We start from the raw sequence: 909,757 nt of genomic DNA, 5'->3' as shown, positions 1-909,757 counted from the left end.
GCCGACCCGGGCTCCGTGGTGACCCTCTCGCAGGCCAAGAAGCCGGAGGAGCCGGAGAAGGTCAAGATCCCCGACGACATCAACGGCAAGTCCCTCCAGGAGGTCCAGGGCATCCTGGGCGGCCTCGGTCTCCAGGTGAACGTCCAGCCGGGGCTGCCGAGCGACCCCGACTCCAAGGTCATCAACTCCAACCCGGGACCGGGCTCGGAGGTCGACAAGGACACACCGGTGACGGTCTTCACGATGCCCTGAGCCGGCAGGGCGGTACGAGGAAGGGGCGCTCCCCGCGCGGGGGGGGCGCCCCTTCCTCGTACCGCCCGCGTCCGCCACCTCGGGCGGAGCCCCGCAGGCCACACGCGGGCCCACAGACCTGACGCGGGCCCACAGACCTGACGCGGGCCCCGCAGGCTCAGGCGGGCCCCGCAGGCTCGGGCGGAGGCCGCTACCTCAGCTCAGCGGGCAGCGTCCGCCGCGCGTTCACCGGATCGACCCGCTCCAGCCGGCCCCACACGATGTACCGGTACTTCGAGGTGTAGACCGGTGTGCACGTCGTGAGCGTGATGTACCTGCCGGGCTTCTTCACGCCCGCCTTCGCCGGGACCTGGTCGAGCACGTCGATGTCGTACTTCGATGTCTGCGGGAGGATCGCGAAGACGCGGTAGACGTACCAGCTGTCCTTCGACTCGAAGACGATCGGGTCGCCCTTCCTGAGCTTGTCGATGTTGTGGAACTTCGCGCCGTGCCCGTCGCGGTGCGCGGCGAGCGTGAAGTTCCCCTTCGCGTCCTGCGGCAGCGCGGACTTGACCGGGTCCGTGTAGTAACCGGCCACACCGTCGTTGAGGATGTCCGTCGATGTGCCCTTCTTGACCAGCACCTCGCCGTTCTTCATCGCGGGGACGTGCAGGAAGCCGATGCCGTCCTTCGTGTCGAGCGCCCCCGGGCCCCGCTGCGGCTGCTGCGCCCAGTGCTCGCGCACGCGGTCGCCCTGCTGGTCGGCGGCGCGGTCGGCGACGACGTTGGTCCACCACAGCGAGTAGACGACGAAGAGGGCGAGGACGAGCCCGGCCGTGATGAGCAGCTCACCGAGGAAGCCGACGAACCCGGCGGCCCTGCTCCGGCGCGGCCGTCCGGCGGGCGCGGACGGCCGGGCGTCCGTGCCGTCGTCCGGCACTGCCTCGTCCCTGGTTGCCGACACTGTGTACCGCCCCGTTCCTCGGCCCTCGCGCGCGCTCGCCGCGGCTTCGGGCTCGCTTCCGCCGCTCCTACAGCAGCGCGTCGGGCTTGCCTTCGGCGCGCGGCCGTTCCTCGACCATCTTGCCCCAGACGATCATCCGGTACGTACTGGTGAATTCGGGGGTGCAGGTCGTCAGGGTGAGGTAGCGCCCTGCCTTCGTGAATCCCGATCCGGCCGGTACGGGCCGCAGAACGGCGGTGTTCGCGGGGGACGTCTGCGGCAGGATGCTCGTCATCTTGTACACGAAATACGTATCGCGGGTCTCTACGACAATCGAGTCGCCCGGCGTGAGCCGATTGAGGTAACGGAAGGGTTCGCCGTGCGTGTTGCGGTGCCCCGCGAGCGCGAAGTTGCCGCTCTTCGCCTCGGGCATCGCGGTCTTGAGCGCGCCCTCCCCGTAGTGGCCGACCATCCCCTTGTCGAGGACCTTCGCCTTGCTGACGCCCTCGGCGATCGGGACGACGACGTCGAGCTTGGGGATCGTGAGGATCGCGAAGCCCTCGCCGGGCTGGAAGGTGCCGGGACTGCGCTTGCCGTCCTTCCAGTCGTCCTGGAGCTGGTGCGCGGCGCCGTTCGCCTCGCGGTGAGCGCGCACGTTCGTCCACCACAGCTGGTACGCGACGAAGAGGAGCATCACGAGGCCGAGCGTGATGAAGCCCTCGCCGAGCGCGGCGCTCACGCGCGTCCCCGCGCTGGGCCTGCGCGCCCGCTCCGCCCTGCGCGCCTCGACACGGCTCAGCGGCCGTCCGTCCTGGGGGGTGCCGGCGGCGGCGCTCGACACGGGGGCGGTGCCCGAGGCGGTGGTACGGCGGTGGCCTCCCGCGCGGCGGCGGCCCCGGCCCTTCGCCGCGGCACGGCGGCGCGCGGCGCGGCCCTCGCCGGGGGAGGCGGAGGGCTCCGAGGAGGCCGGTGCTCCCGGGGACGGCGCGGGGATGGCCCCGCGCGCGTCGGCGAGCCCTGCGGGGAGCCGCAGCGCCATCGTGGCGTCGTCCCGTACCGCCCGCTCCTGCGGGGCCTCCGGGACCGCGGAGGCCGGCGGGACCGCGGGGATCACCACGGTCTCCGCGGCCTCCGGGGGCTCAGGGGCCACCGGCGTGCCCATGACCGGCGTGTCCGTTAACCGTGTCCCCGGCTCGCGTCCCGTCTCGTGCTCGGGCCGCAGCGCGGTCACGCCGAGGCCCTGCCCACCACCGGCGCGAGTCCGGCCGAGCGGCCGACAGCGCCCGGGTCGCCGCAGGCGGTGAGCCAGTTGGCGAGCAGGAGGTGGCCGTGTTCGGTGAGCACCGATTCGGGGTGGAACTGCACGCCCTCGACCGCGAGTTCGCGGTGGCGCACGCCCATGATGATCCCGTCGGCCGTCCGCGCGGTGACCTCCAGGACCTCGGGCAGCGCGGCGGGCTCGGCGGCGAGCGAGTGGTAGCGCGTCGCCGTGAAGGGCGAGGGGAGTCCGGCGAAGACGCCCGCGCCCTCGTGCAGCACCTCCGACGTCCGCCCGTGCAGCAGCTCGGGGGCCCGGCCCACGACACCCCCGTACGCGACGGCCATCGACTGCATCCCGAGGCAGACCCCGAAGACCGGGAGGCCGGTGGCGCCGCAGTGGCGGACCATCTCGACGCACACCCCGGCCTCCTCGGGCGTGCCGGGTCCCGGCGAGAGCAGGACGCCGTCGTAGCGCGCGGGATCGGCGTCGGCCGTGCTCACCTCGTCGTTGCGCAGCACCTCGCAGACGGCGCCGAGCTGGTGGAGGTACTGGACGATGTTGAAGACGAAGCTGTCGTAGTTGTCGACGACGAGCACCCGGCTCGCGTGACGGGCGGGGGCCTCGGTGGTCATCGCGCTGCTCGCATTCCCTGGTCGACGGTGACGTCGTTGAAGGGGAGCAGGGGCTCCGCCCACGGGAAGACGTACTGGAAGAGGAGGAAGACCACGGCCAGGGCGAGGACGAGCGAGAGGAACGCCTTGATCCACGCGTTGCCCGGCAGATGCCGCCAGATCCACCCGTACATGTGCCGTGCCGCCCCTGCTGTCGCTCTTGTCGCCCTGTCGTTCTGTGCTGTCACCCCGGCCTTCCCGAAGACCTTGAGTGTGCGGCCCCAGCCTAAAGGGAGGGGGGCCCGCCCCGTGGGCGTGCTGCGGAAAGCCTTGGTACGGCGCGAGGTTGTTCTTTACCCTGCGGGGCCCGGCGGGCGCTTCGCGGGCGTCAGTCCACCGGCTCCGCGTAGTGCAGGTCCACCGTGCCCGTGTACCCCGGCAGGGTCTTCGTGCCCTCGTCGTCGGCCTTCCAGCCGAGCCCGTAGGCGTTGACGTAGAGCATGTAGTTCTGGATGGCCGGGGACTCCGAGAGGGCCGTGCGCAGCTTGTCGGGGTCACCGACAGCGGTGATCTTGTAGGGCGGCGAGTAGACGCGGCCCTGGAGGATCAGGGTGTTGCCGACGCAGCGCACCGCACTCGTGGAGATGAGCCGCTGGCCCATGACCTCGATGCCGCGCGCCCCGCCCTGCCACAGCGCGTTGACGACCGCCTGGAGGTCCTGCTGGTGGATGACGAGGTCGTTGGGCTGCGGTTCCGGGTAGCCCGGGAGCTTGGGCCCCGCGTCGGGCGGCGCGTCCTGGAGCGTGACGGACACGGCCTTGCCGCGTACGGGCCGGGTGCCCGCACGGTCCTCGATCCTGGTCAGCCGCTTGTCCTCGGCCTCGCTGCGCCCGTCGTCGCGCGCCGCGAGCGATTCGACGCGCTGGCGCAGCGCGGCGTTCTCGCGCTCGGCGTCGCCGTTCTTGTCGCTGCGCTCCTTGATGAGGTCGGAGAGCTTGAGGAGCGAGGCGTCGGTGCGGATGTTGGTGCCGCGCGCGGTGTGGAAACTCGTGAAGAAGATCAGCCCGGCGAGGGCGAAGACCGCGAGGGTGAGGATTCTCGCGGGACGGAAGCGGAACCCGTGGCCTCCGGGGCTGGATCGCTTCGGGGGGGAGTCGGCAGAATTGCTCAACGTACCCTGATCTCCTTCGGCGCCGTGGAAGCACTACGCTAACGGACGCCCGGAGGGCCCCGGGGTCCGCCCGAGCGCCCGAAGAGCGCCCGCCCCGTTCCTTGCGGCCGGCCTCGCACGGCTCCGCACCGAACAGCGCATCGACAGGAGAGCCCCCTCGTGCCGAAGTCCCGTATCCGCAAGAAGGCCGACTACACGCCGCCGCCCGCAGCGAAGCAGCAGGCGACGACGGTCAAGCTCAGCAACGGAAGCTGGGTCGCCCCGCTGATGCTGGCGATGTTCGCCCTCGGGCTCGCCTGGATCGTCGTCTTCTATGTGACGGACGGCAGTCTGCCGATCGACTCGCTCGACAACTGGAACATCCTCGTCGGCTTCGGCTTCATCGCCGCCGGCTTCGGCGTCTCGACCCGCTGGAAGTAACGCGCGGGCCGTACCGGCCGGGGTCCCGATCCACCGGGACCCCGGCCTTCGGCGCGCCCGCACACGGGCCTGGGCACCCCCGCGCGCAAGCCCTGCCCTGAGTTATCCACAGCGCTATCCACACTGGGGAAAAGTTCAGACGATCTGTGGATAACTCTCGGAGAGTTGACGCCGGTATGACCGGCACGGCTCGCGCGGTAGCCCCTTAGTGCGCATGTTCGAATCCGGGTCTACGCGGGAAGCTTCCCGTGAACCCGCAGGTCACAGCGGTACGGCGGTACGTGCCCGGCGCGGCCCGCACGCCACGCACACCCCGCGCCGCCTCCCGTGTACGAGCTGTGGACAACTCTGCCCGAACATTCGAACACCTGTGCATAAGCGGGGAGCGGCGGCGCGCTCAGGTGTGAGTTCAGGCGAGGTCCAGGCGCGACGTCCAGGCGCGAGGTGCGCAGGCGCCAGGTTCAGGCGCGAGGTGCACAGGCGCCAGGTTCAGGTGAGGGCGGCCGTACGGGCGAGGACGCAGACGACGAGCGCCGCGAGGACCACCGCGCACGTCCCCCACTGCACGAGCGCGCGGTGGCGGCGGGGCGCGTAGACGAGCCCGAGGGCGACGAGCGCGCCGACGACGAGTCCGCCGATGTGCGCCTGCCAGGCGATTCCGCTCCAGCCGAAGGTGAAGATCAGGTTGATGACGAGCAGTGCGACGAAGGGCCGGATGTCCGAGCGGGTGCGCAGCACGAGAACGCCGGTCGCGCCGAAGAGGCCGAAGATCGCGCCGGAGGCACCGAGCGAGGGGACGTTCGGGGCCGCGAAGAGGTAGGAGGCCACGCTGCCGCCCACTCCGGCGATCAGGTAGAGCGCGAGGAAGCGCGCGCGGCCGAGCATCGCCTCGATCGCCGGGCCGAGGAACCACAGGCTCAGCATGTTGACCGCGATGTGCCAGACCTGCTGGTGCAGAAAGGCGGCGGTGAGCAGCCGGTACCACTCGCCCTCGGCGACCCCCACGAGGTGATCGGCGCCGTAGAAGGGAAGGGCCCGCCCGATCATCTCCAGGTCGTCGAGCAGCCGCTGCTGGTCGGGGACCGCCTGCACGAGCAGGAAGACCGCGAGGTTGACCGCCAGGAGGATCTTGGTGACCAGCCGCGGATCGCCCTGCATCACGCCGCCCGCCAGGGTGCGCGGCCGGGCGTCCCCGCGGGGCGCGCGGCCGGTGCCGCCCTCGCCCCGCTGCCACGGCCGGGGCACGCGCGCGGCCGCGCTCGCCCCGCCGGGCGCTCCCGCCGGGGCCGGCACCGGGCCGCCGCCCTGCCGTACGCAGTCGGGGCACTGGAAGCCGACGGAGGCGCTGATCATGCAGTCGGTGCAGACGGGCCGCTTGCAACGGGTGCAGCTGATGCCCGTCTCGCGGCCGGGGTGGCGGTAGCAGGCCGGAGCCGTCGCCTCGGGATCGCCCGGCCGTTTCGCCTCCGGCCCGTCCGGTCCCTTCGGGTCCCCGCCCGGCCCACCGGCACCGCCGGGCTGGTCCTTCGGGTCCATGAGGCTCCTCCCTGAGCCGAGTGCGCCACCGCCGCTCGGCGGGGTCAGGACGTGGGTACGCCCCGTCCCCCTTGACGGATGGACGGGGCGTTTTGTTCCCGCCGCGCTTGGTTCCCGCTTGGTTCCCGCTTGATTCCTGCTTGGCGAGCGGGAACCAAGCGGCGCAGGGGAACGACCGCGGACGCGGAGGTCCTAGCGGCGCTCGATCTCGACGTGCTCGATGACGACGTCCTTGAGCGGGCGGTCGGTGCGCGGGTTGGTGTCGGTCGAGCCGATCGCGTCGACGACCTTCTGGCTCGCCTCGTCCTCGACCAGGCCGAAGATGGTGTGCTTGTTGTTGAGCCACTCCGGCTTGCTCGTGGTGATGAAGAACTGCGAGCCGTTGGTGCCGGGGCCCGCGTTCGCCATCGCGAGCTGGTACTTGCGGTCGAAGCGCAGGTCGGGGTGGAACTCGTCGGCGAACTCGTAGCCGGGGCCCCCGGTACCGTTGCCGAGCGGGTCGCCGCCCTGGAGCATGAAGCCCTCGATCACGCGGTGGAAGATCGTGCCGTCGTACAGGGGCGCGTTGGTCTTCTCACCGGTCGCCGGGTTGACCCACTCGCGCGTGCCCTCGGCCAGTTCGACGAAGTTCTTGACCGTCTTCGGCGCGTAGTCCGGCAGCAGGCGGATGACGATGTCGCCGGCGTTGGTCTTGAGGGTGGCGTAAAGCTGCTCAGCCACGATGTGCCTTCCGTTGTCCTTGAAGCTCTCGCCCCGATCCTCGCACGGACGACGCCGGGGGCCGCTCCCCGCCGAACCTCTGTACGAGGACGCGCGGGCCCGCGGGACGAGGACGCGCGGGCCCACGGGCCCCGCTCCCAGGGGTCCCGCTGACCCGGATGGCCCGCCACATGGCCCCCCTACGGCGATCCGGCGGGCATGATCGCGCTGGGGGTGGAAAGGTGAAATACCGTACGCCACCGAGGAGGAGGAACCCGTGACACGCATCGACAGCGTGCGCGCCGCGACGGGCTCGGCAAGGGAGAGCGTGCTGCACGCCGCGGAAGCGGTTGCTCCCTACGCCGACACCGCCCGCGAGCGCGCCACACTCTACGCGGGCGAGGCCCGCGCCCGGCTCGCGCCGAAGGTCTCCCAGGCCGCCGACCAGGCCAGGGTCCAGTACGACGCCTACCTGGCCCCGCGCCTGGAGCAGGCCCGTACCCATATCCCGCCGCGCTTCGACGAAGCGGCGCAGCAGGCCGCGGTCCACGCCCGCAAGGCCGCCAAGCACACCCGCAAGGCGGCCCACCAGGCCGCCGACTACTCGCGCCCCCGCATTGAGCAGGCCCGCGCCGCGGCGACCCCGGTCGCTGAGGAGGCGAGCGCGCGCAGCGCCGCGGCGCTCGCCGCGCTGCGCGGCCAGGTCTCGCCGAAGGACGTGCGGAAGCTCGCCAAGAAGCACCAGCGCCGTCGCGGCGGCCGCCTCGTCAAGGGCCTCGCTGTCGTCACCCTCCTCGCGGGCGGTGCCTACGCCGCCTGGAAGTGGTGGGACAAGCAGGCCAACCCGGACTGGCTCGTCGAGCCCCCGGCCCCCACCGAGGTGTCCGAGGGCGGCAACCACCTGAGCGCGGTCGACGGCACCGTCGACGCCGAGTCCCCGTCGAGCGCCGAGCCGAAGGGCTGACCCACCGGCCCTCCCGCACGCGTACGCCCCCGGACGGAGACCACTTCCGCCCGGGGGCTTTGCATGCGCCCGGCACCCCGCGCCCGGCGCCCGGCACCCGGCACCCGGCACCCGGCACCCGGCGTTGTTTCACGTGAAACATGCGCGAGCGGGGCGCCCGATGTTCCACGTGAAACATCGCTCCCGCCACCCGCTCAGCCGTCTCAGACCGGCAACTGGTCCACGTATCGCTTGGCCATCAGCAGCGAGACCCCCGGATGGCCGTCTCGTACCTCTCTGACGGCCGCGACCTTCCCCTGCTCCCGGGCGACCTCCCGTACGCGCCCCGCGTCCACCTGCCGCCGGAAGCCCTCGTAGGACCCGTACCGTTCCTGAAAGGCCCGCGCCCGCTTCCGCGCACCGCGCTCGCTCACGAGTCCGGCCACCAGCACCACGACCATCCCGCCGTACAGCGCCGCTTCCCCGATCATCGCCATCCCCCTGTCCGGAGCGGTTTTCCCGTCTCCTCCCCCGCCCTCGCGGCGGTGAACCCGCGCTTCCCCGGCCGGTGCGTCCCCCGGAGACGGCAGAGCCCCCCTCGCGCACGGCGAGGGGGGCTCTGATCTGCGGTGGACCCTAGGAGAGTCGAACTCCTGACATCCGCCATGCAAAGACGGCGCTCTACCAACTGAGCTAAGGGCCCTGGATGCCGTCCCGCCGCCGGAAGCGACGCTGACGCCTGGCACAGGATAGCGGTACACCCCCCGGCTTCCGCAAAAGCGATACGGGCGGACCGGCTGGGACAGCTTGGGTACTGCCCTCGGCGCGGGCCGCTCCGTAGGATGCGCTCAGGCACATGGGGCCCGAGCGGAACCGGGGAACGGAGCCGTCGGCACACGGCCGGTGGTCCGCCCGGACGCACCGCGTCGGTGGGGAAGCCAAGGGGAGACGCACCGTGGACGCAGCACACCAGGAAGCGGCGGCAAGAGCGGCGACGACGGAGAGCCCCCGGCTCCCGCTGCCCTCCACGGAGACCGCCCGCCTCCCGCAGGAGAACGTTCCGGAGCCACCCCGCGCGCACGAGGACCGGGGACGGCACCAGGAAACCGCCGCGAAATCACGGGAGTTGCAGCGCGTCTGGTACGGGGAGCCGCTCGGCACGCTCTTCCGCCGCCTCATCGACGACCTCGGCCTCAACCAGGCCCGCCTCGCCGCCGTCCTCGGTCTCTCCGCGCCGATGCTCTCGCAGCTCATGAGCGGCCAGCGCGCCAAGATCGGCAACCCGAGCGTCGTCCAGCGCGTCCAGCTCCTCCAGGAGCTGGCGGCCCAGGTCGCCGACGGCAGCATCCCCGCCGCGGAGGCCACCGTGCGCATGGACGAGATCCGCGCCTCGCGCGGCGGCTCCGTGCTCTCCACGGGACAGACGGCCTCGACGAGCGGCGGCGCCCCCACCGTGCGCCGCGTCGTCCGCGAGATGCAGGCCCTCCTGCGCTCCGTCGCCTCGGCACAGGACATCGTCGCCGCCGCCGCGCTCATCGCCGATGACCACCCCGAACTCGCCGAACTCCTCCGCGTGTACGGGGCCGGGCGCACCTCCGAGGCCATCGACCACTACGCCACCCACCAGGACTGAGCGCCCCGATGGCCGAGATCTTCGCGGGCCGCTACGTCCTCGCCGACCCCATCGGGCGCGGCGGCGCGGGCGCCGTCTGGCGCGCCTGGGACCGGCGCCGCCACAGCTACGTCGCCGCCAAGGTGCTGCACCGGCGCGACGCGCACACGCTGCTGCGCTTCGTCCGGGAGCAGGCCCTGCGCATCGACCACCCGCACGTCCTCGCCCCGCGCAGCTGGGCCGCCGACGACGAACAGGTCCTCTTCACGATGGACCTCGCGCGCGGCGGCAGCGTCGAACGCCTCGTCGGGGACTACGGGCCGCTGCCGCCCGCGTACGTGTGCCTCCTGCTCGACCAGCTCCTCGCCGGGCTCGGCGCGGTGCACGCCGAGGGCGTCGTCCACCGCGACGTGAAACCGGCGAACCTCCTCCTCGAAGCGACCGGGACCGGGCAACCCCACCTGTGGCTCTCCGATTTCGGCATCGCCGTGCACCGCGACGAACCGCGCCTGACCGAACCCGACCACGTCGTCGGCACCCCCGGCTGGATCGCGCCCGAACAGCTCCTCGGCGCAGAACCGGACGTGCCCGCCGACCTCTACGCGGCAGGTCTCGTCGCGATCCACCTCCTCACCGGGGGCCGCCCCGACTCGCAGGGCCTCGTCTCCGCCTACGCACGGGGCATCCCGCCCGCCCCGCGCGATGTCCCCGCGCCGCTGTGGGCGGTGCTCGGCCCGCTCCTCCACCCCGATCCGCAGCGCCGCTTCCGTACCGCGACGGCCGTGCGCAAGGCCCTCGCCGAGGCCGCGCGGCTCCTCCCCGGCCCCGGCACGTACGAGGAGCCGATCGAGGTCTTCGACCAACTCGGCCCGCCCCCACCCGGCTTCACGGAGCAGGGCCCGCTTCCGCGCCCCTTCGACCCCGAGGTCCCCTACGAGGAGAGCGCGCCCCCGCCCGCCTACGGGACGACGCGGCACCCGGTCACGGACTCGCTGTCGCACGCGGCCCCGACGACGACCGTGGCCCGCCCCGTCCCCCCACCGCCCGCGCATCCGCCCGCGCATCCGCCCGCGCATCCTCCCGCGCCGGGCCCCGCCGCCCCGTCCCCGGAGCCCGCCCCGGCGAAACCTGCCGCGGCGGAGCCGGGCAGCGGCGGACCACCGGCCAAGGTCGCCGTACCCGTGCTGCTCCTCGCGCTGCTGTGCTTCGCTGTGGGCTTCTGGGCGCTCACCCAAGCCCCGTGATGTGCCACGAGGCTTGACGGGACCTCAGGCGGTGCGCCGCCCGCGCAGCCGCCACACGCCGAGCCACCCCACCAGCGCGAGCCCCGCGGCGAAGCTCCCCACCGCGAGCCACCGCATCCCCTCGCCCCCGGACGCCGCCACCCGCCGCTCCCCGCGCGGACCGCTCGCCGCCGGGTCGCCGCCCACCTGGAAGATCCCCGGGTCCCCGGGGTACGTGACCCCCTTGCCCGCGCGCCCCTCGTCCCGCACGGCGACCCGCAGCACGACCCCGAGCGGCTCGTCCCCGTACGCCGCCGCGAGGTCCGGGCTCAGCGAGACGCGCAGCACATAGGTGCCGGGAAAGCGCAGGGCACGCAGGCCACCGCCCGCGTACCGGTTGGCGAAGGCGACAGGAGCACCCGTGTCGAGGTGCGCGGAGGAGGGCGCGCCCGTGTAGAAGGCGGTGTCCGAGACGACCTCGGCCCGTACGGGGCTGTCGAGCGCGGCACGCAGCGCCGACGCGACGGTCTTCTTGCCGGAACCACTCGCGACCGCGCTGCCCAACTCGACCTCCACGGAGGCGCGTCTGCCCCAGTCGAGCGGGAGCGCGTAGTAGCGGGTCGTGCCCGGGCGCAGCCGGTCGCGCCAGGTCCCCGCGCCGATCCGCGCCGTGTCGCCCAGGTCCGCGGGTCCCGCGCCGCCCTCGCGCTCGCGCGGTGTCCCGCCGGGCGGCGCGGGCGGCGTGCTCGTGGCACGGGGCGGCGCCGAGGCCGGGGGAGCGGTGCGGGGCGCGGGCTCGGTGAAGAGCCGCAGGTCGAGCGCCCAGGCGTCGAGCGAGGGCGCCACCGTGTCCGTACCGCGCCCGGTCGTGCGCTCCACGACGACGTAGTACGTGCCGGGCGCCGCGCACGCCCCAGCGGGCCTGGGCGTCTGCTCGACGACAGCGCCCATCGGGCGCGCCCAGAGCGTCCCGCCCGCGTTCGCGCTGTCGCAGTAGCCGCCGGCCGGGTTCCGCAGGGTGACCCGCACGCCGTCCCCGTAGGTCAGCCGTGTCCCCGCGGGCGGTACGGCGACGACGGAGGCGTAGGACTCGCCGCCGCCCGGGAGTTCGACGCGGTAGTACAGCGCGCCGTCGGCGGGCCGCACGCTGCTGCGGTACGGGGTGCCACCGGCGAGTACGGGCGCATCGGCGCTCGAAGCGACGCCGCGGACGGTGCGGGTGCCGGGGGCGAAGGCGTAGGCGCCGTAGGGGTCGTCGGCCGCGGGTACGGGTCCCGCTCCCGCGAGCACGAGGCCCAGCGCGAGTACCGCGCCCGCGCCCGCGCGCCACACCGTCCGTACGTGCCCGCCCCGCATCCGCAGCCCCCTGTCCCCCGGGGAGCCCGCGCCCCCCACGCCCGCCCATCCTGCCGCCCCGCCCGCCCGCTGTCCCGCACGTGCGCCGAATTCATGGGAGCTGGAGGCCCGTTGGAGAGAATCCCTGGCGCCCCGGACACGGCGACGGGCCCCGGCCGCCCTTGGCGACTGGAGCCCGTTCAGCAGGAGCGCGACTGCTCAGGAACCCGAGGGAACCGAGTCGGTCGCCTCCGTCCACAGATCCTGCTCGGCGCGATCCGCCTGGATCTGGCGGTACACGAGGAGCCCGCCGATGGCGGCCAGTGCGACCAGGAGAAGCTTCTTCACCGCGCGACCTCGTCCTTCTTTGACGTTCAGGGACCTCTGTGGCCCGACTATACACACCGCCCCATACCACTCGACGCCCCCTTCGGCGCCTCCGCGGCCGCCGTCCCCCGGTCTGTCACGAAGCCTCCGTCCGAGTGACGTTCATCAGAAGATCTGCGCGCCACGGGCGTCGCTCCTCCCCTACGCACCGCCGGTACACATCATGAGGAAGTACGCAAATCGCCCAAGCTGAAAGTGAGCACCCCGTGGCTGCCCAGACCTTCTCGACGCTGTGGAAGGCGCTCGTCGGCGCTTTCCTCGCGCTCTTCGCCTTCCTCGGCCTCACGGCATCCCCCGCGCAGGCCGTCGCCCCCGCGACCCCGGCGCCGCAGCCCCGCGACATCCCCTGCGAGGAGAACGGCCCGCAGGGCTTCGCCGTCGCGACGGCCCTCTTCGGGCCACCGCTCGTCCAGGGGCGTTCGCTGCCGCCCACGATGAAGCAGCGCATCAGGGCCGAGCGGCACGGCTCCTCGCCGTCCTGCCGCCAACTCCTGATCCCGCTGGACCACCCGTACGACACGGGAGCGGCACCCGCACGCTCCGCGCTCGGCACACCCCGTACGACAGCGGCCATCGGCACGCGGGCCACGTCACCGGACACCACGACGGAGCCCACCACGACCGGCACCGCCGAGCCCGCCGCCGGCACCGCCGCGCATCCGCTGCCCGCCGCCCGCCCCGCCGAGCCGCAGCCGACCGCTGATCCGGCCCCGCTCGCCCCCGGTATCCCCGGCATCCCCGGCCCCGCCGACGCCCTCGACGCCGTGCTGCCCAGCGCCGCCGAAGCCCCGCTCGCGCTCCCCGGTATCCCTGCTGCCCGCGAGCACCACGACCGCGCGCAGGGTCACCTGACGCCGGCAGGCCCTCGCGAGACGGCCCCGCTCGTCACCTCGGCCCCGTGAGCCGCCCCCACGCAGGCGCACACGCGCCGCCCCGCCCCGGCCCCGTATCGCCCGAGCACCACGAGCACCACGCCCCACCCCCCGCCGGCCGCGGACCGCAGCCACCACCGGGGCACTCCGCCCCGGACCCGTACCACTCACGCGGCGGCCCGCCCGAGCACCGGTGTCCGAGCCCCCCGCACCCCGCCCCCCCCGCAGGCCCCGGCGCCTCCCCTTGTCCCTCTTGCGTACCTCTTTGCCGTCCCCCTGCCCACCCGCACCCCCGCACGTCCCGCCCCCGGCCCCCGGCCGCAGGGGCCATTGGCCGTACCCCCGCACGCAGCCCCCGCACCCCGCGCACCCCGCGCATCCCCGGCCACCGAAGAACCCCGAACACGCCGAAAGACCCCGGAGACGCCGAAAGACCCCCGGTCCTGAGACCGGGGGTCTTTCGTGTCGGTGGGGCTAACAGGACTTGAACCTGTGGCCTCTTCCTTATCAGGGAAGCGCTCTAACCGTCTGAGCTATAGCCCCGCGCGCTCGCGCGCTGACCTCTGAAGATTAGCGCACGAGACGGCCAGTCCCAAAATCGGTACCGGGCCGCCCCCGCCGGGGCGGGGGAGCACCTCCGGGCCGTACGGCCCGGAGGGTCACTCGTCCTCGGCGAGCGTCAGCTCGACACCGCCGACGAAACCGGCGGAGAGGTTGTAGATGAAGGCCCCGAGCGTGGCCAGCGCCGTCATCAGGACGACGTCGATGACCGCGATCACCGAGGTGAACATGAGCACGCGCGGCAGCGAGAGGAAGGACTCCAGATCGAAGCCGCCCCCGTCGCTGGAGCTGGTGGCCTCGGCGACCGTGTCACCGACGGTGGAGAAGACGCCCATCGCGTCCATCACCATCCACAGCACGGCCGCGGCGACGACCGTGCAGATGCCGAGCGCGATGGAGAGCAGGAAGCTCACCTTCATGACCGACCACGGGTCGGCCTTCGCCACCCGCAGCCGCGCCTTGCGCGTGCGCGGCACCGTACGGGCGCCCGTACGCGGCTTGCGCACCCCGCGTCCGGCCGAGCCGCCGCCCGCCGTGGTGCCGCCCAGGCCGCCCACCGGCCCCTGGCCGCCCGTGGGCGGCTGGTACGCCTGCGGAGGCTGGTACGGGGCCGCGCCCGCGGACGGCGTGCTCGCCGCCGCGTGGCCGCCGTGACGGCCACCGGTGGCAGCACCCGGCTGGCCTGTCTGCCCCTGCGGCTGCGGGCCGGCCGGGCCACTGCCGTAGGGATCGGGCCCGCCGCCGTACTGCTGCGCCTGCGGGCCTCGGGTATCGGTCACAGTTCCCCCCTGGGAATCCGGTGCGCGCCGGCGTCTGCCGCTCCCGGAACCACGGGCGCCCTCCGGCGGGGTCCCGCTGGTGCCCGCACCCGTGGTTCCAGTCACGTCCTCACTCCTCGCGCTTATTCGGCCGAAGGCTCCGTGCCCTCGGCCGTGCCCTCGGCCGGGTCCGCCTGGGGTTCGTCCTCAGGACCGTCCGCGTCGACCTCTTCGGCCTCGCGTCCGGCCTCGGCGTTGCGCGCGACGGCCACGACGGCATCGCGCTTGCCCAGGTTGATCAGTTGGACGCCCATCGTGTCACGGCCCGTCTGCCTGATCTCATTGACTCGCGTACGAATCACACCGCCCCCGAGCGTGATGGCGAGGATCTCATCGGTCTCCTCGACCACCAGCGCACCGACGAGCGAACCCCGGTCCTCGACGATCTTGGCAGCCTTGATGCCGAGGCCGCCACGCCCCTGGACCCGGTACTCGTCGACGGGGCTGCGCTTCGCGTACCCGCCGTCGGTCGCGGTGAAGACGAAAGTACCCGGACGCACGACATTCATCGAGAGCAGTTCGTCCCCGTCACGGAAACTCATGCCCTTCACGCCCGAGGTGGCGCGGCCCATCGGGCGCAGTGTGTCGTCCGTCGCGGTGAACCTGATCGACTGCGCCTTCTTGCTGATGAGCAGCAGGTCGTCGTCGGCCGAGACCAGCTCGGCGCCGATCAGCTCGTCGTCGCTCCCGTCGTCGGTCTCGCGCAGGTTGATCGCGATGACACCGCCCGATCGGGGCGAGTCGTAGTCCTTGAGCGAGGTCTTCTTCACCAGGCCGCCCTTGGTCGCGAGGACCAGGTAGGGCGCCGCCTCGTAGTCCCTGATCGCGAGGATCTGGGCGATCGACTCGTCGGGCTGGAAGGCGAGCAGGTTCGCGACGTGCTGCCCGCGTGCGTCGCGGCCGGCGTCCGGAAGCTCGTACGCCTTCGCCCGGTAGACCCGGCCCTTGTTGGTGAAGAAGAGCAGCCAGTGGTGGGTCGTGGTGACGAAGAAGTGGTCGACGATGTCGTCTTCCTTCAGCTTCGCGCCGCGCACGCCCTTCCCGCCGCGCTTCTGCGAGCGGTAGTCGTCGGTACGGGTCCGCTTGACGTAGCCGCTGCGGCTGATCGTGACGACGATGTCCTCCTCGGCGATCAGGTCCTCCAGGGACATGTCGCCGTCGAAGGGCACCAGCTGGCTGCGCCGGTCGTCGCCGAACTTGTCGACGATCTGGCCGAGTTCGTCGCTGACGATCTCCCGCTGCCGTTCGGGCGAAGCGAGGATCGTCCGGTACTCGTCGATGCGCCGCTGAAGCTCGTCGTGCTCCTGCGTGAGCTTCTGCCGCTCCAGGGCCGCGAGGCGGCGGAGCTGCATCTCCAGGATCGCGTTCGCCTGGATCTCGTCGATCTCCAGGAGGCCCATCAGTCCGCCGCGCGCGTCCTCGACGGTGTCGCTGCGGCGGATGAGCGCGATGACCTCGTCGATCGCGTCGAGCGCCTTGAGGAGCCCACGCAGGATGTGGGCGCGTTCCTCGGCCTTGCGCAGCCGGAACCGCGTACGGCGGACGATGACCTCGATCTGGTGGGTGACCCAGTGCCGGATGAAGGCGTCGAGCGAGAGCGTGCGCGGCACACCGTCGACCAGCGCCAGCATGTTCGCGCTGAAGTTGGTCTGGAGGTCGGTGTGCTTGAAGAGGTTGTTGAGGACGACCTTCGCGACCGCGTCCCGCTTGAGGACCACGACGAGCCGCTGCCCGGTGCGCGAGGAGGTCTCGTCACGGACATCGGCGATACCGCCGATCTTGCCGTCCTTGACCAGGTCGGCGATCTTCTGGGCGAGGTTGTCGGGGTTGACCTGGTACGGCAGCTCGGTGACGACGAGGCACTGCCGGTTCTGGATCTCCTCGACCTCGACGACCGCGCGCATCGGGATGGAGCCGCGCCCGGTCCGGTAGGCCTCCTCGATGCCCTTGCGGCCGACCACGAGGGCACCGGTGGGGAAGTCGGGGCCCTTGATCCGCTCGATCAGCGCGTCGAGGAGTTCCTCGTTGTTCGCTTCGGGGTGGGCCAGGTACCACTGGGCACCGGCCGCGACCTCACGCAGGTTGTGCGGGGGAATGTTGGTGGCCATGCCGACCGCGATGCCCGCCGAGCCGTTGATCAGCAGGTTCGGGAAGCGCGCGGGCAGGACGTCCGGCTCCTGGGAGCGGCCGTCGTAGTTGTCCGAGAAGTCGACGGTCTCCTCGTCGATATCCCGCACCATCTCCATCGAGAGGGGGGCCATCTTGCACTCGGTGTACCGCATGGCGGCGGCCGGGTCGTTGCCCGGGGAGCCGAAGTTGCCGTTGGAGTCGACGAGCGGCATGCGCATCGCCCAGGTCTGGGCGAGACGGACGAGAGCGTCGTAGATCGAGGAGTCACCGTGCGGGTGGTAGTTGCCCATGACGTCGCCGACGACGCGGGCGCACTTGTAGAAGCCCTTCTCGGGCCGGTAGCCGCCGTCGTACATCGCGTAGAGCACGCGGCGGTGCACGGGCTTGAGCCCGTCCCGCACGTCGGGCAGCGCACGCGAGACGATGACCGACATCGCGTAGTCGAGATACGAGCGCTGCATCTCGGTTTCGAGCCCGACGGGTTCGACGCGCATCGCGAGTCCGGCGACGCCTTCGTCGGCTCCGGGGATCGGCCCGGTGGGTTCCTCGTCGGGGGTGGGGGTGTTCTCGTCGGCCATGTGCCGTACTGGTCCTTTCGGCCTGCTCGCTGTCCAGGGGCTGTCCGGCCCGGTGCTCCGGGCCCGGGCTCCGGTGTCCGGGAGCGCGCGGGCCGCCGGACACCGGAGGAGGCTGCCTAGATGTCGAGGAAGCGGACGTCCTTGGCGTTGCGCTGGATGAACTGGCGGCGCGCCTCGACGTCCTCGCCCATGAGGACGGAGAAGAGGTCGTCTGCCTGAGCGGCGTCGTCGAGGGTGACCTGGCCGAGGACGCGGTGGTCCTGGTCCATCGTCGTCACCCGCAGCTCCTCGGCGTCCATCTCGCCGAGGCCCTTGAAGCGCTGCACCGCGCCCTCGCGCAGCCGCTTGCCGTTCTCGCGGCCCAGGGCGATGAGCGCGTCGCGCTCGCGGTCGGAGTAGGCGTAGTCCACATCGTCCTTGCCCCACTTGATCTTGTAGAGCGGGGGACGCGAGAGGTAGACGTGCCCTGCCTCGACGAGCGGGCGCATGAAGCGGAAGAGGAAGGTCAGGAGCAGGGTGTTGATGTGCTGCCCGTCGACATCGGCGTCCGCCATCAAGATGATCTTGTGGTAGCGGAGCTTCTCGATGTCGAAGTCGTCGTGCACCCCGGCACCGAAGGCCGAGATGAGCGCCTGGATCTCCTGGTTGTGGAGGATCTTGTCGACGCGGGCCTTCTCGACGTTCAGGATCTTGCCGCGGATCGGCAGGATCGCCTGGTACATCGGGTCGCGGCCGGACTTCGCCGAACCGCCGGCGGAGTCACCCTCGACGATGAAGATCTCGCACTTGGTCGGGTCGTTCGACTGGCAGTCGGAGAGCTTCCCGGGAAGCGAGGCCGTCTCCAGGAGACCCTTGCGGCGGGTGAGGTCGCGGGCCTTGCGCGCGGCGACACGGGCGGTCGCCGCGGAGATGCCCTTGCGGATGATGTCCGAGGCCTCGTTCGGGTTCCGGTCGAACCAGTCGGCGAGGCGCTCGTAGACGATCTTCTGCACGAAGGTACGGGCCTCGGTGTTGCCGAGCTTCGTCTTCGTCTGGCCCTCGAACTGCGGCTCACCGAGCTTCACGGAGATGATCGCCGTCAGGCCCTCGCGGATGTCGTCACCCGTGAGGTTGCCGTCCTTCTCGCGGAGCAGCTTCTTGTCGCGCGCGTACTTGTTGACGATCGTCGTCAGCGCGCCGCGGAAGCCTTCCTCGTGCGTACCGCCCTCGTGCGTGTGGATCGTGTTCGCGAAGGAGTAGACCCCCTCCGTGTACCCGGCGTTCCACTGCATCGCGACCTCGACGGAGAGCAGCTTCTCCTTGTCCTCGGCCTCGACGTCGATGACCGAGGGGTGAATGACCTCGCCCTTGCGGGAGTTGAGGTACTTCACGAAGTCGACAATGCCGCCCTCGTAGTGGTACGTGACGGTACGGGCCTCCGGCGGCTCCTCCGCGTCCACGACCTCGGCGCTGTCCGCACCGACCGTGGCCTTCGCCGACTCGCGCTCGTCGGTGAGCTTGATGGTGAGGCCCTTGTTGAGGAAGGCCATCTCCTGGAAGCGCCGCGCGAGGGTCTCGAAGGAGTACTCGGTGGTCTCGAAGACGTCGCCGTCGGCCCAGAAGGTCACCGAGGTGCCGTGCTCCTGGGTCGCCTCGCCCTTGTGCAGGGGGGCGATGGGCACACCGCGCTCGTACTGCTGGGTCCAGACGTACCCGTCGGTCTTCACCTCGACCTCGACGCGTGTCGAGAGCGCGTTGACGACCGAGACACCCACGCCGTGCAGACCGCCGGAGACCGCGTAGCCGCCACCACCGAACTTGCCGCCCGCGTGCAGGACGGTGAGGACGACCTCGACGGCAGGCTTCCCCTCGGAGGGCACGATGCCCACCGGGATACCGCGCCCGTTGTCGACGACCCGGACGCCGCCGTCGGGAAGGATCGTGACGTCGATCGTGTCGGCGTGCCCGGCGAGGGCCTCGTCGACCGAGTTGTCCACGACCTCCTGAACGAGGTGGTGCAGGCCGCGCTCACCGGTCGAGCCGATGTACATGCCCGGGCGCTTGCGTACCGCGTCCAGTCCTTCCAGGACCGTGATCGCGCTGGCGTCGTAGGAGGGCTCGGGCAGGCTCGATGTTTCACGTGAAACATCGCCGCTCACCGCGTCCGCCTCCGACTCGGCCGCCGCCGATGTTTCACGTGAAACATCGCTCTGCCCCGGCTCGGGCACGGCGCTCTGGCCGTCCTCGTCCGGGGTCGACGGATTGTTCTCGTTGGGGTTGCCGGAATCGGCCACGAAGCGCCCTTTCTGGCACAGCACAGACCTGAACCCGAAGGGCGGGAGCGGCTGCGTCGTTCTACTCGGCGTTAGTCGGCGGTGCGGAGACTCGCGGTGTGCGAGGTGGTGCGGGTGGTGCGGTGTCGCTGAAGCGATGCTCACCGAGCGTCGATGTCTCGTCACTCGCCAAGCTCCCACTCCAAGAGCGGGATTACTGTTCAGTCTACCGGTAACGCCGACAGTGATGGGGGTTTGCAGGTAGCTGAGTACGCATGTGCCGCCCTCAACCGACCACTTCCGACTCCCCATATGCGGACCGGGGCTCCAGGGGGCTCACAGCGGCACTCAGCGCTTCGGACCGGTTCCGGGGTGTCAACCACCGGTGACGGCTCCGCACCACCCCGGCCGAGGCGGCGAAGATGCCCAGGTCAGAGGCGTGCCGACAGGGGTGGGCAAGCCCTTTCGTCGCGGCCGGAGGAGGCCCGCGACAGAGCGCGAGGAGGGGGCGGTGAAAGCGGGACCGAGGGGGCTCCTGTGCGCGGTGCGCACGCGAGGTGGGCAGGGACACATGAGCGGACACATGAGCGGATCGCAGCCGGGTGGGCGGTCGAGGTCCGCGGGGGAAACACGGCCCGGCCCGCGGTCGGCAGGACGGTGACCCTGGTGCGCGTCGCAGAGGGCGTACGCGTCCCTCACGGCGGGAGGCGGAGGCGGGCCCGTATCGCCGCGCCCTGCGGCCCTACCCCCAGGTGTCCCTGTCGCCCCGGCTGCCCGGTGCCCGCAGGGGGCCGTAGCGGCGGGCCGGGGCGGAAGGGCCCTCGATGCGCAGCAGGCGCACGGTGTCGGGGCCGAGGGCCTCGTTCAGGCGGGCGACGAGCTGGGGGGCGAGGAGGCGCAGCTCGGCGGCCCAGGTGCTGGAGTGGCAGCGGATGCGCAGTACCCGCTCGCCCTCGTCGTAGTGCTGGGGCTCGCAGTTGCGCGCCACGTTCTCGCCGACGATCTGCGGCCAGCGGTTCATGACCCCGCCGACCGCGGCGCGGGTCTCCCAGCCGCGGTCGGACATGAGCCGGTGGATGGCGGCCCCGAAGGAGAGCGGTTCGCGTCCCTCGCCGCGGGACCCGCGCCGGTTGCCCCGCCGCTCGGGGCCGCGCGCGTGGACTCCGAGGCCCTGTTCCCGGGCCTGCTTCTGGGCGGCGCGCAGTGCTTCGCGCGCGAGGTCGGCGCCGGAGCCCGCGGTCTTCGGCGCGGGCTTCGTGGAGGGGCGTGCGGGCTGTTCGGGCACGGCGGCGGCGTCGAGCGCGGGCTGGTGCGTCCCCGAGGACTGCCCGGATGCCTGCCCGCGCGGGCGCCCGCCCTTCGCGTTCTCCTCACTCATGCCCGCCGCACCGTCCCCTCGGAGACCGCGTACCTGGTGCCCTTGAGCGGCGCGGGCACGTCCTCGTCGACGGCCGCGGTGACGAGGACCTGTTCGCCGGGGGCGACGTGCTCGGCGAGGCGGTCGCGGCGGCGCGCGTCGAGTTCGGCGAAGACGTCGTCGAGGATCAGGACGGGTTCGCCGCTGCGCTGCCCCTCGGGCCCGGGCGCCGACTGCGGGGCCCAGGGCTCGGCGCGGAGCAGGTCGTACGAGGCGAGGCGGAGCGCGAGCGCGTACGACCAGGACTCGCCGTGGCTCGCGTACCCCTTGGCGGGGAGGTCGCCGAGCTTGAGGAGGAGGTCGTCGCGGTGCGGCCCGACGAGGGTGACGCCGCGCTCGATCTCCTGCTTGCGCACCTCGCCGAGCGCGGCGAGCAGCTGGCCGTAGAACTCCTCGCGGGTCTGTGCGCTGCCGGGCGCTGAGGGCCGGTACTCCAGGAGCGCGGGTCCGCCGCCGGGGGCGAGCTGCTCGTAGGACTTGTCGACGAGGGGGTGCAGCGCGGTGATGAGGTCGGTGCGCTGGGCGAGGAGTTCGGCGCCCGCGCGGGCGAGGTGCTGGTCCCAGATGTCGAGCGTGGACAGGTCGAGGGTGCGGCCGCCGTGGCGGCGGGCGAGCGCGGCGGACTTCAGCAGGGTGTTGCGCTGCTTGAGGACGCGCTCGTAGTCGGAGCGGACCCCGGCCATCCGGGGGTGGCGGGCGGTGAGGAGTTCGTCGAGGAAGCGGCGGCGCTCACCGGGGTCGCCCTTGACGAGGGCGAGGTCCTCGGGGGCGAAGAGCACGGTCCGTACGATGCCGAGCACGTCGCGCGGACGGACCTGCGAGGAGCGGTTGATCCGGGCCCGGTTGGCGCGGCCCGGGTTGATCTCCAGCTCGACGAGCTGGCTGCGCTCGCCCTGGGTGACGGCGGCGCGTACGAAGGCGCGCTCGGCTCCGGCGCGGACGAGCGGCGCGTCGGAGGCGACGCGGTGGCTGCCGAGGGTCGCGAGGTAGCCGACCGCTTCGACGAGGTTGGTCTTGCCCTGCCCGTTGGGCCCTACGAAGGCGGTGACGCCCGGTTCGAGGCTCACCTCTGCGCGCTCGTACGAGCGGAAATCGGCCAGCGACAGGTGCGTGACGTGCATGGGCTGAGCGGGCTCCTCGGCTCCCGGCGCGGGACTCGCCGGCGCGGGGCGGTGCGCGTCACGTCGTCCGTGCCGCTCGCCGCCCCGCGGGGTCCTACTTGCTGTTCTTCTCGACCGCGTGGCCGCCGAACTGATTGCGCAGCGCGGCGATCATCTTCATCTGCGGCGAGTCCTCCTGGCGCGAGGCGAAGCGCGCGAAGAGCGAGGCCGTGATGGCGGGCAGCGGCACGGCCTTGTCGATCGCGGCCTCGACCGTCCAGCGGCCCTCGCCCGAGTCGGCCGCGTAGCCGCGCAGCTGCTCCAGGTGCTCGTCCTCGTCGAGCGCGTTGACCGCGAGGTCGAGGAGCCAGGAGCGGATGACGGTCCCCTCCTGCCAGGAGCGGAAGATCTCCCGTACGTCGGTGACCGAGTCGGCCGCCTCCAGGAGCTCCCAGCCCTCGGCGTACGCCTGCATCATGGCGTACTCGATGCCGTTGTGGACCATCTTCGCGAAGTGGCCCGCGCCGACCTTCCCCGCGTGCACGGAGCCGAAGTCGCCCTCGGGCTTGAGGGCGTCGAAGACCGGCTGCACCTTGGCGACGTTCTCCTCGGTGCCGCCGTACATCAGCGCGTAGCCGTTCTTGAGGCCCCAGACCCCGCCGGAGACGCCGCAGTCGACGAAGCCGATGTCCTTGAGACCCAGCTCGACCGCGTGCTTCTCGTCGTCGGTCCAGCGGGAGTTCCCGCCGTCGACGACGACGTCGCCCGGCTCCAGGAGCGCGGCGAGTTCGTCGACCGTGGACTGGGTCGCGGCACCGGCCGGAACCATGACCCAGACGACGCGCGGGCCCTTGAGGCGGCTCACCAGCTCCTCAAGGCTGGCGACATCCGACACCTCCGGGTTCCGGTCGTATCCGATGACGGTGTGGCCGGCGCGGCGGATGCGCTCGCGCATGTTGCCGCCCATCTTGCCGAGGCCGACGAGACCGAGCTCCATCACTGTTCCTTAAGTAGCGTGCTGGCTTTCGTACCGGTGTCCGAGCCTACTGCCGGGGGGCCGCGCACACCTGTGGGCTCAGCCGCTCAGCCGTACCGGCATGATCAGGTACTTGTAGGCGTCATCGGCCTCGGCGTCGACGGCGGGCCGACCACTCAGCAGGGCGGGCTTCGTCGAGGTCGTGAAGGAGAGCTGCGCGACCGGGGAGTCGATGGCGCTGAGCCCGTCGAGCAGGAAGGTCGGGTTGAAGGCGATCGAGATGTCATCGCCTTCGAGCTGGGCGTCGACGCGCTCCACAGCCTGTGCGTCGTCGCTGGAGCCGGCCTCCAGGATCAGCACGCCCTGCTCGAAGCTCAGCCGCACCGGGGTGTTCCGCTCGGCGACGAGGGCGACGCGCTTGACGGCCTCGACGAAGGGGGCGGTCTCGATGACGGCGACCGAGTTGAACTCGGTGGGGAAGAGCGTGCGGTACTTCGGAAGGTCGCCCTCCAGGAGCCGCGTGGTGGTGCGGCGGCCCGCGCCCTCGAAGCCGATGAGGCCCTCGCCCGAGCCGGAGCCGGAGAGCGCGATCGTCACGTTGTCGCCGTTGGTGAGCGACTTGGCGGTGTCGAGGAGCGTCTTCGCCGGTACGAGCGCGACGGCCGAGATCTCGGCATCCTCGGGCTTCCACAGGAACTCGCGGACCGCGAAGCGGTAGCGGTCGGTGGAGGCGAGGGTGACGGTGTCGCCCTCGATCTCGATGCGCACACCGGTGAGGACGGGCAGCGTGTCGTCGCGGCCCGCGGCGATGGCGACCTGCTGGGCGGCGGAGGCGAAGACCTCACCGGGCACGGTGCCGGTCGCGGAGGGCATCTGCGGCAGGGCCGGGTACTCCTCGACGGGGAGTGTGTGCAGCGTGAAGCGGGACGATCCACAGCTGACCGTCGCCCGTACACCGTCTGTGGAAATCTCCACGGGCCTGTTCGGCAGGGCGCGGCAGATGTCGGCGAGGAGCCGCCCGGAGACGAGGACGGTGCCCTCCTCCTCGGTCTCCGCCTCGACGGAGACGCGCGCCGAGACCTCGTAGTCGAAGCCGGAGAGGCTCAGCGTCCCTTCCTCCGCCTTCAGCAGCAGGCCCGCCAGGACCGGAGCCGGCGGGCGAGCCGGGAGGCTGCGTGCCGCCCACGCCACTGCCTCCGCGAGTACGTCGCGTTCCACCCGGATCTTCACCTGAGCCCGCCTCCTGCGTGATTCCTGCTCGTCTGCCGCCGCTCGCCCGCTTCTCGCGGCAGCTGCGCTGTCTGGTGCCCGCTCCCCTCAGGGCCGGGACCGTGTCGCCCCGGCGTGGGAAGCGAGGTGTCCCTCGGCCCTCGGCGGGGAAGGACGTCGGTGTCCAGTCTGACGCACCGCACTGACAGCTGGTGCCCTTGGTCGTCAAATCGGCCTCCGGGCTCTTCGGGGCCCTCGAAGCGAGTTGTGCACAGGCCCCGCTTCGAAACGAATTCCCAGCTCTCTCTAGTCGTTAGTAGTAGTAGGGCCTGTGGATACCGTGGATAACCTCGTTTTCGCAGCTCAGGACCGGTTTTTTATCCCCAGGCCCTGGGGACTGAGCCTGGGGAGAACCGGGGGTAACTGTGGACAGCCGAAAGTTGTGCACAGGCCGTCCACAAGACAGGCCGACTTGTCCCCAGCTGCGTCCCCAGATTCGCGACCGTTTCCCACAGGGGCCCTGTCAGCTTCGGTGTGACGCCTTTCACTCGCGCCAGTGAGAGCGCGTGTTTTGTTGCCGAACAGTGGACAGCCCTGTGGAGAACCTGTGCACAACCACCCCTTGCCTGTGGGCAGCCTGCCGAACCCGGTGGACAAGCCCTCCGGGCGCCCTGTGGACAAAAAGTTCTCCACAGCCTGTGGATAACGGTTATCCACTAATCCCCAGCCACCTGACCAGCCAGGACCGTTCCCGCACAGCCTCCCCTGTGGACAGGATCTGGACAACTCCGCTGTCCCCACCATGTGGAGGAAAGAAAGTCGCCGAATCTGTGGACAACACCCGTAACCCCCTGGGGAATCGAACAGTGACGGGGCGGCAGGGGGGTGGGAGGAGTGACGGGGCGGCAGGGGGAGGCGGGGGCTGGGGATGCGGTGGCGGGGGCTTGGAAGGGATCGGGAGGGATCGGAGGGGATCGGGAGGGACTTGGAGGGGACGGAGTCTCTGGGTACCGGGGTAACGGGGGGCGGGGGCGCGGCGGGGGTGTGATGGGGGGACGGGGCGGGCGAGTAGCGGGGTAAGGGGGCCCAGGGGGAGCGGAGTTGCCGGGGCGGCGCAGGTGTTGCTGCGGCGGGGTGCTTCCGGGCCCATCGCAGCCGGTGGGGTGGCTTCGACGGGGAGTCAGTCGGTGGGACGTGGGGGCTGCTGGGACGTGCGGGGGGAGGGGAGGGGAGGGGAGAGAGACGGCGGCGCTGGGGGGCCGTCAGGGGGGGGCTGGTGCGGGGCGGTGCCGGGTGACTACGGGGCTGTCCGGCTGCGCGCCGCCGGACGCCAGCGGCGGCCGTATGGGGTCGTGGTCGGTCGAGGGGAGGCGAACACCTCGGTGATGCAGGCCTGTTCGCTGCTGGGGGTGCTGGGGGTGCTGGGGGTGCTGGGGGTGCGGGGGGTGCTGGGGGTGCTGGGGGTGCTGGGGGTGCGACCCCCTCGACCGTGCCCCCGGCATGGCCGCGCGCGGGACGAGACGTGCCGTCAGCTGCGGCGGTTCTCGGAGGCCCAGTGGTTTCGTATGGCTTCGTACGAGGCTTGTCCTCGTCGCCTGGGGGAGGTCGGGCCGGGGCGCGTGAACGGAGCGGGGGTGCCTGAGGAGAGCGGTGTCGCATACGGGGGCGCGTGCGTTCGGTGCGGTGATGCGTGCGCTTCTGTGCGGGGGTCCGGTGCGGTGATGCGTGCGCTTCTGTGCGGGGGTCCGGTGCGGTGATGCGTGCGCTTCTGCGTGGCGGTTCGCGCGGCGACGCGTGGCGTGGTGTTCCGTACGGCGACGCACGGCACTTTTTGCCCAGCGGCGCCGGCCACCCGTTTCGGACGGCACAGGCCACCGTCTGGCCGGCGGCGCAGGCAACCCGCTGTCGCGCGGGCGCGGGCGGCGCGGCGCAGGCCGCCTGTTGTCGAGTCGTGTCCCCACCGCGCAGCGGACAGCCCCCACCCGCCCTGGGGGGCTCCCCTGCATCCAGTATTTCGCGGATCGCAACCGGTTCCCCACCACTCCGCCCAATCTGTGGATAACCAGGCCCGAATAAAAAATGCCGTCACCCTTTCCGGTGACGGCATTTCAGCAGGCGGTGCTACGCACCGCGAACCCCCTACGGCTACTCACAGCGCGGCGGCACGAGCGCGGCCTCGGGCGAGAATCATGCCGGGCCGCGCCCCGGACTGATCATCGAATCGCACCGCCCCACACGTCGCACAGATCCGCGCCCCGCACGCCCCCGACCAGCGCCCCCGGATCGCGCACGTGACCGAACCACCCCGCCCCCCACTAAGAGACGGCTCTCCCCGCTGGGAGCTGCCTGGAGACGCCCCGGGGAGACGGGAGCCGCCCCCCCGGGAGACGCCCCCCGGGAGCCGACCCTCCCCGCCCCAACCAACCGCCAGCTAACCGTTCTTGATCCGGTTCGTCAGCTCCGTGACCTGGTTGTAGATCGAGCGTCGTTCCGCCATGAGCGCGCGGATCTTTCGGTCGGCGTGCATGACGGTCGTGTGGTCGCGGCCGCCGAACTGCGCGCCGATCTTCGGCAGCGAGAGATCGGTCAGTTCGCGGCACAGATACATCGCGATCTGCCGTGCCGTGACCAGAACCCGGCTGCGGGAGGAGCCGCAGAGGTCCTCGACGGTCTGCCCGAAGTAGTCGGCGGTCGCGGACATGATCGCGGATGCCGTGATCTCGGGCGAGGCGTCCTCGCCGCCCGGGATGAGGTCCTTGAGCACGATCTCGGTGAGGCCGAGATCAACGGGCTGCCTGTTCAGCGAGGCGAAGGCGGTCACCCGGATGAGCGCGCCCTCCAGCTCGCGGATGTTCCGCGAGATGCGCGAGGCGATGAACTCCAGCACCTCGGGCGGGGCGTTGAGCTGCTCCTGGACCGCCTTCTTGCGAAGGATCGCGATCCGGGTCTCCAGCTCCGGTGGCTGGACATCCGTGATCAGTCCCCACTCGAAACGGTTCCTGAGCCGGTCCTCAAGCGTCACCAACTGCTTCGGCGGACGATCGGAGGAGAGGACGATCTGCTTGTTCGCGTTGTGCAGCGTGTTGAAGGTGTGGAAGAACTCCTCCTGCGTCGACTCCTTGTCCGCGAGGAACTGGATGTCGTCGACCAGCAGAATGTCCATCTCGCGGTACCGCTTGCGGAAACTGTCGCCCTTGCCGTCGCGGATGGAGTTGATGAACTCGTTGGTGAATTCCTCCGAACTCACGTACCGCACCCGCGTCCCCGGATAGAGGCTGCGCGCGTAGTGACCGATCGCGTGCAACAGGTGCGTCTTGCCGAGACCGGATTCGCCGTAGATGAAGAGCGGGTTGTATGCCTTCGCCGGTGCCTCGGCGACCGCGACCGCGGCCGCGTGCGCGAAACGGTTCGACGCACCGATCACGAAGGTGTCGAAGAGGTACTTGGGGTTCAGCCGCGCCGTCGGCTCACCCGGTCCCGTGGCGGGCGCGGGCTGCGCGGCGAGTGGCCCGGGAGCCCCGCTCGGCGCCAGCGAAGGGCTGCCCTGCGCGGGCAGCGGCACCCCGCCGGGACCGCGCTGCCTTCCGGGCCCCGGCCGCGTCGGCTCCTCGCCGCGCTCCCGCTGCTCACCGGCGCCGTGCTCCTCGTACCCGCGCACCTCCTCGCGCGGCCGCTGCTCCTCGTAGCCACGCCCGTACCCACCCCGAGCGCCCTGCTTCTCATACGTGCCGCGCTGCTGCTCGTACGGGGAAGCCGGGCGCTCCTGCTCGTACCGCTCGCCGGATTCGTACCGGTCTCCGGACTCGTACCGCTCGCCCGACTCGTACCGGTCACCCGTGTCGAAGCGCTCGGCGCGGTCCGCGCGGTCGCCGCGCTCCGGCTGCTCGTACCGCTGCTCGTCCCGGCCCTCGCGTCCGTCGCGCCCCTCGCGTCCGTCCTGCTTCTCGTACGGGGAGCGCTCGGCCGGTGCCTGCCGGTAGTCGCCGCGGCCGCCCTGGCCGTACGCGTCGGACTCGGTGTAGCCGAGCCGCTGCTGCTGCCAGCCGTAGTCCTCGTGCACGCGCGGCCAGGACCCCGGCGCCTGGTACTCGTGGTAGACGGGGCGGACGTGCGCGCCGCGCTCGATCGGCGGCTCGTACAGGGTCTGGGCCTCGATCTCGTAGCGGCCCTGCTCGTCGTACCGCGGCTGTGCCGGTTCCTCGAAACGCGGCCGCGGTACCTGGACGGGCTCTTCGTAGCGAGGCGCCGCGGGCGCGTCGCCCATCGACTCGTCGACCGTGATCGCGATACGGATCGGACGCCCGCACTCGCGGCTGAGCGTCTCGCTCACGACCGGGGCGAGCCGGCCCTCCAGGACCGTCTTGGCGAACTCGTTCGGCACCGCGAGCAGCGCCGTGTCGGCGACGAGCGCGAGAGGCTGGCAGCGCCGTACCCAGTGCTCGTCCTTGCCCTCGACGCCCGGAGCCCTGCTGTCGGGGCCTTCACCGAGCAACTGGTCCACCACGCGCGGCCACACTGCGGCAAGATCGGCGGGTACATCAGCCACAGGGCACGCTCTCTCACACGGTTCCGGCGCACTCCGTGGAGTGGTTCCGGGGCGGGTTCACACAGGTCGGATCGGGGTGGATCAGTGGCTGGGGCTCGGCCGCGGCATCCGGAGAGGCTTTCCGGGCGGCGGCGCGGCACAAGGCACGGGGATTCCAGTCCAGCCACGGTAGTCATCGGGGCCTGTACGGTTCAAGTTGTTGTCCACAGCCTGTGCACAGTGTCGCGCACCCGACCTGGTTTGACCGGAAGAGGCCCGCCCGCGTACCGTGCACAGGTCGAGTTGTCGATGGCTGCTGCCGCCTGCCTCCGATGGGCATGGATCGCAACCGAACTTCACGATTCCGATGAGTCGCGGTCCGGGTGATCAATACAAAGCGGTGCACTCGGTGCGTTGAACGAGCTACTCGTGGGCGCACGGTGACAGCCAGGGCGACGCCCGCCACCTATCGATCTTTTCTGGAGCCCCCGAGTGAGCAAGCGCACCTTCCAGCCGAACAACCGTCGTCGCGCCAAGACCCACGGCTTCCGGCTGCGGATGCGTACCCGTGCCGGCCGCGCGATTCTCGCGTCCCGCCGCAGCAAGGGTCGCGCCCGTCTGTCCGCCTGATCCTGTACAGGTCATGACGCCGTGCTGCCTTCTGATAACAGGCTGAGGCGGCGCGAGGACTTCTCGACCGCAGTACGCCGAGGACGCCGCGCGGGTCGCCCGCTGCTGGTCGTCCATCTCAAAAGCGGTTCCACGGACCCGCACGCCACCGGGGAGAACACTCCCCCGGTGCGTGCGGGTTTCGTCGTGAGCAAGGCGGTCGGCAAGGCCGTGGTGCGCACCTCGGTGAAGCGGAAGCTTCGTCACCTCGTACGGGACCGCCTTTCGCTCTTTCCCCCCGGTAGCCTGGTGGTCGTACGCGCGTTGCCCGGGGCGGGCGACGCCGATCACGCCCAACTGGCCCGAGACCTCGACGCCGCCCTGAAGCGGCTGCTGGGAGGGGGCACCCGATGAAGTACCCACTGCTCGCGCTGATCAAGCTCTACCAGTGGACCATCAGCCCCTTGCTCGGGCCGGTGTGCAAGTACTACCCGTCGTGCTCCCACTACGGCTTCACGGCCATCGACCGCCACGGAGCGATCAAAGGGACGGCGTTGACCGCCTGGCGCATCCTGCGCTGCAATCCCTGGTCGCACGGTGGGGTCGATCACGTACCACCGCGCAAGCGCCCCCGATGGCACGAGGCGCTGCGTGCTGCCTGGCGGTCGCGGTCCCAGGGACCCGCCGCCACGCCTGTGTCTCCCGAGGGCGGTACGCCCCCCGAGGGTGGTGCCCCGGCCGGGGTCAGTGCCCCGGACTCATCCAGCCCGGTCGCCGAGACCCCGTCCCCCGCTCAAGGAGCCTGATTAGTGGACACGATTGCCAGTTGGTTCAGTTTCATCACGACACCCGTCTCCTGGGTGATCGTGCAGTTCCACACGCTCTACGGATGGATCTTCGGCCCTGACACCGGCTGGGCCTGGGGCCTGTCCATCGTGTCCCTCGTGATCATCATCCGGATCTGCCTGATCCCGCTCTTCGTGAAGCAGATCAAGGCGACCCGAGCGATGCAAACGCTGCAACCCGAGATGAAGCGCATCCAGGAGCGCTACAAGAGCGACAAGCAGCGCCAGAGCGAAGAGATGATGAAGCTGTACAAGGAGTCGGGTACCAACCCGCTCGCTTCGTGCCTTCCCATCCTCGTTCAGTCGCCCTTCTTCTTCGCGCTGTACCACGTGCTCGACGGCATCGCGTCGAACAAGAAGATCGGCGTCATCAACGACACGCTGCTGGAGTCGGCGCAGCACGCGCACATCTTCGGCGCCCCGCTCGCCGCGAAGTTCCTGCACGGTGACCCGCTCGGTGACGCCTCCCTCACCACGGTGCGCATCATCACCGCCTGCATGATCGTCCTGATGTCGGCCTCGCAGTTCTTCACGCAGCGCCAGCTGATGACGAAGAACGTCGACACCTCGGTGAAGACGCCGTTCATGCAGCAGCAGAAGATGCTCATGTACGTCTTCCCGCTGATGTTCGCGGTCTTCGGCATCAACTTCCCTGTCGGTGTCCTCCTCTACTGGCTGACCACCAACGTGTGGACGATGGGCCAGCAGATGTATGTCATCCGCCAGAACCCGACGCCCGGTTCCAAGGCCCAGGCCGCTTACCTGGAGCGCCAGCTCAAGCACCTCACCCACACCGGCAAGGTCCGCACCAAGCGCGACCGCACCGCGATCAAGGCGATCGTCGCGAAGGGCCGGGAGCGCAACGAGGCCGAGCGGAAGTTCATCAACGGGCTGAGCAAGGCGGGCTTCGCCGCCCAGACCGACGGCAACATCGAGAAGGGCGAGAGCGCGGTCGCGACCCTTGAGGGCGACGAGACCACCGGGGGTGGCACGCCGCGCCGTCAGCAGCCGAAGCGGCAGTCGAAGTCGCAGCGGCAGTCCGGTGCGGCAGGCTCCGGCACCGCCGCGAGCGGCGGCTCGGCATCCGGTACGGGTGCGGACTCCTCCGACACGGGCAAGGGCGCCGCAGCGGGCGGCTCCGGCACGAGCGGGGGCAAGCGGCAGGGCGGTGCCGCCAAGGGTGGCAACCAGCCCGCGCGGAAGAAGAGCGCGGGCAAGAACACGGGTGGCGGCTCCACCGCCGCGAAGCCCGCGGGGGGCGGCAAATCCGGTGCGTCCGGGTCCGGCTCCCAGGCCAAGCAGGGTCAGCGCAAGGGCGGCCAGCAGCGGCCCAAGCACCCGTCCTCCAAGAAGTAAGAAGGAGTCCAGCCCGTGACGGAAGGCACTACCTCCGCCGCTCCCGAGGAGTCCATCGACGGTGGCGACTCGCTCAGCCGCCTGGAGCAGGAAGGCGAGATCGCTGCGGACTACCTCGAAGGTCTGCTCGACATCGCCGACCTCGATGGTGACATCGACATGGACGTCGAGGCCGATCGTGCCGCGGTCTCCATCGTCAGCGACAACGGCCGTGACCTCCAGAAGCTCGTCGGCCGTGACGGCGAGGTCCTGGAAGCACTCCAGGAGCTGACCCGGCTCGCCGTGCACCGGGAGACCGGTGACCGCAGTCGGCTGATGCTGGACATCGCGGGCTACCGGGCGAAGAAGCGCCAGGAGCTGAGCGAGCTGGGCGCCGAGGCCGCCGCCGACGCGAAGAGCAGCGGTGAGCCGGTCCGGCTGCGGCCCATGACGCCCTTCGAGCGCAAGGTCGTGCACGACGCGGTCAAGGCGGCGGGGTTGCGCAGCGAGTCCGAAGGCGAGGAGCCGGAGCGGTTCGTCGTCGTCCTGCCTGCCTGAGTCGGCGGGCACGGCCGTATCCGGTACGTCCGTACCGGTCGCGCCCCCGAGGGGCCGGGCACCCCGGTCCCGGGCCGCCCCGGCCCCGCAGTTCCCGTGTCCGGCCCCGTCTGACCACAGGCGGGGCCGGTCTGCGTCGGGTGTCCCCGGCGTCCCAGTCCCTCTTCTTCCTTTTCCCTTTTCACGAAGCTGTTCCAGGAACGAGCCCCCGGCCACCGCGGCCGGGCGCGAGAGCGCGGTACGGAAGGACGGTCCCCGTGACGGAGGCAGCACAGCTCCCCCCGGCCCCGGAGGTAGCCAGGCAGGTCTTCGGCGAGAGCTTCGCCGACGCGGTCCGGTACGCGGAACTCCTCGCCGACGCGGGGGTACGCCGAGGGCTCATCGGCCCACGCGAGGTGCCCAGGCTCTGGGAGCGCCATCTCCTCAACTGCGCGGTGCTCTCGGAAGTCGTCCCCGAAGGGGTCACCGTCTGCGATGTGGGCTCGGGCGCCGGGCTTCCGGGCATCCCCCTCGCTCTGGTCCGCAAGGACCTCAAGATCACCCTTCTCGAGCCGCTTTTGCGGCGCACCAACTTCCTCACCGAGGTCGTGGAACTCCTCGGCCTCGACCACGTGACAGTTGTCCGCGGCCGGGCCGAGGAAGTGCTCGGCACTCTCCAGCCCGTCCACGTCGTGACCGCCCGTGCCGTGGCCCCCCTGGACCGGCTCGCCGGCTGGGGTGTTCCGCTCCTGAGGCCGTACGGGGAGATGCTGGCGCTCAAGGGCGATACCGCTGAGGAAGAGGTGCGCAACGCGGGCGCCGCACTGAGCAAGCTCGGCGCCGTACGCACATCTGTGGTGCACGTCGGCGAGGGTCTGGTGGACCCGCTCTCGACCGTTGTCCGTGTCGAGGTGGGAGAGAGCCCCGGCGGGGTGCGCTTCGCGGCGAAGCGGGCGAAGGCGGCGAGGACGGGAAGGACGACCCGGCGGCGACGCTGAGCGGCCATCTCCGAAGACGGAGGGCGGTCTCCGAGGAGGAGCTTTCCTCGCGAGGGTGCTCACTTCAGCGAAGGGCGGGGCGATGTTTCACGTGAAACATCGCCCCGCCCTTCGCGTCGGGTGGTGGGGGACAAGCGGGGTGCCCTCTGCACTCGCCCGTTCCGGCTCTCCGCTTGGGCCGACCGGTGGGGAGTACGCCCGGCGGGGTGTAGGCGGCGCGGGGAGGGCCTTGGTGACGGAGTGTCTGCCTCGCGCCGGGCGGGGGGCTCGGCATCGTGTTTCACGTGAAACATCGCTCGTTGCTTCAGGGCATCATCAGCCGGGGCCGCTCGGCAGCCGAACCGCGCGAACGCAGGCCCCTGGGGAAAACTTCGGGGAAGTCTGCACAGCGCTCACTCGGAAGAGTGGCGGGATTTTCGGAAAGGGCGAGTCTATCCACAGAAGACAGGACCTCACTGGTTGCAGGGCCTCCCGGCATGGGAGGCTCTGTTCAACGCGAGCCTGAAGTCGAGGAGGGTGAATCCTTGCGGTCCGATGCCCCTATCGCAGGACCGATGACCGAACCGGTCCCCGGTCCCCGTACCGAAGCAGAGGGCGATGTTTCACGTGAAACATTGCCGTCCGCTCAGAACATCCCGGCCGTTCCTGGTGGCCAACGCGCCGCCGCGGAGGCCCTCGGACGTAGCGCCGAGGGAATGCCCCGTCCGGAACAGACCCGGATCATGATCGTGGCGAACCAGAAGGGCGGGGTGGGGAAGACCACCACCACCGTCAACCTCGCCGCATCCCTCGCCCTGCTCGGCTCGCGTGTTCTTGTGATCGACCTCGATCCACAGGGGAACGCCTCGACCGCCCTGGGGATCGACCACCACGCCGAAGTCCCGTCCATCTACGACGTGCTGGTGGAGAGCAAGCCGCTCTCCGATGTGGTGCAGCCCGTACGTGATGTCGAAGGTCTCTTCTGCGCCCCCGCCACCATCGATCTCGCCGGCGCGGAGATCGAACTCGTCTCGCTGGTGGCTCGGGAGAGCCGCCTCCAGCGGGCGATCCAGTCATACGAGCAGCCGTTGGACTACGTGCTCATCGACTGCCCACCCAGCCTCGGCCTGCTCACCGTGAACGCACTGGTGGCCGGAGCCGAGGTACTCATCCCGATTCAGTGCGAGTACTACGCCCTGGAGGGCCTTGGGCAGTTGCTGCGCAACGTCGAGTTGGTGCGAGGGCATCTCAACCCCTCGCTCCACGTCTCGACGATCCTGCTGACGATGTACGACGGCAGGACGCGCCTCGCCTCACAGGTGGCCGATGAGGTACGCAGCCACTTCGGAGCGGAGGTACTACGGACGAGCATTCCTCGCTCGGTCCGCATCTCCGAAGCTCCCAGCTACGGCCAGACCGTACTGACGTATGACCCGGGTTCCAGTGGTGCCCTCTCCTACTTCGAAGCGGCTCGCGAGATCGCGCTTCGGGGAGCGGGCGTCTTCGAGGTCCCGGAGTCCGCCCCTGGCACGGGCGCAGAGACCGAACAACACAGCATGGTGGAGGGGACACAATGACAACACAGCGCAGGGGGCTCGGGCGTGGGCTTCAGGCCCTCATCCCGACGGCGGCGTCGGCGGAGAAGGCGGCCGCCGCTACGGCCACACGGCCGGACGGCCCGCGTGTACCGGCGGCCGGCGGCCCCGTACTGGGTGAGCGAGGTGTGGCAGCGGCCAAGCTGACGACACCCGTCGAGAGCGATGTTTCACGTGAAACATCGGAGAGGGAGCAGCGCGGCGGTCTGCCTCCGGCGCCGGAAGGGGCCTTCTTCGCCGAGCTTCCGCTCGACCAGATCATCCCGAACCGCGATCAGCCGCGAGCGATCTTCGATGAGGACGCCCTGCGCGAACTCATCGACTCGATCAAGGAAGTGGGGCTGCTTCAGCCCGTCGTCGTGCGCCAGCTCGACGAGAAGCAGTTCGAGCTCATCATGGGTGAGCGACGTATGCGGGCCAGTAAGGAGGCCGGCCTCACGACGATTCCTGCGATCGTCCGGGCCACGGAGGACGACCGGCTGTTGCTGGACGCGTTGCTGGAGAACCTGCACCGCTCCCAGCTCACGCCGCTCGAAGAGGCGCACGCCTATGAGCAGTTGCTCAAGGACTTCAACTGCACCCACGAGGAACTGGCCAAGCGGGTAGGCCGTTCGCGGCCGCAGGTGACAAATACGCTGCGCCTGTTGAAGCTCTCGCCTTCCGTGCAGAAGAAGGTGGACGCGGGAGTGCTCTCCGCCGGTCACGCGCGGGAGTTGCTGTCGGTGGAGGACTCGGCCGAGCAGGACAAGCTCGCCGAGCGGATCATCAGGGAAGGGCTCTCCGTCCGCGCAGTGGAGGAGATCACCCACCTCATGCGCTCGCATCCCGGCCCGGCAAAGAACGCGCCGAAGCCGCGGGCGGGCTCGGTGGTCTCGCCGGCACTCAGTGAGCTGGCCGGTCGGCTCTCGGACCGTTTCGAGACACGCGTGAAGGTGGACCTGGGTCAGAAGAAGGGGAAGATCGTCGTTGAGTTCGCCTCAGTGGACGACCTTCAGCGCATCCTCTCCCAGCTTGCCCCGGGCGAGGGTTCGGTCTTCTCTCCGCAGCCCGAGGCACAGGACGAGAAGAGCGAGAAGAACGAGGACGAAGGCTGATCCATCCCGGTCGGGGCCGATGTTTCACGTGAAACATCGGCCCCGACGTGTGCGGTGGGCCGGAAGTGGTGCTCTTTGCTCGCTCGCGGTGTCGACCCGGTGGTGTCGTGGATACGATGCGACCGGGTCCGGCGTTTCGGGCATCGGTGAGCACCCCCGCGACGGAGGGCGGTTGACCGGAGCGGTGGCCCAAGGAAGTGAGGAACTGCCTTCATGGGGCGTCGCCTGGTACCTCTCACCCTGGACAACCTCGCCGATCTGCCGACCCCGTGCCGGGAGTGCGTCTTCTGGGAACTCGACTCGGTACGAGGCGGGGAGGCTGTGGCACAGGGGATCGCCGCGCAGGAGAAGGAGTCCTGGCTCTCCAGCGTCCTCCTGGAGTGGGGCTCCTGCGGCCGCCTCGTCTATGTGGACGACGTCCCGGCGGGCTTCGTGCTCTACGCGCCTCCCGCTTACGTGCCCCGGTCCACGGCCTTCCCGACAAGCCCGGTCGGCCCGGACGCCGTCCAGCTCATGACCGCGCGCATCCACCCCGCCTACCAGGGACAGGGACTGGGACGCGTACTCGTGCAGACAGTCGCGAAGGATCTGCTGCGCCGCAACTTCAAGGCGGTGGAGGCGTTCGGGGATACGCAGGCTGCTTCCGCCACGTGTCTCCTGCCCGCAGAGCACTTGCTGGCGGTGGGCTTCAAGACCGTACGAGCGCACCCGACGCGGCCGCGGCTGCGCCTGGAGCTTCGCTCCACGGTCTCCTGGAAGGAAGACGTGGAACACGCGCTCGACCGGCTCCTCGGCGCGGTGCAGAAAGAGCCGACCCTGCGGCCGCTCTGAAGCCTCGATGCTGCGCGAGCCCCGTTGTTTCACGTGAAACAGCGGGGCCCATGTTTCACGTGAAACATGGGCCCCGCTGTGGACTATCCCCGCGCGCGGGCGCGCCGCGTGGGACTCAGGCAGTCGGCGTCACGAAGGCGTCCAGGTCGCGCAGGATCGCGGCCTTCGGCTTCGCACCGACGATCGTCTTCACGACCTCCCCGCCCTGGTAGACGTTGAGGGTCGGGATGGACATGACGCCGTACTTGGTCGCCGTCTCCTGGTTGGTGTCGATGTCGAGCTTCACGACCTCGATCTGCTCGCCGTACTCCTTGGCGATGGCCTCCAGGGACGGGGCGATCTGGCGGCAGGGACCGCACCACTCGGCCCAGAAGTCGACGAGAACGGGCTTGTCGCTCTTGAGCACGACCTCTTCGAAGTCGGCGTCGGTGACGCTCTTCAGATTGCCAGCCACAGTGGGCTCCTTCGTTCCAGCGGGGGGTGGGGTGGAGGGGTACCGGTTCAGACGGCTGCCGTCTGCTCCGGAGCCGGGGTCTTCTCGGGCTCGGCGGTCTGCTCCGAGTCCGAGAGGGCGGCGAGGTATCGCTCGGCGTCGAGGGCCGCGGAGCAGCCCGTGCCGGCAGCGGTGATCGCCTGCCGGTAGGTGTGGTCCACGACATCGCCCGCGCCGAAGACACCGGCCTGGTTGGTGTGGGTCGAGGGGGCCTGAACCTTCAGGTAGCCCTCGTCGTCGAGGTCGAGCTGACCACGGAAGAGATCGGTCCGCGGGTCGTGCCCGATCGCGATGAAGAGCCCGGTGACGCCGAGTTCGCTCTGCTCGCCGGTCTTGAGGTTGCGCAGGGTCAGGTGGGAGAGCTTCTGATCGCCGTGGATCTCTGCCACCTCGCTGTCCCAGACGAAGGAGATCTTCGGGTCGGCGAAGGCGCGCTCCTGCATCGCCTTCGAGGCGCGCAGGGTGTCCCGGCGGTGGACGATGGTGACGGACTTGGCGAAGCGCGAGAGGAAGGTCGCCTCCTCCATCGCGGTGTCGCCGCCGCCGATAACGGCGATGTCCTGGTCCTTGAAGAAGAAGCCATCGCACGTCGCGCACCAGGAGACACCGCGCCCGGACAGCTCGTCCTCGTGCGGCAGACCGAGCTTGCGGTGCTGCGAGCCGGTCGTGACGATGACGGCCTTGGCACGGTGCACGGTGCCCGTCGTGTCGGTCACGGTCTTGATCTCGCCCGTGAGGTCGACGGAGACGATGTCGTCCGGGATCAGCTCAGCACCGAAGCGCTCCGCCTGGGCCCGCATGTTGTCCATCAGCTCCGGACCCAGGATGCCTTCCTGGAAACCGGGGAAGTTCTCCACCTCGGTCGTGTTCATCAGCGCACCGCCAGCCGTGACCGCACCCTCGAAGACCAGCGGCTTGAGCGACGCGCGCGCGGTGTACAGGGCGGCCGTGTAACCGGCGGGGCCCGAGCCAATGATGATCACGTTTCGCACGTCACTCACGGCTTGATTCCTCGTCTCTGCCGACTGCGTCCACTACGGAGGGAAGGGCTCTCGGTGCCTTCATCCCACCCAACCGATCCTAAGGGCCGGGCATTCCCGCTCGGCCCACGCCGCCCCTCGGTACCGACGAAGGGGGCGCGGGCAGGGACTCAGCGCGGGTACGACGAGGTGAGAAGCACCTCGCCCTTCATCGCGGTGCGCAGGGTGGCGCATGCGGCATCCACGATGTACGCGGTGACCTGTGCGGCGTCGTGGGGGTGGGGGAGCACGACGAGGTACGCCTCCTGGCCCCGGTACGTCCCCTTCTCCACGCCGAGGGCTGTCTCCTCGCGTCCTATCCCCCACGTCACACATGGCGGCACCACGGGGGTGTCCGCACGCAGAGGCGTCTCGATGCCCGTCTCGCCCTGCGGCTGCCGAGTGCTCGCGGGGACGGTGCTCGCGCTCTTCGGAGAGTTCGGCGAGGTGCTCGCGCTGTCCTGGAGCAGCGCACTCACCTCCGATTTCAGCGGGCTGCCGGAAAAGACCAGGGACTGCTGCCTTTGCTGGGCGGAAGGCGCCTGCTCCTCTTCGCCGGGGCCGAGGGAGGAAAGCAGCAGCGATCCGGCTCCCAGGGCGAGCACCGTGGCCGTGCCGCCCCAGAACAAGCGACGCCTCGACCTCCCCCGCGTGCTGCTCCGCCCAGGGCCGGATGGAGCGGGGCGAGAGGGCGTGGGCCGGGTACGCCGCGATGTTTCACGTGAAACATGAGTGTCGAGCGGGGGCGCCGTACGTGATGTTTCACGTGAAACATCAGACGTGGCCTCGGCGTCTGCCTCAGTGGATGTTTCACGTGGAACATCCACCTCCTCCGCCACCGCGCGAAGCGCCGCGTCGATGCGCACGCTCACGTCCACGGGCAGGGGCGGCGGTGGAGGAAGGGCGCCGAGCAGCGTACGGATCTCCGCCAGCGAGGAGTACACCTCGGCGCAGTCGGGGCACCGCGTGAGGTGGCCCCGCAGCGCGGTGCTCTGCCCCGGCGGCAGAAGGTCCTCGGCGAGGTCGGCGAGTTCCTCCGGAGCGGGGTGTTCGGTCGGTTCCGCTCGCGTGGTCATGCTTGCCCACCTCCGTCCTGTGCCGTCGTGTGGTCCTGGGGATCTGCTTGCGGTGGGACGGGAGTGCCCGCTTCCTGGTTCCCCTCGCGGGGCTCCTTTCGAGCCGGCGGGGGAACGGATCTCGGGGTGGCCGTTCCGTTCGGCCTCTTGTGCCGTGCCGGGGGCGCTCCCTGCTCCGCGGACCCTGCCCGGAGATGCGCGAGCAGCGGGAGGAGACGGGCGCGGCCGCGGGCGCACCGGCTCTTGACCGTTCCTGGCGCCACATCGAGGATGCGGGCGGCCTCGGCGACGGGATAGCCCTGCATGTCGACGAGGACGAGGGCGGCGCGCTGTTCGGCCGGGAGAGTACGCAGGGCGGCGAGGAGTTCGCGGTGCAGATCGGCCCGTTCGGCCGGGGCCTCGGCGGATTCCTCGGGGCGGAGCAGGTGCTCCAGGCGGACGGTGTCCTCGACGGGCGAGGTGTGGCGGGCCTCCGCCTTGCGGGCGCGGTCGAGGCAGGCGTTGACGGTGATGCGGTGGAGCCACGTGGTCACCGCGGAGCGGCCGCCGAAGGTGTGGGCGGCGCGGTAGGCGGAGACGAAGGCGTCCTGTACGGCGTCGGCGGCGTCCTCGCGGTTGCCGAGGGTGCGCAGGGCGACGGCCCAGAGCCGTTCGCGGTGGCGCCGCACGAGCTCGCCGAAGGCTTCGTGCTCGCCCGCGACGTGCCGGGCGAGCAGGTCATGGTCGCTGAGTTCGCCGTACCGGCCTTCGTCCACGCTGCCCTCCCCCGGCGGACGCCGCCTCGAACCTAGCCCATGAACGTCACATCGGTAATGGCCTGCTTGTACCCGGCACCGCTGTAGCCGTCCTTGGCCGCGTACGGCATGGCCGTGATCCACATGACGACGTAGCGGGTCTTCACGGGCTTCTTGGCCTTGATCGCGAGCTTGGAGCCGGTAGTGGTGTCCTTCGCGATCTCCTTCATCCCGGAGAGCGGGGCGGAGGTGGAGAGCGAATCGGTGGCGTAGAGCGTCACGGTCGTGTGATCGCCCGGGTACAGCATGTCTATCGTCGCCCGGGAGAGGTTCTTCTCGGCTCCGAGGTCGTAGGTGATGCCCACGCCCTTCTTGAACGCCGGGTTCAGGTCCGGGCCGTCCGTGTAGAACTTGGTGCGCCAGTAGGTGTCGCTCTTGCCGTCGTAGGTGAGCCCCACCTGGTCGGTGTGCTGCGGGGTGCCGTCCGGGTAGTACTCGGCCGCGCCCTTGATGGGGAGCAGCTTGGGGGCCGGGGCGGCCTTCTTGCCGGAGCCCTTCTCGATCGCTGAATCGCTCTGCGGCTTCTCGGGCTTCTTGTCGAGGAAGGTGTCCGCGAGCTGCCAGCTGCCGAGGCCGAGAGCGACGATGAGCAGCGCGGAGACGCCCCACTTGAGCGCGCGCCCGGTACGCCCCTGGAGCGGGGGCGGTGGGGCTGCCGGTGCCTGCGGCGGGGTGGGGCCTGCGGGCGGGCGTCCGTACGGGTTCTGCGGGAAGGCGGGTGCCTGGTACTCGGGCGGCGCGGTGTACGCGGGCTCGGGCGGGCGGATGCGGGGCAGCTCGTCGACGGCTGCGGTCAGCTCGGCGGGCGTGGTGCAGGGCGGCTCCTGGCGCGAGGCTGTGGCGCCCTCGTTGGCGAGCGCGCGCACGGCCAGCTCCGACAGGCCCCGGTGGACACCCGCGCGTACCTGGTCCGGCGGGAGCAGCCCGACGCCCTTGGGCAGCCCGGAGAGGCCGTAGGCATCGTCCTCGTACGGCCAGCGTTGGGTGAGCGACGCGTACAGGAGCGCGCCGATGGCCTCGGTGTCGGCGCGGGCGGGGTCCTCGCTCGTGACGCCGCGCAGGGCGGCGTTGACCGCGAGCCCACGAACCCGGTACTGGCCGCTCGCGGTGCGGAGCACGGCGCCAGGGTTGAGCCGGAGGTGGGAGAGACCGGCCCGGTGGGCGGCCGCCATCGCTTGCGAGACGTGGCGGACCATCTCGTACGCCTCGTGCGCCTGGAGGGGCCCGGAGGCGAGCAGCGCGGTCAGCTCGGTGGCGTCGGGGAGCCACTCGTGGACGACGTAGACGAGATCGTTGTCCTCGACGGCGTCCAGGACCTGCACGAAGCGCGGGTCGGTGAGGAGCGCCGTGGAGCGGGCGGCCGCGAGGACCTCGCGGGCGCGGGGGTGATCGGCGGGCAGGAGGTGGACGCCGACGGCACGGCGGAGTTTCTCGTCGACGGCGCGCCAGCTGCTGAAGCCGTCGAGCCGGGTGAGGCACTCCTCCAGGCGGTAGCGTCTGGCCAGCTTGTGGCCGCTGTGCAGCTCGGGGGGCGTGGCGGCGGGCTCCGCCTCGCTCTTCTCTTCCTCGCTGTGCTCTGTGTCCTCGTGGCCGGTGTCCCGCTCGGGGGCACCGGCCTTCGCGTCGGCCGTGGCCTGCTCCGCCTGAGCGGTCTGCGGTTCCTCACCGCTTTCCCGGGCCACGTCGACGGCAGACGTGCTGCGTTCCGCCACCGTCGTCCCTGCCTCCCCATCCGTTGCGCGCCTGTGATGGCGCCGAACCAATTGTGCCCACGGACCGACGTAATGCACGACACGCGGCGAGTGCCGAGGGTTGTGCCCGTTTAGCGGCCGAGCCGTCCGCGCACCATACCGATCATGGAATTGAGCTCTGCGATGCGCATCCTCCGGGCCGCCACGTAGAAGACTCCGAGCAGGGCGATACCGCCCACGACGAGCGATACCAGCGCCCCGCCCGCTCCGTTGCCCAGCGCCTTGAGCAGGACGTAGGCGAGGCCGCCGCCGACGAGGGCTGCCGGGATCGAGGCGCCGATGAGCCGTGCGTAGGTCCGTACGACATGCGCGCCGTCCAGGTCGCCGCCGAGCCGCTTGCGCAGCCGTCGCCAGGCGATCCCGACGCCGACGAGGTAGGCGAGCCCGTAGGAGCCGGCCATCCCGGCGACCGCCCAGCGGGCGGGGAACACGAGGAAGCACAGCCCGGAGGCCGCCGCGTTGGTCACGGCGACGATCACGGTGTTGTAGAAGGGGGTGCGGGTGTCCTCGTACGCGTAGAAACCGCGCAGGACGACGTACTGCACCGAGTACGGGATGAGGCCGAGGCCGAAGGCCATCAGGACGAAGCCGATGCCGCGCGCGCCCTCACTGCCCGAGCCCGCGTAGAGAAGGAGCGTGGTCGGCACGCCGAGAGCGAGGAACGCGAAGGCGCACGGCACGATCGCGACGGCGGAGGTGCGCAGCCCGTAGGAGATGTCCTCGCGGACCGCGGCGGCGTCGCCGTCCGCCGCCGCGCGCGAGATGCGTGGCAGGACGGCGGTCATGACCGAGACCGTGATGATCGCCTGCGGCATCTGCCACAGGAGCAGCGCGTAGTTGTACGCGGTGATGCCGGTGCCGGTGACGCCGTTCTTCTCGGCGGCGTGCCCGGCGGCGGTCGCGAGCTGGGTGACGACGACCATGCCGAGCTGGTTGGCGAGGACGAAGAGGAAGGTCCACTTGGCGAGGCCGATCGCCTTGCCGAGGCCGTGGCCGCGCCAGTCGAAGCGCAGCCGCAGCTTGAAGCCGGCGTCCCGGAGGTACGGGATCATCGCGAGCGCCTGTACGAGGAGGCCGAGCAGCGTGCCGATGCCGAGGAGCCGGACGCCGTCCGGAGTGACGTTCCCCGCGTTCACGCCGGAGGAGGTGTAGCCGCCGAAGACCCAGATGAAGGCGCCGAACGTGGCGATGATGACGATGTTGTTGAGGACCGGGGTCCACATCATGGCGCCGAAGCGGCCGCGCGCGTTGAGGATCTGGCCGAGGACGACGTGGACGCCCATGAAGAACATCGTCGGCAGGCAGTAGCGGGCGAACTCGATCGCCACCGCGCGCTGCGACGGGTCGTTCGCGATCTCCGTCGACATGAGCCGGATGAAGAGGGGGGCGGCCAGGACGCAGACGAGCGTGACGGCGGCCATGAGCGTGACGACGAGGGTGAGCAGCCGGTTGGCGTACGCCTCGCCGCCGTCGTCGTCGTTCTTCATCGCGCGGACGAGCTGCGGGATGAAGACGGCGTTGAGGGCGCCGCCGCCGACGAGGACGTAGATCATCGTCGGCAGGGTGTTGGCGACCTGGTAGGTGTCGTTGAGCGTGCCGACGCCGATCGCTCCGGCGACGACGAGGGTGCGCAGGAAGCCGGTGATGCGGGAGACGATCGTGCCCGCGGCCATGAGCGCGCTGGACTTCAGCAGGCTCGCGGCGCGGTTGGCCTTCGCGGGCGCCGCGGCGGGAGCCTCGGGCTCGGGTTCCGGCGCCGGGGGTGGCGGAGCCGGGGCGCTGGTGCCCTGCTGGTCGCGGTAGAGGTGGGCGAAGGCGTTCTGCTCCTCACCGGGCCGCCCGCCGATGATGCGGTCGACGCCGACGAACTTCGTCGTGCGCGGGTCGTCCCCGTACGGCAGGTGCTGCGAGGGCCCCTCGGGCTCGGGGGCGGGGGTGTGCGCCCACAGCCGGGGGTCGGGGCCCTGGGGAGCGGCGGGCGGGGGGGAGTAGAGCGGGCCGTTCTCCTGGTAGGTGCCGGGAGGCGGCGGGGGGTGTGCCGCGCGGTCGTAGTACGCCTCGGTGACAGGGTCCTGGGCGTAGGGGTTCTGGCCGCGGTAGGGGTCCTGCTGGTAGGCGTCCTGGAGGTAGGCGTCCTGGGCGTGCGGAGGCTGGGCGGCCTGCTGGGGCGGCGGGTACTGCTGGGGGGCGGGCCCCGGGTACGGCTGTGCCGGGCCGGGCTGCGCGGCGGGGCCTTCCGGCCCTGGCGGCTGCTGCCCGTCCGGGGCCGGGCCGCTCGCGCCCTGCCCGCGGTCACCGTCGTACGGCGCGTTCATGGTCTACCCCACCTCATCGTCCCCTGGCCCGGGAGCCACGACATTGCTCAGCGGTCCACTCTCTCACCCGCACCGGAGCGCTCGATGTTTTCGCTTCCGGTGTCGGAGGGCGCCGCGGAGTCCTTCGGAAGGTTCTCCGCGGGGGTCTCCGGGGCGTCCGCGGCAGGGCCCTGCGGCGTGCCCTCGCCCGCGGGGGCGGGGCCGCCGTCCCCGGGTCCCTGCGGGCCGGGGGCGCTCTCGCCGCCTCCGGCGCCGCCTTCGCGGGCGCGGCGCTTGCGCTGGGTGTACATCCGCAGCCCGGCGAGGACGAGGAGCAGGACACCGCCCGCGATGATCAGCATGACGGTCGAGGTGACCTCGGTGGCGTCCACGCTGAACTCGACGGGCTGCCCGTAGGGCCGGTTGTCGTCCGTGACCAGTTGCGCCTTCACCAGTACGGGGCCGTTGGCGTTGATGGTCGTGTCGAACTTCACCGTCTGGCTGTGCCCGGCACCGATCTTGATCGTGCGCTCCTCCCAGGGGCCCTCTCCGATCTTGAGGCGGGTGGGCTTGGTAGAGGTCAGCCGCACTTTGAGGTGCTCCGCGTCCTGGAGCAGGTTGTTCTGGACCGTGACGGGGATGGTGGCGCTGTGCCCCGAGAGCTTCGCGTCCGTCTTCGGGATGAGCCGCACCTGCCGGACGAGGGAGTCGAGGTAGCTGCGTACGTCGGTGCGGTACGTCGCCGCCTCACCGGCCCGGCCACGCCACGACGTGGCGACGGCGCGGTCCATCGCGAGTCCGAACGGGGTGATGACGCGGTCGGGCCTCTGAAGGATCTCCTGGAAGCTGTCGAGCGCCTTCTGGGTGGTGAGCAGTGAGGTGAAGGCGGCGGTGGGAAGCTCTTGCTTGCGCAGCGACTTCGGGTAGGCGGAGCGCGGCGGTACCCGCGTGTTCGCCTGCGGGTCGGCCTTGGCGTCCGCCGTCTTGTCGAGTTCCTGGGAGAGCGACCAGCGGCCGCCCTGGAGGGCGCGCAGCGCGGTGGCCATCGCCTCGGCCTGGTCCGTCGTGGGGGTGCGCTGCGGGGCGATCACGACGGTGCGCTGCTTCTGCTCGTCCTGCCGGGTGAGGGCCAGGCTCTGGGCGAGGAAGCGCTGTACCGCGAGTGTGGCGCTCTGTGGCGACTTCATGGAGCCGTCGAAGGCGGTGGACAGGCGGGTGTCGCTGACGATCGCCGTGGTGCCGCCGCCGATGGGCCGGGCGGCCGAGGGGGTGTACAGGAGGCTGTCGGGCTCGCTCAGGCTGTCGCTGCGCGTGATGACCTTGGTCGCGCCTGCCGAGGTCGCCACATCGACGATCGAGCGGTCGATCGCTCCGTCCACGGGCCAGGCGTAGTCCGTGCTCAGCTTGAGGTCGAAGTCGGTGTCGGGGATCGACAGGGTGAGCCGGCCGACGTCGGTGGCGGTCTTGAGCCGGGCGAGCGTGGTGGGGATCTTGGCGCCGTTGTGCGCGATGGAGGCGAGATCGGGGTCGCCGTAGGGGAGGGCGACGACGGGGCGCCCCTTGAGGGCCTTGCCGAGGGCGTTGAGCCAGTTCGCCGCGGCGTCCCGGTTCTTCTTGGCCCCCGCGACGGTCTTGCCGTCCTTGCCCGCGAGGCGGTAGCCGTTGGCCATGTCGGAGACGGTGTTGATCAGGTCGGGGTCGATCACCCAGGTGACGTCGAGGCTCTTGCCGAGCGAGACCATGCGGTCGAGTCGGCCCCCGGGAAGGATCTCCTTCGCCAGGTCGTCGTTCTCGAAGACGTTGTTCTGGTTGTCGTCGCCACCGCCCACGGTGCGCGCTCCGATGTGGGCGGTCGAGATGAGCGGCCAGAGGGCCGTCGTCCGTGACTGGCGGGCGGTGGGTTCCGGCTGCCAGGGCAGATAGGTGCGCTTGATCCCGAGGACCTGCTCCTGCCAGGGGACGCTGCTGGTGCGGCCGTCGAAGGAGACACCGATCTGGTAGACACCGTCGGCACCGAGCTGGAGGTCCTTGACCGGCACGGAGAGGGTGAAGGACTCCTCCTGCTTCGGCTTCAGCTTGTCGACCTTGTGGTCGTACTTGTCGGCGATCTCGTTGCCGTCGAGTCCCGGGGTGTAGCCGGAGCGGCCGTCGGCGATGTCGATCGCGCTGCGGCTGCTGAGCAACTGCCCGACGCGCAGGGCGACGTGTGCCTCGGTGATGGTCTGCTTGCTGCGGTTGGTGAGAGTCCCGGTCACCGTGACGGTGTCCCCGGCCTCGGGCGCCTCCGGCGTCAGCCCGGTGAGCTGGATGTCGACCGTGCGGGAGCCGGTGGGCTCGGCGGCCGCGGGCAGTCGCGGGGTGTCGGCCTGGGCGGGGGTGAGGTGCGTGAGGAGCCCGAGAAGAGGGACCGCCGCCGTGACGGCCATCACTCGTCGCAGCCGTCGCCGGGCAGGGGAGGGGCAGGGGGTTCGATGGGTAACTGCCGCCTCGGCCACGCGCTCGCCCGTCCTCGTCGTCGTCAGTGGTCGGTGGTTGTCGCTTGATGCGTCCACGCATGGTAACGAGGCGAGCTGGGCCGAAGTGCCGCGGAGTGGGCTCGACGATCTTGTGAAGGCCGTGGGAAGCGCTCAGACAGGATTCGGAGGGTGCGGCGCGGCCACGTACCCTCTCCTGTTGTGCCGAATGCCAACCATGACCCCAGCAGTGCACTGAGCCAGGTGCAGCAGCGCGCGGTGAGCGAGCTGCTGCGCGTCTCGCCCGTCGCGGACGAACTCGCCCGCCGTTTTGAGGAGGCCGGTTTCACGCTGGCGCTCGTCGGGGGTTCGGTACGGGATGCCCTGCTCGGCAGGCTCGGCAACGACCTCGACTTCACCACGGATGCCCGTCCCGAGGATGTGCTCGCGCTCGTACGGCCCTGGGCGGACGCGGTGTGGGAGGTGGGCATCGCCTTCGGCACGGTCGGCTGCCAGAAGTCGGCACGCGTCGGGGATCAGGAGCAGAGCTTCCAGATCGAGGTCACGACTTACCGCTCCGAGGCGTACGACCGCAGCTCCCGCAAACCGCAGGTCTCCTACGGAGACTCGATCGAGGAAGACCTCGTACGGCGGGACTTCACCGTCAACGCGATGGCGGTGTTCCTGCCCGAGAAGCGCTTCGTGGACCCGCACGGCGGCCTGGACGATCTCGCCGGCAAGGTGCTGCGTACCCCGGGCACCCCCGAGGCGTCCTTCTCGGACGACCCGTTGCGGATGCTGCGGGCCGCGCGCTTCGCCGCTCAGCTCGACTTCGAGGTGGCTCCTGAGGTGGTCGCCGCGATGACGGCGATGGCCGAGCGCATCGACATCGTCTCGGCGGAACGGGTCCAGGGCGAGCTGAACAAGCTGCTGCTCTCCGCCCACCCCGTGAAGGGCCTGCGGCTCCTCGTCGAGACGGGGCTCGCCGAGCAGGTGCTTCCCGAGCTGCCCGCGCTGCGTCTGGAGAGCGACGAACACCATCGCCACAAGGACGTCTACGAACACTCGCTCACCGTCCTTGAGCAGGCGATCGACCTGGAGGATGAGGGTCCCGACCTCACTCTGCGCATCGCCGCTCTCCTCCACGACATCGGCAAGCCGAAGACACGGCGCTTCGAGGGCGACGGCCGGGTCTCCTTCCACCACCACGAGATCGTGGGCGCCAAGCTCGCCAAGAAGCGGCTCGCGGCGCTCAAGTACTCGAATGAGATGATCCGGGACGTCTCCCGGCTCATCGAACTGCACCTGCGCTTCCACGGCTACGGGACCGGTGAGTGGACCGATTCCGCGGTGCGGCGGTACGTGCGCGACGCGGGCCCGCTGCTCACGCGACTCCACAAACTCACCCGCTCCGATTGCACGACCCGCAATAAGCGCAAGGCCAACGCCCTGGCTCGGGCCTACGACGGTCTGGAACAGCGGATCGAGGAGTTGCAGGAGCAGGAGGAACTGGACGCGATCCGGCCCGACCTGGACGGCAACGAGATCATGGCGCTCCTCGATGTCAGCCCCGGTCCCGTGATCGGCAAGGCCTACGCCTTTCTCCTCGATCTGCGGATGGAGAAGGGGCCCCTCGGCAAGGAGGCGGCCGGCGAGGCGCTCAGGGAGTGGTGGGCCGAACAGTCGCGGTGAGGGGCTGTTGGATGTTTCACGTGAAACATCCAGCGATGTCCACCGGGATGTTTCACGTGAAACATCCGTCTCGGCCTCAGTTCGTCCGTGCCGGTACGCGGAGCGCACGCCCGGCGAGCGCGGCCACGCCCGCGTAGATCACCGCGACTCCCAGGACGAGGGGGACCGAGCGCCCGTCTCCCGGCAGCACGAGGGCCGAGGCTCCCGCGGCACCGACGAAGGCGACGTTGAAGAGCACGTCGTACACGGAGAAGACCCGGCCGCGGTAGGCGTCCTCGACCTCGGACTGGACCACGGTGTCGGTCGCGATCTTCGCGCCCTGGGTGATGACGCCGAGGAAGAAGGCGAGCGCCATCATCACCGCCTCGGCGAAGAAGGGACCGGCGAGCCCGACGAGCACCACCGCGAGGGCCGCGCAGCCCGCGATCCAGCCGAGCGGACCGAAGCGGCGGATCGCCCACGGGCTCAACAGTGCGGCGACGAAGAAGCCCGCCGCCGAGAGACCGAGGGCGAGTCCGAGCAGGGCGAGTCCGTCCTCCTCCGTCGTCGACCAGGCGTACCGGCAGAGCATCAGCACGGTCACGGTGAGGGCCCCGTAGCAGAAGCGCAGGAGGGTCATCGCGACGAGTGAGCGTGCCGCGGGACGGCGGGCGGGGGCTGCGAGGTGGCGCAGGCCTTGGAGGAGGCCCTGCGCGGCTGTGGCGAGCGCTGCGCGCACGTGGGCGCGGGGGAGTTCCTCGCGGCCCGGGCCCAGGGCGTCGACCGGGATACGGAGCGAGGTGGCCGCGGCGGCGAGGTAGAGCGCGGCGCCGAGCAGCAGGACGGCGGCGTCCGAGTCCCAGCCGAGTAGCCGGACGAGGAAGGCGAGACCGCCGCCCGCCGTGGCCGCGAGGGTCCCGGCGGTCGGGGAGAGCGCGTTGGCCACGACGAGTCGGGGGCCGTCGACGACCCGCGGCAGCGCGGCGGAGAGCCCGGCGAGGACGAAGCGGTTCACCGCGGTCACGCACAGGGCCGCCACGTAGAAGAGCCAGTCGGGGATGCGGGCGAGGATCAGGACGGCCGTGAGCGAGGCGAGCAGGACGCGCAGCAGGCTCCCGTAGAGGAAGACCTGGCGGCGCCGCCAGCGGTCGAGAAAGACGCCGGCGAAGGGGCCGACGAGGGAGTACGGGAGCAGCAGGACGGCCATCGCGGAGGCGATCTGACCCGGGGTCGCCTGCTTCTCGGGGGAGAAGACGACGTAGGTGGCGAGACCGACCTGGAAGACACCGTCAGCGGCCTGGGAGAGCAGCCGCACCGTGAGCAGGCGGCGGAAGCCTCCCAGCTTCAGCAGGAGACGGAGATCGGGGACGACAGCCATGCGGCACAGCTTCACATGCCTGGTAGGAAGCGCTGCGCGCGGTAGGGGGCGAAGAGTGGGCCCGAGGAGGGGGCCGGGAGAAGACCGGGAGACGATCGAGCGAAAGCGGGCTGGTCCCCCGGCGCCCGTGCTCGTCCACCCCTCCCCCGCACTATGGCGACGGACTACGGCGACGGACTACGGCGAAGGGGCCCGTACCAGCGCGGTACGGGCCCCTTCGCGGGCGCGGTCCCCGGTGCTCACCCCGGAGGGGAGGGCGGGCCGGAGGGAGCGTCAGTCGCTCAGCGCTCGACCTCGCCGCGGATGAACTTCTCGACGTTCTCGCGGGCCTGGTCGTCGAAGTACTGGACCGGCGGGCTCTTCATGAAGTAGCTGCTGGCCGAGAGGATGGGGCCGCCGATGCCGCGGTCCTTGGCGATCTTCGCGGCGCGGAGCGCGTCGATGATGACGCCGGCGGAGTTCGGGGAGTCCCAGACCTCCAGCTTGTACTCCAGGTTCAGCGGAACGTCGCCGAAGGCGCGGCCTTCGAGGCGCACGTAGGCCCACTTGCGGTCGTCGAGCCACTGCACGTAGTCGGACGGGCCGATGTGCACGTTCTTGGCGCCGAGGTCCCGGTCGGGGATCTGCGAGGTGACGGCCTGCGTCTTGGAGATCTTCTTGGACTCCAGGCGCTCGCGCTCCAGCATGTTCTTGAAGTCCATGTTGCCGCCGACGTTGAGCTGCATCGTGCGGTCGAGGACGACACCGCGGTCCTCGAAGAGCTTCGCCATCACGCGGTGCGTGATGGTGGCGCCGACCTGGGACTTGATGTCGTCGCCGACGATCGGGACACCGGCCTCGGTGAACTTGTCGGCCCACTCCTTGGTGCCCGCGATGAAGACGGGGAGGGCGTTGACGAAGGCGACCTTGGCGTCGATGGCGCACTGGGCGTAGAACTTCGCGGCGTCCTCGGAACCCACCGGCAGGTAGCAGACGAGGACGTCGACCTGACGGTCCTTGAGCACCTGGACGACGTCGACCGGCTGCTCGCCGGACTCCTCGATCGTCTCGCGGTAGTACTTGCCGAGACCGTCGAGAGTGTGGCCGCGCTGCACGGAGACACCGGTGCTGGGCACGTCGCAGATCTTGATGGTGTTGTTCTCGCTGGCGCCGATGGCGTCCGCGAGGTCGAGACCGACCTTCTTGGCGTCCACGTCGAAGGCGGCGACGAACTCGACGTCCTTGACGTGGTAGTCGCCGAACTGCACGTGCATGAGACCCGGGACCTTGCCCTCCGGGTCGGCGTCCTTGTAGTACTCGACGCCCTGCACCAGCGAGGCGGCGCAGTTGCCCACGCCGACAATGGCTACGCGAACCGAACTCATTCCGGTTGCTCCCTGTGTGATCTCTGAGTCCTATGAGAGCCGCGGTGCTGCGGTCTCAGGTGGGCGTGCCAGGCGAATCCGGCCGGGAGTCGCTCCCGGGCCGGGGCAGATCGCCCGGCGCTCCCTTCTGCCGCTCCGCGTCCCCCGGCCGGGAGGTCCGCAGGTCGCGGCCCACGCGCTCGCTCTCGATCAGCTCGTTGAGCCAGCGCACCTCGCGCTCCACGGATTCCATCCCATGACGCTGGAGTTCGAGGGTGTAGTCGTCAAGACGCTCCCGGGTGCGGGCGAGTGAGGCCCGCATCTTCTCCAGGCGCTCCTCCAGCCGGCTGCGACGGCCTTCCAGGACGCGCATGCGTACATCCCGGGAGGTCTGGCCGAAGAAAGCGAAGCGCGCGGCGAAGTGCTCGTCCTCGTAGGCGTCCGGGCCGGTCTGGGAGAGCAACTCCTCGAAGTGCTCCTTGCCGTCCGCGGTCAGCCGGTAGACGATCTTCGCGCGCCGCCCGGAGAGGGCAGTGGCGGGTTCGCCCGGGGCGGCAGCCGACTCCTCGGCCAGCCAGCCCCGCGCCACCAACGTCTTGAGGCAGGGATAAAGCGTTCCGTAGCTGAAGGCCCGGAACACCCCCAGTGAGGTGTTGAGGCGTTTCCGCAGCTCATAGCCGTGCATGGGGGATTCGCGCAGCAGACCGAGAACGGCGAACTCAAGGATGCCCGCACGTCGGCTCATCCTCTCCTCCTCCTTCTCCCGGACCGCCGTAGCGCGTCTTTATCTCGTGCTGATGTATCGACTCGATACATCAGCACGATAGAGCGGTGTCCTCGGGACGACAAGTGGGGGGCTCGTGACCGGCGTCACATCCCTGTGAGGATGGGAGCAAGTTGCCTGTTTTGGGGTGAACTTCGGAGTCTGTGCGTTGAGCCGATGCGTAGTCTGGGCGCCATGCTGTCCACCGGGAACCATGAGGCGCCCGGGAACGTCGTCGTCCCAGACGTAGTGCGCGCGAACCCGCTGAGGGCTCCGCGCCACGACGGGGGAACCGCTTCAGTCGCCGTTTCCAGGCGCGTAAGCCTGCGCCTGCCCGAGGAGTAGTCGTTCGATGAGCGAGCACCGTCGCAAACCGCCGCAGCCGGAAGGCGGCGGGCGGGCCGCGGCCCGACGCGCCCGTTCCGGGAATACGGGACGCCGCGCGACGCCCCGTGGTTCCGCCCCCTCTTCCTCTCACGGCTCACCCGGGGTGGAGCCGCCGTCGCACGGAGGTGGACGCGCCGAGGCCCGCCGCGCGGCCCAGCGCGGCAGCGGCGGCCGCCGGCGCGCGACCCCGGCGGCCGGCCAGGGCGGCGGCAGGCGCGGCGGCCCTCCGGCGAAGAAGCGGTTCATCGACTACCCGCGCGCGGGCAAGGACGGCTTCGGGCGCTGGCTTCCCTCGTGGAAGCTCGTCACCGGGCTCTTCGTCGCCTTCATAGGCGGGCTCATGGGCATCGCGGGCATCGCCTACGCGATGGTGGAGGTCCCCGACGAGGCATTGAGCGCCAGGGCCCAGAACAACGTCTACTACTGGTCCGACGGCAGCCAGATGGTCGCCACGGGCGGGGAGAGCCAGCGCAACCGGCAGATCGTCCCGCTCGACCAGATCGACAAGTCCATGCGCTACGCCGTCATCTCGGCGGAGAACAAGTCCTTCGAGACGGACAGCGGCGTCGACCCGATGGGCATCGGCCGCGCCCTCGTCAACATGGCCAAGGGCGGTCAGACGCAGGGTGGTTCGACCATCACCCAGCAGTACGTCAAGAACGCGGTGCTGGACGATCAGGAACAGACCCTGAGCCGTAAGTTCAAGGAACTGTTCATCTCGATCAAGGTGGGCACGACCAAGAGCAAAGACGAGATCATGGCGGGCTACCTGAACACCGCCTACTACGGGCGCGGTGCCTACGGGATTCAGGCCGCCTCGCGCGCGTACTTCGACAAGGACGCGGTCAAGCTCAATCCCAGTGAATCGGCGCTTCTGGCAGCCGTCCTCAAGGGCGCCACGTACTACGACCCGGCGGGCGTCGCCTCGGACAACCCGGCGAAGACGACCAAGGAAGCCAACACGATCCGCGCCACCCAGCGCTGGTCATGGATTCTCGACGAGGAGGTCAAGGACGGCCACCTCAGCAAGAGCGAGCGGGACAAGTACACCGAGCTGCCGAAGACGAAGCCCCCGCGGGCGAACAGCGCGCTCGGCGGCCAGGTCGGCTATCTCGTGGAACTCGCCAATTCCTGGGTGACGAGTCACAGCGAGGAAACGGGCATCACCCAGAACAAGCTGAATCAGGGTGGCTACCGGATCTACACGACCTTCAAGAAGGACCGGGTCAAGGAGCTGGAGAAGTCCGTCAGCAAGGTCTACAACGAGAACATCGACCCCAAGAAGCGGCCGAAGACGGATAAGCACGTCCAGTTCGGCGGTGCGTCGGTCAACGCCAAGACCGGAGCGATCGAGGCCATTTACGGCGGTACGGACGCCCTCAAGCACTGGTCCAACAACGCCGACGTCACCGGTGCCCAGGTCGGTTCGACCTTCAAGCCCTTCGTGCTCGCCGCCGCGATGGAACACGGGGTGCGCAATCCGAAGCTGGGACCCGACCAGGACGACTCGACGCGTCGGCCCGTCTCGCAGATGAGTATCTACAGCGCGAAGAACAAGCTGAAGATCAAGCAGTACAACGGGCAGATCTGGACCGACGAGAACGGCGACCAGTGGAACCAGTCGAACGACGGCAACGAGTCCTACAACGAGAAGGACAACTACCGCATCACTCTTCGTGAAGCGATGGAGCACTCCGTCAACTCCGCCTTCGTCCAGCTCGGTATGGATGTCGGTCTGGACAAGGTGAAGGACGCCGCCATCAAGGCCGGTATCCAGGACGGCCCCAACATCTTCGCGAGCAGCAACTACCCCTCGTTCTCCCTGGGTACCTCCTCACCCAGCGCGATCCGTATGGCGGGCGCCTACGCGACCTTCGCGAACGAGGGGGAGCAGAACGACCCGTACTCGGTGACCAAGGTGGAGAGCGAGAAGGGCACGCTCTTCCAGCACAAGAAGAAGAGCAAGTCCGCCTTCCCGAAGCCGGTCGCCGACAATGTCACCGACGTGCTCAAGAACGTCGTGGACAAGGGCACCGGTACCTCGGCCCGTCTTCCCGGCCGGGATGTCGCCGGCAAGACCGGTACGACCGACGGCAACAAGTCCGCCTGGTTCGTCGGGTACACCCCGCAGGTCTCCACCGCGATCGCCATGTTCCGCTTCGACGACAACGCGAAGAACAAGCAGCGCGAGTTCGAGAAGATGTACGGGACGGGTAACCAGACCTCGATCCACGGTGCCTCCTTCCCGGCCGAGATCTGGAAGGACTACATGACGCTGGCGCTCAAGGACGCGCCGGTCGAGAGCTTCCCGACGCCGGAGAAGATCGGCGAGGTCGTCGAGACGGTCGATGCGCCGCCTTCGCCGAGCACGAAGCCGTCGCCGAGCAACAGCCCGTCGCCTTCCGAGACGCCTTCGGAGTCCCCCTCCTCCGAGGCCCCGCCGAGTCCCTCGGTCACGGAGTCGGAGAACACCTGCGCCCCCTTCGACTTCAACTGCCAGCACGGCGGCGACAACCAGGGCGGCGGCGGTGACGACCAGGGTGGTGACAACCAAGGGCCGGGGCAGACCTCCGCGCCCCCCTCGCCCTCGCTGCCCGGTGAAGGAGATCCCGGGGACGGGGATGGGGACGGCGATGACAACGGCTGGTTCAAGCAATGACCCGGCCGCGAGGATGTTCCACGTGAAACATCGGTGACGTTCCACGGGGGACAGTGAAGGCGCGATGTTTCACGTGAAACATCGGAGAGCCGGATGTTCCACGTGAAACATGGGCAGCCCGCCCGACGCTCCACGAGGGCCGCGGTACCGACTTCCGGTACCGCGGCCCTCGCTGTCTTCCCGGCGCCCCTTCCCTGCCGTCAACCGCGGCTTCTGGTGGTCTGTGCGGCGTTCCCCGCTCTCGTCCGCCGCTTCCGGGCCGCCCCGCGGCGTTCCCCGCCACTGTCGCTCAGGGACGTACGGCAGGATGGCCGTCATGACGAGTACCCGCGTGCAGCAGTCCGGGCCGGTGCTACCCACCGAGGAGGACGCCGTCTCCGCTGAGGGCAGCGAACTGCTCGGCGGACCGGTGGGGCGCCATGCCCTGCTCGGCTCCACGTGGTGGACGCCCGTACGGGTCGTCGCGCTCGTTGCCCTGGGGCTCTTCGCGCTCGGCATGGTGCAGAAGATTCCCTGCTACAACGGCGGCTGGTTCTTCGGGGCGAACGCCCAGTACACGCACGCCTGCTACTCCGACATCCCCCACCTCTTCCAGGGGCGCGGCTTCGCGGACGGGCTGGTTCCCTACTTCGACCGGCTCGGCGGCGACATGGAGTACCTGGAGTACCCCGTGCTCACAGGCGTGTTCATGGAGGTGGCCTCCTGGCTCACCCCGGGCGGGGACGACCTCGTCCACCGTGAGCAGGTCTACTGGCTGGTGAACTCCGGGATGCTCATGATCTGCGCGGTGGTGCTCGCCGTGTGCGTCAGCCGCACCCACCGCCGACGGCCCTGGGACGGCCTGCTCGTCGCCCTCGCTCCCGCCGCCGCGCTCACCGCCACCATCAACTGGGACCTGCTCGCCGTCGCGCTCACGGCGGTCGCGATGCTCCTGTGGTCCCGCAAGCGCTCCTTCGGCTTCGGTGTCCTCCTGGGGCTCGCCACCGCCGCGAAGCTCTACCCCGTCCTGCTGCTCGGGCCCGTGCTGCTGCTGTGCTGGCGCACGGGCCGCTGGCGGGAGTTCGGCAAGGCACTGGCCGGTACGGCGGTCGCCTGGCTCCTGGTGAACCTCCCGGTGATCCTCCTGGCGCCCCAGGGCTGGGCGAAGTTCTACACCTTCAGCCAGGAACGCGGGGTCGACTTCGGGTCCTTCTGGCTCATCCTGTCCCAGCGGCTCAGCTCCCCGCCGAGCACCGACATGATCAACACGCTCGCGACGCTGCTCATGGTGCTCGCCTGCGCCCTCCTGGCCGTGCTGACACTGGCCGCTCCCCGCAGGCCGCGCTTCGCCCAGCTCGCCTTCCTCGTCGTCGCGGCCTTCATCCTCACGAACAAGGTCTACTCGCCGCAGTACGTCCTGTGGCTCGTGCCGCTCGCCGCGCTCGCCCGGCCGCGCTGGCGGGACTTCCTCATCTGGCAGGCCGGGGAGGTGCTGTACTTCCTCGGCATCTGGCTCTACCTCGCCTACACGAGCGGCGGGAAGGACGCGATGGGGCTCTCCCAGGAGGGCTACCACCTCGCCATCTGCTGTCACCTGCTCGCCACGCTCTACCTCTGCGCCGTCGTGGTGCGGGACATCCTGCTGCCCGAGCGCGACCCCGTACGCGCCTCCGGCGACGACGACCCCTCGGGCGGTGTCCTCGACGGAGCGCCGGACCTGCACGTGTACGGACGCGCCGCGAAGCCGGCGCACGACAGCGGCGGGACCTACACGGACTGGGGCAGAGAGCCGGAAGAGGGGTTCGTGGACGAGGAGCCGGGGCGCCGGGGCTGAGCGGCCGCCCCCAGGTACGGAGAAGGGCGCCCCCACCAGGGGGCGCCCTTCTCCGTACGCGAAGCCGTTCCGCGGACTTGTACCGACGAAGCCCACGCCCGAAGAGGGGCTCCGCGCCGCGCCGCCTCCGGGGAGCCGCGCGCTCAGTGCTCGACGAGCCGGTCGTACTGCGTCGTCGTGTGCCGCAGGTACGCCACCATCTCCTCGCCCACCTTCGGCTCGGGGGCGTCGGAGGGCACGAACAGTATCGAAACCTGCATGTGCGGCGGCTCGGCGAACCAGCGCTGCTTTCCGCCGTGGACGAACGGCGAGAGGTTCCGGTTGACCGTGGCAAGCCCGGCCCGTGCCACGCCCTTCGCGCGCGGCATCACGCCGTGCAGCGCCTTGGGCGCCTCCAGACCGACACCGTGCGAGGTGCCGCCGGCGGCGACGACGAGCCAGCCGTCCGAGGCCGTCTTCTGCTGCCGGTAGCCGAAGCGCTCGCCCTTCGCGACGCGGGTCACGTCCAGGATCGTGCCCCGGTACTGGGTCGCCTCGTGGTCACCCAGCCACAGCCGGGTCCCGATCCGCGCGCGGAAGTTCGTCTGCGGGAACTGCTGGCTCAGGCGGGCCAGCTCGTCCGCCGACACGTGGCTCACGTACATCGTGTGGAGCGGCAGCCGCGCGCCGCGCAACGCGTCCATCCACGCGATGACCTCCTCCACCGCGTCCGTGCCGTCGGTGCGGTCGAGCGGCAGGTGGATCGCGAAGCCCTCCAGGCGGACGTCGTCGATCGCGCTGCCGAGGGCCTGGAGGTCGCTCCGGGTCACGCCGTGCCGCTTCATCGAGGACATGACCTCGATCATCACGCGCGCGCCCACCAGAGCCCGGACGCCCTCCACGGAGGAGACCGAGCGGATCACCCGGTCGGGCAGCGGCACCGGCTCCTCGCCACGCCGGAACGGGGTGAGGACCAGGAGGTCACCGCTGAACCAGTCCTTGATCCTGGCCGCCTCGTACGTGGTGCCGACGGCGAGCATGTCGGAGCCGAACCGGGTCGCCTCCTCGGCGAGCCGCTCGTGGCCGAAACCGTAGCCGTTGCCCTTGCAGACCGGGACGATCCCGGGGAACTGTTCGAGGACGTGCTTGTGGTGTGCCCGCCAGCGCGTGGAGTCGACGTAGAGCGTGAGCGCCATTGGCCGGTCCCGGACCTTTCTTGTAGCTGTGTTGTGCAGGTGGGGGAAGTCGTGCCGCGTGGAACCCGGCGGGGGGACCGGCCGCGGCGGCGGACGGGGCGGTCAGCGCCGCGACATGTAGATGTCGAGGGCCTTGTGGAGCAGCTTGTTGAGCGGGAAGTCCCACTCCCCGAGGTACTCCGCCGCCTCTCCCCCGGTGCCCACCTTGAACTGGATGAGGCCGAAGAGGTGGTCGGTCTCGTCGAGCGAGTCGCTGATGCCGCGCAGGTCGTAGACGCTCGCGCCGAGCGCGTAGGCGTCGCGCAGCATCGCCCACTGCATCGCGTTCGACGGACGCACCTCGCGCCCGATGTTGTCCGAGGCGCCGTACGAGTACCAGACGTGCCCGCCGACGACGAGCATGGTGGCCGCGGAGAGGTTCACCCCGTTGTGGCGCGCGAAGTACAGGCGCATCCGATTGGGGTCCTCGCTGTTCAGTGCCTGCCACATGCGTTCGAAGTACGCCTGCGGGCGGGGCCGGAACTTGTCGCGGACCGCGGTGATCTCGTACAGACGCTGCCACTCGCCGAGGTCGTGGTAGCCGCCCTGGACGACCTCCACGCCGGCCTTCTCGGCCTTCTTGATGTTGCGCCGCCACAGCTGGTTGAAGCCCTTGTGGACCTCCTCCAGGGAGCGTCCCGCGAGCGGCACCTGGAAGACGTAGCGGGGCTGGACGTCGCCGAAGCCCGCGCCGCCGTCCTCGCCCTGCTGCCAGCCCATCCGGCGCAGCTTGTCGGCGACCTCGAAGGCGCGCGGCTCGATGACGTCCGCCTCGATGTCGCGCAGCCGCTTGACGTCCGGGTCCTGGATGCCCTGCTTGATCGTCGGCGCCTTCCAGCGGCGGATGACGACCGGCGGGCCCATCTTCACCGAGAAGGCGCCCTGCTTCTTGAGGTGCGCCAGCATCGGCTGGAGCCACTCGTCGAGATTCGGCGCGTACCAGTTGATGACCGGGCCCTCGGGCAGGTAGGCGAGGTAACGCTTGATCTTGGGGAGCTGGCGGTAGAGGACGAGTCCGGCGCCGACGAGCTGCCCGGTCTTCTCGTCGATCCAGCCGAGGCTCTCGGAGCGCCACTCCGACTTCACGTCTGCCCAGGCGGGGACCTGCATGTGGCTGGCCGCGGGCAGGCTCTGGATGAAGGCCAGATGGTGCTCGCGGCTGATGGTCCTCAGGGTCAGGCTCATTCGGGGCGCTCCTCGGGCTGGTGTGTCCCCATCGGTACAGGGCTCCGGCTCTCGCGCCGAAGCCTACTGCGCCTTTCCGGGGCGCTCGCTGGGCCGTGCCGCTCTCCGGTACGGGCCCGGAAGGGGTGACAGAGCCAGGCGGGGACTCCAGCGGGACGGCGTGCGCTGCTCCAGCCGGGCGACACAGGGACAAGGACGGGTCCATTCGTAGCGTGCCGATGAGGGCGCTTCGCGAGGCGACGGGGTGCCCCGCGTCGTACGACGAGCGGGGCGGGGGTACGGGGCAGGGGCCCGTCGTGGGTACGGCGGCGGTACGGGCGGGGGCCCGTCGTGCGTACGGGGATGGGGTGGACGTCCTTCGTACGGGCAGTCCGCGGCCCGTGGTGCCGGGGCTCCGCCGCTGGTGGACGGGCGGATTCCGGCGCCACGGGCCCTTCGGCTCGGGCGGACGGCGATGCTCAGCCGCCGATGACACCGCCGAAGAGACCGCCGTGGGCCATGCCGACGAGGAGCCCGATCCCCGCGGCGCCCATGCCGATGATCAACCCGAAGCGCTCCCGGGTGGTGGCGGAGATGTACTGCCCCCAGCCGCCGAGCGCGAGGCCGACGAGCCCAGCCCAGGAGCTGAGCAGGTGGAAGCTGTGGAAGAAGGACGAGATGAAGGCCAGGAACCCCAGCACGAGTGTGAGTGCGGTGAGGGTGTTCTGAAGGGGATGTGGCCGTCCGTCTCCGGAGACGAGCGAGTTCGCAGAGGGCTGATGTGCGGACGGGGGACGTATTGCCTGTGCCATCGGGCACCTCCTGACGGGACCGGCGCCCTGTAACGCCGGTCACATCCGTTCTGTACAGATTGCGTCCCCTCGGGGCCGGATTTCAACCGGAAGCCGGTGTGCGGGTACTGTGTACCGTCTGCGCCGGTGTCTGTCCGGCCACCCGGACGGCCCTCCTCTTCGGCGGAGGGCGTGTTGTCAGTGGGGCCCAGTACCGTCGCTACGCATGAACAACCCTCCTGCCACGGATTGTCCGTGGCCGCTGAGTCCGAAGGAGGTGGGTTACCTATGCGTCACTACGAGGTGATGGTGATCCTCGACCCCGATCTGGAAGAGCGCTCTGTCGCTCCCCTGATCGAGAGCTTCCTCTCCGTGGTCCGTGAGGCCAACGGGAAGGTCGAGAAGGTCGACACCTGGGGCCGTCGTCGTCTGTCCTACGAGATCAACAAGAAGCCCGAGGGGATCTACTCGGTCATCGACCTCCAGGCCGAGCCCGCGGTCATCAAGGAGCTCGACCGTCAGATGAATCTGAACGAGTCGGTCCTCCGGACCAAGGTCCTCCGTCCCGAGACCCACTGAGCGCTCTGGCTCAGGGACTCGCGGACGTCGAGTAGCCACGTACCCGCCAGAGCACATTCCGCCGAGAGGTACATCGCATGGCAGGCGAGACCGTCATCACGGTCGTCGGCAATCTTGTCGACGACCCGGAGCTGCGCTTCACCCAGTCCGGTGCGGCCGTCGCGAAGTTCCGCGTCGCGTCCACCCCGCGCACCTTCGACCGGCAGACCAACGAGTGGAAGGACGGCGAGAGCCTCTTCCTCACGTGCTCGGTCTGGCGGCAGGCCGCGGAGAACGTAGCGGAGTCGCTTCAGCGCGGCACCCGCGTCATCGTTCAGGGCCGGTTGAAGCAGCGGTCCTACGAGGACCGTGAAGGCATCAAGCGCACGGTCTACGAGCTGGACGTCGACGAGGTCGGCGCCAGCCTGCGCAATGCCACCGCCAAGGTCACCAAGACCAGCGGCGGGGGCGGACGCGGCGGCCAGGGCGGCTACGGCGGAGGCCCGCAGGACGGCGGCTGGGGCGGAAACCCCGGCGGCGGTCCGCAGCAGCCGCAGCAGGGCGGCGGCGGTGCACCCGCCGGCGACCCCTGGGCCACCGGCGCTCCCTCCGGCGGAGGGCAGCAGGGTGGCGGCGGCTGGGGTGGGAACTCCGGCGGCGGTGGCTACTCGGACGAGCCCCCCTTCTAGGACCCTCGGGTCCCGGGGTGGGCCTTCCCACTTCTTGATCACACAGGAGAAACACCAATGGCGAAGCCGCCTGTGCGCAAGCCTAAGAAGAAGGTCTGCGCATTCTGCAAGGACAAGGTCACGTACGTGGACTACAAGGACACGAACATGCTGCGGAAGTACATTTCCGACCGCGGCAAGATCCGTGCCCGCCGCGTGACCGGCAACTGCACCCAGCACCAGCGCGATGTCGCCACGGCCGTGAAGAACAGCCGTGAGATGGCGCTGCTGCCCTACACGTCCACCGCGCGCTGAGAGAGGGTGACCATCGCATGAAGATCATCCTCACGAACGAGGTCTCCGGTCTCGGTGGCCCCGGCGAGGTCGTCGACGTCAAGGACGGGTACGCCCGTAACTACCTGGTCCCGCGCGGTTTCGCGATCCGCTGGACCAAGGGTGGCGAGAAGGACGTCGCGCAGATTCGTCGCGCGCGCAAGATCCACGAGATCGCCACGATCGAGCAGGCCAACCAGATCAAGGCCGAGCTGGAGGGTGTCAAGGTCCGCCTTGCGACCCGTTCCGGCGAGGCCGGCCGTCTGTTCGGTTCCGTGACCCCGGCCGACATCGCCTCGGCGATCAAGGCCGCGGGTGGCCCGAACGTGGACAAGCGCCGCATCGAGCTGACGACGCCGATCAAGTCGCTCGGCGCCCACGAGGCGTCCGTGCGTCTGCACCCCGAGGTGGCCGCCAAGGTCAACATCGAGGTTGTCTCCGCCTGAGCGTCTCGCTGAAGCAGCGAAGGGGCCGCACCACTCGTGGGTGCGGCCCCTTCGGCGTGTAGGCGGCTGCGGCAGCCCGTACGAGCCCCGGGATGTTTCACGTGAAACATCCCGCGCTGCCGGGCTCGCGATGTTTCACGTGGAACATCCGCGCCGGTTCAGCGGCTCGCTCCGGTGACGACCCAGCGCCCCGAGCGGGAGCGCAGCCAGAGGGTGAGCATCCGGACTGCCATCATGAGCGCCATCGCTCCCCACAGCGCCGTGAGACCGCCGCCCCACACGGGGACGAGCAGCGCAACGGGTGTGAAGACCGCGAGGGTGAGGATCATCGCGACGGCGAGGTAGCGCCCGTCGCCCGCCCCCATCAGCACCCCGTCGAGGACGTAGACGATCCCGCAGACGGGCTGGACGAAGGCGACGACGAGCAGGGCCGGGAAGGCGGCGTCGTGGACGACGGAATCCCCGGAGAAGAGCGGGATGTACAGGGGGCGTCCGGCGATGACGAGCGCGCCGAGGACGATGCCGGAGGTGATGCCCCAGTGAACCATCCTGCGGCACACGGTTCTGGCGCCCTCGGCGTCGTCCGCTCCGAGGTAGCGCCCGATGATGGCCTGTCCCGCGATGGCGATCGCGTCGAGGGCGAAGGAGAGCAGGCTCCACAGCGACAGCACGATCTGGTGCGCGGCGATGTCGGCATCGCCCAGTCGCGCCGCGACGGCCGTCGCGATCATGAGGATCGCGCGGAGCGAGAGGGTGCGGACGAGGAGCGGGGCCCCGGCGCGGGCGCTGTTGTGTATCCCCGCGAGGTCGGGGCGGAGCGAGGCGCCGTGGCGGCGTGCGCCCCGTACGACCACGTAGAGGTAGACGAGGGCCATGCCGCACTGAGCGATGACCGTGCCCCAGGCGGAGCCGGCGATGCCGAGGCCCGCCCCGTACACGAGCACCGCGTTGAGCACCCCGTTGGTGAGGAAGCCGCCCACCGCGACGTAGAGCGGTGTCCGGGTGTCCTGGAGGCCGCGCAGGACGCCGGTCGCCGCGAGGACGATGAGCATGGCCGGGATGCCGAGGGCGGAGATGCGCAGGTAGGTCGTGGCGTACGGGGCCGCGGTGCCGGAGGCGCCGAAGATGTCGACGAGCCAGGGCGCGGCGGGTACGGCGAAGGCGACGACCAGGAGCCCCAGGAGCAGGGCGAGCCAGATACCGTCGATGCCCTGGCGCAGGGCGGCCGAGAGATGACCCGCGCCGACGCGTCGGGAGACGGCGGCCGTGGTCGCGTAGGCAAGGAAGACGAAGACGCTGACCGCCGTGGTGAGGAGTGCGGAGGCGACGCCGAGACCGGCGAGTTGCGGGGTGCCGAGGTGGCCGACGATGGCGCTGTCCACCATGACGAAGAGCGGTTCCGCGACGAGGGAGCCGAAGGCCGGGAGCGCGAGGGCGATGATTTCGCGGTCGTGTCGGCGCGCGGTGGCGCGGGACTGCTCGGGAGGGCGGGTCATGGATTCAATCTAATCTTCCACAGGTAAGAGACGCAAAGCTCTGCGACCCTTACGGAAGGCCGGGGAGGGCTCGCGCGAGGGTGTCCGTTTTCGTGATCTTGGGCCACTCGGGAAATTTTTTCTTCCCCACAGGCGGTGGATGAGGAAACACCAGGTCAGATCGGGTACTCGGGGAGGGGGTCGGGCTTGTTCACAGAGCTTTCCACCGGCTCATGCACAGGTTCGGGCGAGTTCTCCACAGCTCTGGGCTGGTTATCCACAGCGCCTGTGGATAACCAGATTGGCTGACGGTGCCGACGGGCCTAACGTTATGCGGCGCCCACCGTGCGGCGGCGCGTGGAACGGCACGGCAAGGGTCCGTTTCACGGACGTGAGGAGGAGGCCCGGTGAGCATTTCCGAGCCCTTGGACGATCCCTGGGCCGAGAGCGGGCCCGGTGACCGACTGCCCTCCTCGCGCAGGCGCCGCGAGGACGACGACCGAGGCGGCCGCGCGGACGGGCCGGGCGGGCGAGGGGATCAGGCTCGCGGCGGCCAGGGACGCGGCGAGCAGGGGCGGGGCGAGCGCCACGACCGGGGCCAGGAGGGCGGCGACTGGGACGGTCCTGCCGCCTTCGAGCGCGTCCCCCCACAGGACCTCGACGCCGAGCAGTCGGTGCTCGGCGGCATGCTGCTCTCCAAGGACGCCATCGCCGACGTCGTCGAGATCCTCAAGGGCTCCGACTTCTACCGCCCCGCGCACGAGGTCGTCTACCAGGCGATTCTCGACCTGTACGCGAAGGGCGAGCCCGCCGACCCGATCACGGTCGCCGCCGAGCTGACCCGGCGCGGCGAGATCACCAAGGTCGGTGGCGCCCCGTACCTGCACACCCTCGTGCAGACGGTGCCGACGGCGGCCAACGCGGAGTACTACGCCGAGATCGTCCACGAGCGCGCCGTGCTGCGCCGGCTCGTCGAGGCGGGCACGCGCATCACGCAGATGGGATACGCGGCGGACGGCGACGTCGACGACATCGTCAACAACGCGCAGGCCGAGGTCTTCAAGGTCACCGAGCAGCGCACGAGCGAGGACTACCTCCCCCTCGGCGACATCATGGAGGGCGCGCTCGACGAGATCGAAGCGATCGGCTCGCGCAGCGGCGAGATGACCGGCGTCCCGACCGGCTTCGCGGACTTCGACGCGCTGACCAACGGACTCCACCCCGGGCAGATGGTCGTCATCGCGGCCCGTCCCGCGATGGGCAAGTCCACGCTCGCGCTCGACTTCGCGCGAGCGGCATCGATCAAGAACAACCTCCCGAGCGTCATCTTCTCGCTGGAAATGGGCCGGAACGAGATCGCGATGCGTCTTCTCTCGGCCGAGGCGCGGGTGGCTCTCCACCACATGCGGTCCGGCACGATGACGGACGAGGACTGGACCCGCCTCGCGCGCCGGATGCCGGAGGTCTCGGCGGCACCGCTCTACATCGACGACTCGCCGAACCTGTCGATGATGGAGATCCGCGCGAAGTGCCGACGGCTCAAGCAGCGCAACGACCTCAAGCTCGTCGTGATCGACTACCTCCAGCTCATGCAGTCCGGTGGCAAGGGCCGCGCCGAGAGCCGCCAGCAGGAGGTCTCGGACATGTCCCGAAACCTCAAGCTGCTCGCGAAGGAGCTGGAGATCCCGGTGATCGCGCTCTCGCAGCTCAACCGTGGACCCGAGCAACGTACCGACAAGAAGCCGATGGTCTCGGACCTGCGTGAGTCGGGATCGATCGAACAGGACGCCGACATGGTCATCCTGCTGCACCGCGAGGACGCCTACGAAAAGGAGTCCCCCCGCGCCGGCGAGGCCGACCTCATCGTCGCCAAGCACCGCAACGGCCCGACCGCGACGATCACGGTCGGCTTCCAGGGCCACTACTCACGCTTCGTGGACATGGCGCAGGTGTGAGGGGAGGTCATGTAGGGTCTCAGATTTCGTGGCCAAATCTCAGGACCGATGGCCAAGTGATGGCAGATTGGCCACAGTCCTGAGACTGGCAGGTCAGGCCGCCTCGATGAGTACGACCACCGGTTCGGGATCACCGCTGAACTGCCTGTCTCGGAGTGGGAGGGCCACGACCCCGAGACTTTGACCTCCGAGCAGTTCGAAAAGGTCTGGGGCCCTGCCCGGCGGCAGATCGCATCCCGGCCCCGCTGATCTCTCGGACCTGTGGGGACTTCTTGGCATCATCGCGACATGACCCCGACCCTTCCCCGCACCGTCCGAGCCGTTGACACCGCTCAGCTCCTGGACCTGGCCCAGGAGGCCGCCATGCACGGCTTCAGCCAGCGGCTCCCGGTCGACTGGCTCCAAGAGCACCTTGCCGCAGAGGCGACGCACTACCTGGTCCCTACGATCGTGCAACACCTCAGGCACCGACCCGACATGCCGCAGCAGTGGAGGTGTCGGCAGCTACTGACCGTCAGGACCGGTGAACAGATCTGGGGTCTCCTCGACATCCTCCCCGACACCTTCGACAAGATCCCGGAGACCTTGGACGCGGCGTCCAAGAAGGACATCGTCACCCGCCTCGGGCAAGCCGTGACCCAGCGCGAATGGTCAGAGCGTATGAGTCCTGAGGAAATGCCACGGAACTGAGACTCCGGCACGCGGACAGGAGCTGAGACAGATCAGAGGCCCGCTGGTCAGAGCAGTGCTCTATGACACGAGCCGCGAGATCCTACAGGTCAGGACAGCCATGCCCAGTCGAGCACGGCGGCCAGGTTTTCTTCTGCGAAACGGAGAGCTTGTGGTGGTGCTCGGTCGCGCAGCCGTCCCTGAATTCGAGCGGGTACGTGGTGTCGTCAGGGCGCACGACCTGGATGTTCCCGTCGCTGTCCGCGTCCTCAGGGTGTGGCTGCCGTCGCGCCGGAGGGTGGTCGGCATCCTGCCGATCGTCGACTCGGCGGGCCTTTTCACCTTGGTGCCGAACTCGTCGCTCGCCCTCAGCAGGCGCGATTCTCCGGCACGGCTCTGGCACCGGCCTCGTACGCGGCCGGGGAGCCGGTTTTCGGGGATTGACCACGGTCTCGCAGCCGCTGGTGTCCACGACGATCCGGTGTCGCATGGCCGCTCGCTGCCGATGGGGATGCCGGGCCTCAGCCCGAGGGCGTTCATCGGCCGTTCGGCACTCGGACGGCGGGTTTCCGTGCCGTCAGGTGGCCGATGCGGTCTCCCGGTCTCCCGGTCTCCCGGTTTCTCGGGCTGAGGCCGCGACCGCCGCGAGGCGGCATCCCTCGGGCCTCCATGTGAGCGCTGACAGCGTCCTCGCAGCCTCGGGAACGCACCCCGCCATCGTTCAGGCGGTAGGGGCGCGCCACGCGATGAACGCCCCGGCGGTGCGGACCGGAACGGTGGTGGACGCGTCGCGTTCGGTGGCGAGGACGACGTCCTCCTCGTAGCCCGCGCTCCGGCCCACTGCCAGCCGGGCGTCGACCTCGTCGGCGAAGGCCCGGGCCGTCTCGTCCCGCCGGCGGTACGGGAAGACGTGTGTGCCCGCCTCCACCGCGGTCGTCACCGGCGTGGTGAACGACAGTCCGTCGACGATCACGAGGCACGCGGCTTCCCGCGCGACGCGGCCCCCGCCGACGGGGGCCTGCTCGAACCGCACCCAGACCCGCCTGCGTGAACCACCCGCTCATGAGCGGAGAACGTGCCAGATCGCGGCTGGAACGCGCCCGCGGACGGGAGCAGGCCGGACCGGCCCCTCGGACCGGCTCCGTAAAGCGCCGGAGGACCGGTGCCCGCGCTGTTGTGATCCGGACGGACGATGCGCGGAGGTTGCGGAGCGGGCGGTAGGAGGGCGTGGCGCCGCTCTGGCAGAGGCGGGGTGGCGGCGGGTGACCGTGCGCCGGGCCGAGTACGTGCTCGCGGCGAGGAGGCTGCGACAGTCGGGGTGGCGGACGGGTGCCGCCTGCTGCCGTGGCCGGTCCTCGTACGGCCGCCCGGAGTGGCCGGAGCAGTACTGGCGCAAGGCGAATCCGCCGGGGAGGGGCTTCGAGGGCGCGCTGGCGGTGGACCTCGGCTGCTGCGGGGCGCTGCCGCGGCGGCTGCGCGAGGTACTCGACCGGCTCGAAGCGAGCGACGGGCGGCGCCTGCGGAAGGAGGCCCTGCGGTGGTGCGCGGGGACACGGCGCACGTCGGCGCCGCACGTCGCGGGCCTCGCTTCGCCCGGTGTCCCCGTAGTGCCGACGAGAACACCGAGCGAGGTCTTCGAGGCCCTGTGGCCGCGTCGCCGACTGGGCAGGGTCACCTTCTTCGACGGAGCGCCGCGGTCGTCGCGCACCCTTTCGTGAGCTTCGTCGTCGCCGCGCAGACCACCGGCGAGTGGTACGGGCCCGCCGCACTGCCCCGCTGCGCGACGCCTGCCTCGAACCCTGGACCGGCGCGGGCACGAGCAGCGCCGGACCGCGTCGTGTTCTCGGCCTCGCCTCGCGACTCTGCGTGACCAGTCGGCCACGTCCCTGGGATATCTCTTTCCTGGAACACCGACGGGAGAGGGAAGTCGCAGGCACAGGGACGTTCGCTGGCCGGACTCGTTGGTGGGGCCCGGTTCTGACGACGCGGGGGAGAGACTTCCGGGATGAGTGAAGTCATTCTGATGGCTGATCCTCGCGTGGCGGCGATACCCGTGCGCGAGTGCGGTGAACCGCTCGTCGATGTGCGCGCGGGCGGTGAACTGCGCGTCGACACGCGGAAGGCGGCGGATGCGGCGGGGTCGTTCGCGTACCTGCGGGAAGGGGTGCTGGAGCGGCTGCTCGCGGCGCAGCGGAGCCTTCCGGAGGGCGTACGGCTGCTGCACGTCGAGGGATACCGGCCACCCGCTCTCCAGCGGAGCCACTTCGATGAGTATGCGGAGGAGTTGCGTGCCGAGCACCCGGAGTGGCCCGCCGACCGGATCAGGACGGCCGCGAGCCGGTACGTGTCGCCGCCCGAGATCGCCCCGCACAGCGCGGGCGCCGCCGTGGATGTCACGCTCGCGGACGCGGAGGGGCGGGAACTCGACCTCGGCACCCGCATGAACGCGAGCCCGGAGGAGAGCGACGGGGCCTGCTACACGGACGCGGGGAACGTCGGCGCGCAGGCGCGCGCCCACCGGGCGCTCCTGAGCGCCGCGCTGCGCGGCGCCGGGTTCGTCAACTACCCGACCGAGTGGTGGCATTGGTCCTACGGCGATCGCTACTGGGCCCTGATGACGGGTGCGGAGGCGGCGCTGTACACGGCGCTGGAGCGTGCGGGCACGGACTGAGCCTCCGGGAGGGGGGCCACCACGACGCGGTCGTGCGCGCGGCGTGCCCGGCGGGTCTCAGCCGAGGACGAGGGGCAGGCGGACCGGGGCGGACGCGCGTTCCTCGGGGGTCGGGGTGCGACGCCCCGTGCCGACGAGCAGTGCTTCCCGGTCGGAGAAGGAGGGCGGGAAGGGAGCGCCCGCGATCCGGTCGAGAAGGGTGCGCGCGCCGACGAGGCACGCGGCCGGGGGACCGGGAGCGTGGGCGAGGTGGGCTGTGAGGTCGAGGTGGTGCAGGGTCCACTCCAGGACGTACGCGGAGAGGTAGTCCGCCACGGTCAGGACCTGCCCCTGCGTGCCGACGTGTGCCCCGGGGACGGCGAGACGGGCCGCCCGACCCGCCGCCGAACCGACGTCGTCCAAGTGGAACTTCAGCAGGGCCGGGTCCTCGTAGGCTGCCGCGAGGCGGACGGTGAGTGCGTCGAGCGGGTCCGTGCCGTCCGGCGGCACCTCGCTCACCTGCCAGTACGTCACGGCGTCACGCGTTGGCGCGCCCTGCTCGGGGGTCGCGAGGGTGATGAGGACGTCCTGCGCGTCGATGACGAGGTGGCAGACGAGATCCCGTACGCGCCAGCCCGCGCAGCCACTGGGCCGGGCGAAGTCCTCGTCGCGCAGCCCCGCGACCGTGTCGAGCAGGGACGTGAGGGCCTGGGAGAAGAGATCCACCCCGGCAGGCTACGCGGCGCGTGCGGCGGTGTGGGGTTCTCTCAGGAGGCGAGGTCGCGGATGTGAGGGACCGCGCGAGTCAGCGCGAAGACGCCGGTGGCGATCAGCGCGACGCCGAACAGTTCGGGCAGGACGAGCCAGCCCAGGTGGAGTCGCTCCTGGAAGACGAGGACGCCGAGCAGGAGGCTGACCGTGGCGTCGCCGATCGTGAGCGCGGGCTGCGAGGCGGCGAGCGTGCCCGCTTGCAGGGCGTTCTCCAGGAGCAGCAGGGAGGCCATGCCGGTGAGCGCGAAACCGTAGGTCTGCCAGGAGGTGAAGAAGGCGCCCGGGCCGTGCTCGGCGAAAGCACGTGTCGCCGACTTCATCAGCGCGGCGGTCAGTGCGTTGCCCACGGCGGCCGCGAAACCGAGCACGGTGGCACGCAGCAGCGAGGAGCCGGAGCGGCGTGCGATGAGCACCATGAGGCCCATCGTCGCGAGGCACAGGGCCACGGCCGGAATCCAGCGCGTGGCCGAGGCCTGGCTGGTGCCGCCGTGCGGAGCCGCGCAGCCGAGCAGCAGCACGAGCCCGGCGACGACGCTCCCGATCGCATACCAGCCGGTCGTCGGCATCTTGCGGTGCAGCAACGGCAACCCGATGAGAAGCGCGAACGGCAGTTCCAGGATGAAGACGGGCTGGACGAGCGCGAGCGGTCCGTTCGTGAGCGCGAGCGCCTGGAAGAACGCGGCGCCGATGACGCCGCCGATGCCGAGGAGCCAGGCGGGCTGGTGGGCCAGGGCGAGGACGAGGCGCAGGCCGCCGCCCTGGGGCTGGTGGGCCGCGGCTTTGCGCTGGAAGGCGGTTCCCGTCGCGTTGCTCGCGGCGCCGAGTACGGCGAAGACGACGGCCAGGATGATCACGGCTGCTGACTCCCCGTTCCCCCGCCGCTTCTCACGCTCGCGGCGCGTGTGTCCGCCCTACGAAGGACGGGCGGATGGGGGAGCGGCTCCGGGCCGAGACCCGTTGGTGGCGCGTGTCGGCTGCCGATTAGCGTGCGGTGCATGACTTCCATCGATGAGGCCGGGACGCCCGGCGACGAGGCGGGCGGGGTGTCCGAGGCCCTTTTGGAGGGGACTCGGCGGGCATTGCTGCACAAGGTCGCCGTGGCGCAGGCCCGGCAGCGGGTCCCGTCGGTCGTGGCAGCGGTGACGCGGGGCGGGCGGCAGGTGTGGAGTGGGGTACGCGGTCGCGTCGACGAGCACGCCCCCGACGACCAGGTGCAGTACCGCATCGGCTCGATCACCAAGACCTTCACCGCGGTGCTCGTACTGCGGCTGCGCGAGGAGGGCCTGCTCGAACTGGGCCACCCGGTGGAGCGGTACGTACCGGAGGCCGGTCTCGGCCCTGAGGTGACGGTGCGCCAACTCCTCGCCCATACAGGCGGGCTGGCCGCGGAGGCGCCCCCGCCCTGGTGGGAGCGGACGCCGGGGCGCCTGCGGCCGCAGCTCGCCGATGTACTGGGGGCCGAGCCGTTCCGCCACGAGCCCGGGCTGCTGCACCACTACTCCAACCCCGGATTCACCGTCCTCGGGGCGCTCGTCGCCGGGGTGCGCGGGACCACGTGGGAGGAGGCACTGCGTACGGAGATCCTGGAGCCGCTCGGTCTGCGCCGGACCTCGGTAAGGGCCGAGGCGCCCAGCGCCGGCGGCTGGGCGGTGCACCCGTGGGCCGATCTGCTCCAGGAGGAGCAGGTCGAGGACCTGGGGCTCATGGCTCCAGCGGGACAGCTCTGGTCCACGGCGGCCGACCTCGCTCGTTTCGCCGGTTTCCTGCTGCACGGGGACGACGAGGTGCTGGGTATCGACGGGGTGCGTGAGCTGCGTACGCCCGCTGCCCCCGGGAACGGGGACAGCGGCTACGGCCTCGGGACCCAGCTCCTGTACCGCGGGGGCCGGAGCCTGGCCGGGCACACTGGTTCCGTGCCGGGGTTCACGGCCGGGCTGTGGATCTGCGAGGAGGAGGATCTCGGCGCCGTCGTCCTGGGCAATGCCACCTCCCAGCTCAGCTCCGGCACGCTCGCCGCCGAGTTGCTGGAACTCGTGGCGGAGGCCGAACCGCGCCTGCCCGAGCCGTGGAAGCCGTTGCCTCAGGGGGACAGGGAACTTCTGGCGCTGACCGGCCTCTGGTACTGGGGGAGCGATCCGGTCGCGGTACGTCTCCGGGAGGGTGGGGGCCTGGACCTCGGGCCGGTCAAGGGCGGGCGCGGCTCGCGCTTCGTGCCCTCCGACGACGGGAACTGGGTGGGGCTCGACGGCTACTACACCGGCGAGGTGCTGAGCGTGGTGCGGGCGCCGGGCGGCGAGGTGAGCCACCTCGACCTGGGCTCCTTCGTCTTCACGCGTGAGCCGTACGAGGAGGGCGGGCCGACGCCGGGTGGGGTCGTGGCGGGGGGCTGGCGCGGGCTGCCGGGCTGAAGCAGGCGATGTTTCACGTGAAACATGAGGGATCGCGCCTTTCGGGGCGATGTTTCACGTGGAACATCTCGCCGGGCGGTTCACCCCGCCGGTCCGTGGGGGGATGTTTCACGTGGAACATCCTCTGTGGGTGGCCCGTGATGTTTCACGTGGAACATCCGGCCCGGCGCTTGTCCTCAGAGGGTGAGCTTGAAGCCCACGTGCGAGTCGACGAAGCCGAGGCGCTTGTAGAAACGGTGGGCGTCGCTGCGGGTGGCGTCCGAGGTGAGCTGGACGAGGCTCGCGCCTTGGCGGCGGGACTCCTCGACGGCCCAGGTGATGAGTTGCGTGCCGAGCCCTCCGCCGCGGGCGGTGGCGGATACGCGTACCGCCTCGATGATCGTGCGGGTGGTGCCCTTGCGGGACAGCCCGTGCAGCACGCTGAGCTGGAGCGTGCCGACGATCTCGCCGTCGTTCTCGGCCACGACGAGGTGCTGGTTCTTGTCCTCGTCGATGCGGGCGAAGGCCTCGCGGTACGGGGTGAGGTCGTCCGGGGACTCGCGCTGGGCTCCGAGCGGGTCGTCCGCGAGCATCGCGACGATCGCGCTGATGTCGTCGCGCGTGGCCGGGCGTATCTGGAGGGTGCTCATGCCCGTGATCCTAGGCCCGCCTGCCCTGGGGCCTGCCGGTCCTGGACTTCGGGCGGGCGGCTGGCTCAGGCAGGCTGGCCGAGGAGGCGGGGCGAGGCGTCGAGCTGTTCCATAGCGGTGACGAGCGGGGCGAGCTGCGGGTCGAGAGCGGCCTCGTCGAGTGCCGCGCGCAGGGCAGCGTCGTTGGTCGGGCGAGCCTCTTCCAGAAGGGTTCGGCCCGAATCGCTCACGTCGGTGTAGATGCCGCGCCGGTCGGTGGGGCACAGGTAGCGGGCCAGCAGGCCCCGGTCCTCCAGGCGCGTCACGAGGCGTGTCGTCGCGGATTGGCTGAGTACGACGGCCTCAGCGACCTGCCGCATCTGGAGGTGCCCGCCCTCGCCGTCGTGCTGGCGGCTGAGGACATCGAGGAGGGAGTACTCCCGCACGCTGAGACCGTGTGCCGCCTGGAGTGCGCGTTCGATGCGCGCCTCGATGCGGCTGTGCAGCAGCGAGAGGGCGGACCAGCTGTGCGCGAGTGCTGTGAGAGCGGGGTCGGTCGCCGTCATCGTTCTCTCCTCCGTCCGTCCCGGATGTCCCAGCCTAGGCCAGGTATGAAATAACCGCTGGTTGCAACTATACGGCGCCTGCAAATATTCCAGTCGGGTTCGGGAAGTGCACGCACTCAGCCCGTCGCCGTGCTCAGCGGTGCGTACCGCTGGAGCCGGATTCCGGGCAGAGCAGGCGTGCCGCGCAGCATGAGGCGGCTGTGGAGGACGGGACGCAAACCGTGGTCCGTGAGCCAGTCGCGCAGTTCCTCCTGGTGGTGCTCCAGCACGATCCGTACCGGCGTGCGGACCTCGTGGACGAGATCGGCGACCAAGGCCTGGGCGAGGAGCGGCTCACGGGCGACGAGTGGTCCGAGCAGCGCGGCGTGCGGCTCGGTGCGGAGGGCGGCGAAGCCCAGCACCTGGCCTTCGGGGTCCTCGGCGAGGCTCATCCTGTCGGCGAAGGCCGGAAGCCGGGCCAGCAAGGGGGTGCGGTCGAGGCCGAAGATCTCCCGATCCACGTCGAGCAGGGCGCGCAGGTCCCCGGCGTTCGCCCGCCTGACCCGTACCCCCGGCACCGCACCGGTCCCGGTGAAGTGGCCCTCCAGTGTCTCCACGTCCCCTGCCGCTGCCCGGCGGAAGCCGAGTTCCTCGTAGAGCGGTACGCGCTCCTCACTCGCGTAGAGGGCCAGGGCTTCGACGGGCTCGTACGCGATGACCTCGCTGAGCAGGCGGCGGCCGAGTCCTTGGCCCGCGTGGTCGCGGCTCACGAGCAGCATGCTGAGCACGGTCAGGCCAGGGTGTTCCTCGGGGCCGTAGCGATGGCTGACGCAGACGGCGCGGAGCCCGCCCCGGGGGTCGTCGATGCCGTAACCGGTGCCTGCGGTGAGGAGCAGCGTCCACAATCGCCGGTCAGGGAACCAGCCTCTGTTTTGTGCCAGCTCCAGGCAGTACGGGAGATCGTGCAGGGTCAGCCTGCGAAGAGCCAGAGCGGCGGACGGCGGAGGAGTGGGCAGCACGCGCTCAGGCTTACCGACGTCAGGGGCGTGCGTCCACCCTCTTTTCGGACTACGGGCCTGATCCGAGGTGAGGGATGTTTCACGTGGAACATCGCGTGACGCGGGAACAACGTGCGGATGCTCGTCGGATGACCCGGGAGGGGCTGTGACCCGAGAGGGCCGTTCCGTGTCAGCCGAGATCCGCGTCGAGGAGGGCGAGGACCCCCTCGATATTGGCGTCAAGGTAGTGCCGCAGGGAGAGCGGGACGAGATGGACGGAGGCGATGCCGACGCGGGTGAAGGGGATACGGACGATCTCGTAGGTTCCACAGGGCTGTTCCATCTCAGGTCCGTGCCGCTGCTCCAGATCGAGGGACACGAGGCGGCAGACGAAGAAGTACTGGACCTTGACCCCGGTGGCGCCGCCGTCCGCCCCGATGTGTTCCACGGTGTCCACGAAACACGGGACGACATCGGTGATCTTCGCCCCCAGTTCCTCGTGGACTTCACGGTGCAGGGCATCGATGACGGTGGCGTCCTCCGGCTCCACGCCGCCGCCCGGGGTGACCCAATAGGGGTCGACGCCGGGCTTGACGCGCTTGATCAGGACAAGATCCTCGCCGTCCAGCAGGACAGCACGAGCGGTGCGCTTGACCACGGGGCGAACGGTCATGGAGGGAATGTGGCCCGAGTTGTTTCACGTGAAACATGCGCGGCCGGGCGCTTGGGAGGCGCGGTCCGTGGTGCGGAGCGTGCTCCGGAGCGCGCTCAGCCCCAGTCCGCCGCCGCGCGCAGCAAGCGGTCGTGGGTACGCGAGAGGTGGGGCAGGGCAAGGGTGCCGGTACGGGCGACGAGGAAGTACGTACGGAGCGGAGCCACCGCGGGGTTGAGCAGGAGCCGGAGCCGTCCCTCGGTGAGCGGGCCCGCGCAGAGGTAGCGCGGCAGGACCGCGAGGCCCGCACCGGCGAGGACGCAGCCGAGCACCGCTCGCAGATCGGGGACGATCACCGCCCCGGGGCCCGGGGGCAGGGCGTCGAAGACGGTGGTCCAGTAGCGCGCGACGAGTGGCAGCGATTCGTGGCAGTCGACGAAGGGAAGCGGCGGAGTACGCCCCGAGGCCGGCGTGGGGCCGCCGCCGCTGAGACGTTCGACGGGAAGCCGGTCCGCCCAGCTGGGTGCCGCGACGAGAACGAGTTCCTCGTCGCACAGCGCGGTGGCGGTGAGCAGGCCCCCACGCGGGCGGACCGTGCTGATCGCGAGGTCGTGGTGCCCGGCGGCGAGCCCTTCGAGGCTCTCCTGCGCGGTACCGAACGTGGCCCGGATGCCGAAGTCGGGTCCCTCGCCCTTGGCGAGGCCGCTCAGCGCGGGCAGGGCGCGCTCGGCCAGGAACTCCGGGGGCCCGGTGAGGTGGAGCGTACGGGCGTGCCCGTCGCCCGTGACGACGCCGCTCTCGGCGATCTCGACGAGGGCGTCGAGGTGTGGGGCCGCCTTGTGGGCAAGTTCCTCACCGAGGGACGTGGGGGTCACCCCGCGTGCCTGGCGGAGGAAGAGCGGACGGCCGACCTGGCGTTCCAGGGCTCTTATCTGCGAGGTCACCGCAGGTTGGGAGAGGCCGAGCAGAGCGGCGGCACGGGTGAAGGAACCGGCTCGGTGCACGGCGACGAAGGTGCGCAACAGGGCGAGATCCATCGCCACTGCCCCCTCGGGTGATCGCGGGCCTCCAGTGGACCCGGGCGGTCAACGATAAATCTGCCGATACCCAGCCGTCTCTACAGTGATTGGACATTGACAGACGGTCAACTAGCCTTGAGCGGGCGGTTCTTCGCGGGACCGCGGGTGGTCCGAGCCACGAGGGGGGAGGCTCGGACCACCGCGCGCCTTTCCGTCCGCTCAGCCGTGGCTCTCGTCGAGCGCCCGCAGTACGTCGGCCACGAGGTCCTCGGTGTCCTCGGCGCCCGCAGAGAAACGCACGAAGCCCTCGGCCACCGCGTCCCCGCCCCAGCGGCGGCGCCGCTCGGCGGTCGAGCGCACGCCGCCGAAGCTCGTGGCGTCCTCGACGAGTTGTGCGGCGGCAAGGAAACGCTCGGCGTGCTCGCGGGAGGCCAGCGTGAAGCCCAGGACGGTCCCGTACCGCAGCATCTGCGCCGTGGCGAGCTTGTGCGCCGGGTCCTCGGGGAGCCCGGGGTAGCGCAGACCGCTCACTTCGGGGCGGCCACGCAGGGCCTCGGCGACGGCGAGCGCGTTGGCGTTCTGCCGGTCGAGACGCAGCTGAAGCGTCGCGAGCGAGCGGTGCGCGAGCCAGGTCTCCATCGGTCCCGGAATCGCCCCGATGATCTTGCGCCAGCGTCGTACGTCCTCCAGGAGGGCCGGGTCGCGCGTCGTGACGTGGCCGAGGAGGAGATCGCCGTGGCCGGTGAGGGCCTTGGTGTCGGAGGCGACCGAGAAGTCCGCGCCGAGATCCAGGGGGCGCTGGCCGAGCGGCGTCGACAGGGTGTTGTCGACGCCGACGAGTACGCCCTTCTCGTGGGCGGCGGAGACGAGGCGCCGGATGTCGCAGATGTCGAGGCCGGGGTTCGACGGCGACTCGATCCACAGCAGCCGCGCCCCGTCGAGAACGTCGAGCTGGGCGTCCTCGCCCGTGGGGGAGGTACGCACGGTCACTCCGTACGCGGTGAGCTGTTCGCGGACCAGCGGCAGCACCTGGTACCCGTCCGAGGGGAGGACCACGGTGTCCCCGGCCCGCAGCTGCGAGAAGAGCACTGCGGAGATCGCGGCCATCCCGGAGGCGAAGAGCAGCGTCCCCGCCTCCTCGTCGGGCGATTCCAGTTCACTGACGGCGCTTTCGAGACGCGTCCAGGTCGGGTTGCTGTCGCGCCCGTACGTATAGGGCCCGGCGACCTCTCCCGGCAGGTGGAAGTGCGCGGCGAAGACCGGCCCGGGCAGGGTCGGTTCGTTCCGTGCCGCTTCCGGCAGCCCCGCGCGCACTGCCCTCGTTCCTTCGCCCGTCATGCTGTCCCTCTTCTCGTCCGCCGCCGCTCGTGGCCGCCCGTGGGGGGCCGTGACCGGGGCTGTTGTCACCTCGCCCGCACCGCGCTGTGCCGGGGTCCCCAGGATGGGGCACGTGGCGGGCGGTGCGTAAGGCGGCCCTGCCCGGGCGAGGTACGGCGTCTTCTCAGGCGCGGTCCGCCGGGCGGCCGTCGGGCAGGGCGAGCGAGACGGCCCAGGAGACGACGGCGACGATGAGCCCGCCGAGCACGGCGGTCCAGAAGCCGCTGACGTGGAAAGGGACGTCGATGACGTCACAGATCCATGAGGTGAGCAGCAGCATGAGGGCGTTCACGACGAGGGTGAGGAGCCCGAGGGTCAGGATCAGGAGCGGGAGGGTGACCAGCTGCACGAGGGGTTTCACCAGCACGTTCACGAGGCCGAAGACCAGTGCGACGATAATCAGCGTGAGCGCCCTGTGGCCGGTGTTGTGGCCGGTGAGGGTGATGCCGTCGAGCAGCCATACGGCCACCGCGAGGGCCGCCGCGTTGGCGAGGGTTCTGAACACGAAGGTCTTCATGAGCCGATCGTGACAGACGGGGCCGGGGCAGGCGGCACCGGAGCGGCGAAGGGGTGGAGGAAGTAGATGAAGGCATTCCGGCTGGACGAGCTGGACCTGGAACGATCCGCGAACGACGGCGCGTACTTGCAGTTCCTGCGCGAGCGGAACATGTCCGTCGGGCTGTACGCGCTCGACGCGGGGGCAGCCGACCCCCAGCAGCCGCACCGGCAGGACGAGGTCTACCTCGTGGTGAGCGGGCGGGCCGCGCTCACCGTGGGGCAGGAGACGACGGAGGTCGCGCGCGGCAGCGTCGTCTATGTCCCCGCAGGGACCCCGCATCGCTTCCACCACATCAGCGAGGACCTGCGGGTCCTGGTCGTCTTCTCTCCGCCGGAGGGATGAGGGACCGGGCCGTCCCGAGGGAAAGCCCCGCCGGGCCCAGGCCGCCGACCCTGAGACCAAAAGGCCAGCTCGGAGGGGGTGTTCTCAGGGTTCCTCGGAGAAAAGGGGCTCCAACCCCTAAGGGTGGGAATCAGGGGAAAGCCAGGGTTGCCGAGCGCCCAACCACGGGGATTTCCCGCCTAGCATCGAAGAAGGCCGGGCGGGAGACCCGGAACCGGTTGAAGCGAGGTAGCAACGATGGGCATGCGGGAGATAGTCACGGACTTGCCGTGGTGGGTGAAGTGGGTGGCCGTCCCGCTCATCGCGCTGGCGATCTTCGGCGGGGTGATCGTCTCGATCCTGAGCGTGGTGGTCGGCCTGCTCTTCAAGGCGCTCGTCTTCGTCGTCGTGGTCGCGGCGCTCGTCTTCGTCGTGCGCAAGTTCAAGGAGTCGGCGGGACCAGGGAACCGGCGCTGACCGGAGAGTCCTCTGCCGGTCGGCGCCGCGCCCGTCGCGCGGCCACCGGCGGGGGACTTCCGCGTCCCGGTGTTGACGGAGAACCCCCCGAATGGACGCGATCAGCCATCAACTCCCTTTCGGAAGCGCGTTCTTGCGCGCCGCTGATGTGTAGCTCTGTGTGACGCTTGGGCCGTCGGTGTCGCCGTCCGGGGCCGGTGTGTTCGTATGGTCCGTGCGGGCCGAAAGGGTGAACGTGGGGGAATCCCCGCGTGCCTTGCATGTGCGAACCGCCTGGGGGCAGCCGGAATACGGGTGATCGGTGGCGGGGATTCCACGAACCGCCCGACCGGAAACGGCTCGGACGGATTTTCCCGCACGTTTCTTCCCGCAATCAGCAACAGCGGGGTCACGCACTGTGATGTGATGTGTTCACTGAGCTAGGTATCAGGAGTGTCAGGGGATTTGCCCCTGGCAAGGTGACGGCAATCGACGGGGTTGGCGATGCGCGAGTCCGTACAGGCAGAGGTCATGATGAGCTTCCTCGTTTCCGAGGAGCTCTCGTTCCGTATCCCCGTCGAGCTTCGCTACGAGGCCGCCGATCCCTACGCGGTGCGGCTGACCTTCCACCTGCCCGGTGATGCCCCGGTCTCGTGGACGTTCGGGCGCGAACTGCTCGCGGACGGGATCGACGAGGCCTGCGGGGACGGGGACGTGCGGGTCTCGCCCGTGGAGCCGGAGCCCCTGCTCGACGTGGAGGGCCCCGGGGAGCTGCACATCAGGCTCCAGGTCGGCACGGACCAGGCCCTCTTCCGGGTGGGCATGGCGCCGATCGTCGCCTTCCTCGACCGGACCGACCGGCTCGTTCCGCTGGGTGAGGAGCGCGCCTGCGCCGACTTCGAGAGCCACCTCGACGACGCCCTGCACCGCATCCTCGCCGAGGAGCCGAGCGCGGGCTGAACCCCCCGAGGCTCTGAGGGCGCCCGCCTCTCGCGGCCCGCGACGGCGTCGGCCTCGCGGCCCGCGACGGCGCCCGCCGCTCGCTCGCGTGGCGGTCCCCCCCTCAGCGTTTCCTGCGGCGTCCGCCGCCCCCGAGCAGCCGTCCCGCGGATACGGGGCCGGGCACCTCGGGGTGGGGCGGACCGCCCGGAGCGCCGGAGGACCGCGGGCGCGGAGCGCGGTCCGCCGAGACCACGAGGGTCGCGAGCGCCGTCGTGACCGGGACCGAGGCGACCAGTCCGATCGAGCCGACGAGCGTCCGCACGATCTCCTCGGCGACGAGTTCGCTCGTCGCCACCGCGCCCACGTCGCTGCGCGCGAGCGAGAAGAGCAGCAGGAGCGGCAGCGCGGCCCCCGCGTAGGCGAGCACCAGGGTGTTGACCACCGAGGCGATGTGGTCGCGGCCGATCCTGATGCCCGCGCGGTAGAGGGCGCGTCGCGTCATCCCCGGATCGGCCTGATGCAGTTCCCACACGGCTGACGTCTGCGTGACCGTGACGTCGTCGAGCACCCCGAGCGAGCCGATGAGCACCCCCGCCAGGAGCAGCCCGCTCATGTCTATGTGCGGGTAGAGGCCGTGGATGAGGCCCGTGCTGTCGTCCGTGTTCCCCGTGAGCGCCGCCCAGCCGATGAAGAACGAGCCCAGCACCCCGATGAGCAGCAGCGAGGTGAGGGTGCCGAGCACCGCGACGGAGGTGCGCGCGCTGAGGCCGTGACACAGGTAGAGGGCGATCAGCATGATGGCGCTCGCCCCGACCACTGCCACGACGAGCGGATTCGACCCCTCCAGGATCGCGGGCAGGATGAAGAACGTCAGCACCAGGAAACTCACCGCGAGCGCCACGAGCGCCATGAGCCCCCGCAGCCTCCCCACCGCCACGACGACGAGTGCGAAGACCGCGGCGAGCAGCACCATCGGCGGCGTACGGCCCACATCCGTGACGGAGTACTGGAGTTCCCGCGGCGCGTCGGGTGCGTAGGCAAGGACGACCTTCTGCCCCGCGTGGAGCCGACGCGAGGCGTCGGGGCGGATCAGTTCGGGGTAGCGGTGCCCCTTGTCCTTCCCCTCGGTGACCTCGACCGTCGCCTGCTCGCAGACACCCGCCGCGTGCTCCCCCGAGGCCGCGCCAGATCCCGCGCCAGATCCCGCGCCAGATCCCGCGCCCGAAGCCGCGCCCGATGGCGCTGAGGCGCCTGTATCGCCGGATGACGGGTCCTGCGCGCCGTCTCCACCGCTCCCATCGTCTCCACCGCTGCTTTGCCCCGCGCCCCCGGCCCCGTCGTTGCAGCCGACATGCTTGATGCCGGTGACCTTGCCGCTGACGGTCTGCCGGTCGAAGCCGACCCCCGTCCGCTCGTGGGCACCGGGAGCCCCGGGCCACAGCAGGACGAGCCCGGCGACAACGGCCGCGGCGAAGGGCACCAGGACCGCCGCGATGACCCTGCGCAGCCGTCGTGAACCGGGGGTCGCCGGGCCGTGGTGGTGGCTGTGCTCGTGGCCCGGGTCATGGAGCCGGCCCTCCGGGGGCGAGGGCGGCGGTGGGGGCGCCTGAGGCGTGGGAGGTGGCGTCGTCACCGACCGATCATCGCAAGAACGGGGGCGCCCTCTGGCCAGCACGCCAGGACGGGCGCTAGCGTGGGTCGCGATTTGTCCCCGCGGGAGCTCGGAGCACCGGGCTGAGAGGGCGCTGATCTCCTCGTACGGCCGCACGCGCGGCCGGAGGACGAAACGCTGCGCCGACCGCTGAACCTGTTACCGGGTAATGCCGGCGTAGGGAGTAGGTCTCATGACCACATCGGACGCGCACACCCCTGCCTCCGCACCGTCGCACGAATCCCCCGCACCCGTCCGCGCCCTCGGTGCGCACAAGGCGTACGTCGAGGGCGAGCGGCCGGGTCTGCGGGTGCCCGTGCGGAAGGTGCACCTCAGCGACGGCCGCGCGCTGACGCTGTACGACACCTCGGGCCCGTACACCGACCCGTCCGTCACCACGGACGTACGGCGCGGGCTCGACACCCCTCGCGCACCGTGGATCGCGGCGCGCGGTGACACCGAGACGTACCGCGGCCGCGCCCCACGGCCCGAGGACGACGGGCCCCGGCACACCGTCCCCCGGGGCGGCGCTCGCGACCTCGACGCGGTCTTTCCCGGGCGCCCGCGCCGGCCGCGCCGCGCTCGCCAGGGGGCCGTGGTGACACAACTCGCCTACGCGCGGCGGGGCGAGATCACGCGGGAGATGGAGTACGCGGCGCTGCGCGAGGGCGTCGCCCCCGAGGTCGTACGCGAGGAACTGGCCGCCGGGCGGGCTGTACTGCCCGCGAACATCAACCACCCCGAGAGCGAGCCGATGGTCATCGGCAAGCGGTTCCTCGTGAAGATCAACGCGAACATCGGCAACTCGGCCGTCACCTCGTCGATCGAGGAGGAGGTCGAGAAGATGACGTGGGCGACGCGCTGGGGCGCCGACACGGTCATGGATCTCTCGACAGGGCGCGACATCCACACCACGCGCGAGTGGATTCTCCGCAACTCCCCCGTTCCCATCGGCACCGTGCCGCTCTACCAGGCGCTGGAGAAGGCCGGAGGGAAGGCGGAGGAGCTGAGCTGGGAGCTGTACCGCGACACGGTCGTGGAACAGGCCGAGCAGGGAGTCGACTACATGACCGTGCACGCGGGGGTGCGGCTCCCGTACGTGCCGCTCACCGCGCGCCGGACCACCGGCATCGTTTCGCGCGGCGGCTCGATCATGGCCGCGTGGTGCCTCGCGCACCATCAGGAGTCCTTCCTGTACGAGCACTTCGATGAGCTGTGCGAGATCCTCGCGGCGTACGACGTGACGTTCTCGCTCGGGGACGGCTTGCGGCCCGGCTCCGTCGCTGACGCCAACGACGAGGCGCAGTTCGCCGAGCTGCGCACGCTCGGGGAACTCACCGCGGTGGCTCGCAGGCACGGCGTCCAGACGATGGTCGAGGGGCCCGGGCACGTACCGATGCACAAGATCAAGGAGAACGTCGAGCTTCAGCAGGAGGTGTGCGACGGGGCGCCCTTCTACACCCTCGGTCCGCTCACCACGGACATCGCTCCGGGCTACGACCACATCACCTCCGGCATCGGCGCCGCGATGATCGCCTGGTGGGGCACCGCGATGCTCTGCTACGTGACGCCGAAGGAGCACCTCGGGCTCCCCGACAGGGACGACGTGAAGACCGGCGTCATCACGTACAAGATCGCCGCGCACGCCGCCGACCTCGCGAAGGGGCACCCCGGTGCGCAGGAGTGGGACGACGCGCTCTCGCAGGCGCGCTTCGACTTCCGGTGGGAGGACCAGTTCAACCTGGCGCTCGATCCGGAGACGGCGCGGGCCTTCCACGACGAGACGCTGCCCGCCGAACCCGCGAAGACCGCGCACTTCTGCTCCATGTGCGGGCCCAAGTTCTGCTCGATGCGGATCAGCAGGGACATCAGCGAGCGGTTCGGCGCGGAGGGCGACGCGGAACTGAGCCAGGAGGAGATCGTGACCGGGATGATGGAGAAATCACGGGAGTTCGCCGCGTCGGGGAACCGGGTGTATCTGCCGCTGGCGGAGTGAACGGAGGTCTGCGGGGGTACGGGGCCGGGCCACGGTAAGCCACGGGGCTCGGCGCCCGGGTGGGGCCAGGTGTGGCCGGGTCCTCGTCCGTCCGGGGTGTCCGGGGTGTCCGGGGCCGGTCGTAAGTCCTCTTCGGTGCGCGGTCGCGGGTTTTCTCCGGTGTGGAGCGGCAACCCGCAGGCCATGACTGGAGAGAACCCGCAGACCAAGCACTCCCGCGACGCCGTGGCCGCTTCGGCCTCCGCGCCGGGGACCGATGATGCCCCGGTGGCGGCGACGGCGTCGGAGAGGGCCGATGCGGCGCTCTCCGCGGCCGGGGCGAAGACGGAAGAGGCCGCCGAGGCGGCGCGGGCACGTGCCCGCGCCGCCGGAGCGGCGGGCAAACGAGTGGAAGCCAGGGCGAGGACAGGCGTGGACGCCGGGCGGCGCAAGGTCTCCGAGGTATCGGAGAAGGCCGTCGCCGCGACGGGCACGGCCTGGGGCACGGTCCGCGAGCACAAGGTGGCCGCGACGAGCGCGGGCGCCGGGCTGCTGACGGTGGCTACGGCCTCGTTCCTCGCGGGACGGAAGTCCGGGGCGAGGACCGTGGGACCGCTCACGCGGCTCACCGGCGGAAAGCTGTAGCAGGGGGCGTCCCCAGCTCTCGGGCCCGATGTTTCACGTGAAACACCGAAACGGATGTTTCACGTGAAACATCGGGCTCTTCTGGGTGCGGGTGCGCGTGCGGGGATCGGCTCGCGATGTTTCACGTGGAACATCGCTCACTCCGGGCGGTGCTCCGGGCCGCCGAAGTCGGGGCTGCTGAAGTCCGGGCTGGAGTAGTGCGGGCGGGAGGCCGCCTCGCCGTCCGCCTCCGGGCTGCTGAAGCCGGGGCGGTGGTAGCCGAGCCGGGGCATACGGGAGGAGCCGCCGGTGCGGCTGGGGACAGCGCCGTCCTGCGCAGGCCCCTCCTCGTCCGGTGCGACCTCCCCCGTACGTTCCTGCGCGCGTTCCTGAGAGTCCGTGTGCTCCTGGAAAAAGGGCAGGAAGCCCTTCTCCAGGAGAGCCTGACGCCAGTCGGCACGGGCCCGGTCCACGTTCTCGGCCTCCGGATCGGGCACGGCGGCGCGCGGGCGGCGCGGATCGGCGGAGAGTGCGGTGGCTCCGTTGCGCAGGGCGACGAGGAGCAGGGCGATCCCGGCGATGAGGATGGCGGCGGCCGCGAGGACGGCGAAGATCCAGCCCGCGGTGAGCAGGGCGTCGCCGATGACGTGCTCGCTGTCCACGAGCCGCAGCAGGTAGCCGATGAGCAGCAGCACGACGGCGGCGACCCCGGCGAGCACCGGGGTCAGCGCGGCGAGCACGGCGATCGCCCCGGCGCCCGAGGCCTCGGTCACCTCCCCGATCGCGGCGGCGAGTCCTCCGCCCTCCTGCGCCCGGGTCGGCGCCGCGGCGTTCTCGGTGTCCCCGGGGGTGCGTATCCGGAGTTCTTCGCGGACTCTGACGTAGTGCTGGTACTCGGGTGCGGCGGTGGCGGCGATGAGGCCCGCGGAGCCGAGAGCCAGGGTCTTCAGCCGCGTGGCGGAGAACTGCCCGTCGGGGTCCTGCGCCGCGGGCCGCGGGACGGCCTGGCGCAGAGCCTCGTCGAGGACTCGCTCGAACTCCGGGTGATCCTCGGGCAGCAAGTGCGGAGCGCTGTTCATGTGCATCCCCCGATGCTCCGTAGGGCAAAGGCGCCCGCTGGGTGCGGGCAGAGGGCGGAAGCGGAGGAGAGCCTGCTACGGATAAGGCGATGGTAGGCCGGGGGCGGCGCAGGGTAACAGGGTGTTTCCGGAAATTGACCGGTCGTACAGGGGGACGTGGCGGCACGCGCGCCCCCCGCACGCCGGGGCGCGGGCCCATCCGGGCAGGCAGGGAGGGGCGTCCGGACGGCGGGTGTGTTCCCGTCCGGGGCGGGACGGGGCCCTTCGCGCGCCGGAGCGGAGGCGGAGCGCGTGTGGGGGTGGTACGGGGGCGGGTGCCGCTCGTACTGCTGGTGGGGCCGTACGGGGTGGGGTGCTGCTACGGGGTGGGGCGCCGCTCGTACGGCTGGTGGCACCGTACGGGGTGGAGCGCCGCGCTCGTACGGGGCGCGGCGGCCCGTAGGCGCGGCGGCCCGTAGGGGGCGGTGCGCGCCGTACGAGGCTGTGCCGCGCCGTGCCGGCCGGGCGTGGTGGCCGGGTGGGGCGGAGTGTCCGGAGCGAAGCGTCAGGCCGGGAAGGGCACCTGACGTACCAGCAGCGTTCCTGCCATCGTCACGCCGCCGTCCATCGCGACGGCCAGCCGGTCCGCGTAGATGTGCGGGTCCTCGATCACCGGGCGCGGGGTCTCCTCGCCGTCCTCGGAGCCGACGTCGCCGAGCAGGTACGGGATGGGGCTGTGGCCGTGGACGATGCGGGAGCCGCCGAACGTGTCGAGCAGTTCACGTACGGCCTCGGGCCCGGTCCGCTCGTCACGGAAGGCGAAGCGCTTGGTGAACTTGCGGAAGAGGTCCCAGCATTCGTCGGGATCGTTGCGCGTGAGGACGTCGTGGATCGTGTCGTTGACGGCCTCGATCGTGGAGCCGTAGTCGAGGTAGGCGGTGGTGTCGGAGTGGACGAGCAGGTGCTCGTCCTCCTCCACGATCGCGTCGAGCCGGGACATCCACTGGAGGTGGACGTCCTGGAGTCGGTCCATGTCCGTCTTCTGACCGCCGTTGAGGAGCCAGGCCGCCTGGAAGGTGGCGGTGCCCGCTCCGGAGCTGACCGGGGTGTCGCCGAAGCGGCGGGCGCCGAGGAGGAGCAGCTCGTGGTTGCCCATGAGGGCCTTGCAGTAGCCACCGGCGGCGGCCGCCTCGGCCGAGAGGCGCATGACGAGATCGATGACCCCGATGCCGTCCGGACCCCGGTCGGTGAAGTCGCCGAGGAACCAGAGCCTGGCGTTGCCCGCGGCCCAGCGGGCTTCCTCGTCGAGGAGGCCCTGCTCCTGGAGAGCGGTGACGAGTTCGTCGAGATAGCCGTGCACGTCGCCGACGACGTAGAGCGGACCGGGGCCGTTCGCGGGCGGCTGGGGCGCGGACTCCGGCTGGGAGCCGATGACGGGCAGGTCGCGCTGGGTCGGGGTGTAGTCCTCGCCCACGGGAGACTCGGTCCCGGCGGGCGGGCTGGCCGCCTCGGGCGCCGCGGAGGCCTCGGTGGACTGCCGTTCCGCGTACGCCTGTGCGGCGTCCGCGTACCTGTCACCCTCGCCCGGGTAGGGCTCGCCCCCGTCCGCGAAGGCTTCGGGCTGGGGCATGTAGGCGGGGACGCGGAAGTCGCGCACCGTCGGTGTTCGTTCCGCGGGTCCCTGACCGGCCCCCTGAGTCATTGACCCCTCCACCACGATCGCGCCGCTCCCCACCGCCCGGACTGCTCGGTCGCAGCGGCCCTCGGTGTCGTGCGCCCATCATAGGAATGCGGTGCGGGGTGTGGGACGCATCAGGGTGGTGAATCCCGCCGCACTCCGCCCTCGCCCGGCGATTTGCGGCGAAATGGTGGGGCGCGGCGCCGTCTCCGGCGCCCGCAAACGCCGCGAGGGGGCGGGGGCCGGTCCCCCGTAGGGAGTACCCGCGAGGCCGGCTCGCGGGGGACGGCGCCGGTGGCGAGGGGGTACGGGTGCGGAGGAGCGGGGAGCGGGGTGGTGGCGACAAGGGGAGGGCGCGGGGGACGATGCCGGTGGGGAAGGGGTACGGGTGCGGGCGGAGAAAGGGGACAGGCGGGGCCCGGCGACGGGGAAGCGGGCGGGGCCTCGGGGCAGGAATCAGTACGGGGATCGAGCGGGCGGAGGCTCGCGAAGGTGCCGCGCGTGGCCCGGCCGGACGGGCGGCTCGCCCAGCACTCCGGTCCAGGCCCGCCTCTGCCGCCCTGCTGAGCACGAGCCCACCGCGCTCCTGAAGCGGGGTCGCGGGCCGTGGGTGCCGGGCTCGGGCTATGGGAGCCGCTCGTGAAACGGGGCTTCACTGCGGCCGGGGCGGCCGGGGCGGCCGGGGCGGCCGGGGCGGCGGGGCGGCAGTTGCCGGAGCCGCGCTCGTGAAGCCGGGCTTCGCCTCGTGGGCGCGGGGCTGTTGAAGCTGCGCTCGCGGAGCTGCGCTTCACCTTCTGGGCGCCGGGTCGCCGAAGCCGCGCGCACGACGCCGGGCGGTCCCCGCTGCCGTGTCACGCCCGGAGTGCGGTGTTCCTGGGGAGCGGCGTGGCAGCGGGCGCTCCTGTCCAGGGGCACAGCTTCGGGGCGTGGTGGTACTCCCGGGGCGCCGGGGCCCGACGGGTGCCTCCCCGCAGGGGCAGCGGGTGGATGAGGCCCCGAGGCACTTCGGTCCATGACCGGGACGCCGCCGACGGCGCAGCGGCTCCGTGAGGGGCATCGCTGACGGGGCGGTCGCGCCCTGCCGTGCGGCGGCCCCCCCGGCGCCCGTGCGGGCGTCAGGACGCTTGGCTCTTCTGGGAAAACGCCCCGAGGACAGGGCGCGCAGGCGGGGCCTGATCGTCCCGGCGCAAGGTGCCGGAGGGGCGACACCGCTTCGGAGCACGACGGTTTCCGTGACGCCTGACTTCGGACTGGGCCGCCCCGAAGGGCGGTGCTCGGAAGGCCGGTGCCCCGGAGCGGGGCCACGGTGGACGTTCAGAGGTGCGGACTTCGCGGACGCGGTGTCCTCGCCCAGGGCCCCGGCTTCGGGACGCTGCGGATACGGGGCGCTGGATAAGGGGGTGGCGTGCTTCGGGGTGCGGCAGCCGTGGACGCAGCGGCCCCCGCACCGGGGCCACTCCCAAGCGCCGTGGCCGACGACATCGTGCCCCGAAGCCTCGCCGCCTCGGAGCGCGGCAGGGCCCCACGGCGTTCCCTCTGGCCACTGGGGGAGCGATGCCCCAGCACCGCGCGCTCAGGCCGCAGCGACCCTCAGGGCGCGGGGACCTTCAGGCCGCAGCGACCCTCACGGCGCGGGGACCTTCAGGCCGCAGCGACCCTCACGGCGCAGCGACCCTCCGGGCGCATGACACTCCGCAAGCGACGCCCCCAGGACGCCGAGCCCTGGAGCGTCAGAATCCCGGAGCGCATGCCCCCGAGGCACGACGCCCCGGACACCGCACTCCTCCGGCCTACGCCACCCCGCCAGCACGGAGCCCCCGGAGTGCCGAGCCCTGGGGCATCAGCGGCCCCGGGACCCACACGGCACACGCCCTCAGGCACCACGCCGCCAGGCACCATGTCCCCGAGCGCGACGGCCCCAGGGGGCACCACGCTCAGAAGCATCGCGGCCTTGCCCCAGCGTCCTGGTGCCCCAGCGACCCGAGCTACACCCCCATAGCCAACCGGGGCACCTCCCAGGCACCATCCCGCCAGGCCCCGCGTCCCGACGGATGAGCGTCCCTGAGGCACCGTGCCCCCTCAGACACCGTGCCCCAGGCATGACGCCTCCAAGGCACCGTGCCCCGTGAGGCAGCCGCGCCCAGCGGCACTGTGCCCCGTGAGGCAGCCGGTCCCAGCGGCACCGGTCCCCAGCGGCACTGACCCCCACGGGCACCACGCCCCCCGGCACCACGCGCCGCGACGGTCAAGGCCGCCCCTTGCAGCCCCGAAACCCCTCGCCTCCCAGCCCCCTGAAACCGCGCCCGCGCCCCCGAAGCCCACGCTCCCCGATGAGGGCGTCACCGGCCCCGCGTCCGTGCGGCGCGGGGCCGGTGACCGCTGCGCTGTCCCCTCTCCCCGCTATCCGGCTCCCTCCCCCGACTCCCGTGGCGGGCTCACCGTGGTGCGGGGGGAGCGGCGTTGCGAGGAGGTGCGGATGATCAGTTCGGTGGGGATGACGCGTTCCAGCTGGTGGGGCGCTCCGATGCCCTCGATGGCGTCGATGAGGAGCTGGACGACGGCCGTGCCGATGCGGCGCGGTTTGAGCGAGAGCGTCGTGATGGGCGGCTCGGTCGACGCGTAGACCGTCGACTCGCTGCAACACACGAGGAGCAGGTCCTCGGGGACGCGGAGTCCGTAGCGGCGCGCGGCGGCGAGCAGGTCCGTGCCGTTGGGGTCGAAGAGACCGTAGACGGCGTCGGGCCGGTCGGGGCGGGCGAGGAGCCGGTCGGCGGCGACAGCGCCCGCGCAGGGGTCGTGTGCCGGGTACGACTCCAGGACGGGGTCCTGGCCCACACGGCGGCACCATTCGAGGTAGGCCGTCGTGGAGAGCCTCGTGTAGGAATCGGTCGTGGTCCCGGTGAGAAGGCCGATCCGGCGCGCCCCCGAGTCCGCGAGGTGGTCGAGTATGCCGAGGACCGCGGCCTCGTGGTCGTTGTCGACCCACGCCGTCACCGGGAGGGTGCCGTCCGGGCGCCCGTCGGAGACCACCGGCAGTCCCTGCCGTACGAGTTCGGCGACGACCGGGTCGTGGTCGGCCGGGTCGACGACGACGGTGCCGTCGAGCGCGACGTTCGACCACACGTCCACCGGGCTGAGACGCGAGGTCGCCGGGAGAATGACGAGGGCGTAGCCCCGGTCGAGTGCGGCCGAGGTCGCCGCTCTCGCCATCTCGGCGAAGTAGGCGAACTCGGTGAAGGTGAAAGGTTCTTCCCCGTACGTGGTCACGGTCAGGCCGATGAGGCCCGATTTGCCCGTACGGAGTGTGCGTGCCGCCGCCGAGGGGCGGTAGCCGAGCTGGTCGGCCACCTCCCGCACATGGTGGCGGGTGATGTCGGGGAGACGGCCCTTGCCGTTGAGGGCATCGGAGACGGTCGTGATTGAGACCCCCGCCGCCGCTGCCACATCTCTGATACCCGGCCGTCCGGACCGTTTGCCCCTGCGGGGAGTTTCCGCTCGGCTCACCTGCTGCTTCCCTGCTGCTGTCATGGGTTGCCGATAGTAGGGGTCTGTCAGGAGGGCACGGCGGGCGCATATGCACACCTGTGATGTCACGTTTCTGCAAGGTGACGCCCCGTCAAAAACCTTTTATTGCAAGGAACTTCGACGAATCGGAGATGATTACCCGACGGTTTGCCGGTTGTGTGGGTCTCTCTGTGGGGGCCGTCCCGGGGGTGCAGCTCACCTGTACGGGCGATGCGCGCCACGGCGCCAGCCAGCAGCGCACGCAGATGAGCGCGCGCCCCCCAGGGAGCGGCGGAGGGGAGCCGCGACGGGCGGCTCTGTTCCCGTCTCCCCAGGAAGACCTCTGGCGGCACCTGTCCCGGAAGGCGAGGTGAGGGCGTCCGCGTCAAGGTGGGGGCGCGTGGGTCTTTTCATGCGCCGGGCGTCTATCGGGTGCGCCCCTCCGCGGTGTCCAATATGCGGACGGGCGCGGTGCGGCGGCCCGCCGGTGTGGGTGATCCCCGAGCCGGCCGGGTGGCTCGCGAGCCCGTTTCCCGGGGCGGCACGGGCCGCGCGGGAATACCGGCACGTACAGAAGGAGGTCCCGCGGTGAGCGGTACGAACCCCAGACTGCGAGCGGTACTGGACGACATCCCGGCCTACGTGCCGGGCAAGGCGGCGGGCGGGAACGGTCCGGCGTTCAAGTTGTCATCGAACGAGAACCCGTATCCGCCGCTCCCCGGGGTGATGGAGAGCGCGCTCGCCGCCGCCGGTGCGCTCAACCGCTACCCGGACCTCGCGGCGACCGGCCTCGTGCAGGCGCTGGCGGAACGTTTCTCCGTGCCGGTCTCGCACATCGCCACGGGGACGGGTTCGGTCGGCGTGGCGCAGCAGCTGCTTCAGATCACCGCGCAGGCCGGTGACGAGGTGGTCTACGCCTGGCGCTCCTTCGAGGCGTACCCGATCATCACCAGGATCAGCGGCGCCAAGGCCGTCGAGGTCCCGCTCACGGGCGACGAGGAACACGACCTCGACGCGATGGCGGCGGCGATCACCGAACGGACCCGGCTCGTCTTCGTCTGCAACCCGAACAACCCGACCGGCACGGTGGTACGCAAGGCCGCGCTGGAACGTTTCCTCGACCGGGTGCCCTCCGATGTGCTCGTCGTACTGGACGAGGCGTACCGGGAGTTCATCCGTGACCCGGAGGTCCCGGACGGAGTCGAGCTGTACCGGGATCGGCCCAATGTGTGCGTGTTGCGGACCTTTTCGAAGGCATATGGTCTCGCGGGGCTCCGGATCGGGTTCGCGATCGCGCACGAGCCGGTGGCGGCCGCGCTCCGCAAGACCGCTGTGCCCTTCGGCGTGAGTCAGCTCGCGCAGGACGCCGCTGTCGCCTCACTCACCGCCGAGCCCGCGCTCCTGGAGCGCGTCGACGCCCTCGTCGTCGAACGCGCGCGCGTCGCGGGGGAGTTGCGCGCCCAGGGCTGGACCGTCCCCGAGACGCAGGCCAATTTCGTCTGGCTGCGCCTCGGGGACCGCACCCTCGACTTCGCCGCCGCCTGCGAGCGTGCGGGTGTTGTCGTGCGGCCCTTCGCGGGCGACGGTGTCCGCGTCACCGTGGCTGAGACCGAGGCGAACGACATCTTCCTGTCGGCAGCGGCGAGTTACCGCAAGGAACTGGACCGCTGACGGTCCCTTTCCCGCATACGTGACCGAGCCGCCGGGCGCTCGGGCCCGGGCCGATCCTGGGGGCGCGCGGCGGCTCCCGCGCGCCCGGCGGGCGCCACGCCCGCCCCACGGCGTCAAGCTTTCGAGGACGGTCACCCCGCTGCCGTCGGTCGCTCCCGCCGCCGCCGATCACTCACGAGGACGCCGGTCGCCCCCCGCGCGGCACCCGTCCCGGCGGGGTCGGCTCGTCACGTACGTGCGCGTCACGTACGCACCCGAGCGAGGCCGGCCGCACGGGCCCCGCCCCTCACCGGCCGGCCGCACGGGCCCGCCGCCTCACCGGCCTGCCGCCCCACCCCCGCCCGCCCCGTAAGCGAGCCGAGCCGCCGCCCCCCAGCGCACCCTTCGTCCGCCTCCGCTCCCTCCCCCCGCTCCCTCCTTCCCGCCTTCCCTCCCTCCAGAGGCCGCCCGTCCCGGCCCCGTGATGTCTTCGGGTGGGGCGGTCGGTGCACTCTCCGGCGCTGGTCCGGGTCTCTCGACCCCTGGCCGGGAGCGGAGGACTCCGTATCGCTGTAGTGGACGTCACAGGCACCTGTTTCGTGCGCTCAGCGATGTCTCAAATACCAGTAAAAGCCGCATATCAACACCAAGAAGAGCCGACAAACCCCGCATATCTCCTCGCGTGAGGCTCCCCGCTCAAGGGACCCCCTGTTCGTATGAAACGACCGTGGGCCATAATGCTTGTGAATGTGAACGCTTTCACAAGCGCGTCCCGGTTGGGGCTGCTTTGCCCTGGGCGAATGCGGATCAATCGGCCGCCGTGAGGGCGGGAACAGGCTGTGCCCACGGTGTCCGCCGCGTGCACAGAGATCAGCGAAGCGAGGAGGATTTCGTGGATCTCGCTCTGGCGCCCGAGACGCTGGCCCGTTGGCAGTTCGGCATCACGACCGTCTACCACTTTCTGTTCATACCCCTGACCATCTCGCTCGCCGCGCTCACGGCCGGGCTGGAGACGGCCTGGGTCCGTACCGGCAAGGAGAAGTACCTCAGCGCGACGAAGTTCTGGGGAAAGCTCTTCCTGATCAACATCGCGATGGGGGTCGTCACCGGGATCGTGCAGGAGTTCCAGTTCGGCATGAACTGGTCCGACTACTCGCGGTTCGTCGGTGACGTTTTCGGGGCGCCCCTCGCCTTCGAGGCGCTCATCGCCTTCTTCTTCGAGTCGACGTTCATCGGCCTGTGGATCTTCGGCTGGGACAAGCTGCCGAAGAAGCTGCACCTCGCGACGATCTGGCTGGTGTCGATCGGCACGATCCTCTCCGCGTACTTCATCCTCGCGGCGAACTCCTGGATGCAGCACCCCGTCGGCTATCGCCTGAACAAGGGCAGCGGACGGGCCGAACTCACGGATTTCTGGGCCGTGCTGACCCAGGAGATGACCCTCACCCAGATGTTCCACACGCTCGCCGCGTGCTTCCTCACCGGCGGCGCCTTCATGGTCGGCATCGCCGCCTGGCACCTGGGCCGCCGCAAGCACCGCGAGAAGAAGCACATCGCGACGATGCGGACCTCGCTGCGCCTCGGTCTCGTCACCGTCGTCGTCGCCGGTCTTCTCACCGCGGTGAGCGGCGACTCGCTCGGCAAGGTCATGTTCAAGCAGCAGCCCATGAAGATGGCCGCCGCCGAGGCGCTCTGGGAGGGCCAGAACACCGCACCGTTCTCGCTCTTCGCCTACGGAGACGTCGACAAGGGGCACAACAGCGTCGCCCTGGAGGTCCCCGGCGTCCTCTCCTTCCTCTCGGACAACAACTTCCGCTCGTACGTGCCCGGCGTCAACGACACGAACAAGGCGGAGCAGGAGAAGTACGGGCCAGGCGACTACCGCCCCAACATCCCGGTCGCCTTCTGGAGCTTCCGGTGGATGATCGGCTTCGGGATGGCCTCGTTCGGCCTCGGCATCGTCGGACTGTGGCTGACCAGGAAGAAGTTCCTCCTGCCGCAGCACCTGCGGACCGGCGAGGACGAGGTGCCGCACCTCGTGCTCTTCCGCGAGAAGCTGCTCAGCCCCCGTCTGACCCGCCTCTACTGGCTCACGGCCCTCGCCACGATGGGCTTCCCGCTCATCGCCAACTCCTGGGGCTGGATCTTCACCGAGACGGGACGTCAGCCCTGGGCGGTCTACGGGCTCTTCAAGACGGCCGACGCGGTCTCGCCCGGCGTCTCGCAGGCCGAGGTGATCATCTCGCTCAGCGCCTTCACGCTCCTGTACGGGGTGCTCGCGGTCATCGAGTTCAAGCTCATGGCCACGTACGCGAAGGCGGGCCCGCCCGAGCTGACCGAGGCCGACCTGCATCCGCCGACGCGCATCGGCGGGCGGCCCGGCCCGGCCCGTACGGGCGGGAACGACGGCGGCACGGCGGGCAGTTCGCCCGGGAGCACCCCTGACGGCGATCCCGACGACGTGCGCGACGACGACGATGACGACGCCGACCGGCCGATGGCCTTCTCCTACTGAGCCCGAAGGAGGGAAACGATCATGGAACTCCACGACGTCTGGTTCGTGCTGATCGCCGTCCTGTGGACCGGCTACTTCTTCCTGGAGGGCTTCGACTTCGGCGTCGGCGTCCTGACGAAACTGCTCGCCAGGGACCGCACCGAGAAGCGCGTCCTCATCAACACCATCGGCCCGGTCTGGGACGGCAACGAGGTCTGGCTGCTCGCCGCCGGCGGCGCCACCTTCGCCGCCTTCCCCGAGTGGTACGCGACGCTCTTCTCCGGCTTCTACCTGCCGCTCCTGCTCATCCTGCTGTGCCTCATCGTGCGCGGCGTCGCCTTCGAGTACCGCCACAAGCGGGACGAGGAGCGCTGGCAGCGCAACTGGGAACATGCCATCTTCTGGTGCTCCCTGCTGCCCGCCTTCCTCTGGGGCGTCGCCTTCGCGAACATCGTGCGCGGGGTGAAGATCGACCGCGATCTGGAGTACGTGGGCAGCCTCGGCGACCTCCTCAACCCGTACGCGCTGCTCGGCGGGCTCGTCACGCTGAGCCTCTTCACCTTCCACGGCACGGCGTTCACCGGGCTCAAGACCGCCGGTGACATCCGGCACCGGGCGCGCGCCCTGGCGCTGCGGCTCGGGCTCGTCACCGCGGTACTCGCGCTCGGCTTCCTCGGGTGGACCCAGGCGGACAGCGGCAACGGGAAGAGCCTTGTCGCGCTCGTGGTCGCGGTGCTCGCGCTCGTGCTCGCCCTCCTCGCCACACTGCGCGGGCGCGAGGGCTGGGCCTTCGCCCTCTCGGGCGTGACGATCGCCGTCACGATCGCGATGTTCTTCCTGACCCTCTTCCCCGCGGTCATGCCCTCCTCGCTCAACGGCGACTGGAGCCTCACCGTCGAGAACGCCTCGTCGAGCCCGTACACGCTGAAGATCATGACGTGGTGCGCGGGCATCGCGACCCCGCTCGTCATGCTCTACCAGGGCTGGACGTACTGGGTCTTCCGCAAGCGCATCGGGACGCAGCACATCGCCCGGGCGCACTGAGACCGGTGCGGGGCCGTCGGCCGGCGACCCGACGGCCCCGCACCCTCCCCCGTTCCGTCCTCAGCCGCCGCCCCGCCCCGTCCGCCTCGCTCGCGGAAGGATGTTTCACGTGAAACCTGTAGATCCCCGGCTCCTGCGGTACGCCCGCGCCACCCGCTTCTTCCTGGTGGCCGTCGTCGGACTCGGCGTGCTCGGTGCCCTGTTGGTGGTCGCCCAGGCGATGCTCATCGCCGAGGTCGTCGTGGGCGCCTTCCAGCACGGCGAGGACGCGGGCGACCTGCTGCGGCCGCTCCTGCTGCTCGTCGCGGTCGCGTGCGGGCGCGGGCTCGTCTCCTGGCTCACCGAGACGGCGGCGCACCGCGCGAGCGCGGCGGTGAAGTCCGAACTGCGGCAGCGCGTGCTCACCAAGGCGGCGGCCCTGGGCCCCGGCTGGCTCGAAGGGCGGCGGACCGGTTCGCTCGTGAACCTCGCGACGCGCGGCGTCGACGCGCTCGACGACTACTTCTCCCGCTACCTGCCACACCTGGGCCTCGCGGTCGTCGTCCCTGTCGCCGTGCTCGCCCGGATCGTCACGGAGGACTGGGTCTCTGCGGCGATCATCGTCGTCACGATCCCGCTCATCCCCGTTTTCATGATCCTCATCGGCTGGGCGACCCAGAAGCGGATGGACCGCCAGTGGCGTCTGCTCTCGCGCCTGTCCGGGCACTTCCTCGATGTCGTCGAGGGGCTGCCGACGCTCAAGGTCTTCGGCCGCGCGAAGGCGCAGGCGGAGTCGATCCGCCGGATCACGGGCGAGTACCGCCGTGCCACGATGCGCACCCTGCGGATCGCCTTCCTCTCCTCGTTCGCGCTCGAACTCCTCTCGACGCTCTCGGTCGCGCTCGTCGCTGTGACGATCGGGATGCGGCTCGTGCACGGCGACATGGATCTGTACGTGGCACTCGTCGTGCTCGTCCTGGCGCCCGAGGCGTACCTGCCGCTGCGCCAGGTCGGCACGCAGTACCACGCGGCCGCCGAGGGACTCGCCGCCGCCGAGGAGGTCTTCGAGGTCCTGGAGACGGAGGAACGGACGGCGGGAACGGCCGTGGCGCCGGAGGGCGAGCTGCGGGTCGAGGGGCTGGCCGTCCGCTACCCGGGCCGCGCCGCTCCGGCGCTCGACGGGATCTCGCTGCGGGTGCGTCCGGGGGAGACGGTCGCGCTCGTGGGGCCGAGCGGCGCGGGCAAGTCGACACTGCTCCAGGCCGTACTCGGCTTCGTGCGCCCGGACGCGGGCCGTATCACCGTCGGCGGTACGGACCTCGCGGAGATCGACCCCGCCCTGTGGCACGCCCGGATCGCCTGGGTCCCGCAGCACCCCGCGCTCTTCGCCGGCACGCTCGCCGAGAACGTCCTGCTCGCCCGGCCGGAGGCCACCGAGGCCGAGGTCGCCCGCGCGCTGCGCGACGCGGGGGCGTGGGAATTCGTACGGGAACTGCCGGACGGCGTGCGGACGGTGCTCGGCGAGGACGGTGCGGGGCTCTCGGCGGGACAGCGGCAGCGTCTCGCGCTCGCCCGCGCGTTCCTCGCCGACCGCCCCGTCCTCCTCCTCGACGAGCCGACCGCCGCGCTCGACGGCGCGACCGAGGCGGGCATCGTCGAGGCGGTGGGCCGCCTCGCGGCAGGCCGCACGGTCCTCCTCGTCGTCCACAGGCCCGCGCTGCTCGCGCTGGCGGACCGGGTGGTGCGGATCGAGGCGGCCGGGGGCGCGGAAGCGGCGGCCCCGCGTGCTGTTCCCGTTGGCCCCGCGGTCGCCACCGGTTCTGCTGCGGGTTCTTCCGTCGGTACGGGACCGGGGGCGCCGTCCGCGGGGGCCGCGAGCCCCGTACCGGCGGAGCCCGGAGCGCGTACCGGGCGCGCCCCGCTCGCCCGGGTGCGGGCACTCGGGGACGCGCATCGGCGGCGGCTCGCGCTCGCGCTGCTGCTCGGGGCGCTCGCGCTCGTCTCCGCCGTGGGGCTCATGGCGACATCGGGGTGGCTCATCTCGCGGGCCTCGCAGGAGCCGCCGGTGCTCTATCTCATGGTGGCCGTCACCGCGACGCGCGCTTTCGGCATCGGGCGCTCCGTCTTCCGGTACGCGGAGCGGCTCGTCTCGCACGAGGCGGTGCTGCGGATGCTCGCTGACACACGGGTCGCCGTCTTCCGGGGGCTCGCCCGCCTCTCCCCCGCCGGGCTGCGCGACCGCAGGCGCGGCGATCTGCTCTCGCGGCTCGTCGCCGACGTGGACGCCTTCCAGGACTACTGGTTGCGCTGGCTGCTCCCCGCGGGCGCCGCGTTCCTCGTGAGCGCGGGCGCGGTCGGCTTCACGGCGTGGCTGCTCCCCGAGGCGGGCGCGGTGCTCGCCGCCGGGCTGCTGCTGGCCGGGGTCGGCGTCCCGTGGCTCACCGGCGCGCGCGCCCGCGGCACCGAGCGGCGGCTCGCCCCCGCGCGCGGTGTCCTCGCCACGCGCGTCACCGAACTCCTCACAGGAACCGGCGAACTGACCGTCGCGGGCGCCCTGCCCGCTCGCCTGCGGGCCGCGGGGGCGGCGGATGCGGAGCTGACGGGGATCGCGGCGCGCGCCTCCGCGTTCACCGCGCTCGGTGACGGGCTCACCGCGCTCCTCACGGGCCTCACCGTCGCGGGCGCGGCGGCCTGCGGCGCGAGCGCCGTGGCGGACGGACGGCTCTCCGGGGTCGCCCTCGCCGTCGTCGTCCTCACCCCCCTCGCCGCCTTCGAGGCGGTGCTCGGCCTGCCGCTCGCCGTGCGACAGCGGCAGCGCGTGCGACAGAGCGCGGAGCGGGTGTACGAGGTCCTGGACGCGCCCGCGCCCGTACGGGAACCCGAGCTGCCTGCCGAGGTGCCCACCTCGGCGTTCCCGCTGCGGCTCGAAGGGCTCGTCGCGCGCCACCCCGGCGCGGCAAGGGCCGCGCTCGACGGTGTGGACCTGACGCTCGACGCGGGGCGGCGGATCGCCGTCGTTGGTGCCTCGGGCGCGGGCAAGACGACGCTCGCGCACGTCCTGCTCCGTTTCCTCGACGTGGAGAGCGGCGCGTATCGCTTCGGGGACACGTCGGCCACAGCGCTCGACGGGGACGCGGTGCGCCAACTCGTGGGCCTGTGTGCGCAGGACGCGCACGTCTTCGACAGCTCCGTACGCGAGAACCTGCTCCTCGCGCGCAAGGACGCCACCGAGGCGGAGTTGCGCTCGGCACTCGCGCGCGCACGGCTTCTCGACTGGGTGGACACGCTGCCGCACGGTCTCGGCACGCTCGTCGGCGAGCACGGGGCGCGGCTCTCGGGCGGCCAGCGGCAGCGGCTCGCGCTCGCGCGTGCCCTCCTCGCCGATTTCCCCGTCCTCGTACTCGACGAGCCGACCGAACACCTCGACCTGGAGACCGCCGACGCGCTCACGCGCGACCTGCTCGCCGCTACCGAGGGTCGCACGACGCTCCTCATCACTCACCGGCTCGCGGGCCTCGAAGGCGCGGTGGACGAGATCGTCGTCCTTGACGAGGGCCGCGTCGTCCAGCGCGGGAACATGACCACGCTGCTGGGCACCCCGGGTCCGCTCCACCGCATGTGGCGCCAGGAGCGGGCGACAGACGCGCTGCGGGGCGCGTCTGTGGAGAGGTCGACAGGGTCGCCTCTCGCGGAGGACGGGGTAGCGGCACGGGACACGATGGCTGTCGCGGGCTGACCCCGTAGATGTTTCACGTGAAACATCGGGCACCTTGGAGGGCCGCCCGAGCGATGTTTCACGTGAAACATCGTCAGCCCCTTCCTCCGTCCGGCCCACTGAGTCCCCCGGCTGTACGCGCTGCGGAGGCGCGCGGTCCCGTGGGCGCCCACGATCCGGGGCATGGCACCCCGTACCGGAATCCCCGCACCCCCGCGCGGCACTCTCGTGGCCTCGGCCCTGTGCCTGCTCCTGCTCGGCGCTTTCGGGCTCAGTGGTCCGGCGGCGGGGGCGGACCATTCCGAGGACGATGGCCCCGCGACGCCGAGCGGCGCCGTGGCCGCGCTCTACCGCGAGGCGGCCACGGCGACCGCCCAGTACGAAGAGGGCCGGAAGGCCGTCGCAGCCGAACGAGCGAAGGCGCGGGGTCTGGAAGCACGCCTTGCCACGGAACGGGGGCGGTTGCGGTTGCTCCGCAAGGATGTCGGGCGCCTCGCGCGGGCGCAGTACCGGGCCCACGACGACGGCCTCTCGCTCACCGCCAACCTTCTCTTCGCCGACGACGCCGAGGCCCTGCTGGAGAACGTGGGGCTCGCGAGCAACGCCGACCTCGCGGTGACCCACCTCGTGCAGCGTTCGGCCCGTGCGGAGAGCGCCCTCGCGAAGGCGGAGCAGAAGGTGCGGGCGAACCGCGAGGCCGTGGAGGCGCGCACCGCGCACCTGGCCGCGCTCAAGAAGCAGATCGACGCGAAGCTCCAGAACGCGCAGGCCCGACTCCAGGCCGAGGGCGAGAGCGCGGTGCTCGCGGGGCGCTGCCGGGGTGCGACCCGGATGGAGCAGGCCGCCTCCGAATACCCGAAGGGGCGTTGGGTGGCGCCGGTGGAGAACTACGTCCTGTCGGCGGGCTTCGGAGGCTCGGGCAGCCACTGGTCGCAGGGCCATACGGGGCAGGACTTCGCCGTCGGCATCGGCACCCCGGTCCGTGCCGTGGGCGGGGGACACGTGGTGCGGGTCTCCTGCGGCGGCCCCTTCGGGATCGAGGTGGTGCTCCAGCACCCCGGCGGCTACTACACGCAGTACGCGCACCTTTCCTCGGTCGCCGTGGACCAGGGTGAGACCGTGCGGACGGGGCAGTGGATCGCCCAGTCCGGCACGACGGGGAACTCGACGGGTCCGCACGTGCACTTCGAGGTGCGCCTGACCCCGGACTACGGCTCGGCCATCTCGCCGCTCCCGTGGCTGCGGGAGCACGGGGTACCGGTGGGGTAGCGCCTCCGCCGGGGGCGACAGGGGCGGGGCCCGCGGCGGGTGGCGCCGCGCCGCTCAGGTCAGCAGTCGTTCGATGACCGCGGCGACGCCGTCCTCCGTGTTGGGGTGGGTGACGGCGGAGGCGGCGAGGCGGACCTCGGGATGAGCGTTGCCCATCGCCCAGGAGCGCCCGGCCCAGGTCAGCATTTCGATGTCATTGGGCATGTCCCCGAAAGCGACGACCTCCTCGGGGGAGATGTCCCGCTCCGCGCAGCACTGCGCGAGTGTGCTCGCCTTGGACACCTCGCGTGCGCTGATCTCCAGGAGGGCGGTCGGGCTGGAGCGGGTGACGGCGACGAGGTCGCCGACCGTGTCCCTGGCGAGCCGGAGGAAGGCGTCCGGCGCGAGTGCGGGGTGGTGCGCGAGGAGCTTGAGCACGGGCTCCGACTCGTCGGGCTCGGGCAGAGACCCCGAGTCGAGCCCGAGGAGCTTCGTGATCGGGGCGATGCTCGACGCGGGGTCGAGGTGGAGGGGCGGGTAGGCCGGTTCGTGGTGGATGCCACCGGTGCGCTCGACCGCGTACTGCGTACCGGGTGCCGCACGGCGCAGGCGCTCGGCGACATCGAGCACCGTGGCCGGGGGGAGGGGCCGTACGCGTACGAAGCGGTAGGGCAGGCCGCGCTCCGGGTCGGGGGTGCGCAGGTCGACGACGGCCGCGCCGTTTCCGCAGATCGCGAGGCCGTGACCGTCCACGTGCCCGGCGACCACGTCCATCCAGCGGGCGGGCCTGCCGGTGACGAAGAAGACCGTGACGCCCGCGCGTTCCGCCGCGGCGAGGGCGGCGAGAGTGCGCGGTGAGACGGTCTTGTCCTCGCGCAACAGGGTGCCGTCGAGGTCGGTCGCGATGAGGCGGGGCCGGGGGCCCGGCGGGATCTCCGGCCACGCCTCGGCCGAGACCGAGGGCGGCGCGGGGTGGGCGGTGCCGCCCGCGAGCCGCAGCCGGGTGGTGACGGCGGCCTTCGCGGCGGCGGCTTCGTCGGCGGTGGCCTGCCCGGTCGGGGGCGTCTCGCCGGGGGTGTGCGGCTCGGGGGACGGCTCCGGTCCTGCGAGGGAGCACACCGGCGCGTGCTCGCCCTTCGCGCGGGCGCCGGACTGCGAGGACCGGGACGGGTGGGTCGTACCGGGCTGGACGGCCGCAGGCCCTGCGGTCGGAGAGGTCGCTGAGGTCACTTCGGCATTGTGGCGCATATGCCAGCACGGGCGTGCGACTTCCCGCACAGATGAGCCATTCGCGCCCCCTAAGAGCGCAATCCACAGCACGCCCCCGCTGAGCGGCGTGCCAAACCCCGTGTCCTGGACAGACCCCGCTTTCCGGTCAGCGGGCTCCTGGACGGGAGGGGGCGTACGGCCCGTATGCGCCCCTGCCCCGCGCCGCCACCGCTTCTCCCGCTCCCCCGTCCCCCGCGGCACCCCGCCGACCGCCCGCATCCCCTCACTCCGGATCGGCCCGCCGCACTCCCGCGCAACGCCCCCCGGCCTGCACACTCGCCTCCGGGCACGAGCCCCCCGCAGTGGCCCCTCGGCTCCGCCCACCACCGCACCCCGGCGCCTCGGACGACCGGGAACGCACCCCTCCTCGCGCGGCCTTCGGCCACGCGGAATCGGCTGAAAAAGACGAGGTGGTGTGGGGATGAGGTGCGGGAGCCGGGGAGTCGGGAACGGGTTCGCGCGGGCAAGCGCGGGAGACCGGGCCCCACGGAGGGCGGGAGGCGAGGGGGCGGGACGCACCGCGGGTGCCGGAGCCGGGCTCGTACCGCAGGAGCGGCACAGACCCGTCCGGACGGATGCGGCAGGGCGCGTACGTGCTGTCCCGGCCCCGTACCGGCGTGAGGCAGAGCAGGCAGAGGCGGGCGGGACCACTCCACGTGCTCCGCCGTGCCGACCGCCGCCCACACTCCCCACGTCCCGACCTGCACCGCCTCGGCCGCGGCTTCACCCCTCACGCCGACGGCGTCACCCCAGCTGCGCCAGTCCCTCCGTCGCGATGCGTTCGAAGACCGATTCGTCGGCGGCGAAGTCGGAGTCGGGGATCGGCCAGTGGAGCACCAGCTCGGTGAATCCGGCCTCGCGCTGGCGGCCGGCGAAGTCGACGAAGGCGTCGAGCGAGGAGAGCATCGCGGAGCGGTCGGGTGTGAAGGCGGTGAGGAGGATCTTGTCCAGCTCGGTGACGTCCCGCCCGATCGCCTCGCACGCCGTGCCGAGCTTGGCGATCTGTCCGCGCAACGCCGCGTCCGACTCGGCGGGCGTACCCGCCTCGAACAGCTTCGGATCACCCGTCGTCACCCACGCCTGCCCGTACCGCGCCGCGAGCCTGAACCCGCGCGGCCCGGTCGCCGCGACGGCGAAGGGCAGCCGGGGCCGCTGCACGCAGCCGGGAATGTTCCGCGCCTCGACAGCCGAGTAGAACATGCCCTCCTGCGTCACCGCGCCTTCGGTGAGCAGCCGGTCGAGCAGCGGCACGAATTCCGCGAGCCGGTCGGCGCGCTCGCGCGGCGTCCACTTCTCCTGCCCGAGCGCCGTCGCGTCGAAGCCGTCACCCCCGGCCCCGATCCCGAGCGTGACCCGCCCGCCGGAGATGTCGTCGAGCGAGATCAGCTCCTTCGCGAGCGTGACCGGATGCCGGAAGTTCGGCGAGGTGACCAGCGTTCCCAGGCGGAGTCGGGTGGTGGCGGTGGCGGCGGCGGTGAGGGTGGGGAGGGCGCCGAACCAGGGGCCGTCGCGGAAGGTGCGCCAGGAGAGGTGGTCGTAGGTGTACGCGGCGTGGAAGCCGAGTTCCTCGGCGCGTACCCACTGGGCGCGACCGCCTTCCGACCAGCGGTTCACGGGGAGAATGACAGTGCTCAGACGCATGCGACGACTCTACGAGGCGGCCCGGGTGGCGGGTGGCAGGCCCCGCGAGCAGCCGTCCCCGATACACGTCGGGAACTGGTCCGGGACCCTTCGCAGCGTCGGGATGTTTCACGTGAAACATCAGGTCTCCTCACGAGCCGGAATGTTTCACGTGAAACATCACCTCATGCCCCCGAGGAGGCCCGCCGCCTCACCCCCGCAAGCCCACCCCGATCCCCGCACCCTGGGCAGCCCGCACCACGTGTGCCAGCAGCACCGCCGTGGTCACCGGGCCCACTCCGCCGGGGACGGGGGTGAGGGCTCCCGCGAGGCGTGCCGCGCCGGGGTCGACGTCGCCGGTGAGGCCGCCCTCCGGGGTCGGGTTGGTGCCGACGTCGATCACGATCGCCCCGGGGCGGACGTGCTCCGCGGTGAGGAGCCCCGGCTGGCCTGCGGCGGCGACCAGGATGTCGGCCTCGCGGGTGACCTCCGGCAGGTCGCGCGTGCGTGAGTGGCACACCGTCACGGTCGCGTCGCGCGCGAGGAGCAGTTGCGCGAGCGGCTTGCCGACGACCGTGGAACGCCCCACGACGACCGCGCGCGCCCCGCGCAACGGCACCTCGTAGTGGTCGAGCAGCGTGATCACTGCCTCGGCGGTCGCGGGAGCGAAGGCGGCGAGCCCGGCCGTGAGGCGACCGAGCGAGAGCGGGTTCGCGCCGTCGACGTCCTTCGCCGTCGGCACCGCCTCGGCCAGCGCCCGCGCGTCGACCCCGGCAGGAAGCGGGGTCTGGAGGATCACGCCGTGCACGGACGTGTCCTCGCCGAGCCTGCGCAGCGCGTCCCGTACCTCCTCCGTGCTCGCCTTCGGGCCGAGGTGCACGACTTCGTGGAGCAGCCCCGACTTCTCGGCGGCGGAGACGAGGGATCGCACGTACCAGGCACTCGACTCGTCGTCGGTCGCGGTCACGATGGCGAGCTTCGGCGCCCTCCCCGCCTCGCGCGCGGCCTCGACGGCGGCACGCGTCCCTTCGCGCAGCGCGGCGGCGAGCGCTTTCCCCGGCAGCGGGCGCGCGCCTGCTCCGCTCTCGGCACCGGTGGTGATCTGGGGGTCGTTCATCAGGCTCCTCGATGAGGGGGGGGAGGGGAGGACGGTCGCCGGGCGGGGGCGTGGGAGACGTACGAGAAGCGGGCCGGCTCAGGACGTCAGCCGGGCCCGTACCGCCGCCGTGACCGCCTCGGCGCGGGCGAGAAGCGGGTCGGTGCGGCCGAGCGTCGCGGTGAGGCGCTCACGGGCCTCGGCGTCCTTGACGCCGCCGAGGTTGATCTCGACGTTGACGCGCGCGGTGCTCGCCGCGGCGCGCGCGGCCTCGGCAGCGGCGGCGACGTCGGTGACGACGTTCGGATTCCCGACCGGCAGCAACTCCTCCGCGAGGCTGACGATCCGCTCCGCGAGGGACAGGAGCGTGGCCGGGGGAGTCGCCGCGCCGAGCAACGCTGCCGCGAGGGCGCCGGAGCGCGCGGACATCTCCTCGGGCGTGCTCTTCGGGAGCCGGTAGGCGTCGGTCACCGCAGTGAAGGCGGCGGCATCCTCGTCGGCGAGGGTCAGCGCACGTTCCCGCAGGTCATCGGCCTCCGTGGTGATCTCGGCGATGCGCTCCGCGTGCGCCGCGTACCGCGGGCCCGTCGAGTAGCGCGCCACCATCGCGACGAGCGCCGCGCCCTGCGCCGCGTGGACGGCCGCCGCCGCGCCGCCGCCTGGGGCGGGCTCGCGTGCGGCGAGGCGGCCGAGGTAGGCGTCGAGAGGGGTGGTGCGCACGGCCGAGACGGGCGTGGGGGCGTGGGTTCCTGGCGACTCGCTCATGGGGCGATTCTTCCGTGAGGGCCGGTGACTTCGGGGGCTTTCGGTGCCTGTTTCAGGGTGTGGTGAGAGTGAAGGGTGGCCGCTCAGCCCTGCCGCTGCCCGGTCAGGTGCAGGTACTCCGGCGGTACGTGCGCGGTGAGCCAGACGCCGTTGCCCGAGCGCAGGAAGGTGGCCCCGTCCTCGTACCACTGTCCGGCGCGCACGGTGAGGACGACGGGCCTGCCCCGTCGTGCACCGACGCGTCGTGCCGTCTCGCGGTCGGCGGAGAGGTGGACGTGGTGCCGCGTCATGGGACGCAGCCCCTCCGCGTGGATCGCGGCGAGCGCGGCGGGCCGGGTGCCGTGGAAGAGGTACGGAGGAGGTGCGAGCGGGACGAGGCCGAGGTCGACGGCGACCGAGTGGCCCTGCTGGGCGCGGATGCGGTCGCCTTCGAGGGCGAAGCGGCGCTTGTCGTCGCCCGCGACGACGCGTGCGAGATCCGCGCGCGTCGCGGGCAGTCCGCTGCGTGCCGCGGCGTCCAGGAGCGGCCCCACGGCGGTCCAACCGGCCTCGTCGAGCGTGATGCCGACGCGGTCGGGCGTGTGGCGAAGATGGCGGGAGAGGAAGCGGGAGAGGGCGACGTGCCGGGGTCCGAGGGGCGCGGCGGGTGCCTTCGCGTGCGCCTGCACCGCTCCGTCCGCCGCCCCCTCCGTACGTGCCTCGGCCCGCCTGTCGGCCGACCTGCCCGCCGACCTGCCCGTCGGTCCGTCCACCGGTCCGTCCGTCGACCGGTCCGCCAGCCGGTCCGCGCGTGCGCCGCCACGTGGATTCGGCGTTTCGTTCGAGATGCGGCCGTCGCTCATGCGTATCAGCAGACCATCGGATCAGTAAGATCGCATCGCGTTTTTGCCTCACTCATATGGCTGAACAGGTTTGATCCACAAGCAACTCGACTTATCCACAGGCTAATTGGCTCGCCTGTGGATAAGTGGCGGGAGTTTTGCGGCACTTGCCCAAGTATCTCCCTGCGTCCCTCAGTTGCGGGGAGCATCGTCAACGGGTCTTGCACAGGCTCGTCTTGGCCCGCATGCCTGTGTCCCTTCAGCCCTTCCCCTCCCCCAACTCCTCCCGCTCCGCGACGAAGTCCGCGATCCACCCGGCGAGCAACCTGGGTCGCGAGCGCGGCAGCCAGTGCTTGGCGGGCACGGCCCGGCGGCGCAGTCCGCGCGGCGTCCAGTCGCCGACCCGGTCGTAGAGGTACGGAGAGAGGAAGGCGTCGCGCGTCGGGACGACGAGCTGCACGGGGGCGTGGGCGAAGGCGTCCTGGCGCGGCCTGCGCAGCCGGGGAAGGATGTTGTCGCGATAGAGCCAGGCGCCGTTGGCCGCGTCGGAGGGGAGCGAGGCGGTCGGGTACGTGGCCGACGTGAGCTTCTCGGTGCGGCGCAGCAGGCGCGGCCAGGCCCGGCCGAGCGGTCCCCGCCAGGCGAGTTCGGGCAGCCGGGGCACGTGGAGGGCTCCGATGTACCAGGACTTGATGCCCTGGTCGATGATCTGGAGCAGCCCCTCGGGGCTCGGGTGCCTGCCGCGCGTCGCGTACCAGTGGCCGAGGTGGTCGAGCGAGGGACCGGAGATCGACGTGAACGAGGCGATCCTGCCCTGTGTGCGGCCCACGGTGGCGAACTCCCAGCCCTGCACGGAGCCCCAGTCGTGGCCGACCAGGTGCACGGGCCGCGTGGGGCTCACCGCGTGCGCGACGGCGAGGAAGTCGTCGGTGAGCTTCGGCAGTGTGAAACCGCCGCGCAGGGGAAGCGGCGCGCTCGAACCGCCGTGGCCCCGCACGTCGTACGTGACGACGTGGAAGCGGTCGGCGAGGAATTCGGCGACCTCCTCCCACACCTCCTGCGAGTCCGGGTAGCCGTGCACGAGCAGCACGGTGGGACGCGACGCGTCCCCGCGTTCGAGGACCCGCAGCCGTACGCCGCCGGTCTCCACCCAGCTCTCGCGGACGCCGGCGAGGGGTGCGGACGGGTCGACCCCGTGGTCCGCGTCCGCGCTGGTGTGTGAATGGCCCGGGACGCCGGACGCGCCCGCACCGTCCGCGTCGCCCGCCGTGCTCGTACGGTCCGGGGCGTCGCCCGCCCCGCTCGTCCGGTCCGCGCCGCCGGTCGCGCCCGCACTGTCCGCGCTGTCGCCGTCCCGCTCCGTACCGTCTTCCGCCCGTCGCTCCGGCACCGTGCCCCCTGGTCCGTCCCGCGGGCCCGCGCGGGCCCGGCTCCGGTGACGACCGTCGCAATCCCGTGCCGTCCGCGTCAAGACCCAGGTGTTACCCAGGGAAACCCCGAGAGAGCTGCGGAAACCTTCCCGCACCTGTGGCGCAAGGGCGAAACCGCAGGCCGGAGGGGTCGCCTCCGGCCTGTCCCCGTGGAGACCCCTAGGGGTACCCGTAGTACCCGAGAGGGACTCGAAGACCAGTCCACAGGTTGACGACCGGTGTGGTCCGTGCCACTAGCGTCTTCTGTGTGACTGTGATCGCGACCGAAAGCCTGAGCAAGCGGTACCCCAAGGTGACCGCACTCGACCGGCTCACCGTGGAGGTCGGGCCCGGGGTGACCGGGCTCGTCGGCTCCAACGGGGCCGGCAAATCCACCCTGATCAAGATCCTCCTGGGCCTCTCCCCGGCCACCGAGGGTCGTGCCGCCGTGCTCGGACTCGACGTCGCGAGCCAGGGCGGCGAGATCCGCCGCCGCGTCGGCTACATGCCGGAGCACGACTGCCTGCCACCCGATGTCTCGGCGACCGAGTTCGTCGTCCACATGGCGCGCATGGCCGGGCTTCCCGCCACCGCCGCGCGCGAGCGCACGGCCGACACCCTGCGCCATGTCGGCCTCTACGAGGAGCGCTACCGCCCGATGGGCGGTTACTCGACGGGCATGAAGCAGCGCGTCAAGCTCGCGCAGGCCCTCGTGCACGACCCCGAGCTGGTGTTCCTCGACGAGCCGACCAACGGGCTCGACCCGGTCGGCAGGGACGACATGCTCGGCCTCATCCGCCGCGTGCACGCCGATTTCGGCATCTCCGTCCTCGTCACCTCGCACCTCCTCGGCGAGCTGGAGCGCACGTGCGACCACGTCGTCGTGATCGACGGCGGCACCCTGCTCCGCTCCAGCTCCACGAGCGACTTCACGCAGACCACGACGACCCTCGCCGTCGAGGTCACCGACTCCGAGCAGCACCCGGACGGCACCAAGGCCCTGCGCGAGGCCCTCGCCGCCGCCGGGGTCGCCCTCGACAAGGGGCCCGCTGAGCAGGGCCTGCCGGGCGCGGGCCACATCCTGCTCCTGGAGGCCGCGGGCGAGCAGACGTACGACCTCGTCCGTGACACCGTCGCCGATCTCGGCCTCGGCCTCGTCCGCATGGAACAGCGCCGCCACCACATCGCCGAGGTCTTCCGCTCCGAAGCCCCCGGCACCAGCGCCGGGCGCGGCCCCGCCCTGCCCCAGCCCGCCGGGGCACCCCAGTCCCCCGCCGCACCCGCCGGCCCGTCCCCGCAGGAGGTGCGGAACCGATGACAAGCCCCGCCGGGTCCTCGACGATCCACGACATCGGCTACCGCCACTACGACGGCCCGCGCCTGGGCCGCACCGCGATCCGCCGCGCGCTCTACGTGCAGTCCCTGCGCGGCAGTTTCGGCCTCGGCCGCGCCGCGAAGTCCAAGGTGCTGCCCGCCCTCCTCTTCGGCGTCATGGTCCTCGTCGCCGGCATCCTCGCGGCCGTCACCATCGCGGCGAAGCTCAAGGACCTGCCGCTCGACTACACGCGGTACGCGATCGTCATGCAGGCGGTCGTCGGCCTCTTCCTCGCCGCCCAGGCCCCCCAGGCCGTCTCGCACGACCTGCGGTTCAGGACGATGCCGCTCTACTTCTCCCGCCCCCTGGAAGCCGCGGACTACGTACGGGCGAAGTTCGCCGCGACGGCGACCGCGCTCTTCATCCTCACAGGCACCCCGCTGCTCGTGATGTACATCGGGGCGCTCCTTGCCAAATTCGACGTCGCGGAGCACACGAAGGGCTTCGCGCAGGGACTGGTCTCCGTGGCGCTGCTCTCGCTCCTCTTCGCCGGTATCGGACTCGTCGTCTCCGCCGTGACCCCACGCCGCGGCTTCGGCGTCGCCGCCGTCATCGCCGTCTTCACCATCAGCTACGGGGCGGTGAGCACCCTCCAGGGCATCGCCTACGTCCAGGACAGCACCAGCGCAGTCTCCTGGCTCGGGCTCTTCTCGCCCATCACGCTCATCGACGGGGTGCAGTCCGCCTTCCTCGGCGCGGCCCCGGCCTGGCCGGGCGGCCAGGACCTCTCGGTCGCGCAGGGACTCGTCTTCCTGCTCCTGGTGCTCGGCCTCATCGCCGGCTGCTACTCGCTCCTGCTGCGCCGCTACCGAAAGGCCGTGCTGTGACCACCCTCCACCTCGACCACGCCTCCCGCTGGTTCGGCAACGTGGTCGCCGTCAACGACGTCTCGATGACCATCGGCCCCGGCGTCACAGGACTGCTCGGGCCCAACGGTGCGGGCAAGTCGACGCTCATCAACATGATGGCGGGCTTCCTCGCCCCCTCCGGCGGCACCGTGACCCTCGACGGCGCGCCGATCTGGCGCAACGAGGAGAGCTACCGCGCGATCGGTCTCGTCCCCGAGCGCGAGGGCATGTACGACTTCCTCACGGGGCGCGAATTCGTGGTCGCCAACGCCGAGTTGCACGGACTCGACGACAGGGCAGCGGCGAAGGCGCTCGCCACGGTCGAGATGGAGTACGCGCAGGACCGCAAGATCTCCACGTACAGCAAGGGCATGCGCCAGCGCGTCAAGATGGCGTCCGCGCTCGTCCACGAGCCGTCGGTGCTGCTGCTCGACGAGCCGTTCAACGGCATGGACCCACGCCAGCGGATGCAGCTCATGGACCTGCTCCGGCGCATGGGCGACGAGGGCAGGACCGTCCTCTTCTCCTCGCACATCCTGGAGGAGGTCGAGCAACTCGCCTCGCACATCGAGGTGATCGTCGCGGGGCGGCACGCGGCGAGCGGTGACTTCCGCCGTATCCGGCGCCTCATGACCGACCGCCCGCACCGCTACCTCGTCCGCTCCAGCGACGACAGGGCGCTCGCCGCCGCGCTCATCGCCGACCCGTCGACCGCGGGTATCGAGGTCGACCTCAAGGAGGACGCGCTGCTCATCCAGGCAGTGGACTTCGCCCGCTTCACCGCGCTGCTGCCGCAGGTCGCCCGCGCGGGCAACATCCGCCTGCTCACCGTCTCGCCGTCCGACGAGTCGCTGGAATCCGTCTTCTCCTACCTCGTCGCGGCCTAGCGGGCCGGAAGGAGTCCGATGTACCACCCCACCGTCGCCCGGCTCACCTACCGGGCACTGCTCGGCCGCCGCCGCGCGCTCATCCTCTTCGCCCTGCCCGTCCTCCTCCTCGTCATCGCCGTCTTCACCCGCGTCATCGCGGGGGCCGACGACAACACGGCGGGCGAGGTACTCGGCGGCTTCGCGCTCGCCACGATGGTGCCGATCATCGGCGTCATCGCGGGTACGGGCGCGATCGGCCCCGAGATCGACGACGGCTCCGTGCTCTACCTGCTCGCCAAGCCGGTGAAGCGGCCGACGATCATCGTCACGAAGCTGATTGTCGCGATCGCCGTGACGATGGCCTTCGCCGCCGTTCCCACGCTCATCGCCGGCTTCATCCTCAACGGCAACGGACAGCAGATCGCCGTCGCCTACACCCTCGCCGCGCTTGTCGCCTCCATCGCGTACGCGGCGATCTTCCTCCTCCTCGGCGCGATCACGCGCCACGCGGTGATCGCCGGGCTCGTCTACGCGCTGGTCTGGGAGGCCCTCTTCGGCTCCTTCGTCGCGGGGGCCAGGACGCTCAGCGTGCAGCAGTGGGCGCTCGCGCTCGCCGAGAAGGTCGTGGGGCGACCAGAGCTGGTCAGCTCCGACGTGAGCCTGCCGGTGGGCATCGTGCTCCTCGTCGTCGTCACGGGACTCGCCACCTGGTACGCGGGGCAGAAGCTGCGCAGCCTCAAGCTCGCCGCGGGGGAGGAGTAAGGGCAGGCGGCGCGGGGCCTCCGGGCGGCCTCCGGGGGACTCACGCCGTTCTGATGCCGTCCGCGCGACACTGGAGAGTGCGGGACGGAACGGCACGAAACGTGCGCAATGCATCCATCGTGTCGGTCCGGTCCCGGCGAGCCGCCAGTTCCCGGACTCGTGAGGAGCGGAACGCATGACCGGACACGACACCCCACCCCCGGAAGAGCCCGAGCCCTCGGCCCGCCGCGAGGCGGAGAACGAAGAGGGCACGGGTGCGGATTCCGGCGCGGAGCCGGGGGCCGACTCCCGTACTGGCGCAGGTACGGGGGCGAGGGCCGACTCCCGCGCAGGTACAGGTACGGGCGCCGGCTCCGGAAAGGGCGCCCCGAGCGGGGAACCGGACGCCGGGGCGGACGGGGACTGGGACGCCGTGGAGTTCGACATGGACTTCATCCGTGCCGCCGACACCTCGGAGCCCTCGGCCAGGGCCCGGATGCTCGCCGCCCGCTGGCGTGAGGAGGGCGGGCCGCCGTCGCCGCAGCCCTGGCGCTCGGACGAGCCCCCGGCGGGCTGGTTCTTCAGCCGTTCCCGGCGGGCGCGGAAGCGAAGGAAGCGGCGCGGGGACGGCTGAGCGGCGACGGGGGACCGGGCGCGAAACCGGATGGGAAACCGCTCTCCCCCCGACAGGACCGCACGCTGTCCCCGGTGCCGTGGCCGGCGTTCCTCGATCGGCGCGTGAAGGCGGCCGAAACGTAATGAAAAAGACCTGGCGCGGGCGGGCGGGGGCGGGCAGAGTTGTGCGTGCCGGACCCCTCACCCGAGTCCGGTCTCCACGGGGAGTGGAACGTGGCGCGGACCTCCGCGTCCCCCACGCTCCCGAAAGGGCGGACCCTCGCGTCCGAGCAGCTCCGGAGTCGACCACCTCCGCTCCGTCGAGCTCCGCGCGACCCGCCCGGGGCGGTCTAAGGTGCGCTTGTCGCCCTGGGCCGCCCACCCCCTGGGGTTGACCCGTACGCCACACCCGCCCGCGGCGTACGGGTGTGCCCAAAATCGCTCCCGGCCCTCCGTCGCCGCACCGTCGAGCCCCCCCCCGCGCTCCCCTCACTCCCCCAGCAACCGCTCCAGTACCACCGCGATCCCGTCCGCGTCGTGCGACAGCGTGATCTCGTCCGCGACGGCCTTCAGGTTCTTGTGGGCGTCCGCCATCGCGACACCGTGGGCGGCCCAGCGGAACATCGGGATGTCGTTGGGCATGTCGCCGAAGGCGATCGTCTCGTGTGCCTTGACGCCGAGGCGGCGTGCGGCGATCGAGAGGCCCGTGGCCTTCGTGAGGCCGAGGGGGAGGAGTTCGACGACTCCCTCGCCCGCCATCACGACGCCCACGAGCTGCCCTGCGAGCGTTGTGGCGACCGTGGCGAGGGCGTCGGAGCTGAGCGCGGGGTGCTGGAGGTAGACCTTGTTGATCGGCCGCTCCCACAGCGCGGCGGCGCGGTCCGCGTCGTCGAGCGGGATCGAGGCGAGGCCATCGCTCAGGACCTGGTAGCCGGGCCCCGTGACGACGTCGCCTTCGAGACCGTCGCGGCTCACCGCGAGGGCGAGCGGCCCGGTGACGTCCTCGATCAGCTCGATCGCGCGTCGGGCGAGTCCGCGTTCCAGCGTCACCGAGGTGAGCAGGCGTCCGGCGGCCGCGTCGTAGACCTGCGCGCCCTGCGCGCACACGGCGAGCCCCTGGTAGTCCAGCTCTTCGAGCACCTTCTTCGTCCACGGCACGGCGCGGCCCGTCACGATGAGGTGCGGCGCACCCGCCTCCGCCGCCGCGACGAGCGCGGCGCGCGTACGCGGCGAGACGGTGTCGTCGGAGCGCAGGAGGGTCCCGTCGAGGTCGGTGGCGACGAGCCGGTACGGGAAGCGGCCGGAGCGCCGGGCCTGCCCGGGCACGGGGGCGGCCTCGGCGCCGGTGAGCGCCGCCGCACCCGTGGGTGCCGCCCCCGTACCCGTGAGCGCCGCCGTGGGCCTTGGCCCGTCCCCCGTGCGAACGGACTCGCCGCTCACTTGGCGGCGGCCGGAGCGACCGGCTCCAGCACCTCGCGACCGCCCAGGTACGGCCGCAGCACCTCCGGCACCCGCACCGAACCGTCGGCCTGCTGGTGGTTCTCCAGGAGCGCGACGATCGTGCGCGGGACGGCGCACAGCGTGCCGTTGAGGGTCGCGAGCGGGCGCGTCTTCTTGCCGTCGCGCATCCGGATGGACAGGCGCCGCGCCTGGAACTCGGTGCAGTCCGATGTCGAGGTCAGCTCGCGGTACTTGCCCTGCGTCGGAATCCACGCCTCGCAGTCGAACTTCCGCGCCGCCGAGGAGCCGAGGTCACCGGTCGCGACGTCGATCACGCGGAACGGCAGCCCGAGCGAGGTCAGCCACTGCTTCTCCCAGTCAAGGAGCCGCTGGTGCTCCGCCTCGGAGTCCTCCGGGGCGACGTACGAGAACATCTCGACCTTGTCGAACTGGTGGACGCGGAAGATGCCCCGCGTGTCCTTGCCGTGCGAGCCCGCCTCGCGCCGGAAGCACGGCGAGAAGCCCGCGTACCGCAGCGGCAGCCGGTCCGCCTCGATGATCTCGTCCATGTGGTAGCCGGCGAGGGCCACCTCGGAGGTGCCGACGAGATACAGGTCGTCGTCCTTGAGGTGGTAGACGTCCTGTCCCGCCTGGCCGAGGAAGCCGGTGCCGTCCATCGCCTGCGGACGGACGAGAGCGGGCGTGAGCATGGGCGTGAAGCCGGCCGCCGTGGCCTGTGCGATCGCGGCGTTGACGAGGGCGAGTTCGAGGAGCGCGCCGATGCCGGTGAGGTAGTAGAAGCGCGAGCCCGAGACCTTCGCCGCGCGCTCGACGTCGATCGCGCCGAGCAGGTTGCCCAGCTCCAGGTGGTCCTTGGGCGTGAAGCCCTCGGCCTCGAAGTCGCGGATCGTGCCGTGCGTCTCCAGGAGGGCGAAGTCCTCCTCGCCGCCGACGGGGACGTCCGGGTGGACGAGGTTGCCCAGGCGGCGCAGGAGGTCCTGGGTCTGCGCGGCGGCGTCGTTCTGCTCGGCGTCGGCGGCCTTGACCGCGGCGGCCAGCTCACCCGTCCGCCTCAGCAGCTCCTGCTTCTCGTCCCCCTGCGCCTTGGGGATGAGCTTGCCGAGCTGCTTCTGCTCGGCGCGCAGCTCGTCGAAGCGGACCCCGGAGGAGCGGCGGCGCTCGTCGGCGGAGAGGAGGGAGTCGACGAGCCCGACGTCCTCTCCTCGGGCGCGCTGCGAAGCACGCACACGGTCGGGGTCCTCACGAAGCAGGCGAAGGTCAATCACAGAGCCAGGCTACCGGGGCGATGGTCCTCGGCTCGACCGGGATTCGGCGGCGATCGCCTCGAGGCGGTGATCTTTTTCGCGACCCGCTTGCGCGTTAAGGGTGAAATGGGTGATTTGCCGGAATGTTCGCAGGGCTTATTCGGTATTCGCCTGAGTGGCTCGCGCTTCTCGGCGTACGGTCGCGGAGGCCGCGCGGAGGCTGCGCGAAGGCCGCGCGGACACCGTGTGGAGGCGGCGCGGGCGCGACGCGGGGCCGCTGTGCGGCGAAGTTGTCCACAGGGGTGGGCGTTCCCGAAAAGTTATCCACAGGCTGCGGATGTCCGCTGTGGATGTCGGAATGCAAAGTTCCGAATCCAGCCGTTCGTTCCGTAGATTTCCCATTCGAAACCTTGCGGGCGACCCCTTTCGGGTGGAAATTCTCGATCCCATAGAGTTGATCAAGGGAAAAGTGGCGTCGAATGGCGGCGAACCGGCCGGGGCGGCCAGGAAATGACTGTGGACGGACTTGGTGGCCGTGGGGGTCTCTAGGGCGATTTGTCGACCATGTCGGGCGCGTCTGTCGACTTGTCCCCAGCCCTGGGCGCCCGCCTGTGGATAACTCTGTGGACAACCTCTTCCTCTCGTACGACAGAAGGACGAGAGGAAGAGGTCGCCCCCGTCACCCCTCCAGCAGCCCCTGCCCCACGTACTCCCCCTTCCCCGCGCCTCCCGGTACGGCGTAGAGCCCGCTCGCCTCGTGGCGGATGTACTCGGAGAGCGCGTCCCCGCGGTCGAGCTTGCGCTGCACGGGGACGAAACCCCGCAGCGGGTCCGCCTGCCAGCACAGGAAGAGGAGTCCGGAGTCCGGTACGCCCTCCGCGTCGATGCCGTCGTGGTACGAGAACGGGCGGCGCAGCATCGCGGCCCCGCCGTTCTGGTCGGGTCGGGTGATGCGGGCATGGGCGTTGAGCGGAATGACGAGGTCGCCGTTCTTGTCGGTCGCGTCGAGTTTCGGTTCGGTGCGTTCCCCGCCGCCCGTGAGCGGGGCACCGGTGGATTTCCGGCGGCCGATGACCCTCTCCTGCTCCGCGAGCCCGAGGCCCTCCCAGTCGTCGAGCAGCATGCGGATACGGCGCATGACGACGTACGAGCCGTTCGCCATCCACTCCGGACCGTCCCCGGGAGCCACGAAGACACGGGCCGCGAAGTCTTCGTCGCTCTCCTGCGGATTGCCCGTCCCGTCGAGCTGCCCCATGAGATTCCGGGCGGTCCTGGGGCTCGCGGTGGCCCCGGGGGAACGGTTGAAGCCGTTCATCTGCCAGCGCACCCGCGCCGTCCCGCGCGCGTCCTTCTGGAGAGCCCGCAGTGCGTGAAAGGCGACGAGGGCGTCGTCGGCGCCGATCTGCACCCACAGATCGCCGTTGCTCCGCTTCGCGTCGAGGTGGTCGGAGGAGAACTGCGGGAGCGGCGCGAGAGCTTCGGGCCGCTGTTTCTCCAGTCCCGTACGGCTGAAGAAGCTGTGCCCGAACCCGAAGGTGACCGTGAGCGAGGAGGGCCCGGCGTCGAGCGCGATGCCGGTGTCGTGCCCGTCCGCCGCGACCGTCTCGCCTGCCATGAGCCGCTCGGCAGTCGCCGACCAGTGCCGCAGGAGATTCGCCGCCTCGCGCCTGCCCTTGCCCGCGAGCAGATCGAAGGCGAGGAGGTGGCCCTTGGCCTGGAGCGGGGTGGTGATCCCCGGCTGATGTTTCACGTGGAACATCGCGCGCCGGGCGCCGAGTGCGGTGAGCGCTTCGGCGTGCTCCTTGCTCGCGTCCGGCGCGAGGGCGTACCCCACCCCGCCCCCCGCGGCCCCGAGGGCGAGCCCGGTGGCCCCGGCCGTGCCGAGCAGCGCACGGCGGCTGACGCCCGCGGGGCCCGGCGGGTTCGCACGGTCCTCCGGGCCCGGCGGGTTCGTACGGTCCTCCGGGCCCGGCGGGTTCGTACGGTCCTCGGTGGTGCGAGGCGCGGAACCAGCCCTCCGGGGGCGGGCCTTGGTCCGGTCCTGGGGCGGGATGCGGTCTGTCATGGTGCTCTGTGCTTTCGGGTGCGGTCCGGCGCGCGCGGCTTCCGGGGCGGTCCGGCGCGTGCGCCGCTGAGGCGGCTGTCGGCTGCTTGTCCTCGCCGGGCTCAGCCGATACGGACGGTCTTGTCGACGGTGACCTGGTCGATGTCGGAGGTGCGGACGGTGACGCCGAGCTGCCAGCTGCCCGCCATCGGGATCTGCACCCCGGACGCGCTCCAGTGCCCGGCCGCGAGGTGCTGGGGCCGGACCGCGATCGGGCCGAGGTTCTTCTCGGGGAGCGTGAGCGAGAGGCGGACCTCAGGCACGTCGAAGGGCGCGCCTCCTGGGCGCTCGATGTAGACGTGCATGACGTTGGCGCCCGAGCGCCCTGGGTCGATATCGAGCTGGACGGTGCCCTTGCCGTTCTCGCCGCCGGTGTCGAAGGGGAGCTTCACGGAGACGGGCGCGCTGCTCGCGGACCCGCCCTTGGCCGCGGCGACCTGCTCCTCGGTGCGGCCGGGCTCGGTCGTGGTGAGGACGGTCGTGACGCCGAGCAGGACGACGGCGATCCCGGCCTCGATCAGGACGGAGCGGCGCAGCCCCGAGCGGACCGGGTCGGCGTCCCGCGTCCGCTTCTCCTGCGCGACCCGTACGGCCGCCTGCTGCCGCGCGAGCTGAGCGGCCCGTACGGGATCGGCGGCATCCCCTCCGTCGGCGGCGCCCTTCCCGCGGGCGTCGCCCCCGTCGCGTACGGCGGTCTTCTGCGTGCGCGCCGACCTCTCCGTACGCGCGGGCTCCGCCTTGCGCGCCTGTTCCCCCTTGCGCGCGGGCTCCGCCTTGCGCGTCCTCGGCACACCCGCCACCGTCGTCCCGCCCTCCGTGAGCCGGCTCGTCCAGCGGCGGGAGAAGAAGGCGACGGCGACGAGGACGACGACGAGGCCGACCTTCACGAGCAGGAGCTGCCCGTACGACGTGCCGGTGAGCGCCGACCAGGTGCCGACCTGGCGCCAGGACTGGTAGATCCCGGTGCCGACGAGCACGACGACGCTCGTGAAGGCGAGCCGTGAGAAGCGGTGGACGGTCGCCGCCTCGACGGCGGGATCGCGGTAGAGGGCGACGAGCAGTGCGGTGAGCCCGCCGAGCCACGCGGCGACAGCGAGCAGGTGCAGGATGTCGACGGGCATCGCGACGGCGGTCTGGAGCCCGGCGGACGCGTGCTCGGCCAGCGCCCAGGTCGAGGCGAGGCCGATCGCGACGACGGGACCGCCGATCGCGAGCCCGAAGCCGAGGTCGCGGCGTTCGGCCGGGTCCTCGCGCCGCGCGTAGGCACCGAAGAGCACGGCGATGAAGAGTGCGGCGACGGCGAGCAGGAGCAGTCGCGAGACGAGGGCGGCGCCGGGCTTCGTCTGGAGCACGTCGCCGAGCGCGCCGAGGTCGAAGACGTCGGAGAACTTCCCCGAGCCCGTGTACGCGCCGCGCAGCAGGAGCAGCGCGAGAGTCGCGGCCGTGAGCGCGCACCAGCCGCCGACGACGAGGCGTTGCAGGGCGCGCAGGCGGGTGCCGCGCGGCCAGCAGCCGAGCACGAAGGCGGCGCCGCCGACGAGGACGACGAAGCCCGCGTACGCGAGGTACCGCCCCACGTCGTAGAGGAAACCGACGAGACCGCCGCCCGCCTCGGTCTCGGGGACGACCGCGCTCGTCTTCGAAGGGGCGCCGATCGAGAAGGTGAAGGCGCCTGCGACGGGGTGGCTGTCGGCGGAGACGACCTGGTAGGCGACGGTGAAGGTGCCGTCGGGGAGCCCGGCGTGCAGGTTCACCGCGTAGCGGGCGCGGGAACCGCCGCTCAGCTCCGTGAGCTTGCCGGTGTCGACGCGCTCGCCCGAGGGGTCGAGTACGCGGACCGCGTTGTCGGAGACGCCGATCTTCTCGGAGAAGTCGAGCACGACGCGCGCGGGCGCGGTGTCGAGCACGGAGCCCTGCTGCGGGTCGCTGCCGACGAGCGCCGCGTGCGCCGAAGCGGGCGCGGCTCCCGCGAGTACGGCGAGGAGCGCCGCCGCGAGGCTCGCGAGGAGGAGAGCGAGCCTGCGGCCCCCGGGAGGAGTGCGGCGGCGCGCTGTGCCGGGGCGCGCGCCTCCCGGGGCGTCGGCGGTGCTCAGAGCGGGTGGTGCGGGGCTGCGCATCGGGTGCTCCTCACTGCTTGTCCTGCGTGTCTCCCGCCGAGGGCGGCTGGTAGGTCGTCTCCTTCACCGGCAGGACGGCCTTGACGGCCCCGGACTTCGCGAAGTGCAGGGTGACCGTGACGGTCTCCCCGCGCTTCGGTGTGTGCCGGAGCCGCTCGAACATGAGGTGATTACCGCCGCGCGCGAAGTCGAGCCGGCCGTGCGCCGGGACCGCGAAGGAGTCCTGCTCGCGCATCTGGCCGTCCTTCGTGCTGTGCAGGGTCACCTCCGCCGCGAGCGGGCTGGTCACGGAGGTGAGGCGGTCGGCCCCGCCCTTGTTGGTGACGACGAAGAAACCGGCGGCCATGTCGTCGCTGACGGGCTGCGGTACGTAGCCGGTGGTGACCTTGACGGCGGGCTTCGCGTCGTCGGCGCTGCCGCTGCCGCCCCCGCAGGCGGTGAGGGTGAGGGCGAGGCCCAGGCCGCCCGCGAGGAGCGCGAGCAGCCCCGTACCGCCGCGCACCCCCGTGCGGGCTCGCACGCTCCCTACGGCCGAGGCGCCGCGTATGCCGTGTGCGGCCGAGGCGCCGCGCCGGGTCCGCTCCGGTGCTCGCGCCGTCACGGCCGGCGTCCTTCGACGAGCTGGGGCAGGTCCTTCGTGTAGTCGTCGGCGGTCGCCTGCTCGCCGTACAGGACGTAGCCCTTGTCGGTCTTCGGGGAGAAGGCGATGACCTGCGTGCCGTGGGTCGAGACGGTCTTGCCGTTCTTGTCCTTGTGCGTGGGCTCGACGCTGATGCCGAGCTGGCGTGCGCCCGCCTGGATGGAGTCGAAGTCGCCCGTGAGGCCGATGAAGTCGGGGTCCTGGCCCTTGAGCCAGGAGCCGAGCGCCTTCGGGGTGTCGCGCTTCGGGTCGGTCGTGACGAAGACGACCTGGAGCTTCTCGCGCTCGGCCGCGGGCAGCTTCTTCGCGGCGATGGCGATGTTGCTCATGGTGAGCGGGCAGACGTCGGGGCAGTTCGTGTAGCCGAAGTAGACGAGCGTCGGCTTGCCCGCCGTGCGCTCCCGCAGGTCGAACTTCTTGCCCGCCGTGTCGGTGAGGACGAGGTCCGGCTTCGTGAAGGGCTGGTCGAGAACGGTCGCCGCCTTCCGCGTGTCCGGCGCGGCGGAGACGTCGACGACGGCGGCGTTGTCCTTCTTGTCGTCGTCGCTGCCGCCGCAGGCGCCGAGGGTGAGTGCGGCCGCGGTGGCGAACGAGGCGGCGAGCAGGGTCGAACGGCGGAGCCGGGTGGTGCTGGTGGTGCGCATGTGCGAAGTCCTGAGGTGAGAAGGGGGCGGAGGGGCGGGGCGCCGCGAAGGGCGCCCCGCCCCGGGTGGGTCAGTCGCTGGTGGCGGTACGGCGGCGCCCCGCGAGCACCCCGAAGGCCACCCCGGCGGCGCCGACGACGATGCCGACGACGGCGAGGACGCGGGCGGTGGTGTCGGACGAGCCGTTGTCGCTCTCGGAGGAGGCGCTGGCGGTCTTGTCGTGGCCGTTCTCGGCCCCGTCCTTGCCGTCGTCCCCTGCGGCGCTGTCGCTCGCCGAGCCGTTCGCCGCCGCGCCGTGCGCGTCGTCGGCTGCGGCGCTCAGGGCGAGCACGGGCGCGGGGTCGTCCGGCTCACTGCCGTCGCTCTTCGGCTCCTCGATCCACCGGACGACCTCCTTGTCGGAGTACGTCTGGAGGGCCTTGAAGACGAGCTGGTCCGCGTCCTCGGGCAGGGGCCCGAGCGAGAGCGGGAACTGCTGGAACTGGCCGGGCTCGACGCCCTTGCCCTCGGCGGTCCAGGTGATCTTCGAGGGCGCCTCGGTGACCTTCTCGCCGTGCATCTCGATCGGCTTGTCGAGCGTGGCCTGCGTGACCTTGACGGTCCAGCCGGGGACCGGCTGCGGCTGCACCGAGGCGAGCGGGTGGTCGGTGGGGAGGCTGACCTCCAGCTTCACGGTCGAGGCGTCGTCGCGCTCGTTGGGCACCTTGAAGTTGACGGTCGCGTAGCCGCCCTTGGCGGCGGTCCCCTGCGGGGCGACGCTGACGTGCGCGGCGGCGGGGCCCGCGAGGACGAGGACCCCGGAGGCGGCGAGCGCGCCGAGGACCGCGAGGCGGCGAACGCGTCGCGCGGGTGCGGCGGTGGGCGCGTACGTCTCGTCGTACGAAGCGTGCATGGCGAAACTCCACTTTCGGCAGTGGGGAACGGTGAGGTGGCCGCGCGGCCTGTTTCGGGGCGCGCGCGGCGGCACGACGCGGCGGCACCGGGGCACGGACAGGCCCGGGCCCGGCGGGTGTTGCCGGTCGTGGTCAGGCGGCGAGAGTCAGGCCCGCGCGCGGCGGGCCCCGCCTGATCACCGAGTGCCGGATGGCCGCCCCGTCCCCGGGCAGCCGTTCCTCGTCCCCGCGGGCCGCGCGCGGCTGCCGCAGCAGCGCGAGGGCCGCGAGCCGCAGCCGTACGAGAGCGAGCGCGCACCACAGCGCCCGCAGCCGTGCCCCCGCGGCGACCGCGGCGATGAGCTGCCCCGAGAGCCGTACGAGCCCGAAGAGAGCCCGCTCACCACGGCGCAGGAGCCAGCCGGCGACGAGCGCGGCCAGCAGGTGCAGGAGGAGCATCGGCAGCGAGGGCAGCGGCCCCATGCCGGAATGCGCGTGCGCCGCCGCCGGATCGTCGAGCCCGGCCGTCGCGAGGATGTGATGCGCCTCCAGGGGGCTCAGTGAGGAGGCCCCGGCGCCGCAGACGAGCCGCGCGGCGCGCTCGGCCGCGCTCTCCTGCGGGGGCCCCATCGCCATGCCCTGCTGACCGAGCCCGAAGAGGGCGTGGAGCCCGAGCTGCCCGGTGGCGAGGAGCGCCGCGATGCCGGGCAGGGAGCGTTCCCGGCCCGCGAGCGGGCAGACGACGAGGAGGACGAGGAGGAAACCGAGGCCCAGGCTCCACAGCGGAACACTCGCCCCCGAGGCCATCGAGTGCCCCAGCGCGGACAACGCGACGCAGACCGCGGTGAACACCGCGGCCCTCAGCAGCCGGAGTCCCGATCCGGCGCGCGGGAACACGTGGGGGGCAGTCATGGCGGGCCCATCATCCCATCGCGTCCCGCGGCGCGGGCGGGCAGGTCCGCAAGGTCCCGAAGGTCTGCTTGGGCGGGGATGGCGGCGGTACGGGGGAATGGGGGCGTCCGGCGCGGGACGAGTGTGACGCCTGGGGCACCCGGGGCGTCTGGCGGGTGGGGGCCGATGGCGTGAACTTCTCGCCGGATATGCACTATTAGCCCCGTATTGATCCGACTTCGCGGTGTCAAGAGGGCGGTTGAGGGACGGTGTCGGCGGCAATACGTACTTCTATGCCGAGCCGTGCACAGGAGGCTGGAACATGAGCATCTGGTGGTCACTCCATCTGCGGCGTGAGGCGGCGAGCGTGCCGCTCGCCCGCAAGCTGCTCGCCGGTGCTATGGACACGGCCGGCGTCGATCCCGACACCGCCTTCGATCTCTCCCTCGCGCTCACCGAGGCGTGCGCGAACGCCGTCGAGCACGGCGGCGCGAGCACGGCGAAGTACCGCGTCACCGTCCGCCTCGACGAGGAGCGCTGTCACGTCGAGGTGAGCGACTCGGGCCCGGGCTTCCCGGGGCGCCGCGGCGTCCCCCTGCGCCGCACCCGCCTGGAGGCGGAGAGCGGTCGTGGCCTCGGCATCATCAGCGAACTCTCCGACCATGCCCAGTTTCGCAATCGCGCGGGCCGCGGCGGCGCTGTCGTCCGCTTCGACAAGCTCGTGAAGTGGCGCGAAGGGGCTCCGCTGGCAGCGGCCTGACGGGGGGGTACGCCAACGGGCCGGGCCCCCGAGGGGAGCCCGGCCCGTCCACGTACCGCTGTCGTGCCTCAGCCCTGGAGGCGCGCCATCCACGCCTCGACCTCGTCCGCCGTGCGCGGCAGCGCGGCCGAGAGGTTCAGGTTGCCGTCCTCCGTGACGACGATGTCGTCCTCGATCCGCACGCCGATGCCCCGGTACTCCTCGGGCACGGTGAGGTCGTCGGCCTGGAAGTAGAGGCCCGGCTCGACCGTCAGGCACATGCCGGGCTCCAGGACGCCGTCCTTGTACGTCTCGGTGCGGGCCACCGCGCAGTCGTGCACGTCGAGGCCGAGCATGTGACCGGTGCCGTGCAGCGTGAAGCGGCGCTGGAGGCCCAGCTCGATGACGCGGTCGACGGGGCCTTCGATGATGCCCCACTCGACGAGCCGCGTGGCGAGCACGCGCTGCGCGGCCTCGTGGAAGTCCGCGTACTTGGCGCCCGGGCGCACCGCCGCGATGCCGGCCTCCTGCGCCTCGTACACCGCGTCGTAGATCGTCCGCTGGAGCGCGGTGAACGTGCCGTCGATCGGCAGCGTGCGCGTCACATCGGCGGTGTAGAGGGTGTGCGTCTCGACCCCGGCGTCGAGGAGCAGCAGCTCACCGGCGCGGACCGGACCGTCGTTGCGGACCCAGTGCAGCGTCGTGGCGTGCGGCCCCGCGGCGCAGATCGAGCCGTAGCCGATGTCGTTGCCCTCGACGCGGGCGCGCAGGAAGAACGTGCCCTCGATGTAGCGCTCGGAGGTGGCCTGCGCCTTGTCGAGGACCTTCACGACGTCCTCGAAGCCGCGCGTGGTCGAGTCGACGGCCTTCCGCAGCTCGCCGATCTCGAACGCGTCCTTGACGAGCCGTGCCTCGGAGAGGAAGACCCGCAGCTCCTCGTCCCGCTCGCCCGTCACCTTGTCGGTGAGCGCGGCCTCGATGCCCGCGTCGTACCCGCGCACGACCCGCACCGGGCCGCTCGCCTCGCGCAGCGCCTCGGGCAGCTCGCGCACGTCCTTCGCCGGGATGCCGAGCAACTGCTCGGACTCGGCGAGGGAGTTCCTGCGGCCCACCCACAGCTCGCCCTGGCCGTCGAGCCAGAATTCGCCGTTCTCGCGGTTCGAGCGGGGCAGCAGGTAGACAGTCGCCTCGTGGCCGCTCGCGGTGGGCTCCAGGACGAGTACGCCGTCCTGTGTCTGGTCGCCGGTGAGGTAGGCGTACTCGACCGAGGAGCGGAAGGGGTAGTCCGTGTCGTTCGAGCGGACCTTGAGGTTGCCCGCCGGGATCACGAGCCGCTCGCCGGGGAAGGCGGCGGACAGCTTGGCGCGACGCGCGGCGGTCTCGGCGGCCTGCGGGATCGGCTTCAGATCGTGCAGCTCCGTGTCGGCCCAGCCGGTCCGCATGCTCTCCGCCAGCTCGTCCGAGACATTGCGGTAGAGGCCGTTCTTGCGCTGCTTGATCGCCTCCTCCTCCGATCCGTCCTCGGTGCTCGGAACCTGCTGTCCGCCGTCCTGCATGGGCTGTCTCCTTCTACGAACGCCTGATGCGGCCATCGTACGGTTGTCCGCTTCGCCCGCCGGGGCGTACGAAGGAAGGCGTGAGCCAACTCCGGTACGGACTCGGCGCGTCCCGCGAGAACGGCCGGGCGGCTGTGAGCAGGGCCACAGGGCGGGCGCGGAGCGCGGCATGTTTCACGTGAAACCCCGCAAGGGGGTCATCGGCGATGTTTCACGTGAAACATGCCGCTCCCGGAGCCGGGATCGCCGGGCCGGGCTCCCGGCTCGCTGTTCCTGGCTCCGGGCCCGCCGTTCCTGGCTTCCGGCCCGCTGGTCCAGGCCCTTCGCTCCCGGATCGCCGGTCCAGGCCCTTCGCTCCCGGATCGCCGTTCCCGGCTTCCGGCCTCCGGCCCCCGCTTCGGCTCAGTCGAAGGTCAGCACCAGCAGCGCCAGGTCCTCCCCCGTCGGCAGGGCGCTCTCCGTCAGCACCCGCCCCAGAAGGTGGTCCGCGAGCGCCCCGGGGTCCCGCCGCAGCCGCTGCGGGCTGCTCGCCGCCGCCGCGTGCACGCGTGCGAAGGCGCGGTCGGCGGTGTCACCCGTGGCCCGGAGCAGCCCGTCGGTGTAGAAGACGAGCGACTCGCCGGGCTCCGGCCGCACCTCGACGCTCGGTGCCTCCCAGCAGCTCAGCATCGTGAGCGGCGCCGACACGGTGCTCTCCAGGTACTCGACCCTGCGCGGGCCGATCAGGAGCGGCGGCGCGTGCCCCGCCCCGGCGAAGCGCAGCCGCCTGCCGTCCTGGCCGAGATGTGCGTAGAGCGCGGTCGCGCTGCGGCCCGGCTCGCTGAGCCGGAGCACGAGTTCGAGGTCGGCGAGCACCGCCGCCGGGTCCTCGCCCTGGAGCATGGCGTACGCGCGCAGCGCCCCGCGCAGCCGTGCCGCGCCGGCGAGCGCCTCGGGACCGCCCCCGCTCGCGGTGCCCACGGCGAGCCCGCAACCCCCGTCGGGCAGCGTCACGGCCTCGTACCAGCTCCCCGCGCCGCCGGGCCCGGCGAGCCAGCGGCCGGCCAGGCGCGCCCCAGGGACGCGGGGCAGCGCCCCGGGGCCGAGGTGCGTGCGCAACGCCGCGGCCTCCCGTACCGCCGTGTCCTGCGCGCCGAGCAGCGCGAGGTGGCTCGCGGCCTCGCGCGCGTAGAGCGAGAGGAGGCGGCTCTGTCGCGGGGACGGCGCGGTCGGTTCGGGGAAGGACCAGAGCGCCGAGGCGAAGATCCGCCCGGCGTCGCAGAGCGGTACGGCGTACGTGGCGGCGCAGCCGAGGCTCCGGGCGGCCGCCGCGCAGCGCGGGTCGAGACCCGGTTCGGCGAGGAGGTCACGGCGCGTCAGGGGCGCGCCCGTGCCTGCGGCCAGCAGCGCGCCGTGCGAGGTGCACTCCTCGGGCAGTGCTTCCAGGCGGCCGAGTTCGCCCCGGTCCAGGCCGAGACCGTGGAGGCGCGCGGGCCGCGCAGCGGCGTGTGTGAAGCGGACCAGCCCGCGCTCCGCGCCGAGCAGTGCGGCGCCCGTGCGCAGGAGTTCGCCCAGCGCGTCCTCGGTGGTACGGGTGCGGTGCAGTCGTGCGCTCAGTTCGTGGAGCGTGCTGAGGTCGAACAGCCAGGAGGCGAGGCGCTCCTGAAGGGCGAGCGGTGCGCGTACCGGGGTGCCGCCCGCCCGGGAGTCCCCGGCGCCAGGAGCGCTCGCGGGGGAGGGGAGCGAGGCGTCCGCCGAGGGCTCCGCGGAGGCGTCCGCATTGTGGGTGGAGGAGGGATTCGGGGAGTGGGTTCCGGCCACTTTCGGGGCGGGTGGGGTGCTCATGGTGTCCGGCTCTCTGGCCGGTGCGGGTGGCGCGTCAGCATCGCAAACCCCCAAAGTGTGCTGCGGCTGGGCGAGAGGTTCACATCTACACGGGTACGTCACGGCATGTCCAGCATTGTCCGGGGCTGTTTCCCGGTGTCCGTGGGCGTGGCAACGGGCTGCGTGCGGGCCGGACGCGGGGTGTGCATCCCGTCGCGAGATGTCAGGTTGGCCGGAAATGGAGGTGCGGATGGGGGACTGGGGTCGACTGGAGGAGTTCGCCCTCCGGCGACGCCGGGAAGGCGAACGGCAGTCGGGGAGCGTCACCGAAGTCGCTCGGGGTACTTACGTGGTGGGGCTGCGGTCCAGTGGGGGCTGGACCGGAACCCGGTGACGCGCGGGAAGCGTCCTGAACGACAGCACAACGGGGCGGTACGGCACGGAGTCCGGCTCGACAGGGCCGGGGTCCAGGCCGACCGGGGCTGGGGCCCGCCGGGGCGGGCGGGCCCACCACCGGCCCGGACCACGACCGGCCTGTGCCACCACCGGTCCGCGGTGAGCCCGCGCACCGGCCACGGGCCCCCGCGCGGGGACCGCGTACGCATCCGCCCCGCGCGACCACGTACGACAGGACCACGTACGCGAGCGACACGTTACGGCTCCGCCCGACGCGCACGGCGCATCGCGCACCGCACGGGGCCGCCCTCGCGTCGGACCGCACCAGGCGCACGGACGACCGCACCAGACGCACGCTCCGCACCCGGGCCGCGCTCCCTCCGTCCGGGAGCCGCACCCGTACCGCACGCACCACCGGCACCGCAGGCAACACTCGCGCCGCAGGCACGTCCGGGCGCGGGCAACGGCAGGCAAGCGATCCGCACCGCAGTGGTGCGGCTCCTCGGCGTCCCACGGAAAGGAACGAGCGCGCATGCGTGAGATCCCCGGAAAGCACCGCAGCTCAGGGCCGGGCCGCACGGAGGGACCCGGCAACCCCGAGGCGGCCGCGCTCTTCGCGACGCGCTGGAAGTGGCCCGTCCTGCCCGGCGTGGGCACGCGCCCCGCGCGGCGCGCCCCGCACCCCGCGCTGCGCCCCGCCGACCACTGCGCCTGCCCCGATCCGCTGTGCGCCAGGCCGGGCGCGCACCCCTTCGAACCGGGGCTGCTCGCCGCGACGACCGATCCGCGCATGGTGGCCTGGTGGTGGCGGCAGCGCCCGCACGCCCCCGTCCTGCTCGCGACCGGCGAGGGCGAGGCGCCCTGCGCGCTGAGCCTGCCGGCCGCCGTGGGCCCGGCGACGCTCGCCGCGCTCGACCGCGCGGGGGCGCGCCTGGGCCCCGTCGTGGCGGGCCCCGAGCGGTGGGCGCTGCTCGTCGCCCCGTACGACCTCGCCCGCCTGGGCGCGCTGCTCTACGCGATGGACAGGGTCCCCGGCGCGCTGCGCTTCCACGGCACCGGCGGCTACCTCGTCCTGCCGCCCTCGCACACGGGGACGGGGGCGACGGGGTGGGTGCGGGGGCCGCTGCCGGAGCCGGAGCACGCGGCGGAGGCACCGGCGGGGAGGTCGCCTGCCGTGCGGGACGAGGAGGTGGCGCGCCCGTGGCTGCCGGAGGTGGGGACGGTGCTCGGGCCGATCGTCGAGACGCTCACCAGGCCGGGGGTCAACGCGCCGGAGTTCTGAGCGCGGAAGCCGGGGTGGGGCGGTCCGTGGGGGGCATGACGTGTGCGGCGCCCCGCGTCGTGACGCCCGTCGTGACCGGCGTCGTGACCTGCGTCCGGACATGGAAGGGCCCGGTTGCTGGCGACGGGGGATGCACCAGCAACCGGGCTAATTGAACGGTAACAAGAGATCGCCGGTTCGCAAATTCGGTCTCATCCGTTCGGGCCCGGTCTTAAGCGGACTTTGAGCTTCGGGTGTGACCGGATTCACGCGCGCCCGGCGCCGTGCGTCAGTTGAGCGTGACCTGGCGGTTGGTGAGACCCGCGCGGGCGCGGCGCTCCTCGGTGGTGAGCGGCGTCGTCGCGGCGAGGGCCGTCTCCAGACGCTCGGCGAAGGCGGCGGCGGGCTTCTCGGTGTCGGCCGCGCTCATCGTGCTCGGCAGGTCCCACACCGGCACGGTCAGTCCGTGCGCGCGGAAGGAACCGACGAGCCGCGTGCCTTCGCCGAGCGAGGACTCCCCGGCCGCGTGGAGCCGTGCGAGCGCGTCCAGGAGCCGCTCCTCGGGGAGGGTCGTGACCCACCGCAGGTGGTTCTTCTCCGGCACCTCGCACCAGTACGCGGCATCGACGCCGCTCAGCCGCACGGTCGGCACAGCGGCCGCGTCGGCACGCTCCAGCGAGGCCGTGACCTCGGCGGACGCGTTCTGCGCCTCGCCCTCGGGCAGCCAGAAGGCGAAACCCTCGTGCACCTCGGGGACGAACGGCGCGCCGAGATCCAGGAGGTCCTGGAGGCGGGGGCCGTCGACGGGCGCGCGGCGCGCCTCGACCGGGTTGCCCGGCTCGGCGTCGAGCGCGCGGCGCAGGGTGTCGGCGAGGTCGCGGCTCAGGTCGCCCGAAGCGGTGTCGTTCTGGAGGCCGAGCAGGACGCTGCCGTCCTCGCGGCGCAACGCGGGCCAGGCCATCGGCAGCACGGTCGCGAGCGTCACGGCCGGCACGCCGTCGGGCAGTCCGCCCGCGAGCTGGAGCGGAACCGTCGCGGCGGGCACGAGTTCGCGCAGCGCGACCCAGTCGGCCTCACCGGGCAGTCCCTCGAACGGGCGGCTGACGAGGGCGGTCGCCGCCTGCGCGGCCGCGCGTCCGTGGCACGCCTTGTACCGGCGGCCCGAACCGCACGGGCAGGGTTCCCTCGCCCCGACCACCGGCACCTCACCGCCCGCGAACGCGGTGCTCGCCTTGCCCTTGGACTGCGGGCGCTTCTTGGCCATCGTCGGTGTTCTCCCGTCACGGCTGGGCACGTACGGCGGCGAGCCTAACGCCTCGGGCCTTCCCGGCCCCACGCACTCGAACGGGTGAACGGGAGCGGATGCGGGAGCAGGGGGCGAGGGGTGCGCGTTGGGCCGGGTGAAGGGACCCGGAGGGGGTCTGTACGTCCGTGGGAGGGGGCGGTCGTGAGGCGGGGGTGGCGCGGCGCCGGGGGCTGGTGCGGCCGGGTGCTCGGGTGGCCCGTGAGGCGGGTGGCGCCGTGGCGCGCGAAGACGGTCGGAATTCGGGCAGGAAAAGGGGAGTGGGGTGCCCGAGCGGGCACGGGAGCGAAGTCAGGGAGAGCCTGCGGCCCCCGGGGCCCGCGCGGCGCCACGCCCGGCGGCGGTACGGGGCCTGCCGGGTGCGCGGGTGCGGGGCCTGCGGGGTGTACGGATGCGGGGCCCGCCCGGTCCGTCGGGTGTACGGGTGCGGCGTCCGTCGGGTGTACGGATGCGGGGCGGCCGCTTCGCGCGCGGGGGCCTGCCCGGCTCCAGCACGCGGTGTCGAAGGCCCGGCCCGCGTCCTCGGAGGCGCGGTCGGCTCCGTACGCGTAGGCCCGGCCGTCCCGGTCGGCGCGTCGCCCCCCGCCGGGGTGTCGGCTCGGGCCGACGGGTCAGCCCGCGCCGCCGAAGCGCGGTGTCCCGTACGGAGAGCCGCCGAAGCCGCCCCCGCCGAAGCCGCCGCCCCGGCCGAAGCCCTTGCCGCGTCCGAAGCCGCTGCGGCTGCCGCCGTTCCTCCGGTGGTCTCCGCCACCGCTCTCGGCCGGGCCCGGGTCCGGGTCCCCGAAGCCGGTCTCGTCGAGGCCCAGCTCCGCGAGGCCCGGGACGGCCGCAGCGCCGGTGACACGGCTCGCGAAGTCCTCGGCGCGGTGGTCGTCGGGCGAGAGCGTGGCCCACACCGTGACCTCGCCGTGCGGCTCGTCCCTGACTCCCCACTTCTCCGCGAGCGCGGTCACGATGCCGAGACCACGGCCGCCGTGCGCGCTCACCGAGGGCGTCGAGGGAACGGGCCGGGTGGGCCCGCCGCCGTCGGTGACCTCGACGGTCAGGCGGCCGCCGGGCGTCACCTCCCAGGCGGCGAGTACGTCACCTTCCTCGAACTCCTCCGCGCCCGGACGTGCCGTCTCCTCGGGCAGCGGTCTGCCGTGCCGACACGCGTTGCTGAGCAGTTCGGAGAGGACAAGGACCGCGTCGTCGATGACCGGGTCAGGCACTCCGTGCCCGGCCAGCTCGTCCCGCAGCCGATGCCGTGCCCTGCGTACGCCCGATGGACCGTGCGGTACGGCCATGCTCGACGACGCGGGCACCTCCTGTGCGACCACCGTTGCCACCCCCGGAACCTCCTTCACCCCCACGCCAGGGAGTCAATGCCCCCCTGGACTGCACCGGAAACCGGCCAGCGGCCGCCGTCCGGAGGCATTCATCCCGGACGACACGGAGCGCATGCGCCGGAGTACTCCGTGTGCATGACAGCCCGTTCGGGAAGACAGCGGTTACCACGAGCGGGCCGCGGTGATCGGTTCCGTGCCGGGTGCGTGGCCCGCGCCCGGCGCCCAGGCCACCCCTGGTGTCCTGCGACCATGCCCTCGGCATATGCACGGGGCCCTCACCTGCGAGACCCCGCCCAGGCCGTGCGAGCGCACCGCCCGCGTGCCCCGCGCCGCGCCCGTTCCTCCACCGGGCGCCCCCCTGCCGGGGACCCGCCCAAATCCCCCACCCGCCCCGACCGCAAGACGATTTCCAGCCGCCTGCCCGCTCGTGCCCGCCCCTGCGGTGAGGCGGCGGCGAAACACCGCCGCCGCCTCACCGTCCGAGCTGCTGGAGCACCGCCCGGGGCCGGTTCGTGATCACCGCGTCCACGCCGAGCCGTACGCACAGGTCGACGTCCGCCGGATTGTTGACGGTCCAGACGTGCACGGGGTGCCCCGCTTCCTGCATCCGCGCCACGTACGCGGGGTGGTTGCGCACGAGGCGGATGCTCGGGCCCGCGATCCGCACGCCCGGGGGCAAGCGCCCCTCGCGGTGCCGGGGGGAGGCGAACTGGGTGAGGTGCACGGTGGGCAGGAGGGGGGCGAGGGCCCGCACCCGGTGCAGGGAGCGCGCCGAGAAGCTCATGACCCGAACGGGTGAGGGTGCGGACCCGAACGGATCGTCCGCGTGCTCCCCGTCCTCGGCGAGGCCCGTCTTGCCGGTGAGCCCGAAGCGTTCGAGGAGGTGGATGAGGCGTTCCTCCACCTGCCCGGCCCAGCGGGTCGGGTGCTTCGTCTCGACGGCGAGTTCGAGTCGCCGCCCCGAGGCGTTCGTGTCGACGAGAAGTTCGAGCAGACGTTCGAGAGTGAGGACGGAGGTGGTCTCCGGGTCCCAGTCGGGCGACTCCTCGGCCTCGTCCCTGCCCTTCCAGGAGCCGAAGTCGAGCGCGGCGAGTTCGGCGAGTTCGAGCGCCGAGACGGCGCCGCGCCCGTTCGACGTGCGGTTGACCCGCCGGTCGTGGACGCACACGAGGTGTCCGTCCGCGGTGAGGCGGACATCGCACTCCAAGGCGTCGGCGCCTTCCTCGATGGCCCGCGCGTAGGCCGCGAGGGTGTGCTCGGGCGCGGCCTCGGAGGCGCCGCGATGGGCGACGACCTGGGGGGTGTGGTGTCGAGCGTCGGTCACGCCGCCATGCTCCCATCGCACCCCCCACTCCCGCGCGGCGCGCGAAGCGACCGGAGGGGGCGGATGGAGCGAGAGGGGGTGGCGGAAGGAGCGACCGGAGACGGTGCAGGGAGCGAGAGGGGGCGGTGCGAGGAGCGCCGGGGGGGCGGGGCCGTCCCCGCGGCCCGTACTGCCTGTGCGCGGTTCCCGCAGGGGCTGTACGGGGCGTGTACGGGCCCTGTGCGCGGCCTGGCAGGGGGCGCGCGCGGGGGGCGCGCGGGGGTGTTTGATGGGGGCGTACGGGTGCGCTTCCGGAGTTTTCCCAGGCGCACTCCAGTCGGGTTTCCGCAGGGAATTCGGTGGGCCGGAGGGTGTGCTCGCGGCGATGATCGACATGACGCGTACACACAGGGTCGGCTTACAGTGCCCTGACGTGCGGTGGGAAAAGCTGACCGCAGACGAATGACTGTGCACAACGCTCGTGCGCAACGAGCGAGAACCAGTACCGGCGCTCCGGCGCCGGGCGGGTGGACGGCTCGCCGCGAAGCGGCCGTGCACCCACTCGTGGGACCCGTAACGACCGTGGGACCGCCGTGACCGAGGAGACTGAGCCCGTGAGCACCGAGAACGAGGGCAACGAGGTACCCCCCGCCCCGTCCGCACCTCCCGCTTCGGCCGAGGGCTCGGAGCGGCGAGCGGGGACGGAGACCGACCCGAGCGACCGTACGGACCCCGGCGGGCCGAGCGACGCGGTGGCCCCCGCGCCGGCGGGCCCGGCCGAGGAATCCCCCCGTACGACAGCCTTCGAGAAGCCGGCCGCCCGGCCGGATTCGCCGCCCGAGCCGGGGACCCCCGTGGCCGCGACGGCTTCCGCGGGCCCCGCCGCCTCGGCGGGCGGCCCGCAGCCGCCCGCGATGCCCGGGCAGCCCCCGCAGGCCCCGTCCGCCGCCTGGCCCCCGCCCCCGCCGCCGGTCCCCGCCTACCAGTCCGGCGGCCCCCAGCAGCACCCGCAGCAGGTCTACCCCGGCGCCCCCGGCGAGGGACAGCCGACGGCGCAGCACGGCCAGGGCGGTTACGGCGGGTTCGGCCCGGGCGACGCGCAGGGCTACGGCGGGTACGGCTACGGCGGCGACCAGGGCGGCAACGGCGGCTGGGGCGGCGGCGCCTTCCAGCAGCCGCCGTCCCAGCCCCCCCACCGCAAGCGGGGGCGCGGTGTCTTCCTCGCCGCCGTGATCGTGGCCGCGCTCGTCGCCGGAGGCGTCGGCGGCGGCATCGGCTACTGGGCCGCCGACCGCGACGACAACGGCACGGGCTCCACGACGATCGCGGCGGCCGACAGCCCCGCCAGCACCAAGCGCGCCCCCGGCTCCGTCGCGGGCATCGCGCAGGCGGCGCTGCCGAGCGTCGTGACGATCGACGCGCAGGGCGGCGACGGCGAGGGCTCCACCGGCACCGGCTTCGTCTACGACAAGCAGGGCCACATCCTCACCAACAACCACGTCGTCGCCTCCGCCGCGTCGGGCGGCAAGCTCACCGCGACCTTCTCCAACGGCAAGAAGTACGCGGCCGAGGTGATCGGGCACGCGCAGGGCTACGACGTCGCGGTGATCAAGCTCAAGAACGCCTCGGGCCTCAAGCCGCTCGTGCTCGGCGACTCGGACCGTACGGCCGTCGGCGATTCGACGATCGCGATCGGCGCGCCCTTCGGCCTGTCCAACACGGTGACGACGGGCATCGTGAGCGCCAAGGACCGCCCGGTCGCCTCCAGCGACGGTGAGAGCGCGAAGAGTTCGTACATGAGCGCCCTCCAGACCGATGCCTCGATCAACCCGGGCAACTCGGGCGGCCCGCTCCTCAACGAGCGCGGCCAGGTCATCGGCATCAACTCGGCGATCCAGCCCGGCAACTCGGGCGGCGGCCTCGGCGGCGGCTCCAGCCAGGGCGGCTCGATCGGCCTCGGCTTCGCCATCCCGATCAACCAGGCGAAGCGGGTCGCCGAACAGCTCATCAAGACCGGCACTCCGGTCTACCCGGTGATCGGCGCGACGGTGTCCCTCGAAGAGGGCATGGACGGTGCCACGATCTCCGACCAGGGCGCCGGCAGCGACCCGGCCGTCACCCCCGGCGGTCCCGCCGCGAAGGCAGGTCTCAAGTCGGGCGACACGATCACCAAGTTCGACGACACGATCATCGACAGCGGCCCGACCCTCATCGGCGAGATCTGGACCCACCAGCCCGGCGACAAGGTGAAGATCACCTACAAGCGTGACGGCAGCGAGCGCACCACCGAAGTCACCCTCGGGCAGCGCAAGGGCGACGACTAGACCGGTACGCTGTACCCCGCCCCACCGGCCTCCGGCGGGGCGGGGAGGGTTGCCCGAGCGGCCTAAGGGAACGGTCTTGAAAACCGTCGTGGTGGCGACACCACCGTGGGTTCAAATCCCACACCCTCCGCCCGAGGTCACGAAGACCGCAGCTCAGAAGGGGCGCACCGCGTGAGCGGGGCGCCCCTTCGGCGTGTGCGGGGGCTCGGGTCGGGCGCGTGCATCCCGGTGTTGACCTGGGTGTGCGGGCCGTACCCGGGCCGGGTGCGCCGCGTCGGTGCCTCGGAGGAGGCGGGCCGCGCCCGTCGCTGCGCCTTCGGTGGGTTCCGGGCCCTGCGCGATCCACCCGGTTCCCGCGCGATCCGGTGGGGGCCGCGGGCCGTCGCTCGGGGACCTGCCGGGGGGGCCGCTCGAAGGCGGGGCGGCCTCCGCCGAAAACCGTGGGAGCGGGCCGGGGCGGCTCGTAGCCTTCGTGGCATGAGGGCTGACGGTGTGACCGGTGCGGTGGCGGGTACGGAGCGGGTGCTCGACTGGGTACGCGGGGTGTTGCCCGCGGGGGACCGAGTGGTGGGGGCCGAGCGGTTGCGCGGCGGGTGGAGCAGCGAGATGCGGCGGGTCGCGGTGCGCGGGGACTCGGGCCCGTACGCCGTGGTGGTGCGCAGCTTCGTGAAGGAGTTCTATCTGCCGCACGCCGCCGCGCTGCTCGGGCGGGAGGCCGACGTACTGCGGCTTCTGGAAGGCGAGACCGACGTTCCGGTCGCGCGGTGCCTCGGGGTCGAGCCGGGGTGGGAACCGCCCTCCCTGCTGATGACGCTGCTCCCGGGTGACGTACGGCTCGGCGAGGAAGGTGCCGATACGCGCGCCGAGTTGCTCGCACGGCAGCTTCGCGCCATTCACGAGGTCCGGCCTGCGGTGGCCCAGCGGCCCCGCGCCTACGAGGCGTGGACCTCGCCCGCGCGGGTGCGGGTCCCCGCGGGAACCCGCAGGCCCGGCGTGTGGGCGCGGGCCGTCGAGGTCATCGGCGCCGCCCCGCCCCCGTACGAGCCCCGTTTCCTGCACCGGGACTTCCACCCCGGCAATGTCCTCTTCACAGGGACGGGCGCGGAGACCGCCGTCAGCGGCGTCGTCGACTGGGTCGAGACCTCGTGGGGCCCCGCCGATCTCGATGTCGCGCACTGTTCGACCGCGCTCGCGCTGCTCCACGGCGTGCCCGCGGGGATGCGCTTCGCGGAGCGGTACGTCGCGGCGGGCGGGACGCTGAGTCCCGAACCCGCCGCGCACGTGTACTGGCGCCTGCTCGACGCCCTCGCCTTCGCGCCCGACGCGGAGAAGGTCGCCGTGCCGTGGCGCGAACTCGGCCGCGAGGACCTCACGCCTTCTCTGCTCGGCGAGCGCCTGGAGGAGTACGTGGCCGAGCTGCTGCGGCGGTACGACTGAGGCCCGGGCCCCACTCAGCCCTGGCCCCGAACCGCCTTGAACGCCTCGGTCTGACGGCGGATCGCCGTCTCGGTGGGCAGCCGCTCGATCGAACTGGCGCCGAAGAAACCGACGACGCCGTGCGTGCGCTCCAGCACGTACCGCGCGTCCTCGGGCTCGGCGATCGGCCCGCCGTGACACAGCACCAGGATGTCCGGGTTGACCGCGACGGCCGCGTCCCGCATCGCCTGCACGCGCTCCACGCACGCGTCGAGCGTCAGCGCCGTGCTCGCCCCGATCGTGCCCTTGGTCGTGAGTCCCAGGTGCGGCACGAGCACGTCGGCCCCGGCCCGCGCCATCGCCTTCGCCTGCGCGGGGTCGAAGACGTACGGCGCCGTGAGCAGCCCGCGCGCATGGGCCTCCGCGATCATCTCGACCTCCAGGTCGAAGCCCATCCCCGTCTCCTCCAGGTTCTGCCGGAAGACGCCGTCGATGAGGCCCACGGTCGGGAAGTTCTGCACCCCGGCGAAGCCGGTCGCCTTGATCTCGTCGAGGAAACGGCCCATCACCCGGAAGGGATCGGTGCCGTTGACGCCCGCGAGGACAGGCGTGTCCTTGACGACGGGCAGGACCTCGTTGGCCATGTCCATCACGATCGCGTTCGCGTCGCCGTAGGCGAGCAGCCCCGCGAGCGAGCCGCGCCCGGCCATCCGGTAGCGGCCCGAGTTGTAGATGATCAGCAGGTCGATGCCCCCGGCCTCGGCCGACTTCGCCGTGATGCCGGTGCCCGCGCCGCCGCCGATGACCGGCCGTCCCGCGGCCACGGTCGCCTTGAGCCGGTCGAGTGCGGTCTTCCTGTCCATGAGAGGTGCCTTTCGAGAGGGGATCGGGGTGAGGGCTTGGGGCGAGAGGGCCGGGTGAGGGGTTGGGGCGAGAGGGCGTCCTGCTTTCCGTACGGGCGCCCCCTCCTCCCGTACGGGTGCGAGGTGCCCGTCCTCGTACGGGAGTCAGGCCCCCGTCGCCGTGATGTGCGCGTGCAGCTTCCGCGCCGCTCGGGCGCCGAAGCCAGGGTCGTTGAGGTGCGCCTCCTCCTCCGTCACCTCGACGGCTGAGCCCGCCACGGCCTCGCGCACCGCCGCGAAGAGCGCCGCGTCCGCCGCCTCGTCGCGGAACGGGCCGCCGTCGGCGTCGATGCCGCTCACGCCGCGCAGCGGCAGCAGGAGCGTGACAGGGCCGCGGGCAGCGGTGAGCTTCGCGCCGATGCGGCGGCCGAGTTCCGCGTTCTCCTCCACCGTGGTCCGCATGAGCGTGACCGTCGGGTTGTGGACGAGGAAGCGGCGCTCGGCGAACTGCGCGGGAACGCTCTCGCGCGGGCCGAAGTTGACCATGTCGAGCGCGCCGAGCGAGACGACCTGCGGGATGCCGCGCGTGCCCGCCGCCTCCAGGCGGTGCGGACCCGCGCTCAGCACCCCGCCGACGAGGTCGTCCGCGAGTTCCGTCGTGGTGAGGTCGAGCACCCCCGCGAGGCGGCCGTCCCGGGCCAGCTTCTCCAGTGCCCGCCCGCCCGCGCCCGTGGCGTGGAAGACGAGCGGCTCGTAGCCGAGCGCGGTCAGCTCGGCGCGTGCCTCGTCGACCGCCGGAGTCGTGAGCCCGAACATCGACAGGCCGACCAGCGGCCGCTCAACGGCCGGGGGCGCTGCCCTGCGGGCCTCGTGCTCACTCGCCATCGCGCTCGCGGCGGCCGCGGCGTTGCCGAAGATCTGCGCGGAGACGGAGTTGACGCCCGCCACGTCGACGACCGCGTGCATGACGGTCACGTCCGCCTCCCCCACGTACGGCGAGACATCGCCCGACGCCATCGTCGACACAAGCAGCTTCGGGACGCCGACCGGCAGCGCGCGCATCGCCCGCGCGGCGACCGATGAGCCACCCGAGCCGCCCACCGCGAGCACCGCGTCGAGCCGTCCCTCCGCGTACAGACGCAGGGCCACCTCGGCCGCGCCCGAGGCCATCGCGGTCATCGCCGCACCCCGGTCGCCCGCCGCGCGCAGCGTCTCCTGCTCCGTACCGGCAGCGCGGGCCACCTCGGCCGCGTCGATCCAGGCCTCCCAGGGTCCTTCCGGCGCCTCGGCGGGCACCGAGAGCGGGCCGACATCGACCATCACCGTGCGCGCCCCGTGCCGCCGCACCCGCTCGGCGAGCCACGCGTACTCCTCGCCCTTGGTGTCCAGCGTGCCGATGAGAACGACCGTCGCCATCCTGTCCGCCTCCCGCTCCGCCCGTTTCCGGGACTCCGTTGTCCGCCGTACGGCTTCCGGGTCTGCCGGGCCCACACGGACCCCGCGACCCCTCCTGTGGTGGAGTCTGCGCCGCGCGCCCCGCTGCCGCGTGGTCCACTTGGCGCCGAGTGGTCCACAGCGCCACACCCGCCCGTCACGCCGGCCTCCGGAGCGAAAGCCATGTCCGCAACACCCCCCGAGCCGCCTGCGGACCCGGAGGGCTCCGGGGGCGTCCCGGAAGGTCCCGCAGGTCATGGGCCTCCCGCCACCCCGGGAGGTCGTGCGGGGGCCGGCACCGTCTCGCGGCTGCTCGGTGACTGGCGGTCCGAGGGCGTCGCCGTGCACGTGGCCCTGCGCGACGCGCTCGCCGAGCTGATCGACGGGGCCTATCTGCCCGCCGGGCAACGGATGCCCGGGCAGCGGGAGCTGGCCGCCGCGCTCGGCGTCGCGCGCGGCACGGTCGTACGGGCGTACGCGGAGCTGACCGAGGCCGGGCGGCTCGTGGCCCGGCACGGCTCGGGAACGTACGTGCGCGGAACGGCCGCGGCCGCCGGGCGGGCCGGGGAGGGACGCCTGCGTTCCTTCGACGACCGGCCCGTGGTCGCTGACCTGTCCTCGGGCGCGCTGCCCCGTTCCCCGCTCGTCGCCGACGTGATGCCGGACGTCGGGCGACTCCTCGCCGAGGGCTCCCCGGACGACACCGGCTACCACCCGGCCGGACTGCCCGCACTCCGTTCCGCGCTCGCCGACCGCTTCACCGCGCGAGGACTCCCCACCCGTGAGGACCAGATCCTCGTCACCGCGGGCTCCCAGCAGGCTGTATGGCTCGTCGCGACCGCCCTCACCGGGCCCGGCACCCTCGCTCTCGTCGAGGACCCGAGTTACCGGGGTGCCCTGGAGGCCCTCGCGGGAGCGGGCGCCCGGGTACGCGGCGTGCCCTTCGGCCCCTCGGGTCTCGACCTCGGCCTGCTCGAAGCCGCCGCGCCCGGCGCGCGCCTGCTCTACGTGCAGAGCGCGCTCCACAACCCGACGGGCGTGCACACGAGCGGGGAACGGCGGCAGGAGCTGGCCGCGCTCGCCGACCGGCACGGACTGCTCCTCGTGGACGACCAGTCGCAGGCGGAACTCGGCTGGTTCCGGTCCGAACCACTGCACGGACTGGAGCGGTACGCGGACCCCGAGCGGCTGCTCGTCCTCGGCACGCTCTCGAAGCTCTTCTGGGGAGGTCTGCGTATCGGCTGGGTCCGGGGACCCCGTGAACTCGTGGGCCGCCTTGCCGAACTGCGGCGCGGTATCGACCTCGGCGGACCCGTCGCCGAGCAGCTCGCGGCGCTTGTGCTCCTACCGCACGCGGCGCGCGAACGCGAGCGGCGCCGCGCCTTCCTCGCCACGCAGTACGAGGAGACGGCCGCCCTCCTGCACCGTCTGCTGCCCGCCTGGACCTGGCACACCCCGGCCGGCGGCTCCGGGCTCTGGGCGGATACGGGCGGCGAAGCGGTCGCGCTCGCCCGCCGCGCTCTCGCCCGTGGCATCAGGCTCACCCCGGGTCCGGCCTTCTCCCCGCACGGCGGGCACCGCGGCCACGTACGGCTCCCGGTGTGGCAGGAAGGGAGCCGTTTCGCGGAAGCGGCCGGCATTCTGGCCGAATGGGAAGGGGAGAAGTGACGCCAAGGGCGACGGCTGGTGGCGATGTTTCACGTGAAACATCGTGGTTCGTAGCGAGAGGAGCGAGATGTTTCACGTGAAACATGTGCCCTGCTCCGCGGAACTTGGGCGATGTTTCACGTGAAACATCCAGGGACGCCCCGCACTTGCGGGAATGTTCCACGTGAAACATCGAGGAAGGCGGGGTCTTCATGACGGAGGTGCGCAGGCTGGAGCCCTGGGGCGGCGCCCCGGAGGCCGCCATCGACCGCATCTGGTACGTCAGTTACGGGTCCAATATGCGGCTCTCCCGCTTCCTCGCCTACCTCCGGGGCGGCCGCGCCGAAGGCGGGGCGCTGGAACACCCGGGGTGCCGCGACCCCGAACCCCCGCGCGCCTGGGCGGCCCTGGAGCTGTCGGGGCGGCTGTACTTCGCGACGGAATCGCGGATCTGGGGCGGCGGTCGCGCATTCTTCGCGCCTGCTGAGGTCTCGGGAACGGAGCGGACTGACTCCGGTACGGGACCGGTGCTCGCGCGGGCGTACGACGTGAGCCGCGAGCAGTTCGCGGACGTCGCCGCACAGGAGATGTACCGGGCGCCCGGGGACGGGCCCGGACTGGCAACAGTGCTCGCGGGCGGAGAGCGTGCGGTGCGGTGCGGCCCCGGACGGTACGAGACGCTGCTCTGTCTCGGTGCGCTCGACGGACGTCCGGCGCTCACCTTCACCGCGCCGTGGCGCGCGGCCGACGTGCCGCGGAACCCCCCGTCGGAGCGGTATCTGGCTCAGCTGGCCGGGGGGCTGGGCGAGATGGAGGCGTGGAGCACGACCGCGGTCCGCGCGTATCTGACGGGGGCGATGGCTGCGTAGGGCGTCGGGGAGCGTCGTTTCCCGGCCTGGTGCGGGCGTTTCCCGGTCGCTGTACGTGGGGGGCCGTCGCTCCTCGGGCGCGTGCTCGTTGCTCTGGGCGAGGCCGCGTCGGCCAGGCGTCCGTCACCGCGTACCCACCGGGGGACAGCTTCCCCAGCGGGGACGGCACGACGGCACGACAGCGCACGGCGACAGAGCACGGACGACGGAGTGAGGTATACGGGCGTGGTTTCCGGCTGGGAGTGGGACGAGACGCTGTTCTCGGGGTCTGCCCCGTACTACGAGCGCGGACGCTTGCCGTACGCGCCGGGGCTCGCGAAGACGCTGGCGGGAGCGCTGCGTCCGGACGGGCGTGGACGACTGGTGGACGTGGGATGCGGTCCCGGCACGCTGACGCTGCGGCTCGCGCACCTCTTCCGCGAGGTCGTGGGCGTCGACCCGGACCGGGGCATGATCGCGGAGGCAGGGCGGCGCGCCGCGGGCGCGGGGCTGACGGGGAAGGTGCGGTGGGTACGGGCGCGGGCCGAGGAACTCCCGGTCGGGCTCGGCAGCTTCACGGTGGCGACCTTCGGCCACTCCTTCCACTGGATGGACCAGGAACGCGTGGCCCGCACGGTGCGCGCCGTGCTCAGGCCGGGGGGTTCGCTCGTGTACGTGGCGGATCTCAAGGACGAGGTGCGGACGCTCGCCGGGCTGCCCCACCCGGGCGTTCCGCACCAGGAGATCGAGGAGCTCGTCCGCCGCTACCTCGGGCCCGTGCGCCGGGCGGGACAGGGCGTGTTGCCGGAAGGGACCCCCGGCGGCGAGCGCGAGGTGCTCGCGCGTTCGGGCTTCTCGGGGCCCGAGCGCCATGTGGTGCCGGGCGGCCAGCCCCTGGAACGTACCGACGACGACCTCGTGGCCTGGGTCTTCTCGCACTCCTCGGCAGCCCCGCACCTCTTCGGCCCGCGCCGAGAGGACTTCGAGGACGAACTGCGCCGCCTGTTGCGCGAGATCTCCCCGCCGGGCCTCTTCTCCGAACGCCTGCCCAGCACCGAGGTATTCGTGTGGCGTCGCGAGGACACCTTCGCGGAGCCGGAATCGGCGCGGGTATGAGGGGGGACGAGCTTCTTGCGGGGCCGGGGCTTTCGCGGTACCGGGGCCCGCGGGGGCGCGGGAGTCTGGGACCGGGGAGCGCGAGCGATGCCGGGAGTCTCACGGGGCCCGTCCCGGCGCCGCCCCGCGCCTGGCGTTACCGGGTGCGGGGCGGGGTGCGGTGCGCGTGAAGGCCGAGGCGACCGTGCGGGCGGCCTCGTGCGCGGGGAGACCCGTGTCCTGCGCGGCGGCGACGAGGCGGGCCGCGAGCGCCCGGCTCGCGAGGCCGTGCTCGCCGACCCGGCACGCGGCCCAGTAGAGACGTGTGTCGCGTTCGCCAGGCAGCGAGGCGCGGACGAAGCGGAGCAGGGCCTGTGCGGCCCGCTCCGGCTCGACGGGGCTCCCGCGGTGGGCGTACGGCACGGGGCGACGCGGAGGCGCCAGGAGCCGGAGCAGCGCCTCGGGGGCGGGGGCCGGGCGGGGCGGGCCCGGCGGGGCCCCGGGCAGGAAGCGGTACACGCCGCGCGTGGTACGGGAGCCGGGCCCCACCACGTACCCGCCCGCGCCCCTGACATCGATCCCTGGCGCGACCCGGCCCGCCGAGTTGCGCACGGTCCGCCCCGCGGGCGCCGAGAACCACAGGTGAGCGCCGCCGCTCGGTGTCGCGACGCGGACGGTGGCGGGGAGGACGAAGCGGTGACGCGCGCCGAGCACCGCGAGGGCGCGCAAGGGATCGGCGCCGTGCTGCGTGTCGAGGTCGAGACCGAGCAGGTGGTACGGAGCGAGGCCGCACGCGATGCCGTAGCCGGAGGCCCAGGGCGCGCGGGCGAACAGGGCGCGGATCACCGCCGGTTCGGTACTCGCGTCGTACACGCCGTGCCCGGGGAGGCCGCAACCGCCCCGGCAGGGGGAGCCGGAGGGGGCGTGCGGAGCGGGGACGGGTGGTGCTCCGGGGCCGGGCAGTGCTCCGGACGCCGGGCGCTCTCCGGGGACAGGGGGCTTTCCGGGGACAGGAGGTGCCGGGGAGCGGTGTGGTGAGGGAAGCGCGGGGCGTTTCGTGCGGCCGAGTGGGAAGACGGCGTAGCCGTGGGAAGCGGCGGCGAGGGCGAGCGCGAGCGGGGCGGGATCGCGATCCATGCCCCCAGTTTCGTATGCCAGTTCGTGCACGGGCAGGGCGTGCGAGGGGTGCGGCGGTGCGTGCGCGGCGCACGACGGAGACGGCGGCGGAGGGGACCGCCACGGAGGCGGGGACCGTCACGGAGGCGGGGACCGTCACGCTCTCGTCTCAGGGGTGATCTCAGGGTTTACCCCGAGAAACCCTGATACTCCACGCGGGTGTGTTTCAGGGCCATATGGGGTTTATCCGGAGAGCATCACGCGTGCGGGCGAATAGTGGCCCGTGGGCTGGTTTTACGGCTGTCACCTGGGCAATTCTGGATGCACGACGTCGCACAGTTCACTCCGGAACGGTCGGCCAACCGTTCTGGCGTCATGAAGAGTTGACCGGCTCCCCACCCCGCTCCGAGCGGACCGGGGCAGTCGGCTACCGCACCGGTCATCCCGGTCAGTGGAGGAAAGACATGGCAAGCATCCGCACCGCCCGCACTCTCGCCGCCGTTGCCGCGCTGCCGCTCGCCGCCGCGCTGTTCACCGGCGTCGCGCAGGCCGACAACGGCGCCGTCGCGGGCGACGGATCGAACGCGGCCGTGTCGACGATCGGCGCCTCCGGCGTCGGCGGCGACAACTTCGGCAACTCGTCCACGACGCAGCAGCAGGCCGTAGGCGCCGGCGCCTCGAACCAGAGCAACACGGCCCAGGTGGAAGGCTCCGCCTTCACCGCCATCGACCAGCACAACTTCAACCTGGCGGTCGACTACAACCAGCTCTGGTAGTCGCGAGGACGTGGGACCAGGCGGTACGGCCAGGGTGCGCGCCCGCCAGGAGCGCGCCCGGGAGGGGCGGCTCCCTGGCCGAGTCCACGTCCGAAGGCGAGGAGGGCCCAAGGCCCGCCCGGTGCGGCGCAGTTCCTCACCGGGCGGGGGCCCCGAAGGACACGGGGGGCGAACAAGATGCGGGGCAGCGGCCCGGGGGAGGGGAACGGTGCAGGGGAACGGTGCAAGGGGGACGGCTCGCAGAGAGTGCTTGCCAGTGGCGTGAGTCCTTGAGGGAGTACGAGGACGCCTGAGCGGCACGGCGTGCGGGGGCACGCCGTGAGGCCGCAGGGCGAGAAGAACAGTGGGAACGGCGCGCAGCGCGCCGGGGGACGACAACGGCCCGAGGGGGAGAGGGGCCCGCAGGGGGAGACATGGGATTTCAGGGGGCGGAGACCCGAGCACCACGCCCGTGCCGGAAGGGAACGGCACGGGGAGGCGAGAACTCCGGGGAACCGAAAAGAGCTTCGTACGGGGCGACGAGGGGCGCCTCGTACGAGGAAGCGATAAGCACCGACGACGCGTCGACCGACGCACGCGGGAACGCCCACCGACCTGCCGTCGGCAGGCTCCGGCCGAAGGGAAGGCCCACGGCTCGGGCGACACCGCGCGGGACGGTGACGAGCGCGGTCGGCCGGAGCACGGTCGCGCCGGGGAGCACGGCCGACGACGGCCTGGGCACGGTGGCACGGGCCGGGGCGCGGACGGCCCGCGGCAGGGTGCGGGGCGCGGCGCGGACGGTCGGCGGCGGTGTGCGTGTTGTGGCACCGGCGGGCGGCGGTGGCGGGTGTGCCGTGGGACGGGCGGCTGCCGGTGGCGTGCGTGCGGTGGCGGGGAGGGGCTGCGGCCGCGTCGTGGGTGCCGTGGCGCGGATGGCCCGTGATGGCGGTCCCGCTCCGGCGCGAGCTGTCTTCGGCGGGCTGCGGGGGTGCCCGGGTGGGGCCGTCGGCGGGCAGAAGGGGGAGCCGGCCCGGGGCCGGGTGTGTCCGAGGCCGTTGCGGGGCGCGGGGCGCCTTGACTCGGGGCATGTGTATGCGACGACTCGCGGGATCGCTCCCGCTTCGGGCGGGCGCCCTGGGTTCCGTTCTCGTGCTTCTCTTCGGGGGGTCCTCTCCCGCCTCCGGGGCGGAGGAGCCCTCGTGGTCGGCGCGCGGGGTGGCGGCCTTCACCGGACGGGCCTTCGACACGTGCACCGCGCCACCGCTCGCGACGATGCGGGCGTGGCGGGCCTCGCCGTACGGGGCAGTGGGCGTCTACGTCGGTGGGCGGGCGCGGGCCTGTCGGCAGCCGGAGCTGACTGCGGGCTGGTTGCGCGAGGTGCGAGGGCTCGGCTGGTCGGTGCTGCCGCTCTACGTCGGCTCGCAGGCGCCCTGCGCACAGGCCGCGCACAAGAAGGAGTACCGCTTGGGCAAGGACCCGGCGGGCACCGGTACGGAGGAGGGGCACGACGCGGTGCGGGCGGCGCGGGCGCTGGGGATCGCGGCGCGCAGCCCGCTGTACCTGGACGTGGAGGCGTACGACGAGCGGCGGGCGGACTGCGCGCGTACGGTGCTCTCCTTCGTACGTGCCTGGGACCGGGCGGTCCGGGCGGAGGGATACGTCACGGGGTTCTACAGCAGTGCGGATTCCGGGGTGGCGCAGCTGGAGCGGGAGCGGCGGGCCGGTACCGCGGACCTTCCGGAGGTGATGTGGTTCGCGCACTGGACGGGGAGCCCCTCGCTCGAAGCGGCGGGCGTGCTGGCCCCGGAGGCGTGGCGGCCTCGGCGACGCATCCATCAGTACGCGGGGAACGTGACGGAGCGGTACGGAGGACACACGCTCTCGATCGACCGGAACCAGGTGGACGCGCCGGTGGCGCGCCTCGGCTGAGCCGTGCCGGGGCCCTGTTCCCCGGACAGGAGCAGGGCTCAACCCCGAGGGGGTCGGGGTGCGTCCTCCCCCTTCAGGAGGTGGTGCGAACCCCCGGTCCTACTCCCCAGGGGGGACGGGCGGTCGGGACCTGCGGGCGATCCCCGGCACGTTCCGCGCTTCTAGCGTGGGGGATATGACTGTGACCGAGGTCCCCAGGCGCCTTGCCGCGCCGGCCGCCGCACCGACCGCCCCCGCGCGCACCGCCTCGCGGTCCGCGCAGGCGTCCGTGCCCGCGTCCGCGGGTCCCCGGCCGACCGCCCCGGCCACCCCCGCACCCCCGCGCGGCCCCTCCGCGTCCCGCCCGCCCCGTACCTCCGCGGACCGTGCGGCCGCCCGCACGCTCACGGAGCGCACGACGACGGCCCGGGCGGTCCAGGCCACGCCGACGCAGGCCCGTACGCCAGACCCCCGTACGGGCTCGGTACCGGTCCCGGCCGATGTGGTGCCGGCCGCCCCGGCGGACACCACCGCACCTCGTGCCGCCTGCCCCCGCCCCCGTTCGCCGCGCACCTCCCCTGCCCTCCCTCTCACCTTCGAGTCCTATGTGCGGGCGCGGGGCGCGGGGTTGCTGCGGACCGCGCGATCGCTCACACCGAACCCGTACGACGCGGAGGACCTGCTCCAGACCGCGCTGGCGAAGACGTACACCGCGTGGGAGCGGATCGAGGACCACGGCGCCGTGGACGGCTATGTGCGCCGGGCGCTCGTGAACACGCGGACCTCGCAGTGGCGCAAGCGCAGGGTCGACGAGTACTCGTGCGCGGAGCTTCCCGAGCCCGAGCCGGTGCCCGTGACCGACCCGGCGGAGGCGCAGGCGGTGCGCGACGCGATGTGGCACGCGGTGCTCAGGCTCCCGGCGCGACAGCGGGCGATGGTCACGCTGCGGTACTACGAGGACCTGAGCGAGGCGCAGACGGCGGAGGTGCTCGGCGTCTCCGTGGGGACGGTCAAGAGCGCCGTCTCGCGCGCCCTCGCCAAGCTCCGTGAGGACCGCGAACTGGTCTTGATTCGCTGATTCGCCGAGCTGCCGAGCCGCCGAGCCGCCGCGTCACGGGTCCGCGCCCCGCTCTCGCGCACACCGCGCACGCGGCACGCGGCACACCGCACACCGCGCACACCGCGCACACCGCGCGCACCGCGCACCGCGCACATCGCGGTCACCGGCGCGGAGCCGTGGCCTCTCGGGCCGGTCCTTCCCGGGCCTGTGGTGGCGGCGCCGAGTTCGTGTGTTCCGTGAATCGATCGGTTGCCGCTAGTGACATACCGCGTGGTATGTGCGCAGAATCAGGCCACGACCCCCACGGACCGCCACACCCCCACGGGACCGTTGAGACGACAGAGCCGTTGCCTACAGGCGCGTAGCGCCCATCGGGAGGACGCCGTGCTGAGCACGATGCAAGAGACCCCGCTTCTGATCAGCAGGATTCTGGAGCACGGGCGGAGGATTCACGGACGATCCACCGTGACGACGTGGACGGGCGAGGCCGAGCCGCACCGCCGCACCTTCGCCGAGATCGGCGACCGCGCCGCCCAGCTCGCCCATGCCCTGCGTGAGGAACTCGGCGTCACCCGGGAGAGTGTCGTCGGAACGCTCATGTGGAACAACGCGGAGCACGTCGAGGCCTACTTCGCGCTCCCCTCGATGGGCGCGATCCTGCACACCCTGAACCTCCGCCTGCCCGCCGCGCAGCTCGCGTGGATCATCCGGCACGCCGAGGACAAGGTGATCATCGCGAACGGCACGGTGCTGCCGCTCCTGGCGCCGTTGCTGTCACAGCTGCCGAAGGTGGAGCACATCGTGGTGGCCGGAGCGGGAGACCGCTCGGTGCTCGACGGGGCCGGGGTGCGCGTCCACGAGTACGAGGAACTGCTCGCGGGCCGCCCCACCACGTACGACTGGCCGGAACTCGACGAACGCGAGGCCGCGGCGCTCTGCTACACCTCCGGCACGACGGGCGACCCCAAGGGTGTGCTCTACTCGCACCGTTCCGTCTACCTGCACTCGATGCAGGTCAACATGACGCAGTCGATGGGCCTGACCGACCGGGACACGAGCCTCGTGGTCGTGCCTCAATTTCATGTGAACGCATGGGGTTTGCCGCATGCGACGTTCATGACCGGCGTCAACATGCTCATGCCGGACCGCTTCCTCCAGCCCGCGCCGCTCGCCGAGATGATCGAGACCGAGCGCCCCACGCACGCGGCCGCCGTGCCGACGATCTGGCAGGGACTGCTCGCCGAGCTGACGGCGAAGCCGCGCGATGTCAGCTCGCTCGGGCAGGTGACGATCGGCGGTTCGGCGTGTCCGCCCGCCCTCATGGAGGCATTCGACCGGCTCGGGATGCGGGTCTGCCATGCCTGGGGCATGACCGAGACCTCGCCGCTCGGTACGGTGGCGCGTCCTCCGGCCACCGCCGAAACGCCGGAGGAGGAGTGGCGCTACCGGCTCACGCAGGGGCGCTTTCCGGCCGGGGTCGAACCGCGCCTCATCGGTCCGGGCGGCGACGTACTGCCGTGGGACGGCGAATCGGCCGGGGAGCTGGAGGTGCGCGGCTCGTGGATCGCGGGCGCGTACTACGGCGGTACGGGCAAGGAGCCGGTACGGCCCGAGGACAAGTTCAGCCCGGACGGCTGGTTGCGCACCGGTGACGTCGGCGTCATCTCGGAGGACGGCTTCCTCACTCTGACCGACCGCGCCAAGGACGTCGTGAAGTCCGGCGGCGAGTGGATCTCCAGCGTGGCTCTGGAGAACGAGATCATGGCGCACCCGGACGTTGCCGAAGCGGCGGTCATCGCGGTGCCGGACGAGAAGTGGGGCGAGCGGCCGCTCGCGACGGTCGTCCTCAAGGAGGGCGCCACAGCGGGCCCTGCCGAACTGCGGGCCTTCCTCGCCGAGCGGGTCGCGAAGTGGCAGCTGCCCGAGCGCTGGTCGGTGATCGAGTCGGTGCCGAAGACGAGCGTCGGCAAGTTCGACAAGAAGGTGCTGCGGGCGCGGTACGCGGAGGACGGGCTCGACGTCACGGTGCTGTGAGGCACGGGGCGGTGGCCCACGCGCCGGTGGTACGGGGGGCGAGAGGCAGCGGCCGAACGCGCCCCCTGGCCCCGCCTCCTGCCCACCGACGTGGCTCCCGCCCCTGACACGGCCCGGCCCCCGCCCCGTCGACGCGGCCGTACCGCGCCCCCGTACCGCCGAGAGGCAACCTTCCCCCGGACCCCCGGACCCCCGGACCCCCGGACCCCCGGGCCCGCTCTGCCCCCGCTCCGCTCAGCGATCCCGCCCCGCCCCTCGGTGCCGCACCTCACGCCCCAGGGGTCCGACCATTCCTCGCGCGTGACATAGATTGGAGACCTCACGTCGGTATCTGTCGGGGAGGTGCGCATGGCCGCAGAGTGGCGACCGGTGCGGCAGTCGCGTACCCATGAGCTGGTCCTGGAGACCATCGAGGAACAGGTGCTCGCCGGGCAGCTCAAGGCCGGCGACCGGCTGCCCCCCGAACGCGAACTCGCCCCTGCGCTCGGTGTCTCGCGTTCCGCGCTCCGTGAAGCGCTGCGGGTGCTGGAGACGATCGGGGTGCTCGTCGCCCACTCGGGTCGTGGTGCCGACGCCGGGGCCCGGATCGTACGGAACCCCGACGACGCCCTCGGCCGCCTCCTGCGCCTCCACTTCGGCCTCGGCAGCTACCGCCTGGAGGACGTTCTGGAGGCCCGCGTGGTCCTGGAGCGGTCGAGCTTCGAGGCGGCAGCGCGGCACGCGGCGCCGGAAGATCTCGACGAGGCCGCCGACATCCTCGGCCAGCTGCGCGAACCCGGCATCGAACCGGCCGAGTTCAACGAACTGGACACGGCCTTCCACGTCGCCATAGCGCGATCCTCCGGCAACCGCCTCGTCTCGACGCTCACCGCCGCCGTGCGCGAGTCCGTGCGTCCCCTCATCCTGCGTGCCCTCGAAGCGGCCGAGGACTGGCCCGCCACCGCCACGGCTCTCAACGCCGAGCACACCGAACTGCTCCGTCTCGTGCTCGCCGGAGAGGCCACGGCCGCCGCCGACCTCGCCGAACAACACATCCGCGGCTTCCACGGCACGCTGGTGAAGGACGAACCGGACGAGTAACGGTTTCACGTGAAACATGGGAAGAGGACCCGAGATCGGGTCCTCTTCCCATGTTTCACGTGAAACAACGCCGCTGACCCGGCGCATCACTACCTCACGGCAGCATCCACGACAGCACCGAAGTGGACTGGAGATACACCAGCACACACAGCACGAGCAGCATCGCGAGGCTGTACTTGGCGACCTTGCGGAGCAGGACGCGTTCGCTGCCCGGCTCCTCGACCGCCGTCGCCGCGATCGTGAGGTTCTGCGGGCTGACGAGCTTGCCGACGACGCCGCCGGAGGAGTTGGCGCCGACGAGCAGGGTCGGATCGATGCCCGCCTTGTGGCCCGCCGTCTGCTGGAGCGTCGCGAAGAGCGCGTTCGCCGAGGTGTCGGAGCCGGTGACGGCCGTGCCGAGCCAGCCGAGGATCGGCGAGAGGAAGGCGAACGCGCCGCCCGCCGCCGCGAGCCACGTACCGATCGCGACCGTCTGGCCCGACTGGTTCATGACGTAGCTGAGCATCAGGACGGTCGCGACCGTGGCGATCGCGCCGCGCATGTTGACGATCGTGCGCCCGGCGGTGAGCACGCTGAGCTTCGCCGACATCGGGTACTGGTCCTTGTCCTTGACCAGGCTGTAGACGATCGTCACGAGGATGCCCGAGATGATCAGCAGCGTGCCCGGGTTGGCGAGCACTTCGAGCGAGTAGATCGGGCTCGTCGACGGCTTGCCGTCCGAAGTGAGGATCTCGCCGTACAGCCCGGGCCACTCCCACTTGATGTTGGCGACACTCAGGATGTCGGGCATGTCGAGGCCGCCGACGTTGATCTTGGCGATCGCGAAGATCGCGATGACGAGGACGTACGGGAGCACGGCGAGCGTCACGCGGCGGGCGGGCAGCCGCTCCGCCTCCACCTGCGAGCGCTGGTCGTCCGGCGTGCGCGGCTTCCACCAGCGCAGCATCAGGACACCCGCGGCGAAACCGGCGAGCGAGGCGACGACGTCGGTGAGTTCGTAGGCGAAGTGCGCGGAGCACCAGTACTGGGCGAGGGCGAAGACGAGACCGACGACGACAGCGACGGGCCAGAGCTGACGGAGCCCGCGCTTGCCGTCGACGAGGGTGAGAAGCAGCAGCGGCACGAAGAGCGCGAGGATCGGGCTCTGCCGACCGATGACGGAGGCGATGTCCTCCGGCGGAATGCCGGTGAGGTTCCCCGCCGTCGTGACCGGGATCGCCATCGCGCCGAAGGCGACGGGTGCGGTGTTCGCGACGAGCACGGTGATCGCGGACTTGAGCTTGGGCAGGCCGAGCGCCATGAGCATCGCCGCGGTGATCGCGACGGGCGCCCCGAAACCGGCGAGCGCTTCGAGCAGGCCGCCGAAGCAGAAGGCGATGAGCATCGCCTGAATACGCAGGTCCCCGCGCCCGACCGCGTTGAAGCACCGCCGCAGGTCTTCGAAACGGCCGCTGACGACGGTCAGTTCGTAGAACCAGATGGCCGCGACCACGATGAGCATGATCGGGAACAGGCCGTTGAGCAGGCCCTGACTCGCGGAGAGCAGGCCCAGCTGGACCGGCATGCCCATCCCGAGAATGCCGACGAGCAGCGCGGTGACGAGCGCTCCGAGGGCCGCCTGGAAGGCGGAGCGGCGCACCACCATGAGGAGCACGAAGAAGACCGCGAGCGGGACGAGCGCGAGCAGCGCGGTCCCGGCGAGGTTGCCGCCGATGGCGTGCACGTCAGGGGTGTACGAGGCGAGCGAGAGGCCGGAGGCCGTGGTACCCGGAGCCGGGTGGCCGGACACGGCCGCCCCCGGATCAGGGACACCGGGAAGGGGTCCGGCACCCGCGGCCGCGAGGGCCGTCGGCAGGGAGGCCACAGGATGCTCCTCATCGAGTCTGTGCGCCGCCGCCCCTGAAGGACGTACCGTCCGGTCGGCATCTCGCGACCGGGAGGTGGCTCGAAGGGAGCGGGGCCGGTAGCGCACGCGTCGCGGGGGACAGGGGCGTCGGGTGTGGCTGAAATGAACTACCGAGTAGTAGCGCACTCCCTAGAGTCCCATGTCAATAAGGTCGGACCAAAGTGTTGTCGACCACTCATCCCGCTTCGCGACCGTCCCGCCCCTGCCTTTTGGGGTTCTACAGCGGTATGGTCGGACCGTAAATCGTCCATACTGCCCACGTACGGCACTGCTCGCGCACGGCTTCGCCCACGGCTCGCGCATGCCCCGCGTACGGGCCGCGTACGGGAAGGTCCTCATGCGCATCGGACTCTTCGCCACCTGCCTCGGCGACACGATGTTCCCCGACGCCGTCTCCGCGACGGCCGTGCTGCTCACCCGGCTCGGCCACGAGGTCGTCTTCCCGCCCGGGCAGACCTGCTGCGGGCAGATGCACGTCAACACCGGCTACCAGCGCGAACCGGTCCCGCTCGTGCGCAACTTCGCCGAGCAGTTCGGCGACTCCTCGCTCGACGCCGTCGTCATGCCCTCGGGCTCCTGCGCCGGCTCGGTCCGTCACCAGCACGAGATCATCGCCGAGCGCTACGGGGACGCCGCGCTGCGCCAAGGCGTCGCGACCGTCAAGGCGAAGACGTACGAGCTGTCCGAACTCCTCGTCGACGTGCTCGGCGTGACCGAGGTCGGCGCCTGGTTCCCCTACCGCGTCACGTACCACCCCACCTGCCACTCGCTGCGGATGCTGCGCGTCGGCGAGAAGCCGCTGAAGCTCCTGCGCGCCGTCGATGACCTGGACCTCGTCGAGCTGCCCGAGGCTGATTCCTGCTGCGGCTTCGGCGGCACCTTCGCGGTCAAGAACGCGGACACCTCCTCGGCGATGCTCAAGGACAAGGTCGGCAACGTCACCGCGACGGGCGCCGACATCTGCACGGCGGGCGACTCCTCCTGCCTCATGCACATAGGCGGTGGCCTCTCCCGCATCCAGGCCGGTACGCGCACCCTCCACCTCGCGCAGATCCTCGCGTCGACCCGTACGACCCCGTACGTCCTGCCGGGCGTCCCGGCCACCGCGGGCCTCGCAGGCACCGGCGCGACCCCCGCCACCGCTTCCGCCACCACCCCGGAGGTGACCCGATGAGCACGACGTTCCTCGGCCTGCCCAGTACCCCGCCCCGCGCCCCCTACGGCGCGGGCAACCTGCGCGGCGACAAGAAGTTCCCGAAGGCCGCGCACACCGAACTCCAGAACACCCAGCTGCGCGGCAACCTCCACAAGGCGACCCACACGATCCGCGCGAAGCGCCTCGCGGTGACCGCCGAACTCCCCGACTGGGAGCACCTGCGCGACGCGGGCTCCGCGATCAAGTCGGACACCCTCAACCGCCTCCCCGAACTCCTCGAACAGCTGGAGGAGCGGGTCACCGCGCGCGGCGGCACCGTCCACTGGGCGCGTGACGCCGTCGAGGCGAACGAGATCGTCACGCGCCTCGTGCGCGCCAAGGGCAGCGAGGAGGTGATCAAGGTCAAGTCGATGGCCACGCAGGAGATCGGGCTCAACGAGTACCTGGAGGCCGAGGGCATCACCGCCCACGAGACCGACCTCGCCGAGCTGATCGTCCAGCTCGCCCACGACAAGCCCTCGCACATCCTCGTCCCCGCGATCCACCGCAACCGCGAGGAGATCCGCGAGATCTTCCTCAAGGAGATACCGGGTGTCGACCCGGAGCTGACCTCCGTCCCCGCCGAACTCGCCGCCGCCGCACGCGCGTACCTGCGCGAGAAGTTCATGACGACGAAGGTCGCCGTCTCCGGCGCCAACTTCGGCATCGCGGAGACCGGCACGCTCGCCGTCGTCGAGTCCGAGGGCAACGGCCGCATGTGCCTGACGATGCCCGAGACGCTCATCACCGTCATGGGCATCGAGAAGGTCCTGCCCAGCCACCAGGACCTGGAGGTCTTCTTCCAGCTCCTGCCGCGCTCCTCGACCGGCGAGCGCATGAACCCGTACACCTCGCTGTGGACGGGCGTCACCGAGGGCGACGGGCCCCAGGAGTTCCACCTCGTGCTCCTCGACAACGGCCGCACCGCCGCGCTCGCCGACAAGATCGGCCGCGAGGCGCTGCACTGCATCCGCTGCTCGGCCTGTCTCAACGTCTGCCCCGTCTACGAGCGCGCGGGCGGCCACGCCTACGGCTCGACCTACCCGGGCCCCATCGGCGCGGTGCTCACGCCGCAGCTCGCGGGCATGGACGCGGCCAAGGACGACCCCAACGCCTCGCTGCCGTACGCGTCGAGCCTGTGCGGCGCGTGCTTCGACGCCTGCCCCGTGAAGATCGACATCCCCTCGCTGCTCGTCGAACTGCGCCACCAGAAGACCGAACAGGCCGGCACGACGGCGGAATCGCTCGCGATGAAGGCGGCGGCGGCCGTCATGGCACGGCCAGGGCTCTACACCAGCGCGCAGCGCGCCGCCGGGCTCGGCCGCGTCATCGCGGGTCGTGACGAGAAGATCAAGCACTTCCCCGCGCCGTTCAACGGCTGGAGCGACAGCCGCGACACCCCCGCCCCGCCCAGGCGCAGCTTCCGCCGCTGGCTCGACTCGGCCGAGGGCCGCGCCGCTCTGAGCGCGGCGAAGGCCGAGGGCGAGACGGCACGCGCGCAGACGGGCACCGAGACCGGCGACGACCAGAACAAGGGCGAGCAGGCATGAGCGAGACGACCACCGCCCGTACGGGCACCGCCCGCGAGACCGTCCTCTCGCGCGTCCGGGACGCCCTCGCCCTCGCACCGAAGGACCCGGTGACCGTCCCCCGCGCCTACCGCACGGGCCGCACCCTCCCGGACGCCGAGCTGCTCGGCCTGCTGACCGACAGGCTCCTCGACTACAAGGCATACGTGCACCCCTGCACCGCCGCCGAGACCGCGGCGACCGTCGCCGATGTGCTCCGCACCCGCGGCGCCCGCCTCGTCGGCGTCCCCGCCGGGCTCGACCGCGCCTGGCTCGCGGACTTCGAGGGCGAGGCGCGCACCGACAGCCCCGACGTCCCCGCGCCCGAACTCGGCGGTCTGGACGGCGTCGTGACCGCGTCGGCCGTGACCTGCGCCGAGACGGGGACGATCTTCCTCGACGGCGGCGCCGACCAGGGCCGCCGCGCCCTGAGCCTCGTCCCCGACCTGCACGTGTGCGTCGTGGACCTCTCCACCGTCACCGTCGGGGTCCCCGAGGCCATCGCGCGCCTCGTCCCCGGCCGTCCCACCACTCTCATCAGCGGCCCCTCCGCCACCTCGGACATCGAACTCGAACGCGTCGAGGGCGTGCACGGACCGCGCACGCTCGACGTCGTCATTCGCACAGACGTCTGAGATCGGGCCGGAGTGCCGGAAAGGGGCGAATCCGTTGCGGATTTGCCCCTTTCGTGTAAGTGAGCGGGCGGACGGTTGACGTCCGGGTGTGACGGTTGGCGTCAGGGCGGGGCGCTTGGCGTCAGGGCGGGGGGCTCGGCGTCGAGGGCGGGCGCGGGCTCGCCCCGTACCCGTACCCGCACCCGTGCCCATGCCCGTGCTCGTGCTCGTACCGAACTGCCCTAATTCGTCCCGATCTTCGCCAGGAGATCCACGATCCTCGTCTGTACTTCCTCGCTCGTCGAGCGTTCCGCGAGGAAGAGGACCGTCTCGCCGCTCGCGAGCCCTGCCAGCCCGGCGGGGTCCATGCCCGGTGCCGTGTAGACGACGAGCGGTGTGCGGTTGAGCTGGCCGTTCGCGCGCAGCCAGTCGATGATCCCGGCACGCCGCCTGCGGACCTGCATGAGGTCGAGCACGACGAGGTTCGGCGGCACCTGGCTCGCCATCGCGACCGCCTGCGTGTCGTCGGCGGCGCGGGTCACCTGCATCGCGCGCCGTTCGAGCGCGGCCGTCAGCGCGCCCGCCAGCTCGTCGCGCTCCTCGACCAGGAGGACACGCGGCGGGTGTTGTTCGCTGTCGCGCGGCGCGAGGGCCTTGAGGAGCACGGCGGGATCGGCCCCGTACGCCGCCTCGCGCGCCGCCGCCCCGAGCCCCGCCGTCACGAGGACGGGCACTTCGGCGGCGACGGCCGCCTGCCGCAGCGACTGGAGGGCCGTGCGCGTGATCGGCCCGGTGAGCGGGTCGACGAAGAGCGCGGCGGGGAAGGCCGCGATCTGCGCGTCCACCTCGTCGCGCGAGGAGACGACGACGGGACGGTAGCCCCGGTCGCTCAGCGCGGCCTGGGTGGAGGCGTCGGGCGCGGGCCACACGAGCAGTCGGCGCGGGTTGTCGAGCGGCTCGGGCGGCAGTTCGTCGTCCTGCGGACGCGGCGCGGGCCGGTTCGCGACCTCGACGGCGCCGTTCGGCCCGTCGAGCGGCTCGGGCCCCTCGGCCCCCGCGTCCGGCGCCCCGATCGCGTACGAGCGCCCGTGCTCCTGCCCCGCGAGCCGCTGCTGCGCCGCCGAGGGAGCGGGCGGCTGCACGGGGCGCGGCGGTACGGGCTGCGGCGGTACGGGCTGCGCGGGGGCGGCCTGTACGGGGGTGGCCTGCGCGGGGCCACTCGGCGCGGGGCCGCTCTGCGCGGGCACGGTGTGCGGGGGTACGGGGGGCTGCGGGGGAGCGGCGAGCGGTGGGTGCGGCGCGGAGTCACCCGCTGCCGGGTGCGGGCGTGCCCCGGTGCTCTCCTGGTCGCCGCTGGGGGACGCGGAGCGCGAGGCGCCCGCCGTGCTGGCACCGGCGGCCGCCGTCGTTCCTGTCGCCGCCGTCGTGCCCGTGGCGGCCTCGCGGTCCTGCGGTGTCGCGAGCTTGCGTCGCCTGCCCGAGCCGCCCGACCCGGTGCCGTGCGGGGGCGTGCCCGCCGCCGTGCCGGGCGCGGGCTGGCCCTGACGGCGCGCGAGCCGCGCCTGCCGCAACTGCTGTGCCGCCTGCGCGGGCAACTGCCCCGCCGCGGGGTGCGGTCCAGCGATGCCCTCGTCGAAGGGGACCCCGGCGCCGAGCGTGCGCACGCTGAACGCCCGCCCGCTCTGCGTCGTCGCACCCTCGTGCGCTTCTTCGTGCCCCGCCGCGGGCTCCTCGGCGGGCAGCGGCTGCGAGAGCGTCTTGGGCGATTCGGCGGCTGGTTCGGCAAGCGGGTCGGCTGGGGGTTCGGCAGGCGAATGGGCAGGCGGGTGGGCAGGGAATTCGGCAGACGGCGCGGCAGCACTGCCACCTTGCTGCCCGATTCCCGCCCTGTTCGTCATGGTCCCCTGCACGGAGGGCGCGACCTGCGACTGTGCCCCGGGCTGAGGCGCGGGCTGCGCGACCGGCTGGGGAGACGCGGGCTGCGCGACCGGCTGGGGCGGCGCCGCGAGCGGCGGCTGGATCACGGCGGGCGCGCCCCCCGGGACGGCGGGCGACGGCGCCTCGGACACGACACCGGCCACACCCCCCGCGGCCACGGACACGGGCTGTGACAGGGGGGCCGGAAGCGCGGGTACGGGCGACGGCGCGCCCCCTGCGGCCTCCGCGTCACCCGTGGCGGGCGGCAGCGCGAACGGTACGCGCGGCCCCGCGTCCGCCGCGGCGGCCTCCTCGGCGGCCCGTGCCGCCGCGCGCCGCGCCCTGCGCCCCTGCGGGGCCCCGGAGTGCACGGCGTTCTCGCCGTTCTGGGCGTTCTCGGCGTTCTGGGTCGGCGCGGCGGGAGCCGCCTCGACCGCGAGCGGCTGCGCGCCGCCCGCCCCGGGCCCGGCCGCGACCGGCAGCGCGGGCGCCTGCCCCGCCTGCGCGGCCCCGACCCGTACCGGCATTCCGCCCGGGGGCACGCTCACCGGGCCGAGCGAGGCGGAAGCGGCCGCGGTCCCCGCGGCGTGCTCGGCGGCGGTCACGACCGCGCCGTGCGGCAACGTGTGCCCCGTATCCCCGGAACCGCCGACGGCCACGGCCCCGCCGCCCGCGTCCGACGTCCCCGCGGGCAGCGCGAAAGGCGACCCGCCGGCCGCCCCCGCCTGCGCCCCGCCGGGCGCGGGCAGCGCGGCCGCCCCGGTGGCTCCACCGGCCGTGTCATCGGACTCCGCGCCTCCCGCGCCGTCCGGCGACGGCCTCCGCCGCCGCCCGGTCGGCCGCGCCTTCGCGGCGTCGACCTCGCTCTCCAGGAAGGCGTCGACGGAGGAGCGCCGCGCCCGCCGCCGCCCGTGCCCCGCCGTCGTGGAGTCGGGATCGCCCGCTCCGTCGGAGGCGCCCGCCCCCGTACCGACGCCGCCCCCCTCCGTACCGCTCTCCGCAGTCGTGTCGGCCTGCGCGGCCATCGGTGCCGCGACCGCGCCCGCGCCCTCGCCGAGCGGTACGTCGAGCACGTACGTCGCGCCGCCCATGCCGGGGACCGTGTGCGACTGGAGGACGCCGCCGTGCGCGCGCACGATGCCCGTGACGATCGGCCCGTGCACCGGGTCGCCGCCCGGGTAGGGGCCGCGCACCTCGATCCGTACGGCGTCACCGCGCTGCGCCGCGGCTACCACGATCGTGGAGTCCACCCAGCCCGTATTGACGAGCCCCTGGCGTGCGTTGCCCGTCGCGTCGATGCCCGCGACGTCGGCGACCAGGTGCGCGAGCGCCGTCGCGAGCCGCTCGGGATCGACCTGCGCCTCGATCGGCGGCGCGTGCACGGCGAACTGCGCGCGACCGGGCCCGATCAGCTCGACAGCGCCGTCGACGCCCGCCTGGACGACGGCGTCGAGCATGACGTTGCGGCGGTGCAGCGTGTCCGTACCGACATCGAGCCGCTGATAGCTGAGCACGTTGTCGACCAGCGTGGTCATCCGCGAATAACCGGCGGTCAGATGGTGAAGGATCTGGTTCGCTTCCGGCCACAACTGACCGGCCGGATCGGAGGCGAGGGTCCCCAGCTCGCGCCGCAGTTCGTCGAGCGGGCCGCGCAAAGAGGTCTCCAGAACGGCAAGCAACTGCTCGTGCCGGGCGGAAAGCGCCTCGAAACGGTCCTTCTCGCGCTCGGCGAGCGCCGCGTACCGGTCCTGCGCCTGCGCCACCGCCTCCTCGTGCCGCGCGTCGAGTCCGGCGATCCGCGCCTCGTACTCCTCGGTCAGCCCGGTGACCTCGGCGGCGTGCGCCTCACGCAGTGCGGCGACCTCGTTCGCGTGGCTCTCGCGCAGCTCCGCGCTCTCCGCGGCGTGCCGCTCGATCAGCTCCTCGTAGGCGCGCCTGTCGGTGAAGGTCATCACGGCGCCGACGAGTTGATCACCGTCGCGCACGGGCGCGGTCGTGAGGTCGACCGGGACCTTCTCGCCCTTCTTGTTCCACAGCACCTGCCCGCGCACCCGGTGCTTGCGCCCCGAGCGGAGCGTGTCGGCGAGCGGCGACTCGGCGTAGGGGAAGGGCGTGCCGTCGGCGCGCGAGTGCAGCACGAGCGGGTGCAGTTCGCGCCCGCCGAGGTCGCTCGCGCGGTGCCCGAGGATCTGCGCGGCCGCCGGATTGACGAGGACGACGTGGCCTTCGGTGTCCGTACCGACGACACCCTCGGCGGCCGCCCGCAGGATCATCTCCGTCTGCCGCTGCGAGCGGGCGAGTTCGGCCTCGGTATCGACAGTCCCGGTCAGATCGCGAATCACGATCATCAGCAACTCGTCGCCGGAATAACGCGAAACGTCCTCGTACGGACCCGCGTTCGCACCGGATGACTGCGCGGCGGTGTTGATGCTCGCGCTCGTGACCTCGACGGGGAACTCGCCACCGTCCGTACGCCGCGCCATCATCCGCAGCGGCTTGGTACGGCCCCGCTCGTCGGTCGCGTCGGGGCGGCGCATCGACCCGGGGATGAGCCGGGAGTCGAACTGCGGGAGGAGATCGAGCAATCCACGTCCGACGAGCGCCGTACCCGGGGACTCCAGAGCCTGGAGAGCGATGGTGTTCGCGTTGACGACCGTGCCGTTTGTGTTGACGAGCACGAGGGCGTCGGGGAGGGAGTCGAGTATGGCTGCGAGGCGAGCAGTGCCCCGGGATGGCCTGCTGCTCACGACGAACGTTCCTCCCTGCCGTTCCACGGGGACCGCGCCTGCGGCTCCCCGCTCTGCCCTCCCGGACCGTCCCGCCGTCGGCCCGCCCGGGCCATCGTGCCGCGCGGTCCGCGACGTGTCACGCCAGGGAGTCTACGGGCAGCCGCGCTCGCTCGTACGAGGGAGCCGCGAGCGGTCGTACGAGGAAGTCGTGAGCGTCCCGCGCCGAAGCGGCGAAGACCCGCGCGCGGGAGCTTCGCGAGGTGGGACGGCGGGTGCGGGCCCCGCGGGGGCCGGGCGCGGGCGGCGCGTCGGGCCGGGCGCGGGGTGGGGCGGAGGGCGTGTCGGACCGGGCGCGGAGGGGGAGGCCCTAGGCGGCGGCCGCTCCCGCCCCACCCTGCGCGGGCAGCAGCGGTACGAGCCCGTCCCAGCGCGCGATCTCGCACCCGTTCGTCCGCGAGAACGTGGCGTCGACGGGGCGCCCCGCCCACTCCCCGCTGACGTGCGCCGTCTGCGGCCCCCCGTACTGCATCGTGCAGATGGCTTCGGGCGGTACGGGCGCGAAGGTGTCGCGCCCCCACACGGTCACCTCGTCGAGCCGCGCGCAGGCCGCTGCGGCCTCGGGGTGATCGCCTCCGGCGGGGTGGCAGCGCAGCTCGTACCGCGTCACGGCCCCGTCGTCCTCCTTCACCTCCACGAGCAGCCGGTCCCCGCCGACGGGGCGGGGCGCGGTGACGCCGATGGGGCCGGGCGCGGTGACGGCGGCGGGGCCGGGCGCGGAGACGGCGGCGGCGGGCCAGGCCCCCGCGCCGATGCCGAGGAGGCAGCCGGCGAGGAGCAGGGCGGTACGGGAAGCACGCGGACGCAAGACGGACATGGACCCTCGCTCAGGGCGGCGCGCGGCACGGAGGCCCCGTCCCGCATCGGGGTGCACAACGGGAAAGGGAGGGGAGAGGACACGTGCGCGGGCCCGGGAAGGGGTACGACCTCCGGGGCGGCGCAGGCTCCCCGAGGGCGTGCGCGGACCGCTGGGAACGGGCGCCGAAAGCTCTTTGCCCCACCCGTTGCCGCCTAGTACCGTGGGTGCCGATTGGTGGCAGCCCGCACGGCTGTGTCATCATCTCCACGCACCCGCAGGCGCTTGCTCGCAGGCAGGTGTGGCTTTTGGAGGCGTCGCCTAGTCCGGTCTATGGCGCCGCACTGCTAATGCGGTTTGGGGCTTACCCCCCATCGAGGGTTCAAATCCCTCCGCCTCCGCAGCACCCGCAGGGCCCCGCTCGTCCCCAGGACGACGGGGCCCTGCGGCGTTTCCCTGGGAGCCGTGGCGGCGGGGGCCGGTGCGCTGTGGAGGGCGGGGGGCCGGTGCGTCCCGGGTGCGGGGCCGGGCACGTGCGCGGGCCCGGCCCGGGGGCGCGTGGCGGCCCGGCCCGGGAGGGCCGGGTGTGGCCCTCGAAAACAGCCGTACGCCCAGCTCAGGCCGGGTGCGCGATACGGATTTCGCGTCCGGGCGACCTTCATGTAATGTTGTTCTCGCAAGGCCGCCGGGGGACAAAAACCCAGGCGCTGAGCACAAGCACTCGTAGCTTAACGGATAGAGCATCTGACTACGGATCAGAAGGTTGCAGGTTCGAATCCTGCCGAGTGCACAGCACCGAAGAGGCCCCGGAGGAATCCGGGGCCTCTTCGCGTTGCCCGGACCGGTTCCGTGGCGTGCGCCGAGGGCCGCCGCCCCGGCGGCGGCCCTTCCTCCTCAGTACGTCCAGCGCCAGGCGTTAGTACGTCCAGCGCCAGGCGTTCGCGCGGTAGGAGCAGGTGATCGCGGTACCGGAGGCTGTCGTGGTGCGGGCGCCGTGGTCGCTGTTGCGGCAGTACTGGCCCGCCGCGTAGCAGTTGCCCGCGTTGGAGACGATCGAGCACGTACCGGTCCGGGTCGTGCCGGAGTCGTTGGCGGCGGTGGTGCCCGCGCGGGCGGTCCTGGTGACGGTGACTGTGACGGTGACGGTCGGTGCGGGTTCGGGCTTCAGCGTCTTCGTGACGGTGGGGGCGGGCGAAGATGTGGCAGTGGCAGTGGCAGTGGCAGTGGCAGTGGCGGTCGCGGTGACGGTTGCGCGCGCGGTCACGGTGGTCGCGGGTGCCGCCTTGGCCGCGACCGTCTCCTGGTCATCGTTCGCGGTGGCACCGATGAGTGTGCCCGTGAGCAGCAGTGCCGTCCCGCCCGCCCATACGAGGACGCGCTTGTGGAGCGGGCGCGGGCCGGTGGGGGCCGGAGCGGGTGGTGCCGGCGGGCCGTACGGGCGTGGGTTGGTCATCTCGTCCCCCCGGGGTCTCTTGGTGAAGTGGGACGACGGTAGTGACCTCGTGAGGGATGTGGGGGTGATGTGGAGGCGGCGTATTCATTTCGTGATCTCTGCCGCGTTCGGTGGTCGCACGGGGATGGCGCTGCCAGGCGCGGGCCCGGGCCGGGTGCGGCCTCGTTGTCAGTGGCCTCCGCTACGGTCGGCGCAATGGAGCGTGGTGCGGGCTGGTGGTGTGCCGGGGTGCGGTGGGAGGCGTCCGGGCGGGCGGGGTTGAGGTGGGTGGGGGAGCGGGTCAGCGGGCTCGGCGCGGGGGAGCGAATCGGGTTCCGGGTCGTGGGGGAGCGGCGGTGTCTCGGGGTGTGGCGGGGCGGCCGGTGGCGGGAGTGCGGCCGGGGGGCCGTGCTCGCGGGAGGGGGTGCGCGGGCGCAGTGCGAGGAGTGCGCTGCGCTGGACCGGGTGCGCTCGGTGGCGGCCGATACGTACGCGGACGATCCGCGCCCTTACCACGTGTACCTGGCGTGGTTCGGCCCGGGGCTCGTCAAGGTCGGGATCACGGGCGTGGCACGCGAGGGGGTGCGGCTCCTGGAGCAGGGGGCGCTCGCGTACTGCTGGCTCGGGCAGGGCCCGTTGATGGCGGCGCGGCGGGCCGAGGAGATGGCGCGGCACGGGCTCGGGGTGCCGGACCGGATCCCGTACGCGCGCAAGCGGGCGGCCCGCGTGGGTGGCGGTGACTGCCGGGCCGAGCTGGGGAGGGTGCACAGGGCGGCGCGGGAGCTGCCCGGGTGGCCGGAGACGCTGGAGCCGCTGGCAGGCGAGGTGCTGGAGCACGGCGGCGTCTTCGGGCTGCCGCTGCCGTACGGGGGTCTCGTGCGGGGGCTGCGGGACGGGGCGGTGCTCGTGGGGACGGTACGGGGCGTGGTGGGCCCGGACGTGCACCTCGACGTCGCGGGGGAGCCCGGGACCGTCGTGCTGGACACGCGGCGGCTCGCGGGGTGGCGGCTCGCGGGGGTGGGCGAGGACGCGGCGACGTCGGCAGGTCTTGTCGAGCGGGTGGAGGAAGGGGGAGAGCAGGGGGAGTTGTTCTGAGCGAGTCGGGGTAAGGCTCGGACGCGGCAGGGCCTGGGCGGCCGGGGCCTGGGCGCGTGGCGGGTGTGGTCGGGGTCGGGTGGGGCGGTGTTCGGGTTCGCCTGACGCCCGTGGCGCCGGTGTGCCATGTTCCCGGCACGGCTTGTTCCGGGCGCGTCGTGGCGGCAGGGTGGCCGGCATGGTGAGCGAGGAACTGGGCGAGGCACACGGGGAACGGTCGGCGCGGATCGCGGGGATCGAACCGGGCGGCGAGCGGGAGGCGACGGCGGTACGGGAGTTCGCGCGGCGGATCGGCGCGCGGCACGGGCTCGTCGACGTGCACACGCACTTCATGCCGGATCGGGTGCTGCGCAAGGTGTGGGCGTACTTCGACGCGGCCGGGCCGCTGGTCGGGCGGCCGTGGCCGATCACGTACCGCAGTGCCGAGGACGAACGCATCGCTGTGCTGCGGTCCTTCGGCGTGCGTGCCTTCACGTCGATGCTCTATCCGCACAAGCCGGGGATGGCCGCGTGGCTCAACGGGTGGGCCGCCGACTTCGCGGCGCGCGTGCCGGAGTGCCTGCGTACGGCGACGTTCTTCCCCGAGCCCGGCGTCGAGGCGTATGTGCGGGCCGCGCTGGAGGGTGGGGCGCGGGTCTTCAAGGCGCACGTGCAGGTGGGGGCGTACGACCCGACGGAGCCGGTGCTCGACCCGGCGTGGGGGCTGCTCGCCGAGGCCGGGGTGCCGGTCGTGGCGCACTGCGGCTCGGGGCCTGTGCCGGGGAAGTACACGGGTCCTGGACCGATGCGGGAGGTGCTCGCGAGGCACCCGCGGCTGAGGCTGGTCGTCGCGCACCTCGGCATGCCCGAGTACGGCGAGTTCCTCGACCTCGTCGCCGACTACCCGGAGGTGCGGCTCGACACGACGATGGCGTGGACGGGCTTCGCCGAGGAGTTCGCGCCGTTCCCGCGCGCGGAACTGCCCCGGCTCGCGGCGTACGGGGATCGGGTGCTGCTCGGCACGGACTTCCCCAACACCCCGTACCCGTACGCGCATCAGCTGGAGGTCATGGCGGACCTCGGCCTCGGCGATGAGTGGCTGCGGGCGGTCTGTCACGACAACGCGGCGAGGCTCTTCGGTCTGGAGCACAACGGTAGTTGAGAGATGGGGGTGCGATGCCCCGTTCGTTCCCACCTGTGGACAACTCGGGCCGAGGGGGAAATCCGCTCACTCTTGAGGGTGAGCCGTTGCGTGGGTTCGGCGGAGTTGTCCACAGATTTGGGCGGAGGGGGCGGGGTGGGGGGTGGGGTGGGGAAGACTTGGTGTTGGGGTCGCCCCCCAGGGCGGGTGGGGGCTGTCCGCCGGGCGAGCTGTGCGTGTGCGTCCAGGCCTTCGCTGAGAAGCGGGACGAGGCGGCCGCCCGCTGAACAGGCGCGTGAGCGAGGCCCGCTGACAGTACGGAGGCAGCCTCCCGCTGAGGCGGATCAGGTTCGGACCCGAGCCCATGCGGCTGGGGCTCGCGCCCGAGCCTGTGCGACTGGGGCTCGCTCCCACAACCGTGTGACTGGGGTCTGTCCCTGCCTCCGTGTGGTTGCGGTCTGCCTTCGCCCCCCCGTGTGGCTGGGGTCTGTTCCCGCCCGTGTGGCTGCGGTCTGCCTTGGCCCCCCCCGTGTGGCTGGGGTCTGTTCCCGCCCGTGTGGCTGCGGTCTGCCTTGGCCCCCCCCGTGTGGCTGGGGTCTGTTCCCGCCCGTGTGGCTGCGGTCTGCCTTGGCCCCCCCCGTGTGGCTGGGGTCTGTTCCCGCCCGTGTGGCTGCGGTCCGCCTTCGCCCCCCGTACGACTGGGGTCCGTCCCCTCCGTGTGGTTGCGGTCTGCCTCCGCCCCCCCCGTACGACTGGGGTCCGTTCCCCCCCGTGTGGTTGCGGTCCGCCTTCGCCCCCGTGTAGCCGGGCCCGCCCCCCCTTTTTGCCTCCCCCCACCCTCCCTTTGCCACCCCCGAACGGATTTCTCAGCGAAATCACAGATTCGCGCAAGGGGCCTCTCAGAGGGAGTGCACAGGATGGGCCGCATGACCACGATTCCGCCCCAGGGGCACACCGAAGCGAGCGTGGACGGGCGTCCCGTCCGGGTGCTCGTCGTGGACGACGAGACCAATCTGACCGAGCTGCTCTCGATGGCTCTGCGCTACGAGGGCTGGGAGATCCGGACGGCGACGGACGGCGCGGGCGCCGTGCGCGAGGTGCGCGGGTTCCGGCCCGATGCCGTCGTGCTCGACATGGTGCTGCCGGACATGGACGGCCTGAGCGTGCTGCACCTCATGCGCCGTGAACGGCCCGAGACGCCCGTGCTCTTCCTCACCGAGAAGGACGCGGCCGCCGACCGCGTCGCCGGGCTGACCGCCGGTGGCGACGAGTACGTGAGCAAGCCGTTCAGCCTGGAGGAGGTCGTGGCGCGGCTGCGCGGCCTCATCCGGCGCTCCGGCGCGGGGCGGCGGTCCACCTCCGTGCTCACGGTCGGCGATCTCGTACTCGACGAGGACAGCCACGAGGTGTCCAGGGGCGGTAAGGACATCCATCTCACCGCGACCGAGTTCGAGTTGCTCCGCTACCTCATGCGCAATCCGCGACGCGTGCTCAGCAAGGCGCAGATCCTCGACCGCGTGTGGAGTTACGACTTCGGTGGCCAGGCGAACGTCGTCGAGCTGTACATCTCGTACCTCCGCCGCAAGATCGACCGGGGCCGTGAGCCGATGATCCACACGCGGCGCGGCGCCGGATACCTCATCAAGCCCGCCGAACTCCCCGCCACCTCCCCCGCCCTCCCCGCCGGCCGCCGCTGAACCCGGCAGGTCACCGCGCGCCCGGCAGGCCACCGCGCGCCCGGCAGGTCACCGCGCGCCCGGGCACGTCACCGTGCCGGGCAGGTCACCGTGGGACACGTCACCGCGCGAGGCACGTCACCGCGCCTGGCACGCACCCCACGCGCACGTCACCCCGTCCGCCACGTGCACCACACGCCAACTGCCCACCGCACGTGTCCACACGCCCCGCACCCCGCACACGCCCCGCACCCCGCACGCCCCGCACACGCCGCGTACCTCGCCCCGCACACGCCCCCGCACGACACGCCGCCGCCCCCTCCGCCCTCCCCGAACGTCCCGCACCCGTCCACCACTTCACCCCGATCACATCACCCGACCACCGCACCCCCACCACTTCACCCGCAGGGATGAAAGCGCGCGCGGGCCGGTTTCGGGGCGTCCCGTGCCGTACAGGCTCCGTGCGACACCCGCTCACCCGCGGTTCACCGCCCGGCGTCCGTCCCGCCGTCGCCCGCGCCCCGTCCACCCCACCCCTCTCGTCCACATTCCCCGCCCCGCCGAACGAACCCCCTGCCGGGGGCCGTTCGGCCCGGTCCGTGCAGGTGGCGGGGGCGCGGTGGCAGACGCGGGCGGGGACAGGGCGCATCATGGGGTACGCGGTCCGCAGCGGTCCGCACACCCGTGCGGGGCGTGGGTGGGGCCGGCAGGAGCCGCTCCGGCGGCGGAGGTGAGGGCAGCGTGGTGAGGTGGGCATGGTGAAGGGGCGCGCGGTGGGTGCCGCACGGGCGAGCGTGTGGCTCACGGACGCCGCCGCCCGGACACGTACCCGCAGGAGCGAGCAGCCCTCCGGGCTCGACCGCGAGCGCATCACGGCGGCCACCGTGCGGCTTCTCGACCGCGAGGGGCTCGCGCGGTTCTCCATGCGGCGCCTCGCCGGGGAGCTGAAGGTCACGGCGATGTCCGTCTACTGGTACGTGGACACCAAGGAGGACCTGCTCGAACTCGCCCTCGACGCCGTGGTCGGCGAGCTGACCGGGGGACCCGAGGGCCTGGAGGGCGACTGGCGGCAGCGGCTGCGGGAACTCGCGCGCGCCTATCGCGCGATGATGGTCCGCCACCCCTGGGTGGCCCCGCTCATGGGCAGCTACCTCAACATTGGCCCGTGCTCGCAGGCGTTCTCGCGGCGGATGCGCGCCGTGCTGCACGACTCGGGCCTCAGCCCCAGGCAGCAACTCGGCGCGCTCTCCGCCGTCTTCCGCTTCGTCTACGGATTCGGCGCGATCGAGGGCAACGTGATCCGCCGCTGCCGCGCGGCGGGCCACACGCAGGACGAGTACTACCGCGAGGCGATGAGTTCGCTCGCGCGCCGCCCCGAGTTCGTCGAGTCCTTCGGTGACACCGAGGAGCTGTTCGGCCCCGAGGGCATGGGCGGCGGCGTCGCCGAGATGCGCGAGCGCGATTTCGCCTTCGCCCTCGACCTCCTCGTCACCGGCATCGAGGCGATGGCACGGGAGACGGCCGCCACCTGAGCGCAGGAGACGGCCGCCACCCGAGTACGGGAGACGGCCGTCGCCGGTGCGGAGGAAGGACCGCCGTCGTTCCAGCCCCGGCGGCCGCCACCCGGGGTGACGGGAGCCCCCCGTGGAAAGCCGCTCCCGTCACCCCGCACGGCTCAGTCCTCCTCGACGAGCCTTGCCGGGAAGCCGCCCGTGGCGACCGGGCCCCAGCGGGTCGGCGTGACGCGGATGATCGACTTGCCCTGCTTGATCATCGCCGCCCGGTACTCGTCCCAGTCCGGGTGCTCGCCGGAGATGTTGCGGAAGTACTCGACGAGCGGCTCGACGGAGTCCGGGGCGTCGATGACCTCGGCGGTGCCGTCGACCTGGACCCAGGGGCCGCCGAAGTCGTCGCTCAGCACGAGGACGCTGACGCGCGGGTCGCGGCGGGCGTTACGAGTCTTCGCGCGCTCCGGGTAGGTCGAGACGACGATGCGCCCCGAGTCGTCGACGCCGCACGTCAGCGGCGAGCCCTGGGGGGAGCCGTCGGCGCGGCGGGTGAGGAGGATCGCGTGGTGCCTGGGCCGTACGAAGTCGAGCAGTCCGGCCAGGTCCACGGTGGTGTTGGTCGCGACGGAAGGTGCCATGCCGGGGAGCCTACGCCCGCCACCCGGACCTCCGCCGGGACCTCCGCCGGGACCTCCGCCGGGACCTCCGCCGGGACGTCCGGCCGGACTCCCGCTCGAACCTCCGCCCGGCCTCGGCCCGGACGCCACCGGGACCGCCCCCGACTTCCGCCGGGACCTCCGTCCGTTCCGGCCGTCCGCTCCGGCCGCCCGTTCCGGCCGTCCGGCTCCGCCCCCTCACTCCCCGCGTGCCGTTCCCCCCAGCATCCGCGCGTAGTTCGCCATCGAGCGCTGATAGCGGGGCAGGTGCGGGGCGAGCGCGGCGACGGCCTCGGCGACGCCCTCGCGTGCGCGGCCCGCGTCGGCGAGCGCGAGGGCGAGAACGGCCGTGAGCGCGTCGCTCAAGTGGTCGTCGCCGTGGGCGCGTTCGGCGGTCAGCAGGCGGATGGACTCCTCCGGGTGGCCGAGCGCCCGCTGCGAGCTGGCGAGCTGGATGACCGCGCGGCGCCGCCGCTCGCCCGGCAACTCGCCGCGCAGCGCCTCGCGGTAGAGCGGTACCGCCTCGGAGGTGCGGCCGAACGAGTCGCGGGCCGCCGCGCGCTCGAAGAGCGCGACGGGGTGCTCCGCGCCGAGTTCGGCGGCGAGCGCGTCGGTGCGGGCGATGAAGTCCTCGGGGCCGAGCGAGTCGATGCGGGACCACAGCGCGGCGCTGCGGTCCTCCCAGCCCTGGGCTGTGGTGGCGGTCATGGAGGTGCGTCCTTCCGGAGAGGCGGTACGGGTACGGGGCGCCCGGCCGCGTACCGGCGGTCGCGGACCCGGCCGCGTACCGGCGGTCGCGGACCGGGCCGCGTACCGGCGCGGCCGTCACCGTACCGGGGTGGTCCGCCACCGCGCGCGTGAAAAAAGCGCGCCCCCGCCACTGCGGAAGCGCGCCCTTTCCGGCGGAAAGCCGTCACATCCGGGGCAGTTCAGCCCCCTGGACCGCCTGGATGTCCAGCTCGACCCGCAGCGTCGTGCCGATCGCGGCGATGCCCGCCTGGACGACCTGGTTGTAGTTCATCCTGAAGTCCTCGCGGTGCAGCTCCGTCGTCGCGCGGAAGGCCGCGCGGGTGCCGCCCCAGGGGTCCGCGCCGGTGCCGAGGTAGCTGAGGTCGAGGGCGACGGGGCGGGCCACGCCGCGCATCGTCAGCTCGCCCTCGACGGTCCAGCGGTCCTGCCCGGCGGGGACGACGGCGGTGGAGCGGTAGGTCAGCTCCGGGTACGTCTCGACGTCGAGGAAGTCGGCGGAGCGCAGGTGCCCGTCGCGCGTCTCGTTGCCCGTGTCGATCGACGCTGCCTCGATCGTCGCGCTGACCTGTGAGCGTGCGACGTCGTCGGAGATGTCGATCCGGCCGCCGAAGCGGGTGAAGCGCCCGCGCACGCTGGAGATGCCGAGGTGCTGGGCGACCGCGGCGACCGAGGAGTGCACCGGGTCGATCGACCAGGGGCCCGGTGGTGGCAGTTCGGTGCCACCCTGCCGGGCGAGGACGACAGTCCCTGCCTCGGCGCGGCCCGAGACGGTGACGAGGGCGGTCGAGGCGGCCGGGGCGTAGCCCACGGCCGTGACGATCACCGTGTACGGTCCCGGCTTGAGGTCGGTGGCGTCCTGGACGTCGCCGTCGGTGTCGGCCTGTGCGCGCAGGACCTGCGTGCCGGTCATATCGGTCATCGTGACGACCGCGTGCGGTACCGCCCACCCGTCACGGGTGCGGATACGAGCGCTGAGTCCCATCCGGTTTCCTTCTCCTTGCCCCCCGGGAGCACGCCCCCGGCGTCCGTGCGACGAAATGCGGGCCCCGGTGCGCGGAGGTGGCCGGCCGTCCCCTGCCGGCCGCCGCACACCGGGGCCCTTCCCGCGAAGGTCCCGCGCACGCCTCCGCTCCGGGCGTGCGCGGGACCACCGGGGTTCTCTACTCGCCCGGGTGGGCGAGCTCGATGTCGTGGCCCTCGGCCCCGGCACCGTTGACTGTCAGGCCGGTGGCCACCGGCGGGTAACCGGTCGCGATGACCGTGTACTCGCCGCTGTCCAGGTCGGCGAAGCCGTAGGCCCCGTCGTCCCCGGTCGTGGTGGTCCCGACCACGTTGCCCGCCGCGTCCACGAGCGTGACGCGTGCGTCGCGCAGAGGTCCGCCCGCGGCGCGGACGACGCCCTGCACCTGGGCACCCGACTGGAGCGCGACCTCGATCCGAGTGATCCCGGTGGCGGCGACCTCGACGGGGAGGGCCGCCGGGCGGTGGCCGCTCGCGTTGACCGCGACCGTCACCTGTCCGGGGACCAGCTCGCCGAAGGAGAACTCGCCCTGCGCGGCCGTCTTGCCCGTGGCGAGGACGTCCCCGCGCACGTCGGTCACGATGACCATCGCGTCCGGCACCGGCTCACCGGCGTCGGCGCTGCGGACGACACCGGCGAGGCCGCTCGTCCCGCTCAGCACGATGTCGTACGTCACCGGCTCCTCGCCGACGACGATCGTCGTGGCCTGCGGCTGGAAGCCGTCGGCCGAGGCGATCAGGACGTACGAGCCCGCGCCGGGCGCCTCGGTGGCGTAGGCGCCGTCCGGGCTGGCCACGGAGCGGCCGAGCTGGCTGCCGCCGAGCGAGATGAGCGTGACGCTCGCCTGCGCCAGCGGGGCGTTCTCCGCGCCGCGCACGTAACCGCTGACCGGGATGCCCCCGGTCGGCGCGGAGTCCTCGGGCTCCGCGGCCGTCGCCTGGGCGACGGGGGCGGTGGCGAGGGCCGTCGCCGTGCCGGTGCCCTCCGTGGCGAGCGGCGGCGTCTCGCTGACGGCGGTGGCGGCCTGCGGGGCCGGGACCTGGGCGGCGGCCTGGGCGGGCGCCTCCGAGGTGACCGCGCCCGCGGTGGCCGGCTCCTGGCTCATCGAGGTGCGCAGCGGCACCTCCTTGATGAACCACGTGACGATGAACGCGATCAGCGCGCACGGGGCGGCGAAGAGGAACACGTCGGCGACACCGGAGCCGTAGGCGCTCTCGACGACCGTCTTGAACGGTTCCGGGATGAGCTTCACGTCGGGGATGCCCCCGCCGTTGCCCAGCGCGCCTCCGGCGGCCTTGGCCGCCTTCGGGCCGAGCGCGGCGATGCCGTCCTTGATGTTGTCGCTGACCCGGTTGCCGAGCACCGCGCCGAGCGCCGAGACACCGACCGCACCACCGAGGGAGCGGAAGAAGGTGACGACGGAGCTGGCGGAGCCGAGGTCCTGCGGCTTGACCTGGTTCTGCGTGCAGAGCACGAGGTTCTGCATCATCATGCCGATGCCGAGGCCCATGAGCGCCATGAAGATCGCGATGTGCCAGTACGCGGTGTCGTACTCGATCGTGCCGAGCAGGCCGAGGCCCGCCGTCACGAGCGCGCCACCGGAGACCAGCCACGCCTTCCAGCGCCCGGTCTTGGTGATGATCTGCCCGGAGACCGTCGAGGAGATGAAGAGGCCCGCGATCATCGGGATGGTGAGAACACCCGACATCGTCGGCGACTTGCCGCGCGCCAGCTGGAAGTACTGGCTGAAGAAGACGGTGCCGGCGAACATCGCGATACCGACGAAGAGCGAGGCGAGCGAGGCGAGCGTGATCGTCCGGTTGCGGAAGAGCCGCAGCGGGACGATCGGCTCGGCCGCCTTCGACTCGACGAAGACGAAGACGAGCGCGAGGACGACGGCGCCCGCGAGCATCGCGCCGGTCTGCCACGACAGCCAGTCGTACTTGTCACCGGCGAAGGTGACCCAGAGCAGGAGCAGCGAGACCGCCGCCGAGATGAAGAAGGCGCCGGCCCAGTCGACCTTGACCTTCCGCTTCACGACGGGCAGGTGCAGCGTCTTCTGGAGCACGACGAGCGCGATGATCGCGAACGGCACTCCGACGTAGAAGCACCAGCGCCAGCCGAGCCAGGAGGTGTCGGTGATGACACCGCCGAGCAGCGGGCCGCCGACGGTGGCCACGGCGAAGGTCGCGCCGATGTAGCCGGAGTACTTGCCGCGCTCGCGCGGCGGGATCATGGCCGCCATGACGATCTGGGCCAGGGCGGAGAGACCGCCCACGCCTATGCCCTGGAAGACGCGGCAGATGATCAGCATGCCGGCGCTCTGCGAGAGCCCGGCGGCGGCGGAGGCCAGCACATAGATGACCAGGGCGACCTGGACCAGCAGCTTCTTGCTGAACAGGTCGGAGAGCTTGCCCCACAGCGGCGTCGTCGCGGTCATCGCGAGGAGCGAGGCCGTGACCACCCAGGTGTAGGCGCTCTGGCCGCCACCGAGGTCGCCGATGATCTCCGGCAGCGCGTTGGAGACGATCGTGGACGACAGGATCGCCACGAACATGCCGAGCAGCAGCCCGGAGAGCGCCTCCATGATCTGCCGGTGGCTCATCTGCACCTGGCCGTTTTCGCCAGGTGCCGAGGACCCATGCTTGGCATGGCTGCCCCGCACACCGGATGGTGTGGTCGTTGCCATGAACTTCCTTCTTCTACGAGGGTGAACCGGTGGTCTGTTCGATGGAGTCCGGGAGCTTGGACCAGGCGGTCCGGCAGTCCCCGAAGCTGTCGCGCAAGCGCCCGAGCAGCGAATTGAGCTGGTCGACGTCCTCGTCGGACCAGTCCTCCAGGTAGTACGAGAGCGCCGTGACGTGGCGCTCGGCGAGCTGAGCCAGCAGGTCCGTGCCCTCGGGCGTGAGCCGCAGGATGCGGGACCGCTTGTCGTGCGGGTCCGCGACGCGTTCCACCCACCCCCGATCGGCCACGTGTGCCACGTGCCGGCTGGTCACGGACATGTCCACCGCGAGCAGCTCTGCCAGTCTGCTCATCCGCATCTCTCCGTACCTGCTCAGCAGGTGGAGGACGGCGGCGGAACCACCGGGGCAGTCAGGGGGGAGGATGCGGCCGAGGCTGCGTTTCACGACGCCGAAGGCACTGAGCTGACGGGCCAGCTCCTCGTATCGAGGCTGCTTGGCCATCTCGATCTCCCGTTTTGTTGCTTAAGGCAAACATAAAACCGATGGTTGCCCCAGGCAAACGAAATCGGACCAAGCGAGTCAAAGGTTCGGCAAAGGGTCCGCAAAGGTCACGTGTGAGCTACGGGGAGTGGTCACTGCGCATGGTGGGTCTCACGGGGTCTCGCGCGGCCTCGCGGGGTCTCGCGCCCCCTCGCGAGGGAGGTTCGTCCCCGGTTCCGTGCCGGGCCCCGCCTCTCGCGCGCCGGAGGGGCGGTACGTGGGGCGGTACGTGGGGCGGCAGGGCGGGGCGCGGACCGGGGGGAGGGGGTGCCGGGCGGCTCGCCGGGCTGACTGCCTGTCACCGAACTCAAAACCCGGGCGAAACGGGCTTGTTCGGGGGGAGGGTTGGGGGGAGGGGGCGGGATTCGCTAGGGTCCCGCCCTATGGCACACAACCAGGGCCCCGAGCAGACCCCCGACCCGGCCGGCAACACGCAGATGTTCCGCGCCTTCGTGGACGAGGAGGCGCCGCGCCAGGGCGGCGTTCAGCAGCCCGCGACGTCGTCCGGACCGCGCGTCGGCGTGATCGTCGGCGTCGTCGTGGCGATCGTCGTCATCGCCGCGGTGGTGTGGCTGGCCGTCGGCTGACCAGCGCTTCTTCTTGCTGTACGCGTCCGGGGCGGGCCTCCTTCGAGGAGGCCCGCCCCGGATATCGCGCATGTGCGGCCACGTGCGGCCATGTGCGGCCGCCTGTGGTCAGTCCGCGATCAGCCCTTCCCGCAGCTGCGCCAGCGTCCGCGTGAGCAGCCGCGACACGTGCATCTGCGAGATCCCGACCTCCTCGCCGATCTGCGACTGGGTCATGTTCGCGAAGAAGCGGAGCATGATGATCCGCCGTTCGCGGGGCGGGAGCTTCGCGAGCAGGGGCTTGAGCGACTCGCGGTACTCGACACCCTCAAGGGCGGTGTCCTCGTAGCCGAGGCGGTCCGCCAGCGAGCCCTCGCCGCCGTCGTCCTCGGGCGCGGGGGAGTCGAGCGAGGAGGCGGTGTAGGCGTTGCCGACGGCGAGACCGTCGACGACGTCGTCCTCGGAGACGCCGAGCGCCTTCGCCAGCTCGGGCACGGTCGGCGAGCGGTCGAGCTTCTGTGCCAGTTCGTCGCTCGTCTTGGTGAGCGCGAGGCGCAGCTCCTGGAGCCGCCTCGGCACCCGTACCGACCACGAGGTGTCGCGGAAGAACCGCTTGATCTCGCCGACGACGGTCGGCATCGCGAAGGTCGGGAACTCGACCCCGCGCTCGCAGTCGAAGCGGTCGATCGCCTTGATCAGGCCGATCGTGCCGACCTGGACGATGTCCTCCATCGGCTCGTTGCGGCTGCGGAAGCGGGCCGCCGCGTACCGCACGAGCGGGAGGTTCAGCTCGATGAGGGTGTCGCGGACGTAGGCGCGCTCGGGGCTGTCCTGGGCGAGGGTCGCCAGGCGCAGGAAGAGGGCGCGCGAGAGGGTGCGGGTGTCGAGGCTCCCGGAACCCGCGGGGGCGGCGGCGCCCGTCTCCGGCGCCGCTGCCGAGGAGTCGGCGGACGGGGCGTCGACCGGCGGGATGCCCGCCGGTGGCGCGTCGATCAACGGGACGTCAGCCGCGAGGAGCGGCAGGGCGTCTGACGGGATGTCGGGCGCGCGCTCGGCGAGGCGGTCCGTGACGGCCTCGGTACGGGGCTGCGGGAGCGCCGTATCGAGTGTGCTGCGGCCCGCGAAGGGCCTGGCGGGAGGCGTGGCGGCCACCCGGTCGAGCCCGTCGGGGGTGCCCTTGCTGAGCGTGAGCACCTTCGAGCTGCCCTGTTCTGCGGACATGGCGGACATGGAGGACATGCCACCCCCTTGAGGTCGCGGACGGTCGCGGCGGGCGCTCCCGTCTGAGGAACGCAGCCTTCCCCCTGAATACCGGAGGCCGGGCTGCGGCAAACGCCGTTCCAGCAGAATGTCACATGTCGGCAACACGCTGTAGCGGTATGTCGACAAACGGCAGCCGGGCAGACCCGGGAAAAGGGGCTTCGGGGGCTATTTCAGGCGGGTCACGGCCTGGTGGGAAGGAAAAGCGAAAGTACCCGTTCCGGTTAGGCGTCGATCCTGTTTGCGGATCTGAGACGCGCGAAGCTGCGCGCGAGCAAACGTGACACGTGCATTTGCGAGACGCCGAGTTCGGCGCTGATCTGGCTCTGCGTCAGGTTGTTGTAGTAGCGCAGCAGGAGGATGCGCTGCTCGCGCTCGGGGAGCTGGACGAGCAGGTGGCGTACGAGGTCGCGGTGTTCGACGCCGTCGAGCGCGGGGTCCTCGTACCCGAGCCTGTCGAGCAGCCCGGGGAGCCCGTCGCCCTCCTGCGCGGCCTCCAGCGAGGTCGCGTGGTACGAGCGGCCCGCCTCGATGCAGGCGAGGACCTCGTCCTCGCCGATGCGCAGCCGCTCGGCGATCTCGGCGGTGGTGGGGGAGCGCCCGTGGGCGGTCGTGAGGTCCTCGGCCGCGCTGTTGACCTGGACCCACAACTCGTGGAGTCTGCGCGGTACGTGGACGGTGCGGACGTTGTCGCGGAAGTACCGCTTGATCTCGCCGACCACGGTGGGCATCGCGAAGGTCGGGAACTGCACGCCCCGGTCGGGGTCGAAGCGGTCGATCGCGTTGATCAGGCCGATCGTGCCGACCTGGACGACGTCCTCCATCGGCTCGTTGCGGCTGCGGAAACGTGCCGCCGCGTACCGCACGAGGGGCAGGTTCGCCTCGATGAGCGCGGCCCGCACCCGCCCGTGCTCGGGGCTCCCCGGGGTGAGGTTCTTGAGCCGGGCGAAGAGCACCTGGGTCAGGGCCCGGGTATCGGCCCCCCGGCTCCGGGGTGCCGTCGGCGCCGTGGGCGGCGGTGTCACGGGCGTCGTACTGGCCGGCACGGTCATCGCCATCCCTTTTCCGCCTCGGTCTGTCCCTGACCCGACCTGTTCACTCTTCCGTCAAAAGCGGTCATAGCATCACAAGACATGCGCATCGTGCGCAAGCACCGGTGAAGGTCGTGTTGGGGGCGCGCGAAGGCGGCGCGAGGGCGGTGCGAGGGGGCGCGTGCGGTGGTACGGGCTTCGCGCGGCGGCCTGGAGGCGAGGCGTGGGACGGGGGTGGTACGTGGGCGTCACGCGGTGGCGTCACGCGGTGGCGGGGCTCACTTGCCCCCGTTGGCCACCCATGTCATGAAGTCGCCGACGGCGCTCGCGCCGTCCGAGACGCCCTCGAAGCCCATCTGGACGTAGTCGGCGGCCTTGGCGGGATCGGTGATGATCACGTACAGCACGAAGACGATCACTGCGAACAGTGCGATCTTCTTGGCCTGCGGCACCCCGGTCCCCTCCCCTGCGCATGACGTCCTGTCATCCCGCCCGTGACGTGCTGACCGTGCGAGGTCATCGCGTGCGTGGCGTCCCGACGTCCAATCGTACGGTCGTACGGTACGCGCGGGGAGTCTAGCCTGTCGCCCTCTCGCCGCCCGGGGGCCTCGCGGCCCCGGATCGCAGGTCGTGGGGAGCCGGGTTACGTTGGTCGGAGTCCGTCGAAGGGGTTTTTGCCATGCGTGACTCGCAGCAGGAGAAGAACCTGGAGAAGGCCATCGAGGCGGCCCGTGACGAGCTGCACTTCATGCGGCGGCGCGAGCAGGAGAAGGCGAACACGCGGGACCACGGCCACGACTACAAGGCGATGGAAGAGGCCCGCGACAAGTTCGACGACTACGCGGTGCGCGTGCGTGAGGACCACGAGAAGGAACGCGGGACGAACCGCCACGGCGCGCGCGACTGACCGCGCGACCGGCCGCGGGCGACTGAACCGCGGGCGACTGAACCGCGGGCGGCCGACCGCGCGCGCCTGACCGAGGGCGCCTGATCGCGGGCGCCTGCCGAGGGCGGGGAGCGGCGGCACGGTCGCCGCGGGACCGGCGTACCGGAAAACCTCCCGCCGCCCCTGTAAGAACACTCCCTCTCCCGACATCTACCGGGGTGGAGGGGATGTGGACAGAACCGATGGCAGTCAGGACGAGCGGCGCTTCACCGAGCTGTACCGGCGCCACTGCGTCGCGGTCGAGGCGTACGTGCGGCGGCGGGCCAGGGCCGAGGACGTCGACGACGTCGTCTCGGAGGTGTTCCTGACCGCGTGGCGGCGGTTCGGTGAGCTGCCCGGCGCGTACGAACTCCCGTGGCTGTACGGCGTCGCGCGGCGCACACTCGCCAACTCCCGGCGAGCCGCCGAGCGCCGCGGCGCGCTCATCGGGCTGCTCGCCGAGCGGTACGCGCGCCACGAGAGCTACGAGGACGAGGCGGCCGATCCCGCCGACCTCCTCGGCCTGCGCCTGCCGCTCGTGCGGGCCTTCGACGCGCTCGCCGAGCCCGACAGGGAGGTCCTGCGGCTCACGCTGTGGGAGGAGCTGCCCGCGCGCGATGCCGCGCGGGTGCTCGGCTGCTCCACGGCGACGTTCCACGTACGGCTGCACCGCGCCCGCAAGCGGTTGCGCGGCGCGGTGGAACGCGCATGCGGGGAGCCGCGCGCGGCCGTACTCCCCTCCGAGAAGGTGCTGGTGGGACATCGAGGGGGACGTCATGGGTGAACTGGAAGCCGGACTGCGGGACTTGGACCCCGCGCGAGGGACGGTACCGGACGCGCGCAGGCGCGAGGAGCGTCTCGACCGTGTGCTCGCCGCGCCGAGGCCGGCGCCGCTCACCGTACGGGGACGCAGGCCCGTGCTGGGCTGGGGGCTCGCCGCCGGGGTCGTCGTCGCGGTGACCGCGACGGTGCTCGCGCTGCAACTGACCCGTACCGCGGCGCAGCCCGCGACAGCCGTGACCCCGCCGCCGCTCGGGCTGCGCGCGGCGGCGCCCGCGGCCCCCGTCCTGACGGCGCTCGCCGACAAGGTCGGGAAGCTGCCCGAGCCCGCCAGGGCGGCGGGCCCCGAGCGGTTCGTGCGCGACTCGTGGTCGCTCAGCACCCGCGTCGACGGTGTCCAGGTCACCTCCGCCGTGATCCCCGAGCACCGCGTGACGGTCAAGCAGCCCGACGGGAGCACGAGGTGGACGGTACGGACCCTGAAGCCCCGGTTCGGGAGCGAGGCGGAGCGTGCGCGGTGGGAGAAGTCGGGCTCGGTGGGCGCGGAGGCGGAGACGTACACCGGCGCGGGCGGCCCCTCGTACCGGGTGCCGCGTGCGGTGCCCACGAGCACGGCCGGGATGCGTGACTACATCCTCCCAGGGAAGGCCGGTCGCTCCACGGCCCAGTTCTACGAGTCGCTGACGGACCTCGCCACCGACCACCACTTCACCCCCGCCCAGCGCGCGGCGGTCCTGCGCGTGCTCGCGGAGTCCAAGGGCGTCGAGTACCGGGGCGAGGTCAAGGACCGCGCGGGGCGTACGGGACTCGCCTTCTCGCACACGTCGCGCGCGTTCGGCCTCAGGGAGACGCGGACGTTCGTCTTCGACCCGGCGGACGGACGGCTGCTCTCGGCCGATGAACTGCTCCTCGAAGCGGGCAGGCTGAACGTCAGGACGCCGGCGATCGTGCAGTACACGACGTACCTGGAGTGACCTCGTCCCGGTCCCCGCGGCACGGATGCCGGCGCCGCGGGGGCCGGCCCGTTCAGGACGTGGCGAAGCAGTCCGCGCGGTTGTCGAGCGAGGCGGGCAGGGAGGCCGAGCGCGTGTGCGCCGCCTCGCGCCACAGCGGGCTGCTCGGGCGGCAGGAGGCGTCGGAGCCGGTGACGGTGCGCCCGCCGACGGAGATCGTCATGCCGCCCCTGTTCGACCAGGACGACGTGGCGTTGACGAAGGCGTAGTCGCTGAAGTACATCGTGGTGGTGTGCCGGGCGTTCCACTGGAGACGGCGGCCCTCGTAGTTCTTGAACTGGTAGAAGCAGTACCAGTCGTTCCCGATCGTCTGGGTCGGGCAGCTGTCCGAAGAGGCCGCGGCGAGCGGGCCGAGCGGGCCCTCCCTCTCCTCGGTGGCGACCGGCTCGTCGGCAGCGGTGGCGGCCCCGGGACCGGCCTCCGTGACGACATCGCCGACCGGTTCCGCGGCGGCGAGGGACGCCTGGAGCCGCTCGGCGGCCGGGCTGCTCAGGCGCGCGCTCGCCTCGCCGGGCAGCGGGAACGCCTCGATGACCTCGCCGCCGTTCCAGGCGATCTCGTACGGGCTGATCTGCACCCCGCCCTCGGTCGCGGCGAGCACCGCGTCGATCTGCCGCTGCACGACGTCCCCCGAGGTGCCGGCGGCGGCCACACCGCTCGCCGCGGTGAGCGCGAGCAGTGCGCCCGCGCAGGACAGGGCGTACCTCTTCCGCATCACGAAATCCCCCCAACTTGTCTACCTGTATTGCTCGTTGGCCTCAACCTTTACACGAGGAACACGTATGACAAGGGCACTTTCGAGCCCGGTACGCGGCCACCGCCCACGCCACGTCACCCGTGGCCGTGCCGGCGTGTACCTCGACCGTCGTGGCCCCGGTCTCGCGCAGCCGGGCGAGTGCTCCCTCGCAGCGCCGTACGGGGGCGCCGAGCGCCCGCGCGGGCTCCGTGCCGATGCCGAGCGCGCCCGCGCCCCGGCACAGCAGGACGAGTTCCTCGCCGCCTGCCCGCGCGCCGTCGAGGGCGATACGGGTGCGGGTTCCGGCGCGCGCGACGCCGCTGCGCAGGACGTGCTCCCCGGGCAGCCGCTCCCGCTCCAGGGTGCGCAGCAGCGTCGCGCGCGGCCCGTCCGCCTCGCCCCGGGCGCGGCCCGTACCGTCCGCGCCGCCCGCGCTCGCGAGAGCGACGAGCACCAGGGCGCAGCCCGCGCCGACCGCGACGGCCCTGCGCCTGTGCGGCTTCGGATAGGGCGTCCGCAGTCCGCGCGGCCGGGGGAAATCGAGGCGGCCGGCCCGCGCTCGGCGCCACGAGCGGTACGTACGGGCGGGGGAGAACGGGGGGAACAACGGGCCTCCAGCCGTGCGGTGTGCGCGGCGGCCCGTCGTCGTGGGACCGCTACTCGCGCGGGTCCTTCGGGAGGGCCGCCATGATCAGGGGAAAGGCGTCGCTGCCGTGCAGCGCGAGCTGGTGCAGACGCGTGAACGCGTCCTGATACAGCGAGACTTCGGTGCGTTGCTTGAGGGTCAGGAGAGCGGAGACGGTCTCGACGCTCGCCTCGCGGTCGTCGAAGAGCCAGAAGTCCTCGACGGGCCACATGCAGGACCGGCCGGCGGTGCGGGGGATGATGCCGAGGCTCACGTTGGAGTACGCCGAGATCGTGATGAGGCGGCTCAACTGCTCGACCATGACCTGGCGGTCGCCGAGCCGGTAGTGCAGGGCGGCCTCCTCCAGGACGATCGCGAAGCTCTTGCTGCGGTCGTTGAGGATCTGCTGGCGTTCCATGCGTGCCCGTACGGTCGCCTCCAGGTCGTCGGGGACGGCGCGCCTGGCCCGGATCGCCGTGAGGACGGCGCGGGTGTAGGCCTCGGTCTGGAGGATGCCGGGCAGCAGGCACTGGCTGTAGCTCTTGAAGCGCTGCGTGCTGATCCACAGGGGGCGGGTCTGGTCGTGCGCGCGGCGCAGTCCGTTGCGCTCCAGGTGGCGCCACTCGACGTACAGAAGCTCGATGTTCTGCGCCATGACGACGAGTTCGTCGGCGGTGCCGGGGGCGGCGCCGCAGGCCTCCGTCCACTTCGCGAGGTCCTGGACGGAGGGGAGTGCCTTGCCGTTCTCGATCCTGCTGATCTTCGACTCGTGCCAGCCGCAGGTCGCTGCCAGGGACCGTGCGGTGAGGCCTTGTTGCCTGCGGAGAGCCCGTAAGCGGTTCCCCAGGGCGATCCGTGCGGCGTCGAAATCGGAGGAGGAAGACATGCCGTTCAGTCTGGCGTGCGCAAAGCCTCGCCCCAAGTCCTGGCCGCCCGGATCACCCTGCTTGTCCGCAACAGCGCCTGAATTACCGCTAGTTCTTGCGGTCTCGTTCGAGGGCCAGCACCTCGCCGGCGGTCGGGAAGAGCGCGAAGAGCCGCTTCGGGAACTCGACCACGGTCTCGTGGTCCGGCACGGCGAGGGAGTCCAGACGGCTGGAGTCCTGAACGATCCAGGACTGGAGCAGGAAGGTGTCCGTCTCGTCGTCGTAGTACAGCGTCGGACTGTTGTTGTTCGGGCTCGCGGGGTCCTTGCACACCAGGTGAATGGACACGGGTTGTCACTCCTTCGCAGCTGGCGGTGACCGACTCCTGGAAGGATTGTCGCGACGCAGGGTCACCGGATAGTTACTTGCGCATATTTGCGGGAGCTGTTCGGAGGGAGGGGGGTTTTGCGCGAACTTGCGGCGTGGGCGGGAGGGGGAGGGGGCGGATGGGGCGGGTTGTCCGCGGCGGGCGGGGTGGGGCCTGGCGGCGGTGAAGGGGTGCGCCGCGGTAGTAACCGGGCTCCGGGGCAAGGGGGTTGAGGCTCCGGGGCGGCGGCCCGCGAAAGGGCGGGGGCGTCGCCCGTGCTGTCGGCGGGTGGGGTCGGAGGGCCGGGGGCCGGAGGGTCGGGGGAGGGGGTCGGGGGATCGCGCGGCCGCGGTCGGTGGCGCGGAGGGCCGGGGGCGTGGCCGCGGTCGGTGCGGAGGGCCCCGGGGGCGTGGGCGCGGTCGGCGTGGAGCGGCGCATACCGGTGCAAGGGCGCGTGGCGGGAGGAGCCACCGGAGCGGCCCCGTACGGTCCGCTGCCCTGCCACCGGCGGCCTGCCACCGGCGGCCTGTCCCGCTGCCCTGCCACCGGCGCCCTGCCACCGGCGGCCTGTCCCGCTGCCCTGCCACCGGCCGCGCACGGGGTCGCGCGGAGGCGGTGAGCGCGAGCACCGCTGCGACGGCCCGCACGCTCACCGCTCCCGGTCTGCCGCTGGCCGGTCTCCGTCGCCCGCTGACCGGTCTTCCGGCTCACCTCACCGGTTCACCGTGGCCATCCCCGCCTCGTCGTACCGCTCCCCCGCCGCCTCCGGCACCTCCGCGTCGATGCGGGCGAGGTCGTCCGCCGTCAGCTCGACGTCCAGCGCCCCGACGTTCTGTTCGAGGTACGTGCGGCGCTTGGTGCCGGGGATCGGCACCAGGTCCTCGCCCTGGGCGAGGACCCAGGCGAGGGCGAGTTGCGCGGGGGTGACGTCCTTCTCCGCGGCGATCTCCTTCACCTTGGCCGCGAGGCGCTGGTTCGCGGTGAGGTTGTCGCCGGTGAACCGGGGCCCGTTGCGGCGGAAGTCGCCCTCGTCGAGTTCCTCGGGCGAGGAGAACCTGCCCGCGAGGAAACCGCGCCCGAGCGGTGAGTACGGCACGAAGCCGATGCCCAGCTCGCGGCACGCCGGCAGGATCTCCGCCTCGGGGTCGCGGGTCCACAGCGAGTACTCGGTCTGCACGGCGGCGATCGGGTGCACCGCGTGCGCGCGGCGGATCGTCCGCGCGCTCGCCTCGCTCAGGCCGATGTGGCGGATCTTCCCCTCGGCGACGAGTTCCGCGAGCGCCCCGACCGTCTCCTCGATCGGCACGGCGGGGTCGACCCTGTGCTGGTAGTAGAGGTCCAGGTAGTCGGTCCCGAGGCGCTTCAGCGAGCCCTCGACCGACGTCCTCACGTGCTCCGCCGAACCGTCCTGCCGCCCGACCGTGCTCGGGTCGCCGGGGACGGCGTCGTCCATCCGCAGGTTGAACTTCGTGGCGATCACGTACTCGTCGCGGTGGCCCTTGACCGCGCGCCCGACCAGCGACTCGTTCGTGAGCGGGCCGTACATCTGTGCCGTGTCGAGGAAGTCGACGCCCAGTTCGCGTGCCCGCTGAATCGTCCTGATGCCCTCCGCCTCGTCGGCGGTGCCGTAGAAGGCGGACATCCCCATGCAGCCGAGGCCGAGTGACGAGACCTCCAGGCTTCCGAGTGTGCGCTTCTCCATGTGCGTACGTGCCTTTCGTCGTCCTCTTCGTCCGGTTTCGGACAGCCGGTACCGGGACATGACGCTAGGAGTTCGAGCGCGCTCCAAGTCAAGAGGCGCCCCGTCGGCGCGCCCCGGCGGCACCCGCCGAGCAGATCCGCGCCACCGCACCGGGCTGCGCCGTATCCGGCGAGGCCCCCACGAGCAGCCCAAGGGCCACTCGTGGCCGGTGCTCCGTCCGGCCCGCGCCCAAGGGCCCCCGCCCCTCGCCCCCGGCGCGCCTCACGCCTCCGGGAACTCCCCGCCCGCCGCCTCCGCCACAGCCGGGCCGAAGGCCGTGGTCGGGTACCGGGGCAGCCGTCGGCGCCGTCGCCGAGGCCACGCTCACCTCCCCGGCCCCGCTCGCCGCCCACGCCGCGGAGAGAGCGCCCGCGGCGACCGTCGCGGCCCGCACCGGTTCGGCGCCGGGCGGCGGCACTTCGCGAAGCCTGCCCGGTGAGCAGGGGGGCGCTCGGCTTGGCGCGGCTGCGAACGCCTCCGAGTACCGGCTTCCCGGAGGCGCGTACGCGCCCTCCGCGGTCGACAGTGTGCGCCGCGCGCGCACGCGTGGTTCAGGCCGAGGGTGTCCCCTCCGTTCTCTCGGCCGGCTCTCCGGGGACCTGCGGCTTCGCCGGTGTCGGCGTCGCCGCGCCGGGCTTGCCGCGCAGCGGGATCTCCTCGACGAAGACGGCGGCCACGAGCGCGGCCAGCGCGATGAGCGTGGCGGTGAGGAAGACGAGGTGCGTCGCGTGGGCAACGTCGGAGGCGTACGCGGCGCGCGCGGCAGCCGGGACGTGCCCCACTCCCGAGCCGCTCGCGACCCCGCCGCCCACGGCGCCCGCGAAGAGCGAGGCGAAGACGGCGATACCGAGGGAGCCGCCGAGGTTGCGGAAGAGGTTGGTGGCGGCGGAGGCCGAGCCCATATCACGCGGTGCGACGGCGTTCTGCGCGATGGTGTTGGACATGTGCAGCGTGAAGCCGGTGCCGATCCCGACGAGCGCCATGTAGGTGGAGGTCGCGAAGCGCGAGGTGCCGGTGTTCATGGTGGACAGCAGGGCGAGGCCGGCGACGAGGAAGAGGGAGCCGAGGACGGGGAAGACCTTGTACCGGCCGGTGGCCGTCATGACCTTGCCCGCGATGTGCGAAGTGATGAGCGTGGCGATCATCATCGGCAGCAGGAGCAGCCCCGAATGGGACGCGGAGGCCGACTGGACGACCTGCTGGTAGAGCGGCAGGTAGAGGGTCGCGCCGAACATCGACACGCCGCTGACGGTGAGCAGCACGGCGGCGAGCGGGAAGTTGCGGTGCCCCTGGTAGATCCGCAGCGGCATGAGCGGTTCGGCGACGCGGCGCTCGGTCGCGATGAACCCGGCGAGCAGGCTGAGCGCGAGGACGGCGAGAGCGATGATCTGCCACGAGCCCCAGGCGTAGGTGCTTCCCGCCCAGGTGGCGGACATGGTGAACGCGGAGATCGCGCCGGTGAGCAGGGCGATGCCCCACCAGTCGATGACGGCCTTGCCCTGCCGCCCGGGCGGGGGGACGCGCAGCATGATCCAGCACCACGTGACGCAGATCAGCCCGAGGGGCACATTGATGTAGAAGGCCCAGCGCCAGCCGAGGTGCGCGGTGACGAAACCGCCGATGAGCGGCCCGCCGAGCTGGCCGATCGCCATGACGGCGGCGACCAGGCCCTGGTAGCGGCCGCGTTCGCGCGGCGGCAGCAGTACGCCGATGAGCGCGAAGGCACCGGCCCCCATCCCACCGGCGCCGAGGCCCTGGAGTACGCGGAAGACGATGAGCCAGTTCATCGAGGGGGCCAGGCCGCAGAGCACGGAAGCCACCAGGAACAGCACGATCGAGGCGAGGAACATCAGCTTGCGGTGGAAGAGGTCACCGAGCTTGCCCCATACGGGTGTGGAACAGGCGGTGGCGAGTGTGTAGCCCGTGACGACCCACGACATGTGGTCGAGGCCGCCCAGGTCGGCGACGACGGTGGGCATCGCGGTGCCGACGATCAGCCCGTCCAGCATGGACAGGAGCAGGGCCAGCAGGATGCCGAGCAGGACCCGGCGGACGTTCCTGGGCACCTCGGTGCTGTCCGCCGCGGTCACGGACCCGGAGGCGGGCTCCGGTGCGGGAGCGGAGCGGGAGGGCATGGCGGATCACCCCTTTCAGGGGGCGGGGGCGGGTTCCCCGCCAGCGTAACGAACGTGTTCGCAACGAACAAGTTCGCCCGTACGTCTGGCGAACGCGTTCGTTACGATGCGGTCATGACCACCAGAAGAGCGCCCCTGAGTCGCCGGGAGCGCCCGGCGAAGCCCCCGCTGTCCCGACGGTGGATCGTGGAGGCCGCCCTTCGTGTCCTGCGCGACGAAGGGCTGGAGAAGGTCACCATGCGTCGCCTCGCCCAAGAGCTGGACACCGGCCCGGCCTCGCTCTACGTGTACGTGGCCAACACGGCGGCCCTGCATGCGGCGGTCTTGGACGCCCTGCTCGGCGAGGTCGACCTGTCGGGGGGTGAGGGGGCCGAGGGGGAGAGGGACTGGCGCGAGCAGCTCCGTGCGGTGATGCGCTCGTACACCCTCGTGCTGTTCGCGTACCCGCAGCTCGCGCGCTCCGCGCTCGTCGCCCGCCCGAGCGGCGAGAACTACCTGAATCTGGTGGAGCGCGTTCTCGGCCTGCTCGCCCGGGGCGGGGCCAGTCGTGAGCAGGCGGCCTGGGGGGTCGACAAGTTGCTCCAGAGTGCGACGGCCACCGCCGCCGAGCAGTCGACCCGCGAGAGTGACCCCGCCGCCACGGAGGAATGGAACGCCGCCGTGCACGCGCTGGACGCGGCGAGTGAGGTCGCCTATCCGGCGATCGCCGCGCACATGCCCGCGCTGGTCGGCGGCACCCCGGAGGAGCGGTTCCGCTGGGGCTTCGATTCGCTGGTCAACGGCATCATCGCCACGCCCGCCCCGGCTGTGGAGGAGTAGCCCGCGGGCGTCGCGTTCCCCTCGGCCACGAGGGCCGCCCGCCGATCCTCGTGCGGACGAGGTGAGGGGGGTGGGACCTCGGCGCTCCTGGTAGAACTTGTTCGTGACGAACGTGTTCGTTACGGTGGGGGTGTCGACGCTCCCGTCGGCCGAACGGCACCCGGCGTCGCCTGCCCGGACGCGCGGAGCGCCTGTGCGCCCGGGCCGGAGCACGCGGCGAACCTGTAGCCCCTACTTCTCCCCGGAGGCATCCATGAGCACCAGCCACTTCCCCGTCGCGATCACCGGCGGCGGCCTCGGCGGACTGACCGCGGCCCGTGTCCTGCACGTCCACGGCATCGCCTCGGCGGTCTTCGAACGGGAGGCGTCACCCGAGGCCCGTACCCAGGGCGGAATGCTCGACATCCACGAGGCGAGCGGCCAGCGGGCGGTGCGCGCCGCCGGCCTGTACGAGGAGTTCCGGGCGCTCGTCCACAAGGGCGGCGAGGAGATGCGCCTGTACGGCCCGGACGGTGTGGTGCGGGTGGCCGAGGAGGACGACGGCACCGGCGAGCGCCCCGAGGTCGACCGCGGACAGCTGCGGGACATGCTGCGTGACTCCCTCCCCGAGGGCACGATCCACTGGGGCCGGAAGGCCACCGGCGCGCGCGCCCTGGGGAGCGGGCGGCACGAGGTGACGTTCTCCGACGGTTCGGTCATCACCACCGACCTGCTGATCGGCGCGGACGGGGCCTGGTCCCGCGTCCGGCAGCTCGTCTCGGAGGCCCGGCCCGCCTACACCGGCGTCTCCCTCGCCGAGACCGACCTCTTCGATGCCGACGCCCGGCACCCGCGCGGCGCCGCGCTCGTCGGCAACGGGTTCTTCATGGCGCTCGGCGACGAGCGGGGAATCCTCGCCCACCGGGAGAGCGACGGCAGCCTGCACGCGTACACCGCGCTGAAGGCCGACGAGGGCTGGATCGACACCGTCGACTTCACGGACCCCGCCGCCGCGAAGGCCGCAGTCCTCGCCCGTTTCGAGGGCTGGGACGAGGGGCTGCGCGGGCTCGTCGCCGACGCGGACGAGATCACCCCCCGCCGTATCCACGCGCTGCCCGTGGGACACCGCTGGGAGCGCGTGCCCGGCGTGACGCTGCTCGGCGACGCCGCCCACGTGATGCCGCCCTTCGCGGGCGAGGGCGCCAACCTCGCCATGCTCGACGGCGCCCAGCTCGCGCAGGCCGTCGCCGCCCACCCCGGCGACACCGAGGCCGCGCTCCTCGCGTACGAGAAGGAACTCTTCCCGCGCAGCGAGGAAACCGCCCGGGATTCCGCCGAGAGCCTCACCACGATGTTCGGCCCGCGAGGGCTCGAAGAGATGGTCACCTTCTTCACCTCGGTCGCGAACAACCATGACCACTCCTGACGCGGACCGCCCCGGCACTCTCGAAGGAGCCGCGAGCCCATGCCCACACCCCGCTCACTCACGCTGCGCCCCGGCCTTGACGTCTCCGTGCGCGAGACAGGCCACGGCAGCCCGGTCCTCGTCCTGCACGGCGGCCCGGGGCCCGGCAGCGTCGGCCCCCTGGTCGGCCACCTCGCCCGTGAGCACGCGGTGGTCGCGCCCACCCACCCGGGCTGGGAGGACACCGTACGGCCCGAGGAGCTGGATTCCGTCCCCGCGCTCGCCGCCGCCTATCTGGACCTGCTCCGCCGGCTCGACCTGAAGGACGTGACGGTCCTCGGCACCTCCTTCGGAGGCTGGGTCGCGACCCAGACCGCCCTCGACGACCGCGAGAGGCGCGTCTCCCGGCTCGTCCTCATCGACGCCGTCGGGCCCGTCGTCGCCGGTCACCCGGTCACCGCGCCCACCGGGCCACCGCCGGGAGTCCCGGCCTCCCCCGCTCCGGCGGGTGAACCGGCGGCGCCCCACCGCGGGCCGTCCCCGGCCTCGATGGCCGCTCTGCGCGCGTACGCCGGACCGACGATGGGGGACCCCGGTCTGCTCTCGCGGCTGCCGGACCTCACCGTGCCGGTCCTCGTGCTCTGGGGCGAGGAGGACACCGTCGCCACGCCCGCCTTCGGCCGCGCCTACGCCGCCGCCTTCCCGGACGCGCGCTTCGCGCTGATCCCCGGGGCCGGACACCTGCCCCTGCGGGAGAAGCCCGAGGAGGTCTTCGCCGCACTCGACGCCTTCCTCGGACCGAAGGACCCGCCACCCGCCACCGACCTGATCCTCTGACCTGATTTTCGACGTACTTCCCACCTGGGGGCGACATGACGAAGATTGCCATCATCCTCGGCACCACCCGCACCGGACGGGCCGGTGAACGCGTCGCGCGATGGGTCCTCGCATCGGCCCGGCGACGCGAGGACGCGGAGTACGAACTGATCGACCTCGCCGAGGTCGACCTCCCGCAGATCGACGAACCCTTCCCGCCCGCGATGGGCCGCTACACGCACCCCTGCACCCAGCAGTGGGCCCGTACGGTGGCCGCCTACGACGGCTACGTGATCGTGACCCCCGAGTACAACCACTCCTTCCCCGGCGTGCTCAAGAACGCGCTCGACCGCGTCCACGCCGAGTGGAACAACAAGGCCGTCGGCCTCGTCTCCTACGGCATCGACGGCGGCGTCCGCGCGGTCGAGGCCCTGCGCCCGGTCCTGGCCGCCCTCCAACTCGCCGACGTGGCCGCCCAGGTCACCCTGAACTTGCGCACCGACTTCGCCGGCTTCGGCGCCGGGTTCACCCCCGGCGAGCACCAGGCCCCCGCCCTCGCCACCCTGCTCGACCAAGTCCTCACCTGGACCGACGCCCTCGCCCCGGTGCGGGCCGGAGCGGAGCACGGGACGGTGTGAAGCGTGAGGAGCGGTCCGGGGCTGCCCGCCGCGCACCGGCCACGGAACGGCGTCGTCCCGCGCTGGCGGGAGCCGTCCCCCTGCTGCCGACCGTACGGCTGCCGCCCGTGTCCGCCGTCCTGCGCACGCCGTCCCGCCCTGGGCCCGCACCGGGATGCGGGCGGCGCACGCCCAGCCCGGGGCGCGCTCGCGACGCACGCGTCTCTGCTCGCGGGCCGGACGGCCGTGGGTGCTGACGCGACGTCACGGACGGGGTGTGCTCCTCGTGGCTCCTGCGGCCGGCCGGGCGGCGCTCAGCACGACCGACGGCTCCGAGACGCTTCCTCCGCACGCCCCACAGGCTGAGCGGGCGCCCCTCCGCGATCGCGTCGGCGATACGGCCGTCGACGCTCGCGCTGCTCGCGTGGGTCCTCAGACCGGCACAATCGTGTCGGCGATGGCCCGCGACCGTCGGGACCTGACGAATGTCATGACCACCGGCCCTGAGAGAGCCCTGAGAGAGGGCCCTGAGAGGGGGCGGAGTGCGGAACGATCGGGCCGAAAGTGCGGAACGAAAAAACCGCCCCCGGCCTGTTTCCCAGGTCGGGGGCGGTTCTCGCTGGCGGTAGCGGTGGGATTTGAACCCACGGTGACGGGTTACGCCACACTCGCTTTCGAGGCGAGCTCCTTCGGCCGCTCGGACACGCTACCGAGACAGACTCTAGCCCATGAAGGGCCGTGGTTTGAAATCGGTTCGGGGAGCGGTCAGCGGGTGGCCGTGAAGAAGGCGTCCAGGAGGGCCGTGGACTCGGGGGCGAGGACGTCGTCGATCACCTCGGCACGGTGGTTGAGGCGGCGGTCGCGGAGCAGGTCCCACTGTGAGCCGGCCGCGCCCGCCTTCGGGTCGCGGGCCCCGTAGACGACGCGGTCCAGGCGCGACTGCGCGAGGGCGCCCGCGCACATCGGGCAGGGCTCCAGCGTCACGACGAGCGTGCAGCCGGTCAGCCGCCAGGCACCGCGCACGGCGGCGGCGCGGCGCAGGGCGAGGACCTCGGCGTGCGCGGTCGGGTCGTGCGTCGCCTCGCGCTCGTTGCGGGCCCGCGCCAGCTCCGTACCGGAGGCGTCGAGCACGAGCGCCCCCACCGGGATCTCCCCGGCGCGCGCCGCGTCCGCCGCCTCGGCGAGCGCGGCGCGCATCGCCGGGCGCCAGGGGTCTCGTACGGGATCGGGGTGCATGGCACGTACCGTAGCGCCGCCGTACGGGGGGTCCCGTACGGCGGCGCCACGGGCGGGGTCAGCGCACGGCGTCCGCCAGTTCGCCGATGCCGAGAGCCTCGCCGATCGCGGCGAGCGGATCGGACTCGTCGACCGTGAGCAGGTCGGCGGGGGCCATGCCCAGATCGGCGAGGATCTCCGCGTCGCCCACGGGGCCCGGCGGTACGGAGTCGGTGGACGCGGAGGCGTAGTCCTCGCGGTCCGCGTCCGCCTCCTCCTGGTCGGGGTCGCCCTCCTCGGTGCCGTCGAGGTCCAGGGCGTCCAGGTCGGTCGAGGGGTCGGCGGCGGCCGGTTCGCGGCCGAGCAGTTCGTCGGTGAGCAGGATCTCGCCGTACGAGCTGCGCGCCGCCGCCTGCGCGGCGGAGACGTAGACGCGGGGATCGTCCTCCCCGTCGACCCGGACGAGGCCGAACCAGGCCCCTTCCTCCTGCTCCACGTAGACGAGCACGGTGTCGTCCTCGGCACCGGTCCTCTCCGCGTACTCCCTGGCCAGATCGGTCAGGTCGGACAGGGTCTCCACATCGTCCAGCTCCGTGTCGCTCGCTTCCCACCCGTCTTCGGTGCGCGCGAGCAGTGCGGTGAAGTACACCGTGACTCTCCCACTGGTTCTGAGGGTGCCGGTCGCCCGGCTGAGGCCGGGGGCGGAGGGCGGTGCGAAGTCCCCGTCCCCTTCATCGGAATCGTGGCAGAAGCGAGGTCGCCGGGTGAAGTGTTCCCGCCTCTGTGTCCGCGCCCCGCCTCGACTCCGTCACCGAGTCTGCGCCGCCCGCCCGCTCCAGGAACAGGGGCCGCGCCGAAACGGAGGGCGGCATTGGGGTGGTCCGGGGGAGGGAAGCGAGGGGAGGGGTACGGGGTTCCGGCCGCCTCCTCACCACCGGAAGCTGCGCATCCGCAGTTGCTGGCGGCGCATCCGTGCCGCCCTGGCCCGCCGGGGCTGGACGCGTTCCCGCAGCTCCCTGGCCTCCTTCAGGTCGCGCAGGAACTCGGCCCTGCGGCGGAGCCGCTCCAGGTCCTGCGGGGGTACGGGGGGTACGGGGGGTACGGGGGCGTCATCGGCGGGTGGCGGGGGCGTCGGGGACGCTGAGGGTGCCGTGGGCGGCGCGGACGGCGCGGACGGCGTGGACGGCGCGGACGGCGTGGACGGCGCGGACGGCGTGGGTGGCGGGGGCGGCTGCGTGCCGCCGTCGGGCGGCGCGCCGTCCCCGTTACGTATCGTCGCCTTCTTCATGCCGTCCGTCACCGTCCTCCGCCCCGGTGGGCACCCCGCGCCCTTGTGCCCCTTCGGTTCCCCGGCCCCGGGGCTTTGATGCCGGTCCGGGGGCTGCGGGGTGTCCGGTTACTGTGGTGAGATGCGGATTCACGTCGTCGACCACCCCCTGGTGGCGCACAAGCTCACCACGCTGCGCGACAAGCGCACCGACTCGGCCACCTTCCGGCGCCTCGCCGACGAGCTGGTCACCCTGCTCGCCTACGAGGCCACGCGGGACGTGCGCACGGACCAGGTCGACCTGGACACCCCGGTGGCCCGTACGACCGGCGTGAAGCTCTCGTACCCGCGTCCGATGGTCGTCCCGATCCTGCGTGCCGGGCTCGGCATGCTCGACGGCATGGTCCGCCTGCTGCCCACCGCGGAGGTCGGCTTCCTCGGCATGGTCCGCAACGAGGAGACGCTCCAGGCGTCGACGTACGCGACCCGGATGCCCGAGGACCTCTCGGGCCGCCAGGTCTACGTGCTCGACCCGATGCTCGCCACCGGCGGCACGCTCGTCGCGGCGATCAAGGAACTCATCGCGCGCGGCGCCGACGACGTGACGGCCGTCGTCCTGCTCGCCGCCCCCGAGGGCGTCGAGGTCATGGAGCGTGAACTCGCCGGTACGCCGGTCACCGTCGTCACCGCCTCGGTGGACCAGCACCTCAACGAGAACGGCTACATCGTCCCGGGCCTGGGCGACGCGGGCGACCGCATGTACGGGGCGGCCGAGTAGCGGGACACCCGCCGGTCCCGCGCCGGACGGGGGCCGCCCGCACGCCGCCCCCGCTCCCGGCCGGGCCCCGCCCCCGCGCTCAGCGGCCCGGCCCCGTCGGCCCGAAGGGCCGCCCGGCCGGGGCGAGGGGCCGCCGGGGCCCCGACGGCCCGGTCGGCCCGCCCCGCGCGCCGCCGTCCCTCAGCACTTCGGCTTCGCCGCGTCGGCGGGCCCCTGTCGCAGGGCGGCCAGCGACTTCTCCGCCACCCGTGGAGCGGTCAGCTTCGTGAAGCCGTCCCCGATCACGAGATCCACCGCGGCGCCCTTGCGCGCGTCGGTCCGCGTCCCCGCTCCCGCGAAATGCGTTCCGAGGACCTTCAGCGAGCTGTCTGCCGCGCTCTTCGGCCCGATCAGCAGCCCCGCGGTCTTCACCTTCTTGTCGTACGCGGCCGGCGCGTTGCCGACCTCGCCGATCGTGAAGCCCCGCTTCTTCAGCTCGTCGGCCGTCTCCTTGGCGAGCCCCGCGCGGGTCGTCGCGTTGAGTACGTTGACCTTGACGGTCTTCGGCGCGGGCAGCTTCGTCACGTGCGCGGGCGCCGCCGAGGGGCGGGCGCAGTGCTTGGGACCGGCCGCGGCCGTCGCCGTACCGCCGCCCGAGAAGACGTCGAAGAGCTGGAGCGAACCCCAGCCGAGCAGACCGAGGACGGCGGCCGAGGCGGCGATCACCGCCACGAGCCTGCCGCGTCTGCGGGGGCGCCGCATATGGGGGTACTTGTCCCCCGTGATGCGGTATTTGCCGCCCATGCCGGGAGGTGTGAGCATGCTCATACACGCAGCGTAGTGCGGCCCGCGAGCCATGCCTACTTAATGATCATCCACTTGGGTGCAGATCACGTGGAGCGACCCGAACGGCCGAGCGAACTCCGGGTGCGGAGCCGAGTCGCCGGACGCGGGGGCGGAGCCGCAGCCCGACCGCCGGTCCCCCTGTCATCCCGCCGGTCCCCCCGGCCCGTCCCTCCGGGCCCCTCAGTCCATCTCCAGCACGCGGGCGTGCAGGACTTGCCGCTGCTGGAGTGCCGCCCGGACGGCGCGGTGGAGCCCGTCCTCCAGGTAGAGGTCACCGTGCCACTTCACGACGTGCGCGAAGAGGTCGCCGTAGAAGGTCGAGTCCTCGGCGAGCAGGGTCTCCAGGTCCAGCTGTCCCTTGGTCGTGACGAGCTGGTCGAGGCGGACCGGACGCGGTGCGACGTCCGCCCACTGCCGGGTGCTTTCCCGGCCGTGATCGGGGTACGGCCGGCCGTTTCCGATGCGCTTGAAGATCACACGGAAAGCCTACCGGGCCGCGTCGCCGAGGCGCAGCCGAGCGGGCGGTTTACGGCCCGCCACGACCGATTCCCCTACGTTTCGCGTCCGTATCCCGTACGGGCCGAGTTGTCACCCCACGTGCTCACATCTCCTTCACAGGCTCTCCGTCAGAAAAGCGCGCAGCTCGCGCGGTTCGCGCCCGAGCAGTTCGCCCAGCGCGGGTCCACGCCTCCGGGATCGGCACGGTCGTCATGGCGCTCGCCACGGGCCGCGGCGACAGGGCACTGCTCACCGCCTCGCGCGAGACCCTCGTCGCCGCCGTGACGACCGAGGTCCCGCCTTCGCGGGCCTGGTGGGAGCGGGGGTGCGGTGGGCACGGTGGGAGCGGTGCGGGCGGGCTCGACGGGCGGGGAGTGGCTGGAGCGAGTCGCGGGCTGAGCGAAGAGGGGGCGGGGCGGAGAGGGGCGGGGCGGAGGATGAGGCGAGGCCGGGAGGGGCGAGCCGAGGCGGCGGCCCCGACGGGCTTGGCGCCCTCACCTGCCTGGCGCCCCGCGGCCGCCCCCGCGCTCTGCGGCCGCCCCCGCGCCCCCCGGTCGCCCCGCGCCCCGTGGAGCCCCCCAGCCCTGACAAAACGCTGCCGCCCCGTGGTCCCCCCCGACCCGTCGCCCCCGGCGCCCCCGCCCGGCGAACTCACCCCGCCAAGTGCTCCACCCCGCCCCACTCCACGAGGCCGAGCCGCCCCGCCTCCGTGACCCAGCGGGAGACCGAGGCGTTCGGCACGGGCGGGAGCCGGTCCGGGGTCGGGTGGCCGATGCCGCCGAAGTACTGCCGTACCGCCACCACGACCGCGTCGTGCGCCACGAGGAGCACCCGCCGTCCCGTCGCCGCGCGCGACAGCTCGGCGAGGAACTGCCCCACGCGGACCGTCACATCGGCGAGCGCCTCGCCGCCCGGCGGCCGGTAGTACCAGGCACCGACGCGCTCACGGCGCTCCGCCTCGCGCGGGTCGCTCGCGCGGAGCGCGGCGGGCGGGTGGAGCTCGAAGACGCCCTGTTCGCGGTCGCGCAGCCGGTCGTCGACGAGGGCGTCGTCGGCGGGGAGCCCCGCGGCCTCGGCCATGAGCCGCCATGTCTCGCGGGCGCGCAGGTACGGGGAGCAGACGACGAGCAGCCCCGGGTCGCGCTCCGCGAGCCAGCCGCCGAGCGCCCCCGCCTGCGCGATGCCCCGCTCCGAGAGCGGCACGTCCCTGTCGAGCCCGGGCAGCGGCTCGGTGCGGCCGGCCGTCGCGGGGTCGGCGTACACGGCGTTCGCCGTGCTCTCCCCGTGGCGTACGGCCCACAGTTCGACGAGTGCGCACGGCGGGGTCAGGGCGGGAACCGACACGAGTACCTCCCGGGGCTGGGAATCGTCCTCGCACAGCTCTACCCCTCCGCGTCCACCCGCACCACGTACTTGCCGCGAACGCCTCCCGCCTCCAGCGCCCGGTGGGCGTCCCCGGTCCTCTCCAGCGGGAAGACTTTCTCCACCTCGGGGTGGAGAGCCCCGGTGGAGACGAGCCGCGCGACCTCGTCGAGCAGGGCACGGCGGGGGTTTCCGCTGAAGAAGCGGACGCGGCCGCGCCCGTGCACGGCGCTCGCGGCCACGTACCCGAGCGAGCGGCCGATGCGTTCGAGGTCGAAGGCGATCGTGACCATGCGGCCACCGGGTGCCAACAGGCCCCGGTACGTGCGCAGTTCGGTGCCCACCGTGTCGAGCACGACGTCGTACGTGCCCAGCTCGCGCGGGGCCGAGGACCGGTGGTCGTACGCGTGGGCCGCGCCCAGTCCCCGGACGAAGTCCAGGTTCGTGGCGCGCGCGAGCGCCGTCACCTCGGCGCCGAGCGCGGCCCCGAGCTGGACGGCGACGTTCCCGACACCACCCGCCGCGCCCCGTACGAGCAGGCGTTCGCCCGGCTTGAGCCTGGCCTTGTCGCGCAGCGCGGTCACGGCGGTCGTGCCGACGGGCAGCGCGGCCGCGGCCACGAGGTCGAGCCCGTCGGGGACCTTGCCGAGCCGCTCGGGCTTCGTCTTCACGTACTCCGCCGCGCTGCCGAAACCGGAGGTGCGGCCGACGACGCCCCACACCCTGTCCCCGACCGCGAAGCCGCTCGCGCCCGGGCCCAGCGCGGCGACCTCGCCGCTGAAGTCGAGCCCGACGCGCTGCGGGAACTTCCGCCCCGTGACGAACCGCACGCGCCCCGCACGCGCCGACAGCTCGCCGCCGTTGATGCTGAAAGCCCGTACGCGTACGAGTACTTCGCCGTCCTTGAGCAGGGGGCGCGGCACGTCGCCGACGTACAGCACCTCGGGTCCGCCGTACCGGTCGTAGAGCACAGCCTTCATGGTCACGCGCACCTTTCCTCGTCAGGCCCCCCGCCGGGGCCGAGCGTAGGCTGGCAAACGGACGGAGTCGTCCACTTGAGGCGGAGGTGAGAGACAGTGCGGGCGGAATCCTCTCGGATGCGGGCGGGGGACGGGGCGGTGCCTGAGGCGACCGCAGGGCCGTCCCCCGCGGAGCCCGCCCCGCCGCCCGGCTCCGCAGCGCCGCCCCTGCGCGCGGACGCCCTCCGCAACCGCGCCCGTCTCCTGGACGCCGCGCGCGAGGTCTTCGCCGAGCGGGGGCTCGACGCGCCGATGGCGACGGTCGCGCGGCGCGCCGGGGTGGGGGTGGCCACGCTCTACCGGCGGTTCCCGACGCGCGACGACCTCGTACGGGCGGCCTTCGCCGAGCAGATGAACACGTGTGCGCGGGTGCTCGACGAGGCGGTGGCGGATCCGGACCCCTGGCGCGGCTTCCAGCGGCTCGTCGAGACGGTGTGCGCGCTCCAGGCGGAGGAGCGCGGCTTCCCCGAAGCGTTCGTACGGGCCTTCCCGGACGACGCGCGGGCGCACACCGACGCGGCCCGCGTCCGGGCGGCCCAGGACTTCGGCCGCCTCGTGGCCCGCGCGCAGGCGGCCGGAGCCCTGCGTCCGGACTTCCACCCGGCCGACTTCTCGATGCTGCTGCTCGCCCACGGCGGCCTCGTCGCCGCGACCCCCGGCGACCGCGCCGCCTCCCGCCGCCTCGTCGCCTACCTCCTGGACTCCTTCCGCACCCGCCCGGTACGGGGGGCGCTGCCGGAGCCGGGCGACACGGACCTCATCAAGTGGCCGGTGCCCAACCCGGAGGCGTCCCGCGGCAGCCAGGGCGCATGACGCAGGACACAGGGGCGCGTGGAACGGGACGGGCGTGCTCGATGGCGTGCTCGCCGTTCCCCCGGCACGGTCGCGAGCGCCGTCTTCCCGATGCCGCCCATGCCGGTCAGGGCGAGGACGAGGGGGCTGCCGTCGTTGCCGGTGTGGGCGTCCGCGTCCGCGGCGGTGAGGGTATGGGCGGGCTGCTCGCTGCGGTCCTCGAAGTGGCCGTCGTGGCGGGCAACCGGCACGGGGCGTTCGGGGCGTGCCGGACGCGTGCACGTGCGGGACCCCGGGGTCTCTCGCCCGCTCCGCTGTCCCGGCCCGTCCGTCGAGGCTGCTGTGCGTCGCCTCGCCCATGAGGTCGCACTCGGGCCCGGTGGGCGCGGGCGGGGTGCCACGGCCCCGTACCGCGAGAGGCAGCGCGTCCGTACGGCGGCAGTCCTTGCGCGGGTACGGCGGCGGCCCCTCACCCCGGGAGTGCCATCAGCGCCACCGGCTTCGACGTGGGGGCCGGGGAGCCGCCGTCCGGTTCCACCGTGACGCCCATCGCCGTGGCCGCGCGCGGGGAGCCGTTCATCAGGACCGTCCCCGACGAGCCGGGAAGCAGGCCCGCCGGGCGCATCGTGCCGTTCACGTCGAACCAGAGCTGGTAGACCTTGCCCGCCGGGGGAGCGGGCAGCCCCGCCGCGGCGAAGACGGCGCCGTCGCGGGCGCGCGAGACGACGACCGTGGCGCGGCCTCCCGCGTCGAGCGGCGCGCTCGCGACCTTCACGTCGGGGGCCGAGAGCACCGCGTCGAGCCGCGCCGCGCGGTCCTGCGCGGCGCGCGCCTGCGTCCGCGCCTCGTCCGCGCGCTGCCCCTGCCACACCGCGGTGCCGCCGAGCGCCGCCGCGAGCGCGACGCAGGCGGCGAGCGCCCAGTGGACGGCGCGCGGGCGGCGGCGCGGCGGCGTGGCCCGTACGGGGCGCGGGGGCTCCTGCCGTACGTCGGCGATACGGGCCATGACCGCGTCCTTGAAGCCGGGCGGCGGCGCCACGGCTGCGGCGAGGCCCAGTTTCGCCGCCGTCTCGGTGAACTCGCGCACCTCCCGCGCGCACGCGGCGCAGTGCGCCATGTGCCGCTCGAAGGCGGCCCGTTCGGCCGGTTCGATGGCGTGGAGCGCGTACGCGCCGGTGAGGAGGTGGCTGTCGGCCGAGGTGCTCATGTGCCCACTCCCAGGCAGTCGCGGAGCCGGATGAGGCCGTCGCGCAGACGGGTCTTGACGGTGCCGAGGGGCAGCGCGAGGAGTTCGGCGACCTCGCGGTAGGTGAGGCCCCGGTAGTAGGCGAGCGTGACGGATTCGCGCTGGCGCTCGGTGAGGCCGGCCAGGCAGCGCCGTACCTGCTCCTGTTCGAGCCGGGTCTCGACCTGCTCGGCGACCTCGTCATACGCGGGCGTGTTCTGTTCGAGCAGGCCCGCGCGGCGCTCGCGCGCGGCGGATGCCTCGACGGACCGTACGCGGTCGACGGCGCGGCGGTGCGCGAGCGTGAGCACCCAGTTCGTGACCGAGCCGAGGTCGGGGCGGTAGCGGCCCGCCGTGCGCCACACCTCGACAAGGACCTCCTGCGCGACCTCCTCGGACTGCGCGCGGTCGCGCAGCACGCGCCGTACGACACCGAGCAGCGGGCCGGCGACGGCGTCGTGCACCGCCGAGAAGGCGTCGCGGTCGCCGCGCGCGACCCTGGCCACCAGCTCTTCCAGCGGGGGCGCGGCGGCCGGGTTCCCCACGATGTAGACGGGCTCTTTCACACGTACCTCGCTCGCTCCCACTGCCTCGGCCCCGGTGCCGGTGCCTTGTCGCCCCGGCGGCCCTTGCCCCGTATGCCCCGAACGAGGGGCGGGGCTCCGGCGTCACGGGGTGATCCGGAGCGGGGGGCGGGGCGGATGGGTGCGGGATTCCGGGAGGCGGGGTGGAACGGGTGGGGGATGTCGGGAGGCGGGGTGGAACGGGTGCGGGATTCCGGGAGGCCGGGGGTACGAGAAGGGGCGCCCGGGTGCGCGTCGCCCTTGTCCGCGGGTGGTCTGCCTGCGGTCCGGGCGCGCGCCCCGTACGCCACGGCGCGATCCACCGCCGGAAATGTTCCTTCCGTCGGGGGCAATCCCCGCGAAACGGACACAAGCGGCTGGTGGACGCGCGTAGTCACATCGTCAGGGGACTCCCCTCGCGGCCCCCTGGCGTATGTTTTTTCGAGTTAACAGTGACGTAGAGTGTTTGCGCAAGCCTGATTTCGCGTTCGGGGTCGCGGAATCCCGCGATCCGGTCGGGCGGAGGGGGGACGGGGGTGGCCGTGGAGGAGCCTGCGCCGCAGCTCAGCACCTTGCGGGCCAAGGTCGAATACATGATCGAAAAGACGTTCCCGGGGCAGCGGGTCTCGGGCCGTTTCTTCGCCGAGCACGTCCGGCGCAAGGGCGGCTCCCTCTCCCACAGCTACTTCTCCAACATCCTCGCCGGGAAGGTCACGCACCCCTCCGAGGACATCCTCAAGGCGCTCGGGCTCGGCTTCGGGGTCGACTGGCGGTTCTTCAAGGACGAGTCGGAGGTCGTCGAGGACGTGCTCTCGGGGCTGCGCTTCCTCGCCAGGCACCGCACGGGCGAGGTGAGCGGTGTCGCGGCGCGCGGGCCCGTACGGGACGGGCTGCCGCCCGAACTGCTGGACTTCGCGCTGAGCCTGCTCGCCGAGGAGGACGGGGCGGCGGCACGGGACGGGGGCGGGACGGCGGCGGGGGCGTCCGGCAGCCCTGCCGGGGGGCCGGCGGGGGCGTTCGGCGGGGTGTCGGGCGGGATGTCCGCCGAGGCGTCCGCAGGGACGCCCGTCGAGCCGGAGGGCTGAGCCGTGTCGCTGCGTGCGCTGCGCAAGGAGTGCGAGGAGCGGCTGGAGGGGCTGCCGGTGCCGAGCCCGTTCACGGTCGAGGGGCTCGTCGCCGCGATGGAGGCCGCGCGCGGGCGCCGTATCGTGCTGCGCGAACTCCCCGAGCACCTGGCCCGCCCCGGCGGCGCCTGCGGCCTCCGGCTCGCGACGCCGCGCGTGAGCCTCGTCCTGTACCGGCGCCGCCCGACCCCGTACCAGACCCAGCACGTCGTGCTCCACGAGCTGTGTCACGAGTGGTTCGACCACGGCGCCTCGCCGGACGCGGACCAACTCGCGCGCCTGCTCCCGGTCTTCGACTCCGACCTGGTCCGCAGGGTGCTCGGCGCGGGCGGCTCGGTGCAGGCGCGGGCCGGGTACGGGACCCACGACGAGCGCATGGCGGAGCTGGGCGCCTCGCTCATCCCCCGCATGGCCCGCGACACGGTCAGCGACGACATGGTGGGCCGCCTCACCAGCTCCCTCGCGCGCCCGGTCGCGCACCGCAGGCGGGGTCTGTTCGGCCGGCGCGGACCGGGGGCGGAGTAGCGCGCGGACACCGGGACGCGGGCGTGTCACGCGCCGGGCCGAAGGCCTGTCACGTGCCGGGGCGGGGGCGTGCCGGGTGAGGGTGGGCGTTCCGGGGGGGGGGCGGCCGTGGGGATTCGGCGGAAGGACGGCTGGACCCCGTCCCGTACCTCGCTCCGCCACGGCCGCCCTGCCTCTACTCCCTTGCGCTGGAGTCGAGTTGGCCCTCGCGGCTGCCCCGCAGGCGGCGTAGGGCCGGGCCGAGGGCCGCGCTGCCGGGACCGGCGAAGACGAGCAGCAGCATCGCCCAGCAGAAGAGCGCGGCGGGCTCGCCGCCGTTGTCCAGCGGGAGCAGGGCTTGCGGCTGGTGCACGTGGAAGTACGCGTACGCCATCGAGCCGGAGGAGATGAAGGCGGCGGCCCTGGTGCCGAGCCCGAGCAGCACGAGCAGGCCGCCGGCGAACTGGATCACGGCCGCGTACCAGCCCGGCCAGGTGCCGGGCGCGACCGTGCGCCCCATCCCCTCGGGGAAGCCGAAGAGGGAGGCACTGCCGTGGCAGACGAAGAGCAGGCCGACCACGACGCGGAAGGCGCCGAGGGCGTGGGGGTGGGCCCGCTCGGCGCGCGAGGCGAGACCGGGAGCGGGCGGGCTCGTGGCCGGGGCGACCGGGGAGGTGGTCGAGGACGAGGAGGGCATGGGGGGCCCTTTCTGTGGGGAGGAAGGGGGCCTCTCTCCCGGCGACGCTGCGCGCGAGGAGACCCGCCGGGGAGCACCGGGCGTACGGCTGCGGCGGAACCGTGGGGCGTCGTTGGCCCGGGCGTGGGGCGGGACGCGAGGGAACGACGAAGACGCACGCCGCCTCGTGCCGCGCGCGGTCGCAGCTCCGGCGCGTGGTTCCCAAGGTTAGGTATACCTTAGTTGACGCTTCAAGGGTTGTTCCGGCCAGATCCGCGCGTCACCCCGGCCGGTCATGTCCGCCCGCACCCCCGCAAAGCGAAACCGACGCACACCAGTTCACCGAGTACGCCTAGGATTCCGGTCCGTGTCCCCCACCCCGCTCGATCTCGCCGGGTACGCCGTCGCGTGCCTCATGACCGCCGTCGCCCTGTGGCGCATGCCCGCCGCCCTGTGGGGGGACGAGGAGGACCGAAGACGGCGGGCCCTGTGGGGGTGTTACGCGGGCTTCGCCGCCGCGCTGTGGACGAAGACGCAGTACGTGCGCGTGCGGCTCAACGACAGCCCCGTCATCGATCTCGCCGTGCTCGTGAAGCACTACACGGCGACCGTCGCGATCCTCGCCATCCTCAGCTACATCGTCGCGATCTACGGGCGGTACGAGAGCGACGTCGACGTGCCGCGCCACGTCCGTTTCGCCCGGACCGTCCAACGCGTCGCCGCCCGCGCCGCGTTGGCCACGCTCGTCCTCCTGACCGTCCTCTTCTTCACCGTCGTCGACCGCTCGCACCCCTCGGACCGTTTCGTCGCCGACCACGCGGGCGAGTGGGGCGCGACGCTCTACTACACCGTGTTCTACGTGTACTTGGGCGCCGCCTCCGCCGTGTGCGCCGTGCAGTGGTGGCTCGCGGTGCGGTCCGCGCCGCGCCGCCACCTGCGGATCGGGCTCGGGATGATGGCCGTCGCGATGCTCATCGGCGTCGCCTACACGCTGAGCCGCAGCCTCTTCCTGTGGATCAGCGTCGTCGACCGCCCGAGCGAGAGCTTCGCGCTGTCCTTCGACAAGTGGACCGAGGCGGGGCAGGTCGTCCTCTTCACGCTCTTCGCGATCGGCGCGTCGATCCCCGCCTTCGCCACAGGGGCGCGGCGGCTGCGGCTGTGGCGGGCGCAGGCCGCGCTGCACCCCTTGTGGCGCGACCTCATGACGGCCTTCCCCGAGCAGCCCTTCGCCCCGCCCGCGCCACTCGCCCGCGAACTGCTGCGGCTCGGCACCCCCGCCGATGTGCGCATCGACCGGTGGGCGGCCGATATCGCGGACGCGGTCGAGCAGTTGCGGCACTGGGCGCCCGAAGGACCGGAGGCGGGCGGCGGGCCCGAGGGCTCGGCGCGCTGGATCAGGGAGGCCCTGGCCGCGCACGCGTCGGGCGCGCCCGCAGGACCGCCCGGCCCCGCCCTCGTACCCCCGCAAGCGGCCGACCAGGACGACGAGGTCGCGTGGCTCCTGCGCGTGTCGGCCGCGTACAGCGACGCCGCGCGGCAGCCCCTGAGGTCCGGCCCCGCCCCCGTACCGACCCCGAAAGGCACCCCCTCGTGAGCACGACGACCGCCCCCGACCACCGTGTGGCCCGTACCGTCACCGACGTCTTCCAGCCGCGCAACCTCCTCCTCGGCGGCATGGCGGCGGTCGGGCTCGCGGCGGCGGGGGAGTGGACGGGTCTGCTGTGGGGGCTGCTCGGCGCGCTGTGCGCGGGCATCGTGCCCGCCGCGTACATCGAGTGGGAACGCGGGCGCGGCACGTGGGGCGACCGGCACGTCGTCGACCGCAAGCAGCGCGCGCCGATCTTCTTCGTCATCCTCGCGTCGATCGGCGCGGGCGCCGTGATCATGACCCTGGGGCACGCCCCGAACGGCATCCTGCGCGCGATGCTCGCGCTGTGGCTCATGACGATCATCCTGCTCACGGTCAACACGGCCTGGAAGATCAGCGTCGACGCCTCCGTTGCCTCGGCGGTCGTCGCCCTCCTCGCCTGTGTGCACTCGCCGTGGTGGCTGTGCGCGTACGCCCTCACGGCGGCGGTGTGCTGGTCCCGCGTGGCCCTCGGCTACCACACGGTCGCCCAGGTGTGCGCGGGCGCGGCGCTGGGGGCGGCGACGGCGGTGGCGTACGTGGGGGCGTGACGCGGCGCCGTGCGCGCACCCGGCCCCGGCGGCCCGCGAGGGCGGCCGGGGCGAGTACGGCGGCCGCCGCCTGCGCGAGCGGCTGCCCCGCCCCCCCATGACGGGTCTCCGCCCTCACGACGGGTCTCCGCCCCCCCCATGACGGGTCTCCGCCCCCCCCATGACGGGTCTCCGCCCCCACGACGGGCCTCCCCCCCGCACGCACGCTCGTCACGACCCTCGCGACGGTCACGGAATCCGCCGCACTCCGCGCGGCGCTGGAGGCGGGGGAACGAGCCCGCGCGGACGGGTGGTCGGCGGTCAGGTCTGGTCGTGGGCCCAGGCGGAGAGGCGATCAGCGTGGACTCCGTGCTGTCGCGCGTCGCTTCGCGGAGGGCGGCCAGTTCTTCGCCCGTGCTGCCCAATACCGGGTCAGGGGCGAGCAGTTGTCAGGTCTGGGTGAGGGTCGTGCCGGGCCCGTGCGCGGTGAGGGTCCCGGTCCAGCGGACGATGGGGGCCCCTCCGGAACCCAGCACCGTGCAGGCGAACTCCTTCTCGGGCAGCGCCGCGTGGACTTGCGAGCGGCTGTCCCGCTCCGCTCCGTCGCGCTTGTTGCGGCCGTGGAACCAGGCGCCCTCGTGGGGCCCGCTCCGGGCTCGTGGGCGGCGTGGACGGCGTGGGGGCTCCACGCGGCGATGTTCCCGACCTCGCTGAGGAGTGGGTAGGCGCGGGGTGGCGGCAGGGGTGTCCGGGCGCGGCGGGTGACGTGGCAGGCCGTGACGTCGAGGGGCATGAGGGCGTGTGCTCCGGGTGGGTCAGGTGCGGGAGAAGGGGGCCCAGGCGGCGATGTCGAAACCCCCTGCCGTACGGCGGAGTTCGAAGGCTCCGTGGCCGGGGACGTGGGCGGGGAGGACGAGGGCCCCGGTGTCGGCGGCCCGCGCGAACATGCGGGCCCGGCTCGCGCGCGCCGCCTCCTCGTCCTCCTCGAAGCAGCTGTTGATGTGCGGTTCGCGTACCTGGATCGCGCCGTGCAGCAGGTCCCCGGCGAAGATCGCCCGGTCGCCTCCCGACTCCAGGTGGATCACCGAGGCGCCGGGTGTGTGCCCGGGGGCCGCTTCCAGGCGCAGGTGCGCGTCGATCACGTACGACTCGTCCCACAGCTCGACGAGTCCCGCCCGGGCGACCGGCTCGACGCTGTCCTCGAAGACGTTCTGGTTGCCCCGCCCGAACATCGTGCGGTGCAGGTTCTCCGGCTGCCAGTACGCGAAGTCGGCGCGGGGCATGAGGTAGGTGGCGTGGGGGAAGGTGGGGACCCAGTCGCGGCCCTCCAGGCGCGTGTTCCAGCCCACGTGGTCGTCGTGGAGGTGGGTGTTGACGACGAGGTCGACGTCCTCGGGCGCGATGCCCACGGCGGCCAGGTTCGCGAGGTAGCCGGTCTTCAGGTACGACCAGATCGGTTGCAGGGGGCGGTACTTGTCGTTGCCCGCGCCCGTGTCCACGACGATCGTGCGGCCCTCGCTGCGCAGTACCCATGACTGCGTGGCCGCGCGGGTCAGGTCCGTCTCGGGATCCCAGTGGTGCGGGCTGAGGAGTTCGCGGTGGCGGTGCCACTCCTCGGGTGTGCTGCCGGGGAAGAACACGCCGGTCGTCATGGGGGTCGTGTCGGAGAACTCCATGACGCGGTGGACGGTGACGTCGCCCAGCTCGATGGTGGTGACGGGGGGAGTGGGGGGCACGGTGGCGCTCCTGCCGGGGCGGGGTGGGTGGTGGTACGCGTCCCAGCCTCGTCCGGGCGGAAGGGCGGCGGTATCCGTCAGGCGACTGCACCCGCCCGTCCGCGCCCCGGCCCGTACCGGCGAAAGCGCGGCGCGTACCGGCGAAAGCGCGGCGCGTACCGGTGGAAACCGGGCGCCCGCCAGGCCCCGGACAGCAGAAAAGGGAGCGTCGCCGCTCCCTGCCACTCTCAAGCTATAGCGCAAGGGGGGTCTTGCCGCAAGACCCCCCTTTTCGCGCAGAATCTCCCGCCCGGGGCCCGAACGGTGCCCCGGGACGTGCGAGAACGCTGGGAGAACACGGACATGAGCGACGTCGTCATCGCGGGTGCCGGGCCGACCGGACTGCTGCTCGCGGCGGAGTTGCGGCTGCACGGCGCCGACGTGCTCGTCCTCGACAAGGACCCCGCGCCGTACGCGTGGTCGCGGGCGCTGGGGCTGCACGTGCGGAGCATCGAGATCATGGCGCAGCGGGGGCTGCTGGAGAAGTTCCTCGCGCGGGGCAGGACCTTCCGCGTGGGCGGCTTCTTCGCCGCGCTCGGCGACCGGTGGCCCGAGGGGCTCGACTCGGCGCACGCGTACGTGCTCGGCATCCCGCAGACCGTGACGGAGGAGCTGCTGACCGCGCACGCCACGGGGCTCGGCGCGCGGATCGTGCGGGGCGCCGAGGTGACCGGGTTCGCGCAGGACGCGGAGGGCGTCGACGTCCGGCTCGCGGACGGGAGCGTGCGGCGCGCGGGCTGGCTCGTGGGGTGCGACGGGGGGCGGAGCACGGTGCGTTCGCTGCTCGGCGTGGGCTTTCCCGGCGAGCCGACGCGCACCGAGACGCTGCTCGCCGAGGCACGGGTGACCCTGCCCGCCGACGAGGTCACCGCCGTCGTCACGGAGGTACGCGAGACGCAGAAGCGGTTCGGGCTCGGGCCGATGGGCGACGGGTACTGGCGGATCGTGGTGCCCGCGCGGGGGGTCTCCGGGGACGTCGCGCCCACGGTGGAGGAGCTGCGCGCGTGCCTGCGGGCCGTCGCGGGCACGGACTTCGGGGTACGGGAGCCGCGCCGCCTCACGCGTTTCGGCGACGCGACGCGGCTCGCCGAGCGGTACCGCGTGGGCCGGGTCCTGCTCGCGGGTGACGCCGCGCACATCCACCCGCCGACCGGCGGCCAGGGCCTCAACCTCGGCATCCAGGACGCCTTCAACCTCGGCTGGAAGCTCGCCGCGCGGATCACGGGACGGGCGGCAGACGGCCTGCTCGACACGTACGAGAGCGAGCGGCGGCCCGTGGCGGCCGAGGTGCTGGAGAACACGCGCGCGCAGATGGAGCTGCTGTCCACGACACCGGGCGCGCGGGCGGTGCGGCGGCTCCTCGGGGAGCTGGTGGGCTCGTACGAGGCCGTCAACCAGCACCTCGTCGAGAAGCTGACCGCGATCGGGGTGCGGTACGAGGTGGGCGGGGGCGACCACCCGCTGCTGGGGCGGAGGCTGAGGGACCTCGGCGGCGGGCGGGTCTACGAGGCCATGCACGGGGGGCGCGGGGTGCTCGTGGAGAGCGGCGCGGGCCGGTGCTCCGTGGCGGGGTGGGAGGACCGCGTGGCGCACGTCGTGGGGGTGACGGGGGGCGGGGACGAGGGCCCTGCGGGGGAGGTGCTGCGGGGCGGGGGCGCGATCCTCGCCCGGCCCGACGGGCACGTGGTGTGGACGGGCGGGGCCCCCGGGCGGGCCGAGGGGCTGCGGGAGGCGCTGGAACGGTGGTTCGGGACGGCGGGGGAGCGGTAGGCGGGCGCGGCGGGGGAGCGGCAGGCGGGCCGGGCGGGGAGCGGTGGGCGGGCGCGGCGGGACCGGGTGTCAGGCCCGGTCCCGCCCCGCTCAGGGGCGGATGAGGGCCTTGAGCACCTCGCGCGCGGACATGGCGCGGTAGGCGGCGGGGGCGTCGGCGAGGGGGTAGGCCCTGTCGAAGACGCGGCCGGGGGCGAGCGTGCCGTCGAGCACGTCGGGGAGCAGCTCCTCGATGTAGGCACGGGCGGGGCTGACCCCGCCGGTCAGGGTGATGTTCCGCCTGAACCCCGCCGGGCCGATCGGGCCCAGCTCGTACTGCGGGAGGCCGAGGCGGCTGATGGTGCCGCCGTCCAGGACCGCGCCGAGCGCGATGTCCAGGGCCGCGCGGGTGCCGACCGCCTCGATGACCTTGTCCACGCCGCCGGTCAGCTCACGGACCCTGGCGATGCCCTCCTCGCCGCGCTCCGCGACGACGTCGGTCGCGCCGAACTCGCGCCCGAGGTCCGTACGCGCCGCGTGGCGGCCCGCGAGCACGATCCGCTCGGCGCCGAGCCGCCGCGCCGCGAGCACGGCGCACAGGCCGACGGCCCCGTCCCCGACGACAAGGACCGTGTCCCCGCGCCCGACACGCGCGGTGACGGCGCCGTGGTGGCCCGTGGTCATGACGTCCGAGAGGGAGAGGAGCGAGGGGATCAGCGTGGAATCGGCGGCCACGGGGAGCTTCACGAGCGTGCCGTCCGCGTACGGGACGCGCACGGCCTCGCCCTGCCCGCCGTCGACGCCGTCGAGCCCGTACCTGCCGCCGTTGCGGCACGAGGTGTGCAGGCCCTTCGCGCAGTAGTCGCACGTGTTGTCGCTGTACATGAACGGCGCCACGACCAGGTCACCGGCCTTCAGGCCGCTCACGTCGGCGCCCGTCTCCTCGATCACGCCCAGGAACTCGTGGCCCATCGGACGCCCCGTACCCGTGGCGGGCATCGCCCCGTACGGCCACAGGTCGCTGCCGCACACGCAGGCGGCGAGGGTGCGGACGACGGCGTCCGCGGGGTGGACGGGCCGGGGGTCGGGCCGGTGCTCGACGCGGACGTCTCCGGCTCCGTACATGAGGGTGGCGCGCATGAGGGGTCTCCCAGGGGGCGGTGTCCGGCGGGGGTGCCGGTGGGGGCGGGTGCGTGGTGTGACGCACCCGGGTGTGTCCTCCACCTTCGCCGGGAGGCGCGCGGAGTGGCAGGCCGGGCTCTTCGGGGGTACTGACAGAGCCCCCCACGGCCGTGCGGCCACGCGGCCCGCCGGGTGACACTGGAACCATGCCCACCGAGAGCGCGCGCAGTGAGAGCGCCGAGCTGGGGCGCTACCTGCGCGCCCGCCGCACCCAGACCACCCCGGCCCGCGTCGGCCTCGCCGTCGGCGGGGGACTGCGGCGCACCCCGGGGCTGCGCAGGGAGGAACTGGCGACACTCGCGGGCATCAGCATCGACTACTACGTACGCCTGGAACGCGGCAAGGAGACCCGGCCCAGCCCCGCCGTGCTCGACTCGCTGGCCCGCGCCCTGCGCATGGACGAGCGCGAGCACCAGCACCTGCGCGCGCTCGCCGCCAGGGCCGCCCGCTACGCCCCCGAGCCGCCCCCCGCGCCGAGCCGCTCCGTGCACCCGCACCAGAGACTGCTGCTCGACTCGCTGCGCCCGAACCCGGCGTATGTCATCAGCCGCAGCATGGAGCTGCTCGCCTGGAACCCCGGCGGCCTCGCCCTGTACGCGGGCATGGACGGCTGGCCCGCCAAGCAGCGCAACCTGGCCCGCTACCTCTTCCTGCACCCGGCCGCGCGCGAGCTGCTGCCCGACTGGGAACGGCAGGTCGCCGCGTGCGCGGCGCGGCTGCGGGCCATCGCGGGAACCGTGCCCGACGCCCCCGACTTCGCCCAGCTCGTCGGCGAACTCCTCCTGAAGAGCCCGGACTTCGCCAGGCTGTGGGAGCGGTACGAGGTCGCGGGGCGCAAGGTGGGCCGCAAGACCTTCCAGCACCCCCTGGTCGGCACCATGACCCTCACCTCGCACTCCCTCCAGATCGAGGGCACGCCGGGCCAGCGCATCGGCGTCTACACGGCGGAGCCGGGCACCCCGGAGCACGACGCGCTCGTCCTCCTCGACAACGCGGGCTCCCGGCAGGCCGCGGTACGGAGCTGACGCGGCCGGGGGCGCGGGGCCCGGCGGGGCGGCGGAGCGGGGTGGTCTTCCCGCGCGCGTGCGGAAGTGGTGGGATCGGGCGCATGCAGACGACCGCGTCCACGCGTCCCGTTCCGCCGCCGCCCGTGTACGACCGTATTGGTGCCGGGTACCGGGAGGTGCGCAGGGCCGATCCGCGGCTCGCCGCGGTGATCCGGGAGGGGCTGGGCGGGGCGCGGCGGGTGGTCAACGTGGGGGCCGGGACCGGGTCCTACGAACCGGAGGGCGCCGAGGTCGTCGCCGTCGACCCCTCGCAGGTCATGCTCGCTCAGCACCGGGGGCGGCGGAAGGTGCGGGCCGTGGCGTCCGAGCTGCCGTTCGCGGACGGCGGGTTCGATGCGGCGATGGCGGTCATGACCGTGCACCACTGGCCCGATCTCCGGCGCGGGCTCGCCGAGTTGCGGCGCGTGGCGCGCCGGCAGGCCGTCTTCACGTGGGACCCCGCGCACGCGACCGAACTGTGGGTCGTCGGGGAGTACTTCCCGGAGATCCGGGAAATGGAGCACGCGCGGTTCAGGCCCGTGGCGGAGGTCGCCGAGGCGATGGGCGCGCACACGGTGGTGCCGTTCCCCATCCCGCACGACTTCACGGACGGTTTCCAGACCGCGTACTGGCGGCGCCCCGAGATGTTCCTCGATCCGGCGGTACGGGCGGCGAGTTCGACGTTCGCGCAGCTCCCCGATTCCGTGGTCGGGCCCGCCGTCGAGCGGTTGCGGGGCGACCTGGAGTCGGGCGAGTGGCACCGGCGGCACGCCGCGCTGCTGGCGCGTGAGTCCGTGGACTACGGGTACCGGCTGCTCATCGCGGGGGAGTGACCCGGGGGACGGCGGGGGCGCCCGGGGCGCCCGGGGTGCCGGGTGCGCCGTACCGTGCCACGTAGTGCCAGACCTTCTTCAGGTCCTGGGGGTCCGCCCGTCCGGCCCGTACCGCGTCGCCGATCATCCGCGGGTCGATACGGCCGTCCTCGGCCACCTCCAGGGCCAGGGCCACGATCCGGGCACCCCTGAACTCCGGGTACGCGCGCAGGAGTTCCGCTTCGACCGTGAAACCCGGGTGCCACTCCACCGCGCACGGCAGGCGGTGCGCCGCCGCCTCCACGGGGGTGCCGCGGTAGGCGGCGTCCAGGACGACGGCCGCCACGTCGTCGGCGAGGCGGACCCCGCCGTGGACGTGGGTCTCGACGTACGCGTCCAGCGGGTCCCTTCCCCCGGCGCGGCACAGGCCGAGGAGGTCGCAGCGCTCGCGCACTCCGAAGTCCTCGGGCTCGGCGGCGCTGTCCGGGTAGCAGAAGGTGGCGCGGTGCAGGGCCTCGGGGCGCAGCCGGAGGTACGAGGAGCCGAAGCGCGGCGCCGCGCCGAAGGGGCCGCGCGTGCCGTCGTCGAGCGCGCCGTAGACGGGGCGCTCGGCCGGGGGCGCGGAGTCGTAGGCGCCGCCGAAGATGCGGCTCTCCCAGCGGTGGCGGTCGCCGCCCGGGTACGCGGTGAGGCCGCCGTTGCTCGTGCCCGTCACGTACTGCGAGCGGTACGAGCCGTCGGCGGCGAGGCGCTCGAGGAGCGGGGTGCCGTCGCGGGTGAGGCGGTCGGGGTGGAACTGGAGCGTGACGCGCACGTGCGCGGGGAGCGCGGCGCCGCGGGCGCGGGCGGCGACGTGGGCGAGGGCCGTGCGGGCGGGGCCCGTGAGGGGCGGGGCCTGGGTCACCGGGGCTCCCCCTGGGCGCGCGTCACGGGCGCGAGGACGGCTGCGGCGAGGGCGGCTCCGGCCGCGTACCAGAAGAGGTCGGGGGCGTTGAACGTGCTGCCGATCGCGTAGCGGGCGAGAGTGTGGCGGGCGGACAGGTCCGCGAGGGACGGCCAGAGTTGCAGCAGTTCGACGGCCCAGCTCAGGGCGAGGGCGAGGGGGGCGGCGCGGCGGGCCGTGAGGGCGGGCGCGAGCGCGAGGCACAGGCAGGCGATGAGGACGGTGTAGAGCGCGTCCCCGGCGTACTTCGCGAAGTCCGTGGCGGGCCACAGCGCCCGTAGGCAGAGCGCGAGACCGATCGTGCCGAGCGCGGCCAGGGCGGCGAGGAGGCGCGGGCGGGCCCGAACCCCGGCCCGTACGGGCTCGGCCCGGCCGTCCTCGTCCGGGGGCGCGGCGTCGGCGTCGCCCCGTACCCGTACCGCGTCCCCTGCCCCGTCCGCCCGCACCCCCACCGCCAACTCCTGTCACCCGCGCGCGAAGTGTCCCGACACACTATCCGCCTTCGCGGCTCACCCGCCGTTCACCCGGGCGCCCCCTGCCGTCCCTAGCGTCCTCGGCGCGACGGTCGCCGCCCGGCCGGAGCCCGCACTGCCCGTGCCGCCCCACCGGCGGCGCGGTCCACTACGAGCACCGGGGAGCAGTCCCGTGGACCGAGTCACCCGCAAGCCCCGCCACCTCGGCACGACCCTCGCGGCCGTCGCTGCCACCGCCGTCGTGACGATGGTGGTGAGCCCCACCATCGGTGCCTCGGCGCAGGCGCCGCACTCGGCCGCCGAGAAGGCGCCGAAGGCGAGGAACGTCATCTTCGTCAACGGCGACGGCATGGGCCCCGCCGCCCGCGAGGCGGCCCGGCTCTACCTCGCCGGTCTCGACGGCGAGCTGACGATGGACAAGCTGCCGGTCGCCGGTCAGCTCACGACGAGCCCGCACGACCCGAAGGCCGTCGTCACCGACTCGGCGGCCGCCGCCTCGGCATGGGCGACGGGCGAGAAGACGTACAACGGCGCGATCAGCGTCGACGTGGACGGCAACAGGCTCGCCACGCTCGGGCAGCAGGCGAAGGCCGCGGGCAGGCGTACCGGGCTCGTCACGACCGCGCAGGTCACCGACGCCTCCCCGGCCGCCTTCTTCTCGAACACCCCCGACCGGGGCCAGCAGGACGAGATCGCCCGCCAGTACCTCGACGTCTCGAAGCCGGACGTGATCCTCGGCGGCGGCGAGGACTGGTGGCTGCCGGAGGGCCACCCCGGCGCCTTCCCCGACCAGCCCGCCGAGGACCCGGGTGAGGCGAGCAGGGGAACGAAGGGGAACCTCGTCGCCAAGGCGAAGAAGAAGGGCTACACGTACGTCTCCGGCGCGAAGCAGCTGAGCAAGGCCCGGCCGAAGAACGGGAAGCTGCTCGGCCTCTTCGCCAACGAGGAGATGTTCCAGCAGAAGCCCGAGGGCCAGGGCGATGTCTACAAGCCGGTCGTCGACCTCGCGACGATGACGGCGAAGGCGCTCGACACGCTCGACGGCAAGGGCAAGAACAAGAAGGGCTTCTTCCTCATGGTCGAGGAGGAGGGCGTCGACGAGTTCGCGCACGCCAACAACGCCGAGAAGACCCTGGAATCCATGCGGCAGCTGGAGCGCGCGGTGGCGGTCGCGCGGCAGTACGTGGCGACCCACCCCGACACGCTCCTCGTCGTGACCGCCGACCACGAGACGGGCGGCCTCGCCGTCGAGGAGAACGACCCCGACGACGAGTCCGGCTCGGGCCAGTCCACCGAGGACGGCCCCTTCCCCGTCCGCGACTCGGCGAAGTCCTTCACGATCGACTGGACCACGGGCCAGCACACCTCGGTCGCCGTACCGGTCACGGCGGAGGGCCCGTCGGCCGAGCGCTTCAACGGCAAGCACGCGAACACGTACGTGCACACGGTGCTGAGCGACATCCTCACGCGACGCTGAGCCGCCTTCCGTCGGCCACGCGACGCCGAGCCGCCTCCCGCGGGCCGGGCACGGTCGCGTGTGCTCGCCCCGGGGAACCTCCCGCTCCGCTTGTAGCCTGGCGGAGCAGGGCCCGAGGAGATCCCCGGGGCGGAGCCGCGACCCGGGAGTACGCGTGGATGGGCACTCGGAAGGGCTGGTGGGCAGGGAAGCGGAGCTGGGGCGGCTTCGCGCGGTGGTGGACGGCGTGGCGGCAGTGCCTCCCGCGGGCGCGGTCCCGCCCCCTACCGCAGGAGGCACGGGGGACCCCGCTCCCCGTACCGCCACCCCCGCCGTCCCCTGTACCGCCGTGCTCGCCGGGCCGCTCGGGGTCGGGAAGACCGCGCTCCTGGAGCGGGCCGTGGCCCGGGCCGGAGGGGCCGGGGTGCGGGTGCTGCGCGCGGAGGGGAGCGAGACGGAGGCGGGGCTGGCCTACGCCACCCTGCACCAGCTGCTGCGGCCCGTCGCCGACGAGACGCGAGCGCTCCCCGCGCGCTCGCGCGCCGCGCTGGACCGGGCGCTCGGCCTTCCCGCGCGGGGGCCGGCCGACCCGCTGCGCACAGGCACCGCCCTCCTCACCCTCCTCTCCGCGCTCGCCGCCACCCGCCCGCTGCTCCTGGCCGTCGACGACGCCCAGTGGTGCGACCCCGCCTCGCTCGACGCGCTCGCCTTCGCCGTGCGCCGTCTCGCCCCGGACCCGGACCCGGACGCGCCGGGTCCGGAGCCCGTCGCCCTCCTCCTCGCGACCCGCGCCCCCGCCCGCCTCCCCTCCTTCGGCCGGGCCGCCACGACCCTCGGCATCGGCCCCCTCGCCCCCGACGCCGCCGCGCGTCTGCTCGCCGCGGGCCCGCCGCTCCCCGCGCCCACTCGCGCCCGGCTCCTCTCCGAGGCCGCGGGCAACCCCCTCGCTCTCACCGAACTCGCCCGCGCCGCAGGGGAAGCGCCGCCCGGCGCGCCCGGCCCCCTCCCGCTCCCCGCGCTCGTCGAAGAACTCCTCGCCGCCCGCGCGCTCGCCCTGCCCGCCGCCACACGTGAGGCCCTGCTCCTCCTCGCCGCGGCCGACAGCGCGGACGCGGCGCTCGCCGCGGGGCTTCCCGGGCCGGGGGAGCCGGTGTGGCGGCCCGCCGCCGAGGCCGGGCTGCTCGACGCGGCGACGGCACGTTTCCGCCACCCGCTCGCGCGCGCCGCCGTCTACCACGCCGCCCCCGCGCGGGAGCGCCACGCCGCCCACCGCACCCTCGCCGGGCTCCTCGCCGACGCCCCGGACCGCCGCGCCTGGCACCTCGCCGCGGCGTGCACGGGCCCGGATGCCGCCGTGTCGGCCGCGCTCGTACGGACGGCGGCGCGCGCCAGGCGGCGCGGTGGCCACGCCGCCGCCGCGCGCGCCCTGCACCGCGCCGCCGCGCTCGCCCCCGGGCGCGAGGAATCGGCGCGGCTCCTGGCCAGGGCCGTGGGCGCGGCGGCGGCCGCGGGCGACCTGGCGTGGGCGCAGGAGCTGGCGGACGCGGTCGGCGCCCGTACCGAGGACCCCGTGCCGCGCGCGGCGGCCGCCGTGCACACCGGGCGCCTCGCCGCCCTCACCGCGCGCCACGGCACGGCCCTGGCCCGGCTCGGGGAGAGCGCCGCACGTCTCGCCCCGAGCAGTCCCGTGGCAGCGCTCGACCTCCTGGCGAGCGCGGCGACGGTCGCCTACTACACGGGCGAGAGCGGCGGGCTCGCGGACCGCCTTCCCGCCGGGACCTCGCTCCCGCACACGTGGGTCCGCGTCGTCACCGACCCGCACGGCGCGCGCACGGCGGCCGTCGCGCACCTCGGCTCCCTCGTGGAGCGGGCAGGTACGAGGGAACTCCCCACCCTCGCGGTCCTCGCCTGGCTGCTCGACGAGACGCCGCTCGCCGTGCGGCTCGTCGACCGGGGCGCCGAGGCGTGGGCGGGGCGCGGGGGGCTGCCCGAGGGTCTCGCCGGGGCGGTGGCGTGGGCGTACCTGGAGCGGGGGCGCCGGGCGGACGCGGGCGAGGCGGCGCGGCGGCTCGCCGAGGTGGGGCGCGGCGCGGGACTCGCGCACGCGGTCGCCTGCGCGCTCGCCGTGGGCGCGACGCTGCGCGCGTACCGGGGTGACGCGGAAGGGGCGCGGCGGGACGCGGAGGAGGCGCTCGCGCGCGTCGATCCGCTGGAGAGCCGTGCGGTGGCGGTCGCCGCGCGGCGGGCGCTCGGCGCGGCGGCGGCCGCGGAGGGCGCGCACGAGCGCGCGTACGAGCACCTGCGGGCGGTGTTCACCGCGGAGGGCGCGCCCGTGCACGCGCACGCCGCCTACCCGGCGCTCGCGGATCTCGCTGCCGCCGCGGTACGTACGGGACACGGCGCCGAGGCGGCGGCGATCGTGGCGCGCGCGGAACGCGCACTCGGGGCCGAGGTCTCCCCGCGGTCGCGCGCGGTCCTCGCGCGGGCGCGGGGGCTGCTCGCGGAGCCGGGGGAGGCGGAGCCGTGGTTCCTGGCGGCGCTCGCGGACCCGTACCTCGCGCACTGGCCCTTCGAACGCGCCCTGACGCTCCTGGACTTCGCCGAGTGGCTGCGGCGGCGGCGCAGGATCGCCGAGGCGCGGGCGCCGCTCGCCGAGGCCCTGGAGACGTTCCTGCGGCTCGGCGCGCGGCCGTGGGCCGAGCGGGCGCGCGCCGAGTCCCGGGCGGCGGGCGTGGCCGCGGACCCTACCGCCGCGGACCGTACCGGGCCAGCGGCGCTCGCCGGGCTCTCGCCGCAGCAAAGGGAGATCGTCGTGCTCGCGGCGCGCGGGCTGACCAACCGTGAGATCGGCGAGAAGCTGTTCCTCTCGCCGCGCACGGTCGGTTCGCACCTCTACCGCACGTTCCCGAAACTGGGCGTCACGGCCCGCGGCCAGCTCAGGGACCTGGTGGACGAGGCGGCCTGAGGGCGCCCACGGGGAACACGCCCTGCACACCTCCCGCGCCAACTCCGCCGCGCCCGCCGCGCGTACACGTTCGCGGACGGTCGACGGACCGATCTCGCGGAGCAGTTCGGCGGGGATGCGTGGGGCCTGTGTCTGCGCCTGTGCCAAGTGCCTGTGCCTGTGTCTGCGCCTGCGCCTGTGTCTGTGCTTGGGCCCCCGGCGGGGGCGGTCGCGCGCGGCCCCGCGCCCGGCCCGCGCGCCCGGCTCGTGGGTGTTGTCAGTGGTGGCGGGTACGGTCGCCGTCATGACGACGCACACGGGACCGGTCGGCCGGCTCATGGAGTTCACGGCGCTGCCGGGAAGGGGCGCGGACCTCGCGGGGCTGCTGCTCCGCGTCGCCGACGCGCTCGACGGCTTCCCCGGCTGCCTGCTGTACGCGATCGGCAGGGACACACAGCGCCCCGACGTCGTGCACGTCACGGAGGTGTGGCGCACGGCGGCGGACGCGGACGCCGCCCTCGCGTCCCCCGCCGAAGAGGCGGGGACCCCGGCGCCCTCCGACGTGCTCGCGCTCGTGGCGGGACCACCGCGGCGCACGGAGCTGGCGGTGCTCGGCGGGAGGCTGCCGGGGGCGACGGGCTGAGGGCAGCGGGCGAGCCGCGGCGGGCCGCCCCGCGCCGCCCCCGCGACCCGCGCCTCAGGCACGCCCCTTCGGCCACACGCCCGGTGGCCACGGCAGGAAGCCGCTCGTGCGGGCCGCGTACCTGTCCCAGCCCGCGCGCTTGGCCATGCCTTCCTCGGTGAGCCGCTTCCCGCTGCCGAGAACGAGCAGGTACGTCATGAGCAGCGGCGAGACGAGGGTCGCCGCCGCGGGTCCCCAGGCGGCGGCAGGGGCCCCCGCGGCCGGGAGGGTGAGGAGCCACAGGCCCCACCACACGGCGAAGTCCCCGAAGTAGTTCGGGTGCCTGGTCCAGCGCCACAGCCCCACGTCGATGAGCTTGCCCCGGTGCGCGGGATCGGCCTTGAAGCGGGCCATCTGCGCGTCGCCGACCGCCTCGAAGAACAGCCCGAGCGCCCACAGGCCCACGCCGAGCCACGTCGCCCACCAGGGCCCGTACGGTACGAGCACGGCGGCCTGCACCGGCACGGAGACGAGCCACACGAGGGCGGCCTGCGGGAGCGTGACGACGCGCAGCGCCGCGCGGGGGCGCGAGCCGTGCGCGGACGCCTTGGCGAGCATCCGCTCGTAGCGCGGGTCCTCGCCCTTGCCGCGGCCCCTGCGGGCGATGTGGGTGCCCAGGCGCAGGCCCCACACCGCCGTGAGCGCGGCGGCGAGCCCCGCCCGTACGGGATCGCCGAGCCCCCGCGCGCCGTACGTGCCGTCCGTGCCGTACGCGAAGAGCCAGGCGCCTCCCGCGAGGACCGCGAAGGCGAAGCCCCATGCGCTGTCCACGTACCGGTAGATCCCGCGCCGCCGCGAGAGCAGCCACGTGCAGCCGAGGACGAGCGCGGAGGCTCCCGCCGCGGGCGCGAGACCGAGCGCGAAGGCGCCCCAGGGGAAGCTCACGTCGTGCCCCCGGCGCGCCCGTCCTTCGTGAACCGGTACTGCCGCACGTCCAGGTACCCGGACCTGAATCCCGCCTCGGAGTAGGCGAGATAGAAGGTCCACAGGCGGCGGAAGACGGCGTCGAAGCCGAGCGCCCCGACCTCGTCGGCGCGGGCGGTGAAGCGCTCGCGCCACAGCCGCAACGTTTCCGCATAGTGCGCGCCGAAGGAGTCGGCGCGGGTCGTGCGGAGCGCGGTGCGGCTCGTGGTGACGGCCTCGATCGACTCGGCGGAGGGGATGAGGCCGCCGGGGAAGACGTACTTGCCTATCCAGGTGTGCGTGTCACGGCTCGCGCGCATGCGGTCGTCGGGCATCGTGATCGCCTGGAGCGCGGCGTGGCCGCCGGGGCGCAGGCGCGCGTCGATCGTCTCGAAGTAGACGGGCAGGAACTCGTGCCCGACGGCCTCGATCATCTCGACGCTGACGACGGCGTCGTAACTCCCCTCCGCCTCGCGGTAGTCGCACAGCTCGACGCGCACGCGGTCGGCGAGCCCCGCGGCGGCGACACGCTCCAGGGCGAGGGCGCGCTGCTCGGCCGACAGCGTGAGCGAGGTGACGTGCGCGCCGCGCGCAGCGGCCCGCAGGGCCAGCTCGCCCCACCCCGTACCGATCTCCAACAGCCGCGTACCGGACTGTACTTCGGCCAGGTCGAGGAGGCGGTCGATCTTGTGGCGCTGGGCTTCCGCGAGGTTCTCCCAGCGTGCGGGGAGGGCGCGGAAGACGGCCGACGAGTAGGTGAGCGTGTCGTCGAGGAAGACGCCGAAGAGGTCGTTGGAGAGGTCGTAGTGCGCGCCGATGTTGTCGCGCGCGTTCGTCGGCGTGCCCCGGTGGGCCTCCGGGCGGCGCGGGGCCCACAGGCCGCGCAGGCGCTGGAGCGGCTTGGGGATCAGCGCGGCGGCGTTGCCCGCGAGCACGGTCAGCGCGGCGACCGGGTCGGGGGCGTCCCATTCGCCAGCCATGTACGACTCGCCGAAGCCGATGAGGCCGAAGCGGCCCACGCGCGCGTGGAAGGCCTCCGGGTCGCGGATGTCGATGAGCGGGCCGCCGATTCCGAGCGAGGACCCGTCGGGGAAGCGGACGAGCAGCGGCAGCCGGTGCAGCGCGTGCCGTACGACGCGCCGCGTGATCGCGGAGCGGGCCGCCGAACTCGCGGGCACGGAAGCGACGTCGGGCCAGCGCTCGGCGTCGATCGGGGGCCGTCCCGATGTCCTGGCGCTCGGGGTCTTCGTGGTCGGCGCTGTCACCGCATTCCCTCCTGGAGCGGGTGGCGCGGCCGCCGTACGACGGGGAGGCCGCGCAGGTAGAGACGGATGCCGTGGGCGCGGATCGCGGCCGACACGACGAGGGTCGAGAGCGGGTGCCGCAGCGAGGCGCGCAGCACGGTCGCGGGACGGGCGGGGACGCGGTGCCCGCGCACGGTCGCCGTGAAGGGGCGGGCCCCCTCGCGCTCCAGATGCACGGCGAGCGAGAGGCGCGCGCCCGGCTCGGGCAGCCGCATCCGGTAGGAGCCGTCCACGGGGAAGAAGGGCGAGACGTAGAACTCCTTGTCCGTACGGAACTCGTCCGGCCGGTCCGGGAGCCGCTCGTCCCCGGGCCGCAGCAGGTAGGCGTGGCGCTCGCCGTACGTGTTGTGCACCTCGGCGACGACGCACACGAGCGCGCCCGAGGGGTCGTGGCACCACCACAGGCTGAGCGGATTGAACACGTACCCGCACACGCGCGCGTTCGCGAGGAGCCGCACGCGCCCGCCCCGCAGGTCGATGCCGTGCGCGGCGAGGAAGCGGTCGAGCCCGGCGCGGAGCGTGGGCGCGGTCCCGCCGAAGTGGTCACGCGGGTCGAAACGGGCCAGGGGGCCGAGCGGGCCCGGCAGCCGCGGTGGCCGGTCGGCGTCGACGTACCACAGGTACGTGCGGTGGCGGACGCGCTGGCGCACGGGCTTGCTGCGGAGGTGGAAGACCTCGCAGGGGTAGAGCGCCGCGCCCGTCGGGGTGTTCACCAGCGACCCCCCAGCGCCTCGGCGGCGCGGGCCCCCGCGAGCGCGCCGTCCTCGTGGAAGCCCCAGCCGAAATAGGCGCCAGCGAAGGCCGTGCGGCCCCGGTTGAGCGCGGGGAGCAGGCGCTGCGCGGTGACCGATTCCGGGGTGTAGACGGGGTGTTCGTACACCATGCGGGCGAGCACGGAGCCCGGGTCGACGCGGTCGTCGCCGTTGAGGGTCACGAGGTAGTGGTCCGGTGTCCGCAGCCCTTGCAGCCGGTTCATGTCGTACGAGATCCGCACGTGGTCGGCGGGCGCGCCGCAGCCGGGCAGCAGATAGTTCCAGGAGGCGCGGGCGCGCGGCGCGCGCGGGAGCACGGAGGTGTCGGTGTGCAGGAGCGTCGGGTTGCGCGCGTAGCGGAAGGCGCCGAGCGCGGCGCGTTCGGCCTCGCCCGCGTCGGCGAGCAGCGCGAGCGCCTGGCCGGGGTGGGTCGCGATCACGACGGAGTCGTACGTACGGGTCGTGCCGCCGCCGTCCGTGACGTCCACGCCGTCCGCGTGCCGCCGCACCGCGCGCACCGGCGTGCCCGTACGGACGCGGTGCAGGCGCTTGGCGAGGAGTTCCACGTACGTGCGCGAGCCGCCGCACACCGTGCGCCAGGTCGGCGAGCCGCCGACCGAGAGGAGGCCGTGGTGGTCCAGGAAGCGGAAGAGGTACCGGGCCGGGTAGCGCAGCGCCGTGCGCGCGTCGCAGGACCAGACGGAGGCGACGAGCGGCGTCATGAAGTGCGTGACGAAGTAGCGCGAGAAGCGGTGCGCGGTGAGGAAGCGGGACAGGGTCTCCGGCGCGGTCTCGTCCGGCTCGGGCGCGGCGAGCGCCGCGCGCGCGGCGCGGTGGAAGCGGGGCACCTCGCGCAGGAGCCGCCGGTAGGGGGCGCTGAGCAGGTGCCGGGGCGCGGCGAGCAGCCCGCCGGGGCCGCGCGCGCCCGCGTACTCCAGGCCGCAGCCCTCGCAACGCACCGACATGCTCATCTCCGACTCGCGCGTCTCGACGCCGAGTTCCTCGAAGAGCCGCAGCAGCGTCGGGTACGTGCGCCGGTTGTGGACGATGAAGCCCGAGTCGACGTGCACGGGCAGACCGCGGCTGTCGAGCACCTCGTGCGTGTGCGCGTGCCCGCCGAGCCGCTCGTCCGCCTCGTACAGGTCGACGGGCCGCGTCCCCGTGAGGACGTGCGCGGCGGTGAGCCCCGCGACACCCGAGCCGATGACGGCCGTGTGCGGGGCGGCTCCCGTGTGCCCGGGGCCGCCGTGGTCGTCGTGGGTGCGCATCCGAAGTTCCTCCCGCCGTGCCTGTCAGGGCAACTCTCGTGGGGGATACGGAGTCGTGCGCGCAGGGGATGGGTGTGAGGTGCGCTCTTCTTCCTCTCTCCTCCCAGAATTCCCACGAACGGGTGAACCGGCAACTCGGCACCCATCCGCACGGCCCGGCGGCTCCGAATGCCTCACATGACCCGGGAAACCGCAAGGCGCCGTGCGCCCCGCCCCCTCGCCCGCTGGGCGGTGGGCGGGCTCTCCGGGCTGCTCGCCGGGTACGCGGCGCTCGCGGTCGGCCAGCTCGCTGCCGGTCTCGGGCGGGCCGAGGCGGGCCCTGTCGCCGTCGTCGGCGGCGTCGCGATCGACCTGGTACCGACGCCGCTCAAGACGTGGGCGATCCGCGAGTTCGGCAGCGACGACAAGCGCGTGCTGGAACTGGGCATCCTCGGGGTGCTCGCCCTGCTCGCCCTCGTACTCGGCGCGCTCGCCACCCGGTGGCGCCTGAGCGGCGCTGCCGGGGTCCTCGCGATCGGCGCCGTGGGCGCCGCCGCGGCCCTGAGCCGCCCCGACAGCGCGGGTCTCACGGACACGCTGCCCTCTCTGGTGGGAGCGGCGGCGGGAGCGGTCCTGCTCTACCTGCTGGTCGGGCCCGTGTACGCCGGTGCGTACCTGCCCCCGTGGGTATGGCAGGGGCCGCAGGCGACGTGGCGCGTTCGGGGCGCCACGGCGCCCGGCGGCCCCTGGGCGACCGAGGGGAACCCTGGGGCCGTACGAGTGAGGACGTGGGGGACGGCGGGGACGGCGGAGGCGAGGGCGCGGGGCCGGGCGGTGCGGACCGTACGGGTGCGGGTGAGGTGGGCCGTGCGGGTGCGGGTGGCGCGGGCCGTACGGGTGCGGGTGGCGCGGGCCGTACGGGTGCGGATGCCGGCGACGACGCGGGTGGGGCGACCGGCCGCGCGCGAACCCGTCCCTGCCGCCTCCGTGCCGTGGGACCGGCGCCGCTTCGTGCTCCTCGCGGCGGCCACGGCCGCCGGAGCGACGGGGGCGGGGGCGGCAGGGCGGGCGCTCGCGGGCGGGGACATCGCGGGCGCGGTGGCCTCGCGCGAGGCGATCAGGCTCCCGCGCCCGGACTCCCCGGCCCGCCCCGTACCGGCGGGAGCGCGCCTCCACGTGCCGGGGCTGTCCCCCTTCACGACCCCGAACAAGGACTTCTACCGCGTCGACACGGCCCTCGTCGTGCCGCACGTCGACGCGGACTCGTGGCGGCTGCGCATCCACGGCGAGGGCGTGCGCGAGGGCATCGAGCTGAGCTTCGCCGACCTCGTCCGGCGCGAGACGGTCGAGCGCGACATCACGCTGACGTGCGTGTCGAACGAGGTCGGCGGCCCGTACGTGGGCAACGCGCGCTGGCTCGGCGTGCCGCTCGCGCCGCTGCTCCGCGAGGCGGGCGTACGGCCCCCTTCGCGCGGCGGCAGGGCCGATCAGCTCGTGGCCCGCTCGGTCGACGGGATGACGCTCGGGACACCGGTCGAGGACGTCATGGACGGGCGCGACGCGCTCCTCGCCTTCGGCATGAACGGCGAACCGCTCCCGTTCACGCACGGCTTCCCCGTGCGGATGGTCGTGCCGGGGCTGTACGGGTACGTGTCGGCGTGCAAGTGGATCGAGAGCATCGAGCTGACGACCTTCGCCGCGTACGACCCGTACTGGGTCAGGCGCGACTGGGCCCGCGAGGGCCCGATCAAGACCTCGGCCCGTATCGACACACCGAAGCCGTTCGCGCGCCCGAAGGCGGGCACGGTGACGATCGCGGGCGTCGCGTGGGCGCAGCACCGGGGTATCGAGAAGGTCGAGGTACGGGTCGACGACGGGCGCTGGCGCCCCGCCGACCTGGCCGCGCAGGACACCCGCGACACGTGGCGGCAGTGGTCGCTCCCGTGGCGCGCCACCCCCGGCACCCACACCCTCACCGTCCGCGCGACGGACGGCGAGGGCCACCGCCAGACGGCGAAACGGGCCGGGACGGTGCCGGACGGGGCGAGCGGGTGGCACGCGGTGGTGATCACCGTGGACTGAGCCCGACGGGTGGGGGCCTTGCGGGGGTGCGGGCCTTGCGGGGGTGCGGGTGTGGCGGCGCACGGGCGTCCGGGCGTGGCGGCGGGCGGGTGCGGCGGCCTGCGGGTGCAGCGGCCTGCGGGGGTGCGGCGGCGGGAGACGCGCTCCGTCGTGCGTGAGGGTGTGACGCGTACATGCCACGTCATTCCCGTAGTGGCCCACTGACCCGCACTTTCACGAACGCGCATTCTCCCGCTCACTTCCTCACTCACCCACCCATCCACTGACCCACCTGACCCACCTGACCCACCTGACCCACCCACTGACCCACATCCCATCCGGACTTGGAGAACCTCATGAACCTCACCCTCCGCCGCACCGCTCTCGCGCTCGCCGTCGCGGTCCTTCCCGTCGCGCTCACCGCGTGTTCGGGCGACGGCGACAACAACGCCTCGGGCGGTACGTCGAACGAGACGTCGAAGCGGCCGAGTTCGAGCGCGCCGCAGGCCGGGAAGGATCAGGCGATGGACGAGGCGGGTCCCTTCGGGCCCGCGTGCGCGGGGGTGCCGAAGAGCGGCGCGGGGTCGTTCGACGGCATGGCGCAGGACCCGGTGGCCACGGCGGCCTCGCACAACCCCGCGCTCTCGACGCTCGTGACGGCGGTGAAGAAGGCGGGACTCGTCGACACGCTCAACAACGCGAAGGACGTCACGGTGTTCGCGCCGACGAACGACGCGTTCGCGAAGATCCCGAAGGCCGATCTCGACAAGGTGCTCGCCGACAAGGCGCAGTTGACGAAGATCCTGACGTACCACGTCGTCGGCGAGAAGCTCACGCCGAAGGACCTGGAGAAGGGCACCTTCGAGACGCTGGAGAAGAGCACGCTCATGACGTCCGGCTCGGGTACGTCGTACAAGGTCAACGACAGCGCGAAGGTCGTGTGCGGGAACGTGCGGACGGCGAACGCGAACGTGTACCTCATCGACTCGGTGCTGATGCCGAAGATGTGAATGTGAGGACGCCGAGGGGGCGTTGCGTCCTCGGTGACTGGCCGGTCGGTCGGCAGGCCGACTGATCGTCGCGGGGCCGGCTGGCTGCCCGGCTGCCCGTCCGTCCGGCTGGCCGGTCGGTCGGCTGGCTGGCTGGTCGGTTGGTCGGCTGGCTGGTCGGTCGGCTGGTGACGGGGCCCGGGAGCATGTCCAACTCCCGGGCCCCTCGTGTGCCACCGTGTGGTCCCCCCGGCCCTTGGGAGGTCACCGGATCAGTCTCTCCCCGCGCGCTCTGCCTTTGAGCTACCGAGCCAAGTGCCCTCCACAGGGAGGGGTGTGGAGGCTCGGAGAGGAGTTGAACCTCCATCTCGCGGAAATGTCCGGTGCCGGTCGGGCGGGGTGGGGCGGCCGATGCTGAGCTTGGAGCGAGAGTCTGAGCTTGAGGGCGCACCGCGTGGCGGGTGGGCCCGTTCAGTTTCACGGTCTGAGCTTCAGCGTGGCGCGCACCGTGCGGTGCGCGCGCCCTCCGCGCTCGTCGGAGGGCGATCGTGGGACGGCCGCCGGGGTGTGGGACGGCCGCCGAGGTGTAGGGCGGCTGCCGGGGTGTGGGGCGGGTGCCGGGGTGTTCGGGGGCAGGGGCCGCTGCCCCGGGTGGTTCCGGGCCCCGGCGCCCGGACGGGGTCAGCCGCCGAAGAGGTAGCCGAGTACGGCGGCGCCCGCGTGCCGGTCGTCGACCTCCGTGGCGTTGGCCTCCTCGCGGGCGAACCGAACGGCCTGGAGCAGGCGTTCGGCGCGGTCGAGGAGTTCGTTGACGCGGCGGGCGGGGAGGGCGCCGGAGAACTTCACGGTGGTCCAGTAGCCGACCGGGATGTCCTCGTAGTACACCTCGACCTGCGCCGGGTGGTGCTCGGTCGCCTCGGCCTTGACGTGGTTGCGCGGGACCTTGCGGGTCCGCACGGTACGTACCGGATCGGTCCGCCACGTGTCGGTGGAGGGGTCCTGCGACCAGGTCTCGGCGGCGTCGAGCACGGGAAGCCTGCGCAAGAAGCCGTCGAGCGCGGTGAGTTGCTTCTCCAGGAAGAGCAGGTACGGGACCGGGGCGGCGGCGAGCAGCGTCCTGCCGTCCACGACGACATCGGCGCGCGCGTCGAGATTCGCCCAGTCCTTCGTGGCGGTCACGTCGAAGAGCCTGGTCAGCGCTTCGGACGCGGCCTTGAGGAGGTCCTCGGCCTTGACCTGGACGCGGGTCGACTCGGGCGGCAGCTGCTCGCCCTCCTCGTCCTTCGGCTGGTAGGTACGGGACAGCCCGGCCAGGAGGGCGGGCTTCTGGAGTTCCTGGTGCGCGCGGGCAAGCTCCTGGGCGGACCTGGCCTTGACGCCCTTCTCCACTGCGATGATCTGATTGAGCTTGGGCACGGGCCGAAGCTAGCAGCGGGGCGTGCGGCGGGGCACGTGAATTTGGGGGCGGGAGCGGGAGCGGGAGCGGGAGCGGGAGCGGGAGCGGGGCCTGGGGCCTGGGGCCGGGCGGTCGGCTGCGGGTGCGGCTGCTGGGGGTGCGGCTGGGGTGCCGGGTAGGGCGTGCGGCTGTCGGGTGAGCGGCTGTCGGGCGTGCGGTTGGGCCGTCGGGTGAGTGGCCGGACTTCCGGGTGCGCGGTTGGGCTGCTGGGCGGCGCGGCCAGGGGTGTGCGGTCGCCTTCTCGCGGTACGGACGCGGGTGTTGGCGGGGCGCGGGCGGGTGGGGGCGCACCGGCGGGGCCGGGACGGCCGGGGCGGCCGACGGGTCCTGCCGACGGGTCCTGGCGACGGTGCCTTTCGGTGGTGGTTTCCGGTGGCGCCGTTCGGCGGGGCCGGGGGCGGACGGCCGCCTCGGTGCGTGGACGTGAGCGGTTTCGCTCCGCCGGGCCCGCGCACCGCAGGCGGCATCCCCCGTACCCCCGTGGTCCCGAAGGCTCCCCCGGCTCCTTCGGCTTCCCCCGTGTTCCCCCGTGTTCCCCCGTGGTCCCCCCAAGGGGTTCTCGTACCGGCCCCGGCGGCCCCTCGTACTCCCCCGAGTCCCCCGTGAGAGGCCGTCCCCCGTGGGGCCGGTGCGATGGATTGATGATGCACGGGTCCGGGGGTGAGGTGCATTGCCAGATTCCGGCAGCGTTCGCGGGCGCGGGAGTGCCCGGGTGGTGCCGCGAGAGGCGCGGGGGCGAGGGCGGGGGAGGGAGCCGGGGGTTGGGGGAGGTCGGGGGCGAGGTGGGCGGCGGGGCGGTGAAGCGAGGGATGAGGCGGGCGGCGGGTTGGGGGTGGGGCGAACGGGATGAGGTGGGGCGACTGGGCGACTGGGCCGGGGGCGACTGGGCGAGGGGGTGGCTGGGCGAGGGGGGCGACGGTGGGGCGGTCGAGGCTCGGGTGAGGTGAACGGGTGGAGTCGAAGGTCTGTACGTATGTCGCGGAGTCTGTTAGGAAAGCTTCCTAACAGGCCGCACAGCGGTCTGCGGCACGTCCCAGCACCTCTCAACTCTGCGATGGAGGAAGGGCGTTGAACTCTCAAACCCCCCACACCCCGAGCACCACCACCCCCCACCACCACTCCCGCTCCACCCGTGCCCGCCGGATGGCGCGGCTCGCGCCGTTCGCCGTGGCGCTCGCGCTGGCGGTCCCCGCCGCCTCGTACGCGCTCGCCTCGCCCGCCCCGGAACAGGGCGGGAGCGCGACGGTCGCGGCCCGGGCGGAGCAGGCCCGTACGAGGGCCGCGACGGGGCTCGACGACCCGGCGAAGAAGGAGATCGCGATGCAGCTGGTCTCCAGTGCCGAGAACTCCTCGCTCGACTGGAAGGACCAGTACCGCTACATCGAGGACATCGGCGACGGACGCGGCTACACCGCAGGGATCATCGGCTTCTGCTCGGGGACCGGTGACATGCTGGAGCTGGTCGAGCGGTACGCGCGGACGACGCCGGGCAACGTACTCGCCCCGTACCTCCCCGCGCTGCGGAAGGTGAACGGCACCGACTCGCACGAGGGGCTCGGCTCCGCGTTCGAGGACGCGTGGCGCACGGCGGCCGAGGACCCGGCCTTCCAGCAGGCGCAGAACGACGAGCGCGACCGCGTGTACTTCGACCCGGCGGTGGCGCAGGGCAAGCAGGACGGGGTCGGCACGCTCGGCCAGTTCATCTACTACGACGCGATCGTCATGCACGGTCCGGGCAACGGCGGCACCAGCTTCGGCGGCATCCGCGCCCGCGCCCTGCGCGAGGCCCAGCCCCCGGCCCAGGGCGGCGACGAGACGGCGTGGCTCAACGCCTTCCTCGACGCGCGGGTGTGGGCGATGAAGCAGGAGGAGGCTCACTCGGACACGAGCCGCGTGGACACGGCGCAGCGGGTGTTCCTGGACGCGGGCAACCTGGAGCTGGACCCACCGCTGGAGTGGAAGGTGTACGGGGACAGTTACCGGATCGGGTAGGGGGCGAGGTGAGGTGAGGCGAGGCCAGGCGGGTGAGGCGGCGGGGCTGGGTGCGGTGGAGCGGGGCTGGACGCGGGGCCGTTGGCTCGGGTCCGGTCCGGCTTTGGGCCCGCTTGACCTGCTCCACTTCGGGTCGCTTGGCCCGCCTGGCCCGCCTGGCCCGCTTGGCTCGCTTGGCCTCGGGTCGCTTGGCCCGCTTGGCCTCGGGTCAGCTGGCCCGTTTCACCTCGGCCCTTCTGGTTCGCAGGGTCTCGGGTCGTCCGGCGTGCTTGGTCTTGGGTGGGGCCGTTCCGTTTCGGCCTTGGGGCGACCTTGGGTCGGCCTGTTCTGGCCGGGGTCGGGCTGCCTGGTCTGCTTGATCTCGGGTCAGTTGGCCCGTTTCACCTCGGCCCTTCTGGTTCGCACGGTCTCGGGTCGTCCGGCGTGCTTGGCCTCGGGCGGGGCCGTTCCGTTTCGTTCTCGGAGCGGCCCTGGCCCGGCCCGGCTCTGGCCTGGGCTCGGCCAGCTCTGGCACAGGTCCGGCCCGTTCGGGCCCGTGGGCCGGGCCTGTTCGGGCCCGTGGGCCAGGCCCGTTCCAGCTTGGGTTTGCCCTTTTCCGGCTTGGGCCCGGCCTCCTCTGGTCCCGCCGGGTTCGGCCGCCCCGGTTCTGGCGCGGGTTCGCTACGTTCCGGCACAGGTGCTCGGCCGACTCCGGGCTCGCCGTTCCGGCCCGGGTTCCTTGCTTCCGGCACAGGTGCCCGGGCAGCTTCGGGCTCGCCGTTCGGCCGGGGGGCGTCCCACTTCCGCCCGCCTCTGCCCTCTGCGGCTCGCCTGAGGACAGCCCCCACCCGCCCTGGGGGGCGACCCCAATACCAGTCTTTCGCAAGTCGCAACCCCCTCCCCGCCAACCACCGCAATCTGTGGATAACTTCGGGGAACCCGTCACGCGGCTCACCCGTAAGGGTGGCGGGTGTCCTGTGGATAACGAGAACCCTGGGCAGAGGTAGGCGAGCACTCACCCACCTCACGGCCTCACAAACCTGCCCCGCGTCGCCCCCAACTCCCGCGCCTCGCGTCGCCCCCAACTCCCGCGCCTGCCTCACCCCCAACCTCTGCGCCCAGCCTCACTCCCCCCAGCCTCACTCCCCCCAACCTCACCCCAACCCCCACGCCCCGTGTCACCCCTCACCCAGCCCCCCTCCCCCTCACCCAGCACCCCCCCTCACCTCCCCCGTCACCCCTCACCGCGTCACGAACTGCGTCAGGATCGCCTGGACCTCGTAAATGTCGACGCCCTTCGTGAAGGTCTTCGTCACAGGCGTCTCCGTTCCGGAGAGCCAGATCTTCAACTCCGCGTCCAGGTCCAGGTGCCCGGCCGTCTCGACCGCGAAGTGCGTGATGCTGCGGTACGGAATCGAGTGGTACTCGATCTTCTTGCCGGTCAGCCCCTGCTTGTCGACGAGCAGCAGACGCCGGTCGGTGAACAGGATCGTGTCGCGGATCAGCAGGTAAGCGGCATGCACCTGCTCGCCGGGGCCGAGCAACCGTGCGTAGTCGTGCGCGGCCCTGGCCGGATCGATGGTGTGGGCGTTCCCGAACAGTGCCATGCAGGGCTCCTTGCCGGTGCGCTTCGCGTACCGCGCGCGGCACGCGTTCGTACCGCCGAGGGTACGGGTGCCGGGCCGGGTATCGGGCATACGTACGGAAGAAAGTAAGGTATGCCTAATGTCCACGCTCACCGGCCCCGCAGGCCCCGCCACCCCCACCGGTTCCGCCGCCCCGGCTGCCCCCAGCGCCCCGGCTGCCCCCACCAGTCAGGCCCCCGCCAGCCCGTCCCCCTCCCCCACCGCCGAGATCCCGACCGCCGAGATCCCCGCAACCGAGATCCCCACCACCGAGATCCACAGCGCCGAGGAGTTGTCCGCGCTGCTCGGTGAGCCCTGGCCGATCGTGATCGAGAAGGTGCACGACCGCCTCGCACCCGAGGACCTGGACATCCTCGCCCGCGCCCCCTTCTGCGTCCTGTCCACCTCGGACGAGGCCGGCAACTGCGACGCCTCGCCGCGCGGAGACCTCCCCGGCTTCACGCACGTCGTCGACGCCTCGACGATCGCGCTCCCCGAACGGCCCGGGAACCGCAGGGGCGACAGCCTCCACAACATCCTGCGCAACCCGCACGTCGGTCTCCTCTACCTCATCCCCGGCGGCAAGGAGGTCCTCCGCGTCAACGGCCGTGCCCGCGTGCTGAGCGAGGCGCCCTACTTCGACGCGATGACCGCGACGGCGGCGGGGAAGGCGCTGCGCCCCGCGCTCGCCATCGAGATAGCGATCGACGAGATCTACCTGCACTGCCCCCAGTCGCTGCGCCGTGCGGCCCTGTGGAAGTGAGTGCGACTCCCCTATAGTCCTGCGCCGTAAGGGAGTTGGTGGGGCTGGAGCAGGGGGAGCGGGCGGATGGCAGGGGAAGCGGAACATCCTTCGAGCGTGGAGCGGCGCTTTCGGAGCGGCGTCGAAAGGCGTATCGGCTGGGGGATCGGCCTGCTGATCCTCGCCGGACTGTGCTGGGCCTGGTCGGCCTGGCACACCTTCACCCCGTACGACAGCCGGGTCGCGCCCGGGGTCCGCTGCGCCGCGCCGTTCCACCGCGAGGAGGAGGACGTCTACCACTACGGAGACCGGGACGACTGGAACTCCCTCGTCGTGGGCTGCGCCGTCACGCGCAACTGGCAGTCCACCACCGTCCCCCTCGTCATCTCCTTCCCCCTCGCCGTCACCGGCGTCGGTCTCCTCGCGAGCGCGCTCGCGGCCCGGCGGATGCTCCGTCTCCAGGCGGAGGTGGAACACGCCCAGCGCGAGTGGGCCCGCACCAAGGGCGGCCGGGCTTGAGCCCGCAGGGTCTCGTACGGAGCCGGGGCGCCAGGCGTCGTACGGAGCCGGGGCGCCGGGTGCCGTACGGAGACGGGCACCCGACCCCGTACAGTCGCGCGGCCCGTACGCAGCCGGGCCCCCGCCCCGTACGAACTCGGCCCCCGGCCCCGTACGAACCCGCCTCCCCCGGCCCCGCACGCGCCGCGCGTCAGCGACGTACCGCCGCGCCGCCCCCGTCGGTCAGTCCCGCACCTCCGCCGCCTCCACGACCGCCGCCGCACCCCCCGTCCCAGCCGTCGCCGCCGTCGCCGCCTCAGCCGTCGCCGTCGCGCTCGTCGCCACGACCTTCGTGCGGCCGCGCAGCGATACGCCGCCGTCCATCCGGCCCGCGACGAGCGCGAGCGCGAGGCCGGCGACCGCGAGGGCCGTGCCGACGAGCGCCGGGGCCGTCCAGCCCAGGCCCGCCGAGATCACGAGGCCGCCGAGCCAGGCGCCGCCCGCGTTGGCGAGGTTGAAGGCGGAGTGGTTCGAGGCGGCCGCCATCGTCGGGGCCTCCTCGGCCTTCGCCATGAGGAGCATCTGCACAGGCGTCGTGATGAGCGAGCCCACCGCGCCGATCAGCAGGACGCACAGGAGCGCCGTCGCGAGCACGTGGATCGCGAAGTAGAACGCGGCGAGCGTCAGCGCGAGGATGATCAGACCGCCGTAGAGCGTGGGGCGCGGGGCGCGGTCGGTGAGCGGGCCCGCGACGAGCGTGCCGAGCGTCATGCCGACCCCGTACAGCGCGAGGACGAACGTCGTCGAGGACTCGGCCATGCCCGTGACCTCGGTGAGCATCGGCACGAGGTAGCTGTAGACGGCGAAGCAGCCGCCGAAGCCGACGACGGCCGTGGCGAGCATGATCGCGACGTGGCGGTTGCCCATCGCGCGCAGTTCGCGGCCGATGCCCGCGCCCTCGCCGCGCGGCTGGTGGGGTACGAGCTTGACGAGCGCGGCGAGTGCGACGAGGCCGATCGCGGCGACGGCCAGGTACGCGGCGCGCCAGCCGAGCGCCTGCCCGAGCGCCGTACCGGCCGGGACGCCGACGATGTTCGCGACGGTGAGGCCGAGGAACATCATCGAGACCGCGCGCGCGGCCCGTTCGGGCGCGACGAGCCGTGAGGCGACGACCGCGCCGACGCCGAAGAGCGCGCCGTGCGGCAGGCCCGCGAGGACGCGCGCGGCGAAGAGCGTGCCGAAGCCGGGCGCGAAGGCCGAGGCGGTGTTGCCGATGACGAAGAGGCCGGTCAGCCAGAGCAGCAGCTTCTTGTGCGGGATGCGGGCGCCGAGCCCGGTGAGGAGCGGCGCGCCGATGACGACGCCGAGCGCGTACGCCGAGACGATGTTGCCCGCCTGCGGCACGGAGACGCCGACGCCGTCGGCTATCTGCGGCAGCAGACCCATCGAGACGAACTCCGTCGTGCCGATGCCGAAGGCGACGACGGCGAGCGCGAGCAGGGCCAAGGGCATGGCGGGGGTACCTCCGGAAGGGGGCCACTCAAGGGGTGGGGGACGGCCACGTGGAGAAGGGGGACGGGTGTGGCCGCGCCGGGCCTCCTTGCCCGCGCGCACGCCGAAGCGAGGACCGGTGCGCGGTCCCCGCCACAGGTGCCAGCGACGGGGGCGTCCTTCGCATTCCGCCCGCACCCGCCGAATCGACGTGAGCCGTGTCACATCGGTGCACGAATCCACCGGAGCCGCCGAACCTGCCGGAGCCGCCGAACCTGCCGGAGTCGCCGAACCTGCCGGGGCCGCCGGAACTGGCGAATCCGCCGTAGTCACCGGAGCCGCCGTAGTCGCCGGAGCCGCCGGAGCCGCCGGAACCCTCCGAACCCGGAAGGCCCACCCCGCTTGCGGAGCGGAACACCGTTCCGTATCGTCGGACTGAACGTTGTTCCGTTTTCTGTCAGGAGCTTCAGCATGCACTACCGACCTCTCGGCCGGACCGGAATCAAGGTCAGCCCCTACGCCCTCGGCACGATGATGTTCGGGGCGCACGGGAACACGGACCACGCGGACTCCGTGCGGATCATCCACCAGGCGCTCGACGCCGGGATCAACTTCGTCGACACCGCCGACTTCTACGCGCGCGGCGAGACGGAGGAGATCGTCGGCAAGGCGCTCAAGGGCCGCAGGGACGGCATCGTGCTCGCCACGAAGGCGCACCTGCCGATGGGCGAGGACCCGAACATGCAGGGCAACTCGCGTCGCTGGCTGGTGCGCGCCCTGGAGGACTCGCTGCGGCGGCTCGGCACCGACCACGTGGACCTCTTCCAGATCCACCGCCCGGACCTGGACACCGACATCGAGGAGACGCTCTCGGCGCTCACCGACCTCGTGCGCGCGGGCAAGGTGCGCGCGATCGGCACCTCGTCGTTCCCGGCCTCGTACCTCGTCGAGGCGCAGTGGGTCGCCGAGCGGCGCGGCCTCCAGCGCTTCCGCACCGAGCAGCCCAACTACTCGATCCTCGACCGGGGCATCGAGAGCGAGATCCTGCCGGTCGTCGAGAAGTACGGGATGGGGGCGCTCGTCTTCAGCCCGCTCGCAGGCGGCCAGCTCACCGGGCGCTACCGCAAGGGGCAGGCATCGGACGGGCGGCGCGGCGAGCTGTTTTCGTACTTCGGCGACGAGCGGCGTCTTGACGCGGTCGAGCGGCTCGTCGCGCTCGCCGAGAAGACCGGCATCTCGCTCACGCACATGGCGATGGCCTTCGTCCTCGCCCACCCGGGCGTGACCTCGGCGATCATCGGCCCCCGCACGAAGGCGCACCTGGACGACCTCCTCGCGGGCGCGGACATCTCGCTGAGCGACGACGTGCTCGACGAGATCGACGCGATCGTGCCCCCGGGGACGGACGTCGGGCGCATGGACATGGTCTTCCAGCCCCCGGCCCTCACGAACCCGGCTCTGCGCAGGCGCTCGGCGGCCGAGCGCTCGGCGGCGGACGGGGCGGCAGCGGACGGCGCGGCGGCGAGCGGTGCGGCGGCGAGCGGTTCGACGGCCTGAGGGAGCGGCGGCGGAAGGCGGCTCCGTACGGACCGGTACGGGTACGGGGCCGCCCCGGCCCTCCTGACGTGCGCCGCCCGATAGGGTGCCCCGGCGTCCCGGACGACGATCCGCCCGGCACGCGACACGCGTTGACGCACGCGGGAAGGGAGGGGCGCGTGGGGGCGGGGGGCCGCGAGATACGGGTGCCGGTCGGGGCGGGCGCGGCGCGCTGGACGAGCCGGTCGGTGGAGCGCCGCGTGCTCCTCGTCGTGCACAACGTCACGTCGGCGGGCCGGCTGCTCGATGTCCTGCCGCTCTTTCACGACGACCTCCGGGTGCAGATCCTCGTGAGCAACACCGGCTCCTCGCCCTTCCAGGCCGGTATCGGGGAAGTGCTGCACGCGCTGGATCTGCCGGTACTGCCCTGGGAGCAGGCGGTACGGGAGCCTGTCGATCTCGCGCTCTCGGCGAGTTTCGGCGGGGGCCTCGACGCGTTGCCCGGGCGCCTGAGCGTGCTCTCGCACGGCGTCGGCTACACCAAACGCCTCGCGCGCCCCGGCGGCAGCGGCCCCGGTGAGCGAGCCCCCGGCCCTGGTGAGCGAGCCCCCGGCCCCGGTGGCCGCCCCGGAGTGCACAGCCCGGAGCCGATCTTCGGGCTCTCTCCCGACTGGCTGCTCGTCGACGGGAAGCCGTACGTGGACGGGCTCGTCCTCTCCCACCCCGAGCAGCGCGAACGGCTCGCGCGTGTCTGTCCCGAGGCCCTGGACGCGGCGGTCCTCGCCGGTGACCCCTGCTACGACCGGATGCTCGCCGCACGCCCCTACCGCGAGCGCTTCCGCCGCGCGCTCGGCGTCCGGCGCGGACAGCGGCTCCTCGTCCTCAACTCCACCTGGAACCCCGAGGGCCTCTTCGGCAGCGGGGGCACCGACCTGCTGCCCACGCTGCTGCCCCGCCTCGCGGCCGAACTCCCCGCCGATTCCTACCGGCTCGCCGCCGTGCTCCACCCGAACATCTGGTATGGGCACGGTCCCGGCCAGATCCGGGCCTGGCTCGACCGCGCCCGCCGCTCCGGTCTCGCGCTCATCGACCCCGTACGGCACTGGCGGCAGGCGCTGCTCGCCGCCGACGCGGTGCTCGGCGACTTCGGCGCCGTCAGCTACTACGCGGCGGCGCTCGGCCTGCCCGTTCTGCTCGCGGCGCGGGGTACGGAGCGGCTGGACCCGGAAGCCCCGCTCGCCCGCTTCGTCGCCGGGGCGCGGCGCCTCGATCCCGAGGGCGCACTCATACGCCAGGTGGACGACCTCATCGCCGGCCACAGGGCGCCCCCCGAACCCGCGGCCTTCGTCACCTCGGCGCCCGGGCGGGCAGCGGCGCTCCTGCGCACGCACTTCTACACGCTCCTCGACCTCCCTGAGCCGCCCTGGCCCGCGCTCCTCGAACCGCTCCCGCTCCCGCCGTACGAGCCCGTCCACCGCACCGCCCCGCTGCGCGTCCGGACGCTCGCGCGCGGGCGGCGCGTCCGCGTGGAGCGCAGCGCCGACGTGCCGTACGGGGCACAGGAGGAGACACACCTGTGCGTGTACGAGGAGACCCGCGACCCCGGCGAACTTGACCTCGCCGACGTCATCGTGCGCGAGGGCCTGCCCGATGACCCGCGCACAGGAGGCCCCGCCCGCTGGACGGCGGACATCCTGCGCGCCCACCCGCACTGCGCCCTCGCGGTCTACGTGGACGGTGCGCACTCCTGCACCGTCCGCTCGCGCCACGCGGGCCTGCTCCGGCTCACCGCAGGCCCTGGCGCGGACGCCGACCCGGCGGCGTACGCGGGAGCGGTCCACGCCTGGCTGGGCGGGGGACGCCGGGTCCCGCCGCGCGGCATGAGCCTGCGGGTGGAGGCGGGAGGGGGCGAGCACGTGGTGCGGGTGGCGCGGGCGGGGGATGTTTCACGTGAAACATCGATGCACCGGCCGTAGTTGGATGTTCCACGTGAAACATCGGGATGCGGCCCCTCGCGGATGTTCCACGTGAAACATTCACCCAGACCGGTCACCACCGCTGCCCGCTGTCGCCTCGCCACCACCGCCGCTGCCCGCTGCCCGCAAGCGCCACCACCGCCGCTGCCCGGCGCTCGCCACCGCCACTGCTGCCGTTGCTGCCCGCCACCCGCCGCGAGTCATCCGCCGTGAGCCGTCCGCCTCGCCCGCCGCCTGCCGTGAGCCCCCCGCTCGCTCCGGCCGCCCCCTCGGCCGCCCGCCGCCTGAGCCCGCGCCCTCAGGTGCCCGCCCCCGTCACCCGCTCCCGCAGTGTGACGAGGAAGGCCCGGCGTGCGTGTTCCTCGCCCCCCAGCAGTTCCTCGGCCGCCTCGATGTGCGTGAGCGCGTCCTCGGCGCGGCCCATCGTGTGCAGGGTCTCGGCCAGTTCCGAGAGGGTCTTCGCCCGGTTGGCGTCGTCCTCCAGTTCCTCGAAGCGCCCGACAGCCGTCTCCTGGTGGGCCCGGGCCTCGGTGAGCCGACCGCGCAACCACAGGGCGCGACCCTGATGACGGGTCAGGAGTGCCCGGGCGCGGGGGAGATCGCCGAAGCCCCGGTCGTCCGGGCCGATACGGCCGTACAGGGCGTCCGCTGCGGCCAGGCACTCCTGGGCGGGCTCCGGCTGCGCCTCGTAGAGGTGGAGGAGGCCCACGTACTCGACGGCGGAGGCCTGCCCGCGCAGGTGGCCCGCCGCCTCCTCGTGGGCGCGCGCGGCCCCGGCCGCCGTCCGGGCCTCCTCGTACCGCCCCAGCTGGCCGAGGCAGTGGGCGAGCTGGAAGTGGGCGGCCGCCGCCTCCTCGGTCCCCGGGCGGTACTCGTCGGCGAGCGTGACGAGGAGGCGCATGGCGGGCAGGGTCTCGTCCCAGTACCCGGACTTGAGTTGCACCGGCCACAGCGCCCGGCCCAGGGCGAGGGCCACGTCGGGGTGGCCGAAGTCGCGGGCGAGGGTGACGGCGGCGACGATGTTGGGCGTCTCGGCGCACAAGTGCGCGAGCGCGGTGTGCGGATCGGGCGAGGCGGGCTCGCCGGGGGCGGGTCCGGCGAGCCCGGCGGGCGGTGCGGTGCGCCAGCTCTGCGGCAGCGCCGCGCGGGCCGTGCGCAGCGCGCGGTCGCGCAGGGCCTCGGCCCCCCTCCGTACGGCCAACGCGCAGTCCGAGAGCCCGTCCAGCCGCCCCGCCGCGTCCGCGAGGTGGTCGCGGACGCGCGGGCTGAAGCGGTGACGGCCGTCCGGCCGCGGGTCGAGCAGCCCGTGCTCGACCGCGTCGGCGAGCGCGGTCACGGCCTCCTCGTACGGGACGGCGGCGAGGGAGGCCGCGAGTCCGGCGTCGAGGAGCGGCCAGCCGCACACCGCGGAGAGCCGCAGTACGCGGGCGCTCGCCGGAGGCAGGCTCGCGTGCGCGTGGCGGGCGGCCTCGCGCACGGGGTCGCCGGAGTGGGCGCTCTCCTCGCGGTGCGGGGCCGCCTCGTGCTCGGCGATGAGGCGGCGCACGGCGGTGAGCAGCGCTTGCGCGTTGCCCTCCGACGCGGCGATCACGTCGGCCTCGGCGGGGGTCTTGCGGCGGCGCTTGGGCGCCTCCTCCGCCGCGAGGCTCCGCAGCAGCGCGAGCGCGTGCCGATCGGACAGGGGCGGTACGTCGACCCGCGTCGCCTCCAGCGCGGTGCGCGGCAGCGGGGGGCCGGAGACGACGACGAGGAGGAAGGCATCGGAGGTCGTGGGCACGAGGTGCCGTACCTGCGCGGCCGCCGTGACGTGGTCGATCACGACGAGCGCGGGCTGCCCCGCGATCCGGCGCCGGAACTCCTCGATGCGCCCCTGCTCCGTCGGCGGCAGGGCGTCGGGGGCGAGCCCGGTGCGGGCGAGGAGCGCGGCGAGCACGGCCGCCGGGGTGGGGGCAGGGACACCGGGGACGTCCCGCAGGTCGAGGTGGATGCGGTGCTCGCCGAAAGTGTCCTCGCGGCGCGCCATCCAGTGCAGCGCCGTCGCGCTCGTGCCGATGCCGGCCGGCCCGTACAACTGGACCGCGCGGGGCGCGCCTTGGTACGGGCGCTTGAGTTCCTCGTCCAGCCGGTCCAGGACCTTCTCGCGGTTCTGGAAGCCGCGGGGCGGGATCGGCATGGGCGGCCAGGGCGCACCCGTCGTGGCGGTACGGAGCCGGGGGACCACGGCCATCGCGGAGCGCCACTCCCCGGCGAGGGCCGGTCGCTCGCGCAGCAGCACGCTCAGCCTGGCGGCGAGGTCGTCGCGGGCAGCGGGCTCGGTGAGGGTGGGCGCGATGGTCCTGCGGCCGAGCGTGCGGTGGACGAGTTCGTGCGTGCTGACGAGGAGTTGCTTGCCGACCTCTCCGGCCGCGCCGTTGTACACCGCGCCGAGGAACGCGCTCAGCGCCCCGGCTGTCACCACTTCGAGCACGCCGGCCCCTCCCCGCTTCACATGGTCCCGCTCGGCACGGGGGACCGTATCCACCCCGGCGGCCCGGGAAACCGTATCCGCAGCGGGTGGTCCGGGACACGGTAGCGGCCGCAGCCCCCCGGAGGACCTGGGGAGAGCAACTCCCGGCCGGGGCCGCGCTCCCGCCACACCCCCGGCCCCCGCCATCCCTCCCCCCCCGCGCGCCGCCTCCCCCCCTCCTGCGCCTCCTCCCGAGCCCCCTCCCTCCCCTCCCGTCCCGCTCCCTCCCGTCCCACCCGCCTCCCTTCCGCCCCGGCGCTCACCCCGGCATTCACCTCGCACGGAACATTGCCGGAACCAAGCAGTGCGTCAGAAGCGTGTAAAGGGCAGGATCGGGGGAGCGGCCCGGCGCCAGGGCCGTGAGAACGGGGGTGGGTGACCGTGGGGGGTCGGAAGCCTTGGGCGCGTTTCGCGGGGGACGAGGGTCCCTCGTTGCGGGCGTTCGTCGGCGCCTTGTGCGTCATCCGCACCGGCTGGGTCGATGTCCGCTTCGGGCAGGCCGAGGTCCGCGCGACGGACGGCTCGACCGCGCTGGTGCAGGTACGGCAGTACGAGGGCGAGGAGTTGGCGCTCGGGAGCACGGGGCTGCTCTACGCCTACGAGGAGGACCAGGGGTTCTTCTGGGTCACGCCCTTCGATCCCGGCCTCGACCCCGCTCCTCCTGAACCGGGCCGCTGAGACGGCGGTACGGCTGACACGGCGGTACGGCTGAGACGGCGGTACGGCTGAGACGGCGGACGGCTGACACCACGGTCACGGCCCGCGCCGCCCGCCCCGCGCCGCGCCACATGGGGCCGCCCGGGCACGTACGCCCGCAGGAGCCCCGCCCCCGTACCGCCCGGCCGCCCCGTCCACCGCGCCCCCACCGCGCCGCACCCCGTACCCGCCACGTCACGCCGCAGCCCATTCATCCGCATACGCACTGATTCGTCACACCCGCCGATCCGGCACACCCGCTCTTGCGTCACACCCGCTCGTCGTCATCCGCTCCGCTTCGTCCCGCACCGTTTCGTCACCCGCACCGCTTCTTTCCTGACCGGGGGTCATTCATGAATCTGCTTCTGGGGGTCGGAATTCCGGCCGTCGTCCTGCTCCTGCTCATCGCCGTCGGGCTGTTGCTCGTCAGCAAGCTCTTCCGGAAGGTCGAGCAGGGACGGGCGCTCATCGTCTCCAAGTACCGCAAGGTCAGCGTCACGTTCACCGGGCAGGTCGTGCTGCCGGTGTTCCACAAGGCCGAGGTCATGGACATCTCGGTGAAGACCATCGAGATCTCCCGCACCGGCGCCGACGGCCTCATCTGCCGCGACAACATCCGCGCGGACATCCGCATCTCCTTCTTCGTCCGGGTCAACAAGACCGTCGAGGACGTCATCAAGGTCGCCCAGGCGATCGGCACCGCGCGCGCCAGCGACCGCGCCACGCTCCAGGAACTCTTCAACGCCAAGTTCTCCGAGGCGCTCAAGACGGTCGGCAAGCAGCTCGACTTCACCGACCTCTACACGATGCGCGAGGAGCTGCGCGACCGGATCATCCAGGTCATCGGCACGGACCTCAACGGCTACAGCCTGGAGGACGCGGCGATCGACTACCTGGAGCAGACGCCGCTCGCCCAGCTCGACCCGGCGAACGTCCTCGACGCGCAGGGCATCCGCAAGATCACCGAGCTGACGGCCGTCGAGCACGTGCGCACCAACGAGTTCCAGCGCACGGAGGAGAAGGAGATCACGCGCCAGAACGTCGACGCGCGCGAGGCGATCCTGGAGCTGGAGCGCCGTCAGTCGGAGGCGGAGAGCAAGCAGAAGCGCGAGGTCGAGACCGTGCGGGCGCGTGAGGACGCCGAGACGGCGCGGGTCGTCGAGGAGGAACGGCTGCGCGCGCAGGCCGCGTTCCTGCGTACGGAGGAGCAGCTCGGCGTCCAGCGCGAGAACCAGGCGCGCGAGATCGCCGTGGCGCAGAAGAACCGCGAGCGGGTCATCGCGATCGAGAACGAGCGCATCGAGAAGGACCGCCTCCTGGAGGTCATCGGGCGCGACCGCGAGACCGAGCTGACGAGGATCGCCGCCGAGAAGGAGGTCGAGGGCGAGCGCCGCGCGATCGCCGAGGTCATCCGCGAGCGCGTCGCCGTGGACCGCACCGTCGCCGAGCAGGAGGAGGCGATCAAGCGGCTGCGCGCCGTCGAGGAGGCCGAGCGGCTGCGGCAGTCGGCGGTCATCGCCGCCGAGGCGGAGGCGCAGGAGCAGCTCGTCAAGGACATCAAGGCCGCCGAGGCCGCGGAGCAGGCGGCCGTGCACCGCGCAGCCGAGCAGCTCACGCTCGCCGAGGCGCGCGACAAGGCGGCCACGCTCGACGCGCAGGCGAAGGTGCGGCTCGCCGAGGGCATCCAGGCCGAGGCTGCGGCGGAAGGGCTCGCCGCCGTGCGCGTACGCGAGCAGGAGGCGGACGTCACCGAGAAGGCCGGGCTCGCCGAGGCCCGTGCGACGGAGGCGCGGCTGCGCGCCGAGGCGGCGGGCGCCCGCGCACTCGCGCTCGCCGAGGCCGAGGGCACGCGGGAGAAGGCACTCGCCGAGGCGGCCGGCGCGCAGGAGAAGGCGAGCGCGGAGGCCGCGGCGGTGGAGAAGAAGCTCAAGGCGGAGGCCGCGGGGCTCACCGACAAGGCGGCCGCGATGGCGGCGCTCGACGAGGCCTCGCGCGGGCACGAGGAGTACCGGCTCCGCCTGGAGGCGGAGAAGGACATCCGCCTCGCGGGCCTGGACGCGCAGCGGCACGTCGCGGAGTCGCAGGCCACGGTCCTCGCGACCGGCCTGGAGCACGCGAACGTCAGCATCGTCGGCGGCGAGGACGTGTTCTTCGACCGGCTCGTGCGCTCGGTCTCGCTCGGCAAGGGGCTCGACGGCTTCGTGCAGGGCTCCGAGACGGCCCGTACGCTCGCGGGCCCGTGGCTCGACGGCACCTCCTCCTTCACGGACGACCTGACGAGCGTCCTCGGCTCGGTCACGACGGGCGACATCAAGAACCTGACGGTCTCCGCTCTCCTCACCTCGCTCATGGCGCGGGGCGGTGACCCGCGCCTGGCCGAACTGACCGCGACGGCACGGAGCCTGGGCCTCGCCGACCTGCCCCTCGCGGGCCTGCTCGGCGGCGTCGGCGGCAGCGGCGGTACGGGCGCGAACGGCGGCGGTACGGGTACGGCGGCGGCGCCCGCCGCGGTGCCCGCCCCCGCCTCGGCCCTCAACGGCGCCCCGGCCCCCGGGAGCGCGGAGTGAGCCTCGACCCCGGGGCGAGCCTCGTCGCCGACCACTCCCGCCTCCGCGAGCGCACCGGCGTCCTCGCCTCCCGGCTCGCCGCGCTCGACGCGGCGCGCCGCGAGGCGTTCGGCGGCACGGACGTCGTCCCCGACCGGCACGGCGAGATCACCGTGCCGCGCCCCGCGCACCCCCGCGACCTGCTCGCGGTCGCTCCCGGCACGCTGCTCATCGGGCAGGTGCCGGGCCCGGGGACCGTGCGCGGGGAGCCGGAGGCCGGCGACGTCCTGCGCCTGTACGACGGGAAGCTGCGGCCGCTCGCGGACGACGCGGTGCCCGGGCTGCTCGACGACCCGGCGTTCCGGCAGGAGTTCGCCGCGCTGCACCGCTACTTCAGGCGCGCCGCGCTCGTGCGGCTGCGCAGGGTCCCCGGCAGGCTCCTCGCGGTCTTCCGCACGGGCGAGCGCGAGGGCGACCTCAAGGTCCTCCGCTGGGAGGACAAGGGCGACGGCACGTACCGCTTCATCGACGCGGCGGGCGAGCGCGAGCACGCGGCGGCCGGGCGCTACGACGTGTCCTGGCACGAGGCGGGCCGCGCCGACCACGTTCCGGGGCGGCACCCGCACGTCCGCCTCGCGGGCGGCGCGCTCTACGTGTCGACCGTGGGCGGACGCCTCGGCATCAAGACGGAGAACGACACCGAGACCAAGGACGTACTCCACGAGGAGCCCGTCGACGAGCCGTTCCAGTCCCTCGGCGACGCGGAGTTCGCGCACGCGGAGGCCGGGTCGCTCGTCCTGCTCCGCGTACGCCCGTACAAGGAGGAGGCGCGCTACTTCGTCTTCCACCCGCTGACGCGGCGCGTGACGCGGCTCGACGCGCTCGGCCGCTCGTTCCGGCGGCTGCCGGGCGGCGAGGGACTCGTCTACCCGGGCGGGTACGTGCTCGCGACGGGCGAGGTGCGGCGCTTCGACCTCACCGGGCGCGAGGAGGAGGGGCCACGGTTCGAGCAGGAGGTCGCCTCGCCCGACGGCGAGCAGGTCCTGTACGTCTTCCGGGCAACGGAGGGCGGCCCCGCCCTCCTCCTCCCGTACCACAGGGTCCGCAAGGAGGTCGCGACACCGCTGACGACCCACGGCCACGCGCTCCTCGACGACGGCACGCTGTACGCGCTCGAAGCGCCCGGCACCGAGGCCACGACCGCGCACGCGGTCCGCGCCTGGCGCACCCCGTTCGCCGCCCGCTCGCGCGAGGCACGCGCGGCGGGACCGCTGGCCCGGATCGGCGCGGCCGCGCTCGTACGGGGCATCGCCGACTGCCTGGACGCGGTACGGCTCGCGCGCGCCGCGGTGGGGGACGCGCGGGTGCCGGTACGGGACGCGGGGCCCGGGGCCGAACACCCCGCGGAGCCCGGGGCCACCGGCGACCCCGCCGGGACCGGGACCGAGGAAGGGGCTGAAACCGCGGCAGGGGCAGGGGCAGGGGCAGGGGCAGGGGCAGGGACAGGGGCAGGGACAGGGACAGGGGACGGGGCCACCGGGATCGAGGCCGCCGCCACGCCCGCGGAAGCCACCACCGAACCCGCCCACCAGGCCCTCCTCACCGCGTGCGACCGCGCGCTCGACCGCCACCCCTGGCTCGCCGCCGACGACCTGCCCGTCGACCTGCGGACCCCGCTGCGCGAGGTGCGGGACGCGGCGCGGCGGACGCTGGAGTCGTACGCGACGGTGCGGGCGCTCGCCGCCGAGTCGGCCGCCGAGGTCACGCGCGCCGCCGAGGAGGTACGGGGCCTGCTCCGCCGCGTCGCGGGCGAGCCGGCGTCCGGCGTCTTCACGTGGGTCGAGCGCCTCACCGAGCTGCGGCGCGCGCAGGGCGCCGTGCTCGCGCTCGCCGGGCTGCGCCACGTGGACACGGCGGCCGTCGACGCGCTCGCCGCCGAGACCGAGCAGGGCCTCGACACGACCGCCCGCCGCGCCCTCACCGCTCTGGAGGACACGGCCGCCTTCACGGCCCAGGAGGAACAGCTCGCCGCGTACGAGGACGAGGCCCGCGCCCTCGCCCAGGCATCAGCGGCCGTCGAGCTGACCGCACGCATCGACGACCTCGCCGCCGGACTGCGTTCCCTCACCGAGACCCTGACCTCGCTCGAAGGCACCGAGGCCACCGCGCGCACCCGCGTCCTGCACCGCGTGACCGGGCTCCTCGGCGGCCTCAACCGGGCCCGCGCGCTCGCCGCGGGACGCGCGGACGAACTGGGCGAGGCCGAGCAACAGGACGCGTTCGCAGCGGAGTTCGCGCTCTTCGGGCAGGCCGTGACAGGTGCGCTCGCCGCCGCGAGCACCCCCGAGGACTGCGAGAGCGGACTCACCGCGCTGCTCACACGTCTCGACGGCCTGGAGGCCAGGTTCGCCGGGCAGGACGCCTTCCTCACCGCGCTCGCCGAGAAGCGCGCCGAGGTGAGCGACGCCTTCGCCGGGCGCGGTCAGAGCCTGCGCGACGCCCGCGCCCGCCGCGCCGAACGCCTCGCCGACTCGGCCCGCGCCCTCCTCGCCACGGTCGCCAGGCGCGCCGCCGCGGCCGCCGAACCGGCCGCGCTCGCCGCGTACTTCGCCTCCGACCCGATGCCGCTCAAGGTGCGGGACGTGGTGCGGAGCCTGCGTGAACTCGGCGACCCCGTACGGGCCGACGAGCTGGAGGCCCGCCTCGCCGCCGCGCACGAGGAGGCGCGCCGCGCGCTGCGCGACCGGGGCGATCTGTACGAGGACGACGGGGCGACCGTCCGCCTCGGCCGCCACCGCTTCGCCGTGACCCGCGAGGCCCCGGTCCTGACGCTCGTCCCTGCGCCCGACGGCGGCGGCCTCGTCCTCGCCCTGACGGGCACCGACCACCGCACCCCCGTCACCGACCCCACCCTCGTCTCGCAACCCGCCTTCTGGTCCCAGGAGTTGCCGAGCGAGAACGCCGAGGTCTACCGCGCCGAGCACCTCGCGGCGCGCCTCTTCGCCGCGCACGGTCCGGCGGCGCTCGCCGCGCGTACCGCCGAGGAGCGCGCCGCGCTCGTACGGAGCGAGGCGGCCGCCGCGTACGACGAGGGCCACGAGCCCGGCGTGCACGACCACGACGCGGCGCTGATCCTCGAAGCGCTCCTCGCACTCGCCGCCACGGCCGGGCTCTCGCGGTTCCCCGCGGCCGCCCGCGCGGCCGCGCGCCTGTACTGGACGTACGGCCCCGAGGACCGCGCGGCGCTCGCCCGCACCTGCGCGTCCCTGACCCGCGCCCGCGACACCTTCGGCATCGAGCCGGGCGCCCTCACGGCACTCCGCACCCGGCTCCACGAGGACACCGGAAGCGGGGTGTGGGGAGCGGGTCTGAGCGAGGAGGCGGCCGCCTACCTCGTCGAGCAAGTGGCCGCCGACGCCGGGCACTTCGTCGCCGGACAGGGTGCCCTGACGCTCCTCGCCGACTTCCGCGCGCACGTCGGCACCGCCCCGTACGCGGAAGAGGCGCGCGAACGCCTCGCGGCCGACGACCCCCTGGGCGCCGGCGCCCTCGTACGCGGGTGGCTGGAGGCGTACGTCCGCGGCGGCTCCGGCCGCGCGCCCGGCCCCGAGACGGAAGGCGACCTGGCGGAGGCGGTGGCACTCGAACTGTGCGGTGGTGGTGGGGACGTGGCCTCAAGCGCACCCGAGGCCCCCCAGTCCGCCACCGTCACGGGCCTCATCGGCACCCATCCCCGCCTGACCCCCAGCCCCGCCGGAGGACGCGAACTCACCCTCCGCATCGACGAGTTCCTGCCCCGCACCCACGCCTTCCGCACCACCACGGCCCCCGCCTTCCGCGCCTACCAGCGCGCACGCACCCGCTACCTCGCCGCGGCCCGCGCGGAACTCGGGCTCGACGGCTATGTCCCGCGCGTCGCGGGCTCGTTCGTACGCGGACGGCTCGTCGACGAGGTGTACCTGCCGCTCGTCGGCGACAACCTCGCCAAGCAGCTCGGCACCGCGGGCGCGAGCCGCCGCACCGACCGCGGCGGCCTCCTCCTGCTCCTCTCGCCGCCCGGCTACGGCAAGACGACCCTCACCGGCTACGTCGCCGCCCGCCTCGGCCTCCTCCACGTCCGCGTCGACGGCCCCGCGCTCGGCAGCGCGACCACCTCGCTCGACCCGGACCGCGCCCCGGACGAGGGCGCACGCCGCGAACTGGAGAAGCTGCGCTTCGCGCTCACCGCGGGCAACAACGTGCTGCTCCACATCGACGACATCCAGCACCTCTCGCCGCGCCTGCTCCAGCAGTTCATCCCGCTGTGCGACACGAGCCGCACGCTCGACGGGCACGACCTGCGCGGCAAGCGCTTCGCCGTCGTCATGACCGGCAACCCGTACACGGAGTCGGGGGACTCCTTCCACGTCCCCGACATGCTCGCGAGCCGCGCCGACGTGTGGAACCTCGGCGACGTCCTGCACGGCAAGGAGGACGCCTTCGCGCTCAGCTTCCTGGAGAACGCCCTCACCGCACACCCCGCGCTCGCCCCGCTCGCCTCCCGCGCTCCCGCCGACATCCCCGCGCTCCTCGCGGACACCGCGACGGAACATGCCTACGCACCGGCCGAACGCGCGGAGATCCGGGCGGTGTTGGGCCACCTGGTACGGGCCCGCACGACCCTCCTGCGCGCGAACGCCGCGTACATCGCCTCGGCCGCCCGCACGGGCGCCTCGCGCACCGAACCCCGCTTCCAGCTCCAGGGCTCCTACCGCGACATGAACAAGATCGCCGCGCGCGTCACCGCCGACATGACCCCCGAGGAAGTGGAAGCGCTCGTCACCGACCACTACCGTGCGGAGGCCCAGACCCTCGGCCCGGAAGCGGAGGCGTCCCTCCTCGCACTGGCCCTGCTGCGCGGCACCTCGACCCCGGAGGAGAAGGCCCGCTGGGAAGCCCTGTGCGAGGCGGAACGCAGGGAACGCGCGCTCGCGGGAACGGGCGAGGACCCGGTGGGCCGCGCGGTGGCCCTCCTCGCCGACCGCCTCGCGGACGGCTTCGCCGGGGTGGAGCGGGCGATCGGGGGAAGTCCCCGTACGTGAGCACGCCTGCGCGCGCGGAGGCGTGGCCCCTCTGTCGCCGTGCTCTCCCGTATGTCGCCGCCCCCTCGCAGCTTTGTCCTGGCTCGGTAACCGGGGTATCTCCGCAGGCCAGACGTGTGGCTGGATGGACGCACGGCAACGGCGGAGACACCGAGGGGCGGGCGGCACGGATGGCACGGCACAGGGAAAAGGTCTGGCGCGGGAAGTACGGCGCCGCGGTACTCGGCGTGGCGGCGCTCGCCGCCGTGACCTCCCTGTGGACGGCGCAGGCCGACACGCTCTCGGGCCCCGCGCCGCGGCCGAGCGCCACCGCGACACCGACCGCACAGCCGAAGAAGGTGGCCGCCGCCATCGCGCACGCCTCGGACAAGGGCGCGCGCGGCGTCAACATCACGATCGACGACGGCCCCGACCCCACCTGGACGCCGCAGGTCCTCGCGGTCCTCAAGGAGTACGGGGTCAAGGCGACGTTCTGCATGGTCGGCACCCAGGCCCAGGCGCACCCGGACCTCGTCAAGCAGGTCGTGGCGGACGGCCACAGGCTCTGCGACCACACCATCTCGCACGACACCGGCATGGACCACAAGTCCGAGGCGTACCAGGCGCGGGAGATCCTCGACGCCGCCCGCATGATCACCAAGGCATCCGGCGGCGTCCGTCCCCAGTACTACCGCGCCCCCGGCGGCGCCTTCACCCCGTACAGCCGCCACCTCGCCGCCGCGCACGGGATGCGCCCCCTCGGCTGGAACGTCGACACGAAGGACTACGAACACCCGGGCCTCGCCACGATCGTCTCCACGGTGAAGGCGGAACTCCCCAACGGCCCGACGATCCTCTTCCACGACGCGGGCGGCGACCGCGCCGAAACCCTCTCCGCCCTCCGCGAGATCCTCCCCTGGCTCAACAGCCAGGGCTACACCTTCGGCTTCCCGGTGAGGTGAGGCGGCCAGCCCGGCCGCTCACCCCCCCCGGGGGCACCCCGGAGCCTTCGGGAGCCCGGGGCGGGGCAGCCAGGGCCGCCCCGCCCCCGGGCGATGGGGAAGGTGAGTGGGACGAGGGGCGGAGGCGGCTCTTCCCGCGCGGTGGCCGGGGTGCCGCGCTCCAAGACGGTTCGGAGCGCTGTCTGAGCGAGGACGGGGGCATAGAGATCCTTGCGTTCCTTCACCGGCCGGGCCACCGGCGTGATCTCGTCACGCGTCTTCACATACCTGTACGCGCGGGTGGCCGGCACCACCTCTTCCAGCGGAAGGTCGATCCGGATCGCCTGCCGCTGCCAAACGCCGCGCCGTCGCAGTATTCCCCAACTGCCCGAGCCCGTCGGCGCATCGCTCTGGCCGGGGCGATCACCAACGGGGCCGGCGGCGCCGCGCGATGGCGTTGGCCGAGACGGCCTGGGAGGGACTGGCGCAGGCTCAGCGCAGCCCGGCGAAGAGGTCGTTCTCGGGGAGGGGCGCGCCGGAGGCGTCCTTGACGCGGAGGAAGGTCTCCGTGCCCATGAGCTCGCCGAACCTCTCCTTGCCCATCCTGAGGAAGAAGATGTTGTCGCCCTGACTGGCGTGCGCGGCGAGGGCGTCGAACTTCTGGCCGCTGAAGGCCGTCGTGTCCACCCACGTCGTGATCTCGTCGTCGGGAAGCCCGATCTCGGCCATCGCGGCGGCCTCCGCGGGGTCCGGCTCCGGCATCTCCGGCTGGAACTCGCGCATGATCTCGCCGAACCGCCCCATCGCCGAGCGGGGTGATGTCGTCCAGTACACCTTCGGCGTCAGCCCGCTCAGCTCCACCGCGGCCATCGTGACGCGGTGCGCCTGGATGTGGTCGGGGTGCCCGTAGAACCCGTTCTCGTCGTACGTGACGACGACGTCGGGCTCGTACTGCCGCATGAGCGCGGCGAGCCGCTCCGCGCCCTGCGCCACCGGGGTCTGCCAGAACGCGCCGGGCGCCTCGTTGCTCGGCCACCCCATCATCCCGGAGTCGGCGTAGCCCAGCATCTCCAGGTCGCTGATCTTCAACACCTCACAGCTCGCGAGGAGTTCTTCGCGACGCATCTCGGCCACGGCCAGCGGATCGTGCCCGTCGTCGCCGGGCTTGACCCCGCCGGGCCCGTCCCCGCAGCGGCCGTCGGTACAGGTGACGAGCACCGTACGCACGCCCTCGGCCGCGTACCGCGCGAGCACCCCACCGGTGCTCGTGGCCTCGTCGTCGGGATGCGCGTGCACTGCCATGAGGGTCAGGGGCCGGTCGGTCATGGGGAACAGTCCTCCAGGGGAAACGGGCGCAGTACGTGGTGCCCCGCGTACGCCCGTACAAATATGCCCCAGGTCGCGCAGGCGGGGCCCGGGCCGAGTACGGGGCGCCGTCGCACGGGTGCACAGGCGTGCGGACCGGCCTCGCGGCGGCGTACGAGGCCGAACGCGCCCCCGCCCGCCGCCGGGGCCACGCCGCACACGAGGGCGCGTCGCGGCAGGCCCGAGGAGGAGCCGGTGGAGGCGCCCCCGGCCCCGGCGGGCTGGCTGCCCGCGGCGCCGATCGCCAACTCGTGGTCTTCGAGGCACGGGCTGCCGCCGCAGGAGCCGCTGTCGCTGAAGCAGTCGCATCTTGTCGGTCGCATGGACAGAGGCCAGGGCAGCACCTCGTCCATCGCCTTGTCGGTCCCGTGGGTGACCCGGAGCGTGAAGGCGACCCACGACGGCAGCCCGCCCACGCCGACGGCGAGCCCGGCCCCCGACACACACGCGGCATCGCCGCGCCGACCATGCGGCAGGGGATGAGCCGCCTGCTATCCAGGCTCCTTTCCCGGAGGCCGGGAAGTGGCCGGCCTCATTGACGCCCTACGCCCGCTGAACAGGTCAGTGGCAGCGAGAAAAACGGATCAGGCACGGCGCGACCAGTCCGGTCCGGACAACAACAAAGCCCCAGGCCATCGACCTGGGGCTTTTTCATGGAGCGGGTGACGAGAATCGAACTCGCGCTCTGAGCTTGGGAAGCTCATGTTCTACCATTAAACTACACCCGCACAAAAATACCTCCGCAGCTTACCAGACCCTGGGGTCGGTGGGGCGGGGTGTTTTGCTGTGGGGGAGTCTACCGTATGGCGGCGGGGGGTTGGGTGCGGGGTGGGGGTGGGCGGGGCGTAATGTGGCGTTCGTCCTGGCTCGTCGGCTTGTGGAAGGGGCCTGTTGGTTGATGGGGGACACCGTCGTGCGATGTGCTGAGGGGCATGTGTTTGCCACGTCCTTGTTTCCGATGCGGCGGCTCGGGGCCGCGCGGATCGGGCCCGGGCGGTTGGTGCGGTGCCCGAGGTGTGCGCGGTTGAGGTACGCGGTTCCGGTGGAGGCCGGGGCGCGCTGACCGGGGTGGGGCCCGTCCCGGTGCGGGGCGGGCCGTATCCTCGACGGGTGCTTCTCTCAGACAAGGACATCCGGGCCGAGATCGATGCCGGTCGGGTGCGGATCGATCCGTTCGACGAATCGATGATCCAGCCCTCCAGTGTCGATGTGCGTCTCGACCGGTATTTCCGGGTGTTCGAGAACCATCGGTACCCCCATATCGACCCCGCCGTCGAGCAGGTGGATCTCACGCGGCAGGTCTCGCCCGAGGGCGACGAGCCGTTCATCCTGCATCCCGGGGAATTCGTGCTCGCCTCGACGTACGAGGTCATCACGCTGCCCGATAATCTCGCCTCGCGTCTTGAGGGAAAGAGTTCGCTCGGCAGGCTCGGGCTCGTCACGCATTCCACGGCCGGTTTCATCGACCCGGGTTTCTCCGGGCACGTCACCCTTGAGCTGTCGAATCTGGCGACCCTGCCGATCAAGCTCTGGCCCGGCATGAAGATCGGGCAGCTGTGCCTGTTCCAGCTGAGTTCGCCCGCCGAGTTCCCCTACGGCTCGGAGCGGTACGGCTCGCGCTACCAGGACCAGCGGGGGCCCACCGCCTCCCGCTCCTACCTGAATTTCCATCGGACCGAGGTGTGAGCCCCGTGAACAGCGGCAAGCGCGAAGAGCTTTCGTACGAGGACTTCGGCGGCGCCGTCCGGGCGCTCGCGCAGACCATCGCCGACGACGGCTACGAGCCCGACATCGTGCTCTCCATCGCCCGTGGCGGTGTCTTTGTCGCCGGTGGTCTCGCCTATGCCCTCGACGTCAAGAACATTCACCTGGTCAACGTCGAGTTCTACACCGGTGTCGGGACGACGCTCGACATGCCCGTGATGCTCGCGCCCGTTCCCAACGCCATTGACTTCAGCAATAAGAAAGTCCTTATCGCTGACGATGTCGCCGATACCGGGAAGACCCTCAAGCTCGTGCACGACTTCTGCGTCGAGCACGTCGCCGAGGTCCGCAGCGCCGTCATCTACGAGAAGTCCCAGTCGCTCGTGAAGTGCGAATACGTGTGGAAGCGCACCGACGACTGGATCAATTTCCCGTGGAGCGTCCAGCCCCCCGTCGTACGCCGCGACGACCAGGTGCTCGACGCCTGAGGCAGGTGCTCGACGCCTGAGCAGGGTGACGAGAGGGGAGGGCCCGCCGGGGTGTCCGGCGGGCCCTCCCCTCGCGTGCCCGGAAGGCGTGTGCGGCTCGTGCTCAGAACGTGCCGAGCTTGATCAGCGAGAGCAGTGCCACCAGCTGGATCGCGCTCGCGCCGAGGGCGCGGGGCCAGGCGAGGTCGTGGGAGCGGCTCACCATCGAGGTGAAGAGGAAGCCCGCGGCGATCCACGTGATCCAGCCGACGACCTGCACGAACGAGGCGTCGCCGCCCGCGAACATCGCGATGACCAGGCGGGGCGCGTCCGTCAGCGTCATGATCAGCATCGAGAGGCCGACCGTCGGCTGCCAGGAGCCGTCTCCGCCGAGCTGGCGGGCCAGGGTGTGCGTGACGACGCCGAGGACGAAGGCGCTCACCGTGATCATGACGGCGGCGGTGAGCACGTAAGGGACCGCTGTGCCCAGGGTCGCGTGGATGACGTCGTCGCGTGCCTCGTCGAAGCCGAAGATCGCGAGCAGCCCGTAGATCAGCGTGACGACGAGGGCCGGTCCCCAGACCGGGTAGTCGCGCATCCGCTGGAAGGTCTGCTGCGGGCGCAGGACGATGCCGCTGAGCAGCTGCTGCCAGCGCAGCCGGGGGCCCGTGGGCGCCGCGGGGGGCGGGGGCACGTCGTGGCCGTACGGGTCCTCGCCGAGGGCGAAGGCCTGGGTGTGGCCCGGGTTGTCGTGCTGGGCCGCGGAGGGGTACGGGGCCTGCGCGGAGGGGCCCGGATAGCCGTAGCCACCGCCCTGGGGACCCGGGTTGTTCGGGTAGCCGTAACCGCCGCTCCGCGGCTGCGGCTGCGGGGGCCCGCCGAAGTACTCGGGCTCGCCCGGGCCCGAGGGCACGCCGTGCGGTCCCGGCCTCCCCTGCGGTCCCGGCCTCCCCTGCGGTCCCGGCCGGCTCTGCGGACCCGGCCCGCCCTGGGGCGTGGGCCAGCCGTTGCCCTGGGGCGCCGCGGGCCAGCCGTTGCCGCCGCCCTGCGCAGGGCGCGGGGCCGCGCCGTACGGCTGCGGCTGCTGCCGCTGCCCGGGCGCGGGGTACTGGCCCTGCGGGGGCCTGCCCTGAGGGTTCTGCTGCTGCCCACTCGTGCGGTTGTCCCGGCCGCGTCCGATCCTGAATCCAGCCACGCCCCGAACGTACCCGCATATCCGGGCCGGTAAGGAGCGGTCCCGGCCGGGCGGGGGCTTTGCGGCCGAGCTGTGACATCTCCCGGCGGCGTGTCGCGGGGTGCGACGCGGACCTTGCGTCACTCCCGTACCGGCTTATAGGTTCGAACGTTCTGCCGAAGGCGGACCCGCGCGCCCCACCTCGCGGCCTTGTTCGCGTTCCTGGGGGGAACGGATGCGTCATCGCTCGACGGTCTTGTCGGCCGCGCTCGGGGGGATGTCCCTCGTCGCCGCGCTCGTCGGTACGGTCGCGGTCCTGGTGGGGGATGCCGTGCGGTACGGCTCCGACGACGACGGGCCGATGTGGACCGCGCTCGTGCTGTGCGGGCTCGCCGTCCTCTGCGGCGCCGGGTGGCTGATCGCCGTGCGGGCCGCGCCGCGGGTCGAGAGGCTGCCGGAAGGGCCCGTACGCGCCGGGATTCCGCGGCGGGTCGCGCCGATCCGCCGCAACTGGCCCCGTACCGGCCATGTCCTGCTGTTCCTGATCGCCCCGTACGTCCTCGTGCGCACCGCCGCCCTTCCCCTGGGCGGCTTCTTCGGCGAGTTGCTGCCCTTCCTGGTGCTGATCGCCACACTCGGCGCCCTGGTGCGGCTGCCGTTCCTGCTGAGCGATCAACTGCCGCCCGCGCAGCGCGGCTTCCGCAGGCGTGTCGCCGCAGGGGGACCCGTGCTCGCGACGCGGGCGCGGCTCGGGAGCCCGCTGCGGTTCGACGTCCGTACGGCTTCGGCGACCGGGAGCGGGGACATCGTCACGAGCGTCGCCTACGGGATCGCCGTCACTCCCGACGGCGCGCGCGAGGTGTCCTCGCCCGTGGACGAGGGCTTCTTCGGGATCGAGGCCGTCGAGGAGCGCAGGATGTTCCGGCTCGCGATCGGGGAGCGGCACCTCTCGCACTCGGTCGCGCAACTCGCGGGGCACCGGGGGTGGTTCTGCGTGCCGCGCGAGTGGCGGGCGTACACCGGGGCGCGCGGGGAGCGGCCGCTGGTACCGGTCTTCTTCGCGACGGACTCGGGGCACGTGGTGTGGGCGGCGATCGAGCCCGGGTTCGTCGCGAGCGCGCTCGCGGAGGGGCACCTGGCGCAGCACGGGACGGATATCGCGCTGAGCGCCGTACCGGTGCGGAGGCCCTCCTTCTACGTGGCGCGGGCGCATGACCGGGTGCTCGCGCTCGCTCTCGGCGTCGTCCTCGCGACCGTCCCCGCGATGGCCGGGCCCGTGCCGGGGTGGGTGACGGTGCTGTGCGGGTTCGCCGGGGTGGCGCTGCTCGGCAGGGCCGCGTACGTGGCGCTCACGGCGCCGTACCGCTATCAGGTCCAGGACGAAGGGCTCTGGAAGCACGTCGAGTTCACGGACCCGGCGCTGCGCTGAGCGCCGCGCCTCACGGACGTCCCCCGGGGCCGTGACCGGCCGCCGGGGGATCGGGGGGACGCCGGGCGTCAGGGAATCCGGGGGGATTCCCTGACGCCCGGCGTACGGGAAGGCCGAGGGCCGGGCGGGGTGGTGCGGGGCGTACGGAGGGGCAGGGGTACGGGGCTCAGTCGGCCATGTTGTGGCCGAAGACCGGCGTGCCCGCGGTGGAGATGCCCACCGTGGAGACGTACACACCCGCCTTGCCCTTGAAGCTCTTGCCGTTCGGCTGCGTGAGCAGCGGGTAGACCGCGCCGTTGCCGTTCTCCCACGGCGCGGCGATGATCAGGTCGCCCTTCTTGTCGCCGTTGAGGTCGTCGATGTGGACCTCGGAGCCGAAGCCGTCGTTCGCCTCGTCGTCGTTGGGCACGCCGGCGGTGTTCTGGCTGAGGAAGAGCGATCCCGTGCCGGTGATGCCGGAGCCGTCCGCCTTGTTGAAGAGGACGGTCACGGCGCCGGTGCCCTTCTTGCCGTCGACCGTCTCGCCGGGGGCGCCGACGATCAGGTCGAGCTTGCCGTCGCCGTTGACGTCGCCGAGGTCCAGTTCGCTGCCGAAGCAGTCGTTCTTCTCGCCCGCCCCCGGCACGCCCGCGGTGTCCTGCGTGAAGGTCTGGATCTTCCCCGAGGCGGGGCCGTTCCTGGTGCCGTGGATGATGAGCGCGGTGCCGCCCTTGTGGGCGTGGCCGATGCCGCTGTCCCATTCGAGCCCGGTGACGATGTCGGCGTAGCCGTCGTTGTCGGTCTTGCCGATGTCGGTGATGAACCCGGCGGGGAGCCGCTGGGCGCCCTTGGTGGTGGCGCCCGATGCGGAGCCGGGGAGCCAGTAGTTGGCGTCGAGGTCGTCGCTCTTGGCGTAGCCGTTGACGATGAGGTCCTCCTTGCCGTCGCCGTTGACGTCCCCCGAGTGCAGGTTCTTGACGCCCGCGCCCTTGCCGCTCCAGACCGCGGGCGTGACGGTGTACGCGCGGGGGCCGCCGGAGCCGTTCGTACGGCTGAAGCTGCCGCGCAGGATGTCGACCACGGCGGAGCCCGAGGTGGTGCCGGCCGCGATGTCGTCCCGCCCGTCGCCGTCGAAGTCGCCGGCCTCCAGCGGGGCACCGTAGTTGTCGTGCTGGGTGGGGCGCGGGTCCTTGAGCGTCGTACCGCCGCTGAGGCCCGTCTTCGAGCCCCACAGGATCACGGCGGTGCCGCCGTCCTTGTCCTTGCCGACGTCCTCGCCCGGCACGCCGACGACGAGGTCGTCGAAGCCGTCCCTGTTGAAGTCGCCGAAGGCGGTGTCGGCGCCGAAGTAGTCGTCCGCCTCGGCGCCGCCGGGGACGCCCGCCGAGTTCTGCGTGTACGTGGCGGTGCGCGTACCGCTCTTCCCGCCGTAGAGAACGGCGACGGCGCCCGCGTTCTTGTGGCCGGCGACGGTGGCGTGCGAGGCGCTGACCGCGACATCGGCGTAGCCGTCGCTGTTGAAGTCGGCGTCGACGCGGCCGGGGACCTTGGCGCTCGCGGCGGTGGCCGCGCCCGCGGTGAGGGTCAGCAGTCCGCCGGTGAGGGCGAAGGCGGCCGTCGCGGCGAGGGCGGTACGAAGGTGAGAGGGCATGGGTGTCTCCTGCGCGAAACGCGGGGGCACCGTATGCCGCCCGCGGCCTTGTGGCGCTGGGGAGACCTGTGGGGCGGTCGAATGGTTGTACGGAGCGTGGAGGGGGAGTGACGGGGTGGTGAAGGGGGGTGCGCCGGTGAGGGGGTACGGGGGAAGGCGCGCGTACGGCGAGGGGGTGCGGGGGGAAGGCGCGCGTACGGCGAGGGGGTGCGGGGGGAAGGCGCGCGTACGGCGAGGGGGTGCGGGGGGAAGGCGCGCGTACGGCGAGGGGGTGCGGGGGGAAGGCGCGCGTACGGCGAGGGGGCGCGCGGACGTGGGTCTCCGCGCCCCCTCGGGCGGTCGTCGTGCGGCCTGTCAGCCCGCCGCGGGGGCCGGTTCGGGCTCAGGGGCGTCCGCGGCGGCGGCCGGGGGCTCGGGGTCGGCGGGGGTCTTGACCGAGTCGAGGAGGAGCTGGGCGACGTCCACGACCTGCACCGACTCCTTCGCCTGGCCCTCGTTCTTCTTGCCGTTGACCGAGTCGGTCAGCATGACGAGGCAGAAGGGGCAGGCCGTCGAGATGATGTCGGGGTCGAGCGAGAGGGCCTCGTCGACGCGCTCGTTGTTGACGCGCTTGCCGATCCGCTCCTCCATCCACATGCGCGCGCCGCCCGCGCCGCAGCAGAAGCCGCGCTCCTTGTGGCGGTGCATCTCCTCGCTGCGGACGCCGGGGACCTTCGCGATGATCTCGCGCGGCGGCGTGTAGATCTTGTTGTGGCGGCCCAGGTAGCAGGGGTCGTGGTACGTGATGAGGCCCTCGACCGGCGTGACGGGGACGAGCTTGCCCTCGTCGACCAGGTGCTGGAGCAGCTGGGTGTGGTGGATGACCTCGTACTCGCCGCCGAGCTGCGGGTACTCGTTCGCGATCGTGTTGAAGCAGTGCGGGCAGGTCGCGATGATCTTCTTCGCGGACTTCGGCTTCCTGGTCTCCGGGTCGTCGTCGTCCTCGCCGAAGGCCATGTTGAGCATCGCGACGTTCTCGGCGCCGAGCTGCTGGAAGAGGGGCTCGTTGCCGAGGCGGCGGGGCGAGTCACCGGTGCACTTCTCGTCGCCGCCCATGATCGCGAACTTGACGCCCGCGATGTTCAGCAGCTCGGCGAAGGCCTTCGTCGTCTTCTTCGCGCGGTCCTCCAGAGCGCCCGCGCAGCCGACCCAGTAGAGGTAGTCGACCTCGGTCAGGTCCTCGACGTCCTCGCCCACGACGGGGACGTCGAAGTCGACCTCCTTGGTCCACTCCAGGCGCTTCTTCTTCGCGAGGCCCCAGGGGTTGCCCTTCTTCTCCAGGTTCTTGAGCATCGTCCCGGCCTCGGAGGGGAACGAGGACTCGATCATGACCTGGTAGCGGCGCATGTCGACGATGTGGTCGATGTGCTCGATGTCCACGGGGCACTGCTCGACGCAGGCGCCGCAGGTGGTGCAGGACCACAGGACGTCGGGGTCGATGACGCCGCCCTCTTCGAGGGTGCCGATGAGGGGGCGCTCGGCCTCGGCGAGTGCCGCGGCGGGGACGTCCTTGAGCTGCTCCTCGCTCGCCTTCTCCTCGCCCTCCATCGTCTTGCCGCCACCGGCGAGCAGGTACGGGGCCTTCGCGTGCGCGTGGTCGCGCAGCGACATGATGAGGAGCTTCGGCGAGAGGGGCTTGCCGGTGTTCCAGGCGGGGCACTGCGACTGGCAGCGGCCGCACTCGGTGCAGGTGGAGAAGTCGAGCAGGCCCTTCCAGGAGAAGTGCTCGACCTGCGAGACGCCGAAGACGTCGTCCTCGCCCGGGTCCTCCCAGTCGATCGGCTTGCCGCCGGTCGTCATGGGCTGGAGCGCGCCGAGCGAGACCGCGCCGTCCGCGTTCCGCTTGAACCAGATGTTGGGGAAGGCGAGGAAGCGGTGCCAGGCGACACCCATGTTGGTGTTGAGGCCGACGGTGATCGCCCAGATCATCGTGGCGCCCAGCTTGATCATCGCCGTGAGGTAGATGAGGTTCTGGAGCGTGGAGACATCCAGGTCGCGCAGGCCCGCGACGAGGGGGTACGAGACCCAGTAGCTCGCCTCGTAGCCGTCGACGTGGTGGATCGCGCCTTCGAGGCCGCGGAGCATGAGGACCGCGAGCCCGATGATCAGGATGACGTACTCGACGAAGTACGCCTGGCCGAGCTTCGAGCCCGTGAAGCGGGACTTGCGCCCGGCGCGCGAGGGCAGGCTCAGCAGGCGGATGCCCATGAGGGTGAGGATGCCGAGCGTCGTGAAGAGCGCGATGAACTCGATGTAGACCTCGTACGGGGGCCAGGTGCCGATCCAGGGGATGATCCAGTCCGCCTGGAAGAGCTGCCCGTACGCGTTGATGATCGTCAGGCCGAGGGTGAGGAAGCCGACCGCGACGAACCAGTGGGCGACACCGACGATGCCCCAGCGGTTCATCCGGGTGTGGCCGACGAATTCCCTCGCGAGAGTGAGGGAACGCTGTTTCCAGCGGTCGGTGCGACTGCCTGCCGGGACCGGCTGGCCGAGCCGTACGTGCTGGATGATCTGCGCGATCGCTCGGGAGATGAGCGCCACGCCGACCACGGTCAGGAGCAGCGACACGATGATCGCGGCGAGCTGCATGGAGGGCTCCTCGAACCTGCGCGGAAGTGCGGGGTACTGGGGTGGGTGCGGGCTGCTGGTGGTGCGGTGGTGCGGGTCTGCTGGTCGTGCGGTGGTGCGGTGGTGCGGTGGTGCGGGTCTGCTGGTCGTGCGGTGGTGCGGTGGTGCTGGTCGTGCGGTGGTGCCGGGCGCGGACGGCCCGCAGGGCCATCCTACTAAGCAGTAACTTATTTGGTTCTGTAGGGAGGGTATCGACTCCCTGTCGTCGTGGCTCCGCTGTGCCGCGTGATCTGGCGCACGGCGCGCCGCGGGTGTCGCGGGCGGGGTGTCGCGGATCGGTGGGCGGGTGTTGCGCGTAAGGGCTGAATAAGAGTTGAGTGCGAGCGGCTCAGGTCTGTTGACAGGGGGTGGGGGGCTGTTGCATGGTTGAGCCAGTTCCACTCAAGTCATCTGGAGGACCCGAAATGGCACGTGCGGTCGGCATCGACCTGGGCACGACTAACTCCGTCGTCAGCGTTCTGGAGGGCGGCGAGCCCACCGTCATCACCAACGCCGAGGGCGCCAGGACCACGCCGTCCGTCGTCGCCTTCGCGAAGAACGGTGAGGTGCTGGTCGGCGAGGTCGCCAAGCGTCAGGCGGTCACGAACGTCGACAGGACCATCCGGTCGGTCAAGCGCCACATGGGCACCGACTGGAAGATCAACCTCGACGGCAAGGACTTCAACCCGCAGCAGATCTCGGCGTTCGTCCTCCAGAAGCTCAAGCGCGACGCGGAGGCGTACCTCGGCGAGAAGGTGACCGACGCGGTCATCACCGTCCCGGCGTACTTCAACGACTCCGAGCGCCAGGCGACGAAGGAGGCCGGCGAGATCGCGGGCCTCAACGTGCTGCGCATCGTCAACGAGCCGACGGCCGCCGCGCTCGCGTACGGCCTCGACAAGGACGACCAGACGATCCTCGTCTTCGACCTCGGTGGCGGCACCTTCGACGTGTCGCTCCTGGAGATCGGCGACGGCGTCGTCGAGGTGAAGGCCACCAACGGTGACAACCAGCTCGGTGGTGACGACTGGGACCAGCGCGTCGTCGACTACCTGGTCAAGCAGTTCAACAACGGTCACGGTGTGGACCTGAGCAAGGACAAGATGGCGCTCCAGCGCCTGCGCGAGGCCGCCGAGAAGGCGAAGATCGAGCTGTCCTCGTCCACCGAGACCACGATCAACCTGCCCTACATCACGGCCTCGGCCGAGGGCCCGCTGCACCTGGACGAGAAGCTCACGCGCGCTCAGTTCCAGCAGCTCACCGCGGACCTCCTGGACCGGACGAAGACCCCGTTCCACAACGTGATCAAGGACGCGGGCATCGCGCTCGCCGACATCGACCACGTCGTGCTCGTCGGTGGCTCGACCCGTATGCCCGCCGTCGCCGAGCTGGTCAAGGAGCTGACCGGCGGCAAGGAGGCGAACAAGGGCGTCAACCCGGACGAGGTCGTCGCGATCGGCGCCTCGCTCCAGGCCGGTGTCCTCAAGGGCGAGGTCAAGGACGTCCTGCTCCTCGACGTCACCCCGCTGTCCCTCGGCATCGAGACCAAGGGCGGCATCATGACGAAGCTCATCGAGCGCAACACGACGATCCCGACGAAGCGCTCCGAGATCTTCACGACGGCCGAGGACAACCAGCCGTCGGTGCAGATCCAGGTGTACCAGGGCGAGCGCGAGATCGCCGCGTACAACAAGAAGCTCGGGATGTTCGAGCTGACCGGTCTGCCCCCGGCCCCGCGCTCGGTGCCGCAGATCGAGGTCTCCTTCGACATCGACGCCAACGGCATCATGCACGTCACCGCGAAGGACCTCGGTACGGGCAAGGAGCAGAAGATGACCGTCACCGGCGGCTCCTCGCTGCCGAAGGACGAGGTCGACCGGATGCGCCAGGAGGCCGAGCAGTACGCGGACGAGGACCACCGCCGCCGCGAGTCCGCCGAGGTGCGCAACCAGGGCGAGCAGCTCACGTACCAGACGGAGAAGTTCCTCAAGGACAACGAGGACAAGGTCCCCGGCGAGATCAAGACCGAGGTCGAGGCCGCGCTCACCGAGCTGAAGGAGAAGCTCAAGGGCGAGGACACCGCCGAGATCAAGACGGCCACCGAGAAGGTCGCCGCCGTCTCGCAGAAGCTCGGCCAGGCGATGTACGCCGACGCGCAGGCCTCGGCCGGTGCCGAGGGCGCCGCTCCGGGTGCCGACGCCGGTGCCAAGGCCGCTGACGACGACGTCGTCGACGCCGAGATCGTCGACGAGGACAAGAAGGACGGTGCGGCGTGAGCGAGGAGACTCCGGGGGGCTTCGACGAGAAGAACGAGCCCGCTGACGTCTCCGACGGCGCCGCCCCCGACGCCGCCGAGGAGGGTCGCTCCGAGCAGGAGCGGCCCGCCCCGGGCGGGGACGCTCAGCAGGCCGCTCTGACGGCCCAGCTGGACCAGGTGCGCACCGCGCTCGGCGAGCGCACCGCGGACCTCCAGCGGCTCCAGGCCGAGTACCAGAACTACCGCCGCAGGGTCGAGCGCGACCGGGTCGCCGTGAAGGAGCTGGCGGTGGCGAACCTCCTGAGCGAGGTCCTGCCCGTGCTCGACGACATCGGCCGGGCGCGGGAGCACGAGGAGCTGACGGGCGGCTTCAAGTCGGTCGCCGACTCGCTGGAGTCCATCACCGCCAAGATGGGCCTGGAGCAGTTCGGCGAGGAGGGCGAGCCCTTCGACCCGACGATCCACGAGGCGCTCATGCACTCGTACGCGCCCGACGTCACCGAGACGACGTGCGTCGCGATCCTCCAGCCGGGGTATCGCTTCGGCGAGCGCACGATCCGCCCCGCGCGGGTCGCGGTCGCCGAGCCCCAGCCGGGCGCGGCGCCGGCGAAGGAGCAGGCGGCCTCGGGCTCGGCCCCGGCCGAGGACGAGAAGGCCGCCGCGGCGGACGAGGAGAACGGTGGCCCCGACAAGGGCTGACCACAGCGGGAGACGCCCGGCCGGATCGTATGATCCGGCCGGGCGGCCGGGAGCGGTACAACAGGAGATGGCCGGGCGGGCCGAGCGGGGGCCGTGGCCCGGGGCCGTGCCGCCACGGAAGGAGGGACGTCGGGGATGAGCACGAAGGACTTCGTCGAGAAGGACTACTACAAGGTCCTCGGCGTGCCGAAGGACGCCACCGAGGCGGAGATCAAGAAGGCGTACCGCAAGCTCGCCCGCGAGAACCACCCGGACGCCAACAAGGGCAACACCAAGGCGGAGGACCGCTTCAAGGAGATCTCCGAGGCGCACGACGTCCTCGGCGACCCGAAGAAGCGCAAGGAGTACGACGAGGCGCGCGCCCTCTTCGCGGGCGGCGGCTTCCGTCCCGGCGGCGCGGGCGCGGGCGGCGCGGGCGGCAATTTCAACTTCGACCTGGGCGACCTCTTCGGGGGCGGCCCTGGGGGCAGCGGCGGCGGCGGTTTCGGCGGCGGCCTCGGCGACGTCTTCGGCGGGCTCTTCAACCGGGGCGGTACGGCAGGTACGGGCACGCAGGGCGGCCCGACGCGCAACAGGGCCAGGCGCGGCCAGGACATCGAGTCCGAGGTGACGCTCACCTTCACCGAGGCGGTGGACGGGGCGACGGTCCCGCTACGGATGTCCAGCCAGGAGCCGTGCAAGGCGTGCTCGGGCACGGGCGACAAGAACGGCACCCCGCGGGTCTGCCCGACCTGCGTGGGCACGGGGCAGGTCTCGCGCGGCGGCAGCGGCGGGTTCTCGCTCACCGACCCGTGCGTGGACTGCAAGGGGCGCGGGCTCATCGCCCAGGACCCCTGCGAGGTGTGCAAGGGCAGCGGGCGCGCGAAGTCGTCCCGCTCGATCCAGGTGCGCATCCCCGCGGGCGTGCACGACGGGCAGCGCATCCGGCTGCGCGGCAAGGGCGCCCCGGGCGAGCGCGGCGGCCCGGCGGGCGACCTGTACGTGGCGGTGCACGTCAAGGAGCACCCGGTCTTCGCCCGCAAGGGCGACAACCTGACGGTCACCGTGCCCGTCACCTTCAGCGAGGCGGCGCTCGGCGGCACGGTGCGGGTGCCGACGCTCGGCGGGCCGCCCGTCACCCTCAAACTCCCGGCGGGTACCCCCAACGGCCGGACGATGCGCGCCCGCGGCAAGGGCGCGGTCCGCAAGGACGGTACGCGCGGGGACCTCCTGGTGACCGTGGAGGTCGCGGTGCCCGCGCACCTCGACGACCGCGCCAGGGAGGCCCTGGAGTCCTACCGCGACGCGAGTGCCGGGGAGGACCCGCGGGCGGCGTTGTTCGAGGCGGCGAAGGGAGCATGACCGTGGAAGGCCGAGGCAGGAACCCGTACGAGCTGACCGACGAGACACCGGTGTACGTCATTTCGGTCGCCGCGCAGCTCTCCGGGCTCCACCCCCAGACCCTGCGTCAGTACGACCGGCTCGGGCTGGTCTCCCCGGACCGCGCCGCGGGCCGGGGCCGCCGCTACTCGGCCCGCGACATCCAGCTCCTGCGCCAGGTGCAGCAGCTCTCGCAGGACGAGGGCGTGAACCTGGCCGGGATCAAGCGGATCATCGAGCTGCAATCCCAGGTCAGCGCGATGGAGCAGCGCATCGCCGAGCTGAGCGCGGCCCTGGACGGGGCCGCGGCCACGATGCGGCAGCGCGAGGCGCAGGTGCACGCCTCGTACCGGCGCGACCTCGTCCCGTACCAGGAGGTGCAGCAGGCGAGCGCGCTCGTCGTGTGGCGCCCGAAGAACAAGCGCGGGCAGGGCGCGGGAGAGTAGCGCGGCCCGGCGGGGTGGCGCGGGGGCGGTGCCGAAGGGGCGCGGGGCGCGCCGTACGCGTGTGGGCCCCCGGCCCCGTACCCGCCGCTCCTTACCCGCGCCGCCCGCCCCGGACCACCGCCGGGGTCCTCCCGTAACCCCGTACCGCCGCCGGGGTCCCGTACCCCCGGACCACCGCCGGGGTCCCCTGCTCCTGCCGTCCTCAGCTGCCCGGCGTATCCAGTAAGCCCGACTGGGCGATCAGGTAGCCGAGCTGGGCGCGGCTGCCGCTGCCGAGAGTGGTGGCGAGCTTGGCGATGTGGGCGCGGCAGGTGCGGACGTTCATGCCGAGGCGGCGGGCTATGGCCTCGTCGACGTGGCCCTCGACGAGCAGCCGGGCGATGGAGAGCTGCGTACTCGTGATGCCGCTCGGCACGGGGGCCGGCGTCGCCTCGGACCAGGGGCGTGCGAGGCTCCAGAACTGGTCGAAGACGCCCGCGAGGTAGCCGACGAGACCGGGGTGCTCGATCTGGAGGGCGATCTTGCGGTCGTCGCTGATCGGGATGAACGCGGCACGCCTGTCCACGATGATGAGCCGCTCGGGCAGCTGCTCCATCGTGCGGAACTCGATGCCCTCCGGCATCGTCCGCTCCACGTAGGCGAGTGTGGAGGGATGGTGACGAGCCGTGTGGTGGTACAGCGTGCGCATCCGGACCGAGGTGCCGAAGAACGGTTCCACGCGCCGCAGCGCGTCCTCCAGGAGGTAGGGGGCGCGTCCGCTGCCCGGCTGGAGCGTGAGGAGTTCCTCGCGGCACTCCATGACGGTCTGGTCGAGCGTGGAGTTTATGCGGTCGAGGCCGTCGAGCACGGTGACCGCCTGACTGGCCGGATCGTGCCCGCTCAGAGCCATGAAGGGCTCCAGGGTCTCGGTGAGCGCGATCGCCGCCTTGCGGTTGTGCAGGATGCGGTTCTCCAGCGGCTGGAGCAGCCTGCCGAGCGCCGTCGAGGGCTGTACCGGGAGCAGGGTCGCCGGCTCGGCCGGGTCGGGGGCCAGCAGCCCCAGGTCGAGAACGCAAGGGGCGTCGACGAGTTCCTCACGTTTGAGCCGCCCGGAGCGCAGCGCGGCCGCGTACAGCTCACGGCCGGTGACGCAGAGCGGTTCCTGAGGATGGGAATGAGACTTTTCGAGGGGCCTCCTCCGCATATGTCCCCCCCTCAGGCTCATGTAATACAGGAACATGATGCATGGGTTTCCTAGTGAAAGCGCCCTGCCTGGGCCATCGTTGCAGGGCGGGGGTCGTTCACATACCAATCACAGAGGTGGGAGCCCGTCATGTCCATGAAGCTTCGTACGCTCTGCGTTTCCGCGATGGCGGCGCTCGCCATTGGTGCGGTGGCTCTGGGTGAGCCGTCGTGGGGAAGCCAGCCGTCGGGGTCCGTGAGTGCCTCCGCCCGCCCGGGGGAGCCCTCTTGGGGCGTGGTCCCGGCCTCTGTGCAGGGAGAGCCTTCCTGGGGAGTCGTTCCCGCGGGTGAGCCTTCCTGGGGTGTCGCTCCTGCGGGTGAGCCGTCTTGGGGTGTTGTCCCCGCCGGTGAGCCCTCGTGGGGTGTCGCTCCCGCCGGTGAGCCGTCTTGGGGTGTTGTCCACGCGACCGCCAAGAAGGGCGAGCCCTCGTGGGGAGTCGTTCCCGCGGGTGAGCCTTCCTGGGGTGTCGCTCCTGCGGGTGAGCCTTCCTGGGGTGTTGTCCCGGCCGGTGAGCCGTCGTGGGGTGTCGCTCCCGCCGGTGAGCCCTCCTGGGGCACGGTCCAGGCATGACGACCCCGCCCGACGACCACACCTTCCGGCGTGAGATGGCCACCGCCTATCGCTCCGGCTGGCATTTCATCGATCTCGTCACGGCGATCCCCCACGACGGTGACTCGCTGATGGTCACGCTCTTCGGCGAACCGATCGTCGTCGTGCGGGACGGGGCCGAGGACGTACGGGCGTACCGCTGTCTCCGCCGTCCGCGTGGTGCCCCGCAGCCAGTACGGTGCGTGGTGCGCTACGGGATGCTCTTCGTGAACCTCGACCAGCGCGATCACCAGCAGGTCGCCGACTGGTCGGACTCCTACGTCACCCCCCGCAGCGCCTGAGCGATTCCCCCGTTGCAAAAGATCGCCAGGCGCTTTCCCCCAGCAGCGGCGCCGCCGAGGACCTGAACCCGGCGGCGCCGCTGCCCCTTTGTGTGCGGCCGGGGCCGGCCTGCGGAACGTGCCGGGGGCGCTCAGGCGTTGCCGAGGAGGCGCGTGAGGGTGATCTCGATGACGGAGCGCTCGGGGTTGGGGGCCGGGGTCCGCCCGTAGCGCTCCGCGTAGCGCCGTACCGCCTCCTCGATCTCCTCCTCGCCGGTGAGCAGCCGGGCCCTGCCCTCCAGCGTGGCCCAGCGCGGTCCCTCGGCCTGGCAGACGGCGACAGGGGCGCCTTCGGGGCCCGCGGCGAGGACGTTGCGGGCCTTGCGGCTGTTGCGGTTGGTGGTGACGCGCGCGAGCCCGGCGACGGGGTCGAGCGTGGCGCCGACCGCGACGACGTGCGGGGTGCCGTCGGGGCGGAGCGTGGTGAGCGTGCAGATGTGCCGCTCGCGCCAGAAGGCGAGGTAGGAGGCGGGCGGGTCGGTCAGGGAGACGGGCATGGGGGGAGAGTAGCGGCGCGCGGGGGGCCCGGGGCGGCGCGGGGAGGGGCGCGAGGCGCGGGGGAGGGGGGTGGAAGTGCGGTGGGCGCGCCTGCGGGGGGCCAGAGCCGGGCTGTCGCGGGTCGCGCGGGTCGCGCGGGTCGTGCGGATCGCGCTGGGCGGGCTGTTCCGGGCCTTCGGCTGTACGGGCTGTCCGGGCCCTCCGGTCGTACGGGCTCCGGGCGTCCGCCTCCTCCGCGGCCCCCGCCTGCCCCGCGTCCTCGCGTCCCTGCGGGCCCGCGCCCGCCAGGCCGTTCGCGCCTCCGGTGCCGTGAGGGGGGCGTCCGCGCCTCCGGGCGGGCTGTCCGCGTCCGTCGTCCCGCGCCCGGGGTACGTGCCCCGTCCGGGCCGCCGCCCGCGCCGCCTGCGCCGCCCGCGCCGCCCGCGCCGCCTGAGCCCGCCCGGGGTGCGTGCCCCGTCCGGGCCTGCGCCGCCCGCGCCGCCTCAACGTCGGTCCCGGCCGCTCAGGGCCCGGCGGAGTGCCGCCCCTTGGGCTGTCGACGCCCCGCGCCCCGCCGCGCAGGCGGTCCTTGGCGTGGTCGTGCAGGGGGGCCGCCGCCCCCGTGACCGAACGTCAGCGCGAGATCCCGGTGATTCCCTCGAAAGAGTGCTCGAAGATTGCTCGCTCCACTTCCTTGAGTGGAATAGACTCAACTTCATCGAGGCTGTAGGAGTCATCGAGGAGTTGTCGCGGCCGTAGGAAGCGGCCGGGCAGTCGACGTGGCGAGGAGGGCGTGCGCAGTGGACGTGGAACTGACGAACAGGAGCCGGGAGGCGATCCAGGCGGCCGGGGAGCGGGCCGTGGCCGGGGGGCACCCTGATCTGACGCCCGCCCACCTGCTGCTCGCGCTCCTCGCGGGCCAGGACAACGAGAATGTGACGGACCTGCTGGCCGCCGTCGGCGCCGACCAGTCGGCGGTACGTGCCGGGGCGGAGCGGTTGCTCGGCGCGCTGCCCAGCGTCTCGGGCTCCACGGTCGCGCCCCCGCAGCCCGACCGTGAGACGCTCGCCGCGGTCCAGGACGCGGGAACCCGCGCCAAGGAGCTGGGCGACGCGTACCTGTCGACGGAGCACCTGCTCCTCGGCATCGCCGCCAAGGGCGGTCAGGCGGGCGAGGTGCTGGCGGGGCAGGGCGCCGACGCGCGGAAGCTTCAGGAAGCGTTTCAGAAGGCCAGGGGAGGACGCCGGGTGACCACTCCCGATCCCGAGGGGCAGTACAAGGCCCTGGAGAAGTTCGGCACCGATTTCACCGAGGCGGCCCGCGAGGGTCGGCTCGACCCCGTGATCGGCAGGGACCAGGAGATCCGCAGGGTCGTCCAGGTCCTCTCACGCCGCACGAAGAACAACCCGGTGCTCATCGGCGAGCCCGGCGTCGGCAAGACCGCCGTCGTCGAGGGGCTCGCCCAGCGCATCGTCAAGGGCGATGTGCCCGAGTCCCTCAAGGACAAGCGGCTCGTCTCGCTCGACCTCGGCGCGATGCTCGCCGGCGCCAAGTACCGCGGCGAGTTCGAGGAGCGCCTCAAGACGGTGCTCAACGAGATCAAGGAGAGCGACGGCCAGGTCATCACCTTCATCGACGAGCTGCACACCGTCGTGGGCGCGGGGGCGGGCGGCGACTCCGCGATGGACGCGGGGAACATGCTCAAGCCGATGCTCGCGCGCGGTGAGCTGCGCATGGTCGGCGCGACGACGCTCGACGAGTACCGCGAGCGGATCGAGAAGGACCCGGCCCTGGAGCGCCGTTTCCAGCAGGTCCTGGTCGCCGAGCCCACCGTCGAGGACACGGTGGCGATCCTGCGCGGCCTCAAGGGCAGGTACGAGGCGCACCACAAGGTGCAGATCAACGACAGCGCCCTCGTCGCGGCGGCGACCCTCTCGGACCGGTACATCACCTCGCGCTTCCTGCCCGACAAGGCGATCGACCTCGTCGACGAGGCCGCGTCCAGGCTCCGCATGGAGATCGACTCCTCGCCCGTCGAGATCGACGAACTCCAGCGCTCCGTGGACCGGCTGCGCATGGAGGAGCTGGCGCTGCGCTCCGAGACCGACCCGGCCTCCGTGCAGCGCCTGGAGAAGCTCCACAAGGACCTCGCCGACCGCGAGGAGGAGCTGCGCGGGCTCACGGCGCGCTGGGAGAAGGAGAAGCGCTCCCTCAACCGGGTCGGTGAGCTGAAGGAGAAGCTCGACGAGCTGCGCGGCCAGGCCGAACGAGCGCAGCGCGACGGCGACTTCGACTCCGCGTCCAAGCTGCTCTACGGGGAGATCCCGGCCCTGGAGCGGGACCTGGAGGAGGCGAGCCGCGCCGAGGAGGAGGCGGCCAGGGACACGATGGTCAAGGAGGAGGTCGGCCCCGACGACATCGCCGACGTCGTCGGCTCCTGGACGGGCATCCCCGCGGGCCGGCTCCTGGAGGGCGAGACGCGCAAGCTGCTGCGCATGGAGGAGGAGCTGGGGCGGCGGCTCATCGGGCAGAGGGAGGCCGTCGCCGCCGTCTCGGACGCGGTACGCAGGACGCGTGCCGGGATCGCCGACCCCGACAGGCCCACCGGCTCGTTCCTGTTCCTCGGCCCCACCGGGGTCGGCAAGACCGAGCTGGCCAAGGCGCTCGCCGACTTCCTCTTCGACGACGAGCGGGCCATGATCCGCATCGACATGAGCGAGTACGGCGAGAAGCACTCCGTCGCGCGGCTCGTCGGTGCCCCGCCCGGATACGTCGGCTACGAGGAGGGCGGGCAGCTCACCGAGGCGGTGCGCCGCCGCCCGTACAGCGTCGTGCTGCTCGACGAGGTCGAGAAGGCGCACCCGGAGGTCTTCGACGTGCTCCTCCAGGTGCTCGACGACGGCCGCCTCACCGACGGCCAGGGCCGCACGGTCGACTTCCGCAACACGATCCTCGTCCTCACGTCGAACCTCGGCAGCCAGTTCCTCGTGGACCCGCTGACGCCCGAGGCGCAGAAGCGGGAGCAGGTGCTCGAAGTCGTCCGGGCCTCGTTCAAGCCGGAGTTCCTCAACCGGCTCGACGACGTCGTCGTCTTCACCGCGCTCGGCGCCGACGAGCTGGCGCACATCGCGCGGCTCCAGGTGGACCGGCTCGCGAAGCGGCTCGCCGACCGCAGGCTCCGCCTCGACGTCACCCCCGAGGCGCTCGCCTGGCTCGCCTCCGAGGGCAACGACCCGGCGTACGGGGCGCGCCCGCTGCGGCGTCTCATCCAGACGGCGATCGGTGACCGGCTCGCCCGGGAGATCCTCGCGGGCGAGGTCACGGACGGGGACACGGTCCGCGTCGAGCGCTTCGGCGACGAACTCCTCGTCGGACCGGTGGAGGCGGCGGCGGAGCGGGAGCAGGAGGGCCCAGCGAAAACGCTCTGACCTGCGCGGGAACGCGGAGTCGCGGTCCCCGGTGATTGCCGGGGGCCGTGGCGGGCACCCGGCCCGGGGAGCCTCCCCCTGCGGGGAGCCCCCGTCCCGTACGCTCCCCGCGCCCGTCCCCCGCCCGCCCCGTACCCCGCGCCCCGACCCGCCCGCGCCCCGCCCGTGGGGCGAGGGCTTGCCAGCCCCCACCGCACATGGGGGAGGATGGCCCTCATCCGTACGAAGGGAAATACACGGTGAGCATCGACCCGTCCTCCATTCCGAACTTCGGGGGCAACCAGCCAGAGCCCCAAGGACCGGCGGGCCCCGTCGTCCCCGACCAGGATTTGGTGAAGCAGCTCCTCGAACAGATGGAGCTGAAGTACGTCGTGGACGACGAGGGCGACCTCGCCGCCCCGTGGGAGGAATTCCGCACGTACTTCATGTTCCGCGGCGAGAACGAGCAGCAGGTCTTCTCGGTGCGGACGTTCTACGACCGCGAGCACCGCATCGAGGACAAGCCCCAGCTCCTCGAAGCCATCGACGACTGGAACCGCCGCACCCTGTGGCCGAAGGTCTACACGCACACCCACGACGACGGCTCGGTCCGCCTCATCGGCGAGGCGCAGATGCTCATCGGCACCGGCGTGAGCCTGGAGCACTTCGTCTCCTCGACCGTCAGCTGGGTGCGCGCCGCGATCGAGTTCGACCGCTGGCTCGTCGAACAGCTCGGCCTGGAGCAGGACATCGCCGAGGGCGGCGAGGAGCGGCCTGGCGACAGCGAGGGCTGAGCGGCCCCGGGGCCGTACGGTCCGCGGGGCCTGCCGTCCGCGGGAGTCCTGCGGCACGGCGGAGGCCCGCCGTCACAGTGCCGTAGGCGCCGCCATGACGAGGTAGGCCCCGTAGAGCAGGGCCGGTCCGGCCAGGGACGCGAGGAGGACCAGCGCGCGCCCCGGCCGGGCCGTCAGCGCCGCGGCGAGGCGGTCCGCGAGCGGGAAGAGCAGCGGGAAGGCCGGGAGCAGGAAGCGCGGCTTGCAGCTCAGGTAGGCGGAACCGCCGACCGCGATGAGCAGCAGCACCCCCGCGTACACGAGCAGGGCCCCGGGCAGCGGGCGCCGCGCCTCACTGAGCAGCACGAGGAAGAGCAGCAGCGCCCCCGAGACGAGCAGCACGGCGACGACACGCTCGGGTCGGCTCGCACCGATCGCGAGATGGTCGGTGTAGCGCAGCATCGCCTGCCCGAAGTCGAAGGTGGAGCCCCAGTCCCGCTGCACGGCGAAGTACCCGCCGAGCAGGTCGCCCCGCTCCCAGCCCACGTAGAGCACGTATCCGCACCAGCCGAGCGGTGCGAGTGCCATGCCCGCGAGGACGCGCGGGGCGGGCACGGCGCGCGTGGTCCACGCGAGCCACAGCCCGGCGAGGATCACGGCGGCAGCGAGGGCGGCGCCGTTCGGGCGCGCGAGCCCGGCGAGCGCCGCGCACGTCCCCGCCCACACCCACCGCCCGTCGAGCAGCGCCCACAGCCCCCAGGCCGCGCAGGCGGTGAGCAGCGATTCGCTGTACGGGACAGAGAGCACGATCGCGTGCGGCAGCAGCGCCCACAGCAGCACGAGGACGGTCGCGGTACGGCGGTCGCGCAGCCGCTCGGCGACCGCGTGGATGCCCCAGGCGGCGAGCAGCGCGGAACCCCACGAGACGGCGAGCGCGAGCACGGGCACCGAGAAGGGGATGAGGAGGCGCAGCGTGCGGACGAGTCCCGGATAGAGCGGGAAGAAGGCGATGTCGCGGTAGTAGAGGTCCGGCTGCTTGCCGTGCCGGGCGAAGCCGTAGCCGTACGCCGCGATGTGCTCGTACCACTGCGCGTCCCAGGGCCGCAGCAGCCGTTCGTACGGGGAATCGCCGGTCAGCAGGCAGGCGCACACGACGAGGAGACTCCCCGCGAGCCGGATCGCGAGGAACCCGGCGAGCGCGGGCGCGGCACGGCGGAACGAGGAGTACAGGGCCGACCCGGCCGCGGAGCCCGGCGAGCGCCGGGACCGCGGCGGTACGCAGGCGCCCCCGCCGGTGGCCGCGGGAAGGCACGGCCCCCCGCCCCGCCCCCCGGGCGTCCCCCGGCGACTGCGCGGAACCTCGCCCTCGCCCTGCCGCCCGCCGTCGCCGCGCGGGCCGTCGCCCTCGCCCGGGCCCTTCGGTTCCGTCCGTCCGCCGCCGGGCTCCAGGAGTTCGCTCACATCGTGCACTGTGCAGGGGCCGGACCGCCCCTTGGCCCTGACAAGCCGTTTGCCGCGCCCAAGCCCCCCGATCGGGTGGTGCTGTGCGGTTCAGTGCGCGAGTCGCTTGAGCCGGGCCACCGCCTCGCGCAACACGTCCTCGCGTTTGCAGAAGGCGAAGCGGACGAGGGAGCGGCCCGCTTCGGGGTCGTCGTAGAAGACGGCGTTGGGGACGGCGACGACTCCGCAGCGCTCGGGGAGGGCGAGGCAGAACTCCGTGCCGTCGTCGCCGAGGCCGAGCGGGGTGATGTCGGTCGTCACGAAGTACGTGCCCTGCGGGCGGTGCACGGCGAAGCCCGCCTCGGCGAGCCCTTCGCAGAGCAGGTCGCGCTTGCGGCGCAGGTCCTCGCGGAAGGCGTCGTAGTACGCGTCGGGCAGGTTCAGCGCCGCGGCGATCGCGTACTGGAAGGGGCCCGCGCTGACGAAGGTGAGGTACTGCTTCACCGTGCGCACGGCGCCGACGAGCGCCGCGGAACCGGTCACCCAGCCGACACCTCGTTCGTACACTCATTCCCATGTCGCGTACCAGGCCCGCCAGGGGCACCACCAGCCACGACGTCGCCGGGGAGCCGGCGGCTGTCTACTGCCGCATATCCCGAGCGGACGACGACGATCAGACCGGAGTGGACCGGCAGGAGCGCATCTGCCGGGAGATCGCCGAGCGGCGCGGCCTCGTGATCGACCCGGGGCACGTCTTCGTCGACAACAGCCGTTCGGCGTGGAGCCGGAAGCGGAAGCGGCCCGGGTGGGAGCAACTGCTCGACGGCGCCCGGGACCGGAGCTTCCGGCACATCATCGCCTACCACCCCGACCGGCTCATGAGGCAGCCTCGGGACTTGGAGGAACTGCTCCAGGTGTCCGACGACCACGCCATCACGCTCCACGGCGAGGCCAACCGGAGGGACCTCGCCGATCCCGACGACCGCTTCATCCTCCGTATCGAGGTCGCGCACGCCTGCCGCTCCTCGGACGACACCTCGCGGCGGTTGAAGTCGGCGATGGAGGACCGGGCCAGGGAGGGGAAGCCGCAGGGCGGTGTGCGGCGGTTCGGCTACGCCAAGGGCGGCATGACCGTCATCGAGGACGAGGCCGAGATCGTCCGGGAAGTCTTCGACCGCTACCTGAAGGGCGAGGGCGCGGCGCCGCTCGCCAAGGACCTGCACCGCCGGGGCATTCGCACGGCCAACGGCAAGGCGTGGACCAGCGGCACCATCCGAGCCCTGCTCGACTCCCGGCACGTCGCCGGAATCCGCATGCACCGGGGCGAGGAGATCGGCCCCGGGACCTGGCCGGCGATCATCGACGCGGGTGTCTGGGCGGAGGTCCGGGCCCGGCGCGAGTACCGCTCCGCGGTGCACCGTGAGGCGCGCGGCAAGCCCGCGCAGCGGTACTACCTGCTGCGCGGCCTCGTGATGTGCGGACGGTGCGGGACGCTGATGTCGGGCACGGCCAAGGGCCCTGGACCCGTCTACCAGTGCAACCGGCGCGGGCGCAATGACGAGAAGAGGTGCGCCCGTTCGGTGATGGCGGAGACGCTGGAGCACTTCGTCACGGACGCGGCGGTCGAGCTGCTGGGCAGGCTCAGGGTGGACGGACGGCTCGCGAGCAGCAATCTCTCGGAGAAGGTGAGGGAGGACCTGGAGGGCGATCAGCGGCAGCTCGACGAGCTGAATCAGATGTGGACCGCGAAGGAGATCTCGACGGCGGAGTACCGCACGATGCGCAAGGAGATCACCGACCGCATCGGCAAGGCTCAACGGAAGGTCGTCGTCCGCCCGATGGTGCTCCTGGACGGCCTCACGGGCGAGGGCGCGCGGGCCGCTTGGGAGGCAGGCGACATGACGGATGAGCGGCGCAACGCGGTGCTCCGGTTCCTGTTCTCCGGCGTCGTCATCGACGAGCCGAAGAAGTTCGGACAGCAGATGGACTGGGGCCGCATCAGCATCGAGCAGAACCCGCTGTAGCGGGGACGGGGCGGCACGAAGCGGGCTGACGATCGGGAAATGCGCGGCGGAATATAGCCGAGGATCGCCGCTTAGCCAAACCGGCGTTTCTCCGGAACATAGATCCCCCAACACGCCCGTCGGGTCGCCTGCGCGGACCGGCGGGCGGATGACCCCACGTGTCCGGAGGATGCCTGTGTTCCGTCGCCCTGACCAAGCCTCTCCCGCCCTTTCCAACGCGGCAACCGATCCCGCCGACTCCCCGCCGACGGTCTCCGAGAGGGAGGCCGCCCTCCAGCGCGTGTGTGCCGGGTTCGAGACGGAGATCAGCCCGCGCAGCGCCGCGAGGCTGGCGAGCCTGCTCTCTGCCTCCGGTTATGTCCGCGCCGCCTGACGCCGCCTCGGATGGCCTGTGGCCTCCTGCGAGCGTTTCACCGCGAAGGTCGGCCGCTGCTAAGGGGACTCGGCAGACGGGCGTGCTGAGGCGACGTCCCGAATCGCGGCACGTCAGCCGGGGCCCCGAGACCTGTTCGCCGTGAGCTGTGGGGTTTTCTCGGCGTAGTAGTGGATCTTCGCGCGAGGGTGTGGCTGTGTTGGTGCGGGGCTCGGGACGCCGGGCGCTGACAGTCCGCTGGTCTGCGGATACGTAGCCGCCGCCATCCCTTGGGCGATGCCGCCCCCACCCTCTGATCTTCGCGTGAGCCCGTATGCGGGCCGCCGCGCCTGCCTGCCCTGCCGAAGGAGCCGCCCCGATGAGCCACGACGCCCGCGAGTGGGTGTGGGAGCACAGCACCAGCAAGGGGACCGCCCGCCTGGTCCTCGCCCTGATCGCCGACCGCTGCTGCGACGGCCGGTGCGTCGCGTACGCGTCCGTGCCGAGCCTCATGAAGCGCGCCAACGCCTCACGTACGGCCGTGCGCGAAGCCCTAGCGAAGCTCATCGCCGCCGGTGAGCTGGAGCAGATCGCGGGGCGCAAGGGGCCGCGCGGCGAGACGTACTACCGCCTGCCGCTGGCCGCGACCGGACCCGACCAGCCGTCGGGGTCCAGGGAATCGGCCCCGCCCTCGACCGGTCCGGAACACGAACCGGTCGAGGGACCGGGTCGCGACCCGGGGGCACGGATAACGGCCCCCTCGGGGACCGGATTCCGGCCCGCTGGGGGTGCGGTTTCCGGCCCCCAGAACCGTAGTGAACCGAAGGTGAACGGTAGGTACAGCAGCAGTCCCGCCCCGATCCCGGCCGCTCAGTGGGAGACCGACGCCGCCTCCTGGGAGTGGTCGCGCCGGGCCGGGCACCTCGCCCGCCTCGGTGAGGCGGGGCTGCGCGCCGCCGACGACAAATGGCGCGCCTACCGGTCGACCAGCACGCCCCGCCCGGCCGCCGCCTGGGCTGCCGACTGGCGCGCGTGGATCGCCCGAGAACACACCCCCGCCCCGCCGCAGCCCACCCCGGCCCTCGGTGGCGCACGGCCCGCCACCGGCATGACCCGAGCCGATGCCCACCTGCACGCCCTCCTCGACGCCGTCGCCGAAGCGACAGGAACGGAGTGAACGCCACCATGGAACGCAACGAGATCGCCGCAGTTCTCGCCTACCTCGGCCGCCTCGACCCCCGCACCATCCGCACGGACCCGGGTGAGACCCGCGACCAGCTCGCCCAGTGGCATGAGCTGCTGCACGACATACCCTTCACTACCGGCCAGGGCTGGGACGTCCGCGAGACGGTGCGCGCGCAGGTGCTCGCCTCGCCGTACCCGCCGCTGCCCGTGGACATCGCCCGCGCCTGGCGGGCGCACCGCCGCGACCGCCTCGACCGGCACACCGACCCGACCCCGGCCGCCGACCCCGACGACACGGCCGCGTGGCAGGCCGAACTGGCCCGTACGCGGCGGGCCGTGGCGGCCGGTGAGGCCGCCCCCGCGTCGCATCGCCAGCTCACGAGCGGGGGCCCGCATCGCGACGTCGCGGCTCGTCTCGGCTCCGTCGGGTCCCGCATCCCGGCCGAGGCGCGGGCCGCGCTCGCTCCGTACCGCCCGGCCCGTACCGCGCGGGAGGCGGCCGTACGGGAGGGGCTCCCGGACGCGCTCGGCGTCCCGTGCCCGTGGTGCCGGGCGCGGGCGGGCGAGGCGTGCCGCAGCCGCCGGGTCAGCCCGGACGGGCGGGCGCGGGGCAACGCACGCCGGGCCACCCCGCACCCGACGCGCCGCGACCTCGCCGTGGCGCGCGGCGAGCGGGAGGCGGCGTGACCAACCCGCTCGGAACCGCGCCGCTCGCGGTCGGCGGAGTGCTCGTCGCGGTCGCCCTCCTCGCCGCCGGCCGTCTCCGGCGAGTCCGTACGGGCGGGCGCGGCACGGTCGCGGTGAAGGTCGCCGCGCTCGCCGCCGCGTGCTGCACCGCGTACAGCGCGGACACGAGCTGGCGGTTCGCGGCGCACCACCTCGACATGCGGGACGGTGTTGAGCGGACGGTGATGTTCGGCGCCGCCGAGCTCGCGCTGTTCGCGATGGCGCTGCTGGCGCGGCAGAACCTGCACGGGCCGAGGCGGGCGGCCGGGCTGCCCGGGGTCCTGGTGTGGGTGATCACCGCCGTGCAGACCCTTCCCGCGTACGCCGAGTCCGGGCCTGTCGGGGGAACGGTGCGGGCCTTCGTCGGACCCGTGATGGCCGCCGTGCTCTGGCACTCGGCGATGGGCATCGAGCTCCGGCACCGTACGCCCGACGCCGCGTCGCGCGGGCTGGGCGCGGTGCTCGTACGGCAGGGGCGTGAGCGGCTGCTGGCCCGGCTCGGGATCGTCGAGCAGGACCGGGGAGCCGCGCAGATCGCCCGGGACCGGGCGTCGCGGCGGGCCGTCGCCCTGGCCGCCCGGCTCTCGGAGATGCCGCCCGGGCGGCGGGCGAGGCGGTCCGGGCGGCGCGTGATCCGCCGCTTGTCGCGGGCGCTCGCACGGGCGGGGATCGACGCCGATCCCACCCGCGACGGGCAGTTCCTCCGGCAGCTCGCGACCCGGCGTCAGGCCGCTGACCTGGCGACCATCGACCTGCCCGCGCGCTGGGCGGGGACGGGCGGGCGGCCCGTTCCCGGGCATGTGAGCACAGCCGGGGGAGCAGCGGACGGAGCTCGGGAGCACCCGGGCGGAGCGCCCTTTCAGCCCGTCGCCCGCCCGGAAGCAGTCCGGCCCGACGACACCGCCCGCCTGGAAACAGCCCGGCCCGGCGCTCCCGCCCGCCCGGACAGGCCGGGCGGGCATGGCGGGACGCTTCCGCCCGCCACCGGAACGGCTCCCGAGCCTCACCGCTCCCCGGGCCGCAAGCCCCGCGCTTCCGACGACCACCTGCGCCGCGTCGCGCGCGAGATCCACGCCTCGCAGGGCCGCCTGTCCCGCGACCTCCTGGAGAAGGCCGTGCGGGAGGCCGGATACAGCGTCGCCAGCGACCACGCGGGCGAGATCGTCCGCGAGCTCAAGGCCGAACTGAACCGCCCCACCGGCTGAGCCCCTCGAAGGAGAGCCATGCACCAGCAGCACCGCGACACCTCCGTACCGTCCCAGCAGCCGCAGTCGTCCACCGACCGTTCAGGCGGAGCAAGTTGTAGGTTCGGACACTCCCCCGTCGGGGGCGCGTCCGAACCAGAGGCCGCCCCAGGGGTGGCGGGCCCGCTCCCGCGCCAGGGGGCACGGGAGGCGGCGACCGAGGGCGGTGCGCAGCGGGGAGGGCGCCCCGCCAAGGCCCGTATCCGTGAGCGCGAGCAGCGCCGTGCGCACAGCGTCCGCCTCAGCGAGTCCGAACTCGCCCATGTCAGCACGGCGGCAGAGGCGGTCGGGATGAGCGTGGCTGGATTCCTCGCGCACAGCGGCCTCGCCGCCGCCAGCGACCTCGACCGCACCGCCGCCTCCATCGCCGACCGACGCGACACCCTGACCGCACTCTTCAGCCTGCAACGCCAGCTCGGTCACATCGGCAACAACCTCAACCAGGTGGCCCACGCCCTGAACAGCGGCGTTTACCCGACCGGTTTGGAGGCCACCCCCACCGCCGTCCGCCAGGCCGCTGATGGGATTCGGCGGCTGACCGCCCGCATGACCGGCCCGGACGCGGGCGGGCCGGCCCGATGATCCCGTCCCTCCACAAGCAGGGCCGCGACACGGCCCGCCTCCTCGCCTACCTCTACGGGCCGGGCCGCCGCGAGGAGCACACCGACCCGCACCTCGTCGCCTCCTTCGACCACCAAGCCCCCGACCCCGGCCGTGACCCGGACACCACCCGCGCCGACCTCGCCCGCCTCCTCGACGAGCCGCTGCACCTCCTGCCCGCCGATGCCCGCCCCGCCGGCCACGTCTGGCACGCCTCCGTACGCGCCGCCCCCGAGGACCGGACCCTCACGGACGCCGAGTGGGCCGACATCGCGCGCCGCGTCGTCGCCGCCACCGGCATCGACCCCGGCGACGGGGCGGGCTGCCGGTGGGCAGCCGTCCGCCACGCCGACGACCACATCCACCTCGTCGCGACACTCGTACGCGAGGACGGCCGCCGCCCCCGCCACCACCTCTCCGCCAAGCGCGCGCAGACCGAATGCCGCGCCATCGAGAAGGACTACGGGCTGCGCCGCGTGAGGACGGGCGACGGCACCGCCGCGAAGCGCCCCACCCCCGCCGAGCAGCACAAGGCAGCCCGCAGGAACCGTGACCGCACACCCCGCGAAGAGCTCCGCCAAGCCGTCCGGAGCGCCGTCGCGGGCGCGTCCAGCGACGCGGAGTTCTTCCGCCGCCTCTCCGAGGCCGGCCTGCGCGTCCGCACACGCGTCGCACCCTCGGGCGACGTCATCGGCTACACCGTCGCCCAGCCCGGCGACCGCAACGGCAAGAACGAGCCCGTCTGGTTCTCCGGCTCCAAGCTCGCCCCCGACCTCTCCCTCCCGCGCGTCCGCGCCCGTTGGGCCGCGCCGGAGAGTACGCGGCGGACGGATCTCCCCGTGACCAACGGCCCCGCGCTCGCACGCCGCCGCACCATGACCGCCGCCTGGGAAGCGCTCCTCGTCATCGACCACGGCGAGGACACCATCGTCGCCGCGCACGTCGCCGCCGCCGGAGAAGTCCTCGACGCCCTCGCCCAGACCTCCGCCGCGCACACCCGCCAGGAACTACGCGCCGCCGCGACCGCCTACGAACGCGCCTCCCGCTCCCACATCCGCGCCGCCCACGGCCACAGCCAAGCGCTGCGCCGAGCGGCCCGCGACCTCGTCCACAGCGGCCCGGCCTTCGGCCGGGGCGAGGAGGGAGCCGCCACAGCGATGGCGCTGGACATGCTCGTCTTCCTGGTCACCGCCGCAGCCCGCTGGCACGCGGCCAAGCACCACGAGCAGCAGGCCGAAGCGGCTCACCAGGCCGCCGCACACCTGCGCGCCGCCTACCGAACGGCCGCCGCCGCACCGCTTGCCCGCCTCCACAAGCACGGCACGGCGCTCACGCCCACCCAGCGCCGCCACCACGCCACCACCCTCCACAACGCCCTCCCCGACCTCGCCGACCGCGTCCTCGCCGAGCCGGGGTGGCCCGCGCTTGCGGCGACCCTCGACGAGGTACGACGCGGGGGCGCCGACCCCCGTGTACTCCTCCGCAGGGCGGCGGCGCGACGCGAGCTGGACTCGGCCGAGGACGTCAGTGACGTCCTGGTCTGGCGCATAAGGCAGTTGGGCGCATTGTCAGCCGACGTGCCCAAGGCTCCCGCCCGTGAGGCTCGTCGCGCCGCCAGCTCCACCCCACCCGAGGGAGCCCCGGCCCTGGCGCCCGCGCCCAGCCGCACGCGGCACCGCTGAAACCACCGGCTGGAGTCATCACCGACACGGAGCCCCAGAGAGATCACGGCGCCCCACGCCCACGCCTCACCAAGTCGAGCGCCTCACCAGCGCACCCCCACGACAACGTCACCCCCGCACCCCCATGTCCATAGTTGTGCACGACCCGCGCCCCGCCCGCCGCCCGCTCCTCCTCCACGCGCACGGCGGCGCGGGTCGGCCGGGCTCCCACTCGGTGCTCCAGAACGCGCACCCCCGCCAGTCGCGGCTCGACCTCCGCGCACCGGGTCAGAATCCCGGCCGCCTCGTCGTCCCGCGCGAGGCCGCCTTCGCCCTCGACCGCCGTACCGCCCAACACGACCGTCTGCCCGTGCGGGTAGAAGCACAACAGCTCCGACGAGGTCCCCGTGTCCTCCGAGAAGAACTCCGTCAGGCCCGGGTTCTCGACCACGACGTGCTGACCGCGAATCGGCCGTAGCTCAGTGTCCGGGGCCAGCTCCCGCGCTCCCAGCCCCGAGCAGTTCACGAGCACGTCAGCCGGTCCCGCCTGCGCGAGCGAGGGCACGCGCCGCTCCTCGACCGTCCCTCCGGCCGCCTCCAGCCAGCGCAGCAAGTACCCCAGGTAGACGGGCATGTCGATCAGCGGGACGGTGAACCGGTACCCGACCGTGAACCCCGGCGGCAGCTCGGCCGCCTCGCACGGGCGGTAGTCCGGTAGCGTCGTCGCCCACTCCGGTGGAGCCTCCGCCGTACGGGATGCCTCGACGCCGCTCGTCAGACGTACGCCCGTCGCCGAATCGCCCGCCAGCTTGTGGAAGACCTCCAATGACCATCGGCTCCACTCGTCCACCTTGGCCTTCGGCTCGACCAGGTACGGCCCCCACATCGCCCCCGCCGCCAGCGACGTGACCCCCGGGATCTCCTCGGCCACCACGTGCACCGGCAGCCCCGCCTCCGCGAGAACGACTGCGGTGGTGAGCCCGGCGACGCCCGCTCCGACAACGACGACGCGCCTGCGTGGTGTCACGTCTACGGCTCCCTAAGCTCTGCGGATTCCGGCCCGGCGCCGCATCGCACGCCCCCTCGAAGTACACCGGGTTGAATCCATTCTCCGCCCGGTCTGCCCGGCCTGGGTGTTCTCCCACAGCCGTGCCGGCCTCCGCAACGCCACCGCCGACCGCATCGTCGAGCGAGTCCACGCTGCCCGAGTTCACTACACCAGCCCGACCACGCAGGCCACGCCCCCACACCCGCCGTGCCGTCCGGCGCCATGGACCGCCAGCGACCCCGCACGTCGACGCTGACACCCAACGGAGGACCGACTGAATCTCCGAGTGTGAGCCTGGCGAGAGGACTTGATGGGGCCCGCGCCCGCCTACTGCGCGGTGACCGGCCATCCGTGGCGTGAGAAAAAGGGACCTCCATCGTGGTAGGCGCCCAGTGCCCGCGCGGAGGTCGGGAACGCGGGTTCGGGGAAGCGATCTGCCGCCACCCACCGGGCGGCCAAGTGCTTGTCCGGCTCGGTGTTGGTCAGTTCGCCGGTCCACTTGTCGGTGGCGAAGACGAAGAGGACGAACTGCCCGGCCTGATCAAAGCCCTCTTCTACGTGGATGACCTGGACGAGTACGAGATCGGCCAGATCGACGAGCAGGCCGGTCTCCTCCTCAAGTTCGCGGGCGGCAGCCCCGTCCAGGGCTTCACCGGGCTCGGCCTTGCCGCCCGGGAGGGTCCAGGCCGGCTGGGGGGACCAGTTGCGGGCGGCGTAGAGCACGGCGGCGATCGTGTGGGTGTTCCGGTCGTGGACGATCACACTGACCACGTTGCGGCTGTTCATGACGTTGGTGTTGGTCACGGTGCCACTCCTTGTTGAAGTGCCGGAGGATTCCGGTGGTCCGGGCCTGAGACTGGTCTCCGCAGCTAGGACAGCCGGGCTGCTCGGCGCCCGAGCGTGAGCCGGGCGGCGTCGGTGCGCGAGAAGACGAGGTCGGTCATGTGCTTCGGGGGCTCGGTGCACCGGACGGGCGACTTCGGTCGGCGCATGGCTCGGGGGTACGTGGCAGGGTCGTAGTCGTTGGTGAGCGTGTACGGGTGGAAACCGTGCTCGCGCAGGGCGTCGATGATGCCGGTGGCGCTCTCGCCCTGCTTGGCCAAGACCTTGGGGGTGACTTCCACGACCAGCTCCACGTCCTCACGCAGATGGGGCAGTGCGGGCCGCAGTCCCCTGATCGCCGCTGCCTCGGCGCCCTCGACGTCGATCTTGATGACTCGGGCGGTGGCGAGTTCGGTCTGGTCGAGGAGTTCGGTGAGCGGTGCGGCCGGTACGTCGAAGGTGGCGTGGAAGTGGCGGGGCCGGGTGGCGGTGGTGTGGCCGAGGTTGGCCGGGTCCTCCAGGTACAGGGCCAGCGTGCCGGTGTGGTCGGTGGCGGCGGCGCGGACGGGGCGGATGTTGGTCCGGTGGTTGGCGGTGGCCGCGCTGGTGAGGTCGTCGTAGAACTGCGGGGTGGGCTCGATGGCGACGACTCGGCCGGTCGGTCCGACCGCGTGGGAGGCCAGGAGGCTGAACGCGCCGCGGTGAGCCCCGACATCGATGAAGGTGTCCCCGGCCCGCAGGCGGTCGCGCAGGAATGCGCTCAGGTTCGGCTCCCACTCGCCGAAGAGGTACTGGTAGCGCTGGATGACGTCGCTGGTGGTGACGGTGACCAGGTCACCCGAGCGCAACCGGGCCTTGGTGTCGAGCGGACGGGTTCGCAGGTGGTCGTCGAGGAAGCGGTCGACGAGCTGGGCCTTACCGATCGTTCCGGGAGTGTGGCGGACGTAGGCCCGCAGCAGGCGGGCGAGTGCGGAGGAAGGCACGCGTGTACTCCTTCAGGTGGCGGAGAGGGCGGAAGGCGGTTCCTGAGTAGGCCGTGGTGGCAGACTTGCTGGTGACCATGTGTGGTGGTGAAGGGAGTTGTCGGTGACCGAGAGTGCTCCGGTGGTGTTCCTGCTGGTGGGGATCACCGGTTCGGGGAAGACGACCTACGCCCGGCGGGAGCTGGAGCCGCAGGGGGCGGTACGGCTGTCGGTGGACGAGGTCGTCCACGAGCGGCACGGCCGGTACGGCGTGGACTACCCGGAGAACACCTACTTCGAGAAGGAGGCCCCGGTCGTCGCCGAACTACACTCCCGGCTGGTCGAGTTGGTCTCCGAGGGCCGGGACGTGGTGTGGGACCACGGGCTGTGGCCGCGCAAGGACCGCGACACGATGAAGGAGTTGGTGAAGTCGGCCGGCGGTCGGTGGCGCCTGCTGTATTTCCCCGTCGAGCGGGACGAGCTGCTGCGCAGGCTGGCCGCGCGCAATCAGCGGGGGGACGCGAACGCGCTGATCGTGACCCCCGAGGCGCTGGACGACTTCTTCGCCCGCTTCGAGGTGCCTCACGGCGAGGGCGAGGAGATCGTGGAGCCGGGCCGGCTCTGACGGGGCGGTCGCCAGGCGGTGGCGATGCGGGCGGCTTCGGCGGCCCAGCCGTGGGGCATCCGCTCCAGGGTGACGTGGCGGAAGCCGAGGCGGGGGTCGGAGACGTCGATGCGCCTGTTGTGGCGGTCGACGTGCTCCAGCAGGCGGCCGGCCTCGTCCCGGACGGCGGGGCTCTGCTCGCTCCAAGCGCCGGAGGCGAAGCGGTCGACGCGGCGGCGGAGGTCGTCCAGAACACCGGAGCGCCACTTGAAGTGGTGGACGCAGGCGAGGGCCTGCGGGTCGGGCTTGCGGCCGGGGGCGCGGTGGTTGCCGGAGGCGACGGTGACGTCCGAGAGGGCGAGGACGATCTTGCGGGGGTCGCCTCGCAGGAGACGGTGGGTGAGGTGGCCGCCGAGCGGAAAGGTCCTGTCAAGCCCACTCTCGGGCCGCCAGAGCACGAGTCTGCCGTCCGCGCTGACTCGGTCGAGCATCAGGCCGCCCACAACCGCCCGACCGTTCTCCTCGGCCTCGGCCGCCACGTCGCCCAGCGCGGCCGGGTAGGTCTGGAACTCGTCGGAGTCGGCGAGCAGGTGCCAGCCGGGGCCTGCCTGCTCGCGCAGGGCGTCGCGCAGTTCGGTGTTGGTGTGCTCGTGCCACGGCCCGGTGCTGACCTGGCTTGTGGGTAGCCCGAGCTCCCGGGCGGCGTCCAGCAGTTGGCGACGCCAGGCGTCCGGGACGTGCTCGGCGAAGTGGAAGGCGAGGTGGAAGCGCTCGACGCCGAGCCGACGGTAGTGGGCGGTCCAGGCGGTCAGCAGGGCCGGTTCGACCGCGCCGATCACGGCGACCAGCGCGGGGGCGGCGGGCATCATCGGTGCTCCTTGATCAGCTCGGTGTAGGTGTCGATGAGGTAGGCGGCCTGCTCGGTTGCCGACGGCATGTCCACTGCCGTGGGGGCCTTCAGTCCCGGCCGCTCCGGCGGCCCGTCCGCCAGAGCGTCGAGCGCGGCGGCAAGGGCACACGGGTCGCTGGCCGGGACCACCCGGGCCCAGCGCTGCCCGGCCAGCCGCTCGGTCAGGTCCGGGTCGTGGTCGGAGACGATCAGCGGGACACGGAGCCGGGCGGCGTCCATGACCAGGCCGGACTCCTTGCCCGTACCGGGACACCGGGCCACTACGGCGGCGTCGGCGGCGGCGTAGACCAGCCGGAGTGCGTCTTCGCCGACCGGGCCGGGCACGGTGTGCACCCGTACGCGGGGCAGGCGGTGCCACCGTTCGAGTACCGCGTCGTCCAGCGGAGTGCCGCAGACAAGGACGTGCAGCGGCTCGGTGAGACGGGCCAGGGCCGCGTCGATGGTGGCGATGTCCTTGTAGGGCCACCAGCCGCCGATCAGGCAGACCGCCGCTGCCGAGGAGGAGATGGTGAAGGCGGCGCGGGCTCCGTCGCGTTCGGCGGCGGTGAGGGGCTGGCCGTCGTCGACCGCGAACGCCCGTACCCGCCCGGGGAGGTGGGGGAAGATCGGGGAGAGCCGGTCGCGTACGGCGGTGGTCGGGTAGAGGGCGACCACGCGCTTCTCGCTCCGCCGGGCGAGCCGACCGAGCAGCCGGACCGGCGCGTCTTCGGTGGTCACCAACTCGTGCACGAACCGCAGGTGCGGGGTGCCACCGAGCAGAGCGGCCATGCCGTGCAGGGCTTCGCTCGCGCTGAGGATCACCACGGCCGTCGGCTGATAAGCGAGGCGGCGTGCGGTACGCAGGCATCCGGCTTCGGTGAGGCAGCGCGCGACCAGGGTGATTTGGTGCGGGAGTCGGCGGAGCGGCAACGGCCAGCGCCGTGAGCGGAAGGCGCGCTTGCCGACGGTTGCAAGGCGTTCCGCCACGCGCGCTGCGGCCAGCAGAGTCTTCGCCGCCGGGCCCACCGGCCGTGTGGCGACGCGGGCGCCGGACCGCAGCAGCGGTCCGGGTCCGTCTGCGATCCCCTGCGGGGTGATGACCACGGCACCTGGGCGGGCGGTGGCGAGCGCCGTCAGCGTGCGCTGGTGGTGCCCGCCGCCGAGGTGCGCCTGCGGCTCGATCAGGACCAGTGGGCCCGTACTCATCCGGCGACCGCCTGCTCGCCGTGCAGCGTGATGAAGTGCCGGTGGAGCGTGGGCGGGTCGTTGAGCGCACCGAAGCGCTCGGGGTCGCGGGCGGCAGTACGGGCGAAGTCGACACCGTCGCGGGCCCCGGCTGCGGCGTAGTCGGCGAAGTCGCCGTCATTGCTGGCCGTCCAGGCGTCGATACGTTTCTGGGCGGAGGCTTCGGTCATGCCGTACTCGCTGCCGCGCGCGAGCATCGCGCACTCCCGGAAGCCCGCCTTCCAGGCGTGGAACGGGGTCTGGTTGAAGAGGGTGACCCCGGCGGTGTCCGGGCTGAACTCGACCCGGCCGGGCAACGCCGCCAGCACGTCGACAGCCTGGCCCATCTCCCGCAGTGCGCTGGTGCGGATCAGCTTGAGACCGCCGTAGCCGTAGGTGAGGCCGTTGACCGGGTTCACGGCCTGCCAGACCCGCATCGACACGCCCGCTGCCAGCGGCTCGACCGCACTGGCGGGGAAGGCGGGGTCGATGGCGAAGTCGCCGTCGGCGAGGAAGAACTGCTCGGTGTCGACGAGTTCGGCGGTGAGCCGGTAGGCGCGGCGCATCCCGCGTACCCCGTGCAGGCGCTTGACGGTTCCGCCCAGCACGCGGGCCAGGCGGGTGTGCAGGGAGTCGGCCAGCGGCTCGTCGTAGGAGAGCATGACCGCGTCGAAGCCGGTCACTTGATCGCCTCCAGGTAGCGGGCGGCCACCGCATCGGGCGTCAGGTCACTGGTGGAGGCGTGCGCGCGCTTGGCTTGCGCCAGGTAGAAGTCCGGGTCAGTAGCGAGGCGTTCGGCGATGCGGACGGCCTGGTCGTCGGTGTCGAACACCAGCTCCGGGTCGAGGTGCTCGGCCAGCCAGCCGATGCGAGGGCCGATCACGGGCAGGCCCATCGCCTGGCAGTCGATGACCGACATGGACCAGGGGCAGCCGGGCCGGAACGGCGCGATGCCGAAGTGGGCGCCGGCCAGCAGGTTGCGGTAACGGATGCGGTCGCCGCGGTCGGAGGCGGTGGCAACGCCGTCCATCGAGGCAAGCTCCTCCAGGTTCCGCTCGGGGCTGGGGTCCAGCCGGATCCGCTTGGCGCTACGGGTGCCGAACAGGTCCATCACGGTGAGCCGCACCGGGGCCTCGGCGACGAGGTGGCGGGCGAGCCGGGTGAAGCGGGCGGTGCCGTAGTGGGCGTACAGACGGTGGTTGTAGATGCCGACAGCTCGGCTGTCCGGCGGGGTGATCTCTGCGGGCTCGCGGACCAGGCGTACGTCCCTGGGTGCGGGGACCACGTGCAACTTGTCGCTGATCTCGATGCCGGTGCGGGTGGCGGCAGCGGCAGTCCAGGAGGCGGCGGTGCCGCTGTGGACCAGGACGCGGTCGCAGGCCGCGAGACCGGCGGCGAAGGCCAGCAGCACGCTGCGGCCCAGCCCGCCGTCGTCCATCGCGGGGTCCGGTTCCAGCTGGCCGATGTCGCTGAAGGAGAACGGCAGATAGTGGCAGTAACCGGCGATCCGTGCGTCCACTCCGGCTTCCAGGAGCGCGGCACGGATAGCGGGGGCGGCCTCGATCTGGTTGGCCACGACCACCTCAGGCTGCTCGCGACGGAACAGCCGGACCCAGGCGCCGACGCTCGGGTCGAAGCGGGCCCGGTACTTGGTCGACGGCGACGTGGTCTGCACGAACTCCACGCGGCCGTCCCCGGCCGGGACGGGAGCGGCCACGGTGACCTCGACCCCGGCGTCGGCCAGAGCCGGGGTGAGCATGTCGGCGAAGGTGTAGCCGGAATCGGCAGTCAGCTGACTGGAGTTGGAGACGTTGAGCAGGTACAGCAGGCGCATCGCTTGAGCCCTCCCTCTCTCGGCCCGGGTGGAGACCCGGGCTGGCAGAAGAAGGAAACCCGCGACCAGGAGCGTGACAGAATGATGAATCGAGATCACTCACGGTTCATTCATCTCATCCAGCAGCCGGGGCGGGGGCCTTGATGGACGAGCGCGACGACAGCCCGACCGTCGAACAAGCCGCCGAGGCGTTCGCAGCGGAGCTCGCGTACTGGCGCGAGGTGCGCGGTCTGTCCAAGCGGGGGCTCGCCCTCAAGATGGGCTTCGACCCGTCGTACGTGAGCCACGTGGAATCCGGCCGGCACAAGCCGACCGGGGACTTCGCACGTCGCTCGGAGGAGACCCTCAACGCGGGCAAGGCGATCTGGAAGCGCTGGCTGGACTACGAGACCGCCAAGAACCGAACGGCCCCGGCGGCGGCTCCACCCGCCCCGCGCCGCCCCGAGCAGCCTTACGCGACAGGCTCATCGATCATCGTGGCGCACGACGGCGCCCGCCTGGACTTCGACGGCACCCACTACCGGCTGACGATGCGCCGACTGTTGCGGAACACCGGCAGCGAGCCGATCACCCGCTACCTGATCCGCATCAGCGTCGACCGCTACCCCGGTGAGCCCGAGCGCTCCAACGCCCATTACCGCGAACACCCGCTCACCTGGGACGAACTCGCACTGACCGCGACATGCCACGGCGAGACGATGACGTGGCAGACGAAGCACGATCGCGACGCGTTCAAGGAAGTGTGGCTGCTGTTCGAGAACGAGCAGGGCCGCTTCCCGCTCTACCCGGGCGAGGAGGTCTGGATCGAGTACGCCTACTCGGTCGGCGAGGAGAAGTGGGGCCGCTGGTTCCAGCGCGCGGTCCGCCTGCCCACCGAGCGCCTTGAAGTCGAACTCGCCTTCCCCGCCGACCTCGACCCAGCCGTATGGGGAACGGAGACGTCGATGACGGCCGAGGCGGCGCCGCTGCGGACCGCCCCGATCCGGCGGGAGGAGGAGGGGATGCGCGTCTTCTCCTGGAGCACCTCCACGCCGGCCCTCCACGCTCGGTACCGTCTGGAATGGCGCTTCCGGGCCGGACCCGAACGCCCAACGACACAAGGAGAGATCAGGTGATCCAGGTGCGGCCCAGCCGGCAGATGCGTGACCTCGGCGTCGTCCAAGAGGGCGCCCCCATCCTCGCCGAGCCCGCCCGAGCGTTCGACCTCCCCGCCGAGCGCGAGGCCGCCGAGGAGGTCGTCGAGAAGCTGTTCACCGCGATGGAGCGCATCGGCCGGGTCCACCCCTTCGCCAAGGGCATGGGGCTCGCGGCACCGCAGATCGGCATCGGCCGGGCCGCCGCCATCGTCCAGCCCACTGTTCCGGACGCTCCGGCGATCGTCCTGCTCAATCCGCGGATCACCGACCGTTCCGACGAGACGGACGAGAAGTTCGAGGGCTGCCTGTCCTTCTTCGACGTGCGGGGTATGGTCCCCCGCCCGCTGTGGATCACCGTGGAGGCCAGCACCCTGGACGGCCAAGTGGCCACCACCACCTACGAACGCGGGATCGCCCGCCTTATCCACCACGAGATCGACCACCTTGATGGCCTGCTCTACACCGCCCGTATGGCAGCGGGCGTCGAGCCCATCCCTGTCGGGCAGTACCGGCAGACGGGCCGGGCGTGGTCCTACGAGCAGTGAGCGCCAACCCGACAACCCCAAGGACCCGTTCGCGTTAACCGGGCTCCTGATCACCCCGGCTCTGAGTGCCGTCGGGTTCGTCCGGCTCAGAGGACGCGGCCAGGGCCTCACACGGGACGCGGAGCCGGACGGGGAGCCGAGTCCAACCCCCTTCGGCGGCAGGGATTCCGGAGCAGCCCCGCGATAGTCTCTCGACGCGGGGGTGCCCGACGGAGGGGGAGCATGTCAGTGAGCATCGGCAACGGCGAAGCGGACCTCAGTACCACCGCCGCCAGCGGCACTGCACTGAGCACCGACCGGATCAAACACCTGGAGTTCGTCCAGGCCGTCATCATCAGGCTGGGGAACAACTCGTTCCTACTCAAGGGCTGGGTGATGACGCTCACCGCCGCTGTCCTGGCGCTCTCAGCAGGGCGGCTCAGCTGGCAGATCGCCCTGAGCGGGATCGTCCCCCTGCTGGGCTTCTGGTATCTCGACTCGTACTTCCTGCGCCAGGAAAGGCTCTTCCGGGCCCTGTACGAGGAGGCCCGGACGCCCGACAGCACCGTGGAGATGCTGTCGATGAACGTCGGGCCGTACCTGGCGAGGGTGACGCTAGCAAAGGCCGCCTTCTCTCAGACACTGGTGCTGTTCTACGGCGCCCTGCTGATCGCCCATCTCACGGTCATACTCGTGGCCCGCTGAATCACGCCCCGGGGGCGCAGGCGGCCGCAGCAGGGCGGCCACTTCATCGGCCAGCGCGTCGAGCAAGGCCGCGTCCCGGACGCCCTCCCCGTCTTCCGGCCACAGGGGGCCGATCGCATCGCCCCGCCACCGGGGGACGAGATGGACATGAGCGTGGAACACCGTCTGGGAGGCAGCGGAGCCGGCGGAGTGGATGACGTTCATGCCCTCGGGGGTGAGGTGGCCGCGCAGGACGGCTCCGACGCGGAGCGCGGTCGCGAGTAGCTGTTCTGCCTCCGTCGGCGCCATAGCCCAGAGGTCCGGCACATGTGCCCGGGGCACTACTAGCGTATGGCCAGGGGTCGCCGGGACCAATGGGAAGAACACCATGGAGTGGTCGTCCTCGAAGATCATTCGTGCCGGGCCCCGGTGGACCGCGATGGAACAGAACGGACACGGGTGCATGGACGTCCTCGCCTTCGAGGTCGAAAGTTCTTCGGGGCATTCCCCGGTCACCACCCTGACAGAAGGAACGGACGAGGAGGGGCGACACCGCCGTGGGGGGCATATTCATCAACTACCGCAGGGGTCCACGTGCCACGGACTCGGTGCATCGGCTGCATGAGCGGCTCAGCCGTCACTTCGGTGACGCCCAGGTGTTCCTCGACACGTCGTCGATGCTGCCGGGCAACCGTTATCCAGACAACCTCAGAGACCGGGTGCACGACTGCGAGGTGCTGATCGTCACCATTCCGGAGGGCTGGCTGGAAGCGCACGACCCATCGGGCGAGCGGTGCCTCGACCGCGCGGGCGACTGGGTGCGGCACGAGATCGAGCTCGCGCTCGTTGCGGGGAAGACCGTGATCCCCTTGCTCCTTGACGTCGCAGAGCCACCGCCGCGCGCGCTGCTTCCCGCATCGATCCGGGAACTCGCCCTCAGGCAGGTGCATCGCGTCACCTCAGACGATTGGGACACGGCCGTCGAGGAGCTGATTGCCACGTTGGAAACCCTGGTGGCGCCGACATGGGTGCCCATCCCCTCCGACGAGCGGCCGCCACGGCAGCCCGGTCGGCTGCTCGGCTGGGCCACCGGCGTCCTCGCCGCCGCGCTCTGCGTCCTCGTGCCGTGGTCCGCGGCGGCCGAGGAGCCTCCCCCGGAACCGGGCGATGCCCCGGCCTCCCTGCTGCTGGCCGTGGCGTCCCTCGGGCTGATGGGTGCCGTCATGATCGCCGTACTGCTGTCCTGTGGCCTCATGCGCCGCCCCGTCCAGGCGTGGGAACGTGACCTGCAGGACGCCACGCAGGAGAACTACCTCCGGGCGACCTATCCGGTGCCGGTCTTCCTCCTGCTGTTCGCGGCGCTCCTCGTGATCCAGGTGTGGGGTCGGAGTCCTGGGTTCGCCGTCGTACTGATGCTGGGCATGTGCGTCGCCGTCGGCCCGATGGCAGCCAGCTTCGTGCGCTCCCTCAAGAAGGACCGCGAACGGTGGGTGCGGTGGCCTGAGTCGATGCCCGCGACAGCTCCAGTGGCGGTGGTGCGGCGGGAGATCGCTCGGCTCGACGCGCGTACGCAGGGGTGGGTCGCGCCGATCCGGCGAGAGCAGCGGGACCGGGCACGGTTCGCGCTCGGAGAGCTGTCCGGGGTGGTGGCGGCCCAAAAGCGGGCGGCGGAACGTGGGCGGTTGCTGTGGCTGCGTGAGGCGCAGCCCTGGATGTTCAGCGGGTACGTCCTGTGGTTGGTGCTCACCATCGCCCTCACCCTCACCTGGGCCCTGCCCCTTGGAAGCGGATTCACGAGTGCCGGCGGGGCACGGTTGCACGTGGCACCCGTGGCCGCTGGGGTCGTGGGGTTCGGGTTGTCCATGGCGACCATGGAGTGCGCGTACCGCTACCAGCGGTCGCAGCGCCGGGTGTTCCGCACCGAGGCGGTGCGCCGGCTCGCGCTGGTGGAGGCGCGGATCGACATGCTGAGTGCACCATCCCGTACACGGCTGGCGACCACGTGAACGTCCAGGCCAGTGCGGCGGCCAGCGAGCCGACCCCAGCGCCGGGATCCAGGATGTGCACGGTATTGCTCAGCTCGTCTAAGCGAGGCATCGAGGCGATCAGGTCGGCGGCTGGTGCAGGAATAAAGAACTGCCTCAGGGCAGCCTGGGTCCGAGGGGCGAGCATAGTGACTCCACCCCCGCGCCTCGGTGTTCTCAACCTCCCTCAGCCGCTAACGTCGCCGTGACCAGGACGGATGATCTCGGCGACTCTCCTACCCTTAGTCCACCGCGAGCTGGTCGTCTTCGACGGCCACCAGCTCTGCGATCTTCATGGCAACAACTGCCATCGAATCCTCAGCGGTGTCCAACCCGTTCCGGGATGCAAGTAGGGGGCTGATGTCCCGGAGCTCGCCGTAGGTCGTCTCGTGTATGACGGGGAGCAGCAGGTCACGTGCAAGGAGCTCCGAGAGCTCCTTGTCAGAGACGCCACCGGCCTCGAGGCGTGTCAGTAGCGCAGGGGTGACCAGAACGAGACCTGTACGCGACCTCGCCAGCCCCCTGTCAATTTCTCGCATGAACGGTTGGCCAAGCGCGATGTTCTTCTCGCTGAACCATACCGACACGCCCTCTGCTTCCAGCAGGTTGCACAACTCCGCGGCAGCACCGCGCCGGTCATCCCACGCGTGGCAGAGAAACACATCGCACAGGTCGGGCTGTTGACGCGCACGCAACACGGTGGCGTCGCGAACAGGGGTCAGACCCTTCACCTCGCCAGGCGTGTAGATCACGGTAGAGGTGCTCGGCGACCAAGGCGCCCGCACTTTGCCGCTACCGGAGCTGCGGCTGCTGGTCGCACCGCCCCCGCCGCTGCTGCGCGGGGTGTAGACCGGCGACGGGTAGTAGGTCCGGGACGACGAGTACCCGTAGCCTCCGCTGCTGCACGCGGGGCACGCCGCCCGGCCACTGGCGGTCCGATGACCCTGAACTGGGGCTGTACAGCGGCTCATGACTACATGGTATTCGTGTGGCTACCGCTAGGTTGCGATATCGCAAGGGCGGACCGCCCGTCTCGTCTGCGCCTCGCCCCGACACCCCAAAGTCACGGACAGCTGACCAGGAACGAGACGGGCGATCCGGCCGTGGGTGCCGGGCGGCGTGGTCTCAGTTCTGGTCTCATTCACCCCCATCCAGGCGGGTTCAGCCGCTGTTCAGCGGTTCGCTCCACCGCAGGTCAGGACGGGTTTGAACCCCGGCGGACCCTGTTCGGGAGAATTGGAAAGCGTGATGCTGGCGGGAAGAGCGCCGTTCGGCCAGTAGTCGATGTTGTTCGATTGGGCTACTGGAGGAGAGCGCGGCCGACCTGGAGTATGGGTGGTAGCCGTGGTTGGGATGAAGGGCGTGGAGACGGTCGTGTACGGGGGATCAGACTCCGGCCATACACGGAGCGAGCATCGCGCCCTCAGATCGGGCTGAGATCCGTCAGCCCAGGCTGCCCCGGCTCGCCGTCGGAAGCGGAAGGGGCCGCCCCATGGAGCTCCAGGTGAGCGACTATTGCTTCCTGCAGCGGCTTTGGTCCCCCAGGCTGCGCGGGCATGCCATCCGCCCAGTCGATACCGCGGTGCACTTCGTGCCACTTCGGCCGAAGCTGCTTGTCCTCGCGCCCTGCCCCCTGCTGGTTCACCCCGAACCCTTCCAGCACCACGTTCCATACGGGTTGCAGGTCGCTGATCATCAGTCGTTCAGCCATGGGCGTGAAGAGATCGTCGGCGGGAAGATATCGCGCGAAGAAGTCGCCGAGTTCGAGGTCTAGAGCAGTGCCGATCTTGCGGGCGTGCTGCCGGAGCCGGTCCCGCAGTTTCGTACCTTCCCACGCCGCGCCCACTTTCTGGCCCTTGCGGCTACCCGCTGGATCGGCCTTGCCCACGTAGATGGGTATGTCGCACTTCGCGGAGGAGATACGCGCGTACAGCTTGTTGGGTCCCGCGTAGTAGATGGCGTAAATGCCGGAGCCGCGGAAGTCGGGGATGTCACCGAGGGGCACTGGCTTCGACGACACCAGGGCCCAGAGCACGCTCCGCCCGAGGTTCTCACGTCGGAGCGGGTCGTAGATGCGGTCGCGCCCGGACTCAGCGGATGGAACCCGAAGACCGCGCTCGCTGGACTCGGTCACGGGATGGCTCCTTCGCCGGGCTCGGTCTCCCTATGTCTCGGCCCGCGACGGTCGGGGAGACGTGGGTCATCAAAGGAACTGTAGTCGCCACATGGTGAAGATTTTGGCCAGAGTGACGGCGTGATCACTTACTCCGCGGTATGGTTTTACCTGCACTGATCTGCTGGGAGCGTGAAACATGGCACGGACGTCGGTCGAACTGTTCGCCGGAGGCGGTGGGCTGGTGCAGGCTGGCACGAACGCCGGCTTCCGCCATCTCCTCGTGAATGAGTACGCGAAGTGGGCGTGCGAGACGTTGAAGGCGAACGACTTCGTGGCTTACCCGGAAGGATCGTGCCCTCCCGTCCCCGAGGAGCTGAGGGATGGGGAGGAGAGGAGCGACAAGCACAAGACGCCGCTGGTCCTGGGCGATGTTCGCAAGCTGAACATGACCTACCTGGGGGAGTATGAGGTCGATCTCCTCGCCGGTGGCCCGCCGTGTCAGCCGTTCAGTCTCGGCGGCGTCGCCAAGGGGGACGAGGACGAACGGAACATGTTCCCCGAGATGTTCCGGGCCGTCCGTGAGATCAGGCCGAAAGCGGTCCTCTGCGAGAACGTCCGAGGCTTGTTGCGTCAGTCCTTCTCCCCGTATTTCCAGTACATCAAGCGTGAGCTTGAACTGCCCTTCGTGGAGCGCGCCGACACGACGTGGCAAGAGCACGATCGGGAGCTGCGGAAGCGGCTGAAGGCGAAGGACACGGACCCGACACAGCGGTACGACGTTCTCGAGTTCCCCGTGAACGCCGCCGATTACGGGGTGCCGCAGATCCGGAACCGCGTCATCCTTGTAGCCTTCCGGGCCGACCTCGGCGTGGATCGGGAGCAGTTCCGAGAGGCGGTCAAGGAGACACACTCCAGGCGGTCCCTGATCCAGTCCTTCCGCGATCACACCTACTGGGACCGGCACCGAACGGTCGAGAAGCATGTGCGTGAAGATGTCGAGCGCCGCTACCGGCAGGAAGAGTTCCAGCTCGACGAAGGGGAGCCCCTGGCCTCGTGGCTGACGTTGAGGGACGCGTTGGTCGGGCTGCCTGAGATCAACTTGGAGCAGTTGGACAAGAAGACGCCTCAGGGCTTCCCCGATCACATCGGGTGGCCGGGCGCGAGGATCTATCAGGGTCACACACCGAATATGCTTGATTACCCGGCCAAGACCGTGAAGGCCGGCGTGCACGGCGTCCCAGGCGGCGAGTCCGTGATGCTCCTGGACAAGCGTGTGCGAAACCAGGAGACCGGGCGCTTGGACTATATCCACCGATACATGACCGTCCGGGAGACCGCGCGCGTCATGACCTTCGGCGACAAGTGGAATCTGATGGGACCGCGCGGGGAGCGGATGCGTCAGCTGGGCAACGCCGTGCCGGTACGCCTGGGAGAGGTCTTCGCGAAGGCCATTTACGCGGCACTGGACAACGTGGAATCGCGATCGTGACCGATGCGCGGCGCGGCGGGCAGAGCGGTTGGAACGATCAGCCACCGTCGGCGCGAGCCTGGAAGGGGCGCGCCGGCCGAAGCCGAGAAGCGCTGGCGGCCGAGCAGGACCGCGCGGCCGGCGGCCGCCAAGGGCGCTACGTCCGTCTGGACGACGATCGCTACGCTCTCGCCTCCGTCGAACTCAAGGTGCTGCCCCACACTCGACGCATTCGTGCCTACCTGCGGTGGTCCGACAAGGGCCGTTCGCCCGCCAAGTACCTTGGGCAAGTCGACAACGACACCCGAGCGGCGAACCTCGTCGCCGGGTGGGAGGCGGCGGTGGAGAAGGGGCTCGTGGGTGCCCGACCTGTGCCGCGGGACTCGTGGGCCTCATCGGACGCGGTTCGCGCGTCGATGCGTGGAAACCGGGGCAAAGACACCGGCCCCGAGCTCAGGCTCCGCTCCCTCATCCATCGTGAGGGGCTGCGGTACCGAGTATCGTCGCGGCCGCTGCCCGACTTGCGCCGCACCGCGGACCTCGTGTTCACGAAGGCCCGTGTGGCGGTGTTCGTCGATGGCTGCTTCTGGCACGGATGCCCGGAACATCACAGGCCGGCGACGGCTCGAAATCGTGAGTTCTGGCGCGACAAGATCGAGGTCAACCGCTCGCGGGACGAGGAGACGAACCGTCGCCTCTCCGAAGCCGGGTGGACGGTTGTCCGGGTCTGGGAGCACGAGGACCCCGTCGACGCCGCTCAGCGCGTCATCGTGGTGGTGCGTGGTCAGTGACGCGGCTACAGGGTCCCGTCGCGGAGCAGGTCCTCGACCGCGTCTGTATCGCGCCGCAGGGCGATCTGGCCGTCACCGTCGCTGTATGCCAGCAGCTATTCGCCGATGTGCAGGCCGGCCTCGACCAAGACATCCATCGGGATTTAGACGGTTCCGTCTTCCGTCACGGTCACTTCAGAGGGCTCTCGAATCATGTATCTCAGGATGCCGCGGGTGCGCGACAGAGTCGGTATGTGGTCCCACGGCGGAAGCCCTTGCCGGGGAGGACTGAGCTATCCCGCGGTTCGGACATGGACCTCGGGGGCCGCGGCGGTGCACGTCGCGTGAGGAGGCCGGCGGCCGCAGGCTATCCCCTCGTCAGCCTCGACCGGATCGCCTCCATTCATGCGGGTTCGTTACCTTCTGGCTCATCCTCATTGGCCACATGATTCGCCGGGGTTCGCAAACTCCGGCCGGATTGGCAGTGGCGTCTTCTACTCTCAGGATCGAATGCTCGACTCACGAGAGTCGGGCGGCTTCGCCGTGCCCACGTACGCTGCGGCCGCCATGACAGCGTCCCGATCCTTCAGGAGGGTTCCACCGGAGTGAAGATCACCCCTTCTGCCCGCGTGCTGAGCATGCTGGGCGAGATCGATTTCGACGAGTGGCAGTGCCTGGCCGAGCTCGTCGACAACTCCTTCGACGACTTTCTCGACATCCTTCGCTCGAGGGTGGAGTGGCACGACGGCTTCACGGTCAGCGTGACCCTGCCGTCGTCCCCGAAGGGGGTTCTGGAGGTCCGCGACACCGGTCGTGGCATGTCACAGGACCGTCTCGCGCGGGCGGTCCGGGCCGGCTGGTCCGGGAACGACATGCACGACAAGCTCGGTCTCTTCGGCATGGGCTTCAACATCTCGACCGCACGTCTCGGCCGGCGGACCAGAATCCTGACGACTCGAGCGGGCGACGCGGAGTGGATCGGTGTCGAGATCGACCTCGACCAGATCAAGGACGATTTCGAGGCGAAGGACATCGTCGAACCGAAGAGCGACCCGTCCCAGCACGGCACCAGGATCATCGTTGACCGTCTGCACGTGACGCGGGCCGACTGGCTGCGGCGCAATGGAGCCTCACTTCGCAACATCCTGGGCTCGGTGTACTCGTGGATCCTCACGGAGCACCCCTTCGAGCTCTACGTCGGCGGGACCCGGGTCAAGCCAGTCCGTCACTGCCGCTGGGGCGATGACCGCTACGTGCTTTACAACGGCAAGGAACGGATCCCCGCGTACATTCCGATCGATGAGAAGCTTCAGGACGGGATCGCCTGCCGGGACTGTGGAGAATGGCAGATCGGGTCGGGCGAGGTTTGCTCCGTCTGTGGCGGCGGCGACTTGGCGGTGCGCGAGCGGCGAATCCACGGCTGGCTGGGCGTCCAGCGTTACCTCGACAAGAGTGAGTACGGGGTCGACTTCCTGCGCAACGGCCGGAAGATCTTGCGCTGGGACAAGCAGCTCTTCACCTGGAACAACCCTGACGGAATCGCTGGGAACGAGGAGCCGGAGTACCCGGTCGAGCTCGCTCACCAGGGCGGCCGTCTTATCGGTGAAATTCACCTCGACCACGTTCCCGTCACCTATCAGAAGGACGCTTTCGAGTACGGGGACCGCAGCTGGCTCACCGCCGTGGAGGTTTTGCGCGGCCTGGCGCCACTCCAGCCTCAGCGGGCCCAGAAGCTCGGCTACACGGAGAACGAGAGCCCGCTGGCCCTGCTGTTCAAGGGCTTTCGCCGAAACGACGCGGGCCTGCGCTACCTCGTCCCGGGAGACGGCAGCAAGCCGGTCCATGCGGATACCCGAGACTGGGGCCGGAAGTTTCAGGCAGGCGTCGCCGAGTTCCAGACCGACGATCACTGGTGGCAGGCGGTCCTGCGGCACGAGGAGATCAAGAAGCAGGGCAAGGAAGCGAAGACGGCCGCCAGCGTGCCAGCCCAGCCCGACGAGCAGGCGGTTCTGGGCGCGCTCGGCATGCCCGCCAACATCCCCGCGTCCGGTGCCGCCAAGCCCGAGCCCGAGCCCGAGGCTGTCTCCACCGTGCCGGCCCAGGCTGTGGCGATCAAGGAGAGGGCGGAGACCCGTAGTGAGCGCCTGGCCCGGTACGAGGGCGCGGCGTCGCCACACGCCTACCTGAGTCGATCGTTCGGGCACCCCGAGCTCGGTTACGTGAAGGTGCGGACCTTGCTGGTGAAGCCGGGCGAGCGGCTTCTCGACGATAACGGGCTGCACGTTCCGGTCCTCCTCGACCAGCGGTCGGGTAACGAGCTCACCGCCCTCGTAGACCCCGAGCACACTGCGTTCCGTCGGTTCGGTACGGACTACGCCGATCTCCTCCTGGTTGAACTGGCCGCAGTCCTGAAGGTGCGGGCTCGCTCCGACTGGAGCCCGTCTCAACTCGTCGCCGCGATCCGTTCCGAGTCCCTGCAGGACAGCGCACTCGACGGCACCACCGTCGGCGCGGAGGCCCGCGACCTCCTCGCGGAGATCCGCGAGCGTGTGGTCGAGGCCCTTGACCGCAGCGGCGGCCACACCGCCGCCTATGGTCACCTCTCGAAGGAGGAGAAGACCGCGACCGAGGAGGCGATGATCGCCGCCGGACGTGTCGGTCTCATCGGCCGTCTCGGCCTGGATTCCGGGTTTGTTCACCACGTTCCCGCGCTGGCTCTGGTCCGACTCGTCGAGACGATGCCAGCGGCGTTCATGGACGGCGCCGTCTTCCGTGGCCCGTACACCGGGGTGTCCTCGCCGTCGGGGAAGGCCCTGAGCCTGGCCCGGGTTACGGGCTGCCTCGCGGATGTCGCGACGCTCGGCACCTTCGCGCGTGAGGCCACCGCGCCGCAGCTGCGACGCGCCCGCCTGAGTATCGCCCTCCTCCGTGACGAGCTGGCGGGTGAGGAGTGAGCGCCGCGTTCCTGACGGCCGCCGAACTCCGCGACGGCGGCCCTGAGGGACTGACCAAGGCGCTCGAACGAACCTTGTGGCACCTCGGATTTCAGGATGTCCGCGTCATCGACGGCGCACACGACCACGGCGCCGACCTGCTCGCGGTCCGCGACCATGAACAGTGGGTGTTCCAGAGCAAGTGGAAGGCGCACGGTACCGCCGACCACGCTGGCGTCGACGACCTTGAGCGCGCGCGCACTCACTACCGCGCCGACAAGGCCGTCCTAGTCACCAATACGGACATCACCGCGTCGGCTCAGGCGCGACGCCGGGCACTCGCGGGGATCGGCGTCGACATCACTCTGTGGCACGGGGCCACCCTGACCGCCATCGGTGAGAGGATGTCCGACCGCGTACCCACCCCCTACGCCTTGCGGCCGTACCAGGAACGGGCCGTGGCCGCGATTGAGCGGGACCTCGATGCGGAGGGGACGGCGCTGCTCGTCCTGGCGACGGGTCTGGGTAAGACCGTCGTCGGCGGCGAGGTCATCGGGAATGTCCTCGCCTCGCGTCCAGGCGCGCGTGTCCTGGTCGTCGCGCACATGCGTGACCTGGTGGGTCAGCTGGAAAAGGCACTGTGGCGACACATCCCAAAGGGTGTGCCGACGCGCCTCCTCACCGGCGGGAACAAGCCAAGGGCTCTCGACGGCGTCGTCGTCGCGACCGTTGAGTCCGCGCTGTCCGCCGTACGAGTGGGCTACGAACCCGACCTCATCATGATCGACGAGACCCATCACGTCGCCGAGACCGGCAGGTTTGCGGAACTCCTCGATCTGTGTGGGACTGCGGGGCGGTTCGGAGTCACCGCCACTCCCTGGCGCGGCGACAAGTTCGACATCACCGCCCGCTTCGGCCGGCCCAGCTTCAAGATGGGCATCGCCGAGGGCATGGCGGCGGGCTACCTGTCGGCCGTCGACTACAAGCTGTACGCGGACGGCGTCGACTGGGACGCCGTCCAGGACATCAGTCGCCACGGCTACTCGATCAAGGATCTGAACCGGCGGCTGTTCCTCCCCCAGCGGGATGAGGAGATCATCGAGCACTTGCGGGCGGCCTGGCGAGAGACCGTCGAACCCCGCGCCATTGTGTTCTGCCAGACCATCGAGCACGCCGAGCACATGGCGGACCTCCTCGCTACCTCGGACCCCGCGTGGATCAACGCCTCCTACCTTCACAGTGGACTGTCGAAGCGTCACCGTGACGTTTTGCTCAATGAGTTCCGTCTCGGCCGCGTCCCTGTGATCACCTGCGTGGACGTGTTCAACGAGGGCGTCGACGTGCCCGATGTGAATCTGATCGCGTTCCTTCGTGTCACTCACAGCCGCAGGATCTTCGTGCAGCAGCTAGGCCGGGGGTTGCGCCTGAGCCCCGGCAAGAAGGCTCTGAAGGTCCTCGACTTCGTCACCGACATCCGCCGCGCCGCAGCGGTGCTGAACCTGCGCCGGACGCTGGATGCCGAGGAGACCGAGCACTTGGAACTCCCTCACGTCTCCCGCATCGAGTTCCAGGACGAGACGGTCGGCTCCCTCATGGACATGTGGATCCAGGATGCCGCCGACCTTGAGACCGCGGCGGACGAGGTCCGCCTCCAGTTCCCCTTGCCGAAAGGAATCCTGTGACCGACTACAAGATCCCGACCGCCGTCGAGAAGGCCGTGGTCACGCGAATCTACACCCAAGCCGACGAGGCTCAGTGGCCGCACCTCCAGGACGCGGATCGTACGCGTCTGTACCAGGAATGGACAGAGGATCCAGAGATCGGTGGCCGTCTCCTCGGCTTCGTGGGGCAGCAGGCCAACGTTCGTCCATGGTTGAAGGACTGCCCCATGAAGGAGTACGAGCGGGCACGGCGCGGCGAGGGCAAGTACGCCAAGTATGTGACTCGGCCGGCGGCGACGCTCGAGCGGATGGTCGTGGCGACGTACGGACCCGGCTGGGAGGTCATCCCGGACACCACGCGACAGAAGCCGATGCGTGCGAGGGTCCGCGAAATCGGGACTGAGGACCATGAGGAGCACTTCGTGGCCGGCACTGCGGCGAACCTCAAGCACCTCGTATGGCCCGCCATCCTCGATCGGTCCACCGGCGAGACCTGGCCTTGGACGATCTGCGTCGTCGATCCGTTCCGCGACCCTGTGTCGCCCGAGAAGAAAGAGGAACACCGGCGCATGGCCGAATTCCTCGGCGTGCGGGTCGTCTATTTCAGCGAGATGTAAGGAATTTCGATGGTGGTCGAGCGGTCGATGGATGAATGGCTGATCACGGCGTGGGAAGTCTTCGACGAGCGTGAGCGAGCCGTCGTCGCGGGCCGATCCAAAGGCCGCACTCTGGACGAGGTCGGGGCGCCGCTGGGGCTGAGCCGCGAGCGCGTGCGTCAGATCCAGAGCGGGACGCGGAAACGACTCGTGGTGATGGCGGACATGGCCCAAGACAGCTGGCGGGAGAAGCTGCTCACCGCGGGCGCGGGCATGGCCTCCCCGCGAGGGGCCTTCGCCGCCGCGCTTGGGGTCGTCGACCATGTGTTGCTGGACGAGCTGCTGACAGCGGCGGGGCTGGCTGCGCCGCGGACATGGGCGGGGCCGCTGCGGGGCTGGTGGAGCGCCGACCCGGGAGCACTGGGCGACGCCCTACGCCATCTTGTCGAAGCCGCGCCCTTCCGTGGCGACGACCTCGGCCAGGCGGCCTTCGAGGCGGGATTGCCCGTAGGGCTCCCTCTGCGCCGGCTGCTGAGCCACTCCGAATCGCGGCTCGCCCTCAGCCCCGACGGGCACTGGGTTCGCCGCAAGGCGCGGGGACGCGACGCGGCGTACCTATGGCTTCTGGAGACCGGGCGCCCGTGCCGAGCTGACGAGTTGCTCGCCCCGATGGCCTCGACGACCGCCGCGGCTGTACGGGAGGCGCTGCGCCGTGATGACCGCTTCCGGCAGATCCGCCCCGAGGGCACCTGGGCCCTGGCCGAGTGGACGCACCTCCGTGCGTCCACGTACGCCAGTGCTGTGGAGGCGATGGTCTCGGTGGTCACCGAGTCGGGCCCTCTCTCCCGGACGCAGCTCTTCGCCAAGGTCACGGAACTGTACCCGGTCACCGCTTGGCGCCTGAAGCAGTGCCTGCTCAGTGACCAGCTTGGCGAGACCCTAGACGGCTTGGTCGATCTCGTTTCCCGCGGTGCTCGCCCCTTCGAGGAGGAAGAACCAGTTCAGCCGGACACGATGGCCGTTGAAGGCGAGGTCCTCGGCATGCGAATCCCTGTCAACGGGGACATTCTGCGCGGCAGCGGAGTCAACGTAAACACGTGGCTGACCTGGCGACTCGGGTTGCGTAGGGCCCCGATGAGCCGCACATTCACGACTCCTGGCGACCACTCGCCGCTCGTCGTCCGTCGCGGCACCAGTAGCGCCCAGATCTCCAGCCTGCGCCGCCACGCGCTCGAACTCGAGGTGGTCGATGGTTGCGTGCTCGCCGTCCTCCTCCGCCTCGACGACGGCACCGCGCGCGTCGGGCACGGCTGCGTGCCGGAGACTTGCCCGGCGCGGCGGCCGCAGGCCGCCGCGCCGCCGGGGCTGAACGCCTTCGAGACGCAGGAGGCGTGAGTTCAGGAAGCCAAGCTCTGCAGGCGGGTGGTGGCCTCGTAGAGGACATCGTCCTTCTTGCAGAAGGTGAAGCGGACCTGGGTGCGGCCGGCGTCGGGGTCGTCGTAGAAGACAGAGACGGGGACCGCGACGACGCCGCAGCGGGTGGGGAGGGATCGGCAGAAGTTGTAGGCGTCCTTTTTGCCGAGGGGGGTGATGTCGGTGGTGAGGAAGTAGGTGCCCTGGGGGGTGTAGACCTCGAAGCCCGCGGTGCGGAGACCGTCGGCGAGGAGGTCTCGCTTGCGGTGGAGGTCCTCGCGGAAGGTGTCGAAGTACGTGTCCGGGAGGCGGAGGGCCTCCGCGATCGCGTACTGGAGGGGGCCCGCGCTGACGAAGGTCAGGTACTGCTTTGCGGTGCGGACGGCGGCGATCAGGGGCGGGCTCGCCGTAGCCCAGCCAACCTTCCAGCCCGTGAAGGAGAAGGTTTTGCCCGCGGAGGAGATCGAGACCGTGCGCTCGCGCATGCCCGGGAGGGCAGCGATGGGATGGTGTGCCCCCTCGAAGACCAGGTGTTCGTAGACCTCGTCCGTCACGACCAGCAGGTTGTGCTCCACAGCGAGGCCGGCGATGGCGCTCAGCTCTTCGAGAGTGAGGACCATCCCCGTGGGGTTGTGCGGGGTGTTCAGGAGGAGCAGACGCGTCTTCGGAGTGATCTTCGCTCGCAGCTCGTCCAGGTCCGGGCGGAAGGACGGGGCACGCAAGGTGAGCGGGACGCGCTTCGCGCCGGCCACCGCGATGCAGGCGGCGTACGAGTCGTAATACGGCTCGAAGGCGATGACCTCGTCGCCGGGTTCCAGGAGGGCCAGCATGGTCGCGGCGATCGCCTCGGTCGCGCCTGCGGTGACGAGCACCTCGGTGTCGGGGTCCAGGTCGATGCCGTAGAAGCGTCGCTGATGGCCGGCGATCGCCTCGCGGAGTTCGGGGATGCCGGGGCCGGGCGGGTACTGGTTGCCGCGGCCGTCGCGCAGGGCCCGTACCGCAGCCTCGCGTACGGACTCGGGGCCGTCCGTGTCCGGGAAGCCCTGGCCCAGGTTGATCGCGCCGGTCTCCATCGCCAGCGCCGACATCTCCGCGAAGATCGTCGTCCCGAGTCCTTCCAGCCTGCGGTTCAGCAGCGGCCTGCCGCCCATGTCTCCACCGTCCTCACCGGGGTAGCTGCCATTGAGCTTTCGAAGCTCATCCTTGCTCATATCCTGTTCCGCTTCCGCGTGGTCCGGGGACCGCGACGGGGGCTTGCTGCGCATCTGCCTTCGGCTCGCGCAGAATGCCGGCTTTCGCGGCGATGTCCCGCAGGAGCGCATCCCTCAGGGTGTGCAGGGTGGCGACCTTCGAGACGAGGAGCTGTGCGGTGGCGTGCAAGGGCTCGGCGGCTCTGTGGAAAACCGCGCGGGATGACCGGTCGGGCCAGGTGATGTTCAGGCGCTTGAGTGCGAGGGCGGAGATCTCGCGGCGCTTCTCGCCCTGCGCGCGTTCCACGATTTCCTGGCTTCGGGCCCTGAGCTCGTGCAGCAGCCACCAGGCGTCGTCCTCCTCACGGGGGCCCAGGGCCACGACGCTTCTCAATGCCCTGACGGGTTGGTTCGCCACGGCGATGTGTGTGCCTTCGGCGCGCGTACCCAGCAGGAAGGTGCCGGTGGGAAACACCTCGCCGGGGCCAGCGGATGTGTGCAACCGGAACCGCTGAACGTAGGGCACGGAGAGCTGATACAAGTCCCGTGGTGCGATCGCCCCGACGCCGGTCTCGGCGGGCACGAGCGTGAGAGAGCGTTCCGAGCCCTTCCCCGTCTTGAGGTGGGCGACCTTCGCGAGTGGTCGCGAGTCCCACCCCGGATTTGCGACGACCTCGTCTTCGTGGAGCGCGTCGACCAGCTCCACCGCCGTGCGCGCCGTCCGCTCGTAAAGAGAGGCCGTCTCCTCGATGAGGCGGAATACCCGGTGGTAGCGGCTGATGACGTCGAGCGGCGGCAGCGGAAACGGCATACGCCGGAGGGCTTCGAGGCTGGTGGTCGGCTCGACGTGTGCCGTCACGTCTTCTTCGATCCGGGCTCGGGCGGTGCTTGTTTGCAGCCAGATATGCAGCCACTCCAGGATGTGGGCCTCCGTTCGGATGATGCCGATCGACCTGCTCGCGGGCCATCCGGCATGCGCGGGGGTGACAAGCGCCGAATCCCCCACCCGTCGGACGAGTACGACAGCGAGATCGCCCTGTCGGAGCGTTGCCCGGGGCCGCGCGGGTTGGCGCGTGGCGCTCTCGTTGGTGCGGGGCGCGAAGATCCGGCCTCCATGGACGAAAGTCGAACTGACCACCCCTGGAGTCGTGTCCGCGATCTCCTCGTCCACGAAGCCACATGCGGTGAAGACATTTCTGCTGAGGCGCTGTTGCCTGTCGAGAGAGGTCGTTGGCCAAGCACCGTCTTCCGAATTGACCAAGCGGGCATCGGGTTCCATCAGAGTTCCTCCAACGCGTCAAGCAGTCGTGGCTCCAGGTCGCGCATCTCCTCCAGGCGCTCCATCAGCTCGCGCTTGAGCCGTTCCACCCTGCCGCGAGTGTCCTGCTCCCGGCTCAGCGGCTCGACGGCGTACGAGGTCGGCATCAGGCTGTACTCGTGGGCGGCGATCTCGGTGACCGTGCAGCTCCGCGACCAGCCGGGCTCGTCCTGGTACGGCGGTGGCGCGGAACCGGCTTCGGCCAGGCCGCGCCAAGCCGCGAGCGTGGTCGAGATCGAGGCGCTGTTCTTCTCGCCCAGCCTGCGGGCCCGCGAATTCGGCAACTGCTCATAGGCGTTCCGTGCGTTGATGAAGAGCACCTGACCCCGGCGGTCGTGGGTGCCCCACCCGGGGCGGGCGCTCTTGTCCTTGTTGAAAACCCACAGGCATGGAGTGGTATCCCGGGACGGCCCGGACACACGCGCGGGGAGGGCGATGACGCTTTCCACGAGGTCATCGCGCAGCAGACGCTCGCGTAGCCGCGGGATCGGCCCCGCCTTTCGCGTGGAGGCCATGGTGTCCACCATGAGGAAGACGGCTCGTCCCTTCGGTGCCAGCGCGTGTGCGATGTGCTGGATCCATGCTGCGTTGGCGTTGCCGGGGCTCGGGGGCTCCTCGGGCCAGCGAGGATCAAGTGGCGCTGCGCTGGCCGGCCGGGAGGGGCCGCCCTGCGTTTCCTCCTCCCGTGCCCACCCCGACTGGTTGAAGGGGAGATTGGCCAGGATGATGTCGTGCTGCTCGGGTTCGGGCACTGCGAGGCTGTCACCGGGCGGAAGGATCTGAGCGGCGATCCCTCGCACCGCCAGGTTCATGCGAGCCACCTGTGAGGAGAGCATGTGCCGCTCCTTGCCCACCAGGGACATGGTCGGATGGAGCCCGACTCGATCGTGGACGTAGCGGTGGCTTTCGACCAGCAGGCCCCCCGAACCGCAGACCGGATCTAGCACACGGTTCCCGTCGCGGGGGACGGCTGCGCTGACCATGAGACGTGCCAGGTCAACCGGGGTGAAGTACTTGTCGCCGTCCGCATGAGCAGCTGAGAGATCGCTCAGACACTGGTCGAGCAGGGGGGCGACCTGCTGGGCGGATGCGATGGCACGGACGAGAGCGCGTACGAGCCTGTCGGAGCCAGAAGGCACCGTGGGCACGAGACTTGTGGCCCCGGCGTCCCGATCTTCGACGGCGGGAAGCCAGTGGGCGAGGCACTTGGACACGTCGGCCCGAATACTCGCGTCGCGCGGGTCGGTGGTCCGATTCAGCAACCACGCCCATGTGGGTACTCCGGGCGTGGTGGCGGCCGCGCGTGGGACCCGGCTCAGATACAGGAGACCTAGGACGAGCCGATTGGCGTCCGAGACGGGCATATGTCGCGACAGCTGCGTCAAGAGGTGGCGCACCTCGATGAGGGCTCGGTCCGAGGAACGAGAGACGGCCGACGACGCGGACACTCGGTACGCTTCCCCGCCGCTCACGAGCCCACCACACCCAAGGCGATCATGACGGCGAAGAGGAGTGTCAGCGCGCCGGCGAAGGTCTTCGCTCCCGCCTTGAGAGCGGCCACTCCACGCCCTCCTTCAAGCACGGCCACCAGGCTGCCGGTCAGCGCTGCGACGAGGGCTCCGAGGAGCGCGACGATCACGTACATCAGTCTCAGCTGCACGTGGAGTCCTTTCTGAGGGTGAGGGTTCCGTCAGCGAGTGACGAGCCGTACGATCCCGGCCACGAGAAGGACAGTAGAAGAAGAACGCCATGCGCTGCTGCAAGCACGCTGTTTGGGATTTCTTAGGAAAGATCCGTGCCACCAAGCTTTTTCGGTGTTCGCACGCTTTTTGGGATTCTGGAGGCATGCCTGGCCGCTCCCATCGGAGACAGCTGTGCGACGGTCGGCAATGGGTGGGTCAACAAGCCTTGACCCAGCCGACCTTCCAGCCCGTCAGGGAGAAGGTCTTCCCGCTGGAGGAGATGGAGACGGTGCGGTCGCGCATGCCGGGGAGGGTGGCGAGGGGGATGTGTTCGCCCTCGTACACGAGGTGTTCGTAGACCTCGTCGGTGACGACGAGGAGGTCGTGGGCGACGGCGAGGCGGGCGATCTCGGTGGCCTCCTCGCGGGTGAGGACCATGCCGGTGGGGTTGTGCGGGGAGTTGAGGAGGAGCAGGCGGGTGCGGGGCGTGATGAGCGACGCGAGGCGGTCGAGGTCGGGACGGAAGCCGGGGGCGCGCAGGGTGAGCGGGACCCGGCGGCCGCCCGCGAGCGCGATCCCGGCCGCGTAGGAGTCGTAGTACGGCTCGAAGGCGATGACCTCGTCGCCCGGCTCGACGAGCGCGAGGAGCGTCGCCGCGATGGCCTCGGTCGCGCCCGCCGTGACGAGCACCTCGGTGCCGGGGTCCAGGGCGATGCCGTGGAAGCGGTGCTGGTGGGCCGCGACCGCCTCGCGCAGTTCGGGGACGCCGGGGCCCGGCGGGTACTGGTTGCCGCGGCCCTCGCGGATCGCGCGGACCGCCGCCTCGCGCACCTCCTCGGGGCCGTCCGTGTCGGGGAATCCCTGGCCCAGGTTGATCGCGCCCGTACGGGCCGCGAGCGCGGACATCTCGGCGAAGACCGTCGTGCCGAAGACGGCGAGACGCGGGGCGAGCAGGGGGCGGCCGGAGGGCGGGGGCTTGGGGGTCATGGCGTCATCCTGCGCCGAAGCTCTGGTCTTGCTCAAGCGTGCTTTGAGCACCGAGCCCACCGGGCAATCCCGCTGCAACACAGCAACGGGGGCCGCCAGGGGGCGGCGGAACACGGAACACAGGGGGGCAGCACGTGGCGGTGACGATCGCGGTTCTCTGCATCTTCGGGCTCGTCGTGGTGGGGCTCGTCGTACGGATCGTGACGGCGGTACGGGGCGCGGTCGCCGGGGTCCCGGCACGCTCGGCCGCGCGGCGGCGCGGACGCGGCTCGCGGTCGTCCTCCGGGGGCGACTCGGGGAGCTGGTGGGTCGCCGGGGACTCCTCGGGCGCGAACGACTCCTCCGGTTCCTCCGACTCGGGAGGGGGACACCACTCCGGCGGTCATTCCTGCGGGGGACACTCCTGCGGCGGTGGTTCTTCCTGCGGGGGCGGTTCCTCCTGCGGGGGCGGCGGAGGCGACTGACACGGGGGTGTGGGGATGAGGGTGTTCTTGATCGTGCTCGTCCTGGTGGCGGTGGCCGCCGCCTGGGAGCTGCTCAGGGCCCGGCGGGCCAGGGCCCGCGGCCGCGGCCCGTTCCGGGACCGGAAGCCGGTGCGCGGGCGGCGGGCGCCCGCGCCGCCGCACGGCGCGGCCTCCGCGACGAACGTCGCGGCGGTCCAGGACTCCGGGCAGAGCTGGTGGGCCGACGACGGCTCGTCCTCGGGCGGGACGGGTCACCACCACGGGGGACACGGCCACCACGACGCGGGAGGGAGCACGTCCTCCTGCGGGGGCGATTCCTCGTGCGGCGGCGGGTCCTCGTGCGGCGGCGGTGGTTCTTCCTGCGGGGGTGGCTCCTCCTGCGGGGGCGGCGGAGGCGACTGACACGGGGCAGCCCGGTCCGCCGACGGCCCGGGGCCCCACGAGGAGACTCGTGGGGCCCCGGGCGCGCGCTCCCTCCCGGGAAGTACGACACGGGCGGGACAGCTGTCCGCCGCGAGAACCACGCACGGCGCGGCCTGGATCTGTCGGGGGACGGGGGATGTCCGCGGCGAGGGTGAGGGCGGACCGTACCTCCGTAGGTCAGGAGGCGGAGGAGGCCACCGGGCCGTTCCCGCCGGCGATGCCCTTCGGCACCACCGAGAGTCCGCGACCGCGCGTCGCGCGCGCCCTGTTCGGGTGCCCGGGCGCGCCGACCCCTGCCGGGACGTTGCTGCCGAGGCCCGCCGTGCCGGGCGCGAGCGGCACACCGGCGAGGCGCTTGCCGCGCCGCGCCCGGTCCCTGCGCGTGCCGCTGAGCGCGGCGGGGCGCGGGGCGAGGCGGGTACGCGTGACGACGAGCTGGCCGTCCTCGGGGTAGGCGTGCCACGTGCGCCACTGCGTCTCGCCGTCGCGGCGCTGCACGAGCATCGCGGTGAACGCGTCGGGGCTGCCGGGGAAGACGCCCGCGAGGCCGTGCGGGTGCTCGGTGACGAGCGCGAGGAGTTCCTGCGCGCGCCCCGCGAAGGCGCCGGGCGGCAGTTCCTCGACGCGCGCGGCGAAGTGGTAGTCGAAGCCGTCGAATTCCTCGACGACGCCCACCGGGAGCGGCGCGCCGCCGCCCGGCAGACAGGCGACGGTCTCCGAACACTCCCCGTACTCGTCCTCAAGGAGGACCTGATGGGAGGCACCGAGCAGCCGCAACTGCACCGTCGCCCCCTCCAGCGTCAGATCGAGTGCGGAGAGACAGGGGAGGGGTTCGCGGCCGAGCGCCCACGCGAGATCGCTCGCGCGCGTGTCGGTGTAGGTGGTTTTCAGGGTCGTGAGCATGGTTCGGCTCCACAGGCGCGCAAGGACGAGGAGGGGCGGGCTGTCTCCCACGGGCGGCCGCGAGGTGACCGGCCGGTCGGGACCCGGGTTCCGCGGTACGGGCCGGGTGCGGGAGCAGCCGGCTCGTGCCCACCGGGGCCGTGCCCGTGAGCTGAGTGGGACGGGAACGGCGGCGGAGGGGCGGCGACGTTTTAGAGGGAATCATGAACTCTCGTGCCCTGACCGCCTTTTCGCCCAACTCCGGGTGGTTTCCATCCCCCAGAGGGCGGGTCAGTTCACATGTTCAACCAGGGGAGAGCTTGCGCCGGGCGGGGGTGCGGTCCGTGTGCGGGCGGTGCGCGGGTGGTGCGCGGCCGGTGGTCCGGTCCGTGGTGTCGCGGCTCTTGTCCAGTCTTTTCCCGTTCTTGGGGAGAAAAGCACTCGTGTGGGTGACATGGAGTGCTCCATCTGTCACGTAGCGTGGCTCGTGTGATCGAACCGCGTTCCGCCGTCCCCCGCGCCCAGCCCCCGCCCCGCCCGGGGGCGGAGGGCTCCGGCGGGGTGCTCGTGGGCGGGGAGCGGAGGGTCGGCCGAGGCGCTGTCGCCGATGCCGATGCCGATGCCGATGCCGATGTCGGTGGCGGCTTCGGCGGTGCGGGGGGCGGTGCGGCGGGGGGCGCGGGTGCTCCGGATGGTGCCGGCGCTCCGGGTGGTGCCGTGGTGGGGGACGGTGCCCGGGCCGTGGACGGTGCCGGGGTCGTGGCGGGTACCGGGGCCGTGGACGGCGCCGGGGCGGGTGCCGGGGCCGTGGTGGGGGGCGCGTCGGAGGCGCCTTCGCTGTCGCTGCCGGTACGGCCCGGGGTCGGCCGCTTCCTCGTGCTGCTCGCCGTCTTCGTCTGTGCGGCCTGCGGACTCGTGTACGAACTCGAACTCGTCGCCCTCGCCTCGTACCTGCTCGGCGACTCGGTCACGCAGGCGTCCCTCGTCCTCTCCGTCATGGTCTTCGCGATGGGTATCGGCTCGTTGCTCGCGAAACGGCTGTGCGCGCGGGCCGCCGCGGCCTTCGGCGTGATCGAGGCGGGGCTCGCGCTCGTCGGAGGGTGCAGCGCGCTCGCGCTCTACGGGGCCTTCGCCTGGTCGGGCCGCTTCCCCGGCGCGTGGGCGAGCGGGGCGAGTGCGCTGCTCCTGGGCTTCACCTTCGTCATCGGGGTGCTGATCGGCGGTGAGGTGCCGCTGCTCATGGAGATGATCCAGCGCATCAGGCGGCAGGAGGCAGGGGGCGCGGTCGCCGATCTCTTCGCAGCCGACTACGTGGGCGCGCTCGTCGGCGGGCTCGCCTTCCCCTTTCTGCTGCTCCCCTTCCTCGGCCAGCTCACGGGCGCTCTGCTCACCGGCGCGATCAACGCCTGCGCGGGCGCGGCGCTCGTCCTCGGCCTCTTCCACCGGGGCCTGAGCCGCCGTGCCCGCTGGACCCTGCTCGTGCTCAACGCCTTCGTCCTCGGCCTCCTCGCGATGGCGGCGACCCACGTCGGCGACTTCGAACGCGCCGCGCGCCGTGCCGTCTTCGGCGACGACGTACGCGTCGCGCTCCACAGCGACGTGCAGGACATCGTCCTGACGGGCCGACCGGGGCAGCCGCTGACGCTGCACCTCGGCTACGGGCAGCGCGTCAGCTCCGCCGACGAGGGCGCCTACCACCAGGCCCTCGTCCGCCCCGCGCTGGCGGGCCCGGCTCCGCACCGCCGCGTGCTCGTCCTCGGCGGCGGCGACGGGCTCGCGGTGCGCGAGGTGCTGCGCGTGCCCGGCGTGCGCGCGGTGGACGTCGTGGAGGTGGACCGCGCGCTGCTGCGGCTCGCGCGCGGGGACCCCCAGCTCGCCGGGCTCAACCGGCACGCGTTCGACGACCCGCGCGTCCACGCCGTCTCCGCCGACGCCTTCACCTGGCTGCGCGCCAACCGGCGGCGCTTCGACGTCGTCGTCGCCGACCTGCCCGACCCGCGCCAGACGGCGGCCACGAAGCTCTATTCGCAGGAGTTCTACGGGCTCCTGAAGCGGGCCCTCGCGCCCGGCGGCCGCGCGGCCGTGCACGTCGGGTCGCCGGGGAACGACGCGCGCGACTACTGGCGCGCCGAACGCACCCTGCGTGCGGCCGGACTGCGTACGGCGCCGTACGCGGCGCGCAAGGGCAGGACGGAGTGGGGCTTCCTGCTGGCGGCAGGGGAGCGACCACGTCTCACCGTTCCCGCCCGCCCGCGGGGCGGCTTCGGCGCGGAGGAGCTGCGGGAGGGCGCGCGCCGGGTGGCGGAGACACGGGTGCGGGGGCTTGAGCCGTCGACGCTGGTGTCGCCCCGGTACGGCTTGTGAGGGGGGAGGGGCGAGGGGCGAGGGGGGAAGGGGGAAGGCGAGAGGCTGTGCGGGGGCGTCGTCCGGCATGGGTGCGGGGCGGCTGGCGGCGAGGGTGGTGGGGTGATGCCCGGGGGGTGCCTGCGGGTGGGTCCGGCGAGGCGTTCGGGACGAGGGGGGTACGGAAGGGGCGGGCGTGGGTAGGCTCGCCCGGCATGGAGCATGAGGTCTTCGTCCCGGTTCCCCCCACCGCGCTGCGGCGCGCGCTCGGCGACCCCACGCGGGTCCCCGACTGCGTCCCCGGGCTGCGGGCAGAGCCCGGACCCGAGCCCCGCACGGCCCCCGGCGGCGACGGCATCGCGGTGCACGGGCGGCTGCGGCTGCGCGCGGGCGGTCACACGATCACGTATCGGGGCGGGCTGCGCCTGGCCGCCCGCCCCGACGACAGCTGGGCACTGCACGTCTCGGCGACCGAGTCCCGAGGCGAGGGCTCGGTGCGGGCCCGGCTGAGCCTGACGCTCGCGGAGACCGAGGGCGGTACGCGCGTCCGGTACACCGGGAGCGGCGAGGTCGCGGGCCGACTGCTCGACGAGGCGGGGCCCCAGGCTGCCGAATCCGCCCTCCACCGTCTCCTCAACCGCTTCGCCGCGAACGTGGGGCGAGCGGGCGAGGCGCTGGTGGGGGAGGAAGCGGGGCGGGCGGGGGCGGGGGAGCCGGGGGCTGCCGGGGAGCCGGGTGCCGTCGGGAAGGTGGGTGCGAAGGGGGCCGGTGCGGGGGCCGTGGCTGCCGGTGCGGGGTCCGATGCGGAAGAAGAAGAGCTGAGCGCGGCGTTCGGGGAGGACACGATGACGGACGGGACGGACAGGACGAGCGGGACGGGCGAACGGCCGGAGGGGGAAGGACCTCAGGGCGAGGAGCCGGCGGAACCGTCGGCGGCGGGACCGGAGGACGCGGTCACGGCGGGGGACGCGGTCACGATGGGGGACGCCGGGGGTGCGGAGGCGGAGGCGGACGCGGCTGAGGCGGAGGCGGAATCGGGGCGCACAGAGGTGGGCCAGGACGCGGACGCGGAGGTGGCGGAGGCAGCCGGTGAGGAGACGGCCGTGGCCGAACCCGGCGACACCGCCGAACCCGGCGACGACGCCGATCCAGGAGGTGCCCCCGAGCCCGCTGAGGCTTCCGGCCCCGGCGAGCCCGCCGAGGCTTCCGGCCCCACCGAGCCCGCCGATGCCCCCGAGCCCGCCGATGCCTCCGGCCCCGGCGACGCCTCCGAGTCCGCCGATGACGACCTGCTCGGCATCGTGCCGGACACTCCCGCTTCCGTCTTCGACACCGAGATCCCGCCCTCCTCGCTCGGCCGTGAGGAGGAACCGTCAGGACCGGAGGAGGCCGAGCCACCGGCCGAGGCCGCCCACGCGCGCAGGACGATGATCGGCCGCAGCGCCGAGGAGGTCGACCACGCCCCGCCCCGGGGCCGGTACGCGCCCGAGGCGGTCGGCGGCGCGGCTTCCTCCGCGAACACGCTGCGTTGGGCGGCCCCCGTGGCGGCGCTCGTCGTGGCCTCGGCGGTGGTCGCGGGTCGCGCGTTGCGCCGCAGGCACTGAGCCGCCCCCGCAGGCACCGACAGGCGGACGCGGGGTGCGGGCAGGCGTGCCGGGGACCTCCTCGACGCCCCGCCTCCCGCGTAAGGTCACCCCGTGACCACCGCACATGAGACGACGCTGACCACCCGCACTTCCTCCCTCACCGTGCGCCCGGACCTCGGCGCCCGGCTCAGTTCGCTGAGGGTGGGGGAGTACGAGCTGCTGCGGCCCGGCGATCACTACGGCTCGTTCCCGATGGCCCCGTTCTGCGGGCGTACCAGGGACGGGCGTTTCACCAACGGCGGGACGATCCACCAGCTCCCGCTCAACGACGACCCCAACGCCATCCACGGCACCGCCCGCGACCACGGCTGGAAGGCGGCGCCGATCACGGACACCGAGGACGGCAGGCCGACGGCCGCGTTCACGTACGACCTGGCCGAGCCGTGGCCGTACACCGGGCGGGTCACGCAGACGATGGAGCTGGGCGAGGACGCCCTGACCCTGCGCATGGGGATCGAGACCTACGGGGACTCGTTCCCGGGCCAGGTCGGCTGGCACCCGTGGTTCCGGCGCAACCTCGGGCACGGCGGCGAGGACGTGAAGATCGAGTTCCAGCCCGGCTGGCAGGAGGAACGCGGCGCCGACCACCTGCCGACGGGCCGCCGCATCGACCCGCTGCCGGGCCCGTGGGACGACTGCTTCGGGATGCCGGACGGCGTGACGGTCCTGCTCACCTGGCCGGGTGAACTGGAACTGACCGTCACCAGCCGGGAGAAGTGGGTCGTGGTCTACGACGAACAGGCCGACTGGGTCTGCGTCGAGCCGCAGACCGGGCCCCCGAACGGACTCAACACGCAGCCGCGTCTCATCACCCCGATCGACCCCCTGGAGGCGTCGACGACGTGGAGCTGGCGACTGCTCTGAGGCGGTCCGGGGGCGGAAGGGGCCGGTGTCACGGCGGAAGGGGCCGGTGTCACAGCGGGAGTGTGCCGTGGCCCGGAAGAGCGTGACCACCGGCCCCTCTAAGCTCGTGCCCATGACTGACGCACGTTCCGAGCTGCTCCAGCAGATCAAGGACAAGGCCGTGGTGCACGGCAAGGTGACGCTCTCCTCGGGCATCGAGGCCGATTACTACGTCGATCTGCGCCGGATCACGCTCGACGGGGCCGCGGCGCCGCTTGTCGGCGAGGTCATGCTCGACCTTGTCGACAACCTCGACTTCGAAGCGGTGGGCGGTCTCACCCTCGGCGCCGACCCCGTCGCGGACGCGATGCTGCACGCCGCGCACGCGCGCGGGAAGCGCGTCGACGCCTTCGTGGTACGGAAGGCCGCGAAGACGCACGGGATGCAGCGCCGTATCGAGGGCCCGGACATCAAGGGGCGGCGGGTGCTCGTCGTCGAGGACACCTCCACCACCGGCGGCTCGCCGCTCACCGCCGTCGAGGCCGTGCGCGAGGCGGGCGGTCACGTCGTCGCCGTCGCCACGATCGTGGACCGCGACACCGGCGCGGGCGAGAAGATCGCGGGCGAGGCAGGGGTCCCTTACGTCTACGCCTACGCGCTCAACGAGCTGGGCCTCTGACCTCAACTGTTCGCTCATTGGCGATGTTTCACGTGAAACACCGGGCTTCTGATGTTTCACGTGAAACATGGCATTGAGCGCTCCCCACGATGTTTCACGTGAAACATCGCTTTCGTCGTCTCACGCCACCGCTCCTCGCTGGGAGCAAAACGGTACGTCTGGAAAGATGGACCCGGCCGACACCGGCGTCGCCCCCAGGTCAGGGTCACTGCACACACCCGCACATCACAAGGAGCGGACACATGCCCATCGCAACCCCCGAGGTCTACAACGAGATGCTCGACCGGGCGAAGGCAGGCAAGTTCGCCTACCCGGCCATCAACGTGACCTCCACGCAGACCCTGCACGCGGCCCTGCGCGGCTTCGCCGAGGCCGAGAGCGACGGCATCATCCAGATCTCCACCGGGGGTGCGGAGTTCCTGGGCGGTCAGTACAACAAGGACATGGTCACCGGCGCGGTCGGTCTCGCGGAGTTCGCGCACGTCGTCGCCGAGAAGTACCCCGTCACGGTGGCCCTGCACACCGACCACTGCCCCAAGGACAAGCTCGACGGCTACGTCCGCCCGCTCCTCGCGATCTCCGCCGAGCGCGTCAAGGCCGGTCAGAACCCGCTCTTCCAGTCGCACATGTGGGACGGTTCCGCCGAGACCCTCGACGACAACCTGGCCATCGGGGAGGAGCTGCTCGCGCTCGCGAAGGCCGCGAAGATCATCCTTGAGGTCGAGATCACCCCGACCGGTGGCGAGGAGGACGGCGTCTCGCACGAGATCAACGACAACCTCTACACCACCGTCGACGACGCGATCCGCACGGTCGAGGCGCTCGGCCTCGGCGAGAAGGGCCGCTACCTGCTCGCCGCCTCCTTCGGCAACGTGCACGGCGTCTACAAGCCGGGCAACGTCGTGCTCCGCCCCGAGCTGCTCAAGGACCTGAGCGAGGGCGTCGCCGCCAAGTACGGCAAGCCGCAGCCCTTCGACTTCGTCTTCCACGGCGGTTCCGGCTCCACCAAGGAGGAGATCGAGACCGCGCTGGAGAACGGCGTCGTCAAGATGAACCTCGACACCGACACGCAGTACGCCTTCACGCGCCCCGTCGCGGACCACATGTTCCGCAACTACGACGGTGTGCTGAAGGTCGACGGCGAGGTCGGCAACAAGAAGACGTACGACCCCCGCACCTGGGGCAAGCTCGCCGAGGCCGGTATGGCCGAGCGCGTCACCGAGGCGGCCCGCACGCTGCGCTCGGCGGGGCACAGCCTCAGCGCCTGACCCGACGGGCTCCCGGGCCCCCGTCCCGTGCGGCTTCGGCCGTGCGGGACGGGGGCCCGCGTGCGTACGGGGGTGGCGGGCCGGGAGCGCGTACGGGGCCGGGGCCGCGTGCGTGCGGGGCCGGTGGCGTGCGGACGAGCCGGGGTGGTCCGAGTCCCGGCGGGGGCCGCGTGTCCGTGGGGGCTCGTCGTGCCCGTACGCGGGGTCCCTCGTGTGCGGGAGCGGGCCGAGCGGGCCGGGCCGCTCCGGCTGTCAGGCAGACTGGAAACTATGGCCATTCATCAGAACCTGCTCGGGGACGTGCCCCCGACCCACCTGCCCGAGGAGCCGGAGCCGCGTGAGCTGCTCGCCTCCGGAACCCCCGCCACCGAGGTCGCCGCGAAGTTCCCCGCCTCCTCGCTCCCCTGGGCCCTGCTCGCGGACGAGGCCTTCGACGCGGGCGACCCCGTGGCCTCGTACGCCTACGCCCGTACCGGCTACCACCGCGGCCTCGACGCGCTGCGCCGCAACGGCTGGAAGGGCCACGGGCCGGTGCCGTGGGAGCACGAGCCGAACCGCGGCTTCCTGCGCGCCCTGCACGCGCTCGCCCGCGCCGCCCAGGCCATTGGCGAGACGGAGGAGTACGAGCGCTGCACGGACTTCCTGCGCGACTCCTCGCCCACCGCGGCGCAGACCCTCGGCTGACCCCCGGCAGCGGTTTTCTTTCCGGTACGGGCCCTCTCGCCTTGCCGTCCCCCGTCCCGGGGACGGAGGATGCGGGTGGGCCCGTCCGCGTGCCGGACGCGCGCGCACCGGACAGCCGGAGCACGGGCCCGAGGGGACCGGAGCCCTCCGCCGGGACGCCGTAGACGGCGGGCGCGCAGCGCGGGCGGGGGCGGACCGCTACCCGGCAGCCGTCTCCACCGGAGAGATCGATGTCGTACGACCCCTTGAACAGCCCGGACACCCCGGACACCTTGAACAGCCCGGACATCCCGGATACCCCGGACGCCTTGAACGCCGAGGACGCCCCGCACCCCCCGGACGGCGCCGCTCCCGAGGCTCCGCACCTCGACTTCGCCGGAAGCACCCCGTACGAGGACTACGTGCACGCCGATGTGCTCACGCATCTCCAGGAGCTGCGCTCCGAGGACCCCGGTGAGATGGTCTTCCTCGTGACGACGCAGGTCATGGAGTTGTGGTTCACCGTGCTCGTGCACGAGTGGGAGACCGCCGCGCGGGCGCTGCGCGAGGACGAGCTGCCCCCCGCGCTCGACGCGCTGCGCCGCTCGCGCCGTGAGCTGGAGGCGCTCAACGCCTCCTGGCTCCCGCTCGCCGGGCTCACTCCCGCCCAGTTCAACAGCTACCGGGGCGCCCTCGGGGAGGGCTCGGGGTTCCAGTCGGCGATGTACCGGCGCCTGGAGTTCCTGCTCGGCGAGAAGTCCGCGGCGATGCTCGTCCCGCACAAGGGCACGCCGCGCGCGCACGCCGAGCTGGAGAAGGCGCTTCAGGAGCCGGGCCTCTACGACGAGGCCCTGCGCTTCCTCGCACGGCGCGGCCACCCCGTGCCGCGCTCCGTGCTCGACCGCGACCTGAGCCGCCGCTACGAGCCGTCCGAGCAGGTCGAGGCGGTGTGGGCGGAGATCTACCGGGGCGATCAGCACGGCGAGGAGGTGCGGCTCGGCGAGGCGCTCACGGACGTGGGCGAGCTGGTGTGGCGATGGCGCAACGACCACCTGACGGCGACCCGCCGCGCGATGGGCTCCAAGCAGGGGACGGGTGGCTCGGCGGGCGTGGCCTGGCTGGAGAAACGCGCCACGAAGAGCGTGTTCCCCGAGCTGTGGACGGCGCGTGGCCGTGTCTGAGCGCAGCGAAGCGGGCGGGCACACGCGCCCCGCACACGGGAACGACGTCGCCACCGACCTCCGTGCCACCGCGCACCGGCTCGACGCCGGGGACGCGCTGCGGCCGGTGAGGGACCGGTTCACGCTGCCCGACGGCGTCGTCTATCTCGACGGGAACTCGCTCGGCGCGCTCCCCAGGGCGGTGCCCGAGCGCCTCGCCCACGTCGTCGGCCACGAGTGGGGCGCGCTCGGCATCCGCTCGTGGACGGAGAGCGGCTGGTGGGAGGCGCCCGAGCGGGTCGGCGAGCTGATCGCGCCGCTCGTCGGCGCTGCGCCCGGTCAGGTCGTCGTCGGCGACTCGACGAGCGTCAACCTCTTCAAGGCCCTCGTCGCCGCCGTGCGGCTCGCGGGACCGGAGCGCGAGGAGGTGCTTGTCGACTCCTCGGCCTTCCCGACGGACGGCTACATCGCCGAGGCGGCCGTACGCCTGACGGGCCACCGCCTCGTCCCCGTACTGCCCGCCGAGGTGCCGGGCCGCCTCGGTCCCCGTACCGCCGCGGTCCTCCTCAACCACGTCGACTACCGCACGGGGCGCCTGCACGACCTGCCCGGGCTCACCGCCGCCGCGCACGAGGCGGGCGCCTTCGCCGTCTGGGACCTGTGCCACAGCGCGGGCGCGCTGCCCGTCGGGCTCGACGCGCACGGCGTCGACCTGGCCGTCGGCTGCACGTACAAGTACCTCAACGGCGGGCCGGGTTCCCCGGCCTTCCTGTACGTGCGCGCCGCGCACCAGACGGCCTTCGACTCGCCGCTGCCCGGCTGGAACTCGCACGCCGAGCCCTTCGGGATGCGGCCCGTGTACGCGCGCGCGGACGGGGCGACGGCCGGGCGCGTGGGGACGCCCGACATCCTGTCGCTGCTCGCCCTGGAGGCCGCGCTCGGCGTCTGGGAGGGCGTGGATCTCGCGGCCGTACGGGCCAAGTCGCTCGCGCTCACGGACTTCTTCCTGGAGTGCGTCGACCGCTACGTACCGCCCGGGCTCCTGGAGTCCGTCACGCCGGCCGCGCACGAGGAGCGCGGCAGCCAGCTCGCGCTGCGCACCCCGCGCGCCGCCGAGCTGATGCCCCGCCTCATCGCGCGCGGCGTCGTCGGCGACTTCCGGCCGCCTGACATCCTCCGCTTCGGCTTCACCCCGTTGTACGTGGGGTACGCCGACGCGGAACGTGCGGCGCGCGTACTGGCGGAGGAACTGGGCGCGGCGGGCTGAACCCCGCGGGACTCGGCGCGGCGGGCCGCCCCGGGGAAGACGGCGCGGCGGGCCTCCCCCGGAGGGAATCGCTGCGGCCCGCCCGCCGGTTCCCCCCTTTCGGGTGGATTGCCGCAAGCCCGAGGTTTGCCCCGCTCTCGTCCGGTCAAACGGTCTCGTGCCGTTCCCGCCCGTGCACGGTGCGTGCGCGAGGCCGCCGTGCGCGGCGGGAACGACACCACGGCGGGCGCGGGGTCCGCAACGATCACCTCACAGCTGTATCCGCGCACGTCACCCGCCTGATAGCGTCCCGGCCGGTCGGAGGAGGCCGCCCGTGCGGCCCCCGCGGGACCCACGGGGTCCGCCTGACGCGCAGGGCCCGCGTGTGGCGCGGGACCCGTAGGACCGCGAACGCTGAGAGGTCGCAGATGCCGGACGACGCCGTTGCCCGCGAGGCCGCCGAGGCCGATTCGCTCTTCGCGCACCCCCCGGTGGCGCCCGAGGCGACGCTCTCCTACGGCGAGCACCCGGACCAGCTCGTCGACTTCTACGCCCCGCACGGCCCCGAGCGCCCCGGCGGCCACCCCCTCGTCCTCGTCCTGCACGGCGGCGCCTGGCGGGCCACGTACGACAGGGCGCACCTGACGCCGTTCGCCGGGCTGCTCGCGCGGCGCGGTTTCGCCGTCGCGCTCGCCGAGTACCGCAGGGGGGCGGGGCTGCCCGGCCAGGGCGCGAAGGCACGTCCCGGGCGCTGGCCGGAGACCTTCGACGACATCGCGACGGTGCTCGACACGCTGCCCGCGCTCGCCCGCGAGGCGCTGCCGCAGGCCGATCCCGCGCGCACGGTGCTGTGCGGGCACTCCTCGGGCGGGCACCTCGCGCTGTGGGCGGCGGCGCGCCACGTCCTCCCCGCGGACGCGCCGTGGCACCGTGCCGAACCTCCCGCGCTGCGCGGCGTCGTGGCCCTCGCGCCGCTCGCCGACCTGGCGCTCGCGCGCGAGCGGGGCGTGTGCGAGGGCGCGGCCGAGCCCTTCCTCGGTGGCCCGGCGACCTTCGACGCGCGCCTGCCGTACGCCGATCCGGCCCGCCTGCTGCCGACCGGTATCGCGACGACGCTCGTGCAGGGCCGCGACGACACCGAAGTCCCCTGCGCCGTCGCCGAGTCCTTCGCCGACGCCGCTTCGGCCGCGGGCGAACCGGCGGGCGTGACCCTGCTCGAAGGCATCGGCCACTACGCACTCGTCGACCCGGCGGCCGACGCGTCGGCGGTCGTGGCGGAGGAGATCGCCCAACTCGCCTGGTGAGGAGCGAAGGTGAGGGGGTACGGTCCGAGCCGCGCCGCTCGTACGGGTCCGTCCCCGCGACGGCGGCGCTCGTGCCGCCCGGGTCCGTCCTGAGGGGGACGGACGGCGTGTCGTGACCGGCTCCGTCCCTCTGAAGTCGGGCCCGTCCTCCTTGAGATGGACGGCCGAAGTGGGTACGTACGAGGGACGCCCGGAGACGTTCGGCAGCCTAGCGTGGTGTGCATGAATGAGACTTCGGCTTCGGGCGGCAAGGCGGCGGCTCCCGCCGGTTCCGCACCCGCCGGCCCCGCGCCTGCCCGCTCCGCTCCCGGGCTCGTGACGGAGCGGCGGATCGCGGAGTTCGTGGCGCGTGTCATGCGCGAGGACCTGATCGCTGATGCCTTCGCGTTCCGGCCACTGCCCGTGCGTGCGGTGTCGGAGCGCTGGGCGTGGACGCGCTGGCTGCCCCAGGCGTTGGTGATCGGCGCGGCGCTCGTGTGCTTCGCCGTCTCGGTGGCCGGTCCGTACGGGTACGTGCTGGGCTTCCTGGGCGGGTTCCTCGTCCTGCTCGCGATGTTCCGGCCGATCGGTGCCTGGTGGCTGTCCCTGCCCGTGTGCCTGCTGCCCGCTTCCGGGGGGTACTCCGCCCATGCCTTCGGCAGCGCCTTCGTCGTCCTGGTGGTGGGCGCCTGGCACGCGAGGCCCCGGACGGCGGTGAGCATGTGGGTGGTGAGCGCGGTCCTCGCCCTCGGGTGCAACGCGGCGCTGAACGCGGGCGTCGAGGGAAACATCGGCGTGTATCTCTTCCTGAGCGCCCTCGCCCTTCTCATCTCGGCCTCGCTGCGGGGCTGGTGGCAGGCACGGCAGCAGGTCGCCGTGAAGGAGGCCGAGGTGGCCGAGAAGGAGGCGGAGGTCGCCCGCAAGGAGGAGGTGACCCTTGTGGAGCGCTCGCGCCGCACCCTCCTGGAGGAGCGCACCACGATCGCCCGCGAGCTGCACGACGTGGTCGCGCACCACATGTCGGTCGTCGCGATCCAGGCCGAGGCCGCGCCCTACCGGGTCGTCGACCCGCCGCCCCAGTTGGTCGCCGCCTTCGCCACGATCCGCGAGAACGCGGTGGTCGCGCTCACCGAGCTGCGGCGCGTGCTCGGTGTCGTTCGGGCCGAGGACGCCGAACTGCCGAACGCCCCGCAGCCCACGCTCGCCGACCTCGACGCGCTGCTCGACAACCTGCGCGGGGCCCTGGAGGTGACGAAGGTGGTCACGGGCCGGGTGCGAGAACTGCCGCAGGGCGTCGAGCTGTCGGCGTACCGCATCGTGCAGGAGGCGCTCAGCAACACGCTGCGGCACGCGCCCGGCGCGGACGCGGTGGTCGAGTTGTCGTACGTGCTCGGTGGCTTCGGGCTCCGGGTCTTGAACTGGGCGCCGCCCGTGCCCTGGGACGAGGGGACTCCGTGGGCGGAGGCCGAGCTGGCCGCGCGTGACGAGCCACTGCCCATCCAGCCGCTCACCGGCAGCGGGCACGGGCTCACCGGGATGCGGGAGCGCGTCGCGATGCTGGAGGGCGAACTGACGGCCGGGCCCACGGAGTCGGGGGGCTTCGAGGTCTCGGTCTGGATTCCGGTCCCGGCGGCGGAACCGGAGACGGAGCACGGGCCGGAGAGGGAGCACGGGCCGGATGCGGAGTACGGGTCGGAGGTGGCGCCCGTCGGCTCGCAGAGCCCACCACCTCCGCCGGCCGACCGGTCCACCCCCGCGTCGTCCGTGGGAGTGGTGCCGCCTCGGTCGGCGGTGTCCACGATGTCGTTGCGCAAGGACTCGGCCCCCAGGGAAGGCAGTGGATGAGTATCACCGTGCTGATCGCCGACGACCAGGTGATGGTCCGTGAGGGCTTTTCGGTCCTGCTCGGGGCGATGCCGGGGATCGAGGTCGTCGGCGAGGCGGTCGACGGGCGCGAGGCGGTCGAGCTGACCGCGCGCCTCGCCCCCGATGTCGTCCTCATGGACATCCGGATGCCACGGCTCGACGGCATCGGGGCGACCCGCGAGATCGTCGCGGGCCCCGCGGGGACGAAGGTGCTCGTCCTGACGACGTTCGACCTCGACGAGTACGTGTACCAGGCGCTGCGGGCCGGGGCCTCCGGCTTCCTCCTCAAAGACGCCTCGGCACGGCAGCTCGCCGAGGCCGTGGAGATCGTCGCGCGGGGCGAGGCACTGCTCGCGCCGAGCGTGACGCGAAGGCTGATCACCGAGTTCGCGCGGGTCCCCGAGACGGTGCTGCGCGGCCCCGCGACGCTGTACGCGGGGGGCTCGTACGGGGAGTTGACCGAGCGTGAGACGGAGGTCCTTGTCCATGTCGCGCGCGGGCTGTCGAACCAGGAGATCGCCGGGAAGCTCCACGTGGCGGAATCGACGGTGAAGACGCACGTGAGCCGGGTCCTGGTGAAGCTGGGCCTGCGGGACCGGACCCAGGCGGCGGTGTTCGCGTACGAGAACAGGCTTGTGGAACCGGGTTAGGGGAGGCGGCCCCCGCACGGGGCGCGGGCGCGGGGCGCGAAGGGGACGAAGATCGTCGCGCGCTCCGAGCTGTAGTTGTACACCTGCACCTGGTGGTTGAGCGCCGCGACGAGCGTCGCGGGATCGTTCAGCGCCTCCGCCTCGGTGAGCGACACCTCGGCGCGGGCGTTGCGCGCCGGGGCGCGCAAGGGCGGCGGGACTGGTCCGGGGAGCGGGTGTCCAGGCCGAGCGAGACGGGTGGGGAGCTGAGCGGGGCGCGGCGGGGCTGCGGGTTGCGGGGGACGGGAAGCGGGATCGCGGGGGAGGCGTGGTTGCCGCATGACGGGGCGGTGGCAGGGGGGCGCGGGCGTGGGGTGCGGCCGGGCGGCGCGGACTGCTCGTGCGGCTCGCGTATGCGTACGGCGGCGGCCGGGCGCTGCGGGGCCCCGGGGGAGGCTCCGGGGACTGCCTCCGAGCCGCCCCGCCTCGCGGGGCCTCGCCCCGAGCCGCCCCGCAGGCGCCGCGCCGCGCCGCCCCGCCCCGCCTCGCGCGGCCGCGCCCAGCACCACCCCGCGCTACCCCGTGCCGTGCGGGGGGCGGCCCCGTCCCGGCGTCGCGGGGTCCTCAGGCCACCACGATGCTCCAGATGCCCCGCCTTACCGTCCAGGTGCGGCTGCGGACGGGGCCGGCCGGGGAGCCGTCGACGAGGTAGTGGAAGTCGGGTCCTGAGACGGTGACGGTACGGGCGTGGGCGAGGACCGGTTCGGCGGTGCGGGCCGCGGGGACGAGCCGGAGGCCGGCGAAGCCCGAGGTGTCGGTGCGGGGGAGCGCGGTGGTGGCGCCGACCGGGCCGAGCGGGGCGCGGACGGGTGACGGGGTGAGGGTGAGGGAGTGCAGGGGGGTGGCGAGGTCGGCGAGGAGTTCCCCGTCCGCCTCGATCCGCAGTCCGGGCCGTACGCCACTGCCGCCCGGCACCTGGAGCGGGTCCGTGCGCAGCCCCCGTATCCGCCGCCACCAGCCGGGCCGCTCGGGCGCCGCCCCTCGCGGGGTCGCTTCGCCCGCTTCCGCGCGCCCTGCGCCGCCCTCAGGCCCGCCGGTGGCCCGTACCCCGAGCCGCCGCAGCGCGCCACCGCCCTTGCCGCGCGTTCCGGGCACGGGCAGTACGAGGGCCCCGAGCACGACGCCGTCGCTGTCGTCGACCAGGAGGTCACGCGCCACGGGCCGCCCGTCCAGCACGGCCCGCGCCGCCGCCACGGGATCAACGGGTACCCCCAGAGCCCGGGCCAGTGCGGCCCCGGCCCCCAGCCCGCCGTTCTCGAAAACAGGCACCCACCCCACCACCCGCTCCCCGCCCCACGCCCCGCCGACCCGCGAGCCCTCGCCCCACGGCCCCGCTTCCCCCGAGTCACCGGCCCCGGCCGCACCCCCGGCCCCCCCGCCCGCGCCAACCGTCCCCCGACCGCCACCTGCGCCACGCGCGGCACCCGCAGCGCCCCCGGCACCTGCGCCACCCGTCCCCCGACCGGCACCCCCAGCACGCGCGGCACCCCCAGCACGCGCGGCACCCGTGGCGTCCCCGGCACTCGTGGCGTCCCCGGCACCCGCAGCGCCCCCGGCACCACCCCTGGAGCCCGTGGCGCCCGTGGCACCCCCGGCACCTGCCCCACCCGTCCCCCGACCGGCACCCCCAGCACGCGCTGCACCCGTGGCGCCCGCAGCGCCCCCGGCACCCGTGGCGCCCCTGGCACCCGCAGCGTCCCCGGCACCCGCAGCGCCCCCGGCACTTATGGCGTCCCCGGCACTCGTGGAGCCCGTGGCACCCGCGCCACCTCCAGCACCCTCCTCGTCAGCGCCCCCCGCCCCTACCGGCTTTCCGGCCCCCACCGGCTTCCCGGCCCCCACCGGCTTCCCGGCCCCCACGGGCCCCGCCCCCACGGGCCCCGCCCCCACGGGCCCCGCCCCCGCAGGCTCCGCCTGCACCCGTTCCGCCTGTACCCGTTCCGCCTCCGCAGGCTCCGCCTGTACCCGTTCCGCCTCCGCAGGCTCCGCCTGCACCCGCTCCGCCTCCGCAGGCTCCGCCTGCACCCGCTCCGCCTGCACCCGTTCCGCTCGCAGCAGGCGGCCGCGGTAGAGGGCCCCCACCGCTTGGACCAGTGCGGTGTCGTCGCCCACGATGACCACGCGCCTTCGGCCCGCGCGGCGGATCGCGGTGGCGTATTCGTCGGGGGTTTCGGGGAGGCAGAGTTTGACGTCCGCTCCCGCGGCGAGGACGTCGCGGGCGATGCGTACGGACTCGCCGTCCGTGCGGCGGGCCGTGGGGTCGATCACGAGCAGCAGGGAGGGTGCTGCGTACACCGAGGGCTCTGGAGCCGACACCGCTGTCCTTCCTCGGGTCGTCGGGTAGCATCTTTGTGCAAGAGCCCCTTGCGCTATTGCGCCAGGGGCTTCGTCTATTCCGGGGCACCGGTCCGACGGCTCGCGGCCGATGACGGCCGCCGGTACACGCGTGCGCACGACGCGGCGCGGCACGTACCGGAAGACGGTGTACGTCGTAACCACGTACGCCCCGACCTTGGACATGCCCCACCCGGAAGGGGTGTACGCCTGTGCCCGCACTTGTGCTGCTCGGTGCTCAGTGGGGTGACGAGGGCAAGGGGAAGGCGACCGATCTGCTCGGCGGCTCGGTCGATTACGTGGTGCGCTACCAGGGCGGCAACAACGCCGGCCACACGGTCGTCGTCGGCGACCAGAAATACGCGCTCCACCTGCTCCCCTCCGGCATTCTCTCGCCCACCTGCGTGCCGGTCATCGGCAACGGTGTCGTCGTCGACCCGGCGGTCCTGCTCTCCGAGCTGAGCGGGCTGAACGAGCGCGGCGTCGACACGTCGAAGCTCCTGATCAGCGGGAACGCCCATTTGATCACGCCGTACAACGTGACGATGGACAAGGTCTCCGAGCGCTTCCTCGGCAAGCGCAAGATCGGGACGACGGGGCGCGGCATCGGTCCGACGTACGCGGACAAGATCAACCGCACCGGTATCCGCGTGCAGGACCTGTACGACGAGTCGATCCTGCTCCAGAAGGTCGAGGCGGCCCTCGACATAAAGAACCAGATGCTCGTCAAGCTCTACAACCGCCGCGCGATCGACGCGCGGCAGATCGTGGCGGAGCTGCTGGAGTACGCGGAGAAGCTGCGCCCGTACGTCACGGATACCTCGCTCGTGCTCAACAAGGCGCTCGACGAGGACAAGGTCGTGCTCATGGAGGGCGGCCAGGGCACGCTCCTGGACGTGGACCACGGCACGTACCCCTTCGTGACCTCGTCGAACCCGACCGCGGGCGGTGCCTGCACCGGGTCCGGGGTCGGGCCGACGAAGATCAGCCGCGTCATCGGCATCCTGAAGGCGTACACGACGCGCGTCGGCGCGGGCCCCTTCCCGACGGAGCTGTTCGACGAGGACGGCGAGGCGCTGCGCCGTATCGGCGGCGAGCGCGGTGTGACGACAGGGCGCGACCGGCGCTGCGGCTGGTTCGACGCGCCGATCGCCCGCTACGCGACCCGCGTCAACGGCCTCACCGACTTCTTCCTCACGAAGCTCGACGTCCTCACGGGCTGGGAGCGCATCCCGGTCTGTGTCGCGTACGACATCGACGGCGAGCGCGTCGAGGAGGTCCCGTACAACCAGACGGACTTCCACCACGCGAAGCCGGTCTACGAGTACCTGCCGGGCTGGAGCGAGGACATCACGAAGGCGAAGTCCTTCGCCGAGCTGCCGAAGAACGCGCAGGCGTACGTGAAGGCGCTGGAGGAGATGTCCGGCGCCCCGATCTCGGCGATCGGGGTCGGTCCCGGCCGCGACGAGACGATCGAGATCAACTCGTTCCTGTAGGGGTTCCTTCAGGGGCCGCTGTCCCTTCGGGGGCCGCGATTCCTTCGCGGGTGGTGCGGGGGGCCGTTCCCGGCTGGTGTCCGGGGCGGCCCCCGGCCGTTCCCGCGGTCGCGCCGGTCGTCTCGTGCCCGGTCGCCTCCTGTCCGGTCGTCTCCTGTCCGGTCGTCTCGTGCCCTGTCGTCTCCCGTCCGGTCGTCTCCGGTCCGGCCGCTTCCTTCTCGCGGGCGGGGAGTACGAAGGACAGCGCGACCGCCAGGGCCGTGAAGCCCGTCGCCCACCAGAACACCGTGGCGAAGGCGTCCGCGAGGGAGCCGGAGCCGTGGGCGGCGCGGGCCAGGATGACGGCGAAGAGCGCGACGCCGACCGAGCCGCCGACCTGCTGGGCGATGCGGGTCACGATGCTGGCGTGTGGGACCTGGTCGTGGGCGAGGCCCTTGAAGGCGACCGTCATGAGCGGGATGACGACGATCCCGAGGCCCAGGCCGCGGACGAGCAGCGCGCTCATGAGCGGCCACGTCGTCGAGTGCGCGTCCGCGAGGGCGAAGGGGACGGTGGCCACGCCGACGAGTACGAAGCCGAGCACCGTGACCCAGCGTTCGCCGACGCGCTCGGTGAGCCCGGGCGCGAGCGCGCGGCTCAGGAGCGAGCCGACGCCCTGCGGGATGAGGTAGAGCCCGGCGGCGAGCGCGCTCGCGCCGCGCAGCTGCTGCCAGTAGAGCGGCAGCAGGAGCATCGCGCCGTATAGCGAGGCGCCGGTGAGGAAGAACAGCGCCGTCGCCGCCCAGGTCGGGCGCGAGCGCAGCACCCGGAGATCGACGAGCGCGGTGCCGCCCTGCCGCAGGGCCCGTACGGAGAAGACAGCGAGCAGCACCGCGCCGACGGCGACGGGCGCCATCACCTCCGGCTGCCCGAAGCCGCCGTCGCCCGTCACGTTCGACAGGCCCCACAGGAGCGCGACGAGCGCGGGTGCGAGGAGCAGGAAGCCGGGCAGGTCGAGGCGCGTGCGGCGCGCCGCGGGTGCGGGGGCGTCGGCGGGGACGAGGCGCTGGGCGAGTACGAGCCCGGCGAGGCACAGCGGCACGTTGACCAGGAAGAGCCAGCGCCACGAGGCGGCGCCCAGGATCAGGCCGCCGAGCACGGGGCCGAGGATGGGGCCGACGGCCGCGGGCAGGGCGATGGTCGCCATGAGCTTGCGGGCCTGCGCGGCCGGGGCGGACTGCATGACCATCGTCGTCATGAGCGGCAGCATCGCGCCGCCGCCGAGGCCCTGGAGCACGCGGAAGGCGATGAGGCTCGGCACGTCCCAGGCCGCGGCGCACAGCACCGAGCCGAGCAGGAAGACGGCGAGCGACCAGAGCCAGAGCCGTTTGGCGCCGAGCCGCGACTGGAGCCAGCCGACCGTGGGGATGACGACGCCGAGCGCCAGGAGGTAGCCCGTGCTGACCCACTGGATCGTGTCGACGCCCGAGTGGAGATCGCGGGCGAGGTCGTCGAGCGCGACGCTGACGATCGTCGAGTCGAGGATCACCGCGATCCCGCCGACGAGCACGGCGATCGCGGTGCGCAGGGCGGTGGGGTCGAGGGGCGGGGACGAGGCGGAGGGCGCGGGGGCGGTACGGGGGGACATGCGGGACGGCCACCTTAAGGTACGTGCGTGCATCTTATGGCGGCTGAGGGTACGGCGGCTCGATAAGGTACGCAAGCGCATCTCATGGGTTCCGGCCCGGTCCCGTGCGGCGAGGGAGGATGAGCGGAGGGCGCGCGGGCGTGGCCCGGGGACGTGAGCGAGCGGAGGAGAGCCGAGTGACGGAGAAGGCCGAAGCACCCGGGAAGGCCGAAGCACCCGGGAAGGCCGAAGCACCCGGGAAGGCGGAGGAACCTGGGAAGGCGGAGGAACCTGGGAAGGCCGAGGGGTCGGGGGAGGCCGAGGGGCCCGGGAAGGCCGAGCGGCCCGGGAAGGTCAAGGCGACGCGCAGGCGGGGGGCCGAGCTGGAGCGTGCGATCCTCGACGCCGCGTGGGAGGTGCTCCTCGCGCACGGGTACGGGGGCTTCACGTACGAGGCGATCGCGGCCCGCGCGGGGACGAGCCGGCCCGTCCTCTACCGGCGGTGGGCGAAGCGCGAGGACATGCTGCACGCGACCCTCGTCCGGCACCTGCGCCGCATCGACGTGCCCGACACGGGCAGCCTGCGCGGGGACGCGCTCGCCTTCCTGCGCGAGGTCAACGAGGACCGCGCGGCGACGGCCGCGCTCATGCTCGTCCAGCTCGCCGACTACTTCCGCGACACGGGCACCAACTTCGTCCAGCTCCGCGCCGCCCTGAGCCCCCCGGTCCCCGGCCCCGGCGCGATCCTCGTCGCCCGCGCGGTCGCGCGCGGCGAACTCCCCGACGTCCCCCTCCCCGCGCGCGTCCTCGACCTCCCGATGGAGCTGATGCGGCACGACCTCCTCATGGGGCTGAGCGCCCTGCCCGACGAGAAGATCGTCGAGATCGTGGACGTCGTCTGGCTGCCGCTGCTCGGGGTGACGGGGGAGGGGGCGGGATAGCGCGGGCTACGCGGATTCCAGCAGCTTCTTCAGGCGGGCCAGGTCAGCGCCGACCATCTCGGCGTCGCGCTCGACGTCCGCGTCCTTCGCTCCGTCAGGAACGCGGAGCGTGAAGACGACGAGGCTCCCCGCGCCGTCGGTGATCACGCGGACCGGGTTGTTGACGACCTGGCCGTCCGGAAGGGTCACGTCGTGGTCGAGCACCCCGAGGTCGTTGGGCGGCACGAAAGCGAGGGTGACGCGGCCCATCGGGGCGTCGGGCGCGACCCACTCGTCCCCCTCGCGCGTGAGGGAGCCGCCGAGGCCGAGGGCCCAGGCGGGCAGGTTCTCCGGGTTCGACGCATAGGCGTAGACGTCGTCGCGGGTACGGTCGATGTGGATGCTCACGTGGCGGGTGCTGTGCGTCATGGCGGCGACGGTAGCCGGGTACGGGGGCGGGGTCTTGAACGTATCGGACGCGCGGCGGGGCGGGGACGGGCGCGGGCGGCAGCACGTACCCCGTGGCCCGCATCGACGGCGTGCCGGTGGGCGACGGCGAAGTGCGCCGGGGTGGCTGCGCGGGCAACCCGGGCGCGGCCCGCCTGCCCGCCCGCCTCGGCCACCGGCCCGTCGTCCCGTAGCCCGCCTGCCCGCCCGCCTCGGCCACCGGCCCGTCGTCCCGTACCTGGACCGCTGGTCGTACGTGGACCACGAAGGGATCGCGCACCAGTGGGCGGACCCGGCGGTCTTCCGGGTCGGAGAACTCGGTGGCGGGGTCGCCCGAGGGCTGCCCGAGGGGGCCTGAGGATCGCCCGAGCGGGCGGGCCTGTGGGGGTGGTCCCGAAAGGGCGAGGACGCGTCCGCTCGGGCGGCCCCGGTCGCTCAGCTCACGAACTCCCGCGCCCCGTAACGGACTTCCGTCGTGTTCCAGTCGATCCCGAGATCCTTCGTGAACTTCCTTGCCAGTGGCAGCTCTTCGAGCGGCGATACGAGGACGAGGTGGCCGTCCTCGGTGACCGAGCCGCCGCCCAGCTCCTCCCGCGCCTCGGGGTTCGCACCCAGTGCCTCGCGGAGCGCGGCCGCGCTCACGTCCGGGGCCTCGATCCGCACCGCGTCCGTCGCGGGGGCGTGGCGGGGCAGGCAGCGGAAGGTGAGGACGGACTCCTGGTGGTACTGCTTGGCGAGGACGCCCGCGAGGTGGTGCAGGCCCTCCGGGTTCGTCCCCTCGACCTCGAACTCGCGCGAGCGCTCGAAGGTCGTCCGGCGCAGCTCGGTGGACCAGAAGACGCCGTCGAGGAGCGTCGAGGCGCCGGGGTGGGCGCCCTGGGCGCGGATGATGCCCCGTACCTCGCGGTCGAAGCGGGTGAGGCGGGTCCGCAGGCGCGGGTCGGCGGGGTCGGTGATGACCTCGGTGTTGTTCGTGGCGAAGACCTCGCCGGAGGGGCAGCCGGAGCGGGGGGCCTCCCGGCCGGGGGCGGCGGCGCCGTGCGCTCCCACGGCGGTGGGGGCGGCGGCCCCCAGCGTGGCCGCGAGGGCGGAGAGGGCGAGGAGGAGGCGGAGACCGCGAGGGGCGGTGGGTGCGTTCACGCGGTGCCCAACGAGGGGGTGGCGGGGGCGGTTGCGCGTCCCTCGCGCGTACGGGTCAGGCGGGCGCGGCCTCGGTGACCGTGCCCGTCCACGAACCGCTGTCGGCGTCCGCCTCCCAGCGCACGGTGAGCCGCAGCCGCGTGACCGCCTCCGTGGTACGCGTCCACGCCGCCCGCGCCTCGGCCGGGGTGGACACGTCCGGCACCCCGCCGCAGAGGATGCCGCCCCCGGCGAAGAAGACGCTCGACCGCCACCCGGTGGCCTCGCGGTACACGCGGAGCGTGGCGGGGGTGCCGGGGAGGCGGGGTCCGCCACGCCGTTCGCGTGCCATGCGGGGAGCGTACGCGGGCGGGGCAGTGCGCGTCACCCCGGTTGCGGCGGCCCCCTCACCCCGCCCTCTGCACCCCGCCCCCCTCACCCCGCCCCCTGGGCCCCGCACCTCCCGCCCGACTCCGGCTCTGCGCAGGGAAGTTGGCGCTGGCGCAGGATCGCGTTCGTGCCCGGGCCCGTCGTCAGGTAGTCGAGGAAGCCGGCCGCAGGGGAGGTCTCGGGCGGGGTGCCGTACGTGTACGCGTACTCGACGGCCGTGAAGGGGTAGTCCCGGGTACCGGCCGTGGGAGCCGTGCCCCCGATCGTCAGGGCGCGGACCTCGCGCGGGAGGGTGTCCGTGCGGCGCTCCGCGTAGCCGATCGCGCCGGGCGTCTCCGCGACCGTGCGCAACAGGGCCTCCGTGGAAGGGCGTTCGCAGCGCAGCAGGCGGACGCGGGGGTTGGTGCGGGTCCGGCAGTCGGGGGCCGTGACCGCCGGTTCCCCCTCGCCCTTGTGGAGCAGCGTGTGCTCGAAGGTGGCGCGGGTGCCCGAGCCCGAGGTGCGCGAGACGACCGTGATGGGGAGGTCGGGCGCTCTGGTTCCGGGCTTCCAGCCCTTGAGCTGCTTCCAGTTGGTGACGTCGCCGCGGAAGATCGCGCGGATCTCGTCCGGGGTCAGGTCACGGCGGCCGAGCTTCGCGTTGACGACGAGCGTGAAGGCCGTGAGCGCGACGGGGCGGCGGCTCAGCTCCGGCGCGGCGTCGATCGCCGGGCCGTCCGAGAAGGCGATCACCGAGGGGAAACGCCCCTTCGCCGCGAGGCCCCGTTCGGTCAGCGTCTCGATGCCCTCGCCGCTCCCGGCCGCCACCACGTCCACCTCGGCCCCGGGGCACTCCTTCTCGTACGCGCGCGCCGCGCCCCGTACCGCCGGGGCGAAGGCCGTCGAGCCGGTGACCGTCAGGCGGCCCGTCGCGCAGCCGATCGGGAGACGCTCGTCGGGGAGCAGGATGAGCGTCGCGAGGACGCACACGAAGGCCGTGAGCGCGCTGATGATCACCCAGGCCCAGCGCGAGAGGAGCGGCGGCGTGTCGTCGGGGCTCAGCGCGCGGTTCGGCGTGACCCGGCCTTCGAGGAGGCCGCCGCGGACCGTGACGGGGTCGCCGGGCGAGCCGCCGTCGAGGAGCACGAGGAGCTTGTAGTACTCGCCGCGGCCGAGCGGGACGCGCGGGATCTTGAGGGTGCCCTCGCTCCACGCGAGCCCGGCGCCCGGCGTGAAGTGGGTGGCGAGGTGGTCCGATCCCGGGCGCTGCGTGACGTCGAGCCCGCGGACCCGGCGCCCTGTGAACTCGGCGGTGAGTCCGTGGAGTTCGTGCCCGGTGTAGTGGGAACTGTCGAGGAACTGGGCGCCGTCGTTCTCGACGCGGAGGAGGACGAGACTGAGCGCGCGCCCGTGCGCGGCACGCCCGTCCCCGTCCTCGCCGAGGCCGTCCTCGCCGAGCCCGTCGAGGAGGCCGAGGCTGCCGGGCGTGACGCGACCGCCCGTGCCCGAGCCCGCCCGGGCCCGGATGGGCATGTCCACCTGGACGCGGTAGCCGATGTGGCGGCGGCGCGGCACCCTGCGCTCGTACCAGAGCAGGACGACCGAGGCCCCGACCCCGAGCACGGCGGTGCCGATCGCGACGACGTTCTCCGCGCTGAACCAGTCCACGGCACGCTCCCCCCGGAGGCCAGGCCCGGGCGCCGGTTCCCCCGTCCCCGGCGCCTCGGGGCGTACAACGTAAGCGGGGCGGGGGGAGCGGGGGGCCGGGGGAACGGAGTGCTCGGCCAGTGTTCGCCCGGTGTTCGCCGGGTGGGGGGAACGTTCAGTTCCGTATGCGCGCCCGCGTGCGCGCCGCTCCGGCGCGGAAGGGGGTGCGCCGCGCGCCTGTACGGGAGGCCGCGCGCCCGGCTCGCGTACGGGATCGGCGTGCGCCCCGCGCCCGTACCGGACGCCCCTACCGGTGGGCGTGCGCCCCGCGCCCGTACGACACTGTGTCGCCCTCGTCGCCCGCCTCGGCGACGAACCGCCCGTACCGGCAGCCCTTTCCCGTCTCCTAGCCTGGCGGCATGACCGCATCGCAGCCTCAGCAGGCCCCGCACGCCCCCCAGCCCGATCCCGTCCGCGGCGCCGCCGTCAAGGCCGCCGACCGCGCGCACGTCTTCCACTCCTGGTCCGCGCAGGAGCTGATCGACCCGCTCGCCGTCGCGGGCGCCGAAGGCGCGTACTTCTGGGACTACGAGGGCCGCCGCTACCTCGACTTCACGAGCGGTCTCGTCTTCACGAACATCGGCTACCAGCACCCCAAGGTCGTCGCGGCGATCCAGGAGCAGGCGGCGACGCTGACGACGTTCGCGCCCGCCTTCGCGATCGAGGCGCGCTCGGAGGCGGCGCGGCTCGTCGCGGAGCGCACGCCCGGCGATCTCGACAAGATCTTCTTCACCAACGGCGGTGCGGAGGCGGTCGAGAACGCGGTGCGGATGGCGCGCGTGCACACGAAGCGGCCGAAGGTCCTGAGCGCGTACCGCTCCTACCACGGTGCGACCGCCGCGGCGATCAACCTGACCGGAGATCCCCGGCGTTGGGCGAACGACCAGGGCTCGGCGGGGACGGTCCACTTCTGGGCGCCGTTCCTCTACCGCACCGCGTTCTACGCGACGAACGAGGCCGAGGAGTGCGAGCGCGCGCTCCAGCACCTGGCCGACACGATCGCGTACGAGGGCCCCTCGACGATCGCGGCGATCGTGCTCGAAACCGTCCCGGGAACGGCGGGGATCATGACGCCGCCCGCCGGATACCTGCGCGGGGTACGGGAGTTGTGCGACCAGTACGGGATCGTGTTCGTGCTCGACGAGGTGATGGCGGGCTTCGGGCGTACGGGCAGGTGGTTCGCCGCCGAGCACTTCGGCGTCGTGCCGGACCTCATGACCTTCGCGAAGGGCGTGAACTCGGGGTACGTGCCGCTCGGCGGCGTCGCGATCGGCGCGAAGATCGCGGAGACGTTCGCACGCACGCCGTACCCGGGCGGCCTCACGTACTCCGGGCACCCGCTCGCGTGCGCGGCGGCGGTCGCGACGATCAACGTCATGGCGGAAGAGGGGATCGTCGAGGGCGCCGAGCGCCTGGGCCGCGAGGTCGTCGGGCCCGCGCTGGCGGACCTCGCCGAGCGGCACCCGAGCGTGGGCGAGGTGCGGGGCCTCGGGATGTTCTGGGCGCTCGAACTCGTACGGGACCGCGAGACGCGCGAGCCGCTGACCCCGTACAACGCGAGCGGCGAGGCGGCGGCCCCGATGGCGGCCTTCGCCGCGGAGGCGAAGAAGCACGGCCTGTGGCCCTTCGTGAACATGAACAGGACGCACGTGGTGCCGCCGCTGAACGTGACGGAGGAGGAGCTGAAGGAGGGCTTCGCGGCGCTGGACGCGGCGTTGACGGTGGCGGACGGGTTCACGGGCTGAGGGACGGGGCGGGGGCGGAGGGGAAGGGGGCCGACGGGAAAGGGGCGGAAGGAAAGGGGGCCGACGGAAGGGGGCCGGCGGGAGGGGGCCGGCGGGAGTCCGTCCGTCCGGGCTTGCGCGTGGGCTCCGGCCCCTCGCCCGTAGCGCTCCGCCCCGCCCCCCGTCCCGCCGTCCTGCGTCCTCCCGTCCCGCGTCCGCCCGTCCAGCCCGTCCTCCTCCGTCACCTTCACCCCCCTGACCTCACTCGTTCCCATGTGAAATCCTGCTGCCCCGGGACCCCCGGGTAGGGTGGCCGGCGTTGTCATGGGCAGGCTCCGGCAAGGGGGGCCGGGTGGGAGGACGTGGGATGCGCGGTGGTGAGGGCGGGGGGACGGTCACACGGAGCACGTTGCGGCAGCAGATCGCGGACGCGCTGCGTGACGAGGTCCTCTCGGGGCGGCTCGCCCCCGGGCAGGAGTTCACCGTCAAGGAGATCGCCGAGGGCTTCGGGGTCTCGGCGACGCCCGTGCGCGAAGCGCTCGTGGACCTCTCGGCGCAGGGTCTGCTCGACTCCGTGCAGCACCGCGGTTTCCGCGTGCACACCTTCTCGCTCGACGACTTCCGCACCATGATCGAGGCCCGCTGCCTCGTCTCGGACGCCGTCTTCGGCGGGATAGCCGCCGAGGCGCTGCTCGCGGGCGCGCCCGGCGTGCTCGCCTCCGTGCGGCGCAGGGGCGAGGAGGCGCAGCGCGCGGCGGCCGCCGGGGACCTCAACGTCCTCATCGGCTACGACCTCCGCTTCTGGCGCGAACTGAGCGCCGTCTTCGGCAACCCGTACCTCACCGACTTCCTGCACCGCCTGCGCGTGCAGTCCTGGGTCAGCACCGTGCCCTTCCTGCGCCGCCAGGACGACCTGCGCGGGCTGCTGTGGACCGGGCACGGGCACCTCGTCGAGACGCTGCTCGGCGGGGACGCCCAAGCGGCCCGCGAGATCATCACCGCGTACAACCGGGAGTCGCTGCGGCTCGTCGAGTCGCTCGCGAACGGCGGGACGGGCAACGGGGTGCGGGCCCAGGGGTTCTGAGGGCGGGTCGCGGCGGGTACGGGACCGGTACGGGGGTCGGTACGGGGGTCGGTACGGGGTCCGCGCGGGCCGGTACGTCGCGGGTACGTCGCGCCGGGGCCCGGTACGGGCCGATCGCGGGACCCAGGGCACGGGGCGCCGCCCACCGCACTACGCTTGCGGGACCCGCCCGCCCGTGGAGAGCGAGGAGACGTCTCTTGGCCTGTGACCTGTGGCTCGTCCCCCTGGTCGACGTGCTGTGCCACAGCCCCGACAACCCCTTCGCCGAGGAGATCGCGAGTTACGACAAGGCGCTCGGCGAGGCGGGGCTCCCGCCGGTGCCCGTGTACGCGTACATGCCGGGCCTGAGCGGGGACGTCGCCCCCGTCGCGGGCTTCGACTACGAGGCGCTGCACTTCCTGCGCCGGGCCTACCTGCTCAAGCTGTGCGGGCTCGAAGTGACGCCGGTCGACGAACTCGGCGGCGACTACGAGCAGTTGCTGGAGATGTTCGAGGAGGCGGCGCAGCAGTCGCACCTCGTGTGGCACTACGACCACGCGGGCTCCTACGTGCCGCTCGACTTCCCCGCCCCGCTGGCGGACGACGAACTCCTCGCGAGTGGCGGTCCCTTGGGCTCGTCCCACGGTCTGCTCCGCGAACTGGAGCTAGTCGCGCCCGACTTGGGTATCGATCCGGCCAACCCCCCGTCGCCGCCCCCGCCTCCGCCCGGCCCGACGGACCTGGAGGAACCGGCCGCGCCCCCGCCCCCGGACGACAGCCCCTTCGCACGGGAGCGGCACGTGTGGCTGGGGCTGCACGCGGCGGCGACGAGGAGCCTGGCGCAGGGGGCGATGATCGTCTTCAGCTGACCCCTCGCAGGGGCGGCGGGAGTGGGCCCCCACCTCCGGGGGCCTCCGCCCCCGGGCCCCGGCCCCCCCCGGGGGGTCTCTGCCCCCGGGTCTCCGCCTCCGGGGGGCTCTGCCCACGGGTCCCCGCGTCCGGGGGTCTCTGCTCATGGGTCCCCGCCTGCGGGCCCTGCTTTCGGGGCTGCGCCCCGGGCCTGCTGGGGGCTGTGCCCCGGCCCCCCGCTTTCGGGGCTGTGCCCCGGCCCCCCGCTTTCGGGCTGCGCCCCGGGTCCCCTGTTGCCGGAGCCCGCTCGGGGCTGCGCCTTGGGTCCATCGGGGCTGCGGTCACGGTCCCCAGCTTCTGGGGCTGTGCTTCCGGGGGCCTGACCTGAGGATGCGCTGTGGGCCTTGGCTTTCGGGGGCGTGTCCCGGGCCCGCTTGGGGGCTGTGACCCGGGCCCGCTTGGGCTGCCTGCCCGGGCCCCCTGGGGTCAGCCCGCGCTTTCGGGGTGTGCTCCGGGTGGGGGTGCGTGCGTACTGTCCCGGGGCTGCTACCTCGGTTCCGGGGGGCGCTGCCTCGGCATGTTCGGCCTCGCTCCCGGTGGAAGGGGGAAGCGGCCCTGCGGCAGGGGGTCCGGGCGGCCCGGCAGGGGACCCGCGCCCGACGCGGACTGCGTGGCGAGCGGCGTGGGGCCCGTACCGAACTCCACCATCCAGTCCGCCGTCTCCGCCCGCACCAGCTCCGTCACGTCCTCCGTGAAGCGCCGCAGGACCAGCAGGCAGCGCTCGGTCGCCTCCGACGCCGTCCCCTCCGCAGGCCCCAGGACCTCCCGCACGCTCTCCGACGCCCAGTCGAACTGGAGGATCTGGAGCCTGCGCTGCACCGCCTGCGCCGTCGCCACATCCCGCATCCACCCCGAGCCGAGCCCGAGATACCGGTCGAGCCCCACGCACCCCGCGGCGAGCAGCAGCGCCAGGTACCCCCACGGCGCGAGCCCCGTCAGCGCCCCCGCGAGGTCGAGGATCGGCAGCGCTGCTCCCGCCACGACCCCGAGCGCGGCGGCGAGCCGCAGGAGCCGGGCCAGGCGCCGCTTCCAGTAGCGGTCGTGCAGGTACCACTCGGCCGTCGCGAGCGCCCCCGCCTCCACCCACTGGTACAGCTCGTCGAGCCGCTCGGCGGGCTCGCCCCAGTCCCCGAGCGGGAAGGGCCGCCCGGTCAGGTCGGGGCGGGCGGCCGTGGGGCCCCCTCGCCCGGCCCGCCGCGCTCGGGGGTCCTGGGGGGGACCCTCGGGCTGCATGTCCGGCTGACTCACCCGTCCACTCCCTCTGCCTGCGGTACCGCTCCGCGCTCCGCGGGCGATTGGTGCGCTTGGTGCGCGTGGTGCTCTGCTCGTTTGCTGCGGCGCGTGGTGCCGCGCTTGGTGCAAGGCTCCTTCCTACCGCCGGGCGAGTGGCGAGGAGCGCCGATTCAAACCTTTTCCGCCCGGACGAGCGGTCTGGTCAGGTATAGGACCGTGTCCGGGATCACTCGAAAGAGTGCCGGGGCATGGGGCACGCTGCTCACGTAGGCTCGATGCGGGTGGAATCGACGGCGGTACGCGGACCAGAGCGGAGCGCCGTACCGCGAGGACCGCCCTGCCAGCCGTACGACCCGTACGGGCCCGCGACCGCGTGGCCCGACCCAGCAGCCAGGAGAGCTGATCGTGATTCCCGGTGGTGGCCAGCCCAATATGCAGCAGCTGCTCCAGCAGGCCCAGAAGATGCAGCAGGACCTCGCCCGCGCCCAGGAGGAGCTGGCGGCGACCGAGGTCGACGGGCAGGCGGGTGGCGGCCTCGTGAAGGCCACGGTCAACGGCTCCGGCGAGCTGAAGGGCCTGGTCATCGACCCCAAGGCGGTCGACCCCGAGGACACCGAGACCCTCGCGGACCTCGTCGTCGCCGCCGTCCAGGCAGCGAACGAGAACGCGCAGCAGCTCCAGCAGCAGAAGCTCGGCCCGCTGGCCCAGGGCCTCGGCGGCGGCGGCCTCCCCGGCCTGCCCTTCTGACCCGCGGGGAACCGACCCGCGGGCCGTCGCGGAGAAGCGCGGGCCGTCGCGGAGAAGCGAAGGCGTGCGTGGGGAAGCGAAGGCGTGCGCGGGGAAGCGAAGGCGTGCGCGGGGAAGCGGGGCGCGCGGGGAACGAGCGCGGGGGAAACATCGGGGGAAAATCAGGGGTGCCCCTGAGATCCCCTCAGGGACGTACCCCGAAGGAACCCGGATCTTCCCCGAAGCGGGTTCCGCGGGCCTCGCCCGCCCCCTACCGTGAGACATGACCGTCCGCCCGGATCACGCACGCGACCGCGTGCCCGGCGGACACAGGAAAGGCGATCCGTTGTACGAAGGCGTGGTCCAGGACCTCATCGACGAACTGGGCAGGCTCCCAGGGGTCGGTCCCAAGAGTGCGCAGCGGATCGCCTTCCACATCCTCCAGACCGAGCCCGCCGACGTGCGGCGGCTCGCGAACGCGCTGATGGAGGTGAAGGCGAAGGTCCGCTTCTGCGCGGTCTGCGGGAACGTGGCCCAGGAGGAGCACTGCAACATCTGCCGCGACCCGCGCCGCGACCCCGCCGTCATCTGCGTCGTGGAGGAGCCGAAGGACGTCGTCGCGATCGAGCGCACGCGCGAGTTCCGGGGCAGGTACCACGTGCTCGGCGGGGCGATCAGTCCCATCGAGGGTGTGGGCCCCGACGACCTGCGCGTCAGGGAACTGCTCGCCCGTCTCGCCGACGGCACGGTGACCGAGCTGATCCTCGCGACCGACCCGAACCTGGAGGGCGAGGCCACGGCGACGTACCTCGCCCGCATGATCAAGCCAATGGGCCTGCGCGTGACACGCCTCGCGAGCGGACTCCCGGTCGGCGGCGACCTGGAGTACGCGGACGAGGTCACGCTCGGCCGGGCCTTCGAAGGGAGACGACTCCTCGATGTCTGAGACCACGAGCAGGCCGGCACCGCAAGCGCCCACGGCGGGGACCCCGCACGCGGACGGTTCCGACCCCGCCGACTTCTCCACGCAGATCGCCGACCAGATCGAGAGCTTCCTCCTCGCGGTCACCGAGATCGCCAAGGGGGACGACCCCGACAGCGCCGTCCCGTACCTCCTCCTGGAGGTCTCGCAGCTGCTCCTCGCGGGCGGTCGCCTCGGCGCGTACGAGGACATCCTTCCCGACGAGCGGTACGAGCCCGACCTGGGAGACGAGCCGGACACCGATCCGCTCCGCGAGGGCCTGGCCGCCCTCCTCGACCCGGTCGACGTGTACTCCGAGGTCTTCGACCCGTACGAGCCACGCAAGGCCCCCGTCGCGCACCGCCTGTCCGACGACCTCTCCGGCATCGTCACCGAGCTGCGCCACGGCCTCGCGCACTACCGCGCGGGCCGTGTCTCCGAGGCGCTGTGGTGGTGGCAGTTCTCGTACTTCACCAACTGGGGCCCGAACGCCTCGGCGGCCCTGCGCGCGCTTCAGTCCCTCGTCGCCCACGTCCGCCTCGACCAGCCCCTCACCCCGCTCGACGGTCTCGACACGGATCAGGAGCTGGACGGCGAGGAAGAGCTGGCGGAGGAGGCGGGCCGCGTGATGCGCGCGGAAATCCTGGGACGCGAGCCCCGCTGACGCCGCGTCGCCCCCACAGGGCGCGAGCCGCACACCCCCGGCCCCGCAACCCCGGTACGCCCGTCCGCGTCCCGCACGCGGGCGCTGGGCGCTGTCGCTGTACGGGAGGGTGAGGCTCGCGGGTCCGGGCCCGGTGCGCGCGTCCGCGTTCCGCGCGCCTCGCCCGTTCCCGTCCGCGTGCCGTGCCGCCGTCCCTGCCTCGCCGCTGTCTGTCCGTGCCCCGCCGCCGCCCGTGCCCCGTTGCCGTTCGCGTTTCGGGGCTGTCCGTGCGGTGGCCCGCGCCTTGCGCCGTGGCTGTTCCGCTCTGTGCGGGGTGTCCCCGGCCGTTGCTGCGGGGTGGTGCCGGTCAGGGGGGTGGTGGCGAGCCGGTGGGCCGGTCGCTGTTCACGATCGCCTGTACGGCCGCTCCGTAGTGCCGTACGACGGACTCCGTGTCCGCCGAGGCGAGCGGTTCGAGCAGCATCACGTACCGCATGAGCGACAGGCCGATGAGCTGGGTCGCGATGAGTGAGGTGCGCAGGCGTACGTCGGGGCCGTCGATCGCCGGTACGAGGACCCGTCCGAGCGTGTTCCCCGCGACCTCGCGCAGCCGCGCGCCCGCGTCGCCGTGGACGGCGGCCGAGCGGACCATCGCCATGAGCGGGGGACGCGAGGCCGCGTCGTCCCACACCGAGAGGTGCGCGCGGACGAGGCGTTCGCCGACGTCCTCGCGCGGGCCCACGGCGGCTTCGCCGAGCGCGGTCCACAGGCGTTCGGGCAGTTCGAGCGCCTTGACGAAGAGGTTCGCCTTCGAGCCGTAGAAGTGGTGCACGAGCGCCTGGTCGACGCCCGCCGTCTCGGCGATCCACCGCATGCTCGTGCCGTCGAAACCGCGCGCGGCGAAGCAGGCGCGGGCGGCGTCGAGGATGGCCACGCGCGTACGCGTCTCGCCCGGCCTGCGCCCCCCGGCGTGCTTGCCCTGCCCCGCACCGGTCCGCCCCGCACCGGTCCGCCCCGCACCGGTCCCCGCGTCCTCGTCCTCAGCCATGCCCCCCATCATCCCCCGCACCGCACGCCTCCGCCCTCGTAACTCATCTCACGCTGAACTCAGCGCGCGATGAGTTGTACAGTGAAGGCGACCCACCACGTCCGAGAGAGGAGGGTTGCCGTGTCGACGACCGACGCCACCGCCGCCCCCAACGGGACCACCGGTACCGCCGCCGCCCCCGGGAGCACGGCAGCGACCCCGCCACCCGCGCCCGGCGGCCCGAAGGCCGCCCGCAAGCTCGCCGCCGTCGTCGTCGGCCTCGCCGCCGCGATCACGCTCATGCTGTGCGCCTTCGGGCTGCCCTCCGCCCACGGCGGCCCGCACCACGCGCCGCTCGGCGTCACGGGGCCGCGGCAGGCGGTGACGGCCGTGCAGAAGCAGCTCCCGGACGCGCAGTGGGACGTGAAGACCTACGAGAACGCGCACGCGCTCACGCAGGCGATCCACGACCGCGACGTGGTCGGCGGCCTCGCCCTCGGCGCGCAGGGCGTCGACGTGTACACGGCCTCGGCGGGCGGCCAGCAGATCAGCACCGCGATCAGCGGCCTCGGCACGGGCCTCGCGGCTCAGCAGCACGTGCGGGCGACGACGCACGAGGTCGTCGGTTACGGCGCGGACGACCCGCACGGCACGGGCCTCGCCTCGCTCGCGCTGCCGCTGATGTTCAGCGGCATCCTGCCGGTGCTGATCCTCACGCCTCTGGCCCCAGGACCGGCGAGGCTGCGCGCCCGGTTCGGGGGGATCGTCGCCTTCGCCTTCGTGGCGGCGGCGGGGGTGACGGGGATGCTGCACTTCGGCACGGGCACCGTCGACGGCGGTTACGGGACGACGTGGCTGGGCCTCGCTCTCGGGATGCTCGCGCTCGGCCTGCCCTTCCTGGGCCTCCAGTCCCTCTTCGGGCAGCGCGGATTCCTCTGCCTGACGGTCGTGATGATGTTCTTCGGCAACCCGCTCTCGGCCCTCGCCACGGGCCCGTACTGGCTCCCCGACGGCTGGTCGGCGTTCGGCCAGCTCCTCCCGATCGGGGCCTCGGGGTCCCTCCTGCGCGCGAACGCCTTCTTCGGCGGTACGGGAGCGGGCGGCCCCCTCGTCGTGCTCGGCGTCTGGGCGGCGGCGGGCCTCGCGATGGTGCTGGTGGCGCTGCGCCGGAGGCCGCCCGTACGGGGGTGACCGGGGCGCGGGGCCGCGTGGGGAGTGACCCGCGCGGCCCCGTCGCGTCGCTGCGGGCCCGCGTCGGAGGTGTGCGGGGGAACCCGATGCCGCTCTGGCGCGTGGGGGCTCCGGAGGCGGGTGGCCGTACCGGGTCCTCGGGCCGGGGGGCGTACGTATCCGGTCGGGTGTCCCGTCGGCGCCGCCGTCCCGAATGTCCTGGGCCCAGGGGTCCTCCCCCCGGGGGTCAGTACCCCGCCGGGTCCGCGAGCCGCTGTCGTTGCTGCGGGCACCTCTCCGCGTGGCGGCGCAGCACCCGTACGTCGCTCTGCCTGCTCCAGTCGTACGCCGCCTCCGCGACGCGCGCCGCCTCGTCGAGCCGCTCGCACACCGGACAGGGCCTTCCCCCGGGCGCATGTGACTGCCGCGTCATCCCGCTCACCTCTCGGATTTCAGTGCGACACCCGCCAGGCGCCGGTCCAGCAGCGGGAGCTGCCGCACCGGGTGGACGGTCCAGGTCCAGTACGTGCCGGAGCCGCCCAGCCGGTACGTGTACGGCAGCCCCGCCCGCAGCGAACGGCGGTCCGTCTCGGTACGCCGCCAGTGGTCGCCGAGCCAGGACCACGCCCGCTCGAACTCGTCCGCCCCCAGCTCCGTGACGACATCCCGCACGCCCTCCCGCACCCACTCCAGCGCCTCTCCCGGCGTCAGCGCGAGAATTCCGCGCGGCACCGAGCGGCGAGGCTCCCGCTCGTACCGGCACCAGTACCGGAGCGGAAGAGAGGCAGTAGGCATGAACCCTCCAGCGATGGGGGCGACTTGACGGGCCAAGGGCGGCTCCCGCCCCACGAGAGTGGACCGTACCCAATCCTGGAGGCAAGTTATTCCAGAGAACTCATCACTCAAAAGGATGAGTTGGCCGGAGAACCTTGTGGCCCTGTGAAAGACGGCCCCATCATGACGTCATGGCTCACACCGACATGCCCACGATGCGGAGCCGTCGCCTCGGCGCCGAACTCCGCCGTCTCCGCCTGGAGGCGGGACTCAAGGTCAACGACGTCGCCATCGCCCTGGAGTGCGGGCAGCCGAAGATCAGTCAGATCGAGAACGGCAAGCGGGGAATACGGCCGCTGGACCTGACGACGTTCTTCAACCTCGTGGGGGTGGAGGACGAGCAGTATCGGAACAATATTCGGAGGCTGGCGAAACAGATCCACAAGCAGGATTGGTGGTCGGGCCAGGGTCCGATGCTCCACGACTCCTTGAAGGACTTCCTCACGCTGGAGGCGGACTCGGAGCAGGTCCGTTCCTACGAGAGGAGCGTCCTGCCGGGCCTGTTGCAGACCGAGTCCTACATGCGGCAGATCTTCGAACGGAACAACCGCCCTCTGAAGGCGGAGGACTTGGTGAGGGTCCGCCTGAAACGCCAGGAACGGCTGGACGAGGAGCTGGACTTCCGCCTTCGCACGGTCATCGATGCGAGCGCGCTCCATCGCATCGCGGGCGATCGCAAGCTTGTGATCGGACAGCTGGCGCGACTCATCGAGGAGGGCGAGCGGCCCAACGTGACCATCCAGGTCCTCCCGCTCGAAGTGACCCTCCCGATGAACCAGCACGTTCCGTACAACATCTTCAGCCAGCGCGGCGAACCACCCATTGACGTCGTGTGGTTGGAGCACATGACCGGTGGTAGCTTGCTCGAACGGCGGTCTGACGTCGACGTATACCGTTCCCTGTGGGACGAGCTGACTGCGGCGGCTCTGTCGCCGTCGGCGTCGCGGCGCTACTTGCAGGACATGATCGAGGAACGTGAGTAATGAGGCAGGAACACCGCCCAACGGCCGGCGTGACCGAACTGGGCGGCCTTGCGTGGCGCAAGAGCACGTACAGCGGCGCCGACAACGGCTGCGTCGAATACGCCGCCACCCCCACGGGCTTCGCCGCCGTTCGGGACACCAAGGACCGCGCGCGGGGCGCGCTCCTCTTCTCCGGTGCCAGTTGGGCCCGTTTTCTTCGCGCCACCGTCTGACCGTTCAGCCCACGGCCCTCGCGGCCGCCTCCGTTCCGTCCGTCGGCGGGCGGTCCAGCAGGGCCGCCAGGTCCGGGGTCGGCTCCGCCAGGAACCCGTGCCGGATCGCCGTCGCGATCGAGGCCGACATCGGGGGCTGGAAGGGGAGCAGGTCCGGGGCTGCCAGGAGGCGGGCGCGGTAGGCGGCGAGTGACAGGGGCCGGAGGGTGGTGCCCAGGCGCTCGGCGATCATCGCCGCCGTCAGGGGCGGGCCCGTGAGGTCGTACGTGCGGCCCGCGTGCCGCGCGGGGTCCGCCGCCACGACCGCCGCCGCCTCCGCCAGGTCCGCGCGCGCCACCGCCGCCAGGGCGCCTTCGCCGAAGGGGGAAGCGAGCGCGTCGCCGCTCCGCAGGAGCAGGGACCCGAAGAGTTCCGCGTACAGGCCGTTGCGGAGGATCGTCCACGGGATGCCGCTCGCGCGGACCAGGCGCTCGGTGGCGCGGTGGGCGAGGGCGAAGGCGAGGTGGTCGCCCGCGCCGGTGAGGCTCGTGTAGACGAGGTGGCCGACGCCGTCCCGTACCGCCGCGTCGATCGCGGCCGCGTGACGGGCCAGGACCACGTCGTCCTCCGCGTAGCCCGCCGAGACCAGGACGAGCGTCGAGACACCGCCCAATTGGAGGCTCGCCGGGTCGTCGAAGTCGGTACGGCGCAGGCCGGGGCCCGCCGTGCGGCTGCCGCCCTCGGCGGCACGGCCCTTCGCGCGGAGCGCGGCGAGCGTGGCCGCGCCGAGACGGCCGTGGGCGCCGGTCACGAGGATCGGGGGCATGGACGGGGCTCCTTCGTTGTTGGCCGGGGTGGTCACAGCGATCCTTCGCCGCCGCCCGTACGGGCCACAAGGAGGCACTTCGATGTCCGTCACGCACACCGGGGGAACCACCCAGCGCCCCGCCGCACTCGAACCCTGCGGCCGCGCGGACCATCCCGACTGCGGCATCCGAGACGTCCTGGACCGGCTCGGCGACCGCTGGTCGGTCCTTGTCGTCGTCGAACTGGCCAACGGCACGCGGCGGTTCAGGGAGTTGCAGCGGGCGGTGGAGGGCATCTCGCAGCGCATGCTCACGCTCACCGTGCGGCGCCTGGAGCGCGACGGCCTCGTCCTCCGTACCGTCCACCCGACCGTGCCCCCGCAGGTCGACTACCGCCTCAGCGCGACGGGCGCGGGGCTGAGCCACCTCGTGAAGGCGGTCGCCGACTGGTCCCTCGCGCACCGTCCGGTCATCGCCGAGGCGCGCGCCGCGTACGACGAGGCGCACCCGGGGAACGGCATTCGCTGAGCGGTCCGGCGAGCGGGCGGGGCGGGTGTGCGGGCGCGGCTCAGGCGGCGGTCGACGCCTTCCCGACGGCGCACGGGCCCGCTGCCGCGCCCTGCGCCGCGCCCGCTGTCACGCCCCCTGCCGCGCCCCCTTCCCCGTCCGCGACGTGGTCCCCCTCCTCCGTGATGCCCGCGCGCCGCACCTGTTCCATCACGTCGTCGAGCTGGTCGCGGGCGCGGGTCAGTTCGTCGATGCGCTCCTGGATGGAGGCGCGTTCGCGGCGGACCTTCTCGTACATGCCGCGCGTCGCGTGGCCCGTGGTGACGCAGGGGAGGAGGGCGAGGATCGTGCGGGAGGGGAGCCCGGCCGCGTAGAGGAGCTGGATGAGCCGGACACGGCCGACGGCGTCCTCGGCGTAGACGCGCTGTCCGCCCGGGGTGCGGTCCGAGTCCAGGAGGCCCTGCTGCTCGTAGTAGCGCAGCGAGCGCACACTCACCCCGGCGCGCTTCGCCAGTTCCCCGATCTTCATGGCGTGGCTCCAGTCACATCGGCCCGCTCCGGGCTTGTCTCTGACATTGGTGTCAGGTTCTAGCGTAGTCGGTGGCCCCCGGAAGGGGGGTTCGTACCGATATGCGCCAGGAGCGTGCCATGAACATCGCCGGACAGACCGCCTTCGTCTCGGGTGCCAACCGCGGCATCGGCCGCCGCTTCGTCGACGAACTGCTCGCCCGCGACGTCCGCGAGGTCTACGCGGGCGTACGCGAGCCCGAGCGCGCCGACGAGGCGCTGCGCGCGGACCCGCGCGTCACGCTCGTACGTCTCGACATCACCGACCACGCGTCGGTCGAGGCGGCGGCGCGCCAGGCCGCCGACGTGGCGCTGCTCGTCAACAACGCCGGGGTCACCGCGCCCGGGTCCCTCCTCGACGGTTCGCTCGACGACATCCGGCACGTCGTCGACACGAACCTCTACGGGGCGCTCGACATGACCCGCGCCTTCGCCCCCGCGCTCCGCGCGCACCGGGGCGCGCTGGTCAACGTCCTGTCGGCGCTCTCCTGGTTCACGGTCCCCGGGTCCGGTGCGTACGCGATCTCGAAGGCCGGGGCCTGGGCCATGACCAACACCCTGCGCATCGAACTCGCCCCCGACGGCGTCCTCGTCCAGGGCGTCCACCTCGGCGCCGCCGACACCGACATGATGGGCGACTACGACGGCGCCAAGATCGACCCCGCCGACGTCGCGCGCCAGAGCATCGACGGGGTCGAGAAGGGTGAGATCGAGGTCCTGGCCGACGACTGGAGCCGCACGGTGAAGGCCGCGCTGCCGGGCGCGCCGAACGCGGTGCTCAGCCAGCTGCCGAGCTGAGCGGCAGGCGTGCCCGACCACCCGTCAGGAGGCCGCGCGGCCGCGCCGCATAGCCTGTCGGCATGCGGCTTCGACGGGGACGGGTGCGGGCGGACGGACGTGTGGCGGGGGCGGCGGCCGTGGCGGCCGTGCTGGTGCTCGCGGGCTGCGGTACGGGCGGGACGGGCGGCGGGGGCACGACGGCGCACGAGCCCCTGGCGCTCGTGCCGCGCGCGGAGCGCAAGGCCCTGCCGGAGCTGGCGGGCAAGGGACTCGACGGGAAGCCCGTCGCGCTCTCGCGGTTCGCGGGGAAGGTCGTGCTCGTCAACGGGTGGCAGTCCTCGTGCGGGCCCTGCCGGGCCGAGATGCCGGGGCTCGTCCGGGTGCAGAAGCGGTACGGGGACCGGGGCCTGCGGGTCGTGGGCTACAACGCGGAGGCCAACGAGGGCTCCGCGCGCGCCTTCGTCGACCGGTACGGGGTGACGTACCCGGTGCTGTACGACCCCTCGGGCCACGAGCTGCTGCGGGTGCCGAAGGGCGTGGTCAACCCGCAGTTCGTGCCGTTCACCTTCCTGGTGGACAAGAAGGGCAGGGTGGCGGCGGCCATGTCCGGGCCGGTCTCCGAGCGGAGGGCGGGAGCCGTGGTGGGCAAGCTGCTCGCCGAGAAGTGAGCCGGAGACCGGCCGGGGGGCCGGTGGGGCCGGGGACGGTCAGCCCTCCGGTTCCTCGTCCAGGAGGGCGATGCGTTCCGTGACGTCGTTCGCGAGGCGGGTCAGGAGACGGGCCAGCTCGGCGCGGTCCTGCTCGGGCCAGTCGGCGAGCACGTCGGTGAACCAGGAGAAGAGGGAGGCGCCGTAGCGCTCCACGCCCTCGCTGCCCGCCGGGGTCAGCTCGATGAGGCTCGCCCGGCGGTCCTCGGGATCGCTGACGCGGTGCACGAGGCCGCGCTTCTCCAGGACCTGCACGTGTCGCGTGACGTGCGGGCCCACGACCGACATGCGCTCGGCGATCTCGCCGATGCGCAGCGGGCGCCCCGAGGTGCGGAGGTTCAGGAGCACGCTGATCGCGGGCTTGTCGAGGTGCAGCCCGGACGCCTGCGCGGCCCGTTCGGGGAGCCTGCCCTTCGTGAAGGCCGTGCTGAGCTGGGTGAACCTCGGCAGGGCGGCGAGGAAGCCGGCGAGCCCTTCGGGGTGGGCGGCGGGTGCGCCGGGCCCGGACTCGGGCGCGTGGGGCTGGGGAGACCCCTCGTGTCGCTCCGGCTCGGGTGCGGCGGGTACCCCGGGGGACTCGGGGGTCATGGTGTCGCCTCCATTTGCATACCTGACTTACGTATCTATATGGTGGGGAGTGCCGAAGGGGCTGAGCGGTCCCGTGCGGCCGAAATAAAGATACCTAACGTACGTATCTTCTGTCGAAAGGGTTCCTCATGACCACCCTCTCCCACCCCACGCCTCCCGGTTCCTCCCCCACCGCCCGCCGGGTCCTCGTCTCCGGCGCGAGCATCGCGGGCCCCGCGCTGGCCTACTGGCTCGACAGGTACGGCTTCGACGTGACCGTGGTCGAGAAGGCCCCCACCGTGCGCGGCGGCGGGTACGCGATCGACATCAGGGGCGTGGCGCGGGAGGTCGCCGCGCGGATGGGGATGATGCCCGCGCTGCGCGCCGCGCACGTGAACTCGCGGCGGCTGAGCTTCGTGGACGCGGCAGGCGAGCCGGTCGGCTCCGTACAGCCCGAGCAGGTGACGGGCGGCAGCGCCGGGCTCGACCTGGAGGTGCGGCGCGGGGACCTCGCGACCGCGCTCACGGCCCCGCTCGAAGGGCGCGTCGAATTCGTCTTCAACGACTCGATAGCGACACTCGACGACGACGGCGACGCCGTGCACGTCGAGTTCGACAGCGGGACGCTGCGCACCTTCGACCTCGTCATCGGCGCCGACGGACTGCACTCGAACACGCGGCGGCTCGTCTTCGGCCCCGAGGAGCCCTTCCACCGCTACCTCGGCCACGTCTTCGCCGGCTTCACGCTCCCCAACGAGTTCGGGCTCGTGCGCGAGGCCGCCGTCTGGAGCGAGCCGGGCCGCAGCGCCGCCCTCTACGCGCACGAGCCCGACGAGGACCTGCACGGCTTCCTGATCTTCCGGAACGAGGACGTGCCGTTCACCGCCTTCCGGAACCCCGAGGCGCAGCGGGCGCTCGTGCGGGAGCGGTTCCCCGAGCGGAGCTGGCACCTGCCGCGCATGGTCGAGGGGATGGAGAAGGCCGACGACCTCTTCTTCGACATCGTGAGCCAGATCCACATGAACACGTGGTCGCACGGGCGCGTCGCGCTCGTCGGGGACGCGGCGCACGCGACCTCGTTCCTCTCCGGCCAGGGGTCGAGCGTCTCGCTCGTGGGGGCGTACGTGCTCGCGGGGGAGCTGGCCAGGCACAGCGACCACGAGGTGGCCTTCGCCGCGTACGAGCGGCTCGTGCGGCCGTTCGCGGAGCGCAACCAGGCCCTGGCGACCAGCGGGGGCACGGTGCTGATCCCGGGGACCAGGCAGGAGCTGGACGCGCGCAACGCGATGCTGCGCGAGGCGGCGGCGGGCGGCGGCATGGAGGGCGGCGGCGCGACGCACGCCGCGCATTCGGCGATCGACCTCCCGCGGTACGAGTGAGCGGGACGTGGCGGCGGGGCGGGGGCCGGGCGCGGGCGGGCGGGCGCGGGAACGGCGCGGGAACGGTGCGGGCTCGGGCAGGCGCGGGGCCGCCGGTGTGGGCTCGGGCAGGCGCGGGGCCGCCGGTGCGGGCTCGGGCAGGCGCGGGGCCGCCGGTGCGGGCTCAGGCGGGCGCGGGGTCCGTACGGCCGGCGGGTCCCGCCGCCACGATCGTGCCCTGCGCCACCGCCACCAGCTTCTCGGTCCCGTCCTCGGCCACCGACCACACCTCGCAGCGGCACACCGCCTGCCTGCGGGTCGTCGCCACCGCCTCCGCCCGGGCCGTGATCACCGAACCCGTCGCCGGGCGGACGTAGTTCATCTTGTACTCGGCCGTCAGGGCGTCGCCGCCGAGCGCGAGGCCGCCCGCGAAGGTGAGCGCGTTGTCGGCGAGGTAGCTGAGCACCCCGCCGTGCACGAAGCCGTGCTGCTGCCGGAGTTCGGGGCGGTTGGCGAGGCGGATCTCGGCCGCGCCCGGCGCGGCGGAGACGAGTTCGGCGCCGAGCACGCGCGTGAAGGGCTGCGCGGCGAACACCCGGCGGGCGAACTCCGCCGGGTCCTGGGCGAACTCCTCGCGTTCCCGGGCGACTTCGGGGGAACCCGTGGTGCGGGCGGCGTCGTCGGTCATGGGGTCAACCTATCCGCGCGCCGCGTCCTTGCCGCCCGGTTCCGTACCGTCCCCGGCGAACGGACGGCGGAGGGTGAAGGCGTGCGGCGCGGGGCCGTGGGTGTGGAGGTGGTCCAGCCGCCGGACGCCGTCCCGCCAGGTGGGGGTCACGGCGTCGGGGACCCACCAGCAGACGTGGCCCGGGTGACCCGTCCGCTCGAACCAGTCGGCGCGCCTGCGCAGCGCCTCGCGGTGCAGGCCGGTGTGGACGGCGTCGAAGGCGGGGCGCGGCCCTGTCCAGAGGGAGAGGGTCGCGGCCAGGGCGGTGGTGTCCGCGGTACGGCCCTTGGCGTACCAGGCGGGTACGGCGAACTCGCCCCACGCGCCCCAGTCCGCAGCGAAGAGCCCGCCCCGCTCGACGTCCGCCGCCTCGGCGCGGGCCAGGTACCCGGGGTGCCGGCCGATCTCCGGGTAGACGGCCTCGCCGCTGTCGTGGAGGGCGCGCGTGAGCGGACCGGGGTCGGTGAGGGCTGATTTCAGGACGCCGAAGGTGTACAGCGCAAGACGGGGCATGCGGCTCTCCCTGCTCGGGATGGGGCGCGGACGGGGGGCGATCGTCGGGGGAGGAGAGGGTGAAGGTAGCCGCCCCGGCGAGCCTTGTCGACGTTGCGTTTTCCCGCTCCGCGTGGCCTCCCTGTTCCGCTAAGTGCACCCGTCCCGCAGGTTTGGGTGGACACTTTGTCCGCGTCGGGCCCCCGGTGACTGGTCAAGGTGAACAGGGTGCCCACCCGTGGGCGCGCCCTCTTGCCGCCGGGCGGGGGCGGGGGCTGTCCTGACGCGTATGAGCATCCAGGACACCCTCACCGACCAGGAACGCCTGGCCGAACTCGACCTTCCGCAGCTGCGCAAGCTCGTCGGGCTCGTGGAGTACGACGACAACGCCGACCCGTTCCCGGTCACCGGCTGGGACGCGATCGTGTGGGCCGTCGGGAACGCGAGCCAGGCCGCGCACTACTACCAGTCCGCGTACGGCATGGAGCTGGAGGCGTACTCGGGTCCCGAGACCGGCAACCGCGACCACCACTCGTACGTGCTGCGCAGCGGCGCCATCCGCTTCGTGTTCAACGGGGCCGTCGACCCCGCGAGCCCCGTGGCCGACCACCAGCGTGCGCACGGCGACGGCGTCACCGACATCGCGCTCGAAGTCCCCGACGTCGACCGTTGCGTCGCCCACGCCCGCGCGCAGGGCGCCCGCGTGCTCGAAGAGCCGCACGACGTCACCGACGAGCACGGGACCGTACGGATCGCCGCCATCGCCGCGTACGGCGACACCCGGCACAGCCTCGTCGACCGCTCCCGCTACCACGGCCCGTACCTGCCCGGGTACGTGGCCCGCACCTCCACGCACGTGCGGCGGCCCGGCGCGCCCAAGCGGGTCTTCCAGGCACTCGACCACGTCGTCGGCAACGTCGAACTCGGCCACATGGACGAGTGGGTGGACTTCTACAACCGCATCATGGGCTTCACCAACATGGCCGAGTTCATCGGCGACGACATCGCCACCGAGTACTCCGCGCTCATGAGCAAGGTCGTCGCCAACGGCAACCACCGCGTGAAGTTCCCGCTCAACGAGCCCGCGCCCGGCAAGAAGAAGTCGCAGATCGACGAGTACCTGGAGTTCTACGGGGGCGCGGGCGCCCAGCACCTCGCACTCGCGACCAACGACATCATCGCCTCCGTCGACGCGATGCGGGCCGAGGGCGTCGAGTTCCTGGCCACGCCCGACTCGTACTACGAGGACCCGGAGTTGCGGGCGCGGATCGGTGAAGTGCGGGTGCCGATCGAGGAGTTGCAGAAGCGCGGGATTCTCGTCGACCGGGACGAGGACGGGTACCTGCTCCAGATCTTCACCAAGCCGCTCGGGGACCGGCCGACGCTGTTCTTCGAGATGATCGAGCGGCACGGGTCCCTGGGGTTCGGGAAGGGGAACTTCCAGGCGCTTTTCGAGGCGATCGAGCGGGAGCAGGAGAAGCGCGGGAACTTTTAGCACGGGTCGGGGCGGGGAGCGGGTCGGGTCGGGGAGCGGGTCGGGGCGGGGCGCGAGGCTCCGCCCCGCTCTCCGCGTCGCGGGGCTCCGCCCCGCTCCCCGCCTCTTCGTGACCTGGCCCACAATCCGAGTGCGCCGCGTGGTCCTGGGCAAGGTCGGTAAAGAGTGGCACCGGGTGCCGTGTGCGGTGCGGGGGCTGGGCAGGGCGTCTCAGCAGCCGATACGTACCGGGCGAAAACCGGCCGCTCGTTAAACTGAGCCGATCGCAGGACTGACTATCGAGGAGCGCGCACGTGGGCCTTGTCGTGCAGAAGTACGGAGGCTCATCCGTTGCCGATGCCGAAGGCATCAAGCGGGTCGCCAAGCGGATCGTGGAAGCCAAGAAGAACGGCCACCAGGTCGTTGTCGTGGTGTCCGCGATGGGTGACACGACGGACGAGTTGATCGATCTCGCGGAACAGGTGTCGCCGATGCCTCCCGGCCGCGAGATGGACATGCTGCTGACCGCGGGAGAGCGGATCTCTATGGCGTTGCTCGCTATGGCGATCAAAAACCTGGGGCACGAGGCGCAGTCCTTCACGGGCAGCCAGGCCGGGGTGATCACCGACAGCTCCCACGGCAAGGCGCGCATCATCGACGTCACGCCCGGCCGTATCCGTACGGCCGTGGACGAGGGCAACATCGCCATCGTGGCCGGTTTCCAGGGCGTGTCCCAGGAGAAGAAGGACATCACGACGCTCGGCCGCGGCGGCTCGGACACGACGGCCGTCGCGCTCGCCGCGGCGCTCGACGCCGAGGTCTGCGAGATCTACACCGACGTCGACGGCGTCTTCACGGCCGACCCGCGCGTCGTGAAGAAGGCCCGCAAGATCGACCACATCGGCTACGAGGACATGCTGGAGCTGGCAAGCTCCGGGTCGAAGGTGCTGCTCCACCGCTGCGTGGAGTACGCCCGCCGGTACGACATCCCGATCCACGTCCGCTCCTCCTTCTCGGGGCTCCAGGGCACGTGGGTCGGCCGAACGCAGGGGAACGAAGCGATGGAGCAGGCACTCATCTCCGGGGTGGCGCACGACACCTCCGAGGCGAAGATCACCGTCGTCGGGGTGCCGGACAAGCCGGGCGAGGCCGCCGCGATCTTCCGCGCCATCGCGGGCGCCGAGGTCAACATCGACATGGTGGTGCAGAACGTCTCCGCCGCGTCCACCGGCCTCACCGACATCTCCTTCACGCTCCCCAAGTCCGAGGGCCGCAAGGCGATCGACGCCCTGGAGAAGCTCAAGGCCACCGTCGCCTTCGAGTCGCTGCGCTACGACGACCAGATCGCGAAGATCTCCCTCGTCGGCGCGGGCATGAAGACCAACCCGGGCGTCACCGCGACCTTCTTCGAGGCGCTGAGCCGCGCGAACGTGAACATCGAGCTGATCTCGACCTCCGAGATCCGCATCTCGGTCGTGACGCGCGCCGACGACGTCAACGAGGCGGTGCGCGCCGTGCACTCCGCCTTCGGTCTCGACAGCGACAGCGACGAGGCAGTGGTCTACGGGGGCACCGGGCGATGACCCACCCGCACGGGTCGTACGGCGCTCGCGGGCAGGTGCCGTGACCGGGCGGCCCGTGCTCGCCGTGGTCGGCGCCACCGGACTGGCCGGTGGCGCCGTTCTCGGCATCCTCAGCCAGCACGCCGACATCTGGGGCGAGATCCGGCTGATCGCCTCCGCCCGCTCCGCCGGGCGCGTCCTGAGCGTGCGCGGCACGCCGAACCGGGTCCACGCGCTGGAGCCCGGCGTCTTCGACGGCGTCGACCTCGCCCTGTTCCTCGTACCCGACGACGTCGCGGAGAAGTGGGCGCCGCGCGCGGTGGATGCCGGAGCCGTCGTCGTCGACACGTCCGCGGCCTTCCGCGCCGACCCCGATGTGCCGCTCGTCGTCCCCGAGGTCAATCCGCACGCGGTACGGGCCAGGCCGCGCGGCATCGTCGCGGGGCCCCAGTGCACGACCCTCGCCATGATCGTCGCGCTCGGCGCGCTGCACGGCGAGTTCGGCCTCACGGGGCTCGTCGTCTCCACGTACGAGGCCGTCAGCGCGGCCGGGCGCGCGGGCCCCGAGGCCCTGTGGGGGCAGCTCGGGACGCTCGTCGCCGAGGAGCGGCGCGCGAACGGCGCGGGCACCCCGGCGCCCGGTACGGCGCCGGGCGACGTACGGCGCGTGCTCGGCAGGGACACCGGGCCCTTCCCCGACCCTGTCGCGCTCAACGTCGTGCCCTGGACGGGCGCGTACGCCGCCGACGGCTGGACCACGACCGAGCGGATGCTCCGCGACGAGCCCCGCCGTGTCCTCGGCCTCCCGGCGCTGCCCGTCTCGGCGACGTGCGTGCGCGTCCCCGTCGTCACGACCCACTCGCTCACCGTCCACGCCCGCTTCGAGCACGTCGTCTCCGCGGGGCGCGCCCGCGAGATCCTCGCCACGGCACCCGGTGTCGTCCTCATCGACGACCCCGAGCACGGCGAGTACCCGACGCCCGTCGACGCGGCGGGCACCGATCCCGCGTGGGTCGGGCGCGTGCGCGCGGACGCCGACGACCCGCACGCGCTCGACTTCTTCGTGTGCGCCGACAATGTGCGCAAGGGAAGAGCGCTCAACGCGGTACAGATCGCTGAGCTGGTCGTGGGGGCCCGCTGACGGGGTGTACGCCCGCGGGCGCGTACGGCGTACGTCACCATCCTCCCGAAATAGGGGGCCGCTGTGACGAAGTTGTGATGTTTCCGTGTGCAACTACTCCCCGGTCGCCCTTGTGCCGCCTTGCGCCGACAACGGACGATGCGAGTCCGTCCCCCCGCAACCGCGCACGGTGGACCCGACGTCTCCCCCCACACCAGGAACGCCGCACGGTCCCCACGACGCGACCGGGGGGCGCACGGGGGTGCGAGCACGGGGGTGTTCCGAGACGGGGAGGAAGAAGCGGGTGCGGGTGAGCGTGAGGGGGGCGGAGGGGGCCGGCCGGCGGCGAATCGGATCGCCGTACAACCCCGAGGGGGGTGGCGGTGTCAAACAACCGTGGCTGAGGTTCTCGAATTCACGACGGTGCGCGTGCCGCCCCTCCCGCTGCGTCCCCCGGGACGCCGCAGGCCGGGTCGCGCCCCCGGCACCATGCCGGTGATCGCGCCGATGCCCCTGACCAGGCCCTCCGTTCCGCGGCAGCGGGCCGCGGGTGAGACGGACACGGAGGCGGCCGCTGTCGGTACGACCGTCGACCACCTCACCGAGACGTACCGCGCCCACTACCGTTCGCTGCTCGGCCTCGCCGCGCTGCTCCTGGACGACACCGCCTCGTGCGAGGACGTCGTGCAGGAGGCGTTCATCCGCGTGCACTCGGCGCGCAAGCGCGTCCGCGATCCCGAGAAGACCCTCGCCTACCTGCGCCAGACCGTCGTGAACCTCTCGCGGTCCACGCTGCGCCGCCGCATCCTCGGCCTCAAGCTGCTCTCGAAGCCCATGCCGGACATGGCGAGCGCGGAGGAGGGCGCCTACGACCTCCTGGAGCGCGACGACCTCATCAAGGCGATGCGCGGGCTCCAGCGCAGGCAGCGCGAGGTGCTCGTACTGCGGTACTTCGCCGATATGACGGAGGCCCAGGTCGCCGAGACGCTCGGGGTCTCGGTCGGCTCCGTGAAGGCGTACGGCTCGCGCGGGATCGCCGCGCTGCGCGTCGCGATGGGAGCCGTGACGTGACGGCGGGCGACAGTGCGCGGCGGGACGGGACGAAGGACGAGGAGAGCGCGGCGGTGAGCGGCGACAGGACGACACCGGGGGCGACGGGGGCTTCGGGACTTTCGGGGGAGGGGGAGACGCGAGAACTGTCCGCGGTTCCCGGGGAGTCCGCGGGGCCCGCGTCCCCGGAAGGGGCCGCGTCCCCGCAAGGGCCCGCACCGGCTGATTCCGCCTCGCCCGGTTCCGGCTCGCCCGATTCCTCCTTCGGCGAGGACGAGTTGCGCGCCTTGTTCCACGGCGCCGTGGACGGGCTGGCGCCGGGCCCCGGGGTGCTCGACAGGCTCCAGGCCGCCGTGCCCGCCCGCAGGGCCCGTAAGCGGCAGACGCTCGTCGGCGCCGCCGCCGCAGTGATCCTCCTCGGCACGGCGATCCCCGCCGCCGTCCACGTCGCCGCCGCGCCCGGCCACGAGGCGGACCCGGCGATGGCGGGCAGCAGCCAGGACGCGCACGCGTCCACGTCCCCCGAGGCGCGACGGCACGAGGACGCGCGGCGCCCCGCCGACAGGAGCGGCGGCACGGCGCCGCACCCCTCGGCGAGCGGCGAGCACCGCGGCGGCGCGAGCACGCCGCCGGGCCCGGACCCGCACCCTTCCGCGGACACGGTCCTCGCCGACGCCCCCCGCTGCGCCGCCGCGCAACTCGGCGACGCGGCCGCCGATCGGAGCGCCCCCGCCGCCGACGGCACCGTCTACGGCAGTTTCCGCGTCGCGAACGTCTCCGGCGAGAAGTGCGCGGTCACCTCCCCCGGCAAGGTCAGGGTCGCGGTCGTCGGCGGCATGTCCCGTACGGCCGTGCCGGTCGTCGAGCACCAGGACGGCGACGCGGCGGCGGGACTCCCCGGCACCTCGCAGCCCGCGCTGCTGCTCGGCCCGGGGCAGTCGTACGAGGTGCGCTTCGCGTTCGTACCCGACAGCCCGTGCCCGAGCGGCGGCCCGACGAAGGGCGCCGACGACCCCGGCCCTTCGGCCCCGCCCTCCGGCGACCCCTCGTCCCAGCCCCCCGCCGAGGGCGGCGGTTCGGGCGCGGGCGCGGGCCCGGGCGCGAGCCCCGACGCCGCGGTGCTCGACCAGACGACGACCCAGTTCACCCGGAGCGTCCCCGTCGACGACGCCCCCGTCACCACCACCGTCGAGGTCACCCACAACGCGGCCCCGGGCGGTCCCGTCACCAACACGACCATCCCCGAGTCCTGTCCGGGCACGGTCTACCGCACGGGCCTGCTTCCCGCGGACGGGGGCTGAGGAGGGCGAGGGCCGGGGGGTGTGCGGGGCCTCGTGTCAAGAGCGTAAGGTAAGCCTTACTTACGTAGTTGACAGTTGAACCACAGCGAGGACCCCCCGTGATGTCTCTTCGGCGCCGTTCCACGGCCGCGGCCGCTCTTGCCGTCGCCGCCGCCCTGTCCCTGACAGCGTGCGGCGGCAACGACTCCGGTGACGGCAAGAGCGCGAGCAGCAGCTCCTCGGCCGCCGCGGGCAAGAAGGATTCCAAGTCCGTCGCCCAGGGCGGCAAGGACTTCGGCGACGCCGCGGCGCAGACCGCGGCGCTCGGCACCGACGCGAAGCCCGGACAGTTCCCGCGCACCATCAAGCACGCGATGGGCAGCACCGAGATCAAGTCCGCGCCCAAGCGCGTCGTCGTCCTCGACGTCGGCGAGCTGGACAACGTCGTCTCGCTCGGCATCAAGCCGGTCGGCCTCGCGCCCACCGAGGGCTCGCCCGAGCTGCCCTCGTACCTCAAGGGCAAGGCCGGGAAGCCGAAGAACATCGGCACCATCAACAGCCTCAACCTGGAGGCCATCGCCGCGCTCAAGCCCGACCTGATCCTGGGCAGCCAGCTGCGCGCCGCGAACTCCTACGACGAACTGTCGAAGATCGCCCCGACCGTGTTCTCGATCCGCCCCGGCTTCACGTGGAAGGAGAACTACCTCCTCAACGCGGCCGCGCTCGACAAGACCGCCGAGGCGAAGGCCAAGCTCGCCGCCTACGACAAGCGCGCGAAGGCCCTCGGCGACAAGCTCGGCGCCGACAAGCCCAGCGTGTCGATGGTCCGGTACATGCCCGACGGCGTCATCCGCCTCTACGCCAACGACTCCTTCATCGGCACGATCCTCAAGGACGTCGGCATCCCGCGCCCGAAGAACCAGGACATCGCCGACCTCGCCGCCGAGATCAGCGCCGAGAACATCGACAAGGCCGACGCGGACTGGATCTTCACGGGCGTCTACGGCGACCCGAAGGCCACCGACAAGTCCAAGGCCCAGGGCAACCCGCTGTGGAAGAACCTCAAGGCCGTCAAGGACGGGCACGCCTTCGACGTCGCCGACGAGACCTGGTACCTGGGCCTCGGTGTCACGGCGGCGAACGCCGTGCTCGACGACCTCGAAGCACACCTGACGGCCTGACCGGCGGGCGGCGAGCGGCGAGCGGGAGGGGAAGTACGTCATGGGGTCACCTGCCCCACAGGCCGGACGGCCCGGGGTGCCCGGGCCCCGTACGGGCACCCCGGGGACGGGGGGCCAGGACGGCCGGACGCCACAGGACCCGGAGGACAAGGCCGGTACGGGTGACCCCGGGTCCCGTGCGGGTGCCGTCGAGTCCCGTGCGGGTGCCCCGGGCTCCCGTGCGGGTGCCGTCGAGTCCCGTGCGGGTGCCCCGGGCTCCCGTGCGGGTGCCCCGGGCTCCCGTACAGGACCGGCGCCGCGCGCCGTCCCCGCCACCCGCCGCCGTCTCGCCTGGCTGCTCGCGAGCGCGCTGATCCTGCTGCTCGCCGTGCTCCTCAGTCTCGCCGTGGGCAGCCGTCAGGTCGCCCCAGGCGAGGTCTTCTCCGCACTCCTGCACGGCGGTACGAGCGACGACGCGCAGGTCGTACGGGCCTTCCGCGTGCCCCGCACCGTCCTCGGCGTACTCGCCGGGGCCGCCCTCGCCCTCGCCGGGACCGTCATGCAGGGCGTCACCCGCAACCCCATCGCCGAGCCGGGCGTACTCGGCGTGAGCCAGGGCGCCTCGATGGGCGTCGTGTGCGCGATCGCCTTCGCGGGGGTGCACACCCTGACCGGGTACGTGTGGTTCGCCTTCGCGGGCGCGGCACTCGCCTCGGTCGGCGTGTACGCGATCGCGAGCGGCGGCCGCGGCGGCGCCTCGCCCGTACGGCTCGCGCTCGCGGGCGCCGCGATGAACGCGCTGCTCGCCTCCGTCGTCTCCGGGATCGTCACGACGAACGCCCGCGCGCTCGACGAGTTCCGCTACTGGCAGGTCGGCTCGCTCAACGGGCGCGGCAGCGAGATCATCGGCCAGATCTGGCCCTTCCTGCTCGCCGGGGCCGTCCTCGTCCTCGCGATGGCACGCGGCCTCGACGCGCTCGCGCTCGGCGACGACGCGGCCAAGAACCTCGGCCACAACGTCGGCCTCCTGCGCGTACTCGGCGCGCTCGGCGCGACCGTCCTCACCGGGGCCGCCGTCGCGGCCGTCGGGCCCATCGCCTTCACCGGCCTCGCCGTGCCGCACATCGCACGCGCGCTCGTCGGCACCGCGCACCGCTGGGTCCTGCCGCTCGCCGCGCTCCTCGGGCCCGCGATGATCCTGCTCTCGGACGTCATCGGGCGCGTCCTCTTCCCGCCATCGGAGGTCCCCGTGGCCGTCATGACCGCGCTCATCGGCGTGCCCTTCCTCATCGTCCTGGTCCGCCGCAAGGGGGCGGTCTCGTCATGAGCGCGAGCCCCGTGCCCGGGCTGCGCCCCGTCGGCCACCTCCTCGTGCGGCGCCGCCGCGCGAGCTTCCTCGTCCACCGCCGCACCGTCCTCGTCGCGAGCGCCATCGCCGTGCTCCTCGCTGCCGCCGTCGTGCTCTCGCTGTGCTGGGGCGAGTCCTGGGTCCCGCCGCGCGAGGTCGTACGCGTGATCTTCGGGCAGCCGAGCCAGGCCGAACTGGTCGTCGGCACGCTGCGCCTGCCCCGGCTCGTGCTCGGGCTGCTCGCGGGCGCCGCCTTCGCGATCGCGGGCGCGCTCGTGCAGACCGTCGCGCGCAACCCGCTCGCGAGCCCCGACGTCATCGGCGTCACGCACGGCGCGGGCGCGGCGACCGTCGCCGCGATGAGCTTCGGCCTCGTACCGACCGAGCAGCTCCCCTACGTGTCCATCGTGGGCGGCCTCGCCGCCGCGCTCCTCGTCTACGTGTGCGCGTGGCGCGGCGGGCTGCACTCCGGGCGCTTCGTGCTCATCGGGATCGGCGTCTCCGTGGCGCTCGGCTCGGTCATCCAGCTCCTGCTCACCAAGGGCGACTTCCTCGTCGCCCAGCAGTCCAAAGTGTGGCTGACCGGCTCGCTCAACGGGCGCGGCTACCAGGAGGCGTGGCCGCTGATCATCACGCTGCTCCTCGCGATCCCCGCGACCGTGTGGGCCGCGCGCGCCCAGCGCGGCGCCTCCTTCGACGACGACACGGCCACCGCGCTCGGCATCCGCCTGAACCGCACGCGCCTCGGCCTCACCGTGATCGGCGTCGTCCTCGCCTCGGTCGCGACGGGCGCGGCCGGGCCGGTCGACTTCGTCGCGCTGCTCGCCCCGCAGATCGCGCGGCGGCTGACCCGTACCGCGCAGATCCCGCTGCTCACCGCGGCGTTCACGGGCGCGTTCGTCGTCACCGTCGCCGACCTGCTCGCCCGCCGCCTCTTCTCGCCGGTCGAACTCCCCGTCGGCGTGCTCACCGCGGCCGTGGGCGCCCCGTACCTGATGTGGCTGATCATCCGCACCCGCGGCGGCCGTACCGGAGGTGTTTCCTCGTGAGCCGACCCACCGTCGCTCCCCCCACCACGCGTCTCGCCGCTCAGGGCCTGAGCCTCGGCTACGACACGGGCCGCGTCATCGTCGACGACCTCGACGTCGAGATCCCCGACGGCAAGGTCACCGTCGTCGTGGGCCCCAACGCCTGCGGCAAGTCCACGCTCCTGCGCGCGCTCGGCCGCCTCCTCAAGCCGCGCGCGGGCACGGTCCTGCTCGACGGCGCCGACCTCGCACGCGCCCCGGGCAAGGAGACGGCCCGCACGATCGGCGTGCTGCCGCAGACCCCGCAGCCCCCGGACGGCATCACCGTCGCCGACCTCGTCGCGCGCGGCCGCCAGCCGCACCAGAAGTGGTGGCAGCAGTGGTCCGAGGACGATGAGCGCGCGGTGACGGAGGCCCTGGAGCGCACCGACACCGCCCAGCTCGCCGAGCGCCTCGTCGACGAGCTGTCCGGCGGGCAGCGGCAGCGCGTGTGGATCGCGATGGCGCTCGCGCAGGAGACGGACCTGCTCCTGCTCGACGAGCCGACGACGTACCTCGACATGGCCCACCAGGTCGAGGTACTGGACCTGGTCCGCCGCCTCAACCACGAGCGCGGCCGCACCATCGTCGCCGTCCTCCACGACCTCAACCAGGCGGTCCGCTACGGCGACCACCTCATCGCGATGAAGGGCGGCCGGATCATCGCGCAGGGCGATCCGGCCGAGATCATCACGGCGGAGCTGGTCCACGAGGTCTTCGGCCTGGAGTCGGTCGTGGTCCCCGACCCGGTGACGGGCGGCCCGCTCGTGGTGCCGGGGATGGGGTGGCGCGCGGGGGCGTAGGGGCGCGCGGCCTCGGGGGCTGGGCGTATACGGGGGCTGTGGGCTGTGGGCTGTGGGCTGTGGGCTGTGGAGCCGTGGGCTGCGGGAGCCGGTGCGGCCGGTGCGGGGAGGGGCGAGGGGCGCCCGTCACGACTCCTCGCGGATCTCCGGGGCGGCGGTACGGGCCGTCCGGGCTTCCCGTCACCGGGCTTCACGGGCTTCACGTCCCCAGGCTTCACGGGCTTCACGTGCTTGCGGGGCATCTCGCCGTACGAGTCCGGGGCGCCCGCACCGGCGCACCTCAGGCCCGCGCCGGTTCCGCCTCCGTCGCCGCTTCCTCCGTGTCCTCGCCCTCCGCCGCGATCCCCAGCTCCGCGTCCCTGCGGGCCTCCGCCTCGCGGCGCACGAGCCGGTACCACATGAAGACCACGAACCCGGCGAAGACGAACCACTCGCCCGTGTAGCCGAGGTTCTGGAACGCCTTGAGATCGAGGCCGCCGCCGTCCGGCGTCTTCGCGGGCACGGGCGTGAGCCCCGCCTCCGCGCGGTCGAGCGTGATCCAGCCGTCGTACACGTCGTACGAGGTGAGGTTGACGAGCGAGGCAGCGCCGATGATCCCGACCTGCCCGGCCGGGAGCCCGCCCGCCGCGTTGACGCCCGTGCTGCGCGCGTCCTCCGAGGGCTGGAGCGCCCCCGTCACGGTGACGGTCCCCGCGGGAGCGGCCGGCGCCTTCGCCGGGGCGGAGCCCGCGTGCCAGCCCCGTACGACGGGCAGGACCTTGTCCTCGCCGGTCCGCAGGAGCCCGAGCACGTAGTAGCCGTCCCGCCCGTCGAGCCCGCGGTCGGGCACGAGGAACTGCTCGACGTACCTGCCCGTGGCGCGCGTGCGCTGCCCCGAGGTCTCGGTCGTGACGGGCAGGACCTTCGCGAGCGGCCGCGCCGCCCCGTCCGCGTGCGCCTCGGCCGTGGCCTCGGCGCTCTTGTGCGTGTCCACCCGGTCCTCGAAGCGGCTCAGCTGCCAGGACCCCATGAAGACGCAGAAGGGGATCGCCAGGAGGACGAAGACGTGGATTCCCCACCACCGGGGAGTCAGCAGGAACCGGTACACACCCCCACGGTACGGGGCGGGCCAGGCCACCCGGCGCCCGCCCCCGTACCACAGGGGTTCACGCCGTCGGCACGTACCGCCGCACGAAGTCCAGTTCCATCCGCACCTGCTTCACGCGCTCGTCCACGACGAGCGAGCCGTGGCCCGCGTCGTAGCGGTAGACCTCGTGCGGGTGCGCGCGGGCGGCGAGCCTGTCGACGTAGTTCTCGACCTGCTTGATCGGGCAGCGCGGGTCGTTGACCCCGGCGGAGATGTAGACGGGCGCGCGCACCTCGTCCACGTACGTGAGCGGGCTCGACGCCGCCCAGCGCTCGGGCAGCTCCTCGGGCGTACCCCCGAAGAGGGTGCGGTCCATCGCCTTCAGCGCCTCCATCTCGTCGTGGTACGCGGTCACGTAGTCCGCCACGGGCACGGCGGCGACGCCCGCCGCCCACGCCCCCGGCTGCGTGCCGACCCCGAGCAGCGTGAGGTACCCGCCCCAGGAGCCGCCCGACAGGATCAGCCGCTCGGGGTCGGCGAGCCCCGAGCCCACCGCCCACTCCCGCACCGCGGCGATGTCCTCCAGCTCGATGAGCCCGACCCGGTGCTTGAGCGCGTCGGTCCAGGCGCGCCCGTACCCCGTCGAGCCCCGGTAGTTGACGCGGACGACCGCGTACCCGTGGTCCACCCAGGCCGCGGGCCCGGCGGCGAAGGCGTCGCTGTCGTGCCACGTCGGGCCGCCGTGGATCTCGAACACGGTCGGGAAGGGGCCGTCCCCGGCGGGGGTCTGCACGAGCGCGTGCACGCGCCCGCCGGGGCCCTCCACCCACGCGTCCGTGACCGGCACGGACGCCGGGGCCTTCATGCCGGGCGGGTCGAGCACGACGCCGCTCGTCGTGGAGCGCACGACAGGCGGCTCGGCCGCCGACGACCACAGGTACTCGACGCTGCCGTCCGGGCGCGCGCCCGCGCCCGACACGGTGCCGCGCGGCGTCTCGATCCGCTCCAGACGCTGCGTCGCGAGGTCGTAGCGGTACAGCTCGCCGCGCGCCTCGTGGCTGTGCGCGACGAGCAGCGCGGAGGCGTCCTCGTACCAGTCGGCGCTCACGTCGCCGGGCAGGTCGATGGCGAGCGCGGTCTCCGTACCGGCCACCGGGTCCCAGATCATCGGCAGCCAGCGGCCCGCGCGCTGCGTGCCGACGAGGAGCCGCGAGTCCCCGGCGACCGGCGCGAAGCCCATGACGGAGAGGCCGAGTTCCTTCGTACCGCCCTCGGTGTCGTCGAGTTCGGCGACGGTGTCCTCGACCTCGCCCGCGCCGCCGATCCTCAGCACCCGCAGCGCGGAGTGCATCGCGTCCCCGTGCTCGGTGTGCTCGACGACGAGCAGGGTGCCGTCGTACGAGAGGTCACCGACGCCCGCCGACTCGCGGTGCCTGTACACCTCGACGGGCGCGCCCCCGTCCCGTACGACGTGCACGAGCGAACCGTGCTCGTCGCTCGAACTCCCCACCGCGACGGTCCGCCCGTCCCGCCCGAGCGCGAGCCCCGCCGAGTACGCGGCGGCGACCCCGGGCAGCGCCTCGACGTCCTCGCCCCCGGCGAACGGCTGGCGCTGCCACACCCCGAACTCGTCCCCGTCGTGGTCGTCGAACCACCAGATCCACTCACCGTCGGGACTCAGCGTCCCGTCCGTCGTCCCGTTCTCGCGGTCGGTGACCTGCCGCTGCGCCCCATTGGCCCGGTCCCAGGCGTACAGCTCGTACGTCCCGGTCGCGTTCGACACGAAGAGGGAACGGTCGGGGGCGTCATCGGCCCACTCGGGAAGGGAGACCCGGGGAGCGCGGAACCGCTTCTCCCAGTCGGGCATGGTCATGTCTGCGTCGGTCGTCATGGGGCCATACAACCGGATGGGAGGGGGAGGGTGCGTGGGGTGGGCGTGGGGTGGGTGTGGGGTGGTGAGCGGGTGCTGGTGTGAGGTGGGCGTGGGGGCGTGGGGGCGTGGGGGCGTGGGGGCGTGGGGGCGGGGGCCGGCGTGGGGTGGGGGTGGGTAGGTGGCCACGGGGGGTGGGTTCGTCCGTGGGGGCGGGCGTGCTTGGCGGGGTGTGGAGGTGGCCGCGTGGGGCGGGCTCGTGGGGCGGGCTCGTGGGGGTGGTGCGTGTGGGGTGGGGTGGTGGGGTGGTGCGTGTGGGGCGGGGTGGCGGGGTGGTGGAGCGGGGCCGTGGGGGTTGGGTGTGTGGGCGTGTGGGGGGCGTCGGTGCGGGCCTGCGGGGCGGGTTCGCGGGGCGGTTCGTGGGGGTGGCCAGGCGGAGGGGGTTCGTCCGGGTGGTGTTGCGCCTGTGTCACAGGGGCGTCCCCGGTGGGGCGCGGCGGGAACGGGGGCGGGGGCGTACGGGGTCCTGTGGGGCAGTGGCGCTTCGCGGACGGTCCGCGAGAACGGCGTCACGAAGCCTCACACCCCCACGGAGGAAGAACGATGCGCGTGTTCAAGCTCGGCGGCCTCGCCGCTCTTGCCGTTGTCGCGGGACTCTCGCTCACGGCCTGCCAGAGCGACGACGGCGGTGACGAAGCGGCCGGTACGGGGAAGGGGTCGGCCTCCTCGCAAACGGCGGGCGACTCGGGCTCCTCCGGCGACTCGGGCTCCTCCGGGGACTCGGGGGCCACCGCCTCCGCCGGGGCGTCGGTGTCCGGGGCGTCGGGCGGGCCGTCCTCCGAAGGGGACGGGAAGGACGGGGCGCAGGGCGCGGACGGCGGCGTCGCCGCGTGCCGTACGGACGGTTTGAAGGTCACCGCCGCGAACACCACCATCGACGGGGACGACAGGGCCACCGTCGCGGTGACGCTGAAGAACGCGGGCGGAACCTCGTGCGCGCTCGGCGGCGCCTACGCGGGGGTCGACCTGAAGACCAACGCGGGCGCGCTCTCGGCGACCCGCGCGAACAAGGAGTCCATCCCCGACCTGCCCGTGGTCCTCAAGGCGGGCGAATCGACCTCCTTCGGCGTCTGGTACCCGTTCAACAAGACGGGCGGCTCCGGCGTCCGCGTGACGGGCCTGGTCGTGACCCCGCCCAACGAGACGAAGCCCGTGACCCTCGCCTGGCCGGGCGAGGCCTCGCTGCCCGTCACGGAGGACGGCGGGGGCGCGGGCGTCGAGGTCGGGCCGCTCGGCAGCGAGGGACAGGGCGGGTGAGGGCCGGGCGGCAGGCGGGTGGCAGCCGGTGGCAGGCGGGTGCCGGCCGGGTGGCAGGCGGCGGATTGACTGCCAAGGCAGACAGATGACTGCCCGAGGGTGGCAGGAGACTGCCCGAGGGTGGCAGGCGGCAGACTGCCAGGGGGCAGACAGGTGACTGTCGGCGGGGTGGCGGGCTGGCAGGTGACTGCCGGGAAGTGGCGGGCAGGCAGGTGGCTGTCGGCGGGGTGGCAGGCGGCGGATTGACTGCCAAGGCAGACAGATGACTGCCCGAGGGTGGCAGGCTGGCAGGTGACTGCCGGGAAGCGGCGGGCAGGCAGCTGACTGCCGGGAAGTGACAGGTAGGCAGGTGACTGTCGGCGGGGTGGCAGGCTGGCAGCTGACTGCCGGCAAGTGGCAGGCAGACAGGTGACCGTCGGCGGGGTGGCAGGCGGCAGACTGCCAGGGGCAGACAGCTGACTTTCGGAGGGTGGCAGGTGGCGGACATCGGACCTGCCTGCCATCCTCCCGGCGCGCCGCCCGTACGAGGGCACTCGCCTCACGTGGCCCACAGCTTGTGGACGACGTGAGGCGGGGAGAGGCGGGGAGAAGCGGGGAGAAGCGGCCCGGTGCGTACGCTCCGCACGGTCAGCACGCGGAGTTCGCCACCAGCCCAGCCCCCTGCACGGACCTCGACGCACTCGCGGACGAGATCCGCCACCTGCGTGCCGACACCGACCGGCACGTGCGCCGTGCCGACACCGAACGGCACGTGCGCGCCGTACCGACGCACGCATCGCCGCCGCCACGTCCCCGCCCCTGGCTCCCCCAGCTCCCCCAACTCCCCGTCCTGAGCGCCAACCCCCTTTCTGGCAAGGCCGGGCCACCGGTTGCGTCGGCTACCGCGCCTGTCCCGGGAGACGCTGGCCGTCGGCGGGCCCGTACAGGATCTTCGGCTCGGCGAAGGAGCACCACGCGCAGGCTCGTGCGACGGTCGCGACGGGCGTGCTCCACGACGAGGGGATGATCTCTTCGACGCGCGCCTCTCGCGCCACTGGCCGACGGTCGAGATCCGCGTCGCTGACGCCTGCCCGGACCCGCGCACCCCGTTCCCCCCTCGCCGCCGCCCGGTCCCGCGCGCTCGTGGAGACGGCGGCCCGGGCGGTGGCGGACGACGTCGCGCCCAGCGCCGTTCCCGCCCGCCGTTCCCGCCCGCCCTTCCCGCTCCCGTTCCCGCCTCCGTGCCGTGCCCGGCCTCCTGGCAGACCGCCCGTTCCGGCCTCGACGGAGACCTCCTCCACCCCCTCCACCCCCTGCGCCACACCTCGGCCACACCTCGGCCACACCCGCCGAGACCCGAGAGCCTGGACGCCCGCCTCGCGCCCGTGCGCACGGGGCCCTCGAAGGGGAAGGCGATCTCGCCTACGTACAGGCCGAGTTGACGTGCCCCCTCGGCAGGGGCAACGGGGCTCGGCTCCAGGGGACCCGCGTGGCGAACGGTGAGGGCCCGGGGTCTGGGCGAAGTGGTACGGGAGTGCGTGCGGCGCACGGCGGGGGAGTGAGGCGCGGAAGCCCCGGGCCGGGCCCGGCTCAGGCCGGTACGTCCGCGACGGCGCAGCTCACGTTGTCGGGGCCGCCCGCCGACCTGGCCAGCGAGACGAGCGCGCGGGCCGCGCGGGCGGGGTCCTCCGGGGTCTCGCGCAGGGTGCGGCGCAGTGCGGGTTCGGGAACGGTCGTGGTGAGGCCGTCGGAGCACAGGAGGTAGCGGTCGCCGGGGCGGGGGGTCCGGAGGTGAAGATCGGGGCGGGGTGCCGGGGGAGCCAAGGCCCGTACGAGCTGGGCGCGTTGGGGGTGCACGGCCGCCTCGCGCGCGGTGATGCGGCCCTCGTCGGCGAGGGCCTGGACGAGGGTGTGGTCGCGCGTGAGAAGCGAGAGCGCGCCGTCGCGCAGGAGGTACGCGCGCGTGTCGCCGACGTGCACGAGGGCGAGGCGCCGACCGGCCGGGAGCAGCGCGGTGAGCGTGGTCCCTGCCCGCGCGGGTACCCTGCGGGCCGCTTCGCCGACGACGTCGGCGAGCGCGTTGAGGAGCGTGCCGGGAGCGGGCTCGGGCCCCTCGGCGAAGCGGCGCAGGGCGTCGACGGCTCCCGCGCTCGCCCGCGCCCCGCCCACCCCGAACCCGTCGGCGACCGCGAGGAGCCGTTCACCGGCGTGCACGGCGTCCTGGTTCTCGCCCCGTACGAGCCCCCTGTCGCTCACCGCCGCGCACCGCAAGACGCTCACGGGCCCTCGGGGCAGCCCCGCGAGCGTATCGGCGACGAACGCCGCCAGCTCCCCCCGTACCGCCGTCTCGGCGGCGACCCCGCCCCACCACCCGCGCACGGCCTCCGCAGCCGCCCCCGGCTCCATCGCGACGACCTCCCCGACCCGCGCGAGCGGCATCCCGAGCCGCCTCAACCACCCGATCAGCAGACCCCGTTCGACCTGCTCGGGACCGTAGTACCGGTACCCGGTCACAGGATCGACCCGCGCGGGCACGAGCAGCCCCTTGCCGTCGTACAACCGCAAAGCCTTCGCGGAAAGCCGCGTGGCCCGCGCGAATTCCCCTATCCCGAGCAGCGTCATGGGGGCCATCCTGCCGGGTGGCACGCTCACGGGGCGTACGGTCCTGCCGTGGAGGCCGGACCCGCGACGTGCCGCCGCCCCTATGCCGCGCCCGCGCCCGCCGAGAGGTCGGCCCGCCAGACGTTGGAGCGCATGAAGTGGCCCTTCGGGTACTCGAATTCGGATGCGCCGCTCAGCTCGAATCCCGCCTTGCGGCACACCGCGTTGGAAGCGACGTGGTCCACGGAGGGGAACGCGTACAGGTAGCGGTGCCTGCCGTCCGCGCGGGCCGCGTCCACGACCGCGCGCGTCGCGGCGACCGCGAGGCCCCGCCCCTGGAACTCCGGCAGGATCGCGTACCCCGTCTCGTACGCGGCCTCCCCGCCCCACTCGTGCTCCCAGAACCCCGTGGACCCGACGGTCTCCCCGCCCGGCGGCAGCACGATGCGGAACATCGTCCCGTTGGCCTCCGGGTCGAGATAGCGCCGATGCCGCGCGAGCAACTGCGCCTCGCTCTCGGGCCCGCCGAGATGCGCGGTCATGGCGGGGGTGTTGCTCGCCCGGAGGAGCGCCAAGTCGGCGTCGGACCAGGGTTCGAGGCGGAGGGGCGGGGGAGGAGTGGTCGACATGCGGAGAGCGTACGGGCGGGGTCCGACAAGCGCGCCGGGACGCCTGCGAGCGGGACTCGTCTCAGCCCCGCGCTCCGCCGACCCCGGCGACGCTGTCCCCAGTGACGCTGTCCCCAGTGACGCCGTCCCTGGCGGCGGCGTCCCCGGCGGCGGCGTCCGCGAGGACGTTCCGCAGCCTCGTCACGCTCTCCGTGGCGAAGTCCGGCAACGTCTCCCAGTAGTACGGGACCGCCATCGCCGCGACAGCGAGCGCCCAGCCCCGGGCGCGGGCCCACGTCGGCCCGTCCAGGGCGAGGGCTTCGCGGTAGGCGGTACGAGCCTCGGGCGGCAGGTCGAAGACGGGGGCGTGCTCGGCGTCGGGGAGGCCGGGGGAGAGGGTGCCGAAGTCGATGACGGCGCTGAGCCGCCCGTCCCTGACCAGCAGGTTCGCCGGGCGCAGGTCACCGTGGAGCCACCCCTCCGGCCCCTCGGGCTCGGGCAGCGCGAGCGCGGCCTCCCACACCTCGCGCAGCGCCACGAGGTCCAGTCCGAGTACGCCGTCGCCCAGCGCCGCGCACCCGTCGAGCCCCGCCCCTGCCTCCCGCGCGATGCCCCGCAGGGGCCCGCCCCGGTACCAGCCCAGCCCGTCCGCACGCCGTTCCCCCATGAGCGGCGCCGCACGCAACTCCCGTACGAAACCAGCCAGATCAGCCCCGAAGGCACTCCAGTCCCGCACGGTCCCCGGCCCCGGCTCCACCCCCTCGATCCACCGCAACACGGCCCACGGCGCGGGGAACCGCACGCTGGGACGCCCCAAGTACAGGACTTCGGGCACCTGTTGACTCAGCAGTGGGGCGATCCGGGGAAGCCAGACCGACTCCCGTTCCATCGACCCCGCCCGCGTACGCGGCAACCGCACGACGTACTCGTCCCCGACCCGGTACATCGTGTTGTCGGTCCCCGCTCCCACGTACCGCACCGGCAACCCGGCCCACTCCGGCGCCTGCGCGGCGAGCAACTCACGCACGAGGTCCGGGGTCGTCGGGATCTCGTGCGGATGGAGAGGAGGCATGGGGCGAGTCTGCGGAAGCGGGGGAGCGGGTGCCAGCGGTTTTCGCGCGTGGGCGTGGGAGCGAGTGAGCGCGGGAGTGAGCGTGAGCGCGCCGCCTGCGAGCAGCGACACGCGGTCGAGTGCGGGGTCAACCGCCTCCCGTGCCATCGAAGCGTCGCCACGTCCGATACGAGGAACTCGCCGGCCGCCACGAAGCAAGCAACCGTGCTGGTCGCAGCCCTCAACGAATGGCTCTGGCCAGCACCTTCCCGCGCCCCACGGACGATCCCGAATTCGTTTCCCTCGGGGTCCTGCACGGCTGCGACGGGAAGCCCCGTGTCCGGGTCGTCCTTGACCCGCAGCACGGTGGCGCCGACCTTGACCAACCGTTCCACCGTAGCCTTGACCCGCTGTGAGCGGACGTCGAGAGGGACGACACGGTCCCCACCGCCTTCAGGCCGAAGTACCGCCGGTATCTGGCGCCTTCGGCTCCGGAATTTCCTGGAACCACACCCGTGGCCCGCGTCCCTCGGGATCGATGAGCGGCGTCGGGGATGTCCCCGGCACCGGTCGGCAGCTCTCTCCCGGGCACCCCCGGCGCCGCCCAACGAGCACGTCGGACGGCAAGCCCGTCCGGCGCGGGCCCACGCACATGGCCCAGGACCTCGGCCCGAACCACAGGCCGCACCCGAACCCGCCCCGCACCCGCCCCGCACCCGCCCCTCGACCAGCCGGACGCGGCCCCGGCCGGAAAGCCGGTCCTGCCGGAGGGGGGTCTCGCACATGGTCTCCGGGTCGCCTCGGGCATGGCCGGCGGCCGTGTGGCCCGTTGATCCAGCAGGTGAGGGCGGGTCGTGCATCCGGGCGATGCCGAGCACGGCGTGGCGGACTCCGGCACCCTTGAGCCCGACGCGGCGCGGACCCGCTTGTGGGACTGGTCGCGCTCCTCTCTCCAAGCCGGTGGTTCGCGGTGGCCGCGCTCGCGGCAGTACGGGGGGCCGGTCCGCCGCCCGGGCAGCCATCGTCGGCGATGGTGCGCGCGGCCGGGGACCAAAGCGCCGTCGACCACGAGCACGACGCTCTCGGCGAACCGCTTGCGGGCCGGAGGGCAGGCATCGGCCCAAGCTGGTCGAGGCCCCGTTCCGCCGCCGATGTGAACACCCCGAACGGTGCCACGAGCTGCCGTGGCCTGGTCGGCGTGAGGACGCGTGGTTCTCGGGCGCACGGGTGTGCGTGGTCCGGTCTGGCAGTCAGGGTGCCATCCGGGACGGGTGCCGCCGCCGCGATGTGCACGGTTGGCAGTGCCCCGGGGCAGGGCTGACGGTCTGCCACGTCTGCCACGTCTGCCATGTCTGCCACGTTTGCCATGTCTGCCAGCCCGTTGGCGGGGTTGCGCCAGCAGAGTCGGTAGCCCGGGAGTGCGTATGCCTTGATCGCCAACAGTGTGATGAGGCAGGGGGTGTTGGACTGCCCGGGAACGGTCGTGTGAGCGATCGAGTGACGTCGTGTCCTGTCACGGGCGCGTTCCGGAGGCGGGGCGGAGTGGCAGGTGTCAGGCGGTTCGTCGCGGGGTGACGAGTGCCAGCAGGCGGCTCGGGCCTGTGCCGGTGGTCGTTGTGGCCGAGGTGGCGGAGGTGGCGGAGGTGCCGACAGGACGCAGGGCGACATTCTCCGGGTAGAGGCGGCCGAGGAGGGCCAGGACGGTGAGGCCGTCGCGGCCGTCGGCGTCGAACGCCACCTCGCCCGACCGCGTCCACACGAGTCCCGGCGCGCGCAGCGCGGACCAGACGGAGGCGGTACGGGGACCGGTACCGCCCGGGGCCGGGGCGGTGGCGGGGGCGGCTGCCGGGGCCTGACGGTCGGCGTAGCGGTGGCCGCGCAGTGCCTGGCCGAGGTCGACGCGGGTGGTGGTGCCTCCGTCGGTGACCTCGATGCGGGCGGTACGGGTTCCGTCGCGGACCGGCCCCTCGACGAGGCGGGCGGTGAGCGGACCGGGCGCGGTGCCGTCGCTCGGCAGGTCCTCGACGAGAGTGCGCGGGGCGGCGTAATAGTCGCTCACCTCCGCGACGTACGTGACGACTCCGTCGACGGCCGGGTCGGTGGCCGGGCGCCAGGTCAGCAGGTGGCGGGGCGCGGTGAGGGGCGGCTGGTCGAGTACGGCGGGCAGGGCGCTGCCCCCGCCGGTCGCGAAGCCGTAACCGGTTACCGTCCCCGAGGCCCCCGGGCCGATACTGCCACTGCCACTGCCACTGCCACTGCCACTGCCACTGCCACTGCCACTGCCACTGCCACTGCCACTGCCAGTGACGGCGTGGCGGGCGTAGTCCACGATGGCAGAGTGCCTGATCCGGCGGACGAGGAGTTCCGTGAGGAACGCGTCGCGGGCCGCCTCGGTGTGCCGCAGTCCGGCCGGGGTGACCAGGAGCGGCACGTCCTGCCAGTTGGTGAAGGGGAGCAAGGCGTCGCGGAGCAGGACGACTTGGTGCACCCACTCGTTGTAGAGCTGCATCGTGACGGGCCCGCCGCGCCGGTACAGGAGCAGGTCGGCCGCAGGCGGGGTGAGGAGATGGCCGTAGCAGTGGCTGCGGACGACCAGCGGCCCGGCGGGCAGCGGTAGCGGTTCGCCGAGCAGCCGGTCCAGGGAGGCGATGGACCAGTTGGCGAGTTCGCGCCCGATCGTCTCGGCCTGCGCGGCCAGTTCGCGCGCCCCCTCGTCGCTGTCCGGGCCCACGGTCAGCGGCAGTGTGGTCTCCCTGGTACCGAGCGCGAGGGTCGCGCGGATCTGGTCGGCGAGTATGTCGGCGTCGGCGGCGGTGAGGTGGTTGTCGTCGATGACCCCTTGGAGCAGCGGTTCGATGGCGGTGAGGAACTCGTGGGCGGTGAGGGCGGTACCGGCAGCGGGGAAGGTGTTCCAGCGGCTGCCGCCGAGAGCGGGGGTGGCCGGTGCGGGCATGGGTGGTGTCCTTTTCGTTTTTCGGTCCGTTTTCTGGATCGAGCGTTACATTTTCAGGCCATGAAAAACTCAGCCGAGGGCGGTCAGGGCGACCTCCACGAGCGGATCGAGCGCGCGGGCGTCCGGGGTGACCTTGGCGGAGACCAAGAGGCCGTTGAGGAACGTGACGAGGTAGCCGGCCAGGGTGTGGGGGTCGTGCCGAGGCGCGATCTCGCCCCGCTCGGCCGCGACGCGCAGCACCTCGGCGAGCGCGTCCCTGCTGGCGTCCAGCATGTCCCGTACGATCCGCCGGATCTCCGGGCTCTCCGGGAGACGTTCGCACGCGGCGTTGACCGCCAGGCAGCCCCGGCCGTCGTACTCGACGGCGATACGGACCCGCTCGACCAGCATCGAACGGATCGCCGCGCGGGCGCCGGGCCCCCCCTCCAGCGTGCGGAGAGCGGCTGCGGCGAGGGTGTCGCGGTAGTGCGCGAGCGCGGCGCGGTACAGCCCCTCCTTGTCACCGAAGGCGGCGTACAAGGAGCCCTGCCCGATCCCGAGTTCCTGGGTGAGGTCGCGCACCGAGGTGGCCTCGTACCCACGCGTCCAGAACAGGCGCATGGCGCGACCCACCGCCGCTTCGGTGTCGAACTCGCGTGTCCTTGCCATGCCCCCACCGTAGAGCATCTGGATCGGACGTTCAAGAAAACCTCCCGAGCACGGTCCGGTGCCCGAGCGCGTTCGGTTCTCGGGTGCGGTCCGGTTCTCGGGTGCGGTCCGATCCCTGGAGGACAGTCCGACTCCCGCGCGCCGCCCGGCTGCTGAGGGTGTGGTCCGGCTTCCGAGCGCGGTCCGGTTCCTGGGGACGGTCCGGCTCCCGAGCGCTGCTGGACTTCTGAGGGTGGCCCGACTCCTGGGCGCCGTCCGGCTCCTGGGCGATGCCCCGCTCCTGGGGGGCCCGGCCTTTGAGGGTGGTGCGGCTTCCGAGCGGGGTCCGGCTCCTGAGCGCGGCGCGGCTCGTGAGGCGCCTGGGGGTGGCCCGGCTCCCGAGCGTGGCTGGACTCCTGGGGGTGGCCCGACTCCTGAACGGCGCCCGACTCCCGGGCACGGCCCAGCCTCTGAGGATGGTGGCCCGGCTCCCAAGGGCGGTGCGGCACCTGAGCGCTGCTGGACTTCTGGGGGTGGCCCCACTCCTGAACGGCGCGCGACCTCTGGGCATGGCCCGGCCCTTGAGGGTGGCCAAGCCCCTGAGGATGGTCCGGCCCTTGCGGGTGGTCCGGCTCCCAAGGGCGGTGCGACACCTGAGCGCTGCTGGACTTCTGGGGTGGCCCGGCTCCTGAAGGGCGCCCGGCTCCCGGGCACGGCCCAGCCCCTGAGGGTGGTCCGGCCCTTGAGGGTGGTCAGACACCTGAGCGCTGCTGGACTTCTGAGGGTGGCCCGACTCCAGAACGCCGCCCGGCTCCCGCGCGCGGCCCGGCCCCTGAGCGCCGTCTGGCCCCCCGGGCGCGGCTCAGTCCCTGACGGCGGTCCGGCTCCTGGGCGCGGCCCGGCTCCTGAGGCTCCCGGACACGGCCCGGCTCCTGGGCGCGGCCCGGCTCACAAGGGCGGTCCGGCTTCCGAGCGCCGCTGGATTCCAAGCGTGGCCCGGCTCCCGGGCGCGGCCGGACTTCTGTGGCTCCCGGGCGCGGCCGGACGTCTGAGGGTTGCCCGACTCCTGAGCGCCGTCCGACTCCTGGGCACGGCACGGCTCCTGAGGGCGGTCCGGTCCGACTCCAGGGCGCGGCCCGGCTCCGGGGCGCGGCTGGACCCTGAGCGTCGCCCGGCTCCTGAGCGTCGCCCGGGGTTCGAGCGAGCCCGGTCCTCGCTAGCCGTGCAGCAGCAGCTCCGCCAGCTCCCGTACGCGGTCCGTCCCGATGCCCTTCCGCTGCTCCACCGCGAGCGGATGCGCGGTCGGTTGCAGCTCGACGCGGGGGCGTTCGCCGATGGGGCGGGTGTGCACGTACGTCTTGAGGTTGAGGGTGGTGGGGGCGTACACCGGCAGTTCGGTGCTGAGCCACCCGAAGTACGGAGCCTCGTGCTCGCGCCCCGGTGTGTCCCAACGGTCGCTCATCCGGCCGAAGTTCTCCCGACTCAACGAGACCCACACGCCCCAAGAGAACACCTCGTCCGTTCCCCGCACGGGTATCTCGACCGTCCCCCGCGCGAAGTAGTGCTCCGCGTGGATGACGCACTGGTCCGGCGAGAGCAGGCAGTCCGGCTCCGATTCCATCTCGGGGGTCCAGTACGAGGGCGCGGGGGCGGCGTAGTGCATCGGCGGCTCGTCGTGCCGCGCGCCGCAGGAGGAACAGGTGTGGCCCGGGACGGAGGGTGTGGAGGGCGTGAGGGTCATGAGCGGGAGGGTAGGCGCGGCGAGTGACAGTGCGGGTGAGCGGGGGGAGAGAGTCGGCGGGTGCGAGCGGCCGTTGACGGCGGTGGTCGGTAGGTTCGTCGGCAGCGAGGCGGCAGCGAGGCGGCAGCGAGGCGGCAGCGAGGCGGCAGCGAGGCGGCAGCGAGGCGGCAGCGAGGCGGCAGCGAGGCGGCAGCGAGGCGGCAGCGAGGCGGCAGCGAGGCGGCTGGCGCGGGGGGACGCGCATGGCGTACGGGCGGGTCGCGATCGAGCTGACCGGTGACGAGGCGCTCGTGCTGTCGCAGGGGCTTGAGCGGCTCCAGACGACGGATCTCGGGCGACTGGCGGACGATTCGGCCGTGTGGGCGCCGATCCACCGCATCGCGGGAACGCTCGACAAGGCGCTGCCCGAGTTGTTCGCGCCCGACTACGACCAGCGGCTTGAGGACGCCCGCCGACGGCTCCGGCCGCAGGACTGACCGAGCGGGCCCGGTTCGTGGGTCCGGGCGGCGGGGTGCGAGGTGCAGAGGGCGAGGGCGGGGCCGCCGAGGCCTCGTCCGTGGGGGCCTCGTGACGGGTGACGGCGGGAACCGTGTGCGGTTCGTGTGCGGTACGTATGCGACCTGTGCCGGGGCGGTGGGGCAATCCCTGGGGCGTCACGGAACCGTCTCGGCGGAGCGGGCCCGGGGGGTGCGGGGTCCCGGGTGGCCGGAACCGGTCGCTCGTCCGGGGCGGGCCCGTGTTCTGCGGGCGGACCGCTCGGCTCGTACCGCCGTACCGTCCCCGACCGCCCGTGCCGTCCTCCCGTGCGTGTCACAGGCATGTATGAGACGGGGGAGGGGCGGAACGGCGGAGGGGTGGCGCGTGGTCCTCTTGATCAGGAAGGCGCACCGAACGAACGAAGGAAGTCCCATGCCTGTCAAGAAGCTCACCCTCGCCGCCGTCGCGCTCCTCGCGGGGCTCTCGCTCACCGCCTGCGGGGGCGGCTCCGACGACAAGTCCTCCGGCGGCGACTCCTCGTCCGCCGCCACGGGGCAGTCCGGGGACGCGGGCAACGGCGGGGCTTCGGAGAGCGGCAGCGGCGGCGGTACGGGCGGCGCCAAGGCGGCCGGGACCTCGAACGGTTCCTCCTCCGGCTCCGCCGACTCAGGCTCCGAATCAGGCTCCGCCTCGGGCTCCGGCTCCTCCGCCGACGCCGACGACTCCGAGGGCAGTGGCGGCGGCCAGATCACCGCCGGGGCCTGCAAGACCGAGAACCTCGCCTTCGACACCGCGCACGGCATGGGCGAGGGCACTCTTGTCGTCAGTATGCGCAACACGAGCGGCGACGCCTGCTCGCTCAAGGGCTTCCCGGGCATCGACATCCGCTCCGACGAGGCCGGTGCCCCGCTCAGCGCCGAGCGCAGCGACGTGACCCCGCCCGCCGTCAACCTCAAGTCCGGTGACACGACGCGCTTCACGCTCCACTACCCGCCGAGCAAGAGCGGCAGCTCCGGCGTCTTCATCAACGCCGTCGACGTCACCCCGCCCAACGAGACCCACACGCAGCGCCTCTCGGTCGGCTTCAGCGTCGAGGCGGGCGCCGACAAGCCGGGGCTCCTCGTCGTGGACCCGGTGGGCGCGGGCAAGCAGTGAACGGGCCGTCCGGGGCGGCACCCGCGCGGGGGCGGCGCGGGTGTGCGGTACGCCCGGTGCCCCGCGTGCGCCTCGTCCCGCGTGTGCCTTGTCCCGCGTGTGCCTCGTCCGGCGTGTGCCTCGTCCCGCGTGTGACTCATACGGTGAGCGCTCCGCCCCCGCCCCACTCCAGCACGCGAAGCTCGGGCCAGGTCCCACGCCACCGCGCCGCCTTCGCCTCGTACACCTCGCGCGGCGCGAGCACCGGGTGCGGGCGGAGTACGAGGCCGAAGGCGTCCGCGAGACCGTGCGGCGCGTACACGCGCCACGGGCCCCCGCCGTCCTCGGCCCGCACGCCCACGCGACACGTCGTCGCCGCGAAGGAGCCGATCGCCGCCTCGCTCGACGGGTACGGGGCGCACGGCAGGCCGAACTTCGCCTCGTACCAGCGGTGGACGCGCGCCTCGTTGCGGATCTCGACCTCGGCCGGGAGCCCCGCGAAGACCTCGCGGCCACGCCTGATCACGGCGTCCTCGGCGTCCCAGGAGAGGTCGGAGGCGTCGTGGTGGAAGAGGTCGTAGTCCCGGATTCCGTGCGTGGGCGGGCGGCCGGTGACGACGTTCCACACCGTCTGGAAGACGCATCCCGCCGCCACGTACCAGCCGGGCAGCCCGAGCCCGGCCACGCGCCGCACGACTTCGGCCAGAACCTCGTTGCGCGCCAGGATCTCGCACAGGGCGGCGAGTTGGGCGTCCAGGGGCAGGCGGGCGAGGGTGGCCGTCTCGGGAGCGTCGGTCGTACGGGGCAGCCTCGCACGTACCGCTGACAGCGCCCCGGCACCCATCTCGGCCCCTCACTGCGGATACGCCTCCGTCTCCCGGCCTGTGCGCAGTGTCCGGGCCCACCAGGCCAGCCTGTCCAGGAGGCCCTTCGCGAGAGGGGCCGTCTCGGGGGCGAGCGGCTGGCCGTCCTGCCAGGCCGTGTAGTAGTTCACGAAGGCGAGGCGGTCGCGCAGGGGGACCGCGTGGAGTTCGGTGAGGACGTTCTCCAGGTGGAGGGCCGCGTGGGCGCCGCCCGCCGCGCCGCCGTAGCTCACGAAAGCGACGGGCTTCGCCGCCCACTGCGTGAAGTGCCAGTCGATCGCGGCCTTGAGCGAGGCCGGGAAGCTGTGGTTGTACTCGGGCGTGACGAAGGCGAACGCGTCCGCCTCGGCCAGCGCCTCCGTCAGCGGGGCCATACCGGCCGGGCGCGGGTAGGAGTCACCCGCGTACTTGGGTGAGGAGGCGGGCAGGGCGAGCGGCAGCTCGATGCCCGCGAGATCCACGACCCGTACGGTGAAACCCCCGTGCGTACGGGCCTGTTCGGCGAACCACGCCGCCGCCACGGGGCCGAAACGGCCCTCGCGGACGCTCGCGACGAGGACGGTGAGGACGGGAAGGCGTTCGGGGGTGCGGTCCGGTGTCTGTGTCATGCGCTCCACGGTCGGCCCGCGCCACGTCCTCGACCAGACCGGGACGGGGCTGGCCCCCGCAGGGCCACCCAGAGGTCTGCCCCCGTCGGGTCGCCGCTGTCTACAGTGACCGTATGGGCACGCCATTGGGTGATTTCGTCCGGGCCAAGCGCGACAGCATCCGTCCCGAGTCCCTCGGCCTCGCCGCGCGGCCGCGCGGCCGGGCGCCGGGGCTGCGCCGTATCGACCTCGCGGGGCGCGCGGGCATCAGCGTCGAGTACCTGACCCGCATCGAGCAGGGCAGGGACCGCAATCCGTCCCCCGCCGTCGTCAACGCCCTCGCGGACGGCCTGAGTCTGGACCCCGCCGAGCGCGTGCACCTGCGCTACCTGGCGAAGGTCACCACCGCGAACTGCCCGGGCGGCAGACGCCCGGCGCCGCCCCCGCGCGAGGTCGGCCCCACGGTCCTCGCCACGCTCCGGCTCCTCGCCCCGGCACCGGCGTACGTCACGAACCCCCTCGGCGACGTCCTCGCCCACACGCCCGGTTTCGCGGCGCTCTTCGGCCCGAGCGGACTGCTCGACGTCCCCCAACCGAACCTGACCCGCTACGTGTTCACCGACCCGCGCGCCCGCGCGACCTTCCCCGACTGGGAGCACCTCGCCGACGAACTCGCCTTCGATGTCGGACTCGGCCCTTCCGCGAGCGCGTCCGCCTGGTTCACGAGCGTCCTGGCGGAGGAGGCGGGCCCCGAGTTCACCCGCCGCGCCCACCGCCACCTCCCCCCGCCCCGCCCTCCCCTCCACCTCGCCCACCCCGAGCAAGGCCCCCTGCGCTGGGAGCGGCAACGCCTCGAACTGCCCCCGCCGGACACGCAGTCGCTCGTCGTCCTCCTCCCCGCTGACGAACCGACGGAACGCGCGGCGGAGCGCTGGGAACGCCCGGAGCGACGCGGCCGGGGCCGCCCGCCGCTGCGCGCCCTGGCATAACACGTCACGCCATACCTCAGGCCCCCCGCGCAAGGCCCCCTACTCCTGCTCCGGCACCGAGCCCGTACGCGGAAACTCGCGAACCCCCGCGCCCGAACCCGCGCCCGCACCCGCACGGAGTTCGCTCGCCACGGCTGGGGCATCGACGCGCTGCCCGGCGAGCAGTCCCGTACGCAGCGGGCCGTCGGCCTCGCCTGCCGCCGCGAGGACGGGCCGCCGTCGTGGCCGCGCGTGGCCGATCCGCACCCGCTCGCCTTCGCCGCGGAGTCTTCTTCCCCACCGGGTGCGCGCGGAGGTCGCCCGGCGTGGCGGGCAGGGCGCGCCCGCGCGCGGCCTCCCGCGTACGGACGCCGTACCGAGGGAATCCCCGCGGGGTGCGCGTACACCCCGCGGGGCCGTGCCTCAGCCCTCGGTGGACCGGATCAGCGCGAAGACGCCGCCCTGCGGGTCTGCCACGACTGCCATGCGGCCTGCCACCATGTCGAAGGGCGGGGCGAGCACCGTGCCACCGCGACGGACGAGCGCCTCGACGGTCGAGTCGGTGTCGTCGACCGAGAAGTACGTCAGCCAGTGCGCCGGTGTGCCGGGCGGGTCGTTGCTCAGCGAGGTCGCACCGCCGACCGTACGGCCCGCGATCTTCACCTCCCAGTAGGAGTCCGCGCCCTCCGCCAGCTGGAAGTTCATGCCGAACACCTCGCCGTAGAAGGAGGCGGCGGTGGGCACGTCGGAGGTGTGCAGCTCGTTCCAGACGAGCGCGCCCGGCTCGTTGACGAGCTGCGCGCCGAGGAACGAACCCGGCTGCCAGACGCCGAAGACCGCTCCCTGCGGGTCGCTCGCGATGAGCATCCTGCCGAGGTCGCCGACGTCCGTCGTCGGCGCGATGAGCGAGCCGCCCGCCTGGACGATCGCGTCCTGCGTCGCCGGGGCGTCGGTCGTGGCGAGGTACGTGGTCCAGACGGTCGGCGGCTCCGGCGTTCCCTCGCCCGCCTGCGCCCTGCCGATCCCCGCGACGGCCTTCCCGCGCAGCTCGCAGACCGCGTAGTCGCCGTACTCGGCGGAGCCCGCCCGCCGCTGCCAGCCGAGCAGATCGCCGTAGAAGTCGATCGCGTTCTGCTGGTCCTTCGCCATCAGGTCGACCCAGCACGGTGTGCCGGTCGCGTACGGGCTGGTGATTTCAGGCACCTTGCGCCCCTTTCATGGGATTCGTCCCACACCTTGGCGGTACGGGCGAGTCCACTGCCACCTGACACGCCGCCGCCCGCGGGCACGTCTGTACGGTGGGGGCCCCGCCGACCGAGGAGCCACCCCCGTGCCCGCGTATCTGCGCCCCGCCGCCGTCACGCTCGACTGTCCCGACCCGCTCGCCCTCGCGGCCTTCTACCAGGAGGCGACGGGGCTCACCCGGCATCCGGGGTCGGACGCCGAGTTCGCCGCGCTCACGGCCCCGGACGGGTTCACGCTCGGTTTCCAGCGCGTCGAGGACTACCGGCCGCCGCGGTGGCCGGGGCAGGATGCCCCGCAGCAACTCCACCTCTGCTACGACGTCGACGAGGACCTGACGGCGACGGAGGCCCGCCTGGTCGCCCTCGGCGCGGCCGTACCGGACCACCAGCCCCACGACCCGGCCCACGCCCGCGTGCTGACGGACCCGGCGGGGCACCCGTTCTGCGTCGTACGGGAGAAGAAGGCGAACGGGAAGGGCTGAGCCCCGCCGGTCTCTCGCCGTCTGCTGCTGGTCTCACGCTGTCTGCTGCCGCTCTCGCCGCCCGCTGCCGCGCTCGCCGCCCGCTGCCGTGCTCACGCCACCCGTCGCGCGAGCACGCAGAACTCGTTCCCCTCGATGTCCGCGAGCGTCACCCACGACACGTCGTCGCCCTGCCCCACGTCCACGTGCCGCGCCCCGAGCGCGAGCAGCCGACCGACCTCCGCGGCCTGCTCGCGATCGCTCGGATTCACGTCGATGTGCAGCCGGTTCTTGACCGTTTTGCCCTCGGGAACGCGCGCGAACCCGATCGAGGGCGGCGCGTAGCCGGGCCGGGCCGCCTCCGTCCCCGGCGCCCCGATCGACACGAAGTCGCCGTCGTCCTCGTCCTCGTACACCACGTAGTCCAGCACCGCGCACCAGAACCGCGCGAGCGCGCGCGGATCGGCACAGTCGACGGCGAGTTCGGTGAAGCGGCTGGTCATGGGGGGTCCTTTCGACGACGGAGGGTCAGTCCCACCCGAACCCGACGATCACACCCCGCTCCGCCGCGCGGCGAGAGAACTCGCGCGGGACAGGGGCGTGGGGCCGAGCAGCGGCGTGGAGGGCCGGCCGGGGGGGCGGGATCACGGAGGGCCACGGAGGGCCACGGAGGGAGGCGAGGTGAGGCCGGGAGCGGCGTCCCGTTCGACCGCGCGCGCCGTCGCGCCCCGAGCCCCCCGCCGCCCCCCCGCCACCTCACCGCGCCGCACCAGCGGGCAGGCGCTCCGTCCGTATCGAGCGTGCCCGCATCGGCCGGGTCCCCGCCTCGCTCACCTCCGGACGTCGCTTGGGCCGCCCGGCGACAGGCGTCGAGGTACGCGGAGGGAACACGGGCGAGCTGCTGGGCGTCGGCCACGCGGGCAGTATCGCCGGGCGGTCCGCCGGACGGCGAGGTGTTTGCCGCTGAACCCGTCGGCGCGTCAGGATCGGGCCGCCCGGAACGCGAGGTACCGCTCGAAGACGTCGTGACTGTCCGGGGTGAAGGGCCACTCCCGCAGGGCCGACCGCAGTTCGGGCCCGGTCAGCCAGTCGTGCCCGGCGACCTCGTCGGGGTCGGGGACCACGGTGCCCGGTACGACGGCTTCGTGGACACCGAGCCAGTGCGGGCTCAGGCCGCCGCGGTTGAGGAACGTGAACAGCGGGCGCGGCCGCGCGCTGATGCCCAGCTCCTCGGCCAGCTCGCGCGCGGCGGCCCTGGCGTAGGACTCGCCGGCCCGCACGGCGCCCCCGACCACGACCTCGTGGAGCCCGGGGAAGCGCGACAGACGCGACGACCGCCGATGGACGAGAAACCGGCCGCGCTCATCGCGGCACACGGTCACGGCGATCCGGTGCAGCCACCCCTCGCGGGTGGCCTCCCGACGGCCGACCACCGTCCCCAGCGCACGATCCCGCTCATCGACCCGCTCCACCAGCTCGTCCATGCCGCACACCCTGACAGGACCCACTGACACCCTGTCGGGCGAGAGCCGGCCACGGGGCCGGGCGCGGGGGCGGGCGGTCGGGGGGCACGAGGTCCCGCAGTGCGGCAGCGTCGCCGAGCCGGGTTCCAGGGCCTTCCCGCGGGTGGTGAAGGTGAGGACGGCGACCGCGGTGGCGGCGAACCCCGTGCGGTTCAGGCGCACCATCGCCCCACCATCCGAGCAAGCGCACCTTCCGAGCAAGCGCACCTTCGAGCAAGCGCACCTTCCGAGTAAGCGATGAGGGTGCCGGTGAGGCCGCGGACGCCCCTGGTCGGCCGCACCGCGACGTGGCAGTCGCCGGGCGGTCCGGGTTTCCAGCCGGTTCTCCGGGTTTCCAGCCGGTTCAAGGAACTGCTCGACGGCCCGGCCGCGCTTGAGGGCACCCAAGGCGAATGGTTCCGGCAAGCAGCGCACGACGAAGCCCTGCGGCTTTCCCGCGGTGGCGTCGGGGGCGAGGCACGGTGGGTCCCACCGTTCCTGTGGGTGGACGGCGTGACGTCAAAAGAGCTGGCCGATCGCACCTCAGCGGGCCAGGATCATCCTGTGATGCGCCGCACTCATGAGGATGCCGAACTGCTGGCCCTGGCGCGCCGATACGTCATGCCTGAGCGCCGCTATCGGAAGCTCGGTGGCAGCGTGCTGCGCTTGCGCGGCCCTGAGTACGACCGCTTCGTGCGCGCTCTCGGCGAAGACGCCCGACTCATCACCCCGGATGAGATCACCACGCTTCTTGAAGGCGGGTGGCGTGAGCGGAGGACCGCCGCATGGCTCCTCGCCGTCGGCCGCCGGACTAAGTTCCGGGAGCGACTCGGGTGGGCTGCTGCTGGCCGGTGAAGTCTGCTGCGTGGGGTTGGCGTACTGCGTGGCCTTGGCAGGCTTCGGTACTCCCCGCGACGCCGATCTGCTGGCCGCCTATCTTGACCGCTGCCTTCGCCGTCCCGGCTTCGACCACGACCAGGCCGTGGTCATGGGAGCCCTCGTGTTCACCGCCCTGAACCTCAGGGGCGACCAAGCCGCTCGTTTTCTGGGCCCGGACGGCATGTGGGAACGGTGGCTCCACGAGGCACCCCACAGGCGACACACACCCGAGCCCACCACGTACCTGAGCCTGATCCGCCGACTCTGCGCCTTCGTCGACGCCTGCGCGGAAGCGCGATGACCGCAGCCTCTTGGCTGCACGTCGTGACGGGGTTGCTTGCCTCTGTTAGCGGGACGCTTGCAATAGTTAGCAAGGTGGGGCAGCATCGGGGCATGGTTTCGCTTGATGTGGGGGGACTTGGGGAGTTTCTGCGGGAGCAGCGGCGGGCGGCGCGGTTGTCGCTCAGGCAGCTCGCCGACGCGGCCGGGGTGTCGAATCCGTATCTCAGCCAGATCGAGCGCGGGCTGCGCAAGCCCAGTGCCGAGATTCTCCAGCAGCTCGCCAAGGCCCTGCGGATCTCCGCGGAGACGCTCTACGTCCAGGCGGGGATTCTCGACGAGCGGGAACGGGCCGAGGCCGAGACCCGGGCCGTGCTGCTCGCCGACCCCACGCTGACGGCGCGCCAGAAGGAGGTACTGCTCCAGATCTACGACTCCTTCCGCAGGGAGAACGGCATTCCCGTGGAAGACAGCTGAAGACAGCTGAAGACGGTCGGAGACGGCTGAAGGAGGCCGAGGCCGACCGAAGCCGACCGAGGCCGACCGAGGCCGACAGACCCGCACCCGCCGCCGCATACGTACTGCCAGGTATTCACCTCACTCGTGTTCCGGGAGGACCGCGCCGTGGCCATCACCGACGATCTGCGCAAGACACTCACCGACCCGACCCCCCTCTACTTCGCCGCGGGCACCGCCGAACTGGCGGTCCAGCAGGCGCTGCGGCTGCCCGCGCTCATCGACCAGCTCCGCGCCGAGGCGCCCGCCCGTATCCAGGCGGTGCGCGAGAGCGACCCCAAGGAGTTCCAGGACCGCGCCGTCGCCCGTGCCCGCGAGGCGCAGTCCTTCGCGCGCGCCGCCGTCACCGAGGTCGTCACCGCCTTCTCCTCGCGCGAGGGCCGCGAGGCCGAGCTGAAGCGGCTCCAGGAGAACGCGCAGGGCTTCGCGCTGCGCGGCGTCGGGCTCGCCGCCGAGTACGCGGTGCGCGCGCGGGAGACGTACGAGAAGGTCGCCGAGCGGGGCGAGGAGGCGGTACGCGGCTGGCGCGGCGAGGACGGGGACGGCTACGGCTACGGGCACGAGGGCGGTACGGGTACGGGGACGAGGCCGGGGGACGCCGGTGAGGCCCCCGCGCCCGGTGCCCCGCGCGTCGCCGTCGACCCGGAGCCGGACGAGCCCGTCGAGCACCCCGAGCCCGTCGAGCACCCCGAGCCCGTCGAGCACCCCGAGCCCGTCGGGGTGACGAAGACGGAGGCTCCCGCCGCCGAGGCCGAAACTGCCCCGGCCGCCGAGACGGCCCCCGCGGCCGAGTCCCCCGCCCCGCGCAAGCCCGCGCCCCGGCGTGCCGCCCGGCCCGCGGCGAAGAAGCCGGCGGCCAAGAAGCCCGCCGCCACTCCGCCCGCGAAGAAGACCCCCGAGGAGACCTCCGCGAAGACCCCCGCGGAGCGCGCGGCGGAGGGGAGCGAGGGCGGCGCCCAGGAGTAGCGGGGGCGCGCCCCGCGGGGCGCATTTCCTCGCGCACGGGTGTCCTGTCGGTGGCAGCCGGTACGGTGGAGAGTCACACGCCGTACCGGCCGGTCGCGGCGGACCCCAGTCACGTACGTACGAGAACGACCGAACCGGGCGGTGGCCATCGTGTTGATGCAGGGCTTCAGCAACTTCCTGTCCCTGCTGTCCCTGGCGTTGACTCTCTTCTGCGCCTTCGCGTTCTTCGACAGCCTCTTCCGCCGCGAGGACGCCTTTCGCGCGGCCGACAAGAAGACCAAGCCGTTCTGGGCGATCATCCTCGGGCTCGCGCTCGTGGTCGCGCTCATCTTCGGCTTCATGTCGTTCCTGCCGATCATCGGGCTCATCGCCGCGATCGTGTACGTCGTGGACGTACGCCCCGCGCTCAAGCAGGTCGCCGGCGGCGGCCGCCGCCGCGGCGGGTCGAGCAGCGACGGCCCGTACGGCCCGTACAACGGCGGCCGCTGAGGCGGCCGGGCGGGCAGGGCGCGCGGGCTTCAGCGCGCGAGCAGGATCGCCGCGACGTCGTCGGTGAGTTCGCCGCCGTTGAGGTCGCGGGCCGCGTGCACCGTGGACTCCAGGAGTTCCGCGCCGCGCAGCCCCGCGCCCCGGTGCTCGCGGACGAGCGCGAGCATGCCCTCCTGGCCGAGGCGCAGGCTGCCGGTGCCGATCCGGCCCTCGATGAGGCCGTCCGTGTAGAGCATGAGCGACCACTCGGGGCCGAGCCCGATCTGCGCGCGCGGCCAGCGTCCGCGCGGGAGCAGGCCGAGCGCGGGCCCGCTCGGCTCCTGGGGCAGGAGTTCGGCGCGGGCGCCGCCGCGCGTCACGACCGGGGCCGGGTGCCCGGCCAGGCACATCGCGGCGCTGCGGCCGTCCGGTGCGATGTCGACGGTGCAGAGCGTCGCGAAGATCTCCTCGTCCTCGCGCTCGTGTTCCAGGACCTCCTGGAGCGTCGCGAGGAGCCGGTCGCCGCTGAGCCCGGCGAGCGTCAGCGCACGCCAGGCGATGCGCAGTTCGACGCCGAGCGCCGCCTCATCGGGCCCGTGCCCGCTCACGTCGCCGATCATCGCGTGGACGGTGCCGTCCGGGGTGCGCACGGTGTCGTAGAAGTCTCCGCCGAGCAGCGCGCGCGAGCGCCCGGGGCGGTAGTGGGCGTCGAAGCGGAGCGGGGCGCCGTCGAGGAGCGGGGTGGGGAGGAGGCCGCGCTCCAGGCGGGCGTTCTCCTGGGCGCGCAGGCGGCCCTCGGTGAGCTGGCGCTGCGCGGTGTCGGCGCGTTTGCGCTCGACGGCGTAGCGGACGGCGCGGCTCAGGACGCGGCCGTCGAGTTCGTCCCGTACGAGGAAGTCCTGCGCCCCGACGCGGACCGCCTCCGTGCCGCCCTCGACGTCCTCGGACCCGGTGAGCGCGAGGACGGCGTGGTGCGGGGCGAGGTCGAGGAGGCGGCGCAGGACGGCGAGCGGGTCGTCATCGTCCGTCGCGGAGAGGTTCAGGTCGAGCAGGACGCAGTGCACGTCGTCGGTGAGCAGCCGGGCGGCCTCGGTGAGGTTGCGGGCGGTGCGCACCCGGATCGGTTTGCCGGAGGCGTCGAGCATCTCGGGGATGCTGAGCGCGCCCGCAGGGTCGTCCTCGACGAGCAGGAGCGTGAGGTGGCCCGCGCCGGTGGCGGGGGTCGCGGACGGCCGCGCCTGCGGGGCCTCGTGGTGCGGCTCCGGTTTTCCGGCGCCGTCGCCTTCGGCGTCGCCCGGCTCGGGCGGGGTGTCCCCGGCGGGCGGTACGGGGGTGACGGCGAGGCCCGTGCCGTGGGCGAGCAGCCCGGCGCCGCGCAGCCCCGCGCGGGGCTGGTCACCCAGGGTGACCGGGGCGGGGTGCGTGCGGGGGGCCGTGGACGACGGCGCCTCGGCCGGTCCTGGCCGGTTTCCGTTCCCGGGTGCGGGCATCAGCTTCCTTCGCCTCCCTCCGAGGCCGCGACGGGACGCCGAACGGCGCCCCACCGACGGGGACCCTAGCGGGCGGCGCGCGGCGAACGGAATGCCGGGAGAACGCGTGGCGGTGTCATATGCCGCCCCCAGCAGGCCATTTGTGGACGAGCCGACCGGGGGCGGGATGACGAAGGTCACGCCGGGAGCGTGCAACCGGAGGGGCGTTCGTGGCGTGGGTCACGCGGGAAGCGAGTCAGCCCTTGTGGGCGTTTTTGTCCGATTTTGAGTCCTTCTTCGCCTCGGAACCGGTCCCGTCCTTGGCCTTGTCCCCGGTCGTGGCCTTGTCCCCGGTCTTCGCCTTGTCCCCGGTCGTGGCCTTGCTCCCGGCCCGGGTCTTTTTCTCGGTCTTGTCGTCGGTCTTGTCGTCGGTCGTGGCCTCGGCCTCCGGGTCCGGGCGGACCGCGCCCAGGATCTGCATGGAGCCGACGCCCGCGGTGGTGACCGAGCGCCCGGGCCGGGGCGCGTGGATGATGGTGCCCTTGCCGATGTAGATGCCGACGTGGCTCGCGTCGGAGTGGTAGATGACCAGGTCGCCCGGGCGGATCTGGCTGAGCGGCACGTGCTGGAGCTGCCGCCACTGCTCCTGTGAGGTGCGCGGGATGATGCGGCCCGCGGCGGCCCACGCCTGCGAGGTGAGACCCGAGCAGTCGAAGGCGTCGGGGCCCTCGGCGGCCCAGACGTATGGCTTGCCGAGCTGGGCCGCGGCGTAGGCGAGGGCCTTCGCGCCCTGTTCGCTCGCCCCCGTACCCGTACCGGCCTGCGCGCCCGCGCCCGCGCCCGCACCCGCGCCCGCGTCGGGCAGGACGCCCGTGTCGAGCAGGCGGGCCTGTGCCCGCGCGGCCGCCGCCTCCTCCAGGGCGCGCAGCCGCTTCCGCTCCTTCTCCTCCAGCCGCGATTCGAGGAGCTTGGCGGCCTTGATCTCCCCGCGGACCTCCTCGCGCGCTTCGTCCTTGGCCTTCTCGGCCTTTTCGAGGCGGTGGAGCGAGGTGGTGGCGTCCTTCTTGTTCCGCGTCAGCGTGCGCTGGGTGTCGCGGACCTGGCCGAGGAGGATGGCGCTGCCCTTGTTGCCCTCCTTGGCGAGTTCGGCGGCGCGGAGGAAGTCGTCGGGGTCGTCGCTGAGGAGGAGGCGCTCTTGCACGGAGAGGCCGCCGCCCTGATCGCGGTACTGGGCGATCGCCGCGGCGGTGAGGCGTTCCCGGAGGTCGGCGAGGCGCTGTTCGCCCCGGACGACCTGGGTGTTGAGCGCCTCGACCTTGTCGGCCTGCTCGGAGCGCTTCTCCTCGGCGGCGTTGTACGCGTCGGTGGCCTTGCCCGCCTCGGCGTAGAGGGCGTCGATACGGGTCCGTACGGCCTCCAGCTCGGCGTTGCTCAGCTCCTTGCCGGGGGACTTGCTCGTGACCCCGGCCGAGCCGGGCTCGGGGAGCGGGGCGGCGAAGGCGGAGCCGGGCGCGGAGAAGGCGAGCGTGGCGCACACGACGGCGAGCGCGCTGAGCAGCAGCCGCCGCCCCGTCCCGCGGGGGCGCGCCGCGCCGGCTCCCGTCCGCGCGGACCCGGCAGCTCCGGTCCGTACGGCCCCGGCCGCTCCCGTACGCGCGGCTCCGGCTGCTCCCGTACGGTCGGACGTGTCCGCTTCCGTACGGACGGACCCGGTCCGCGCCTCGTCCCGCACCCGGTCCTGTGCCGCGCTCACGCCACGGTTCAACGTCCCCGCCCCCTGATCCCTCAGCTCCGTCTGTCCGCATATCCGGCCGTCACGGGTCCCTTACCGCAGGTAACCCACACGGATGGTGCCATGCCGCCCCCGCGTGGCGACAGAGGCGAGGAGGACCGGTTTGCTGTGAATCCCTCCGCCCGTCCCCCCGTCCCCACCTCTCACTTCCCCGCCCACGGGCCCCTCGAACTCTCGGACGAACAAGCGGACCGCATCGTTCCCGCGCGCCACGCCCCTCACCCTCAGGCGACCGGGATCTGCCGTCCCGTCAGGCGATCGTTCCCGCGCGCCGCGCCGCTCGCCCCCTGGGCGCCACCGCCTCCCACTCCACCGTCAGCTCCCCCTCCCGCCACGTCTCCTGGCGTCCCACCAGTGGCCACCCCGCGGCGCGCAGCGTCCGCGCCGTCTCGGTCCAGCGCTGCCGGGCGCCGTAGGCCGCGTACGGGGCGGCCGTCGCCCAGGCGCGGTCGGCGTCGCGGAGGAAGGCGTGGACGGGCTCGCCGGGCACGTTGCGGTGGATGAGGGCCTTCGGAAGGCGTTCGGCGAGGTCGGAGGGGCGGTCCAGGCTCGCGAGGCGGGCCGCGAAGGTGACCGTACGGGGGCCCTCGGGGCCGAGCGCGACCCACACGTGGCGGCGCCCGATCTCGTCGCACGTCCCCTCGACGAGCAGCCCGTCGGGCGCGAGTCGCGCGCACATCCGCTCCCACACGTCGGCGACCTCGTCCTCGGCGTACTGCCGCAGCACGTTCGCCGCGCGGATCAGGAGCGGCCGCCCGCCCCCGGGGAGCGGCACCTCGAAGCCGCCGTGCAGGAAGTCGAGCCCTTCGCGCCGGTACGGGGCGGCCGCCGCCACGCGCGCGGGCTCGATCTCGACCCCGTACACGCGCACCCCGGGGGCCGCGGCGCGCAGCCGCCCGAGCAGTTCGACCGCCGTCCACGGCGCCGCCCCGTAGCCGAGGTCGACCGCGACGGGCGAGGCGGCGCGGCGCAGCGCGGGGCCGTGCGTGCGGGCGATCCAGCGGTCCATGCGCCGCAGCCGGTTCGGGTTGGTCGTCCCGCGCGTCACCGTCCCCACCGGGCGGGCGGGGGAGGGGCGCGGATTCATGGGTACGAGGGTACGGGCGCGCGGGGAAGGCGGGAGCGGGCAAAGGTGCCCGGATGATCACTGTCCGTCAGGGTTGATCACCGAGTGGTCAGGGTTAAGTAAAGAAACGGCCGCTCTCGCGACGGCGGAAATGGACTCCCCGCCTCCGGTGTTCCCGCTTCAGGGCCGTTCTCCGCCCGTACCGCGTGGGACGCGCGGGCCGGACCGGAGCACGGGCCCGCAGGGCGGCCCCTACGGCGTGGGGTCACGCCCCGCTCCCGTACGTACCAGGCGTACGCGTACGAAGACGTACGGCGAAGACCCGCAGCCGACCGCACGCCGCAAGGAGGACCGCCCCGTGAGCCAGTACGTGTCGAGGCTCGGGCTCCGGCCGACCGCTCCCGGCGGGAGGGCCGGCGCCGGCCGGCTCGCCGCGCAGGCCGGCCGCCTGCGTCTGCCGGGCCCCGGCCGCAGGGCCCCGCGCCGCGTCGCCATGCTCAGCGTGCACACCTCGCCCCTGCACCAGCCGGGGACGGGCGACGCGGGCGGCATGAACGTGTACATCGTCGAGCTGGCTCGTCGCCTCGCCGCGCACGACATCGAGGTGGAGATCTTCACGCGCGCCACCGAGGGCGGCCTCGACCCGTGCGTCGAGCTGACCCCGGGTGTCCTCGTGCGGCACGTCGACGCGGGTCCGTACGAGGGCCTCAACAAGGAGGACCTGCCCGCGCAGCTGTGCGCCTTCACGCACGGCGTCATGAGCGCCTGGGCCGGGCACCGCCCCGGCTACTACGACCTCGTGCACTCGCACTACTGGCTGTCCGGGCACGTCGGCTGGCTCGCCGCCGAGCGCTGGGGCGTCCCGCTCGTGCACGCCATGCACACGATGGCCAAGGTCAAGAACGCGGCGCTCGCCGAGGGCGACACGCCGGAGCCCGCCGCGCGCGTCATCGGCGAGACGCAGGTCGTCGAGGCCGCCGACCGCCTCATCGCGAACACGGAGGAGGAGGCGGAGGAACTGGTCAGGTACTACGCCGCCGACCCCGCGCGTATCGCGGTCGTGCACCCCGGCGTCAACCTCGACCGCTTCTGCCCGCACGACGGCCGCGCCGCGGCGCGCGCCCGCCTCGGCCTCCCGCAGGACGCCCTCATCCCGCTCTTCGCCGGCCGTATCCAGCCGCTCAAGGCCCCCGACGTCCTCCTCCGCGCCGTCGCCCACCTCCTCGCCGAGCGACCGGAGTTGCGCCGCAGGCTTCTCGTCCCCGTCGTCGGCGGGCCGTCGGGCAGCGGGCTCGCGAAGCCCGAGCGGCTCCAGAAGCTCGCCGCGCGGCTCGGCATCAGCGACGTCGTACGTTTTCAGCCACCTGTGGGGCAGGAGCAGCTCGCCGACTGGTTCCGCGCCGCCTCCGTCCTCGTCATGCCCTCGTACAGCGAGTCCTTCGGGCTCGTCGCGATCGAGGCGCAGGCGGCGGGTACGCCGGTGATCGCGGCCTCGGTCGGCGGGCTCCCGGTGGCGGTACGGGACGGGGTGACCGGTTTCCTCGTACAGGGCCACGACCCCGCCGACTACGCGGCGCGCCTCGCCCGCTTCGTGGACGCGCCGGAGCTGACCGCGCGTATGGGCGAGGCGGCGGCGCGGCACGCGCTGTCCTTCGGCTGGGACACGGCGGCGTCCGCGACGGCGGACGTCTACGCCGCCGCCGTGCAGGAACGGAGGCGTCGCGTACGCTCGCAGCACGTCTGACCTGGGAGGCAGGAGCACCATGACCGCAACGGAGAGCCCCGACGCCGTCCTGACCGCCTTCCTGGAGGAAGCGGAACTCGACTGGGAGAGCCCCGAGCCGGGCAACTACGTGGTCAAGCTCCCCGGGACCCGCAAGCTGTCGACGACGCTCTCGCTCCTGGTCGGGAAGCACACCCTCTCGCTGCAAGCCTTCGTCGTGCGCCACCCCGACGCCAACGAGCCCGCCGTCCACCGCTGGCTTTTGGAGCACAACCTCAAGCTCTACGGCGTGAGTTACGCGATCGACCACCTCGGCGACATCTACCTCACGGGCCGCCTCCCGCTCTCCGCCGTCACCCCCGAGGAACTCGACCGCCTCCTCGGCTCCGTGCTCGAAGCGGCTGACGGCAGCTTCAACACGCTCCTCGAACTCGGCTTCGCCGACGCGATCCGCAAGGAGTACGCGTGGCGCGTGTCGAGGGGCGAGTCGACGCGCAACCTGGACGCGTTCGGGAGGGTGACGGGGGAAGGGAAGAGCTGACGTCCGGAACTCCCGCGCCCGGCCGCCCGTTGTGGCCCGTCGGGGGGCCTTTCACCCCTTAGGGGAAGCGTTCGAGCGCCCCCTAAGGGTTTCCCCTGACAAACCCCGAGGCCCGGTCGAACGGATTCCCTAGGGGACGGGTGGCCCCCCTACGGGGCCCAACGCGCGAACCCGCACGCGGAGTTCCCCGCCGTTCGCCGCACCCCCTGCCCCATCCCCCCGCCCGTCTCCTTGCGGAAAGCGGCACGCGGAGTTCCCCGCCGTTCGCCGCACCCCCTGCCCCATCCCCCGCCCGTCTCCCCGCGGAAAGCCGCACGCGGACTTCCCCACCATCCGCCGCTTTCCCCACCCCGCCACCCCCGCATCCCCACGCCCGCCACCCCCGCGTCTCCGCGCCCGCCACCCCCGCGTCCCCGCGCCCGCCATCCCCGCGTCCCCACGCCCGCCACCCCCGCATCCCCGCGCTCGTCTCCCCGCAGAATGCCCCCTTGCCGGGCACTCGCCCCCGCTCCCGCGCGAGTTGACCCCGCCACCGGTCTCCCGGGTCCGCCGCCCCCGCGTCCGTACGACACAGGGCGACGTACGCCCGCGAGCGGCAGCGCCCCCGCTCCGCTCCCCGCGCGCGAAAGCCCCCACCCACCTAAGCTCACCGCACCCCCCGCACCCCCCCCGCAACAGTCCTCCTCCCTCCCCCCTCCTCCCCTCCCCCTCCTCCCCCTCCCGAAGGGTCCTGCCGTCGTGCGTCATATCCGTACCACCGAAGACGTCCTCGCCCTCCTCGACGACCTCTTCCCTCCCGCCGCCGACCGCTGGAGCGAGGACGGTTCCGCCTGGTGGGACGCCTTCTACGGCGATGCGGGCCGGGAGGTCCCGTTCCGCGACGCCGGTCCGGACGAGCACCTCGCCGCGTACCTCGCCGCCGGTCGTCTCGGCGGCCCGGGCCGCGCGCTCGACCTCGGCTGCGGTACGGGGCGCAACGCCGCCCACCTCGCGGCGCAGGGCTGGGAGGTGGACGCCGTGGACCTCTCCGCGACCGCCCTCGCCACGGCCCGTACCCGTGTCCCCGGCACGGTCCGCCTGCACCACGGCGACGCCTTCACGCTGCCCGCCCTGACCGGCCCCTACGACCTCGTCCACGACGGCGGCTGCTTCCACCACCTGCCCCCGCACCGCCGCCTGAGCCATCTCGCGCTCCTCGCCCGCGTCCTCAGGCCCGGCGGCCACCTCACCCTCACGTGCTTCGCGAGCGGCCGCCCCGGCTCCGGCTCCGCGCTCCCCGACACGGCCTTCTACCGGGGCGAGCACGCGGGCTCCCTGCACGGCGGGCTCGCCTACCCCGCCGACGCGCTCCGCGACATCTTCGCGACCGCCCCCGCCTCCCTCACCTGCGAGGAGCTGCGCCCGATGCGCGTCCCCGCCCCGGACGACGGCCTGTTCGGCATGGACTGCCTGTGGGCGGGGCTGTTCACACGGGGCGATCAGCCGACGTTCAGCCCCTCCTGAGGGTCCCCGCTGTCGACGACCTGGGGAGCCCGGGGAGCGGGGGCCGGGGCGGCGCCCCGCGGGTCCGCCCCGGACGCGTCCGTGCCCTTCGCCGTACGCAGCACCACCGCGTACCCCGCCCCCGCCACCGTCCCCAGCACCGCGCAGGAGCCCCACAGCCACCCGGCACCCAGGTGGTCGATCATCGCGCCCGCCATGAGCGGGGCGACCAGCGCCGCCGCCGACCACGACAGCCCGTACACGCCCTGGTAGCGGCCGCGCCCCCGCACCGGCGAGAGCTGCACGACCAGGCCCGTCTGGGTCGGCGCGTTGACCATCTCCGCGAGCGTCCACACCGTGATCGTCATGAGCAGCACGGCCATCGAGTCCGCGAACGCGGTCAGCCCGAGCCCGTACCCGGCGAGGAGCGAGGAGATCACGAGCAGCCGCCCGGGGGAACGGTGCTGGATGAAGCGGGTCAGCGGGATCTGGAGGACGACGATGAGGACGCCGTTGAGGGCGATCGCGCTGCCGTAGTCGGCGGGCGAGAACCCGGCGCGGCCCATCGTGATCGGCAGCCCGACCGAGGCCTCCTGGAAGACGAGCGCGACGAGGAACGACAGCCCGACGACCGCCATGAACCGCCCGTCCCGCGCGACCGTCCGCAGCCCCACCTCGTCCTCGCGCGGGCCCTTCGTCACGGGGCGTTCGGGGCGGGTCTCGGGGAGCTTGAGGAAGACGACGACCGCACAGGCCATCGTGAGCGCCGCGTCCCCGAGGAACCCGGCGAGATAGCTGTACTCGGCGACGAAACCGGCGAGGACGGAGGAGACGGCGAAACCGAGGTTGATCGCCCAGTAGTTGAGCGCGAAGGCGCGGACGCGGTCCTCGGGCGGTACGAGGTCGGCGAGCATCGCCTGCACGGCGGGGCGCGCCGCGCTGTTGACGAAGCCGACGACGGCGGCGACGCACGCGATCGCGACCGGGTGCGTGACGAAGCCGAGCACCGCGACGGACAGCGCGGTGGCCGCCTGCGCCGTGAACATCGTGGGCCGCCGCCCCCACCGGTCCGTGAGCACCCCGCCGACGAGCGAGGCCAGCACGCCGCCGAGCCCGAAGAGAGCCGCGACGAGACCCGCGTACGAGGCGGAGTAGCCGCGCTCGACGGTCAGGTAGATCGCCATGAAGGTGTAGACGAAACCGCCGAGCCGGTTGATGAGCGTGCTCGTCCACAGCCACCAGAAGGCGCGCGGAAGCCCCGACACGCTCTCGTGCAGGGCGCTGCGCACCCGCGCGACGGACGACATGGGACCCCCAGGGAACGGTGCTGCGGTAAGCGGCCGAACGGCCAGCGACACCTTACGAAGGAGGGCCGTTGCCGAGCCACTGGATTGACGCCGCCCGTCAATCGTCGCGGGCGGCGGGAAGACCCCTCGCACGAGCCGCCCCGCGCCCGTACGAGCGTGCCGTTCCAGGCTCCGGGCAGGCGCGGCACGGCTCGTACCCGTGGATTACGCTCGGGAGCATGGCCGACGCACCGTACAAGCTGATCCTCCTCCGCCACGGCGAGAGCGAGTGGAACGCGACGAACCAGTTCACCGGGTGGGTGGACGTCAACCTGACCGAGAAGGGCGAGAAGGAGGCCCTGCGTGGTGGTGAGCTGCTGAAGGACTCCGGGCTGCTGCCCGACGTGGTCCACACCTCGCTCCTCAAGCGCGCGATCCGCACCGCGCAGATCGGCCTGGAGGCCGCCGAGCGCCACTGGATTCCGGTCCGCCGCTCCTGGCGCCTCAACGAGCGGCACTACGGTGCGCTCCAGGGCAAGGACAAGGCGCAGACGCTCGCCGAGTTCGGCGAGGAGCAGTTCATGCAGTGGCGCCGCTCCTACGACGTGCCGCCGCCCCCGCTCGCCGCCGACGCCGAGTACTCGCAGGCGCACGACGCGCGGTACCAGACGATCCCCTCGGACGCCCGCCCCGACACGGAGTGCCTGAAGGACGTCGTCGTCCGCATGCTCCCGTACTGGTACGACGCGATCGTCCCCGACCTCCAGGCGGGCCACACGGTCCTCGTCGCCGCCCACGGCAACAGCCTCCGCGCCCTGGTCAAGCACCTCGACCAGATCTCCGACGAGGACATCGCGGGCCTCAACATCCCCACCGGCATCCCCCTCGCCTACGACCTCGACGCCGACTTCCAGCCGGTCAAGAGGGGCGGCACCTACCTCGACCCCGAGGCGGCCAAGGCCAGCATCGAAGCGGTCAAGAACCAGGGCCGCAAGTAGCCCCGGCTTTTTCGTGGCCCCTGCTGACGCCCTGCGCGCGGCGGGGGCCACGCTTTTCGCTGCGTGACGGGCGGGGTGCGTGCAGGAAGCCCCGACCCGGTCGGCCTTCTCTGCCACGGGCCCGGCCCGAGGGGAGGCGGAGGCGGGCGGTTGAGGCAGGGGGGAGGCCGGCGCGTCCGGCTCCTCAAAGAGTCGGGTGTGTCTCGCGGAGGAGTTCCGACAGCCCGGTCCCCAATGCCGCGAGCGTGCGCGGCGATTGCCATGCCGCCTCCGCGTCGAGACATGCCCAGGCCCTGACGGCGGGCGGCGAAAGACGCGACTCGATCCGCCGCGCCAGAACATCTGCGGCTGGAGGCAGAAACGGGTGTGGTGGAAGCCGGTCGAGGAGGTCTTCCCAGCCGAGACGGGTGCGCTGGTAGCGGTCGTGGACGATCTCCGGGGGCGGATGCGCTCGGCGCCGCGTGATGCTCTGGAGCAGCAGGGTGAAGTTGTCGAGGGTGGTGTCGTTCGGGCGCGGTGAGAACGGAGCCTCACTCATGGTCGGTACTCCTGGCCAGGTGCGCGGCCACACACTTGCCCGCGCCGTCCGGGAGAGCGGACCAGGTCAGGACTGCGCCCAGTCCCCTGATCAGCAACAGCCCCGGCCGGACTCCGACTCCGGATGTGTTCGCGGCGCTGGGGCGAAGTCTCGGCTGCCGTCGCGGACTTCGACGAGCAGGCCGTCGTCTGCGCCCACCTCCATCCGTAGCACGAGGGGCCGTCGCTGCTCCCCTCCCGTCGACGTGTGACGTACCGCGTTGGCCACCAGTTCTGTCGTGATCAGGAGGGCCGCGTCCAGACCGCCCTCCCAGCCCCACCGGTGCAGCAGAGGTTTCACCGTGTTTCTGGCTTCCGGGGCTGAGATCTCTGCCGGACGGAACTCACCTCCGCCTTCGTCACGTACTGGCAGTCCACGCCCGACCTCGCGCTGTACTGGTAGGACCCGCGGCCTCGTCCCGGTCCGGCAACAGCCTCGCCACCGGTGCCCTTCCGCGCCCCGGCCCATGTTGAGGTGGAGTCATGGAACGCTCCCGGATCGCCCTCGCCCTCACCGGTGTCGTCGTGCTCGGCGCCGTCGGCACCGCCTCCGCCAACGACGGGATCGCGCGGACCGTCGACGCGAGCGCGTGCCGCGCGGACGCGAGACAGCCGCTGCGGGAGCCCGATGTCGACGGGGACGGGCGGGGGGATCTCGTCCTGGAGACCGGCGGGGACGGGCGGACCGGGGTCGAGGTGGGGCGGATACGGGTGCGGTACGGGGGGAAGGACGCCCGTACCGCCTATCTCCGGCAGGAGGACTTCGGCCTGCACGGGCAGCAGGAGCCGGTCGGCGGCTCCGCGACGAACGTCCCCGCCGTCGCCGACCTCGACGGGGACGGCGCCGCCGACATCGTGACCGGCGAGCTGCCCGCCGTCCGCTGGGGCGGCCCGCACGCCGCTCCCCCCACCCGCCTCGACTTTCCCTACACGGCGGACGCCGAGGTCGAACGCCCGCCCGTGACAGGGGACTTCGACGGCGACGGCCACCCGGACCTCGCTTCGCTCCGCAGCGAAGGGAACCGCGCCGAACTCCTCGTGCTGCACGGCCCGTTCACGCGCGAGGGCCGCCCGGCCCGTACGGAGGTACGGCGGACCCCCGCCGAAGCCCGCCCCGGCCTCGCGCTCCTCGCCGCCGAGGCGACGGGCGACCGCGCCGACGACCTCCTCGTGTACGAGCCGGGCGCCCACGCGACCCCGTACCTGCTCCCCGGCGGACGCCACGGCTTCGCCGCGCGGCCCCTCCCGCTCCCGCAGGGCGACGCCCTCGCCGTCGGCGACTACGACGGCGACGGCATCCCCGACGTCGCGATCGGCGACAGCGGCGTGCCCGACGACGACGGCGAGTCGCCCGTGGCCGACCGGCGCGGACGCGTCCTCGTCGTGTACGGGAGCGATCGCGCCCACCCCGTCGTCCTGGAGGGCGGCGCCCCGCGCGGCGGCTTCGGGCTCGGCGTGCTCACCGTCGACCTCGACGGCGACGGCTGCGACGACCTCGCCGTGCGCACCGCGCCCGACCGCTGGCTGGAGACCGACACGCTCACCGTGCTGCACGGCGGCTCGGCGCACGGCCTCGGCTCCGCGCCGTGGCGGCGGATCGGGGGCAGCCCCGTCCTCGCGGAGCGGGCGGTGGAGGCGGGTGACGGGCGGCAGGAACTGCTCGTGACGGAGGGCGACGGGGACGGCGGGAGCGGGAAGCGGCGGCTCGTGGGCCTGCGGGGCTCAGCCTCGTAGGCGGTACGAGTCCGGCAGGTCGCGCACCTCGACGGACGTCACGACGTGCGGCCCGTCCGCCGTGTACCGGCCGAGGAGCGCGAGCACCGCGTCCGACAGGCGCGCCTTCTGCGCGGGCGTGCGGTTCGGCAGCAGCGCGACCGTCACGTGCACGTACGGGTGCTCCTCGCCGGAGACGAAGGTGAGCGGCGCCGGGCGGAAGAAGATCTTGCCGACCCCGGCGGAGTGCGATTCCGCGACGACGAGCGGGTCCAGTTCCTTCGCGAAGGCACGCCGGTCGAAGAGGGTGTCGTCGAGCCGTTCCGTGTAGTCGACGGTGATGTGTGGCATGAACGGCTCCGCTCCGGCTCGCCCCGGTCGTGGCTCGATGGGCGTTGCACCCATTTTCGCGCGGGGGTGGGGGGCGGGGGCACGGGGGCGTGGTGACGCCGGTCACGCCCCGCCGTAGGCTCGGCCGCCATGAGAGCACTGGTGCTGGGCGGGACGGCTTTCGTGGGGCGGGCGATCGTGGACGCGCTCCTGCGGGACGGGGCCGACGTGACGCTCTTCGGGCGCGGCAGGACGGGCCCGGAGCTCTTCCCCGGGGTGCGCAGGCTCGTCGGGGACAGGGACACGGGGGACTACGCGGCGCTCACGGCGGCCGCGCGGGAGCGGCCCTTCGACGCGGTCGTGGACGTGAGCGGGTACGTGGCGCGGCAGGTGAGGGGGGCGCTCGCCGCGCTGGAGGGACACGAGGGGCGGTACGTCTTCGTCTCCACGCAGGCCGTGTACGCGGGCCCGGGCTCCGGCGAGGACACCCCGCGCAAGGCGCCCCGGCCCGATGTCGACGACGTCGCACTGCTCGACAACAGCACGTACGGGCCCGCGAAAGTGGCCTGCGAGGACGAGGTGACCGCGCGCTTCGGCGAGCGCGCCACGGTCGTACGCCCCGGGCAGGTCACGGGCCCGTACGACACGTCCGACGCCTTCCTGTACTGGCTGCGGCGCGCCGGGCGCGGCGGCCCGGTGGCGGTGCCCGCCGATCCCGCGCAGCCCGTGCAACTCCTCGACGCGCGCGACCTCGGGCGCCTCGTCGCGGCGCTCGTGCGGGCGGACCTGGGCGGCGCCTTCAACGCGGTCGGGCCCGCCGAGCCGCTCACGCTCGCGGGACTGCTCGCGGTGTGCGCGCGGGTGGCGGGCACGCGGGCACGGCTCGTGCCCGTACGGGACGAGCCCGGGTACTTCCCGCTCGTACGCGAGGACTGGGCGAGCCAGCGGCGCGATGCCGCGCGGGCGCGGGCCGCCGGGCTCACCGCGACACCGTTCGCCGAGACGGTCGCCGCGGTACGCGAGTGGGACGCCGCCCGCGGGCGGCCCGCGCCGGAGGCGGGGCTCGGGTACACGGCGCGACGGGAGGCGGAACTCCTCGCGGAGGCGGAACTCCTCGCGGAGAGGGGGGAGCCCCCGCGAGGCGCGTGACCTCGCGGGGGCGGGCGGCGGTCCGCCGGGCGGCTCAGCCGGTGCAGCCCCCGCACTGGCACGGCGCCCCCGACTGGCACCCGCAACCGCAGCCGGAGCCGCAGCCGCAGGCGCCGAGGAGGGGGAGGCGGGTGCCTTCGGCGGGGGTGGGTGTTTCGTCGGGTGTCTCGGGCATGGGTCCTCCTCGGTCGCGGGCGTACCTCGTATCCAGGGGACCGGGGGAGGGGCGGGGGCGTCAACGGCGTACGGGGAGCAGGGCGGCGCGGGCGCGTACCCCCGTGCGCCCTTGCGATCCGGCCCCGCCCGGGGTCCGGACGTCAGGCCGCCGGGGGCGTCACGCCGGTTCGACGGGCCCCGCCGCCTGGATGTCGTCCGCGTGCTCCCCCGTCACCAGGTACACGACCCGCTTCGCCACGGACACCGCGTGGTCGGCGAAGCGCTCGTAGTAGCGGCCGAGGAGCGTCACGTCCACCGCCGTCTCGATGCCGTGCTTCCACCGCTCGTCGATGAGGTGCTGGAAGAGGGTGCGGTGCAGGAGGTCCATCTCGTCGTCGTCCTGCTCCAGCTGGAGGGCGAGGTCGATGTCCTTCGTGATGATGACCTCCGCCGCCTTCGCCATGAGCCGCTGGGCGAGCTGTCCCATCTCCAGGAGGGTCGCCTGGAGATCGCGCGGCACGGGCGACTCGGGGTAGCGCAGCCTGGCCTGCTTGGCGACGTGCTGGGCGAGGTCGCCCGAGCGCTCCAGGTCCGCGCTCATCCGCAGGCTCGTGACGACGACCCGCAGGTCCGTCGCGACGGGCTGCTGCCTGGCGAGCAGCTCGATCGCCTTCGCCTCCAGGTCGTGCTGCAGCTCGTCCACGCGCGCGTCGGCCGCGATGACGTTCTCGGCGAGCTGGAGATCGGCGTCCAGCATCGCCGTCGTGGCCCGGCCGATCGCCGAGCCGACGAGCCGGGCCATCTCGACCAGGTCGTCGCTGATCGAGTCGAGTTCCTCGTGGTACGCGTCGCGCATGGCGTTCCTCACTCCAAGACGGAGAAGTTCAAGACCTTCAGGACCGAAAAGAGGGCCGGACGGGAGTCTGCCCGCCGCCGGACGGGGGAGTCCTCCCGCGCCCACGCCGCCACGGTCCGTCCCGTACGCGACGGAATCCGGCCGCCCAAGTGAACCGCCACCGTCACCAAGGTGAACTCTGGGCGACGAGTGTTCGAGGTGACCCCCGAACGACTGGGAGGTACCCGACGCGCCGACCTACCCTTGCGGCATGGACGTGAACGCGGCGGTGGCCGCAGCCGCCGCTCTCGCCGGGCTCTGCACCGGCGTGATCGCCGCGCTCGCCTTCCGCTGGAGCGAGCGCGAACTCAAGCGCCCGACCAGGACTTCTCTGCACACCGACGCGGTACTGCCGCCCGGCGTCGACACGGTCCTGTCGGTCCTCTCGTCCTCCGCCGTCGTGCTCGACGAGGAGGACAACGTCGTCAAGGCCAGCTCGGCCGCGTACGCGCTCGGTCTCGTACGGGGCGGCCGCCTCGCCGTCGAGCCGATGCTCAAGCTGGCCCGCGAGACCCGCCGCGACGGCGAGATACGCCAGACCGAACTGGACCTCCCGCGCCGTACCGGCCGCGGCGGACCGCTCGCGGTCTCCGCGCGCGTCGCCCCGCTCGGCTCCCGGCTCGTCCTCCTCCTCGTGGAGGACCTGACCCGCGCCCGCCGCATCGAGGCGGTACGGCGCGACTTCGTCGCGAACGTGAGCCACGAGCTGAAGACCCCCGTCGGCGCGCTCTCGCTCCTCTCCGAGGCCGTCATGGACGCCTCGGACGACCCCGAGGCCGTCGAACGCTTCGCGGGGCGCATGCAGAAGGAGGCGACGCGCCTGACGACGCTCGTGCAGGAACTGATCGACCTCTCGCGCGTGCAGAACGACGACCCGCTGGAGGACGCGGAGCCCGTGCTCGTACGGGACCTCGTCGCGGAGGCCGTCGACCGCTGCCGCCAGACCGCGGGCACGAAGCACATCACGATCGTGCCCGGCGGGATGGGCGAGGACCTGTCCGTGTGGGGCAACAGGGGCCAGCTCGCCGCCGCGCTCGGCAACCTCGTCGAGAACGCCGTGAACTACAGCCCCGAGCACACCCGCGTCGGCATCGCCGCGCGCCGCGCCCCCGCGGGCGGCGGCGACCTCGTCGAGATCGCCGTCACGGACCAGGGCATCGGGATCTCCGAGAAGGACCGCGAGCGCGTCTTCGAACGCTTCTACCGCGTCGACCCCGCCCGCTCCCGCATGACGGGCGGGACCGGCATCGGTCTCGCGATCGTCAAGCACGTCGCCGCCTCGCACGGCGGCGAGGTCACGGTCTGGAGCACGGAGGGCGAGGGCTCGACCTTCACCCTCCGGCTGCCCGAGGCCGGTACCGCGCGCACCTTCGGCAGCCCGGGCGACACCTCGCGCACCACCCCCCGCTCCGCCCACGGCGCCACGCGCGCCGCGTCCCGCCGCACCCAGCGCGGCGGCACCGGCGGCGGCACGGGCCAGGGCGAGGCGCCCCGTACCAACGGGACCGCGCCCCGTACCCGTACCACCGCCCCCGACGACCCCAGGCCGCGCGCGTCCCGTACCCGCGCCGCATCACCCTCTTCTCCCACCGGTACGTCCGACGAGACCGCTTCGTTCGAACCCCTTCCCGCCCCGGAGGTCCTTCCGTGACCCGAGTGCTCGTCGTTGAGGACGAGGAATCCTTCAGCGACGCCCTTTCCTACATGCTCCGCAAGGAGGGCTTCGAGGTGGCGATCGCCGCCACCGGGCCCGACGGCCTCGACGAGTTCGAGCGCAACGGAGCCGATCTGGTCCTCCTCGACCTCATGCTCCCCGGCCTGCCGGGGACCGAGGTCTGCCGCCAGCTGCGCGGCCGTTCCAATGTCCCCGTGATCATGGTGACCGCGAAGGACAGCGAGATCGACAAGGTCGTCGGCCTGGAGATAGGGGCCGACGACTACGTGACGAAGCCCTTCTCCTCGCGCGAGCTGGTCGCCCGCATCCGCGCCGTCCTGCGCCGCAGGGGCGAGCCCGAGGAGGTCACGCCGACCGCCCTGGAGGCGGGTCCCGTCCGCATGGACGTGGACCGGCACGTCGTCACGGTGGGCGGCGGCAAGGTCGACCTGCCGCTCAAGGAGTTCGACCTCCTGGAGATGCTGCTGCGCAACGCGGGCCGCGTGCTGACCCGTATGCAGCTCATCGACCGCGTGTGGGGGGCCGACTACGTCGGCGACACGAAGACGCTCGACGTCCACGTCAAGCGCCTGCGCGCCAAGATCGAGCCGGACCCCTCCGCGCCGCGCTACCTGGTCACGGTGCGGGGCCTGGGGTACAAGTTCGAGCCGTAGAGAGTACGTACGGAGAGTAGGTACGGAGAGTACGTACGGAGAAGGGGCCGGTCACCGTGTCGACGGTGGCCGGCCCCTTCTCCGTACCCGGTTCTACTCGGCCGTGTCGCCGCTCGCCGAGGAGGCCGTGTCGCCGCTCGCGGAGGAGGAGGCGTCGGGCGACTCGCTCCCCGTCGCCGCCTCGCCGGTGGCACCCGACTCCGGGGACTCCGAGGAGGACGCGGACGGCGAGCCCGAGGCGGACTCGCTCGCGGACGCGGTGGCGCTCGGCGTCTCGCTCGGGCCCCAGCCCTTGAAGTAGTGGTTCGCGGGGAGGACGTACGCCTGGATCTTGACGGTGCCCGTCTCGCTGAAGCCGAAGGTGACCTGCTCGACGTCGCCGTCCTTGAGGGCCTCGCGGCCGCTGGGCAGCTTCGCCGAGGCGTTGCCGTCGCCGCCGATGACGATCTTGCCGTGCGCGGGCACGGAGAGCGAGCCCGCGCCCTTGGCGGGCTTCAGGTCGGCCTGCTCGCCGCCGACGCTGAGCGAGTCGAGGGTCTGGGCCTTGGCGCTGTTGTTGAAGACGGTCGCGAGGATCGCTGCGGGACCGCTCGCGTCGCGCTCCGGCTGGGTGACGACGGTGACGTTCTGGACCTTGACGTCGCCGACCGATGTGGCGGCGTTGTCCGGCTTGACTTCCAGCGTCTGGGCGTTGTTACCGGCGCCGCAGGCGGCGAGCGTGGCGATCGAGAACGCGAGGGCGGAGGCGGCGAGGGCGCCGCGTCGAAGGCTGCTGCTCACGGCGGCGGCTACTCCTTGAACGAGGGCTTGAAGAGTGCACGGAACGGAACGGGCGGTACGGCGGTACGGGTGCGGACGCCCCGAGCACGTACGGACAGCGGTAAAGCCGCCCTAAACGGGGTGTCAGCGCGCTCAGGTTACCGAGCCGTCTCCGCGCCGCCGCACCCGACCCGCCCTTGGGGGCGGATGGCGCTGCGGCGACCCCCGGTGGGGGTGCGGGGGCGGGCGCGGCGGCGGCGCCCGGCGTTAACAGCCGCCGAATTTCTCTCGTGATTGTCCTGTGATCAGGGAAAACAACCCTTAGTTCAAGACGCCGACGAGGCGGGCCGAGGCCACCGGGGCGGGAGCGAAGATCATATTGCGTGTGCCCCTCACGGACACGATTTTCCGCCACATCGGAAGATCGCCTTCCGGGGTGGCCGGAGTGCCGGCCGGGTAATTCGGGATTTGCTCGAAACGGCTTCCGCCCCCCGAACGGAGTAGCGAAAGACACCGTCGGCGGTGGGGACAAATCGGGACGTATGCCCCCTTGGAGGGGTCTCGTGATGCGTGTAACTTACGCGTTTCCCTTTGTGCGGACAGCCGCTCCGACCTGCGAATACCTGCTCCGGGAAGCCTCCGGATGCACGTTTCCGGCACCCTTGTCAAGCCCTGAGATATGCCCTGACCTGCGAAAACGCCATCCAAAGGGCGGCGTTCTCGTGTTACCCTGGATAGCCACGGAAGGGGTACCTGTCACATGACGTTCAAGGTTGGCGACACCGTGGTCTATCCCCATCACGGGGCCGCGCTGATCGAGGCAATCGAAACTCGCCAGATCAAAGGTGTGGACAAGACCTACTTGGTGCTCAAGGTCGCCCAGGGCGACTTGACGGTGCGTGTACCGGCGGACAATGCGGAGTTCGTGGGTGTGCGCGATGTGGTCGGTCAGGATGGACTGGACCGGGTCTTCGAGGTGCTGCGCGCGCCTTACGCCGAGGAGCCCACGAACTGGTCCCGTCGTTACAAGGCGAACCTGGAGAAGCTCGCCTCCGGCGATGTCATCAAGGTCGCGGAGGTGGTCCGCGACCTGTGGCGCCGGGAGCGCGAGCGCGGTCTCTCCGCCGGCGAGAAGCGCATGCTCGCCAAGGCCCGCCAGATCCTCGTGAGCGAACTCGCGCTCGCCGAGAACACCAACGAGGACAAGGCCGAGGCGCTGCTCGACGAGGTACTCGCCTCCTGAGCCGCGGCCACTGAGTTGTTGGCCTGGACACCTGTGCCGTGGTGCCCGTGGACCCCCGCCGGGGTGCCGGGCACCACGGCATACGTGTCTGTGGGGCATACGCCCTTGGCGCCGCGCCCTGCCGGGGTCGCGCGCCGTGTCTCCCCCCTCGTACCCCTCCCCGCGTGACATACGGCACGCTGTTGCCGTGCGTCGGCTTCGCGCCCGGGATGACCTGACCGGTACGTCACGGAAGGGACCGGTCTGGGCGCATCGCCCGGCACGGTGTGGGCCTACCCACCCCGCCCGCGCACACAAACCTGTCTCCCGTATGCCCTGAGAGCCGAACGGAAGCGATGACTGAGCAAGCCAGCCCGGCCCCGGACGCCGCGGCCCCGCCGTCCCCCACCGTCCCGGTCCGTACCGCCGCCGTGATCCCCGCCGCGGGGCGCGGGGTACGTCTCGGCCCCGGCGCCCCGAAGGCGCTGCGCGCGCTGAGCGGCACGCCGATGCTCGTGCACGCGGTGCGCGCGATGGCCCGCAGCAGGGCGGTGACGCTCGTCGTCGTCGTCGCACCCGCCGACGAGGTCGCCGCCGTAGGCGCCCTGCTCCAGGACCACGCGCTCCCCGAGCGCACGGACTTCCGCGTGGTGGCGGGCGGCGGGACGCGCCAGGAATCGGTACGGGCCGGACTCGACGCCCTGCCCGACGACGTCACCACCGTCCTGGTGCACGACGCGGCGCGCCCGCTCGTCCCCGCGGACACCGTGGACGCGGTCATCGAGGCGGTGCACGCGGGAGCTCCCGCCGTGGTCCCCGCGCTTCCCCTCGCCGACACGGTGAAGGAAGTGGACCCCCGCCCGGCCGGTGAACCCGAACCGGTCGTCGCGACCCCCGTCCGCGCCCGCCTGCGCGCGGTCCAGACCCCGCAGGGCTTCGACCGCGCGGCCCTGCGCCGCGCGCACGAGGAGGTCGCGGTCTCGGGCGAGGGCGCGACGGACGACGCGGGCATGTGCGAGGCGCTGGGGCTGCCGGTCGTGGTCGTCCCCGGCCACGCGGAGGCGTTCAAGGTGACACGGCCGCTGGACCTGGTCCTGGCGGAGGCGGTACTGGCCCGGAGGAGGGCGAACGATGCGTTCTGAGATCCCCCGCGTCGGCATCGGCACGGATGTCCACGCCTTCGAGGCGGGCCGCGAGCTGTGGTGCGCGGGCCTGCTCTGGGAGGGCGACGGACTCGCGGGCCACTCGGACGGCGACGTGGCGGCCCACGCCGCCTGCGACGCCCTCTTCTCGGCGGCGGGCATCGGCGACCTCGGCGCCCACTTCGGCACGGACCGCCCCGAGTGGGCCGGAGCGGCGGGCGTGCGACTCCTCGGCGAGGCGGCCCGCCTGGTCCGCGAGGCGGGCTTCGCGATCGGCAACGTCTCGATCCAGGTGATCGGCGTCCGCCCGAAGATCGGCAAGCGGAGGGCCGAGGCCCAACGCGTCCTGTCGGAGGCCGTGGGGGCACCCGTATCGGTCTCGGGCACGACGACGGACGGCCTGGGCCTCACGGGGCGGGCCGAGGGACTGGCGGGACTGGCGACGGCGGTGGTGTGGCAGGTGGGGTGAGGGGCGCGGGGGCGCTCCGGCGAAGGGGGGGCCGCCTTCGCCGGGAGCGGCGCGTGCCGGGCCCCGCGTGCGCGGGGATGAGCCGGTGCGCGTCCTGGCGGCCTGGCTGACGTGAGTGCGCCCCGCCCCTGCGGGGAGGGGGCGGCCGGACATACGCGTGTGCGTACGCGTCCGCGACGGGCCGGGTGCGTCCCGGGCGGATCGGTTGGCCCCGTCGGTTCCTCCACGGACAGCGGTTCCGGACGTTCGCCCGCACCGCCACGTCCGAACGGACCCGGCGTGCCGCCTCGACGGAGGACCCGGCCGTCGCCCGGTCCTCCTGGGCGAGGCCGTGGCAGCGTGCCCGGCTCACCGGCGGCCCTCCCGGTCCAGCTCGGCCCACACGTGCTTGCCCGGCGGCGTGGGCGTAGTGCCCGTCGAACATGCGAGTACGTCGACGAGGAAGAGGCCGCGCCCGGACTCGTCGCAGGGGTGGGGCGCCGACCGGAACGGGACCTCGGCACTCTCGTCCGTGACGGCGACCCGTACGTGCGTGGCGCTCAGCCGGTCCACCGTCACGCGGATCTCCTCGCCCCGCGTGTGGAGTACCGCGTTCGTCGCCGGCTCCGAGACGACAGCGTCGCGTCGTCCGCGAGCCGTGAGAGCCCCCACACAGCGAGCGCCGGCGCCACGAGGCGTCGCGCCTGCCCGGGGGCCGCTGCGGCACGGGGGAGCGTCTCGCCGTACGAAGGCAATCCGGCCGTGGCCGCCTCGGCACACGACTCCTTCTCCGGGCTGGACTCCTGGGCGTGGCTCATCACCGAAGTGCCCTCCTTGCGTGCTCGGTTGAGGTGTGCACGACGGTGGAGATCCCGTACCGGCACAAAAAGTGACTGCCAGTACCGGTGTCCGGCCGTGAACGGAGGCGTGGCGGGCGGGAAGCCGTGGGAAACCCGTACGCGGGGTACGAGCCGGGGCGCGCCGTCGGTCGGGGATCGTCTCCGGGCACGTCCTGCGGATGATCCGGGAACAGAACGGCCGCACGAGGGACGAGCCGGCGGAACTGCTGGAGGTCTCGGTCGACACCGTCGCAGGATGGGAAAGCGGCCGACGCCCGCTCACCTCCGTGCCGGTCGCGCATCTGCTGGGGCTCCGGCACCGGATGCCCCTTTGGCAGCATGGTGCTCCGAAGGGAACTCGTCGAACTGCTGGCCTGGCCGCTCGGCGGGCCCGCCCCGGAAGCGCTGAGCGGTTCGCCCGCTCCCGTCAAAGCCCGGCGGGGCCCCGTCCCGGCTTCTCCCGAGCTGTCCACCACGGAGCGGTCACTCTTCTTGCTGCGGATGCGCGAGACAGCCGAACGGGCGCGAGGGCCACGGGGGTTCCTGCTCCGTCGGCAAGCCCTGTACCTGTCCGGCTACGACAGGCGGCGGACACCGGCGCCTGGCTCGCCGGGCAGGGGTGCGCGGAACGGCCGGGGGACTGGCTCGGCCTGTGGCTCAACGGCCGCTCGCTCGCCACGGGCGGCGCGCGGCACGGGGACCGGGACCGTATGACGTACTTCATCGACACCGCGCTCGCCGATGACCGGGGAGAGGCGGCGAACCTCAACTACGGGGCGTACTGGATCGGTGAGACGCGGACGACCGAACTGTCCGACGACTTCATCGCCTCGCCGGTCCCCCTGGCTGGTCCGGAGAAAGACTGCTCCGGCATCTGTCTCAGGGATTCGTGCCCCGGCACGTCCACATGGACCTCAACGTCCACAGCGTGTGGACGTTGCTGCGGGCGCGCCCTGATCTGCTCCGCAGCGGGGCGGCAGGACGAGTCCTGGGCCACAGGATCGCGGTACTGCTGGACGACGATGATCTTCCGGCGCGGGTGAAACGGGATCTGGCGGGGAGCGTGTACGCGATGGGGCTCGCGGCAGGCTGAGGGGGACGGCGAAGGGCGGTGGAACGGCAGCGGGACTCCCGCGTGTGCGGGTATGGTCCGGTCTGCTTCTCGGGCTGGGCGGCGATCCGGCCGTACTGTCATGCCTGTTCCCCCGCGCCCGAGGGGGTGGGGCCTTAAGTGAAGTGACGCATTCGCGGTCACGGCCGCCGCTCCCCGCGCGTGCGGGGATGAGCCCGGCGCTCGCGCTGCCTTCGGGAGGAGGCGAGGACGGAGCCCCCCTGCGCGGGGGCGGTCCCGCCGAGCCGGATTTCCTTCGAGGGGCGCTGTGCGCCGGGGCCATGACTCCGAGAGGAACCGAAGTGCCCCCTGAAGACCTCACGCCCCTCGCGCATCTCGCCTTCGAGGCCGGGACACTGAAGCACGCCCGCCGTACTGGCTGGTGGATGGCGGGGGTGCGTGACCCCGAGTCCGTGGCCGAGCACTCGTGGCGTACGGCGTTGCTCGCCTCCGTGCTCGCCGGTATGGAAGGGGCCGATCCGGCGCGGGCCGCGTTGCTCGCCGTATGGCATGACTCGCAGGAGTCGCGGACCGGGGACGTCAACCACCTCGGCCGGAAGTACGCGGAACGGGCCGATCCACAGGCCGTTACGGCGGACCAGGTGGCGGGGCTGCCGGAGGCGGTGGCCGCGACGGTGCGGGGTGTGGTGGCGGAGTTCGAGGGGCAGGATTCGGCGGAGGCGGTGTGCGCCAGGGACGCCGACAAGCTGGAGTGCCTTGTGCAGGGGGTCGAGTACCGGGCGCGGGGGTACGTGGACGCGCAGCGTTGGATCGACAACTCGTACGGGCGGCTCACGACACCGTCCGGGCGCGCGCTCGCCGATGCGGTGTTGCGGACCGGGACGCTGGAGTGGTTGCGGGAGGCACTGGGGGAGAGATGAGGCAAAAGTCGCAATCGCCGGAGTCGCCACTTCTTGCAGTAGAGCCAAGGGGCGATGGGTAAACGGGCTGGTCACGGAGCCTGCTCCCCGCGCGTGCGGGGATGGACCCTGGGATCACCGCGCCCGCGTCGCCATCTACCCCTGCTCCCCGCGCGTGCGGGGATGGACCGCCCGCCCTCACCCCCAGCGCGCCAGCGTGGGGCTGCTCCCCGCGCGTGCGGGGATGGACCCCCAGGGAACTGACGCCGTGGGCGTCTCCCCTGCTGCTCCCCGCGCGTGCGGGGATGGACCCCTGGCGTCGATCTGGGTGGCGGAGCTGGGCCGCTGCTCCCCGCGCGTGCGGGGATGGACCCACCCCCCATCACCGCATCGCCGACACCGACCACTGCTCCCCGCGCGTGCGGGGATGGACCCGAGGGGGACATCGAGTTCGGCCAAGAGCGCGACTGCTCCCCGCGCGTGCGGGGATGGACCTTCCTCCAGGCCCTCGGTGTCGACGTAGAAGATCTGCTCCCCGCGCGTGCGGGGATGGACCCTGCGGCGTGAAGACCGCCAACTCGACGGCGCGCTGCTCCCCGCGCGTGCGGGGATGGACCCTCAACGGTCCGGTCGATCTTGCGGACCGCCGGCTGCTCCCCGCGCGTGCGGGGATGGACCCGCGATGATGCTCGCGTCGACGCCGACCGGGAACTGCTCCCCGCGCGTGCGGGGATGGACCCCATATGACCCCGTACAGCCACGCGTCGATGGTCTGCTCCCCGCGCGTGCGGGGATGGACCCAGGGCGCGAGCGAGGACGCACTCCGGCAGATCCTGCTCCCCGCGCGTGCGGGGATGGACCCCTGGGTCGCGCACATCGAGCGATAGACAGGCGCTGCTCCCCGCGCGTGCGGGGATGGACCCCTCACCGGCCGGGGGCAGCTCGGGAAGTCGACCTGCTCCCCGCGCGTGCGGGGATGGACCCCAGAAATCCACGTACAAGCGCCTCACGGCCTACTGCTCCCCGCGCGTGCGGGGATGGACCCCACCTTGTAGTCACTCCCCCGCCCCCCCCAGCCTGCTCCCCGCGCGTGCGGGGATGGACCCGCCGAGGGCATCCAGCAGTGGGCGACGAAGCTCTGCTCCCCGCGCGTGCGGGGATGGACCCGAGTAGTGCGCGTAGACGAAAGTGTGATCAGGCTGCTCCCCGCGCGTGCGGGGATGGACCCTCGCGGGCGGGCTCGGGACGGCGGGTGAAGAACTGCTCCCCGCGCGTGCGGGGATGGACCCCACGAGCTGTCTCCAGGCTCTCCGGGCCTGTCCTGCTCCCCGCGCGTGCGGGGATGGACCCGTAGATCTCCGCACGCATTGCGGTGGCTATCTCTGCTCCCCGCGCGTGCGGGGATGGACCCGTAGATCTCCGCACGCATTGCGGTGGCTATCTCTGCTCCCCGCGCGTGCGGGGATGGACCCTCGGGGAGCTGGGAGTTCGTCAAGGTACTCCACTGCTCCCCGCGCGTGCGGGGATGGACCCGCCGATTCACGTGCACTCGTGCGCGCTGCCGGCTGCTCCCCGCGCGTGCGGGGATGGACCCTTCGCGACGCGCGCCGAGCTGCGTGCGTGGGCCTGCTCCCCGCGCGTGCGGGGATGGACCCGCCCCGCCCGCGTGCGGGGCTTCGCCATGTCTGCTGCTCCCCGCGCGTGCGGGGATGGACCCTTCAACATGCGCACCGCCGTGTTGCCGACCGGCTGCTCCCCGCGCGTGCGGGGATGGACCCACCTTCGCGCACGGCCAGGTCGGCGAGTTCATCTGCTCCCCGCGCGTGCGGGGATGGACCCCGGCCCGGCAGGGGACCGAGCAGGAGTCGAAGCTGCTCCCCGCGCGTGCGGGGATGGACCTGAGCCCCGGCTCCCCCTTGAGGGTCGGAAGGGCTGCTCCCCGCGCGTGCGGGGATGGACCCGTCGACATCTGGGGCGTGCCCACCTCGATGAGCTGCTCCCCGCGCGTGCGGGGATGGACCCATCCAGATCACCCCACCCGCACCCGAGAGCGACTGCTCCCCGCGCGTGCGGGGATGGACTCTTCGGGGACATTGCGCAGGCCGCCGTCCTTGACTGCTCCCCGCGCGTGCGGGGATGGACCCCCGCCTGCGGGCGAGTGCCGCCAGTGCTGGTACTGCTCCCCGCGCGTGCGGGGATGGACCCCTCTCTCCCATCGAAGTTCCCCCGCTTCGTCCCTGCTCCCCGCGCGTGCGGGGATGGACCCCGGCTGATCTGGCACCGGCTGGAGCGCGACGACTGCTCCCCGCGCGTGCGGGGATGGACCCTCGAAGGTCTCGCACGAGCGGTCCACACGGACCTGCTCCCCGCGCGTGCGGGGATGGACCCCCCTTCACCATCCAGGACGCCATCGAAGCCGACTGCTCCCCGCGCGTGCGGGGATGGACCCACGACGCTTCGGGCGCTGCCCGCCACCGAGCACTGCTCCCCGCGCGTGCGGGGATGGACCCTGGGCGGGGCATCCCGGGGCGAGGAGCGCGCGCTGCTCCCCGCGCGTGCGGGGATGGACCCCACCCGCCCGCGCCCACGGCCTGGAGCTGGAGCTGCTCCCCGCGCGTGCGGGGATGGACCCTTCGTGCCGTACTTCGCGACCGACGCGGCCTTCTGCTCCCCGCGCGTGCGGGGATGGACCTCGTCGTCTCGGCGATCAAGGCCACGGCCAAGGCTGCTCCCCGCGCGTGCGGGGATGGACCCCCGGCGCGGACCCGGGTTGTGCGGTCGCTGAGCTGCTCCCCGCGCATGCGGGGATGGACCCTCGCTCCCCTCACCTCCACCCCCGCCGGGGGCCTGCTCCCCGCGCCTGCGGAGACGGCCCCCGGTGCGGGCCGTTTTCTGATTGATCAGAATCCTGCTCCTCGCCCACGCATGGCCCCCGCCCCCACACATCACGTCCCGCCCCCCCACTACCCCCCCATGCCCATCACCCTTCTCAGCGGCCCCTCCGGCGCCGGTAAAGCCACCGTCGCCCGCATCGTCGCCGATCGCGGGCCCGCGCCCAGCGTGCATCCGCACACCGATGACTTCTACGCGGCGATCGAGCAGGGGGCCGTCGCCCCGTACCTGCCGGAGGCGGCGGCGCAGAACCGAATCGTCACCGGGGTCATCGCGCGGGCCGCCGCCGGGTATGCCGCCGGGGGTCGGGCTCGTGTACGTCGTGCCGCGGCCCGTACGGGAGAGCGTGCTCGACCGGGGGACCTCCCGCGCCGCGCACCCGCCCACCGAGCGCCGCGTGCTCGGCGAGATGTACGAGGGCTTCGCCGGCCTCGGCCCGTACGAGGCGCCTGGACTCGACTCCACGGGCCTCACCCCCGACGAGACGGCCGACGCCGTTCTCGGAGGGCGCGCCTGAGTCCCGTACCCCCACCGGCGGCCCGACCGCCTCCCCTCGGCCCGCGCCCAAGGAACCCCCCGCCGCCCGCGCCCCAGCACCGCCCCGCTCCGACTACCCTGGACCCCGTGACTATTCGGCTGTACGACACCCGCGCCCGGCAGATCCGTGACTTCTCCCCGCTCGTGCCGGGCTGTGTCTCGATCTACCTCTGTGGTGCGACCGTGCAGGGCGCTCCGCACATCGGGCACATCCGGTCCGGGCTCGATTTCGACATCATGCGGCGGTGGTTCGCTTACCGCGGCTACGAGGTCACTTTCGTGCGGAACGTGACCGATATCGATGACAAGATCATCAAGAAGGCCGCCGAGCAGGGCCGGCCCTGGTGGGCGATCGGGTACGAGAACGAGCGCGCGTTCAACGCCGCGTACGACGCGCTCGGCTGCCTGCCGCCCACGTACGAGCCCCGCGCGACCGGGCACATCACCGAGATGATCGAGATGATGCGCACCCTGATCGCGCGCGGGCACGCGTACGAGTCGGGCGGCAACGTCTACTTCGACGTGCGGTCCTTTCCCGGTTACCTGGAGCTGTCGCACCAGGAGCTGGACAACCTGCTCCAGCCCTCCGGCGAGGGCGAGACCGGCAAGCGGGACGCGCGTGACTTCGCCATGTGGAAGGCCGCCAAGCCCGGGGAGCCCAGCTGGGAGACCCCCTGGGGCCGCGGCCGCCCCGGCTGGCACCTGGAGTGCTCCGCGATGGCGCACAAGTACCTCGGCCCCGGCTTCGACGTGCACGGCGGCGGGCTCGACCTGATCTTCCCGCACCACGAGAACGAGATCGCCCAGTCGAAGGCGTACGGCGACGAGTTCGCCGAGTACTGGGTGCACAACGCCTGGGTCACCATGAGCGGCGAGAAGATGTCGAAGTCGCTCGGCAACTCGGTCCTCGTGGGCGAGATGGTCAAGCGGTGGCGCCCGGTCGTGCTGCGCTACTACCTGGCGACCCCGCACTACCGCTCGATGATCGAGTACAGCGAGGAGGCCGTCGCCGAGGCCGAGTCCGCCTTCGGCCGGATCGAGGGCTTCGTGCAGCGCGTCACCGAGCTGGCCGGGGGCGAGGTCGCGCCCGCCGCCGAGGTGCCGCCCGCCTTCGCCGAGGCGATGGACGACGACCTCGGTGTGCCGCAGGCCGTCGCCGTGCTGCACACGACGGTGCGGCAGGGCAACAGTGCGCTGGCCGCCGACGACAAGGAGGCGGCCGTCGCACGGCTCGCGGAGGTACGGGCCATGCTCGGCGTCCTCGGGCTCGACCCGCGGAGCCCGCAGTGGGCCACGGCGGGCGGCGAACAGGCCGAGGACCTGCACGGCGTCGTCGACACGCTCGTACGGCTCGTGCTCCAGCAGCGCGAGGACGCGCGTGCCCGCAAGGACTGGCCGGCCGCAGACGCGATCCGCGACCGGCTCGCGCAGTCCGGGCTCGCGATCGAGGACAGTCCGCAGGGACCGCGCTGGACGCTCGGCCCCCGCTGACCCCCTGCCGGGCCCGCGATTCGGGGCGGGCCCGGCACTTTCCGTACCCTGGACGGTGCGCCCCCGTACGCACACGGGCGCGCACCGCCCCAGGGACCCCCGCAGCACCAGCAGAAACAGGTAGAACGATGGCCGCGAACAACCGACGCATGTCCGGCAAGAAGGGCGCGCAGATCGGCAGCGGCGGCAAGCGCCGGCGCGGCCTCGAAGGCAAGGGCCCGACGCCGCCCGCCGAGGCGCGCAAGGGGCACGTGAAGAACCGCCTCGCCAACGCGAAGGCGAAGCAGACGCAGCGCCGTACCGCCGCGAAGAGCCGCGGCAAGTCGAGCAGCGAGCTGGTCGTGGGCCGCAACCCGGTCTTCGAGGCGCTGCGCGACGGTGTCCCCGCGACCGCGCTGTACGTGCAGCAGTTCATCGACAACGACGAGCGCGTGCGCGACGCGCTCAAGCTCGCGGCCGACCGCGGCGGCATCCACCTCATGGAGGCCCCGCGCCCCGAGCTGGACCGCATGACGAACGGGCTCAACCACCAGGGGCTCGTGCTCCAGGTCCCGCCGTACGAGTACGCGCACCCGGAGGACCTTCCCGCCGCGGCGTACGACGAGGGCGACGAGCCGCTGATCGTCGCGCTCGACGGCGTGACCGACCCGCGCAACCTCGGCGCGATCGTCCGCTCCGTCTCGGCCTTCGGCGGCCACGGCGTCGTCGTCCCGGAGCGCCGCGCGGCGGGCATGACGGCGGGCGCGTGGAAGTCCTCGGCGGGCACCGCGGCGCGTACGCCGGTCGCGCGGGTCACGAACCTGACGCGCGCCCTGGAGGCGTACAAGAAGGCGGGGATCACGGTCGTCGGCCTCGCGGCGGACGGCGAGCACACGGTCGGCGAACTCGCCGCGCTCGAAGGCCCGGTCGTGATCGTCATCGGCTCCGAGGGCAAGGGCCTCTCCCGCCTCGTCGGCGAGACGTGCGACTACCGCGTCTCGATCCCGATGCCGGGCGGCGCGGAATCCCTCAACGCGGGCGTCGCCGCGGGCATCGTGATGTACGAGGCGGCCGCCCGGCGGGCCCGGCGGTAGACCGGGCCCCGGGGCGGGGTCCCGCGGGAAGCGCGGCGGGCCGCGCGCCCGCGGCCTCGGCCGTGGTGCGGGCTTGACGGGGTCCGGACAGATCGGCGGTGTCAAGGCAGTGTCCAAAGCGGGCATCACTCGGTTAGATGAGTGTGGACACAAGAACACCCCGCAATCCCACCGGGGGAACCTCGACGGGATTCGATGAGACACCCGTGCTCGCGATGGTCAAGGTGGCCAGCGATCCGGCGCAGGTGATCGTCAATCACGCGAGTTTCCGTGTGCAGCTCCCCTCCACCGCCAGGGCCTCTTCGCGCGTGGCCGCCGCGCGGTCCGCCGTCCCGCGGCGCGAGCCCGTCGTGGGGACGGGGGCGGCGGCGCGGCGCAAGCCCGTGGTGTGGAACGGCAGTTCAGGGCCAGGGGACAGCGCGGCGACGGGTCTGCTCGAAGCCGTGCGGACGAGCGGCATCCGGCACGGTGAGGCGCCGCGCGGGCCCGAGGAGACCGGCGAGGCGACGCAGGCGATCCCCGCGTACGGCGCGGACGAGACGCGGGCCTTCGGCGCGCCGGGGCTCGCCGAGACGCAGGCGCTCTCCGCGGCCGGGGGGCCGGGCGCGCCGCTGCTGCCCAGGATGCGTGGCTCCGGGAGCGCGTTCGACGAGGAGGGGGCGCGGTACGGGGGCGTGCCGACGGGGGAGCTGCCGCTGGTCGGTGACCGGCCACGTACCGGCGGCCGCAAGGACAACGCGCGGCACGGGTACTACCCGGGCCGCCGTCTGAACCTCGGCGTCGTCCTCCTTCCGCTGCGTGTCTTCCTCGGGCTCATCTCCGTCTACGCGGGCATGGGGAAGCTGTGCGATCCCGTGTACTTCGACGGGGGCGAGCGCGGCTCGATGGTGAAGTGGCTGACGTCGCTGCACCCTTGGGCGCTCGCCGAGCCGCTGCGCGACTTCGCGCTCTCGCACCCGGTCGGGGCCGGGCTCTCCGTCGCGTTCCTCCAGATCATCGCCGGGGTGCTCACGATCCTCGGCCTGTGGCAGCGGCTCGCGGCCGCGACCGGTGTCGCGCTCTCGGCGGCGCTGCTCGTCACGGTGACCTGGCGGACCGTACCGGCGTACGACGCGCCCGACTTCATCTACCTCGCCGCCTGGAGCCCGCTCGTCATCGCGGGCGCTCCCGTCTACTCGGTCGACGCGCGGCTCGCCTCGGGTGCCTGGCGGGCGCTCGGGCCGCGCGCGACACTCGCGGCGCTGCGGGGGCGGGTGTTGCGGCGCGGCTCCGTGCTCGCCTTCGTCGTGATCGGGTGCACGCTGCTCGTCGGGGCGATGCTCGGCGCTGCCGTACGGGACGCGGATCGCATCACGGCCCCCGGGCCGGGCGAGCAGCCCCGTAACGAGCTGCCCGGTTCGCCGTTCCCGCGCGATTCCGCGAGCCGCGGGCCGAGCCCCTCGCCCTCGGCGAAGCCGTCGTCGCCCGCCGCGGCTGCCACCACGGAGCCGGGCGCGCCCGCCTCGGCGCCCGCGCGGTCGACCGACGGTGAGCAGGGCGGTACGGCGGAGCGGACGCCGGAGCAGAGCGAGGGCGGTACGAGTCCGGGGGACACCCCGCAGGCCCCGCCCGCGCCTCCGCAGCAGGCGCCGCAGCAGGAGGCCCCCTCGTCCACGGGAGGCGGCGGCCCGGCTTCGGGCTCCGGCGGCGGCACCCAGGGTTCGGCCCCGGCCGACTCGGCCCCGCAGAGCGGTGGTTCGGGCGAGGGCGACGGCGGCGACGACGGGAGCGGGGGTGGTCAGGGACTCGGCGGCCTCTTCGGCTAGCGGCGGGCCGGCGACGTACCGGCCCGCCCGAACGAGACCCGGCCACCTCCACCTCCGGTGGGTGCGGCAGACGAGAGGGACCCACCCCGAGCGGGGGTGGGTCCCTCTCGCGATTCCCCGGCGCGGGTCGCCGCGCGGTCATGGACGCGCGGAGCGGCGAAGGGCCGGGGCTGCGGCCCACCGCTCCGCAGGGCCGCCACCGCGATGTGGGGGAAGCCGTGTCCTGAGGCTGCCGAGGCCGCTGGGCTGGAAGGCGATCTTCTTCGGCTTCCTCGGAGGAGCGATGAGGGACGGGCGGTGGGCTGCCAGGATGCGCCGAGTCGCGGTCCGGCTCGTGCGCGGTGCGGTGGCGGAGACGGTGGCCACGCTCGGCGGGATCACCCGCCTCCGCCGCGACCGAGAACTTCCACGTCAGGTACGAGAGCCGGTCCTGCGGTGACGCCTGCGGGATCGCGCAGGAAACCGTCGAGGAGACGGGGCCCCTGACTGAGTTCCGACGGCCGCGTGTGCGTCCAGGCGGGGGCCTACGGCGGTGACTCTTCGGCAGTTGGGGAGGGGGACCCCCGGCAGAGCGTCTGGGTGCGAGACCTGTGGCGCCGCCCGGGAACGGGCGGCGCCGTACCCCGGCCCGGCCGCTCCGTAAGCCGCTCACAGCTCGCGGCGCATCGCCACGCGCGGCCGGCGGTTCAGGCCCGCGGCTGCCTCGCGGGCGCGGATCTGGCGCAGGTCGGGGGTGAGCTGGGGGTCCGGGACCGGCGCGAAGCCCAGGCGGGTGTAGTACGGGGCGTTCCAGGGGACCTCGGTGAAGGTGGTCAGGGTGAGGGCCGGGAGGCGTTCCGTACGGGCTTGGGCCGCCGCGTGGTCGATCAGGTGGCGGCCGAGGCCTCGGCGGGCGTGGGCGGGGTGGACCGAGACCTGGTCGAGGTGGAGGCCCGCGTCGATGCGGGACGCCAGGAGGTAGGCGGCCAGGGTCCCCTTCGGGGTGGTGGACACCCAGGCCAGGCCCGCTTGTTGGTGGCGGGCGAGGTCCGGCAGCGACGGTGGGGCGTCGTCGGCGATCTCCGGCATGCCGAGGGCGCGGAAGGGCTCGCCCGCCGCGACTTCGATGTCCTGGAGGAGGGGGAGGTCGGCCTCGGTCGCGGGGCGGATCGTCATGCCTCGTAGCCCCGTTCCTCCGCGAGTTCCTTCGCCGCCTCCTTGAGGTCCTTCGCCGTGTCGATCGCGCGCCAGTAGGCGCCCTGCGGGATCGGGTACCCGGCGAGCCGGCGTTCGCGGGCGAGGCGGGGGAACGCGGTGCGCTCGTGGTCGCCGCGCTCGGGGAGCAGGCTCGTGAAGGCGGGGGAGAGGACGTAGACGCCCGCGTTGACCGAGTACGGGGACGGCGGGGCCTCGATGAAGTCGCTGATGTGGCCGAAGGTGTCCGTCTCGACGACGCCCCACGGCAGGCGCGGGCGCGCGAGTGCCAGCGTGGCGACGGCGGCGCGTTCGGCGTGGAAAGCGGCCATCGCGCGCAGGCCGAAGCGGGTCCAGATGTCGCCGTTCGTCGCGTACCAGGGCTCGTCCGGGTGCGGCAGGTGCGCGGCGGCGAACTTGAGCCCGCCGCCCCTGCCGAGCGGCTCGGGCTCGATCACGGTCTCGACCCGCAGGGGGAGTTCGGTCTGCCGGAGCCAGGTGATCAGCACGTCGGCGAGGTGGCCGCAGGAGATCACGGCATCCGTCACGCCCTCGCGCGCGAGCCAGTCCAGCTGGTGGCCGATGATCGGCACGCCCGTACCGGGGATCTCGACCATCGGCTTGGGCCGGTCGTCGGTGTACGGGCGCAGCCGGGAGCCCTGGCCCCCGGCGAGGATCACGGCCTGGCGGGGCGCCCCGGCCGGCCAGGCGGGCGCGGTGCCCTCGTCCGTGCCCGGGCGCGCGTGCGATTCGCTCATGGCGGCACTTTACGGGGGAGGGGCGGCGCGGGGCCGGGGGCGGTCTCCGGGCCCGGGTGCGCCCCTGCGCCCGTACGGCAGCCGCCGGGGCCCGTGCGGCCGTCGTCGGTCCTCGTAGGACCGTGAGCGGGCCACCCGTCGTCCGGCCCGCCCGTGCCGCTCGCTGTCGCGCGTGCGCCCGGCGCTCAGCCCTGCATCGTCGCGACGCCCGTGGCGTAGGACGTGTCGCAGACCGGGCGGGCGAAGGACTGGGCGCGGTTCGCACCGTAGACGCGGACGGCCGCCTCACCGAGCGAACGCGCCAGCGAGACGCAGTGCTCGGCGAGCGAGGGGCGCTCGTGGATCGCCTGCTGGAGGTGGGTGAGCGCGATGCCGGGGTCCTTCTCCTGGAGTTCGGAGAGGAGCTTGGTGCGCAGCACCTCCTCCGGGGCGCGGTGCTTCTTCTTCGCGTCGGGGCCTGCGGGCGAGGAGGCGTCGGACGCGGAGGCGGTGAGCGTGGACGCGCTCGTCCCCTGGGTCGTCCAGCTGACGTGCGTCACGGCGAGCGTCCCGGAGAGCACCAGGACGACGGGCAGGACGAGGGCGAGCGTTCGGCCGATGCGGCGGGCGGTGTAATTCACGCGGGGAAGCGTAGCGCTCCGTGCTGATATAGCGACATTTAGTCACTCTATCGAGTGAGGTAAATCGGTGTTTCGTGGGTATGGAAGTTGACTTCGCAGGTGGGGGGCGCGTGTTGGCGGACACGGCAGGGCCCCGCCCTCCCGCTGCTGGGGAGGACGGGGCCCGGTGGCGCGTGGTTGCCTCTTCGGCTCGTACGGGCCCGTAATGCACCCGTAGGAGTGAAGGCGGCCGCGTCGGTCGCTCAGGCGTCCGGCGTCAGTCGCTCAGGCGCTCGCCCGTCGAGGTCGCGAAGACGTGGCTCTCACCGGCGCGCGGGACGACGTGGAGGACCTCGCCCTTGGCCGGGACCGCGCGGGAGTTGCCGCGGATGACCAGGTCCTTCGTCTCGCCGCCGATCTCGATCGTGCCGAAGATGAACGCGTCGGCGCCCGTCTCCTCGACGACGTTGACGGTGACGGCGAGGCCGGCCGGGGCGTCCTTCGACAGGCCGCCGCCGGAGCCCTCGGTCTGCACGTCGAAGTGCTCGGGGCGGACACCGACGGTGACGGTCTTGTCACCCTTGTCGGAAGCGGCCTTGAGCGCCTCGCGGTTGACCGGGACGACCGAGTTGCCGAACTTCACGCCGCCGTCCGCGATGGGGACCTCGATGAGGTTCATCGCGGGGGAGCCGATGAAGCCGGCGACGAAGAGGTTCGCGGGCTTGTCGTACATGTTGCGCGGCGAGTCGACCTGCTGGAGCAGACCGTCCTTGAGGACGGCGACGCGGTCGCCCATCGTCATGGCCTCGACCTGGTCGTGCGTGACGTACACGGTCGTGATGCCCAGGCGGCGCTGGAGCGAGGCGATCTGCGTACGGGTCGAGACGCGGAGCTTGGCGTCGAGGTTCGACAGCGGCTCGTCCATGAGGAAGACCTGCGGCTCGCGGACGATGGCGCGGCCCATCGCGACACGCTGGCGCTGACCACCGGAGAGCGCCTTCGGCTTGCGGTCGAGGTACTCGCTCAGGTCGAGGATCTTCGCGGCCTCCTCGACCTTCTTGCGGATGTCCGCCTTGTTGACGCCGGCGATCTTGAGCGCGAAGCCCATGTTGTCGGCGACGGTCATGTGCGGGTACAGCGCGTAGTTCTGGAACACCATCGCGATGTCCCGGTCCTTCGGGGGCAGGTGGGTCACGTCGCGGTCGCCGATGCGGATGGCGCCGCCGTTGACGTCCTCCAGGCCCGCGAGCATGCGCAGCGAGGTGGACTTACCACAGCCGGAGGGGCCGACGAGGACGAGGAATTCGCCGTCCTCGATGGCGATGTCGAGCTGGTCGACAGCGGGCTTCGTACCGCCGGGGTAGATGCGGGTCGCCTTGTCGAACGTCACAGTGGCCATTGCGGGCCCCCTTCACCGGCAGGAACGTGCCGGACGATCCGAGTAAAGAGAGAAGAAGTGGTGTAGTCCACACGGGTGAACTGCGGGTGACGCTACCCCGGCGTGTGCGGATTGTCAGTAGTCCAGGTCATGTGATGTTCATCCGTTGCTCCACCTCCCTCCTCCCCCCGGCGTTCCGCTGCCGGGCCGGTCACCGGTCGCCGGGTGCGCGTGCACGCTCCGGAAGGCCGGCGCCACGTTGTGGCCGCCGCAACCGGCCGCGTTCTTCGCCGCGGCGCCGAGTCCGTCCCCGTCATCGAGAGCGGGGATCGGGCGAGGAAGGGGGGAGCGCGCGTGGGGGAGGGGGTGGGCCGGGCGCGCAGGGCCGGGCGGGTACGCCCCGACGACGAGGCCGGGGTGACCGCCGGGGCCTGACCCACGCGGGGCGCGGGGCCCTCCTCGTACGCCGGTGCCCGTGGCTCCGCGCCGGTACCTCCGCGCCCGCGTTTCCTCTCCGGTACCTCCCCTCTCGTCCCCCCCCCGCGCGGCTGAAAAGGCGTTCTGGTGGGCTCGGCGCACCGCACCTACCATCGGTCCGGTCGGGTCGGACGGGGGACGTCGGGGGGACCATGTGGTTGCCGGACCGGGGGAGCAGGGGCGCCTGGAGAGGCTGCTCAACTGGATCGCGCGGAACTTCGAACTGCTCCTCGCGGTGGGTGGCGCCCTCGCCGTCGGCATCATGGACCTCTTCGGGGACTCGATAGGCGAGGACGCCACGGCGAGCGTCACCGTCCTCGTGCTCGGCGCGATGGCAGCGGGCTCACTGCGCCAGCGCCGCCGCGACGAGAACCTCGCCGACGCCGTCCACGACATCCAGCGCGCCTTCGAGGGCATGCAGATGGTCCGCTCCCTCACGGGCAGCGAGATCGGCGCGGAGCTGCGCAAGGCGCGCGAGCGCAGCGACTTCTGGGCCTTCAAGGGCGGTACGGGCACGTATCTGCGTGCCGTGACGCTCCCCGAGTGCGTGGCACGGGCCCGGGGCAACCGCTCCAACCTCACCTTCACGATCGACATCGTCGACCCCGCCCACACGGAGGCCTGCCGCGCCTACGCCCGCTTCCGCCGCTCGTACGCGACGACGGAGGCCGCGTACGACCCGGAGGCGTGGACCGAGGAGCGGACGAGCAAGGAGTCGTACGCCACCGTCCTCGCGGCGGGCTGGCACCTCCAGCGCCTGCCGGGCATGACCGTGCACCTCTATCTCTCGTCCACCGCGCCGACCCTGCGGTTCGACGTCTCGCAGTCCCGGCTGATCATCACGCAGGACGACCGCGCCCGCCCGGGGCTCCTGGTCACCGAGAACCACCCGCTGCACCGCTACTACAGCGTCGAACTCCAGCAGAGCCGCAACCAGGCCCGCAAGATCGAACTCGGCCCGGCGCGCGCGCTCGACAACGACCCGACCAACGACCAGGCGCGGGCCTTCTTCGACGACCTCGGCCTGCCGCTCCCCTCGACCTTCTCGGACCCGGACGTACGGCAGATCGTCGAGAAGGCCCTGCACGCCGAGAACCCGTACCCGATCTGACCCGTACCCGAGCCGATCCGTACCCGACCTGATCCGTACCCGAGCCGACCGTTCCGATCCGCGAGACCCGAGCCGCACCCGATCCGAGAGGCGAGGCCGCACGACGTCATGGACGTGCCCCACGGGATAGACATCGACTACGACGCCCTGCACGCGCTGCTCGACCCGGGTCCGGGCGCGGGGCCGCCCCCGGACCGTACCGCCGCGCGCGCACTCGCCGTCGCCGCGCTGCGGGCCGTCGCCGAGGGGCGCTGGGAGCTGCCGGCGATCCGGCACCCGCTCGGCTTCCTGTGCCTGCCGGTGCTCAGGGACGGTGCGAAGGGGGTGTGCGTGCACCTCTTCGAGAGCGAGGCCGACGAGGGCGGCGGCGGGCCGCTCGTCCACGCCCACAGCTGGGCGCTCATCAGCCTCGTCCTGTTCGGGCGCGTCACGAACCGCTCCGTGCGGGTCGTCGACGATCCGGTGGCGCCGACGCACCGCGTGTACGAGGTGCACAGCGGCCCCGACGGGACGGACGAGGTGCGGCGCACCGGGCGGCTCGTGCGCGGGGAGCCCGACGGCTTCGCGCGCAGCACGAGCGGTGACGTGTACGTCGTCCGGCCCGGCGAGTTCCACGCGACGGTGGTGAGCGAAGGGCGGTCGGCGGCGACGCTCGTGCTCGGCGAGACGCTTCCCGGGCGCAGGGACATGTCCCTGGGGCCCTTGTACGGCGAGGGGCACCGCTCGGTGCGCGAAGTCTGCGACCGGGGAGAGACCGTCTCCGCGGTGCGGGCGGCTCTGAGGAGGATCGATGAAGCGGACGACTGAGGAACAGAGCCCCTACGCGGCCGAGTTGCAGGTCGCCCTCGCGGCGGCCGAGGAGGCCGGGCGGATGCTGCGCGCCCGCTTCGGCGACACGTGGCAGATCGGCGTCAAGGGCGAGGACGGCGACGTCGTCACGGAACTCGACCTCGCGGCGGAGCGGATCGTGCTCGGCAGGCTGCGCGAGGCGTTCCCCGACGACCGGGTGTGGTCGGAGGAGGCGGGGGTGCTCGCGGGCGCGGCGGAGCGTACGTGGCTCGTCGACCCGCTCGACGGGAGCAACAACGTCGCGATCGGGCTGCCGACCTACGCGGTCGGGATCGGCCTGTGCGTCGCGGGGGCGCCCGTGCTGGGCGTCGTCCACGAGCCGCACACGGGGGCCTTGTGGCACGCGGTCCGGGGCGGCGGGGCGTACGGGCGCGGGGGGCGGCTCGGCGAGGGACGGTCCGCGCGGGGCGGCGGGGACCCCGTACCCGCGGCGCGGCCCGCGGCGGCCGCCGAGGCGCTGCCGCCCGACACGCCGGTGCCCGCTTCGGCGCCGCGCCTCGTCGTGGCCTGGACGCAGGGGCACTCGGTGCGGAAGGACGACGTGCTCGCCGAGGCGCTGCGGGTCGCGCTGGAGCGGCGCACGCGCCGCGTGCTCGCGCTGTGGGCGCCGTTGCTCGGGTGGTCGATGCTGGCGCGCGGGACGATCGACGGCTTCGTGGGGTACTGCGCGGAGGCGGTGGACTTCCCGCCGGGCGCGCTGCTCGCGGTCGAGGCGGGCTGCGAGTTCCGTACGCTCGAAGGCGGCCCGTTCCGTATCGGCTTCACCGGGCCCGACACGACGCGCTGCTTCGTCGCGGGGCGCCCCGAGGTCATCGACCGGCTCGTGGCGCTCACGCGGGACGCCGTGGGGGCCTCGGTGGGGTGAGGCGCGTGCGTGCGGGGCGGGTTCGCCCGCGTGCGAAGGGGGCGCCCGCGTACGAGGGGGGTTCGCCTGCGGGCGGGGTGGGTTCAGCTCGTCAGGACGAGGGCGCCCGTGGCCGCCGCCGTGCCGGTGACCGCGAGGACGAACCCCGTCCCGACGAACCGCGCGAGGGGGACCTTGACGCCCGCCGTGCGGCAGCGCTCGAACCACAGGAGCGTCGCGAGCGAGGCCCAAGGGGTCACGAGGGGACCGACGTTGGTGCCGACGAGGAGGGCGAGGAGCTGGTCGCGGTTGCCGTCGGGGACCGCTGCCTCGCCCGCGAGGTAGACCGGCAGGTTGTTGAGCACGTTGGAGAGCCCGGCCCCGACCGAAGCGGACCTGAAGAGGCCGCCGACGCCCTCGCCCGTGCCCATCGCGTGCGTCAACAGGCTGTGCAGGCCGTGGACGTTGACCGTCTCCACGACGAGGAACATGCCCGGCACCATGATCAGCAGGCGCCAGGGCACGAGGGACAGGCGCAGCTCCCCGGGCCTGCGCAGCGCGAAGGCGACGACCACGACGAGCGCGGCGGCGAGCGAGTCCGCCCACAGCGGTACGGGGGCGACCAGGATCGCGACGAGGAGGCCCGCGCAGGCGAGGGCGCACGTGCGGAAGAGCACGGGGTCGGCGGGGCGGGGAGCGGCCGTCGGCACGTAGACGTCGGCGCCGCGCCGCCCCCGCCTCCAGTACATCGCCCACAGGCACACCGCCGTCGCCGCGATCACCGCCGCCTGCGGGGCCCACATCCGGGCCGCGAGGCCGCCCGCTGAGAGGCCCACGCGGTCGGCCGCGAGGAGGTTCGTGAGGTTCGACACCGGGAGCAGGAGGCTCGCGGTGTTGGCCAGCCACACCGTCGTCATCGCGAGCGGCAGGGGGGCGATGCCGACCCGGGCCGCCATCGCGAGCATGACGGGGGTGAGCAGTACGGCCGTCGTGTCGAGGTTGAGGACGAGCGCGGTCGCCGAGGCGAAGAGCACGCAGAGGCCGAACAGGCGTGCGTAACTGCCTCTGCCGACACGGGAGATCCCCCCGGCCAACACGTCGAACACCTGTGCCCTGCCGGTGAGTTCGGCCATGACGATGACGGTCGCGAGGAAGGCCAGGAGCGGTGCCGTGCGCCGTGCGACGTCCCCCGCCGCGTGCGCGGGGAGCGCGCCGGTCGCGAGGAGGACCAGGCCGCACACGAGCAGGGCACAGGCCAGCAGGTCCAAGGGGTGCGGGCGGCGGCGCGGGGGTCTGGGTGTCGGCACGGCGACAGGTTCGCACACGGGCGCGGGGGCGAAGAAGGGTGCGGGGTGCGGGGTGCGGGGGTCGGGTGCGGGGCGGCGCCTCGGCCCGTACGGTCGCGAGTGGTGCGTCTCGGCTCGTACGGTCGCGGGGGTGCGCCCGTGGCTCGTACGGTCGCGGGGGTGCGCCTGCGGTTCTCGTACGGCTGTGCGGATCGGCCCGGCGGTGCGGGGCTCCGTCCCCGTCCGTACCGTGCCCGGCGTCAACTCGTCCCCGTAATCGGGACTTTTGGCCGGTTGTCTACCGGTGGGGGGATACCCGGGTTCCTAGGATGGGCGGATGGTGACGGGCAGCACGGACGCGGCGCAGCGGCAGGCCACTTTCTTCATCAGCTACTCCCCGGCGGACGAGGCCTGGGCCTCGTGGATCGCGTGGACGCTGGAGGAGGCCGGATTCCGCACGGTGATCCAGGCCTGGGACTTCGTCGCCGGCAGCAACTTCATCGACTACATGGACCGTGGCGTGAGCGAGTCCGTCGCGGTCATCGCGGTCCTCTCGCGGAACTACCAGGGCTCGCGGTACGGGCGCATGGAGTGGCAGGCGGCGCTGCGCTCCGAGCCGGACCAGCCCGATCGCAGACTGCTCACGGTGCGCGTGGACGAGGCGCCCGTCGAGGGGCTGCTCGCGACGATCACGTACGTCGACCTCGTCGGCGTCCCGGACGCGCGGACCGCGCGCGGGCTGCTCCTCACGCGGGTCGAACAGGCGCTCGACGGGCATGCGCGCCCAGGGAGCAGCCCGGCCTACCCGGGCGGCGGCACCGTCTCCGCGCCCGTACCCGCCACCGCGCCTGCCACCGTGCCCCCCGCCGTGCCCGCGCAGTCGTGGCGGCAGCCGCTGACCGGGGGCGGGGAGCGGGGCGGGCGGCGGCGGCCGGGCACCGCGCCGCACTACCCGCCCGCCGTGCCGGGCGGCGCGCGCCAGGACGCCGTGAACATCCTGCACCTCGCGGGGCCCGAGTTCGGGCGCGGGCGCGAGCCCGAGGACCTGCTCAGGGACATCCAGGGCGACCTGATCGAGCTGCGCGACACCGGCGCGCCCGCACCCGAACTCGTCCTCGTTTCCGGAGACTTGACCGCCTCCGGCTCCCCGCGCAACTGCGCGCAGGCGCTCGACTTCCTCACCGGGCTGCGTGCTCAGCTGGGCCTGGCCCCAGGCCGCGTGCTCGTCGTCCCCGGCAACCAGGACGTCAGCGACGCCGCCTGCCAGGCGTACTTCCACACCTGCGAGGCCGACGAGATCCGCCCGCAGCCGCCCTACTGGCCCAAGTGGCGCCACTTCAGCAGGCTGTTCGGCGAGCTGTACCAGGGGCTCGACGTCGTCTTCGGCGCCGACCAGCCGTGGACGCTCTTCCCCGTGCCCGAACTGCGCACCGTCGTCGCCGGGTTCAACTCGTCGATCGCGCGCACGCACCGCCTGGAGGACAGGTACGGGATGGTGGGGCGGGCGCAGGCCGCGTGGTTCGCGGAGGCGCTGCGCAGGTACGAGGACGAGGGCTGGCTCAGGGTCGGGCTCGTCCGGCACCCGCTCCTCGCCCCCGCCCGCGCGGGCGCCGACGGGCCCGGACCGCTCCGCGACACCGAGGTCTTCCAGCGGCTCCTCGCGCCGCGGCTCCACGTGCTCCTGCACGGGCCCGGCGGGGACGGGCGGGGCCAGGGGGCCGCCCCCACGCACGGCGAACTCCCTGTCGCCGCACGCTCGCTGCCGCTCTTCGGCGCCGCCGGGCCGGCGCGATTCAGCCTCCTGCGCATCGGCGCGCAGGGCGTCGAGCGGTGGGCACCGCGCACCGACGGCGGCGAGCCGGCCGCCTTCCCCGTGGACTGGCGTGCCGCGCCCCGTTTCCCCGGCACCGCGGAGAACGAGGAGAGCCCCGAGCGGGCCGCGGCGCACTCCGACAACCGCGCCGTCAACGACCCGGGCGCCCAGCTCGCCGAGCGGGTCAAGGACGTCCTGCGCGCCCGCCGCCCCGGGGTGCGCCTGCGCGACGTACGGCCCGTCGCCCCCGAGGACCTGACGCAGATCGTCGCCGCCTGGGACGAGGACGGCGTGGTACGGCTCCTGCGCGTCGCCGTCCAGCCGGGCACCCTCACCGAAGCCGACCTCGACCGCTTCCTCTCCCAGGCGCACGCCGACGACGCGGGCACCGAGGCCGAGATGGTGTACGCGGGCGAGCGGCCCGCGGCGGGGCTGCGCGAGCGCGCCGCGCGCGGCGGGGTGCGGGTGCGCAGCTTCCTGGAGCTGCAAGGGCTCATCGACCTGCGCGAGTACGTCGCCGCACAGACCGCCGAACTCGCCAACGACGGCGCCTACGCACCGGAGTTGTACCTCCCGCAGCGCTACCGCGACGAGATCCGCCCGGGCGACGAGGAAGGCGACGACCTCGTCGAGGAGATGCTCAGGCTGCTGGAGACCGACCAGGGTCGCGTACTCCTCCTCCTCGGCAACTTCGGGCACGGAAAGACGTTCGCCCTACGAGAGTTGGCCCGCCGCATCCCCGAACGCCTCCCGCATCTCGCCCCGTTGCTCATCCCGCTGCGTTCGCTCGACCGCTCGCACAGCCTCGACGGGCTCGTCGCCGCGCACCTCGCCAACCACGGCGTCGACGTCATCGACCTGCGCGCCCTGCGCTACATGCTCCGCCAGGGCCGTGTTGTCCTCCTCTTCGACGGCTTCGACGAACTCGTCAACCGCGTCAGCTACGAGCGCGCCGCCGACCACCTGCACACCCTCCTCAACGCGGCCGTCGACCGCGCCAAGATCGTCATCAGCGGCCGCACCCAGCACTTCCGCTCCCGCGAGCAGGTCCTCACGCCGCTCGGCGAGCAGGTCGGGCTCCTCCCGCAGCGGCGCCTGCTGTCGGTCGAGGGCTTCACGCCCCACCAGATCCGCCGCTACCTCACCAATTACTACGGCGACGACACGATCGCCGCCCGCCGCTACGAACTCCTCCTCAGCATCCAGCAGTTGCTCGACCTGTGCGCCAACCCCCGGCTGCTCAGCTTCGTCGCCGCGCTCGACGAGGAGCAGGTACGGGCCGTGGCACGCTCGGAGGGGACGCTCAGCGCGGCCCGTCTCTACGAGGACGTGTTCAGCACGTGGCTCGGCTTCGAGGAGGAGCGCGGGCAGGGCGGCCCAGGGGCCGCACCCGGCCTGGAGGTGGACCAGCTGTGGGCGGCCGTGACGGCGGTGGCGCTGCGGCTGTGGGAGAGCGGGCGCGGGAGCCTGCGGCTCGACGAGCTGACGGACATCGTCGCCGAGACCTTCGGGCGCGGCAGCGACGGCGTCCTGGGGAGCGGCGCGGACAGCGTGTTCTTCGCGCAGGAGGCGCAGGCCGTGGGCGCGGGCACACTCCTCATCCGCGTCGACGACGGCATCTTCCACTTCATCCACGAATCGGTCATCGAGTGGCTCGTGGCGCGGGAGGCGGCGCGCCGGCTCGGCGAGGGCGACGACGCGCTCCTGAGCAGGCGCGAACTCTCGCCGCTCGCCGTCGAGTTCTTCTGCGACCTGGCCGACTCGGAACGGGTCGCCGCGTGGGTGCGGCGGACGCTGGAGAGCCCGGGGCAAGGAGCGGCGGGGGGCGCCGCGGGCGGGGCGGGCCCCGAGGCGGCGCGGGACACGCCCAGGGACGTGGCCCAGGACGGCGCGCGGGGCGCGGCCCGGGACGGCGCGGGCGCGTCCCGGGGCGCGTCGCCGATCTCCTCGCAGGCCTCGTCGCGGACCGTCCGGCGCGGCTCCCGCCAGGGCACGGGCGCGGCTCGCTCCGGCTCGGGCGCGGGCGCGGCGCGCGGTGCCGGTGCGGGGTCCACCGACGCGGCCCGTACCAACGCCTACCGGATCACGCGCCGCCTCCGCGTCCCCACCGACGCCGACCTGCGCGGCGTGGCCTTCCCCGGCGAGGACCTGTCCGGGCGCGATCTGTCCGGGCTCGACCTCACCGGCGCCAACCTCACCGACGCCCAGCTCACCGGCGCCAACCTGTCCCACGCCGTCCTCCACGGCGCCCGCCTCAGCGGCGCCAGGCTCGACGGCACCGACCTGCGCGAGGCCGACCTCCGGCACGCCGACCTGCGCCGCGCCCGGCTCATCAACGCCGACCTGCGCGGCGCCGGGCTCGCCGAGAGCCGCTGGCGCCGCGCCGTCCTCATCGGCACCGAGGTCGACGAGGAGGCGCGCGGGTCCGTGGAGCTGGCGACCGCGACGATCGCCCCCGGGATGCCCCTGGAGACGGTGTTCCGCCCGGCGGCCGTGAGCGTCCCGTACGGCTTCAGCAGGCAGCAGGGGCGGCTGCCCGAGCCCGTCGCGTACAGCCCCGACGGGGAACTCCTCGCGGCGGGCAGCCAGGACGGCAGCGTCCTGATCTGCGCGCCCGAGAACGGCGAGGCGCTGCGGGTCCTGCACGGCCACACCGACCGCGTCTACGCGATCAAGTTCAGGGACTCCGTCCTCGCGACGGGCAGCGCGGACGGCACCGTACGCCTGTGGGACCCCGTGTCAGGGCGCTGCCGGGCCACGCTCGCCGTGCACGGGGACGGTGTGTGGCCGATCACGCTCAACGCCTCGGGCACGGTGCTCGCCACCGGTGACGGCGACGGCGTGGTACGGCTGTGGGACACCGCGAGCGGCGAGCAACTGCACGCGCTCCCCGGGCACATGGCCCTCATCTACACCACCGTCTTCAGCCCCGACGGGCGCCGGCTCGCCACCGGCGACAAAAGCGGCACCGTACGCGTGTGGGACACGGCGACGGGTCGGCTCCTCGCGAGCCTCGGCCCGCACCAGGGACCGGTGTTCCGCGTCCGGTTCAGCCCGGACGGGGCACTCCTCGCGAGCGCCGACGCGGGCCTCCACGACCACGGGACCGTACGGATCTGGCGCGCGTCCGACCACCGGCTCCTGCACGAGATGCACGGCCACACGGGCCGCGTGTACACGCTCGACTTCCACCCCGAAGGCGACCTCCTCGTGAGCGGGGACACGGCAGGCGGGGTACGCCTGTGGGACCCGCGCACCGGGCTGCCCGGGCCGCCGCTCGAACAGGGCGACGGCGGCGTCTACCAGGTCGTCTTCAACGACGACGGGCGGCACCTCGCCGCCTGCCACGCCACCGGGGCCGTCCGGCTGTGGCAGCTCTCGGTGGGCCACGAGGGGTACGAGGCCGTCGCCGAGCGCTTCCAGCCCACCCCGCACCAGGGCTCCGCCTGGGCCTGCCGCTTCCGCCCCGACGACACGCAGCTCGTCACCGCGGGGGACGACGGCGTCGTACAGATCTGGGACGCGGCGACGGGCCAGGGCAAGCCGATCCTGCGCGGGCACGGGCGCCGCGTCAACGCCGTCGCCTTCGACGCGACGGGCACCCGCCTCGCGAGCGCGAGCAGCGACGGGACGGTCCGCCTGTGGGACGTGCGCACAGGGCAACGCCTGCACGAACTCGTCGGCCGCGGCGACCGGTTGATCTCGGCGGCCTTCAGCCCCGTGGGCACGGTCCTCGCGACGGCGGGCAGCGCGGGGCACGTCTACCTGTGGGACGCGGACGGCGGCACCTTCCTGCGCGAGCTGGACGTCGAGACCGACCGTACGTGGGCGGAGGCCTTCAGCGCGGACGGCGACGACATCGCCACCGCCAACGACGACGACTCGGTGCGCCTGTGGCGCCGTACGACCGGCTCCCACGGCCTCCAGCTCGACGGCCACCAGGGCCGCGTACGGTCCGTCGCCTTCGCGAAGGACGGCGCGTCGATCGCGACGGGCTGCGACGACGGCCACGTACGGCTGTGGGAGACGCGGGGTGGCGCCCTCACCGGGACCCTGGCCGCCCACACCGACCGCGTCTACGCCGTGGCCTTCGGCCCCGACCTCTCCTGGCTCGCGAGCGCGTCGTGGGACGGCACGGCCGTGATCTGGCGCGACGGCGTCGCGCGGCACGTCCTGCGGGAGCACACGGGCAAACTGTGGACGGCGGCCGTGCACCCCTCGCTCCCGCTCCTCGCGACGGCGGGCGACGACCGCGTCATCCGCCTGTGGGACCCCGAAACGGGCACGATGCGGGCCGCCCTGACCGGCCACAGCGGACGCATCTACTCCCTCTCCTTCAGCCCGGACGGGGGCCACTTGGCGAGCGCGGGCGACGACGGCACCGTGCGGCTGTGGCGCGTGGAGGCGGCCGCGACCGGCGAGGCCGCCGTCACGGCGAAGGCCACGCTCGTCGGCGTACAGGGCGGCTGGGCCGCCTTCACGCCCGACGGCGGCTACAAGGCGGAGGGTGAGGTGGGCGGCGAGTTCTGGCACGTGGTCGGCATGACGAGGTTCGCCCCGGGCGAGCTGGACCGGCACTTGCCGGGGGCGCGGAGGCTGGCGCGGGGGGAGGAGCTGTGAGGGGGAGCTGTGACGGGGGTTTCGGGGGAGCTGCGAAGGGGAGCTGTGACGGGGGTTTCGGGGGAGCTGCGACGGGGGCCGGGCGGTCCGAGTGACGGGCCCGCCGTCTTCCGCGGTGCCGGGCCCGAGGATGAGAGGCTGGGGGCATGAGCGAGCCCGCACGCCACGCGACCTGCACCCGGCCCCGGCGCACCACATGCCGGCCGGCGATCCGCCCGAGCACACCCGGCTGCGGAAGCTCGTGACCCGGGCCTTCACCACGGGGGCCGTCGCCGCACTCCGCCCCGCCACCGCCCGGACCACGGACGAACTGCTCGACCAGTGCGGCTCGACCACTGCGCGGCTCGACCACTGCGCGGCTCGACCAGTGCGTGCTGCCGATAAACAGGCTCGACCAGTGCGTGCTGCCGGCAAACAATTCCGTAAGAGGAATGAGGTCTTCGGTGGCGTCGCGAGAGAAAAATGGAACGCCGTCGACGATTTCGATCAGATTCGAGGAGAATCCGCAGGCGCGGGGGTGGCCGCAGGGGACGTTCTCATGGTTTCCCTCAGGCGCCGCGGTGCCTTCGCTGCCGGGAATTCTCGGGATGACGTCGTACGTACTGGAGAGGTTGGATTCGGCCTTGGAGCAGGAGTCGGTGGAAGTGTCGGGTCCGGTACCACAGGGGTTCACCGGATAGGTGCCTGGTAGAAGCGGCGTTAGTAGAAGCAGCGTTATGGGGGCCGATGCGGCGTGCTCGGTGCAGTCGCCGTTGGCCCCCCCGTTCCGGATCGAAAGAGGATGGCGTGCCCCAATTCATCTGGGCAGCGGTGGTGTTTTTCCTGGGGTCGGCAATCGCTCTTGATTACCGTAATCTAGCGATCCGATTCCATGACGTGATCTCTGCCGTTTCGCCCGGCGGTGGTGCGAGTCCGCGTTTCACGCCGGATCATGTGCGAATAATTTTCGCGGTGATCGCGATTGCCTCGGCCGGTACGGCAATCGCCAGGGGGGTTTCGGTGTTCTCGTGATCCCTTGGTCAGGTGATCGTCGTCGCGCCCTGCGGCAGCTTGAGGGTCTGTTCAAGCCAGAGAATCGAAGCAGGGCCGAGCGCCGTGAGAACCGCCGCCGAGCCCGAATCCGGCCGCACTGAGACGGCGACGGAGACCAGGGACACCCGGGCTGCCCGCACGCGGAAGCGGCGGCGCCTCGTCTGAATGACGAAAGCCCAGGTCAGGCGCTGTCTGCCCTGGGCTTTCCGCTGAGCCCCCTGTCGGATTCGAACCGACGACCCACGCTTTACAAGAGCGTTGCTCTGGCCATCTGAGCTAAGGAGGCGGGTGCCAGCAGTGTAACGGAGGGAGGGGGTGGGGTGCGGGGCGGGCGGGCGTCCGGAAGGGGTCGGGGGGCGTTGCGAGGGGGAGGGGGAGAGAGGACGATGGCCGGTGAAGACGTGACGGGGCACGGGGGTGCCGGGCGTGAGCGTGGGCCGTCGTGACGGGCCGGGGCCGGGGGCGCCGGGACAGGGGGAAGCGTGAAGTTCGACATGGGTTCGACGACGCTGGCGTCGCTCATCAAGAGCACGGGCGGCTCAAGTGACGACCTCGGCGCGCTGATTCAGCAGCTCATCGCCGCGGCGCAGCCGCTGGAGGGCAAGTTCAACGGCAACGGCAAGGCGGTCTTCGACGCCTTCAAACAGCACGCCGACGAGATCACCGCCGAGCTGAACGGCTCGCTCTCCTCGATCCTCGGCGGGCAGTCCGGCATGGACTCCGCCTTCGGCACGGGTGACCAGGAGCAGGGGGACAACGCGCACCGGAACATGGGCGCGGCGAACTTCGACGCGGCGCGGTTCCGGGGCTGAGCCCCGCAGTACCGGTCATTTTCGGCCAAGACACCGCACAGGGGGAGCATCGCATGGCAACGCAGGATCGCCGCTCGTACGACACCGGCGCCTCGGGCGAGGTGCAGGGCGGTTTGCAGGGGATCATCGGGCGGCTGGAGACCGTACTCGCCGACCGCGACGGGGCCGTCAAGGCGGCCATGACGGACTACCAGGCCGACGGCGTCTCCGACGAGTACCACGGCAAGGAACTGCGCTGGAACAAGGCGGCGAACGAGGTGCGGGAGATCATCCGCCTCGTGCGCTCCACGCTGGAGGACAACGACGCGACCGCGCACTCCACGCTCGCCAAGGCGCGCTCGGCGGTGGAGAACATCGGCTGACACGAGCGGTCGCCGGCAACTGAGGTCACTGCAACGGGGGTTCGTGGTGAACGGGTGGGACATCGACGTCGACGGCGTCGAGTTCGTGACGGGGCTGGTCGGCCTCGCCATGCAGGACATGTCGAAGGACGTCGAGGCGTACGGCACCGACGTGCAGAGCGCGGCGGCCTCGGCCGGGACCGTCTCGGGCTTCTACTGCGGGCCGGCGCCCACGGGAGCCGTCGGCGCCGCGCTCGCGCTCTTCGCCGAGGGCACCGCGCAGGACGTGGCAATGCTCGCCGCGCGCGCCGCGAAATCGGTCAACGGGGCGCACGAGGCGACGGGTTACTACATCCTCGGCGACGAGGAGATGGCCGCCCGGGCGCAGCACCGCGCCCTCGCGGCCCCGAAGGTCGAGCTGCCGGGACGCGGTGACGGCGGGGGCCGCAAGTGATCTCACCCGGCGCCATCCCGCAGTTCACGGGGGACTTCGAGCAACTCGACAAGGACGCCTCCGCACTTCAGAGCGACGCGATCGGCATCCGCGACGGCGGCGCGGACGTCCACTCCCGCTTCCAGGCGCTCGCCGCCTTCTACGAGGCCCCCGAGGCCGAGGAGTTGTTCGCCACCACCCGGCCGGTGATGGACGGCGCCGACACCTTCGCGACGAAGCTGGAGACCGTCGCGGGCGCGCTCCAGACGTACGCCGCCGAGGCACGCCCGCAGGCCGATCGCCTGGAGCAGCTCAAGACGCAGGCGTTCGCCTTCGTCGAGAGCGTCGAGGACGACGACGACTGGACCGAGGACGAGGGCAAGGTCGCGCGGCACAAGGCGCTCATGGACGGCGTCGCCGCGGCCCAGGCCGCCTTCCAGGAGGCGGAGCGGCGCGCCGCGAACACCATCAGCGCGCTCGTGGGCGGCCCCCGGTTCGTCGAGGACAACGGCGACCACACCGTCGACGACAAGACGGTGATGTACGGCTACGGACTCGACCAGCTCCAGCACGCCGAGGAGTTGCCGTGGGGAACGCCCGAGGAGCGCACCTACGAGCGCTGGAGCCTGGGGTGGTGGGGCCACGGGGTGAAGAGCTTCGTGTGGGACGGCCTCATCATCGACAACATCGGGGGCGCGCTCGACGGCCTGTGGACGCTCGTCGGCGGTCACGGCTGGGACAAGGCCGGGGACGCGTGGAGCGGGCTCGGCGACATCTTCGGCGGCATCTCCGCGTACCTCATGACGCCCTACGACTGGGCCCTGGACCAGGTCTTCGGACCCGCGCCGCCGGATGCCACGACCGAGCGGCAGAAGAAGGCGCTGCGCGAGTTCGGCAAGGGACTCGTCGCCTGGGACCAGTGGGGGGACGACCCGGCGCGCGCCTCGGCCACGGTCGTCTTCAACTTCGGGACGCTCCTCCTGGGCCCGGCCGCCGCGGCCTCGAAGGCGGGGAAGGGGGGCGCGGCGGCGAAGACGGCGGCGAACGTCGCGAAGGTGATCGACCACCTCGACCCCGTCGCCGCGGGCATCAAGGCCGCCGGAAAGGTCGCGAGCCACCTCCCGAAGCTCTCCGAACTCCCCTCCCGCCTCCTGCCCGCCTCGCGGCTCGCGGAGGACGGGACCCCGGCCGTCCACACGGTGGTGGAGGCGTCGGACGGTTCGTACGTACGCATCGAGGACGGCGAGTTCGTCCAGTACGACAAGAACGGCCATCGCGTCGAGTCCGAAGTCCCGCAGGAGCGGTCCCCGGGGCAGCACCCGGCCACGACACCGGCGCCCCACCGCGAGCCCGCGATGGCGGGCGCGCGGCCCCGTACGCCCGAGGTCCACGCGCACGCAGCCGACGACGCCGGGACCGCGCCGGGCCGCACGGAACCGGTGGGGCACGCGCGCGGACACGGGACCGAGGGCACCGGTACGGGCCCGGCGCGGACCGGGGACGGCCCCGCCGTGCCCCCGGCGCGGTCGGGCGGTGGCGGAGGCGGGCACGGTGAGGGGCCGTCGGGCGGCAGCCACGGTGAGGGGCCGTCGGGCGGCAGCCACGGGGAGAACTCCTCCGGCGGCCGGGGAGACGGCTCCGCTGCCGACGGCCCACAGGGTTCCCACGCCGGTGACGACTCCACCGCGAGGACGCACGAAGGGCCCGGCGGCACTGTCCAGAACGGCCCCGGGACCGAGGGCGTCTCCGAGGCCGGCGGTCACGGCAGCGGCACCGCTGCCGACTGGACCGATCGCTTCAGCGAAGGGGAACGCACCTCTCAACGTCCCTCCGGGCCCATGCTCCCCGCGCAAGAAGCAGCGGTGAGCGACGCGCTCAAGCGCGCGAAGATGCCACCGCAGGATCTTGAACGTGCCCTCGTGCAACTGCGGAAGAACGAATACGGCAGAAGCGTCGCCGAGTACATTGCGCAGGGAAAATTCGACGGCCTTCCTGGCTATGGCGGCAAAAACGGTCTCTTGTTCCAGAGCAAGCAGGCGGGAATGCTTCCCGCTGTACACCAGGCGATGGAGCTTGCCGCGGAACTCCAGAAACGTGGCGTCGAGGACCTGGCTTTCGAGTACAAAGCGCCGGGGGAAGGTCTGGACCTCGATGTCCTGGTCAAATCGGGGGACGACATCAAGTACGGGGTCCAGCTCAAGGACGTGAGTCATGAGGGGGGCATCGGCTCGGCGGCGAAGAAGATCGCGAAGAAGGGGCTGCGAGGCGCCATTGCGGGCCCCAAGGTGGCCATTTTGGATGTCCACGACACCAAGGCCGCCCTCACGGAAGCCACTGTCCGGGAAGTGGAGCACTATGCGGAGAGGACTGGGGCAACATACGAGCTACGCTTCGAGGATGGTTCGGTCACCATTCCGCCAGCCGGTCAGATCTATCCGTGAAGGATTTTTGTGTCTTTCCTGATGCGTGCGCCTGAAGAGTGTGGTTCGTGGGAGTGGGAGTTGGGCGGTGTCGCGCCGGGGCTGGCCTCGGGCCTGGAGGTGGCCGCGCGGATGGCGGCGGTGTTGCGTGGGCACGGTCTTCTGGAGCCGGAGCAGGTGGAGTGGTTCTGGTTCGTCTACGGGGTGGGCGGTGTCGGGATCAAGACGGTGCTCCCGGTGCGGGGCCGCCTCGATCCGGCCGACCTTCGCGACCGTGTCGAGGCCAGCAGGCCCTCCGGGTATCCGGATGCCCGGGTCGGGGACCTGTCGGTCTCGGGGCGGGGTGTGTGGATCGATGCCGACGGGGAGGAGCGAAGCGAGGAGAGGCTCGTGGTGTTGAGTGTCGATCCGGATGAGCGTGAACTCTCCGCGGATGTGGCGGTCTTCCACGATGTCTGGGGGTATTTCGATTTTCGGGGAGTCCCGCATCCGGAGATTCACCGGCGCAATGCTCCGAGGCTCGCGGCGGCCCTCGGAGACCTCGACGCGCTTCTCGGTGTGAAGGCGGAGGAGGGGGAGACGACGTACTTCGGGCGCGCCGAGGGGTACGGCATTGCCATGCCCGACGTGATCGACGGCCGGGGTCCCGATCTCACCGACCGTCTGTGAGGCGGAAAGGAACGTGTGTCCCTGCCTGATGGCGGAGAGGGGCGGCTTCCGGTGAGGATCGCGCGGCATGGCGTGCGCGCCGTACACCGCTGAACTGGCGGGGGATTCGGAGAAGGAAGTGGCGGAGGACGCGGAGTCTCCGAAGGACACGGCAGGGTTCTTTTCCCTTCGTCTTCTGGTGAGGGGCCGTCCCGCCCGCCACGCGGGTTTCCCGATCGAGGCGGGAATCGCCGTGCATTCCTCATTTCCTTCTGCGCGGGGAGTGGGCGGGGAAGTTTCCCGCGTGAACCGACGGGTGCGCCGACAGGCCCCGCCGAGCACGCCCGTGCGGTACTCACTTGCCCCCGTGGGGTGTGGTGGGGGATTTTCTTGGGGACGAAGGGGGAGGGGGCCGTTGTGGGTGCGCAGGATTATGACGGGCAGTTGCTGGAGTCGGTCGCCGTGCGGCGGCGGAGATTGCGCGATGCCGTGGTGTTCGGGGCGCGCCGGAGCAGGCGGGCCTGGGACGAGCGGGTGGGGAAGGCCGTCGTGGGGGTGGTGATCGCCGCGGTGCTGTGCGCGGGGTGCGTCGGGTGGTCGTTCCTCTCGCACCGGGTGATCGGCAAGAGCACGTACGGGGTGTCGACGCGGTGAGCGGTACGGGTGCGCTGAGCAGGGTGACGCTGGTCGGGGAGCGGCGGCGGGCCGACCTGGTGCTTCCGGCCGGGGAGCCGGTCGGGGTGCTGCTGCCGGAGATCCTGCGGGTGCTCGACGACCGGGTCGGGGAACGGCCCGAGGTGCGGCAGTTGATCACCGTGGAGGGTGAGGCGCTGGCGCAGGACGTGACGCTGGAGGGCGCCGGGATCGCTGACGGCGCGGTGCTGCGCCTCGTACGCGCCGAGGACGCGCCCTCGGCGCCGGTCGTGCACGACGTGAGCGATGAGGCCGCCGCCGACCTGGAGGTACGGGCCTGGCGCTGGGGGCCGGGGGCGCGGCGCTTCGCGGCCGGGCTCGCGGGGACCGGCTGGGCGCTCGCCGCCGGGATCGTCGCGCGCGGGGAGGCCGCGCTCGGCACCGTGGCAGGCGTCCTCCTCGTGGCCACCGTCCTGTGCCTCGCGGCGGCCCCGCTCCTGCGGAGCAGGGCCGCGCCCGCCGCCGCGCTGACCGGCGCGGGCGGGGCGCTCGCCGTGCTCGCCGCGTGGACGTACGCGGACGCCGGGGGCTGGGGAGGCGCCGCGCGCCTCGCCGGGGTCGCCGGGGCGGTGGGGCTCGCGCTGCTGCTCGCCGCCTGGTGCACGCCGCTCGGGCGCGGCGCCCTGTTCGGGGCCGGTGCGCTCGGCGCCTCGTTGCTCGTGTGGGAGGCGGTGCTCGCCGCCGGGGGCACGGTACGGGCCGGGGCGCTCGCCGCCGTGGTGGGTGTCGTCCTGCTCGGGGTGCTGCCCCGCCTCGCGCTCATGGCCTCCGGGCTCACCGCGCTCGACGACCGGCGCGCCGCCGGGTCCTCGGTGAGCCGGCACCGGGTGGGCGCGGCGCTCGCGGCGACCCACCGGGGGCTGAGCCTCGCGACGGGTGTCCTCGCGGTCTCGACCGCGGGGGCGGGGATCGTGCTGCTGCGCGAGGTCTCGGTGTGGACGGTGTCGCTCGCGGCGGCGACCGCGCTCGCCCTCGCGCTGCGCGCCCGCGCCTTCCCGCTCGCCGCCCAGGTCACCGTGCTCCTCGCCGGGTCCGCCGCCGTCGTCCTCGCGCTGCTCCTCACCTGGCGCCAACACGGGCAGGCACAGGGGGCGTTGGCGGTGCTCGTGGTGCTCGCGGCGGCGTGCCTCGCGGTGCTCTTCGTGGAGCCCGCCGAGCATGTGCGGGTGCGTGTGCGGCAGGCGGGTGACAGCCTGGAGTCCTTGGCGGTCGTCGCGCTGTTGCCCCTGCTCCTGGGAGAGTTCGGGGTGTACGCGCGGCTCCTGGACACTTTCTCGTAAGCGGCGGACACGGAGCGGGGGACGGGATGACGGCGCCGAGCGACTGGCAGCGGGACCTGATGCGGGAGGTGGGGGCCGCGGAGGCCGGAGAGGAACGCCCCCGCCCCGCGACCCCGCCCGCCCCGGCCCGTACGCCCGACCCCGTGCGGCCCGCCGCCGCGCCCGCCCCGGCCCGTACCCCCGACCCCGCCGCGCCCACCCGCCCCCGTACCCCCGCGCCCGCCCCCGGCCGCGATCTCGCCCCCCGTACCCCCGGCGAGGTCCAGCGCCACGCCTCCGCCCCCGAGGCCGCGCCCGTCGCCGATCCCCGCCTGCTGCTCGCCCTCGGCTCGCCCCGTCACGGCGACCCGCTCGCGCGCCGGGCCGGGGCCGGGCTGCGCAGGCTCGCGGCGCCCGCGGCGAAGGAGGCCGGGGACGCGGCGCGTCTCGCGGAGGCCGTGCAGCAGCCGGTCACGACGGGGCGGGTCCTCGCCGTGACGTCGTTGCGCGGCGGCGCGGGCAAGTCGACCGTGGCGGCGCTGCTCACCCGTACCTACGCGCACTACCGGCACGACCCCGTGCTCGGCCTGGAGGCCGACGCGGCGCTCGGCACGCTCCCGCTGCGCCTCGGCGCCCGCACCGTCCGGTGGACGGTCGGGGACCTCGCCGACGTGCTCACGCCGGAGACGCGCCTCACCGACGTGACCGGCTACCTCGTGCGACTGGAGGAGGGAGGCTGGCTGCTGCCCGCGAGCCGGGGCCAGGTCGGCAATCCGCTCGCCGGGCGCACGTACTACTCGGTCGCCCTCGCGCTGCGCCGCCACTTCGGCGTGACGGTCGTCGACTGCGACTCGCTGCCGGGCCAGGTCGCGCGCACGGCGCTCGGCACCGCGCACGCGCGTGTGCTCGTCGCCCCGGCGACCGCCGAGGGCGTGCACGGCACCCGCCAGGTCCTCGACTGGCTCCTCGGCCTGCTCCCCGCCGCGCGGGAGAACACCGTCGTCGTCCTCAACGCGACCTCGCCCGACGCGACACTCGACCCCGCCACGGCGCGCGCACACCTCGGCGAGCCCGGCGTCCCCGTCGTACTCCTGCCGTACGACCGGCACTTGGGGCAGGGCGGACCCGTGCACACGGACCATCTCGGCGAGGCCGCGCGCGGGACCGCGCTGCGGCTCGCGGCCGAGGCGCTCGGGCGGGCGGTGCGCACGCGATGACGCAGCGGCTCGTCCACCGTCCCGCGCGCTCCACGCGGCCCCTGCCGCCGCCCGCGCCGCGCGCGATCGAACCCCCGCCGAACCTGCCCGAGGGCAAGGTCGGCAGCGCGGCGACGGCGCTGCTGCCGCTCGCCGGGGTCATGAGTTCCGTCGTCATGATGACGATCGTCCGCAACAGCCAGTACGCCGTGCTCGGCGCGCTCGTCCTCGTCCTCGCGCTGTGCGGCGCGCTCGTGCTGTTCCTCTCGCAGCGCGGCAGGGCGGGGCGCACCCGGCGCGTGCAGCGCGAGCGGTACCTGGAGTACCTGGAACGCCTGCGCGAGGAGCTGGCGGAGGAGGAACGGGCCAGCAGGGAGGCGGCGTCGCTCCTCGACCCGGCGCCCGCCGCGCTGCTCGACCTCGTCCGCGACCCGGCCCGCCGCTGGGAACGGCGGCGCACCGACGCCGACTTCCTGCGCGTACGGGCCGGGACGGGCGACGTCGTGGTGCGGGACCTCGGCATCGCCGAGCACGCGGCGGGCTCGGGGGCGCTGACGCCGCCCGATCCCTTCATGCTCAATGAGGCGAGGGCGCTGCGGCAGCGCTTCACGAGCGCCGCCGGGTTCCCGCTCACCGTGCCGCTCGACGGCGTCGGCAACGTCAGCGTCGTCGGCCCGCGCGAGTCCGTCCTGCGCGTCGCGCGCGCCCTGCTCGCGCAGGTCGCGGCGACGCACGCGCCCGACGACGTGGCCCTCGCCGTCGCGAGCCCCGACGAGGTGGAGTGGGAGTGGGCGAAGTGGCTGCCGCACGTCCTCGACCCGCAGCGCTTCGACGGGCCGCTGCCCGCGCGGCGCCTCGCGGCCTCGCCCGCGGAACTCGCCGCGCTGATCGCGGGCGACCTCGGGCGCCGGGCCGGGTACGCGGCCGAGGTGCGGCGCGGGCTCGCGTCCAGGGAGGCGCTGCGGCTCGGCGGCCGGCTGCTCGTCGTCAGCGACACGTACGGGGACGTCGCGGCGGAACTGCGGCGCCCCGACGAGGCGATCGGCCTCGCCGACATGGGGGTCACGGTGCTGCACCTGCTCGGCGAGCGGGTGCACGAACCTGACCACGTGGCGGTACGCGTCACGGTCGACGGGGAGCGGCTGCTCGTGGAGGACCTGCGGGCGCCCGAGGCGGGCGCCGCGTCCCCCGCCCCCGTGCCGGGACTCGCCGACGAGGTGAGCGCGCCCGCCGCCGAGGGCCTCGCCCGCGCCCTCGCCCCGCTGCGGCTCTCCGCCGAGTCGGCCGCCGAGGGGACGCCCGTCGCCGGGCCCGTCGACTTCCCCGCGCTCCTCGGCATCGAGGACGCGGCCCGGCTCGACCTCGCCGAGCTGTGGCGCCCGCGCTCCGCGCGCGAGCTGCTGCGGGTACCGATCGGCCTCACCGACCGGCACGAGCCCGTGCTCCTCGACCTCAAGGAGTCCGCGCAGCTCGGCATGGGACCGCACGGGCTGTGCGTCGGCGCCACCGGCTCCGGCAAGAGCGAACTCCTGCGCACCCTCGTCCTCGCCCTCGCGACGACCCACACCCCGGAGCAACTCGCCCTCGTCCTCGTCGACTACAAGGGCGGCGCCACCTTCGCGCCCTTCACGCGCCTCCCGCACGTCGCGGGGATGATCACCAACCTGGAGAACCAGGCGGGGCTCGTGGAACGCGTGCACGCCTCGCTCGCGGGCGAGGTCAAGCGCAGACAACAAGTGCTCAAGGACGCCGGGAACTTCGCCGACATCGGCGCCTACGCCCACGAGCGCGCCACGCGCCGCCCGGACCTCGAAGCGCTCCCGCACCTCTTCGTCGTCATCGACGAGTTCGGGGAACTCCTCACCGCCAAACCCGACTTCATCGACCTGTTCCTCTCCATCGGGCGCATCGGCCGCTCCATCGGCGTGCACCTGCTCCTCGCCAGCCAGCGCATCGAGGGCGGGCGCCTGAAGGGACTCGACACCTACCTCTCCTACCGCCTCGGCCTGCGCACCTTCTCCGCCGAGGAGTCCCGCACCGTCCTCGACACCACCGACGCCTTCCACCTCCCGCCGCTCCCGGGCTTCGGCTACCTGAAGGTCGACACCTCCACGTACGAACGCTTCAAAGCGGCCTATGTGTCGGGTAGTTACGAGAGCCCGGTGCGCGAGCGCGAGGAGGACGCCGGACCGCGCGTACTGCCGTACGGGACGCGCGCGCTCCCGAGCGCGGAGGAGCCCGAGGCCGGGCCCGCCGCCACCCCGCCGGCGACCGGGACCGGGCTGCTCGGCGTCATGGTCGACCAGCTCGCCGCCGCACCGCCCGTCCGCCGCATCTGGCTGCCGCCCCTGCCGGACGCGATCACGCTCGACCAGGCGGCCGGACCCCTGGAGGCCACGCCCGAAGGGCTGCGCCTGCCGCGCCCCAAGGGTCCGCTCCGGGTGCCCGTCGGCGTCCTCGACGACCCCGCGCGGCAGCGGCAGGAGCCCTGGTACGTGGACCTGACCCGCGCGGGCGGGCACCTCGCGGTCATCGGCGGGCCGCAGTCCGGCAAGACGACCCTGCTGCGCACCCTCGCCCTCTCCCTCGCCCTCGTCCACACCCCGTACGACGTCGCGCTCTACGGCCTCGACCTCGCAGGCGGCGGCCTCGCCGCGCTCTCCCGCCTGCCGCACGTCGGCGGCGTCGCGGGCCGCGCCGACCAGGAGCGCGCGGCCCGCACCGTCGCCGAGGTGCGCGCCGCGCTCGCCGCGCGCGAGGAGGCCTTCCGCCGCCACGGCATCGACTCGCTCGACGAGCTGCGCCACCTGCGCGCCCAGGGCAGGGCGGACGAACTCGGCTCCACCGACGTGGTGTTGCTCATCGACGGATACGGCGCCCTGCGCGAGGAGTTCGCCGCGCTCGACGAGGACGTCACCGACCTGCTCAAGCGGGGCGGCGCCTACGGCGTGCACGTCGTCGCCGGGATGCTGCGCTGGAACGACGTCCGCATCGCGGCCCAGTCGCTCTTCGGCACCCGCGTCGAACTCCACCTCAACGACCCGGGCGACTCCACCGTCGACCGCAAGCTCTCCGCGACACTCGACGCGGCGACCCCGGGCCGCGCCCTGACCGACGACCGGCTCTTCGCCCAGGTCGCCCTGCCCCGCATCGACCGCGAGGCGGCGACCGGCGACCTCGGCGGCGCCGTCGAGCAGGCCGCCCGCACCCTGCGCGCCGCCTGGCCCGGCGAACTCGCCCCGCAGGTGAGGATGCTCCCCGCCGAACTGCCCGCGCACCGGCTGCCGGGTCCCGCCGCAGTGCCGGACCGCGTCCCGCTCGGCGTCGAGCAGGACACCCTCGGCCCCGTGCTCCTCGATCTCTTCGGTCAGGAACAGCACTTGCTCGTCCTCGGCGACAACGAGTGCGGCAAGACGAACCTGTTGAAGCTCGTCGTCTCCCAACTCGTCGCCCGGCACAGCTCCGAGGAACTCGTCTTCGGCGTCTTCGACCCGCGGCGGGGCCTGCGCGGCGTCGTCCCCGAGCCGTACCGGGGCGGCTACGCGCACAACGCGCAGCTCGCCGACGCCCTCGCCACCGGCATCGCCAAGGAACTCGCCCGCCGCCTGCCCGAGAGCGCCGACCCGGACGCCGCCGAGAGCGGCCCCGCCTTCACCGGGCCGCGCATCGTGATCCTCGTCGACGACTACGACATCCTCGCCACCGCCGGGCAGCAACCCCTGGCCGCCTTCCTCCCGTTCCTCTCCTCGGCCCAGGATCTCGGCCTGCACTTCGTCCTCGCCCGCCGGGCCGCGGGCGCCGGGCGCGCGCTCTACGAGCCGCTGCTCACCGCGCTGCGCGAGACCGGCGCGACCGCGCTCGTCATGGACGGCGAACGCGCCGAGGGCCAGCTCTTCCCCGGCGTCCGCGCGAGCCACCAGCCCCCGGGGCGCGGCATGCTCGTACGGCGCGGGCAGCGGCCCCGCCTCGTCCAGCTCGCCCTCACCGGGGAGCCCGCTCCGTGACCCGCGACGTCATCGTGCTGACCCCCGCGCCGCCGGACCGCGCGACGCTCCTCGCGGGCCTCTTCGCGGGCGGTCCCGACCTGCGCCTGGACACCGTGGCGGAGAGCGCCGTCACCCAGCTCTGCGCCCCGGACGGCCGCCCGCTCGTCGCGGTCGAGGCGTCCGCGCTCGTACGGGTGCCCGCCGAGGTGCGCAGACTGCTCGGCGTCGATGCGGAGGGCCCCGTGTGGTGGACCGAGGCGCGCGCCTCGACGGCGGTGCCCGAGGCGTACGCGCTCGCCCGCTCCTTCGCCGGGCGGCTCGCGACCGTCCTCGGCGGCACCGTGTGGCCCGGCGGTGCCGTCACGACCGACGTCGTCCCGCTCCGTACCGACATCGCGGCGGTGCCCGTGCCCGACAGCGGTGTTCCCGCCGTGGACGTGCTCACGCCGCGCGCCCTGGTCGTCATGCAGGACAGGCCCGTCGTCCCGCTCAGTACGTGGCTCGCCGACGCCCTGCGGCACGCGGCCGACGGGGACCGCGCCCTCCAGCTCGTCACCCCGCCCGCGAGCCGCCTGACGCTCCCGCTGCGCACCGCGCTGCGCGGACTGCCGCACCGCTGGGTGGTGCGCGACGAGCGGCAGGGCCTGTACGACGGCCTCTCGGGCGTCCGGCTGCGCTGGAGCGGCGGGATCTTCGGCCCTGACCTCGACGAGCGCGGCGCGGCGACCCTCGTGGAGCCTTTCCGCGAGCCGGTCGCGGGGGCGGTGCGGCAGCTCGTCCTCCAGGCGCGCACCCGCCACCGTCCGGACGCGGAGTTGTTGCTCGGCGGCGCGCTCGAAGCGGTGTTCCGGCGGCTCACGGGCGCGGCACCGCAGGGCTGGGGCACCGCCGAACCCGCCGGGAACCCCTGGTCGCGGCGGCAGCTCACCGAACTTGCCCGCGCCCGCGCGCCCCGGCCGACCCTGCTCACCGTCGTCGGCGCGGGGGCGCTCGCGACGGTGCGGGTGCTGCGGACGCGGGAGGGGGTGGAGGAGGACGTGACGGTGGTGGTGGGGGATACGACTGCGGCGGGGGACGGGGCCGGGGACGGGGACGGGGACGGGGCCGGGGGCGGGCACGGGGGCCGGGGCGGGGCGGGCGCGGGTTCGGACGCCGTGGGCCCGGGCGCTGTGGGCCCGGACGCCGTGGGCCCGGGCGCTGTGGAGGGTGTCGCCCGTGAGCTGCACGCGCGGCACGGGCTGGTGAGCCTGCTCGCCTCGTACCGCTCCGGGCGCGCGGATCTCACCGTGCCGGCGCGCTTCGAGGCGCCACCCGTACCGGTGCGCCTGCTCGTGCCGGAGGACTCCGCGCGGGGCGGTGCCGGGGTTCCGGCGTCCGTCCGCCTGGGGGCGGGGGCGGGGGCGGCGCGGCTGTACCGGCTGGGGGACGGGAACGACGCCGTTGCGGCCTGGCGGGCGCTGGAGCGGCTGACGGGCGAGGGCGCGGCGGGCGGCGGCGCGGTGACGGGGCCGGGGCGCTCGCAGGGGTGAGGCGGTCGCCCGCCGATGGCGGCCGCGTCCGGTCTCGTACAATGTGGAACGACGATCCGAATCGATGGAGGAGCCGCCGTGGCCACCGACGAGACCCCCGGCGCCGCGCCGGAGGCGCCCCGGGCCATGCGGCGGGACGTGCGGCGGAACCTGGACGCCCTGCTCGCCGCCGCCGCCGAGGTGTTCCGCGCGGAGGGGGTGGACGCGCCCGTGCGGCACATCACGGAGCGGGCCGGGGTCGGCGTCGGCACGCTCTACCGGCACTTTCCCTTGCGTTCGGACCTCATCGTCGCCGTCTTCCGCAACGAGGTCGACGCGCTCATGGCCGCGGCGGAGCCGCTTTCCGCCGCGCACCCGCCCGTCGAGGCGCTCGTCCGCTGGCTCGAACGGCTCGCCGGGTTCGTCGCCACCAAGCGCGGGCTCAGCGGCGCGCTGCACTCGGGCGATCCGGCGTACGAGGGGCTGCGCGAGTACTTCGAAAGCCGCTTCGTGCCCGTCATCGAAGGTCTCATGGACGCGGCCGCCGCCACCGGCGAGATCCGTGCGGGGCTCTCTCCGTACGACCTCCTCGTGACACTCTCGAACGTCGTCGACCCGAACGACCCCGCCTACACGGGCCGGGTCGTCGGGCTGCTCATGGACGGGCTGCGCTACCGGGCGGGGTGAGGGCGGGGCGTGCGCCCACCGGGGACGGCGTGGCAGTCGCTGGCAGTGCGTGGCAGTCGCTGGCAGGCGTCGGTCAGCACGTGGCAGTCGATCGGCAGCGTGGCAGGCGTTGGCAGTGCGTGGCAGGCGTCGGGCGGTGCGTGGCAGTCGTTGGCCAGCAGGTGGCAGTCGATCGGCAGCGTGGCAGGCGTCGGCAGTGCGTGGCAGGCGTTGGCAGTGCGTGGCAGTCGTCGGGCGGTGCGTGGCAGTCGTTGGCCAGCAGGTGGCAGTCGATCGGCAGCGTGGCAGGCGTCGGCAGTGCGTGGCAGTCGTTGGCAGTGCGCGGCAGTCGTTGGCAGTGCGTGGCAGGTGTATTGCCGTCGCGTGGCAGTACGTTGCGGAACGTGGCGGGGTCGTGACAGTTGCTTCCGCGCCCCTCCCGGTTCCCCGCCCCCGCGTGCTTCGCTCGTCGGACGTCCGCCCGTCGTTCCGTGCGCCGCGTCGGGCGTCCGCCGCCGTCCCGTGCGCCGCGCCGGACGTCCGCCCGCCGTCCCGTGCGCCGCGCCGGACGTCCGCCCGCCGTCCCGTACGAGGAGCGCCATGAGTACGCAGCCCGCCGAGTCCGCCGCCGAGTCCTGGTCCTTCGAGACGAAGCAGGTGCACGCGGGCGCCGTGCCCGATCCCGCCACCGGGGCGCGCGCCACGCCCATCTACCAGACCTCCTCCTTCGTCTTCCGCGACACGCGGCACGCCGCCGACCTCTTCTCGCTCGCCGAGCCGGGCAACATCTACACCCGTATCCACAACCCGACGCAGGACGTCTTCGAGCAGCGGATCGCCGCGCTGGAAGGGGGAGTCGCCGCCGTCGCCGTGGCCTCCGGGCAGGCCGCCGAGACCCTCGCGCTGCTCACGCTCGCGGGCGCGGGCGACCACGTCGTCTCCAGCGCCTCGCTCTACGGCGGTACGTACAACCTCTTCCGCCACACCCTCCCGCGCCTCGGCGTCGACGTCTCCTTCGTGGACGACCCCGACGACCCCGAGGCGTGGCGCGCGGCGGCCCGGCCGCACACCAAGGCGTTCTTCGCCGAGACGCTCGGCAACCCGCGCGGCAACGTCCTCGACATCCGCGCGGTCTCCGAGGTCGCGCACGCGGCCGGTGTCCCGCTCGTCGTCGACAACACCGTGCCGACTCCCTATCTCCTGCGGCCGCTTGAGCACGGCGCGGACATCGTCGTGCACTCGGCGACGAAGTTCATCGGCGGGCACGGCACGGCGATCGCCGGTGTCGTCGTGGACGGCGGCACCTTCGACTTCGGCGAACACGCCGAGCGCTTCCCGGACTTCAGCGCGCCCGACCCGAGCTATCACGGCCTGCGGTACTGGCCCGCGCTCGGTCCGGGCGCGTACGCGGTCAAGCTCCGCGTCCAGTTGCTCCGCGATCTCGGCCCCGCGCTCTCGCCGCACTCCGCCTTCCTGCTGCTCCAGGGCGTCGAGACGCTGAGCCTGCGCATCGAGCGGCACACCGCGAACGCCGCCGCGCTCGCCACCTGGCTCGAAGGGCGCGACGAGGTATCCGCCGTGCACTACCCGGGACTTGAGTCCAGCCCCTGGTACGAGCAGGCGCGCACGTACCTGCCGCGCGGGGCCGGGGCCATCGTGTCCTTCGAGCTGCGCGGCGGGGTGGACGCGGGTAAACGCTTCGTGGACGCCGTGGAGTTGTTCAGCCACCTCGCCAACATCGGCGATGTCCGCAGCCTCATCATCCACCCCGCCTCGACGACCCACAGCCAGCTCGGCGAGGAGGAGTTGCGTGCGACGGGCACGGCTCCCGGACTCGTCCGCCTGTCGGTCGGCATCGAGAACCTGGCCGACCTGAAGGCGGACCTGGAGGCGGGCTTCCGCGCGGCGAAGGGTGCCGCGTAGGTGCGGGAGGCCGCAGCGGAGGGGGAGAGGGAGCGGTGTGAGCCCTGGCGGGTCTCCGGGGCCTGGCGGCCGGGGGACCCGCAGGGGCGGCGGCGCTGGTACGTGGCCGGCAAGCCGCTCGCGCTGGAGGCGGGCGGTGAACTCCCGGGTGTCCGGCTCGCGTTCGAGACGTGGGGAACGCTCGCCCCCGACGCGTCGAACGCCGTGCTCGTCCTCCACGCGCTCACGGGGGACAGCCACGTGCGCGGACCCGCCGGGCCCGGGCATCCGGCGCCCGGGTGGTGGGACGGGCTCGTGGGGCCGGGCCTCGCGCTCGACACCGACCGGTACTTCGTCGTCGCGCCCAACGTGCTCGGCGGCTGCCAGGGCAGTACGGGCCCGGCCTCCGCGCGGCCCGGCGGGGGCCGGGCCTTCGGCGGCTCCTTCCCCTTCCTCACCCCGCGCGACCAGGTCGCCGCCGAGGCGGGCCTCGCCGACGCGCTCGGCATCGGCCGCTGGGCGCTCGTCGTCGGCGGCTCGATGGGCGGTATGCGGGCCGTCGAGTGGGCCGTGACGCACCCGGCCCGTACCGGGACGCTGCTCCTGCTCGCCACGACCGCGGCGGCGAGCGCCGAGCAGATCGCCTGGTCGGGGCTCCAGGTCGCGGCGATCCGCGCCGATCCGCACTGGCACCGCGGCGACTACCACGGCACGGGCCGGGGACCCGTGGCCGGGCTCGCGCACGCCAGGCGCCTCGCGCACGTCACGTACCGTACGGCCGCCGAACTCCAGGACCGCTTCGGGCGGACGAGCGGCGCCGACGGACGCTTCGAGGTCGACGCGTACCTCGACTACCACGCGGCCAAGCTCGTGCGCCGCTTCGACGCGGCGAGTTACGTCGTCCTGAGCGAGGCCATGAACGCCCACGACGTGGGCCGCGAGCGGGGTGGCGTCCGGGCGGCCCTCGCCCGCGTGAGGGCTCCCGCGCTCGTCGCGGGGGTCGACTCGGACCGGCTCTATCCCCTGTGCCAGCAGCGGGAGTTGGCGGCGCTCATCCCGGGGGCGGACGCCGCGCGCGTGATCGAGTCGGCGCACGGGCACGATGGCTTCCTCACGGAGACGGAACAGGTCGGGGCGCTGGTGGCGGAGCTGCTGGCGCACGCCTGAGGAGAGGGGGCCGGGGCGGCGTACGTGGTGGTGCCGGGGATCGACGGCTCGGACGAGGCGCACTGGCAGAGCCTGCGGGAGGCGGAGCGGGGTGCGGACGCGGTGCGGATCGCGCCCGGCTCGTGGCAGACGCCGGACCCGGGGCGGACTGGGGGGGCGGCCGTCGGGAAGGCGTACGAGGCCGTGGCGGGGCGGGGCCCGGTCGTGCTCGTGGCGCACGGTCCGGGGTGCTGGGCGGTAGCCGAGTGGCTGCGGCGGGCGCGGCCCGAAGGGGCCACCGCCTTCCTCGTCGCCGCGCCCGACCCGCACGGCCCCGCCTTCCCGGCCCAGGCCGCCCCCGGTTTCCTCCTCCTGCGTGCCGAGCCGCTGCCGTGCCGGGCGCTGGTCGTCGCGAGCACGGACGACCCGTACCGCACGGCGGGGAAGTCCGCCGAGATCGCGGCGGGTTGGGGCGCCCGGTGGCGTGACGTGGGGCCTCGTGGACACCTCGACACGGCCAGTGGCGTGGGCGAGTGGACGGAGGGGAGGGAACTCCTGCGGGGGTTCGACGCGGTGGGCGAGGCCGGACCCGTAGGCACGCGTCGGTGAAGGCCCTGTTGCGCGCGCTCGACGACCCGGAGCACGTGGAACGCCCGCGCGGCTTCGATACGAACGCGGAAGCGTACAGGGCGCGGCTCCTCGCCGAGCGGCTCGGTTCCGCCTTCGGCACGTCCTGCGCGGCCGACCTGGACGAGCAGGACTCCAGCGCGTTCGGCCGCGTCACCGTCCCCGCCGCGGCGACGCGCGCGGGCGAGCGGATCGTGCTCTGCCTGAGCGCCTTCGGGCGGCTCGCGCTCGTGTGCGCGGACAACCCGGGCGCCTACTGCGGCACGGAGGACGCACGGCGGTCGGGGGCACTCGACCCGGCGGACCTGCGGGCGGTGGCGGGGGTGCTCGGCGGGCTGGGGTACGTGGTCGTGCCGGAGGAACTGGTGGAGGAGGCGTACAGGGGGCAGGTCCGGTGCCTGAGCGAACGGCCCACGTGGCGGGACCGGTATTTCGGGACCTTCTGAGCGGCGGGCGCGGCTCCCGCTCCCGCACGCCCCGCGCCCGTGCCCGCGGGTGCCTTGCGCGTCCGTGTCCGCGGGTGCCTTGCGCGCCCGTGCCCGCAGGCGCCCCCCCCCGCCCGGGCCTGCGGGCGCCCCTCCGCCCGTGCCCTGCGCCCCCTGCCGATCCCGTCCGGCGGGGAGCACAATTCCCCCATGACCACACCTTCTTCCGCTCCTGCCCCCGTTCCTCCCGCCCGCTGGACCGCCTCCTACGAAGCCGGGAAGGACTTCCGTCGGCTCGGGGACGAGGAGAAGGCGCTGCTGCGGCAGGTCGCGGCCGACGTCGGGGGCGGGCGGGCCCTTGATGTCTGCTGCGGGGCAGGGGAGTTGGCCGACTACCTGCACGGGCGGCTCGGCTACGCCACCGAAGCGGTCGATTTCGCCGAGGGGGCTGTCGCACGCGCGCGGGAGCGGTGCGGGAAGGCGGTGACGGTGCGGGTGTGCGACGTGGAGCGGGAGCGAGCGGGCGAGCACGGGAGCTACGCGCTGGTGACGGTCCGGGTGGCTGCCGCCTCTTGGGCCGACCGGGCGCGCGTCGTAAGGGAGTTGGGGGCGCTCCTGCGCCCGGACGGCGCGCTCGTCGTGCTCAGCCCCGTACCGGGGCGTACGCCGGACTCGCAGCGGGGCGTGGCTCTCGGCGAGGACGAACTTCGCGTGCTGGCCGACGCGTTCGACGAGGTGGAGCGGTACGACGTGGACGGCCTGGCCGCGCTGGTGCTGCGTCGGCCCGGTGGCTCGTACTCCGCCGCCGAGATGGCCCGGGAGCCCGTCGCACAGGCGGTGCTCGGGGCGGGGGTCGTGGTCACGGACCCCAACGGGCGGGTGCTGCTGGGGCGTTCGGTGCAGGGGATGTGGAGTCTGCCGGGCGGGAAGGTGGACGCCGGGGAGTCCGTGACCGAGGCCGCTGTGCGCGAACTCGCCGAGGAGACGGGGCTCACCGCGACGGCGACCCGCCTCCTCGCCCTTCTCCACGACGACAGCGCGGGCCTCCGCCGTGTCACCGCCGCCGTGCGCGCCACCGCCTGGCACGGCACCCCACTCGTCACCGAACCCCACCTCTTCACCCGCTGGGAGTGGCACGAGCGCGACCAACTCGCCACGTTGGGACGGCTCTTCACGCCCTCGGCGCACGTCATCGACATCGCCTTCCCCGGCACCCTGCCGGGTCTCGCGCTCCCGCACGTCTACCGGCTCCCCTGAACCGGCCGGCGGGACGGGCTGCGCGGCCCCGCCCGACTCCGAGGCTGTGCTGCCCCCTCCCCCCGTACCCCCGCTCAGGCCGCACGCGCCGTGGGCGCCCATGCCGCCCGAGACCGTCAGGTTGTCGCTCCTGAGGGATGGGGCGGCGTCCGGTGCGCGGGCCCGTGCCCGAACGGGGGCAGCCGCCGCCGTGAAGACCGGTCGGGAGTCGACGGGGAGCGAGGCGTGGCGCTCGGCGGAGCCGTGGCCGTACGGGCAGGGGCGGGGGCAGGGGCAGGGCGGGGGAAGAGCAGAGGCAGGGAGCCGCGCCGTGCCTGACCGGGCCGTCCCCCAGGGCGCCCCGGTCCCCGCCCTCAACCACCGCCCTCGGCCTCCGCCCTCCGCCTCCGCCCTCAACCACCGCCCCTCACCTCTTGCCCCTCACCCCCCGCTCGGCGTCGAGCCCACTCTCGCCGACGGCGCGGATTCCGGTCCGTTCGACGTCTCCTCCGGGGTCGGCCGCGCACCCGGCTCGCTCGGCTCCGCCGCCGGGCCGCTCGGCGGTTCGGCAGGCACGGTCGTGGGGCCCGAGGGAACGGGCGCGGGGGTCTGCTCCGGCGAGTGGCTCGACCCGCTCGGGTCGCCCGTCGTGGCCGGGGCGCCGCTCGCCGAGGGGCCAGGACCGAGGGGGAGCTGGTCCTGTTCCTGCCGGTCGGCCGTGTGCGGCGGCAGGGCGAACAGGGCGGCGCAGGCCGCCGCCGTCGCGAGCGCCGCGCCCGCTCCCGTACGGACCGCTCTGCGGCGGCGCGCCCGGCGGCGTACCGTCGCGAACTGCCCGGCAGGGGCGGCGAGATGAGCCGGGTCCTCGTCGCCGCGCAGGAGGACGAAGAGCGGGTCGTCCGCCGGGTCCTCGTCATCGAACCGGGTGGTCAACGGTCCTCCTCAGGTGAGCCCGGAGCAGTTCGCGGGCGGCGTGCAGATCGGCCTTCACTGTGCCCTCCTTGCGTCCGGTGAACGCGGCGACCTCGCGGACCGGCATATCGGCGTAGTAGTGGAGCAGGATCGGCACGCGCAACCGCTCGGGCAGCGACTGGACGAGCAACCGCACGGTGGGATCGGGGAGTTGTTCCGGCTCGCGGAGTGCCGTCTCGGTGCCGGCCCGGCGCACGGCGGTGCGTTCGCGGTCGAGGGCGCGCCAGTGGTCCCGTACGAGATTGGCTGCCGTCACGTACAGGAAGCCGCGCGGCTCGTCGACCGAACTCCAGCGCGCCCAGAGGCGGGTGAACGCCTCCGAGGCGACCTCGTGGGCCGTTCCGTCGTCGTCGACGAGCCGCCGTACCCACCCCGCGAGCCGGGGGTAGAGCACGGCGAACAGCTCGGCGGCCTCCCGCTCGCGGCGCCTCACGAGGCTCCCGCGCGGTGCGCGAAGACGATGACGTTGGCCGAGTAACCGGCCGCACTCCGTTGTCCGCCACAGGTGATGAGCCGCAGTTCCGCGCCCGGCACGTCCCCGTACACCTCCTGCGTCGGGAACTCGCTCTTGTCCACCGTACGCACCCGGTCCACGACGAAACGCACCGAGGCCCCGTCCGCCCGCCGTACGACCACCCGGTCCCCGGGCCGCACGCGCCCGAGCCGCCGGAACACGCCGTCCCTGTGCGGCCCCGTCGTCACGTGCCCGAGCACGACGGCAGGCCCGCGCTCGCCGGGCGGCGGCCCGTACGTGTACCAGCCGGCGACATCGTGCGCGACGAGCGGCGGCACCTCGATCGTCCGGTCCGGCGCGAGGCCGAGCGGCGTGAGCGAGGTGTCCACACCGGCGGCGGGCACGAGGAGCCGGGTGGGGCGCGCGGCGGCGGGGGACGTGCGGGAGGGGCCGGGCCGCGGCGCCGTGGTGGTACGGGACGGGGTCGGCGGGGCGGTGGCACGGGCCGTGCCCGCCGCCGCCCCCGCGCCGCCCGTGTCCTCCGTACGGGCCGGGCCGGGCCCGCAGCCGGTGCCGAGGAGCGACACCAGCGCGAGCCCGGCCACGAGCAACCCGGGGCGCCGGTGCCTCACGCCCCCGCGCCCTGACGGCGGCGGCGCAGCACCACGACGCCACCGGCGAGCAGGACGGACGCGGAGGCGACCCCGCCGATGAGGGCGGTGTTGTCGCCGCCGGTCGTGCCGGAGCCGGAGCCCGTGTCGGGGGCGCCGGCGGGAACGGTGCCGACCTGCCCGGAGGCGGGCGCGGCGGAGGGGACGGGGGTGGCCTCGGCGGGGGCAGCCTCGGCCGGGGCGGCGGACGGGGCTTCGGAGGAGGGCTCGGACGGGACGGCGCTCGGCGGGGGCGTCGGCTCGGCCGAGGCGCCGCTGTCGCTGGCGGACGCCGGCGCGGGCTTCGCGGCGGCGCTGGGGGACTGCTTCGGCGCGGCCCCGTCCGCGAAGGCGGGCGAGGCGGCGGTCGTGAGGGCGGCGGCGAGTACGGCGGCGGCGAGGAATGAACTGCGGCGCAAGATGCGGGTCCTTCGTCTCTGGGGGGTGGCGAGCCGCGCGGTGTCGCGCGGACGGCAACAGAGACGGGGGGAGGGTGAGGCGGGTTGTAAAGAACCGGCAAAGTCGCGTGGGGGGTGATGGGGCGGGGTGGGCGGGCGCGGCGCGGGCGCGGGCGGCCGGGAGCGGGGGCGGGCGGCGGGGAGGGGACGGGTGCGGCGGGGGTGTACGGGTGCGGACGGGCGCGGCTGGGCGCGGCTGGGCGCGGCGGGCCGTGTACGGGTGCGGCGGGCGTGTACGGGTGCGGGGCGGGCCGCGTACGGGCGCGGCTGGGCGCCTACGGATGCGGCGGGCGTGTACGGGTGCCCCTGGCCCGTACCCCACGGCACGCGCCCCACCGCCCGCGCCTCCCGCCCTCACCCTCACCCTCACCCTCGCCCTCACCCCCGTCCCTCCGCCTCCCGCTCCCCGCACTCCCCGCACGCGCGCGGCCACCACGTCGCGATGTGCGTGGCGCGGGGGTCCTGGCGCTGGCCGAGGTCCACGACGGTTTCGGCGCGGAGCGGGGAGCCGCACCACACGCAGTGGGCGCCGCGGACCTGGTCGGGGGTGAGAGTGGCGGGGTGGGGAAGTGCGGTGTTGTCACCCTGTGTCGTCCTCATGGCGGGCTCCATGTCGATACGCGTCCTCGTCATGACATGGTGGGACAAGCGCAAGGCCCGGACTGTCAGTTGTTTACTGACAGTCCGGGCCACGGTTTTACGGAACGGAACGGAACGGAGCGGGGGTGGAACGGGGCGAGGCGGGGCGAGGCGGAGCGTGGCGGGCGTCGTCAGGCACCCAGCCACGAGCCGTACGACAGGAACGAGTCAGGCAGCTGCCGCTTCGCCGCTTCCAGCGCCGCGTACGTCTCCCGCACCGTCGCGTGATAACGCGCCTGCTGTGGCGCGGCCTTGCGCGCGGCGAGGAGATGTGTGAAGGCGCCCGAGAGGTCACCGGTCCACACCTGGGCGCGCGCGAGTTCGGCGTAGTGGTGGCTGCGGCGCGAGGCGGGCCAGTCCGCGGGGAAGGTGATCCGTACGCCGTCGCGCGCGGCGCGCCCGTAGTCGTCGAGTTCGGCGGCGACCGAGACGCGGTGCACGGCGACGTTCGTGGGGCCGAAGGAGAGCCAGTGCACGCGCGTCGCCTCCCCCGTCCCGCGCGCGATGCGCTCGGCCTCGTCCAGGTGCGCCCCCGCGGCTTCGGCGTCGCGCGCACGCCCCGCCATGACGGCGGAGCCAAGGTGCAACTGCCCTGTCACGACCTCGCGTTCGCGTCCCGGCTCCGCCTGTTCGAGGGTGCGGAGCCCGAGCCCCATGAGGCGCTCCCCGGTGCGGTACTGGCCCTCGCGGAGGTAGGTGAGCGCGCGCATGTAGCGGTGCATGGAGCTGACGACGGCGCTGCTCGCGCGCTGAGCGGCCCAGTCCATGCGGGCGAGCGAGAGCGCGGCGAGGTCGCCGAAGCCGAGCTTCGAACTGACGTCGTAGGCGGTCCGGTACGTACGGGCGAGCAGCGACCAGCCCTCCGTCGAGCCGATGCGATGAGCGAGCGTCGTCACCTCCTGCACGAGCCCGGCGACGCGCCCCGCGACCCGCTTGATCTCCCCGGCCCGCACGAGCCCCAGCAACTCCTCCGTCTCGGCGTCGAGTTGCTCGTAGGGACGCGGGTGCACGTCCGGGTCCGCCCCGAGGTCGTACACATCGAGCGCCTCGCGGATCGGCCGGATGAGCACGTCGAGTTCGTCCTGCCGCAGTTCGGTGTAGTACGGCTGCCCGGTGATCGCCGCGACATCGACCCGCAGTGCCCGCGCGATGCACGCGGTGACGTGCGGCGTGAGCGGGATGAGCGACTTCTCCGTCTTCGTGACGGTCGAGTACGAGAGCCCGGCGAGGTCGGCGAGGGCCTTCTGCGTGAGATGCCGCTCCTGCCGCAGCCGCTTGATGCGGGTGCCGGTGGGAGTGCTGAGACGGTCGTCGACGGGGGCGGTGTCGTGCATGGGGTGCTCCGTTGGGAGGGGCGGCGCGGCGTGAGCACGGTAGTGGGGCTTGACGGCGCGGCGCGCGGGGGGAAGCGTCGTTCACCCTCGCGAGGACGGGATTTCGGGCGGCGCGGTGGTGGCGTTCGGTGGCGAGGGGTGGCGGACCCGCTCCGCTGCGGTTCCCGCCTCGGCCGTACGGCCTTCGCCCGGGGAATACCCGCAGGGCCGTACGGTACGGGGGGCGCGCCCAGGGCTCTGCGAGGCGCGCACCGGAGCCCACCGCACCCGCGTACCCCGGCCACTGCGCCGCCGTGCTCCCGATCATGCGCACCGAGCGCCCCCCATGTGCCGGGATTCCGGGGCGGGTCCGGGGCTCGGGCCCGGCGGTGGCGCCCACGGTACGGTGAATGCGCGGCCCGCGCCGTGGGGCCGACGGTCTCGGCGCCCCGGACACGACCTGCCGCGTGCCGGCGCGAGCGGGGGCCATGCCGACTGCGGGTGGCGCGGTGACGCGGGAACGGGCGCTTGGGCGCGGGCCGCGCGATCACGTGGGGCTGGGCGCCGCGCTGCGGGTGGCGTGGTCACGTGAGGGGGCGGGCACTAGGCTACGGGCGGTCCGCAGGCCCCTGCGTGCCAAACCGCCTTGCCCGAAAGGTCGGACTCTCCACTTCTTGCTGAATGGGCACTGCCTCGGAGACAAAAGCGCTGCTCAGACAGTCTGCTCCCCGCACGGGCGGGGATGGTCCCTCCGTGAACCCTCCGCTGTCGAGCGCCCACTCCTGCTCCCCGCACGGGCGGGGATGGTCCCGAGCCTCACGGCAGACGCCGCCCGGGTTCTGCCTGCTCCCCGCACGGGCGGGGATGGTCCCACGCGTTCACTCGAACGAGCGAATGACCGAGCCTGCTCCCCGCACGGGCGGGGATGGTCCCCTCAACGACGCGACCGTCCGCCAGGGTCACCGCTGCTCCCCGCACGGGCGGGGATGGTCCCCCTGGCGTGACGGGCCCGGCGACAGCACCCGTCTGCTCCCCGCACGGGCGGGGATGGTCCCGCCGCCCAGCAGCTCCTCAACCGCCTCGCCGCCTGCTCCCCGCATGCGCAGGGATGGCCCCCGGTACCCGGTTGCCTCCGTTCGCCACGAGCCCGACTTCGGGTTTGCGGTGTACGGAATGCGTACGGGCCCAGGCCAGGTGTCAGCCGCACCGTGCTGTGGAGGTTGTGAACAAGTCGCAGCCCGAACGCACGCGGACCCGCGACGAGTTCTGGGGTGGCTCGGGCGGCGCGTACGAGGCGAGGTCAGACGCGTGCGCTGTCGAGGAAGCGGTGCCACGCTGCCGGGCTGAATCCGAGGTGCGGGGAGGCGGGGTCCTTCGAGTCGCGAACGGCTAGTGAACTCCAGACCGTGGCCACCTCGACGCAGTTGCCTTCGGGGCGGAGCAGGAGGACTTGATCCACACGGGTGCTTGTTGCAGATCGACATGCTGGTGGTTCACTCGGCTGCCGTTTCCTTCAGGACTCTTCGGATGAGAGCCCGCGACGTCGAAGGGTCGAGCGCGGCCATGTTGAGGCGGCGGAAGAGTGCCGCGAAGCGCTCCGCATCGCCCGGCTCCGCGTAGTGGACCGTGCCGTTGTCCAGCTCCCCGTGGACGAGATCCTCGGCGGAGGACGGTGCGAAACTCATGATGACGAACGGCCCGACGAGGGCCGCGTTCATAGGGCTTTCCTTCGGCAGGATTTGCAACTCGACCTTGGGCAGGTCGCTGTCAGTGAGCAGCGACTCAAGCTGCTCACGCATCACGTCGATGCCTCCGACCTCGTGGTAGAGAGCCGATTCGCACACGACGACCCAAAGCTGCAACGGGTCGGCTCGCGTGAGTACCTTGCGACGGTCCTGCCGAACCGTTGCCTGCATGTCGGTGCGCTCTTCGTCCGCTCCGGGGAAGTGGATTCGGGCCAGGGCTCTTGTGTACGCCGGTGTCTGGAGGAGTCCGGGGATGAGGACGGGTTCCACGTCGTACATCTCGACGGCGTCCCATTCCACCGCTATGTACGCCGCGTACGACGGGGTGACGCTGCCCGCGTACTGCGTCCACCACCCCTTCTTCCGGGCGTCCTTGGCGAGCTGCTCGATCTGCGCAGGCCCGGTGGGTCCGTCAGGCCGTAAGCGTCGAGCAGGGTTCGCAGGTCCACGAGGCGGATGCCGGACTTGGCGTTCTCGATTTGGGGCGTGCGGGACGAGGTGGTCGGCAGGACGGTGTGGGCACTGCTCTCCCTGGAGCCGGACATCTCGAACGTATTCACCAGTGGGAGGGGGGGCTGGGCCGTGCGCCCCCCTCGCCCGTGACGCCGAACGCCTCCTCTGTGAAGACACGGCGGTCCCGGGCGTCCACGTACGGAGCTGGTGCCTGATGTGCGGGACGTACTCGCCGGAGGGTGTGAACGCGGACTCGGTGCGGGGGTGGTGCCTGGAGCGCAACCGAGCCACAGGGCACGCGAGTTACCGGGTCGCGGAGACGCGGTACGTGGTGGTGACCCGGGAGGAGGTCGCGCCGGGGCGGTGCCGCTGTCGGCGGAGGAAGCGGGAGGTGTGAGTGGGTGGGGTGACGCGGGGGCTGTGTTGGCGACGGCTGAGGCCGGGTGGGCGACGAGGAGGCGCGACGGGGGCTAGGCTGCGGGCGACTCGCGGAGACCGCTCACCGTGCCGATATGTCCGAAAGGTCGGACTCGTTGTTCCTTGCTGAAACAACGCCGCCGTGACGCGGAATCCGCAGGTCGGGAAGAGTGCTCCCCGCGCGTGCGGGGGTGGTCCCTGCCCTCGGCGCGCTCTCCGTCGTCGTCGGCGGTGCTCCCCGCGCGTGCGGGGGTGGTCCCAGCGGCGCCGAACGATTGCCCTACGCGATTGCGTGCTCCCCGCGCGTGCGGGGGTGGTCCCTGCTCGTAGCCGACACAGTCGTCAACGAACAAGTGCTCCCCGCGCGTGCGGGGGTGGTCCCAGCCCCGAGCGCCAGGCCGAGGCCCGGATGCAGTGCTCCCCGCGCGTGCGGGGGTGGTCCCCCGATACCGACACCGACGACGCGTCCCGGACGGAGCCCCAGCCGTGCTCCCCGCGCGTGCGGGGGTGGTCCCGGGCCGAGATCGCGGGCTACTACAGCGAGTACGTGCTCCCCGCGCGTGCGGGGGTGGTCCCGCCTGCATCGTGAGGGTGTTGCACCCCATGTAGTGCTCCCCGCGTGTGCGGGGTGGCCCCCCGCGTCCCCCACCCCACCACTCGCGGGCGTGGTTCCCGGTTTGTCAACTTCTCGACCGGAGCGTCGACGAGATCACCGCGTCGTGCTGGGTCGGTGCTGCGGCTTGGGTTGGCCCTGGCGGGATTGCGCCTTGGGGTCCGTCGTCGGGGAGGCGTAGCTCCGGTTTCCTCCGGGTGGGGTGGCCCCCTCAGTGGTTGTCCGTCCTCGGGGTGCTGCGTTGTTCGCCTCTGGTGTTCCCGTTGGGGTCTCGGGGTCGGGGTCGGCCGTCGGGCGCCTCTCTTGTTCATCCGTCTGGGGTGTCTGGGCTTGGGGCGGGGGTTGTGGTGGTGGTCCGGTGGGCGGCGGACGAAACCCCGGGGGTGGCGGGCAGGCTCCCGTGCTGGTGGGGCGGTTGTCCGGGTCCCTGAACTCAGCTTATTCGTACGGGAGTCGGGGTCGGCGGTATGTCGCGCTCGGGCTGGGGGCTTCCGGCGGTCCGGGAGGCTTTCGCCGGTCGCCGATGCGGGGTGGGTCATCCGGTCACTGAAGTCGGCTGCATGGATCGGGAGTTCGGTTTAGACGGTCACCTCGTCCGTTACCTGCGAATGCCTCCTCGGTGACGCCGTGGTCAGCGGTCCTCACGTACCGTCCGACGGGCTCGTCGAAGCCGTACCTCCGTCGGCTCCCTCGTCTCTTCCGTCGCGCGGACCGGCGTGCGGTGTCCGTTCGGGGCCGAGGTGGCGGGCGTCGCGGCGGACGGGCCCGCGTGGCTCGCGTCCGGGGAGGTGCTGCGGGGCGAGCGGGGCGCCGTCGCGCTCCGGGTCTGGGGGCCTCGCTGGCGCGGTCGCACGGTGGCACCTTTTTGCTCGTACCCGGTGAACATCCGTACGTGTCCACCGACACGCAGCCGGGGAACGGCCCCCGGCGACGTTCCCTGCCTGCGGTCCTCCCGGGAGCGCGTACGTGCGGCGGTACGGGCTCGGGACGTACGACTCAGAGGCGGTTCGCTCGGCGCGGGCCGGTTCGGTCTCCGTGACGGCGAAGTCGAACTGCCCTTCGACGCGGGTGCCTTCGGGGTCGCCATCGACGACCTCGGTCGCTCGTGGCCGCGTTGCCCGGATAGCGGATTGGGTGGTGCCGGGACGACGGGGTCTTCGTCTCACTCCCTGCGCCCTTCCACTCGCGTGGTCGTCCCAGCGTCTGGGTTGCCGAAGGCTGTCGGGTTGCGCGGGCGCAGGGGGGTCGGTACGCGGCTCGCGTGGCAGGTCGGTGAGGAGCGGGAGCCGCTCGTCGAGCCGGGGCGGCTCGATCCGGGGGGCGGGCGGTGGGGCGCCGACCGGGTACGTACCGTCGCGCTACGGCGGCACCGGCCGTGTGGCCGCGTACTACCGGAGGTGCACCGCGCGGGCCGCTGCCTTCGCAGGCCGTCCCGCTATGCTCCACCGCATGTCCACCAGCACCCCCGAGCCCGCGCGGCGCGGGCTCCTCACCGAGCGCATCGCCCGCGAACTTGAGCACGGGATTCGCACGGGGGAGTACGAGCCGGGGGACAAGCTGCCCTCCGAGCGGGAACTTTCCGTACGGTTCGGGGCGAGCCGGAATGTCGTACGGGAGGTGCTGCGGCGGCTTGAGGCGCAGCAGCTCATCGAGGTGGCGCCGGGGCGGGGCTCCTTCGTACGGGAACAGAATTCCGCGCAGGCGCGGGGTTACGACGCGCTCTACCGGGCCGGGCGGCCCACCGTGCGGCAGCTCATCGAGGCGCGGCTCCCCCTGGAGACGGAGATGGTCCGTCTCGCGACGGAGCTGGCGACGGAGGAGGACATCGCGGTGATGCGGGCCGCCGTCGTCGCGTTGGAGACCGCCGACGAACCGGTGAGCAAGGCGCGGGCGGACCTGGAGTTCCACGAGGCGATCGCGGTCGCGGCCGGGAATCCCGTACTGCGGATCATGCTTTCGTCCATCAGCGGGATGATGTTCGAGATGATGCTGCGGTCGAACTCGGACCCGAGCATCGCGGAACCGGGGGTCCCGCACCACCCGGAGATCTTCGAGGCCATCGAGCGGCGCGACCCGGAGCTGGCGGTGGAACGGATGCGGGCGCACCTGCGGTTGGGACTGCGGACGTACGGCCGGGACCTGGACGTGCAGGTGGACGTGATGGCGAAGCAGCACATCGAGATGTTGTTGGGGGAGGGGCGGAGGTGAGGGGCTGCGCGGCGGGGATGAGATGAGGGGTGCGGGGCGGGGTAGGCAGAGCGGAGTGTGGGAGGTGGGGGCTGTGTGGAGGGATGGGGTTTATGGCTGAAATGCCGGAATCCGCGCTTGTTGCTGAAAGCCGCCTGGGGCGGAACTGAAACCGCAGGTCAGAAAGACTGCTCCCCGCGCGTGCGGGGATGGACCCCGCACGTCGTTCGGCGTCGACACGGTGACGGGCTGCTCCCCGCGCGTGCGGGGATGGACCCAGCAAGGACAGCTCCTCGCTGGAGAACGTCAGCTGCTCCCCGCGCGTGCGGGGATGGACCCTCCTGTTGCGGCATCTGTTGCGGCATCTACCGCTGCTCCCCGCGCGTGCGGGGATGGACCCACCGGCGCCTCGGTGGAGCAGGACTTCCACATCTGCTCCCCGCGCGTGCGGGGATGGACCCCGGTAGCGGGGCACGGTGCTCCTAGAGGGCTACTGCTCCCCGCGCGTGCGGGGATGGACCCTACGGCGCCTACGACCACGTTGCGCTCGCGCACTGCTCCCCGCGCGTGCGGGGATGGACCCGTCGGCTTTACCGCCCCACTCCAGAGGCCGCGCTGCTCCCCGCGCGTGCGGGGATGGACCCGTGGTGTCGGTGTCCCACTCGGTGACGATGTCCTGCTCCCCGCGCGTGCGGGGATGGACCTGCGCCGCTGGTTTCGGGCCGGGCATCCTTCGACTGCTCCCCGCGCGTGCGGGGATGGACCTGCGGGCCATGCATCCGGGCATCAGGCACAGATCTGCTCCCCGCGCGTGCGGGGATGGACCCGCCCTGGCCTGGCTGTTCCCTGACGACAGTGACTGCTCCCCGCGCGTGCGGGGATGGACCCATCACCGCCGCCCCGAAGATCAGCTATAGCGGCTGCTCCCCGCGCGTGCGGGGATGGACCCGTCATCGAGCTGTCGCCCACGCTGTCCTGGCCCTGCTCCCCGCGCGTGCGGGGATGGACCCTCGGCTACGGCGGGGGCAAGTGATGGCAGTAGCTGCTCCCCGCGCGTGCGGGGATGGACCTCCGATGAGGAGCATGGCGCGGTCACGGAGGCCCTGCTCCCCGCGCGTGCGGGGATGGACCCTGCCATGCTCCGTGTCATCCACTCCACCGTCCCTGCTCCCCGCGCGTGCGGGGATGGACCCCACCCACCGTGCCCAGGCAGACGATTTCCGTCCTGCTCCCCGCGCGTGCGGGGATGGACCTGCCCTCTGCCGCAGCATGCAGTCCTGGGGGCACTGCTCCCCGCGCGTGCGGGGATGGACCCCCCCACACCGCCAGGGAGGGCACCTGCTACGCCTGCTCCCCGCGCGTGCGGGGATGGACCCCTCCGCCTCCTCCAGGCGCGCACCCCGAACTACTGCTCCCCGCCCGTGCCGGGATGGCCCCCTGGCCCCAGGGACACCCCCGCCTGTCCCTCCGGCTCCGCCCCTGGCCCCCGTTCCCCGCCTCCCCCTCGTCACCCGCAAGCCTCCCCTCCCCTCCCCGCCCCTCCCCTCTCGCCAATCCCTTCCGCCCCCTACCCCCTGCCCGCACCTCCTGCTAGCCTCCCTCTCGCTCGGCCCAACTGGTACTACCAGTCCGACCGCTATTCGCTCCGCCCCAGGAAGCCCCCGCATCCGGCCCCACGCCCTCCGTCCCCCGCCCCAGAGAGGTGGCACAACGATGTCCACCCCCCGGCCCCCGATCGGCCCCCGCACGAGCAGCCGGCCACCGGCCGCCGCCGCGAGTGCCCACCAGACGGCGCCCCGCCTCGGAACCCCCGACTTCTCGGCCGAGCCCCCGGCCGCGAACGACCGGCCCGCGACTGTCGCCCCCGCGAGCCTCGCCCCCACGGCGCCCCCTCTCGCCCCTCCCGGGCTCCCGACCACCCCCACGGCGCCGCGCCTCGCCACCCCCGCCCCCTCGGCCGAGCCCCCGGCCGCGAACGACCGCCCCGCGACTGCCGCCCTCGCGAGCCTCGCCCCCACGGCGCCCCCTCTCGCCCCTCCCAAGCCCCCGGCCCCCCACCTCGCTACCCCCGCCCCCCGGTCCGCCACGCCCCCGTCACCCCACCCCCCAGCCGAACGAGGCCCCTCACCGCACCCCCCAGCCGAGCGGGTCCTCCCCGCCTCCACCCCGCGCCTTCGCCCCCCAGCCGAGCGGGTCCTCTCCCTCCCCCGTCGTGCCTTCGCTCGTCTCGCCCTCGCCGTGCCCGGCGCTGCCCTCGCCGTGCCCGCTCTCGCCGCTTGCGGTGCTCCCTCCGGTGCTCCGTCCAAGGGCACTCCGCTTCGGATCATGGCCATCAACCATGTGTGGTCGCAGGCCATCAAGAAGAAGTTGCCCGAGTTCGAGGAGCGGATCGGGCGGAAGGTCAGCATGCAGATGCTCACCGCCGATCAGCTCGCGTCCAGTTACAACGTCAAGCTCAATGCCTCCGGGACCGACGTCGACGTCATGATGGTCCGGGCTCTTCAGGAGCAGCTCGTCTTCGGGCACAACCGGTGGCTCGTCGATCTCAGTGGCCGGGTCCGGGAGGACGCCGGGTTCGCGTGGGGGGACTTCCAGCAGTCCGCCCGCGACGTCTCGCTCACCGACGGGAAGATCCTCAGCGTCCCCGTCGTCACCGAGCGGCCCGCGCTCTACTACCGCAAGGATCTCGTCGGCGGGCGGCCCCCGGCCACCCTCGACGACCTCTACGCCACCGCCCGCGAACTCACCCGCAAGGGCGGGAACTTCTTCGGCTACGTCGGGCGCGGGCAGCGCAACGGGGCCGTCTCGCAGTGGTCGAGTTTCCTGTACTCGCACGGCGGGGACTTCCTCAAGGGCGGCCGCTCCGCGATCGGTTCGCCCCAGGCGCTCGCCGCGTACCGCTTCTACGGGAAGCTCCTCCACGACGCGGGGCCGCCCGGCGCGACCAACATGAGCCTGGAGCAGGCCATGCCGATCTTCGCGCAGGGCAAGGCCGCCTTCTACATCGACGCCGACGCGATCTACAGCAGCTTCCTCGACCCGAAGGTCTCCACCGTCCGCGACAAGGTCGGCTTCGCGCCCTTCCCCGCCGGGCCCGCCGGGGCGCGTCCGCACAACATCCCCTCGTGGAGTCTGGGCATCAACGCCTTCTCCCGACTCCAGGACGACGCCTGGGAGTTCATCCTCTGGGCGGCGAGCAAGGAGATGGTCGCCGAGGTGCAGAAGGCGGGGATACCCGGGGCCCGTACGTCCGCGTGGCAGGACCCCCGTACCCTCGCCGCCTTCCCCGACGACCTCGCCGAGGCCATGCGCGTCAACGCCGAGCGCGGGATCGGCTACGACCGGCCCCGCGTGCTCCAGGTCGGCCGCGCCCGCGACATCGTGGGCCGCCCCCTCGTCGCCGGGATACTCGGCCGTCCCGTCGATCCCGTCGTACGGGACGCCGACGCCGAGTTCGCCGACTTCCTCGTCCGCGACAACCGCCACAAGGAGGCGTGATGGCCGCCGACGTCCTGGCCCCGGCCCGTACGAAGGCCGAACGGCCGCGCAAACAACGGACGTTCGAGCAGAGCAACCGGCGACTGCGGTGGATGATGCTCGCCCCGGCGCTCGTCTTCGTCGCCGCGATGATCATTTTTCCCTTGCTCTACACGCTCAACCTGAGCTTCACCGACGCCTTTGGCGCGGTCAACGCGCCCAGCAAACACGTGGGTTGGCAGAACTTCGTGGACGCGCTCGGGGACACCCGCCGCTTCTGGCCGGCCGCCGGGCGTACCGCCGTCTTCACCGTCGGCGCCGTCGTCCTGGAGACCGTCTTCGGGCTCGCGGTCGCGATGCTTCTGCGCAAGCCGTTCCGCGGGCAACGCTGGGTCCGTACCGTCCTGTTGATCCCGCTGCTCACGACCCCCGTCGCGATCGGCATCCTGTGGCTGCTCATCCTCGACCCGACCAACGGCATCGCGAACCACCTGCTCACCCAAGTCGGCATTCCCCGGCAGGAGTTCCTCGGTTCCGTCGGTCAGTCGCTGCCGACGCTCATGCTCATCGACGTGTGGCAGTGGACCCCGATGATGACGCTGCTCCTGCTCGCCGGGCTCAGCACGCTGCCCGAGGAGCCCGAGGAGGCCGCGCTTGTGGACGGCGCGACGGGCCCGCAGCGCTTCCGGCTCGTCATCCTGCCGATGCTCCTGCCCACCCTCGGTACCGCACTCGTCCTGCGCGCGGTGGACGCGCTGAAGACCTTCGACCTGCTGTACGCGACGAAGGGCCCCGGCGGCGGCTCCGACTTCGAGGCCGAGACCCTCAACGTCTACGCCTACGGGCTGACCTTCGACTACCAGGAGTACGGGCTCGCCGCCGCCGTCCTCGTCCTGTTCACGCTCTTCATCATCGGCGTCGTCGTGCTGCTGCGCCGCTCAGGGAAGGAGTCCGCCGTATGAGCGCCCCCCTCGCGGCCCCCACGCCCCCTACGGCCCCCACACCCCCCACGGCACCCGCCTCCGCCCCGCCGACGGACCCCGTCCTCGCCCGCCGCCTGCGCCGTGCCCGCACCGCCAAGGTGCTCAAAGCCGTCGCCATCGTCGTCGTCATGCTCGTCTTCCTGCTGCCGATGGTGTGGATGTTCGCCGCGGCCTTCAAGACGAACGTGCAGGTCACCGACCCTTCGGTGGGCCTGTGGTTCAAGCCGACGCTGGAGAACTTCCGCAGCGTCGTCGAAGCGGGGACCCTGCTGCGCTCGATGGGGAACTCGGTCCTCGTCGGGGTCGTGTCCACGCTGCTCTCCGCGCTCCTCGCCGTCCCCGCCGCGTGGGCCGTGGGCCGCTTCGGCATGCGGCGTACGGGCTCGCTCGTGCTCGTCGCGCGCATCGTGCCCGCCGTCTCGCTCCTCGTCCCCTGGTACTACCTCTTCGCGCGGGCCGGGCTCGTCGGCAGCTACACCGTGCTCGTCCTGAGCCACATGTTCGCCGCCGTGCCGCTCATCCTGTGGATCATGACCGGCTTCTTCGCCGGGCTGCCCGTCGAACTGGAGGAAGCGGCGCGTACGGACGGGCTCTCGGCCTTCGGCGCCTTCTGGCGCATCAGCCTCCCGCTCGCGGCCCCCGGCACCGCGACGGCGTGCCTGCTCGCGTTCGTCTTCAGCTGGAACAACTTCATGTTCTCGCTGGTCTTCGCGGACGAGAACACGCAGACCGTGCCGGTGACCCTCTACAACTTCATCTCCTACGCCAGCACCGACTGGGGCGGGCTCATGGCGGCGGCGACCCTCATCACCGTGCCCGTGCTGCTCGCCGCGATACTCGGCCAGAAGTACCTCGTCGCGGGGCTGACCTCCGGCGCCACCAAGGGCTGAGCCGCCCGCCGTACGCACGCCCGCCCCCAGCCAGAAAGAGAAGCACCCATGAAGATCGTCTCCGCCGAGGTCGTCGTCACCTCACCGGGCCGCAACTTCGTCACCCTGAGGATCACCACCGACGAGGGCCTGACGGGACTCGGCGACGCGACGCTCAACGGCCGTGAGCTGGCGGTGGTCTCGTACCTGCGCGACCACGTCGCCCCGCTCCTCGTCGGCCGCGACCCGCACCGCATCGAGGACACCTGGCAGTACCTCTACCGGGGCGCCTACTGGCGGCGCGGGCCCGTCACGATGGCAGCGATCGCCGCCGTCGACATGGCGCTGTGGGACATCAAGGGCAAGGCCGCCGGACTGCCGCTCTACCAGCTGCTCGGCGGCGCGAGCCGCGAGAAGGTCATGACCTACGGGCACGCGAGCGGCCGCGACATCCCCGAACTCCTCGACTCCGTACGGGAGAAGCTCGCGCTCGGCTACCCAGCGATCCGGGTGCAGACCGGCGTGCCCGGGCTCAAGGCGGTGTACGGGGTCGGCGGCGCGGAGGCGGGTACGGGCCCCGACGGGCACCCGCGCCCCCTCGTCGAGGACTGGGACACCGCCGCGTACCTGCGCCACCTGCCGAGCGTCGTCGAGGCCGTACGGGCCGAGTTCGGCCCCGAACTGCCGCTCCTGCACGACGCCCACCACCGGCTCACGCCCCTCCAGGCGGCGCGGCTGGGGAAGGACCTGGAGCCGTACCGGATGTTCTGGCTGGAGGACTGCACCCCGGCCGAGAACCAGGAGGCACTCACGCTCGTACGGCAGCACACGACGACGCCGCTCGCCATCGGCGAGGTCTTCAACTCCCTGCACGACTACCAGTACCTCCTCACCCACCAGCTGATCGACTACGTCCGTTCGGCCGTGACGCACTTCGGGGGCGTGACCCCGCTGCGCCGCCTCTTCGACCTCGCGGGCCAGTACCAGATCAAGTCGGCCGTCCACGGGCCCGAGGACATCTCCCCGGTCGGCATGGCGGCGGGCATCCATCTCGACCTGGCCATCCACAACTTCGGCATCCAGGAGTACAGCGGCTACACGGAGACGACCCACCGCGTCTTCCGCCACGCGTACACCTTCACGGACGGCTGTCTCCACCCGGGCGAGGCCCCGGGGCTGGGCGTCGAGCTGGATGAGGAGCTGGCCGCGGCCCACCCGTACGACCCGGCGTACCTGCCGGTCAACCGTTTGCAGGACGGAACCGTCCACGACTGGTGAGCCCCGGCTGCGGGCGGGCGTGGCAGGCTGGGTGAGTGGTGCGTACGGGGTGATCGCCCGCACCGGAACCGTGTGCGACCTCCATCGGCGGCCGCCCCGTACGGCCCCCGCGCCCCGGGCGCGCGGAAGGGGCGGCGCACGGCGTGCAGGCCGTGCGCCGCCCCCAAGTCATCGCGAGGTGTGCGGTGTTCAGCTCACCATCGGTACCACCGGCCCCGCTTTCCACCGGTCCCCGCGGACCGGAACAGGAAGCCGAGCAGCCAGACGACGAGCACGGCGATCGCGATCCACCAGAGGATCTTGACCGCGAAACCGGCGCCGAAGAGGATCAGCGCGAGCAGAAGAACGAGCAGCAGGGGAACCATGATTATCAACCTCCGCCGCTCCGGGTGCCCGCCCTTTCGGCATGCACACCACAGTTTCCGCCCGTGATCGTTCCGAGACCTCCGGCGAGGTGAACGCGGCGTGACGCGGGGCGTGTGCGTACGCGGCCGATCCGCCGCCGTCCGGGCCGCCGGTCACGCGCGAGGAGGACGGACTCACCCGGCGGGTGAGCGCGGCGGGTGCGCGCGGCGGGTGGGCGCGGCGGGTGCGCGCGGCGGGTGCGCGCGGCGGTCGTACAAGTTCCTCCCTCCCCAGCCGGACGGGAACCGGAGGGGTGGGTGCCGGGAATTGGTCCAGACGAATGTATTGACGGACTCCCGGGGCGCTTCTTAAATCAACAGCGTCAACAGGTGAAGGGAGCAAGCCCTTTCTCCGCAGGGCGAGTTCATGTTGTGTTCACTGACATGAACGCGACACATTTCGGACCCGGTACGGGCACACCGTGCCGCAACGCCTGCCCCACCCGCTCCGTCCACGACAACCGGCACGATCCGCACGACCCGCGCCACCTGTTCCACCCGCGTCACCCGTTCCACCCGCGCCACCTGCTCCACCCCGCACGACCCGCACCACCCGCACCACCCGCACCACCTGCACCATCGCGCGACCCCCACCCCCACCGCCCCCACGGAAGCGATGTGATGCCCCATGCGTGTTTCCCGCACCCCCGCCCGGCGCCGCAGATCCCTCTCCCGGCGCCCCCGCCCCCTCGCGCTCCTCGCCGCCGCCGCGTGTCTCGGCTTCGCCGCCCTGACGCCCGCCGCCGCGCAGGCCGCCGCGCCCGCCCCCGTACCCGCCTCCGCCGAAGCCCCCGCCCCCGCCGCCGCGGCGGCGACCTTCACGGACGACTTCGACGGACCGGCCGGAGCCGGGGTCGACGGCTCGAAGTGGCTCCTGGAGACCGGCGACAACGTCAACAACCACGAGCGCCAGTACTACACATCGGGCACCAACAACGCGGCGCTCGACGGCCAGGGCCACCTCGTCATCACCGCGAAGAAGGAGAACCCGGGGAACTACAACTGCTGGTACGGGCGGTGCGAGTACACCTCCGCCCGGCTCAACACCTCGGGCCGTTTCACGTCCCAGTACGGTCACGTCGAGGCCCGGATGAAGCTGCCGCGCGGGCAGGGCATGTGGCCCGCGTTCTGGATGCTCGGCAACGACATCGGCTCGGTCGGGTGGCCCAACTCGGGCGAGATCGACATCATGGAGAACGTGGGCTTCGAGCCGAACACGGTGCACGGCACGATCCACGGGCCCGGCTACTCCGGCGCCGACGGGATCGGCGCGGGGTACTCGCTGCCCGGCGGCGCCGCTTTCGCGGACGGTTTCCACACCTTCGCGATCGACTGGAGCCCGGACGCGATCACGTGGTCCGTGGACGGGAACGTCTACCAGACCCGTACCCCCGCCGACCTCGGCGGACGGCAATGGGCCTTCAACAAGCCGTTCTTCCTCATCCTCAACCTCGCGGTCGGCGGCTACTGGCCCGGGGACCCGGACGGCGGCACGCAGTTCCCGCAGCAGCTCGTCGTCGACTACGTGCACGTGAGCGACGGCGGCGGCACGACTCCGCCGCCCACCGGCACGAAGACGATCAGGGGCATCGGCGGCAAGTGCCTCGACGCCGCCGCGGCGAGCAGCGCGAACGGGACGGCGGTCCAGCTCTACGACTGCAACGGCACGAGTGCGCAGGCGTGGACGGTCGGCGGCGACGGCACCCTCCGCGTCCTCGGCAAGTGCCTTGACGTGCCGAGCGGTTCGACGGCGAACGGGGCGAAGCTCCAGCTGTGGGACTGCAACGGCTCCGGCGCCCAGCAGTGGGTCGTCACCGGCGCGAACGACATCGTCAATCCCCAGGCGGACAAGTGCGTGGACGCCACCGACAACTCCTCGGCCAACGGAACCCGCGCCCAGCTGTGGACCTGCTCGGGCACCGCCAACCAGAAGTGGACCGTCTCATGACCCCGACCTCCCTGCGCGGCGCCCTCACCTCGCGCCGCGCCCGCCTCCTCCCCGTCCTCATCGCCCCGCTCCTCGCGCTCGGCGTCGTCCAGGCCCCGCACGCGGCCGCCGACACCGGCACGATCACCGGGCTCGGCGGCAAGTGCCTCGACGTCGCGGCGGCGAGCAGCGCGAACGGGACGGCCGTGCAGATGTACGACTGCAACGGGACCACCGCGCAGCAGTGGAACGTCGGCGCGGACGGCACGATCCGCGCGCTCGGCAAGTGTCTCGACGTCGCGAGCGGTTCGACGGCGAACGGGGCGAAGCTCCAGCTGTGGGACTGCAACGGCTCCGGCGCCCAGCAGTGGACCGTCACCGCGGCGAAGGACCTCGTCAACCCGCAGGCGGACAAGTGCGCCGACGTCACCGACAAGAGCACGGCGAACGGGGCGCGCGTCCAGCTGTGGACCTGCACGGGCACGTCCAACCAGAAGTGGAACGCGCCCTCGGCCGGAGGGGGGACCACTCCGCCTGTCGGGGAAGCGCCGGCCGCCGTGGCTCCGTACCTCTACAACGGCTGGGGCAACCCGCCGAGCCCGACGACGGTCACGAACGCGACCGGCGTGAAGTGGTTCACGCTCGCGTTCGTCCTCTCCAACGGCACGTGCGACCCGCAGTGGGACGGCGGCCGTCCGCTCACCGGCGGGGTCGACCAGCAGACGATCTCGACGGTCCGCGCGAACGGCGGTGACGTCGTACCGCCCTTCGGCGGATGGAGCGGCAACAAGCTCGAACAGTCCTGCACGAGTGCGAGCGCACTCGCGGGGGCGTACCAGAAGGTCATCAGCGCGTACGGCCTGAAGGCGATCGACATCGACATCGAGGCGGAGGCGTACGACAGCGCGACCGTCCAGCAGCGCACGGTCGACGCGCTCAAGACCGTCAAGGCCAACAACCCGGGCCTGAAGGTCTTCGTCACGATGGGGACGGGCCAGAACGGGCCCGACACGAGCCTCATCAACAGGGCCGCGCAGTCCGGGCTCACGGTCGACGCCTGGACGATCATGCCGTTCAACTTCGGCGGCAACGGCCAGAACATGGGCGCGCTGACCACGCAGGCGTCCGAGGGCCTGAAGAACTCGCTGAAATCCGCCTACGGGTACAGCGACGACCAGGCGTACCGGCTCATGGGCATCTCCTCCATGAACGGCACGACGGACGTCGGCGAGACGATCACGGTCGCGGACTTCCGCACCATGACCGCCTACGCCCAGCAGCACCACCTCGCGCGCCTCACCTTCTGGTCGGTCAACCGCGACCGCCCCTGCACGGGCGGCGGCGCCGACACGTGCTCCGGAGTCCCGCAGACGGACTGGGAGTTCACGAAGGCACTGGCGGCCTACACGGGCTGAGTCCCGGGACGCCCCACGGAGCACGTGGGGTACGGGTACACCAGTGCGGGTACGGGGCGGGGCACCGCGAGAGGGAGACGCGGCGCCCCGTCCCGTGCCGCCCCGCCCCGTGCCGTCCCGCCCCGTGTCCGCAGTCGCCGCCGAGCGGCAGGGCCACGTGCGCTCCAGGCGGTCCCGCCGTACCGCGTGGGCTGGTTGCCGAGGGGGCCGCATCTGTCGGGAATGCCCCGCCTCCTCCCTGTCCGGGTCTCGTACGGCCGGCGGCCTGCCCCTCGGCGATTTCGCACCTCGCGTGCCTGTCATGCCGTGGCGGCCGGCGGCCGGGCTTCACGGCAGTCGCGGCAGTGGCCCGGGGCGGGGGCGCGGAAGACGCGGTCGCAGGTGTCGCAGGTCTGGAAGGGGTGGATGACGGGGCGGGGGCTGTGGGGATCGGGGGCGCGGCGGCGGGGGGCCGGGAGCGGGGTGTCCTTGAGGCGGTGGGCGAGGAGGGCTGCCGGGCGGCCGAGGAAGTGGTCGGGGAGGTTGGCCGTCAGGGTGTCGGCGAGACGTACCGCGTCGATTCCCGTCGCCAGCCAGCGGCCGATGCCCGGGGCCAGCGCGGCCGCTTCCCGCTCGGAGAGGACCAGGCGCGGGTCCAGGCGGCGGAGGGAGATGAGGACCGCGAGGGCGGCCGGGGGGATCTCGGAGAGAGGGACGGGGGCGCGGTCCGTTCCCGGCGCGGCCGGGGGGCGGTCGGCGGCCGCAGGGGGAGGGTGCGGTTCAGGGTGCCGCCGGGTTTCGGTACGGGGGCGAGGCGGTCCTTCCGCACGGGCTCGCCTCGGCGTTTCCGTACGGGCTCGGCCGGGCGTTTCCGTACGGGCTCGCCTCGGCGTCTCCGTACGAGCCCGGCCCGGCGTCTCCGTACGGGCTCGCCTCGGCGTCTCCGTACGGGCTCGGCCCGGCGTTTCCGTACGGGCGTGCCCATGCCCTTCCGCGCGGGCTCGGCCCGCCCCGTCCGTACGGGCTCGGGGCGCCGCCTCCTTCGCGCGGGGCCGTCGGCCGCGTGGCTCTGTCGTGCCGCGGGGGACGTCGTGCACGTAGGTGCAGGTCCGGAAGCGGCCGGTGGGGAGTCGGACCCGGCGGCGTTCCAGGTAGCCCTCCGCCTCCAGTTCCGCCAGCGCGCGCGAGATCAGGATCTCGCCCTCCGTGAAGTGCGCGCACAGGGCGGTGATCGAGGCGCGGGCGCCCTCGGGGAGCGAGAGGATGTAGACGGCGACCCCCAACGTGACCGCGCTGCCCTTGCGTTGCAACAGGGCGTTGGCCAGGACCGTGAAGTTGGCGGTCAGCCGGGTGCGGACGTGGATCACTCCGGAGGGCGCCGCCGGGGTGCCGGGCGGGCCGTAGGAAGTGCCGGAAACGTCATGGTTCGCGCGCGAGGGCGCGTTAGACTGCGTGTCAGTCATCGGGAAGGTCTTGTCTTCCTGGTGTCAGCCATCGGGAAGGTCTTGTCTTCCTGATCGGTCAGGCCCTCGGCCGGGATGCCAGTCCCGGTCGGGGGCCGAAGTGTTGAGGTGCTCGTTGCGGTGAACGTAGCGGGCTGTGTACGGAGCGTGCAAGCGCCTCACTCGGACGAGTGAGAGGTGTGGGGTGGTTGACCCTCGGGGGGTGCCGCAGGGCGTCGCCGCCCTGCTCAGCCGCCCGCCGCGAGCGCTCACGCGCCCGCTCACGAGGAGGGTGGGCGGGTGGGAGTCCTTTCCTGCCGTTTCTTTTCGGGGTAGGGCCGTGGCCCACCGCACCCCGGTCCACCGGGTCCCGGTGCGCGAGGGGTGACCGCCGTCGGCCGGGTGCCGGTGGGGTGGGGGGGGCGGCAGAATGCTCGGACAGGTGTCAGGCGCTGAGTGGAGTGAATATGCGTACACGAGTGCCCGGGGGTGCCGGGGTGGCGGGGGTGGTCATCGGAGCGCTGCTCCTCGCGGGGTGCGGTACGGGAGGGGCGGGCGAGGGGACGCCCGACGCGCGCGGCACGGGTGCCGCGCCCCCGGCCACCGCGCTCCCGTCCGCCCCCACCGCCTCCCGCGCGCCCTCGCCCGGCAAGGGCTCCAAGGACCCCGACGACCTCAACGGGGACGGCCGCACCGATCTCTCCCTCGTGCTCCCCGCCGAGCGGCCGCGGCCCAACGCCTTCACGCCGCTGCGCTTCGCCACGCTCTACGGGGGCGCGCACGGGCCCGACCCCGCGATCCGCACCGCATGGGGCCGCGAGGCGCTCGGACTGCGGGCCGGGGGCGGGCGGAACGAGCCGCCGGACTCCGTGCCCGCCGCGCTCGTCACCGCGGACCTCGACGGGGACGGCTTCCCGGATCTCGTCTCCACCGACGCGCTCAAGGAGGGGACCGAAGCGGGCCTCTCCACCGACGACTTCGCGGATCGGCGCGGCGTCCCCTTCGTCACCTGGGGCGGGCCGGAAGGGCCGCACGGGAAGGCCGAACCGCTGCGGACCGATGCGAAGCTCAGCGTGGACGAGGTGCGGCGCGGGGACTTCGACGGGGACGGGCACCCCGATCTCGCCGTGTACGGGGAGGACGCGAGCCTGCTGCACGGGGTGGTCGGCGTCCTCTACGGGCCCTTCACGCGCGACGGCGGCTTCGCCCGTACGGAGACGACCACGCTCGACGACAGCGTGGGCGGCATCGCGGTCGCCCCGCTCGACCCTGCGGGCGCGCACACCCCGACGCCCCTCTTCGTCCACGACCAGGACGACGGCGAGCAGACCGCGGGGACGCTCTACCGGGGCGGCCCCGGCAAGGCGCTCTTCGCGGGCGGCGGCGAACGGACCCGCAAGGGGAACGCGTACACCTTCGGCGACTTCGACGGTGATCATGTCTGGGACCTCGCTATCGGCGACGACGGCAGCCGCAACGACGAGCCCGGCTACGAGACGGAAGCCCCCGGGACGGAAGGCTCGTACGCGATCTACCCGGGCAGGGGGCCCAAAACCACTCATCAACTGCCAAAGAATGGCACCAACCTGACAGCAACCCTCCGCACCTTCCTCGCCGCCGACCCCGACGGAGACGGCAAGGACGCCCTCCTCCTCGACACCCGCGAGGGTCCCGCCCTGGCCGACCCCGCGACGGACCGGCCGCACGCCCTCACCCCCCGCACCGGCCCCGCCGCCTACAACGGCGAGAAGACCCCCAAGGACGCGCGCGCCGCCCGCCCCCTCGCCGCCCGCGACCTCGACGGCGACGGCAAGGACGAAGTCCTCCTCGGCTGGGGCCCGCAGGTGGCGATCAGCGGCGACCGGGACTTCGTGTACCTGTGGGTCGTACGCCCCGGAACCGGCGAGGACGTGGCGACGTTCACGGCGCTGGGGGTCACCGCGCGGAGCGGCAAGGGCTCGTAGCCCTGCGGGGTTCCCTGCGGGGTTCCCTGCGGGGTTCCCCGTGGGATTCCATGCGGGGTTCCCCGGGGGACTCCCCGCGGGCAGGTTCGCAGGTGGCGGCTGTGTGTATACGTCAGGTATCGATTCGGGGAAGTGCTTGTGGCGCGGGGCGCAATGCGCGTAGACAAGCGGCCGAAAGCATCGCTCTCGCGAAAGGCGCCCCCCATGCGGAAGTCCCTCAAAGCGGCCGGCCTCACCGCCGCCTGTGCCCTCGCCGGCAGCCTCGTCTACGGGGTCGGCGCCGCCGGTGCGCAGGGCAACGCACCGCACGCCGGTCACGAGCCGCAGAACATCGGCCTCCTGACGCAGCAGATCGACGCCTACTACGGTGCCGAGCAGCAGGCCGACGGCACCTGGACCGCCTCGGCGGACAGCGACTACGCCAAGGACCTCGCGCGCGTCGAGAAGGGGGCCAAGGCCGACATCAAGAAGGCGGCCCAGCGGTACGGGCACGGCCACCACAAGGGCGGCAAGCCCGCCATCGTCCTCGACATCGATGACACCGCGCTCCTCAGCTTCGACTACGAGCGCCGCACCAACTACGTCTACAACGACGCCACCTGGAACGCCTACGTCGACGAGGCCAACCGTCCCGCCGTCTTCGGGATGCCCGGCCTCGTCACCTACGCGCACCAGCAGGGCGTCGAGGTGTTCTTCCTGACCGGGCTCAGCGAGCCGCAGCGCGCGGGCGCCGAGAAGAACCTGACGAAGACCGGCTACGACGTGCCGCTCGACGCGAAGCACCTCTTCCTGAAGAACAAGACCAACCCGCCGTCCTACCTCAAGAACTGTGCCACGGCCACGAGTTGGACCTGCACGACCGTCCAGTACAAGGCCGGTACGCGCAAGTACATCGAGTCCCGCGGCTACCACATCGTCGGCAACTTCGGCGACCAGCAGTCCGACCTCACGGGCGGCTACGCGGACAAGGGCTACAAGCTGCCCAACCCCACGTACTTCGTGGAGTAGCCGAGGGACGGGAGACCGGTCGCTGCGGGGGCGGGTGCCGTGCGGCCGGGTGCGGCGGGGCCGGGTGCCGTGGGCCCGGGCGCCGTGCGGCCGGGTGCGGCGGGTGTCACTGCCCCGCCTCGCCCGGCTCCCAGCCCCGGGCCCGCAGCACCGCCGCGATGTCGGGGGCGCGGTAGTGCGGGCCCTTCATGACCTTGCCGTCCGCGCGGCGCACCGGAGCGCCGTCGGGCCCCAGCTTCGACATGTTCGCGCGGTGCACCTCGGCGAGCACGGCGTCGAGGTCGATGCCGTGGGTCAGGGCGGTGCCGTACGTGACGTAGACGAGGTCCGCGAGTTCCTGCGCGAAGTGCGCGAGCGCCCCCGCGTCCCCGGCCACCTCGCCCGCGGCCTCGTCCGCCTCGGCGAACTCCTCGGCGAGCAGCGTCCGCCGCAGCGCCGCAGTCCGCGCGTCCGCCCGGCCAGGCGTCTCGCGCACGGGCAGGCCGAAGGCCGAGTGGAAGGCGCGGAGGTACGCGGCGGGGGAGGGCGCCTCGCCGACGGGGGCCGTGCCGACGGGGGCCGTGCTGGTGGGGGCGGTGCTGGTGGGGGCGGTGTCCGTCATGAGGGCGAGCCTATCGGCCGTACGGGGGAGGCGCGGGGGCGCGCGTACGGGGCCCCGGGGGCGCGGTCCGGGGGCGCGGGACCGTGGTCCGGGGGCGCGGGGCCGTGGCGGCGCGCCCGTAATGTCGCCCGTATGCACAGCAGCCAGTCCAGTGGGACCGCATTCGACCTCCCCGGCTACCTCGACCGCGTCGGCATCGGCGCCACGCCGTCCGCGCCGCCGCCCACGCTCGCGACCCTCCGCACGGTGCAGCGGGCCCAGCTCCTGGCCGTCCCCTTCGAGAACCTCGACCCCGTGCGCGGGATCGTGCCCGCGCTCGACCTGCCCGCGCTGGAGGACAAGCTCCTCCGGCGGCGGCGCGGCGGCTACTGCTTCGAGCTGAACGGGCTGCTCTCCGCCGCGCTCACCGCGCTCGGCTTCACCGTGCGCCCGCTCGCGGGGCGCGTCGTGCTCGGCGTCGGGGACGAGGGCTGGGCGAGCAGGCCGGCGACCCACCTCGCGCTCGCCGTCGACACGGAGGAGGGCACCCACCTCGCCGACGCCGGTTTCGGCGCGCTCGGCGCCCTGCCCGAACCCCTGCCGCTGCGCGAGGGCGCCGAGCGCGCGGCGCACGGCCGCCGCCACCGCGTCGGCCGCCACGAGGACCGCTGGAGCCTCGCCGCCCTGACGCCGGACGGCTGGGAGACGCAGTACGTCCTGTCGACGACGCCCACGCCGCCCGTCGACCGCGAGGTCGCCAACTGGTACGTCGCGACCCACCCCCGCTCCCCCTTCACGCGCCGCCTCGTCGCCAACCGCACCACGCCCGACGCCCACCACGCCCTCCTCGGCGAGCCGCCCGTCAACGGCACGACGGAGCGGGCCGAGCTGACGACGACGTACGCGGACGGGCGGCGCGAGCGGCGGACGGTCACGGGGTGGGCGGACGTGGCGGCGGTGCTGCGGGAGGTGATGGGCGTGGGGGACGTGGCGGACGCGGGGTGAGGAGCGCGGGTACGGGCCCGGCGGGCCGGTGGGGGCGGGGCGGCGTCAGCTCCCCGTACCCACGTACCGCGCGTGGGTGAACGGCGAGACGTCGCGCCAGCCGACCGCGGTGTAGAGGGCGCGGCCCTCGGGGGTGCAGGCGAGGACCGCGCGCTCGGCGCCCGCCGCGCGTGCGGCCGCGTGCAGGTGGCGCATGACGTAGGAGCCGAGGCCCCGCCGCTGGTGCGCCACGACGGTCTCGATCTGGTCGACCGCGGCCGAGGGGCCGCACACGCCGACCTGGCCGTGCGCGGCGAAGTCGCCCCCCGCCGTGGTGACGACGACGCGCGTGACGCCCGCACGGGTCCACAGGGCGAGGCGGTAGCCGGGCGGCGGGGAGCCGGGCGCGGTGTCCCGCGCGTCGAGGTCCCTGACCATGAACCAGTCGTCCCCGGCGAAGCACTCCCAGCCCGGCGCGAACCAGGGCACGACGCGCGCCGGGTCGGCGACGAGCTTGATCTGCGTGCCGAGGCCCTGCGGAGCTGCCGTCACGGCCCGTACGTCCTCCTCGCGGACCTCCTCGCCGATCCCGCCGAACACGTGGCGGCCGACGTGCCGCTCCAGGCCGACCGTGACCCACCAGCCCCAGGGACGCCGCTCGGGCGGCGCGGCGGCGCGCGAGACGACCCAGCCGTGGACCCACTCCCGCACGTACGCGTGCCCGGTGAGCCGGTCGGTGCTGGTGCTGGTGCTGGTGCTGGTGCCCGGGCCTGTGCCGGTGCCGGTGCCGGTGCCGGTGCCCGGGCTCGTGCTCCGGCTCGTGCTCGTGCTCGTCATGACGCCTCCTCACCCCTCGCGGTAATGACCCCGGCACGCTAGCACCTCTTACTTATGGGTGTCCGTGGATTCTCCGCGACCCGTGTCCGTCACGGTCGCAGGCATGAACTCCGCCATTCGGCGCACCCGTACAGGCGGAAGTGATCAGAAGTGGATGTACTCCTCGGAAGGGGACGTCCGTGCGCCGCCGCGGCAGCGGCGGGTGCCCGGCCGACATCCCGGGGTCCGAGTGGAAGGTGCGTGCGGATGGCGACGAGCCCCGAACCGGCAACGGCGGCCGGTGGTCACAAGGGGAAGGCGCTCGGTGTCTCGATCGCGGCCGCGGTCGGCGGCTTCCTTTTCGGCTTCGACTCCTCGGTCATCAACGGCGCGGTCGACGCGCTCGGTGACCACTTCCATCTCGGCGACTTCCTGAGCGGTTTTGTCGTCTCGATCGCGCTGCTCGGCTGTGCGGTGGGTGCCTGGTACGCGGGGCGGCTCGCGGACAGCTGGGGGCGGCGGCGCGTCATGCTGCTCGGCTCGGTCATGTTCATCATCAGCTCGGTCGGTTCCGGTCTCGCGTTCTCCGTACCGGACCTGTTGGTGTGGCGAGTGATCGGCGGGCTCGGCATCGGGATCGCCTCCGTGATCGCGCCCGCGTACATCGCGGAGGTCGCGCCCGCCGCCGAGCGCGGCATTCTCGGCTCGCTCCAGCAGCTCGCGATCACGATCGGTCAGCTCGTCGTGCTCAGCTCGAACAAGGGACTCGCGGGCGCCGCGGGCGGCTCCTCGCAGGACCTGTGGTTCGGGCTCCAGGCGTGGCGGTGGATGTTCCTCGTCGGCGTGATCCCGGCCGCGGTGTACGGGATTCTCGCGCTGACCATCCCCGAATCGCCCCGCTACCTCGTGCTCAAGGGCAAGGACAAGGAGGCGGCGGGCGTCCTGGAACGCGTCTCGGGCGCGGCGAACGGGCGGACGAAGGTCCAGGAGATCCGCGACACGCTCCGCAAGGAGCCGAAGGCGACCTTCAAGGACGTGCGCGGCCCGCGCTTCGGGCTCCAGTCGCTCGTCTGGGTCGGCATCGCGCTCGCCGCGTTCCAGCAACTCGTCGGTATCAACGCGATCTTCTACTACTCGACGACGCTGTGGAAGTCGGTCGGTTTCTCGGAGTCCAGCTCGTTCACGACCTCGGTCATCACGGCCGGGATCAACGTCGTCATGACGGTCGTGTCGATGTTCTTCGTCGACAAGGTCGGCCGCCGCAGGCTGCTCATGATCGGGTCGATCGGCATGTTCTGCGCGCTGCTCCTGACGTCGATCGCCTTCTCGCAGCAGCAGGGCTCCGGCAAGGACGTCAGCCTCCCCGACCCCTACGGGCCGCTCGCGCTGATCGGCGCCAACGCGTTCGTCGTCTTCTTCGCGCTGTCGTGGGGCCCTGTCATGTGGGTCATGCTCGGCGAGATGTTCCCGAACCGGATGCGCGCGATGGCGCTGGCGCTCTCGACTGCGGCGAACTGGATCTTCAACTTCATCGTGACGTTCTCGTTCGAGCCGCTCACCCGGAACGTGGGCCTGTCGTGGCTGTACGGGGCCTTCGCCTTCTTCGCGATCGTCAGCTTCTTCTTCGTCCTGGGGAAGGTCCCGGAGACGAAGAACCGCGAGCTGGAGGACATGACAGGGGAGACGCACCAGCGGGTGGCGAGGGAGCCGCGGCGGGGCCGGGGGGCCTGAGGGGTTCCGCGGGGGCGGGGTGCGAGGGCCCTCGGGGCCCGGCGCCCGGCCCGGCCTCCGGCGCCCGGCCCCGTGGCCCCGGCCCTCGGGCCCCGCCCCCCGGCTCCCCCGGGGTCAGGCGGTGGCGGTGGCGGTGAGGCCGTATTTCGCCTTCGCGGCGTCCGTGACCGGCGTGAAGAAGTTGACGAGGTTGCCGTCGGGGTCGCGGGTCAGGCAGGAGCGGTTGCCCCACGGCATCGTGGTGGGCTCGGCGACGATCTCGGCGCCGGACAGGGTGGTGCGGAGCCGGTCCACGTCCGGGACGCGGAACTCGATGATCACGCTCTCGTTCGCCGCCGGGCGGCAGGCGTCCGGGGCGAAGAGCGCGAGGGTGCGGGCGTGGGCGAGCGCGAGGGTCCCGTGCGGGGTGGGGACCTCGGCGAAGTCCTCGGTGGCCCAGACGGGCCGTACGCCGGTGGCCTTCTCGTAGAAGGCGGCGAGGCGGGCCACGTCGGTCGTGACGATGCGGAGCGAGACGAAGTCCATGACGGTCCTTGGGGTCCTGAGACGGTACGGGTACGAGCGGCCGCGCCGCGCCGGTGGTGAGCGGCGCCGCGCGACACCCCGGACAGTAGGAGCGGAAGCGGACAGGATCGGTCCGCTATCGCGGGCGCACGAAAAGGGCGCCGTATGGCCCGCCGGGGCACCGTTCAAACCACTCGTACGCGTGGGGTTCATCACGACGTACGGGCGGTAGTCATGTGGGTGCGGGGAGTTACTACCGTCCCCCTGCTCCCCGCACCGCGTACCGTCCGTCCCGCCCCCGAGCCCGCTCTCCTCCACCGTCCGCCCTCCCGCTCCGCCGGCCACCCCCCAGGCTCGGCGCGGCGGAGGCGGGCGCAGGGCTCGCGGGGCCGGGGCGGGCGGTGCGGCGGGAACGCGACCGGAGCGCGACGGGGACGCGGCGTGAGAGCGGCGGGGCGTACGCCGTACGGGGCCCGTGCCGCCTCAGGCCCGTACCGCTGCGAAAGCTCCGTCCTCGCCGAAGGCTGTCGCGGCGAAGCGGTCGGCGATGCGGAGGTGGGTCTCGGGTGAGGGGTGGAGTTCGTCGGGGAGGGGACTGGCCGCGTAGTCCTCGAGCCCGTACAGCTCCGTGCCGTCCAGGTAGTGCAGGTGAGGGTCGCTCGCGGCGCGGCTCGCGACCACGCGGGCCATCTCCTCGCGGATGGTCCGCAGGGTCAGGCGCCCGGCAGGGACCTCGGCGGGGTCGCCGCTCGCGCGGAAGGCGAGGCGGCCCTCGGCCAGGGCACTCGTGTCGAAGGCGGCCGGGCCCGGGGTGTCCTCGTGGATGCGGCAGTAGAGCGCCGAGACCACGAGGAGCGGCGTCTCGGGGTGGCCCTCGCGGACCGTGTCGAGGAAGCCGTGGAGTGCGGGCCCCAGCGCGCGCAGCCGCATGAGGTCCGTGTTGACGAGATTGATGCCGAATTTGAGACTGAGGAGGTCGGCAGGGGTGTCCCTGAGCGCACGGGCGGTGAACGGGTCGAGCAGGGCGCCGCCGCCGAAACCGAGGTTGACGAGGTCCACGCCCGCGAGCGCGGCGGCCCGCGCGGGCCACGTCGTGCTGGGGCTCGCCGCGTCCGAACCGTGGCTCACCGAACTCCCGTGGTGCACCCACACCCTGCGCCCCCGTGCGGGCACGGGCGCCACAGGGGCGTCCGCGCGCAGCGCGAGCAGCTCGGTCGTCTCCTGGTGCGGCAGCCAGATCTCGACGTCCTTCTCGCGTGCGTCCAGCCCGTCGAAGCGGAGCGTGCCCGGGGTGGCGCCGGGCTGGGGTTCGCCGTGCCCCGTCGCGAGGTCCATGACGAGCGTCCGCCCGCCGGGCACCGTGCCGCGACCGGCCAACTCGCCGTCCACGAGCAGGTCGTAGACGCCGTCGGGGCGCGGTGGCGCGCCCGGGTAGCTGCGCTTGGTCGGGAGGGTGTCCAGCTCGACGACGGTCGCGGCGGTCCGCAGCGCGAGCCGCACGCCCGAGGGCTGGCTCTCGGTCATCGCGAGCTGGGGGTCCGTGTTCCTGGCGCGCGCGGCGGCGGGCAGCCGGTGCGGGAGCAGGCCGTGCGCGGTCGGCTCCAGTTCGAGCGCGCCGCGGATCAGGGCGGGGGTGAGGGCAATGGTGGTGAGCATGGGAGTCCGGGGTTCCTCGGGAGGGGGCGGTACGGGTACGGGCGGCGGCGGCGGTACGGGGGCGGGGCGCCCGGCGGGCCCTCAGGGCGTCGCGCGCGCCGGGGGCCACGTGCGGAGGAGGTGGTCGAGCGCGTCGAGCGTGCGGTGCCAGCTCTCCTCGGCGGAGGGCTCGCTGTGCGCGAAGTTGCCGCTCAGCTCCAGGTCGACGAAGCCGTGGAAGACGCTGCCGAGCAGCCGTACGGCGTGCGAGGCTTCGGGCTCGTCGAGCGCGTAGCCGCGCAGGAGCGCGCGGGACATCCTGGCGTGCCGGGGGCCCGCGCTCGCGAGGGCGGTTTCGTGGTCGAGGGGGTGCCGGGTCGCCGCGTACCTGCCGGGATGCTCGCGCGCGTACGAGCGGTACGTCTCGGCGAAGGCGAACAGCGCGTCCTTGCCCGCCCGGCCCGCGAGCGCCTCGGCGGCGCGGTCGGCGAGTTCGCCGAGCGCGAGGAGCGCGATGCCGGTACGGAGGTCGTCCGAGCTCTTCACGTGCGCGTACAGGCTCGCGGGCTTCACGCCGAAGCGGCGGGCCAGCGCCGAGAGCGTGACCTGCGCGAAGCCCTCCTCATCGGCCAGCTCGGCCCCGGCCCGTACGAGCCGTTCCGTACTCAGTCCCACTCGTCCCATCGCGCTGCCCTGTCCCTTCACCCGCCCTGGCGCTTCCTGCTCCAGTTAACCATTTGCCTACAGGGTATAGGCAATTTAGCCTGGCGTGTATGAAGCCGCTGACTGACTCCGAGATCCGGGCCGCCTTCGTGAACTGCTCGAAGGGCGAGGCCAAGCGCCTCCACGTCCCCCGGGACCTGGCGCAACGCCCCTGGGACGACCTCGACTACTTCGGCTGGCGCGACCCGCAGGCCCCGGACCGCGCCTACCTCGTCACCGTCATCGACGACCGCACGTACGCCCTCGTGCTGCGCCGCCCGTCGACCGCCTCGTGGCAGACGCGGCGCGGCATGTGCTCGATCTGCCTCACGCCGCACTCCGGCGGCGTCGCCCTCATGGTCGCGCCGCGCGCGGGCAAGGCGGGCAAGGTGGGGAACTCGGTCGGCACGTACCTGTGCGAGGACCTGGCGTGCCCGCTCTACGTGCGCGGCAAGAAGGACCTCGGCTCGGACGTGGGCCGGATGCGCGAGTCGCTGACGGTGGAGGAGAAGGTCGCGCGGATGAGGGCCAACCTGGAGGAGTTCGTGGGGCGGGTGCTGACCGGCGAGGCGTGAGCCGTCAGCGCGCGGCGGCGTCCAGGAGCAGCCGCGCCAGCTCCCGCGGCCGCGAGAACATCGGCCAGTGGCCGGTGTCCTTGCCGACGAGTTCCCCGTTCCCGCGACCGCCGTCGAGCAGCGTGGTCACGTCCTCCTCGGGCGCGGACGCGCCGTCCGGGAGGCGGCACAGGAGGGAGGTGCCGGGGAGCCCGGCGAGCGGGCGGGCCAGGACGGCGGGCTCGGTCAGCGAAGGGCCGGGGTGCGGCGCCGAACCGGCCACGATCCGGGCGACCTGCTCCGGACCGAGGCCATGCCCGGCGAAGTGCTCGGGCCCGCCGGGCGGCCACCACCCGCCGTGCGCGTCCAGCACCGCCCGCGGCCCGCACCGCCGTCCGGCCACGTATCGGCGAACGACACCCCGTCGGCCGGAACACTCGCGTCGACCAGGACGAGCCGCCGCGACCGCGCCCCGATCAGCGCGGCCGCCTGCCCACGGGGACGCCCGCGTAGCTGTGTCCGACCAACACGAGGTCCCGCAGGTCCCGCCGCTCCACCTCGGCGACGACGTCCCGCACGTGATCCCGCAGCCCGGCCGGGGGCGCCTCCGCCCCCGCGCCCTCGCGCGCGCCGAGACCGGACAGGGTCAGCGCGTGGACGCCGTGCCCGCCCGCGCGCAGGAGCGGCACCACGTCGTCCCAGGCCCACGCGCCGAGCCGGGCGCCCGCGACGAGCACGAAGGCCGTCATGGGGGGGGGAATCTGGCGCGTCCAGGCGCCGGGCGTACGGGAGTTCAGGGGGGAGGCGGCGGTGCGCTTCGCCGTGGTGGTGGCGGCGCTGCCCGTGTCGACCTGTCGGAGGCCCCGCTGGAGGTGTTCTCCCGGGCGGGCGCCGGGACGGGGCCGCCACGAACGTGACGGCGGCAAGCCCCCGAGATGATCGTCCGGACGCCGCGCACCACAGCGGCGTCGTCTTCGGGCCGCTCACCCCGGCGCGATTCGCGTACCCGCCGCGGCTCGCCGACCTGCCGGATCAGCCGACGCGGCGTATCGAGCGCGCCACCGACCGCGGCGCCTTCGAGAACGCCGCCCGCGGCCGCGGTCCGCGTCGTCAGGATCGAGCGCCATTGAGAGGGCGTCTTCCGGATCACCGGCTCCCTCCACACCGGCGCCGTCCGCGCGTACGGCGTGATCCTCCTGATGCCGGGGGGCGGGCGCCCCACCCCGCGCCGCGACGCGGTCGCCCGCTACGGGCGGATCGCCAGGACCCCGCACCTCCTGTGCCTGGCCGTCGCGCCCGGCCACCGGCGGCAGACCATGAGCCAGGGGGACCTCCGTGAAGGCCGCCACTCCCTCGCCCGGAGATCTTCCACGGCCGGTCCGGGCGGCTCCACCGGCGCCACCAGGACAGGAGGGAGGACCGGGTCGGCGCCCTGGGCGCCTTGTCCTCCCCGCACTCGCGCTGGTCACCGCGCGGTACGCGAACGCCGCGGTGAACCGGCCCGGCCGCGGGCGGACGGCCTCGGCGGCCGCGACAAGGACGCCGCCCGCCTCGCCCCGTTCGGGCGGCACCGCATCGACACGTTGGGCCGGTGTTCCTTCCCGCCCCCGGCCCGCCCCCCGACCCGGCCGACGGCCTGCGGCCCGTGCGCGCCCCGGACGCCGCCGACGACGGGGGGACGACGAACCGGCCCATGCCGGGTGGCCGATGTCGCGTACCTGCGGGGGCCGCGCGACCGGAAGCTCGTCGAGTCCGGCCGCGGAGTGCCACGTCAGCTCGACGCTTCCTCGCGTCGCCGGTCGTCGTCGGCCGCGGCGGGGATGGCGTTGTCGATGAGGACGGCGGCGATGGCGGCGGCGGTGGGGAAGGTGTCGGCGTTGAGGACCCGGGTGCGGGCGGCGGCGCCGTCGATGAGCAGCGCGAGCTGCTCGCCGAGTTGTTCGGGGTCGGCGGCGCCGGCTTCGCGGGCGGTGTCGGCGAGCCGGGCGGCAACGGCCTTCTTGTAGTCGCGCGCGTACTGGGATGCGGGGTGGCCGGGGTCGTGGAGTTCGACGGCGGCGCTGATGTACGGGCACAAGGGCGTGGTGGCAGGGACATCGAAGACGGCGAGGAGCCGTTCACGGGGTGTGAGGTCGGTGCGGTCGAACACGGCGGACAGAACCGAGGGGTCGAACCGGCGCAGGTATTCGGCGACGAGTTCGTCCTTGCCGCCGAAGTGCTGGTAGGCCGTGCGCTTGGACACCTCGGCCGCCGCGCAGAGCTGGTCCATGCCGGTGCGGTTGATGCCCTGCTCGCGGAACAGCTTCTGAGACGCGCCGAGGATGCGCTCGCGGGCGCCCCGGCCGCGGCGGCGGCCCGTGGGGCCCTTCTCCAACTCCGTCATGACCCCATGCTACCCCGGCAGGGTAACGATCGGTGTACATAGTTTGCGCCGCAGCGAGCCGCCCCATACGCTACATACACAGGGCGGTGTACATAACGCTGCCGCTTCAGGTGCGCCCGGCACCATCGACCCGAGGGAACGACAATGGGAAAGCTCGACGGCAAGGTCGCGGTCATCACCGGCGGCACCACCGGCATGGCGCTGGCCGGCGCGAAACTCTTCGTCGAAGAGGGAGCGCACGTCTTCCTCACCGGCCGCCGCCAGGACGCCCTGGACGAGGCTGTGAAGCAGATCGGCCGCAACGTCACCGGCGTGCGGGGCGACGCCGCCGACCTGGACGACCTGGACCGCCTGTACGCCACCGTCAAGCGGGAGAAGGGCAGCCTCGACGTGCTGTGGGCCAGCGCCGGCGGCGGCGAGCCCGCCCCGCTCGGCGAGATCACCGAGGCCCAGTTCGACACGTGGTTCGGGCTCAACGCCCGCGGCACCCTGTTCACCGTCCAGAAGGCCCTCCCGCTCTTCAACGACGGCGGCTCCATCCTCATGACCGGCTCCAACGCCTCCCTCGGCGCCTTCCCCGGCTGGAGCGTCTACGCCGGCAGCAAGGCCGTCCAGCAGGCCTGGGCCCGTATCTGGCTCAACGAGCTCAAGGACCGCCGCATCCGCGTCAACGTCCTGACTCCCGGCCAGGTCGCCACCGCCAAACAGGAAGAACTCTTCGACGAGGCCACCAAGCGCCACTTCGAGTCCCTCATCCCCCGCGGCCGGATGGGCAGGCCCGACGAAATCGCCACCGCCGCGCTCTTCCTCGCCTCCGACGACTCCAGCTACGTCAACGGCATGGAACTCGTCGCCGACGGCGGCACCACCGCCCTCTGAACCCACCCCCCACACCCAGGGCAGGACGACTCATGAGCACCATCAGCATCATCGGCACCGGGAACATGGCCCGCACCATCGGCGCGCGGGCGATAGCGGGCGGCAACACCGTCGAGATTACGGGCCGGGACCGGTCCAAGGCCGCTGACCTGGCCAAGGCTCTCGGTGACGGCGCCACGACCGCGGAATGGGGCACCGCCCCGACCGGGGACATCGTCATCGTGGCCCTGTTGCACGACGGTGTCGTACCGGCCATCACCCGGTACGGAGACGCACTCGCGGGCAAGGTCATCGTCGACATCAGCAACCCCTTCAACGCCACCTTCGACGGGCTGGCCCACCGCGCGGAGACCTCGATCGCGCAGGAAGCCGCCAAGGCGGCCCCGGCCGGCGCCAGCGTGGTCAAGGCGTTCAACACCATCTTCCGGCACGTCCTGGAGAAGGGCCGTCCCGACGTCTTCCTCGCCGGCGACAACGAGCGGGCCAAGGCAAGCGTGGAGGCGTTCGTCGAGAGCCTCGGGCTGCGCCCGCTGGACGTCGGCGGCCTCGCGATGGCGCACTGGCTGGAAGGAGCCGGCGTGGTCACGGTGGGCCTCGCCAACCACGGGGTGGGGAACGCGGACTTCGCCCTCGGCATCACCGAACTCACCGCCTGAGCACATGGTGGACGGGTGCCCGCCGCTGCACACTGCGACGGGCACCGGGCGGCACCCGGGCCGCGCGAGGCAGGTCTGCCCGTACGACGCCTGGACCCGGCCGGTGTCCGGGCGGACGCGGCAGGGGCCGAGGACCTTCCCGGCCCCGGTTCGCGGTGGTGACGAACACCGTCCCGCAGGTGTGGCGCGGCTCCCGGAGGCGGACGTCGCGGCGGGGTGATCAGCCGGTCAACGGCCATCTTCGAGCGCCGGGGTCCACGAGTCCGGCGGAGGCTTGCGCTTCGCCCACGGCCAAACTGCCGGGCCGGCGTGGCCGTGCGCGGCACACCAGCGCAGTCACGACGACACCGCCGCCCGGAGGGCGTTCACCCCGAGGGCGTGCCGCGTGGGCGGGGGCTCGTGTGCGTGTGCTGGACGCGTGTGTGACCGGGCGTCGGCGCCGCGCTCGGGGGTGTCCGGGCGGGGTGGGTCTCGTACCGCCGTCGTGGGGCGCGCGAGGGGGCGGCCCCGGAGCGTGGGCCGCGCGGGACCGGCGGGGTCAGGGAGTGCCGGGCGGGGGCGGGGAGACCGGGCGGCGGGCCTGGTGCTCGTACTCCCGCGGTGGGTGCAGGAGTTCGGGGCGGTCGTGCCAGTAGCGCGCGCCGTGGAGGTGGAGCATGGCCCAGTGCCACGCCTCGTCGTGGAAGACCAGCTCGCGGTACGGGGCCGACGCGGGTTCGTACGGGTAGCGGGCGAGTGCCCGCGCGTGCGCCTCGGCCGGGGTGCGGGAGCCGTGGTGTTCGAGCACCCAGGCGAAGGCGGCACGCTCCTCGCCCAGGTACGTCCGGTACTCCTCCTCGTTCATACTCCGCCCCAGCTCGCGCGCAGCCACGCGAGGGCCGCCTCGCCCTGCGCGCGCTGGAAGGGGCGCAGGGTGGGGAGGCCAGGCGGCGCGGGGCGGGCCGCGTCCGTGAGGAAGAGGCCCGCCAGGCCGACGAGGACCGTGGCGACCGCGGTGGGGTCCGCGCCGCGCGCGGTGAGGTGCGCGTCGAGCAGAGGGCGCAGTCCCGGGGCGCCCATGAGGACGCTCGGGCCCATCCCCACGACGTCGAACCACGCGGCACCCGTCGCGGCGTGCGGCCAGTCGACGAAGACGACGGGGCGCCCGGGGTCCCGCGTGAGGAGGAGGTTGTCCGCGCGCAGGTCGCAGTGGAGCAGCGTCGCCCCTGCCACCGCTTCCGGCCACCCGGCCTCGCGCTCCGCGAGGGCGGCGAGCCGGTCGCCGGCCCAGGCGGGCAGTACGGCGACGGTCGCCGCCGCCTCGGCTTCGCCCGCCTCGTACGCCTCCAGGAGGAGGCGCCAGCGCCGGAATCCGGCGTCCTCGGCCAGCGAGGGCGCGCCGATCGGCGGCGCGGGAGTGAGCCGCTCGGCAAGGGCCTCCGTCGCGCGCAGGACACGCGCGAGGTCCCGCGCCGACCAGGGTTCGCGCGGCTGACGGCCCGCGATCTCCTCGTACGCGAGGACGACCCAGCCCGCCACCTCCAGGCTGTCGACGAGGCGCGGGACGGGAACGGAGGCGGGGAGCGCGGCAGTGAGCGTGGCCTCCCTGCGGTGGAAGCCGGGCGAGCGCGGGTTCGGCTCCGGGCCCACGGCCTTGACGAACAGCCTTCTGCTGTCGCTGAGTTGGACCCGCGCGGCGACTCCGGGCGAGAAGCCCCCGGACTGTGTCACCGCCGATACGACCGCCGCGCCCCACCGCTCCTCGGCGCGCGTCCGTACGGGCGCGGGGACCCCCTCCCAGGGCAGACGGACCCCGGTGGCGGCGGGCGCGGACGGCGGCGGCACGGCGAGGGGCGGGGCGGCGAGGGGCGGGGCGGCGAGGGGCGCGGCGGGCTGGGGCTCCGGGGGCATGGGCCAAGGGTCCGGTGGGGGAGCGGGGGTGCGCAAGGTGATTTGCGGGTGGCGAGGGGGCCGGGGGCGCGGGGGCGGGTGCGCGGGGCCGGGGGCGCGGGTCGGGGTGCGGGGTCGGGGCTCGCGTCCCGGGTGATCGGGGGCAGGGGGTGCGGGGTCGGGGCCCGCGTACTGATTGCGCGGGGCCGGGGTGGGGGCTCGGGCCCGGCGTCATTCCTCGCCCGCCGCCCGTCGCGGCGCTGCCCCCGTCACCCGACTCCCTCATCGCCTGGGCCGTCGACCGTGCCGCCTTCCCGCCGGGCGGCGAGGGCGGGCCTGGCAGCCGACCGGGCGGCGGCCCGGGCGGCCCCGCGCCTCACTGCGGGGCAGCAACCCGAGGACGTACAGGCGGAGGTGGAGTGCGCTCTCCTGGCCGGAGTGGCGCGCCGCGCGGTGCGCCCACCCGGACGTGGCGCCCTCGCCCCCGGACGCGCCCGCATCGCCGTCGCCTCGGGCATCCGGTGAGCGGCCCTGCGGGTGAGGGGCGTGAGGGGGAGCGGGGGGGGCGTGCGGAGGCTCAGTTGCCCGCGAGCCAGCGCAGGCCGTCCAGGAGGAAACCGTTCTGAAGGGGCTCGGCGAACGTCGACGAGAGACGCTGGTTCGTGTCGTAGTTCATCGCGTTGTGGCCGAAGTTCGCATACAGCATGCGGTAGTCGGTGTTCGTCCACAGGATCGGGTAGTCGCCGTCGTACCAGGACTGATCGGGGTCGGTGCCGAGCGGGAAGCTCGACGGGTCGACGGAGGCGAGGACGTCGATGTCCGGGTTGGAACGGAGGTTGTTCGACCAGCTGTACCACTCGCTGACCGAGGACGTGAACGTCTCGGGGAGCCCCGTGGTCGCGGGATGGCCGCGGTCCTCGACACGGAGGGTCGCCGAGGTGGGGCCCCACGTGTTGGAGCGGAAGTCGCCGCTGCCGAGGAACTGGTCGTAGTACCAGGGCCATTCCCCCGCGTCCGTCGTGAACGCCGAGACGTGGAAGCCGAGCCAGCCGCCACCGTTTTCCATGTACGTCTGGAATCCCGCCCGTTGGGCGGCGTCGTGCGGCGCGTCGTCGAGGAAGACCACCACGTCGTACGCGGCGAGCGCGCCCGCGTCCGCGAGGCGGCCCCAGTCGTTCGTCGCCGTGTACGTGAAGCCGTTCTCGGCGCCCGCCTGCGGGAACCACTCGTTGGCCTCGTGCACGAAGTCGATGTGGGCGGCGTCCCACGTGCCGTTGTAGAAGGCGAGCACTTTGACGTCGGCGGCGGGGGCGGGGGCGGCGAGCGCGGGCGAGGCGGCGCCCAGGCCGAGGAGGAGGGCGAGCGGGAGGAGGAGGCGAAGGAGGGAGCGGGTCAGGGGGTGGCGGCGGCCGGGGCGTGGGGGGTGCGGTGCGGGCACAGGGGGTCCTTCCGGGTGGGGCCGGACGGGCGGGATGGGCATGTCATGGCTATGACAACTGAAGGCGTGGCGTGGGGGCCGTGCCTTGAGCGTTCACCCTGTGATTGAAGGGCCGGTAGAAAGCGCTGTCAAGGAGTCGCGCACGTAAAGGAGTTGAGGGTGACGAGCGAGGGCGGGGGCGGTGGGCCGCACCTTGGAAGCCGCCTCCCTCGTCGTCCGTCCCCCCTCGCGTGGCGGGGCCTACCTCCCCGCCACCCGGTCCGCCCACCGGGCCAGGCGCGCCGTCCCCGGCGCGTACGTGCGGGCTTCGCCCCGGTCCGCGGCCCGGTACGCCGCGTACATCGTGCGGACACCGAGCCAGCGCAGCGGCTCCGGCTCCCACTTGCGGACGCGGTGGTCGACCCAGGGGAGCGCCGTGAGCGCGGTCGGGCCGCCCTGGCCCGAGTCCTGGCACACCAGGTCGCGCAGCGTGCGCGCGGCGAGGTTGCTCGTCGCGACGCCCGAACCGACGTACCCGCCCGCCCAGCCGAGCCCCGTCGACCTGTCCAGGCACACCGTCGCGCACCAGTCGCGCGGCACACCGAGCACCCCCGACCACGCGTGCGCCACCCGCGCCCCCGCGAGCTGCGGGAACAGCTTCACGAGGAGTTCCCGCAGGTTCGTGACGGTGGCGGGCCGCGTACGGCCGTCGTTGTCCGTCCGCGAGCCGTAGCGGTAGGGGACGCCCCTGCCGCCCAGCGCGATGCGGTCGTCCGCCGTGCGCTGCGCGTACAGGTACGCGTGCGCGAAGTCCCCCAGCGTCTCGCGCCCCTCCCAGCCCGCCTGTTCCCAGAAGGCGGCGGGCAGCGGCTCCGTCACGATCATCGAGGAGTTCATCGGCAGCCACGTGCGCCGCTGCCCCTTGAGCCCCGCGGTGAAGCCCTCGGTGCAGCGCAGCACGTACGGGGCGCGCACGGTCCCGTAGGGCGTCACCGCGTGCTGCGGCCGTATCTCCGTGACCGGCGTCGACTCGTGAATCCGTACGCCGATTTCCTCGGCCTTCGCCGCCAACCCCCGTACCAGCTTCGCCGGTTGCAGCCGGGCCCCGTGCGGCGTCCACGTCGAGGCGACCGCGCCCGCGACCCGTATCCGCGCCGCCGTGTCCCGCGCCCCGTACAGCTCCCTGTCGGCCTGGCCGTACGCCAACTCCTCGTCGTGGAAGGCCCGCAGGCGCGCCGCCTGCGCGGGTGTCGTCGCGACTTCGAGCACCCCGCCGCGCACGAGATCGGCGTCGATGCCCTCCGCCTCCGTCGTCCGCACGACCTCGGCGACCGTGTCGTTCATCGCCCGCTGGAGCCGCACGGCGGCGTCCCTGCCGTGCAGCCGCGCGTACCGCTCCCGCCCCGCGATCCCGTTGTACAGCCAGCCGCCGTTGCGGCCCGACGCCCCGTAGCCGCAGAAGGAGCGTTCGAGCACGGCGACGTCGAGGTACGGGAGCGCGCGCTTGAGGTAGTACGCCGTCCACAGCCCCGTGTACCCGCCCCCGACCACGCACACATCGGCGCGCGTGTCCCCGGCGAGCGGCTCGCGCGGCGCGGGCAGCCCCTCGCGCGCCCACCAGTACGAGATCCCGCCGTTCACGACGCCCTCGCCGTCCATCCCGATCCGCCTTCCTCGGTGCGGCACGGCCTCACCGTGCCGCCGCGCAGGTGGGGGACGGTATCCGGTCCGGGGGGCCGGGGGTAGTGCGGCGCCCGTACCCTTCCCCTATGGCCGCTTCCGTCCCCTTCGCCGTCCCCGCCCGCTTCGCCGAGTACCAGCGGCGGCACGAGGGCGCGGCGGGCACCGCCTTCGTGGCGGCCGCTCCCGCGATGGCCGCACGGCGCCTGGAACGGTGGTCCCTGCGCCCCGAAGGACGGGTGCGGCACGGGGTCGCCGCGCTCGTCCTGCCCGTACGCACGACGGACGGCGAACGGGCCGTGCTCAAAGTGCAGTTGAGGAACGAGGAGACGGTGGGGGAGGGCGCGGCACTGCGCGCGTGGGACGGGGACGGGGCGGTGCGCGTCCTCGGGGAGGACGCGGAACGGCTGGGCGAGGGCCCCGGCGCGCCCGAAGTCTCCTGGCTGCTGCTCGAACGACTCGACACGGTACGGGACTTGAACGACATCCAGGAGGCGCGTGCGGCGCTGCGCCCGCTCGCCGCGCTCCTCGCGCGCCTGACCGCCGTACGGGCCCCGGCCGGGCTGCGGCGGCTCGACGACGTGGCCGACGCCCTCCTCGTCCGCGCGGCGAAGGCCACCCCGCAGGACGCGGCGACGCGCGCCCTGATCGCGGACTGCGCCGCCGCGTTGCGCGCCGTACGGAGTGAAGGCCCCTCCGGCGACCGGCTGTTGCACTGGGACCTGCACTACGGCAACGTCCTCGCAGCCCGCCGCGAACCCTGGCTCGCCATCGACCCCAAACCCCTCGCGGGCGACCCCGCCTTCGACCTCCTCCCCGCCCTCACCAACCGCTACGACCCCGCCGACACCGCCCGCCGTTTCGCCGCGCTCACCGAGGCGATCGGCGCGGACCGCGAGCGGGCGGCGGCATGGACGCGGGGGCGCGTACTCCAGGCGGTGGTGTGGGAGGTGGAGGAGGGGCGCGAAGTGGGGCGGATGTGGGGGGAGTTGGCGGGAGCGGTACGGGGGTGAGTGAGCGCGGCGGCGGGCGGGAGTGATACGGGGGTGTGTCGGCGGGGGGGCGGGCGGGCGCGCCGCGTGGCGGGGCGGGGATCGTTGGTTGGGGCGGAAGGCGTCGGGGCCGGGCGGGGGCGGTCGGGGCCGGGTGGGGCCGGGCGGGGGTGGTCGGGGCCGGGTGGGGCCGGGTGGGGCCGGGTGGCGGCGGGGTGTCCGTACCGTACGCGCGCCGCGCCCCGTACCCGTATGCGCCCTGTATACCCGTACCCCGCCCCGCGCCCGTGGGCGCCCGCGTTGGTCAGGCCGCTGTGGCCGGGTCAGGCCGCTGTGGCCGCCGTGGTGCCCGGCTCCGCCCGCAAGTGCCGTCCCAGGAAACGTGCCGCGCTGTCCGCCTCCACGGAGCGCGGGAAGTCGGCGTGCCCGCCCGCGTGGGCGTGCAGGCTCTTCTCCCGCGAGCCGAAGGCGTCGAAGAGGGCGAGGGCCGCCTCGCGCGGGATGCGCTCGTCGTCCCACTGCACCGCGTACTCGACGGGCACGGTGATCCGCCGGGCCGCGTCACCGAGCGCGTCGGGCCAGTGGAGGCCGAGGACGGCGGCGCGGATGCGCGGCTCGGCGGCGACGAGCGGCACACCGATCGCGGTACCGAGGCCCACGCCGACGTATCCCACGGGCCCGTCGATTTCCGGAAGTTGGACGAGTGCGTCGATGAGCGCGCGGTACTCGGGCACGGCGATCTCGGCGAGCCGGGCGTTGTACGGGACGACGACGGGGCCTTCGGGTGCGCCCGCCGCTTGCGCCTCGCGCAGCGCGGCCACGTCCCGCTCGTCCCGCGCGTCGCGCGGCCGCTCGCCGTGGCCCGGCGCGTCGAGCACCGCGACGTGGAAGCCGAAGCCCGTCACGAGCCCGTGCGCGCGGCCCGTCATCGCGCGGTGCTTCTTGTGGGCGCCGCCACCGTGGCCCATGAGGACGAGGGGGGCGGGGGAGGGGACGGTCGCGGGGGCGGATGAGGAGAGGGCGGTGGGGGTGGTCGTGGAGACGGACGCGGGCGCGGGCGTCGGGGCGGGCGTCGGGGTGGACGCGGGCGCGGGCGTGGAGGCGGACGCGGGGGCGGGCGTGGAGGCGGAGGCGGGCGCGGTCGTGGGGGTGGCCGCGAGGGGCGACCAGAGGACGCCGGGGATGTCGCCGAGGGTGAAATCGCGGGTGAGCACGCCGTCCGTGGAGGACGCGGCGGTGAACGCGAGAGGGTACGAAGAGTGCACGGTGGTGCCTTTCGGGAGTGCCAGGTGTTCAGGCGCTCCCGGCGGGCCTACCTCGGCCGCCGGCCGTGACGCGAAAAGGGGAGCACCCACGTCGGAAAAGCGTTCATGGGTCCCTCACCTCCTCGGGCGGTGTCACGGTCGACCGCAAAATATCAGCCACCCTCGCCGTCCTCCACCCCTTTTCCCGCGCGCTCGCGGCGCCCCGCCCGCCTTGCGGGAATGTCCGCTTCCGGGCGGTTAGCCTGCGCGAATGAGTGAGAAAAGCGGCGGGTACGAGGGTGAGATCAGGACCGCGCGCCCCGAGGACCTGGTCGAGATCTACGCGATGGTCACGGAACTCGCGGCGTACCACGAAGCCCTGCACGAGCTGCGGGCCACCGAGGAGGAGATCGGCGACGCGCTCTTCGGCGAGGACGCGATGGCGTGCGCGTACCTCGCGCGGACTCCGCAAGGCGCGACAGCGGGTTTCGCGCTCTGGTACCGCAACTTCTCGACCTGGCGCGGCCGCCCCGGCATCTACCTGGAGGACCTCTACGTGCGGCCCGCGTTCCGGGGCGGCGGCCACGGCAAGGCGCTGCTCGCCGCGCTCGCCCGCACCTGCGTGGAACGGGGCTACGAACGCCTCGAATGGTCCGTACTCGACTCGAACACGTCGACCGTCGCCTTCTACGAGTCGATGGGCGCCCACCCGCACACCGGCTGGACCGAGTTCCGGCTCACGGGCGAGAGCCTGCGACAGCTGGGAAGTTGAGGACGCGGGGGAGCGTGGGGGGCGGGTGAGGCGGGGTGCGCGGAGGCGGGAGCGTGCGGCCGGGCGGGGGCGTGTGGCCGGGCGGGGGCGTGTGGTGGCCGTGCGGAGGCGGGGGGGGGGTGTGTGGAGGCCGGGGGCGCGCGGAGGCGGGGGCGGGAGCGTGCGGAGGCGGGGGGTGTGCGGGCGTGGGGAGTGTCCGGGTGCGGGATGCCGGGAGGTGTCAGCGTGCGCCGTCCTCCCACGGGTTCGCCCAGTCGCACACGGGGCAGGCGTAGCGCCCGTTGAGCCCGGCGACGAGGGTGCCGCAGCGCTGGCAGGGGGTCTGTGTGAGTCGGCGCAGGACGGCGCGGGCGGGGGCCGGGGCGTCCTGCGCGGGATCGGCTGGAGACTCGGGCGAGGGGGCGGCCGTCAAAGGGGCGGTCGCCAAGGGGGCGGTGGCCAAGGGGGCTGTGGCCGGTAAGGGGGCGGTGGCCGGTATGGGGGTCTCCGGGGCGGGGCTGTCCTGCGCCGGGGTGTCCTGGGCGGGTATGCCCGGCGCGGAGGGCCCCGGGGTGGGGAGTTCCTGGGCGGAATCCGTCATGTGGGCACATTAACCGGGCGCGGGCGCGGTAGATACGCCTCCGTTTGTACGGACCGTACGGTTCCCCCGGCGGGGCCGGGTCCCTCACGGCTCCAGGACGACCTTCCCCACCGTCCCCCGCTCCTCCAGCGCCCGGTGCGCGGCTGCCGCCTCGCGCAGCGGGAAGCGGTGCACGACGGGGCGGAGCCGGCCCGCCGCCGCCTCGGCGAAGGCGCGGCGCTGGAGCGCGCCGAGGGGGTCGGGACCGCCCTCGCGTGCCGCCATCGCGGGCCCCACGGTCCGCTCGTACGACTGCGAGCGCGCCTTCAACTCCTCGTCCTCCGGGACGAATCCGGGCCCCGTGGCCTCGGCGCCCCGGCTCGACCAGCCGTGCACGAGGTAGCGGCCGCCGTCCGCGAGGAGCCCGTACGCCTCCCGTGCCACCTCACCGCCGACGCCGTCGACGACGACCGTGACGGGCCGTTCGGCGCCCAGTGCCTCACGGACGCGCGCGGGCCAGTCGGGGCGGGTGTAGTCGAGGGCGTGCGCCGCGCCGTTCTCCCGTACGACACGAGTCTTCGCAGGACCGCCCGCGAGGCCGACGACGGTCGCCCCCGCGCCGCTCGCGTACTGCGTGAGCAGGATGCCGAGGCCCCCGGCCGCCGCCGGGATCAGCACGGTGTCGGCGGGTGAGAGGGGCGCGAAGTTGAGGATGCCGAGCGCGGTACGGCCCGTGCCGACGAGGGCGACGGCGGCGCCGAGGTCCAGTTCATCGGGGACCGGCAGCAGGGCGGCTGCGGGCACGAGGGCGCGCGCGGCGTAGCCGCCGGGGGCGTCGCCGAGGTGCGCGGCGACTCTCGCCCCGTACAGCGCAGGGTTCGTACCGTCCCCGCGTCCGCTCACGATCCCGGCCACCTCGCGCCCCGGCACGGTGGGCAGTGCGGGAAGCGCGGGCATCGGGCCCCGTACGCCGGAGCGCAGCCGCGTGTCGATGAGATGCACCCCGGCGGCCCGCACGTCGACCACGACCTCGCCCGGCCCCGGCACGGGATCGGGCACCTCTTCGGGGACGAGGACACCGGGCGGGCCGAAGCGGTGCATACGGACGGCGAGCATGGCGGGCGACTCCCCTACGGGCGTGACGGTCCGGTCCCCGGCCCCAACAACGCCCGCCGCGAAGGTATTTCGGGCCCGCATTGTCCGTGGCGTGCGGCAGGGCGGCGGACACGGTGAGGGAGAAGCGGGGGAGGGCCCTGCTGACGGGCGCGGCGGGGCGGATCGGCGCGGGGGTGCGCGCGGGGCTGCGGGAGCGGGCCTCGCGGGTGGTGCTCGTGGACCGGGTCGCGCCGGACTACGTGGCGGAGGGGAGGAGTTCGTACGGGCCGACCTGCGTGATGCCGGGTATTGGTGGGGCGGGGGAAGGGGCGGAGGGGAGGGGAGGGGGCGGAGGTGGGGGTCGGGGGAGGGGCGGTGCGGGCGTTGGGGGGCGGGGTGCGGGGAGGGGAGGTGCAGGGTGGGGCCGACGTTGGGGGAGGGGTGTGGGGCGGTGTGGGGCGGTTCGGTGTGGTTGTCAGGGAAGGTAGCGCATATCCCTGGGGCGGTGCGTTGGCGGGGAGATGGTCGCCACTCGGACGAGTGAGAGGATTTTCGGGTTCGGCGAAGTTATCCACAGATTGCGGGGATTGGTGGGGGTGGGGGCGGGGGGTGCGGAAGGATTGGTATTGGGGTCGCCCCCCTGGGAGGGCGGGGGCTGCCCGGAGGCAGGCGCGGTCGTCCCGTGGCGTGCGTGGCCTGCCCGGAGGCAGGTAGGGGCTGCGCCGGGGCAACGCGGAGGGCGCTCTGGCGGGTAGGGGCTCTCGGAGGCGGGCGGTGGGGGCTGCGCCGGGTAGGCGGGGCCGTTCCGTGGCGGGCGTGTACTGCCCGGAGGTGGTGGGGGCTACTCGGAGGCGGCTGGGGGCCGTCCCGGGGCAGGCGCCGTCGTCCCGTGGCGTGCGGGGGCTGTCCGGAGGCGGGTGAGGGCTGCGCCGGGTAGGCGGGGCGGCCGTGCCGGTGCGAGTGCGGACTTCCCGGAGGGGGGCACGGGCCGTGCCCGAGCCGGGCAGGGGCCGCCCCAAGACAGCCAGGCGTCCTCGCAAGAGGGGCAGGACCGCCCGAAACCGGCGTCGTGAACGGTCTCCCGCGCCCGCCTCCCTCCCCTCCCCCTGCGGGCGACATACGCGCCTGTCAGTGGCGTACGGCACAGTGACCCCATGACCTCACGCCCCGCCCGTCGTCCCCCCTCCACCGCCCCGCGCGCCGCGCGGCGGACGCCTGCCGTACGGCCGCCGCGCAGGCCGGAGTTGCGGTTGCCCCCGCTCGTCGAGCCGCCCGGCTGGGGGCTCGTGCCGGACGGGGACTACGACGGGGTCGAATGGCGCGGGGACGCGCTCGACGACGGGGACGCGGGCGGCGCCTCGTTCCTCGACTGCCTCCTGAGCGAGTGCGGGCTCGGCGGTACGCGCCTGACGCGCGCGCGGTTCGTCGACTCGCGCCTCGAAGCGGTACGGGGCGTGGGAACGCAGCTCGCCGAGGCGACGCTGCGTGATGTCGAAGTGATCGACGCGCGGCTCGGCGGGACGCAGGCGCACGGGGCGGTTCTGGAACGCGTCGTCGTACGTGGCGGGAAGCTGGACTACCTCAATCTGCGCGGCGCGAAGCTCAAGGACGTCGTGTTCGAGGCGTGCGTGCTCGTCGAACCCGACTTCGGCGGGGCGAGCCTGGAGCGGGTCGCGTTCGTGGACTGCGTCGTGAAGGGCGCGGATCTCAACAAGGTGAGCCTCAGGGACGTGGACCTGCGGCAGGCCGCCGAGCTGAGCGTGGCCTCGGGGATCGGCGGGCTGCGCGGCGCCGCGATCAGCCCCGACCAGCTCATCGACCTCGCCCCCGCGCTCGCGGCCGAGCTGGGGATGCGGGTTCTGGACCTGGGGGAGTGATCTTTGGGAGACCCGGGAGAGTGACGGCTCAGGACACGCGCGGGAAGCGGGCCCGCAGGTCCCACACCAGCGGGTTCTCGTCCAGCTCCTCGTGCATCTCGGTGAGGTCGGCGAGCAGGTCGTGGAGGAAGTCGCGTGCCTCCCTGCGCAGTTCGGCGTGCGCGAAGCTCAGCGGGCGCTCGCTCTCGGGCCGCCACTCCGCCTCGATGTCGACCCAGCCGAAGCGGCGCGCGAAGAGCAGCCGGTCCGACGACTCGGTGAAGTCCAGCTCCGCGTACTGCGGCTTGCTCGCCCTGCTCCCCATCGGGTCCTGGTCGAGCAGCTCGGCGATGTCGCACAGCGCCCACGCGAAGTCGAGCACCGGCACCCACCCCCAGGACGTCTCCACCTCCCGGTCCTCCTCCGTGTCCGCGAGATACACGTCCCCGAGAAACAGGTCGTGCCGCAGCGCGTACCGGTCGGCGCGCCGGTAGTCGGTCTGCGGCGAGTCGGGATGGCGACGGGAGAGGGCGTAACCGATGTCGAGCACGGGGGAATGGTGTCACGGAGGCGCGAGGCGCGGCCGAGCGGCAGGACGGACGGGGCGTTCACCGCCCCGGACGGCTTCGCCCCGTCGGGCCGCCGGGCCGAACCCCCAGCCCAGCCGGGCCCACTCCACCCCAGCCCAGCCCAGGCGCGACGACCGCCCGGCCCAGCCCAGCCGCCCCGCCCGGCCGAGCCCCGCCCGGCCGCGCCCCGCCCCGCCCAGGTCCGCCAGCCGAGCCCGCCCCGGGTCACCCCACCCCCGCCGGGTCGAGCCGAGCCCGCCCCGCCCGGCCGCCCAACCCCGTCAGCCGATGTCCGCCCGCCCCGCCCCGCCCCACCCCGCCCCGTCAGCCGACGTCCGCCCGCCCTCACCCCAGCAGCCGCTGCTCCTTCGCCACCGCCACCGCTCCGGCTCGCGTGTCCACGCCCAGTTTCTGGTAGACGCGGCCCAGGTGGGTCTTCACCGTGGCCTCGCTGATGTGCAGGGCACGGGCGATGTCGCGGTTGCCGAGGCCCTGGGAGAGCTGGGCGAGGATGTCGCGCTCGCGGGGGGTCAGCTCGGGCCGGGGCGCGCGCAGGTGGGCGAGGACCCGGTGGGCGACCGGGGGCGACAGGGCGGTGCGGCCCTGGGCCGCCGCGTGGATCGCCGCGAAGAGTTCCTCGGGGCGCTCCGCCTTGAGGAGGTAGCCCGTCGCGCCCGCGTTCACCGCGCGGGTGACGTCCGCGTCCGTGTCGTACGTCGTGAGGACGAGGACGCGCGGCGGGGCGGGCAGCGCGAGGAGTCGGCGGGTCGCCTCGACGCCGTCGATGCCGGGGCCGAGCTGGAGGTCCATGAGGACGAGGTCCGGGCGGAGCTTCGCCGCGAGCGCGACCGCCTCCTCACCGCTCCCCGCCTCCCCGCTCACCTCGATCCCCGCCGCGCTCGCGAGCAGCGCGCGCAGCCCCGCCCGTACGACGGCGTGGTCGTCGCAGAGGAGGAGCCGGACGAGAGGCCCAGCGGGGGCACCGGCAGGGGAACCTGCGGGGGAACCTGCGGGGGCACCGGCAGGGGAATCCGCGAGGGCGCCGGTCGGGGCATCGCTCGGGGCATCGGTGGGGTCGTCACCGGTGGGGTCGGGAGGTACGGCGGCGGCGGTGCTCATGGGGCGCATCCTTCCGGTGGTGCGGTGGAGAAGCTGCGTTCCTGCTCCCCCTCGGACAGCGGGACCCGCGCCGTCAGGACCGTCCCCTCGCCCGGCGCCGAGTCGACCACGAGCGTGCCGCCCAGCTGCTGGAGCCTGGCCCGCGTCGCGGGCAGCCCGTGCCCCCGCGCGCCGCGCGAAGCGCCTGGCCCCGCCCCCGTGCCGGGGACGAAGCCCCTCCCGTCGTCAGCGACGTCCAGGACCGCGAGGTCGTCGAGCAGGGTCAGCGTGAGCGTCGCGGTACGGGCACGGGCGTGCTCCCGTACGTTCGCGAGCGCGCCCTGCGCCGTACGCAGCAGCGCCGAAGCCACCCGGTCCGGCAGGACGGCCGGGCCCGCCCCCGTCTCGTCGTGGACCTCGGCCCGCACCGCGAGCCCCCCGCGCGAGGCCCCGGCGGCGAGCGCGGTGAGCGCCGCCCCCAGGTCCGTACCGCCCGCGAGCCCCGCAGGACCCAGGTCGTGCACGAGCCGCCGCGCCTCGGCGAGCCCCTCCGCCGCGATCCCCGCCGCCGTACGGACGTGCGCGCGGGCCGCTTCGGGGTCCCTGTCCCACTGGCGTTCGGCGGCCTGGAGCAGCATCCGCTGACTCGACAGGCCCTGCGCGAGCGTGTCGTGGATCTCCCCGGAGAGCCGCTGCCGCTCGGCGAGGGTGCCCTCGCGGCGCTCCGTCGCCGCCAGCTCCCTGCGCGTGCGCACGAGGTCGTCGATGAGCGCGCCGCGCCGCGCCGACTCGCGGCTCAGGTGCAGGAACACGCCGGTCGCGAGCGCCGCGACGACCGGCGGGAGGAGGACGAGGTTCGGGTCGAAACCGTCGGCGAGCCGCAGTTCGGCGACCACCACGAGCGCCGTGAGCACGGTGATCGCGGCGAGCGCGGCCCGTACCGGCAGCACCCGCAGCGCCGTGTGCACGAGCGGGATCGCGCACCACGCGAAACTCGGCGCGAGCAGCACCACGACCGCCCAGCACACCGCGACCACGCCCAGCCGCCCCCGCCGCGCCCGCGCGGACCCGCCCCGTACGAGCTGCGTCCCCGCGAGCACGACGCTCAGCGCCACGACCCACGGCAGCCGCCCGCTGTCGCCGTGCCGCAGGACGTAGCGGAGCAGCGCGCCCGCGAGCAGCGCGAGGAAGGCGACGGTGAGGAGCGCGGTGAGCCGCCGCTCATCGGCCTCGGCGGCCTCGTCGGCCCGGGAGGAGGGAAGGAGGACGGTCTGCGGTGGGGGCATGGGCGGGGGTCCTGTGAGGTGCGGGCACGGGTACGGGCGGCGGGTACGGGTGCGCGGGTGCGCCGGGCGGGGGCGGTGGTACGGGGCAGGGGCGGCGGTACGGGGCAGGGCGGGCCCTTCGATCATCGCGCCAGGCGCGGGGCCCCGCATCAACCGATCGGCCGACCCGGGAGCCCACCGGTCGGGGCGCGGGGAATGGCCGGGCGGGCGACGGGAGAGGCGGGCCCGGGCGGCCAGGCTGGAGAAGCGGGAGCCGCCCCGAAGACCAAGGCGCGCCCCGTACCCGTAAGGCCGATTCCGGGCCGTAGCCGTAAGGCGTCCCGGCCCGGCACCCGTAAGGCCGCGTCCGGCCGGTCCCGGCCCCGCGCACACCGTTCACCCGGACACCGACACCCGTTCACCCGGACACCCGGACCCGCACACCCACAGGAGCGAAGCCATGTCCCTCAGCCGCCGCACCCTCCGCACCCTCCGTACCCGCCGTGCCCGCCTCCTCGCCGGAGGCACCCTCGTCGCCGCGCTCGGCACCGCTGGGGTCCTCGGCACCGTGTCGGCGAACGCCGACGCGCCCCGGTCCCGTCCGGCCGCCGCCACCGCCGTGCCCGCCGACGCCGCGCACCGCGCGACGACCACCACGACGCACCTCACGACCGCCGCGGCGACCCGCGCCGCGCAGGCCGCGCTCGACGCCGCCCACCGCGCCCACCAGAACGTCTCGGTCGCCGTCGTCGACCGCGACGGGCGCACGCTCGTCACGCTGCGCGGCGACGGCGCGGGCCCGCAGTCCTACGAGTCCGCCGTGAAGAAGGCGTACACCGCCGTCTCCTGGAACGCCCCGACCTCCGAACTCGTCACGCGCCTCGACTCCGCGCCGACCCTCAAGGACATCCCCGGCACGCTCTTCCTCGCGGGCGGCGCCCCGGTCACCGCGAAGGGCGCGCCCGTCGCGGCGGTCGGGGTCGCGGGCGCGCCGAGCGGGGACCAGGACGAGACGTTCGCGGAGGCGGGCGTCGCCGCGCTGGGCAGGTGAGGTGAAGTAGTCCGGTAGCCCAGGTCCGCGTCTCGCGACCGTACTCGCAGGAGGTCCCACCCATGTCCGGATCGAAGTCCCCCGCCGCCGCTCTTCTCCTCGCCGCGGCCCGCACGGGCGACGCCGCGACCGTGCGCCGCGCGCTCGCGGACGGCGCGGACACGGAGGTACGGGACGAGGCGCGGCGCACGCCGCTGCTGCTCGCCGCGCAGGGCGACCACGTCGCCGCTGCCGAGGTGCTCGTCGCGGCGGGCGCCGACCCGAACGCGCAGGACACGCGTCTGGAGAGCGCGTGGCTCGCGACCGGGGTCACCGGCAGTGTCGCGATGATGCGCGCGCTGCTCCCCGCGGGCCCTGACTTCGCGCTGCGCAATCGTTTCGGCGGGATCGCGCTCATCCCGGCGAGCGAGCGCGGGCACGTCGCGTACGTGGCCGCGGCGCTGCGCGAGACGGACATGGACGTCAACCACGTCAACAGGCTCGGCTGGACCGCGCTCCTGGAGGCCGTGATCCTCGGCGACGGCGGGGCCGCGCACGAGGAGATCGTGCGGCTCCTGCTCGCGGCCGGCGCCCGGCCCGGTCTCGCGGACGGCGAGGGCGTGACGGCACGGGAGCACGCGGAGCGGCGCGGCTTCGCGGGGCTGGCGGCGATGCTCGCCGCGGCGGAGGCCGGGGCGGGCGGGGCGGCCGATGAGCCCGGCCGGAGCGGGGAGGGTGAGGCGGGGTGAGGCGGGTCCTGGCAGGGGCGGCGCTGCTGGTGGCGCTCGCCGGGTGCGCGGGGCCGCCGTCCGGCGGGGAGCCGGGGCCCTCCCGTACGGGCGCGGAGGGCGCGGGGCCGTCCCGTACGGGAGTGGTGGACGCCGGACCGTCCGGTACCGCCGGCCCTGGTCCTGGCCCCGGTCCGGGGCCGTCCCGTACCTCGCCCGCTTCCCGCACCCTCCTCCTCGCCGACTTCGGCGCGGACACCGTGACCTTCCTGCCCGTCGCCGGGCGGGGCCGGGCCGCGTCCGTGAAGGTGGGCACGGCTCCGTACGGGATCGCGCTCGGGGACGACGGCCGCGCGTGGGTGGCGACCGCAGAAGGGCTCGCGGTCGTGGACACGCGGACGCGCGAGCGCGTCGCACGCGTGCCGTACCTGACCAGGACGGGGCCCGTCGCACGCGGCGAGTACCGGGGCGGCGGGATGGGCGTCGCGCTCGCGCCCGACGGGCGGTACGCGTACGTCGGCGTGAACGTGCCGGACGGACGCGGCACGCTGGAGGTCGTCGACACGCGCACGTTGCGCACGACGGCCGTGCTGCCGGTGGGGCGGCGGCCCTTCGACGTGGACGTGGCGCCCGATGGCGGCCGCGTGTACGTCACGGCGCACGACTCCTTCGACGTGACGGTCGTCGACCCCGGAAGCCCGGGAAGCCCGGGAGGTCCCAGCAGTCCCAGCGGTTCCAGCAGTCCCAGCGGTTCCCGTGGTCCCAGCCGTTCCGGCGGCGGCGAGGCGCCGCGCGTCGTGCGGCGCGTCGAGGTCGCGCCGTACGGGACGGAGGGCGGCCTCGGGAGCTGGCTCAAGCCGCACTACGCGGCCGTACGCCCGTCGGACGGCCACCTCCTCCTCCCCTTCGAGGGCAGACGCCTCGTCGACCTCGACCCGCGGACGGGGCGCTCGCGCGTCCTGCCGATGACGGCCCGCACCCACCAGCACGGCACCGCGCTCACGCCGGACGGCCATCAGCTCGTCGTCGGTACGGGCCCGATCGACCCCGCGCGCGACGCGGGCCCGTCCCTGACGATCCGCGCCCCGGACGGCACGGAACGCCTCGTGCCGCTCGACGGGCCGCACGAGGACGTGGTCGCCTCCCCGGACGGGCGCACCGCGTACGTGACGGGCGGCCACACACGGGAGGGCTGGCGGGACGGGGTCACCGCGGTGGACCTGCGGACGGGGAAGACGCGGTGGATCGGGGGCGGGGCGCGGCCGGTGGGCGCGGTGGTGCTGGGGTGAGGGGCACCAGCCCCCGGGGACGCCCCTCGGGGACGCCTCTCGGGGACGCCCCCGGGGACGACCGCCGCCTGTCTAGGCCAGCAGGTCCTTGCGGAGCACGTACGCCGGTCGGCGGCGTCGCAGGTCGGGGCGTTCGTCGATGACCTCGTAGCCGAGCGAGGTCCAGAAGGACATCGCCGTGGCGTTGCCGCGCAGGACCGCGAGGCGGACGCCCGTGCGGCCCTCCTCGCGGAAGCGGTCCTCGACGGCGCGGGTCAGGCGGCGGCCGTGGCCCTCGCGGCGGGCGCGGCCGTCGATCATCAGGAGGCCGATCCACGGGTCGGGGTCGTCGGCGCGCGAGGGGTGGTGGCGCAGGGTCGCCGCGAGGCCCACGAGCTTGCCGCGCGAGCGGGCGAGCAGCACCTCCGCGTCGGGGTGCGACAGCTCCTCGGCGAGCGAGGCGGCGACCTGTTCGGGGCTGATGTTCTCCGGGTCGGGGAAGTCGCCGCTGAGCTGCTGGAACTCCTTGTCCGACGCGTACAGCTCGGTCAGTTCGAGCAGGACCGGCGCGGGGAGCGCGAGCGGGTCGTCGGCGGCCGGGAGAAGCGTTTCGATGAGCATGAGGCGGAGCGTAGGTCCCTGACCCGCCCCGCCCGTGCCGCCTCACCAGGTGAACCCGCCCGTGCCGCCGCACCCCCGTGGACAGCGCCGCGCCGCCTCCCCACGCGAACCCCGCCGTGCCGCCTCACCCCGTGGACAGCGCCGCGCCGCGCCACCCGCTTTCGGTACGTTGGCACCATGAGCAGCGCTTCCGCCGTCGCGTACCAAGGTGAACCAGGGTCCAACTCCGCCGCCGTGAGCGCGGCCATGTTTCCGGGCGAGCCCACGCTGCCCTGCGCGACCTTCGCCGACGTGCTGCACGCGGTGAACGAGGGCGAGGCGCGCGTCGCGCTCATCCCGATCGAGAACTCATCGGCGGGCCGCGTCGCCGACGTGCACCAGCTGCTCGCCTCCTCGGGCCTGCGGATGTTCGCCGAGTACTTCCAGCCGATCCACTTCGATCTCGTAGGGCCGCGCGGCGCGACGATCGAGGGCATCAAGACCGTCCGCAGCCACGTGCACGCCCTCGGCCAGTGCCGGAAGATCACCCGCGAGCACGGCTGGACCGCGCGCGTCGCCGAGGACACGGCGGGCGCCGCCCGCGAGGTCGCCGAGCTGGGCGATCCCACGCACGCGGCCTTCGCGCCCCCCGCCGCCGCCGACCTCTACGGCCTTGAGGTCCTCGCCGGGCAGGTCGAGGACGAGCACCACAACACGACCCGCTTCCTCGCCCTCGCGCGCGCCGAGGAGGCCCCGCGCCCGGAGCGCGCCGACGGCGTCGCGTACGTCACGAGCCTCCTCTTCCGCACCCGCAACATCCCCGCCTCGCTCTACAAGGCGCTCGGCGCCTTCGCGAGCAACGGCGTCAACCTGACGAAGATCGAGTCCTACCAGCTCGGCGGCAGCTTCTACGCCAGCCAGTTCTACGTGGACGTCGAGGGCCACCCCGACGACCCGGGCTTCGTGCGGGCCCTGGAGGAGCTGTCGTTCTTCTCGGCCGAGCTGCGGGAACTCGGCGTGTACCCGGCGCACACGTTCCGCGAGGAGCTGCACCGCCCGGCGGAGGAGCGGGAGTAGCAGGCGGGCGGGGTACGCGCACGGAGCCGGGTACGCGGGCAGGGAGGTACGGGGGCACGGGGCGAGCGGCCCCGTACCCCCCGTACCCCCGTACCCCCGTAGCCCCCTTCAGCCGTCTCAGACGTTGACGCCGAAGTCCTGCGCGATGCCGACGAGGCCCGAGGCGTAGCCCTGGCCGACGGCGCGGAACTTCCACTCCGCGCCGTTGCGGTACAGCTCGCCGAAGACCATCGCGGTCTCGGTCGCCGCGTCCTCGGAGAGGTCGTAGCGGGCGATCTCGGTGCCGCCGTCCTGGTTGACGATGCGGATGTAGGCGTTGCGGACCTGGCCGAAGTTCTGGTTGCGGGTCTCGGCGTCGTAGATCGACACGGGGAAGACGATCTTGTCGATGTCGGCGGGCAGTCCCGCGAGGTTGACGTTGATCGCCTCGTCGTCGCCCGCGCCCTCGCCCGTGCGGTTGTCGCCGGTGTGGACGATGGTCTGGTCCGGGGTCTGCTTGTTGTTGAAGAAGACGAAGTGGGCGTCGGAGTAGACCTTGCCCTCCGCGTTCACCGCGATCGCGGAAGCGTCGAGGTCGAAGTCCGTACCGGTCGTGGTGCGCACGTCCCAACCGAGGCCGACTGTCACGGCGGTCAGGCCCGGGGCCTCCTTCGTCAGCGAGACATTGCCGCCCTTGGACAGGCTTACAGCCATGCGAGGTGTCCTTTTCGTCTGAGTCGAACGATCGCGACCCCGCGCCGTTCGGCGGGACCGTCGTCATTTCTATGAACGCCGGGGCACGTTGCCAAGGTTCCTTGCTTCTTTGCTTTCTTTACGAATCTCCACGGACCGGTGCGCGCGGGGGCCTCGCGCGCCCCCTCCCGTACCCCCCGGCGCGAAAAGCGCGTGCCGCACTCCCCGGGACGCGCGACGATGGAGTCATGTCCGGTCCCCATGTCATCCGTGGCTCGGTCGTCCTGCCCGAGGCGGAGCTGAAGTGGCGCTTCTCGCGCTCCTCCGGGCCCGGCGGCCAGCACGTCAACACCTCCGACACGCAGGTCGAGGTCCTCTTCGACCTCGCCGCGACCGAGGCGCTCCCCGAGGTCTGGAAGAGCCGCGCCCTCGACCGCCTCGCCCCGCGCCTGCGCGACGGCGTCCTCGCTGTCCGCGCCTCCGAGCACCGCTCCCAGTGGCGCAACCGCGAACTCGCCGCCGCCCGCCTCACCTCGCTCCTCGCCGAGGCCACCGCCCCACCCCCGGCGGCCCGCCGCAAGCGCAAGATCCCCAAGGGCATCAACGAACGCCGCCTGCGCGAGAAGAAACAGCAGGCCGAACGGAAACGGGGACGATCGGGGAAGGACTGGGGATAGGGGCGGTACGGGGCGGGAGCGGCAGCCCGCGCGCGGCGTGCCGACGGCGAGACCGAACGTTTCTGTCCCGCCCGGGTGCGCCCCGGGGCCGCCCTGGGATCGCTTGCGTCGGGTGCGCGGCCACCCTGCGCCCCGGCATCGACGACATCGACCTCGGCCCCCGCCCCGCCGCCGGGTTCGGCGTCGCCTGGTTCCCGCGCGCGTGCGCGCCTTGTGGCGCGGGGGAGGCCCGGTGACCGCCCCGCGCGAGCCCGCCCGGACCCTCGCCCGGTGCCACTGGCACCGCGGGCTCGCCGAGGGCGCGGTCCTCGTCCACGTCGTGGAGCAGGCGTCGGGGCCAGGGGCGGGCGGGCACCTGTACGCGTGCGGGCGGTGCCGGGAGTCGTACCGGCTCACGCCGTACGCGGAGAAGCGGTGACCGGCGGCGGCACGGGGGCGGGGGGTGCCTTCGCGGGGCGGCCGCCCGGCCCCGTACCGCCGTTCCTGCCGGGTCTACCCCAGCGCCCGGTACTTCCCCTTGAAGTACACCAGCGGTTCCCCGTCCCCGCTCGGCAGCTCGGCGCTCAGGACGCGGCCTATGACGAGCGTGTGGTCGCCCGCATCGACCCGTTGTTCCGTGCGGCATTCCAGGGTGGCGAGGGCGCCGCCCATCAGGGGGGCGCCCGTGTGCGTGCCTCTGCGGTAGGGGAGGTCCTCGAAGAGGAGGCGGTCGCTGACGCGGCCGCGCATCGCGAAGCGCCCGGCGATGTGGCGCTGTTCGCGGGCGAGGAGGGAGACGCCCCACAGGGGCTGCTCGGTGAGGAGGTCGTCCATGCGGGAGCCCGCGCGCAGGCTCACCATGACGAGCGGCGGGTCGAGCGAGACGGAGAGGAAGGCCGTCGCCGTCATCCCCGCGTCGTCGCCGCGCGGTGCCTCCGGGTCGGTCTGCGGTTCGTGGGCCGTCACAAGGACGACTCCGGCCGCGAGCCGGCCGAGCGCGGCCTTGAACTCCTCGTCACTCACCCCCACAGCATGAGGGGTGACGGGGGCGGCGGGCGATGGGGCGTCGGTCCTGAACACGTCATGCACGCTAACTCGCCAGTAGCACCCACCGCATCGGACCAGCGGCCGAAGCGGACGAAGCGGAAGTCCTAAGACCGGCGCGGCCGGTGAGGGCGCACCGATGGGCAGGGTGGTGCTCAAGCGGTCGAAAACGCACAGGCGACGTACAGAGAGTGCGCATGAGGCCACAGATTTCGCTGTGACTTGAGTCACAGCACTCACATTTAGTTGACCGTGAGTACCGGGCGCACAGCTCACTGTGATTCAGTGGGGGAGTGGCCAATGTGCTGATGTGATCGGATGATCAGCGGTCCGGATCGGTGTTGACGAGATCCGTACCGCGGGTGGTCCGGGGGAGGCGCGCGTCCTGGAGTCGCTGTCGAGGTCTCGGGGAGTAGACGAGCATGGAGACCGAGTCGGAGCCCTACGTCCGTCTTGCGACCATGCGGCAGCTCCACCAGGCGGTCGCCGACCTCGCGACGGCCCGCAGCCTCGCCGACACCCTCCAGGCCGTCGTCGACGGCGTCGTCAACGGCATCGGCTGGGAACTCGCCGCCGTCAACATCGTCCAGCCCGACGGTGACCTCGTCGTCGCCGCGCTCTCCGGGAGCGAAGCGGCCGACTCCCTCATGACCGGCCGTGTCGGCTCCCGAACCGCCTGGGAACGCCGCCTCGCCGCCGCCGAGCAGTGGGGCGCGCTGCGCTTCCTGCGCCACGACGTCGCCCGCCAGCTGGAGACCGACGGCATACCCGCCTGGTACACCCCGGGCCCCGAGCCGCGCTTCGCCGACGAATGGCACCCCGAAGACCAGCTCCTCGCGCCGATGTACGAGCCGGGACAGGCCGGGGAACTCGTCGGCGTCCTCGCCGTCGACCGCCCGCGCGACGGCCGCCGCCCCGGCGCCTGGGGCTGCGAAGCGCTCCAGATGTACGCGGCCCAGGCTGCCACCGCCATCGCCAACGCCCGCCTCCGCTCGAACATGCAACGCGCGCTCGTGCGCCTGGAACGCGAGCAGCAGGCGCTGCGCGCGAGCGAGGAATCCTTCCGGCAGGCCTTCGAGTACGCGCCGAGCGGCATGGCCATCGCCGAACTCGGCGGCGAGCACGCCGGCCGCGTTCTGCGCGCCAACGACGCCCTGTGCCGCCTCCTGGGCCGCTCCGCGTCCGCGCTGCGCCGCTGGACCTTCGCCGACCTCGCCCACCCCGAGGACGTCGGCGTCCTGCTGCGCACCTCCGCCGAGGGCGGCCGCGCCGAACTGCGGCTGCGCCGCCGCGAGAAGAGCGGCGAGAGCTACGTATGGGTCAGCCTGCGCAACTCGGTCGTCGCCGACGCCGCCGACGGCCCCCGCTTCCTCCTCACGCACGTCGAGGACATAGAGGACCGCAAGCGCCGCGAACTCCACCTCGCCCACCGCGCCAGCCACGACGCCCTCACCGGGCTCCCCAACAGTGCCGAACTGCGCACCCGCCTCGCCGCCCGCCTCTGCGAACGCCCCTCGGCCCGCCCCCCGACCCCCGTCGAGAGCCTCGACGCCGCCTACGGCGACCACCGCCCCGACCCCTCCGCGCGCCACCAGAACTACGAGAGCTACGAGGAGTACGCGGCCGCGCACTACGCGGGCGAGCCGTACCCGGCGGGCGGCCTCACGCCGTACGGGCCCTACGGGGGCGAGGGCGCCTACGGGCCCGAGGCGCAGCGCCCCTACGAGGCACCGCAGCCGTACGCGCCGCACCCCGTGACCGACTCGGGCGGCCACACGTACGACCTCGCCCAGGACCCCGCCGGGCGCTTCCCCGCCCCCGGCTACGAGACGCACACGCACGCCGTCGCGCCGCCGCCCGAGGGGATGCCGGACAACGGTGTCAAAGGTCTCGCCGTGCTCTTCTGCGACCTCGACGGCTTCAAGCCGATCAACGACCGCTACGGCCACCACGTCGGGGACGCGGTCCTCATCGAGGTCGCGCGGCGGCTCAGCCGCGGCGTACGGGACGGGGACACCGTGGCGCGGCTCGGCGGGGACGAGTTCGTCGTGCTCGCCGACGGCGTGGGACGCAGCGACGCGGAGGACCTCGCCGTACGCCTGCGGACCGCGATCACGCAACCGATCAGGGCCGATGGGCGTTCCGTACGGGTGGGGGCGAGCTTCGGCATCGGCTGGGCACGCTGCGGCGAGAGCCCGGAGGAGGTCCTCCAGTCGGCGGACCAGCGCATGTACGTGGAGAAGCGCGCGCGGTCGCGGCAGCACCGGCGCGCGATCTGAGCCGCGCGCCCCCCGGATGCTGTGTGGTCCCGGCCACGCGGTGGGTTCGTCCGGAGCGGGTAGGCTCGCCGGGACCGGCCGGTGCCGCTCGCGCCCCCGGTTCCGTCTGCCTGTACGCGACCAGCACGTCTCAGCACGTCCCAGTACGTCACGTCCCCAGCACGTCAAGGAGTGAGCCAGCGATGACCCCCGGCCCCCCCGGCAACAACGGTGCGAACCCGCCCGAGGGCGAGAACCCGGGGGCAGCGGGCACCGAGGAGGACGACCCCTTCGGCTACCTCTACGCCGACGGCCAGTCCGCCGGGGCCAAGCCGCCCACGGGCGGCGGCTACGGCTACCCGGGTCCGCGCTCGTATCACCAGGTCAGGCCGGTCGGCGAGCGCCAGTACGGGTACGGGTACCCGCCCAAGGAGGGCGCGCAGGGCGCGCCGCAGCAGGGCGGCCCCGCGGCCGCGTACCCCGCGCAGCAGAACGCGCACTACGCCGCGCCCGAGAACCTCCCCGGCGGGCCCCCCGCCGGTGGCCGGCGCGCCGCGGCTGCCCAGGGCGGCGGTGGCCGGGGCCGCGGGCCGAACAACAAGGGGCTGCTCATCGGCGCGGTCGCCGTCGTGTGCGCGGTCGCCGTGGGTATCACCATCGCGGTGGTCACGGGCGGCTCGGGCGACGACAAGCAGGCCGCGAAGGACCCGGCACCCAGCGCGACGGCCTCGCAGGGGCAGGTCGACGAGGACGACGACAAGCCGTCCGGCGACGAGGCGTCGAAGGAGGCCGAGGAAGAACTCCCGAAGGCCGACGCGAAGACGCTTCAGCTCTCGGGCGGCCCCTCGGTCGCCTCGGACATCAAGGGCGCGAAGGCGGACGGGGGCAGCTACGTCGCCGGCTTCAACAAGCCGGGCGCCAAGCTCACCTGGAACGTCAGCGTCCCGAAGGCCGGCGAGTACACGGTCTTCCTCGACTACGGCGTCCCCGGCAAGGACCAGCAGGCCAGCCTCTACATCAACGGCGGCGACCGCCGCGACCTCTCCCTGAAGAACTGGGCCCAGGCCTCCGAGGGCGACTGGGAGAAGGGCTGGACCACCTCCTACGTCTTCACCGACCTGACGAAGGGCACGAACGCCATCTCCTTCTCGTGCGACGAGGGAGACAGCTGCGACGCCAACTTCGACCGGGTGTGGCTGAAGGCGGGACACGTGACGAAGTAGGCGGGCGGGGACGGGGCGGCGGTACCCGGCGGGGCGCCGGGACCGGGGCGCGCGTCTGGGCCCGCGTGGGGCGGCGGGACCGTGTGCGGCGGTGGGACCGTGTGGGGCGGTGGGACCGTGTGGGGCGGCGGTTCGCTCACCCCACCTCGCCCACCTTCACCTCCCCCTGGAGGTCCGCGTACACGCGCGCGTCGAACTCGCCCGCCACCGGCGAGGTGACCGCCGCCGCCGCGAGGGCGGTCGCGTGGGTGAGCCGCGTGGGCCAGGTCTGCGCCTCGGCGAGGCCCGCGAGGAGGGCGGCGACGACCGCGTCGCCCGCGCCGGTCGGGTTGCCAGGCAGGGGACGGGGGAGAGCCGCGCGCCACGTGGTCGTGGGCGTCGCTGCGAGCAGACCGCGCTCGCCGAGCGAGGCGACGACCGCGCCCGCGCCCCTGCGGCGGGCGTCACGGGCCGCGCGGGCCGGTTCGCGTGAGCCGGTGAGCTGGGCGAGTTCGTCCTCATTGGGCTTCAGGATGTCGGGGCGCGCGGCGACGCCCCTGCGCAGCGCCTCCCCGCTCGTGTCCAGGACCACAGGGACCCCTGCCGCCCGCGCCTCCCGTACGAGCGTCGCGTACGCCCCCACCGGCACCCCGGGCGGCAGGCTCCCGCACAGCGCGACCGCCGTCGCCGCGGGCAGCAGCCCCGCGTACACGTGCCGGAACGCGCCCCACTCCGCCGCCGACACGAGCGGCCCCGGCTCGCGCAGCACCGTCGCCGCGGCCCGCGCCGCCGCCCGCGACACCACCCGCCCGCGCTGGTCCGCGGTCACCGTGACCGTGCGCCTGGCCGGTTCCGCCGTCTCGACGAGTGCGTCGGTGACCCGGTCGGCCCCGGCCAGCAACTCCCGTATGCGCGCTCCCGTAGGCCCTCCGCACAAGCCCGTCACCGTGACGTGCCGCCCGAGCGCCCCGAGCACCCGGGCCACGTTGAGCCCCTTGCCGCCCGCGCGTTCACTCACCTCGCGCACCTGGTGACTCGCCCCCGGCACGAGCGCGGGGACGCGGTACGTCAGGTCGAGCGCGGTATTGAGCGTGACGGTCAGCAGCATCCGCGCACCCCCTCCCCCTCGCGGTCCGGTGCGTCCCGGCACCGGCACGAGGTCCGATCATGCCAAAGCCGCACCCCGCGCGCCCAGAGCCCGGAGCGGAGCGGACCACTGCGAACGGGACCGAACGTTTCCCGCCGCCACTTCGTCATAAAGGCGTGAACGGGGGAGCGGTACGGGGAGAGCCGCCCGCGCAGGGGGCGGGCGGCTCTCCCCGGTCCGGACGGTACGGCTCGGTCCGGGCGGCACGGCGGCACGGCGGCACGGCAGTCCGGGCAGTCCGGGCGGTACGGCGGTCCGGGCGGTACGGGAGGCTTCGGCGCCGTCCCTACGGGGCGCTTCGGCGCCGCGGGAACGGGAGCCGCTTCGCTCCGGCGCGGCCCCGCTCCGTTCTGGTCAGCCCCGCGTCCCCGCGCTCACCGGTTCCGGCGCCACGATCCACCGTCCCTTGCGCAGCACCCCCGCGACCTCGAAGCCCGCGTCGAGCACCACGACGTCCGCGTCCTTGCCCGGCTCCAGGGAGCCCACACGGTCCGCGAGGCCGAGCAGGCGGGCCGGGTTCGCGCTCAGCGCCCGTACCGCCGCGTCGATACCGAGGCCGTCGACCGTCACCGCGCGCGTGAGCGCACGGTCCATCGTGAGCGTCGAGCCCGCGATCGAACCGCCCTCCGTGAGCCGCGCGACCCCGTCCACGACATCGACCTCCAGCGGCCCGAGCAGGTACCGCCCGTCGCCGAAGCCCGCCGCGTCCATCGCGTCCGTCACGAACGCGACCCGGTCCGCCCCCTTGTGACGGAAGGCCAGCTCCAGCGCGGCAGGGTGCAGGTGCGTGCCGTCGTTGATCAGCTCGACCGTGACCCGCTCGTCCTCCAGGAGCGCCGCGACGGGCCCCGGCTCGCGGTGCCCCAGCGGCGGCATCGCGTTGAACAGGTGCGTCGCCACCGTCGCGCCCGCTTCGATCGCCTCGACGGTCTGCTCGTACGTCGCGTCCGTGTGCCCGATCGCCGCGATCACGCCCTGCTCGACGAGCAGCCGCACCGAGTCCAGCCCACCGGGCAGCTCCGTCGCGAGCGTCATCATCCGCGCCTGCCCGCGCGCGGCGGCGAGCAGCTTCGCGACCTCCGAGGGGTCCGGATTCCGAAGAAGCGCCTCGCTGTGCGCGCCCTTGCGGCACGGCGAGATGAACGGCCCCTCGAAGTGGATGCCCGCCAGCTCACCGTCCTCCGAAAGCTCCGAGAGCAGCCCGGCCCGCTCCGCGAGCGTGTCCAGCTCGCCGGTCACGGTCGAGGCGACGACCGTCGTCGAGCCGTGCGCGCGGTGCGTGGCGAGCGCGGTGCGTACGTCCTCGACGCCCCCCGCGCCGAACGCGGCCCCGCCGCCCCCGTGGTTGTGGATGTCGACGAAACCGGGCACGAGCCAGTGCCCGCGCAGGTCGATCTCGGGCGCGCCTTCGGGAGCGCGCTCCGCGATCCGCTCCCCGGCCACGACGAGCCTGCCGTCCGGCACCTGCCCCGAGGGCAGGACCACGGTGGCGCCGGTCAGGACGGTGTACTCGGTGCTGGCAGCCATCAGGCGCTTACCTCCGTGGCGAGTAGGTCCCAGGCGAGCAGGCCCGCGCCGAGGCAGCCCGCCGTGTCCCCGAGCGCGGCGGGCACGATCTCGGGAAGCGCCTGGAAGGTGACGCGCTCGGCGACGGCCGCGCGCAGCGGTGTGAACAAGGTTTCCCCGGCCTCGGCGAGCCCGCCACCGATGATCAGCGTCCGGGGGTCGAGCAGGGTGACGGCGATGAGCAGTCCGTCGGCGAGCGCGGCGACGGCCTCCTCCCACACGGCCACCGCACGCGGGTCCCCGGCGACGACGGCCCGCGCGCAGTCCGCCGCGGTCGCCTCCGGGTCCCCGCTCGCCTCCGCCCACGCGGCGGTGACGGCCGAGGCCGAGGCGAGCCGCTCCAGGCAGCCGCGCTGCCCGCAGCCGCACGGCGGCCCCTGCGGGCGCACCACGACGTGCCCCAGCTCACCGGCCGAACCGTGCGCGCCCGGTTCGATGACCCCGTTGATGCCGTACGCGCCCGCGATGCCCGTACCGAGGGCGAGGAAGAAGAACCGGTCGGCCCCGTGGCCCGCGCCCAGCCGCCCCTCGGCGATCCCGCCGGTCCGTACGTCGTGGCCGAGCGCGACCGGTACGCCGCCGAGCCGCTCGCTCAGCAGGGCGCGCAGCGGCACGTTCTCCCAGCCGAGATTGGCCGAGAAGACGGCGACGCCCTTCTCGGTGTCCACCACGCCCGGGATCGCTATCCCGACCGCGCTCGCCCCCTCGCCGAACCGCTCGCTGCCGTACGCGAACAACTCGGCGGCGAAGGCGAGGATGCCCTCGACCACCGCCCCGGGCCCCTGCTCGCGCCCGGTGCGCCGCCGCTCCTCGTGCAGCAGCTCACCCGCCGCCCCGACCAGGGCGGCCTTGATCCCGGTGCCGCCCACATCGAGGGCGATGACATGTTTCACGTGAAACAGTTTGGCGCCTCAACTGGAAGAGGTCTAGTCCATTCGCGTGGCGAAGTTGCCGGAGACGAGGCTTCACCCACGTCCGAGCCACAGCTGGCCCCGCCCCGAGCCGCACTCGGCCCTGGGCCGCAGTCGGCCCTGGGCCGCAGTCGGCCCTGGGCCGCAGTCGGTCCTGGGCCGTGGTTGGTCCCGAGCCGCAGTCGGTCCTGGGCCGTGGTTGGTCCCGAGCCGCAGTCGGTCCTGGGCCGCAGTCGGTCCTGGGCCGCAGTCGGTCCTGGGCCGTGGTTGGCCCTGGGCCGCAGTTGTCCCCGCCCCGAGCCGCAGTTGGCCCCGAGCCGCAGTTGGCCCTGGGCCGCAGTCGGTCCTGGGCCGGGGCAGAGCTGGTCCTGGGCCGGGGCAGCCCTGGGCCGTGGTTGGCCCTGGGCCGCAGTCGGTCCTGGGCCGGGGCAGCCCCGAGCCGCAGTCGGACCTGAGCCGCCCCGGCCCGTCCACGCCGGCCCCCCCACGCTGGCCTACGCTTGCGGGGATGAGCACCGCACCTCAGGACGACGACCCTGAACGGGAGCCCCCCACCGCCCCCCTCGCCCCGTCGGTCCCGCCCGCCCTCTCCGCGCGCGACCGCGACGTCCTCGCCCTCGAAGGCGAGAGCTTCACCGGGCCCGGCGCCAAGGAGCGGGCCGTGCGTGAGCGCCTCGGCATGTCACCGACCCGCTACTACCAGCTCCTCAACGCCCTTCTCGACGACCCCGCGGCCGAGGCGCACGCCCCCGTCACCGTCCACCGCCTGCGCCGCGTACGGGAGGCACGCCGGGCGGAGCGGTGAGGCGAGCGCACACCCGGCGGCCTAGAGTGCGGCCCATGACCGCAGCGCGTGACTCGCACTCCTCCCGTTCCCCGCTCCCCGAGCCCGTGACCGAGGCCGGGCGGACCGGGCTGCGGGCCGTACTCGACGAGCCAGCGACGGCCGTCGTGGCGCTCGACTTCGACGGCACGCTCGCCGACATCGTCCCCGACCCCGACTCCGCGCGCGCCCGCCCCGGCGCCGTCGAAGCGCTCGCACGCCTCGCCCCGCACGTCCGCTCCCTCGCCGTCGTCACCGGGCGCCCCGCCGAGACCGCCGTCCGCTACGGCGGCTTCGCGCACGTCCCGGGGCTCGACCGCCTCGTCGTCCTCGGCCTGTACGGCGCCGAGCGCTGGGAAGCCGCGAGCGGCGAACTCACCGCCCCGCCCCCGCCCCCAGGACTCACCGCGGCGCGCGCCGAACTCCCCGCCGTGCTGGAGGCGAACGGGGACTTCGCCGGGCTGTGGACCGAGGACAAGGGCCAGGCCGTCGCCGTGCACACGCGCCGCGCCGAGGACCCGCAGGCCGCGTACGAAGCACTGCTCGCCCCGCTCACCGCCCTCGCCGAACGGCACGGCCTGATCGTCGAACCGGGCCGTATGGTCCTGGAGTTGCGCCCGCCGGGCATGGACAAGGGCAAGGCGCTCACGAGCTACCTCGACGAGGTCGGCGCCGCCTCCGTGCTCTACGCGGGCGACGACCTCGGCGACCTCGCGGCCTACGCCGCCGTCGAAGCGGGCCGCCCCGCCCGCCCCGGCCTCCTCATCGCCTCCGGCACCGAGGTCACCGAACTCACCGTCCGCGCCGACCTGCCCCTCGCCGGCGGCCCCGAAGAGGTCGTCGCCTTCCTGTCCACCCTCGCCGACACCCTGTCCTGAGCCCGGCACACCCGCTCACCCACGGCCTACGCCCCGCCCAGCGCCTCCAGTTGCTCCATGAACCACCTCCCCGGTGGCAGTGCCGTCGCCGTCTCCGCCAGGCGCTTCGTGTGCGCCGTCCGGGACTCCGGGTCCTGGGTGAGCGCCGTGTGCAGGGCCTCGGCCGTCGCCGAGACGTCGTACGGGTTCACCACCACCGCGTCGGCGCCCAACTCCTCGTACGCGCCCGCCTCCCGCGACAGCACGAGCGCCACGCCCGCGTCCGAGACGACAGGGACCTCCTTCGCCACGAGGTTCATGCCGTCCCGGATCGGGTTGACCAACGCCACGTCCGCGAGGCGGTACGCCGCGAGCGAGCGCGGGAAATCGTCGTCCACCTTGAGCAGGACAGGCGTCCAGTCCGCCGTACCGAACTCGTCGTTGATGTCCTGCGCGACCCGCTCCACCTCCGCCGTGTACGCCCGGTACACCTCCAGGTCCTGCCGGGACGGGTACGCGAAGGCCAGGTGCACGACCCGCCCGCGCCAGTCGGGACGGTCCGTCAGCAGCCGCCGGTAGGCGTACAGCCCGCGCACGATGTTCTTCGACAGCTCCGTACGGTCCACCCGCACGATCGTGCGCCGCCCCTCGCCGCCGATCTCCGAGCGCAGCGCGGCGATCCGCTCGTCCACGTCCGCCTGATGCGCCCGCCCCCGCAGGAAGTCGGCGTCCGCGCCGAGCCCGTGCACCGCGACCTCGGTCCGGCCCGTACCGCCGACGAGCGCGTCCGCGCAGGCCGTGAAGGCGTCCGCCCAGCGACGCGTGAGGAAACCCGCGTGATCCGCGCCGAGAATCCCGCGCAGCACCTGCTCGGCGACGTCGTCGGGCAACAGCCGGTAGTAGTCGAGCGGCGCCCAGGGCGTGTGCGAGAAGTGCGCGATGCGCAGATCGGGACGCAACGCGCGCAACATCCCCGGCACGAGCACGAGGTGGTAGTCCTGCACGAGCACCGCCGCTCCCTCGGCGGCCTGCGCCGCGAGCGCTTCGGCGAAGGCGCGGTTGTACGACTCGAACGAGGCCCAGCGCGCACGGAACTCCGGGCCGAAAGCGGGCTCCAAGGGGGTCTGCCACAGCATGTGATGGGCGAACCACAGCACGGAGTTGGCGATGTCGTTGTACGCCTCGTGCTGCGTACGCGGATCGATCCCCAGCATGTGGACACGACGGCCGCCCGTGTCCGCCGGGTCCAGCTCGCCGCCCGAGCGGCGGGCCGCCTCGCGGTCCGCGTCGCTCAGCGCCGCGCACACCCACACGGCGTCGACCTCGGGCCCGATCGCCGACAGCCCCGAGACGAGCCCGCCACCGCCGCGCTTGGCCGTCAGCTCCCCGTGCGCGCCGAACGCGTACGAGACGGGCCCGCGGTTGGAGGCGAGGAGGACGGCGGCGCCGGTGCCGGTGCCGGTGCCGGTGGTGGCGGGGCGGGTGGGGTCGTCAGTAGGCATGCTGGATTCCTCGCCTCGGGATCATGGGCTCAAACGTGCGAGCCCGTATACCGGCAGACAACTGCCACAACTGCCATTTCTGTCACCCTTCCCGCGGAAACGGCCCGGCGTCGCAGGCGCCCCGCGCCCGGGCCGCCCGGCGGGCGCCCCCACCGCCGCCCCGCCGCCCCTCAGGCCGCCGCCCTGCGCTCCGTGTACTCGGGGATCTCCCGCATCGGCGGCCGCTCCTCCGTGTCCACGCGGTGCGTGTGCGCCTCGAAACCGCCCTCGGGCGCACGCTCGAACTGCGTCAGCTCCGGCCGTACGAGATGACCGCGCGCGAGCCGCACCTGCGCCGTGCGGTAGATCGTCGCCGCCATGCGGCCCAGGGCGTGTCCGTCCTGGTGGCGGTGCACCCGCACCCCCACGTCCACCTGCGCGAGCGCGTCCAGCCCCACCGTGTGCAGCGCGTCCACGAGGAGACCCAGCTCGACCCCGTACCCCACGGGGAACGGCAGCTGTTCGAGGAGCGAGCGCCGCGCCGCGTACTCCCCGCCCAGCGGCTGCACGAAACCCGAGAGCCGCGGCCAGTGCATATTGAGCAGCGGGCGCGCCATCATCTCCGTCACGCGGCCGCCCTGGCCCGGCTCGGAGCCCAGCGGGCGGTCGTACATCGCCTTCACGAAGTGCACGTCCTGCTCGGCGAGGAGCGGACCGAGGATGCCGGTCACGAAAGCGGACCTGAAGTCCTTGAGATCCGCGTCGACGAAACAGATCAGGTCGCTCTCGGTCGCGAGCAGCGAGCGCCACAGCACCTCGCCCTTGCCCGGCACGGTCGGCAGCCGCGGCAGCACCGCGTCCCTGTGCACGACCCGCGCCCCGGCCGCGCGCGCGACCTCCGCGGTGCGGTCCGTGGAGCCCGAGTCGAGGACGACGAGTTCGTCGACGAGAGGGACGGCGTCGACGAGTTCACGCCGGATGACGTCGACGATCGCGCCGACGGTCGCCTCCTCGTTCAGGGCGGGGAGGACGACGGCCACCGAGGTCCCCGCGGCACGTTTGAGCGCGGCGAGCCGCTCCACGGGCCAGTCGTTCGCGGTCCAGGAGCGGCGCTCCAGCCAGCGTTCCACCTCTTCGATCACGGCGTCTGTCCCCTCGTGCGTGCGGACCCGGTGCCGGGTCCCCGGACTGCCGCCCCTGCGGAGGGCGCCGGTGAGACCTTCATCTCGGCGTGCGGACGGCTCTCTCCACGATCCAGGGCTTCGGTTACAGTCTTGAACAACGCGGGTGACCATCCCATGTCGGGGTGCGCTGTCACCTTGTGTCACAAACGCTCCGGGCCCGAAGCCCGGGTGCCACAACGCTCATCCAGAGGGGCAGAGGGATACGGCCCGTTGAAGCCCCGGCAACCCTCCAGCCAGTCTCCGCGCGGTTCGTCGATACCGCCACCGAAGGCCCTGGCTCGGGAAGGTGCCAATTCCGTCTCGCGGCGAGATGCGCCGCGGGGAAGATGAGGAGAGAGGGCCTCCCCACATGGCTGTGCAAGCCGCCGAAATCCCGCAGAACACCACCTCCGCCGTCGACCTCGGCCCCGCTGTCGCGCTCTCCTGCCGCGAGTGCGGCGAGCGCTTCCCGCTCGGCCCGATCTTCGCCTGCGAGAGCTGCTTCGGTCCTCTTGAGGTCGCCTACGAGCTTCCCTCCGGCGACGTCGAAGAACTGCGCCGCGCGATCGAGGCGGGCCCCAAGAACATCTGGCGTTACGCCCCGTTGCTCCCCGTGCCCGCCGACGTGGCGAGCCACCCCAGCACCAACCCCGGACTCACGCAACTCGTGAAGGCGGACCGGCTCGCCAAGGAACTCGGCGTCACCGGCGGCCTCTACGTCAAGGACGACTCCGGCAACCCCACGCACTCCTTCAAGGACCGCGTCGTCGCGATCGCCGTCGAAGCCGCGCGCGCCTTCGGTTTCACGACCCTGTCCTGCTCGTCGACGGGCAACCTCGCCGGAGCCGTCGGCGCCGCCGCCGCGCGCGCGGGCTTCCGCTCCTGCGTCTTCATCCCGCACGACCTGGAGCAGGGCAAGGTCGTCATGGCGGCCGTCTACGGCGGCGACCTCGTCGGCATCGAGGGCACGTACGACGACGTGAACCGTTTCTGCTCCGAGCTGATCGGCGACCCGCTCGGCGAGGGCTGGGGCTTCGTCAACGTCAATCTGCGCCCGTACTACGGCGAGGGCTCGAAGACGCTCGCGTACGAGATCTGCGAGCAGCTCGGCTGGGAGATCCCCGACCAGATCGTCATTCCGGTCGCTTCCGGCTCGCAGCTGACGAAGATCGACAAGGGGCTGAAGGAACTGATCAAACTCGGCCTCGTCGCGGACAAGCCGTACAAGATCTTCGGCGCCCAGGCCGAGGGCTGCTCGCCGGTGTCGACCGCGTACAAGGCCGGGCACGACGTCGTGCGCCCGCAGAAGCCGAAGACGATCGCGAAGTCCCTCGCGATCGGCAACCCGGCCGACGGCCCCTACGTGCTCGACATCGCCCGCCGCACCGGCGGCGCCGTCGAGGACGTGGACGACGAGCAGGTCGTGGACGCGATCAAGCTCCTCGCGCGCACCGAGGGCATCTTCGCCGAGACGGCGGGCGGCGTCACGGTCGGTGTCACGCGCAAGCTCATCGAGAACGGGCAGCTCGACCCCGCCCTGACCACCGTCGTGCTCAACACGGGCGACGGCCTCAAGACCCTCGACGCGGTCGCCCCGACCACGGGACCCACCGCGACGATCCGCCCCGACCTGGACGCCTTCCGCGCCGCCGGTCTCGCGGGCTGATCCCCCTCCCCCTGAACTTCCCCCTCCCGCGCTGACCTCGTTGACCGAGAAAGGCCACGCCATGAGCGTTTCCGTTCGTATTCCGACCATCCTGCGCACCTACACCGGCGGCCAGGCCGAGGTGCCCGCCGAGGGCACCACCGTCGCCGAGGTCCTCGCCGACCTGGAGCGCAACCACACGGGCATCTCCGCCCGCGTCCTCGACGACGGCGGCAAGCTCCGCCGCTTCGTCAACCTCTACGTCAACGACGACGACATCCGCTTCGAGCAGGGCCTCGACACGGCCACGCCGGACGGCGCGGGGATCTCGATCATCCCGGCGGTCGCCGGCGGCTGCTGAACCGGCCGTACGGGGCTACGGGGCGGGGCGGCCGCGCGGCCACGGGTCGCGGCGCCCCGCGCCGCCCGCCGGACGGCCGCCGTCCGCCCCCGTACCCCTCGCTCCACTCCTGCCCCCTCCGCACCACAAGCGGAGGGGGCAATTCCATGAGATTCGCAGGAGTAGAGTCGGGGTATTGCTCTGCCCCTTTCTTCACGGCGGCTCCCGGAATCCCTCGCGCCGCATGCGCACCTGTCGGAGATCTGGCGAGCAATTCCGCTTTTCGCGCCGCCTCTTTGCGGCTTTACGTTCCTTTTGCCTGGCCCGACGTGTCCTGAACTCCCGTGAATTCTCCAGCCATGTCGGGATGCGATCCGGGCTGAATTCTCGTCCGACTGACCTGTTGCGGACGGCAGTTGGGCAGATACATTCAGCGGCGGTCGACGCGTTCCGGCGCAGCCCCAGGCGATTCCCGCAGGGGTGAGGTCTGACCCGGGTGCGCGAAGTGCGTTCCTGTGCAAGGGCCAGTAATAGGGGAGTTAGGCATGGCTCAGGGCACCGTCAAGTGGTTCAACGCGGAGAAGGGCTACGGCTTCATCGCGGTCGACGGTGGTGCGGATGTATTCGTCCACTACAGCGCGATCCAGATGGACGGTTACCGCACCCTGGAGGAGGGTCAGCGGGTCGAGTTCGAGATCTCGCAGGGCCAGAAGGGCCCGCAGGCGGACATGGTCCGCGCTGCCGCCTGAACAGCGCTCCGACCGGTACGCGACCGCGCGGCCGCGTACGGCACGACATGACGAGCACGGGCGAGGGCCCGCACCCGGCGACGGGGGCGGGCCCTCGCCGCGCGTACCCGCACGTAGTCGCGCGTACCCGCACGTACGGGGTCGCGCGTACCCGCACGGGTGGCGTCGCGCGTACCCGCACGGGTGGCATGGGGCGGGCCGGGGGCGGGTAGGGCCCACGCAAGTGGCTTGCACTCGATGGGGCCGAGTGCTAATCATTAGCGTTAGCACTCTGACGTTGAGAGTGACAGAGAGACCGGGTCGGTGAGGCCCGGAGGCCCCGCCGTGGCAAGGAATTCGGCGCGGGTCCCAGGCCGTCCGTCGCGGGCGCCACACGGTCCCTCAGCCCACCCCGTGTCCTGGGAGGACCACTTCACATGGCCAAGATCATCGCGTTCGACGAGGAGGCGCGGCGCGGCCTTGAGCGCGGTATGAACCAGCTCGCCGACGCCGTCAAGGTGACCCTCGGCCCCAAGGGCCGCAACGTCGTCCTGGAGAAGAAGTGGGGCGCCCCCACGATCACCAACGATGGTGTTTCCATCGCCAAGGAGATCGAGCTGGAGGACCCGTACGAGAAGATCGGCGCCGAGCTGGTCAAGGAGGTCGCGAAGAAGACGGACGACGTCGCCGGTGACGGCACGACGACCGCGACCGTCCTGGCCCAGGCCCTGGTCCGCGAGGGCCTGCGCAACGTGGCCGCCGGCGCCAACCCGATGGCCCTGAAGCGCGGCATCGAGCAGGCCGTCGAGGCCGTCTCCGGCGCGCTCCTGGAGCAGGCCAAGGACGTGGAGACCAAGGAGCAGATCGCCTCCACGGCCTCCATCTCCGCCGCCGACACCCAGATCGGCGAGCTGATCGCCGAGGCGATGGACAAGGTGGGCAAGGAAGGCGTCATCACCGTCGAGGAGTCCCAGACCTTCGGTCTGGAGCTGGAACTCACCGAGGGCATGCGCTTCGACAAGGGCTACATCTCGGCGTACTTCGCCACCGACATGGAGCGGATGGAGGCGTCGCTCGACGACCCGTACATCCTCATCGCGAACTCCAAGATCAGCAACGTGAAGGACCTCCTTCCGCTGCTGGAGAAGGTCATGCAGTCCGGCAAGCCGCTGCTGATCATCGCCGAGGACGTCGAGGGCGAGGCGCTCTCCACCCTGGTCGTCAACAAGATCCGCGGCACCTTCAAGTCCGTCGCGGTCAAGGCGCCCGGCTTCGGTGACCGCCGCAAGGCCATGCTCGGCGACATCGCCATCCTCACGGGTGGCCAGGTCATCTCCGAGGAGGTCGGCCTCAAGCTGGAGAACGCCGGCATCGAGCTGCTCGGCCGCGCCCGCAAGGTCGTCATCACCAAGGACGAGACGACCATCGTGGACGGCGCCGGCGACAGCGAGCAGGTCGCGGGCCGCGTCAACCAGATCCGCGCCGAGATCGAGAACAGCGACTCGGACTACGACCGCGAGAAGCTCCAGGAGCGCCTGGCGAAGCTCGCCGGTGGCGTCGCCGTCATCAAGGCCGGTGCCGCGACCGAGGTCGAGCTGAAGGAGCGCAAGCACCGCATCGAGGACGCCGTGCGCAACGCCAAGGCGGCCGTCGAGGAGGGCATCGTCGCCGGTGGTGGCGTGGCCCTGCTCCAGGCCTCCTCGGTCTTCGACAAGCTGGAGCTGGAGGGCGACGAGGCGACCGGTGCGGCCGCCGTCAAGACCGCCCTGGAGGCCCCGCTCAAGCAGATCGCCGTCAACGCCGGCCTCGAAGGCGGCGTCGTGGTGGAGAAGGTCCGCAACCTTGAGGTCGGCTACGGCCTCAACGCCGCGACCGGCGAGTACGTGAACATGATCGCCGAGGGCATCCTCGACCCGGCCAAGGTCACGCGCTCCGCCCTCCAGAACGCGGCCTCCATCGCCGCGCTCTTCCTCACCACCGAGGCCGTCATCGCCGACAAGCCGGAGAAGGCCGCTCCGGCCGCTCCGGGCGGCATGCCGGGCGGTGACATGGACTTCTGATCCGGCACACCCCTGCCACCGCGGTGGCAGGGACCGGATGAGGGTTCCCCGGGGCCCGTACGTCTGCGGACGTACGGGCCCCGGCCGCGTGCGGACGTACGGGCCCCGGCCGCGTGCGGGCACGGAGTACGGGGCGGGGGGCGTGGCCGCGGGCACGGGCACGGGGGGCGGGTGTGGGCACGGGGGGCGGGCGTGGGGCCGTGTCGGCTCGTACTCGTACGGCTTCGGGGCGGCCCGCGCCCGTACGGCCCCCGGCTCGCCCGCCCCGTACCCGTACCCGCCCCGTACCCGTACGAGGTACGAGGTACGAGAAGAAGCGGCACCTCCCGGTCCAGGAGATGCCGCTTCGTCGTGTGGCCGACCGTCCGCGTTCCCCCGGGGGCCGCGGGTGTGCCGGGTGCGGCCCGCGTCGCTTCCCCCGAATCCGGCGCGGGCGGGCGGCCCGGTACCACCGCCCCGTTCCGGACGGTCGTCACCGGGACAGAATGCCGTGAACGGGCGCGGCAGGGTATGAGTACTTCTACCCACAGCTCGGCCGCGGCCGGTACGGACACCGCGGCCGGTGGGCCACGCCGGTCGGACACCGCGGCCGGTGGGCCCATGCCGGTACGGACTTCACGGAGGGAGCGGGACGATGGACGGCGCCGACGCGGACCCGGTCGCGCTCGCCCGGCTGCTCGCACTCGCCGTCGCCGCGCTCCACGAGACCCGCCCCGAACAGCTGTGGTCCCTCGCCTTCACCGAACTCCTCGACGCGCTCGACGCCGACCTCGCCGTCCGCAAGGCGGAGGAATGGAACCCCGGCGAGGGCACCGTCAGGCTCTGGACCCCCGAGGGCCCCGCCCACCACCTGCTCGGCCCCGAGCAACTCGACGTGATCCGTACCGGCTACCCCTTCGCCGACCGCTACACCGCGGGCCACCCACTCGAACCCCTCACCGCGCGCGCCACCGCCGGAGCCCACGCGTGGCGCCACGCCGCCCCCGCGGGGCAGCTGCGCGACGCGCTCGGCTCGACGGACATCCTCGCCCTGCCGCTCCCGCGGCCCGAGCGCGGCGCCATCAACGGCTGCCTCCTGCACCGCACCGGCCGCCGCCCCTTCACCTCCGCCCATCTCGCCTACGCCCGCCGCGCCCAGCCCGTATTCGCCGCGGTCGAGGCACACGCCCGCCACCTGCGCGCCTGGCGCACACCCCCCGACGCGCCGGACGCGGCGGCGGTACGGGAGGAACGCGCCGCCGCACTCGGCCTCACCCCACGCGAGATCACCGTCCTCGTGCTGCTCGCCGAGGCCCGCACCGCGAGCGCCATCGCGCAACGGCTCGGCATCTCGCCCCGTACCGTCCACCGCCACCTCGCCCACCTCTACCGCAAGTTCGGCACGAGGGACCGGCTCGCGACAGTGCTGCGGGCGCGCGAGACCGGGGTGCTGTGAGCGCCGGTTCCTTTGGAGGACCGGGGAGGGGCCGCCTCTCGCCGGGGCCTCAGACGCCCGGCGCGCGGGCCGGGAGGGAGTTGAGGAGCCGGAGCTTCTCGTGGCTCTCGGTGCCGGGCGTCGCGGTGTAGACGAGGAGCGCCTGCGACTGGGCGGGATCGATGAGCACCTGGCAGTACAGATCGAGCACCCCGAGGTCGGGATGGCGCACCCGCTTCGACTCTGTCTGCGGCAGGCCGACCTCGTGCGCCGCCCACAGCGCGGCGAACTCCTCGCTGCGCGCGAGCAGCGCCTCGGCGATCTCCTCGGCGCGCCCGCCCTTCCCCTCCCGCGCGTACGCCGCGCGCAACTCGGAGACGAAGAACCGCCCGCGCAGCGTGTGATCCTCCACCGGGTAGAGCGGCCGCACCGTGCCGGGCGCGGCGAACCAGCGGTACGTGATGCTGCGCTCCAGACCGGTGAAGAGGGTCTGGTCACCGAGCAGCGCGGTCGCCGCGTGGGTCTGCTTGAGCGTCTCGCCGACGCCCGAGAGGACCTGCGCCGGGGTGTCCTCAAGCCGGTCGAGGATGCGCATGAGACCCGGCGTGATGTGGTCCGTACGGCTGGTGCGGGCGGGGGCGTTGTGCCCGGCGAGGAGGAAGAGGTGGTCGCGTTCGGCGAGCGTGAGGCGCAGCCCGCGCGCCATCGCGGCAAGCATCTGCTCCGAGGGCTGCGGGCCGCGCTCCTGCTCGATGCGCGTGTAGTAGTCGGCGGACATCTCGCACAGCGCCGCCACCTCCTCACGCCGCAGCCCGCCGGTGCGGCGGCGCGGGCCGCGCGGCAGCCCGACATCCTCGGGTTGCAGCGCGGCCCGTCGGGTGCGCAGGAAGTCGGCGAGCTGAGCCCGGTCCACGGCGGTCCTCCTCGGGGGCGTCCCTGACGGTCTTGAGATCGATGATGCCGCGCGGAGCGGGGTACCGGTGGCCGGTGGGCGGGGTGGGGCGCGGTGCGGGGTGCGGCGGGGTGGGGCCGGGTGTGGGGTGCGGCGGGGTGGGGTGTCGGTGGGGCGGGGTGTCGGTGGGGCGAGACCCGACCGGGTGGGCGACCGGGGGGCGCGGGGTGCCGGTGGGGTGGTGCGGGGGCTCGGCCTGGTGAGGCGGGGTGCGGGTGGGCCGGGCTGCGGGTCCGGTGGGGTGGTGCGGGGGTTCCGCCGGGTGGGGCGGGGGGTGTCCGGCCGGGTCCTGCCCGGGGTTCACAGGAGCATGCCGCCGCTCGCCTCGATGCGCTGCCCGGTGATCCAGCGGGTGCCGTCGGCGAGGAGCGCGGCGACGGCCGCGCCGATGTCGACCGGGTCGCCGACGTGCCCCATCGCGGTGACACTCGCGAGACCTGCCCGTACGGCCTCGTTGTCCCGCAGGTCACCGCCGCCGAAGTCGGTCGCCGTGGCACCGGGGGCGAGCGCGTTGACGGCGATACCGCGCGGGCCGAGTTCCTTCGCGAGGTAGCGCGTGAAGACCTCCACGGCGCCCTTCATCGAGGCGTAGGGGGCGGCGTCCACCTGTGTGAAACGCGTCAGCCCCGTCGAGACGTTGAGCACCCGGCCGCCGTCGGCGAGCAGCGGGAGGAGGGCCTTGGTGAGCAGGTACGGGCCCTTGAAGTGGACCTCGTACATGCTGTCGAGCTGCGCCTCCGTGGTCTCGGCGACGGGTGCCAGCGCGGAGGAACCGGCGTTGTTGAAGAGGTGGTCGAAGGTGTCACGGCCCCAGTGCTCGTCCAGCGCGGCCCGCACATCGGCGGCGAAGTCCGGGAACGTGCCGAACTCGGTCGTGTCGAGCCGGAAGGCCACGGCGGTACGTCCCAGAGCACGCACCTCGGCGAGTACCGCCTCCGCCTCCTCGGCGTGCGAACGGTAGGTGAGGAGCAGGTCCTGCCCGGCCGCGGCGAGGTGCAGGGCGGCCTGCTTGCCGAGACCGCGGTTGGCGCCGGTGACGAGGGTGATCTTGGGGGTGGGAGTGGGGCTGGGGGTGGTGGCGCCGGTGGGGGCGGCGCTGGTGGGGGTGGCGCCGGTGGGGGTGGTGGTGTCGCGGGGGTCGCTCATGGGGGTGCTCCGTAGACGGTCGCGTGGATTTCGCTGACGTCATCGAGAGTGCTCCGTGGGGCGAGGGGGATGAAGGCCGCACTTATCCGGGGACGGGGAGTCCCCCTTTGGGTGGTGTGGGGTGAGGTGGCGCTTGGCGTCTGGGGCCCTGGCGTCTGGGGTCTGGTGCCCTGGGGGCGGGGTGTGGGTGGGGAGTGGGGAGTGGGAGGTGAGGGTGAGCGGCGGGGTGGGGCCGGTCTGGAGGGGAGGGCGCGGGGTGGGGTGGGGCGCGGGAGGGGCACGCGGGAAGATCTGCGCGGGGCGGGGCCGGAGGCGTCGCGGAGAGGCGTCAGTGGCGCCGTTGGGTGCGGAGGTAGAGGCCGCCCAGGACGAGCGTGGGCACGGCGAAGCCGAGGGCGAGGTTGGCCTGCCGGTGATGATCCGCGTTGCACGCGCTGGCGGTCGGCCCCCCGGACTCCCCGGTCCCCAGCACGCTCCCGCAACCACTCCCGCCTACCGGCCACATGAGCAGCGCGAGAACGACAAGGACCCCGAGCACCGCGAGGCCGCCGTAGAGACGGTGGGCGGTAATACGCATATCGAAGACGCTACGGCACCGGGGGATTCACTGGAAGGGGGAGCGGAGGGGTGGGGTCCGGATGACCGGATGACCGGATGAAGGGTGAGGCGGGAGAGGGGGGTGGGTGAAGCGTGTGGTGGGGCGGTGGGGGCGTGGGCGATGGGCGGGTGGGGCTATGGGGTGGGGGAATGGGGTGGGTGGGGTCGGGTGCTGGTGGGTTCGGGGGCTTGTGTTTGTTGCGCCGCGCCTGGGCATACCTCCACCGCCCCGGGCATACCTCCCCCCACCCTGGGCACACCCCCACCCACCCGGGGGGCGACCCCACTACCAGTCTTTCGCAAACCGAAGCCCCCCAGGCACCCCCAGCGGAAATCTGTGGATAAAGTCCGCGAACTCAAAAAAGTTCTCACTCTTCCGTGTGAGAGGAATTCGCCCTCCACAGGGCTGATTTGCCCTGCGTGGCCACGCGTGATCAAGTTCCGCTGAATCCAGGTGCCGCCGCCCCGGCACCGCCGCTACGGTCGGGAGATGCCACGACTGGAGCGGCTCACCGCCGCACACGCACCGGCGGTACTGGAGTTCGAACGGGCCGAGCGGGAGTGGTTCGCCCAGTGGGTACCCGACCGCGGGGAGCCGTACTTCACCGCTGAGGGCTTCGCCGAGCGGCACGCCGCGCTGCTCGCCGAACAGGACGCGGGCGTCTGCCGCTTCCACGTTCTGCTCGACGAGGACGCGCGCACCGTGCTCGGCCGCTTCAACCTCCTGGACATCGTCACCGGCGGCGACGCGGAGCTGGGATACCGCCTCGCGCGCCGGGCCACGGGGCGCGGGCTGGCGACCGCGGCGGTACGGGAGTTGTGCACCGTCGCCGACGCGTCGCTCGGCCTGGCCAGAGTGTGGGCCGACACGAACGTCCGCAACACCGCCTCCCGCGCCGTCCTCTCACGCGCGGGATTCGGTCCCGGCGTGCCGGTCGACCGGGAGGGGCAGCCGGTGCTGCGGCACGTCCGCGTGCTGCGATGAGCCGGTACGGCCGCGGGGACGGGCGGGAACTGCCGGGTGACGCCCGACGCGAGCGGACCCAGGCCGGTGAGGAGCACCACAACCCGCACTGCGCCGCAGGTCAGGCGGCTAGGCTCGCCGGACATGGACATATCAGTCGACGACCTGGCCGGCCCTGCCATCGCCGCCTTCCTGGAGGCACACGTCTCCCAGCTCCGCGCTCTCTCCCCGCCCGAGAGCACCCACGCACTCGACCTCGAAGGGCTGCGCGTGCCGGAAGTGACCTTCTGGACCGCGCGGGAGGGCGGCGAGATCGTCGGCTGCTGTGCCGTCAAACGCATCGCCCCCGCACACGGCGAACTCAAGTCCATGCGCACCGACCCGAACCGCACCCGCTCCGGCATCGCCTCCGCACTGCTGCGGCACGCCCTCGACGAGTCGCGCCGCGCCGGACTGGACCGCGTCAGCCTGGAGACCGGAGCGGACGACTTCTTCCTGCCCGCCCGCACGCTCTACGGCAAGTTCGGCTTCCGCCCCTGCCCGCCCTTCGGTGCTTACCGAGAGGACCCGCTCAGCGTCTTCCTGACCCGCACGCTCTGAGACACGGGCCCCGCCCTGCACGGCGCGGCAGGCTAACCGCTCCCTCCGCGACGCGCCGGGGAATCTCCCGAAGCCACGCCGAAATGGTGAATCGCCCGGTGGCGCCGTGGCGGCACGCCCGGGCGAGGTGATGAACTCCTGACCAGCCTCGCCTCCGCGGGGAGCCTCCCGCTCCTGGGAGCCCCGTCGTCCGGCCGCCCCGCCACTCCGGGCACCGGACGGCGGGCAGGCGGGCGGCCAACCGGGAGCGCACGGCTGCGGCCGCCCGCGGCACGAGGCGGGCAGCACGAGTGACGACCAACGGGAGCGTGGACGAATGACCGAGCAGGGCACGCGGGAACTGACCGGCATGTACGAGGCACAGGACCACCTGGAGCGACTCCGCGCCGCCCTCATCGCCGCCGGCATCAAGCTGCCATCGCTCCGTCTCGACCTCCCCTCCTGCTCCGGAGAGGCCCAGACCCCCCTCCTCGACCTCGGCCGCGTCAACCTCGACACCGCCCGCGCCCTCACCGCCCTCGCCGAACGCGCCGCCCTCACCGCCCCCGCCGACACGAAGAGCCCCTGACACGAGGACCCGACGCGGCCGCCCGCCGACACCGAGGACTGCGGAGACACGGAGGACCACTGGCGGGGAGGACGCTGACGGGGAAAGCCGCCGACGCCCGGGGGAGGGGGGTGTTGGCGGCGGCTCGGAGCGCCACGTGGCCGCCCGGACCCGGCCCGGCCGGTCCGTATCCCACACGCCCCGGTGCCCGTGGACCGTACCCGTGAACTGGCCCTCCCCCGGCACCCTGCCACCGGCAGCCCCTCTTCCGCATCGCCTCCCCTCACGTCGTAGCGTCGGTGAGTACGGCACACAGCCGTCACCACGTCAGCAGTCCCCGCGCGGGCATGATCCGCGGCGGGGGGAGGAGCGTCCATGCCCGCGTCCGAACCGTCCCCTTCCGCGTCCGCCGTCCCGGCCCCGCGCCCGGCCGGTGACCCGCAGCAGAACGTCAGCTTCCCGAGCGCGGGAGGCACCGCCCACGGCTACCTCGCCCTGCCGCCCGCCGGGCGCGGCCCCGGGGTGCTCGTCATCCAGGAGTGGTGGGGGCTCACCGCCCACATCGCCGACGTGACGCGCCGCCTCGCCGCCGAAGGCTTCGTCGCCCTCGCCCCGGACCTCTACGGTGGCGCGGTCGCTCACGACGCCGCCGAAGCCGGCCGCATGATGGGCGCGCTGCCGGTGGACCGCGGTGTGGAACTGTTGTCCGGGGCCGTCGACTACCTGCTCGGTCTTCCCGAGGTCACCTCCTCATCCGTGGGCTCGGTCGGATTCTGCATGGGCGGGGGCTTCGTCCTGCAACTGGCCGCGACCGACCCCAGGGTCAGTGCCGCCGTCCCCTTCTACGGAGTGGTCCAGGGCGAACTCCCGGACTTCTCGGGGGCGCGCGCCGAGGTGCTCGGGCACTACGGCGAACAGGACGGCTCCGTCCCTCCCGAGTCCCTCGACGCCCTGCGCGCCGCGCTGGAGAAGCAGGCCGGGATCACCGCCGACCTGCGCCTCTACCCGGCGGGTCACGCCTTCTTCAACGACCACCGGGAGACGTACCACGCCGAGGCGGCCGCCCAGGCATGGCAGTCCACCCTCCGCTTCCTGCACGGCCGCCTTGAGGAGGCGCCCGCGAGGTGAGCCACCGGAAGGCGCGGGACCGTCGGCACCCGATCGTGGGACGTCGGCACCCGATCGTGGGACGGGGGCGTCAGTAGGCGCGGCGCGTGGCGTTGGCGAGGGCCTGTGGGCTGTACCCGGCGAAGAGGTTCGCCTCGGCCTCCCGTACCTCCACGATGGCTTCGAAGAGGGGATCGCCGAGCGCCGCGCGCAGCACCTCCGACTGCCGGAACCGGGCCACCGCTTCCGGCAGTGTGCTGGGCAGCCTCGGTGGCCTCTCCCCCTCGGCCAGGTCCGCCGGGTCCCCCTCTGTGGCCGCAGGGAGGCGTTCGCCGCGCTCCAGACCGCCGAGGCCCGCGGCGAGCACCGCACCCGCGACGAGGTACGGGCTCGCCGCCGCGTCGAGGCACTTGACTTCGGCGTTCGCCGTCTCCACCCGGCCGGGCGCACCTGGGATCAGGCGCAATGCCGCCTCCCTGTTCTCCGGCCCCCAGCACTGGAAGGCGCCCGTCCAGCGCGAGGGGGCCAGGCGCAGATAGCTCGCCGGGCTGGGGGCGCCGATCGCCAGCAGCGCGGGAAGCTCGCCGAGGATTCCGGCGAGGAACGACTCGGCCTCGGGCCGCAGTCCGCTCGGCCCGTCGCCGCCACCGCACAGATTGACGCCGTCGCGCCACAGGCTCAGATGCAGGTGCCTGCCGTTGCCCACGTGCCCGGCGAGGACGCTGGGCCCGAAGTTGGTCTCCCAGCCGTACTGGACGGTGACGGCGCGAATGGTCTCCTGGACGAGGACCACCAGATCGGCGGCGCGGACGGGTGCGGCGGGTGCGACGGACAGCTCGAACTGCCCCGGCGAGTACTCCGGGTGGATCTGGAGCACGTCGACGCCCTGCCGGTCCAGCGCGACGAGGATGTCCCGCAGGTAGTCGCCGTGCGGAGCCAGGCGCGTCATGCCGTACGCGCCGCCTGCCGCGGGTGGGCGTGGCTCCGCCTCCGCGTCGGCGGCACTCCCCGCACCTGTGCCGTCGGAGGGGAGGGTGACGATCCACTCGGTCTCGAAACCCATGAGCGGTGACAGTCCGGCCGCTTCCGCGCGGGCGGTGACCCGGCGCAGGAAGGTGCGGTGGCAGGCGGCCGCGGGGGCGCCTGACTGCTCGTACCGGTCACCCGGTGCCCACGCCCAACCAGGCTGGCCCGCGAGGACCGTGAGCGCGCTGAGATCGGGGACGACGCGGAGGTCGCCTTCCGGGCCGCCGATGTGCGTACTGCTGGTGAAGGAGTCGTCGACGAGGGCCACGTCGAAGACCGGTGAGAGCCCGACGCCGTCCTGTCCCGCCCGGGCCAGGCGCGCCGCGGGCACGGCCTTGACCCGGGTGATGCCGGCCGTGTCCACCGTCGTGATCGCCACTCCGGCCACCTCTGGTGGCAGCGCCGACACCTGTCCGGCCCCCGGGGAGGAGGGAACGGCAGGGGTGGGGGCACCGGGCGCGGGCGGTGCCGCGGGCGCGATCCGAGGGTGGGGGGACTGGGTGTGCATGGCGAGGCTTCTCCTCCTGTCACGGGGTGGTGCCGTCGTACCGGAACCACCGCCGTGACAGGAAGGTACCCCTCAACTACTCTGTGTGAAAACTCTCGCGAGGAAGTGTGACCATCACACTGTGTAAACGTGATGATCGGGCCGGAGGTCGCTCGTGGCACGAGGGCTGCTCGTGCCACGGAGGTCGCGCGTGTCGCCAGGGCTCTCGTGCCGGGTCGGCATTGGCCGGCGTCCTCGGGTCCCTCAGACCCGTACCGGCCAGGTCGGTATCACTTCGCGCCGCCACGTGCTGTTGGCGACGTGGGCGAAGGACCCGTACCAGGCCACCACCGCCGTCACCAGTCCGAGCCAGCCGCCGACGTGGTCGACGCCGCTGGAGCCCGCGAAGGCGCCCGCCGAGAGGAAGGCGAAGGTCAGTGTGAGGAAGACGAAGACGCCGATGACGACACCGTTGGTGTGCAGCGCCGCGACCGTCATGTACGCGGTGAAGATCGCCCAGGCCAGGAGGAAGAGGCCCGTCGCCTTGTCCGCGTAGGCGGGGTCGAGGCCGGGTGCGATCTTCCCGACGTAGAGCGCGAAGGCGAGCCAGAAGCCGCCGTAGGAGACGAACGCCGTCGCCGAGAAGGTGTTGTTCCTGCGGAACTCCCACAGCCCCGCGAGCAACTGCGCGAGACCCCCGTAGAAGAGTGCGAGGGGCAGGACGACTTTCTCGACGGAGCCGTTGAGCAGGCCCGCGTTGAAGACGCTGAGGACGAAGGTCGTCAGGGCGAAGGCGCCGAGGCCGAGACCTCCGGGATCGGCCACCTGTGAAGGGGCGGCGGGGGCTTCGGGGGTGGTCGCGGGGCGGGTGGTGGCCGCCGCCGGCCGGGGCTTGCTGGGGGACACGAGCTGCTCTCCTCTCCTTGGGGAACCGCACAGGAGCGGGGCGAGCGGAAGCCGCGCGAGACGGCCCCGGGGCACGTCCCGCAGGTGCGGAGAGTCGGAGCGCGGGCCGGGATGCGAGGGTGAGCGCCCGCGTACGGGCAGCGCGAAACGTCCTCGTCCGCAGGTCAGCTGCCCCTTCGCAGTGGCCCGTTGCTTCGGCGAAGCCATCCTCAGCCCGTGGCATGGCCGGGTCAAGATCCCCGCCCAATAATTCATGTACGAGGCAACTAGCCTTCTCGCGCCTGGGGGAGGTGGGCGTGGGCGGGGCCTGTGAGGCGACCGTGGGGGATTCGACGTATGCCTGTGCGGCGGCTGTGATCTTTCCGATGGAAAACGCTGCGAGGATACGAACCTGAGCCGGAGGCACTCCGGAACCTCCCGGCTCAAGGCCCTGTCGCGTCACAGCGGTGCGGGTACGTCATGAGTGCGGGCGTGCCACAGCGTTCAGGCGCGTCACAACGGTTCAGGCTTCGTCGGCCAGGGCGCGCCGACGCGTCGGAACCCGGTGACTCAGGGCTCCGAGGGCTGGGCCGGGCCCGGCTGCGTGACCCCCGTGGCGGCAGGCGCGGCTGCCGGCGTGGAGGCCGACGCGGCGAGGGGCTCCGCGTTCAGCTCGCTCAGGGTCGCGGCGTCGAAACCGAAGAGGTACGTAGCGGCGAAGCCCACGCCATATCCGGCCAGCAGGCCGAGACCGTAGACCGCGGCGATCGTGCCGAGGCCGCGGTTCCCCGCGAGCAGCGGGAACAGGGCCCACCCGGAGGGCCCGATGGCGGTCGCGCCCACCTTCGTGCCGAGCATGGAGAAGAGCCCCACGAGGCCGCCCCCCGCCGCGCCCCCCACGCACGCCGTGATGAACGGCCGGCCCAACGGCAGCGAGACACCGTAGATCAGCGGTTCGCCGACACCCAGCACTCCGGCGGGCAACGCTGATCTGACGGTCTTACGAAGGGAGGTGTTGCGCTTCAGCCGCAGCGCGACCGCGACCGCGCAGCCCACCTGCCCCGCCCCGGCCATCGCCAGCACCGGAAGGAGAACGGTATAGCCCTGGGACTCGATGAGCGTCGTGTGAATCGGGATGAGCGCCTGATGCAGGCCCAGCATCACGAGAGGAAGGAAGAGACCCCCGAGCACGAAGCCCGCGAACGCGCCCGTGTGCGTGAGGAGCCAGTCCGCCGCCGTACCGATCCCCTCGGCGACCTCGCCCGCCACGTACATCAGGCCGTACAGCGTCACCAGGCCCGAGACGAGCACCGTGAGAGTGGGAGTGACGAGCACATCCACGGCCTCGGGCACCCGGCGACGGCACCAGCGCTCCACGTAGGCCGCGAGAGCGGCGGCGCCGAGCGCGCCCAGCACCCCGCCCTGACCGGGCACGAGCGGGGTGCCGAACACCTCCACCTTCGCCACACCGGGGAAGACGATGATCGCCGCGACCGCACCGCCGAGCACAGGCGTGCCCCCGAACTCCTTGGCCGTGTTGTAGCCGACGAACACCGCGATGAGCGCCATGAAACCGGAGGAGATCGCGGTCAGCGCCGCCGTGAGACCGCCGGCCCACCCCAGGTTGACGAGGAGTCCGCCCAGGCCCGCGATGATCCCGCAGCCGATCAGTGCGGGGATGAGGGGAACGAAGATGTCCGCGATGCGGCGCAGGAAGAGTTTGAGGGGGGTGCGGTTGCGCGAACGGCGCTCGGCGCGGATCTCGGCTCCGCGCGTGGCGAGGACGTCGGAGGTGGAGGAGGGGGTGTCGGAGGGGGCGGCGGCTGCGGCGGTTCCGGCGGCGGGTACGGGGGCGGCCTCCGCGCTCTCGTCCACCAGGCGGGCGAACTCCGGGGTCACGCGGGCGACCTTTCCCGGCCCCAGCACGATCTGGTACGAGTCGCCGTCCTCGACCACGCCCAGGACGGCGGGCAGTGCACGCAGTGCGGCATCGTCGACCCGTGAGCGGTCCGCGAGCCCGAGCCGCAGCCGGGTCATGCAGTGGGTGACCGAGGTGACGTTGGCGGCGCCACCCACCAGCGGCAGGATCGCCGCCGCCGTCGCACGGTGCTCGTTCCCGGCCATCGCCCAGCCGCCTTCCGCTGCCGCCACCGACGCCCCTGGCGCGGGGCGCGCCGGGGCCGTGGTCCGAGGGTGCGGGAGCGGGTGGGAGAGGGGGCGGAGGCTCGCGGGGGCGGGGGAGTGAAAGGGGGCGGGGTGGGCGGGGAGGGGGCACCCCGGCTGTGGCTACTGCCGGTGCCGGGGCGGGAGAAGCCCCGGCCGAAATGTCCGGCCCGGCCGGTGCCCGCTCGGCCGGGACTCCCCCGCGCTGCCCCCCGGCCCGCTTCCGCCCCGGGCCTCATCGCTCCGTGTCGCGGCTCGCCCCGCTCCCGTGCGCCGCGCGGGCGCCGCCCCGCCGCCCCCGCCCCCGCTTCAGGCCTTCGCCGCCTCTCCCAGAGCCGCGCGCAGGTGGCCGCCGTGGGCCTGGAGGAGGCGGGCGGACTCGGCGCCGTCGACGCGGCCCAGGACGACGAGGATCGCGTTCTTCACCTCGCCACCGGTCGCGGCGAGCGCCGCTTCGATCTCGGTGTCGTCCGCGCCGGTGGCGAGGGCGACGATGCGGCGGGAACGGGCCCGGAGTTTCTCGTTGGAGGCGCGGACGTCGACCATGAGGTTTCCGTAGGTCTTCCCGAGCCGGATCATGCTGATCGTCGAGAGCATGTTGAGGACGAGCTTTTGCGCCGTGCCGGCCTTGAGGCGGGTCGAGCCGGTGATCAGTTCCGGGCCGACGACGACCTCGATGCCGTGATCGGCCGCGGCGGCGAGGGGGCTGTCGGCGTTGCAGGAGAGGCCGATGGTCAGCGCGCCGCGGACCCTGCGCGCGTGGTGCACGGCGCCGACCGCGTAGGGGGTGCGGCCCGAGGCGGAGATGCCGACGACGACGTCGTCCGGGCCCAGGCCGAGGGCGTCGAGGTCGGCGGCGGCCTGCTCGGTGTCGTCCTCGGCGCCCTCGACAGCGGTGATGATCGCGGAGGGGCCGCCGGCGATGAGGCCGATGACCTCGTCGGGCGCGGTGTTGAAGGTCGGCGGGCACTCACTCGCGTCGAGGATGCCGAGCCGCCCCGCGGTTCCGGCACCCACGTAGACGAGGCGGCCGCCCCGTGCCATGCGGGCGGCCGCGGCGTCGATCGCGGCAGCGATACGGGGGAGTTCACGGGCGACGGCGGCGGGGACGGTCGCGTCCTCACCGTTCATCGTCCGCGCGATCTCCTCGGTCGTCATCCGGTCGATCTCGGCCAGTTCCGGGCGGAACTGTTCAGTTGTGAGGTGGGCGAGTTCCGCCCGCAGCTCTTCGTACGGGGCGGCTCCCTGGGCGGGCGCGTGGCCCCCCGAAGGGATCGGGTTCCGGCCGTGCGGGGCGTCGGGGTGCGCGGCCCGGTCGGTGGGCCCGGTGGTCGTCATGTGCGGCTCTCCGCTGTGCTGAGGGACAGGTGGTGCGGGTGATGTCGGCGTTGCGGTCCGGCCAGGGGGCCGGAGGTCTGCGGGGGCGCCCGTACGAGGTACGGGGTACAGGGCGCCGGCGTACGGGGCGGGGTGGCCGTCGCGGCCCGAACGGGCGGCCTGACAGCGTTGTCGCCGGGTGGGCGGACGGTGGGGCGGGAGGCGGGCTGCGGTTCGGCCGGGCCCCGGGTCAGGCGTGGTCGCCGAGGCTGTGCCGGGGCCGGTGACGGTGTGCCAGGGCCTCGTAGGAGGCGGCGAGGGCGGGGGCGGCGTGCTCGTAGGTGCGCTGGGCGACGCCGACGAAGAGACAGTCCACCACGAGGTGCTGGCTGGCACGGGACGACATGGCCGCCGGGCGCAGTTCGCTCTCGCGGGCCGCGACGGTGGTGAGGACGTGGTCGGCGTACTGCGCGGCCGAGCCGTCCGGGCGCCCGGTGATGGCGATCGTCGTGGCGCCGCGTTCGAAGGCCGCGCGCAGCGGTTCGACGACGTCGCTCGTGGAACCGGAGTGCGTGATGGCGACGGCGACGTCCTTGCCGCGCAGCTGCACCGCGTTGGTGATGGCGAGGTGCGGGTCCGCGTGGGCCTGCGCGAAGAGGCCGATGCGCAGCAGTTTCTGTCCGAGGTCCTGGGCGACGAGGTGCGAGGCGCCGACCCCGTAGATGTCGATGCGGCGGGCCTGCGCGAGCGCGGTGACGGCGGCGCCGAGGGCGGCCGTGTCGAGGTTCGCGGCAGTGTCGGCGAGGGTCTGCCGCTCGTCGTGCGCGAGCTTGGTGACGACGTCGGCTATCGGGTCGTCGAGCGCGATGTCGGCGGTCACGGAGGGCGCGGCCCCCGATTCCTGGTGCGCGGCGAGTCCGGCGAGGGCGAGGCGCAGATCGCGGTAGCCGGGGTAGCCGAGGAGGCGCGCGGTGCGGACGACGGTGGCCTCACTCGTACCGGTGCGCGTGGCGAGGCCGGTCACGGTCAGCGCCGAGCAGCCGGCCGGGTCGGCGGCCACGGCCTCGGCGACGCGCTGCATGGAGCGCGTCATGGAGGGCGCGAGCGTGCGCACCTTCGCGGCGAGCGCGGCGGGGGCCGGGGGCGCCGGTGAGGAGGCGCCGGGGTGGGGGCGCGCGGGAACGGGGACGGCACGGCCCGGGGTGCGGTGCGGGACGGGCGCGGCGGGGGTGGAGGCGGCGGCCGGGCGCGCGGCGCGGCCGGGCCCGGCGGCGGGGCGGCTCAGCGCGGAGGCGCCGTTGGCAAAATCCTTCACGTCCTTGGTCACGGGTGAAATTTACTTTCAGTAGGGTGTGGGGGTCAAGAACGCGGCCCCACGTGGGCCCGGAACCGGGGCCCGGCCGGTCCGGCGAGGGGCGTCCCAGGGTTCTTTCAGGGTCCTGTTCGAAGGTGTCTACGGGGTGTCTCAGGGTTCGTCTACGGGGCGCCTACGGGTCATTTCCGGTCCCGGCGCCGCTGCCGCACAATGGCCTCATGACCACTCCCGACTCCTCCGGCCCGTCCGGGGCGGCCCCTGAGCCCGGCCCCCTGGAGCAGACGCTGCACGCCGCGCGCGCCCGGGTGCTCGCGGACCTCGCCGCGAGTCAGGTGAGCGACGCGCGCGTGGTCTCGCTCGTCGAGGAGGCGGTGGTACAGCGCCGCTGGTGGGTGGAGCAATGGCCGGACGGTGCCGAGTTCGTCGCTGGACTCGTCGCGCAGGACGTGCAGGACGGACTCCTGGAGCGGCACGGCCGCTGGCCGTTGTGCCCCGTGTGCACCGACGGCGAGCCGCACCCGCTCGCCGTCGAACCGGAGCTCGGCCCCGACCCGCACTGGGTGTGCTCCGAGGCGGGCGTCCTCGTCGCGCCCGTCGGAGCCCTCGACTCGGTTCCGGGCATCCGGTGACCCTCTACATCGACCCGCCGAACTGGCCGGGGCACGGCCGTATGTGGTCGCACCTCGTCAGCGACGACTCGTACGAGGAACTGCACCGCTTCGCACAAGCGCTCGGCGTGCCGCGCCGCGCCTTCGACCGCGACCACTACGACCTCCCCGCGGGGCGGTACGCGGACGCCCTCGCCGCCGGAGCCACCGGGGTCGGCAGCAAAGAACTCGTGGCGCGTCTCACGGCTGCGGGGCTGCGCCGCCGCAAGACGCGAAGCGAGCGGGGGGAGGCGGGGCGACACCTGTAGAACCCGTGCTCCACAGGGCCCGCAGAGGCAGGGGACAGCGCACGCCCGGCGGAGGTGCGGGGACCGGACCGCCTCGCCCGGTCCGCGAGACCGCGGCCCTCGCCCGTCGCGCCGGGCCGAGGCCCTCACTCGCCCAGTAGCGCCAGTTCCGTCGTCAGGTTCTCGCGCGCCCGCTGCTCCCAGTGGCGGCTGCCGTACGGGGTGCGGAAGAGGCGGGGCAGGGCGAGCAGGTGGCGCAGGACCTCGGCGCGACCGTGCCGGAACCGCTCCTCGGGGAGGAAGCCGTACTCCTCGCGGACGGCGGCCGCGTACGCCGCGTACTCCTCCGGTGGTCCTGCGAGCACCGCCAGGTCGGCGTCGCACAGCAGCTCGCCGTCCCCGTCGCCCTCGGCCGTCTCGTGGTCGGTGGTGAGCCGTACGAGGCGGGCCACCTCGGCGACGGGCCCGGGCGCGAGCCCCGCCTCGCGCAGGGCACGTTCGGCGAGTGTCGCGCTGCGCTCCTCGTTCTCGGAGCGGTCGGGCCGGTAGACCGCGTCGTGGAACCAGGCCGCGAGCCGCACCGTGTCGGGGTCGCGCACCGTCCCCGCCCAGGCGCGCTCGGCCGCCGTGCCGTGCGCGGCGGCGCGCGCGGTCTCGGCAGCGAGCGTGTCGAGGTGCCGCAGTACGGCACCCAGGTGGTCGAGCGTGTGGTACTTGCGCTGGGGTTCCGCCCAGCGGGCGATCAGCTCGTCGGCGTACGGCTCCGGGGCGGGCCCGGGTGCCTCACCCCGTACGCGCAACAGCGTCACCGCGAAGGCGGCACGCAGCTCCTCGTACGCCGTCGCCCGCCCGGATTCCGCGAGTTCCCGCTCACCGTCCATGCGCCCATTCTCTCCCCGCCTCCGTGCGCCCGCGCCCTTCGCGGTACAAGGACGGCTCCCGCGTACGGCGTCCGGTACGGGGCCGGCCCCGCCCGTATCGCCGCGCCCGCCCGTGCCGCCGCGCCCGCCCGTGCCGCCGCGCCCGTCCGTATCGCAGCGCCCGTCCATGCCGCCGCGCGCCCGTGCCTGCGAGGCGCGCGCCCCGGTCCGCCGTCCGTACGCCCCGGGACGGTGCTGCCCAGGGGCCCGGGCGCCGCGTAGGCTGCCCTCCAGCGCGATTGGACTAGACCGCTTCTCCCTCCTGGCGGGACGCCCGGGGGTCTCGCGACGGGGCGAGGTCCGGGAGGAGCGGCCGTGCCTGCCCTGACGCGCGCGACGGCGGGCCCGCGACGCGGCGGGCCCGGCAGACGGGGCCCCATGACGGGTGCCCGGACACGGGACGGACGGGAAGAGGGGCCATGACCATGCCCGAAGGCACAGCCGCACTCCTGGAGGTGATCGCCCTCGACGCGGCGGACGCCAGAGCCGCGCGGGACGGCGGGGCCGACCGCCTGGAACTCGTCAGTGACATGGCAGCCGACGGGCTCACGCCCACTGTCGAGACCTTCCGCGAGATCCGCGCCGCCGTCGCCCTCCCGCTCCGTGTGATGCTGCGCCTCAGCGACGGCTTCTCGGCGGGCGGCGCGAGTGGCGTGAGCGCGCTCGTGGACCGCGCGACGCGGTTGCGCGCGGCGGGCGCGCGGGAGTTCGTGCTCGGCTTCCTCGATCCCGAAGGCCACCCGGACCTCGACACGCTGAAACGTCTCGCCGATGTCCTCGACGGTTGCGCCTGGACCTTTCACCGCGCCGTTGACCGCAGCCGCGACCGCGAGGCGCTGCGCACGGAACTCGACGGACTGCCAGGTCTTGACACCTACCTGACGGCAGGTGCGGCAGGCGGCGTCGACGACGGGCTGGCCGTGCTGTGCGAAGAGGCCGCACGCGAGGGCAGCCCCGGCTACACGCAACGCCTCCTCGTGGGCGGCGGCCTGCGCCTCGACCACCTCCCCGCGCTGCGTGCCGCCGGTATCTCCGCCTTCCACATCGGTGGCGCGGCCCGTCCCGGTGGCTGGAACGGGCCGGTCGACGCGGCAGCCGTGGGGCGCTGGCGCGAGGCGCTGGGCTGAGCGGGCGCGGCGCGGCGCGGGTCGGTGCGGGCGGGCGCGGGGCTGGCGGCGGCGGGCCCGTACGGACGAGGAGCCCGCTGTGGTCCCGTACGGGACACGCCGCCCTGTATCTCGTACGTACCAAAGCGCCGCCGTCCCCGCCACCCGCGCCGGAGCCGACCGGTCACCCCGTGATGAGCGCCCCCGGCAGTTCCTCCGCGTGGATCACCGTGAGTCCGGAGACCGCTCGGGTGAGTGCCACGTACAGGCGGCGCAGCCCGGTCGGTTCGTCGGCCTCGCCGGCGACGACCGCGGCCGGTTCGTCGAGTACGACGTAGTCGTACTCCAGGCCCTTGGCGAGCGAGGCGGGGACGAGGGTGAGGCGGGATTCGCGCGTGGTCTCGGTGCCGGGTTCGAGGTGCGCGAGCCCGGCGTCGGCGAGCGCCTCGGCGAGGGCGGGGACGCGCGCGTCGGCGGCGATGAGGCCGATCGAGCCCTCGTGGCCGAGCGCCTCACGGCAGGCGGTGAGGACGGCGGCGTCGCGCGCGTCCGCGTCGACGCGGCGGACGAGGAGCGAACCGGGCGACTCGCGCACCGAGCGCACCTCGGCGAGCCCCGGCGCGATCGCGGGCAGCAGCTTCGACGCGTACGCGATGACCTCGCGCGGCACGCGGAAACCGGCCGTCAGCTCCTCGATGTGCGCCTCCTCCTTTCCGAGGTGGCGCAGCGCCTCGGCCCAGGTGCGCGTGGCCCAGGGCGTCGTGCCCTGCGCGAGGTCGCCGAGGACCGTCGCCGAGCCCGTACTGCACCTGCGGCCCACCGCGCGGTACTGCATCGGCGAGAGGTCCTGCGCCTCGTCGAGCACGACGTGGCCGAGCGAGTGGGTGCGTTCGACGAGGTCGCGGGCCTCGTCGACGAGTACGGCGTCGGCTGCCGACCACTTCGCGCTCTTCACGGAGCGTGCCGGTTTCGGCCACAGGATCGCGGCCTGCTCCTCGGCGTCGAGCAGTCCCTCGGCGTGCTCCGCGAGGAACTCGGCGTCGCTCAGCAGCCGCAGGACGAGCTTCGCGGGCTCGACTTTCGGCCAGACGGCGTTGACCGTCGCCTTCACGGCCGCATTGCGCGCGACGGTGGCCTGCACGCGGTCGTCGGGCGCCTCCCCGGCCCGCTCCATCTGGACCAGTACGGCGTGCGCGAGCCGCTGCGGCAGGGCCTCGCGCGCAGCCCCGTACCGCATGTCGCGGGCGAGCAGCTCACGTACCAGCTCCTCGACCTCGTACACCGCGAGGCGCCAGCGCCGCGAACCGCGCACCACGACCGTGCCCTCGGTCGGCATCGACACGTGCGCGCGCAGCGCCCGCCGCAGCACTTCGGCCATGCGCGCGTCGCCCTTGATGGTCGCGGCGCGTGCGTCGTCCTCGCCGCGCACCTCCACGCCGGGCACGGTCACCAGATCGGCGACGGTCGCCTGCCGCACCTCCATCTCACCGAGTGCAGGGAGCACCTGCTCGATGTAGTTCAGGAATGACCGGTTCGGACCGATCACGAGCGTTCCGGTACGGGCGAGCCGGTCACGGTGGGCGTAGAGGAGGTACGCGACACGGTGGAGGCCGACCGCGGTCTTCCCGGTGCCGGGGCCGCCCTGCACGCAGACGGTGCCGCTGAGGTCGCTGCGGACGATGCCGTCCTGCTCGGGCTGGATCGTCGCGACGATGTCGCGCATCGGACCGACGCGCGGGCGCTCGATCTCGCGTTGCAGGAGCTTGCTCGTCCCCGGATCGGCCCCGTCGGCACCGGGCCCGGAGAGCGCCTCGTCCTCGTACGCGGTCAGCTCGCCGCCCGTGTAGCCGAAGCGCCGCCGCCGCTCGACGTCCATCGGCCGCTGCCGCGAGGCCTGGTAGTACGCGGTCGACACGGGTGCGCGCCAGTCGATGACGAGCGGGTCGCCGTCCGCGTCGTGGACGTGCCGCCGCCCGATGTAGAAGCGCTCCCCCTCCGCGCCCTCGGCGTCCTTGACCCCCGGAGGGCGCGTGAAGTCGAGCCGCCCGAAGAACAGCGGCGTGTCGGCGAGATCCGCGAGCGCTTTGACGCGCTCCTCGATCTGCGCCTGGAGCACGGCGGCGTTGACCCAGTTCGCGGTCACGTCGCGGATGTCGAGGTTCTCGGTCTCCTCGCGCATCACACGCAGCGCGGCCCGGGAGACGGAGAGGTGCGCGCGCTCGCGGGCGAGGGGATCGTCGGGATCGGTGCCGGGTGGGGGACCGGCGGGCGTGGTGGAAGGTGACGACGCGGACGGGTGACTCACGGTACGGCCTCCTGACGGAAGGGCGCGCGCGGACGAGCACCACCCCACGGGCGGGCACGGTGTGTGCGGGCGGGGCGGTGGCTGGTGGCGCCGCGCGAACGGCGAACGAATGAGACGAACGGCCCGGCCGCCGGGAACCGGCCAGGGGCCGGGGCGGTCGCGGTCGCCGAGTTGCCGCCGGTTTCCGTCCGGCAGGCGGCACTCCACAGGAGGGAGGCGGACAGACGCGCGATTGTAGGGGAGAGGAGGGTGGGGGCCCAAATGAAGGGGGTGGGGGAGCCAGGGGGGCGGTGGCGTCGCTTCAGAGGGGGAGGGGCGCAGGGGCTCAGGACTCCCCGGGGCTCAGGGGTTCAGGGGTTCAAGACTCCGGGTGCCGGGCTCCGGGCTGCTCCGGGGGGGGCTGGTCCCTGTGGCGGCTTCCGGGACATGGATTCCCTAAGCGGCAGGGACCTCAGGAAGTGCAGAGACCTTGGGAAGTGGCAGGAACTCTCGGGAAGTGGCAGCGATGCCGGGAACTCGCTGACGTGACACCCTCGTTGTGGCCCACCGGGGGGCCATCCATCCCCTAGGGAATCCGTTCGATCCGCCTCAGGGTTCTCTCCGGGTCCCTCTCAGGGATTGCTTCCGGGTTGCGCTCCCTCTCCGGGGGGAGGCGACGAACGGGATATTTCCACCCGTGGGTTGATCCGCTCGGGGTGGTGTCGCGGGCACGCTGGAGGACATGAGCAGCGTGAGCTACACCACATCGTCCCTGTCCGCTTCGTCCCTCGCTTCCCCCCTCTCGCCCTCGCGCCTCGCCGCGCCCGCCGTCGCGGCCGGGCGGCGTGGCCTCGGTGGTTCGCTGCGAGCGCTGCGCGCCCTCGCCACGGCCGCCTGCGAGGTCGCCCTGCTCGGTACGTACGACGAGCGGGCAGGCGTCGCGCCACGGCTGCGGCACCTCGCGGAGGGTGCGCCGGGGAAGGATCACCGCACATGAGGGCACAGCTGCGAGGGCTGTTCCGCCGCCGATGGTCCCGGCACGACGACCCTCGCGCGGGTGTGGGGCACGGAGGTGCCGACGCCGGGACGAGTCCGGTCCCTGCCCGGTCCTGCCCCTCGCCGTACGGGAGCGGCCGGGCGGTCGCCCCTGGGCTGCCGCCCGGCCTGTCGCGGGCCGGCTCAGCTCTCCTTCGACAGCTCGTCCGCGTCCACGATGCGGTACGCGTAGCCCTGTTCGGCGAGGAAGCGCTGCCGGTGCGCGGCGAAGTCCTGGTCGATCGTGTCGCGGGCGACGACCGAGTAGAAGCGCGCCTCGTGCCCGTCCGCCTTCGGCCGCAGCACCCGGCCGAGCCGCTGCGCCTCCTCCTGCCGGGAGCCGAAGGTGCCGGATACCTGGATGGCCACCGTCGCCTCGGGCAGGTCGATGGAGAAGTTCGCGACCTTGGAGACCACGAGGACGGAGATCTCGCCCTCGCGGAAGGCGTTGAACAGCTTCTCGCGCTGCGCGTTGCTCGTCTCGCCCTTGATCACGGGCGCGTCCAGCTCGGTGCCCAGCTCGTCCAGCTGGTCGATGTACTGGCCGATCACCAGGGTCTGCTCCCCCTGGTGCTGCTTCACCAGCTCCCGCGTGACCCGCTGCTTGCTCGGCGTCGTGGCACAGAAGCGGTACTTCTCCTCGGTCTCGGCCGTCGCGTAGGCGAGGCGTTCCGACTCGGTGAGATTGACCCGTACCTCGACGCAGTCCGCCGGGGCGATGTAGCCCTGTGCCTCGATCTCCTTCCACGGAGCGTCGAAGCGCTTGGGGCCGATGAGCGAGAAGACGTCCGACTCGCGGCCGTCCTCCCGCACCAGCGTCGCCGTGAGCCCGAGCCGCCGCCGGGCCTGGAGGTCGGCGGTGAACTTGAAGACGGGCGCGGGCAGCAGGTGCACCTCGTCGTAGACGATGAGGCCCCAGTCCCGCGAGTCGAACAGCTCCAGGTGCGGGTAGACACCCTTCCGCTTCGTCGTCAGCACCTGGTACGTGGCGATGGTGACGGGCCGGATCTCCTTCTTCGTCCCGCTGTACTCGCCGATCTCGTCCTCGGTGAGCGAGGTGCGCTTGACCAGCTCGTGCTTCCACTGCCGGGCGGAGACGGTGTTCGTGACGAGGATCAGCGTCGTGGCCTTCGCCTCGGCCATCGCGCCCGCGCCCACGAGCGTCTTGCCTGCCCCGCAGGGCAGGACGACGACGCCGGAGCCGCCGTGCCAGAAGTTGTCCACGGCCTGCTTCTGGTACGGGCGCAGGGACCAGCCGTCCTGCGCGAGATCGATGGCGTGCGCCTCCCCGTCGACGTAGCCGGCGAGGTCTTCGGCGGGCCAGCCGAGCTTCAGCAGGGTCTGCTTGATCTGCCCGCGCTCGGAGGGATGCACGGCGACGGTGTCCGCGTCGATGCGCTGCCCCACGAGCGGCTGGACCCGCTTGGAGCGCAGCACCTCTTCGAGGACCGGGCGGTCGGTGCTGCTCAGCACCAGGCCGTGCGTGGGGTGCTTGTGGAGGCTGAGCCGCCCGTAGCGGGCCATCGTCTCGGCGATGTCCACGAGCAGCGCGTGGGGGACGGGGTAGCGGGAGTACTCGACGAGCGCGTCCACGACCTGCTCGGCGTCGTGACCTGCGGCGCGGGCGTTCCACAGGCCGAGAGGGGTGATCCGGTAGGTGTGGATGTGCTCCGGGGCACGTTCGAGTTCGGCGAAGGGGGCGATGGCCCGGCGGCACGCGTCCGCGCGCTCATGGTCGACTTCGAGCAGCAGAGTCTTGTCGCTCTGCACGATCAGGCAGGACACGCATACCTCCGTGGGCGGGATCGTCCCTCCGTGGGCGGGGATCGTCCGATGACTTGGCCGGGAGTCCGGCGCGCGACGAGCGCCGCACCGCGCACAGCGCCGCCGCAGGCCGGTCGTGGGACCCCCTTGGAGCCCTGTCCCTGCCGTGGCCGCGTCTGCGCGCGAAACAAGGAAGTCTACCTCCGCACGCTTCCCGCCCGCCGGGCATCGGGGCGCGGAGGTGGGCGGGATCACGCGGCGTGGTCACTGGGCGGTGCCGGCGAGGAGCCAGCGCACAGTGCGCACCTCCAGAAGGACGCGGGCGCCCGCGCCGGGGCGCGATGCGGAGACGTCCCATCCGTACTTCTCGCGGAAGGCCGCGACGATCTCCGGCGGGAACGGTGTCGTCAGGACGCGTGTCGTGCCCTCGGCGACGAGGGGGTGGTCGCCGTCCTCCAGAGCGAGGGACACCGTGGGCGAGCTCCGTATGTTGCGGATCTTGACCGCTCGCTCGTCGCTGCCGATCCACCAGCGGCCGAGGTGGTGGACGAACCACACGGGAGTCACGTGCGGGGTGCCGTTGGCGCGCGAGGTGCACAGCCACACGTTGCGTTCACGGGCGAGCCGGGTCGCGGCCCCGGAGTCCGGCGCCGGGGAGGCGTGCGGTGCTGGCGAGGTGTTCGGTGCCGGCGAGGCGTGCGGGGCGCCGAAGGGCTGGGATGCCTCCGGTTGCGGTGGGCGGGGCTCCGATGCGGCGGACGCCGGTGCGCCCGGCAGCGTCGGGTCTGGCTCCGGTCGGCCTGCCGGCGGGGCGCCCGGCCGCGGTGGACCGGGCCGCGGTACCGCCTCGGTGCTCTGCTGCGGGAGGCCGTCGGCGGGGTCTGCGGCGGGGTGTGTTCCGGGTGTGTCCTGGTGGGCGTTCACCGACTCATCCCAGCACTCCTGTCCCTTCCCGCACATCGGTCGCGGGGCGGGGACGCGCCTCGGCCCCGGGACGGAGCGGCGGCCGGGCGTGCGGGAGCAACGGCCGTGTGTGGGGCAGGCGTTGGGGTAAGCGGCCGGTATGACGAGGGCTGGGCGGGACGAGCGGGCGAAGCCGGACGCGGGGTCCGGTACGGCGGTACGGCACGGGCGGTGGCGCGAGGCGTGGGCGTGGCCGAGGCGGGACGGGACCTCCCCGCCCCCGGTGAAACAGCCCACTGGAGCCGCTGCGGATCGGGCTGCTACGGACCGGGCCGCCGCAGACAGTGCCGCTGCGGAAGGTGCCGCGGTGGTGCGCAGGTCCTGGGGCCGGGCACTGCTGCTCGGTTTGACGATGGTGGTCGCGTTCCTGCTGCTCGTGGCGTTCTCGGCGGTGCTCGCGAAGCTGACGCTCACCCCCTCGCCCGCCTCGGACGGCCTCGCGGGCTCGAACCTGCATCCGGGGCACTCGCTGCGGCAGTACGCGGAGGACTACACGTTTCTCGCGGCCTGCAAGCAGGTCGGTGGGAACCTGCTGCTCGGTGCCCCCTTCGGGGTTCTGTTGCCGCTCCTCGTACCGCGCAGGATGCGCCTGGTGCGGGTGTTCGTCGTGACCCTGCTCGTCATGTCGCTCGTCGAGCTGGCGCAGGGAGCGGTGATCGAGGGCCGGGCCTTCGACGTGGACGACGTCATCCTGAACACGGCGGGGGCGCTGCTCGGCTACGCCTTCATCGGCCGCCGTCTGTCCCGCTCGCTGCGGCGCCGCACGGACCCCCGCCCCGCTCGCGTCCGCCCCGCCCGCGTCCGCCGCGTCCGGAAGGCGGCCGCTCCGCGACCGGAGACCGTCCCGGCGTCACCAGCCCCGCCGAAGCCTGCGGCGACCCGCGCCGCATCCGGCCGCCTCGCCCGCCTGCGCGTGTCGACGGCCCGTTTCCTTCGCGCCCGCCGTGCGGCCGCCGTACCGGAACCGGAGGCGAAACCGAAGACGGGACTCTCCGGCCCGGCGGCCTGAGCGGACCGCGAGGGACGCGGAGCAGACGAGGAGCGGCGGACCCGCAGGGACACCGCACCCCGATGCGGACCGGACCTGTGGCGCGGCCCGAGCGGTCCGGGCGCGGGCTCGGGTGCCTCCGTCCGTTCTCCGTCCCGGTCTCAGCCGTCCCCGCCCTGTCCCGAAGCGGGTGTCGGTTCGCCCTCCGCCGGGGTGGGGATTTCGGCGACCCCGGTGATGCGGTGCAGCGGATAGGTGCGGAGTTCCTCGGCCGTGTGGTCGTAGGCGGTGACGAAGCCGCCCTCGACGCGGACCGGCGCGATGAGGCGGCGGTCGGCAGCGCCTTCCGCGTCGATGTAGCCGATCCAGACGGACTCTCCGGTGAGGACCGCGTTCTGGAGCGTGACGAGGGTTTCGGAGGCGGAGGTGCGAGGCGGCTCGGAGGGAGCGACGAGCCCGGCCGGGGGCGCGGGCGGCGCGGTGGTCACCGCCGTGTCACCGGCCCGGATGGCCCGTACCGCCGCGGCGAGCAGCGTCTGCCGCGGGCGCGTACCGCCCTCGCCGACCGGCTCGGGGGCGCGGCGCGGCGGGGTGCGGTGCCGCGCGCTGGAGCGTACGAGGACGTCGCCGCCAGGGCCTTCGGCGGCCGGGGCGAAGCCGAGGCCGCGCAACCCGTCGAGGAGTACGGCGGGTTCCGAGGGCGAGGCGGCGACGGTCGGCGCGAGCCGGCGCAGACGCAGCGTCTCCGAGCGCCGGTCGGCGAGGATCTCGTCGAGCACGGTGGCCTCTTCGCACCGTACGTACGAGGAGGCGGCGCCGACCCGGAGATGGCCGTGGCGGCGGGCCACGTCGTCGACGAGGTAGGCGAGGGGCTGCGGGACGGGAGTGAGCGAGTGCGTGGCGAGGAACTCGTGGATCGCCTCGGCCGAGTAGCCCGCGTCGAGGGAACGCCGTACCGAGCCCGGCGTGAAGCGGTAGACCGTCGCGCCGCCCTTGGACTCGATATCGGCGAGCAGCGCGAGGCGCTCCGCGAGGGGCCGCTGGAGCGGGCCCGGCGCCACGGCCGTCAGGTCGGCCTGGAGCAGGACGTGGTCGAGCGGCGGGGGCAGCAGCTCGGCGAGCATGTCGACGAGCGCCGTGTCCTGCCCGGCGAGGAGCGCGCGCCCCTGCCGGGTGAGGGCGCCGCGCCCGGTGACACCGAGGAGTTCGGCCTCGGTGAGCGTCCAGCCCGCGATACGGGTCCGCAGGTCGTTCTCGTGCGCGGCGCCGCGCAGCGGGCGTTCCCAGCGCAGCCGGGCGAGCAGCGAGTCCGGCTCAGGCACGCTGCCGGGGCCGAGTTCCGCCAGGAGAGCGAGGACGCGGTGCCGTACCTCGGGGGCCGCCGTACGGTCGAGGTGCGGGCCGAGCGCGGAGAGCGTGCGGTCCTTGCTGTCGCTGCCGCCGACGAGCCCTGCCGTGCGGGTCGCGGCGAGCCACGCGGTGGCGAGCACGGCCCAGCGGCGGGCGGGCGGCAGATCGAGCCAGTCGTCGAAGTACGGGGTCGGCGCGTAGTGCTCGTCGGCTTCGCCGTCGGCGGCGACGAGCCCGGACGCGTAGGCGAGTTCGAGCCAGAAGGCGGCGGTGTCCTCGGAGGTCTCCAGGTATCCGGCGGTGCGCTTGAGGTCGCGCTGGCTCAGGCCGCCCGCGCGGAGCACGGCCGGGCCGAGGTCCTTGGTCCGCGACCACGACTGACGCGGCGAGCCCCACTCCTTGAGCAGGTCCTCAAGGGTCTGGAGCGCGGCGTACGCCTGCCCGGCGGCCGCCGCGTCGGCCTCACGTTCCTCGCGCGTGGCGCGGACGGCGACGGCGGGCGGCTCGGGCTCGACGGCGCGGTGGGCGCGCCCGCCGCGCAGATGGAGCGCGACCTCGCGCGGCAGGACGACGGTCCCCGGCGCGGTCGGTACGAGCAGCCCCCGGTCCAGGAGCCAGCGCAGGTGCGCCGCCGGGTGCGCCGTCACCTGCCCGTACGGCGGTCCCCAGACGAGCCGGCCGAGCACCTCGACGGCGTCGGCGGGAGCCTCGTCGAGGAGCGCGCCGAGCCGCGCGGGGTCGGTGAAGAGCGCGGTGAGCGCCTGGACGGCGGTCACCGAGTCGTGCGTCGAGGCCAGTCCGGCCTCGGTCAGGATGGTCTGGAGCCGGCCGGGGGACATGCCCGCGGTGGCCTCGGCGAGACTCGGGCCGAGGCCCGTGGGAGAGGGGTGGGCCGCGCTCGGGGCGAGGAGTTCCCGCGCGGTGCGTACGAGGCGCAGCCGTTCGTCGGGGCCCCAGACGAGGGCGCGTTCGCGCAGCAGGGCCAGGGTCCGCGGCAGCGTCTCCTTGGTGGCCGGGTCGCCCTCGTCGCCGGTCAGAAGCCCTTCGAGCAGGTCGTAGGGGGCGGGGTCGGGGGCGACGGCGAGTGCCTCGGCGGTCTGGAGGGCGAAACGGTCGAGCCGTTCCAGCGCGCGCAGTACGGAGGCACGGGTCGCGGCACGAGTGGCGAGCTGTGTCAGGTCGACAGGTACCGGGTTGAGCAGATCGGGCCGCGCGCGCAGCAGCGCGACGAGCGAGGCGTCGTCACGTACCCGCAGGGCTTCGGCGAGCGAACGCGGTCCCGGCCGCGTGGCCGGTCCGTCCTCGGTTGGTGCAGGGCTGCTCATCCCGCCCACGGTAGCGGGTGCGAGGGGCGGCGGGTGGGTGCGAGACGGCTTGGGTGTCGCGGACCCGCCCCCTGCCGGGCTCAGGGACGGCTCCGGTACGGGGTGTTTCCCGGCACGGCCGGAGGGGGCGCGCCGCCTGTACGGGCCCGGACTGCCCGCGCGCCCCCGGCCCGTACGGGCCGTGTCCCCGCCCGCCCGGTCGCGCGCGTCACCTGCGAGGGGAGCCCCCGTATCCCCGTGCGAGGCGACGGCCGGGAGCCGATTCCCCCTCCGCTGGGGCCGAGTTCGGTACCGTCTTCGCAGCAGGTGTGCGGGCTGTCGGACGTGGTGGAGGGGCAGCGGTGGGGATCGAGACTGATCAGCTCGTCTTCGATTACCTGAGCCGGGTCGGGGACCTGGCGCAGCAGCAACAGCTGTCGGCCGGGGAGCGGATGCGGCTCGTGGCGGGGCTGCGCGGGGAGATCGACCGCAGCAGAGCCAGGCCCACGACTCCGGATTCGCCTGCGGCCGTGCGCCGTATCCTCTCGCGGCTCGGCAGCCCGGAGGACGTCGTGGCGGGCGCGGGCGGGGCGGGTGCCGGAATCGCGCCGGGACCTGACGAGACCTCGTACGGCCCGGACCGGGTGGCCCGTCCCTCGCGTTTCCGGGGCTTCTCGAAGGACACCTCCTTCGTGAAGGACACCGGCGCCCCTGCGGACGCGGGTTCCGATGGGGCCGCGCCGGGTGTGCCCCGGCCCCGTGCGGCGGGGACCGGCGGCCTGGAGGACTACGACGACGGTGGGTCGGCGGGGGCCCGCGCGGGGAGCAGCGCCGAGTGGTGGCGCACCGAGGCGGGTGGTCCGGAGCCGCACGGCTTCTTCGGGGGCGGTGACCAGGTCGCCGGCTTCGTCGGCGGGATCGAGGCGCCGGAAATGCTCGGGCTGCGGCCGCGGGTCCCCGCGCAGCGCCCGGGGGACGCGGAGGAGAAGGCGCCGCCCGAGACGGTGGTCGTGGAGGAACCGGCGGGGAAGCCCCGGCGGCGCCTGCGGGTGCCCAGGCCCGGGACGTTGGGCAATCCGCTGCTGCTCCTCGCGGCCGCCGCGCTCGTCGTCGGCGCGGTGCTCGGCTCCTGGCTGCCGCTCGCGGCCGGCTGGCTCCTGGCCTGGGCCTCGCGCAGGCTCAGTACGAACGAGTCGAAGGTCGCGGTCATCGGCATCCCGGCACTCTCGCTGGCCGCCGGGGCCGTCTGGCTGTGGGGACGGAGCGAGGGCCGCTGGGGCGCGCCGCTCGCGCGGGGCGAGATGAGCGCGGCGATCGCCGACACGTGGCCGTGGGTGGTCCGTATCGCCGCGATCGCCTCGGCGCTCTTCCTCGTCTGGCGCGCGCAGCGCGTGGCGAAGGCGAAGGGCTGAGGGGGCGAAGGGCTGAGGGGGCGGGCGGGAAGGAGGCCGGTGCCGAGGCCCGGGGCCGTCGCCGTCACTCCCGCCGCAGGTCCACCCACGGGATCGTGCTCCCCGGCAGCACGTACCGCTCGATCTCCGTGAAGCCGTGGGCCCGCGCGAACCGCAGTCCCGCCTCGTTCGACGCGAGGACGCACGTCTCGATCGCGGTCGCGCCGAGCGCGTGCGCCCGGCGCAGCGCGCTCGCGTACAACTCCTCGCCGTAGCCGCGCCGACGGTGGGCCGGCAGGACACGTGCGATGACCGTGGCGACGCCGTCGCGCGGCGGCCGCACGGTCGTGGAGCCGACGAGGACGCCGTCCGCGACGGCGAGGTCCAGGTGGTTGCGCCCCGCCCGCTCCCGTACCTCCGCGAGGCTCAGGGGCTGCACGGGGATGACCGCGTTGTGGACGTACCGCCAGTCACCGAGGGCGTCGTCACCGCGTGGCTGCGCGATACGAAGGCCATGAGGGCTGCTCATCGGGCCATCAGATCATGTGACGGCCACTCATTCACCGTCGTAGCAGAGACAGAAGGGATAGCCCGCCGGGTCGAGCAGGGTGCGGACGTGCGGGTGGAGCGGGTCAGGTACGGGCACGGCGCCCCGTTCGACGGCCTCGGCGACCGCCGCTTCGAGGTCGCCGACCTGGAAGTCGAAGTGCATCATGGGCCGTTGCCCGCCGGGCACGGGTGGCCACACGGGGCGTACGTGGTCCTCGGCGTACTGGAAGACGAGGAACGGCCCGGAGGGGCTCGCGGCCACGATCGTCGTGCCCGGTTCCTCATGGCCGACGTGCCAGTCGAGCAGCCCGGCGTAGAACCGCCCGAGCGCCCCGGGATCGGGCGCCTCCACCGCCGTAGCCCACCACATGCCGCCGTCACGCGCCTTCATGCGTACGCCCCCCGCTCGTCCTGCCGCCGTCCGCGCCGTCCGCGCCGTCCGCGCTCCGGGCTCAAATCCTGCTCGCCGCACCGCACTCGTCGGAGTCCTTCATGGTGTCCAGGCTCTCGCTGCGGTCGTACGGGTCCTTCTCGGGACCGCTTCCCTCGACGCTCCCGGCGGCCCGGTCGGAGTCGAAGGTGGGCGCGAAGACAGGGTTCTTCTGGTCGCAACCACCGTTCGTCGACGTGGACTTGAACGAAACGAGTGAGAACGTGCCTGGTTCGGTGATGACTTTGCTCGGATCGTCCCAGTTCACGACGAGTTCGCGGCGCACGATCGTACGGGTCACCTCGCCGCCGCCGGCCCGCTCCAGCGCGTAGACGAACGTCACGTCGCTCGTCACCCGGAGTGCGCCGTTCGTCCCCTCGCGGAAGTCGAGGCGGCCGCGCGTCTTGACGACCTTCGTCGCGGGCTGGACGAGGCTCGTGTCGAAGCGGCTGAAGAGGCGGAGCGGGTTGTGCTCACGGGTCGGTGTCCTGCCGAACGCGGTCTTCAGGAACTCCTGTATGTCCTTCTGGCGCGGGTTGATCAGGTCGATCGCCTCGCGTGGGCGTTCGCCGCGCAGTACGGCGGGGTCCAGGTTCGACGCGGCGAGGAAGTCCACGGTGTCGGCGAGGGCGTCGGCGACCTGCTTCCTGCTCATCCAGCCCGTGGCGCGCGCGGCGGGCACGGTGATGCCCGCGCGGCCGTCCGCCCAGCGCGCCGCCGGGGAACCGCGGAAGGGGTGCGCTCCGGTGGGCTTCATAGCGGGTGGCGTCGCCGGGGCGTTCTCGGGACGGCTCGTCTCGGCGGGGAGCGCGGAGGTGTCCTCGGCGCCGAACCACGCCGAGACCCTGCCCGGGCCCACCGCGACCACGAGCACGGCCGCGAGGGCGAGCAGCCCCAGCGCGTACCACCAGCCCTGGCCGCCGCGCCGGCCGCGCGCCTGGTAGCTCCCCCAAGCGTCGGGCGACGCCTTCCGATCCCTCATGCCCCCGCACCTCTCCCGTCGTGGCCCCCTGGGCCGTGGATTGCCGCCGATCATGGCACCTGCCACTGACAACGGTCCCTTCCGGTGCGGCGCGGGATCCTCCGGGGGCGCTGGGCGGGCGGCGTCCCCGTACCTCCTGAGAGACTGGGACCATGCCCCACGACATAACCCCCAGTGACCCCGTGACCAGCCGAAACCGCGCGGCCGATGCCGCCGCCGATGCCGCCATCGATGCCTCTGCCGATGCCTGTGCCGCAGTCGTCGACGCCTCCGCCGTACCGCTCTCGGAGACGACCGATGGTGGTCCGGTCGTCGGGTTCGACCTCGACATGACGCTCGTGGACTCGCGGCGCGGGATCGGCGCGGTCTACCGGGCGCTCGCGGCGGAGACGGGCGCGGACATCGACGTGGACCTCGTGACGAGCCGGCTCGGGCCGCCGCTGGAGCACGAGATGGCGAACTGGTTCCCGCCGGAGCAGGTCATCGCCATGAGCGACCGATACCGCGTGCTCTACCCCGAGCACGCGATCGCCGACACGACAGCGATGCCGGGCGCGCGGGAGGCGCTCGCGGCGGTACGGGCCGCGGGCGGGCGCGTGCTGGTCGTCACGGCGAAGAACCGCGCGCACGCCGCGCTGCACCTCAATCACCTCGGCCTGGAGCCCGACCTGCTGATCGGCGGGCTGTGGGCGGAGGCGAAGGGGACGGCGCTGCGGGCGCAGGGCGCTTCGGTGTACGTGGGGGACCACATCGGTGACGTGCGGGGCGCCCGTACGGCGGACGCGGTGGCGGTCGCGGTGGCGACGGGGCCGTGCGACGCGGAGGAGCTGCGGGGGGCGGGGGCGGACGCGGTGCTCGGGACGCTCGGTGAGTTTCCGGGGTGGCTGGGGGAGTACGTGGCGGGGGCGGCGGGCCGTGCGGGGGGCGTGGGTGGTGGTGCGGCGGCCGGCTAGGCCGGTGTGGGGGGTGCGGAGGTCGGCCAGGCGGATGCGGGTGGTGCGGAGGTCGGCCAGGCGGGGATGCGGGTGGTGCGGCGGCGGCCGGGTCGGCGGGCTCGGGCGGCGTTGCGGGGTGATTGTCGGGTCGGGGGGTGTGGATAACTCGGGTTTCGCGGGGACGGTTCTCACTCGGGGGAGTGAGACGTTGTGCGGCTTTCCCTGAGTTGTCCACAGATGTGGCGAGAGGGGGCGGGGGGCGGGGGCGGTTTTGGAAGGATGGTATTGGGGCCGCCCCCTGGGAGGGCGGGGGCTGTCCTGCGAAGGGCGGAGGCTGTCCCGCGGAGGTCGGAAGCCGCCCCGCCCCCCCAAGCCGAAGGCCCCCCGCCCCGGAGGACAGCAGGCGCCAGCTGCCCTGAAGCCGGAAGACACCCCACGGGAAGGCCGCCCGCACCCGCCTCCCTACACCCCGCCCCCTACATCCCCCGCCCCCTGCCCCCCCCTACACCCCCCGCCCTACCCCCCCGCCTCCCCGCGAGCCCCCGCACGCGCCCCCGCACGCGCCGCGGCACGCGCCGCCTCCCCCCGCCCCGCCACAATCCCCCGCACCACTCCCGCCCCCGCGAGCAGCAGCCCCACCCCCATCAACATGCACACCGCGTAGGCGACCGTCGGGAACGGGTCGGTGTGCAGGAAGAGGGGCGCGAGGGTGACGAGGGTCGCGACGGCGCCGATGGTGAAGACGATGCCGCCGGCGACGACCAGACGGTCGCCGGGGCCGGGCTCCTGGGCGGGGGTTTTGTCAGGCACCGCACCAGGGTAGTTCCAAGGCCCGGGGGAAGAACCCGGGACGTCGTGCCGGGCGCCCGCGCCCTGAGGGGGTGTCCGGCGATTCCGTGCGGGCGGGGGCCCTGTCCCGTGCAGTACTCAGCGGACCACGCGGAATCGCCGGACACCGCCTAGCCTGGACGGCGGCGGGTCCCGATGGCCCGCTGCTGTGCTCTCCAGGGGCCCGCAAGGCCGCTGACGGGGCCTCGGACGGGCCCTCGGGCCGCTGCCCGGCGGTCCGTTCGCGGTGCCGGGGGCCCGCCCCGCGGACCACGTGCGGCTCCCGCCGGTCCCGGTCCGGGGCGCGCGGGCTCACCGGCGGCGGGCGAAGGCGGAGACAGGGGCGGCTCCCGCTGTGGGCAGCCGCCGTGGACAAGCGAGGACGAGGACGAGCAGGTGCCTACCGGCAAGGTCAAGTGGTTCAACAGCGAGAAGGGCTTCGGCTTCCTCTCCCGCGACGACGGCGGTGACGTCTTCGTGCATTCCTCGGCGTTGCCACAGGACGTGGAGACGCTCAAGCCGGGCCAGCGCGTCGAGTTCGGGGTCGTGGCAGGCCAGCGCGGTGATCAGGCGCTCACGGTGACGGTCCTCGACCCGACCCCGTCGGTCGCCGCAGCGCAGCGCCGCAAACCCGACGAGCTGGCCTCGATCGTCCAGGACCTGACGACCCTCCTGGAAGGCGTCGCCCAGCAGCTCGAACGCGGCCGCTACCCCGATCGCGCGAGCGGCGCCAAGACCGCCAACCTCCTCCGCGCGGTCGCCGACCAGCTCGACGTCTGAGCGGACCCACGCCGGGGCGGTACGGAACCGGGGCCCGCGCCCCGCACACGTACCGCCCCCGCACGGGCCGCCCCGCCCCCGCACGTACCGCCCCGTACACGTACCGCCTTGCACACGGGCTCCCGCACACGGGCCCCCGCACACGGGCTCCCGCACACGTACCGCCTCAGCCGAAGTCCAGCGCCTCCGCCGCCACCTCCGGCACCAGCCCCTGCTCCGCCGCGCGTCCGAGCAGCCCCCGCACCGCCCCGTAGCCGTCCTCGCCCAGGTCGGCGGTGAACTCGTTGACGTAGAGACCGATGTGCTGCTCCGCCACCGCCGGGTCCATCTCCTGCGCGTGCGCGGCCACGTACGGGCGGGACGCCTCCGGGTCCGCCCACGCCATGCGCACCGACGTACGGATCGTGTCGGCCAGGGCGCGCAGCCGCTCCTCGCCCAGGGAGCGCTTCGCGACGATCGCGCCGAGCGGGATCGGCAGGCCCGTCGTGGACTCCCAGTGCTCGCCCATGTCGGCGGCCTTGTGCAGCCCGTAGTTCTGGTACGTGAAGCGCGCCTCGTGGATCACGAGCCCGGCGTCCACGCGGCCGTCCCGCACCGCGGGCATGATCTGGTCGAAGGGCATGACGACGATCTCGCCGACCCCGCCGGGCACCGTGTCCGCCGCCCACAGCCGGAACAGCAGGTACGCCGTCGAGCGCTCGCTCGGCACGGCGACCTTCGCGCCGCTCAGGTCCTGCCCCGCCGCGCGCGTCAGCACGAGCGGCCCGCAGCCGCGTCCCAGGGCGCCGCCGCACGGCAGCAGCGTGTACTCGTCGAGAATCCACGGCAGCACCGCGTACGAGACCTTCAGGACCTCCGGCGAGGCGTCCCCGCCGCGCTCGGCGATCCCGTTCGTGATGTCGATGTCCGCGAACGTCACCTCGGGCGCGGCGGCGCCCGGGACCCGGCCGTGCGCCCACGCGTCGAAGACGAAGGTGTCGTTGGGGCACGGTGAGAACGCGATACGCAGTGTCTCCGGCGATCCGCCCCCGGGCGCCGTCCCGTCCGCGCCCGTGCCCGTCTCCGTCACCGTCATCCCGCGGCCTCCTGATCATCCGCCCCCGTCGCGTACCCCTTCATGGTGCACCCACCGGGCCGCGCCCAGGGCGCCGGGCCACCCCGCGTCCCGCGCCCGCGGTCTCTCACACGTACCGCCGTGCCTCCTGGAGCACCGGGGCCAGCGCCACGAAAGCCGAGGTCAGGACCGCGAGCGCCTCCGGGACGCGCCATGCCTCGCGGTCGCGGGGGCCGACCGGGTTCGATACCGCGCGCAGTTCGAGCGCGGGGATGCCGTACCCGTACGCCGCCTCGGCGACGGCGAAGCCCTCCATGCCCTCGCTCGCCGCGCGCGGCCGCAGCGCCCGCAGTTCGGCGGCCCGCTCCGCGGTCCCGGTCACCGTCGAGACGGTCAGCGCCTCGCCCACCACGACGGGCGGCAGCTCGGGCGCGCCCTCGGCGTCCCCGGCGTCCGCCGCCTCGTCCGGGCTCAGCGCGCGCGTCACCTCGCGCAGCAGCGCCGTCGGCGGTACGTGCACGGCGCGCCCGAAGCCGAGGTCCGTGACAGGGACGAAGCCCTCAGCCGTCTGCGCCCCGAGGTCCGCCGCGACCATCGCCTCGGCCACCACGAGCGTCCCGAGCGGCGCCTGCGGCGCGAAGCCGCCGCCGATCCCCGCCGACAGCACGAGGTCGTACGGGTGCTCGTCGAGCGCGGCGACCGCGAGCGCCGCGGCCGTGCCCGCCGCCGCCGCTGCCGGGCCCGCGCCCGTCGCGAGGAGATGCACGGCCTGCGCCGCCCCCGGCGCCTCCGCGCCGCGCTCGGGAAGCGGCGGCGCGACGGGCAGCGGGCCCGCGAGCAGCGGGTCGACGAAGAGGTGATCGCTCGGCAGCGGATCGGGTACGGCGAGCAGTTCGAGGCCGCCCGGCAGCACGCGCGGCACGGGACGGCCGGGGAACGCGCGTGCCACCGCGTCCCGTTCGGCGGGGACTGCGGTGGCGATCAGAACGCGCATGGGGTGGCTCAGTCGTCCTTCTTCTTCACCTTGAACGTCCACAGGCCGTACGCCTTCTTGCCGTCGCCCTCGACGATCGTGACGGTGCCGGTGGACGACTGGCCGCCGTACTGCTCGTTGAAGAAGACGTTGCCCGGGATGGTCGTGTAGGTCTTCTTGCTGGTCCCGGTGATCTGCTGACCGTTCAGCAGGAACGTCCAGCCCTTGTCGGCGATGGCCGGGTCGACGCCGAAGCGGACCGTCGCGTCAGGGTCCACCTTCACCGTCTTGGCGTCGCTCGTCTCCTTGAGGCACTTCTGGAGCGCCGCCGTGTCGAGGGCGTGCCCGTCGTCGTAGCAGGTGGCCTCCGAGTTCACCGAGGTCGTACCGATCGTCACGGTGGCCAGCGGGGTCGGCTTGTCGCAGGCCGACAGGGCGAGGAGACCGGCGGACACGGCGCCGATGGCGGCCACGGCGCGGCGGCGGTTGGCCGGGAAACGCGGGGAGGTCATGGGGGGCAGGCTATATGGCTCCCGCCGTGCGCACCTGCGCGGGGGTACGGCGTGCCGTACGCGCCGACGCGCCGTCAGGGGGCCGCGCGAGCCCTGGCGGTACGGGGGGCACGGGCCCCTCGCGCCCGCAACCGCCGTGCGCCCCGTTCCGCACACGTACCGAACCCGTACAGATCACCCGCCTGCCGTTCACCCGTCCCACGCCCCACCCGCCGCGCGACCTCACCCGTCCCACGCCTCACCCGCCCGCGCGACCAGCCCACAACCGCCACCGGCCCACAACCGCCACCGGCCCACAACCGCCACCGGCCCTGCCCGCGCGACCGGCCCACAACCGCCACCGGCCCTGCCCGCGCGACCGGCCCACAACCGCCACCGGCCCCGCTCACGCCACCGGCCCCGCTCACACCACCCGCGCGCCCCCGTGCCTGCGCCTGCCCGAGCGCAGCAGGCCGCGCAGCGTGCCGAGCCAGCCCGTCGCGACGATCGCCGCGGCGACCGAGAGGCCCAGCACGCCGTTCAGCGGCAGCGCGATGCCGATCGCGCCGCCGAGCACCCATGCCATTTGCAGCATCGTCTCCGAGCGCGCGAACGCGGACGTACGGACCTGCTCGGGCACCTCGCGCTGGATGAGCGCGTCCAGCGAGAGCTTCGCGAGCGCCTGCGCGCACCCCGCGCACGCCGCGAGCAGCGCCACCGAGAACTGGCCGAACAGGCACGCCGCCGTGATCGCGACCCCGAGAACGCCGCCCACGACCGTCACGATGATCAGCTCGGGCGTACGGGTGCGCAGCCACGCCCCCACCGCCGTGCCCAGCGCGTTCCCCGCGCCCGCCGCGACCCCGACCATCCCGAGCGAGACCGCCGCGCTCCGCCCGCCGAGCGGCTGGTCGCGCAGGAGGAAGGCGAGGAAGAAGATCAGGAAGCCCGAGAGGCCGCGCAGCGCCGCGTTCGCGCCGAGCGCGAAGAGCACCGTGGCACCGACCGCACGCAGCCCCTTCACCCGCTCGGACCCGCTCCCCCGCGCGCCCGCCGCCGCCTCGTACCGCACGTCCCCCCGGGCACCCTTCTCCAGCCGTACGGGCTCCCCCTCGCCGTGCCGCACCGGCTCCTCGGGGACCAGCCGGGCCCGCCGCTCCCCCTTCGCCGAGTCCACCTTCGGCGGCAGCCGGAACGACAGGAAGGCGCCCAGCACGAACAGCGCGCACGCCCCGTACAGCGGCCACCGCGGCCCGAGCAGTTGCAGCCCCGCGCCCACCGGGGCCGCCGCTCCCGTCGCCAGGAGGCCCCCGAGCGTGACCCGCGAATTCGCCTTGACCAGTGAGAACCGCGGCGGGAGCAGTCTCGGCACGACCGCGCTGCGCACCACCCCGTACGCCTTCGACGCGACCAGCACCCCGAGCGCCGCCGGGTACAGCTCCAGGCTCCCGCCCACCACCGCGTGCGACAGGACCAGCGCGAGCACCGCGCGCGCGAGCATCGACGTCGCCATCGCCGCGCGCCGCCCGTGCGGCAGCCGGTCCAGGAGCGGCCCGATCACCGGGGCGAGCACCGTGAACGGCGCCATCGTGATCGCCAGGTAGAGCGCGACGCGCCCGCGCGCCTCGTCCGTCGGCACCGCGAAGAACACCGTCGAAGCGAGCGACACCGTGATCATCACGTCGCCCGCGCCGTTGACCCCGTGCAATTCGATGAGCTTGCCGAGCCCCGACTCACCGGCGCCATGCGCGTGCGTCACGCGCCGCACCAGACGGCCCGTCGACGCGAACGGCGCAGCGGCGACCCGTCCGGCGGCACGCGTCCGCCGGAGCCGGGGACCCCCGCGCTCCGTACGCTGCTCGCCCGATGACGTGGAAGCGGTCACGTCGTCATCCTGCCCCGAAGTGCGCCGCCTAGTGCGGCTCCTGTGCGGCGAGTGGACCGACGGGCGGGGGCGGAGAGGCCCTTGTGACCCGTGCGGCGGAGGCCAGGCCCCGGGGGTGGCGCGGGGGCGCGAACGGGGGAGTGGGGGACGTCCGTGTGGGCCCCGGGGCGCGGAGAGGGTAGCGTGCACAGCGCGCCCACGGCGGTTACTCCTGGCCGCGCGCCCTTTCGCGATCCTTCAGAATGGATGGCGGAGAGCGCGCCCGGGACCCGAACCGACCGGGTACGGACGTCGACGCGGCCCCCAGGTCCGCTCCGTCCGCGCCCCCGACCGTGTCCGGGCCCCGCCGGAGCGGGCGCACTCGTGAGACGGCGTAGGAGAGAAGCGATACCTGTGAGCGCAGCGACAACGCGAAGCCGCACCCCTGACCGACTGTGTGTCGAGGCGGTCGACCTGGCGCGCGCCGCCGCGGCGGAGACCGCCGCGCCGGGTGTCGTCGGCGCGTACGTCGGCGCCGTCGCCGAGGGCGAGCGGGTCGTCACCCACTACTTCGCCTGCGAGGACCTCGGCTACCGGGGCTGGCGCTGGGCCGTCACCGTCGCCCGCGCCTCGCGCGCCAAGGTCGTCACGCTCGATGAGACGGTGCTCCTGCCCGGCCCCGAGTCGGTCCTCGCGCCCGAGTGGCTGCCGTGGAGCGAGCGCCTGCGGCCCGGGGACATGGGCCCGGGGGACCTCCTGCCCACCGAGGCCGAGGACCCGCGCCTGGAGCCCGGCCTGTACGACGGTGACGACGACACCCCGCCCCCGGACTCCGCCCTGAGCCCGGAGCTGGCCGAGCGCGCCGACGCCGAGGACGCCCGGCTCACCGACGGCCCCCCCGCCGACCTGCCCACCGCCCCCTCGCGCGGCTCGATCGCCGAGGTTGGCCGCGAGCTGGGCCTCGGCCGCCCCCGCGTGCTGTCCCGGTACGGCCTGGAGACGGCCGCCGAGCGCTGGGACGAGCAGTACGGGCCACGGACCCAGATGGCGCAGGCGGCCCCCGCCCCCTGCCACACCTGCGCCTTCCTCATCCCCCTGGCGGGATCGCTCCGCCAGTCCTTCGGCCTGTGCGCCAACGAGTTCGGCCCCGCCGACGGCCACGCGGTCTCCCTCTCCTACGGCTGCGGCGGCCACTCGGAGGCGGCGATCATGCCGAAGACCCCGGAGGCCCCGCCTCTCCGCCTGGACGAGGTCACAGAGCCACTGGCGGAGTGACCCTCTCCGGTCAGGAACGGAACCTTTCCGCTGGAACGCAATGTTCAGCCCGTCTGGGGGTCCCCCCGGCCGAAGGCTGGGGGAGCGTGAGGACAAAAGCCCCACCCGCGAACAGATCGACCCCTCGCAGGCGGGCCCACCCCGATTCCCCGCTACGTTCATGGGCACACGTACGCCAAGGAGTGAGCCCGTGACCCAAGCAGCCGAAGAACCCCGCCCCTCATCCACCGCGGACGACGTCTTCGGCACCTCCCGCCTCCGCGACGCCGTCCTCGCCACCTGGTCCGCTTCCCCCGCGCGCCTGCGCGAGGACGCCAATGCCGAGGAGGACCTCGCCCTCGGCGGCTACCGCGACCGCGTCGTCGTCGAGCTGGCGCAGAACGCCGCCGACGCCGCGGCCCGCGCCGGAGTGCCCGGCAGGCTCCGTATCGCCCTGCGCGACCGCGAGGGCGACAACCCGCCGGTCCTCGCCGTCGCGAACTCCGGCGCCCCCCTGGACGCGAGCGGCGTCGCCTCGCTCGCGACCCTGCGCGCCTCCGCGAAGCGCGAGGACGGTACGGGCACGGTCGGCCGTTTCGGCGTCGGCTTCGCCGCGGTGCTCGCGGTGAGCGACGAGCCCGCCGTGCTCGGCCGCACCGGGGGCGTCCGCTGGTCGCTCACCGAGGCCCGCGAGGCCGTCGCCGCGCTCGGCGTGCCCGCGCTCGACGAGGAGGTACGGCGCCGCGAGGGCCACGTACCGCTGCTCCGCCTCCCCTTTCCCGCCGAGGGCTCCGCGCCCGCGGGCTACGACACCGTCGTCGTCCTCCCGCTGCGCGACGCCGTCGCCGAGGACCTCGTCGAACGCCTCCTCACCGGCATCGACGACGCGCTCCTGCTCTCCCTGCCGGGCCTCGCCGAGATCGTCGTCGAGACCCCCGAGGGCACGCGCGTCCTGCGCCGCCGCGCCGAGGACCCGTACACCGTCATCGAGGACGACGGCGTCGTACGCCGCTGGCGCACCGTGAGCCACGGCGGCCCCCTCGACACCGCGCTCCTCGCCGGGCGTCCCGTCGAAGAACGCCTGCGCCCCTGGTGGGCCGTGACCTGGGCCGTCCCCGTCGACACCGAAGGCGCCCCCGAAGCGCCCCGCACCGTGCCCGTCGTGCACGCCCCGACGCCCAGCGAGGAACCGCTCGGCGTGCCCGCGCTGCTCATCGCGACGCTCCCGCTCGACACGAGCCGCCGCCACGTCGCGCCCGGGCCACTCACCGACTTCCTCGTCACGCGCGCCGCCGAGGCGTACGCGGAACTCCTCGCGAGCTGGCAGCCCGTCACGCCCGCCCTCCTCGACCTCGTGCCGGGCCCGCTCGGGCGCGCCCCGCTCGACGGCGCCGTGCGCGCGGCGATCCTCGCGCTCCTGCCCCGCACCGCCTTCCTCGCGCCCGCCGTGCCGCACGAGGGCGAGGAGCCGGGCAGCTGCACGGCGCTGCGCCCCGTCGAAGCCGAGGTCGTCGCGGGCGCCGGCCGCGAGACCGTCGACGTGCTCGCCGAGGTCCTCCCGAGCCTGCTCCCCGCCGGACTGGAGAGCCACCCCGCGCTGCGCACGCTCGACATCGCGCGCGTCCCGCTCACCGAGGCCGTCGACCGCCTCGCCGGGCTCGAACGCGCCCCCGGCTGGTGGCACCGCCTGTACGAGTCCCTCGCGGGCGTCGACCCCGACCGCCTCACCGGGCTCCCCGTGCCGCTCGCCTCGGGACGCACCGCGCTGGGCCCCCGGCACATCCTCCTGCCGCTCCCCGACGGCGGACCCGCCGCCGAAGCACTCGCCCGCCTCGGCCTCAAGGTCGCGCACCCCGAGGCCGCGCACCCGCTCCTCGAAAAGCTCGGCGCGCTCCCCGCGACCCCGCGCGCCGTCCTCACCACCCCGCAGGTCCGCGCCGCCGTCGCCGCCTCGCTCGACGAGGAGCCCTGGGACGGCGGCCTGGACACGGAAGCGGGGCTGCCCGACCCCGACGAGCTGGCGGACCTCGTCCTCGGGCTCGTCCGCGACGCGCACATCGAGGCGGGAGACGAGCCCTGGCTCGGCGCGCTCGCCCTCCCCGACGAGGACGGCGAACTCGCCCCCGCCTGCGAACTCGTGCTCCCCGGCGGGGACTTCGCCTCCGTCATGCGCGAGGACGCCCTCGCGGCCGTCGACGCGGACCTCGCCGCGCGCTGGGGCGGGAAACCCCTCGCCGCCTGCGGCGTGCTCAGCTCCTTCGCGCTCGTCCGCGCCCACGACACCGTCCTCGACCCCGACGAGCTGGAACCCCGCGAGGGCGACTGGCCCGAGCCCGACGACGCGGGGCTCCTCGACGCCGTCGACGTGTGGAGCGAGGACGTGCTCGACCGCTTCCCCGACACGCCCGTGCCGCCCGTAGCGACCGAACTCCTCGCCGTGCGCGACCTCGACCTCGTCGCCGACGACCGCTGGCCCCAGGCCCTCGCCCTCCTCGCCAGGCCCCCCTACCGCGAGGCCCTCACCGCGCCCGTGCGCGTCCTGCTCCCCGACGGCACGACCGAGTCCGTCCGCTCGTACACCGCCTGGTGGCTGCGCGGCCACCCCGTACTCGACGGGCGCCGCCCCGCCGGGCTCCTCGCCGCCGGCGGCGACCCGCTCCTGCGCGGCCTCTACGAGGAGGCCGACGCGAGCGGCTTCGAGGACGCCGAGGTCCTGCGCGCCCTCGGGGTCCGTACGAGCACGACCGCGCTCCTGGACGAGCCAGGCGGCGCCGCCGAACTCCTCGACCGCCTCGCCGACCCCGCGCGGGAGGTCACGGCCGCCCAGCTCCACGGCCTCTACTCCGCGCTCGCGACGCTCGACCCCGAGGACGTCACGCTCCCCGAGGACCTGCGCGCGGTCCGCGCCGAGCCCGACGCGTCCCCGTACGTCGTCGACGCCACCGAGGCGTACGTGGCCGACGCCCCCGACCTGCTGCCCCTCGCCGGGGAGCGCCCCCTCCTGCCCGTACGGCCGGGGCTCGCCGCCGCGCTCGCCGAACTCCTCCAGGTCAGCAGGCTCAGCGAGGCCGTGCCCGAGACCGTCGAGGGCGAGGGCACCGTGCACGAGGTCCCCGCCGCCGTCCGCACGCTCCTCGGCCCGCGCACCCCCGCCACGTACACCGAGTACGAGGAACTGACCGCCGGGGGTGTCGAGGTCGACTGGCGGCGCACCCCGGACGGCACCGTGCACGCCGCGACCCTGGAGGGCGTCGCCGCCGGGCTCGCGTGGGCCGCGGGACAGTGGCCCCGGCGCTTCGAGGTCGCCGCGCTCCTGGAGGACGACTCGCGGACGGCGGAACTGGCCCGCGACCGCTGGTTCGACTGAGGCCGGGCGACGCCCCCGGGCGCGCGCCCCGCTTGCCGGAACGGCAAGCGCGTTTGGCGCGCGCCCCCGGCCGCCCGCACCCTGGCAGCGATCCCCAGGGCGAGAGGCAGGTACGGGCATGAGCGGACACCCCCGGCACACGGTCGGCGAGGACTTCGGCGACGGGAGCGCCTTCTGGGAGGAGCGGTACGCGGCGAGCGACCGCGTCTGGAGCGGCGAGCCCAACACGGCGCTCGTCCGCGAGGTCGCCGCCCTCCCGCCGGGCCGCGCGCTCGACCTCGGCTGCGGCGAGGGCGCCGACGTCGTGTGGCTCGCCCGGCAGGGCTGGACCGTCACGGGCACCGACATCGCCGGGACAGCCCTCGCCCGCGCCCGCGCGCACGCCGCCGAAGCGGGCGTCGCCGCGCGCACCCGCTTCGAGCGGCACGTCCTCGGCACGAGCTTCCCCGAGGGCACCTACGACCTCGTCACCGCGTCCTTCCTGCACTCGCCCGACGCCTCCTTCCCGCGCGAGGCGATCCTGCGCCGCGCGGCCGCCGCCGTCGCCCCCGGCGGCACCCTCCTCGTCATCGGGCACGCGGGCCTCGCGCCCTGGGAGACCTACGAGGAGGGCGACCCGCACCTCGCCCTCCACCTGCCCTCGCCGCAGGAGGTCCTGGCGAGCCTGCGGCTCCCCGACGGCGAGTGGGACGTCCTCCTCGCCGCCGAGCACGACCGCGTGCAACACGCCCCCGACGGCGAGGCCCACCACCGCAGGGACAACGCGCTGAAGGTCCGCAGGCACGCGCACCGCACCGGCGAGGCCCCCAAGGCCACGTGACGCCCCTGTGGAACGCACGGGAGCGAAAAGTCTGGCCGGACGAGGGCAACCGGGGCGGGTCCTGGCCTGTCTCCTCGTACGAGCCATGAGGCTCCTCGCTCACATGTGCCCCGCGCCCCCGTGCGTCCCGCGCGCCGCGTCCCGTACGCGGGCGCCGGGACCGGCGCGGCGCGGGCACCTTCTCCCTCAGGGGAACACATGCGCATTCGTGCCACAGCGTCTGTCGTCGCGCTCGCGGGCTCCCTCGCTCTCGGCGCCCTCGCGGCCCCCGCCGCCCAGGCGGCGACCAAGCCCCCGGCACTCGACCTGAGCTTCGGCAAGGCGACCGTGAACGGCGGCAAGCCCGTCGTCGTGTCCACGGGCACGGCCAAGACCACCGTCAAGGTCACCTTCACCGCCCGGCACGGCAAGAAGGCCGACGTCTTCGGCAAGGACATCGACCTCGCCGTCGGCCTCTACCGGGGCACCGATGTCGACCACGCCGCCCGGACGTTCTGGAGCGGCGGCATCACCTGCGACGAGCCCAGCACCACGTCGCTCTCCTGCTCGACGAAGATCACCGTGCCCGCGGCGAAGCTCTCCGCCGCGGACGCGGGCACGAGCTGGAAGCTCTTCCTCGGCGCCGTGGACTGGAACGGCCACGACCCGGCGAAGGCCACCGACGCGCAGATCAGCACCGTCGAGCGGCAGAAAGCCGCGACCGCCTCGTTCCGCCGCGCCACCAAGCTCACCGCCGATGCCACGCCCGAGCCGGTGAAGAAGAACAGGACGCTCACCGTCAAGGGCACCCTGAGCCTCGCCAACTGGGACACGGACACGTACGCGGGCTTCGCCAAACAGCCCGTCGCGCTCCAGTTCAAGAAGAAGGGCACGAGCACCTACAAGACCCTCAAGACCGTCAGGACGGACAGCAAGGGCAGGCTCAGCACCACGACCAAGGCCACGGCGGACGGCTCCTACCGCTACTCCTTCGCGGGGACGTCCACGAGCGCGGCGCTCTCCTCGGCGGCCGACTACGTCGACGTGAAGTGAGCGCGTACGGCCGAAGCGCGCGGCGCTGAGGAAGAAGGGGGCCCCGTACGGCCGGTACGGGGCCCCCTTCCCGCACCGGCCGTACGGAACCCGTACCCCGCGCCTACGCGTCCTTCCCCGCCTTCCGCGCCTCCTCCGCCCTCCCCGCCTTCCGCGACCCCGCCCGCGTCGCCCCGCCGCGCCGCGCCAGCTTCCGCTTCCGCGCCGGGGTCTGCGCCGCCGGTTCGCTCGGGAAGCGGCGGCCCGCCCAGCGCCACACGAACTCCAAGACCACCGAGGCGATCACCGCGATCAGCACGCCCGTCCACGGCATCGTCGTCCCGACGAGCTTGAGCGCGAAGAACTTCTGCAACCACGGCACCGTGAGCACCAGCAGGAAGCCGAGCCCCATCGCCACGACGAGCAGAATCCGCCACCACGTGTACGGGCGGGCGACGATCGCGAGGACCCACAGCGAGATGAGGAAGAGCGTCAGCGTCGCGACGCTCGTCTCCGCGTCGAGCGCCCCGTGCCCCGAGTAGTGCGCCCGGGCGATGAGGTACGCGAGGAACGTCGCGGCGCCCGCGACGACACCGCAGGGGATCGCGTACCGCATGACGCGCCGCACGAAGTGGGGCCGGGCCCGCTCCTTGTTCGGCGCGAGCGCGAGGAAGAAGGCCGGGACGCCGATCGTCAGTGTCGACAGGAGCGTCAGGTGGCGGGGCAGGAAGGGGTACTCGACCTGCGAGCAGACCACGAGGATCGCGAGCAGCACCGAGTAGACCGTCTTGATGAGGAAGAGCGTCGCGACCCGCGTGATGTTGCCGATGACACGGCGGCCCTCGGCGACGACCGAGGGAAGCGTCGCGAAGCTGTTGTTGAGCAGCACGATCTGCGCGACCGCGCGCGTCGCCTCCGAGCCCGAGCCCATCGAGACGCCGATCTCCGCGTCCTTGAGCGCGAGGACGTCGTTGACACCGTCGCCCGTCATCGCGACCGTGTGCCCGCGCGACTGGAGCGCGGCGACCATCTCGCGCTTCTGCTGCGGTGTCACCCGCCCGAAGACGGTGTGCTCCTCGATCGCCGAGGCCAGCTCCGCGGGGTCCTTCGGCAGCTCGCGCGCGTCCACCGCGCTGTCCGCGCCGGGCAGCCCGAGCTTCGCCGCGACCGCGCCGACAGCGACCGCGTTGTCCCCCGAGATGACCTTCGCGGCGACGTGCTGCTCCTCGAAGTACCTGAGTGTCTCGGCCGCGTCCGGGCGCAGCCGCTGCTCCAGGACGACGAGCGCCGCGGGATCGGCCCCGTCGGCGGCCCCCTGCGCGTCGGGCGCGGCGCCTTCGCGCGCCTTGGCGAGGAGCAGCACGCGCAGCCCCTGCCGGTTCAGCTCCTCGGTCTCCGCGAGCGCCGGGTGCCCGGCGGGCAGCAGGACGTCGGGGGCGCCGAGCAGCCAGCCGCCGTGCCCGGCGAAGACCGCGCCCGAGTACTTGCGCGCCGAGGAGAAGGGCTGCGCCTGCTCGACCCGCCAGCCGCTCGTGTCGGGGTACGCGTCGATGACGGCCTGGAGACTCGCGTTGGGCCGCGGGTCGGAGGCGCCGAGCGCGCCGAGCACGGTCGCGGCCCGCTCCTCGTCGTACGTGCCGAGCGGGGTGAGCCGGGAGACGTCCATCCCGCCCTCGGTGAGCGTCCCCGTCTTGTCGAGGCACACCGTGTCGACGCGCGCGAGCCCCTCGATCGCGGGCAGCTCCTGCACGAGGCACTGCTTGCGCCCGAGCCGGATCACACCGATCGCGAAAGCGACCGACGTGAGCAGCACGAGGCCCTCGGGGACCATCGGCACGATGCCGCCGACCGTGCGGGCCACGGCGTCCTTGAAGCTGTTCTCCTTGACGACGAGCTGGCTGACGACGAGACCGATCGCCGCCGGCACCATCGCCCACGTGACGTACTTCAGGATGGTGGAGATACCGGAGCGCAGCTCGGAGCTGACGAGCGTGAACCGCGAGGCCTCCTCGGCGAGCCGCGCCGCGTACGCCTCGCGTCCCACCTTCGTCGCGGTGAAGGCCCCGCCGCCCGCGACGACGAAGCTCCCCGACATCACCGGGTCGCCCGGGTGCTTGACGACGGGATCGGCCTCGCCCGTCAGCAGCGATTCGTCGATCTCCAGGCTCTCGGCCTCCGCGACCTCCCCGTCGACCGGGATCTTGTCCCCCGGCCCGATCTCGACGAGATCCCCGAGCACCAGCTCACTCGCCGAGATCTCCCGGGACCGCCCGTCCCTGCGCACGGTCGGCTTCGCCTCGCTGATCACCGCGAGCGAGTCGAGCGTCCGCTTGGCGCGCCACTCCTGGAAGATCCCGATCGCGGTGTTCGCGACGATCACGTACCCGAAGAGGCTGTCCTGAAAGGGCGCCACGGCCAGCATGATCAGCCACAGCACCCCGATGATCGCGTTGAAGCGCGTGAAGACGTTCGCCCGCACGATCTCCGTGAGCGACCGCGAACTGCGCACGGGAACGTCATTGACCTCCCCCCGCCCGACCCGCTCCGCGACCTCGGCGGCACTGAGCCCGGCAGCGACCCCGCCCCCGGCCCCCACCCCGCCCCCAGGCCCCTCGTCGGCCTTCACCCCATCCGTCATGCAACCGACCGTATGCGCTGATCAGCCCCACCACCTGTCGAGAAGGGTGAAAACCTGCGTACCGCGCAAGATTTCCACCTGAGGGCGGAGGCGCTCGGCGCACGGGTCCATCTTCCGCAGTAGGGCCTGAGGGGGACCCGGACGGCGGTACGGGCATGCCTCCGGGGAAAGGAGGGCCGAGTGGCCCGGGCCGAGCGGGCGGGCGGCTGGGCCCGCCGATCCCGCTCGGGCCCTGCCGGACTCCCTCAGCCCTGCCGCTCCGTCAGGTCGAGCGCGTCGACGCCGTCCGTCCGCGCCGCGCTCACCGCCCCCCGCACCGTCGTCACCACCCCCGGTCCGCCCCGGCGCAGTGCCGGGGCCGTCGACAGGTCGTCGAGGAGGTCGCACAGGTGGTGGAGGGGGAGGAGGGCGCGCGGGGGGCGGGTGCTCTCGGTGCGGGCCGCTTCCTCGGCGGCCGCGAGGGAGGCGCGGGCCGCTGCCAGAGCGGTGCGGACCTCGTCCGTCGCGACGAGTGCGCGGTCCGGGTGCGTCGTGAGGTCGCGCGTCGCCGCGGCGAGGGCGCGGGCCGCCGTCGCGAGGTGGGCGCGCAGCGGGGTCGGGGTCTCCGTGCTCGTCGCGGCGCTCGCGAGGGGCACGAGGACGCGGGCCCTGCGCGCCGCCGCCGCGTAGACGCGCAGGCGTTCGCGCAGGTACGAGGGGTTGTTGCGCCAGACCAGCGGCCGCGTCAGGGGGCGCGCGACGAGCGCGAGGGCGCGCAGCCTGTGGTCCACCTCGCGGGCGAGCGCGTCCGGGTCGGCCTCCTCGACGGCCGCCCCTTCGAAGCGCAGCGCCACCCCTTCGAGCAGCTCGGTGAGCGCCCCGAAGAGTTCCGCCCGCGCCGAGTTCACGGTGTCGCGGGTGCCGGTCGGCAGGAACACGAGGCTGACGACGATGCCGACGAGCGCCCCGGCGGCCGTCTCCTCAAGCCGCAACAGCAACAGCTCCGCGGAGAACTCGTGGAGCAGTGTGTACATCTGCGCCACCATGATCGTGACGAAGAAGATCATGTACGCGTACGAGACCTTCACCAGGTAGAAGCCGACGCTCATGCTCACGACGATGAGCGTCAGCGCGAGCAGGCTGTGCCCGGTGGTGAGGTGCGCGAGGCCGATGCCCGCGATGATGCCGAGCAGCGTGCCGAGGACGCGGTGACCCGCCTTGATGACGGTCTCGGAGCGCGTCGCCGTCCCGGTGAAGGCGACAAAGGCGGCGATGACGGCCCAGTAGTACCGCTGCTCGGAGATCGCCTTGCCGACGATGATCGCGAGCCCTCCCGCGATCGCGGCCTGGAAGGCCTGCCGCGTCGAGAGCCGCACGCTGCGCAGTGGATTCCAGCCACGCCCGCGCGCGTGCACGTCCTTGGCGACGGCGGGCGAGCCCGGCAGATTGCCGAGGCTCAGCGCGACGGCCGGTTCGAAGCCGGTGTCGGCGGGGCCCGCCGTACCGGGCGCGGGCACACGGCCGACGAGCCCCGTGTACGTCGCCGCGGCAGCGGCGAGCTGCCGCGCGGCGGGCAACGCGCCCCGTACGAAGCCCTCGGAGCGGCGCGACTCCAGGAGCGTCGTGGCGAGCCGCCCCGCCTGCGCGTAGCGGTGGCGGCCGAGCGCCTGGGCGATGGCGTGCGCGGCGGCGCGCGGCCCCTCGGGCTCGTACGGCTGCCGCGCGAGCGTGTCGGCGGCCTGGGCGACGGCCTCGATGGCGAGCTGCGCCTCCAGGAGGCGGCGGCGCAGCGCGCGCGCCGACCAGCCCTCGGGCAGCGCGCCCGGCTCGGTGGACCAGCCCTCGATGAGGAGCGCGGTCTCGGCGAGACCGAGCTGGCGGCTGTGCAGTTCGCGGCGCAGGCGCTCGCGGCGGCGCGGCGACTCGGCGGCGAGCAGCGCGGCGGCGGTACGGGAGACGGCGCGTGCCCTGGCGCCGAAGGCGGCGCGCGCGTGGCGCAGCGCGTTGCCCGCGCGGTTGCGCAGCAGGGCGAGGCACAGGGCCGTGACCCAGACGGTGGCGAGGAGCACGGCGACGAGCAGCCCGGGGAGCTGGGACAGCTGAGGGTGGAGGAAGGCGGCGAAGAAGTAGCCCATCCAGCCCATGAAGCCGTAGAAGAAGTAGGCGAGACCGAAGCGGCGCACGTACACGGCGGCGAACATCACGAGGACGAAACCGGCCAGCATCGGTACGTCGTGCTCGGCGACGGCGATGCCCGGCAGGAGCCCCGCGAAGAGCGCGACGGGGAAGAACACGGCGATCCGCAGGTTCGCCACGGGCGAGGGCCCGGCGAGCGCGTTCGAGCCCAGCATCGCCACGACCGTGCCGATGATCATGTAAACGATCATGTCCTGCGGCGCGGCACCGTCGAGCCTGGCGTAGAGGTACTCGATCCCGAGGGCACCGGCCATCGCGAGGCCCGCGATGAGGGCGGTCCGCAGGCGTCCGAGGCCGGGGTCCGAGCCGAGGTGGAAATCACGGATGCCGTGGACGGCGGCGCGGAGCGCGGACGCTCGGGGTGCGGCGGCGTGCGGTGCGGTGGTACGGGGTGCCCACGTACGGGCGGCCGGTGCGGGGGCGGCCTGCGTGCGGGCCGCCTTCCGGCGCGGTGCGCCGGAAGGGGGTGCCGCGGTGGGGGAGGTCGCGGGGTGCGGCGCCGTGGGGTCGGCGTGCGGTGCTTCGGAACGTATGCCCTCTGCCATCTGGTCCTTGTCGCTCGGGGAAGGGAGCCCCGGGCGGGTCGCGGAGGCAAGGCGTCCGGAGCCTGTACGTTACATATAATAACAAGTATCGTACCGATATTCCTCACGGGGAGTGCGCGCAGGATGACCGCCGAGCCACAGCCGGACGGGGCCGAGCCGCCCCGCGCGGACCTCATCGACCGCATCGAGCGGCAGGCAGCCTTCCTGAACCGCAACTTCGAACTGCTCCACCGCAGGTCGGAGACGCACACCGAGATGGACCGCTCCGAATACCTCATGCTCCGCACGCTCGGCGCCGCGCCCGAACCCCCGGACATCAACGCGCTCGCCACGATGCTCGGCCTCAACCCCTCGACGGCGGGCCGGCAGGTCGCCGCACTGCGCCGCAAGGGCTTCGCCACCACGACCCCCGACCCGGCCGACCGCCGCCGCAGCCTCATCACACCCACGCGGGCGGGCCTCCGCCTGGCCGCGCAGGTGCGCGAACGCCGCCGCGAGGGCTTCGCGGACCTCCTGGACGGCTGGGACGAGGAGGACCTGCGCCTCCTCGGCGAGATGTTCCGCAAGTACAACGTGGCGGTCGCACGGAAGCACTTCACCCGCGAACCCTGAGAGCCGTCGGCGGACGGCGCGGGGCGGCGATGCGGGGGTGCGACCGCGCGGGGGTGCGACGGCGCGGGGCGGCGATGCGGGGGTGCGACGGCGCGGGGGCGGCGGTGCGTGTGCGGCCGTGCGGGGAACGGCGGGCGTCCCGCGCGCATGCGGGCTCCCGGCTCGCCTTCCGGCGTGACTCCCGGCTCGGGCGCCCGGCTCAGGCCCCCGGTTCCGCCGTCGCCCGCTGCGCCGCGTGGCGCTTGATCGCCTGGTCGCGGCGGCGCACGTACCACGTACCGAAGAGGCCGAGACCGGCCCCCGCCGCGCAGGTCCACAGCCACCACAGGTGGCCGTGGTCGTCGAACCATCCGTAGAACGGGAGCTGCACGAGGAAGAGCAGGAACCAGATCCCCGTGCCGGTCGCGATCGTGGCCACGACGGGGCCTTCGAGCGGTTCCGGTGCCTCGTGCCGCGGCGTCCACTTCTCCATGCGGCCAGCTTACGCGGCGGACGCGCCCGGTTCCGGGCCGACTCCGCTGCGCCCATAGCCCGAGGTCACCGCTTGATCCACGCGACACGCCGTCTCCGCCCGACTTGCGTTCTACGCGCGGAGATAGCTATTTCGCGTTCATGTCTTCATACTGAACCCGCTCGGGTGTGGCTGAGTTCTTTCGTAAGAATCGACAAAGCGACCGAATTGCTCGACGGAGAGCGACCGGAAGCTCACGCGACCTCACCCGTCGTCCCCGTTGCCTTCGCTCTCCTGACCAGAGGTTCCTGTCATGCCCACCTCGGCTCTCGCCGACACCTCCGGGTCCGGCGGCCCGTCCGGCACCCCGCCCCGGAACGCCGTGGACCGTTTCTTCAAGATCTCCGAGCGCGGCTCGAACTTCGGCCGGGAGATCAGGGGCGGCTTCGCCACCTTCTTCGCGATGGCGTACATCGTCGTGCTGAACCCGATCATTCTTGGCAGCGCCAAGGACATGAACGGTCACCATCTCGACAACGCGCAGCTCGTCACCGCGACGGCCGTCACCGCCGCCTTCACGACGCTCCTCATGGGTGTCATCGGCAACGTCCCGATCGCGCTCGCGGCGGGCCTCGGCGTCAACACGGTCGTCGCGCTCCAGCTCGCGCCCCGTATGACGTGGCCGGACGCGATGGGCATGGTGGTCCTCGCCGGTCTCGTCGTGATGCTGCTCGTCGCGACCGGGTTGCGCGAACGCGTCATGAGCGCGGTGCCCAACGGGCTGCGCAAGGGCATCTCGATCGGTATCGGCCTCTTCGTGCTCCTGGTCGGCCTCGTCGACTCGGGCTTCGTCTCGCGTATCCCGGACGTCGCACAGACCACGGTGCCGCTCCAGCTCGGCGCCGACGGTCACCTCAACGGCTGGCCCGTGCTCGTCTTCGTCCTCGGCGTGCTGCTCACCGTCGCCCTGCTCGTCCGCAAGGTCTCGGGCGCGATCCTCATCAGCATCGTCGCCATGACGATCCTCGCCGTGATCATCAACGCGGCCGCCGACATCAAGCCGGGCTCCTGGGGCCTGACCGAGCCGAAGTGGCCCGGCAACCCCGTCTCGACGCCGGACTTCGGGCTGATCGGTGACGTGAGCCTCTTCGGCGGCTTCCACCACGTCGGCATCCTCACCGGCATCCTGTTCGTCTTCACCGTGCTGCTCTCGTGCTTCTTCGACGCGATGGGCACGATCATGGGCGTCGGCGACGAGGCGCACCTCACGCGCGAGGACGGCTCCATGCCGGGCATGAACAAGATCCTCTTCGTCGACGGCATCGCCGTCGCGGCCGGTGGCGCCTCGTCCTCTTCGGCGACGACCTGCTTCGTCGAGTCCACGGCGGGAGTCGGCGAGGGCGCCCGTACCGGCTTCTCGAACATCATCACCGGCGCGCTCTTCGCCGTGGCCCTCTTCCTGACCCCGGTCGCCACGATGGTGCCTTCGCAGGCGGCGACGCCCGCGCTCGTCGCGGTCGGCTTCCTGATCCTGTCGGGATCGATCACGAAGATCGACTGGGCCGATTTCACGATCGCCATCCCGGCGTTCCTCACGATGGTGATGATGCCGTTCACCTACTCGATCACGAACGGCATCGGGATCGGCTTCATCACCTTCACTGTGCTGCGCATCGCCGTGGGCCGCTGGCGCGAGGTGCCGATCGCGATGTACATCGTGTCGGCGGTGTTCGCCTTCTACTACCTGATGCCGGCCCTGCAACTGACGTGAACCGGCCGGATCGCCGGTGACCCCCGGGGCGTGTGGTGCGCGCCCCGGGGGTCACGTGTTTTCCGGGCCGCCCCCCAGGCGCCCCAGGCCCGGCTCCTCACTCTCCGCCTGCCTTCGGACGGGAGGCGGCCCCGGAGTGGCTGGACGGTGGCGGGGCGGAGCGGCCCGGGAGCGGGACTGTGGGCCTCACGCGGAGACGAACCGCAGGGACAGCCTCACCGTGGTGTCGCCCTTGATCATTCCGGACTTCTCCTTCAGGACGCCGAAACGGCGGGGGTCTATCACCGTCTCCGCCTCGACGCGGACCGCACGTGCGGCGGTCTCGGTCCGGCGGGCCGTGAGGGTGAGGGGCTCCGTGGTGCCGCGGACGGTCAGGGTGCCGTCGATCGCGAGGGCGCCGCCCGTGGGGCGGATCTCGCGGGCCTCGAAGCGCAGCTCCGGGTGGTTCGCCGCGTCGAAGAAGTCCGCCGAGCGCAGGTGCTCGTCGCGCTTCTTGTTCCCCGTGTCCAGCGAGTCGGCCGCGAGCGACAGGGTGCCGCGCGCCGAACCGTCCGCCGCCAGTTCGCCGCCGCCGGTGACCGCGCGGAACTCGCCCTTCACCGTCACCAGCCCCCAGAAGGTCTTGTGGCCGAGGGACACGGTGGAGGACCCGGCGTCGAGCTGCCAGGTACCGGGGACGGGGGTCTCGTTGCTGCTCATATCACTGCTCGCGCTCTCTGTGGAGGGAAGGACGGGTGGAGGGATGAAGGGCGAAGGCGTGAAGGGGCGGCCGGGGAGTGGTCGCGCTTCTGATGAAAGTTAAACACATAGCGAGCGATTAGGTAGCCAGAAAGATATTCGCTCGCGGCGGTATCGTCGAAAGCGGTCGCGCGGGGGGGAGCGGAGCGCGGCGGGCTGGCGGAAAGGGCGAGGAGAAACGTGGAGACGTCGCGGGAGCCGGTCGTCGGGTGCGGTGCGGGCGTCATGCCCGCTCCGGGGGACGGGTGTACGGCGGCGGTACGGCCCGAGGGGGCGGCGGTGCCGCCCGAGGGCGCGGTGGCCGGGGGCGAGGGCTGCCCCAGTGCCACGGACGTCGCCCTCCTGGAGGGCTGGCACGGGATCGCGCGCGGGCTCGGCGGCGTGCAGGAGGGACTCTCGGCGGAGGTGGCCCGGGGCTCGCGCGTCGACCCCGCGGCGGTTCAGGTGCTGTGGTTCCTGCTCACCCGCCCCGGTGGCGCCGTTCCCATGAACCAGGTCTCACGCCTGCTCGGCTTCTCCACCGCGGGCACCACGAAGGTCGTCGACCGCCTGGCCGAACTCGGCCTCATCCAACGCCGCCCGTCCCCGGAGGACCGCCGCGTCACCTTCGCGGCCCTGACCCCGCACGGCCGCGAGACCGCCGGGGACCTCGCCTCCGACCTGGCCCGCGCCCTGCGCGAACGCGTCGTCGGCGTCATCGGTGAAGAGGGATTCGCGACGCTCGTGACTTTGACGGGGCAGCTGTCGCAGGGGGCGGGGCCCTGCGGGGCGTGAGGCGGCGGGCGCTGCGGGGCGCGGGAAGGCGGGCCCCGTGGTGCGTGAGGGGGTGGGTCGGCGGGGCGTGAGGGCGTGAAGGGGCGCGGCGGGGGCGCGAGGCGCGGCCGGGGGCGGCGGGGCGGCGGTGCGCGCGGTGCGGCGGGGCGTGAGGCGCGGCGGGGCGTGAGGCGCGGCGGGGCGTGAGGGTGTGGGCGCGGGGTGGCGCGTCCCTGCTCGTACCCGCTGGCCCCCGTGCTCCCCGGCCCCGGCTCTGTGCCCCGGCCCCGGCTCCGCGCCCCGGCCCCGGCTCTGTGCCCCGGCCGTGCCTCCCTGCGCACGCGCCTCCGGCCCCGGGCCCCCGGTGGTGCGCGGCGGGCGCGCTCCGTGGGGCCGCGCCGCTCACCCGTAGAACTTCTCCGTCTTCTCCACCGCCGTCTTGAAGCGCTCGTCGAAGTCCTCGCGCACGAGCGTCCTGATCACGTAGTCCTGCACGGTCATGCCGCGTCGCGCGGCATGCGTGCGCATCCGGTCGAGCAGTTCGCCGTCGATCCGCAGGCTGAGCACATCGGTCCCCATACGCCCAGAATCACCGCAGCGGGGGCCTGATCGATATTTTCCGGCCGCGACTCACTCGTACGGGTGAGTGCGGTCTTGCGTGCGAGTGTCCGGGAGGTGGCGGGCGGGTGTGGGCCAGGTCATGTCGGGGCAGGCTCCACGCAGTCTCTTTAGTCAGAGTAATGAGTTACGCTAACTACCATGCTTGACCTCAGTCAGGGTGAGGACGCCGCCGCCGTCAGCGCACTCCGTTCCTCCGTGATGCGGCTCTCCCGCCGTATCAAGCACCAGCGCGTCGACGAGTCGCTGAGCCCCACGGAGATGTCGGTGCTCGGCACCCTCGCCCGGTGCGGTTCCGCGACCCCCGGTGAGCTGGCGCGCAAGGAGCACGTGCAGCCGCCGTCGATGACGCGGATCGTGGCGCTCCTGGAGGCGAAGGGCCTCGTCCGGCTCGAACCGCACCCGGAGGACAGGCGGCAGAAGGTCGTCAGCCCCACCGAGCGGGCCGAGACGATGCTCGCCGAGAGCCGCCGCAAGCGGAACGTGTGGCTGGCCCAGCTCGCCGCCGAACTCGACGAGGACGAGTGGGAGAAGCTCCGGGCGGCCGCCCCGGTGATGGAGAAGCTCGCGCACCTGTGAGCGAAAGGAAGGCGAAACCCTTTGAGTACGGGACCCGGAGCAGACTCCGCCCCCGCACCTGACCACCACGACACCCCCGCCCGCCCCGCTCCCGGCTCCGCCGAGGACGCCGCCCGCCGTACGGCGGAGCGCGAAGCCCTCGCGGCGGACGCCGCGCAGGAGGACCCGGACGAACTCCCGGTCCGCCCCACCGAAGACGAAGACCCCGCCGCCGGGCACCCCGCCGCGCGCACCGCGCGCGAGACCCGTACCCCCGCGACGCCCCCGACGCCCGGAAAGCCCCCCACGAACGCGAACCCCGTCGGCCCGACGCCTCCCGCCGGTCCCACGTCCCCCGCCGGTCCCGCTTCTCCCGAAGATCCCGAGCCCCCGGCCGATCCCGAGCCGCCGCACCGGACCTCGATGTTCAGCTCGCTGCGCATCCGCAACTACCGGCTGTTCTTCACCGGCCAGGTCGTCTCCAACATCGGCACCTGGATGCAGCGCATCGCCCAGGACTGGCTGGTCCTCAGCCTCACCGGGTCCTCGGCCGCCGTCGGCATCACGACCGCGCTCCAGTTCCTGCCGATGCTGCTCTTCGGCCTCTACGGCGGCGTGCTCGTCGACCGGCTGCCGAAGCGGCAGACGCTCCTCGTCACGCAGGCCGTCATGGGCCTCACCGGGCTCGCGCTCGCCGTGCTGACCCTCAGCGACAGCGTCGAGGTCTGGCACGTCTATCTCACCGCCTTCGTCCTCGGCCTCGTCACGGTCGTCGACAACCCGGCCCGGCAGACCTTCGTCTCCGAGATGGTCGGCCCCGGCATGATGCGCAACGCGGTCTCGCTCAACGCGGCGAACTTCCAGTCCGCGCGCCTCGTGGGCCCCGCCGTCGGCGGCGCGCTCATCACGGCGGTCGGCAGCGGTTACGCCTTCCTCCTCAACGGGCTCTCCTTCGTCGCGCCGATCGTCGGCCTGCTCCTCATGCGCTCCGGCGAGCTGCACGAGAGCCACCGCACCCCGCGCGGCAAGGGCCAGCTCCGCGAGGGCCTGCACTACGTCGCGAAGCGCCCCGAGCTGATCTGGCCGATCGTCCTCGTCGGCTTCGTCGGCACCTTCGGCTTCAACTTCCCCGTCTGGCTCTCGGCCTTCGCCGACGACGTCTTCGACGCGGGCGCGGGAACGTACGCGGTCTTCAACATCCTCATGGCGGTCGGCTCCCTCGCAGGGGCCCTGCTCGCCGCGCGCCGCGCGCGCACCAGGCTGCGGCTCCTCGTCGGGGCGGCCATCGCCTTCGGCGTCCTGGAGATCGTCGCCTCCGTCGTGCCCTCGTACTGGGTCTTCGCGGCGCTGCTCGTACCGATCGGCATGTTCGGCCTGACGTCCAACACGACCGCCAACCAGACCGTCCAGATGGCCGCCGAACCGGAGATGCGCGGCCGCGTGATGAGCCTCTACATGATGGTCTTCACCGGCGGTACGCCCATCGGCGGGCCGCTCTTCGGCTGGCTCACCGACACCTACGGCGCCCGGATCGGCTTCGCGGCCGGTGGCGTGATCACCGCGCTCGCCGCCGTCGCCGTGGGCCTCGTCCTGGCCCGTATCGGCGGCCTCCGCATGGAGCTGGGCTGGAACCACGGCCACCCACGCGTGCGCTTCGTCCCCCGCAGGGGCGACCGGGCGAAGGAGCTGGCGGCAGTGGCGTGAGCGGCTGGCGGCCGACTGCGGCGTGAGCGCGCCGCAGCGGCCTAACGAGCGGGAAGACAGCCGTCCGTACGGCCGTATGAAACGGCTGTACATACGCATGGAGACGCCCGTACATGCGCATGGAGACGCCCGTTCCGGCGCGTCCGCCGGTGCGCTCAGCCGGCCAGCAGCCCCAGCGTGTCCACGACGCGGTTCGAGAAGCCCCACTCGTTGTCGTACCAGGCCACGACCTTGACGTGCTTGCCGTCGACGCGGGTGAGGGCCGCGTCGAAGATCGAGGAGGCGGGGTCGCCGACGATGTCGGCGGAGACCAGCGGCTCGTCGGCGTATTCGAGAACGCCCGCGAGCGGCCCCGCTGCGGCCTCGCGGTACGCGGCGAGCACCTCGTCACGGCTCACCTCGCGCGCCACCGTCGTGTTCAGCTCGACGATCGAGCCGACGGGTACAGGTACGCGGATCGAGTCGCCGGAGAGCTTGCCGTCGAGCGCCGGGAGGACGAGCCCGATCGCCTTCGCCGCACCCGTCGTGGTCGGCACGATGTTGACGGCGGCGGCCCGGGCACGGCGGGCGTCACGGTGCGGGCCGTCCTGGAGGTTCTGCTCCTGCGTGTAGGCGTGCACGGTCGTCATGAAGCCGTGCTCGATGCCCGCGAGTCCGTGCAGGACCGAGGCGAGCGGGGCGAGGGCGTTCGTCGTGCAGGAGGCGTTCGAGACGATGTGGTGCGTCTGCGGGTCGTACGCCTCGGTGTTGACGCCGTACGCGAGCGTCACGTCCGCTCCTGCGGACGGGGCGCCCACGAGCACCTTGCGGGCGCCCGCGTCGATGTGGGCGCGCGCGGCCTCGGCGGAGGTGAAACGACCGGTCGCCTCCAGCACGATGTCGACGTCGAGGTCCGCCCACGGAAGGCGGGCGGGCTCGCGCTCGGCGAGCACCCTGATCCGGCGCCCGTCCACGACGAGGGTGTCGCCCTCGACGGTCACGGGCCGCCCGAAGCGCCCCGCCGTCGTGTCGTACCGCAGCAGCCGCCCGAGCGTGTCCGGGTCGCCGAGGTCGTTGATCGCGACGACCTCCAGCTTGCTGTCGCGCTCGACGAGGGCGCGGAGGACATTGCGGCCGATGCGGCCGAATCCGTTGATGGCGATACGGGTCATGACGTGGCCTTTCCTGCTGCGGCTCGTGCTTCCACCACCAGACTGGCGCCGCGCGCGGGACGGTGGCCGAGGCGGAAGCGCCAGGGTCCGCAAGGATCACGCCAGCCCCTGGCTCAGTCCGCCCGCCCGTCTCCCGCGCCCCCGCCGCCGCGCGAGAACGTGCGCCGGTACTCGCTCGGGCTCGTGCCGAGCACCCGCTGGAAGTGCAGCCGCAGATTCGCGCCCGTACCGAGCCCCACCTCGACGGCGATCTGCTCGACGCCGCGCTCCGAGCGCTCCAGGAGCGCGCGCGCCGCGTCGATGCGCACGCGCGTGACCCACTCCATCGGCGTGTACCCGGTGTCGTCGGCGAATCGGCGCGAGAAGGTGCGCGCGGAGACGGCCGCGTGCCGGGCGAGTACGTCCAGGCTCAGCGGCTCGCCGAGGTGGCGCAGGGCCCACTCGCGGGTCGCGGCGAAACGTTCGCCGAGCGGTTCGGGAACGGCGCGCGGCACGTACTGCGCCTGGCCGCCGCTGCGGTACGGGGCCGCGACGAGGCGGCGCGCGGTGTGGTGCGAGGCGGCGACGCCGAGGTCGCGGCGCAGGATGTGCAGGCACAGGTCGATGCCGGACGCGGCGCCCGCCGAGGTGAGCACGGTGCCCTCGTCGACGAAGAGGACGTTCTCGTCGACCCGGACGCGCGGGTGGCGTTCGGCGAGGGCGCGCGTGTAGTGCCAGTGCGTCGTGGCGCGGCGCCCGTCGAGCAGCCCGGTCGCCGCGAGCGCGAAGGCGCCGGTGGAGATCGCGGCGAGCCGGGCGCCGCGCGTGTGCGCCGCGCGCAGCGCCGTGACGACCTCGGCGGGCGGGTCCTCGCGGTCGGGGTGGCGGTAGCCGGGCAGGAAGACGGTCTCGGCCCACTCCAGCGCTTCGAGGCCGTGCGCGACACCGTAGGAGAGGCCGTCCCCGCCGGTCACGAGCCCCGGCGCCGCGCCGCACACGCGTACCTCGTACGGCATGCTCGCGCGCGTCGAGAAGACCTGCGCGGGAATGCCGACGTCGAGCGGCTTGGCGCCTTCGAGCACGAGGACGGCGACGCGGCGGAGACGACGGGGACGACGGGGCGGGCGGGGACTGCGGTCGGTCACGCGGGTCAGGTTACGGAAGCGGGAAGGGGCGGGGCGGGGCCTTCGGGGCGGGGCGGGACCTTCGGGTGAGGCGGGCGCTTCGGGCGGGTGGTGACGTGGGGGTGGGGCGGGCGCTTCGGGCGGGTGGTGACGTGGGGGTGGGGGCCGGGTGGTGTGGCGCGGGGCCTTCGGCTCGCGGGCGGGTCGGCGGCTCGGGGCGGGGCGCGGCTCGGGGCGGGGTACGGCTTGGGGCGGGGTGCGGGGGCCGCGCGGGCGGCTGCGGTCTACCCGCGCGGGGCGTCGTCGATGCGGATCGCGAGGACCTGGCCCGGCCACCCGTTCTGGTCGAAGCGCTCCGTACGGCGGAATCCGCACGACACGTAGTAGTCGACGAGCCGTCCGTCGTCGCCCGCGTAGCAGTCGACGCGGAGCAGCCCGACGCCCGCGCGTCGCGCCTCGGCCACGGCGTGCGCGACGAGCGCGGCGCCGATGCCGTGCCCCGCGAGATTCCGGTCGCTCACGAGGAAGTGCAGGTAGCGCTCGGGCTCGGGCGCCGGGGCGAGGTACGGGCCCGGGCCGTCCGTCAGCGTCATCGAGCCGACGAGGCGCCCGTCCAGCTCCGCCACCCAGGGCTCACCCTTCGCGAAGTACCCCTCGACGCGTTCGACGGTGCGCGGGCTGTCGGTGAAGTGCCGCGTGCCCCACTGCCCCGTCCGCCCCTGCGCGGTCAGCCAGTCCACCGCCCCGTCCAGGAGCGCCAGGACGCCGGGGATGTCGCTTGCCTTGCCGGGTCTGAGCGTCAGCGCTCGCGAGGTGTCCATGTCCGCGAGGTTAGGGGAGCGGGGCGCCGGACGCGGGCCGCGCGTCGAGACTGTGAAACATGAGACGTTCGGCGGGACTTCCCGGGCGCCGCGTTGTCCACAGCCGAGGCCGTTCATCGGATCGTCCTCTCGTCCACCTGGTTGTCCACAGGCGCGGAAGCACCTCGCCGGGAGATGTGGAATCGTTCCCGGCATGAGCAGACTCTTCGCCGCGCTCCTGCCTCCGCCCGAGGTGCTCGACGAACTGGCCGCCACAGTGAGCCCTTTGCGCCGCCTCCCCGGCGCCGAGGAACTGCGCTGGACCCGCCCCGAGGGCCGGCACGTGACGCTCGCGTTCTACGGGGACGCCGAACCGGGCCGACGGGCCCAGGACTTGACCGCGCTGGCCGCCGCGCACGCGCCGCTGCGGCTGTCCCTCGCCGGCGCGGGCAGCTTCCCGGGCGGGACGCTGTGGACGGGGGTACGCGGCGACATCGGCGCCCTGCGCGCGCTCGCCCGGGCAGCGCGCTCCCTGGGCGGCGAGACGGAGCACGCGTACCGGCCGCACGTGTCGCTGGCGCGGGTGCGAGCGGGCGGACCTGCGCGGGGGAGCGGGCGGCGCCGGGAGCGTGGGCCGGGGCGTGAGGGCGGGCTGGGGCGTGGGGGCGGGCCCGGGGATGGGGGTGCGCTGGGGCGTGACGGCGGGCCCGGGTGTGGGGGTGCGCTGGGGCGTGACGGCGGGCCCGGGTGTGGGGGTGCGCTGGGGCGTGGGGGCGGGGGGAGTCGCGGGGGTCCGTCGATGGGCGCGTGTCGGTTGCTGGGCGCGTGTCGGTTGCTGGGCGGGGGTCGGTCGATGGGCGGGGGTCCCCCGCTGGGCGGGGGTCGGTCCTGGGGTGGGGGGGAGGTCCCTGGGCGGGGGCCGGGAGGAGGAGGGGGTGGGGAGGGGGCCCCGGGGGAGGGGGGCCCTGGAAAGGGCCTGTCGTCACGTGCCTACGAGGAGCTGCTCGCCCCCTACCTGGAGCTGCTCGGCCCCTTCGTCGGCCGGACCTGGACCGCCGACCGCGTACACCTCCTGCGGAGCGTGCCGGGCGGGCACGGGATCGCGAACCAGTACGTGACGGAGGCGACGTACCCCTTGGCAGGGCAGGCCGGGCGGGACGGTTAGGCTCGAAGCGTGGACCCGAAGACCCGGAACCGGATCATGGCCGGTGTGCTTGTACTGATGTTCGTCGTCGTGGCGGTGGCGGCGGCCGTGGGCCAGTAGCCCCGTACCGCCGCCACCGTCGCGTGCGTCCGCTACCGGACGCCCGCCGTCACCAGGCGAACGCCTCCGGGGAGGGGCCCGGGCCGGGGAAGATCTCGTCGAGGCCGCTGAGGACCTCTTCCGAGAGTTCGACGTCCACCGCGCGGAGCGCCGAGTCGAGCTGTTCCTGCGTACGCGGTCCGACGATCGGGCCCGTCACACCGGGGCGGGTGAGGAGCCAGGCGAGGGCGGTGTCGCCGGGGAGCAGCCCGTGCTTGTCGACCAGCGCCTCGTACCGCTCGATCTGGTCCCGTACGGCCGAGTTCTTGAGCGCGTCGGCGCTGCGGCCGCTCGCGCTCCGGCCGCTCGCCGCACCCTCGCGCTCGCGCTTGAGCGCGCCGCCGAGCAGCCCGCCGTGCAGCGGCGACCAGGGAATGACCCCGAGGCCGTACTCCTGCGCGGCCGGGATGACCTCCATCTCGGCGCGGCGCTCGGCCAGGTTGTACAGGCACTGCTCGCTGACGAGGCCGACCATGCCGCGCCGGGCGGCCTGCTCGTTGCCCTGGGCGATCTTGTAGCCGGGGAAGTTCGAGGACCCCGCGTAGAGGATCTTGCCCTGCTGGATCAGGACGTCGATCGCCTGCCAGATCTCCTCGAAGGGCGTGTTCCGGTCCACGTGGTGGAACTGGTAGAGGTCGATGTGGTCGGTCTGGAGCCGCTTGAGGCTCGCGTCGACCGCGCGGCGGATATTGGCGGCGGAGAGCTTGTGGTGGTTCGGCCAGGGGTCGCCGGCCCCCATGTAGCCGTTGACCTTCGTGGCGAGCACGACCTTCTCGCGCCGGTCGCCGCCCTGCGCGAACCAGGTCCCGAGGATCTCCTCGGTCCGGCCCTTGTTCTCGCCCCAGCCGTAGACGTTGGCCGTGTCGAAGAAGTTGATTCCCGCGTCGAGCGCGGCGTCCATGATGGCGTGACTGTCGGCCTCGTTGGTCTGCGGCCCGAAGTTCATCGTCCCCAGGACGAGCCTGCTGACCTCAAGTCCCGTACGTCCGAGTTGCGTGTACCTCATGCCGTCCAGCCAACGCCTTGGAGTGGACTCCAGGCAAGTGGGGGAGCGGAGGGAGAGAGCGACGGGTGCGGAGCCGCCGACCGGTACCGCCTGCGGGCCGCTCACACACCGTCTTCTTCCCGCTCGCGCACCGCCTCCTTGCCTCTCGCGCAGCGTCTGCGGGCTGCTCCGGAACTGCCTGTGCGCTCTGTGCGCTGCTCTCGAACGGGCGGCGGCTGTTCGCGCACGGGCGGCGGGCTGCTCGCGTACCGCTTGCGTGGCGCCGCTCGCGCACTGCGGGAACCGTCCCCGCACGCCCGGGCTTTACGGGCGTCGCAGAGGGCCATCGACGGGCAGGGGACGGAGCGCACGGGTCGCACGGCGCGTACGGGAGTGAACGGGGCGTGCGGGAGCGAACGGGGCGTGCGGGCGGTGCCGGGGCGTACGCCGGGCTAGCGTGCCTCGTATGAGTGACGACGTACATCCGGACCCACAAGCCCGCGTCCACGAGACGCCCGTCGAGCCGTCGCGGTCGCTCGCCGATCCGGCCGAGCTGCTCGCCGGGTATCTCGACTACTACCGCGCCACCGTGCTCGCCAAGCTCGACGGGCTCTCGGAGGCGGAATTGCGCGGAAGCAGGCTGCCCTCGGGCTGGTCGCCGCTCGAACTGCTCAAGCACCTCGCGTACGTCGAACGGCGTTGGCTGCGCTGGGGTTTCCTCGGCGAGGAGATGGACGACCGCGCGGCGTGGGGCGACGCAGACCCCGAATCGGGGCGGTGGCGCGTCGGCGAGGACGAGTCCCCGGCGCGGGTCCGGGCGCTCTTCGCGCAGGAGTGCGCGCACTCACGGCGGATCATCGCGGCGGCGGGCCTCCAGGACCGCGCGGCGACCACCGGCCGCTTCCCGCCCCCGGCCGAGCCGCCGACACTGTCGTGGATTCTCTTCCACGTACTCCAGGAGTACGCGCGGCACGCAGGACACCTCGACGTGGTACGGGAGTTGACGGACGGGCGCGTGGGGAAGTGAGCGGAGCCGCCGTGGCGGACCGGGGCCGCCACCACTCCGGTTGAGGGGTGCGCTGTTCCGGCTGGGGGCGTGCCGTTCCGGCTGAGGGGCGCTGCCCCCTCCGTGGTCTCCCGGCCCTCGGTGGTCTCCCGGCGCGTCCGTGGTCTTCCGGCGCGTCGTCAGGCCACCCCGCGTTTCTCCAGGGCGCCGAGTGTCACGACGAGCAGGACGAGGGCACCGGCCGCCCCGGCGAGCAGCATCTCCCACCACACGTCGATCGCACCCAGGAACCGTAGCGCGAGGCGGAACGGCACCACCGGCAGTACGTCGAGCAACCACCGGGCCAGGGGCCCGAGCCCCCACGCCCCGACCGCCGCTCCCACGACAGCGGCTCCGAGCAGCAGGGTGAGGACCAGTCCGTCCGACAGGCCGGTCACGTGCGCGTCCGATGATCCGGTCACGTGTGCGTCCGACGGTCTGGTCATGTGCGCGTTCGGCTTGTCGGCCACGGGTCCCACCTCCGCACCGGTTGCGTGTCCCTCTGCCGGTCCGGTCGCCCGCGCTTCCGGCAGTCCGGTGCCGGGCGGCGGCGTCTCGCGCGGTTTCCCCACGTCCTTCGTCATGCTCCGAGCCTCCCGGCTCCCCGTGCGGCGGCGCGAGGTGCGGGGGTCTACGGGGCTACGACTTTGGTAGGGGAGTGGCCGGGCGCGGTCCGACGGAGGACGGAGTACACCGTCCGAAGGCCGACCGGGGGGCAGCTGTCAGCTGTCAGCTGTCAGTCGTCAGCTGTCAGTCGTCAGCTGTCAGTCGTCAGTCGTCAGCTGTCAGCTGTCAGCTGTCTGCCGTCAGTCGTGAGACGGATCGTCCGAGGGCACCGGGGTGTGCTTGATGCCGTGGAGCAGGGCGCGGAAGGCCCACGTGAAGCGGGCGTCCGGGGTACCGGAGAGGAGGCGCGAGGAGGCCACGTGGATGTGGGGGTGGCGGCCGGGGTCGACGCCGTGGACGGCGCGCCGGACGGCCTGCCACTCCTCGTCGGCGACCGGCGATTCGTCGCGGTCGGTCTGTTCGGCGGCCGTCGCCGTGGCGTGCTGGAGGAGCAGGTCCACGCCCCAGGCCGCCCGGTCGGGCGCCACGCCGCCCTCGGCGAGGAGGGCGAGCACGCGCTCGATGAGGTCGAGGTAGTGCGGGCCGCTGGGGCGGGCGACGAGCGCGGAGCGGGCGAGACCGGGGTAGCGGAAGAGGAGGAGGGTGTACGAGCCGAGGGGGCCGATCAGCCGCCGTTCCCAGCCTGCGGCGTCCTCCTCGTCCTCCTCGTCGTCCTCACAGCGGACGTCGGCTGAGGCGGGGACCTCCACCTCGCCGAGGAGTTCGTCCAGGATCGCCGCGTGCAGTTCCGTCGTCCCCGCGACGTACACGTAGAGCGAGGCGGGGCCGGTGCCGAGTTCCTTCGCGAGGCGCCGCATCGTGACCTTGCCGAGGCCTTCGGCTGCCATCACGCGGATCGCCGCCGCGACGATTCCCGAGCGGCTCAGGGCCGGTTTCGCGGGGCGCTCGCGGCGGCTGCGGGGGGCGGCGGAACGGGGGCGGTACGGGGCGTGGCAGTACGGGGCGAGGCGGCGCGGCGTGGCGGCGTGGCGGCCTGGCGGCCTGGCGGCGCGGGGTCCGTGGTCTCGTCGCCGTGCATGTCCCTCGCTCGTCTCACCTCGCCGTCACTGGCCCGGGTCGGCCCCGGGCCCGCTCCCTGTAACGAACAGGTTCGTCGCGCGAACCCGCGCGAGGGCGGGCCGGGGGCCGGACGGCCACAGGGGCGTGCGCTCCGCTGCGGGCTCACGGGAACACGTAGGACGCGGAGCGCGACGGCCGGTACGGCGTCACGCGAGCGCGTACGGCGCGAGGCGCGTCAGGCCGTACGGCGCGGGAAGCGCCACCTGTACGGCGTCTCGCGCGCGCCCGCACCGCGCCGCCGGCGCCGCGCGCCCCACCGTGCCGCCCCTCCTCACACCGTGAGGACCATCCGGAACCGCGCCTCACCGCTCCGCATCCGGCCGAATGCCTCGTCCGCCTCCGCGAGCGGGCGTTCCTCCGTCCACGGGCGGACGCCGGTGTCCGCCGCGAAGCGGAGCGTGTCCTGCGTGTCGACGGCGATGCCGGAGGCGTGGCCGTAGACACGGCGGGCCTTGTCCACGAACTGCGCGGCGGTCAGGTCGAGGTGCTCGGGGGCGACACCGACGATGATGAGTTCGCCGCGACGGCCGAGCCCCTCGAAGGCGTCGGCCATCGCCTGGGCCTGGGTGACGGTCGCGAGGACGACCTTCGCGCCGCCGAGCGCCTGGAGTTCGGCCGCGACATTCTGCGCGGTGCTGTCGATGTACTGCGCGGCCCCCAACTCCGTCGCGAGAGAGCCCTTCTCCGCCCCGCGGGCGATGGCGACCGTGCGGAATCCCATCTTCGCTGCGAACTGCACGCCGAGGTGCCCGAGCCCGCCGAGCCCCAGGATCGCGACCGTGTCCCCGGCTCGCGCCGCGCTCCGCCGCAGCGCGTTGTACACGGTGACCCCGGCGCAGGCGAGCGGCGCGGCGTCGACCGCGCTCAGCCCGTCGGGGATCGCCGCCAGCGCGACGGCGGGCACGATCACCGACTCGGCGTACCCGCCCGGATAGGCGAGCCCGGGGATCTGCACCTGGGGACAGAGCACTCCGTCTCCGGTACGACAGGCGTCGCAGTGCCCGCAACTTCCGCCGTACCACCCGACCGCGACCCGGTCCCCGACCGCCCAGCCGTCGACCTCCGAGCCGAGCGCGTCGATCCGCCCGGCGATCTCGTGCCCGGTCGTGACAGGGAAGGGATTGCCCATGACACCGCTCACGACGGCCGTGTCGGAGTGGCACACCCCGCACGCCTCCACGGCGATCCGCACCTGCTCGGGCCCCGGCTCGCCGGTCTCGACCCGCGCCTCGGTGAAGGCCCCGTCGGGCGCCTCGACCCGCATCGCGCGGTGCGTGCGCTGCTCCTGGCTCATCTCGTACATCCTTGTGGCTCGGCTGTGCTGTCCCTCTCACGTCTACCGCGTCGTCCCCGCGACCTACCACCGAGGGGTGCCCCGTCCGCCGACCGGCCCCCGCGCCCCCTCCACCGCACGGCCGTTTCCCTCGGGCCTCGCCTCCAGCGAAAGACGGCCTCCACGGCGCGTCGCTTCCACGGCACGTCGCTTCCGTCGCGCGTCGCTTCCACAGCGCGTCCCTTCCACCGCGCGGGCGCCTCGCCTGCTCCTTCGGCCTTGCTGCCCGCCCGACCTCAGCGTTCGGCCGCGCTCCGTTCCACGCACACCTCGTTCCCCTCGGGGTCCCGCAGCGTCACCCAGCCGCCGCCGTCCGTGCGCCGGTGGTCCTCGTGGAGCGTGGCGCCGATGGCGAGCAGCCGCTCCACCTCCTCGTCGCGCGTGCGGTCCTGCGGCTGGAGATCGACGTGCCAGCGGTTCTTGGTGGTCTTGGGCTCGTCGACGCGTACGAAGAGCATCGCCGTGCCCGCCGAGGTCACCGTCGCCTCGGGGTCGCCGGGGAAGTCGTCCTCGGCGAGCGAGGCGTCGAGCACTGCGGCCCAGAAGGTGGCGAGCGTGTGGGGGTCGGCGCAGTCGACGGTCACGTGCCTGATGAGAGAAGCCATGCGGGGAGGGGAACACGGATGGGAGGGTGGCGGCCACCGAATTCGGGGGTTTACGCGGCGGGTTGGCGGTGCCAGGAGGCCGGTCCGCAGGGTGTTCGGGGGCGGGCCGGAGGCCGCTGCGCGGGCGGGTGAGAGGCCGTTCGGCGGCAGGCCGACGGGGTGTTCGGAGGCGGGTCGGGGCGGTCGGCGGGTCGGGGCGGTCGGCGGAGCGCGGGCAGCTGGCCGGTGGGAATGCCGCCCCAAGGGGCTGTTTCCGCGCGAGCGGCATAGTTCCCGTTCGCTGATGTTTCACCCGATCGGGGGCTTGTGCGTGGCTTGTGGGTTTGGTGATGCGGGAGCGGGCATGACGTCTCGCGAGAGGCCGGGGCGGCCGGTCGGAGGGGGGGCTCGCGTGAGGGAGTGGGCGAAAAGGGTTCGCGGTGGCGAGGAGCGGGTCCGTAACCTCGCGGCCTATGCATACGAGGAAGTACGGACCCGGGCCCGACGGCCCGGATGGCGGGGCGGGTGACAGCGGGCGGCCGCAGGTCGGCGAGCTGCGCGTGCCGGGCGCACGGCTGCACTACGAAGTACGGGGCAGGGGGCCGTTGTTGGTGCTGCTCCCCGGGGGCGGGGGAGACGCCGGGGTGTACGACGGCTTCGCGCCGCTGCTGGCCGACGCGTACACCGTCGTCGCGCTCGACCCGCGCGGGTACTCGCGCAGCGTGCTCGACGGGCCGCCCGGCACGCAGACCGTGGAGCGGCAGGCGGACGACGTGGCGGCACTCGTCGCGCACCTCGGGGGCGGGCCCGCGGACGTGATCGGGGGCAGCGACGGGGCGCTCGTCGGCCTTGACCTGCTCGCCAGGCGCCCCGGCCTCGTGCGTCGCGTCCTCGCCCAAGAACCCCCGGCTTTCGGCTTGTTGCCGCGCGCCGAGGAGCACAAGGCGTTCATCGCCTCGGTGCACGAGACGTTCGTACGGGAGGGGCTGGGCCCCGCCGGGGCGCGGTTCGCCGCCTGGGCCGGGGCGGGCGGCGACCGGTGGGAGCCCGAACCAGCGCTCGCGGCACGCCTGTTCGCGAACGGCCCGCACTTCCTGGAGCACGAATTGCGCTCCTTCACATCGTGGCTGCCCGATGTCGAAGCGCTGCGCGGACCGGCGGCCGAAGGCCGGCTCGTGCTCGCCGTCGGGCGGGAGACGCGGGGTGCGCTCTGTCGCGAACCGGCGCTCGTGCTCGCCTCCCTGCTCGGCCTGGACCCCGTACCGCTGCCGGGCGGGCACGGGGGCTGGCTCGCCGAGGCGGAGAAATCAGCGGTTCTCGTCAGGGAGTTGATGAAGTGAGAGAGAGTGCCGCCGTGGCGGAGGGGGCCCGGTGGGCCGACGACGTACGGGAGACGGTCGCGCGTGCCCTCGCGGCGCTCGCGCCCGCCACCGTGACCGGGAGCGCCGCGTCCTGGTCGGTCCCCGCGGGACCGCTGACCTGGAGCTGCTGGGAGACGGGCGAGCACCTCGCCGACGACCTCTTCGCCTACGCGGCCCAGCTCACCCCCGCTGCCCCGCCCGCCGCCGACGACGTGCCCTTCCGCTGGGAGAGCACGACGCCCGGCGGACCCGCGAACACGATTCGCGCGGATCCCGCGCACGGCCCCGCCGGGCTGCTGCGCGTGATCGACGCGTGCGGCGGGCTGCTCGCGGCGGCTGTCCGCGTCGCGCCGCCCGACGTCCGCGCCCACCACACCTTCGGCCGGGCGGACGCGGCGGGATTCGCGGCGATGGGCATCGTGGAGACCCTCGTGCACACCGACGACCTCGCACGCGGCCTGGGCCTGGAGTGGACCCCGCCCGAGACCCTCGCCGCCCGGGCACTCGACCGCCTCTTCCCCGACGTGCCGCGCGACATCGCCCCACCGTGGCCCACCCTGCGCTGGGCCACGGGCCGCACCTCCCTGCCCGGGCTGCCGATCCGCGCGAACGGCTGGCGCTGGGACGGGAGACCAGAGGGAGAGCGAGGCTAACGCGCGGGGCACCTCGGAACACGCCCGGGCGGACCGGTCCTCTGCCCGGGGCTCCGCCCCCGGCCCGTGCGGGGTGTTCGGGGCATGCGGGGCAGGGGGCCGGTTCCCTGCCCGGGACTTCCCCCGACGCCCCCGCCTCGCGCGCCGCCCGCCGCCGCGCCGCTCGCAGCCCGACGCACGCGGAGTCCGTCGACCGACGCACCGCAGGTTGCGGTAGCCCGACGCATCGCCGGACCCCGCGGCCCGCCCTGCCGCAGGACACTCGCACGCCCAGGCCGTCCCGCGACATCGACTCCCGCTCGCCGTGCTCGCTGTGCTCGCTGTGCTCGCTGTGCTCGCCGTGCTCGCCGTGCGGCGCTCGTCCCCCCCCCCGGGGCCGTCCGCGCTGCCGCGTATGCCCGGAGGAGCGCCCGCCTCCCGTCCACAGTCCTGCGCGGAGGACGGGCGGCCCGGCTCGCTCCGGACCGCTGGCACCTCGGGAGCCCGTCCTGCCCGAACTACCGCTCGTTCCCTGCGCCTTCGCTTCGGGGCCCCGGCGGCGCGGATATGGTCGGCTTGCGGTGTTTCGGGCGGCGTGCTGTCGGGCGGTTCCTGGGGGCCGCGGTCCCGGCCCGTCCGGGTCGCCGTATCCGCGACCGTTCACTCGGCGGCCTTCGTGTCGGCTTCCGCTACGACCGTCCGTGTGCCGCTCCTGGGTGCCATCGCCCCGGCTCGACCGGGTGGGGCGCACGCGCGACCGCTCACGCCCCTGTCTTCGTGTTCGTTTCTCCTGAGGGCACCCGTGCCGCTCTCCTGAGAGCGCTCGTGCCGCGCCAGGAGGCTGTCGCTTGCCCCGGCTCGACCGGGTGGTGCGGCACATTCGCCACCGCTCGCGCCCCGGGTCTCGTGCTCGCCGCCCCTGACGGCGCTCGTGCCGCCCCCGGGGGGCTGTCGCGTGTCCCTGCTCGACCGGGTGCGGCGCGCCCGCCACCGCTCGCGCCCCGGGTCTCGTGCCTGCCGCTGCCGAGGCTGTCGCGCCTACCTGGGCGCCGCGCCTCGGCCTCGGCCCCGGTCACCTCACCGTGCTCGCCCCTACTGCCAAGGGGCCACGTCCTGTCGGCCGCTCGTGGAGGAGGCACCGCCCCGGCTCGATCGACTCGCCGCATTCGCCACCGCTCACGCCCCTGTCTTCGTGCTCGCCGCCCCTGACGGCGCCCGTGCCGCCCCAGGGGGCTGTCGCGTGTCCCCGCTCGACCGGGTGCGGCGCGCCCGCCACCGCTCGCGCCCCTGTCTTCGTGCTTGCCGCTGCCGAGGACGTCGTGCCGACCTGGGCGGCCTCGCCCTGGCCCGCTCCGATGCGGCGCCTTCGCGATCGCTCGCCCTGCCTCTTTCGTGCCGCTGCTCCCAGGACCGCCCGTGCCCCGACCGTGTCGGCTCCGGGAGCCGTCGGGACGCGGGCCCTTCGGCGCGGGGCAGGCGCTCTGCGCGCGGTCGCGGGGGAGTGGCGGTGCCCGGGCGTCAGGGGTGGATGACGAGGCGGTTGCGTACGCCGTCGAACGTCGCGGCCAGCGCGCGTGCCTTCGGGGCGTCGGCGTCGGCGAAGAGGCCCCGGCGGTCGACGTGGACGGTGAGCGTGTCGTGGCGGTCGATCACCTCGGAGATACCGCGCGCGTCGATCGTGTCCGCCCAGGCGTCGAGGTTGCGGCCGAACCAGGTGGGCAGGCCGCAGGGTTCCCGTACCGCGTCCCAGAAGTCGTCCAGTGACGCGACCACTTGCCCGCGCAGGTCGACGACCAGCTCGGCGGCCGTCACGGGGAGGGCTCGCCGCCGGTCTCCGGCAGGTGCCGCAGGGCCGCCTCCACGCTGTCGCCGCCGCTCGTGTTGAAGGCGATCGCCGCTTGCGGGGCATGTCGGCGCACGAGGTTGACGGCGGCTTCGAAGAGGGGCAGCAGCGGTTCCGCCTTGCGCAGCCCGCCGCCGATGACCACGACGTCCCACGCGCGGCTCGCGAGCGCCTTCGTGAGAGTCGCCTCGGCGTGCTCGTCGTACTCCACGAGGACCATGTCGGCGGTGATGCCGTACGTGGCGAAGCGGGCGAGTTCGGCGTCGAGGGCCGCTCGCAGGGCGGGACCGTCCGCGCCGGGAATCCCCTCGGGGTCGTAACCGACGACAAGTGTGTGAGGCATGCAGGCACATTAACGACGTCCGCGTGCCAGGCCAAGGCCCCCACGATCGACGCAGCTCACGGCCGTGGCCCTCCGCACGGAGGTGCCACACTGGCCGCATGGAATCGCGTGAATTCAGCAAACTCGGCCGTTCCGTCTCCGTCGTCGGCCTCGGGACGTGGCAGCTCGGCGCCGACTGGGGCGACGTGGACGAGAAGGACGCGCATGCCGTCCTGGAGGCCGCCGCCGACTCCGGCGTCACCTTCTTCGACACCGCCGACGTGTACGGGGACGGTCGCAGCGAGCAGACCATCGCCGCCTTCCTCAAGGACCACCCGGGCTCCGGGATCATGGTCGCGACGAAGATGGGCCGCCGCGTCGACCAGATCCCCGAGAACTACGTACTCGACAACTTCCGTGCGTGGAACGACCGTTCGCGCCGCAACCTCGGCGTCGACCGCCTCGACCTCGTCCAGCTGCACTGCCCGCCGACGTCCGTCTACTCCTCCGACGAGGTGTACGACGCCCTTGACACGCTCGTCGCCGAGGACCGCGTCGCGGGGTACGGCGTGAGCGTCGAGACGTGCGCGGAGGCGCTCACCGCGATCCAGCGGCCCGGCATCGCGAGCGTGCAGATCATCCTCAACCCCTTCCGGATGAAGCCGCTCGACGAGGTGCTGCCCGCCGCGCGCGCCGCCGGGGTCGGGATCATCGCCCGCGTGCCGCTCGCTTCGGGGCTGCTGAGCGGCAAGTACACCGAGAACACGACCTTCGCGGCCAACGACCACCGCACCTTCAACCGCCACGGCGAGGCGTTCGACCAGGGCGAGACCTTCGCCGGGGTCGACTTCGCGACCGGTGTCGCCGCCGCGCGCGAGTTCGCGGCGCTCGCCCCGGAGGGCGCGACCGCCGCGCAGACCGCGCTGCGCTGGATCATCCAGCAGCCCGGTGTCACGACGGTCATCCCCGGCGCGCGCAACACGGAGCAGGCCCGTGCCAACTCGGCGGCGGGCGAACTGCCGCCGCTGAGCGAGGAGAGGCTGACGGCGATCCGCGAGCTGTACGCGCGGGAGATCGCGCCGCAGGTGGAGGGGCGCTGGTAGACGGCCAGACGCCGGCTCTCCGCGCGCGGCGGGTGCGGAGAGCGGGGGCGCGGGACGGGGCCGGGCGCGGGGCCGGGGGAGGGGGGGCGGCCGCCGGGCTCGCGAGGGGATGTGGGCCGGTGCGGGGCGCGGCCGTCGCGTCGGTGCGGGGCGGCGCGGCCGTGGCGCCGGTGCGGGGCGGCGCGGCCGTGGCGCCGGTGCGGGACGACGCGGCCGTGGCGCCGGTGCGGGCGCGGCAGGTGGGCAGACGACGGGTACGGGCAGGTTGGCGGCCTGGCACCCGCCGTCCGGCCTGGCACCCGCCGTCCGGCCTGGCACCCGCCGTCCGGCCTGGCACCCCCCGTCCGGTCTGGCACCCCGCCGTCCGGCGGGGCATCCCCGCCGGACGGCGCCTGCGCGAGGGTGCTCCTGCCCCGGCACTCTGGCGCACGTCCGGAACGGGTTCCGGCCGCCCGCGCGGGACAGAAGGCGGTCGGGCCCCCTCGCCGGCCCCACGCGCCGCGCCGAGCACCGCGCGCCGACGCTTCCGCTGTCGCAAGTCGTAGGGAGAGCCGTTCGTATGACCGCACACTCCGAGGTCCCTTCGGCCGCCGGGCCCGGGGCCACCCCGCCCGCCGAGCCCGCCGCCACGTCCTCGCCGCTCACCGCTCCCGCCCCGCTGGGCCCTCCGCCGCCCTTCGACCCGGAACTCGCCGCGGCCCTGGAAGCCCTCGGCCCGGTGCGGATTCCGCCCCTGGAGGAGATCGCGCACGCGCGTGCGTCTGTCCTCGGTTTCCCCTCGCCCACGCTCGAAGAACTGCGCGCGGACGGCGCTTTCGAGGTCGAGAAGCGGAGCGTGCCCGGACCCTCCGGCGCCCCCGACGTCACCCTCTACATCTGCCGCCCCGCCGGGCTCACCGGCGCGATCCCCGTGCTCTACCACACGCACGGCGGCGGCATGATCCTCGGCGACGCGCTCATCGGTCTGCCGCAACTGCTCGACGAGTGGGGCAGCGGCCTCGGCATCGGCGTCGTGTCGGTGGAGTACCGGCTCGCCCCCGAACACCCCGACCCCGCACCGGTCGAGGACTGCTACGCGGGCCTCGTGTGGACCGCCGCACACGCCGCGGAACTGGGCTTCGACCCCGAGCGGATCATCATCGGCGGCGGCAGCGCGGGCGGCGGTCTCGCGGCCGGGGTCGCACTCCTCGCCAGGGACAGGGGCGGCCCGGCGCTCCTCGGCCAGCTCCTCATGTGCCCGATGCTGGACGACCGCAACGACACGCCGTCCGCCGTGCAGCTGGCCGGGAGCGGGGTGTGGGACCGCGAGGCGAACCACACCGGCTGGACGGCGCTGCTCGGCGAGCGGCGCGGTGGCCCCGACGTCTCGCCGTACGCGGCCCCCGCCCGTGCCGTCGACCTCTCCGGGCTCCCGCCCGCGTTCGTCGACGTCGGTTCGGCGGAGACCTTCCGCGACGAGGACGTCGCCTACGCGAGCCGCCTGTGGGCCTGCGGCGTACAGGCCGAACTCCACGTCTGGCCCGGCGGTTTCCACGGCTTCGACGGCATGGCACCCCAGGCCGCCCTCTCCCAGTCGGCCCGCGCGGCCCGCACGGACTGGCTGCGGAGGCTGCTGGGAACGTGAGGGGCTGACACCGGCCGGTGGGGGATGGGCCCCTCCGGCGGCCGGCTCGCGGCGCGGACCGCGAGTGCGGGCGGCCGTCGCGGGCCACGGACGGCGTGCGGCGTGCGGTGGGCGGCGTGCGGCGAGGGCTTACGGGAACGGACCCACGCCCGTCCGCCGAGAGGACCCGCCGCCACCCGCACCTCGCTCTCCTCCCCGGCCCCGCCCCGCAGGGCGAGGGCTTCCCCAAGACCGGCCAAACGGGGACGATGTCCGCATGAGAGAACTCGCCGGGCGGCTCGCCGCTCTCGATCCGGACGCCGGCGAAGCCGTCCGGGTCATCGCCTATTTCGACCGGCTCACCGCCGAGCGCGCCGGTCTTGAGGCGCTCGTGCGCGGCGCCGCCGTACTCGCGGGCAGCGCGGCGCGGCTCGCCGACCCCGCGCACGGCGTACGGATACGGGTCGAGCCGGACGGCCGCCGCGTCGACGGCCCCGCCCGGACCCCCGTACCGCCCGGCACCGACTGGCCCGGGGTCCCGCTCGGCCCCGGCGGGCCGCGCGTCCTGTGGCTGGAACGGCCGGGGGAGCCGGGGCCGGTCGGCGCGATGGTCCTCGAACGCGCGGCGACCGCCGTACGCGCCGCACTCGACCGCACCCGCGGCCGCGTCCCCGTCATCCCCGGGCCGCCCGAGCGCGACTCCGCCTCCGTCGAGGTACTGCTCGACGCGGACGCCCCGGCCCCCGCCCGCGAACTCGCCGCCCGCCGCCTGGGCCTCGGCCCCCTGGCCCGCGCCTTCGCCCGCGCGGACGGCACCGCCGACGTCGCCGACGCCACGCACGACAGCGGGGCGCACGACAGCGCGGCGCACGACAGCGCGGCGCACGAGGGAGCTGGGCGCGAGGGCCACGCCCCCGAAGGCGTCCCGCACACGCCCCGTACAGGGATAGGGCCAGCCGTCGCCCCGCTCGACCTCCCGTACTCCTACGCGCAGGCCCGCATCGCCCTGCGGTTCACGGCCGAGGGCACGCCCGCCGACCCGGGCAGCCGCTGGATACGGGCCGAGGAACTGGGCGGCCTGAGCGTCCTCGCGGCCGCCGTCGGCCCCCGTACCGCACCCGTCCCCGACGTGACCGCACTGCGCCGCGCCCACGAAGCCGCGCCCTGGGCACTCCTCACCCTGCACGCCGTCGCCGCGCACACGAGCCTGCGCACGGCCGCCGCCGCGCTCACCGTGCACCACTCGACGCTTCAGGAACGCCTCGCCCACGCCGAGCGCCTCCTCGGCTGGAACGTCCGCGAGCCCGCGGGCCGCCTGCGCCTCCAACTCGCCCTGGCCCTCGACCGACTGCACCGCTCCACGCCCTCGGCCTGACGGCGCCCTCGGCTTGGCGGCGCCTCCGGCTCGGGGCGCCTCCGGCCCGGCGGCGCCCCGACAGCGCCCGTACCCTCCGGTCCCCCGCAGGCCCCTTCACTCCCCCGTATACGGTCCCCCGATGCCCCAGCCCTGATGGAGCGCCGTGGCGAAGGCGGCGGCGAGCTTGTGCTCGCCCGCCGGGCCCGGGTGCGTCCCGTCGTACGTGTCGCGCGCCAGGTCCCAGTCCGCCGGTGCCGTCGCGAGGAGCAGCGGCGAAGCGGGCGAGTCGAGGTCGGCGACGAGCTTGGCGAGCAGCTCGTTGAACCGCTCCACCTGCGCACCGAACGCGGGCTCCCGCAGCGCCCGTACGTTCGCCACGACGGGCAGCACCACGGCCCGTACCCCGGGCCGTGCCTCGCGCGCCGCCGTGAGGAAACGGCGGGCGTTGTCCGCCGTCTGCTCGGGGTTGGTGTAGAAGCCGAGGTCGATGAGGCCGAGCGCGACGAGCAGCACGTCCGCGCCGCTCTCGCGCACCGCGTCCCCGACGAGGGGCGCCATGTGCTGCCAGCCCTCACCCCACCCCGCGAGGTGCCGCCGGGCGTGCGACGGGAAGTCCTCGTCCGGGTACGCGTACGAGACGGCCGCGTCGGCTTCGGCCTCGTACAGGGCCTCGCGCGGGCCGACGAAGGCGAAACCGTCCTCGCCCAGGCAGCGGCGCAGGTGCCGCCACAGCCGGTACCGCCAGGTGTGGTCACCGGCCTTGCCGATGGTCTGGCTGTCGCCGACGAGGAGGAAACGCGGGGGAACCGAGTCACGCATGGCTCCCATCATCGGGGAGCCGCGCGCGAGCCGTGCCCGGTGGTGGCCGCCCGGTGACCCCGGGCCCGCGTGACACGTACCACGTACAGGTGGCCCTGGGGCGGCCCGGCCTCCGCCCGCCACGACTCTTGCGAGACTGGCCCCATGACAGGTCCCCGGCGACGCCGTCCGCTCCCGCCCGTCCGCCGCCCCCGCGCGCGCTCCCTCGCCCCGCTCGCGGCGGTCACCGCGCTGTGCGGCGGGCTGCTCGTCGGCCCCGGAGCGCCCGCGCACGCGGCCGACGACCACCCGGCCTTCACGATCCAGGACACGCGTGTCACGGAGTCCTCCGGCCTCGCGGCGAGCCGCCTGCACCCGGGCGTCTACTGGACGCACAACGACAGCGACGACGGCCCCTACCTCTACGCGATCGACGGCCGCTCCGGCCGCACCCTGGCCCGGATCACGCTCAGCGGCATCGGCTCGCCCCGGGACGTCGAGGCGATCTCGCTCGGCCCCGACGGCCGCCTCTACGTCGGCGACATCGGCGACAACCTGGACGGCACCTGGCCCCACGTGTGGATCTACGCGCTGCCGGAGCCGAAGCAGTTGCGGGACCAGACGGTGCGCGCGACGCAGTACACCGTTCAGTACGAGGGCGGCCCGCGCAACGCGGAGGCGCTCATGGTGCACCCGAAGACCGGGCGTGTGTACATCGCGTCGAAGCGGGAGAGCGGCGGGAACCTCTACGCGGGCCCGGCGAAGCTCTCCGCGACGGGCACCAACGTCTTCCGCGAGATCGCCCCCGTCGACCTGTGGGTCACGGACGGTGCCTTCTCGCCGGACGGCCGCACCCTCGCCCTGCGCGGCTACTTCTCCGGCACGTACTACGACTGGAACGACGGGCACCCCAAGGCGGCCGGGCGGCTCGCCGTGCCGCTCCAGCGCCAGGGCGAATCGCTCACGTGGACCACGGACGGGACGACGCTCATGTACGGCTCGGAGGGCGTCCGCAGCCAGGTACGCCCCGAAGAGGCCCCCGTACAGCCCTCGCCGAGCCCGGGCGCCACGACGAAGCCCTCGCCGGGAGGCGGCAAGGAGGCGGGGAAGCAGGGCGAGGGCGCGGATTCCGGCCGGTCCGGCGCGGGCCAGAAGAACGGCGACGAGGAAGGCGCGGGCAAGGAAGGCGGCGGCACGACGGGCAAGGCCGTCCTGGTCGTGGTGCTCGCCGGGGCGGCCCTCTACGGGGTGCGGCGAGTGCGTGGGAAGCGGGCCGGGAAATGACGCGATGACTGCATGTGTCTTCATGGTGACGAACAGTAGTCGACGCCACTGACAATTAGTCATCCGCTCCCCGGGGGCGGGGGGCACGGGTACGTGCGAAGGGGCGCCCCGGCAAGGCAGGGCGCCCCTTCGCACGTACCGCCGATGCGGCCGCCGCCGCAGTCATCGGCCGTGGCCACCACCGCGGCGGCCATTGGGGCCACCACCGCGGCGGTCATCGTGGCCGCCACGGCGGCCGCCGCGGTCAATCGGTCGCGCGGGCGACGGCGACGATCACAGGTGCTCGATGACGTAGTCCACGCAGGCAGTCAGTGCCTCGACGTCCGCCGGGTCGACGGCGGGGAACATCGCGACGCGGAGCTGGTTGCGGCCCAGCTTGCGGTACGGCTCGGTGTCGACGATGCCGTTGGCGCGCAGCACCTTCGCGACGGCCGCCGCGTCGATCGCGTCGTCGAAGTCGATCGTGCCGATCACGGCGGAGCGCTGCGCGGGGTCCGCGACGAAGGGGCTCGCGTACGAGGCCTTCTCGGCCCAGCCGTAAAGCGCCTGCGCCGAGGCGGCGGTGCGGCCCGTGGTCCACGCGAGGCCGCCCTGGCCGTTGAACCAGTCGAGCTGCTCGGCGAGGAGGAACAGCGTCGCGAGCGCCGGGGTGTTGTACGTCTGGTTCTTGCGCGAGTTGTCGATCGCGGTCGGAAGGCTGAAGAACTCGGGCACGTGCCTGCCGGAAGCGTGCACGCGCTCGGCGCGCTCCAGCGCCGCGGGCGAGAAAAGGCCGATCCACAGACCGCCGTCGGAACCGAAGTTCTTCTGCGGCGCGAAGTAGTAGACGTCCGTCTCGGCGACGTCGACAGGGAGCCCACCCGCACCCGATGTGGCGTCCACGAGGACGAGCGCGCCCTCGTCGGCACCGTCGACACGGCGCACGGGGGCGGCGACACCGGTGGAGGTCTCGTTGTGGGTGAGGGCGTAGACGTCGACGCCGGGCTCGCTCTTCGGCTCGGGGTGCGTACCGGGCTCGGAGGAGATCACGGTCGGCTCGGCGAGCCACGGCGCGAGCTTCGACGCCTTCGCGAACTTCGAGGAGAACTCGCCGAAGCTCAGGTGCTGGGACTTGTTCTCGATGAGTCCGTGGGTCGCGATGTCCCAGAAGGCGGTGGAGCCGCCGTTGCCGAGGACGACTTCGTACCCCTCGGGGAGGGAGAAGAGCGAGGAAAGCCCGTCACGGACCCTGCCCACGAGGTTCTTCACGGGAGCCTGGCGGTGCGAGGTCCCGAGGAGCGAGGTGCCGGTCGCGGCCAGCGCGTCCAGCGCCTCCTTCCGCACCTTGGAGGGACCCGCGCCGAACCGGCCGTCGGCGGGCTTGATGTCAGCGGGAATCTGGATATCGGCCACGGGCCGAGCGTATCCCGGGCGGGAGCGGGGCGGGGCGGAGGTTCGTTGGATGAGACGGGAGGGGGTGGGGCGGGGGGTAGGGGGGGGTGAGCGTGGAGTAGGCGCGGGTAAGCGTGGGGTAGTCGGCGGGGGCGGGTGGGGGGCGGGCGCCGGTGGTACGGATTCTTGGCGTGCCCCTGGTCAGACCCCTCCCGCCCGGGGGGCTCCCCTTCTAACATTCTTCCGCAAATCCCCCACCCCCCACCCCCACCCCAGCAAATCTGTGGATAACTCCCGTAAATAAAAAATCCGCTCACTCATTCCGGTGAACTCAAGCCCCCACCTGTGGACAGTGCTCGCCCCACCCCCGGCGTACTCCTCACCCCACCCGGGAAAGATGACACCCCATGAGCCCGCACTCCCGCCCCGCCCCCGACACGCTCACCGCTCTCCACCGCGCCCTGAGCCGCACCGTGCGCGGCACCGTCGACTTCTCGCCCGGGGCCCGCGCGCTCACCACGATGGACGCCTCCAACTACCGCCGCGTCCCACTCGGCGTCGTCGCCCCGTACGACAGCGACGACGTCGCCGCGACCCTCGCCGCCTGCCGCGAACACGGCGTCCCGCTCGTGCCGCGCGGCGGCGGCACTTCGATCGCGGGACAGGCCACGGGCACCGGCGTCGTCCTCGACTTCACGCGCCACATGAACCGGCTGATCGCCCTCGACCCGGACACGCGCACCGCCCGCGTCCAGCCCGGCCTCGTCCTCGACACGCTCCGCGCCGCCGCCGCCCCGCACGGCCTCACCTTCGGCCCCGACCCCTCCACGCACGCCCGCTGCACCCTCGGCGGCATGATCGGCAACAACTCCTGCGGCGCCCACTCCGTCGCCTGGGGCACGACCGCCGACAACACCGACACCCTCGACGTCCTCGCCGCCGACGGCACCCCCCACCACCTCGCCCGCGGCTGGGACACGAGCGCGCCACCCCGGCCGGCACCCGCGCCCGCCGCACTCCGCTCCCTCGTCGACACCCACCTCGCTCTCCTGCGCACCGGCTACCCCACCCTCCCGCGCCGCATCTCGGGATACGCGCTCGACGCACTCCTCCCCGAACACGGCACGGACCTCGCCCGCGCCTGGTGCGGCAGCGAGGGCACGCTCGGAGTGCTCACCGAGGCGCGCGTACGACTCGTCGAAGCGCCCCCGGCGCGCGCCCTCGCGGTCCTCGGGTACGCGGACGAGAGCGAGGCCGCCGAGGCAGCCGCCGGGCTCCTGCCCTTCGGCCCGCTCACGGTCGAGGGCATGGCCGCCGACCTCGTACCGGACAGCGCGGTCCTGCCGCGCGGCGGCGCGTGGCTCTTCGCCGAGACCGGCGGCGCGGAACCGGCCGAGGCCGCCCACCACGCCCGCCTCCTCGCCGGCGCGGCGGGCGCGCTCGACGCCCGCGTCGTCACCGACCCCGCCGCCCAACGCGCCCTGTGGCGGGTACGCGAGGACGCGGCGGGCACCGCGACACGCGGCCCGGACGGCGCCGAGGCGTGGCCCGGCTGGGAGGACGTGGCCGTGCCGCCCGCCCGGCTCGGCCCGTACCTCCGCGAGTTCCGCGCACTCCTCGCCGCGCACGGCCTCAACGGCACGCCCTACGGGCACTTCGGCGAGGGCTGCGTCCACGTCCGCATCGACTTCGACCTGCTCAGCGCCCCCGGCATCGCCGTCTTCCGGCGCTTCTCCGAAGAACTCGCGCACCTCGTCGTCGCGCACGGCGGCTCCCTCTCCGGCGAGCACGGCGACGGCCAGGCGCGTGCCGAACTCCTCCCGGTCATGTACGGGCCCGAGCTGACCGAGCTGTTCGCGCAGGTCAAAGCCGTGTGGGACCCCGACGACCTCCTCAACCCCGGCATCCTCGTCCGCCCCGCCGAACTCGACGAGAACCTCCGCTTCGCCGCCCTGCCCCGCGAACCCGTCGACGTCGCCTTCGGATACCCGCACGACGGAGGCGACTTCTCCGCCGCCGTACGCCGCTGCGTCGGCGTCGCCAAGTGCCGTGAACCCGGCGGCACCCGAGTCAGCTCCGTCATGTGCCCCTCCTTCCGCGCCACGGGCGCCGAGGAGCACTCCACGCGCGGCCGCGCCCGCCTCCTCCACGAGATGCTCGCGGGAGAGGTCGTCACCGGAGGCTGGCACGCGCCCGAGGTCCGCGACGCCCTCGACCTGTGCCTTTCGTGCAAGGGCTGCCGCAGTGACTGCCCGGTCGGCGTCGACATGGCCACGTACAAAGCCGAATTCCTCCACCACCACTACGCCGGACGCCTCCGCCCCACGAGCCACTACGCCCTCGGCCGGCTGCCCGCCTGGCTCCGCGCCGCCGCGCCCCTCGCCCGCCCCCTCAACGCCGCCTCGCGCCTGCGCCCCCTCGCCTCACTCGCCCTCCGCCTCGCGGGCCTCACCCCCGAGCGCCCCCTCCCCGCCCTTACCACACGCCCCCTGCGCCCCGGTGAAGAAGGCACGCCACCGCCCGGCTCCCGACCCGTCCTCCTCTGGCCGGACACCTTCGGCCGCCACCTCGCCCCGCACATCCCCCGCGCCGCCCGCCATGTCCTCGCCGACGCGGGACTCCACGCCACGACCCCACCCGCCTGGCTCCACGGCGCAGGCGTCTGCTGCGGCCTCACCTACGTCTCCACGGGCCAACTCGACGCGGCACGCCGGGTGATGCGACGAACACTGGACGCGGTGGACGCGGTGGACGAAGCGGCAGGCACGGGTACGGGCGCGGACGCCGGTACGGGTACGAAGCCGAGTGCGACGTCGAGCGACGCCCCTGTGCCCCTCCCCGTCCTCGTCCTCGAACCCAGTTGCGCCGCCGCCCTCCGTACCGACCTGCCCGAGCTGCTCGCCGACGACCCGCGCGCCGCCCGGCTCGCCGCCCGCGTCCGCACCTTCGCCCAGGTTCTGGAGGAGGAGGCGCCCGACTGGGAGCCACCCCGCGTCGCGGCCCCCGTCGTCGGCCAGACGCACTGCCACCAGCACGCCGTGCTCGGTGACGCCGCGGAACGGCGCCTGCGGGCACGCGCCGGGCTCACCGGCGAACTCAGCGGCGGCTGCTGTGGACTCGCGGGCAACTTCGGTTTCGAACGTGGCCACTACGCCACCTCCGTGGCCTGCGCCGAGGACCAGCTGCTGCCGGCCGTCCGGGCGGCGGGCCCCGATGCCGTGGTCCTCGCCGACGGGTACTCCTGCCGCACCCAGCTCTCCCACCTCGCCCCGCGCCCCGGCCGCCACCTGGCCGAAGTCCTGGCGGAGGCGCTCCCCGCCCGTACCCCGTAGGCCACGGCTGCTGCCCGGCGGAGGGCAGGCGAGGGAGCCGGGCGGCTCCCCTCGCCCGACGGACACAGGGGAGGCGACGAGGCTGATGGCAAGCACCACGGAACGGGCTGGGACGATGGGGCCGACGGGGCGACCGAGCCACCCGACCCCGCAACCCCCCTCCTCCAGCCCGCCCCCCACGCCGAAAACACCTCTGCCAACTGGCGGGCCGGCCTCACCACTCCCGTCTGCCCGACCGTCGAGTCGACGCCTGGCAGTACCAGCCGACGACGCTGCGCACCAAGATCCCCACCGTCGACCGCACCGCCGCCTCGTGGGCTCCACCCACTTCAACCGCCGCTCGATGGAGCATGACGAAGAGGGCAATACTCGCCGTCCTGGCCCCCTCCTTCGCCGCCGGTCTCGACACCGACCACGACCTGATCCGGGCGCCGCACGGGTTCGGAGCGGCGCACGGGTTCGGAGCGGCGTACGGGTTCGGAGCGGCGTACGGGGGAGGGTGCCCCCGAATCCGTACGCTCGCGCCATGACGCAGAGCCCCGAGCCCCCCGAGCAGCGCGCGGGTGTCTTCGACCGCATGCGCGCAGGTGAGCCGTACCGTGCCGAGGACCCCGAGATCGAACGCCGCCAGCGCGCGGCCCGCCGTCTCGCCGCCCGCTGGGTGACGGCCTGTGCAGAGGACCCGGACACGGCCCGCTCCCTCCTCGCCGAACTCCTCGGCTCGCTCGGCGAGGGCACCGAACTCCGCCCTCCCCTCTTCGTCGACTACGGCACTCACCTCCACATCGGCCCCCGCACCTTCGTCAACTACGGCCTCACCGCCCTGGACGTCGCCGACATCACCATCGGCGCCGACTGCCAACTCGGCCCCCACGTCCAACTCCTCACCCCCACTCACCCCTTGGAGCCGGAGCCCCGCCGGGAGAAATGGGAGTCCGCGAGTCCCATCACCATCGGCGACAACGTCTGGCTCGGCGGCGGTGCCCTCGTCCTCGCGGGCGTCACCATTGGCGACAACTCTGTCGTCGGCGCCGGCAGCGTCGTCACCAAAAACATCCCCCCGAACGTCGTCGCCGTCGGCAACCCGGCCCGTGTCACCCGCCCGCTGTAGTCCGGCGCCCCCTCAACCGCCCTCCTCACCCCGTGCGGCCGCTGTCACCTCCCGCGCGAGCTGGGTGAATTCCCGCACCTCCTCCCGTTCTCGCCCCGCGCGCCGCACGAGCGAGACCGACAGGGGTGGAGCATCGCTCAATGGGACGAAGTCCACGCCCGGATAGGCATGCATCGCCGCTGTCGCCCGGGCGGTCACCCCGAAGGCGAGCCCCGCAGCGATCGCCGCGAGCCAGTCGTCCGTATTGCCCACGGTCAGCGTCGACACAGGCCGCGACCCGGCGGGCCACAGCTCCGGGGTCGTCGAGCCCGAGACGGTGTTGAGCGCGAGTGTCTCCCCGGCCAGCTCCCTCAGCCCGATCCGCGCCCGCCCCGCCCACATACTGTCCGTCGGCACGGCCGCCACCCTCGGCTCCGTGTACAGCTCAACGGCCACAAGCCCCGGCTCCGTGACCGGCCCGCGCAACAACGCGAGATCCACCACCCCGCGCAGCAACCCCGCCGTCCGGTCGTCCACCCGCAACAGCTCCAGCGGCAAATCGGGTCGCCGCTCGCGCCAACTCCGCAGCAGCGGCGTCGTGAAGCGCCCGGCCGCAGACCAGGCATGCCCGAGCCGCAAGGCCCTCGGAGCCCCGGCGAGGGACACAGCCTCGTCGAAGGCGGCGACAGCCGCCCGCGCCCGCACCCGGAAAGCGGCCCCCTCCGCGGTGAGGGCGAGGTGATGCGTGGACCGGTCCACGAGCCGGACCCCGAGCCCTCGCTCCAGCGCCGCCAGCGTCCGCGAAACAGCCGGCTGCCCCAGCCGCAACCGCGCCGCCGCAGCCGTCACCGACCCCTCCTCGGCCACCGCGAGGAAGCACCGCAGGTGCCGCACCTCCAGCCCCCCACGCGCCCCGGCGACTTCGGAGCCGACGTCTCGCGAGCCTCCGGAACCGGGACCCGACTCCGAGGAACGACCCCGCCCGGAAGCGGAGGCGGAGCGCCCGGAGGCGGAGCGCCCGGAGGCGGAGCGCCCGGAGGCGGAGCGCCCGGAGGCGGAGACGGACCCGGAATCGCCCCCGTTACCGGAGCCCGCCACCCCGGGATGCCCGGCTCCGGGGCCGGTCCGCGAGCCGGAGTCGTGGACCGACATGGACGCCTCCCTCTCCTGCCTTGTTCGGTGTGCTTGTCCCCCGTGCGACAGGGCACCTCGTTCCGTGCGGGTCTGCCACGGGCCGGACCGGCCGGGGCAGAGCCGGGCACTCGGCCTGCCGGGAGCCGTGGTCCGCCGGGAGCCGTGGTCTGCTCCGCCGCAAGGCGGGCACGGCGCCTGCGGTCCGGTCCCCTCGTGGCCGGGACGACGTGGCGGCGATCCACAGGCTCTGCTTATGCGCGCCGAGCATAAGCCCCGCCCTCCTCGCATTTCACGGCTGCCACCGCCAGGCCTACCGTGGGCAGGAGCGTGCCGACGGCAGCTTCGGCGCAACCGCGCCGCGTCAGCCGACGCCGGCCGCGCAGCTCCTCGTACGCCTCCCGGCGCACGGACGCACCTGTTCGCGCTCGCGCGCGGCGATCGGTGTGCGCGTGGTGAGGAGAGCTGCCGCCCCTGGGCTTTCTCAGCGTCCGTCGTCTTCCGAGGGCTCCCGGTGGTGTGCACCTCCGTCGCCGGGCAATGGTCGGCGGCCGGGAAGTTCATTTGAGTGCACGCTCTGGTACGACAGGCTGATCGGTGCGGCGGGTTCGATCCTTAGGGGCTGACCTCCTGGGTGGACGTGGACTGAAGGAGCGGGTTGACGGTGGCTGAGTGGGGCGAAGCGGGAGCGGTATCGAGTGCGGGGCGATCGGCCGGGCCCGGACTCCCTGTTCCGCAGGGGCCCGTCGGTGCGGCGGTCCCCTCGCTCTCCGCCTCCTCGGTCCCCGTGACCGAGGGAGGCACCCCTGCCGGGGACACCGACCGCATCGGCCCGCGCGGCGGCGCGCTGGGTCCGGTCGGCCTGGTGCTGGCCGGGTGTGTGTCGGTGCAGTTCGGCGGGGCGCTCGCCGTGAGCATCATGGGACGCACCGGGCCCCTCGGCGTGGTGGCGATCCGGCTCGCCGTTGCCGCGCTCGTGCTGCTGCTCTTCTGCCGGCCGAGGCTGCGGGGGCACTCCCGGACGGACTGGGGCACCGTGATCGCCTTCGGGGTCGCCATGTCCGCCATGAACGCCCTCTTCTACCAGGCCGCAGACCGTATCCCGCTGGGTCTCGCCGTGACCTTCGAGGTGCTGGGTCCGCTGGTCCTGTCGGTTGTCGCCTCCCGTCGTCTCGTGAATTTCCTGTGGGCGCTCCTGGCGCTGCTCGGTGTCTTTCTGCTCAGCGGCACCGGGCTGAGCGACATCGATCCCGTGGGCGTCGCCTTCGCCCTCGGCGCGGGCGCCATGTGGGCCGCGTACATCGTCTTCAGTGCCCGGACCGGTCGCCGCTTCCCGCAGGCCGACGGCCTCGCCCTCGCTATGGCCGTGGGAGCCGTCCTCATCCTGCCGTTCGGTATCGCGCAGGGCGGCGCGACGCTCGTCGTGCCCTCCACGCTCGCTCTCGGTGCCGGTGTCGCTCTCCTCTCCTCGGTGCTTCCCTACACCCTGGAACTCATCGCACTGCGCCGTATCCCCGCCGCCGCCTTCGCGGTGCTGATGAGCCTGGAACCGGCCATCGCGGCGCTCGCCGGTTTCCTCGTACTGCACCAGGACCTGAGCTGGGTCGAAGGGCTGGCCGTCGCCCTCGTCATCGCCGCCAGCATGGGTGCGGTGCGTACGACGAGTGAACAGCACGACTGACGCCCAAAATGCCCAATCGGCGAGATCTTCACTCGCAGGAGTGAAGATAGGGCCGTTCGGGTGTGAACGCCCGTTCTGTTGGCCACGCTCCGTCATGAAATCAATGACTGTGTGTCACCAACGGGGGTTTTCATGTACGAGCAGCCGCTACGGTCCGTGTCCGTTTCCGTGTTCGTGCCCTTGAACGCGACGACATGTGCCAGGCGCCTTCGTGCCGCTCTTCGCAGTGTTCGGGAGGCTGTTCGCCGAGGTCTCACGTGCGGCACCGGGGCCGTGGGCGCCGGACCCCCGCCCGAGCCCGAGTTCCGGGCCGAGCCCGGAAGCCCGCCCCCGTCCGTGCGACGTGCGCGACGGACGGGGGCCGACGGTCCGGCAGGGGCGGCGCGGTCCTCAGACGACGCGCAGGGTCGTGTGCGCCGTGGCGGTCGCGTCGGTGCCGGCGTAGACGTCGAAGGCGCCGGTCTCGACGCGGTAGTTCCCGGCCGGGTCGTTGTCCCAGAAGCCGAGGTCCTCCGAGTCCAGCCGCAGTACGACTTCCTGGCTCTGTCCCGGTGCCAGCTCGACCCGGGCGAAGCCGCGAAGCCGCCGTACCGGTTGCACGATGGAGGCGGCCCGGTCGTGCACGTAGACCTGCACGACCTCCTCGCCCGCCACGTCTCCCGCGTTCCTGACCGGAACGGTCACCTCGACCGATCCGCCCTCGCCGAGTTCCCGCAGCGAGATCTCGGTGCGGCTCAGGACAGGGGCGCCCGTCTCGAAACGGGTGTAGCTCAGCCCGTGGCCGAAGGCGAAGCGAGGGCCGTGGTCCACGTCGAGGTAGAAGGAGCGGAAAGGCACCTTCGGGTCGGCCGGGTCGGCGGGACGGCCGGTGTTCTCGTGGTTGTAGTAGAGCGGGATCTGCCCGACCGAGCGGGGGAAGGTAACCGGGAGCTTGGCACTCGGGTTGACCTTCCCCGTGAGGACGTCCGCGACGGCATGACCGCCCTCCAGACCCGGGTGCCAGGCGAAGAGAACGGCGGGCGCCTCGTCGATCCACTCCTCCAGGGTGAGCGGCCGGCCGCCGAAGACCACGACGGCGAAAGGCTTGCCCACGGCGGCCACCTGGCGGATCAGCTCGGCCTGCCCCTCGGGCAGCGAGATGTCGGCGCGTGTCGACGCCTCGCCACTGATCTCGCCCGGCTCACCCACCGCGACCACGGTCACGTCGGCCTCGCGTACCGCCGCGACGGCCTCCACCTCGCCCTCCGCGTACAGTACTTCGGCATCCGGGAGCGCCTCGCGCAGCCCCTCCAGGACCGTGGTGGCGGCGAACCGGGCCGCGCCAGGACCGGCCCATGTCCCGTGCAGGTCCGTCGAGTGCGCGAACGGCCCCACGACGGCCACCGACCCGGCCGAGGCGGCCAGGGGCAGCACGGAGTTTCCGTCCGCGTCCGTTTCGTTCTTGAGGAGCACGAGCGTGCGTGCAGCGGTCTCCCGAGCGGCGCGCCGCGCCTCGGCTCCGGGCTCGGTGATCTCCGCGGACTCCTCCGTGTACGGGGTGGTGAAGAGGCCGAGACGTGCCTTGAGGAGCAGGACGCGGGTGACGGCCTCGTCCAGCCGCGCCGGGTCGATCGCCCCGGAGGCGAGGAGCTTCTCACCGTGCTCGGTGATGTGGGTGCTCACCATTTCCATGTCCACGCCCGCACCGAGGGCCTGCCGGATGGCGTCGGCGCCGTCCTCGGCGAGACCGTGCGCGATGAGTTCCTGTACGCCGGTCCAGTCGCTCACGACCATCCCGTCGTACTGCCACTCCTCGCGCAGCACCTCGGTGAGCAGGTGCGAGTTGGCGTGCGCGGGGACACCCGAGACCGTGTTGAAAGAGGCCATCACCGTGGCCACGCCGGCGTCCAGCGCTGCTTTGAAAGGCGGCAGGTAGACATTGCGCAGGCGCTGTTCGGAGACGTCCACGGTGTTGTAGTCGCGCCCGCCCTCGGCGCCCCCGTAGGCGGCGAAGTGCTTGGCGCACGCGGCCACCTTGCGCGGGTCGGCCGACAGCGACGGGCCCTGGTAACCGCGCACCTTGGCGGCGGTGAGTACGGAAGTGAGGTACGGGTCCTCGCCGGCGCTCTCCGCGATGCGGCCCCAGCGCGGCTCGTGGCACACGTCCATCATCGGGTTGAACGTCCAGTGCACCCCGGCCGAGCGTGCTTCCTCGGCGGACACCTCGCCGTCGCGCTCGGCGACCGAGGGGTCCCAGGAGGCGGCCTGGGCCAGCGGGATCGGAAAAGTCGTCCAGTAGCCGTGAATGACGTCGAGGCCGAAGATCAGCGGGATGCCGAGCCGAGACTCCTCGACGGCGAGCCGCTGGAGAGCGTTGGTGTGCGCGGCGCCCGTGATGTTCAGGACCGAGCCCAGCCGTCCCTCGCGGGCCGCGTTCTCGATTTCCGCGGTCTCGCCGCCGCCCGGGCCGGTGGCGCTGTTCCAGGAGAGTTGCTGGAGTTGGCCCAGCTTTTCGGCCACGGTCATCCGGGAGAGGAGGTCCCGGACGAATTCCAGGTGGTCATCGGCGGTGTGTTCGACTGTCATGGCGGTACACGCTAGGCGTTGTGCCCAGGGTTTTCCATATCGTCCCCTCGCTCCGGGTGTGACAGCAAGCACGGACGACGGAAGGGACGGACGGCCACAGGCGGCGAAACGACCGGAACGGCCGTCCCACGAAGGCGGCGCGGGGCGGCCGACCTAGGGAGGAACGACCGAGTGCGGGCGCCCTGTGGAGCCCCGAGTCCGCGGGCTCGGGGATGACACACCCCGCAGCCCCCGGGGCTCCGGAACTCCCGGGCCTGCGGCTGGGGACGTCAGCTGTCGACGCGTACTGCGTCCGCGTACCCCTCGATGTCCTCGGGCGCGCGGCTGCCGGGGCCGGTGTAGAGGGCGGAGGGGCGGACCAGGCGGCCGGTGCGCTTCTGCTCCAGGATGTGCGCGGACCAGCCGGCCGTGCGGGCGCAGGTGAACATGGAGGTGAAGAGCGGGGCGGGGACTTCGGCGAAGTCGAGCATGATCGCGGCCCAGAACTCGACGTTGGTCGCGAGCACTCGGTCCGGACGACGGGAGTGCAGCTCGTCGAGGGCGGCCTTCTCCAGGGCCTCGGCGACCTCGAAGCGGGGGGCGCCGAGCTCCTTGGCCGTACGACGCAGCACACGGGCGCGTGGGTCCTCGGCGCGGTAGACGCGGTGGCCGAAGCCCATGAGGCGCTCGCCGGAGTCGAGGATTCGGCGGACGTAGGCTGTCGCGTCGCCGGTGCGCTCGACCTCCTCCAGCATGCCGAGTACGCGGGACGGGGCGCCACCGTGGAGCGGTCCCGACATCGCGCCGACCGCTCCCGAGAGCGCCGCAGCGACGTCGGCGCCTGTGGAGGCGATGACGCGGGCCGTGAAGGTCGAGGCGTTCATGCCGTGCTCGGCCGCCGAGGTCCAGTAGGCGTCCACTGCCTTCACATGGCGGGGGTCGGGTTCGCCGCGCCAGCGGATCATGAAGCGTTCGACGATCGAGCGGCCTTTGTCGATCTCGCTTTGCGGGACCATCGGCGACTGCTGCCCGCGCGCCGCCTGGGCGACGTACGAGAGCGCGGTGACGGCTGAGCGTGCGAGGTCGGTACGGGCCTGCGCGGCGTCGATGTCGAGGAGCGGCCGCAGACCCCAGATGGGGGCGAGCTGGGCGAGCGCGGACTGGACATCGACGCGGATGTCACCTGTGTGGACCGGCAGCGGGAAGGGCTCGGCCGGTGGCAGACCGGGAGTGAAGGAGCCGTCGACGAGGAGTCCCCACACGTTGCCGAAGGAGACCTTGCCGACCAGGTCCTCGATGTCGACGCCGCGATACCGCAGGGCGCCGCCTTCCTTGTCGGGTTCGGCGATCTCCGTCTCGAAGGCGATGACCCCTTCGAGGCCGGGCACGAAATCAGACATCTCGCTGCTCCTCGTCTCACAGTGATCTCGCGGCGACCGTGATTCCGGCCGGGACGACCCGGCCCTCGCGGCCCCGACGCTCCTGGTGGCCCTCGTGACCGTACGCTCCAGCCGGGAGGGCCGCGCCGTGAGGACGGACTCGCCGCCGGCGGCCCTCGCCCACCGGGTGCGTTTCTGCGTCATGCCCGGTAAAAGGGCGGGTCACCCCTCCCGGTGAGGGCGGTTGTCGTGACGTGGGCGACACGTGGGGTGAGGCCGGTGCGGCAGGATGGCGTTGTGAGCGAGGAGAAGAGCGCGCCGGAGGCGCGAGGCGGGGACGCGGAGCGGGAGCCCGACGGGAGTGTGCGGCGGGCGCACGTACTCGATCCCGCGAAGATGCGGGAGCAGTACCGGGCCGGGGGAATCGAGGCCGAGGACTTCGCGGCCGAGCCGATGGAGCAGTTCGGACGCTGGTTCGCTGACGCGGTCGCCGCGGGGATCTTCGAGCCGAACGCTATGGTCCTCTCGACCGCGGACAACGGTGGCAGGCCCAGTTCAAGGACGGTGCTGCTGAAGCGGTACGCGGCGCGTGGATTCGTCTTCTACTCCAACCACACCTCCCGCAAGGGCCGCGAGATCGCGGAGAACCCGCATGTCGCGCTCCTCTTTCCCTGGCATCCGATGGCTCGCCAGGTCCTCGTCACCGGTACGGCGGCGCACCTGGACAGGGCGGAGACGGCGGCGTACTTCCACAGCCGTCCGCACGGTTCGCAGCTCGGGGCCTGGGCGAGCGAGCAATCGCGGACGGTCGCCTCGCGTGAGGTGCTCGACGAGCGGTACGCACGGCTCGCCGCCCGGTATCCGGAGGGCAGCGAGGTGCCCGTACCGCCGCACTGGGGTGGTTATCTGGTGACGCCGGAGACGGTCGAGTTCTGGCAGGGACGGGAGAACCGTCTTCACGACCGTTTGCGCTATCGCCGTACGGGAGAGGCGGCGCCGGCCTCGGCGTCGGAGTGGAAGCTCGAACGACTGAGCCCCTGACGGGCGCGCGGAATCCCCCGAACGGCTGTGGAAAACTCCTGCTCAGCCCGCGTACGGAAAACGCGCCTCACCCTGATGAGTGAGGCGTTGAAAGACTTCCGCCGAGTTATCCACAGATGTGGCGGGACGGGGCTGGGCGGGGGCGGACTTGCGGAAGACTGGTATTGGGGCCGCCCCCTGGGAGGGCGGGGGCTGTCTTGTGGGCGAGGCCAAGGGCAGCCCCCCAGAAACACAGTCGACAAAAGCAGTCGACCCGCAAGCCGTGGTCTCCCTTGCGGGAGAGCCGGCCGGACATACCGGCGGCTTGCGGGTCGGGTGTACTGCTGGGATTGGGCCGGCGGCGACGTGAACCAGTCCGGTTTCCCGGTCCGGTTCTTCCACACGCTTCCGGCCACCGCACAAGAGTGCGGGGACAGGGGCCGCTAGCCCGCAGTCACCTCACGTGTCCGGTAGTCATACATTCTCCGAACCACCTCCCTTCTCATGTGCTTACCACTGTAAGAACGCTCCGGGTGAGAGGCAAAGGGTTTTCGCCGGAAACGAAAACCGGCGTTCGGCGCCCCGCGCCGGGAATGAATTGCGGCCCTCGCGACATCGCCCGCCGCCTCCCCCTTCCTCAAACACTCACGCCGCAGATCCCCCCACACCACCCCGCCTGCGCCCCGTCCCCCCACTACAGGCCCGCCCGACACCGCTCCCGCACCCGCGCACCCCAGCCCACCCCACCCGAACAACTCCCCACCCCCCGCCCTCGCCCAGACGCACCACCCCGCTGCCCGCCCGCCCCTCGCCTCCCCCCCCCCGCACCGCACCGCCCGTCCCGCACCACCCTCGCCGGCCACCGCCCACCCCCCCGGCGCGCAATCCCGCGGCTCACCCGCACCACCCGCCGCTCCCCCCGGTTGCCCCCCCACCTCGGCCCACCTCCCCCCGGTCCTCCCCCCGGTCCTCCCCCCGGTCCTCCCCCCGGTCCTCCCCCCGGTCCTCCCCCCTCGTCCTCCCTCCCCTCGACCCCCCTCCGTGGCGACCCCACCCCATACCGTGAACGCGCCCCCGAACACGCCCCCCACGTGCACCCCGCCGCCCCTCACCCGCATCACTGCCGCGCAACGATTTACGCGAAGCCGCTGTGTGCTGTGTCACGGTGGAGTTCAATTCAGCGCAGGCAAGGCAGACGTACGAATGACGTACGTACGGCAGGGGGTGCCAGGGTGAGTGTTTCCCGGCGCGGTGGGACCACGGACGATCCAGGTGCTCGCGGTGGGACCACGGACGGGCAGCAGGGTGCCGCGGAGCCAGTGCACGGCGCTCCCGGGCGGGACGACTCGGAGTTGCTCGCCGCACTGCTCGACGGCATGGACGCGGCCCTGTGCGCGCTCGACACGGACGGTGTCGTCACGCACTGGAACCGCGAGGCGGAACGCATCCTCGGCTGGACCCCGGAGGAGGCCGTCGGCCGGCAGGGCTTCGGCGGCTGGGCTGCGCGCGAGGCCGACGCGGGCGAGATGTGGCGTTCGCTCGCCACCGCGATGCGCGCCCCTGGGCGTCAGGTCCACGAGTTCGCGCTGCTCACCAAGGACGGCGGCCGTGTCCTCGTCCGCGTCCAGTCCGCCGCCGTACGGGACACCGACGGCCGTCCGGCCGGGGTGTACTGCGCCTTCAGCGAGGTCCACACCCAGATAGACCTGGAGCGTTCCATAGCCCTCGGCGAGGCGCTCTTCGACGACGCCGCCTGGGGGGTCGTGCTCGTCGACGCCGATCTGCGGCCCGCCGCGGTCAACGCCTACGCGGCGCGCGCGCTCGGCACCGGGCGCACGGCGCTGCTCGGCCGGCCGCTCGCCGACCTCCTCGGCCAGGGTGTCGAGGAGCTGGAGAGCGCGCTCACGCACGTACTCGCCGAAGGTGCCCCGCCCGCCCCCGCCGAGCTGTGGGTCACGGTCCGCGAGGAGACGGAACGCGCGACGCGCCGCTGCTGGCGCTCCGGATTCGTACGGCTCTCCTCGCCGCTCAGCGAGGAGCCGGTGCCGCTCGGCGTCGGCTGGTTCTTCCAGGACGTGACCGAGGCGCGGCTCGCCGAGCAGGAGAGCGCGCAGCTGCGCTTCCGCTCCGGTCAGTCGCAGCGTGCCTGCCGCGCCGCGGCCGAGTGCGAGGACCCCGGCGAGGCGGTCATGGTCCACCTCGATTTCGCCCTCGCCGGTTTCGCCGACCACGCCCTCGTCGACCTGCTCGACACCCCCGCCGCCCACCACGAGCCCGAGGGCAACGGCGGCACGCCGCGTCTCGTACGGGGCGCGATGACGCCAGGGGGCGGTCCGGGACCCCTCCGTACCGCGCTCGCCGGAGTCGGACTGCCGGTCGGCTACGGCGAGGCGCACCCCGCCGTACGGGCGGTGCGCCGCTCGGGCGCGGTACGTACGAGCTGGCACGGCGGCGTCGACGACGAGGAGCGCGAGGACTGGTCGCACCGCCACCGCTGGCCTCGCGAGACCGAGCACGCGCTGTGCGCCGTCCTGCGCAGCCGCGGCCTCACGCTTGGTGTCGTGACGTTTCTGCGCGGCCCCGGGCGCCACGCCTTCGACCGCTCGGACGCCCAGTACGCCGAATCCATCGCCCTGCGCGTCGCGGGCGCCGTCGACCTCGCCCGCCTCCTCGCCCCCGCCCCGCGCGCCGACCAGGAGCCGTACGCGAGCCACGAGCCGTACGGGGAGTGAGACCGGCCGCTACGTGGGACGAGCGCCCGACACCCGAGACGCCCCACCCCCCACCGCCCCCACTGTCCCCGGCGCCCCCGCTCGTCCTGGTCGCGTCCGCCCGTCCCTACCGCCCCCGCCCGTCCCGGTCGCGCCCGCACGAGCCCGTCGCACCCGTCCCCGCCCCCGCCCCCGCCCCCGCCCCGCGAGAATCCCCCGGCCGTCAGTGCTGGTAGTAGATCCGTTCCCGGTGTCGCGCGAAGACCTCGCCGTTCCACTCCCGTCCGCCCGGCACGTTCCCCGAGCGCAACAGGGGCGGCTCGGTGCCTTCGGCGGCGAGGAGTGCCGCCGCCGTCGCGGTCGTTGCCTGGAGAAGAGCGCTGGTCACGGCGGTCGATGCCGGGCCGAAGGGGGCGGCGATGCCGTCGCCGCTCAGCTCCGCGTCGCCCACGGTGATCTTGTTGTCGAGCACGACGTCGCAGTGCTCGGCGAGGAAGGAGTTCCACGGGTTGTCCGGGGCGCTGTGCCCCGCGTACGCGGCGGAGGTGACGCCGATGACCTTCAGCCCCTTCTCCCGCGCCCGTACCGCCATCTCGACCGGCAGGACGTTGCGTCCGGAGAGCGAGATGATCACGAGCAGGTCGCCGGCCGCCGCGGGCGACTGGTCGAGCACGGTCCCCGCGAGACCCTCGACGCGCTCAAGGGCCGACCCGAGCGTCGCGGGCCGTACGTCCACGCCGAGCGTGCCCGGCACCGTGAGCAGGTTCACGAGCGCGAGCCCGCCCGCCTTGTAGACGAGGTCCTGTGCGAGGAGCGAGGAGTGCCCGGCCCCGAAGGCGAAGATCCGCCCGCCCGCCGTCACGGTCGCCGCGAGCAGCCGTGCGGCACGCTCGACGGGACCGCCGGGCACCGCCTCCTCGTCCCGCACGCGCGCGAGCAGCGCCGTCACCGCGTCGAGGTAGCGGCGAGCCGTGTCGGGGACGGGCCCCGCAGGCACGAGCACGGGCCCCTCGGAAGCGGTTCCGGGCCTTGCGGGAGCGGTCCCGGGTCCCGTCGGCGCGGCGTCCTCGGGGGAAGTGGTCTCGGCGGCGCTCATCCGTGCCTCGTGCCTCCTGCTCGGGCGCCCGTGCCCCGGGCGAGGGCGGCGCGGTGGGTGGCACGGCGGTGTGCCGTCGCTCACGGTGCGGCCCCGGCACCTGGGCTGTCAACAGGGCCCGGGTGGGGCGCGGGGGAGAGGCGGGAGGGGTGGGAAAGGCCGGTGGAAGACCCCCGCCGTTCGGCCCGGGCCGGTTGTCGGTGGGATGCGTCAGAATTGACGGCAGGGCCAGCGCACACCGATCGCCGGGACCCCTCGGCGGTCACAGCATCAAGGGGCACGGATGTCCGGACTGATCGACACCACGGAGATGTATCTCCGCACCATCCTCGAACTGGAGGAGGAAGGTGTGGTGCCCATGCGCGCCCGCATCGCGGAGCGGCTCGACCAGAGCGGCCCCACCGTCAGCCAGACGGTGGCGCGCATGGAAAGGGACGGCCTCGTCGCCGTCGCCAGTGACCGCCACCTGGAGTTGACCGAGGAGGGCCGCCGCCTCGCCACGCGGGTCATGCGCAAGCACCGGCTCGCCGAGTGCCTCCTCGTCGACGTCATCGGCCTGGAGTGGGAGCAGGTCCACGCCGAGGCCTGTCGCTGGGAGCACGTCATGAGCGAGGCGGTCGAGCGCCGCGTCCTCGACCTCCTGCGTCACCCCACCGAGTCCCCCTACGGGAACCCGATCCCGGGCCTGGAGGAGCTGGGCGAGCAGTCCGAGGCCGATCCCTTCCTCGACGCGGGGATGGTCTCGCTCGCCGATCTGGAGCCGGGCGGCGAGGGCAAGAACGTGATCGTGCGCCGCATCGGCGAGCCCATCCAGACCGATGCGCAGCTCATGTACACGCTCCGCCGCGCGGGCGTCCAGCCGGGCGCCGTGGTGAGCGTGACGCGCGCGGCGGGCGGCGTCCTGGTCGGCAGCGGCGGCGAGGCCGCCGAGCTGGACTCGGAGATCGCCTCGCACGTCTTCGTCGCGAAGGGCTGAGGCGGGCGGCGGGCGCGGCCGGGCGGGGGAGCGCACGCGCCACCGCGCGGGCGCACCGCGGCCCGCGCGCGGCGACCGCCAGGCGTGCCTTCGCCATGCCTGCACGCCGCTGCGCGCGGTAGGGGCACGACTACGGGGCGGTCCGCGACGATGCACGGGTCCGGAGCGGCGGTACACGGCCGGGGCGGCGGTTCGTGGCGGTACGGGGCGGAGCCGTGCGGGCCGGTACGGAGGTAGGGCCGCTGCGGTACGGGCACGGTGCCGCGCCGGTACGGGGACGGGGCGGCCCGCAGCTCGCGAGGGAGTCAGCCGTGGCCTCTCGCGCGCCGGGCCCCGGGTGCGCGGCGCTCCGTACCGGAAGCGTGGGGCCCGTACCGGACGGGATGCGGTCCCCCTTCTTCGGGCGGGTGGTGGCCCCGAGCGACGCGGAGCGGGGGCGGGACGGCGGGGCGGCGGGAATGGGCGGGTGGTCGGGGGCGGATGGCCGGGGTGGCCGGATCTCTTCCCCGCGCGTCGGGGGACCGGGCGCGGGTTCCCCAGGTTTTGCGCCGTTTCGGGTGGATTGGAAGCGGATCGGAGGCGTCCGGTGTGCGGGGAGTGTTCCCGGTTTTGGTTTTTTCTGGGCCGGATGGGCAGCGCTGACCGGCTTGCCGTGTCAGTCTGACGCGATGGGACGGTCGAGACCGGCGCTGGCCCCTCGGGGAGGCTCCGTACGTGCGCCGGGTCCCGGCGCCTTGCGACGCCGGGACCCGATCCCCCCTGCGCTGACCCGGAGCCCCGAGCTCTCAGGGTCACCCCCGGGCGGGTCCGTTCCGCGAGGAACCCGCCCCTCGGCTGAGATCTCCCCCGCGCCACGAGCGTCAACCTTCCTCGGCTGTCACTCGTACGAGGGGTCTTGGGTGGAAAACCGTTGTTTTCCGCCGGAAATCGAATGATGTTTCGATAGCGTGCGGTTCGCGGGGCTCGGGGGCACCGCGCGGAGTGTGGACAGGAACGACTGGGGGTGCCGGAACCGATGGTGCGCCGGATCGATGTGACAGGGGCGGGCGGAGTGCGGCTCGCGGCGTGGGAGCACGCGGGGGCGGGGCCGGGGAGCGGGGATTCGCGCCCCGGTGTGCTCCTGCTGCACGGGCTGCTGGGACGGGCCTCGCACTGGGCGGGGAGCGCGGGCTGGCTCGCGGAACGGCACCGCGTGATCGCGCTCGATCAGCGCGGCCACGGGGCGAGCGAGCGTCCGGTGGGGCCGTACTCGCGTGCGGCGTACGTGGGGGACGTGCGTGCCGTGGTGGAGGGGCTGGGGCTCGGGCCCGCTGTGCTGATAGGGCATGGGCTCGGTGCGCTGACGGCCTGGCAGTTCGCGGCGCAGCACCCGGAGTCGGTGCGGGCGCTGGTGATCTCGGACATGCGCGCTTCGGCGCTCGGTATCGCGGCACAGCGGGAGTGGGTGGACTGGCTGCGCGGCTGGCCGCTGCCGTTCGCCTCGTACGCCGAGGCGGAGAAGTGGTTCGCGGCGGGCGATCCCTGGCTGGAACGGCCGAACGCGGCGCGCGGTGCCTACTACGCGGAGGTCATGGAACGGGTGGGGGACGGCTGGCGGCCCGCCTTCGAACCGGAGCACATGATCACCTCGCGCGAGGCATGGGTGCATGACTCGCACTGGGACGAACTGGCCCAGGTGGCCTGCCCGACGCTGGTGCTGAGGGGAACGGAAGGGGAATTGGGGCGGGCCGAGGCGCAGGAGATGGTCCGCGTGCTGCCGCGCGGACAGTACGCGGAGCTGAGGGGAGTGGGTCATCTGGCCCACTACGAGCGGCAGGAGGCGTGGCGGGAGGCGGTCGAGCCCTTCCTCGCGGGCGCGCTGACCGCCTGACCGGCGCGCGGCGGCCCGAACCGCCCCCCGGGCCGGGTTCGGCCCGGCCCCGGCCGGTGCGCGTCGGCGCCCCGCGCCGGAGACGGGTGTCGACCTGTCACGGCCGTGCCGACCTGTCACGGCCGACCGGGGGAAGCGCCTGCTGTGGCGGGGGCGCGGCCGCTGTGACCGGGGTGCGACCGCCGCGACCGGGGGCGCGGTGGCCGGGGGTGACCACGATGGCAGGGGCAGCGGCCGCAGTGGTCTGGGGTGACCGCTGTGATGGGGGGCGCCGCCGTGATCGGGTGCGGCTGTTGTGCTCGGCGGTCGGTGGGTGGGGGGAGGGAGAAGGGCTCCGCCGGGATCGTCGCGAGCGGGGTGATGGGTGGTGGGTCGTTGTGGGCTGAGCTTGCCATGTCGGCGGGCGTGTTGCCCCGTGAACGGCTCCGCTGGGCGAACAGGCGCGGCGTGAGGGCGGGTTCGGTTCTGGCTCCGGCCGGGCATCCGCCGACTCCCCGTAGCGGCGGCTGCTGTGCCCGGGGGTGACCGCAGCGACCGGGGGGGGGGGAGTGGCTAGCGGCGGCCAGGGGTGACCGCCGCGATGGGGCGCGGCCGCTGTGGTTGGGGGGGCGGTGGCTGGCTGGGGGAGGCATTCGGCGGGTCGTGGTGAAGTGGGGTGGTGGAGGGTCGGCCGTTGTGGGTGAGGTCGTTTTGCTGGCGGTCGAGTTGACCTTGTGCGTGGTGACCGGTGGACGAACCAGCCATGTATGGGGCCGGGTTCAGCCCTGGTCTTGGACAGAGGGTCTGTCGAGACCTGTATCGGCGGTGATGTCGGCCGATCGTGGCCGGGGGCGACGCAGGCGCGATGGGGTGGGGCCGCTGCGATTGGTGGTCGGCGGCGGCTGGCTGGCTGGTTGGCTGGGTTCAGGGTCGCGGCGGGTCGGGTGGTGGGCGGTTGGCCGTCGTGGCTGAGCTTGGGTGCCTTGGCCTCTTGAGTGGTGCCGAGGGGGCGAAGCGGTGGTTCCTGGGGCTGATTTCGGTTCCATGCCCCGGACGGGGGGCCGTCGGCTGCCCGCGTCGGGGCGAGCGTCGGCCTGTCGAGGAGGGGCGGCCGTTGTGGTCGGCGGTCGGCGGTCGGCGGGCGATGGTCGGTGGCTGGTGGCTGGTGGCTGGTGGCTGGTGGCTCGTGGGGGGAGGGGCTCGTCGGGGCTGACGCGAGCGGGGCGGTGCGTAGGTGGTCGTTGTGGCTGAGGTTGTCCTGCTGGTGGGCACGGCGCCCCCTTGGGCGGTGACCAGGTGGGCTGAAACGGGTTGCTGCGAAGGCGGGTTCGGGCTCGTTCCCGGCCGTTCGTTGACGCCCCGCCCCGGCGGCGGGTGCCGACCTGCCGTGGTCGGGGGTGCCGTGGCGGGCACCCGGCTGCCTGCTCGGGGGTGTGATGCCTGCTCGGGAGTGTGAGCGGGCGGTGATGGGCGAGCGGTGGATGTTGTGGCTGAGGTCGGGGCCCGGTCGGGTGGCGCGGGTACGTGGTGAGCAACGACCCTGCGCCGCAGGACTGGTGGGCCGCCGCGCGCCCCCGCGCACAATCGGCGTGCGGGGGCGCACAGGCCCCTTGCCGAGCACCCCCACGCCCTGCCCGCAAGCCCCGTGGGCAGGCCCGCGTGAGGCGTCCGCCCCCTTCCCCCCGCTCCGAAGGTCTCCCCGGACAACCGGCGGGCCTCCCCCCCCGCCTCGCCCCACGCCTCTCGCCCGCGCCTCACGACCTCCCGCCCTCGCCCGCCTGCTCCTCGGGATGGCGAGTGACGCGTCCCCCCCGCCTGCCCGTCCCTCGCGCCTCACGACCTCGCCTCACGACCTCCCACCCCGCCTGCCGCGCCCCAACGCCTCCGCCCAGCCGGCCCCGTTCGGCCACCGTCCGCCTCGCCCGCGCCCGCAGCTGCCGCGCCCGCAGCTGCCGCGCTCGCCTCGGCCCGCCCGCCTCGTTAAGGCCCGTCTCTCCTACGCCGACCTCGCGAACACCTGCCCCGCCCAGGCAGGCAGGGTCGCCCCCCCGGCGCCGTCCACGCCGCAGCGGTCCCGCCCGCTCCGCCAACGACCGGTCTGCCAACGCCGACCCGTTCGAGGTCCGCTCCGCCTGCAGCAGCAGCGGTCGCGCCCCGCTCAACGTCCGCCCCACTCTGGCCCGCCCCGCCACGACCGGCCCCGCTCACGTCTGTCCCGCCAGTGTCCGTAGCGGTCCCGTATTGCCTCGCCCGCTGGGTTGAGGCCCGCCCGGCCGACGCTGGTTTCGTCATACCCGCCCCGTCTACGCCCGCTCCCTCAATATCCCCCGCGTCAACGGCTGGCCCGGTCGGCGTTCGTCCTGCCTGTGCCTGTAGTGGTCGCGCCTCGCCGGGCTCACTACGCCCGTCTCGTCGATGTCTGCCCTGTCTGCGCACGTAGCGGTCGCCGTCTTGCCTCGTCCGCCCGCTTGAGGCCCGTCCAGTCAACGCTGGCTCCGCCGATATCTACCGCGTCAACGGCTGGCCTGGTCGGCGTTCGCTCCGCGCGTGCCTGTAGTGGTCGCGCCGGGTCCGGCCCGGCTACGTCCGTCTCGTTGACGTTCGCCCTGCCGGTGCCTGGGGGCCGCGTCTCGCCCTTGCCCGCCTCGTTGGGGCCCGTCCGGCCGACGCCGGCTTCGCCGACGCCCGCTCCGCCAACGTCCGCCCTGTCAATGCCAGCTCCGCTGACGCCTACCCCACCAGGGCTCGCGGTGGCGCGCTCTGCCCCCAGTGCGCGCCTCCCGTCCCGTCAACGCCCGCCCCCCAACAACCATCCGCCCCCCAGTCCCCCCGCCCCGCCAACGCCGGCCTCGCAACGCTCGTTCCGCCAATGGCCGGCCCGCCTATGTCCGCTCCCCCCGGCGCTCGCAGCGGTCGTGTTCCGCCTTGCCCCGCCAACAACCGGCTCCGCCCTCTGCCCGCCCTGCCGGTGTCCGCAGCGGTCGCGCTCCTTCCCGCCCCCTCAACGCCGACCTCGCCTGCGCCCGCAGCGGTCCCGTCCCGCCCTGCCGATATCCGCCTCGCCCGTGCCCGTAGCTCCCCGCCTCCGTCAGGAACTCGGTGCTGTGTCTCGGCCGCAGGCGTATGCCAGCGGGCTGATCAGTTCTTGGGTGTCGGGGAGCCAGCGGTTCGCGGAAGTGGGGCGGCGGGCCCATTGGACGGCGCCCTGGCCGCCGAAGCGGGTGGGTGGGGCGGCGATCCAGGCGCCCTCGCCGAGGGCGGTGAGGCCCAGTGCCCGGGGGGACCAGCCGAGAGCGCGGACCAGGTCGCCCGCCTTCGCCGCGCCGCCCGGCAGGACGAAGAACCGCATGCGGCGGTCGGGCGCCCGGGTGACAGGGCCCGGCGTCACACCCATGCGTTCCATCCGGGCCAGCGCGAGGAAACCGGCCGTCTCGGGCACCTCGATCGCGTCGAAGGTACGGCCCGTGGGCAGCAGGACCGCCGCGGTCGGCCGCTCCGTCCACAGCTTGCGGGCCACGGTCGCGCTGCCGGTCGCCTGGGACGCCCAGTTCTCGTCCGCCGGGTGGGCTCCGGGGGCCGGGCAGCCGCGTTCCCCGCAGGAGCAGCGCTCCACGCCCTTGGCCGTCTCCAGCCAGACGCCGGGGACGACGTCCCAGTGCCGGTCCTCGGCGTACCGCACCGCGCTATGGAGCGGTGGCTCACCGCGCTGCTGCGAGGGGATCTTGCCTGCTCCGGTCACGCCGAGGGTCTCTTCCACGCACAGCACAACTCCCGCCGCGAGTCCGGGTTACGGGGTGGGCGCGACCCCGCGTGAGCGGCCGCGCGCGGGGAGGGGCACCGGCCCGGGGTGCGGGGCGCACGGGGGCATCGCCGGGGGCGCGCGGGAGCCGCCGGAGCCCGGGGAGGGTACCCAGGAGGGAGTGGCTTTCCGGAATTCCGGGAGATGAACTCGGCCGGGCATATGCGGACCCCGGCGGGGGGTCCGGCAGGGAGGAGAGGAGGAAGCGGAACGCCGCCATACGCACGCACCGCCCGTAAGCCCGTAAGCCCGTAAGCCCGCGAGCCGACCGGCCCGCAGGCGGACAAGAAGGGGGCTCGCCCCGTACGGACCGGGCCGCACGGTACGGACCGGGCCGCACGGTACGGACCGGGCCGCACCGTACGACGGCCCCGCGCCGCCCCGCGCACCGCACAACGGCCCCCGCACCGCACAACGGCCCCGCACCACGCACCTGCCACCCCACCCACCACGCACCGTACGACCGCGCCCCGCACCGCCCCACCGCGACCCGTACGCCCGCACCGCCACCCGCCCGACCGCCCTGCGGACCCGCCCGACCGCACCGCGCGCCCCGTACCACCCGACGCCGCCCCACGCCCCGCCGCCCCGCCCCGCCTCACCCCAGGCCACCTCACCCCGTCCCGGAGCCGCCCCCGCCCCACCCCGACGCGTCCCGCCCGCCTCCAGCTCGTCCCGCCGCTCCGTGCGACACGCCGGGAGGGGAGAAGTAATACCGGATAGGTCCCCTTTGGGGCGCATCTTCGCTTTGTCCGCAGGGCAGTGATCAGCCAGGTGGCGCAGCGCACGCCGCCCAGCAGGTCAGATACACGGCCCGGACCGGCCAGGTGCCCGCCCCAGCGGGTCGCCCGCCGGGGCGGGCCCAGGTCAGCAAGCCAGTCCAGTACCCAGTCCACGACCACGCCTTTCGGCTCCGTGACCGGGACAGCGACCGCGACCACGACCGCACGACCGACCCCGTGAGCCGAGCGCGAGCGCGCTCGCGAGCCACGGAGGAGGCCGCGGGCCGTACCGCGGGCGCGTACCGGCGCGGGTTCCAGGCGTACTTATTGGGGGTTTCATCATGGCCGCGAGGCCGCTAGTCGCACGCCAGCCGAACGAACGGCTCCAGGCGCTCATCCAGGAGGCCGGTTGCTCCAACGCCGGTCTCGCCCGCAGGGTCAATCTCTGCGGGGCCGAGCACGGACTCGATCTGCGGTACGACAAGACGTCCGTGGCCCGTTGGCTGCGGGGTCAGCAGCCGCGGGGCCGTGCGCCCGCCGTCATCGCCGAGGCCCTCGGGCGCAAGCTCGGGCGGACCGTGACGATCGACGAGATCGGCATGGCCAACGGAAAGAACCTTTCTTCCGGCGTCGGCCTCCAGTTCTCGCCGACGGTGCCGGGGGCGATCGAGCAGGTCTGCGAGCTGTGGCGCAGCGACGTGGGGCGCAGGGACTTCCTGACGGGTTCGTCGGTCGCCTCGTCCGCGCTCGTCGAGCCCAGCAGGGACTGGCTCATCTCGATGCCCGACAGCCAGGTCGCGCGCAGTGGCGGGCCGCGGGTCGGGGCCTCGGACGTCGCCGCGGTACGGGCCATGACGACGGCGCTCGACCGGCTCGACCACCAGTACGGCAGCGGGCATGTGCGCCCCGTCGTCGTGCACTACCTCAACAGCGTCGTCTCCGGGCTGCTCTCGGGGTCCTACCGGGAGCCGGTGGGACGGGAGTTGTTCGCCGCCGTGTCGCGGCTGACCGAACTCGCCGGCTACATGGCCGTCGACACCGGGCAGGCGGGGCTCGCGCAGCGCTACTACATCCAGGCGCTGCGGCTCGCGCAGGCCGCCGGGGACCGGGCCTACGGCGGGTACGTGCTCGCCGCCTCGATGAGCCACCTCGCGGCGCAGCTCGGCAACCCGCGCGAGATCGCGCAGCTCGCGCGGGCCGCGCAGGAGGGCACGCGGGGGCAGGCCACGCCTCGCGCCCGGTCGATGTTCCACGCGGCCGAGGCGCGCGGGCACGCGCTGCTCGGCGACCGGCGCGCGGCACACGAGGCGATCGACCGCGCCGAGAACGAACTCGCGCACTGCGACAGGGACAGGGACGGCGATCCGCAGTGGATCGCGCACTTCGACGAGGCGTACCTCGCCGACGAACTCGCCCACTGCCACCGTGATCTCGGCGAGCCCGAGCAGGCGGAGCGCGCGGCGGGCCGTGCGCTCGCGGGCCACCCGGAGAGCCGCACGCGGCGCCGCGCGATCGGGTACGTGCTGCTCGCGACGGCGCAGGTCCAGCAGCGGGAGATCGAGGAGGGCTGCCGCACCGCGCTGCACGCGGCCGAACTCCTCGCCTCGCTCCGCTCCGACCGCGGCGCGGAGTACCTGGAGGACTTCCGGCAGCGGCTCGACCCCTATCGGGAGGAGTCGGTGGTACGGGAGTTCGGGGCCCGTCTCGATCTGCGCGCGGCGGCCTGAACGGCTCGCGGGCCGAGCGGGTGGCGGCCCGGGCGGTGGCCCGGATGGGGGGCGACCCGGCGGTGGCCCGGATGGGGGGCGACCCGGCGGTGGCCCGGATGGGGGGCGGCCCGGGCGGGTGGCAGTCCGGGTGTGCGGCGGCCCGGGCGGGTGGCGGTCGTCCTCCACGGTGCGGGAGGGCGGCCGCCCTGACCCGCGCGGGCCGGTCCGCTTCCGGGGTACGGAGCGGGACCCCGTGCGACGTACGGTGACCGCCCCGCCGGGCCCGGCCGGCGCCGGGGCGGACGCCGCGTACGGGCCCGTCGTGCGGGAGCCGTACGGCGTCGCACGGGGCGCCACGTACGGGTGTCGTGCGGCGCCCCGTACCGGAGTCCTGCGGAAGCCGCACGGGAGTCGCACGGCAGCCTCACAGCTGGTTCGTCAGCTTGTCGGACCGGGAGGGGTGTTGACGGCCGGGCGCCGCCCGCCGGACATCATCCGTTCCTCCGCTGTTCGCGTGCTGCGTCCACGGTGACCTGCGGCGACGGCCCGGGCCGGGTGCGCGCGTGGCCGGGGCACTGAGAGACCGGGTAGCGTGACCCGACGATTCCCAGGGTCCCCCATTCGTAGGAGTTCCGGTGGCGCAGAGCGGTCATGGCGGGCAGCCGCATCCCTCCGAGGGCGAAGGTGTCCCGTACCCCGGCACCTCGGGGACGCCCGCCGACGGCACCCCCTGGGCACCGCAGCCCGGCTACGACCCGTACGGGAACCCGCAGCCCCCCGCACACTCCGGTGGCTACGGCTACCCGCACACCCCGGCCCCCACCGGCGGCTACGGTTACCCGCCGCCCTTCGAGTCCCCGCACGGCCCCCAGGGCGGCGGCGACGCGGAGGCGACGCAGTTCATCCAGCCCCTCGCACCCGGCGGCGCCGACAACCAGGCGACGCAGTACATCGCGCCCGTGCCGGGGGGTGGCCCGCTGCCGCCCGAGGCGGCGGGGCAGGACAACCCGTACTACGCGCAGCCCCAGCCCCCCGTGCCGGACGCAGGGCCCGACGCGCAGGCGACGCAGTACATCCCGCCCGTTCCCGGAGGCGGCGCCCCGCAGTTCCCCGGCGGGCCCGCCCAGCCCCCGGCCCCTTCCCCGTACGAGGAAGCGCCCACGCAGCCGCCCGCCGAGTTCGACAGCCTCTTCCGGGCCGAGGGCGAGGGCGCGACGACGCAGATGCCGGCCATCACGCCGCAAGCGCCCCCGCCCCCCGCCTACGGCTACCCGCAGCAGCCGGGCGGGTACGGCTACCCGCAGCAGCCGGGCGGCCCCGGGCAGGCGCCGCCGTCCGCCGCGTACGGCAACGGCTACGGCGCGGGTGGCTACGACAACGGCTACGAGGAGCCCGCGCGCGGGGGCGGCGGCAACCGCAACAAGGGGCTGCTCATCGCGATAGGCGGGGTCTGTGTCGTGGCGCTCGGCCTCGGTGTCGGCGCGCTCGTCGGGGGCGGCGGGAGCGACGACGAGGCGAAGACCTCGCCGGTCTCCGCGACCGCTTCCGCCGGACAGCAGGACGGCGACGACGCGCAGGGCGAGGGCGAGAGCACGAAGCCCTCACCTTCGGCCGACCCGGTCAAGGAACAGGCCGTCGGCCTCGACAAACTCCTCGCCGACTCGAACAACAGCCGTGACGCCGTGGTCCGTTCGGTCGGCAACATCGGTTCCTGCAAGGACCTCGGCAAGGCGGCGTCGGACCTGCGCGACGCGGCACGGCAGCGCAACGACCTCGTCAAGCGGCTCGGCGAGCTGCCGCTCGACAAGCTCCCGCAGCACGGCCAGCTCACGAGCGCGCTCACCCGTGCCTGGCACGCCTCTGCCACGGCTGACAACCACTACGCCGCCTGGGCCGACCAGACCGCGAAGCACGGCGGCTGCCGAGGCGGCCACGCCCGCTCGACGAACCAGCGCAACGCGGGCGACCGGGCGAGCGGCCAGGCGACGAGCGCGAAGGAGCAGGCCTCGGGGCTGTGGAACGCGATCGCGTCGAAGTACCAGCTGACGCAGCGGGACAAGAGCCAGCTGTAGGGGCGAGTTGTGGGGGCCGCTGTCGGGGCTGAGCCGGGGCCCGGAGTCGGGGCTGAGCCGGATGGGCCGGGGCTGAGCCGGATGGGCGGGCCGGGGCCGGGGCGCCCGGAGTCGGGGTTCGGGCTGGACCGGGTGCAGGGCCAGGCCGTGGGGCGTCGTGGGGGGCGCCCGGGGTGCCCGGGGTGCCCGGGATGCCCGGGCCGGGTGTAGGGGGCGCGGGCTTGTGAAGGGCAGGGAGCCTCAGGGTTTTCTCAGGGGGGTGTCAGGGAGGGGGTGAGGGTTTTCCCCTAGGGGATGCGTGTCCCCCCGACGGGCCACAACGGACGCCAACCCACGGAAGTTCCCGTCTGCCGTCTGCCGTCTGCCGTCTGCCGTCTGCCGTCTGCCGTCTGCCGTCTGCCGTCTGCCGTCTGCCGTCTGCCGTCTGCCGTCTGCCGTCTGCCGTCTGCCGTCTGCCAGCGGCTGCCTGTCGCCTGCCAGCTGCCGCCTGCCGCTTGCCAGCTGCCGCTTGCCAGCTGCCAGCTGCCGTCTGCCAGCTGCCGTCTGCCGTCTGCCAGCTGCCGTCTGCCAGCTGCTGTCTGTCGGCCTCGGCCCGTCACCCCCGTCCTGCCCGCGCCGGTTCGCGTTCCAGTGCCGCTCTGGCGTCGCCCGTCGCTCCCGGGCCGTCCCCCGTGCCCTTCGTGGCGACCAGCTGGCCGTCGCGGATCTCCAGGTGGGTCACGCGGGTGTTCGCCGTGCGGGGGTAGCCGATGACGGAGCGGGCGTAGTCGTTGCCCCAGCTCAGGGTGGGAGTGAGGCCGCCCGTCGTGACCTTCGTGCCCTTGTCGAGCGCGTCGCGCACGGTCTTCGCGGTCACGGGGCCCTTGCCGAGCGACTCCACGATCCGGCGCAGCGCGGTGTACGCGATCCACGTCGTCTGCACCCCGGCGTCCGCCGGGTCGATCGCGTTGTCGCCGAAGGCGTGCTTCGTGATGACCTTCTTCATCGTGGCCCAGCGCGGGTCGGACGCCGGGGGGTACCACCCCGTCACCGCCGCCCCCTCGTACGGTCCCGAGGCGCCCCCGGACCTGTCGACGAGCCGCTGGCTCACGCTCCCGAGCACCGAGCCGACCCGCACGGCGGGCGTCGCATCGGCCCCCGTACCCGCCTCCGCCCCCGTACCCGTACCCGCCTCCGCCCCCGTGCCGCCCGAAGGCGCCACGCGGCGGAAGGAGTCGATGAACGCCGCCGTGCTGTCGCCGAGCGCCACGCTCACGCAGCGCCGCGCCGCCGGGGCAGGGGCGAGCCGGTCGAGGACCTGCCCGGCCTGCGGCGTGTAGTCGCTGGAGGCGGTGGGCACGGGCAGGTCCACGACCTCGCCCGCGCCGCCCGCGTCCCGCAGCCCGGCGCGCAGCAGCTCGGGCCATGTGTCCCCGGTGATGCCCTCCGGGCGGACGAGCACCACGCGGTCGCAGTCCGGGGCGAGCTGCGCGCCCTGCGCGGCGATCAGCGCGGGCAGCCCGCCGTTGACCGGGTACGAGTCCGGATTGACGAACTCCTCCTGCGTGATCCCGTACCCGCCGAGGTAGGGGATGCCCGCGAGCGAGATCGGCGAGAAGATCGCCGCGTCCTGCTCGCTGTACGAGCCGACGACGGCGACCGCCTTCTCGCGCACCGCGCGCCGGGCGCACTCCGCCGCGGCGACCGACTCGTTCCCTTCGTCGCACACGAGCACCCGCAGCTTCCGCCCCCCGATGCCGCCCTCCGCGTTCACCCACCGCTCGTAGGCGCGCGCCATCGCGGTCATCCCGGGCGCGTTGGTCCCCGTGGTGTGCAGTGGCGCCCACGTCATGACGGTCACGGGACCGTCCTTGTCCCCGCCGCCGGGCAGCAGTCCGCAGCCGCTCAGGAGCAGGAGCCCGCACAGCGTCCCGGCGAGCGGGGCGCGGAAACGGCTACGGGCCCCGCGCCACCGGCCGGGCGCGGGGCGGGATCCGAGCCGGGTACGTCGGATATGCCGGGGATGTATCGGGAGCGGGCCGCTGGTCATGGCGCCGCAGCCTTGTCGTCGCGCGCCAACCGGCGCGCTACCCACGGTCAACACCCGGTGACGGGCGGGTGAACAGCGGGGGACCGGTACGGCGCGTTCCGGGCGGAACGTACGATCACTGACCGTGCAAAGCCCGGAGAACCCTTCACACCGCAGCCGCCGCTCCTCCAGCATGGGGGGCATGCCACTCAACGACATGCCGTGGTGGCGCTGGCGCAGCACCGTGCGTTCCGCGCTGCACATGCTCTCCGACCCGGCGTTCCAGCAGGAGTACTGGCTCGCGGGCCGCGAGGAGTACGGGGACGTGACCGACGCCGTGTACCGCCTCGTCGAGGACACCTGGCTCGACAACTGGCCCGCCGAGCGCTACCTGGGCTCGGTCTTCCGCGACAGCGAGGAGACGACGCTCGTCGACGCCGCCGTGCTGCGCGTGCTGCGCATCCTGCACCAGGTCGGCCCCGACGCCCCCGCCGCCACCTACCTCCAGCACCCCGACTGGCCCGAGGCCCTCGCCGCCTGCCGCGCCGCCCACGTCCGCCTCGCCCTCGCCGACGGCGACGACCCCGACCAGCCCCCGCGCACCCTGAGCGAACTGCGCACCCTCCTGCGGACCGCCTGAGGCGACGGGCGGCCCGCGAGGCCGGTGGGGGGCGAGCGGTGAGCGGGGCGCGCGGTACGGGGCCGCCGCCCCCCGGCCCTACGGGCCCGCCGCCCCGTCCGTACGGACGCGCCTCGGCCGTGCGGACGCGTACGGCCTTTAACGGCCTTTAACGGCCCGTACGAAGCTCCCGCCCGCTCCCGGTCCCGCGTGCCGGACAGCGCGCCCCCGTACCCCCTCCGGTGTGGGACCCTGGCGGGCATGACTGAGCAGCCCGCACCGGTCGCCGGCTCCGCCGCCCCGGCCGCACCCACCTCCAGTTACGTGCTGACGCTGTCCTGCCCCGACAAGCAGGGGATCGTGCACGCCGTCTCCAGCTTCCTCTTCATGACCGGCGGGAACATCGAGGACAGTCAGCAGTTCGGGGACGCGGACACGGGGCTGTTCTTCATGCGCGTCGGCTTCTCGGTGGACGCGGCGGGGCAGGACGGTGAGGCGGCCGGGCTCGACAAGCTGCGCGCGAGCTTCGCCGCGATCGGCGAGGCGTTCCGGATGGACTGGCAGATCCACCGGGCGGGGGAGCGGATGCGGGTCGCGATCCTGGTGAGCAGGTTCGGCCACTGCCTCAACGACCTGCTCTTCCGCTCCCGCAGCGGCGCGCTCCCCGTCGAGATCGCCGCCGTCGTCTCGAACCACACCGACTTCCGCGGGCTGACCGCGAGTTACGGCGTGCCCTTCCACCACATCCCCGTCCCCAAGGACGGCAAGGCGGAGGCGGAGCGGCGCTTCCTTGACCTCGTCGCCGAGGAGGACATCGAACTCGTCGTGCTCGCCCGCTACATGCAGGTGCTCTCGGACGACCTGTGCAAGCGGCTGAGCGGCCGGATCATCAACATCCACCACTCCTTCCTGCCGAGCTTCAAGGGTGCCAAGCCCTACCACCAGGCGCATGCCAGGGGCGTGAAGCTCATCGGCGCGACAGCGCACTACGTGACCGCCGACCTCGACGAGGGCCCGATCATCGAGCAGGAGGTCGAGCGCGTCACGCACGCGGCGACCCCCGCCCAGCTCGTCGCCACGGGCCGCGACGTCGAGTGCCAGGCGCTCGCGCGCGCGGTCAAGTGGCACGCCGAGCACCGCATCCTGCTCAACGGGCGCCGCACAGTCGTCTTCGCCTGAGTGGAGCCCGACGGGACCGGGCCCGCCGGGGGCGGATCGGGCCCGGGCGGGGCGGATCGGGCCCGGGCGGGGCGAGGCGGGGCCGATGCGGGAGATGCGTGCCGCGCCCGGCGGCCGGGTTGCTCCGCCCGGCGGCCGGGTTGCTCCGCCCGGCGGCCGGGCCGCTCCGCCCGGCGGCCGGGCCGCTCCGCCGGTCCTACAGCCTGCTCAGCGCCGCCGTCGCCCGCAGCACGCGCAGGATCGTCCCCCGGTCCCCCTCCTGCCCGAGCGCCGCGCTCTCCGGGGCCAGGCGCCCGGCGGCCAGCTCGCAGAACTCGACGCCGTCGAGCCGCACTTCGGCCACGTCCTCGTACGGGCCCGCCGCGTCGTCCGCCTTCGGATCGACGCCGATCCGCCAGACCCCGCCGCCGGGTCCCTCTATCTCCAGGCGGAGCGTCCCGCGTACGCCGGAGGGGGTGTCCGCTTCCTGCGGCGGAAACGCGGCGAGTGTCTGCGGGACCAGGCGGGTCGCGAGGTCGATGAGCCGCCGCAGGTGCGGGCCCACGGGGGCCTCGTACGGGTACGAGACCGCGGTCGCGATGTCCCAGGCGTGCATCCACGTCTCGAAGGCCCGCTCCAGGAGGGCATCGCGCAACGGGAGCGAGAAGCCGCCGTACGGGACGGGGGAGCGGCCCGAGCCGAGGCCCTCGCCGTCCGTGAAGCCGACCGTGCGCACGAGCGCGTGCGTCTGCTCGCGCCACGGCACGTGCGCGGCACGGGTCGGCGGGGCGCCGAGCGCGGCCCAGTACCGCTCGGTGCGTTCCTCCGGCGGGACGGGCATCCCCGGCGCGTGCGCGCCGAGCGGCTCCGGCAGGCCGATCGCCGTGGCGACCAGACCGTCGACGGCGAGCAGGTGCGCGATGACCCCGGCGACGGTCGTCCGCCGCCCCGCAGGCCCTTCGGGCGTCCACCAGCGCAGCCGGACAGGGGCGTGCCAGTCGGCGTCCCCGAGGCTCTGGAGCAGGGCGTCGAGCCGGGCCGTCTCGGTGTCGTACGGCTCCGCCCAGACCGGGAGGGGGACGCGCGCGGGCCGCCGCTCCAGGCAGCGCGCGAGCACGCGGGCGCGCAGCGAGGGATCGAGGTCGAGCGGTTCCTGCGGGTGCAGCAGCCCCACCGCGTCCCGCAGCCGCAGCGCCTCGTCGGCACAGGACCCGCACACCCCGAGATGCGTCTCGACGGCGAGCGCCTCCTTCGCCGAGCACGCGGCGAGCGCCCACGCCCCGAGCAGCGACCGCAACAGCCGGTGATCCCCGAGCAGCGGATCGATCCCGGAGACCCCGAAGGAGGTGTACGTGACGAAGGCGGGCCCCGCACCGCCGTCCCCTTCCCTTTCCGCGCCCATGTCCCGGTCCTCACCCATACCGCCCGCCTGCCCACCGTCGCCGGCGTCCACGCCGGGCGCGGCGGACCCGGACCCCGCGGCGGCCCCAGCGGCCCGCGAGCCGGTCAGGGGCGCGCGGGCCGCGCCCAGGGGAGCGGCGGCCGTACGGGGGCCGCCGCCCTCGGCCGGAGCGCCGGGAGCGGCGCATTCGCCGGCGCATTCGCCCCGGCCCGCGCCGGTCGCCCCGCCTCCCGTGGCCCCGCCTCCCGTCGCCCCGCCTCCCGTGGCCCCGCCTCCCGTCGCCTCGCCGTCCCGTCGTCCGCCCGCGCGGTCCCGTTGCCCGCCCGCGCGCTCCCTTCGCCCGGCCCCCCGGTCCCGCGCGCTCCCGCCCTGCCGCTTCGCCGCGCGCCCGGTCACCTGGGGGGCTCCCCCGCGTCCGGGAGGGGGAGGTCGTGGGCGGTGGAGAGGAGCTGGAGGCCCAGGCGGAGCCGACGGCGGGCCTCCTCCTCGGTGATGCCGAGGTCGGCGGCGGTCTGGCGGTAGTTCCTGCGGTGGGCGTACGCCTGGTCGATCGCCTCGCGCAGCGGGCGCGGCATCGCGCGTGCGATGTAGTCGGCGCGCGCGGCGGCCGCGGCACGGTGGATACGGGTCTCGGCCGCCTCCGCGCGGGCCAGCCCCTCCCGCGTACCGGCCTCCGCGCCGAGCAGCGCCTCCGACTCGGACTGCCGCAGCCGCCGTACGGCCTCGACGCGGGCCAGCGCCGCGAGGTGCGAGCGGAGCGGCTCGCGCGCCGGCTCGTACCGCTCGGGCGCCTCCCACACCCGGGCGAAGACGTCATGCGTGACCTGCGCGGCCGCCTGGTCGTCACCGAGGACGCGGCGGGCGAGGCCGTGCACGAGCGGCGCGAAGCGGTCGTACAGCTCGCCGAGCGCCGCCGCCTCCCCGCGTTCGAGCCGCTGCCGCAGTCGCGCGTCGCGGCGGCGTGCCTCCTCCATCGGCCGAAGACCCCCTGGCTGTCCGGGCGCGCCCCCGCTCGCACCGCTGTTCAGGCCATCATCCCCTCCCGCGCCCCGAATGTAAGGGCCCCCCGTGCTTCCCTGCGCTTCTTTACGGCAATGTGCGCCCTCTGCGAGCCTGGAGGTGGTAAAGGGCGGACGAATTGCCCGGTTCACCCCCGCACGTGACAGAAGCGGGGAAGTCCGATGAACCAGGCCCCCGCTCCGTGCGTCCTTCACAGGGGGTGCGGGGGCGCAGGGGGGCGCGTGGCGGAAGTGTGACGGCGTACACGGCGGTTTCGGGGAAGGTCCTCGGGGTAGCGGCGGGTTCACCGAAGAGCAGAAGCGGAACGGGAGCTTCCGGAGCGCGGAGGCGGAAGTCGAGCGGAAGGCGTAGGACGTGGAATTCCAGGTCACCGACGAGGAGCGGGACGGCTGGGCCGTGCTGCGCGTCGCGGGAGAGATGGATCTCGTCTCCTCGCCGGCCGTCAGGCAGCGGGTGCACGAGGCGGTGGCGCGGGGACGGCACAGTGTCGTGCTCGACCTGTCCGAGGTGCACTTCTGCGATTCGAGCGGGGTGGGTGTGCTCATCGCCGCGCGGCGGCTCATGCGCTCCTGTCACGGGCGGTTGCGGATCGTGCTGCCCGCGCGAGGCGCGGAGGAGGGGTCGCACGTGAACCGGGTCCTCTCCGCGCTGGGCGTGCGCCGGCTCTTCGAGGTGTACCCGGACGTGGGCTCGGCGCTCCTGGAGGACATGAGCCCGCTCTCGGCGTGAACCCGCGGGGCTCCGTGCCGGGGCCTCGCGGGCCCGTGCGCGAGAGGGGCCGCGTCACCTGGTGAACACGTGCGCGCTTCGGGGCGCTGTCCTGCGGGGATGGCCCCGGGGTGCTCACCGTGTGTTGTCGCGGGGTGGCTTCGGGTGGCCGCTCCGGTACCTTCTGTGCAATGCGAGTGGTACGGGGTTCCCTGGGGGGCCGAGCAGGGCGGATGGATACGCCGGGCTGTTCGACTCCCCGCGCAGTGCGTCGCACAGTATGCCTCAGACGTACTCCTTCGCGCGGGAATATGCCCGAAGCGCTTGTTGGGGTGACAGAACGTCAACCATGCTGTCTCTCCCCGGGATCACGGTCGGTGATCCACAGTGCACAGCGGCGGCGGACCCCGCGTCCGCCGGTTCGGATGGTGTGAGCGGTGCAGGTGCTACAGGTGCAGCTCGAAATCGGTCCCGATCCCGCCGAGGTGGGCCGTGCCCGCAGGTGGGTGCGCTCCCGGCTCGCCGGCTCGGGCATAGGAGCGGACGAGCCGGTCGCCGAGACCCTCGTACTGCTCGTCTCCGAACTCGTCACGAACGCCGTCGTGCACACAGGGCGGCCCGCGCTGCTCCGCATGTGCCTGCCGGACATCCCGCGGCCCGCGGTCAGTACGGTACGGGTCGAGGTCTGCGACGAGTCGACGCGCGCCCCGCAGCCGCGGCACGCCGCCGAGGCGGACACCCACGGCCGCGGCCTGGAACTCGTCGAGTGCCTCGCCGACCGCTGGGGCTGGAGCCCGGCGCGGGCCGGGAAGAGCATCTGGTGCGAGGTGGACCGTCAGGCCCCCGCCGCCTGTCTGCTCGCGGCCCGCGCGCTGTCCACAGGCTGTGGGCGCTCCTCGGCCTGAGCGGCACCGCGCCCGCCGCCCGGCCCCCTGCGGCCCGCGCTCCCGGGGCCGCCGCTCCCGGGGCCGCCGCCTCTGCCGCCCGGGCCTCTGCCGCCCGCGCCCCCGGCGTTCCCGCCCCCGGCAGCCCCGCCCCCCGCGTGCCCGGTCCCGGTGCTCCCGCCCCCGCCGCCCCGGAAGGTGCGGCGGTACGCGGTCGGGGTGACGCCGAGCGTGGCACGCAGGTGCTGGCGCAGTGACTGCGCACTGCCGAACCCGCAGGTCTCCGCGACCCGTTCCATCGGCAGCGCGGTCGTCTCCAGGAGGTAGCGGGCCTGCTCGACGCGCTGCCTGGTCAGCCACGCGCCCGGGCTCTCGCCCGTCTCCTCGCGGAAACGGCGCGTGAAGGTGCGTACCGACATCGCGGCCTCGGCGGCGAGCCGGTGCAGGGGCAGCGGTTCGTGCAGCCGCTCCAGGGCCCAGGCGCGGGCCGGGGCCGTCGAATCGCCGTGCTCGGCGGGCACGGGCCGCTCGATGAACTGCGCCTGCCCGCCCTCGCGGTAGGGCGGTACGACGGTGTGCCTGGCGACTTCGGCGGCGACGGCGGCGCCGTGGTCGCGGCGTACGACGTGCAGGCACAGGTCGATCCCCGCGGCCACGCCCGCCGAGGTGAGCACGTCCCCGTCGTCGACGAAGAGGACGTCCGGGTCGACGGCGACGCGCGGGAAAAGGCGCTGGAAGCGCGCCACCGACGTCCAGTGGGTGGCGGCGGGACGGCCGTCGAGCACCCCGGCGGCCGCGAGCACGAAGCTGCCCGTGCAGATCGACATGAGACGCGTCCCCGGACGTATCAGCCCGAGCACGGTGGCGAGTTCGGGCGTGAGGCGGCCCTCCTCGTGGACCGGGCCCAGCTCGTAGCTCGCGGGGATCAGCACGGTGTCGGCGCTCGCGAGGACCTCGGGCCCGTTCGCGACCATGATCGCGAAGTCGGCCTCGGCCCGCACCGGGCCCGGCGGGCGCGCCGAACACGTCACGACCTCGTAGAGCGGGGCACCGCTCCTGTCCTTCGCGCGCCCGAAGATCCGCTGCGGGATGCCGAGTTCGAAGGGAAGGACGCCGTCCAGGGCGAGGACGACGACACGGTGGGGGCGGGGGCTCCCCGCGGTCCTGCGCATGGCCCGATCCTAGCGAAGCGTGTCCTTCGGGCCAATGGTGGCGGGTGCGCGCGCACGCGAGGCTGACCGCATGACGCAGACAGAGGACCTCGCGCCGCCCCCGTCGCCCGCCACGTCGCCGCGGATGCACCGCGCGTGGTGGGTCGCCGTGGTCACCTTCGTGACGATCGTCGGCGCGGGCGCCTTCATGTCGGTCCCCGGGCTGCTCATCGACCCGCTGCACGGCGAGTTCGGGTGGTCGCGCGGGACGATCGGCTTCGCCGTCTCGGTCAACCTCGCGCTGTACGGGCTGACGGCGCCGTTCGCCGCCGCGCTCATGGACCGCTTCGGCATCCGCAGGGTCGTGGCGCTCGCGCTGCTCGTCATCGCGGCCGGTTCGGCGCTCACCGTCACGATGACGACCTCGTGGCAGCTCATCCTGTACTGGGGCGTGCTGGTCGGTCTCGGCAGCGGCTCGATGGCGCTCGCCTTCGCGGCGACCGTCACCAACCGCTGGTTCGTCGCGCGGCGCGGCCTCGTCACGGGCATCCTCACGGCGGCGGGGGCATCGGGCCAGCTCGTCTTCCTGCCCCTCCTCTCCTGGATGATCGAGCACCACGGCTGGCGCCCGGCCTCGATCACGGTGGCGCTCACGGCGGCCGCCGTCGTCCCGCTCGTGTGGCTCCTGCTGCGCGACCACCCGGCGGACGTGGGGCTCTCGCCGTACGGGGCCGGGACGTTCGTACCGAAGCCGCCGCCCGCGACGGGAGCGGCGCGGCGCGCCGTGACAATCCTCGTACGGGCCGCCCGCACGGGCCCGTTCTGGCTGCTCGCGGGGTCCTTCGCGATCTGCGGCGCCTCGACGAACGGCCTCGTCAAGACCCACTTCGTCCCCGCCGCGCACGATCACGGGATGCCGGTGACGGGCGCCGCCTCGCTCCTCGCCGTGATCGGCGTCTTCGACGTCGTCGGCACGGTGGCGTCCGGCTGGCTCAGCGACCGCTTCCCCGCCCGCCGCCTCCTCGCCGTCTACTACGCGCTGCGCGGACTGTCCCTCCTGTTCCTCCCGCTCCTGCTGCGCGCCTGGGACGAACCGCCGATGCTCCTCTTCATCGTCTTCTACGGCCTCGACTGGGTCGCCACGGTCCCCCCGACGGTCGCCCTGTGCCGTGAGTACTACGGCGAGGACAGCGCCATCGTCTTCGGCTGGGTGCTGGCCGCGCACCAGCTGGGGGCGGCGCTGGTGGCGTGGCTGGGCGGAGTCGCGCGCGACACGTTCGGCTCGTACGACGTGGTGTGGCTCGCGTCGGGGGGCCTGTGCGCGGGGGCGGCGCTGATGGTCCTGGCCCTGCGCGCGACCGCACGGGAGTGATCCCGCGCGGGGGTGGCCCCGCGCGGGGGTGGCCGCGCGCGAGGGTGGCCGCGCACGGGAGTGATCCCGCACGGGAGTGACCGCCCCCGCGCCTGCGCGGAGCCGCCCCGAGGCCCTGCCCAGGGGGCTCCGCGCAGGCGTGGGCGACCGTCAAAGGGCGGCGGTCACTTCCCGCGCCGCCCGCTCCCCGGAGCGCACCGCCCCGTCCATGTAACCGTGCCAGTACGTCGAGGTCTCCGTGCCCGCCCAGTGGATGCCGTCCACCGGCTTCCGGATGGCCGCTCCGTGCTGGGTGAGGACGCCGGGCCCGGCGACAGCGACCGGGCCGCCGCGGCTGAACTCCTCGTTGTTCCAGCGCTGGACGACGAAGGCGGTCGGCTCGGCGGCCTTGTCGCCGAAGTAGTTGACGTAGTCCTTCAGGACCGCCGTGCGGATCGCGTCCTCGCCCGCCGCGTCGAGCGCCCGCATCTCGTCGGACTCGATGAAGCCCATGAGCGCCCCGTACGAGGCGTCCTCGGGCGAGTTGTCGAAGGTCGAGCGGACCGTGCCCGCGTCCGAGACGACCTGGCCGTTGAGGCCGTCCGCGCGCCAGAACGGCGTGTCGTAGACCGCGATGGCCTTGCCGATCGAGCCCATCGGGAGCTTCTGCGTGAGCTGGTCGCGCACGGCGGGGAGCAGCGGGCTGAAGCGGATGCGGCCGGCGAGCGCGGGCGGCACCGCGACGATCACGCGCTTCGCGTTCACCGTCACGCCGTCCGCCGTCACGACGTACCCGGAGCCCGCGCGCGCGATCTCCCGTACGGGCGCGGAGAGCACGACCCGGTCGCCGAGCGCCTCCGCGACCTTCAGCGGCACCTGCTGCGAACCGCCCGTGAACCGCGTCGCCTGCGCGCCGTCCGCCGTCTCGGTGAGCCGCTCCAGCGTGCCCGGGTGCGATTCGTCACCGGCGGCGGCGATGTAGAAGAGCACGAACAGGAGCGAGAGGTCCCGGGGTTGGGCCGAGAAGATGCTCGTGCACGCCACGTCCATGAGGAACTTCGCCGACGGGATCACCGCGTTGAGCCTGAGCCACGACTCGAAGGTCTGCGCGTCCCACTCCGCCGCCTTCGGCGCGGTCCACGGCGCGTCGACCGGGACCTTCTTCGCCATGTCGTTCAACAGGGCTTGTACGGCGGCGGCGTTGGCGAGCCCGGCCACATCGATCGGCGGGACCGCGCCGAGCAGCCCGTCCGTCGCGTACGGGGTGCGCCTGCCGCCCTTGTAGAGCAGGTTCTTGCCCGAGTTGTACGTGGCGAAGGTGCCGACGCCGACCTCGTCCGCGAGCGCCTTGACGCGGTTCTGCGTCGGCCCGATGAACTCCGCGCCGCCCTCGGACATCCCGCCGTTCGGCAGCTTCAGGTTCAGTACGCGCCCACCGACCCGGTCCCGCGCCTCCAGCACCACGACGCTCCTGCCCGCGGCGACGAGCCGCCGCGCCGCCGTCAGGCCCGCGAGCCCCGCGCCGACCACGACGACATCCGCGTCGCGGGCCGCCTTCCCCGCCGCGTCCGCCGCCCGCCGTGGCGCCGCCTGCGCAGCCCCCGGAACCGCGAGCAGTGCCCCGCCCGCGCCGAGCGCCGCCGCGCCCCCGAAGAGCGCGCGCCGCCGCGACAGCCCGCGCCCCTCCACGTCCACGTCCTTGCCGTTTCCGCCGTTCCTGCTGCGGTCCACTGCCACGTGCCTCGTCCTCCGTCGTTCTTACGGGAATACGTACGAACTGGTGGTGCGGTGGTGCGGTCGTGCCGTGGTCGGTCGTGCGGTGGTGCGGTGGTGCCGTGGTGCCGTGGTGGTGTTTTGCGGCGGTGCTGTGCGGTGGTGCTGTGCGGTGGGGCGTGGGGGTGCCGCGGTGTCCGAACGGCCCGGACGACAGCCGTCGGCTCAGCGGGATGTGGCGATCCTCGACGCGATGCGCTCGGCATCCAGGGCCATTTCGCGGAACATGCCGCTGATCGGGTTGGTGTAGCCGGTGAAGTAGAGCCCGGGCGCGTGCTTCGCCGCGCGGGAACCGTGCGTGCGGGGACGCCCGTTGTCGTCGAGCACCCCGAGGTGGCCGACGAGCGGTTCGAGGCCGCGCCGGTAGCCGGTCGCCGCGACGACAGCGTCGGGGCGTACCCGCGAGCCGTCCGCGAGCACGACGTCCCCGTCCGCGAACTCCTCGACGGCGGCGACGGGTTCGACCCTGCCCGCGCGCACCGCGGCGACGAGCCCGACATCCTGCACGGGGATCGCGCCCTGGCGCGCCCGCGTGTAGAGCCCTCCGCTGGGGCGCGCGAGCCCCTTGTCGCTCAGATCGGGCACGGAGAGCCTGCACACCGGGTCGGCGAGCAGGTCGACGAGCTTGACGGGCAGGCGACGGATCAGGATGCCGGTCCGCTGCGCCGGCCAGCCGAGCGTCGAACGGCGCAGGATGTACGGGGGAGTCCGGATCGCGAGCCGTACGCGCGAGGCCCCGCCTTCGGCGAGGTCGACGGCTATCTCGGCCCCCGTGTTGCCGACCCCGACGACGAGGACGTCCTTGCCCCTGAACGGTTCGGCGTCGCGGTACGTACCGGCGTGCAGCAGCTCGCCCCCGTACGTGTCGAGACCGGCCCAGTCCGGTACGTACGGCGTGTGGTTGAAGCCCGTCGCGACGACGACCGCCCGGCCTTCGAGCACGCGCCCGCCCCCGGCGCGCAGCCGCCAGCCGCCGCCGTCGGGCAGCGCGTCGACGCGCTCGACCGCGACCCCGGTCAACACGTCCAGCTCGTGGAACTCGGCGTATTTCTCCAGGTACTTGACGACGTCGTCCCTGCCCACCCAGCGCCCGAAGCGGCGCGGCATGCGCAGCCCGGGGAGCGAGGAGAGCTTGCGGGTCGTGTGCAGGTGCAGGCGGTCGTAGTGCCCGCGCCAGGAGTTGCCGACCTTGTCGGCCTTCTCGACCACGACGGCGGGCACCCCGCGCCCGCGCAGCGCCGCGGCCACGGCGAGCCCGCCGGGCCCGGCCCCGACGACGTAGACGGGGGCGTGCGCTGCGGCGGTCGAGGCTTCGGGCATGTACCGGAGAGTAGTGTCCTGTGAGGCGGTTGTGACCCGTGATGCCACAAAACTGATTGCGAAAGGATCACGGCGGCCCGGACGATGAGCCATGACGACCGAGACCACCACCGCCTGGCGTCTTGTCCCTGACGCCGCCGCTTTCCTCGACCGCGCGGCGCCGCTGCTCCGCCGCATGTCCGCGGCACACACCGTGGTGCGGAGCGTGGCCTGCGACGTCCGCCGCGATCCGGCCCGTTACGGCACGCAGGCCCCGTGCTTCGCGACATACGAGGAAGCGGACGGCACCGTGCGCGGCCTCGCGCTGTGGACCCCGCCGTACGCCGTCCTCGCCGGGCCGCTGCCCGAGGGCGCGGGCGCGGAACTCGCCGAGACGTTCCACGGGGCGGGACTGCGGCCCGAGGGCGTTCTCACGAGCCCGGAGGCGGCGCAGGCGTACGCGCGACGCTGGCAGTCCCTCACCGGCACCCCTTTGCACCCGCGCCGCACCAACCGCCTCCACGCCCTCGGCACCCTCGCCCCGCACCGGCTCCCCGGCCGCGCGCGCCCGGCGACGGAGGCCGACTCCGGGCTTCTGACCGCGTGGTTCAGGTGCTTCACCACCGACATCGACGAGCGCCCGCCCTCGGACCCGGCGGCCTGGACGGCGGACATCCTCGCCAAGGGCACGTGCCTGCTGTGGGAGACCCCCGCGGGCACCCCCGTCGCGATGGCCGCGCGGACCCCGGCCGCCGACGGCAGCACCCGCGTCACGACGGTCTACACCCCGCCCGAGCACCGCCGCCACGGCTATGCGGCGGCCGTCACGACGGCGGTGACGGAGGACGCCCTCGCGGCCGGCTGCACGGAGATCCTCCTCAACACGGACGCCGCCAACCCGACGAGCAACGCGCTGTACCGGCGCCTGGGTTACGTGCCAGTGCGGGACTTCCAGTCGTACGTGGCATGACCAGGGCGGGGTGGGGCGTGGCAGGGCGGGGCCGGGCATGACAGGGCGTGGCCGGGCTGGGCCGGGCGTGGCAGGGCGTGGCAGGGCTGGGCCGGGCGTGGCAGGGCGTGGTTCCGGGCGTGAGGCGAGCGGCGTGCGGCCGTCACGGCCACAGCAGTTCCCGCACCCACCCGTCCGCCACCCGCGCGTACCGCACCCGTACGTGCCGCCGGGCCTGCTCGCCCTGGAAGAACTCGATCTCCTCCGGGTCGAGGTGGTACAGCGTCCAGTCGGGGGCGTCCGCGCGCGGCTCGTGCTGGGCGCGGGCCCAGGCGGCGTCGGCGGCCGTGCGGAGGGTCTCGGGGGAGGGGAGCGGCTCGCTCTGGTGGGCCGTGAGGGCGGCGGCGAGGGCGCCGGGGGAGTGGGCGTGGAGGTCGGCGAGGGCCTCGGCGTGCGGGGCGGGGGCGACACGGCCGCGGACGCGGACCTGGCGGCCGAGCACGGGCCAGTAGAGGCACAGGGCCGCGTGCGGGCGCTCGGCGAGCTGGCGGCCCTTGCGGCTGTGCGCGTGCGTCGCGAAGGAGAAGCCCGCTTCCTCGTCGGCGTCGTGGAGCATGACGATCCGGACGTCGGGGATGCCGTCGGCTCCTGCGGTCGCGAGCGACACCGTGTGCGGTTCGACGGCGCCCGCGTCGGCCGCCTCGGCGAACCACTGCCGGAAGAGCGGCAGCGGACGGCCGGGGACCTCGTCCGGGTCGAGCGCGGGGAGGGTGGTGCGGCGGGGGTCCCACACGCGCTGCTCGCGGAGCAGGGCGCGGAACGCTTCGGGGCCTGGGTCGACGGCGTCGTCGTGTGCGCTGGCGGACATGGCCCCGATTGTGCGGTACGACGGGCGGGATCGGCGGGGCGGGGGCGGGGCGGGGACGGGGGCAGGGGTGGCTGCGGGCGGGTGTGCTGTCCCGCTGCCGATGAGCCTGGCACGCGGGGGTGCGCGGGCGAGCCGTTTCGGCGTATCTGTGGATAACTTCGCGCAAGTCGTCACGGCGCTCACTCGCAAGGGTGAGCGGTTGTACGGGAACCCTGGAGTTGTCCACAGATGTGGGCGGGGAGGGGGGTGGGGGTGAGGGGGTGCGAAAGAATGGTGTTGGGGCCGCCCCCTGGGAGGGCGGGGGTGTGTCCGGAGTGGCTGTGCGGGTGCGGGAGCGCCGGAATGGTTGCGCCCGAAGCCGTATTCCCTGGAGCCGCTGCGTGCGGCCACCGCTGTGCCCGGTCACCGCCGCATGGGGCCCTGTGCCCGGAGCCGCTGTGCCCGGTCACCGCCGCGTCCGGCCACCGCTGTGCCCGGAGCCGTAGTGCCCGCAACCGGAAGTGTCCGGAACCGGAAGTGCCCGCAACGGGAAGGGCCCGGACCCGGAAGCGCCCGGAACCGGAGCGCCCGCAACGGGAAGGGCCCGGACCCGGAAGCGCCCGGAACCGGAGCGCCCGCAACGGGAAGGGCCCGCAACCGGCAGTGCTCGGAACCGCTGTGTCCCGCCGTCGAGCCCATAGCCGGAGTCTCCGCAGCCGCCGTCCCCGCAGTCGCCGAGCCCGTAGTCCGAGTCCCCGCAGCCCGCCGATCCCGCAGCCGCCCAGCTCCCGACGCACCCCGACCCCCGCACCCGAACCCGCTCTGTCGGCGGCCCTGCCACGGAGCCCTGACACGGTGCCCTGCCACGCGGCCCTGCATGCGGCCCTGTCACGGTGCCCTGCCGTGCGGCCCTGTCACGCGGCCCTGCCACGGAGCCCCGCCATGCCGCCCTGCCCTGCGGCCCGGCCGGTGGGTGTCGGCCGGTGGGTGTCGCGCGGCCGGTCAGGGTGGCCGTCTAGTACGGCCCGGCCGGGCGAGTCGCCCCGTGCGGTCGGTCGGCGTCAGCGGGTCGGCTTGCGGCCCGTGACGCCGAGGTAGACGAGTTGCGAGAGCGCGGGCCGGATCTCGGCCTGCTTGGCGCCCCAGGAGGTGAAGCCCTTCTGGTGCGAGGCGACACCGGCGAGCATCGTGACGAGCGCGCCCGCTGTCGCCGCCGGGCTCACGTCCTTGTCGACGCGGCCCTTCGCCTGGAGATCCTTGATCGCCGCCGCGAGCGAGGAATGCACGGAACCGAGGATCTTGACGCGCAGTTTGCTGAACCGCTTGTCGCCCTCGGCGGCGCCGAGATCGACGACGCGCAGCAGCGCCTCGTTCTTGCGCCACAGGTCCATGAAGGAGTCCACGAGGTCCTGTGCGGTCTGCCAACCCGTCTTTCCTGCCCAGCTGCGGCCCTCCAGGGAAACCGACAGTCCGGAACTCTCGCTCGCCAATTCATCGGCGAGTTCCAGGACAGCGCCTTCCACGTCGGGAAAGTACTGGTAGAAGGTGGCGGGAGAGGTGCCGGCCTTGCGGGCCACATCGATGACCTTCACATCGCGGTAGGGCGATGAGCTGAGCATCTCGCTGAGGCAGTCGAGCAGCTTCTGACGCGTCGCCTGCCCGCGCTCTCCGGCCACGCGGCCGTCGACGGTGCGTACGTGTGCTGTCATACCGTCAGCTTACCGAGAGCGGCGTGTCGCGCTATTCGGCCGAGTGCAAATGGGGAGCGGGCCCTGAATTGCGCGTCCTGCGCCCTCTCAATTCCCTTGCGGGATACGGGAGAAGGGCGGGTGACGTGATTTCCGGGGATCTTGGGCCGGAAATTCCTGCCAGCATTCGGAAGGCGTTTTGTCAGGGTCCACCAATCGGGTTCTCCCGGTCGGGATGCGGGATTCGGGAAAGGCGAATAGCGTGGACAGGAAGTGTGCCGGGAGGTGGTCGTCATGCCGGATTTCGCCGAGGGCGTGCCCTGCTGGGTGGACTGCGCGCTGCCGGACGCGGCCGCCGGGCGCCGCTTCTACGCGGCCCTGTTCGGCTGGACGTTCCGCGAGCCGCCGGGGGCCGGCGAGTCGTACGCGTACGTGGGCCCGCACCCCGTCGCCGGGCTCTACCGCAAGCCGGACGGGCGGCTGCCCACCGCCTGGACGGTCCACTTCGCGACCCCGGACGCCGCCCGGCTCACGGACCGGGCTGTCGCCGCGGGCGGTACGGGGATCAGCGGGCCCCAGGCCGTGGGGGAGCTGGGCGTGCGGGCGCTCGTCGCCGACCCGGACGGGGCGGTGTTCGGGCTGTGGCAGCCCGGCACGGACAAGGGCTTCAGGGAACTGACCGCGCCGGGCTCGTACGCGTGGAGCGAGGTGCGCACGCGCGACAGCGCGGCCGTCGACCCGTTCTACGAGCACGTCTTCCGGTACGTGGGGTACGACGTGCCGGGGACGAGCGGGGAGCGGCTGTGGTCGCCCGAGGAGGCCGGGCCCGGAGTCGACACGGCAGTTCTCGGCCGCGCCGTCCTGGAGGCAGGCGAGGTGCCCGACGAGCTGCCCGCGCACGTGCTGGTGCAGTTCAGGGTGGGCGACTGCGGGAAGGCTGTGGAGGCCGCGCGGGGGCTCGGGGGGAGGCTGCGCAGGGGGCCGCGGGAGACGGCGTACGGGGACTTCGCCGAGCTGGAGGACGACCAGGGAGCGGTCTTCGGGGTGGTGGCCGAGTAGCCCGTACCGCCGCGGCCGCATAGCCGAGGACACTCCGGGACGCCACCCCGGTTAGCCAGGGCGGGTTTCGGAAGGAACAATCAGGGGGCACCGTGTGGCGGTGCACCGGGGCGGGCGCTGCGCAGGTGCCGCGCTCGTGGTCCCGGACGGGGAGGCGGCTGAGGAAGAGATGGACCAGCTCACACAGCACGATCCGCGACGCATCGGGCAGTTCGAGGTCCTCGGAAGGCTCGGCGCGGGCGGCATGGGCCTCGTGTACATGGCGCGGTCCGCCTCGGGGCGGCGGGTCGCGATCAAGACGGTGCGCGCCGAACTCGCACAGGACCAGCTCTTCCGTGTGCGCTTCACGCGCGAGGTCGAGGCGGCCCGCGCCGTGTCCGGCTTCTACACGGCCGCCGTCGTCGACGCCGACCCGCGCGCCGCCGTGCCCTGGCTCGCGACCGCCTACGTACCCGCGCCCTCGCTCGAGGAGATCGTGAACGAGTGCGGACCGCTGCCCGCGAACGCGGTGCGCTGGCTCGCCGCGGGCATCGCCGAGGCCCTGGAATCGATCCACGGCGCCGGGCTCGTGCACCGCGACCTCAAACCGTCGAACGTCCTCGTCATGCACGACGGCCCCCGCGTCATCGACTTCGGCATCGCGTCCGGCGTCTCCAACACGCGCCTGACCATGACGAACGTCGCCGTCGGCACCCCCGCCTACATGTCACCGGAGCAGGCGAAGGACTCCCGCAGCGTCACGGGCGCGAGCGACATCTTCTCGCTCGGCTCCACGCTCGTCTTCGCCGCGACGGGCCACGCGCCCTTCCACGGCGCCAACCCCGTCGAGACGGTCTTCATGCTGCTGCGCGAAGGCCCGGACACCGAGGGCATGCCCGAGGAGCTGCAACCGCTCATCGAGTCGTGCATGGGCATGGAGGCGGCCATGCGCCCGAGCCCCGCGGACCTCCAGGCCTCCCTCTCGCCGCACCTCTTCGCCGCGGGCGCCGACGACAGCGGCACGGCATCGGCGTGGCTGCCGCGCCGCGCCGTCGAACTCATCGAGTCGAAGAGCAGGACGGGCATGGTCCCCGCGCCGCAGCCCGCACCGCCGCGCCGTCCTCCCGTACCGCCCCGGCCGCCCGTCGAGCCCGCGGTGCCGAACCAGCCCGGCAGGCACGCCGCCGAACCCGAGGTCATGCTGCCGGGCGCGCGCGTCCCCGTCCGCGAGGGCCCGCGCGTCGCCGAGGCGCGCGCGGCGGGCCAGGCGGAGCGCGAGGCGGGGCACGTCGCGCTCGCCTCGCGGTGGACACGCGAGTCCAATCGCCGCGCCCCGGTGGCCGCGCCGCCCACGACGGCCGCGACGGAACCGCGCCCCGGGGGCCCCGGGCAGCCGTGGCGGCCCTGGCGGTTCCGCATGTCCAACGACGTGTGGGGCACGCCCGTGCTCGCCGAGGACCTGGTCTACGTGACGTCCTTCGAGGTGCACGCGCTCGACGTCGCGACGGGCCGCCGCCGCTTCAAGACGCGCGACGTCGCCCTCGTCATGGCCGTCGACCAGGGCCGTATCCACGCCTCGGACGGCCCCGGCGTGCACGCGCTCGACGCGCGCACGGGCGCCGAGATCTGGCGCGCCGCCGCACCCGGCTGGGTCTACGGGCTCGCCGCGGGCCGCGGCACCGTGCTCACCGCGAGCCGGGGCGGCACCGTGCGCGGCTGGGACGCGGCGACAGGGGAGCGGCTGTGGGAGACCGCGGGGCTCCAGACCGACTTCGAGACGGCGGAGGCGGCGCCCATCCTGCACGAGGGCACCGCCTACCTGTGGCAGGACGCCAGGCTGCGCGCCGTCGACGCGCGCTCGGGCGCCGAACGCTGGTCGTACCCGGTCGGCGACGTCAGCGCCTGCGGCGGCGTGCCGCTGCGCATCACCCCGGCCGCCGACGGCAGCGTGTACGTGTGCGCGGGGACCCGCGTCCTGGCGATCGAGGCGCACGGTGGCAGGGTGCGCTGGCAGTTCGAGGCACCCGCCGTCTTCCTCAGCCCGCCCGCGTTCGCGCCCGGTCCCGCGGTCACGGGCGGCGGCGTGTACGTGGCGGACTACCACGGCGCGGTGTGGGCGCTCGACGCGGAGGACGGCCGCGACCGCTGGCGCATCGCGACCGAGGCCCGTTCCTCGGTCGACCCGGTACTCGTCGCCGGCGGCCTCGTCCACGTGGCATCGGGCAACGGCATGTACACCCTCAACGCCGTGCACGGCACGCCCGCGTGGCGTTTCCAGGCGGGCGGCGACATCGTCGGGGCCCCGGTCGCCTCGGGCGACCTGCTGCACTTCGGCTCGGCGGACAACTGCCTCTACACGCTGAGCGCTTCGGGCGGCCAGCTGCGCTGGAAGCTCCTCACGGGCGGCGCGGTGACCGGCTCCCCCGTCGTGCGCGGCGGCGTCGTCTACGCGTGCAGTGGCGACCGGTGCGTGTACGCGCTCGACGCGAAGGAGGGCACCGGGACGCAGTCCGCGCAGGGGCGCGGCTGAACCATGCCCCGGTCAGTCCTTCCCCGGCGCGGGGCGGATCGTCGGCAGGGGAGTGGTCGGCTCGGGCCCGGGGTCCCCGTACGGGCCGGGACGGCGCGCCCCGTACGGACCGCCCGCGCCGCCCTGGTCGTACGGACCGCTCGCGCCGCCCTGGCCGTACGAGGTGGGCGCGCCGCCCTGGCCGTACGAGGCGGGGGTGCGCCAGTCGTCCTCGTCGGGGCCGTCCTCGTACGCGGGCGGCGGCGGGGGCGGTACGGGAACGGGGGGCGGTGCGGGGACGTGGCGGGGGCGGCCGCTCATGACGGCGGCCGCGAGCAGCAGCAGGACACCGCCGGCCGCCGCGCCGCCCGCGCCGGTGCGCACCCCGGAGCCGTCGGCGGCGAGCGTGAGCGAGTCCCCGTTTGCCTGAGCGGCCCGTACCGCCCACAGCACCGTGCAGCCGAGCACGAGCACCCCGGCGAGCAGGACCGGGGTGCGCAGGCGCGCGAAGAGGCCGACGAGGGTCAGCACGGCCGCGAGGAGGAACGGCAGGAAGAGCGACCACAGCAGATTCGGGTGCGCCGCCGTGATGCCGCCGGGGACGAAGAGGTCGGGGAGCCGGTACTCGCGCCCGAGGCGCGAGGTGTACCAGGGCCGGAAGGGGCTCGCGACGGCGCCCGCGGCGCCGAGCACGGCGAGTACGCCACCGAGGACATTGCGGACCATGCCACGCCTCCCTGCCGGCCTTGGGGCTGGACAACTGCCCAGCTGTTCAGCCGTCTACCCGCGAGAGCGGGCGGCAGACGCGGGTTCCGGCCAACAGGGAAGAGCCGTAGGGGGTGCGCGTGGCGAGGTGGGGCGGGTGGGCATACGAGTGCACCGGCCGTGACGGTCTCCCCCGGTGGCCGTCACGGCCGGTGCGTTTCCCCCTTTTTCTTTCCCCCGGGCCCGCGACGACCCCCCAGCCGTCGCGGACCCCTGGTCCCCCTGTGCGTGGCGCACGTCCCCCGTACGCCCCCGTGGTCAGCGGGGACCCGCTCACCCGGCGTCCGTGCTCCCCCGCGTCCCCCGTGGGGACGGACGCCGGATGAAGATCACTTCTTCTCGTCGCCCTCGGGGCGGTCGAGTATCTTCGCCTCCGGGTCGGCGGGGCTGCCGGTGGCGTACGAGTCGCCGAGCGTGGTGACGTCGCCGTCCGTGGCGGGCTTCTTCGCCGCGGCGTCGGGGTCGGCGGGGCTGCCGGTCGCGTACGAGTCCTTGAGCGGCTTGATCGTGGGGCCCTTGGCCTGGTCGGCGGTCTCGGGCTGCTGGCTCTCTGCCATCGTGTCTGCTCTCCCTCTTCGACGGGGACGGTGGGTGCTTCCGCCCGCCCGGCCACTCCCCCGGTCGGAGGCCGAGCGGGCGGAAAACCGGGCGGCTCACCATACTCACGAGTCGTGCACGAGTGAGGAGCTGCCCGGAGCCGTGCCGTCTGCCCCCCGACGCGACGGAACGGTTGGAAGAAGCATGGCGCGCGGCGATAAACGAACGATGAACGCCTGACAGTCGCCGTGGCAGCTGCCACGACAGGGTGGCTGAGAGGCAGTCAGAATTTCCGCCACGCGTCTGCCACGGCCTGCCACAGCCTGCCACGGCCTGACACAGGCGTCTGCCGCGTCCTGCCGCGTGCTGCCACTGCCTCTGCCACGGCCTGCCACCGCTTCTGCCGCGTCCTGCCACGCGTCTGCCACGGCCTGCCACGGCCCGTCACGCCTCTGCCGCGATCCGCCATATGTCTGCCACGGCCCGCCGCGCGTCTGCCACCGCCCGTACTCCGCGGGCTCAGGCCGTGGGCGTCTGGGCGCGCAGGGCGCGTACGGCGGCTGCCTCGGTCGCGGCGTCCTGCTCCTCGTAGACCCGTTCCGCCTCCGCCCAGCACACCTGCGCGCGGCCTTCCTGACCGGTCCTGGCGAGGGCGCGGCCGAGGACGGTGAGGACCTGCGCCCGGCGCCACTCGCCGCCCACTCCGTTGAGCGCGGTGAGCGCGCCCTCGGCGTCGGCGGCTGCCTGCGCCGCCTCGGACTGCGCGAGCCGCGCCTCGGCGAGCCGGCACAGCGTCATGCCCACCCACAGCTGCTGCCGGTTGGCACGGAAGACCGTGAGCGCCTCGTCGAGCCGCTCCACCGCCTCGGCGGGCCGTCCGGCCGCGGTGAGGACGAGGGCCTGCGTGTAGCGGCCGTTGGCGCCGCGCAGGGCACTGCCCGCCGTGTCGTTGAGGCGGGTGCCGCGCTCGGCGAGGGCGAGGGCGCTGTCCAGGCGCCCGGTGGCGAGGTGGATACGGGACAGGTTGCACAGCGCCGCCGCCTGCCCCGCCTGGTCGTCGAGCCCCCTGAAGTGCTCGACGGCGGCGCTCAGGTGCCGCTCACCCGCCTCGTGCTCGCCCTGGTAGAGCGAACCGATGCCGAGGAGGTTGTGCGCCCAGCACTCCACCACGGCGTCGGCGGCCTCGTCCGTCCGCGCGAGGACGCGCTCGGCCCGCTCGCGCATGGTGTCGAGCCGTCCGGCCGCGTTGTCCGAGTCGGCGAGGACGAGGAGCGCGCGCCGGGCGACGGAGGCGAGCCCGAAGCCCTCCGCCCGCTCGACCGCGCCCAGCGCCACCTCGCGGTACTGCCGCGCGTTGGCGCCCGACTCGCTCAAGTCCTTCGCGACCCACAGCAGATCCACGGCGGCCGCGAGCGAACCGGCCCGCTCGGTGGCCCGCCGGGCGGTCGCGAGGAGGCTCTGCGCCTCCGCGTAGAGCCAGTCCTGCGCCTCGTCGGGCGAGGTCAGCGTGAGGCCCGGGTAGCGGGTCGGCGCGAGGTGGTCGACGAGCCGGTCCCCCGGCCGCTCCAGCGCGTACACGCGGGCCGTCGTCGTGAGGTAGAAGTCGAGGAGCCGCCCGAGCGCCTCGGCGCGCACCGACTCGGGCTGTTCGTCGCGCTCGGCGCACGAGCGCGCGTAGAGGCGGACGAGGTCGTGGTAGCGGTAGCGGCCCGGCGCGGCCGATTCGAGGAACGAGGTGTCGACGAGCGATTCGAGGAGGTCCTCGGCCTCGTACGGGTCCAGGTCGAGGAGGGCCGCGGCGGCGGCGAGCGAGATGTCGGGGCCCTCGACGAGCCCGAGCAGCCGGAAGGCGCGCGCCTGGTCGGCTTCGAGCTGCCCGTACCCCAGCTCGAAGGTCGCAGCGACGGCGAGGTCCCCGGCCTGCAACTCGTCGAGCCTGCGCCGCTCGTCGGCGAGCTTCGCGGCGAGTACGGACACGGTCCAGGTGCGGCGCGCGGCGAGCCGCGAGGCGGCGACGCGGATCGCGAGCGGCAGGAAACCGCAGGAGGCGACGACGTCGAGCGCCGCTTCCCGCTCGGCCTGTACGCGCTCGGCGCCGACGATGCGCGTGAAGAGCGTGAGGGCTTCCTCGGGGGACATGACATCGAGGTCGACGAGGTGCGCCCCGGCGAGGCCGACCATGCGCTGGCGGCTCGTCACGAGCGTCGCACAGCCCTCCGTACCCGGCAGCAGCGGGCGGATCTGCGCGGGGTCCTTGGCGTTGTCGAGCAGGACGAGGACGCGGCGGCCGTCGAGCGCCGAGCGGTAGAGCGCGGCGCGTTCGTCGAGCGAGGCGGGCAGCGCGGTGTCGCGCACGCCGAGGGCGCGCAGGAAGCCACCGAGGACGGTCTCGGGGTCGACGGGGTGCGCTCCGGCGCCCTGGAGGTTGGCGTAGAGCTGGCCGTCGGGGAAGGCGGCGCGGGCGTCGTGCGCGACGTGCACGGCGAGCGTGGTCTTGCCGACACCGCCGATCCCCGCGACGGCGGAGACCGCCATGACCTGGGAGCCCGCGCCCGCGAGGGTCTCGCTCAGCTCCTTGACGAGGTTCTCGCGGCCCGTGAAGTCCGGTACGGAGGCGGGCAGCTGCGCGGGCTTCAGCGGAGGCGGGCCGCCGTGCGGGGCGGGCTGGGGGGAGCGGGCCAGCTCCTCGTCCCCGGCGAGGATGCGCTGCTGGAGGCGGGCGAGCGCGGGGCCAGGGTCGACGCCCAGCTCCTCGGCGAGCAGGCGCCGGGTGTCCGTGTACACGGCGAGTGCCTCGGCCTGGCGCCCGGAGCGGTAGAGGGCGAGCATGAGCAGCTCGCGGGGGCGCTCGCGGAGCGGGTGGGCCGTGGTGAGGGCGGTCAGCTCCGAGACGGCCTCGGCGTGGCAGCCCTGCTCCAGGTCCATCGCGAAGCGGGACTCCAGGACCTGGAGGCGCCACTCGGCGAGTCTGGCCCGCTGATTGGCGGCATGGGGGCCGGGGACCTGGGCGAGCGGCTCGCCCTCCCACAGCGCGAGGGCCTCGTCGCTGAGGGTTCTCGCCCGGCACAGGTCCCCCTCCTCGCGGGCGGCGTCGGCCGCGGCGACGAGTTCCTCGGCCCGGCTGAGATCGAGCGCGTCGGCGCCGAGCGCGTCGGGGCGCAGCGCGTAGCCACCGGCCTCGCTGCGCAGAACGTCCCCGCCGAAGACCTTGCGCAGCCGGGACGCGTACGTACGGAGCGCGGCGAGCGCCTGGGCGGGCGGCTCCTCGCCCCAGACGGCATCGATCAGCTCGGGCGCGGTGGCGGTACGGCCCGCGCGGAGCAGCAGCACGGCGAGGAGGGCGCGCTGCTGCGGTGAGCCGGTGGTGAGCTGCTCATCCCCGCGCCAGGCCCGGACGGGACCGAGGACGGCGAAGCGGAGGGGGGCGGGTGGGGTGGGGGCAGCGGGGTCGGGGATGTCGCTGGGGGGGGGGCTCGCCGGGGGTGTGGCGCCTGCGGGGGGTGTGGCGGCTGGGGTGGTGCCTGCGGGGGGTGCGGGGGCTGGGGTGGTGTCGCTTGGCGTCGCGTCGCCTGGGGTGGTGCCTGCGGGGGGTGTGGCGGCTGGGGTGGTGTCGCTGGGCGTCGCGTCGCCTGGGGTGGCCTCCGCCCGGGGCGTGGAGGCCGCGATGGTGTCGCGCGGGGAGGCGTCGGGGTGTGGGGTGGGGTGGGGCGCGGCGGTGTGTGGCGTGGTGCCGACGGGGTGCGGCGCGGTGGGGTTCTGCGTGGTGGCGTCGGGGTGCGGCGCGGTGGCGGCGGGTCCCGCGTCCGGGGCGCCCCGCCCCGGTATCCCGGGTCCGTCGTTCATTCTTGTCTCCCCTTTGCCGGCCTCCCGGGCCGACCGTAGGCGGTCACAGAGGCCAGTTTGCCTGCCGGGGGCGGAAACGTCAGCCTCGGGAGGGGGGTGAGGGGTGGTCAATCGACGCCCCCGGGACAGCCCCCTCCCTCCCGGGGGGGCGACCCCGATAACCAGTCTTCCAGCTTCCGCAACCGCCCAGCCCCCAACCGCCCGCATCTGTGGACAACCTCCCCAAACACGCGCAACGGCCCACACTTTGGAGTGAGCGGCGACATCCGGCGCGGCCTGACAAGCCGACAATTCCCCGCCCCTGTGGACAAAGGCGATGGCCTGTCCGCACAAGACGTGCACACTGGGACGACGGCCGTCATCACCTCACGCCACCGCCCCTGCGGGGAACGCACACCGACTCGACAGTGAGCCACTCGCGGACGACGTGTCGGAGGATTCGGCGGGGCGCGCCCCGCCGCGTTCTCTGCCCCGCGCGTTCTCTGCCCCGCGCGTTCTCTGCCCCGCGCGGTCCCTGCTCGTCCGCGCGGTCCCTGCTCGCGTGCGGTCCTTGCTCCTCCGCGCGGTCCCTGCCCCTCCGTGCGATCCCGGCCTCGCTGCGCGGTCCCGCTTCCTCCGTGCGGCCTTCGCGCTTTGCGCCGCTTACGTCCCCGGGCTCCTCCGCACGGCCTCCGCTCCTCGTGCCGCTTCGTCCCCGCCGTGCGAGCCCCCACCTCGCCTCACTCCCGCTCACCCGATTCCTCCCCGCCTCGCCTCACCTCGCCCCGCCCGCGCTCGCCCACCTCCTCCCCCTCCCGCCCTCTCCCGCACCGCCGCCCGTCGCGCCCTCCCCCTCTCCCCCTTCCTGGAGGAGCCGCGAAGAATTTCCAGCAGTGCTAGACATCCGAGCGCTGCTAGCTCTACGCTTTCGAGGGAAGGCGACTAGCGTCGCTCCAATTTCTAGCGCTGCTATATTTTTTGGGGGAGAAAGAAATGACCACTCAGGTACTCGCCGTCATCACGATCGTCGCGGCCGGGATGCTCGTCGGGGTCGAGTTCTCGGTGGCGTTCTTCGTCAACGCGATCCTCAACTCCCTCCCCGGCGACATGGGTCTGCGCGGACGGATGAGCGGTGCGAAGCTGCTCGGCCGCGTGATGCCCTTCTGGTACATCGGGACGACGGCACTCGGCGCCGTGTGGGCCGGGCTCGGCGGCGGCGCACTCGTCCTCACCGGCGTGCTCCTGCTCGCTGCGAGCGTCGTGATGTCGATCGTCCTCCTCGTCCCCATCAACTCGCGGGTGGCGAAGTGGGACGAGACGGGCGTCCCCGAGGACTGGCGCACGCAGCTCGGCGCCTGGGACCGCTACCACTACGCCCGGGTCGCGGTCCTCGTCGCCGCGCTCGCCGTCATGGTGACGGCGGTGGCGTGACACGTACGGCGAGGCGGCAGCCCGCCGCCGGGGACGGCACCCCTGCCACCCCGGCGGCAATCGGCTGCCCAATCACGGCAGACAACCTGCCACCCCTGCCACTGGCAGACAACCTGCCACCTGCCACCCCTGCCACTGGCAGACAACCTGCCACCTGCCACCCCTGCCACTGGCAGGCAGCTGCCGCCGCCTGGCCACGGCAGACGCCCTGCCATCTCGTCGCCGGCAGGCGACCCGCCACCTGCTCCACTGGTAGACGCCCTGCCACCACCCCTGCCACTGACAGACGCCCTGCCATCACCCCTGCCGTGGCAGGCAGCTGCCGCCGCCTTGCCACGGAGACATCCCCCCGCCACAGGGCAGCGCCCCGCCTGCCCCGCGCCCCCACCCCTCGCCCGCCCCGAAGCCGCCTCCCCCCACCGCGCCGCCACCCACTGGCCCGCCCTCACCCCGCACCCCACCCCTGAGCCCCACCCCCGCACCCCACCCCCAAGCCGCCTCCACCCCCCTCACCGGCAGGCCCCCCTCCGCCCGCCCCGCCCCCGTCCTATGCTCGACGTCATGACTGCTCCGCACCCCTCCCGGCCCACCGAATCCGCCATGCGCCGCGCGCTGCGGCGGGCGCGGGACGGGGTCGCGCTCGACATGACCGAGGCCGCCGTCCTGCTCCAGGCCCGTGGCGACGACCTGAAGGACCTCTCCGCCTCGGCGGCGCGCGTCCGCGACGCAGGACTCGAAGCGGCCGGCAGGCCCGGCGTGCTGACGTACTCCAAGAAGGTCTTCATCCCGCTCACCCGCCTGTGCCGGGACACGTGTCACTACTGCACCTTCGTCACCGTCCCCGGCAAGCTCCGCCGCGAGGGGCACGGCATGTTCATGTCGCCGGACGAGATCCTGGAGGTCGCCCGGCAGGGCGCCGCGCTCGGCTGCAAGGAAGCGCTCTTCACGCTCGGCGACAAGCCCGAGGACCGCTGGCCCGAGGCCCGCGAGTGGCTCGACGCGCACGGCTACGACGACACGCTCGCGTACGTACGGGCGATGGCGATCCGCGTCCTGGAGGAGACCGGTCTCCTCCCGCACCTCAATCCGGGCGTCATGTCCTGGTCCGACCTCCAGCGCCTCAAGCCCGTCGCGCCCTCGCTCGGCATGATGCTGGAGACGACGGCGACGCGCCTGTGGTCCGAGAAGGGCGGCCCGCACTACGGCTCCCCCGACAAGGAACCTGCCGTGCGCCTGCGCGTCCTGGAGGACGCGGGCCGCAGCAACGTCCCCTTCACGAGCGGTGTCCTCATCGGCATCGGCGAGTCGTACGAGGAACGCGCCGACTCCCTCTTCCAGCTCCGCCGCGTCCAGCGCGCCCACCACGGCCTCCAGGAAGTCATCGTCCAGAACTTCCGCGCCAAGCCGGACACGGCCATGCGCGCGATGCCGGACGCGGAACTCGAAGAGCTGGCCGCGTGCGTCGCCGTCGCCCGGCTCCTCCTCGGCCCCGAGGCACGTATTCAGGCCCCGCCGAACCTCGTTGACCGCGAGTACGCCCTCATCATCGGCGCGGGCATCGACGACTGGGGCGGCGTCTCACCGCTCACGCCTGACCACGTCAACCCCGAACGCCCCTGGCCGCACATCGACGAACTCGCCTCACGCACCGCCGAGTCGGGCTTCGAGCTGCGCGAACGCCTCACGATCTACCCGGAGTTCCTGAAGCGCGGCGAACCCTGGCTCGACCCTCGCCTGCTCCCGCACGTCCGCGCCCTCGCCGACCCCGAGACGGGCCTCGCGCGCCCCGACGCGCGCCCCGAGGGCCTGCCCTGGCAGGAGCCCGACGAGGGCTTCACGGCGAGCGGTCGCACCGACCTGCACACGGCGATCGACACCGAGGGCCGTACGAGCGACAGGCGCGGCGACTTCGACGCGGTGTACGGGGACTGGGCGGCCCTGCGCGAGCAGGCGGCGCCCGGCATGGTGCCGCAGCGCATCGACACCGACGTGCGCCAGGCCCTCGCCGTCGCCGCCGACGACCCGACGAAGCTCACCGACGACGAGGCCCTCGCCCTCCTGCACGCCGACGGGCCCGCGCTCGACGCCGTGTGCCGGATCGCGGACGACATCCGCAAGAGCGTCGTCGGCGAGGACGTCACCTACATCGTCACGCGCAACATCAACTTCACCAACGTCTGCTACACCGGCTGCCGTTTCTGCGCCTTCGCGCAGCGCCGCACCGACGCCGACGCCTACACGCTCTCCCTCGACCAGGTCGCCGATCGCGCCCAACAGGCGTGGGACGTCGGGGCCGTCGAGGTCTGCATGCAGGGCGGTATCCACCCCGATCTGCCCGGCACCGCGTACTTCGACATCGCGCGCGCGGTCAAGGAACGCGTCCCGGGGATGCACGTGCACGCCTTCTCTCCGATGGAGGTCGTCAACGGCGCAGCCCGCACCGGCCTTTCGGTACGGGAATGGCTCACCGCCGCGAAGGAGGCCGGCCTCGACACGATCCCCGGCACGGCCGCCGAGATCCTCGACGACGAGGTCCGCTGGGTCCTCACCAAGGGCAAACTCCCCGCGGCCGACTGGATCGACGTCGTCACGACCGCGCACGAACTCGGCATCCGCTCCAGCTCCACAATGATGTACGGACACGTCGACCAGCCCCGCCACTGGCTCGGCCACTTCCGCACCCTCGCCGCGATCCAGCAACGCACCGGCGGCTTCACGGAGTTCGTGACCCTCCCCTTCATCCACACCAACGCCCCCGTCTACCTCGCCGGCATCGCCCGCCCGGGCCCGACCGCCCGCGACAACCGCGCGGTCACCGCGATGGCGCGCATCCTCCTGCACCCCTACATCCCCCACATCCAGACGAGTTGGGTCAAGCTCGGCGCGGAGGGTGCGGCGGAGATGCTCCGCTCCGGCGCCAACGACCTCGGCGGCACGCTGATGGAGGAGACCATCTCCCGCATGGCGGGCTCGCGTTACGGCTCCTACCGCTCGATCCGCGACCTCGAAGCCATCGCCGAGGCAGCGGGCCGCCCCCACCGCCCCCGCACCACCACCTACGGCGAGGTTCCCCCGGAACGCGTCACCGCCGCCCGCGCCTCCGACGGCCACCTCCCCGAACTCCTCCCGGTCCTGGACTGACCCGGCCGAGGAGGCCGACCGTCCAGGTGTACGGGTACGGGGCGCCGCCTCGCGCGGGCGGCGCCCCGTACCCGTACACCTGTCGCCCCGCCCCGCCCCCGCGTCCCCCGTGACACCGCGTCGCTCCACCGGCTAGCGTGCGAGATCCCCGCAGCGGCGAAGGAGACGGCAGTCATGGGCAGCGCGACACCCGGGACATCGGACCGCGCCCACAACGCCGCACCCGGAGCACGCCCCCCGGCCGGAGCACAGCCCGCACCTGGAGCACAGTCCCCACCTGGAGCGCAGGCCCAGCCGGCAGCGGGGGCTCCGCCCGCCGCACAGACCGTCCCCGGCGCCGATCCGAGGCCCCCCGCGCGGCCCGCCGGGCGAGCTCCCGCGGCCCAGCCCGTCTGGGGCCGCCCCGAGCAGCAGGACTACCGGGCCCGTATTCGTGGCACCCTGCTCGGGGCCGCGCTCGGGGACGCGCTCGGGGCGCCGCTCGATGTGGCCGGGGGAGAGGCGTTCTGGGCGAGCGGGCCCGGGGACCTGCTCGCCGTGCCGGGGGGCGGGCGCGCGGGGACGGTCACCGCGCACACCCAGCTCGCGCTCTTCACCACCGAGGGGCTCATCCGCGCCCAGGTGCGCCGGGACACCGGCGCCTGGCACCCGCCCACCGACCTGCACGCCGCCTACCGCCGCTGGTACGCGACGCAGCACGAGTGGGGCCCCGACGAGCGCCGTACGGCCGACGGCTGGCTCGCCCGCGAGGAGTGGCTCTACGCCCGCCGCGCCCCCGACCGCGACTGCCTCACCGCGCTCGGCGACGCCGGTGCCGGCACCCTCGACCGCCCCCGCAACCCGCGCGCCCTCAGCCTCGCCCCCGCGACCCGTTCCACGCCGCTCGGCCTGCTCACCGGCTGGGACCCCGCGCTCGTCCTCCAACTCGCGCTGGAATGTGCCGTGCAGACCCACGGCCACCCCGTCTCGCGGCTCACCGCGGGCGCGCACGCCCTCCTCGTCCACGCCCTCACCCGGGGCGCGGGTCCCGAGGAGGCCGTACGTGCCGCGCTCCCGCTCCTCGCCGCCCAGCCCGGCCACGAGCCCGTCACCGAAGCTCTCGCCGCCGCGCTCGACGCCGTACGCGCCGGGGCACCCGACCGCCCCCGCGCCGCCGCGCTGCACGGCGACGGCTCACCCGCCCGCGGCCTCGCGGTCGCCCTCTGGGCCGCCACCGTCGCCCCCGACATCCGTACCGGCCTGCTCCTCGCCGTCGGCCACGGCCCGCACTCGGCCGCGCGCGGCGCCCTGTGCGGCGCGCTCCTCGGCGCCGCGCACGGCGACACCGCGCTGCCCCCCGACTGGCTCCCCGCGCTCGAAGGCCGCGCGAGCCTCCTCGCCCTCGCCGAGGACTTCGCCCTGGAGATGACCCAGGGCCCCGCGTTGCACGCCCCGGACCGTGCCGCCTTCGCCTGGCTGGAGCGCTACCCGCGCGAACTGTGACCCGGGCGGGGCGGCCGCGGACATGCGTGAGCCCCCTCGGCCAGGACGGCGGACCGGTCGAGAGGGCTCGTGCCACCGCACCCACCCGGGCACGGGGCGGGAAGCGGGCGTACGTGACGTGCGGGCGCTGTGCGGGAGGAGGGGGTCAGACTCCGGCGACGCGGGTGACGGCGGTGACGAAGGCGCCCCAGGAGGCGGCCGGGAAACCCAGCTCGGGCCCTTCGGAGACCTTCGAGTCCCGTACCGAGATCGCGGCGGAGACAGGGGACTTGACCTCGACGCAGGCGCCATTACCCGTCGAGTACGAGGACTTGACCCATTCGATGGTGCGACCGTGCTGAATAGCCATGAGAATTGCTCCGGTTGTACGAGGTGATGGCGACGAACCCGCCGGACCGGCCGACGGGCGCCGATACGCCCCCTGACGTGCCGGTTCGGGCCGCATCAGGTGGCGTGAACGACGCTACCCGCCACCTGCCGCACCGGAAGCGATCGTTCACCCGACCGGATGGCATATTCCAGAGGTCCCTTCCGCGAGGGCGGGAAAAGGTGTACCTTCCCGCTCCGCGCGGTCAACTCGCCTCGTGGATACGCTCATTCCCCCCTGGCCCCGTACAACTCCCTGGCCACTTCGGTGATGAAGTCGCGGCTCACGTCGGGGTTGAGTGCCATCGCCCGCAGGTGCTCGTACATGACGCTGTACTGCTCCACCTCGGCCGCCTTCTCCAGGTAGAGGTCGCTCACGACGCCCTCGATGTAGACGACGCTGGAGTCCGCCGTGTCGGGGAACTCCAGTACCGCGTACTGCCCGTTGAGCCCCGGGTGCGCGCCCACCTCGAAGGGGATCACCTGCACCGTGACGTGCGGCAGGTGGGACATCTTGACGAGGTGCTCCAGCTGCCCCCGCATGATGTCCTCGTCACCGACCTTGCGGCGCAGCGTCGCCTCGTCGATGACGGCCCAAAGGCGCAGCGGCTTCTCGGCGTTGACGTCCCGCACACGGTCCTGGCGCGCCATCCGCACCCGTACCCGCTTCTCGATGTCGGCCGCGGCGGTCTCGGGCAGCGCCCCGGTGACGAGCGCGTGCGCGTACTCGGGGGTCTGGAGCAGCCCCGGCACCACCTGCGGGTCGTAGATCCGCAGACTCGCCGCGTCCGTCTCCAGGCCGATGTAGATGGAGTAGGGGATGTCGCCGAAGGTGTGCCACCAGCCCTGCTGACGCGAGTCCTTCGCCATCTGCATGAGCGAGTCGACGATGCGCAGGTCCTCGACCTCGTAGACCCCGCACAGGTCGCGGACATCGCGCTGGCTGATGCTGCGCCGCCCGTTCTCCAGGCGGCTGATCTTCGACTGCGAGACGAGCAGGCGCTCGGCGACCTCCTCGGCCGTCATGTTCCGGGCCTCACGCAGTTTGCGCAGCTCCTGACCCAGTCGCCGACGCCTGACGGTGGGGTTGACATTGGACGCCACGGGCGGGCACCTCCGGCTCGCGTTCTTCACCGCCCCGCACGAGGCGGCGCGTGTCTGCTGCTCAGCAGGGTGCCACCGACACGCCGTACCCGGGCGGGAAACAGTCGAGTTGAGCCAAATATGCGGAAGGGCACGACGGAGCGGCGCCCGATGGTGTAAAGGGGCGCTGGGGGTGGTACGGGCCGGTCCGGCAGCGGTACGGACACGGCTCTCGCGGTGGTACGGACACGGCCCCGCGGCGGTGCGGGCGCGGGCCCCGCGGTGGTGCGGGCGCGGGCCCCGCGGTGGTGCGGGCGCGGGCCCTGCGGCGGTGCGGAGCCGGGACGCGGCGGTGTGGCCGGTACGGGCCGGGGCGGCCCTGAGCCGTCGACCACCCGGCCCGGTCCGCCCCGTACGAGCCCGTACCACCGTGTCGCGTGGTGGCGCACGGTGCCACGCCGTGTCTGTCATGCCCCGCCGAAGGCGTCAGCGCACTGCCGTGCTCACCGTCGCCGCGCGCTGCGGCTGGGACGGGACACGGCCGGGTGTCTGCCCGCGCCGTGCGGGCGCGGCGACGCCGTTCTGCACGTCCATGACCGCGTGGGCCACGAGTCCGCCCATCGGGTCGTGCCGGATCAGGTCCCGCAGCCGGGAGCGCGAGGAGCGCCCCTCGTTGCCGGGATAGAGGTGCTTGCCGAGGCCCACCGCGTGCGCGAGGGCCGCGAGCGCGGCCGTGCGCGGGTCCGGTGGCACGCCGGTGCGGATCGCCGTGTCGAGCCGGGACCTGATCTCCCTGCTCGTCGACGTCTCCGCGGCCTGGTAGCGCGTCGTCGGCAGCACCCCGCACATCTGACCCGCGACGGCGGTGACCATGCCGATGCGTTCCAGGTGCGAGAGATACGTCTGACGCAGCCCGAGACGTGGCCCACCGATCCAGTGGACCGCGCGCACCGGTGCGCCACGCCTGCGCAACAGCTCAAGCGCGTGGTCCAGGGTCGGATCACCGGTCGGCCGTGGTACGACCACGGCGATCCGGTCCCCGTCCGGGGCTATCCGTCCGGCCAGCGCCAGCTCCACTAGCTGTGCTCCGGCCAGACCGAGGTCGAGCGACTGCGGCTGCGCTGTGGTACCCGTGGCCGGGTCCAGAGCGAGCAGCAGAAGCTCCTCCGGAAGTGTTCTGCGGCTCTTGCCCATCCATGCCTCCCCGCGTGGATGTCTGACAGGGTGACCCCTCTCACATTGGTCTGTCGAGGGTGCGTGACCGTTATGGGTGGTAATGCGGCTACATGTCGTTCTCGTCCCATGCGTGGCTCGCGCCCATGCCAAGGACACTGGTAGTGGTTCGGCAGCACGACCGGTTCGCGTGCGTGCGCGCACGGCTTACGGAGGAGGCATCGGTGGCGGGCGAGTCCCCCGACAGGGCACAGGAGCACAACTCACCGGAGGGAAGTGCCCGGACACGTACGACGGGAACGGGGGGAGGCATCCCCGTCTCGCGCCCGGCCGACGACCGGCTGCGCCAGGCGGTGGCGCAGTGGGTGCGGTCGGCCGAGGAGGCGGAGGAGCCCGCGGCAGGGGCCGGGGCGCCCGCCGTACGGGACGAGGAGCCGACGGCAGGAGCCGCGAAGCCGGCCGTACGGGACGAGGAGCCCGCCGCCGCGCCCGCGCGCCCCTCGTGGGCGCGGGAGGCGGCTGAGCCGGGCGGTACGGGCCCCGGGGAGCCCCCCGTGCCGGAGGAGCCCGCCGAGCCCGCCGAGGAGCCGGAGCAGCCCGCCGAGCCGGAGGCGGAGGCGGAACCCGAGCCGAAGGCGAAGCCGAAGCCCGCGCCCGAGCGGAAGCCCGTCCCCGAGCCGAAGCCCGCGCCGAAGCCCGTCCCCGAGCCGAAGCGCGAGCCCGCGCCGAAGCACGAGCCCGGGTCCGGGCCGAAGCCCGCGCCCGCGACCCGTGGGCTCTCGTTCCACAAGGTCGACACCCCCACCACGACCCTCTCCGTCTCGGATCTCGTGCGCCCCGTGGCCGACAACACCACGACCGTCCTGAAGCTCCCCGAGACCGAGGCCCCCAGCTCGAAGCTCAGCGACGCCCCGAAGCCGAGTGGTGCCCCGAAGGACGCCGCCCCGAAGGACGCCGCTCCCAAGGAGGCTCCGAAAGCCGAGTCCACCAAGGCCGCCGAGTCCACCGCAGCCGCCGAGCCCGCCGCACCCGCGAAGCCCGCCGCGCCCCTCAGGCCCGCCGGTCCGCTCCCCGAGGAGGAGCCCCCCGCGGCACGTACGAGCACGTTCGTCCCGCTGCGCCCGCTCGACGACGCGCGCCCCGCCGCGCTGCGCCCGAAGGACCCCCGCGTCCCTGCCGGAACCCCCGCGGAGCCCCGTACCGCCGACAAGGCCGCGGACAAGACCCCCGCCGGGGACAGGAAGAACCCGAAGACGCCCGCCCAGGACGCGAAGCCCACCGGCAACCCCGCCGACAAGCCCACCGGCAACCCCGCCGACAAGCCCACCGGCAACCCCGCCGACGAGCCCGGCGCGAAGCCCTCCGACGTGGCCGCCGGCAAGCCCTCCGAGGCGGCCTCCGACGCCTCCACCGGCAAGTCCTCCACCTTCGGCGCCGGTTACACCGCGTCCCAGCCCGACAACACCACGACCGGCTCCACGCCGACGTCGAGCAGCCCCACGACCCCCGCGTCGATCACCGCCGAGATCCCGGTCGGGACGGCCCTCGGTGCCGAGGAGACGCGGCAGCAGCCGCTGCCGCCCAAGGCGCCGCTCGACCTGCTCGCCGAGCTGACCAACACGCCCCCGCCGCCCGAGACCCCGATGCGCACGGTCGTGCGCAGGCTCAAGATCTGGACGCCGCTCGTCCTGCTCGTGGTCATCGTCCTCGGCATCGTGCAGGCGGTCCGCCCGCTCCCGCGGCCCACGCTCGCGCTCACCGCCGCGACCACGTACCAGTTCTCCGGCAAGGCGGCGGCGATGCCGTGGCCGAAGAGCGGGCAGGCCGCGATGGACGTCGACGGGCTCGGCAGCTTCGGCAGTTCGGGCGCGCAGAAGCCGGTGCCGATCGCGTCTGTCGCGAAGGTCATGACCGCGTACCTCGTGCTGCGCGACCACCCGGTCAAGAAGGGCACCGACGGGGCGAGCATCACGATGGACCAGAAGGCCGAGGACGACGCGGGCCTGTCCGCGCAGAACGAGTCCACGGTCCCCGTGCACGCGGGCCAGAAGCTCTCGCAGAAGGAAGCCATCGAGGCGATCATGCTCGCGTCGGCGAACAACATCGCCCGCCAGCTCGCCCGCTGGGACGCCGGTTCCGAGAAGGACTTCGTCGCGAAGATGAACGAGGCCGCCGACGAGCTGGGCATGAAGAACACGACGTACACCGACCCCTCGGGCCTGGACAAGACGACCGTCTCGACCGCCGAGGACCAGGTCAAGCTCGGCAAGGTCGCGATGAAGGACCCGCTCTTCCGCGAGGTCGTGCGGATGCCCTCGTACGTGGACAGCAACGGCACGACGCAGACGAACTGGAACCGGCTCGTCCCGATGAACAACACGGTCGGCATCAAGACCGGTACGACGACGGCCGCGGGCGGCAACCTGCTCTACGCGGCGACGAAGGAGGTCGGCGGTACGACGCGGACCATCGTCGGCGCCGTGCTCGCCCAGCCCCCCGCGCCCGAGGACAACTCGATCCTCACCGGCGCGCTCAACGCGGGCAAGGCGCTCATCGAAGCCGCGCAGGGCACCCTCGTCGCCGAAAAGGTCGTGAAGAAGGGGGACGTCGTCGGTAGTGTCGACGACGGTCTCGGCGGCACGACACCGGTCGTCGCCGCCAAGGACCTCACGGCGGTCGGCTGGCCGGGGCTGACCGTACGGCTCAAGCTCGTCGACGACGGCAAGGCCCTGCCGCACGAGGCGGCGGCGGGCACGAAGGTCGGCGTACTGCGGGCCGGGGACGGCACGAGCAGCGCCGTCGAGGTCCCTGTCGAACTCCGGTCGGCACTGACGGAACCCGGTCTCGGCACGAAGCTCACCCGGCTGGGGTGAGCCGGACCTGCCGGGAGCGAACCGTCCGGAAGCGAACCGGGCGGGAGCGAACCATCCGGAAGCTGACCGGCCGGGAGCGAACCGGCTCCGGCCGGTGAGGAAGGGCGGCGGCCGGAGGGAACGGGCGGCGGCCCGGGGGAAGGGCGGTGGCCGGGTGCGGCGGTTCACTCGACGGAGTGGCCGTCCACGGCCCGTAAGCCGCCCACCCGCGAGGGGTTACGTGGATGACCGGGGGTGAGGGCCTCCTCGCCCCCGGTCACGAGGCGCGTGCTAGCGTCACCGGATCGGGGCAGAACGGACAGGCGGTCGCGGAGTCCACCCGGCAGGACCGGGAGCGGCCGGCACGGGGTTGGGAGGGCCTTCGGTGGCCACTGCGGAGCCGACGCGAGCGGACGGCGTGGACGGGTCGCGCCGCGTGCGCGCGCCCCGGGGAGCGGAGCGGGTGCCGGCGCCCGCCCAGGACCGGTCAGCCGTACCCGAGCGGCCCCGCACCCCCGTACCCGACAAGGCCGCGGTCCCGCGCCAGGGCGGCGCCCCCGGCACCGCGCCCTCCTCGCCACCCCCGCCACCGGTATCGCCCCCGCCCTCGTCGCGTTCCCGCTGGCGTCGCTTCGCCTTCCACCCCGTCACCGTCGCCACGACCCTCTCCGCCGTCCTCCAGCTCGTCTGGTTCTTCACGTTCGCGAACAGTGGCGGGGACCTCGCGGCGCAGGACGCGTGGGCGGAGTTCGTGGGCCGCCACCCCGACTCGGCGTACAACCTCGCCTGGTACGGGGGCATGCACCCCGTCTCCTACAGCATCGTGTCGCCGTACCTCATGCACGTGCTCGGCGTGCGGACGACGCTGATGCTCGCGAGCACGGTCTCGGCCGGGCTCATCGCGTACTGCGCGACCCGCGTCCGCGCCGTCCGCAACCCGCACCTGGTGGGCCTCGCGGGCGTCTACGCGCTGCTGTGCAACACCGGTTCCGGGCGCGTCACCTTCGGCCTGGGCCTGATGTTCGGGATCGCCGCCGTGGCGGCCGTCTTCTGCTGGCCGGAGGCGTGGCGCGGGGCGCGCAGGACGCGCGCGGTCACGGCGGCGCTGTGCGCGGCGCTCGCGACGGCGGGCTCCCCTGTCGCCGGCCTGTACGTGGGGCTCGTGGCCGTCGCGATGTTCTTGTGCAAACGCCGCAAAGGCGCGTACGTCCTCGGTATCACGCCGATCCTCGTCGTCGGCGCCTCGACGCTCCTCTTCCCCTTCTCCGGCACGCAGCCGATGGGCTTCGGCTCGGCCTCGCTGCCGCTCCTCTTCGCGCTCTTCTGCTTCGTCCTGGTGCCGAAGGGCTGGTGGACGGTACGGATCACGGCGGCCGTCTACTTCGTCGTGATCCTCGGCGTGTGGATCATCAGCTCGCAGATCGGCAGCAACATCACACGGCTCGCGATGCTCTTCGCGGGCGTCGTGCTCGTCGCGGCGCTGCCGCACCTGCGGGCGCGCGGCTGGCGCTGGTGGACGGCGATCATCGGGATCTGCGGCTTCACCTTCTGGATCGGCTTCAAGACGGCCGACGACATCGTCCACACGACGCCCGCCGCCTCCTGGGGCCGCGAACTCGCCCCGCTGATCCACCAGCTCCAGCACCACGACGCTGAGAAGGGCCGCGTCGAGGTCGTCCCGACCGGCGGCCACCGCGAGGCCTCGGCGCTCGCCCCGTACTTCAACCTGGCCCGCGGCTGGACCCGCCAGGCCGACATGGAGCGCAACCCGCTCTTCTACGACTCCACGCTCAACTCGGCCAACTACCACGAGTGGCTCAAGCGCTGGGCCGTCCACTACGTCGTCCTCCCGACGAGCGACGACAAGCCCGACGGCGACGGCGCGACCCGCGAACGCGCGCTCATCACCGGGGGCCAGCCCTACCTCAGCCTGCTGTGGGCCGACGCCAACTGGCAGGTGTACGAGGTCGAACGCCCCGTCCAGCTCGCCGAACCCCCCGCGACGGTCACGAGTACGGGCCAGTCCGAGCTGGTCATCAAGGTCACCACCCCGGGCCGCGTCCTGATCCGCATCCCGTACTCGCCGTGGCTGAGCGTCGTCGACAAGAACGGCAAGAGCTACCACGCCCCCAAGGAGACCGAGGCGTCCAAGAACCGCGAGGACGACTCGACCCCCAAGACCTTCACCAACCTCCACGGCTGCCTCTACGAGACCCCCGAGGACAAGTCCGGCGACAAATGGACCGAACTCCTCGCCCCCCACCCCGGCACCTACCACATCGCCGGCCCCTACCAGATCCCCCGCGGCACCCCCTGCCCGGAGGAACTCCGCCCCCCGGAGCCCGAACCGGAGAACTGACCCCACCCCCCCCGCACGCCTCACACGGGGCGGGCGGGGGTGCACGGCCGGGCGGAGAAGCTGGCCGGTGCGGGATGTGTGGCCGGGCCGGATGGGGCTGCGGTACGGGTACGGGGCCGGGCTCGGTGGGCTGGCGGCGCGGAGCGTGTGGCCGGGCCGGACGGGCTCGCGACGCGGGGTGCGAGGACGGGCCGGGTGGACCGGTGGCGTGGCGGGACTGTGGCCGATGCGGGGAGGCGTCGGTGGCGCGGAGCTTGCGAGCGCGAGGCGGAGGGGCCGGTGGCGCGGGGTGTGAGGACGGGCCGGGTGGACCGGTGGCGCTGCGGGACTGTGGCCGATGCGGGGAGGCGTCGGTGGCGCGGAGCTTGCGAGCGAGGGGGACGGGCCGGTGGCGCGGGGTGTGAGGACGGGCCGGGTGGACCGGTGGCGCTGCGGGACTGTGGCCGATGCGGGGAGGCGTCGGTGGCGCGGAGCTTGCGAGCGAGGCGGAGGGGCCGATGGCGCGGGGTGCGCGTGCCAGCGGCCCCTCCGCCCGCCCGGGCTCAGCGCTTCTTGCGGATCGCGCGCTTCTTCGCCCTGGCTTCCTTCTCCTTGCGCTGTGCCACGCCGTAGGCGGACCAGGCCCCTTGATGCGAGGCGCACCTGGAAGTCCCGGTTACGACCTCCCGCCGGCACCGCCCCCCTGCCTTCGTAGGAGCACCACACTTCGCCACGCCGACTCCCCCTCCGGTCCCGTCACATTCCCCCCACCGTGGCCCGCCCGGCCCCGGCAGGGAAGGCGCGCACGCGGCACCGCGGATGCACACGGGCGCGCGTCGAGGAGCACGGCGACCGAGCCCGGCCGCGAACGCCGAAAGGGGGCCACCCCCGGAATTCCGGAGGTGGCCCCCTCGAAGTGGTGCCCCCGGCAGGATTCGAACCTGCGACACCCGCTTTAGGAGAGCGGTGCTCTATCCCCTGAGCTACGAAGGCGGGGCGGTATCTGCGCTGCTGAGCCCGTGCGAGGCCGGGCCGGGGCACAGCTTAGCCGATGCGGCTGCGGCGATGGCGGCTGCGGCGGCCCGCCGGGGCGGGTGGCGTTGCCGCGGCCTGCCTGAGCTGCGTGTTCGTAGTCCGCGGGGAGGTGAGGCATTGATCGGGAGCGAGACGACCCCACGGGTGTGCGGCGTTTCTCGTCCGGTCGGACACCGGTGGCGGTCTCAGCCATTCGGATGAGCCGTCGGCCGGTCCGGGTCTCGGGGTATCTCCACATCGTCGGTGACTGACCCTCGCGGAGCGACGTGCGAGGGGCGCCGAGGACGGCCAAGGGGACGCGCCTCAGCGCCACAGCCCCCAGCCCTACAGGCCCCCGGCTCCACAGACCCCTCAGCGCCTCAGCCCCTCAGTCCCTGTGGACCCGCACGCGGTACTCCCCGTCCTCCGTCTTCCCCAGGACCTCCACGCGCGTGCGCGAGCCGTCGTCGCGGTAGGTCTCGCCGACGCCGAAGGGGGCGTCCGAGAGTTCGGCGTGGACGTTGGGGCTGCGGGTGCAGCCGCCGCTCTCCTTCTCCGAGTCGGCGACCGTGATGGGGCCCTGGCCGGTGTCCACGTCCGCGTCGACGCGGTAGACGAGCACGCCGGGCTTGCAGACGGTCTCGTCGTTGCCGCCGCGCGTACGGACCTCGGCGGCGATGCCGGCCGTGTGCGAGAGGGGGACGAAGAGGAGCTTCCTGCCGTGGCCGGGCGCGGCCAGCGGTGCCACGGTGAAGTCGTGCGTGCCGGGCGAGGTGACGCAGCCGACCTGCTCGTCGTCGAGCCAGCCCAGCTTCCACTTGTGCCAGCCGAGCAGGTCGTTGTCGGCCCCCCAGTCCTCGCTCATGATGTCCCAGTGCCCGACCGCGCCGCCCCCGTCCTGCGTGTAGAGGTCGGGCAGGCCGAAGACGTGGCCGTTCTCGTGCGGGAGCACGCGGTAGCCCGTACGCGAGTAGGAGCCCGAGCCGTCGTCCTGGCGGCTGTAGAGGAAGCTCGTATTGGCGAGCGGGACGCCGTCGGCGACGGGCGCCTCGCGGTTGCCCGCGAAGGTCACCGAGAGGACCGTGTCGAGCGCGGACGGTCCGGCGTTCGGGGTCACGAGCACGTTCACGAGGTCGTACGAGGCGAAGTCCACGAGCGGGTCGGAGATCTTCACGAGGTCCCGTACGAGCTTGCGGTAGCCCGGCTCGAAGGGCGCTCCGCGCTCTATCCCGTACGCGGAGAACGGCTTCGGCATCCGCAGCCAGCGCTTCACCGGGGTCTCGGGGCGGTAGTCGATGCGCCCGTACGAACTCCGTTCGAACCACCGCGTCGTCTGCGGGAAGAACTCGCCCAGCCGGTCGTCGACGGTGCCCTCGCCCCGCGCGTCGGGGAAGTCGACGAGGAGGTTGAGGGCGCGCACCCGCCCGGTCGAGCGCGCGTACCCGGCGGTGGTCGGCAGCCCCTCGGACATCTGCGTGCCGAGCGGCCCGGATATGCGGCACGCGTCCACGCCGTCCCCGCCCCCGGCGGCGACAGGCCCTGCGGCCGAGTGCCCGGAGGTGTCGGGGGAGCCCGAGCCCGTCGTACTGAGCGTGACGGCGACGGCGAGCGGGGCGAGCGAGGCGAGCGCGATGCCACGGCGCAGGCGGGCGGCGCGGCGGAGGCGGGAGGCGGTGCGGAGGGAGGGGGAGGCGGTGCGGGGGAAGGGGGAGGCGGTGCGGAGGGTGGCGGCGGTCGGTTCGGTTCGGCCTGTTCGGCCGCTACGGGGCGGGGCCGCGTCCGGCGGGGGCTTACGGCGGGTCCGGCGGCCCTGGTCGCCCTGGTCGCCCTGGCCGGTCCTGCCGCTTCGGCCGTCCCTGCCGTTCCGGCCGGGTATCGGGCCCGAGGGGGAAGGCGCCCCGTTGGTCGGCTGCTCCATGCGTACCGGCCCTCCGTTCGCGGCAGCCGCCGTCCTGACCTGCGAGGCTGCCCCCTGTGCGGCCAGCCTCCGGGCGGCTCGGGCGGTGCGCGCGCCGGGTGCGGCCGTTCGGTGGTTTTTGTGTGACTCAGGTCACAGGGTGGGGCGGAAATTTCCGGGGAGGGCGTCCCCGTTTAGGAAGGTGTCGTCACGAGGCGGGGAGTGGGTCCCCGTTTCGGGCACGCAGGACCCGGGGCGCCGCAGCGGCGGTCGCCCCGCACGGCACGTACGTACGAGTGGGCAGCGGCCCGCGCGCGAGGACCCCAACCGGGGTCCGGAAGGGAGGTGGCGGTGCTCGCCACGACCGAGGGCATGACCCACGGTGCGACCGACGGCATGACCGAAGGCGCGACCGATGACGCGGCCCGTTCCCGTACCGGGAGCGCGGGGGCCTCGTGCGGCACGCGGTGCGCGGGGGAGCCGGGCAAGAAGACCGGGCGCCCACGTGCCGACGCGGTGCGCAATCGCGAGCGGATCATCGAGGCCGCGCGCGAGATGGCCGCCGAGTACGGTGCGGAGGTCTCGATCGACGAGGTCGCCCGCCGTGCCGGGGTCGGCAACGCCACGGTCTACCGGCACTTCCACGACCGCTCCGCCCTCATCCGGGAGGCGATCAGGTCCGTCATGGACCGGACCGCCGAACGGGCCGAGGAGGCCATCGCCCTCTCGGGGCCCTTCGACGCGCTCTGTGTCTTCGCGCACGGGGCGGTCGAGGAGCGTGTCGGCGCCATGTGCGGGCTGCTCAGCGCGAACGCCGACGAGGCCGAGCGCGAACACCCGGACCTGTGCGCCGCCCGCACCCGCGTGGACGCGGGCGTGGGGGCGCTCATCGACCGGGCCCGCGAGGCCGGTGAACTGCGCCCCGACATCGGCGCGGGCGACCTGATGTTCGTCCTGTCCCAGCTCGCCCGGCCACTCCCGGGCTGCACCGCGGCCCTCAACGACCGCTATGTCCATCGCCATCTTCAGCTCTACCTGGAGGGACTGCGGGCCCCGGCCCGTTCGCCCCTGCCGGGCAGCGCCGCCACCCTGGAGGCTCTCCGCACCCCCTGACGGCTCATCCCTGACGCCCCGAAGGCCCGAAGCCCGAAGCCCGACCGGCGGCCCGAAGTCCGACCGGCGGCCCGAAGGTCCGAAGGCCCGAAGGTCCCAAGCCCTGACTGACGGTCCGAGACCTGACGGCCCGCAGACCTGACGGCCCCTCACCGGGACGAGCGCGACCGGCCGCGCCCCGTACCGCGGGTACGGGCCGGACGGTGCGGCCCCGCGCGGCCGCGCGAGCCTCGCGCGTGCCCGCAGGCCCCGTACGACCGCGTGCCATGCGGCCCCGGGGCCCGTACCGCCCGCGCACCACCGCCAGCTCCCTGAACACCTTGCACACCCGACCGGTCAAGGTGTCGGTCCCGTCCGGGCCGATATCTGCCGACTTCTCGTCTTAACCCGGTCGCAACCACCCGCTCGGTGCGGCGTACGACGATGTCGCCCACCGGCTCTCCGTCCTTCCCGCCCTTCCTGTCACCCTCCACGGCGCCGCGCCGAGCGATGGCGCGCCGCCCGCGTCCCGAGGTGGATCTCTCCATGTCAGAAACCGTCCGTACCGGCCCCACGGCCGCTTCGCACGCCGACCCGGCCGCGCCCGACCCGCGCCGCTGGAAGGCTCTCGTCTTCATCGCGCTCGCCCAGCTGATGGTCGTGCTCGACGGGACGATCGTGAACATCGCGCTGCCGAGCGCGCAGCGGGACCTCGGCATCTCCGACGGCAACAGGCAGTGGGTCATCACGGCCTACGCCCTCGCCTTCGGCGGACTGCTCCTCTTCGGCGGCCGCATAGCCGACATGTGGGGCCGCAAGCGCACCTTCATCACCGGCCTCATCGGCTTCGCCGCGGCCTCCGCGCTCGGTGGCGCGGCGAACGGGCAGGCCATGCTGCTCGGTTCGCGTGCCCTCCAGGGCGTCTTCGGCGCCCTGCTCGCCCCCGCGGCGCTCTCGCTGCTCGCGGTGACCTTCACGCAGGCGAAGGAGCGCGCGAAGGCCTTCGGCATCTACGGCGCCATCGCCGGTGGTGGCGGTGCCGTCGGGCTCATCCTCGGCGGCTTCCTCACCGAGTACCTCAACTGGCGCTGGACCTTCTTCGTCAACGTGCCGTTCGCCATCGTCGCCGCGCTCGGCGCGATCTTCGTCGTCACCGAACCGAAGGGGCAGCGCAACCGCGCCTCGCTCGACATCCCCGGCGTGCTGCTCTCGACGCTCGGCCTCGTCTCGCTCGTCTACGGCTTCACGCGCGCCGAGTCGGACGGCTGGAGCGACACCGTGACGATCGGCAGCTTCGTGGCCGCCGTCGTGCTGCTCGCCTCGTTCCTCCTGGTCGAGGGGCGCGTCAAGGCCCCGCTGCTGCCGCTGCGCGTCGTCACCGACCGCACCCGTGGCGGGATCTACCTCTCGCTGGGCCTCGCGATCATCGCGATGTTCGGTCTCTTCCTCTTCCTGACCTTCTACCTCCAGGTCGTGAAGGGTTACTCGCCGGTCAAGACCGGTTTCGCCTTCCTGCCGATGATGGCGGGCATGATCACGGGCTCGACGCAGATCGGCGCCCGCCTCATGACGAGGGTCCCCGCGCGGCTGCTCATGGGCCCGGGCTTCCTGCTCGCCGCGGTCGGCATGCTGCTCCTGACGCAGATGGAGGTCGGCTCCGGCTACGCGAGCCTCGTGCTCCCGGCCGAGCTGATGCTGGGCCTCGGCATGGGTACGGCGTTCATGCCGGCCATGTCGCTCGCCACGCACGGCATCCAGCCGCGTGACGCGGGCGTCGCCTCTGCGATGGTCAACACCTCGCAGCAGGTCGGCGGCGCGATCGGCACCGCGCTTCTCAACACGATCGCGGCCTCGGCCACGACCGCGTACCTCACCTCGCACGCGGGCCAGGGCGGCAACCCCCGCCTCCTCCAGGCCGAGGCGCTCGTCCACGGCTACAGCAACGCCATCTGGTGGGCGGTCGGCATCCTCGTGGTCGCCGCTCTCCTCGCCTTCACGCTCGTCACCACCGGCAACCGCAAGGGCGGCCCGGCGGCGACCAGCGGGAACGGCGAGTCGGCGGACGCCACGGTGTCGGACGGCAAGGCCACCGACACGGAGATCGCGGACATCCCGGTCATCGCCCACTGAGAGCGGGACCGGTACGGGGCGGGCTCGCCGAGCCGGGCCCGCCCGTGAGGTGACAGCGACCACGCGAACGGCCCGGCGGCCGGGGACCACGATCCCCCGACCGCCGGGCCGTTGGCGTTGGGCGTTGGGCGTTGGGCGTTGGTTGGTGGCCGGGGGCCGGGGGCCGGGGGCCGGGTGGCTGGGGCCGGTGGCTGGGGGTGGGGGTGAAGGGGCAGGGAGGCGCCGGGCGGGGAGGGTAGTCGCCGGGGCGCATGGCTTTCGGGTACGGGGCAAGGAGGGCTCTGCGGGTACGGGCAGGGGGCGCTGCGGGTACGGGCGCCGCCGGCCGTGAGCCTCGCGCAGCTGGCTGGCTGGCTGGCCAGCCAGCCCGGAACCCTTGGTCGTTCGGCCCGTTCGGCCCGTTCGGCCCGTTCGGCCCGTTCGGCCGTCCAGTCGCTCAGCGGAGCCAGGGCAGGTCGCTGTCCGGGGCCGTGGGCTGGAGCCCGTCGGCGATCGTCCGCATGATCTTGCCCAGGGCCCGTTGCTGATCCGCGTCCAGCCGGTCGAAGAGTGCCTTCCGTACGGCCGCGACGTGCCCGGGTGCGCTGCGCCGCAACATCTCCGCCCCCTCCTCGGTGAGTACCGCGAGCTGCCCCCGCTTGTCGGAAGGGCAGTCCTCCCGCCGTACCCACCCGTTCCGCTCCAGGCGTGCGATCGCGTGCGAGAGCCGTGAGCGCGTGATCTTCGCGGCGCAGGCCAGTTCCGTCATCCGCAGGCGCCCCTGCGGCGCCTCGGAGAGCGTGACGAGCAGCCCGTAGTACACGTGCGGCATCCCGGCGTCGCGCTGCAACTGCCGGTCGAGGTGATCGTCCAGCAAGGTCGTCGCCTGCCGGAACGCCTGCCAGACCTCCTGCTCGGCGTCCCCCAGCCACACGGGCCCGGGGGCGGGGGCGCAGGCGGGATCAGCGGCGGGCGCGGGCGTCTTCCCCTCGCTCATTCTTGCCTCCTCCTCACGGTGGGCCCTGTCGACCCGACGACCTTATTGAAGCTTAAACAATATTGTCGTACTCTCGTCCTGTGAGAAGCGCTTGATGTTTCAAGCATCATGACTTGCCTCGCGCGGGTCGCGCCGACCCCAGGCCGAGGACACGAGAAGGAAGCAGGTCCACGGATGTCGACTCCGGCCCCCGCCGCAAGCCGTATGCCGGCGCTCTACCTCAGCCACGGCGCCCCGCCGCTCGCCGACGACCCGGTCTGGCCCGGCCAGCTCGCCGCCTGGTCGGCCGAACTGCCCCGCCCCACCGCGATCCTGATGATCTCCGCGCACTGGGAGGACGCCCCGCTCGCCCTCGGCGCCACCCGCCCGCTCCCGCTCGTCTACGACTTCTGGGGCTTCCCCGAGCACTACTACACCGTCCAGTACGCGGCCCCAGGCGCCCCGCGGCTGGCCGAGTCGGTCCGCAAACTGATCGGCGGCCCCGGCACCCCGGTGCAGCACGTCGAGGACCGCGGCCTCGACCACGGCGCCTACGTCCCGCTCGTCGAGATGTACCCGGACGCCGACATCCCCGTGCTCCAGATCTCCCTGCCCACGCTCGACCCCGAGCGCCTCATGGGCCTGGGACGCAAGCTCGCCCCGCTGCGCGACGAGGGCGTACTCATCGTGGGCAGCGGCTTCTTCACCCACAACCTCGCGGCACTGCGCCACGCCGGCGGCGTCCCGAGCTGGTCGACGGAGTTCGACGACTGGGGCAGGCGGGCCCTGGAGGGCGGCGACATCGACTCCCTCCTGGACTTCCGCCACACCTCCCCCGCCGGACAGCTCGCCCACCCCAGGACAGAGCACTTCGCCCCCCTCTTCGTCACCCTCGGCGCCGCCGACGCCACCGGCGAACTCGACACCCGCCGCAGCGTCATCGACGGCTTCTGGATGGGCCTCGCCAAACGCTCCATCCAATTCGGCTGACGAAAACGGGAGGCCGGGAGCGGCGGCGGGGCGGGCCGGGGCACGAGGAAGGCCCCGCGCGCCGGGGCCGGTGTGCGGCGACGGGGCCGGGTCCGGGGCGGCCCGGGGCCGGGGCCCCACCGGGGGGCCGGCTCGGTCCGGGACAGCCGGGTCCGGGCGTCAGCGGGCTGCATCCGGCTGCGGCGTCGGGCCCGATAACCGGGCCGCGACGGATCGTTGTGTGTGGGGGCCGGGCTCGGACAGGGCAGGGGGATCGGGTCCGGTCGTGGGGCTGGGCAGGCCCCGGGCACGGGGGGTACGGGACCGGCGCGTGTAAGGGACACGGGAACGGCGGCGGGCCGGGGCGCGAAGTCGGGCCCGCACGTGGGATTCAGCCAGGGTGCAGGGCCTGGCCGGAGTGCGGGGCGGCCGGAGTGCGGGGCGGCCGGGGTGCGGAGTGGCCGGGAGTCGGGTGGCCGCCGGGCCGGGGGCCAGCGGGTTGCATCCGGCTGCGGCGTGGGCCCGTCAACCGGGGCCGCGACGGATCGATTGTGCGGCCGGGCTCGGACGGGGCAGGGCGGATCGGGTCCGGTTACGGGGTCGGGCAGGTCCCGGGCACGGGCGTACGGGACCTGCCCGCGTACGGGCTCACGGGACCGGCCCCCCGTACGGGCTCACAGGACCGGCCCACGTACCGGCTCACGGGAGCGCCCCCGCCCCCGTACCCCTCACCACGCCGGTTCGATCAGCTCCACCGCGCGCAGCACGGCCGCCCGGGCCCACGCCTCGTCAGGGCCCAGGGCGGGGTCGAGGGCCGTGTCCGCGAACTTCACCGCGTGCTCGTCCCCGTGCGCCGCCGCGCGCTCGAACACCTCCGCCTCGTCCATGACTTCGGCCCGCGCCCCCAGCCCCTGCCACGACGTACCCCGCGCAGGGCCGTAGGCAGCCGTCACCGCCGCGCTCGCCGACCAGGCCGCCGACAGGCTCGGCGCCCAGAGCCCGGAGGGCAGTGCGGGCAGCACGCGCAGCACCGCGTTGGGCGCCGTCGCCGCGTGCACGAGCATCACCGGCTCCCCGTGCGCATGGCTCGCGTACCGCCGTACCGCCGCCGCGACCAGCTCACGCAGCCGCTCCGCCGCCTCTTCGGGACTGCGGACCTCGGTGGCAGGCCACACGGGGAAGGCCGCCAGCCGCGCCAGCCGCTCCCGGATGCCCCCGCTCTGCCCCGCGACGGCCGGTACCGCGTCGAGCGCCTCGCCGGCCTTCGCGTACCGCTCCAACGCGCGCACCGGCGGCAGTACCTGACTCCGCGCCGCCCAGTACCCGAGCGCGTGCGCCAGCTCAGCGAGCCGCGGCCCGCCCGGGTCCCGTACCCGCGCGGACGCCTCACCCCCGTCCGCCGCAGCCGCCGCCTCCGTCGCGAGCAGCGTCCGCACCGCGTGGCCGGTCCGGATCACCGGGTGCGTCGCCCCGGCCGCGATCCCCGGCAGCAGGCGCGGCCACCACGTGGCGAGCACCGTGCGCCACGGCGCCTCGGCGAGCCGTACGCCGAAGTACGTCGTCCAGTCGGCGATCCTGCGCGGATCGCCCATCGCCTCCTTCCAGTTCTCCTCGGTGACGCGCGCGTACGGGGACGGAGCCTGCTCCAGCTTGTGCCGGTAGTGGTCGACCCAGCGATGCACCGTGCCGCCGTGCCCGCCGCGTACCAGCGCCTCGACCGCCATCGGCGCGTGGTTGCTCAGCCAGCCGTTCCGCTCAGGGCCCGAGGAGTGCAAGCGCTCCAGGGCCTCGTCGAGCACTCCGTCCTCCGCCCCGCGGGGACCGTGCACGGTGTCCCGTGCGTTTCCTTTCTTCCCTGTGCCTCCTTCCGTCCGCGTCCCGGCCGGTCCCGCCTCCGGCCGCTCACGGATTCGTCGCTCATCGATGTCCCGCCGGCCATCGGTTTCCTGTCGCTGGTGAAAGGCCCCGCGTGGGGTGTCATCGGGAGTCATGACGCCGCACGCTAGGCCGTTCAGTAGAGGAACGTAACGGACCGTAGTCCTAGTTCCCACGTCCGGTGACTTTTTTCGGGTAGACCGGAGGGACTGGGGCCAAAGGCGGGGGACCCGCCAGGACCCGTACCGAAACCCCTGGTCGGCGGCCCGAGACCGATGGGGAACACGCAGCCGGACCAATCGAAGGAGTCTTCATGGCACTCAGCCCGGAGGAGCGCCGCGCCTTTCTCGACGAGCCGCTCGTCGCGACCCTCGCCGTCGCGAGGGAGGGCGAGCGCGCGCCGCTCGCCGTGCCCGTCTGGTTCTGGCAGGAGGACAACGGCGATCTGCTCTTCTTCACGGAGGCCGACTCGCTGAAGTCCCGCCTCGTCGAGGCCGCGGGCCGCTTCAGCCTGCTCGTGCAGCGCACCGAGCCCACCGCCCGCTACGTCTCCGCCGAGGGCCCGGTGGTCTCCGCGACACCCACCACCCCCGACGAGTCGTACACCGACGCCGCCCGCTACCTCGCCCCCGACAAGGTCGACGCCTACGTCGCGAACGTCGGGGCCACCGGCGACCCGACCGCCGGACTCGTCACCTACCGCATGCGCCCCGAGCACTGGTTCTCCGCGGACCTCGGCTCGCTCTGACGGGCACCCCCGCCCGGGCGGGGGCGCGCGGTCGGCCACGCCCCGCCCCCGCCCCCGCCCCCGCCCGCGGAACGCGCTACGGCGCAAGCTCCTTCTCGTACCACGCCACGTCCCAGTACCGCCCGAACTTCCTCCCCACCTCGCCGTACGTGCCCAGATGCCGGAAACCGAAGCGCTCGTGGAGCGCCAGCGAGGCCGGATTCGGCAGCGCTATCCCCGCGTAGGCGCGGTGGACGTCCTCGCCCGCCAGGCTCGCGAACAACGCCGTGTACAACAGCGTGCCCAGCCCGTGGCCGCCCTCGCCCGGGCGGCAGTAGACGCTGACCTCCACGGACGTCGCGTACGCCGGCTTGGCGCGGAAGGCGCCGCTCGTCGCGTAGCCGAGCACCTGCGACCCCGCCGGGCGGGCGGGCGCGTGGGCGACGAGGAGTCGGTGCGGGCCACCGGTCGGGTGAGCGCGGAACCACTCCAGGCGCTGATCGGGGGTGAACGGAACCGTGTCGAACGTGATCGGCGTCTCTGTCACATAGTGGTTGTAGAGCGCTGTGAGCTGCGGAAGATCCTCCTCCCGGCCCGCCCTGACCTGCACCTTTTCGGTGGATTCCGGCATGTTCCCTCCCCTGTGGCGCGACAGGGTACTGCATGATCCCGAAGATTGATGCGCGCCAGGGGAATTCTGTCCTGTTTCCGGTCGTTGTTTCCTACAGATGCCGGGCACCCGCGAGGGTGAAGTACTCCCGCGCGAGAGCGTGCGGAGTGCGGCATCCGACAGGGAGCACGTCCACCCACCACCGCAAGGGAGCACGCATGGCCACCCGTGCCGTCGCCCGTCGTCAGTCCGCCACAGGGAGCGGCGCCTCCCAGGCTTCGGGCTCCGGGGAGACCCGGGGTTCCAGGGGTGCCCGTTCCGTGGGCGGGGAGATAGCCGACCGCGACCTGGTCGGCATGTACCTCGACGAGATAGCCCGTACGCCGCTGCTGGACGCCGCCAAGGAGGTCGAGCTGTCGCAGACCATCGAGGCGGGCGTCTTCGCCCGCCAGATACTCGACGGCGAGACCGACACCAAGAACGAGGCCTCCCGCGAGGAGCTGGAAGCGCTCGTGGAGGCGAGCGAGCGGGCCAAGGATGTCTTCATCCGTTCCAACCTGCGGCTCGTCGTCGCCGTGGCCCGGCGCTATCCGCGCGCCGGACTGCCGCTCCTCGACCTGATCCAGGAAGGGAACGCGGGCCTCGTGCGCGCGGTCGAGAAGTTCGACTACCGCAAGGGCTTCAAGTTCTCCACGTACGCGACCTGGTGGATTCGGCAGGCCATCACGCGGTCCATCGCCGACCAGTCGCGCACCATCCGGCTGCCCGTCCACCTCGTGGAGGAGCTGGGCCGCATCCGTCGTGTACAGCGCGAGTTCAATCGCGAGCACGGCCGCGACCCGGAGCACACCGAGATCGCCGCCGAGCTGGGCTCGACGCCCGAGCGCGTCTCCGACGTGCTCGACTGGGCGCGCGACCCCGTCTCGCTCAACATGTCCGTGGACGACGAGGGCGACACCCAGTTCGGTGACCTCCTGGAGGACACCTCCGCGGTTTCCCCCGAGCAGTCCGTGATGACGTTGCTGCGCAGCGAGGAGCTGGACGAGCTGATCGGCCGGCTCGACGAGCGCACCGCGTCGATCATCAAGATGCGCTACGGCATCGAGGACGGCCGTGAGCGCACCCTGACCGAGGTCGGCAAGCAGCACGGCCTCACCAGGGAGCGCATCCGCCAGATCGAGAAGCACGCCCTGCTCGAACTGAAGAAGCTGGCGCACGACACCGGCTTCGACGCGGCGGCGTGACGGAGCGGATCGCCGCGAACCCGCCCGCGCCACCCCGGCGCACCGGAAGGGCCCGAGCCGCGAGGCGCGGGCCCTTCGGCGTGCCCGTGCACGGGCGCACGCGCGAGAAGGCGCCGAAAAGTCGAGAAGTCGAGAAGGCGTGCGGACGCGTGCATCGGGGCGAACCTGGGCAGAAGTGGCATAGGAGATGCGTCACTTCGGGAGTAAGAACCCGATTTTTCCTCCCATTGGTCCAGTGGAGTGAGGTCTACTGAAGCCATGCCTCAGCACGTCTCAGTCATGCAGCAGGTCGGGGTGGCCGCCCTCGTGACGGCAGCGGTCGCCTGGGCCGTTGGACTCGTCCGCGGGGGTCGCGGGGTACGAGGGATGCGCGGCGCCGAGCCCGCGGCGACCGCTGGCCCGGGCGCCGCTCCGACGTCGGCGCCCGCCGGAGCGCGACGCCCGCGGATACCGCGCCAGTGCGTCCCCGCCTCGGAGAGCGTCGAACTCACCCCCGCCGAACGCGCGGCCTTCGCGGGCCTCGTCCGGCGCCTCGAAGGGCGCGGCTGACTCGCGTACGGCAGCGCTGGGCGGGGGCGGTGGGCGGTTGGTGCGACGCGGGGCATCGAGTGCGGCATCGGACGCGTCACGAGGGCGCGGGCGCGGGCCGGGTGCGGTGAGCGGGCCGAGGTGAATGCGCTGGTCGGCCGGGCCAGGCATGCCGAGGGCCCGGTTGAGCGTGCTCGCTCAGCTTCCCTGCCGGGCGCACGGCTCTCGGCGAGGTCGTGTTCGTGAGCGCCCCGTTCGTGAGCAGCCCGTTCGAGAGTGTCCGTTCATGCGGGCCGCTCGTGGCCGTTCGTGCGCGCTCGCCTTCTCGGCGAGGGTCGCCGCCGGTCGGGCGTCTTCGATACGAGGGCCGGGGGGTCGGATGACGGGCGGCCTTCCCACTGCCGCGCGCCGCCCCCTCCTCTTCCTGTGCCGACGGCCTCTTCTTGTGCCGGCGGGTCCCGCCGCTGCCGCGGGTCCCGTTCTCCGCTCAGAGCACGCGGGAGCGACGTTCCATCGCCTCGTGCGCCTCTCCTTCCGTCTCGTAGACCTCGCACATGTGGCGCCGGTCGGGCGTCGCCGTGTGCTCGACCTCCCACAGCGACATCTCGGTCCCGTCCAGGAGAAGGAAGGCATGCTCGTACAGCGCGAAGCCGATGCCCGCGATGGCCCGCAGGCCCGGGCGTGTGAACGCCTGGGTGATCTCGTGCGCGAAGGCGTTGCGCAGGAGGTCGGCGATGTCCTCCCGGGGGCAGTCCTCGTTCTCGGCCCGGCGCAACAGCCGACGGGCATGGTCGGCGGAGTTGTCCGGGACGTATTCGCGGTGCGGGACCGACTCCTCGGCGATCAGGTCGGCGGCGGACACCTCGTCGTCATCGGCCGGCAGCGTGGTCCACTCCGTCGGCCCGAACGGAGCGCGCGAGGCGGCGATCCTGGCCTCCTCGGCGTCGGCGTAGACCTCGTGGAGCGTCTCGTTCCCCGGGACGCTGCGCCGCCTGATCTCCCACAGGGGGAGAGCGCTGCCGTCGGGCAGCAACCAGCAGTGGCGGTGGGTCTCCTGGTGCAGCGTCGCGCTGTGGTGCGCCGAGTGCAGGGAGGTGTCGTAGGCGAGTGCGGAGTCGAGCCGAGAGAGGATCTCGTCGGGCAGTTCGAATGAGTTGAGGGCGCGTCCAAGCAGTCGCATGAGGGGGTTCTCCGGCGACTCAGGTGTCTCGTACGGAACGCTCAAGGCATCTCCCGGCGTTGCTGCATGTCACCTCGTGGGTGCATACCGTAGCCCTACGGTTGGACATCATGTCCGGGATTCGTGAAAACGAACGAAGGCTGCGGGAAGTTCCCGCACATGCCGTCGTCGTATGCGCCGAATCCGGAAGCGACGCTCGGAAGGTAGCGCCAAGTGCCGCCAACGCGGAAGACGGCACGCTTGTACGGAAACTGACGCCTCGTCCACCCAAAGGGTTGCCTTCCGTCGCTCAAACCCGGGGCGGCAACGTCGAGTGCGGCGGGCCCCGCTGCCGCCGTGCCCCTGGCGGCACAGGGACTCCGGGCCCGGGAGCCGTGCGGCACCGGGGCGGACGCCCCCCGGCGTGCGGCCCTGGAGCCCTCCGCGACGGCGGTGGCCACGGGTGCCGGGGTTGTACGGCGTCCGCGGTGGTGCGGTTGCGCGTGAGGGGCGCCGGGCCGGACGCGAGCGCCCCCACGAGGCCCGGCACGCCTCCGTACCGTTTCCCCGGAGCCCGGAGCCCGGAGCCCGGAGCCCGGAGCCCGGAGCCCGGAGCCCGGAGCCCGGAGCCCGGAGCCCGGAGCCCGGAGCCCGGAGCCCGGAGCCCGGAGCCCGGAGCCCGGAGCCCGGAGCCCGGAGCCCGGAGCCCGGAGCCCGGAGCCCGCTGGGGCGTGCCGCGCCCTGCCGCCCGCTCCGTTCCGGTCCCGTGCGGCTCGCCCCGCAGGGAAGCGGCGGAGCGGACGTACGCTGGAGGAATGAGCGAGACCCCCGAGCCGACGGCCAGCCCTTCCCCGCAGCCCCCGCCGGGCCCGGCGGAGAGCGAGACGCCCGGCCCGGCGGAGGCCGAGGCGCCTCAGGGCGCCCCGCTCGCGGGCGAAGCGTCCACAGCCCCGGCGGGCGAGGCCGGCCGGGCGGACAAGGCGGAGGCTGAGCGCCTGCGACGGGCCAAGGCGCGCCTGGTCTTCGACGATCCTCTCTACGGGCGCGGCCGTGACGACTCCGACCGGGGCTGGGGCGACCGCCCGGTCCCCCGTGGTGGCTCGGCGGCGGACCTGGCCCGCTTCCTCGACGAGAAGCCCCCGCACCACATCTGACCGGGAGCGGCCCCGAGGCCGCCCGGGCGGACGCCGCGAGAAGCGGATCAGCCCTTCGTGGGCCCCTGTCCTCCCGCCGGTCCTTCCGGTGGCGTACCCGGCCCCTCCGGAGGCGCGCCGTCCGCGGTCGCGCCCGGTGCCGCCGGGCCGTTCGGCGCGGACTCGCCGCGCGCGATCCGGGCGGCGACGAGCTCGTCCCTGATGTCCTTCAGCACGTCCAGCTCCGACACCGGCACCTCCGGGGTGCCGTACTTCGCCTCGCGGCGGGCCGCCAGCCTGGACAGGTAGCGGGACATCGGCAGGACCATCAGGAAGTACACGACGGCCGCCGTGATGAGGAAGGTGAGGGCCGAGCTGAGGACCGTGCCCCACATGATCTGGATGCCCTCGGCCTCCTTGCCCCCGTGCGCGGGGGTGCAGGGACTTTGCAGGCAGTAGCTGTACTTGTCCAGGTCCTGTGTACCGAAAGCACCGACCACCGGGTTGATGACGCCCTTGACCACCGCGTTGACGATGTTCGTGAAGGCGGCCCCGATGACCACCGCGACCGCCAGGTCGATGACGTTGCCACGCATGAGGAAGGACTTGAAGCCTTCCCACACACCAGGCTTGCTGTTCTCGCTCACTCAAGGGCCTTTCCGTATGCGCATGTTGTGCGATGCAAACAGTCTCGCAACCTACGACATCCGTCCCGGCCCCTGTCCAATTGCCTCCCACTATCGAGCGACTTGACACGGCGCGATCCGCTGCCATCCGTGCGGCTCCTGGCCCCCGGGACGGCTTCCCGCCGTCCCGCCGGAGCAACATCCCGGTCACTTTCCGGAGCAGGCCCCTCAGCACGCGACCACCGCCAGGGCCGATGAGGCGGACGCCGCCGCGAGGTCCACGGCCGAGGCGCGCGGCACCGTGAGCACGACGACGGCGCCGGAATCCGTCGCGTCCCAGCGCATTTCCGCGTCACCCTCCGGCCAAACCTCGGCCTCGGTGACCCTCGAAGCCGCCGGGTCGGTGAGGGGTGCCGTCGTACCCCGCGGTGGCGAGGGAGAGGAGACGGTCGGCCCCGGAAGGGCGACGACCCGCGCCCCCGCCACGACGACGCGCGCCGCACGGGGACCGGTACCGCTGACCGCGATCACGTCCACCCGGTCCCCGGGCCGTACCAGGCGCAGACCTGCGGGCTCCGCGATACGGACCGCGGTGCGCACGGTCCGCCTGTCGGGTGCCGGCCGTGTCCGGGCGGTATGTGCCCCGGCGCCGCCAGGCCCGGAGGAGGGCGAAGCCTTCGTCGGCGGAACACCGGCCCCCGTCGACGGCACGGCGATGAGGAGACCCCCGCAGACCGCCAGGAGCGCGAGCGTCAGACCCCGGCCCGCGCGGTGCCGGGGCCACAACCGTCCCATTCCCTTCCGGCGCACGGGCAGCGGCGGGAAGAGCGGAACGGTGCCGGGCGGGGGCACTTCACGCCCCGGCGGCCCCGTCCCCGCACCGGCAAGGGCCCCCGGCCCGCCCCACTCCCGCCCCAACGACTCCTGCTCCGGGGACTCGTGTTCCAACGACTCCCGCCCCAACGACTCCCGCTCCAACGACTCCCGCTCCAACGACTCCTGCCCCGGGGACTCGTGCCCCGACACCCCCTGGCCGGGGCCGTGGACCCCGTGCCCGGAGGGCTCGCGCCCGGGGAACTCGCGCCCGAGCGGAGCCGGTTCGTAGGGCGCTCGCGCGGGTTCGCGCGACAGGCGGGAGAGGGAGCCGGGAGGCGTGTGCGTCATGACGGGCTGTCCGTTCGTGCGGAGGGATGGGCCCGGTGGCGTCACAGGTCGTGCCACCACCGCGTCCGTCCCGCGACCGCCTGAGCGCCGGTACGAAACGGACAAGCACAGCCTGCCCGACAGCACTGACACGCGAGGAACGCCTGTGGATAACTCGGGGCTTGCGGAGATATCCACAACCCGAACGAGTGATCGCTTTCTTTCCGGCTCGACACGGACCGCCCGAGGTGTTCTACGGTTACGGCAACGCGAACCCGGGGTCCCATCCCCCGAGGGCCTTCGTGCACAGGCAGTCCCGGTCCTCCGCGGCCGGAAGATCCGCCACGACGTCGAAAAGGACCGTCCGCAGTCGGTCGACGTTCGCCGCGAAGACCTCCAGCACATCCTGGTGCGAGACACCCTCCCCTGTCTCGGTGCCCGCGTCCAGGTCGGTGACCAGCGTCAACGAGGTGTAGCAGAGCTCCAGTTCACGAGCGAGCATCGCCTCCGGATGCCCGGTCATCCCGACCACCGACCAGCCCTGCGCCGCGTGCCAGCGTGATTCGGCACGGGTGGAGAACCGCGGACCCTCCACCACGACGAGCGTGCCGCCGTCCACCGCGTCCCAGCCGTGCCGCCTGGCCGTGGTGAGTGCGACGGCCCGGCCCGTCGGGCAGTACGGATCGGCGGGGGAGACGTGCACGACGTTCGGCACGGCGCCGTCCGGACGTTCGTCGCCGTCGAAGTAGGTCTGGGCCCGGCCCTTCGTACGGTCGACGAACTGGTCGGGAACGAGCAGGGTGCCAGGACCGTACTCGGGCCGGAGCCCGCCCACCGCACACGGCCCGAGTACCTGCCGCACGCCGACCGAGCGCAGGGCCCAGAGGTTGGCGCGGTAGTTGATGCGGTGGGGCGGCAGGTGGTGGTCGCGCCCGTGCCGGGGCAGGAACGCGACCTGCCTGCCGGCCACCTCGCCGAGGAAGAGGGAGTCACTCGGCGGCCCGTACGGGGTCTCGACCGAGACCTCCGTGACATCTTCGAGAAAGGAGTAGAAGCCTGAACCGCCGATGACCCCGATATCGGCCCGGGGTCCCGAGGGGCCCGCGGCACCGGGCACAGCGGGGCTGGTGGAGGTGGTGTTGGACATGGCGGCACAGTATCGGGACCACCACCGACAACACGTCCGGGCCCCGCCCCTCCGGCGGAGCGGAGGAACGGGGCCCCGACGAGGAAGCGGCAGGTCCGTCACTCACACTGCGGAGCCGACTCACGGATGGGACGAGTCGGCGATCCCGGCCGAGGCCGGAGGCCGCGCACACGCGCGAGCTACGAGTGACGGGTCCGTCCGCGACAGAAAGGACCGGCCCACCCGCGGCACGGGGGGTGGGCCCGTCCTGGCACGGGACCGCGGGCAGCTCTCAGGCCGCGGGAGCCGGCGAGCTGCTGCTGGAGGAGCTGCTGCTCGACGAGCTGGAACCGGAGTCCGACTTCTTCTCGGCCGCGGGCTTGGCGGCGGTGTCCGAACCGGCCGAGGTCGAGGGCTTGGCCGCGGGGGAGCTGCTGCTCGACGCGCCCCTGCTGTCGTTGCGGTAGAAGCCCGAGCCCTTGAAGACGATGCCGACGGCGGAGAAGACCTTCTTCAGGCGGCCCCCGCAGTTCGGGCACTCGGTGAGCGAGTCGTCCGTGAACTTCTGGACGGCCTCCAGGCCCTCACCGCACTCGGTGCACTGGTACTGGTACGTCGGCACTTGCTTCCTCCTGGCACTCTGACTCGATGAGTGCTAACGACACTCCATAGTGACGTATTCCGCGCCGTCAGTCCACTGCCGACGGGCCCCGGTGACCGATCACACGCCGGACGCGGCCCCTTCGGCAGCCCTGGCCTGGGGTTTCGTCGCAGCCGGTACGAGCCGCTCGCGCAGCAGGGCCAGGGTGAGCAGGGCGGCCAGCGTGCCGAGGGCAGGTACCAGGAAACCGGCCCGGGAACCGTGCGCGTCCGCGAGTCTCCCCGCGGCCGTCACGGCCGCCGCCTGCCCCAGCGCCACCGCCCCGGTGAGCCACGTGAAGGCCTCGGTCCTGGCCCGGGCCGGTACGAGCGCGTCGACCAGGGTGTACCCGGTCACCAGGGCGGGCGCGACGCAGAGCCCGGTCAGGAAACCGACCACGGCGAAGAGAGGAACGGAGTGCACGGCCCACAGGGTCGAGGCCACGACGGCGAGCGCCGTGTAGCCGATGAGCAGCCTGCCGTGCGCGGGCCGCTTCCAGGCGATCGCGCCCACGGCGGCGCCCGAGAGCATGTTCCCGCAAGCGAAGATCCCGTAAAGGAGGCCGTTGACACCGGAGTGACCCGACTCCTCGGCGAAGGCCGTGAGCGACACCTGCATTCCGCCGAAGACCACCCCGATCCCGAGGAAGGCCACGACCAGCACCCGGACACCCGGCACCCGCAGTGCCGAGGACGAGCCCGCCGTCCCCCTCCGGGTCCCCGGGACGCCCTCGTCCGCTTCCACGCCCCTGCCCGGTCCCGCGCCCCTGCCCGCTTCCACGCCCCTGCCCGGTCCCGCGCCCCTGTCCAGCCCCGTGCCGTTGTCCGGCAGTCCCGTGCGCTGGGCGGCGAAGAGCAGGCCGCCGACGAGGGTGAGCGTCGCCTCGGCGGCGAGACCCGCGACCGGGTGCACCCCGGTGCACAGCGCGGTGGCGAGGACGGGGCCGATGACGAACGTGAATTCGTCGGTGACCGACTCGAAGGCGGCGGCCGTGGGGAGAAGCGGGCTGCCCGCGAGCTTGCCGGCCCAGCGGGCCCGCACCATCGGGCCGACCTGCGGTACCGAGGCGCCCGCGGGGACGGCCAGCAGGAACAGCGCCCACAGCGGGGCCCCGGCGAGGGCGAGGGTGGCCAGGGCCGCGACCGAGACGGCGTGGAGGAGGACGCCGGGTACGAGGACGGCGCGTTGGCCGTGCCGGTCCGCGAGCCGCCCGTTCTGCGGGGCGCAGAGGGCCATCGAGACGCCGGTGACCGCGGCGACAGCGCCCGCGTTGCCGTAGGACCCGGTGGTGTGTTCCACGAGCATGACCATGCTCATGGTCAGCATGCCGAAGGGCTGCCGGGCGGCGAAGCCGGAGAGGAGGAAACCGGCGACGCCGGGGGTGCGCAGGAGCTGTCCGTACCCGGGGCGGCGCGGGGGCGCGCTCTTCGGGGAGCCGGTGCCGGACGAGGAGGCGACCGTGGTTGCCACGGCGCACACCTTTCTGCCGCCTGGTAGCGCCTCAGCGGGGAGGCACCGAGAGCTGTCCACTCGCGCGGGACTGCGGTAGATACCAGCGCCCGGGAGGGCGTCACGGCCGCCATACGGTCGCGCCAGCTCTGCGTCAGGCAGAGTTGGTCGGTCAGTGATGCGGAGCCATCGTATGACGGGCGCGGGCGTCGGCGCGCCCCCGCTCGCGGTGGCGGGCCGCCGCGAGCGAGGGACGAGAGGGGCAGCTCAGGCCGGGTCCCGTTCCTCGCCGAGTTCCCCGACCCCGGCCCCCTCGGCCTGGCGTTCCTCCGCCGGGCGGTGGCTCTCGGGCGCGGCATCCGCGGGATCGGCCGGGCCGCGGGCCGCCTGTTCGCGCGCCTTCTCGCGTACGGAGGAGGCGGGCGGCAGCGGCGGTACGGAGCCGAGGCCGCGCCGCTCCGCAGCGGGCGCCTCCCGCTCCTCGGGCACGAAGGCGCCACTCACACCGCCCGTACCGCCGCCCGCGCCCGTAGCGCCCGAGGCGCTCTCGCCCGGGCCGCCCGGCCCACCCGGCGCGCCGGACCCCGGCCGCACCTTCCCGTTCTCGCCGCGCCCGCTCACGTCCGTGGACCTGGTGAATCGCAGGCGGCCCAGCGAGCGGCCCCCCGCCTGTCCGGCTCCCTGCTTCTGGGCGGCCGCCCCACGCCCGGTCGCCTCGGACGGCCGGGTACCGGCGCCCGCGCGCCCCGTACCGGCGCTCGCACGCCCCGTACCCGCGTCCGCGCGCCCCGTACCCGCACCGGCCCGCCCCGTGCCCGCGCTCCCGCGCATGGAAGCGGCGCCCGCGCGCCCGGAACCGGCACTCGCCCGTCCCGAGCCCGCACCGGCACGCCCCGCACCTGTCCGCCCCGCACCGGCACGCCCCGCACCGGCTCCGGCGCCTCCGTCCTCCTCGGCCTGCCCGAGCCAGCCGGCGAGCTTGCCGCCGTGGGCGACGGCGTGGAGGCGGGCCTCGGCCGCCTCGCGGACGGGGTCGGTGGCGACGACGAGGAGTTCGTCGCCGCGCCGCAGGGTCGTGGTCGGTGTCGGGACGAAGCTCGTACCCTCGCGGACGACGAGCGTGACGGCGGAGCCCTTGGGCAGGCGCAGCTCGCTCACCTCCACGCCGTGCATACGCGAATCGCCGGGGACGGCGACCGACAGGAGGTGGCCGCGCAGGCGTTCCAGCGGCGCGGACTCGACGCCGAGGTCCGCCGTCTCGGCGCGGTTGCCCAGGCCCAGGCGGCGGGCGAGCCAGGGCAGGGTCGGGCCCTGGACGAGGGTGTAGACGACGACGAGTACGAAGACGATGTTGAAGATGTGCTGGCTGTCCTTGATCCCTCCCACCATCGGGATCGTCGCCAGGATGATCGGCACGGCGCCGCGCAGGCCCGCCCACGACATGAGCGCCTGTTCCCGCCAGGGCAGCCGGAAGGGCAACAGGCTCAGCAGGACCGACGCGGGCCGGGCGAGCGCCGTGAGGATCAGGCCGATGAGGAGCGCGGGCACCATGTCCGAGGCGAGTTCGTGCGGCGTGACGAGCAGCCCGAGCAGGACGAACATGCCGATCTGCGCGAGCCAGCCGAGGCCCTCGGCGAAGCCCCTGGTCGCGGGCCAGTGCGGCAGCTTCGCGTTGCCGAGCACCATCGAGGCGAGGTACACCGCGAGGAAGCCGCTGCCGTGGACGAGGGCGCCCGAGGCGTAGGCGGTGACGGCGATCGCCATGACCGCGATCGGGTAGAGCCCCGACGCGGGCAGCGCGACATGGCGCAGCCCGTACGCGCCGAGCCAGCCCACCGCGAGCCCCACCGCGGCGCCGATGGCCAGTTCGAGCGCGATCTCGCCGAGCAGTACGTACCAGTGCTCGACGGGGCCCGCTGTCGAGAAGGCCACGACGAGGATGACGACAGGCGCGTCGTTGAAGCCCGACTCCGCCTCCAGCGTGCCCGTGATGCGCGAGGGCAGCGGCACCTTGCGCAGTACGGAGAAGACCGCCGCCGCGTCCGTCGACGAGACAACCGCGCCGATGATCAGCGCGGGCCGCCAGTCGAGACCCACCACGTAGTGCGCCCCGAGCGCCGTGATCCCCACGCTGATCCCGACGCCCACCGTGGAGAGCGCGGCCGCCGCAGGCAGCGCCGGGCGGACCTCCTTCCACTTCGTGCCGAGCCCGCCCTCGGTGAGGATCACCACGAGGGCCGCGTAGCCGATGACCTGGGTCAGCCGGACATCGTCGAAGGACACGTTGCCGAGTCCGTCGGTGCCCATGACGACGCCGATGCCGAGATAGACGAGCAGGCTCGGCAGACCGCTGCGCGAGGAGAGGCGCACGGCCGCGACGGCGACGAGGAGGACGACGGCGGAGACGAGCAGGAGCTGGTTGAGGTGGTCGACAGTCAGGGGCCGGTTCCTTTCCGCGGGGGCGGGAGTCCCCACCACCGGGGGCGGATGGGGAGGAGGTGCCGGCAAGGGTACGAGCCGGGCGGAGGGGGCGACTCCGGAACAGAGACGACCCGGTTACTTCGTTACCTTACCTAATCGTTAACGGTTTCTTGATGCGTCTTCGCGAACCGGCTCCCCCGCGGGAGTGCGTCTGACCCTGCGGAGATACGACCGCCTTGCACCGGAGAAGTCGGCACACAAAGGACAAGCCGGTTGTGCGGGGGAGTGCTCAAGTGCCGTACGGGGCGGGGCGAGCGGCCCCCGGGGCCCGGCCTACGGGCCCGTACCGCGTCCTTGGCCTACAGGCGCTGCGCCTATGGTTGCTCCAGCGTTGGGGTGACTCTCCGCCCGGACGATTCCGCCCGCTCGGCCGCTCGAAGGACAGCAAGGACAGCGATGCCCGCGAATACAACCCCCTCTTCCGGTCATAAGTCCGGCAAGAAGAAAGGGCGTCGAGCCCGCCTCCTCGTGATTCTCCTGGTTCTCGTCGTCGTGGCGGGAGTCGGGTACGGCGGCTGGTGGGGAGTGAGCACCGTGCGAGCCTCGTACCCGCAGACGAACGGGACGCTCCGGCTCAAGGGCCTCAGTGGCAAGGTCGAGGTCCGCCGCGACGCGTACGGGATTCCGCAGATCTACGCGGACAGCGACGCCGATCTCTTCATGGCGCAGGGCTACGTCCAGGCTCAGGACCGCTTCTACGAGATGGACGTGCGCCGCCACACGACCTCGGGCCGCCTCTCCGAGATGTTCGGCGACGGCCAGGTGGACACCGATGCCTTCCTGCGCACGCTGGGCTGGCGGGACGTGGCGCAGAAGGAGTACGACACGAAGCTGTCGGACGCCACGAAGCGCTCCCTCGACGCCTACACCAAGGGCGTCAACGCCTACCTCGCGGGCAAGGACGGCAAGGACATCTCGCTGGAGTACGCGGCGCTCGGCTTCACCAACGACTACAAGCCGCAGAAGTGGGACGCGGTCGACTCGGTGGCCTGGCTCAAGGCGATGGCCTGGGACCTGCGCGGCAACATGCAGGACGAGATCGACCGCTCGCTCATGAGCAGCCGCCTCAGCGCGAAGCAGATCAAGGACCTCTACCCCGAGTACCCGTACAAGAAGAACGCGCCGATCATCCAGGGCGGCGGCGTCGACCCGGTCACGGGCAAGTACGACCCTGACTACAAGGGGTCCCCTGGCGGGATGGGCACGGGCGTCGGCGACGGCACCTCCACCGGTACGGGTACGGGCGCCGACGGCACGGGTACGAGTACCGACGGCACGGGCACCGGCACCACCGAAACCGGCACCGAAACCGGAACCGCCACGGGCACCGAAACCGGAACCGCCACGGGCACCGGCACCGCCACGGGCACCGAGTCCTCCGCCGGTACCACCCCGCAGGGCGGTTTCGGCTCCGCCGACGCCCAGGCCATCAGCGACCAGCTCACCGGCGTCTACGACGCCCTCGACCGCGTACCCGACCTGCTCGGTCCGAGCGGCAACGGCATCGGCTCGAACTCCTGGGTCGTCTCCGGCAAGTACACGACGACGAACAAGCCGCTCCTCGCCAACGACCCGCACCTGGCCCCGCAGCTCCCCTCGGTCTGGTACCAGATGGGTCTGCACTGCCGCACGGTCTCGGCGAAGTGCCAGTACGACGTCTCCGGCTACACCTTCTCCGGAATGCCCGGCGTGATCATCGGCCACAACGGCGACATCTCCTGGGGCATGACGAACCTCGGCGCCGACGTCACCGACCTCTACCTGGAGAAGGTCACGAGCGACGGCTACCAGGTCGACGGCAAGATCAAGAAGTTCAAGACCCGCAAGGAGACGATCAAGGTCGCCGGCGGCACGTCGAAGGTCATCACCGTCCGCGAGACCGACAACGGCCCGCTCATCTCCGACCGCGACGACGAACTCACCAAGGTCGGCAAGAAGGCGCCCGTCGCGAGCGCGGCGCCCGACCGCGGCGACGGCTACGGCGTCGCGCTGCGCTGGACCGCGCTCGACCCGGGCCGCTCGATGGACGCGGTCTTCGCGCTCGACAAGGCGAAGGACTTCAAGGAGTTCCGCTCCGCCGCCGCGCTCTTCGAGGTCCCCTCGCAGAACCTCATCTACGCCGACACCAAGGGCCACATCGGCTACCAGGCGCCCGGGAAGCTCCCGGTCCGCGCCAAGGGCGACGACGGTTCGCTGCCCGCGCCCGGCTGGGACTCCGGCTACCACTGGCAGGGCTGGATCAAGCAGGACGAACTCCCCTGGGAGTACGACCCCGCGCGCGGCTACATCGTCACCGCCAACCAGGCCGTCGTCGACAAGGACAACTACCCCTACGAGCTGACGACCGACTGGGGATACGGCACCCGCAGCCAGCGCATCACCGACCTGATCAAGTCCAAGATCAAGGACGGCGGCAAGATCTCCACCGACGACATGACCTCCATGCAGATGGACAACAGCAGCGAGATCGCCCGCCTGCTCACGCCCTACCTGCTGAAGATCGACGTCAAGGACCCCTACGTCCGCGAGGCGCAGAAGCTCCTGGAGGGCTGGGACTACACGCAGGAGCCGGACTCGGCAGCCGCCGCGTACTTCAACGGTGTGTGGCGCAACATCCTGACGCTCGCCTTCGGCCAGAAGCTGCCGAAGGAGGTGCGGGTGAAGGACGAGTGCCTCAACGTCGAACCGGCCGGCACCACGGGCCCGATCGACGAGGACACCCGGGTGCGCGAGTGCGGGCAGCGCGACCCGGACAGCGCGCAGCCGGACGGCGGCGACCGCTGGTACGAGGTCGTCCGCAAGCTCGTCAAGGACCCGAAGAACGAGTGGTGGAAGGCCCCCGGCACGCGCAAGGACAAGGCGGTCGCCACCAGGGACGGGCTCTTCGCGCGCGCCATGAAGGACGCCCGCTGGGAGCTGACGGCGAAGCTCGGCAAGGACATCGACACCTGGAGCTGGGGCCGCCTGCACCAGCTCACGCTGAAGAACCAGACGCTCGGCACCGAGGGTCCGGGCTTCCTCCAGCGGATGCTCAACCGCGGCCCCTACAAGCTGGGCGGCGGCGAGGCGGCGGTCGACGCGACGGGCTGGAACGCGGCCGGCGGCTACGACGTCGTCTGGGTCCCGTCGATGCGGATGATCGTCAACCTCGCCGACCTCGACAAGTCCCGCTGGATCAACCTCACGGGCGCGTCGGGCCACGCCTACAGCGCCCACTACACCGACCAGACGAAGAAGTGGACCGAGGGCGAGACCTTGCCCTGGGCCTACAGCGAGTCGGCGGTGAAGAAGGGGACCAAGGACACGCTCATCCTGCGGCCCTGAGCCGCGTCCGGCGGTACGGGTCCGCACAGCGCCGCGGATGATCCGCACAGCGCCGCGGATGAGGGGCGCCCCCACGGCCGGGGGCGCCCCTCGCCCGTACCCGCCCTCGCCCGCCCCTCGCCGCGTAGCCGCCGTCGCCCGTGCCTCGCCGCGTAGCCGCCGTCGCCCGTGCCTCGCCGCGCACCCGCGCACCACCCGCGCACGCCGCCCCCGTCCCCGTGCCGCTCAGAACCTCCGTACCCCCGCCGGAGTCACCGCCGCGTGCACCGGCCTGTCGTGCGGTTCCGCCGGGACGCTCGCGCGCACCTCCTCCTCGTAGAGAAGGACCAGCAGGAGCGGGTCGGCGCCCGCTGCGGCCAGCCGCGCCAGGACCCGGTCGTACGAGCCGCCGCCGCGCCCGAGCCTGCGGCCCGCGCCGTCCACGGCGAGCCCGGGGAGCAGTACGGCGTCCGCCTCCGTGACCGCCGCGGGCCCGAGCCGCGGTCCTGCGGGCTCACGCAGCGTCATCCGGCCCGCGTGGCGCACCTCGCGCAGGGAGGCGGGGCCCTCGTAGGCGGCCCAGTCGAGGTCGTCGTCGGGCAGCAGCACGGGCAGCAGGACCCGTACGCCGCGCGCGTGCCACAGGTCGATGAGCGGCCCCGTGTCCGGCTCGCCGCCGAGCGACACGTACGCGGCGACCGTCCGTACTCCATTCAGCTCCGGGAGCCGCGCCGCGATCGCGGCCAGCGCGTGCCCCAGCCGCCGCACCTCCGACGCCGGCCTGGCCCGTCGTTCCGCCAGGAGGGAGCGGCGCAGGACCCTCTTCGCCTCTTTCGCATCACCTGGCGTACGGCTCACAGCAAACTCCTTGTCGCGTCATATCGGTCAATATGACTGATACCTGTGGACAACTCCGCGGTCATTGGCAAAGCCCTGGCTATGGTGGCGTCATGACTTCCGCACACACGAGGATCACCAAGGTCGTGATCCCCGCCGCCGGCCTCGGTACCAGGTTCCTTCCCGCGACCAAGGCCACACCGAAGGAAATGCTGCCGGTCGTGGACAAACCGGCGATCCAGTACGTCGTCGAGGAGGCCGTCTCGGCAGGCCTCAGTGACGTCCTCATGGTGACAGGCCGTAACAAGCGCCCCGTCGAGGACCACTTCGACCGGAACTACGAGCTGGAGGAGGCGCTCCGTCGCAAGGGCGACGGCGACCGCCTCGCCAAGGTGCAGGAGTCCTCCGACCTCGCCGACATCCACTACGTGCGCCAGGGCGACCCCAAGGGCCTCGGCCACGCCGTGCTCTGCGCGGCCCCGCACGTCGGCAGGGAAGCCTTCGCCGTCCTCCTCGGCGACGACCTCATCGACCCGCGCGACCCGCTCCTCGCCCGGATGATCGAGGTCCAGGCCCGTGAGGGCGGCAGCGTCGTCGCGCTCATGGAGGTCCCGCCCGCGCAGATCCACCTCTACGGCAGCGCGGCCGTCGAGACGACCGCCGACGCCGACGTCGTCCGCATCACCGGGCTCGTCGAGAAGCCCAACCCGGCCGACGCGCCCAGCAACTACGCGATCATCGGCCGCTACGTACTCGACCCGCGCATCTTCGACATACTGCGCACGACCGAGCCGGGCCGCGGCGGCGAGATCCAGCTCACCGACGCGCTCCAGCAGCTCGCCGACGACGAGAAGGCAGGCGGCCCCGTGCACGGCGTCGTCTTCCGCGGCCGCCGCTACGACACCGGTGACCGCGGCGACTACCTGCGCGCCATCGTCCGCCTCGCGTGCGAACGTGAGGACCTGGGCCCGGACTTCCGCGCCTGGCTCCGCAGTTACGTCGACGAGGAGATGCAGCCGTAGTGAGCACGACGACGCAGCCCCAGGGCCCCGACGCCACCTGGACGGTGACCGCGCACCTGGACGACATCCTGGCCACGGTGCGCCCGCTGGAGCCGATCCAGCTCCAGCTGCTCGACGCCCAGGGCTGCGTCCTCGTCGAGGACGTCACCGTGCCGCTCTCGCTGCCCCCCTTCGCCAACAGCTCGATGGACGGGTACGCGGTCAGGGCGGCCGATCTCGCGGGCGCCGACGCGGAGGCGCCCGTCGCGCTCCGCGTCGTCGGGGACGCGGCCGCGGGCCCGTCCCCCGAGCTGACGGCGCGAGCCGGCGAGGCGGTCCGCATCATGACGGGGGCCCCACTGCCCGAGGGCGCGGACACCGTCGTGCCCGTCGAGTGGACCGACGGCGGCATCGGCGGCGGTCCCGTCGACCGCATGACCCCGCACAGCACGGCGCCCGAGGGCGCGTCGGGCACGGTCCGCGTCTTCCGCCCCGCCGAGCCGGGCGCGCACGTACGGGACGCGGGCAGCGACGTACGCGAGGGCGACCTCGCGCTCGCCGCGGGCACCGTCCTCGGCCCGCCCCAGCTCGGCCTGCTCGCCGCCGTCGGCCGCGACACCGTGCGCGTACGCCCCCGCCCCCGCGTCGTCGTCCTCGCCACCGGCAGCGAACTCGTCCAGCCCGGCGAGACCCTGGCCCCCGGTCAGATCCACGACTCCAACAGCTTCACCCTCACCGCGGCGGCCCGTGAAGCGGGCGCGCTCGCCTTCCGCGTCGGCGCCATCGGGGACGACGCCGAGACCCTGCGCGCCACGATCGAGGACCAGCTCATCCGCGCCGACCTCGTCGTGACCTCCGGCGGCGTGAGCGTGGGCGCGTACGACGTGGTCAAGGAGGCCCTGACCGGCTGGAAGGGCCTGCCCGACGCGGAGGCCGACGGCGAGGGCGGGCGCGCGACGGCGGGTACGGGCGAGGCCACGGGTACGGAGGAGGACGCGCCGGTGGCCGAGGACGCCGTGGCGCCCCGCGGGGTCACCTTCCGCAAGCTCGCGATGCAGCCGGGCAAACCCCAGGGTTTCGGCACGATCGGCCGCGACGCCACGCCCGTCCTCGCGCTTCCCGGCAACCCGGTCTCGGCGTACGTGTCCTTCGAGCTGTTCGTCCGCCCCGCCCTCCGCGCCCTCGCCGGTCTCCCCGACCTGCACCGTCCCACCGTCCGCGCCCTCGTCGACGCGCCCAAGGCCCTCACCTCGCCCGCCGGCCGCCGCCAGTACCTGCGCGCCCGCCACGCGGAAGGGCGTGTCACCCCCGTCGGCGGCGCCTCCTCGCACCTGGTCGGTGCCCTCGCGCAGGCGGACGCCCTCCTCGTCGTCCCCGAGGACCGCACCTCGGTGGAGCCGGGCGAGGAAGTGGAGGTCGTCCTGCTCGGGTGAACGGCTCCGGTACGGGGCGGGCCCGCGCGGCGTTCCCGCACCGGTGCTGCCCTGATTCCGCCGGGCCCGGGCGAGTACCGTGGCTGCCCGACACCGGCCCGCGCGGGACGCCCGCGAGCCCACAACGGGAGCACCTTCGCCTCATGACCGCCACGCCCGCGGGGGCCGCAGCCCCCGAGCCAGCGGACCCGCCGCCCGGCGGGCTCACGCACCTCGACTCCTCGGGCGCGGCCCGCATGGTCGACGTGACCCACAAGAACGTCACCGCACGCACCGCGCGCGCCACCGGACGCGTCCTCGTCACCCCCGAGGTCGTCGCCCTGCTGCGCGGCGAAGGACTGCCCAAGGGTGACGCCCTCGCGACCGCCCGCCTCGCGGGGATCATGGGCGCCAAACGCACGCCCGACCTCGTCCCGCTGTGCCATCCCCTCGCCCTCTCCGGCGTGAACGTGGACCTGGAGGTCACCGACGAGGCCGTCGTGATCACCGCCACCGTCCGCACGACGGACCGCACGGGCGTCGAGATGGAGGCCCTCACCGCCGTCTCGGTCGCGGCGCTCACGGTCGTCGACATGGTCAAGGCCGTCGACAAGGCCGCGATCATCACCGATATCCGCGTCGAGACCAAGACGGGCGGCACGTCGGGGGACTGGCACCGCGACAGTGCCCCGGCCGAGGCCCCCCGCGCCCGCGCGGCCTCGCCCCGTACGCCGCTCGGTCCGCGTACCGCCCTCGTCGTGACCGCGTCGAACCGGGCGGCGGCCGGGGTCTACCCGGACCGCGGCGGGCCGCTGATCGCCGAGGCGCTGCGGGCCTGGGGCTTCGCGACCGAGGGCCCGCAGGTCGTACCGGACGGGGCGCCCGTGGAGGCGGCGCTGCGCGCAGCTGTCGAGACCGGCTACGGCGTCGTCGTGACGACGGGCGGCACCGGGCTCACGCCCAACGACCTCACCCCGGAGGCCACCCGGGCCGTCCTGGACCGCGAGATCCCCGGCGTCGCCGAGGCGATCCGGGCCGAGGGGCTCGGCAAGGTCCCGAGCGCCGCGCTCTCGCGCGGGCTCGCCGGGGTCGCTGGGCAGACGCTCGTGGTGAACCTGCCGGGCTCCACGGGCGGGGTACGCGACGGACTCGCGGTCCTGGAGCGCTGGCTGCCGCACGCCGTCGACCAGATCCACGGCGGCGACCACCGCCCGGCACCGGAGCAGACCGGTGCCGGAACCGACCCGGGGCCGGGCACCTCCGGCCCCGCCGAGAATGCTGGGAGCCCGAGCTGAACGGGTATCTGTCCACGTGGCCCGTCGTGCTGACGGAGGGCGACGTGACCCTGCGCCCGATAAGACAGCGCGACCAGAGCGCCTGGCGCGAGGTCAACCGGCGCAACCGTGACTGGCTGCGCCCCTGGGAGGCGACGATCCCGCCGCCGACCCCCTCGGGCCCCATCACGCACCGCCCGACCTACCGTCAGATGGTGCGGCACCTGCGCGGGGAGGCGAAGGCGGGCCGCATGCTGCCCTTCGTCATCGAGTACCAGGGGCGCCTGGTCGGTCAGCTGACGGTCGCCGGGGTCACCTGGGGGTCGATGTGCTCGGCGCACATCGGTTACTGGGTCGACCAGGACATCGCCGGACGGGGCGTCATGCCGACCGCCGTGGCGCTCGCCGTCGACCACTGTTTCTTCCGGATGGGCCTGCACCGTATCGAGGTCTGCATCCGTCCCGAGAACGGCCCGAGCCGCCGCGTCGTGGAGAAACTCGGCTTTCGCGAGGAGGGATTGCGCCCCCGTTATCTGCACATCGACGGCGGCTGGCGCGACCACCTCGTCTTCGCCCTGACGGCGGAGGACGTCCCGCAAGGACTGCTGACGCGGTGGCGCTCGCGGCGCAGCTCACCGGGGGAGCGGAAAAGCCCTTCCCCGTAATTCGAAAAGATATTCGAATAGAAGGGTGATCTGATCCTTAGATACCCTTCGTGCCTTTCTGCTGATCAGATCGTTCCTAAAAATGCCCGTGTTATCAGTCGGTTCGTGCGACACACCGACTCAATTGGCGGATCGCCTGGCGAAAACCCCTCTACCGTGTGAGAGGTGAGCAGCAGTGGCCTCATTTACGCAGTCATCGTCGGGGCCTGGGCGGCCTACCTGGTGCCGATGTGGCTCCGCAGGCAGGACGAGCTGAACGAGGCTCGTCCGACGGAACGTTTCAGTACCGCCATCCGGTTGCTGTCCGGACGGGCGGGAATGGAACGCCGTTACGCCAAGGAGCTGCGGGAGCGCGCCCCGGGAGAACCGGCGCAGGCCCTCGCGGAGGACGCGGAGCCGACCGAATCGGTCGACGTCCGCGCCTTCGCCGTGGCCAGGACCGCGGTCCGCGGGACGCCGGAGCGGCAGCCCGCCTCCCCGCCCCCGCCGCCGTCGCCCGCGGAGTCGCCGCGCGCGCAGGTCGCCGAGGAGCAGGACGGGCGGGAGCGGCCCCGGCCCGCCGAACGGGCACAGGCCGGGCCGGGCGAGGGGGCGCGGGCCCCGGTGGAGACCGAGACCGTACGGAACGAGCGGCCCCGTACCGTGTGGAGCCCCGGCGCCGCCGAGGTGCAGGCGCGCGCCCGCCGCACCCGTGTGCTCGCCCGCCGCAGGCGCACCACGGTGCTGCTCTTCCTCGTCTTCACGCTCGGCTCGGTCGCCGCCGCCGTGTGGGGCCTCGGCTTCCTGTGGGCGCCCGCGATCCCGGCCGTGCTGCTCAGCGCGTACATCGCCTACCTGCGCGGCCAGGAACGCCGCCGCTTCGCGTACACGATGGACCGCCGCCGCGCCGAGGACGCCGCCGCCCGCCTGCGCGACCACGGCCGCGGCGAGCGGGCCGATGACCACGCCCAGGCGCCCGAACGCCGCCCGGCCCAGGAACGGCGCCCCGCTCCCGACCGGCATCCCGCTCCCGAGCGCCGCCCCGCCGCGCCCGAGCGTCGGCCCGTCGCCGAGGAGCGTCCCGCCGAACCGGTCGCCCCGCAGGCCGATGCGCCCGCGCACCACGCCCCGGCCGGGGAGGAGGCGGGGCGTCCCGATCATGACGCGCACCCCGACGCCTCCGCGCTCGCCGCGGGCCGCCGGGCCCTGGTCGAGCAGACCGACCACGCGGAGTGGGTCGACCAGCAACGCGCCCCGCGCAGGGAGCCGCGCGGCGCGGGCTGGGACCCGGTCCCCGTCCCCCTGCCGACGTACGTGACCGCGCCCGTCGCCCCGCGCGCCACCCAGGACGTCGACCTGGGCGCCCCCGACGTCTGGTCCTCGGCCCGCTCCACCTCCGCGGAGCCCACCCCGCGGCCCGAGCCGGAGCGGCCCGAGGAGTCCCGCCCCTCGCGCCGCACCCGCGGCCGCCGCCGCAACACCCCGCTCTTCGACCAGTACGAGGACAAGCCCCCGCGCCGCGCGGCGGGCGAGTGAGACCGGTGACCGCGCCGGGCGCCTGACCTGTGCGGAACGGATTACCGAGCACCCCTTCGGGGGTGCTAGAGTTTCACTCGTCGCAAGGGCCTGTGGCGCAGTCCGGTAGCGCACCTCGTTCGCATCGAGGGGGTCAGGGGTTCGAATCCCCTCAGGTCCACAGACGATAGTTCTTGAGTTGGCTCAGGAATGGTGACGAGATCCCGTCCGATCGCAAGATCGGGCGGGATCTTCGTCGTTTCGGGGGGCGTTCGATGCCTGCTCGGGGTGGCGGGCGGCAGGTGGCGCTGACGGCCGGCCCGGCTGTCCGGTGGCGGCCCGGGGGTCGGGCGGTTCTGGCGGCGGGGGCCTCGCGGGGGTCAGTCCTCGCCGGGGCCCGGGTCCTCGTCCTTGCCGGGGCGGCGGGGGGACAGGCCGGAGAGGCGGGAGCGGGCCTTGGTGGTGAGGCTGCCCGCCTCGCCAGCGAGGTCGGTGACGAGGCGCATGAGGGGGTCCTTGCTGGTGCGCACGTCATGGGCGTAGGCGCTCGCGGACTGGCGGAAGGACTCGCCGACCTTGGTGTCCGCGTCCTCGTCGCGCCGGGGGTAATGGCCGTCCATGAGGCGCTGGTAGTCGCGGGTCGTCGCCCAGCGGTGCAGTTCGGCCGCGCGGACCGTGGTGAAGGGGTGCGAGCGGGGGAGCACGTTGAGGATCTTGAGCACCGAGTCGCGCAGGTCGCCCCCCGCCTCGTACTCCTCGGCCTGGCGCAGGAAGGCGGCGGTGTTCATCTCGGACAGGTGCTTGCCGCCCGCGAGCTTCATGAGGCCGCGCAGCGAGGCGTCGATGTCCTGGCCGACGAGCAGGCCCGCGCGGTCGGCGGACAGCTCGGACTTGCGGAACCACTCGCGCAGGGCGACGACGAGCGCGTTGACCGCGACGCCGCCCAGCGGTATCCACGCGACCTTGACGGCCATCGTGGTCAGGAACAGCAGGATCGTGCGGTACACGGAGTGTCCCGAGAGCGCGTGCCCCACCTCGTGACCGATGACGGCCCGCATCTCCTCCTCGTCGAGCAGTTCGACGAGCCCCGTCGTCAGCACGATGACCGGCTCGTCCATCCCCACGCACATCGCCTGCGGCCGCGGGTCCTGCGTCACGAAGAGCGGCGGGACCCGCTCGACGTCGAGGACGCGGCAGGCGTCGACGGCCATGCGGTGCAGGGAGCGGAACTGGTCCTCGTCGGCCCGCACCGAGTCGGAGAGGTAGAGCAGGCGCAGGCTGCGTTCGGGCAGCATGCCGCTGAGGGCCTTGAAGACCGTGTCGAAGCCGGTGAGGCGGCGCAGGGCGACGAGCGCCGAGCGGTCCGCCGGGTGTTCGTACGCCCGTGGTGAGATCCCGGGGAAGGTGCGGCGCACACGCGCGGGCGCGCTCTCCTCCTCGTACCGGCCGTCGTCCATCGTGCTCCCCCGTGTCGCGCTCCGGCCGCCGAGGACCCCGCGTCCCCGGCGTGCCCACACCCTAGGCGACGGCACCGACACAGGGGTACGGGTCGGACAGGGCCCCGTGGGGGGCGCGGACCGGGTCCGGGGGCTCGCTGAGGGGGCTGCCGACCGCCCCCGACGATGCCCGGGTGGTGCTTCTCTGCCCGTTGACGTGCGGGTTTCTCCCGTTCAGGCGCCTTTGTCGGTGGGGGACTTTATGGTGGGAGGCACTTCGGGCGGCCCGGGTGCGCTGCCCGCGGGGCGGGAGGGCTTGGCGCGCGTCGGTCTGTCCAAGGTCTGCCGTTCTCTCTACGGTGGGAGGAGTACGTGCGCCGGTCCCGGCAGGGGATTCCGGCACGGGGGAAGAGGAAACGATGGACGTGAGCCTGCTGGCCGGTGAAGGGGCGACCGCGCTCGTGGGACTGATGGTCGCCGACGGGTGGGCGGCCGTCAGGGAGCGTGTGGCGCGGTTCCTGACGCGCGGGGACGACGGCGCGGAGGACGTGGAACGGGTGGAGGCCGAGCTGGAGGAGGCGCGGCGCGATGTCGTGGAGGCGGGCGAGGACCGCGAGGTCGCCGAGGACGTCGCGGCGGCATGGCGGCTGCGGTTCCGGCGGGCGCTGCGGGAGCACCCGGAGGCGGCGGCCGAGCTGCGCGCCCTGCTCGACGAGCTGGCGCCCGGTCAGGGCGGCACGGGAAGCGGGGACACGTACAACTCGGTGAGCGGCACGGTGAACGGTGGGGCGGTGGTGCAGGGGCGGGACTTCGGGGCGTTGACCATCGGTCTGCCGCGGCCCGGCGCGAGTGCGGACGGGCGGTCAGGCACATGACGGCGCCGGAGGACGAGCCGGGCGCCGAGGCGGCGGCGCCCTGGGGCAACGGCGTCTCGGGGACCGTGAACGGCACGGTCATCCAGGCGGGCCGGGTCCACGGAGGCATCACCGTCGTTACAGGGGCGTCCGCCCCCGAGCGCGTCGTCCCTGACCAGATCCCGCCGCTGACGGTGCCGTTCGTCAACCGCCGCGCCGAACTCGCCCTCCTGGCGGCGGACTCGGCGCCACGCCCGCACGAGGGCGAGCCACCCGGCGAGGGGAACGAGCCGCACGGCGAGGAGGACGACCTGGTCGGCGACCGTGACGCGGTGGAGGTCGGTTACCGGGTGTTCTTCGGGCTGCCCGGGGTCGGCAAGACCGCGCTCGTGCGCAAGTGGGGGCGGGCGCGGGGCACGCGGGACCGCTTCCCGGACGGGCAACTGTTCGTGGACTACGCCGGTTTGCGCGGTGTGGACGGGGACAGCGCCATCGCCCTCGCGCGCTGCCTGCGCGAGCTGGGGGTGAAGGAAGAGTTCATCCCGCACACGCTGGAGGACCGGGCCGCGCTCTACAGGCATCACACGGCGGGCAGGCGGCTGCTCGTGGTGGTCGACGACGCACTCAAGGCGGCGCAGGTCAGGCCGCTGCTCCCGCAGGGGGCCGGAAGCATGCTCCTCGTCACCAGCACCCGTCGGCTGGGCGAACTGACGCTCGACGGGGCACGGTTGACGCCGATGGCGCCGCTGGACGCCGATGCGGCGCTGCGGCTGCTCGCGGACCGCCTGGGGCCGGAGACCGTACACGCGCACCGCGAGGCCGCGCTGAGCGTCGTCGCCGCCTGCGGTGGGCTGCCCAAGGCACTGGACCTGGCGGCGGTCCGGCTGCTCCAGCGTCCGCATCTGACCTTGCCCGCGCTGGCCCGTGAGCTGGCGAGAGAATCGAACCGGCTGCGCGGTCTCGCGCTCCGAGGGGGACCTGCCATGTCCACGGTGCTCGAACTGACCTACGGCGAGCTGTCGCAGGAGGAGGCCGGGTTGTACCGGCTGCTCGGGGTGTTGCCGGGGCGGACGTGCGAGCCCGTGACCGTCGCCGCCGGGCTCGGCCTGGCGGCGCAGGGCGGTGAGGGGGAGGCGGCGGAGCTGCTGGAACGGCTCTTCGACGCGGGCCTCCTCGACGCGGCCGAGGGCGGGCACTACCGGATGCACGACCTGGTCCGGGCCCACGCGCGTGAGAAGGCCGGCGAGGTGGAGGGCGCGCGGTGGGCGGACGGCGTCGTGGAGCGGGTGACGCGCGCTCTGCTGTTGCGCACCGCGCAGGCCGACCGGGCGCTGCGTGAGGACCGGCTGCGGGTCGCCGTACTGGACGAACTGCTCGCGCAGGCGCCCGATCCCTTCGCCGACGGGGCGGAGAGGGAGCGGGCGAAGCGGGCGCTGGCGTGGCTGGAGGCAGGGAAGTACAACACCCTCGCCGTCCTCGCCGCGGCCGAGGCCCTGGGGCTGCACGGTCTCGTGTGGCCGCTCGCCGAGGCGCAGACGGCGCTCTTCCTGCACCACCGTCACGTGCGCGAGTGGCTCACCAGCCTGGAGACGGGGGCGCGCGCCGCGGCCGCCGACCTCGCCCCGGCCGGGGAGGCACGCCTGCGGAGCCTGCTGTCGCGGCCGCTGCTCGACCTCGGTGAGGACGAGCGGGCGCGGGCCGAGCTGGAGCGGGCCGCGGCGTGCGCGGAGGTCGCGGCGAGTCCCGTACTGAGCGCTTCCGTCCTGGAGTTCTCCGGGCGCTACTGGGACCGGGCGGACCCGGAGCGTGCGGTCGGGGTGTACGCGCGGGCGGTCGAGCTGAACGCGGAGGCGGGGGAGGAACGCGGCGGCGCGCTCGCGGAGTTCTTCCTCGGCAGGGCGCTCGTGGCGACGGGCCGCGCCGCCGAGGCGCTGCCGGTCCTGGAACGGGCGCGCGATGTGCTCAGGGGCCTGGGCGAGGACGACCGGAGGATGGCGGCGCGCGCGGGAGCGGCGCTCGGCGATGCGCGCGAGGCGCTGGGCGACCTGGCCGGGGCGGAGCGGGAACTTCGGGAAGCGGCCGGTGAGTTGCGGGCGGTGGATGCCACGTACTACGAGGCGCAGGCGCGCGAGCGGCTCGCCGGGCTGATGGTGCGCGAGGGGCACCTGACGGCGGCGCGGGCGGAGGCGCTGCGCGCGTACACGATCTACGAGGAGGGCGGGAGCCCCGAGGCCGGGCGGCTGCGGGTGCGGATGGCGGCCTTGCTGGGGGAGGACGTGGTGGCGGGGGAGTAGACAGGACAGGACGGGCCCGGTGGCCTCGGCTTCGGGGGTTCCACCCGGGTGCCGTGCCTTCGGGGGCGGGACTCGCGCGCCGCGCCTTCGCCTCGCGGGGGCCCGGTGCGGTGTGGTCAGTGGCCGGGCTTGGGGAGACGGCGCAGGGTGAGGGCGGTCGCGGGGCGGTCGCCGGAGGCGGTGTGCAGGCGCGCGTCGAGCGGGGCGGGCGCCGGACCGGATGCGGTGGGGGCTTCGAGGTCGCCGGGGTACAGCCGCGCGAGCGTCGTGGCGTACGAGACGGCGGCGAGCAGCTGCGGATCGGGGGGTTCCCCGGGGCTCGTGGGTGCGACCTCGACGAGCCGGCCGTCCCGCCAGTGAGCGAGGCAGCCGCCGTCGTGCAGCGGGACGACGGCGAGGATCGCGCCGGGCAGCCGGTCGAGGAGCCGCGTCGTGCGCAGGCAGGCTTCCGCGGCGTGCGCGGCCGGTTCGCGCTCGGCGACGACGGAGGCGTGTTCGAGGCGGCCGAGGTCGGGCTCCGCGGAGTCGCAGGCGAGGTAGACGCAGCGGAGCGGGGCGCGGGCGCCCGTACGGTCCCGGGGGATTTCGTCCTCGTACCCGTCCTCGTCCCCGTACGGGTCCTCGGTGGTGTCCGCCGACCGCGCGGGCTGCCCGGACTCCTCGGCGTACCCGGCCTCTTCGGTCTCCTCGGCGTCCCGGGGAAGGGCGGCTGCGGGGGTGCGGTGGACGTGGACGGCGGGGGGCTGGTGGGCGGGTGTGTGGAGGGTCGCCGTGACGTGCCAGGAGGTGGCGGCGGTGTCCTCGGTGGGCGGCGCGGGGTCGGGGAGGGCGAGGACGGGGGCGCGTTCGCGGGGCGGGGGCAGGCGCAGGAGGCGGTAGACGATCGCGCGGAGGCGGTCGGCGGCTTCGCCGGGGTCGGTGAACGCGGCCTCGGCGACGGCCGCGTACCGGTCCGGGGTGTGGTTCTCGCGTGCCGCTGCGATGAGGTCGCGGAGCCTGCGGCCCGTGGCGTCGGGCGGCAGGTGCGGGGCGGTACGGGAGAGGAGGGCCCCCGCGGTGCCGGGCACCGCCTCGCTCCCGTACGCGCCGAGCAGGACGGGTTTGCCGAGCGCGGCACCGAGCAGGGTCACCGAGCCGTGGTCGCCGACGACGAGCGAGGCGCCGACGAGGGCGCTGCGCCAGGCGTGCGCGGCGGGGACGAGGAGGAGCCCTGCCGCGCGGGCGGGGGCGAGGACGTGGCGGAGTTGCCAGGCGCCGTGCGCGGACCACACGTTCGGGTGGACGACCGCGGCGACGCGGTACTCGTCGTAGGGGAGCGCGGCGAGGAGTTCGGCGGCGAGACGGGGGCGGCGGCCGAGGAGGGAGGTGGGGCCCCAGGTGGAGCTGATGAGGAGGAGGTCGCGCTCGGGGGAGCCGGTGAGTATCCGCCGGTAGTGCGCGGCGTGCGGAAGGTTGCGGCGGAGTTCGTCGTAGCAGGGGTCGCCGACGAGGAGGGTGCGGCCTGCCGTGCCGGGGTGGGCGGCGCGCAGTTGGGCGGCCTGGTCGGGGTGCGAGACGGTGAGCCAGGCACGGCCGGAGGCGAGGAGGGCGTCGGGGACGAGGCCGGAGAGGCGGCGGCCGGGGGCGCGTGCGTCGGGGACGAGCTTCTGGAAGCCGACACCGTGCGGGAGGACGAGGACGGGGCAGTCCCCAGCCGGGACCTCGATGTTCTCGCTCGCGGAGAGGATGAGGTCGGGGGCGCACTCGGCGAGCTGGGACCAGGGCATGACGCGGCAGCCGTGGTGGTGGAGCAGGTCGAGCACGCCGTCGCCGAAGGCGGAGCCGGGGTCGTGGGCGAAGACGACGGAGACGCGGGGGTCGCCGTGCAGGATCGCGGGGAGTGCTTCGAGTGCCCGGGTGGTGGAGGTCACGGTGCGGGCGGCGACGACGAGGGTGCGCTCGGTGGGGAGGGTCGCCCAGCGGTCGGCGTCCGGGCCGACGGGGACCCGCAGGTGCTGCGGCGCGGGGACGGCGCTCACGCCGTCTCCCCGGGGCGGCCGTGTGCGGCTCGGTGGGACCCGGCCGGGGCTGTCAGGGTGGACACCTGTTGCTCCGCCTTCGCACGGTGGTGATCTCCCGTACGGGATACGAGGTGTGGACGTCGTCCACAGTACCCGGCGGGGCGGGGGGCGCGGGGGCTCGCTCGGGACTCGCAGGGGACTCGCTGGGGAACGGGGCGGCGGGGCTGGCCCGCGACTCGATCGCGCGGGGGCCGGTGGCGGGGGGCGTGCGGCGCGTCAGTGGTGGAGGGGCTTCACGTAGCAGAGGCTCGTGTCGTACGCGCGGTAGAGGCCGAACTTGGCGGGGGCGGGCGTGTAGCCGCTGGAGAGGTAGAGGGCGACGGCCTCGGGCTGCATCGTGCCGGTCTCCAGGACCATGCGGGTGCGACCGGCCTGGCGGGCGTCGTCCTCCAGGAGCGCGAGGATGCGGCGCGCGAGGCCGAGGCCGCGGGCCTCGCGGACCACGTACATGCGCTTCAGCTCGGCGTCGCCGTCCGCGTACCCCTCCTCGTTGGTGTCCTGCCGGCGCCAGCCGCCGGTCGCGACGGGGCGTTCGCGCTCGTCGTAGGCGAGGAGGTAGAGGCCGCGGGGCGGGGTGAACATCGCGGCGTCGAGCGGGGTCATGTCGCCGTCGTCACCGTAACGCTCGGCGTATTCGAGCTGGACCTGGTCGTTGAGCTTGACGGCGTCCGGGTGGTCGTACGGGACGGGGCGGATCTGCATGAGGATGATCGTACCGCCGGTCCCAACTGTGGATAACTCCGGACGAATGTCCGAGCGTGTGCTCTAGGGTTTCGAGTGTGCTGATCGTGACGAGTGTGAATGTGAACGGGCTGCGTGCCGCGGCCAAGAAGGGCTTCACCGAGTGGCTGGCGGGCACCTCGGCGGACGTGCTGTGCCTCCAGGAGGTACGGGCCGAGGCCCACCAGCTGCCGGAGGAGGTGGCCCGCCCCGAGGGCTGGTTCAGCCTGCACGCCCCGGCGGCCGACAAGGGGCGGGCCGGGGTCTCGCTGTACACGCGGCGGGAGCCGGACCGCGTGCGGACGGGCTTCGGGAGTGCGGAGTTCGACGGGTCCGGGCGGTACGTGGAGGCGGATCTGCCGGGTGTGACGGTGGCGAGCCTGTATCTGCCGAGCGGTGAGGTGGGGACCGAGCGGCAGGAGCAGAAATACCGCTTCATGGACGAGTTCCTCGCCTACCTCAAGGAGCTGCGCGCGCGGGCGGCGGCGGAGGGGCGCGAGGTGCTGGTCTGCGGGGACTGGAACATCGCGCACACCGAGGCCGACCTGAAGAACTGGCGGGGGAACCGCAAGAACGCGGGCTTCCTGCCGGAGGAACGGGAGTGGCTGTCGCGGGTGCTCGACCCGGCGGACGGCGGGTACGTGGACGTGGTGCGCGCGCAGCACCCGGGCGTGGAGGGGCCGTACTCGTGGTGGTCGTACCGCGGGCGGGCCTTCGACAACGACACGGGGTGGCGGATCGACTACCACATGGCGAGCCCGCGGCTCGCCGGGCGGGCGGTGAAGGCGGAGGTGGAACGGGCGGCGACGCACGAGGAGCGGTGGAGCGACCACGCGCCGGTGACGGTGACGTACGAGATGTGACGGGTGCGGGGAGGGGTGGCACCGGAGGCTGAGGTGGTGAGGGTGGAGACGGGGGCGGGGTGTAGTTCGGGGCCTGGCAGATGCGGGGTCCGGTGCGGGTGCGGGTGCGGGTGCGGGTTCGGCTTCGGGGGCGGTGAGGTCAGGCGGGCGGGTTCGGCGGCGTCTTGGGGGCGGGTTCGGGGCTGGGCGCGGGGGCCGGAGCGGTGAGGCGGCGGTCGAGGGCGAGGGAGAGTTCGGCGTCCACGACGGCCTTGGCGAGCGGGCGGAGCTTGTCGATGTCGGTGGCGAGCGCGTGGGGGCGGAGGGTCTCCAGGAAGAGGGTGGCGAGTGCCTCGGCGTGGACGCGGACCTGGCGGGCCGCGTCCAGGACGGTGGCCAGCGGGACGCCCTCGCGGACCAGCGTCGTGGAAACGTCAAGAAGGCGCCGGCTGATGTGGACGATCGTGTCCCCGTCGACGGCGAGGTAGCCGAGGTCGAGCGCGGCGGCGAGGTTCTCCGGGGTGACCTCGCCCGCGAAGTGGTCGGCCAGTTCCTCGGGGGAGAGGCGGACCGGGGTCTCCTCCGTCGGGGTCTCGCCGACGCCGAGGACGTCGGCGACGTTCCTGCCGTGCTCGAAGGCCTCGGCGAGTTCGGCGATGCCGTTGAGGGTGTGGCCGCGTTCCAGGAGCGCGGCGATGGTGCGCAGGCGGGCGAGGTGGTGCTCGTTGTACCAGGCGATCCTGCCCTCGCGGCGGGGCGCGTCGAGCAGCTTGCGCTCGCGGTAGAAGCGCAGGGTGCGCGTGGTGATGCCGGCGGCCTCGGCCAGCTCGGCGGTGCGGTACTCGGTGGGTGGGGCGGGGGCGGTCGCGGGGGGCGGGGTGGCTGGGGTGGTCGCCCGGGTGGGGTCGGGGGCCGGGGTGGGCCCGGTCGTCGGGGTCGGCTCGGTCGTCGGGGTGGGCTCGGTCGTCGGGTGCTCGTCCACGTGGCGCACCCTATGCGGGGCGGAGGGGTGGTGGGGGTGGGGTGGGGGAGGGGGGGAGGGGGCCCCGCCCCGCGCTGGCACAATGCGGGGATTGTTCTGGTTGTACCGACGGGTCGAAGGAGAGCCGTATGACGCAGGTGAAGCTGACCACGAATCGCGGGGACATCGTGCTGGAGCTGGATGAGGCGAAGGCGCCCCAGACGGTGGCGAACTTCGTCCAGTACGTCAAGGACGGGCACTACGACGGGACGATCTTCCACCGGATCATCAACGACTTCATGGTCCAGGGCGGTGGCTTCGACACCGCGATGAAGCAGCGGCCGACGCGGGCCGCCGTGCAGAACGAGGCGGACAACGGGCTGAAGAACGGCACGTACACCGTGGCGATGGCGCGCACGAGCGACCCGCACTCGGCCACGGCGCAGTTCTTCATCAACGTCAAGGACAACGGCTTCCTCGACCACAGCGGCAAGAACCCGCAGGGCTGGGGGTACGCGGTCTTCGGCAAGGTCGTCGAGGGGCAGGCCGTGGTCGACGAGATCAAGGCGGTGCCGACCGGCATCAGGAACGGCATGCGGGATGTGCCCAAGGACGATGTCGTCATCGAGCGGGCGGAGATCGTCGGCTGACGGCGATTCACCTCGCGCCGGACGGCGCGGTGGCGGGCGGGTGGGCTTGGGTGCCTGCCCGCCCGTCGCGGTTTCGGGCCCATGCGGTGGCAACGGGTCGCGTCTAACGCCGCACCGTGTTCCCGGGCGTCTCCGTCTCGCCGCCGGTGTGCCCCGGCCCTCCTCGCCCCAGGGCGGGGTCTCGCTCGCGGCCCCGCCACACGGCACTCACGGCGGACGCGCCCTCGGTCCCAGGGCTCCAGCCTCCCGGTCGCCTGCCGCCTTGCGGCGCGAACCGCCCCCGTGTCCTTAGTCGTGCGGCCGGGCCCCGGGAGGCTGTAGCCGTGCGGCCGGGCCCCGGGAGGCTGTCTCACGGCAGGGAGCCCCGATGTCACCCGGCGCTCTACGGCTTCAGCTTCCGCTGGTCTCCCCCCTGCGCGGCGAGGCCGGCTGCGTGGCGAGGCCGGCTGCGTGGCGAGGCCCGCTCGGTGGAGGGGCCCGCTCTGCGGCGCGGCCTGCGGTGTGGCGGGGCGGGCCCGTTCTGTGGCGCGGCCCCTATGCGGCGAGGTCCCCTCCGTGCCCCGGCTCTGTGGCGGGGCCTCGCGGCCGCTCGCCGCACGGAAGCGGCCCCGGGGCGCCGCGCCTCACAGCCTTCGCCGCTCCCGGGCCCCCTCTCCCGGCAGCGCGAGCCCCGTGCGTCCGCCCCGGCCCCCACGGCACGGGGTCCGGCGGCTCCCCCTCGCGGCTCCGTCTCCGCGCGCCCGTTCCTGCGTATCCGGCCGCGTGTGCCCGGCCCCGCGCCCCAGTTCCTGTGCGCCCGTCCCCGTGCGCCAGTCCCAGCGCATCCGTCCCCCTGGGCTCGCCCGTGCCGCCTTGTGCCCGACTGCGCGCGCCCGACTGCGCGCGCCCGCCTCCGCGCGCCCGACCGGGCGCACTCGTGCGCGCGTCCGTCCCCGCGCACCCGCTCCCCGTGCACCCGCTCCCCGCGCGCTCGACCGCGCCCACCGCCCGGCCCCGCCCGTCCCCGCGCGGCCGATCGCGCCCCCGCCCGCCCCGGCGCGCCCACCCCCGTGCACCGACCCACCCGTGTCCGTCCCCCTCCAGCCCTCTCCAGGGGCTTCCGTACCGGCGGTAACAAAGTCTCGTTCGACCCCTACCCATGAGTACAGGTCTGTTCTACGCTCCGATCGTGCCAGTGATTGCTGGCAACATCGTCGGGAGAGTGCGGGAGGCGGCTCGATGGCGAAGACAAGCAGCAGCACCCACGTGCGGGTGGCCGTGGTCGGTTCGGGGTTCGGGGGGCTCGGCGCCGCCGTGCGGCTGCGGCGCGAGGGGGTGACCGACTTCGTCGTGCTGGAGCGGTCGGGGTCCGTCGGCGGGACGTGGCGCGACAACACGTATCCGGGGTGCGCCTGCGACGTGCCCTCGCACCTGTACTCCTTCTCCTTCGCGCCCAACCCCGAGTGGCCGCGCACCTTCTCGGGCCAGCCGCACATCCGCGCCTACCTGGAGCGTGTCGCCGACACCTTCGGCCTCCGCCCGCACCTGCGCTTCGACAGCGAGGTGCGGCACATGCGCTGGGACGGCGAGCGGATGCGCTGGGAGCTGGACACGGCCTCGGGCCCGTACACCGCCGACGTCGTCGTCTCGGCGACCGGGCCGCTCTCGGACCCGAAGATCCCGGACATCCCCGGGCTCGACACCTTCCCCGGCAAGGTCTTCCACTCGGCGCGCTGGGACCACGACTACGAGCTGCGCGGCAAGCGCGTCGCGATGATCGGTACGGGCGCCTCGGCCATCCAGATCGTTCCCGCGATCCAGCCCGAGGTCGCGCGGCTCACGCTCTTCCAGCGCACGCCCGCCTGGGTCATGCCCCGGATGGACCGCGAGGTGAGCGGCCTGGAGCGGCGGCTGCACCGCGCGCTGCCCTTCACGACCGTCGCGCGCCGCGCGGCGCTGTGGGGCATCCGCGAACTCCAGGTGCAGGCGTTCACGAAGCGGCCCGACGAACTCGGCCTCGTGGAACGCCTCGCGAAGGCGAACATGCACCGGTCCATCAAGGATCCCGCGCTGCGCGCCAAGCTGACGCCCTCGTACCGCATCGGGTGCAAGCGCATCCTGCTCTCCAGCACCTACTACCCCGCCCTCGCGCGGCCCAATGTGGACCTCGTCGCCTCCGGGCTCAGCGAGATCAGGGGCAACACCCTTGTCGCCGCCGACGGTTCGACCGCCGAGGTCGACGCGATCGTCTTCGGTACGGGCTTCCACGTGACCGATATGCCGATCGCCGAGCGCGTCGTGGGCGCCGAGGGGCACACGCTCGCCGAGAACTGGAAGGACGGCATGGCCGCGCTGCGCGGCGCGACGGCGAGCGGCTTCCCGAACTTCATGACCGTCATCGGGCCCAACACCGGGCTCGGCAACTCCTCGATGATCCTCATGATCGAGGCCCAGCTGAACTACCTCGCCGACTACCTCCGCCAGCTCGACGTACTCGGCCCCGGCACCGCCCTTGACCCGCGCCCCGCCTCGGTCGACGCCTGGAACGAGCGCGTCCAGACCCGGATGGAACGCACGGTGTGGAACACCGGCGGGTGCACGAGCTGGTACCTCGACGCCTCGGGACGCAATACGACGATCTGGCCGGGCACGACGGCCGATTTCCGCGCCGCGACACGGCGCGTGGACCTCCTGGAGTACGACGTGCTGCGGCCCCCTCGGGCGGCCATCGCGCCGGACCAGGCCCGTACCGCCCGCACCGCGACGAAGGAGGTGGCGGCCGCGTGAGTCCGCTGCTCAGGAATCCGGGGCACGCCGTGCGCGGTACGTACGTACCGCCCGTGCCCGTCAGCGAACCGCGTGTCGTCTCTGCGGACGGCTCGCCCGTGCACGTCGAGGTCTTCGGGCCCGGCGACGCGCCCGCCGTCGTGCTCGCGCACGGCTGGACATGCTCGATCGCCTTCTGGGCCGCGCAGATACGCGCGCTCGCCCCCGACCACCGCGTCATCGCCTACGACCAGCGTGGCCACGGCCGCAGCCCCGCACCGCTCGGCCCCCTCGGCTACAGCCCGAAGGCGCTCGCCGACGACCTCGAAGCGGTGCTCGAAGCGACCCTCGCCCCCGGCGAGCCCGCCGTACTCGCCGGACACTCGATGGGCGGCATGACCTTCATGGCGGCCGCCGAGCGCCCGGCCTTCCGCGAGCACGCCGCCGCCGTGCTGCTCTGCTCGACCGGGCCCGCGCGGCTCGTCGGCGAGGCGACGGTCCTGCCGCTGCCGAAGAGCCCGGTCCGCAGGCGGCTCACCGGTGCGGTGCTCGGGGCGCGGGCACCGCTCGGGCCGGTCACGCCGGCCGGCAAGAAGGTACTCAAGTACGGGGTGATGGGGCCGGGCGCGAGCCCGGAGCAGGTCGACGCCTGCGCGCGGATCGTGCACGCCTGCCCGACTCCGGTGCGGTACGGGTGGTCGCGCGTGCTCGACGCCTTCGACGAGGAGGCGGGGCTGCGCGCGATCGAGGCACCCACGGCCGTCGTCGTCGGCTCGGCCGACAAGCTCACGCCGCCCGTGCACGCCCGCCTCATGGACGAGTCGCTGCCGCACTCGCTCGGGCTCACGACCCTGCCGGGCCTCGGCCACATGACGCCGGTCGAGGACCCTGCGGCGGTGACGGGGCTCATACGGGAACTGGTGACGACGTACGTGGTGACGGAGGAGGCGGCACCGGCGGGCGCTTCGGAGGCGGCAGCGTCTGACACTGCCACGACTGCCATGTCTGACGCTGCCGCGTCTGCCGCGTCTGCTGTGTCTGACGCTGCCGCGTCTGCCGCGTCTGCCGCTGCCACGACTGCCACGGCTGCCCCGTCTGACGCTGCCACGACTGCCACATCTGCCACGCCCGGCACCGCCACGTCCTCTGCCAAGCGCGCTGCCAAAACCGCCAAGGAGTCCGCATGAGTTCCCAGCCGCACGGCACCGGCCGCACGCTCACCTCGCGCTCCGAACGCCGTCGCCGCTCTGGCCCCCTGGAGGGTCAGGTCGCCGTCGTCACCGGTGCCGCGCGCGGGGTCGGTGAACTGCTCGCGCGCAAGCTCTCCGCGCACGGGGTCCGTGTCGCGCTCGTAGGACTGGAGCCCGAGGCGCTCAAGGACCTGTCCACGCGGCTGTACGCGGACAGCGACCACTGGTACGCGGACGTGACCGACCAGGCCGCGATGACCCAGGTCGCCGCCGAGGTGAAGGAACGTTTCGGGAAGGTCGACATCGTCGTGGCGAACGCCGGGGTCGCGACCGGGGGGCCCTTCATGGACTCCGACCCCGACTCCTGGCGTCGCGTGATCGAGGTGAACCTGCTCGGCGCGGCCGCGACCGCGCGCGCCTTCCTGCCGCTGCTCGCCGAGAGCCGTGGCTACCTGCTCCAGGTCGCCTCGCTCGCCGCCGTGACCCCGGCCCCGATGATGAGCGCGTACTGCGCGTCGAAGTCCGGCGTCGAGGCGTACGCGCACTGCCTGCGCGCCGAGGTCGGGCACCTCGGCGTGAAGGTCGGCGTCGCGTACCTGAGCTGGACCGACACCGACATGGTGCGCGGCGCGGACCAGGACGACGTCATGCGCGAACTGCGCTCCCGGCTGCCGTGGCCGGCCAACAAGACGTACCCGCTGAGCCCGGCCGTCGACCGCATCCTGCACGGTATCGAGCGACGTTCGGCGCACGTGTACGGGCAGTGGTGGCTGCGGCACATGCAGTCGGTGCGGGGTGCGCTGCCGATGCTCATCGGGACGGTCGGCGCGCACGAGGTCGCGCGGTACGGGGAGCGGCTCACGCAGGTGCCGAAGGGGCTGGTCGGGGCCGGTGGCGCGGCCGACGAGCGGAGCAGGGCCGGCGCCTGATCGACATGCGGGGCGGGCCGGCCCGTGCCAGGCTGGGACGGGGCGTTCGTCAGGGGCGCCCCCTTCTCTTCCCCCCACCCCTCTTGAGGAGTGAGAGCTACATGGGCATCAAGGACCAGTTCCAGGACAAGGCCGAGCAGCTCAAGCAGAAGGCGAAGGACGCGAAGGACCAGGCGTCCGAGAAGTCGTCCGACGGCTCGGACCGGGCCCGTGACACGGCCCAGGACAAGGCCGGTGACCTGCGGGGGAAGATGGGTCACGACGACGACAAGTGACAGCGGTCCCGCGCGGGGCACGCGCGCGCGGGCAGCGGAGGGCGGCGGCGGGCCGGAGAAGGCCCGCCGCCGCCCTCGTGCGTGCCCCGTGCGTGCCTCGTGTGTGCCTCGTGCGTGCCTCGTGCGTGCCGGGCTCCCGTACGGGTCCTTCGCCGCGCGTGACGAACGTTCCGCCGTCCTCCTCCGTCCTGGGGCAAAGGCCCGCGCGACCGCGCGACCGCGCAGCCGCTCGGCCCGCGTGGCCCGCGTGAGGAGGACACCCGTGACCGACAAACCACGCTCGTCCCGTCCACCCCGTCCACCCCGTCTACCCCGTCCGTCTCATCCCCTCCGCCGGAACCTCGGTGTTCTCCTCGCCCTCGCCGCCCCCGTCGTGCTGGTCGTGCTGGTCGTGCTCGCCGTGCGCGCGGCGCCCGGCGCGGAGCCGGACCGGGGGCTGACGCGTACGCAGGCGCTCGCCTGCTCCCCGTACATCGTCGAGGGCGAGGTCACGCGGACCCGGGCGGCGAAGGACGGCGGCATGTCTGTATGGCTGACCGTGCGGGTGACGCGCTGGTACAAGCCCGCCGTGCCGGGGGCCGCGCTGCGGGGCGCGCCGCTGCGGGTGCTCGCCCCGTCCGCGCGCGAGTCGGGGGACGAGCCCGTCGAGGCCGGTGAACACGTGCTCGTGCACACCTCGGACCGGCCGGAGGCCGACTGGGCCGTGCTCCACCGCGCCGAAGCGGCCGCCGGGCGCGGCCTCGGCAGCGACCTCGCGCGGGCCCGCGCCGACCTGCGCCGCGATCTGCCCGCCTCGGCCGCCGTGAGGTGCCCGGACTGGTGGCACACGCGCGGACCGGCCGGGCTGGGCGACCCCGAAGGGGTACGGGGCACCCCCTAGGCCGGCTCCGACGCCCCCTCGCCCCGTTCCGCGGAGGCCTCCCGCCCCGCCGGGCCATCCCGCCCCGCCGAGTCGCCCCGTACCGCCGGGTTTCCGCGATCCGGCAGCTCCGGGCGTGCGCGGTCCGGCACGGTCGCCACTGTCGGGGGCTCGGCGGGTGGCTGGGCGCGCAGCAGTTCCAGCGCGAGCGAGACCGCGTCGTCCAGCTGGACGTGGCGGCCCTCGGCCCAGTCGAGCGGGGTGCGCAGGGCGGGGACGTCGGGGTCGACGCCGTGGTTCTCGACGCCCCAGCCGTACGCGTCGAACCATGCCGCATTCATCGGGACCGTCACCACCGTGCCGTCCACGAGCCGGTGGCGGCCCGTCATCCCGACGACGCCGCCCCATGTGCGCTGCCCCACGACGGGCCCGAGACCGAGGAGTTTGAAGGCGGCAGTGATCATGTCACCGTCGGACGAGGTGGCCTCGTCGGCGAGTGCGACGAGCGGCCCCCGCGGGGCGTTCGACGCGTACGAGACGGGCATGGCGTCGCGTGTGAGGTCCCAGCCGATGATGCGGCGGGTCAGCTTTTCGAGGACGAGTTCGCTGATGTTGCCGCCCGCGTTGCCGCGCACGTCGACGATGAGCGCGGGCATCGACATCTCCAGGCGCAGATCGCGGTTGAACTGCGCCCAGCCGGAGCCGCCGAGGTCGGGGATGTGCAGGTAGCCGCACTGCCCGTCGCTCAACTCCCGTACCACGGCGCGCCGTTTGGCGACCCAGTCGTGGTAGCGCAGGGCGCGTTCGTCGACGAGCGGGAGCACGGCGACGCGGCGCGGCCTGCCCCCTCCCGCAGCGGCGAAGGTCAGCTCGACGCTCGTGCCCGCGGCGCCCGCGAGGAGCGGTGCGGGCCCGGTGACGGGGTCCACGGGCCGCCCGTCGACGTGCGTGAGCACCGCGCCCTCGCGGATGCCCGTACCGGCGAGCGGGGAACGGGCGCGGGGGTCGGACGACTCGCCCGGCAGGATGCGGCACAGCTCCCAGGCCCCGTCCCGGCAGGCGAAGTCGGCGCCGAGGAGGCCCTGCGCGCGCTGGTAGTGGGGCGGGCCCTCGTTGCGGCGCGCCGCGGTGACGTACGCGTGCGAGGTGCCGAGTTCGCCGTAGGCCTCGCGGAGGAGGTCGGCGAACTCGTCGGGTGAGGCGACGCGGTCGAGGAGCGGGCGGTACTGGTCGAGCACGGCGTCCCAGTCGATGTTGCTCAGGCCGGGGTCCCAGAAGTAGGCGCGGATGATGCGCCCCGCCTCGTCGTACGCCTGCCGCCACTCGGCGGGCGGGTCGACCTCGTGCAGGACGCGGCGCAGGTCGATGTACGAGGTGCTCGCGTCGTCGGGCAGGTCGTTGGCGGGCACCGCGCGCAGCTCGCCGTCGTCCACGACGACGAGACGGCTGCCGTCGCCGCTGACCGCGAAGGCGTCCATGTGGTCGACGAGCTGGGTGCGGCGGGCCCGGGCGAGGTCGAAGTGTTCGAGCGTGGGGCGGCTCGACGTATCGGCCGGGTTGACGAAGGTCTGCCCGAGCGCGCCGGAGATGGGCCAGCGCAGCCACACGAGGCCGCCGCCCGCCACGGGCGAGAGCGAGGAGTACTTCGACGCCGGTACGGGGAACGGCGTGACGCGGCTCGCCAGGCCCTCCGCCTCGACGATGACGACACCCTCGTACCCCGAGGCACGCTCGTCGGGGTCGAGGCCGCCCGCCGCCGGGCGGCCGTCGGCGCTGAGTGCGAAGGGCGAGGGGGTCGCGGAGGAGAGCGTGACGAGGTGGGGGCGGCAGCCGAGCGGGAAGGAGAGGTCGCCGGTGTGCACGTCGTAGACGGGGTCGAAGCCGCGCCAGGAGAGGAAGGCGAGGTAGCGACCGTCGCGCGTGAAGACGGGGTTCTCGTCCTCGAAGCGCCCGTCGGTCACGTCGATGAGGGTGAACGGTCCTTCCCCCTCGCTGATCCGCGCGAGCCTGATCTGCCGCAGACTCCGCCCGACCCCCGGGTGCGACCACGCGAGCCACGCTCCGTCGGGCGAGAAGGCGAGATCGCGCACGGGCCCGTTGAACGACCGCACGACCTCGACGACGCGGGCATCGGCCGGTTCGGCGGGTTCGGCGGGCGTGGCAGGTGTGGCAGGTTCGGCGGGCGTGGCAGGTGTGGCGGATTCGGCAGGTGTGGCAGACGTGGCGGATTCGGCAGGTGTGGCAGGTTCGGCGGGCGTGGCAGGTGTGGCGGATTCGGCAGGTGTGGCAGACGTGGCGGATTCGGCAGGTGTGGCGGATTCGGCAGGTGTGGCAGACGTGGCGGATTCGGCAGGTGTGGCGGATTCGGCAGGTGTGGCAGACGTGGCGGATTCGGCAGGTGTGGCGGATTCGGCAGGTGTGGCAGACGTGGCGGATTCGGCAGGTGTGGCGGATTCGGCGGGCGTGGCAGACGTGGCGGATTCGGCGGGCGTGGCGGCCCCTGCTGCCTCCGCGCCCCCGGCGGCCACGGATTCGGCCACGGATTCGGCTACGGGTCCCGCGCCGCCGCCTTCCCGCGCGGGTTCGCCTTCCTCGCCGCCCCGGTCCCCCACGTCCGCGTCCGCCGCGCCGCCGTCCTGCGCCGCGCCGCCGTCCTGCGCCGCGCCGCCGTCCTGCGCCGCGCCGCCGTCCTGCGCCGCGTCCTGCGCCGCGTCCTGCGTCGTGCTCTCCGGGGCGGACGGGTCGACGAGGAGCAGTCGCCCGTCGTGCGTCGCGACCGCGAGCCGGTCGCCCTTCGGCGAGGCGACCAGTTCCTCGACGAGGCCGAGCCGCCCGTGGGCGCAGCGCCGTACCGGGCCCGGGGTGCCCGCGCGGGGCAGGGGCGCGATCTCGATGCCGTCCGCGCCGCCCGCGTCGCTCACGTAGGCGACCGAGCCCCCGCCCCCGTACAGGACCGGCATCCGCACCCGGACCCCCGGCGTGTCCGCGAGGGTGCGCGCGGGGCCGTCGCGGTGCGTGAGCCAGTACAGGCTGCCGCGCACGGCGACGGCGCTCGCGCGGCCCGTCTCGTCGGGGCACACGGCGTCGAGGTGGCGCGCGGCGGGGACCTGGTGGGGGCGACGCCCGGAGCGCGGCCCGCCGAGGCGGATGTCGATGCGGCGCGGGAGTGCCTCGGGCGCGAGGTCGTCGACGAGCCACAGTTCGCCCGCGCACTGGTAGACGATCCGCTCGCCGTCGCTCGAAGCGTTGCGGGCGTAGAAGGCGTCGTGGTCGGTGTGGCGGCGCAGGTCGGAGCCGTCGGGGAGGCAGGAGTAGACGTTGCCGACGCCCTCGTGGTCGGAGAGGAAGGCGACGCGTTCGCCGACGAACATCGGGCAGTCGATGTGCCCTTCGAGGTCGGCGAGGAGGCGTTCGCCGTGCAGCCACAGGCGTCCGGTGGCGCCGCCCCGGTACCGCTTCCAGGCGGCCGGTTCGTGCGGGGGCGTGCCGGTGAGGAGGAGGGTGCGCTCCTCGCCGTCGTGGCCGCGCTGCGCGAGCGCGGAGACCGGGCCCCAGGGGAGGGGACCGCCGGGGGAGCCGTCGGTGGGGACCTTGTAGGCCCAGGAGAAGTACGAGAACGGCTGCGCCTGCGAGGAGACGGCGAGGACGTCGCTGCGGCCCCGCTCGTCGGGCGGCGACCAGCCGCACACGCGCGTGTCGCGCCCGGCCCAGTAGGTGAGCTGGCGCACGGGGGTGTCGCCCGCGACCTCGGCGAGGTGGATCTCGGGGTCGAGGCTGCGCCAGGAGACGAAGGCGAGGTGCGCGCCGTCGGGCGAGAAGCGGGGGTGGCCCAGCTTCGTGCGGTCGGCCGTGAGGCGCCGGGCGAGGGAGGGTTCCGTCGCGCCCGGGGCGGGGAGCGGGGCGAGCCACAGGTCGTCCTCGGCGACGAAGCAGAGGAGGTCGGCGTGCAGGGCGGGGTGGCGGAGGTAGGCCGTTCCGCCCCGCGAGTACGGGTCCCTCGGGTGCGCGGTCACCTCTCCCATGCTCTACGCGCGGCGGAGCGCGGCAACTCGGGAGCGGGGAGCCGGGCAGGCGGGCGGAAGCGCGCACGGGGGCAGCGGGCGCCCGGGGGCGTGGGTACGGGTACGGGCGGGGGCGGGCCCTCCGGCTACGGGACGCCCCGCCCGCGTGCTCCCACGCCCGTGTCGCCGCCCGCGTGCTCCCACGCCGGTGCCCCCGCCCCCGTGCCCCCGCCCCCGGCCTCACTCCTCGCGCCGCGTCACCGCCCACCAGCCGTACCGCCGTGCGAGGAGCGTCAGGCAGGTGCCGCACACGACGCCGATCGCGAGATTGTGGGTCGCGACGACGACGGCGACCGTCAGGAGCATGACGCCGATCTCGCCGACCGGTGCGCGGCGCAGCGTCTTCGGGGCGATCGAGCGCCAGTCGAAGGTCGTGAGGGAGACCATCACCATGATCGCGACGAGCGCCGCCATCGGGATCTCCGAGACGACGGACCCGAGCGCGAGGCACAGCGCCATGAGGAAGGAGCCCGCGAGGAAGGTCGAGACGCGGGTGCGGGCCCCGGAGACCTTCACGTTGATCATCGTCTGGCCGATCATCGCGCAGCCGCCCATGCCGCCGAGGAAACCGGAGACGACGTTGGCGACGCCCTGGCCGACCGACTCGCGCGTCTTGGACGAGGACGTACCTGTCAGCTCGTCCACGAGGCGCGCGGTCATGAGCGATTCCATGAGCCCGACGAGCGCGATGGCGAGCGCGTACGGGGCGACGATCCACAGCGTCTCGGCGGTGAACGGCACATCGGGCAGCCCCGGCGTCGGCAGCGAGGACGGCAGCGCGCCCTTGTCGCCGACCGTCGGCACGGCGATCCCCGCGCCCACCGTCAGTGCGGTGAGCACCGCGATCGACACGAGTGGCGCGGGGACGACGCGGCTCAGCCTGGGCAGCAGCACCATGAGCGCGAGCCCGCCGCCGAAGAGCGGGTAGACCGCCCAGGGCACGTGCCGCAGCTCGGGCAGTTGCGCCAGGAAGATGAGGATCGCGAGCGCGTTCACGAAGCCGGTCATCACCGGGCGCGGGACGAACCGCATGAGCTTCGCGACGCCGAGCGCGCCCAGCACGACCTGGAAGACCCCGGCGAGTATCACGCCGGCGACGAGGTAGCCGAAGCCGTGCTCGCGGTTGAGCGGGGCGGCGACGAGGGCGACGGCGCCGGTCGCCGCGGAGATCATCGCGCGCCGCCCGCCGACGAAGGCGAGCGTCACGGCCATCGTGAAGGACGTGCACAGGCCCACGGCGGGGTCGACGCCCGCGATGACAGAGAACGAGATCGCCTCGGGGATGAGCGCGAGCGCCACGACGAGCCCGGCGAGCACCTCGGTGCGCCACACGCGCGGGTCGGAGCACCAGGCGGGGAGGAGCGGGAGGCGGGGGCGCGGGCCGGGGCCCGCTGGGGCGGCGGTGGGGGCGGCGGGCGCGGTGGGCGCGGTGGGCGCGGTGTCGTCGGGGAGCGGGTCCGCGAGGCCGGGCGATGAGGTCACGAGGGGGAGGTACCTGTCGGGGGCGAGGAGGCGGTGAGCGCTCACACCCTACCCTTACGTAAGGGTAGGGATGGGGGCCGGGCGGACGCCGGTGCGACAATGCCCGCGTGACGGGCGAGCACATGCAGATCGGCGAGGTGGCGGAGCGCACGGAGTTGTCGCTGCGCACGATCAGGCACTACGAGGAGACGGGCCTCGTCATCCCCTCGGCCCGCTCCCAGGGCGGTTTCCGGCTCTACACCGAGGCGGACGTCGCCCGGCTGATGGTCGTCCGGCGCATGAAGCCGCTCGGATTCACCCTGGAACAGATGCGCGAGCTGCTCGCCGCGACCGACCGCCTCGACGCGGACACCGGGGCCCTGCCGCCGGAGGAGCGCGAGGAGCTGCTCGCGCGCGTACGGGCTTACGAGCGCGAGGCGGGCGAACAGGTCGAGAGGCTGCGGGTGCAGCTGGCCCGGGCGGAGGAGTTCGCCGAGACGCTGCGGAGCAGGCTGCCGGGCGAGGGGGCCTGAGGGCGCGGCGGCGGGCACCGGACGCGGGGCGTACCGGACGCGGGGCGTGTCGGACGCGGGGCGTGTCGGACGCGGGGCGTACCGGACGCGGGGTGCCGGGCGCGCACGGCCGCGTCGCTGCCGTACTGCCTTGTGGCTGCCGTACCGCCTGTCGCTTCCGTACCGCCTGCGGCACCGCCGCGTCGTTCCCGTACCGCCCTGTCGCTCCCGTAACGCCGCAGCGTGTACGTACCGGATAAATAAGGCCCGCGCAGCACGCGTGGTCCACCTCACGTACGAAACCGTTTCGTTTCGCTTGGGGGGCGGGTAGGCTCACAGCGTGCGAGAGCGCACCCCACTCCTCACCTGGAGCTAGGGTGCGTGGACCGACGTGTGTCGCTCGCCCGTCCCTCCCTGGGACGGGACAGGCGCACGGGAGCGAGCAGGAGGTGGGCCGGGTGGCTGGAGCAGTGGGCGCGACGACGCGTCGCAGCCGTCTGACGCCGGAGCGCGAGGCCGAGTTGTACGGCGCCGTGCTCGACCTGCTCCGCGAGGTCGGCTACGAGGCGCTCACGATGGACGCCGTGGCTTCCCGTACCCGGTCCAGCAAGGCCACCCTCTACCGCCAGTGGGGGAGCAAGCCCGAGCTGGTCGTGAAGGCGCTGCGCCATCACAAACCGCACTCGATCGCCGATATCGACACCGGCAGCCTGCGTGGGGACTTCCACGCGATGGTGGGCAGTCAGGACGATTGCCGCATGGCGGAGGAAGCCGCGCTGATGCGCGGGATCGCCATGGAGATGAAGAGCAACCCCGATCTGCACCGCGCCTTCCGCGAACTGCTGATCGAGCCCGAGATCACGGGGCTCGGCCAGGTGCTGCGGCGCGCGGTGGAGCGCGGCGAGGTCGACGCGGACAGACCCGCGATCGACTACGTCGTGCACATGATGGTCGGTGCCTTCGTCGCCCGGCAGATGATCGACGCGCGGCCCTTGGACCGGGACTTCCTCACCCGATACATCGACGCCGTGGTGCTCCCCGCCCTCGGCGTCTGACCCCGAAGCACCTCCGAAACACACCCCGCGCGGACTTCGCGCGCCCCTCGATTCCCCTTCCCCACCGGGCCAGGACGCCCCGCGACGCGCACCCCGCGCCGCCATGCCGTCCTGCCGGGAGCGGGGAGACCTGGGCGCGCCGGCCCGCGCACCGCGCCCCCGTATCCGCAGGGTGCCGACACGTACCGCTGACCGCGCGCGCCGCGGTCCGTGGCCACCGCTGTCCGCAGCCGCGCCTACGGGCCGCCGCGACCCGTACCACCTGACGTGACCGCCTCCCGTCAGGGCCGGACGCACTCCGCAAAGCCTTGTCCCTTTTCCGCCCCTGATCGAACGGGAGTTCCACCCCCGTGGCCACATTCCTCTACCGGCTCGGCCGGTTCGCCTTCAGGCGGCGACGTGCCGTCGCCCTCGTCTGGGTCGCCCTGCTCGCGCTCGTCGGCTTCGGTGCCGCCACCGCCAGCAGCCCCGGCCCGACCCAGTTCTCCATACCCGGTGTCGAGGCCCAGAAGGCCTTCGACCTCCTCGACCAGCGGATGCCGGCGAACAACGCGGACGGCGCGAGCGCCCGTGTCGTCTTCAAGGCGCCCGAGGGCCAGAAGATCACCGACCCGGCGAACAAGGCCGAGGTCACCAGGACGATCTCCGCGATCGAGCACGGCTCGAAGGAGGTCGCGAGCGCGGCCAACCCCTTCGAGGACGGTGCGGCCGTCTCCAAGAACGGTGAGGTCGCCTACTCCACCGTGAGCTACAAGGTCAGCTCGATGGAGCTGAAGGACGCGAGCAAGGACTCGCTCGAACACGCCGCCGAGCAGGCCCAGGACAAGGGGCTGACGGTCGAGATCGGCGGGGACGCGCTCCAGGCCGAGGCCGAGACGGGCTCCACGGAGGTCGTCGGCATCGTCGTCGCCGCCGTCGTCCTCGCCATCACCTTCGGCGCGATCGTCGCCGCCGGGCTCCCGCTGCTCACCGCGCTCATCGGCGTCGGCGTGGGCGTCGGCTCGATCACCGCGCTCGCGGCGACCCTCCACCTCGACTCGACGACCTCGATCCTCGCGATGATGATCGGCCTCGCCGTCGGTATCGACTACGCGCTCTTCATCGTCTCCCGGTACCGGGCCGAACGCGCCGAGGGCAAACTGCCCGAGGAAGCCGCCGGGCGGGCGACAGGCACGGCGGGCTCCGCCGTCGTCTTCGCCGGGCTGACCGTGATCATCGCGCTGTGCGGTCTCGCGGTCGTCAACATCCCGATGCTCACCAAGATGGGCGTCGCCGCCGCCGGTACGGTCGCTGTCGCCGTGATCGTCGCGCTCAGCCTCATCCCCGCGCTGCTCGGTTTCGCGGGCGACAAGGTGCTCGGGCGCAAGGCCCGCAAGGCGGCGAAGGCCGTCAAGGACCAGGGCCCCGAGGCCCGGGCCCGCGCCGTCGCCGCGGCGCACCGCGACGCCGACGGCGAGCACAAGGTCAACGGCGGCACCCGCTGGGCCCGCTTCGTCCTGCGCCGCCCCGTGCGCGTCCTCCTCCTCGGCGTGATCGGCCTCGGCGTCATCGCCGTGCCCGCGACGCAGCTCGAACTCGGCCTGCCCGACGACGGCTCGCAGCCGACGTCCACGACGCAGCGCCGCGCCTACGACCTGCTCTCGGACGGCTTCGGGCCCGGCTTCAACGGCCCGCTCATGATGGTCTACGACGGCAAGGGCGTCGCCGACCCGCAGGCCGAGGCCGCGCACGTCGTCGCCGAAATCAAGAAGCTCCCCGACGTGAAGGTGGTCTCCGCCGCCGCCTTCAACCCGGCGGGCGACACCGCGACGATCACCGTCGTCCCGGGCTCCAAGCCCTCCTCGCACGCGACCGAGACGCTCGTCCACTCCATCCGCGACGTCGGCAAGGACGTCAAGGCGGCGAACGACGGCGAAGTGCTCGTCACGGGCCAGACGGCCATGAACATCGACGTCTCGCAGAAGATGAACGACGCGCTGCTGCCGTACCTGGTGCTCGTCGTCGGCCTCGCCTTCCTGCTCCTGATGCTCGTCTTCCGCTCGATCCTCGTGCCCCTCAAGGCGGCGCTCGGCTTCCTCCTGTCGGTGGTCGCCGCGCTCGGCTCCGTCGTCGCGGTCTACCAGTGGGGCTGGCTCGGCTCGCTCTTCGGGGTCGAGCAGACCGGGCCGATCATGAGCATGATGCCGATCTTCATGGTGGGCGTGGTCTTCGGTCTCGCGATGGACTACGAGGTGTTCCTCGTGACCCGCATGCGCGAGGCGCACGTCCACGGCGAGAGCCCGGCCCAGGCCATCGAGACCGGGTTCCGGCACGGGGCCCGCGTCGTCTCGGCCGCTGCGGTCATCATGATCGCCGTCTTCGCCGGCTTCATCGGCTCCAGTGAGCAGATGGTCAAGATGATCGGCTTCAGCCTCGCGATCGCCGTCGCCTTCGACGCCTTCGTGGTGCGCATGACGATCGTGCCCGCCGTACTCGCGCTCCTCGGCCGCCGCGCGTGGTGGCTGCCCACGTGGCTCGACCGGATTCTGCCGAACGTCGACGTCGAGGGCGAGAAGCTCCACAAGGCGCTGGGGGAGTCCGACTCCTCCGGCTCCGGTGAAGGACCCCAGGACCCGGACGCGGAACGGGAGTTGACCCGCGTCTGAGCAGTCCTGGCCCCGGGCGGGGCACGCGGCCCCAGGGTCGCCCCCGCCCGGTGACCGGGTGCGGTGAGCGGCTGGGCGCCGCCTCCCACCCGGCGACCGTGCCGAGGTCCGTGGGGACGGGGCCGGCACGGCGGGCCCGGCGAGAGGGCAAGGCTCTCGCCGGGCCTTTCCCGTGCCCGGGGAGCGGCGTGGGGTGGGCGGGGGGTGCTCTCGGCGGTGGGGTCTTCGCTTCGCCGGAAGGGGGGCGTTCGGGGCGGTGGGTTTTCGATGGGTTTTCGCTGGGGGAAGGGGATGGCGTTCGGGGCGGTGGGTTTTCGCTGGGAGACGGTGGCGTTCGGGGCGATGAGTTTTCGCCGTCGCGAGGGTCCACCTCACGGGAGGGCCGCCGAGTCCGGGGGGACACGGCGGCCCTCCCGCCCCGGCCGCCCGGGCCGAGGACCAGCACGAGCACGAGCACGAGCACGAGCGCCGACACCAGCACCAGGAGACCGCCCCGATGCGCACCCTCATCAGCACCGCCTTCGTCTCGCTCGACGGCGTCATGGAGGCCCCCGGCGGGGAGAGCGGCTACCGCAACGCCGGCTGGACCTTCAAGGACGTGGAGTTCCTCCCCGAGGCGTACGCGATCAAGGGCCGTGAGCAGGAGGAGGCCGGGGCCCTGCTCCTCGGCCGCCGCAGCTACGAGGCGTTCAGCGCCGTGTGGCCGGACATGGCGGAGTTCGCCACGTACAACGCGCTGCCCAAGTACGTCGTCTCGACCACCCTCACCGAGGACGATCTCGTCCCCGGCTGGGGCCCGACGACGCTCCTGCGCTCGCTCGACGAGGTCGCCGCCCTCAAGGAGGGCGAGGGGGCGCCGCTGCTCGTCCAGGGCAGCGCCCGCCTCCACCACGCGCTCGCCGACGCGGGGCTCGTGGACCGCTACCACCTGCTCGTCTTCCCCCTGCTGCTCGGCGCGGGCCTGCGGCTCTTCCCCGCCACCGACGCGGACACCCGCAAGCTCCGCCTCGTCGAGCACGCGGCGTACGCGAACGGCATCCAGCTCAACGTCTTCGACGTGGTGCGCTGAGCGGGAGCGGGAGCGGGAGCGGGGGCGGGGGCAGGGGTGGGGCGAGGGCGGGGGCTCGCCGCGCGGAACCGGCCCCACCTGCGAGAATCGCCGCGTGACCAGCGCGCCGCCCCTGCCCCCCGCCGCCCGCGACCAGCTCCGCGCCGCCGTCGCCCTGCGCGAGGCCGGGGACGCCGAGGGCGCGCGTACCGCGCTGCTCGCGCTGAGTGCCGCGTACCCCCACGACCCCGAGGTCGCCTACCAGACCGCCTGGGCGCACGACGTGCTCGGGCGCGAGGCCGCCGCCGTGCCCTTCTACGAGACCGCGCTCGCGGGCGTCGGCGCGCTCGGCGCCGATGACCGGCACGGCGTCCACCTCGGGCTCGGCAGCACGTACCGGATTCTCGGGCGGTACGAGGAGGCCGTCGCGACCCTGGAGGCGGGCCTCGCCGCCCACCCCGGCGACGGCGCGCTCACCGTCTTCCTCGCGATGGCCCGCCACAACACCGGCGCCCACCACGAGGCCCTGAGCGCCCTGCTCACCCTCCTCACCGACACGAGCACCGACCCCGGCGTCCGCGCCTTCCGCAAGGCCATCGCGTACTACGCCGAGGACCTCGACCGCGTCGAGACCGGCGGCTGACCCCCGCCTCCCGCAGGCGCGACCGTCGGTGTCCCAGGCGCGGGCCGATGAGTTCCGCCGTCGGCCGGAGTCACCACGAGGGGACGAACACCGGACCCGAGCGGGACACGACGAACGGCGGGCGGGGCGGCGCGGCCCGCGCACCCGCCCCCGGAGAGGACGCGGCATGGACACCGAACCGGGCGTGGAACTGGGAGCCTTCTCGGACCCGGGCGCGCGGGCGACCCCGTGGGCCTCGGCACGGGCGATCCTGGACGAGGCGGAGATCTTCTGGCTCTCCACGGTGCGGCCCGACGGGCGCCCGCACGTGACGCCGCTGCTGGCCGCGCGGGCGCTGGGCGCCCTGTGCTTCGTCACGGGCGGCCAGGAGCGCAAGGCGCTCAATCTCGACAACAATTCCCACTGCGCGCTGACGACCGGCACGGGCACGCTGAACGGAGTGGACCTCGTCGTCGAGGGCCTCGCGTCCGCGGTGGGGGAACGCTCCGAGCGGGAGCGCGCGATGGCGGACTTCGCGCGCAAGTACGGCACGCACCTGACCGACCCCGAGGGCACCTGGTACGGCATGGACGAGGCCGTCGTCGCGGGCGACATCCGGCTGTACCGGATCGAGCCCACCCGGGGATTCGCCTTCGCCAAGCTGCCGGTGTTCAGCCAGACGCGCTACGTGTGGCAGGGACGCTGACACGCGGAGCGGGAGGCCGGAGCGAGGGCGCGCCCGCTCGTATCGGGCCGCCGTTCCCGAGGGACGGCGGCCCGTACTACGCCGAGGACCGCGACCGTGTCGAGACCGGCGGCACCGGCCCGGCGGGCGCTGCCGGCGACCGGCGGCCCGGCGCCCTCGGCGCCTCGCGCACCGGTCCCGTGAGCCTCGCCTCGTAGTGGGCCGCCGCCGTGTACGTACGGCGCAGGAAGCGGATCAGGTCCGAGCTGTCGAACTGGAGGACCAGCAGGAGCCCCGCAGCGCGCCGCAGTTCGAGGACCGTCTGCGCGCGACCGCACGGCCAGATCCGCAGGGCCGCCGTCTCGGCCGGGCTGCGCAGCCCCTCCTCCAGGAGGGCGCGCGCGAAGACGTGGTCGTGCGCCCCCTCCGTGCCGGGGAAGCCGAGGCCGACGCGCGTGGGATCGGCGGCGGGGTCGTACCGCAGGAGCACGGGAAGCGTCTCGGCCTCGTCGGGGCCGCTCGCGCACACCCGCACCCGTACGTACTGCTCGATGCCTGTCACAGTCGCAGAGTCGCACGAATACGGGCGATTCGCCCGGCGGGGGCGCCCTCGGGGAGTAGCTGCGGCGCACGCACTCTTGCAAGTCACTCGCAATTGAGCACTATGATCGTACGGTTTTGCGCGTCCCCGCCCCCGCAGGAAGCGAAGTCCCGCCATGCATGTCCCTGACGGATTCATCAACGCCCCCGTCTCCGCCGCGACCGGCGTCCTCGCCGCCGCGGCCGTCGCCGTCTCGCTGCGCGGCGCCCGCCGCGAACTCGGCGCCGCCGGTGCCGAGCGCACCGCCCCACTCGCCGGCCTCGTCGCCGCGTTCATCTTCGCCGTGCAGATGCTCAACTTCCCGGTGGCAGCGGGGACCAGCGGGCACCTGCTCGGCGGGGCGCTCGCGGCGATACTCGTCGGCCCCTACACAGGCGTTTTGTGCGTGTCCGTCGTCCTGCTCATGCAGGGCGTCCTCTTCGCCGACGGCGGCCTCACCGCGCTCGGCGTCAACATCACCGACATGGCGATCGTGACCGTCGTCGTCTCGTACGCGCTCTTCCGCGGCCTCGTGAAGGTCCTCCCGCGCCGCCGCTCCTCCGTGACCGCGGCCTCCTTCGTCGCCGCGCTGATCTCCGTGCCCGGCGCCGCCGTCGCCTTCACGCTCATGTACTGGATCGGCGGCACGACGGACATCTCGATCGGCAAGGTCGCGAGCGCCATGATCGGCGTGCACGTGCTCATCGGTATCGGCGAGGCGGCCATCACCGCCCTGACGGTCGGCGCCGTCATCGCCGTGCGCCCCGACCTCGTGCACGGCGCGCGCGGCCTCGAAGCGCCGCTCAAGCTGCGCGTCAACGGGGAACTGGTCGACGCGGCCCCCAAGGCCCCGGTCCCGGCCCCCGTCGCCGCCCGCGGCCGCTCCACGCGCAAGATCTGGATCACCGGCATCGCCGCGTCCGTCATTCTCGCCGGTTTCGTCAGCTTCTACGCCTCGTCGAACCCCGACGGCCTGGAGAAGGTCGCCCACGACAAGGGCATCGACCGCTCGGAGAAGGACCACGCCGCGAAGGACTCCCCGCTCGCCGACTACGGTGTCAAGGACATCGCCAACGCCCGGATCTCCGGCGGCCTCGCCGGCGTGATCGGTGTCGGCGCGACGATCGTCGTCGGCTCGGGCGTCTTCTGGGCCGTACGCAAGCGCCGCACCGACGACGAGAGCGGGGACCGGGGCGGGCACAGCGCCACCACCTCAGCAGGGACCGTATAGAACATGGGAGCGGGCCACGCGCATCGCCTGTACCGGCACGGGCACTCCGTCGTGCACGGGCTGCCGCCGCACACGAAACTCGCCGCCGCCTTCGCGTTCGTCGTGGTCGTCGTCTCGACGCCGCGCGAGGCGGTGTGGGCCTTCGGCGTGTACGCGGTGCTGCTCGCCGCCGTCGCCGCCGCGGCCCGCGTCCCCGCGGGCTACCTGCTGAAACGGTTGCTCATCGAGGTGCCCTTCGTGGCCTTCGCCGTGCTCATGCCGTTCGTCGCCGAGGGCCCGCACACCGAGTTCCTCGGCCTGTCCCTCTCGGTCAACGGGCTGTGGGGCGCCTTCAACGTCCTCGCGAAGGGCACGCTCGGCGTCGCCGCCTCCGTCCTGCTCGCCTCGACGACCGAACTGCGCGCCCTGCTCCTGGGCCTGCAACGGCTCCGGCTGCCTTCGATGCTCGTCCAGATCGCCTCGTTCATGATCCGCTACGGGGACGTCATCACCGACGAGATGCGACGCATGAAGATCGCGCGCGAATCGCGCGGCTTCGAGGCGAGGGGCGTACGGCAGTGGGGCGTCCTCGCGAAATCCGCCGGCGCCCTCTTCATCCGCTCCTACGAACGCGGCGAGCGCGTCCACCTCGCGATGCTCAGCCGCGGCTACACGGGCAGCATGCCCGTCATCGACGAGATCACCGCGACGGGCACGCAGTGGGCGCACGCCCTGACCCTGCCCGTCGCGGCGCTCGTGATCTGCCTGTTGGGATGGACCCTGTGACGAACCCTGCCACTTCTGCCACGCCTGCCACTTCTGCCAGCTCCTCTGCCACGCCTGCCGCCGCTGCCACGCCTGCCGCCGCTGCCACTTCTGGCGTCGCTGCCACTTCTGCCGTCTCCGCCGCTTCTGCCGCTGCCACTTCTGCCACTGCCTCGGTGCGTGCCGCCGAGGGTGCCGAAGTGCCGCCGCCCTCGCTCGACGTGCGCGGCCTCGCGTACGCGTACCCGGACGGCCACCAGGCGCTCTTCGGCGTCGATCTCCGTATCGAGAAGGGCGAGCGCGTCGCGCTCCTCGGGCCCAACGGGGCCGGCAAGACGACCCTCGTGCTCCACCTGAACGGCATCCTCGAAGCGGGCGCGGGCAGCGTCTCCGTCGCGGGACTGCCGGTCGGCAAGAAGCACATGGCAGAGATCCGCCGCCGTGTCGGGCTCGTCTTCCAGGACCCCGACGACCAGCTGTTCATGCCGACCGTCCGCGAGGACGTCGCCTTCGGCCCGGCGGCCGCGGGGCTGCGCGGCGCGGAGCTGGAGACGCGGGTGCGCGAGGCGCTCGACGAGGTCGGCATGGGCGAGTACCTCGACCGACCCCCGCACCACCTCTCCTTCGGGCAGCGCCGCCGCGTCGCCGTCGCCACGGTCCTCGCGATGAAGCCCGAGATCCTCGTACTCGACGAGCCCTCGTCGAACCTCGACCCCGCCTCGCGCCGCGAACTCGCCGACATCCTCCAGCGCCTCGACGTCACGGTCCTGATGGTCACGCACGACCTCCCCTACGCCCTGGAGCTGTGCCCGCGCGCCGCCATCCTGAGCGACGGCGTCATCGCCGCGGACGGCCCGACCGGGACGCTCCTGAGTGACGCCGGCCTCATGCGCGCCCACCGCCTCGAACTGCCCTTCGGCTTCGACCCGCGGTCTGTGAACATGGAGAGGTGAACGAGAGTGTGCGCGCACCCGGTGACGTGACGGTCGAAGGACTCGTCGCCCCGGGATACGAACAGGTCAGGGACGCCTTCGTCGGCAATTTCACCCGGCTCGGGGAGCGGGGCGCCGCCGTCGCCGTCTACCACGACGGGCGCAAGGTCGTGGACCTGTGGGGCGGCACGAGGGACGGGGACGGTGGTACGGGGGACGGCGCCGCGGGGGAGGGCGGCGCCGGTGCGGGGCCGGGCGGCGAGCCCTGGCGCCGGGGCACCGCGCAGATCGTGCGCTCGGCGACGAAGGGCGTCGCCGCGACCGTACTTCTCCTGCTCCACCAGCGCGGCAGCCTCGACCTGGAGGCGCCCGTCGCCACGTACTGGCCCGAGTACAAGGCGCACGGCAAGGACGCCACGCGCGTACGTCACCTCCTCGGCCACCGCGCGGGCGTGCCCGCGCTCGACACCCCGCTGACGCCCGAGGCCGCCAGGGACCTCGACCGCGCCGCGGCGGCCGTCGCCGCGCAGGCCCCGTTCTGGGAGCCGGGCACCGACCACGGCTATCACGCGCAGACGTACGGCTTCCTCACCGGCGAACTCGTGCGGCGTCTCACCGGGCGCACGCTCGGCTCCTGGGTCGCCGAGCACATGGAGCGGCCGCTCGGCCTGGACCTGTGGATAGGACTGCCCGAGGACGAGGAGTGGCGCGTCGGCCGGATCACGCCGCTCGCCCCGCCGCCCGCGGCGAACGGACTGCGACTGCGCCCCCGCAGGGACATCGCCGCCGCGTACGCCGACCCGCACTCGCTCACGAGCCGCGCCTTCGCCGCCGTCAGCCCCGAGGCGGACGAGAACACCCGCGCCCACCGCGCCGCCGAACTCCCCGCGGCGAACGGCATCGCGACCGCCCGCGGCCTCGCGCGCTTCTACGCGGCGCTCATCGGCGACGTCGACGGCGGCCGCCGCCTCCTCACCCCCGCGACGCTCGCGATGGCCCGCACCCAGGAATCCGAGGGCCCCGACCGCGTCCTCGTCGCCCGCACCCGCTTCGGCGCCGGCTTCATGCTCCACGGCCCCGCGAGCCCCCTGCTCGCCGAGGGCTCCTTCGGCCACCCCGGGCGAGGCGGTTCCCTCGGCTTCGCCGACCCGGAGTCGGGGATCGGGTTCGGGTACGTGACGAACGGGCTCCGGAAGGGCGTGACGGCCGATCCGCGGGCGCAGGCGTTGGTGCGGGCGGTCCGGGGGGTGGTGGGGGGATAGGGGGAGGGGGTGTGGGGAGGGGGAGCGGGGGTGGTGGGGGGGGGGCTGCGTCGCCCGGTGGCTGCGTGGCCGGGGTGGGGGAGTGGGGACGCGGGGGTGGGGTTTCGTGGAGGGGCGGGCGTGTTGCTGCTTTCGCGGGGCGCCGGACATGCCCCCGCCCTCCCAGGGGGCACCCCTGCAAACAGTCTTTCACCCGCCACCCCCGCCCCCCGACCATCCCGGCGAATCTGTGGATAACTTCGCCGAACCCACCACGCGCCTCACCCGAAAGAGTGGGAGCCGTTCTCGCGGAAAACCCTCGCCGCGCCACATCGGCTACAGTCGCGCACACCCTGCCCGGCAGCCGCCCGCCCCGGCGGCCTCCGTCCCCGCCGCACGCGCCCACGCCCCCACGCGAACGACCCTGTACGCGCGCCCGAACTCCCCGGTACCTTCCGCGCCATGACGAATCGATTCGATGGCCACGTCGCTTTGATCACCGGCGCGGCGCGCGGGATCGGTGCGGCGACCGCCCGCCGGCTCGCCGCCGAGGGCGCGCGGGTGCTGCTCACCGACGCCGACGAGGTGGCGGCCCGCGCGACAGCCGCGGCGATCCCCGGCGCGGAACCGTACCGGCTCGACGTCCGGATACGGGCCGAGGCCGAGGCCGCCGTCGCGCACGCGGTACGGCGCTTCGGGCGTCTCGACGTCCTCGTCAACAACGCCTACGCGGCGGGCGTCGACGCCGACCTCTTCGAGAACGAGAGCGACGAGGTCTGGGAGCGGGACATCGACGTGTGTCTCGGCGGAGCCTTCCGCTGTTCGCGCGCCGCGCTCCCGCACCTGGTCGCCTCCGGCAGGGGCGCGATCGTGACGATCGGCTCGGTCAACGCGGAGGCCGATTTCGGCGGCCACGCCTACAGCGCGGCGAAGGCCGGGCTCACCTCGCTGACCCGTACCCTCGCGGGCCACGCGGGCCCGCGCGGTGTGCGCGTCAACCTCGTCGAGCCCGGCACGATCCGTACGACCGCGTGGGCCGACCGGCCCGCCCACCTCGAAGCGTTCGCCGGCCTCTACCCGCTCGGTCGCGTCGGCGAACCCGAGGACATCGCCGCCGCCGTCGCCTACCTCGCCTCGGCCGACGCGGCCTGGGTCACGGGCACGACCCTGCGAGTGGATGGCGGCATCTTGGCAGTCCAGTCAGGATTCCGGCAGCGAGCGGCAGAGGCCGACGCTGCGGCGGTACGGGGGGACGCGAGCCCGGGCGCGCCGGGGCGGGCGGCCTCCGAACCGGGCGCCGACTGAGCCCCCTACCGCAGGCCCGGCCGTCCCCGACCGGCCCCGGAACGGCCCCGATCACCCCGCCGTCCAGCCCTGCTCCGCCCCTCCTCCCGCGTTACAGCTCCAGCAGGTCCAGGGCCTGGTCCATGTTGCGGCGGGCAAGCGCCTGGTGCGTCGGGTCAAGGCTCGGGTCGGCGAAACGGGTCGCGGACTGTTCGAGGTACCACTCGACGCGCCAGACCCGCAGCCACGCGAGCGCCCAGCGCTCGGCGGACAGGCCCGCGCGACGATTGAGCGTCGACGCGGGCCCGCCCAGGTCCACGTACTTCTCCAGGAACGCCCGCGCCTCGCGCGGCCGCGCGCGGTCGAGCCCGTCTCCCCAGGAGACGAGGTCGAGGAGGACGGGACCGACGTAGGAGCGCGCGAAGTCGAGGAGACGAATGCCCTTCGGCCCGACGTGCACGCCGTTCCCCGCGATCTCGGTGTGCACCCAGCCGAAGGGCTCCTGATCGGCGCCCGCACAGCGCTCCTCGGAGACCTTCCGCACCTTGTCGAGGTCGTCGAGAAGACGGCCCGCGAGCGCGGTCCAGCGCCCCGCCTCCTGGAGCCGGTCCAGGTGCCAGCGCGCCCGGTCGGGCAGTGTGATCATCGTGTACTCGGAGAGCGAGGGGCTGCCGGGCGGCGAAGGCGCCTGATGGAGGACGAGGAGGAGTGCGAGCACCTCGTCCTCGGTGGCGGGGCGTTCGGCCTCGCCCAGGTCCTCCATGACGATCGTCATGTGCTTGTTGCGGACCTCGCTGGAGTGCAGCGTCGCCACGGGCACCCCAGCGGCCTGGAGCACCCGGTGCGTCGCGGCCTCCTGGGCGAGCGGCGCGTGCCCGTACTTGTGGATGAGCGTCAGGCCGTCCGCGAAGACAAGCCGCTCGATGCCGCCGTGATTCCGGGAGCGCACCTCCTCGCGCCGTGGCTCCGGGTCGAGCCCCAGCCGGTCGAGGTGCTCCGCGAGGACCGTATTCAGGAGAGCGAAGTCGAGCACGGGACGTCCCGGGGGAAGGCGGTACGGGGTACGGACCGGCACATCGTGGCCCACACCCCCGCACCACCCCAAGCCCGCGACCGATCACGACCGTTACCGATCTGGCGAGTCCGATGGTCGGCGATTTGTGGACAGAAATGGCGGTACGGGCCGAGCCGCCGATCGACAACGATCGGCGTTCCCGCTCTCCTCACTCCGGCCCCAACGTGGGCCGCGATCGGCAAGGGCGCCGCGTCTCAGCCCGTCGCGCGCAGCACCGCCGCCACGATCGGGCCCGCCACATCGCCACCGTGACCCCCCTGTTCCGCGTACGCGGCGGCCGTGAAATCGCCGCGGTAGCCCGCGAACCAACTGTTCGACTGCGTCTGCCCGTCGACCTCCGCAGAGCCGGTCTTCGCACCGATATCGGGGCCGAGCCCGCTCATCGCGGCCGCGCCCGTACCGCTCGTCGCGGTGAGATTCATCAGCTGCCGCAGCTGCGCCGCCGTACTGGGACTCAGCCCGGCGGCGGTGGCCAGCGGCCGCTTGTCGAACGACGCCGGCACGAGAACGGGCTGGTGGAAGGCACCGTTGCGGATCGTCGCGACGACAGAGGCCAGGTTGAGCGGATTGAGCTGAACCTTGCCCTGCCCAATGAGGGAGACACCCTTGTCGTCCCCCTCGGCGACCGGCACCTTCCCGTCCGCCGAGGCGATGCCCGTCTTCCAGTTGTCCTTGCCGAGCCCGAACTTCTCGCTCGCCTCGGCACCGAGGTCACCGGCCCCGAGCCGGGGCGCGAAGGAGACGAAGGAGGTGTTGCAGGAGATCGCGAAAGCCCGCGCGAGCGTCGCGCCCGGATCGGCCTTCATGCCCGTGAGGTTGTGCACCGCCTGCCCGCCGGAAAGGGCCGTGTCGGGGCAGGGAGCGGGCCCGTTCGCACTGGTCAGGCCCTTGTCGATGAGCATCGCCGCCGTGATCATCTTCATCGTGGAACCGGGCGCGACAGTGCCCTGGAAAGCGGCGTTGAACTGGTCGTCGCGGTGATTCGCGACAGCGAGGATCTCCCCCGTACCGGCCCGCTCGACGACGACGGACGCGTTCGCATACGACGCCACGGCCTTCTCGGCGGCGGCCTGCACCCCCGCGCTCAGCGTTGTCGGCACCCGTCCCGGCTTGCCCTTCTCCAACGTCAGCAGCGTCGTGTTCGGCGTGTCGTCGGGGTGCTTGATCATCAGCTCGACGGCCCCGGAGCCGCCCGACTGCTCCCCGTACCGCTCCCTGAGCTGGGCGAGTATCGGCGTGAGCGAGGAAAAGGCCTCGGCGTCGAGCGCCTTGCCGTCGCGGTCGACGAGTTCGACGGGCGGTGCGTCGGCGTCCCCGGTGACGAGCAGATCACCGTCCCGCATCCGCGGATGCACGAGCGCGGGCGTCCACTTGACGACCGGGTGCCCGGTCGCTTCCGAGCGGACGACGGTCAGCTTCGTGTCGTACGCGAGCGACTTGCCGCGGACGGCGAGCTTGACGTGGTACGGCAGTTGCTTGGCCGTCGCGGTGCCCGGTGTCAGCGTCACTTTGCTGACGTGCGCCTGGTCCCGTACGCCCTGGAGCGCCACGCCGGCGGGCGCGGGCTGGCTGGTGAGCGCCGCCGCCGCGGTGACGCGCCCCTCGCTCCACGTGCTGAGGAACTTCCGCCCCGTCTCCCGTACGTCCTTCGCCGTCAGCGGCGTCTCCAGACGCTTCGCCACCGCCTCGGCCGAATTCTCGTCCGCCGTGCCCGAGGTGACGGCATGCACGAGGTTGTACGCCCCGTACCCGCCACCGCCGAGCAGCACGACGAGTGCCCCCGATACCACTGACACCTTCACCCCGGTGCGCATGACAGCACTCCCCCTCCCCGTATGTGGCCGTGGGGGAGCTTATGGGGCGGGCGTGACCTGTGGAGATCTCGTTACGGTATTGCGACGATCACGCGACCGATTAGCCCCGGCCGGCGATCCGCCCCGGCACCCGCATTTCTCGACGGCAGCCCCGCCAAGCCGCCGTCCCCGCCCGCCTACAGCCCCTCCGGGCAGACGCCGATCGCCTCGCGGCTGAGGGCGAGCGAGTCGATACGCGCCGACATGTTCCTGGGGCTCGCGCCCCCGGGGGAGCATCGCGTCCGTCTTGGACGGCGCGACCCGCGGCGGCGGGCACGGGCAGCCCCGCGTACGTGCCACACGGCGTCCGGCCGACGTCGTCTGCGGGGACGGCCAACACGCCGGAGCGAGGCCGGACCGGCGCGGCACCGCCAGCAACGCGGCCGACGGTGTCCACGCGGGCGCGGTCACCCGCGGCCTGTCCCCGCCTTGCGGGGCGGCGTGGCCAAGGCGGTCGGGGTGGTGCGGGCGGCTGGGGTCGCTGCGGTGGTTCCCTTGTCGTCGCCGGCCGCGACCGTCGCGCGACCATCCCGTACGTGACGCACCAGACGAGCCCGGTGTCCTGGTCCCGGAAGAGGCGCTCGGGTACGTGCAGACCATTCACGCGGACCCAAGCTGCGGAAGGCGTGGCGGGGCTGAGGCGAAGGCGAGCCAGGCTTGGGCCGGGGTAGTGCGGTGGCCAGGGCGTGGTGGGGGCGGGACAGGGTCTTGACGGGTGGCTCTTCGCGAGGAGACCGGGTGCGGTGGGCCGGGCGGGTCAGTCCAGTGGGCTTTCCACTCGCGCTTGTTCGAGAAGTTCGGGGTACGCCTCCTCCGCCTCCTGAGTCGACAGGCCGAGAAGCATGGCGGACCAGGGGACGGGGCAAGGCGGGGCGTGCTCCGGGTCGGGGCACAACAGGTGCTCGACCTTTCGCTTGATCTCCTCGGCCTGGGCCGGAGTGGCGTAGAGGCCCAGACGCAACTCCTGGACGCTTCGCGCTTCGGTCATCGCTCACCTTTCCCGCGGCGTGGCACGAAGGGGGCGAGACGGACTGCCCCCGCGTGTTTGCCGACGGTACCGGTGCGCGGGGGCGGGCTCCACTTCTTACGGCTCCTCGTCCCGCCCTCTGCGGCGGAACGACCTCACCACACACGCTTCGCGTCGCAGTGCCGCTTGTAGTGACCTGCGGGGACATGCACATTGCGCTTCGCGTCATTGATGGCGGCCTCCTTGCTGTTGCCGGTGCCGTCCGCCCGTTCGTAGTGCGTGACGTTGTTGTCGCGGATTCGCACGATCTGGCACTGCACCGTCGCGTGCCACGTGCGCGGTACGGGGGCCGCCGCCACGCCCACTGCCGCTGGGCTCGTGGTCGGAGTCGCGGCGGCGGCCGGGGCGAGCAGGCCGGTGAGCGCGAGGGCGAGCGCGAGGACGGCGGTGGGGGCGGTGGCGCGCAGCTTGTTGTTCATGGAGCCCTCCTGGGAGCGATAAGCAGCGATATACGCGTGATGTGGCGATACGCACGTGATGTGGTGATGCGGGGTGGTGCGCGGTGTTACGGATCTACCGACTCTGGCGCCGCCGGAAACCCTCACCGCTATCCCTGGCAGATCACCTGGCAGCCCTTGGCAAAAATGGCAGTCGACTGCCAGCACGGCGGAATCGCGAACCAAACCGGCCGGGACGGCTACGTACCACCTGTACGACAGCGATCCCGAGGAGATTCCATGCCGCTCAGCACCGCCCCCCCACCCCTCGCCGGACAGCGTGACACCCCCTCGCTCGCCACCGTGACCGGTACCGAGCTGGCGCGTTCCCGGCGTGGATTCGTGTTCTGGTACCACCTCCTCGCCCCCGTCGTCATCACCGTCCCGCTCTTCCTCGGCGCCCTCGGCTCCTCCGAGGCGAAGGCCGGACAGACCTTCGAGGTCTTCCGCAACGTGACGCTGGAGTTCTGGGGCGTCCTGGTGCCGATGACGGCGGGTCTCGCGGCCGCGCTTACGGTCCGTGCCGATCAGGACGCCTGGCGGCTGCTTCTCTCCTACGGCGTACCGCGCTGGCGCTACTTCGTCGGCAAGGTCGCCGCGCTCGGTGTCCTCGGCTTCCTCTCCGCCACCGTGCTCCTCGTGATGCTCTCGCTGGGCGCGGTCATCAGCGGCCGTTTTCCCCAGGCGATGGGCATCGTCGTGGCAGCCGTGTACCTGCCCTGGCTCGTCGGCCTCTCGATGACGGCCCTCGCGGTGCTGGTCGCCATCAAGTGGGGCACCGGTCCGAGCATCGGAGTCGGCGTCGCCGGACTGCTCTGCGGAGCGCTCGTCTCCGACAAAGTCTTCTGGTTCGCCGTGCCCTTCGCCTGGCCCATGCGCGTCGTCCTGCCCCTCGCCGGAATCGGCCCCAACGGCGTCCCCCTTCCCAAGGGCAGTCCCGTGACCGCCATGTCGGCGATCCCTCTCGCCCTCGCCCTCGCCGCCGTCCTCACCGCGCTCCTGCTCCTCGCGGGCAGCGCCCACATGCGCCGCAAGGAGATCTGATGACGACCACTACCGCCCCCGCCCTGTCCATCCGCCAGTTGCACAAGCACTACGGCGCCCACCGCGCTCTCGACGGCGTGGACCTCACCGTCGTCCCCGGCGAGGTGCACGGTCTGCTCGGCCCCAACGGCGCAGGCAAGACCACGTTGATGAAAACGGTCCTGGGCCTCCAGCGCCCCACCTCCGGCAGCATCGACCTCTTCGGCCGCCCCGTGGACCGTGAGACGCTCGCCCAGGTCGGCGCCCTGATCGAGGTCCCCGGCCTCTGGCCGGGACTCACCGCCGACGAGACGCTCCGCCTCCACGCCAAACTCCGTTGCGTCCCCGAGGAGTGGATCGACCCCGCCCTGGAACTCGTCGGCATGAAGGAGGCCCGCAGCCGTCGAGTCGGTGCGTACTCCCTCGGCATGCGCTGGCGCCTCGGTATCGCCGTGGCGCTGCTCGCCCGGCCGCGTCTGATCATCCTCGACGAGCCGACCAACGGACTCGATCCTGTCGGCATCCGCGAGATGCGCGGCATCATCCGTTCCCTGGCCACCGAGGGCGTCGCTGTCCTCATCGCGAGCCACCAACTCGCCGAGGTGGCTCAGATCTGTGACCGTATCCAGGTCCTCGTGGCCGGTCGTACCCGTTACGCGGGACCGCTGGAAGGGCTCGCTCTCAACGGCGATCTGGAGGCAGGCTTCTTCCACCTCCTCGAAAACTTCCAGTCGGGCATCCGCTGATGCCCGGCCGGGGAACCCGGACGCCGCGCCGGTATCCCGGGCGGGGCCCCATCGCGGGGTGGGGCCCCGCCGCGCGTCGCGGTGCCGCGCCGGGCCGCTTGTCGGCCAGCCAGTTTTGGGAGGCTCAGGACGCCTGGCGGTGCGGTACTTCTTGGATCTCCCGCGCCTGCCGGGTCGGCAGCAGCTCTGACCGGAAAGAAACGAGAGTCATCAACTCCGCGCGGCCGCGCACGCCGAGGAGGTCGTACAGTCTGCGGATTCGGCGATACATCGAGCGCTCGGAGCAGTAGTGACGCCGGGCGATCTCCGAGACAGTCGTGGCCGTGCACAGGTCCCGTACGAGCTGCCGGTCCGGCTCCGGCAGCCGAGGCATGGGGATGGAACGCGGTAGCGGCCCCTTGGCGTCGGCGCGCGCCGACGCGGCGGCGTTCGCGGCGGCGTGGGCCCGCAACTGCGCCTGCACCATGCTGATCTGGCTCTCATCAGCGATGGCAAGGTTGAACACGCAGTTGGCGCCGGACCGGATCGCGTAGTAGGTGTGATGCCCCGAGACATCCTGGGTGACGGCGATGAGCAGTGCCAGCGGGTGCCGCACCCGCAGCGTGCGCAGCTCCTCGGCTTGGAACTCGCTGGTCACCGGGTACAGCACCGGAAGATTGAGCACACCCCCGGGCGCCGCCAGGTCCTCGTGGTGGACGAAGTCGATCCGGTCGAAGCCTCGGCGCAGGGCATCGAGCGGCGATTCGGCCGGTGCGTCGGGATGAAAGCGGTCTTTGAGACCGGAGTGGATGAGTACATGGAACTGGTCGTGCACAGTCTTGTTCCCCCGTGTGTGATGGCTTCGCTTTCCCCGCGTCAGGTCGCGGGGCCGGTGGTCAGCCGGCCCGGCAGAGCTTCATGGTGCGGCTGAGCAGCACCCCGAGGCTCACCTTGCCGCCTCCGTCGCCGGAGGCGCGGATGGCGCTGATGTCGGCATAGCCCGCTTCCTTGGCCCGCTCGTTGAGCGCGTACGTCGTGCCGTCGGGGGCCTGGAAGACGGCCTGTTCGCCCTTGCGGCACTCGGCGGTTCCGTGGTCGACGGTGAGTGGCCACATGTAGCCGAGGTTCTTCTCGTTCAGCGCCTGCTTGGTGCTGGTCGGACTCGGCAGCGGCACGGGCGCGCTGCTGCCGCCGTGGGGTTCGCTGCCGGAGCCTCCACCACCACAGGAGGTGAGCATCAGGAGCAGGAACCCGACGAGGGCCGCAGTGACAGTGCGGGCGCGGCCGTGGTGGTGCATGGTCATGGGTAGGTCACCTCAGGAATCATGTGTCCGTCCTCTCCGTGGCCGGGAGGAGCTTGGTGCTCGACGCGCTGTCAGCGGCGAGCAGGGCGGCGTATCCGTCGTCGAGCGAGGGCTCGACCGGTCGGCCGCCGGGTGGTGGCGTAGGGGAGACGAGCCGGTATTCGGTCTCCCCGGCATGCGTGACCGCGCCCACGATCTGGGTCCCGGGCATGGTGGCCTCGCCGATGCTGCGGGCATCGACCACGTACGTGTATCCGGCCGCCTGGCTGACCAGGGCGGCGGTGCTGTCGTGGAAGATGAGTCGGCCCGAGGCGAGAACGGCCACGTGCGGGCAGGTCTGGGCGACATCGTCGAGGATGTGCGTGGAGAGCAGGACAGTGCGTCCACGGCCGAGACCGGCGAGCAGCGTACGGAAACGCATACGTTCGTGCGGGTCGAGCCCCGTCGTCGGCTCGTCCACGATGAGCACCGTGGGCCTGCCGAGAAGTGCTTGGGCAATGCCGACCCGCCGCTTCATCCCGCCGGAGAACCCGGCGAGACGTTCGCGGGCGAACTCTTCCAGGCCGACTTCGGAGAGCCGTTCCTCCACCTGACGGCGCCGCTCGCGCTTCTCGTGGATGCCTTTGAGCACGGCCACGTAGTCGAGGAATTCGCGGGCCGTCAGGTCCGGATAGAGCGAAAGCTCCTGGGGCAGATAGCCGAGGCTCCGTTTCGCCTCGGTGAGCCCGTGGCTCGTCGCGAGGTCGTGACCCGCGACGATTACGCGTCCGGAGCTGGGGCGCAGCACCCCGGTAAGAATGCGCAACAGGGTTGTCTTCCCTGCCCCGTTGGCGCCCAGGAGGCCTGCGGTACCGCCCTGGATGTGCAGATCGACAGAGTCCAGCGCTCGACGCCCGCCGCGGTGAATCTTGGTCAGTTGCTCTGTGATGATGTTCATGAGGCTCCTAGCCGTCTGATGCGGGCGACGAGGTACCCGAGCGCGAAACAGGCCAGGGCGGTGGTGAGGACAAGAGCGAGATTCACCAGCGCGGCCGTGTCTGTCACTGCCGGGCGCAATGTGCCGCCGCCCTGGCGCGCTGCCCAGATCTTCGGGGCGCCCGCCCAGGCGGCCAGGGGGTATCCGCCGAGGGGCGACAGGACTGTGCCCGTCGCGGTCGGGATGGGGGAGAAGGCCGGAGGGAAGTGGCAGGCCCACAGCCAGACCACCGTGAGGACGGCGCGCGCCGCGGCGAGGGGCAGGAGAACACCGAGTAGTCCGGCGAGCGCGGTGGCGAGGAACGCTGCGGGCACCACCGCCACGAACAACGCGACGACCGCCGCGCTCAGCGGTGCCCCCGTGCCTTCCGACACCGCGAGTACCAGTGCGTAGAGCAGGAAGAGCGAGGCCACAGGGAAAAGGGCGGTGAGCAGCGGCCCGCCGAGGCTCCCGGCGGCACGGGACAGCGCGGTGGAAGGGGTCGCGGAGAGCAGCTCCGGCATTCCGTGTGCGTCCGTGCTCCGCCGCAGGCGATCCGCGACGGCGAGCCCGACTCCGAGCGAACCGAACGTCGTGACGAGTACTCCGGCAGCCGCAGTGATCGTGCCCGGGTCTCCCAGCCCCGTCACCGCGGGGGAGGAGACGGCGAGCAGGAGGCTGAGCAGCGTCAGCGGGAGTACGGCGCCCCACACGATCTTCCGTCGGGCCGCCATCAACGCCTCGTATCGCAGGCTCCACAACAGGACACTCACGGGGCCTCCCCGGCAGCGTGATGCGGGCGTGCGGGAGAAGGGCGGCTGAGGAGCCTGCCCGGCGGCCCGTGGTGGCGGGGCGGCGCGGGCGTGAGAGGCGGTACCGGGCGGCGGGAAGGCCGGGGCGGGAGGACTCGTGCTCGCGAGGTGTGGTGCGAGGGCCGGAGACTTGCGTGGCTCTCGCGGAGGGGGAGAGCCCGGAGCAGCTGGGACAGGGGCATCATGCGGCACCCCCGGCGGGGTGGCGGAGACGGCTGAGGTGGCTGCGTGACAGGGCGAGAAGCAGAGCGCCGGCCAAGAACTCGGGGAGGGCCGTGGCGAGGCCTCGGGGGGCAAGCTGGTCGAGAAGGAGCACTTTGACCAGTACGGCGGAGAGGACGAGGCCGGCTGCGGGGGTGGCGGAGCCGGCGCGGGCGGTGGCCCAGACAGCAAGGCCGCACAGCAGCGTGGTGAGGCCCGCCAGCTCCGGAAGGAGCAGCACCGGCCCGCCGAAGCGGGCCGCACCCGGGAGCAGGCTGAGAGCGGTGGCGCCGAGGACCGCGATGGACGCGGGCCAGCACAAGCGACGCAGCACTGTGCGGGGGTACGGGGTGGGGAGCGAGAGGTGCAACTCCGGCATGGGCTCGCGGGCCGTCACCGAGGCGCAGGCCAGAGCGGTAGCGACCGGGAGCGCGCAGACGAGCAGTGTCCGGGCGAGGAGCGTGCCCGCTCCGGAGTGGGCGAATGCCGCCGTGGCGGCGAGCAGCGCGGCCAGGACGGGCAGGACAAAGGCCTGGCGTCCGCAGTGGCGTGCCTCATGAGTCCACCAGGTCGCGGTGGCCATCGGGCCCCTCCTTTCTCCGCGGGGGTTCTCTTTCCGGGGTTCTTGTTTCGTTGCGTACGTGCGGGTTCGTGCCCGCACGCCCTTGTGGTGCACCGCCCCTCGTTACCTGCGACGGGGGGAGAGCGCGGGAACGAGCGGCGGCTCGACAAGTACGTAGCGCCGGAGGCGGCCGAGGTTCATGGCCGGGGCGAGGAATTGTGATCGAGGTGTCGGCGCATCGTGGCGACCGCCCAACCGAGGAGGACGGCGGCAAGGGCGAACGTCCACGGGGTCGTGGAGAGCAGCGGGGCGAGCAGGGCACCGAACGGGGCGCCGAGGGTCGTCTCGGGACCGCCCAGTACTCCGAGGAGCCAGACCGCGCCCCCCGCGGCCGCACCCGCGGTCGGGGAGAAACGGACCGAGAGGGCGAGCGCGCAGGAGGCGGCGAGCAGGGACTCGCCCAGCCAGCCCGAGACGACCGGCCACCAGCCCGGTGGACCCTCGACGAAGGCGGAGCATGCCGTGGCCAGTGCCACGTCCACCCCGAACACCACGGTGAGACGGGCCAGGAAGACGGCGACGGGCGGAACCGGGAGGGTGAAGAGCAATTCGCGCCGTGGGTCACGGCGAGGTGAGGCCGCCGTCAGCGCGCCCACCATGATCAGGAGGGCCACGACCGCGCTGAACAGCCGGGGGCCGCCGAAACGGTCCTCCGCGCGGGAGGCGGCGAACAGCGCCGCGAGGACGAAGGCGGCGGCGGTCAGCGGAGCCCAGCTCCGCGGCATCAGCACCGCCTGACGGGCGACGAGATTCCACACGGTGTGCCAGGCACCGCGCACGGGCACAGCGGGCGCGGGCTTGGGCGCGGACGGAGGCACCGGCCCTGCGGCGCCGACGGGCGCTCGGCCGGCCACGACGCCGTCTCCGGCGGGGGTCGACCGCCCTGGCAGCGAAGCGACCGGCGCGTAGACGGTCCGCGGCCGCCTGCCGACGGGCGCTTCAGGCACGTCGGGGGATGCGTCGGGAGCCTCGGGGAGCGTCCCTGGATTCCCTTCGTCCCGTACCTGTTGGAGACGGCCGAGAGCGGGGCCGACGAAAGTCTCGAAGGGGGGCGGCGCGGGGGAGTTCCGCTCCGCTTCCTCCCGCAGAGCACCACGCAGCGTCTGCCACAGCGTCAGCGTGGCCCGGCAACCCGGGCAGGTGGCGAGGTGGTCCCCGGGCAGCGGCACGGGTGCCTCGGGACCGGAGAGCCGGGCCAGGTCCGCATCCGTCAGGTGTTCGTCAATCATCGTCGTTCCACCTCTTCCAGCCGCCGGGCCGACAGCATGGCGCCGAGCCGCCGTCGTGCCTGGGACATCCTGCTTTTCACCGTGCCCACGGGGATGTTGAGCAACGAGGCCACCTCCGGGTAGGAGAGGTCATCGACGAGGACGAGCAGGAGCACCTCCCGCAGGTGCGCGGGAAGCGCCTCGATCGCGGTCATCAGCTCCTCGCGCTCGGCGCTCCGCACGATCTGGTCCTCGACACTCGGCGCCGGATCGGCCACGTCCCACGCCTCGCCGAGGTCCGTCAGCTGCGGCCGTGCCCGGCGCAGCTGGTTGTGCGCCTGGCGTTTCGCCACGCCCATCACCCAGCCCTTCACCGTGCAGTCGCCGCGGAAGGAGCCCGCCGATCGCCACACGGCGAGCCAGGTCTCCTGAAGGATCTCCTCGGCAGTCCCCCGGTCGGGGGTGAGTCTGCCGAGGAGACGCAGCACGGCGACGGCATGCCTGTCGTACAGGTCGCGCAAGGCGGAGTGATCGCCGGCGGCGACGGCGGCGAGCAGAGCTTGATCCGGACACACGCCATGTACGTATCCATCTGTCACGATCCGGTTCACGTGCGCAGGGGATGAAGCGGAAATTCTGTCTGGAAAGTGCGAGCTGAAGGAAATGGTCGTCACTGAGCGTGGCGGAGACTGCCAGGCATCTGCCACGGCTGCCACTCTCGCTCGGATCGCTTGGTGCGTCGCCGATCGCTGTGCTTCGGTTGATTGCGGATCGCGATTCACGCACAAAAGCCCGGAATCGAAGGAGTTGCGATGGGGACCAGTGCGCCTTCCACGGCGAACAAGGAAACAGACCTGTTCGATCTCGACCTGGAGATCGGCATCGAGAAGTCGGTCGCCGGCCCCGCCATCACGAGCGTCTCGTGGTGCACCCCCGGGTGCACCAGTGAGGGTGGCGGCTCTGGTTGCAGCCACTGCTGCTGACCGGACGTAGGACAGCGGTCCCGGGGCCGGCGCTCGACCCGGCCCCGGGACCGCGCACACCACACGACACCAGACGAATCCGCAGACGAATTCCGTGTACGGAATGGGACGGGAGAACAAGGGGGAACGCATGGGGGAAGCGGCAGCAGAGCCCCGCAGTGGGGACGAGAGGAAGCCCGTCGCCGGGCTGCCCAGGCAGCCCGCGTCGACGGACCGGGCAACGGTCGACACGACAACGGACGGGCTGACGAGCGCACCCGTACGGGAGCAGCGCGCCCAAGCACCAGAGGCCGGACAGGTCCCTCTGGACGACCGGCGACCCGAGCCGGTGCGGTCTGAAGCCGCGCGGCCTGAACCCCTGCGGCCTGAGGCGGCGCAGGCCAGGCCGCCCAAGCAGTCCGCGCAGCTCAGCCATCCCACACCCCCCGAGCAGCCGTCCGGGGCAGCGCGGCCGCACCAGGCACACTCCGCGAGCACCCCGTCGGCACACCGTCCGCTCCCGCCCGGCGGGCCGGTGACGAAGCAGCTCGTGACGCGGCCGCCTGTGGCAGAGCCCGCCATGAGGCGAGCCCCCGCCCTCTTCACGGCGGGAGCCCACTTCCTCTACCGCGCCCCGCTCACTCTCCCCACCTCCGACGCCTGCGCGCTGCCGCTCCCGCCGGCCGGTCCGCAGGACCTCAGCGCCTGCGCCGGGCTCCTCGCCGCCGTGCCCGCCTGCGCCGCTCTCAGCGAGGCACTGGAGCTGGCGACGCCGAGCCTCACCGCCCTCGTCCGCCGGGTTGTCGCACAGGGCGCCGAGGGGGTCAGACCCGGACAGCTGCGCCGGGCGGCGCTCGCTGTCCTGCGCTACGACATCCGGATGCGGAGCAGGCCCACACCCTTCGGCCTCTTCGCCGGCGTGACGACGGGCGACTTCGGCGCGGACACCCTGGTGCGGCGCGGCCCGGCGCACCGCACGCGGACGCACGCCGACATGCAGTGGCTCACCCGGATCGTCCACCGCCTCGAAGAAGACCCCGCAGTACTCCGTACCCTCCCGCTCCAGGCGCACCAGGCCCTGACCCTGCGTGGGGACCGGATCGTGCTCACCGCATCCTCCGCCCGCGGCGCCCGCCTCGTCGAGGGCGAGGAGACCCGGGCGACCGTCTCCGTACGCCACACCCCCGTGGTGTCCCGGGCACTCGCCGAGAGCGCCGGGCCGCTGCCGTACGGGGAATTGGCGCGGCGCCTCACCCGGGCGTTCCCCACTGCCCCGGCCACCCGCGTCCACGACCTCCTCGCCCAACTGGTGCGACAGGAGATCCTCCTGACGGGGCTGCGCCCGCCCCTGGACGGCGGCGATCCCCTCGGTCACGTCCTCGGCCTCCTCGCGCGCGTCACGGAGCCGTCCCCGCGGTCGCGTCGGCTCCACGACGGGCTGCGAGCGGTGGACCGCGAGCGGAGGGCGTACGACGCGGCCGCGTACGCCACCGGCCAGGAGCGGCTCCGCGCTCTTCTCGCGACGGCCCGCGCGACCGAGCCGGACGAGACACCCCTGCACATCGACACCCGTATCGACGCGGCAGTCCGGCTGCCGAGGGCGGTGGCCGAGGAGGTCGAGCGGGCCACCGAGGCCATGTGGCGGCTGTCCCGTCCGAAGCTCGGCCTCAGCGCGCTGCGCGGCTACCACCAGCGCTTCCTCGACGTCTACGGTGCCGACCGCCTCGTACCGCTCCTCGACCTCCTTGACGAGTCCACCGGGCTCGGTGCCCCGGCCGGTTACGGCTGGCCCAACGGCGACCTTCCGCCCGCGCCGCCCCCTGAACCGCCGCGCACCGCGCGCAGGGATCGCGCGATGGCCCGCATCGTCGCCGCGGCTCAGCGCTCTCGTTGCCGCGAATTCGTCCTGGACGACGCGGATCTGGCAGACCTCTGCCACGATCTGGCAGAGCCCGCTGAGCTGCCGACGTCCGCCGAAGTGACGGTGCACGTCGTTGCTCCCTCCGCGGAGGCGCTGGACAAGGGGGAGTTCCGGGTCTTCCTCTCCCCCTCACCGGGCTCGCACCGGGCGGGAGCGACCTTCGCCCGTTTCGCCGACCTGCCGCCCGGCCACCCCCCGCAGGCAGCGGATTCCGGCGAACAACAGCCGGCGGAGTGCGTTCCCGTGCCCGCCGTGCACATCGAGGGGGCCGTCCCTGTCGATCTCGCCTTCCGTACCCGCTCCGGGCGCGCGGCCAATCTCGCCCACACCGTCCCGGCCACGGGCCGCCGTATCAGCGTCGGTGTGCCGGAGGCGCCGGGTGTCGAGGAACTGCGACTCGCGGACATCGGTATCGGGGCGACGCTCGACCGGCTGACCGCCGTTCACCTTCCGACGGGACGCGAACTCGTCCCCGTGCTCGGCAATATGGTGAGTGCCGCGGCCCAGGCGCCGAACGCCGTGCGACTGCTGTGGGAGATCGGCCTCGAAGGGCAACGGCTCTGGGAGCCGTGGAACTGGGGGGCGCTCGCGGACGCGCCCTTCGTCCCGCGTGTACGGTACGGGCGCTTCGTGCTCGCCCCGGCGGTGTGGCGCCTCGACACGTTGCGGGCGGCGGCGACCGTACGGACCGAGGACCGGGCGGAGAACGTACGGACCCGGCCGGGGAGCCCTCTCCCCGCGCAGCCCGGCCCCGCCGACCTCGAACCGGCGCCCCCGGGCACCCCGGAGACCGCTCTCTCCCCCGAGCAGGTCTGGGACCTGGAGGTGGCTCGTTGGCGGGAGAGCTGGGACGTACCGCGCCAGGTGCTCGTCGTCACGACGGATCAGCGCCTGCTCCTGGACCTCGAAGAACCGTGGCACCGCGCCCTGCTGCGGGACGAGGTGCGCCGGCACTCCGAGCTGGTCGCCCAGGAGGTGCCGGGGGAGTACGAAAGCTGGCTCGCGAGCCCGCTCGCCGGCCACACGGCTGAGTTGGTCGTCCCCCTCACCCGCCGCTCCGCTGCCGCCCCGCTCCGCAAGCCCTATCAGGGGCACCATCAGCCCACCCGCACGGTGCACGGCCTCGGTGGCGAGTGGCTGTACCTCAAATTGCGCGGTGCGGCGCGCGCCCAGGACGACCTGCTGCGCACCCACGTGCCCGCCCTTGTCCGATGCGCGGCCGAGCACGGCGCGGACGGCTGGTTCTTCCTCCGCTACACCGACGAAGCGGGCCACCACCTGCGGCTCCGCCTGCACGGACCGCCCGGGGAACTGTGGGGTGCCGTCGCGGCCCCGCTCGGGCGGCTCCTGGAGGACTGGCGTGCGCGCGGCCTCGTCCGGGGCCACTCGCTCGCCGCGTACGATCCCGAGACCGAACGGTACGGGGGTGCGGCGGCCCAGCGGCTCGCCGAACGGGTCTTCCAGTACGACAGCGAGGCAGCCGTTGCCCTGCTGCATCTGGCCAAGGACCCGGCGAACGACTACGGCGTGGACGACCTCGCCGCCCTCTCCTGCTCCGCACTCGCCCACGCCTTCGGCCGGCCCTCGCCACACCACCCCGCACGCGCCGGGGAGTTCGGGGAGGAAGCGGCGTCGGCCTGGCTCTCCCTGACCGGCACCCGACGTGAACTGCCGTCCGCCTACCGTCGTCGCGCCGCTCATTGGCGTCGCCTCATCGACCCCGCCGACGACGGTCCGCCTCCCCCCGGGGACCCGGCCCGCGCCGCGGCCCTCGCGGCACTCGCTCCCCGGGACGCGGCGGTACGGGAGCTGGCCGCGCACGTCCGGGCGGTGGGCGAGACACCGGAGGGCCGGGTGGTGGGCAGCCTCCTCCACATGACCTGCAACCGCCTCTTCGGCGGGCAGAGCGCGCGCGAACTGACGGTCCTCGGCATCGCACGCGGCGCCACCCAGGACAACTGCCGCGCGCGTCGGCACCGCGAGGAGCGGCGACAGACGGCCGCTGGGCGGGAAGCCACCGAGGCGCCGGGCAGTGCGGGCAGTGCGGGCACGGAGCCGGGGACCGCGAACGCGTGGGCGAAGGGCGCGAAGGACGAGTCGCCAGGGCCCCCGGTGCGAGCCGGGCGGGTGTCTGCGGACCGAGGGCGAGGGCCGGTGCGTTCAGACTCCGGGAGTCCCGCGTCCGCGCGTTCGGCGTCCGCCGACCCTGTACCCGCCGGCCCTGTACCCGCTAGCCCCGTGTCCACGAGCCCTGGGTCCGCCATTCCCGTAGCCGTGAGGCCCGAGTCAGCCGGCCACACCCGGCCCACGCCGGACGCCCCTCGCTCGCCCTCGTCCAGGAGGTCGCCGTGACCGTTGTGTCTGTCTCTTCGCGTGACGCGATCTCCCTCGTTGCCGAGCGGCTGGCCGATCCCGCACAGGTCGCGGCGGTCGCCGGGCGGGAGGAGAACAGGGACCCGGTGTACGGGGCGGTGATGTGGGGGCCGCTCACGCTGGCCAACGGGTTGCCCGGCGTCGCCCTGATGTACAGCGAACTCGCCAGGAACGACGAGAGCTTGCGGCGGATCGCGCACCGGCACCTGCGTGCGGCCGGTGAGGAGATGGGCCGGGCACCGAGCCGGGGCCTGTACTCCGGACCGGCCGCGCTGCTCGCCGCCGCGCAGACCTGTGCGGGGGACGGCGGACACTACGGGGTGCTTCGCCGGCGACTGGCCGACTGGGTCGCCGAGGACCAGGCCGAGCGGCTGCGGGTCTTCCGGGCGCGGGCGGCGCGCGGCGGCGTAGGGGTTGACTGGGCCGCGTACGACCTGGTCAACGGGATCGCCGGCACGACACGACTGCTCATCGACGCGGCCGACGACCCGGCGGAGTCGGGGCCGAAGGTCAAGGCCGCGCTCGTCGACTCGTTGCGGCATCTCGTTCACCTCACCGAGCCCGTCGTGGTGGCGGGACGCGAGGTGCCGGGCTGGTGGGTCCCGCCGGAACTCCAGCTCTCCGAACGGGACCGCGAGAGCTATCCGCGCGGCGATTTCAACGCCGGCATGGCACACGGGATCGCGGGCGTGCTCGCGGTACTGAGCACGGCGTACGAGGCGGGGCACGAAGTGGCGGGGCTGCGGGACGCCGTGGAGCGCATCGCGGACTGGCTGCTGCGGCGGACGGCACGGGACGAAGCGGGGCCGTACTGGCCGGCGCGGATCGGCTGGGACGAGGAGGTCGCGCCGCGGCTGCCGGAGGGCCTCTTCACCCGAACCGCCTGGTGCTACGGCACGCCGGGCACGGCTGCCGCACTCTTCCGGGCCGGTACGGTCCTCGGCCGCGCGCGGTGGCGTACGGCGGCCGTCGACGCGGTCCGTGTCGCGCTGCGGCGCGACGAGTCCCTGTGGGCGATCGAGGGGCCGACCGTGTGCCACGGCTACGCGGGCCTGCTCCAGGTCGTTTCCCGGCTCGCCCGGACCACCGGTGACCCGGAACTGCTCGCCGGGCGGGACCGTTTGGTCACGAAAGTCCTGGCGTGCGCGGACGAGGCGGCACCCTTCGTCTTCCCGCACCTCATGCGGTATCCGGCGGCCGCGCGGTCTCCCGAGCCGCACCGCGCGGTGAACACGGCGGGCATGTTGGAAGGCGCGGCGGGGGTGGCGCTGTCCCTGCTGCCGGCGGTATCGGGCCCGCTGCCCTGGGACCGCACGCTGGGGCTGGCCTGAGATGGCGACAAGCTCGCCCGTGGAGGGCCCGACCGTGAAAGGAACGCACGTGGCCACCGAAGCCGCCGCCTTCGAACTGACCGACCTCGTCGTGCGGTACGGGAGCGTGCCCGCCGTGGACGGAGTCTCCCTCAGCTCCCCGCCGGGCCGGGTCACCGCGCTGCTCGGCCCGAACGGAGCGGGCAAGTCGACGCTGCTCGGAGTGCTCTCGACGGTGGTGCGCCCTGACGCGGGCCGAGTCCGCGTCTTCGGGCACGACGTACGCCGGGCACCGATGGCGGCGCGGCGCAGGCTCGGCCTCGTCTTCCAGGAACGCACCCTCGACAAGGAACTGTCCGTCGAGCGCAACCTCTGGTTCCACGCCCGTCTGTTCGGGATGCGCCGGGCCGACGCCCGGGCCCGTATCACCCTCCTCCTTGGCCTCTTCGGGCTCGTGGAGCGGCGCGGGCAGCCCGTCGAACAGCTTTCCGGCGGGCTCGCGCGGCGCGTCGAGATGGCCCGTGCCCTCCTGCACCGCCCGGGACTCCTCATCCTCGACGAGCCGACCAACGGTCTCGACCCCGTGGTGCGCGCGAGCGTGTGGGCCGACCTCCTGCGCTTGCGCGACGAACTGGGGGTGACCGTCCTCTTCGCGACGCACTACATGGACGAGGCGGAGTTCGCGGACGAGATCGTCATCCTCCAGGAAGGCCGCATCGTCCAGCAGGGGAGTGTCGCCCGGCTCAAGAGCGGGCTCGAATCCTCGCGGCTCGTGGTGAGTTGCGGGGACGAGGAGGAGGCTGCCCGGCAGTTGCGTGCTGCCGGTTTGGCGCCCTTGCGCGAGCCGGGCGGACTCGCCGTGCACTGTGCGGAGCCGGAGGCGCGGATCGCGGAGGTGGTGCGTGCCTTGGACGTCCCCGGCCTCACGGTGACGGTCCGCCACCCGTCGATGAACGACGTCTACCTCGCGGCGGCGGGCCCCCGCGAGCGGCCCGCCGCGCAGGACGCGCCGAGCGAGCCACGCGCGCCGAGCAGCCCCAACGCGCCGAGCGGGCCGGGCGAGCCGGGCGAGCTGGGCGGGCCGAGCGCGTTGGCTTACGTGCGCCAGGCCCCGTACGAGGAACAGACCGCCCGCACGGACATGTGCACGCACGAGGAGGTGAACCCCCGATGACAACGACTCCGGGAAAGCCCGCCGCTCCCGCCCACGCCACGCCTCGCGGGGTTCTTGAGCCTCACGAATCTCGTGGAATCCACGACCCTCGTGAGCCCCGCGACTTCCCCAGCCCCCCCAAACCTCACGCCCCCCACGACCACCCCGACTCACACGATTCCCAGGACTCCCACGACTCCCAGGCACACGAGCACCCCTTCGCCGTCGCCCTCCGTGCCGTCGCCGTCATCGCGCACCGGGATCTGTTGCGGCTGGTCAAGAGGCCCGGGACGCTGGCGAGTCAGGCCGTGCAGATCGTGTTCTTCGTCCTCGTGTACGCGGTCGGTTTCGACGGGATGATCAGCTCGGTCGGATCGGTGCCGTTCAGCGCGTACGTATTTCCCGGGATCATCGCGATCCAGGTGGTGTCGATCGGGATCGCCTCGGGACAGACGTACGCCTGGGACCGGGAGTACGGGGTGCTGCGCGAGCTGCTTGTCGCGCCCGTGCCACGAATCTGCCTGCCGCTCGGCAAGGTTGCCGCCGGAGCGGGGACGGTGAGTGTGCAGAGCCTGGTGATGCTGGCCTTCTCGCCGCTGACGGGTGTGGAGCTGACTCCGGGCAGGTTCGCCGGAGCAGCGGGGAGCTACGTGCTCACCGCGGTCGTCTTCAGCGTCATCGGGCTCTTCCTCGCCACCGTGATCACACGGGTGCAGACCCTTCAGGCGACGGTTCAGCTCGCGATGTTCCCGATGTTGTTCCTTTCGGGCTCGGTCTTCAGCACGGCGGACGCACCCGCGTGGCTCAGCGCGCTCATGCACCTCAATCCCATGACCTACGCCGTCGACCTGAGTCGGCAGACGCTCCTGGGCGGGGGTGGCCTGCTGCCGTGGTGGGCCGATCTCGCGGTCCTGACCGGCCTGCTCGCCGCGCTCCTGGCGCTGCTCGGCCTGCGGAGCAAACGATGAACCCGCACCCCACGCCCGCCCACGCTCCGGCGAACACCCCGGCGCACACCATCCCCAGGGCGGCCGGGGACGCCGCCACCACCTCATCCACCGGCGCAATCCGCGTCGGCACGGCGTCCACCGACACGGTTGCCGCCCATGTCCTCGCCGGAGCCCTCCGCTGGATCGAGGCGTGTCTCGGCTGGTTCGCCCCCGCGCGGTGGGAGGAGTACCTGCCGGCCCGTCCCTTCCGCGCGGGCCCGCTGCTCGAACTCCTCGGGCTGCTGCGCGTACTGCGGCGCGCTGACCTCCTCCCCGCCGACGCCCCGCTCGCCACGGGCGCGCTCGATCTCGCCGAGGAGGTGGTGCACGGCGCGGACTTCGCGGGGGGCCTGCGGCGAGGCGACGCCTACTTCCCGTACCACCTCAACCTCATCGGACTGCTCGCCGCACACGGCCGTCCGCAGCCGGACCTGCATGCGTTCGGCACGGCGCTTCTCGCCGCCGACGCGGGCGGCCACGCCCAGCCCTGCGCACCCGCGTTGAACCGTTTGGAGTTGCGGTACTTCGCCGACCGGGGCGGCTTCGCGGCACCTCCCTACCTTCCCGGGCTCCGCGCGCTGCTCGCGCGGACGTGCGCCTGCCGCGCGCCGGACCCGCTGCACCTGGGCGAGAGCGAGACGTACGCGCTGACGCACGCCGTCTTCTACGGAACGGACTTCGGCGCCGAGCCCTTCCTCCCGGACTCCGGTCCCGAGCCTTTCGCTCCGGACGCCGGAGCCGCGTTCGACCTCCCGGACGGCGGGGCCGGTGCGCGTCTGCGGGAGACGATTCGGGTGCTGCTCGGTGTCCACCTGGCGCGCGGCAGTCTCGATCTCCTCGCCGAGCTGCTCCTGTGCGAGACGGTGCTCGGCGTGGCGCCCGGCCCGTACACGGCGGCTGCCTGGCAGGCGCTCGCGGGGGCCTTGCACGCGGACGGCGCGGTGCCGAGCCCCGTGCACCGCCCGGAGGTGCGCGCCCGGCTCAGCGGCACGAAGGCCACCGCGTACGACGTGGGCACGTGCTACCACACGACGACGGTCGCGGCCCTCGCGGCGGCGATCCACATCGAGAGGAACCGCGAGCGCGGCGATGACCCGGGGCAGGGCCCCCACCACTCCCGTACCGCGGACCCGCACGCGGCGGCCCCGCTCACCGCAGGCCCGCTCACCGCAGCTCCACGCACCGCGCTTCCCCGTGCCGCACCGGTGGCGGTACGGGAGTGGGCGGAAGCGACCGTCGAGGCGCTCTGCGCGAACCCGCCGCCGCCTGCCGGACTCCGGGCAGCCTGGGCCGACAACCTCGACCCGCTCCTCGTGATCGCCGTACGGGACAGGGACGAGGAGACCGTGTCCGCGCTCCTGCGTACGGCGGCCCGGCTCGGCGTCTCCGCTCGCCCCACGGCCCGCTCGGCTCGCGCACTCCTCGGCGCCTGGACCTCGTGCCCGCCGGGGGAGCCACCGTGAGCGTCACTCGCGTGCGCCCCGCGCTCGCCGCCGCGAGCCTCCGGGGGTCCTCAGATCCAGGAGTTGAGCCACATCCGGTCGTGCCAGGACCCGTACGGGATCGCTGTGCCCGTATAGATCGGCCAGAAGTACACGAAGTTCCACGCGATGAGGAGGAAGAGCACCCCAGCCGCTGTCGCCCCGATCGTCCTGCGGCGCTCCGAAGCACCGGCCGGGCCGAGGAGGGCGCCGACCAGCATGGTCAGCGCGAGGCACAGGAAGGGCACGAAGACGACCGCGTAGAAGTAGAAGATCGTGCGCTCCTGGTAGTGGAGCCACGGCAGCCAGCCGATGGCGACCGCGCCGAGGATCGCGCCCGCGCGCCAGTCGCGGCGGAAGACCCAGCGCCACAGCACGTAGACGAGCGCGGCGCACGCCGCCCACCACAGTGCGGGGGTACCGAGCGCGAGGACCTCGCGCGCGCAGTCGCCCGTGGTGCCGCTCGGGCAGCCGTCGCTGCCCGGGGGCGGGGACTCGTAGAAGTACGAGACGGGGCGGCCGTCGACCATCCAGCTCCACGCGTTGGACTGGTAGCGGTGGCCGTCGGTCAGGCCGACGTGAAAGCGGTAGACCTCGTGCTCGTAGTGCCACAGGCTCCGCAGCCAGTCGGGCAGCCACGTGAAGTGCCCGCCCTGCCCTGCCGTCTTCGCCCAGTCGCGCAGGTAGCCGCCCTTGCCGTTGTCGGGCGAGACGATCCAGGCGGTCCACGAGGCGAGGTAGACGGCGATGGCGACCGGGACGATCGCGAGGAAGGCGACGGGCGAGTCGCGGCGCAGCATGCCGGTCCAGGCGCGACCGGACCGCGCGCCGGCGGTCTTGCGCGCGCCGACGTCCCACAGGACTGTCATGACGCCGAACGCGGCGAGCACGAAGAGGCCGTTCCACTTCGTGCCGAAGGCGAGGCCGAGGCAGATCCCCGCGGCCCAGCGCCAGGGCCGCCAGCCGAGGAAAGCGGTCTCGGCGACCGTCGCGTCCGCCCGTACCACCCCGTCCGCGTCGACGGGGAGCTTCGCGAGGAGCCGGGCGCGGGCACGGTCGCGGTCCAGGAGCAGGCAGCCGAAGGCGGCGAGCACGAAGAACATCAGGACGAGATCGAGGAGCGCGGTGCGGCTCATCACGAGGTGCAGGCCGTCGATGGTGAGCAGCGCGCCCGCGAGGCAGCCGAGGAACGTCGAGCGGAACATGCGCCGCCCGATCCGGCACAGCATCCACACGGAGGCCGTGCCGAGCACGGCCGTCATGAAACGCCAGCCGAACGGCGTGAGGCCGAAGAGCCACTCGCCGATCCCGATGACGTACTTGCCGACGGGCGGGTGCACGACGTACGCGGCCTGCGTCGGGATGTCGACCGAGGAGGGGTCGGCGAGGATCTGTTTGTTGGCCTCGTCGCCCCAGCTCACCTCGTAGCCGCGGTGGATGAGCGCCCAGGCGTCCTTCGCGTAGTACGTCTCGTCGAATATCACCGCCTTGGGCGAGCCGAGGTGCCAGAAGCGGGTGATCCCGGCGACGAGGGTGATGAGCAGCGGCCCGAGCCAGCTCGCCGAGCGGACGAGGAAGGCGGAGAGGCGGAACGGGAGACCGACCGCTGTCCACAGCCCGGGGTCGGCGGGCCCGGCCCACGGCGGAGCGAGGCGTTCGGCGACGCTCGCCTCACGGCGCCGGGGGACATAGCCGAAGCGGCGCAGGCGCCGCTGCCAGGGAGGCGGGGCCTGGGGATCGGCGGCCTGCCCCTGGCGGGCCTCGGTCGAGGACGCGGTACTGGTCACCGGGTCATCGTAGGGAACGAGCCTGGGGGAGTCCCGGAGACGCCCGGGGTGGAGGTGGGGCGGGGGTGTGCGGGGGCGGGGGAGCCGTGGTGCGCGGCGGTGGGGGAGCCGTGGTGTGCGGCGGGTCGGGCGGGTGCGGGCGGGGCGTCATCATGGAGGGGTGACTTCCGAGACCTCCCCCGCCCCGTCCGATGCCCCTGCCGATGTCCCCGCCGGCGCGCCGTCCGACGCCTCCGCCGGGCTGCTCGTCCTGGCCGGCACCCCCATCGGGGACGTGGCCGACGCGCCGCCCCGGCTCGCGCGCGAGCTGGAGACGGCCGACATCGTGGCGGCCGAGGACACGCGGCGGCTGCGGCGGCTCACGCAGGCGCTCGGCGTGCAGGTGGGGGGCCGCGTCGTCTCGTACTTCGAGGGGAACGAGTCGGCCCGTACGCCCGAACTCGCCGAGGCGCTCGCGGGCGGTGCGCGCGTGCTGCTCGTGACGGACGCCGGGATGCCCTCGGTCTCCGACCCGGGCTACCGGCTCGTCGCCGCGGCGGTGGAGCGCGACGTACGTGTCACCGCCGTGCCGGGTCCCTCGGCCGTGCTCACCGCGCTCGCGGTCTCGGGGCTCCCGGTCGACCGCTTCTGCTTCGAGGGCTTCCTGCCGCGCAAGGCGGGCGAGCGCCGCGCGCGCCTCGCCGATGTCGCCGCCGAGCGCCGCACACTCGTCTACTTCGAGGCCCCGCACCGTATCGACGACACGCTCGCCGCGATGGCGGAGGTCTTCGGACCCGAGCGCCGCGCTGCCGTGTGCCGCGAACTGACGAAAACGTACGAGGAGGTCAGGCGCGGGCCGCTCGCGGAGCTGGCCGCGTGGGCGGCGGAGGGGGTACGGGGCGAGATCACGGTCGTCGTCGAAGGCGCCCCTGAGCCGGGCCCGGCCGACCTCGACGCGGGCGAGCTGGTGCGCAGGGTGCGGGTGCGGGAGGAAGCGGGGGAGCGGCGCAAGGAGGCCATCGCGGCGGTGGCGGCGGAGGCGGGGGTGCCGAAGCGGGAGGTGTTCGACGCGGTGGTGGCGGCGAAGAACGCGGAGAAGAAGGACGCGGAGAAGAAGGACGCAGGCCGGAACGCGGCTCGGTAACGCGGCTCGGTAACGCGGCTCGGTAACGCGGGCGGAAACGAGGAGGAGGCTGCGGCCGGGGGGCGAGGCGGGCCCGGGGCGGATCGGGGCGAGCCCGGGGCGGTGGCGGGCGGGGCCCTGGAATCGTGGCTGGGCGCGTAATCGTTTCCCCGCGCCAAACATGGGCAAAGCGTCCCGGGCTTTCGGCAAAGTCCGGGTCGCGGCGAAGGGCCCGAAGTGCACGGGTTCGCCAAATCCGATCCAACGTTCGGCAGGTCCCCTGGTGCGGGTCTGCGGGCGGGAGTGCACTGGTCGTGCGGGGCGGTGCGCCGCTCCGGGGCCGGCGGTTCGCAGTCGGCCGGGCACGACATGAGGAGCTGGCATGAGCGACTTCGCAGGCCGCATCCACCCCGCCACAGCGAGCGGCCCCACCGCGATCGCGGGGACGCCCGAGACGACCGGGGCGACCGTCGGGACGACCGGAACGACCGTCGGGACAACCGGGCTCTCCGGAGGCACCGGGCCCGCCAGGAGTGCGGGGCCCGCCGGGACCGTCCAGGAGTCCTACTCCTTCGCCTGCATGCGCTGCGGGCACGGCTGGGAGCAGGCCTACGAGATAGAACGGCACGCCGACCAGGACGGCCACCCCTACGTGGTCTACCTGGCGGCGGGCGAGCGCGTCCCGTCCCCGCTCAGCAGCCCGGCCTGCCTCAATTGCGGCGGCAACGTCGTGCGGATCATGCGTGCGGGCCGCGTGACGTCGGCGGCCTCGCAGGCGCACACGTACGGGCAGGGCGCGGCCCCCGCGAAGCCGGCGCGGCCCCGTACCCGTACCGCCGATACCGGTGCGGAGGCGGCGGAGCCTGCCCCCGGGGCCGCCGCCCCGCACCACTGGCACGTACTCGCCGACCTCCTGCACGTCTTCCACCGCCGGCCTCCGCAGGACCGCTAGCCGGCCCGGGGCCGCCCGCCCTGCCGCCTCGTCCGCCGGTCCTTCGTAGGATCGTTCCCATGAAGGCCAAGGACGACAAGACCGCGCCGCCACCGCTGCCCGAGCCCCTGCGGGTCGCGGTGGCGGACGCGCACACCCACCTCGACATGCAGGCGGGCACCGTCGACGAGGCGTTGGCCAAGGCCGCTTCGGTCGGGGTGACGCGGCTCGTCCAGGTCGGCTGCGACGTGGCGGGTTCGCGCTGGGCCGCGGAGACGGCGGGCGCGTACGAGCACATCCTGGCGACCGTGGCGCTGCACCCGAACGAGGCGCCGCGCATCGTGCACGGTGATCCTGATGGCTGGTCGCGGCAGGGCGAGCGGGCCGGGGGCGGCGAGGCGGCGCTCGACGAGGCGCTCGCCGAGATCGAGCGGCTCGCGGCGCTCCCGCAGGTGGTCGGGGTCGGCGAGACGGGCCTGGACTATCTTCGTACGGGCCCGGAGGGCAAGGACGCTCAGGAACGTTCGTTCCGCGCGCACATCGAGATCGCCAAGCGCCATGACCGGACGCTCGTGATCCACGACCGCGAGGCGCACGCCGATGTGCTGCGCGTCCTGAAGGAGGAGGGCGCGCCCGAGCGGACCGTTTTCCACTGCTACTCCGGCGACGCGGAGATGGCGGAGATCTGCGCGCGCGAGGGCTACTACCTGTCCTTCGCGGGCAACATGACCTTCAAGAACGCCCAGAACCTCCGCGACGCCCTCGCCGTCGCGCCGCTCGACCTCGTACTCGTCGAGACGGACGCTCCCTTCCTCACCCCGGCGCCGTACCGCGGACGCCCCAACGCCCCGTACCTGATCCCGGTCACGCTGCGTGCGATGGCGCGGGTCAGGGGCCTCGCGGAGGAGGAGATGGCGGAGGCCGTGGCGCGGAACACGGAGCGGGCGTTCGGCGTGCGGGGGCTGTTCGAGGGGTGAGGGGAGGACCGGGGCCGTGGGCGGTGCTCGACGCGGGCGGCGTCGTGGCCCTGCCCGAGGGGAGCGACTGGGACTGGGAGGTCGTGCGCTGGACACCGGCGGAGCTGCGGCTGCGCGCCGGGGTACGGCCTGACGTACCACCACGAGCTGGAGCTGATCCTCGCGCCGGGCCGACGCTCGTTCGCCGACCCGACATGTTCCACGATCCGGTCTTCTTCCGTGCCCACCCCGGCCGAACGGGCGGACGTGGTGCGGTGGCTGGGCGGCGTGCCGCCGGTGCTCCTCGCGTTCGACGCGGACGCGGGCGGCGCGGAGCCGATGCCGTGCCTCGTGGCGGCGGAGGGGTGCGGGGGCTCCTCGTCGGAAGTGGGTGAATGCTCAGTCATCCGCAGAGCTTCACGCACAATTACTCACTCTTTGGGGTGAGAGGTGTGGGGAGTTTCACGGAGTTATCCACAGATTGGTCGTTCTGGGGTGGGGGGATGGTGCGGGGGCGGAAGAATTGATGGCAGCGGGTGGCCCACCTCCCCTTTGGGAGGGTGGGGTCTGGGCTGGGGCAGGCGACGGCTTCGAGTTGGGACGGGACGGGGCGGGCTGCGGGGTGCGGGAGGCGACGGCTCCGGGGCTGGACGACGTGACAGCTCCGGGGCTGGGCTGGGCGACGCGACAGCTTCGAGATTCCAGCGCCCCACGCCCCCTCACGCAGCACTCCCCACCTACCCCCCACCTCCCCTTCCCCCGCACCACCCCACCCCCACCCCGCCAAAAACCCCCTGGCCCCCCACCCTCCCCGCACCACACTGCTCTCCTGTGACCTCCCACCCCAGCGCTCCCGCCCCGGACGACGCCCGCGCACCGCTGTGGCGCACCCCCGTCGAGGATGACGAACTGCGGGCGCTGCTCGCCGAGGCGTTCGGCGGCGCCCCCGCCGCCGGACTCGTCGCACGACTCGCGCGGCACAGCCTCGGCTGGGCCGGTGCGCGGGACGTGACGGGCCGGCTCGTGGGCTTCGTCAACGTCGCCTGGGACGGCGGAGCGCACGCCTTCCTCCTCGACACGGCGGTCGCGAGGAGTCACCGGCGCCGTGGTCTCGGCAGCGCACTGGTCGCCACGGCGGTCGCGGGCGCACGCGCTGCGGGCTGCGACTGGCTCCACGTGGACTACGAGCAGCGCCTGCGGAGCTTCTACGAGAACGCCTGCGGCTTCCGCCCCACGGCAGCGGGCCTGCTCCGCCTGCGGGAGCACTGAAACGGAAGGTACGGGCCAGAGGCACCGCCCCCCATGCCGAGGACCGGCCCCCGCCCGCACCACCCCCCCGTCACCACGGCCCCCCGCCCGCTCCACCGCCGAGCCCCCGACCCCATCCACCGCACCGCCGACCGCCCCACCGCCGACCGCCCCACCCCCGACCACTCACCGCCGAGCCCCCACCCCCACCACCGCACCCTCCCTCCCCACCCCCACCCCGTACCCTTGCCGAGTGACTCGCACCGACCCCCTGCTCGGCCCGGCCGACATCCGTGAGCTGGCCGCCGCGCTCGACGTACGTCCCACCAAGCAGCGGGGGCAGAACTTCGTCATCGACGCCAACACCGTGCGCCGCATCGTCCGCACCGCCGAGGTGCGCGAGACGGACACCGTCGTCGAGGTCGGGCCCGGGCTCGGTTCGCTCACGCTCGCCCTGCTCGAAGTCGCCGCCGACGTCACCGCCGTCGAGATCGACGACACCCTCGCCGCAGCGCTCCCCGCGACCGTCGCCGCCCGGCTGCCCGAGAAGGCCGCGCACTTCCGGCTCGTGCACTCCGACGCGCTGCGCGTACGCGAGCTGCCCGGCCCCGCGCCCACGGCGCTCGTCGCGAACCTCCCGTACAACGTGGCGGTCCCCGTCCTCCTCCACATGCTGGAGCACTTCCCGAGCGTCGAGCGGACCCTCGTGATGGTGCAGGCCGAGGTCGCCGACCGGCTCGCGGCCCCGCCCGGCTCGCGCGTGTACGGGGTGCCCTCGGTCAAGGCGGCCTGGTACGCGCACGTCAAGCGGGCCGGGTCGATCGGGCGCAACGTCTTCTGGCCGGCGCCGAACGTCGACTCCGGGCTCGTTTCGCTCGTACGGCGCGAGGAGCCGCTGACCACGAGCGCGAGCCGCCGCGAGGTCTTCGCCGTCGTCGACGCGGCCTTCGCGCAGCGCCGCAAGGGGCTGCGGGCCGCGCTCGCGGGCTGGGCGGGTTCGGCGGCGGCGGCCGAGGAGGCCCTGCGCGCGGCCGGGGTGTCCCCGCAGGCACGCGGCGAGTCGCTCACGGTCGAGGAATTCGCCCGTATCGCCGAGAACAAGCCGCAGCCCGAGCAGCCCGAGCGGCCCGAGAAGTCGTAGCGGACCGAGCGGCCCGAGAAGTCCGAGCGGGCCGGACAGCCTGCGCAGTCCGAGCGGCCCGAGCACTGATCCAGAAGGAGCCCCCCGCGTGAGTGCGAGCCCCGTCACCGTCCGCGTTCCCGCCAAGGTCAACGTGCAGCTCGCGGTCGGCCCCGCCCGCCCCGACGGCTTCCACGACCTGGCGAACATCTTCCTCGCCGTCGGCCTGTACGACGAGGTGACCGCGACCCCCGCCGAGAGCCTGCGCCTCACCTGCGAGGGCCCCGGCGCGGAGGAGGTACCCCTGGACGCGAGCAACCTCGCCGCGCGCGCCGCGCTCGCCCTCGCCGCGCGCGCGGGCCGCGCCGCCGACGTCCACCTCCACATCGCCAAGGACATCCCCGTCGCCGGCGGCATGGCGGGCGGCAGCGCCGACGCGGCGGGCGCGCTGCTCGCCTGCGAGACGCTGTGGCGCACGGGCGCGAGCCGGGACGAACTCCTCGCGATCTGCGCTGAGCTGGGCAGCGATGTGCCGTTCAGTTACGTGGGCGGCGCGGCGCTCGGCACCGGGCGCGGCGAGCGGCTGACCCCGCTCGCTGTCGGCGGCACGTTCCACTGGGTCTTCGCGCAGGCGGACGGGGGCCTTTCGACCCCGGCCGTCTACCGCGCGTACGACCGCCTCGCGGAGGCGGAGGGACGTACGGTCCCGGAGCCCGAGGCCGACCCGGCGGTGATCGACGCGCTCGCGACCGGCGACGCGAAGGCTCTCGCGGACGCTCTCCACAACGACCTCCAGGCGGCCGCGCTCGACCTCTTCCCCGCGCTGCGCCGCACGCTGGACGCGGGTACGGAGGCGGGCGCCCTCGCCGCCCTCGTCTCGGGATCGGGCCCGACGACGGCCTTCCTCGCGGCGGACGCGGACAGCGCCCGCGCGATCGCCCGGGCCCTCAGGCCGCACTGCCGCACGGCCCGCACCACGACGGCCCCGGCACAGGGCGCGACAGTCATCGGCTGATCAGGGGGTCGCCGGGGGCCGGGGCTTCTGGGACCCGGGGCGCAGGGGCGGGGGCGTGAGCCAGGAGGCACGGCAAAAGCCACGGGCCAGGGGCCACGGGCCGTGGCGGGGCAAGCGCGCGGTCTCAAGAAATGGGCACGAGGTCTCAAAAACCGAACGAGACCCTTAGGGGTTGCTCGAACGGATCACCTAAGGGTCCGATGGGCCCCCTGTAGTGGGCCATGACGACCGGCGCCCCGCCCAAAGTTCCCACCTTCGCCCTCATCACCCCAAAGAGCCAAACCCAGCGGTCCCAGCGGTCCCAGCGGTCCCGGCAGTCCGCGCCCATGCCCCCCGACAGTCCTCACCCCCACGCCCGCCCCCTCACCGCCGCGAGCCCCCCCCCGCACCCCCCCACACCCCGCACCCCGCACCCCCCCACACCCCGCACCGCCTCCCCCAACCCTCACCCCGCCCCTCCCCTCCCCTCACCCCTCATCCCTCCCCCTCCCCCCAACCCCCGCCCCACCGTCCCCCTCCCCCCGGGCGACTACCCTGGAACACCTGTCCCCGTGGCCCGTGCCGAGGTGTGGGGAGCGCGCGCGAGGTGGAGTGTGGATGGCGGTCAATCTGGTCAACGTCGAGGCGGTCAGCAAGGTCTACGGGACCAGGGCGCTGCTCGACGGGGTCTCTCTCGGGGTCAATGAGGGGGACCGTATCGGCGTCGTGGGGCGCAACGGGGACGGCAAGACCACTCTCATCCGGATGCTCGCCAAGCTGGAGGAGGCCGATACGGGGCGTGTCACGCACAGTGGCGGGCTGCGGCTCGGCGTCCTCACGCAGCACGACTCGCTCGATCCCGCGGCGACTGTGCGGCACGAGGTGATCGGGGATCTCGCCGATCACGAGTGGGCGGGGAACGCGAAGATCCGCGATGTCCTGACGGGTCTCTTCGGCGGTCTCGACCTGCCCGGTTTCGCCGAGGGGCTCGACACCGTGATCGGGCCGCTCTCCGGTGGAGAGCGGCGCAGGATCGCGCTCGCCAAGCTCCTCATCGATGAGCAGGACCTCCTCGTGCTCGACGAGCCCACCAACCACCTCGACGTCGAGGGCATCGCCTGGCTCGCCGCGCACCTCGCGGGCCGCCGCTCCGCGCTCGTCTGCGTGACGCACGACCGCTGGTTCCTCGACCAGGTCTGCACCCGTATGTGGGACGTGCAGCGCGGCGACGTCTACGAGTACGAGGGCGGCTACAGCGACTACGTCTTCGCGCGCGCCGAGCGCGAGCGCAGGGCGGCGACCGAGGAGACGAAGCGGCAGAACCTCGTCCGCAAGGAGCTGGCCTGGCTGCGGCGCGGCGCCCCGGCCCGTACGAGCAAGCCCCGCTTCCGTATCGAGGCCGCCAACGAGCTGATCGCCGACGTCCCGCCGCCCCGCGACAACTCCGAGCTGATGCGCTTCGCGTCGGCGCGGCTCGGCAAGACCGTCTTCGACCTGGAGGACGTGACCGTCTCCGCCGGGCCCAAGACGCTCATCGAGCACCTCACCTGGCAGCTGGGCCCCGGCGACCGGGTCGGTCTCGTCGGTGTCAACGGCGCAGGCAAGACGACCCTCCTGCGGGCGATGGCCGCCGCCTCGCGCGGCGACGGCGAGGAGCAGCCCGAGAAGGGCCGTATCAAGGTCGGCAAGACCGTCAAGCTCGCCTACCTCTCCCAGGAGGTCGCCGAACTCGACCCGGATCTGCGCGTGTTGGAGGCGGTGCAGCAGGTCAGGGAGCGTGTCGACCTCGGCAAGGGGCGCGAGCTGACCGCGGGGCAGCTCTGCGAGACCTTCGGTTTCGGCAAGGAGAAGCAGTGGACGCCCGTCGGCGACCTCTCCGGCGGTGAGCGCCGCCGTCTCCAGATCCTGCGCCTGCTCATGGACGAGCCCAACGTCCTCTTCCTCGACGAGCCGACCAACGACCTCGACATCGAGACCCTCACCCAGCTCGAAGACCTCCTCGACGGCTGGCCGGGATCGATGGTCGTCATCAGCCACGACCGCTTCTTCGTCGAGCGGACCACCGACCGTGTCTTCGCGCTCCTCGGAGACCGTGCGCTGCGCATGCTGCCGCGCGGTATCGACGAGTACGTGGAACGCCGCCGCGCCCGCGAGCAGCAGCAGGCCCAGGCGGCTCCCGCGAGCGCCGCCGCCAAACCGGCCGCCACCTCGGCGAAGGAGGACCGCGAGCGGCAGAAGGAACTCCAGCGCATCGAACGGCGCCTCGACCGCATCGCGACCGAGGAGGCGAAGCTCCACGAGCAGATCGCCACGCACGCCACGGACTTCGAGAAGGTCGCCGGTCTCGATGCCGAACTCCGCGCCCTCGTGGGCGAGAAGGACGAGCTGGAGCTGCGCTGGCTCGAACTGGCCGAGTAGGAGTTGCGCTGGCTCGAACTGGCCGAGTAGGAGTGTCGCCGGTGCGTGACGGTCACGGGAGCATCACGCGCCGGTTCTTCCTTGGGCACGGGAAAGCGGGCGCCGCGTGCGCGGCGCGCGGTCGATGGTAGAAAGAGTTCCCCGCCCGACCGACCAAGGACCGCGGGGGAGCGCGTCCCGATCCGCTCCGTTCCGCGGGGTGATCACTCACGGAACGGCGGGGGAGCCGGACGGGGGGCGCGAGCCCGCCACGAGGTAGCGCTGATGACTCAGCCGCCCCAGCCACCGCCCCGGCCCCCGCACGAGCCGCCCGGCGGCGAGCCCCCGCGCGACACCCCGCCCGGTTTCGGCCCGCCCGAGGCGAGCGAAGGCTTCGGCCCGCCCCCGTCCCCTGCGGACCCGGACCCCGGCACCCCTGCCGACCCCGGCACCCCGGCGGCCCCCGGCACCCCGGCAGGCCCGAAGCCCCCGGCGCCCCCGGCGGGCCCCGGCACACCCCCGCCCGCGCCGTCCCCGGACGCCGCCGCGGACACGGGCCCGGGTACCAGCACGCCGCCCCCGGACGCCGCCGCGCCGCCCGCGGGCTTCGGCGCCCCGCCCGCCACACCCCCCGGCGGCTACGGCACCCCGCCGCCCCCGCCCCCGTCCACGCCCTCCGCCGGCTTCGGCCCGCCCGCCACGCCCCCCGCACCCGCGTACGGGACCCCGCAGCCGCCCCCCGCACCCGCGTACGGCGCTCCGCAGCCGGGCCCCGCTCCCGCCTACGGGACGCCGCAGCCGGGGCCCGTGCAGGGGGGCCAGGCCGCGTACGGCTACCCGCACCCCGCGCCGCCGTACGCCACCGCCCCGTACACCCAGCAGGGCTTCGGCGCGGGGCAGCCGCCCGCGGCGCCCGCGAGCCGCCGTCCCGGGCCGGTGTTCTGGATCATCGGGGCGACCGTCCTCGTCATCGCGCTCATCGTCGGCGGCGGCGTCTGGTACGCGAACTCCGGTCAGGACGAGACGCCCGTCGCGAAGGACAAGGACGACAAGAAGGACAAGGACGGGAAGGACGGCGCCACCGGCGAGGACCCCGCCGCGGGCCCCGCGAAGGAGAAGGCACCCGCCAACCCCGCGGCCACGCAGCTCTTCACGGTGCCGATGGTCTACGCGGGCGAGGACGAGCACATCTACGACCTGCCCGGGGCGTGGCTCACCGACAAGGTGTTCGCGAAGACAGGGAAGTCCGAGATCAACGGGTACGACGCCGTCGCGGGCGACCGCGTGTGGAACCTGAAGCTGCCCGGCCCCGTGTGCTCGGCGAGCGAGTTCCAGAGCGAGGACGATCTCACCGCCGTCCTGCACAAGAGCGTGCGGCCCACCAAGGACGAGCTGGGCCAGTGCGACAAGATCACCGTGTTCGACCTGAACACGGGCAAGGCCCTGTGGACGAAGGGCGTCGGCACGGGCGAGGGCGCGGCGTACTTCGAGGAGGTGACCGTCGGCGGCGGCACCGTCGCGGCGGGCGGCACCCGCGGCGGCTACGGCTGGGACCTGAAGTCGGGCGACCAGGTGTGGTCCCCGAAGCCCGGCGACGAGTGCTTCGACATGGGCTACCAGGGCGGCAGCGGTGGACTCGCCGTGGTCCGCAAGTGCACGATCAACACCGACCAGGACCAGATCTACGTGCAGAAGCTGGACCCCAAGGACGGTTCGGTCAGCTCCGAGTACAAGATGCCGGCCGGCATCGACTTCGCGCACATCCTCTCGGTCAGCCCGCTCCTCGTCGGCGCCGACGTCAATGACGCGGCCGAGGACGGCTCCGCCCTCTCGGACTTCTTCTCGATCGACGGGAACACGGGCAAGCTCCGCGCGCGGTGGGCGGCCGACGCGCGGACCTACGGCGCCTCCTGCGAGGCGACGGACGTCTCGGGGTGCAGGGACTTCGCCGTCGGCGGCGACAAGGTCTACCTGCCGACCGAGGAGCACCAGGGCACGAAGGACACGTACGCCCAGACCAACGAGATCGTGGCCTTCGACCTCGCCACGGGCAAGCTGACCGGGCAGCGCGTCGACGCGGGGGACAACGCGGAGCTGCGGGTGCTGCGCATGGACGGCCCCCGGCTGCTCGCCCACCGCTCGGGTTCGGGGAACGAGATCCTCTCGATCGACACGAAGACGATGAAGACCGAGACGCTCCTGAAGACCCCGTCCGACGAGAAGACGGACAACAGCATCAGCCGCTTCAGCGGCGACTACTCCGACACCCTCTTCGGGAACGGCCGCCTGTACTTCGGACAGGACATGCCCAGGGAGAAGAAGGAATCGATCGCTCCGGCCGACGGCATCCCCTACCTGGCGATGGGCTTCGGCGGCACGCACTGAGAACACCGGTACGGGACGGTACGGACGGTACGGGCCGGGCTGGGCGGGGACGGGGGCGCGCGAAAGGGCGCCCCCGTCCCCGCCCGCGCTCCTCCTCCGCGCCCGCACAACATTCCCGTGCGCACGCAACACCCCCGAAAAGCGGGGGATTTCAGCATTACGGGGCACTTCTTCACGGGAGGGGGCGCGCGACGTCGAACATCCGTGTAGCTTCCGGTGCACGACGGCCCGGCCGGGGGACAGTCCCGGCGGGGCGGGGTGGGTCGCGGGGACACGGGGGGACGCGGGGGATGCCGATGGGAGTCCGGCTCATGGTGGTCGACGACCACCGCTTGCTCGCGGAGGCGCTCGCCTCCGCGCTGAAACTGCGCGGGCACCGCGTGCTCGCCGCCGCGGCCCCCGCGGCGGGCGCGGCCGACCTCGTGGTGAGCAGGGCGCCCGAGGTGTGCCTGCTCGGCACGGCGGCCCCTGCCGAACCGGGTGCCTTCGACCCGGTCGTGAAGATCCGCAGGGAGCGCCCGCAGACGGCGGTGCTCGTCCTCGGCCCGGTCCCGAGCCCGCGCGGCATCGCGGCGGCCTTCGCCGCGGGGGCCTGCGGCTACGTACGGCACGACGAGCGCATCGAGGGCGTCGAGCGCGCCATCATGAAGGCCCGCGCGGGCGAGGCGGCGGTGGCCCCCGGGCTGCTCCAGGGCGCTTTCGACGCCCTGCTCCACCCCGAGGCCGAGCCCGACGACGAGGGCAGACGCCTCCTGCACCTTCTGACCCGCCGGGAGGTCGAGGTCCTCGCCCGTGTCGCGGAGGGCGAGGACACGCGCCTCATCGCGGCCGGCATGAACATCGCCCCTTCCACGGCCCGTACGCACGTCCAGCGCGTCCTGATGAAACTCGGCGTCGGCTCCCGCCTCGAAGCCGCAGCGCTCGCCGCCCGCACCGGCCTCCTCGACCACGCCCTGCCCCTCCTCGGCCGCCCCCAGGACACCCCTTAGCGGCACGGTCACGGGCACGGGCACGGGCACGGGCACGGTACGGGTACGGGTACGGGTACGGGGCCAGGGCCGGGGTGCACGCGAAAGGGGGCCGCCCCGCCGGGTGGGCACCCGGCCGGGACGGCCCCCGGGTCCGTACGGCCCCTGCCGCTCGGTCCGTACGGCCTCGCTCCTCGTTACTCGTTGCGGTGGAGGTCCTCGACGATGTCCTCGACCGGTGGTGGGGTCTGCGGGCGCCAGAGCATCCAGGCCAGGAACAGCAGGCCAAGGACGAGCATGCCGAGGCCCGTCCACAGGTTGATGTTGATGTTCTGGGCCTTGTCGATGTCGGCGTCCGAGGCGGTGATGCCGCTGATCGTGACGATGATGCCGTAGACCGTGAAGAGGCCGCCGATGATGAGCCGCACGTCGAAGAGGCGGCTCGCCGTGGCGGATTCGCGTTCCAGCCGCTCGACGGCCTTGATGTCTTCGAGGTTCGCCGGCTGCGCGGTCCCGTCCGGGTCGTTGTGGTCTCTGGGGTTGCTGTGATCGCTCATGGTCGTGTCGTCCTTGGCGGGTCAGGCGGAGGGTGGCTCGGCGGGGCTCACAGGGAGAACGGGATGTAGCACAGGGCCGCGAGGATCAGCGCGCCCCAGCCCAGCAGCGCCGGCTTGCGGTACCAGGCGTCGTCGCCCTCGGCGGGCGGCTCCTGGACTCCGGGCGACTTCGTCCCGTACACGAGCCCTTGCAGCTCCACGGCGGGCTTCGGCCGCGTCACCATCGTCACGACGACCATGACGACCGCGCCGACGACGAAGGCGACGATGGAGGAGACGAAGTTGGCGCCCTGATCGGTCGGGATGCCGATGACGTCCTGCTTGTAGAGCCAGAAGTAGTTGACCATCGCGGCGACGGTGCCCGAGAGCAGCCCCCAGAACCCGGCGGCGCCGGTCGTCCGCTTCCAGAACATCCCGATGATGAAGACGACGAACAGCGGGACGTTGAAGAAGGAGAAGAGCGTCTGGAGGTAGTTCATGATGTTGCTGAAGCTGGACGCGATGAACGCCGTCCCGATGCCGATCACGACCCCGACGGCAGTGATGACCCTGCCGACCTTCAGGTAGTGCGTGTCCGGCATGTTCGGCTTGATGTACGGCTGCCAGATGTCCGTCGTGAACACCGTGTTGAACGAGGAGATGTTGGCGGCCATACCGGCCATGAACGCGGCGAGCAGCCCGGTCACCGCGACGCCGAGCACCCCGTTGGGCAGCAGGTCGCGCATGAGCAGCGGGATCGCGTCGTTGAACTGGAAGTCGCCGCCCTCCTTGCCGATGGACGGCTCCAGGATGAGCGCGATGAGGCCAGGGATGACGACGATCGCGGGGATGAAGATCTTCGGGAAGGCCGCGATCAGCGGGGTGCGCTTGGCGGCGGAGAGGTTCTTCGCGGAGAGCGCGCGCTGCACCTCGGCGAAGTTCGTCGTCCAGTAGCCGAAGCTCATCACGAAGCCGAGACCGAGCACGATCGTCAGCCAGTTGGCACCGAGCGGGTTGTCCGACCCGATCCCGGTGCCTTGCCAGGCCGTGAGGAAACTGTCCCCCTTCGACGCGCTCAGCGAGTCCGAGATGCCGTCCCAGCCGCCGACCCGCTTGAGGCCCACGATCGTGAGCGGGATGAGCGCGGCGAGGATCACGAAGAACTGGAGCACCTCGTTGTAGATCGCCGAGGAGAGCCCGCCGACCGTGATGTAGATGAGCACGAACGCGGCGGCGACGACGATCGCCACCCACTTCGGCCAGCCGAGGAGCGCTTCGAGCACGATCGCCATCGCGTACAGGTTGACGCCCGCGATGAGCACCGAGGACACGGCGAAGATGATCGAGGACAGCAGGTGCGAGGACTTGCCGTAGCGGTGCAGCAGGAACTCGGGGACCGAGCGGACCTTCGAGTTGTAGTAGAAGGGCATCATCACGAGGCCCAGGAAGACCATCGCGGGAATGGCCCCGATCCAGTACCAGTGCACGGTGTAGACGCCGTACTGCGCGCCGTTGGCCGCCATGCCGAGGATCTCCGTGGCGCCGAGGTTCGCGGCGACGAAGGCGAGACCGGTCACCCACGCGGGCAGTGAGCGGCCGGAGAGGAAGAAGTCGAGGCTCGTCTTGACGCTGCGCCGCGCGGCGAAACCGATGCCGAGGACCACGACGAAGTACAGCCCGAGGATCGTGTAGTCCAGCCAGTTGGTCGGGAGTCTGAGCCCGTCCGCAAGGTACATGGGGGGAACTCGCTTCGTGCGTTGGGGGGATGAGGGGGGAGGGAGGGACGAGGGGGATGGGGGGTCGGGAAGTCGTGAGTGGTGGTGCTTCGTGCGGGGGTCCGCGTGCCCGCGCTCGCGCGCGGCGAACTCCTCCTGTGGTGTTCTTTGTTCGATCGTGATGTTCTCTTGGCGACGGTTGACCCCTGTATGGCGCAGGTGAGGTCGTCCGTGGCGTCGTGCCTCCCCGTAGACGTGGTTTGTTATGTTGAATTATGTTCGTTACGAGGTGACGGTGCGACGGACGACGCGGCGGCGCCCCACCCGCGTGCGGCGATTCGCCAGAAAGAACGGTTGCCTTGAAGAAGACCCCGACCCGGCTCGCCGACGGCCGCGAGCTGATCTACTACGACCTCGACTCGACCGACGCCGTCCGCGACGCCGTCGACAAGCGCCCGCTCGACCCGATCAGCACCGCGTCCGAGGTACGCCGCGACCCGCTGCTCGGCGACGCCGTCGCGATCGCCTCGCACCGCCAGGGCCGTACGTACCATCCCCCGGCGGAGCTGTGCCCGCTCGATCCGACGCGCGGTGGCGACCACCTCACCGAGATCCCCGCGGCCGACTACGACGTCGTCGTCTTCGAGAACCGCTTCCCCTCGCTCTCCGGACCCACCGGGCGCTGCGAGGTCGTGTGCTTCACCTCCGACCACCACGCCTCCTTCGCCGACCTCGACGAGGAACGGGCCCGCCTCGTGCTCGACGTGTGGGCCGACCGCACCGCCGAGCTGTCCCGCCACCCGGCCGTGCGGCAGGTCTTCCCCTTCGAGAACAGGGGCGAGGAGATCGGCGTGACGCTCGCCCACCCGCACGGGCAGATCTACGGGTACCCCTTCGCCACCCCCCGTACCGCCCTGATGCTCCGTTCGGCGGCCGCGCACAAGGCCGCCACCGGCGGCGGGAACCTCTTCGACCACGTACTCGCCGAGGAACGCGCCGCCACCGAGCGGGTCGTGATCGAGGGCGCGCACTGGACCGCCTTCGTCCCGTACGCCGCGCACTGGCCGTACGAGGTGCACCTCTACCCGCACCGCCGCGTCGCCGACCTCACCGAACTCGACGAGGCGCAGCGCGCCGAATGGCCCGTCATCTACCTGGACCTGCTGCGCCGCTTCGACCACCTCTTCGGGCCCGACGCCGGGCGCACCCCGTATATTTCCGGTTGGCATCAGGCCCCGTTCCTCACTCCCGAGGAGTACGCGGCCTACAGCACGGGCGCGGGCGACCCTCTTGAGCGGGCGGACTTCGGGCTGCACCTGGAGCTGTTCACGATCCGCAGGACCGTGGACAAGCTGAAGTACCTCGCCGGTTCCGAGTCCGGCATGAGTGTCTTCATCAACGACGTGCCGCCGGAGAAGGCGGCCGAGCGACTGCGAGAGGCGGCGCGCGCGTGAGCGCCGCCCACGGACTGCGGAAGGACGGGCGCGCATGAGCGGCCACTACCTCGTCACGGGCGGGGCCGGCTACGTCGGCAGTGTCGTCACGGCGCACCTGCTGGGCGCGGGGCACCGGGTCACGGTGCTCGACGACCTGTCGACGGGCTTCCGCGCCGCGGTCCCCGAGGGCGCCGCTTTCATCGAGGGCCGCATCCAGGACGCGGCCTCGCTCCTGCCGGACGGCATCGACGGCGTCCTGCACTTCGCGGCCTCCTCGCAGGTCGGCGAGAGCGTCGAGAAGCCCGGCACGTACTGGGGCAACAACGTCGGCGGCACCCGCGCGCTCCTCGACGCGATGCGCGAGAAGGGCATCGGCCGCCTCGTCTTCTCCTCGACGGCGGCGACGTACGGCGAACCCGTCAGCACCCCGATCGTCGAGACCGACCCGACGATCCCCACGAGCCCCTACGGCAACACGAAGCTCGCCGTCGACCACATGATCGCCGACGAGTGCCGCGCCCACGGCCTCGCTGCCGTCTCGCTGCGCTACTTCAACGTCGCGGGCGCGTACGGCGACTTCGGCGAGCGCCACGACCCGGAGTCGCACCTCATCCCGATCGTCCTCCAGGTCGCGCAGGGCCGCCGCGCCGCGGTCTCCGTCTTCGGCGAGGACTACCCGACGCCGGACGGCACGTGCGTACGCGACTACATCCACGTCGCCGACCTCGCCGAGGCGCACCTCCTCGCCCTCCAGGCGGCCGCCGGGGGCACGCACCTCGTCTGCAACCTCGGCAACGGCACCGGCTTCTCGGTACGGGAGGTCATCGAGGCGGCCCGCAAGGTCACCGGGCACGCGATCCCCGCCGAGACCGCGCCGCGCCGCGCGGGCGACCCCGCCGTCCTCGTCGCCTCGGCGGAACGGGCCAGGCAGGAACTCGGCTGGCAGCCGTCCCGTACCGACCTGACCGGCATCGTCGCCGACGCCTGGGCCTTCGCGCGGCGCCTCGCGGAGGAGAGCCGATGAGCGACCTCATCCCCGGTCAGGGCAACGGGCCCACGAGCCCGCAGGACACCGCCCTCGCGCACGCCGACGAGGTCGCGGCGGGCTTCCGCGAGCTGTACGGGACGGACCCCGAGGGCGTCTGGGCGGCCCCGGGCCGCGTCAACCTCATCGGCGAGTACACCGACTTCAACGGCGGCTTCGTCATGCCGCTCGCGCTCCCGCACACGGCGGTCGCCGCGGTCGCCGCCCGTACGGACGGGGTGCTGCGGGTCCACTCGGCCGACGTCGAAGGGCCCGCGCTCCGCCTCGACCTCGCGACGCTCGCGCCCGGCGCCGACACCGGCTGGGCGGGTTACCTGACCGGTGTCGTCTGGGTCCTGCGCAACTCCGGGTACGACGTCGGGGGCGCCGACATCCACCTCGCGTCGACCGTGCCCACGGGCGCCGGGCTCTCCTCCTCGGCGGCCCTCGAAGTCGTCACGGCGCTCGCGCTCGACGACCTGTTCTCCTTCGGCATCGACCGGGCCGAACTCGCCAGGATCGGGCAGCGCGCGGAGAACGACTTCGTCGGCGTGCCGACCGGGATCATGGACCAGACGGCCTCGGCGCGCTGCGAGGCCGGGCACGTACTCCACCTCGACACGCGCGACCTGAGCGCCCGGCAGGTCCCCTTCGACCTGCCCGCGCACGGCCTGGACCTGCTCGTCTTCGACACCCGGGTCAAGCACGCGCTCGGCGACGGCGCCTACGCGGAGCGCCGCGCGGGCTGCGAGGAGGGGGCGCGGCTGCTCGGTGTGGAGGAGCTGCGGGACGTGCCCTTCGCGAGCCTGCCGCAGGCGCTGGAGAAGATCGACGACGAGTGCGTGCGCCGGTACGTGCGGCACGTCGTGACGGAGGACGAGCGCGTCGAGACGGTCGCGCGGCTCCTGGACGCGGGCGAGATCCGCGCGGTGGGCCAGGTCCTGACGGAGGGGCACCGCTCGCTCCGCGACGACCTGCGCGTCTCGGCCGCGGAGCTGGACCTGGTCGTGGAGACGGCGGTACGGGCCGGGGCGCTCGGCGCCCGCATGACGGGCGGCGGTTTCGGCGGCTCGGCGATCGTCCTGGTCGACGCGGGTCTCGCCGGTCCGGTGAAGGCGGAGGTCCTGCGGGCCTTCGCCGAGGCCGGCCACCGGGAGCCGAGGGTGTTCTCGGCGGTACCGAGCGAGGGGGCCCGCCGGGTGCGGTGAGCCGCGGGGGCGGGGGGCGGGGGGCGGGGGTTTCGGGGCTCTCGCCCCCTCGGGGGCCCGGGGTTCCCACTCCCCCCAGCCCGGGGCCCGGGGGTTCTTCCCCCGAGTGGGGCCCAGGGGCACCGCCCCGGACTCCGTACTCCTCGGATGCCCCGGCCTTCGGCCGGGAAGTGCCTTCGGACGTGCTGTGTTCCGGTCGCGAGGGCGGGGCCCGCCCCACCCCCCTGCTGGGATGGGTGTTTCGGGCGGGAATCGGGGAAATCCTCTCCTGGGAAGAGCCCACGTCCGTACTCTGAGGCGGGGTCACCTCCGTCAAGGGACGGAGGGAGGGGGAGGCCGTGATGCGTACGAGGGTGCTGGTCGTCGACGACCACCGGATCTTCGCGGAGTCGCTCGCCGCCGCGCTGGCGGCCGAGCCGGACGTCGACGTGGGCGCGGCGGGCAGCGGCCCGGCGGCGCTGCGCAGCCTGGAACGCGCCGCGACCGAGAAACGCCCCTTCGACGTCGTCCTCGTCGACGCGGACCTCGGCGTCGGCGCCGTCCCCCGTCAGCCCCGTCCCGGGGTCCCCGCCGCCGAGGAACCGCTGGACGGGATCTCCCTGGTGGGGGGCCTGCGCGCGACGCAGCCCGGCGTGCGCACGGTGGTACTCGCCGAGCGCGACGACCCGCGCCGCGCGGCCCTGGCTCTCCAGGCGGGCGCGAGCGGCTGGGTCGCGAAGGACTGCTCGCTCTCGCGGCTGCTCACGGTCGTACGGGGCGTACTGCGCGACGAGACGCACCTTCCGCCCGCCCTGCTCACCGGCGTCCTGCGCGAACTGACGGCCGCTCGCCGCCACCGCACCGAGTCGGAGCGCCTCGTCGAGTCCCTGACCCCACGCGAACGCGAGGTCCTGCGCTGCATGGTCGCCGGCCTGGGCCGCAAAGCGGTCGCCGACCGCCTCTACCTCTCCCCCCACACGGTCCGCACCCACATGCAGAACGTCCTCGGAAAGCTGGGCGTCCACTCGACTCTGGCGGCGGTGGCACTGGCCCGGAGAGCGGGAGTGGGGCCGGTGGACCAGCGGGCGGGGTGAGGGGGGAGGGGCGGGGGATCAGCGGATGGGGTGAGGCGGGGGCGGCGGATCAGGGGCGTGAGGGGGGAAGGGGGGAAGGGGGAGGGGGGATTCCTGGTGGCTTCTCGGTATGCCCGCACAGCAGACCGTCGGACAGCCCCCTCCCGCCCGGGGGGCGACCCCAACACCAGTATTTCGCGTCCGCAAGCCACATCCCGCCCCCTCCGCCACATCTGTGGATAACTTCGGGGAACCCGGCAAACCTCTCACGCTTTCGAGTGAGGGCCGTTCCCTGAGCCGTGGCCAGAGGTTGTCAGTTCGGGGTGTTGTCGAACGGGGCCGTGAGCTGGCGGAGGAGGTCGGCGAGGTCCCGGCGCTGGGTGGTGGTGAGTTCGGAGAGGAGGGCGCGTTCCTGGGTCAGGAGGCCGGCCAGGGCGGCATCGGCGCGTTCGCGGCCCGCGGGGGTGAGTCGGACCAGGACGCCGCGGCGGTCGTTCGGGTCCGGGAGGCGTTCGACGAGGTTCTTCTTCGTGAGCCGGTCGATGCGGTTCGTCATCGTGCCCGAGGTCACGAGTGTCTGCGTGAGCAGCTGTCCCGGCGAGAGCTGGTACGGCTGCCCGGCCCGCCGCAGCGCGGTGAGCACGTCGAACTCCCACGTCTCCAGGTGCAGCTCCGCGAAGACCAGCCTGCGGGCGCGGTCCAGATGACGCGCCAGCCTGCTGACGCGGCTGAGCACCTCCAGCGGCTCCACGTCGAGGTCCGGGCGCTCCCGGCGCCAGGCCGCGACCAGCCGGTCGACCTCGTCCTCCATGCCCCCAGTGTAGTGGGTCGCTCGACGTGAAGTCTCTTGACGTCGAGATAACTCGCGTTCATGATGACAGCGCACGATCCGCCACCGAGGAGGTACCGCCGTGCCGCGCGACCACGTACGTCCCCCGGGGTCCCCGCCCGTCAACGGCTACAGCCACGCCGTCGCCGTCCCGGGCCCGCTCGTCGTCGTCTCCGGCCAGGTGCCCCTGGACGCCGAGGGCCGCCTCGTCGGCGAGGACGACACCGAGGCCCAGGTCCGGCAGGTGCACGCGAACCTCGCCACCGCACGCGAAGCGGCAGGCTCCGACCTCGCGCACGTCGTCAAGTACACGTTCCTCCTCACCGACCTCGCCCGCGACGACCTCGCCCGCGACCTCCCCGCCCCGCGCGCCGTACGCGACGGGCACCAGGACCCCGCACGCCCGCCCGCCTCCAGCCTCGTCCAGGTCGCCGCCCTCGTGCGCCCCGCCTTCCGCGGGGAGATCGAAGCCCTCGCCGTCCCCGCCGTCTGACCGGCCCGCGCCAGGAGTACGCCATGCCACTCGCCCCCACCTGGGACCCCGCCCAGTACCTGCGCCACGCCGGCCACCGGACCCGCCCCTTCGCCGAGCTGCTCGCCCGCGTGCCCGACCCGGCCACCGAGCACCCCCGCGTCGTGGACCTCGGCTGCGGCGCCGGGAACGTCACCGCGCTGCTCGCCGCCCGCTGGCCCGGCGCCCGCATCACCGGGCTCGACAACTCGCCCGCCATGCTGGAGCGCGCCCGCGCCGAACACGCCGGGCCCCTCGCCGACGGCGGCTCCCTGGACTTCGCCGAGGCCGACCTCGCCGACTGGCACCCGGACCGCGGCTACGACCTCATCGTCTCCAACGCCGCCCTCCAGTGGGTCCCCGGCCACCTCGACCTGCTCCCCGCCTGGGCCGAGGCCCTCCACCCCGGCGGCACCCTCGCCTTCCAGGTCCCCGGCAACTTCGGCGCCCCGAGCCACGTCCTCATGCGCGAGACCGCCGCCCTGCCCCGCTTCCGCCCGCTCCTCGACGGCGTCCTGCGCCACGACGACGCCGTCGCCGAGCCCGCCGAGTACCTCGACCGCCTCACCGCGCTCGGCCTCGCCGCCGACGTCTGGGAGACCACCTACCTCCACCTCCTCACCGGCGAGGACCCCGTACTCGACTGGGTCAAGGGCACCGGCCTGCGCCCCGTGCTCGACGCCCTCGCCCCCCACCCCGAGGCCCACGCCGACTTCCTCACCACCTACCGCGACGCCCTCCGCGCCGCCTACCCGGCAGGGCCGCACGGCACCGCCTTCCCCTTCCGCCGCCTCTTCGCCGTCGCCCACGCCGCCTGACCCGACACGGAGGTACGAGAATGATCACCGCGCTCGACCACGTCCAGCTCGCCGCCCCGCCCGGCAGCGAGGAGCGCCTGCGCGCCTTCTACGCCGACGCCCTCGGCCTCGGCGAACTCCCCAAGCCGCCCGTCCTCGCCGCGCGCGGCGGCTGCTGGTTCGGCAGCGGGTCCGTACAGCTCCACCTCGGCATCGAGACCGACTTCCGCCCCGCGCGCAAGGCCCACCCCGGCCTCCGCGTCACCGGCATCGACGCCTTCGCCACCCGCCTCAGCGACCACGGCATCACCGTCACCTGGGACGACAACCTCCCCGGCCACCGCCGCTTCTACGCCGATGACCCGGTGGGCAACAGGCTGGAGTTCCTGGAGCCGGTCAGCGACGGACTTTCCTGAGCGCTTCGCCGGGGATGTCGATGTCCCTGTCGAAGGGCGACGACAGCCTCAGCCGCTCGTGGTGGATGCCCGTCAGGCCGTAGGCGTTCGTCAGGGGGTCCGGTTCGTCCGTACGGACCACCGGGTGCATGGCGTCGGTGGTCCTCTCGACGAGCCGGAAGTGCGGGATACCGGCTTCGGCGTACTCAAGGGGCTCGTACCGGGTGTCGCGCCGACGGGACTCCGGGGACACGACCTCGCTCACGAGCGTGAGGCCGGCCGCCGTGCGGCGGACCCGGTCCATGTCGTCCCCGGTCTCGTCGCAGGCCACGAGCACGTCGGGTTCCGGCGCGTTCTCGGGATCGAGGACCACCGTCATCCCGCGCTCCACCACAGGCCCGGCGGGAACGCGCGCGCTCAGCGGCCCGAGGCCCCCCAGCCTGCGGCCACCGCCCCAAGCCCCCACCCCCCGACGGCCGCACCCGGAGGGGCCTCACTGCCGACGATGCCCTATCAGCCGCGGCTTCTGCTCCAGCCCGTCCAGGCCGTGCCACGCCAGATTCACCAGGTGCGCAGCGACCTCCGCCTTCTTCGGCTTGCGGACGTCCAGCCACCACTGGCCCGTCAGCGCGACCATCCCCACCAGCGCCTGCGCGTACAGCGGCGCCAGCTTCTGGTCGAAACCCCGGCTCTTGAACTCGCTGCCCAGGATGTCCTCGACCTGCGTCGCGATATCGCTGATCAGCGAAGCGAACGTACCCGTCGACTGGGCCACCGGGGAATCACGGACGAGGATGCGGAACCCGTCCGTGTACGTCTCGATGTAGTCCAGAAGCGCGAAAGCCGCCTGTTCCAGCAGCTCCCTCGGGTGCCCCGCCGTCAGGGCACCCGTCACCATGTCCAGGAGCTGCCGCATCTCACGGTCCACCACGACCGCGTACAGCCCCTCCTTGCCGCCGAAGTGCTCGTAGACCACCGGCTTGGAGACCCCGGCCTTCGCCGCGATCTCCTCCACCGACGTCCCCTCGAAGCCCTTCGCCGCGAACAGCGTGCGCCCGATGTCGAGCAGCTGCTCCCTGCGCTGCGCACCCGTCATCCGGGTACGGCGCGTCCGCCGGGACTTCTCCCCGCCCGCGACACCCTTGCCGGGGACACCCTTGCCGGGAACACCTGAGACACCTGAGACCGCATCCGTCGCCACGGTCCCATCATGCCGGTTCGGCCGCCTTGTCCCTGCGGCGGGAGCGAATGCGCTCCGCCGACGGCCAGCGCACATCGTGCACCCAGCCCGCCAGCTCCATCCAGCGGATGATGCGCGCCGAGGAGTCGATCTGACCCCGCTCCACACCGTGCCGCGCCGAGGTCGGGTCCGCGTGGTGCAGGTTGTGCCAGGACTCCCCGCAGGACAGCACGGCGAGCCACCACACATTGCCCGAACGGTCCCGCGAACGGAACGGCCGCTTGCCCACCGCGTGGCAGATCGAGTTGATCGACCACGTCACGTGGTGCAGCAGCGCGACCCGGACGAGGGACCCCCAGAAGAACGCCGTGAACGCCCCCCACCACGACCACGTCACCAGGCCCCCGACCAGCGGCGGCGTCAGCAGCGACACCAGCGTCCACAGCGCGAACTGCCGCGAGACCCGCCGAATCGCCGGGTCCTTCACCAGATCGGGCGCGTACTTGTGCTGCGGCGTCTGCTCCTCGTCGAACATCCACCCCAGGTGCGCCCACCACAGCCCCTTCATCAGGGCAGGCAGCGTCTCCCCGTACCGCCACGGCGAATGCGGGTCGCCCTCCGCGTCCGAGAACTTGTGGTGCTTGCGGTGATCCGCCACCCAGCGCACCACAGGCCCCTCCACCGCCATCGAGCCCGCGATCGCGAGCGTCACCCGCACCCACCGTTTCGCCTTGAACGAACCGTGCGTGAAGTACCTGTGGAACCCGATCGTGATCCCGTGGCAGCCCAGGAAGTAGAAGAAGACCATGAGGCCCACGTCGAGCCAGCTCAGTCCCCAGCCCCAGGCCAGCGGCACCGCGGTGAGCAGCGCCACGAACGGCACCACGATGAAGGCCAGCAGCGCGAACTGCTCCACCCCACCCTTGCGGTCACCCCCCAGCGTCGCCGCCGCCGGAGCACCCGGCTGTTGCTCTTCCGTCCCCGCCTCGGCGGGCGATGCGGTCGAGGTCATATGAGCCCCTTGCGTCTGTCGAGGATTGTGTGTCGTCGAAGGTCGTATGTCGAGGGTCGGGCGCGCGGCCCGTTCCCTCCCCGTACGTACGGCGGAAACCGTGTGACGAGGTCGTGCGTGTGGGAACCCGTGCGACCGGGAAGATCCCGTTCCGTAGACCCGTACACGTAGATACGCCCGAGCGACGGCAGACTCGCGGCACCACGCCACGGCGCGGCCACACACAGCTCCGCTCCTACGGATACGTAACCTACGGTGACGTAAGTATGGCAGCGCGCAGCGCTCCGGCAAGAGGCCGAACGTCCGTGCTGCCCCTGCGCCACATATTGTGGGAACGGTCGGACAGCGCGGTCCGCTCGGAAACCCGCCCGGGCCCCACCGCCCGGGTTCCCTCCTCTTCAGCCACCACACTGCAAGGAGCCGCACCTGTGAGCAGTGCCGACGACCACCGTCTTCCCGCTCCGGCCGCAGCGCCGGAACTGCGCGCCGACATCCGCAGGCTCGGCGACCTCCTCGGCGAGACCCTCGTCCGCCAGGAGGGCCCCGAACTCCTCGAACTCGTCGAACGCGTGCGCCACCTCACCCGCAGCGACGGCGAGGCCGCCGCCCGTCTGCTCGGGGAAACCGAACTGGAGACCGCGGCGCAGCTCGTGCGCGCCTTCTCCACGTACTTCCACCTCGCCAACATCGCCGAGCAGGTCCACCGCGGCCGCGAACTGCGCGAACGGCGCGCCGAGGAAGGCAGCCTCCTCGCCCGCACCGCCGACCGCCTCAAGGACGCTGACCCCGAGCACCTGCGCGAGACCGTCGAGCACCTCAACGTCCGCCCCGTCTTCACCGCGCACCCCACCGAGGCCGCCCGCCGCAGCGTCCTCAACAAGCTGCGCCGCATCGCCGAACTCCTCGACCTCCCCGTCGCGCAGGCCGACCGCCGCCGCGCCGACGCCCGCCTCGCCGAGAACATCGACCTCGTGTGGCAGACCGACGAACTCCGCGTCGTGCGCCCCGAACCCGCCGACGAGGCCCGCAACGCCATCTACTACCTCGACGAACTCCACGCCGACGCCGTCGGCGACGTCCTCGAAGACCTCAGCGCCGAACTCGAACGCGTCGGCGTCAAGATCCCCGACGACACCCGCCCCCTCACCTTCGGCACCTGGATCGGCGGCGACCGCGACGGCAACCCCAACGTCACCCCGCAGGTCACCTGGGACGTCCTGATCCTCCAGCACGAGCACGGCATAAACGACGCGCTCGAACAGATCGACTACCTGCGCGGACTCCTCTCCAACTCCATCCGCTACACCGGCGTCACCGAGGAACTCACCACATCCCTGGAGAAGGACCTCGCGCACCTGCCCGAGATCAGCCCCCGCTACAAGCGCCTCAACGCCGAGGAGCCCTACCGGCTCAAGGTCACCTGCGTCCGCCAGAAGCTGGAGAACACCAAGAACCGCCTCGCCAAGGGCACCCCCCACGAGCCCGGCCGCGACTACCTCGGCACCAGCGAACTCCTCACCGACCTCGCCCTCGTCCAGGACTCCCTGCGCGCCCACCGCGGCGGCCTCTTCGCCGACGGCCGCCTCAGCCGCATCATCCGCACCCTCGCCGCCTTCGGCCTCCAGCTCGCCACGATGGACGTCCGCGAACACGCCGACGCCCACCACCACGCGCTCGGCCAGCTCTTCGACCGCCTCGGCGAGGAATCCTGGCGCTACGCCGACATGCCCCGCGAGTACCGCGCCAAGCTCCTCGCCAAGGAACTCCGCTCCCGCCGCCCCCTCGCACCCACCCCCGCCCCCCTCGACGCGGCCGGCGAGAAGACCCTCGGCGTCTTCCACACCATCCACCGCGCCCTCGACGTCTTCGGACCCGAAGTCATCGAGTCCTACATCATCTCCATGTGCCAGGGCGCCGACGACGTCTTCGCCGCCGCCGTCCTCGCCCGCGAGGCCGGACTCATGGACCTCCACTCCGGCTGGGCCAAGATCGGCATCGTCCCGCTCCTGGAAACCACCGACGAGCTGCGCGCCGCCGACACCATCCTCGACGACATGCTCTCCGACCCCTCCTACCGCCGCCTCGTCTCCCTCCGCGGCGACGTCCAGGAGGTCATGCTCGGCTACTCGGACTCCTCCAAGTTCGGCGGCATCACCACCAGCCAGTGGGAGATCCACCGCGCCCAGCGCCGCCTGCGCGACGTCGCCCACCGCCACGGCGTACGGCTGCGCCTCTTCCACGGCCGCGGCGGCACCGTGGGCCGCGGCGGCGGCCCCAGCCACGACGCGATCCTCGCCCAGCCCTGGGGCACCCTCGAAGGCGAGATCAAGGTCACCGAACAGGGCGAGGTCATCTCCGACAAGTACCTCGTCCCCTCCCTCGCCCGCGAGAACCTCGAACTCACCGTCGCCGCCACCCTCCAGGCCAGCGCCCTGCACACCGCGCCGCGCCAGTCCGACGAGGCACTCGCCCGCTGGGACGCGGCGATGGACCTCGTCTCCGAGGCCGCCCACACCACCTACCGCAACCTCGTCTCCGACCCCGACCTCCCCGCCTACTTCCTCGCCTCCACCCCCGTCGACCAGCTCGGCGACCTCCACCTCGGCTCCCGTCCCTCGCGCCGCCCCGACTCCAGCGGCGGCCTCGACGGACTCCGCGCCATCCCCTGGGTCTTCGGCTGGACCCAGTCCCGCCAGATCGTCCCCGGCTGGTACGGCGTCGGCTCAGGCCTCAAGGCCCTGCGCGAAGCCGGGCTCGACGGCGTACTCGACGAGATGCACGAGCACTGGCACTTCTTCCGCAACTTCCTCTCCAACGTCGAGATGACCCTCGCCAAGACGGACCTGCGGATCGCCCAGCACTACGTCGACACCCTCGTCCCCGACGAGCTGAAGCACGTCTTCGACCTCATCAAGGCCGAACACGACCTCACCGTCGCCGAAGTCCTCAAGATCACCGGCGGCGAACAGCTCCTCGACTCCCACAAGCCCCTCCAGCAGACCTTCAGCATCCGCGACGCCTACCTCGACCCCATCTCCTACCTCCAGGTCACCCTCCTCGCCCGCCAGCGCGCCGCCGCCGAAGCCGGCGAGGAACCCGACCCGCTCCTCGCCCGCGCCCTCCTCCTCACCGTCAACGGCGTGGCGGCAGGCCTCAAGAACACCGGCTGAGCGGACACCCCCGCGGCCGTACGGAACGGGGCCGGCCCCGGCGACACCTCACGCGTCGCCGGGGCCGGCCCCGTACCCGTACGGGCCCTCAGGAGTGGTACGAGCCCTGCGCCCGCTCCAGCCCCCGCGTCACCAGCGCCTCCACCGCGTCCGCCGCACGGTCCACGAAGTACTCCAGCTCCTTGCGCTCGCCCGAGGAGAAGTCCTTCAGCACGAAGTCGGCGACCTGCATCCGCCCCGGCGGCCGCCCGATCCCGAACCGCACCCGGTGATACGCCGGACCCATCGCCTTCGTCATCGACTTCAGCCCGTTGTGCCCGTTGTCCCCGCCGCCCAGCTTCAGCCGCAGCACCCCGTAGTCGATGTCCAGCTCGTCGTGCACCGCCACGACCCGCTCCAGCGGCACCTTGTAGAAATCGCGCAGCGCCGACACCGGGCCGCCCGAGAGATTCATGTACGAGAGCGGCTTCGCGATCACCACCCGCGTACTCGAAACGCCCGGCACCCCGAGCCGCCCCTCCACGACCTGCGCCTGCGCCCGCGCCGCACGCTTGAAGCGCCCGCCCACGCGCGCCGCGAGCAGATCGGCGACCATGAACCCCACGTTGTGCCGATTGCCCGCGTACTCGGGGCCCGGATTGCCGAGCCCCGCCACCAGCCACGGCGCGTTTCCGCCCGCGCCCTCGCTCGCTGCCATTGCGTCCTCCACCGCTGCCCGCTCGTGCCGATCCGTACGTACGACGGCGGGGTGGCACGCCCACCGGACGCACCACCCCGCCACCACGCTCCGCGGGAGACCTCAGCCCCCCGGCGAGGGCTCAGCCCTCCTCGGACGCGCCCTCGTCGGCGCCACCCTCGGCCGGGGCCTCCTCGGCCTGCGCGGCCAGGACCTGGATGACGACCGCGTCGGGCTCGACGGCGAGCGAGACACCCTCGGGAAGCGTGATGTCCTTCGCCTCGATCGAGGCACCCGCCTCCAGACCGGCGACCGAGACGGTCAGCTGCTCGGGGATGTGGGTCGCCTCGGCCTCGACGGGCAGCGAGTTGAGGACGTACTCCAGGAGGAACTGGCCCGGGGCCAGGTCGCCCTCGGCGAGCACGGGGATCTCGACCTGGACCTTCTCGCCGCGCTTCACGAGGAGGAGGTCGACGTGCTCCAGGAAGCCCTTCAGCGGGTCGCGCTGCACGGCCTTCGGGATGACCAGCTCGTTCTTGCCGTCCAGCTCGACCGCGAGCAGCACGTTCGAGGTCTTCAGGGCCATCATCAGCTCGTGACCGGGAACGGTCACGTGGACGGGCTCGGTGCCGTGGCCGTAGATCACGGCGGGCACCTTGCTCTCGCGGCGGATGCGGCGCGCCGCACCCTTGCCGAACTCGGTACGGGTCTCGACGGCGAGCTTGACCTCGGCCATGACGCTTCTCCTCAACAGACGGTTCACAGGGGTGGTCACCCGGCCACGAACGGCCTGCTACGAAGAGCGCGTCGATAACGGAGCGCCGGACCCGTGTCCGTAAACGGACGGGGCGGCCTCCCTCGCCGAGCAACTCTCGCGAGTCTACCCGGCGGGGAGACCGCCCAGGAAATCGATCAAGAGCGGCCGCGCCCGCTGTGCAGAACCGTTCCTGCAACAGCAGTCGCCCCCGCACCGGCCACGGGCCTCAGCCCACCGGCTCCTCCTCGAACAGGCTCGTCACCGAACCGTCCTCGAAGACCTCACGCACCGCACGTGCGATCGTCGGCGCGATCGAAAGCACCGTGATCTTGTCCAGCTCCAGCTCACTCGGCGTCGGCAGCGTGTTCGTCAGCACGAACTCACTCACCTTCGAGTTCTTCAGCCGGTCCGCGGCGGGACCCGACAGCACCCCGTGCGTCGCCGTCACGATCACGTCCGCCGCACCGTGCGCGAACAGCGCGTCCGCCGCCGCACAGATCGTGCCACCCGTGTCGATCATGTCGTCCACCAGGACACACACACGATCCTTCACGTCACCCACGACCTCGTGCACCGTCACCTGGTTCGCGACATCCTTGTCACGCCGCTTGTGCACGATCGCCAGCGGCGCGCCCAGCCGGTCGCACCAGCGGTCGGCGACCCGCACGCGCCCGGCGTCCGGCGACACGATCGTCAGCTTCGAACGGTCCACCTTCGCACCCACGTAGTCCGCCAGGATCGGCAGCGCGAACAGGTGGTCCACCGGACCGTCGAAGAAGCCCTGGATCTGGTCCGTGTGCAGGTCGACCGTGAGAATCCGCGTCGCACCCGCCGTCTTCAGCAGATCCGCCATCAGACGCGCCGAGATGGGTTCACGTCCGCGGTGCTTCTTGTCCTGCCGCGCGTAACCGTAGAACGGCACGATCACAGTGATCGAACGCGCGGAAGCCCGCTTCAGCGCGTCCACCATGATCAGCTGCTCCATGATCCACTTGTTGATCGGAGCCGTGTGGCTCTGGATCACGAAGCAGTCCGCCCCGCGCGCGGACTCACGGAACCGCACGTAGATCTCGCCGTTGGCGAAATCGAAGGCCTTGGTCGGAACTATGCCGACACCCAGCTGGTGCGCCACTTCCTCCGCCAGCTCCGGGTGGGCGCGGCCGGAGAAGAACATCAGCTTCTTCTCGCCGGTCGTCTTGATTCCGGTCACAGCACTTGTCTCCTCGGACGAGTTCTTTCGCTGCTGCACCCGTCGGGCATCCCGGACCCCATCACGACACCCAGAACCAACGAGCCAGCCGAATCGCGTGCATCTATCACGGTACGCCGTGAAGGACGCACCTGTTTTCGGTCAGCTTTCGCCTTCCGACCCCCGGGAAGAATCCTCAGCGGCCTTCGCCGCCGCGCTCCCGGGACGCTTACGGGCCACCCAGCCCTCGATATTCCTTTGCTGGCCGCGGGCCACGGCGAGCGCACCGGCCGGCACGTCCTTCGTGATCACCGAGCCCGCCGCCGTGTACACGCCGTCCCCGATCGTGACCGGTGCCACAAACATATTGTCCGAACCGGTACGGCAGTGAGAGCCGATCGTCGTGTGGTGCTTGTTCACACCGTCGTAGTTCACGAAGACACTCGCCGCCCCGATGTTCGTGTGGTCGCCGATCGTCGCGTCGCCCACGTACGACAGGTGCGGCACCTTCGTCCCCGCGCCCACCGTCGCGTTCTTCATCTCCACGTACGTGCCCGCCTTCGCGCCCGTCCCGAGCCGCGTCCCCGGACGCAGGTACGCGAACGGGCCCACGCTCGCCTCGGCACCGATCTCGGCCCCGACCGCCACCGTGTTGTCCACCCGCGCGCCCGCGCCCACGACCGTGTCCGTGAGCCGCGAGTTCGGGCCCACCTCGGCACCGTCATCGACCCGCGTCGCACCGAGCAGCTGCGTACCCGGGTGCAGGACCACGTCACGACCGAAACCGACCGTCACGTCCACGAAGACGCTCGCCGGGTCGATCACCGTCACCCCCGCCAGCATCGCGGCCTCAAGAAGCCTCTCGTTGAGCACCCGGCCCGCCTGCGCGAGCTGCACCCGGTTGTTGATCCCCGCGATCTCCCTGTGGTCGCCCGCGAGCGCGGCCCCGACGCGGTGGCCCGCCCCGCGCAGAATGCCCAGGACGTCGGTCAGGTACTCCTCGCCCTGCGCGTTGTCCGTACGGACCTGGCCCAGCGCCTCGGCGAGCAGGCGCCCGTCGAAGGCGAAGACCCCCGAGTTGATCTCGCGGATCGCCAGCTCGTCGGGGTTCGCGTCCTTGTGCTCCACGATCGCGGTCACGGCGCCCGAGCCGTCGCGCACGATGCGGCCGTAGCCGCTCGCGTCGGGCACCTCGGCGGTGAGGACGGTGACGGCGTTGCCGTCGGCGGAGTGCGTACGGCACAGGGCATCCAGCGTCGCGCCGGTCAGGAGGGGGGTGTCGCCGCACAGCACGACGACCGTGCCGTCGACCGTGCCGCCCAGCTCCGCGAGGGCGGTGCGGACGGCGTGGCCGGTGCCGCGCTGCTCCTCCTGGACGGCGGTGCGGACGGCCGCGGAGCGCTCCGCGAGGTGGGCGGTGACCTGTTCGCGGCCGTGCCCGACGACGACGACGACTTCCTTGGGCTCCAGCTCGCTCGCGGCCTGGAGGACGTGTCCGACGAGGGTGCGGCCCGCGAGGCTGTGCAGGACCTTGGGCGTGGCGGACTTCATGCGGGTGCCCTCACCCGCTGCGAGGACGACGACGGCTGCCGGGCGGTTGGTGGCACTCACGAGCGGGCCCTTCGGCTTCGGTGCGGATGACACGCGAACAATACCGGGGGGTGTGCGGCGGAACGCGGGAAAGGCCCTGACCTGGGGGGTCAGGGCCTTGTGGGGTGGTTCGGGGAGGCGGTCGAAAGGGGGCTCCCCTGCCAGGACTCGAACCCGGAACTAGCGGACCAAAACCGCCGGTGTTGCCTATTACACCACAGGGGACTATAAAGCGAGCTAATCGGACATTTCGACTACCCGCCTTTGTGCGCCCCCTACTATGCCGTACCAAGCTCCCTCCACGCGACGGTACAAGTCAGCGCTCTTGGCAACTTTTACGACAAGGCAGCCGTGATAGCCGGTGCCGGTGTTCTTGCGGACCGTGAGCGGGTTGTGGCGCTTGAGTGTGGTCTTGAGGAAGGCCGAGCGCGGGATGCCCGTGACCTCCGCCCAGAACTCCTCGGCTCCTTCGACGTCGGCCGACTCGTGGATGAGCAGGGACAGGCGACGGTCCGAGCGGGGGACGTCGAGCAGGTCGAGCCACTTCATGAAGAGGTCGATCATGTCCGGATCGCTGTTGACGAAGACGAGCCGCTCGCGCCGGGCGTGGGCCTTGTCCTTCGTCCCCTCCGCCCAGTAGAGCCCCACCCCCACCAGGAACAGCTCCCGCTCGCTGAGCCGTCCGATCTCCGTCCGGGCCTCCTCCTTCACTCGCTTCCTGTGTTCCTCGCGCTCCGCGAGCACCGGCTCCCAGCGGGTCCGGGCGGCCTCGCGGGCGCGATCCGCGGACGCGAAGTTCGGCGCCGGTTTCGGCAAGTCCCTCACCCAGAGGGATACCGAGCTTTTCGCGCAGCCCACTTCCTTCGCGATGCGGTCGTACGTCCATCCCTTCAGGCGGAGTTCCCGGGCTCTGTCCCGTGCGTCTGTGCGTGCCGCGACCATGAGGGCGATCTTCACGGCGGAATCACAGGTTCCGGGAGGGTTCGGGCGTGTTTCGCCTGATCGGGTGAGGGGTGGGGGGTGTGCGCGGCGCGCGTGGGGTGCGTTGTGGGGTGGCGCACTCCCCCGGGATTCGGGACGGAACGCCCGTACGCTGGGGGTCATGACCACGACGGGGGAAGAGCGCCGGGCGGCCGGGGGGCCGTGGTGGTGGCGGCGGCGGCGCAGTGCCGTGCTTGATGTGGCGCTGGCGGGGGTCTCGGCGCTGGAGTGCGGGGTCGAGGGGGCGGTGTTCACCGACCGGGTGGGGCTCGGTGCCCTGCTCGGGGTGCTGCTGGGGCTGCTGGTCGGCTCCGTGCTGGTGCTGCGGCGGCGGTGGCCCGTCGCCGTCGTGCTCGTGGCACTCGCCGTGTCGCCCGCCGAGATGGGGATGGTCCTCGGTTTCGTGGGCCTCTACACGCTGGCCGCGTCCGAGGTGCCGCGCCGGATCACGGCGGTGCTCGCCTCGATGTCGGGGCTGGGTTCGCTCCTCGTGGCGCTCGTGCGCATGGGGCAGCACGTGGACGAGAACGGTTCGGCGATGACGCCGTGGTTCACGCCGTCGATGGCGGTGCTCATGGCGCTTGGGATGACGGCGCCGCCGGTGCTGCTCGGTCTGTACGTGGGGGCGCGGCGGCGGCTCATGGAGAGTCTGCGGGAGCGTGCGGATTCGCTGGAGCGGGAGTTGCAGCTGCTCGCCGAGCGTGCCGAGGAGCGTGCGGAGTGGGCGCGGGGTGAGGAGCGGCGGCGTATCGCGCGGGAGATGCACGACGTGGTGGCGCACCGGGTGAGTCTGATGGTGGTGCATTCGACGGCGTTGCAGGCGGTGGCGCTGAAGGACCCGGAGAAGGCGGCGAGGAACGCGGCGCTGGTGGGGGACATGGGGCGGCAGGCGTTGACGGAGTTGCGCGAGATGCTCGGGGTGATGCGGGCGTCGTCGGGGGTGCCTGTGGCGCGTGCGGCGGAGCCGGAGCCGGTGGTGGCGGAGGTGCCCGAGCCGCGTGCGGTGCTGGTGGAGGAGGAGCAGGGGCCTTCGCTGGCGGAGCTGGACGAGCTGGTGGGGCAGTCGCGTGCGGCGGGGATGGCGGTGGAGTTCTCGGTGGAGGGGGAGGGTGCGGGGTACGGGGCGCGGGTGGAGCGTACGGCGTACCGGGTGGTGCAGGAGGCGTTGACGAACGCGCACAAGCATGCGGCGGGTGCGGCGACGCGGGTGCGGCTGGCGCGGCGGGCTGCCGAGATAGCGATGCAGGTGGAGAACGGTCCGCCGCCTGAGGGTGGGGTGGACGCGAAGTTGCCGAGTGGCGGGAACGGTCTGGTGGGGATGCGGGAGCGGGTGCTGGCGCTCGGTGGGGTGTTCGTGGCGGGGCCGACGGACTCGGGGGGTTTCCGGGTGTCCGCGGTGCTGCCTGTGGAGGAGTAGAGGGCGGGTTCCGTACGGGTTTCTCCGTGGGGGTTTCTCCGTGCGGGGTTCTCTGTGGGGGCTTCTCCGTGGGGGTTTCTCAGGCGTCCTCCTGTTCCTCCACGCTCAGTCGTGTGGGGGCGCCGCCGGTGAGGAGGGTGCTGAGGCCCTGGTCGATGTCGGCGCCGAGGTACCAGTCGCCGGTGTGGTCGAGGGCGTAGACGCGGCCTTCGTCGTCGATGGCGAGGGCGGCGTGGGTGGTGGTGTCGAGGCCGAGGGGGCACAGGTGGGTGCCGAGGGCGTGGCCGAGGTCGCCGAGGGTGCGGGCGAGGTGGAGGCCGTGGAGGGGGTCGAGGTCGAGGCTCGCGGGGGCGAGGTGGCGGCCTTTGGTGGTGGGGTGGGGGCGGAGGCCGCCGAATTCGGCCCAGGCCTCGACGGCGGCGGGGGAGACGTGGTGCTGGTGTCCGGCGGGTGAGGTGTGGGCGCGCAGGGTGTCGGCCCAGATCTCGGCCTGGGCGATGTCCCAGCGTCCTGGGGTCCATCCGGCGGTGCGCAGGGCGGTGTCGGCGGCTTCGGGGAAGCGTCCTGTGGGGGCTTCGGCGAGGGCGTCGAGTCCTTCGAGGCGGGTGAGTTCTTCGAGGGGGTGGGGCGGGGTCTTCATGTGGTTCGCCGGTCCGGTGTCAGTCCTGGAGGGTGGGGTCGATGACGCGGACGCCGAAGTGTTCGGCGAGTGCGGTGCAGGAGCGGCAGGGCGGGGCGAAGGCGCCGTGGAGGGGGTCGCCGTCCTCGCGGATGTGCCGGGTGGTGAGTTTGGCGCCTTTGAGGGCTTTGCGTGCTTCGCCGGGGGTCATGGGGCGGCGGGCGGCGCGTTTGGAGCGGGCGGTGCGGGCGGTGTCGGCCTCGGCGAGGTGGCGGGAGAGGAGGACGGCTTCGGCGCAGCGTCCTGTGAAGCGTTCGCGTCTCTCGCTCGTGAGGGTGTCGAGGAAGTCTTGTACGAGGGGGTGCAGGGCGGGTGGCTGGTCGCCGCGTGCGCCGGTTCCTGTGAGGGTGGTGCCGCGTACGGAGAGGGCGGCGGCGACGGCGGGGAGGATGCCGTCGCGGCGGTGGCGCAGGGTGGGGGGCCTGGTGCCGTCGTGGCTCCAGTCGACGCGGGGGTCGTGGGCCGGGAGGAGGGAGGAGGGGCGCGGTGCGCGGGGGCCGGGGGTCGCCGGGGCCTCGGGGGCGGTGTGCGTGGTGGCCTCGGGGCCTGGTTGTGCGGTGTGCATGGTGGTGCTTTCCCCTCCGTACCTTCCCCCGTGTCGTTCTCCCGGGCAAACCGTGACGAGCCCTGTCGTGCCCTGGAGAGCCCTGACAGCCTGCCAAACGATCGCTTCCGGGTGGTGGTGGGGGTGTCCTGCCGGGGTTACAGCTTCGCACGGGGTGGGTGCGGGGGCGGTTCGGCGCGGGTGGCGGGTGAGGGGTGGTGTCGCTGCTCGCGGCGCTGTACCACTGCTGTTCCGCGGCGGGTAGCGCTGTCGGCCCTGTGACCCTTCGGGGCCCACCGCATAGGCTGTGGCGACCGCTTCCGGCGCGGTGTCCGGTTGGTGTCCATTGGTGTCAGTGTTGGTGTCAGCGAGGGTGCAGGGGGCTTCCGCCATGACGACAGGTCGGCTCGGTGAGGGGGTGCCCGTGCAGGGTTCTCCGGTGCGGGGTGCGCCGCCGAACGCCGCGTACGCGGGGCAGTCGGTGCGTTTCCCGGACCCGGTGCGGGCGGCGCGGTATCCGGCGGGGGTCGCGGTGGACGGCGGGGGGCGCCCGGTGTTCACGCCGTACGCGCGGGCCGCTGTGGAGATCGCGGAGCCGCCGACGGGTTTTGGTGTGGACGAGTTGCGCCTGACGGATTACGTGTCGGCGAACGCGGCGATGGCGGCTTCGGGTGACGCGTTGTGGGAGGGCTTGCCCTCGGTGGCGACTCCGCACGGCTGGACGTGGCATCACGTGGCGGATTCGCGGCGGCTTGAGCTGGTGCCCGTGGAGGTGAAGGCGTTGCTGCGGCACCACGGGGGTCTGGCGACGGCGCGGGTGGAGCACGGGCGGCGTGGGACGCGGCCGCTTCAGCAGACGAAGCCGGCGCATTTCGGGTTGCCGCGTGAGCTGGTGGCGGTGGAGGAGCGGCAGGTCCTGGCGCTGGAGGAGGACTTGGGGTACCGGTTGCCGGGCGCGTACCGCTCGTTCCTGAAGGCGGGCGGCGGGTGCGCGCCTGTGGGGGTGGCGCTCGACGCGGAGCTGGGGCTGCTCGTGGATCAGCCGTTCTTCACGGTGCGGGAGGAGGCGGCGGTCAATGATCTCGCGTATGTCAACAAGTGCTTGCGCGACCATGTGACGAAGGACTTCCTGGGTGTCGCCTTCGTGCAGGGCGGGCTCCTGGTGGTCAAGGTGCGGGGTGAGGCGGCGGGTTCGGTGTGGTTCTGCCCGTACGACGACGCGCGGGACCGGGACGGGCTCGATGTGGCGGCGCGGGTGCGGGAGTTGTTGCTGCCGTGCGGGGAGGACTTCGACGCGTTCCTGTCGCGGCTCGCGGGGAGTCCGCCGGAGCTGGAGACGGTGGCGCAGTTGATGGTGGACGGCGGGTTCGCGCGGGTGGTCCCGGTGAACCCGGTGGGGAGTGAGTGACGTGGTGACGTTCGCGCAGGCGCAGGAGCGCGGGGAGCGCTGGATCAACGGGGACGTGCCGCGTTATCAGCACCGTGAGGTGCGGGTGCGGGAGTTCGGGCTCGGGTTCGTGGTGTGGGCGGAGGACCGTGCGGAGGCGGGGCCTTCGGACGGTGGCGGGCAGCGGGTCGTGATCGCGCGGGACGGCCGTGCGGTGACGTTGTGGCCGGATCTGCCGGTGGCGGAGGTGATCCGGCGGTACGAGGAGGAGTACGGGGTGCCGGCGGCGGGGGAGGAGGTGGCGCCTGAGCCGCCGGAGCGGATCGACCTGAATCAGACGTCGTTCCTGTTGTCGCCGCCGGAGTGGTTGCAGGAGGCGGCGGATCAGCTGGGTATCCCGGGTGGGCGCGGGGACGCGTCGCGGGCGGGTGCGGTGCAGGGTGCGGGTGAGGCGTCGCGGCAGGGCGAGCCGGTCGCGGGCGCGGGTTCGTGGGAGGCGGCGGACACGACGGGTGCGTCGCAGGGCCGGCTGGTCGTGCCTCCGGACACGGTGTACACGCAGGGTGACGAGGAGTCGCCGGGGGGCGCGGGGGGGCCGGGTGCTGGGGGTGTCCCGGCGTCGGAGGCGCGTACGCGGTTGCTGGACGGGGCGGGGCAGGTGCCGCCGCCGGGCTTCCCGCAGGCGCGGGACGAGCAGGGGGCGCAGGGCGTTCCCGGTGCTCCTGGCGCGCCTGGGGTCCCCGGTGCTCCTGGTGTCCCCGGTGCTCCTGGTGTGCCCGGTGTGCCGCCGCGTCCGGCGCCGGGTGCCGATGACCTGAGCGAGGTCGCGACGAGCAAGGCGACGCCGCGGCGGCCCGAGCGGGGCCCCGTGCCGCCTCCCGGTCCGGCGCCCGCGGGTCCCGGCGGTACGGGGCAGGGCGGCGCGGGTACGGGGCAGGGCGGCCCCGGTGCCGGGGTGCACCATGCGCCCACCGTCTTCGCGACCCCGCCCCCGGGCCCCGGCGCGGGTTCTCCCGCGACGCCGCCGCCCCCGCCCGCGCCCCCCGCGAGCGGCGGCACCCCGGCGGGCGGGGTCGCGCACGCGGCCACGGTCCTGTCGCGCCCCTCGGGCCCGGCCACGCCCCCGCCGCCTCCCGCTCCCGCCCCGCAGGCGCCCGTACCCCCGCACAACGCGAGCCCCGCCCCCGTACCGCAGACGCCGCCGGGCCCCGTGGCGCCGCCGGGGCCCGCGCAGGGCTACGGGTACCCGCGTCCGGGGGTGCCGACGGTCGGCCCCGGCTATCAGGCGGTGCTGCGCTACCGGGCGCCCGACGGTTCGGAGCAGCAGGTGATCCGCCGGTCGGCGCCCGGGCTGCCGCACCCGGAGTGGCAGATCCTGCACGAGTTGCGCGCGCTGAACGTGCCGCCGCAGCAGGTGCTCGAACTCCACACGGAGCTGGAGTCCTGCGAGCTGCCGGGCGCGTACTGCGCGCGGATGATAAGGGAGACGTTCCCGCAGGCCCGGATCACGTCGATCGCGCCGTACGGGACCGATCACGCGAGCAGGCAGCGCGGGATGGCGCAGTTGCTCGCGCACCAGGGCGAGCTGCACCAGGTCGCCGACGGTCCGGCGCGTCCCGCGCCTGTGCGGGTGCCGTTGCCGCAGGTGCCGCAGGCGCCCGCGGTGCCGCTCGACGAGGTGGCGCGGGAGCTGGCCGGGGCCTTCGGGCCGCAGGGTGTCTTCCGTTTCGAGCCGCAGGCGGTCGCGCGGGCGGGGGTGCCCGAGGTGGTCGCTGCCTCGCTGACGACGGCGGGGCTGCCCTTCGACATGGGCCCGTTCTTCTGGGCGCAGGCGCAGCAGGGGCGTCCGGTGCCGACGCTCGCCGAGCTGGCGCAGGAGCGGGGAGTGGCTGCGGCCTCGGACGCGGGCACGTATCTCGTCGTGGGCAGTGACTTCGGCAAGGCGCTGTGCGTGCAGTACGGGACGGGGCACATCGTCGCCGTGCCGGTGGAGGCGGGTCCCGGCGGGGCCCCGGTGGCGCCGCAGTTCGTGAACTCGGGTCTCGTCGAGTTCACGCGCTGCCTGGCGATGCTGGGCCGCATGTGGCGCTTGCGCTACGGGCTCACGCAGGAGCAGGCGGGGCGTTGGACGGTCGACTTCCAGGCGGAGCTGGCGACGCTGGACGCGGCGGCGCTGGCCTCGGCCGAGTCGTGGTGGTCGGTGGTCCTGGAGCAGCTGTGGGACGGGCTGCTGTAGCGGGTTCGCTCGGGGCGGTCCGCCGGGCGGGGCGTCGCGCGGGGGCGGTCTGCCGCCTGGTCCTGCCGTGGTCCTGCCGCCCCCGCGGCCGGCCCGCGTGCCCGTCCGCGGGCCCGCCCTGCCCTCGTCTCCGTTCTTGTCCTGGAAGTGATTGTCCGATTCCGGATACGAGCACGAAGTGGCGCATCCTTGAACAAGCCGGTATCGGGCCGGTCGTGGATGAGCCGTGTACGTGTCGCGTATGAGGCACCTTGTGAGCGGGCAGTGATCGCTCGGTGACGTGCGCGGGGTGCCTGGATGGAGGTTCCGAGGGTGAACGGTGACGAATACGGCTTCGGTCCCGCGCATCCTTCGGTACGCCCCCGCGCCTACCGTCCGGCCGAGGTCGATCCGTACGTGGCGCGGCTCGCGGAGGAGTACGCGCTCGCGCGGGCGCGGGTCGAGGAGCTGGAGGCCGAGGCGGCGCGGCTCGGCGCGGAGGCGGAGGCGCTGCGCGAGACGGTCGCCGCGCTCCCGCCCGCCGATTACGCGGTGCTCGGCGGCGGCGCCGTCGACCTGCTCGGTCTCGTCGAGGACGAGGCGGCGGAACTGGCGGCCACCGTGCGCGCCGATGCCGACGCGCTGGACGAGCGGGCCCGGACGGAGGCGGCGGGGCTCGCCGCTGCGGCGCACGAGGCGGCGATGGCGCTGCGTACCCGGGCGGACGTGGACGCGCAGGCCCGGCTGGCCGCCGCAGCGGCCGAGGCGGAGGCGGTGCGCGCGGCGGCGCGCGAGGAGGCGGAACGGGTGCGCGGCGCGGCCCGTACGGCCTTGCGCGAGGTGCGGGAGGCGACGGCGGCGCACCTCGCGGCCGTCGACGAGGACCACGAAGCGCGTGCGGCGGCGTTCGCGCGCGAGGCGGAGGCGGCCCGTGCGGAGGCCGCGGAGGCGGAGGCGGCGCGCCTGAACACGGCGGAGGCGGCGCTCGCCGCCGCGCGCAGGGCTCGCGCCGAGGCGGAGGAGGCGGCGAGGCACCGGCAGGAGGACAGCGAGGCGCGCGGGGACGCGATGCGCGCGGAGGCCGCGGCGCGCGCGGCGAAGGTCCTGCGCGAGGCGGAGCGGTACGCGGCGGCGCAGGCGGAGCGCAGCGCGCAGGTGCGGGCGCACCTGCGCCACATCAAGGGCGCGCTGGCGGGGCTGACGGGACGGGGCGGCACGACGGCGGACGCGGCGGACGCGGCGGACCCGGCGGACCCGGCGGACCCGGCGGCGCACACGGCCGCGGAAGGGACGGAGGCGGACGCGCGCGGGTGAGCGGGGAACCGGGCGCCGACCGCACGCGTGCTTGCTCGTGACAGCGGGTCTCGTGACAGCGCGTCTCGTGACAGCGGGTCTCGTGGCGGTGGGTGAGGGCCGGGTGCGGGTGGGGGTGCGGGTGCGGGTGCCGGGGTGGTTGCGGACACGGCGGGGGCGGCGCCGGGTGCTGTGGGCCGTGATGGGGCTGTGCGTGCTCGCGCTGCTGCCCTCGGCGTGGATACGGGTGGCGAGCGACGGCGGCGTACGGGCCGAGGCGGACGTGGACCGGGCCCCGGTCGCCGTGGTCTTCGGCGCGGGGCTGTGGGAGGGGAAGCCGTCGCCGTACCTGGCGCACCGCCTGGACGCGGCGGCGCGGCTCTACGCGGCGGGGCGCGTGTCGGCGGTCCTGGTGACCGGGGACAACAGCCGCACGTCGTACGACGAACCGACGGCGATGCGGGACTACTTGGCGCGCGCGGGCGTCCCGGGACGCCAAGTGGTGCGGGATTACGCGGGGTTCGACACGTGGGACTCGTGCGTGCGGGCGCGCAGGGTCTTCGGTGTGGGCAAGGCGGTGCTGATCAGCCAGGGCTTCCACATCCGCAGGGCGGTGGCGCTGTGCCGCGCGGCGGGCATCGACGCGCAGGGCGTCGCGGCTCGCGACCCGCGCGACGTCACCTGGTACTACGGCGCCTCCCGCGAGATCCTGGCCGCCCCGAAGGCGGCCCTGGACGCGCTCGTCCACCGCACCCCGACGCTCGGTCCCCGGGAGCAGGGTGTGCGGGACGCGGTGGCGCGGGGGCGGGCGAACGGACAGCGGTCGGCAGAGGGGGCCGGAGGGCCCGGGTCTCGCGCCGTCATGCCGGGGCCTTCGTCGTGAAGACGGGCCAGCCGATCTCCGTGCGCCAGCGGGACGGGTCCGGGGTGTCGTGGAAGCAGACCGGGTAGAACTCGTGGATCGGGCCCGCCACGGCGAGGGCGTGGCGGGTGACGTACGCGGCGAGGGCGCCGTAGGCGCGGTCGATGCCCGATTCCGGGCCCTCGTGGGTGATCACGGCCAGTTCGGCCGGGGGCAGCTCGGTCCAGCGGACCCGTCCGGTGGCGCGCGGTTCCGCCGAGGCCGGTACGTACACCGTGGCGCGGCCGTGTTCGAGGGTGAAGAGCGCGTCGTCGTAGACGCCGCCCGCGGGGCCTTCGGCCCGTACGTCCTGGCGCGCGAGCGTCGCGAAGAGTTCGCCGATGGCTCCGTGGTACCAGGCGCCGATGTCGGCGACGGCGAGGTCGTCCTCGGTGATCGCGGCGACCCGGCGCGCGGGCAGGCGGCGGTGGGTGATCGGGGCGGCGGGCTCGGGGTGCTCGACGAGGTCGCGGAGCGAGGCGACGGCCTCGCGGGTCCGTGTGAGGCGGTCTTCGAGGCGGCGCAGGTGCCGGGCGATGAGGGCGCCCCGTGCGGCCGGGTCGGGGGTGCGCAGGATCTCGCGGATGTCGGCGAGCGGCATGTCGAGGGCGCGGAGGCGGTGGATGATCTGCGCGGTGGGGATCTGGGCGAGGTCGTAGCGCCGGTACCCGGACATCTCGTCGGTCTCGGCGGGCTCCAGGAGGCCCTGTTCCTGGTAGTGGCGCAGCGCCTTCACGCTCAGGTGCGTGGCGCGCGCGAAATCCCCGATCGACAGCAATGCGGACATACGGCCAGTGTGGACCCTCCCCCGGGGGGAGACACCAGGACCGCGGCGCGCTTGCCCCTGCCCCGGGGGGAGGACCGACGGTGGAGCCCGTGCCCGGAAGGACCGGGACGACGAGAGGAACGGGAGCGGCCATGCCCACCACCGAGATCCCCCTGAGCGGCGTCGTCGCCGCCCATGTCCGCGCGGTCAACGCCTTCGACGTCGACGCGGTCATGGCGACGTTCGCGCCGGACGCGTACGTCATCGACGCGAGCCGCGAGATCCGGGGCGCCGCGGCGATCCGCCGCTGGGTGGAGAAGGAGATGACGGGCGAGCATGTCACCATCGACCCCGTGGAGGTCGTCGACCACTACGGCGACGTCGTCGTCAGGGGCCGCTACGACGGCGACTTCGACAGGACGGGACTGCCCGAGGAGCTGATCATGAGCAATTACTTCTCGGTCAGGGAAGGCAGGATCGTGTCGCTCGCCGTCGTCCTCACCCGGCCGAGCCCGTACGGGGACATGGCCTAGCCCAGCTCGCTCTCCACGCGGCTCAGGTAGGCGTACGGGTGGTGCTCCGCGTGCTGCCGCAGGGGCCGCACCTCGCGGGTCGCGATGTTGAACCCGATGTTCCCCGCGATCGAGGCGAGCCACTCCAGGCCGGGGAGTAGCAGCGCGCCCGCCGCGGTGCCCGCGACGGCGACCGTCGCGGAGAGGGAGCGCGAGACCCACGCGGTGCGGCTCGCGCGGGCGGCGGCGTGGTAGTCCTCGCGTGCCTGCCGCAGCTCGGGTTCGATGCGGCGCAGGACGTCGGCGGGGTGCTCCCAGTCCTGACGCAGGCGGCGGAGCAGCGTCTGCGTCGCACCCATCAGGCGCTCGCGCTCGTCCGCGTACTTCTCGCGGAAGGCGAGGACCCGCGCGGTCGGCGTGCCGGGCGCGGGCGTCGGGAGCAGCCGCCCGAGCTGCACGCGCCACGCCCCGACGCCCTGGCCCCGGCCGCCGGACCGCACGGCCGACTCGTGCGCCCCCTCGTGCTCGGTGTACGGCGTGTACGCGCGGGTCTCGTCCGTACGGGCGATCTGGTGGGCGAGTGCCCCGACGAGCAGCTGTCGCACCTCGCGGGAGACGAGCACGCTGTACCGGGGGCGGCGGGGATCGGGGGAGGGGCCGACCGCGCGTCCCAGGCCGCTCCTGACGATCCGCCGTTCCAGCGCGACACCGACCTTCGTGGCGAACAGGCCCGCGTCCATCGGCTCGGTCACCGGCCCGTGCGGTGTCCGCGCGAGCGCCACCAGGTCCTCGCAGAGCATGACGAAGTCCCGGTGGTCCCTCAGGGGTTCGGTGAGGCGCTCGGACAGGGTGAGGGGGTGGTAGAGCCCCCGGTCGGCGAGTTCGCGCAGCTCGTCCGTGACCGCGTGGGCGGCTGTGCCGGGGTCCGAGGGGACGATGGAGGCGAGAGCGTCCCAGTACAGCAGTCCCTGGTGCAGGACCGCGGCCGGGGGGTTGACCAGGGGGTAGTAGAGAAGCGTGGGCACGGGCGTCCCTCCTCGCGAACGGCCCCTGACTGAGGGGGAGTCATACGGTAGCCCCGCCCTTCTCCGTACTCCCTTGGGCCCCGCGTCCGGCCTCGCGCCCCTTCCCCGCGTCCGGCCCCGCGCCCCTTCCCCGCGTTCGGCCTCGCGCCCCGGCCCCGCGTTCGGCCCGCGCCCCCCTCGCGCCCCCTCGCGCCCCGCCCCGTGCCCTCGCCCCCCGGCCTCTCCCGCGGTTCCGTCCGTTACGACCCGTCCCCCGGGACCCGCGACAGGAGTTCGTGGAGGATCGGGCCCGCCGAGCCGCTGCCCGTGACGCCGCCCTCGACGACGCAGGCGATGGCCACGTTGCCGCGCCGGGCGACCATCCAGCCGTTGTTGGGGGCGTCGTCGGAGACCTCGGCCGTGCCGGTCTTGCCGCCGATCTCGCCGGGGAGGTCGGCGAGGACGCGGGCCGTGCCCTCGGTGACCGTGGCGCGGGTGAGGGTGCGGAGGTCGGAACTGACCCGGGCGGGGAGGGGAGTTGTCTTCGTCGTGTCCTTGGGGTCGGGGACGAGGTGGGGCATGCGGAAGCGGCCGGTCGTGGCGGTCGCGGTGACCGAGGCCATGATCAGCGGGTTGGCCTGGATGCGGGCCTGGCCGATCATCGAGGCCGCCTTCTCCGTCTCGTCCTTCGGGGCGGGCACCGATCCGTCGTACGAGGGAATGCCGATGTGCCACTCCTGGCCGATGCCGTAGTACTCGCGGGCGACGTCGCCGAGGGCCGTGGGGGCGAGTGTGCCGCGCAGGCTGATGAAGGCCGTGTTGCAGGACTCCGTGAAGTCCTTGCGGAAGGTCGCGTCAGGGAAGGACGAGGTCTCGACGTTGTGGAACTCCTTGCCCACGACGAGCTGCTTCGGGCAGTCCACGATCGTGTCCGGGCGAACGGCGTCCTTCATCAACAGGGCGCTGCTCGTGACGATTTTGAACGTCGAGCCGGGCGCGTACGTACCGGAGACGGCCCGGTTGAAGCCGCCGGCGGGGGAGTTGGCGACGGCGAGGATCTCGCCGGTGTCACTGCGGAGGGCGACGAGCGAGGCGTTGCGGTGCTTCGGCTCGGCCGCGAGAGCGTGTTCGGCGGCGGACTGCCAGTCGCTGTCGAGCGTCGTCCTTACGGGTTCCTCGCTCACCTCCTTCGCGCCGAACCGGGCCTCTGTGCGCAGGACGTCACCGCTCGTACGGTCCACGAGGCGGATCGCGCCGCGCGGGCCAGCGCCCCCGTCGGCGAGCTGCGCGAGCACGGGTGCGAGGGACGGGGTCGCGGCCGAGGTGAGGGTCTTGCCGTGGCGGTCCCGCGCCTTCGGCTCGCTCGTGTCCTCGCGCTCCAGGCGGAACTTCGCCACGTTGCTCAGGCGCGGGTGGACGAGGGAGAGTTTCCAGTCGACGAGCCAGGCGTCCTTCGCCTGTCTGAGGGTCAGTCGTGAGGTGTACGTCCACGTGCCGAGGTCCTTGACCGGCATCCGGGCCGTGAACGGGACCTCCACCGCGCCGCCCTCCGCCGCCCGGGGGACCCCGGCGGTGAGGCGCGGGCGCGTGATCTCCAGGCCGGAGGTGAAGCTGCCGAGGACGCGGCTCGCCTCGGCGGGGTGCGTCGTCCGTGCTCCGGCGGCGTCCAGGCGGTCCTGCGACCAGTCGGCGAGGAATCCGCGCGCCTGCGCGGCCGCCGCGGGGTCGGGGCCGTTCGCGCCCGCCCGTGCGAAGGGGCCCGCCTTCGCCACGTACAGCCCGAGCGCGGTCAGCGCGAGGACGAGGAGCACGGCGAGGACCGCCTTGAGCGCGGTACGGGAGCGGCGCCCGGGCCCCTGCGGCGGGTCCCAGGGGGCGAGCGGCGGGCCGGGGGTGCTGTGGTGGGTCGTCATGCGCCGAGGAGACCAGCGCGGCACCCACCTTGTCCAAGTTCGCTATCAGTCATTCATCCATATGGATGTGCGTATCATTCCTGCTCGTGGACCTGATCCGGCACCTGGAGTGCTTCGTGGCCGTTGCCGAAGAGTCACACTTCGGCCGGGCCGCGCGCCGGCTCGGCATGGCGCAGCCGCCGCTCTCGCAGCGCGTGCAGCGGCTGGAGAAGGAGCTGGGGGTACGGCTCTTCGCGCGCACGAGCCGCCGCGTCGCGCTCACCCGCGCGGGGCAGCTCCTGCTGCCCGAGGCGCGCGCGCTCCTCGACAGGCACGAGGCGTTGCGCGCCGTCGCGCGCCGCGTGCGCGAGGGCGGGAGCGGCCTGCTGCGGGCGGGCCTGCCGCCGGATCTCGCGGGCCCCACGGTCGCCGCGCTCCTCGAAGGCTTCCGGCGGGCGGGCACGGGCGTCGAGCTGGAGGTACGGGAGCTGACGACGGCCGAGCAGCTCGCCGCGCTGCGGGCGCGGGAACTCGACGTCGGCCTCGTCCACCACCCCTGTGCCCTCCAGGGCTTGGCGCTCGGCCCCGTGCTCCGCCGCGAACTGGGCGTACTGCTCGACGAGTCGGCGCAGGCGGCGCACGGCGAGACGGTGCCGCTGCGGGCGCTCGGGGACCGCGAACTCGTCCTCTTCCCGCGCGCGGAGGCGCCCGCGCTCTACGACGAACTCCTCAACTCCTGTGCCCGCGAGGGCTGGACGCCACGCGCCGTGCGGCATGGGCGGGGTGAGAACTTCGTCCGCGGCCTCGTGCTCTCCGGGCAGGCCGTCGCCTTCGTCCCGCGCACGGAGGCCGCGGACGTGCCGGGCCTCGCGTGGCGCCCGCTCGCGGGGGCGCCCCTCGCCCGCCGCCACTCGGCGGCGTGGCCCGCCGGTCGCGAGGACGCGGCCGTCGCGGCGTTCGCCGAGGCCGTCACCGTGGCCCTGCGCGAGCGGGAGGGGGCGGTGCCCGACGGGGGCGGGCTCCCGGCAGGGGACGCGGGCGCCGCCCCGGACGGCGACCCCGCGGCCCCGGGCCCCGTCACCCCCGTACGACCTTTGCACCTACGTCCAGCTGCGGAGTACTGGCTGTGAACGACGCACCCGAGGAACGCGCCAGGCAGGCCCGTCCGACCGCCGCGGGCGGTGCCGGGCGGCCGCGTACGGCCGTCGCGGACCGTATCGCCGCCGCGTTCGCCGACGCCGGGGTGGACGGCGTCGCGCACGCCGTGGACATCGACCGGGGGACGGAGGTGGGGTACGGGGCGGACCGGCTCGTGTGCACGGCGAGTGTCCACAAGCTGTGTCTGCTGCTCGCGCTGCACCGGCTCGCCGCGGCGGGGCGGCTCGACCTGACGGAGCAGGTCGAGTGCGCGGTCGAGGGGCGCACGCCGGGGGGTACGGGGCTCGCCGCGATGCTCGACGCGCCGCGCATGTCGCTGCGCGACCTCGCGTACCTCATGATCGCCGTGAGCGACAACGCGGCGGCCGATCTGCTCCTCGCGCGGGTCGGCCTGGAGGAGGTCAACCACACGACGGAGGCGCTGGGGCTGCGCCTCACCCGCGCGGTGGAGAGCTTCGGCGCGACGCAGGAGGGGATGCGCGAGGACGCGGGCCCCGCGGGCGCGCGGGCGCTCACCGACCCGCTCGTGCTCGCGCGCCTGCGGGCCCTCGACCCCACGCACGGCAACCGCTCCACCCCTCGCGAACTCACCTCCCTGTTGCGGGCGTTGTGGCGGGACGAGTTCCTGCCCGCGGCGCACGGGGCCGCGGTGCGCAGGCTGCTCGGCCTCCAGGTCTGGCCGCACCGGCTCGCCTCGGGTTTCCCCTTCGACGACGTCCAGGTCTTCGGCAAGACGGGCACGCTCCCGACGCTGCGGGCCGAGGCGGGGGTGGTGGCGTACCCCGACGGGGGCCGCTACGCGGTGGCGGTCTTCACGCGCTCCGCCGACACGGGGCTCGTCGTCCCCGCGGCGGATGCGGTGATCGGCGTGGTGGGGCGGACGGCGGTGGACGGGCTGCGCGGGATCGCGTAGCGGCGCGCTCTTGCGCGCCCGCGCCCGGCACGGACCTTGTGGAACCGCCACCGGACCTCGTGGAACCGGGGCCGGGCGACGCACTTGCGGGGAGAGGGAACGGACGCACGGGCGGTGAGGGCGGGCGCAGGCAGCCGTTGACGGCGTCCGGGGCAGGGCGGGGGGGACGCGCCGCCGATGCCGACGTGACGCCGGGCGCGCACACCCTGAGGTCAGCGGGGTCGCCCCGGGGCGACCCCGAGGCGTCCCCTAGGGGATTCCCCTGAGGGGGGCTCCGGGACGGTGGTACCGGCGGAGGAGGCAGGGGCGTCCCGCGGGCGCATAGCCTGGCGGAGCGAGGTTGACCGCAGGCGCGCAGGGGGGTTAACCCCCCTGCGGATTGTGCGCTCAGCCGCACTGCGCGGGGGCACGGGGGCAGGGAAGTATGGAACACGTAAGACAGCGGGAACGGAACGGGGACTGAGCGGGCCGGGCGCCGCGTAACGACACGTACAGCCGTCACGTACGACAGGTACAGCCGTCACGTACGGCACGTACGGCCGTCACGCGCGCCCCCCGTACCCGCTCCGCAGGACCACCGCTCCGCAGGACTTCGCAGCACAGGACTTCGCAGCACCGGATTCTCGCTCCGCGAGCCGCCCCCGGGGGGAACGGCGGGCGGCGCGGGGCGCGCTCACGCGCCTTGATGACCGATATAGGAGACATGACGTGACAACGGCACTGACCACACACCTGCGCCGGGCAGGCGAGGGCGGGCAGGCGGCAGTGGCCGCGCGGGCCCGGGGGCTCGTCAAGGCGTACGGCTCGGGGGAGACGCGTGTACGGGCACTCGACGGTGTCGACGTGGACATCGCGAAGGGGCGCTTCACCGCGATCATGGGGCCCTCGGGCTCGGGCAAGTCCACGCTGATGCACTGCCTCGCCGGGCTCGACACGGTCAGCGAAGGGCGCGTGTACCTCGGCGACGAGGAGATCACGGGGCTCAAGGACAAGCGGCTCACGCGCCTGCGCAGGGACCGTATCGGCTTCATCTTCCAGGCGTTCAACCTCATCCCGACGCTCAACGCCCTGGAGAACATCACGCTTCCTATGGACATCGCGGGCCGCAAGCCCGAGCGCGCCTGGCTCGACCAGGTCGTCGAGACCGTCGGTCTCGCGGGCCGCCTCAAGCACCGCCCCAACCAGCTCTCCGGCGGTCAGCAGCAGCGCGTCGCCGTGGCCCGCGCGCTCGCCGCGCGCCCCGAGATCATCTTCGGCGACGAGCCGACAGGGAACCTCGACTCGCGGGCCGGTGCCGAGGTGCTCGGCTTCCTGCGCACCTCCGTCGACCAGCTCGGGCAGACCATCGTCATGGTCACGCACGACCCGGTCGCCGCCTCGTACGCGGACCGGGTCCTCTACCTCGCCGACGGCAGGATCGTCGACGAGATGTACGAGCCGACCGCCGAGCAGGTCCTCGACCGCATGAAGGACTTCGACGCGCGGGGGCGGACCTCGTGACCGTCTTCCGTACCTCCCTGCGCAACTTCTGGGCGCACAAGGGCCGTATGGCGCTCTCCGCCGTGGCCGTGCTGCTCTCCGTCGCCTTCGTGTGCGGCACCCTCGTCTTCACGGACACGATGTCCACGACCTTCGACAAGCTCTTCGCGAAGACGGCCGCCGACGTCACCGTCAGCCCGAGCAAGGCCGCGCAGGACCGCGCGCAGTCCGAGAACGGGGCCACGCTGCCCGCCGCCGAGGTCGCGAAGCTCGCCCGCGTGGACGGGGTCGCGCACGCCGAGGGCGCGGTCAGCACCGAGTCCGTCACCGTCGTCGGCGCGGACAACAAGAGCCTCGGCGCCTCGACGGGTGCCCCGACGCTCGCGGGCAACTGGACCCGTGCCGACGACCAGTACATGCGGCTCACCTCGGGGCACCTGCCCCGCTCGCGCGCCGACGTCGTCGTGGACGCGGACACGGCCGAGGCGCACCACCTGAAGGCCGGGGACGAGGTCCGTACGATCACCGCGCACGGCGACTTCACCTCGCGCGTCAGCGGTATCGCTGCCTTCACCGTGACCAACCCCGGCGCGGCCGTCTTCTACTACGACACGGCCACCGCGCAGCGCGAACTCCTCGCCGCTCCGGGCCGGTTCTCGGCGATCAACCTCACCGCGGCGAAGGGCGTGAGCGACACCGCGCTGAAGGCGAGCGCGGCCGCCGTGCTCGACAAGGCGGGCCACAAACTGCTCACGCAGCAGGAGTCGGCCGACGAGAACAACAAGGACACCGCGTCCTTCCTCGACGTCATGAAGTACGCGCTGCTCGGCTTCGCCGGGATCGCCTTCCTCGTCGGGATCTTCCTCATCGTCAACACCTTCTCCATGCTCGTCGCCCAGCGCACCCGTGAACTGGGCCTGTTGCGCGCGGTCGGTTCCTCGCGGCGGCAGGTCAACCGCTCGGTGCTCGTCGAGGCGCTGCTGCTCGGCGTCGTCGGCTCGGTGCTGGGGGTGGCCGCCGGGGTCGGGCTCGCCGTCGGGCTCATGAAGCTCATGAGCGCGGTCGGGATGAACCTGTCCACGAACGACCTCACGATCGCCTGGACCACGCCCGTCATCGGGCTCGTCCTCGGCATCGCGGTGACCGTGCTCGCCGCGTACCTCCCGGCCAGGCGCGCGGGACGCGTCTCGCCGATGGCGGCGCTGCGCGAGACCGGCAGCCCGACCGATCGCCGTGCGGGAGCGGTGCGTTCGGTGTGCGGCGCGCTCCTCACGCTCGGTGGCGCGGCCGCGCTCTACCAGGTGACGACCGTCGAGAAGGCGGGGGACGGGGCGCCGTGGCTCGGCGGCGGGATCTTCCTGAGCCTGCTCGGTCTCGTCCTCGTCGGGCCGCTGCTGTCCGGGCTCGTGGTCCGCGTCATCGGCGCGGTCGTGCTGCGGGTCTTCGGCCCGATGGGGCGGCTCGCCGAGCGCAACGCGCTGCGCAACCCGCGCCGTACGGGTGCCACGGGTGCCGCGCTGATGATCGGGCTCGCGCTCGTCGCCTGCCTCTCCGTCGTCGGCTCCTCGATGGTCACGTCGGCGGGCGAGCAGCTCGACGAGTCGGTCGGCGCGGACTTCATCGTGGACACGATGAGCCAGCCGCTCGTGCCGAAGGCCGAGAAGGCGATCGCTGGGATCGACGGCATCGCGCACGTCTCGCACCTCAAGCGGGTCGGCGCGACGGTGACCTTCCCCGACGGGACGAAGAAGCGCAACGACGTCTCGGCGACCGAGCCGACGTACATGGAGGACGTCCACCAGAAGACCGTCTCCGGCAGCCTCTCGGCCGCGTACGAGAAGGACGGCATCGCGCTCAACGAGGGCTCCGCCGAGAAGTACGGCGTAAAGGTCGGCGACAAGCTGACCGTCGCCTTCCACGAGGGCGAGACCGTGCCGCTCACGGTCCGCGCGATCACCTCGGACGAGACGGTGTTCGACAAGGGCGCCTGGTACGTGTCGCTCGACACCGCCCGCGCGCACCTGCCCGCGGGGAAGGTCCCCGCGTCCGTCGCGCTCTTCGCGAAGGCCGACGACGGCCAGGAGAAGGCGGCGTACGCGCAGCTCAAGAAGGTCATGGACCCGTACCCGCAGTACGAGGTCGCCAACCAGGCCGACTACAAGCAGCTCCTGAAGGACCAGGTCGGCCAGCTCCTCAACATGATCTACGGGCTCCTCGCGCTCGCGATCGTCGTGGCTGTCCTGGGCGTCGTGAACACGCTCGCCCTGTCGGTCGTCGAACGCACCAGGGAGATCGGCCTCATGCGGGCCATCGGCCTCTCGCGCCGTCAGCTGCGCCGCATGATCCGCCTCGAATCGGTCGTGATCGCGCTGTTCGGCGCGGCGCTGGGCCTCGGCCTGGGCCTCGCCTGGGGAGCGAGCGCGCAATCGCTGCTCGCGCTGGAGGGCCTGAAGGTCCTGGACATCCCGTGGGGCACGATCGGCGGCGTCTTCGCGGGCTCGGCCCTGGTGGGTCTCCTCGCCGCGCTCGTACCGGCGTTCAGGGCGGGGCGGATGAACGTGCTGGGGGCGATCGCGACGGAGTGAGCGGGTGAGATCCCCGGTGGGTGTGGCGGAACGGGGGGCCACGCCGACGGGGGAGACACCCGGTGTCGGCCCGGCGGGGGGAACCGCCGGGCCGACCGGCGTTCGCGGCGCGAGGGCGAGGGCGGGGGCGGAGGGCGGGGCGGCGGAAGGGGGGCGGGGGCTGTGTGTGCTGGAGGTCCGCGCCGGGGCGCGTCCGGCCGGGGAGCGACGCGGCCGGGGCGACGGGGCGGGGGGCGACGCGGCCGGGGTCGGCGGGGCGGGGGCCTCCGGCTCCTGGGGGCCTCGGCTTGCGGCCACGGGTTCCCCGGACGCCCGGGGAGCCGTCCGTCCGCCGACCGGCCGGGCGCTCCGGGGCGAACGGGTGGCGCAGCGGGTGGCTCACCAAAGGGGCCGACGTCCCCGCGCCCGCCCCCGCCCACCGCCCACCGCCCCCGCCCACCGCCACCGCCATCGCCCCCGCCCGCGTCGCGGCGCAGGGGCCGGGGCCGCTTCGGGTGTCAGTCGAGGGGGGCTTCGTATGCGGGGTTGTCGGGGTTGAGCGCCCACGGGAAGTTGCACTGGACGCCGGGCAGGTCGACGTCGAAGACGGTGCCTTCCGGACACGTGAAGTCGGCACGCTGCAACCCGCCGCCCAGCGTGTAGCAGCGGGAGAACTTGGCGGGGTCGGACGGGTCGGCGAAGTAGCCCTCCTCGGTGCAGACCAGGCCCTGCGCGGTGTCGGCGGCGGGCGCGGCGAAGGCCGACTGGCCCACGGTCGCGGGCGCGACAACGCCCGTGAGCACGAGCGCGGCGGACACGGCCACGCGGGAGAGGAACGAGGTCATGGGGTGCCTCCATCGGCAAGGGAAATGATCAACGGGAGCAACGAACGAGACGCCGGAGGGACACGAACGGACAGCCGGTCGACGGAACAGCCGCGGCAGGCCGGGGGCACCCGTGTCCTCGGGCCCCGGGCCTGCGCGGTCGGCGGCGGGCGCGAGGCGGGGCTAGTGGATGGCGAACTCCTTGCGGAGACCCGCGATTTCGAGGATTCGCCGGACGTCGGCGCCGCAGTTGCGGAGGGCGACGGTCCCGCCCTCTCCCTGCGCGCGGTCCTTGAAGACCACGAGCATGCCGACCCCGAGGGAGTCGATGAGCGACACCTTCTCGAAGTCGATCACGATGTTCCGGACGGTGGGGTGGGAGACGAGCTGGTCGGTGGCCTTCATGAAGTCCGCGTGAAAGGTGTGGTCGAACAGTCCGTCGATGGTCAGCTTGCCGGTCGTGCCGGTCGTGCCGGTCACCGTGACAACTGCCGTACTCATGAGGGTCGCTCCTTTGCGGAGTGTGCCCCGGCGGGGGCGCTTGCGGTGAGGGGGTGACGGAGGACCACACGGGTTCCGCCGCCGGGTGGGGCGGTGATCTCGACGTCGTCCACGAGCCCGCGCATCAGCGGCAGTCCCCGGCCGTGGCCCAGCCCCCTGCGTTCCGGGGCGAGCGGGTCGGGGAGCGCGTCCGGGGCGAAGCCAGGCCCGTGATCGGAGGCCGTCGCCACGAAGGCGCCTTCCGTCACGTCGAGTGCGAGTGAGGGTGCCTGCCGCCCCGGCGGGTGTCCGTGCCGCACCGCGTTGAGCACGGCTTCGAGCACCGCGACGTACACCACGGAGCGCTCGGCCTCCGCCCCCGGCAACGAGCCGAGGAAAGCGCGGAGTCCGTCCTCGGCGCGGGCGAGGTCGGCCGGGGTGCCGACGGGGAGGGCGGGTCTCCCCGCGCCGTCGCTCCCGTCCGCCCCTCCGCCCCCTGCGCACACCGAGCCCAGCAGAGGCAATCCCCCCGATCGGGTGAGGAGGCTCGGGGTGCGGGGGTGTGTAAGGACGGCGTTACGGGGCGTCCGGGGGTGCGTACGGGCGGAGTTACGGGGCGCCGAGGGCGTGTACGGCGGAGTCGCGGGGGCGCCGGGGGTGGCCGCGGGCGGAGCCGCGGCGTGGTGCCGAAGGCCGTACGGGGCGGGCGTGCGGTCCGGGCGGGGCGGTGGCCTTGTCGGGCGGGCAGGGGACCTTGGCGGGGCGGCGGGCATCGAGGTGACCTCGGCCACCGACCCCGCTCTCCCTACTTCGCCTCGTCCGCCTCCCGTACCGCCGCCCCGGGCGCGGCACCCCGCGCCGCCTCGTCCGCCTCCCGTACCGCCGCCCCGGCCGCCGCACCCCGCGCCGCCTCGTAGGCCGCCCGCAGTCGTGTGCTCGGCGAGGGGCGCGTTGTTTTCCGGGGGATGCCCAGGTGGGTTTCCCGGAGTTCGTCCATCAGGTCTTCCACGAGCTGCGGGTCCTCCGCCAGGAGGCGGGCGCGTATCGCCAGTTCCGGGGTGGTGGGCCGGTGTTCCAGGCCCCAGGCGCCGAGCGCGACCATCACCGGGAGGGTCTTGATGCCGGCCTCGGTGAGCGTGTACGTCGCCTTCCGGCCGCGCGGGGCGTCGTCGCGCGTGAGGAGGCCCGTCTCGACGAGCTTGCGCAGGCGGGTGGCGAGGATGTTGGACGCGATGCCCTCGTCGTTGCGGGTCAGCAGCTCGCGGAAGTGGCGGCGGCCGCCGAAGATCAGGTCACGCAGCACGATCAGGGTCCACGGGTCCCCCAGGACCTCCACGGCGGCGTTGATCGCGCAACCCGATCGCGGCTCCTCACGCATCGCGACGCGACACCTCCTGACTGATTGCGACTCGCAACCCCGCCATCGTAGGGTTCGCTGACCGGTTGCAGTTCGCAAGCACTCACGGGAGGTCGATCACCATCAGCAAGGTCCGCGTACACAACTTCCATGTCTCGCTGGACGGTTACAGCGCAGGCGAGACCATCACGCTCGAAAGCCCTATGGGGGGCGCGGAGAGGATGTTCACACGCTTCGACGGGCGGGCGATCGACGGCGTTCAGGCGGTCGCGGACCCGATCACGCTCGACCGCGCCCTCACGAGCACCTGGGGTCAGGGCATCGGTGCGGAGATCATGGGCCGGGGCAAGTTCGGTCCGCAGAGCGGGGAGTGGACCGACGACGGCTGGCGCGGCTGGTGGGGCGAGGAGCCTCCCTTCGGCACGCCCGTGGTCGTGCTCACGCATCACCCTCGCGAACCCCTCCACTTCGACAACGGCACGAGCTTCCACTTCCTCGACGCCACGCCCAAGGAAGCGCTCGCGTACGCCCAGGGCCTCGCGGGCGGGCAGGACATCCGTCTGGGCGGCGGACCCTCCACCGTCCGGCAGTTCCTCGCGGCCGACCTCGTCGACTTCCTGCACCTGGTCACCGTGCCGATGATCCTCGGCGGCGGCGTCTCGATGTGGGACGGACTGGCCGACGTCCAGGAGCGCTTCACCATCGAGTCGACGGCCTCCGCGAGCGGCCTGACCCACCACTTCTGGAACCGGGTCGCCACCGCCCAGGACGCCTGACCGCCCACATACGCGACGCGGCCCCACCCGGGGCGGGTCGCCCGTGCACGCCCGGGCGACCCGCCGACCCGCCGACCCGCCGACCCGCCGACCCGCCCTCCGTGCGCCCGCCGTGCCCTGTGCGCCCGGCGCGCCCCCGGGGGACGAGCGGGCGTCGGACAGGGGCGGTCCGGTCTCTGCGGCCGGAGGTGCGGAGGAACGGCGCTCGGGCTGCTCGGGGTCGCAGGGGGTCAGTCCTGGACCGGTGTGGCCGGGCTGATGGCGTACGCCTTCCGCACGAGGGCGGGGCGGGTGCCGTCGTTGAGCCGCCGGTCCCAGAGGGCGTCGACCTGGGCGCGGACCTGCGGCTCCGTCTCCTCGGGCAGCAGGTTGCGGTAGCGCCGGTCCTCGCCGAGCAGGACCCGTACCGTGCGCGCGTAGACCGGCTCGGGGTCGTACTGCTCGTGCGGGAAGGCCAGTTCGGCGTAGTCGTGGAGGCGGTCGGCGGGGTCGTCGCGCCATTCCTTCCACGTCTCGAACATCGTGTCGTTGAAGCCGGTCAGGAACGGCCCGGGGTTGATCGTGGCGACGGTGACGCCGAACTCTGCCAGCTCCTGATCCAGCGCGTCGGCGAACGCCTCCACGGCGTGCTTCGACCCGGCGTAGGCACCCGTGAACGGGTCGACGGTGAGTCCGGCGACCGAGGACATGAAGACGATGCGCCCCCTGCGGCGCGCGGCCATCCGCCGGGCGATGCCCTGTGTGAGCAGGACGGGTCCGAAGACGTTGACCTCGAACTGACGGCGCAGCCGTTCCTCGGGGATGTCGGCGGTGGCGCCGCCCTCGGAGACTCCCGCGTTGTTGAGGAGGACTTCGACGTCCCAGGTCCAGGCGTTCTCGCGGTCGCCGGGGTCGGTGACGTCGAGCTTCTCGACGCGCAGGCCGACGCCTCGCTCCCGCGCCTCGGCACGCAGCGCCGTCACCTGGGCGATGATCTCCACGCCCGCGATCACCTCGTGCCCTTCGGCCGCGAGCCGCAGCGCCACCTCCTTGCCGAAACCGCTGCCCGCTCCGGTGATGAGAATCGGTCCCGACATGGTGGTTGAGCCTTCCTGTGCTGGCGCCCGGCCTGTTCCGGACACCGATCCCCGACCGCGCCCCACCACCTGCCCGTCGCCCCCCCCCGGGGGGCGGCACCCCGCCCGCGAAGGACCAGCGCCCGGCCGGGACAGGGCCGTCCCCCGGAACCGCCCGCCCGGCTCGGCGTCCCGGGTCGGCCCGCCGGGTTGGCCCGCCGGGTCGGTGCCCCGGGTCGGTGTCCGGGTCGGCGTGCCGGGCCGGATCGCGGTGGCCGAACGGAACCGAACGCTGGTGTGCGCCGTGTCGATGGAGTGCTCGGTGTTGCCGAGCGGGGCCGCGTCCCCCGCGCGTGGTGCCGGGAGGGCCGATACGCTCCGCCTCCGCGATGCCGAGGCCCACCGTGGGGTGCTGCGCATAAGAGAGACGGTAGGTGCTCAAGCGCCAGGTCGCCTTTCGGCGCGACCCGGGTGGCTCAGCGCCGCGCGTCACCGGGGCGGGCGGACCGGTCGGCTCCGGTATCGCCTCGGGCCAAGAGCCCTCCGGTGCACCCCGCCGACCGCCCCCGTACCTCCCCCCCCGTACCTCCCCCCCCGTACCTCCCCCCCGTACCTCCCCCCCCGTACCTCCCCCCCGTACCTCCCCCCCCGTACCTCCCCCCCCCCGTACCTCCCCCCCCGTACCTCCCCCCCCGTACCTCCCCCCCCGTACCTCCCCCCGTCGCTCCCGCCCCCCGTCCTGCTCGCGCTCGTCAGGTGTGGCAGCGACCTGCCAGGGCGTGCGGTTCTGGCAGAGAGCTGCCGGAGAGGCGGTGCGAGGAGGCGTCGGGGCTGCCAGCCGGGTCGCACCCTCCGCCACCGCGCCGCGCGCCCGGACGGGAGTCGCCCCGAAAGCGGCGGCGGACGCGGCGGCGGCAGGGGCGGGGGGATGTCACGGGCGTGGCGCCGGGCCTGTCGCCCGAGGCGGCATCCTCACGGCCGGGACGCCCGCCCTGGCATCCGTACGCGCGTGCCGCCGACGTGGCTGTATCGGGGGAGAGCGCCCGGGGTCGCCGGGTGGTTCGGACACGGTGCGTTGGTGGCCTCGGTGCCCCGGGTGCGGGAGCGGGTACGGCCGTGTGCCCGGGTACCGGGGAGGTGGGGACGGGTCCCAGCGCGGCGTGACCCGGCCGACGCCCGCTCGGTCGTCGAAGGGCCGACGGCGGCCGGGGCCGCTGTGTTCGTGCCTCGTGCGTCGTGCCTCGTGCCTCGTGCGTCGTGCCTCGTGCGTCGTGCCTCGTGCCTCGTGCGTCGTGCCTCGTGCCTCGTGCCTCGCGCTGGGCGGTTCGCCCGGAACCAGGTCCTCGGGAGGACGGCGGGGCGTCGTCGGCTGTGCTTCGTGCGCGGGCGTTGTCCGAGCACCGGGGGCCGGGGCGTCGGCCCGGAGGGCTCGGCGGGGCGGGACGCCGTGTCCAGTGGCGCGTGCGGCGGCACCGCACCGCGCGCCGCCGCGCTCGGCGCGAACGTCACGGCCACGGGACGGGGGCCGGTGGCTCGGCCCGGACTGTCGACCGCGTCATTGGTTCGCCGCCCGGTGCCCGTCATTCCGCCTCCAGGGGTGATCTCGGCGGTGGCCGTAAGAGCGTCCTGGAGTGTGCGCACGCCTGCGAGCACGGGCGGGGGTGCCCCTGGCTCTACCCGTCGTGTGCCGTCGCCTCGCCCGCCACGGCGGCGGCCGTGCGGACGAAGGCGGCCAGGGCCGGGGAGGTGGCGTGCTCGGGCCAGGCGAGGACGAGCGTGGTGGGTTCGGCGTCGTCGACGGGGACGGCGACCAGGTCGTCGCGGAGCTGGTCGCGGATGGAGGAGGGGAGGACGGCGACCATGCGGCGCAGGGCGATGAGGTGGAGAAGCTGCCCGAGGTCGTGGACCTCGGGTCCGTGCGGGCCGTCCCCGGACGCGTCCGGCCAGCGCGGCAGGGGCTCACCGGCGAGGTCGTCCAGGCAGACCCGGGTACGGCCCGCGAGGCGATGCGAACGCGGCATCACGAGAAGTTGCGTCTCGGTCAGGAGGTCCTGGGTGTCCAGGCCGGTGAGGTCGCGGTGGGGGCGGTGAAGCAGGGCGGCGTCGGCACGGCCCTCCCGCAGGAGGACTTCGCGCTCGCCGAAGCTGCACAGCAGCTCGACCGGCAGCGCAGCCGGCTCCGCCTGGTAGGCGTCGAGGATCGCGGGCAGCAGGCCACCGTCGCCGCCCGGCTTGATGACCAGGACCAGGCGCGGGTCGGCGCGACCGGCCCGCCGGGTGCGGCGCGCCGCGGCCGACGCGGCGTCGAGCACCGTACGGCTCTCGCGGAGCAGGACGGCGCCCGCCTCGGTCAGTGCGATCCGGCGACTGCCACGTTCCAACAGGGCGACGCCCAGCCGTCGTTCGAGCTGCTGAATGGCGCGCGAGAGCGGTGGTTGGGTCATCCCCAGCCGGGCGGCCGCCCGGCCGAAGTGCAGTTCTTCGGCGACAGCGGTGAAGTAGACCAGCTCGCGGACCTCCGGCCTTTCCATACCCGCACGGTATCGGAGCGTTCCTGGTCGGTGTTGGAACTCCCGGCCGCCCTCGTGGTGGGCTGAACGCATGACAGAAACCACGACTGCCCTGGTCACCGGCGCCAACAAGGGCATCGGGCGCGAGGTCGCCGCCCGGCTCGCCGCGCTCGGCACGAACGTCCTGCTGGCCTCGCGCGATCCGCGCCGCGGTGCGGCGGCCGCGGCCGACCTGGGCCCGCGGGTGTACCCGGTCACCCTGGATGTCACCGACCCGGCCGGCGTCCTGTCCGCCGCCCGCTGGACCGAGGAGCACTTCGGCCGGCTGGACATCTTGGTCAACAACGCCGGCATCTCCGGCGACCTCGCCGCCCAGAACCCTGGCCGTGTCGAACTGGCCGCTGTACGCGAGGTGTTCGAGACCAACGTGTTCGGCGTGATCAGCGTGACCACCGCGATGCTGCCGCTGCTCGCCCGCTCCCCCGCCGCCCGGATCGTCAATGTCAGCAGTGGACTGGGCTCCCTCGCCCGGATGACCGATCCCGAGGACTACGTCGCCACCAGGCCCCCGTTGGCCGCGTACGTCCCGTCCAAGACCGCGCTCAACTCGCTGACCGTGCAGTACGCCAAGGAACTGCGCAGCCGCGACATCCTGGTCAACGCCGCCGATCCGGGGCCGTGCGCGACCGACTTCACCACCGCGTTCCCCGGCCTCACCCGCACCGCGGCCGACGGCGCGGCCGTCATCGTCCGGCTCGCCACGCTGCCCGATGACGGGCCGACCGGCGGCTTCTTCGACGAGCACGGCCCGGTTCCCTGGTGAGCTGCCCGGCAGGGAACCGCGCGACGGGGTGAGGGGGGTCGCCCCGGACGGGATGGACGAGCCGGGGGCCGTCCCGGTGCCTGACCGGCCGCTGCGCCCGGGAGGCCGCCGGTGTCCGATGGGCGCCGCGTCCGCGCTGCGCGGCGGACCGCACCGGCGACGGCTGACGAAGGGGAGGGGCCGTGAGGCGGCCGTGGCCGGGTACGCGGTGCAGGTGCGGAGGGGGGAGCCGGGGGCCGAGCGGGTCTTCGGCGGTTCGGTGCGGGCATGTGGACAGCGCACGGGGGCGCCGATGGCGGCGTCCTGCCGAACGGGGGATCGCTTACCCGGCCGAGAAGCCGAGCCGTGCCGGGCCACCGGGGCGCTGCCGCCCGGTACGGAGTACCCCCGGTACGGGGTACCGGCGTGTCCTCAGCCTCGTGGGGCTGGAGCCGGAGCCCTCCGATCTCGGCCAACTCCCCGCCAGCACAGCCCCCTTGTCCCCGGGTATCCGGCTCGGGACCGTCGACAGGGACAGCTGCCGCGCCGCCTGGCGGACGGTCGTCGACTCGTACGAGAGCGCCGCCTTCACCGGGACGTGGACGGGGACGTGCGCGCTCTCTCGCCACGGTCAACCCGGCTCGCTGGCCAGCCACTTGGTCCGAGGGGGGCTCTGTGCTCCCCCCGGTGGGAACGACCCCACGGCGGGCTGAGGACGAGAAGCCGAGGGTCAGGGAGGGGGTGCGGCGCCTCCGTCCCGTGCGGGCCCTGCACCGGGGACGGCCTGCCGTGTTTTCGCGAACACGGCGCGGTCTACCCGGGGTTGCCCACGGGGACCGCGCGTCCGCACCGGTCCTGCGCCCTCGCCGAGGGCGCAGGACCGGCGCGGGAACGAGTACGCGTGCGCCGCCGCACACCGCTCCAGGCCCCGGCGGACACGGGTCCGTAGCGGCCCGGCGGTACGGGGCGCGCGTGAGGGGAGGGCGGTACGGGGGTACGCGTGAGGGGTCCGGCTTGCGCGGCCGGACCGGTCACCAGCGGCCCGTGGCCACCGCCCCGAGGAACACGCCGAACGCCTCACGCCCGAACGCGATCACCGGTCCGCCCTGCGCCGCTGTCTTGCTGTCGCGGACGGGGGTGACGGTCTCGCCGATCGCGATCTCCACGCAATTGCCGTTGTCGGCGCCGCTGTAGCTGCTCTTGGTCCACGTACGGGACTTGTCGGTCGTCACTGGGGTGCCCCTTCTCTCCTCCTACGGGCCTGGAGCATGCCCACGCGGGCCCAAGACGATGCTGATCGGCCCCCTCGGTCCGGCGTCCCGGCGCGGGGGCTTCGTCGGCGTTCTGTCCTGCGGCACGGACCTGCCTCACGCGCTGGTCGTTCCGGCGGGGCGAGGCGGGCTTGTCGGCCTCGACGGTGGCTCGTGGGCGGTGGGCGTCACGGCTTCGTGGTCGTGGTGTCAGCGCGCGGTTCGCCGGTCGTAGTCGCGCTGACGGGCCTGGATCTCGGCGGCGTTCGCGACGGTCCAGTCGTAGAGGTGGGCGAACGGCTCGCGCAGGGATTCGCCGAGGGGGGTCAGTGAGTATTCGACGCCGACCGGCGAGGTCGGCAGTACGCGGCGCTCGACCATCCCGTTGCGTTCGAGCCGCCGCAAGGTCTGCGTGAGGACGCGTTGCGTGATGCCTTCAAGGCGGCGCTTGATCTCGTTGAACCGGAGTGGTTCGGCCAGGACCGCCATCACCATCATCGACCACTTGTCGGCGATCTGATCGAGGATCGGCCGGCTCGGACAGTCGGACCGGAACGCGATGTCGTGCGCGGCGACGGCCCGGTGGGCGGCCTCGGAAGTGGTCATGACGGGGGTATCCTCCACGATCCCTAGGATGCCAACAGTGCGTTATTGACGCAGGTCAGAGGCGGTTTCACAGTAGGTGTGCAACAGGAACCGGAATCCTGTCGGACACCTGGGAGAAAAGCATGGGCCATGACGCCTACCAGACCTTGCGGGTCAGCCGGAGGGACGGGGTCGCGCACGTCACGATCGACAACCCGCCGGTCAACGTCCTGAGCGTCGCCGTCATGACCGATCTGCGGCGGCTGCTCGCCGCGCTGGCGGGCGACGACAGCGTACGCGTGATCGTGTTCGACAGCGCGGACCCGGACTTCTTCCTCGCCCACGTCGACATGACCGCCACCCCGGACGCCCTCGCCGGACTCATGGCCGACCTGCCGGACGGCGTCAACGTCTTCCAGGCCGTCGGGGAGCAGCTGCGCCGACAGCCGCAGGTGACCATCGTCAAGCTCGCGGGCAAGGCGCGCGGCGGCGGAGCCGAATTCGTCGCGGCCGCGGACATGGCGTTCGCGGCGATCGGCAGGGCCGGGCTCGGCCAGATCGAAGCCCTCATGGGTATCGTCCCGGGCGGCGGCGCCACGCAGTACCTCACCGAGCGGGTCGGCCGTAACCGTGCCTTGGAGATCGTGCTCGGTGCCGACCTGATGGACGCCGAGACCGCCGAGCGGTACGGGTGGGTCAACCGAGCCGTCCCCGCCGATCGGCTCGACGGGTTCGTCGACCGCCTCGCCCGCAACATCGCCGCGCTGCCCGGCGGCGTCGTCGCTGCCGCCAAGCGCACCCTCGTCCCCCGCGATCATTCTGACGGCCTGGCGCGGGAGGACGAAGCCTGGGCCCAGCTCGTATTCCGCCCCGCCACGGCACAGCTCATGGGCGCGGGGCTGGCCCACGGGGCCCAGACCCGGGACGGCGAACAGGACCTTGAGGGTCTGTTCCGCAAGGTTGCCGGGTAGCGGAACGGGCGCTCGTGGCACGTCGCTTGCCCTGGTGGTGACGGCCGTCGTGCTGCGGCTCGGCCGGGGTACCTGCGCAGGCACGACGCCCTCACCCGGAGAGCCCCGGCCTTCGGTGCCTCGGTGGACACCGCGCACGGCTGCACCGCCTCGGGTGTCAGCCTCTTGGCCGACCGGTCACCGGGCCCGCGTGCTGAGGTCCAGGCCCTGACCGGCCCCTTCGGCAGCGTCCTGCGGATCTCCCCGGCCCTGCCGGGCCGGTGCCACGACCTGACCGCCGTCCGCACCGACACGGCCCGCCAAGACCGTCCTCACCCCGGAGAGGCAACACTGAAAGCGCTCAGCGCGTCCTTACCGTGTCGAGGAACGTCCCGAACGCCTCGTGCCCGAACGTGATCACGGGTCCGTCCTCCGCCGCCGTCTTGCTGTCGCGGACCGGCGTGTCCGTCTCGCCGATCGCGATCTCGACGCAATCGCCGTTGTCGCCGCCGCTGTGGGTGCTCTTGATCCATGTGCGGGACTTGTTGTTCGTCATTGGGGTGTCCCTTCTGGTCGCGTACGGGTCTGAAGCGTGTGCATGCGGGTGCAGGGCGAAGCGCGGCTGCTGTCGTGGGTGGAGGTGGGGGCGGCTCGGCCTCGTGGGGCTGGTGTCCCGCTCCAAGTGGTTGTCGTCAGTGTGTCTTTACCGTGTTCAGGAAGGTTGCGAAGGCTTCGCGGTCGAACGTGATCACGGGTCCGTCGGCCGGTGCTGTTTTGCTGTCGCGGACCGGGGTGTCCGTCTCGCCGATCGCGATTTCGACGCAATTGCCGTTGTCGGCGCCGCTGTAGCTGCTCTTGATCCATGTGCGGGACTGGACGTTCGTCATCGGGGTGTCCCCTCCGGTCGCGTACGGGTCTGAAGCGTGTCCATGCGGATGCAGGGCGACGCGCGGCTGCTGTCGTGGGTGGAGGTGGGGGCGGCTCGGCCTCGTGGGGCTGGTGTCCCGCTCCAAGCGGTTGTCGTCAGTGTGTCTTTACCGTGTTCAGGAAGGTTGCGAAGGCTTCGCGGTCGAACGTGATCACGGGTCCGTCGGCCGGCGCTGTCTTGCTGTCGCGGACCGGGGTGTCCGTCTCGCCGATCGCGATTTCGACGCAACTGCCGTTGTCGCCGCCGCTGTAGCTGCTCTTGATCCATGTGCGGGACTGGACGTTCGTCATCGGGGTGCCCCCTCCGGTCGCGTACGGGTCTGGAGCATGCCCACTCGCACGCAAGGCGAAGCCCGCCGTGCTCCCTGGTCCGGGGAGCCCAGCGGGCTTCGGGGTCGCGTGGAGGGGGTGCCACCGAGGGGGGAGTGGCCGCACGCGACGTCTTAACGGTCCGTCGTCACGGACCCGAGGAAGGCGGCGAACGCCTCACGACCGAATTCAACCACGGGACCCGACTCGGCCCGCTTGCTGTCACGCACGGGAATGACAGGCTCGCCGAACGCGATTTCGACGCAGGAGCCGTTGTCAGCACCGCTGTAGCTGCTCTTGACCCACGCGCGAGCGGAATTCTTCGTCATTCGTCTGCTCCTTGTTGCTTTGCGATGCTGCGGAGAAGGTCCAGCGAATCCTGGGCGGACGCCGCCGTCATGCGCAGATGATCACACACCTCCGCTGTCTTTGCGATTGTCGCCGGTGACCTATCCACGGAACCACCGCCCACCCAAGATTCCGAGTAAGCCACTTGGTGGCCATCCACGGTGAGAAGAATGAACGGCAAGTGCGTGGGAGGCGCCCCGTCTCTGGCCCTCAGGATCTGGAGGGTGACGTTGGGGCGCTCGGCGAGGTGCCAGAGGTGGGCGAGTTGTCCTTGCATGACCTTCGGACCACCAACGCCCATGCGGAGCACGTTCTCCGTCACGATCATCCACAGGCGTGGAGGATGGTTACGGTTGAGGATCTGCTGTCGCTGGAGGCGGAGTTCGACGCGGGCTCGGATCTCGTCCTCGGTCTCGGTGGGGTGCCCGGCGCGGAACACCGCTGCTGCGTACTCCTCGGTCTGGGCAAGCCCTTCGATCAGGATCGAGCTGTAGCTGACTATCGCCCCAGCGCTCTGTTCCAGGTCCGCGTAGGGCTTGAACCAGTCCGGATAGTCCTGGCGGAAGAAGTCGTCATGCAGTCGCGCATACACCCCGGCCGTATTGCCCGCCTTGTCCATCTCTCTGGCGAACTCCGGACTCGCCGGTACCTCGCCCCGCTCCACTTTCGAGACCAGCGGCTGTGAGAAGTTGAGCAAATTGGCATATGCCGTTTGACTAAGCCCCAAATGCTGCCGCTGGCTGCGTACTTCTTCGGCGAAGGCCGCGATGGCCCGGCTTCGCCGAGAGGATTCGCTCACGCGTACTAACTCCCCTCTCCAATCTGCGATTTGAATAATGCTCCCCCACGGGGAATGGGGCTACCCCTTCCTTCATGGCGTTCTGGCTGTTGGCTCACATCCCGGTGACGCACTGTAGAGGCATGAACACAGCCTCAGAGCGTCGTTCCGTGATTTCGGCTGCGGACTGCCCCAGGTGTCTCGAACTTCTGCGCGAGGAGCGGGCCGCGCATGCGCGAGGTGACTACTCGGCCGAGACGGACTGCCGGGTGCTCCGCAAGCGGCACTCGCACGCGGAGGCGGAGGGCGTGGGGGCCGCGAGGGACGGCGGGGACGTGCGGTGAGCGTGGTGGCGGAGCGGCCGGAGCGGCTCGCGCGAGGGACGGCACGGGGGTTCGCGGTGCGGGCGCTGGGCGGGGACGCGCGGGGCGCGTGGGTGCTCGCGGCGGGGGAGGCGCGGGGCGCGGCGGAGTGCGCGGCGTGGCTGCGGGCGACGGCGCTGCGGCTCGCGGTGCGGCTCGATCCTGGGCCGCGCGTGCGGTGGGCGCCGGGGGCGCTCGTACGGCCGACGTGTGTACCGGGCCCGGACGCGCCGACGGCGCTGCGGGCGTGGGCGGAGGACGCGGCCGGTCAGGCGGCGGTGGGGGAGGTGCTGGAGGGCGGGGGGCCGTTCGGGGCGAGGTTCCCGGACGTGGACGGCGGCTGGTACGAGCTGGTCGCCGAACCGGTTTCCGTGCGGACGGAAGCGGCGGAACGGAAGGCGGGAGCCCCCATGAAGGAGACGAGCGTGCCCGAGGACGAAGCAGGAACGGTGCGGTGCGACGCGGAGACGGACGTGCCGCACCTGATGCGGATCTTCGCGAAGCGGCTGAGCATCCACACGGTGGGCGGGGAGCCCGCGAGCCGCACGCGGTGCGGGCTCGAACGGCACGACGGCGTCGAACACGTGGGGCGGGTGCGGGAGTTGCGGGAGGGGGCGGTGTGGGTGACGTTCACGCGCGAGATGCCCCCGTACCAGGCGAGGCTGCTGCCGCCGTGCGCGTGCGCGACGGGGGAGGGGCTGCCGTGCGGGCTGTGGGAGGGGCACGGGGGGCGCTGTCTGCCCGCCGAGCGGGAGCGTCCGGCGCCGGAGCGGATCGGTGAGCTGGGGGTGCTGCTGGAAGGGGCGCCGGAACTGGCGCGACCGGTGCGGGAGTTCGTCCTGCCGAGGGAGCGGGAGGAGGCGACGAGGACGGTGCGGGCGATCGAGGCGGTGCTCGACCGCGTCCTGCGCCTGTGCCCCTTCCCCGAGGGGGTGGGCCTCTCGGCCCCGCAGATCGGCATCCCCCGCGCGGCGGCCCTCGTCCAGCCGCCCTGGGGCGCCCCGGCCGTCATCCTCCTCAATCCCCGCGTCACCGCCGCGTCCCGCGAGACGGCCGAGTCCTACATGGCCTGCCCCAGCCACCCCGCCCCCCGCGCCCCGGACCGTCACCCCCGCGACATCACCGTGGCCACCACGACCCTCACCGGGCACCCCCTCTCCGCCACCTACACCCACCCCCTCTCGCACCTGGTCCACCACGAGATCGCCCACTTGGGGGGCGCCGTCCTGCCGAGCCGCCCGCCGGTGCGGACGAGCCGTTCGGGGGTGTGAGGGCGGCGGGACGGCGGGACCCCTGGGACGGCGGGACCCCTCGGAAAACTCCCCCACGCGCCCGCCCGGGTCGCGGACGCCGGACCGCGAGGCCGCCGAAGCGGGTGAGGAAGGTCTCCTGGGCGGCCCGCTCGCCTCCCGCGCCCGTCCGTGCGGGGAGCGCCGTCCGCCGGCCGCGCCGGTCCGCTCCCCGGCCCGCCGTCGTCACCCGACCCGCCCGGCCCCCCACGGAGGGTGACCGCCCCGCCCGTCCCGGGCTCTCGCGTCGTACGCTGGAAGACCCCCGGCCCGTACCCCGTGCCGGTCTTTCGGGCTGCCCCGGAGCCGTTGTTCCCGGGCCACGTACAACCTCCCGGGCCACGCACGGACCCCCGGCCAAGGACGGATGGCATTCATGAGTCTGCACGGTCTTCTCGACGCGGTACTCGATGACCCGGCGCTCGCCGAGGCGGTCAAGGCCGCGGGCGACGGGCACCGCGCCCAGGCGGACATCGTGGGTCCGCCCGCGGCGCGGCCCTTCGTCGTGGCCGCGCTGGCGCGCGAGGCGCGCCGTACCGTCCTCGCGGTGACCGCGACGGGCCGCGAGGCCGAGGACCTGGCGGCGGCGCTGCGTACGCTCATCCCCGCCGAGGGCGTCGTCGAGTTCCCCTCCTGGGAGACGCTGCCGCACGAGCGCCTCTCGCCCCGCTCCGACACCGTGGGCCGCCGCCTCGCCGTACTGCGCCGCCTCGCGCACCCCGACGCCGACGACCCCGAGGCCGGGCCCGTGTCCGTCGTCGTGGCGCCGATCCGCTCCGTGCTCCAGCCGCAGGTCAAGGGGCTCGGGGACCTGGAGCCCGTCGCGCTGCGGCAGGGGCAGAGCGCCGACCTCCAGGAGATCGTCGAAGCGCTCGCGGCCGCCGCGTACGCGCGCGTCGAACTCGTCGAGAAGCGCGGCGAGTTCGCCGTACGCGGCGGCATCCTGGACGTCTTCCCGCCGACCGAGGAGCACCCGCTCCGCGTCGAGTTCTGGGGCGACGAGGTCGAGGAGATCCGGTACTTCAAGGTCGCCGACCAGCGGTCCCTGGAGATCTCCGAGTACGGGCTCTGGGCCCCGCCCTGCCGCGAACTCCTCCTCACCGACGAGGTACGCCGCCGCGCCGCCGTCCTGGCCGAGGAACACCCCGAACTGCACGAACTGCTCGGCAAGATCGCCGAGGGCATCGCCGTCGAGGGCATGGAATCCCTCGCGCCCGTCCTCGTGGATGACATGGAACTCCTCCTCGACGTCATGCCCGAGCGGTCGATGACGCTCGTGTGCGACCCCGAGCGGGTCCGTACCCGCGCCACCGACCTCGTCGCGACGAGCCAGGAGTTCCTGCACGCCTCCTGGGCCGCCTCCGCCACGGGCGGCGAGGCCCCGATCGACGTCGGCGCGGCCTCGCTGTGGTCGCTCGCTGACGTGCGCGAGCACGCCGTGCACGACCTCGGCACGCCGTGGTGGTCCGTCTCGCCGTTCGCCGTGGACGAGGAGCTGGACGGCGACACGATCAGCCTCGCGATGCACGCCCCCGAGACGTACAGGGGCGACACCGCGCGCGCCCTCGCCGACACGAAGCGCTGGGTCAGCGAGGGCTGGCGCACGGTGTACGTCACGGAGGCGCAGGGCCCCGCGTCCCGTACCGCCGAAGTCCTCGGCACCGAGGGCATCCCGGCCCGCCTCGATCCCGACATCGGCGCGATCTCGCCCGCCGTCGTGCACGTCTCCTGCGGCTCCATCGACCACGGCTTCATCGACCCCGCGCGCAAGCTCGCCGTCCTCACCGAGACGGACCTCTCGGGGCAGAAGGCCGCGGGCAAGGAAGGCGCCCGGATGCCGGTGCGCCGCCGCAAGTCCATCGACCCGCTCACGCTGGAGACCGGCGACTACATCGTCCACGAGCAGCACGGCGTGGGCCGCTACATCGAGATGGTGCAGCGCACGGTCCAGGGCGCGACGCGCGAATACCTCGTCGTCGAGTACGCGCCCGCCAAGCGCGGCCAGCCCGGCGACCGCCTCTACATCCCGACCGACCAGCTGGAGCAGATCACGAAGTACGTGGGCGGCGAGGCCCCCACGCTGCACCGGCTCGGCGGCGCCGACTGGACGAAGACGAAGGCGCGCGCCAAGAAGGCCGTCAAGGAGATCGCCGCCGACCTCATCAAGCTCTACTCCGCGCGCATGGCCGCGCCCGGGCACGCCTTCGGGCCCGACACGCCGTGGCAGCGCGAACTGGAGGACGCCTTCCCGTACGCCGAGACGCCCGACCAGCTGACGACGATCAGCGAGGTCAAGTCCGACATGGAGAAGACGGTCCCGATGGACCGCCTCATCTGCGGCGACGTCGGCTACGGCAAGACGGAGATCGCGGTACGGGCCGCCTTCAAGGCCGTCCAGGAGGGCAAGCAGGTCGCCGTGCTCGTCCCGACGACGCTCCTCGTGCAGCAGCACTTCTCGACGTTCTCGGAGCGGTACGCGCAGTTCCCCGTCACGATCCGCGCGCTCTCGCGCTTCCAGACCGACACCGAGGCGAAGGCGACCCTGGAGGGGCTGCGGGACGGCTCCGTCGACCTCGTCATCGGCACGCACCGCCTCTTCTCCTCCGAGACGAAGTTCAAGGACCTCGGGCTCGTCATCGTCGACGAGGAGCAGCGCTTCGGCGTCGAGCACAAGGAGCAGCTGAAGAAGCTGCGCGCCAACGTGGACGTGCTCACGATGTCCGCCACCCCCATCCCGCGCACCCTGGAGATGGCCGTCACGGGCATCCGCGAGATGTCCACGATCACCACCCCGCCCGAGGAGCGGCACCCCGTCCTCACCTTCGTCGGGCCCTACGACGAGAAGCAGATCGGCGCCGCGATCCGCCGCGAACTCCTGCGCGAGGGGCAGGTGTTCTACATCCACAACCGCGTCGACTCGATCGACAGGGCGGCGGCCAGGCTCCGCGCCGTCGTCCCCGAGGCGCGCATCGCGACCGCGCACGGGCAGATGAGCGAACAGGCCCTGGAACAGGTCGTCGTGGACTTCTGGGAGAAGAAGTTCGACGTGCTCGTCTCGACCACGATCGTCGAATCGGGCATCGACATCTCCAACGCCAACACGCTCATCGTCGAGCGCGGCGACAACTTCGGCCTCTCCCAGCTCCACCAGCTCCGCGGGCGCGTCGGGCGCGGCCGCGAGCGCGGGTACGCGTACTTCCTCTACCCGCCGGAGAAGCCGCTCACCGAGACCGCGCACGAACGCCTCGCGACGATCGCGCAGCACACCGAGATGGGCGCGGGCATGTACGTCGCGATGAAGGACCTGGAGATCCGCGGCGCGGGCAACCTGCTCGGCGGCGAGCAGTCCGGGCACATCGCTGGCGTCGGCTTCGACCTGTACGTGCGCATGGTCGGCGAGGCCGTCGCCGACTACCGGGCGCAGCTCGAAGGGACGGCCGAGGAAGAGCTGCCGCCCGAGGTCAAGATCGAACTCCCGGTGGACGCGCACGTCCCGCACGAGTACGCCCCGGGCGAGCGGCTGCGCCTCCAGGCGTACCGCGCGATCGCCGCCGCCACGTCGGAGGAGGACATCACGGCGGTGCGCGAGGAGCTGACCGACAGGTACGGGCCGCTGCCCGAGCCCGTCGAGAACCTGCTTCTCGTCGCCGGGCTCCGGCTGCTCGCGCGCGCCTGCGGGGTCGGCGAGATCGTCCTCCAGGGCAACAACGTGCGCTTCGCGCCGCTGCCCGAGCTGCGCGAGTCGCAGGAACTGCGGCTCAACCGGCTCTACCCGGGCACGGTGCTCAAGCCCGCGCAGCAGTCGGCGCTCGTGCCGCGCCCGAAGACGGCGAAGATCGGCGGGAAGCCGCTCGCGAACAGGGAACTGCTCGCGTGGGTGGGGGAGTTCCTGACGTCGATCGTGGGGTCGTAGGGGGCGGCAGCGCGGGGCCGGGTGGCTGCGGGGGCGTGCGGGTGGCCGCGGGGGCGTGCGGGGCGGGGCGGCGGTCCGTGCGTGCGGGGCGGGGCGGCGGTCCGGGCGTGCGGGGCGGGGCGGCGGTCCGGGCGTGCGGGGCGGTGGGCGCGGGGCGGCCGCGTGTGCGGGGTGGCCGCGTGCGCGGGGCGGTGGGCGCGGGGCGGCCGCGTGTGCGGGGTGGCCGTTCCGGCACCGTCGCCCGGGGTGCCGCGTGCGGCTCGTCGCCTCAGCCGATCGGCTCGGCAAGCGCCACGATGATGCCCGCCGGGCCGCGCAGATTGCACAGCCGGTAGCTGTCCTCGTACCGCGTCACCTCGCCGATGAGCGCGGCGCCGTGCGGGCGCAGGCGGGCGATCGTGTCGTCGATGTCGTCCACGGCGAACATCACCCGGTGCAGGCCGAGCGTGTGGGGCGCGGGCGGCGCGGACTCGATCGCGGCCGGGTGGCGGTACGTGGTCAGCTCCAGGCGGCCGTGGCCGTCCGGGGTCCGCATCATCGCGATGGCGCTGCGTACCCCCTCCAGCCCCAGCATGTCGTCCGCGAAGGGCCCCTCGATCTCCGCCTCGCCCTCCAGCTCCATCCCGAGCGCGAGAAAGAAGGCGACGGCCGCAGCGAGGTCGTCGACGACGACGGCGACGTTGTCCATCCGGTGCACAGTCATGCGGCCGACCCTACTGATCGTGCGCGGGGGCGGAGGGGAACCTGCCCGGTCGGTCCCGGGCGGCCCGCCGGGCCCTGCGGGCCGGGGTGCCCGCGTGGTGGCGGCCGCGGGGGAGGCCACGTCGTCGAGCGATCCGGACCGCACGGCGGATCAGGTGGGGGGCGCCCCGGCGCGGCGGTCACGCGGGTGCTCATCGAGACGCGCCCCGGCGCTTCCCGCCAGATCGCGCACGAGGCGCTCGCCCCCCGGAGGGACCGGCCCGCCGCGCGCCCGGCGCGGCACATGACCCGGCGACGGTCGCCGCGGCCCCGCCGCTCGCGGGACTCCACCCGGCGTGGCGGGCGGGCCGCCTTCAGCCGGCGGAGGCGCCGCGGAGGCAGGGGCGCGTGGACGGGCGGGGCGCGCTTCCGGGCCCGTACGCGGGTGAACTGCGGCCGTGCGCGTGTGAACTGCGGCCGTGCGCGCGTGAGCTGCGGGCCCGTGCGCCGACCGCCCCCACCCCGCCGGGCATCGCCGACACCGCGCCGGGTACACATGAGCGGGTAACAGCTGACGGAAAGGCATGGCATGGGGCGGTACGGGGCGGGGCGGGCGTTCGGTGTGGCGGCGGCGCTCTTCGTGGTGGCGGGGTGCTCGGGCATCGAGGAGGCGGACCCGGGGGGCGCGGCGAGCGAGGCACCCGCCGCCGAGGGCTCGGCGCTCAAGGCCGTGGACGGGCTCACGGTCAAGGGGCGTTCCCCGAAGACCGGTTACGAGCGGAGCAAGTTCGGCTCGGCGTGGGCCGACGTGGACTCCAACCACTGCGACACGCGCAACGACATACTCAAGCGCGACCTGAAGGACGTGAAGTTCAAGACCGGGGACTGCGTCATCGCGAGCGGCGTGCTCAACGACGACCCGTACTCCGGCGAGGACGTCACCTTCACGCGCGGCGCGAGCAAGATAGACATCGACCACCTCGTCTCGCTCTCGGACGCCTGGCAGAAGGGCGCGGCGAAGTGGGGGCCGAGCAAGCGGATAGCGCTCGCCAACGACCCGCTCAACCTCCTCGCCGTGAGCGCGGGCCCCAACCGCAGCAAGGGCGACGGCGACACGGCGACGTGGCTCCCCGAGAACAAGAGCTACCGCTGCACGTACGTGGCGGGACAGGTCGCCGTGAAGGTCAAGTACGGGCTGTGGGTGACGGCCGCCGAGAAGGCCGCGATGAGGAAGGTCCTCACGACCTGCCCCGACCAGAAGCTCCCCGAGGGCACAGCGCCGACGGAGGCCCCGGCGCGCTTCAGGGCGAGGTGAGGCGGGACCTGGCGCGCACCCGGGAGGGCGGGGCGGTCCGGCGGGCGGGGTGGTCCGGACGGGCGGGGTGGTCCGGACGGGCGGGTGGTCGGGGTGGTCCGGGTGGTCCGGGTGGTCCGGGGAACGGCCGGGGCCGCGCGGGGCTGACGCTCCGTGGGGGGGGGCACGGCGCCCGGTACCCGTACCGCCCCGAAGGCCCCCGTACCGCCCTCCCCTCCCGACTCGTTGCTCCAAGGTGGTGGCCCTGCGCCGGGCCACCTCCTACGATCGACCCCGGACTTTGTGCACCGACGCACAAACTGCTCGCAGGGAGGCCCACCTTGCACCGCCGCCCCACTCGCCGCACCACGACATACGCCCTGTCCGCCCTCGCCCTCGCCGCCGCCCCGCTGCTCAGCGCCTGCGGCGGCACTCCGCACCCGGGGGCCGCCGCCGTCGTCGGGAGCACCCGGATCACGGAGGCGCAGCTCCAGCACCGCGTCGGCGAACTCCACGACGCCGTCAGGGAACTCAGCTCCGACGCGCAGACGTCGGAGCGCATCATCTCGGGCAGCGGCAGCCTCGCCCGCCCCACCCTCCAGAGCATGGTGCGTGATCGCGTCGTCGCCCGCGCCGCCGCCGACAACGGCGTCACCGTCAGCCGCGCCGAGGTCCAGAACGCCCGCGCCCAGCTCACTCAGCAAGCGGGCGGCGAACAGGGCCTCAAGGTCGAGTGGCTGACCCGCTACGGCGTCCCGCCGTCCCGCCTCGACGACGCCCTGCGCGAGAACATCGCCGAGCAGAAGCTGTACGCGGCGCTCGGCGCCGACCCGTCGAGTCCCGAGGGCAAGGCGACCGTCGACAAGACGCTCTCCGCGACCGCCAAGAAGCTCAAGGTCGACGTCAACCCGCGCTACGGCACGTGGGACGCGGCCAAGGCCACGCGCGCCGACGCCGACCCGGCCTGGCTGCGCCAGGTGAGCCGCGTCCCCGCGGGCGAGGGAGCGGGCGCCGACGCGGGCGCCGACGCGGGCGCAGCCGAAGGGGCCGGCGCCGAAACGGGTCAGGGCTGACGGAGGACGCGGCCCCGCCTGCGTTACGTTGCCGTGGTGAACGAAACCAGCCACGGAAACGGCCAGGAAGACCGCCCCGACAGCCCCGGGGACAGCAGGGGCACAGGCCGCATCGTCCTGCTGACCACGAGTCACCGGGTCGCGCCAGGGCTGCTGTCCTGGCGCGCCTGGCAGACCCTGCGCGGCGCCGCGCGCGTGCTGTGCGCCGACCCGGAGCACCCCCAGCTTCCGTACCTGCGCGAGGCCGGGGTCTCCGTCGAGGCGACGGTGCCCCCGGCCGAGGAACTCGTCGATGCCTGCGCCGACGGCTCCACGGTCGTCGTCGTCGCGGGCGAGGGCGCCGATGAGCACAAGCTCACCGACCGTCTCGCCTCGCTCGCGGGCTCCGGGCGGCACGCCATGCCCGAACTGGAGCTGCTGCCCGCCTCGTACGACCTCCCGGGGGCCCGCCTCATCGACCTCGTGCAGGTCATGGACCGCATCAGGCTCGACTGCCCCTGGTCGAGCCGCCAGACGCACGAGGGCCTCGCCAAGTACGCGCTCGAAGAGGTCTACGAGCTGGTCGAGGCGATCGAGGACGGGGACCGGCACGAGCTGCGCGAGGAGCTGGGCGACGTCCTCCTCCAGGTCGTCTTCCACTCCCGTATCGCCGAGGACGACACCGAGGACCCCTTCTCCGTCGACGACGTCGCGGGCGCGCTCGTCGAGAAGCTGATCCGCCGCCACCCGCACGTCTTCGGCGACGAGCGCGCCGAGACCCCCGACGAGGTCCGCACGCTGTGGCTCGCCGCCAAGGCCGACGAGAAGCAGCGCGCCTCCGTCACCGAGGGCATCCCGCTCGCCCAGCCCGCGCTCTCCCTGGCCGCCAAGCTCGCCGCACGCGCCCGTACGGCGGGGCTCCCCGTGCCCGTGCCCGAGCCGGGCGCCGACTGGGGCCCCGCCCTCCTCGCCCTCGCCGCCCGCGCCGACGCCGCGGGCGTCGACCCGGAGGCGTCCCTGCGCGCCTCCGCCCGCGCCTACCGCGACGCGATCCGCCGCGCGGAGGCGGCGAAGGGGAGCGCGGACGCGGCGGAGGAGGAGTAGGGCCAACGCGCGGGGGCGGGTCCACCGGCGCGCTGCCGGTGGACCCGCCCCCGCGCGGTCCCTGCCGCCGCTACGGCTGCGAGGGCGTCACCGCCGGGGGCGCGTCGCCCGGCGCCGTTCCCCACGCCGAGGGGTCCGTGCCCACGGCGAAGTCGATGCGCCGCCCCGCGCGCAGGTCGTCCGTCGTCAGGTACGTACGGTCCCAGTCCGTGCCGTCGAGCCGCACGGACTGCGTGTACCGCTTCTCCGCCGACGTGCCCGGCGCCGTGACCGTGAAGCGGCCCGCCGGGTAGTAGCGCTTGTCCAGCGTGAGGTCGACCCGGTCGAAGACGGGCGTCGACAGGCTCCACGTGGCCGTTCCCGGCTGCACCGGGTACACGCCGATCGCCGAGAGCACCATCCAGGCGGACATCGTGCCGAGGTCGTCGTTCCCCGTCATGCCGGTCGGTGTGTCGGTGAACAGCGTCAGCGCCGCGTGCACGACGTCGGTGGTCTTCCACGGCTGCCCCGTGGACAGATACGTGTACGGGGCGATCAGGTCGGGCTCGTTCTGCGGGTTGTACTTGTCCGCGTTGTAGTAGTCGTACGGGCCGTTGACCCACACCTCGCGCGCCGTCCCCGCCGGGTCCGCCACGAGCTGGTCGTAGGCGAAGAAGGAGTCGAGGCGCTGCCGGGCCGCGTCCTGGCCGCCGATCAGGCCGATCATGCCGGGCAGGTCCTGCGGCACCAGCCACTGGTACTGCCACGCCGTGCCCTCGTGGAAGCCCTCGCTCCGCGCCGGGTCCGCGGGGCCCGTGAAGGCGCCCGAGGCGTCGCGGGAGCGGAAGAAGCCGGTCGAGGGGTCGAAGATCTTCCGGTAGTTCTGGGCGCGTTCCGCGTAGCGGCGCGCGTCCGCGTCGTGCCCGAGGTCCTTCGCCATCCGGCTCAGCATGGCGTCGGACAGGGCGTATTCGAGCGTGGCCGAACCGCCGTGGTCGAAGTCCGAGTCACCGGGCTTGGCGTGCGGGCGGTCCTTGATGTACGGCGCGAAACCGTCCTTCAGGTACGGGGCGTTGGCCTCGCGGCCGACCGCGGGGGAGTCCGCGGGAGGCACCCCGTCGGCGTTCTTCCTGAGCGCTCGGTACGCCTCCTCCTCGTGGCCCTTGAGCAGCCCCTGCTGGTAGGCGTTGGTCAGGAACGGGGTGACCGGGTCACCCGTCATGATGTTCGTCTCGACCGTCCCGTACCCCCACTTGGGCAGCCAGCCGCTCTCCTTGCCGACGCGCAGCACCGACAGCGCCATGTCCCGCGCCTCGCGCGGCGCGAGCAGCGACAGGAGCTGGGTCTGCGTGCGGTAGGTGTCCCACAACGACCAGTTCTGGTAGTACGTGAAGCCCTTCGCACGGTGCTTCTTCTGGTCCCAGCCGGTGTAGCGGCCGTCCACGTCGCCGCCCAGGTTCGGAGCGAGGAATGACCGGTAGAGCGAGGAGTAGAAGGTGCGGCGCAGCGTCTCGTCACCGCCCCGCGCCGCGACCGTGCCGAGCCGCTTCTCCCACGTCGCGTCGGCCGCGCGGCGCGCCCGGTCGAAGGAACTCCCGCCCTCCGCCTTGAGGTTGCGGGCAGCGCCCGCCGCGTCGACGTACGACAGCGCGGTCGTCGCCTCCACCGTACGGTCCTTGCGGGTGTCGAAGCGCACGTAGGCGCCGTTGCCGCCCTCCCGCGCGGCCGAGGACGCCGAGCCCGCCGTCACCTTGCCGTCCGCCCACGTGCCGTACGAGGTGAAGGGCCGGTCGAAACGCGTGATCGTGTAGACCGTGTACGGCACGGTGTCCTGGCAGAAGCCCCGGCCGGTGATGGCGGTGCGGACCGTGCGCGAGTCGAGGACCTCGACCTCGGCGGAGACCGTCCGGTGCAGCGACTGCCCGGCGTTGAGCAGGACGTTCGCCTTGTCCGTCGCGGGGAAGGTGTACCGCTGCTTGCCGGTCCGCTCGGTCGCCGTGGCCTCCGCCTGCGTGCCGTACGTCTTCAGCCCGACCCGGTAGTACCCGGGGTGGGCCTCCTCGTCGTCGTGGCTGTACGCGGAGGCGTACTTCGCGTCGTCCGTCTCGGTGATGTCCCCGGTCGTGGGCAGTACGGGCAGATCGCCGCCGAGCCCGCAGCCGACGCCCGAGATGTGGGTCAGGCTCAGGCCCCTGATGTGGTCCTGCTGGTAGTCGTAGCCGGTCGTGTGGCCGGTGTCGGGGGAGAGCTGCACCATGCCGAAGGGGACCGCGGCGCCGGGATAGGTGTTCCCCTCGTTCTCGGTGCCGATGAAGGGATTGACCAGGTCGGTGAGGTGCTCGCGCGCGGGCGCCGGCGGCCCGGCGTCCGCCCGCGCGGAGGGCGCGAGGAGCACACCGCCCACGAGCGTTCCTGCGAGCAGCGCGACCGCGCCCCGCCTGCGGAATCGATGAGGCCATGACATGTGGGGGATGCCCTCCAGGCGCTGGACAACGTTGTCAGCGGGTCATTCTTCGGCGGGGAGCGAGGAGGGTCAAGAGGACGTGACGCACGGCGAGTTGCCGTTTCGGGGCGGGCGGTGCGCCCGCGAGGCGCCGGGCGCCGCCCCCTACCGGGGTAGCGTCCGCGGCCGCCGTGCGGTACCCCCGTACCCCCGGGAGGTGGCTCCCCGGTGTGATGCCCGGCCGCAGACCCTCTTCCTACCTTCCCCTCGTCACGACGGACGGGACGGAAGGAGACGGGGGAATGCGGCAGCTCACGGCAGGTCATGACGCGGCAGATCATGACGTGGCAGGCGTGGCAGGCGTGGCAGGTCATGGTGTGGCGGGCGTGGCAGGCGTGGCAGGTCATGGTGTGGCAGGCGTGGCGGGGCATGGCGTGGCAGATGTGGCAGGTCCTGACACGGCACCAGCCTTCGCGGCGCGCCTCCGCACCGCACGCCGCCTCAGGACGACGCTCGCCAACATCCTGCTCACCACCCTGATGGCCCTCTCCCTGGTCGGCGGCGCCGCCGGGTGGGCGTCGGCGAGCAGTGAGGCCGTACCGGGCGGCCCGCCCCCTGGCACGGCCGCCTGGCTGGCGGACGACTCGCTCGGCAGGCCGCTCCCCGACCCCGCCACCGCGAGCCCCGCCGAGGTCGCCGCCTTCTTCGCCGGGCTCAGCGGGCCCGAGCGGCACCGGCTCGTCGCGGCCCACCCGACCGTCGTCGGCAACCTGGACGGCGCCCCCGTGGCACTCCGGTACGAGGCCAACGCCGCCGCGGGGCCGCACGTGCTCGCGTACGACCCGCGCGGGCGCGGGCTCATCGCGCAGGTCGCGGGCGACCTGGACACGGCCACGCACGTCGCGGTCGTCGTCCCCGGCTCCGACATCGACGTCTCCACGTTCGGGCGCCTGAACCGGTGGGCCACCGATCTGCGCGAGGCGGCCGGTGAGGACACGGCCGTCATCGCCTGGGCCGGGTACACCACCCCCTCCGGCATCGGCATCGACCTCGCCACGGGGCGCCTCGCCGAGGCCGGGGCCAAGCGCCTCACCCGCTTCACGGAAGGGCTGGACGCGGTCGGCCTCCCCGACCCCGCCCTCTTCTGCCACAGCTACGGCTCCGTCGTCTGCGGCCTCGCCGCCTCCCGCACCGACGCGCGCGACCTCGCCGTCATGGGCTCGCCAGGGATGCGCGCCGCCGACGTCGCCGCGCTCCGCACCGGCGCCCGCGTCTGGGCCGCCGAGTCCCCGCACGACTGGATCACGCACATCCCGCACGTCGAGTTCCTGGGCGCCGGCCACGGCCCCGACCCCACCTCGCCCGGCTTCGGCGCGCGCGTCCTGCCCGCCACCGACGTCCCCGCGCACGACGCGTACTTCACCCCGGGCACCTCGACGCTCACCGCGTTCGGCGCCATCGCGCGAGGTGAGCTGCGATGAGGACACTCACGCGCGCCGCCGCCCGCATCGAAGCACACACCCCCGCCCACCGCGACCGCGCCCTCGACGGCCTGCGCGCCCTCGCGCTCCTCGCCGTCCCGGCGGGGCACTGGCTCGTCGGGGGCCTCACGCGCGACGGCGGCGGCGGACTCCACAACGCCAGCCCGCTCGCGACGTTCGGCGGCCTCGCCCCCGCGAGCTGGGTGCTCCAGATGCTGGGCATCTTCTTCCTGGTCGGCGGCCACGCCTCGTACCTCTCGTACCGGCGCCGCAAGGGCTCCGCGCGGCAGTGGACCCTCGGCCGCGTCCGGCGCCTGGGCCGCCCGCTCCTGGGCGTCACGGCCGTCTGGGCGCTGCTGCTCCCGCTGCTCCACTACGGGCTCCGCGTCCCGGCCGACACGCTGCACACCGCGGCGACCCTGGTCGTGCAACCCCTGTGGTTCGTCGGCGTGTACGCCGTCATCACGGCCCTCACGCCGTACTGCGTCCGCGCCTCCGCACGGCTCGGCGCGTGGGCCGCGCTGCCGCTCATCGGCTCCGTCGCCGTCGTCGACTTCCTGCGGTACGGGCCGTACGGGGACGCCATGCCCTCGTGGCTGAGCCTGCTCAACCTGCTCCCCGGCTGGATGTTCGCCTACCAGCTCGGCGTCTCCTGGGCCGGCCGGCGCATCGGACGGCGCGGGGCCTGGCTGCTCCTCCTCGGGGGCGCCGCGCTCTTCGCGACGCTCCTGCTCGCCTTCCACTACCCGGTGTCGATGGTGGGGGTCCCCGGCGAGGCCCGTACCAACTCGCACCCGCCGTCCCTCCTCGTCCTCGCGCTCGCCGCCGCCCAGTCGGGCGCGGCGATCCTGCTGCACGACCGGCTGGCCCGGGCGCTGCGGCGGCCCGCGCTGTGGGCACCCGTCGTACTCGTCAACCTGTCGGCGATGACGATCCTGTGCTGGCACCAGTCGGCGATGCTCGCGGCGGCGATACCGGGCGCCTTCCTCGGCGCGATTCCCGGGCTCACCACCGCGCCGGTCACGGTCGGCTGGGTGCTCGCGCGGCTCGCCTGGATGCCGCTCTTCGCGGGGCTGCTCGTGGTGATCACGAAGTACGCGAGGCCGCTGGAAGAGCCGTGGAAGCGGACGGGGGCGGTGCGCGCGGTGGCGGTGGGGGTGCTGGCGGCGGGGTTCGGGTACTTCGCGCTGGCGGCGTGAGGGGCGGGAAGGGCGTGAGCGTGAGGGGCGGGCCCGCCGCGCGGGCGGGGGCGGCGGCGTCCGCCGTATCCTCCGCCGTATCCTCGGCGTCGTCCGCACCGACCGCGCCCGCCGTGTCGCCGTCCGCCGCGCCCGCCGCGCCCCCGGCGCCCCGCGTCCGCCGCGCCCCCGCGCCCCGCGTCCGCCGTGTCCCCGTGGCCGGATCGCGCGCGTCAGCGGACGCCGCCCGCGCGCCCGTAAGAAGGTGGAGCCCATGACCCCGGCGAGAGGGCCCAAGGCCCCGGCGCGCACGACCTCCGTGAAGGAACGCACGACCCCCGTGAAGGAACACCCGAGCCCCGCCCCCGACCGCTCCCGCGCCCTGTTCGCCGGGGCGCCGCGCTGGTGGATGCGGTGGCTGCCGTGGGGCGTGGCGTTCATCCTGTGCGTCGTCCTGCTGCCCGTCCAGCTCAACCTGCTCACCTCGGACTACGGGCTCAACGGCGGCCTCGCGAGCGGCCTCGCCATCGCGCAGGCCGCGCCGCTGCTGCCCGGCGTCGTCCGCCCGCTGACCTCCTGGTACGTGATCTTCGCCGCCGATGTCGGCGGGGCGCTCATCCTGCTCTCCACGGACGTGGCGAAGCCGCTCCTGTGGCCCTTCCCCGCCCCGGTGATCGTCGGGTACGTCGGGCTGTGCCTCGCGCTCGGCCTGCGCGAGCGCCGCAGGACGCTGCTGCTCGTGTGGTTCGCGACGGCGGCCGCGAACATCTTCCTGGAGTTCTTCCGGCCCGACGCGGTGAACAGCAACGGCATCGTGCTCACCGTGCTCAGCGGCGTCGCGCTCGTCCTCGCCGCCGCGCTCAGGGAGCGGTACGAGGTCAACCGCCGCCTCGTCGAGCAGGAGGCGATCAGCGAGGCCGAGCGCGACCGCCGGACGCTGCTTGAGGAACGTACGCGCATCGCACGGGAGTTGCACGACGTCGTGGCCCACCACATGTCCGTCATCACGGTGCAGGCCGACACCGCCGCGTACCGGCTCGACGACGTGCCGCCGCACGTGCAGGAGGAGTTCACGTCCATCGCGGCGACCGCGCGCGCCTCGCTGAGCGAGATGCGCAGGCTCCTCGGCGTGCTGCGCAACGAGGAGGCGAAGGGCGCCGAACTCGCCCCGCAACCGGGACTCGCGCAGATCGGCGGGCTCGTCGACGCGACCGCGCGGGCGGGAATGCCGGTGGACTACCGCCCCTGCGAGGCCGAGGTGCCCGAGGCGGTGGGGCTCTCGGCGTACCGGATCGTGCAGGAGGCCCTCGCGAACGTCGTACGGCACGCGCCGGGCGCCCCGACGCGCGTCTCGCTCTCCGCCGACGGCACCTCGCTCACCGTCCTCGTCGTCAACGAGCCGCCTCCGGAGCCGCCCGCGGGACCGCTGGAGACGAGCGGTACGGGGCACGGTCTCGTCGGAATGCGCGAGCGCGTACGGCTCGTGGACGGCACCCTTGAGGTAGGCCCGCTGCCGGAAGGCGGCTTCCGAGTGGCCGCCCAACTCCCCCTGACCGAAAGGGACCTCACGTGACGACGCGGGTCATCATCGTCGACGACCAAGGCATGGTGCGGGCGGGTTTCGCCGCGCTGCTCGCCGCACAGAGCGACATCGACGTGGTCGGCGAGGCCCCCGACGGCGTGCGGGGCGTCGACCTGAGCCGCCGTACGCACCCCGACGTCGTGCTCATGGACGTACGCATGCCCGAGATGGACGGCCTGGAGGCCGCGCGCCGCCTCCTGTCGCCGCCGCCCGGCGTGACGCACCGGCCGCGCGTCCTGATGCTCACGACGTTCGACGTCGACGACTACGTGTACGAGGCGCTGCGGGCCGGGGCGAGCGGTTTCCTCCTGAAGGACGCGCCACCCGCCGACCTCATCGCCGCGGTACGGATCGTGGCCGCGGGCGACGCGCTGCTCGCCCCCTCCGTGACCCGCCGTCTCATCGCCGACTTCGCCCGCCAGCGCCCCGCGCCGGGGAAGCCCGCGCTGCGCCTCAAGGCCCTGACCGAGCGCGAGACCGAGGTCCTGACCCTCGTGGCGCGCGGCCGGTCCAACACGGAGATCGCCGAGAGCCTGGTCCTCGCCGAGCAGACGGTGAAGACGCACGTGAGCCGCGTCCTGACCAAGCTCGACCTGCGCGACCGGGCACAGGCGGTGGTCTTCGCGTACGAGTCGGGTCTCGTGGCGCCGGGGGAGTAGGGCGGCCGCGCACCCCCTACCCGGGTACTACCCCCGGCTTGGCTCCCCGGTATGACGCCCCGCGCGCACCCGCGCCCGCACTCTCGCCTCGTCACACGAGGACGACCGCGAAAGGGCGGCACATGAGGCTACGCGAGAGCAGGCGGCAGGGGCGGGACGAACGGCCGGAGGAGCCGGACCGGCGGCCGGACGGACGGCTTGGCGCGGACCACGGGCCCGCCGCCGCGGGCACCCCGGGTGCCGCCGTCGAACTGCGCGGGGTCCGGCGGTCGTACGGGCGGGGCGCGGGCGCCGTGCACGCCCTCGCGGGCGTCGACCTCGTGCTCGCGCACGGCACGTTCACCGCGGTCATGGGCCCCTCGGGCTCCGGCAAGTCGACCTTCCTCCAGTGCGCCGCCGGGCTCGACCGCCCCTCGGCCGGGTCCGTGCGGCTCGGCGGCACCGAGATCACGGGCATGAAGGAGAACGAGCTGACCGCGCTGCGGCGCGGCCGCCTCGGCTTCGTCTTCCAGGCGTTCAACCTGCTGCCCTCGCTCACCGTGGAGCAGAACGTCCTTCTTCCCGTGCGCCTCGCCGGGCAGCGGCAGGACCGCCGCCGCGCCGCCGACGTCCTCGCGCAGGTGGGCCTCGCGGGCAAGGGGCGGCGCAGGCCGGGGGAGTTGTCGGGCGGGCAGCAGCAGCGCGTTGCCGTCGCCCGCGCCCTCGTCACGCGTCCCGACGTGATCTTCGCCGACGAGCCCACGGGCGCCCTCGACACCGGCACGGCCGCCGAGGTACTGGGCCTGCTCAGGCACGCCGTCGACACGCTCGGCGCCACCGTCGTCATGGTCACCCACGACCCGGTCGCCGCCGCCTGGGCCGACCGCGTGCTCTTCCTCGCGGACGGCTCCTTCGCGGACGGCCTGGAGCGCGGCACGCCGGAGCGGATCGCGCACCGCATGACGGCGCTGACGGCCCGTACGGCTGGTGCGGCCCGTACGCCCGGTGAGGCCCGTGGCGCAGGCGCCGCGAGGACGGCGTGGTCGGCGAGGACGGCGGGGTCGGCGGGGGCGGCGAGGACGGCGGGGGCGGCGGTATGAGGCGTCCCAACGGACTCGCCCGCGCGGCCGTCCGCTTCAAGCCCGCGTCCTTCGCCGGCACCTTCCTCGCGCTCATGACGGCCGCGCTCGTCGTCACGGCCTGCGGGGTCCTCCTGGAGACGGGCCTGCGCGCCTCCGTACCGCCCGAGCGGTACGCGAGGGCGCAGGTCGTCGCCGCCGCCGACCAGAACGTGCGGGTCGTCACGGGCAGTGGCGAGGACCGCGAGGAGGAGGCGACACCGCTCCCCGACACGGCCCGCATGGACGCGGGGCTCGCGGCGAAGGCGGCGCGGGCGCCCGGCGTGGCGGCCGCGATCCCTGACGTCACCTTCCCCGTGCACCTGGCGAAGGACGTCCTCACCGCGCACGGCTGGGGCTCCCACGCCTTCACCGGCACGTCCCTCACCACAGGGTCGGCCCCCCGCGACGGCGACGTGGTCGTCGACGCCGCCACCGCCCGCGCGGCCAAGGCCGGGGTCGGCGACACCCTCCGGCTCGAAACGGCCACGGGAGCGCGGGACTTCCGTCTCTCCGGCCTCGCGAGGCCCGGTCCCGGCGACACCGCGCGCGAAGCGGGCCCCCTCGCCTGGTTCACCGACGCGCAGGCCCCCGCGCTCGCCGGTCACCCTGGCACGGCCGACGCCGTCGCCGTGCTCGCCAGGCCCGGCACCGGCACCGGCGCACTCGCCGACGCGGTAGGGAAGGCCCTCGCCGGCTCCGGCGTCCAGGTGCACAGCGGGAAGGACCGCGGCGCCGTCGAGGACCCCGGCCTCGGCTACGCCAAGGTGACCCTCTTCGGCATCGGCGGCTCCTTCGGCGGCATCGCCGCCCTCGTCGCCGTCTTCACCGCGGCCGGGACCGTGGCCCTGTCCGTGTCGCAGCGGGCCCGCGAGTTCGCGCTGCTCCGGGCTGTGGGGGCGACCCCGCGCCAGATCCGCCGCGCGGTCGCCTCCGAAGCCCTCCTCGTCGCCCCGCTCGCGGGACTCCTCGGCTCACTGCCGGGGATCGGCCTCGCGCACTGGTGGTTCGGCCAGCTCCAGGACCGCGGCGCGATCCCCGAAGCCGTACGGGTGCACGTCTCGGGGCTCCCCGTGCTCGTCGCCGTGGGGATCGGGCTGCTCACGGCGCTCGGCGCCGGCTGGGCCGCGGGGCGCAGGCCCGCGCGGATCAAGCCGGGGCAGGCGCTGAGCGAGGCATCGGCCGAGCGGCGGTGGATCGGCCCGGTCCGTACCGTCCTGGGCGTCGGCGCCGTCGTGGGCGGCGCGGCGCTCACCGGCGTCGCCGCGTCCGCGGCGGGGGACGACGCGGCAGGGGCGGCGCTCGGCGTCGTCATGTGCTTCATGCTCGCCGTCGCCCTCCTCGGCCCCCTGATCGCCCGGGCCTGCGCGGCCCTCTTCGGGCTCCCGCTGCGCGGCGCCGGCCCCGCCGCCCACCTCGCCGCGGCCAACTCCCGTGCGAACGCCCGGCGGCTCGCCTCCGCGATCACCCCCCTCGTGCTCGCCACGGCGTTCGCGTCGACGCTCGTCTTCATGAACACGAGCGAGACCCACATCGCCGGGCAGCAGCTGCGCGCGGGCATCACCGCCGACCACGTGGTCACCGCGCCGGGCGGGCTGCCGCCCGACGCGGTGGAGCGTGCCGCCCGCGCGCCCGGCGTGGACGCGGCCGTGGGGCTGCTCGGCACGCAGGTCCTCGTCCCGGTGGGCTCGGGCGAGTTCAAGGACGTGCAGGGCGCGAGCGTGCAGGGCGTCAGCGGCTCGGCCGCCGCCTTCGCGAAGGTCGAGGACCTGGACGTGCGCGAAGGCCGCGTCGACCGGATCGGCACGGACCGGATCGCCATCGACAGGACGCTCGCCGCCACGGCGCACGTGCGCGTCGGCGACCGGCTCCCGCTCCACCTCCCCGACGGCACGAAGCAGGCCCCCGAGGTCGTCGCCGTCTACGCGCGCGGGCTCGGCCTCGCCACGGTGACGATGGACCGCGCCTCGCTCGCCCCGCACGTCACCTCGGGGTTCGACAGCACGCTCCTCGTCCACGGCGGTACGGAGCGGGCGCTCGGCGCCCTGGGCGAGGTCACCGACGCCTCCGGCTACGCCACCGGCAAGGACCGCGACGCGCGGGTCGGCGCCTGGACGAGCAACACGATGGCCGCGGTGCTCGGCGGCTTCGCCGCCGTCGCCGCCGCGAACACCCTCGTCATGACGGTCCTCAGCCGCCGCGGCGAACTGGGCGCCCTGCGCCTCGTCGGCGGCACACGGCGCCAGGTCCTGGCGATGCTGCGCTGGGAGGGCCTGCTCGTCTGGGTGGCGGGCATCGTCCTGGGCTCGGCCATCGCGGCGGCGACGCTCGTCCCGATGATGCGCGGCACGACGGGCGCGCTGCCGTACGTGCCACCCCTGCTGTACGGGGGCATGGCCGCCGCGACGGGCGGCCTGGCGCTGCTCGCGGTCACGGTCCCGGGGCGGGGGGTGCTGCGGCGAAGGGGATGAGGGCCGCGGCGGCGCAGGGACGGCGGACTCGCGCGGCGAGGGAAGGGGCGCGGGGCGCCGCAGGGAACGCGGGGGCGCGTGGCGAGTTGTACGGGGCGCTTCGGGCTCGCTCGGCAGCCCCCCGTACAACTCGCCGCGCGCCCCGGAGCCACCGTCACCGCGCCCCGCCTCCACCCCCGGGCGCGCGGCCCGCCTCCATCCCCGGACGTGCGCCCCGCCTCCACCCCCGGGCGCGCGGCCCGCCTCCATCCCCGGACGTGCGCCCCGCCTCCGCGCCCTCCGCGCCGCGGCCGCGACGGGCCGCGCCGCCGCTCCCGGCCGTACGAGACGTGGTCCTGGACGTCGTCTCGGGCCCCGACCTCCCCGCCTTCCTCGGCCGCCTCGCCCCGAAGGGGTGTCTCGTGACCGTCGGCGCCGTCGGCGGCAGGCGCCCGCCGACTCCGGTACGACCTGATGGCGGCCTTCCAGAAGTCACCGGCCTTCTCCACCCCGAGCCTCGCCACGAGCGCCCCCGAAGCCCTGCGCACGGTACGGGGCGGTCTCTTCGCGGCGGCGGCGCGGGGAGACCTCCCCCGTCGTCCGCGCGAGCCCGCCCCTCGCCGCCGCGGCCGTGGCGCACGCGGAGAGGGACGCGGGACGGGTGCGCGGCAGGCTGGTACGGACGCCGCGCGCCCGGGCCCCCGCGCCGACCGAGGGGCGGGGCCCCCGGGCGGAGGCCCCGCAAGGGCGGCTGGGGCCTTCGCTACCGTCTCGGTATGCCGTGCCCCCACGCCCTCCTCCCCGCAGACGCCCCCGAGCCGCAGGCTCCCCCGCTCTTCTCGCGCGCCTTCGCCGCCGACCCGTACCCCTCCTACGCCTGGCTGCGCGCGCACGAGCCCGTCGCGTGGACGCGATTGCCGAGCGGCGTGGAAGCGTGGCTCGTGACGCGGTACGAGGACGCGCGGCGCGCGCTCGCGGAGCCCCGGCTCTCGAAGAACCCGGCGCACCACGCGGAGGGCGCGGGGGCACGCGGGAAGACCGGGATTCCCGGGGAGCGCAAGGCCGAGCTGATGACCCACCTGCTCAACATCGACCCGCCCGACCACACCCGCCTGCGCCGCCTCGTCTCGAAGGCGTTCACGCCCCGCCGCGTCGCCGCCTTCGCGCCGCGCGTCGCCGAGCTGACCGACCAGCTCATCGACGGCTTCGCCGCGCGCGGCAGCGCGGACCTCATCCACGAGTTCGCCTTCCCGCTCCCCATCTACGCGATCTGCGACCTCCTCGGCGTCCCGCGCGAGGACCAGGACGACTTCCGCGACTGGGCGGGCATGATGATCCGGCACGGGCAGGGCCCGCGCGGGGGAGTGGGCCGCGCGGTCGGCAGGATGCGCGGCTACCTCGCCGAACTCATCCACAGGAAACGCCGCGACCTCGGCGACGACCTCATCTCGGCCCTCATCCAGGCCGTGGACGACGGCGAGCACCTCACCGAGAACGAAGCGGCGGCGATGGCCTTCATCCTTCTCTTCGCCGGTTTCGAGACGACCGTCAACCTGATCGGGAACGGTACGTTCGCGCTCCTCCAGCACCCGGACCAGCGCGCCCTGCTGCGAACAGCCCTCACCAGCGCCCCCGACCACGGCGAGGCCCTCCTCAGCACCGGCATCGAAGAACTCCTCCGCTTCGACGGCCCCGTCGAACTCGCCACCTGGCGCTACGCCACCGAGCCCTTCGACCTCGCGGGCCGCCGCATCCGCACCGGCGACCCCGTCCTCGTCGTCCTCGCCGCCGCCGACCACGACCCGGCCCGCTTCCCCGAGCCCGCCACGCTCGACCTCACCCGCCGCGACAACCAGCACCTCGGCTACGGCCACGGCATCCACTACTGCCTCGGCGCCCCACTCGCCCGCCTGGAGGGAAAGACCGCGCTCGCGCGCCTCTTCACGCGCCTCCCCGACCTCGCGCTCGACGAGGACCCGGGACAACTGCGCTGGCGCGGCGGCCTCATCATGCGCGGGCTCCGCACCCTTCCCGTCCGTTTCACCCCCTCTGTGCAGGGATATGAGCACTCGTGAACTGAACACGCGTCAATAATGTGATCTTTGCGTGATCGAGGCTGCATCGACTTGTGACGGGCGTTCGAATCCCGCTACGTTCACGTCCGGATCATCTGTCTCACCAGCTGACCCCCTCAGCTGCTTGCGAAAGGCACCGCATGCTCTCCGGGAACGGTCGCCACCGACGCCCCCGCCAGGCCCCTGCCCTTGTCGTCGCGGCAGGGGTCACCGGCTCCGCCATCGCCATCCCCCTCCTCGGCGCGGGGACCGCGAGCGCCGACCAGGGTCCCTGGGACCGTCTCGTGGAGTGCGAGACGGGCGGCGACTGGGCGGCCGACAGCGGCAACGACTACTACGGCGGTCTCCAGCTCTCCGAGGACGAGTGGGAGGCCAACGGCGGCCTCGACCTCGCACCCCGCGCGGACATGGCGACGCCCGCCCAGCAGATACAGGTGGGGCAGCGCATCCTCGCGACGCAGGGCCCCTCCGCCTGGCCCGGCTGCGCCCTGACCGCGGGACTCACCGTCCAGGACGGCCAGGCGGCCCCGGCGCCCGTCACTCCCGCGCCGCAGGACACGGCGAGCGCCAAGGAGACGGGTAAGGCGGACAACAAGGAGAAGACGGACAACAAGGAGAAGACGGACAAGAAGGACGAGGGTGCGTCCCCCTCCGCGAGCGCCGATCCCTCCGCGTCGACGACGCCGGACGCCGACGCCTCCGGCGGGACCCCGTCCGCCGACGCCTCGGCGAGCCCCTCGGGTACCGGCAAGGACGCCGCCACCGGCAAGGACGCCGGTACGGGCAAGAGCCGCGGCAAGCACGCGAAGCCCGAGCCCTCCGGCACCCCCTCCGGGGCCACCGGCTCCTCCGCGTCCGCCTCGCCCTCCGAGTCGACCACCGTCCCCGGTGGCGAGACCTCCGCCACTCCCGGCGACGACCGCGACTCCGGAGCCGACCGCTCCGCCCCCGGCGGCCGCCACGCGGCCACGGACACGGAGGGTCAGAAGGGTGCGGACGGGGCGGACAAGACGGACTCGTACAAGGTGCGCGAAGGGGACAATCTCTGGAGCATCGCCGAGGCGCACAAGCTCGCCGACGGCTGGACCGGGCTCTACGAGCAGAACAAGAAGATCATCGGTGTCGACCCGGACCTCATTCTCCCTGGCCAGAGCCTGGATCTTGGTGCGGATTCAGGGCGATAACCGGACAAGCGGTTGACCATGTCTGTCCGTTATTGTCCGGTAGAGGTCAAGTGAGACATGAGTCTCAACCGCCCTGATCGTCTTTGAAGTTCCGCTGATTTCTTGCTTAACGTCGTGCTCGCTTCCCCACCGGGAGGCCCCGACGGTCGTCACGCCGAATCCTGCCGGCGCCCGTTTCGGGACAGTCGTCGCGTCACGCGCCGAAGGCAGGAGCGGGGGACCCAAGGTTTGCGTCCCAGCCGGTGCCCGGGAGACCGGGCGCCGGTCCGGGGCTAGGGGTGAAGCCGGGCGGCAGCCGCCGTCCGGCCGGGCAACTCACAGGCCCGAACCCGACAGCTCACCTCGCAGGCGTCGGTGAGGAGACCCTCCATGCTGTTTTCCGGCAAGGCCAAGCACCGTCGCCGTCGTACCACCCGAATCGTCGCGTTCGCCGGTGTCACCGGTGCCGCGATCGCCGTCCCGCTGATGGCGACCGGCAGCGCCTCCGCCGCATCGACCTCCACCTGGGACGCTGTCGCCCAGTGCGAGTCCGGCGGCAACTGGTCCATCAACACGGGCAACGGCTACTACGGTGGCCTCCAGTTCAGCCAGTCCTCCTGGGCCGCCGCCGGCGGCACCCAGTACGCCCCGCGCGCCGACCTGGCCACCAAGGACCAGCAGATCGCCACCGCCGAGCGCCTGCTCGCCATGCAGGGCCCGGGCGCCTGGTCCTGCGCCGGTGCCGGCAACCTCAGCAACGACGGCGTCTCGCCGAACGTGAACCCGGGCGGCGGCAACAGCAACAGCGGCCAGCAGCAGTCGCAGGAGCGTTCCTCCGGCGACCAGAGCGCCTCGCGCAGCCAGCAGCGCCAGGCCCCGCAGCAGCACACCACCCCGAAGTCGACCACCGGCACGGTCAAGACCGACACCGGCATCACCGTCGCCAAGGGCGACGGCGAGTACAAGGTCGTCAAGGGCGACAGCCTCAGCGAGATCGCCTACAAGCACCACGTCTCGGGCGGCTGGACCAAGCTCTTCGAGCTGAACAAGGACATCGTCAAGGACGCCGACCTCATCTACCCGGGCCAGCAGCTCCACCTCAGCTGACCCCCAGGGGGACCCCTCGTCCCCCTCGCGGGACCGCCCCGCCCCGCCGCGTTCTCCCCCGTACGCGGCGGGGCGGGGCTTTTCCCGTGCGCGGGCAGGACGGGGCTTCCCGTGCGTGGCGGGGGTTCGCCCGTGCGCGGCGGGGCTTCCCGTGCGTGGCGGGGCTGCCCGTACGGGCCCGCCCGCCCGGTTCCGTCACCGGCCCGCCCGTGCGCCCGCCCTCCGGCCCGCGCCCCGCCCTCTCACCCGCGCGCACCCCCGCTCACCAGCTCGGCTCACCTGTCACCCCCTCGGCTCAGATGCCCCGATCGGCCCCGATCCGCCCGCCCGTTTCACCCCCTTCACCCGGTACGTCCCACGGATTGCGGCCGAGTCCCGGGCGTCGGCCGACCCCGGCCCCCCGGCCGGTTAGGCTCATGCAGCGGAAGCCCCCGCAAGGGCCCCCGCAGACCTGCTCCACATCCCAGAAGGAGATGCTCGTGCCGTCCATCGACGTCGTCGTAGCCCGGGAAATCCTGGACTCCCGAGGCAACCCCACGGTCGAGGTCGAGGTCGGCCTCGACGACGGCAGCACAGGCCGTGCCGCCGTGCCCTCCGGTGCGTCCACCGGTGCCTTCGAAGCCATCGAACTGCGTGACGGGGACGCCAACCGTTACCAGGGCAAGGGCGTCGAGAAGGCCGTCCTCGCCGTCATCGAGCAGATCGGCCCGGAGCTGGTCGGCTACGACGCGACCGAGCAGCGCCTGATCGACCAGGCGATGTCCGACCTCGACGCCACGCCCGACAAGTCCTCGCTCGGCGCCAACGCCATCCTCGGCGTCTCGCTCGCCGTCGCGCACGCCGCCTCCGAGGCCAGCGACCTCCCGCTCTTCCGCTACCTCGGCGGCCCCAACGCGCACCTGCTCCCGGTGCCGATGATGAACATCCTCAACGGTGGTTCGCACGCCGACTCCAACGTGGACATCCAGGAGTTCATGATCGCGCCGATCGGCGCCGAGTCGTTCTCCGAGGCCGTCCGCTGGGGCGCCGAGGTCTACCACACGCTCAAGAAGGTGCTCAAGGAGCGCGGCCTGTCCACCGGCCTCGGCGACGAGGGCGGCTTCGCTCCGAACCTCGACTCGAACCGCGCCGCGCTCGACCTCATCGTCGAGGCGATCAAGGAGGCCGGTTACGTGCCCGGCCGCGATGTCGCGCTCGCGCTCGACTGCGCCGCCTCCGAGTTCTACAAGGACGGCAAGTACCGCTTCGAGGGCCAGGACCGCACCGCCGCCGAGATGACCTCGTACTACGAGGAGCTGGTCGGCGCCTACCCGCTCGTCTCCATCGAGGACCCGCTCTTCGAGGACGACTGGGAGGGCTGGGCCACCGTGACCGAGCGCCTCGGCGACAAGGTCCAGCTCGTCGGCGACGACCTCTTCGTCACCAACCCGGAGCGCCTCCAGCGCGGCATCGACGAGAAGTCCGCGAACGCCCTGCTCGTCAAGGTCAACCAGATCGGCTCGCTCACCGAGACGCTGGACGCCGTCGAGCTGGCCCAGCGCAACGGTTTCAAGTGCATGATGTCCCACCGCTCCGGCGAGACCGAGGACGTCACCATCGCCGACCTCGCCGTCGCCACCAACTGCGGCCAGATCAAGAGCGGCGCCCCGGCCCGCTCCGAGCGCGTCGCCAAGTACAACCAGCTGCTGCGCATCGAGGAGATCCTCGACGACGCGGCGGTGTACGCGGGCCGCTCGGCGTTCCCGCGCTTCAAGGGCTGACACCCGGGCCCGTACGAGGGGCCGGCACCCCCGGCCCGTACGAAGGGCTGAGCCTCCGCACGCCCCCGCACCCGGTCCCGTACCGTGTGCGGGGGCGTACGCGTGTGTGCCGTACGCCTGTGCGCACGGCGCGCGAGACCCGCACGAGGGGGGAGATCCGTCATGGCACGGAAGAACGACGGCGAGCGCTTCTCGACCGCGACCCGCCTGCGCGTTCTCGGCGAGCAGACGGCGGCCCGCGTCTACCGCTCCCAGTCCCGCCGCCAGGCCCGCCGCTCCCGCCTCACCGGGCGCGCCGCGATCCTCGTCCTCGTCCTGTGCGCGCTGATCGTCGCGCTCGCGTACCCGATGCGGCAGTACATCGCCCAGCGCGACGAGATCGCCGACCTCCGGCGTGAGCTGAGCACCCACCAGAAGGACGTCGAGCGGCTGCGCGACGAGAAGGCCCGCTGGCAGGACCCCGCCTTCGCCCGCCAGCGCATCCGCGAGCGCCTCCACTACGTCCTGCCCGGCGAGACCGGCTACACCGCTCTCGTCCCCGGCGCCGCGAGCGCCGGGCCCGCGCCGCAGGACGCCGCCGCCACCCGCCCCTGGTACACCAACCTCCTCGGCGGCGTCGACGAGGCGGACCGCGCGGCCGCGCTGCGCTGAAGCGGGCGGCGGAGGCGGGCGGCGGGAGCGGGCGGCGGGAGCGGTGGCGCCGCGGCGAAGCGGGCGGCGGGCCGGCACCTCGCCCGTACGGGGATACTGGAAGCCCGTACCCGCGTACGCACCGGCACGGCCGTACGTACCCGACCCGCGTCCCCGATCGAGAGCCCCGCATGCACACGCCCCCGCCGACCACCGCGCCCACCGCGCCCACCGAGGCCGATGTCGAGGTCTTCAGGCTCCAGCTCGGCCGGCCGCCGCGCGGCCTGCGCGCCATCGCGCACCGCTGCCCCTGCGGGGAGCCCGACGTCGTCGAGACCGCCCCGCGCCTGCCCGACGGCACCCCCTTCCCGACGCTCTACTACCTGACGTGCCCGCGCGCGGCGTCCGCGATCGGCACGCTGGAGGCGAACGGGGTCATGAAGGAGATGACCGAGCGTCTGGGCCGCGACCCCGAACTCGCCGCCGCCTACCGCGCCGCGCACGAGGACTACATCGAGCGCCGCGACGCGATCGAGGAGCTGACCGGCTTCCCGAGCGCGGGCGGGATGCCCGACCGCGTCAAGTGCCTGCACGTCCTCGTCGCGCACTCGCTCGCCGCGGGCCCGGGCGTGAACCCGCTCGGGGACGAGGCGCTCGCGATGCTCCCTGAGTGGTGGCGGAAGAAGCCGTGCTCGGAACTCCGCACCCAGGAGGACACGAAGTGACCCGCGTGGCAGCCGTGGACTGCGGCACCAACTCGATCCGCCTGCTCATCGCGGACGTGGACCCGGCGACCGGCTCGCTCGTGGACCTCGACCGCCGCATGGAGATCGTCCGCCTGGGCCAGGGCGTGGACCGTACGGGGCGCCTGGCGCCCGAGGCCCTGGAGCGCACCTTCGCGGCCTGCCGCCAGTACGCCGAGGCGATCGCGGCGCACGAGGTCCCCGCGGGCAACGTCCGCTTCGTCGCGACGTCGGCCTCGCGGGACGCCTCGAACCGCGAGGACTTCGTGAACGGCGTGCGAGGAATTCTCGGCGTGGAGCCGGAAGTGATCACCGGCGCCGAGGAGGCCCGCCTCTCCTTCACGGGCGCGACCCGCGAACTGGGCGAAGACACGTACCTGGTCGTGGACATCGGCGGCGGCTCGACGGAGTTCGTCCTCGGCGACAAGACCCCCCGCGCTTCCCGCTCGGTCGACATCGGCTGCGTCCGCATGACGGAGCGCCACCTGACGACGGAGGACGGCACCCTCATCGACCCGCCACCGGCGGACCGCGTCGCGGCGATCGAGAAGGACATCGACGCGGCCCTGGACGAGGCGCGGTCCGAGGTCCCCTTCGCGGAGGCATCCACCCTGGTCGGCCTGGCGGGCACGGTGACCACGCTGGCAGGCGCGGCTCTGCACCTTCCCGCCTACGACTCCTCGGCGATCCACCACAGCACCCTGACCCGGGAGGCGGTGGAGGACCTGACCACCCGCTTCCTCACCTCGACGCACGCCACCCGCGCCGCGATCCCGGTCATGCACCCCGGCAGGGTGGACGTGATCACCTCGGGCACGCTGATCCTACGGGCGATCATGCGACGCGTCGGGGCGGACCGGCTGATCGTGAGCGAGCACGACATCCTGGACGGGATCGCCTGGAGCGTGGTGGGGGAGTAGGGGGACGCGCGAGAAACCTCGCGCGTGGGCGTGCGCGTGGCGTGGGCGTGGGTGTGCGCGGCAGGGTGGGCGTGGCGGGCGCGTCGCGGAGCGGGACACGCTGCCGCGATGCCGGGTGTCGTCCTGGCCCGTCCGGCGGCGTTGGCTCAGCGGGCGGCCCGCGATTCCTGGGGGACGGGCGCCGGTGCTTGTCGCGTGAGCCGTGTGCGATGTCGTCGAACTGGGCTGGGAGGGCAGGGCTGTTCCGGTTCGTGAGGGGTGGGTATCGTCCGTGTCGGCGCCTGCGTGCGGGGCGTCGGTCGGGGTCGCGGGTGGTGGTGGTGCGCGTGGCCGGCAGTCGATTTCGGGGAGTGGGGCGTATGAGTGGTCGCCGCGTCAGGGGCATGGTTGTCGCGGGGTCGCTCTGCTTGCTCGCCACGGCGTGCGGGGGTGGGGGTGGCGGTGATGGGGACGGGAAGCCCACGGCGTCCTCGTCGGGTGTGTCGGTTCACCGGGTGGATCTGCAAGTGAGTACGGGCGAACTGGTCGAGGGGAGGTCGGCGACGCTCCGGGTCACCACGGGGAATGGTGGTGGTGCGGTGAGGGGTGCTTCGCTCGAACTCGGTCTTCGGACGCGGGGCATGGCCCTTCCTGGGGCGAGCGCGGTGAAGGTCGAGTATCGCGACGGCGAGAAGGGGCCGTGGAAGCGGCTCGCGCTTGCTGCCAAGGGTGGCAGTCTGCGTGGCGCTCTTGTCATGGATGTGCCTGTCGGTACTCGGCAGCGCTGGTGGCGGATCACCCCGGCCTTCGGGCCCAGCGACGTCGCGCAGAATCTGGAGCTGAGCGGGGTCCTGCGCAAAGGGGGCAAGAAGTTCGGCGAATCCACGTGGGAGCAGCCGCTGCGCCCGGTCGACATTCTGGCCGATGGCAAGGGCGACGGGCCCCAGCTCTCCTCCTCCGCCTGGTCCGAGTACGCCGTCCGCGTGCGCAACCTGCTGCCCGGCCCGCTCGATGGTCTGAAGTTCGAGGCGGAACTGTCGTGCACGGGGGCGGGAGGGGAGAACGAGGGGCCGTGCGACGGAACGGACGGTGAGCCCGGCTTCGTCGCCCAGTACTTCGACGGTGGCGGCTGGAGGCCGCTCGAAATCGGCGAGACCTCGGGTGTGACCCCCGCGAAGAGCCTCCTCCTTCAGGAAGCCGCGCACATCCCCGCGAAGGGGGAGAAGCGGTACCGCTTCCGGCTCAAGGCCACATCCCCGCTCGCGAAGCACTTCGACAGTGGCGCTCTGGGCTTTCGGATGCTCGACCCGAAGCTGAAGAACCTCCAGGACGCCGTCCTCGACTACGGGGCGTTGAGAATCCGGTTCGACGCGAGCTGAAGCACGGTCGCTCGTACGTGGCAGGGGTTTCCGGCCGCCCTGGGACTTCGGCTGTCCTGAGGCCCGGGGAAGCGTGTGGCGGGCCGGGCCCGCGGGCGGGGGTGCCGGTCGCCGAGGCCGCTGTCGGGTGGTGCTCCTGCTGCGCACGTCCTGTGGCAGTGGCGCGGGCCCGGGGCGTCGGTTCCCGCTTCCCTGAGCGTGGAGCCGTGTGTGAGGTCGTCGAACCGGGCCGGGAGCGCAAGGCTGTCCGGGTTCGTGGCGGCGGGGGTGGGGGTGGCGGTGATGGGGACGGGAAGCCCACGGCGTCCTCGTCGGGTGTGTCGGTTCACCGGGTGGATCTGCAAGTGAGTACGGGCGAACTGGTCGAGGGGAGGTCGGCGACGCTCCGGGTCACCACGGGGAATGGTGGTGGTGCGGTGAGGGGTGCTTCGCTCGAACTCGGTCTTCGGACGCGGGGCATGGCCCTTCCTGGGGCGAGCGCGGTGAAGGTCGAGTATCGCGACGGCGAGAAGGGGCCGTGGAAGCGGCTCGCGCTTGCTGCCAAGGGTGGCAGTCTGCGTGGCGCTCTTGTCATGGATGTGCCTGTCGGTACTCGGCAGCGCTGGTGGCGGATCACCCCGGCCTTCGGGCCCAGCGACGTCGCGCAGAATCCGGAGCTGAGCGGGGTCCTGCGCAAAGGGGGCAGGAAGTCCGGCGAATCCACGTGGGAGCGGCCGCCGCGCCCGGTCGCGCACCGACGTAAGCGCCGACCGGGCCGGGGGTGCGCGTCGCCCCCGCCGCGCGCCCCCGGCCCGTCGCCCCCGCCGCCGGCCGCCCCGCTTGCCGCCCCGCCCACGTGCGGTGCCCGCCTACTCGTCGTCCCCGCCGTCCGCCGTCTGCCCCGGCCAGTCCCAGGCGTTGCGTGCGTCCGAGAACCGCCGGTACACCTTCGCGACGACGGTGGGGTCTTCGAGCCACTTGGCGTAGGTCTGGCGCTGGGTGGGCGTCATTTCGTCGACGTCCTTCACGGTGCCGTCGGCCTGGAGGAAGTTCTTCGAGGAGTCGTTGCCGATGTACTGGTGGGGATCACCGTGTGGGGAGGTGTCCAGGCCCAGCGCCGGAAGATTTGCCTGCTGCTCCGGGGACATGCTGTCGATGCCCGCGATCTCTACGTCGTGCGGCAGGTGGGCGTCCCACTTCTCGCCCTTGCGCAGAAGGTCGTTGGCCTGGTCCTGGTAGCTCGCCTGCCAACTGGAGTCGATCTCCGCGTCCTTGATCTGCTTGAGCGACTCACGGAGCTGACCGGGCGCGTCGTTCTTGTCGACGTGCACGCCTTGCTGAATCCAGCCGGTGAGGAGGCTCTGCGCGGTGGAGTACGCGGTGCCGATCACCGCGCCCTTGACGCCGGCGAGGCCCGCCCCGCCCATGCCTCCGGCCGCCGCGCCCACGACCTGGTCGATGAGGCCGTCACGGAAGGCGTTGGTCTCCTCGACCCACTTGTCGATGTCCCCGCTCAGCTCGTCCTCGGAGTGCTTCATGGTGATGTAGTAGAAGCGCTTCATGAGCCCCTGCCGCACCGAGAGGTAGCTCGTGGCGTCGGTGGTGGTGCCCTTCTCGTTGGTCGTGTTCCCCACGTTGATCATCTGCTGGTCGTACGCCTGGAAGAGACTCCCGATGACGCCCGCGCCCTTCGGGTCACGGCCCGCCTCCACCAGCAGCTCCGACCACAGGTCCTGCGAGACCTCGATCCCGGGGCGGCTGCCGTCCTGGGCCTTGAGGAAGGAGGAGTGGTCCCACTTCTTGCCGCCGGCCCACAGCGAGTTGCCCACGGGGGACGTCACGCTCATCTCCAGGTCGTCCCAGTACGCGGTGATGATGTTCGTGTAGAGCTGCGCGGCGCCGTCGATGGGGTGGACACCCGGCATGTCCTTGCGGTGCTGGGCGTTCTGGAAGAGGAGGAAAGCGGTGTTCTTCTCGGCGAGTCGCGGGTTCTCGTCGTGGAGGGTCACGGTGGCGCCGGTGAGGAGCTTCAAGAACGCCTCGCCGCGCTCCTTCGGGTGGTCGACCGACCACGGCCCCGTGTGGTAGAGGCTGTGGTCCACCCAGTCCGCGTTGTGGTCCATCCACTCACCGGCCGCCGCGCTGTTGCCGCCGATCGCGGTGAACAGCTGCGTATACGCGTCCTTGCCCCACTCACCCGCCATGAGGCCGCTCTGCCCCATCCACTCGACCTCGGACGCGTGGTTCCTGACCTTGGTGTCCAGGACGCGGTCGCCGAGCGCGACGAGGAAGTCCTTGTCGTGCTTGCCGCCCGGGAGGAGCGGCATGAGGAGGTCGGGGCGGAAGACCTCCCCCGGGCCGATCGCCCCCTTGTCGAACCAGTCGTTCCACGCCTTCTGCTTCTGCTTGGCCGTCCTGCCCTCGAAGGCGACCTGCGTGTACGTGCCGAAGGTGTCCGCGAGGACCTTGCGGTCCGCTTCGAGCTGGTCGGCGTGGTCCTTGTAGCGCTTGTTCATGTGGTCGCCCATGCTGAGCGACAGCATCGACAGGGCCTGCGGGCCGAGGGCGTCGTAGAAGCCCTTGAGGTAGTCGGCGTCGGCCGAGTTCGCCGTCAGGGTCGCGAAGATCTCGGGCGAGATCTCGCCCTTCTCGACCCGGTCCTTCCACTTCTCGCCCGCCTTCTTGCCGTCCGCCGCGGCCTGCTTCCCCGCGCCGACCTTCGCCTCGTCGATCCGCACGTAGCCCTTGACGCCGTACTTCGTGTGCTCGGCGATCGACAGGTGCAGGCGGCGCCGCAATCCGGGCAGCTGGTTCTCGGCCCAGTCCGCGATCGCGCCGAGCTGGACGAGCGGTCCGGTGTCGATCCCGTACTGCCCGAAGGTCGACTTGATCCAGTTCACGGAGCCGCGCAGCTCCTTCTGGTCCGCGTCGAGCGAGGTGATGGTCTTCGCCAGCTCGTCCGGGTCGATTCCGGAGAAACCCATGAGCAACAGCCCCCGTCGGTCATTCCCTTGCCGGTACGGGGAGAGTCGCGCCCCCCCTGTACCGGCGCCTTGGCCGGGCCCAGTATCGCGTAAGGGCGCGCCACGGGGAGGGGGTCAGGTGTGGTGAACGGCTCTGTGCGGAAGGGGTGTTGGCCGGGCAGTGGCGTGTGTGGCCGGAAGGGCGTCGGGGCCGGGCCGGACGGGTCGCGGCGTGGTGTTCGCGCCGGGGTGGGTGGCCCTGTGGGTGGTTTCGGGTCGGGGGTGTCGGCTGTCGCGGCCGAGTTCGGTGGGTTTGCGTCAGTGGTGTGGATGCGGCCCGGTCGCACGGCGGGGTGCCTGAAGGCCGCGGCGCCGGGGGAGCCCTCGCCTGCCGGGCCGTCCGGGGCGTCGGCTGCTCCGCCCCCGGGGAGGCCGAGGGGCGGCCTGACGTGTCCGCCGGGGGCCGGTGGGGGAGCGTGGCGCGGAGCACGTCACGTGGCTCAGTGGGCGGCCGGGTGTACGGGAGCCGGCTCTGTCGCCGGGAGGCGGCCGGGGGTACGGGCGCGGTCCAGTTCGGCCGCCGGTGACGCGGCGGGGTCCGGGGGGGGGCGGACGAGCCGCGGAGTCCAGGACGGGGACGGGCGGGAAGCCGACACGTGCAGGGTCGCACCCGCGATCCCGGCGGCAGGCCGCTGCCCGCCCGCAGGCCATCCTGACCAGCGGGAACGGGACGTCCGGCGAGCACCTTTCGCCGGAGTCGCGGGCGGGCTCCGGGACCGGGGCCGCGCCCGGCCGGCGCCACCGGGCGGGCCCGCGGACGACTGCCGTCGGCCGGCTCGCGGAAGGCGGCCCGGAGGACGAGGCGTCGTCCTTCCGTACGTGGCAGGTCGTCCTTCCGTACGTCGCGGAGGGGCGGCGGGCGGTGTACCCGCCGAAGCGACGTGAGGACCTGCCGAAGCCGTGGGCCATCAGCGGTGAACGGCTCTGCGCGGCACGGGCGCATCTCCCCGGCCGTCCGGGCTCTCCGAGCTGCGCCCTCTGTCCGGGCTCTCCGAGCTGCGCCCTCTGTCCGGGCTCTCCGAGCTGCGCCCTCTGTCCGGGCTCTCCGAGCTGCGCCCTCTGCCCGGGCTCTCCGACCTGCGCCCTCCGCCCAGGAGCCCGGGAGCCCAGGAGCCCGGGAGCCCAGGAGCCCGGGAGTCCGTCGTGGGGCCGCCGCCTCACCGCACCGGGAACGTGACCCCGGTCAGTTCCTCGGAGACGGTCCACAGCCGTTCCTGGACGGCCTCGTCGTGGGAGGCGGGGCTGGACGTGACCCGCTTCGGAAAGCCGCGTATCTCGCCGCGGTTGCCAGGACCGTAGTACTCCCCGCCGCGGACCGCCGGATCGGTGGCGGCGCGCAGGGTGGGCAGGGCGCCCCGCTCGGGCTTCTGGATGAGCAGCGGTGCGAGCCAGGTGACCGGAAGGCGGAGCGGGGCGGGGGTGTTGCGGAGGAGTTCGGTGTTGGAGACGCCGGGGTGGGCGGCCGTCGCGACCGTGGTGCCGTGCCGCGCGATCCGCCGCTGGAGCGCGTACGTGAACATCAGGTTGGCGAGCTTGGCCTGCCCGTAGGCGCCCGTGCGGCTGTACGACCGCTCCCATTGCAGGTCATCGAAGTGGATGGCGGCGCGAATGCGGTGCCCGGTGCTGCTGACCGTGACGACACGGGAGCCGGGGACGGGGAGGAGCCGGTCGAGGAGCAGGCCGGTGAGCGCGAAGTGGCCGAGGTGATTGGTGCCGAACTGGAGTTCGAAACCGTCGGTGGTGGTCTGCTTCGGCGTGTACATCACGCCCGCGTTGTTGATCAGGAGGTCGATGCGCGGGTGGGCCGCGCGCAGCTCGGCCGCCGCTGAGCGGACGGAGTCCAGGGAGGTCAGGTCGAGGGCCTGGACGGTGACGTCCCCGGTGATACGGGCGGCAGCCCGCTCGCCCTTCCCGGTGTCGCGGACGGCCAGGACCACCGTCGCCCCGTGCTCGGCGAGCGCCCGGGCGGTCTCGAAGCCGAGGCCGGTGTTGGCGCCCGTCACGATCGCCACCCGTCCGCTCTGGTCGGGAATGTGCTGCTCGGTCCAGTTGCCACTCATGAGGTGCTCCTAAGGAACCATCGGTCTGTTGTGTCCAACGTAAAAGACCGATGGTCTGCTGTCAAGGAACCGGCGGTCTTTAAGCTAGCCTTGGGGGCGTGACATTCCAGCGAGCGCGCAGCGAGGAACAGAGAGAGATCCGCCGCCGGGCGATCCTGGACACGGCGGCGGCGATGCTCGACGAGATGCCCGTGGCCGAGGTGAGCCTCAACGAGCTGAGCCGAAGGGTCGGCCTCGCCAAGTCGAACGTCCTGCGGTACTTCGAGTCGCGCGAGGCGGTCCTGCTCGAACTCCTCGACGACTTCCTGGGTAGCTGGCTCGCCGAGCTGGCGGACGAGCTGGCCGCCGGTGTCCGGGCCGGGGAGGCGCCGGAGGTGCGGGCGGCGCAGATGGCCGAGGTCCTCAGCGGGTCACTGGCGGCCCGTCCGGTGCTGTGCGACCTCTTCGGTGCGCAGGGCGGGGTCCTTGAGCACAACGTCTCGGTCGAGGTGATCAAGCGGTACAAGCGCTCGTCCCTCGCGAAGCTCACGGCCATGAGCGAGCTGCTGCGCCGCCACGTGCCCGAACTCGGCGAATCCGCGCAGACGTTCTGCCTGATGAGCCTGATCTCCGCGGGCGCCCTGTCCGCGTACGTACCCCCGCCGCCCAGCCTCCTCGCCGCCTACGCGGACGAACCCGCCCTCGGCGTACTCCACCTGGAACTGCGCGGGGCCCTGCGGATCTCCTTCACCTCGGCGCTCCTGGGCGTACTCCCGCGCCCCTGAGCACCACCTTCGACCGCCCGGAAGGTAGGACGGCCGTACGGGGCCGGTCCGTAAGGGAGCCGGTCCGTACGGGGGTCGGTCCGTATGGGGGTCGGTCCGTAAGGGAGCCGGTCCGTACGGGAGCGGGACTTGCGCCGGCCGTTCGAGAGCCCGGCCGCCCGGGTGGTTCCGGCCGTACGGCGGCCCCGGTCGCGCCGGGCGCCGCCCGGGTGGGTCCGGTCCTCCCCGCCGGAGGGGTCGAACGGCCCTGGCCGCGTCCTCGCCGCAGGGTGTTTCCTGGGCCGCGCCAAGGTGCCCCCGGCGCCGATCCGCCCTCCCCCGTCCCTCCGTCCCCCGTCCCTCGCGCCTGGCGCCAGTCCGCTCGTCCCGTCCCCCGTCCCGGCACCGGTCCGCCTGTCCCCCGCCCCCGGCCTCGCGTCCCGTCCCGCTCCCTCCCAACCGCCCCCGGAATTCCCGGTTCCGCCCCTCGTGAGCCCCTCCGGGCCGCCCTCCCGCGCCCCCCGCGCGAGAAAGTTCGTGAAGTTCTTCACAAGGAAATCGGTCCTCGTGGGCGAGGTCCGGGCCGCCGCTGTGATCCAGGAGGCACTCAGGCGCGCGAGAGCCGGCGCGGATGAGGGTTTCGGGGGGATTGCGGCACGGTGTCGCGAGCGGTGGTCCGGCTCGCCCGGATGCGCTGAGGCGCTGCTCACAGGGGGTGCGGAACGCCTCGCGCCGCTCGGTGGTTCCCCGTACGGGACATGACCTGCGTCACGTGGGCGGCGCAGTGTAGCAGAGGGGTGGGGGAACCTTGTGAAGGGGCGCACGAGGTCCCTGTGCGGGGCGGGTGGATACTCGATCCCATGAGCACCACGGAGCGTCCCCGAATCCTCGTAGTGGGTGGTGGGTACGTAGGACTGTACGCAGCACAGCGCATCTTGAAGAAGATGCGCTACGGCGAGGCGACCGTGACGGTCGTGGACCCCCGCTCGTACATGACCTACCAGCCCTTCCTCCCGGAAACCGCCGCCGGCAACATCTCGCCGCGCCACGTCGTCGTCCCCCTGCGCCGTGTCCTGAAGAGGGCCGAGGTCCTCACGGGCAAGGTCTCCTCGATCGACCAGGACCGCAAGGTCGCCACGATCGCCCCGCTCGTGGGCGAGTCGTACGAGCTTCCCTTCGACTACCTCGTCATCGCGATGGGCGCGGTCTCGCGCACCTTCCCGATCCCGGGTCTCGCCGAGCAGGGCATCGGCCTGAAGGGCGTCGAGGAGGCCGTCGGTCTCCGGAACCACGTCCTCGCGCAGATGGACAAGGCCGACTCGACCCACGACGAGGCGATCCGCCGCAAGGCGCTCACCTTCGTCTTCATCGGCGGCGGCTTCGCCGGTGCCGAGACGGTGGGCGAGCTGGAGGACATGGCCCGCGACGCGGCCAAGGACTACCCCAACGTCTCCCGCGAGGACATGCGTTTCCTCCTCGTCGACGTCGCGGACAAGATCCTGCCCGAGGTCGGTCCCAAGCTCGGCGAGTACGGGAAGAAGCACCTGGAGTCGCGCGGCGTCGAGGTCTACCTCAAGACCGGCATGGACTCCTGCGTCGACGGCAACGTCAAGCTCAACAACGGCCTTGAGGTCGAGGCGGGGACGATCGTGTGGACGGCGGGCGTCAAGCCCAACCCGGCCCTCGCGAAGTTCGGTCTCCCGCTCGGCCCGCGCGGTCACGTCGACGTCGGCGCCGACCTCCAGGCCACCGGCACCGACTACATCTGGGCCGCGGGCGACAACGCGCAGGTCCCGGACATGGTCGGCCGCAAGAACGGCAACCCGAACGCCTGGTGCCCGCCCAACGCGCAGCACGCGCTGCGGCAGGCGAAGGTCCTCGGCGACAACGTCGTCTCCGGCATGCGGGGCTTCCCGCAGAAGGAGTACAGCCACTCCAACAAGGGTGCGGTGGCGGGCCTCGGCCTCCACAAGGGCGTCGCGATGATCGTCATGGGCAAGATGAAGATCAAGCTCAAGGGCCGTCTCGCCTGGTACATGCACCGCGCGTACCACGGCATGGCGATGCCGACGTTCAACCGCAAGATCCGCGTCTTCGCCGACTGGACGCTCGGGATGTTCCTCAAGCGCGAGGCCGTCTCGCTCGGCGCCGTCGAGACCCCGCGCGGCGAGTTCTACGAGGCCGCCAAGCCGGCCCCGAAGCCCGCGCCCGCCGCCGAGGTCCCCGCGCCGAAGGCCGAGGCGGCCAAGGGCGAGTCCGCCGAGCCCGCGAAGGCCGGCTGACCCGCGCGGACACCGGGTACGCGGTGCGGTTCCCCCCGGGGGGCCGCGCCGCCCCCGTAACGGCGTACCGGAAGGGGCGTCCGCCATCCGTGGGGCGGGCGTCCCTTCCGTATGCCCGCGGCAGGACGCCGGGCCCCGCGGCTGTCCGCCCGAACGGCCCCCGCCCGGGTCGCCGGTGTCCTTGCCCCGCCCGCCCCGCCCTATTCCCCGTTCCGCCCCCGGCGGAAAAGCATGGCGCCACCACGGATTTTCCGCTTCCCTTACGACGACTGCTTCTACGTTGTACGTGGGACTGCGCGAACACCCGGCCGGTGTTTACGTAGGGGGGAGACGTCACGGCCCGCGCCCCTGACGCGCTCCCCGCGCCCAGCGGAACTCCCCCGGAGGTGTGCGCCATGCAGGACGCCGCGTCGCGGCTCACCGACCTCGCCCAGGAACTGCTCGGGGCCCCGTTCCCGGTCCGGGTACGGGCCTGGGACGGGAGCGAAGCGGGTCCGCCGGGCGCCCCCGTCCTCGTCGTGCACCACCGCCGCGCCCTGCGCAGGCTCCTCTTCAAACCGGGCGAACTCGGTCTCGTACGGGGCTGGGTGGCCGGTGAGCTGTCGGTCGACGGTGACCTGTACGACGTACTCGACCGGCTCTCCTCGCTCGTATGGGACAGGGGCGAGGGCGACACGGCGCCGAAGAGCCTGCTCCAGGCCGTACGCCGCCCCGAGATCCGCGCCGCCGGCCGCGCCCTGCTGCGCCTCGCCGGTCCGGGGCTTCCGCCGCCCCCGCCGCCCGAGGAGGCGCGCCGCCCCGGCCGCGGCCACCTCCACACCAAGGGCAGCGACCGCAAGGCGATCAGCCACCACTACGACGTCGGCAACCCCTTCTACGAGCTGGTCCTCGGCCCCTCGATGGTCTACTCCTGCGCGTACTGGACCGAGGGCGGGACGCTGGAGCAGGCGCAGCGCGACAAGCTCGACCTCATCGCCACGAAGCTCGACCTGCGGCCCGGGCAGCGGCTCCTTGACGTCGGCTGCGGCTGGGGTTCGATGGCGCTGCACGCGGCGCGGGAGTACGGGGTCGATGTCGTCGGCGTCACGCTCTCGCGCGAGCAGGCCGCGTACGCCCGCAAGCGCGTCGCCGAGGAGGGCCTCGGCGACCGGATCGAGATCCGCGTGCAGGACTACCGCGACGTGCGCGACGGCCCCTTCGACGCGATCTCGTCGATCGGCATGGCGGAGCACGTCGGCGCGGCGCGGTACGAGGAGTACGCGCGCGACCTCCACGCCCTCCTCAAGCCCGGCGGGCGCCTGCTCAACCACCAGATCGCGCGCCGCCCGCTGCGCGACGAGGCCGCGTACACGATCGACGAGTTCATCGACGCGTACGTCTTCCCCGACGGCGAGCTGGCCCCGGTCGGCACGACCGTCTCGCTCCTGGAGCGTGCCGGTTTCGAGGTGCGGGACGTCGAGGCGCTGCGCGAGCACTACGAGCGGACGCTGCGGGCCTGGGTGCGCAACCTGGAGGCGCACTGGGAGGAGGCCGTCCGGCACACCTCGCCGGGGCGGGCCCGCGTGTGGCGCCTGTACATGGCGGCCTCGGCGCTCTCCTTCGCGCGCAACCGGATCGGCGTCAACCAGGTGCTCGCGGTACGCACCCCGGAGTCCGGCGAGTCCGGGCTGCCGCCCCGCCCCCGTACCTGGCACAACTGACCCGCGGCGGGTTCCCGCGCAACTGCGCGGGAACCCACCCGTACCGGGCCGGAACCACGACCGCCCCGCGGACCGTCTTGACCGACGCGACCGCGGGGCGGTCGCCGTGCGGAGGCCCGCGCGGGGGTCCGGTCGCGGAGTCTCACGGAGAGGACAGTGAATTCGCGTCATTTACCGCCGCCCCACCGCGCGCCGGTCGGCGGGCAAAGCCCTGCCCCGAGATCTGACGGAGCGTCAGGCGGCAATAAAATAAGACAGGATGCAGTCTCCGTTCGCCCGTGCGGACGGAGAGCCCCCGATAGGCTGCGAGACGGCAACGGGGTGCATGGCCTGCCCGGATGGTGGAATGCAGACACGGCGAGCTTAAACCTCGCTGCCCTTCCCAGGGCGTACCGGTTCGAGTCCGGTTCCGGGCACCACCCCACACCCCGCCCCGTCGGCCGCCGCGACCGGCACGGCGCTCGCCGCGCTCGCCTGCCGGCTGCACGCCCGGCTGCCGGTCCCGCCCCGCCTCCGGCGCGGCTGAGGGGGCCCTGTACGGCTGAGGGCGGGGATGTCGGGCCGGTGGCCGGTGGCCGGTGGCCGGTGCGGGTGCCGCGCCCTTGGCCGGACGCGTACGGGCGCGACGGTGGCACGCTTGGCTCCCTCCGCCGTCGTGTCGCCGGTACCGCGTGTTGACCGAGGGGGGCGCCATCGCACCAGGGGGCCGGTTCTCAGCCGCCCCCCGCCGCTTTCTTGCGCCGTTTCTCCTCTTCCTCGCGCTCCACCTCCGTGACCTTCGCCTGCATGCGGCCCCGCGCGTCCGCGAGGGCCCGCCTGACGGCCTTCTGGCGGCTCGCCCAGTCCTCGCGGAAGCGTTCGCTGCGGGGACCCTTCCAGGTGTCGGTGCCCGCGAGCGGGTCGATGAGGTCCATGGCGCGCTCGATCTCGTCCGCGAACCGCTTGAGCTTGCGCAGGTCCTCGCGGGCCTCCACCTCGCGGTTCACTCGCCCGCCTCCGGCTCGGGCAGCGCGAGGAGCGCCCGCAGCATCGCGCCGAGCGTCCCCGGGCCGACCGCGCGGGCCTGTATGCCGGAAGGCGCGTCGGGCCGCTCCACGTACACCGTCCACACCTCGCGGTCCGTCGCGTACGTCGTGAGCAGTGGCCCGGGTACGTCGGCGAGGCGGACGACCTGGCCGACGACGAGTGCCGTGTCGATGACCCCGCTCAGTCGCGTACCGACATCCTGCGCGGCGATCTGCTGCGGCGTGAGGTGCCGGACCGGGCCGTCCTTGTCGGCGATCTCGAAGGGGTCGACCGCGAGCCGTACGGCCTCTGCCGCGTCGGCGGCCGAGGCCGCGAGGCTGAACAAGTGCAGGCCGCCGCCGGTGACGCGTTCGACGAGGTAGAGGCCGGGGGTGTGCCCGTAGACGACCGTGTGCGTCGTGCCGCCCGATGTGTGCTGCTCGGCGACGAGCGCGCGTTCGGGCGTGCGGCGCAGCGTGAGGGCGAGGCTCACGTCCGTCGTCATCCGCAGGTCGAGATCGACGCCCGAGGGCCGGTCGGCCTCGGGGGTGCCCTCGGTCCGGCGGATCAGGGCGTCCAGTTCCTCGATGTTCGCGACGTCCACGGCCTCGCGCGAGACGAGCGAGCGCAGCGCGATCCTGTACGACCAGTCGCGCTCCTGCTCGGAGAGCCCGGCGAGACGCGGGGTGGGGGCGACACACTCCTTGAGGGAATCCGGGTCCAGTACGGCGATCTCCTCGTCGGTGAGCCGCAGCAGGTGCCGGCTCCCGCCGTCGGAGAGCTCCCTGGTGACGGCGGCGCGGAGCTCGCCTATCTCGACGTCGAGTTCGGGGAGTTCGGAAAGAGGCATGGGGTTCCTTCGCTGAATTCCTGCGGGCGTTCCTCTGGGGAGGCAATGGCTCTTTTGCGGAGAAAGGCCGGGTCACCAGTGGGCGAACGATTTGAGAGGGCCGGGAAGGACGTTTTTGACGACTTTCTTGGCGCCGTCCACCGCGCCGTCGACAGCGTCCTCGGCGCCCTTCTTCGCGCCGTCATAGACGTTCTTGGTTGCATTTCCGATGGCCTGCCCCTTGTCCTTCCCCCAGTTACCGATCGCCTTTCCCTGGTCTTTCCCCCAGTTACCGATCGCCTTCGCACTGCTCTTCCCCCAGCCCTTGACGTCGTCACCCCATTTGTCCCAGGCCCAGGTGCCGAGGAAATAGGCGCCGGTCACGCCGAGGGCGGCCCAGCCGACGACGGGGACGGCTGCGGCGACAGTGACACCCGCGATCGTCCCGCTCGCCCCGGCGATCATCCCGGCCCCGGCCATACCGGCCCCGACGAGTTCGACGCCGCCCATGCCGCGGTCGACCCACGCTTGGGCGCCGCTGTGGTCGGGCGTGAACATCTCCTTGATGCCGTGGATGGCGGCGAGCGGGACGGTGATCTTGCTGAGGACGCCGGCGCCCGGGGCGTTCTTAGGAATCTTCCGCAGCCAGTCGGGAAGCCAGAACTTCGACTTGTCCAGCACGCCGCCGAGCAGCTTCTGCCACTTCCACGGTTCCTTGAACGCGTTCACCACATTCTTGGACTTGGCCAGCGCTTCCGTGATGGCCCGTTCCGCCGCGGCCGCGTCCTTTGACCCGAGCCCCGCGATTGTCCGGCTGAGTTCCAGCGCTTTCTGGGCGGCGGTGACGTTCTTACCCGCCTTCCACTTGTCGTAGAGCCGCAGCGCCGCCTCGATACCGGTCATGGCGCTCCACGACTTGATGGCGCCCTTGTACTCGATCCAGGTCTCCAGGACACCGGCCAGCGCCCCGTTCCCGAGCGTGGCGGAAGGGTCCTCCATGGTCAACTTGAGCATGTGCCAGACGTGTTTCGCGTTGTCCTCGGCCCACCTCGCCTCTTGGTGGAATTGCACGTCGATGCCGAGCGCCCATTTGTTGAGGATCTGGTCGACGAGGTTTCCCTGGATGGCGTACGCGCCGCCCGTGACGGTGATGGCGGAGGCGAGTTGGGGGGCGCGCTTGTCGTCCAGTCCCTTGAATCCCATGGCCGCCGCCTCAGAAGTGGCGGTGGGGAAGGGCGGGTGTGCGGTATGCGTACTTCACGATGTTCTCCCCGTAGTGATGTGATGATGCGAGGGCCGGTTACGTGAGCCGGTCGACGTGGCTAGTCCCTGCGAACCACGGTGATACCCAGGATTTCCATGGGGTAGGGAAAGCCACCCAAGAAGAAACCGAGCAATCCGACAGGCAGCGTGGGCAAGCCGATGAGCCAGCGCAGGGCGAGGCGGGGGAGGCCGACCGGGCGGCCGGTCTCCTTCATGACCGCGTGCATGTCCAGGACGTGGCGGCCGAGGCTGCCGTGGAGTACGCGGGCGAGCAGTACTTGGTTGACGAAGGAGCAGCCGAGGTAGCAGGCCGCTGCGATGCCCCAGTCCACGGCGGTCGAATGTGCCTCGCCCGGGGCGTAGTACTTCGGAGTGAGGACGAGGGTCGCGATGGTGCCCGCCACCGCGGCGAAGAGGAAGTCGATGACCATGGCCCAGGAATGCCGGCGGGTTGAGCCGGGCTCCGGTTCTTCTTCTTCCCGGGCCGGGTCCTGGGCCGGGAGCGGATCGGGCGCCGAGGTCACGGCCGCTCCACGTCGGGGTCGGCCTGGATAAGGCACGTCATGATGAACTTCCTTTGTGGAAAAGGTGGTTCGGAAGAGGTCACGTTATTTCCGTGGTTCGTCGTCAGGCCGGCGCGGTGATCCGGGGCCCGCCGCGTTCCCGCGCCGGTACGGCCGTGAGGCCGACAAGGCTCTGCGCGGGTGGTGCGGCGCCGAAAAGGAGGAAGAAGAAGCTGAGGGGGGCGAGGGCGAGGCCGAGGAGCCATTGAAGGCTGAGGCGCGGGATGCCGGGCTGGCGGCCGGTCTTCGTGACGGCCAGGCGGATGCCGAAGGCGCGGCGGCCGGGGGTGCCGTGCAGGGTGCGGTTGAGCAGGACGCGGTTGAGGTACGAGCACAGGAGGCACGAGCCGCCGAGGGCGCCCCAGAAGAGGGTGGTGTCGTCCATGAGGCGGTCGTCCGGGGCGGACAGGAGGACCGCGAACCACAGGACGACGCCCGCCACTGGTGTGAGGACGAAGTCGAGGAGCGCGGCCCCCAGCCGCCTGCCGTAGGCGGGACGGCCGCCCCGTCCCTCCCGTACCCGCCGCGCCACCGCCTCGCGCTCGCCGGCCCGGTCCTTCCGTGCCCGTTTCTCGCGCACCAGTGCCTCGTGCGCCGCGAGTTGGGGGTCTTTCGCCGCCGCCTCGTCCGCGGCGGTCCGTTCCGCCCGCGTCACCGCCGGTCCGTCCGGGACCTCGCGGTGGACGGAGCTGATACCGAGCCATTCGCTCACGGACAGCGGCGCGTCGAAGCCGGCGGCACCGGCCAGCGCGATGGCGAGGATCAGTACCCCGAAGGGCACCAGCGCGAGCCCCGCGAGCCAGCGGCCCACCAGGTGCCAGAAGCGGGGACGGCGACCGTCCTCGGTACGGACCACGTGCAGGCCGAGCATGAGCTTGCCGAGGCTGCCGCCGCACCAGCCGGCCCAGGAGCACGTGGTTGACGAAGGAGACCAGCAGGGCCGCGCCCCACAGCAGGGCCGCGGTCGTCCACGTGCCCCGCGCGCCGCCGTCCGTGGCGGACGCGTACGCCGCGAAACCGGCGAAGCCGAGCGGGATCGCGAGGGCCAGGCACAGGGCGGCGTCGATGAGGTTGGCCGAGCCGCCGCGCGACTCGCTCGCGGGCGGCCCGGTCAGCGAACCGTCCGGGTACACGGTCGGCAGCCTGTCCCGGATCGCCGTATTCGCCACTATTCCCCCAACTCCCCCACGTGCGAAGGCCCTTCGGGGGAGTGACGTTAGCGCAACAGTGTGTGGTTCCCCCATGCACCCCGGCGGTACGCGGTTCCCTCACGGGCTGCGGCGGCGCGCGCGAGGGCCCGCCTCCCGCAGAAAGCGGAGGCGGGCCCGTAGCCGTAGAAATCCCCGTGCGTCAGCCGAAGTTGGCCGCGATGCGGTCGCCCACCGACGGGTCGATGTTGCGCCAGTACTCGAAGGCGCGCTCGCGGACCTTGGGGGAGACGCCGTTCTGGAGGTGGCGGGTCACGTTGCCGACGAGGCGGTCGCGCTGGGCGTCGTCCATGACCTCGCGCACGAGCGTGCCCGGCTGCGAGAAGTCGTCGTCGTCCTGGTGGAGCGTGTACGCCGCGCGGACGATCTCGGCGGAGTCCACGAGCCACCCGGCAGGCTTGTTCCAGCGCTCCTCGTCGGCGCTCGGGCCGCCGTAGGAGTTGGGGGCGTACGGGCGCGCCACGTTCGGCTCGAAGTGCCGCATCGCGCCGTCCTTCGCGTACGAGCGCACCTCGTTGACCGTGCGGTTGGGCGGCAGCTGCGTGTAGTTGGTCCCGATGCGGTACCGGTGGGTGTCCGCGTACGAGAACAGCCGCGCCTGGAGCATCTTGTCCGGCGAGGGGCCGATGCCGGGGACGAGGTCCGAGGGGTCGAAGGCGGCCTGCTCGATGTGTGTGAAGAAGTCCGTGGGGTTGGTGTGCAGCGTCATCCGCCCGACCTCGATGAGCGGGTAGTCGCTGTGCGGCACCGTCTTCGTCACGTCGAAGATGTTGTACCGGTACGAGGCCGCGTCCTCGTACGGGATCGTCTGCACGTACAGGGTCCACGAGGGCGCGTCGCCGCGCTCGATCGCGTCGAAGAGGTCGCGCCTGTGGTGGTCGGCGTCCTCCCCGGCCATCGCGGCGGCCTCCATGTCGGTCATGTGGTCGACGCCCTGGTCCGAGTGGAAGTGGTACTTCACCCAGGTCCGCTGCCCGGCCCCGTTGACCCACAGGTAGGTGTGCGAGCCGTAGCCGTTCATGTTCCGGTACGTCTTCGGGATGCCGCGGTCGCCCATGAGGTACGTGACCTGGTGCGCCGACTCGGGGGACAGCGTCCAGTAGTCCCACTGCATGTCGTTGTCGCGCAGCGCGCTCGGGATCGTCCGCTTCTGCGAGCGGATGAAGTCCTGGAACTTGCTCGGGTCGCGCATGAAGAAGATCGGCGTGTTGTTGCCGACGAGGTCGTACACGCCCTCCTGCGTGTAGAACTTCAGCGCGAAACCGCGCGGGTCGCGCCACGTGTCGGGCGAGCCCTGCTCCCCGGCGACGGTCGAGAAGCGGGCGAGCATCTTGGTGCGGCGGCCAGGCTGGAAGACGTCGGCGCGCGTGAACTGCGAGACGTCGTTGGTGACCTCGAAGGTCCCGTAGGCGCCGCTGCCCTTCGCGTGCACGACCCGCTCGGGGACCCGCTCCCTGTTGAACTGCGCCATCTTCTCGATGAGGTAGTTGTCCTGGAGCAGGATCGGTCCGTCGGGGCCGACCGAGAGCGAGTACTGATCGCTCTCGACCGGGATGCCGGTGTTGTTGGTGGAGATCGGGTCGGCCACTGCGGGTCTCCTTCGCGCTTCGCGGTGGGGCGCGGCGGACGGGGTCCGCGTGTCGCGCCCCGGGTGCGGGAGCCGCTCGGGTGCCCGGCGGGGCCCGGGACCACACCTCACGCGGCGTGTGCGCCCGGGTTCGCTCGGTACGGCTCCCGCTCAGCCTCGGGCGGCGCGCCGGGCCCGGCAACCCGGGACGGGGAGCGCCTTCACCCACCCGGGTGAGAACGGGCGCGGAAGGACGACGGGCGGGGGTGGCGCCGGGGGAGACTGCGGGTTTCCCCGCCGCGCCGCCCCGCTGCCGCCCCGTTCGCCCCCCTTCTTCCTCCCGAGGAGTCCCCTTGCCCCGTACCGCCGCGCTCCTGCTCTGCACGCTCCTCGCCGCGCCCCTGCTCACCGGCTGCGGCGACGGCGGTACGGGAGCGCTGCGCGCCGGGCTGTACGCGGACGAGGACGGCGCGGCCTCGGCGTCCCCCGTCCCGCTCGCCGCGCTCCCCGCCGCCCCCGCCGCGCCCGCGGCTCCGGCCGCCCCCGCCGCGCCCGTGGCCCCGGCCGCTCCCGCCCCCCTGCTCGCCCGCCACGTTCTCGCGACGGTCCGCAGCGGCCCCGACCGCTTCCTCGTGTACGTGGCGGCCGACGGGCGCTGCGGCGTCGTCGGGCGTCGTACGGGCTCGGCGCGGCCCCTCGTGGACCTGCGCACCGAGGCCCCGCCCGCCGACGAGCCCGTGGAGTACCCGCTCGGCCCCTACGCGCGCACCCCCGAGGGGCCGGTCTTCGCCGAGGTGTGGTGCGGGCGCGAGACGGCGCTCGTGCGGTACGGGCTCGGCCACCGGCCCGGACGGCCGCGGATCACGGGCGAGGCGGACGCGGCGCGGGGACCGGGGCGGACGCTGACGGTGGCGGTGGGGAGCGCGGCGGTACGGGGCGAACTGCTGCGGGCCGCGCAGGAGTGAGCGGGAACACACGCCGCGTACGGCTCGTTTCTCCTGCGCGGGGAGGAAAGATCCTCCCCAAGCACTAGAGTCTTCCTTTTGCCTAAGCATTACTCTGGAGCGCAAGGCCACACAGGGTGGCCATGAAGGAGTGAGATGAGGAGCAGCAACCCGGTCTTCTCGCGACGGGGCTTCAGCCGCGACAACGGTTCCGCCGGCTTCCACGCGGCACCGCAGGCCGGGGGAGCAGCCGTCGGGACCGTCCCGGCACCGGTCGCGGGGAACCCGTACGCGAACAACCCCTACGCGCAGGCGGACGTCCAGTACGGCGTCCCGCAGGCCCCGCCCACCGCCGACCGCATGACGATGGACGACGTCGTCACCCGCACGGCAGGCACCCTCGGCACGCTCATCGTCTTCGCGGCGCTCGCGTGGACGCTGCTGCCGGTGGACGAGGCGAACATCGGCAAGTCCTACGGTTACGCGATCGGCGCGGGCCTCGTCGCTATGGTCCTCGCGCTCGTGCAGTCCTTCAAGCGCAAGGCCAGCCCCGCGCTCATCCTCACGTACGCGGCCCTTGAGGGTGTCTTCCTCGGCGTGCTGAGCAGCGCGGTCGACGCGCGCGTCGACGGCGCGGCGATGCAGGCCGTCATCGGCACGATGGCGACGTTCACCGCCGTCCTCGTCGCCTACAAGACGGGCGTCATCCGGGTCAACCGGCGCTTCGTCGGCTTCGTCATGGCCGCCGCGATGGGCTTCGTGCTCCTGATGGCGGTCAACCTGCTCTTCGCCGCCTTCGGCGGCGGCGACGGCCTCGGCTTCCGCAGCGGCGGTCTCGGCATCCTCTTCGGGATCATCGGCATCGTGCTCGGCGCGCTCTTCCTCGCGCTCGACTTCAAGCAGGTCGAGGACGGCATCCGCTACGGGGCGCCGAAGCAGGAGTCGTGGCTGGCGGCCTTCGGGCTGACGCTCACGCTCGTGTGGATCTACATGGAGTTCCTGCGGCTGATCGCGATCCTCCAGGGCAACGACTGACCGTCTTCGACGGGGCCGGATGGGGCCTGTCACCCTTTCTCGGGGGTGGCGGGCCCCTCCGCGTTTTTCCGGGGCTCCGCCCCGGACCCCGCTCCTCGAACTCCCCCAGCCCTCGGCCGGGGGACCCCCGGAGGGGCTGGATGGTGCGGGTCGAGGGCGGGCTGGATGGTGCGGGGCGGGGTTGGGGTGGCCTGGGCTTAGGCTCGGGTGCGTGCTTGATACGTCTCCGTTTCTCAGTGCCGTCGAGCAGTTTGCCGACCGCCTTCGTGCCGCTCCGCAGAGTCGTCTTCAGCGGGGAGCCGCCGCGCGGGCGCTCGCGTTGGCCCAGGAGCTTGCCGTGAGGGCGCAGGAGCGTGAGGAGCCGGGGAGTGAGCCCCGTGTGATGCCGGACGCGGGGATGTTCGCGGTGGCGGACCAGCTGACGGTCGCGGCGCACGACCTGGCACGGGTGTTGGCTGACGACACGGAAGTCGAGCGCGCGGCAGCCCTCGTGGCAGAGGCCCGCACAGAGGCAGGGGTCTGAACGTCCCGAATCCTCAGCCGAAATCCAGCCCCTCCGGGGGTCCCCCGGCCGAGGGCTGGGGGAGTTCGAGGAGCGGGGCCCGGGGCGGAGCCCCGGGAGGGCGCTCACGCGGAGGCGCTCACGCGGAGGTGCTCACGCGGAGGCGCTCACGCGGAGGTGATCACGCGGTCCGCCAAGAGGTACACGTTCCGCTCGCCGCAGCCGAACGTCAGGGCGAACGCCCCGGACACGCCCGAGCCGCCCAGCAGGAAGGGCTCGCGTCCCTCCCGTACCGCCTCCGCGAGGAGTTCCGCCGTCTCGCGGTGTCCCGGCGTCGCGCACAGCGTGGTGCCGTCCACGAAGACATAGACGTCCAGCGTTCCCAGCGGCCCCGGGCGCACGTCCGCCAGCGCCGTGCGCGCGGCGGCGAGCGCCTCCAGGCGCGCGACGGTCGCCGCGTGGTCGCCGATCGGGTTCGGCTGCGAGGGGACGAAGTCGGGGTGCGAGGGGTGGCGGCGCCGCGCGGCGGCCAGCTCGGCGGAGTCCTCGGGGTACTCGGGCTCCGGCTCGGGCTCCTCGTCCCTGCTGCGCGCGAGCAGCTCGTCCAGCTCCGCGAGGTCGAAGCCCGTGCCGAGGCCGTGGACCTCCGCGAAGGCGTCGAGGCCCGCGAGGTCGGTGGGGCGCGGCGCGTACAGGTCGTCGGCGCCTGCGGGGAGGCCGCCCGTCTCGCCGCTCTCGCGCACCTCCTGGGCGGCCCAGAAGGCCCGCGCCTCCGCGAGTTCGCGCTCGCGCTCCTCGGCGAGGGCGTCGGCGACGGCAGCCCTTATCGTGTCGGCGTCCGTACGGGCAGGGGGGACCTGCGCGTGTACGGGAACGGCGCCGCGCACCAGCTCGGCGCGGAGCGCGGCGAGCTCACGGCGCAGGGCCTGGGCCACGCGCAGCGCGACGAGCCCGACGACGACGGCGGCCGCCGTGACGATGAGCAGGGCAAGAGGCAGGGCGCTCACTGGCGTTACTCCTGATTCCGACGGGACCCCCGAACTGTCCACCCTCAGCTTGGCTCCTGACAGGGCCCGCTGTCAGTGCCGAATGTCACGGCTTGGGTGGATATGCACCTTCGATGCTTGCCGGTTCAACCATGCTGACCTGCACAAAGAGTTCTCCCCCGGGATTTGTGTCACATCCCGGGGGAGATCGGGTCACGAATTGATCAGGTGCGCACGGGGTGTTGGAGCGTACGCGGAGCGTGGGGGGCGCACGGCGCGCTCGGGGCGCGTGGAGCGTACGGAGCGCGTGGAGCGTACGGGGTGCGGCGCGGGCGGGGTCAGCTCAGGCGCTCGATGACCATCGCCATGCCCTGGCCGCCGCCGACGCACATCGTCTCCAGGCCGAACTGCTTGTCGTGGAACTGGAGGCTGTTGATGAGCGTGGTCGTGATGCGCGCGCCGGTCATGCCGAAGGGGTGGCCGACGGCGATCGCGCCGCCGTTGACGTTGAGCTTGTCCAGGTCGACACCGAGGGCGCGGTAGGAGGGGATGACCTGCGCGGCGAAGGCCTCGTTCATCTCGACGAGGTCGATGTCGTCGATCGTGAGCCCGGCGCGCTTGAGCGCCTGCTTGCTCGCGTCGACGGGGCCGAGGCCCATGATCTCGGGCGAGAGGGCCGAGACGCCGGTCGAGACGATGCGCGCGAGCGGGGTCAGGCCCAGCTCGGCGGCCTTCGTGTCGCTCATGATGACGAGCGCGGCGGCGCCGTCGTTGAGCGGGCAGCAGTTCCCCGCGGTGACGCGGCCGTCGGGGCGGAAGACGGGCTTGAGGCCCTCGACGCCCTCCAGTGTGACGCCCGCGCGCGGCCCGTCGTCCTTGCTGACGACCGTGCCGTCCGGGGTCGTGACGGGGGTGATCTCGCGCTCCCAGAAGCCCTTCGCGATGGCCTGTTCGGCGAGGTTCTGCGAGCGCACGCCGAACTCGTCCATCTCGCGGCGCGTGACGCCCTTGAGCAGCGCGAGGTTCTCGGCGGTCTGGCCCATCGCGATGTACGCGTCGGGGACGAGGCCGTCCTCGCGCGGGTCGTGCCACTCGCTCGCGCCGCTCTCGGCGACGGCCGCGGTACGGGCCTCGGCCTCGGCGAAGAGCGGGTTGTGCGTGTCCGGGAGGCTGTCGGAGTTGCCCTTGACGAACCGCGAGACGGTCTCGACACCGGCCGAGAGGAAGACGTCGCCCTCGCCCGCCTTGATGGCGTGCAGCGCCATGCGCGAGGTCTGGAGCGAGGAGGAGCAGTAGCGGGTGACGGTCAGGCCGGGCACGTAGTCCATGCCGAGCTGTACGGCGACGACGCGGCCCAGGTTGTTGCCCTGCTCGCCGCCGGGGAGCCCGCAGCCGAGCATGAGGTCGTCGATGTCGTGCGGGTCCAGCTCGGGCACCTTGTCGAGCGCGGCCCGCACGATGGTCGCGGTGAGGTCGTCGGGGCGCAGCTCCTTGAGCGACCCCTTGAACGCCCGCCCGATCGGCGAGCGGGCGGCGGAAACGATGACGGCTTCGGGCATGGCGGGCTCCTCGGGGCGGCGACGGCGGCGACGAGTGTGAAGCTACCGCCACGTAGAGCGCGGGTCACGGGCTGGGGCATGTGACACGGACCGCATTTCTAAGCGCTTGCTCATGGCGGGGGCGGGGGCGGGGGCTGGGGCTGGGGTGGGGGTGCCGCGGACCGGGGCCTCGTGGGGCTCCGCCCCCCACCCCGCTCCTCAGACGCCGGAGGGGCTGGATTGACCCGGACCGGAAACTCTCAGCCCCTCCGGCGCTTGAGGGGCCGGGTTCGGGCCGGAGCCCCGAGGGGGGTTCCCCGCGGAAGCGTGGCGCCTGCGCAGGAGAGCCAGCGGGCTCCGCCGTCCCCCGTGCGCGGGGAGCCCCGCGACCTCCGTACCGCCCGCGGCCGCGGCCTCCGCCGCCGCCTTCGCCACCGGGAGCACGCCCTCCTCCCCGGCCGGGTCCGCCGGCCACACCCCGAGCGCCGCGCACAGCGTCGGCAGGACCGCCATCGCCGCCGTCGCGTACCCCTCCGCCGAGGGGTGGTACTTGTCGGGGCCGAACATCTCGCGCGGGTTCGCCTCGAACTCGGGGCCCAGGAGGTCGCTCAGCGACACCGTGCGGCCGCCCTGCTCCACCACCCCGATGGTCTGCGCGGCGGCGAGCTGCCGCGAGACGCGGCGGGCCAGCCACCGCAACGGCTGGTAGACGGGCTCCACCGTGCCGAGATCGGGGCACGTGCCCACGACCACCTCGGTGCCCGCGGTGCGCAGCCTGCGCACCGCGGCGTTGAGCAGCTGCACGGAGCGCATGGGCGGCATGTGGTGGGTCACGTCGTTCGCGCCGATCATGACGCAGCACACGTCGGGGACGCCCTCGGGGTCCGAGACGACGAGCGAGACCTGCCGGTCGAGATCGTCCGAGCGCGCCCCCGGCAGCGCGATGTTCCGCAGCTCCACGGGCCGCTCCGCGACCGCCGCGAGCCCCGAGGCGAGCAGCGCGGCGGGCGTCTGCCTGGCCCTGCGCACCCCCTGGCCCGCCGCGAGCGAGTCGCCCATCATCGTGAAGCGGATCGGCGGCGGCTCGGCCCCCGGCCCCTCGGCCGCGAGCGTGCGCCCGTAGCGGCCGTCCGCGTGAGGCGGCACCACCATCTCGCCCACGCCCACGTTCCGTTTCGCGAGCTGGACCTCCGCGAGCAGCAGGCCCACCCCGGCGACCCCGAGCAGCCCGATCCCGCTCCCGCCGTACGCCGCACCCGCGGCGATCCTCCGTGCCACCCTCGCCCTCGACGACATGCGACGCAGCACCTCCTCGTAGCCGTACACCCACTCAATGCCCCGCGGAGCGGGTGTGCCAATCGCGCATACGGAGGACGGGGCACGGGCGGCCCCGCTCGGCGAACGGTTTTTCCCCGGCCCGCCGCCACGCCCCGTAGGCTGTCGTGACTCGGAACGAGCTGATCCAGCTCCCTAGACGCGCAAGCCGGAGACAACGGTGCACATCCACGACTCGATGATCGACCTCGTCGGCAACACCCCGCTGGTGAGGCTGAACCGCGTGACCGAAGGCATCCAGGCGACCGTCCTGGCGAAGGTCGAGTACTTCAACCCGGGCGGCTCGGTGAAGGACCGCATCGCGCTGCGCATGATCGAGGCGGCCGAGGAGAGCGGGGCGCTGCGGCCCGGCGGCACGATCGTCGAGCCGACGAGCGGCAACACCGGGGTCGGTCTCGCGATGGTGGCCCAGCAGAAGGGCTACAAGTGCGTCTTCGTGTGCCCCGACAAGGTCTCCACGGACAAGATCAACGTGCTGCGCGCCTACGGTGCCGAGGTCGTCGTCTGCCCGACCGCGGTCGACCCCGAGCACCCGGACTCGTACTACAACGTCTCCGACCGCCTCGTGCGCGAGATCCCCGACGCCTGGAAGCCCGACCAGTACTCCAACCCGAACAACCCGCTCTCGCACTACCACTCCACGGGCCCGGAGCTGTGGGAGCAGACGGAGGGGCGTCTCACGCACTTCGTCGCCGGCGTCGGCACCGGCGGCACCATCTCGGGCACGGGCCGCTACCTCAAGGACGCGTCGGACGGGAAGGTCAAGGTCATCGGCGCGGACCCCGAGGGCTCGGTGTACTCGGGCGGCTCCGGGCGCCCGTACCTCGTCGAGGGCGTCGGTGAGGACTTCTGGCCGAGCGCCTACGACCGGACCGTCGCCGACGGCATCGTCGCCGTCTCCGACAAGGACTCCTTCCAGATGACCCGCCGCCTCGCGAAGGAGGAGGGTCTCCTCGTCGGCGGCTCCTGCGGGATGGCCGTCGTCGCCGCCCTGGAGGTGGCGCGCGAGGCCGGGCCCGACGACGTCGTGGTGGTGCTGCTCCCCGACAGCGGGCGCGGCTACCTGAGCAAGATCTTCAACGACGAGTGGATGAACGACTACGGCTTCCTCGACGAGGCGGGCGAGCACCCGCGCGTCGGCGACGTCCTCAAGTACAAGGCGGGCCCGATGCCCTCGCTCGTCCACATGCACCCCGAGGAGACCGTGGGGCAGGCGATCGAGGTCCTGCGCGAGTACGGGGTCTCGCAGATGCCCATCGTGAAGCCGGGCGCGGGCCACCCCGACGTCATGGCCGCCGAGGTCGTCGGCTCGGTCGTGGAGCGCGAACTGCTCGACGCGCTCTTCGCGCAGCGCGCCTCGCTGAGCGACCCGCTCGACAAGCACATGTCCGCGCCGCTCCCGCAGGTCGGCTCGGGGGAGCCCGTCGCCGACCTCATGGCGGTGCTCGGTACGGCGGACGCGGCGATCGTGCTCGTGGAGGGCAAGCCGACCGGCGTCGTGAGCAGGCAGGACCTGCTCGCCTTCCTCGCGCGCGAGGCGGGGAAGTAGGGCGTGCTCGCGGGAGCGCGGGCGAGCGGGGCAGTGGCCGGGCAAGTGGTACGAGGCCGTCACGTGGGCGCAGCGCGTCGTTAACACGGGTCCGGCAGATTGGTGGGTGTCGGCAGGGAGGGAGCGGCTCCCCTCCCGGGCCGGCGACCGATACGGCGTTTTGGACCTCCGGAGCGGCTCCCGGACCTCCAACGCCAGGAGGCGGTGGCCCGGGCCTGACCCGGGCGAACGCCTCTCGCGGGGACCGCCGTCGTCCCGCCCCCCGGCCGCGATGCCGGGGGTGCGGCGGTCCTCGCGCTCGGTCGTTCCCCGGGCTCCGCGCCCGGACCCCGTTCTCGGGCTTCGCCCCACTCGTGGGGCTCCGCCCCCCGCCCCGCTCCTCAGTCGCCGGAGGGGCTGGAAATACTCGTCACCCGCGCCGCCACGTTGACGCCCACGATTCCCGCCCAGGCCACGATCAGGCCCGCCGTGCCGCCCTGGGCCGCCGCGATCGCCGAGAGGGGGATCGCGAGGACGAGCGAGATCAGGGCGAAGGCGTACTGGCGGAACCAGATGTTGCCGTGGAAGCGGGGGACGTGCGGGGACGAGCCCCGGGCCACGACGACCTGTTGTTCCGCGAGGCCGCGGCGTACGCGGCGGTCGATCGTCTCGTCGACGCGGCGCTCCATCTTCTCCAGGAAGGAGTCGACCAGCGCCGAGTCGTACTCCTCGCCCAGCTCGCGACGGGCCTGGAGGGTCGCGTCGAGTTCCTTGCGCAGTTCCCGGTCAGAGGTCTCCATACCCCGGGAGCGTACGGAGGGGCGGGCCCCCGCGCACGGGGGGAATCCCCCCTCTTCGCACGGTGGCCCGCCCCGCCCCCGCCCCTCAGGTCTGGGGCTTCTTGCCGTGGTTCGCGGCGTGCTTGCGGCGGGCCTTCTTCTTGCGGCGTCGCTTGGAGGACATACGCGATTCCCTTCGCAGCGGACGGTTCGGACTGGTTCGTATCCTTGTCGCCGGGGCGCCTGCCCGCATCCGGAGGCGCGCAATCCCCGGGAGCCGGGGCCGATTTCCCCGTACCGCATATATCCATGCAGCCTTCTGCTTAACTGAATGGCATGAGCGAGAGTGCCGCCGCACGGCTTCAGGCCCTGTTCGAGGGGAAGCGCCTCACGCCGACGCAGCGCCGTATCGCGCACTGCATGGTGCGCGGGGCCGCCGAGGTGCCCTACCTCTCCAGCGTCGAGCTGGCCGAGCTGGCGGGCGTGAGCCAGCCGTCCGTGACCCGGTTCGCCGTCGCGCTCGGCTTCGACGGCTATCCCGCGCTCCGCCGCCACCTGCGCGAGAGCGCCCCCGGCACCGAGCAGACCGCGCCCGACGCCGAGCCGAACGAGTACCAGCAGGCCGTGGCGGGCGAGATCGAGAACCTGCGCCGCCTGGCCGGACTCCTCGCCGACCCCGCCCCCGTCGAGCGGGCCGGCAAGCTCCTCGCGGCGTCCCGCCCGCTGCCCGTGCTCGGGCTGCGCGCCGCCGCCTCGCAGGCCTTCGGCTTCTCGTACTTCGCCGCGAAGGTCCACCCCGACGTCCGGCTGCTCGACGAGGGCGGCACGATGCTCGCCGACCGGCTCGACGCCGCGCGCCGCGCCGGGGCGAGCACGCTCCTGTGCTTCGCGCTGCCGCGCCACCCGCGCGAGGTCGTCGAGGCGCTCGCGTACGCCCAGAGCCTCGGCCTCACCGTCGTCACCGTCGCCGACTCCTCCTTCGCCCCCGTCGCCGCCCACTCCGACCTCCTCCTCCCCGCCGCCGTCGGCACCGGCCTCGCCTTCGACACCGCCTGCGCCCCGATGCTCCTCGGCCGCGTCCTCCTGGAGGCGATGGCCGACCACATCCCCGGGGCCGAGTCCCGCCTGGAGGAGTTCGACACGCAGGCCGCCGCGCGCGGCCTCTTCGCCGACTGAGCCCGTTCTCAGCGTCTCCTCATCAAGTCCCGTTAGCGTCGCTGCCCGCACAGGCGCAGGGCGCACGGGAAGCAGGGCGCACGGGAAGGGGACGGCAGTGGCGAGAGGCGGTACGGGACGGGGCAGGCGCGCGCTCGTCCGGGTCGCTGTGGTGGTCCGCGCGGGCGCGGCCCCGCTGTGGTGGTGCGGCCTCGGCACGGCGGCACTCGGGCTGATCCCGCCCGGGCTCACCGGGCGGCTCATCGGGCTGTACGGGGGCGTGCTCCTCTTCGTCCTGGCCGCCGCGCTCACCGCGTACCCCCGCCGCGCCCGCTACCGCGCCGGGCAGGAGGGCGCCGCGAGGGCCGCCCGGGACGACATCCTGCGCGACCGCGCGGTGACGGTACGGGCCTGGCGGCGCGGGCACCGCTGGTGGCTCGCGCTCGCCGTGCTCGCCGCGCTCGGCAGCGCCTTCGCCGCCCCGGCGGCCGGCGGGCTCGTCCTCGCCGGGTGCGGGACGGGGCTGTGGCTCAAGGCGCGGTGGCTCGGGCGCGCGGAGTCACGCGCCGAGGTCCTGTACTGGCTCCCCGCGGACCGGCTGAACGGACGCGGGGGCGGCCCCGTCTCCCGTACCGCGGGGGACTGGGCCACGACGGGTGCCGGAGCGGGCGACGCCGCGCCCGGCGGGGCACGGCGTCGCTGAGCGCGGGGAGGGGTGTGCTCAGACCTCCAGTTCGGACTCGATCTTCTTCAGCTGGTGGCGTGCCATCGCCAGGTTGGCGCGCGCGTTGTCCAGGACCAGGTAGAGGAAGAGGCCGTTGCCGCCCTTCGCCTTGAGGAGGCGGATCAGGTGGTACTGGGTGCCGAGCGTGATGAGGATGTCCTCGATGCTGTCCTGGAGCCCGAGGTGTTCCATCGTGCGGAGCTTGGCGCGGACCACGTCGGTGTTCCCCGCGGCGGCGACCTCCAGGTTGAAGTCCTTGCCCCCGCCCATCGTGCCGAGCGCCATACCGCTCGTGTAGTCGACGAGGGCGACTCCGACAGCCCCGTCGATCGATGCCATCGCGTCCTTGAGGGAGGCTTCGGTGTTGGCCATGAGTCGCTACATCCTTTCCGTGGCCGGCCGCGGTGACCGGACCGTCTCTCGCTGGTCGGCGACGCGTTCGAGCGCGGCGTCGACCAGTTCGCCGATCCGGCTCGCGGATCGGCGTCCTTCCAGGTGGAGCCTGCCGACGTTGACGCGCGCGTCGGCGAGGAGTGTCAGCACGGCGGCGCCGCCCGCGGCGTAGGTCGCCACGTACCCGCGCTCGCCGCGCACGAGGAGCTCGCGCAGCCCGCCGCGTCCGGTGGCCTCGGCCATCCGCAGCGCGACGCCGAGCGAGGCCGCGGTGAGCGCGGCGAGGCCCTCCGCCTCGACGCCCGGGGTGTCCTGCGCGAGGACGAGCCCGTCCACGCTGCCCGCGAGCGCCCCGGTCAGTTGCGGCACGCGGGCCCGCAGCCGGTGCAGTTCGTCGAGGACTTCGGCCTCCGCCGACATGAGTTGTCTCCTTTCGGCGCGTTGTCTCAGCCCACGGATCACAGCGCGGCCTCCAGCGCGTCGCGCAGCCGCCGGAGGAGGGCGATGTCGGGGTCCTGTACGCGGGGCAGCAGCCCGCCACCGAGCTGGGGGCGGGGCGCGGCGAGGGCAGCGGGCGGGGTGCCGGGGGCGACCGGGGCGCCCGGGGCCGCCGCGTGCCGGGGGCGCTGGGCGCGGCGCGGGGCGCGTACGGGCCCCACGAGGCCCGCGGCCGCGAGGCGCCGCAGGTCCACGAGCGTGTGGTACGCGGGCCTGCCCAGCGCCCGGGCGATCTCGGGCGCCGTACGGTAGCCGTCCACGAGCGCGAGGACGGGGCGGCGGCGCGCGCTCACCGCGACCGGGCCGCCCGTCTCCAGGCGCCGCAGCGGGGCGTGGTCGAGCGCGGCGGAGGGGTGGAGCCGGTCGAGGAAGGCGCGGCGGCGCAGGCACTCGCGCTCCACGGCACCCGCGTCCACGGGGTGCGCGACCGCGAGGGGGTGCGCGCTCCCGTACCGGAAGCGCGCGGGGCCGCCCGAGGGGGCGAGCGCGAAGTACGCGGCGTCGTGGAGCGCGCCGAGATGGCACAGCTCCAGCGTCCCCGCCCCCACGAGCCCCGCGGCGAGGAGCGCGCGCACGACCTCGCCCGTGTCGCCGCCCCCGGCGCGCGCCGCTTCGCGCGCGGCGGCGGGGCGGGTGCTCCCGCTCGTCAGGAGCACGTCGAGCGGCGGCGAGTCAGGGGCCTCCGCGTGGACGATCCTGCCTTCCACGAGGTGCAGCAGGCCCCGGTCGCGGCTCAGGGTCCCGGTCGCGCCCTCGTCGGCGAGGCGGCGCAACAGCGGCGAGACGGTCTCCGTGCCCGTCGTGAGCGTCTCCACGGTCACAGCACCAGCCGTTCGGCGATCTCGCCGACGCGGATGCGGGCGAGCGCGAGATTGCCCTCGGCGCGGTCGAGCCACAGGTGCAGGAAGACACTGCTGTCGAACGTCGTCCGCACGAAGCGGATGAGGTGGTAGCTGTCGCGGTTCGTGACGATCACGTCCTCCACGGGGAGGGGCTGATCGACCTGACCGGCGTGCGCGGGCGGCTGCGCCGTCCGCCCGGCCTGTCCTGCCCGTGCCGCCTGCGCCGCCTGTCCTGTCGGTGCCGTCTGCGTCGTCGCGGCGAAGGCGCGGTGCTCGGCGGCCATGCGGGCCAGTTCGGCGGCCTCGGCCGCGGTCGCCTCGTGATCGCCGTTGGGGGAATCGCCGATCGTGCCGAGGGCGAGTCCGCTGATCCAGTCGACGACACCGGCACCCCGCGCACCCGGGAGCCTCATGGCGTCCAGCAGACACTCGTCAATTCCTGGCACGCGGAACGTCACCTTCCCCGACCCGAAGTACGGCTTGCGGGCTTGAGGTTACGCAAGGAGTCACCCGGCTGGGGGAGTTCTGGCATTTTCCAGCGGAACATGCCGCGCCCCTCTATCCTCGCGTTCGCCGCCACGCCCAACGCCCCGGAGATCTCCGTGTGTTCACCGGACGCGAGGCGGCGCCGAACCCCTGGGGAGAGCGTGCGGGCGTGACGGGCCGGCGCGCGCCGGTACGGGGGAAGAGGGGGCGACGCGAGGGAAGGTGGGATATTTTGCGCGCCGGGTGTGCGGGGCCGGCGGGTCGCCGCGTACGAGAGGTGCCGCACCGCGAGCCCCCCCCGTGCGAGGTGTCCCCGCGTACGCGCTGCCCCCGCGTACGCGCTGCTACTCCTCCTCGCGCACCCAGGGCCCCAGCTTCTCCGGGTTGCGGATCACCCAGATCCGGTCCACGCGGCCCGCGTTCAGCTCGAAGGCGGCGACCGTCCGCACCACACCGCCCTGCGAGGCCGCGAGCCCCGGGAGCCCGTTGACGTCGCACAGCCGCAGGACGAGCCCGGGCGCCCGGTCCGCGATCGCGACCATGTACCCGGCGATCCCGGCCGCCCCCTCGACCGGGCGGAGCGCCGTGCCGACCATGCCCCCGCCATCCGCCGTCATCACGGCAGCGGGATCGAGGAGGCCGACGAGCGCGGGGATGTCCCGCGACTCCCACGCCTCCTTCACGTGCCGTACGACGGCGGCGCGCTCGGCGAGCGGGGCCGGGGGGCGGCTCCGCTCGCCGAGCCGCCGCCGCCCCGACGCGGCGAGCTGACGGCACGCGGCCGCGCTGCGCCCGAGGACGTCCGCGATCTCGGCGAAGGGGTAGCGGAAGACGTCGTGCAGCACGAAGGCGACGCGCTCGGCGGGCGTCATCGCCTCAAGCACCACGAGGAAGGCCATCGACACGGACTCGTCGAGCACGATCCGCGCGGCCGGGTCGGCGGCCTCGGGCGCCTCGGGCAGCGGCTCGGGCAGCCACGTACCGACGTACCGCTCCCTGCGGGCGCGCGCCGAGCCGAGCACGTCCAGGCAGACCCGCGCCGTCACCGTCGTGAGCCACGCGCCGGGCTGGAGCACCGCCGCGCGCCGCGCGGGCGCGAGCCCGTACCAGCGCGCGTACGCCTCCTGCACGGCGTCCTCGGCCTCGGTCAGCGAGCCGAGCAAACGGTAGGCCACATTGAGGAGTTGACCGCGCTCCCCGGCGACCCCGCGCGCGTCCGTGCCCGTCTCCGCGTCCATGTCCCGCCCCCCGCCTCACATTTCGCGGGCCCGCTTCGTCGGACCGGTGAGACCTTACCGAGCGACCCGCCCAGGGGGACCCCATGACCACGCAGACGGCGACCGCGCCCACCTCCCACGAGCGCTTCCTGCGCCTCGCGATAGCCCTCCAGACCCTCACGATCCTCTTCCAGGCCGTCTCCGCGGGACTCCTCCTCACCGCCCACCACGGCGAGACGCTGCACAGCGTCGGCGCGCGCGTCATGTACGGCGCCGCGATGCTCTACGTCCTGGCCGCCGTCCTCGCCTGGAGGCCGGGCGGCGCCTCGCCCCGCCAGATCTGGTACGCGACCGGCTTCCTCGCCCTCGCCTCGGCGCAGGTCGTCCTCGGCATCCAGCACGTCCCCTCGGTCCATGTCCCGCTGGGCGTCACGATGTTCGCGCTGAGCCTGCTGGCGCTGGCGTTCCGGTGGGTGCCCGCGAACCGGGCCGCTACAGGTCGTCCGTGAGGGCACGGGTGTGGGCCGCGCCCGATTCGGCGACGAACTCGGCGAGCGTCTGCGGAGCCCGTACGGTCGCGAAGCGCACCCCTTCCGGGGCGGCGGCGAAGCCGTGAATCCCCGGCCGCGTGAGGCTGTCGTACGCCTGGTGACGCGCGAAGCCGTACGCCCCCGTGTCGAGCACGGCGAGCCAGTCGCCCTGCTCCAGCTCGGGCAACTCGACACCCGACGCCAGGAGTTCGCCGTCGAACTGGGCGGGCCCCGCGAGGTCCTGGGCGAGCGCGGGCCCCTCCTTGGGCCGCCCCTGCGCGTCGTACGCGGCGAGCCTGCGCCCGCACGAGGGCCCCGCGATCCGCGTCCCCGCGTGCGTCACGGCGAGCCGCCGCCCGCCCAGCGCCCGTACGTACTCCACGCGCGCGAGCAGGAAACCGTGCCCCGCGAGCAGCGAGCGCCCGAAGCCCGTCACGAGCGCGTACCGCCCGTCGAAGAGCCCCGGGACCGTCTCCTTGAGCAGCGCCGCGTACCCCGTGAAGTCCGCCCCGTCCCCGTCCCCGACGTCGCCCTCGCGCGCCCCGGCGGCGAGCCCCCCGCCGAGCGCGAGCGTGTCGACCTGCTGCCGCCCGGCCGCCGCGTTGATCTCCTCGGCCAGCTCGTACACCTTCCGCACGCCCTCCGCGAGGCGCTCGGGCGGCACCGCGCCCGCGTTCTTCACCTCGGAGTGCGCGTGCAGCCGCGTCAGCCAAGGGCGTTCCGCGAAGGCCGCGACGATCCACTCGCGCGCGCCCTCGTGCCCGAGCGCCACGCCGAAGACGGCGCGCCGCCCCTCGCCCGCGTGCGGATCGACCCGCAGCCCGAACGTCGACGTCGCCGCCGCCTCCTCGCGCAGCGCGTCGAGCCGCTCCAGCTCCTGCGCGTCGTCCACGTCCACGAGTACGCCGCTGCCCAGCGCCTCACGCAGCTCGGCGACCGTCTTCGTCGGCGAGTCGAGCGCCGTGTGCCCCGGCTGCACCCCGGCCGCCCGCGCGAGCGCCAGCTCGGCCGCGCTCGCGACCTCGGCCCCGATCCGGTCCTCGTACAGAAGACGCAGTACGGGCACGAGCGGCGTGGCGCGCACGGCGAAGGTGTGCCGCACGGCGGGCCCGCCCTCCGCGACGAGCGGCGCGAACGCGGACTTGAGCGCGCGGGCCGTACGACGGATGCCCGTCACGTCGAGCAGCCCGGCGAGCGGCCGCTCCTCGCCGACGATCCCCTGCACGACGGCGGCCCGCACGGCCCGCTCCCTGCGCAGCTCGCCCTCGGAAGGACCGCCCGCACCGGAGGGACCGCCCGTGCCCTCATCCGGTGCGGCTTCGCTCATGCGGTCATCAGACCACCGGCGGCGGGCGGGCGCGAAAATTGGTGGACCGTGCGGGGCGCCGCTGATCGAATGCGTGGCATGACGTCAGACGCGCGCACGGCCACCGGGCCCCTCGTCCCGCCCCCGCCCCCCGACCCCGCGGTCGACTTCTGGACCGGCGAGCGGGTGCGGCTGCGCGCGGTCGAGCCGGAGGACTGGCCGCACTTCATGCGGTACGGGCAGCACTCGGCGAACGTGCGCCTCGGCGACCGCCTGGAGGTCCCGCGGTCGGCCGAGCGGTACCGCACGTGGCTCAAGGAGAAGGCGGCCGGGAAGACCGAGGGCGACACCTTCCACCTCGTCGTCGAGGACCGCGGGACGGGCGCGTGGGCGGGCGGAGTGAGCACGCACCACGTCGAGCTGGGCCGGGGGAACTTCGCGTACGGCGTCGAGATCGACCCGCGCTTCCAGGGGCGGGGCTTCGCGCGCGAGGCCGTCACGCTCGTCCTGCGGTTCATGTTCGACGAGCGGCGCTACCACAAGGCCGTGGCCGAGGCGTGGGCGCACAACACGGCGTCGGTCGCGCTGCAACGCAGCCTCGGCTTCGTGCAGGAGGCGCGGCTGCGGGAGCACGACTACACGGAGGGGGCGTACCGCGACGTGCTCCTCTTCGGTCTCCTGGAGGACGAGTTCCGCGGCGCGGATGCGGGGAACAAGGACTGAGCGGTCCCGCCCGGGGCACACTGCTCTACAGACATGTAGTACAGCGTGGTGTCGAACGGCCAGGCACCGTGACAGCCACCGCGACAACGGAGGAAGCAGGACATGGAGATCTCAGGGTTCATCAGCGCCGTCATCATCGGCATCGTGATCGGCATCCTGGGCCGCCTGGTCGTCCCCGGTCGCCAGCGCATCGGCATCCTCTGGACGATCCTGGTCGGCATCGTCGCCGCCCTCGTCGGCACGTTCATCGCCGCGGCCTTCGACGTGGCCGACACGAAGGGCATCGACTGGATAGAACTCGCGATCCAGGTCGTGCTCGCCGGTATCGGCGTGGCAGCCCTGGACCGCGCCAAGTCCCCACGCCGCTGACCGATGCCGGTCGGCAGCGCTGCTGACCGATGCGGTCGGCCGCGCTGCTGGCCGGCGCCGATGCGCCATGCCGCTGGCCCGGCCCCGAGCGGCCACGCAGGCCCCCGCCCGTGAAGACGGGCGGGGGCCTGTGGTGTGTGGGGGTGGGTATGTGGGGGGTGCCGGGGTGTGTTGCGGGGTGGGGGCTTCGGCAGGGGCGGGTGTTGCGGGGCGGGGGCTCGGTGCTGCGTGGCCGGGGCTTCGGCCGGGGCGGGGCCGGGTGTTGCGGGTGGGGGCTCGCCCCGGGGCGGCTCGGCGTGGCGGGGCGGGGGCTCGGTGTCGCGGGCCGGGGGGCTTCGGCCGGGGGCCGGGGTGCCGGGCTCAGTCGTACGTCCAGTCGAACGTCCCCATCACCGCGTCGAACCACTCGACGAGCGTCGCGCTCAGCGGCTCCGCCACTTCCAGCACCGAGAACACGGCCAGGCACCAGCGCCCCCGCCCGCCGGGCACCTCCACCGCGTACGCGACCTGCCGGGCGGCCACGGGGAGCCGCCCCTCCGCCACCGCGCGGTCCCGCCGCACGGCCGCCCCGCCCGCCACCTCGGCGACCTCCCACCCCGTACCGGGCACCCCGTCCCCCAGCCCGACGACCAACGCGGCGGGCACCCCCGAACCGGCGGCGGGCCGGTACACGTCCACCTCGCCGTCGATCCCGCCGAGCACACCCCACCGCGCCCCGTCCTCGGCGGACACCTGCTCCCAGGGGGCGGTGAGAAAGAACCGGTACCCGGTGACGGACCGCCCGGACGCGGCGGCCGAGCCGGGGGTGGCGGCCGAGCCGGGGGTGGCGGCTTGGTCGGGGGCGGCGGCCGGGGTCGGTGGGGGTGCTTGGGCTGGTGGTTCGGCTGACTGGTCGGGGGCGGGGGGTTGGGCGGGGCGTTGGGCGGGTGGAGGGGGTGTCTGGCGCGGGGGTGGGACTTGGTCCGGTGCGGTCGGTTGGTCGGGGGTGGCGGCTTGGTTCGGGGTGGCTGGCGGGGCTGGTGGTCGCGGTGTCTGGTGTGGGGTGGGGGCTTGGTTCGGGGTGGCTGTTTGGTCTGGTGATTCGGTCACTTGGTCCGGGGTGGGGGCTCGGTGGGGTGGTGGGGGTGCCGGGTCCGGTGGGGTGCTCGGGCTGGTGGCCGGGGTCGGGGGCTCGGGCGCCTGGCACGGGGCGGCCGCTGGGCTCGGAGCGGCGGCCTGGTTCGGGGTGGTTGGCTGGTCCGGTGGTTGCGGCGCCTGGAATGGGGCGGGTGCTTGGGCGGGTGGTTTGCGTGTCCGGTTCGGTGGCGGGGCCTGGGCTGGCGGATCGGGTGCCTTGGGCCGGGGCGGCCGCTTGGCTCGGAGCGGCTGGGCGGTCCGGTGGTTGCGGCGCGCCCCCGGGTGCGGGGCGGGGAGGTGGGGGATGGGGCGGGCGCCCGGTTCGGTGGGGGTGTCCGGTTCGGTCCGTTGGGCCGGTGCCGTCAGCGGGTGCGGCTGCCGTGCTTGGGGCGGCCTCGTTTCCCGGTGTGGCCGGCCCGCCCGGCTTGGCTGCGGTGCCTGGTTCGGCTCTGTCACCCGGCCCGGCCTCCTCTCTTGATCGTGCGCTGTCTCCTGGTTGCGCGGCGGAGCCCGGTCCGGGCCTGGTGTCGTCATGCGGTTCCGGGCCGCCGCCCGGTCTGGCGCCGCCGCCCGGTCTGGCTCCGTCGCCCGGGCGGTTTGGTGAGCCGGTCGGGCCCCGTCTCGCGGTGCCGCGCCGTCGCCTGGTCCTGCGCCGTTGCCAGGACCGGGCCCGCCGCCTCGCTCCGGCCTGTCCCGCCGCCTCGCTCCGGCCTGTTCCGCCGCCTCGCTCCGGCCCGTCCCGCCGCCTGGCCCGGGCGCGGTCCCCACCCGGTGCGGTCCCGGCCCGTCCCCCCCCCGCCCGGTCCCGGCTCGTCCCCGCCCCCCTTCTCGTCACCCGTTGCCCGTCCTCAGCCGGTTCTTCGTGTCCCGGTACCAGTCGGACGGTGCGGAGTCCCCGGCCTTGTCGGCGAGGTCCAGCGCCGTGCTCGCGCCCCACGCGCCCCGCATTTCCCGCAGCCTCCCCCGGGCCTCCTCGGCGCCCGCCCGCAGCTCCTCGTGCTCCGGGTGCCGGGCGCTCAGCTTCTGGACGTCCTTGGCCCTGCGGCCCGATTCGACGTCCCCCAGAGCCAGGTTCCGCTCGCGACGGCTCAGCTGGGGGAGGCCGGCCGTCCTGACGTCCTCGCCCGCGCGAAGCGCCGCGCGGCGGGCCCGTTCCTCCAGCCGCAGCCGCCGCGCGCGGGCGGTGCGCCGTGCCGTACCCGAGACGCCCCCGCCCCGTCGCCGCGCCCGCCGCGCGGCGGCGCGCCGCGCCCCGCTCGTCGCCTCCCGCGCCCTCGCCCCCGCCGCTTCGGCGGCCAGCCCGGCGGCCGTCGTCCGGGCCCGCCCCTGGAGGGAGTTGATCGCGCGGGCGGCGAGCACGCCGTCGCGGGCGAACTTGAGGGCGGCGATGTCGAGGAGGACGTCGAACCAGGAGCACGCCCCCGCACCGGCCTGCGCGAGATGGAGGGCGGCGACGGAGAGGGAGGCGCCGAGGGCGAGCGGGCCGAGCGCGGGGAAGAACATCGCGGCGAAACCGGCCAGGGTCGCGGTCCAGCCGAGCGCGTCGACGAGGTCGTCGAGGGTGCCCGAGGTGAGCACGCGCGAGACGAACGCGGTGGCGGGGACGGCGAAGTCGTCCCAGAGGGAGTCGGTGAGGGCGTCGTCGACGGCGGTACGCACGCGACCGGCGTGGCGCGCGGCCTCGCCCTCGTACTCCTCGCTGAGGCGGGAGAGCCGGGCGCGGAGCGGCGGGAGCCCGGCGTCGCCGGTGGCGCGGGCCTCGGTGAGGAGGCGCGCCGCCGCGGAGCGCAGGTGCTGGAGCGTCCCGGCCCAGGCGTCGAGTTCGCGGTGGACGCGGGCGTAGCGGCTCGCCGCGGTGGCGAGCCGGGCGGCGAGGTCGTGGGCGTGCGCGCGCAGCGATTCGGCGTAGCGGCCGCGCAGGACGTCGTCGTCCCCGATGAGCCGCAGTGCCTCGGACTGCTCGCGCAGGAGCCGGGCGACGGCACGGAGGCGGGCGGCCTCCGCGCGCAGGGTCTCCGGGTCGCCGGGGAGGGGGTCGTGGGCGCACAGCGGGTGCCAGTCGGCACGGGGTCCTGGCACGGGCTTCAGGGGCGCGGGGCGGCGCGGGCGAGGTCGTCCTCGAAGGACAGGAAGGCGTCGCCGCTGTGCGCGAGGAGGCGGCCCACGGTCTCCAGAGAGGCGAGGAGACGGCTGCGGTTGTCGTCCCAGTTGCTGGCGAAGTCACGTACGGCGGAGGCGAGTTCAGTGGCGCCGACGAGCCGGGCGAGGTCGTCGGCACGGTCGTCGGCATCGCGGAGTTCGCGGTGGAGCCGGGCGAGCCGGTCGGCGGACCGGCCGAGCAACGCGAGATCGACACGGAGATCGGTCATGCGCGGCACGCTAGCCCGCCCGGGCCCCTCGCCCCGCCGCCCGCCCGGCCGGGCCCGAGGCCCCCCAAGGCCCCGCGCCCGCCCCGGCTCACCCGAAGGAGTGAGCCACCGCGCTCACCCGCCGCACCGCCTCACTCCCCCTTCGGGAAGTCCGCCGAGCGGCTCAGCTCCTCCCACTTCGCGTCCTCGGCGACACGGCCCGACCAGGCGGCGCGCCCGTACTCGTAGGCGTCGCTGCCGAGAAGGAGACGGACGGGGGGCTCGTCGAGCGAGGCGACCTTGAGGATCGCCTGGGCGACGCGGGCGGGGTCGCCGGGTGCCTCGGTGTCGAAGTTGTGCCGCAGCCGCACGGCGTTGGCCATCAGCTCCCGGTACGGGCCGCCGGCCGGGGGGACCTCCATCGACGCGCCGCCCCAGTCGGTCCGCATCCCGCCGGGCTCGATCACCGTGACCTTGATCCCGAACTGCGCGGTCTCCGCGGCCAGCACCTCCGAGAAGCCGCCCACCGCCCACTTCGCCGACTGGTACGCGGCGAGTCCCGGGCTCGCGACGCGCCCGCCGACCGAGGAGATCTGGATGATGTGGCCGCCGCCCTGCTTCCGCAGCACGGGGAGCGCGGCACGGCTCGTGTACACGACGCCGTAGAAGTTCGTGTCGATCTGCCGCCGGAAGTCGTCGAGGTCGTTGTCCTCGATCGTGACGAGGTTCGCCTGCCCGGCGTTGTTCACCACGACGTCGAGCCGCCCGAAGCGCTCGACCGCCTCGGCGACGACGCGCTCGGCGGCGGCCGGATCGGTCACGTCCTGCCGCGCGGTGGCGAGCGCGTCCCCGTACGAGGCGCGCAGGTCGTCGAGCGCACGGGGATCGCGCGCCGTGGCGAGCACGCGGTGCCCGGCCCGGAGCGCGGCCTCGACGAGCGCGCGGCCGAGACCGCGCGAGGAACCGGTGATGAGGAAGACCTGGGACATGGGAGGAACCTCCGGGAGATAGAGGGGAGCCGGCACGCGAGGCGCGGCATGAGAGGCACCGCGGCTCGCGCGCCGCGTCGCGCGCCGCGCCGCGTCACGCAGTGCGATGCCACGCGACGCGATGCCACGCGACGCGATGCCACGCGACGCGATGCCACGCGACGCGATGCCACGCGACGCGATGCCACGCGACGCGATGCCACGCGACGTGATGCCACGCGACGCGATGCCGCGCGACGTGATGCCACGCGACGCGATGCCGCGTGGCGCCACGCGAAAGCCCGTAACGCAATGTGGATGCGTTATCTGCCCCCCACGCTACACCGCATCCGCGCTTAACGCACGCGACACGCGTTAAGCGCGCCCACTGCCGCCCGGACGCTAGATTTGGCCCCATGCCCACCCACCGCCGCGCCCGCTCCCAGGAGGCCAAGCAGCAGCGTGCCGAGGACCTGCTCGACGCGGCCCGCAGACTCGCCGCTGAGGCCGGGGGAGTGCGCCACCTGACGCTCGCCGCGGTCACGGAGGCGGCCGGGCTCCACCCCTCGGCGATCCGCCGCTACTTCGACAACAAGGAGGAACTCCTCCTCGAACTCGCCGAACGCGAGTGGGTGGGCTGGCGCGAGGAGGTGCTGCGCCGCGCGAAGGCGGGCGCGGGGCGCGGCCGGGGCGCCGGTGCGGGGCCGGACACGGGCGTCGGTGCCGGGCCGGACACGGGCGCCGGTGCGGGGCCGGACACGGGCGCCGGTGCGGGGCTCGGCCCGGACGAGACCGCCGACGTGCTCGCCACGAGCCTCATCGCGCGCCCCCTGCTGTGCGACCTCTTCACGCACATCCCGCTGAGCCTGGAGGGCGAGGTCCCGCTGGAGCGCGCCCGCCGCTACAAGGCGCTCTCCTTCGCCTCCGTCGCAAAGATGTCGGCCGCGCTCGCCGAGGCGGGCACGATGACCGCCGCCCAGGTCGCCGACCTCATCGCCGCCACGGCCGCGCAGACCGCCCACGCCTGGCAGATCGCCCACCCCACGGCCACCCTCGCGGCGCTCTACGAGGAGAATCCCCAATGGGCCCACACGGCCTACGACTTCGGGGAGAGGACGACGAGACTCCTGAGGGCGACGGCGAGAGGGCTGGCCGCGCGAGGGCCGGGCCCGGGGGATTCCGGCCCGTCCCGCGGCTGATCCGGACCCTCCGACGACGGGGATCGTGCGTTCCGCTCGCGCGGAGTGATCGCCACCATCATCTTTTCTTCACTTTTCCTGATGGCTACGATCACGTGCCGTACGCAGACGAACGATTCCGGGGAGTGGACAACAGTGCGAGGACGCCGTCTCGGCAGGTGGGGGAGTCTGGCCGGTGCGGCGGTGCTCGGCTGCGCGCTTCTCGGTGCGGGGCCGGCGGGCGCGGCCGATGAGGCGCCCGAGGTCGTCGTGGGCGTGGACATGGGCACGCGGGGGCCCTTCGCCGAGAGCGGCGCGGAGGGGGCGGCGCCCCGGGCATCGGCCGCGGCGACAAGTGCCCCGACGTGCATAGGCACGACCGTCGCCTACGGCTCGACCGCCTGCTTCGTCCCGTACGGCGACGTGGTCTGGGTCCTCGACACGAAGAAGGACGGCATGTCGGCGGCGGGCGGCGTCTACACCGATTACGGCCGCTCCTCGCGCGTCTGCCTCAACAAGGCGGGCGTGAACCACTGGGTCAAGTGCGACTACGACTACTGGGAGAAGGGCAACATCCAGCTCCGCGCCCTGCGCTACGACTCCGGCACCGCCAAGTTCTACGTCCCCGACGCCTGGTCCGACTGGCTCCCTGTCGACGGCAAGTTCTGAGCCGCCGGGGGCGCCGCCTGGCCCCGGGCCGCCGCGGGTGACGGCGTCGTCCCGCTGCCGCCGCCCCGGAAGGGCGCGGTACGCCACCGAACGGGGTGAGCGTGCGCGCGCATGGAGCGACCGGGGGAGCGGGGCGCGTCGTGAAGCGCACACGCGCCATCGGCTTTGTTCTCGCCGCCGTACCGACGCCCTCGGCCGCTCTCGCCGACACCCCGGACCGCGCCCCCGCCGTCACGCCCCTGCCCGCTGCCCCGAGCAGGACGCCCGCGCCGGGACGCCGTCGTCCGCGGAGACGAGCGCGCCGTCGTGGGCAGCGCCTACGCCGAGGAGAAGAGCCGGGGAGAAGAAGGGGAGAAGAGGGGAGAAGCGGTGGGGCACGGGCCTCGGAACCCCGGGCCCGTTCCCGTGCCCGGCCCGGGTGACGCTTCGCCGCCGGACTCGTTGGAGGACTGACCGCGTCCGCTGCCGAACGGAGTGCCTGTGTGCGGCGAAGCCTCCCCGTCGGGGAACACCCCCACGATCGTCCTCGGGCCCCTGCCCACCCCTGTTCCCCCGGCGGGCGAGGGGCCGCCGGAGGCCCCGGTGCGCCCGGGCGCCGTGGCGGGCGTGGTGGTCCCGGAGCCCGCCGGGCCGCGCACCTTCGTGGAGGACAGCCTGGAGGCGATGCGCTCCGACCCTGACCGTGAGCTTCTCGTGCACGGGGACCGCCGCCTGTCGGCCGGGTGGTTCACGGCGCTGGTGCACCGCATGGCGCACGCGTTCTCGGCCCTGGGCATCGAGCGGGGCGCGACCGTCACCCTGCTCAGCGGCAATCTGCCGGAGACCATCGCGGCCCGCTACGCGGCCAACCTCGTCGGCTGCAAGGTCAACCACCTCTACAACAGGCTCTCGGCCGGTGTGCAGGCGGCGATCGTGCGGGACGTCGAGACCCGTGCGCTGGTCGTCGACCCGCGGTGCGTGGACCGGGCCGCGGAGATCGTCGAGACGGCCCCGGTGGCGCACGTGCTCGTGCTGGGCGATCCCGGGCGCGCGTTCGGGCAGGACCTGCTCGCGCTGGCGGCCGGGCAGCCCGATGACCCGTTCCCCGCGCTGTGCCGCCCCGACGACATCTGCGTCATCCGCCACACCGGGGGCACGACGGGGCACCCCAAGGGCATCGTCTCCGCCTTCGCCCAGGCCGGGCGGGTCAGCCGCGTGATGACCCCGGCGCGGCGCCCCGGGGACGGGCCCCTGCGGCAGCTCCTGTGCACGACCCTCGCCCACGCCGGGGGCATGATGGCCGACGGCGTGCTGCGCTCCGGCGGGACCGTGGTGCTTCAGGACGAGTTCGACCCCGCCGAGGTGCTCGCCGCCGTCGAACGAGAACGTGTCACCTGCCTGTTCCTGCTGCCGCCGCTCCTCTACCAGCTCCTGGACCACCCCGATTCCCCCCACCGTGACCTCAGCAGCCTGAGCGCCGTGGTCTACAGCGGCTGCCAGGCGTCCCCCGCCCGGCTCGCGGACGCCGTACGGCGTCTGGGGCCCGTGCTCGTCCAGGTCTACGCCCAGAACGAGACCGGCGGGATCAGTGTCCTCAGCGCGCGGGACCACGACCTCGGCAGCCCGGAGCGGATGCGCTCGGCGGGCAAGGTCCTGCCGGGCGTGGACGTCGCCGTACGCGGCCCGGACGGCGAGGACCTGCCCGCCGGAGAGCTGGGCGAGATCTGCGTCCGGTCGCCCGGCACCATGCGGGGCTACTGGAAGCAGCCCGGACTGACGGCAGAGGTGCTGCGGGACGGCTGGGTGCACACCGGTGACCTCGGCCGCCTCGACCAGGAGGGCTACCTCACCGTCGTCGACCGGATCAAGGACATGATCGTGGTCGTCGGCGGACATGTGTACACCACCGAACTGGAAGACCTGCTCAACTCCCACCCGGCCGTGCTCCAGAGCGCCGTCCAGGGCCTGCGGGACGCCGACCGCACGGAGCAGGTGCACGCCGCCGTGGTCACCGCGCCGGGCGCCGTGGTGGGGGCGGGGGAACTACGGGCCTTCGTACGCGAACGACGCGGCCCCCTGTACGAACCGGCCCGTATCGACTTCGTGGACGCCCTGCCGCTCACGGACGCCGGCAAACCGGACAAGAAGCTGCTCCTGCGGCAGGCCGAGGCACGCACCCACGCCGCCCCCCACCTCTGAGCCCGGGCCCGCCGGGGGCGTCGTGGTGACCGCCGTCACGCCCCGTGTCTCGTGTGCTCCCCGTGCCGGGCATATGCCCGGTCTCCGGGCGGTACGGCCGAACCGTCGCCCTTCGGCCGACTTTGCCCGCCGTCCGGCCCTCTCCGTGTCCCCCGGTCGGCCGACCGGCCCGCACCCCCGTTTGAGGCGCCCCCTGGGAGGGGTAAGCTGTCCGGCCCGATTGGCGACCCGCTCGCTTCGTGTGGCACACTGACCAGGTTGCTCGGTTGAGTGCCGATGCTGCGCGCCTCCCGCCGGGAGGACCGGAAGCGAGTCCCACGGTACTCGTCGGCCCTGTTGAGGGTCGGACGTACGGGAATCTTCCGGGAAGCAAGGCGCGGTGCCGACCAGGCGCCCTGGTGGAGGCTCCTCCCCGAATCCCGCGGTCACGATCGCAAAACCCCAGCGGTTCGCTGTTGGCGGCACTGCGACACGCCCGACCGCGTGTGCCGGAGGGAAGCAGACAGGATCCCCAGGCCGCAAGAGCGTGACGAGAGACAGGACTACCAAGTAGCCATGGCGGGACAGAAGATCCGCATCCGGCTCAAGGCCTACGACCACGAGGTCATCGACTCCTCGGCGAAGAAGATCGTCGAGACGGTGACGCGTACTGGTGCGTCGGTCGCGGGCCCGGTGCCGCTGCCCACTGAGAAGAACGTGTACTGCGTCATCAAGTCGCCGCACAAGTACAAGGACTCGCGCGAGCACTTCGAGATGCGTACCCACAAGCGCCTGATCGACATCCTCGACCCGACGCCCAAGACCGTTGACTCCCTGATGCGACTCGACCTCCCGGCCGGTGTCGACATCGAGATCAAGCTCTGAGGGCCGGTGATCTGAGAATGACGAAGCAGATCAAGGGCATCCTGGGCGAGAAGCTCGGTATGACGCAGGTCTGGGACGACAACAACCGCGTTGTCCCCGTGACCGTCGTCAAGGCCGGTCCCTGCGTCGTGACCCAGGTGCGTACGAACGACAGCGACGGCTACGAGTCGGTCCAGATCGCCTTCGGCGAGATCGACCCGCGCAAGGTGAACAAGCCCCTCAAGGGCCACTTCGCCAAGGCCGACGTGACCCCCCGCCGCCACCTCGTCGAGATCCGTACCTCGGACTCCTCCGAGTACACCCTCGGCCAGGAAGTCACCGCCGAGACCTTCGAGTCGGGCGTGAAGGTCGACGTCACCGGCAAGAGCAAGGGCAAGGGCTTCGCCGGTGTCATGAAGCGTCACAACTTCAAGGGCCTCGGCGCCGGTCACGGCACCCAGCGCAAGCACCGCTCGCCCGGTTCCATCGGTGGCTGCGCCACCCCTGGCCGCGTGTTCAAGGGCCTGCGCATGGCGGGCCGCATGGGCAACGAGCGGGTCACCACCCAGAACCTGACCGTCCACGCCGTTGACGCGGAGAAGGGTCTGCTGCTCATCAAGGGCGCCGTCCCCGGTCCGAACGGCGGCCTCGTCCTGGTCCGCACCGCGGCCAAGGGGGCCTGAGGTAACGATGAGCACTGTTGACATCCTTTCGCCCGCGGGCGACAAGGCCGGGACCGTCGAGCTCCCCGCGGAGATCTTCGACGCGAAGGTCAGCGTTCCGCTGATCCACCAGGTCGTCGTCGCTCAGCTGGCCGCTGCCCGTCAGGGCACGCACAAGACGAAGACGCGTGGCGAGGTCCGCGGCGGCGGCAAGAAGCCGTACCGCCAGAAGGGCACCGGTCGCGCCCGCCAGGGTTCGACCCGCGCCCCGCAGTTCGCCGGTGGTGGCGTCGTGCACGGTCCCGTGCCGCGTGACTACTCGCAGCGGACCCCGAAGAAGATGAAGGCCGCCGCCCTGCGCGGTGCCCTCTCCGACCGGGCCCGCAACGCGCGCATCCACGTCGTCTCCGGCGTGATCGAGGGCGAGGTCTCCACGAAGGCCGCGAAGACGCTGTTCGGCAAGATCTCGGAGCGCAAGAACCTGCTCCTGGTCGCCGAGCGCTCCGACGAGGCCGCGTGGCTCTCCGCCCGCAACCTGCCCCGGGTGCACATCCTGGAGCCGGGCCAGCTGAACACGTACGACGTTCTCGTCTCGGACGACGTGGTCTTCACCCAGGCCGCCTTCGAGTCCTTCGTCGCCGGCCCGCAGGCCAACGACAAGGAAGGGAGTGACGCCTGATGGCCACGCGTCACCCGAGCATCGCCTCCAAGGCGGCCAAGGCCGCCAAGGCCGCGCGCGTCGCCAAGGCGCGCCGCCACGAGGCCGAGGGCAAGAACACCGTCGAGACGCCGCTGAGCAAGAGCTTCACGGACCCCCGTGACGTCCTCCTGCGTCCGGTCGTCTCGGAGAAGAGCTACGCGCTGCTCGACGAGGGCAAGTACACCTTCATCGTCGACCCGCGGGCCAACAAGACCCAGATCAAGCAGGCCGTCCAGGCGGTCTTCGAGGTCAAGGTCACCGGGGTCAACACGATCAACCGCCAGGGCAAGCGCAAGCGCACCCGCACCGGCTTCGGCAAGCGTGCGGACAGCAAGCGCGCGATCGTGACCCTCGCCGAGGGCGACCGTATCGACATCTTCGGCGGTCCGACCTCCTGACGGAGGTCCGGATCGTTCGATATCGGACGAGGACTTAAGAATGGGTATCCGCAAGTACAAGCCGACGACTCCGGGCCGTCGTGGCTCCAGCGTCGCCGACTTCGTCGAGGTCACGCGGTCCACGCCGGAGAAGTCGCTGGTCCGCCCGCTGCACAGCAAGGGCGGCCGTAACAACGCCGGTCGTGTGACCGTTCGCCACCAGGGTGGCGGACACAAGCGCGCCTACCGCGTGATCGACTTCCGTCGTCACGACAAGGACGGCGTGCCGGCGAAGGTCGCGCACATCGAGTACGACCCGAACCGCACCGCGCGCATCGCGCTGCTGCACTACGCCGACGGCGAGAAGCGCTACATCATCGCGCCGCGCGGCCTCCAGCAGGGCGACCGGGTCGAGAACGGCCAGGGCGCCGACATCAAGCCCGGCAACAACCTGCCGCTGCGTCACATCCCGGTCGGTACGACGGTGCACGCGATCGAGCTCCGCCCCGGTGGCGGCGCGAAGTTCGCCCGCTCCGCCGGTGCCTCCGTGCAGCTGCTCGCTCGCGAGGGCGCTATGGCGACCCTGCGCATGCCGTCCGGCGAGATCCGCATGGTGGACGCGCGCTGCCGCGCCACCGTCGGTGAGGTCGGCAACGCCGAGCAGTCGAACATCAACTGGGGCAAGGCCGGCCGCAAGCGCTGGCTGGGCGTGCGCCCGACCGTTCGCGGTGTGGCGATGAACCCGGTTGACCACCCCCACGGTGGTGGTGAGGGCAAGACCTCCGGTGGTCGCCACCCGGTCAGCCCCTGGGGTCAGAAGGAGGGTCGTACGCGCTCTCCCAAGAAGGCGAGCAGCAAGTACATCGTCCGCCGCCGCAAGACGAACAAGAAGCGCTAGGAGCGGGTTTAGATGCCGCGCAGTCTCAAGAAGGGGCCCTTCGTCGACGACCACCTCATCAAGAAGGTGGACGTACAGAACGAAGCCGGCACCAAGAACGTCATCAAGACCTGGTCCCGTCGCTCGATGATCGTCCCGGCCATGCTCGGCCACACGATCGCGGTGCACAACGGCAAGACCCACATCCCGGTGTTTGTCACCGAGTCCATGGTCGGCCACAAGCTCGGCGAGTTCTCGCCGACGCGCACCTTCCGGGGTCACGTCAAGGACGACCGGAAGTCGAAGCGCCGCTAAAGCGGGGTGAATGACCAATGACAGACACTGAAGGGACAACCATGGAAGCCAGGGCCCAGGCGCGGTACATCCGCGTCACGCCCATGAAGGCCCGCCGTGTGGTGGACCTCATCCGTGGCATGGACGCCACGGAGGCCCAGGCGGTCCTGCGCTTCGCCCCGCAGGCCGCGAGTGAGCCCGTTGGCAAGGTGCTGGACAGCGCCATCGCCAACGCCGCGCACAACTACGACCACACCGACGCCTCCACGCTGGTCATCAGCGAGGCGTACGTCGACGAGGGCCCGACGCTCAAGCGTTTCCGTCCGCGCGCCCAGGGCCGCGCCTACCGGATTCGCAAGCGGACCAGCCACATCACCGTGGTCGTCAGCGCCAAGGAAGGAACCCGGTAATGGGCCAGAAGGTAAACCCGCACGGGTTCCGGCTCGGCATCACCACCGACTTCAAGTCGCGGTGGTACGCCGACAAGCTGTACAAGGACTACGTCAAGGAAGACGTCGCCATTCGTCGCATGATGACGAAGGGCATGGAGCGCGCCGGTATCTCGAAGGTGGAGATCGAGCGCACCCGTGACCGCGTCCGCGTCGACATCCACACCGCCCGGCCGGGCATCGTCATCGGCCGTCGCGGCGCGGAGGCCGACCGCATCCGCGGCGAGCTGGAGAAGCTCACCGGCAAGCAGGTCCAGCTGAACATCCTCGAGGTCAAGAACCCCGAGGTCGACGCTCAGCTCGTGGCCCAGGCCGTCGCCGAGCAGCTCTCCAGCCGCGTCTCCTTCCGGCGGGCCATGCGCAAGAGCATGCAGTCCTCCATGAAGGCCGGTGCCAAGGGCATCAAGATCCAGTGCGGCGGTCGCCTCGGCGGCGCCGAGATGTCCCGCTCGGAGTTCTACCGCGAGGGCCGTGTGCCCCTGCACACGCTCCGCGCGAACGTGGACTACGGCTTCTTCGAGGCCAAGACGACCTTCGGCCGGATCGGCGTGAAGGTTTGGATCTACAAGGGCGACGTCAAGAACATCGCCGAGGTTCGCGCCGAGAACGCCGCGGCCCGTGCGGGCAACCGCCCGGCCCGCAACGACCGCCCGGCCCGTGGTGGCCGCGGTGGCGAGCGTGGCGGTCGCGGTCGTAAGCCGCAGTCGACGCCGGCTGCCGAGGCCCCCAAGGCCGAGGCTCCTGCCGCCGCGTCCGCTCCGGCCGAGAGCACCGGAACGGAGGGCTGACCCATGCTGATCCCCCGCAGGGTCAAGCACCGCAAGCAGCACCACCCGAAGCGCGATGGCATGGCCAAGGGTGGCACGGAGGTCACGTTCGGCGAGTACGGCATCCAGGCCGTCACTCCCGCGTACGTCACCAACCGCCAGATCGAGGCGGCCCGTATCGCGATGACCCGCCACATCAAGCGTGGCGGCAAGGTCTGGATCAACATCTACCCGGACCGCCCGCTGACCAAGAAGCCTGCCGAGACCCGCATGGGTTCCGGTAAGGGTTCGCCGGAGTGGTGGATCGCGAACGTCAAGCCCGGTCGGGTGATGTTCGAACTCTCCTACCCGAACGAGAAGATCGCTCGTGAGGCGCTCACCCGCGCGGCTCACAAGCTCCCGATGAAGTGCCGGATCGTGCGGCGCGAGGCAGGTGAGGCGTGATGTCGGCCGGAACCAAGGCGTCCGAGCTGCGCGAGCTGGGCAACGAGGAGCTTGTTGCCAAGCTGACCGAGGCCAAGGAAGAGCTGTTCAACCTCCGCTTCCAGGCGGCGACCGGGCAGCTTGAGAACCACGGCCGGCTGAAGGCCGTCCGCAAGGACATCGCCCGGATCTACACCCTGATGCGTGAGCGCGAGCTGGGCATCGAGACGGTGGAGAGCGCCTGATGAGCGAGAGCAACGTGACTGAAGAGACCAAGGCCGCGCGCGGCTCCCGCAAGGTCCGTGAGGGCCTTGTCGTCAGCGACAAGATGGACAAGACCGTCGTCGTCGCTGTCGAGGACCGCGTCAAGCACGCGCTGTACGGCAAGGTCATCCGCCGTACGCACCGCCTGAAGGCTCACGACGAGCAGAACTCCGCCGGTGTCGGCGACCGCGTCCTCCTCATGGAGACGCGGCCGCTGTCCGCCGGTAAGAACTGGCGCATCGTCGAGATCCTCGAAAAGGCCAAGTAAACCCCTCCGAGGGGCAGTTCGTTCCCTCGGACCAGTTCCGCCAGGCTCCGGGGGCCGCGCTCACCAGCACGGCCCCCGGGGAACCGGCAGACGATCAGGAGACAGACGTGATCCAGCAGGAGTCGCGACTGCGTGTCGCCGACAACACGGGTGCGAAGGAAATCCTCACCATCCGTGTTCTCGGTGGCTCCGGTCGCCGCTACGCGGGCATCGGTGACGTCATCGTCGCCACCGTGAAGGACGCGATCCCCGGCGGCAACGTGAAGAAGGGTGACGTCGTCAAGGCGGTCATCGTTCGCACCGTCAAGGAGCGGCGTCGTCAGGATGGCTCGTACATCCGCTTCGACGAGAACGCCGCCGTCATTCTCAAGAACGACGGCGACCCCCGCGGCACCCGTATCTTCGGCCCGGTGGGCCGTGAGCTGCGCGAGAAGAAGTTCATGAAGATCATCTCGCTCGCGCCGGAGGTGCTGTAAGCATGAAGATCAAGAAGGGCGACCTGGTCCAGGTCATCACCGGTAAGGACAAGGGCAAGCAGGGCAAGGTCATCGCGGCCTTCCCCCGCGAGGACCGCGTCCTGGTCGAGGGTGTCAACCGGGTCAAGAAGCACACCAAGGCGAACCAGCCCGGGCAGGCCTCGCAGGCCGGTGGCATCATCACCACCGAGGCGCCGGTCCACGTGAGCAACGTGCAGCTGGTCGTGGAGAAGGACGGCAACAAGGTCGTCACCCGCGTCGGCTACCGCTTCGACGAGGACGGCAACAAGATCCGCGTTGCCAAGCGGACGGGTGAGGACATCTGATGACGACCACCACTGCCCCCCGCCTGAAGCAGAAGTACCGCGAGGAGATCGCGGGCAAGCTGCGTGACGAGTTCAAGTACGAGAACGTCATGCAGATCCCCGGTCTCGTCAAGATCGTGGTCAACATGGGTGTCGGCGACGCCGCCCGCGACTCGAAGCTGATGGACGGCGCCATCCGCGACCTCACCACGATCACCGGCCAGAAGCCGGCCGTGACGAAGGCCCGGAAGTCCATCGCGCAGTTCAAGCTGCGCGAGGGCCAGCCCATCGGCGCCCACGTCACGCTCCGCGGCGACCGCATGTGGGAGTTCCTGGACCGCACCCTGTCGCTCGCGCTCCCGCGCATCCGCGACTTCCGCGGCCTGTCCCCCAAGCAGTTCGACGGCCGTGGCAACTACACCTTCGGTCTCACCGAGCAGGTCATGTTCCACGAGATCGACCAGGACAAGATCGACCGCACCCGGGGTATGGACATCACCGTGGTGACCACGGCGACCAACGACGAAGAGGGCCGCGCGCTCCTCCGTCACCTCGGCTTCCCGTTCAAGGAGGCGTGAGCCGTGGCGAAGAAGGCTCTCATCGCAAAGTCCGAGCGCAAGCCGAAGTTCGGCGTGCGCGCGTACACCCGCTGCCAGCGCTGCGGGCGTCCGCACTCCGTCTACCGCAAGTTCGGCCTGTGCCGCGTGTGCCTTCGTGAGATGGCCCACCGCGGTGAGCTGCCGGGCGTGACCAAGAGCAGCTGGTAGTCAGCCCTTCCAGGGTGACGCCAGCCTCTCGGTAAGCATCGGGGCGTCGGGACCCCGACCTTTCATGGCTTAGTCTTGGAGGGTTGGGCGTCCCGCCGCCCTGGACCACTGGCGGGCACACGCCCGCAGTCAACGCTTACTACGCCGTAGGTCCCCGCGCCGCACCCGTCCCGTCCCGGATCGGGGAGAGGGATGGCGCACATAGGAAACCACGGCGAGAAAGGCCCAAGGCCAATTCATGACCATGACTGATCCCATCGCGGACATGCTGACGCGTCTGCGGAACGCCAACTCGGCGTACCACGACTCCGTGTCGATGCCGCACAGCAAGATCAAGTCGCACATCGCGGAGATCCTCCAGCAGGAGGGCTTCATCACCGGCTGGAAGACCGAGGACGCCGAGGTCGGCAAGAACCTCGTCATCGAGCTGAAGTTCGGCCCGAACCGTGAGCGCTCCATCGCGGGCATCAAGCGGATCTCGAAGCCGGGCCTGCGGGTCTACGCGAAGTCCACCAACCTGCCGAAGGTGCTCGGCGGCCTGGGCGTGGCGGTCATCTCCACGTCGCACGGTCTGCTCACCGACAAGCAGGCGTCGAAGAAGGGCGTGGGTGGGGAAGTCCTCGCCTACGTCTGGTAGTCGGGAACGGAGAAAAGCAACATGTCGCGAATCGGCAAGCTGCCCATCACGGTTCCCGCCGGCGTGGACGTCACCATCGACGGGCGCAGGGTTGACGTGAAGGGTCCCAAGGGCACCCTCAGCCACACCATCGCCGCCCCGATCGACATCGCCAAGGGCGAGGACGGCACCCTTTCGGTGACCCGCCCCAACGACGAGCGTCAGAACAGGGCTCTGCACGGCCTGTCCCGCACGCTGGTGGCGAACATGATCACCGGCGTGACCCAGGGTTACGTGAAGAAGCTCGAAATCAGCGGTGTCGGCTACCGCGTCCAGGCGAAGGGCTCCAACCTGGAGTTCGCCCTGGGCTACAGCCACCCCATCACGATCGAGGCGCCCGAGGGCATCTCGTTCAAGGTGGAGAACCCCACCCACTTCTCGGTCGAGGGCATCGACAAGCAGAAGGTGGGCGAGGTCGCCGCCAACATCCGCAAGCTGCGCAAGCCTGACCCGTACAAGGCCAAGGGCGTCAAGTACGAGGGCGAAGTCATCCGGCGCAAGGTCGGAAAGGCGGGTAAGTAAGTCATGGCATACGGCGTAAAGATTGCCAAGGGCGACGCCTACAAGCGCGCCGCCATCAAGCGGCGTCACATCCGCGTCCGCAAGCACGTCTCCGGTACGCCGGAGCGTCCGCGCCTGGTCGTGACGCGTTCCAACCGCCACATGGTCGCCCAGGTGATCGACGACATCAAGGGTCACACCCTGGCGTCGGCGTCCACCCTGGACAGCTCGATCCGCGGCACCGAGGGCGACAAGAGCGCCCTGGCCAAGCAGGTCGGCGCGCTTGTCGCCGAGCGTGCCAAGGCCGCGGGTGTCGAGGCCGTCGTGTTCGACCGTGGTGGCAACAAGTACGCGGGGCGCATCGCCGCCCTCGCGGACGCCGCCCGCGAGGCCGGGCTCAAGTTCTGAGCCGCCCGTCGCACAGCGACGTCGAGTCGCTGCGTAGCTAGCGGAAAAGAGAGAGGTAATCCAATGGCTGGACCCCAGCGCCGCGGTAGCGGTGCCGGTGGCGAGCGGCGGGACCGGAAGGGCCGTGACGGCGGAGCTTCCGCTGCCGAGAAGACCGCGTACGTCGAGCGCGTCGTCGCGATCAACCGTGTCGCCAAGGTAGTGAAGGGTGGTCGCCGCTTCAGCTTCACCGCGCTGGTCGTGGTGGGCGACGCGGACGGCACCGTCGGTGTCGGCTACGGCAAGGCCAAGGAGGTGCCGGCCGCCATCGCCAAGGGTGTGGAGGAGGCCAAGAAGCACTTCTTCAAGGTCCCCCGTATCCAGGGCACCATCCCGCACCCGATCCAGGGTGAGAAGGCCGCCGGTGTCGTGCTCCTGAAGCCGGCGTCGCCGGGTACCGGTGTGATCGCCGGTGGTCCTGTGCGTGCCGTCCTGGAGTGCGCCGGCGTGCACGACATCCTGTCGAAGTCGCTCGGCTCCGACAACGCCATCAACATCGTCCACGCGACCGTGGCGGCCCTCAAGGGTCTCCAGCGTCCCGAGGAGATCGCGGCCCGCCGCGGTCTGCCCCTTGAGGACGTGGCCCCCGCGGCCCTGCTCCGTGCGCGTGCCGGGGCGGGTGTCTGATGGCCCGCCTCAAGATCACGCAGACGAAGTCGTACATCGGCAGCAAGCAGAACCACCGTGACACGCTGCGTTCGCTCGGGCTCAAGCGCCTGAACGACACGGTTGTCAAGGAGGATCGTCCCGAGTTCCGCGGCATGGTGCACACCGTCCGCCACCTCGTGACGGTCGAGGAGGTCGACTGACATGAGCGAGCAGAAGCCGCTCAAGGTCCACAACCTCCGGCCTGCCCCGGGCGCCAAGACCGCCAAGACCCGTGTGGGTCGTGGTGAGGCGTCGAAGGGTAAGACCGCTGGTCGTGGCACCAAGGGCACCAAGGCCCGCTACCAGGTTCCGGAGCGCTTCGAGGGCGGGCAGATGCCCCTCCACATGCGTCTCCCGAAGCTCAAGGGCTTCAAGAACCCGTTCCGCACCGAGTACCAGGTCGTCAACCTCGACGCGCTGGTCGCCCTCTACCCCGAGGGCGGCGAGGTCACCGTCGAGGACCTGGTCGCCAAGGGCGCGGTCCGCAAGAACAGCCTCGTGAAGGTCCTCGGCCAGGGCGAGATCTCCGTGGCGCTGACGGTGAAGGTCGACAAGGCCTCCGCCTCCGCCAAGGAGAAGATCGCCGCCGCCGGCGGCACCGTCACCGAGCTGGTCTGAGCCTTCGGGTCTCGGACGTGAAGTGCCCCCACCGTGAGGCACTTCGGCGACGAACACCCCACCGGGGACACTCCAGGGTTCTTCCCTGGGGTGTCCCCGGTGGTCGTTGTGGGGGGTGTGCGCCGGTGTGTGGTGCTGTGGCCCCCGCGTCTGGTGCGCGCTCCCCGTGGCCGGTCGTTCCCCAGGGACAGGGAGCGCCGGTAAGGTGGCGTCGACTGTGCCGCGTGGCGTGTCCCTGTGGGGTGTCACGCGGTTGTCTCTGTGAGAACAAAGCAGTACCGCAGTAGTTCCGTCAGTTCCGTTACCGCCGAACCTCAAGACCGTCACCTCTGGCGCAGTAGCGCGGGGGTCGCAGGAGGCACCGTGCTCACCGCGTTCGCCCGAGCGTTCAAAACGCCCGACCTGCGCAAGAAGCTGCTCTTCACGCTGGGCATCATCGTGATCTACCGGCTCGGTACACACGTACCGATCCCGGGGGTGAACTACAAGAACGTCCAGACCTGTATCGAACAGGCCAACACCAACTCCGGCCTCTTCGGGCTGGTGAACCTGTTCAGCGGCGGGGCGCTGCTCCAGATCACCATCTTCGCGCTCGGGATTCTCCCCTACATCACGTCGAGCATCATTCTCCAGCTGCTCACCGTCGTGATCCCGCGACTCGAAGCCCTCAAGAAGGAGGGCCAGTCCGGTACGGCGAAGATCACCCAGTACACCCGGTACCTGACCGTCGCCCTCGCGGTGCTCCAGGGCACCGGGCTCGTCGCGACCGCGCGCAGCGGCGCCATCTTCCAGGGCTGTTCGGTCGCCGGGGACATCGTCCCCGACCAGTCGATCTTCACGACGATCGTCATGGTCGTGACGATGACCGCCGGTACCGCCACCGTCATGTGGCTCGGTGAGCTGGTCACCGACCGCGGCATCGGCAACGGCATGTCGATCCTCATGTTCGTCTCGATCGCGGCCGGCTTCCCTGGCTCGCTCTGGGCGATCAAGAAGGGCGGCGACCTCGCCGGCGGCTGGATCGAGTTCGGCACGGTGATCCTCGTGGGCCTCGTCATGGTCGCCCTCGTGGTCTTCGTCGAGCAGGCCCAGCGCCGTATCCCGGTCCAGTACGCGAAGCGCATGATCGGCCGCCGCTCCTACGGGGGCACGTCCACGTACATCCCGCTCAAGGTGAACCAGGCCGGCGTGATCCCTGTGATCTTCGCCTCCTCGCTCCTCTACATCCCGGCGCTGATCGTCCAGTTCACCGATTCGCAGGCGGGCTGGGCGTCCTGGATCAGGGACAATCTGGCCGATACCTCCGCGTGGCCGCACGTCGTGCTGTACTTCTTGCTGATCGTCTTCTTCGCGTTCTTCTACGTGGCCATCTCGTTCAACCCCGAAGAAGTCGCGGACAACATGAAGAAGTATGGTGGGTTCATCCCGGGCATCCGGGCTGGCCGACCGACCGCCGAGTACCTGAGTTACGTACTCAACCGGATCACCTGGCCGGGCTCGCTGTACTTGGGGCTGATCGCGCTGGTGCCGACGTTGGCACTGGCGGGCTTCGGGGCGAATTCCAACTTCCCGTTCGGCGGGACGAGCATCCTGATCATCGTGGGTGTGGGTCTGGAGACCGTGAAGCAGATCGAGAGCCAGCTCCAGCAGCGCAACTACGAAGGGTTCCTCCGCTGATGCGTATCGTCCTCGTCGGGCCGCCTGGGGCGGGCAAGGGAACGCAGGCCGCGTTCCTCGCCAAGCAGTTGTCGATCCCGCACATCTCCACCGGAGACCTGTTCCGGGCGAACATCAGCCAGGGCACCGAACTGGGCAAGCGCGCGAAGTCCTACATGGACGCGGGCAACCTGGTTCCGGACGAGGTCACCATCGGGATGGCGAAGGACCGCATGGAGCGGGAGGACGCCGCGAACGGCTTCCTGCTCGACGGCTTCCCCCGCAACGTCGGCCAGGCCGAGGCGCTGGACGGCATCCTCAAGGAGTGGGGCGTCACGCTCGACGCGGTCCTGGACCTGGAGGTCCCCGAGGACGAGGTGGTCAAGCGCATCGCGGGCCGCCGCATCTGCCGCAAGGACTCCAGTCACGTCTTCCACGTCGAGTACAGCAAGCCGAAGCGGGAGGGCGTCTGCGACGTCTGCGGCGGCGAGCTGTACCAGCGGGACGACGACAAGGAGGAGACGGTCCGCAAGCGCCTGGAGGTCTACCACACGGAGACCGAGCCGATCATCGACTTCTACCGGGCGCAGGACCTCGTCAGGACGATCCCCGCGCTCGGCAAGGTGAACGAGGTCACCGAGCGGGCGCTGGCGGCGCTGGAGCGCTGAGGCGCCGCCCCGCCGTGTCCGTGGCGCGCTGTCGCCGCTCATGTCGTACGTGCTACGGCCGTGCCCCTTCGCGGGGCACGGCCGTAGTGTTGTGTCAGGGGGTACGGGGCGCGCTCGCCCGCCGGTGGCGCGTACCGCCCGCAGAGTTCTTTCCCGATCTACCAGGACAACAGGAGCCAGTGAGTATGGGCGGAGTCGAGATCAAGACCCCGGAGCAGATCGCGAAGATGCGTGAGGCGGGTCTTGTCGTCGCCGCCGTGCACCGCGCGACGCGCGAGGCGGCCGTGCCGGGGGCGAGTACGCGCGACCTCGACCAGGTGGCGCGCAAGGTGCTCGCCGAGCACGGCGCGAAGCCGAACTTCCTCGGGTACGGGGGCTTCCCCGCGACCATCTGCACCTCGGTGAACGACGTCGTGGTGCACGGCATCCCGGACGAGGAGACGGTGCTCAAGGACGGGGACCTCATCTCGATCGACGCCGGGGCCATCGTGGACGGCTGGCACGGGGACGCGGCCTTCACGGCCTTCGTGGGCTCGGGGCACGCTCCGGAGCTGGTCGAGCTGTCCCGGGTGACCGAGGAGTCGATGTGGGCCGGGATCGCCGCGATGAAGCTCGGCAACAGGCTCGTCGACGTCTCGCGCGCGATCGAGACGTACATCCGCAGGCAGCCGAAGCCGGGCGGCGGCAAGTACGGGATCATCGAGGACTACGGCGGGCACGGCATCGGTACCGCGATGCACATGGAGCCGCACCTGCTGAACTACGTCGAGCGGCGGCGCGGCAAGGGGCCGAAGCTCGTGCCGGGGTTCTGCCTCGCGATCGAGCCGATGGTCTCGCTCGGTTCGCCGAGGACGGAGGTCCTGGAGGACGAGTGGACGGTCGAGACGATCGACCACTCGTGGTCCTCGCACTGGGAGCACTCGGTCGCTCTGACCGCTGAGGGACCCATCGTCCTGACGGCCGAGGACGGCGGGAAGGCGAAGCTCGGGGCGATGGGGATCACCGTGGCGCCCGATCCGCTGGGCTGACCCCTTGTCCTCGGCCTCCCCCCCGCCTTCGGCCGGGGGGAGGCCGAGGACGGGCTTGAGGGATGTCCTCAATCGCCGGACGGGCTCCCTTTCGGGGTCTTGTCCGGCGATTGCTGGTTAGAGGGGCCCCTCTCGTGGGCAGGCATAGGCGATTCGTGTTTCTTCGAGGGGTGACGTAGACTCGGTCGTCGGCTCTCGTGTATCGGCATGCCCGCGACACGAGGTCGGCCAAGGTAGTCGATTCGAAGGGCGAAGCGTGGCCAAGAAGCAAGGTGCCATCGAGATCGAGGGCACTGTCGTCGAGTCTCTGCCGAACGCGATGTTCAAGGTCGAGCTCCAGAACGGCCACCAGGTCCTGGCACACATCAGCGGCAAGATGCGTATGCACTACATCCGCATCCTCCCTGACGACCGGGTCGTGGTGGAGCTGTCTCCGTACGACCTGACGCGTGGCCGGATCGTCTACCGGTACAAGTAGATCTGACCTCGCCCGCCCCCCGGCTCCCGTGGAGCGGGCACTGACCCGGAGAACCTCACAGCAATGAAGGTCAAGCCGAGCGTCAAGAAGATCTGCGACAAGTGCAGGGTGATCCGCCGTCACGGCCGGGTCATGGTCATCTGCGACAACCCGCGCCACAAGCAGCGCCAGGGCTGACCCAGACCCCTCCCCGCGTTCGCAGTTCTCTCGCGTGACGTAGCAAAGTACATATACGCAGGACCCGTCCCTCTTCTTCGCACCCACGGAGTGATCCGTCGGTCGAGGAGGGCGACACCCCCGGCTCGGAGGCCGGGGACCCAGTCCGTACCAGGCCCTCATGGCGGCCTCGGCGGTTGGGAGCGGTGCTGCGGCAGACCTCCGAAGCATTCACAGGAGCCTTGAATGGCACGCCTTGAAGGTGTGGACCTCCCGCGCGACAAGCGCGTCGAGGTCGCCCTCACGTACGTGTTCGGTATTGGCCGGACGCTGTCCAAGCAGACGCTGGCCGCGACCGGTGTCGACCCCAACACGCGCGTCCGCGACCTTGCCGAGGAAGACCTCGTCAAGATCCGCGAGTACGTGGACGCCAACATCCAGACCGAGGGTGACCTCCGTCGCGAGATCCAGGCCGACATCCGCCGCAAGGTCGAGATCGGCTGCTACCAGGGTCTTCGCCACCGTCGCGGCCTTCCCGTCCACGGCCAGCGCACCAGCACGAACGCCCGTACCCGTAAGGGCCCGCGTCGCGCGATCGCCGGCAAGAAGAAGCCGGGCAAGAAGTAGTCCTCAGCAGTCGACCGTCGATCGACAGCGTCGCGCTGTAGGACCGACCACCTCCACGGGAGTAATACATGCCTCCGAAGGGCCGTCAGGGCGCTACCAAGAAGGTGCGCCGCAAGGAAAAGAAGAACGTCGCTCACGGGCACGCCCACATCAAGAGCACGTTCAACAACACGATCATCTCGATCACCGACCCGACCGGGAACGTGATCTCCTGGGCCTCCGCCGGCCACGTCGGCTTCAAGGGCTCGCGCAAGTCCACCCCCTTCGCCGCGCAGATGGCCGCCGAGTCGGCCGCCCGTCGCGCGCAGGAGCACGGCATGCGCAAGGTCGACGTCTTCGTCAAGGGTCCCGGCTCCGGCCGTGAGACCGCGATCCGCTCGCTCCAGGCCACCGGCCTGGAGGTCGGCTCGATCCAGGACGTCACCCCCACGCCGCACAACGGCTGCCGTCCCCCCAAGCGCCGCCGCGTTTGAGTTGACTGCCGGGACCGCCGGTCCCGGATCGCCGTGAGGTGGTGCCGTACGGCCCTGGGGTGCACACCCCCGGGCCGTACGGCCGCCTCAGGCCCCCGTAGGGCGTCAAATAGTGGTCGCCCACGACAGAAGGAAAGACACGCATGCTGATCGCTCAGCGTCCGTCGCTGACCGAAGAGGTCGTCGACGAGTTCCGCTCGCGGTTCGTCATCGAGCCGCTTGAGCCGGGCTTCGGTTACACCCTCGGCAACTCCCTGCGCCGCACGCTCCTCTCCTCGATCCCGGGTGCCGCCGTCACCTCGATCCGGATCGACGGCGTCCTGCACGAGTTCACCACCGTGCCGGGTGTCAAGGAGGACGTGACCGACCTCATCCTCAACATCAAGCAGCTCGTCGTCTCCTCGGAGCACGACGAGCCGGTCGTGATGTACCTGCGCAAGCAGGGCCCGGGTGTCGTCACCGCCGCCGACATCGCGCCCCCGGCCGGTGTCGAGGTGCACAACCCCGACCTCGTGCTCGCCACGCTCAACGCCAAGGGCAAGCTGGAGATGGAGCTGACCGTCGAGCGCGGTCGCGGCTACGTCTCCGCCGTCCAGAACAAGCAGGCGGGCCAGGAGATCGGCCGTATCCCGGTCGACTCCATCTACTCCCCGGTGCTCAAGGTCACGTACAAGGTCGAGGCGACCCGTGTCGAGCAGCGCACCGACTTCGACAAGCTCATCGTCGACGTCGAGACGAAGCAGGCCATGCGGCCGCGTGACGCGATGGCGTCGGCCGGCAAGACGCTGGTCGAGCTGTTCGGTCTCGCGCGCGAGCTGAACGTCGACGCCGAGGGCATCGACATGGGCCCGTCCCCGACGGACGCCGCGCTCGCCGCCGACCTCGCGCTCCCGATCGAGGAGCTGGAGCTGACGGTCCGCTCGTACAACTGCCTCAAGCGCGAAGGCATCCACTCGGTCGGCGAGCTGGTTGCCCGTTCCGAGGCCGACCTGCTCGACATCCGCAACTTCGGTGCGAAGTCGATCGACGAGGTCAAGGCGAAGCTCGCGGGTATGGGCCTCGCGCTCAAGGACTCGCCTCCCGGCTTCGACCCGACGTCGGCCGCCGACACGTTCGGCGCGGACGACGACGCGGACGCCGGGTTCGTGGAGACCGAGCAGTACTGAGTTCC

General features: G+C 73.0%; 768 protein-coding genes, 12 tRNA genes, 16 pseudogenes, 4 CRISPR repeat arrays and 2 riboswitches (1 of these 802 running past the window's edge). Of the genes and pseudogenes, 431 read left to right on the top strand and 365 right to left on the bottom strand.

The features are described 5' to 3' along the window. On the top strand, positions 1-252 hold the end of the coding sequence (gene pknB, locus ACQYWQ_RS15365; protein WP_431035207.1) for a Stk1 family PASTA domain-containing Ser/Thr kinase. Its footprint begins 1,704 nt before the window's first position; the window shows 252 of its 1,956 coding nt (coding positions 1,705-1,956); the start codon falls outside the window, past its left edge; the stop codon is at positions 250-252. 190 nt (positions 253-442) lie between these two features. Here pknB and ACQYWQ_RS15360 read toward each other — a convergent pair whose 3' ends face one another. The 5 genes from ACQYWQ_RS15360 to ACQYWQ_RS15340 all read right to left on the bottom strand — a co-directional run bounded on the left by ACQYWQ_RS15360 (position 443) and on the right by ACQYWQ_RS15340 (position 4,217). Next, entirely contained in the window at positions 443-1,195 is a 753-nt protein-coding gene (locus tag ACQYWQ_RS15360; protein ID WP_431035206.1) for a class E sortase, read from the bottom strand. 67 nt (positions 1,196-1,262) lie between these two features. Next, a complete protein-coding gene (locus ACQYWQ_RS15355) occupies positions 1,263-2,405 on the bottom strand; it encodes a class E sortase (RefSeq protein ID WP_431035205.1) in 1,143 nt (380 codons plus the stop codon). Beyond that, positions 2,402-3,067 (bottom strand): aminodeoxychorismate/anthranilate synthase component II, encoded by a 666-nt coding sequence (locus ACQYWQ_RS15350; RefSeq protein WP_431035204.1) that lies wholly within the window; start codon positions 3,065-3,067, stop codon positions 2,402-2,404. Before ACQYWQ_RS15350 ends, ACQYWQ_RS15355 begins: the two co-directional genes overlap by 4 nt. Then, on the bottom strand, positions 3,064-3,294 hold the full coding sequence (locus ACQYWQ_RS15345) for a hypothetical protein (protein ID WP_431039416.1): 231 nt from the start codon (positions 3,292-3,294) through the stop codon (positions 3,064-3,066). Before ACQYWQ_RS15345 ends, ACQYWQ_RS15350 begins: the two co-directional genes overlap by 4 nt. A 140-nt stretch (positions 3,295-3,434) precedes the next feature. After that, positions 3,435-4,217, bottom strand: a complete 783-nt coding sequence (locus ACQYWQ_RS15340; RefSeq protein WP_431035203.1) for a DUF881 domain-containing protein — start codon at positions 4,215-4,217, stop codon at positions 3,435-3,437. Positions 4,218-4,376: 159 nt separating this feature from the next. Here ACQYWQ_RS15340 and crgA point away from each other — a divergent pair, with 159 nt between their 5' ends. After that, entirely contained in the window at positions 4,377-4,637 is a 261-nt protein-coding gene (crgA, locus tag ACQYWQ_RS15335; protein WP_030996046.1) for a cell division protein CrgA, read from the top strand. 489 nt (positions 4,638-5,126) lie between these two features. On the opposite strand, the gene ACQYWQ_RS15330 is transcribed toward crgA, so the two are convergent. After that, complete coding sequence (locus ACQYWQ_RS15330) at positions 5,127-6,173, bottom strand: rhomboid family intramembrane serine protease (RefSeq protein WP_431035201.1); 1,047 nt, start codon at positions 6,171-6,173, stop codon at positions 5,127-5,129. A gap of 78 nt (positions 6,174-6,251) precedes the next feature. Between ACQYWQ_RS15330 and ACQYWQ_RS15325 the strand changes: the two are divergent. After that, positions 6,252-6,434, top strand: a pseudogene (locus ACQYWQ_RS15325) (hypothetical protein); the annotation flags it as partial. On the opposite strand, the gene ACQYWQ_RS15320 reads toward ACQYWQ_RS15325, so the two are convergent. Further along, the gene (locus ACQYWQ_RS15320) at positions 6,366-6,893 is read right to left on the bottom strand and encodes a peptidylprolyl isomerase (RefSeq protein WP_431035200.1); all 528 of its coding nucleotides are present in this window, start codon (positions 6,891-6,893) and stop codon (positions 6,366-6,368) included. The pseudogene ACQYWQ_RS15325 and the gene ACQYWQ_RS15320 overlap by 69 nt on opposite strands. Before the next feature lie 256 nt (positions 6,894-7,149). On the opposite strand from ACQYWQ_RS15320, the gene ACQYWQ_RS15315 reads away from it, so the two are divergent. Beyond that, positions 7,150-7,836, top strand: a complete 687-nt coding sequence (locus ACQYWQ_RS15315; protein WP_431035199.1) for a DUF5324 family protein — start codon at positions 7,150-7,152, stop codon at positions 7,834-7,836. A gap of 203 nt (positions 7,837-8,039) precedes the next feature. Here the strand turns inward: ACQYWQ_RS15315 and ACQYWQ_RS15310 are convergent, their stop codons facing one another. Both ACQYWQ_RS15310 and ACQYWQ_RS15305 read right to left on the bottom strand, forming a co-directional pair. Beyond that, a complete protein-coding gene (locus ACQYWQ_RS15310) occupies positions 8,040-8,306 on the bottom strand; it encodes a hypothetical protein (RefSeq protein ID WP_431035198.1) in 267 nt (88 codons plus the stop codon). A 139-nt stretch (positions 8,307-8,445) separates the two neighbouring features. Continuing rightward, positions 8,446-8,518: transfer RNA gene (locus ACQYWQ_RS15305), tRNA-Ala, on the bottom strand. Positions 8,519-8,941: 423 nt separating this feature from the next. On the opposite strand from ACQYWQ_RS15305, the gene ACQYWQ_RS15300 reads away from it, so the two are divergent. Next, a complete protein-coding gene (locus tag ACQYWQ_RS15300) occupies positions 8,942-9,448 on the top strand; it encodes a DNA-binding protein (RefSeq protein WP_431039204.1) in 507 nt (168 codons plus the stop codon). Positions 9,449-9,456: 8 nt separating this feature from the next. Further along, positions 9,457-10,671, top strand: a complete 1,215-nt coding sequence (locus tag ACQYWQ_RS15295; protein WP_431035197.1) for a serine/threonine-protein kinase — start codon at positions 9,457-9,459, stop codon at positions 10,669-10,671. A 24-nt stretch (positions 10,672-10,695) separates the two neighbouring features. Here ACQYWQ_RS15295 and ACQYWQ_RS15290 read toward each other — a convergent pair whose 3' ends face one another. Both ACQYWQ_RS15290 and ACQYWQ_RS15285 read right to left on the bottom strand, forming a co-directional pair. Further along, positions 10,696-12,045 (bottom strand): hypothetical protein, encoded by a 1,350-nt coding sequence (locus ACQYWQ_RS15290; RefSeq protein ID WP_431035195.1) that lies wholly within the window; start codon positions 12,043-12,045, stop codon positions 10,696-10,698. Positions 12,046-12,204: 159 nt separating this feature from the next. Next, the gene (locus tag ACQYWQ_RS15285; RefSeq protein ID WP_007824483.1) at positions 12,205-12,333 is read right to left on the bottom strand and encodes a DLW-39 family protein; all 129 of its coding nucleotides are present in this window, start codon (positions 12,331-12,333) and stop codon (positions 12,205-12,207) included. Between the two features lie 245 nt (positions 12,334-12,578). Between ACQYWQ_RS15285 and ACQYWQ_RS15280 the strand changes: the two genes are divergently transcribed. Continuing rightward, positions 12,579-13,274, top strand: a complete 696-nt coding sequence (locus ACQYWQ_RS15280; protein WP_431035194.1) for a DUF6344 domain-containing protein — start codon at positions 12,579-12,581, stop codon at positions 13,272-13,274. 439 nt (positions 13,275-13,713) lie between these two features. On the opposite strand, the gene ACQYWQ_RS15275 is transcribed toward ACQYWQ_RS15280, so the two are convergent. The 9 genes from ACQYWQ_RS15275 to dnaA all read right to left on the bottom strand — a co-directional run bounded on the left by ACQYWQ_RS15275 (position 13,714) and on the right by dnaA (position 28,831). After that, positions 13,714-13,787, bottom strand: a tRNA-Ile gene (locus tag ACQYWQ_RS15275). A 116-nt stretch (positions 13,788-13,903) separates the two neighbouring features. After that, positions 13,904-14,689, bottom strand: a complete 786-nt coding sequence (locus tag ACQYWQ_RS15270; protein ID WP_431035193.1) for a DUF3566 domain-containing protein — start codon at positions 14,687-14,689, stop codon at positions 13,904-13,906. 17 nt (positions 14,690-14,706) lie between these two features. After that, the gene (gene gyrA, locus ACQYWQ_RS15265; protein WP_431035191.1) at positions 14,707-17,331 is read right to left on the bottom strand and encodes a DNA gyrase subunit A; all 2,625 of its coding nucleotides are present in this window, start codon (positions 17,329-17,331) and stop codon (positions 14,707-14,709) included. A gap of 116 nt (positions 17,332-17,447) precedes the next feature. Continuing rightward, positions 17,448-19,628: a DNA topoisomerase (ATP-hydrolyzing) subunit B gene (gene gyrB, locus ACQYWQ_RS15260; protein WP_431035190.1), complete on the bottom strand. Its 2,181-nt coding sequence runs from the start codon at positions 19,626-19,628 to the stop codon at positions 17,448-17,450. Between the two features lie 697 nt (positions 19,629-20,325). Then, positions 20,326-20,868, bottom strand: a complete 543-nt coding sequence (locus tag ACQYWQ_RS15255; protein ID WP_431039203.1) for a DUF721 domain-containing protein — start codon at positions 20,866-20,868, stop codon at positions 20,326-20,328. 89 nt (positions 20,869-20,957) lie between these two features. Beyond that, on the bottom strand, positions 20,958-22,121 hold the full coding sequence (gene recF / locus ACQYWQ_RS15250; RefSeq protein ID WP_431035188.1) for a DNA replication/repair protein RecF: 1,164 nt from the start codon (positions 22,119-22,121) through the stop codon (positions 20,958-20,960). 94 nt (positions 22,122-22,215) lie between these two features. Then, positions 22,216-23,097: a phosphogluconate dehydrogenase (NAD(+)-dependent, decarboxylating) gene (gene gnd / locus ACQYWQ_RS15245; protein WP_431035186.1), complete on the bottom strand. Its 882-nt coding sequence runs from the start codon at positions 23,095-23,097 to the stop codon at positions 22,216-22,218. Positions 23,098-23,175: 78 nt separating this feature from the next. Next, entirely contained in the window at positions 23,176-24,306 is a 1,131-nt protein-coding gene (gene dnaN / locus ACQYWQ_RS15240; RefSeq protein WP_164283722.1) for a DNA polymerase III subunit beta, read from the bottom strand. 2,410 nt (positions 24,307-26,716) lie between these two features. Further along, positions 26,717-28,831, bottom strand: a complete 2,115-nt coding sequence (gene dnaA, locus ACQYWQ_RS15235; RefSeq protein ID WP_431035185.1) for a chromosomal replication initiator protein DnaA — start codon at positions 28,829-28,831, stop codon at positions 26,717-26,719. Between the two features lie 471 nt (positions 28,832-29,302). On the opposite strand from dnaA, the gene rpmH reads away from it, so the two are divergent. From rpmH to ACQYWQ_RS15190, 9 genes are all read left to right on the top strand, one after another. After that, complete coding sequence (rpmH, locus tag ACQYWQ_RS15230; protein WP_003956500.1) at positions 29,303-29,440, top strand: 50S ribosomal protein L34; 138 nt, start codon at positions 29,303-29,305, stop codon at positions 29,438-29,440. A 21-nt stretch (positions 29,441-29,461) separates the two neighbouring features. Further along, the gene (rnpA, locus tag ACQYWQ_RS15225) at positions 29,462-29,833 is read left to right on the top strand and encodes a ribonuclease P protein component (protein WP_431035183.1); all 372 of its coding nucleotides are present in this window, start codon (positions 29,462-29,464) and stop codon (positions 29,831-29,833) included. Beyond that, entirely contained in the window at positions 29,830-30,225 is a 396-nt protein-coding gene (gene yidD, locus ACQYWQ_RS15220) for a membrane protein insertion efficiency factor YidD (RefSeq protein WP_164291866.1), read from the top strand. The genes rnpA and yidD overlap by 4 nt, the downstream gene beginning before the upstream one ends. 3 nt (positions 30,226-30,228) lie before the next feature. After that, complete coding sequence (gene yidC / locus ACQYWQ_RS15215) at positions 30,229-31,620, top strand: membrane protein insertase YidC (protein WP_431035182.1); 1,392 nt, start codon at positions 30,229-30,231, stop codon at positions 31,618-31,620. Positions 31,621-31,635: 15 nt separating this feature from the next. After that, the gene (locus tag ACQYWQ_RS15210; protein WP_431035181.1) at positions 31,636-32,157 is read left to right on the top strand and encodes a protein jag; all 522 of its coding nucleotides are present in this window, start codon (positions 31,636-31,638) and stop codon (positions 32,155-32,157) included. A 257-nt stretch (positions 32,158-32,414) separates the two neighbouring features. Next, positions 32,415-33,134: a 16S rRNA (guanine(527)-N(7))-methyltransferase RsmG gene (gene rsmG / locus ACQYWQ_RS15205; protein ID WP_431035180.1), complete on the top strand. Its 720-nt coding sequence runs from the start codon at positions 32,415-32,417 to the stop codon at positions 33,132-33,134. Positions 33,135-33,610: 476 nt separating this feature from the next. Next, entirely contained in the window at positions 33,611-34,690 is a 1,080-nt protein-coding gene (locus ACQYWQ_RS15200) for a ParA family protein (RefSeq protein ID WP_431035179.1), read from the top strand. Then, entirely contained in the window at positions 34,687-35,802 is a 1,116-nt protein-coding gene (locus ACQYWQ_RS15195) for a ParB/RepB/Spo0J family partition protein (RefSeq protein ID WP_431035177.1), read from the top strand. The genes ACQYWQ_RS15200 and ACQYWQ_RS15195 overlap by 4 nt, the downstream gene beginning before the upstream one ends. Positions 35,803-36,015: 213 nt before the next feature. Continuing rightward, on the top strand, positions 36,016-36,633 hold the full coding sequence (locus ACQYWQ_RS15190) for a GNAT family N-acetyltransferase (protein ID WP_431035175.1): 618 nt from the start codon (positions 36,016-36,018) through the stop codon (positions 36,631-36,633). Between the two features lie 115 nt (positions 36,634-36,748). Here ACQYWQ_RS15190 and trxA read toward each other — a convergent pair whose 3' ends face one another. From trxA to ACQYWQ_RS15155, 7 genes are all read right to left on the bottom strand, one after another. Then, entirely contained in the window at positions 36,749-37,087 is a 339-nt protein-coding gene (gene trxA / locus ACQYWQ_RS15185) for a thioredoxin (protein WP_431035174.1), read from the bottom strand. 47 nt (positions 37,088-37,134) lie between these two features. After that, on the bottom strand, positions 37,135-38,127 hold the full coding sequence (gene trxB, locus ACQYWQ_RS15180; protein ID WP_009067328.1) for a thioredoxin-disulfide reductase: 993 nt from the start codon (positions 38,125-38,127) through the stop codon (positions 37,135-37,137). A gap of 149 nt (positions 38,128-38,276) precedes the next feature. Then, on the bottom strand, positions 38,277-38,774 hold the full coding sequence (locus ACQYWQ_RS15175; protein ID WP_431035172.1) for a hypothetical protein: 498 nt from the start codon (positions 38,772-38,774) through the stop codon (positions 38,277-38,279). A gap of 443 nt (positions 38,775-39,217) precedes the next feature. Then, on the bottom strand, positions 39,218-39,976 hold the full coding sequence (gene sigM / locus ACQYWQ_RS15170; protein WP_431035171.1) for an RNA polymerase sigma factor SigM: 759 nt from the start codon (positions 39,974-39,976) through the stop codon (positions 39,218-39,220). A gap of 32 nt (positions 39,977-40,008) precedes the next feature. After that, positions 40,009-41,727, bottom strand: a complete 1,719-nt coding sequence (locus ACQYWQ_RS15165; protein WP_431035170.1) for a protein kinase family protein — start codon at positions 41,725-41,727, stop codon at positions 40,009-40,011. Positions 41,728-41,837: 110 nt separating this feature from the next. Further along, positions 41,838-44,081: a murein biosynthesis integral membrane protein MurJ gene (gene murJ / locus ACQYWQ_RS15160; RefSeq protein ID WP_431035168.1), complete on the bottom strand. Its 2,244-nt coding sequence runs from the start codon at positions 44,079-44,081 to the stop codon at positions 41,838-41,840. A 47-nt stretch (positions 44,082-44,128) separates the two neighbouring features. Further along, on the bottom strand, positions 44,129-46,486 hold the full coding sequence (locus ACQYWQ_RS15155; protein WP_431035167.1) for a DUF6049 family protein: 2,358 nt from the start codon (positions 46,484-46,486) through the stop codon (positions 44,129-44,131). 249 nt (positions 46,487-46,735) lie between these two features. Here ACQYWQ_RS15155 and ACQYWQ_RS15150 point away from each other — a divergent pair, with 249 nt between their 5' ends. After that, positions 46,736-48,205 (top strand): CCA tRNA nucleotidyltransferase, encoded by a 1,470-nt coding sequence (locus tag ACQYWQ_RS15150; RefSeq protein WP_431035166.1) that lies wholly within the window; start codon positions 46,736-46,738, stop codon positions 48,203-48,205. 76 nt (positions 48,206-48,281) lie between these two features. Here ACQYWQ_RS15150 and ACQYWQ_RS15145 read toward each other — a convergent pair whose 3' ends face one another. The 3 genes from ACQYWQ_RS15145 to ACQYWQ_RS15135 all read right to left on the bottom strand — a co-directional run bounded on the left by ACQYWQ_RS15145 (position 48,282) and on the right by ACQYWQ_RS15135 (position 51,650). After that, positions 48,282-49,562, bottom strand: a complete 1,281-nt coding sequence (locus ACQYWQ_RS15145) for an MFS transporter (RefSeq protein ID WP_431035164.1) — start codon at positions 49,560-49,562, stop codon at positions 48,282-48,284. A gap of 281 nt (positions 49,563-49,843) precedes the next feature. Continuing rightward, positions 49,844-50,926, bottom strand: a complete 1,083-nt coding sequence (locus ACQYWQ_RS15140; RefSeq protein WP_431035162.1) for an inositol-3-phosphate synthase — start codon at positions 50,924-50,926, stop codon at positions 49,844-49,846. Between the two features lie 55 nt (positions 50,927-50,981). Then, positions 50,982-51,650 carry a PadR family transcriptional regulator gene (locus ACQYWQ_RS15135; RefSeq protein ID WP_431035161.1) on the bottom strand — a complete coding sequence of 223 codons (669 nt, stop codon included), beginning with the start codon at positions 51,648-51,650 and terminating at the stop codon, positions 50,982-50,984. 370 nt (positions 51,651-52,020) lie between these two features. On the opposite strand from ACQYWQ_RS15135, the gene ACQYWQ_RS15130 reads away from it, so the two are divergent. Then, entirely contained in the window at positions 52,021-54,714 is a 2,694-nt protein-coding gene (locus ACQYWQ_RS15130; RefSeq protein ID WP_431035159.1) for a transglycosylase domain-containing protein, read from the top strand. Positions 54,715-55,021: 307 nt separating this feature from the next. Beyond that, entirely contained in the window at positions 55,022-56,527 is a 1,506-nt protein-coding gene (locus ACQYWQ_RS15125) for a glycosyltransferase family 87 protein (protein WP_431035157.1), read from the top strand. Between the two features lie 143 nt (positions 56,528-56,670). Here ACQYWQ_RS15125 and ACQYWQ_RS15120 read toward each other — a convergent pair whose 3' ends face one another. The 3 genes from ACQYWQ_RS15120 to ACQYWQ_RS15110 all read right to left on the bottom strand — a co-directional run bounded on the left by ACQYWQ_RS15120 (position 56,671) and on the right by ACQYWQ_RS15110 (position 59,717). Further along, positions 56,671-57,702, bottom strand: coding sequence for an alanine racemase (locus ACQYWQ_RS15120; RefSeq protein ID WP_431035156.1), 1,032 nt, complete (start codon positions 57,700-57,702; stop codon positions 56,671-56,673). A gap of 102 nt (positions 57,703-57,804) precedes the next feature. Further along, positions 57,805-58,926 carry a lipid II:glycine glycyltransferase FemX gene (locus ACQYWQ_RS15115; RefSeq protein WP_431035155.1) on the bottom strand — a complete coding sequence of 374 codons (1,122 nt, stop codon included), beginning with the start codon at positions 58,924-58,926 and terminating at the stop codon, positions 57,805-57,807. A 458-nt stretch (positions 58,927-59,384) separates the two neighbouring features. Continuing rightward, the gene (locus tag ACQYWQ_RS15110) at positions 59,385-59,717 is read right to left on the bottom strand and encodes a hypothetical protein (RefSeq protein ID WP_431035154.1); all 333 of its coding nucleotides are present in this window, start codon (positions 59,715-59,717) and stop codon (positions 59,385-59,387) included. A 267-nt stretch (positions 59,718-59,984) separates the two neighbouring features. On the opposite strand from ACQYWQ_RS15110, the gene rpsF reads away from it, so the two are divergent. The 4 genes from rpsF (at position 59,985) to rplI (ending at position 61,701) form a co-directional block, all read left to right on the top strand. After that, positions 59,985-60,275: a 30S ribosomal protein S6 gene (gene rpsF / locus ACQYWQ_RS15105; RefSeq protein WP_431035153.1), complete on the top strand. Its 291-nt coding sequence runs from the start codon at positions 59,985-59,987 to the stop codon at positions 60,273-60,275. 77 nt (positions 60,276-60,352) lie between these two features. Next, the gene (locus tag ACQYWQ_RS15100; RefSeq protein ID WP_431035152.1) at positions 60,353-60,943 is read left to right on the top strand and encodes a single-stranded DNA-binding protein; all 591 of its coding nucleotides are present in this window, start codon (positions 60,353-60,355) and stop codon (positions 60,941-60,943) included. 57 nt (positions 60,944-61,000) lie between these two features. After that, the gene (gene rpsR, locus ACQYWQ_RS15095; protein ID WP_008746874.1) at positions 61,001-61,237 is read left to right on the top strand and encodes a 30S ribosomal protein S18; all 237 of its coding nucleotides are present in this window, start codon (positions 61,001-61,003) and stop codon (positions 61,235-61,237) included. 17 nt (positions 61,238-61,254) lie between these two features. Further along, complete coding sequence (rplI, locus tag ACQYWQ_RS15090) at positions 61,255-61,701, top strand: 50S ribosomal protein L9 (RefSeq protein ID WP_030996087.1); 447 nt, start codon at positions 61,255-61,257, stop codon at positions 61,699-61,701. A 158-nt stretch (positions 61,702-61,859) separates the two neighbouring features. Here rplI and ACQYWQ_RS15085 read toward each other — a convergent pair whose 3' ends face one another. Then, the gene (locus ACQYWQ_RS15085; protein ID WP_431035150.1) at positions 61,860-63,197 is read right to left on the bottom strand and encodes an MATE family efflux transporter; all 1,338 of its coding nucleotides are present in this window, start codon (positions 63,195-63,197) and stop codon (positions 61,860-61,862) included. Between the two features lie 386 nt (positions 63,198-63,583). On the opposite strand from ACQYWQ_RS15085, the gene dnaB reads away from it, so the two are divergent. Both dnaB and ACQYWQ_RS15075 read left to right on the top strand, forming a co-directional pair. Continuing rightward, positions 63,584-65,131 (top strand): replicative DNA helicase, encoded by a 1,548-nt coding sequence (gene dnaB, locus ACQYWQ_RS15080; protein WP_431035148.1) that lies wholly within the window; start codon positions 63,584-63,586, stop codon positions 65,129-65,131. A 288-nt stretch (positions 65,132-65,419) separates the two neighbouring features. Beyond that, positions 65,420-65,821, top strand: coding sequence for a hypothetical protein (locus ACQYWQ_RS15075; RefSeq protein WP_003949413.1), 402 nt, complete (start codon positions 65,420-65,422; stop codon positions 65,819-65,821). Between the two features lie 700 nt (positions 65,822-66,521). Here the strand turns inward: ACQYWQ_RS15075 and ACQYWQ_RS15070 are convergent. Continuing rightward, the gene (locus ACQYWQ_RS15070; RefSeq protein WP_431035147.1) at positions 66,522-66,833 is read right to left on the bottom strand and encodes a hypothetical protein; all 312 of its coding nucleotides are present in this window, start codon (positions 66,831-66,833) and stop codon (positions 66,522-66,524) included. 229 nt (positions 66,834-67,062) lie between these two features. Between ACQYWQ_RS15070 and ACQYWQ_RS15065 the strand changes: the two genes are divergently transcribed. Continuing rightward, positions 67,063-67,518 (top strand): hypothetical protein, encoded by a 456-nt coding sequence (locus ACQYWQ_RS15065; RefSeq protein WP_431035145.1) that lies wholly within the window; start codon positions 67,063-67,065, stop codon positions 67,516-67,518. A gap of 287 nt (positions 67,519-67,805) precedes the next feature. Then, entirely contained in the window at positions 67,806-68,471 is a 666-nt protein-coding gene (locus tag ACQYWQ_RS15060) for a M15 family metallopeptidase (protein ID WP_431035144.1), read from the top strand. 57 nt (positions 68,472-68,528) lie between these two features. Here ACQYWQ_RS15060 and ACQYWQ_RS15055 read toward each other — a convergent pair whose 3' ends face one another. Together ACQYWQ_RS15055 and ACQYWQ_RS15050 are read right to left on the bottom strand one after the other, a co-directional pair. After that, positions 68,529-69,176, bottom strand: coding sequence for a maleylpyruvate isomerase N-terminal domain-containing protein (locus tag ACQYWQ_RS15055; protein ID WP_431035143.1), 648 nt, complete (start codon positions 69,174-69,176; stop codon positions 68,529-68,531). 41 nt (positions 69,177-69,217) lie between these two features. Beyond that, a complete protein-coding gene (locus ACQYWQ_RS15050; RefSeq protein WP_431035142.1) occupies positions 69,218-70,075 on the bottom strand; it encodes a DMT family transporter in 858 nt (285 codons plus the stop codon). Positions 70,076-70,216: 141 nt separating this feature from the next. Here ACQYWQ_RS15050 and ACQYWQ_RS15045 point away from each other — a divergent pair, with 141 nt between their 5' ends. Next, positions 70,217-71,629, top strand: a complete 1,413-nt coding sequence (locus ACQYWQ_RS15045) for a serine hydrolase domain-containing protein (RefSeq protein WP_431035141.1) — start codon at positions 70,217-70,219, stop codon at positions 71,627-71,629. Positions 71,630-71,805: 176 nt separating this feature from the next. On the opposite strand, the gene ACQYWQ_RS15040 is transcribed toward ACQYWQ_RS15045, so the two are convergent. The 7 genes from ACQYWQ_RS15040 to ACQYWQ_RS15010 form a co-directional block, all read right to left on the bottom strand. Continuing rightward, the gene (locus ACQYWQ_RS15040) at positions 71,806-72,258 is read right to left on the bottom strand and encodes a GNAT family N-acetyltransferase (protein ID WP_431035139.1); all 453 of its coding nucleotides are present in this window, start codon (positions 72,256-72,258) and stop codon (positions 71,806-71,808) included. A gap of 65 nt (positions 72,259-72,323) precedes the next feature. Next, positions 72,324-72,803, bottom strand: coding sequence for a MarR family winged helix-turn-helix transcriptional regulator (locus ACQYWQ_RS15035; protein WP_431035138.1), 480 nt, complete (start codon positions 72,801-72,803; stop codon positions 72,324-72,326). A 116-nt stretch (positions 72,804-72,919) separates the two neighbouring features. Continuing rightward, complete coding sequence (locus ACQYWQ_RS15030) at positions 72,920-73,801, bottom strand: GNAT family N-acetyltransferase (protein WP_431035137.1); 882 nt, start codon at positions 73,799-73,801, stop codon at positions 72,920-72,922. A gap of 169 nt (positions 73,802-73,970) precedes the next feature. Next, positions 73,971-74,453 (bottom strand): NUDIX domain-containing protein, encoded by a 483-nt coding sequence (locus ACQYWQ_RS15025; RefSeq protein ID WP_431035135.1) that lies wholly within the window; start codon positions 74,451-74,453, stop codon positions 73,971-73,973. A gap of 95 nt (positions 74,454-74,548) precedes the next feature. Next, positions 74,549-75,469, bottom strand: coding sequence for a LysR family transcriptional regulator (locus tag ACQYWQ_RS15020; RefSeq protein ID WP_431035134.1), 921 nt, complete (start codon positions 75,467-75,469; stop codon positions 74,549-74,551). Between the two features lie 201 nt (positions 75,470-75,670). Continuing rightward, on the bottom strand, positions 75,671-76,789 hold the full coding sequence (locus ACQYWQ_RS15015; RefSeq protein ID WP_431035132.1) for a cystathionine gamma-lyase: 1,119 nt from the start codon (positions 76,787-76,789) through the stop codon (positions 75,671-75,673). Between the two features lie 163 nt (positions 76,790-76,952). After that, the gene (locus ACQYWQ_RS15010; protein WP_431035131.1) at positions 76,953-77,345 is read right to left on the bottom strand and encodes a phage holin family protein; all 393 of its coding nucleotides are present in this window, start codon (positions 77,343-77,345) and stop codon (positions 76,953-76,955) included. A 66-nt stretch (positions 77,346-77,411) separates the two neighbouring features. On the opposite strand from ACQYWQ_RS15010, the gene ACQYWQ_RS15005 reads away from it, so the two are divergent. The 3 genes from ACQYWQ_RS15005 to ACQYWQ_RS14995 all read left to right on the top strand — a co-directional run bounded on the left by ACQYWQ_RS15005 (position 77,412) and on the right by ACQYWQ_RS14995 (position 79,124). Further along, positions 77,412-77,729, top strand: coding sequence for a cupin domain-containing protein (locus ACQYWQ_RS15005; RefSeq protein WP_431035129.1), 318 nt, complete (start codon positions 77,412-77,414; stop codon positions 77,727-77,729). 237 nt (positions 77,730-77,966) lie between these two features. Beyond that, a complete protein-coding gene (locus ACQYWQ_RS15000; RefSeq protein WP_431035128.1) occupies positions 77,967-78,185 on the top strand; it encodes a DUF5326 family protein in 219 nt (72 codons plus the stop codon). Positions 78,186-78,668: 483 nt separating this feature from the next. Beyond that, on the top strand, positions 78,669-79,124 hold the full coding sequence (locus tag ACQYWQ_RS14995; protein WP_431035127.1) for an SsgA family sporulation/cell division regulator: 456 nt from the start codon (positions 78,669-78,671) through the stop codon (positions 79,122-79,124). Between the two features lie 103 nt (positions 79,125-79,227). On the opposite strand, the gene ACQYWQ_RS14990 is transcribed toward ACQYWQ_RS14995, so the two are convergent. Further along, positions 79,228-80,739, bottom strand: coding sequence for a YibE/F family protein (locus ACQYWQ_RS14990; protein ID WP_431035126.1), 1,512 nt, complete (start codon positions 80,737-80,739; stop codon positions 79,228-79,230). A 211-nt stretch (positions 80,740-80,950) separates the two neighbouring features. Between ACQYWQ_RS14990 and thiC the strand changes: the two genes are divergently transcribed. Further along, positions 80,951-82,753 (top strand): phosphomethylpyrimidine synthase ThiC, encoded by a 1,803-nt coding sequence (thiC, locus tag ACQYWQ_RS14985; protein ID WP_431035125.1) that lies wholly within the window; start codon positions 80,951-80,953, stop codon positions 82,751-82,753. A 183-nt stretch (positions 82,754-82,936) separates the two neighbouring features. Beyond that, a complete protein-coding gene (locus tag ACQYWQ_RS14980) occupies positions 82,937-83,377 on the top strand; it encodes a hypothetical protein (protein WP_431035124.1) in 441 nt (146 codons plus the stop codon). A 137-nt stretch (positions 83,378-83,514) separates the two neighbouring features. On the opposite strand, the gene ACQYWQ_RS14975 is transcribed toward ACQYWQ_RS14980, so the two are convergent. The 3 genes from ACQYWQ_RS14975 to ACQYWQ_RS14965 form a co-directional block, all read right to left on the bottom strand. Then, entirely contained in the window at positions 83,515-84,441 is a 927-nt protein-coding gene (locus tag ACQYWQ_RS14975) for a hypothetical protein (protein WP_431035123.1), read from the bottom strand. 538 nt (positions 84,442-84,979) lie between these two features. After that, positions 84,980-86,131, bottom strand: a complete 1,152-nt coding sequence (locus ACQYWQ_RS14970) for a metallophosphoesterase family protein (protein WP_431035121.1) — start codon at positions 86,129-86,131, stop codon at positions 84,980-84,982. A gap of 2,361 nt (positions 86,132-88,492) precedes the next feature. Further along, complete coding sequence (locus ACQYWQ_RS14965; protein ID WP_431035119.1) at positions 88,493-89,620, bottom strand: LacI family DNA-binding transcriptional regulator; 1,128 nt, start codon at positions 89,618-89,620, stop codon at positions 88,493-88,495. Positions 89,621-90,184: 564 nt separating this feature from the next. On the opposite strand from ACQYWQ_RS14965, the gene hisC reads away from it, so the two are divergent. From hisC to ACQYWQ_RS14940, 5 genes are all read left to right on the top strand, one after another. Next, positions 90,185-91,267: a histidinol-phosphate transaminase gene (gene hisC, locus ACQYWQ_RS14960; RefSeq protein ID WP_431035118.1), complete on the top strand. Its 1,083-nt coding sequence runs from the start codon at positions 90,185-90,187 to the stop codon at positions 91,265-91,267. A gap of 871 nt (positions 91,268-92,138) precedes the next feature. Continuing rightward, on the top strand, positions 92,139-93,761 hold the full coding sequence (locus ACQYWQ_RS14955) for a cytochrome ubiquinol oxidase subunit I (RefSeq protein ID WP_431035116.1): 1,623 nt from the start codon (positions 92,139-92,141) through the stop codon (positions 93,759-93,761). Positions 93,762-93,782: 21 nt separating this feature from the next. Continuing rightward, positions 93,783-94,784 carry a cytochrome d ubiquinol oxidase subunit II gene (gene cydB, locus ACQYWQ_RS14950; RefSeq protein ID WP_431035115.1) on the top strand — a complete coding sequence of 334 codons (1,002 nt, stop codon included), beginning with the start codon at positions 93,783-93,785 and terminating at the stop codon, positions 94,782-94,784. 109 nt (positions 94,785-94,893) lie between these two features. Continuing rightward, positions 94,894-98,499 (top strand): thiol reductant ABC exporter subunit CydD, encoded by a 3,606-nt coding sequence (cydD, locus tag ACQYWQ_RS14945; protein ID WP_431035113.1) that lies wholly within the window; start codon positions 94,894-94,896, stop codon positions 98,497-98,499. 162 nt (positions 98,500-98,661) lie between these two features. Further along, positions 98,662-99,747 carry a peptidoglycan DD-metalloendopeptidase family protein gene (locus ACQYWQ_RS14940; RefSeq protein ID WP_431035112.1) on the top strand — a complete coding sequence of 362 codons (1,086 nt, stop codon included), beginning with the start codon at positions 98,662-98,664 and terminating at the stop codon, positions 99,745-99,747. 54 nt (positions 99,748-99,801) lie between these two features. Here the strand turns inward: ACQYWQ_RS14940 and ACQYWQ_RS14935 are convergent, their stop codons facing one another. The 6 genes and pseudogenes from ACQYWQ_RS14935 to ACQYWQ_RS14910 form a co-directional block, all read right to left on the bottom strand. Continuing rightward, positions 99,802-100,725 carry an HAD family hydrolase gene (locus ACQYWQ_RS14935; RefSeq protein WP_431039202.1) on the bottom strand — a complete coding sequence of 308 codons (924 nt, stop codon included), beginning with the start codon at positions 100,723-100,725 and terminating at the stop codon, positions 99,802-99,804. 1,014 nt (positions 100,726-101,739) lie between these two features. Continuing rightward, a complete protein-coding gene (locus tag ACQYWQ_RS14930) occupies positions 101,740-102,636 on the bottom strand; it encodes an LLM class flavin-dependent oxidoreductase (protein ID WP_431035111.1) in 897 nt (298 codons plus the stop codon). A 190-nt stretch (positions 102,637-102,826) separates the two neighbouring features. Continuing rightward, positions 102,827-103,732 (bottom strand): bifunctional 5,10-methylenetetrahydrofolate dehydrogenase/5,10-methenyltetrahydrofolate cyclohydrolase, encoded by a 906-nt coding sequence (locus tag ACQYWQ_RS14925; RefSeq protein WP_431035109.1) that lies wholly within the window; start codon positions 103,730-103,732, stop codon positions 102,827-102,829. A 78-nt stretch (positions 103,733-103,810) separates the two neighbouring features. Then, on the bottom strand, positions 103,811-104,476 hold the full coding sequence (locus ACQYWQ_RS14920) for a cyclodeaminase/cyclohydrolase family protein (protein ID WP_431035108.1): 666 nt from the start codon (positions 104,474-104,476) through the stop codon (positions 103,811-103,813). A gap of 83 nt (positions 104,477-104,559) precedes the next feature. Next, positions 104,560-105,144, bottom strand: a complete 585-nt coding sequence (locus ACQYWQ_RS14915; RefSeq protein ID WP_431039201.1) for an RNA 2'-phosphotransferase — start codon at positions 105,142-105,144, stop codon at positions 104,560-104,562. A gap of 433 nt (positions 105,145-105,577) precedes the next feature. Next, positions 105,578-106,447 (bottom strand): annotated as a pseudogene (locus tag ACQYWQ_RS14910) (alpha/beta fold hydrolase); the annotation flags it as partial. Between the two features lie 533 nt (positions 106,448-106,980). On the opposite strand from ACQYWQ_RS14910, the gene ACQYWQ_RS14905 reads away from it, so the two are divergent. The 5 genes from ACQYWQ_RS14905 to ACQYWQ_RS14885 all read left to right on the top strand — a co-directional run bounded on the left by ACQYWQ_RS14905 (position 106,981) and on the right by ACQYWQ_RS14885 (position 111,173). Next, complete coding sequence (locus ACQYWQ_RS14905; RefSeq protein ID WP_431039200.1) at positions 106,981-108,024, top strand: ABC transporter ATP-binding protein; 1,044 nt, start codon at positions 106,981-106,983, stop codon at positions 108,022-108,024. After that, positions 108,021-108,908, top strand: coding sequence for an ABC transporter permease (locus ACQYWQ_RS14900; RefSeq protein ID WP_431035107.1), 888 nt, complete (start codon positions 108,021-108,023; stop codon positions 108,906-108,908). Before ACQYWQ_RS14905 ends, ACQYWQ_RS14900 begins: the two co-directional genes overlap by 4 nt. Continuing rightward, positions 108,905-109,816 (top strand): ABC transporter ATP-binding protein, encoded by a 912-nt coding sequence (locus ACQYWQ_RS14895; protein WP_431035106.1) that lies wholly within the window; start codon positions 108,905-108,907, stop codon positions 109,814-109,816. Before ACQYWQ_RS14900 ends, ACQYWQ_RS14895 begins: the two co-directional genes overlap by 4 nt. Positions 109,817-109,834: 18 nt before the next feature. Continuing rightward, positions 109,835-110,560 (top strand): ABC transporter permease, encoded by a 726-nt coding sequence (locus ACQYWQ_RS14890; RefSeq protein ID WP_431035105.1) that lies wholly within the window; start codon positions 109,835-109,837, stop codon positions 110,558-110,560. A 175-nt stretch (positions 110,561-110,735) separates the two neighbouring features. After that, on the top strand, positions 110,736-111,173 hold the full coding sequence (locus ACQYWQ_RS14885; protein ID WP_431035104.1) for a hypothetical protein: 438 nt from the start codon (positions 110,736-110,738) through the stop codon (positions 111,171-111,173). 470 nt (positions 111,174-111,643) lie between these two features. Here the strand turns inward: ACQYWQ_RS14885 and ACQYWQ_RS14880 are convergent, their stop codons facing one another. The 8 genes from ACQYWQ_RS14880 to ACQYWQ_RS14845 all read right to left on the bottom strand — a co-directional run bounded on the left by ACQYWQ_RS14880 (position 111,644) and on the right by ACQYWQ_RS14845 (position 121,148). Beyond that, positions 111,644-112,480, bottom strand: a complete 837-nt coding sequence (locus tag ACQYWQ_RS14880) for a Cof-type HAD-IIB family hydrolase (RefSeq protein ID WP_431035103.1) — start codon at positions 112,478-112,480, stop codon at positions 111,644-111,646. Between the two features lie 110 nt (positions 112,481-112,590). After that, complete coding sequence (serS, locus tag ACQYWQ_RS14875) at positions 112,591-113,880, bottom strand: serine--tRNA ligase (protein ID WP_431035101.1); 1,290 nt, start codon at positions 113,878-113,880, stop codon at positions 112,591-112,593. Positions 113,881-114,538: 658 nt separating this feature from the next. Further along, entirely contained in the window at positions 114,539-115,924 is a 1,386-nt protein-coding gene (gene efeB, locus ACQYWQ_RS14870; RefSeq protein ID WP_431035100.1) for an iron uptake transporter deferrochelatase/peroxidase subunit, read from the bottom strand. 101 nt (positions 115,925-116,025) lie between these two features. Beyond that, positions 116,026-118,080, bottom strand: a complete 2,055-nt coding sequence (locus ACQYWQ_RS14865; protein ID WP_431035099.1) for a copper resistance CopC/CopD family protein — start codon at positions 118,078-118,080, stop codon at positions 116,026-116,028. Between the two features lie 10 nt (positions 118,081-118,090). Further along, complete coding sequence (locus ACQYWQ_RS14860) at positions 118,091-118,600, bottom strand: copper chaperone PCu(A)C (RefSeq protein WP_431035098.1); 510 nt, start codon at positions 118,598-118,600, stop codon at positions 118,091-118,093. A 77-nt stretch (positions 118,601-118,677) separates the two neighbouring features. After that, a complete protein-coding gene (locus ACQYWQ_RS14855) occupies positions 118,678-119,364 on the bottom strand; it encodes an SCO family protein (RefSeq protein WP_431035096.1) in 687 nt (228 codons plus the stop codon). Between the two features lie 70 nt (positions 119,365-119,434). Further along, the gene (locus tag ACQYWQ_RS14850; RefSeq protein ID WP_431035095.1) at positions 119,435-120,256 is read right to left on the bottom strand and encodes a YcnI family protein; all 822 of its coding nucleotides are present in this window, start codon (positions 120,254-120,256) and stop codon (positions 119,435-119,437) included. A 133-nt stretch (positions 120,257-120,389) separates the two neighbouring features. After that, positions 120,390-121,148 carry a hypothetical protein gene (locus ACQYWQ_RS14845; RefSeq protein ID WP_431035094.1) on the bottom strand — a complete coding sequence of 253 codons (759 nt, stop codon included), beginning with the start codon at positions 121,146-121,148 and terminating at the stop codon, positions 120,390-120,392. A 301-nt stretch (positions 121,149-121,449) separates the two neighbouring features. On the opposite strand from ACQYWQ_RS14845, the gene ACQYWQ_RS14840 reads away from it, so the two are divergent. Further along, positions 121,450-121,887, top strand: a complete 438-nt coding sequence (locus tag ACQYWQ_RS14840; protein ID WP_431035092.1) for an ATP-binding protein — start codon at positions 121,450-121,452, stop codon at positions 121,885-121,887. 68 nt (positions 121,888-121,955) lie between these two features. On the opposite strand, the gene ACQYWQ_RS14835 is transcribed toward ACQYWQ_RS14840, so the two are convergent. Both ACQYWQ_RS14835 and ACQYWQ_RS14830 read right to left on the bottom strand, forming a co-directional pair. Beyond that, on the bottom strand, positions 121,956-123,422 hold the full coding sequence (locus ACQYWQ_RS14835) for an aminopeptidase P family protein (RefSeq protein WP_431035091.1): 1,467 nt from the start codon (positions 123,420-123,422) through the stop codon (positions 121,956-121,958). Between the two features lie 402 nt (positions 123,423-123,824). Continuing rightward, a complete protein-coding gene (locus ACQYWQ_RS14830) occupies positions 123,825-125,246 on the bottom strand; it encodes a PP2C family protein-serine/threonine phosphatase (protein WP_431035090.1) in 1,422 nt (473 codons plus the stop codon). Positions 125,247-126,153: 907 nt separating this feature from the next. Here ACQYWQ_RS14830 and ACQYWQ_RS14825 point away from each other — a divergent pair. After that, complete coding sequence (locus tag ACQYWQ_RS14825) at positions 126,154-126,903, top strand: bifunctional DNA primase/polymerase (RefSeq protein WP_431035088.1); 750 nt, start codon at positions 126,154-126,156, stop codon at positions 126,901-126,903. 268 nt (positions 126,904-127,171) lie between these two features. On the opposite strand, the gene ACQYWQ_RS14820 is transcribed toward ACQYWQ_RS14825, so the two are convergent. The 3 genes from ACQYWQ_RS14820 to ACQYWQ_RS14810 all read right to left on the bottom strand — a co-directional run bounded on the left by ACQYWQ_RS14820 (position 127,172) and on the right by ACQYWQ_RS14810 (position 130,837). Then, positions 127,172-128,146 (bottom strand): DUF5926 family protein, encoded by a 975-nt coding sequence (locus tag ACQYWQ_RS14820; RefSeq protein ID WP_431035086.1) that lies wholly within the window; start codon positions 128,144-128,146, stop codon positions 127,172-127,174. A 650-nt stretch (positions 128,147-128,796) separates the two neighbouring features. Then, positions 128,797-129,513, bottom strand: coding sequence for an ATP-binding protein (locus tag ACQYWQ_RS14815; RefSeq protein ID WP_431035084.1), 717 nt, complete (start codon positions 129,511-129,513; stop codon positions 128,797-128,799). Between the two features lie 472 nt (positions 129,514-129,985). After that, a complete protein-coding gene (locus tag ACQYWQ_RS14810) occupies positions 129,986-130,837 on the bottom strand; it encodes a glycerophosphodiester phosphodiesterase family protein (protein ID WP_431035082.1) in 852 nt (283 codons plus the stop codon). A 593-nt stretch (positions 130,838-131,430) separates the two neighbouring features. On the opposite strand from ACQYWQ_RS14810, the gene ACQYWQ_RS14805 reads away from it, so the two are divergent. From ACQYWQ_RS14805 to ACQYWQ_RS14795, 3 genes are all read left to right on the top strand, one after another. Beyond that, positions 131,431-133,140 carry a S1C family serine protease gene (locus ACQYWQ_RS14805; RefSeq protein WP_431035081.1) on the top strand — a complete coding sequence of 570 codons (1,710 nt, stop codon included), beginning with the start codon at positions 131,431-131,433 and terminating at the stop codon, positions 133,138-133,140. Positions 133,141-133,183: 43 nt separating this feature from the next. Next, positions 133,184-133,270, top strand: a tRNA-Ser gene (locus ACQYWQ_RS14800). A 347-nt stretch (positions 133,271-133,617) separates the two neighbouring features. Further along, a complete protein-coding gene (locus ACQYWQ_RS14795) occupies positions 133,618-134,577 on the top strand; it encodes a phosphotransferase family protein (RefSeq protein ID WP_431035079.1) in 960 nt (319 codons plus the stop codon). 14 nt (positions 134,578-134,591) lie between these two features. Here the strand turns inward: ACQYWQ_RS14795 and ACQYWQ_RS14790 are convergent, their stop codons facing one another. Beyond that, positions 134,592-135,419: a phosphoenolpyruvate hydrolase family protein gene (locus tag ACQYWQ_RS14790; RefSeq protein ID WP_431035078.1), complete on the bottom strand. Its 828-nt coding sequence runs from the start codon at positions 135,417-135,419 to the stop codon at positions 134,592-134,594. Positions 135,420-135,563: 144 nt separating this feature from the next. Then, entirely contained in the window at positions 135,564-136,814 is a 1,251-nt protein-coding gene (locus tag ACQYWQ_RS14785; protein ID WP_431035077.1) for a Tm-1-like ATP-binding domain-containing protein, read from the bottom strand. 201 nt (positions 136,815-137,015) lie between these two features. Between ACQYWQ_RS14785 and ACQYWQ_RS14780 the strand changes: the two genes are divergently transcribed. From ACQYWQ_RS14780 to ACQYWQ_RS14770, 3 genes are all read left to right on the top strand, one after another. After that, on the top strand, positions 137,016-138,500 hold the full coding sequence (locus tag ACQYWQ_RS14780; RefSeq protein ID WP_431035076.1) for a PLP-dependent aminotransferase family protein: 1,485 nt from the start codon (positions 137,016-137,018) through the stop codon (positions 138,498-138,500). Positions 138,501-138,691: 191 nt separating this feature from the next. Further along, entirely contained in the window at positions 138,692-139,348 is a 657-nt protein-coding gene (locus ACQYWQ_RS14775; RefSeq protein ID WP_431035075.1) for a histone deacetylase, read from the top strand. 225 nt (positions 139,349-139,573) lie between these two features. Then, positions 139,574-140,443 carry a class I SAM-dependent methyltransferase gene (locus tag ACQYWQ_RS14770; RefSeq protein ID WP_431035073.1) on the top strand — a complete coding sequence of 290 codons (870 nt, stop codon included), beginning with the start codon at positions 139,574-139,576 and terminating at the stop codon, positions 140,441-140,443. A 99-nt stretch (positions 140,444-140,542) separates the two neighbouring features. Here ACQYWQ_RS14770 and ACQYWQ_RS14765 read toward each other — a convergent pair whose 3' ends face one another. Next, entirely contained in the window at positions 140,543-141,559 is a 1,017-nt protein-coding gene (locus ACQYWQ_RS14765; RefSeq protein WP_431035072.1) for a bifunctional DNA primase/polymerase, read from the bottom strand. A gap of 443 nt (positions 141,560-142,002) precedes the next feature. Here ACQYWQ_RS14765 and ACQYWQ_RS14760 point away from each other — a divergent pair, with 443 nt between their 5' ends. The 5 genes from ACQYWQ_RS14760 (at position 142,003) to ACQYWQ_RS14740 (ending at position 148,375) form a co-directional block, all read left to right on the top strand. Beyond that, positions 142,003-142,314, top strand: coding sequence for a hypothetical protein (locus tag ACQYWQ_RS14760; protein ID WP_431035071.1), 312 nt, complete (start codon positions 142,003-142,005; stop codon positions 142,312-142,314). A 1,071-nt stretch (positions 142,315-143,385) separates the two neighbouring features. Beyond that, on the top strand, positions 143,386-144,222 hold the full coding sequence (locus ACQYWQ_RS14755; protein WP_431039199.1) for a glycoside hydrolase domain-containing protein: 837 nt from the start codon (positions 143,386-143,388) through the stop codon (positions 144,220-144,222). Positions 144,223-144,703: 481 nt separating this feature from the next. Next, positions 144,704-145,279, top strand: coding sequence for a SigE family RNA polymerase sigma factor (locus ACQYWQ_RS14750; RefSeq protein ID WP_431039198.1), 576 nt, complete (start codon positions 144,704-144,706; stop codon positions 145,277-145,279). A gap of 366 nt (positions 145,280-145,645) precedes the next feature. After that, on the top strand, positions 145,646-147,295 hold the full coding sequence (locus tag ACQYWQ_RS14745; protein ID WP_431035070.1) for a long-chain fatty acid--CoA ligase: 1,650 nt from the start codon (positions 145,646-145,648) through the stop codon (positions 147,293-147,295). Positions 147,296-147,643: 348 nt separating this feature from the next. Beyond that, positions 147,644-148,375, top strand: a complete 732-nt coding sequence (locus ACQYWQ_RS14740) for a FadR/GntR family transcriptional regulator (protein WP_431035069.1) — start codon at positions 147,644-147,646, stop codon at positions 148,373-148,375. Positions 148,376-148,469: 94 nt separating this feature from the next. On the opposite strand, the gene ACQYWQ_RS14735 is transcribed toward ACQYWQ_RS14740, so the two are convergent. Further along, positions 148,470-150,239 (bottom strand): L-lactate permease, encoded by a 1,770-nt coding sequence (locus ACQYWQ_RS14735; protein WP_431035068.1) that lies wholly within the window; start codon positions 150,237-150,239, stop codon positions 148,470-148,472. A 379-nt stretch (positions 150,240-150,618) separates the two neighbouring features. Here ACQYWQ_RS14735 and ACQYWQ_RS14730 point away from each other — a divergent pair, with 379 nt between their 5' ends. Genes ACQYWQ_RS14730 through ACQYWQ_RS14720 form a run of 3 tightly spaced genes read left to right on the top strand, consistent with a single transcriptional unit; the run spans position 150,619 to position 153,679 of the window. After that, entirely contained in the window at positions 150,619-151,455 is an 837-nt protein-coding gene (locus ACQYWQ_RS14730) for a (Fe-S)-binding protein (protein ID WP_431039197.1), read from the top strand. Further along, positions 151,452-153,026 (top strand): LutB/LldF family L-lactate oxidation iron-sulfur protein, encoded by a 1,575-nt coding sequence (locus tag ACQYWQ_RS14725; RefSeq protein ID WP_431035066.1) that lies wholly within the window; start codon positions 151,452-151,454, stop codon positions 153,024-153,026. Before ACQYWQ_RS14730 ends, ACQYWQ_RS14725 begins: the two co-directional genes overlap by 4 nt. After that, complete coding sequence (locus ACQYWQ_RS14720; RefSeq protein ID WP_431035065.1) at positions 153,023-153,679, top strand: LutC/YkgG family protein; 657 nt, start codon at positions 153,023-153,025, stop codon at positions 153,677-153,679. The genes ACQYWQ_RS14725 and ACQYWQ_RS14720 overlap by 4 nt, the downstream gene beginning before the upstream one ends. Positions 153,680-153,900: 221 nt before the next feature. Here ACQYWQ_RS14720 and ACQYWQ_RS14715 read toward each other — a convergent pair whose 3' ends face one another. Further along, entirely contained in the window at positions 153,901-158,322 is a 4,422-nt protein-coding gene (locus tag ACQYWQ_RS14715) for a PAS domain-containing protein (RefSeq protein WP_431035064.1), read from the bottom strand. Between the two features lie 349 nt (positions 158,323-158,671). Then, complete coding sequence (locus ACQYWQ_RS14710; protein WP_431035063.1) at positions 158,672-159,178, bottom strand: SSI family serine proteinase inhibitor; 507 nt, start codon at positions 159,176-159,178, stop codon at positions 158,672-158,674. Positions 159,179-159,467: 289 nt separating this feature from the next. Here ACQYWQ_RS14710 and ACQYWQ_RS14705 point away from each other — a divergent pair. Then, positions 159,468-159,558: transfer RNA gene (locus ACQYWQ_RS14705), tRNA-Ser, on the top strand. Positions 159,559-159,874: 316 nt separating this feature from the next. Next, positions 159,875-159,947, top strand: a tRNA-Arg gene (locus tag ACQYWQ_RS14700). Positions 159,948-160,073: 126 nt separating this feature from the next. On the opposite strand, the gene ACQYWQ_RS14695 is transcribed toward ACQYWQ_RS14700, so the two are convergent. Continuing rightward, positions 160,074-160,610 (bottom strand): hypothetical protein, encoded by a 537-nt coding sequence (locus tag ACQYWQ_RS14695; RefSeq protein ID WP_431035061.1) that lies wholly within the window; start codon positions 160,608-160,610, stop codon positions 160,074-160,076. 195 nt (positions 160,611-160,805) lie between these two features. Between ACQYWQ_RS14695 and ACQYWQ_RS14690 the strand changes: the two genes are divergently transcribed. From ACQYWQ_RS14690 to ACQYWQ_RS14675, 4 genes are all read left to right on the top strand, one after another. Further along, a complete protein-coding gene (locus ACQYWQ_RS14690; RefSeq protein WP_431035060.1) occupies positions 160,806-161,684 on the top strand; it encodes a DUF2797 domain-containing protein in 879 nt (292 codons plus the stop codon). Positions 161,685-161,862: 178 nt separating this feature from the next. Then, positions 161,863-162,825: an amidohydrolase family protein gene (locus ACQYWQ_RS14685; protein WP_431035059.1), complete on the top strand. Its 963-nt coding sequence runs from the start codon at positions 161,863-161,865 to the stop codon at positions 162,823-162,825. A gap of 905 nt (positions 162,826-163,730) precedes the next feature. Further along, positions 163,731-164,501 carry a response regulator transcription factor gene (locus ACQYWQ_RS14680; protein WP_431035058.1) on the top strand — a complete coding sequence of 257 codons (771 nt, stop codon included), beginning with the start codon at positions 163,731-163,733 and terminating at the stop codon, positions 164,499-164,501. A gap of 734 nt (positions 164,502-165,235) precedes the next feature. Continuing rightward, entirely contained in the window at positions 165,236-166,012 is a 777-nt protein-coding gene (locus ACQYWQ_RS14675; protein ID WP_431035056.1) for a TetR/AcrR family transcriptional regulator, read from the top strand. A 143-nt stretch (positions 166,013-166,155) separates the two neighbouring features. Here the strand turns inward: ACQYWQ_RS14675 and ACQYWQ_RS14670 are convergent, their stop codons facing one another. The 5 genes from ACQYWQ_RS14670 to ACQYWQ_RS14650 all read right to left on the bottom strand — a co-directional run bounded on the left by ACQYWQ_RS14670 (position 166,156) and on the right by ACQYWQ_RS14650 (position 171,603). Next, positions 166,156-166,626, bottom strand: coding sequence for a PPOX class F420-dependent oxidoreductase (locus tag ACQYWQ_RS14670; protein WP_164290744.1), 471 nt, complete (start codon positions 166,624-166,626; stop codon positions 166,156-166,158). Positions 166,627-166,842: 216 nt separating this feature from the next. Beyond that, the gene (locus ACQYWQ_RS14665; RefSeq protein WP_431035054.1) at positions 166,843-167,352 is read right to left on the bottom strand and encodes a tetratricopeptide repeat protein; all 510 of its coding nucleotides are present in this window, start codon (positions 167,350-167,352) and stop codon (positions 166,843-166,845) included. 205 nt (positions 167,353-167,557) lie between these two features. Then, positions 167,558-168,376 (bottom strand): YceI family protein, encoded by an 819-nt coding sequence (locus tag ACQYWQ_RS14660; protein WP_431035053.1) that lies wholly within the window; start codon positions 168,374-168,376, stop codon positions 167,558-167,560. A gap of 178 nt (positions 168,377-168,554) precedes the next feature. After that, positions 168,555-171,104 (bottom strand): MFS transporter, encoded by a 2,550-nt coding sequence (locus ACQYWQ_RS14655; protein ID WP_431035052.1) that lies wholly within the window; start codon positions 171,102-171,104, stop codon positions 168,555-168,557. 13 nt (positions 171,105-171,117) lie between these two features. Continuing rightward, positions 171,118-171,603 carry a MarR family winged helix-turn-helix transcriptional regulator gene (locus tag ACQYWQ_RS14650; RefSeq protein WP_431035051.1) on the bottom strand — a complete coding sequence of 162 codons (486 nt, stop codon included), beginning with the start codon at positions 171,601-171,603 and terminating at the stop codon, positions 171,118-171,120. Positions 171,604-172,025: 422 nt separating this feature from the next. Between ACQYWQ_RS14650 and ACQYWQ_RS14645 the strand changes: the two genes are divergently transcribed. Then, positions 172,026-172,229: a hypothetical protein gene (locus tag ACQYWQ_RS14645; RefSeq protein WP_431035050.1), complete on the top strand. Its 204-nt coding sequence runs from the start codon at positions 172,026-172,028 to the stop codon at positions 172,227-172,229. Positions 172,230-172,337: 108 nt separating this feature from the next. Here ACQYWQ_RS14645 and ACQYWQ_RS14640 read toward each other — a convergent pair whose 3' ends face one another. From ACQYWQ_RS14640 to ACQYWQ_RS14630, 3 genes are all read right to left on the bottom strand, one after another. Beyond that, complete coding sequence (locus tag ACQYWQ_RS14640) at positions 172,338-173,429, bottom strand: RNA polymerase sigma factor SigF (protein ID WP_431039196.1); 1,092 nt, start codon at positions 173,427-173,429, stop codon at positions 172,338-172,340. A gap of 263 nt (positions 173,430-173,692) precedes the next feature. Further along, entirely contained in the window at positions 173,693-174,526 is an 834-nt protein-coding gene (locus tag ACQYWQ_RS14635; RefSeq protein WP_431035049.1) for an RNA polymerase sigma factor SigF, read from the bottom strand. A gap of 251 nt (positions 174,527-174,777) precedes the next feature. Next, the gene (locus tag ACQYWQ_RS14630; RefSeq protein WP_203607508.1) at positions 174,778-174,951 is read right to left on the bottom strand and encodes a hypothetical protein; all 174 of its coding nucleotides are present in this window, start codon (positions 174,949-174,951) and stop codon (positions 174,778-174,780) included. A 227-nt stretch (positions 174,952-175,178) separates the two neighbouring features. Between ACQYWQ_RS14630 and ACQYWQ_RS14625 the strand changes: the two genes are divergently transcribed. The 3 genes from ACQYWQ_RS14625 (at position 175,179) to ACQYWQ_RS14615 (ending at position 177,178) form a co-directional block, all read left to right on the top strand. Continuing rightward, positions 175,179-175,406 carry a hypothetical protein gene (locus tag ACQYWQ_RS14625; protein ID WP_431035048.1) on the top strand — a complete coding sequence of 76 codons (228 nt, stop codon included), beginning with the start codon at positions 175,179-175,181 and terminating at the stop codon, positions 175,404-175,406. Positions 175,407-175,614: 208 nt separating this feature from the next. Beyond that, positions 175,615-176,208 carry an RNA polymerase sigma factor gene (locus ACQYWQ_RS14620; RefSeq protein ID WP_431035046.1) on the top strand — a complete coding sequence of 198 codons (594 nt, stop codon included), beginning with the start codon at positions 175,615-175,617 and terminating at the stop codon, positions 176,206-176,208. Further along, positions 176,201-177,178, top strand: a complete 978-nt coding sequence (locus ACQYWQ_RS14615; RefSeq protein WP_431035044.1) for a CU044_5270 family protein — start codon at positions 176,201-176,203, stop codon at positions 177,176-177,178. Before ACQYWQ_RS14620 ends, ACQYWQ_RS14615 begins: the two co-directional genes overlap by 8 nt. A 52-nt stretch (positions 177,179-177,230) precedes the next feature. Here ACQYWQ_RS14615 and ACQYWQ_RS14610 read toward each other — a convergent pair whose 3' ends face one another. The 6 genes from ACQYWQ_RS14610 to ACQYWQ_RS14585 all read right to left on the bottom strand — a co-directional run bounded on the left by ACQYWQ_RS14610 (position 177,231) and on the right by ACQYWQ_RS14585 (position 183,687). After that, on the bottom strand, positions 177,231-177,932 hold the full coding sequence (locus ACQYWQ_RS14610; protein ID WP_431035042.1) for a peptidase inhibitor family I36 protein: 702 nt from the start codon (positions 177,930-177,932) through the stop codon (positions 177,231-177,233). A 43-nt stretch (positions 177,933-177,975) separates the two neighbouring features. Then, positions 177,976-178,560 carry a hypothetical protein gene (locus ACQYWQ_RS14605; protein ID WP_431035040.1) on the bottom strand — a complete coding sequence of 195 codons (585 nt, stop codon included), beginning with the start codon at positions 178,558-178,560 and terminating at the stop codon, positions 177,976-177,978. A 49-nt stretch (positions 178,561-178,609) separates the two neighbouring features. Continuing rightward, entirely contained in the window at positions 178,610-179,464 is an 855-nt protein-coding gene (locus tag ACQYWQ_RS14600; RefSeq protein ID WP_431035038.1) for a helix-turn-helix domain-containing protein, read from the bottom strand. Positions 179,465-179,552: 88 nt separating this feature from the next. Further along, positions 179,553-179,792 (bottom strand): hypothetical protein, encoded by a 240-nt coding sequence (locus ACQYWQ_RS14595; RefSeq protein ID WP_431035037.1) that lies wholly within the window; start codon positions 179,790-179,792, stop codon positions 179,553-179,555. Positions 179,793-180,523: 731 nt separating this feature from the next. Beyond that, complete coding sequence (locus ACQYWQ_RS14590) at positions 180,524-181,513, bottom strand: aldo/keto reductase (RefSeq protein WP_431035036.1); 990 nt, start codon at positions 181,511-181,513, stop codon at positions 180,524-180,526. Positions 181,514-182,103: 590 nt separating this feature from the next. Next, entirely contained in the window at positions 182,104-183,687 is a 1,584-nt protein-coding gene (locus ACQYWQ_RS14585; protein WP_431035034.1) for an MDR family MFS transporter, read from the bottom strand. Between the two features lie 114 nt (positions 183,688-183,801). Here ACQYWQ_RS14585 and ACQYWQ_RS14580 point away from each other — a divergent pair, with 114 nt between their 5' ends. From ACQYWQ_RS14580 to ACQYWQ_RS14565, 4 genes are all read left to right on the top strand, one after another. Beyond that, positions 183,802-184,506, top strand: a complete 705-nt coding sequence (locus ACQYWQ_RS14580; protein WP_431035033.1) for a TetR/AcrR family transcriptional regulator — start codon at positions 183,802-183,804, stop codon at positions 184,504-184,506. Positions 184,507-184,759: 253 nt separating this feature from the next. Further along, positions 184,760-185,911 carry an FAD-dependent oxidoreductase gene (locus ACQYWQ_RS14575; protein ID WP_431035032.1) on the top strand — a complete coding sequence of 384 codons (1,152 nt, stop codon included), beginning with the start codon at positions 184,760-184,762 and terminating at the stop codon, positions 185,909-185,911. Positions 185,912-185,950: 39 nt separating this feature from the next. Further along, a complete protein-coding gene (locus ACQYWQ_RS14570; RefSeq protein ID WP_431035030.1) occupies positions 185,951-186,727 on the top strand; it encodes an alpha/beta fold hydrolase in 777 nt (258 codons plus the stop codon). Between the two features lie 35 nt (positions 186,728-186,762). Beyond that, the gene (locus ACQYWQ_RS14565) at positions 186,763-187,344 is read left to right on the top strand and encodes an NADPH-dependent FMN reductase (RefSeq protein WP_431035028.1); all 582 of its coding nucleotides are present in this window, start codon (positions 186,763-186,765) and stop codon (positions 187,342-187,344) included. Between the two features lie 599 nt (positions 187,345-187,943). Here the strand turns inward: ACQYWQ_RS14565 and ACQYWQ_RS14560 are convergent. The 4 genes from ACQYWQ_RS14560 to ACQYWQ_RS14545 form a co-directional block, all read right to left on the bottom strand. Beyond that, positions 187,944-188,034: transfer RNA gene (locus ACQYWQ_RS14560), tRNA-Ser, on the bottom strand. Positions 188,035-188,088: 54 nt separating this feature from the next. Further along, a complete protein-coding gene (locus ACQYWQ_RS14555; protein ID WP_431035026.1) occupies positions 188,089-188,559 on the bottom strand; it encodes a nucleoside deaminase in 471 nt (156 codons plus the stop codon). 58 nt (positions 188,560-188,617) lie between these two features. Further along, positions 188,618-189,187, bottom strand: coding sequence for a hypothetical protein (locus tag ACQYWQ_RS14550; RefSeq protein WP_431035025.1), 570 nt, complete (start codon positions 189,185-189,187; stop codon positions 188,618-188,620). A gap of 279 nt (positions 189,188-189,466) precedes the next feature. After that, positions 189,467-189,826 carry a hypothetical protein gene (locus ACQYWQ_RS14545; protein ID WP_431039415.1) on the bottom strand — a complete coding sequence of 120 codons (360 nt, stop codon included), beginning with the start codon at positions 189,824-189,826 and terminating at the stop codon, positions 189,467-189,469. A 121-nt stretch (positions 189,827-189,947) separates the two neighbouring features. Between ACQYWQ_RS14545 and upp the strand changes: the two genes are divergently transcribed. Next, the gene (gene upp, locus ACQYWQ_RS14540) at positions 189,948-190,583 is read left to right on the top strand and encodes a uracil phosphoribosyltransferase (protein WP_431035024.1); all 636 of its coding nucleotides are present in this window, start codon (positions 189,948-189,950) and stop codon (positions 190,581-190,583) included. Positions 190,584-190,763: 180 nt separating this feature from the next. Here upp and ACQYWQ_RS14535 read toward each other — a convergent pair whose 3' ends face one another. The 4 genes from ACQYWQ_RS14535 to ACQYWQ_RS14520 form a co-directional block, all read right to left on the bottom strand. After that, positions 190,764-191,366 (bottom strand): LytR C-terminal domain-containing protein, encoded by a 603-nt coding sequence (locus ACQYWQ_RS14535; protein WP_431039195.1) that lies wholly within the window; start codon positions 191,364-191,366, stop codon positions 190,764-190,766. Between the two features lie 222 nt (positions 191,367-191,588). After that, complete coding sequence (locus ACQYWQ_RS14530; protein WP_431035023.1) at positions 191,589-191,885, bottom strand: type II toxin-antitoxin system VapB family antitoxin; 297 nt, start codon at positions 191,883-191,885, stop codon at positions 191,589-191,591. Between the two features lie 672 nt (positions 191,886-192,557). Next, positions 192,558-193,250, bottom strand: coding sequence for a histidine phosphatase family protein (locus ACQYWQ_RS14525; RefSeq protein ID WP_431035022.1), 693 nt, complete (start codon positions 193,248-193,250; stop codon positions 192,558-192,560). 38 nt (positions 193,251-193,288) lie between these two features. Next, a complete protein-coding gene (locus ACQYWQ_RS14520; protein ID WP_431039194.1) occupies positions 193,289-194,248 on the bottom strand; it encodes an NADP-dependent oxidoreductase in 960 nt (319 codons plus the stop codon). Between the two features lie 207 nt (positions 194,249-194,455). On the opposite strand from ACQYWQ_RS14520, the gene ACQYWQ_RS14515 reads away from it, so the two are divergent. After that, positions 194,456-195,100 (top strand): TetR/AcrR family transcriptional regulator, encoded by a 645-nt coding sequence (locus ACQYWQ_RS14515; protein WP_431039193.1) that lies wholly within the window; start codon positions 194,456-194,458, stop codon positions 195,098-195,100. A 448-nt stretch (positions 195,101-195,548) separates the two neighbouring features. Here the strand turns inward: ACQYWQ_RS14515 and ACQYWQ_RS14510 are convergent, their stop codons facing one another. Together ACQYWQ_RS14510 and ACQYWQ_RS14505 are read right to left on the bottom strand one after the other, a co-directional pair. Further along, positions 195,549-196,286, bottom strand: a complete 738-nt coding sequence (locus ACQYWQ_RS14510; protein ID WP_431035021.1) for an anti-sigma factor — start codon at positions 196,284-196,286, stop codon at positions 195,549-195,551. Further along, the gene (locus ACQYWQ_RS14505; RefSeq protein ID WP_431035019.1) at positions 196,283-196,870 is read right to left on the bottom strand and encodes a sigma-70 family RNA polymerase sigma factor; all 588 of its coding nucleotides are present in this window, start codon (positions 196,868-196,870) and stop codon (positions 196,283-196,285) included. The genes ACQYWQ_RS14510 and ACQYWQ_RS14505 overlap by 4 nt, the downstream gene beginning before the upstream one ends. A 533-nt stretch (positions 196,871-197,403) precedes the next feature. Between ACQYWQ_RS14505 and ACQYWQ_RS14500 the strand changes: the two are divergent. Together ACQYWQ_RS14500 and ACQYWQ_RS14495 are read left to right on the top strand one after the other, a co-directional pair. Continuing rightward, positions 197,404-197,868: pseudogene (locus tag ACQYWQ_RS14500) on the top strand (hypothetical protein); the annotation flags it as partial. An 87-nt stretch (positions 197,869-197,955) separates the two neighbouring features. Further along, positions 197,956-198,516 (top strand): toxin, encoded by a 561-nt coding sequence (locus ACQYWQ_RS14495; RefSeq protein ID WP_431035017.1) that lies wholly within the window; start codon positions 197,956-197,958, stop codon positions 198,514-198,516. Between the two features lie 175 nt (positions 198,517-198,691). Here ACQYWQ_RS14495 and ACQYWQ_RS14490 read toward each other — a convergent pair whose 3' ends face one another. Next, the gene (locus ACQYWQ_RS14490) at positions 198,692-199,192 is read right to left on the bottom strand and encodes a DoxX family protein (RefSeq protein WP_431035016.1); all 501 of its coding nucleotides are present in this window, start codon (positions 199,190-199,192) and stop codon (positions 198,692-198,694) included. Between the two features lie 394 nt (positions 199,193-199,586). On the opposite strand from ACQYWQ_RS14490, the gene ACQYWQ_RS14485 reads away from it, so the two are divergent. Then, positions 199,587-200,765 carry an MAB_1171c family putative transporter gene (locus ACQYWQ_RS14485; RefSeq protein WP_431039192.1) on the top strand — a complete coding sequence of 393 codons (1,179 nt, stop codon included), beginning with the start codon at positions 199,587-199,589 and terminating at the stop codon, positions 200,763-200,765. Further along, positions 200,762-201,349 (top strand): hypothetical protein, encoded by a 588-nt coding sequence (locus ACQYWQ_RS14480; protein ID WP_431035014.1) that lies wholly within the window; start codon positions 200,762-200,764, stop codon positions 201,347-201,349. Before ACQYWQ_RS14485 ends, ACQYWQ_RS14480 begins: the two co-directional genes overlap by 4 nt. A gap of 428 nt (positions 201,350-201,777) precedes the next feature. On the opposite strand, the gene ACQYWQ_RS14475 is transcribed toward ACQYWQ_RS14480, so the two are convergent. Continuing rightward, positions 201,778-202,017, bottom strand: coding sequence for a hypothetical protein (locus ACQYWQ_RS14475; protein WP_431035013.1), 240 nt, complete (start codon positions 202,015-202,017; stop codon positions 201,778-201,780). A 126-nt stretch (positions 202,018-202,143) separates the two neighbouring features. Continuing rightward, positions 202,144-203,004: an MBL fold metallo-hydrolase gene (locus tag ACQYWQ_RS14470; protein WP_431039191.1), complete on the bottom strand. Its 861-nt coding sequence runs from the start codon at positions 203,002-203,004 to the stop codon at positions 202,144-202,146. Between the two features lie 402 nt (positions 203,005-203,406). On the opposite strand from ACQYWQ_RS14470, the gene ACQYWQ_RS14465 reads away from it, so the two are divergent. Beyond that, entirely contained in the window at positions 203,407-204,873 is a 1,467-nt protein-coding gene (locus ACQYWQ_RS14465; RefSeq protein ID WP_431035012.1) for an FAD-dependent monooxygenase, read from the top strand. Positions 204,874-204,963: 90 nt separating this feature from the next. Here ACQYWQ_RS14465 and ACQYWQ_RS14460 read toward each other — a convergent pair whose 3' ends face one another. Continuing rightward, positions 204,964-205,992, bottom strand: coding sequence for an alcohol dehydrogenase catalytic domain-containing protein (locus ACQYWQ_RS14460; protein WP_431035011.1), 1,029 nt, complete (start codon positions 205,990-205,992; stop codon positions 204,964-204,966). 188 nt (positions 205,993-206,180) lie between these two features. Here ACQYWQ_RS14460 and ACQYWQ_RS14455 point away from each other — a divergent pair, with 188 nt between their 5' ends. Next, positions 206,181-207,059 (top strand): helix-turn-helix transcriptional regulator, encoded by an 879-nt coding sequence (locus ACQYWQ_RS14455; RefSeq protein WP_431035010.1) that lies wholly within the window; start codon positions 206,181-206,183, stop codon positions 207,057-207,059. 83 nt (positions 207,060-207,142) lie between these two features. Further along, complete coding sequence (locus tag ACQYWQ_RS14450; protein WP_431035009.1) at positions 207,143-207,913, top strand: class I SAM-dependent methyltransferase; 771 nt, start codon at positions 207,143-207,145, stop codon at positions 207,911-207,913. On the opposite strand, the gene ACQYWQ_RS14445 is transcribed toward ACQYWQ_RS14450, so the two are convergent. Both ACQYWQ_RS14445 and ACQYWQ_RS14440 read right to left on the bottom strand, forming a co-directional pair. Continuing rightward, the gene (locus ACQYWQ_RS14445) at positions 207,897-208,796 is read right to left on the bottom strand and encodes a DUF3626 domain-containing protein (RefSeq protein WP_431035007.1); all 900 of its coding nucleotides are present in this window, start codon (positions 208,794-208,796) and stop codon (positions 207,897-207,899) included. The two genes, ACQYWQ_RS14450 and ACQYWQ_RS14445, sit on opposite strands and share 17 nt — an antisense overlap. Further along, complete coding sequence (locus tag ACQYWQ_RS14440) at positions 208,793-209,287, bottom strand: DUF2809 domain-containing protein (protein ID WP_431035006.1); 495 nt, start codon at positions 209,285-209,287, stop codon at positions 208,793-208,795. Before ACQYWQ_RS14440 ends, ACQYWQ_RS14445 begins: the two co-directional genes overlap by 4 nt. 193 nt (positions 209,288-209,480) lie before the next feature. Here ACQYWQ_RS14440 and ACQYWQ_RS14435 point away from each other — a divergent pair, with 193 nt between their 5' ends. The 3 genes from ACQYWQ_RS14435 (at position 209,481) to ACQYWQ_RS14425 (ending at position 214,351) form a co-directional block, all read left to right on the top strand. Beyond that, positions 209,481-210,785 (top strand): alkaline phosphatase, encoded by a 1,305-nt coding sequence (locus tag ACQYWQ_RS14435; RefSeq protein WP_431035005.1) that lies wholly within the window; start codon positions 209,481-209,483, stop codon positions 210,783-210,785. Between the two features lie 154 nt (positions 210,786-210,939). Beyond that, the gene (locus tag ACQYWQ_RS14430) at positions 210,940-213,729 is read left to right on the top strand and encodes an AAA family ATPase (RefSeq protein WP_431035004.1); all 2,790 of its coding nucleotides are present in this window, start codon (positions 210,940-210,942) and stop codon (positions 213,727-213,729) included. A gap of 283 nt (positions 213,730-214,012) precedes the next feature. Continuing rightward, positions 214,013-214,351, top strand: a complete 339-nt coding sequence (locus tag ACQYWQ_RS14425) for a putative quinol monooxygenase (protein ID WP_431035003.1) — start codon at positions 214,013-214,015, stop codon at positions 214,349-214,351. Between the two features lie 54 nt (positions 214,352-214,405). On the opposite strand, the gene ACQYWQ_RS14420 is transcribed toward ACQYWQ_RS14425, so the two are convergent. The 4 genes from ACQYWQ_RS14420 to ACQYWQ_RS14405 are packed head-to-tail and all read right to left on the bottom strand — an operon-like array spanning position 214,406 to position 218,617. Continuing rightward, entirely contained in the window at positions 214,406-215,275 is an 870-nt protein-coding gene (locus tag ACQYWQ_RS14420) for a DUF1295 domain-containing protein (protein ID WP_431035001.1), read from the bottom strand. Next, a complete protein-coding gene (locus ACQYWQ_RS14415; protein WP_431035000.1) occupies positions 215,272-216,558 on the bottom strand; it encodes a class I SAM-dependent methyltransferase in 1,287 nt (428 codons plus the stop codon). Before ACQYWQ_RS14415 ends, ACQYWQ_RS14420 begins: the two co-directional genes overlap by 4 nt. Further along, positions 216,555-217,310 (bottom strand): DUF1365 domain-containing protein, encoded by a 756-nt coding sequence (locus ACQYWQ_RS14410; protein WP_431034999.1) that lies wholly within the window; start codon positions 217,308-217,310, stop codon positions 216,555-216,557. The genes ACQYWQ_RS14415 and ACQYWQ_RS14410 overlap by 4 nt, the downstream gene beginning before the upstream one ends. Further along, positions 217,307-218,617, bottom strand: coding sequence for an NAD(P)/FAD-dependent oxidoreductase (locus ACQYWQ_RS14405; RefSeq protein ID WP_431034998.1), 1,311 nt, complete (start codon positions 218,615-218,617; stop codon positions 217,307-217,309). Before ACQYWQ_RS14405 ends, ACQYWQ_RS14410 begins: the two co-directional genes overlap by 4 nt. A 177-nt stretch (positions 218,618-218,794) precedes the next feature. Between ACQYWQ_RS14405 and ACQYWQ_RS14400 the strand changes: the two genes are divergently transcribed. Then, positions 218,795-220,678 carry a molybdopterin-dependent oxidoreductase gene (locus ACQYWQ_RS14400; RefSeq protein WP_431034997.1) on the top strand — a complete coding sequence of 628 codons (1,884 nt, stop codon included), beginning with the start codon at positions 218,795-218,797 and terminating at the stop codon, positions 220,676-220,678. A gap of 335 nt (positions 220,679-221,013) precedes the next feature. Next, positions 221,014-221,667 (top strand): fasciclin domain-containing protein, encoded by a 654-nt coding sequence (locus ACQYWQ_RS14395; RefSeq protein ID WP_431034996.1) that lies wholly within the window; start codon positions 221,014-221,016, stop codon positions 221,665-221,667. A 660-nt stretch (positions 221,668-222,327) separates the two neighbouring features. On the opposite strand, the gene ACQYWQ_RS14390 is transcribed toward ACQYWQ_RS14395, so the two are convergent. Further along, positions 222,328-223,062 carry a hypothetical protein gene (locus ACQYWQ_RS14390; protein ID WP_431034995.1) on the bottom strand — a complete coding sequence of 245 codons (735 nt, stop codon included), beginning with the start codon at positions 223,060-223,062 and terminating at the stop codon, positions 222,328-222,330. 1,183 nt (positions 223,063-224,245) lie between these two features. Between ACQYWQ_RS14390 and ACQYWQ_RS14385 the strand changes: the two genes are divergently transcribed. Then, a complete protein-coding gene (locus ACQYWQ_RS14385; RefSeq protein WP_431039190.1) occupies positions 224,246-225,094 on the top strand; it encodes a chitosanase in 849 nt (282 codons plus the stop codon). A 1,220-nt stretch (positions 225,095-226,314) separates the two neighbouring features. Here ACQYWQ_RS14385 and ACQYWQ_RS14380 read toward each other — a convergent pair. Next, positions 226,315-226,680: a PH domain-containing protein gene (locus ACQYWQ_RS14380; protein WP_431034994.1), complete on the bottom strand. Its 366-nt coding sequence runs from the start codon at positions 226,678-226,680 to the stop codon at positions 226,315-226,317. 118 nt (positions 226,681-226,798) lie between these two features. Between ACQYWQ_RS14380 and ACQYWQ_RS14375 the strand changes: the two genes are divergently transcribed. Both ACQYWQ_RS14375 and ACQYWQ_RS14370 read left to right on the top strand, forming a co-directional pair. Beyond that, a complete protein-coding gene (locus tag ACQYWQ_RS14375) occupies positions 226,799-227,461 on the top strand; it encodes an MSMEG_1061 family FMN-dependent PPOX-type flavoprotein (protein ID WP_431034993.1) in 663 nt (220 codons plus the stop codon). Between the two features lie 96 nt (positions 227,462-227,557). Beyond that, entirely contained in the window at positions 227,558-227,959 is a 402-nt protein-coding gene (locus ACQYWQ_RS14370; RefSeq protein ID WP_431034992.1) for a hypothetical protein, read from the top strand. 222 nt (positions 227,960-228,181) lie between these two features. Here the strand turns inward: ACQYWQ_RS14370 and ACQYWQ_RS14365 are convergent, their stop codons facing one another. After that, positions 228,182-229,450, bottom strand: coding sequence for an MFS transporter (locus tag ACQYWQ_RS14365; RefSeq protein ID WP_431034991.1), 1,269 nt, complete (start codon positions 229,448-229,450; stop codon positions 228,182-228,184). Between the two features lie 450 nt (positions 229,451-229,900). On the opposite strand from ACQYWQ_RS14365, the gene ACQYWQ_RS14360 reads away from it, so the two are divergent. Together ACQYWQ_RS14360 and ACQYWQ_RS14355 are read left to right on the top strand one after the other, a co-directional pair. Continuing rightward, a complete protein-coding gene (locus ACQYWQ_RS14360) occupies positions 229,901-230,986 on the top strand; it encodes an aldo/keto reductase (RefSeq protein WP_431034990.1) in 1,086 nt (361 codons plus the stop codon). Between the two features lie 158 nt (positions 230,987-231,144). Continuing rightward, positions 231,145-232,941, top strand: coding sequence for a hypothetical protein (locus ACQYWQ_RS14355; RefSeq protein WP_431034989.1), 1,797 nt, complete (start codon positions 231,145-231,147; stop codon positions 232,939-232,941). A gap of 298 nt (positions 232,942-233,239) precedes the next feature. Here ACQYWQ_RS14355 and ACQYWQ_RS14350 read toward each other — a convergent pair whose 3' ends face one another. Then, on the bottom strand, positions 233,240-235,408 hold the full coding sequence (locus ACQYWQ_RS14350) for a tetratricopeptide repeat protein (RefSeq protein WP_431034988.1): 2,169 nt from the start codon (positions 235,406-235,408) through the stop codon (positions 233,240-233,242). 471 nt (positions 235,409-235,879) lie between these two features. Here ACQYWQ_RS14350 and ACQYWQ_RS14345 point away from each other — a divergent pair, with 471 nt between their 5' ends. The 4 genes from ACQYWQ_RS14345 (at position 235,880) to ACQYWQ_RS14330 (ending at position 244,711) form a co-directional block, all read left to right on the top strand. Further along, positions 235,880-236,125 carry a hypothetical protein gene (locus ACQYWQ_RS14345; protein ID WP_431034987.1) on the top strand — a complete coding sequence of 82 codons (246 nt, stop codon included), beginning with the start codon at positions 235,880-235,882 and terminating at the stop codon, positions 236,123-236,125. Positions 236,126-236,496: 371 nt separating this feature from the next. After that, the gene (locus ACQYWQ_RS14340; protein ID WP_431034985.1) at positions 236,497-238,710 is read left to right on the top strand and encodes a flotillin family protein; all 2,214 of its coding nucleotides are present in this window, start codon (positions 236,497-236,499) and stop codon (positions 238,708-238,710) included. Further along, positions 238,707-243,770, top strand: coding sequence for a DNA repair ATPase (locus tag ACQYWQ_RS14335; RefSeq protein ID WP_431034983.1), 5,064 nt, complete (start codon positions 238,707-238,709; stop codon positions 243,768-243,770). The genes ACQYWQ_RS14340 and ACQYWQ_RS14335 overlap by 4 nt, the downstream gene beginning before the upstream one ends. A gap of 170 nt (positions 243,771-243,940) precedes the next feature. Further along, the gene (locus ACQYWQ_RS14330) at positions 243,941-244,711 is read left to right on the top strand and encodes a polysaccharide deacetylase family protein (protein ID WP_431039189.1); all 771 of its coding nucleotides are present in this window, start codon (positions 243,941-243,943) and stop codon (positions 244,709-244,711) included. A 471-nt stretch (positions 244,712-245,182) separates the two neighbouring features. On the opposite strand, the gene ACQYWQ_RS14325 is transcribed toward ACQYWQ_RS14330, so the two are convergent. The 3 genes from ACQYWQ_RS14325 to ACQYWQ_RS14315 form a co-directional block, all read right to left on the bottom strand. After that, positions 245,183-246,016, bottom strand: coding sequence for a PIG-L family deacetylase (locus tag ACQYWQ_RS14325; protein WP_431034981.1), 834 nt, complete (start codon positions 246,014-246,016; stop codon positions 245,183-245,185). Further along, positions 246,013-246,498 (bottom strand): hypothetical protein, encoded by a 486-nt coding sequence (locus ACQYWQ_RS14320; protein WP_431034979.1) that lies wholly within the window; start codon positions 246,496-246,498, stop codon positions 246,013-246,015. Before ACQYWQ_RS14320 ends, ACQYWQ_RS14325 begins: the two co-directional genes overlap by 4 nt. Before the next feature lie 211 nt (positions 246,499-246,709). Next, positions 246,710-246,783: transfer RNA gene (locus tag ACQYWQ_RS14315), tRNA-Gly, on the bottom strand. A gap of 382 nt (positions 246,784-247,165) precedes the next feature. Here ACQYWQ_RS14315 and dcd point away from each other — a divergent pair. Both dcd and ACQYWQ_RS14305 read left to right on the top strand, forming a co-directional pair. Further along, entirely contained in the window at positions 247,166-247,741 is a 576-nt protein-coding gene (gene dcd, locus ACQYWQ_RS14310) for a dCTP deaminase (protein WP_164291230.1), read from the top strand. A 5-nt stretch (positions 247,742-247,746) separates the two neighbouring features. Next, on the top strand, positions 247,747-248,247 hold the full coding sequence (locus ACQYWQ_RS14305; protein WP_431034978.1) for a phosphoribosyltransferase: 501 nt from the start codon (positions 247,747-247,749) through the stop codon (positions 248,245-248,247). A 103-nt stretch (positions 248,248-248,350) separates the two neighbouring features. Here ACQYWQ_RS14305 and ACQYWQ_RS14300 read toward each other — a convergent pair whose 3' ends face one another. Next, positions 248,351-249,421: a YIP1 family protein gene (locus tag ACQYWQ_RS14300; RefSeq protein WP_431034977.1), complete on the bottom strand. Its 1,071-nt coding sequence runs from the start codon at positions 249,419-249,421 to the stop codon at positions 248,351-248,353. 256 nt (positions 249,422-249,677) lie between these two features. Here ACQYWQ_RS14300 and ACQYWQ_RS14295 point away from each other — a divergent pair, with 256 nt between their 5' ends. After that, a complete protein-coding gene (locus tag ACQYWQ_RS14295) occupies positions 249,678-250,829 on the top strand; it encodes a hypothetical protein (RefSeq protein WP_431034976.1) in 1,152 nt (383 codons plus the stop codon). Positions 250,830-250,995: 166 nt separating this feature from the next. Here the strand turns inward: ACQYWQ_RS14295 and ACQYWQ_RS14290 are convergent, their stop codons facing one another. Further along, positions 250,996-252,459, bottom strand: a complete 1,464-nt coding sequence (locus tag ACQYWQ_RS14290; protein ID WP_431034975.1) for an FG-GAP repeat protein — start codon at positions 252,457-252,459, stop codon at positions 250,996-250,998. Between the two features lie 354 nt (positions 252,460-252,813). Then, on the bottom strand, positions 252,814-255,090 hold the full coding sequence (locus tag ACQYWQ_RS14285; RefSeq protein WP_431034974.1) for a (Fe-S)-binding protein: 2,277 nt from the start codon (positions 255,088-255,090) through the stop codon (positions 252,814-252,816). A 443-nt stretch (positions 255,091-255,533) separates the two neighbouring features. On the opposite strand from ACQYWQ_RS14285, the gene dnaK reads away from it, so the two are divergent. The 4 genes from dnaK (at position 255,534) to ACQYWQ_RS14265 (ending at position 259,869) form a co-directional block, all read left to right on the top strand. Continuing rightward, positions 255,534-257,384, top strand: coding sequence for a molecular chaperone DnaK (dnaK, locus tag ACQYWQ_RS14280; protein ID WP_431034973.1), 1,851 nt, complete (start codon positions 255,534-255,536; stop codon positions 257,382-257,384). Continuing rightward, entirely contained in the window at positions 257,381-258,064 is a 684-nt protein-coding gene (gene grpE / locus ACQYWQ_RS14275) for a nucleotide exchange factor GrpE (protein ID WP_431034971.1), read from the top strand. The genes dnaK and grpE overlap by 4 nt, the downstream gene beginning before the upstream one ends. A gap of 135 nt (positions 258,065-258,199) precedes the next feature. Then, positions 258,200-259,405 (top strand): molecular chaperone DnaJ, encoded by a 1,206-nt coding sequence (dnaJ, locus tag ACQYWQ_RS14270; protein ID WP_431034970.1) that lies wholly within the window; start codon positions 258,200-258,202, stop codon positions 259,403-259,405. A 2-nt stretch (positions 259,406-259,407) separates the two neighbouring features. Further along, positions 259,408-259,869 (top strand): heat shock protein transcriptional repressor HspR, encoded by a 462-nt coding sequence (locus ACQYWQ_RS14265; RefSeq protein WP_007825079.1) that lies wholly within the window; start codon positions 259,408-259,410, stop codon positions 259,867-259,869. Positions 259,870-260,071: 202 nt separating this feature from the next. Here ACQYWQ_RS14265 and ACQYWQ_RS14260 read toward each other — a convergent pair whose 3' ends face one another. After that, entirely contained in the window at positions 260,072-261,052 is a 981-nt protein-coding gene (locus tag ACQYWQ_RS14260; RefSeq protein WP_431034969.1) for a helix-turn-helix transcriptional regulator, read from the bottom strand. A gap of 605 nt (positions 261,053-261,657) precedes the next feature. Here ACQYWQ_RS14260 and ACQYWQ_RS14255 point away from each other — a divergent pair. After that, positions 261,658-261,981 carry a (2Fe-2S)-binding protein gene (locus ACQYWQ_RS14255; protein ID WP_431034968.1) on the top strand — a complete coding sequence of 108 codons (324 nt, stop codon included), beginning with the start codon at positions 261,658-261,660 and terminating at the stop codon, positions 261,979-261,981. 131 nt (positions 261,982-262,112) lie between these two features. Here the strand turns inward: ACQYWQ_RS14255 and ACQYWQ_RS14250 are convergent, their stop codons facing one another. Next, a complete protein-coding gene (locus ACQYWQ_RS14250; protein WP_431034966.1) occupies positions 262,113-262,517 on the bottom strand; it encodes a pyridoxamine 5'-phosphate oxidase family protein in 405 nt (134 codons plus the stop codon). 780 nt (positions 262,518-263,297) lie between these two features. Between ACQYWQ_RS14250 and clpB the strand changes: the two genes are divergently transcribed. Next, complete coding sequence (clpB, locus tag ACQYWQ_RS14245; protein WP_431034965.1) at positions 263,298-265,925, top strand: ATP-dependent chaperone ClpB; 2,628 nt, start codon at positions 263,298-263,300, stop codon at positions 265,923-265,925. A gap of 239 nt (positions 265,926-266,164) precedes the next feature. Next, the gene (locus ACQYWQ_RS14240; RefSeq protein WP_431034963.1) at positions 266,165-266,698 is read left to right on the top strand and encodes a YbjN domain-containing protein; all 534 of its coding nucleotides are present in this window, start codon (positions 266,165-266,167) and stop codon (positions 266,696-266,698) included. 72 nt (positions 266,699-266,770) lie between these two features. Here ACQYWQ_RS14240 and ACQYWQ_RS14235 read toward each other — a convergent pair whose 3' ends face one another. Both ACQYWQ_RS14235 and ACQYWQ_RS14230 read right to left on the bottom strand, forming a co-directional pair. Next, complete coding sequence (locus tag ACQYWQ_RS14235; RefSeq protein WP_431034962.1) at positions 266,771-268,147, bottom strand: hypothetical protein; 1,377 nt, start codon at positions 268,145-268,147, stop codon at positions 266,771-266,773. Between the two features lie 81 nt (positions 268,148-268,228). After that, positions 268,229-268,669, bottom strand: a pseudogene (locus tag ACQYWQ_RS14230) (aminotransferase class I/II-fold pyridoxal phosphate-dependent enzyme); the annotation flags it as partial. Positions 268,670-268,692: 23 nt separating this feature from the next. On the opposite strand from ACQYWQ_RS14230, the gene ACQYWQ_RS14225 reads away from it, so the two are divergent. The 6 genes from ACQYWQ_RS14225 to ACQYWQ_RS14200 all read left to right on the top strand — a co-directional run bounded on the left by ACQYWQ_RS14225 (position 268,693) and on the right by ACQYWQ_RS14200 (position 275,930). Next, the gene (locus ACQYWQ_RS14225) at positions 268,693-270,141 is read left to right on the top strand and encodes a recombinase family protein (protein ID WP_431034961.1); all 1,449 of its coding nucleotides are present in this window, start codon (positions 268,693-268,695) and stop codon (positions 270,139-270,141) included. A gap of 731 nt (positions 270,142-270,872) precedes the next feature. Beyond that, on the top strand, positions 270,873-271,670 hold the full coding sequence (locus tag ACQYWQ_RS14220) for a helix-turn-helix domain-containing protein (protein ID WP_431034960.1): 798 nt from the start codon (positions 270,873-270,875) through the stop codon (positions 271,668-271,670). 8 nt (positions 271,671-271,678) lie between these two features. After that, on the top strand, positions 271,679-272,365 hold the full coding sequence (locus tag ACQYWQ_RS14215) for a zinc finger domain-containing protein (protein ID WP_431039188.1): 687 nt from the start codon (positions 271,679-271,681) through the stop codon (positions 272,363-272,365). Beyond that, positions 272,362-273,609, top strand: coding sequence for a hypothetical protein (locus tag ACQYWQ_RS14210; protein WP_431034958.1), 1,248 nt, complete (start codon positions 272,362-272,364; stop codon positions 273,607-273,609). Before ACQYWQ_RS14215 ends, ACQYWQ_RS14210 begins: the two co-directional genes overlap by 4 nt. Before the next feature lie 18 nt (positions 273,610-273,627). Then, complete coding sequence (locus ACQYWQ_RS14205; RefSeq protein WP_431034957.1) at positions 273,628-274,230, top strand: MobC family plasmid mobilization relaxosome protein; 603 nt, start codon at positions 273,628-273,630, stop codon at positions 274,228-274,230. After that, positions 274,227-275,930, top strand: coding sequence for a relaxase/mobilization nuclease domain-containing protein (locus ACQYWQ_RS14200; protein ID WP_431034956.1), 1,704 nt, complete (start codon positions 274,227-274,229; stop codon positions 275,928-275,930). Before ACQYWQ_RS14205 ends, ACQYWQ_RS14200 begins: the two co-directional genes overlap by 4 nt. A gap of 43 nt (positions 275,931-275,973) precedes the next feature. On the opposite strand, the gene ACQYWQ_RS14195 is transcribed toward ACQYWQ_RS14200, so the two are convergent. The 3 genes from ACQYWQ_RS14195 to ACQYWQ_RS14185 form a co-directional block, all read right to left on the bottom strand. Continuing rightward, positions 275,974-276,936 (bottom strand): FAD-dependent oxidoreductase, encoded by a 963-nt coding sequence (locus ACQYWQ_RS14195; RefSeq protein WP_431034955.1) that lies wholly within the window; start codon positions 276,934-276,936, stop codon positions 275,974-275,976. Between the two features lie 348 nt (positions 276,937-277,284). Further along, the gene (locus tag ACQYWQ_RS14190) at positions 277,285-277,761 is read right to left on the bottom strand and encodes an NUDIX domain-containing protein (RefSeq protein ID WP_431034954.1); all 477 of its coding nucleotides are present in this window, start codon (positions 277,759-277,761) and stop codon (positions 277,285-277,287) included. 65 nt (positions 277,762-277,826) lie between these two features. Further along, positions 277,827-278,762 (bottom strand): FkbM family methyltransferase, encoded by a 936-nt coding sequence (locus tag ACQYWQ_RS14185; RefSeq protein ID WP_431034953.1) that lies wholly within the window; start codon positions 278,760-278,762, stop codon positions 277,827-277,829. 103 nt (positions 278,763-278,865) lie between these two features. Between ACQYWQ_RS14185 and ACQYWQ_RS14180 the strand changes: the two genes are divergently transcribed. Then, the gene (locus ACQYWQ_RS14180; protein ID WP_431034951.1) at positions 278,866-279,366 is read left to right on the top strand and encodes an AAA family ATPase; all 501 of its coding nucleotides are present in this window, start codon (positions 278,866-278,868) and stop codon (positions 279,364-279,366) included. On the opposite strand, the gene ACQYWQ_RS14175 is transcribed toward ACQYWQ_RS14180, so the two are convergent. From ACQYWQ_RS14175 to ACQYWQ_RS14160, 4 genes are read right to left on the bottom strand one after another with little or no spacing between them, the layout of a single operon-like run. Further along, positions 279,324-280,214, bottom strand: a complete 891-nt coding sequence (locus ACQYWQ_RS14175) for a glycosyltransferase family 2 protein (protein WP_431034950.1) — start codon at positions 280,212-280,214, stop codon at positions 279,324-279,326. The two genes, ACQYWQ_RS14180 and ACQYWQ_RS14175, sit on opposite strands and share 43 nt — an antisense overlap. Beyond that, positions 280,211-281,440 (bottom strand): glycosyltransferase, encoded by a 1,230-nt coding sequence (locus tag ACQYWQ_RS14170; RefSeq protein WP_431034948.1) that lies wholly within the window; start codon positions 281,438-281,440, stop codon positions 280,211-280,213. The genes ACQYWQ_RS14175 and ACQYWQ_RS14170 overlap by 4 nt, the downstream gene beginning before the upstream one ends. After that, the gene (locus ACQYWQ_RS14165) at positions 281,437-282,141 is read right to left on the bottom strand and encodes a hypothetical protein (protein WP_431034947.1); all 705 of its coding nucleotides are present in this window, start codon (positions 282,139-282,141) and stop codon (positions 281,437-281,439) included. Before ACQYWQ_RS14165 ends, ACQYWQ_RS14170 begins: the two co-directional genes overlap by 4 nt. Next, a complete protein-coding gene (locus tag ACQYWQ_RS14160) occupies positions 282,138-283,217 on the bottom strand; it encodes a glycosyltransferase (protein WP_431034946.1) in 1,080 nt (359 codons plus the stop codon). Before ACQYWQ_RS14160 ends, ACQYWQ_RS14165 begins: the two co-directional genes overlap by 4 nt. Positions 283,218-283,435: 218 nt before the next feature. On the opposite strand from ACQYWQ_RS14160, the gene ACQYWQ_RS14155 reads away from it, so the two are divergent. From ACQYWQ_RS14155 to ACQYWQ_RS14145, 3 genes are all read left to right on the top strand, one after another. Then, complete coding sequence (locus ACQYWQ_RS14155) at positions 283,436-284,407, top strand: helix-turn-helix domain-containing protein (RefSeq protein WP_431034945.1); 972 nt, start codon at positions 283,436-283,438, stop codon at positions 284,405-284,407. Then, positions 284,404-284,973, top strand: a complete 570-nt coding sequence (locus ACQYWQ_RS14150) for a peptide deformylase (RefSeq protein WP_431034944.1) — start codon at positions 284,404-284,406, stop codon at positions 284,971-284,973. The genes ACQYWQ_RS14155 and ACQYWQ_RS14150 overlap by 4 nt, the downstream gene beginning before the upstream one ends. A 228-nt stretch (positions 284,974-285,201) precedes the next feature. Further along, positions 285,202-285,657 carry a hypothetical protein gene (locus ACQYWQ_RS14145; RefSeq protein ID WP_431034943.1) on the top strand — a complete coding sequence of 152 codons (456 nt, stop codon included), beginning with the start codon at positions 285,202-285,204 and terminating at the stop codon, positions 285,655-285,657. On the opposite strand, the gene ACQYWQ_RS14140 is transcribed toward ACQYWQ_RS14145, so the two are convergent. Beyond that, the gene (locus tag ACQYWQ_RS14140; RefSeq protein ID WP_431039187.1) at positions 285,568-286,101 is read right to left on the bottom strand and encodes an HIT family protein; all 534 of its coding nucleotides are present in this window, start codon (positions 286,099-286,101) and stop codon (positions 285,568-285,570) included. The two genes, ACQYWQ_RS14145 and ACQYWQ_RS14140, sit on opposite strands and share 90 nt — an antisense overlap. Before the next feature lie 92 nt (positions 286,102-286,193). Here ACQYWQ_RS14140 and ACQYWQ_RS14135 point away from each other — a divergent pair, with 92 nt between their 5' ends. Further along, entirely contained in the window at positions 286,194-287,642 is a 1,449-nt protein-coding gene (locus tag ACQYWQ_RS14135; protein ID WP_431034942.1) for a toll/interleukin-1 receptor domain-containing protein, read from the top strand. A gap of 260 nt (positions 287,643-287,902) precedes the next feature. Here ACQYWQ_RS14135 and ACQYWQ_RS14130 read toward each other — a convergent pair whose 3' ends face one another. Both ACQYWQ_RS14130 and ACQYWQ_RS14125 read right to left on the bottom strand, forming a co-directional pair. After that, positions 287,903-288,412, bottom strand: coding sequence for a toll/interleukin-1 receptor domain-containing protein (locus ACQYWQ_RS14130; protein WP_431034941.1), 510 nt, complete (start codon positions 288,410-288,412; stop codon positions 287,903-287,905). A gap of 671 nt (positions 288,413-289,083) precedes the next feature. Next, on the bottom strand, positions 289,084-289,794 hold the full coding sequence (locus tag ACQYWQ_RS14125; RefSeq protein ID WP_431034940.1) for an Eco29kI family restriction endonuclease: 711 nt from the start codon (positions 289,792-289,794) through the stop codon (positions 289,084-289,086). A gap of 178 nt (positions 289,795-289,972) precedes the next feature. Here ACQYWQ_RS14125 and ACQYWQ_RS14120 point away from each other — a divergent pair, with 178 nt between their 5' ends. The 6 genes from ACQYWQ_RS14120 to ACQYWQ_RS14095 all read left to right on the top strand — a co-directional run bounded on the left by ACQYWQ_RS14120 (position 289,973) and on the right by ACQYWQ_RS14095 (position 298,599). Then, positions 289,973-291,265 carry a DNA cytosine methyltransferase gene (locus tag ACQYWQ_RS14120; protein WP_431034939.1) on the top strand — a complete coding sequence of 431 codons (1,293 nt, stop codon included), beginning with the start codon at positions 289,973-289,975 and terminating at the stop codon, positions 291,263-291,265. Beyond that, positions 291,262-292,035, top strand: coding sequence for a very short patch repair endonuclease (locus ACQYWQ_RS14115; protein WP_431034938.1), 774 nt, complete (start codon positions 291,262-291,264; stop codon positions 292,033-292,035). The genes ACQYWQ_RS14120 and ACQYWQ_RS14115 overlap by 4 nt, the downstream gene beginning before the upstream one ends. 584 nt (positions 292,036-292,619) lie before the next feature. Next, positions 292,620-294,968, top strand: a complete 2,349-nt coding sequence (locus tag ACQYWQ_RS14110) for an ATP-binding protein (protein ID WP_431034937.1) — start codon at positions 292,620-292,622, stop codon at positions 294,966-294,968. Continuing rightward, positions 294,965-296,629, top strand: coding sequence for a DEAD/DEAH box helicase family protein (locus tag ACQYWQ_RS14105; protein WP_431034936.1), 1,665 nt, complete (start codon positions 294,965-294,967; stop codon positions 296,627-296,629). The genes ACQYWQ_RS14110 and ACQYWQ_RS14105 overlap by 4 nt, the downstream gene beginning before the upstream one ends. Continuing rightward, positions 296,626-297,225 carry a hypothetical protein gene (locus ACQYWQ_RS14100; protein WP_431034935.1) on the top strand — a complete coding sequence of 200 codons (600 nt, stop codon included), beginning with the start codon at positions 296,626-296,628 and terminating at the stop codon, positions 297,223-297,225. The genes ACQYWQ_RS14105 and ACQYWQ_RS14100 overlap by 4 nt, the downstream gene beginning before the upstream one ends. A gap of 9 nt (positions 297,226-297,234) precedes the next feature. Then, positions 297,235-298,599 (top strand): sigma factor-like helix-turn-helix DNA-binding protein, encoded by a 1,365-nt coding sequence (locus tag ACQYWQ_RS14095; RefSeq protein ID WP_431034934.1) that lies wholly within the window; start codon positions 297,235-297,237, stop codon positions 298,597-298,599. A gap of 2 nt (positions 298,600-298,601) precedes the next feature. On the opposite strand, the gene ACQYWQ_RS14090 is transcribed toward ACQYWQ_RS14095, so the two are convergent. From ACQYWQ_RS14090 to ACQYWQ_RS14070, 5 genes and pseudogenes are all read right to left on the bottom strand, one after another. Continuing rightward, a complete protein-coding gene (locus ACQYWQ_RS14090; protein WP_431039186.1) occupies positions 298,602-299,768 on the bottom strand; it encodes a pyridoxal phosphate-dependent aminotransferase in 1,167 nt (388 codons plus the stop codon). Positions 299,769-299,814: 46 nt separating this feature from the next. Beyond that, positions 299,815-301,086, bottom strand: a complete 1,272-nt coding sequence (locus ACQYWQ_RS14085) for a hypothetical protein (protein WP_431034933.1) — start codon at positions 301,084-301,086, stop codon at positions 299,815-299,817. Further along, positions 301,086-302,510, bottom strand: a complete 1,425-nt coding sequence (locus ACQYWQ_RS14080; protein ID WP_431034931.1) for an N-6 DNA methylase — start codon at positions 302,508-302,510, stop codon at positions 301,086-301,088. Before ACQYWQ_RS14080 ends, ACQYWQ_RS14085 begins: the two co-directional genes overlap by 1 nt. 83 nt (positions 302,511-302,593) lie before the next feature. Further along, entirely contained in the window at positions 302,594-302,785 is a 192-nt protein-coding gene (locus ACQYWQ_RS14075) for a hypothetical protein (RefSeq protein WP_401643010.1), read from the bottom strand. A gap of 250 nt (positions 302,786-303,035) precedes the next feature. Next, positions 303,036-303,794, bottom strand: a pseudogene (locus ACQYWQ_RS14070) (aminotransferase class I/II-fold pyridoxal phosphate-dependent enzyme); the annotation flags it as partial. 140 nt (positions 303,795-303,934) lie between these two features. Between ACQYWQ_RS14070 and ACQYWQ_RS14065 the strand changes: the two are divergent. Next, on the top strand, positions 303,935-304,258 hold the full coding sequence (locus tag ACQYWQ_RS14065; RefSeq protein ID WP_431034929.1) for a hypothetical protein: 324 nt from the start codon (positions 303,935-303,937) through the stop codon (positions 304,256-304,258). A gap of 15 nt (positions 304,259-304,273) precedes the next feature. Beyond that, positions 304,274-304,660 carry a hypothetical protein gene (locus ACQYWQ_RS14060; protein ID WP_431034928.1) on the top strand — a complete coding sequence of 129 codons (387 nt, stop codon included), beginning with the start codon at positions 304,274-304,276 and terminating at the stop codon, positions 304,658-304,660. 411 nt (positions 304,661-305,071) lie between these two features. On the opposite strand, the pseudogene ACQYWQ_RS14055 reads toward ACQYWQ_RS14060, so the two are convergent. After that, positions 305,072-305,584, bottom strand: a pseudogene (locus ACQYWQ_RS14055) (DUF2617 family protein); the annotation flags it as partial. Positions 305,585-306,283: 699 nt separating this feature from the next. Here ACQYWQ_RS14055 and ACQYWQ_RS14050 point away from each other — a divergent pair. The 11 genes from ACQYWQ_RS14050 (at position 306,284) to ACQYWQ_RS14000 (ending at position 319,210) form a co-directional block, all read left to right on the top strand. Next, a complete protein-coding gene (locus ACQYWQ_RS14050; RefSeq protein ID WP_431039185.1) occupies positions 306,284-307,927 on the top strand; it encodes a polyamine aminopropyltransferase in 1,644 nt (547 codons plus the stop codon). 194 nt (positions 307,928-308,121) lie between these two features. Beyond that, complete coding sequence (locus ACQYWQ_RS14045; protein WP_431034927.1) at positions 308,122-309,510, top strand: SRPBCC family protein; 1,389 nt, start codon at positions 308,122-308,124, stop codon at positions 309,508-309,510. Between the two features lie 93 nt (positions 309,511-309,603). Then, a complete protein-coding gene (locus tag ACQYWQ_RS14040; RefSeq protein ID WP_431034925.1) occupies positions 309,604-310,416 on the top strand; it encodes an aldose 1-epimerase in 813 nt (270 codons plus the stop codon). A gap of 112 nt (positions 310,417-310,528) precedes the next feature. Further along, entirely contained in the window at positions 310,529-311,074 is a 546-nt protein-coding gene (gene pyrE / locus ACQYWQ_RS14035; RefSeq protein WP_431034924.1) for an orotate phosphoribosyltransferase, read from the top strand. A 242-nt stretch (positions 311,075-311,316) separates the two neighbouring features. Further along, positions 311,317-312,342: a class II fructose-bisphosphate aldolase gene (fbaA, locus tag ACQYWQ_RS14030; RefSeq protein ID WP_431034922.1), complete on the top strand. Its 1,026-nt coding sequence runs from the start codon at positions 311,317-311,319 to the stop codon at positions 312,340-312,342. Between the two features lie 270 nt (positions 312,343-312,612). Continuing rightward, positions 312,613-313,026: a DUF3151 domain-containing protein gene (locus ACQYWQ_RS14025; protein WP_431034920.1), complete on the top strand. Its 414-nt coding sequence runs from the start codon at positions 312,613-312,615 to the stop codon at positions 313,024-313,026. Between the two features lie 230 nt (positions 313,027-313,256). Beyond that, positions 313,257-314,186, top strand: coding sequence for a tryptophan 2,3-dioxygenase family protein (locus ACQYWQ_RS14020; protein WP_431034919.1), 930 nt, complete (start codon positions 313,257-313,259; stop codon positions 314,184-314,186). Continuing rightward, positions 314,179-315,432, top strand: a complete 1,254-nt coding sequence (kynU, locus tag ACQYWQ_RS14015) for a kynureninase (protein WP_431034918.1) — start codon at positions 314,179-314,181, stop codon at positions 315,430-315,432. Before ACQYWQ_RS14020 ends, kynU begins: the two co-directional genes overlap by 8 nt. Positions 315,433-315,839: 407 nt before the next feature. Further along, on the top strand, positions 315,840-316,715 hold the full coding sequence (locus ACQYWQ_RS14010; protein WP_431034916.1) for an alpha/beta hydrolase: 876 nt from the start codon (positions 315,840-315,842) through the stop codon (positions 316,713-316,715). Positions 316,716-316,937: 222 nt separating this feature from the next. Continuing rightward, the gene (locus ACQYWQ_RS14005) at positions 316,938-318,539 is read left to right on the top strand and encodes a sensor histidine kinase (protein ID WP_431034915.1); all 1,602 of its coding nucleotides are present in this window, start codon (positions 316,938-316,940) and stop codon (positions 318,537-318,539) included. Then, entirely contained in the window at positions 318,536-319,210 is a 675-nt protein-coding gene (locus ACQYWQ_RS14000) for a response regulator (RefSeq protein ID WP_431034914.1), read from the top strand. Before ACQYWQ_RS14005 ends, ACQYWQ_RS14000 begins: the two co-directional genes overlap by 4 nt. On the opposite strand, the gene ACQYWQ_RS13995 is transcribed toward ACQYWQ_RS14000, so the two are convergent. Both ACQYWQ_RS13995 and ACQYWQ_RS13990 read right to left on the bottom strand, forming a co-directional pair. Next, complete coding sequence (locus ACQYWQ_RS13995; RefSeq protein WP_431034913.1) at positions 319,207-319,398, bottom strand: hypothetical protein; 192 nt, start codon at positions 319,396-319,398, stop codon at positions 319,207-319,209. The genes ACQYWQ_RS14000 and ACQYWQ_RS13995 overlap by 4 nt on opposite strands. A 415-nt stretch (positions 319,399-319,813) precedes the next feature. Continuing rightward, entirely contained in the window at positions 319,814-320,518 is a 705-nt protein-coding gene (locus ACQYWQ_RS13990) for a hypothetical protein (protein WP_431034912.1), read from the bottom strand. 1,277 nt (positions 320,519-321,795) lie between these two features. Between ACQYWQ_RS13990 and ACQYWQ_RS13985 the strand changes: the two genes are divergently transcribed. Next, complete coding sequence (locus ACQYWQ_RS13985; RefSeq protein ID WP_431034911.1) at positions 321,796-323,079, top strand: adenylosuccinate synthase; 1,284 nt, start codon at positions 321,796-321,798, stop codon at positions 323,077-323,079. Here ACQYWQ_RS13985 and ACQYWQ_RS13980 read toward each other — a convergent pair. Beyond that, positions 323,063-324,706: an MDR family MFS transporter gene (locus tag ACQYWQ_RS13980; protein WP_431034909.1), complete on the bottom strand. Its 1,644-nt coding sequence runs from the start codon at positions 324,704-324,706 to the stop codon at positions 323,063-323,065. The genes ACQYWQ_RS13985 and ACQYWQ_RS13980 overlap by 17 nt on opposite strands. 176 nt (positions 324,707-324,882) lie before the next feature. Between ACQYWQ_RS13980 and ACQYWQ_RS13975 the strand changes: the two genes are divergently transcribed. Next, positions 324,883-325,626 (top strand): TetR/AcrR family transcriptional regulator C-terminal ligand-binding domain-containing protein, encoded by a 744-nt coding sequence (locus tag ACQYWQ_RS13975; protein ID WP_431034908.1) that lies wholly within the window; start codon positions 324,883-324,885, stop codon positions 325,624-325,626. A gap of 6 nt (positions 325,627-325,632) precedes the next feature. On the opposite strand, the gene ACQYWQ_RS13970 is transcribed toward ACQYWQ_RS13975, so the two are convergent. From ACQYWQ_RS13970 to ACQYWQ_RS13955, 4 genes are all read right to left on the bottom strand, one after another. Continuing rightward, entirely contained in the window at positions 325,633-326,034 is a 402-nt protein-coding gene (locus tag ACQYWQ_RS13970; protein ID WP_431034907.1) for an SRPBCC family protein, read from the bottom strand. Between the two features lie 453 nt (positions 326,035-326,487). After that, entirely contained in the window at positions 326,488-327,192 is a 705-nt protein-coding gene (locus tag ACQYWQ_RS13965) for a hypothetical protein (RefSeq protein ID WP_431034906.1), read from the bottom strand. A gap of 55 nt (positions 327,193-327,247) precedes the next feature. After that, the gene (locus ACQYWQ_RS13960; RefSeq protein ID WP_431034904.1) at positions 327,248-327,523 is read right to left on the bottom strand and encodes a hypothetical protein; all 276 of its coding nucleotides are present in this window, start codon (positions 327,521-327,523) and stop codon (positions 327,248-327,250) included. Between the two features lie 83 nt (positions 327,524-327,606). Then, on the bottom strand, positions 327,607-329,208 hold the full coding sequence (locus ACQYWQ_RS13955) for a PstS family phosphate ABC transporter substrate-binding protein (protein WP_431034903.1): 1,602 nt from the start codon (positions 329,206-329,208) through the stop codon (positions 327,607-327,609). A gap of 398 nt (positions 329,209-329,606) precedes the next feature. On the opposite strand from ACQYWQ_RS13955, the gene ACQYWQ_RS13950 reads away from it, so the two are divergent. The 3 genes from ACQYWQ_RS13950 (at position 329,607) to ACQYWQ_RS13940 (ending at position 332,903) form a co-directional block, all read left to right on the top strand. Continuing rightward, positions 329,607-330,992 (top strand): aspartate aminotransferase family protein, encoded by a 1,386-nt coding sequence (locus ACQYWQ_RS13950; protein ID WP_431034902.1) that lies wholly within the window; start codon positions 329,607-329,609, stop codon positions 330,990-330,992. A 346-nt stretch (positions 330,993-331,338) separates the two neighbouring features. Next, positions 331,339-332,055: a GntR family transcriptional regulator gene (locus tag ACQYWQ_RS13945; protein ID WP_431034900.1), complete on the top strand. Its 717-nt coding sequence runs from the start codon at positions 331,339-331,341 to the stop codon at positions 332,053-332,055. Positions 332,056-332,252: 197 nt separating this feature from the next. Continuing rightward, entirely contained in the window at positions 332,253-332,903 is a 651-nt protein-coding gene (locus ACQYWQ_RS13940; protein ID WP_431034899.1) for a hypothetical protein, read from the top strand. 526 nt (positions 332,904-333,429) lie between these two features. Here the strand turns inward: ACQYWQ_RS13940 and ACQYWQ_RS13935 are convergent. Further along, entirely contained in the window at positions 333,430-334,176 is a 747-nt protein-coding gene (locus ACQYWQ_RS13935) for an SLATT domain-containing protein (protein WP_431039184.1), read from the bottom strand. 405 nt (positions 334,177-334,581) lie between these two features. Between ACQYWQ_RS13935 and ACQYWQ_RS13930 the strand changes: the two genes are divergently transcribed. The 3 genes from ACQYWQ_RS13930 to ACQYWQ_RS13920 all read left to right on the top strand — a co-directional run bounded on the left by ACQYWQ_RS13930 (position 334,582) and on the right by ACQYWQ_RS13920 (position 336,527). Then, positions 334,582-334,923 (top strand): YbaB/EbfC family nucleoid-associated protein, encoded by a 342-nt coding sequence (locus ACQYWQ_RS13930; RefSeq protein ID WP_431034898.1) that lies wholly within the window; start codon positions 334,582-334,584, stop codon positions 334,921-334,923. Positions 334,924-335,248: 325 nt separating this feature from the next. Beyond that, complete coding sequence (gene recR, locus ACQYWQ_RS13925; protein ID WP_431034897.1) at positions 335,249-335,848, top strand: recombination mediator RecR; 600 nt, start codon at positions 335,249-335,251, stop codon at positions 335,846-335,848. Next, positions 335,841-336,527 (top strand): DUF5063 domain-containing protein, encoded by a 687-nt coding sequence (locus tag ACQYWQ_RS13920; RefSeq protein WP_431034896.1) that lies wholly within the window; start codon positions 335,841-335,843, stop codon positions 336,525-336,527. The genes recR and ACQYWQ_RS13920 overlap by 8 nt, the downstream gene beginning before the upstream one ends. 346 nt (positions 336,528-336,873) lie before the next feature. Here ACQYWQ_RS13920 and ACQYWQ_RS13915 read toward each other — a convergent pair whose 3' ends face one another. Then, positions 336,874-337,554, bottom strand: a complete 681-nt coding sequence (locus ACQYWQ_RS13915; RefSeq protein ID WP_431034894.1) for a TetR family transcriptional regulator — start codon at positions 337,552-337,554, stop codon at positions 336,874-336,876. A 120-nt stretch (positions 337,555-337,674) separates the two neighbouring features. Between ACQYWQ_RS13915 and ACQYWQ_RS13910 the strand changes: the two genes are divergently transcribed. Next, complete coding sequence (locus ACQYWQ_RS13910) at positions 337,675-338,724, top strand: hypothetical protein (RefSeq protein ID WP_431034893.1); 1,050 nt, start codon at positions 337,675-337,677, stop codon at positions 338,722-338,724. A 226-nt stretch (positions 338,725-338,950) separates the two neighbouring features. On the opposite strand, the gene ACQYWQ_RS13905 is transcribed toward ACQYWQ_RS13910, so the two are convergent. Next, a complete protein-coding gene (locus tag ACQYWQ_RS13905; protein ID WP_431034892.1) occupies positions 338,951-339,136 on the bottom strand; it encodes a hypothetical protein in 186 nt (61 codons plus the stop codon). 5 nt (positions 339,137-339,141) lie between these two features. Further along, on the bottom strand, positions 339,142-339,498 hold the full coding sequence (locus tag ACQYWQ_RS13900) for a hypothetical protein (protein WP_431034891.1): 357 nt from the start codon (positions 339,496-339,498) through the stop codon (positions 339,142-339,144). A 170-nt stretch (positions 339,499-339,668) separates the two neighbouring features. On the opposite strand from ACQYWQ_RS13900, the gene ACQYWQ_RS13895 reads away from it, so the two are divergent. Further along, positions 339,669-340,520 (top strand): helix-turn-helix domain-containing protein, encoded by an 852-nt coding sequence (locus ACQYWQ_RS13895; protein ID WP_431034889.1) that lies wholly within the window; start codon positions 339,669-339,671, stop codon positions 340,518-340,520. Next, complete coding sequence (locus ACQYWQ_RS13890; protein ID WP_431034888.1) at positions 340,520-340,732, top strand: DUF397 domain-containing protein; 213 nt, start codon at positions 340,520-340,522, stop codon at positions 340,730-340,732. Before ACQYWQ_RS13895 ends, ACQYWQ_RS13890 begins: the two co-directional genes overlap by 1 nt. Positions 340,733-340,736: 4 nt before the next feature. Here ACQYWQ_RS13890 and ACQYWQ_RS13885 read toward each other — a convergent pair whose 3' ends face one another. Next, the gene (locus tag ACQYWQ_RS13885; RefSeq protein ID WP_431034886.1) at positions 340,737-341,537 is read right to left on the bottom strand and encodes an NmrA family NAD(P)-binding protein; all 801 of its coding nucleotides are present in this window, start codon (positions 341,535-341,537) and stop codon (positions 340,737-340,739) included. Between the two features lie 82 nt (positions 341,538-341,619). On the opposite strand from ACQYWQ_RS13885, the gene ACQYWQ_RS13880 reads away from it, so the two are divergent. Then, positions 341,620-342,045 carry a winged helix-turn-helix transcriptional regulator gene (locus tag ACQYWQ_RS13880; protein ID WP_431034885.1) on the top strand — a complete coding sequence of 142 codons (426 nt, stop codon included), beginning with the start codon at positions 341,620-341,622 and terminating at the stop codon, positions 342,043-342,045. Between the two features lie 40 nt (positions 342,046-342,085). Here the strand turns inward: ACQYWQ_RS13880 and ACQYWQ_RS13875 are convergent, their stop codons facing one another. Beyond that, positions 342,086-342,553, bottom strand: coding sequence for a MerR family transcriptional regulator (locus ACQYWQ_RS13875; protein ID WP_431034884.1), 468 nt, complete (start codon positions 342,551-342,553; stop codon positions 342,086-342,088). A 119-nt stretch (positions 342,554-342,672) separates the two neighbouring features. Between ACQYWQ_RS13875 and ACQYWQ_RS13870 the strand changes: the two genes are divergently transcribed. Then, positions 342,673-343,389 (top strand): SDR family oxidoreductase, encoded by a 717-nt coding sequence (locus ACQYWQ_RS13870; RefSeq protein ID WP_431034883.1) that lies wholly within the window; start codon positions 342,673-342,675, stop codon positions 343,387-343,389. A 62-nt stretch (positions 343,390-343,451) separates the two neighbouring features. Further along, a complete protein-coding gene (locus ACQYWQ_RS13865) occupies positions 343,452-344,039 on the top strand; it encodes a TlpA family protein disulfide reductase (protein ID WP_431034881.1) in 588 nt (195 codons plus the stop codon). 39 nt (positions 344,040-344,078) lie between these two features. Here ACQYWQ_RS13865 and ACQYWQ_RS13860 read toward each other — a convergent pair whose 3' ends face one another. Then, complete coding sequence (locus ACQYWQ_RS13860) at positions 344,079-344,666, bottom strand: MarR family winged helix-turn-helix transcriptional regulator (RefSeq protein ID WP_431034880.1); 588 nt, start codon at positions 344,664-344,666, stop codon at positions 344,079-344,081. Between the two features lie 128 nt (positions 344,667-344,794). Between ACQYWQ_RS13860 and ACQYWQ_RS13855 the strand changes: the two genes are divergently transcribed. Continuing rightward, entirely contained in the window at positions 344,795-346,024 is a 1,230-nt protein-coding gene (locus ACQYWQ_RS13855) for an FAD-dependent monooxygenase (protein ID WP_431034879.1), read from the top strand. Positions 346,025-346,187: 163 nt separating this feature from the next. Here ACQYWQ_RS13855 and ACQYWQ_RS13850 read toward each other — a convergent pair whose 3' ends face one another. Next, positions 346,188-346,691, bottom strand: coding sequence for a PaaI family thioesterase (locus ACQYWQ_RS13850; protein WP_431034877.1), 504 nt, complete (start codon positions 346,689-346,691; stop codon positions 346,188-346,190). Positions 346,692-346,700: 9 nt separating this feature from the next. After that, positions 346,701-347,243 (bottom strand): DUF3291 domain-containing protein, encoded by a 543-nt coding sequence (locus ACQYWQ_RS13845; protein ID WP_431034875.1) that lies wholly within the window; start codon positions 347,241-347,243, stop codon positions 346,701-346,703. A 268-nt stretch (positions 347,244-347,511) separates the two neighbouring features. Between ACQYWQ_RS13845 and hppD the strand changes: the two genes are divergently transcribed. From hppD to ACQYWQ_RS13800, 9 genes are all read left to right on the top strand, one after another. Further along, the gene (gene hppD / locus ACQYWQ_RS13840; RefSeq protein ID WP_431034874.1) at positions 347,512-348,717 is read left to right on the top strand and encodes a 4-hydroxyphenylpyruvate dioxygenase; all 1,206 of its coding nucleotides are present in this window, start codon (positions 347,512-347,514) and stop codon (positions 348,715-348,717) included. A gap of 293 nt (positions 348,718-349,010) precedes the next feature. Then, positions 349,011-350,279, top strand: coding sequence for an aspartate kinase (locus tag ACQYWQ_RS13835; protein WP_361331073.1), 1,269 nt, complete (start codon positions 349,011-349,013; stop codon positions 350,277-350,279). Between the two features lie 40 nt (positions 350,280-350,319). Next, positions 350,320-351,399, top strand: a complete 1,080-nt coding sequence (locus ACQYWQ_RS13830; protein WP_431034872.1) for an aspartate-semialdehyde dehydrogenase — start codon at positions 350,320-350,322, stop codon at positions 351,397-351,399. 375 nt (positions 351,400-351,774) lie between these two features. Then, a complete protein-coding gene (locus tag ACQYWQ_RS13825) occupies positions 351,775-352,449 on the top strand; it encodes a SigE family RNA polymerase sigma factor (RefSeq protein WP_431034870.1) in 675 nt (224 codons plus the stop codon). Beyond that, positions 352,446-353,729, top strand: coding sequence for a hypothetical protein (locus tag ACQYWQ_RS13820; protein ID WP_431034868.1), 1,284 nt, complete (start codon positions 352,446-352,448; stop codon positions 353,727-353,729). Before ACQYWQ_RS13825 ends, ACQYWQ_RS13820 begins: the two co-directional genes overlap by 4 nt. Before the next feature lie 101 nt (positions 353,730-353,830). After that, a complete protein-coding gene (locus ACQYWQ_RS13815; protein WP_431034867.1) occupies positions 353,831-354,889 on the top strand; it encodes an ABC transporter substrate-binding protein in 1,059 nt (352 codons plus the stop codon). A gap of 352 nt (positions 354,890-355,241) precedes the next feature. Beyond that, positions 355,242-356,195 (top strand): FecCD family ABC transporter permease, encoded by a 954-nt coding sequence (locus ACQYWQ_RS13810; RefSeq protein WP_431039183.1) that lies wholly within the window; start codon positions 355,242-355,244, stop codon positions 356,193-356,195. Continuing rightward, complete coding sequence (locus tag ACQYWQ_RS13805; protein WP_431034866.1) at positions 356,192-357,265, top strand: FecCD family ABC transporter permease; 1,074 nt, start codon at positions 356,192-356,194, stop codon at positions 357,263-357,265. Before ACQYWQ_RS13810 ends, ACQYWQ_RS13805 begins: the two co-directional genes overlap by 4 nt. Next, positions 357,262-358,086: an ABC transporter ATP-binding protein gene (locus tag ACQYWQ_RS13800; protein WP_431034865.1), complete on the top strand. Its 825-nt coding sequence runs from the start codon at positions 357,262-357,264 to the stop codon at positions 358,084-358,086. Before ACQYWQ_RS13805 ends, ACQYWQ_RS13800 begins: the two co-directional genes overlap by 4 nt. Before the next feature lie 280 nt (positions 358,087-358,366). Here the strand turns inward: ACQYWQ_RS13800 and ACQYWQ_RS13795 are convergent, their stop codons facing one another. Together ACQYWQ_RS13795 and ACQYWQ_RS13790 are read right to left on the bottom strand one after the other, a co-directional pair. Then, on the bottom strand, positions 358,367-359,173 hold the full coding sequence (locus tag ACQYWQ_RS13795) for an SURF1 family protein (RefSeq protein ID WP_431034864.1): 807 nt from the start codon (positions 359,171-359,173) through the stop codon (positions 358,367-358,369). A 58-nt stretch (positions 359,174-359,231) separates the two neighbouring features. Further along, positions 359,232-361,019 carry a S9 family peptidase gene (locus tag ACQYWQ_RS13790; RefSeq protein ID WP_431039182.1) on the bottom strand — a complete coding sequence of 596 codons (1,788 nt, stop codon included), beginning with the start codon at positions 361,017-361,019 and terminating at the stop codon, positions 359,232-359,234. Between the two features lie 606 nt (positions 361,020-361,625). Here ACQYWQ_RS13790 and ACQYWQ_RS13785 point away from each other — a divergent pair. Further along, a complete protein-coding gene (locus ACQYWQ_RS13785) occupies positions 361,626-362,339 on the top strand; it encodes a DUF4232 domain-containing protein (RefSeq protein WP_431034862.1) in 714 nt (237 codons plus the stop codon). Between the two features lie 538 nt (positions 362,340-362,877). On the opposite strand, the gene ACQYWQ_RS13780 is transcribed toward ACQYWQ_RS13785, so the two are convergent. From ACQYWQ_RS13780 to ACQYWQ_RS13740, 9 genes and pseudogenes are all read right to left on the bottom strand, one after another. Beyond that, a complete protein-coding gene (locus ACQYWQ_RS13780; protein ID WP_431034861.1) occupies positions 362,878-363,090 on the bottom strand; it encodes a hypothetical protein in 213 nt (70 codons plus the stop codon). Positions 363,091-363,217: 127 nt separating this feature from the next. After that, positions 363,218-363,373 carry a hypothetical protein gene (locus ACQYWQ_RS13775; protein WP_431034859.1) on the bottom strand — a complete coding sequence of 52 codons (156 nt, stop codon included), beginning with the start codon at positions 363,371-363,373 and terminating at the stop codon, positions 363,218-363,220. 535 nt (positions 363,374-363,908) lie between these two features. Beyond that, positions 363,909-364,940, bottom strand: coding sequence for a MerR family transcriptional regulator (locus ACQYWQ_RS13770; RefSeq protein ID WP_431039181.1), 1,032 nt, complete (start codon positions 364,938-364,940; stop codon positions 363,909-363,911). A gap of 80 nt (positions 364,941-365,020) precedes the next feature. Beyond that, entirely contained in the window at positions 365,021-365,548 is a 528-nt protein-coding gene (locus tag ACQYWQ_RS13765) for a GNAT family N-acetyltransferase (protein ID WP_431034858.1), read from the bottom strand. Between the two features lie 61 nt (positions 365,549-365,609). Then, positions 365,610-366,599, bottom strand: coding sequence for an aminoglycoside phosphotransferase family protein (locus ACQYWQ_RS13760; protein ID WP_431034856.1), 990 nt, complete (start codon positions 366,597-366,599; stop codon positions 365,610-365,612). Positions 366,600-366,922: 323 nt separating this feature from the next. Then, positions 366,923-367,363: pseudogene (locus ACQYWQ_RS13755) on the bottom strand (hypothetical protein); the annotation flags it as partial. A 767-nt stretch (positions 367,364-368,130) separates the two neighbouring features. After that, the gene (locus ACQYWQ_RS13750) at positions 368,131-369,531 is read right to left on the bottom strand and encodes a hypothetical protein (protein WP_431034855.1); all 1,401 of its coding nucleotides are present in this window, start codon (positions 369,529-369,531) and stop codon (positions 368,131-368,133) included. Between the two features lie 69 nt (positions 369,532-369,600). After that, positions 369,601-370,179 (bottom strand): TetR/AcrR family transcriptional regulator, encoded by a 579-nt coding sequence (locus ACQYWQ_RS13745; protein WP_431034854.1) that lies wholly within the window; start codon positions 370,177-370,179, stop codon positions 369,601-369,603. A 1,195-nt stretch (positions 370,180-371,374) separates the two neighbouring features. Continuing rightward, positions 371,375-371,899: a DUF2199 domain-containing protein gene (locus tag ACQYWQ_RS13740; RefSeq protein WP_431034853.1), complete on the bottom strand. Its 525-nt coding sequence runs from the start codon at positions 371,897-371,899 to the stop codon at positions 371,375-371,377. A 242-nt stretch (positions 371,900-372,141) separates the two neighbouring features. Here ACQYWQ_RS13740 and ACQYWQ_RS13735 point away from each other — a divergent pair, with 242 nt between their 5' ends. Both ACQYWQ_RS13735 and ACQYWQ_RS13730 read left to right on the top strand, forming a co-directional pair. Further along, positions 372,142-372,375 carry a hypothetical protein gene (locus ACQYWQ_RS13735; RefSeq protein WP_431034851.1) on the top strand — a complete coding sequence of 78 codons (234 nt, stop codon included), beginning with the start codon at positions 372,142-372,144 and terminating at the stop codon, positions 372,373-372,375. A gap of 433 nt (positions 372,376-372,808) precedes the next feature. Beyond that, positions 372,809-373,531 (top strand): DUF4232 domain-containing protein, encoded by a 723-nt coding sequence (locus tag ACQYWQ_RS13730; protein ID WP_431034849.1) that lies wholly within the window; start codon positions 372,809-372,811, stop codon positions 373,529-373,531. Between the two features lie 136 nt (positions 373,532-373,667). Here the strand turns inward: ACQYWQ_RS13730 and ACQYWQ_RS13725 are convergent, their stop codons facing one another. Next, positions 373,668-374,354 carry a nucleotidyltransferase family protein gene (locus ACQYWQ_RS13725; RefSeq protein WP_431034848.1) on the bottom strand — a complete coding sequence of 229 codons (687 nt, stop codon included), beginning with the start codon at positions 374,352-374,354 and terminating at the stop codon, positions 373,668-373,670. Positions 374,355-374,363: 9 nt separating this feature from the next. Continuing rightward, positions 374,364-374,981 (bottom strand): NADPH-dependent FMN reductase, encoded by a 618-nt coding sequence (locus ACQYWQ_RS13720; RefSeq protein ID WP_431034847.1) that lies wholly within the window; start codon positions 374,979-374,981, stop codon positions 374,364-374,366. 113 nt (positions 374,982-375,094) lie between these two features. On the opposite strand from ACQYWQ_RS13720, the gene ACQYWQ_RS13715 reads away from it, so the two are divergent. Beyond that, positions 375,095-375,949: a helix-turn-helix domain-containing protein gene (locus ACQYWQ_RS13715; protein ID WP_431034846.1), complete on the top strand. Its 855-nt coding sequence runs from the start codon at positions 375,095-375,097 to the stop codon at positions 375,947-375,949. Between the two features lie 39 nt (positions 375,950-375,988). Here the strand turns inward: ACQYWQ_RS13715 and ACQYWQ_RS13710 are convergent, their stop codons facing one another. Then, positions 375,989-376,195 carry a hypothetical protein gene (locus ACQYWQ_RS13710; RefSeq protein ID WP_431034845.1) on the bottom strand — a complete coding sequence of 69 codons (207 nt, stop codon included), beginning with the start codon at positions 376,193-376,195 and terminating at the stop codon, positions 375,989-375,991. Between the two features lie 156 nt (positions 376,196-376,351). Next, the gene (locus ACQYWQ_RS13705) at positions 376,352-377,131 is read right to left on the bottom strand and encodes a VOC family protein (protein ID WP_431034843.1); all 780 of its coding nucleotides are present in this window, start codon (positions 377,129-377,131) and stop codon (positions 376,352-376,354) included. Between the two features lie 127 nt (positions 377,132-377,258). Here ACQYWQ_RS13705 and ACQYWQ_RS13700 point away from each other — a divergent pair, with 127 nt between their 5' ends. Beyond that, positions 377,259-377,654, top strand: a complete 396-nt coding sequence (locus tag ACQYWQ_RS13700) for a VOC family protein (protein ID WP_431034842.1) — start codon at positions 377,259-377,261, stop codon at positions 377,652-377,654. 92 nt (positions 377,655-377,746) lie between these two features. Here ACQYWQ_RS13700 and ACQYWQ_RS13695 read toward each other — a convergent pair whose 3' ends face one another. Beyond that, on the bottom strand, positions 377,747-378,136 hold the full coding sequence (locus ACQYWQ_RS13695; protein WP_431034841.1) for a VOC family protein: 390 nt from the start codon (positions 378,134-378,136) through the stop codon (positions 377,747-377,749). A gap of 477 nt (positions 378,137-378,613) precedes the next feature. Next, complete coding sequence (locus tag ACQYWQ_RS13690; protein ID WP_431034840.1) at positions 378,614-379,117, bottom strand: NUDIX domain-containing protein; 504 nt, start codon at positions 379,115-379,117, stop codon at positions 378,614-378,616. 585 nt (positions 379,118-379,702) lie between these two features. Here ACQYWQ_RS13690 and ACQYWQ_RS13685 point away from each other — a divergent pair. From ACQYWQ_RS13685 to ACQYWQ_RS13670, 4 genes and pseudogenes are all read left to right on the top strand, one after another. Next, positions 379,703-380,315, top strand: a pseudogene (locus tag ACQYWQ_RS13685) (DUF6000 family protein). Positions 380,316-380,407: 92 nt separating this feature from the next. Then, on the top strand, positions 380,408-380,770 hold the full coding sequence (locus ACQYWQ_RS13680; RefSeq protein ID WP_431034838.1) for a helix-turn-helix domain-containing protein: 363 nt from the start codon (positions 380,408-380,410) through the stop codon (positions 380,768-380,770). A 147-nt stretch (positions 380,771-380,917) separates the two neighbouring features. Further along, positions 380,918-381,775 (top strand): hypothetical protein, encoded by an 858-nt coding sequence (locus tag ACQYWQ_RS13675; RefSeq protein WP_431034837.1) that lies wholly within the window; start codon positions 380,918-380,920, stop codon positions 381,773-381,775. A gap of 150 nt (positions 381,776-381,925) precedes the next feature. Beyond that, positions 381,926-382,264 (top strand): DUF2516 family protein, encoded by a 339-nt coding sequence (locus ACQYWQ_RS13670; RefSeq protein WP_431039180.1) that lies wholly within the window; start codon positions 381,926-381,928, stop codon positions 382,262-382,264. Between the two features lie 29 nt (positions 382,265-382,293). On the opposite strand, the gene ACQYWQ_RS13665 is transcribed toward ACQYWQ_RS13670, so the two are convergent. The 3 genes from ACQYWQ_RS13665 to ACQYWQ_RS13655 all read right to left on the bottom strand — a co-directional run bounded on the left by ACQYWQ_RS13665 (position 382,294) and on the right by ACQYWQ_RS13655 (position 386,591). Further along, the gene (locus ACQYWQ_RS13665; protein ID WP_431034836.1) at positions 382,294-383,733 is read right to left on the bottom strand and encodes a SpoIIE family protein phosphatase; all 1,440 of its coding nucleotides are present in this window, start codon (positions 383,731-383,733) and stop codon (positions 382,294-382,296) included. Between the two features lie 235 nt (positions 383,734-383,968). Next, positions 383,969-385,465 carry an NlpC/P60 family protein gene (locus ACQYWQ_RS13660; RefSeq protein WP_431034834.1) on the bottom strand — a complete coding sequence of 499 codons (1,497 nt, stop codon included), beginning with the start codon at positions 385,463-385,465 and terminating at the stop codon, positions 383,969-383,971. A 289-nt stretch (positions 385,466-385,754) separates the two neighbouring features. Next, complete coding sequence (locus ACQYWQ_RS13655) at positions 385,755-386,591, bottom strand: class I SAM-dependent methyltransferase (protein ID WP_431034833.1); 837 nt, start codon at positions 386,589-386,591, stop codon at positions 385,755-385,757. A 337-nt stretch (positions 386,592-386,928) separates the two neighbouring features. Between ACQYWQ_RS13655 and mshA the strand changes: the two genes are divergently transcribed. The 3 genes from mshA (at position 386,929) to ACQYWQ_RS13640 (ending at position 390,337) form a co-directional block, all read left to right on the top strand. Beyond that, positions 386,929-388,314: a D-inositol-3-phosphate glycosyltransferase gene (gene mshA, locus ACQYWQ_RS13650; RefSeq protein WP_431034832.1), complete on the top strand. Its 1,386-nt coding sequence runs from the start codon at positions 386,929-386,931 to the stop codon at positions 388,312-388,314. A gap of 19 nt (positions 388,315-388,333) precedes the next feature. Beyond that, the gene (locus tag ACQYWQ_RS13645; protein ID WP_431034830.1) at positions 388,334-388,834 is read left to right on the top strand and encodes a YbjN domain-containing protein; all 501 of its coding nucleotides are present in this window, start codon (positions 388,334-388,336) and stop codon (positions 388,832-388,834) included. Between the two features lie 738 nt (positions 388,835-389,572). Beyond that, on the top strand, positions 389,573-390,337 hold the full coding sequence (locus ACQYWQ_RS13640; protein ID WP_431034828.1) for a class I SAM-dependent methyltransferase: 765 nt from the start codon (positions 389,573-389,575) through the stop codon (positions 390,335-390,337). On the opposite strand, the gene ACQYWQ_RS13635 is transcribed toward ACQYWQ_RS13640, so the two are convergent. Beyond that, a complete protein-coding gene (locus ACQYWQ_RS13635; RefSeq protein WP_431034826.1) occupies positions 390,313-391,623 on the bottom strand; it encodes an MDR family MFS transporter in 1,311 nt (436 codons plus the stop codon). The two genes, ACQYWQ_RS13640 and ACQYWQ_RS13635, sit on opposite strands and share 25 nt — an antisense overlap. A gap of 218 nt (positions 391,624-391,841) precedes the next feature. Between ACQYWQ_RS13635 and ACQYWQ_RS13630 the strand changes: the two genes are divergently transcribed. Beyond that, on the top strand, positions 391,842-392,600 hold the full coding sequence (locus tag ACQYWQ_RS13630) for a phosphoglyceromutase (protein WP_431034825.1): 759 nt from the start codon (positions 391,842-391,844) through the stop codon (positions 392,598-392,600). A 184-nt stretch (positions 392,601-392,784) separates the two neighbouring features. Here ACQYWQ_RS13630 and ACQYWQ_RS13625 read toward each other — a convergent pair whose 3' ends face one another. Next, complete coding sequence (locus ACQYWQ_RS13625) at positions 392,785-393,138, bottom strand: hypothetical protein (protein WP_431034823.1); 354 nt, start codon at positions 393,136-393,138, stop codon at positions 392,785-392,787. A 521-nt stretch (positions 393,139-393,659) separates the two neighbouring features. Here ACQYWQ_RS13625 and ACQYWQ_RS13620 point away from each other — a divergent pair. After that, complete coding sequence (locus tag ACQYWQ_RS13620; protein WP_431034822.1) at positions 393,660-394,910, top strand: FG-GAP repeat domain-containing protein; 1,251 nt, start codon at positions 393,660-393,662, stop codon at positions 394,908-394,910. Here the strand turns inward: ACQYWQ_RS13620 and ACQYWQ_RS13615 are convergent. Further along, positions 394,899-395,240, bottom strand: a complete 342-nt coding sequence (locus ACQYWQ_RS13615; RefSeq protein ID WP_431034821.1) for a 5-carboxymethyl-2-hydroxymuconate Delta-isomerase — start codon at positions 395,238-395,240, stop codon at positions 394,899-394,901. The genes ACQYWQ_RS13620 and ACQYWQ_RS13615 overlap by 12 nt on opposite strands. A gap of 129 nt (positions 395,241-395,369) precedes the next feature. Here ACQYWQ_RS13615 and ACQYWQ_RS13610 point away from each other — a divergent pair, with 129 nt between their 5' ends. After that, positions 395,370-396,368, top strand: a complete 999-nt coding sequence (locus ACQYWQ_RS13610; protein WP_431034820.1) for an NAD-dependent epimerase/dehydratase family protein — start codon at positions 395,370-395,372, stop codon at positions 396,366-396,368. 34 nt (positions 396,369-396,402) lie between these two features. Here ACQYWQ_RS13610 and ACQYWQ_RS13605 read toward each other — a convergent pair whose 3' ends face one another. Together ACQYWQ_RS13605 and phoU are read right to left on the bottom strand one after the other, a co-directional pair. Continuing rightward, on the bottom strand, positions 396,403-396,543 hold the full coding sequence (locus ACQYWQ_RS13605) for a hypothetical protein (RefSeq protein WP_431034819.1): 141 nt from the start codon (positions 396,541-396,543) through the stop codon (positions 396,403-396,405). Positions 396,544-396,702: 159 nt separating this feature from the next. Then, positions 396,703-397,380 carry a phosphate signaling complex protein PhoU gene (gene phoU / locus ACQYWQ_RS13600; RefSeq protein ID WP_431034818.1) on the bottom strand — a complete coding sequence of 226 codons (678 nt, stop codon included), beginning with the start codon at positions 397,378-397,380 and terminating at the stop codon, positions 396,703-396,705. A gap of 250 nt (positions 397,381-397,630) precedes the next feature. Here phoU and ACQYWQ_RS13595 point away from each other — a divergent pair, with 250 nt between their 5' ends. Beyond that, positions 397,631-399,070 (top strand): sensor histidine kinase, encoded by a 1,440-nt coding sequence (locus tag ACQYWQ_RS13595; protein ID WP_431034817.1) that lies wholly within the window; start codon positions 397,631-397,633, stop codon positions 399,068-399,070. After that, on the top strand, positions 399,067-399,747 hold the full coding sequence (locus ACQYWQ_RS13590) for a response regulator transcription factor (protein WP_029396737.1): 681 nt from the start codon (positions 399,067-399,069) through the stop codon (positions 399,745-399,747). The genes ACQYWQ_RS13595 and ACQYWQ_RS13590 overlap by 4 nt, the downstream gene beginning before the upstream one ends. A 93-nt stretch (positions 399,748-399,840) precedes the next feature. Here ACQYWQ_RS13590 and ACQYWQ_RS13585 read toward each other — a convergent pair whose 3' ends face one another. Then, on the bottom strand, positions 399,841-400,527 hold the full coding sequence (locus tag ACQYWQ_RS13585; RefSeq protein WP_431034816.1) for a DUF461 domain-containing protein: 687 nt from the start codon (positions 400,525-400,527) through the stop codon (positions 399,841-399,843). A 739-nt stretch (positions 400,528-401,266) separates the two neighbouring features. Here ACQYWQ_RS13585 and ACQYWQ_RS13580 point away from each other — a divergent pair. The 3 genes from ACQYWQ_RS13580 (at position 401,267) to ispF (ending at position 403,339) form a co-directional block, all read left to right on the top strand. Next, positions 401,267-401,749 carry a CarD family transcriptional regulator gene (locus tag ACQYWQ_RS13580; protein ID WP_003953493.1) on the top strand — a complete coding sequence of 161 codons (483 nt, stop codon included), beginning with the start codon at positions 401,267-401,269 and terminating at the stop codon, positions 401,747-401,749. A 335-nt stretch (positions 401,750-402,084) separates the two neighbouring features. Continuing rightward, positions 402,085-402,870, top strand: coding sequence for a 2-C-methyl-D-erythritol 4-phosphate cytidylyltransferase (gene ispD, locus ACQYWQ_RS13575; RefSeq protein WP_431034815.1), 786 nt, complete (start codon positions 402,085-402,087; stop codon positions 402,868-402,870). Then, positions 402,860-403,339: a 2-C-methyl-D-erythritol 2,4-cyclodiphosphate synthase gene (ispF, locus tag ACQYWQ_RS13570; protein ID WP_431034813.1), complete on the top strand. Its 480-nt coding sequence runs from the start codon at positions 402,860-402,862 to the stop codon at positions 403,337-403,339. The genes ispD and ispF overlap by 11 nt, the downstream gene beginning before the upstream one ends. Positions 403,340-403,687: 348 nt before the next feature. On the opposite strand, the gene ACQYWQ_RS13565 is transcribed toward ispF, so the two are convergent. After that, positions 403,688-403,897 (bottom strand): ATP-binding protein, encoded by a 210-nt coding sequence (locus ACQYWQ_RS13565; protein WP_431034811.1) that lies wholly within the window; start codon positions 403,895-403,897, stop codon positions 403,688-403,690. Between the two features lie 439 nt (positions 403,898-404,336). Here ACQYWQ_RS13565 and ACQYWQ_RS13560 point away from each other — a divergent pair. From ACQYWQ_RS13560 to ACQYWQ_RS13530, 7 genes and pseudogenes are all read left to right on the top strand, one after another. Further along, positions 404,337-404,396 (top strand): annotated as a pseudogene (locus ACQYWQ_RS13560) (hypothetical protein); the annotation flags it as partial. A 471-nt stretch (positions 404,397-404,867) separates the two neighbouring features. Next, positions 404,868-405,200, top strand: a complete 333-nt coding sequence (locus tag ACQYWQ_RS13555) for a hypothetical protein (RefSeq protein ID WP_431039414.1) — start codon at positions 404,868-404,870, stop codon at positions 405,198-405,200. A 349-nt stretch (positions 405,201-405,549) separates the two neighbouring features. Further along, positions 405,550-406,149 carry an HD domain-containing protein gene (locus ACQYWQ_RS13550; protein ID WP_431034809.1) on the top strand — a complete coding sequence of 200 codons (600 nt, stop codon included), beginning with the start codon at positions 405,550-405,552 and terminating at the stop codon, positions 406,147-406,149. Positions 406,150-406,229: 80 nt separating this feature from the next. After that, a CRISPR array of direct repeats spans positions 406,230-409,004; the repeat unit is 29 nt; unit sequence CTGCTCCCCGCGCGTGCGGGGATGGACCC. 329 nt (positions 409,005-409,333) lie between these two features. Further along, entirely contained in the window at positions 409,334-409,537 is a 204-nt protein-coding gene (locus ACQYWQ_RS13545; RefSeq protein ID WP_431034807.1) for a hypothetical protein, read from the top strand. Between the two features lie 107 nt (positions 409,538-409,644). Next, positions 409,645-411,048 (top strand): cysteine--tRNA ligase, encoded by a 1,404-nt coding sequence (gene cysS / locus ACQYWQ_RS13540; RefSeq protein ID WP_431034805.1) that lies wholly within the window; start codon positions 409,645-409,647, stop codon positions 411,046-411,048. Positions 411,049-411,176: 128 nt separating this feature from the next. Next, complete coding sequence (gene rlmB / locus ACQYWQ_RS13535; RefSeq protein WP_431034803.1) at positions 411,177-412,121, top strand: 23S rRNA (guanosine(2251)-2'-O)-methyltransferase RlmB; 945 nt, start codon at positions 411,177-411,179, stop codon at positions 412,119-412,121. A gap of 215 nt (positions 412,122-412,336) precedes the next feature. After that, the gene (locus ACQYWQ_RS13530) at positions 412,337-413,926 is read left to right on the top strand and encodes a DoxX family protein (RefSeq protein ID WP_431039179.1); all 1,590 of its coding nucleotides are present in this window, start codon (positions 412,337-412,339) and stop codon (positions 413,924-413,926) included. 648 nt (positions 413,927-414,574) lie between these two features. Here the strand turns inward: ACQYWQ_RS13530 and ACQYWQ_RS13525 are convergent. From ACQYWQ_RS13525 to ACQYWQ_RS13510, 4 genes are all read right to left on the bottom strand, one after another. Beyond that, the gene (locus tag ACQYWQ_RS13525; RefSeq protein WP_431034801.1) at positions 414,575-415,081 is read right to left on the bottom strand and encodes a GNAT family N-acetyltransferase; all 507 of its coding nucleotides are present in this window, start codon (positions 415,079-415,081) and stop codon (positions 414,575-414,577) included. Beyond that, positions 415,078-415,857, bottom strand: coding sequence for a nucleotidyltransferase family protein (locus tag ACQYWQ_RS13520; RefSeq protein ID WP_431034799.1), 780 nt, complete (start codon positions 415,855-415,857; stop codon positions 415,078-415,080). The genes ACQYWQ_RS13525 and ACQYWQ_RS13520 overlap by 4 nt, the downstream gene beginning before the upstream one ends. Positions 415,858-416,042: 185 nt before the next feature. Next, positions 416,043-416,477, bottom strand: a complete 435-nt coding sequence (locus tag ACQYWQ_RS13515) for a hypothetical protein (protein ID WP_431034797.1) — start codon at positions 416,475-416,477, stop codon at positions 416,043-416,045. Between the two features lie 256 nt (positions 416,478-416,733). Then, the gene (locus tag ACQYWQ_RS13510; protein WP_431034795.1) at positions 416,734-417,855 is read right to left on the bottom strand and encodes an ABC transporter ATP-binding protein; all 1,122 of its coding nucleotides are present in this window, start codon (positions 417,853-417,855) and stop codon (positions 416,734-416,736) included. 610 nt (positions 417,856-418,465) lie between these two features. On the opposite strand from ACQYWQ_RS13510, the gene ACQYWQ_RS13505 reads away from it, so the two are divergent. The 3 genes from ACQYWQ_RS13505 (at position 418,466) to ACQYWQ_RS13495 (ending at position 421,136) form a co-directional block, all read left to right on the top strand. Continuing rightward, positions 418,466-419,422 carry a hypothetical protein gene (locus ACQYWQ_RS13505; protein WP_431034793.1) on the top strand — a complete coding sequence of 319 codons (957 nt, stop codon included), beginning with the start codon at positions 418,466-418,468 and terminating at the stop codon, positions 419,420-419,422. A 108-nt stretch (positions 419,423-419,530) separates the two neighbouring features. Further along, a complete protein-coding gene (locus tag ACQYWQ_RS13500; RefSeq protein WP_431034791.1) occupies positions 419,531-420,229 on the top strand; it encodes a hypothetical protein in 699 nt (232 codons plus the stop codon). Next, positions 420,213-421,136, top strand: a complete 924-nt coding sequence (locus ACQYWQ_RS13495) for an inositol monophosphatase family protein (RefSeq protein WP_431034789.1) — start codon at positions 420,213-420,215, stop codon at positions 421,134-421,136. The genes ACQYWQ_RS13500 and ACQYWQ_RS13495 overlap by 17 nt, the downstream gene beginning before the upstream one ends. A gap of 83 nt (positions 421,137-421,219) precedes the next feature. Here ACQYWQ_RS13495 and ACQYWQ_RS13490 read toward each other — a convergent pair whose 3' ends face one another. Continuing rightward, positions 421,220-422,383: an SLC13 family permease gene (locus tag ACQYWQ_RS13490; RefSeq protein ID WP_431039178.1), complete on the bottom strand. Its 1,164-nt coding sequence runs from the start codon at positions 422,381-422,383 to the stop codon at positions 421,220-421,222. Positions 422,384-422,738: 355 nt separating this feature from the next. On the opposite strand from ACQYWQ_RS13490, the gene ACQYWQ_RS13485 reads away from it, so the two are divergent. The 3 genes and pseudogenes from ACQYWQ_RS13485 (at position 422,739) to ACQYWQ_RS13475 (ending at position 429,845) form a co-directional block, all read left to right on the top strand. Then, positions 422,739-428,834, top strand: coding sequence for a TIR domain-containing protein (locus ACQYWQ_RS13485; protein WP_431034787.1), 6,096 nt, complete (start codon positions 422,739-422,741; stop codon positions 428,832-428,834). Positions 428,835-429,000: 166 nt separating this feature from the next. Beyond that, positions 429,001-429,156: pseudogene (locus ACQYWQ_RS13480) on the top strand (cytochrome P450); the annotation flags it as partial. Between the two features lie 464 nt (positions 429,157-429,620). Continuing rightward, a complete protein-coding gene (locus ACQYWQ_RS13475; RefSeq protein ID WP_431034785.1) occupies positions 429,621-429,845 on the top strand; it encodes a hypothetical protein in 225 nt (74 codons plus the stop codon). Positions 429,846-430,078: 233 nt separating this feature from the next. Here the strand turns inward: ACQYWQ_RS13475 and ACQYWQ_RS13470 are convergent. Continuing rightward, positions 430,079-430,152 (bottom strand) — tRNA-Thr (locus ACQYWQ_RS13470). Between the two features lie 196 nt (positions 430,153-430,348). On the opposite strand from ACQYWQ_RS13470, the gene ACQYWQ_RS13465 reads away from it, so the two are divergent. The 16 genes from ACQYWQ_RS13465 to ACQYWQ_RS13390 all read left to right on the top strand — a co-directional run bounded on the left by ACQYWQ_RS13465 (position 430,349) and on the right by ACQYWQ_RS13390 (position 449,185). After that, positions 430,349-430,678 (top strand): hypothetical protein, encoded by a 330-nt coding sequence (locus ACQYWQ_RS13465; RefSeq protein WP_431034783.1) that lies wholly within the window; start codon positions 430,349-430,351, stop codon positions 430,676-430,678. A 53-nt stretch (positions 430,679-430,731) separates the two neighbouring features. Further along, a complete protein-coding gene (locus tag ACQYWQ_RS13460) occupies positions 430,732-431,040 on the top strand; it encodes a pore-forming ESAT-6 family protein (protein ID WP_431034781.1) in 309 nt (102 codons plus the stop codon). A 46-nt stretch (positions 431,041-431,086) separates the two neighbouring features. Then, positions 431,087-431,473 carry a DUF6507 family protein gene (locus ACQYWQ_RS13455; RefSeq protein WP_431034779.1) on the top strand — a complete coding sequence of 129 codons (387 nt, stop codon included), beginning with the start codon at positions 431,087-431,089 and terminating at the stop codon, positions 431,471-431,473. Beyond that, entirely contained in the window at positions 431,470-433,893 is a 2,424-nt protein-coding gene (locus tag ACQYWQ_RS13450; RefSeq protein WP_431034777.1) for a hypothetical protein, read from the top strand. The genes ACQYWQ_RS13455 and ACQYWQ_RS13450 overlap by 4 nt, the downstream gene beginning before the upstream one ends. 21 nt (positions 433,894-433,914) lie before the next feature. Next, positions 433,915-434,541 carry a hypothetical protein gene (locus tag ACQYWQ_RS13445; RefSeq protein ID WP_431039177.1) on the top strand — a complete coding sequence of 209 codons (627 nt, stop codon included), beginning with the start codon at positions 433,915-433,917 and terminating at the stop codon, positions 434,539-434,541. A gap of 396 nt (positions 434,542-434,937) precedes the next feature. After that, positions 434,938-435,174, top strand: a complete 237-nt coding sequence (locus ACQYWQ_RS13440) for a hypothetical protein (protein WP_029397347.1) — start codon at positions 434,938-434,940, stop codon at positions 435,172-435,174. Continuing rightward, the gene (gene eccD / locus ACQYWQ_RS13435; RefSeq protein WP_431034774.1) at positions 435,171-436,493 is read left to right on the top strand and encodes a type VII secretion integral membrane protein EccD; all 1,323 of its coding nucleotides are present in this window, start codon (positions 435,171-435,173) and stop codon (positions 436,491-436,493) included. The genes ACQYWQ_RS13440 and eccD overlap by 4 nt, the downstream gene beginning before the upstream one ends. A 26-nt stretch (positions 436,494-436,519) precedes the next feature. Next, a complete protein-coding gene (locus tag ACQYWQ_RS13430) occupies positions 436,520-437,689 on the top strand; it encodes an AAA family ATPase (protein WP_431034772.1) in 1,170 nt (389 codons plus the stop codon). Continuing rightward, positions 437,686-441,672 carry a type VII secretion protein EccCa gene (gene eccCa, locus ACQYWQ_RS13425; RefSeq protein WP_431034770.1) on the top strand — a complete coding sequence of 1,329 codons (3,987 nt, stop codon included), beginning with the start codon at positions 437,686-437,688 and terminating at the stop codon, positions 441,670-441,672. Before ACQYWQ_RS13430 ends, eccCa begins: the two co-directional genes overlap by 4 nt. Continuing rightward, positions 441,669-443,183, top strand: a complete 1,515-nt coding sequence (locus ACQYWQ_RS13420; protein ID WP_431034768.1) for a DUF6177 family protein — start codon at positions 441,669-441,671, stop codon at positions 443,181-443,183. The genes eccCa and ACQYWQ_RS13420 overlap by 4 nt, the downstream gene beginning before the upstream one ends. 78 nt (positions 443,184-443,261) lie before the next feature. Beyond that, positions 443,262-443,849 carry a TetR/AcrR family transcriptional regulator gene (locus ACQYWQ_RS13415; protein WP_431034766.1) on the top strand — a complete coding sequence of 196 codons (588 nt, stop codon included), beginning with the start codon at positions 443,262-443,264 and terminating at the stop codon, positions 443,847-443,849. A gap of 579 nt (positions 443,850-444,428) precedes the next feature. Further along, on the top strand, positions 444,429-445,751 hold the full coding sequence (locus tag ACQYWQ_RS13410; protein WP_431034764.1) for a bifunctional o-acetylhomoserine/o-acetylserine sulfhydrylase: 1,323 nt from the start codon (positions 444,429-444,431) through the stop codon (positions 445,749-445,751). Further along, entirely contained in the window at positions 445,752-446,897 is a 1,146-nt protein-coding gene (gene metX / locus ACQYWQ_RS13405; protein WP_431034762.1) for a homoserine O-acetyltransferase MetX, read from the top strand. Between the two features lie 24 nt (positions 446,898-446,921). Beyond that, complete coding sequence (locus tag ACQYWQ_RS13400; RefSeq protein ID WP_431034760.1) at positions 446,922-447,485, top strand: RBBP9/YdeN family alpha/beta hydrolase; 564 nt, start codon at positions 446,922-446,924, stop codon at positions 447,483-447,485. Continuing rightward, entirely contained in the window at positions 447,482-447,949 is a 468-nt protein-coding gene (locus ACQYWQ_RS13395) for a hypothetical protein (RefSeq protein ID WP_431034758.1), read from the top strand. Before ACQYWQ_RS13400 ends, ACQYWQ_RS13395 begins: the two co-directional genes overlap by 4 nt. A 189-nt stretch (positions 447,950-448,138) precedes the next feature. Then, complete coding sequence (locus ACQYWQ_RS13390) at positions 448,139-449,185, top strand: bifunctional class I SAM-dependent methyltransferase/NUDIX hydrolase (protein ID WP_431034756.1); 1,047 nt, start codon at positions 448,139-448,141, stop codon at positions 449,183-449,185. Positions 449,186-449,605: 420 nt separating this feature from the next. On the opposite strand, the gene ACQYWQ_RS13385 is transcribed toward ACQYWQ_RS13390, so the two are convergent. The 8 genes from ACQYWQ_RS13385 to ACQYWQ_RS13350 form a co-directional block, all read right to left on the bottom strand. Further along, positions 449,606-450,097: a hypothetical protein gene (locus ACQYWQ_RS13385; protein ID WP_431034754.1), complete on the bottom strand. Its 492-nt coding sequence runs from the start codon at positions 450,095-450,097 to the stop codon at positions 449,606-449,608. After that, positions 450,078-450,569 carry an RNA polymerase sigma factor gene (locus ACQYWQ_RS13380; protein ID WP_431034752.1) on the bottom strand — a complete coding sequence of 164 codons (492 nt, stop codon included), beginning with the start codon at positions 450,567-450,569 and terminating at the stop codon, positions 450,078-450,080. The genes ACQYWQ_RS13385 and ACQYWQ_RS13380 overlap by 20 nt, the downstream gene beginning before the upstream one ends. Next, a complete protein-coding gene (locus ACQYWQ_RS13375; RefSeq protein WP_431039176.1) occupies positions 450,566-451,201 on the bottom strand; it encodes a class F sortase in 636 nt (211 codons plus the stop codon). The genes ACQYWQ_RS13380 and ACQYWQ_RS13375 overlap by 4 nt, the downstream gene beginning before the upstream one ends. A gap of 17 nt (positions 451,202-451,218) precedes the next feature. Continuing rightward, on the bottom strand, positions 451,219-451,659 hold the full coding sequence (locus ACQYWQ_RS13370; RefSeq protein WP_431034750.1) for a sortase-dependent protein: 441 nt from the start codon (positions 451,657-451,659) through the stop codon (positions 451,219-451,221). 417 nt (positions 451,660-452,076) lie between these two features. After that, on the bottom strand, positions 452,077-452,298 hold the full coding sequence (locus tag ACQYWQ_RS13365; RefSeq protein ID WP_431034748.1) for a hypothetical protein: 222 nt from the start codon (positions 452,296-452,298) through the stop codon (positions 452,077-452,079). A gap of 170 nt (positions 452,299-452,468) precedes the next feature. Then, positions 452,469-453,671: a helix-turn-helix domain-containing protein gene (locus ACQYWQ_RS13360; protein WP_431034746.1), complete on the bottom strand. Its 1,203-nt coding sequence runs from the start codon at positions 453,669-453,671 to the stop codon at positions 452,469-452,471. A gap of 700 nt (positions 453,672-454,371) precedes the next feature. Beyond that, positions 454,372-454,766: direct repeats of the CRISPR family, unit length 29 nt; unit sequence CTGCTCCCCGCACGGGCGGGGATGGTCCC. 184 nt (positions 454,767-454,950) lie between these two features. Continuing rightward, positions 454,951-455,109, bottom strand: a complete 159-nt coding sequence (locus ACQYWQ_RS13355) for a DUF397 domain-containing protein (protein ID WP_431034744.1) — start codon at positions 455,107-455,109, stop codon at positions 454,951-454,953. A 34-nt stretch (positions 455,110-455,143) separates the two neighbouring features. After that, positions 455,144-455,695 (bottom strand): DUF5753 domain-containing protein, encoded by a 552-nt coding sequence (locus ACQYWQ_RS13350; protein ID WP_431034742.1) that lies wholly within the window; start codon positions 455,693-455,695, stop codon positions 455,144-455,146. Between the two features lie 740 nt (positions 455,696-456,435). Then, positions 456,436-456,902: direct repeats of the CRISPR family, unit length 29 nt; unit sequence GTGCTCCCCGCGCGTGCGGGGGTGGTCCC. Between the two features lie 1,413 nt (positions 456,903-458,315). Between ACQYWQ_RS13350 and ACQYWQ_RS13345 the strand changes: the two genes are divergently transcribed. The 5 genes from ACQYWQ_RS13345 to manD all read left to right on the top strand — a co-directional run bounded on the left by ACQYWQ_RS13345 (position 458,316) and on the right by manD (position 465,672). After that, entirely contained in the window at positions 458,316-459,086 is a 771-nt protein-coding gene (locus tag ACQYWQ_RS13345; protein ID WP_431034740.1) for a FadR/GntR family transcriptional regulator, read from the top strand. 167 nt (positions 459,087-459,253) lie between these two features. Then, positions 459,254-460,502: direct repeats of the CRISPR family, unit length 29 nt; unit sequence CTGCTCCCCGCGCGTGCGGGGATGGACCC. 888 nt (positions 460,503-461,390) lie between these two features. Continuing rightward, the gene (locus tag ACQYWQ_RS13340) at positions 461,391-462,563 is read left to right on the top strand and encodes an ABC transporter substrate-binding protein (RefSeq protein WP_431034738.1); all 1,173 of its coding nucleotides are present in this window, start codon (positions 461,391-461,393) and stop codon (positions 462,561-462,563) included. Next, on the top strand, positions 462,563-463,504 hold the full coding sequence (locus tag ACQYWQ_RS13335; RefSeq protein WP_431034736.1) for a carbohydrate ABC transporter permease: 942 nt from the start codon (positions 462,563-462,565) through the stop codon (positions 463,502-463,504). The genes ACQYWQ_RS13340 and ACQYWQ_RS13335 overlap by 1 nt, the downstream gene beginning before the upstream one ends. Further along, complete coding sequence (locus tag ACQYWQ_RS13330) at positions 463,501-464,415, top strand: carbohydrate ABC transporter permease (protein ID WP_431034734.1); 915 nt, start codon at positions 463,501-463,503, stop codon at positions 464,413-464,415. The genes ACQYWQ_RS13335 and ACQYWQ_RS13330 overlap by 4 nt, the downstream gene beginning before the upstream one ends. A 48-nt stretch (positions 464,416-464,463) precedes the next feature. Beyond that, positions 464,464-465,672: a D-mannonate dehydratase ManD gene (gene manD, locus ACQYWQ_RS13325; protein ID WP_431034732.1), complete on the top strand. Its 1,209-nt coding sequence runs from the start codon at positions 464,464-464,466 to the stop codon at positions 465,670-465,672. A 194-nt stretch (positions 465,673-465,866) separates the two neighbouring features. On the opposite strand, the gene ACQYWQ_RS13320 is transcribed toward manD, so the two are convergent. Beyond that, complete coding sequence (locus tag ACQYWQ_RS13320; protein WP_203607395.1) at positions 465,867-466,037, bottom strand: hydrophobic protein; 171 nt, start codon at positions 466,035-466,037, stop codon at positions 465,867-465,869. Positions 466,038-466,704: 667 nt separating this feature from the next. Between ACQYWQ_RS13320 and ACQYWQ_RS13315 the strand changes: the two genes are divergently transcribed. Further along, complete coding sequence (locus tag ACQYWQ_RS13315; RefSeq protein ID WP_431034729.1) at positions 466,705-468,024, top strand: ricin-type beta-trefoil lectin domain protein; 1,320 nt, start codon at positions 466,705-466,707, stop codon at positions 468,022-468,024. Next, the gene (locus ACQYWQ_RS13310) at positions 468,021-469,418 is read left to right on the top strand and encodes a ricin-type beta-trefoil lectin domain protein (protein WP_431034727.1); all 1,398 of its coding nucleotides are present in this window, start codon (positions 468,021-468,023) and stop codon (positions 469,416-469,418) included. The genes ACQYWQ_RS13315 and ACQYWQ_RS13310 overlap by 4 nt, the downstream gene beginning before the upstream one ends. 299 nt (positions 469,419-469,717) lie before the next feature. Here the strand turns inward: ACQYWQ_RS13310 and ACQYWQ_RS13305 are convergent, their stop codons facing one another. Continuing rightward, positions 469,718-470,860, bottom strand: a complete 1,143-nt coding sequence (locus tag ACQYWQ_RS13305; RefSeq protein ID WP_431034725.1) for a translation initiation factor IF-2 — start codon at positions 470,858-470,860, stop codon at positions 469,718-469,720. Positions 470,861-471,306: 446 nt separating this feature from the next. Here ACQYWQ_RS13305 and ACQYWQ_RS13300 point away from each other — a divergent pair, with 446 nt between their 5' ends. Next, positions 471,307-472,803 carry a hypothetical protein gene (locus ACQYWQ_RS13300; protein ID WP_431034723.1) on the top strand — a complete coding sequence of 499 codons (1,497 nt, stop codon included), beginning with the start codon at positions 471,307-471,309 and terminating at the stop codon, positions 472,801-472,803. A 204-nt stretch (positions 472,804-473,007) separates the two neighbouring features. Then, on the top strand, positions 473,008-473,811 hold the full coding sequence (locus ACQYWQ_RS13295) for an HAD family acid phosphatase (protein WP_431034721.1): 804 nt from the start codon (positions 473,008-473,010) through the stop codon (positions 473,809-473,811). 106 nt (positions 473,812-473,917) lie between these two features. Here the strand turns inward: ACQYWQ_RS13295 and ACQYWQ_RS13290 are convergent, their stop codons facing one another. Continuing rightward, complete coding sequence (locus tag ACQYWQ_RS13290) at positions 473,918-474,412, bottom strand: hypothetical protein (protein ID WP_431034720.1); 495 nt, start codon at positions 474,410-474,412, stop codon at positions 473,918-473,920. Between the two features lie 132 nt (positions 474,413-474,544). On the opposite strand from ACQYWQ_RS13290, the gene ACQYWQ_RS13285 reads away from it, so the two are divergent. Beyond that, a complete protein-coding gene (locus ACQYWQ_RS13285) occupies positions 474,545-475,396 on the top strand; it encodes an arylamine N-acetyltransferase family protein (protein WP_431034718.1) in 852 nt (283 codons plus the stop codon). Positions 475,397-475,441: 45 nt separating this feature from the next. Here ACQYWQ_RS13285 and ACQYWQ_RS13280 read toward each other — a convergent pair whose 3' ends face one another. Continuing rightward, positions 475,442-476,212 (bottom strand): GNAT family N-acetyltransferase, encoded by a 771-nt coding sequence (locus ACQYWQ_RS13280; RefSeq protein ID WP_431034716.1) that lies wholly within the window; start codon positions 476,210-476,212, stop codon positions 475,442-475,444. Positions 476,213-476,458: 246 nt separating this feature from the next. Here ACQYWQ_RS13280 and ACQYWQ_RS13275 point away from each other — a divergent pair, with 246 nt between their 5' ends. Beyond that, positions 476,459-477,922 (top strand): sugar porter family MFS transporter, encoded by a 1,464-nt coding sequence (locus ACQYWQ_RS13275; protein ID WP_431034714.1) that lies wholly within the window; start codon positions 476,459-476,461, stop codon positions 477,920-477,922. Between the two features lie 114 nt (positions 477,923-478,036). Here the strand turns inward: ACQYWQ_RS13275 and ACQYWQ_RS13270 are convergent, their stop codons facing one another. From ACQYWQ_RS13270 to ACQYWQ_RS13260, 3 genes are all read right to left on the bottom strand, one after another. Further along, positions 478,037-478,447 carry a VOC family protein gene (locus ACQYWQ_RS13270; RefSeq protein WP_431034712.1) on the bottom strand — a complete coding sequence of 137 codons (411 nt, stop codon included), beginning with the start codon at positions 478,445-478,447 and terminating at the stop codon, positions 478,037-478,039. 462 nt (positions 478,448-478,909) lie between these two features. Further along, entirely contained in the window at positions 478,910-480,082 is a 1,173-nt protein-coding gene (locus ACQYWQ_RS13265; RefSeq protein ID WP_431034710.1) for a GDSL-type esterase/lipase family protein, read from the bottom strand. Between the two features lie 81 nt (positions 480,083-480,163). Continuing rightward, positions 480,164-480,745: a TetR/AcrR family transcriptional regulator gene (locus ACQYWQ_RS13260; protein ID WP_431034707.1), complete on the bottom strand. Its 582-nt coding sequence runs from the start codon at positions 480,743-480,745 to the stop codon at positions 480,164-480,166. A gap of 89 nt (positions 480,746-480,834) precedes the next feature. On the opposite strand from ACQYWQ_RS13260, the gene ACQYWQ_RS13255 reads away from it, so the two are divergent. Then, positions 480,835-481,338, top strand: a complete 504-nt coding sequence (locus tag ACQYWQ_RS13255; protein WP_431034705.1) for an FBP domain-containing protein — start codon at positions 480,835-480,837, stop codon at positions 481,336-481,338. Between the two features lie 4 nt (positions 481,339-481,342). On the opposite strand, the pseudogene ACQYWQ_RS13250 reads toward ACQYWQ_RS13255, so the two are convergent. Next, positions 481,343-482,066 (bottom strand): annotated as a pseudogene (locus ACQYWQ_RS13250) (alpha/beta fold hydrolase). 396 nt (positions 482,067-482,462) lie between these two features. On the opposite strand from ACQYWQ_RS13250, the pseudogene ACQYWQ_RS13245 reads away from it, so the two are divergent. Further along, a pseudogene (locus ACQYWQ_RS13245) lies at positions 482,463-482,681 on the top strand (Tn3 family transposase); the annotation flags it as partial. 407 nt (positions 482,682-483,088) lie between these two features. On the opposite strand, the gene ACQYWQ_RS13240 reads toward ACQYWQ_RS13245, so the two are convergent. Then, entirely contained in the window at positions 483,089-483,700 is a 612-nt protein-coding gene (locus ACQYWQ_RS13240; protein ID WP_431034703.1) for a TetR/AcrR family transcriptional regulator, read from the bottom strand. Positions 483,701-483,844: 144 nt separating this feature from the next. Here ACQYWQ_RS13240 and ACQYWQ_RS13235 point away from each other — a divergent pair, with 144 nt between their 5' ends. Next, on the top strand, positions 483,845-484,579 hold the full coding sequence (locus tag ACQYWQ_RS13235) for an SDR family NAD(P)-dependent oxidoreductase (protein ID WP_431034701.1): 735 nt from the start codon (positions 483,845-483,847) through the stop codon (positions 484,577-484,579). A gap of 32 nt (positions 484,580-484,611) precedes the next feature. After that, positions 484,612-485,235, top strand: a complete 624-nt coding sequence (locus ACQYWQ_RS13230; RefSeq protein WP_431034699.1) for an NADPH-dependent F420 reductase — start codon at positions 484,612-484,614, stop codon at positions 485,233-485,235. A gap of 538 nt (positions 485,236-485,773) precedes the next feature. On the opposite strand, the gene ACQYWQ_RS13225 is transcribed toward ACQYWQ_RS13230, so the two are convergent. From ACQYWQ_RS13225 to ACQYWQ_RS13210, 4 genes and pseudogenes are all read right to left on the bottom strand, one after another. Further along, entirely contained in the window at positions 485,774-486,079 is a 306-nt protein-coding gene (locus tag ACQYWQ_RS13225; RefSeq protein WP_431034697.1) for a hypothetical protein, read from the bottom strand. Beyond that, positions 486,076-487,125 (bottom strand): phosphotransferase family protein, encoded by a 1,050-nt coding sequence (locus ACQYWQ_RS13220; RefSeq protein ID WP_431034695.1) that lies wholly within the window; start codon positions 487,123-487,125, stop codon positions 486,076-486,078. Before ACQYWQ_RS13220 ends, ACQYWQ_RS13225 begins: the two co-directional genes overlap by 4 nt. Positions 487,126-487,687: 562 nt before the next feature. After that, positions 487,688-488,584, bottom strand: a pseudogene (locus tag ACQYWQ_RS13215) (ThuA domain-containing protein); the annotation flags it as partial. A gap of 198 nt (positions 488,585-488,782) precedes the next feature. Further along, the gene (locus ACQYWQ_RS13210) at positions 488,783-490,180 is read right to left on the bottom strand and encodes an NAD(P)/FAD-dependent oxidoreductase (RefSeq protein ID WP_431039175.1); all 1,398 of its coding nucleotides are present in this window, start codon (positions 490,178-490,180) and stop codon (positions 488,783-488,785) included. Between the two features lie 110 nt (positions 490,181-490,290). Here ACQYWQ_RS13210 and ACQYWQ_RS13205 point away from each other — a divergent pair, with 110 nt between their 5' ends. Further along, positions 490,291-491,214 carry an aminoglycoside phosphotransferase family protein gene (locus ACQYWQ_RS13205; RefSeq protein ID WP_431034693.1) on the top strand — a complete coding sequence of 308 codons (924 nt, stop codon included), beginning with the start codon at positions 490,291-490,293 and terminating at the stop codon, positions 491,212-491,214. A gap of 302 nt (positions 491,215-491,516) precedes the next feature. Here ACQYWQ_RS13205 and ACQYWQ_RS13200 read toward each other — a convergent pair whose 3' ends face one another. After that, positions 491,517-492,458, bottom strand: coding sequence for an alpha/beta hydrolase (locus ACQYWQ_RS13200; RefSeq protein ID WP_431034691.1), 942 nt, complete (start codon positions 492,456-492,458; stop codon positions 491,517-491,519). 250 nt (positions 492,459-492,708) lie between these two features. Here ACQYWQ_RS13200 and ACQYWQ_RS13195 point away from each other — a divergent pair, with 250 nt between their 5' ends. After that, the gene (locus ACQYWQ_RS13195; RefSeq protein ID WP_431034689.1) at positions 492,709-493,209 is read left to right on the top strand and encodes a GNAT family N-acetyltransferase; all 501 of its coding nucleotides are present in this window, start codon (positions 492,709-492,711) and stop codon (positions 493,207-493,209) included. Between the two features lie 220 nt (positions 493,210-493,429). Here ACQYWQ_RS13195 and ACQYWQ_RS13190 read toward each other — a convergent pair whose 3' ends face one another. Both ACQYWQ_RS13190 and ACQYWQ_RS13185 read right to left on the bottom strand, forming a co-directional pair. After that, a complete protein-coding gene (locus ACQYWQ_RS13190) occupies positions 493,430-493,789 on the bottom strand; it encodes a hypothetical protein (protein ID WP_431034688.1) in 360 nt (119 codons plus the stop codon). Positions 493,790-493,873: 84 nt separating this feature from the next. Next, positions 493,874-494,884 (bottom strand): zinc-binding dehydrogenase, encoded by a 1,011-nt coding sequence (locus tag ACQYWQ_RS13185; RefSeq protein WP_431034687.1) that lies wholly within the window; start codon positions 494,882-494,884, stop codon positions 493,874-493,876. Positions 494,885-496,017: 1,133 nt separating this feature from the next. Between ACQYWQ_RS13185 and ACQYWQ_RS13180 the strand changes: the two genes are divergently transcribed. Further along, positions 496,018-496,740 carry a pentapeptide repeat-containing protein gene (locus ACQYWQ_RS13180; RefSeq protein ID WP_431034686.1) on the top strand — a complete coding sequence of 241 codons (723 nt, stop codon included), beginning with the start codon at positions 496,018-496,020 and terminating at the stop codon, positions 496,738-496,740. Positions 496,741-496,768: 28 nt separating this feature from the next. Here the strand turns inward: ACQYWQ_RS13180 and ACQYWQ_RS13175 are convergent, their stop codons facing one another. From ACQYWQ_RS13175 to ACQYWQ_RS13165, 3 genes are all read right to left on the bottom strand, one after another. Further along, positions 496,769-497,269, bottom strand: coding sequence for a hypothetical protein (locus ACQYWQ_RS13175; protein ID WP_431034685.1), 501 nt, complete (start codon positions 497,267-497,269; stop codon positions 496,769-496,771). Positions 497,270-497,633: 364 nt separating this feature from the next. Further along, positions 497,634-498,407, bottom strand: coding sequence for a response regulator (locus ACQYWQ_RS13170; RefSeq protein ID WP_431034683.1), 774 nt, complete (start codon positions 498,405-498,407; stop codon positions 497,634-497,636). Next, on the bottom strand, positions 498,404-499,672 hold the full coding sequence (locus ACQYWQ_RS13165; RefSeq protein WP_431034682.1) for a sensor histidine kinase: 1,269 nt from the start codon (positions 499,670-499,672) through the stop codon (positions 498,404-498,406). Before ACQYWQ_RS13165 ends, ACQYWQ_RS13170 begins: the two co-directional genes overlap by 4 nt. Before the next feature lie 439 nt (positions 499,673-500,111). On the opposite strand from ACQYWQ_RS13165, the gene ACQYWQ_RS13160 reads away from it, so the two are divergent. The 3 genes from ACQYWQ_RS13160 (at position 500,112) to ACQYWQ_RS13150 (ending at position 502,698) form a co-directional block, all read left to right on the top strand. Further along, positions 500,112-500,702: a GlcG/HbpS family heme-binding protein gene (locus ACQYWQ_RS13160; protein ID WP_431034681.1), complete on the top strand. Its 591-nt coding sequence runs from the start codon at positions 500,112-500,114 to the stop codon at positions 500,700-500,702. Positions 500,703-500,764: 62 nt separating this feature from the next. Beyond that, positions 500,765-501,430 carry an ankyrin repeat domain-containing protein gene (locus ACQYWQ_RS13155; RefSeq protein WP_431034680.1) on the top strand — a complete coding sequence of 222 codons (666 nt, stop codon included), beginning with the start codon at positions 500,765-500,767 and terminating at the stop codon, positions 501,428-501,430. After that, positions 501,427-502,698, top strand: a complete 1,272-nt coding sequence (locus ACQYWQ_RS13150) for a YncE family protein (RefSeq protein WP_431034679.1) — start codon at positions 501,427-501,429, stop codon at positions 502,696-502,698. The genes ACQYWQ_RS13155 and ACQYWQ_RS13150 overlap by 4 nt, the downstream gene beginning before the upstream one ends. A gap of 72 nt (positions 502,699-502,770) precedes the next feature. On the opposite strand, the gene ACQYWQ_RS13145 is transcribed toward ACQYWQ_RS13150, so the two are convergent. Beyond that, positions 502,771-503,298, bottom strand: a complete 528-nt coding sequence (locus ACQYWQ_RS13145; RefSeq protein WP_431034678.1) for a GNAT family N-acetyltransferase — start codon at positions 503,296-503,298, stop codon at positions 502,771-502,773. Positions 503,299-503,475: 177 nt separating this feature from the next. Between ACQYWQ_RS13145 and ACQYWQ_RS13140 the strand changes: the two genes are divergently transcribed. Beyond that, positions 503,476-504,354, top strand: coding sequence for a prephenate dehydratase (locus tag ACQYWQ_RS13140; RefSeq protein ID WP_431034676.1), 879 nt, complete (start codon positions 503,476-503,478; stop codon positions 504,352-504,354). Between the two features lie 117 nt (positions 504,355-504,471). Here the strand turns inward: ACQYWQ_RS13140 and ACQYWQ_RS13135 are convergent, their stop codons facing one another. Beyond that, positions 504,472-505,047 (bottom strand): TerD family protein, encoded by a 576-nt coding sequence (locus ACQYWQ_RS13135; protein WP_431034675.1) that lies wholly within the window; start codon positions 505,045-505,047, stop codon positions 504,472-504,474. A 227-nt stretch (positions 505,048-505,274) separates the two neighbouring features. On the opposite strand from ACQYWQ_RS13135, the gene arfB reads away from it, so the two are divergent. Both arfB and ACQYWQ_RS13125 read left to right on the top strand, forming a co-directional pair. Then, entirely contained in the window at positions 505,275-505,703 is a 429-nt protein-coding gene (gene arfB, locus ACQYWQ_RS13130) for an alternative ribosome rescue aminoacyl-tRNA hydrolase ArfB (RefSeq protein ID WP_431034674.1), read from the top strand. Positions 505,704-505,935: 232 nt separating this feature from the next. Beyond that, positions 505,936-506,121: a hypothetical protein gene (locus ACQYWQ_RS13125; RefSeq protein ID WP_431034673.1), complete on the top strand. Its 186-nt coding sequence runs from the start codon at positions 505,936-505,938 to the stop codon at positions 506,119-506,121. 74 nt (positions 506,122-506,195) lie between these two features. Here the strand turns inward: ACQYWQ_RS13125 and ACQYWQ_RS13120 are convergent, their stop codons facing one another. After that, positions 506,196-506,705 carry a flavin reductase family protein gene (locus ACQYWQ_RS13120; protein ID WP_431034671.1) on the bottom strand — a complete coding sequence of 170 codons (510 nt, stop codon included), beginning with the start codon at positions 506,703-506,705 and terminating at the stop codon, positions 506,196-506,198. Positions 506,706-507,148: 443 nt separating this feature from the next. On the opposite strand from ACQYWQ_RS13120, the gene cdgB reads away from it, so the two are divergent. Both cdgB and ACQYWQ_RS13110 read left to right on the top strand, forming a co-directional pair. Continuing rightward, positions 507,149-509,005, top strand: coding sequence for a diguanylate cyclase CdgB (gene cdgB, locus ACQYWQ_RS13115; RefSeq protein ID WP_431034670.1), 1,857 nt, complete (start codon positions 507,149-507,151; stop codon positions 509,003-509,005). A gap of 182 nt (positions 509,006-509,187) precedes the next feature. After that, complete coding sequence (locus tag ACQYWQ_RS13110) at positions 509,188-510,207, top strand: CBM35 domain-containing protein (protein WP_431034669.1); 1,020 nt, start codon at positions 509,188-509,190, stop codon at positions 510,205-510,207. A 136-nt stretch (positions 510,208-510,343) separates the two neighbouring features. Here the strand turns inward: ACQYWQ_RS13110 and ACQYWQ_RS13105 are convergent, their stop codons facing one another. The 3 genes from ACQYWQ_RS13105 to ACQYWQ_RS13095 form a co-directional block, all read right to left on the bottom strand. Beyond that, positions 510,344-511,294, bottom strand: coding sequence for a 1-phosphofructokinase family hexose kinase (locus ACQYWQ_RS13105; protein ID WP_431034667.1), 951 nt, complete (start codon positions 511,292-511,294; stop codon positions 510,344-510,346). Positions 511,295-511,687: 393 nt separating this feature from the next. After that, positions 511,688-512,860 carry an N-acetylglucosamine-6-phosphate deacetylase gene (gene nagA, locus ACQYWQ_RS13100; protein WP_431034665.1) on the bottom strand — a complete coding sequence of 391 codons (1,173 nt, stop codon included), beginning with the start codon at positions 512,858-512,860 and terminating at the stop codon, positions 511,688-511,690. After that, positions 512,860-513,792 (bottom strand): ROK family protein, encoded by a 933-nt coding sequence (locus ACQYWQ_RS13095; RefSeq protein WP_431034664.1) that lies wholly within the window; start codon positions 513,790-513,792, stop codon positions 512,860-512,862. The genes nagA and ACQYWQ_RS13095 overlap by 1 nt, the downstream gene beginning before the upstream one ends. Positions 513,793-514,318: 526 nt before the next feature. Between ACQYWQ_RS13095 and ACQYWQ_RS13090 the strand changes: the two genes are divergently transcribed. Then, positions 514,319-514,615 (top strand): DUF3263 domain-containing protein, encoded by a 297-nt coding sequence (locus ACQYWQ_RS13090; RefSeq protein ID WP_431034662.1) that lies wholly within the window; start codon positions 514,319-514,321, stop codon positions 514,613-514,615. A 35-nt stretch (positions 514,616-514,650) separates the two neighbouring features. Next, on the top strand, positions 514,651-515,511 hold the full coding sequence (otsB, locus tag ACQYWQ_RS13085) for a trehalose-phosphatase (RefSeq protein WP_431034660.1): 861 nt from the start codon (positions 514,651-514,653) through the stop codon (positions 515,509-515,511). Positions 515,512-515,537: 26 nt separating this feature from the next. Here the strand turns inward: otsB and ACQYWQ_RS13080 are convergent, their stop codons facing one another. Together ACQYWQ_RS13080 and ACQYWQ_RS13075 are read right to left on the bottom strand one after the other, a co-directional pair. Continuing rightward, a complete protein-coding gene (locus ACQYWQ_RS13080) occupies positions 515,538-516,992 on the bottom strand; it encodes an alpha,alpha-trehalose-phosphate synthase (UDP-forming) (RefSeq protein WP_431034658.1) in 1,455 nt (484 codons plus the stop codon). A gap of 170 nt (positions 516,993-517,162) precedes the next feature. Beyond that, entirely contained in the window at positions 517,163-518,113 is a 951-nt protein-coding gene (locus ACQYWQ_RS13075; protein WP_431034656.1) for a glucosyl-3-phosphoglycerate synthase, read from the bottom strand. Positions 518,114-518,332: 219 nt separating this feature from the next. After that, a riboswitch (SAM riboswitch) is annotated at positions 518,333-518,488 on the top strand. Between the two features lie 16 nt (positions 518,489-518,504). Here ACQYWQ_RS13075 and thrC point away from each other — a divergent pair. From thrC to ACQYWQ_RS13050, 5 genes are all read left to right on the top strand, one after another. Continuing rightward, complete coding sequence (gene thrC, locus ACQYWQ_RS13070) at positions 518,505-519,800, top strand: threonine synthase (RefSeq protein ID WP_431034655.1); 1,296 nt, start codon at positions 518,505-518,507, stop codon at positions 519,798-519,800. A gap of 61 nt (positions 519,801-519,861) precedes the next feature. Next, complete coding sequence (locus tag ACQYWQ_RS13065) at positions 519,862-520,140, top strand: MoaD/ThiS family protein (RefSeq protein ID WP_431034653.1); 279 nt, start codon at positions 519,862-519,864, stop codon at positions 520,138-520,140. A gap of 524 nt (positions 520,141-520,664) precedes the next feature. Continuing rightward, the gene (locus ACQYWQ_RS13060; RefSeq protein ID WP_008747198.1) at positions 520,665-520,868 is read left to right on the top strand and encodes a cold-shock protein; all 204 of its coding nucleotides are present in this window, start codon (positions 520,665-520,667) and stop codon (positions 520,866-520,868) included. A gap of 416 nt (positions 520,869-521,284) precedes the next feature. Next, entirely contained in the window at positions 521,285-522,907 is a 1,623-nt protein-coding gene (gene groL / locus ACQYWQ_RS13055; protein WP_431034652.1) for a chaperonin GroEL, read from the top strand. Between the two features lie 634 nt (positions 522,908-523,541). Next, positions 523,542-524,342, top strand: a complete 801-nt coding sequence (locus ACQYWQ_RS13050) for a response regulator transcription factor (RefSeq protein ID WP_431034651.1) — start codon at positions 523,542-523,544, stop codon at positions 524,340-524,342. Between the two features lie 49 nt (positions 524,343-524,391). Here ACQYWQ_RS13050 and ACQYWQ_RS13045 read toward each other — a convergent pair whose 3' ends face one another. The 3 genes from ACQYWQ_RS13045 to ACQYWQ_RS13035 form a co-directional block, all read right to left on the bottom strand. Next, positions 524,392-525,234 carry a helix-turn-helix transcriptional regulator gene (locus ACQYWQ_RS13045; protein ID WP_431034649.1) on the bottom strand — a complete coding sequence of 281 codons (843 nt, stop codon included), beginning with the start codon at positions 525,232-525,234 and terminating at the stop codon, positions 524,392-524,394. Between the two features lie 339 nt (positions 525,235-525,573). Further along, the gene (locus ACQYWQ_RS13040) at positions 525,574-526,419 is read right to left on the bottom strand and encodes an SDR family NAD(P)-dependent oxidoreductase (protein ID WP_431034648.1); all 846 of its coding nucleotides are present in this window, start codon (positions 526,417-526,419) and stop codon (positions 525,574-525,576) included. A gap of 328 nt (positions 526,420-526,747) precedes the next feature. Further along, entirely contained in the window at positions 526,748-526,996 is a 249-nt protein-coding gene (locus ACQYWQ_RS13035) for a hypothetical protein (protein WP_431034647.1), read from the bottom strand. Between the two features lie 510 nt (positions 526,997-527,506). On the opposite strand from ACQYWQ_RS13035, the gene ACQYWQ_RS13030 reads away from it, so the two are divergent. The 4 genes from ACQYWQ_RS13030 to ACQYWQ_RS13015 all read left to right on the top strand — a co-directional run bounded on the left by ACQYWQ_RS13030 (position 527,507) and on the right by ACQYWQ_RS13015 (position 530,255). Further along, positions 527,507-528,001, top strand: coding sequence for a GNAT family N-acetyltransferase (locus ACQYWQ_RS13030; RefSeq protein WP_431034646.1), 495 nt, complete (start codon positions 527,507-527,509; stop codon positions 527,999-528,001). 123 nt (positions 528,002-528,124) lie between these two features. Continuing rightward, positions 528,125-528,580 carry a GNAT family N-acetyltransferase gene (locus ACQYWQ_RS13025; protein ID WP_431034644.1) on the top strand — a complete coding sequence of 152 codons (456 nt, stop codon included), beginning with the start codon at positions 528,125-528,127 and terminating at the stop codon, positions 528,578-528,580. A gap of 316 nt (positions 528,581-528,896) precedes the next feature. Further along, complete coding sequence (locus tag ACQYWQ_RS13020; RefSeq protein WP_431034643.1) at positions 528,897-529,148, top strand: hypothetical protein; 252 nt, start codon at positions 528,897-528,899, stop codon at positions 529,146-529,148. Positions 529,149-529,502: 354 nt separating this feature from the next. Further along, a complete protein-coding gene (locus tag ACQYWQ_RS13015; protein ID WP_431034641.1) occupies positions 529,503-530,255 on the top strand; it encodes a dienelactone hydrolase family protein in 753 nt (250 codons plus the stop codon). A 70-nt stretch (positions 530,256-530,325) separates the two neighbouring features. Here the strand turns inward: ACQYWQ_RS13015 and ACQYWQ_RS13010 are convergent, their stop codons facing one another. The 5 genes from ACQYWQ_RS13010 to ACQYWQ_RS12990 form a co-directional block, all read right to left on the bottom strand. Continuing rightward, complete coding sequence (locus ACQYWQ_RS13010; RefSeq protein WP_431039174.1) at positions 530,326-531,648, bottom strand: glutamine synthetase; 1,323 nt, start codon at positions 531,646-531,648, stop codon at positions 530,326-530,328. A 363-nt stretch (positions 531,649-532,011) separates the two neighbouring features. Then, positions 532,012-532,653, bottom strand: a complete 642-nt coding sequence (locus ACQYWQ_RS13005) for an acetate uptake transporter (RefSeq protein WP_431034640.1) — start codon at positions 532,651-532,653, stop codon at positions 532,012-532,014. A 549-nt stretch (positions 532,654-533,202) separates the two neighbouring features. Beyond that, positions 533,203-534,756 (bottom strand): PTS transporter subunit EIIC, encoded by a 1,554-nt coding sequence (locus tag ACQYWQ_RS13000; RefSeq protein WP_431039173.1) that lies wholly within the window; start codon positions 534,754-534,756, stop codon positions 533,203-533,205. Positions 534,757-535,104: 348 nt separating this feature from the next. Continuing rightward, on the bottom strand, positions 535,105-536,133 hold the full coding sequence (gene murQ, locus ACQYWQ_RS12995; protein WP_431034638.1) for an N-acetylmuramic acid 6-phosphate etherase: 1,029 nt from the start codon (positions 536,131-536,133) through the stop codon (positions 535,105-535,107). 229 nt (positions 536,134-536,362) lie between these two features. Continuing rightward, the gene (locus tag ACQYWQ_RS12990; RefSeq protein WP_431034637.1) at positions 536,363-537,439 is read right to left on the bottom strand and encodes a MurR/RpiR family transcriptional regulator; all 1,077 of its coding nucleotides are present in this window, start codon (positions 537,437-537,439) and stop codon (positions 536,363-536,365) included. Positions 537,440-537,645: 206 nt separating this feature from the next. Between ACQYWQ_RS12990 and ACQYWQ_RS12985 the strand changes: the two genes are divergently transcribed. Both ACQYWQ_RS12985 and ACQYWQ_RS12980 read left to right on the top strand, forming a co-directional pair. Continuing rightward, the gene (locus ACQYWQ_RS12985) at positions 537,646-538,056 is read left to right on the top strand and encodes a hypothetical protein (protein WP_431034636.1); all 411 of its coding nucleotides are present in this window, start codon (positions 537,646-537,648) and stop codon (positions 538,054-538,056) included. Next, positions 538,053-538,343 carry a DUF4031 domain-containing protein gene (locus ACQYWQ_RS12980; RefSeq protein ID WP_431034635.1) on the top strand — a complete coding sequence of 97 codons (291 nt, stop codon included), beginning with the start codon at positions 538,053-538,055 and terminating at the stop codon, positions 538,341-538,343. The genes ACQYWQ_RS12985 and ACQYWQ_RS12980 overlap by 4 nt, the downstream gene beginning before the upstream one ends. A 125-nt stretch (positions 538,344-538,468) precedes the next feature. Here the strand turns inward: ACQYWQ_RS12980 and ACQYWQ_RS12975 are convergent, their stop codons facing one another. Beyond that, a complete protein-coding gene (locus ACQYWQ_RS12975; RefSeq protein ID WP_431034634.1) occupies positions 538,469-539,203 on the bottom strand; it encodes an HD domain-containing protein in 735 nt (244 codons plus the stop codon). 458 nt (positions 539,204-539,661) lie between these two features. On the opposite strand from ACQYWQ_RS12975, the gene ACQYWQ_RS12970 reads away from it, so the two are divergent. Continuing rightward, positions 539,662-540,369, top strand: a complete 708-nt coding sequence (locus tag ACQYWQ_RS12970; protein ID WP_431034633.1) for a copper homeostasis protein CutC — start codon at positions 539,662-539,664, stop codon at positions 540,367-540,369. A gap of 163 nt (positions 540,370-540,532) precedes the next feature. Here the strand turns inward: ACQYWQ_RS12970 and ACQYWQ_RS12965 are convergent, their stop codons facing one another. Then, positions 540,533-542,653, bottom strand: coding sequence for a HelD family protein (locus tag ACQYWQ_RS12965; RefSeq protein ID WP_431034631.1), 2,121 nt, complete (start codon positions 542,651-542,653; stop codon positions 540,533-540,535). A gap of 721 nt (positions 542,654-543,374) precedes the next feature. Here ACQYWQ_RS12965 and ACQYWQ_RS12960 point away from each other — a divergent pair. Next, on the top strand, positions 543,375-543,629 hold the full coding sequence (locus tag ACQYWQ_RS12960; protein ID WP_431034630.1) for a hypothetical protein: 255 nt from the start codon (positions 543,375-543,377) through the stop codon (positions 543,627-543,629). A gap of 182 nt (positions 543,630-543,811) precedes the next feature. Here the strand turns inward: ACQYWQ_RS12960 and ACQYWQ_RS12955 are convergent, their stop codons facing one another. Together ACQYWQ_RS12955 and ACQYWQ_RS12950 are read right to left on the bottom strand one after the other, a co-directional pair. Further along, positions 543,812-545,452, bottom strand: coding sequence for a DNA repair helicase XPB (locus ACQYWQ_RS12955; protein WP_431034628.1), 1,641 nt, complete (start codon positions 545,450-545,452; stop codon positions 543,812-543,814). A 243-nt stretch (positions 545,453-545,695) separates the two neighbouring features. Then, positions 545,696-546,391: a pyridoxamine 5'-phosphate oxidase family protein gene (locus tag ACQYWQ_RS12950; protein WP_431034627.1), complete on the bottom strand. Its 696-nt coding sequence runs from the start codon at positions 546,389-546,391 to the stop codon at positions 545,696-545,698. Positions 546,392-546,746: 355 nt separating this feature from the next. Between ACQYWQ_RS12950 and ACQYWQ_RS12945 the strand changes: the two genes are divergently transcribed. After that, on the top strand, positions 546,747-547,403 hold the full coding sequence (locus ACQYWQ_RS12945; RefSeq protein WP_431039172.1) for a VanZ family protein: 657 nt from the start codon (positions 546,747-546,749) through the stop codon (positions 547,401-547,403). 140 nt (positions 547,404-547,543) lie between these two features. Here ACQYWQ_RS12945 and ACQYWQ_RS12940 read toward each other — a convergent pair whose 3' ends face one another. Further along, positions 547,544-550,057, bottom strand: coding sequence for a helicase-associated domain-containing protein (locus ACQYWQ_RS12940; RefSeq protein ID WP_431034626.1), 2,514 nt, complete (start codon positions 550,055-550,057; stop codon positions 547,544-547,546). A 341-nt stretch (positions 550,058-550,398) separates the two neighbouring features. Between ACQYWQ_RS12940 and ACQYWQ_RS12935 the strand changes: the two genes are divergently transcribed. Then, positions 550,399-551,448 (top strand): HAAS signaling domain-containing protein, encoded by a 1,050-nt coding sequence (locus tag ACQYWQ_RS12935; protein WP_431034625.1) that lies wholly within the window; start codon positions 550,399-550,401, stop codon positions 551,446-551,448. Positions 551,449-551,512: 64 nt separating this feature from the next. On the opposite strand, the gene ACQYWQ_RS12930 is transcribed toward ACQYWQ_RS12935, so the two are convergent. The 3 genes from ACQYWQ_RS12930 to ACQYWQ_RS12920 form a co-directional block, all read right to left on the bottom strand. Next, a complete protein-coding gene (locus ACQYWQ_RS12930; protein ID WP_431034623.1) occupies positions 551,513-551,956 on the bottom strand; it encodes a GNAT family N-acetyltransferase in 444 nt (147 codons plus the stop codon). A 27-nt stretch (positions 551,957-551,983) separates the two neighbouring features. Beyond that, complete coding sequence (locus tag ACQYWQ_RS12925) at positions 551,984-552,367, bottom strand: VOC family protein (RefSeq protein ID WP_431034621.1); 384 nt, start codon at positions 552,365-552,367, stop codon at positions 551,984-551,986. 61 nt (positions 552,368-552,428) lie between these two features. Beyond that, positions 552,429-553,388: a hypothetical protein gene (locus ACQYWQ_RS12920; RefSeq protein WP_431034620.1), complete on the bottom strand. Its 960-nt coding sequence runs from the start codon at positions 553,386-553,388 to the stop codon at positions 552,429-552,431. A 152-nt stretch (positions 553,389-553,540) separates the two neighbouring features. Here ACQYWQ_RS12920 and ACQYWQ_RS12915 point away from each other — a divergent pair, with 152 nt between their 5' ends. Beyond that, complete coding sequence (locus tag ACQYWQ_RS12915; RefSeq protein WP_431034619.1) at positions 553,541-554,341, top strand: HAD family hydrolase; 801 nt, start codon at positions 553,541-553,543, stop codon at positions 554,339-554,341. A 498-nt stretch (positions 554,342-554,839) separates the two neighbouring features. Here ACQYWQ_RS12915 and ACQYWQ_RS12910 read toward each other — a convergent pair whose 3' ends face one another. After that, the gene (locus tag ACQYWQ_RS12910; RefSeq protein ID WP_431034618.1) at positions 554,840-555,133 is read right to left on the bottom strand and encodes a hypothetical protein; all 294 of its coding nucleotides are present in this window, start codon (positions 555,131-555,133) and stop codon (positions 554,840-554,842) included. A gap of 414 nt (positions 555,134-555,547) precedes the next feature. Here ACQYWQ_RS12910 and ACQYWQ_RS12905 point away from each other — a divergent pair, with 414 nt between their 5' ends. Then, on the top strand, positions 555,548-555,931 hold the full coding sequence (locus ACQYWQ_RS12905; protein WP_009066836.1) for a cold-shock protein: 384 nt from the start codon (positions 555,548-555,550) through the stop codon (positions 555,929-555,931). Between the two features lie 166 nt (positions 555,932-556,097). Here ACQYWQ_RS12905 and ACQYWQ_RS12900 read toward each other — a convergent pair whose 3' ends face one another. The 4 genes from ACQYWQ_RS12900 to ACQYWQ_RS12885 all read right to left on the bottom strand — a co-directional run bounded on the left by ACQYWQ_RS12900 (position 556,098) and on the right by ACQYWQ_RS12885 (position 560,334). Continuing rightward, positions 556,098-557,006: a 1,4-dihydroxy-6-naphthoate synthase gene (locus ACQYWQ_RS12900; RefSeq protein WP_431034616.1), complete on the bottom strand. Its 909-nt coding sequence runs from the start codon at positions 557,004-557,006 to the stop codon at positions 556,098-556,100. 106 nt (positions 557,007-557,112) lie between these two features. Then, positions 557,113-557,979, bottom strand: a complete 867-nt coding sequence (locus ACQYWQ_RS12895) for a futalosine hydrolase (protein WP_431034614.1) — start codon at positions 557,977-557,979, stop codon at positions 557,113-557,115. Positions 557,980-557,987: 8 nt separating this feature from the next. Next, on the bottom strand, positions 557,988-558,470 hold the full coding sequence (locus ACQYWQ_RS12890; RefSeq protein WP_431034613.1) for a DUF2771 domain-containing protein: 483 nt from the start codon (positions 558,468-558,470) through the stop codon (positions 557,988-557,990). A gap of 403 nt (positions 558,471-558,873) precedes the next feature. Continuing rightward, entirely contained in the window at positions 558,874-560,334 is a 1,461-nt protein-coding gene (locus tag ACQYWQ_RS12885) for an MFS transporter (RefSeq protein WP_431034611.1), read from the bottom strand. A gap of 393 nt (positions 560,335-560,727) precedes the next feature. Here ACQYWQ_RS12885 and ACQYWQ_RS12880 point away from each other — a divergent pair, with 393 nt between their 5' ends. The 4 genes from ACQYWQ_RS12880 to ACQYWQ_RS12865 all read left to right on the top strand — a co-directional run bounded on the left by ACQYWQ_RS12880 (position 560,728) and on the right by ACQYWQ_RS12865 (position 566,786). Next, a complete protein-coding gene (locus tag ACQYWQ_RS12880) occupies positions 560,728-561,588 on the top strand; it encodes a DUF3027 domain-containing protein (RefSeq protein ID WP_431034609.1) in 861 nt (286 codons plus the stop codon). A gap of 190 nt (positions 561,589-561,778) precedes the next feature. After that, a complete protein-coding gene (locus tag ACQYWQ_RS12875) occupies positions 561,779-564,934 on the top strand; it encodes a sacsin N-terminal ATP-binding-like domain-containing protein (RefSeq protein ID WP_431034607.1) in 3,156 nt (1,051 codons plus the stop codon). A 118-nt stretch (positions 564,935-565,052) separates the two neighbouring features. Continuing rightward, complete coding sequence (locus tag ACQYWQ_RS12870; RefSeq protein WP_431034606.1) at positions 565,053-565,754, top strand: class I SAM-dependent methyltransferase; 702 nt, start codon at positions 565,053-565,055, stop codon at positions 565,752-565,754. 198 nt (positions 565,755-565,952) lie between these two features. Further along, on the top strand, positions 565,953-566,786 hold the full coding sequence (locus ACQYWQ_RS12865) for a hypothetical protein (RefSeq protein ID WP_431034604.1): 834 nt from the start codon (positions 565,953-565,955) through the stop codon (positions 566,784-566,786). A gap of 103 nt (positions 566,787-566,889) precedes the next feature. Here ACQYWQ_RS12865 and ACQYWQ_RS12860 read toward each other — a convergent pair whose 3' ends face one another. Then, positions 566,890-569,403, bottom strand: a complete 2,514-nt coding sequence (locus ACQYWQ_RS12860) for a cation-translocating P-type ATPase (protein WP_431034603.1) — start codon at positions 569,401-569,403, stop codon at positions 566,890-566,892. Positions 569,404-569,648: 245 nt separating this feature from the next. Further along, positions 569,649-572,123 carry an FUSC family protein gene (locus ACQYWQ_RS12855; RefSeq protein WP_431034601.1) on the bottom strand — a complete coding sequence of 825 codons (2,475 nt, stop codon included), beginning with the start codon at positions 572,121-572,123 and terminating at the stop codon, positions 569,649-569,651. A 123-nt stretch (positions 572,124-572,246) separates the two neighbouring features. Here ACQYWQ_RS12855 and ACQYWQ_RS12850 point away from each other — a divergent pair, with 123 nt between their 5' ends. Next, positions 572,247-572,735: a MarR family winged helix-turn-helix transcriptional regulator gene (locus ACQYWQ_RS12850; RefSeq protein ID WP_431034600.1), complete on the top strand. Its 489-nt coding sequence runs from the start codon at positions 572,247-572,249 to the stop codon at positions 572,733-572,735. Between the two features lie 199 nt (positions 572,736-572,934). Here ACQYWQ_RS12850 and ACQYWQ_RS12845 read toward each other — a convergent pair whose 3' ends face one another. Further along, the gene (locus tag ACQYWQ_RS12845) at positions 572,935-573,207 is read right to left on the bottom strand and encodes a DUF2530 domain-containing protein (protein ID WP_431034598.1); all 273 of its coding nucleotides are present in this window, start codon (positions 573,205-573,207) and stop codon (positions 572,935-572,937) included. 292 nt (positions 573,208-573,499) lie between these two features. On the opposite strand from ACQYWQ_RS12845, the gene ACQYWQ_RS12840 reads away from it, so the two are divergent. After that, positions 573,500-574,957 (top strand): NCS2 family permease, encoded by a 1,458-nt coding sequence (locus tag ACQYWQ_RS12840; RefSeq protein ID WP_431034597.1) that lies wholly within the window; start codon positions 573,500-573,502, stop codon positions 574,955-574,957. Between the two features lie 186 nt (positions 574,958-575,143). Here the strand turns inward: ACQYWQ_RS12840 and ACQYWQ_RS12835 are convergent, their stop codons facing one another. Further along, entirely contained in the window at positions 575,144-575,656 is a 513-nt protein-coding gene (locus ACQYWQ_RS12835) for a YceI family protein (protein ID WP_431034596.1), read from the bottom strand. A gap of 219 nt (positions 575,657-575,875) precedes the next feature. Here ACQYWQ_RS12835 and ACQYWQ_RS12830 point away from each other — a divergent pair, with 219 nt between their 5' ends. Further along, positions 575,876-576,469 carry a MarR family winged helix-turn-helix transcriptional regulator gene (locus tag ACQYWQ_RS12830; RefSeq protein ID WP_431034595.1) on the top strand — a complete coding sequence of 198 codons (594 nt, stop codon included), beginning with the start codon at positions 575,876-575,878 and terminating at the stop codon, positions 576,467-576,469. Between the two features lie 381 nt (positions 576,470-576,850). Here the strand turns inward: ACQYWQ_RS12830 and ACQYWQ_RS12825 are convergent, their stop codons facing one another. Then, the gene (locus ACQYWQ_RS12825) at positions 576,851-577,027 is read right to left on the bottom strand and encodes a ribbon-helix-helix protein, CopG family (protein WP_431034594.1); all 177 of its coding nucleotides are present in this window, start codon (positions 577,025-577,027) and stop codon (positions 576,851-576,853) included. 180 nt (positions 577,028-577,207) lie between these two features. On the opposite strand from ACQYWQ_RS12825, the gene ACQYWQ_RS12820 reads away from it, so the two are divergent. Both ACQYWQ_RS12820 and ACQYWQ_RS12815 read left to right on the top strand, forming a co-directional pair. Continuing rightward, on the top strand, positions 577,208-577,645 hold the full coding sequence (locus ACQYWQ_RS12820; RefSeq protein WP_431034593.1) for a MarR family winged helix-turn-helix transcriptional regulator: 438 nt from the start codon (positions 577,208-577,210) through the stop codon (positions 577,643-577,645). Positions 577,646-577,666: 21 nt separating this feature from the next. Next, complete coding sequence (locus tag ACQYWQ_RS12815; protein WP_431034592.1) at positions 577,667-579,328, top strand: MFS transporter; 1,662 nt, start codon at positions 577,667-577,669, stop codon at positions 579,326-579,328. A gap of 155 nt (positions 579,329-579,483) precedes the next feature. Here the strand turns inward: ACQYWQ_RS12815 and gap are convergent, their stop codons facing one another. The 3 genes from gap to ACQYWQ_RS12800 form a co-directional block, all read right to left on the bottom strand. Next, positions 579,484-580,479 (bottom strand): type I glyceraldehyde-3-phosphate dehydrogenase, encoded by a 996-nt coding sequence (gene gap, locus ACQYWQ_RS12810; RefSeq protein ID WP_431034590.1) that lies wholly within the window; start codon positions 580,477-580,479, stop codon positions 579,484-579,486. Positions 580,480-580,592: 113 nt separating this feature from the next. Beyond that, on the bottom strand, positions 580,593-581,603 hold the full coding sequence (locus tag ACQYWQ_RS12805; RefSeq protein ID WP_431034589.1) for a GlxA family transcriptional regulator: 1,011 nt from the start codon (positions 581,601-581,603) through the stop codon (positions 580,593-580,595). Positions 581,604-581,866: 263 nt separating this feature from the next. Further along, positions 581,867-582,403, bottom strand: a complete 537-nt coding sequence (locus tag ACQYWQ_RS12800; protein WP_431034588.1) for a GNAT family N-acetyltransferase — start codon at positions 582,401-582,403, stop codon at positions 581,867-581,869. Here ACQYWQ_RS12800 and ACQYWQ_RS12795 point away from each other — a divergent pair. Beyond that, on the top strand, positions 582,354-583,547 hold the full coding sequence (locus ACQYWQ_RS12795) for a 2'-5' RNA ligase family protein (protein WP_431034586.1): 1,194 nt from the start codon (positions 582,354-582,356) through the stop codon (positions 583,545-583,547). The genes ACQYWQ_RS12800 and ACQYWQ_RS12795 overlap by 50 nt on opposite strands. A gap of 148 nt (positions 583,548-583,695) precedes the next feature. Here ACQYWQ_RS12795 and ACQYWQ_RS12790 read toward each other — a convergent pair whose 3' ends face one another. Beyond that, complete coding sequence (locus ACQYWQ_RS12790; RefSeq protein WP_431034585.1) at positions 583,696-584,691, bottom strand: aldo/keto reductase; 996 nt, start codon at positions 584,689-584,691, stop codon at positions 583,696-583,698. 445 nt (positions 584,692-585,136) lie between these two features. Here ACQYWQ_RS12790 and ACQYWQ_RS12785 point away from each other — a divergent pair, with 445 nt between their 5' ends. Further along, entirely contained in the window at positions 585,137-585,697 is a 561-nt protein-coding gene (locus tag ACQYWQ_RS12785) for a DinB family protein (RefSeq protein WP_431034583.1), read from the top strand. A 158-nt stretch (positions 585,698-585,855) separates the two neighbouring features. Here the strand turns inward: ACQYWQ_RS12785 and ACQYWQ_RS12780 are convergent, their stop codons facing one another. The 4 genes from ACQYWQ_RS12780 to ACQYWQ_RS12765 form a co-directional block, all read right to left on the bottom strand. Further along, positions 585,856-586,185 (bottom strand): YqeB family protein, encoded by a 330-nt coding sequence (locus ACQYWQ_RS12780; RefSeq protein ID WP_431034582.1) that lies wholly within the window; start codon positions 586,183-586,185, stop codon positions 585,856-585,858. A gap of 336 nt (positions 586,186-586,521) precedes the next feature. After that, complete coding sequence (locus tag ACQYWQ_RS12775) at positions 586,522-587,169, bottom strand: TetR/AcrR family transcriptional regulator (protein WP_431034581.1); 648 nt, start codon at positions 587,167-587,169, stop codon at positions 586,522-586,524. A gap of 503 nt (positions 587,170-587,672) precedes the next feature. After that, the gene (locus ACQYWQ_RS12770) at positions 587,673-588,695 is read right to left on the bottom strand and encodes an alcohol dehydrogenase catalytic domain-containing protein (RefSeq protein ID WP_431034580.1); all 1,023 of its coding nucleotides are present in this window, start codon (positions 588,693-588,695) and stop codon (positions 587,673-587,675) included. A gap of 275 nt (positions 588,696-588,970) precedes the next feature. Beyond that, the gene (locus ACQYWQ_RS12765) at positions 588,971-589,339 is read right to left on the bottom strand and encodes a VOC family protein (protein WP_431034579.1); all 369 of its coding nucleotides are present in this window, start codon (positions 589,337-589,339) and stop codon (positions 588,971-588,973) included. Positions 589,340-589,791: 452 nt separating this feature from the next. On the opposite strand from ACQYWQ_RS12765, the gene ACQYWQ_RS12760 reads away from it, so the two are divergent. Next, a complete protein-coding gene (locus ACQYWQ_RS12760; RefSeq protein ID WP_431034578.1) occupies positions 589,792-590,658 on the top strand; it encodes an alpha/beta fold hydrolase in 867 nt (288 codons plus the stop codon). Further along, positions 590,655-591,332 (top strand): maleylpyruvate isomerase N-terminal domain-containing protein, encoded by a 678-nt coding sequence (locus ACQYWQ_RS12755; protein ID WP_431034577.1) that lies wholly within the window; start codon positions 590,655-590,657, stop codon positions 591,330-591,332. The genes ACQYWQ_RS12760 and ACQYWQ_RS12755 overlap by 4 nt, the downstream gene beginning before the upstream one ends. 1,497 nt (positions 591,333-592,829) lie before the next feature. Here ACQYWQ_RS12755 and ACQYWQ_RS12750 read toward each other — a convergent pair. Next, on the bottom strand, positions 592,830-593,123 hold the full coding sequence (locus tag ACQYWQ_RS12750) for a barstar family protein (RefSeq protein ID WP_431034576.1): 294 nt from the start codon (positions 593,121-593,123) through the stop codon (positions 592,830-592,832). Then, positions 593,120-593,497, bottom strand: coding sequence for a hypothetical protein (locus ACQYWQ_RS12745; protein WP_431034575.1), 378 nt, complete (start codon positions 593,495-593,497; stop codon positions 593,120-593,122). Before ACQYWQ_RS12745 ends, ACQYWQ_RS12750 begins: the two co-directional genes overlap by 4 nt. A gap of 98 nt (positions 593,498-593,595) precedes the next feature. Here ACQYWQ_RS12745 and ACQYWQ_RS12740 point away from each other — a divergent pair, with 98 nt between their 5' ends. The 3 genes from ACQYWQ_RS12740 to ACQYWQ_RS12730 all read left to right on the top strand — a co-directional run bounded on the left by ACQYWQ_RS12740 (position 593,596) and on the right by ACQYWQ_RS12730 (position 597,557). Continuing rightward, positions 593,596-594,579 carry an aldo/keto reductase gene (locus ACQYWQ_RS12740; protein WP_431034573.1) on the top strand — a complete coding sequence of 328 codons (984 nt, stop codon included), beginning with the start codon at positions 593,596-593,598 and terminating at the stop codon, positions 594,577-594,579. Positions 594,580-595,138: 559 nt separating this feature from the next. Further along, on the top strand, positions 595,139-596,203 hold the full coding sequence (locus ACQYWQ_RS12735) for an alpha/beta hydrolase (protein WP_431034572.1): 1,065 nt from the start codon (positions 595,139-595,141) through the stop codon (positions 596,201-596,203). Positions 596,204-596,459: 256 nt separating this feature from the next. After that, on the top strand, positions 596,460-597,557 hold the full coding sequence (locus tag ACQYWQ_RS12730; protein WP_431034570.1) for a helix-turn-helix domain-containing protein: 1,098 nt from the start codon (positions 596,460-596,462) through the stop codon (positions 597,555-597,557). Positions 597,558-597,653: 96 nt separating this feature from the next. On the opposite strand, the gene ACQYWQ_RS12725 is transcribed toward ACQYWQ_RS12730, so the two are convergent. Continuing rightward, complete coding sequence (locus tag ACQYWQ_RS12725) at positions 597,654-598,358, bottom strand: GDSL-type esterase/lipase family protein (protein WP_431034568.1); 705 nt, start codon at positions 598,356-598,358, stop codon at positions 597,654-597,656. A gap of 144 nt (positions 598,359-598,502) precedes the next feature. On the opposite strand from ACQYWQ_RS12725, the gene ACQYWQ_RS12720 reads away from it, so the two are divergent. Then, entirely contained in the window at positions 598,503-599,621 is a 1,119-nt protein-coding gene (locus tag ACQYWQ_RS12720; protein WP_431034567.1) for a WD40 repeat domain-containing protein, read from the top strand. A 273-nt stretch (positions 599,622-599,894) separates the two neighbouring features. Here ACQYWQ_RS12720 and serC read toward each other — a convergent pair whose 3' ends face one another. Beyond that, complete coding sequence (gene serC, locus ACQYWQ_RS12715; RefSeq protein WP_431034565.1) at positions 599,895-601,013, bottom strand: phosphoserine transaminase; 1,119 nt, start codon at positions 601,011-601,013, stop codon at positions 599,895-599,897. Positions 601,014-601,399: 386 nt separating this feature from the next. Between serC and ACQYWQ_RS12710 the strand changes: the two genes are divergently transcribed. Together ACQYWQ_RS12710 and ACQYWQ_RS12705 are read left to right on the top strand one after the other, a co-directional pair. Further along, a complete protein-coding gene (locus ACQYWQ_RS12710) occupies positions 601,400-604,324 on the top strand; it encodes an FAD-binding and (Fe-S)-binding domain-containing protein (protein ID WP_431034564.1) in 2,925 nt (974 codons plus the stop codon). A gap of 526 nt (positions 604,325-604,850) precedes the next feature. Then, positions 604,851-605,435: a sugar O-acetyltransferase gene (locus ACQYWQ_RS12705; RefSeq protein WP_431034563.1), complete on the top strand. Its 585-nt coding sequence runs from the start codon at positions 604,851-604,853 to the stop codon at positions 605,433-605,435. 12 nt (positions 605,436-605,447) lie between these two features. Here the strand turns inward: ACQYWQ_RS12705 and ACQYWQ_RS12700 are convergent, their stop codons facing one another. After that, entirely contained in the window at positions 605,448-606,314 is an 867-nt protein-coding gene (locus ACQYWQ_RS12700; RefSeq protein ID WP_431039171.1) for a LysR family transcriptional regulator, read from the bottom strand. Between the two features lie 895 nt (positions 606,315-607,209). Here ACQYWQ_RS12700 and ACQYWQ_RS12695 point away from each other — a divergent pair. Beyond that, positions 607,210-608,226: an EamA family transporter gene (locus ACQYWQ_RS12695; RefSeq protein ID WP_431034562.1), complete on the top strand. Its 1,017-nt coding sequence runs from the start codon at positions 607,210-607,212 to the stop codon at positions 608,224-608,226. A 390-nt stretch (positions 608,227-608,616) separates the two neighbouring features. Here the strand turns inward: ACQYWQ_RS12695 and ACQYWQ_RS12690 are convergent, their stop codons facing one another. After that, positions 608,617-610,791, bottom strand: coding sequence for a glycoside hydrolase family 3 N-terminal domain-containing protein (locus ACQYWQ_RS12690; protein WP_431034560.1), 2,175 nt, complete (start codon positions 610,789-610,791; stop codon positions 608,617-608,619). Between the two features lie 269 nt (positions 610,792-611,060). Next, entirely contained in the window at positions 611,061-612,170 is a 1,110-nt protein-coding gene (locus tag ACQYWQ_RS12685) for a citrate synthase 2 (protein ID WP_431034559.1), read from the bottom strand. Between the two features lie 375 nt (positions 612,171-612,545). Between ACQYWQ_RS12685 and pdxH the strand changes: the two genes are divergently transcribed. Both pdxH and ACQYWQ_RS12675 read left to right on the top strand, forming a co-directional pair. Continuing rightward, a complete protein-coding gene (gene pdxH, locus ACQYWQ_RS12680; protein WP_431039170.1) occupies positions 612,546-613,190 on the top strand; it encodes a pyridoxamine 5'-phosphate oxidase in 645 nt (214 codons plus the stop codon). 1,355 nt (positions 613,191-614,545) lie between these two features. Beyond that, positions 614,546-615,901 (top strand): PAS domain-containing protein, encoded by a 1,356-nt coding sequence (locus tag ACQYWQ_RS12675; RefSeq protein WP_431039169.1) that lies wholly within the window; start codon positions 614,546-614,548, stop codon positions 615,899-615,901. A 202-nt stretch (positions 615,902-616,103) separates the two neighbouring features. Here the strand turns inward: ACQYWQ_RS12675 and ACQYWQ_RS12670 are convergent, their stop codons facing one another. Next, a complete protein-coding gene (locus ACQYWQ_RS12670; RefSeq protein ID WP_431034558.1) occupies positions 616,104-616,976 on the bottom strand; it encodes an SIS domain-containing protein in 873 nt (290 codons plus the stop codon). A 283-nt stretch (positions 616,977-617,259) separates the two neighbouring features. Here ACQYWQ_RS12670 and ACQYWQ_RS12665 point away from each other — a divergent pair, with 283 nt between their 5' ends. Together ACQYWQ_RS12665 and ACQYWQ_RS12660 are read left to right on the top strand one after the other, a co-directional pair. Next, positions 617,260-617,952 (top strand): metal-dependent transcriptional regulator, encoded by a 693-nt coding sequence (locus ACQYWQ_RS12665; protein WP_431034557.1) that lies wholly within the window; start codon positions 617,260-617,262, stop codon positions 617,950-617,952. 1,015 nt (positions 617,953-618,967) lie between these two features. Continuing rightward, positions 618,968-619,822: an alpha/beta fold hydrolase gene (locus tag ACQYWQ_RS12660; protein WP_431039168.1), complete on the top strand. Its 855-nt coding sequence runs from the start codon at positions 618,968-618,970 to the stop codon at positions 619,820-619,822. Positions 619,823-622,889: 3,067 nt separating this feature from the next. Here ACQYWQ_RS12660 and ACQYWQ_RS12655 read toward each other — a convergent pair. Next, positions 622,890-623,558, bottom strand: coding sequence for a bifunctional DNA primase/polymerase (locus ACQYWQ_RS12655; RefSeq protein ID WP_431034555.1), 669 nt, complete (start codon positions 623,556-623,558; stop codon positions 622,890-622,892). A gap of 1,105 nt (positions 623,559-624,663) precedes the next feature. Between ACQYWQ_RS12655 and ACQYWQ_RS12650 the strand changes: the two genes are divergently transcribed. Beyond that, positions 624,664-626,049 carry a transcriptional regulator gene (locus ACQYWQ_RS12650; RefSeq protein ID WP_431034553.1) on the top strand — a complete coding sequence of 462 codons (1,386 nt, stop codon included), beginning with the start codon at positions 624,664-624,666 and terminating at the stop codon, positions 626,047-626,049. Between the two features lie 617 nt (positions 626,050-626,666). Then, the gene (locus ACQYWQ_RS12645; RefSeq protein ID WP_431034552.1) at positions 626,667-628,103 is read left to right on the top strand and encodes a hypothetical protein; all 1,437 of its coding nucleotides are present in this window, start codon (positions 626,667-626,669) and stop codon (positions 628,101-628,103) included. 595 nt (positions 628,104-628,698) lie between these two features. Here the strand turns inward: ACQYWQ_RS12645 and ACQYWQ_RS12640 are convergent. After that, entirely contained in the window at positions 628,699-630,132 is a 1,434-nt protein-coding gene (locus tag ACQYWQ_RS12640; RefSeq protein ID WP_431034550.1) for an ABC transporter substrate-binding protein, read from the bottom strand. Positions 630,133-630,250: 118 nt separating this feature from the next. Here ACQYWQ_RS12640 and ACQYWQ_RS12635 point away from each other — a divergent pair, with 118 nt between their 5' ends. Together ACQYWQ_RS12635 and purU are read left to right on the top strand one after the other, a co-directional pair. Next, positions 630,251-630,751, top strand: coding sequence for an SCO4402 family protein (locus ACQYWQ_RS12635; protein WP_431039167.1), 501 nt, complete (start codon positions 630,251-630,253; stop codon positions 630,749-630,751). 240 nt (positions 630,752-630,991) lie between these two features. Beyond that, on the top strand, positions 630,992-631,909 hold the full coding sequence (purU, locus tag ACQYWQ_RS12630; protein WP_431034549.1) for a formyltetrahydrofolate deformylase: 918 nt from the start codon (positions 630,992-630,994) through the stop codon (positions 631,907-631,909). A 196-nt stretch (positions 631,910-632,105) separates the two neighbouring features. Here purU and ACQYWQ_RS12625 read toward each other — a convergent pair whose 3' ends face one another. Further along, positions 632,106-633,290 carry a maleylpyruvate isomerase N-terminal domain-containing protein gene (locus ACQYWQ_RS12625; protein WP_431034548.1) on the bottom strand — a complete coding sequence of 395 codons (1,185 nt, stop codon included), beginning with the start codon at positions 633,288-633,290 and terminating at the stop codon, positions 632,106-632,108. 392 nt (positions 633,291-633,682) lie between these two features. Next, positions 633,683-634,264 carry a sigma-70 family RNA polymerase sigma factor gene (locus ACQYWQ_RS12620; protein WP_431034546.1) on the bottom strand — a complete coding sequence of 194 codons (582 nt, stop codon included), beginning with the start codon at positions 634,262-634,264 and terminating at the stop codon, positions 633,683-633,685. 400 nt (positions 634,265-634,664) lie between these two features. Between ACQYWQ_RS12620 and ACQYWQ_RS12615 the strand changes: the two genes are divergently transcribed. Then, entirely contained in the window at positions 634,665-635,039 is a 375-nt protein-coding gene (locus ACQYWQ_RS12615; protein WP_431034545.1) for an STAS domain-containing protein, read from the top strand. Between the two features lie 416 nt (positions 635,040-635,455). Next, on the top strand, positions 635,456-635,923 hold the full coding sequence (locus tag ACQYWQ_RS12610; RefSeq protein WP_431034543.1) for an ATP-binding protein: 468 nt from the start codon (positions 635,456-635,458) through the stop codon (positions 635,921-635,923). Here ACQYWQ_RS12610 and ACQYWQ_RS12605 read toward each other — a convergent pair. Then, positions 635,854-637,074, bottom strand: coding sequence for a GlxA family transcriptional regulator (locus tag ACQYWQ_RS12605; RefSeq protein WP_431034541.1), 1,221 nt, complete (start codon positions 637,072-637,074; stop codon positions 635,854-635,856). The two genes, ACQYWQ_RS12610 and ACQYWQ_RS12605, sit on opposite strands and share 70 nt — an antisense overlap. Before the next feature lie 70 nt (positions 637,075-637,144). On the opposite strand from ACQYWQ_RS12605, the gene ACQYWQ_RS12600 reads away from it, so the two are divergent. Beyond that, positions 637,145-638,425, top strand: coding sequence for an MFS transporter (locus ACQYWQ_RS12600; RefSeq protein WP_431034540.1), 1,281 nt, complete (start codon positions 637,145-637,147; stop codon positions 638,423-638,425). 150 nt (positions 638,426-638,575) lie between these two features. On the opposite strand, the gene ACQYWQ_RS12595 is transcribed toward ACQYWQ_RS12600, so the two are convergent. Both ACQYWQ_RS12595 and ACQYWQ_RS12590 read right to left on the bottom strand, forming a co-directional pair. After that, positions 638,576-640,099, bottom strand: a complete 1,524-nt coding sequence (locus ACQYWQ_RS12595; protein ID WP_431039166.1) for a flavin monoamine oxidase family protein — start codon at positions 640,097-640,099, stop codon at positions 638,576-638,578. 243 nt (positions 640,100-640,342) lie between these two features. Beyond that, positions 640,343-641,497 (bottom strand): flavin-containing monooxygenase, encoded by a 1,155-nt coding sequence (locus ACQYWQ_RS12590; protein WP_431034538.1) that lies wholly within the window; start codon positions 641,495-641,497, stop codon positions 640,343-640,345. Positions 641,498-641,588: 91 nt separating this feature from the next. Here ACQYWQ_RS12590 and ACQYWQ_RS12585 point away from each other — a divergent pair, with 91 nt between their 5' ends. Further along, the gene (locus ACQYWQ_RS12585) at positions 641,589-642,446 is read left to right on the top strand and encodes a GNAT family N-acetyltransferase (RefSeq protein WP_431034536.1); all 858 of its coding nucleotides are present in this window, start codon (positions 641,589-641,591) and stop codon (positions 642,444-642,446) included. A 142-nt stretch (positions 642,447-642,588) separates the two neighbouring features. Here the strand turns inward: ACQYWQ_RS12585 and ACQYWQ_RS12580 are convergent, their stop codons facing one another. Continuing rightward, positions 642,589-643,293: a pyridoxine/pyridoxamine 5'-phosphate oxidase gene (locus ACQYWQ_RS12580; protein ID WP_431034535.1), complete on the bottom strand. Its 705-nt coding sequence runs from the start codon at positions 643,291-643,293 to the stop codon at positions 642,589-642,591. Between the two features lie 1,040 nt (positions 643,294-644,333). Further along, the gene (locus ACQYWQ_RS12575; RefSeq protein WP_431034534.1) at positions 644,334-644,981 is read right to left on the bottom strand and encodes a TetR family transcriptional regulator; all 648 of its coding nucleotides are present in this window, start codon (positions 644,979-644,981) and stop codon (positions 644,334-644,336) included. A gap of 273 nt (positions 644,982-645,254) precedes the next feature. On the opposite strand from ACQYWQ_RS12575, the gene ACQYWQ_RS12570 reads away from it, so the two are divergent. Both ACQYWQ_RS12570 and ACQYWQ_RS12565 read left to right on the top strand, forming a co-directional pair. Next, a complete protein-coding gene (locus ACQYWQ_RS12570) occupies positions 645,255-646,019 on the top strand; it encodes a VOC family protein (protein ID WP_431034532.1) in 765 nt (254 codons plus the stop codon). 169 nt (positions 646,020-646,188) lie between these two features. Next, a complete protein-coding gene (locus tag ACQYWQ_RS12565) occupies positions 646,189-648,528 on the top strand; it encodes a PQQ-binding-like beta-propeller repeat protein (protein ID WP_431034531.1) in 2,340 nt (779 codons plus the stop codon). Positions 648,529-648,540: 12 nt separating this feature from the next. Here ACQYWQ_RS12565 and ACQYWQ_RS12560 read toward each other — a convergent pair whose 3' ends face one another. The 3 genes from ACQYWQ_RS12560 to ACQYWQ_RS12550 form a co-directional block, all read right to left on the bottom strand. Beyond that, positions 648,541-649,233 carry a hypothetical protein gene (locus ACQYWQ_RS12560; RefSeq protein WP_431034530.1) on the bottom strand — a complete coding sequence of 231 codons (693 nt, stop codon included), beginning with the start codon at positions 649,231-649,233 and terminating at the stop codon, positions 648,541-648,543. 368 nt (positions 649,234-649,601) lie between these two features. Continuing rightward, positions 649,602-649,829: a hypothetical protein gene (locus ACQYWQ_RS12555; RefSeq protein ID WP_431034528.1), complete on the bottom strand. Its 228-nt coding sequence runs from the start codon at positions 649,827-649,829 to the stop codon at positions 649,602-649,604. 499 nt (positions 649,830-650,328) lie between these two features. Continuing rightward, positions 650,329-653,139 carry a BTAD domain-containing putative transcriptional regulator gene (locus tag ACQYWQ_RS12550; RefSeq protein WP_431039165.1) on the bottom strand — a complete coding sequence of 937 codons (2,811 nt, stop codon included), beginning with the start codon at positions 653,137-653,139 and terminating at the stop codon, positions 650,329-650,331. A 1,485-nt stretch (positions 653,140-654,624) separates the two neighbouring features. Here ACQYWQ_RS12550 and ACQYWQ_RS12545 point away from each other — a divergent pair. The 3 genes from ACQYWQ_RS12545 (at position 654,625) to ACQYWQ_RS12535 (ending at position 659,685) form a co-directional block, all read left to right on the top strand. Next, on the top strand, positions 654,625-655,062 hold the full coding sequence (locus tag ACQYWQ_RS12545; protein ID WP_431034526.1) for an anthrone oxygenase family protein: 438 nt from the start codon (positions 654,625-654,627) through the stop codon (positions 655,060-655,062). Between the two features lie 561 nt (positions 655,063-655,623). Beyond that, a complete protein-coding gene (locus ACQYWQ_RS12540) occupies positions 655,624-658,203 on the top strand; it encodes a bifunctional FO biosynthesis protein CofGH (protein ID WP_431034525.1) in 2,580 nt (859 codons plus the stop codon). A 174-nt stretch (positions 658,204-658,377) separates the two neighbouring features. Next, on the top strand, positions 658,378-659,685 hold the full coding sequence (locus ACQYWQ_RS12535) for an ADP-ribosylglycohydrolase family protein (protein WP_431034523.1): 1,308 nt from the start codon (positions 658,378-658,380) through the stop codon (positions 659,683-659,685). A gap of 145 nt (positions 659,686-659,830) precedes the next feature. Here the strand turns inward: ACQYWQ_RS12535 and ACQYWQ_RS12530 are convergent, their stop codons facing one another. From ACQYWQ_RS12530 to ACQYWQ_RS12520, 3 genes are all read right to left on the bottom strand, one after another. Beyond that, the gene (locus tag ACQYWQ_RS12530; protein WP_431034522.1) at positions 659,831-660,034 is read right to left on the bottom strand and encodes a DUF397 domain-containing protein; all 204 of its coding nucleotides are present in this window, start codon (positions 660,032-660,034) and stop codon (positions 659,831-659,833) included. Between the two features lie 245 nt (positions 660,035-660,279). Then, positions 660,280-661,155, bottom strand: a complete 876-nt coding sequence (locus ACQYWQ_RS12525; protein WP_431034521.1) for a helix-turn-helix domain-containing protein — start codon at positions 661,153-661,155, stop codon at positions 660,280-660,282. Between the two features lie 465 nt (positions 661,156-661,620). Continuing rightward, on the bottom strand, positions 661,621-662,328 hold the full coding sequence (locus ACQYWQ_RS12520; RefSeq protein WP_031000418.1) for a GOLPH3/VPS74 family protein: 708 nt from the start codon (positions 662,326-662,328) through the stop codon (positions 661,621-661,623). 203 nt (positions 662,329-662,531) lie between these two features. Here ACQYWQ_RS12520 and ACQYWQ_RS12515 point away from each other — a divergent pair, with 203 nt between their 5' ends. Then, a complete protein-coding gene (locus tag ACQYWQ_RS12515) occupies positions 662,532-665,180 on the top strand; it encodes a D-alanyl-D-alanine carboxypeptidase (protein ID WP_431034520.1) in 2,649 nt (882 codons plus the stop codon). 397 nt (positions 665,181-665,577) lie between these two features. Continuing rightward, positions 665,578-667,518, top strand: coding sequence for an MFS transporter (locus ACQYWQ_RS12510; RefSeq protein WP_431039164.1), 1,941 nt, complete (start codon positions 665,578-665,580; stop codon positions 667,516-667,518). Between the two features lie 896 nt (positions 667,519-668,414). On the opposite strand, the gene ACQYWQ_RS12505 is transcribed toward ACQYWQ_RS12510, so the two are convergent. After that, positions 668,415-668,490 (bottom strand) — tRNA-Arg (locus tag ACQYWQ_RS12505). A gap of 409 nt (positions 668,491-668,899) precedes the next feature. After that, entirely contained in the window at positions 668,900-670,429 is a 1,530-nt protein-coding gene (locus ACQYWQ_RS12500; protein ID WP_431034519.1) for a M6 family metalloprotease domain-containing protein, read from the bottom strand. Between the two features lie 324 nt (positions 670,430-670,753). On the opposite strand from ACQYWQ_RS12500, the gene ACQYWQ_RS12495 reads away from it, so the two are divergent. Continuing rightward, the gene (locus ACQYWQ_RS12495) at positions 670,754-671,521 is read left to right on the top strand and encodes a TetR/AcrR family transcriptional regulator (RefSeq protein WP_431034518.1); all 768 of its coding nucleotides are present in this window, start codon (positions 670,754-670,756) and stop codon (positions 671,519-671,521) included. 525 nt (positions 671,522-672,046) lie between these two features. Beyond that, positions 672,047-673,630: an MFS transporter gene (locus tag ACQYWQ_RS12490; protein WP_431034517.1), complete on the top strand. Its 1,584-nt coding sequence runs from the start codon at positions 672,047-672,049 to the stop codon at positions 673,628-673,630. A gap of 436 nt (positions 673,631-674,066) precedes the next feature. On the opposite strand, the gene ACQYWQ_RS12485 is transcribed toward ACQYWQ_RS12490, so the two are convergent. Beyond that, positions 674,067-674,606 (bottom strand): MarR family winged helix-turn-helix transcriptional regulator, encoded by a 540-nt coding sequence (locus ACQYWQ_RS12485; protein ID WP_431034515.1) that lies wholly within the window; start codon positions 674,604-674,606, stop codon positions 674,067-674,069. A gap of 204 nt (positions 674,607-674,810) precedes the next feature. Between ACQYWQ_RS12485 and ACQYWQ_RS12480 the strand changes: the two genes are divergently transcribed. Next, positions 674,811-675,575: a dioxygenase family protein gene (locus ACQYWQ_RS12480; protein ID WP_431039163.1), complete on the top strand. Its 765-nt coding sequence runs from the start codon at positions 674,811-674,813 to the stop codon at positions 675,573-675,575. Between the two features lie 707 nt (positions 675,576-676,282). Here ACQYWQ_RS12480 and ACQYWQ_RS12475 read toward each other — a convergent pair. After that, a complete protein-coding gene (locus ACQYWQ_RS12475; RefSeq protein WP_431039162.1) occupies positions 676,283-677,353 on the bottom strand; it encodes a questin oxidase family protein in 1,071 nt (356 codons plus the stop codon). 389 nt (positions 677,354-677,742) lie between these two features. Here ACQYWQ_RS12475 and ACQYWQ_RS12470 point away from each other — a divergent pair, with 389 nt between their 5' ends. Further along, positions 677,743-678,177 carry a pyridoxamine 5'-phosphate oxidase family protein gene (locus ACQYWQ_RS12470; RefSeq protein ID WP_431034513.1) on the top strand — a complete coding sequence of 145 codons (435 nt, stop codon included), beginning with the start codon at positions 677,743-677,745 and terminating at the stop codon, positions 678,175-678,177. Between the two features lie 76 nt (positions 678,178-678,253). On the opposite strand, the gene ACQYWQ_RS12465 is transcribed toward ACQYWQ_RS12470, so the two are convergent. Then, positions 678,254-678,787 (bottom strand): GNAT family N-acetyltransferase, encoded by a 534-nt coding sequence (locus tag ACQYWQ_RS12465; protein WP_431034512.1) that lies wholly within the window; start codon positions 678,785-678,787, stop codon positions 678,254-678,256. 197 nt (positions 678,788-678,984) lie between these two features. Here ACQYWQ_RS12465 and ACQYWQ_RS12460 point away from each other — a divergent pair, with 197 nt between their 5' ends. Then, the gene (locus ACQYWQ_RS12460) at positions 678,985-680,010 is read left to right on the top strand and encodes a sigma-70 family RNA polymerase sigma factor (protein WP_431034511.1); all 1,026 of its coding nucleotides are present in this window, start codon (positions 678,985-678,987) and stop codon (positions 680,008-680,010) included. A gap of 258 nt (positions 680,011-680,268) precedes the next feature. After that, the gene (locus tag ACQYWQ_RS12455) at positions 680,269-680,559 is read left to right on the top strand and encodes a hypothetical protein (protein WP_431034509.1); all 291 of its coding nucleotides are present in this window, start codon (positions 680,269-680,271) and stop codon (positions 680,557-680,559) included. 466 nt (positions 680,560-681,025) lie between these two features. Here the strand turns inward: ACQYWQ_RS12455 and ACQYWQ_RS12450 are convergent, their stop codons facing one another. Further along, complete coding sequence (locus tag ACQYWQ_RS12450) at positions 681,026-681,763, bottom strand: DUF6227 family protein (RefSeq protein WP_431034507.1); 738 nt, start codon at positions 681,761-681,763, stop codon at positions 681,026-681,028. A gap of 749 nt (positions 681,764-682,512) precedes the next feature. On the opposite strand from ACQYWQ_RS12450, the gene ACQYWQ_RS12445 reads away from it, so the two are divergent. After that, positions 682,513-682,851, top strand: a complete 339-nt coding sequence (locus ACQYWQ_RS12445) for a hypothetical protein (protein WP_431034506.1) — start codon at positions 682,513-682,515, stop codon at positions 682,849-682,851. Positions 682,852-682,898: 47 nt separating this feature from the next. On the opposite strand, the gene ACQYWQ_RS12440 is transcribed toward ACQYWQ_RS12445, so the two are convergent. The 6 genes from ACQYWQ_RS12440 to ACQYWQ_RS12415 form a co-directional block, all read right to left on the bottom strand. Next, positions 682,899-683,477, bottom strand: coding sequence for an MscL family protein (locus ACQYWQ_RS12440; protein WP_431034504.1), 579 nt, complete (start codon positions 683,475-683,477; stop codon positions 682,899-682,901). Between the two features lie 207 nt (positions 683,478-683,684). Then, entirely contained in the window at positions 683,685-684,056 is a 372-nt protein-coding gene (locus tag ACQYWQ_RS12435) for a hypothetical protein (protein WP_431034502.1), read from the bottom strand. Positions 684,057-684,858: 802 nt separating this feature from the next. Continuing rightward, the gene (locus ACQYWQ_RS12430) at positions 684,859-685,746 is read right to left on the bottom strand and encodes an S-methyl-5'-thioadenosine phosphorylase (RefSeq protein WP_431034501.1); all 888 of its coding nucleotides are present in this window, start codon (positions 685,744-685,746) and stop codon (positions 684,859-684,861) included. A gap of 271 nt (positions 685,747-686,017) precedes the next feature. Next, complete coding sequence (locus ACQYWQ_RS12425; RefSeq protein ID WP_431034500.1) at positions 686,018-686,347, bottom strand: FmdB family zinc ribbon protein; 330 nt, start codon at positions 686,345-686,347, stop codon at positions 686,018-686,020. Positions 686,348-686,446: 99 nt separating this feature from the next. Next, positions 686,447-687,835: an MFS transporter gene (locus ACQYWQ_RS12420; RefSeq protein WP_431034499.1), complete on the bottom strand. Its 1,389-nt coding sequence runs from the start codon at positions 687,833-687,835 to the stop codon at positions 686,447-686,449. A 246-nt stretch (positions 687,836-688,081) separates the two neighbouring features. Continuing rightward, the gene (locus ACQYWQ_RS12415; RefSeq protein ID WP_431039161.1) at positions 688,082-690,289 is read right to left on the bottom strand and encodes a potassium/proton antiporter; all 2,208 of its coding nucleotides are present in this window, start codon (positions 690,287-690,289) and stop codon (positions 688,082-688,084) included. A gap of 402 nt (positions 690,290-690,691) precedes the next feature. Here ACQYWQ_RS12415 and ACQYWQ_RS12410 point away from each other — a divergent pair, with 402 nt between their 5' ends. Continuing rightward, positions 690,692-693,619: a penicillin acylase family protein gene (locus tag ACQYWQ_RS12410; protein ID WP_431034497.1), complete on the top strand. Its 2,928-nt coding sequence runs from the start codon at positions 690,692-690,694 to the stop codon at positions 693,617-693,619. Between the two features lie 225 nt (positions 693,620-693,844). On the opposite strand, the gene ACQYWQ_RS12405 is transcribed toward ACQYWQ_RS12410, so the two are convergent. After that, entirely contained in the window at positions 693,845-694,456 is a 612-nt protein-coding gene (locus tag ACQYWQ_RS12405; protein ID WP_431034495.1) for a 5-formyltetrahydrofolate cyclo-ligase, read from the bottom strand. Positions 694,457-694,548: 92 nt separating this feature from the next. On the opposite strand from ACQYWQ_RS12405, the gene galU reads away from it, so the two are divergent. From galU to ACQYWQ_RS12375, 6 genes are all read left to right on the top strand, one after another. Further along, positions 694,549-695,457, top strand: coding sequence for a UTP--glucose-1-phosphate uridylyltransferase GalU (gene galU / locus ACQYWQ_RS12400; protein WP_431034494.1), 909 nt, complete (start codon positions 694,549-694,551; stop codon positions 695,455-695,457). Next, positions 695,457-696,869, top strand: a complete 1,413-nt coding sequence (locus ACQYWQ_RS12395; RefSeq protein WP_431034492.1) for a molybdopterin molybdotransferase MoeA — start codon at positions 695,457-695,459, stop codon at positions 696,867-696,869. Before galU ends, ACQYWQ_RS12395 begins: the two co-directional genes overlap by 1 nt. 143 nt (positions 696,870-697,012) lie before the next feature. Continuing rightward, a complete protein-coding gene (gene moaCB, locus ACQYWQ_RS12390; protein WP_431034491.1) occupies positions 697,013-698,143 on the top strand; it encodes a bifunctional molybdenum cofactor biosynthesis protein MoaC/MoaB in 1,131 nt (376 codons plus the stop codon). Between the two features lie 26 nt (positions 698,144-698,169). Beyond that, positions 698,170-698,787 (top strand): GNAT family N-acetyltransferase, encoded by a 618-nt coding sequence (locus ACQYWQ_RS12385; RefSeq protein WP_431034489.1) that lies wholly within the window; start codon positions 698,170-698,172, stop codon positions 698,785-698,787. A 165-nt stretch (positions 698,788-698,952) separates the two neighbouring features. Continuing rightward, a complete protein-coding gene (gene sepX / locus ACQYWQ_RS12380) occupies positions 698,953-700,302 on the top strand; it encodes a divisome protein SepX/GlpR (protein WP_431034487.1) in 1,350 nt (449 codons plus the stop codon). A gap of 86 nt (positions 700,303-700,388) precedes the next feature. Continuing rightward, positions 700,389-700,462, top strand: a tRNA-Ala gene (locus ACQYWQ_RS12375). 199 nt (positions 700,463-700,661) lie between these two features. Here ACQYWQ_RS12375 and ACQYWQ_RS12370 read toward each other — a convergent pair. Further along, on the bottom strand, positions 700,662-701,738 hold the full coding sequence (locus tag ACQYWQ_RS12370) for a M48 family metallopeptidase (protein WP_431034484.1): 1,077 nt from the start codon (positions 701,736-701,738) through the stop codon (positions 700,662-700,664). 398 nt (positions 701,739-702,136) lie between these two features. Between ACQYWQ_RS12370 and ACQYWQ_RS12365 the strand changes: the two genes are divergently transcribed. Beyond that, a complete protein-coding gene (locus ACQYWQ_RS12365) occupies positions 702,137-702,592 on the top strand; it encodes a hypothetical protein (protein WP_431034483.1) in 456 nt (151 codons plus the stop codon). Beyond that, a complete protein-coding gene (locus ACQYWQ_RS12360; RefSeq protein ID WP_431034482.1) occupies positions 702,589-704,865 on the top strand; it encodes an NB-ARC domain-containing protein in 2,277 nt (758 codons plus the stop codon). The genes ACQYWQ_RS12365 and ACQYWQ_RS12360 overlap by 4 nt, the downstream gene beginning before the upstream one ends. Before the next feature lie 116 nt (positions 704,866-704,981). Here the strand turns inward: ACQYWQ_RS12360 and ACQYWQ_RS12355 are convergent, their stop codons facing one another. Further along, a complete protein-coding gene (locus tag ACQYWQ_RS12355; RefSeq protein ID WP_431034481.1) occupies positions 704,982-706,883 on the bottom strand; it encodes a hypothetical protein in 1,902 nt (633 codons plus the stop codon). A 258-nt stretch (positions 706,884-707,141) separates the two neighbouring features. Next, positions 707,142-707,627 carry a GNAT family N-acetyltransferase gene (locus ACQYWQ_RS12350; protein WP_431034479.1) on the bottom strand — a complete coding sequence of 162 codons (486 nt, stop codon included), beginning with the start codon at positions 707,625-707,627 and terminating at the stop codon, positions 707,142-707,144. Between the two features lie 77 nt (positions 707,628-707,704). Here ACQYWQ_RS12350 and ACQYWQ_RS12345 point away from each other — a divergent pair, with 77 nt between their 5' ends. After that, positions 707,705-708,508, top strand: coding sequence for an exodeoxyribonuclease III (locus ACQYWQ_RS12345; protein ID WP_431034478.1), 804 nt, complete (start codon positions 707,705-707,707; stop codon positions 708,506-708,508). A gap of 139 nt (positions 708,509-708,647) precedes the next feature. On the opposite strand, the gene ACQYWQ_RS12340 is transcribed toward ACQYWQ_RS12345, so the two are convergent. Beyond that, positions 708,648-709,313, bottom strand: coding sequence for a MerR family transcriptional regulator (locus ACQYWQ_RS12340; protein ID WP_431039160.1), 666 nt, complete (start codon positions 709,311-709,313; stop codon positions 708,648-708,650). A 284-nt stretch (positions 709,314-709,597) separates the two neighbouring features. Here ACQYWQ_RS12340 and ACQYWQ_RS12335 point away from each other — a divergent pair, with 284 nt between their 5' ends. From ACQYWQ_RS12335 to ACQYWQ_RS12310, 6 genes are all read left to right on the top strand, one after another. Then, entirely contained in the window at positions 709,598-710,098 is a 501-nt protein-coding gene (locus ACQYWQ_RS12335) for a peptidylprolyl isomerase (RefSeq protein WP_431034477.1), read from the top strand. Positions 710,099-711,316: 1,218 nt separating this feature from the next. Further along, entirely contained in the window at positions 711,317-712,864 is a 1,548-nt protein-coding gene (locus ACQYWQ_RS12330) for a flavin-containing monooxygenase (protein ID WP_431034475.1), read from the top strand. A 29-nt stretch (positions 712,865-712,893) separates the two neighbouring features. Further along, positions 712,894-714,030 carry an alpha/beta fold hydrolase gene (locus ACQYWQ_RS12325; RefSeq protein WP_431039159.1) on the top strand — a complete coding sequence of 379 codons (1,137 nt, stop codon included), beginning with the start codon at positions 712,894-712,896 and terminating at the stop codon, positions 714,028-714,030. Positions 714,031-714,098: 68 nt separating this feature from the next. Next, the gene (locus ACQYWQ_RS12320; RefSeq protein ID WP_431039158.1) at positions 714,099-714,962 is read left to right on the top strand and encodes an SDR family oxidoreductase; all 864 of its coding nucleotides are present in this window, start codon (positions 714,099-714,101) and stop codon (positions 714,960-714,962) included. A gap of 101 nt (positions 714,963-715,063) precedes the next feature. After that, complete coding sequence (locus tag ACQYWQ_RS12315) at positions 715,064-715,237, top strand: hypothetical protein (protein ID WP_431034474.1); 174 nt, start codon at positions 715,064-715,066, stop codon at positions 715,235-715,237. A gap of 373 nt (positions 715,238-715,610) precedes the next feature. Next, positions 715,611-716,117 carry a hypothetical protein gene (locus tag ACQYWQ_RS12310; protein ID WP_431034473.1) on the top strand — a complete coding sequence of 169 codons (507 nt, stop codon included), beginning with the start codon at positions 715,611-715,613 and terminating at the stop codon, positions 716,115-716,117. On the opposite strand, the gene ACQYWQ_RS12305 is transcribed toward ACQYWQ_RS12310, so the two are convergent. Then, entirely contained in the window at positions 716,114-720,118 is a 4,005-nt protein-coding gene (locus ACQYWQ_RS12305) for a S41 family peptidase (protein ID WP_431034471.1), read from the bottom strand. The two genes, ACQYWQ_RS12310 and ACQYWQ_RS12305, sit on opposite strands and share 4 nt — an antisense overlap. 255 nt (positions 720,119-720,373) lie before the next feature. Next, positions 720,374-721,639 (bottom strand): annotated as a pseudogene (locus ACQYWQ_RS12300) (SulP family inorganic anion transporter); the annotation flags it as partial. A 107-nt stretch (positions 721,640-721,746) separates the two neighbouring features. On the opposite strand from ACQYWQ_RS12300, the gene ACQYWQ_RS12295 reads away from it, so the two are divergent. The 6 genes from ACQYWQ_RS12295 (at position 721,747) to ACQYWQ_RS12270 (ending at position 728,206) form a co-directional block, all read left to right on the top strand. Beyond that, on the top strand, positions 721,747-722,151 hold the full coding sequence (locus ACQYWQ_RS12295) for a MerR family transcriptional regulator (RefSeq protein WP_431034470.1): 405 nt from the start codon (positions 721,747-721,749) through the stop codon (positions 722,149-722,151). 449 nt (positions 722,152-722,600) lie between these two features. After that, positions 722,601-723,185 (top strand): TetR/AcrR family transcriptional regulator, encoded by a 585-nt coding sequence (locus ACQYWQ_RS12290; RefSeq protein ID WP_431039157.1) that lies wholly within the window; start codon positions 722,601-722,603, stop codon positions 723,183-723,185. A gap of 350 nt (positions 723,186-723,535) precedes the next feature. Beyond that, positions 723,536-725,830, top strand: coding sequence for an MMPL family transporter (locus tag ACQYWQ_RS12285; RefSeq protein WP_431034469.1), 2,295 nt, complete (start codon positions 723,536-723,538; stop codon positions 725,828-725,830). Positions 725,831-726,326: 496 nt separating this feature from the next. Further along, a complete protein-coding gene (locus ACQYWQ_RS12280; RefSeq protein WP_431034467.1) occupies positions 726,327-726,899 on the top strand; it encodes a dihydrofolate reductase family protein in 573 nt (190 codons plus the stop codon). Between the two features lie 94 nt (positions 726,900-726,993). After that, positions 726,994-727,521: a tetratricopeptide repeat protein gene (locus ACQYWQ_RS12275; protein WP_431034464.1), complete on the top strand. Its 528-nt coding sequence runs from the start codon at positions 726,994-726,996 to the stop codon at positions 727,519-727,521. 166 nt (positions 727,522-727,687) lie between these two features. Then, positions 727,688-728,206 carry a pyridoxamine 5'-phosphate oxidase family protein gene (locus tag ACQYWQ_RS12270; RefSeq protein WP_431034462.1) on the top strand — a complete coding sequence of 173 codons (519 nt, stop codon included), beginning with the start codon at positions 727,688-727,690 and terminating at the stop codon, positions 728,204-728,206. 76 nt (positions 728,207-728,282) lie between these two features. Here ACQYWQ_RS12270 and ACQYWQ_RS12265 read toward each other — a convergent pair whose 3' ends face one another. Continuing rightward, positions 728,283-728,747: an SsgA family sporulation/cell division regulator gene (locus ACQYWQ_RS12265; protein WP_431034461.1), complete on the bottom strand. Its 465-nt coding sequence runs from the start codon at positions 728,745-728,747 to the stop codon at positions 728,283-728,285. Positions 728,748-728,901: 154 nt separating this feature from the next. On the opposite strand from ACQYWQ_RS12265, the gene ACQYWQ_RS12260 reads away from it, so the two are divergent. The 5 genes from ACQYWQ_RS12260 (at position 728,902) to ACQYWQ_RS12240 (ending at position 734,218) form a co-directional block, all read left to right on the top strand. Beyond that, entirely contained in the window at positions 728,902-729,996 is a 1,095-nt protein-coding gene (locus ACQYWQ_RS12260) for an energy-coupling factor ABC transporter permease (RefSeq protein WP_431034460.1), read from the top strand. A 3-nt stretch (positions 729,997-729,999) separates the two neighbouring features. Next, positions 730,000-730,761: a cobalt ECF transporter T component CbiQ gene (gene cbiQ / locus ACQYWQ_RS12255; protein WP_431034458.1), complete on the top strand. Its 762-nt coding sequence runs from the start codon at positions 730,000-730,002 to the stop codon at positions 730,759-730,761. Next, positions 730,758-731,693, top strand: a complete 936-nt coding sequence (locus tag ACQYWQ_RS12250) for an energy-coupling factor ABC transporter ATP-binding protein (RefSeq protein WP_431034457.1) — start codon at positions 730,758-730,760, stop codon at positions 731,691-731,693. The genes cbiQ and ACQYWQ_RS12250 overlap by 4 nt, the downstream gene beginning before the upstream one ends. Next, a complete protein-coding gene (locus ACQYWQ_RS12245; RefSeq protein WP_431034456.1) occupies positions 731,690-732,934 on the top strand; it encodes a serine hydrolase domain-containing protein in 1,245 nt (414 codons plus the stop codon). Before ACQYWQ_RS12250 ends, ACQYWQ_RS12245 begins: the two co-directional genes overlap by 4 nt. A gap of 441 nt (positions 732,935-733,375) precedes the next feature. Beyond that, a complete protein-coding gene (locus ACQYWQ_RS12240) occupies positions 733,376-734,218 on the top strand; it encodes an SDR family NAD(P)-dependent oxidoreductase (RefSeq protein WP_431034454.1) in 843 nt (280 codons plus the stop codon). Positions 734,219-734,309: 91 nt separating this feature from the next. Here the strand turns inward: ACQYWQ_RS12240 and ACQYWQ_RS12235 are convergent, their stop codons facing one another. From ACQYWQ_RS12235 to ACQYWQ_RS12220, 4 genes are all read right to left on the bottom strand, one after another. Continuing rightward, entirely contained in the window at positions 734,310-735,230 is a 921-nt protein-coding gene (locus ACQYWQ_RS12235) for a phosphotransferase (protein ID WP_431034452.1), read from the bottom strand. A gap of 236 nt (positions 735,231-735,466) precedes the next feature. After that, a complete protein-coding gene (locus ACQYWQ_RS12230; RefSeq protein ID WP_431034451.1) occupies positions 735,467-737,086 on the bottom strand; it encodes a penicillin-binding transpeptidase domain-containing protein in 1,620 nt (539 codons plus the stop codon). 796 nt (positions 737,087-737,882) lie between these two features. Further along, entirely contained in the window at positions 737,883-738,113 is a 231-nt protein-coding gene (locus tag ACQYWQ_RS12225; RefSeq protein WP_431034449.1) for a hypothetical protein, read from the bottom strand. A 134-nt stretch (positions 738,114-738,247) separates the two neighbouring features. Next, positions 738,248-738,571, bottom strand: a complete 324-nt coding sequence (locus ACQYWQ_RS12220) for a hypothetical protein (protein ID WP_431034448.1) — start codon at positions 738,569-738,571, stop codon at positions 738,248-738,250. 258 nt (positions 738,572-738,829) lie between these two features. Between ACQYWQ_RS12220 and ACQYWQ_RS12215 the strand changes: the two genes are divergently transcribed. Then, on the top strand, positions 738,830-739,633 hold the full coding sequence (locus ACQYWQ_RS12215; RefSeq protein WP_431034447.1) for an ABC transporter permease: 804 nt from the start codon (positions 738,830-738,832) through the stop codon (positions 739,631-739,633). Further along, positions 739,633-740,358 (top strand): ABC transporter ATP-binding protein, encoded by a 726-nt coding sequence (locus ACQYWQ_RS12210; protein ID WP_431034445.1) that lies wholly within the window; start codon positions 739,633-739,635, stop codon positions 740,356-740,358. The genes ACQYWQ_RS12215 and ACQYWQ_RS12210 overlap by 1 nt, the downstream gene beginning before the upstream one ends. A 124-nt stretch (positions 740,359-740,482) precedes the next feature. Here the strand turns inward: ACQYWQ_RS12210 and ACQYWQ_RS12205 are convergent, their stop codons facing one another. The 7 genes from ACQYWQ_RS12205 to ACQYWQ_RS12175 form a co-directional block, all read right to left on the bottom strand. Continuing rightward, the gene (locus ACQYWQ_RS12205; protein ID WP_431034444.1) at positions 740,483-741,172 is read right to left on the bottom strand and encodes a helix-turn-helix transcriptional regulator; all 690 of its coding nucleotides are present in this window, start codon (positions 741,170-741,172) and stop codon (positions 740,483-740,485) included. Between the two features lie 61 nt (positions 741,173-741,233). Next, positions 741,234-741,641, bottom strand: a complete 408-nt coding sequence (locus ACQYWQ_RS12200; RefSeq protein ID WP_431034442.1) for a DUF2511 domain-containing protein — start codon at positions 741,639-741,641, stop codon at positions 741,234-741,236. 19 nt (positions 741,642-741,660) lie between these two features. After that, positions 741,661-742,578: an ABC transporter ATP-binding protein gene (locus ACQYWQ_RS12195; RefSeq protein ID WP_431034440.1), complete on the bottom strand. Its 918-nt coding sequence runs from the start codon at positions 742,576-742,578 to the stop codon at positions 741,661-741,663. Further along, complete coding sequence (locus ACQYWQ_RS12190) at positions 742,575-743,369, bottom strand: hypothetical protein (RefSeq protein ID WP_431034439.1); 795 nt, start codon at positions 743,367-743,369, stop codon at positions 742,575-742,577. The genes ACQYWQ_RS12195 and ACQYWQ_RS12190 overlap by 4 nt, the downstream gene beginning before the upstream one ends. Positions 743,370-743,589: 220 nt before the next feature. Further along, on the bottom strand, positions 743,590-744,192 hold the full coding sequence (locus ACQYWQ_RS12185) for a hypothetical protein (protein WP_431034437.1): 603 nt from the start codon (positions 744,190-744,192) through the stop codon (positions 743,590-743,592). A 176-nt stretch (positions 744,193-744,368) separates the two neighbouring features. Further along, positions 744,369-745,460 carry a hypothetical protein gene (locus ACQYWQ_RS12180; RefSeq protein WP_431034436.1) on the bottom strand — a complete coding sequence of 364 codons (1,092 nt, stop codon included), beginning with the start codon at positions 745,458-745,460 and terminating at the stop codon, positions 744,369-744,371. Beyond that, positions 745,457-746,014 (bottom strand): RNA polymerase sigma factor, encoded by a 558-nt coding sequence (locus ACQYWQ_RS12175; protein ID WP_431034434.1) that lies wholly within the window; start codon positions 746,012-746,014, stop codon positions 745,457-745,459. Before ACQYWQ_RS12175 ends, ACQYWQ_RS12180 begins: the two co-directional genes overlap by 4 nt. 237 nt (positions 746,015-746,251) lie before the next feature. Here ACQYWQ_RS12175 and ACQYWQ_RS12170 point away from each other — a divergent pair, with 237 nt between their 5' ends. From ACQYWQ_RS12170 to ACQYWQ_RS12145, 6 genes are all read left to right on the top strand, one after another. Continuing rightward, positions 746,252-746,422 (top strand): gallidermin/nisin family lantibiotic, encoded by a 171-nt coding sequence (locus ACQYWQ_RS12170; RefSeq protein WP_431034433.1) that lies wholly within the window; start codon positions 746,252-746,254, stop codon positions 746,420-746,422. A 559-nt stretch (positions 746,423-746,981) separates the two neighbouring features. Continuing rightward, positions 746,982-750,674 carry a lantibiotic dehydratase gene (locus ACQYWQ_RS12165; protein ID WP_431034432.1) on the top strand — a complete coding sequence of 1,231 codons (3,693 nt, stop codon included), beginning with the start codon at positions 746,982-746,984 and terminating at the stop codon, positions 750,672-750,674. Next, on the top strand, positions 750,671-752,026 hold the full coding sequence (locus ACQYWQ_RS12160) for a lanthionine synthetase C family protein (RefSeq protein WP_431034430.1): 1,356 nt from the start codon (positions 750,671-750,673) through the stop codon (positions 752,024-752,026). The genes ACQYWQ_RS12165 and ACQYWQ_RS12160 overlap by 4 nt, the downstream gene beginning before the upstream one ends. A gap of 49 nt (positions 752,027-752,075) precedes the next feature. After that, positions 752,076-753,179 carry an ABC transporter ATP-binding protein gene (locus ACQYWQ_RS12155; RefSeq protein WP_431034429.1) on the top strand — a complete coding sequence of 368 codons (1,104 nt, stop codon included), beginning with the start codon at positions 752,076-752,078 and terminating at the stop codon, positions 753,177-753,179. Next, a complete protein-coding gene (locus ACQYWQ_RS12150; protein ID WP_431034427.1) occupies positions 753,176-754,126 on the top strand; it encodes an ABC transporter permease in 951 nt (316 codons plus the stop codon). The genes ACQYWQ_RS12155 and ACQYWQ_RS12150 overlap by 4 nt, the downstream gene beginning before the upstream one ends. Then, complete coding sequence (locus ACQYWQ_RS12145; RefSeq protein WP_431034426.1) at positions 754,123-755,610, top strand: DUF6895 family protein; 1,488 nt, start codon at positions 754,123-754,125, stop codon at positions 755,608-755,610. Before ACQYWQ_RS12150 ends, ACQYWQ_RS12145 begins: the two co-directional genes overlap by 4 nt. A 50-nt stretch (positions 755,611-755,660) precedes the next feature. Here the strand turns inward: ACQYWQ_RS12145 and ACQYWQ_RS12140 are convergent, their stop codons facing one another. Then, positions 755,661-757,415 (bottom strand): dolichyl-phosphate-mannose--protein mannosyltransferase, encoded by a 1,755-nt coding sequence (locus ACQYWQ_RS12140; RefSeq protein WP_431034424.1) that lies wholly within the window; start codon positions 757,413-757,415, stop codon positions 755,661-755,663. A 160-nt stretch (positions 757,416-757,575) separates the two neighbouring features. On the opposite strand from ACQYWQ_RS12140, the gene rsmI reads away from it, so the two are divergent. The 9 genes from rsmI (at position 757,576) to ACQYWQ_RS12095 (ending at position 769,537) form a co-directional block, all read left to right on the top strand. After that, positions 757,576-758,538, top strand: coding sequence for a 16S rRNA (cytidine(1402)-2'-O)-methyltransferase (rsmI, locus tag ACQYWQ_RS12135; protein WP_431034422.1), 963 nt, complete (start codon positions 757,576-757,578; stop codon positions 758,536-758,538). A gap of 361 nt (positions 758,539-758,899) precedes the next feature. After that, a complete protein-coding gene (locus tag ACQYWQ_RS12130; protein ID WP_431034421.1) occupies positions 758,900-759,469 on the top strand; it encodes a hypothetical protein in 570 nt (189 codons plus the stop codon). Positions 759,470-759,528: 59 nt separating this feature from the next. Beyond that, the gene (locus ACQYWQ_RS12125; protein WP_431034420.1) at positions 759,529-760,425 is read left to right on the top strand and encodes a TatD family hydrolase; all 897 of its coding nucleotides are present in this window, start codon (positions 759,529-759,531) and stop codon (positions 760,423-760,425) included. 810 nt (positions 760,426-761,235) lie between these two features. Then, the gene (locus ACQYWQ_RS12120; protein ID WP_431034418.1) at positions 761,236-761,673 is read left to right on the top strand and encodes a GNAT family N-acetyltransferase; all 438 of its coding nucleotides are present in this window, start codon (positions 761,236-761,238) and stop codon (positions 761,671-761,673) included. Between the two features lie 232 nt (positions 761,674-761,905). After that, on the top strand, positions 761,906-762,793 hold the full coding sequence (rsmA, locus tag ACQYWQ_RS12115) for a 16S rRNA (adenine(1518)-N(6)/adenine(1519)-N(6))-dimethyltransferase RsmA (protein ID WP_431034417.1): 888 nt from the start codon (positions 761,906-761,908) through the stop codon (positions 762,791-762,793). A gap of 88 nt (positions 762,794-762,881) precedes the next feature. Next, positions 762,882-763,787 carry a 4-(cytidine 5'-diphospho)-2-C-methyl-D-erythritol kinase gene (locus ACQYWQ_RS12110; RefSeq protein WP_431034416.1) on the top strand — a complete coding sequence of 302 codons (906 nt, stop codon included), beginning with the start codon at positions 762,882-762,884 and terminating at the stop codon, positions 763,785-763,787. 597 nt (positions 763,788-764,384) lie between these two features. Beyond that, entirely contained in the window at positions 764,385-766,184 is a 1,800-nt protein-coding gene (locus tag ACQYWQ_RS12105) for an ABC-F family ATP-binding cassette domain-containing protein (protein WP_431034414.1), read from the top strand. A 264-nt stretch (positions 766,185-766,448) separates the two neighbouring features. Continuing rightward, positions 766,449-768,548, top strand: a complete 2,100-nt coding sequence (locus tag ACQYWQ_RS12100; RefSeq protein ID WP_431034413.1) for a PQQ-binding-like beta-propeller repeat protein — start codon at positions 766,449-766,451, stop codon at positions 768,546-768,548. A gap of 296 nt (positions 768,549-768,844) precedes the next feature. Next, complete coding sequence (locus ACQYWQ_RS12095; RefSeq protein ID WP_431039156.1) at positions 768,845-769,537, top strand: LuxR C-terminal-related transcriptional regulator; 693 nt, start codon at positions 768,845-768,847, stop codon at positions 769,535-769,537. A 176-nt stretch (positions 769,538-769,713) separates the two neighbouring features. Here ACQYWQ_RS12095 and ACQYWQ_RS12090 read toward each other — a convergent pair whose 3' ends face one another. After that, positions 769,714-770,073, bottom strand: a complete 360-nt coding sequence (locus ACQYWQ_RS12090) for a hypothetical protein (protein ID WP_431034411.1) — start codon at positions 770,071-770,073, stop codon at positions 769,714-769,716. 47 nt (positions 770,074-770,120) lie between these two features. Further along, the gene (locus ACQYWQ_RS12085) at positions 770,121-771,788 is read right to left on the bottom strand and encodes a sodium:solute symporter family protein (RefSeq protein WP_431034410.1); all 1,668 of its coding nucleotides are present in this window, start codon (positions 771,786-771,788) and stop codon (positions 770,121-770,123) included. Between the two features lie 338 nt (positions 771,789-772,126). On the opposite strand from ACQYWQ_RS12085, the gene galT reads away from it, so the two are divergent. From galT to ACQYWQ_RS12065, 4 genes are all read left to right on the top strand, one after another. Beyond that, the gene (gene galT, locus ACQYWQ_RS12080) at positions 772,127-773,221 is read left to right on the top strand and encodes a galactose-1-phosphate uridylyltransferase (protein ID WP_431034408.1); all 1,095 of its coding nucleotides are present in this window, start codon (positions 772,127-772,129) and stop codon (positions 773,219-773,221) included. Between the two features lie 34 nt (positions 773,222-773,255). Beyond that, positions 773,256-774,227, top strand: coding sequence for a UDP-glucose 4-epimerase GalE (gene galE / locus ACQYWQ_RS12075; RefSeq protein ID WP_431034407.1), 972 nt, complete (start codon positions 773,256-773,258; stop codon positions 774,225-774,227). Continuing rightward, on the top strand, positions 774,224-775,435 hold the full coding sequence (gene galK / locus ACQYWQ_RS12070; RefSeq protein ID WP_431034406.1) for a galactokinase: 1,212 nt from the start codon (positions 774,224-774,226) through the stop codon (positions 775,433-775,435). Before galE ends, galK begins: the two co-directional genes overlap by 4 nt. Positions 775,436-775,773: 338 nt before the next feature. Further along, a complete protein-coding gene (locus ACQYWQ_RS12065; protein WP_431034405.1) occupies positions 775,774-776,508 on the top strand; it encodes a LuxR C-terminal-related transcriptional regulator in 735 nt (244 codons plus the stop codon). 292 nt (positions 776,509-776,800) lie between these two features. On the opposite strand, the gene ACQYWQ_RS12060 is transcribed toward ACQYWQ_RS12065, so the two are convergent. Beyond that, entirely contained in the window at positions 776,801-777,298 is a 498-nt protein-coding gene (locus ACQYWQ_RS12060) for a MarR family winged helix-turn-helix transcriptional regulator (RefSeq protein ID WP_431034403.1), read from the bottom strand. 100 nt (positions 777,299-777,398) lie between these two features. Here ACQYWQ_RS12060 and ACQYWQ_RS12055 point away from each other — a divergent pair, with 100 nt between their 5' ends. The 3 genes from ACQYWQ_RS12055 to ACQYWQ_RS12045 are packed head-to-tail and all read left to right on the top strand — an operon-like array spanning position 777,399 to position 779,040. Beyond that, a complete protein-coding gene (locus ACQYWQ_RS12055) occupies positions 777,399-777,809 on the top strand; it encodes a RidA family protein (protein ID WP_431034402.1) in 411 nt (136 codons plus the stop codon). Positions 777,810-777,832: 23 nt separating this feature from the next. Then, entirely contained in the window at positions 777,833-778,645 is an 813-nt protein-coding gene (locus tag ACQYWQ_RS12050) for a trans-aconitate 2-methyltransferase (RefSeq protein WP_431034400.1), read from the top strand. 20 nt (positions 778,646-778,665) lie between these two features. Then, the gene (locus ACQYWQ_RS12045) at positions 778,666-779,040 is read left to right on the top strand and encodes a glyoxalase (RefSeq protein ID WP_431034399.1); all 375 of its coding nucleotides are present in this window, start codon (positions 778,666-778,668) and stop codon (positions 779,038-779,040) included. Here the strand turns inward: ACQYWQ_RS12045 and ACQYWQ_RS12040 are convergent. The 3 genes from ACQYWQ_RS12040 to ACQYWQ_RS12030 all read right to left on the bottom strand — a co-directional run bounded on the left by ACQYWQ_RS12040 (position 779,021) and on the right by ACQYWQ_RS12030 (position 781,211). Continuing rightward, on the bottom strand, positions 779,021-779,410 hold the full coding sequence (locus ACQYWQ_RS12040) for a Uma2 family endonuclease (RefSeq protein WP_431039155.1): 390 nt from the start codon (positions 779,408-779,410) through the stop codon (positions 779,021-779,023). The two genes, ACQYWQ_RS12045 and ACQYWQ_RS12040, sit on opposite strands and share 20 nt — an antisense overlap. Positions 779,411-779,512: 102 nt before the next feature. Next, positions 779,513-780,115, bottom strand: coding sequence for a TetR/AcrR family transcriptional regulator (locus ACQYWQ_RS12035; RefSeq protein ID WP_043255687.1), 603 nt, complete (start codon positions 780,113-780,115; stop codon positions 779,513-779,515). 112 nt (positions 780,116-780,227) lie between these two features. Continuing rightward, complete coding sequence (locus ACQYWQ_RS12030; protein WP_431034397.1) at positions 780,228-781,211, bottom strand: acyl-CoA desaturase; 984 nt, start codon at positions 781,209-781,211, stop codon at positions 780,228-780,230. Between the two features lie 428 nt (positions 781,212-781,639). On the opposite strand from ACQYWQ_RS12030, the gene ppc reads away from it, so the two are divergent. Continuing rightward, on the top strand, positions 781,640-784,381 hold the full coding sequence (gene ppc, locus ACQYWQ_RS12025) for a phosphoenolpyruvate carboxylase (protein ID WP_431034396.1): 2,742 nt from the start codon (positions 781,640-781,642) through the stop codon (positions 784,379-784,381). 88 nt (positions 784,382-784,469) lie between these two features. Here the strand turns inward: ppc and pth are convergent, their stop codons facing one another. The 6 genes from pth to ACQYWQ_RS11995 form a co-directional block, all read right to left on the bottom strand. Then, positions 784,470-785,078, bottom strand: coding sequence for an aminoacyl-tRNA hydrolase (pth, locus tag ACQYWQ_RS12020; RefSeq protein ID WP_431034395.1), 609 nt, complete (start codon positions 785,076-785,078; stop codon positions 784,470-784,472). A gap of 121 nt (positions 785,079-785,199) precedes the next feature. Continuing rightward, positions 785,200-785,793, bottom strand: coding sequence for a 50S ribosomal protein L25/general stress protein Ctc (locus ACQYWQ_RS12015; protein WP_431034394.1), 594 nt, complete (start codon positions 785,791-785,793; stop codon positions 785,200-785,202). Between the two features lie 247 nt (positions 785,794-786,040). After that, a complete protein-coding gene (locus ACQYWQ_RS12010; RefSeq protein WP_431034393.1) occupies positions 786,041-787,024 on the bottom strand; it encodes a ribose-phosphate diphosphokinase in 984 nt (327 codons plus the stop codon). 141 nt (positions 787,025-787,165) lie between these two features. Further along, positions 787,166-788,614: a bifunctional UDP-N-acetylglucosamine diphosphorylase/glucosamine-1-phosphate N-acetyltransferase GlmU gene (gene glmU, locus ACQYWQ_RS12005; protein ID WP_431034391.1), complete on the bottom strand. Its 1,449-nt coding sequence runs from the start codon at positions 788,612-788,614 to the stop codon at positions 787,166-787,168. Positions 788,615-788,746: 132 nt separating this feature from the next. After that, a tRNA-Gln gene (locus tag ACQYWQ_RS12000) sits at positions 788,747-788,818 on the bottom strand. Between the two features lie 12 nt (positions 788,819-788,830). Continuing rightward, on the bottom strand, positions 788,831-789,550 hold the full coding sequence (locus ACQYWQ_RS11995) for a hypothetical protein (protein WP_431034389.1): 720 nt from the start codon (positions 789,548-789,550) through the stop codon (positions 788,831-788,833). Between the two features lie 145 nt (positions 789,551-789,695). On the opposite strand from ACQYWQ_RS11995, the gene ACQYWQ_RS11990 reads away from it, so the two are divergent. Continuing rightward, complete coding sequence (locus tag ACQYWQ_RS11990; protein ID WP_431034388.1) at positions 789,696-790,991, top strand: sensor histidine kinase; 1,296 nt, start codon at positions 789,696-789,698, stop codon at positions 790,989-790,991. Positions 790,992-791,070: 79 nt separating this feature from the next. Here ACQYWQ_RS11990 and ACQYWQ_RS11985 read toward each other — a convergent pair whose 3' ends face one another. After that, on the bottom strand, positions 791,071-791,631 hold the full coding sequence (locus ACQYWQ_RS11985) for an SUKH-3 domain-containing protein (protein ID WP_431034386.1): 561 nt from the start codon (positions 791,629-791,631) through the stop codon (positions 791,071-791,073). 19 nt (positions 791,632-791,650) lie between these two features. Further along, positions 791,651-792,235: a YwqJ-related putative deaminase gene (locus ACQYWQ_RS11980; RefSeq protein ID WP_431034384.1), complete on the bottom strand. Its 585-nt coding sequence runs from the start codon at positions 792,233-792,235 to the stop codon at positions 791,651-791,653. A 370-nt stretch (positions 792,236-792,605) separates the two neighbouring features. Here ACQYWQ_RS11980 and ACQYWQ_RS11975 point away from each other — a divergent pair, with 370 nt between their 5' ends. The 4 genes from ACQYWQ_RS11975 (at position 792,606) to ACQYWQ_RS11960 (ending at position 797,992) form a co-directional block, all read left to right on the top strand. Continuing rightward, complete coding sequence (locus ACQYWQ_RS11975) at positions 792,606-793,622, top strand: HNH endonuclease (RefSeq protein ID WP_431034383.1); 1,017 nt, start codon at positions 792,606-792,608, stop codon at positions 793,620-793,622. Position 793,623: 1 nt separating this feature from the next. Next, positions 793,624-795,837: an SUKH-4 family immunity protein gene (locus ACQYWQ_RS11970; RefSeq protein WP_431034382.1), complete on the top strand. Its 2,214-nt coding sequence runs from the start codon at positions 793,624-793,626 to the stop codon at positions 795,835-795,837. Between the two features lie 312 nt (positions 795,838-796,149). Beyond that, entirely contained in the window at positions 796,150-797,130 is a 981-nt protein-coding gene (locus ACQYWQ_RS11965; protein ID WP_431034380.1) for a response regulator receiver protein, read from the top strand. Between the two features lie 103 nt (positions 797,131-797,233). Beyond that, positions 797,234-797,992: a SanA/YdcF family protein gene (locus ACQYWQ_RS11960; RefSeq protein ID WP_431039154.1), complete on the top strand. Its 759-nt coding sequence runs from the start codon at positions 797,234-797,236 to the stop codon at positions 797,990-797,992. Here ACQYWQ_RS11960 and ACQYWQ_RS11955 read toward each other — a convergent pair. Further along, positions 797,970-798,797: a MerR family transcriptional regulator gene (locus ACQYWQ_RS11955; RefSeq protein ID WP_431034379.1), complete on the bottom strand. Its 828-nt coding sequence runs from the start codon at positions 798,795-798,797 to the stop codon at positions 797,970-797,972. The genes ACQYWQ_RS11960 and ACQYWQ_RS11955 overlap by 23 nt on opposite strands. Before the next feature lie 131 nt (positions 798,798-798,928). Between ACQYWQ_RS11955 and ACQYWQ_RS11950 the strand changes: the two genes are divergently transcribed. Next, positions 798,929-799,309, top strand: a complete 381-nt coding sequence (locus ACQYWQ_RS11950; RefSeq protein ID WP_431034377.1) for a nuclear transport factor 2 family protein — start codon at positions 798,929-798,931, stop codon at positions 799,307-799,309. On the opposite strand, the gene ACQYWQ_RS11945 is transcribed toward ACQYWQ_RS11950, so the two are convergent. Both ACQYWQ_RS11945 and ACQYWQ_RS11940 read right to left on the bottom strand, forming a co-directional pair. Beyond that, a complete protein-coding gene (locus ACQYWQ_RS11945; RefSeq protein ID WP_431034375.1) occupies positions 799,306-800,313 on the bottom strand; it encodes a hypothetical protein in 1,008 nt (335 codons plus the stop codon). The genes ACQYWQ_RS11950 and ACQYWQ_RS11945 overlap by 4 nt on opposite strands. A gap of 239 nt (positions 800,314-800,552) precedes the next feature. After that, the gene (locus ACQYWQ_RS11940; protein ID WP_431034374.1) at positions 800,553-802,205 is read right to left on the bottom strand and encodes a penicillin-binding transpeptidase domain-containing protein; all 1,653 of its coding nucleotides are present in this window, start codon (positions 802,203-802,205) and stop codon (positions 800,553-800,555) included. Positions 802,206-802,291: 86 nt separating this feature from the next. On the opposite strand from ACQYWQ_RS11940, the gene ACQYWQ_RS11935 reads away from it, so the two are divergent. The 4 genes from ACQYWQ_RS11935 (at position 802,292) to ACQYWQ_RS11920 (ending at position 808,319) form a co-directional block, all read left to right on the top strand. Continuing rightward, positions 802,292-803,314, top strand: a complete 1,023-nt coding sequence (locus ACQYWQ_RS11935) for a LysR family transcriptional regulator (protein ID WP_431034372.1) — start codon at positions 802,292-802,294, stop codon at positions 803,312-803,314. Then, positions 803,311-804,255 carry a serine hydrolase gene (locus ACQYWQ_RS11930; protein ID WP_431034371.1) on the top strand — a complete coding sequence of 315 codons (945 nt, stop codon included), beginning with the start codon at positions 803,311-803,313 and terminating at the stop codon, positions 804,253-804,255. The genes ACQYWQ_RS11935 and ACQYWQ_RS11930 overlap by 4 nt, the downstream gene beginning before the upstream one ends. Before the next feature lie 708 nt (positions 804,256-804,963). Continuing rightward, positions 804,964-805,755, top strand: coding sequence for an ABC transporter ATP-binding protein (locus tag ACQYWQ_RS11925; protein ID WP_431034369.1), 792 nt, complete (start codon positions 804,964-804,966; stop codon positions 805,753-805,755). Further along, positions 805,752-808,319, top strand: a complete 2,568-nt coding sequence (locus ACQYWQ_RS11920) for an ABC transporter permease (RefSeq protein ID WP_431034368.1) — start codon at positions 805,752-805,754, stop codon at positions 808,317-808,319. The genes ACQYWQ_RS11925 and ACQYWQ_RS11920 overlap by 4 nt, the downstream gene beginning before the upstream one ends. A gap of 497 nt (positions 808,320-808,816) precedes the next feature. On the opposite strand, the gene ACQYWQ_RS11915 is transcribed toward ACQYWQ_RS11920, so the two are convergent. From ACQYWQ_RS11915 to ACQYWQ_RS11900, 4 genes and pseudogenes are all read right to left on the bottom strand, one after another. Then, positions 808,817-809,143 (bottom strand): chitin binding peritrophin-A domain-containing protein, encoded by a 327-nt coding sequence (locus tag ACQYWQ_RS11915; protein WP_431034366.1) that lies wholly within the window; start codon positions 809,141-809,143, stop codon positions 808,817-808,819. A gap of 162 nt (positions 809,144-809,305) precedes the next feature. Then, complete coding sequence (locus ACQYWQ_RS11910; RefSeq protein ID WP_431034365.1) at positions 809,306-809,623, bottom strand: STAS domain-containing protein; 318 nt, start codon at positions 809,621-809,623, stop codon at positions 809,306-809,308. After that, complete coding sequence (locus tag ACQYWQ_RS11905; protein ID WP_431034363.1) at positions 809,620-810,108, bottom strand: ATP-binding protein; 489 nt, start codon at positions 810,106-810,108, stop codon at positions 809,620-809,622. The genes ACQYWQ_RS11910 and ACQYWQ_RS11905 overlap by 4 nt, the downstream gene beginning before the upstream one ends. 392 nt (positions 810,109-810,500) lie before the next feature. Beyond that, positions 810,501-810,980: pseudogene (locus ACQYWQ_RS11900) on the bottom strand (winged helix-turn-helix transcriptional regulator); the annotation flags it as partial. A 101-nt stretch (positions 810,981-811,081) separates the two neighbouring features. On the opposite strand from ACQYWQ_RS11900, the gene ACQYWQ_RS11895 reads away from it, so the two are divergent. Continuing rightward, positions 811,082-811,735: a dihydrofolate reductase family protein gene (locus ACQYWQ_RS11895; RefSeq protein ID WP_431039153.1), complete on the top strand. Its 654-nt coding sequence runs from the start codon at positions 811,082-811,084 to the stop codon at positions 811,733-811,735. A gap of 230 nt (positions 811,736-811,965) precedes the next feature. Here the strand turns inward: ACQYWQ_RS11895 and ACQYWQ_RS11890 are convergent, their stop codons facing one another. Further along, positions 811,966-812,811 (bottom strand): SDR family oxidoreductase, encoded by an 846-nt coding sequence (locus ACQYWQ_RS11890; protein ID WP_431034361.1) that lies wholly within the window; start codon positions 812,809-812,811, stop codon positions 811,966-811,968. A 1,652-nt stretch (positions 812,812-814,463) separates the two neighbouring features. Further along, positions 814,464-815,321 (bottom strand): LysR family transcriptional regulator, encoded by an 858-nt coding sequence (locus ACQYWQ_RS11885; protein WP_431034360.1) that lies wholly within the window; start codon positions 815,319-815,321, stop codon positions 814,464-814,466. Positions 815,322-815,391: 70 nt separating this feature from the next. Between ACQYWQ_RS11885 and ACQYWQ_RS11880 the strand changes: the two genes are divergently transcribed. Then, positions 815,392-816,123 carry an SDR family oxidoreductase gene (locus ACQYWQ_RS11880; RefSeq protein WP_431034359.1) on the top strand — a complete coding sequence of 244 codons (732 nt, stop codon included), beginning with the start codon at positions 815,392-815,394 and terminating at the stop codon, positions 816,121-816,123. A gap of 1,010 nt (positions 816,124-817,133) precedes the next feature. Here the strand turns inward: ACQYWQ_RS11880 and ACQYWQ_RS11875 are convergent. Then, the gene (locus ACQYWQ_RS11875; RefSeq protein WP_431034357.1) at positions 817,134-817,334 is read right to left on the bottom strand and encodes a DUF397 domain-containing protein; all 201 of its coding nucleotides are present in this window, start codon (positions 817,332-817,334) and stop codon (positions 817,134-817,136) included. Positions 817,335-817,562: 228 nt separating this feature from the next. Further along, a complete protein-coding gene (locus ACQYWQ_RS11870; protein WP_431034355.1) occupies positions 817,563-817,958 on the bottom strand; it encodes a winged helix-turn-helix transcriptional regulator in 396 nt (131 codons plus the stop codon). A gap of 122 nt (positions 817,959-818,080) precedes the next feature. On the opposite strand from ACQYWQ_RS11870, the gene ACQYWQ_RS11865 reads away from it, so the two are divergent. Then, a complete protein-coding gene (locus ACQYWQ_RS11865) occupies positions 818,081-818,908 on the top strand; it encodes an enoyl-CoA hydratase/isomerase family protein (protein WP_431034353.1) in 828 nt (275 codons plus the stop codon). 340 nt (positions 818,909-819,248) lie between these two features. Here the strand turns inward: ACQYWQ_RS11865 and ACQYWQ_RS11860 are convergent, their stop codons facing one another. From ACQYWQ_RS11860 to ACQYWQ_RS11840, 5 genes are all read right to left on the bottom strand, one after another. Further along, positions 819,249-819,443, bottom strand: coding sequence for a DUF397 domain-containing protein (locus ACQYWQ_RS11860; RefSeq protein ID WP_431034352.1), 195 nt, complete (start codon positions 819,441-819,443; stop codon positions 819,249-819,251). Positions 819,444-819,579: 136 nt separating this feature from the next. Beyond that, the gene (locus ACQYWQ_RS11855; RefSeq protein ID WP_431034350.1) at positions 819,580-819,774 is read right to left on the bottom strand and encodes a DUF397 domain-containing protein; all 195 of its coding nucleotides are present in this window, start codon (positions 819,772-819,774) and stop codon (positions 819,580-819,582) included. A gap of 136 nt (positions 819,775-819,910) precedes the next feature. Then, positions 819,911-820,105 (bottom strand): DUF397 domain-containing protein, encoded by a 195-nt coding sequence (locus ACQYWQ_RS11850; RefSeq protein ID WP_431034349.1) that lies wholly within the window; start codon positions 820,103-820,105, stop codon positions 819,911-819,913. 152 nt (positions 820,106-820,257) lie between these two features. Beyond that, positions 820,258-820,452, bottom strand: a complete 195-nt coding sequence (locus ACQYWQ_RS11845) for a DUF397 domain-containing protein (protein WP_431034347.1) — start codon at positions 820,450-820,452, stop codon at positions 820,258-820,260. Continuing rightward, positions 820,449-821,270: a helix-turn-helix domain-containing protein gene (locus ACQYWQ_RS11840; RefSeq protein WP_431034346.1), complete on the bottom strand. Its 822-nt coding sequence runs from the start codon at positions 821,268-821,270 to the stop codon at positions 820,449-820,451. Before ACQYWQ_RS11840 ends, ACQYWQ_RS11845 begins: the two co-directional genes overlap by 4 nt. Before the next feature lie 149 nt (positions 821,271-821,419). On the opposite strand from ACQYWQ_RS11840, the gene ACQYWQ_RS11835 reads away from it, so the two are divergent. The 3 genes from ACQYWQ_RS11835 (at position 821,420) to mfd (ending at position 826,813) form a co-directional block, all read left to right on the top strand. Beyond that, positions 821,420-821,593, top strand: a complete 174-nt coding sequence (locus ACQYWQ_RS11835; RefSeq protein ID WP_431034345.1) for a hypothetical protein — start codon at positions 821,420-821,422, stop codon at positions 821,591-821,593. Further along, positions 821,590-822,882, top strand: a complete 1,293-nt coding sequence (locus ACQYWQ_RS11830; RefSeq protein WP_431034344.1) for a peptide deformylase — start codon at positions 821,590-821,592, stop codon at positions 822,880-822,882. Before ACQYWQ_RS11835 ends, ACQYWQ_RS11830 begins: the two co-directional genes overlap by 4 nt. A 394-nt stretch (positions 822,883-823,276) precedes the next feature. Further along, a complete protein-coding gene (gene mfd / locus ACQYWQ_RS11825) occupies positions 823,277-826,813 on the top strand; it encodes a transcription-repair coupling factor (RefSeq protein WP_431034342.1) in 3,537 nt (1,178 codons plus the stop codon). 268 nt (positions 826,814-827,081) lie between these two features. Here the strand turns inward: mfd and ACQYWQ_RS11820 are convergent, their stop codons facing one another. After that, positions 827,082-827,516 (bottom strand): VOC family protein, encoded by a 435-nt coding sequence (locus ACQYWQ_RS11820; protein ID WP_431034340.1) that lies wholly within the window; start codon positions 827,514-827,516, stop codon positions 827,082-827,084. 567 nt (positions 827,517-828,083) lie between these two features. Here ACQYWQ_RS11820 and ACQYWQ_RS11815 point away from each other — a divergent pair. The 3 genes from ACQYWQ_RS11815 to ACQYWQ_RS11805 all read left to right on the top strand — a co-directional run bounded on the left by ACQYWQ_RS11815 (position 828,084) and on the right by ACQYWQ_RS11805 (position 830,944). Next, positions 828,084-828,809 (top strand): HNH endonuclease family protein, encoded by a 726-nt coding sequence (locus ACQYWQ_RS11815; protein ID WP_431034338.1) that lies wholly within the window; start codon positions 828,084-828,086, stop codon positions 828,807-828,809. A 320-nt stretch (positions 828,810-829,129) separates the two neighbouring features. Beyond that, complete coding sequence (locus tag ACQYWQ_RS11810; RefSeq protein ID WP_431034337.1) at positions 829,130-829,861, top strand: SurA N-terminal domain-containing protein; 732 nt, start codon at positions 829,130-829,132, stop codon at positions 829,859-829,861. A gap of 36 nt (positions 829,862-829,897) precedes the next feature. Next, on the top strand, positions 829,898-830,944 hold the full coding sequence (locus ACQYWQ_RS11805) for a nucleoside triphosphate pyrophosphohydrolase (protein ID WP_431034336.1): 1,047 nt from the start codon (positions 829,898-829,900) through the stop codon (positions 830,942-830,944). Between the two features lie 70 nt (positions 830,945-831,014). On the opposite strand, the gene ACQYWQ_RS11800 is transcribed toward ACQYWQ_RS11805, so the two are convergent. Next, positions 831,015-833,387 (bottom strand): GH92 family glycosyl hydrolase, encoded by a 2,373-nt coding sequence (locus ACQYWQ_RS11800; protein ID WP_431034335.1) that lies wholly within the window; start codon positions 833,385-833,387, stop codon positions 831,015-831,017. Positions 833,388-833,905: 518 nt separating this feature from the next. Between ACQYWQ_RS11800 and ACQYWQ_RS11795 the strand changes: the two genes are divergently transcribed. The 14 genes from ACQYWQ_RS11795 to ACQYWQ_RS11730 all read left to right on the top strand — a co-directional run bounded on the left by ACQYWQ_RS11795 (position 833,906) and on the right by ACQYWQ_RS11730 (position 851,569). Then, the gene (locus tag ACQYWQ_RS11795) at positions 833,906-834,847 is read left to right on the top strand and encodes an alpha/beta hydrolase (protein WP_431039152.1); all 942 of its coding nucleotides are present in this window, start codon (positions 833,906-833,908) and stop codon (positions 834,845-834,847) included. After that, on the top strand, positions 834,844-836,046 hold the full coding sequence (locus ACQYWQ_RS11790; RefSeq protein ID WP_431034334.1) for an acyltransferase family protein: 1,203 nt from the start codon (positions 834,844-834,846) through the stop codon (positions 836,044-836,046). The genes ACQYWQ_RS11795 and ACQYWQ_RS11790 overlap by 4 nt, the downstream gene beginning before the upstream one ends. Positions 836,047-836,299: 253 nt before the next feature. After that, positions 836,300-837,598: a sensor histidine kinase gene (locus tag ACQYWQ_RS11785; RefSeq protein WP_431034332.1), complete on the top strand. Its 1,299-nt coding sequence runs from the start codon at positions 836,300-836,302 to the stop codon at positions 837,596-837,598. Continuing rightward, positions 837,595-838,266 (top strand): response regulator, encoded by a 672-nt coding sequence (locus tag ACQYWQ_RS11780; RefSeq protein WP_431034331.1) that lies wholly within the window; start codon positions 837,595-837,597, stop codon positions 838,264-838,266. Before ACQYWQ_RS11785 ends, ACQYWQ_RS11780 begins: the two co-directional genes overlap by 4 nt. Before the next feature lie 122 nt (positions 838,267-838,388). After that, a complete protein-coding gene (locus tag ACQYWQ_RS11775) occupies positions 838,389-839,345 on the top strand; it encodes an ABC transporter ATP-binding protein (protein ID WP_431034329.1) in 957 nt (318 codons plus the stop codon). Then, on the top strand, positions 839,342-841,834 hold the full coding sequence (locus ACQYWQ_RS11770) for an ABC transporter permease (protein WP_431034328.1): 2,493 nt from the start codon (positions 839,342-839,344) through the stop codon (positions 841,832-841,834). The genes ACQYWQ_RS11775 and ACQYWQ_RS11770 overlap by 4 nt, the downstream gene beginning before the upstream one ends. 755 nt (positions 841,835-842,589) lie before the next feature. Continuing rightward, positions 842,590-843,888: a cytochrome P450 family protein gene (locus ACQYWQ_RS11765; RefSeq protein ID WP_431034327.1), complete on the top strand. Its 1,299-nt coding sequence runs from the start codon at positions 842,590-842,592 to the stop codon at positions 843,886-843,888. A 140-nt stretch (positions 843,889-844,028) separates the two neighbouring features. Then, positions 844,029-845,072: a transglycosylase family protein gene (locus ACQYWQ_RS11760; RefSeq protein ID WP_431034325.1), complete on the top strand. Its 1,044-nt coding sequence runs from the start codon at positions 844,029-844,031 to the stop codon at positions 845,070-845,072. Between the two features lie 188 nt (positions 845,073-845,260). Next, positions 845,261-845,438, top strand: a riboswitch (cyclic di-AMP (ydaO/yuaA leader). A 3-nt stretch (positions 845,439-845,441) separates the two neighbouring features. After that, positions 845,442-846,158: a transglycosylase family protein gene (locus ACQYWQ_RS11755; RefSeq protein WP_431034324.1), complete on the top strand. Its 717-nt coding sequence runs from the start codon at positions 845,442-845,444 to the stop codon at positions 846,156-846,158. A 473-nt stretch (positions 846,159-846,631) separates the two neighbouring features. After that, the gene (gene eno, locus ACQYWQ_RS11750) at positions 846,632-847,918 is read left to right on the top strand and encodes a phosphopyruvate hydratase (protein WP_009066343.1); all 1,287 of its coding nucleotides are present in this window, start codon (positions 846,632-846,634) and stop codon (positions 847,916-847,918) included. 162 nt (positions 847,919-848,080) lie between these two features. Next, the gene (locus ACQYWQ_RS11745; RefSeq protein WP_431034323.1) at positions 848,081-848,569 is read left to right on the top strand and encodes an FtsB family cell division protein; all 489 of its coding nucleotides are present in this window, start codon (positions 848,081-848,083) and stop codon (positions 848,567-848,569) included. 170 nt (positions 848,570-848,739) lie between these two features. Then, a complete protein-coding gene (locus ACQYWQ_RS11740; protein ID WP_431034321.1) occupies positions 848,740-849,273 on the top strand; it encodes a DUF501 domain-containing protein in 534 nt (177 codons plus the stop codon). Beyond that, positions 849,270-850,211, top strand: coding sequence for an exopolyphosphatase (locus tag ACQYWQ_RS11735; RefSeq protein WP_431034319.1), 942 nt, complete (start codon positions 849,270-849,272; stop codon positions 850,209-850,211). The genes ACQYWQ_RS11740 and ACQYWQ_RS11735 overlap by 4 nt, the downstream gene beginning before the upstream one ends. 620 nt (positions 850,212-850,831) lie before the next feature. Further along, the gene (locus ACQYWQ_RS11730) at positions 850,832-851,569 is read left to right on the top strand and encodes a hypothetical protein (RefSeq protein WP_431034317.1); all 738 of its coding nucleotides are present in this window, start codon (positions 850,832-850,834) and stop codon (positions 851,567-851,569) included. Between the two features lie 848 nt (positions 851,570-852,417). Here the strand turns inward: ACQYWQ_RS11730 and ACQYWQ_RS11725 are convergent. Beyond that, positions 852,418-854,532, bottom strand: a complete 2,115-nt coding sequence (locus tag ACQYWQ_RS11725; protein WP_431034315.1) for a hypothetical protein — start codon at positions 854,530-854,532, stop codon at positions 852,418-852,420. A 1,196-nt stretch (positions 854,533-855,728) separates the two neighbouring features. Then, entirely contained in the window at positions 855,729-856,631 is a 903-nt protein-coding gene (locus ACQYWQ_RS11720) for an SDR family NAD(P)-dependent oxidoreductase (RefSeq protein WP_431034314.1), read from the bottom strand. A gap of 98 nt (positions 856,632-856,729) precedes the next feature. Here ACQYWQ_RS11720 and ACQYWQ_RS11715 point away from each other — a divergent pair, with 98 nt between their 5' ends. The 4 genes from ACQYWQ_RS11715 (at position 856,730) to ACQYWQ_RS11700 (ending at position 861,775) form a co-directional block, all read left to right on the top strand. Further along, positions 856,730-857,395, top strand: coding sequence for a TetR/AcrR family transcriptional regulator (locus ACQYWQ_RS11715; protein WP_431034312.1), 666 nt, complete (start codon positions 856,730-856,732; stop codon positions 857,393-857,395). A gap of 839 nt (positions 857,396-858,234) precedes the next feature. Then, a complete protein-coding gene (locus ACQYWQ_RS11710) occupies positions 858,235-859,656 on the top strand; it encodes an NAD(P)/FAD-dependent oxidoreductase (protein WP_431034311.1) in 1,422 nt (473 codons plus the stop codon). A gap of 395 nt (positions 859,657-860,051) precedes the next feature. Continuing rightward, positions 860,052-861,356 (top strand): class I SAM-dependent methyltransferase, encoded by a 1,305-nt coding sequence (locus tag ACQYWQ_RS11705; RefSeq protein WP_431034309.1) that lies wholly within the window; start codon positions 860,052-860,054, stop codon positions 861,354-861,356. Positions 861,357-861,688: 332 nt separating this feature from the next. Next, positions 861,689-861,775, top strand: a tRNA-Leu gene (locus ACQYWQ_RS11700). Between the two features lie 294 nt (positions 861,776-862,069). On the opposite strand, the gene ACQYWQ_RS11695 is transcribed toward ACQYWQ_RS11700, so the two are convergent. The 6 genes from ACQYWQ_RS11695 to ACQYWQ_RS11670 all read right to left on the bottom strand — a co-directional run bounded on the left by ACQYWQ_RS11695 (position 862,070) and on the right by ACQYWQ_RS11670 (position 867,812). Continuing rightward, on the bottom strand, positions 862,070-862,342 hold the full coding sequence (locus ACQYWQ_RS11695; RefSeq protein WP_431034308.1) for a hypothetical protein: 273 nt from the start codon (positions 862,340-862,342) through the stop codon (positions 862,070-862,072). Further along, the gene (locus ACQYWQ_RS11690; protein WP_431034306.1) at positions 862,339-863,211 is read right to left on the bottom strand and encodes a hypothetical protein; all 873 of its coding nucleotides are present in this window, start codon (positions 863,209-863,211) and stop codon (positions 862,339-862,341) included. The genes ACQYWQ_RS11695 and ACQYWQ_RS11690 overlap by 4 nt, the downstream gene beginning before the upstream one ends. Before the next feature lie 72 nt (positions 863,212-863,283). Then, complete coding sequence (locus ACQYWQ_RS11685; protein WP_431034304.1) at positions 863,284-864,393, bottom strand: hypothetical protein; 1,110 nt, start codon at positions 864,391-864,393, stop codon at positions 863,284-863,286. 119 nt (positions 864,394-864,512) lie between these two features. Further along, positions 864,513-864,977, bottom strand: coding sequence for an RDD family protein (locus ACQYWQ_RS11680; RefSeq protein ID WP_431034303.1), 465 nt, complete (start codon positions 864,975-864,977; stop codon positions 864,513-864,515). Positions 864,978-865,080: 103 nt separating this feature from the next. Then, on the bottom strand, positions 865,081-865,887 hold the full coding sequence (locus ACQYWQ_RS11675; RefSeq protein ID WP_431034302.1) for an RDD family protein: 807 nt from the start codon (positions 865,885-865,887) through the stop codon (positions 865,081-865,083). Between the two features lie 479 nt (positions 865,888-866,366). After that, positions 866,367-867,812 (bottom strand): catalase, encoded by a 1,446-nt coding sequence (locus tag ACQYWQ_RS11670; RefSeq protein ID WP_431034300.1) that lies wholly within the window; start codon positions 867,810-867,812, stop codon positions 866,367-866,369. A 332-nt stretch (positions 867,813-868,144) separates the two neighbouring features. On the opposite strand from ACQYWQ_RS11670, the gene ACQYWQ_RS11665 reads away from it, so the two are divergent. From ACQYWQ_RS11665 to ACQYWQ_RS11655, 3 genes are all read left to right on the top strand, one after another. Continuing rightward, entirely contained in the window at positions 868,145-868,756 is a 612-nt protein-coding gene (locus ACQYWQ_RS11665) for a hypothetical protein (protein WP_431034299.1), read from the top strand. 135 nt (positions 868,757-868,891) lie between these two features. Next, on the top strand, positions 868,892-869,770 hold the full coding sequence (locus ACQYWQ_RS11660) for a Bax inhibitor-1/YccA family protein (protein WP_431034298.1): 879 nt from the start codon (positions 868,892-868,894) through the stop codon (positions 869,768-869,770). Positions 869,771-869,981: 211 nt separating this feature from the next. Then, on the top strand, positions 869,982-870,293 hold the full coding sequence (locus ACQYWQ_RS11655; RefSeq protein ID WP_431034296.1) for a hypothetical protein: 312 nt from the start codon (positions 869,982-869,984) through the stop codon (positions 870,291-870,293). A 146-nt stretch (positions 870,294-870,439) separates the two neighbouring features. On the opposite strand, the gene ACQYWQ_RS11650 is transcribed toward ACQYWQ_RS11655, so the two are convergent. The 3 genes from ACQYWQ_RS11650 to ACQYWQ_RS11640 form a co-directional block, all read right to left on the bottom strand. Beyond that, the gene (locus tag ACQYWQ_RS11650) at positions 870,440-871,279 is read right to left on the bottom strand and encodes a hypothetical protein (protein WP_431034295.1); all 840 of its coding nucleotides are present in this window, start codon (positions 871,277-871,279) and stop codon (positions 870,440-870,442) included. A gap of 317 nt (positions 871,280-871,596) precedes the next feature. Then, entirely contained in the window at positions 871,597-872,817 is a 1,221-nt protein-coding gene (locus ACQYWQ_RS11645) for an acetyl-CoA C-acetyltransferase (protein ID WP_431034294.1), read from the bottom strand. Positions 872,818-873,015: 198 nt separating this feature from the next. Then, a complete protein-coding gene (locus tag ACQYWQ_RS11640) occupies positions 873,016-874,092 on the bottom strand; it encodes an SGNH/GDSL hydrolase family protein (protein ID WP_431034292.1) in 1,077 nt (358 codons plus the stop codon). Between the two features lie 199 nt (positions 874,093-874,291). Here ACQYWQ_RS11640 and ACQYWQ_RS11635 point away from each other — a divergent pair, with 199 nt between their 5' ends. Further along, positions 874,292-875,680, top strand: a complete 1,389-nt coding sequence (locus tag ACQYWQ_RS11635; protein ID WP_431034290.1) for a cystathionine beta-synthase — start codon at positions 874,292-874,294, stop codon at positions 875,678-875,680. A 380-nt stretch (positions 875,681-876,060) separates the two neighbouring features. On the opposite strand, the gene ACQYWQ_RS11630 is transcribed toward ACQYWQ_RS11635, so the two are convergent. Beyond that, a complete protein-coding gene (locus tag ACQYWQ_RS11630; protein WP_431034289.1) occupies positions 876,061-876,459 on the bottom strand; it encodes a hypothetical protein in 399 nt (132 codons plus the stop codon). A gap of 315 nt (positions 876,460-876,774) precedes the next feature. Here ACQYWQ_RS11630 and ACQYWQ_RS11625 point away from each other — a divergent pair, with 315 nt between their 5' ends. Together ACQYWQ_RS11625 and ACQYWQ_RS11620 are read left to right on the top strand one after the other, a co-directional pair. Further along, positions 876,775-877,614, top strand: coding sequence for a MurR/RpiR family transcriptional regulator (locus ACQYWQ_RS11625; protein WP_431034288.1), 840 nt, complete (start codon positions 876,775-876,777; stop codon positions 877,612-877,614). A gap of 97 nt (positions 877,615-877,711) precedes the next feature. After that, positions 877,712-878,296 carry a hypothetical protein gene (locus ACQYWQ_RS11620; RefSeq protein WP_431034287.1) on the top strand — a complete coding sequence of 195 codons (585 nt, stop codon included), beginning with the start codon at positions 877,712-877,714 and terminating at the stop codon, positions 878,294-878,296. An 18-nt stretch (positions 878,297-878,314) separates the two neighbouring features. On the opposite strand, the gene ACQYWQ_RS11615 is transcribed toward ACQYWQ_RS11620, so the two are convergent. The 5 genes from ACQYWQ_RS11615 to sigJ form a co-directional block, all read right to left on the bottom strand. Next, positions 878,315-878,689, bottom strand: coding sequence for a hypothetical protein (locus ACQYWQ_RS11615; protein ID WP_010278560.1), 375 nt, complete (start codon positions 878,687-878,689; stop codon positions 878,315-878,317). Positions 878,690-878,695: 6 nt separating this feature from the next. Next, positions 878,696-879,130: a roadblock/LC7 domain-containing protein gene (locus ACQYWQ_RS11610; RefSeq protein WP_007825959.1), complete on the bottom strand. Its 435-nt coding sequence runs from the start codon at positions 879,128-879,130 to the stop codon at positions 878,696-878,698. 38 nt (positions 879,131-879,168) lie between these two features. Then, positions 879,169-880,029 carry a transcriptional regulator gene (locus ACQYWQ_RS11605; RefSeq protein ID WP_431034285.1) on the bottom strand — a complete coding sequence of 287 codons (861 nt, stop codon included), beginning with the start codon at positions 880,027-880,029 and terminating at the stop codon, positions 879,169-879,171. Continuing rightward, positions 880,026-880,496, bottom strand: a complete 471-nt coding sequence (locus tag ACQYWQ_RS11600; protein WP_431034283.1) for a hypothetical protein — start codon at positions 880,494-880,496, stop codon at positions 880,026-880,028. The genes ACQYWQ_RS11605 and ACQYWQ_RS11600 overlap by 4 nt, the downstream gene beginning before the upstream one ends. 384 nt (positions 880,497-880,880) lie before the next feature. After that, positions 880,881-881,774 (bottom strand): RNA polymerase sigma factor SigJ, encoded by an 894-nt coding sequence (sigJ, locus tag ACQYWQ_RS11595; protein WP_431034282.1) that lies wholly within the window; start codon positions 881,772-881,774, stop codon positions 880,881-880,883. Between the two features lie 83 nt (positions 881,775-881,857). Here sigJ and ACQYWQ_RS11590 point away from each other — a divergent pair, with 83 nt between their 5' ends. Beyond that, entirely contained in the window at positions 881,858-882,262 is a 405-nt protein-coding gene (locus ACQYWQ_RS11590; RefSeq protein ID WP_431034281.1) for a hypothetical protein, read from the top strand. On the opposite strand, the gene ACQYWQ_RS11585 is transcribed toward ACQYWQ_RS11590, so the two are convergent. Continuing rightward, entirely contained in the window at positions 882,246-883,610 is a 1,365-nt protein-coding gene (locus ACQYWQ_RS11585) for a diaminopimelate decarboxylase (protein WP_431034279.1), read from the bottom strand. The two genes, ACQYWQ_RS11590 and ACQYWQ_RS11585, sit on opposite strands and share 17 nt — an antisense overlap. Before the next feature lie 78 nt (positions 883,611-883,688). On the opposite strand from ACQYWQ_RS11585, the gene ACQYWQ_RS11580 reads away from it, so the two are divergent. Both ACQYWQ_RS11580 and ACQYWQ_RS11575 read left to right on the top strand, forming a co-directional pair. Beyond that, positions 883,689-884,312, top strand: a complete 624-nt coding sequence (locus ACQYWQ_RS11580) for a GNAT family N-acetyltransferase (protein ID WP_431034278.1) — start codon at positions 883,689-883,691, stop codon at positions 884,310-884,312. A gap of 102 nt (positions 884,313-884,414) precedes the next feature. After that, on the top strand, positions 884,415-884,681 hold the full coding sequence (locus tag ACQYWQ_RS11575; RefSeq protein WP_431034276.1) for a GlsB/YeaQ/YmgE family stress response membrane protein: 267 nt from the start codon (positions 884,415-884,417) through the stop codon (positions 884,679-884,681). Between the two features lie 360 nt (positions 884,682-885,041). Here the strand turns inward: ACQYWQ_RS11575 and ACQYWQ_RS11570 are convergent, their stop codons facing one another. From ACQYWQ_RS11570 to ACQYWQ_RS11555, 4 genes are all read right to left on the bottom strand, one after another. Then, positions 885,042-885,413 carry a hypothetical protein gene (locus tag ACQYWQ_RS11570; protein WP_431034275.1) on the bottom strand — a complete coding sequence of 124 codons (372 nt, stop codon included), beginning with the start codon at positions 885,411-885,413 and terminating at the stop codon, positions 885,042-885,044. A 1,215-nt stretch (positions 885,414-886,628) separates the two neighbouring features. Beyond that, positions 886,629-887,876, bottom strand: a complete 1,248-nt coding sequence (locus ACQYWQ_RS11565; RefSeq protein ID WP_431034273.1) for a hypothetical protein — start codon at positions 887,874-887,876, stop codon at positions 886,629-886,631. Between the two features lie 5 nt (positions 887,877-887,881). Next, entirely contained in the window at positions 887,882-888,166 is a 285-nt protein-coding gene (locus ACQYWQ_RS11560) for a hypothetical protein (protein WP_431034271.1), read from the bottom strand. 131 nt (positions 888,167-888,297) lie between these two features. Continuing rightward, positions 888,298-889,134 carry an SDR family NAD(P)-dependent oxidoreductase gene (locus ACQYWQ_RS11555; RefSeq protein WP_431034269.1) on the bottom strand — a complete coding sequence of 279 codons (837 nt, stop codon included), beginning with the start codon at positions 889,132-889,134 and terminating at the stop codon, positions 888,298-888,300. A gap of 103 nt (positions 889,135-889,237) precedes the next feature. Here ACQYWQ_RS11555 and ACQYWQ_RS11550 point away from each other — a divergent pair. The 33 genes and pseudogenes from ACQYWQ_RS11550 to ACQYWQ_RS11390 all read left to right on the top strand — a co-directional run. Beyond that, positions 889,238-889,492, top strand: a pseudogene (locus ACQYWQ_RS11550) (pentapeptide MXKDX repeat protein); the annotation flags it as partial. Positions 889,493-889,529: 37 nt separating this feature from the next. Next, a complete protein-coding gene (locus ACQYWQ_RS11545) occupies positions 889,530-890,312 on the top strand; it encodes a TetR family transcriptional regulator (RefSeq protein ID WP_431034268.1) in 783 nt (260 codons plus the stop codon). Between the two features lie 81 nt (positions 890,313-890,393). Beyond that, positions 890,394-890,960: a hypothetical protein gene (locus tag ACQYWQ_RS11540; RefSeq protein ID WP_431034267.1), complete on the top strand. Its 567-nt coding sequence runs from the start codon at positions 890,394-890,396 to the stop codon at positions 890,958-890,960. A gap of 663 nt (positions 890,961-891,623) precedes the next feature. Beyond that, complete coding sequence (locus ACQYWQ_RS11535) at positions 891,624-893,138, top strand: AMP-binding protein (protein WP_431039151.1); 1,515 nt, start codon at positions 891,624-891,626, stop codon at positions 893,136-893,138. Positions 893,139-893,693: 555 nt separating this feature from the next. Then, complete coding sequence (gene rpsJ, locus ACQYWQ_RS11530) at positions 893,694-894,002, top strand: 30S ribosomal protein S10 (RefSeq protein WP_003948644.1); 309 nt, start codon at positions 893,694-893,696, stop codon at positions 894,000-894,002. 17 nt (positions 894,003-894,019) lie between these two features. After that, entirely contained in the window at positions 894,020-894,664 is a 645-nt protein-coding gene (gene rplC, locus ACQYWQ_RS11525) for a 50S ribosomal protein L3 (RefSeq protein WP_007825980.1), read from the top strand. Between the two features lie 7 nt (positions 894,665-894,671). Further along, positions 894,672-895,322 carry a 50S ribosomal protein L4 gene (rplD, locus tag ACQYWQ_RS11520; RefSeq protein ID WP_007825982.1) on the top strand — a complete coding sequence of 217 codons (651 nt, stop codon included), beginning with the start codon at positions 894,672-894,674 and terminating at the stop codon, positions 895,320-895,322. Continuing rightward, positions 895,322-895,741: a 50S ribosomal protein L23 gene (gene rplW / locus ACQYWQ_RS11515; protein WP_007825983.1), complete on the top strand. Its 420-nt coding sequence runs from the start codon at positions 895,322-895,324 to the stop codon at positions 895,739-895,741. Before rplD ends, rplW begins: the two co-directional genes overlap by 1 nt. A 40-nt stretch (positions 895,742-895,781) precedes the next feature. After that, positions 895,782-896,618, top strand: coding sequence for a 50S ribosomal protein L2 (rplB, locus tag ACQYWQ_RS11510; protein ID WP_008747478.1), 837 nt, complete (start codon positions 895,782-895,784; stop codon positions 896,616-896,618). 12 nt (positions 896,619-896,630) lie between these two features. After that, complete coding sequence (gene rpsS / locus ACQYWQ_RS11505; protein ID WP_003948639.1) at positions 896,631-896,912, top strand: 30S ribosomal protein S19; 282 nt, start codon at positions 896,631-896,633, stop codon at positions 896,910-896,912. Positions 896,913-896,953: 41 nt separating this feature from the next. Next, a complete protein-coding gene (gene rplV / locus ACQYWQ_RS11500; RefSeq protein ID WP_010266243.1) occupies positions 896,954-897,301 on the top strand; it encodes a 50S ribosomal protein L22 in 348 nt (115 codons plus the stop codon). Next, positions 897,301-898,128, top strand: a complete 828-nt coding sequence (gene rpsC / locus ACQYWQ_RS11495) for a 30S ribosomal protein S3 (RefSeq protein WP_030994301.1) — start codon at positions 897,301-897,303, stop codon at positions 898,126-898,128. Before rplV ends, rpsC begins: the two co-directional genes overlap by 1 nt. Before the next feature lie 3 nt (positions 898,129-898,131). Further along, positions 898,132-898,551, top strand: a complete 420-nt coding sequence (rplP, locus tag ACQYWQ_RS11490; RefSeq protein WP_007825988.1) for a 50S ribosomal protein L16 — start codon at positions 898,132-898,134, stop codon at positions 898,549-898,551. Further along, positions 898,551-898,775 carry a 50S ribosomal protein L29 gene (gene rpmC, locus ACQYWQ_RS11485; RefSeq protein ID WP_007825990.1) on the top strand — a complete coding sequence of 75 codons (225 nt, stop codon included), beginning with the start codon at positions 898,551-898,553 and terminating at the stop codon, positions 898,773-898,775. The genes rplP and rpmC overlap by 1 nt, the downstream gene beginning before the upstream one ends. Then, positions 898,775-899,062 carry a 30S ribosomal protein S17 gene (gene rpsQ / locus ACQYWQ_RS11480; protein ID WP_431034264.1) on the top strand — a complete coding sequence of 96 codons (288 nt, stop codon included), beginning with the start codon at positions 898,775-898,777 and terminating at the stop codon, positions 899,060-899,062. Before rpmC ends, rpsQ begins: the two co-directional genes overlap by 1 nt. Positions 899,063-899,169: 107 nt before the next feature. After that, positions 899,170-899,538, top strand: a complete 369-nt coding sequence (gene rplN / locus ACQYWQ_RS11475) for a 50S ribosomal protein L14 (RefSeq protein WP_003966950.1) — start codon at positions 899,170-899,172, stop codon at positions 899,536-899,538. Between the two features lie 2 nt (positions 899,539-899,540). Further along, positions 899,541-899,864, top strand: a complete 324-nt coding sequence (rplX, locus tag ACQYWQ_RS11470; RefSeq protein WP_007825997.1) for a 50S ribosomal protein L24 — start codon at positions 899,541-899,543, stop codon at positions 899,862-899,864. Further along, positions 899,864-900,421, top strand: coding sequence for a 50S ribosomal protein L5 (gene rplE, locus ACQYWQ_RS11465; protein WP_007825999.1), 558 nt, complete (start codon positions 899,864-899,866; stop codon positions 900,419-900,421). Before rplX ends, rplE begins: the two co-directional genes overlap by 1 nt. A 3-nt stretch (positions 900,422-900,424) precedes the next feature. Then, entirely contained in the window at positions 900,425-900,610 is a 186-nt protein-coding gene (locus tag ACQYWQ_RS11460) for a type Z 30S ribosomal protein S14 (protein ID WP_008747480.1), read from the top strand. A gap of 238 nt (positions 900,611-900,848) precedes the next feature. Further along, a complete protein-coding gene (gene rpsH / locus ACQYWQ_RS11455; protein WP_007826000.1) occupies positions 900,849-901,247 on the top strand; it encodes a 30S ribosomal protein S8 in 399 nt (132 codons plus the stop codon). 21 nt (positions 901,248-901,268) lie between these two features. Beyond that, a complete protein-coding gene (gene rplF, locus ACQYWQ_RS11450) occupies positions 901,269-901,808 on the top strand; it encodes a 50S ribosomal protein L6 (protein WP_431034262.1) in 540 nt (179 codons plus the stop codon). Positions 901,809-901,811: 3 nt separating this feature from the next. Continuing rightward, positions 901,812-902,195: a 50S ribosomal protein L18 gene (rplR, locus tag ACQYWQ_RS11445; RefSeq protein ID WP_007826004.1), complete on the top strand. Its 384-nt coding sequence runs from the start codon at positions 901,812-901,814 to the stop codon at positions 902,193-902,195. A 63-nt stretch (positions 902,196-902,258) separates the two neighbouring features. Then, on the top strand, positions 902,259-902,861 hold the full coding sequence (gene rpsE / locus ACQYWQ_RS11440; protein ID WP_008747483.1) for a 30S ribosomal protein S5: 603 nt from the start codon (positions 902,259-902,261) through the stop codon (positions 902,859-902,861). Beyond that, positions 902,861-903,043, top strand: coding sequence for a 50S ribosomal protein L30 (gene rpmD, locus ACQYWQ_RS11435; protein ID WP_007826007.1), 183 nt, complete (start codon positions 902,861-902,863; stop codon positions 903,041-903,043). The genes rpsE and rpmD overlap by 1 nt, the downstream gene beginning before the upstream one ends. A gap of 1 nt (position 903,044) precedes the next feature. Then, on the top strand, positions 903,045-903,500 hold the full coding sequence (gene rplO, locus ACQYWQ_RS11430) for a 50S ribosomal protein L15 (protein WP_431034260.1): 456 nt from the start codon (positions 903,045-903,047) through the stop codon (positions 903,498-903,500). 363 nt (positions 903,501-903,863) lie between these two features. Beyond that, on the top strand, positions 903,864-905,177 hold the full coding sequence (secY, locus tag ACQYWQ_RS11425; RefSeq protein WP_431034258.1) for a preprotein translocase subunit SecY: 1,314 nt from the start codon (positions 903,864-903,866) through the stop codon (positions 905,175-905,177). After that, complete coding sequence (locus ACQYWQ_RS11420) at positions 905,177-905,824, top strand: adenylate kinase (protein ID WP_431034256.1); 648 nt, start codon at positions 905,177-905,179, stop codon at positions 905,822-905,824. The genes secY and ACQYWQ_RS11420 overlap by 1 nt, the downstream gene beginning before the upstream one ends. 185 nt (positions 905,825-906,009) lie before the next feature. Further along, entirely contained in the window at positions 906,010-906,852 is an 843-nt protein-coding gene (map, locus tag ACQYWQ_RS11415; protein WP_431034255.1) for a type I methionyl aminopeptidase, read from the top strand. Between the two features lie 256 nt (positions 906,853-907,108). Next, a complete protein-coding gene (gene infA / locus ACQYWQ_RS11410) occupies positions 907,109-907,330 on the top strand; it encodes a translation initiation factor IF-1 (RefSeq protein WP_003948620.1) in 222 nt (73 codons plus the stop codon). Positions 907,331-907,393: 63 nt separating this feature from the next. Then, positions 907,394-907,507, top strand: a complete 114-nt coding sequence (rpmJ, locus tag ACQYWQ_RS11405; protein ID WP_003974245.1) for a 50S ribosomal protein L36 — start codon at positions 907,394-907,396, stop codon at positions 907,505-907,507. Between the two features lie 225 nt (positions 907,508-907,732). Then, positions 907,733-908,113 carry a 30S ribosomal protein S13 gene (rpsM, locus tag ACQYWQ_RS11400; RefSeq protein ID WP_030994294.1) on the top strand — a complete coding sequence of 127 codons (381 nt, stop codon included), beginning with the start codon at positions 907,733-907,735 and terminating at the stop codon, positions 908,111-908,113. Positions 908,114-908,181: 68 nt separating this feature from the next. Continuing rightward, positions 908,182-908,586 carry a 30S ribosomal protein S11 gene (gene rpsK, locus ACQYWQ_RS11395; RefSeq protein ID WP_008747488.1) on the top strand — a complete coding sequence of 135 codons (405 nt, stop codon included), beginning with the start codon at positions 908,182-908,184 and terminating at the stop codon, positions 908,584-908,586. 143 nt (positions 908,587-908,729) lie between these two features. Then, a complete protein-coding gene (locus ACQYWQ_RS11390) occupies positions 908,730-909,752 on the top strand; it encodes a DNA-directed RNA polymerase subunit alpha (RefSeq protein ID WP_007826018.1) in 1,023 nt (340 codons plus the stop codon). Positions 909,753-909,757 lie beyond the last annotated feature (5 nt).

Source organism: Streptomyces sp. P6-2-1, from assembly GCF_050613165.1.
Taxonomy (GTDB): Bacteria; Actinomycetota; Actinomycetes; order Streptomycetales; family Streptomycetaceae; genus Streptomyces.
Note: the sequence above shows the minus strand (reverse complement) of the source record. Positions and strands in the feature narration are given on the sequence as shown.

What these genes read in the sequence shown, in the direction of transcription:
- ACQYWQ_RS14255 (WP_431034968.1), top strand. Translation starts at nt 261,658, where the DNA reads ATGACGACCCCGCCCGACGACCACACCTTCCGGCGTGAGATGGCCACC.
- ACQYWQ_RS15140 (WP_431035162.1), bottom strand. Translation starts at nt 50,926, where the DNA reads ATGAGTTCGGTTCGCGTAGCCATTGTCGGCGTGGGCAACTGCGCCGCC.
- ACQYWQ_RS12925 (WP_431034621.1), bottom strand. Translation starts at nt 552,367, where the DNA reads ATGAAGGCGCGTGACGGCGGCATGTGGTGGGCTACGGCGGTGGAGGCG.
- ACQYWQ_RS15120 (WP_431035156.1), bottom strand. Translation starts at nt 57,702, where the DNA reads ATGGCGCTCACGCTCTACGTCGACTCCACGCGCTGGCGGGCACACCAC.
- ACQYWQ_RS13770 (WP_431039181.1), bottom strand. Translation starts at nt 364,940, where the DNA reads ATGACGCTGCTCGGGATAGGGGAATTCGCGCGGGCCACGCGGCTTTCC.
- ACQYWQ_RS13645 (WP_431034830.1), top strand. Translation starts at nt 388,334, where the DNA reads ATGACCGCAACGGAGAGCCCCGACGCCGTCCTGACCGCCTTCCTGGAG.
- ACQYWQ_RS13740 (WP_431034853.1), bottom strand. Translation starts at nt 371,899, where the DNA reads ATGACCCTCACGCCCTCCACACCCTCCGTCCCGGGCCACACCTGTTCC.
- ACQYWQ_RS13445 (WP_431039177.1), top strand. Translation starts at nt 433,915, where the DNA reads ATGCGTGCGCCTGAAGAGTGTGGTTCGTGGGAGTGGGAGTTGGGCGGT.
- ACQYWQ_RS11585 (WP_431034279.1), bottom strand. Translation starts at nt 883,610, where the DNA reads ATGAGCGAAGCCGCACCGGATGAGGGCACGGGCGGTCCCTCCGGTGCG.
- rpsR (WP_008746874.1), top strand. Translation starts at nt 61,001, where the DNA reads ATGGCGAAGCCGCCTGTGCGCAAGCCTAAGAAGAAGGTCTGCGCATTC.
- ACQYWQ_RS11575 (WP_431034276.1), top strand. Translation starts at nt 884,415, where the DNA reads ATGGAGATCTCAGGGTTCATCAGCGCCGTCATCATCGGCATCGTGATC.
- ACQYWQ_RS11975 (WP_431034383.1), top strand. Translation starts at nt 792,606, where the DNA reads ATGACGACAGGTCGGCTCGGTGAGGGGGTGCCCGTGCAGGGTTCTCCG.
- ACQYWQ_RS12985 (WP_431034636.1), top strand. Translation starts at nt 537,646, where the DNA reads ATGACCACTCCCGACTCCTCCGGCCCGTCCGGGGCGGCCCCTGAGCCC.
- ACQYWQ_RS14020 (WP_431034919.1), top strand. Translation starts at nt 313,257, where the DNA reads ATGTCGTACGACCCCTTGAACAGCCCGGACACCCCGGACACCTTGAAC.
- ACQYWQ_RS12535 (WP_431034523.1), top strand. Translation starts at nt 658,378, where the DNA reads ATGGGCAGCGCGACACCCGGGACATCGGACCGCGCCCACAACGCCGCA.
- ACQYWQ_RS13275 (WP_431034714.1), top strand. Translation starts at nt 476,459, where the DNA reads ATGGCGACGAGCCCCGAACCGGCAACGGCGGCCGGTGGTCACAAGGGG.
- ACQYWQ_RS13605 (WP_431034819.1), bottom strand. Translation starts at nt 396,543, where the DNA reads ATGCCCGAGACACCCGACGAAACACCCACCCCCGCCGAAGGCACCCGC.
- ACQYWQ_RS12445 (WP_431034506.1), top strand. Translation starts at nt 682,513, where the DNA reads ATGAGCGAGACCCCCGAGCCGACGGCCAGCCCTTCCCCGCAGCCCCCG.
- ACQYWQ_RS12900 (WP_431034616.1), bottom strand. Translation starts at nt 557,006, where the DNA reads ATGACGGTGACGGAGACGGGCACGGGCGCGGACGGGACGGCGCCCGGG.
- ACQYWQ_RS13905 (WP_431034892.1), bottom strand. Translation starts at nt 339,136, where the DNA reads ATGACGCGGCAGTCACATGCGCCCGGGGGAAGGCCCTGTCCGGTGTGC.
- ACQYWQ_RS13265 (WP_431034710.1), bottom strand. Translation starts at nt 480,082, where the DNA reads ATGCTCACCACCATTGCCCTCACCCCCGCCCTGATCCGCGGCGCGCTC.
- ACQYWQ_RS14695 (WP_431035061.1), bottom strand. Translation starts at nt 160,610, where the DNA reads ATGACCAACCCACGCCCGTACGGCCCGCCGGCACCACCCGCTCCGGCC.
- dnaK (WP_431034973.1), top strand. Translation starts at nt 255,534, where the DNA reads ATGGCACGTGCGGTCGGCATCGACCTGGGCACGACTAACTCCGTCGTC.
- ACQYWQ_RS14295 (WP_431034976.1), top strand. Translation starts at nt 249,678, where the DNA reads ATGTCCCTCGTCGCCGCGCTCGTCGGTACGGTCGCGGTCCTGGTGGGG.
- ACQYWQ_RS13550 (WP_431034809.1), top strand. Translation starts at nt 405,550, where the DNA reads ATGACTCCGAGAGGAACCGAAGTGCCCCCTGAAGACCTCACGCCCCTC.
- ACQYWQ_RS12835 (WP_431034596.1), bottom strand. Translation starts at nt 575,656, where the DNA reads ATGAGCAGCAACGAGACCCCCGTCCCCGGTACCTGGCAGCTCGACGCC.
- ACQYWQ_RS12365 (WP_431034483.1), top strand. Translation starts at nt 702,137, where the DNA reads ATGGACGTGAGCCTGCTGGCCGGTGAAGGGGCGACCGCGCTCGTGGGA.
- ACQYWQ_RS11790 (WP_431034334.1), top strand. Translation starts at nt 834,844, where the DNA reads ATGAGGACACTCACGCGCGCCGCCGCCCGCATCGAAGCACACACCCCC.
- ACQYWQ_RS12260 (WP_431034460.1), top strand. Translation starts at nt 728,902, where the DNA reads ATGCATGTCCCTGACGGATTCATCAACGCCCCCGTCTCCGCCGCGACC.
- ACQYWQ_RS11910 (WP_431034365.1), bottom strand. Translation starts at nt 809,623, where the DNA reads ATGAGTACGGCAGTTGTCACGGTGACCGGCACGACCGGCACGACCGGC.
- ACQYWQ_RS14780 (WP_431035076.1), top strand. Translation starts at nt 137,016, where the DNA reads ATGTCCGCAACACCCCCCGAGCCGCCTGCGGACCCGGAGGGCTCCGGG.
- ACQYWQ_RS11745 (WP_431034323.1), top strand. Translation starts at nt 848,081, where the DNA reads ATGGCACGGAAGAACGACGGCGAGCGCTTCTCGACCGCGACCCGCCTG.
- ACQYWQ_RS11740 (WP_431034321.1), top strand. Translation starts at nt 848,740, where the DNA reads ATGCACACGCCCCCGCCGACCACCGCGCCCACCGCGCCCACCGAGGCC.
- ACQYWQ_RS12570 (WP_431034532.1), top strand. Translation starts at nt 645,255, where the DNA reads ATGCCGGATTTCGCCGAGGGCGTGCCCTGCTGGGTGGACTGCGCGCTG.
- ACQYWQ_RS14160 (WP_431034946.1), bottom strand. Translation starts at nt 283,217, where the DNA reads ATGCTCACCCCGGCTCTGGCCGACGCCGGGGTCGAGGTCACCGTGGCC.
- rplV (WP_010266243.1), top strand. Translation starts at nt 896,954, where the DNA reads ATGGAAGCCAGGGCCCAGGCGCGGTACATCCGCGTCACGCCCATGAAG.
- ACQYWQ_RS14785 (WP_431035077.1), bottom strand. Translation starts at nt 136,814, where the DNA reads ATGGCGACGGTCGTTCTCATCGGCACGCTGGACACCAAGGGCGAGGAG.
- yidD (WP_164291866.1), top strand. Translation starts at nt 29,830, where the DNA reads ATGAAGTACCCACTGCTCGCGCTGATCAAGCTCTACCAGTGGACCATC.
- ACQYWQ_RS13030 (WP_431034646.1), top strand. Translation starts at nt 527,507, where the DNA reads ATGCCACGACTGGAGCGGCTCACCGCCGCACACGCACCGGCGGTACTG.
- ACQYWQ_RS12030 (WP_431034397.1), bottom strand. Translation starts at nt 781,211, where the DNA reads ATGACCTCGACCGCATCGCCCGCCGAGGCGGGGACGGAAGAGCAACAG.
- ACQYWQ_RS13735 (WP_431034851.1), top strand. Translation starts at nt 372,142, where the DNA reads ATGGCGTACGGGCGGGTCGCGATCGAGCTGACCGGTGACGAGGCGCTC.
- ACQYWQ_RS12940 (WP_431034626.1), bottom strand. Translation starts at nt 550,057, where the DNA reads ATGAGCAGCCCTGCACCAACCGAGGACGGACCGGCCACGCGGCCGGGA.
- ACQYWQ_RS14710 (WP_431035063.1), bottom strand. Translation starts at nt 159,178, where the DNA reads ATGTCCGTCTTGCGTCCGCGTGCTTCCCGTACCGCCCTGCTCCTCGCC.
- rpsJ (WP_003948644.1), top strand. Translation starts at nt 893,694, where the DNA reads ATGGCGGGACAGAAGATCCGCATCCGGCTCAAGGCCTACGACCACGAG.
- ACQYWQ_RS12060 (WP_431034403.1), bottom strand. Translation starts at nt 777,298, where the DNA reads ATGGAGGACGAGGTCGACCGGCTGGTCGCGGCCTGGCGCCGGGAGCGC.
- ACQYWQ_RS13625 (WP_431034823.1), bottom strand. Translation starts at nt 393,138, where the DNA reads ATGAGTGAGGCTCCGTTCTCACCGCGCCCGAACGACACCACCCTCGAC.
- ACQYWQ_RS13320 (WP_203607395.1), bottom strand. Translation starts at nt 466,037, where the DNA reads ATGGTTCCCCTGCTGCTCGTTCTTCTGCTCGCGCTGATCCTCTTCGGC.
- ACQYWQ_RS15075 (WP_003949413.1), top strand. Translation starts at nt 65,420, where the DNA reads ATGACCCCGACCCTTCCCCGCACCGTCCGAGCCGTTGACACCGCTCAG.
- galK (WP_431034406.1), top strand. Translation starts at nt 774,224, where the DNA reads ATGAGCGACCTCATCCCCGGTCAGGGCAACGGGCCCACGAGCCCGCAG.
- ACQYWQ_RS14520 (WP_431039194.1), bottom strand. Translation starts at nt 194,248, where the DNA reads ATGAAGGCTGTGCTCTACGACCGGTACGGCGGACCCGAGGTGCTGTAC.
- ACQYWQ_RS11820 (WP_431034340.1), bottom strand. Translation starts at nt 827,516, where the DNA reads ATGACTGTGCACCGGATGGACAACGTCGCCGTCGTCGTCGACGACCTC.
- ACQYWQ_RS12920 (WP_431034620.1), bottom strand. Translation starts at nt 553,388, where the DNA reads ATGAGGGATCGGAAGGCGTCGCCCGACGCTTGGGGGAGCTACCAGGCG.
- ACQYWQ_RS12545 (WP_431034526.1), top strand. Translation starts at nt 654,625, where the DNA reads ATGACCACTCAGGTACTCGCCGTCATCACGATCGTCGCGGCCGGGATG.
- ACQYWQ_RS12740 (WP_431034573.1), top strand. Translation starts at nt 593,596, where the DNA reads ATGGAATCGCGTGAATTCAGCAAACTCGGCCGTTCCGTCTCCGTCGTC.
- ACQYWQ_RS14005 (WP_431034915.1), top strand. Translation starts at nt 316,938, where the DNA reads ATGAATGAGACTTCGGCTTCGGGCGGCAAGGCGGCGGCTCCCGCCGGT.
- ACQYWQ_RS13090 (WP_431034662.1), top strand. Translation starts at nt 514,319, where the DNA reads ATGAGCACCGCACCTCAGGACGACGACCCTGAACGGGAGCCCCCCACC.
- rplC (WP_007825980.1), top strand. Translation starts at nt 894,020, where the DNA reads ATGACGAAGCAGATCAAGGGCATCCTGGGCGAGAAGCTCGGTATGACG.
- ACQYWQ_RS11880 (WP_431034359.1), top strand. Translation starts at nt 815,392, where the DNA reads ATGACAGAAACCACGACTGCCCTGGTCACCGGCGCCAACAAGGGCATC.
- ACQYWQ_RS14470 (WP_431039191.1), bottom strand. Translation starts at nt 203,004, where the DNA reads ATGGAGTTCTCCGACACGACCCCCATGACGACCGGCGTGTTCTTCCCC.
- ACQYWQ_RS11980 (WP_431034384.1), bottom strand. Translation starts at nt 792,235, where the DNA reads ATGCACACCGCACAACCAGGCCCCGAGGCCACCACGCACACCGCCCCC.
- ACQYWQ_RS11770 (WP_431034328.1), top strand. Translation starts at nt 839,342, where the DNA reads ATGAGGCGTCCCAACGGACTCGCCCGCGCGGCCGTCCGCTTCAAGCCC.
- rpsE (WP_008747483.1), top strand. Translation starts at nt 902,259, where the DNA reads ATGGCTGGACCCCAGCGCCGCGGTAGCGGTGCCGGTGGCGAGCGGCGG.
- ACQYWQ_RS13225 (WP_431034697.1), bottom strand. Translation starts at nt 486,079, where the DNA reads ATGAACGAGGAGGAGTACCGGACGTACCTGGGCGAGGAGCGTGCCGCC.
- ACQYWQ_RS13850 (WP_431034877.1), bottom strand. Translation starts at nt 346,691, where the DNA reads ATGACCGACGACGCCGCCCGCACCACGGGTTCCCCCGAAGTCGCCCGG.
- ACQYWQ_RS13345 (WP_431034740.1), top strand. Translation starts at nt 458,316, where the DNA reads ATGCTCCACCGCATGTCCACCAGCACCCCCGAGCCCGCGCGGCGCGGG.
- ispF (WP_431034813.1), top strand. Translation starts at nt 402,860, where the DNA reads ATGCGTTCTGAGATCCCCCGCGTCGGCATCGGCACGGATGTCCACGCC.
- ACQYWQ_RS12560 (WP_431034530.1), bottom strand. Translation starts at nt 649,233, where the DNA reads ATGGTCCGCAATGTCCTCGGTGGCGTACTCGCCGTGCTCGGCGCCGCG.
- ACQYWQ_RS12790 (WP_431034585.1), bottom strand. Translation starts at nt 584,691, where the DNA reads ATGAGGTACACGCAACTCGGACGTACGGGACTTGAGGTCAGCAGGCTC.
- ACQYWQ_RS13040 (WP_431034648.1), bottom strand. Translation starts at nt 526,419, where the DNA reads ATGAGCGACCCCCGCGACACCACCACCCCCACCGGCGCCACCCCCACC.
- ACQYWQ_RS14010 (WP_431034916.1), top strand. Translation starts at nt 315,840, where the DNA reads ATGCCGGACGACGCCGTTGCCCGCGAGGCCGCCGAGGCCGATTCGCTC.
- ACQYWQ_RS13970 (WP_431034907.1), bottom strand. Translation starts at nt 326,034, where the DNA reads ATGACGCACAGCACCCGCCACGTGAGCATCCACATCGACCGTACCCGC.
- ACQYWQ_RS12330 (WP_431034475.1), top strand. Translation starts at nt 711,317, where the DNA reads ATGGCGAAGACAAGCAGCAGCACCCACGTGCGGGTGGCCGTGGTCGGT.
- ACQYWQ_RS14400 (WP_431034997.1), top strand. Translation starts at nt 218,795, where the DNA reads ATGACCCGGGAAACCGCAAGGCGCCGTGCGCCCCGCCCCCTCGCCCGC.
- ACQYWQ_RS13620 (WP_431034822.1), top strand. Translation starts at nt 393,660, where the DNA reads ATGGAACGCTCCCGGATCGCCCTCGCCCTCACCGGTGTCGTCGTGCTC.
- ACQYWQ_RS13610 (WP_431034820.1), top strand. Translation starts at nt 395,370, where the DNA reads ATGAGAGCACTGGTGCTGGGCGGGACGGCTTTCGTGGGGCGGGCGATC.
- ACQYWQ_RS13285 (WP_431034718.1), top strand. Translation starts at nt 474,545, where the DNA reads ATGCACAGCAGCCAGTCCAGTGGGACCGCATTCGACCTCCCCGGCTAC.
- ACQYWQ_RS14465 (WP_431035012.1), top strand. Translation starts at nt 203,407, where the DNA reads ATGAGCGACGTCGTCATCGCGGGTGCCGGGCCGACCGGACTGCTGCTC.
- ACQYWQ_RS13895 (WP_431034889.1), top strand. Translation starts at nt 339,669, where the DNA reads ATGGCTCACACCGACATGCCCACGATGCGGAGCCGTCGCCTCGGCGCC.
- ACQYWQ_RS14460 (WP_431035011.1), bottom strand. Translation starts at nt 205,992, where the DNA reads ATGCGCGCCACCCTCATGTACGGAGCCGGAGACGTCCGCGTCGAGCAC.
- ACQYWQ_RS12195 (WP_431034440.1), bottom strand. Translation starts at nt 742,578, where the DNA reads ATGAACATCATCACAGAGCAACTGACCAAGATTCACCGCGGCGGGCGT.
- ACQYWQ_RS13210 (WP_431039175.1), bottom strand. Translation starts at nt 490,180, where the DNA reads ATGGACGGCGAGGGCGTCGTGAACGGCGGGATCTCGTACTGGTGGGCG.
- ACQYWQ_RS12855 (WP_431034601.1), bottom strand. Translation starts at nt 572,123, where the DNA reads ATGGCAGAGGGCATACGTTCCGAAGCACCGCACGCCGACCCCACGGCG.
- ACQYWQ_RS13555 (WP_431039414.1), top strand. Translation starts at nt 404,868, where the DNA reads ATGACGTACTTCATCGACACCGCGCTCGCCGATGACCGGGGAGAGGCG.
- rpsC (WP_030994301.1), top strand. Translation starts at nt 897,301, where the DNA reads ATGGGCCAGAAGGTAAACCCGCACGGGTTCCGGCTCGGCATCACCACC.
- ACQYWQ_RS13680 (WP_431034838.1), top strand. Translation starts at nt 380,408, where the DNA reads ATGGTTTCGCTTGATGTGGGGGGACTTGGGGAGTTTCTGCGGGAGCAG.
- ACQYWQ_RS11795 (WP_431039152.1), top strand. Translation starts at nt 833,906, where the DNA reads ATGGCCCTCTCCCTGGTCGGCGGCGCCGCCGGGTGGGCGTCGGCGAGC.
- ACQYWQ_RS12705 (WP_431034563.1), top strand. Translation starts at nt 604,851, where the DNA reads ATGACGCAGAGCCCCGAGCCCCCCGAGCAGCGCGCGGGTGTCTTCGAC.
- galE (WP_431034407.1), top strand. Translation starts at nt 773,256, where the DNA reads ATGAGCGGCCACTACCTCGTCACGGGCGGGGCCGGCTACGTCGGCAGT.
- ACQYWQ_RS13195 (WP_431034689.1), top strand. Translation starts at nt 492,709, where the DNA reads ATGAGTGAGAAAAGCGGCGGGTACGAGGGTGAGATCAGGACCGCGCGC.
- ACQYWQ_RS13315 (WP_431034729.1), top strand. Translation starts at nt 466,705, where the DNA reads ATGCGTGTTTCCCGCACCCCCGCCCGGCGCCGCAGATCCCTCTCCCGG.
- ACQYWQ_RS12840 (WP_431034597.1), top strand. Translation starts at nt 573,500, where the DNA reads ATGCCCACCTCGGCTCTCGCCGACACCTCCGGGTCCGGCGGCCCGTCC.
- ACQYWQ_RS12650 (WP_431034553.1), top strand. Translation starts at nt 624,664, where the DNA reads ATGGCCGCGAGGCCGCTAGTCGCACGCCAGCCGAACGAACGGCTCCAG.
- ACQYWQ_RS14740 (WP_431035069.1), top strand. Translation starts at nt 147,644, where the DNA reads ATGGCCGCAGAGTGGCGACCGGTGCGGCAGTCGCGTACCCATGAGCTG.
- ACQYWQ_RS11730 (WP_431034317.1), top strand. Translation starts at nt 850,832, where the DNA reads ATGGCCCTTCCTGGGGCGAGCGCGGTGAAGGTCGAGTATCGCGACGGC.
- ACQYWQ_RS13290 (WP_431034720.1), bottom strand. Translation starts at nt 474,412, where the DNA reads ATGACGGACACCGCCCCCACCAGCACCGCCCCCACCAGCACGGCCCCC.
- ACQYWQ_RS12485 (WP_431034515.1), bottom strand. Translation starts at nt 674,606, where the DNA reads ATGAGCGAGGGGAAGACGCCCGCGCCCGCCGCTGATCCCGCCTGCGCC.
- ACQYWQ_RS12770 (WP_431034580.1), bottom strand. Translation starts at nt 588,695, where the DNA reads ATGAGCCAGGAGCAGCGCACGCACCGCGCGATGCGGGTCGAGGCGCCC.
- ACQYWQ_RS14200 (WP_431034956.1), top strand. Translation starts at nt 274,227, where the DNA reads ATGATCCCGTCCCTCCACAAGCAGGGCCGCGACACGGCCCGCCTCCTC.
- ACQYWQ_RS13960 (WP_431034904.1), bottom strand. Translation starts at nt 327,523, where the DNA reads ATGGCACGCGAACGGCGTGGCGGACCCCGCCTCCCCGGCACCCCCGCC.
- thrC (WP_431034655.1), top strand. Translation starts at nt 518,505, where the DNA reads ATGGCTGTGCAAGCCGCCGAAATCCCGCAGAACACCACCTCCGCCGTC.
- ACQYWQ_RS12370 (WP_431034484.1), bottom strand. Translation starts at nt 701,738, where the DNA reads ATGGACGACGGCCGGTACGAGGAGGAGAGCGCGCCCGCGCGTGTGCGC.
- ACQYWQ_RS14215 (WP_431039188.1), top strand. Translation starts at nt 271,679, where the DNA reads ATGGAACGCAACGAGATCGCCGCAGTTCTCGCCTACCTCGGCCGCCTC.
- ACQYWQ_RS12130 (WP_431034421.1), top strand. Translation starts at nt 758,900, where the DNA reads ATGAGCGACTTCGCAGGCCGCATCCACCCCGCCACAGCGAGCGGCCCC.
- ACQYWQ_RS14025 (WP_431034920.1), top strand. Translation starts at nt 312,613, where the DNA reads ATGGCCATTCATCAGAACCTGCTCGGGGACGTGCCCCCGACCCACCTG.
- ACQYWQ_RS12500 (WP_431034519.1), bottom strand. Translation starts at nt 670,429, where the DNA reads ATGGAGCAGCCGACCAACGGGGCGCCTTCCCCCTCGGGCCCGATACCC.
- murQ (WP_431034638.1), bottom strand. Translation starts at nt 536,133, where the DNA reads ATGACGACCACCGGGCCCACCGACCGGGCCGCGCACCCCGACGCCCCG.
- ACQYWQ_RS14455 (WP_431035010.1), top strand. Translation starts at nt 206,181, where the DNA reads ATGCCCACCGAGAGCGCGCGCAGTGAGAGCGCCGAGCTGGGGCGCTAC.
- ACQYWQ_RS11815 (WP_431034338.1), top strand. Translation starts at nt 828,084, where the DNA reads ATGGGGCGGTACGGGGCGGGGCGGGCGTTCGGTGTGGCGGCGGCGCTC.
- ACQYWQ_RS14845 (WP_431035094.1), bottom strand. Translation starts at nt 121,148, where the DNA reads ATGACTGCCCCCCACGTGTTCCCGCGCGCCGGATCGGGACTCCGGCTG.
- ACQYWQ_RS14775 (WP_431035075.1), top strand. Translation starts at nt 138,692, where the DNA reads ATGACGGAGGTGCGCAGGCTGGAGCCCTGGGGCGGCGCCCCGGAGGCC.
- upp (WP_431035024.1), top strand. Translation starts at nt 189,948, where the DNA reads ATGCGGATTCACGTCGTCGACCACCCCCTGGTGGCGCACAAGCTCACC.
- ACQYWQ_RS14720 (WP_431035065.1), top strand. Translation starts at nt 153,023, where the DNA reads ATGAGCGAGACGACCACCGCCCGTACGGGCACCGCCCGCGAGACCGTC.
- ACQYWQ_RS12035 (WP_043255687.1), bottom strand. Translation starts at nt 780,115, where the DNA reads ATGACGGGTGCGCAGCGCAGGGAGCAGCTGCTCGACATCGGGCGCACG.
- ACQYWQ_RS11705 (WP_431034309.1), top strand. Translation starts at nt 860,052, where the DNA reads ATGCAGGACGCCGCGTCGCGGCTCACCGACCTCGCCCAGGAACTGCTC.
- ACQYWQ_RS13165 (WP_431034682.1), bottom strand. Translation starts at nt 499,672, where the DNA reads ATGCCCCCACCGCAGACCGTCCTCCTTCCCTCCTCCCGGGCCGACGAG.
- ACQYWQ_RS12735 (WP_431034572.1), top strand. Translation starts at nt 595,139, where the DNA reads ATGACCGCACACTCCGAGGTCCCTTCGGCCGCCGGGCCCGGGGCCACC.
- ACQYWQ_RS13060 (WP_008747198.1), top strand. Translation starts at nt 520,665, where the DNA reads ATGGCTCAGGGCACCGTCAAGTGGTTCAACGCGGAGAAGGGCTACGGC.
- ACQYWQ_RS12975 (WP_431034634.1), bottom strand. Translation starts at nt 539,203, where the DNA reads ATGGACGGTGAGCGGGAACTCGCGGAATCCGGGCGGGCGACGGCGTAC.
- ACQYWQ_RS13615 (WP_431034821.1), bottom strand. Translation starts at nt 395,240, where the DNA reads ATGCCACACATCACCGTCGACTACACGGAACGGCTCGACGACACCCTC.
- ACQYWQ_RS13185 (WP_431034687.1), bottom strand. Translation starts at nt 494,884, where the DNA reads ATGCTCGCCGTCCGTATGCACCGCTTCGGCCCGCCCGGTGTCCTCGTC.
- ACQYWQ_RS12575 (WP_431034534.1), bottom strand. Translation starts at nt 644,981, where the DNA reads ATGACAGCACACGTACGCACCGTCGACGGCCGCGTGGCCGGAGAGCGC.
- ACQYWQ_RS15035 (WP_431035138.1), bottom strand. Translation starts at nt 72,803, where the DNA reads ATGACGGCGACCGACCCCGCTCTCACAGCACTCGCGCACAGCTGGTCC.
- ACQYWQ_RS15085 (WP_431035150.1), bottom strand. Translation starts at nt 63,197, where the DNA reads ATGACCCGCCCTCCCGAGCAGTCCCGCGCCACCGCGCGCCGACACGAC.
- ACQYWQ_RS13495 (WP_431034789.1), top strand. Translation starts at nt 420,213, where the DNA reads ATGAAGCGGACGACTGAGGAACAGAGCCCCTACGCGGCCGAGTTGCAG.
- ACQYWQ_RS14535 (WP_431039195.1), bottom strand. Translation starts at nt 191,366, where the DNA reads ATGGGCGGCAAATACCGCATCACGGGGGACAAGTACCCCCATATGCGG.
- ACQYWQ_RS13915 (WP_431034894.1), bottom strand. Translation starts at nt 337,554, where the DNA reads ATGGCTGAGGACGAGGACGCGGGGACCGGTGCGGGGCGGACCGGTGCG.
- ACQYWQ_RS15135 (WP_431035161.1), bottom strand. Translation starts at nt 51,650, where the DNA reads ATGAGCCGACGTGCGGGCATCCTTGAGTTCGCCGTTCTCGGTCTGCTG.
- ACQYWQ_RS14625 (WP_431035048.1), top strand. Translation starts at nt 175,179, where the DNA reads ATGCGTGACTCGCAGCAGGAGAAGAACCTGGAGAAGGCCATCGAGGCG.
- ACQYWQ_RS14365 (WP_431034991.1), bottom strand. Translation starts at nt 229,450, where the DNA reads ATGCCCTTGGCCCTGCTCGCGCTCGCCGTCGTCGCCTTCGGCATCGGC.
- ACQYWQ_RS11675 (WP_431034302.1), bottom strand. Translation starts at nt 865,887, where the DNA reads ATGCTCGGCCTGCACGTGGTCCGTACCGAGGACGGTCGCCGTCCCCGC.
- rpmD (WP_007826007.1), top strand. Translation starts at nt 902,861, where the DNA reads ATGGCCCGCCTCAAGATCACGCAGACGAAGTCGTACATCGGCAGCAAG.
- ACQYWQ_RS13950 (WP_431034902.1), top strand. Translation starts at nt 329,607, where the DNA reads ATGACCGCATCGCAGCCTCAGCAGGCCCCGCACGCCCCCCAGCCCGAT.
- ACQYWQ_RS11625 (WP_431034288.1), top strand. Translation starts at nt 876,775, where the DNA reads ATGAGCGAGAGTGCCGCCGCACGGCTTCAGGCCCTGTTCGAGGGGAAG.
- ACQYWQ_RS14290 (WP_431034975.1), bottom strand. Translation starts at nt 252,459, where the DNA reads ATGCCCTCTCACCTTCGTACCGCCCTCGCCGCGACGGCCGCCTTCGCC.
- ACQYWQ_RS13855 (WP_431034879.1), top strand. Translation starts at nt 344,795, where the DNA reads ATGACCACCCTCTCCCACCCCACGCCTCCCGGTTCCTCCCCCACCGCC.
- rpsH (WP_007826000.1), top strand. Translation starts at nt 900,849, where the DNA reads ATGACCATGACTGATCCCATCGCGGACATGCTGACGCGTCTGCGGAAC.
- ACQYWQ_RS14575 (WP_431035032.1), top strand. Translation starts at nt 184,760, where the DNA reads ATGAGCACCAGCCACTTCCCCGTCGCGATCACCGGCGGCGGCCTCGGC.
- ACQYWQ_RS14580 (WP_431035033.1), top strand. Translation starts at nt 183,802, where the DNA reads ATGACCACCAGAAGAGCGCCCCTGAGTCGCCGGGAGCGCCCGGCGAAG.
- ACQYWQ_RS12555 (WP_431034528.1), bottom strand. Translation starts at nt 649,829, where the DNA reads ATGGCAGAGAGCCAGCAGCCCGAGACCGCCGACCAGGCCAAGGGCCCC.
- ACQYWQ_RS14260 (WP_431034969.1), bottom strand. Translation starts at nt 261,052, where the DNA reads ATGCGGAGGAGGCCCCTCGAAAAGTCTCATTCCCATCCTCAGGAACCG.
- cydB (WP_431035115.1), top strand. Translation starts at nt 93,783, where the DNA reads ATGGAACTCCACGACGTCTGGTTCGTGCTGATCGCCGTCCTGTGGACC.
- ACQYWQ_RS14600 (WP_431035038.1), bottom strand. Translation starts at nt 179,464, where the DNA reads ATGTCTTCCTCCTCCGATTTCGACGCCGCACGGATCGCCCTGGGGAAC.
- ACQYWQ_RS14925 (WP_431035109.1), bottom strand. Translation starts at nt 103,732, where the DNA reads ATGAACGACCCCCAGATCACCACCGGTGCCGAGAGCGGAGCAGGCGCG.
- ACQYWQ_RS14590 (WP_431035036.1), bottom strand. Translation starts at nt 181,513, where the DNA reads ATGGAGAAGCGCACACTCGGAAGCCTGGAGGTCTCGTCACTCGGCCTC.
- purU (WP_431034549.1), top strand. Translation starts at nt 630,992, where the DNA reads ATGACTGAGCAGCCCGCACCGGTCGCCGGCTCCGCCGCCCCGGCCGCA.
- ACQYWQ_RS15330 (WP_431035201.1), bottom strand. Translation starts at nt 6,173, where the DNA reads ATGGACCCGAAGGACCAGCCCGGCGGTGCCGGTGGGCCGGGCGGGGAC.
- ACQYWQ_RS12685 (WP_431034559.1), bottom strand. Translation starts at nt 612,170, where the DNA reads ATGTCTGATTTCGTGCCCGGCCTCGAAGGGGTCATCGCCTTCGAGACG.
- ACQYWQ_RS14765 (WP_431035072.1), bottom strand. Translation starts at nt 141,559, where the DNA reads ATGGATCGCGATCCCGCCCCGCTCGCGCTCGCCCTCGCCGCCGCTTCC.
- ACQYWQ_RS11630 (WP_431034289.1), bottom strand. Translation starts at nt 876,459, where the DNA reads ATGGAGACCTCTGACCGGGAACTGCGCAAGGAACTCGACGCGACCCTC.
- ACQYWQ_RS13530 (WP_431039179.1), top strand. Translation starts at nt 412,337, where the DNA reads ATGGTCAAGGTGGCCAGCGATCCGGCGCAGGTGATCGTCAATCACGCG.
- ACQYWQ_RS12230 (WP_431034451.1), bottom strand. Translation starts at nt 737,086, where the DNA reads ATGCGCACCGGGGTGAAGGTGTCAGTGGTATCGGGGGCACTCGTCGTG.
- groL (WP_431034652.1), top strand. Translation starts at nt 521,285, where the DNA reads ATGGCCAAGATCATCGCGTTCGACGAGGAGGCGCGGCGCGGCCTTGAG.
- ACQYWQ_RS12220 (WP_431034448.1), bottom strand. Translation starts at nt 738,571, where the DNA reads ATGAACAACAAGCTGCGCGCCACCGCCCCCACCGCCGTCCTCGCGCTC.
- ACQYWQ_RS11950 (WP_431034377.1), top strand. Translation starts at nt 798,929, where the DNA reads ATGCCCACCACCGAGATCCCCCTGAGCGGCGTCGTCGCCGCCCATGTC.
- ACQYWQ_RS14690 (WP_431035060.1), top strand. Translation starts at nt 160,806, where the DNA reads ATGGAGCGTGGTGCGGGCTGGTGGTGTGCCGGGGTGCGGTGGGAGGCG.
- arfB (WP_431034674.1), top strand. Translation starts at nt 505,275, where the DNA reads ATGTCCGGTCCCCATGTCATCCGTGGCTCGGTCGTCCTGCCCGAGGCG.
- rpsK (WP_008747488.1), top strand. Translation starts at nt 908,182, where the DNA reads ATGCCTCCGAAGGGCCGTCAGGGCGCTACCAAGAAGGTGCGCCGCAAG.
- ACQYWQ_RS13715 (WP_431034846.1), top strand. Translation starts at nt 375,095, where the DNA reads ATGGGCACGCCATTGGGTGATTTCGTCCGGGCCAAGCGCGACAGCATC.
- ACQYWQ_RS13340 (WP_431034738.1), top strand. Translation starts at nt 461,391, where the DNA reads ATGGCCATCAACCATGTGTGGTCGCAGGCCATCAAGAAGAAGTTGCCC.
- ACQYWQ_RS12145 (WP_431034426.1), top strand. Translation starts at nt 754,123, where the DNA reads ATGAACCCGCACCCCACGCCCGCCCACGCTCCGGCGAACACCCCGGCG.
- ACQYWQ_RS12960 (WP_431034630.1), top strand. Translation starts at nt 543,375, where the DNA reads ATGAGCAGCGTGAGCTACACCACATCGTCCCTGTCCGCTTCGTCCCTC.
- ACQYWQ_RS12095 (WP_431039156.1), top strand. Translation starts at nt 768,845, where the DNA reads ATGGGAGTCCGGCTCATGGTGGTCGACGACCACCGCTTGCTCGCGGAG.
- ACQYWQ_RS13695 (WP_431034841.1), bottom strand. Translation starts at nt 378,136, where the DNA reads ATGACCAGCCGCTTCACCGAACTCGCCGTCGACTGTGCCGATCCGCGC.
- ACQYWQ_RS14980 (WP_431035124.1), top strand. Translation starts at nt 82,937, where the DNA reads ATGACTGGAGAGAACCCGCAGACCAAGCACTCCCGCGACGCCGTGGCC.
- ACQYWQ_RS13870 (WP_431034883.1), top strand. Translation starts at nt 342,673, where the DNA reads ATGAACATCGCCGGACAGACCGCCTTCGTCTCGGGTGCCAACCGCGGC.
- ACQYWQ_RS12775 (WP_431034581.1), bottom strand. Translation starts at nt 587,169, where the DNA reads ATGGCAGCCGAAGGCCTCGGCAAGGTCACGATGCGGCGCCTCGCGAAG.
- ACQYWQ_RS12100 (WP_431034413.1), top strand. Translation starts at nt 766,449, where the DNA reads ATGACTCAGCCGCCCCAGCCACCGCCCCGGCCCCCGCACGAGCCGCCC.
- ACQYWQ_RS13525 (WP_431034801.1), bottom strand. Translation starts at nt 415,081, where the DNA reads ATGACGATCCGCCCCGCGACCGAGGCCGACCTCCCCCTCCTCCAGGAC.
- ACQYWQ_RS12795 (WP_431034586.1), top strand. Translation starts at nt 582,354, where the DNA reads ATGTCGCTTGCCTTGCCGGGTCTGAGCGTCAGCGCTCGCGAGGTGTCC.
- ACQYWQ_RS13335 (WP_431034736.1), top strand. Translation starts at nt 462,563, where the DNA reads ATGGCCGCCGACGTCCTGGCCCCGGCCCGTACGAAGGCCGAACGGCCG.
- ACQYWQ_RS11725 (WP_431034315.1), bottom strand. Translation starts at nt 854,532, where the DNA reads ATGGGTTTCTCCGGAATCGACCCGGACGAGCTGGCGAAGACCATCACC.
- ACQYWQ_RS15310 (WP_431035198.1), bottom strand. Translation starts at nt 8,306, where the DNA reads ATGATCGGGGAAGCGGCGCTGTACGGCGGGATGGTCGTGGTGCTGGTG.
- dnaJ (WP_431034970.1), top strand. Translation starts at nt 258,200, where the DNA reads ATGAGCACGAAGGACTTCGTCGAGAAGGACTACTACAAGGTCCTCGGC.
- ACQYWQ_RS13460 (WP_431034781.1), top strand. Translation starts at nt 430,732, where the DNA reads ATGGCAACGCAGGATCGCCGCTCGTACGACACCGGCGCCTCGGGCGAG.
- ACQYWQ_RS14940 (WP_431035112.1), top strand. Translation starts at nt 98,662, where the DNA reads ATGGCACCCCGTACCGGAATCCCCGCACCCCCGCGCGGCACTCTCGTG.
- ACQYWQ_RS12045 (WP_431034399.1), top strand. Translation starts at nt 778,666, where the DNA reads ATGATCACCGCGCTCGACCACGTCCAGCTCGCCGCCCCGCCCGGCAGC.
- ACQYWQ_RS15295 (WP_431035197.1), top strand. Translation starts at nt 9,457, where the DNA reads ATGGCCGAGATCTTCGCGGGCCGCTACGTCCTCGCCGACCCCATCGGG.
- rplB (WP_008747478.1), top strand. Translation starts at nt 895,782, where the DNA reads ATGGGTATCCGCAAGTACAAGCCGACGACTCCGGGCCGTCGTGGCTCC.
- ACQYWQ_RS15195 (WP_431035177.1), top strand. Translation starts at nt 34,687, where the DNA reads ATGACAACACAGCGCAGGGGGCTCGGGCGTGGGCTTCAGGCCCTCATC.
- fbaA (WP_431034922.1), top strand. Translation starts at nt 311,317, where the DNA reads ATGCCCATCGCAACCCCCGAGGTCTACAACGAGATGCTCGACCGGGCG.
- ACQYWQ_RS14645 (WP_431035050.1), top strand. Translation starts at nt 172,026, where the DNA reads ATGGCACACAACCAGGGCCCCGAGCAGACCCCCGACCCGGCCGGCAAC.
- eno (WP_009066343.1), top strand. Translation starts at nt 846,632, where the DNA reads ATGCTCGTGCCGTCCATCGACGTCGTCGTAGCCCGGGAAATCCTGGAC.
- ACQYWQ_RS14725 (WP_431035066.1), top strand. Translation starts at nt 151,452, where the DNA reads ATGAGCACGACGTTCCTCGGCCTGCCCAGTACCCCGCCCCGCGCCCCC.
- ACQYWQ_RS11845 (WP_431034347.1), bottom strand. Translation starts at nt 820,452, where the DNA reads ATGACGAAGAATTCCGCTCGCGCGTGGGTCAAGAGCAGCTACAGCGGT.
- ACQYWQ_RS14340 (WP_431034985.1), top strand. Translation starts at nt 236,497, where the DNA reads ATGAATCTGCTTCTGGGGGTCGGAATTCCGGCCGTCGTCCTGCTCCTG.
- rpmJ (WP_003974245.1), top strand. Translation starts at nt 907,394, where the DNA reads ATGAAGGTCAAGCCGAGCGTCAAGAAGATCTGCGACAAGTGCAGGGTG.
- ACQYWQ_RS14095 (WP_431034934.1), top strand. Translation starts at nt 297,235, where the DNA reads ATGGTGGTCGAGCGGTCGATGGATGAATGGCTGATCACGGCGTGGGAA.
- ACQYWQ_RS14510 (WP_431035021.1), bottom strand. Translation starts at nt 196,286, where the DNA reads ATGAGCACCTCGGCCGACAGCCACCTCCTCACCGGCGCGTACGCGCTC.
- ACQYWQ_RS12765 (WP_431034579.1), bottom strand. Translation starts at nt 589,339, where the DNA reads ATGGCTTCTCTCATCAGGCACGTGACCGTCGACTGCGCCGACCCCCAC.
- ACQYWQ_RS14385 (WP_431039190.1), top strand. Translation starts at nt 224,246, where the DNA reads ATGGCGCGGCTCGCGCCGTTCGCCGTGGCGCTCGCGCTGGCGGTCCCC.
- ACQYWQ_RS13050 (WP_431034651.1), top strand. Translation starts at nt 523,542, where the DNA reads ATGGACGGCGCCGACGCGGACCCGGTCGCGCTCGCCCGGCTGCTCGCA.
- ACQYWQ_RS14000 (WP_431034914.1), top strand. Translation starts at nt 318,536, where the DNA reads ATGAGTATCACCGTGCTGATCGCCGACGACCAGGTGATGGTCCGTGAG.
- ACQYWQ_RS14660 (WP_431035053.1), bottom strand. Translation starts at nt 168,376, where the DNA reads ATGGGACTCAGCGCTCGTATCCGCACCCGTGACGGGTGGGCGGTACCG.
- ACQYWQ_RS13765 (WP_431034858.1), bottom strand. Translation starts at nt 365,548, where the DNA reads ATGTCGACCACTCCTCCCCCGCCCCTCCGCCTCGAACCCTGGTCCGAC.
- ACQYWQ_RS11615 (WP_010278560.1), bottom strand. Translation starts at nt 878,689, where the DNA reads ATGGCCAACACCGAAGCCTCCCTCAAGGACGCGATGGCATCGATCGAC.
- ACQYWQ_RS13390 (WP_431034756.1), top strand. Translation starts at nt 448,139, where the DNA reads ATGACCACACCTTCTTCCGCTCCTGCCCCCGTTCCTCCCGCCCGCTGG.
- ACQYWQ_RS13885 (WP_431034886.1), bottom strand. Translation starts at nt 341,537, where the DNA reads ATGCCCCCGATCCTCGTGACCGGCGCCCACGGCCGTCTCGGCGCGGCC.
- ACQYWQ_RS12800 (WP_431034588.1), bottom strand. Translation starts at nt 582,403, where the DNA reads ATGGACACCTCGCGAGCGCTGACGCTCAGACCCGGCAAGGCAAGCGAC.
- rplO (WP_431034260.1), top strand. Translation starts at nt 903,045, where the DNA reads ATGAGCGAGCAGAAGCCGCTCAAGGTCCACAACCTCCGGCCTGCCCCG.
- ACQYWQ_RS14205 (WP_431034957.1), top strand. Translation starts at nt 273,628, where the DNA reads ATGCACCAGCAGCACCGCGACACCTCCGTACCGTCCCAGCAGCCGCAG.
- ACQYWQ_RS13000 (WP_431039173.1), bottom strand. Translation starts at nt 534,756, where the DNA reads ATGGCCGGGAACGAGCACCGTGCGACGGCGGCGGCGATCCTGCCGCTG.
- ACQYWQ_RS11890 (WP_431034361.1), bottom strand. Translation starts at nt 812,811, where the DNA reads ATGTCGGGACCGATTCTCATCACCGGAGCGGGCAGCGGTTTCGGCAAG.
- ACQYWQ_RS14650 (WP_431035051.1), bottom strand. Translation starts at nt 171,603, where the DNA reads ATGGCCAAGCAGCCTCGATACGAGGAGCTGGCCCGTCAGCTCAGTGCC.
- ACQYWQ_RS11785 (WP_431034332.1), top strand. Translation starts at nt 836,300, where the DNA reads ATGACCCCGGCGAGAGGGCCCAAGGCCCCGGCGCGCACGACCTCCGTG.
- ACQYWQ_RS14380 (WP_431034994.1), bottom strand. Translation starts at nt 226,680, where the DNA reads ATGGCACTGTTCGGGAACGCCCACACCATCGATCCGGCCAGGGCCGCG.
- ACQYWQ_RS13785 (WP_431034862.1), top strand. Translation starts at nt 361,626, where the DNA reads ATGCGCGTGTTCAAGCTCGGCGGCCTCGCCGCTCTTGCCGTTGTCGCG.
- efeB (WP_431035100.1), bottom strand. Translation starts at nt 115,924, where the DNA reads ATGACAGACCGCATCCCGCCCCAGGACCGGACCAAGGCCCGCCCCCGG.
- ACQYWQ_RS15155 (WP_431035167.1), bottom strand. Translation starts at nt 46,486, where the DNA reads ATGGCCGTCACGGCGGCGGTCCCTCTTCTCGGGCTCCTCACGCACCTC.
- ACQYWQ_RS13330 (WP_431034734.1), top strand. Translation starts at nt 463,501, where the DNA reads ATGAGCGCCCCCCTCGCGGCCCCCACGCCCCCTACGGCCCCCACACCC.
- ACQYWQ_RS11535 (WP_431039151.1), top strand. Translation starts at nt 891,624, where the DNA reads ATGCGCTCCGACCCTGACCGTGAGCTTCTCGTGCACGGGGACCGCCGC.
- rplE (WP_007825999.1), top strand. Translation starts at nt 899,864, where the DNA reads ATGACGACCACCACTGCCCCCCGCCTGAAGCAGAAGTACCGCGAGGAG.
- pth (WP_431034395.1), bottom strand. Translation starts at nt 785,078, where the DNA reads ATGGCAGCGAGCGAGGGCGCGGGCGGAAACGCGCCGTGGCTGGTGGCG.
- ACQYWQ_RS15025 (WP_431035135.1), bottom strand. Translation starts at nt 74,453, where the DNA reads ATGACCGTTCGCCCCGTGGTCAAGCGCACCGCTCGTGCTGTCCTGCTG.
- ACQYWQ_RS13730 (WP_431034849.1), top strand. Translation starts at nt 372,809, where the DNA reads ATGCCTGTCAAGAAGCTCACCCTCGCCGCCGTCGCGCTCCTCGCGGGG.
- ACQYWQ_RS12460 (WP_431034511.1), top strand. Translation starts at nt 678,985, where the DNA reads ATGGCCACCCGTGCCGTCGCCCGTCGTCAGTCCGCCACAGGGAGCGGC.
- ACQYWQ_RS11775 (WP_431034329.1), top strand. Translation starts at nt 838,389, where the DNA reads ATGAGGCTACGCGAGAGCAGGCGGCAGGGGCGGGACGAACGGCCGGAG.
- ACQYWQ_RS11540 (WP_431034267.1), top strand. Translation starts at nt 890,394, where the DNA reads ATGGCTACGATCACGTGCCGTACGCAGACGAACGATTCCGGGGAGTGG.
- ACQYWQ_RS12690 (WP_431034560.1), bottom strand. Translation starts at nt 610,791, where the DNA reads ATGACAGTCGAACACACCGCCGATGACCACCTGGAATTCGTCCGGGAC.
- ACQYWQ_RS13630 (WP_431034825.1), top strand. Translation starts at nt 391,842, where the DNA reads ATGGCCGACGCACCGTACAAGCTGATCCTCCTCCGCCACGGCGAGAGC.
- galU (WP_431034494.1), top strand. Translation starts at nt 694,549, where the DNA reads ATGACTTCCGCACACACGAGGATCACCAAGGTCGTGATCCCCGCCGCC.
- ACQYWQ_RS13750 (WP_431034855.1), bottom strand. Translation starts at nt 369,531, where the DNA reads ATGCCCGCACCGGCCACCCCCGCTCTCGGCGGCAGCCGCTGGAACACC.
- eccCa (WP_431034770.1), top strand. Translation starts at nt 437,686, where the DNA reads ATGACGCAGCGGCTCGTCCACCGTCCCGCGCGCTCCACGCGGCCCCTG.
- ACQYWQ_RS12620 (WP_431034546.1), bottom strand. Translation starts at nt 634,264, where the DNA reads ATGGAGGAGGCACGCCGCCGCGACGCGCGACTGCGGCAGCGGCTCGAA.
- ACQYWQ_RS12050 (WP_431034400.1), top strand. Translation starts at nt 777,833, where the DNA reads ATGCCACTCGCCCCCACCTGGGACCCCGCCCAGTACCTGCGCCACGCC.
- ACQYWQ_RS12335 (WP_431034477.1), top strand. Translation starts at nt 709,598, where the DNA reads ATGACGCAGGTGAAGCTGACCACGAATCGCGGGGACATCGTGCTGGAG.
- ACQYWQ_RS13845 (WP_431034875.1), bottom strand. Translation starts at nt 347,243, where the DNA reads ATGCCCCGTCTTGCGCTGTACACCTTCGGCGTCCTGAAATCAGCCCTC.
- ACQYWQ_RS14920 (WP_431035108.1), bottom strand. Translation starts at nt 104,476, where the DNA reads ATGAGCGAGTCGCCAGGAACCCACGCCCCCACGCCCGTCTCGGCCGTG.
- ACQYWQ_RS12105 (WP_431034414.1), top strand. Translation starts at nt 764,385, where the DNA reads ATGGCGGTCAATCTGGTCAACGTCGAGGCGGTCAGCAAGGTCTACGGG.
- ACQYWQ_RS11850 (WP_431034349.1), bottom strand. Translation starts at nt 820,105, where the DNA reads ATGACGAACGTCCAGTCCCGCACATGGATCAAGAGCAGCTACAGCGGC.
- ACQYWQ_RS15350 (WP_431035204.1), bottom strand. Translation starts at nt 3,067, where the DNA reads ATGACCACCGAGGCCCCCGCCCGTCACGCGAGCCGGGTGCTCGTCGTC.
- ACQYWQ_RS13365 (WP_431034748.1), bottom strand. Translation starts at nt 452,298, where the DNA reads ATGAGGACGACACAGGGTGACAACACCGCACTTCCCCACCCCGCCACT.
- ACQYWQ_RS12430 (WP_431034501.1), bottom strand. Translation starts at nt 685,746, where the DNA reads ATGTCCAACACCACCTCCACCAGCCCCGCTGTGCCCGGTGCCGCGGGC.
- ACQYWQ_RS14450 (WP_431035009.1), top strand. Translation starts at nt 207,143, where the DNA reads ATGCAGACGACCGCGTCCACGCGTCCCGTTCCGCCGCCGCCCGTGTAC.
- ACQYWQ_RS14790 (WP_431035078.1), bottom strand. Translation starts at nt 135,419, where the DNA reads ATGGACAGGAAGACCGCACTCGACCGGCTCAAGGCGACCGTGGCCGCG.
- ACQYWQ_RS11610 (WP_007825959.1), bottom strand. Translation starts at nt 879,130, where the DNA reads ATGTCGGCGGAGGCCGAAGTCCTCGACGAACTGCACCGGCTGCGGGCC.
- gnd (WP_431035186.1), bottom strand. Translation starts at nt 23,097, where the DNA reads ATGGAGCTCGGTCTCGTCGGCCTCGGCAAGATGGGCGGCAACATGCGC.
- ACQYWQ_RS12350 (WP_431034479.1), bottom strand. Translation starts at nt 707,627, where the DNA reads ATGCAGATCCGCCCCGTCCCGTACGACCACCCGGACGCCGTCAAGCTC.
- ACQYWQ_RS13900 (WP_431034891.1), bottom strand. Translation starts at nt 339,498, where the DNA reads ATGCCTACTGCCTCTCTTCCGCTCCGGTACTGGTGCCGGTACGAGCGG.
- ACQYWQ_RS11915 (WP_431034366.1), bottom strand. Translation starts at nt 809,143, where the DNA reads ATGACCTCGTTCCTCTCCCGCGTGGCCGTGTCCGCCGCGCTCGTGCTC.
- ACQYWQ_RS12580 (WP_431034535.1), bottom strand. Translation starts at nt 643,293, where the DNA reads ATGTCCGCCAGCGCACACGACGACGCCGTCGACCCAGGCCCCGAAGCG.
- ACQYWQ_RS12015 (WP_431034394.1), bottom strand. Translation starts at nt 785,793, where the DNA reads ATGGCCGAGGTCAAGCTCGCCGTCGAGACCCGTACCGAGTTCGGCAAG.
- ACQYWQ_RS13805 (WP_431034866.1), top strand. Translation starts at nt 356,192, where the DNA reads ATGAGCGCGAGCCCCGTGCCCGGGCTGCGCCCCGTCGGCCACCTCCTC.
- ACQYWQ_RS12360 (WP_431034482.1), top strand. Translation starts at nt 702,589, where the DNA reads ATGACGGCGCCGGAGGACGAGCCGGGCGCCGAGGCGGCGGCGCCCTGG.
- ACQYWQ_RS14285 (WP_431034974.1), bottom strand. Translation starts at nt 255,090, where the DNA reads ATGCAGCTCGCCGCGATCATCGTGTCGCTGCTCCTGACCGTGGTCGGC.
- ACQYWQ_RS15145 (WP_431035164.1), bottom strand. Translation starts at nt 49,562, where the DNA reads ATGGCTGTCGTCCCCGATCTCCGTCTCCTGCTGAAGCTGGGAGGCTTC.
- ACQYWQ_RS11690 (WP_431034306.1), bottom strand. Translation starts at nt 863,211, where the DNA reads ATGCCTCTTTCCGAACTCCCCGAACTCGACGTCGAGATAGGCGAGCTC.
- ACQYWQ_RS14885 (WP_431035104.1), top strand. Translation starts at nt 110,736, where the DNA reads ATGACCGGACACGACACCCCACCCCCGGAAGAGCCCGAGCCCTCGGCC.
- ACQYWQ_RS11545 (WP_431034268.1), top strand. Translation starts at nt 889,530, where the DNA reads ATGCCCACCCACCGCCGCGCCCGCTCCCAGGAGGCCAAGCAGCAGCGT.
- ACQYWQ_RS15130 (WP_431035159.1), top strand. Translation starts at nt 52,021, where the DNA reads ATGAGCGAGCACCGTCGCAAACCGCCGCAGCCGGAAGGCGGCGGGCGG.
- ACQYWQ_RS15200 (WP_431035179.1), top strand. Translation starts at nt 33,611, where the DNA reads ATGGGAGGCTCTGTTCAACGCGAGCCTGAAGTCGAGGAGGGTGAATCC.
- ACQYWQ_RS15040 (WP_431035139.1), bottom strand. Translation starts at nt 72,258, where the DNA reads ATGAGCACCCTCCAGATACGCCCGGCCACGCGCGACGACATCAGCGCG.
- ACQYWQ_RS13980 (WP_431034909.1), bottom strand. Translation starts at nt 324,706, where the DNA reads ATGTCCCCCCGTACCGCCCCCGCGCCCTCCGCCTCGTCCCCGCCCCTC.
- ACQYWQ_RS13240 (WP_431034703.1), bottom strand. Translation starts at nt 483,700, where the DNA reads ATGACGGAGTTGGAGAAGGGCCCCACGGGCCGCCGCCGCGGCCGGGGC.
- ACQYWQ_RS11985 (WP_431034386.1), bottom strand. Translation starts at nt 791,631, where the DNA reads ATGAAGACCCCGCCCCACCCCCTCGAAGAACTCACCCGCCTCGAAGGA.
- cdgB (WP_431034670.1), top strand. Translation starts at nt 507,149, where the DNA reads ATGGAGACCGAGTCGGAGCCCTACGTCCGTCTTGCGACCATGCGGCAG.
- ACQYWQ_RS11865 (WP_431034353.1), top strand. Translation starts at nt 818,081, where the DNA reads ATGGGCCATGACGCCTACCAGACCTTGCGGGTCAGCCGGAGGGACGGG.
- ACQYWQ_RS13310 (WP_431034727.1), top strand. Translation starts at nt 468,021, where the DNA reads ATGACCCCGACCTCCCTGCGCGGCGCCCTCACCTCGCGCCGCGCCCGC.
- ACQYWQ_RS12090 (WP_431034411.1), bottom strand. Translation starts at nt 770,073, where the DNA reads ATGAGCGATCACAGCAACCCCAGAGACCACAACGACCCGGACGGGACC.
- ACQYWQ_RS13065 (WP_431034653.1), top strand. Translation starts at nt 519,862, where the DNA reads ATGAGCGTTTCCGTTCGTATTCCGACCATCCTGCGCACCTACACCGGC.
- ACQYWQ_RS14570 (WP_431035030.1), top strand. Translation starts at nt 185,951, where the DNA reads ATGCCCACACCCCGCTCACTCACGCTGCGCCCCGGCCTTGACGTCTCC.
- ACQYWQ_RS14755 (WP_431039199.1), top strand. Translation starts at nt 143,386, where the DNA reads ATGCGACGACTCGCGGGATCGCTCCCGCTTCGGGCGGGCGCCCTGGGT.
- ACQYWQ_RS15190 (WP_431035175.1), top strand. Translation starts at nt 36,016, where the DNA reads ATGGGGCGTCGCCTGGTACCTCTCACCCTGGACAACCTCGCCGATCTG.
- ACQYWQ_RS12710 (WP_431034564.1), top strand. Translation starts at nt 601,400, where the DNA reads ATGAGCCCGCACTCCCGCCCCGCCCCCGACACGCTCACCGCTCTCCAC.
- cbiQ (WP_431034458.1), top strand. Translation starts at nt 730,000, where the DNA reads ATGGGAGCGGGCCACGCGCATCGCCTGTACCGGCACGGGCACTCCGTC.
- ACQYWQ_RS12315 (WP_431034474.1), top strand. Translation starts at nt 715,064, where the DNA reads ATGGGCATCAAGGACCAGTTCCAGGACAAGGCCGAGCAGCTCAAGCAG.
- ACQYWQ_RS11955 (WP_431034379.1), bottom strand. Translation starts at nt 798,797, where the DNA reads ATGTCCGCATTGCTGTCGATCGGGGATTTCGCGCGCGCCACGCACCTG.
- ACQYWQ_RS14730 (WP_431039197.1), top strand. Translation starts at nt 150,619, where the DNA reads ATGCGCATCGGACTCTTCGCCACCTGCCTCGGCGACACGATGTTCCCC.
- ACQYWQ_RS12280 (WP_431034467.1), top strand. Translation starts at nt 726,327, where the DNA reads ATGCGCACCCTCATCAGCACCGCCTTCGTCTCGCTCGACGGCGTCATG.
- ACQYWQ_RS13205 (WP_431034693.1), top strand. Translation starts at nt 490,291, where the DNA reads ATGGCCGCTTCCGTCCCCTTCGCCGTCCCCGCCCGCTTCGCCGAGTAC.
- ACQYWQ_RS13295 (WP_431034721.1), top strand. Translation starts at nt 473,008, where the DNA reads ATGCGGAAGTCCCTCAAAGCGGCCGGCCTCACCGCCGCCTGTGCCCTC.
- ACQYWQ_RS13305 (WP_431034725.1), bottom strand. Translation starts at nt 470,860, where the DNA reads ATGACTGACACGCAGTCTAACGCGCCCTCGCGCGCGAACCATGACGTT.
- ACQYWQ_RS13035 (WP_431034647.1), bottom strand. Translation starts at nt 526,996, where the DNA reads ATGCGTATTACCGCCCACCGTCTCTACGGCGGCCTCGCGGTGCTCGGG.
- ACQYWQ_RS14425 (WP_431035003.1), top strand. Translation starts at nt 214,013, where the DNA reads ATGACGACGCACACGGGACCGGTCGGCCGGCTCATGGAGTTCACGGCG.
- ACQYWQ_RS14610 (WP_431035042.1), bottom strand. Translation starts at nt 177,932, where the DNA reads ATGCGGAAGAGGTACGCCCTGTCCTGCGCGGGCGCACTGCTCGCGCTC.
- ACQYWQ_RS14855 (WP_431035096.1), bottom strand. Translation starts at nt 119,364, where the DNA reads ATGCGCACCACCAGCACCACCCGGCTCCGCCGTTCGACCCTGCTCGCC.
- ACQYWQ_RS13155 (WP_431034680.1), top strand. Translation starts at nt 500,765, where the DNA reads ATGTCCGGATCGAAGTCCCCCGCCGCCGCTCTTCTCCTCGCCGCGGCC.
- ACQYWQ_RS12865 (WP_431034604.1), top strand. Translation starts at nt 565,953, where the DNA reads ATGCGCATTCGTGCCACAGCGTCTGTCGTCGCGCTCGCGGGCTCCCTC.
- ACQYWQ_RS12530 (WP_431034522.1), bottom strand. Translation starts at nt 660,034, where the DNA reads ATGGCTATTCAGCACGGTCGCACCATCGAATGGGTCAAGTCCTCGTAC.
- ACQYWQ_RS14120 (WP_431034939.1), top strand. Translation starts at nt 289,973, where the DNA reads ATGGCACGGACGTCGGTCGAACTGTTCGCCGGAGGCGGTGGGCTGGTG.
- ACQYWQ_RS13410 (WP_431034764.1), top strand. Translation starts at nt 444,429, where the DNA reads ATGAGTACGCAGCCCGCCGAGTCCGCCGCCGAGTCCTGGTCCTTCGAG.
- thiC (WP_431035125.1), top strand. Translation starts at nt 80,951, where the DNA reads ATGACCACATCGGACGCGCACACCCCTGCCTCCGCACCGTCGCACGAA.
- recF (WP_431035188.1), bottom strand. Translation starts at nt 22,121, where the DNA reads ATGCACGTCACGCACCTGTCGCTGGCCGATTTCCGCTCGTACGAGCGC.
- ACQYWQ_RS13160 (WP_431034681.1), top strand. Translation starts at nt 500,112, where the DNA reads ATGTCCCTCAGCCGCCGCACCCTCCGCACCCTCCGTACCCGCCGTGCC.
- ACQYWQ_RS12585 (WP_431034536.1), top strand. Translation starts at nt 641,589, where the DNA reads ATGACGACCGAGACCACCACCGCCTGGCGTCTTGTCCCTGACGCCGCC.
- ACQYWQ_RS12785 (WP_431034583.1), top strand. Translation starts at nt 585,137, where the DNA reads ATGAGTGACGACGTACATCCGGACCCACAAGCCCGCGTCCACGAGACG.
- ACQYWQ_RS13760 (WP_431034856.1), bottom strand. Translation starts at nt 366,599, where the DNA reads ATGCCTCCTCTCCATCCGCACGAGATCCCGACGACCCCGGACCTCGTG.
- ACQYWQ_RS14680 (WP_431035058.1), top strand. Translation starts at nt 163,731, where the DNA reads ATGACCACGATTCCGCCCCAGGGGCACACCGAAGCGAGCGTGGACGGG.
- ACQYWQ_RS11555 (WP_431034269.1), bottom strand. Translation starts at nt 889,134, where the DNA reads ATGTCCCAGGTCTTCCTCATCACCGGTTCCTCGCGCGGTCTCGGCCGC.
- ACQYWQ_RS12590 (WP_431034538.1), bottom strand. Translation starts at nt 641,497, where the DNA reads ATGCCCGAAGCCTCGACCGCCGCAGCGCACGCCCCCGTCTACGTCGTC.
- ACQYWQ_RS14975 (WP_431035123.1), bottom strand. Translation starts at nt 84,441, where the DNA reads ATGCACATGAACAGCGCTCCGCACTTGCTGCCCGAGGATCACCCGGAG.
- ACQYWQ_RS12520 (WP_031000418.1), bottom strand. Translation starts at nt 662,328, where the DNA reads ATGGGCAAGAGCCGCAGAACACTTCCGGAGGAGCTTCTGCTGCTCGCT.
- ACQYWQ_RS14635 (WP_431035049.1), bottom strand. Translation starts at nt 174,526, where the DNA reads ATGGCGATGACCGTGCCGGCCAGTACGACGCCCGTGACACCGCCGCCC.
- ACQYWQ_RS12860 (WP_431034603.1), bottom strand. Translation starts at nt 569,403, where the DNA reads ATGACGGATGGGGTGAAGGCCGACGAGGGGCCTGGGGGCGGGGTGGGG.
- ACQYWQ_RS12165 (WP_431034432.1), top strand. Translation starts at nt 746,982, where the DNA reads ATGAGGCGAGCCCCCGCCCTCTTCACGGCGGGAGCCCACTTCCTCTAC.
- ACQYWQ_RS15115 (WP_431035155.1), bottom strand. Translation starts at nt 58,926, where the DNA reads ATGAGCCTGACCCTGAGGACCATCAGCCGCGAGCACCATCTGGCCTTC.
- ACQYWQ_RS15100 (WP_431035152.1), top strand. Translation starts at nt 60,353, where the DNA reads ATGGCAGGCGAGACCGTCATCACGGTCGTCGGCAATCTTGTCGACGAC.
- ACQYWQ_RS15020 (WP_431035134.1), bottom strand. Translation starts at nt 75,469, where the DNA reads ATGGATCTCGCCCTGTTGCGCACCTTCGTCGCCGTGCACCGAGCCGGT.
- ACQYWQ_RS11885 (WP_431034360.1), bottom strand. Translation starts at nt 815,321, where the DNA reads ATGGAAAGGCCGGAGGTCCGCGAGCTGGTCTACTTCACCGCTGTCGCC.
- ACQYWQ_RS11990 (WP_431034388.1), top strand. Translation starts at nt 789,696, where the DNA reads ATGACCACGACGGGGGAAGAGCGCCGGGCGGCCGGGGGGCCGTGGTGG.
- ACQYWQ_RS12210 (WP_431034445.1), top strand. Translation starts at nt 739,633, where the DNA reads ATGACGACCACTACCGCCCCCGCCCTGTCCATCCGCCAGTTGCACAAG.
- ACQYWQ_RS12725 (WP_431034568.1), bottom strand. Translation starts at nt 598,358, where the DNA reads ATGCGTGACTCGGTTCCCCCGCGTTTCCTCCTCGTCGGCGACAGCCAG.
- ACQYWQ_RS12470 (WP_431034513.1), top strand. Translation starts at nt 677,743, where the DNA reads ATGGCACTCAGCCCGGAGGAGCGCCGCGCCTTTCTCGACGAGCCGCTC.
- ACQYWQ_RS13190 (WP_431034688.1), bottom strand. Translation starts at nt 493,789, where the DNA reads ATGACGGATTCCGCCCAGGAACTCCCCACCCCGGGGCCCTCCGCGCCG.
- rplR (WP_007826004.1), top strand. Translation starts at nt 901,812, where the DNA reads ATGGCATACGGCGTAAAGATTGCCAAGGGCGACGCCTACAAGCGCGCC.
- ACQYWQ_RS14175 (WP_431034950.1), bottom strand. Translation starts at nt 280,214, where the DNA reads ATGATGCCCGCCGCCCCCGCGCTGGTCGCCGTGATCGGCGCGGTCGAA.
- ACQYWQ_RS14670 (WP_164290744.1), bottom strand. Translation starts at nt 166,626, where the DNA reads ATGGCACCTTCCGTCGCGACCAACACCACCGTGGACCTGGCCGGACTG.
- ACQYWQ_RS12890 (WP_431034613.1), bottom strand. Translation starts at nt 558,470, where the DNA reads ATGACCTCCCCGCGTTTCCCGGCCAACCGCCGCCGCGCCGTGGCCGCC.
- pyrE (WP_431034924.1), top strand. Translation starts at nt 310,529, where the DNA reads ATGACTGACGCACGTTCCGAGCTGCTCCAGCAGATCAAGGACAAGGCC.
- ACQYWQ_RS14665 (WP_431035054.1), bottom strand. Translation starts at nt 167,352, where the DNA reads ATGACCGCCACCACAGCCCAGGGCTGGGAGGACCGCAGCGCCGCGCTG.
- ACQYWQ_RS12950 (WP_431034627.1), bottom strand. Translation starts at nt 546,391, where the DNA reads ATGTGCGGGAAGGGACAGGAGTGCTGGGATGAGTCGGTGAACGCCCAC.
- ACQYWQ_RS14825 (WP_431035088.1), top strand. Translation starts at nt 126,154, where the DNA reads ATGCGTGAGATCCCCGGAAAGCACCGCAGCTCAGGGCCGGGCCGCACG.
- ACQYWQ_RS14995 (WP_431035127.1), top strand. Translation starts at nt 78,669, where the DNA reads ATGCGCGAGTCCGTACAGGCAGAGGTCATGATGAGCTTCCTCGTTTCC.
- ACQYWQ_RS13935 (WP_431039184.1), bottom strand. Translation starts at nt 334,176, where the DNA reads ATGCAGCCCGAGGGTCCCCCCCAGGACCCCCGAGCGCGGCGGGCCGGG.
- ACQYWQ_RS12125 (WP_431034420.1), top strand. Translation starts at nt 759,529, where the DNA reads ATGAAGGCCAAGGACGACAAGACCGCGCCGCCACCGCTGCCCGAGCCC.
- ACQYWQ_RS15005 (WP_431035129.1), top strand. Translation starts at nt 77,412, where the DNA reads ATGAAGGCATTCCGGCTGGACGAGCTGGACCTGGAACGATCCGCGAAC.
- ACQYWQ_RS12745 (WP_431034575.1), bottom strand. Translation starts at nt 593,497, where the DNA reads ATGCCTCACACACTTGTCGTCGGTTACGACCCCGAGGGGATTCCCGGC.
- ACQYWQ_RS12225 (WP_431034449.1), bottom strand. Translation starts at nt 738,113, where the DNA reads ATGACCGAAGCGCGAAGCGTCCAGGAGTTGCGTCTGGGCCTCTACGCC.
- ACQYWQ_RS13280 (WP_431034716.1), bottom strand. Translation starts at nt 476,212, where the DNA reads ATGACGAGCACGAGCACGAGCCGGAGCACGAGCCCGGGCACCGGCACC.
- ACQYWQ_RS13170 (WP_431034683.1), bottom strand. Translation starts at nt 498,407, where the DNA reads ATGAGCACCGCCGCCGCCGTACCTCCCGACCCCACCGGTGACGACCCC.
- ACQYWQ_RS13135 (WP_431034675.1), bottom strand. Translation starts at nt 505,047, where the DNA reads ATGGCTGTAAGCCTGTCCAAGGGCGGCAATGTCTCGCTGACGAAGGAG.
- ACQYWQ_RS11580 (WP_431034278.1), top strand. Translation starts at nt 883,689, where the DNA reads ATGACGTCAGACGCGCGCACGGCCACCGGGCCCCTCGTCCCGCCCCCG.
- ACQYWQ_RS14360 (WP_431034990.1), top strand. Translation starts at nt 229,901, where the DNA reads ATGCACTACCGACCTCTCGGCCGGACCGGAATCAAGGTCAGCCCCTAC.
- ACQYWQ_RS13880 (WP_431034885.1), top strand. Translation starts at nt 341,620, where the DNA reads ATGTCCGTCACGCACACCGGGGGAACCACCCAGCGCCCCGCCGCACTC.
- ACQYWQ_RS15010 (WP_431035131.1), bottom strand. Translation starts at nt 77,345, where the DNA reads ATGAAGACCTTCGTGTTCAGAACCCTCGCCAACGCGGCGGCCCTCGCG.
- ACQYWQ_RS13300 (WP_431034723.1), top strand. Translation starts at nt 471,307, where the DNA reads ATGCGTACACGAGTGCCCGGGGGTGCCGGGGTGGCGGGGGTGGTCATC.
- ACQYWQ_RS14555 (WP_431035026.1), bottom strand. Translation starts at nt 188,559, where the DNA reads ATGCACCCCGATCCCGTACGAGACCCCTGGCGCCCGGCGATGCGCGCC.
- ACQYWQ_RS12150 (WP_431034427.1), top strand. Translation starts at nt 753,176, where the DNA reads ATGACAACGACTCCGGGAAAGCCCGCCGCTCCCGCCCACGCCACGCCT.
- ACQYWQ_RS13485 (WP_431034787.1), top strand. Translation starts at nt 422,739, where the DNA reads ATGGTGACGGGCAGCACGGACGCGGCGCAGCGGCAGGCCACTTTCTTC.
- ACQYWQ_RS12455 (WP_431034509.1), top strand. Translation starts at nt 680,269, where the DNA reads ATGCCTCAGCACGTCTCAGTCATGCAGCAGGTCGGGGTGGCCGCCCTC.
- ACQYWQ_RS12270 (WP_431034462.1), top strand. Translation starts at nt 727,688, where the DNA reads ATGGACACCGAACCGGGCGTGGAACTGGGAGCCTTCTCGGACCCGGGC.
- ACQYWQ_RS14090 (WP_431039186.1), bottom strand. Translation starts at nt 299,768, where the DNA reads ATGGGCGGCAGGCCGCTGCTGAACCGCAGGCTGGAAGGACTCGGGACG.
- ACQYWQ_RS12850 (WP_431034600.1), top strand. Translation starts at nt 572,247, where the DNA reads ATGACCGCCGAGCCACAGCCGGACGGGGCCGAGCCGCCCCGCGCGGAC.
- ACQYWQ_RS12915 (WP_431034619.1), top strand. Translation starts at nt 553,541, where the DNA reads ATGCCCCACGACATAACCCCCAGTGACCCCGTGACCAGCCGAAACCGC.
- ACQYWQ_RS12675 (WP_431039169.1), top strand. Translation starts at nt 614,546, where the DNA reads ATGGACGCGGCCCTGTGCGCGCTCGACACGGACGGTGTCGTCACGCAC.
- ACQYWQ_RS14045 (WP_431034927.1), top strand. Translation starts at nt 308,122, where the DNA reads ATGGAGCATGAGGTCTTCGTCCCGGTTCCCCCCACCGCGCTGCGGCGC.
- ACQYWQ_RS13890 (WP_431034888.1), top strand. Translation starts at nt 340,520, where the DNA reads ATGAGGCAGGAACACCGCCCAACGGCCGGCGTGACCGAACTGGGCGGC.
- ACQYWQ_RS14930 (WP_431035111.1), bottom strand. Translation starts at nt 102,636, where the DNA reads ATGCGTCTGAGCACTGTCATTCTCCCCGTGAACCGCTGGTCGGAAGGC.
- ACQYWQ_RS12215 (WP_431034447.1), top strand. Translation starts at nt 738,830, where the DNA reads ATGCCGCTCAGCACCGCCCCCCCACCCCTCGCCGGACAGCGTGACACC.
- ACQYWQ_RS14585 (WP_431035034.1), bottom strand. Translation starts at nt 183,687, where the DNA reads ATGCCCTCCCGCTCCGCTCCCGCACCGGAGCCCGCCTCCGGGTCCGTG.
- ACQYWQ_RS12730 (WP_431034570.1), top strand. Translation starts at nt 596,460, where the DNA reads ATGAGAGAACTCGCCGGGCGGCTCGCCGCTCTCGATCCGGACGCCGGC.
- ACQYWQ_RS14250 (WP_431034966.1), bottom strand. Translation starts at nt 262,517, where the DNA reads ATGCCCGTCTCCCTGACCGACCCGCCCGCCTCCTACCTCGCCTTCTGG.
- ACQYWQ_RS11720 (WP_431034314.1), bottom strand. Translation starts at nt 856,631, where the DNA reads ATGAGTGGCAACTGGACCGAGCAGCACATTCCCGACCAGAGCGGACGG.
- ACQYWQ_RS13790 (WP_431039182.1), bottom strand. Translation starts at nt 361,019, where the DNA reads ATGCCCGACTGGGAGAAGCGGTTCCGCGCTCCCCGGGTCTCCCTTCCC.
- ACQYWQ_RS11755 (WP_431034324.1), top strand. Translation starts at nt 845,442, where the DNA reads ATGCTGTTTTCCGGCAAGGCCAAGCACCGTCGCCGTCGTACCACCCGA.
- ACQYWQ_RS14060 (WP_431034928.1), top strand. Translation starts at nt 304,274, where the DNA reads ATGAGGGTGTTCTTGATCGTGCTCGTCCTGGTGGCGGTGGCCGCCGCC.
- ACQYWQ_RS13235 (WP_431034701.1), top strand. Translation starts at nt 483,845, where the DNA reads ATGGGAAAGCTCGACGGCAAGGTCGCGGTCATCACCGGCGGCACCACC.
- ACQYWQ_RS11645 (WP_431034294.1), bottom strand. Translation starts at nt 872,817, where the DNA reads ATGCCCGAAGCCGTCATCGTTTCCGCCGCCCGCTCGCCGATCGGGCGG.
- ACQYWQ_RS13180 (WP_431034686.1), top strand. Translation starts at nt 496,018, where the DNA reads ATGACCTCACGCCCCGCCCGTCGTCCCCCCTCCACCGCCCCGCGCGCC.
- hppD (WP_431034874.1), top strand. Translation starts at nt 347,512, where the DNA reads ATGAGCATCCAGGACACCCTCACCGACCAGGAACGCCTGGCCGAACTC.
- ACQYWQ_RS12930 (WP_431034623.1), bottom strand. Translation starts at nt 551,956, where the DNA reads ATGAGCAGCCCTCATGGCCTTCGTATCGCGCAGCCACGCGGTGACGAC.
- ACQYWQ_RS13015 (WP_431034641.1), top strand. Translation starts at nt 529,503, where the DNA reads ATGCCCGCGTCCGAACCGTCCCCTTCCGCGTCCGCCGTCCCGGCCCCG.
- ACQYWQ_RS13665 (WP_431034836.1), bottom strand. Translation starts at nt 383,733, where the DNA reads ATGCCCGCACCCGGGAACGGAAACCGGCCAGGACCGGCCGAGGCGCCG.
- gyrA (WP_431035191.1), bottom strand. Translation starts at nt 17,331, where the DNA reads ATGGCCGACGAGAACACCCCCACCCCCGACGAGGAACCCACCGGGCCG.
- ACQYWQ_RS13145 (WP_431034678.1), bottom strand. Translation starts at nt 503,298, where the DNA reads ATGCTCATCGAAACGCTTCTCCCGGCCGCCGACGACCCGCTCGCGCTC.
- ACQYWQ_RS11390 (WP_007826018.1), top strand. Translation starts at nt 908,730, where the DNA reads ATGCTGATCGCTCAGCGTCCGTCGCTGACCGAAGAGGTCGTCGACGAG.
- ACQYWQ_RS12870 (WP_431034606.1), top strand. Translation starts at nt 565,053, where the DNA reads ATGAGCGGACACCCCCGGCACACGGTCGGCGAGGACTTCGGCGACGGG.
- ACQYWQ_RS15015 (WP_431035132.1), bottom strand. Translation starts at nt 76,789, where the DNA reads ATGACGGGCGAAGGAACGAGGGCAGTGCGCGCGGGGCTGCCGGAAGCG.
- ispD (WP_431034815.1), top strand. Translation starts at nt 402,085, where the DNA reads ATGACTGAGCAAGCCAGCCCGGCCCCGGACGCCGCGGCCCCGCCGTCC.
- ACQYWQ_RS13865 (WP_431034881.1), top strand. Translation starts at nt 343,452, where the DNA reads ATGCGGCTTCGACGGGGACGGGTGCGGGCGGACGGACGTGTGGCGGGG.
- otsB (WP_431034660.1), top strand. Translation starts at nt 514,651, where the DNA reads ATGACCGCAGCGCGTGACTCGCACTCCTCCCGTTCCCCGCTCCCCGAG.
- ACQYWQ_RS12540 (WP_431034525.1), top strand. Translation starts at nt 655,624, where the DNA reads ATGACTGCTCCGCACCCCTCCCGGCCCACCGAATCCGCCATGCGCCGC.
- ACQYWQ_RS13220 (WP_431034695.1), bottom strand. Translation starts at nt 487,125, where the DNA reads ATGCCCCCGGAGCCCCAGCCCGCCGCGCCCCTCGCCGCCCCGCCCCTC.
- ACQYWQ_RS12970 (WP_431034633.1), top strand. Translation starts at nt 539,662, where the DNA reads ATGACCATGCCCGAAGGCACAGCCGCACTCCTGGAGGTGATCGCCCTC.
- ACQYWQ_RS14405 (WP_431034998.1), bottom strand. Translation starts at nt 218,617, where the DNA reads ATGCGCACCCACGACGACCACGGCGGCCCCGGGCACACGGGAGCCGCC.
- ACQYWQ_RS13860 (WP_431034880.1), bottom strand. Translation starts at nt 344,666, where the DNA reads ATGACCCCCGAGTCCCCCGGGGTACCCGCCGCACCCGAGCCGGAGCGA.
- ACQYWQ_RS15060 (WP_431035144.1), top strand. Translation starts at nt 67,806, where the DNA reads ATGAGTGAAGTCATTCTGATGGCTGATCCTCGCGTGGCGGCGATACCC.
- ACQYWQ_RS13720 (WP_431034847.1), bottom strand. Translation starts at nt 374,981, where the DNA reads ATGACACAGACACCGGACCGCACCCCCGAACGCCTTCCCGTCCTCACC.
- rlmB (WP_431034803.1), top strand. Translation starts at nt 411,177, where the DNA reads ATGGCCGCGAACAACCGACGCATGTCCGGCAAGAAGGGCGCGCAGATC.
- ACQYWQ_RS12895 (WP_431034614.1), bottom strand. Translation starts at nt 557,979, where the DNA reads ATGCGCGTTCTGATCGCCACCGCAGTCCCCGCCGAACGGGACGCGGTG.
- phoU (WP_431034818.1), bottom strand. Translation starts at nt 397,380, where the DNA reads ATGCGCGACGCGTACCACGAGGAACTCGACTCGATCAGCGACGACCTG.
- ACQYWQ_RS13105 (WP_431034667.1), bottom strand. Translation starts at nt 511,294, where the DNA reads ATGCTGCTGACCGTCACGCTCAATACCGCGCTCGACCTGACGTACCGC.
- ACQYWQ_RS14900 (WP_431035107.1), top strand. Translation starts at nt 108,021, where the DNA reads ATGACAAGCCCCGCCGGGTCCTCGACGATCCACGACATCGGCTACCGC.
- nagA (WP_431034665.1), bottom strand. Translation starts at nt 512,860, where the DNA reads ATGGCTGCCAGCACCGAGTACACCGTCCTGACCGGCGCCACCGTGGTC.
- ACQYWQ_RS14640 (WP_431039196.1), bottom strand. Translation starts at nt 173,429, where the DNA reads ATGTCCGCAGAACAGGGCAGCTCGAAGGTGCTCACGCTCAGCAAGGGC.
- ACQYWQ_RS12305 (WP_431034471.1), bottom strand. Translation starts at nt 720,118, where the DNA reads ATGGGAGAGGTGACCGCGCACCCGAGGGACCCGTACTCGCGGGGCGGA.
- ACQYWQ_RS11590 (WP_431034281.1), top strand. Translation starts at nt 881,858, where the DNA reads ATGACCACGCAGACGGCGACCGCGCCCACCTCCCACGAGCGCTTCCTG.
- ACQYWQ_RS13080 (WP_431034658.1), bottom strand. Translation starts at nt 516,992, where the DNA reads ATGCCTACTGACGACCCCACCCGCCCCGCCACCACCGGCACCGGCACC.
- ACQYWQ_RS15000 (WP_431035128.1), top strand. Translation starts at nt 77,967, where the DNA reads ATGGGCATGCGGGAGATAGTCACGGACTTGCCGTGGTGGGTGAAGTGG.
- ACQYWQ_RS13595 (WP_431034817.1), top strand. Translation starts at nt 397,631, where the DNA reads ATGGACGTGAACGCGGCGGTGGCCGCAGCCGCCGCTCTCGCCGGGCTC.
- ACQYWQ_RS13260 (WP_431034707.1), bottom strand. Translation starts at nt 480,745, where the DNA reads ATGGGACGAGTGGGACTGAGTACGGAACGGCTCGTACGGGCCGGGGCC.
- ACQYWQ_RS11710 (WP_431034311.1), top strand. Translation starts at nt 858,235, where the DNA reads ATGAGCACCACGGAGCGTCCCCGAATCCTCGTAGTGGGTGGTGGGTAC.
- ACQYWQ_RS14220 (WP_431034960.1), top strand. Translation starts at nt 270,873, where the DNA reads ATGAGCCACGACGCCCGCGAGTGGGTGTGGGAGCACAGCACCAGCAAG.
- rpmC (WP_007825990.1), top strand. Translation starts at nt 898,551, where the DNA reads ATGTCGGCCGGAACCAAGGCGTCCGAGCTGCGCGAGCTGGGCAACGAG.
- ACQYWQ_RS14490 (WP_431035016.1), bottom strand. Translation starts at nt 199,192, where the DNA reads ATGCCCTCCTCGTCCTCGACCACCTCCCCGGTCGCCCCGGCCACGAGC.
- ACQYWQ_RS12490 (WP_431034517.1), top strand. Translation starts at nt 672,047, where the DNA reads ATGTCAGAAACCGTCCGTACCGGCCCCACGGCCGCTTCGCACGCCGAC.
- ACQYWQ_RS14675 (WP_431035056.1), top strand. Translation starts at nt 165,236, where the DNA reads ATGGTGAAGGGGCGCGCGGTGGGTGCCGCACGGGCGAGCGTGTGGCTC.
- ACQYWQ_RS14615 (WP_431035044.1), top strand. Translation starts at nt 176,201, where the DNA reads ATGGGTGAACTGGAAGCCGGACTGCGGGACTTGGACCCCGCGCGAGGG.
- ACQYWQ_RS14155 (WP_431034945.1), top strand. Translation starts at nt 283,436, where the DNA reads ATGGACGAGCGCGACGACAGCCCGACCGTCGAACAAGCCGCCGAGGCG.
- ACQYWQ_RS11800 (WP_431034335.1), bottom strand. Translation starts at nt 833,387, where the DNA reads ATGTCATGGCCTCATCGATTCCGCAGGCGGGGCGCGGTCGCGCTGCTC.
- ACQYWQ_RS14330 (WP_431039189.1), top strand. Translation starts at nt 243,941, where the DNA reads ATGGCACGGCACAGGGAAAAGGTCTGGCGCGGGAAGTACGGCGCCGCG.
- ACQYWQ_RS12410 (WP_431034497.1), top strand. Translation starts at nt 690,692, where the DNA reads ATGCCCGCGAATACAACCCCCTCTTCCGGTCATAAGTCCGGCAAGAAG.
- ACQYWQ_RS12480 (WP_431039163.1), top strand. Translation starts at nt 674,811, where the DNA reads ATGCCGGCGCTCTACCTCAGCCACGGCGCCCCGCCGCTCGCCGACGAC.
- ACQYWQ_RS15045 (WP_431035141.1), top strand. Translation starts at nt 70,217, where the DNA reads ATGACTTCCATCGATGAGGCCGGGACGCCCGGCGACGAGGCGGGCGGG.
- ACQYWQ_RS12845 (WP_431034598.1), bottom strand. Translation starts at nt 573,207, where the DNA reads ATGGAGAAGTGGACGCCGCGGCACGAGGCACCGGAACCGCTCGAAGGC.
- ACQYWQ_RS12200 (WP_431034442.1), bottom strand. Translation starts at nt 741,641, where the DNA reads ATGACCATGCACCACCACGGCCGCGCCCGCACTGTCACTGCGGCCCTC.
- rplP (WP_007825988.1), top strand. Translation starts at nt 898,132, where the DNA reads ATGCTGATCCCCCGCAGGGTCAAGCACCGCAAGCAGCACCACCCGAAG.
- ACQYWQ_RS13920 (WP_431034896.1), top strand. Translation starts at nt 335,841, where the DNA reads ATGTCTGAGACCACGAGCAGGCCGGCACCGCAAGCGCCCACGGCGGGG.
- ACQYWQ_RS12180 (WP_431034436.1), bottom strand. Translation starts at nt 745,460, where the DNA reads ATGATTGACGAACACCTGACGGATGCGGACCTGGCCCGGCTCTCCGGT.
- ACQYWQ_RS13580 (WP_003953493.1), top strand. Translation starts at nt 401,267, where the DNA reads ATGACGTTCAAGGTTGGCGACACCGTGGTCTATCCCCATCACGGGGCC.
- ACQYWQ_RS14395 (WP_431034996.1), top strand. Translation starts at nt 221,014, where the DNA reads ATGAACCTCACCCTCCGCCGCACCGCTCTCGCGCTCGCCGTCGCGGTC.
- ACQYWQ_RS12185 (WP_431034437.1), bottom strand. Translation starts at nt 744,192, where the DNA reads ATGGCCACCGCGACCTGGTGGACTCATGAGGCACGCCACTGCGGACGC.
- ACQYWQ_RS14225 (WP_431034961.1), top strand. Translation starts at nt 268,693, where the DNA reads ATGTCGCGTACCAGGCCCGCCAGGGGCACCACCAGCCACGACGTCGCC.
- rplW (WP_007825983.1), top strand. Translation starts at nt 895,322, where the DNA reads ATGGCCACGCGTCACCCGAGCATCGCCTCCAAGGCGGCCAAGGCCGCC.
- ACQYWQ_RS14565 (WP_431035028.1), top strand. Translation starts at nt 186,763, where the DNA reads ATGACGAAGATTGCCATCATCCTCGGCACCACCCGCACCGGACGGGCC.
- ACQYWQ_RS13945 (WP_431034900.1), top strand. Translation starts at nt 331,339, where the DNA reads ATGCGCGGTGGTGAGGGCGGGGGGACGGTCACACGGAGCACGTTGCGG.
- ACQYWQ_RS14830 (WP_431035090.1), bottom strand. Translation starts at nt 125,246, where the DNA reads ATGAGCACCCCACCCGCCCCGAAAGTGGCCGGAACCCACTCCCCGAAT.
- ACQYWQ_RS11860 (WP_431034352.1), bottom strand. Translation starts at nt 819,443, where the DNA reads ATGACGAACAACAAGTCCCGCACATGGATCAAGAGCACCCACAGCGGC.
- ACQYWQ_RS14325 (WP_431034981.1), bottom strand. Translation starts at nt 246,016, where the DNA reads ATGACCGACCGGCCCCTGACCCTCATGGCAGTGCACGCGCATCCCGAC.
- ACQYWQ_RS11560 (WP_431034271.1), bottom strand. Translation starts at nt 888,166, where the DNA reads ATGACCGATCTCCGTGTCGATCTCGCGTTGCTCGGCCGGTCCGCCGAC.
- ACQYWQ_RS15110 (WP_431035154.1), bottom strand. Translation starts at nt 59,717, where the DNA reads ATGGCACAGGCAATACGTCCCCCGTCCGCACATCAGCCCTCTGCGAAC.
- ACQYWQ_RS14760 (WP_431035071.1), top strand. Translation starts at nt 142,003, where the DNA reads ATGGCAAGCATCCGCACCGCCCGCACTCTCGCCGCCGTTGCCGCGCTG.
- manD (WP_431034732.1), top strand. Translation starts at nt 464,464, where the DNA reads ATGAAGATCGTCTCCGCCGAGGTCGTCGTCACCTCACCGGGCCGCAAC.
- ACQYWQ_RS11640 (WP_431034292.1), bottom strand. Translation starts at nt 874,092, where the DNA reads ATGTCGTCGAGGGCGAGGGTGGCACGGAGGATCGCCGCGGGTGCGGCG.
- ACQYWQ_RS14085 (WP_431034933.1), bottom strand. Translation starts at nt 301,086, where the DNA reads ATGGAACCCGATGCCCGCTTGGTCAATTCGGAAGACGGTGCTTGGCCA.
- ACQYWQ_RS12170 (WP_431034433.1), top strand. Translation starts at nt 746,252, where the DNA reads ATGGGGACCAGTGCGCCTTCCACGGCGAACAAGGAAACAGACCTGTTC.
- ACQYWQ_RS12945 (WP_431039172.1), top strand. Translation starts at nt 546,747, where the DNA reads ATGGTGGTCGCGTTCCTGCTGCTCGTGGCGTTCTCGGCGGTGCTCGCG.
- ACQYWQ_RS13745 (WP_431034854.1), bottom strand. Translation starts at nt 370,179, where the DNA reads ATGGCAAGGACACGCGAGTTCGACACCGAAGCGGCGGTGGGTCGCGCC.
- rpsS (WP_003948639.1), top strand. Translation starts at nt 896,631, where the DNA reads ATGCCGCGCAGTCTCAAGAAGGGGCCCTTCGTCGACGACCACCTCATC.
- ACQYWQ_RS11685 (WP_431034304.1), bottom strand. Translation starts at nt 864,393, where the DNA reads ATGGGATTCAAGGGACTGGACGACAAGCGCGCCCCCCAACTCGCCTCC.
- ACQYWQ_RS12760 (WP_431034578.1), top strand. Translation starts at nt 589,792, where the DNA reads ATGCATACGAGGAAGTACGGACCCGGGCCCGACGGCCCGGATGGCGGG.
- ACQYWQ_RS15125 (WP_431035157.1), top strand. Translation starts at nt 55,022, where the DNA reads ATGGCCGTCATGACGAGTACCCGCGTGCAGCAGTCCGGGCCGGTGCTA.
- rpsF (WP_431035153.1), top strand. Translation starts at nt 59,985, where the DNA reads ATGCGTCACTACGAGGTGATGGTGATCCTCGACCCCGATCTGGAAGAG.
- ACQYWQ_RS12720 (WP_431034567.1), top strand. Translation starts at nt 598,503, where the DNA reads ATGACAGGTCCCCGGCGACGCCGTCCGCTCCCGCCCGTCCGCCGCCCC.
- rpsQ (WP_431034264.1), top strand. Translation starts at nt 898,775, where the DNA reads ATGAGCGAGAGCAACGTGACTGAAGAGACCAAGGCCGCGCGCGGCTCC.
- ACQYWQ_RS14795 (WP_431035079.1), top strand. Translation starts at nt 133,618, where the DNA reads ATGAGGGCTGACGGTGTGACCGGTGCGGTGGCGGGTACGGAGCGGGTG.
- ACQYWQ_RS13140 (WP_431034676.1), top strand. Translation starts at nt 503,476, where the DNA reads ATGAGCAGCGCTTCCGCCGTCGCGTACCAAGGTGAACCAGGGTCCAAC.
- ACQYWQ_RS14170 (WP_431034948.1), bottom strand. Translation starts at nt 281,440, where the DNA reads ATGAGTACGGGCCCACTGGTCCTGATCGAGCCGCAGGCGCACCTCGGC.
- ACQYWQ_RS14850 (WP_431035095.1), bottom strand. Translation starts at nt 120,256, where the DNA reads ATGCACGCTTCGTACGACGAGACGTACGCGCCCACCGCCGCACCCGCG.
- ACQYWQ_RS14685 (WP_431035059.1), top strand. Translation starts at nt 161,863, where the DNA reads ATGGTGAGCGAGGAACTGGGCGAGGCACACGGGGAACGGTCGGCGCGG.
- ACQYWQ_RS11660 (WP_431034298.1), top strand. Translation starts at nt 868,892, where the DNA reads ATGAGGAGCAGCAACCCGGTCTTCTCGCGACGGGGCTTCAGCCGCGAC.
- ACQYWQ_RS13510 (WP_431034795.1), bottom strand. Translation starts at nt 417,855, where the DNA reads ATGGCCACTGTGACGTTCGACAAGGCGACCCGCATCTACCCCGGCGGT.
- moaCB (WP_431034491.1), top strand. Translation starts at nt 697,013, where the DNA reads ATGACCGCCACGCCCGCGGGGGCCGCAGCCCCCGAGCCAGCGGACCCG.
- gap (WP_431034590.1), bottom strand. Translation starts at nt 580,479, where the DNA reads ATGACCCGTATCGCCATCAACGGATTCGGCCGCATCGGCCGCAATGTC.
- ACQYWQ_RS13690 (WP_431034840.1), bottom strand. Translation starts at nt 379,117, where the DNA reads ATGGACGAGCTGGTGGAGCGGGTCGATGAGCGGGATCGTGCGCTGGGG.
- ACQYWQ_RS14840 (WP_431035092.1), top strand. Translation starts at nt 121,450, where the DNA reads ATGAGCATCTGGTGGTCACTCCATCTGCGGCGTGAGGCGGCGAGCGTG.
- ACQYWQ_RS14375 (WP_431034993.1), top strand. Translation starts at nt 226,799, where the DNA reads ATGTCCACGCTCACCGGCCCCGCAGGCCCCGCCACCCCCACCGGTTCC.
- ACQYWQ_RS12605 (WP_431034541.1), bottom strand. Translation starts at nt 637,074, where the DNA reads ATGCGCAGGACCGCGGGGAGCCCCCGCCCCCACCGTGTCGTCGTCCTC.
- ACQYWQ_RS13025 (WP_431034644.1), top strand. Translation starts at nt 528,125, where the DNA reads ATGGACATATCAGTCGACGACCTGGCCGGCCCTGCCATCGCCGCCTTC.
- ACQYWQ_RS13255 (WP_431034705.1), top strand. Translation starts at nt 480,835, where the DNA reads ATGAAGCCGCTGACTGACTCCGAGATCCGGGCCGCCTTCGTGAACTGC.
- ACQYWQ_RS14890 (WP_431035105.1), top strand. Translation starts at nt 109,835, where the DNA reads ATGTACCACCCCACCGTCGCCCGGCTCACCTACCGGGCACTGCTCGGC.
- ACQYWQ_RS14655 (WP_431035052.1), bottom strand. Translation starts at nt 171,104, where the DNA reads ATGGCAACGACCACACCATCCGGTGTGCGGGGCAGCCATGCCAAGCAT.
- ACQYWQ_RS13230 (WP_431034699.1), top strand. Translation starts at nt 484,612, where the DNA reads ATGAGCACCATCAGCATCATCGGCACCGGGAACATGGCCCGCACCATC.
- ACQYWQ_RS12565 (WP_431034531.1), top strand. Translation starts at nt 646,189, where the DNA reads ATGGACCAGCTCACACAGCACGATCCGCGACGCATCGGGCAGTTCGAG.
- ACQYWQ_RS14140 (WP_431039187.1), bottom strand. Translation starts at nt 286,101, where the DNA reads ATGCACCCGTGTCCGTTCTGTTCCATCGCGGTCCACCGGGGCCCGGCA.
- ACQYWQ_RS12825 (WP_431034594.1), bottom strand. Translation starts at nt 577,027, where the DNA reads ATGGGGACCGATGTGCTCAGCCTGCGGATCGACGGCGAACTGCTCGAC.
- ACQYWQ_RS13815 (WP_431034867.1), top strand. Translation starts at nt 353,831, where the DNA reads ATGTCTCTTCGGCGCCGTTCCACGGCCGCGGCCGCTCTTGCCGTCGCC.
- ACQYWQ_RS13635 (WP_431034826.1), bottom strand. Translation starts at nt 391,623, where the DNA reads ATGTCGTCCGTCGCGCGGGTGCGCAGCGCCCTGCACGAGAGCGTGTCG.
- mfd (WP_431034342.1), top strand. Translation starts at nt 823,277, where the DNA reads ATGAGTCTGCACGGTCTTCTCGACGCGGTACTCGATGACCCGGCGCTC.
- ACQYWQ_RS14485 (WP_431039192.1), top strand. Translation starts at nt 199,587, where the DNA reads ATGACCGCCGTCGCCCTGTGGCGCATGCCCGCCGCCCTGTGGGGGGAC.
- ACQYWQ_RS11855 (WP_431034350.1), bottom strand. Translation starts at nt 819,774, where the DNA reads ATGACGAACGTCCAGTCCCGCACATGGATCAAGAGCAGCTACAGCGGC.
- ACQYWQ_RS12465 (WP_431034512.1), bottom strand. Translation starts at nt 678,787, where the DNA reads ATGCCGGAATCCACCGAAAAGGTGCAGGTCAGGGCGGGCCGGGAGGAG.
- ACQYWQ_RS12085 (WP_431034410.1), bottom strand. Translation starts at nt 771,788, where the DNA reads ATGTACCTTGCGGACGGGCTCAGACTCCCGACCAACTGGCTGGACTAC.
- ACQYWQ_RS12640 (WP_431034550.1), bottom strand. Translation starts at nt 630,132, where the DNA reads ATGACCAGCGGCCCGCTCCCGATACATCCCCGGCATATCCGACGTACC.
- ACQYWQ_RS12820 (WP_431034593.1), top strand. Translation starts at nt 577,208, where the DNA reads ATGCTTGACCTCAGTCAGGGTGAGGACGCCGCCGCCGTCAGCGCACTC.
- rpsM (WP_030994294.1), top strand. Translation starts at nt 907,733, where the DNA reads ATGGCACGCCTTGAAGGTGTGGACCTCCCGCGCGACAAGCGCGTCGAG.
- ACQYWQ_RS11765 (WP_431034327.1), top strand. Translation starts at nt 842,590, where the DNA reads ATGCCGTGCCCCCACGCCCTCCTCCCCGCAGACGCCCCCGAGCCGCAG.
- ACQYWQ_RS12670 (WP_431034558.1), bottom strand. Translation starts at nt 616,976, where the DNA reads ATGAGCGCCGCCGAGACCACTTCCCCCGAGGACGCCGCGCCGACGGGA.
- ACQYWQ_RS13520 (WP_431034799.1), bottom strand. Translation starts at nt 415,857, where the DNA reads ATGAGCGAATCGCACGCGCGCCCGGGCACGGACGAGGGCACCGCGCCC.
- ACQYWQ_RS13725 (WP_431034848.1), bottom strand. Translation starts at nt 374,354, where the DNA reads ATGGGTGCCGGGGCGCTGTCAGCGGTACGTGCGAGGCTGCCCCGTACG.
- ACQYWQ_RS14865 (WP_431035099.1), bottom strand. Translation starts at nt 118,080, where the DNA reads ATGCGCAGCCCCGCACCACCCGCTCTGAGCACCGCCGACGCCCCGGGA.
- sigJ (WP_431034282.1), bottom strand. Translation starts at nt 881,774, where the DNA reads ATGGACGCGGAGACGGGCACGGACGCGCGCGGGGTCGCCGGGGAGCGC.
- ACQYWQ_RS11940 (WP_431034374.1), bottom strand. Translation starts at nt 802,205, where the DNA reads ATGACGACCCACCACAGCACCCCCGGCCCGCCGCTCGCCCCCTGGGAC.
- map (WP_431034255.1), top strand. Translation starts at nt 906,010, where the DNA reads ATGGGCGGAGTCGAGATCAAGACCCCGGAGCAGATCGCGAAGATGCGT.
- ACQYWQ_RS13360 (WP_431034746.1), bottom strand. Translation starts at nt 453,671, where the DNA reads ATGCACGACACCGCCCCCGTCGACGACCGTCTCAGCACTCCCACCGGC.
- ACQYWQ_RS13875 (WP_431034884.1), bottom strand. Translation starts at nt 342,553, where the DNA reads ATGAAGATCGGGGAACTGGCGAAGCGCGCCGGGGTGAGTGTGCGCTCG.
- ACQYWQ_RS12660 (WP_431039168.1), top strand. Translation starts at nt 618,968, where the DNA reads ATGGTGCGCCGGATCGATGTGACAGGGGCGGGCGGAGTGCGGCTCGCG.
- ACQYWQ_RS12600 (WP_431034540.1), top strand. Translation starts at nt 637,145, where the DNA reads ATGACGCAGACAGAGGACCTCGCGCCGCCCCCGTCGCCCGCCACGTCG.
- ACQYWQ_RS13020 (WP_431034643.1), top strand. Translation starts at nt 528,897, where the DNA reads ATGACCGAGCAGGGCACGCGGGAACTGACCGGCATGTACGAGGCACAG.
- ACQYWQ_RS12665 (WP_431034557.1), top strand. Translation starts at nt 617,260, where the DNA reads ATGTCCGGACTGATCGACACCACGGAGATGTATCTCCGCACCATCCTC.
- ACQYWQ_RS14965 (WP_431035119.1), bottom strand. Translation starts at nt 89,620, where the DNA reads ATGACAGCAGCAGGGAAGCAGCAGGTGAGCCGAGCGGAAACTCCCCGC.
- rplI (WP_030996087.1), top strand. Translation starts at nt 61,255, where the DNA reads ATGAAGATCATCCTCACGAACGAGGTCTCCGGTCTCGGTGGCCCCGGC.
- ACQYWQ_RS13430 (WP_431034772.1), top strand. Translation starts at nt 436,520, where the DNA reads ATGACGGCGCCGAGCGACTGGCAGCGGGACCTGATGCGGGAGGTGGGG.
- ACQYWQ_RS13500 (WP_431034791.1), top strand. Translation starts at nt 419,531, where the DNA reads ATGGACGTGCCCCACGGGATAGACATCGACTACGACGCCCTGCACGCG.
- rplD (WP_007825982.1), top strand. Translation starts at nt 894,672, where the DNA reads ATGAGCACTGTTGACATCCTTTCGCCCGCGGGCGACAAGGCCGGGACC.
- ACQYWQ_RS13270 (WP_431034712.1), bottom strand. Translation starts at nt 478,447, where the DNA reads ATGGACTTCGTCTCGCTCCGCATCGTCACGACCGACGTGGCCCGCCTC.
- ACQYWQ_RS12240 (WP_431034454.1), top strand. Translation starts at nt 733,376, where the DNA reads ATGACGAATCGATTCGATGGCCACGTCGCTTTGATCACCGGCGCGGCG.
- ACQYWQ_RS12625 (WP_431034548.1), bottom strand. Translation starts at nt 633,290, where the DNA reads ATGGGCGCGGAAAGGGAAGGGGACGGCGGTGCGGGGCCCGCCTTCGTC.
- ACQYWQ_RS14545 (WP_431039415.1), bottom strand. Translation starts at nt 189,826, where the DNA reads ATGAAGAAGGCGACGATACGTAACGGGGACGGCGCGCCGCCCGACGGC.
- ACQYWQ_RS11760 (WP_431034325.1), top strand. Translation starts at nt 844,029, where the DNA reads ATGCTCTCCGGGAACGGTCGCCACCGACGCCCCCGCCAGGCCCCTGCC.
- ACQYWQ_RS11870 (WP_431034355.1), bottom strand. Translation starts at nt 817,958, where the DNA reads ATGACCACTTCCGAGGCCGCCCACCGGGCCGTCGCCGCGCACGACATC.
- ACQYWQ_RS11420 (WP_431034256.1), top strand. Translation starts at nt 905,177, where the DNA reads ATGCGTATCGTCCTCGTCGGGCCGCCTGGGGCGGGCAAGGGAACGCAG.
- ACQYWQ_RS14820 (WP_431035086.1), bottom strand. Translation starts at nt 128,146, where the DNA reads ATGGCCAAGAAGCGCCCGCAGTCCAAGGGCAAGGCGAGCACCGCGTTC.
- ACQYWQ_RS14835 (WP_431035091.1), bottom strand. Translation starts at nt 123,422, where the DNA reads ATGCAGGACGGCGGACAGCAGGTTCCGAGCACCGAGGACGGATCGGAG.
- ACQYWQ_RS13110 (WP_431034669.1), top strand. Translation starts at nt 509,188, where the DNA reads ATGACCCCCGGCCCCCCCGGCAACAACGGTGCGAACCCGCCCGAGGGC.
- rplX (WP_007825997.1), top strand. Translation starts at nt 899,541, where the DNA reads ATGAAGATCAAGAAGGGCGACCTGGTCCAGGTCATCACCGGTAAGGAC.
- ACQYWQ_RS13655 (WP_431034833.1), bottom strand. Translation starts at nt 386,591, where the DNA reads ATGAATCCGCGCCCCTCCCCCGCCCGCCCGGTGGGGACGGTGACGCGC.
- murJ (WP_431035168.1), bottom strand. Translation starts at nt 44,081, where the DNA reads ATGAACGCGCCGTACGACGGTGACCGCGGGCAGGGCGCGAGCGGCCCG.
- pdxH (WP_431039170.1), top strand. Translation starts at nt 612,546, where the DNA reads ATGCGGGAGCAGTACCGGGCCGGGGGAATCGAGGCCGAGGACTTCGCG.
- rplF (WP_431034262.1), top strand. Translation starts at nt 901,269, where the DNA reads ATGTCGCGAATCGGCAAGCTGCCCATCACGGTTCCCGCCGGCGTGGAC.